At 59.8% G+C, this 922746-nt stretch carries 812 protein-coding genes, 25 tRNA genes, 6 rRNA genes, 1 other RNA gene and 25 pseudogenes (1 of these 869 only partly in view); 427 read left to right on the forward strand and 442 right to left on the reverse strand.

Going from position 1 to position 922746, the window contains the following annotated elements:
- Positions 1–17: 17 nt before the first annotated feature.
- Complete coding sequence (locus I6I72_RS06195) at positions 18–875, forward strand: DMT family transporter (protein ID WP_049145421.1); 858 nt, start codon at positions 18–20, stop codon at positions 873–875.
- 42 nt (positions 876–917) lie between these two features.
- Here I6I72_RS06195 and I6I72_RS06200 read toward each other — a convergent pair whose 3' ends face one another.
- Positions 918–2084: a mannosyltransferase family protein gene (locus I6I72_RS06200; RefSeq protein ID WP_049145422.1), complete on the reverse strand. Its 1167-nt coding sequence runs from the start codon at positions 2082–2084 to the stop codon at positions 918–920.
- 340 nt (positions 2085–2424) lie between these two features.
- Here I6I72_RS06200 and leuA point away from each other — a divergent pair, with 340 nt between their 5' ends.
- The 6 genes from leuA to I6I72_RS06230 all read left to right on the forward strand — a co-directional run bounded on the left by leuA (position 2425) and on the right by I6I72_RS06230 (position 10776).
- Positions 2425–4242 (forward strand): 2-isopropylmalate synthase, encoded by a 1818-nt coding sequence (gene leuA / locus I6I72_RS06205; RefSeq protein WP_049159618.1) that lies wholly within the window; start codon positions 2425–2427, stop codon positions 4240–4242.
- A gap of 79 nt (positions 4243–4321) precedes the next feature.
- Positions 4322–5203: a hypothetical protein gene (locus tag I6I72_RS06210; protein ID WP_005530346.1), complete on the forward strand. Its 882-nt coding sequence runs from the start codon at positions 4322–4324 to the stop codon at positions 5201–5203.
- Between the two features lie 269 nt (positions 5204–5472).
- Complete coding sequence (locus I6I72_RS06215; protein WP_049159613.1) at positions 5473–7047, forward strand: hypothetical protein; 1575 nt, start codon at positions 5473–5475, stop codon at positions 7045–7047.
- Between the two features lie 56 nt (positions 7048–7103).
- Positions 7104–8672: an exonuclease domain-containing protein gene (locus I6I72_RS06220; RefSeq protein WP_201807701.1), complete on the forward strand. Its 1569-nt coding sequence runs from the start codon at positions 7104–7106 to the stop codon at positions 8670–8672.
- A 45-nt stretch (positions 8673–8717) separates the two neighbouring features.
- Positions 8718–10004, forward strand: a complete 1287-nt coding sequence (locus tag I6I72_RS06225) for a Mur ligase family protein (RefSeq protein WP_049145430.1) — start codon at positions 8718–8720, stop codon at positions 10002–10004.
- Positions 9997–10776 carry a type 1 glutamine amidotransferase gene (locus I6I72_RS06230; RefSeq protein WP_005530354.1) on the forward strand — a complete coding sequence of 260 codons (780 nt, stop codon included), beginning with the start codon at positions 9997–9999 and terminating at the stop codon, positions 10774–10776. Before I6I72_RS06225 ends, I6I72_RS06230 begins: the two co-directional genes overlap by 8 nt.
- A 124-nt stretch (positions 10777–10900) precedes the next feature.
- On the opposite strand, the gene recR is transcribed toward I6I72_RS06230, so the two are convergent.
- The 6 genes from recR to ffs form a co-directional block, all read right to left on the reverse strand.
- On the reverse strand, positions 10901–11557 hold the full coding sequence (gene recR / locus I6I72_RS06235) for a recombination mediator RecR (protein ID WP_005530356.1): 657 nt from the start codon (positions 11555–11557) through the stop codon (positions 10901–10903).
- 98 nt (positions 11558–11655) lie between these two features.
- Positions 11656–12006, reverse strand: a complete 351-nt coding sequence (locus tag I6I72_RS06240) for a YbaB/EbfC family nucleoid-associated protein (RefSeq protein WP_049064510.1) — start codon at positions 12004–12006, stop codon at positions 11656–11658.
- Positions 12007–12070: 64 nt separating this feature from the next.
- Positions 12071–14689: a DNA polymerase III subunit gamma and tau gene (locus tag I6I72_RS06245; protein WP_049145435.1), complete on the reverse strand. Its 2619-nt coding sequence runs from the start codon at positions 14687–14689 to the stop codon at positions 12071–12073.
- Between the two features lie 56 nt (positions 14690–14745).
- Complete coding sequence (locus I6I72_RS06250) at positions 14746–15108, reverse strand: suppressor of fused domain protein (protein WP_220182252.1); 363 nt, start codon at positions 15106–15108, stop codon at positions 14746–14748.
- A 183-nt stretch (positions 15109–15291) separates the two neighbouring features.
- Positions 15292–16563 (reverse strand): aminotransferase class I/II-fold pyridoxal phosphate-dependent enzyme, encoded by a 1272-nt coding sequence (locus I6I72_RS06255; protein ID WP_049064517.1) that lies wholly within the window; start codon positions 16561–16563, stop codon positions 15292–15294.
- Between the two features lie 100 nt (positions 16564–16663).
- An RNA gene (gene ffs, locus I6I72_RS06260) (signal recognition particle sRNA small type) lies at positions 16664–16760 on the reverse strand.
- Positions 16761–16944: 184 nt separating this feature from the next.
- On the opposite strand from ffs, the gene I6I72_RS06265 reads away from it, so the two are divergent.
- Both I6I72_RS06265 and I6I72_RS06270 read left to right on the forward strand, forming a co-directional pair.
- Positions 16945–17033: transfer RNA gene (locus I6I72_RS06265), tRNA-Ser, on the forward strand.
- A gap of 325 nt (positions 17034–17358) precedes the next feature.
- Positions 17359–17447, forward strand: a tRNA-Ser gene (locus tag I6I72_RS06270).
- Between the two features lie 76 nt (positions 17448–17523).
- Here the strand turns inward: I6I72_RS06270 and I6I72_RS06275 are convergent.
- From I6I72_RS06275 to I6I72_RS06285, 3 genes are read right to left on the reverse strand one after another with little or no spacing between them, the layout of a single operon-like run.
- Entirely contained in the window at positions 17524–18048 is a 525-nt protein-coding gene (locus I6I72_RS06275) for a methylated-DNA--[protein]-cysteine S-methyltransferase (protein ID WP_049145441.1), read from the reverse strand.
- Positions 18049–18069: 21 nt separating this feature from the next.
- The gene (locus I6I72_RS06280) at positions 18070–20118 is read right to left on the reverse strand and encodes a YhgE/Pip domain-containing protein (protein WP_201807703.1); all 2049 of its coding nucleotides are present in this window, start codon (positions 20116–20118) and stop codon (positions 18070–18072) included.
- Positions 20118–22700 carry a YhgE/Pip domain-containing protein gene (locus I6I72_RS06285; protein ID WP_080972025.1) on the reverse strand — a complete coding sequence of 861 codons (2583 nt, stop codon included), beginning with the start codon at positions 22698–22700 and terminating at the stop codon, positions 20118–20120. Before I6I72_RS06285 ends, I6I72_RS06280 begins: the two co-directional genes overlap by 1 nt.
- Positions 22701–23173: 473 nt before the next feature.
- On the opposite strand from I6I72_RS06285, the gene I6I72_RS06290 reads away from it, so the two are divergent.
- A complete protein-coding gene (locus tag I6I72_RS06290) occupies positions 23174–25165 on the forward strand; it encodes an acyltransferase family protein (protein ID WP_201807711.1) in 1992 nt (663 codons plus the stop codon).
- Between the two features lie 21 nt (positions 25166–25186).
- On the opposite strand, the gene I6I72_RS06295 is transcribed toward I6I72_RS06290, so the two are convergent.
- From I6I72_RS06295 to gluQRS, 3 genes are all read right to left on the reverse strand, one after another.
- Positions 25187–25519 (reverse strand): hypothetical protein, encoded by a 333-nt coding sequence (locus I6I72_RS06295; RefSeq protein WP_005530369.1) that lies wholly within the window; start codon positions 25517–25519, stop codon positions 25187–25189.
- A 44-nt stretch (positions 25520–25563) separates the two neighbouring features.
- Positions 25564–27120, reverse strand: coding sequence for a cation:proton antiporter (locus I6I72_RS06300; RefSeq protein ID WP_049062219.1), 1557 nt, complete (start codon positions 27118–27120; stop codon positions 25564–25566).
- A gap of 62 nt (positions 27121–27182) precedes the next feature.
- Positions 27183–28115 (reverse strand): tRNA glutamyl-Q(34) synthetase GluQRS, encoded by a 933-nt coding sequence (gene gluQRS / locus I6I72_RS06305; RefSeq protein ID WP_034657261.1) that lies wholly within the window; start codon positions 28113–28115, stop codon positions 27183–27185.
- Positions 28116–28167: 52 nt separating this feature from the next.
- Between gluQRS and I6I72_RS06310 the strand changes: the two genes are divergently transcribed.
- Positions 28168–29604, forward strand: a complete 1437-nt coding sequence (locus I6I72_RS06310; protein WP_049062220.1) for a hypothetical protein — start codon at positions 28168–28170, stop codon at positions 29602–29604.
- 54 nt (positions 29605–29658) lie between these two features.
- On the opposite strand, the gene I6I72_RS06315 is transcribed toward I6I72_RS06310, so the two are convergent.
- From I6I72_RS06315 to I6I72_RS13690, 9 genes are all read right to left on the reverse strand, one after another.
- Positions 29659–30186, reverse strand: coding sequence for a hypothetical protein (locus I6I72_RS06315; RefSeq protein ID WP_049062221.1), 528 nt, complete (start codon positions 30184–30186; stop codon positions 29659–29661).
- Positions 30183–31196, reverse strand: a complete 1014-nt coding sequence (locus tag I6I72_RS06320) for a TRAFAC clade GTPase domain-containing protein (protein ID WP_005530376.1) — start codon at positions 31194–31196, stop codon at positions 30183–30185. The genes I6I72_RS06315 and I6I72_RS06320 overlap by 4 nt, the downstream gene beginning before the upstream one ends.
- Positions 31196–32155 (reverse strand): hypothetical protein, encoded by a 960-nt coding sequence (locus I6I72_RS06325; RefSeq protein WP_049145448.1) that lies wholly within the window; start codon positions 32153–32155, stop codon positions 31196–31198. Before I6I72_RS06325 ends, I6I72_RS06320 begins: the two co-directional genes overlap by 1 nt.
- On the reverse strand, positions 32148–33755 hold the full coding sequence (locus I6I72_RS06330) for a GAP1-N2 domain-containing protein (protein WP_053086271.1): 1608 nt from the start codon (positions 33753–33755) through the stop codon (positions 32148–32150). The genes I6I72_RS06325 and I6I72_RS06330 overlap by 8 nt, the downstream gene beginning before the upstream one ends.
- On the reverse strand, positions 33755–35995 hold the full coding sequence (locus I6I72_RS06335) for a hypothetical protein (protein ID WP_049062223.1): 2241 nt from the start codon (positions 35993–35995) through the stop codon (positions 33755–33757). The genes I6I72_RS06330 and I6I72_RS06335 overlap by 1 nt, the downstream gene beginning before the upstream one ends.
- A 12-nt stretch (positions 35996–36007) precedes the next feature.
- Positions 36008–38875 carry a hypothetical protein gene (locus I6I72_RS06340; protein ID WP_049062224.1) on the reverse strand — a complete coding sequence of 956 codons (2868 nt, stop codon included), beginning with the start codon at positions 38873–38875 and terminating at the stop codon, positions 36008–36010.
- Positions 38875–42555, reverse strand: coding sequence for a tubulin-like doman-containing protein (locus I6I72_RS06345; RefSeq protein ID WP_049062225.1), 3681 nt, complete (start codon positions 42553–42555; stop codon positions 38875–38877). Before I6I72_RS06345 ends, I6I72_RS06340 begins: the two co-directional genes overlap by 1 nt.
- Before the next feature lie 72 nt (positions 42556–42627).
- A complete protein-coding gene (locus I6I72_RS06350) occupies positions 42628–45594 on the reverse strand; it encodes a vWA domain-containing protein (RefSeq protein WP_201807713.1) in 2967 nt (988 codons plus the stop codon).
- Positions 45594–46187, reverse strand: a complete 594-nt coding sequence (locus tag I6I72_RS13690; RefSeq protein ID WP_236081462.1) for a hypothetical protein — start codon at positions 46185–46187, stop codon at positions 45594–45596. The genes I6I72_RS06350 and I6I72_RS13690 overlap by 1 nt, the downstream gene beginning before the upstream one ends.
- Positions 46188–46482: 295 nt before the next feature.
- Here I6I72_RS13690 and I6I72_RS06360 point away from each other — a divergent pair, with 295 nt between their 5' ends.
- Positions 46483–47181, forward strand: a complete 699-nt coding sequence (locus tag I6I72_RS06360; RefSeq protein ID WP_005530391.1) for a queuosine precursor transporter — start codon at positions 46483–46485, stop codon at positions 47179–47181.
- A 179-nt stretch (positions 47182–47360) separates the two neighbouring features.
- Here the strand turns inward: I6I72_RS06360 and tgt are convergent, their stop codons facing one another.
- The 6 genes from tgt to I6I72_RS06390 all read right to left on the reverse strand — a co-directional run bounded on the left by tgt (position 47361) and on the right by I6I72_RS06390 (position 52497).
- On the reverse strand, positions 47361–48653 hold the full coding sequence (tgt, locus tag I6I72_RS06365) for a tRNA guanosine(34) transglycosylase Tgt (RefSeq protein WP_046645743.1): 1293 nt from the start codon (positions 48651–48653) through the stop codon (positions 47361–47363).
- A 5-nt stretch (positions 48654–48658) separates the two neighbouring features.
- Positions 48659–51061 carry an MMPL family transporter gene (locus I6I72_RS06370; protein ID WP_049063173.1) on the reverse strand — a complete coding sequence of 801 codons (2403 nt, stop codon included), beginning with the start codon at positions 51059–51061 and terminating at the stop codon, positions 48659–48661.
- A gap of 110 nt (positions 51062–51171) precedes the next feature.
- Positions 51172–51262: transfer RNA gene (locus tag I6I72_RS06375), tRNA-Ser, on the reverse strand.
- 48 nt (positions 51263–51310) lie between these two features.
- Positions 51311–51511 carry a CsbD family protein gene (locus I6I72_RS06380; RefSeq protein WP_005530396.1) on the reverse strand — a complete coding sequence of 67 codons (201 nt, stop codon included), beginning with the start codon at positions 51509–51511 and terminating at the stop codon, positions 51311–51313.
- 43 nt (positions 51512–51554) lie between these two features.
- Positions 51555–51986 (reverse strand): nucleoside deaminase, encoded by a 432-nt coding sequence (locus I6I72_RS06385; protein ID WP_034657328.1) that lies wholly within the window; start codon positions 51984–51986, stop codon positions 51555–51557.
- 31 nt (positions 51987–52017) lie between these two features.
- Entirely contained in the window at positions 52018–52497 is a 480-nt protein-coding gene (locus I6I72_RS06390) for a tRNA adenosine deaminase-associated protein (RefSeq protein ID WP_005530399.1), read from the reverse strand.
- Between the two features lie 39 nt (positions 52498–52536).
- On the opposite strand from I6I72_RS06390, the gene I6I72_RS06395 reads away from it, so the two are divergent.
- Positions 52537–53565 (forward strand): prephenate dehydrogenase, encoded by a 1029-nt coding sequence (locus I6I72_RS06395; protein ID WP_049063174.1) that lies wholly within the window; start codon positions 52537–52539, stop codon positions 53563–53565.
- A 9-nt stretch (positions 53566–53574) separates the two neighbouring features.
- On the opposite strand, the gene I6I72_RS06400 is transcribed toward I6I72_RS06395, so the two are convergent.
- Positions 53575–53763, reverse strand: coding sequence for a hypothetical protein (locus tag I6I72_RS06400; RefSeq protein ID WP_046645745.1), 189 nt, complete (start codon positions 53761–53763; stop codon positions 53575–53577).
- Positions 53764–53931: 168 nt separating this feature from the next.
- Here I6I72_RS06400 and I6I72_RS06405 point away from each other — a divergent pair, with 168 nt between their 5' ends.
- Positions 53932–54846: a hypothetical protein gene (locus I6I72_RS06405; protein WP_049063175.1), complete on the forward strand. Its 915-nt coding sequence runs from the start codon at positions 53932–53934 to the stop codon at positions 54844–54846.
- A gap of 241 nt (positions 54847–55087) precedes the next feature.
- Here I6I72_RS06405 and I6I72_RS06410 read toward each other — a convergent pair.
- The 7 genes from I6I72_RS06410 to I6I72_RS06440 all read right to left on the reverse strand — a co-directional run bounded on the left by I6I72_RS06410 (position 55088) and on the right by I6I72_RS06440 (position 60373).
- Positions 55088–55160, reverse strand: a tRNA-Arg gene (locus tag I6I72_RS06410).
- A gap of 161 nt (positions 55161–55321) precedes the next feature.
- Positions 55322–56896, reverse strand: a complete 1575-nt coding sequence (locus tag I6I72_RS06415; RefSeq protein ID WP_049063176.1) for an SLC13 family permease — start codon at positions 56894–56896, stop codon at positions 55322–55324.
- A 195-nt stretch (positions 56897–57091) separates the two neighbouring features.
- Positions 57092–57421 (reverse strand): DUF202 domain-containing protein, encoded by a 330-nt coding sequence (locus I6I72_RS06420; RefSeq protein WP_049151567.1) that lies wholly within the window; start codon positions 57419–57421, stop codon positions 57092–57094.
- Positions 57422–57790 (reverse strand): YidH family protein, encoded by a 369-nt coding sequence (locus tag I6I72_RS06425; RefSeq protein WP_046645748.1) that lies wholly within the window; start codon positions 57788–57790, stop codon positions 57422–57424.
- A 2-nt stretch (positions 57791–57792) separates the two neighbouring features.
- Positions 57793–58167 carry an MmcQ/YjbR family DNA-binding protein gene (locus I6I72_RS06430; protein WP_046645749.1) on the reverse strand — a complete coding sequence of 125 codons (375 nt, stop codon included), beginning with the start codon at positions 58165–58167 and terminating at the stop codon, positions 57793–57795.
- 186 nt (positions 58168–58353) lie between these two features.
- Positions 58354–59049, reverse strand: coding sequence for a potassium channel family protein (locus I6I72_RS06435; protein ID WP_168712917.1), 696 nt, complete (start codon positions 59047–59049; stop codon positions 58354–58356).
- Positions 59042–60373, reverse strand: coding sequence for a TrkH family potassium uptake protein (locus tag I6I72_RS06440; RefSeq protein ID WP_080970002.1), 1332 nt, complete (start codon positions 60371–60373; stop codon positions 59042–59044). The genes I6I72_RS06435 and I6I72_RS06440 overlap by 8 nt, the downstream gene beginning before the upstream one ends.
- 145 nt (positions 60374–60518) lie before the next feature.
- On the opposite strand from I6I72_RS06440, the gene I6I72_RS06445 reads away from it, so the two are divergent.
- The gene (locus I6I72_RS06445; protein WP_049145465.1) at positions 60519–61925 is read left to right on the forward strand and encodes an NAD-dependent succinate-semialdehyde dehydrogenase; all 1407 of its coding nucleotides are present in this window, start codon (positions 60519–60521) and stop codon (positions 61923–61925) included.
- 436 nt (positions 61926–62361) lie between these two features.
- On the opposite strand, the gene I6I72_RS06450 is transcribed toward I6I72_RS06445, so the two are convergent.
- Together I6I72_RS06450 and I6I72_RS06455 are read right to left on the reverse strand one after the other, a co-directional pair.
- Positions 62362–62453 (reverse strand) — tRNA-Ser (locus tag I6I72_RS06450).
- A gap of 74 nt (positions 62454–62527) precedes the next feature.
- Entirely contained in the window at positions 62528–63673 is a 1146-nt protein-coding gene (locus tag I6I72_RS06455) for a PucR family transcriptional regulator (RefSeq protein ID WP_005530432.1), read from the reverse strand.
- Between the two features lie 100 nt (positions 63674–63773).
- Here I6I72_RS06455 and I6I72_RS06460 point away from each other — a divergent pair, with 100 nt between their 5' ends.
- A complete protein-coding gene (locus I6I72_RS06460) occupies positions 63774–65447 on the forward strand; it encodes an alpha-keto acid decarboxylase family protein (protein WP_110333675.1) in 1674 nt (557 codons plus the stop codon).
- 10 nt (positions 65448–65457) lie between these two features.
- Positions 65458–66504, forward strand: coding sequence for a histidinol-phosphate transaminase (hisC, locus tag I6I72_RS06465; RefSeq protein WP_129720869.1), 1047 nt, complete (start codon positions 65458–65460; stop codon positions 66502–66504).
- A gap of 21 nt (positions 66505–66525) precedes the next feature.
- On the opposite strand, the gene I6I72_RS06470 is transcribed toward hisC, so the two are convergent.
- Positions 66526–66783 (reverse strand): MoaD/ThiS family protein, encoded by a 258-nt coding sequence (locus I6I72_RS06470; RefSeq protein ID WP_201807716.1) that lies wholly within the window; start codon positions 66781–66783, stop codon positions 66526–66528.
- Positions 66784–66867: 84 nt separating this feature from the next.
- On the opposite strand from I6I72_RS06470, the gene I6I72_RS06475 reads away from it, so the two are divergent.
- The 4 genes from I6I72_RS06475 to I6I72_RS06490 are packed head-to-tail and all read left to right on the forward strand — an operon-like array spanning position 66868 to position 69926.
- On the forward strand, positions 66868–68019 hold the full coding sequence (locus I6I72_RS06475; RefSeq protein WP_100086815.1) for a molybdopterin molybdotransferase MoeA: 1152 nt from the start codon (positions 66868–66870) through the stop codon (positions 68017–68019).
- Complete coding sequence (locus I6I72_RS06480) at positions 68019–68489, forward strand: MogA/MoaB family molybdenum cofactor biosynthesis protein (RefSeq protein ID WP_005530441.1); 471 nt, start codon at positions 68019–68021, stop codon at positions 68487–68489. Before I6I72_RS06475 ends, I6I72_RS06480 begins: the two co-directional genes overlap by 1 nt.
- Complete coding sequence (locus I6I72_RS06485) at positions 68479–68925, forward strand: molybdenum cofactor biosynthesis protein MoaE (RefSeq protein ID WP_110333678.1); 447 nt, start codon at positions 68479–68481, stop codon at positions 68923–68925. Before I6I72_RS06480 ends, I6I72_RS06485 begins: the two co-directional genes overlap by 11 nt.
- Positions 68922–69926 carry a ThiF family adenylyltransferase gene (locus I6I72_RS06490; RefSeq protein WP_201807726.1) on the forward strand — a complete coding sequence of 335 codons (1005 nt, stop codon included), beginning with the start codon at positions 68922–68924 and terminating at the stop codon, positions 69924–69926. Before I6I72_RS06485 ends, I6I72_RS06490 begins: the two co-directional genes overlap by 4 nt.
- 191 nt (positions 69927–70117) lie before the next feature.
- Here the strand turns inward: I6I72_RS06490 and I6I72_RS06495 are convergent.
- A tRNA-Ser gene (locus I6I72_RS06495) sits at positions 70118–70202 on the reverse strand.
- Between the two features lie 105 nt (positions 70203–70307).
- Here I6I72_RS06495 and I6I72_RS06500 point away from each other — a divergent pair.
- Complete coding sequence (locus I6I72_RS06500; RefSeq protein WP_049145478.1) at positions 70308–71264, forward strand: NAD(P)H-quinone oxidoreductase; 957 nt, start codon at positions 70308–70310, stop codon at positions 71262–71264.
- Between the two features lie 34 nt (positions 71265–71298).
- Here the strand turns inward: I6I72_RS06500 and I6I72_RS06505 are convergent, their stop codons facing one another.
- Entirely contained in the window at positions 71299–72555 is a 1257-nt protein-coding gene (locus I6I72_RS06505; RefSeq protein ID WP_201807728.1) for an aminotransferase class V-fold PLP-dependent enzyme, read from the reverse strand.
- A 240-nt stretch (positions 72556–72795) separates the two neighbouring features.
- On the opposite strand from I6I72_RS06505, the gene wzm reads away from it, so the two are divergent.
- Together wzm and wzt are read left to right on the forward strand one after the other, a co-directional pair.
- On the forward strand, positions 72796–73647 hold the full coding sequence (gene wzm, locus I6I72_RS06510; protein WP_201807789.1) for a galactan export ABC transporter permease subunit Wzm/RfbD: 852 nt from the start codon (positions 72796–72798) through the stop codon (positions 73645–73647).
- Between the two features lie 28 nt (positions 73648–73675).
- Complete coding sequence (wzt, locus tag I6I72_RS06515) at positions 73676–74482, forward strand: galactan export ABC transporter ATP-binding subunit Wzt/RfbE (RefSeq protein ID WP_049159437.1); 807 nt, start codon at positions 73676–73678, stop codon at positions 74480–74482.
- Here wzt and I6I72_RS06520 read toward each other — a convergent pair.
- Positions 74479–75156 (reverse strand): GNAT family N-acetyltransferase, encoded by a 678-nt coding sequence (locus I6I72_RS06520; protein WP_049145484.1) that lies wholly within the window; start codon positions 75154–75156, stop codon positions 74479–74481. The genes wzt and I6I72_RS06520 overlap by 4 nt on opposite strands.
- Positions 75157–75191: 35 nt before the next feature.
- Here I6I72_RS06520 and glfT1 point away from each other — a divergent pair, with 35 nt between their 5' ends.
- Positions 75192–76106 (forward strand): galactofuranosyltransferase GlfT1, encoded by a 915-nt coding sequence (gene glfT1 / locus I6I72_RS06525; protein ID WP_193391033.1) that lies wholly within the window; start codon positions 75192–75194, stop codon positions 76104–76106.
- A 14-nt stretch (positions 76107–76120) separates the two neighbouring features.
- Here glfT1 and I6I72_RS06530 read toward each other — a convergent pair whose 3' ends face one another.
- The 4 genes from I6I72_RS06530 to I6I72_RS06545 form a co-directional block, all read right to left on the reverse strand.
- The gene (locus I6I72_RS06530; RefSeq protein WP_201807737.1) at positions 76121–76582 is read right to left on the reverse strand and encodes a GtrA family protein; all 462 of its coding nucleotides are present in this window, start codon (positions 76580–76582) and stop codon (positions 76121–76123) included.
- A complete protein-coding gene (locus I6I72_RS06535; RefSeq protein WP_284789176.1) occupies positions 76582–77049 on the reverse strand; it encodes a GtrA family protein in 468 nt (155 codons plus the stop codon). Before I6I72_RS06535 ends, I6I72_RS06530 begins: the two co-directional genes overlap by 1 nt.
- 62 nt (positions 77050–77111) lie before the next feature.
- Complete coding sequence (locus I6I72_RS06540) at positions 77112–78014, reverse strand: plasmid pRiA4b ORF-3 family protein (protein WP_236592685.1); 903 nt, start codon at positions 78012–78014, stop codon at positions 77112–77114.
- A gap of 29 nt (positions 78015–78043) precedes the next feature.
- Positions 78044–78514: a hypothetical protein gene (locus I6I72_RS06545; RefSeq protein ID WP_050765429.1), complete on the reverse strand. Its 471-nt coding sequence runs from the start codon at positions 78512–78514 to the stop codon at positions 78044–78046.
- Between the two features lie 34 nt (positions 78515–78548).
- Here I6I72_RS06545 and I6I72_RS06550 point away from each other — a divergent pair, with 34 nt between their 5' ends.
- The 5 genes from I6I72_RS06550 to I6I72_RS06570 all read left to right on the forward strand — a co-directional run bounded on the left by I6I72_RS06550 (position 78549) and on the right by I6I72_RS06570 (position 86681).
- Entirely contained in the window at positions 78549–78827 is a 279-nt protein-coding gene (locus I6I72_RS06550) for a hypothetical protein (RefSeq protein WP_005530468.1), read from the forward strand.
- Positions 78828–79051: 224 nt separating this feature from the next.
- Positions 79052–80467, forward strand: coding sequence for an FAD-binding oxidoreductase (locus I6I72_RS06555; protein WP_005530470.1), 1416 nt, complete (start codon positions 79052–79054; stop codon positions 80465–80467).
- 52 nt (positions 80468–80519) lie between these two features.
- The gene (locus I6I72_RS06560; protein ID WP_005530472.1) at positions 80520–81278 is read left to right on the forward strand and encodes a decaprenylphospho-beta-D-erythro-pentofuranosid-2-ulose 2-reductase; all 759 of its coding nucleotides are present in this window, start codon (positions 80520–80522) and stop codon (positions 81276–81278) included.
- Positions 81279–81316: 38 nt separating this feature from the next.
- On the forward strand, positions 81317–83287 hold the full coding sequence (locus I6I72_RS06565; protein ID WP_049145498.1) for a galactan 5-O-arabinofuranosyltransferase: 1971 nt from the start codon (positions 81317–81319) through the stop codon (positions 83285–83287).
- 28 nt (positions 83288–83315) lie between these two features.
- On the forward strand, positions 83316–86681 hold the full coding sequence (locus I6I72_RS06570) for an arabinosyltransferase domain-containing protein (protein WP_201807750.1): 3366 nt from the start codon (positions 83316–83318) through the stop codon (positions 86679–86681).
- Between the two features lie 132 nt (positions 86682–86813).
- Here I6I72_RS06570 and I6I72_RS06575 read toward each other — a convergent pair whose 3' ends face one another.
- The 3 genes from I6I72_RS06575 to I6I72_RS06585 form a co-directional block, all read right to left on the reverse strand.
- Positions 86814–88103: a PepSY-associated TM helix domain-containing protein gene (locus I6I72_RS06575; RefSeq protein ID WP_236592686.1), complete on the reverse strand. Its 1290-nt coding sequence runs from the start codon at positions 88101–88103 to the stop codon at positions 86814–86816.
- A gap of 249 nt (positions 88104–88352) precedes the next feature.
- The gene (locus tag I6I72_RS06580) at positions 88353–89231 is read right to left on the reverse strand and encodes an alpha/beta hydrolase (protein ID WP_201807759.1); all 879 of its coding nucleotides are present in this window, start codon (positions 89229–89231) and stop codon (positions 88353–88355) included.
- Positions 89232–89295: 64 nt separating this feature from the next.
- Positions 89296–91236, reverse strand: coding sequence for a M13 family metallopeptidase (locus I6I72_RS06585; protein ID WP_049145503.1), 1941 nt, complete (start codon positions 91234–91236; stop codon positions 89296–89298).
- Between the two features lie 42 nt (positions 91237–91278).
- Between I6I72_RS06585 and I6I72_RS06590 the strand changes: the two genes are divergently transcribed.
- Positions 91279–91854 carry a hypothetical protein gene (locus I6I72_RS06590; protein WP_049062333.1) on the forward strand — a complete coding sequence of 192 codons (576 nt, stop codon included), beginning with the start codon at positions 91279–91281 and terminating at the stop codon, positions 91852–91854.
- Positions 91851–92780: a PrsW family intramembrane metalloprotease gene (locus tag I6I72_RS06595; RefSeq protein ID WP_049145505.1), complete on the forward strand. Its 930-nt coding sequence runs from the start codon at positions 91851–91853 to the stop codon at positions 92778–92780. Before I6I72_RS06590 ends, I6I72_RS06595 begins: the two co-directional genes overlap by 4 nt.
- Here I6I72_RS06595 and I6I72_RS06600 read toward each other — a convergent pair.
- The 8 genes from I6I72_RS06600 to betA form a co-directional block, all read right to left on the reverse strand.
- Positions 92704–93000, reverse strand: coding sequence for an MGMT family protein (locus I6I72_RS06600; RefSeq protein WP_049151551.1), 297 nt, complete (start codon positions 92998–93000; stop codon positions 92704–92706). The genes I6I72_RS06595 and I6I72_RS06600 overlap by 77 nt on opposite strands.
- On the reverse strand, positions 93001–93795 hold the full coding sequence (locus I6I72_RS06605; protein ID WP_049145508.1) for a VOC family protein: 795 nt from the start codon (positions 93793–93795) through the stop codon (positions 93001–93003). It lies immediately after the preceding gene.
- Complete coding sequence (locus I6I72_RS06610) at positions 93795–94082, reverse strand: RNA-binding S4 domain-containing protein (protein ID WP_005530492.1); 288 nt, start codon at positions 94080–94082, stop codon at positions 93795–93797. The genes I6I72_RS06605 and I6I72_RS06610 overlap by 1 nt, the downstream gene beginning before the upstream one ends.
- Positions 94083–94092: 10 nt before the next feature.
- Positions 94093–95040 (reverse strand): alpha/beta hydrolase family esterase, encoded by a 948-nt coding sequence (locus I6I72_RS06615; RefSeq protein ID WP_152908274.1) that lies wholly within the window; start codon positions 95038–95040, stop codon positions 94093–94095.
- On the reverse strand, positions 95040–95369 hold the full coding sequence (locus tag I6I72_RS06620; RefSeq protein WP_005530494.1) for a YbjQ family protein: 330 nt from the start codon (positions 95367–95369) through the stop codon (positions 95040–95042). Before I6I72_RS06620 ends, I6I72_RS06615 begins: the two co-directional genes overlap by 1 nt.
- A 10-nt stretch (positions 95370–95379) precedes the next feature.
- Positions 95380–95733, reverse strand: a complete 354-nt coding sequence (locus I6I72_RS06625; RefSeq protein ID WP_049062330.1) for a DUF2218 domain-containing protein — start codon at positions 95731–95733, stop codon at positions 95380–95382.
- 25 nt (positions 95734–95758) lie between these two features.
- The gene (locus I6I72_RS06630; protein WP_049145514.1) at positions 95759–96388 is read right to left on the reverse strand and encodes a LysE family translocator; all 630 of its coding nucleotides are present in this window, start codon (positions 96386–96388) and stop codon (positions 95759–95761) included.
- A gap of 65 nt (positions 96389–96453) precedes the next feature.
- The gene (gene betA, locus I6I72_RS06635; protein ID WP_005530497.1) at positions 96454–98220 is read right to left on the reverse strand and encodes a choline dehydrogenase; all 1767 of its coding nucleotides are present in this window, start codon (positions 98218–98220) and stop codon (positions 96454–96456) included.
- 381 nt (positions 98221–98601) lie between these two features.
- Here betA and betT point away from each other — a divergent pair, with 381 nt between their 5' ends.
- Positions 98602–100869 carry a choline BCCT transporter BetT gene (betT, locus tag I6I72_RS06640; RefSeq protein ID WP_049062328.1) on the forward strand — a complete coding sequence of 756 codons (2268 nt, stop codon included), beginning with the start codon at positions 98602–98604 and terminating at the stop codon, positions 100867–100869.
- A 58-nt stretch (positions 100870–100927) separates the two neighbouring features.
- A complete protein-coding gene (locus I6I72_RS06645) occupies positions 100928–102505 on the forward strand; it encodes an aldehyde dehydrogenase family protein (RefSeq protein ID WP_034657276.1) in 1578 nt (525 codons plus the stop codon).
- On the opposite strand, the gene I6I72_RS06650 is transcribed toward I6I72_RS06645, so the two are convergent.
- The 3 genes from I6I72_RS06650 to I6I72_RS06660 form a co-directional block, all read right to left on the reverse strand.
- Positions 102506–103213, reverse strand: a complete 708-nt coding sequence (locus tag I6I72_RS06650) for an SDR family oxidoreductase (RefSeq protein ID WP_049145519.1) — start codon at positions 103211–103213, stop codon at positions 102506–102508. It abuts the gene before it with no gap.
- 77 nt (positions 103214–103290) lie between these two features.
- Complete coding sequence (locus I6I72_RS06655; protein ID WP_046645772.1) at positions 103291–103836, reverse strand: NADPH-dependent FMN reductase; 546 nt, start codon at positions 103834–103836, stop codon at positions 103291–103293.
- A gap of 40 nt (positions 103837–103876) precedes the next feature.
- Positions 103877–104560 (reverse strand): alpha-ketoglutarate-dependent dioxygenase AlkB family protein, encoded by a 684-nt coding sequence (locus tag I6I72_RS06660; RefSeq protein ID WP_049145523.1) that lies wholly within the window; start codon positions 104558–104560, stop codon positions 103877–103879.
- A gap of 50 nt (positions 104561–104610) precedes the next feature.
- Here I6I72_RS06660 and I6I72_RS06665 point away from each other — a divergent pair, with 50 nt between their 5' ends.
- Positions 104611–105255: a sugar O-acetyltransferase gene (locus I6I72_RS06665; protein WP_100619191.1), complete on the forward strand. Its 645-nt coding sequence runs from the start codon at positions 104611–104613 to the stop codon at positions 105253–105255.
- Positions 105256–107532, forward strand: a complete 2277-nt coding sequence (hrpB, locus tag I6I72_RS06670) for an ATP-dependent helicase HrpB (RefSeq protein WP_049145528.1) — start codon at positions 105256–105258, stop codon at positions 107530–107532. It begins immediately after the preceding gene.
- 1 nt (position 107533) lies between these two features.
- Here the strand turns inward: hrpB and I6I72_RS06675 are convergent, their stop codons facing one another.
- Complete coding sequence (locus I6I72_RS06675) at positions 107534–108313, reverse strand: TSUP family transporter (protein WP_100619186.1); 780 nt, start codon at positions 108311–108313, stop codon at positions 107534–107536.
- Positions 108314–108335: 22 nt separating this feature from the next.
- Between I6I72_RS06675 and I6I72_RS06680 the strand changes: the two genes are divergently transcribed.
- Complete coding sequence (locus I6I72_RS06680; RefSeq protein ID WP_236592687.1) at positions 108336–109388, forward strand: AbrB family transcriptional regulator; 1053 nt, start codon at positions 108336–108338, stop codon at positions 109386–109388.
- A 62-nt stretch (positions 109389–109450) separates the two neighbouring features.
- Here I6I72_RS06680 and I6I72_RS06685 read toward each other — a convergent pair whose 3' ends face one another.
- Entirely contained in the window at positions 109451–111112 is a 1662-nt protein-coding gene (locus I6I72_RS06685; RefSeq protein WP_049062322.1) for a DUF885 domain-containing protein, read from the reverse strand.
- 69 nt (positions 111113–111181) lie between these two features.
- Complete coding sequence (locus tag I6I72_RS06690; RefSeq protein ID WP_049062321.1) at positions 111182–111751, reverse strand: LOG family protein; 570 nt, start codon at positions 111749–111751, stop codon at positions 111182–111184.
- 30 nt (positions 111752–111781) lie between these two features.
- On the opposite strand from I6I72_RS06690, the gene I6I72_RS06695 reads away from it, so the two are divergent.
- Together I6I72_RS06695 and I6I72_RS06700 are read left to right on the forward strand one after the other, a co-directional pair.
- Positions 111782–112522: an NAD-dependent deacylase gene (locus I6I72_RS06695; protein WP_049145536.1), complete on the forward strand. Its 741-nt coding sequence runs from the start codon at positions 111782–111784 to the stop codon at positions 112520–112522.
- 65 nt (positions 112523–112587) lie between these two features.
- Positions 112588–113679, forward strand: a complete 1092-nt coding sequence (locus I6I72_RS06700) for an ROK family transcriptional regulator (protein WP_049062319.1) — start codon at positions 112588–112590, stop codon at positions 113677–113679.
- A gap of 11 nt (positions 113680–113690) precedes the next feature.
- On the opposite strand, the gene I6I72_RS06705 is transcribed toward I6I72_RS06700, so the two are convergent.
- The 9 genes from I6I72_RS06705 to I6I72_RS06745 all read right to left on the reverse strand — a co-directional run bounded on the left by I6I72_RS06705 (position 113691) and on the right by I6I72_RS06745 (position 120950).
- The gene (locus I6I72_RS06705; RefSeq protein WP_201807761.1) at positions 113691–114284 is read right to left on the reverse strand and encodes an HAD family hydrolase; all 594 of its coding nucleotides are present in this window, start codon (positions 114282–114284) and stop codon (positions 113691–113693) included.
- A gap of 10 nt (positions 114285–114294) precedes the next feature.
- Complete coding sequence (locus I6I72_RS06710; RefSeq protein WP_005530521.1) at positions 114295–114642, reverse strand: hypothetical protein; 348 nt, start codon at positions 114640–114642, stop codon at positions 114295–114297.
- Positions 114643–114713: 71 nt separating this feature from the next.
- On the reverse strand, positions 114714–115202 hold the full coding sequence (locus I6I72_RS06715; protein WP_005530522.1) for a ferritin: 489 nt from the start codon (positions 115200–115202) through the stop codon (positions 114714–114716).
- A 248-nt stretch (positions 115203–115450) separates the two neighbouring features.
- A complete protein-coding gene (locus I6I72_RS06720; RefSeq protein WP_049062317.1) occupies positions 115451–116245 on the reverse strand; it encodes an HtaA domain-containing protein in 795 nt (264 codons plus the stop codon).
- 103 nt (positions 116246–116348) lie between these two features.
- Positions 116349–116996, reverse strand: a complete 648-nt coding sequence (locus I6I72_RS06725; RefSeq protein WP_049062316.1) for a biliverdin-producing heme oxygenase — start codon at positions 116994–116996, stop codon at positions 116349–116351.
- A 102-nt stretch (positions 116997–117098) separates the two neighbouring features.
- The gene (locus tag I6I72_RS06730) at positions 117099–118499 is read right to left on the reverse strand and encodes a SulP family inorganic anion transporter (RefSeq protein ID WP_407644963.1); all 1401 of its coding nucleotides are present in this window, start codon (positions 118497–118499) and stop codon (positions 117099–117101) included.
- Positions 118500–118615: 116 nt separating this feature from the next.
- Positions 118616–119131: a phosphoribosyltransferase gene (locus tag I6I72_RS06735; RefSeq protein ID WP_049062314.1), complete on the reverse strand. Its 516-nt coding sequence runs from the start codon at positions 119129–119131 to the stop codon at positions 118616–118618.
- 56 nt (positions 119132–119187) lie between these two features.
- The gene (amn, locus tag I6I72_RS06740; protein ID WP_049062313.1) at positions 119188–120579 is read right to left on the reverse strand and encodes an AMP nucleosidase; all 1392 of its coding nucleotides are present in this window, start codon (positions 120577–120579) and stop codon (positions 119188–119190) included.
- A 14-nt stretch (positions 120580–120593) separates the two neighbouring features.
- On the reverse strand, positions 120594–120950 hold the full coding sequence (locus I6I72_RS06745) for a MarR family winged helix-turn-helix transcriptional regulator (protein WP_236592688.1): 357 nt from the start codon (positions 120948–120950) through the stop codon (positions 120594–120596).
- A gap of 171 nt (positions 120951–121121) precedes the next feature.
- Here I6I72_RS06745 and I6I72_RS06750 point away from each other — a divergent pair, with 171 nt between their 5' ends.
- Positions 121122–121541 carry an organic hydroperoxide resistance protein gene (locus I6I72_RS06750; RefSeq protein WP_005530540.1) on the forward strand — a complete coding sequence of 140 codons (420 nt, stop codon included), beginning with the start codon at positions 121122–121124 and terminating at the stop codon, positions 121539–121541.
- 295 nt (positions 121542–121836) lie between these two features.
- Positions 121837–123012, forward strand: coding sequence for an esterase/lipase family protein (locus I6I72_RS06755; RefSeq protein ID WP_049062311.1), 1176 nt, complete (start codon positions 121837–121839; stop codon positions 123010–123012).
- A gap of 15 nt (positions 123013–123027) precedes the next feature.
- On the opposite strand, the gene I6I72_RS06760 is transcribed toward I6I72_RS06755, so the two are convergent.
- Genes I6I72_RS06760 through I6I72_RS06780 form a run of 5 tightly spaced genes read right to left on the reverse strand, consistent with a single transcriptional unit; the run spans position 123028 to position 128845 of the window.
- Positions 123028–124050, reverse strand: a complete 1023-nt coding sequence (locus tag I6I72_RS06760; protein ID WP_236592689.1) for an HtaA domain-containing protein — start codon at positions 124048–124050, stop codon at positions 123028–123030.
- 3 nt (positions 124051–124053) lie between these two features.
- The gene (locus tag I6I72_RS06765; protein ID WP_046645788.1) at positions 124054–124860 is read right to left on the reverse strand and encodes a heme ABC transporter ATP-binding protein; all 807 of its coding nucleotides are present in this window, start codon (positions 124858–124860) and stop codon (positions 124054–124056) included.
- Entirely contained in the window at positions 124860–125903 is a 1044-nt protein-coding gene (locus I6I72_RS06770) for a FecCD family ABC transporter permease (RefSeq protein ID WP_172453565.1), read from the reverse strand. The genes I6I72_RS06765 and I6I72_RS06770 overlap by 1 nt, the downstream gene beginning before the upstream one ends.
- Positions 125896–126954 (reverse strand): heme/hemin ABC transporter substrate-binding protein, encoded by a 1059-nt coding sequence (locus tag I6I72_RS06775; RefSeq protein WP_005530549.1) that lies wholly within the window; start codon positions 126952–126954, stop codon positions 125896–125898. The genes I6I72_RS06770 and I6I72_RS06775 overlap by 8 nt, the downstream gene beginning before the upstream one ends.
- 43 nt (positions 126955–126997) lie before the next feature.
- Complete coding sequence (locus tag I6I72_RS06780; RefSeq protein WP_049145540.1) at positions 126998–128845, reverse strand: HtaA domain-containing protein; 1848 nt, start codon at positions 128843–128845, stop codon at positions 126998–127000.
- Between the two features lie 125 nt (positions 128846–128970).
- Between I6I72_RS06780 and I6I72_RS06785 the strand changes: the two genes are divergently transcribed.
- Positions 128971–129492 carry a hypothetical protein gene (locus I6I72_RS06785; protein ID WP_005530555.1) on the forward strand — a complete coding sequence of 174 codons (522 nt, stop codon included), beginning with the start codon at positions 128971–128973 and terminating at the stop codon, positions 129490–129492.
- Positions 129493–129510: 18 nt separating this feature from the next.
- Here I6I72_RS06785 and I6I72_RS06790 read toward each other — a convergent pair whose 3' ends face one another.
- Genes I6I72_RS06790 through bioB form a run of 3 tightly spaced genes read right to left on the reverse strand, consistent with a single transcriptional unit; the run spans position 129511 to position 131673 of the window.
- Positions 129511–130437 (reverse strand): Sir2 family NAD-dependent protein deacetylase, encoded by a 927-nt coding sequence (locus I6I72_RS06790; RefSeq protein WP_049145542.1) that lies wholly within the window; start codon positions 130435–130437, stop codon positions 129511–129513.
- Between the two features lie 10 nt (positions 130438–130447).
- Positions 130448–130693 carry a biotin synthase auxiliary protein BsaP gene (gene bsaP, locus I6I72_RS06795; RefSeq protein ID WP_005530559.1) on the reverse strand — a complete coding sequence of 82 codons (246 nt, stop codon included), beginning with the start codon at positions 130691–130693 and terminating at the stop codon, positions 130448–130450.
- A complete protein-coding gene (gene bioB, locus I6I72_RS06800; protein ID WP_005530561.1) occupies positions 130693–131673 on the reverse strand; it encodes a biotin synthase BioB in 981 nt (326 codons plus the stop codon). Before bioB ends, bsaP begins: the two co-directional genes overlap by 1 nt.
- A gap of 77 nt (positions 131674–131750) precedes the next feature.
- Between bioB and I6I72_RS06805 the strand changes: the two genes are divergently transcribed.
- From I6I72_RS06805 to I6I72_RS06820, 4 genes are all read left to right on the forward strand, one after another.
- Positions 131751–133058, forward strand: coding sequence for a M20/M25/M40 family metallo-hydrolase (locus I6I72_RS06805; RefSeq protein ID WP_049159414.1), 1308 nt, complete (start codon positions 131751–131753; stop codon positions 133056–133058).
- A gap of 107 nt (positions 133059–133165) precedes the next feature.
- Positions 133166–134308 carry an HNH endonuclease signature motif containing protein gene (locus tag I6I72_RS06810; protein WP_049145547.1) on the forward strand — a complete coding sequence of 381 codons (1143 nt, stop codon included), beginning with the start codon at positions 133166–133168 and terminating at the stop codon, positions 134306–134308.
- Positions 134309–134439: 131 nt separating this feature from the next.
- The gene (locus I6I72_RS06815) at positions 134440–134583 is read left to right on the forward strand and encodes a hypothetical protein (protein ID WP_005530566.1); all 144 of its coding nucleotides are present in this window, start codon (positions 134440–134442) and stop codon (positions 134581–134583) included.
- 14 nt (positions 134584–134597) lie between these two features.
- Complete coding sequence (locus I6I72_RS06820) at positions 134598–134780, forward strand: hypothetical protein (protein WP_131771344.1); 183 nt, start codon at positions 134598–134600, stop codon at positions 134778–134780.
- A gap of 63 nt (positions 134781–134843) precedes the next feature.
- On the opposite strand, the gene I6I72_RS06825 is transcribed toward I6I72_RS06820, so the two are convergent.
- The 5 genes from I6I72_RS06825 to I6I72_RS06845 all read right to left on the reverse strand — a co-directional run bounded on the left by I6I72_RS06825 (position 134844) and on the right by I6I72_RS06845 (position 138853).
- Positions 134844–135143 (reverse strand): CHY zinc finger protein, encoded by a 300-nt coding sequence (locus tag I6I72_RS06825; protein WP_049145548.1) that lies wholly within the window; start codon positions 135141–135143, stop codon positions 134844–134846.
- Positions 135143–135691 carry a lipase family alpha/beta hydrolase gene (locus I6I72_RS06830; RefSeq protein ID WP_080974117.1) on the reverse strand — a complete coding sequence of 183 codons (549 nt, stop codon included), beginning with the start codon at positions 135689–135691 and terminating at the stop codon, positions 135143–135145. The genes I6I72_RS06825 and I6I72_RS06830 overlap by 1 nt, the downstream gene beginning before the upstream one ends.
- Before the next feature lie 86 nt (positions 135692–135777).
- Positions 135778–137217, reverse strand: a complete 1440-nt coding sequence (locus tag I6I72_RS06835; protein WP_080986231.1) for a DUF5129 domain-containing protein — start codon at positions 137215–137217, stop codon at positions 135778–135780.
- Positions 137181–137822: a response regulator transcription factor gene (locus I6I72_RS06840; protein ID WP_049145550.1), complete on the reverse strand. Its 642-nt coding sequence runs from the start codon at positions 137820–137822 to the stop codon at positions 137181–137183. Before I6I72_RS06840 ends, I6I72_RS06835 begins: the two co-directional genes overlap by 37 nt.
- On the reverse strand, positions 137819–138853 hold the full coding sequence (locus tag I6I72_RS06845; protein WP_049145552.1) for a sensor histidine kinase: 1035 nt from the start codon (positions 138851–138853) through the stop codon (positions 137819–137821). The genes I6I72_RS06840 and I6I72_RS06845 overlap by 4 nt, the downstream gene beginning before the upstream one ends.
- Positions 138854–138964: 111 nt before the next feature.
- Between I6I72_RS06845 and I6I72_RS06850 the strand changes: the two genes are divergently transcribed.
- Together I6I72_RS06850 and I6I72_RS06855 are read left to right on the forward strand one after the other, a co-directional pair.
- Entirely contained in the window at positions 138965–139561 is a 597-nt protein-coding gene (locus I6I72_RS06850; RefSeq protein ID WP_005530582.1) for an ATP-binding cassette domain-containing protein, read from the forward strand.
- The gene (locus I6I72_RS06855; RefSeq protein ID WP_100619168.1) at positions 139545–140756 is read left to right on the forward strand and encodes an FtsX-like permease family protein; all 1212 of its coding nucleotides are present in this window, start codon (positions 139545–139547) and stop codon (positions 140754–140756) included. Before I6I72_RS06850 ends, I6I72_RS06855 begins: the two co-directional genes overlap by 17 nt.
- Positions 140757–140844: 88 nt before the next feature.
- Here the strand turns inward: I6I72_RS06855 and I6I72_RS06860 are convergent, their stop codons facing one another.
- Both I6I72_RS06860 and I6I72_RS06865 read right to left on the reverse strand, forming a co-directional pair.
- Positions 140845–141162, reverse strand: a complete 318-nt coding sequence (locus I6I72_RS06860; protein WP_049145986.1) for a hypothetical protein — start codon at positions 141160–141162, stop codon at positions 140845–140847.
- 254 nt (positions 141163–141416) lie between these two features.
- Complete coding sequence (locus tag I6I72_RS06865; protein ID WP_005530587.1) at positions 141417–142811, reverse strand: peptide MFS transporter; 1395 nt, start codon at positions 142809–142811, stop codon at positions 141417–141419.
- A gap of 34 nt (positions 142812–142845) precedes the next feature.
- Between I6I72_RS06865 and I6I72_RS06870 the strand changes: the two genes are divergently transcribed.
- Together I6I72_RS06870 and bioD are read left to right on the forward strand one after the other, a co-directional pair.
- Positions 142846–144087 carry an adenosylmethionine--8-amino-7-oxononanoate transaminase gene (locus tag I6I72_RS06870; RefSeq protein WP_049145984.1) on the forward strand — a complete coding sequence of 414 codons (1242 nt, stop codon included), beginning with the start codon at positions 142846–142848 and terminating at the stop codon, positions 144085–144087.
- On the forward strand, positions 144084–144731 hold the full coding sequence (gene bioD, locus I6I72_RS06875; RefSeq protein ID WP_201806488.1) for a dethiobiotin synthase: 648 nt from the start codon (positions 144084–144086) through the stop codon (positions 144729–144731). Before I6I72_RS06870 ends, bioD begins: the two co-directional genes overlap by 4 nt.
- A gap of 231 nt (positions 144732–144962) precedes the next feature.
- Here bioD and I6I72_RS06880 read toward each other — a convergent pair.
- Positions 144963–146155, reverse strand: a protein-coding gene (locus I6I72_RS06880) for an IS3 family transposase (protein WP_370633393.1) whose coding sequence is annotated in 2 segments (ribosomal slippage) — positions 144963–145873 and positions 145873–146155 — 1194 coding nt in all. Because the reading frame shifts where the segments join, the coding sequence is not laid out codon by codon here.
- Between the two features lie 321 nt (positions 146156–146476).
- Between I6I72_RS06880 and I6I72_RS06885 the strand changes: the two genes are divergently transcribed.
- Complete coding sequence (locus I6I72_RS06885; protein WP_046646292.1) at positions 146477–147976, forward strand: integrase core domain-containing protein; 1500 nt, start codon at positions 146477–146479, stop codon at positions 147974–147976.
- A gap of 583 nt (positions 147977–148559) precedes the next feature.
- Positions 148560–149810 (forward strand): IS256 family transposase, encoded by a 1251-nt coding sequence (locus I6I72_RS06890; RefSeq protein ID WP_201806492.1) that lies wholly within the window; start codon positions 148560–148562, stop codon positions 149808–149810.
- Between the two features lie 48 nt (positions 149811–149858).
- On the opposite strand, the gene I6I72_RS06895 is transcribed toward I6I72_RS06890, so the two are convergent.
- Together I6I72_RS06895 and I6I72_RS14000 are read right to left on the reverse strand one after the other, a co-directional pair.
- Positions 149859–150251 (reverse strand): hypothetical protein, encoded by a 393-nt coding sequence (locus tag I6I72_RS06895; protein WP_053093400.1) that lies wholly within the window; start codon positions 150249–150251, stop codon positions 149859–149861.
- Positions 150252–150492: 241 nt separating this feature from the next.
- Positions 150493–150633 (reverse strand): annotated as a pseudogene (locus tag I6I72_RS14000) (IS256 family transposase); the annotation flags it as partial.
- An 81-nt stretch (positions 150634–150714) separates the two neighbouring features.
- Here I6I72_RS14000 and I6I72_RS06905 point away from each other — a divergent pair.
- A pseudogene (locus tag I6I72_RS06905) lies at positions 150715–151428 on the forward strand (IS6 family transposase).
- Between the two features lie 262 nt (positions 151429–151690).
- Here the strand turns inward: I6I72_RS06905 and I6I72_RS06910 are convergent.
- Complete coding sequence (locus tag I6I72_RS06910; RefSeq protein ID WP_049146583.1) at positions 151691–152350, reverse strand: hypothetical protein; 660 nt, start codon at positions 152348–152350, stop codon at positions 151691–151693.
- A gap of 197 nt (positions 152351–152547) precedes the next feature.
- Between I6I72_RS06910 and I6I72_RS06915 the strand changes: the two genes are divergently transcribed.
- The 4 genes and pseudogenes from I6I72_RS06915 to I6I72_RS06930 all read left to right on the forward strand — a co-directional run bounded on the left by I6I72_RS06915 (position 152548) and on the right by I6I72_RS06930 (position 155082).
- Positions 152548–153114 (forward strand): TetR/AcrR family transcriptional regulator, encoded by a 567-nt coding sequence (locus I6I72_RS06915; RefSeq protein ID WP_201057339.1) that lies wholly within the window; start codon positions 152548–152550, stop codon positions 153112–153114.
- A complete protein-coding gene (locus I6I72_RS06920) occupies positions 153111–153494 on the forward strand; it encodes a cupin domain-containing protein (protein ID WP_049146588.1) in 384 nt (127 codons plus the stop codon). The genes I6I72_RS06915 and I6I72_RS06920 overlap by 4 nt, the downstream gene beginning before the upstream one ends.
- On the forward strand, positions 153494–154051 hold the full coding sequence (locus I6I72_RS06925; RefSeq protein ID WP_049146591.1) for a DUF4865 family protein: 558 nt from the start codon (positions 153494–153496) through the stop codon (positions 154049–154051). The genes I6I72_RS06920 and I6I72_RS06925 overlap by 1 nt, the downstream gene beginning before the upstream one ends.
- A gap of 43 nt (positions 154052–154094) precedes the next feature.
- Positions 154095–155082: pseudogene (locus tag I6I72_RS06930) on the forward strand (IS481 family transposase).
- Between the two features lie 68 nt (positions 155083–155150).
- Here I6I72_RS06930 and I6I72_RS06935 read toward each other — a convergent pair.
- Together I6I72_RS06935 and rpsH are read right to left on the reverse strand one after the other, a co-directional pair.
- Positions 155151–155426 (reverse strand): annotated as a pseudogene (locus tag I6I72_RS06935) (50S ribosomal protein L6); the annotation flags it as partial.
- 14 nt (positions 155427–155440) lie between these two features.
- On the reverse strand, positions 155441–155839 hold the full coding sequence (gene rpsH, locus I6I72_RS06940; protein ID WP_034986964.1) for a 30S ribosomal protein S8: 399 nt from the start codon (positions 155837–155839) through the stop codon (positions 155441–155443).
- A gap of 524 nt (positions 155840–156363) precedes the next feature.
- Here rpsH and I6I72_RS06945 point away from each other — a divergent pair.
- From I6I72_RS06945 to I6I72_RS06955, 3 genes are read left to right on the forward strand one after another with little or no spacing between them, the layout of a single operon-like run.
- Positions 156364–157482: a FecCD family ABC transporter permease gene (locus I6I72_RS06945; RefSeq protein ID WP_005325331.1), complete on the forward strand. Its 1119-nt coding sequence runs from the start codon at positions 156364–156366 to the stop codon at positions 157480–157482.
- Complete coding sequence (locus tag I6I72_RS06950) at positions 157482–158576, forward strand: FecCD family ABC transporter permease (protein ID WP_005325330.1); 1095 nt, start codon at positions 157482–157484, stop codon at positions 158574–158576. Before I6I72_RS06945 ends, I6I72_RS06950 begins: the two co-directional genes overlap by 1 nt.
- Positions 158577–158626: 50 nt before the next feature.
- Positions 158627–159409, forward strand: coding sequence for an ABC transporter ATP-binding protein (locus tag I6I72_RS06955; protein ID WP_019176090.1), 783 nt, complete (start codon positions 158627–158629; stop codon positions 159407–159409).
- A gap of 10 nt (positions 159410–159419) precedes the next feature.
- Here I6I72_RS06955 and I6I72_RS06960 read toward each other — a convergent pair whose 3' ends face one another.
- The 3 genes from I6I72_RS06960 to I6I72_RS06970 form a co-directional block, all read right to left on the reverse strand.
- Positions 159420–160058, reverse strand: a complete 639-nt coding sequence (locus tag I6I72_RS06960; RefSeq protein WP_005325329.1) for a DedA family protein — start codon at positions 160056–160058, stop codon at positions 159420–159422.
- Positions 160059–160231: 173 nt separating this feature from the next.
- A complete protein-coding gene (locus I6I72_RS06965) occupies positions 160232–161248 on the reverse strand; it encodes an iron-siderophore ABC transporter substrate-binding protein (protein ID WP_005291893.1) in 1017 nt (338 codons plus the stop codon).
- A gap of 65 nt (positions 161249–161313) precedes the next feature.
- Positions 161314–162258: a methionyl-tRNA formyltransferase gene (locus tag I6I72_RS06970; RefSeq protein WP_005325328.1), complete on the reverse strand. Its 945-nt coding sequence runs from the start codon at positions 162256–162258 to the stop codon at positions 161314–161316.
- A 59-nt stretch (positions 162259–162317) separates the two neighbouring features.
- Here I6I72_RS06970 and I6I72_RS06975 point away from each other — a divergent pair, with 59 nt between their 5' ends.
- Positions 162318–163322, forward strand: a complete 1005-nt coding sequence (locus I6I72_RS06975; RefSeq protein WP_005325324.1) for an alpha/beta hydrolase — start codon at positions 162318–162320, stop codon at positions 163320–163322.
- A gap of 2 nt (positions 163323–163324) precedes the next feature.
- Here I6I72_RS06975 and I6I72_RS06980 read toward each other — a convergent pair whose 3' ends face one another.
- From I6I72_RS06980 to I6I72_RS07000, 5 genes are all read right to left on the reverse strand, one after another.
- The gene (locus tag I6I72_RS06980) at positions 163325–174181 is read right to left on the reverse strand and encodes a non-ribosomal peptide synthetase (protein ID WP_201806494.1); all 10857 of its coding nucleotides are present in this window, start codon (positions 174179–174181) and stop codon (positions 163325–163327) included.
- A gap of 100 nt (positions 174182–174281) precedes the next feature.
- A complete protein-coding gene (locus tag I6I72_RS06985; protein ID WP_011274124.1) occupies positions 174282–175700 on the reverse strand; it encodes a lysine N(6)-hydroxylase/L-ornithine N(5)-oxygenase family protein in 1419 nt (472 codons plus the stop codon).
- Positions 175701–175779: 79 nt separating this feature from the next.
- Positions 175780–177507: an ABC transporter transmembrane domain-containing protein gene (locus I6I72_RS06990; protein WP_011274125.1), complete on the reverse strand. Its 1728-nt coding sequence runs from the start codon at positions 177505–177507 to the stop codon at positions 175780–175782.
- Positions 177500–179317 carry an ABC transporter ATP-binding protein gene (locus I6I72_RS06995; RefSeq protein ID WP_011274126.1) on the reverse strand — a complete coding sequence of 606 codons (1818 nt, stop codon included), beginning with the start codon at positions 179315–179317 and terminating at the stop codon, positions 177500–177502. The genes I6I72_RS06990 and I6I72_RS06995 overlap by 8 nt, the downstream gene beginning before the upstream one ends.
- A complete protein-coding gene (locus I6I72_RS07000) occupies positions 179318–179545 on the reverse strand; it encodes an MbtH family protein (protein WP_011274127.1) in 228 nt (75 codons plus the stop codon). It lies immediately after the preceding gene.
- A 271-nt stretch (positions 179546–179816) separates the two neighbouring features.
- Here I6I72_RS07000 and I6I72_RS07005 point away from each other — a divergent pair, with 271 nt between their 5' ends.
- Positions 179817–181001: an IS256-like element IS3503 family transposase gene (locus I6I72_RS07005; protein WP_011018353.1), complete on the forward strand. Its 1185-nt coding sequence runs from the start codon at positions 179817–179819 to the stop codon at positions 180999–181001.
- 162 nt (positions 181002–181163) lie between these two features.
- A complete protein-coding gene (locus tag I6I72_RS07010; RefSeq protein ID WP_236592593.1) occupies positions 181164–181538 on the forward strand; it encodes a hypothetical protein in 375 nt (124 codons plus the stop codon).
- An 11-nt stretch (positions 181539–181549) separates the two neighbouring features.
- On the opposite strand, the gene I6I72_RS07015 is transcribed toward I6I72_RS07010, so the two are convergent.
- The 4 genes from I6I72_RS07015 to I6I72_RS07030 all read right to left on the reverse strand — a co-directional run bounded on the left by I6I72_RS07015 (position 181550) and on the right by I6I72_RS07030 (position 185773).
- Positions 181550–182775, reverse strand: a protein-coding gene (locus tag I6I72_RS07015) for an IS3 family transposase (RefSeq protein WP_201806497.1) whose coding sequence is annotated in 2 segments (ribosomal slippage) — positions 181550–182496 and positions 182496–182775 — 1227 coding nt in all. Because the reading frame shifts where the segments join, the coding sequence is not laid out codon by codon here.
- A gap of 627 nt (positions 182776–183402) precedes the next feature.
- Positions 183403–184455, reverse strand: coding sequence for an RNA-guided endonuclease InsQ/TnpB family protein (locus I6I72_RS07020; protein ID WP_080719550.1), 1053 nt, complete (start codon positions 184453–184455; stop codon positions 183403–183405).
- A 191-nt stretch (positions 184456–184646) separates the two neighbouring features.
- A complete protein-coding gene (locus I6I72_RS07025; protein WP_049146277.1) occupies positions 184647–184958 on the reverse strand; it encodes a helix-turn-helix domain-containing protein in 312 nt (103 codons plus the stop codon).
- Positions 184959–185688: 730 nt separating this feature from the next.
- Positions 185689–185773 (reverse strand) — tRNA-Leu (locus I6I72_RS07030).
- A gap of 191 nt (positions 185774–185964) precedes the next feature.
- Between I6I72_RS07030 and I6I72_RS07035 the strand changes: the two genes are divergently transcribed.
- From I6I72_RS07035 to I6I72_RS07085, 11 genes are all read left to right on the forward strand, one after another.
- Entirely contained in the window at positions 185965–186798 is an 834-nt protein-coding gene (locus tag I6I72_RS07035; RefSeq protein ID WP_049146274.1) for a DUF3662 and FHA domain-containing protein, read from the forward strand.
- A 27-nt stretch (positions 186799–186825) separates the two neighbouring features.
- Positions 186826–187278: an FHA domain-containing protein FhaB/FipA gene (locus I6I72_RS07040; RefSeq protein ID WP_005530622.1), complete on the forward strand. Its 453-nt coding sequence runs from the start codon at positions 186826–186828 to the stop codon at positions 187276–187278.
- Entirely contained in the window at positions 187275–188636 is a 1362-nt protein-coding gene (locus tag I6I72_RS07045) for a PP2C family protein-serine/threonine phosphatase (RefSeq protein WP_005530623.1), read from the forward strand. Before I6I72_RS07040 ends, I6I72_RS07045 begins: the two co-directional genes overlap by 4 nt.
- Entirely contained in the window at positions 188637–189989 is a 1353-nt protein-coding gene (locus I6I72_RS07050) for an FtsW/RodA/SpoVE family cell cycle protein (protein WP_005530624.1), read from the forward strand.
- Positions 189986–191413, forward strand: a complete 1428-nt coding sequence (locus tag I6I72_RS07055; RefSeq protein ID WP_100086684.1) for a penicillin-binding transpeptidase domain-containing protein — start codon at positions 189986–189988, stop codon at positions 191411–191413. The genes I6I72_RS07050 and I6I72_RS07055 overlap by 4 nt, the downstream gene beginning before the upstream one ends.
- 2 nt (positions 191414–191415) lie before the next feature.
- On the forward strand, positions 191416–192858 hold the full coding sequence (locus tag I6I72_RS07060) for a serine/threonine-protein kinase (RefSeq protein ID WP_049146267.1): 1443 nt from the start codon (positions 191416–191418) through the stop codon (positions 192856–192858).
- A gap of 3 nt (positions 192859–192861) precedes the next feature.
- Entirely contained in the window at positions 192862–194817 is a 1956-nt protein-coding gene (gene pknB, locus I6I72_RS07065) for a Stk1 family PASTA domain-containing Ser/Thr kinase (RefSeq protein WP_049146265.1), read from the forward strand.
- Between the two features lie 70 nt (positions 194818–194887).
- Positions 194888–195160 carry a cell division protein CrgA gene (gene crgA, locus I6I72_RS07070; protein WP_049146262.1) on the forward strand — a complete coding sequence of 91 codons (273 nt, stop codon included), beginning with the start codon at positions 194888–194890 and terminating at the stop codon, positions 195158–195160.
- Between the two features lie 16 nt (positions 195161–195176).
- Complete coding sequence (locus I6I72_RS07075; RefSeq protein WP_049146260.1) at positions 195177–196265, forward strand: sensor histidine kinase; 1089 nt, start codon at positions 195177–195179, stop codon at positions 196263–196265.
- Between the two features lie 62 nt (positions 196266–196327).
- Positions 196328–196576 (forward strand): hypothetical protein, encoded by a 249-nt coding sequence (locus I6I72_RS07080; protein ID WP_049146257.1) that lies wholly within the window; start codon positions 196328–196330, stop codon positions 196574–196576.
- Positions 196577–196582: 6 nt separating this feature from the next.
- A complete protein-coding gene (locus tag I6I72_RS07085; protein ID WP_049146255.1) occupies positions 196583–197233 on the forward strand; it encodes a response regulator in 651 nt (216 codons plus the stop codon).
- A 21-nt stretch (positions 197234–197254) separates the two neighbouring features.
- Here I6I72_RS07085 and I6I72_RS07090 read toward each other — a convergent pair whose 3' ends face one another.
- From I6I72_RS07090 to I6I72_RS07110, 5 genes are all read right to left on the reverse strand, one after another.
- Positions 197255–197833: a hypothetical protein gene (locus tag I6I72_RS07090; RefSeq protein ID WP_046646009.1), complete on the reverse strand. Its 579-nt coding sequence runs from the start codon at positions 197831–197833 to the stop codon at positions 197255–197257.
- A gap of 11 nt (positions 197834–197844) precedes the next feature.
- The gene (locus I6I72_RS07095) at positions 197845–198414 is read right to left on the reverse strand and encodes a hypothetical protein (RefSeq protein WP_049146254.1); all 570 of its coding nucleotides are present in this window, start codon (positions 198412–198414) and stop codon (positions 197845–197847) included.
- 55 nt (positions 198415–198469) lie between these two features.
- Complete coding sequence (locus I6I72_RS07100) at positions 198470–199756, reverse strand: hypothetical protein (RefSeq protein ID WP_049146252.1); 1287 nt, start codon at positions 199754–199756, stop codon at positions 198470–198472.
- A 517-nt stretch (positions 199757–200273) separates the two neighbouring features.
- Positions 200274–200918: a rhomboid family intramembrane serine protease gene (locus I6I72_RS07105; RefSeq protein WP_201806504.1), complete on the reverse strand. Its 645-nt coding sequence runs from the start codon at positions 200916–200918 to the stop codon at positions 200274–200276.
- 67 nt (positions 200919–200985) lie between these two features.
- Positions 200986–201516, reverse strand: a complete 531-nt coding sequence (locus I6I72_RS07110) for a peptidylprolyl isomerase (RefSeq protein ID WP_005530645.1) — start codon at positions 201514–201516, stop codon at positions 200986–200988.
- A gap of 68 nt (positions 201517–201584) precedes the next feature.
- Between I6I72_RS07110 and I6I72_RS07115 the strand changes: the two genes are divergently transcribed.
- A complete protein-coding gene (locus I6I72_RS07115; protein WP_201806507.1) occupies positions 201585–202223 on the forward strand; it encodes an HAD family hydrolase in 639 nt (212 codons plus the stop codon).
- Here the strand turns inward: I6I72_RS07115 and metE are convergent.
- The gene (gene metE, locus I6I72_RS07120) at positions 202220–204484 is read right to left on the reverse strand and encodes a 5-methyltetrahydropteroyltriglutamate--homocysteine S-methyltransferase (protein WP_201806510.1); all 2265 of its coding nucleotides are present in this window, start codon (positions 204482–204484) and stop codon (positions 202220–202222) included. The genes I6I72_RS07115 and metE overlap by 4 nt on opposite strands.
- A complete protein-coding gene (locus tag I6I72_RS07125) occupies positions 204481–205404 on the reverse strand; it encodes a methylenetetrahydrofolate reductase (RefSeq protein WP_049062924.1) in 924 nt (307 codons plus the stop codon). The genes metE and I6I72_RS07125 overlap by 4 nt, the downstream gene beginning before the upstream one ends.
- A gap of 386 nt (positions 205405–205790) precedes the next feature.
- On the opposite strand from I6I72_RS07125, the gene I6I72_RS07130 reads away from it, so the two are divergent.
- From I6I72_RS07130 to I6I72_RS07150, 5 genes are all read left to right on the forward strand, one after another.
- Positions 205791–206603, forward strand: a complete 813-nt coding sequence (locus I6I72_RS07130; protein WP_049146247.1) for a hypothetical protein — start codon at positions 205791–205793, stop codon at positions 206601–206603.
- A gap of 114 nt (positions 206604–206717) precedes the next feature.
- Positions 206718–206921, forward strand: coding sequence for a hypothetical protein (locus I6I72_RS07135; protein WP_046646015.1), 204 nt, complete (start codon positions 206718–206720; stop codon positions 206919–206921).
- Positions 206922–206985: 64 nt separating this feature from the next.
- Positions 206986–208560, forward strand: coding sequence for an ABC transporter transmembrane domain-containing protein (locus tag I6I72_RS07140; protein WP_070419735.1), 1575 nt, complete (start codon positions 206986–206988; stop codon positions 208558–208560).
- A gap of 92 nt (positions 208561–208652) precedes the next feature.
- A complete protein-coding gene (locus tag I6I72_RS07145) occupies positions 208653–210338 on the forward strand; it encodes an ABC transporter ATP-binding protein (RefSeq protein WP_236081530.1) in 1686 nt (561 codons plus the stop codon).
- Between the two features lie 10 nt (positions 210339–210348).
- Entirely contained in the window at positions 210349–210828 is a 480-nt protein-coding gene (locus tag I6I72_RS07150; protein ID WP_049192035.1) for a GNAT family N-acetyltransferase, read from the forward strand.
- 85 nt (positions 210829–210913) lie between these two features.
- Here I6I72_RS07150 and I6I72_RS07155 read toward each other — a convergent pair.
- Positions 210914–210986, reverse strand: a tRNA-Ala gene (locus I6I72_RS07155).
- 171 nt (positions 210987–211157) lie between these two features.
- Between I6I72_RS07155 and I6I72_RS07160 the strand changes: the two genes are divergently transcribed.
- The 3 genes from I6I72_RS07160 (at position 211158) to I6I72_RS07170 (ending at position 212959) form a co-directional block, all read left to right on the forward strand.
- Positions 211158–211430 carry a class III extradiol ring-cleavage dioxygenase family protein gene (locus I6I72_RS07160; RefSeq protein ID WP_005530660.1) on the forward strand — a complete coding sequence of 91 codons (273 nt, stop codon included), beginning with the start codon at positions 211158–211160 and terminating at the stop codon, positions 211428–211430.
- A 132-nt stretch (positions 211431–211562) separates the two neighbouring features.
- Positions 211563–212411 carry a polysaccharide deacetylase family protein gene (locus tag I6I72_RS07165; RefSeq protein WP_070419736.1) on the forward strand — a complete coding sequence of 283 codons (849 nt, stop codon included), beginning with the start codon at positions 211563–211565 and terminating at the stop codon, positions 212409–212411.
- Entirely contained in the window at positions 212411–212959 is a 549-nt protein-coding gene (locus I6I72_RS07170; RefSeq protein WP_005530664.1) for a DNA-3-methyladenine glycosylase, read from the forward strand. Before I6I72_RS07165 ends, I6I72_RS07170 begins: the two co-directional genes overlap by 1 nt.
- Before the next feature lie 6 nt (positions 212960–212965).
- On the opposite strand, the gene I6I72_RS07175 is transcribed toward I6I72_RS07170, so the two are convergent.
- The 7 genes from I6I72_RS07175 to gyrA all read right to left on the reverse strand — a co-directional run bounded on the left by I6I72_RS07175 (position 212966) and on the right by gyrA (position 219062).
- On the reverse strand, positions 212966–213451 hold the full coding sequence (locus tag I6I72_RS07175) for a MarR family winged helix-turn-helix transcriptional regulator (protein WP_070509285.1): 486 nt from the start codon (positions 213449–213451) through the stop codon (positions 212966–212968).
- Between the two features lie 42 nt (positions 213452–213493).
- Positions 213494–214378 carry a succinate--CoA ligase subunit alpha gene (gene sucD, locus I6I72_RS07180; RefSeq protein ID WP_070509283.1) on the reverse strand — a complete coding sequence of 295 codons (885 nt, stop codon included), beginning with the start codon at positions 214376–214378 and terminating at the stop codon, positions 213494–213496.
- A gap of 8 nt (positions 214379–214386) precedes the next feature.
- Positions 214387–215559: an ADP-forming succinate--CoA ligase subunit beta gene (gene sucC / locus I6I72_RS07185; protein WP_049062958.1), complete on the reverse strand. Its 1173-nt coding sequence runs from the start codon at positions 215557–215559 to the stop codon at positions 214387–214389.
- A gap of 302 nt (positions 215560–215861) precedes the next feature.
- Positions 215862–215934, reverse strand: a tRNA-Ala gene (locus I6I72_RS07190).
- Positions 215935–215943: 9 nt separating this feature from the next.
- Positions 215944–216020: transfer RNA gene (locus I6I72_RS07195), tRNA-Ile, on the reverse strand.
- A 123-nt stretch (positions 216021–216143) separates the two neighbouring features.
- On the reverse strand, positions 216144–216488 hold the full coding sequence (locus I6I72_RS07200; RefSeq protein ID WP_034657287.1) for a DUF3566 domain-containing protein: 345 nt from the start codon (positions 216486–216488) through the stop codon (positions 216144–216146).
- Positions 216489–216491: 3 nt separating this feature from the next.
- On the reverse strand, positions 216492–219062 hold the full coding sequence (gene gyrA / locus I6I72_RS07205) for a DNA gyrase subunit A (protein WP_201806513.1): 2571 nt from the start codon (positions 219060–219062) through the stop codon (positions 216492–216494).
- A gap of 78 nt (positions 219063–219140) precedes the next feature.
- Here gyrA and I6I72_RS07210 point away from each other — a divergent pair, with 78 nt between their 5' ends.
- From I6I72_RS07210 to I6I72_RS07225, 4 genes are all read left to right on the forward strand, one after another.
- On the forward strand, positions 219141–219353 hold the full coding sequence (locus I6I72_RS07210) for a hypothetical protein (protein ID WP_005530675.1): 213 nt from the start codon (positions 219141–219143) through the stop codon (positions 219351–219353).
- Positions 219350–219619 carry a hypothetical protein gene (locus I6I72_RS07215; protein ID WP_005530678.1) on the forward strand — a complete coding sequence of 90 codons (270 nt, stop codon included), beginning with the start codon at positions 219350–219352 and terminating at the stop codon, positions 219617–219619. Before I6I72_RS07210 ends, I6I72_RS07215 begins: the two co-directional genes overlap by 4 nt.
- A 69-nt stretch (positions 219620–219688) precedes the next feature.
- Complete coding sequence (locus tag I6I72_RS07220) at positions 219689–220129, forward strand: DUF6918 family protein (RefSeq protein ID WP_005530680.1); 441 nt, start codon at positions 219689–219691, stop codon at positions 220127–220129.
- Between the two features lie 20 nt (positions 220130–220149).
- Complete coding sequence (locus tag I6I72_RS07225; protein WP_005530682.1) at positions 220150–220356, forward strand: nitroreductase family protein; 207 nt, start codon at positions 220150–220152, stop codon at positions 220354–220356.
- 98 nt (positions 220357–220454) lie between these two features.
- Here the strand turns inward: I6I72_RS07225 and gyrB are convergent, their stop codons facing one another.
- The 5 genes from gyrB to dnaA all read right to left on the reverse strand — a co-directional run bounded on the left by gyrB (position 220455) and on the right by dnaA (position 227725).
- Positions 220455–222509: a DNA topoisomerase (ATP-hydrolyzing) subunit B gene (gyrB, locus tag I6I72_RS07230; RefSeq protein ID WP_201806516.1), complete on the reverse strand. Its 2055-nt coding sequence runs from the start codon at positions 222507–222509 to the stop codon at positions 220455–220457.
- Between the two features lie 135 nt (positions 222510–222644).
- Positions 222645–223166, reverse strand: a complete 522-nt coding sequence (locus I6I72_RS07235; protein WP_049064461.1) for a DciA family protein — start codon at positions 223164–223166, stop codon at positions 222645–222647.
- A complete protein-coding gene (gene recF, locus I6I72_RS07240) occupies positions 223159–224337 on the reverse strand; it encodes a DNA replication/repair protein RecF (protein WP_201806520.1) in 1179 nt (392 codons plus the stop codon). The genes I6I72_RS07235 and recF overlap by 8 nt, the downstream gene beginning before the upstream one ends.
- Positions 224337–225518 (reverse strand): DNA polymerase III subunit beta, encoded by a 1182-nt coding sequence (gene dnaN, locus I6I72_RS07245; protein WP_005530690.1) that lies wholly within the window; start codon positions 225516–225518, stop codon positions 224337–224339. The genes recF and dnaN overlap by 1 nt, the downstream gene beginning before the upstream one ends.
- A gap of 593 nt (positions 225519–226111) precedes the next feature.
- On the reverse strand, positions 226112–227725 hold the full coding sequence (gene dnaA / locus I6I72_RS07250) for a chromosomal replication initiator protein DnaA (RefSeq protein ID WP_005530692.1): 1614 nt from the start codon (positions 227723–227725) through the stop codon (positions 226112–226114).
- A 611-nt stretch (positions 227726–228336) separates the two neighbouring features.
- On the opposite strand from dnaA, the gene rpmH reads away from it, so the two are divergent.
- From rpmH to I6I72_RS07290, 8 genes are read left to right on the forward strand one after another with little or no spacing between them, the layout of a single operon-like run.
- Positions 228337–228480 carry a 50S ribosomal protein L34 gene (gene rpmH / locus I6I72_RS07255; RefSeq protein WP_005530694.1) on the forward strand — a complete coding sequence of 48 codons (144 nt, stop codon included), beginning with the start codon at positions 228337–228339 and terminating at the stop codon, positions 228478–228480.
- Between the two features lie 2 nt (positions 228481–228482).
- A complete protein-coding gene (gene rnpA / locus I6I72_RS07260; RefSeq protein WP_034657288.1) occupies positions 228483–228842 on the forward strand; it encodes a ribonuclease P protein component in 360 nt (119 codons plus the stop codon).
- A gap of 47 nt (positions 228843–228889) precedes the next feature.
- On the forward strand, positions 228890–229105 hold the full coding sequence (gene yidD, locus I6I72_RS07265; protein ID WP_005530697.1) for a membrane protein insertion efficiency factor YidD: 216 nt from the start codon (positions 228890–228892) through the stop codon (positions 229103–229105).
- A 9-nt stretch (positions 229106–229114) separates the two neighbouring features.
- On the forward strand, positions 229115–230107 hold the full coding sequence (gene yidC, locus I6I72_RS07270) for a membrane protein insertase YidC (protein ID WP_005530700.1): 993 nt from the start codon (positions 229115–229117) through the stop codon (positions 230105–230107).
- Between the two features lie 25 nt (positions 230108–230132).
- Positions 230133–230741: a 16S rRNA (guanine(527)-N(7))-methyltransferase RsmG gene (gene rsmG / locus I6I72_RS07275; RefSeq protein WP_034657290.1), complete on the forward strand. Its 609-nt coding sequence runs from the start codon at positions 230133–230135 to the stop codon at positions 230739–230741.
- Positions 230742–230751: 10 nt separating this feature from the next.
- Entirely contained in the window at positions 230752–231600 is an 849-nt protein-coding gene (locus I6I72_RS07280; protein ID WP_005530704.1) for a ParA family protein, read from the forward strand.
- Positions 231601–231606: 6 nt separating this feature from the next.
- The gene (locus I6I72_RS07285) at positions 231607–232620 is read left to right on the forward strand and encodes a ParB/RepB/Spo0J family partition protein (RefSeq protein ID WP_046646417.1); all 1014 of its coding nucleotides are present in this window, start codon (positions 231607–231609) and stop codon (positions 232618–232620) included.
- Entirely contained in the window at positions 232620–233195 is a 576-nt protein-coding gene (locus I6I72_RS07290; RefSeq protein WP_005530708.1) for a hypothetical protein, read from the forward strand. Before I6I72_RS07285 ends, I6I72_RS07290 begins: the two co-directional genes overlap by 1 nt.
- 29 nt (positions 233196–233224) lie before the next feature.
- On the opposite strand, the gene I6I72_RS07295 is transcribed toward I6I72_RS07290, so the two are convergent.
- From I6I72_RS07295 to I6I72_RS07335, 9 genes and pseudogenes are all read right to left on the reverse strand, one after another.
- Entirely contained in the window at positions 233225–234406 is a 1182-nt protein-coding gene (locus I6I72_RS07295) for an N-acetylmuramoyl-L-alanine amidase (RefSeq protein ID WP_005530710.1), read from the reverse strand.
- A gap of 61 nt (positions 234407–234467) precedes the next feature.
- The gene (gene trxA / locus I6I72_RS07300) at positions 234468–234797 is read right to left on the reverse strand and encodes a thioredoxin (protein WP_005530712.1); all 330 of its coding nucleotides are present in this window, start codon (positions 234795–234797) and stop codon (positions 234468–234470) included.
- Positions 234798–234803: 6 nt separating this feature from the next.
- On the reverse strand, positions 234804–235730 hold the full coding sequence (trxB, locus tag I6I72_RS07305; RefSeq protein WP_201806522.1) for a thioredoxin-disulfide reductase: 927 nt from the start codon (positions 235728–235730) through the stop codon (positions 234804–234806).
- 142 nt (positions 235731–235872) lie between these two features.
- Positions 235873–236427 carry a sigma-70 family RNA polymerase sigma factor gene (locus I6I72_RS07310; protein WP_005530716.1) on the reverse strand — a complete coding sequence of 185 codons (555 nt, stop codon included), beginning with the start codon at positions 236425–236427 and terminating at the stop codon, positions 235873–235875.
- An 81-nt stretch (positions 236428–236508) separates the two neighbouring features.
- Positions 236509–238989, reverse strand: coding sequence for an aminopeptidase N (gene pepN / locus I6I72_RS07315; RefSeq protein WP_049146300.1), 2481 nt, complete (start codon positions 238987–238989; stop codon positions 236509–236511).
- A 110-nt stretch (positions 238990–239099) separates the two neighbouring features.
- A complete protein-coding gene (locus I6I72_RS07320; protein ID WP_005530720.1) occupies positions 239100–239627 on the reverse strand; it encodes a YceI family protein in 528 nt (175 codons plus the stop codon).
- 215 nt (positions 239628–239842) lie between these two features.
- Complete coding sequence (gene murJ, locus I6I72_RS07325; protein ID WP_049160478.1) at positions 239843–242983, reverse strand: murein biosynthesis integral membrane protein MurJ; 3141 nt, start codon at positions 242981–242983, stop codon at positions 239843–239845.
- A gap of 20 nt (positions 242984–243003) precedes the next feature.
- A complete protein-coding gene (locus I6I72_RS07330) occupies positions 243004–245031 on the reverse strand; it encodes a DUF6049 family protein (protein WP_049064441.1) in 2028 nt (675 codons plus the stop codon).
- Positions 245028–245594 (reverse strand): annotated as a pseudogene (locus tag I6I72_RS07335) (NUDIX hydrolase); the annotation flags it as partial. The pseudogene I6I72_RS07335 and the gene I6I72_RS07330, both read right to left, overlap by 4 nt.
- A 46-nt stretch (positions 245595–245640) precedes the next feature.
- Between I6I72_RS07335 and I6I72_RS07340 the strand changes: the two are divergent.
- From I6I72_RS07340 to I6I72_RS07355, 4 genes are read left to right on the forward strand one after another with little or no spacing between them, the layout of a single operon-like run.
- The gene (locus I6I72_RS07340; RefSeq protein WP_049160481.1) at positions 245641–247044 is read left to right on the forward strand and encodes a CCA tRNA nucleotidyltransferase; all 1404 of its coding nucleotides are present in this window, start codon (positions 245641–245643) and stop codon (positions 247042–247044) included.
- A gap of 3 nt (positions 247045–247047) precedes the next feature.
- Positions 247048–247644 carry a YqgE/AlgH family protein gene (locus I6I72_RS07345; protein WP_005530727.1) on the forward strand — a complete coding sequence of 199 codons (597 nt, stop codon included), beginning with the start codon at positions 247048–247050 and terminating at the stop codon, positions 247642–247644.
- Between the two features lie 17 nt (positions 247645–247661).
- Positions 247662–248366, forward strand: coding sequence for an AzlC family ABC transporter permease (locus tag I6I72_RS07350; RefSeq protein WP_049160485.1), 705 nt, complete (start codon positions 247662–247664; stop codon positions 248364–248366).
- Entirely contained in the window at positions 248366–248698 is a 333-nt protein-coding gene (locus I6I72_RS07355) for a branched-chain amino acid transporter permease (protein ID WP_005530729.1), read from the forward strand. The genes I6I72_RS07350 and I6I72_RS07355 overlap by 1 nt, the downstream gene beginning before the upstream one ends.
- On the opposite strand, the gene I6I72_RS07360 is transcribed toward I6I72_RS07355, so the two are convergent.
- Together I6I72_RS07360 and I6I72_RS07365 are read right to left on the reverse strand one after the other, a co-directional pair.
- Positions 248695–249006, reverse strand: coding sequence for a hypothetical protein (locus tag I6I72_RS07360; protein WP_049146217.1), 312 nt, complete (start codon positions 249004–249006; stop codon positions 248695–248697). The two genes, I6I72_RS07355 and I6I72_RS07360, sit on opposite strands and share 4 nt — an antisense overlap.
- Positions 249003–249962, reverse strand: a complete 960-nt coding sequence (locus I6I72_RS07365; RefSeq protein WP_049160488.1) for a bile acid:sodium symporter family protein — start codon at positions 249960–249962, stop codon at positions 249003–249005. Before I6I72_RS07365 ends, I6I72_RS07360 begins: the two co-directional genes overlap by 4 nt.
- A 28-nt stretch (positions 249963–249990) precedes the next feature.
- On the opposite strand from I6I72_RS07365, the gene I6I72_RS07370 reads away from it, so the two are divergent.
- A complete protein-coding gene (locus I6I72_RS07370; protein ID WP_201806525.1) occupies positions 249991–251055 on the forward strand; it encodes an NADH:flavin oxidoreductase/NADH oxidase in 1065 nt (354 codons plus the stop codon).
- Positions 251056–251174: 119 nt separating this feature from the next.
- Here I6I72_RS07370 and I6I72_RS07375 read toward each other — a convergent pair whose 3' ends face one another.
- The 3 genes from I6I72_RS07375 to I6I72_RS07385 form a co-directional block, all read right to left on the reverse strand.
- A complete protein-coding gene (locus I6I72_RS07375; RefSeq protein WP_049160493.1) occupies positions 251175–251546 on the reverse strand; it encodes a Rieske (2Fe-2S) protein in 372 nt (123 codons plus the stop codon).
- A 38-nt stretch (positions 251547–251584) separates the two neighbouring features.
- On the reverse strand, positions 251585–251797 hold the full coding sequence (locus I6I72_RS07380; protein WP_115340962.1) for a hypothetical protein: 213 nt from the start codon (positions 251795–251797) through the stop codon (positions 251585–251587).
- Positions 251798–252031: 234 nt separating this feature from the next.
- Complete coding sequence (locus tag I6I72_RS07385) at positions 252032–252487, reverse strand: SdpI family protein (protein WP_005530735.1); 456 nt, start codon at positions 252485–252487, stop codon at positions 252032–252034.
- Between the two features lie 167 nt (positions 252488–252654).
- Here I6I72_RS07385 and I6I72_RS07390 point away from each other — a divergent pair, with 167 nt between their 5' ends.
- Positions 252655–253881 (forward strand): dicarboxylate/amino acid:cation symporter, encoded by a 1227-nt coding sequence (locus I6I72_RS07390; RefSeq protein WP_049160498.1) that lies wholly within the window; start codon positions 252655–252657, stop codon positions 253879–253881.
- Between the two features lie 139 nt (positions 253882–254020).
- Here the strand turns inward: I6I72_RS07390 and trpA are convergent, their stop codons facing one another.
- The 6 genes from trpA to I6I72_RS07420 are packed head-to-tail and all read right to left on the reverse strand — an operon-like array spanning position 254021 to position 260667.
- Positions 254021–254845, reverse strand: coding sequence for a tryptophan synthase subunit alpha (trpA, locus tag I6I72_RS07395; protein WP_049160501.1), 825 nt, complete (start codon positions 254843–254845; stop codon positions 254021–254023).
- Positions 254845–256059, reverse strand: a complete 1215-nt coding sequence (gene trpB / locus I6I72_RS07400) for a tryptophan synthase subunit beta (RefSeq protein ID WP_049063676.1) — start codon at positions 256057–256059, stop codon at positions 254845–254847. The genes trpA and trpB overlap by 1 nt, the downstream gene beginning before the upstream one ends.
- A 30-nt stretch (positions 256060–256089) precedes the next feature.
- Positions 256090–257469 (reverse strand): bifunctional indole-3-glycerol-phosphate synthase TrpC/phosphoribosylanthranilate isomerase TrpF, encoded by a 1380-nt coding sequence (trpCF, locus tag I6I72_RS07405; protein ID WP_049146197.1) that lies wholly within the window; start codon positions 257467–257469, stop codon positions 256090–256092.
- Positions 257462–258484, reverse strand: coding sequence for an anthranilate phosphoribosyltransferase (gene trpD, locus I6I72_RS07410; protein WP_005530747.1), 1023 nt, complete (start codon positions 258482–258484; stop codon positions 257462–257464). The genes trpCF and trpD overlap by 8 nt, the downstream gene beginning before the upstream one ends.
- Complete coding sequence (locus I6I72_RS07415) at positions 258485–259135, reverse strand: anthranilate synthase component II (RefSeq protein WP_049063671.1); 651 nt, start codon at positions 259133–259135, stop codon at positions 258485–258487.
- Positions 259132–260667 (reverse strand): anthranilate synthase component 1, encoded by a 1536-nt coding sequence (locus tag I6I72_RS07420; protein ID WP_049063669.1) that lies wholly within the window; start codon positions 260665–260667, stop codon positions 259132–259134. Before I6I72_RS07420 ends, I6I72_RS07415 begins: the two co-directional genes overlap by 4 nt.
- 295 nt (positions 260668–260962) lie before the next feature.
- On the opposite strand from I6I72_RS07420, the gene I6I72_RS07425 reads away from it, so the two are divergent.
- The gene (locus I6I72_RS07425; protein WP_201806528.1) at positions 260963–261619 is read left to right on the forward strand and encodes a hypothetical protein; all 657 of its coding nucleotides are present in this window, start codon (positions 260963–260965) and stop codon (positions 261617–261619) included.
- A 69-nt stretch (positions 261620–261688) separates the two neighbouring features.
- Here I6I72_RS07425 and I6I72_RS07430 read toward each other — a convergent pair whose 3' ends face one another.
- Both I6I72_RS07430 and I6I72_RS07435 read right to left on the reverse strand, forming a co-directional pair.
- Positions 261689–263539: an FAD-dependent monooxygenase gene (locus tag I6I72_RS07430; RefSeq protein WP_100086718.1), complete on the reverse strand. Its 1851-nt coding sequence runs from the start codon at positions 263537–263539 to the stop codon at positions 261689–261691.
- Positions 263540–263835: 296 nt separating this feature from the next.
- Complete coding sequence (locus I6I72_RS07435; RefSeq protein WP_201806531.1) at positions 263836–265197, reverse strand: MFS transporter; 1362 nt, start codon at positions 265195–265197, stop codon at positions 263836–263838.
- Between the two features lie 123 nt (positions 265198–265320).
- Between I6I72_RS07435 and I6I72_RS07440 the strand changes: the two genes are divergently transcribed.
- The 7 genes from I6I72_RS07440 to I6I72_RS07470 all read left to right on the forward strand — a co-directional run bounded on the left by I6I72_RS07440 (position 265321) and on the right by I6I72_RS07470 (position 273306).
- Positions 265321–266790 carry a fumarylacetoacetate hydrolase family protein gene (locus I6I72_RS07440; RefSeq protein ID WP_201806534.1) on the forward strand — a complete coding sequence of 490 codons (1470 nt, stop codon included), beginning with the start codon at positions 265321–265323 and terminating at the stop codon, positions 266788–266790.
- Positions 266787–267527, forward strand: coding sequence for a GntR family transcriptional regulator (locus I6I72_RS07445; RefSeq protein WP_147759901.1), 741 nt, complete (start codon positions 266787–266789; stop codon positions 267525–267527). Before I6I72_RS07440 ends, I6I72_RS07445 begins: the two co-directional genes overlap by 4 nt.
- A gap of 13 nt (positions 267528–267540) precedes the next feature.
- A complete protein-coding gene (hpaE, locus tag I6I72_RS07450; protein WP_201806541.1) occupies positions 267541–269055 on the forward strand; it encodes a 5-carboxymethyl-2-hydroxymuconate semialdehyde dehydrogenase in 1515 nt (504 codons plus the stop codon).
- Positions 269056–269088: 33 nt separating this feature from the next.
- Positions 269089–270165, forward strand: coding sequence for a 3,4-dihydroxyphenylacetate 2,3-dioxygenase (hpaD, locus tag I6I72_RS07455; protein ID WP_049063664.1), 1077 nt, complete (start codon positions 269089–269091; stop codon positions 270163–270165).
- 107 nt (positions 270166–270272) lie between these two features.
- Entirely contained in the window at positions 270273–271058 is a 786-nt protein-coding gene (hpaH, locus tag I6I72_RS07460; protein ID WP_005530770.1) for a 2-oxo-hept-4-ene-1,7-dioate hydratase, read from the forward strand.
- Positions 271043–271822 (forward strand): HpcH/HpaI aldolase family protein, encoded by a 780-nt coding sequence (locus I6I72_RS07465; protein WP_049160522.1) that lies wholly within the window; start codon positions 271043–271045, stop codon positions 271820–271822. Before hpaH ends, I6I72_RS07465 begins: the two co-directional genes overlap by 16 nt.
- Before the next feature lie 8 nt (positions 271823–271830).
- The gene (locus I6I72_RS07470; RefSeq protein ID WP_201806544.1) at positions 271831–273306 is read left to right on the forward strand and encodes an NAD-dependent succinate-semialdehyde dehydrogenase; all 1476 of its coding nucleotides are present in this window, start codon (positions 271831–271833) and stop codon (positions 273304–273306) included.
- A gap of 33 nt (positions 273307–273339) precedes the next feature.
- Here the strand turns inward: I6I72_RS07470 and I6I72_RS07475 are convergent, their stop codons facing one another.
- Both I6I72_RS07475 and I6I72_RS07480 read right to left on the reverse strand, forming a co-directional pair.
- A complete protein-coding gene (locus I6I72_RS07475) occupies positions 273340–273885 on the reverse strand; it encodes a hypothetical protein (RefSeq protein ID WP_110084928.1) in 546 nt (181 codons plus the stop codon).
- 39 nt (positions 273886–273924) lie between these two features.
- Complete coding sequence (locus I6I72_RS07480; RefSeq protein WP_005530777.1) at positions 273925–274857, reverse strand: AraC-like ligand-binding domain-containing protein; 933 nt, start codon at positions 274855–274857, stop codon at positions 273925–273927.
- A gap of 124 nt (positions 274858–274981) precedes the next feature.
- Between I6I72_RS07480 and I6I72_RS07485 the strand changes: the two genes are divergently transcribed.
- The 8 genes and pseudogenes from I6I72_RS07485 to I6I72_RS07515 all read left to right on the forward strand — a co-directional run bounded on the left by I6I72_RS07485 (position 274982) and on the right by I6I72_RS07515 (position 282668).
- Entirely contained in the window at positions 274982–276391 is a 1410-nt protein-coding gene (locus I6I72_RS07485; protein ID WP_100619144.1) for an aldehyde dehydrogenase family protein, read from the forward strand.
- Between the two features lie 30 nt (positions 276392–276421).
- Entirely contained in the window at positions 276422–276685 is a 264-nt protein-coding gene (locus tag I6I72_RS07490) for a hypothetical protein (protein WP_049146184.1), read from the forward strand.
- 3 nt (positions 276686–276688) lie between these two features.
- Positions 276689–277477 (forward strand): zeta toxin family protein, encoded by a 789-nt coding sequence (locus I6I72_RS07495; RefSeq protein ID WP_049146182.1) that lies wholly within the window; start codon positions 276689–276691, stop codon positions 277475–277477.
- Positions 277478–277680: 203 nt separating this feature from the next.
- Positions 277681–278034, forward strand: a pseudogene (locus I6I72_RS13700) (recombinase family protein); the annotation flags it as partial.
- A gap of 169 nt (positions 278035–278203) precedes the next feature.
- Positions 278204–279145, forward strand: coding sequence for a recombinase family protein (locus I6I72_RS13705; protein WP_236592594.1), 942 nt, complete (start codon positions 278204–278206; stop codon positions 279143–279145).
- A gap of 364 nt (positions 279146–279509) precedes the next feature.
- Positions 279510–279935 (forward strand): lactococcin 972 family bacteriocin, encoded by a 426-nt coding sequence (locus I6I72_RS07505; RefSeq protein ID WP_236592595.1) that lies wholly within the window; start codon positions 279510–279512, stop codon positions 279933–279935.
- Positions 279936–280162: 227 nt separating this feature from the next.
- Entirely contained in the window at positions 280163–281947 is a 1785-nt protein-coding gene (locus I6I72_RS07510) for a hypothetical protein (RefSeq protein WP_236592596.1), read from the forward strand.
- Positions 281934–282668, forward strand: a complete 735-nt coding sequence (locus I6I72_RS07515; protein ID WP_049063648.1) for an ATP-binding cassette domain-containing protein — start codon at positions 281934–281936, stop codon at positions 282666–282668. The genes I6I72_RS07510 and I6I72_RS07515 overlap by 14 nt, the downstream gene beginning before the upstream one ends.
- A gap of 567 nt (positions 282669–283235) precedes the next feature.
- On the opposite strand, the gene I6I72_RS07520 is transcribed toward I6I72_RS07515, so the two are convergent.
- Positions 283236–285128, reverse strand: coding sequence for a heavy metal translocating P-type ATPase (locus tag I6I72_RS07520; RefSeq protein ID WP_049146178.1), 1893 nt, complete (start codon positions 285126–285128; stop codon positions 283236–283238).
- Positions 285125–285484, reverse strand: coding sequence for a Cd(II)/Pb(II)-sensing metalloregulatory transcriptional regulator CmtR (gene cmtR / locus I6I72_RS07525; protein ID WP_049146175.1), 360 nt, complete (start codon positions 285482–285484; stop codon positions 285125–285127). The genes I6I72_RS07520 and cmtR overlap by 4 nt, the downstream gene beginning before the upstream one ends.
- Positions 285485–285890: 406 nt before the next feature.
- Here cmtR and I6I72_RS07530 point away from each other — a divergent pair, with 406 nt between their 5' ends.
- Both I6I72_RS07530 and I6I72_RS07535 read left to right on the forward strand, forming a co-directional pair.
- On the forward strand, positions 285891–286082 hold the full coding sequence (locus I6I72_RS07530) for a type II toxin-antitoxin system RelE/ParE family toxin (RefSeq protein ID WP_200896708.1): 192 nt from the start codon (positions 285891–285893) through the stop codon (positions 286080–286082).
- 34 nt (positions 286083–286116) lie between these two features.
- Positions 286117–286377 (forward strand): HigA family addiction module antitoxin, encoded by a 261-nt coding sequence (locus I6I72_RS07535; protein ID WP_049146294.1) that lies wholly within the window; start codon positions 286117–286119, stop codon positions 286375–286377.
- 54 nt (positions 286378–286431) lie between these two features.
- Here the strand turns inward: I6I72_RS07535 and arfB are convergent, their stop codons facing one another.
- From arfB to I6I72_RS07550, 3 genes are read right to left on the reverse strand one after another with little or no spacing between them, the layout of a single operon-like run.
- Positions 286432–286875, reverse strand: a complete 444-nt coding sequence (gene arfB / locus I6I72_RS07540) for an alternative ribosome rescue aminoacyl-tRNA hydrolase ArfB (RefSeq protein ID WP_049146174.1) — start codon at positions 286873–286875, stop codon at positions 286432–286434.
- Between the two features lie 31 nt (positions 286876–286906).
- Entirely contained in the window at positions 286907–287416 is a 510-nt protein-coding gene (locus I6I72_RS07545) for a putative glycolipid-binding domain-containing protein (RefSeq protein WP_236592597.1), read from the reverse strand.
- An 8-nt stretch (positions 287417–287424) separates the two neighbouring features.
- Positions 287425–288213 (reverse strand): Fic family protein, encoded by a 789-nt coding sequence (locus I6I72_RS07550; RefSeq protein WP_152908284.1) that lies wholly within the window; start codon positions 288211–288213, stop codon positions 287425–287427.
- A gap of 354 nt (positions 288214–288567) precedes the next feature.
- On the opposite strand from I6I72_RS07550, the gene I6I72_RS07555 reads away from it, so the two are divergent.
- A complete protein-coding gene (locus I6I72_RS07555) occupies positions 288568–290127 on the forward strand; it encodes an ATP-binding protein (RefSeq protein ID WP_049146172.1) in 1560 nt (519 codons plus the stop codon).
- Here the strand turns inward: I6I72_RS07555 and I6I72_RS07560 are convergent.
- Together I6I72_RS07560 and I6I72_RS07565 are read right to left on the reverse strand one after the other, a co-directional pair.
- Positions 290102–290752, reverse strand: coding sequence for an MOSC domain-containing protein (locus I6I72_RS07560; RefSeq protein ID WP_049063685.1), 651 nt, complete (start codon positions 290750–290752; stop codon positions 290102–290104). The genes I6I72_RS07555 and I6I72_RS07560 overlap by 26 nt on opposite strands.
- Before the next feature lie 29 nt (positions 290753–290781).
- Positions 290782–293310, reverse strand: a complete 2529-nt coding sequence (locus I6I72_RS07565; protein ID WP_236592598.1) for a hypothetical protein — start codon at positions 293308–293310, stop codon at positions 290782–290784.
- A 115-nt stretch (positions 293311–293425) separates the two neighbouring features.
- On the opposite strand from I6I72_RS07565, the gene I6I72_RS07570 reads away from it, so the two are divergent.
- On the forward strand, positions 293426–294142 hold the full coding sequence (locus tag I6I72_RS07570; protein ID WP_201806547.1) for a helix-turn-helix domain-containing protein: 717 nt from the start codon (positions 293426–293428) through the stop codon (positions 294140–294142).
- Positions 294143–294166: 24 nt separating this feature from the next.
- On the forward strand, positions 294167–294715 hold the full coding sequence (locus I6I72_RS07575; RefSeq protein WP_236592599.1) for a Fic family protein: 549 nt from the start codon (positions 294167–294169) through the stop codon (positions 294713–294715).
- Between the two features lie 147 nt (positions 294716–294862).
- On the opposite strand, the gene I6I72_RS07580 is transcribed toward I6I72_RS07575, so the two are convergent.
- Together I6I72_RS07580 and I6I72_RS07585 are read right to left on the reverse strand one after the other, a co-directional pair.
- Positions 294863–295105, reverse strand: a complete 243-nt coding sequence (locus I6I72_RS07580) for a hypothetical protein (RefSeq protein WP_129721127.1) — start codon at positions 295103–295105, stop codon at positions 294863–294865.
- A gap of 49 nt (positions 295106–295154) precedes the next feature.
- Positions 295155–295763: a CueP family metal-binding protein gene (locus tag I6I72_RS07585; RefSeq protein ID WP_005530825.1), complete on the reverse strand. Its 609-nt coding sequence runs from the start codon at positions 295761–295763 to the stop codon at positions 295155–295157.
- A gap of 127 nt (positions 295764–295890) precedes the next feature.
- Between I6I72_RS07585 and I6I72_RS07590 the strand changes: the two genes are divergently transcribed.
- On the forward strand, positions 295891–296523 hold the full coding sequence (locus I6I72_RS07590; protein WP_236592600.1) for a type I restriction-modification system subunit M N-terminal domain-containing protein: 633 nt from the start codon (positions 295891–295893) through the stop codon (positions 296521–296523).
- On the opposite strand, the gene I6I72_RS07595 is transcribed toward I6I72_RS07590, so the two are convergent.
- The 4 genes from I6I72_RS07595 to I6I72_RS07610 form a co-directional block, all read right to left on the reverse strand.
- The gene (locus I6I72_RS07595) at positions 296512–296994 is read right to left on the reverse strand and encodes a GCN5 family acetyltransferase (RefSeq protein ID WP_236592601.1); all 483 of its coding nucleotides are present in this window, start codon (positions 296992–296994) and stop codon (positions 296512–296514) included. The genes I6I72_RS07590 and I6I72_RS07595 overlap by 12 nt on opposite strands.
- A gap of 76 nt (positions 296995–297070) precedes the next feature.
- On the reverse strand, positions 297071–298657 hold the full coding sequence (locus I6I72_RS07600; RefSeq protein ID WP_201806553.1) for a recombinase family protein: 1587 nt from the start codon (positions 298655–298657) through the stop codon (positions 297071–297073).
- Positions 298658–300094: a recombinase family protein gene (locus I6I72_RS07605; RefSeq protein WP_201806556.1), complete on the reverse strand. Its 1437-nt coding sequence runs from the start codon at positions 300092–300094 to the stop codon at positions 298658–298660. It abuts the gene before it with no gap.
- Positions 300095–300113: 19 nt separating this feature from the next.
- On the reverse strand, positions 300114–300323 hold the full coding sequence (locus I6I72_RS07610) for a dihydroorotase (protein ID WP_233187424.1): 210 nt from the start codon (positions 300321–300323) through the stop codon (positions 300114–300116).
- Between the two features lie 50 nt (positions 300324–300373).
- Between I6I72_RS07610 and I6I72_RS07615 the strand changes: the two genes are divergently transcribed.
- Positions 300374–300871 carry a hypothetical protein gene (locus I6I72_RS07615; RefSeq protein ID WP_201806560.1) on the forward strand — a complete coding sequence of 166 codons (498 nt, stop codon included), beginning with the start codon at positions 300374–300376 and terminating at the stop codon, positions 300869–300871.
- Positions 300872–301218: 347 nt separating this feature from the next.
- Here the strand turns inward: I6I72_RS07615 and I6I72_RS07620 are convergent, their stop codons facing one another.
- The 7 genes from I6I72_RS07620 to I6I72_RS07650 form a co-directional block, all read right to left on the reverse strand.
- Positions 301219–302061 carry an N-acetylmuramoyl-L-alanine amidase gene (locus I6I72_RS07620; protein WP_201806563.1) on the reverse strand — a complete coding sequence of 281 codons (843 nt, stop codon included), beginning with the start codon at positions 302059–302061 and terminating at the stop codon, positions 301219–301221.
- The gene (locus tag I6I72_RS07625; RefSeq protein ID WP_201806566.1) at positions 302061–302528 is read right to left on the reverse strand and encodes a phage holin family protein; all 468 of its coding nucleotides are present in this window, start codon (positions 302526–302528) and stop codon (positions 302061–302063) included. Before I6I72_RS07625 ends, I6I72_RS07620 begins: the two co-directional genes overlap by 1 nt.
- Positions 302529–302620: 92 nt before the next feature.
- Positions 302621–302818, reverse strand: coding sequence for a hypothetical protein (locus tag I6I72_RS07630; protein ID WP_155994180.1), 198 nt, complete (start codon positions 302816–302818; stop codon positions 302621–302623).
- On the reverse strand, positions 302811–303272 hold the full coding sequence (locus I6I72_RS07635) for a DUF1617 family protein (protein WP_100086746.1): 462 nt from the start codon (positions 303270–303272) through the stop codon (positions 302811–302813). Before I6I72_RS07635 ends, I6I72_RS07630 begins: the two co-directional genes overlap by 8 nt.
- Positions 303273–303287: 15 nt before the next feature.
- Entirely contained in the window at positions 303288–306203 is a 2916-nt protein-coding gene (locus I6I72_RS07640; protein ID WP_201806568.1) for a phage tail spike protein, read from the reverse strand.
- 81 nt (positions 306204–306284) lie between these two features.
- The gene (locus I6I72_RS07645) at positions 306285–306971 is read right to left on the reverse strand and encodes a hypothetical protein (RefSeq protein WP_201806576.1); all 687 of its coding nucleotides are present in this window, start codon (positions 306969–306971) and stop codon (positions 306285–306287) included.
- The gene (locus I6I72_RS07650) at positions 306971–309658 is read right to left on the reverse strand and encodes a phage tail protein (protein ID WP_201806582.1); all 2688 of its coding nucleotides are present in this window, start codon (positions 309656–309658) and stop codon (positions 306971–306973) included. Before I6I72_RS07650 ends, I6I72_RS07645 begins: the two co-directional genes overlap by 1 nt.
- Before the next feature lie 67 nt (positions 309659–309725).
- On the opposite strand from I6I72_RS07650, the gene I6I72_RS07655 reads away from it, so the two are divergent.
- Positions 309726–310133 carry a hypothetical protein gene (locus I6I72_RS07655; protein ID WP_041630925.1) on the forward strand — a complete coding sequence of 136 codons (408 nt, stop codon included), beginning with the start codon at positions 309726–309728 and terminating at the stop codon, positions 310131–310133.
- 174 nt (positions 310134–310307) lie between these two features.
- Here I6I72_RS07655 and I6I72_RS07660 read toward each other — a convergent pair whose 3' ends face one another.
- The 20 genes and pseudogenes from I6I72_RS07660 to I6I72_RS07755 form a co-directional block, all read right to left on the reverse strand.
- The gene (locus I6I72_RS07660) at positions 310308–310718 is read right to left on the reverse strand and encodes a hypothetical protein (protein ID WP_201806585.1); all 411 of its coding nucleotides are present in this window, start codon (positions 310716–310718) and stop codon (positions 310308–310310) included.
- Positions 310719–310730: 12 nt separating this feature from the next.
- Positions 310731–311327, reverse strand: a complete 597-nt coding sequence (locus tag I6I72_RS07665) for a major tail protein (RefSeq protein WP_013888248.1) — start codon at positions 311325–311327, stop codon at positions 310731–310733.
- Between the two features lie 18 nt (positions 311328–311345).
- Positions 311346–311690, reverse strand: coding sequence for a hypothetical protein (locus I6I72_RS07670; protein WP_201806587.1), 345 nt, complete (start codon positions 311688–311690; stop codon positions 311346–311348).
- A complete protein-coding gene (locus tag I6I72_RS07675; protein WP_201806589.1) occupies positions 311687–312124 on the reverse strand; it encodes an HK97-gp10 family putative phage morphogenesis protein in 438 nt (145 codons plus the stop codon). Before I6I72_RS07675 ends, I6I72_RS07670 begins: the two co-directional genes overlap by 4 nt.
- The gene (locus I6I72_RS07680; protein WP_201806591.1) at positions 312093–312455 is read right to left on the reverse strand and encodes a phage head completion protein; all 363 of its coding nucleotides are present in this window, start codon (positions 312453–312455) and stop codon (positions 312093–312095) included. The genes I6I72_RS07675 and I6I72_RS07680 overlap by 32 nt, the downstream gene beginning before the upstream one ends.
- Before the next feature lie 3 nt (positions 312456–312458).
- Positions 312459–312773, reverse strand: a complete 315-nt coding sequence (locus I6I72_RS07685) for a head-tail connector protein (protein ID WP_201807810.1) — start codon at positions 312771–312773, stop codon at positions 312459–312461.
- 32 nt (positions 312774–312805) lie between these two features.
- Positions 312806–314026 (reverse strand): phage major capsid protein, encoded by a 1221-nt coding sequence (locus tag I6I72_RS07690; RefSeq protein ID WP_201806594.1) that lies wholly within the window; start codon positions 314024–314026, stop codon positions 312806–312808.
- Positions 314027–314046: 20 nt separating this feature from the next.
- Entirely contained in the window at positions 314047–314874 is an 828-nt protein-coding gene (locus I6I72_RS07695; RefSeq protein WP_201806597.1) for a head maturation protease, ClpP-related, read from the reverse strand.
- On the reverse strand, positions 314871–316049 hold the full coding sequence (locus I6I72_RS07700) for a phage portal protein (RefSeq protein ID WP_322090683.1): 1179 nt from the start codon (positions 316047–316049) through the stop codon (positions 314871–314873). Before I6I72_RS07700 ends, I6I72_RS07695 begins: the two co-directional genes overlap by 4 nt.
- A 151-nt stretch (positions 316050–316200) precedes the next feature.
- Positions 316201–317799: a terminase large subunit gene (locus tag I6I72_RS07705; protein WP_201806608.1), complete on the reverse strand. Its 1599-nt coding sequence runs from the start codon at positions 317797–317799 to the stop codon at positions 316201–316203.
- A gap of 107 nt (positions 317800–317906) precedes the next feature.
- Positions 317907–318197 carry a pseudouridine synthase gene (locus I6I72_RS07710; RefSeq protein ID WP_201806609.1) on the reverse strand — a complete coding sequence of 97 codons (291 nt, stop codon included), beginning with the start codon at positions 318195–318197 and terminating at the stop codon, positions 317907–317909.
- A gap of 33 nt (positions 318198–318230) precedes the next feature.
- Positions 318231–318518, reverse strand: coding sequence for an Nmad4 family putative nucleotide modification protein (locus tag I6I72_RS07715; RefSeq protein WP_014320308.1), 288 nt, complete (start codon positions 318516–318518; stop codon positions 318231–318233).
- Between the two features lie 194 nt (positions 318519–318712).
- On the reverse strand, positions 318713–319099 hold the full coding sequence (locus tag I6I72_RS07720; protein ID WP_231782320.1) for a hypothetical protein: 387 nt from the start codon (positions 319097–319099) through the stop codon (positions 318713–318715).
- Between the two features lie 43 nt (positions 319100–319142).
- The gene (locus I6I72_RS07725) at positions 319143–319340 is read right to left on the reverse strand and encodes a DUF4314 domain-containing protein (protein WP_005295562.1); all 198 of its coding nucleotides are present in this window, start codon (positions 319338–319340) and stop codon (positions 319143–319145) included.
- A 2-nt stretch (positions 319341–319342) separates the two neighbouring features.
- Positions 319343–319993 carry a hypothetical protein gene (locus I6I72_RS07730; protein ID WP_005295561.1) on the reverse strand — a complete coding sequence of 217 codons (651 nt, stop codon included), beginning with the start codon at positions 319991–319993 and terminating at the stop codon, positions 319343–319345.
- The gene (locus I6I72_RS07735) at positions 319990–320175 is read right to left on the reverse strand and encodes a hypothetical protein (RefSeq protein ID WP_005295559.1); all 186 of its coding nucleotides are present in this window, start codon (positions 320173–320175) and stop codon (positions 319990–319992) included. Before I6I72_RS07735 ends, I6I72_RS07730 begins: the two co-directional genes overlap by 4 nt.
- A 146-nt stretch (positions 320176–320321) precedes the next feature.
- Positions 320322–321572, reverse strand: coding sequence for a site-specific DNA-methyltransferase (locus I6I72_RS07740; protein ID WP_070454647.1), 1251 nt, complete (start codon positions 321570–321572; stop codon positions 320322–320324).
- Positions 321544–322734, reverse strand: a complete 1191-nt coding sequence (gene metK, locus I6I72_RS07745) for a methionine adenosyltransferase (protein WP_060797815.1) — start codon at positions 322732–322734, stop codon at positions 321544–321546. Before metK ends, I6I72_RS07740 begins: the two co-directional genes overlap by 29 nt.
- 88 nt (positions 322735–322822) lie before the next feature.
- On the reverse strand, positions 322823–323398 hold the full coding sequence (locus tag I6I72_RS07750; RefSeq protein WP_005295551.1) for a P27 family phage terminase small subunit: 576 nt from the start codon (positions 323396–323398) through the stop codon (positions 322823–322825).
- Positions 323399–323425: 27 nt separating this feature from the next.
- A pseudogene (locus I6I72_RS07755) lies at positions 323426–324290 on the reverse strand (IS5 family transposase).
- Between the two features lie 84 nt (positions 324291–324374).
- On the opposite strand from I6I72_RS07755, the gene I6I72_RS07760 reads away from it, so the two are divergent.
- A complete protein-coding gene (locus I6I72_RS07760; protein WP_005295544.1) occupies positions 324375–324941 on the forward strand; it encodes a ClbS/DfsB family four-helix bundle protein in 567 nt (188 codons plus the stop codon).
- A 218-nt stretch (positions 324942–325159) separates the two neighbouring features.
- Here I6I72_RS07760 and I6I72_RS07765 read toward each other — a convergent pair whose 3' ends face one another.
- The 7 genes from I6I72_RS07765 to I6I72_RS07795 all read right to left on the reverse strand — a co-directional run bounded on the left by I6I72_RS07765 (position 325160) and on the right by I6I72_RS07795 (position 331376).
- Positions 325160–325537, reverse strand: coding sequence for an HNH endonuclease (locus I6I72_RS07765; protein ID WP_014320314.1), 378 nt, complete (start codon positions 325535–325537; stop codon positions 325160–325162).
- Between the two features lie 155 nt (positions 325538–325692).
- Positions 325693–326157, reverse strand: coding sequence for a hypothetical protein (locus tag I6I72_RS07770; RefSeq protein ID WP_007000797.1), 465 nt, complete (start codon positions 326155–326157; stop codon positions 325693–325695).
- Positions 326154–327515 carry a DEAD/DEAH box helicase gene (locus I6I72_RS07775; protein ID WP_201806610.1) on the reverse strand — a complete coding sequence of 454 codons (1362 nt, stop codon included), beginning with the start codon at positions 327513–327515 and terminating at the stop codon, positions 326154–326156. The genes I6I72_RS07770 and I6I72_RS07775 overlap by 4 nt, the downstream gene beginning before the upstream one ends.
- Positions 327496–327774 carry a VRR-NUC domain-containing protein gene (locus tag I6I72_RS07780; protein WP_071345774.1) on the reverse strand — a complete coding sequence of 93 codons (279 nt, stop codon included), beginning with the start codon at positions 327772–327774 and terminating at the stop codon, positions 327496–327498. Before I6I72_RS07780 ends, I6I72_RS07775 begins: the two co-directional genes overlap by 20 nt.
- Positions 327775–327907: 133 nt before the next feature.
- On the reverse strand, positions 327908–330172 hold the full coding sequence (locus I6I72_RS07785; protein ID WP_201806614.1) for a phage/plasmid primase, P4 family: 2265 nt from the start codon (positions 330170–330172) through the stop codon (positions 327908–327910).
- A complete protein-coding gene (locus tag I6I72_RS07790) occupies positions 330169–330612 on the reverse strand; it encodes a DUF7768 domain-containing protein (protein WP_071345772.1) in 444 nt (147 codons plus the stop codon). Before I6I72_RS07790 ends, I6I72_RS07785 begins: the two co-directional genes overlap by 4 nt.
- Entirely contained in the window at positions 330609–331376 is a 768-nt protein-coding gene (locus I6I72_RS07795; RefSeq protein ID WP_049189301.1) for a phage antirepressor, read from the reverse strand. Before I6I72_RS07795 ends, I6I72_RS07790 begins: the two co-directional genes overlap by 4 nt.
- Positions 331377–331539: 163 nt before the next feature.
- Here I6I72_RS07795 and I6I72_RS07800 point away from each other — a divergent pair, with 163 nt between their 5' ends.
- Positions 331540–332361, forward strand: a complete 822-nt coding sequence (locus I6I72_RS07800; protein WP_071345771.1) for a TIGR02391 family protein — start codon at positions 331540–331542, stop codon at positions 332359–332361.
- Here I6I72_RS07800 and I6I72_RS07805 read toward each other — a convergent pair.
- The 7 genes from I6I72_RS07805 to I6I72_RS07835 form a co-directional block, all read right to left on the reverse strand.
- The gene (locus I6I72_RS07805; RefSeq protein ID WP_201806617.1) at positions 332346–334307 is read right to left on the reverse strand and encodes a DNA polymerase; all 1962 of its coding nucleotides are present in this window, start codon (positions 334305–334307) and stop codon (positions 332346–332348) included. The two genes, I6I72_RS07800 and I6I72_RS07805, sit on opposite strands and share 16 nt — an antisense overlap.
- A gap of 87 nt (positions 334308–334394) precedes the next feature.
- Positions 334395–334604: a DUF1049 domain-containing protein gene (locus tag I6I72_RS07810; RefSeq protein WP_071345769.1), complete on the reverse strand. Its 210-nt coding sequence runs from the start codon at positions 334602–334604 to the stop codon at positions 334395–334397.
- Positions 334605–334621: 17 nt separating this feature from the next.
- Positions 334622–335179: a DUF2815 family protein gene (locus tag I6I72_RS07815; RefSeq protein WP_201806620.1), complete on the reverse strand. Its 558-nt coding sequence runs from the start codon at positions 335177–335179 to the stop codon at positions 334622–334624.
- Positions 335180–335204: 25 nt separating this feature from the next.
- On the reverse strand, positions 335205–336338 hold the full coding sequence (locus tag I6I72_RS07820; RefSeq protein WP_201806623.1) for a DUF2800 domain-containing protein: 1134 nt from the start codon (positions 336336–336338) through the stop codon (positions 335205–335207).
- The gene (locus I6I72_RS07825; protein ID WP_201806626.1) at positions 336331–336741 is read right to left on the reverse strand and encodes a hypothetical protein; all 411 of its coding nucleotides are present in this window, start codon (positions 336739–336741) and stop codon (positions 336331–336333) included. The genes I6I72_RS07820 and I6I72_RS07825 overlap by 8 nt, the downstream gene beginning before the upstream one ends.
- A complete protein-coding gene (locus tag I6I72_RS07830; protein ID WP_201806629.1) occupies positions 336738–336980 on the reverse strand; it encodes a hypothetical protein in 243 nt (80 codons plus the stop codon). Before I6I72_RS07830 ends, I6I72_RS07825 begins: the two co-directional genes overlap by 4 nt.
- Positions 336981–337042: 62 nt before the next feature.
- Positions 337043–337669 (reverse strand): RNA polymerase sigma factor, encoded by a 627-nt coding sequence (locus I6I72_RS07835; RefSeq protein WP_201806631.1) that lies wholly within the window; start codon positions 337667–337669, stop codon positions 337043–337045.
- Between the two features lie 624 nt (positions 337670–338293).
- On the opposite strand from I6I72_RS07835, the gene I6I72_RS07840 reads away from it, so the two are divergent.
- From I6I72_RS07840 to I6I72_RS07900, 13 genes and pseudogenes are all read left to right on the forward strand, one after another.
- The gene (locus tag I6I72_RS07840; protein WP_201806640.1) at positions 338294–339325 is read left to right on the forward strand and encodes an ABC-three component system protein; all 1032 of its coding nucleotides are present in this window, start codon (positions 338294–338296) and stop codon (positions 339323–339325) included.
- Positions 339325–339744 carry an ABC-three component system middle component 2 gene (locus tag I6I72_RS07845; protein ID WP_053087267.1) on the forward strand — a complete coding sequence of 140 codons (420 nt, stop codon included), beginning with the start codon at positions 339325–339327 and terminating at the stop codon, positions 339742–339744. The genes I6I72_RS07840 and I6I72_RS07845 overlap by 1 nt, the downstream gene beginning before the upstream one ends.
- Entirely contained in the window at positions 339741–341588 is a 1848-nt protein-coding gene (locus tag I6I72_RS07850) for an AAA family ATPase (protein WP_201806650.1), read from the forward strand. The genes I6I72_RS07845 and I6I72_RS07850 overlap by 4 nt, the downstream gene beginning before the upstream one ends.
- Positions 341585–341824: a helix-turn-helix domain-containing protein gene (locus tag I6I72_RS07855; RefSeq protein ID WP_201806653.1), complete on the forward strand. Its 240-nt coding sequence runs from the start codon at positions 341585–341587 to the stop codon at positions 341822–341824. The genes I6I72_RS07850 and I6I72_RS07855 overlap by 4 nt, the downstream gene beginning before the upstream one ends.
- 199 nt (positions 341825–342023) lie before the next feature.
- On the forward strand, positions 342024–343943 hold the full coding sequence (locus I6I72_RS07860) for a DNA methyltransferase (RefSeq protein ID WP_201806656.1): 1920 nt from the start codon (positions 342024–342026) through the stop codon (positions 343941–343943).
- Complete coding sequence (locus I6I72_RS07865; RefSeq protein WP_201806659.1) at positions 343943–346582, forward strand: DEAD/DEAH box helicase family protein; 2640 nt, start codon at positions 343943–343945, stop codon at positions 346580–346582. The genes I6I72_RS07860 and I6I72_RS07865 overlap by 1 nt, the downstream gene beginning before the upstream one ends.
- 329 nt (positions 346583–346911) lie before the next feature.
- Positions 346912–347940, forward strand: a pseudogene (locus tag I6I72_RS07870) (HsdM family class I SAM-dependent methyltransferase); the annotation flags it as partial.
- A 1-nt stretch (position 347941) separates the two neighbouring features.
- Positions 347942–349111 (forward strand): restriction endonuclease subunit S, encoded by a 1170-nt coding sequence (locus tag I6I72_RS07875; protein WP_080970035.1) that lies wholly within the window; start codon positions 347942–347944, stop codon positions 349109–349111.
- Positions 349111–350052 carry a restriction endonuclease gene (locus tag I6I72_RS07880; protein WP_049152044.1) on the forward strand — a complete coding sequence of 314 codons (942 nt, stop codon included), beginning with the start codon at positions 349111–349113 and terminating at the stop codon, positions 350050–350052. Before I6I72_RS07875 ends, I6I72_RS07880 begins: the two co-directional genes overlap by 1 nt.
- Before the next feature lie 53 nt (positions 350053–350105).
- Positions 350106–350633, forward strand: a complete 528-nt coding sequence (locus I6I72_RS07885) for an excisionase family DNA-binding protein (RefSeq protein ID WP_149721385.1) — start codon at positions 350106–350108, stop codon at positions 350631–350633.
- A complete protein-coding gene (locus I6I72_RS07890; protein ID WP_180298575.1) occupies positions 350626–351198 on the forward strand; it encodes a PIN domain-containing protein in 573 nt (190 codons plus the stop codon). Before I6I72_RS07885 ends, I6I72_RS07890 begins: the two co-directional genes overlap by 8 nt.
- 151 nt (positions 351199–351349) lie before the next feature.
- Positions 351350–355066 (forward strand): type I restriction endonuclease subunit R, encoded by a 3717-nt coding sequence (locus I6I72_RS07895; RefSeq protein ID WP_236592602.1) that lies wholly within the window; start codon positions 351350–351352, stop codon positions 355064–355066.
- Positions 355067–355272: 206 nt separating this feature from the next.
- Positions 355273–356151 (forward strand): annotated as a pseudogene (locus tag I6I72_RS07900) (IS1634 family transposase); the annotation flags it as partial.
- Positions 356152–356424: 273 nt separating this feature from the next.
- On the opposite strand, the gene I6I72_RS07905 reads toward I6I72_RS07900, so the two are convergent.
- Positions 356425–357225, reverse strand: a complete 801-nt coding sequence (locus I6I72_RS07905; protein ID WP_201806662.1) for a hypothetical protein — start codon at positions 357223–357225, stop codon at positions 356425–356427.
- Between I6I72_RS07905 and I6I72_RS07910 the strand changes: the two genes are divergently transcribed.
- The 5 genes from I6I72_RS07910 to I6I72_RS07930 all read left to right on the forward strand — a co-directional run bounded on the left by I6I72_RS07910 (position 357224) and on the right by I6I72_RS07930 (position 363368).
- Positions 357224–357604, forward strand: coding sequence for a zinc ribbon domain-containing protein YjdM (locus I6I72_RS07910; RefSeq protein ID WP_034657306.1), 381 nt, complete (start codon positions 357224–357226; stop codon positions 357602–357604). The genes I6I72_RS07905 and I6I72_RS07910 overlap by 2 nt on opposite strands.
- A 57-nt stretch (positions 357605–357661) precedes the next feature.
- Positions 357662–357889, forward strand: coding sequence for a FitA-like ribbon-helix-helix domain-containing protein (locus tag I6I72_RS07915; RefSeq protein ID WP_034657307.1), 228 nt, complete (start codon positions 357662–357664; stop codon positions 357887–357889).
- Entirely contained in the window at positions 357886–358290 is a 405-nt protein-coding gene (locus tag I6I72_RS07920; protein ID WP_005530848.1) for a type II toxin-antitoxin system VapC family toxin, read from the forward strand. The genes I6I72_RS07915 and I6I72_RS07920 overlap by 4 nt, the downstream gene beginning before the upstream one ends.
- 149 nt (positions 358291–358439) lie before the next feature.
- Positions 358440–361295 carry a leucine--tRNA ligase gene (gene leuS, locus I6I72_RS07925; protein ID WP_049146678.1) on the forward strand — a complete coding sequence of 952 codons (2856 nt, stop codon included), beginning with the start codon at positions 358440–358442 and terminating at the stop codon, positions 361293–361295.
- A 225-nt stretch (positions 361296–361520) separates the two neighbouring features.
- The gene (locus I6I72_RS07930) at positions 361521–363368 is read left to right on the forward strand and encodes a DUF2339 domain-containing protein (RefSeq protein ID WP_049146681.1); all 1848 of its coding nucleotides are present in this window, start codon (positions 361521–361523) and stop codon (positions 363366–363368) included.
- Here the strand turns inward: I6I72_RS07930 and I6I72_RS07935 are convergent.
- The 3 genes from I6I72_RS07935 to paaZ all read right to left on the reverse strand — a co-directional run bounded on the left by I6I72_RS07935 (position 363365) and on the right by paaZ (position 367800).
- Positions 363365–363970, reverse strand: coding sequence for a hypothetical protein (locus I6I72_RS07935; RefSeq protein WP_049146683.1), 606 nt, complete (start codon positions 363968–363970; stop codon positions 363365–363367). The two genes, I6I72_RS07930 and I6I72_RS07935, sit on opposite strands and share 4 nt — an antisense overlap.
- Before the next feature lie 11 nt (positions 363971–363981).
- Entirely contained in the window at positions 363982–365658 is a 1677-nt protein-coding gene (locus I6I72_RS07940) for an FAD-binding dehydrogenase (RefSeq protein ID WP_049146744.1), read from the reverse strand.
- Between the two features lie 75 nt (positions 365659–365733).
- Positions 365734–367800 carry a phenylacetic acid degradation bifunctional protein PaaZ gene (gene paaZ, locus I6I72_RS07945; RefSeq protein WP_201806675.1) on the reverse strand — a complete coding sequence of 689 codons (2067 nt, stop codon included), beginning with the start codon at positions 367798–367800 and terminating at the stop codon, positions 365734–365736.
- A 102-nt stretch (positions 367801–367902) separates the two neighbouring features.
- Here paaZ and I6I72_RS07950 point away from each other — a divergent pair, with 102 nt between their 5' ends.
- From I6I72_RS07950 to I6I72_RS07980, 7 genes are all read left to right on the forward strand, one after another.
- Positions 367903–368301, forward strand: a complete 399-nt coding sequence (locus I6I72_RS07950) for a PaaI family thioesterase (protein ID WP_049146687.1) — start codon at positions 367903–367905, stop codon at positions 368299–368301.
- A gap of 285 nt (positions 368302–368586) precedes the next feature.
- A complete protein-coding gene (kdpF, locus tag I6I72_RS07955) occupies positions 368587–368682 on the forward strand; it encodes a K(+)-transporting ATPase subunit F (protein ID WP_039672809.1) in 96 nt (31 codons plus the stop codon).
- Complete coding sequence (gene kdpA / locus I6I72_RS07960) at positions 368682–370394, forward strand: potassium-transporting ATPase subunit KdpA (RefSeq protein WP_370450468.1); 1713 nt, start codon at positions 368682–368684, stop codon at positions 370392–370394. Before kdpF ends, kdpA begins: the two co-directional genes overlap by 1 nt.
- The gene (gene kdpB / locus I6I72_RS07965) at positions 370391–372460 is read left to right on the forward strand and encodes a potassium-transporting ATPase subunit KdpB (protein ID WP_053085010.1); all 2070 of its coding nucleotides are present in this window, start codon (positions 370391–370393) and stop codon (positions 372458–372460) included. Before kdpA ends, kdpB begins: the two co-directional genes overlap by 4 nt.
- Positions 372461–372490: 30 nt before the next feature.
- Positions 372491–373042 carry a potassium-transporting ATPase subunit C gene (locus I6I72_RS07970; RefSeq protein WP_049146693.1) on the forward strand — a complete coding sequence of 184 codons (552 nt, stop codon included), beginning with the start codon at positions 372491–372493 and terminating at the stop codon, positions 373040–373042.
- 23 nt (positions 373043–373065) lie between these two features.
- Complete coding sequence (locus tag I6I72_RS07975) at positions 373066–375663, forward strand: ATP-binding protein (RefSeq protein ID WP_086890532.1); 2598 nt, start codon at positions 373066–373068, stop codon at positions 375661–375663.
- Positions 375660–376397 carry a response regulator gene (locus I6I72_RS07980; RefSeq protein WP_049146696.1) on the forward strand — a complete coding sequence of 246 codons (738 nt, stop codon included), beginning with the start codon at positions 375660–375662 and terminating at the stop codon, positions 376395–376397. The genes I6I72_RS07975 and I6I72_RS07980 overlap by 4 nt, the downstream gene beginning before the upstream one ends.
- Here I6I72_RS07980 and I6I72_RS07985 read toward each other — a convergent pair.
- From I6I72_RS07985 to paaI, 10 genes are all read right to left on the reverse strand, one after another.
- Positions 376385–377236 (reverse strand): 3-hydroxyacyl-CoA dehydrogenase family protein, encoded by an 852-nt coding sequence (locus I6I72_RS07985; protein ID WP_049146698.1) that lies wholly within the window; start codon positions 377234–377236, stop codon positions 376385–376387. The genes I6I72_RS07980 and I6I72_RS07985 overlap by 13 nt on opposite strands.
- Positions 377237–377264: 28 nt before the next feature.
- Positions 377265–378032, reverse strand: a complete 768-nt coding sequence (locus tag I6I72_RS07990) for an enoyl-CoA hydratase/isomerase family protein (RefSeq protein WP_049146700.1) — start codon at positions 378030–378032, stop codon at positions 377265–377267.
- Positions 378033–379229 carry a thiolase family protein gene (locus I6I72_RS07995; protein WP_049146703.1) on the reverse strand — a complete coding sequence of 399 codons (1197 nt, stop codon included), beginning with the start codon at positions 379227–379229 and terminating at the stop codon, positions 378033–378035.
- A gap of 42 nt (positions 379230–379271) precedes the next feature.
- Positions 379272–380048 (reverse strand): enoyl-CoA hydratase/isomerase family protein, encoded by a 777-nt coding sequence (locus tag I6I72_RS08000; RefSeq protein ID WP_201806678.1) that lies wholly within the window; start codon positions 380046–380048, stop codon positions 379272–379274.
- A gap of 11 nt (positions 380049–380059) precedes the next feature.
- Positions 380060–381220: a 1,2-phenylacetyl-CoA epoxidase subunit PaaE gene (gene paaE / locus I6I72_RS08005; protein ID WP_049146706.1), complete on the reverse strand. Its 1161-nt coding sequence runs from the start codon at positions 381218–381220 to the stop codon at positions 380060–380062.
- The gene (gene paaD / locus I6I72_RS08010) at positions 381220–381759 is read right to left on the reverse strand and encodes a 1,2-phenylacetyl-CoA epoxidase subunit PaaD (protein ID WP_049146708.1); all 540 of its coding nucleotides are present in this window, start codon (positions 381757–381759) and stop codon (positions 381220–381222) included. Before paaD ends, paaE begins: the two co-directional genes overlap by 1 nt.
- Positions 381760–381786: 27 nt before the next feature.
- Positions 381787–382623, reverse strand: a complete 837-nt coding sequence (gene paaC / locus I6I72_RS08015) for a 1,2-phenylacetyl-CoA epoxidase subunit PaaC (protein ID WP_049152073.1) — start codon at positions 382621–382623, stop codon at positions 381787–381789.
- Positions 382620–382907, reverse strand: a complete 288-nt coding sequence (gene paaB / locus I6I72_RS08020; protein ID WP_039672784.1) for a 1,2-phenylacetyl-CoA epoxidase subunit PaaB — start codon at positions 382905–382907, stop codon at positions 382620–382622. The genes paaC and paaB overlap by 4 nt, the downstream gene beginning before the upstream one ends.
- A 48-nt stretch (positions 382908–382955) precedes the next feature.
- Complete coding sequence (gene paaA / locus I6I72_RS08025) at positions 382956–383966, reverse strand: 1,2-phenylacetyl-CoA epoxidase subunit PaaA (RefSeq protein WP_236592604.1); 1011 nt, start codon at positions 383964–383966, stop codon at positions 382956–382958.
- Between the two features lie 108 nt (positions 383967–384074).
- Positions 384075–384509: a hydroxyphenylacetyl-CoA thioesterase PaaI gene (paaI, locus tag I6I72_RS08030; RefSeq protein ID WP_046646705.1), complete on the reverse strand. Its 435-nt coding sequence runs from the start codon at positions 384507–384509 to the stop codon at positions 384075–384077.
- Between the two features lie 95 nt (positions 384510–384604).
- On the opposite strand from paaI, the gene I6I72_RS08035 reads away from it, so the two are divergent.
- The 3 genes from I6I72_RS08035 (at position 384605) to I6I72_RS08045 (ending at position 388203) form a co-directional block, all read left to right on the forward strand.
- Positions 384605–385216, forward strand: a complete 612-nt coding sequence (locus I6I72_RS08035) for a TetR/AcrR family transcriptional regulator (RefSeq protein ID WP_046646707.1) — start codon at positions 384605–384607, stop codon at positions 385214–385216.
- A 349-nt stretch (positions 385217–385565) separates the two neighbouring features.
- Complete coding sequence (locus I6I72_RS08040) at positions 385566–386831, forward strand: AMP-binding protein (RefSeq protein WP_168926509.1); 1266 nt, start codon at positions 385566–385568, stop codon at positions 386829–386831.
- 46 nt (positions 386832–386877) lie between these two features.
- Positions 386878–388203 (forward strand): MFS transporter, encoded by a 1326-nt coding sequence (locus I6I72_RS08045; RefSeq protein WP_201806681.1) that lies wholly within the window; start codon positions 386878–386880, stop codon positions 388201–388203.
- Positions 388204–388284: 81 nt separating this feature from the next.
- On the opposite strand, the gene I6I72_RS08050 is transcribed toward I6I72_RS08045, so the two are convergent.
- Together I6I72_RS08050 and I6I72_RS08055 are read right to left on the reverse strand one after the other, a co-directional pair.
- A complete protein-coding gene (locus I6I72_RS08050; protein ID WP_201806686.1) occupies positions 388285–389115 on the reverse strand; it encodes a hypothetical protein in 831 nt (276 codons plus the stop codon).
- A gap of 59 nt (positions 389116–389174) precedes the next feature.
- Complete coding sequence (locus tag I6I72_RS08055; protein ID WP_049146748.1) at positions 389175–390143, reverse strand: acrylyl-CoA reductase family protein; 969 nt, start codon at positions 390141–390143, stop codon at positions 389175–389177.
- A gap of 87 nt (positions 390144–390230) precedes the next feature.
- Between I6I72_RS08055 and I6I72_RS08060 the strand changes: the two genes are divergently transcribed.
- Positions 390231–390818, forward strand: a complete 588-nt coding sequence (locus I6I72_RS08060; protein WP_049146716.1) for a VanZ family protein — start codon at positions 390231–390233, stop codon at positions 390816–390818.
- A gap of 18 nt (positions 390819–390836) precedes the next feature.
- Here the strand turns inward: I6I72_RS08060 and I6I72_RS08065 are convergent, their stop codons facing one another.
- Positions 390837–391850, reverse strand: a complete 1014-nt coding sequence (locus tag I6I72_RS08065; protein WP_070498534.1) for an ABC transporter permease — start codon at positions 391848–391850, stop codon at positions 390837–390839.
- Between the two features lie 110 nt (positions 391851–391960).
- Between I6I72_RS08065 and I6I72_RS08070 the strand changes: the two genes are divergently transcribed.
- Entirely contained in the window at positions 391961–392617 is a 657-nt protein-coding gene (locus tag I6I72_RS08070) for a TetR/AcrR family transcriptional regulator (RefSeq protein WP_201806689.1), read from the forward strand.
- Here the strand turns inward: I6I72_RS08070 and I6I72_RS08075 are convergent.
- The 3 genes from I6I72_RS08075 to I6I72_RS08085 are packed head-to-tail and all read right to left on the reverse strand — an operon-like array spanning position 392614 to position 395377.
- A complete protein-coding gene (locus I6I72_RS08075) occupies positions 392614–393612 on the reverse strand; it encodes an NAD(P)-binding domain-containing protein (RefSeq protein WP_049146722.1) in 999 nt (332 codons plus the stop codon). The genes I6I72_RS08070 and I6I72_RS08075 overlap by 4 nt on opposite strands.
- Positions 393613–394230, reverse strand: coding sequence for a response regulator (locus I6I72_RS08080; RefSeq protein WP_049146724.1), 618 nt, complete (start codon positions 394228–394230; stop codon positions 393613–393615).
- Positions 394223–395377, reverse strand: coding sequence for a sensor histidine kinase (locus tag I6I72_RS08085; RefSeq protein WP_236592697.1), 1155 nt, complete (start codon positions 395375–395377; stop codon positions 394223–394225). The genes I6I72_RS08080 and I6I72_RS08085 overlap by 8 nt, the downstream gene beginning before the upstream one ends.
- Positions 395378–395498: 121 nt before the next feature.
- Here I6I72_RS08085 and I6I72_RS08090 point away from each other — a divergent pair, with 121 nt between their 5' ends.
- The 3 genes from I6I72_RS08090 to I6I72_RS08100 all read left to right on the forward strand — a co-directional run bounded on the left by I6I72_RS08090 (position 395499) and on the right by I6I72_RS08100 (position 397952).
- Positions 395499–396494 carry an ABC transporter permease gene (locus I6I72_RS08090; protein ID WP_201806691.1) on the forward strand — a complete coding sequence of 332 codons (996 nt, stop codon included), beginning with the start codon at positions 395499–395501 and terminating at the stop codon, positions 396492–396494.
- Entirely contained in the window at positions 396494–397108 is a 615-nt protein-coding gene (locus I6I72_RS08095) for an ABC transporter ATP-binding protein (protein WP_049146727.1), read from the forward strand. The genes I6I72_RS08090 and I6I72_RS08095 overlap by 1 nt, the downstream gene beginning before the upstream one ends.
- A gap of 64 nt (positions 397109–397172) precedes the next feature.
- The gene (locus I6I72_RS08100) at positions 397173–397952 is read left to right on the forward strand and encodes a YwaF family protein (RefSeq protein ID WP_236592605.1); all 780 of its coding nucleotides are present in this window, start codon (positions 397173–397175) and stop codon (positions 397950–397952) included.
- Here I6I72_RS08100 and I6I72_RS08105 read toward each other — a convergent pair.
- Both I6I72_RS08105 and I6I72_RS08110 read right to left on the reverse strand, forming a co-directional pair.
- Positions 397949–399571, reverse strand: a complete 1623-nt coding sequence (locus I6I72_RS08105) for a bifunctional ADP-dependent NAD(P)H-hydrate dehydratase/NAD(P)H-hydrate epimerase (RefSeq protein WP_049146754.1) — start codon at positions 399569–399571, stop codon at positions 397949–397951. The two genes, I6I72_RS08100 and I6I72_RS08105, sit on opposite strands and share 4 nt — an antisense overlap.
- Before the next feature lie 22 nt (positions 399572–399593).
- Positions 399594–400412: an Fpg/Nei family DNA glycosylase gene (locus tag I6I72_RS08110; RefSeq protein WP_049146728.1), complete on the reverse strand. Its 819-nt coding sequence runs from the start codon at positions 400410–400412 to the stop codon at positions 399594–399596.
- A 710-nt stretch (positions 400413–401122) separates the two neighbouring features.
- On the opposite strand from I6I72_RS08110, the gene I6I72_RS08115 reads away from it, so the two are divergent.
- Together I6I72_RS08115 and trhO are read left to right on the forward strand one after the other, a co-directional pair.
- Positions 401123–402619, forward strand: coding sequence for a DUF1846 domain-containing protein (locus I6I72_RS08115; RefSeq protein ID WP_049146730.1), 1497 nt, complete (start codon positions 401123–401125; stop codon positions 402617–402619).
- A gap of 58 nt (positions 402620–402677) precedes the next feature.
- Positions 402678–403613 (forward strand): oxygen-dependent tRNA uridine(34) hydroxylase TrhO, encoded by a 936-nt coding sequence (gene trhO / locus I6I72_RS08120; protein WP_049146732.1) that lies wholly within the window; start codon positions 402678–402680, stop codon positions 403611–403613.
- 62 nt (positions 403614–403675) lie between these two features.
- Here trhO and I6I72_RS08125 read toward each other — a convergent pair whose 3' ends face one another.
- From I6I72_RS08125 to I6I72_RS08135, 3 genes are all read right to left on the reverse strand, one after another.
- Positions 403676–404152: a hypothetical protein gene (locus I6I72_RS08125; RefSeq protein WP_005530916.1), complete on the reverse strand. Its 477-nt coding sequence runs from the start codon at positions 404150–404152 to the stop codon at positions 403676–403678.
- A gap of 10 nt (positions 404153–404162) precedes the next feature.
- Entirely contained in the window at positions 404163–405149 is a 987-nt protein-coding gene (locus tag I6I72_RS08130) for a universal stress protein (RefSeq protein ID WP_049146734.1), read from the reverse strand.
- A 140-nt stretch (positions 405150–405289) separates the two neighbouring features.
- Positions 405290–405763 carry a MarR family winged helix-turn-helix transcriptional regulator gene (locus I6I72_RS08135; RefSeq protein ID WP_201806694.1) on the reverse strand — a complete coding sequence of 158 codons (474 nt, stop codon included), beginning with the start codon at positions 405761–405763 and terminating at the stop codon, positions 405290–405292.
- A 195-nt stretch (positions 405764–405958) separates the two neighbouring features.
- Between I6I72_RS08135 and I6I72_RS08140 the strand changes: the two genes are divergently transcribed.
- From I6I72_RS08140 to I6I72_RS08180, 9 genes are all read left to right on the forward strand, one after another.
- A complete protein-coding gene (locus tag I6I72_RS08140; RefSeq protein ID WP_049062545.1) occupies positions 405959–406324 on the forward strand; it encodes a DUF5318 family protein in 366 nt (121 codons plus the stop codon).
- 78 nt (positions 406325–406402) lie between these two features.
- A complete protein-coding gene (locus tag I6I72_RS08145) occupies positions 406403–408613 on the forward strand; it encodes a transglycosylase domain-containing protein (RefSeq protein WP_201806697.1) in 2211 nt (736 codons plus the stop codon).
- A 63-nt stretch (positions 408614–408676) separates the two neighbouring features.
- A complete protein-coding gene (locus I6I72_RS08150; protein ID WP_049146756.1) occupies positions 408677–410077 on the forward strand; it encodes a glycosyltransferase family 87 protein in 1401 nt (466 codons plus the stop codon).
- Positions 410077–410265, forward strand: coding sequence for a hypothetical protein (locus tag I6I72_RS08155; protein WP_049062547.1), 189 nt, complete (start codon positions 410077–410079; stop codon positions 410263–410265). The genes I6I72_RS08150 and I6I72_RS08155 overlap by 1 nt, the downstream gene beginning before the upstream one ends.
- 209 nt (positions 410266–410474) lie before the next feature.
- Positions 410475–410765 (forward strand): 30S ribosomal protein S6, encoded by a 291-nt coding sequence (gene rpsF, locus I6I72_RS08160; protein WP_115340964.1) that lies wholly within the window; start codon positions 410475–410477, stop codon positions 410763–410765.
- Positions 410766–410820: 55 nt separating this feature from the next.
- Complete coding sequence (locus I6I72_RS08165; RefSeq protein ID WP_005530931.1) at positions 410821–411396, forward strand: single-stranded DNA-binding protein; 576 nt, start codon at positions 410821–410823, stop codon at positions 411394–411396.
- Positions 411397–411443: 47 nt separating this feature from the next.
- Entirely contained in the window at positions 411444–411896 is a 453-nt protein-coding gene (rplI, locus tag I6I72_RS08170) for a 50S ribosomal protein L9 (RefSeq protein WP_005530934.1), read from the forward strand.
- 680 nt (positions 411897–412576) lie between these two features.
- Positions 412577–414013 carry a replicative DNA helicase gene (gene dnaB, locus I6I72_RS08175; protein WP_005530937.1) on the forward strand — a complete coding sequence of 479 codons (1437 nt, stop codon included), beginning with the start codon at positions 412577–412579 and terminating at the stop codon, positions 414011–414013.
- A 13-nt stretch (positions 414014–414026) separates the two neighbouring features.
- On the forward strand, positions 414027–414998 hold the full coding sequence (locus I6I72_RS08180) for an alpha/beta hydrolase family protein (protein WP_201806706.1): 972 nt from the start codon (positions 414027–414029) through the stop codon (positions 414996–414998).
- An 81-nt stretch (positions 414999–415079) separates the two neighbouring features.
- Here the strand turns inward: I6I72_RS08180 and I6I72_RS08185 are convergent.
- The 8 genes and pseudogenes from I6I72_RS08185 to I6I72_RS08220 all read right to left on the reverse strand — a co-directional run.
- A pseudogene (locus I6I72_RS08185) lies at positions 415080–415520 on the reverse strand (IS1634 family transposase); the annotation flags it as partial.
- Positions 415521–415608: 88 nt separating this feature from the next.
- Complete coding sequence (locus tag I6I72_RS08190; RefSeq protein WP_201806708.1) at positions 415609–416367, reverse strand: ATP-binding protein; 759 nt, start codon at positions 416365–416367, stop codon at positions 415609–415611.
- A gap of 20 nt (positions 416368–416387) precedes the next feature.
- Positions 416388–417995, reverse strand: coding sequence for an IS21 family transposase (istA, locus tag I6I72_RS08195; protein ID WP_201806710.1), 1608 nt, complete (start codon positions 417993–417995; stop codon positions 416388–416390).
- 155 nt (positions 417996–418150) lie between these two features.
- Positions 418151–419278, reverse strand: a pseudogene (locus I6I72_RS08200) (IS1634 family transposase); the annotation flags it as partial.
- Between the two features lie 195 nt (positions 419279–419473).
- Positions 419474–420025: a VanZ family protein gene (locus tag I6I72_RS08205; protein ID WP_236592607.1), complete on the reverse strand. Its 552-nt coding sequence runs from the start codon at positions 420023–420025 to the stop codon at positions 419474–419476.
- A gap of 12 nt (positions 420026–420037) precedes the next feature.
- Positions 420038–421375, reverse strand: coding sequence for an MFS transporter (locus I6I72_RS08210; protein WP_005532196.1), 1338 nt, complete (start codon positions 421373–421375; stop codon positions 420038–420040).
- A gap of 42 nt (positions 421376–421417) precedes the next feature.
- Positions 421418–423652: a heavy metal translocating P-type ATPase gene (locus I6I72_RS08215; RefSeq protein WP_049146917.1), complete on the reverse strand. Its 2235-nt coding sequence runs from the start codon at positions 423650–423652 to the stop codon at positions 421418–421420.
- A 51-nt stretch (positions 423653–423703) separates the two neighbouring features.
- Positions 423704–423907, reverse strand: coding sequence for a heavy-metal-associated domain-containing protein (locus I6I72_RS08220; protein WP_049064039.1), 204 nt, complete (start codon positions 423905–423907; stop codon positions 423704–423706).
- A 131-nt stretch (positions 423908–424038) separates the two neighbouring features.
- On the opposite strand from I6I72_RS08220, the gene trxA (I6I72_RS08225) reads away from it, so the two are divergent.
- Positions 424039–424413, forward strand: coding sequence for a thioredoxin (gene trxA / locus I6I72_RS08225; RefSeq protein WP_005532202.1), 375 nt, complete (start codon positions 424039–424041; stop codon positions 424411–424413).
- Positions 424414–424520: 107 nt separating this feature from the next.
- The gene (locus I6I72_RS08230; RefSeq protein ID WP_201806717.1) at positions 424521–425264 is read left to right on the forward strand and encodes a PspA/IM30 family protein; all 744 of its coding nucleotides are present in this window, start codon (positions 424521–424523) and stop codon (positions 425262–425264) included.
- Between the two features lie 121 nt (positions 425265–425385).
- Here the strand turns inward: I6I72_RS08230 and I6I72_RS08235 are convergent, their stop codons facing one another.
- On the reverse strand, positions 425386–426645 hold the full coding sequence (locus I6I72_RS08235) for an NYN domain-containing protein (protein ID WP_049146920.1): 1260 nt from the start codon (positions 426643–426645) through the stop codon (positions 425386–425388).
- 214 nt (positions 426646–426859) lie between these two features.
- On the opposite strand from I6I72_RS08235, the gene I6I72_RS08240 reads away from it, so the two are divergent.
- The 8 genes from I6I72_RS08240 (at position 426860) to rrf (I6I72_RS08275) (ending at position 436714) form a co-directional block, all read left to right on the forward strand.
- Complete coding sequence (locus tag I6I72_RS08240; RefSeq protein ID WP_034657647.1) at positions 426860–427234, forward strand: GntR family transcriptional regulator; 375 nt, start codon at positions 426860–426862, stop codon at positions 427232–427234.
- Positions 427231–428100, forward strand: a complete 870-nt coding sequence (locus I6I72_RS08245) for an ATP-binding cassette domain-containing protein (protein WP_049146922.1) — start codon at positions 427231–427233, stop codon at positions 428098–428100. Before I6I72_RS08240 ends, I6I72_RS08245 begins: the two co-directional genes overlap by 4 nt.
- Before the next feature lie 127 nt (positions 428101–428227).
- A complete protein-coding gene (locus I6I72_RS08250; RefSeq protein WP_201806721.1) occupies positions 428228–429031 on the forward strand; it encodes a hypothetical protein in 804 nt (267 codons plus the stop codon).
- Positions 429028–429864, forward strand: a complete 837-nt coding sequence (locus I6I72_RS08255) for an AAA family ATPase (RefSeq protein WP_193391053.1) — start codon at positions 429028–429030, stop codon at positions 429862–429864. Before I6I72_RS08250 ends, I6I72_RS08255 begins: the two co-directional genes overlap by 4 nt.
- Entirely contained in the window at positions 429861–430862 is a 1002-nt protein-coding gene (locus I6I72_RS08260) for a hypothetical protein (RefSeq protein WP_049146925.1), read from the forward strand. The genes I6I72_RS08255 and I6I72_RS08260 overlap by 4 nt, the downstream gene beginning before the upstream one ends.
- 583 nt (positions 430863–431445) lie before the next feature.
- Positions 431446–432963: ribosomal RNA gene (locus I6I72_RS08265) — 16S ribosomal RNA — on the forward strand.
- Between the two features lie 452 nt (positions 432964–433415).
- A 23S ribosomal RNA gene (locus I6I72_RS08270) occupies positions 433416–436480 on the forward strand.
- A gap of 116 nt (positions 436481–436596) precedes the next feature.
- A 5S ribosomal RNA gene (gene rrf / locus I6I72_RS08275) occupies positions 436597–436714 on the forward strand.
- The 16S, 23S and 5S rRNA genes sit together here, the layout of an rRNA operon.
- Positions 436715–437944: 1230 nt before the next feature.
- Here rrf (I6I72_RS08275) and I6I72_RS08280 read toward each other — a convergent pair.
- Positions 437945–438985, reverse strand: coding sequence for a pseudouridine synthase (locus I6I72_RS08280; protein ID WP_193387746.1), 1041 nt, complete (start codon positions 438983–438985; stop codon positions 437945–437947).
- On the opposite strand from I6I72_RS08280, the gene I6I72_RS08285 reads away from it, so the two are divergent.
- From I6I72_RS08285 to I6I72_RS08300, 4 genes are all read left to right on the forward strand, one after another.
- Positions 438933–439076, forward strand: a complete 144-nt coding sequence (locus tag I6I72_RS08285; protein ID WP_005529397.1) for a hypothetical protein — start codon at positions 438933–438935, stop codon at positions 439074–439076. The genes I6I72_RS08280 and I6I72_RS08285 overlap by 53 nt on opposite strands.
- Before the next feature lie 43 nt (positions 439077–439119).
- The gene (locus I6I72_RS08290) at positions 439120–440016 is read left to right on the forward strand and encodes a universal stress protein (RefSeq protein WP_005529399.1); all 897 of its coding nucleotides are present in this window, start codon (positions 439120–439122) and stop codon (positions 440014–440016) included.
- 161 nt (positions 440017–440177) lie between these two features.
- Positions 440178–440441, forward strand: coding sequence for a GlsB/YeaQ/YmgE family stress response membrane protein (locus tag I6I72_RS08295; protein WP_005529400.1), 264 nt, complete (start codon positions 440178–440180; stop codon positions 440439–440441).
- Between the two features lie 77 nt (positions 440442–440518).
- Positions 440519–441127: a TetR/AcrR family transcriptional regulator gene (locus tag I6I72_RS08300; RefSeq protein WP_046645855.1), complete on the forward strand. Its 609-nt coding sequence runs from the start codon at positions 440519–440521 to the stop codon at positions 441125–441127.
- Here the strand turns inward: I6I72_RS08300 and yidC (I6I72_RS08305) are convergent.
- Positions 441084–442052 carry a membrane protein insertase YidC gene (gene yidC / locus I6I72_RS08305; RefSeq protein ID WP_049146760.1) on the reverse strand — a complete coding sequence of 323 codons (969 nt, stop codon included), beginning with the start codon at positions 442050–442052 and terminating at the stop codon, positions 441084–441086. The genes I6I72_RS08300 and yidC (I6I72_RS08305) overlap by 44 nt on opposite strands.
- A gap of 60 nt (positions 442053–442112) precedes the next feature.
- Between yidC (I6I72_RS08305) and I6I72_RS08310 the strand changes: the two genes are divergently transcribed.
- Together I6I72_RS08310 and I6I72_RS08315 are read left to right on the forward strand one after the other, a co-directional pair.
- On the forward strand, positions 442113–442844 hold the full coding sequence (locus I6I72_RS08310; protein WP_049146762.1) for a class E sortase: 732 nt from the start codon (positions 442113–442115) through the stop codon (positions 442842–442844).
- The gene (locus I6I72_RS08315; RefSeq protein WP_046645857.1) at positions 442845–442997 is read left to right on the forward strand and encodes a hypothetical protein; all 153 of its coding nucleotides are present in this window, start codon (positions 442845–442847) and stop codon (positions 442995–442997) included. It begins immediately after the preceding gene.
- 22 nt (positions 442998–443019) lie between these two features.
- On the opposite strand, the gene I6I72_RS08320 is transcribed toward I6I72_RS08315, so the two are convergent.
- Positions 443020–443577, reverse strand: coding sequence for a DUF2020 domain-containing protein (locus tag I6I72_RS08320; RefSeq protein WP_049146823.1), 558 nt, complete (start codon positions 443575–443577; stop codon positions 443020–443022).
- Here I6I72_RS08320 and I6I72_RS08325 point away from each other — a divergent pair.
- The gene (locus tag I6I72_RS08325) at positions 443576–444748 is read left to right on the forward strand and encodes a sensor histidine kinase (protein WP_049064301.1); all 1173 of its coding nucleotides are present in this window, start codon (positions 443576–443578) and stop codon (positions 444746–444748) included. The two genes, I6I72_RS08320 and I6I72_RS08325, sit on opposite strands and share 2 nt — an antisense overlap.
- A gap of 42 nt (positions 444749–444790) precedes the next feature.
- Positions 444791–445429: a LuxR C-terminal-related transcriptional regulator gene (locus tag I6I72_RS08330; protein WP_005529414.1), complete on the forward strand. Its 639-nt coding sequence runs from the start codon at positions 444791–444793 to the stop codon at positions 445427–445429.
- Positions 445430–445448: 19 nt separating this feature from the next.
- On the opposite strand, the gene I6I72_RS08335 is transcribed toward I6I72_RS08330, so the two are convergent.
- Entirely contained in the window at positions 445449–446081 is a 633-nt protein-coding gene (locus tag I6I72_RS08335) for a DUF6474 family protein (RefSeq protein ID WP_049146764.1), read from the reverse strand.
- Between the two features lie 63 nt (positions 446082–446144).
- Between I6I72_RS08335 and I6I72_RS08340 the strand changes: the two genes are divergently transcribed.
- Positions 446145–447611 (forward strand): TM0106 family RecB-like putative nuclease, encoded by a 1467-nt coding sequence (locus tag I6I72_RS08340; RefSeq protein WP_172453485.1) that lies wholly within the window; start codon positions 446145–446147, stop codon positions 447609–447611.
- Between the two features lie 94 nt (positions 447612–447705).
- On the opposite strand, the gene I6I72_RS08345 is transcribed toward I6I72_RS08340, so the two are convergent.
- Together I6I72_RS08345 and I6I72_RS08350 are read right to left on the reverse strand one after the other, a co-directional pair.
- A complete protein-coding gene (locus tag I6I72_RS08345; RefSeq protein ID WP_236081450.1) occupies positions 447706–448986 on the reverse strand; it encodes a copper oxidase in 1281 nt (426 codons plus the stop codon).
- Positions 448987–448997: 11 nt separating this feature from the next.
- Positions 448998–450149, reverse strand: a complete 1152-nt coding sequence (locus tag I6I72_RS08350) for an MFS transporter (protein WP_049146766.1) — start codon at positions 450147–450149, stop codon at positions 448998–449000.
- Between the two features lie 156 nt (positions 450150–450305).
- On the opposite strand from I6I72_RS08350, the gene I6I72_RS08355 reads away from it, so the two are divergent.
- Positions 450306–451211, forward strand: a complete 906-nt coding sequence (locus I6I72_RS08355) for a LysR family transcriptional regulator (protein ID WP_049064294.1) — start codon at positions 450306–450308, stop codon at positions 451209–451211.
- Between the two features lie 98 nt (positions 451212–451309).
- Here I6I72_RS08355 and I6I72_RS08360 read toward each other — a convergent pair whose 3' ends face one another.
- Entirely contained in the window at positions 451310–451912 is a 603-nt protein-coding gene (locus I6I72_RS08360; RefSeq protein ID WP_049064292.1) for a superoxide dismutase, read from the reverse strand.
- 193 nt (positions 451913–452105) lie between these two features.
- Between I6I72_RS08360 and msrA the strand changes: the two genes are divergently transcribed.
- Positions 452106–452756: a peptide-methionine (S)-S-oxide reductase MsrA gene (gene msrA, locus I6I72_RS08365; RefSeq protein WP_034657037.1), complete on the forward strand. Its 651-nt coding sequence runs from the start codon at positions 452106–452108 to the stop codon at positions 452754–452756.
- On the opposite strand, the gene I6I72_RS08370 is transcribed toward msrA, so the two are convergent.
- On the reverse strand, positions 452753–454600 hold the full coding sequence (locus tag I6I72_RS08370) for an alpha/beta-hydrolase family protein (RefSeq protein WP_049064291.1): 1848 nt from the start codon (positions 454598–454600) through the stop codon (positions 452753–452755). The genes msrA and I6I72_RS08370 overlap by 4 nt on opposite strands.
- 130 nt (positions 454601–454730) lie before the next feature.
- Here I6I72_RS08370 and I6I72_RS08375 point away from each other — a divergent pair, with 130 nt between their 5' ends.
- From I6I72_RS08375 to I6I72_RS08385, 3 genes are read left to right on the forward strand one after another with little or no spacing between them, the layout of a single operon-like run.
- Positions 454731–455678 carry an L-lactate dehydrogenase gene (locus tag I6I72_RS08375; RefSeq protein WP_049064316.1) on the forward strand — a complete coding sequence of 316 codons (948 nt, stop codon included), beginning with the start codon at positions 454731–454733 and terminating at the stop codon, positions 455676–455678.
- Positions 455678–456376, forward strand: a complete 699-nt coding sequence (locus tag I6I72_RS08380) for a glycerophosphodiester phosphodiesterase family protein (RefSeq protein ID WP_049064289.1) — start codon at positions 455678–455680, stop codon at positions 456374–456376. Before I6I72_RS08375 ends, I6I72_RS08380 begins: the two co-directional genes overlap by 1 nt.
- 21 nt (positions 456377–456397) lie before the next feature.
- Positions 456398–457318 (forward strand): DUF5926 family protein, encoded by a 921-nt coding sequence (locus tag I6I72_RS08385; RefSeq protein WP_049064287.1) that lies wholly within the window; start codon positions 456398–456400, stop codon positions 457316–457318.
- A gap of 96 nt (positions 457319–457414) precedes the next feature.
- Here I6I72_RS08385 and I6I72_RS08390 read toward each other — a convergent pair whose 3' ends face one another.
- The 3 genes from I6I72_RS08390 to I6I72_RS08400 form a co-directional block, all read right to left on the reverse strand.
- Positions 457415–458779, reverse strand: coding sequence for an LCP family protein (locus tag I6I72_RS08390; RefSeq protein ID WP_080986255.1), 1365 nt, complete (start codon positions 458777–458779; stop codon positions 457415–457417).
- A 123-nt stretch (positions 458780–458902) separates the two neighbouring features.
- Positions 458903–459679, reverse strand: coding sequence for a CPBP family intramembrane glutamic endopeptidase (locus tag I6I72_RS08395; protein WP_188093125.1), 777 nt, complete (start codon positions 459677–459679; stop codon positions 458903–458905).
- The gene (locus tag I6I72_RS08400) at positions 459676–460812 is read right to left on the reverse strand and encodes an amidase (RefSeq protein ID WP_049146769.1); all 1137 of its coding nucleotides are present in this window, start codon (positions 460810–460812) and stop codon (positions 459676–459678) included. Before I6I72_RS08400 ends, I6I72_RS08395 begins: the two co-directional genes overlap by 4 nt.
- A 33-nt stretch (positions 460813–460845) precedes the next feature.
- Here I6I72_RS08400 and pheA point away from each other — a divergent pair, with 33 nt between their 5' ends.
- Positions 460846–461775: a prephenate dehydratase gene (gene pheA / locus I6I72_RS08405; RefSeq protein ID WP_201806724.1), complete on the forward strand. Its 930-nt coding sequence runs from the start codon at positions 460846–460848 to the stop codon at positions 461773–461775.
- Between the two features lie 10 nt (positions 461776–461785).
- Positions 461786–462466 (forward strand): histidine phosphatase family protein, encoded by a 681-nt coding sequence (locus I6I72_RS08410; RefSeq protein WP_049146771.1) that lies wholly within the window; start codon positions 461786–461788, stop codon positions 462464–462466.
- Positions 462467–462488: 22 nt separating this feature from the next.
- Here I6I72_RS08410 and I6I72_RS08415 read toward each other — a convergent pair whose 3' ends face one another.
- From I6I72_RS08415 to I6I72_RS08425, 3 genes are all read right to left on the reverse strand, one after another.
- Positions 462489–462836: a metallopeptidase family protein gene (locus I6I72_RS08415; RefSeq protein WP_049146773.1), complete on the reverse strand. Its 348-nt coding sequence runs from the start codon at positions 462834–462836 to the stop codon at positions 462489–462491.
- Between the two features lie 40 nt (positions 462837–462876).
- Positions 462877–463956 (reverse strand): septum formation family protein, encoded by a 1080-nt coding sequence (locus tag I6I72_RS08420; RefSeq protein WP_049146775.1) that lies wholly within the window; start codon positions 463954–463956, stop codon positions 462877–462879.
- An 87-nt stretch (positions 463957–464043) separates the two neighbouring features.
- Positions 464044–464778, reverse strand: coding sequence for a GntR family transcriptional regulator (locus I6I72_RS08425; protein WP_005529448.1), 735 nt, complete (start codon positions 464776–464778; stop codon positions 464044–464046).
- A 65-nt stretch (positions 464779–464843) separates the two neighbouring features.
- Between I6I72_RS08425 and serS the strand changes: the two genes are divergently transcribed.
- The 6 genes from serS to I6I72_RS08455 all read left to right on the forward strand — a co-directional run bounded on the left by serS (position 464844) and on the right by I6I72_RS08455 (position 473402).
- Positions 464844–466100 (forward strand): serine--tRNA ligase, encoded by a 1257-nt coding sequence (gene serS, locus I6I72_RS08430; protein ID WP_049146777.1) that lies wholly within the window; start codon positions 464844–464846, stop codon positions 466098–466100.
- Positions 466101–466232: 132 nt separating this feature from the next.
- Positions 466233–468053 carry a lysophospholipid acyltransferase family protein gene (locus I6I72_RS08435; protein ID WP_049146778.1) on the forward strand — a complete coding sequence of 607 codons (1821 nt, stop codon included), beginning with the start codon at positions 466233–466235 and terminating at the stop codon, positions 468051–468053.
- 324 nt (positions 468054–468377) lie between these two features.
- Positions 468378–470090 (forward strand): glycerol-3-phosphate dehydrogenase/oxidase, encoded by a 1713-nt coding sequence (locus I6I72_RS08440; protein WP_049146779.1) that lies wholly within the window; start codon positions 468378–468380, stop codon positions 470088–470090.
- Between the two features lie 27 nt (positions 470091–470117).
- Positions 470118–470858 (forward strand): MIP/aquaporin family protein, encoded by a 741-nt coding sequence (locus I6I72_RS08445; RefSeq protein ID WP_005529455.1) that lies wholly within the window; start codon positions 470118–470120, stop codon positions 470856–470858.
- Positions 470859–470903: 45 nt separating this feature from the next.
- The gene (gene glpK / locus I6I72_RS08450; protein WP_049064276.1) at positions 470904–472451 is read left to right on the forward strand and encodes a glycerol kinase GlpK; all 1548 of its coding nucleotides are present in this window, start codon (positions 470904–470906) and stop codon (positions 472449–472451) included.
- A gap of 114 nt (positions 472452–472565) precedes the next feature.
- The gene (locus tag I6I72_RS08455; RefSeq protein WP_049146781.1) at positions 472566–473402 is read left to right on the forward strand and encodes an HAD family hydrolase; all 837 of its coding nucleotides are present in this window, start codon (positions 472566–472568) and stop codon (positions 473400–473402) included.
- Between the two features lie 79 nt (positions 473403–473481).
- On the opposite strand, the gene I6I72_RS08460 is transcribed toward I6I72_RS08455, so the two are convergent.
- The gene (locus I6I72_RS08460; protein WP_049146782.1) at positions 473482–475578 is read right to left on the reverse strand and encodes an N-acetylmuramoyl-L-alanine amidase; all 2097 of its coding nucleotides are present in this window, start codon (positions 475576–475578) and stop codon (positions 473482–473484) included.
- Positions 475579–475873: 295 nt separating this feature from the next.
- Here I6I72_RS08460 and glf point away from each other — a divergent pair, with 295 nt between their 5' ends.
- From glf to I6I72_RS08500, 9 genes are all read left to right on the forward strand, one after another.
- Positions 475874–477070, forward strand: coding sequence for a UDP-galactopyranose mutase (glf, locus tag I6I72_RS08465; protein WP_049146784.1), 1197 nt, complete (start codon positions 475874–475876; stop codon positions 477068–477070).
- A gap of 59 nt (positions 477071–477129) precedes the next feature.
- Positions 477130–477540, forward strand: a complete 411-nt coding sequence (locus I6I72_RS08470) for a hypothetical protein (protein WP_152908287.1) — start codon at positions 477130–477132, stop codon at positions 477538–477540.
- 102 nt (positions 477541–477642) lie between these two features.
- The gene (locus I6I72_RS08475; RefSeq protein WP_049146785.1) at positions 477643–479367 is read left to right on the forward strand and encodes a carbon starvation CstA family protein; all 1725 of its coding nucleotides are present in this window, start codon (positions 477643–477645) and stop codon (positions 479365–479367) included.
- Between the two features lie 6 nt (positions 479368–479373).
- A complete protein-coding gene (locus I6I72_RS08480; protein ID WP_005529463.1) occupies positions 479374–479616 on the forward strand; it encodes a cory-CC-star protein in 243 nt (80 codons plus the stop codon).
- The gene (locus tag I6I72_RS08485; protein ID WP_005529464.1) at positions 479610–480509 is read left to right on the forward strand and encodes an ArsA family ATPase; all 900 of its coding nucleotides are present in this window, start codon (positions 479610–479612) and stop codon (positions 480507–480509) included. The genes I6I72_RS08480 and I6I72_RS08485 overlap by 7 nt, the downstream gene beginning before the upstream one ends.
- A 165-nt stretch (positions 480510–480674) precedes the next feature.
- Positions 480675–480845 (forward strand): hypothetical protein, encoded by a 171-nt coding sequence (locus I6I72_RS13710; protein ID WP_160313770.1) that lies wholly within the window; start codon positions 480675–480677, stop codon positions 480843–480845.
- Between the two features lie 6 nt (positions 480846–480851).
- On the forward strand, positions 480852–481262 hold the full coding sequence (locus I6I72_RS08490; RefSeq protein ID WP_236592608.1) for a hypothetical protein: 411 nt from the start codon (positions 480852–480854) through the stop codon (positions 481260–481262).
- A 168-nt stretch (positions 481263–481430) separates the two neighbouring features.
- A complete protein-coding gene (locus tag I6I72_RS08495; RefSeq protein WP_005529467.1) occupies positions 481431–481634 on the forward strand; it encodes a hypothetical protein in 204 nt (67 codons plus the stop codon).
- A 522-nt stretch (positions 481635–482156) separates the two neighbouring features.
- A complete protein-coding gene (locus I6I72_RS08500; RefSeq protein WP_005529469.1) occupies positions 482157–482369 on the forward strand; it encodes a hypothetical protein in 213 nt (70 codons plus the stop codon).
- Here the strand turns inward: I6I72_RS08500 and I6I72_RS08505 are convergent.
- From I6I72_RS08505 to I6I72_RS08520, 4 genes are read right to left on the reverse strand one after another with little or no spacing between them, the layout of a single operon-like run.
- Positions 482366–485566 carry a type I restriction endonuclease subunit R gene (locus I6I72_RS08505; RefSeq protein ID WP_049146790.1) on the reverse strand — a complete coding sequence of 1067 codons (3201 nt, stop codon included), beginning with the start codon at positions 485564–485566 and terminating at the stop codon, positions 482366–482368. The genes I6I72_RS08500 and I6I72_RS08505 overlap by 4 nt on opposite strands.
- A 35-nt stretch (positions 485567–485601) precedes the next feature.
- Positions 485602–486786 (reverse strand): restriction endonuclease subunit S domain-containing protein, encoded by a 1185-nt coding sequence (locus I6I72_RS08510; protein ID WP_065420839.1) that lies wholly within the window; start codon positions 486784–486786, stop codon positions 485602–485604.
- 1 nt (position 486787) lies between these two features.
- Positions 486788–488419 carry a class I SAM-dependent DNA methyltransferase gene (locus I6I72_RS08515; protein WP_049063245.1) on the reverse strand — a complete coding sequence of 544 codons (1632 nt, stop codon included), beginning with the start codon at positions 488417–488419 and terminating at the stop codon, positions 486788–486790.
- Between the two features lie 53 nt (positions 488420–488472).
- Positions 488473–490467 carry a hypothetical protein gene (locus tag I6I72_RS08520; RefSeq protein WP_049063243.1) on the reverse strand — a complete coding sequence of 665 codons (1995 nt, stop codon included), beginning with the start codon at positions 490465–490467 and terminating at the stop codon, positions 488473–488475.
- 500 nt (positions 490468–490967) lie between these two features.
- Between I6I72_RS08520 and I6I72_RS08525 the strand changes: the two genes are divergently transcribed.
- From I6I72_RS08525 to I6I72_RS08605, 17 genes are all read left to right on the forward strand, one after another.
- Positions 490968–491510 carry a three-helix bundle dimerization domain-containing protein gene (locus I6I72_RS08525; RefSeq protein ID WP_049062251.1) on the forward strand — a complete coding sequence of 181 codons (543 nt, stop codon included), beginning with the start codon at positions 490968–490970 and terminating at the stop codon, positions 491508–491510.
- Positions 491511–491810: 300 nt separating this feature from the next.
- Positions 491811–493790 carry a glycosyltransferase gene (locus I6I72_RS08530; RefSeq protein WP_049146796.1) on the forward strand — a complete coding sequence of 660 codons (1980 nt, stop codon included), beginning with the start codon at positions 491811–491813 and terminating at the stop codon, positions 493788–493790.
- Positions 493780–494307, forward strand: coding sequence for a phosphatase PAP2 family protein (locus I6I72_RS08535; protein ID WP_049062253.1), 528 nt, complete (start codon positions 493780–493782; stop codon positions 494305–494307). The genes I6I72_RS08530 and I6I72_RS08535 overlap by 11 nt, the downstream gene beginning before the upstream one ends.
- Complete coding sequence (locus I6I72_RS08540) at positions 494304–495299, forward strand: decaprenyl-phosphate phosphoribosyltransferase (protein WP_049146797.1); 996 nt, start codon at positions 494304–494306, stop codon at positions 495297–495299. Before I6I72_RS08535 ends, I6I72_RS08540 begins: the two co-directional genes overlap by 4 nt.
- Positions 495300–495356: 57 nt before the next feature.
- A complete protein-coding gene (zomB, locus tag I6I72_RS08545; RefSeq protein WP_049062303.1) occupies positions 495357–497105 on the forward strand; it encodes a flagellar motor control protein ZomB in 1749 nt (582 codons plus the stop codon).
- Between the two features lie 225 nt (positions 497106–497330).
- Positions 497331–498353 carry an alpha/beta hydrolase gene (locus tag I6I72_RS08550; RefSeq protein ID WP_005529483.1) on the forward strand — a complete coding sequence of 341 codons (1023 nt, stop codon included), beginning with the start codon at positions 497331–497333 and terminating at the stop codon, positions 498351–498353.
- Between the two features lie 228 nt (positions 498354–498581).
- Positions 498582–500549: an alpha/beta hydrolase-fold protein gene (locus I6I72_RS08555; protein WP_049146799.1), complete on the forward strand. Its 1968-nt coding sequence runs from the start codon at positions 498582–498584 to the stop codon at positions 500547–500549.
- A 2-nt stretch (positions 500550–500551) separates the two neighbouring features.
- Complete coding sequence (locus tag I6I72_RS08560; protein ID WP_049062255.1) at positions 500552–501061, forward strand: DUF732 domain-containing protein; 510 nt, start codon at positions 500552–500554, stop codon at positions 501059–501061.
- Between the two features lie 15 nt (positions 501062–501076).
- The gene (locus I6I72_RS08565; RefSeq protein WP_049062256.1) at positions 501077–502006 is read left to right on the forward strand and encodes a cutinase family protein; all 930 of its coding nucleotides are present in this window, start codon (positions 501077–501079) and stop codon (positions 502004–502006) included.
- A gap of 87 nt (positions 502007–502093) precedes the next feature.
- Positions 502094–503944: a FadD32-like long-chain-fatty-acid--AMP ligase gene (locus I6I72_RS08570; protein ID WP_070508912.1), complete on the forward strand. Its 1851-nt coding sequence runs from the start codon at positions 502094–502096 to the stop codon at positions 503942–503944.
- 213 nt (positions 503945–504157) lie between these two features.
- Positions 504158–508909 (forward strand): type I polyketide synthase, encoded by a 4752-nt coding sequence (locus I6I72_RS08575; RefSeq protein WP_049146802.1) that lies wholly within the window; start codon positions 504158–504160, stop codon positions 508907–508909.
- Positions 508909–510456 (forward strand): acyl-CoA carboxylase subunit beta, encoded by a 1548-nt coding sequence (locus I6I72_RS08580; protein WP_046645884.1) that lies wholly within the window; start codon positions 508909–508911, stop codon positions 510454–510456. Before I6I72_RS08575 ends, I6I72_RS08580 begins: the two co-directional genes overlap by 1 nt.
- Positions 510457–511078: 622 nt before the next feature.
- A complete protein-coding gene (locus I6I72_RS14005; protein WP_374064426.1) occupies positions 511079–511297 on the forward strand; it encodes a 4Fe-4S binding protein in 219 nt (72 codons plus the stop codon).
- On the forward strand, positions 511281–512843 hold the full coding sequence (locus I6I72_RS08590) for a hypothetical protein (RefSeq protein WP_129720794.1): 1563 nt from the start codon (positions 511281–511283) through the stop codon (positions 512841–512843). Before I6I72_RS14005 ends, I6I72_RS08590 begins: the two co-directional genes overlap by 17 nt.
- Positions 512833–514023 (forward strand): MFS transporter, encoded by a 1191-nt coding sequence (locus I6I72_RS08595; protein ID WP_046645885.1) that lies wholly within the window; start codon positions 512833–512835, stop codon positions 514021–514023. The genes I6I72_RS08590 and I6I72_RS08595 overlap by 11 nt, the downstream gene beginning before the upstream one ends.
- Before the next feature lie 64 nt (positions 514024–514087).
- Positions 514088–516442 carry an ATP-grasp domain-containing protein gene (locus I6I72_RS08600; RefSeq protein ID WP_049146804.1) on the forward strand — a complete coding sequence of 785 codons (2355 nt, stop codon included), beginning with the start codon at positions 514088–514090 and terminating at the stop codon, positions 516440–516442.
- A gap of 61 nt (positions 516443–516503) precedes the next feature.
- Positions 516504–517562 carry an ATP-grasp domain-containing protein gene (locus I6I72_RS08605; RefSeq protein ID WP_005529503.1) on the forward strand — a complete coding sequence of 353 codons (1059 nt, stop codon included), beginning with the start codon at positions 516504–516506 and terminating at the stop codon, positions 517560–517562.
- Here the strand turns inward: I6I72_RS08605 and I6I72_RS08610 are convergent.
- Genes I6I72_RS08610 through trmB form a run of 5 tightly spaced genes read right to left on the reverse strand, consistent with a single transcriptional unit; the run spans position 517559 to position 522591 of the window.
- On the reverse strand, positions 517559–517906 hold the full coding sequence (locus I6I72_RS08610) for a DUF3054 domain-containing protein (protein WP_005529505.1): 348 nt from the start codon (positions 517904–517906) through the stop codon (positions 517559–517561). The genes I6I72_RS08605 and I6I72_RS08610 overlap by 4 nt on opposite strands.
- On the reverse strand, positions 517907–518917 hold the full coding sequence (locus I6I72_RS08615; protein ID WP_046645886.1) for a lysylphosphatidylglycerol synthase transmembrane domain-containing protein: 1011 nt from the start codon (positions 518915–518917) through the stop codon (positions 517907–517909).
- Positions 518914–521211 carry an MMPL family transporter gene (locus tag I6I72_RS08620; RefSeq protein ID WP_201806730.1) on the reverse strand — a complete coding sequence of 766 codons (2298 nt, stop codon included), beginning with the start codon at positions 521209–521211 and terminating at the stop codon, positions 518914–518916. The genes I6I72_RS08615 and I6I72_RS08620 overlap by 4 nt, the downstream gene beginning before the upstream one ends.
- A gap of 7 nt (positions 521212–521218) precedes the next feature.
- Positions 521219–521815, reverse strand: a complete 597-nt coding sequence (locus I6I72_RS08625) for an NYN domain-containing protein (RefSeq protein ID WP_005529510.1) — start codon at positions 521813–521815, stop codon at positions 521219–521221.
- The gene (trmB, locus tag I6I72_RS08630) at positions 521815–522591 is read right to left on the reverse strand and encodes a tRNA (guanosine(46)-N7)-methyltransferase TrmB (RefSeq protein ID WP_005529512.1); all 777 of its coding nucleotides are present in this window, start codon (positions 522589–522591) and stop codon (positions 521815–521817) included. Before trmB ends, I6I72_RS08625 begins: the two co-directional genes overlap by 1 nt.
- A 406-nt stretch (positions 522592–522997) precedes the next feature.
- Between trmB and I6I72_RS08635 the strand changes: the two genes are divergently transcribed.
- Positions 522998–524815 carry a phosphoenolpyruvate carboxykinase (GTP) gene (locus I6I72_RS08635; RefSeq protein WP_049146808.1) on the forward strand — a complete coding sequence of 606 codons (1818 nt, stop codon included), beginning with the start codon at positions 522998–523000 and terminating at the stop codon, positions 524813–524815.
- Between the two features lie 70 nt (positions 524816–524885).
- Here the strand turns inward: I6I72_RS08635 and I6I72_RS08640 are convergent, their stop codons facing one another.
- Positions 524886–525626: a class I SAM-dependent methyltransferase gene (locus tag I6I72_RS08640; protein ID WP_049062263.1), complete on the reverse strand. Its 741-nt coding sequence runs from the start codon at positions 525624–525626 to the stop codon at positions 524886–524888.
- A 24-nt stretch (positions 525627–525650) separates the two neighbouring features.
- Between I6I72_RS08640 and I6I72_RS08645 the strand changes: the two genes are divergently transcribed.
- Complete coding sequence (locus I6I72_RS08645; RefSeq protein WP_049062264.1) at positions 525651–526748, forward strand: glycosyltransferase family 4 protein; 1098 nt, start codon at positions 525651–525653, stop codon at positions 526746–526748.
- Here the strand turns inward: I6I72_RS08645 and I6I72_RS08650 are convergent.
- Together I6I72_RS08650 and I6I72_RS08655 are read right to left on the reverse strand one after the other, a co-directional pair.
- Entirely contained in the window at positions 526675–528144 is a 1470-nt protein-coding gene (locus tag I6I72_RS08650) for a hypothetical protein (RefSeq protein ID WP_100622351.1), read from the reverse strand. The two genes, I6I72_RS08645 and I6I72_RS08650, sit on opposite strands and share 74 nt — an antisense overlap.
- Complete coding sequence (locus tag I6I72_RS08655; RefSeq protein WP_236081448.1) at positions 528131–529225, reverse strand: DUF3068 domain-containing protein; 1095 nt, start codon at positions 529223–529225, stop codon at positions 528131–528133. The genes I6I72_RS08650 and I6I72_RS08655 overlap by 14 nt, the downstream gene beginning before the upstream one ends.
- 106 nt (positions 529226–529331) lie before the next feature.
- On the opposite strand from I6I72_RS08655, the gene I6I72_RS08660 reads away from it, so the two are divergent.
- A complete protein-coding gene (locus I6I72_RS08660) occupies positions 529332–530462 on the forward strand; it encodes an acyltransferase family protein (protein WP_049062267.1) in 1131 nt (376 codons plus the stop codon).
- Here the strand turns inward: I6I72_RS08660 and I6I72_RS08665 are convergent.
- The 3 genes from I6I72_RS08665 to I6I72_RS08675 are packed head-to-tail and all read right to left on the reverse strand — an operon-like array spanning position 530357 to position 534323.
- Positions 530357–533554 carry an alpha-(1->3)-arabinofuranosyltransferase domain-containing protein gene (locus I6I72_RS08665; protein WP_192831340.1) on the reverse strand — a complete coding sequence of 1066 codons (3198 nt, stop codon included), beginning with the start codon at positions 533552–533554 and terminating at the stop codon, positions 530357–530359. The two genes, I6I72_RS08660 and I6I72_RS08665, sit on opposite strands and share 106 nt — an antisense overlap.
- A gap of 1 nt (position 533555) precedes the next feature.
- Positions 533556–533753, reverse strand: a complete 198-nt coding sequence (locus I6I72_RS08670; RefSeq protein ID WP_005529528.1) for a DUF2613 domain-containing protein — start codon at positions 533751–533753, stop codon at positions 533556–533558.
- A gap of 60 nt (positions 533754–533813) precedes the next feature.
- A complete protein-coding gene (locus I6I72_RS08675; protein ID WP_034657125.1) occupies positions 533814–534323 on the reverse strand; it encodes a universal stress protein in 510 nt (169 codons plus the stop codon).
- A gap of 59 nt (positions 534324–534382) precedes the next feature.
- Here I6I72_RS08675 and I6I72_RS08680 point away from each other — a divergent pair, with 59 nt between their 5' ends.
- From I6I72_RS08680 to I6I72_RS08715, 8 genes and pseudogenes are all read left to right on the forward strand, one after another.
- Positions 534383–535543, forward strand: a complete 1161-nt coding sequence (locus tag I6I72_RS08680) for a glycoside hydrolase family 3 N-terminal domain-containing protein (protein WP_049062268.1) — start codon at positions 534383–534385, stop codon at positions 535541–535543.
- Between the two features lie 48 nt (positions 535544–535591).
- Positions 535592–537277, forward strand: coding sequence for a VanW family protein (locus I6I72_RS08685; RefSeq protein WP_172954283.1), 1686 nt, complete (start codon positions 535592–535594; stop codon positions 537275–537277).
- 3 nt (positions 537278–537280) lie between these two features.
- Positions 537281–539062, forward strand: coding sequence for an ABC transporter ATP-binding protein (locus I6I72_RS08690; protein WP_201806733.1), 1782 nt, complete (start codon positions 537281–537283; stop codon positions 539060–539062).
- A gap of 541 nt (positions 539063–539603) precedes the next feature.
- Positions 539604–541064, forward strand: a complete 1461-nt coding sequence (locus tag I6I72_RS08695) for a SpaH/EbpB family LPXTG-anchored major pilin (RefSeq protein ID WP_236592698.1) — start codon at positions 539604–539606, stop codon at positions 541062–541064.
- A gap of 131 nt (positions 541065–541195) precedes the next feature.
- Positions 541196–542107: a class C sortase gene (locus I6I72_RS08700; protein ID WP_049146814.1), complete on the forward strand. Its 912-nt coding sequence runs from the start codon at positions 541196–541198 to the stop codon at positions 542105–542107.
- Between the two features lie 7 nt (positions 542108–542114).
- Entirely contained in the window at positions 542115–542948 is an 834-nt protein-coding gene (locus I6I72_RS08705; RefSeq protein WP_049146816.1) for an LPXTG cell wall anchor domain-containing protein, read from the forward strand.
- Complete coding sequence (locus I6I72_RS08710; RefSeq protein ID WP_049146818.1) at positions 542945–545791, forward strand: SpaA isopeptide-forming pilin-related protein; 2847 nt, start codon at positions 542945–542947, stop codon at positions 545789–545791. Before I6I72_RS08705 ends, I6I72_RS08710 begins: the two co-directional genes overlap by 4 nt.
- 198 nt (positions 545792–545989) lie before the next feature.
- Positions 545990–546256, forward strand: a pseudogene (locus tag I6I72_RS08715) (ATP-binding cassette domain-containing protein); the annotation flags it as partial.
- Positions 546257–546488: 232 nt separating this feature from the next.
- On the opposite strand, the gene I6I72_RS08720 reads toward I6I72_RS08715, so the two are convergent.
- The gene (locus I6I72_RS08720; protein ID WP_053087986.1) at positions 546489–546920 is read right to left on the reverse strand and encodes a MarR family winged helix-turn-helix transcriptional regulator; all 432 of its coding nucleotides are present in this window, start codon (positions 546918–546920) and stop codon (positions 546489–546491) included.
- Between the two features lie 77 nt (positions 546921–546997).
- Here I6I72_RS08720 and I6I72_RS08725 point away from each other — a divergent pair, with 77 nt between their 5' ends.
- Positions 546998–548785 (forward strand): ABC transporter ATP-binding protein, encoded by a 1788-nt coding sequence (locus tag I6I72_RS08725; protein ID WP_070509205.1) that lies wholly within the window; start codon positions 546998–547000, stop codon positions 548783–548785.
- Positions 548786–548825: 40 nt separating this feature from the next.
- On the opposite strand, the gene I6I72_RS08730 is transcribed toward I6I72_RS08725, so the two are convergent.
- A tRNA-Gly gene (locus I6I72_RS08730) sits at positions 548826–548899 on the reverse strand.
- Between the two features lie 108 nt (positions 548900–549007).
- Here I6I72_RS08730 and dcd point away from each other — a divergent pair.
- Both dcd and I6I72_RS08740 read left to right on the forward strand, forming a co-directional pair.
- Positions 549008–549571: a dCTP deaminase gene (dcd, locus tag I6I72_RS08735; RefSeq protein WP_005529683.1), complete on the forward strand. Its 564-nt coding sequence runs from the start codon at positions 549008–549010 to the stop codon at positions 549569–549571.
- Between the two features lie 42 nt (positions 549572–549613).
- Positions 549614–550957 carry a UDP-glucose dehydrogenase family protein gene (locus I6I72_RS08740; RefSeq protein ID WP_080969936.1) on the forward strand — a complete coding sequence of 448 codons (1344 nt, stop codon included), beginning with the start codon at positions 549614–549616 and terminating at the stop codon, positions 550955–550957.
- Here I6I72_RS08740 and I6I72_RS08745 read toward each other — a convergent pair.
- The 17 genes and pseudogenes from I6I72_RS08745 to I6I72_RS08815 form a co-directional block, all read right to left on the reverse strand.
- Positions 550954–552150 (reverse strand): YibE/F family protein, encoded by a 1197-nt coding sequence (locus I6I72_RS08745; RefSeq protein ID WP_049062276.1) that lies wholly within the window; start codon positions 552148–552150, stop codon positions 550954–550956. The two genes, I6I72_RS08740 and I6I72_RS08745, sit on opposite strands and share 4 nt — an antisense overlap.
- 201 nt (positions 552151–552351) lie before the next feature.
- A complete protein-coding gene (locus tag I6I72_RS08750) occupies positions 552352–553581 on the reverse strand; it encodes a pyridoxal phosphate-dependent aminotransferase (RefSeq protein WP_049062277.1) in 1230 nt (409 codons plus the stop codon).
- A gap of 44 nt (positions 553582–553625) precedes the next feature.
- On the reverse strand, positions 553626–554270 hold the full coding sequence (locus I6I72_RS08755; RefSeq protein ID WP_236592609.1) for a DUF1707 SHOCT-like domain-containing protein: 645 nt from the start codon (positions 554268–554270) through the stop codon (positions 553626–553628).
- Between the two features lie 48 nt (positions 554271–554318).
- Positions 554319–555629 (reverse strand): cation:proton antiporter, encoded by a 1311-nt coding sequence (locus I6I72_RS08760; protein WP_049146821.1) that lies wholly within the window; start codon positions 555627–555629, stop codon positions 554319–554321.
- Positions 555630–555860: 231 nt separating this feature from the next.
- A pseudogene (locus I6I72_RS08765) lies at positions 555861–557080 on the reverse strand (IS30-like element IS1513 family transposase).
- A gap of 61 nt (positions 557081–557141) precedes the next feature.
- Positions 557142–557549: pseudogene (locus tag I6I72_RS13920) on the reverse strand (hypothetical protein); the annotation flags it as partial.
- Positions 557550–557690: 141 nt separating this feature from the next.
- Complete coding sequence (locus I6I72_RS08770; protein ID WP_005292604.1) at positions 557691–557933, reverse strand: ribbon-helix-helix domain-containing protein; 243 nt, start codon at positions 557931–557933, stop codon at positions 557691–557693.
- 88 nt (positions 557934–558021) lie between these two features.
- Positions 558022–558384 (reverse strand): DoxX family protein, encoded by a 363-nt coding sequence (locus tag I6I72_RS08775; RefSeq protein WP_005292602.1) that lies wholly within the window; start codon positions 558382–558384, stop codon positions 558022–558024.
- Positions 558381–558956: a TetR/AcrR family transcriptional regulator gene (locus I6I72_RS08780; RefSeq protein WP_005292598.1), complete on the reverse strand. Its 576-nt coding sequence runs from the start codon at positions 558954–558956 to the stop codon at positions 558381–558383. The genes I6I72_RS08775 and I6I72_RS08780 overlap by 4 nt, the downstream gene beginning before the upstream one ends.
- Positions 558957–559018: 62 nt before the next feature.
- Complete coding sequence (locus tag I6I72_RS08785; protein WP_005292595.1) at positions 559019–559408, reverse strand: NUDIX hydrolase; 390 nt, start codon at positions 559406–559408, stop codon at positions 559019–559021.
- A 20-nt stretch (positions 559409–559428) separates the two neighbouring features.
- Positions 559429–560613 (reverse strand): Nramp family divalent metal transporter, encoded by a 1185-nt coding sequence (locus I6I72_RS08790; RefSeq protein WP_011272788.1) that lies wholly within the window; start codon positions 560611–560613, stop codon positions 559429–559431.
- Between the two features lie 75 nt (positions 560614–560688).
- Positions 560689–561908: pseudogene (locus I6I72_RS08795) on the reverse strand (IS30-like element IS1513 family transposase).
- Between the two features lie 61 nt (positions 561909–561969).
- Positions 561970–562377 (reverse strand): annotated as a pseudogene (locus tag I6I72_RS13925) (hypothetical protein); the annotation flags it as partial.
- Positions 562378–562517: 140 nt separating this feature from the next.
- Positions 562518–565112 (reverse strand): (Fe-S)-binding protein, encoded by a 2595-nt coding sequence (locus I6I72_RS08800; RefSeq protein ID WP_201806736.1) that lies wholly within the window; start codon positions 565110–565112, stop codon positions 562518–562520.
- A gap of 280 nt (positions 565113–565392) precedes the next feature.
- Positions 565393–566892, reverse strand: coding sequence for an integrase core domain-containing protein (locus tag I6I72_RS08805; protein WP_046646292.1), 1500 nt, complete (start codon positions 566890–566892; stop codon positions 565393–565395).
- 108 nt (positions 566893–567000) lie between these two features.
- Complete coding sequence (locus tag I6I72_RS08810) at positions 567001–567276, reverse strand: hypothetical protein (protein ID WP_049147173.1); 276 nt, start codon at positions 567274–567276, stop codon at positions 567001–567003.
- A gap of 102 nt (positions 567277–567378) precedes the next feature.
- Positions 567379–567801 (reverse strand): hypothetical protein, encoded by a 423-nt coding sequence (locus tag I6I72_RS08815; RefSeq protein WP_049147171.1) that lies wholly within the window; start codon positions 567799–567801, stop codon positions 567379–567381.
- A 172-nt stretch (positions 567802–567973) separates the two neighbouring features.
- On the opposite strand from I6I72_RS08815, the gene I6I72_RS08820 reads away from it, so the two are divergent.
- Genes I6I72_RS08820 through I6I72_RS08830 form a run of 3 tightly spaced genes read left to right on the forward strand, consistent with a single transcriptional unit; the run spans position 567974 to position 570950 of the window.
- Complete coding sequence (locus tag I6I72_RS08820; protein WP_100619057.1) at positions 567974–568759, forward strand: phosphoadenylyl-sulfate reductase; 786 nt, start codon at positions 567974–567976, stop codon at positions 568757–568759.
- Positions 568756–569664: a sulfate adenylyltransferase subunit CysD gene (gene cysD, locus I6I72_RS08825; protein WP_049147166.1), complete on the forward strand. Its 909-nt coding sequence runs from the start codon at positions 568756–568758 to the stop codon at positions 569662–569664. The genes I6I72_RS08820 and cysD overlap by 4 nt, the downstream gene beginning before the upstream one ends.
- Positions 569664–570950: a sulfate adenylyltransferase subunit 1 gene (locus tag I6I72_RS08830; protein ID WP_049147164.1), complete on the forward strand. Its 1287-nt coding sequence runs from the start codon at positions 569664–569666 to the stop codon at positions 570948–570950. The genes cysD and I6I72_RS08830 overlap by 1 nt, the downstream gene beginning before the upstream one ends.
- Positions 570951–570992: 42 nt before the next feature.
- On the opposite strand, the gene I6I72_RS08835 is transcribed toward I6I72_RS08830, so the two are convergent.
- From I6I72_RS08835 to I6I72_RS08860, 6 genes are all read right to left on the reverse strand, one after another.
- Positions 570993–571616 carry a hypothetical protein gene (locus tag I6I72_RS08835; protein WP_049062287.1) on the reverse strand — a complete coding sequence of 208 codons (624 nt, stop codon included), beginning with the start codon at positions 571614–571616 and terminating at the stop codon, positions 570993–570995.
- Positions 571617–571641: 25 nt separating this feature from the next.
- Positions 571642–571896, reverse strand: coding sequence for a hypothetical protein (locus I6I72_RS08840; RefSeq protein ID WP_049062288.1), 255 nt, complete (start codon positions 571894–571896; stop codon positions 571642–571644).
- Positions 571897–572070: 174 nt separating this feature from the next.
- A complete protein-coding gene (locus I6I72_RS08845) occupies positions 572071–572376 on the reverse strand; it encodes a hypothetical protein (protein WP_129720776.1) in 306 nt (101 codons plus the stop codon).
- On the reverse strand, positions 572357–572506 hold the full coding sequence (locus I6I72_RS08850; protein ID WP_153246193.1) for a hypothetical protein: 150 nt from the start codon (positions 572504–572506) through the stop codon (positions 572357–572359). Before I6I72_RS08850 ends, I6I72_RS08845 begins: the two co-directional genes overlap by 20 nt.
- A gap of 91 nt (positions 572507–572597) precedes the next feature.
- Positions 572598–573167: an LppP/LprE family lipoprotein gene (locus I6I72_RS08855; RefSeq protein WP_236592610.1), complete on the reverse strand. Its 570-nt coding sequence runs from the start codon at positions 573165–573167 to the stop codon at positions 572598–572600.
- Positions 573168–573259: 92 nt separating this feature from the next.
- The gene (locus I6I72_RS08860; RefSeq protein ID WP_049062290.1) at positions 573260–573748 is read right to left on the reverse strand and encodes an LppP/LprE family lipoprotein; all 489 of its coding nucleotides are present in this window, start codon (positions 573746–573748) and stop codon (positions 573260–573262) included.
- Positions 573749–573859: 111 nt separating this feature from the next.
- Between I6I72_RS08860 and I6I72_RS08865 the strand changes: the two genes are divergently transcribed.
- On the forward strand, positions 573860–574438 hold the full coding sequence (locus I6I72_RS08865; RefSeq protein ID WP_049062291.1) for a nucleosidase: 579 nt from the start codon (positions 573860–573862) through the stop codon (positions 574436–574438).
- A 126-nt stretch (positions 574439–574564) separates the two neighbouring features.
- On the opposite strand, the gene I6I72_RS08870 is transcribed toward I6I72_RS08865, so the two are convergent.
- The 3 genes from I6I72_RS08870 to I6I72_RS08880 form a co-directional block, all read right to left on the reverse strand.
- Positions 574565–575857, reverse strand: coding sequence for an AI-2E family transporter (locus I6I72_RS08870; protein WP_193391055.1), 1293 nt, complete (start codon positions 575855–575857; stop codon positions 574565–574567).
- A gap of 34 nt (positions 575858–575891) precedes the next feature.
- The gene (locus I6I72_RS08875) at positions 575892–579338 is read right to left on the reverse strand and encodes a bifunctional proline dehydrogenase/L-glutamate gamma-semialdehyde dehydrogenase (protein WP_049147159.1); all 3447 of its coding nucleotides are present in this window, start codon (positions 579336–579338) and stop codon (positions 575892–575894) included.
- A 402-nt stretch (positions 579339–579740) separates the two neighbouring features.
- The gene (locus tag I6I72_RS08880; RefSeq protein WP_005529719.1) at positions 579741–580853 is read right to left on the reverse strand and encodes an ABC transporter substrate-binding protein; all 1113 of its coding nucleotides are present in this window, start codon (positions 580851–580853) and stop codon (positions 579741–579743) included.
- A gap of 71 nt (positions 580854–580924) precedes the next feature.
- Here I6I72_RS08880 and I6I72_RS08885 point away from each other — a divergent pair, with 71 nt between their 5' ends.
- The 8 genes from I6I72_RS08885 to exaC all read left to right on the forward strand — a co-directional run bounded on the left by I6I72_RS08885 (position 580925) and on the right by exaC (position 590205).
- Entirely contained in the window at positions 580925–581944 is a 1020-nt protein-coding gene (locus tag I6I72_RS08885; protein ID WP_236592611.1) for a FecCD family ABC transporter permease, read from the forward strand.
- A gap of 2 nt (positions 581945–581946) precedes the next feature.
- Positions 581947–582948, forward strand: a complete 1002-nt coding sequence (locus tag I6I72_RS08890) for a FecCD family ABC transporter permease (RefSeq protein WP_012715333.1) — start codon at positions 581947–581949, stop codon at positions 582946–582948.
- Positions 582949–582950: 2 nt separating this feature from the next.
- Entirely contained in the window at positions 582951–583748 is a 798-nt protein-coding gene (locus I6I72_RS08895) for an ABC transporter ATP-binding protein (protein ID WP_034657089.1), read from the forward strand.
- A gap of 228 nt (positions 583749–583976) precedes the next feature.
- Entirely contained in the window at positions 583977–585821 is a 1845-nt protein-coding gene (gene dnaK / locus I6I72_RS08900) for a molecular chaperone DnaK (RefSeq protein ID WP_049147158.1), read from the forward strand.
- Positions 585821–586579, forward strand: coding sequence for a nucleotide exchange factor GrpE (gene grpE / locus I6I72_RS08905; protein ID WP_005529727.1), 759 nt, complete (start codon positions 585821–585823; stop codon positions 586577–586579). Before dnaK ends, grpE begins: the two co-directional genes overlap by 1 nt.
- 197 nt (positions 586580–586776) lie before the next feature.
- Positions 586777–588006: a molecular chaperone DnaJ gene (gene dnaJ, locus I6I72_RS08910; protein ID WP_005529729.1), complete on the forward strand. Its 1230-nt coding sequence runs from the start codon at positions 586777–586779 to the stop codon at positions 588004–588006.
- Positions 588007–588017: 11 nt separating this feature from the next.
- Positions 588018–588443 (forward strand): heat shock protein transcriptional repressor HspR, encoded by a 426-nt coding sequence (locus I6I72_RS08915; RefSeq protein WP_005529730.1) that lies wholly within the window; start codon positions 588018–588020, stop codon positions 588441–588443.
- 241 nt (positions 588444–588684) lie between these two features.
- On the forward strand, positions 588685–590205 hold the full coding sequence (gene exaC / locus I6I72_RS08920; protein WP_005529733.1) for an acetaldehyde dehydrogenase ExaC: 1521 nt from the start codon (positions 588685–588687) through the stop codon (positions 590203–590205).
- A 30-nt stretch (positions 590206–590235) separates the two neighbouring features.
- On the opposite strand, the gene I6I72_RS08925 is transcribed toward exaC, so the two are convergent.
- Both I6I72_RS08925 and I6I72_RS08930 read right to left on the reverse strand, forming a co-directional pair.
- Positions 590236–591396, reverse strand: coding sequence for an alpha/beta hydrolase (locus I6I72_RS08925; RefSeq protein WP_049147154.1), 1161 nt, complete (start codon positions 591394–591396; stop codon positions 590236–590238).
- On the reverse strand, positions 591393–591653 hold the full coding sequence (locus I6I72_RS08930; RefSeq protein ID WP_034657090.1) for a hypothetical protein: 261 nt from the start codon (positions 591651–591653) through the stop codon (positions 591393–591395). The genes I6I72_RS08925 and I6I72_RS08930 overlap by 4 nt, the downstream gene beginning before the upstream one ends.
- A gap of 103 nt (positions 591654–591756) precedes the next feature.
- Between I6I72_RS08930 and I6I72_RS08935 the strand changes: the two genes are divergently transcribed.
- Positions 591757–592566: a carbon-nitrogen hydrolase family protein gene (locus tag I6I72_RS08935; RefSeq protein ID WP_049147152.1), complete on the forward strand. Its 810-nt coding sequence runs from the start codon at positions 591757–591759 to the stop codon at positions 592564–592566.
- A gap of 15 nt (positions 592567–592581) precedes the next feature.
- On the opposite strand, the gene I6I72_RS08940 is transcribed toward I6I72_RS08935, so the two are convergent.
- Together I6I72_RS08940 and I6I72_RS08945 are read right to left on the reverse strand one after the other, a co-directional pair.
- Positions 592582–593829, reverse strand: a complete 1248-nt coding sequence (locus I6I72_RS08940; protein WP_049147150.1) for an FAD-binding oxidoreductase — start codon at positions 593827–593829, stop codon at positions 592582–592584.
- Between the two features lie 11 nt (positions 593830–593840).
- Positions 593841–594890 (reverse strand): LLM class flavin-dependent oxidoreductase, encoded by a 1050-nt coding sequence (locus I6I72_RS08945; protein ID WP_049147148.1) that lies wholly within the window; start codon positions 594888–594890, stop codon positions 593841–593843.
- A gap of 213 nt (positions 594891–595103) precedes the next feature.
- Here I6I72_RS08945 and I6I72_RS08950 point away from each other — a divergent pair, with 213 nt between their 5' ends.
- The 12 genes from I6I72_RS08950 to I6I72_RS09005 all read left to right on the forward strand — a co-directional run bounded on the left by I6I72_RS08950 (position 595104) and on the right by I6I72_RS09005 (position 609066).
- On the forward strand, positions 595104–595922 hold the full coding sequence (locus I6I72_RS08950) for an ATP-binding cassette domain-containing protein (protein WP_049147145.1): 819 nt from the start codon (positions 595104–595106) through the stop codon (positions 595920–595922).
- Positions 595919–596563: an ABC transporter permease gene (locus I6I72_RS08955; protein WP_005529745.1), complete on the forward strand. Its 645-nt coding sequence runs from the start codon at positions 595919–595921 to the stop codon at positions 596561–596563. Before I6I72_RS08950 ends, I6I72_RS08955 begins: the two co-directional genes overlap by 4 nt.
- A gap of 106 nt (positions 596564–596669) precedes the next feature.
- Complete coding sequence (locus tag I6I72_RS08960) at positions 596670–597236, forward strand: ABC transporter permease (protein WP_236592612.1); 567 nt, start codon at positions 596670–596672, stop codon at positions 597234–597236.
- A 169-nt stretch (positions 597237–597405) separates the two neighbouring features.
- Positions 597406–598383: a glycine betaine ABC transporter substrate-binding protein gene (locus I6I72_RS08965; protein ID WP_005529749.1), complete on the forward strand. Its 978-nt coding sequence runs from the start codon at positions 597406–597408 to the stop codon at positions 598381–598383.
- Between the two features lie 539 nt (positions 598384–598922).
- The gene (gene clpB, locus I6I72_RS08970; protein ID WP_046646108.1) at positions 598923–601481 is read left to right on the forward strand and encodes an ATP-dependent chaperone ClpB; all 2559 of its coding nucleotides are present in this window, start codon (positions 598923–598925) and stop codon (positions 601479–601481) included.
- Between the two features lie 178 nt (positions 601482–601659).
- Entirely contained in the window at positions 601660–602508 is an 849-nt protein-coding gene (locus tag I6I72_RS08975) for a sulfurtransferase (RefSeq protein ID WP_201806742.1), read from the forward strand.
- Between the two features lie 54 nt (positions 602509–602562).
- Positions 602563–603750 (forward strand): type III secretion system chaperone family protein, encoded by a 1188-nt coding sequence (locus tag I6I72_RS08980; RefSeq protein ID WP_049151392.1) that lies wholly within the window; start codon positions 602563–602565, stop codon positions 603748–603750.
- Positions 603751–603821: 71 nt separating this feature from the next.
- Positions 603822–604367, forward strand: a complete 546-nt coding sequence (gene pyrE, locus I6I72_RS08985) for an orotate phosphoribosyltransferase (protein ID WP_046646105.1) — start codon at positions 603822–603824, stop codon at positions 604365–604367.
- Positions 604354–605043: a TrmH family RNA methyltransferase gene (locus tag I6I72_RS08990; protein ID WP_201806745.1), complete on the forward strand. Its 690-nt coding sequence runs from the start codon at positions 604354–604356 to the stop codon at positions 605041–605043. Before pyrE ends, I6I72_RS08990 begins: the two co-directional genes overlap by 14 nt.
- A 73-nt stretch (positions 605044–605116) precedes the next feature.
- Positions 605117–606313, forward strand: coding sequence for a glycoside hydrolase family 76 protein (locus I6I72_RS08995; RefSeq protein ID WP_049147138.1), 1197 nt, complete (start codon positions 605117–605119; stop codon positions 606311–606313).
- Positions 606314–606487: 174 nt separating this feature from the next.
- Entirely contained in the window at positions 606488–607522 is a 1035-nt protein-coding gene (gene fbaA, locus I6I72_RS09000; RefSeq protein ID WP_046646103.1) for a class II fructose-bisphosphate aldolase, read from the forward strand.
- 335 nt (positions 607523–607857) lie between these two features.
- On the forward strand, positions 607858–609066 hold the full coding sequence (locus I6I72_RS09005; RefSeq protein WP_201806749.1) for an FUSC family protein: 1209 nt from the start codon (positions 607858–607860) through the stop codon (positions 609064–609066).
- Between the two features lie 20 nt (positions 609067–609086).
- Here the strand turns inward: I6I72_RS09005 and I6I72_RS09010 are convergent, their stop codons facing one another.
- Entirely contained in the window at positions 609087–609986 is a 900-nt protein-coding gene (locus tag I6I72_RS09010; protein WP_201806751.1) for a diacylglycerol kinase family protein, read from the reverse strand.
- 217 nt (positions 609987–610203) lie between these two features.
- Here I6I72_RS09010 and gltS point away from each other — a divergent pair, with 217 nt between their 5' ends.
- The 4 genes from gltS to purT all read left to right on the forward strand — a co-directional run bounded on the left by gltS (position 610204) and on the right by purT (position 616598).
- A complete protein-coding gene (gene gltS / locus I6I72_RS09015; RefSeq protein WP_236592613.1) occupies positions 610204–611424 on the forward strand; it encodes a sodium/glutamate symporter in 1221 nt (406 codons plus the stop codon).
- Positions 611425–611604: 180 nt separating this feature from the next.
- On the forward strand, positions 611605–612897 hold the full coding sequence (locus tag I6I72_RS09020) for an adenylosuccinate synthase (protein ID WP_201806754.1): 1293 nt from the start codon (positions 611605–611607) through the stop codon (positions 612895–612897).
- A 505-nt stretch (positions 612898–613402) separates the two neighbouring features.
- A complete protein-coding gene (locus I6I72_RS09025) occupies positions 613403–614851 on the forward strand; it encodes a hypothetical protein (RefSeq protein ID WP_049147131.1) in 1449 nt (482 codons plus the stop codon).
- A gap of 397 nt (positions 614852–615248) precedes the next feature.
- On the forward strand, positions 615249–616598 hold the full coding sequence (purT, locus tag I6I72_RS09030; RefSeq protein WP_065422327.1) for a formate-dependent phosphoribosylglycinamide formyltransferase: 1350 nt from the start codon (positions 615249–615251) through the stop codon (positions 616596–616598).
- Here the strand turns inward: purT and I6I72_RS09035 are convergent.
- The 3 genes from I6I72_RS09035 to I6I72_RS09045 all read right to left on the reverse strand — a co-directional run bounded on the left by I6I72_RS09035 (position 616595) and on the right by I6I72_RS09045 (position 620102).
- Positions 616595–617065, reverse strand: a complete 471-nt coding sequence (locus tag I6I72_RS09035) for a GNAT family N-acetyltransferase (protein ID WP_005529779.1) — start codon at positions 617063–617065, stop codon at positions 616595–616597. The genes purT and I6I72_RS09035 overlap by 4 nt on opposite strands.
- 47 nt (positions 617066–617112) lie before the next feature.
- Complete coding sequence (locus I6I72_RS09040) at positions 617113–617973, reverse strand: PRD domain-containing protein (protein WP_005529781.1); 861 nt, start codon at positions 617971–617973, stop codon at positions 617113–617115.
- Between the two features lie 116 nt (positions 617974–618089).
- The gene (locus I6I72_RS09045; protein ID WP_049147129.1) at positions 618090–620102 is read right to left on the reverse strand and encodes a glucose PTS transporter subunit IIA; all 2013 of its coding nucleotides are present in this window, start codon (positions 620100–620102) and stop codon (positions 618090–618092) included.
- Positions 620103–620490: 388 nt separating this feature from the next.
- Here I6I72_RS09045 and pta point away from each other — a divergent pair, with 388 nt between their 5' ends.
- The 3 genes from pta to I6I72_RS09060 all read left to right on the forward strand — a co-directional run bounded on the left by pta (position 620491) and on the right by I6I72_RS09060 (position 624049).
- Positions 620491–621849, forward strand: coding sequence for a phosphate acetyltransferase (gene pta / locus I6I72_RS09050; protein WP_201806756.1), 1359 nt, complete (start codon positions 620491–620493; stop codon positions 621847–621849).
- Positions 621850–623070, forward strand: a complete 1221-nt coding sequence (locus I6I72_RS09055) for an acetate kinase (RefSeq protein ID WP_005529787.1) — start codon at positions 621850–621852, stop codon at positions 623068–623070.
- Between the two features lie 121 nt (positions 623071–623191).
- Positions 623192–624049: a hypothetical protein gene (locus I6I72_RS09060; RefSeq protein ID WP_201806758.1), complete on the forward strand. Its 858-nt coding sequence runs from the start codon at positions 623192–623194 to the stop codon at positions 624047–624049.
- A 271-nt stretch (positions 624050–624320) separates the two neighbouring features.
- Here the strand turns inward: I6I72_RS09060 and I6I72_RS09065 are convergent, their stop codons facing one another.
- From I6I72_RS09065 to I6I72_RS09075, 3 genes are read right to left on the reverse strand one after another with little or no spacing between them, the layout of a single operon-like run.
- Positions 624321–626825 carry a serine/threonine protein kinase gene (locus I6I72_RS09065; RefSeq protein WP_049191882.1) on the reverse strand — a complete coding sequence of 835 codons (2505 nt, stop codon included), beginning with the start codon at positions 626823–626825 and terminating at the stop codon, positions 624321–624323.
- Positions 626822–627889, reverse strand: a complete 1068-nt coding sequence (locus I6I72_RS09070; protein ID WP_005529794.1) for a glutamate ABC transporter substrate-binding protein — start codon at positions 627887–627889, stop codon at positions 626822–626824. Before I6I72_RS09070 ends, I6I72_RS09065 begins: the two co-directional genes overlap by 4 nt.
- Positions 627889–629370: a hypothetical protein gene (locus I6I72_RS09075; protein ID WP_236081446.1), complete on the reverse strand. Its 1482-nt coding sequence runs from the start codon at positions 629368–629370 to the stop codon at positions 627889–627891. The genes I6I72_RS09070 and I6I72_RS09075 overlap by 1 nt, the downstream gene beginning before the upstream one ends.
- 83 nt (positions 629371–629453) lie before the next feature.
- Here I6I72_RS09075 and I6I72_RS09080 point away from each other — a divergent pair, with 83 nt between their 5' ends.
- From I6I72_RS09080 to I6I72_RS09095, 4 genes are read left to right on the forward strand one after another with little or no spacing between them, the layout of a single operon-like run.
- Positions 629454–629969: an NUDIX domain-containing protein gene (locus tag I6I72_RS09080; protein ID WP_080969939.1), complete on the forward strand. Its 516-nt coding sequence runs from the start codon at positions 629454–629456 to the stop codon at positions 629967–629969.
- Positions 629970–629999: 30 nt separating this feature from the next.
- Entirely contained in the window at positions 630000–630965 is a 966-nt protein-coding gene (locus I6I72_RS09085; RefSeq protein WP_049147120.1) for an ABC transporter ATP-binding protein, read from the forward strand.
- The gene (locus tag I6I72_RS09090; RefSeq protein ID WP_005529801.1) at positions 630965–631735 is read left to right on the forward strand and encodes an ABC transporter permease; all 771 of its coding nucleotides are present in this window, start codon (positions 630965–630967) and stop codon (positions 631733–631735) included. The genes I6I72_RS09085 and I6I72_RS09090 overlap by 1 nt, the downstream gene beginning before the upstream one ends.
- Entirely contained in the window at positions 631732–632898 is a 1167-nt protein-coding gene (locus tag I6I72_RS09095) for a multidrug effflux MFS transporter (RefSeq protein ID WP_049063822.1), read from the forward strand. The genes I6I72_RS09090 and I6I72_RS09095 overlap by 4 nt, the downstream gene beginning before the upstream one ends.
- Positions 632899–633092: 194 nt before the next feature.
- Here the strand turns inward: I6I72_RS09095 and cls are convergent, their stop codons facing one another.
- Genes cls through I6I72_RS09115 form a run of 4 tightly spaced genes read right to left on the reverse strand, consistent with a single transcriptional unit; the run spans position 633093 to position 637044 of the window.
- On the reverse strand, positions 633093–634562 hold the full coding sequence (gene cls, locus I6I72_RS09100; protein WP_005529805.1) for a cardiolipin synthase: 1470 nt from the start codon (positions 634560–634562) through the stop codon (positions 633093–633095).
- Positions 634563–634577: 15 nt separating this feature from the next.
- A complete protein-coding gene (locus tag I6I72_RS09105) occupies positions 634578–635387 on the reverse strand; it encodes an exodeoxyribonuclease III (RefSeq protein ID WP_005529807.1) in 810 nt (269 codons plus the stop codon).
- 3 nt (positions 635388–635390) lie between these two features.
- A complete protein-coding gene (locus tag I6I72_RS09110; protein WP_049147118.1) occupies positions 635391–636401 on the reverse strand; it encodes an N-acetylglutamate synthase, CG3035 family in 1011 nt (336 codons plus the stop codon).
- A gap of 22 nt (positions 636402–636423) precedes the next feature.
- Complete coding sequence (locus I6I72_RS09115) at positions 636424–637044, reverse strand: peptide deformylase (RefSeq protein WP_005529811.1); 621 nt, start codon at positions 637042–637044, stop codon at positions 636424–636426.
- Here I6I72_RS09115 and I6I72_RS09120 point away from each other — a divergent pair.
- The 3 genes from I6I72_RS09120 to I6I72_RS09130 all read left to right on the forward strand — a co-directional run bounded on the left by I6I72_RS09120 (position 637043) and on the right by I6I72_RS09130 (position 639309).
- A complete protein-coding gene (locus tag I6I72_RS09120; protein ID WP_172453817.1) occupies positions 637043–637324 on the forward strand; it encodes a DUF3263 domain-containing protein in 282 nt (93 codons plus the stop codon). The two genes, I6I72_RS09115 and I6I72_RS09120, sit on opposite strands and share 2 nt — an antisense overlap.
- A 17-nt stretch (positions 637325–637341) precedes the next feature.
- Positions 637342–638091, forward strand: coding sequence for a LytR C-terminal domain-containing protein (locus I6I72_RS09125; RefSeq protein WP_049147116.1), 750 nt, complete (start codon positions 637342–637344; stop codon positions 638089–638091).
- 72 nt (positions 638092–638163) lie between these two features.
- On the forward strand, positions 638164–639309 hold the full coding sequence (locus tag I6I72_RS09130; protein ID WP_049147114.1) for a glutamate--cysteine ligase: 1146 nt from the start codon (positions 638164–638166) through the stop codon (positions 639307–639309).
- A 37-nt stretch (positions 639310–639346) separates the two neighbouring features.
- On the opposite strand, the gene I6I72_RS09135 is transcribed toward I6I72_RS09130, so the two are convergent.
- From I6I72_RS09135 to I6I72_RS09170, 8 genes are all read right to left on the reverse strand, one after another.
- Positions 639347–640627, reverse strand: a complete 1281-nt coding sequence (locus I6I72_RS09135) for a glycosyltransferase 87 family protein (protein WP_236081445.1) — start codon at positions 640625–640627, stop codon at positions 639347–639349.
- A gap of 15 nt (positions 640628–640642) precedes the next feature.
- Entirely contained in the window at positions 640643–641032 is a 390-nt protein-coding gene (locus I6I72_RS09140) for a monovalent cation/H(+) antiporter subunit G (RefSeq protein WP_049147111.1), read from the reverse strand.
- A complete protein-coding gene (locus I6I72_RS09145) occupies positions 641029–641304 on the reverse strand; it encodes a monovalent cation/H+ antiporter complex subunit F (protein ID WP_005529823.1) in 276 nt (91 codons plus the stop codon). The genes I6I72_RS09140 and I6I72_RS09145 overlap by 4 nt, the downstream gene beginning before the upstream one ends.
- Positions 641304–641822, reverse strand: coding sequence for a Na+/H+ antiporter subunit E (locus I6I72_RS09150; RefSeq protein ID WP_049147109.1), 519 nt, complete (start codon positions 641820–641822; stop codon positions 641304–641306). The genes I6I72_RS09145 and I6I72_RS09150 overlap by 1 nt, the downstream gene beginning before the upstream one ends.
- Positions 641819–643594, reverse strand: coding sequence for a Na+/H+ antiporter subunit D (locus I6I72_RS09155; protein WP_049147107.1), 1776 nt, complete (start codon positions 643592–643594; stop codon positions 641819–641821). The genes I6I72_RS09150 and I6I72_RS09155 overlap by 4 nt, the downstream gene beginning before the upstream one ends.
- Positions 643587–644087: a Na(+)/H(+) antiporter subunit C gene (locus I6I72_RS09160; RefSeq protein ID WP_049147105.1), complete on the reverse strand. Its 501-nt coding sequence runs from the start codon at positions 644085–644087 to the stop codon at positions 643587–643589. Before I6I72_RS09160 ends, I6I72_RS09155 begins: the two co-directional genes overlap by 8 nt.
- Positions 644088–644089: 2 nt before the next feature.
- Positions 644090–647095, reverse strand: a complete 3006-nt coding sequence (locus I6I72_RS09165; RefSeq protein WP_049147104.1) for a Na+/H+ antiporter subunit A — start codon at positions 647093–647095, stop codon at positions 644090–644092.
- A 480-nt stretch (positions 647096–647575) separates the two neighbouring features.
- Entirely contained in the window at positions 647576–648958 is a 1383-nt protein-coding gene (locus I6I72_RS09170) for a dipeptidase (protein WP_049147102.1), read from the reverse strand.
- A gap of 122 nt (positions 648959–649080) precedes the next feature.
- On the opposite strand from I6I72_RS09170, the gene I6I72_RS09175 reads away from it, so the two are divergent.
- From I6I72_RS09175 to I6I72_RS09200, 6 genes are all read left to right on the forward strand, one after another.
- Positions 649081–651075, forward strand: coding sequence for an OPT family oligopeptide transporter (locus tag I6I72_RS09175; protein ID WP_049147100.1), 1995 nt, complete (start codon positions 649081–649083; stop codon positions 651073–651075).
- A gap of 331 nt (positions 651076–651406) precedes the next feature.
- Positions 651407–653053, forward strand: coding sequence for a chaperonin GroEL (groL, locus tag I6I72_RS09180; protein WP_049147098.1), 1647 nt, complete (start codon positions 651407–651409; stop codon positions 653051–653053).
- A 782-nt stretch (positions 653054–653835) separates the two neighbouring features.
- Positions 653836–654015, forward strand: a complete 180-nt coding sequence (locus tag I6I72_RS09185) for a hypothetical protein (RefSeq protein ID WP_049147096.1) — start codon at positions 653836–653838, stop codon at positions 654013–654015.
- A gap of 47 nt (positions 654016–654062) precedes the next feature.
- A complete protein-coding gene (locus I6I72_RS09190) occupies positions 654063–654209 on the forward strand; it encodes a hypothetical protein (protein WP_005529838.1) in 147 nt (48 codons plus the stop codon).
- A gap of 154 nt (positions 654210–654363) precedes the next feature.
- Entirely contained in the window at positions 654364–655263 is a 900-nt protein-coding gene (gene ppk2 / locus I6I72_RS09195; protein ID WP_005529839.1) for a polyphosphate kinase 2, read from the forward strand.
- 5 nt (positions 655264–655268) lie between these two features.
- On the forward strand, positions 655269–655976 hold the full coding sequence (locus I6I72_RS09200) for an enoyl-CoA hydratase-related protein (protein WP_049147095.1): 708 nt from the start codon (positions 655269–655271) through the stop codon (positions 655974–655976).
- Between the two features lie 199 nt (positions 655977–656175).
- Here the strand turns inward: I6I72_RS09200 and I6I72_RS09205 are convergent, their stop codons facing one another.
- The 5 genes from I6I72_RS09205 to I6I72_RS09225 all read right to left on the reverse strand — a co-directional run bounded on the left by I6I72_RS09205 (position 656176) and on the right by I6I72_RS09225 (position 662624).
- Positions 656176–660126: a Pls/PosA family non-ribosomal peptide synthetase gene (locus tag I6I72_RS09205; RefSeq protein WP_049147092.1), complete on the reverse strand. Its 3951-nt coding sequence runs from the start codon at positions 660124–660126 to the stop codon at positions 656176–656178.
- On the reverse strand, positions 660127–660579 hold the full coding sequence (locus I6I72_RS09210) for a MarR family winged helix-turn-helix transcriptional regulator (protein ID WP_049147090.1): 453 nt from the start codon (positions 660577–660579) through the stop codon (positions 660127–660129).
- Between the two features lie 65 nt (positions 660580–660644).
- On the reverse strand, positions 660645–660947 hold the full coding sequence (locus I6I72_RS09215) for a rhodanese-like domain-containing protein (RefSeq protein ID WP_049147089.1): 303 nt from the start codon (positions 660945–660947) through the stop codon (positions 660645–660647).
- Between the two features lie 203 nt (positions 660948–661150).
- A complete protein-coding gene (locus I6I72_RS09220; RefSeq protein WP_049147087.1) occupies positions 661151–661972 on the reverse strand; it encodes a hypothetical protein in 822 nt (273 codons plus the stop codon).
- Between the two features lie 178 nt (positions 661973–662150).
- On the reverse strand, positions 662151–662624 hold the full coding sequence (locus I6I72_RS09225) for an inorganic diphosphatase (RefSeq protein ID WP_034657157.1): 474 nt from the start codon (positions 662622–662624) through the stop codon (positions 662151–662153).
- An 83-nt stretch (positions 662625–662707) separates the two neighbouring features.
- On the opposite strand from I6I72_RS09225, the gene dacB reads away from it, so the two are divergent.
- Genes dacB through I6I72_RS09290 form a run of 13 tightly spaced genes read left to right on the forward strand, consistent with a single transcriptional unit; the run spans position 662708 to position 673899 of the window.
- Complete coding sequence (dacB, locus tag I6I72_RS09230) at positions 662708–663982, forward strand: D-alanyl-D-alanine carboxypeptidase/D-alanyl-D-alanine endopeptidase (RefSeq protein WP_049147085.1); 1275 nt, start codon at positions 662708–662710, stop codon at positions 663980–663982.
- Positions 663972–664937 (forward strand): tRNA lysidine(34) synthetase TilS, encoded by a 966-nt coding sequence (gene tilS / locus I6I72_RS09235; RefSeq protein WP_201806766.1) that lies wholly within the window; start codon positions 663972–663974, stop codon positions 664935–664937. Before dacB ends, tilS begins: the two co-directional genes overlap by 11 nt.
- A gap of 12 nt (positions 664938–664949) precedes the next feature.
- Complete coding sequence (hpt, locus tag I6I72_RS09240; RefSeq protein ID WP_005529848.1) at positions 664950–665537, forward strand: hypoxanthine phosphoribosyltransferase; 588 nt, start codon at positions 664950–664952, stop codon at positions 665535–665537.
- A 6-nt stretch (positions 665538–665543) separates the two neighbouring features.
- Positions 665544–667796: an ATP-dependent zinc metalloprotease FtsH gene (ftsH, locus tag I6I72_RS09245; protein ID WP_049147081.1), complete on the forward strand. Its 2253-nt coding sequence runs from the start codon at positions 665544–665546 to the stop codon at positions 667794–667796.
- Positions 667786–668376 carry a GTP cyclohydrolase I FolE gene (gene folE / locus I6I72_RS09250; protein ID WP_046646070.1) on the forward strand — a complete coding sequence of 197 codons (591 nt, stop codon included), beginning with the start codon at positions 667786–667788 and terminating at the stop codon, positions 668374–668376. The genes ftsH and folE overlap by 11 nt, the downstream gene beginning before the upstream one ends.
- A 2-nt stretch (positions 668377–668378) precedes the next feature.
- A complete protein-coding gene (gene folP / locus I6I72_RS09255) occupies positions 668379–669275 on the forward strand; it encodes a dihydropteroate synthase (protein ID WP_049147080.1) in 897 nt (298 codons plus the stop codon).
- Positions 669275–669640, forward strand: coding sequence for a dihydroneopterin aldolase (gene folB / locus I6I72_RS09260; RefSeq protein ID WP_005529852.1), 366 nt, complete (start codon positions 669275–669277; stop codon positions 669638–669640). Before folP ends, folB begins: the two co-directional genes overlap by 1 nt.
- Positions 669640–670107 (forward strand): 2-amino-4-hydroxy-6-hydroxymethyldihydropteridine diphosphokinase, encoded by a 468-nt coding sequence (gene folK / locus I6I72_RS09265; RefSeq protein WP_049147078.1) that lies wholly within the window; start codon positions 669640–669642, stop codon positions 670105–670107. The genes folB and folK overlap by 1 nt, the downstream gene beginning before the upstream one ends.
- On the forward strand, positions 670104–670568 hold the full coding sequence (locus tag I6I72_RS09270) for a DUF3180 domain-containing protein (RefSeq protein WP_049147076.1): 465 nt from the start codon (positions 670104–670106) through the stop codon (positions 670566–670568). Before folK ends, I6I72_RS09270 begins: the two co-directional genes overlap by 4 nt.
- A 37-nt stretch (positions 670569–670605) precedes the next feature.
- Positions 670606–671523: a DUF6779 domain-containing protein gene (locus I6I72_RS09275; protein WP_065422329.1), complete on the forward strand. Its 918-nt coding sequence runs from the start codon at positions 670606–670608 to the stop codon at positions 671521–671523.
- Positions 671524–672204 carry a 6PGD fold domain-containing protein gene (locus I6I72_RS09280; protein WP_080972400.1) on the forward strand — a complete coding sequence of 227 codons (681 nt, stop codon included), beginning with the start codon at positions 671524–671526 and terminating at the stop codon, positions 672202–672204. It abuts the gene before it with no gap.
- Complete coding sequence (locus I6I72_RS09285) at positions 672201–672968, forward strand: pantoate--beta-alanine ligase (RefSeq protein ID WP_005529858.1); 768 nt, start codon at positions 672201–672203, stop codon at positions 672966–672968. Before I6I72_RS09280 ends, I6I72_RS09285 begins: the two co-directional genes overlap by 4 nt.
- 10 nt (positions 672969–672978) lie before the next feature.
- A complete protein-coding gene (locus tag I6I72_RS09290; RefSeq protein WP_049147072.1) occupies positions 672979–673899 on the forward strand; it encodes a 2-dehydropantoate 2-reductase in 921 nt (306 codons plus the stop codon).
- Between the two features lie 141 nt (positions 673900–674040).
- On the opposite strand, the gene I6I72_RS09295 is transcribed toward I6I72_RS09290, so the two are convergent.
- The 3 genes from I6I72_RS09295 to I6I72_RS09305 form a co-directional block, all read right to left on the reverse strand.
- Complete coding sequence (locus I6I72_RS09295) at positions 674041–674808, reverse strand: ATP-binding protein (RefSeq protein WP_049062347.1); 768 nt, start codon at positions 674806–674808, stop codon at positions 674041–674043.
- Positions 674809–674814: 6 nt separating this feature from the next.
- Entirely contained in the window at positions 674815–676437 is a 1623-nt protein-coding gene (istA, locus tag I6I72_RS09300; protein ID WP_201806769.1) for an IS21 family transposase, read from the reverse strand.
- A 497-nt stretch (positions 676438–676934) separates the two neighbouring features.
- Complete coding sequence (locus tag I6I72_RS09305) at positions 676935–679031, reverse strand: PhoX family protein (protein WP_049147070.1); 2097 nt, start codon at positions 679029–679031, stop codon at positions 676935–676937.
- A 197-nt stretch (positions 679032–679228) separates the two neighbouring features.
- Between I6I72_RS09305 and lysS the strand changes: the two genes are divergently transcribed.
- Positions 679229–680806 (forward strand): lysine--tRNA ligase, encoded by a 1578-nt coding sequence (gene lysS, locus I6I72_RS09310; RefSeq protein ID WP_034657100.1) that lies wholly within the window; start codon positions 679229–679231, stop codon positions 680804–680806.
- Positions 680807–680812: 6 nt separating this feature from the next.
- Here the strand turns inward: lysS and I6I72_RS13830 are convergent, their stop codons facing one another.
- Positions 680813–680935, reverse strand: coding sequence for a hypothetical protein (locus I6I72_RS13830; RefSeq protein WP_005529866.1), 123 nt, complete (start codon positions 680933–680935; stop codon positions 680813–680815).
- Between the two features lie 54 nt (positions 680936–680989).
- Here I6I72_RS13830 and I6I72_RS09315 point away from each other — a divergent pair, with 54 nt between their 5' ends.
- On the forward strand, positions 680990–682423 hold the full coding sequence (locus tag I6I72_RS09315) for an MDR family MFS transporter (protein WP_049147068.1): 1434 nt from the start codon (positions 680990–680992) through the stop codon (positions 682421–682423).
- On the opposite strand, the gene I6I72_RS09320 is transcribed toward I6I72_RS09315, so the two are convergent.
- A complete protein-coding gene (locus I6I72_RS09320) occupies positions 682420–683046 on the reverse strand; it encodes a hypothetical protein (RefSeq protein ID WP_049147067.1) in 627 nt (208 codons plus the stop codon). The two genes, I6I72_RS09315 and I6I72_RS09320, sit on opposite strands and share 4 nt — an antisense overlap.
- Before the next feature lie 13 nt (positions 683047–683059).
- A complete protein-coding gene (locus I6I72_RS09325; RefSeq protein ID WP_049147065.1) occupies positions 683060–684436 on the reverse strand; it encodes a hypothetical protein in 1377 nt (458 codons plus the stop codon).
- 248 nt (positions 684437–684684) lie between these two features.
- Between I6I72_RS09325 and I6I72_RS09330 the strand changes: the two genes are divergently transcribed.
- On the forward strand, positions 684685–687399 hold the full coding sequence (locus I6I72_RS09330; protein WP_049063873.1) for an ATP-dependent Clp protease ATP-binding subunit: 2715 nt from the start codon (positions 684685–684687) through the stop codon (positions 687397–687399).
- Positions 687400–687604: 205 nt separating this feature from the next.
- Here the strand turns inward: I6I72_RS09330 and I6I72_RS09335 are convergent, their stop codons facing one another.
- On the reverse strand, positions 687605–688924 hold the full coding sequence (locus I6I72_RS09335; RefSeq protein WP_065420843.1) for a lipase family protein: 1320 nt from the start codon (positions 688922–688924) through the stop codon (positions 687605–687607).
- 52 nt (positions 688925–688976) lie between these two features.
- Here I6I72_RS09335 and I6I72_RS09340 point away from each other — a divergent pair, with 52 nt between their 5' ends.
- Together I6I72_RS09340 and I6I72_RS09345 are read left to right on the forward strand one after the other, a co-directional pair.
- Positions 688977–689147 carry a DUF4236 domain-containing protein gene (locus I6I72_RS09340; protein ID WP_005529875.1) on the forward strand — a complete coding sequence of 57 codons (171 nt, stop codon included), beginning with the start codon at positions 688977–688979 and terminating at the stop codon, positions 689145–689147.
- Positions 689148–689194: 47 nt separating this feature from the next.
- The gene (locus I6I72_RS09345; RefSeq protein WP_049147064.1) at positions 689195–690463 is read left to right on the forward strand and encodes a threonine/serine exporter family protein; all 1269 of its coding nucleotides are present in this window, start codon (positions 689195–689197) and stop codon (positions 690461–690463) included.
- Between the two features lie 6 nt (positions 690464–690469).
- Here the strand turns inward: I6I72_RS09345 and I6I72_RS09350 are convergent, their stop codons facing one another.
- Positions 690470–691333 carry an HhH-GPD family protein gene (locus I6I72_RS09350; RefSeq protein ID WP_193388485.1) on the reverse strand — a complete coding sequence of 288 codons (864 nt, stop codon included), beginning with the start codon at positions 691331–691333 and terminating at the stop codon, positions 690470–690472.
- Between the two features lie 47 nt (positions 691334–691380).
- Here I6I72_RS09350 and I6I72_RS09355 point away from each other — a divergent pair, with 47 nt between their 5' ends.
- Together I6I72_RS09355 and I6I72_RS09360 are read left to right on the forward strand one after the other, a co-directional pair.
- The gene (locus I6I72_RS09355) at positions 691381–692007 is read left to right on the forward strand and encodes a carbonic anhydrase (protein WP_005529881.1); all 627 of its coding nucleotides are present in this window, start codon (positions 691381–691383) and stop codon (positions 692005–692007) included.
- Positions 692008–692111: 104 nt separating this feature from the next.
- Complete coding sequence (locus tag I6I72_RS09360; RefSeq protein WP_049147061.1) at positions 692112–692828, forward strand: hypothetical protein; 717 nt, start codon at positions 692112–692114, stop codon at positions 692826–692828.
- Here I6I72_RS09360 and radA read toward each other — a convergent pair.
- Complete coding sequence (gene radA, locus I6I72_RS09365) at positions 692825–694201, reverse strand: DNA repair protein RadA (protein WP_049147059.1); 1377 nt, start codon at positions 694199–694201, stop codon at positions 692825–692827. The genes I6I72_RS09360 and radA overlap by 4 nt on opposite strands.
- 96 nt (positions 694202–694297) lie before the next feature.
- Positions 694298–694894 (reverse strand): hypothetical protein, encoded by a 597-nt coding sequence (locus I6I72_RS09370; protein WP_049147057.1) that lies wholly within the window; start codon positions 694892–694894, stop codon positions 694298–694300.
- Between the two features lie 218 nt (positions 694895–695112).
- Between I6I72_RS09370 and I6I72_RS09375 the strand changes: the two genes are divergently transcribed.
- The 7 genes and pseudogenes from I6I72_RS09375 (at position 695113) to I6I72_RS09405 (ending at position 700932) form a co-directional block, all read left to right on the forward strand.
- Positions 695113–695700, forward strand: coding sequence for a CarD family transcriptional regulator (locus I6I72_RS09375; protein ID WP_005529888.1), 588 nt, complete (start codon positions 695113–695115; stop codon positions 695698–695700).
- On the forward strand, positions 695669–696385 hold the full coding sequence (gene ispD / locus I6I72_RS09380; RefSeq protein WP_049147054.1) for a 2-C-methyl-D-erythritol 4-phosphate cytidylyltransferase: 717 nt from the start codon (positions 695669–695671) through the stop codon (positions 696383–696385). The genes I6I72_RS09375 and ispD overlap by 32 nt, the downstream gene beginning before the upstream one ends.
- A complete protein-coding gene (gene ispF, locus I6I72_RS09385) occupies positions 696382–696864 on the forward strand; it encodes a 2-C-methyl-D-erythritol 2,4-cyclodiphosphate synthase (RefSeq protein WP_005529892.1) in 483 nt (160 codons plus the stop codon). The genes ispD and ispF overlap by 4 nt, the downstream gene beginning before the upstream one ends.
- A 140-nt stretch (positions 696865–697004) precedes the next feature.
- A pseudogene (locus tag I6I72_RS09390) lies at positions 697005–697316 on the forward strand (TrmH family RNA methyltransferase); the annotation flags it as partial.
- A gap of 380 nt (positions 697317–697696) precedes the next feature.
- Positions 697697–699682 (forward strand): hypothetical protein, encoded by a 1986-nt coding sequence (locus tag I6I72_RS09395; protein ID WP_049063240.1) that lies wholly within the window; start codon positions 697697–697699, stop codon positions 699680–699682.
- Positions 699683–699685: 3 nt separating this feature from the next.
- Positions 699686–700312, forward strand: coding sequence for a heme ABC exporter ATP-binding protein CcmA (ccmA, locus tag I6I72_RS09400; RefSeq protein ID WP_005529899.1), 627 nt, complete (start codon positions 699686–699688; stop codon positions 700310–700312).
- A 143-nt stretch (positions 700313–700455) separates the two neighbouring features.
- Positions 700456–700932: a helix-turn-helix domain-containing protein gene (locus I6I72_RS09405; protein WP_131771425.1), complete on the forward strand. Its 477-nt coding sequence runs from the start codon at positions 700456–700458 to the stop codon at positions 700930–700932.
- A gap of 142 nt (positions 700933–701074) precedes the next feature.
- On the opposite strand, the gene I6I72_RS09410 is transcribed toward I6I72_RS09405, so the two are convergent.
- Genes I6I72_RS09410 through I6I72_RS09425 form a run of 4 tightly spaced genes read right to left on the reverse strand, consistent with a single transcriptional unit; the run spans position 701075 to position 704499 of the window.
- Entirely contained in the window at positions 701075–701878 is an 804-nt protein-coding gene (locus tag I6I72_RS09410) for an alpha/beta hydrolase family esterase (RefSeq protein WP_201806772.1), read from the reverse strand.
- A gap of 11 nt (positions 701879–701889) precedes the next feature.
- Entirely contained in the window at positions 701890–702855 is a 966-nt protein-coding gene (locus I6I72_RS09415; RefSeq protein WP_201806775.1) for a metal ABC transporter permease, read from the reverse strand.
- Positions 702833–703534 (reverse strand): metal ABC transporter ATP-binding protein, encoded by a 702-nt coding sequence (locus I6I72_RS09420; RefSeq protein ID WP_049151430.1) that lies wholly within the window; start codon positions 703532–703534, stop codon positions 702833–702835. Before I6I72_RS09420 ends, I6I72_RS09415 begins: the two co-directional genes overlap by 23 nt.
- The gene (locus tag I6I72_RS09425; protein ID WP_049147049.1) at positions 703534–704499 is read right to left on the reverse strand and encodes a metal ABC transporter solute-binding protein, Zn/Mn family; all 966 of its coding nucleotides are present in this window, start codon (positions 704497–704499) and stop codon (positions 703534–703536) included. Before I6I72_RS09425 ends, I6I72_RS09420 begins: the two co-directional genes overlap by 1 nt.
- A gap of 107 nt (positions 704500–704606) precedes the next feature.
- Here I6I72_RS09425 and I6I72_RS09430 point away from each other — a divergent pair, with 107 nt between their 5' ends.
- Positions 704607–705716: a LacI family DNA-binding transcriptional regulator gene (locus tag I6I72_RS09430; protein WP_049147047.1), complete on the forward strand. Its 1110-nt coding sequence runs from the start codon at positions 704607–704609 to the stop codon at positions 705714–705716.
- Between the two features lie 97 nt (positions 705717–705813).
- Here the strand turns inward: I6I72_RS09430 and otsB are convergent, their stop codons facing one another.
- The 5 genes from otsB to thrE form a co-directional block, all read right to left on the reverse strand.
- A complete protein-coding gene (gene otsB, locus I6I72_RS09435) occupies positions 705814–706596 on the reverse strand; it encodes a trehalose-phosphatase (protein WP_100622379.1) in 783 nt (260 codons plus the stop codon).
- 1 nt (position 706597) lies between these two features.
- Entirely contained in the window at positions 706598–707095 is a 498-nt protein-coding gene (locus I6I72_RS09440; protein WP_235429960.1) for a hypothetical protein, read from the reverse strand.
- On the reverse strand, positions 707092–708522 hold the full coding sequence (locus I6I72_RS09445) for an alpha,alpha-trehalose-phosphate synthase (UDP-forming) (protein WP_049147045.1): 1431 nt from the start codon (positions 708520–708522) through the stop codon (positions 707092–707094). The genes I6I72_RS09440 and I6I72_RS09445 overlap by 4 nt, the downstream gene beginning before the upstream one ends.
- Positions 708523–708527: 5 nt before the next feature.
- Positions 708528–708875 carry a hypothetical protein gene (locus tag I6I72_RS09450; RefSeq protein ID WP_046646049.1) on the reverse strand — a complete coding sequence of 116 codons (348 nt, stop codon included), beginning with the start codon at positions 708873–708875 and terminating at the stop codon, positions 708528–708530.
- 187 nt (positions 708876–709062) lie between these two features.
- Positions 709063–710853, reverse strand: a complete 1791-nt coding sequence (gene thrE / locus I6I72_RS09455) for a threonine/serine exporter ThrE (RefSeq protein WP_049191843.1) — start codon at positions 710851–710853, stop codon at positions 709063–709065.
- 160 nt (positions 710854–711013) lie between these two features.
- Between thrE and I6I72_RS09460 the strand changes: the two genes are divergently transcribed.
- Positions 711014–711086, forward strand: a tRNA-Thr gene (locus I6I72_RS09460).
- Here I6I72_RS09460 and I6I72_RS09465 read toward each other — a convergent pair.
- Positions 711086–711637: a TetR/AcrR family transcriptional regulator gene (locus I6I72_RS09465; protein WP_201806778.1), complete on the reverse strand. Its 552-nt coding sequence runs from the start codon at positions 711635–711637 to the stop codon at positions 711086–711088. The two genes, I6I72_RS09460 and I6I72_RS09465, sit on opposite strands and share 1 nt — an antisense overlap.
- Positions 711624–713111, reverse strand: a complete 1488-nt coding sequence (locus I6I72_RS09470; RefSeq protein WP_049147038.1) for an MFS transporter — start codon at positions 713109–713111, stop codon at positions 711624–711626. The genes I6I72_RS09465 and I6I72_RS09470 overlap by 14 nt, the downstream gene beginning before the upstream one ends.
- 201 nt (positions 713112–713312) lie before the next feature.
- Here I6I72_RS09470 and I6I72_RS09475 point away from each other — a divergent pair, with 201 nt between their 5' ends.
- On the forward strand, positions 713313–715049 hold the full coding sequence (locus I6I72_RS09475) for a pyruvate dehydrogenase (RefSeq protein ID WP_005531311.1): 1737 nt from the start codon (positions 713313–713315) through the stop codon (positions 715047–715049).
- A gap of 58 nt (positions 715050–715107) precedes the next feature.
- Here the strand turns inward: I6I72_RS09475 and I6I72_RS09480 are convergent, their stop codons facing one another.
- Entirely contained in the window at positions 715108–716457 is a 1350-nt protein-coding gene (locus I6I72_RS09480; protein ID WP_201806781.1) for an MFS transporter, read from the reverse strand.
- Positions 716458–716664: 207 nt separating this feature from the next.
- On the opposite strand from I6I72_RS09480, the gene I6I72_RS09485 reads away from it, so the two are divergent.
- A complete protein-coding gene (locus I6I72_RS09485; protein WP_005531315.1) occupies positions 716665–717369 on the forward strand; it encodes a response regulator transcription factor in 705 nt (234 codons plus the stop codon).
- Between the two features lie 157 nt (positions 717370–717526).
- Entirely contained in the window at positions 717527–718885 is a 1359-nt protein-coding gene (locus tag I6I72_RS09490) for a sensor histidine kinase (protein WP_129720810.1), read from the forward strand.
- Here the strand turns inward: I6I72_RS09490 and I6I72_RS09495 are convergent.
- Positions 718882–719304 (reverse strand): HIT family protein, encoded by a 423-nt coding sequence (locus tag I6I72_RS09495; RefSeq protein WP_005531319.1) that lies wholly within the window; start codon positions 719302–719304, stop codon positions 718882–718884. The genes I6I72_RS09490 and I6I72_RS09495 overlap by 4 nt on opposite strands.
- Before the next feature lie 34 nt (positions 719305–719338).
- Here I6I72_RS09495 and purD point away from each other — a divergent pair, with 34 nt between their 5' ends.
- The 5 genes from purD to I6I72_RS09520 all read left to right on the forward strand — a co-directional run bounded on the left by purD (position 719339) and on the right by I6I72_RS09520 (position 725937).
- On the forward strand, positions 719339–720637 hold the full coding sequence (purD, locus tag I6I72_RS09500) for a phosphoribosylamine--glycine ligase (RefSeq protein WP_049062731.1): 1299 nt from the start codon (positions 719339–719341) through the stop codon (positions 720635–720637).
- A gap of 72 nt (positions 720638–720709) precedes the next feature.
- A complete protein-coding gene (gene purB / locus I6I72_RS09505) occupies positions 720710–722149 on the forward strand; it encodes an adenylosuccinate lyase (RefSeq protein WP_005531323.1) in 1440 nt (479 codons plus the stop codon).
- A gap of 21 nt (positions 722150–722170) precedes the next feature.
- A complete protein-coding gene (locus I6I72_RS09510; RefSeq protein WP_049062729.1) occupies positions 722171–723040 on the forward strand; it encodes a phosphoribosylaminoimidazolesuccinocarboxamide synthase in 870 nt (289 codons plus the stop codon).
- A 38-nt stretch (positions 723041–723078) separates the two neighbouring features.
- Positions 723079–725202, forward strand: coding sequence for a S9 family peptidase (locus tag I6I72_RS09515; RefSeq protein ID WP_201806784.1), 2124 nt, complete (start codon positions 723079–723081; stop codon positions 725200–725202).
- 48 nt (positions 725203–725250) lie between these two features.
- On the forward strand, positions 725251–725937 hold the full coding sequence (locus I6I72_RS09520) for a DUF2334 domain-containing protein (RefSeq protein ID WP_049062727.1): 687 nt from the start codon (positions 725251–725253) through the stop codon (positions 725935–725937).
- Between the two features lie 198 nt (positions 725938–726135).
- Here I6I72_RS09520 and I6I72_RS09525 read toward each other — a convergent pair whose 3' ends face one another.
- On the reverse strand, positions 726136–728829 hold the full coding sequence (locus tag I6I72_RS09525; RefSeq protein ID WP_049147029.1) for an ExeM/NucH family extracellular endonuclease: 2694 nt from the start codon (positions 728827–728829) through the stop codon (positions 726136–726138).
- A gap of 362 nt (positions 728830–729191) precedes the next feature.
- Here I6I72_RS09525 and I6I72_RS09530 point away from each other — a divergent pair, with 362 nt between their 5' ends.
- Both I6I72_RS09530 and trhA read left to right on the forward strand, forming a co-directional pair.
- Positions 729192–732893, forward strand: coding sequence for a phosphoribosylformylglycinamidine synthase (locus I6I72_RS09530; protein ID WP_236592614.1), 3702 nt, complete (start codon positions 729192–729194; stop codon positions 732891–732893).
- Between the two features lie 445 nt (positions 732894–733338).
- On the forward strand, positions 733339–734076 hold the full coding sequence (trhA, locus tag I6I72_RS09535; protein WP_049147027.1) for a PAQR family membrane homeostasis protein TrhA: 738 nt from the start codon (positions 733339–733341) through the stop codon (positions 734074–734076).
- A 20-nt stretch (positions 734077–734096) separates the two neighbouring features.
- On the opposite strand, the gene I6I72_RS09540 is transcribed toward trhA, so the two are convergent.
- Positions 734097–736184, reverse strand: a complete 2088-nt coding sequence (locus I6I72_RS09540; RefSeq protein ID WP_201806797.1) for an acyl-CoA dehydrogenase family protein — start codon at positions 736182–736184, stop codon at positions 734097–734099.
- Between the two features lie 53 nt (positions 736185–736237).
- Positions 736238–737536: an acetyl-CoA C-acetyltransferase gene (locus I6I72_RS09545; protein ID WP_005531337.1), complete on the reverse strand. Its 1299-nt coding sequence runs from the start codon at positions 737534–737536 to the stop codon at positions 736238–736240.
- 166 nt (positions 737537–737702) lie between these two features.
- Between I6I72_RS09545 and I6I72_RS09550 the strand changes: the two genes are divergently transcribed.
- Together I6I72_RS09550 and I6I72_RS09555 are read left to right on the forward strand one after the other, a co-directional pair.
- Positions 737703–739031, forward strand: a complete 1329-nt coding sequence (locus tag I6I72_RS09550; protein ID WP_049147024.1) for a 3-oxoacyl-ACP reductase — start codon at positions 737703–737705, stop codon at positions 739029–739031.
- Entirely contained in the window at positions 739032–739961 is a 930-nt protein-coding gene (locus I6I72_RS09555; RefSeq protein WP_201806799.1) for a MaoC/PaaZ C-terminal domain-containing protein, read from the forward strand.
- Between the two features lie 28 nt (positions 739962–739989).
- Here the strand turns inward: I6I72_RS09555 and I6I72_RS09560 are convergent, their stop codons facing one another.
- Positions 739990–741009, reverse strand: coding sequence for an acyl-CoA thioesterase (locus I6I72_RS09560; protein ID WP_005531343.1), 1020 nt, complete (start codon positions 741007–741009; stop codon positions 739990–739992).
- Positions 741010–741043: 34 nt separating this feature from the next.
- Between I6I72_RS09560 and I6I72_RS09565 the strand changes: the two genes are divergently transcribed.
- The 3 genes from I6I72_RS09565 to purM are packed head-to-tail and all read left to right on the forward strand — an operon-like array spanning position 741044 to position 744031.
- Complete coding sequence (locus I6I72_RS09565) at positions 741044–741448, forward strand: sterol carrier family protein (RefSeq protein WP_049151444.1); 405 nt, start codon at positions 741044–741046, stop codon at positions 741446–741448.
- 10 nt (positions 741449–741458) lie between these two features.
- Positions 741459–742958 (forward strand): amidophosphoribosyltransferase, encoded by a 1500-nt coding sequence (purF, locus tag I6I72_RS09570; RefSeq protein ID WP_049062719.1) that lies wholly within the window; start codon positions 741459–741461, stop codon positions 742956–742958.
- Positions 742959–742978: 20 nt separating this feature from the next.
- Positions 742979–744031: a phosphoribosylformylglycinamidine cyclo-ligase gene (gene purM / locus I6I72_RS09575; protein ID WP_100087535.1), complete on the forward strand. Its 1053-nt coding sequence runs from the start codon at positions 742979–742981 to the stop codon at positions 744029–744031.
- A 439-nt stretch (positions 744032–744470) separates the two neighbouring features.
- On the opposite strand, the gene I6I72_RS09580 is transcribed toward purM, so the two are convergent.
- Together I6I72_RS09580 and ygfZ are read right to left on the reverse strand one after the other, a co-directional pair.
- On the reverse strand, positions 744471–744677 hold the full coding sequence (locus I6I72_RS09580; RefSeq protein WP_034657466.1) for a DUF3073 domain-containing protein: 207 nt from the start codon (positions 744675–744677) through the stop codon (positions 744471–744473).
- Positions 744678–744854: 177 nt separating this feature from the next.
- Positions 744855–745913 (reverse strand): CAF17-like 4Fe-4S cluster assembly/insertion protein YgfZ, encoded by a 1059-nt coding sequence (gene ygfZ, locus I6I72_RS09585; RefSeq protein WP_201806801.1) that lies wholly within the window; start codon positions 745911–745913, stop codon positions 744855–744857.
- A gap of 30 nt (positions 745914–745943) precedes the next feature.
- Here ygfZ and I6I72_RS09590 point away from each other — a divergent pair, with 30 nt between their 5' ends.
- Positions 745944–746810, forward strand: coding sequence for an aminodeoxychorismate lyase (locus I6I72_RS09590; RefSeq protein WP_407644960.1), 867 nt, complete (start codon positions 745944–745946; stop codon positions 746808–746810).
- On the opposite strand, the gene I6I72_RS09595 is transcribed toward I6I72_RS09590, so the two are convergent.
- On the reverse strand, positions 746807–747457 hold the full coding sequence (locus I6I72_RS09595) for an FABP family protein (RefSeq protein WP_049147019.1): 651 nt from the start codon (positions 747455–747457) through the stop codon (positions 746807–746809). The genes I6I72_RS09590 and I6I72_RS09595 overlap by 4 nt on opposite strands.
- A gap of 65 nt (positions 747458–747522) precedes the next feature.
- Between I6I72_RS09595 and I6I72_RS09600 the strand changes: the two genes are divergently transcribed.
- Entirely contained in the window at positions 747523–748551 is a 1029-nt protein-coding gene (locus I6I72_RS09600; protein ID WP_223197348.1) for a diacylglycerol/lipid kinase family protein, read from the forward strand.
- Positions 748552–748597: 46 nt separating this feature from the next.
- Here I6I72_RS09600 and I6I72_RS09605 read toward each other — a convergent pair whose 3' ends face one another.
- Entirely contained in the window at positions 748598–749407 is an 810-nt protein-coding gene (locus I6I72_RS09605; protein WP_049147018.1) for an LmeA family phospholipid-binding protein, read from the reverse strand.
- Between the two features lie 33 nt (positions 749408–749440).
- Here I6I72_RS09605 and mshD point away from each other — a divergent pair, with 33 nt between their 5' ends.
- The 5 genes from mshD (at position 749441) to pstB (ending at position 754553) form a co-directional block, all read left to right on the forward strand.
- Positions 749441–750361: a mycothiol synthase gene (mshD, locus tag I6I72_RS09610; protein ID WP_049147175.1), complete on the forward strand. Its 921-nt coding sequence runs from the start codon at positions 749441–749443 to the stop codon at positions 750359–750361.
- A gap of 196 nt (positions 750362–750557) precedes the next feature.
- Positions 750558–751652 carry a phosphate ABC transporter substrate-binding protein PstS gene (gene pstS, locus I6I72_RS09615; RefSeq protein ID WP_005531368.1) on the forward strand — a complete coding sequence of 365 codons (1095 nt, stop codon included), beginning with the start codon at positions 750558–750560 and terminating at the stop codon, positions 751650–751652.
- 113 nt (positions 751653–751765) lie between these two features.
- Positions 751766–752812 (forward strand): phosphate ABC transporter permease subunit PstC, encoded by a 1047-nt coding sequence (gene pstC / locus I6I72_RS09620; protein WP_005531370.1) that lies wholly within the window; start codon positions 751766–751768, stop codon positions 752810–752812.
- 13 nt (positions 752813–752825) lie between these two features.
- Positions 752826–753737, forward strand: coding sequence for a phosphate ABC transporter permease PstA (pstA, locus tag I6I72_RS09625; protein WP_005531373.1), 912 nt, complete (start codon positions 752826–752828; stop codon positions 753735–753737).
- Positions 753738–753779: 42 nt separating this feature from the next.
- Positions 753780–754553, forward strand: a complete 774-nt coding sequence (pstB, locus tag I6I72_RS09630; protein ID WP_005531374.1) for a phosphate ABC transporter ATP-binding protein PstB — start codon at positions 753780–753782, stop codon at positions 754551–754553.
- 224 nt (positions 754554–754777) lie between these two features.
- Here pstB and phoU read toward each other — a convergent pair whose 3' ends face one another.
- Together phoU and dusB are read right to left on the reverse strand one after the other, a co-directional pair.
- Complete coding sequence (phoU, locus tag I6I72_RS09635; protein ID WP_005531377.1) at positions 754778–755506, reverse strand: phosphate signaling complex protein PhoU; 729 nt, start codon at positions 755504–755506, stop codon at positions 754778–754780.
- Positions 755507–755555: 49 nt separating this feature from the next.
- Entirely contained in the window at positions 755556–756701 is a 1146-nt protein-coding gene (gene dusB / locus I6I72_RS09640) for a tRNA dihydrouridine synthase DusB (RefSeq protein ID WP_005531378.1), read from the reverse strand.
- A 179-nt stretch (positions 756702–756880) separates the two neighbouring features.
- On the opposite strand from dusB, the gene I6I72_RS09645 reads away from it, so the two are divergent.
- A complete protein-coding gene (locus tag I6I72_RS09645; RefSeq protein WP_049062715.1) occupies positions 756881–758383 on the forward strand; it encodes an acetyl-CoA hydrolase/transferase family protein in 1503 nt (500 codons plus the stop codon).
- 86 nt (positions 758384–758469) lie between these two features.
- Here I6I72_RS09645 and cydC read toward each other — a convergent pair whose 3' ends face one another.
- From cydC to I6I72_RS09665, 4 genes are read right to left on the reverse strand one after another with little or no spacing between them, the layout of a single operon-like run.
- Positions 758470–760044: a thiol reductant ABC exporter subunit CydC gene (cydC, locus tag I6I72_RS09650; protein ID WP_049151447.1), complete on the reverse strand. Its 1575-nt coding sequence runs from the start codon at positions 760042–760044 to the stop codon at positions 758470–758472.
- Entirely contained in the window at positions 760041–761612 is a 1572-nt protein-coding gene (locus I6I72_RS09655) for an ABC transporter ATP-binding protein/permease (protein WP_049151448.1), read from the reverse strand. Before I6I72_RS09655 ends, cydC begins: the two co-directional genes overlap by 4 nt.
- A 13-nt stretch (positions 761613–761625) precedes the next feature.
- Positions 761626–762636: a cytochrome d ubiquinol oxidase subunit II gene (gene cydB / locus I6I72_RS09660; RefSeq protein ID WP_005531386.1), complete on the reverse strand. Its 1011-nt coding sequence runs from the start codon at positions 762634–762636 to the stop codon at positions 761626–761628.
- A gap of 2 nt (positions 762637–762638) precedes the next feature.
- Positions 762639–764180: a cytochrome ubiquinol oxidase subunit I gene (locus tag I6I72_RS09665; RefSeq protein WP_201806805.1), complete on the reverse strand. Its 1542-nt coding sequence runs from the start codon at positions 764178–764180 to the stop codon at positions 762639–762641.
- Between the two features lie 353 nt (positions 764181–764533).
- Here I6I72_RS09665 and I6I72_RS09670 point away from each other — a divergent pair.
- Positions 764534–764606 (forward strand) — tRNA-Lys (locus I6I72_RS09670).
- Between the two features lie 195 nt (positions 764607–764801).
- Here I6I72_RS09670 and I6I72_RS13725 read toward each other — a convergent pair.
- The 3 genes from I6I72_RS13725 to I6I72_RS09680 are packed head-to-tail and all read right to left on the reverse strand — an operon-like array spanning position 764802 to position 765752.
- Positions 764802–765149, reverse strand: a complete 348-nt coding sequence (locus tag I6I72_RS13725; protein ID WP_236592699.1) for a lipocalin family protein — start codon at positions 765147–765149, stop codon at positions 764802–764804.
- Positions 765150–765158: 9 nt separating this feature from the next.
- Positions 765159–765377, reverse strand: coding sequence for a hypothetical protein (locus tag I6I72_RS13730; protein WP_236592615.1), 219 nt, complete (start codon positions 765375–765377; stop codon positions 765159–765161).
- 42 nt (positions 765378–765419) lie between these two features.
- Positions 765420–765752 (reverse strand): metal-sensitive transcriptional regulator, encoded by a 333-nt coding sequence (locus I6I72_RS09680; RefSeq protein WP_005531390.1) that lies wholly within the window; start codon positions 765750–765752, stop codon positions 765420–765422.
- Positions 765753–765846: 94 nt separating this feature from the next.
- Between I6I72_RS09680 and I6I72_RS09685 the strand changes: the two genes are divergently transcribed.
- From I6I72_RS09685 to I6I72_RS09710, 6 genes are all read left to right on the forward strand, one after another.
- A tRNA-Glu gene (locus I6I72_RS09685) sits at positions 765847–765919 on the forward strand.
- 50 nt (positions 765920–765969) lie between these two features.
- Positions 765970–766046: transfer RNA gene (locus tag I6I72_RS09690), tRNA-Asp, on the forward strand.
- A 39-nt stretch (positions 766047–766085) separates the two neighbouring features.
- The gene (locus I6I72_RS09695) at positions 766086–766358 is read left to right on the forward strand and encodes a hypothetical protein (protein WP_152682584.1); all 273 of its coding nucleotides are present in this window, start codon (positions 766086–766088) and stop codon (positions 766356–766358) included.
- 345 nt (positions 766359–766703) lie between these two features.
- Positions 766704–766777, forward strand: a tRNA-Asp gene (locus I6I72_RS09700).
- A gap of 21 nt (positions 766778–766798) precedes the next feature.
- Positions 766799–766871, forward strand: a tRNA-Phe gene (locus I6I72_RS09705).
- A gap of 55 nt (positions 766872–766926) precedes the next feature.
- On the forward strand, positions 766927–767217 hold the full coding sequence (locus tag I6I72_RS09710) for a GNAT family N-acetyltransferase (RefSeq protein ID WP_005531391.1): 291 nt from the start codon (positions 766927–766929) through the stop codon (positions 767215–767217).
- A 70-nt stretch (positions 767218–767287) separates the two neighbouring features.
- Here I6I72_RS09710 and epsC read toward each other — a convergent pair whose 3' ends face one another.
- Positions 767288–767851: a serine O-acetyltransferase EpsC gene (epsC, locus tag I6I72_RS09715; RefSeq protein WP_100087528.1), complete on the reverse strand. Its 564-nt coding sequence runs from the start codon at positions 767849–767851 to the stop codon at positions 767288–767290.
- Between the two features lie 66 nt (positions 767852–767917).
- Positions 767918–768853 (reverse strand): cysteine synthase A, encoded by a 936-nt coding sequence (gene cysK, locus I6I72_RS09720; RefSeq protein WP_049064319.1) that lies wholly within the window; start codon positions 768851–768853, stop codon positions 767918–767920.
- Between the two features lie 255 nt (positions 768854–769108).
- Between cysK and ramA the strand changes: the two genes are divergently transcribed.
- The 7 genes from ramA (at position 769109) to I6I72_RS09755 (ending at position 780707) form a co-directional block, all read left to right on the forward strand.
- Positions 769109–769948: an acetate metabolism transcriptional regulator RamA gene (ramA, locus tag I6I72_RS09725; RefSeq protein WP_201806808.1), complete on the forward strand. Its 840-nt coding sequence runs from the start codon at positions 769109–769111 to the stop codon at positions 769946–769948.
- Between the two features lie 76 nt (positions 769949–770024).
- Positions 770025–771293, forward strand: coding sequence for a UDP-N-acetylglucosamine 1-carboxyvinyltransferase (gene murA, locus I6I72_RS09730; RefSeq protein WP_049147011.1), 1269 nt, complete (start codon positions 770025–770027; stop codon positions 771291–771293).
- A gap of 607 nt (positions 771294–771900) precedes the next feature.
- Positions 771901–773418, forward strand: a 16S ribosomal RNA gene (locus I6I72_RS09735).
- A 452-nt stretch (positions 773419–773870) separates the two neighbouring features.
- A 23S ribosomal RNA gene (locus I6I72_RS09740) occupies positions 773871–776935 on the forward strand.
- A gap of 116 nt (positions 776936–777051) precedes the next feature.
- A 5S ribosomal RNA gene (rrf, locus tag I6I72_RS09745) occupies positions 777052–777169 on the forward strand.
- 257 nt (positions 777170–777426) lie between these two features.
- Positions 777427–778164 (forward strand): ABC transporter ATP-binding protein, encoded by a 738-nt coding sequence (locus I6I72_RS09750; protein ID WP_046645826.1) that lies wholly within the window; start codon positions 777427–777429, stop codon positions 778162–778164.
- Positions 778164–780707, forward strand: a complete 2544-nt coding sequence (locus I6I72_RS09755) for an ABC transporter permease (RefSeq protein WP_201806810.1) — start codon at positions 778164–778166, stop codon at positions 780705–780707. The genes I6I72_RS09750 and I6I72_RS09755 overlap by 1 nt, the downstream gene beginning before the upstream one ends.
- On the opposite strand, the gene I6I72_RS09760 is transcribed toward I6I72_RS09755, so the two are convergent.
- The 3 genes from I6I72_RS09760 to I6I72_RS09770 are packed head-to-tail and all read right to left on the reverse strand — an operon-like array spanning position 780704 to position 782809.
- Positions 780704–781072 (reverse strand): fluoride efflux transporter FluC, encoded by a 369-nt coding sequence (locus I6I72_RS09760; RefSeq protein ID WP_005532180.1) that lies wholly within the window; start codon positions 781070–781072, stop codon positions 780704–780706. The genes I6I72_RS09755 and I6I72_RS09760 overlap by 4 nt on opposite strands.
- Positions 781069–781377: a fluoride efflux transporter family protein gene (locus I6I72_RS09765; RefSeq protein WP_046645824.1), complete on the reverse strand. Its 309-nt coding sequence runs from the start codon at positions 781375–781377 to the stop codon at positions 781069–781071. The genes I6I72_RS09760 and I6I72_RS09765 overlap by 4 nt, the downstream gene beginning before the upstream one ends.
- A gap of 10 nt (positions 781378–781387) precedes the next feature.
- Positions 781388–782809, reverse strand: coding sequence for an alanine/glycine:cation symporter family protein (locus I6I72_RS09770; protein WP_049062432.1), 1422 nt, complete (start codon positions 782807–782809; stop codon positions 781388–781390).
- Between the two features lie 156 nt (positions 782810–782965).
- Between I6I72_RS09770 and pgm the strand changes: the two genes are divergently transcribed.
- The 3 genes from pgm (at position 782966) to I6I72_RS09785 (ending at position 785959) form a co-directional block, all read left to right on the forward strand.
- Positions 782966–784582: a phosphoglucomutase (alpha-D-glucose-1,6-bisphosphate-dependent) gene (pgm, locus tag I6I72_RS09775; RefSeq protein WP_201806812.1), complete on the forward strand. Its 1617-nt coding sequence runs from the start codon at positions 782966–782968 to the stop codon at positions 784580–784582.
- A gap of 16 nt (positions 784583–784598) precedes the next feature.
- Entirely contained in the window at positions 784599–785063 is a 465-nt protein-coding gene (locus tag I6I72_RS09780; RefSeq protein ID WP_005532189.1) for a MauE/DoxX family redox-associated membrane protein, read from the forward strand.
- Positions 785064–785206: 143 nt separating this feature from the next.
- The gene (locus I6I72_RS09785; RefSeq protein ID WP_049145164.1) at positions 785207–785959 is read left to right on the forward strand and encodes a DsbA family protein; all 753 of its coding nucleotides are present in this window, start codon (positions 785207–785209) and stop codon (positions 785957–785959) included.
- Here I6I72_RS09785 and I6I72_RS09790 read toward each other — a convergent pair.
- Positions 785956–786099 carry a hypothetical protein gene (locus I6I72_RS09790; RefSeq protein WP_160310049.1) on the reverse strand — a complete coding sequence of 48 codons (144 nt, stop codon included), beginning with the start codon at positions 786097–786099 and terminating at the stop codon, positions 785956–785958. The genes I6I72_RS09785 and I6I72_RS09790 overlap by 4 nt on opposite strands.
- A gap of 17 nt (positions 786100–786116) precedes the next feature.
- On the opposite strand from I6I72_RS09790, the gene I6I72_RS09795 reads away from it, so the two are divergent.
- From I6I72_RS09795 to I6I72_RS09805, 3 genes are all read left to right on the forward strand, one after another.
- A tRNA-Ala gene (locus I6I72_RS09795) sits at positions 786117–786189 on the forward strand.
- Positions 786190–786235: 46 nt separating this feature from the next.
- Positions 786236–786311, forward strand: a tRNA-Ala gene (locus I6I72_RS09800).
- A gap of 167 nt (positions 786312–786478) precedes the next feature.
- On the forward strand, positions 786479–787213 hold the full coding sequence (locus tag I6I72_RS09805) for a fructosamine kinase family protein (RefSeq protein ID WP_192831356.1): 735 nt from the start codon (positions 786479–786481) through the stop codon (positions 787211–787213).
- Here I6I72_RS09805 and nadE read toward each other — a convergent pair.
- A complete protein-coding gene (nadE, locus tag I6I72_RS09810; RefSeq protein WP_149721480.1) occupies positions 787210–788055 on the reverse strand; it encodes an ammonia-dependent NAD(+) synthetase in 846 nt (281 codons plus the stop codon). The two genes, I6I72_RS09805 and nadE, sit on opposite strands and share 4 nt — an antisense overlap.
- On the opposite strand from nadE, the gene I6I72_RS09815 reads away from it, so the two are divergent.
- The 5 genes from I6I72_RS09815 (at position 788054) to nrdE (ending at position 793182) form a co-directional block, all read left to right on the forward strand.
- Positions 788054–789433, forward strand: a complete 1380-nt coding sequence (locus I6I72_RS09815) for a sugar porter family MFS transporter (RefSeq protein WP_049145158.1) — start codon at positions 788054–788056, stop codon at positions 789431–789433. The two genes, nadE and I6I72_RS09815, sit on opposite strands and share 2 nt — an antisense overlap.
- Before the next feature lie 125 nt (positions 789434–789558).
- On the forward strand, positions 789559–789681 hold the full coding sequence (gene ykgO, locus I6I72_RS09820; RefSeq protein ID WP_003847162.1) for a type B 50S ribosomal protein L36: 123 nt from the start codon (positions 789559–789561) through the stop codon (positions 789679–789681).
- A 509-nt stretch (positions 789682–790190) separates the two neighbouring features.
- Entirely contained in the window at positions 790191–790430 is a 240-nt protein-coding gene (gene nrdH / locus I6I72_RS09825) for a glutaredoxin-like protein NrdH (protein ID WP_005531104.1), read from the forward strand.
- 26 nt (positions 790431–790456) lie between these two features.
- Positions 790457–790888 (forward strand): class Ib ribonucleoside-diphosphate reductase assembly flavoprotein NrdI, encoded by a 432-nt coding sequence (nrdI, locus tag I6I72_RS09830; RefSeq protein ID WP_005531103.1) that lies wholly within the window; start codon positions 790457–790459, stop codon positions 790886–790888.
- A gap of 131 nt (positions 790889–791019) precedes the next feature.
- On the forward strand, positions 791020–793182 hold the full coding sequence (nrdE, locus tag I6I72_RS09835; protein WP_005531102.1) for a class 1b ribonucleoside-diphosphate reductase subunit alpha: 2163 nt from the start codon (positions 791020–791022) through the stop codon (positions 793180–793182).
- Positions 793183–793287: 105 nt separating this feature from the next.
- Here nrdE and I6I72_RS09840 read toward each other — a convergent pair whose 3' ends face one another.
- Positions 793288–794004 (reverse strand): FadR/GntR family transcriptional regulator, encoded by a 717-nt coding sequence (locus tag I6I72_RS09840; protein WP_034657391.1) that lies wholly within the window; start codon positions 794002–794004, stop codon positions 793288–793290.
- Positions 794005–794382: 378 nt separating this feature from the next.
- Between I6I72_RS09840 and nrdF the strand changes: the two genes are divergently transcribed.
- From nrdF to I6I72_RS09860, 4 genes are all read left to right on the forward strand, one after another.
- Positions 794383–795372: a class 1b ribonucleoside-diphosphate reductase subunit beta gene (nrdF, locus tag I6I72_RS09845; RefSeq protein ID WP_005531098.1), complete on the forward strand. Its 990-nt coding sequence runs from the start codon at positions 794383–794385 to the stop codon at positions 795370–795372.
- A 505-nt stretch (positions 795373–795877) separates the two neighbouring features.
- Positions 795878–797593: an aa3-type cytochrome oxidase subunit I gene (ctaD, locus tag I6I72_RS09850; protein ID WP_005531096.1), complete on the forward strand. Its 1716-nt coding sequence runs from the start codon at positions 795878–795880 to the stop codon at positions 797591–797593.
- A 237-nt stretch (positions 797594–797830) separates the two neighbouring features.
- Positions 797831–799000: a phosphoserine phosphatase SerB gene (gene serB, locus I6I72_RS09855; RefSeq protein ID WP_034657429.1), complete on the forward strand. Its 1170-nt coding sequence runs from the start codon at positions 797831–797833 to the stop codon at positions 798998–799000.
- Complete coding sequence (locus tag I6I72_RS09860; protein WP_080970027.1) at positions 798993–799733, forward strand: aminoacyl-tRNA hydrolase; 741 nt, start codon at positions 798993–798995, stop codon at positions 799731–799733. The genes serB and I6I72_RS09860 overlap by 8 nt, the downstream gene beginning before the upstream one ends.
- On the opposite strand, the gene I6I72_RS09865 is transcribed toward I6I72_RS09860, so the two are convergent.
- From I6I72_RS09865 to I6I72_RS09875, 3 genes are all read right to left on the reverse strand, one after another.
- Positions 799730–801709: an ATP-dependent DNA helicase gene (locus I6I72_RS09865; protein WP_049152113.1), complete on the reverse strand. Its 1980-nt coding sequence runs from the start codon at positions 801707–801709 to the stop codon at positions 799730–799732. The genes I6I72_RS09860 and I6I72_RS09865 overlap by 4 nt on opposite strands.
- Positions 801710–801789: 80 nt before the next feature.
- Complete coding sequence (locus tag I6I72_RS09870) at positions 801790–803061, reverse strand: nicotinate phosphoribosyltransferase (protein ID WP_240923202.1); 1272 nt, start codon at positions 803059–803061, stop codon at positions 801790–801792.
- A 147-nt stretch (positions 803062–803208) separates the two neighbouring features.
- Complete coding sequence (locus I6I72_RS09875) at positions 803209–803790, reverse strand: CAP domain-containing protein (protein ID WP_166683491.1); 582 nt, start codon at positions 803788–803790, stop codon at positions 803209–803211.
- A gap of 107 nt (positions 803791–803897) precedes the next feature.
- Between I6I72_RS09875 and clpS the strand changes: the two genes are divergently transcribed.
- The 8 genes from clpS to rdgB all read left to right on the forward strand — a co-directional run bounded on the left by clpS (position 803898) and on the right by rdgB (position 809539).
- Complete coding sequence (gene clpS, locus I6I72_RS09880; protein WP_083280983.1) at positions 803898–804248, forward strand: ATP-dependent Clp protease adapter ClpS; 351 nt, start codon at positions 803898–803900, stop codon at positions 804246–804248.
- Between the two features lie 17 nt (positions 804249–804265).
- Positions 804266–804802 (forward strand): DUF2017 domain-containing protein, encoded by a 537-nt coding sequence (locus I6I72_RS09885; protein ID WP_005531083.1) that lies wholly within the window; start codon positions 804266–804268, stop codon positions 804800–804802.
- 3 nt (positions 804803–804805) lie between these two features.
- Positions 804806–805792 (forward strand): P1 family peptidase, encoded by a 987-nt coding sequence (locus tag I6I72_RS09890; protein WP_049063344.1) that lies wholly within the window; start codon positions 804806–804808, stop codon positions 805790–805792.
- Positions 805793–805805: 13 nt separating this feature from the next.
- Entirely contained in the window at positions 805806–806498 is a 693-nt protein-coding gene (locus I6I72_RS09895) for a rhomboid family intramembrane serine protease (protein ID WP_049063346.1), read from the forward strand.
- On the forward strand, positions 806498–807274 hold the full coding sequence (gene murI / locus I6I72_RS09900; protein WP_049152116.1) for a glutamate racemase: 777 nt from the start codon (positions 806498–806500) through the stop codon (positions 807272–807274). Before I6I72_RS09895 ends, murI begins: the two co-directional genes overlap by 1 nt.
- A gap of 141 nt (positions 807275–807415) precedes the next feature.
- Positions 807416–808183, forward strand: coding sequence for an MBL fold metallo-hydrolase (locus I6I72_RS09905; protein ID WP_049063347.1), 768 nt, complete (start codon positions 807416–807418; stop codon positions 808181–808183).
- Positions 808184–808205: 22 nt separating this feature from the next.
- A complete protein-coding gene (gene rph / locus I6I72_RS09910; RefSeq protein WP_046645851.1) occupies positions 808206–808934 on the forward strand; it encodes a ribonuclease PH in 729 nt (242 codons plus the stop codon).
- A complete protein-coding gene (gene rdgB / locus I6I72_RS09915) occupies positions 808928–809539 on the forward strand; it encodes an RdgB/HAM1 family non-canonical purine NTP pyrophosphatase (protein ID WP_049152120.1) in 612 nt (203 codons plus the stop codon). Before rph ends, rdgB begins: the two co-directional genes overlap by 7 nt.
- 147 nt (positions 809540–809686) lie before the next feature.
- Here rdgB and I6I72_RS09920 read toward each other — a convergent pair whose 3' ends face one another.
- Positions 809687–810037 (reverse strand): DUF3817 domain-containing protein, encoded by a 351-nt coding sequence (locus I6I72_RS09920; RefSeq protein WP_005531076.1) that lies wholly within the window; start codon positions 810035–810037, stop codon positions 809687–809689.
- Between the two features lie 11 nt (positions 810038–810048).
- Complete coding sequence (locus I6I72_RS09925) at positions 810049–810498, reverse strand: hypothetical protein (RefSeq protein ID WP_046645809.1); 450 nt, start codon at positions 810496–810498, stop codon at positions 810049–810051.
- 194 nt (positions 810499–810692) lie between these two features.
- Between I6I72_RS09925 and I6I72_RS09930 the strand changes: the two genes are divergently transcribed.
- From I6I72_RS09930 to I6I72_RS09960, 7 genes are all read left to right on the forward strand, one after another.
- Positions 810693–810774: transfer RNA gene (locus I6I72_RS09930), tRNA-Leu, on the forward strand.
- 279 nt (positions 810775–811053) lie between these two features.
- Complete coding sequence (locus I6I72_RS09935; protein WP_049152121.1) at positions 811054–811644, forward strand: hypothetical protein; 591 nt, start codon at positions 811054–811056, stop codon at positions 811642–811644.
- 365 nt (positions 811645–812009) lie between these two features.
- On the forward strand, positions 812010–814100 hold the full coding sequence (locus tag I6I72_RS09940) for a pyruvate formate lyase family protein (RefSeq protein WP_049063354.1): 2091 nt from the start codon (positions 812010–812012) through the stop codon (positions 814098–814100).
- A 59-nt stretch (positions 814101–814159) separates the two neighbouring features.
- On the forward strand, positions 814160–814411 hold the full coding sequence (grcA2, locus tag I6I72_RS13835) for an autonomous glycyl radical cofactor GrcA2 (protein WP_005531071.1): 252 nt from the start codon (positions 814160–814162) through the stop codon (positions 814409–814411).
- A 3-nt stretch (positions 814412–814414) separates the two neighbouring features.
- Entirely contained in the window at positions 814415–815284 is an 870-nt protein-coding gene (pflA, locus tag I6I72_RS09950) for a pyruvate formate-lyase-activating protein (RefSeq protein ID WP_005531070.1), read from the forward strand.
- Positions 815285–815353: 69 nt separating this feature from the next.
- Positions 815354–816598, forward strand: coding sequence for an alpha/beta fold hydrolase (locus I6I72_RS09955; protein ID WP_005531068.1), 1245 nt, complete (start codon positions 815354–815356; stop codon positions 816596–816598).
- A 120-nt stretch (positions 816599–816718) separates the two neighbouring features.
- A complete protein-coding gene (locus tag I6I72_RS09960; RefSeq protein WP_201806814.1) occupies positions 816719–817840 on the forward strand; it encodes an SPFH domain-containing protein in 1122 nt (373 codons plus the stop codon).
- 85 nt (positions 817841–817925) lie between these two features.
- Here I6I72_RS09960 and I6I72_RS09965 read toward each other — a convergent pair whose 3' ends face one another.
- From I6I72_RS09965 to I6I72_RS09990, 6 genes are all read right to left on the reverse strand, one after another.
- Positions 817926–819599 (reverse strand): ABC transporter family substrate-binding protein, encoded by a 1674-nt coding sequence (locus tag I6I72_RS09965; RefSeq protein ID WP_049152125.1) that lies wholly within the window; start codon positions 819597–819599, stop codon positions 817926–817928.
- A gap of 77 nt (positions 819600–819676) precedes the next feature.
- Positions 819677–821581, reverse strand: coding sequence for an ABC transporter ATP-binding protein (locus I6I72_RS09970; RefSeq protein WP_201806816.1), 1905 nt, complete (start codon positions 821579–821581; stop codon positions 819677–819679).
- Positions 821578–822684, reverse strand: a complete 1107-nt coding sequence (locus I6I72_RS09975) for an ABC transporter permease (protein ID WP_046645804.1) — start codon at positions 822682–822684, stop codon at positions 821578–821580. The genes I6I72_RS09970 and I6I72_RS09975 overlap by 4 nt, the downstream gene beginning before the upstream one ends.
- On the reverse strand, positions 822685–823644 hold the full coding sequence (locus I6I72_RS09980) for an ABC transporter permease (protein WP_100622483.1): 960 nt from the start codon (positions 823642–823644) through the stop codon (positions 822685–822687).
- A 131-nt stretch (positions 823645–823775) separates the two neighbouring features.
- Positions 823776–825275 (reverse strand): integrase core domain-containing protein, encoded by a 1500-nt coding sequence (locus I6I72_RS09985; RefSeq protein WP_046646292.1) that lies wholly within the window; start codon positions 825273–825275, stop codon positions 823776–823778.
- A gap of 550 nt (positions 825276–825825) precedes the next feature.
- Positions 825826–826638: an HNH endonuclease family protein gene (locus I6I72_RS09990; RefSeq protein WP_201806819.1), complete on the reverse strand. Its 813-nt coding sequence runs from the start codon at positions 826636–826638 to the stop codon at positions 825826–825828.
- Positions 826639–826675: 37 nt separating this feature from the next.
- Between I6I72_RS09990 and I6I72_RS09995 the strand changes: the two genes are divergently transcribed.
- From I6I72_RS09995 to acpS, 6 genes are all read left to right on the forward strand, one after another.
- Positions 826676–826879, forward strand: a complete 204-nt coding sequence (locus I6I72_RS09995) for a hypothetical protein (protein WP_152681352.1) — start codon at positions 826676–826678, stop codon at positions 826877–826879.
- Between the two features lie 147 nt (positions 826880–827026).
- Positions 827027–836155 (forward strand): type I polyketide synthase, encoded by a 9129-nt coding sequence (locus tag I6I72_RS10000; RefSeq protein ID WP_236592616.1) that lies wholly within the window; start codon positions 827027–827029, stop codon positions 836153–836155.
- A gap of 232 nt (positions 836156–836387) precedes the next feature.
- Positions 836388–837389, forward strand: coding sequence for a substrate-binding domain-containing protein (locus I6I72_RS10005; RefSeq protein WP_005531059.1), 1002 nt, complete (start codon positions 836388–836390; stop codon positions 837387–837389).
- The gene (locus tag I6I72_RS10010) at positions 837386–838420 is read left to right on the forward strand and encodes an ABC transporter permease (protein WP_005531058.1); all 1035 of its coding nucleotides are present in this window, start codon (positions 837386–837388) and stop codon (positions 838418–838420) included. Before I6I72_RS10005 ends, I6I72_RS10010 begins: the two co-directional genes overlap by 4 nt.
- Positions 838421–838429: 9 nt before the next feature.
- Entirely contained in the window at positions 838430–839200 is a 771-nt protein-coding gene (locus I6I72_RS10015) for an ATP-binding cassette domain-containing protein (protein WP_049145122.1), read from the forward strand.
- 11 nt (positions 839201–839211) lie between these two features.
- Positions 839212–839688 (forward strand): holo-ACP synthase AcpS, encoded by a 477-nt coding sequence (acpS, locus tag I6I72_RS10020; protein WP_049145120.1) that lies wholly within the window; start codon positions 839212–839214, stop codon positions 839686–839688.
- A 91-nt stretch (positions 839689–839779) separates the two neighbouring features.
- Here acpS and I6I72_RS10025 read toward each other — a convergent pair whose 3' ends face one another.
- From I6I72_RS10025 to bcp, 3 genes are all read right to left on the reverse strand, one after another.
- The gene (locus tag I6I72_RS10025; protein WP_046646292.1) at positions 839780–841279 is read right to left on the reverse strand and encodes an integrase core domain-containing protein; all 1500 of its coding nucleotides are present in this window, start codon (positions 841277–841279) and stop codon (positions 839780–839782) included.
- A gap of 159 nt (positions 841280–841438) precedes the next feature.
- Positions 841439–842071 carry a TetR family transcriptional regulator gene (locus I6I72_RS10030; RefSeq protein WP_005531050.1) on the reverse strand — a complete coding sequence of 211 codons (633 nt, stop codon included), beginning with the start codon at positions 842069–842071 and terminating at the stop codon, positions 841439–841441.
- A gap of 35 nt (positions 842072–842106) precedes the next feature.
- Positions 842107–842577, reverse strand: a complete 471-nt coding sequence (gene bcp / locus I6I72_RS10035; RefSeq protein WP_034657419.1) for a thioredoxin-dependent thiol peroxidase — start codon at positions 842575–842577, stop codon at positions 842107–842109.
- 171 nt (positions 842578–842748) lie between these two features.
- On the opposite strand from bcp, the gene I6I72_RS10040 reads away from it, so the two are divergent.
- On the forward strand, positions 842749–843027 hold the full coding sequence (locus I6I72_RS10040) for a DUF3618 domain-containing protein (protein WP_005531048.1): 279 nt from the start codon (positions 842749–842751) through the stop codon (positions 843025–843027).
- 27 nt (positions 843028–843054) lie between these two features.
- On the opposite strand, the gene I6I72_RS10045 is transcribed toward I6I72_RS10040, so the two are convergent.
- On the reverse strand, positions 843055–843609 hold the full coding sequence (locus I6I72_RS10045; protein WP_034657417.1) for an isochorismatase family protein: 555 nt from the start codon (positions 843607–843609) through the stop codon (positions 843055–843057).
- Positions 843610–843644: 35 nt separating this feature from the next.
- On the opposite strand from I6I72_RS10045, the gene I6I72_RS10050 reads away from it, so the two are divergent.
- Positions 843645–844922: a glutaminase gene (locus tag I6I72_RS10050; RefSeq protein WP_201806821.1), complete on the forward strand. Its 1278-nt coding sequence runs from the start codon at positions 843645–843647 to the stop codon at positions 844920–844922.
- A 238-nt stretch (positions 844923–845160) separates the two neighbouring features.
- Complete coding sequence (locus I6I72_RS10055) at positions 845161–846006, forward strand: tyrosine-type recombinase/integrase (protein WP_083281008.1); 846 nt, start codon at positions 845161–845163, stop codon at positions 846004–846006.
- On the opposite strand, the gene I6I72_RS10060 is transcribed toward I6I72_RS10055, so the two are convergent.
- The 13 genes from I6I72_RS10060 to I6I72_RS10115 form a co-directional block, all read right to left on the reverse strand.
- Positions 846003–847079 carry a hypothetical protein gene (locus I6I72_RS10060; RefSeq protein WP_070420703.1) on the reverse strand — a complete coding sequence of 359 codons (1077 nt, stop codon included), beginning with the start codon at positions 847077–847079 and terminating at the stop codon, positions 846003–846005. The genes I6I72_RS10055 and I6I72_RS10060 overlap by 4 nt on opposite strands.
- Positions 847073–848551: a phage tail tape measure protein gene (locus I6I72_RS10065; protein WP_070420702.1), complete on the reverse strand. Its 1479-nt coding sequence runs from the start codon at positions 848549–848551 to the stop codon at positions 847073–847075. Before I6I72_RS10065 ends, I6I72_RS10060 begins: the two co-directional genes overlap by 7 nt.
- Before the next feature lie 120 nt (positions 848552–848671).
- Complete coding sequence (locus tag I6I72_RS10070; protein ID WP_070420701.1) at positions 848672–848938, reverse strand: hypothetical protein; 267 nt, start codon at positions 848936–848938, stop codon at positions 848672–848674.
- The gene (locus I6I72_RS10075) at positions 848938–849372 is read right to left on the reverse strand and encodes a hypothetical protein (RefSeq protein ID WP_201806824.1); all 435 of its coding nucleotides are present in this window, start codon (positions 849370–849372) and stop codon (positions 848938–848940) included. Before I6I72_RS10075 ends, I6I72_RS10070 begins: the two co-directional genes overlap by 1 nt.
- A gap of 3 nt (positions 849373–849375) precedes the next feature.
- Positions 849376–849783 carry a hypothetical protein gene (locus tag I6I72_RS10080; protein WP_070420700.1) on the reverse strand — a complete coding sequence of 136 codons (408 nt, stop codon included), beginning with the start codon at positions 849781–849783 and terminating at the stop codon, positions 849376–849378.
- A gap of 11 nt (positions 849784–849794) precedes the next feature.
- Positions 849795–850145: a hypothetical protein gene (locus I6I72_RS10085; RefSeq protein ID WP_070420699.1), complete on the reverse strand. Its 351-nt coding sequence runs from the start codon at positions 850143–850145 to the stop codon at positions 849795–849797.
- Positions 850142–850453: a hypothetical protein gene (locus I6I72_RS10090; protein WP_070420698.1), complete on the reverse strand. Its 312-nt coding sequence runs from the start codon at positions 850451–850453 to the stop codon at positions 850142–850144. The genes I6I72_RS10085 and I6I72_RS10090 overlap by 4 nt, the downstream gene beginning before the upstream one ends.
- Before the next feature lie 2 nt (positions 850454–850455).
- Positions 850456–852021, reverse strand: a complete 1566-nt coding sequence (locus I6I72_RS10095) for a phage major capsid protein (protein ID WP_201806826.1) — start codon at positions 852019–852021, stop codon at positions 850456–850458.
- Positions 852022–852288: 267 nt separating this feature from the next.
- Positions 852289–852411, reverse strand: a complete 123-nt coding sequence (locus I6I72_RS13840) for a hypothetical protein (RefSeq protein ID WP_265342594.1) — start codon at positions 852409–852411, stop codon at positions 852289–852291.
- A gap of 89 nt (positions 852412–852500) precedes the next feature.
- The gene (locus I6I72_RS10100; protein WP_201806828.1) at positions 852501–853067 is read right to left on the reverse strand and encodes a peptidoglycan recognition protein family protein; all 567 of its coding nucleotides are present in this window, start codon (positions 853065–853067) and stop codon (positions 852501–852503) included.
- Complete coding sequence (locus I6I72_RS10105) at positions 853060–854166, reverse strand: phage portal protein (protein ID WP_201806831.1); 1107 nt, start codon at positions 854164–854166, stop codon at positions 853060–853062. The genes I6I72_RS10100 and I6I72_RS10105 overlap by 8 nt, the downstream gene beginning before the upstream one ends.
- Positions 854167–854403: 237 nt before the next feature.
- The gene (locus I6I72_RS10110; RefSeq protein ID WP_168161724.1) at positions 854404–855759 is read right to left on the reverse strand and encodes a terminase large subunit domain-containing protein; all 1356 of its coding nucleotides are present in this window, start codon (positions 855757–855759) and stop codon (positions 854404–854406) included.
- Positions 855760–855823: 64 nt separating this feature from the next.
- The gene (locus I6I72_RS10115) at positions 855824–856144 is read right to left on the reverse strand and encodes a hypothetical protein (RefSeq protein WP_070420691.1); all 321 of its coding nucleotides are present in this window, start codon (positions 856142–856144) and stop codon (positions 855824–855826) included.
- 60 nt (positions 856145–856204) lie between these two features.
- Here I6I72_RS10115 and I6I72_RS14010 point away from each other — a divergent pair, with 60 nt between their 5' ends.
- Positions 856205–856435: a hypothetical protein gene (locus I6I72_RS14010; RefSeq protein WP_070420690.1), complete on the forward strand. Its 231-nt coding sequence runs from the start codon at positions 856205–856207 to the stop codon at positions 856433–856435.
- A 13-nt stretch (positions 856436–856448) separates the two neighbouring features.
- Here I6I72_RS14010 and I6I72_RS14015 read toward each other — a convergent pair.
- The 5 genes and pseudogenes from I6I72_RS14015 to I6I72_RS13740 form a co-directional block, all read right to left on the reverse strand.
- Positions 856449–856583 (reverse strand): annotated as a pseudogene (locus I6I72_RS14015) (HNH endonuclease); the annotation flags it as partial.
- The gene (locus I6I72_RS10125) at positions 856580–856945 is read right to left on the reverse strand and encodes a WhiB family transcriptional regulator (RefSeq protein WP_070420689.1); all 366 of its coding nucleotides are present in this window, start codon (positions 856943–856945) and stop codon (positions 856580–856582) included. The pseudogene I6I72_RS14015 and the gene I6I72_RS10125, both read right to left, overlap by 4 nt.
- A gap of 621 nt (positions 856946–857566) precedes the next feature.
- The gene (locus tag I6I72_RS10130; RefSeq protein WP_070420688.1) at positions 857567–858886 is read right to left on the reverse strand and encodes a phage tail fiber repeat family protein; all 1320 of its coding nucleotides are present in this window, start codon (positions 858884–858886) and stop codon (positions 857567–857569) included.
- Positions 858886–859122 carry a hypothetical protein gene (locus tag I6I72_RS10135; protein ID WP_070420687.1) on the reverse strand — a complete coding sequence of 79 codons (237 nt, stop codon included), beginning with the start codon at positions 859120–859122 and terminating at the stop codon, positions 858886–858888. Before I6I72_RS10135 ends, I6I72_RS10130 begins: the two co-directional genes overlap by 1 nt.
- Positions 859123–859221: 99 nt before the next feature.
- Positions 859222–859404: a helix-turn-helix transcriptional regulator gene (locus I6I72_RS13740; protein ID WP_083281004.1), complete on the reverse strand. Its 183-nt coding sequence runs from the start codon at positions 859402–859404 to the stop codon at positions 859222–859224.
- Between the two features lie 159 nt (positions 859405–859563).
- Between I6I72_RS13740 and I6I72_RS10140 the strand changes: the two genes are divergently transcribed.
- Positions 859564–859836, forward strand: coding sequence for a helix-turn-helix domain-containing protein (locus tag I6I72_RS10140; protein ID WP_141740943.1), 273 nt, complete (start codon positions 859564–859566; stop codon positions 859834–859836).
- Here the strand turns inward: I6I72_RS10140 and I6I72_RS10145 are convergent.
- Positions 859798–859870: transfer RNA gene (locus tag I6I72_RS10145), tRNA-Lys, on the reverse strand. The two genes, I6I72_RS10140 and I6I72_RS10145, sit on opposite strands and share 39 nt — an antisense overlap.
- Positions 859871–860132: 262 nt before the next feature.
- Here I6I72_RS10145 and I6I72_RS10150 point away from each other — a divergent pair.
- Both I6I72_RS10150 and I6I72_RS10155 read left to right on the forward strand, forming a co-directional pair.
- Positions 860133–861356, forward strand: coding sequence for a L,D-transpeptidase (locus I6I72_RS10150; protein ID WP_034657386.1), 1224 nt, complete (start codon positions 860133–860135; stop codon positions 861354–861356).
- The gene (locus I6I72_RS10155) at positions 861289–862173 is read left to right on the forward strand and encodes an LLM class flavin-dependent oxidoreductase (RefSeq protein WP_080548649.1); all 885 of its coding nucleotides are present in this window, start codon (positions 861289–861291) and stop codon (positions 862171–862173) included. The genes I6I72_RS10150 and I6I72_RS10155 overlap by 68 nt, the downstream gene beginning before the upstream one ends.
- Positions 862174–862265: 92 nt before the next feature.
- Here the strand turns inward: I6I72_RS10155 and crtI are convergent, their stop codons facing one another.
- The 4 genes from crtI to orn form a co-directional block, all read right to left on the reverse strand.
- On the reverse strand, positions 862266–863858 hold the full coding sequence (gene crtI / locus I6I72_RS10160; RefSeq protein WP_049152132.1) for a phytoene desaturase family protein: 1593 nt from the start codon (positions 863856–863858) through the stop codon (positions 862266–862268).
- Entirely contained in the window at positions 863858–864754 is an 897-nt protein-coding gene (locus tag I6I72_RS10165) for a phytoene/squalene synthase family protein (RefSeq protein ID WP_049152133.1), read from the reverse strand. The genes crtI and I6I72_RS10165 overlap by 1 nt, the downstream gene beginning before the upstream one ends.
- A 130-nt stretch (positions 864755–864884) precedes the next feature.
- Positions 864885–864957: transfer RNA gene (locus I6I72_RS10170), tRNA-His, on the reverse strand.
- Positions 864958–865007: 50 nt separating this feature from the next.
- Positions 865008–865640 carry an oligoribonuclease gene (gene orn, locus I6I72_RS10175; RefSeq protein ID WP_110092255.1) on the reverse strand — a complete coding sequence of 211 codons (633 nt, stop codon included), beginning with the start codon at positions 865638–865640 and terminating at the stop codon, positions 865008–865010.
- Positions 865641–865972: 332 nt separating this feature from the next.
- On the opposite strand from orn, the gene I6I72_RS10180 reads away from it, so the two are divergent.
- The gene (locus tag I6I72_RS10180) at positions 865973–867484 is read left to right on the forward strand and encodes an alanine/glycine:cation symporter family protein (RefSeq protein WP_049063383.1); all 1512 of its coding nucleotides are present in this window, start codon (positions 865973–865975) and stop codon (positions 867482–867484) included.
- A gap of 40 nt (positions 867485–867524) precedes the next feature.
- Here I6I72_RS10180 and cmrA read toward each other — a convergent pair whose 3' ends face one another.
- Entirely contained in the window at positions 867525–868337 is an 813-nt protein-coding gene (cmrA, locus tag I6I72_RS10185; RefSeq protein WP_049145965.1) for a mycolate reductase, read from the reverse strand.
- A gap of 141 nt (positions 868338–868478) precedes the next feature.
- On the opposite strand from cmrA, the gene I6I72_RS10190 reads away from it, so the two are divergent.
- On the forward strand, positions 868479–868664 hold the full coding sequence (locus I6I72_RS10190; RefSeq protein ID WP_034657383.1) for a PspC domain-containing protein: 186 nt from the start codon (positions 868479–868481) through the stop codon (positions 868662–868664).
- 38 nt (positions 868665–868702) lie between these two features.
- Here the strand turns inward: I6I72_RS10190 and I6I72_RS10195 are convergent, their stop codons facing one another.
- The 3 genes from I6I72_RS10195 to I6I72_RS10205 all read right to left on the reverse strand — a co-directional run bounded on the left by I6I72_RS10195 (position 868703) and on the right by I6I72_RS10205 (position 870596).
- Positions 868703–869362, reverse strand: a complete 660-nt coding sequence (locus I6I72_RS10195; RefSeq protein ID WP_049192600.1) for an alkaline phosphatase family protein — start codon at positions 869360–869362, stop codon at positions 868703–868705.
- A 104-nt stretch (positions 869363–869466) separates the two neighbouring features.
- A tRNA-Arg gene (locus tag I6I72_RS10200) sits at positions 869467–869540 on the reverse strand.
- Positions 869541–869648: 108 nt separating this feature from the next.
- Complete coding sequence (locus I6I72_RS10205; RefSeq protein WP_070420682.1) at positions 869649–870596, reverse strand: LysR family transcriptional regulator; 948 nt, start codon at positions 870594–870596, stop codon at positions 869649–869651.
- Positions 870597–870671: 75 nt separating this feature from the next.
- Here I6I72_RS10205 and I6I72_RS10210 point away from each other — a divergent pair, with 75 nt between their 5' ends.
- The 5 genes from I6I72_RS10210 (at position 870672) to I6I72_RS10230 (ending at position 876670) form a co-directional block, all read left to right on the forward strand.
- Complete coding sequence (locus I6I72_RS10210) at positions 870672–872792, forward strand: cytochrome c oxidase assembly protein (RefSeq protein WP_110332939.1); 2121 nt, start codon at positions 870672–870674, stop codon at positions 872790–872792.
- 212 nt (positions 872793–873004) lie between these two features.
- Positions 873005–873643 carry a single-stranded DNA-binding protein gene (locus I6I72_RS10215; RefSeq protein WP_005531030.1) on the forward strand — a complete coding sequence of 213 codons (639 nt, stop codon included), beginning with the start codon at positions 873005–873007 and terminating at the stop codon, positions 873641–873643.
- Between the two features lie 138 nt (positions 873644–873781).
- Positions 873782–875452 carry an energy-dependent translational throttle protein EttA gene (gene ettA, locus I6I72_RS10220; RefSeq protein WP_049152139.1) on the forward strand — a complete coding sequence of 557 codons (1671 nt, stop codon included), beginning with the start codon at positions 873782–873784 and terminating at the stop codon, positions 875450–875452.
- A gap of 87 nt (positions 875453–875539) precedes the next feature.
- Entirely contained in the window at positions 875540–875968 is a 429-nt protein-coding gene (locus I6I72_RS10225; RefSeq protein WP_005531026.1) for an acyl-CoA thioesterase, read from the forward strand.
- A gap of 57 nt (positions 875969–876025) precedes the next feature.
- On the forward strand, positions 876026–876670 hold the full coding sequence (locus I6I72_RS10230) for a hypothetical protein (protein ID WP_005531009.1): 645 nt from the start codon (positions 876026–876028) through the stop codon (positions 876668–876670).
- A gap of 23 nt (positions 876671–876693) precedes the next feature.
- Here the strand turns inward: I6I72_RS10230 and chrA are convergent, their stop codons facing one another.
- The 3 genes from chrA to I6I72_RS10245 form a co-directional block, all read right to left on the reverse strand.
- A complete protein-coding gene (gene chrA / locus I6I72_RS10235) occupies positions 876694–877884 on the reverse strand; it encodes a chromate efflux transporter (protein WP_005531004.1) in 1191 nt (396 codons plus the stop codon).
- Positions 877885–878100: 216 nt separating this feature from the next.
- Positions 878101–878490, reverse strand: coding sequence for a globin (locus I6I72_RS10240; protein ID WP_049063396.1), 390 nt, complete (start codon positions 878488–878490; stop codon positions 878101–878103).
- 5 nt (positions 878491–878495) lie between these two features.
- On the reverse strand, positions 878496–879542 hold the full coding sequence (locus I6I72_RS10245; protein ID WP_201806837.1) for a mechanosensitive ion channel family protein: 1047 nt from the start codon (positions 879540–879542) through the stop codon (positions 878496–878498).
- 181 nt (positions 879543–879723) lie between these two features.
- On the opposite strand from I6I72_RS10245, the gene I6I72_RS10250 reads away from it, so the two are divergent.
- A complete protein-coding gene (locus I6I72_RS10250; RefSeq protein ID WP_201806841.1) occupies positions 879724–880875 on the forward strand; it encodes a cystathionine gamma-synthase in 1152 nt (383 codons plus the stop codon).
- Positions 880876–881017: 142 nt separating this feature from the next.
- Here the strand turns inward: I6I72_RS10250 and I6I72_RS10255 are convergent, their stop codons facing one another.
- A complete protein-coding gene (locus I6I72_RS10255) occupies positions 881018–881185 on the reverse strand; it encodes a relaxase domain-containing protein (RefSeq protein ID WP_201806847.1) in 168 nt (55 codons plus the stop codon).
- Between the two features lie 4 nt (positions 881186–881189).
- The gene (locus I6I72_RS10260; RefSeq protein ID WP_131771746.1) at positions 881190–881393 is read right to left on the reverse strand and encodes a relaxase domain-containing protein; all 204 of its coding nucleotides are present in this window, start codon (positions 881391–881393) and stop codon (positions 881190–881192) included.
- 857 nt (positions 881394–882250) lie between these two features.
- Here I6I72_RS10260 and I6I72_RS10265 point away from each other — a divergent pair.
- The 4 genes from I6I72_RS10265 to I6I72_RS10280 all read left to right on the forward strand — a co-directional run bounded on the left by I6I72_RS10265 (position 882251) and on the right by I6I72_RS10280 (position 883774).
- Positions 882251–882502, forward strand: coding sequence for a hypothetical protein (locus I6I72_RS10265; protein WP_141741072.1), 252 nt, complete (start codon positions 882251–882253; stop codon positions 882500–882502).
- Between the two features lie 104 nt (positions 882503–882606).
- Positions 882607–882912 carry a transposase gene (locus I6I72_RS10270; RefSeq protein WP_080972435.1) on the forward strand — a complete coding sequence of 102 codons (306 nt, stop codon included), beginning with the start codon at positions 882607–882609 and terminating at the stop codon, positions 882910–882912.
- Between the two features lie 123 nt (positions 882913–883035).
- Entirely contained in the window at positions 883036–883578 is a 543-nt protein-coding gene (locus I6I72_RS10275) for a hypothetical protein (RefSeq protein ID WP_131771749.1), read from the forward strand.
- Positions 883579–883600: 22 nt separating this feature from the next.
- Positions 883601–883774: a hypothetical protein gene (locus I6I72_RS10280; RefSeq protein WP_005530995.1), complete on the forward strand. Its 174-nt coding sequence runs from the start codon at positions 883601–883603 to the stop codon at positions 883772–883774.
- A 247-nt stretch (positions 883775–884021) separates the two neighbouring features.
- Here I6I72_RS10280 and I6I72_RS13745 read toward each other — a convergent pair.
- The 4 genes and pseudogenes from I6I72_RS13745 to I6I72_RS10310 all read right to left on the reverse strand — a co-directional run.
- Positions 884022–884307 (reverse strand): annotated as a pseudogene (locus tag I6I72_RS13745) (integrase core domain-containing protein); the annotation flags it as partial.
- 938 nt (positions 884308–885245) lie between these two features.
- On the reverse strand, positions 885246–886193 hold the full coding sequence (rlmB, locus tag I6I72_RS10300) for a 23S rRNA (guanosine(2251)-2'-O)-methyltransferase RlmB (protein WP_046645601.1): 948 nt from the start codon (positions 886191–886193) through the stop codon (positions 885246–885248).
- A 9-nt stretch (positions 886194–886202) separates the two neighbouring features.
- The gene (gene cysS, locus I6I72_RS10305) at positions 886203–887636 is read right to left on the reverse strand and encodes a cysteine--tRNA ligase (protein WP_049063126.1); all 1434 of its coding nucleotides are present in this window, start codon (positions 887634–887636) and stop codon (positions 886203–886205) included.
- 224 nt (positions 887637–887860) lie between these two features.
- A complete protein-coding gene (locus tag I6I72_RS10310) occupies positions 887861–889732 on the reverse strand; it encodes an FAD/NAD(P)-binding protein (protein ID WP_049145026.1) in 1872 nt (623 codons plus the stop codon).
- Between the two features lie 57 nt (positions 889733–889789).
- Here I6I72_RS10310 and I6I72_RS10315 point away from each other — a divergent pair, with 57 nt between their 5' ends.
- From I6I72_RS10315 to I6I72_RS10345, 7 genes are all read left to right on the forward strand, one after another.
- On the forward strand, positions 889790–891550 hold the full coding sequence (locus tag I6I72_RS10315; protein WP_080969986.1) for a TIGR04028 family ABC transporter substrate-binding protein: 1761 nt from the start codon (positions 889790–889792) through the stop codon (positions 891548–891550).
- Entirely contained in the window at positions 891551–892513 is a 963-nt protein-coding gene (locus I6I72_RS10320) for an ABC transporter permease (protein WP_201806849.1), read from the forward strand.
- Positions 892510–893400, forward strand: coding sequence for an ABC transporter permease (locus tag I6I72_RS10325; RefSeq protein ID WP_049151681.1), 891 nt, complete (start codon positions 892510–892512; stop codon positions 893398–893400). The genes I6I72_RS10320 and I6I72_RS10325 overlap by 4 nt, the downstream gene beginning before the upstream one ends.
- A gap of 6 nt (positions 893401–893406) precedes the next feature.
- On the forward strand, positions 893407–895047 hold the full coding sequence (locus I6I72_RS10330) for a dipeptide ABC transporter ATP-binding protein (RefSeq protein ID WP_201806851.1): 1641 nt from the start codon (positions 893407–893409) through the stop codon (positions 895045–895047).
- Positions 895048–895071: 24 nt separating this feature from the next.
- The gene (locus tag I6I72_RS10335) at positions 895072–896298 is read left to right on the forward strand and encodes an alkylhydroperoxidase domain protein (RefSeq protein WP_201806852.1); all 1227 of its coding nucleotides are present in this window, start codon (positions 895072–895074) and stop codon (positions 896296–896298) included.
- Positions 896299–896326: 28 nt separating this feature from the next.
- Positions 896327–897010, forward strand: a complete 684-nt coding sequence (locus tag I6I72_RS10340) for an SDR family oxidoreductase (protein WP_046645606.1) — start codon at positions 896327–896329, stop codon at positions 897008–897010.
- 79 nt (positions 897011–897089) lie between these two features.
- On the forward strand, positions 897090–897866 hold the full coding sequence (locus I6I72_RS10345) for a GntR family transcriptional regulator (protein WP_049151684.1): 777 nt from the start codon (positions 897090–897092) through the stop codon (positions 897864–897866).
- Positions 897867–897882: 16 nt separating this feature from the next.
- Here the strand turns inward: I6I72_RS10345 and pepN (I6I72_RS10350) are convergent, their stop codons facing one another.
- Positions 897883–900414 (reverse strand): aminopeptidase N, encoded by a 2532-nt coding sequence (pepN, locus tag I6I72_RS10350; RefSeq protein ID WP_049151685.1) that lies wholly within the window; start codon positions 900412–900414, stop codon positions 897883–897885.
- A 107-nt stretch (positions 900415–900521) separates the two neighbouring features.
- On the opposite strand from pepN (I6I72_RS10350), the gene I6I72_RS10355 reads away from it, so the two are divergent.
- The gene (locus tag I6I72_RS10355; protein WP_049063324.1) at positions 900522–901145 is read left to right on the forward strand and encodes a mycothiol-dependent nitroreductase Rv2466c family protein; all 624 of its coding nucleotides are present in this window, start codon (positions 900522–900524) and stop codon (positions 901143–901145) included.
- Here I6I72_RS10355 and I6I72_RS10360 read toward each other — a convergent pair.
- Positions 901142–901861, reverse strand: a complete 720-nt coding sequence (locus tag I6I72_RS10360) for a hypothetical protein (RefSeq protein ID WP_049063322.1) — start codon at positions 901859–901861, stop codon at positions 901142–901144. The two genes, I6I72_RS10355 and I6I72_RS10360, sit on opposite strands and share 4 nt — an antisense overlap.
- A 120-nt stretch (positions 901862–901981) precedes the next feature.
- Here I6I72_RS10360 and I6I72_RS10365 point away from each other — a divergent pair, with 120 nt between their 5' ends.
- Positions 901982–902455: a ribose-5-phosphate isomerase gene (locus I6I72_RS10365; protein ID WP_005530955.1), complete on the forward strand. Its 474-nt coding sequence runs from the start codon at positions 901982–901984 to the stop codon at positions 902453–902455.
- An 84-nt stretch (positions 902456–902539) separates the two neighbouring features.
- On the opposite strand, the gene I6I72_RS10370 is transcribed toward I6I72_RS10365, so the two are convergent.
- Positions 902540–903373, reverse strand: coding sequence for an aldo/keto reductase (locus tag I6I72_RS10370; RefSeq protein WP_049063320.1), 834 nt, complete (start codon positions 903371–903373; stop codon positions 902540–902542).
- A 134-nt stretch (positions 903374–903507) separates the two neighbouring features.
- On the reverse strand, positions 903508–904299 hold the full coding sequence (locus I6I72_RS10375; RefSeq protein WP_005530952.1) for a DUF4349 domain-containing protein: 792 nt from the start codon (positions 904297–904299) through the stop codon (positions 903508–903510).
- 226 nt (positions 904300–904525) lie between these two features.
- Here I6I72_RS10375 and I6I72_RS10380 point away from each other — a divergent pair.
- From I6I72_RS10380 to I6I72_RS10395, 4 genes and pseudogenes are all read left to right on the forward strand, one after another.
- A tRNA-Gly gene (locus tag I6I72_RS10380) sits at positions 904526–904600 on the forward strand.
- 495 nt (positions 904601–905095) lie between these two features.
- Positions 905096–905169 (forward strand) — tRNA-Pro (locus I6I72_RS10385).
- Positions 905170–905254: 85 nt separating this feature from the next.
- Complete coding sequence (gene tig / locus I6I72_RS10390) at positions 905255–906613, forward strand: trigger factor (protein WP_049063317.1); 1359 nt, start codon at positions 905255–905257, stop codon at positions 906611–906613.
- 243 nt (positions 906614–906856) lie between these two features.
- Positions 906857–907267, forward strand: a pseudogene (locus I6I72_RS10395) (transposase); the annotation flags it as partial.
- Positions 907268–907296: 29 nt separating this feature from the next.
- Here I6I72_RS10395 and I6I72_RS10400 read toward each other — a convergent pair.
- A pseudogene (locus tag I6I72_RS10400) lies at positions 907297–908524 on the reverse strand (IS3 family transposase).
- Positions 908525–908592: 68 nt separating this feature from the next.
- Between I6I72_RS10400 and I6I72_RS10405 the strand changes: the two are divergent.
- The gene (locus tag I6I72_RS10405; RefSeq protein ID WP_100622416.1) at positions 908593–909267 is read left to right on the forward strand and encodes an ATP-binding protein; all 675 of its coding nucleotides are present in this window, start codon (positions 908593–908595) and stop codon (positions 909265–909267) included.
- Positions 909268–909365: 98 nt separating this feature from the next.
- On the opposite strand, the gene I6I72_RS10410 is transcribed toward I6I72_RS10405, so the two are convergent.
- The 11 genes and pseudogenes from I6I72_RS10410 to I6I72_RS10450 all read right to left on the reverse strand — a co-directional run bounded on the left by I6I72_RS10410 (position 909366) and on the right by I6I72_RS10450 (position 919205).
- Positions 909366–909722, reverse strand: a complete 357-nt coding sequence (locus I6I72_RS10410; protein WP_201806853.1) for an IS3 family transposase — start codon at positions 909720–909722, stop codon at positions 909366–909368.
- A complete protein-coding gene (locus tag I6I72_RS13750; RefSeq protein WP_166706731.1) occupies positions 909722–909859 on the reverse strand; it encodes a transposase in 138 nt (45 codons plus the stop codon). Before I6I72_RS13750 ends, I6I72_RS10410 begins: the two co-directional genes overlap by 1 nt.
- Before the next feature lie 6 nt (positions 909860–909865).
- Positions 909866–909943, reverse strand: a pseudogene (locus tag I6I72_RS13755) (hypothetical protein); the annotation flags it as partial.
- A 154-nt stretch (positions 909944–910097) separates the two neighbouring features.
- Positions 910098–910865, reverse strand: coding sequence for an ATP-binding protein (locus tag I6I72_RS10420; protein WP_049062347.1), 768 nt, complete (start codon positions 910863–910865; stop codon positions 910098–910100).
- Positions 910866–910871: 6 nt separating this feature from the next.
- The gene (gene istA / locus I6I72_RS10425) at positions 910872–912494 is read right to left on the reverse strand and encodes an IS21 family transposase (protein WP_201806769.1); all 1623 of its coding nucleotides are present in this window, start codon (positions 912492–912494) and stop codon (positions 910872–910874) included.
- Positions 912495–912591: 97 nt separating this feature from the next.
- Positions 912592–912723: a hypothetical protein gene (locus I6I72_RS13845; protein ID WP_265342595.1), complete on the reverse strand. Its 132-nt coding sequence runs from the start codon at positions 912721–912723 to the stop codon at positions 912592–912594.
- A 137-nt stretch (positions 912724–912860) separates the two neighbouring features.
- Entirely contained in the window at positions 912861–914633 is a 1773-nt protein-coding gene (locus tag I6I72_RS10430; protein ID WP_046646865.1) for an ABC transporter ATP-binding protein, read from the reverse strand.
- Positions 914626–916374 carry an ABC transporter ATP-binding protein gene (locus tag I6I72_RS10435; protein WP_049152016.1) on the reverse strand — a complete coding sequence of 583 codons (1749 nt, stop codon included), beginning with the start codon at positions 916372–916374 and terminating at the stop codon, positions 914626–914628. Before I6I72_RS10435 ends, I6I72_RS10430 begins: the two co-directional genes overlap by 8 nt.
- A 7-nt stretch (positions 916375–916381) precedes the next feature.
- Positions 916382–917851: an ABC transporter ATP-binding protein gene (locus I6I72_RS10440; protein ID WP_049147404.1), complete on the reverse strand. Its 1470-nt coding sequence runs from the start codon at positions 917849–917851 to the stop codon at positions 916382–916384.
- Positions 917848–918573: an energy-coupling factor transporter transmembrane component T family protein gene (locus tag I6I72_RS10445; protein ID WP_049147405.1), complete on the reverse strand. Its 726-nt coding sequence runs from the start codon at positions 918571–918573 to the stop codon at positions 917848–917850. The genes I6I72_RS10440 and I6I72_RS10445 overlap by 4 nt, the downstream gene beginning before the upstream one ends.
- On the reverse strand, positions 918570–919205 hold the full coding sequence (locus tag I6I72_RS10450) for an MptD family putative ECF transporter S component (RefSeq protein WP_049147407.1): 636 nt from the start codon (positions 919203–919205) through the stop codon (positions 918570–918572). Before I6I72_RS10450 ends, I6I72_RS10445 begins: the two co-directional genes overlap by 4 nt.
- A 141-nt stretch (positions 919206–919346) precedes the next feature.
- Here I6I72_RS10450 and I6I72_RS10455 point away from each other — a divergent pair.
- A pseudogene (locus tag I6I72_RS10455) lies at positions 919347–919568 on the forward strand (IS481 family transposase); the annotation flags it as partial.
- Here I6I72_RS10455 and I6I72_RS10460 read toward each other — a convergent pair.
- Positions 919511–919852: pseudogene (locus tag I6I72_RS10460) on the reverse strand (DDE-type integrase/transposase/recombinase); the annotation flags it as partial. The pseudogenes I6I72_RS10455 and I6I72_RS10460 sit on opposite strands and share 58 nt — an antisense overlap.
- Before the next feature lie 120 nt (positions 919853–919972).
- Between I6I72_RS10460 and I6I72_RS10465 the strand changes: the two are divergent.
- Both I6I72_RS10465 and I6I72_RS10470 read left to right on the forward strand, forming a co-directional pair.
- A complete protein-coding gene (locus I6I72_RS10465) occupies positions 919973–920410 on the forward strand; it encodes an NUDIX domain-containing protein (protein ID WP_005531122.1) in 438 nt (145 codons plus the stop codon).
- Positions 920397–920921 (forward strand): hypothetical protein, encoded by a 525-nt coding sequence (locus I6I72_RS10470; protein WP_049064374.1) that lies wholly within the window; start codon positions 920397–920399, stop codon positions 920919–920921. Before I6I72_RS10465 ends, I6I72_RS10470 begins: the two co-directional genes overlap by 14 nt.
- A 172-nt stretch (positions 920922–921093) precedes the next feature.
- Here the strand turns inward: I6I72_RS10470 and I6I72_RS10475 are convergent, their stop codons facing one another.
- A complete protein-coding gene (locus tag I6I72_RS10475) occupies positions 921094–921378 on the reverse strand; it encodes a transposase (protein ID WP_100086982.1) in 285 nt (94 codons plus the stop codon).
- Between the two features lie 65 nt (positions 921379–921443).
- Between I6I72_RS10475 and I6I72_RS14035 the strand changes: the two are divergent.
- Positions 921444–921869: pseudogene (locus I6I72_RS14035) on the forward strand (transposase); the annotation flags it as partial.
- A 148-nt stretch (positions 921870–922017) separates the two neighbouring features.
- On the opposite strand, the gene I6I72_RS10480 reads toward I6I72_RS14035, so the two are convergent.
- Complete coding sequence (locus I6I72_RS10480) at positions 922018–922593, reverse strand: NADPH-dependent FMN reductase (RefSeq protein ID WP_034657575.1); 576 nt, start codon at positions 922591–922593, stop codon at positions 922018–922020.
- Between the two features lie 30 nt (positions 922594–922623).
- Positions 922624–922746, reverse strand: partial view of a hypothetical protein gene (locus tag I6I72_RS10485; protein ID WP_129721093.1) — the final stretch only. 183 nt of this gene lie beyond the right edge of the window; the window shows 123 of its 306 coding nt (coding positions 184–306); its start codon lies beyond the right edge, outside the window; it ends in the stop codon at positions 922624–922626.

Here is a 922746-nt window from a genome sequence, read left to right on the forward strand (position 1 = left end):
TTGAGTACGGTGGTGGGGTGTTAAGCAATCTCTTGGCGGTCTTGTTCGCCCTCGCCTCGGCCCTCACCGTGGCGTGGGGAACCGTCATCCGCCACCGGATCGCTCTCGAAGCGTCAAGTTCCGTCATGCGCACAGCCATGGGCAACCCCTTATGGTGGGTCGGCACCCTAGCAGCAGTGGTGGCCTATTGCCTGCAAATCATCGCTTTAGGATTCGGAACCCTGCTGGTGGTCCAGCCCATTTTGGTGCTTTCCCTCATGTTCACGCTCCCCCTTTCCGCCTGGTACTCCAAGCGTGCGCTGTCATTTCACGAGACCTTCTGGTGCGCGGCGCTGACAATCGCTGTGGGCGTCTTGGTGGTCTACGGCCGTCCCACTGCCGGCAATCCCCGTCCCTCCCTCAATGAATGGTGGCCGCCGCTTGTGTGTGGTGCCGCTGGTTTGGCCCTTTTAGGTCTGTTCGCCTGGCGCTACCGTGCCCGGCGTGCGCTCGCCCTGGGAACAGCCTGCGGCGCGCTCTATGGCTACGTCGCACTCTTGTCCAAGTCCGTGGTGGACATTTTCACCAACGATGGGCTGTGGCAGCTCGCGCAATCGTGGCAGCTATACGGCCTCGTCTTTCTGGCTGGAACAGGCACGGTATTACAACAGTATTCTTTCCATGCCGGCCCGCTCGCGCAGTCGCTTCCTGCCATGACCATCATGGAGCCCATCATCGCCTTCAGCTTGGGTTATGTAGTGCTCGGCGAGGAATTCCAAGTAGATTCCATCACGGGCTGGTCCGTGATGGCCGCCGCCTTGGCCGTCATGATTCTAGCAACGATCGTCCTCTCTCGGCGGCCAGTGGGACGTGCCCAAGTGCAGGCCGATAATTAGCTCGGCCCGGCCAGCGCGTTATAAATCGCCCCTTCAAAACTGCTAAATCGCCCAGTCAAAAACAGCCAGCATGTGCGCCGAGAACCAGGCGCCACCAAGCACCACTGCGCCCATTACAAAAGCCATCTGACGGGAGCTTGCCCACTTACTCATTTCGATTGTCCACGGAATAAAGAGCACGGCAGCCGGAAGCAGAAGGCGTGGGCGCGAGTGCATGATTCCGTCCGAGAGCAGCACGTTAGCTATGAGCGCTGCCGAAAAGAGCCACACCGGCAGCGGAAGCTTGCGCCAGGCAAGCACCAACAGAATGGGAGCGCCAACGATGACCGAGGTAGATAGCAGAAATCCTGCGTGATCCGCGGTCATCAGCGTGGATTTAACCCATTTAAAGGTGGCCACGCCGAAGTCGAACTGTGAATTCCAGTGTTCTTTCTGAATTCCAAAATATCCACCGGCGGAAGCTAGGTAGTGGTTGGCCATCGTGAGATAACCCAGCAGCGGCAACGCCGAGGCCACCAGCGCCACCCACGCCTTCCATTCCCGTGCACCCCACAACAGCACAATCACGCCGAAGACCAAGATCACGTCCACCGAGGTCAGACGAACGGCAGAAAGCGCAAAGACAAAAAGACCCGCGAGCAGCCATTTCCGGTCAATGAGCGCAACGAGCGCCCACATTGTCAACGCGCCAAACAGCGCCTCCGTGTACGGCATCGCGAAGACGATGGACATCGGCGCTGAGGTCACCGCGATTGCTGCGGCCACGCGTGCCTTGAAGTCCGCACCCATGCGCTGCGCGATTGCCATAACACCTGAGGCCATAACCACGGTAAACACAAAATTCAGGAGGATAGCGGCGATGGGTTCCGAAAATCCCAGGAAACTGACGAGCTTAATGAGTAAAGGAAAACCCGGAAAGAAGGCCATCGTCGTTTCATAAACGTTGCCCTCGGTCGCAATATCGGCGTTGAAGTAGCCGGCGCGTGCAATTTCTGTGTAATATACGGCGTCCCATTTATTGAGCAGGCCCCACAAATTATCATCGTTGGCCTTGGCAAACATAGCGAGCACAGCAATGCGCAGGATGTTTCCTAGGACGCCCACGCCCAGGGCCGCGATCCAATCGCGCTGACGCTCGTGCTTGACGACGTCGCCAAGCGCATTGCTTTCCGCTTCCTCACCGAGACCTGTTTTGCTCGCGTTCTCCACAATGGATAATGCTATAGGTTAAGCGCCCGCCGCCGGCAATATGCCGCATTAGGCTGGACGAATCTTCCAGATTTCGCATTCTCCTCCCCCAAGCCACACCCTCATTTGTCTCACCCCATGGGAACACTTGCCACGGAATGGGAAGCACGTTAGTGTGATCCACATGACTACGCGGCTGATCCTCCTCCTTATTTGCCGCGGCGGGAATTAGGCCTTGATAATCTTGCGGCCAGCGTCCCGTCGCGGTGTTCAGTGATGCGCATTCAGCCGCCATTGCCACAGCTGGCCGTGAGACACAGCTTCCACAAACCTTTCAAAACCTTCAAGGACCTTATAAAACATGTCTCCCAACGATTCCTTCATTTCTGCACCTCGCGAGATCACCACTCCTAACGGCCCATTCGGCGAGAACCAGCCCGCATGGAACAAGCAGCGCGGCTCCTCGATGCCGGTTAACCGCTACCTGAGCTTCGCCGAAGAGGTCGAGGATATCCAGCTGCCGGACCGCACCTGGCCTGACAAGAAGATCATCTCCGCCCCACAGTGGTGCGCTGTGGACCTGCGCGACGGCAACCAGGCGCTGATCGCTCCAATGAGCCCGCAGCGCAAACACCGCATGTTCGACCTGCTGGTCAAGATGGGATACAAGGAAATCGAGGTAGGTTTTCCTTCCGCATCTCAGACGGACTTCAACTTCGTGCGTGAAATCATCGAACAGAACAAGATCCCTGAAGACGTCACCATCCAGGTTCTGGTTCAGGCCCGCGAGCACCTGATTCGCCGCACCTTTGAGGCTTGCGAAGGCGCCAAGAACGTCATCGTTCACTTTTACAACTCCACCTCCAAGCTGCAGCGCCGCGTGGTCTTCCGCAAGGACCGCCCGGCCATCAAGAAGCTGGCTACCGATGCCGCCGCGCTCATCAAGGAGATCGCCAAGGACTACCCAGACACCAACTGGCGCTGGGAGTACTCTCCTGAGTCCTTCACCGGCACTGAGCTGGACTTCGCCGTCGAGGTATGCGACGCCGTCGTAGACATCATGGAGGCCACCCCGGAGCACCCGATGATCATCAACCTGCCTTCCACAGTGGAAATGATCACCCCGAACGTCTACGCCGACTCCATCGAGTGGATGCACCGCAACTTTGCCAAGCGCGACTCCATCATCCTGTCCCTGCACCCGCACAACGACCGTGGCGAGGGCATCGCCGCAGCCGAGCTGGGCTACCTGGCGGGCGCCGACCGCATCGAAGGCTGCCTGTTCGGTAACGGCGAGCGTACCGGCAACGTGGACCTCATCACCTTGGGCCTGAATATGCTGACGCAGGGCGTCGATCCGCAGATCGATTTCACCGACCTGCCCGCCATCCGCGAGACCGTGGAATACTGCAACCAGCTGCGCGTTCCTGAGCGCCACCCCTATGGCGGCGAGCTGGTCTTCACCGCTTTCTCCGGTTCCCACCAGGACGCCATCAACAAGGGTCTGGATGCACTGGCCAACGAGGTTCGCCCTGGCGCCAACAACACCGAGGTCTCCTGGGACGAGCTGCGCGAGACCGTCTGGGAGGTTCCTTACCTGCCCATCGACCCGAAGGACGTCGGCCGCGACTACCAGGCTGTTATTCGCGTGAACTCGCAGTCGGGCAAGGGCGGCGTTGCCTACATCATGAAGACGGATCACGGCATCAACATGCCGCGCGCCATGCAGGCGGAGTTCTCCGCTGTGGTACAGGAGGTTACCGATACCGAAGGCGGCGAGGTCAACTCCAAGAACATGTGGGACATCTTCGCCACCGAGTTCCTGGACCGCGAAGCACCGCTGGCGCACAAGACCTTCCTGATCGATAACTCGCCTAACGACGACTCGGAGGCAAAGGTCACGGCAACCGTCGAGTACAACGGCTCCGAACATGTCATCTCCGGCCACGGCAACGGCCCGATTGCGGCCTACGCCAACGCTCTGGAACACCTCGGCATCGACTTCGAGGTCATCGAGTATTCCCAGCAGTCCCGTACCGCTGGTGACGACGCTGAAGCAGCTTGTTACATTGCTGCCGATGTCAACGGCACCCAAGTGTGGGGCGCGGGCATCGCAGGCTCAACCACTCGAGCCTCGATCTTCGCCATCAACTCTGCGGTCAACCGCGCACTGAACTAGCCGCATCTGCACACCCCTCCCCGACTGCGCGCCTAGGCCAAAGCCCCGCGGATACGGTTTAGGTGGTAGAAGTCGAAACATGACTTCTCCCCTGTATCCCATCCCGCACCTTGGCCTAGGCGCAGTTCAGTCGCTTCCCGTTTGGGATGCCGCTACCGCGCCCTCCGATCCTGAGAAGCAACTCGTTTCCCTCACGCGTCTGACTAACGGCGGGTGGGATGTCATGTCCGGCGAAGAGAAGCTGGGCTCGATCGCTGCCCGCGATGCTGCAGAGTATCCAGAAATTGAGCTGCTTTTCGACGCCGGCCTAACCCCCGCCGTCACTTTTCTCCACGGCACCCAGCCCGCCATCCTTCTACCACGGCCAGGCCTATGTTTGCCCGCCAATAACCCGCCGAGTTCCCCGTGGGCAATACTGGATTATGCCCCCGCTATAAGCGTTCACGACATTCCAGACGACGTGGATATTCCGCACTACGGCCGCATCCACCTTCTTGTCACCCTGCGAACCGCCGAATCCGATCCCCACAGCATCAGCGCATACTTAGGGCCGCAATTCATCGCAACGCTAGACGACGCCCCCGCATACCTTTCTGCGATCATCACAGAAAATGCCGCAGATGGGCTGACCACACTAGCGCATGCTTACCACTACCCCCGCCAAAACGGGCGCGTGCTTAACATTTACGCCTCTAACGCCGTCTCCCAAGAATCGCGGGAGGGAACGGGCCAGGAACGTCTTTTAGCAGAACGTACCGCCACCACTAGCGTTGCCGCCGAGACTTTCGAGACGGCCAGTTTTAAAGCCATCACCGATACAGACCTTTCCCGCATCGATCGACTCCCCAGCACAAAAGGTGATGCATCACCCAAGCCGGGCAGTCCTAAACTCTGGCTCATTCTTATTATTTTGACTGTCGTTGCATTAATTTTGTCAACTGTATATATGGCTGCCCACTAAACATTATTCGTTAGGCGTAATATGCTTCCCCCACTCGCAAAGCGTCAATAGTCCCAGCTAAAGGCCAGCTTATACGTTTGAAAACTATTCATTTTCGAAGTAAGATTTCTACAGATCACTAACGTTTGCGTGCATTTTAGTGAATAGTGAAGCTGTCACCGGCAACTCCACCCCAATGCTTGCCGGTGATTGCAGTATTTGAATACTTAGTTTTATTAAACCCCGACTTTTTGGCTCAGCCGGTACCCCCTATAAGAAGGCGAATATTGATGAAGTCGACCAACTACATGGTCCCTGACCATGGTTTTGGCAATGTCAATAACATTCCCATCCAAGAAGTAAACCCTGACTTCTTGGTGGACCTTATGGAAAAAACGGGCACCGATCAACCAGAAATCAAGGTCAATTTGAGCGGTTCCTCCAAAGAAGGCTTCAGGGTCCGCTATCAGGACACCACGATCGGCCACCTCGAAAAGAGCGACGTCAGCGCTTATACCGAGCTGGACTGGATCATTGATGCTGGCCTGCATCCACACGTCACCGCTCGCATCGCGATGGTCGAAATGGACGGCGAACAGTGGCCTTCCTTTGACGTTCAGCTCCCAGCCCCGGGCCTATGCGTGCCTGCAAATAACCCCCCAGCTGAGCGATGGGCCTTGCTGCCGGGTTCAACCCCTGCAACCATCACTAATTTCCAACCAAAAATGGACGTGCTCCCCGAGGGAGCCGAGCACTTCCTCGTCACGCTCCATGCCCGCCGTTTCCTTGGCCGCCGCGCTGTAGCTGTTCTCGTCGACGGAGTACAAATTGCCTCTCTGGACCGCGAAGATGCCCGTCGCCTTGCAAACACGGTGCTAGAGTATCAGCAAAACGGCCTCCTTGCAGTCGCTCACGCCTACTACTGCATGGAGGAATCCAAGCCGAGCTTGGTTGTTTATGCCGATGCTGAGGATAAAGCTAATCGCGCAGTCGTAGCTGGCACCCTCACCGCAGCGTCAATGGGCCTTTCTGCTGTTACAGCTGCACGTGCAGAGGCAGCAGAGCACGCAAACATCCACTTCTTCGGGTCCACCAACAATCAAGTTGCAGCCCTAATGACTTCCAAAACTGCTTCTACGGCTCTCATGGGCAGCAACATTGGTTTAAAGCTGGTGGCGGCTGCAAGTACCGCGGTCATTGTTGGTGGCGGGGCAAACTTTGCAGCTTCCATGTTCTCTGTAGACAAGCAGGAACACGAGGAAACAGCTGCATTACAGGGAGAATCCTTCGACGATTCCTCCTTCCAAGACGAAGTCACACCGTCCCGCAATACTTTGGGCAATAAGTCCCATTCCAGCTCATCCGTTGCTACAGCTCCTGGCACCGAAAGCCGAGGCGGATTCCGCACTATTGAAGAGGACTCTGACTCCGCTTCCAACAAAAATGGGCACCGAAACGTAGCTACGCGCATCCAGGCGAAGGCGATTGAACCGACGCCTGAGCCTGCAAACGAAGACGTACCGCAGGTCACTGAAACTGCTGTAGTTCTACCTGCACCTCGTACTACTGCGCCCCGCAAGTCAGAGACCACCGGCCCGGCACCTTCGGTTGAGGTTACAACCGCACCCCCAAGCACTGTGTATACCAAGGAGCGCGCAGTCGACCATCCGTCCACCACCGACGCCCCTACTACGAGCCGCGAACCAAGCACTCCGCAGCCACCTACGTCCGAGATCGTCCCGTCGACCACGCAACAAACCACGCCACCGTCGACCAAGCAGCCAGAACCTACGCAGCCCTCAAGCCCGGCCACACCGACTAGGCAGGTTACAACGACGGTAATAACTATCATCATCCGCCCCTGAGTCATACGCTCGCCCGTTGAGCGGTTTCGCGCGGTCTGGGTACTACACTGATAAGAATGAGCATGACCCCCGGCCCTGATTCAGCCCCCGCGCCTTCTCCGGCTGCGCTGGCCACTGGCCACCCGCGCACTCCCGGCCGGGCTTCCGCTCCGAAACCCGGCCCCAAGCCGCAAGCACAACCGCCTAAGCCTGGGCCGCAGACGCAAAACTCCGCGGCCAGCACCCCTGCTTCCACTGAGCAAGAGCCAGCGCACAACCACCGCGAGCCCAGCGCGCAAGAAATCGCGCAAGCCGAGGCCGTGGCCGCGCATCCTTTCGTCGCGCTCACCGTCCAGACCACAGGCATTCACCCCTCCACGGCTCGGCTCGTTGCAATCGACGCCCTAACCTTCAACGCGCAAGGCGAAGTCGGCCAGGAATTCCATGCTGTTGTCAACCCTGACATAGACCCCGGTCCGCGCCACCTTCATGGCCTGACTCCCGAAGAGGTCGCTAGAGGCCAAGCCTTCTCCCGCCTTCTCAAGCCCTTGGACCGGCTTATCGACGGCCGCACGCTCATCGTCCACGACACCCCCTTCACTTGGGGCTTCATCGTGTCCGAGGCCCGCCGCGCCATGATGGCAGCGGCCCGCCAGAATCGCTCGCGCAATCGCAATCGCAACAAGGGACGCCGTCGCCGTCAAAAGGTCGGACACGTTCCCACCCCGGTCACCATCGTGGATACTCTCGCCACCGCGCGCCGACAGGGGGTATGGGAGAACGACATTAGGCTGGCGGCCGTCGCCAAGCGCAGCGGACTCGATGTACCGCCACCCACCGCAACTACGCAGCGCGCGCAGCGCAGCGAGGCGGAGACCTCCCGTGAGGCTACGCACCTGCTGTACCGCCTCTACCGCCTCCAAGCAGGCAAGACGCTGAGTACGTACGCACCTGACGAACTGCGCGCGGACCGCTTTGGGCTGCAGCGCTCACACGTGCGCGTCGACGCCGCGGAAGCTCCGCGGCAGCACCATAACCCGGGCAAGTACCAGCCGGGCAAGGAGCTGCGCCGTGGCATGGAGATCGTGGTCGCCCCGGAAATCTTGGAAGATCCGGACACCATCATTTCTGCGCTTGGCCGTGAGGAGCTCAACTACTCGGAAAAGCTGACCCGTGAGACTTCCTTGGTGGTTTGCAACGTGACCACTGACCTGGTGGGCAAACCGATGCACGCGCACCGCAAGGACATCCCCCTGATGTCTGACACGGCCTTCCTCGCCGCACTCGAACGCATCGAGGAGGCCCAGGAGCCGGAGCCAAAGAAGGAGCAGTCGAGCCGACACGCACACGTTCCGAACAGCAACAATCGCCGTTCGAGCAACGCTAACCGACGCCGCTCCCGCCGCAAGTCTTCCTCCGCAACAGGCAAGCCAGCCAATCCCAATGCACAAGTTGCTGAGAACAAGCAGGATGCTGCGCACAGCACGCAACACAACCCACAGAACAAACCGCAGAACAAGTCCGGCTCTGGAAATGGCAACAAGCGACGTCGCCGCCGCGGCGGACGAGGCGGACGCGGACGCCGCGGAGGGAACAACTCTGCGGGGAATAACTCTGCAAAGAATCAAAACTCCGGACAAAACTAGGCGCGCGAGTCCCGTCCGGTGCGCTGACGCGACTACCCTAAGGGCATGAGTTTTAACCTTTCTGGCACGTTGCAGTCTCTGCGTACCAACGCCGCCACTACCGCCGCCAAGCTGGCCACCACCGCCTCCCGCGCCACCGGCCGCGGAGCAGGCGGAATGATTGGTGGCCTCGTTGCCGGCGCTATTGACCCACAGATCATGGCCCACCTCGGTGGCGACCGCCCCGCAGTCCTGGTTACTGGCACCAACGGCAAGTCCACCACTACCCGCATGCTCGCCGCCGCCGTGCGTGCTGAGCACACCGTGGCCACCAACGACGGTGGCGACAACATGGATGCCGGAATCATCTCTGCATTGCTGGCCGGTAAAAACGCCAGCCGCCTCGTCCTCGAGGTCGACGAGCTGCACGTTCCGCATGTGGCGGACAAGCTCAACCCGCAGGCTTTGGTGCTGCTGAATCTCTCCCGCGACCAGCTGGACCGCGTGGGCGAGATTAACAAGATTGAACGCGCCCTGCGCGGCGCGGTTGAGGCGCACCCGGACATGCTCATCATCGCTAACTGCGACGACGTCCTCATGACCTCCGTGGCATACGACGCCAAGAACGTCATCTGGGTTTCCGCTGGTGCCGGCTGGCTCGGCGAGTCCGTGACCTGCCCACGTACCGGCGGCCACATCATTCGCGACGGTGAGGATTGGCGTGCCGTCAAGCCGCTTGCCGACGGCCGCGAATTCCGCCGCCCCGCTCCCACCTGGTCCGTGGACCAAGCTGGACTCCACACTCCGCAAGGTGAGCGTGCATTGAACCTCGCCCTGCCTGGCCGCGCCAATCGCGGCAACGCCGCCCAGGCCATCGCTGCTGCCGTGGAGGGATTCGGCGTGGACCTCGACAAGGCGCTTTCCGCCACCGAGTCCGTTGCCGACGTCGCCGGCCGCTACTCCACCATCACCCTTGGTAACCAGAAGATTCGCCTGCTTTTGGCTAAGAACCCGGCCGGCTGGCAAGAGGCGCTGTCCATGGTGGACCGCACCGCCGAAGGCCTCGTCATCGCCACCAATGGCCACGTCGCTGACGGCATCGACATGTCCTGGCTGTGGGACGTGAAGTTCGAGGACTTTGCGAAGCTGGCAGTCAAAGCTTCCGGCGAGCGCGGCACCGATCTGGCTGTGCGCTTGGTTTATGCCGATATCTCGCACGAGCTCATCCGCGATCCGCTGGAAGCCATCAAGGCCTGCCCTCCGGGTCGCATCGAGGTTCTGGCTAACTACACCGCTTTCCGCGACTTAAAGAAGGCGCTTGAGCGCGAAGCAAAGGAGACCACCAATGACTAAGCTGCAGATCGGCCTCATCCTGCCGGATGTTTTGGGCACCTACGGCGACGATGGCAATGCTCTAGTCCTGCGTCAGCGCGCCCGCATGCGCGGCCTCGAGGCGGACATCATCCCGATCAAGCTGGGCGAGCCAGTGCCGGATTCCCTCGACGTCTACACCCTTGGTGGCGGCGAGGACGTGGCACAGATTCTCGCTGCTGAGCACCTCATCGCAGACGGTGGCCTCACGCGTGCGGCCAACGCAGGCCGCCCAATCATCGCCATTTGCGCAGGCCTACAGGTTCTCGGTGAGTCCTTCCGCGCCTCCGGCCGCATTATCGACGGCGTGGGGCTTATCGACGCCACCACCGCTTCCATGGCCGAACGCGCCATCGGCGAGGTCTCCTCTGAGCCCACCCGCGCTGGCATCACTGCGGAACTCACCGAGCCTCTCACCGGTTTTGAGAACCACATGGGCGCGACCATCCTGGGCCCGGCTGCGCAGCCGCTGGGCAAGCTCACCCGCGGACAGGGTAATGCCGACACTGCCGCTACCGCGGACCTTGCCGATGCCTCCGAGCAGCGCACAGCCGAAGGCGCCGTTCAGGGCAGCGTCATCGCTACTTACATGCACGGACCAGCACTAGCCCGCAACCCGCAGCTCGCTGACCTGCTGCTGGCCAAGGCCCAGGGCATCGCTTTGGCGGATCTCGAGCCCCTCGACATCCCAGCCGTGTCCCAGCTGCGCACAGAGCGCTTCAACGCTTCGAAGCCGCCGCGCTCGCAGCTCTAGTCACGCAACTGCGGGCGCTCAGCTGACGCTCGCGGCTTGCCTTAGCCGCCCTAAATGCCAAATCGTCGCCATTTTCGCGCAACTTAGCGCCACAATTCGGCAATTAGGGCGGCTGCTAAGACAGCTACACCGTCAAACGACCCGACAGCGCGCGGGACAGCGTCAGTTCATCCACGAACTCAAGGTCGCCACCCAGCGGCATGCCGGATGCGAGGCGGGTGATCTTTAGGTCAGGGAAGTCTCGCAGCAAGCGGACTAGGTATGCCGCGGTGGCCTCGCCCTCGGTATTCGGGTCCGTGGCGAGGATAACCTCTTTGATCTCCGGCGTCGTGTCGTACAACGGCGCGTCCGGAGTGGAATCCGCTAGCTCTCGGTCCGGCAGCACGCCGCCGATGCGCTGCAACAACGCAGAAATATTAAGGTCCTTCGGGCCGACGTTGGCCAGGGGGTCCAAAGCACCGCCCAGCACGTGATAGCGGCCGTTGTACTCGCCAGTTCGCTCGATGACCTGGATGTCTTTAGGCTCCTCAACCACGCATATGGTCGAGGCGTCGCGTTGCGAATTCACGCAGATGCGGCACACCTCTTCGCGGGAGATATTGCAGCAAATGCGGCAGAAGGTCACGCCGTCGCGCACCGCACCGAGGGCGTTTTGCAAGCGATCGACGTCCTCTGGATCCATGTGCAGCACGTGAAAAGCGATACGCTGCGCCGACTTTGGGCCCACGCCAGGCAGGCGTGAAAACTCGTCGATGAGATCCTGCAGAGGTCCTTCGAACACGATTCTCCCTAATAATTAACGACAAAAGGCCGCCGCCCCGAACCGGGACAACGACCTTTTAGTTTAACGTGCGACTACTGATTGCCGCCGAAGACATCCTAGAAAGACAAGCCGTCAAAGCCCTGCTGACCCTGGCCCATGCCCTGGGACAGCGGGCCAATCTTCTCCTGTGCGAGACGACCAGCCGCAGCGTGTGCTTCCTTGAAAGCGCCGATAACGAGGTCCTGGAGGGTGTCAACGTCCTCAGGGTCCACAACGGACTTATCGATCTGGAGGTCAACGAGCTCAGCACCACCAGTCATAACGACCTTAACCAGGCCATTGCCAGCGGTTCCCTCAACCTGCGCGGCGAGGATTTCTTCCTGTGCCTTCTGCAGCTCAGCCTGCACGCGGGCAGCCTGTGCGAGCAGATCGTTCATGTCATTTGCCTGGGACATTGGGTCAGTCATGGAAAGTCCTTTCAAAAGTAAGTTCTCTAAGTTTTTGCTACCCGCCAAGTGTACAGATGCACGCCTACAAGCGCCGTGCTCCGAGTTCCTTGGCAAGCAGCTCCATCGCCACCTCAGTTGAACTGCGATGATCCATCTCACCGGCGTTTTGAGCTTCCTCCATCATCTCGCGCTCTTCGTCATCGCGTGAGTAGGTCTGTTGCGGTGGTTGCGCAGTGCTTGCCGACGCCCCCATCTCCTGGTTCTGCTGCCCCAACCCCGGTTGACTGGGCTGCGGGTCAGCTGGATAGTACTCCTCTGGTGGTGCCTCAAAATCGTCTTCCGGCGCTGGTTCGGGCGGCAGCGGTACACCGTTGCCGAAATGCGGAACTTTGTTGAATTCCTCGTCACGCTTCTGTGCCACCTGGGAGGCCTGCGCGATTCGCGAACGCCAGTCACCACCCTGCTGGGATGACTGTTGTGCCGGCTTCGCCGCTTGCTGACGCGGGGCCTGCAGCTGCGCAGGCGGAGTAGCTTGCGGTGCAGGTTGATGCGCGCTTGCCGCCGCTGTGGCCGCCGCCGCAGCCTCCGATGCCGCAGCCGGTGTCACTGGCCCGGGGCTCTCTTCGCGAGCAGGCTCGTTGTTCTGCGTGCCGATAGGTCGCGGTGCTCCCCACGGATCATCAGATGCAAACGCAGAAGCGTTCGGAGAAGCGTTATCGGCAGCGCTTGCCACCTCAGCTCCTCCAGTCTCCGGAGCCGCAGGCTGTGGCCGTTCCGGCTGCACTGGCTGAGATGCGCTGGCAGACTGCTCCGATTGCTGCTCGGGTTCAGCCTGCGGACTAGGCCTCTCAGACTCCTGTTCTGGCTCAGCAGACTCGCGCTGTTGCTGGTTTGGGTTCCACGTTGGCTGCTGCCGCGGAGTGCTTTCGCTAAAGCCTGCTGCCTTCGGGTTGGTACCAATAATGCAGTTGACCTTGATGTCACGGTGCAGCTCTTCCTTAAGAACTGCCACGATCGCATCGTTGTTGGACGGCGAATTGATTCGCTCCGCAAGGGCACCCGTGGTGTGTCCCAGAATCAATGTGTCATCACGGAAGCCAAGCACGCGCGCCTCAGCGAGCATGATCTCTGCAACCTTGTTGCGACGCCCCACGGCCGCGCGAAGGTTCGACCACTGCGAACGCACTTGCTCCGCGACATCAACTGCATGTTCCTGCGCTGGCTCCTGAACAGACTGCTGTGCCGGTTCCTTGGCTGGCTCCGGAGCAGACTCCTGTGCAGGTTGAGTCTCGGTTCGCTGCTGAGGCGCCTGTTTGGCGCGCTCGACTGACTGTTGCTCGGACTGCTGCGGCTGAGCCTGCGGCGTCTGGGCCTGCTGCTGTTGTTGCTGCGCCTGCTGCTGAGCCTGGCGGTTGCGACGGGCAGCGATAATGGCGGCAGCTGCGGCTGCTGGGTCTTGGGCTTGGGCAGTAGCGGGTGCAGGTTGGTTGGAAGCTGCGGTATTTGCGTGGCTGACAGCAGGCGTTCCAGCGGAGGCACCTTGCGGTGAGCCAACAGGCATGCCCGTGGGCAGCGCAACCGGCTGGCCAGCCGCGACTGCTGCCGGAGCCGAGCCCACGAGTAAGTGAGCGCAGAGAATCTCCAGAAGGAGGCGCGGCGAAGTCGCTCCTCGCAACGAAGAGATACGGCTGTTTACGGTCTCAGCCAGGTAGGCCAGCTGCGGTCCGGTGAAACGCTGTGCTTGGGCAAGGAGGATCTCGCCGCGATCGGTTGGAGCGGAGACCAACCCGGCTTCCAAAGCACCCGGAACGGCCTGCAGGATCATCAAGTCGCGCAGACGATCGAGCAGATCAACGGCAAAACGGCGAGGTTCGTGGCCGGCTTCGATGACATCGTCGACAAGCGTGAACAAACCCGCCTTGTCCTGGTTAGCCAGCGCCTCAATCGTGTTGTCTAGAAGACCGAGATCGGTCACGCCCAGGAGGGGACGGGCGACGTCGTAAGTAAGCCCGTCAGGACCCGCACCCGCGAGCAGCTGGTCCAAAATGGACAGCGTGTCACGCGGGGAACCACCGCCGGCCTGAATGACCATGGGGTACACAGTGTCATCCACGTGCACGCCCTCAGCAGCCACGGTGCGCTCCAGCAAGCCCTTCATCGCGGGCGGGGTCAGCAGGCGGAACGGGTAGTGGTGGGTACGCGAACGGATGGTGCCGATGATCTTCTCCGGCTCCGTGGTGGCGAAGATGAAGATGACGTGCTCTGGTGGCTCTTCAACCACCTTGAGCAGAGCATTCGCACCCGAGGCGGAAATCATGTGGGCCTCGTCGATGATGAAGATGCGATACCGCGACTCCGCCGGCGCGTAGTAGGCGCGGTCGCGCAGCTCACGCATGTCCTCAACACCGTTGTGTGACGCCGCGTCGAGCTCCGTCACATCGAGATTGCCCGGGCCGCCCGGGGCCAGGGACACACAAGAATCGCACACTCCGCACGGCGTGGACGTCGGCCCCTGCTCGCAGTTGAGCGAACGGGCCATGATGCGCGCAGAAGAGGTTTTACCGCAACCGCGCGGACCGGAAAAGAGGTAAGCATGGTTGATTCGCCCTGCGTCGAGGGCAGCGGATAAAGGCGTGGTGACCTGCTCTTGGCCGACCACTTCCGCGAAAGTTGCTGGACGATATTTCCGGTATAGAGCCACGGTTAGTCAGTCTACATTCTGCCGCGGACACTCTCCCCCGCTGCGGGCGGAACAAGCTAACCGGCGCGCTTCCAATCCAGGATGTCCACGCCTTGCTCGGCGACTGCTTCCTGCAGCTTGGCGACGCCTTCTTCCACCGCGTACGCATACTCCGAGTCGGTAAGCATGAGCAGTTGGCACACCAGCGTCAAGCGACCTTCTTCGGGCAGCTGCGGGACCTGCCCGCCCCACAGATAAGGAGCGATGAGCAGGCCATGGTGCACGCTCAGCGAATCTTCGGCGAGGACCTCCGGCAGCATCACGCCTGGCTGCGCGGGCAAAAGGCCCTTGGCCTTGGTGAGTTTGTCCGCGGCCGCGACGACTGCCGCAGCCACCTCCGGCTGGGTGGCGCGCGCTACGGTCAACAGCTCGCAGCGCACGTCGACCCCCTGCTCCGCATGCTTAAGCCCGGTGTCGACGTCGCCGAAGGTGGTGGTGACGGCGAGGGACTGGGCGTCGTCAAGCGCAGCTAAACCGAGCCTGCGCCCCTCGACGTTCTTAAACTCCAGCTGGGCGGGGATGGCCTGGTCAAGCCAATAAGCAGTCTCGTCGGAATTGATGGCCTAAGCCCCCAGCTTCTCCAGAGCGGCGAGCAGGACGCAGGTAGCGACGCCGTCCATCGCAGCCTCAACCTCTTCCTGCGGAGGCAGGGACGGAGCGAGGCGGATATTGCGGTCATTCGGGTCCTCGCCGTACGGGAACGCGGAACCGGCCTTGGTGAGGACGATGCCGGCGTCCTTGGCTAGCTCCCAGACGCGGGTAGCGGTGCCGTCAATGACGTCGAGGGAGATGAAGTAGCCGCCCTTTGGCTCGGTCCACTTGGCAATCTCGTACTCGCCGAGGCGGGACTCAAGGATGCGCAGGACCGCGTTGAACTTCGACGCCAGCAGCGCTGCGTGGCGGCGCATGACCGCGCGAACGCCCTCTGCAGAGCCGAAGAACTGGTGGTGTGCCAGCTGGTTGATCTTGTTCGGGCCGATACCGCGGATCTTGGCGTGGGAGAGGTACCAGTCGAGGTTCTCGCGGGAGGAGGCGAAGAAGGCGACGCCTGCGCCGGCGAAGGTGATTTTGGAGGTCGATGACATGGCCCAGAAGCGGTTCGGGTTGCCGGCCTCTGCGGCAATGTCGAGAATCGGCAGGATCTCTAGGAATTCGTCGGTGAGGGTATGAACGGCGTAAGCGTTATCCCACACGATGCGGAAGTCAGCAGCGGCGGTCTCCATGGAGGCCAGCTCCTTGGCTACCTCTGCGGAGATGGTGACGCCGGTTGGGTTACCAAACATCGGGACGGTCCACAGGCCCTTGACCTGTGGGTCCTTGACCAGTTCCTTGATGGCGTTGACGTCAGGGCCGTCTTCTAGCATCGGCACGGAGATGAGCTCAAAGCCAAAGTGCTCGGTGATTGCGAAGTGGCGGTCGTAGCCCGGAACCGGGCAGATCCACTTGATGTTTTCTTCCTGCGACCACGGGCGCTCGGAGTCGTTGGTGCCGAAGGCGAAGGCCCATGAGATGAGGTCGAACATGATGTTCAGGGAGGAAGAGTCACCGGCCAGCAGCAGGTCTGGGTTGGTGTTGGTCAGCTTGCCCCACAGCTCGCGAAGCTCTTTGATGCCCTCGAGGTTTCCGTAGTTGCGCAGGTCATTGCCCGCTGCGTCGGTGTAGTTGCCGGCGCCCGGCAACTCAAGAAGGTCGTTGGACAGGCTCAGCTGGGTCTTGGCTGGCTTGCCACGGGTCAGATCGAGCTTCAGGCCCTTGGCCTTGAGCTCCTCGTAGTCCTTACGGACCTGTGTTGCGAGGTCATCGAGTTCGGACTTTTCGAGATTGAGCAGCGACATTCCTGTCTACCTTCCGGGTTAGTTGCGGGTAGTTGCGAATATATGGCAACCAATACTAACGCTTGCGCGCAGCTTTTGTAATGCCTATCACCCAGAAAACTTAAAAGGGACCCCGCGCACCCGTCAGAGCCTCCTGACCCTTGCTGCATTCCTGCCCTGGGGGAGTTCAGAGGATGGACGCCACGCGGAATCCTGCCGATAAGCCTAGCGTGCTAGCCACGCTCGCGGCAAACCGTTATTCTTTCCGTCGCTGCGGCCCCGCTCCTCCCACCACTATGGCCACTGTTACGGCTACTCCACTAGTGCCGGACGCAGGCCGGCCCACCCGGCGTGCGGTCTATGAATTTTTCCTTTGGGCCTGCTCGTGTAGAGTCTTCCAACGGAGGATTCGACTAGCGGCCTATGTCACACGCCTGGAACGCGTGCGGGAGTCACATCCCTCAGGGGTTCAAATCCCCTATCCTCCGCCACAGGTCCCAGCTCTTCGGAGTTGGGACCATTTACGTTTTCTTGAGTCCGGCGGCGTGGAAGGGCCAAATGGTGAGGTACAGATGGTGAGTTCGCCACTCAACAGCCCCAGCAGTTAACAGCACCCCCATCCGTAAAGGGTCGACCTCACCATTTGGACGCTGGGCTCGCACGGATTGCACTCAGGCCGCGGGATTCACGCTCAGCCCGAATGGTTTGCACTCGGCCCGCGTGGCTCGCGAGCGGCCCACGCAATTTGAGGGCCATCTTTCCCCTATTGACCTGCGGATTTTGCCACTCCAGACAAGGCTGATAATGTTTTCCAACGGAGGATTCGACTAGCGGCCTATGTCACACGCCTGGAACGCGTGCGGGAGTCACATCCCTCAGGGGTTCAAATCCCCTATCCTCCGCCACAGGTCCCAGCTCTTCGGAGCTGGGACCATGTTTCGTTTTCAGCAGCCAGGAGCTGCAGCGCTGACAAGGCGAAGGTCAGAACTCCAGCGCACCGTTTTCCAAGCGCAGCAGCAACTCCTTTGCGGCCACGCCGCCACGGTAGCCACCGAGGCTGCCATCGCTGCGCAATACGCGGTGGCACGGCACGATGATCGGCACGGGGTTACGCGCGCAGGCGCTGCCCACGGCGCGGACGGCCTTGGGGTTTGCGGCAGCATCGGCAAGCTGGGCATAAGTGGAGGTTGCGCCGTACGGAATGTCCGACAGGAGTCTTTGCACGCGCTGACGGAAGCCCGAGGTGAGCGACTCATCGATGGGCACACTGAAGGTGCGGCGCGCGCCTGCGAAGTACTCGGCGAGCTGCGTTACGGCAAGAGTCAGTCCTGGGCTGGTGCCCTTGGACACCGGGCCGATCTTGCCATTAAGACGTGCCAGCACTTTCGCAGAGTCTTCGCATGCGAAGGCCAGATAGACCACACCCCACTCAGTCGCCGCCACGAGGAGTTCGCCCACAGGCGAGTCGACGTAACGATAGGTAACTGAGCGGGGTGTAGATGCCATGCCGGCGATTCTAATGCGGGGCTACATCAGCTTGGTCTTTGCCAACTCTGCATTGAGGTTAGTGGTGTAGGCGTTGAGCGGTTTGTGCAGCACGATGCCAAGGAAGAGCATTGGGATAATAAAGAGGAGCAAGACCAGCAGCGAGAGCCAGTAATCCGCGTGGTAGACGCCAGCAATAGCGGCGCGGAAGGCGCGAATCGTGTACGTCGCCGGCAACCACGGGCTAATGTTTTGGAACCACTCCGGCAGGAGCTGCAGCGGGTAGGCGCCACCCGCACTAGAGACCTGGATGACGAGCAAGAGCACGCCGAGCGCCTTGCCCGCGTTGGCGAAGGAAACCACGAACGTATAGATGATCATCATGAACACGGTCGAAGAAACCCAGGCTGCAAGCCACAGCAAGAACGGGTGTGCGGGTTCTAGCTGCACGAAGAAGATAAGGCCCAGGGAGAGCAGCGTGGACTGCAGGAAGCCGATCATCGCGAAGATTCCAAAGCGGCCAAAGAAGCGCTGCACCACAGAATATGACTTATCAGTGACATCCGTGCGCAAAGTGACCGCCGTCAGCAGCGCCCCCACCCACAGCGCCAGAGTGGTGTACAGCGGCGCCATACCAGCGCCGAATGCTGCGACTGGGTAGACCGGTTGACGGTCAACCGCAACCGGCGAGGCGATGAAACCGGCTAACGCGTCCGGGTTGGAGCCCACCAGTTTGGCCAGCTTGGAGAAGTCGCCTGTCTTGCGGGCATTGCCCAGCTCGTCTTTGAGCTCACCGAAGCGCTCGCCATCACTGTCGAGCTCCGAGGCCAACGTAGTAAGGGCATCGCGCGCGCCAGTCAGAGTCTCGGTATCGAGGCTGATGCCGGATCCCTGCGTACCAATGTCTTGACCAACTCGCTGTAAGGAGGACTGCAACTGCCCCACCGAGGTGCGCAGTTGGGAGTTGCGGCTTCTCTCAATTGCCTCCTTGGCACGGTCGATGGCAGAGAAGTCCGGTTTCTCGATGCCCGGCGCGTTGGCTGCGGCGACTAGGCGAGAATGCACCGCTTCCTGTGCGGCAATCGCCTCATCCAAGTTGCTGGTCAGCTGGGCGGCCTCCGCAGGCAGCACCGGCTTAACGTCGGTGTTGATACGGTCGCGCAGCCCCTTGTAGGCGTCAATCTGGCCCTGAACCTGCCCCGCCAAGGTGTTGAGCGTTGCTTGCATCGAGGCTCGCGAGGTGGAGGCGGAATCATAAAGGGCATCGATACGCTGGCGGACGACGTCGTAGCTGTCCGCGGTCTGCGAGAGTGCGGCGTCGAGTGATTCGGTCGAAAGGTTCAGCTCGCCGCTCGGCGCATCAAGCGAAGGACGCGGGGCATTCGCAATGCGCTGCGCGCTTTCCACCAGTGGCACCGAAGAGTCCACGAGGCTGGCCATAGAGCGCGCCGTGCGCGCACCGGTGTGCAGCTGCGCCTCAATGCCGTCGGCGCGAGTCTCGATACGTTTGAGGGCCGCTTGCGTATCGCCTTGGTTGAGGTAGTCGTCGAGGGAGGAAATGAGGCCGAGGGAGACGTCGCCAAGCGTGTGCGTAAAGGACTCCGCAATTTGGGAGGAAACACCCTCCGCACCCTGGTTGGTGATCTTCGGCGCCAGCGCGTTCTTCTTCTCGTTGGTGTACAGCGAGATCTCAGTCGGCTTGGCGCCTTCCGCGTAGAAGGTCATCATGTCCGAGCTAAAGTGCTCCGGCAAAACGATGGCGGCGTAGTATTCGCCGGACTTAGTTCCGTCTAGTGCATTCTCCGGATCAGTAATGATCCAGTCCAGCTTGTCGTTGGCGCGCAGCTGCGAGAGCACCTGATCGCCCACGTTCAACGGAACGGGGAAGATATCGCTCTTGTAGCCGGTATCCTCGCTGGCTACAGCGACCTTGAGCTGACCGGTGTTGGAGAAGGGATCCCAGCTGGCCAGCACATTGAACCAAGTAAACAGCAACGGAATGACCACGAGGCCAAAGAGGATGACGGCAGCCATCACGTTCTTGGTTGCGCGACGGAGATCGTCGAGGAAGATTTCACCAATCTTTTTCATTACTCCTCCTCCTCAACAGAAACGGAAGCGGCAGACGTTGCCGAATGCACGCCCTCGCCACGTGCGGCGACAGAATGCTGCAGCTCTTCCTCGTCCAGGTCCACGAGCTCCGCGGACTGAGCCAGGCTCTGCCGCAGGTACTCAAGCGTGACCGCGATGGCCAGAATCACCAGGCACCACAGCGTCCAAATGCCCAGCAGGAACGGCTTCTGCGAAGGAACCAACGCGGCAATGATTCCCAGCACCACCATGCCCACAAAGCCCACCACGGCGGCAATGCGAATCCAGTGCAGATAGTCGTGTTGGCGTTTTTCCAAGTCGGCCGCGAACTCTTCCTTGCCCTGCAACGCCTTGATGACGTCGGCGAAGCGGTAGCCATCACCGACAATCTGCACGTTTTCCGCCGCGATGAGATCCGTCTTGGCCAACTCGCGGTTAAACAGCAGGTTGAAGTGCGCGAAGCTGCGACGGCCGATAAGACCCAGGATGAAGGAGGTCACGAACATGAGCGCGAGCACCGCCATGAACTTCCAGTAGTGCAGCCCATAGAAGCCACCGATGGTCTCACGCATTGCGTCGATGCCGTAGGAGAACGGCAAAAGCGGATAAATCGCACGGAAGAAGGTTGGCATCAGCTCAATCGGGTACAAGCCGGAGGCACCAGGGATCTGCACAATGACGAGCACCACGGCGAGACCGCGGCCCACGTGGCCCAGCGCCGTCGATAGCGCATAGATGATGCTGAGATAGGCCAAAGAGATCAGCATGCCGGTGACCACGAAGCCCACCGGGCTGACGGTCTGCACGCCGATGGCGAGGTCGCCCACGGTTACGATGACGGCCTGCACCAGAACCAGCAAGGCCATCAGCATGAAGCGGCCGAGGTAGGCCTGTCCCACGGTCAGGCGCTTGAAGCCCTCGAGGTCCACCTCCACGCGGATGATGACCATGAGCACGAAGGCGCCAATCCACAGGGAGAGGTTGGTAAACAGCGCGGCCATCGCGGAACCATAGGAGCCCACCGGGTAGACGGGCTCACTCTTGACCTCGACTGGATCGGCAAAGAAGTTGCCGATTTCCTCGGAGTTCAGGCCGGTAATGGTCTGCAGTTCCTTGGTTCGTGAGGTCGCGGTGATGGCTCGCACGTCATCGCGCGCGCCCTCCACGCCTTTCTCAAGGGAAGCCAGGTCGGAGTCAAAGGACCTCACCGCTTCCTGGGTGGCGCCGAGCTGCTTGGCGACGCCGTCGACCAAGCGTTGCGCTTCCTTCATCGTTGCTTTCTGGGTCTCCAGCGTGGCCGAGAATCCACCCACCTTGGAGCTCAAGTTGCTCATTGCGCGGTTAAGCTCGGGAACGGACTTGTCCACAGCATCCGACAACGCCTGCGAGGTCTGCTTTGTGTCCTGCGCGGCCTGGTTGACCGCGTCCGCGGTGGACTTGATGGACTTGGCCGTTTCATTGCTGTCATTGCTGAGCGCCTGCAGGTTGCCCAACAGCTGCTTGTTCGCGGCGTTGCCATCTTCCAGGGTGGAGATGGCGTCGTTCAGTGGGCCCGCTACCGAAGGGGAAATCGCGGGCGAGTTTACAATGCCGCGCAGTTGCTTGATGGACTTGTCGCCAGCAGAGATGGCGTCGTTAGTCTGCTGGGTTGCAGAGTTGAAGCGCGAATTAGCTTGGTCCAGCCGTGCGGTGATGTCGGCGACCGATTCCTGAGCACGGGACGTACCTTCCGCCAGGCCAGTCGCGCCCTCCACAAAGGCTGAGGTTAGCGAGTCAGTGTAGCCGGTGACGTTACCTTGAGCATCGGAGATAATGCCCTGGACGTCCCCCAGCGCAGCCTGCGCATCCGTCATTGCCTGCTCGACGTCGCTTAGCGTCTGCTTGGCGCCCGACATCGAGGACTGGGCGGTGCCGAGCTTATCGCCTACTCGCTGCAGATCGCTGCGTGCCGATTCAATATTGTTAGCGGCCTTATCGAAGGCGCCCTCAGAGCGCTGGCGAGACTGCTGAATCTTGTTCTGGAATTTATTTCCCTCGTCGCGCACGTTGGAGGCCGCAGCCTCGGCTACCTGCTCCTTGAACGCAGAGGTGATTTGCTTATCCAGGCTCGATGCAGCGGTATCGGTGATCTTTGGGGCGATCGCGCTGGCTTTTTCGTTTACACGATACTCCAGGGCCGGCTGGGTGTATTGCCCGTTAAGCGCGCCCAGCAGCTCCGAGCTGAAGTCGGAGGGGATGGTGATGGTGGCGTAGGTATCGCCGCGTTCGAGCGATCTCTCTGCAGCTTCTGCGTCGAGGAACTGCCAGCCCAGCTGGTGGTTCTCGTGGAGCTGTTCTACTACTTGTTTTCCTACGTCGATACGGCCCGTGACGTCAGAAAATCCGCCCTTGTCCTCATTGACAACGGCGACCTTGATGTTTTCGGTTGCTCCGTACGGGTCCCAAAAAGCTGCAATGTTCACCCACGAGTAGAGGGCAGGTGTGATGACCACGCCGATGAGGATGATCCATGCCTTTTTAGTGCGACCGAGACGGGCAATGTCTCGAGTAAAAATCTGCCAAGCGTAACGCACTAAGAACACACTACTCAGCTTTAGACAATCGGGTTAACCAGCGGCTTTATATTTCAAGGCGCGGATGAAATTTACTTCAAAAATTATTTACGCGGGAGTGATTTTGTTCGATTTTCCTAAGTTTCTACCGGCTCCCGCCGCTCGGACTTCCCCGTCAAGCATCATTCCCATTTACCAAGCTCCTAGCCATAAACGGAGTGTAGACTATCACTTCCGGCGTGCAAGCTTGCAGCGGGGCGCAACGAAAATCCCGTAAGCTTGCACCCTCGACTCGTCACTCTCATCAATTTTTGTGAAATGCCGCACATACCGGCGCAATACCCACGATGCCCTAGTGCTCGGCGTACCGAACACGCTGCGCCCCTCCATGCGGCGGGGAGTATTCCGCCCAAAACACCAAAATGTCCAGACAGAGGTTTAAAGTAATGAGGTCTCACAATCCACCCCACCCTTAACTTTGTTCCCTCAGAGGAGAATTCCGGATGCCAAGACCGGTCGATTCACACACGTCATATGTCCCCGCTATTGACGGGCTGCGCACTGTCGCCGTACTCGGTGTTCTGGCTTATCACTTGAATCCTGCTTGGCTGCCCGGCGGTTACTTGGGCGTCGGCATGTTCTTCACGCTTTCTGGCTACCTGATTACCGCCAACCTCATGCGCAGCCACCTGCGCGGCAAGGGCCTGGGCCTGCCAACCTTCTGGTTGCGCCGCTTCCGCCGCCTGGTCCCTGCGGTTGTGCTCATGCTGGCTGTGGTGCTGCTACTGACTATCTTCTTCGATCGCGCGAAACTCAGCGAGACCGGCGGGCACGCACTTAGCGCGCTGTTTTACGTCAACAACTGGCATGTCATCCTGGAAGGACAGTCCTACTTCGACCGCTTCACCGGCCACGCGCCGCTCGACCACATGTGGTCCCTGTCCGTGGAGGAACAGTTCTACCTCTTCTGGCCGCTGGTACTGTTCGTGCTGCTCAAGCTCACGCGCGGCAAGCGCAAACCGCTGGTTGCGGCCACACTCGTCCTCGCCGCGGTCTCTTTCGGCTGGATGGCTTTCCTATTCAACACCGGCACTGACGCCACCCGCGTCTACGAAGGCACCGATACTCGTGCCGGCGGTATCCTCTTCGGCGCCGCACTGGCCATCGCGCTAACCAAGGACAAAGGCTATCGCATCCCGCCGCGCGCCCTGACCATTCCGTGCGCGCTGCTGGGCGCGGTGGGTATCGGCTTCCTCTACTGGTGGCTGACCGACTACTCCCCGCACCTCTACAACTGGGGCCTGCTTGCGCTATCTGTTGCCTCCGTGGCCGTGATCACCGCGGCCTTGGATCAGCGCACACTCTTTTCCAAGTTCTTTGGCCTCGCGCCGCTGCGCTGGATCGGTGAGCGCTCCTACGGCATCTACCTCTGGCACCTGCCCGCTATCGTGTTCATCCCGGAATGGTCGGTGGCGCACCCCATCCTGGTCACCGTCGTAGCCATCGCGCTGGCGGCAATTTCCTGGTCCCTGGTGGAGGACCCGATTCGCCGCAACGGTGTGTTTGCTCCCGTCAAAAACTGGTGGGCTGAGCGCAAGGCTCTGGGCACGCCCCGCCTTGCCCTAGCCGTGCCAGCCACGGTGCTGGCGGCAGTGGTCGCTATGGGCATTCCGGCCGCATGGAACGACACCCTAGGTAAGGAGCAGCCAGCTGGTTCGCAGCAGATGGGCCTGAAGGTCGGCGGTAACGGCCCTGCTAACAAGGCGCCCGCTGCGGCGGCGCCGGAAGAGGCGGCGTCGTCAAGCGCGGATCCTAGCTTCGCAGCCCCGGATCCTTCCCAAGCAGGCAAGACGCGCTGCACCACCGCCATTCACGTAGGTGACTCGACGTCAATCGGCATGTTCTCCGACGACTACATCTCCGATCCTTCGCTCAATGCCCAGGTAACCTACCAAAACGTCGGCGCTCAAGAAGTCGTCGCAGACGTCACCGGCGCCCGCTCCACCGTTGAGGCCCTCGAGGGGAATCAAACCATCCTCGACTCCGTCAACCAGCTGCTGGGCCAGGGCTACGGCGCGGAATCCTGTTGGGTCATCGGCGCTGGCGTGAACGACGCCGCCAACCGTGCCGTGGGCGGTTCCGGCGAGGAAGACTGGCGCGTGGACCAGATCATGCAGGTGCTTGGCGACGCCCCCGTGATGTGGCCGACTGCCAAGACCAACCTGGATTCCGGTGCTTACGCCAACGCCAACATGGCGCCTTTCAACGAGGCCCTGCTGCGCGCACGCGACCGCTACCCCAACCTGGTGGTTTATGACTGGGCCTCTGACGTGCACACTGAGTGGTTCCTGCCGGGCGACGACGTACACTACTCCACCGAAGGCAACGAGAAGCGCGCCGAGTACTTTGCCAAGGCAATCGCGCTGGCATTCCCTACTGACGGCTCCAAGCCGGACAATCAGATCGTGGCCGTGGACTTTCAGCCCACGAACTAAGAAGCTTCTTAAAAGCGCTCGTTAGAAGGCCGGTGGCTCGTAGCCATCGGCCTTTAACCATTCAATATGAGGTGGGGTGTTGTAGCCCCACTCGTTACGAGTCCACAAAAATGCCTCTTCGACTTCGGCCTCAGAGTATTCACCGTCGCGCAGATACTGCTTGAAACCGTTGGGGCCGGGCTCTTTAATCCACAGCCAAATGTAGTCCAACACCGTATGGTCCCCGAGCAGCTCCTGCAGGGACTCCGGCAGGTACTCACGTTCAGTGCGTACGCGGGATTCCAAGTCTTGATCAAAAAAGTCGTACAAGTAGTCCATGCTGTCTTCTAGCTGGGCATACTCAAATGCGTTCATGTGTGTTGCTCCTGTACGAGGCGATGTGGTTCCGGCTGCCCAGCCTAGTGAGTCTTGGTTCCGAGGGTCATACGATCGACTTCTTCGAGCACCTCATCCACGATCATGGGGTTAAAGTTGCGGTCGCGACGCAGGCGCAGCAGCTCCTGCTGCGCACCAGCCAGTGCTACCCGGCGCGCCGCAATGGCGACGTCGCGGGCCTGAATGGCCTTCTGCATACGCGTACTAGCGTCATCGCCGTCTTCGTCTTCACCAAGGCGTTCCTCGAACCACTGCGAGATATTTGCTGCGATCTCAGGATCCAATTCCTGGTACTTCTTCCGCAAGGACTGGATTCCGGCCCTGCGCGCACGGCTGGTGATTTCGGTGCGCATCTTGTCCGACGCCGCCTGCGAGTACGTGGTGAGATCCAACCGCTTCATGAGCCATGGCAGCAGCAGACCTGGAATCACCATGGTCATCACGAGCACGGTCAGCGCGATGACGGAAAGCTCATCGCTGTAGGCGATGGCATCGCTAGGAATGGACAAGACCAAGGCCAGCGTGACCAGCCCGCGCATGCCGGACCAGGTCATGAGGAGGACCTCCTGCAGGCGCAGCGGGGCAAGGCGGGGTTTGCCCCGCTTCTTGTTAATCAGGTAGAAGACCCACATCCACAGCAGGCGTACAACGAAGGCAACCAAGGAGAGCAAGATGCCGACGATGACGGAGTGGCCCAGGTTGGCGCCTGCCTCGTGTACCGCAGTGTTTACCGTCATGCCGATGAGGCCGAAGGCCACGCCGGTAAAGAGCAGCTCGATGGTCTCCCAGAAGGACTGGCCGGAGAGCCTATCCTCGGCCTGGATGGGCGCGCGCGAGTGCAGCTCAACTGCGGCAATCACCACAGCAATGACGCCTGAAGCATGGAGTTCTTCCGCAACAACATAGACAGCGAAGGGAATCACCCAGGTCAGCGCATTGCGGGCCACGACCTCGTGCACTCTGGCAATGAAGATGGAGGCAAGGCGGCCGCTTCCCCAGCCCAGGATTGCTGCGACGACTGCGGAATAGAGGAAGCTCGTGACCGCGTCTGCCCAGGACATGTTCGAGCCATCGGTGACTGCCACGAGCGCGAGGTGGAAAGCGACAATCGACGCCGCGTCATTAAAGAGGCCTTCAGTCTGCAGCGTGGAAATGATACGGCGCGGAATGCCTGCGGGCTCGGCGACTGCCTCCACTGCAACTGGGTCGGGCGGGGCAATGGCGGCGCCGATGAGGATCGCTCCAGCAAGAGAGATGCCCGGCAGGAAAGCATATGCGGTCATGCCTACTGCCATGGTGGTTGCCACCACGAGAAGGACGGACAGGCTAAGAATTGTCATCCACTGTTCCCGGATAACTCCCCAGGAGGTCCTCCTTGCCAGCGCCCACAGCAGCGGCGGCAGGAACACCGGAAGAATCAGGTCAGTGGGAATCGTGAAGTCAGGCAGCCGCGGGATGAACATCGATAACGCGGCAAGGATAGAAAGGAGCGCTGGCCACGGCAGACCGAGTTTGTCACCTACTGCTACAACGATCACGGTCAACAACATCAAACCGATTAGGACCAGTAGCACTTCCACTCAAATCACTCCGAACACGACCGTATAATTTAGTTACTTCTTTAACAATAGTCCGCGCTTTATTAATGAATCGAAGAGTTGATCCAGATATAGGGCTCAGTCCCCACTGAGCTGGGATCGAACTGGTCCAGGAGCTCTGCCGCACTGCGTGTCTCATAGCCTAGGGATTCGGCCATGTGCGCCACGACGTCGCTTGGGCTCTGCTCTTCGAGCAGCTGCCGCAACGTCACCGCCCCATCCCTCTTTGAAAGGCGCTTGCCTTCCTCGTTCAAAACGAGCGGAACGTGGACGAACTCGGGTGCCGGTTGACCCAGCAAGGAGGCCAAGTACGCCTGCCGCGGTGCAGAGCTCAACAAGTCATCACCGCGCACGACTTGATCGACGCCTTGATAAATGTCATCGACCACTACCGCCAGGTTATAAGCCCAGTCCGTATCTGGGTTAGCAACGTCGGCCACCAGCCCGCCGCGGCGCAGGATGAAGTCATCCACGTCTCCGGTGTAATCCCCATGCAATGCGTCATGGATGGTGAACTCGGAGACCTCTGCGGCAAGCCGCAAGGAAGGCACGCGCCCTGCGGCCGCGAGCTCAGCGCGCTTAGCTTCTTTCTCTGCGCGCGTGAGATTGCGGCAGGTTCCAGGGTATTGCCCGGGGATGGCGTGCGGGGCGCGCGAGGCTTCCTGAATGTCCTTGCGGGAGCAGAAGCACTCGTAGTGCGGAAGCTGGCGCAGAGCCTCGGCATAGGCGGCATAGCGATCCTGTTGGCGGATGACTTCGCCATCCCAATCGATGCCAAGAGCCTGTAGATCTTCCAGCTGGCGCTGCGCCGACTCCTCCGATGAGCGTTGGGTGTCAACGTCCTCGACTCGGACCACAAAGCGCCTGCCTGTAGAACGGGCAAACAGCCAAGCCAACAGGGCGGTGCGCAGGTTTCCAAAATGGAGATCCCCAGAGGGGCTCGGGGCGTAGCGCCCCGCGGGGGTGTCGGTTTTCATGGACTCTAGTGTACGAGCGAAATTTGTCTCCTCCTGCACTAAAATCTGTCCCATGCCTACCGACGTGACATTCCCTCTCCTCGATGCCGAGCGCGCAGCAGCACTGTTGGATTCGGCAAAATTGTTCTCTCCCGAAGATGGCTTCCCCGCTTCCGAGTTTGAAGAGATAACAGCAGGTATCGACCGAGTTATTGTGGATGGTCGCTTCACCGGCGCAGTTGAAGACGCACAGCCTGCCGCCGATCTCCTAGAAGCGCATAGCTTGCTTGTCGCCTCCCTACTCGATGATTCCGAGCCGATTGACTCAACCAATGGCCTACTCATCGCTGGCATCGGCATCCTAACGGGTAAGCCTGATCTAGCAAGCCGCGGCTACGCCCTCTTGGCCGATGAGTTCATGAAACTCGAGGAGTTTGAGAACGCCCGCGCCTTCGGGGAAAAGGCCGCATTTGCAGGCAACAGCTCCATTCTCACCGAGCTCAACGAACTCGAGAAACGCAAGGCCACCGAGCAAGCTGAAAGAGAAGCCGAGGAAACAGCCGCCGCTCAGGCGGCAGCAGCGCCTGAAACTAACATCCACCCAGTTGCTACCCCGGGGGAAACGACAGACTCTGATGAGGCTGGGGCGCAGAGCCTCGCACAAATTTTGGCTGGCCTGCGCACACGACTCGACGCTGCCAAATCTGGCGATGCCCAGTCACACGCGTCCGAGTTCGTCGCTATCAACCATGCGGTCCTAAATTCTGCCTTTGCTGGCCCCTTGCAGGTCACAGCCCCCACCACAAGCCTCGATTCCAGCGCAAACACGGAGCTAAAAGAGGCACTGACTATTCTCCTCGAATCCGCAGTTGGCGCGTTGTGGGCTTCCACTTCGGATGAAGCCCGCGAAGTCGTCGCTGAGGAGTCTTACAAGATCCTGCGCCGCAACCACAAGCGGCGGGAATACCTCGAACTCCCCATCGCCATGTTGGCGCGCTTCTACGAAGATGCAGCCCGCAATATCACGGACCCCTCCGGAATAATCCGCGCCCAGTTCTACGCCGATGCCGCCCAAGAACACGCCCGTGACGGCAACGAAGAACGCGAGCTGGAGATGCTACTCAAGCAAGTAGTTCTTGGTCTCATGCAGTCTGACCTTAGTGAAGCGCACGATATCCTCGCCTCCCGCTACGTCAGTGCTCTCAAGCACACGGGGCTTTCCGTAGCCGCTAAGTGGACCGTGCTGTTTTCTGAGACGCTGCGCACTGAGGCAAACAACCTGTACAAATCCACACAGATCCTGATGGACTTCCTCGAGCGGCACCCAGTGGAGCTAGCCCAAACCCCCGCCGACTTCAATGGTCTCGGCGAGGTCGCCGAGCTCTTGGGAGATCGTTATGCCCTCGCCAACGACGCGGATAGTGCACGCCAGCGCTACCACTTTGCCTACAACCTCTTCTCCGCCGCCGGAAATGACGACGCCATGGCATCCCTGGCCAAGAAGGCCTAGCGGCGAGTCATCTCCTCATGCCAAACTGCGCACGTGCTGTTCGCTTACAAGCATCTAGCTCGTGAAGCCAAACCATTCCTTATTGCTTGGCAGCCACAGCAGCACAATGGCCACGATTGCGGCCAAGGAAATAGGCCATACGTGCGGTAACACAATCATGAGCACCACCAGCGCTAGGACCGCAGAAAGCCAAATGCGCGCTTTATGCTGCGCATGCAACACGTAAACGCTCAGAGCGCACAACGCAACCACGACGATGGAAAGCACAACACCCAGCTCAGTAGCCAGTCGCTCGATGCGATTCAGGGATTCCGACACCCGCTCCGAAGCCACGAGCTCGAAGACGTAGTACACAATGTAGGAGGAGATGCCGAGGACGATGAGCGCGGTAATCTGCAGCGTCCACGGCGCGCGCCACGCGCTCATGTCTGCGGCCTTGCGCTTTACCTGCTCCTGCTCGGCTACCTGCCCAAAGCGGTAGTCGCTGAAGGGCGCAGCCGGCGCCCCAAACCCCTGGTTACTCTGCCCTCCTTGTGGCGGATAACCGAACTGTTGATTGCCCCGCGGGCTGCCGAAAGTCACTGCACATCATCCTTAAACACACCGCGGCTGCTGAGCATCCAACGTAGAGGATCAAGAACGCGGAACGGCGCGATGCCGCTACGCGCCAGCTGCCGGCCAGTTGGCGCCTCGCCCAATGCAGAGACCGCAAAGTACTGGCGTCCATTCTGGCTGATGTTGTTGACCATATTGATGAGGTCGTTGGCCTTAAGGAAGCGCAGCAGCGAGTCAACTTCGTAGCTCAAGATGGTGGCATCATCGAAGTAGAAGTTCCAACCGGTGTCACGACGGAACGCGGCACCAGTGTTGCCCATGATTTTGGCCCACTGCGTATTCGGGTTCTGCTCGAGCTTCTGGATCGTGTCGAACTTAGAAATCGTCACCGCCAGCGGTGGTGGGGAGTCCTCGCCCATGAGGGTGATGAGGTTCTCCAGCACGCGGGTTGGTTCCGCACCCAGCTCGCCGAAGTCAGGAACCAAACCGTGCAGGTAGTCACGGATCTCTCGCTCGCGGAGCGGGTCGAAGAGGAAAATCACGAGGTCCGCGTATTTGAAGAAGGACAGCGCCTCACGGTCATCCTCACGCTCCGGCAAGTTCTCCAAGTCCTCACCTGCGACATCGCGGAACACAAGGTAATTCGTGCGCATCGTGCCTTCAGGATCTGGCCACTGGCCAAGATCGAAGATAAGCGGGTCACGCTGATACGCGTCCGTAGCCACCGCGCTCGGAGTTGGGTCCATGCTCTTCATTTCCTGGAAGAGCGGCTGCTCGTACTTTTCCTGGAAGCGCTGCTCCGTGGACTGATCCGCTGCGAATACGGAGTGGTTGTGCTTATGCGCCAGCTGCTTGAGCTGCTTGACCATAACGGCGGTATACAGAGACTTTCCGGAGTTACGAGCACCTGCCATGGCCACGCAATGGGTCACGGATTCGGTCCAGTTGGGCAACAACTCACGGTTGTTATACGGGCTGACGGTAGCGCCTTCTTCCAGTGGACGGAACGTCCACGGACATGCTGCCAAGCTAGCCATTAGTACTCCTCCTTGAGCATCTCGGCGACCTGATCTGACAGGCGTGCCAGGTCCTGGTTGAACTCGCTCCCCTGCTTTTCAACGGCCTCGGCGTCAATAACAACGAAGGCCACCGCGTGGTCCCCTGCAGTTACCTTGGCAAGTTCGACCTCTTGCTTAGCGATCGGGCTGACGACGATAACCACCGAAGGAATATCGCCTTTCAGTATCTGCGCCGTTGGACTATCAGTGACGTAGATAAACAGTGAGGAATTCGCAGAGAGATCCTCGCTGCGCCAACGGCGTTGACCCACGCGGTCAGCACCGGCTTCGATGACGCCACGGATGAAGTTGCGCAATTCGCTCACCACGTGCTGGTCAGTGCGCTCACGACCATCGGTTGCGATGAAGCCACTGAAGGAATCAGCGAGGGCATTGATGTACTTAGCCACCAGATCGAGCGCCTCATTGTTGACGTTGACCTGCATGGACGAGGAACTGTCGATGATTGCCGTGGCGTTCTTCAGCTCGGCGTCGTTCACCGCGGCACGGCGCATCTTGGAACGAACCTCACGCGCGGAGTCGGTAATACCCACGCCTTCAGAAGAGCCGAAGGCATCGAGGCGGAGGCGTCCACCTTCAGCGGTGAGCTCAGCCAGGCGTTCCGAGCTGTCCTCAGCACCATCGATAAGCACACGCGGAAAGCTAACGGTGTCCTCGCCATTGGAAATGCTCAAGCGGATTTCGGTGCGCTGGCCGTAGGTTGCTGCCTCAGACGGCTTCACCTGAATCGTTGCGCGTTCCGTGATGTTGTGGATGATGTAGTACATCTTGTCGATGCGACTAAAATCCGCACCTTCACCAATGATCTCCAGCTCAATCCTCGCGCCACCTGCACCAATCTCGAAGGCTTCGACACGAATGCTGTCATTCATAGAAATGGAGCGGGAATCTCCATCCTTCAAAGTGTATTTAGCCATAGTCTTCTACCTTCCGTTGGCTTTGGACGTTGCGAGCAATCTCTTCAGCAATTTCCTTGATGAAGCGACCCAGATCGCTTTGGGAACCGATACCCATTCTGCACCGGTCTAATTTGATGACCCCGGTAAACCGCTCAACCACGAGAGCACGCGCTTGCGCGATTGTGTCGTCGTCGAGACCTCGCAATATTTCGCGAACGAGGAGCTTATAAGGCGATTCGAACAGCTGGACCCAGGAGGCAATTGCCGCAGCCAAGGCGAGGGTGTAGTAACCCTCTGGGTAACAGGAGCGATCCAGAATCGCGAGGTGAATAGCACGGCCACGGTTGGCATTCAGGTACTCCAGCCACCACGCCGGATCGTAGTTATATAGGTGCTTGATTTCTTCCTGAGTCAGCGGCGGCACCCATGCATTGGCACGCGGAGGTGCGCTTGGCGACGCCCGGTGTTCCACCGGTGGGTGCACCGGCGCCGGGTTCACTGGAACTGTGGACTCTGGGGTCTTAGGGGTCTCTGGCGCCGGATTGACCGGCGTAGGAGCAGCAGAGACGTCAGCAAAAGGATTGTGGTTCGTTGCGTTATAGGAACCGAGTGGCTGCTGCTCTGCAAATCCGGTCGGCTGCGGTGACCGCGGAGCCTCTGACAGGAATGGTGAAGCTTCAGCGGCCGGAGCTTGTGGCTCGCCAAAAGGGCGCGACTGCTCCGCCACCGTGCTTTGTTGCGGCTGCACGGCAGAGTCATCATAGGCGCTGATATCGGGCAGGGACGCGCCCAGAACAAAGACGACCGGGTTACCTGGGATAGCACCGGCTTTAACCATCTCCATCAGGCGTAGCTTTTCCCTTTCCGGGACGACGACCATGGTCGAAGCGCCCAGCGGCAGCTCAGCGATACCCGCTGGCTTTTCAAACGTGGAGTACCCGAAGCCTTGCTCGCCGACCTCGCGGGCGGTTGCGGCAATCCACAATGCCGCCTGATTTTCTGGTGCAACGAGTACCACTAGTGACTTCTTCTTGGAAGAAAGCACCTGCGCCATGGCACTGACCAAACGTGCGTTGTAGCCGGTGTCCGGATTGGGGGTCACGGACTTAAATGGCGCCGGAAGAGTGGCAGGTTTTTGGAATTCGCCAGCCAGAAAGTCGTCGATAAGTGCATCAATAGCCAGCGGGCCCTTGCGCACGATCTTCTCCGGGATTTGTACCTTGTCCACCTCGAAGATGGAGAAAGGAGTGGGCACGTCTGGGGAGAACAGTACCTGGGCTGGCGCCGGCGGAATTCCGCCGTCCGTCACGCAGGTGTACGTGAACACATTTCCACCGCGTCCCGTGGCATCGATTCCCGCCGGAACGGAGACCATGGTGACCCACTTCTCGCCTTCCTCAGTCAGCGTGAATACAGCGGTACGGTGCACCAGCTCTGCACGCTCCTGCGCGGACGGAAAGTCAGGGATGCGAGTTCCAGTGTTCAGCGTGGTCGGGACATAAGTGATGAGCTCCTGGAGCTCTTCTGACGAGATACCGCCAACCTTGGAGCCCACTCCCCAACCACCGGCACGGCCGTTTCCGCGGGAAAAGGACGCGTAGCTAAATGCGCCGCCCATTACTGCTGCCCCTTCTGATAGTCGTCGAAATCAACCGGTTGCTGGTTAAAAGCACTCGCCGGGAAGAACAAGCGGTTAGCCACGTTGCGCTCCACCACGACGGCCTTGTCATTCTCCTTGAATTCAGAATTGAACTCCGACGAGTCGAATCCACTCTGGTTGAAGGAATTAAACACGTCGTTGCTTCCCATCCCAAAGGAGTCGAATCCGCTGTCCATCGAATTGAAACCATCAACCGCGAACAAGCGCAGGTAGCCACCGCGCAGCGTGCGCTCATCGAGCTCCACAACAAAGTCGGGGTTCTGGAACGTGCTTTGTCCCAGTCCCTGGCTTGTGTACGTCGCCGTATTGGTGCCGGAGATTTTCAGCGGGTAACCATCCTCAGCGTAAAGCGGAAGGCGCTCTGGGTTGTAGACAACCTGGCAAGAAAATGGGCGCTTGTCGCCGCTGTCCAAGCTCGAGAGGTAAACACCAACTTGGCGAGTCGGGAAGTCATACAGGATGTCATACGTGACTGTCCGCAGTCCCGCGTATTCCAGAATGCGCTCCTCAGCCTCGGTACGCTCGCCTGCGTACATCGCGTAAGGACGCAGACGCACGCGGTCACTGTGGCGCTCCAGGTTCAAGCGGATGCCGCCCTGCAGCTCGTAGTCTTCCTCACGCACCGTGCTCGTGCCGCTGTTGGTGGTAACTTCCACCATGGTTGCGCCCAGTGGCCAGTTGAAGGAGATGAGCTGGCTGTCCACACGCTCGATGAGGCGGACCTCATTCTCCGCGATGGGCAGGACGCGCTGCAGAACCTTTGACTCGCCCACCCAAGCATCAGCTTCGTTGAAGTTCACCGGGGTGATGTACACCTCGTACCAATCCGGGGGCCACGCCACCGTGGTGTTTTGCGGCGAATCCGGTTGAGCAACGCCGCGCGTCTCAGTCACGGCGTCAGCAAACGCGTTCTCCACGTAGGACTTATCGATGGCCTTGGTACGCAGCTCCGGCAGCGGCGCATGCGGCGTGAGATAGATCTTGACCTCGCCGGTCTTTGGCGAGCGCCAATCGATGTCGATATTGTCATGACCTTCGACCGTGACACGCTCGCACCGAGTAATGGTCATCTTCTCGAGCTCACTGGCCAGCTTCACACGGTGCTGGACCGCGGCTTCATTAACGCTCGTCAACGTGTTGCTGCGGAACTGCGCCTGCCCCAGCAAAGACACGACCATGGTCTGGCCGGCTTCCTGGACGCGGATCGTAGCCTTGCGTCCACTGGCCTCAATGTCCTGCTCAAAGCGTGGGGAAAGCTTGTCACGCTCGTTGTCTTTGCACGCATACACGACGGCGCCCTCATGGCCATCGAGCAAATCCCAAGAGACCTGAATCGCGCCTTTGATGGTGGTGACCTTGACGTTGACCGGCGGGTAGATCACCGCGGTCTCGCCCATGAACACCGGTTGCGCACTGATGATCTCCCCAAGGTCTTTGCCCTTGTACGCCCACACCGAATAGTGGCGCAGGCCCGACTCGCCTGGGTTATGGTCACGGTATGCGAAGCCCTCAGTGATCATGAGAGTCTCGCCCGCCTCTGGCGACTCGATCATCTCTTTGTCATCAGCTACCACTCGATAGAGAACCATTTCTCCTGGCTGGCACTCCAGCGGCTCCCACCAGATACGCACGGGGTGGCGCGCATCGGAGCTCTCCTCCACCGACGGTTCGTAGCCGTACGCTTCTTCCTCCGGTATGTCCGACTGGGGCTGTGCAGCGGGAATCTCAATCTCGTAGTGCATCTCTGGGGCAACCCAGCCCGCAGCCTGGCGGCCTTTATAGGGCACTTTAAATGCAGATGCAGGGAGATTGGTGTAATCATCCTCGTTAACTTGGGTGCGAGAATCCTTTGCCGCTTCCAGTTTTGCCAACTCTGCTGCCCAGTCAAACACTTTTTTGGGCTTCTGTGGCTGAGGTGATTCGTTGTGGGGGCTCATATCTTTAATCTCCGAAGTCTCGGACTGGATAAAGTTTCCGGTAACCTCGGCCTGTGGCTCCGGGTTGAGGTTGCGCGCAAAAAGCTCTGGATGCTCCACGCTCTCACCGCTAAAGACTGCTGCGATTTGCTCAGCGAACTGAGCAAACTCAGGCGACAGTGCGTTACGTACGTCGTCGGCAGTAACGCTGCGCATCGCGTGCAAAGGCATCAGCTGTGAGAGCGGAATATCCGTGATCTTTGCTGGCTGGGATTGCGTCATCTTTCTTCGCTCCTAGAACGTATCGTCCAGATCATCGAGCGATGGTGGCTGCTGCGATTGACCGAAACCAAAAGGATTTGCGGTATTGCTGGTCTCATTTCCAAAGCTGTATCCAGGCTGAACCTGAGAAGCATTATTGAAAGAATCGATGTGATCAGTGTCATCGAGATCGCTCAGCGCATCCTCGAAGAACGCTGATGGCACCGCTTCCTCCAGCCGCTCTTCCTTCGGCACCAGGTACTTGAAATCCGTGATGCGGCCGAACTGGACCACAGTGAGAGAACGGGAGAGCTGGCTGGTCAGCTCCGTATTGCTGTCCACCTCAATAGTGCGCGTGTAGTCAGGGTCAATCTCGGTGTAGCCTGCCGAAGCACCCAGGGTGGTCAGGGCCTCGTTGCTGAAGGCCTGCATTGCCCCCTTCTCTTGGCTCATACCCGCCAGGAACTGCTCTGTGGACTGCGTCTGACGACGATTCTCATCCAAGAAGGTCACCGAAGACAGGTAGTGCTGCAGCCTGCCAGCCATCCGCGGATTCGTAATCACGTTGTGCCAGACCTGCGGCTTCTCATCACGGGAAGCCATGAGTGGGTGATCTAGGTGGCGTGAGATGAGGTCGAGCTGGGTGTTAGAGTTTTCGCCGCGCATGCCCCACATAGCGCTGAGCTGTACCGAGCCTTGGCCTACTTGATTGCGCTCAAAGACAGAGTTCATGTAATCGACGAGCGAACGCAGGGACTTGTGCGCCCAGTCACGTAAATAAACCTGGGAGCGAATCTCCTCAGCCATGCGGTTGGTTTCATCTTCCGAGACCTGCGCTTGGCCGATTCGCGCGTTATCCGGCAAGCCAGACTCTGGGGTACGCAGGTGATCACTCGTGGTGGACTTAAGCCCGAACGGTGCGTAGATGGCACGTCCAAGGATTGCGGACCAGCTGAGGAACTGGCTGTAAGCGTTGAGGATGCGGTCGACGTCTGCAGCTGCTGACACGATGTTGCGCGCGGCAATCTCCTGGTTCTGGCGGTTGAGCTTTTGCCTTTGCACGTAATCGTAGATTTCGCGCTGTGCTTTGGTGAACATCAGCCACGTCAACAAAAGGAAGAGGATGATCGAAAGGATCACGCCAAAGGTGGTCCACCGCCAATCGAGAGTGAGCATGCCATCCCAGATCTTCACGTCTGGGTTGTAATTGGCCAAGCACATGTAGAACAGCACGACCAGAACAAGAGTCAGGATGCCCCACGACGCACGCAGCTTGTTCGTGAGTCGTCGATTTTCATCGTTGAAGTCGCGCACAGCAAAGCCTTTTTCTTCCTCGCGCAGCCTGCGTGCTTCCGTTTCGTAGAAATCAACGCGCTGGCGAGCGACACCAAGACGCTGTGCCAAGCCAGTACCGACCTTCCAGGCGAAGCTGTTTTGGTTCTGATTGCGCCACGCAGCGAATTCCTGTTTCTTGCGGTTAACTTCCGTGTTCTGCGTGACCTGGCTGGTCCAGTCCAGGTCTGCTGCGAACTTCTCAGCCGCAATCGGGTCGAATGGGGCCACCTTAGCCTCGGACTCGTTGTTGTAGCCCACGGTGCGGTGCATCAGCGGATGGAAACCAAGGAAGGAGTTGCTCATGTCTGGCACGGACTGCTGCCCATACTGCACGATCAGGACTTCCTGTTGGCTGCCCTTCTGCGGGGTGAAGGTGGCGTCTTCTTTCCACTGACCATCAACCAAACCAAGGGCGAAGTCGTGGTAGGCCTCCCACATACCAGACAGCTGCGGCACCTGGCCGATGTCGAATTGCACCTTCTGCGCCTCAGCCAGGGTGCGCTGGTTCTTCTGCTGCATCTGCTGAATAGACACAGCATTGCCCTTACCAGAGTGGCCATCCAGAACGACTTCCATGTTGGAATTCTGGCCATAGAGTAGGTTCTGAAGGAAGCCCGCGGTGGCACTGTTGACCGTGCCACGGTGGCTGTTGACCCAATCCTGCGGCTTGCCGATGACCGTGGCCCAGTACAGGCGCAGGTTATCGCGCAGGGCAGCCCATGCGCTGACCTTCTGCGTCTTAGGCGACTCCAACGGGATTTCAGGGGACAGCAGCGAACTCCCGTGCATCGCGAAAAGCGTGTCGGAGTAGTACTGAGTCAGCCTCGCTGGATCAGTGACGCGCTCGGCATGGCTGTTGTTGCGCAGCTGCGGGCGCGGTAAGGGGCGGTTCGGATTGAACACGCGATCCTTGACCGCGTTCTCAACCGCGCTGGCGTCGATGGTGCGGTGAAATGCACGCACCAAACGGAAGTTCTCGCGGTTGCCCGTCTCCATGAGGCGGCCGGTGTCTGGATCAAACACCGCAGCCTGCGGCATTCCGCGCCAGAGGCCGAAGATAGATGCCACAGCAGGCGCAGCAAACTGGGCCAGTTCAAAGCCATCCTCAGTACGCGGAATCGGGCGAATACGCGTCGACGAAGGAGTGCCGCCCTCTTCCGGGGAGAGCACCAGGTTCTCCCACACCTGCAAGGGCTCGATGTGAACGTTGCGCAATGGCAACGCCGAAAGCAGGAGGCGCACTCGCTGGTTGGATGCCTGCACGATGCGGGAATCTACCGCGGCAGCCCACTGCGACAACGCCTCTGGTTGCAGGGGTTGCGCCTCATCCATCGAATCGAGAACCACCAGAAGGATGTCTCCTTCGTGGCGATGCAGGGCGTCGTCAAGCGTGGAAATGCGTGGCGTGCCCTCCGCATCGAAAGAGCGCACTACTGCAGCTGACGTGGGGTGGGTGTAGTCCACCCACATGAAGTTATCCAGCAAGCCCACTGCACGCAGGTCGAAAAGGCGGGAACGAATCTCATCGGCCGTGGCGCCGTGTCCAAAGAACAGTACGTTAGTCATTAGAAGGTGTCATCCAAGTCGGTGAGGTTGAATTCAGGCTCAAAGCGCGGGGTCTGGCTGGAAGAATCCCGGCTCGCGGGAGCCTCAAAAGTATCGGGCGTTTCAGCGACAGTCTTTGCCTGGCCCAGCAAATCGCGGATACGCTGCGCCATGACGACGACGTCCGGTGCAAGGTCGCGGTAGTACGGCGTAGCGGAGGCGATATCGCGGCGGCGAATGTTTGCAAATGGTTTGTCATCCATGCCTTGGCCCGGCAGAGAATTCATTCCACCCGGAATGAAGTGATCGGCGCCGCGGACGAACTTATCGAGCTTCGCAACGAAGGATTCATAACGATCCTGGATGCCGAGGCCGACGGCGTCGCGGCGGCCCGGCACCTTGCCATCGCGCAGGAACTTAGCCAGACGGTGGACCAGTGGGTGCGTCGAAGCACCGGAGTGCGCAAAGTCCTGGCCGTCGTCGTAAAGCCCGCGCAGCAACTGGTACGGGTACATGGAAGAGGCAAAGCCGTATGCGCCATTCTTTTGTACCTTCGCGTAGGCGATGAAGATGGACTCAAGCACAGAAGACATCCAGTCGGACTTCTTGACCATACGGCGCGGGGAAATCAGCATCGGGTTCGGGAAAGGAACCCAAGCATTGACGCCACCTGGGGTGTCATCGAAGATGTGCGCCGCGGCCTTGTCGGTGTCCTGATCGGAGATGTAGATGAGGCCGGTGATGCGGCCGATGATCCATCCTGCCACCATGGCCTGGCGCTCCGTCTCGGTGATCGGCAGAGCGGCAGCTAGCGGGCGTGTGCGGCGCTCCGACCAATAAGAGCCATCGAAGTTTTCTTGCTTGTCGATGTCCTCGGCGATGTAGCCGAACATGGAAGAAAATACGATCGGCGAGTAGTTCGGGTAGGAACCAAAGATTTCGATGTGCTGGACCTGCTCAGACATGTTGAGCGAGTTGCGCAGCGCTACCTGGGATGGCTCATCGATGGAAGACGTGCTCAGGATGCTGCTCAGGCGTGGGACAATGCCAGTCTCTTCGTTCCCCAGCGCTTCGAACGGAATGTCCGAGAAAGAGTAGGTGTACTGGACGTCCTTGCCGTGGATGCGCTGGACCATGTCGCTGGACACGGCAGCCAACGGGCGGGCGTAGCTCAGCGCCATCTGGAAGGCACTGACGAAGCGATCGATGCGCTGGCTATGCTCAACCTCGTTGATATCTGGGGTAAGCGTCAGGTAGCTGCGCAGATCCACTGAGTTGAACTTGTGGAACTCGTAGTCGCGGCGGTTGATCCAATCGCGAGCACGTCCCAGCAGGTCCGCCGGGCGGATACGTGCACGGTACTGGGCACGCTGCAACTCACGAACCTCGCCAGTCTGTGGGTGACGGGACAGGTACTTGGAAACCCAGCCGGCGCGGTTGCTGTACTCATCGTTAGTGCGCTTTTGCGGTGCCAAGGTGTTATTCGGAGCCTTGTTGGCATCCAGGGAATCCCACTCACCGCGAATAACCGCGCGGACCGCAAACGGGTAAGCCTGGTCATAGTGCTGAACGTGGGAAGTGGCGTGCTGGCCCTGAATGGTGCGCAACATCTGGTCCTGGTAATCGGTGATAAACGCGTTGACGTCAGTCAACATGATCTCGTTCTCGGCGCCCTTAAAGCGGGACTCAACGACCTCGTCTACCTCCTCCGGCCATGCGTTGACCTCGTTGGTGCGAACGTCAGCCAGCTTGTTGGTCTCCGGACGCGACTGTGCAGCCTTCTCCAAGACCTCGTGGGCATCCTTCAGCTCGCGCTTGAGGTGGAAGAGATTCTCATCCGCGTAGTCCTGCAGAACATCTTTCAGGTAGTGCGCCATCGCCATGAGGAAGTAGTCGTAGAACTGCTTGTGATAAAGGCCCAACAGGCCATTAACGATGGGGGCTGGGTCCGTCATTTGGCCCTTGCCGGTCAGCGGACTCAGAATCGGCTCGGAGCCTTGCGGCAAAGCCAGAACGTTGGTGCCGATGCTGAGGAAGCGATTAGACAACTCGTTCAGCTGCGGCATCAGACGGTCGCCGCTAGTGAGGGCGTCGCTGAGTCGGTCCAAAACCTCGCGGACGTAAGGAACACCGACTGCAGCAAGTTCGCTTTCAACGGTCTCAAGAACCCTGTCAGAGAAGAAGTTTGCATAGCGGTACGCGGTGTCATACGCGGACTGCTGGAGCAGACCAGAGATGTACTGCTGGTTTTGTGGGTCGTTCAGGTTCTGGATGAGCTCGCCACGCCACTCGTCTACCTTGCGGCCCTCGCCGATAGGAATGAAGTTACGCAGGTTGCGCACTGCGTTTTCCGCGGCGGGCTGGGCCATCATATTGAAATTGGCCATCAGCCAGTTCCAGGTAGTGTTGATATCAATCGGAGCGCCCGTTGCCCAGTTAGGGTCCAGAGTCATCTCCTGGAAGCGAGCAGGTAGACGCTCATCGAGGCGCTTAGCAATTTGTATCTCGCCAGCTTCCGGATTGGCCTTGTCAAGGTGGCCGTTGAGCAAACGGTCGAAAGAACTACGGGCCAGGCGCTGTGCGGAATACTCAGCGAAGCGGTCACGGCCCATGGAAATCTGTGCGTACCCCAGAGAGCCCCAAGGCAAGCGTGCCCACGGCGTACCGCCCTGGGACTGATCACGGTCCCAACCGAAGAAACGGCGGCCGCCGTCACCGGATGGGGTGTTGGTCAGTGCGTAGGAAACCAGGTTGTCAGAGGCACGGGTCGAGGTCATCAAGCCGGCCAGCGCGCGGCCCAGGCCACGGTAGACGGACATCGCGGAGCCATCGCCGAAGCGGGAGCCGGTTGTGCCCATCTTGGAACCGATTGGGAAAATACGGCCGAATGTCGGACCGTCCGGCGGGGTGCCCATGTCGAAGGCCTCGAAGATGGCGCGGTCATGCGCGGTGGAGTTGCCCATCTGGGAAGCCACAACCTCGCCGAACATGGCCAGGGAATTCGGCCACGCACCGGCCATGTCCTCTGCCTTGTTGTCGGAGAAGATCTCCGGGGTGTACATGAAGACCAGCGTGCTGGTGGGATCGAGATTCTTGATGGTGGTCAGAACGCGGCAGACATCCAGGAACATCGAAGCGCCTGCGCCGCCTGCCATGGAGGAAACAACCAGCACAACCGGCGCGGAGGAACCAGTATCGGTGCGCTTCTTCGACTGCTTGTAATTGAGCTCGTTGAGCTCCTGGATAGCTTCCTGGGTAAACATCTCAGACACCGCCGCGTTCAATGCGTTGCGGATGTCCCTCAGGTGGCGCAGGGTCAGGATACGGCCGATGGCGCGGTACTGGCCGGCGCCGTCGGCAAGCTTCGTGTCATTCGATTGCGGCGTACGCGAAGCCCACGTGGCGATCTCGCCCAGCTTGCCGGAGCGGCCCAGCGTTTCAGAGATACCCGCGTCGAACTGGTTGTAACGCTGTCGTGAACCGATGCCGACGTACTGGCCACCGCTCTGGGTAACGTTCGGCAGCTTCTGCGGGCCAGCCTCCTCTTCGAGGGGCACATCGATGTTCACAAACTGCCACGCCTTGGGCAGCTCGGTAATGTCTGGATCGATGGTGCGCAGCTCCGCCTTGAGCTGGTCCATGATAAAAGCCAAGGTCTTGGCGCCGGAGCCACCGCAGCCAACTACGAGGAACTTCTTCATCTGCTCTTAAAACCTTTCGGGATGTCTCTTTAAGTGTTCAACTTGTGCGTTCTGCTTGCGTTCTGGTTCGGACTAGTTGTTTCCGAAGGAAGGCCCCTGCGGCCATCCACCATTATTGCCGCTTGGTCCGTTGCCCGGCTGGCCAAAGCCTCCCTGCGGACCTGGATGGCCAAAGCCTCCCTGCGGACCTGGTTGACCGAAGCCACTTTGGCCACCTGGATGGCCGAAGCCGCCCGGCTGGCCGCCTTGGTTACCCGGTTGGCCAAAGCCTCCCTGCGGACCTGGTTGACCGAAGCCACTTTGGCCACCTGGATGACCAAAGCCGCCCTGCTGGCCTGGCTGACCAAAGCCGCCCTGCTGGCCGAAGCCGCCTGGCTGGCCCGGCTGCTGCTGCGACTGGCCCTGCTGCCCCGGGAACTGCTGCACTGGAGCGTTAGCACCCGGCGCGTTCTGCCGTGCCTGTACACCTTGTGCGCCTTGCTCTCCCTTCGGGCCCTTTGGCGCCTTCGGCTCCTTCGGCGCTGGGAACTGCACCTGCTCGAAGAGCACCGGTGCGGAGCGGTTAATCTCCTCGGAAAGCTCGCCGTACTTTTCGGCATGTGCCATCGTGTCGATGGTCAAGACGATCTCGCCGCGGTCCTTGTCATTCGCGTTGCCCACGAAGAACCAGTTGTTCTGAACTGCCAGCGGCAAGATGGCGCGGCCACCGGACTGCTTGCCCTTGCCGGAGATGGAGCCGTCCTTTTCAATTTCCACGTGTGCCGCGGTAAATGGGCTAAGGCCCATCTTTACCTTTGCCTCGTACAGGCCCAGGTTTGCCCGGCGCGGCGCGGCGTCGACAGGCACTGCGCCCTGGAACTCGTCCTTGGAAACCACAAACGGCTTGCCGGTATCCGTGTGGATGAGGCTCGTGCCGTCCTTCTTGACCGGAATCGTCTTCGCGAACATGCGCGGGGATTCAGGGATGCGGCCCGAGAACCACTTCATGAAGTAAAGAACTGCCAGCGGAATCAGAAGGCCCAAAAGGACCGCCAGCACGAATGCCAGGCCGAAAGCGCTCTTGCTCAAAGGCGTGGTCATCGAACCCTTGAGCTGCAAAGGCAGCTGCGCTTCCTGGTTATCTTCCGCAGACTGCAAGCTCAGCGTTGGCTTGAGCGCCAATGCGCCGTCTTCCATATTTTCGGCAGAAAGGGTCACAGGCAGCGTCGCCTCTTCGCCCTTGGCCAGCTCAAGCGCGTTATCCGCGGAATCGTACTGCGAGGTTACCTTCAGCGCATCCACGCCCTTCGGCAGCGTGACCTCATCAGCGCCGAAGCTCTGCTCCGCCAGCCACACCTTACCCGGACCAGCTACCGGAACATCGATCGTGACTTCCTTTTCCGTCATCGACACCACCTGTGCCGAGCCGACGGAAGGCATGTTGACCGGGGTAATCGTCAGCGGGGTTTCACTCTTGATGGGGTTGAGCTTGGAGCCCGGCTGATTATCGACGCCCTTCGTGGTGATGTCCACGCTGGTCACCAGCTTGCCCGCGGCAACGTTTTCGACCTTATCCAACGGGATATCCACTGCGTTGCCGTCCACGATCGGGGCGTTTTCGAGCAGCGTTACTGTCTCGCCCTCTTCGGGGACGAACTCCGCGCGCAGCGTGCCTTGGCCTTCGAGCTTGCGCGGCTGACCGCCGCCGTCGACAAGCTGTGCCTTAATAACTTGGTCGGAGTTGATGCCGCCGCTTAGCTTCTCACCGTTTTCGCGCTGCAGGTTGAGGTTCAGCCCCGGAATCATCACCATGGATGCCTGGTACTCGCCCTCGGCGCCGCCCTCCAGCTTGTAGCCAAAGGTCCACTTGCCGGCCCAGCCTTCGCCACCCTTCTTCATCGCGACGTCGACCATGCCCGGCAGGCGGTCATTGGTGGTGATCTCCACGTCGGCGCCGGCGACCTTCTTGGTATCTGGCTTCAGCTCTACCGTTTGCCCATCAGGGCCGGTGAGGGTCGGGATGATTTTGCCTTCTTCCACGCTGGTCTTCGGAACCGCGGACAAGCGGACCGGGTCGACCGAGTTATCCAGGAAGAAATCGAATTGCTCGGTGAAAGTACCTTCCTTGTTCAAGCCACCGGAGGTAGGAATGAGATTACGGAAGGCCGCGAACAATGCGGCGGGATCCTCACCGCCGTTGAAGAAAGCACCGTTCGGTTCGCCCTGGCCACAGCCCTCGCCTTCAGCCAGATCGGTGAGAAGATCCGTCTGCTCCTTCGCATCGCGCTCCGGTACGAGGCCGACGTTGAAGAGGCGGATATTGGACTGGCGGAAGGCGGAAACCGTGGAATCCGGGGTGCACAAAATGTTGCGGGCTGCTGCGTTGTCCTTGCCGGTCTCAACGCCTACGTAGGCGCCGTCGGTAAAGAAGACGATGGCCCGGCAATCGCTGCCATCATGATCGCCGAATTCCTTGAGCGCGCCCGAGTAGGCCAGTCCGTAGTCGGTTTCCAGATCGGAGGTGCGCTCCTTGTTACGGAAAGCATCAATCTCCTTGTCCAGGGCACCGGCGTTTCCGGAAACATTGGTCCAGCCGCCGTACTCGCCGGCCTCGGAGTAATAGCCGGAGCCGAATCCGGCAAGCTTGACGTTGATATCCGCGCCGGCGTCCTTGCCCAGGTTGGCCAGCTGATTGACGATGTCCTTGGTGGCATCAACACGGAAGTGGGAGCCATCGGTGGCGGGTTCGCCTTGGTAACCGATGAGGGACTGCGACTGGTCGAGCACGAACAACAGGTCCGCGGATTTCTTATCCGCGATACACGAGCTGAAGTCCGCGAGGTTCTTCTGCGAGGCTTCGGAGAGGCTGCTTTCGGAGGCCTGCGGAGCTTGTTCTGGTGGGGCTTGTTCTTGTGGTGCTTGTTCTGCTGGCGGGGCCGCTTCGGGCGCTGGTGCTTGCTCAGGCGCTGGTGCTTCTTGCGCGGAAGCTCCCAAGGAACCTGCGAAACCGCACAACAATGCGGTGCTGCTGAGAGCGAGGAGACGATTTAGTTTTCGCATTAGGCGCCCATCACCTTTCCTACGTAGAAGGCGATCTCCACCGCAGAGGCAACAACGAGTACGAAGCCGCCGATCATGACTAGGCGGTAGACCAGCGTCTGGCGCGTGTCCTCAATGTAGAAGCTCTCTGCTTGGCGCCTGGTGTTTTGCAGGGTGTACAGGCCAAGGAGCACGAAGGCGACGATGCCTGCAAGCACCCAACCGGTAATTGCCAGTCCAAAGAAGAGGCCTTGGGTCGCAGTGGAAACCAACGGCGCGGCAATCACTACGATTGCAGACAAAATGGCGGCCACACCAGCGGCGATGAGCAAAGGCCACGGGCCCTTGGTCGGCGCGGCCGGAGTGGCTGGGCGCGAACTGCGCGGGGCGCTGGGCTGTCCGCCCGGTGCGCCAAAGCCCTGGCTGCCTTGTGCGGGGCCAGCTGCGCCAAACGACGGCGCGGTGCCTCCTGCTTGATTCGGCGAACCGAAGTTAGGGGAACTCGGGAATCCGAAACCCGAGCCGGCGTTGTTGGGTCCGGTATTGGACCCGCTGCCCGCTCCGGGGTACGGACCGCCAAACTGGGGCGACGAACCAGGCGAACCAAATGTCATAATTAATGACCTTTTCTCAAATAGCGCTCCCCCGACCAAGAGCGCAGCCAGGGAAACCAAAGGGAACAAAATAGGCACAAGTGTAGCAAGCAAAAGAATGCCATATTTGAGGCCTCATTTCGCCCCTTCCTTGGGATTTGCCCTCTGCTACCTCATCGCTAGATTGATAAAGCTAGGTTTAACTGCAAATCTTTCGCTGGATCTACCTTGAGGATCATTCCCCAACCTCCCCCCAACATGTGGGAGCATTTTCTGGTTTCTTAGACCATAAGACGACATGGCAAGATAACTGCCCATGACAGAAAAATCGGCAACCGCAACCACTTCCAGTGGCGAGAGCATCCGATTCATCCCGGTACAGTCCACTCTGTACCCGTGGCTGGTTACGGTGTTCGTCGTTACGTTCCTCATCTCCAACATCAACGCCACAAAGGGCGTCCAGCTCGGTCCGCTCATCACCGACGGCGCCTTCTTCTTATTCCCACTGGCTTATATCGCAGGCGACGTCCTGTCCGAATGCTATGGCTTCAAGTCCACGCGGCGGGCGGTCTACATCGGATTCGTCATGGCGATTCTGGCCGCGGTGTGCTTCTATATCGCGATTTGGCTGCCAGCGGCGGATTTCTATGAGGGCCAAGAGGCCTTCGCCGCTACCTTGGGCCTTGTACCGCAAATCCTCGCCGCTTCCTTGGCAGGCTACTTGGTGGGCCAGCTGCTCAACTCCTTCACGCTGACCCGTATGAAGGCAAAGTCCGGTGAACGCGGGCTCATCGGCCGTTTGGTGGCCTCAACCGTCGTGGGCGAGTTCGGCGATACTGTGTTGTTCTGCATCATCGCCGCACCAGTCATCGGCATTTCTACATTCAGCGGCTTTCTCAATTACGTAGTGGTCGGCTTCGTGTGGAAAACCCTCATCGAGGTGGTCATGTTGCCAATAACCACCGTCGTCATCAAGTGGGTTAAATCCCGCGAAGACTACGTTCCCAGCAGCTAAACCACAAATCCCCAGCCCTAGAAACCCAGGGCTGGAACTGCAGCTTCCTGGTGAAAAGGGCGGCGTCGGCAAGCGCGAGAAAAGCCGAACAGGAGGTCTGCAGTTCCAGCCCTGGGTATTTGCGGAAAAGAGGCGGAGGGCGCATTTGCGGAAAAAAGCGGAGGGCGCAGGGAGGTAGCTTACTTGCCGGCGTAGTAGCGGCCCATGAACTCGTCGCGGTAGGCCTCGTAGTAGCCGCCGTCGATGGAGGCGCGGATGTTGTCCACCAGGCGGATCATGAAGGTCAGATTGTGCATGGTGCACAGCGTGCCGGCCAGGAATTCGTTGGCCTTGAGCAGGTGGTGGATGTACGCACGGGAGTAGTTCTCCGAGACGTAGCCGCCAAACTCCTCGTCGATTCCTGCAAAATCGCGCTTGAAGCGCGCACCCTTCAAGTTCAAGCGGCCATCGAGCGTGTACACGCCACCGCGACGCCCCAGGCGGGTAGGCGCGACGCAATCGAAGGTATCGGCGCCGGCCTCAATCGCGGTGAATAGGTCATCAGGCTCGGAAATGCCCAGCAGGTGGCGCGGTTTATCCTCAGGAAGCTCGTCGCAGACCCAGCCCACGATGGTGCCCAGGTTCTCCTTCTCCAGCGCGCCGCCGATGCCAAAGCCGCCGAAACCGCGCTTGCCGTTTGCCTCGGCAGCCTGGGAAAGCTCCACCAAACCGCGGGTGGCTTGGCGGCGCAAATCCTCATATTGCGCGCCCTGCACCACGCCCCACAGGGATTGGCGTGGCTTTTGCGGGCCACGCTCCTCGGTCAGGCGGTGGTGTTCGTCCAAGCAACGCTGTGCCCAGCGATGGGTGCGCGCGACGGATTCCTCCTGGTAGGTACGGGTATCCACCAAAGTGGTCAGCTCGTCGAAGGCGAACATAATGTCGGCACCCAAACCATGCTGAATCTGCATGGAAACCTCTGGGGTAAAGCGGTGCTTCGAGCCGTCAATGACGGACTTGAAGTCCACGCCGTCTTCGTCGACCTGCGCCATGCGCTCCTTCTTGGCCGCGCGGATGTCCTTCTCGGTGAGGTTCGAGGTGTCCATGGCCAGGACCTTCTTGAAACCCACGCCAAGCGACATCACCTGGAATCCACCGGAATCGGTGTAGGTGGGCCCATGCCAGTTTTCAAAGGCCGCGACGCCGCCAGCCTCATCCACGATGTCGTGGCCCGGCTGCAGATAAAGGTGATAAGCGTTGGACAAGATAGCCTGCGCGCCCGTCTGCCGGATCTGCTCCGGAGTCAGGGTCTTGACCGTGGCCTTAGTGGCCACGGGAATAAAGGCCGGGGTCTGAATATCCCCGTGCGGGGTGTGAATGGTGCCGCTGCGACCATGCTTGCCAGGACCGGCCTGGTCGAGGTGCGTGCGCACGTCGAAGCTCAGGTCAGTCTCTAGCTTGGGTGCAGGAAAAGGCGGCTGTTGCTCGATCATAAGGGCTAGTTTACGTGCTGCGTCGTATCAGCAGATGCGCCGCCATGCTCACGCTCCCACTCTTCTTCCAGAGCTGTGCCTTCGATGTCGAGGGAAGGCATGACCTTGTCCATCCACTTCGGCAGCCACCAGGTGGCGCGACCCAGCAGGAACATCGTGGCGGGGACGAGGGACATGCGCACGAAGAAGGCGTCGAAAAGCACGCCTGCGGCAAGGGCGAAACCGAAGATCTGAATGAACGGCAGCGGCTGGTTAATAAACGCCACGAAGACCGAAATCATGATGATGGCTGCGGCCGTGACCACGCGCGCGCCTTCGGTAAAGCCCGCGATGGTGGCCTCGTCCACGGCGTTGTACTTGGTGCCACTGCCCTGCGGGTGGCGCGAGATATGCTCGCGCATGCGGGTAACCAGGAAGACCTGATAGTCCATGGCCAGGCCGAAGGTCACGCCGATCAAGAAGATAGGCATGAAGGAAATTAGCGGACCAGGCGCCGGGACTAGGCCAAAGAGGCCGTCCTGCCACACCAGAACCGTAAGGCCGAAGGCCGCGCCCACTGAGAGCAGGAAGCCCAAGCCAGCCACCACAGGGACCAAGACCGAGCGGAAGACTAGGAAGAGCAGCAGGATGGCCAGGCCCACCACGATGGCCAGATAAGGCAGCATGGCGGCCTCAAGGCGCTCGGTGATATCTAGCTGCACGGCGGTCAGGCCAGTCATGCCGATTTCTGCGCCAGTGACCTCGCCCAAGCGCTCATTTTCCGCACGCAGTGCCGACGCCGTGCCGACGGTCGTGGGATCCGTCGGGCCGGTGGTCGGTGTAACCATGATCTGTGCCGCGGTCTGATCAGAGTTGAGGCCAACGATCTGTGCGTGCTTCACGCCGCCTACCTGGTTAAGCTGCTGGGTCGCGTACATGAAGGAGGCGAAAGTTGCCTTCTTTTGTTGGTCTTCGCCTTCTTGACCCTGAATCAGCGGCTGGAGAGCCGGCGCGTCTGGGTTGGCTTCCTCACCGTTGACGATGACCAGGAATGGACCATTGACGCCTGCGCCGAAGCCTTCCGCCAGCAGGTCCGCGGACTTGCGCTGGGTGGTATCCGGATTTGAGCTGGTATCTGCCGGCAGCGCGAGCTCCATGTTCAGCACCGGGGCGCTCAGCGCGCCAAGACCCAACACGACCACGGCCATGACCAGGCCCGGGGCCTTCTGTACCGCGCGCACCCAGCGGTTGCCCATGGTGGCGCCCTTACGGTGCTTGCCCTTCTTGTTCGGGTTGCCGGCGATGCCGGGGATTCGACCAGCAAAGGCTTTATCGCCAGCCAGGCCAAGCAGCGCCGGCACCAGGGTCAACGCGACGAGCACCGCCATGAACACGGTGCCCGCGGCGGCCAAGCCCATGGCCGTGAGGAAGCCAATCTTGGCCACGATGAGGGCGAAGAGCGCCACGAAAACCGTGGCACCGGCGAAGACCACGGAGGAACCTGCCGTGCCCACCGCCATGCCGGCGGCTTCGGGCCCATCCATCCGCGAGCGCTCCTGGCGGTAGCGCGACATGATAAACAGCGCATAGTCGATGCCCACGGCCAGGCCAATCATGATGGCCAGGACCGGGGTCAAGTTATTGAGCTCAATCCAGTGCGTGGCAATCATGACGCCGAGCGCGCCGAGACCCACGCCCACGACGGCCGAGATGAGCGGCATGCCTGCCGAGACCAAAGAACCGAAGGTGAAGATGAGGACGAGGAAGGCCACGCCCAAGCCGATGATCTCCGAGGTGGAGTTGACCTTAATCTCATCGCCAAAGCCCGCGCCACCGGCCTCGACCGTTAGCCCCTTCTCGCGGCCCAGCTCCATCGCCGCGGTGACGACGTCCTTGTCTTCTTGCTCAACGGTGTAGGAGCTTTCCGCATCGAAGTCGAAGGTGGTGTAGGCGATAGTCTCATCCTCGTTGACCATCGCGAGGTTTTCCGCATCCTTGCGGGCGGTCTCTTCCGGCAGGCCCATCGAGGTGAATTGATCGATAACCTGCTGCTGCAGAGCCGGCGATACGTCGAGCGGGTTGCCCCAGCGTTGCTGGTCCTTGATGCCGAGCTCGTTGGTGATCTGATCGACCACCTGCTGGATCGCTTCCTTGTTTTGCGGGTCAGAAAGCTTCTGCCCCTCGGGGGCTTGGAAGACCAGGTTCACAGAAGGCGCGCTGGCCAGGTTGCCGCTTTCCGGGAAGAGCTCGGCGGCGCGGTGGGTAGCGTCAATCGCCGGCGTGCCCTTGATGGAGTACTCCGTAGTCATGGGCTTCATCAAGGCAATCGTGGCGCCCACGGCGGCCACAAAGATCACAAGCCATGCGATGATCACTTTCCACCTGTTGAGGAAGGACCAGCGCCCAAGACGGTACAAGAGTTTTGCCACAGGAGTTACCTTCTGTCTCGTTGATTAACTTCGCCCAGTCTAGCGGCCAGCCGCTGGCAGCTAAAACACGAAAAGCCGTGGAGCAATTACTTGCCCCACGGCTTTCGCTATGGCGGTGGCGGCGGGATTTGAACCCGCGGTTGGGGGTTACCCAACATTCGCTTTCGAGGCGAACACCTTCGGCCGCTCGGACACGCCACCGTGGTCTAGGTTACGTGTTGAAGCGCGCGGCACAAAATCCCGCCGGATTTACTTGTCCTTCAGGCCGCCAATAACCTCGTTGGCCTTGTCCTTTACGCCCTCGACAGCGTCAGAGACTTTGTCCTTAGCCTGGGAAATAACCTGGTCTGCCTTGCCCTCGTTAGCAAGATCCTCGTTGTCGGTTGCGTTTCCCGCAGCTTCCTTGGCCTTGCCTACTAGGTCGTCCTTCTTGTTTTCAAAATCACCCATGATGAGCCTCCTTTGTTTTGCGATGACCCCACCCTACACAGATTCAGCGCAGCTCGCCGAAGAAGCCGGTCAGCAGTCCGGCACATTCTTCCTCGCACACCCCGGCGCGCACTTCGGGCACGTGCAGGGAACCGGGGGCACGCAGGACATCGACAAGCGAGCCGCACGCGCCCGTCTTCGGTTCGAAAGCACCAAAGACCACGGAAGCCACGCGGGCACCCTGGATGGCCCCGGCACACATCGCGCACGGTTCGAGGGTGACCACAATTTCGCAGCCTTCTAGGCGCCAGCCATTGCCATGCTTGGCGACGGCCGCGCGAATCGCCTCCACTTCCGCATGCGCGGTGGGATCGCCGCGCTGCTCCCGGCGGTTGACGCCGGTGGAAAGCTCGTTACCGGCGGCGTCGTAAAGCACAGCGCCTACCGGGATGTCTCCCGCGGGTGTCTGGCGTGCCACCTCGAGCGCGCGGCGCATGCGCGCCTCGGCGCGGGCCAAGCCTTGGGATTTAAGCAATGATCTCTTCGAGCTCGTCGCCGAAGCCTAAATCGCCCGCGATGCGCAGGAGCATGTCGGAGGGCCAATCTTCGTCATTGTCGATGATGTAGCCCAACTGATCTTCACTGAGCCCAAGATCAGCAAAAATATCGAAGTCACCGTCGCCATAAGGATCTGGATCCTCGTCGTCGTCATCGATTTCGGGGAAGTCAAGGTCGCGCAGCTCCAGGAAGTCGGCGGCGAAATCATCCTCGTCGGCATATGTGGCGTCAGAGATCAGCATGCGCACATCTCCCGGCACCGGGCGCACAACGACAAAGTAATCATCGTCCACACACAGCAGCGCAAAGGCCGCGCCCTCGGAGCGCAGCGCGCGCACTGCGTTTATGGAGGTGTTGATGTCCTCGAAGTCGTCATCGAACTCCCGAACCACCCATTGCCCCTCATTGCGGGCAACGGTTACTGCGAAGGAGATGTTGTCATCGCTCATACCTCGTGAGATTAGTCGTGTTGTGCCAGAATTGTCACCGTGAGTTCTCAAGACGTTCAACGACCCGTATGCATCATCGGCCTCGGCCTCATTGGTGGTTCCCTGCTGCGCGACCTCGTGGCAAGCAAACACGCAGTGTATGGCTATAATCACTCGACTTCCGGTGCCCGCAGTGCCATCAAAGCGGGCTATGACGTCACCGATGACATGCCTGCGATCCTCGCACGCGCCGAGGCTGACGACGCCCTTATCGTCATCGCTACCCCCATGAATGCGGTGGACTCGGTGCTGAATCAGATCGAAGAGCATGCGCCGAGCTGCGGCATTACCGACGTGGTTTCGGTCAAGACGGAGGTCCGCGAACTCTTCCTGAAGCGTGGTATGGAAAGCCGTTACGTGGGCGGACACCCGATGGCCGGTACCCAGAACTCCGGCTGGGACCACTCCCAAATTGGCCTGTTCAAGCGCTCGGCGTGGGCAATTACTTATGACTACGCGGCGGAGTGCGAAGCCCGTGGCGAGCGCATCCCTAAGAAGTGGATTGAGACCTTCTCCGACGTTGTGCGCATGACACAGATGGTTCACGCAGAGGCCGTTCCGGTGCGCGTGGCCAACCACGATGCGGCCGTGGCCCGCATTTCTCACCTGCCGCACGTGCTGGCTGAGACCCTCGCCGTGGTGGGCGACAATGGCGGTATCCTCGCGCAGTCCTTGGCCGCGGGCTCCTTCAAGGACGGCACGCGTGTGGCGGGCACCACGCCTGAGCTCGTGCGTCAGATGTGTGAGACGAACGCGCCCGCGCTTGTCGACGCCCTCGACGAAGCCCTCCAGCTCCTCCAGGCCGCGCGCGACTCGCTCGCTGCGGAGCAGCCTTCCATCGCAGACTTGGCTGAGACCGGCTTCCGCGCCCGTACTCGTATTGAGGCGCGCTCGGGTGCCCGCAAGGAGTCTGTCTCGCCGGTGAAGATTTCCTCCCGACCGGTACTGCGCCTACACCCGGGCGGCCCGAACTGGGTGGCGCAGCTGCGCCAGTCGGAGTCCTTGGGCGGGCGCATCGAGATTTTCTAGGCTGCGCTTTTAGTCCCGGAAGGTGTCATCGCGCTGCTTCCGGGACTGTGACTCGTCTCGGCTCAGCGCGAGAATCGGCAGGCCTAAGAGGCCGAGCGCAATTCCGACGGGCAAAAGCCATAGCATCCCCGACGCCAGCCAGAGAACCGCACCGAGAATGGCGCCGGCGATGAGACAGGATGCAAGCTTCTGGTTCATGGAATCTAGGGTACGGGGGCGTCGGAAAGCATGTGCGATCGGCCTAACTGACAACGAAGCCTACAGTTTTGGGGGTGTCGCGGCTTTCGTTGGCAAATATGCAGCTTTCCCCGGTAGCCGGTTACCCCACCTCTTGTTAAGCTGAGCGCAGCATCAACGGGGGAAACGATGACTGCACTACTTGTTCGGGGGCTAAGTAGGTCCCAACTTGTCACGCGTCTGCGGCGTGGGGACATCACCAAAATTGCGCGCGGTATCTACGTGTGGGGAGCTCCGACGCCGCTGGAGGTTCTGCAAGCGGTCCAAGAATACAAAGCGACTGTGATCGCCGCCGGCCGCACCGCGGCACAGCTCTATTTAGGCCATGAGCTGACGACTCCGCTGGAGCTGCGCGGACCTGCACGCTTGCCGACGTCGCCTTTCTACTCACTGCGCCGCACTAAGCAAAACGCCTATCGGATGATCGATGGCATCCGGGTGGCCAATCCGCTTCTCGCCATCGAGCGGCTCGACGCCGCCCTGGCGGTGGAGCTGTGCGAGGCCCTCTACTCGACGAAGGAAGGCAGGGAGGCCATCGAGCGGGACCGAGCGGAGTTTCGCCGACTGTCGGCGCACGCGCAGAAGGTACTTACGCAAGCTGCACTGTTTACCGACTCTTCTGCGGAGATACTAGTCATCCGCGCTTTGAAGGCGCGCGGGCTGAAGGTGGAGAGCAACTATCTCATTGGGGCGTATCGGTGGGACATTGTCTTGCCGGACTACAAGATTGCGATTGAGATAAACGATCTGCAATTCCACTCGGCGCTCACGCCGTGGATTAGGGACCACTGGAAGAACAACGAGGCCGTCCTGCGGGGCTGGCGCACGTTGCGCTATACCGGCCATTGCGTGAAATACCATCTGAACTACATCGTGGAGCAGATTTGTACTGCTAATCAGCCCGCCTGGGAGAGGCGCTACTACCGCGGAGTGCGCAGCTGGCACCGCGCGTTGGGTCCGGCGCCGTGGGAGGGAGCTCTGGAGCCGCCGCCCGAGCCGGACTGGGTGAGAGACATCGACTTTTCTCAGCAGGAGCCGCAGTAAGCGGGCTGTCTGTGGCTTTCGCGGCGGCTAGGGCTTTGGCTGCGGCTCGGATCTGCATAACTGACAACAAAGCCCTTCACTTGGCCTCCACGAGCGCTCTCGTTGGCAACTACGCAGATCCTAGGTGACATCCACGGGTGAAAGCCGAGGGCTAAGTAGCCGGTAAGTGACCCTAGAAATATAGGCACACCGTGAAACGAAGAAACCCCTAGCCTGTTTAGCAAGCTAGGGTTAAATTTTGTGCGCCCGGAGGGATTCGAACCCCCAACCTTCTGATCCGTAGTCAGATGCTCTATCCGTTGAGCTACGGGCGCAGTCCGTTGGCGTTGAGCGTTAAGCGCTCTCTGCAACGTTGATTAACTATAGTGCTGTTGCCCAGAAGCAGCAAATCGCCAGGCCACAATACGTTTTTACGCATTGTTAGCCTGGCGTTCGGCACCGGATAGGTGCCTTGCCCGCACGCAGCAGACAGTGTTTACAGCACCAAGCCGAAGACCGGCACGGCCAGCAGGTAGACCGTCAGCGTAATGAGCACACAGCCAATGAGGTTGAGGCCAACGCCACCCTTGATCATGTCGCCAATCTTGACGTAGCCAGAGCCGTACGCAATCGCGTTCGGCGGGGTCGCAACCGGGAGCATGAACGCGCAGGTAGCCGCGAGAGCAACCGGGATGGTCAGCAACAGGATGTTGATTTCCCCGTTGGTAGTCAGGCCAATACCCACGGCCACACCGCCCATAATCGGCAAGAAGGTAGCCGCCGTTGCGGTGTTGGAGGTGATCTCCGTCAGGAAGAGGACGAGCAGGGCGACCGCCGCGATGAGCAGGATGGTCGGCAAGCCGCCCAGGCCCTTGGCCATCTCACCAATCCACAGGGAGAGACCGGAGTTGTTAAACATCGCCGACAAGGACAGGCCACCGCCGAAGAGAAGCAGCACGTCCCATGGCATCTCGTTGGCAGTCTTCCAATCCAGCAAGCGCACGCCGGTCTTAGCGTCGGCAGGGATAGCAAATAGCAGCAGGCCGGCCGCGATGCCGACGATGGCGTCGTCGTAGTTGGAGTCCTCGCCCACTAGGAACGGGACGGCAACCCAAGAGATCGCAGCACCCAAGAAGATGATCCCGGTGAGAATCTGGGGCATGGTCCACGGACCGAGAGCCGCGATTTCCTTGTCGATGAGCTCCTTACCACCAGGAATACGATCCATCTCCGGCTTGAAGATAGTGATCAGCATGAACCAGGCGACAAACAGGAAGATGATAGCCAGCGGCATACCGACAATCATCCACTTGCCGAAGCCCAGCACGATGTCATGAGATTCCTTCATATAGCCAGCCAGCAGGGCGTTCGGCGGGGTACCAATGAGCGTGCCAAGCGAGCCGATGGAAGCCGAGTAAGCAATACCCAGCATCAGGGCCGTTGCGAACTTCTTCTGGTTCTTCATGCCACCAACCGTCTCAGCAGTCAGCGCCAGCACGGAGGTACCAATCGGCAGCATGACCACTGCGGTAGCGGTATTAGAGACCCACATGGACAAAAAGCCCGTGGCCAGCATGAAGCCCAAAATCAGGCGCTTGGGCGAGGTGCCCACAACCTTCACCACGGCCAGCGCCATACGGCGGTGCAGGTTCCAGCGCTGCAGAGCCAGCGCGATGAGGAAGCCGCCCATAAAAAGAAAGATGGTCGCCGATGCATAAGGCGCACCGACCTCTTTAATCGTGCCCACACCAGCCAGCGGGAAAATAACGAGCGGGAGCAGAGCGGTCGCTGCAAGCGGAATCGCCTCGGTCATCCACCACACACCCATCAGGATGGTCACGGCCGCAACCGCGCGAATGGCCCCGTAAGAGTACTCCTCTTCTGGGTCAGCGCCGGAAGACTGCAGAACAGTCTCCACTGCATTGGATGGGAAGAGGAACCACACCAGCGCAGCCAGGGCTACGCCAAGGAAAAGGCCAATCACCATGCGGCGCCATTCGCTCTGCTTTACGCCGCGGTCGTCTTCACCTTCTACATGTGCTGTCGATTCGTGTGTATGCGGTGTTGTCATACAGTTCTCCCTGGTTTATCCTCGGCTTGGGGTGTGCAACGGGGCGTTTCGCAGCGGAAAATAAATACCCACGTTCGCGAAAACCATACAACTTGGACCAACGCAAAACTAGGAAATCGTTTTTATTTACCCCCACTGTTTATGAAAAATCGACTAGCCTACCCCCTCGGGTCCACTAGACAACGTTGCAACAGTTCAGCTTTGCAAGGAAATGGTGCTACCCCCACCGAGTCCTACAATGGCCAAGAGCGCGAGCAAAGACACGGCCAAGGCAAGGCCAGCGAGAGCCGCGGCGCCGGGAAGTGGAGTGCGGGAGGCGAGGGCGGCGTCGTAAAGCGCGGCGCGTCGATGTACCCGCCAACCCAACCATGCGCACACCAGGCCACCGCCCACGTAGGCCGCCAGTTCCGCGTTTGACCAGGGAATTTCACTGCGCAGCACCACCAACGCCACCAACGCGAAAGCCAACAGCGTGCGCTGCCAGGACAGGCGCGTGCGCTCGGGCTGCAATCCGACGTCGTACATCTAAGACATCAACTGACCTGCGAGGATGAGCGCGCCCACCATGATGACGAGCCCCACGAGCACCGGCATGGCAAGGTTCGCGGGCAGGGGCTTTTCTTGACGCATTGCGCTTTCCGACGCCCTCCAGTGCGCCCACGCCACACCCGGCAACACCATGGCGGTGAGCAGCATGAGCACGGAAATGACGGTGGTCAGCGTCCCGTGAATAGGCAATTCGAAAGCCTGCAGCGCCACGCCACCCGCGATGAACGCCAAGGCGGTGCGAATCCAGGCCAGGAAGGTGCGTTCGTTGGCCATGCTGAAGCGCGGATCAGGTTCGCTGCCGCGCGAGTAAACGGAGCGCGGGAAACGCTTATCTGGTGCGGACATCGTTATTTCACAGCCTCCTGCCACCCAGCCGGGCGCTGTGCCTTGGGCATGCCTTTGACCACTGCCATGTAGGACTCCTGCACGAGCTCAGTGATGAGCTGCTCCGTAATGGAAGGGCCAGGAAATACCGTGTACCAGTGCTTTTTGTTCATGTGATAGGCCGGACCGATGTCGGCGTAGCCCTCCTGCAGCGCGGCGACGTCCTCCGGCGGCGCCTTAAGAATGAGCACGCGCTGGCCTTTGTATTCGCTGGCCAACATGAACCACTTGCCACCCACCCGCCATGCGTGCCAGCCCTCGACGAAGCGATAGGATTCGGCGTCGGCAAGCGCGAGTGCGGCGTGATCGGCAGCTGTGTGGAGTGCTTCAGCTTCCATTGACTTCCTTCGTTTAGTCGGCCTTCCGATGGCCCCGACAAGCTTAATCGCTGAACGGTTACTCGCTAGGACGCAACTGACTACGTGGGGCACAGACTTTGACGTTTAATTAGGGGCCCTATTACTGGTACGAATACCTTTTGGATGGCGGGAATACCGCCAGGCGGGCGATTAACCGGCTGGAAGCTACTTAGCCTCGGAGAACTTCTCTAAGGCTGCGGGGCTTCCGGCGATGACGATGAGGTCCGTGGGCGAGAGTTCTAAGCCTTTCTCAATCGGCATCCAGGCACCCTGATCGCGGCGCACGGACACCAGCTGGACGTGGTGCTTCTTCCAGATGGCTTGCGGGTCGAGCGGGGTTCGTACCACGTCGGAGGGGGCCGTGAGCTTAGTGACGCCGTAGCCGTTGGCGATCTCCGCAAAGTCCTCGAACTTGCCGCCCAGCAGGTGGGCGATACGGCGTCCGGTATCGCGCTCAGGGCGGATGACGTGATGCACGCCGAGCTGCTGCAGGATGCGCGCGTGGGCGTCGGAGTCTGCTTTGGCCCAGATGTCCTTGATGCCCAGCTCAACCAGGTTGGAGGCTGTCAGAATGGAATCCTCCAAGTGGGAGCCGATGGCCAAGACCACGCGCTCGACCTCGGCTACACCCAGCTGGCGGAGAACCTCGGCGTCGGTTGTGTCAGCTTGGACAACCTCGGTGAGAATCGGCGAGTAGTCGCGTACGAACTTTTCTGAGGTATCGATTCCCAGGACCTCCACGCCGTGATCCATGAGCTCACAGGCGAGGGAGAAACCAAAGCGTCCCAAGCCGATGACCACCACAGCAGGAATGTCGATGGACTGCTTTTCGCGACGCAAAGCGTCAAAAATGTTAGCCAATGAACGGCCTTTCTACTGGGTAGCGGTAGTGACGAGTGATGGTGCGGGCGGCCAGGGAGGCCACCAGCGTGGTGGGGCCGACGCGTCCCAAGTACATGATGCAACACAGAATAATCTGCGAGGGCGCGGTGAGGTTGGCCGTGATTCCGGTGGAAAGACCCACGGTTGCGAACGCCGAGAGCACCTCGAATGTGATTTGGTCCGTGGAGAACTGCGGGTTGAGCACCACCAAGCTGGCCACGCCGAACATGACGACGCCCACGCCCGCGATGGTCAGCGCTAGCGCTTGGCGGGTCACTGCGTGCGGCAGCCGTCTCTTGCCGATGGTGGTGTCCTCGCGGCCCAGAAACTCTGCCGCCATTCCCGCAGCGAGCACGCAGGCGGTGGTCACCTTCACGCCGCCCGCGGTACCCGCGGAGCCGCCGCCGATGAACATCAAGATATCGGAAAACATGAGCGTAATGGTGTGCGCGTCCGCGTAGTCGATGGCGTTGAAGCCCGCAGTACGCGGTGAGGCGCTCATGAAGAAGCCGTTGAGTAGCTTGGTTCCCAGGCTCATGTCTTTGAGCACGCCGTTCCACTCAGCAACGAGGAAGAACGCCATACCGCCGAGGAGCAACATGGCCGTGGCCACGAATGTCATTCGGGCAGTGATAGACATGTGGTGCACACGCGGGGCGTCACCCCGCACTGACAACCGCACCCGGCCGCGGATGCGGCGTGCGATTTCCGCCAACATCGGGTAGCCCAAGCCACCGGTTATCAGGGCGAAGGCCAAGGGCAAAAGGATCCAGGCATCGGTACTGAACCCGATCATGTTGTCCGAATAGGTACTGAAGCCAGCGTTGTTGAAGGCCGAGATCGCATGGAAGATACCCTCCCACACCGCACGTGGGCCTGACACTCCGTGCTCTAGGTGAAGCCTCATTCCAACGACGATGGCAACCACGGCCTCACACACGAAGGTGGCCAAAAACGTAAAACGCAGCGTGCGACGAATACCTCCGTCAACGGGGCGGCCCTCCGCTGCCGTGGAGCGCCGCGCCTTCAGGCTGATACGCCCCGTCAGCAGCATGCCGGACAAGGAGGCCAGGGACATGATTCCCAAGCCACCAAGTTGAATCAGCGTGATGATGACAACCTGCCCAAAGGAGGTCCAGTATGTGCCGGTGTCTTGAACGATAAGCCCAGTCAGGGACACCGCCGACGTCGCCGTGAACAGCGCATGCAGCGGCGGAGTCCACTGCGGGCCGGCCGTGGAAATCGGCAGCATAAGAAGGAACGTGCCGAGCAAGATAAGCAGTAAAAAGCCCAAAGCTGTCACGCGTGCAGGTCCAAAGATGCGGCTTCGGTTCTGCGAAGAACTACGTTTCACAAATAGGGATAGTAGACCTGTTCGGGCGATTCACCACTTTTATAAATGAATAATTTTTCTTGAAGGCTCGGCACGCCGCGGGTACACAGGGGACATGAGTACTTTTGCACTTGAGAACCCAAACACCGGCGTCTCCGAGGAGACCTTCGACCGCATCAATGACTCTAACCGTGACGCGATCCTGGACCGCTCCACGGAAGCCTTCAAGAGCTGGTCCCGCACCTCAATCGAGGAGCGTGCAGCCATCCTCTTCCGCACTGCGGAACTCTATGAAGAAAACGCAGACAAGCTAGCCGAGCACATCGGCCGTGAGATGGGTAAGCTCACACGCTGGGCAAAGGGCGAGATTCAAATCGTCGCTGACATCTACCGCTGGTACGCCGAGCACGCCCACGAGCTGCTCGCGCCCGAGTACTTGGCGGCCCAGGGCGCGCAAAAGACTGTTGTTCGAAAGGAGCCGCTCGGCCCGCTGCTGGGCGTTATGCCATGGAACTTCCCGTACTACCAGGTTGCCCGCTTCGCGGCGCCGAACCTTTTGCTGGGTAACACCATCGTGCTCAAGCACGCTTCCATCTGCCCGCTGTCTTCCCAGGCCTGCCAGGATCTCCTGGAAGAGGCGGGTCTGCCGAAGGACGCTTTCATCAACATCTACGCTTCCGGCTCCCAGATGGATGCCTTCGTGGCGGACAAGCGCATCAAGGGCGTTTCCCTCACCGGCTCTGAAGCAGCCGGCGCTGCGGTGGCAAAGACCGCGGGTGAGAACTACAAGAAGTCCGTGCTGGAGCTCGGCGGCAACGACCCATTCATCATCATCGATGACAAGAAGCTCGAGTGGACCCTCGATCAGTTCGTACCAATCCGCATGTACAACACCGGCCAGGCCTGCAACGCCCCAAAGCGCCTGATTGTGTTGGAAGATTTCTACGATCGCACCCTCGACTACCTTGTGGAGAAGATCGGCAACCTCAAGGTCGGCCCATACGACGACGAGAATGCCGACATCGGCCCACTGTCCTCCATCGGTGCCCGCGACGAAATCATCGAGCGCCTCGACAAGGCTGTTGCCGATGGCACCGCCACCGTCCGTGTGGGTGGCAAGAAGGTAGACCGCGACGGCGCCTACATGGAGCCAACGCTGCTTAGCGACGTCGATCCTTCCGCCGAGATCGCCTGCAACGAGATCTTCGGCCCAGTCGCAGTCATCTACAAGGCAAAGGACATCGACGAGGCCATCGCAATTGCCAACAACTCTGACTATGGCCTCTCCAGCTCCGTGTGGGGTTCCGACCTCGACAAAGCCTTCGAGGTGGCGCAGCAGCTTAACGACGGCATGACCTTCGTCAACGAGGCTTCCGTCACCGCTGCCGGCCTCCCGTTCGGCGGCATTAACCGCTCCGGCTACGGCCGCGAGCTCGAGCGCTGGGGCGTGGGCGAGTTCGTCAACGAGCACCTCTACCGCATCAGCGGCCAGGACGACGCGGGCCTCTCCCCGGCGATGTAAGTACTCGAGCCCGCTCTTCCGAAGCCGCACCCCGTCCTGCCAGCTCATCACTGGTGGGGCGGGGTTCGCCTTTTACTGCGGCCACAAATGGTGAGGTCACCCCGTAACCACTGCGGTTCGTGTTAAGCGCTGTGATTATTGTTGGGTGACCTCACCATCTACTCCTCACCGTCTAGACCTCACCACCTAGCGGCAACCACGGTGCAGCACAAGGACGCCTCTAAGAAACGGTGGCACAGCCGTATCGCCGCACGCGCTAACCCGCCTGGTTGACTACCTTCCCCTATCCGATTCCCATGCAGAGAGCAACAACGACAAAGAATCAGCGTTATCGAGCTCCAGGCTCAGCGGCGGCAATAACCGCACAGCCCCACAATGGGGACTTAAGCAAAAAGTCTCGAGACAGCGCGTAAACGATGTCTCGAGACTTCTCAAGTGGCGGAGACGAGAGGATTTGAACCTCCGGACCTGCGCAAGCAAGTCAACTCCTTAGCAGGGAGCCCCATTCGGCCGCTCTGGCACGTCTCCAGCGATTCGCGATGAATCTTCGCTTACTTTACCCGAGCCCCTCCACGCGTGCCAAACAGCCCCCTCACTACCGTCTAACTGCTTAAGTTATAACGACGATTAAGCGCCGCATGCAGCTTCAATGCCATATACAAAGCGGCACAGCGCCAGCCATCTTCGAGGGCAGCCGAGCCCAGAATCTCACGGACGCGGTCTAGGCGATAATGCAAAGTAGCACGGTGAATATAGAGCGCGGCGGCTGTGTCATTGACGTTGCGAGAATGCTCGAAATAGCAAAGCAGACTTTCCCAGTAGCTATTGCGCTTGGCGTCTAAAAGCAGCGCGGCATCGGGGCTCAGCGCGCGCACGGTAGCCGGACTCAGATCCCATCCCAACAGCGCGCGCCAGGCGCCAGCCACAGCCCAGTCCATCGCAGGTTGCCCGGTCAGCCGCGCAACGTCGGCCATGAAACGAGCCCGACGCGCAGTGGGCGCACTGCCCCGCGCACCAATCTGCGTTCCCGCCGTAAGGGCCGCGGAAGCAACCTCCTCAATCAACGTTTTCGTGTCTTGCTCGTCGCGCGGGGATTCCACGATGATGAGCGAATCGTGCAAGTCCAGGGCTAGAAACGGACGCCGCCGCAGCGGACGGGCGAGCTCCATCGACAGCTGGACCAAGTCACCGTCTACGTCGATACGATGAATGAGCACTTCCCCATCACGCGGCAAAAGGTCGCGCTCGCGGGCTATGGCCAGCGCACTTTCATCACCCGCAACGATGTCACGGGCTAAATCACCAAGCTGCTGCGCACGAGTGGCCAGATAAGCATCGCGCTCGTCTACCAACTTGGTCAGCGTGCTCAGTTGCGGAGAAACGGTGGCAAGAGCGGCGTCGGAAAGCGCGTGCTCATCAATGATCCACACGTGCCCTACCAGTTCAGGGCCGTGGCGCAACGGAATAACCACGCGCGGGAGCATGTCATATTCCGCATTCGCCGGCAGGCGCACCGGGGCAGAAGATTCCTGAATGCCATAACTGAGCATCCACGGGATCGGCTCCGGCGGCGGGGTGCGCTCCAGAATCGAAGCCACGCGGTGACTATCCACGGCGCCCAACTGCGCGCTTGCCGCAATCACGTTGATAGAGGGAGTGGTTACCTCCACCGAGCATTGCAACTGCCGCGCGATGTCATCGGCTAGCTCTTGAATCCGTGCCAGGTTCGGCACCGTCGGTTTCGACATATGTCAAAGATATTTCTCTATGTTGACTAATGACAACAAAAATGTGACCTACGATAATCGGAAAAGCACGTTTTATCGCTAACAAAAGAAAGGGCTCGCAATGCAGACCACCGTCGGCGAATTTATCCTCGACCGCCTCAAGGCCATCGGCATCTCCGAGATCATCGGAGTTCCCGGCGACTTCAACTTGAGCTTCCTCGAGCAGATCGACGAGGCCGAGGGCATCCGCTTCGTTGGCGCCTGCAACGAGCTCAATGCGGCCTACGCCGCTGATGGTTACGCCCGCCAGCGCGGCGTCGGCTGTCTGCTCACCACCTACGGCGTGGGCGAGCTCTCCGCGCTAAACGGCATCGCCGGCGCCCGCGCTGAGCACGTCCCACTCGTTTCCATCGCCGGCGCTCCGCCGCAGTACGCCACCGAGTTCCGCTGGAACCTGCACCACACGCTTGCCGACGGCGACTTTGCCAACATGCTCGATGCCATCGCACCGTTTACCGAGGTAGCCACCCGCGTTTCCCCGATGAACGTGGTCGAGGAATTCGACCGGGCCCTGCACACCTGCCTGCGTGAGAAGCGCCCAGTGCACATTCAGATCCCTTCCGACATCACCCACTTGACCATCGAGGTCCCGGATACGCCTTTCTCCACCGAGCTGGCTTCCTCCGACAAGGAGCGCCTCGAGGCTGCGGCCGATCGCGTGCTGGAGCGCCTCGCTGCTGCTAAGGACCCGATCATCCTCATCGATCAGGACACTAACCGCCACGGCTTCGCCGACAAGTTCCGCGCCATCATCGACAAGGCCCAGCTGCCCTACTCGCAGCTTTCCTCCGGCAAGGCCATCCTCTCCGAGCGCGACCCGCTGTTCATCGGCACCTACAACGGCGCGGCTTCTGCCCCGGGCGTGCAGGATCGCATCGAGAACTCCGACTTCCTAGTCACCACCAACCCTCGCTTCATCGAGGTCAACTCCGGTTCCTTCACCCACGATCTCGACAACGCGCACGTGTTCAACTTCGGCGATCAGCACCTCAACGCTGACGGCGAGTACTTCGTAGGAATTAACACGCTGGAGCTTCTCGACGTCCTGCTCGAGCGCATCCCTGCCAAGAAGCCGACCGGCGGCGAGAAGTTCGTTCCGGAGGCCTTCGAGGTGGAAGCCGACGCCGCCCTGACGCAGGCTCGCATCTGGCAGCAGATGCTGGGATTCATCCAGGAAGACGACGTTGTTATCGCTGAAGCGGGCACCTCCAACATTGGCCTGGGCCCGCAACGCATGCCTGAAGGCGTGCAGTACATCAACTCCACCATCTGGGGCTCCATCGGCTTTACCCTACCGGCAGTACTCGGCTCCCAGCTGGCCAACCCAGAGCGCCGCCACGTGCTCTTCATCGGTGACGGTTCCTTCCAGCTGACCGCCCAAGAGCTGTCCACCATCCTGCGCCAGGAGCTCAAGCCCATCATCGTTCTGGTCAACAACGATGGCTACACCATCGAGCGCTTCATCCTCGGCATGGAGCAGGAGTACAACGAGATCCAGAACTGGAACTACAACGAACTGCCGAAGGTCTTCAAGGCGGACACCACCATGGAGTCCTACTCCGCCAAGACCGAGGGGGAACTCAAGGACGCTCTGGAAGACATCGCCGCTCACCCAGAACGCGGGGCATTCCTCGAGGTGCACCTCGATCCATTCGATGCGCCGAAGGGCCTGCAGGCTTTCGGCCCGCTAACCGCAGACTTCGATTTCGGCCCCCGCGGCCCGCGCAACGCTTAAGGTAGTACCCATGATTCGCCCAGACCTTTCTTCGCTGCCCGTCTATGTTCCGGGCGCACGCAACGAAATCGCACTAAAGCTCTCCTCCAACGAAGCCACTCAACCGCCACTCCCCGAGGCCCTCAAGGCCATGGAAGCCGCAGCTGCCGACGCCAACCGTTACCCAGACATGGGCGCCATCGAGCTGCGCAGCGCCCTTGCTGAGCACCTCGGCGTGACCTTGGAGCAGGTTGCTGTGGGCACCGGCTCCTCGGCTATCTGCCAGCAGCTGGTGCAGATTACGTGCCTGCCTGGCGATGAGGTGGTCTTCCCATGGCGTTCCTTCGAGGCCTACCCGATCTTTGCGCAGGTAGTGGGCGCTACTCCGGTGGCGGTTCCGCTCAACGCTGAGCACCGCGTGGACCTGCCCGCCATGGCACAGGCAGTCACGGACAAGACCAAGGTCATCTTCGTGTGCAACCCAAACAACCCCACAGGTTCCATCATCACCAAGAAGGAATTCGACGAGTTCCTCGCCGCAGTGCCGGAAGACATCATCGTGGCCCTCGACGAGGCCTACATCGAGTACAACCGCAACGACTCCGTGCCGCTGGCCACCGAATACATCAAGACGCACGCCAACGTCGTCGGCCTGCGCACGTTCTCCAAGGCTTATGGCCTGGCAGGTGTGCGCGTGGGCTACGCCTTCGGCTCCCAGGAGATCATCGAGGCCCTCAACAAGGTAGCCATCCCGTTCTCCGTGAACGCCGTGGCTCAGGCTGGTGCCGTGTACTCCCTGGCAGCGCAGGATTCGCTGCAGGAGCGCACCGACGAGGCAGTGCGCCAGCGCGACCGCCTCACCGAGCGCTTCGCCGAGTTCGGCGTCCCAGCTTCTGAGGCGAACCACATCTGGTTCCCTGCTTCAAACATCGAGCAGCTGGGCACCCCGCAGGAGGTCGCGGCCAAGCTCGCAGAGCAGGGTGTCCTCGTGCGCGCGTTCCCGGAGGGCATCCGCATCTCCATCACCACCGCCGAGGAGACCGAGGTTCTGCTGAAGGCCTGGGAGGCTGCCTTCTAAAACGAAGCAGGCCTTTAAGCTCTAGCCGCCAGCAAACGGCGGCAACACATCGACGCGCGTCGCGCCCTCTAGGGTGGCGGCGCGCTCGGCGTTTTTGCCATCGACCAGGAAGGTACAGCGCTCGAGGACCTCGCCCAGGCTCATTCCAGCTTCGGTGGTCCCGGTATGCGTGGTGGTCAGTTCGTTGAGGAGCTCGCCGAGAGTCGCGGGGGCGTCGACAAGCTCATGGCTCACGCCGGCCGCAGCGCGTGCGGCAGCGAAATAGTGAATTTCAACCATGTCTGCCACTATGCCAGTTTTTGCATTAAAAGTGCCGTTAAAATTGGAGAGGTTAACCAGACACATAAGGAGAGGCACGCCAGCATGCGCAGTTACGAAGAACACCTAGCAGCTATCCGTGGAGCACTACCTGCACCGACGGTGGTGACCCGCTCCCTGCTGGAAGTTGACGGTCTCATCCTCGCCCGCACCATCACCGCAGCTTATGACATGCCGCGCTTCGACAACTCGCAGATGGATGGCTACGCCATTACCTCCACCACCGGCGGCACCTTCACCGTCGGCGCCACCGTGGCAGCCGGTGCTGTGCCAGGTTCCGCCCGCGATGGCATCGCAACACCCATCATGACCGGCGCGAAGGTACCCGAGGGAACCGTCACCATCGTGCCCGTCGAGCAGTGCGAGCCGCCGCAGTTCCCGCGCGAGGGCGAAACCGTGACCATCCCCGCAGCCCCTGAGGGCCAGTTCATTCGCCTTGCAGGTTCCGACATCGCCGCGGGCAAGGTCCTCGTCGAGGAAGGCACCCGCCTGACCCCGGCCGCCATCGGCACGCTGGCCTCCCAGGGCATCACCGAGGTCGAGGTCTACGCGCCTGCCCGCATCGTCGTGTGCACCGGCGGCGCGGAAATCGGCGGCCAGGGCGCGGCCAGCATCCCGGACGCAAACGCCCCGATGATCGCCGCGTTGTGCCGCGAGTACGGCATTGAGGTTGTGGCCTTTGTCCGCACCAACGACGACCCAGGCATCCTGCGCTCCGATCTCGAAGGCGTGGTTCGCGTCTACCAGCCCGATGCCATCGTCACCTCTGGCGGTGTGTCCCACGGCAAGTTCGAGGTGGTGCGCCAGGTCTTCGAGGAGGATGGCTGGTTCGGTCACGTGGCTCAGCAGCCTGGCGGCCCGCAGGGATTGGCCAAGCTTGGCGACGTCCCCGTCATTTGCCTGCCCGGCAACCCCGTGTCCACGTTGGTCAGCTTCCGCGTCTACCTCGGCCCGGCGTTGGGTCGCTCCCGCGCGGCACACACCGCGCAGGTCACCGTTCCTGTCACCGGCTTGGAGGGCCGCGATCAGTTCCGCCGCGGCATCGTGGACTACGAGAATGGCATCGCCACCGCGGAGCTCTTCAGTGGCACCGGGTCGCACCTGTTGTCCCAGGCCATGAGCGCCAACGCCCTCATCCGCATCCCGGCCGGCGCACAGCTGCAGCCGGGCGATGTCGTTGAGGTGATCCCGTTCTAATGGCCCGCCGCGCAGTAGTAATTGTGGCCTCCACCCGCGCAGCCGCGGGCATCTACGAGGACCGTTCCGGCCCCATCGCGGTGGAATTCCTGCGCCGCATGGGTTTCGATACGCCCAACGCACTCATCGTCCCCGATGCGGAGATCGACGAAGCCTTGAACACGGTCTTCGCGGAGGGCCCCTCGGTGATTCTTACTTCCGGCGGCACGGGCATTTCGCCTGACGACGCCACTGTCGAGGCCGTCTCCGCGCACCTAACCAAGGAGCTGCCAGGGATTGCGCACGCGTTTTACGCGGCGTCGGCAAGCGTGCCCACTGCTGCGCTCTCGCGTACAGTCGCTGGCGTCAACGCCCGTACCTTTGCCATGGCTTTGCCTGGCTCAACGGGCGGCGTGAAGGATGGCTGCAAGGTGTTGAAGCCCTTGTTGCCGCACATCATCGACCAGTTGGAAGGAAAGCATGAGCACTGATCCTTCGTATGTCAGCGCCGATACCGGAAAGATTCTCGGGGCTTTCATGACCGCGGAACCGATCGAATACCCAGAGGTGGCCACCGCCGCGATGGGTGCGGTGGTTACTTTCGAGGGAATCGTGCGCAATCACGACGGCGGCCGCGGCGGCGTGGAGCTGCTTACGTATACGGCACATCCTTCGGCCGATGCGGAGATCGCGCGCGTGGCAGATGAGGTCATCGCCGCGCACCCCAAGGCCCGTTTGTGGTGTGCGCATCGCACGGGTGACCTGCACGTTGGCGACGCCGCCTTCGTGGTCATCGCCGCCGCGGCACACCGCCACGACGCATTCGCTGCTGCTTCGGAATGCGCCGACCGCGTGAAAGCGGAGGTTCCCATCTGGAAGGAACAGCGCCACGCGGACGGTTTTAGCAATTGGGTGGGGCTGGAATGAGCATTCGTTACGCGCGCCAGGAAGCACTGTGGGGTGAAGAAGGCCAGGCCAAGCTGGCCCGTTCCACCGTTGCGGTGATTGGTGCCGGCGGGCTTGGCTCGCCTGCCCTGCTCTACCTCGCGGGTGCGGGCGTGGGACGCATCCTGCTTTTCGACGACGACGTGGTCTCCCTTTCCAACCTGCAGCGCCAAGTCATCCACGGTATGGACGACATTGGTGGCCCGAAGACCGTCTCCGCGGCGGAGACCCTCCACGCGCTTAACCCTGATGTGCGGGTCATTCAGCACCCGCGCCTGGAATCGGCGACGGCCCTGAAACAACTAGCTGAGGCCGACATCCTCCTTGACGGCACCGACAACTTTGAGGCCCGCTACCTGTGCTCGTGGGCCTGCCACGAGCTGGGCATCCCGCACGTCTGGGCCTCGATTTTGGGATTCGATGCACAGCTTTCCGTCTTCTGGTCTGGGCACGGTCCGGTCTACGAGGACGTCTTTCCCACGGCACCTGCCCCTGGCTCTGTGCCGTCGTGCTCCCAAGCCGGCGTGCTGGGCCCAGTCGTGGGCACAGTGGGTTCTGCCATGGCCTTGGAGGCGCTCAAGCATCTCACGGGCACGGGTTCCCTGCTCATGGGCAAGATCGGCTACTACGATGCGCTTTCCGGCACGTGGGAGTACATCCCCGTCGTATCCGGCGGCGCGGCGCCTTCGCAGCCTGCCGACGCCCCCGAGGTCCGAGAGATCCCTTCCGGTTACCGCATCATCGATGTGCGCACCGCTAAAGAGCGCGCTGAGCATTCCATTCCCGGCTCCGAGCACTTCCTTTTGGACCGCATCCTGGCGGGTGAGAACCCGCAGCTCGGCCATTACGAGCCTGCCGTCATCTACTGCGCCGGCGGCATCCGTTCCGCCCAGGCAGTCGCGGCCCTGCGCGAGCGCGGCTTTAGAGAGGTCTACTCCCTGCGCGGCGGCATCAATGCCTGGCTCGAGCAGAATACCGCGTAGGCAGCCCACATTAAGGAAACCGAAGACAGTCCACGGCGTATGTACCTCTGTGTGTATTTAGCGTGTCTAAATCACCAGGTTTCTGGCCGCTATTTACATATATCGGTACATGAAACCACGCGTGGCGATGCGAAGCGCGAAAAAGTCTCGAGACACCATCCACAGGAACGATGTCTCGAGACTTCACACGGCGGAGACGGCGGGATTTGAACCCGCGGTGGTTTGACCCACGCTGGTTTTCAAGACCAGTGCATTCGGCCGCTCTGCCACGTCTCCTTGTCTTGCGACTCACTTAGCCTACTAAACCCACCAAGCGAGTTCACATTCCCCCACCCAGTTCTCCACCCAAGCACGGTCTACTTTTCGTTAAGCTCGGTGAACATGAAAGCTATCGTGCAAACCAATCCTGAGGATCCGGGCGCGCTGGAGCTAGGCGTCGTCGAAAAGCCACTGCTCCATCCCGGGGAGGTGCTCGTCAAAGTCCACGCTGCCGGCGTTAACCGAGCAGACCTGCTGCAGGCCCGCGGCCACTACCCGCCGCCACCTGGCGCATCGGAGACGATCGGCCTTGAGGTCGCCGGTGAAATCGTCGATGCCAACGGCACCGAGTGGACCGAAGGCACCCAGATTGGAGCACTTCTCGCGGGCGGCGGTTACGCCGAGTACGTTGCGGTTCCCGTCGGCCAGATCCTTCCGATTCCCAAAGGCTTCTCACTCACCGACACCGCATCCGTCATCGAGGTCGCGTGCACCGTGTGGTCCAACCTTGCCATGGAGGCAGGGCTGCGCGAAGGCCAGACCATCCTCATCCACGGCGGCGCGGGCGGCATCGGCCTGTTCGCAATCCAGGTGGCTAAGGCTCTGGGCGCCACGGTCGCCGTTACTGCGGGCTCACAGGAGAAGCTCGATACCTGCAAGAGCTATGGCGCGGACGTCCTCATCAATTACAAGGAGCAGGACTTCGCCGAGGAGCTCAAGAACCAGTGTGACGTTATTCTCGACATCATCGGCGCGAAGTACCTCAAGCAGAACCTCAAGGCACTAGCCACCGACGGTCACTTGGTCACCATCGGCCTCCAGGGTGGTACAAAAGAGGAGCTCAACATGGGTATCCTTCTGGCCAAGCGCCTCACCCTCCAAGGCACCACTCTGCGTTCGCGCTCACTTGAGGACAAGGCCGCCATCGTCGCGGACACCGTCAAGCACGTCTGGCCCTGGCTCGAGGACGGCACGGTCAAACATCATCTCCACGGCACTTTTGCGCTTGCCGACGCCGCCGCTGCCCACCGCGCGCTCAACTCCGGCGAGGTCACGGGCAAATTGGTCCTCGAGGTGTAGACCGGCCCCACATCCGCAAGACGGTGCCGCAGCACTAAGCCAGCGAAGCCACCACTCGAGTGAGCTGCTCGACGTCATGATGCGTGTTGAACGGGCCCAGTGCCACGGTCACGGCACCGCCAATTTCGTCGGCACCCATTTCAGTCAGCAGCGGAGTGTGGGAAGCCAGCGTGGTTACCAAGCCGTTGTCAATGAGGCGACGGTGCACAGTCTCCGCGGGAACGCCCTGCACGGCGAAGGTCAGGCGCGGCAGCCTATCATCTGAAGCACCCGCTGCCGCCTCGCCCGTCACGCCTAGGATGTGCACGGCAGGCAAGGTGCCTAGGTACGTATATAGATCCGCGGTGAGCTCGCTTAAGTAATCACTCAACGCGTCCATCGACTTATGCACGCGCACGCGGCGGGAGCCGGCTTCGCCACCCGCCAGCGCAGCAAGGTGATCCACCAAGGGCCCAACGCCGCCGGCCAGGCCAGTGGACACGGGAGTCTCAAGTTTTTCAGCAGTGTGTGAAGTCTTGGCCGGACTATACGATTCAATCCTGCGGAACATCGCTTCATCGCGGAATACCAAGGCCGCGATCTGCGGGCCGCCGAGCAGGCCTATATCGATACCAAGGATGTCTGCCCCAAGCTCGTCGAACTCGAGAGGTCGATAGGGGGCGAGCGCGGAGACATCGACAAGCGTCCATGCACGCGAGCGCGAGCGGATCGCTTCGAGGATCTCAGCAGTAGGTGTCACAGTGCCCAACAACTCATGGGCGGCGGAGAAGGAAACGAGACGGGTGGAGCCGTCGACAAGCTCGGCATACTGGAACGCCGGAAGCTCACCTGTGCCGAGGTCCGGCTGTGCCCAACGCACGTCCGCATCAACTTCCGCCAGCGCGGTGTAGAGCGCAGGCGGATCGAGCTTGGATAAAACGACAGAAGAATTGTGCCGCAGCATGGGGCGCAGGCTACGCGCCAGCGTCTGGTACAGCGCCGACAGCGAAGGGCCTAAGACAACGCGGCCAGCCTTCGAGCCCACGAGATCCGCGATCGCCATGCGGGCCGCGCCGTAATTACGCGCGCCCTCAAGCTGCCCCGGCGTGCGGTTCGCGGAGTGCGCACCAGTGGAATCTTCCTGCGGGGCCACCGCCGCCGACATGCGGAAGGAACGAGCAACGCCTGCGGCCACTCGCTCAGAAATCTGGGGCGCAGCGTTTGCGTTGAGGTAGGTCCATCCGTCCGATAGGCCAGTGTAAAGACCTCGCACGCTGGCAACGTCATACCTCGATGGCAAGCCTAATGGCATGTATATAACCTTCCTCCGTGCCTTTCATTGGTTCCCAAACGCAACGATTTTCGGGGCCGCTGTGGGGCGATCGACACCCTACTCTATACGTGTTTCCGTCCGGATTCCTAAAACAGGATAACCGCTGGTCTCAAGCATTTTCCCAGTACAAGCGGCGTGTAGATACCCGTTTAGCCTGGATGCACGCTAGGGTGTTTTGACGTGCAAGACAACAATCAATTGCGCGCCGACATCGCCCGCATGACCTCCACCCCGGAGTCAAGCGAGGTGCCGGCGTCCCAGTCCATGACCCTGCGGACTGCTTTTGCCGACCTTATTCAAGGCGCCAAGCAGCGCGAACTGTGGTTCATGCTGGGTATTCAGGACATCAAGCAACACTACCGCCGCTCCGTTCTCGGCCCCTTCTGGATCACCATCGCCACTGGTGTGATGGCTGCTGCTTTGGGCCTTTTGTACTCAATGCTGTTCCAGATCCCCGTCGCGGAGTTCCTCCCCCACGTCACCGTGGGACTTATTATGTGGAACTTCATCTCGGGTGCCATCAAGGAGGGCTCAACCGTCTTCATTGATAATGAGGGACTGATTAAACAGCTGCCGGCTCCGTTGTCAGTCCACGTCTATCGCCTGGTGTGGCGGCAGACGCTCTTCTTGGGCCACAACCTAATCATTTGGCTGCTGCTCATCATCATCTTCCCCCGCCACTTGGGTTGGGAGTTCTTCCTGTTCATCCCGGCGCTGGCACTGTTGCTGGTCAACGGCGTGTGGGTGGCCATGTTCTTCGGCATCGTGGCAACGCGCTTCCGCGACGTCGCACCGCTGCTTGAGGCACTGACGCAGCTGTTGTTCTACGTCACGCCGATTGTGTGGATGACCAACACCTTGAAGGATCAGGGCGGTGCTGTAGCCAGCCGTGCACGCATTGCGGAGATTAACCCGCTGTATCACTACATGGAGATCGTCCGTGCTCCTATGATCGGTGAACCTGTCGCCGGCTATCACTGGCTCATTGTCATTGCCTGCACGCTTGTGGGCATCTTCGTTGCCGGCTTGGCCATGCGCCAGTGGCGCTTCCGCGTGAGCTACTGGGTGTAGCGCAAGCTGCACGAAAGGATCTTCAACAATGGTTTCTATCGATACTTATAACGCTTGCGTGGACTTTCCCATCTTTGATGCCAAGTCCCGCTCCTTAAAGAAGGCTGTACTTTCCTCAGCTGGCGGTGCGATTGGCAAGAACAGCGACAACACGGTGGTGGTTGAGGCCCTCAAGGACATCAACCTGCACCTGCGGGAAGGTGACCGCGTAGGTCTCGTGGGCCACAATGGCGCAGGCAAGTCCACGCTGCTGCGTCTGCTCTCGGGCATCTACGAGCCCACCCGCGGCTCCGCCGACGTCCGCGGACGCGTGGCCCCTGTCTTCGACTTAGGCGTAGGCATGGACCCGGAGGTCTCCGGCTACGACAACATCATCATCCGCGGCCTGTTCTTGGGCCAGACCATCAAGCAGATGAAAAACAAGATGGATGAGATCGCCGAGTTCTCTGAACTGGGTGACTACCTCGCCATGCCGCTGCGCACCTACTCCACCGGTATGCGCGTACGCTTGGCGCTCGGCGTGGTTACCTCCATCGAGCCGGAAATCCTGCTGCTCGATGAGGGCATCGGCGCTGTCGACGCCGCCTTCATGGCCAAGGCTCGTGTGCGCCTCCAGGAGCTGGTCAAGCGCTCCGGCATCCTGGTCTTTGCTTCGCACTCCAACGACTTCCTGGCGCAGCTGTGCAACACGGCATTGTGGATTGACCACGGCACCATCCGCTCTGCCGGCGAGGTCTCTGAAGTAGTCGGCGAATACGAAGGCCCCGAGGTAGGCGAATACGTCAAGGAACTACGCCAACGCTTCGAAAAGGAAGAAGGCACGGGCAAGGCCTAAGCCGCGCTTGGCGACGCCCCGAGCAGCTTCCTCAATGCGCCGGTTATTCCGTCCACCGTGACGGTGTAGCCGGCATTGTTGTACCTATCCCGCGCAAGGCGTGCGCGCCGGATGGGCAGCTCGATCTTTTCTGGGCCACAGGGCAAGGTGGCGGCTAGGCCGGCGTCGTAAAGCTCATAGCCCAACTTCATCGACACCCTCTCAGAGGCATGATTGCCCTGCACCCACCCAGTACTCAGGGTCTGTGCGCCCAGTTCACCAAAGCAAAATCCCGCTACTGCATGACGCACCAGCGTGCCTAAGCCTTTGCCCTGGTGGCGATGATAAATCCAGGAACCCGTGGACACCTCCTTGTGAACTGCAAACTCACTACCGCGCATGTCAACCACGCCGATGATTTCCTGGTCCATGCACACTACAAAATCGAGAGACCATTCCGCGGGAGACATCCTTGCTCGGTGCTCCCACCGCATGCGCGCTGAGGCATAAGGATCGCCGTCGAAGAGCCAGCCGAACGCGTGCTGCGGGATTTCGGCCCCATAGATCTCCTCCGGAGTGACCCCATTAATTGCAGCAATGTCTGTATCGCGCATGACACGCATCGAAATGCTCTGCTTGCCATCGCTGGCGTGAATGCGCACCGCAAAAGGCGGCCACATCTTTTCTAACTCCATGTCCAAAGCCTATACGCCTCCGCAAGGGTGGCAGAATGGAACGCATGACTGCCACCTTGAGCACTGCCGGTTCCACGGCCGCCGTAATTGTCACCCACCAGCGCGTTGAACTGCTGCGCGCCTCGTTGGAGCAGGTAGCACACCAAACCCACCCTGTGCAGTGGATCATCGTTGTGGATAATGGTGCCGAAGACGCCGTCAAGGACCTCGTTGAGTCCATCGCCGGGGAGCGCGGCGTATATATCCCCTCCCAGACCAACCTGGGCGGTGCAGGCGGCTTCGCCCTCGGCTTCCTCACCGCTCTTTCCCTCGGTGCAGACGCTGTATGGTGCGCCGACGATGACGGGCGCCCAGCAGACAACAACGTCCTCGCCGAGCTCTACCGCGTCGCTGAAACCAACTCCCTCCACGAGGTCTCCCCTGCCGTATGCAACATCAACGAGCCCGCACGCCTGGCATTCCCACTGCGCCAGGGACTCGTGTGGCGCCGCTACATGAGCGAGCTCGAGGGCGACTTCCTGCCCGGCATCGCCTCCCTCTTCAACGGCGCACTCATCTCCGCTGAGGCCATGCAAATCATCGGCGTCCCCGACTACCGTCTCTTCATCCGCGGCGACGAGGTGGAGTACCACCGCCGCCTCTTAAACTCCGGTCTCCAGTTCGGCACCGCGCTGACTACCAGCTACCTGCACCCAGATGGCTCCGACGAGTTCAAGCCGATCCTGGGCGGCAAGATGCATACCCAGTACCCGGCCGGTGAGTTCAAGCGCTACTTCACCTACCGCAACCGCGGCTACCTGCTGTGGCAGCGCGGCATGCGCAAACTTCTCCCCCAGGAGTTTGCACGTTTTGGCTGGTTCTTCCTCGTGCAAAGGCGCGATCCCAAGGGCTTCCTCGAGTGGCTCAACCTGCACAACAAGGGCCGCAAAGAAGACTTCCACCGCCCTTAAGCGCTCTGCTGGGCTTAATTGTCCACCACAAAGGACTTCCGCGTGCTGCGGAAGATGACCCAACGCTGCACAAAGAAATTAATCAGCGTGGCAGTACCCTGCGCGATCACAAAGGCCACGACCAAGGCCCAGGAGGAGGGCCACTCAAGGTCGTGGTCAAAGAAGGGGAACGCCCAGCGGTAGAGAATGATGTTGACCGCATAGGTCAGTGCATAAGTGGCCACCACTGCGGCCAAGCGCCGCTTCGAGGCCTTCGCATCAAAAGTCCAACGGCGATTTAACAAATACGCCGTCAAGGTGCCGAAGATGAAGCCGACGGTGCGAGCGGCGACGTCGCCAAGCAAGTCCAAGCCAATCTGGAAAATCCATGTCAGACCAGCATCAATCACCGCTGCAATCACGCCCGTGATTGCGAACTTGAAGCCTTGGGCTTGCAGGGAATTTGAGTGCGAGAGCCGCTGCGCCGCGTTACTCATCAATCACCCTTAAAAATGAAGATGCGCTGGATGGCAAAGTTGGTCACGGTGGCCACGCCCTGCGCGATGACGAACGCAATGGTGTCCTTAACAGCGCCCTCAAATCCCATGGAGATAAGCGGTGCGTTGAGTACCCAATAGAGGAAGTTCTGCACAGCGAAGGTGGAGGCGTACAGCGCCGCGACAGCGCCGGCGGTGCGGCCGGAGACCTGTGCGCCGAACGTCCAGCGGGCATTCGCGATGTAGGCCGCGATGGTACCAAAGACCCAACCTATGGCCTTAGCCGCGGACCTGTGCAGACCCAGCGAGGTCAGCAACAAAGTCAGGCCATAATCAATAGCCGCGGTGAACACGCCCACGGAGACAAAGCGAAAAAGCTGCGTCTGCAACGAGGAGCGTCGGACCTCAACATCGGCGACGTTAGTGTCAACGTCTCCCCCGACGTTTCCCTCAACGTTGCCGTCAATGTTGCCGTCAATGTTGCCCCGACTATGGGCATTAGGATTTTTATCAATCACGGCTAAATAGCCTACCTGCGCAGCAGTGCACGGTAAATGTCGAGCCGATCCACAGGCGCCAAAGCGTCGGCACCGTAAGCGCCCATGGCAGCCAGTTCCTTCAAAGAAGCAGCACATAATTCGCGGATTTCTTCCCCGCTTAGGCTCGCCCCATCATCCGCTACCCATCCAAGAGCTTCCATGGTTGCCTCGGCCACAGAATTGGTGAGCTCGCGCCCGCCCATGCAGGAAAGACCAAGCGTCATCGACCAGAAAGCATCCTGTCCTTCTGAGGTGACCTCGCGGGGCAAGGAGTCCAAACCGGCGCGGGAAGTATCGGCATTGTCAGTACTTTCGGGGCGCTCTAGATCAAGGGCTTGGAGCAGGGGTACGAAGTCGAAGAGTTTAGTTCTCTCAATGATCGCGCGCACTGGCGGAACCACGATATTGAGGACCTCATCGATGGTTTCCTGCCCTGTTAGCTCAGCATTAATTGCGGTGAGATCAAAAGGCACCAGGAAGGAGCCAGAACCGCCCACGCATAGGGCCTCCGGGGTGCCAGTATCACGTGGGTAGATCGCCGCGACCACCAGGCTAAAGTCCCACAGGCCCCACACGTAGTCAACCTGGTCTCCCTCTTTCCAGAGGAATTCAGAGACCTGATGCTCAGGGTCAATGCGACGGCCACGGGCGTCGCGATGCTCATAAAAGTGCCACGGTGAATCCTCATCGGGAAGCCCGAAGCTGACTTCTAGGACACGGTGGAGCTCCGCGAAAGTAAAAGCGTCTGAGAAACCGATCTGTCGGTGTGCTTCTGCTTCTGCCCGTACGTTAGAGACTTGGCAGATGACGGTGAGAGGCTCACGCTTGAGGGTCACTAGAGAGTCTTCACGCTTGGCGCGTGCTTGACTCAAATCTGTGACCTTGAGGCTCATGGGCCCCACCATACGCAAAACTTGCGAGGCTACGCAGCGAGCTTTTCGATATCGCGAGCTTCGAGCTCACTCACGAGGAATACGAAAGCAGCAGCAATTGCGCCCCATGCAGTCCATGGTTTGGAAAGACCTCGCTTGCGCAGGCGCTTGACCACTGCCTGGGAAACCTTGACGTTAATAAAACCGCCCAGCACAAAAAGAAGGATGACCGCAGCGAAGACAGCCCACTGCTTGAGGTCAGAATCGTTTTGCTCGGCTTGTGGTTCTTCATCCTCGCGCTGGGCATTCGTGATGGCGACGAGGGCTCCGAAGCCGATGAAGGAGAACACGTAGGTGATGCTAAGGGCCGTTTTGTTCTTAATCCAATCCGGGAAAGAGAGCATCAGACCTGCTGCTGCGGACTGCGTGATGCGGCCGGCGAGAGTGTCATCAAGTGCGTAGTTGTCAACGCGGGTGTCAGCTTGGACGTTAGATTCATGCTGCGAATGTGGCTGATTCATGGGCATAACTTTATGCGGAACTATGCTAAAACGCATGTACTCATCGAAGAAAGAGCATCTGACTCCCGCCCAGCGCGCGGCGCAGGATGAACGCCAAGAAGATGACAAGCGCAACGGACACTTCCTCGCCACGGAACACACGAATCTTCCGCTCGATGGATTCATGACTCGCCTGATGGCGGAAGAGCTCCCCATCTTGGACTCCACCTCACGCCGCCGGGTTTATGAAATTCTGCGCGGATACGAGGGACCAGAAATCACCTCACAAGAGCAGTTACCTGAAGAAATCCGCGACATCATGGATCTGTATTAACGAACGCTAGTGGCCAATGGCATTGGCAGCTGTGGGATTTTCATGACGCCGCGCCATTGCAGCCAACTCCACACCGAATAGCGACGTTAAACGGCCAAAACCCACATATTCGGACATGTTTTGTGTCTGAGTATGTTCCAAATATCACTAACGCCACAAACGTCACGTGTCTAGATAGGTGGGTAGGCTGGGTACGACATATCACGTCGAGTAAAGAGTAAGAGATGGAACTACATACCACCGAAAAGTCCCTGCACGGCTGGGGCCGCACCGCACCGACGACTGCCCACGTACTGTCAACCGAGGACGTCGAGGTCATCAAGAAGGCCGTCGCGCAGGTTGCTGAAGACAACTCCGACAAGCCATCGCACCTCCGCCGTGGCGTCATCGCCCGCGGCATGGGCCGTTCCTACGGTGACCCCGCCCAAAACAGTGGCGGTCTGGTCATCGACATGCAGCCGCTCAACAAGATCCACTCCATCGACCCGGAGTCCGCAATCGTTGACGTCGACGGCGGCGTCACCCTTGACCAGTTGATGAAGGCGGCCCTGCCGTATGGCTTGTGGGTTCCGGTCCTGCCGGGCACCCGCCAGGTCACCATCGGCGGCGCAATCGGCCCTGACATCCACGGCAAGAACCACCACTCCGCTGGTTCCTTTGGCAACCACGTAGTTTCCATGGAGCTGCTCGTGGCTGACGGCCGCGTCCTCCACTTGGAACCTAGCGGTTCCAAGGATGATCCAGACGGAGACCTCTTCTGGGCCACCGTGGGCGGCATGGGCCTGACCGGCATCATCCTGCGTGCCAAGATCCGCATGACCAAGACGGAGACTGCCTACTTCATCGCGGACACTGACCGCACTGAGAACCTTGAGGAAACAGTTGCGTTCCACTCCGATGGATCGGAGCACAACTACACCTACTCCTCTGCTTGGTTCGACGTCATCTCCCCTGAGCCAAAGCTGGGCCGTTCCACCATCTCCCGTGGTTCCCTGGCTACCCTGGCACAGCTCGAGGAGCTCGCACCGAAGCTGGCCAAGGATCCGCTGAAGTTCAACGCGCCGCAGCTGATGACCGTTCCGGACATCTTCCCGAACTTCACCATGAACAAGCTCTCCCTGATGGCGATCGGCGAGGCTTACTACCTCATGGGCGCGCCGGCTCGTAACAAGATCAAGAACCTGACGCAGTTCTACCAGCCGCTGGATCTCATCGGCGAGTGGAACCGTGGCTACGGCTCCAACGGCTTCCTGCAGTACCAGTTCGTGGTTCCGACCGAGGCAGTTGAGCCTTTCAAGGAAATCATCCGCGACATGCAGCGCTCCGGCCACTACTCCGCGCTCAACGTGTTCAAGCTCTTCGGCCCGGGCAACAAGGCTCCGCTGTCCTACCCAATGCCGGGTTGGAACGTCTGCGTGGACTTCCCAATCAAGCCGGGGCTCGGTGCTTTCCTCGATGATCTGGACAAGCGCGTCATGGAATTCGGCGGCCGCCTCTACCTGGCCAAGGAGTCTCGCACCTCTGCGGAGAACTTCCACAAGATGTACCCAGGCATGGAGGGCTGGCTTGCCACCCGCAACGAGATTGACCCAACCGGCGTCTTCGCATCCGATATGTCCCGCCGTCTTGAGCTCCACTAAGAGTTTCCCAACCTTCGTTCAAGACCAGCAGAAAAATTAAGGAACAACCCACATGCTTAATGCAGTAGGCCAAGCACAACATATCCTTCTTCTTGGCGGCACTTCCGAGATCGGCCTCGGCATCGTCGAGGAATTCCTCGACCGTGGCCCAGCCAAGGTCACCCTCGCGGCACGCGCTGATTCCCCGCGCATCGACGACGCAAAGGCCACGTTGACCTCCCGCGGCGCTGACGTTGAGGTCATCAACTTTGACGCGACTGACTTCGATTCCCACCCGGACGTCGTCAAGCAGGCATGGGAGCGCGGCGACGTCGACGTCGCCATCATCGCCTTCGGTACCCTTGGTGACCAGGAAGAACTCTGGCAGAACCAGGCCAAGGCCGTGGCTTCCGCACAGACCAACTTCACCGCACCAGTGTCCTTGGGCGTCCTTCTGGGCCAGAAGTTCAAGGAGCAGGGCCACGGCACCATCGTGGCACTGTCCTCCGTGGCCGGTATGCGCGTACGCCGCTCCAACTTTGTCTACGGTGCCTCGAAGGCTGGCGTGGACGGCTTCTTCATCAACCTCGGTGAGGCCCTGCGCGGCTCCGGCGCCAAGGTGCTCGTGGTCCGTCCGGGCCAGGTTCGCACCAAGATGTCCGCTGCAGCCGGCGAGGCTCCGCTGACTGTCGACGTCCCGGATGTAGCTAAGGCCACCGTCAAGGCGATCCTCAACGGCACCCAGTCGATCTACGTCCACCCGCTGTTCGAGTACGTTTCTTTGGCGTTCAAGTTCATCCCGCAGGCCATCTTCCGAAAGCTGCCTTTCTAAATTCCTGCAATTCCCTCGAGTATGGGAAACTAGTGTGCATGACTAGCCCAGCAACAATGCAACCCGTGCGCACCGACATTGCCCGTACTACGGACTACAACGTCGACGAACTTTCTAGAAAGTCGACGCTGCTGGGCACAGCGGCGTCTGCCCTTGGAGGGGCAGTCGTCGCACTTATTGGTTTTTATGCTTTCAAGACCATCTCCTTGCCAGCATTCAGCACCTCCATGGTCACCCGCGCGCTCAGCACAGTGGGTACCGTGCTCACCCTCGGCGTCGTGGGCTTCCTCTGCGTGTGGTGGATTTATGACACCTACCAGGAAAAGGTCTCCCGCCCCACCTGGCGCGTATGGCTAACCCACGCAGCCTGCTATATCTCCCCTGCTCTGCTTGTTCTTTCTGCAATCGGCCTGCCGCTTTCTGCCTCCAAGCTGTGGCTCGACGGCGTCCAAGTAGACCAGGTCTTCCGTACCCAATTCCTCACGCGTTCTACGGACCAAATGGGCTACGCCGACATGAACTACGAGGGGCTTCCCACCTTTTACCCAATGGGCTGGTTCTGGCTGGGTGGCCGCCTGGCCAACCTGCTCAACATGCCTGGTTGGGAGGTCTTCCAACCGTGGGCGCTAGTCTCCCTCGCGGTATGCGGCTGCATCCTAGTTCCGATCTGGCAGCGTCTTGTTGGTTCCTTGCCAGTGGCAACCGCAATCGCTTTGGCCACCACAGCGATCACTCTCACGGTCAACGCTGAAGAGCCTTATTCCGCCGTCATCGCCATGGGCGTTCCAGCCGTCGCTGTTCTTTCTTCCCACGCGTTCAAGGGTTCTTGGTTCTCCACGGTGGGGATCATGCTTTACCTGGGCGTCTCCGCATGTTTCTACACGTTGTTCACTGGTGCGGTCGCACTGACCATTGTTTCCCTCATCGCCGTGGTCACCGCCATTTATGACCGCCAGCTGCGCCCTATCCTGCATCTGGTGGTCATCGGTGTGGGCTCTATGGCCATCGCAGCCATTGCATGGGGCCCATACCTCATAGCCGCGATGACCTCTAAGGCACCTCTGGAATCCACCGCCCAGCATTACCTGCCGGAAGAAGGCACCCAGATCCCGGTGCCATTCCTCTCCTTGAGCATCATTGGCCTGCTGTGCCTGATTGGCTTGGTGTACATGACGATGCGTCTGGAAGACTCCGCCATTCGCGCGCTGGGCATCGCCACCATAGGCGCATACCTCTGGGTCGTCTTGTCCATGGTCGTTACGCTTGTCGGTACTACCCTGCTGGGCTTCCGCCTAGAGAGCATCATCGTCATCCTCTTTGCCACCGCAGGTATTCTTGGCTTGGCCGAAATCCGCCGCATGGGAATCCCCAACATTTACCCGGCGCGCTTCAGCGATAGCACGAACAAGCGCATCACCGCGGCCTTCGCCATCATCGTTGCGCTAGGCGGCGTCTACTACGCCCAGCAGATCCCAGAGAAAAACGAGTCGGCGCTGGATCATGCCTACACCGACACCGACGGTAACGGCGAGCGCGCCGACCGCTTCGCAAGCGACTCTTCGATGAACTACATCAAGATCCGCGAATACATCGACTCTCATGGCTACGTACCGAACCAGACCGTGGTGATGACCGATGAGAAGCTCTTCATGGCCTACAATCCTTACCTCGGTTTTAATGCCTTCACCAGCAACTACGCCAACCCGCTTGGTGAATTCAGCTCGCGTAATGAGCAGATTGAAGCCTGGGGCCGCGACTCTTGGAACCAGACCCCGCAGCAATTCATCAAGTCTCTCGACTCCGCGCGCTGGCGTGGGCCAGATGTTGTCATCTTCCGCGGCAGCATCGAGGAACCAGGCGACGGCTACAAGATCCACCTGGCTGAAGACATCTATCCGAACCAGCCGAATGTGCGTTACCGCGCGGTCTTCTTTAACCCTGACGTATTCAAAAAGGGCTGGGACACCGAGCAGGTTGGCCCGTTTGTGGTGGCGGTGCGTTCTCATTAAATAGGAGGCGTGCCGTAAACTGATCGCCGTGTCAGTTAGCCTCACCAATATCGAAAAATCCCGCTTAGCCTTTGCGGACGCCCCGCGTTCGCTCCGGCTAACCGCTATCATCGCCGGCCTGATTGGCTTTATCTGTTTTGTGGCTACTCCGCTGCTGCCGGTCAATCAGACCCAGTCTTCCTTCGACTGGCCGCAGAACAACTCGCTGCAGTCAATCAACGCGCCACTCATCTCCGTGGCTCCGGAGGATATTAAAGCGGACATCCCGCTCAGCGCCGTCGACAAGCTGCGCGAGGGCCAGGATCTGCTCTACGGAACCGTGCCGCCTGAGTCCACCAAGGCCTCGAACCGCGGCATGTTCGTGCGCGTGGGTGATCAGGGTCTTTCCGTGGTTTCCCTCGACGAGGTCCTACTTGCCCTGAGCCCGAAGGAAGTTGCGGCGCTGCCTGACGACGCCGTCCTCAAGATCGACGCCTCTGGTGACGGCACCACCGTCTCCGTGGGTAAGCACAAAAAGACTACTGAGGACGATGTTCGCCCGCAGGTCACCGGCGTCTATACCGAGCTCGAAGAGAGCGATGCTTCCGCGTTGGTGGCCGATGGCCTCAACATCCACGTGGACATCAACTCGCGCTTTACTTCCTCGCCTTCGCTAATCAAGCAGATCGCCATGTGGCTGGGCATCGCGATGACCATCGTGAGCCTGTTCTGTTTGTGGCGAATTGACCGCCTGGATGGCCGCAAGCTCTCCTTCATGCCGGAAACCTGGAAGCAGATCCGTCCGCTCGACGGCGTCGTCGCCGCCATCCTCGCCTTCTGGCACATCTTTGGCTCAAACACCTCTGACGACGGCTTCATCCTGACCATGGGTCGTGTCTCGGGCCACGCCTCTTACATGGCTAACTACTACCGCTGGTACGGCGTACCTGAGGCCCCTTTCGGCTCCCCTTATTACGACCTCGTGGCCTTCTTGTCGGAGATTTCCAGCACGTCAATGTTCGTGCGTCTGCCTGCGCTCACCTCCGCATTCATCGTCTGGTTCATTCTCTCGCGCGAGATTCTGCCGCGCTTCGGCGACCTAGTTAACGGCCGCCGCGTGGCGCACTGGACCGCGGCGTTTATGTTCCTGGCCTTCTGGCTGCCGTACAACAACGGCACCCGCCCGGAGCCCATCGTGGCACTGGGCATGATGGTTACCTGGGCTTCCTTCGAGCGCTCTATTGCCACCCGCCGCCTACTGCCAGCAGCCGTGGGCACCATCGCCGCAACCTTGACCCTGGGCGCGGGCCCCACGGGCCTGTTCGCCGTCGGTGTCTTCTTGATCTCCTTGCCGAAGCTCTTCGCCTTCATGGCCGAGCGCGCCCCGCACGTGGGCTGGCTCGCCATGATTGCGCCTTTCCTCGCTTCCGGCACGGCCATCATGGTCGCGGCATTCGGCGACCAGACCTTGGCATCCGTCATGGAGTCCACGCGCGTGCGCTCTGAGGTGGGCCCATCGCTGCCGTGGTACTCGGAGTACGTCCGCTACACCACGCTCTTCCAGCAGTCAGTGGACGGCTCGATGACCCGCCGCTTCGCGATGTTCACCATGATCTTCTGCTTAGCGCTCATCATCTACGCCTTCATCAAGAACCGCCGCGTGGTCGGCGCCGAGGTAGGCCCTACCCAGCGCCTGCTGCTCATCGTGGCTTTGAGCACCTTCTTCCTGATGTTCACGCCGACCAAGTGGACGCACCACTTCGGCATCTACGCGGGCGTTGCAGGCGTCATCGCTGCGCTGGGCTCGGTGGTTCTCTCGCAGATCGCGATGCGCTCCCCGCGTGCGCGTACCTTTGCGCTGGCCTCCGTCATCTTCTTGCTCGCCATCTCCATGGCTGGCTGGAATGCATGGTGGTACGTCTCCTCCTTCGGCATCCCGTGGTGGGACCGTACTGTGCAGTACAAGGCCATTGAGGCCAACACTGTGCTGCTGTTTATTGGCTTGGTGGTCCTTGCCGTCGGCGTGGTCCAAGCCATGATCCACAGCTACCGCAAGAGCAAGGCCGAGGAAGAAGGCCGCGTCGAGGAGTTCACCGCCCAAGCCGCAGCGAAGGTATCGCGCTGGGCCGGCATCATGTCTGCACCGCTGGCGCTGGCCTGCGCGCTCATTGTGGCCTTTTCGTGCGCATCCTTCGCCAAGGCTTATGCCTCACAGGGAGATGCTTACTCAGTGGGCAAGGGCAACCTCGCGTCCTTGAAGGGCAACGTGTGCTCTCTTGCCGACGCCACCTTGGTCGAGACCAACACCAACGACGCCTTCCTCACCCCGGTCAAGGGCGAGTTCAAGGATTCGTTGGAGGACCCAGACGAGGATTCCATCGGCTTCGCCCCGAACAACATCCCTGAGTCCATCGAGCCGGAGAACCTGAACTCGGCGTCGGTTGGCGCAATTGCGAACACCGCCACGAACCAGGCGGAAAATGCTGACTCTGCCGACGCCGCGACGGAGGAGCAAAACAGCGAGAAGTCCGCGAACGAGCAGTCCGGCGGCGTCCGTGAGACCAAGGGCGTCAACGGCTCGACCCGCCACCTGCCGTTCAACCTGGACTACAACAAGGTACCGGTGCTGGGCTCGTATGACGAGAGCCAGCGCTCCACGGCGACGGTAACCACCCAGTGGTACAACCTGCCGAAGGCCACGGAGAACACCCCGATCCTCGCGGTGTCCGCGGCGGGCAACATCTACCACCACGACGTCAACGGCATCGAGCAGGACGGCATGGAGCTCAAGCTCGAGTACGCCACTTACAAGGATGGCAAGGTCTCCAACACGGGCGAGGCTGAGCTTTCCGACGTCGGTGCAACCCCGAAGTGGCGCAACTTGCGCATCCCGCTGGCTGACCTGCCGGAAGACGCTAACGTCGTTCGCTTGGTGGCTAAGGACGACTCCACTGATGAGGACGACTGGTTGGCATTCACGCCACCGCGTGTGCCGGAGCTGGCCACCATCAACTCACAGTTCTCTTCTGAGACGCCGGCGTTGCTGGACTGGTCCGTTGCCCTTCAGTTCCCGTGCCAGCGCACGTTCGACCACTATGCGGGCGTGACGGAGATTCCGGAATACCGCATCCTGCCGGATGCTGCGGCGCAGACGTCCTTGACTGACTTCCAGTCCTTCTCGGGCGGTGGCGCGATGGCCACGGCTGAGGCAGTCAACTACTCCTACGAGATTCCGAGCTACCTCAACAATGATTGGGCTCGAGACTGGGGCGCAATCGAAAAGTACGAGCTGCGCACCAACTCTAAGGGCGAGGCACCTGTCGAGGCGCAGATCGACCATGAGGTGATTTCTCGCTCCGGCCTGTGGAAGCAATCCGAGATGAAGATTCGCCCGGAGGGCTCTGAGAAGAAATAAGGCTGGGTGCGAAAGCACCCAGTGCGTAATAGCACCCAGCGCGTAATAGTACCCAGCGGGTATTAGCACCCAGCGAGTACGAGAGAGGGAGGACCAGGTGGTCCTCCCTCTCCTTTCCTTATGGCAATCGTTCTAGACAGGTTGCTTGATGCTTTCCCCTTCTTGGGTTTCGCGTGGCTTGGCCTGTTTCGCCTTCTTAGCGCGCTGCACTGCCCAATCCACGAGGAAGAACAGCACCAGGGATGCGCCAAAGAGCGGAGCGATGATGGAATACAGCACCGCGCCCACGACCAACGCTGGAGAGAGCTTCAGGTGCTGGAGCGCGCGCTTCGGGCGACTAAACCACATCCACAGGCCCATGACGCTGACCGCCAACAGGCCCAGCGCGAGAAGCGCGAGCGCAACCTGGTTGTAGATTCCGAACAAGGTGCCCATGTGCAGCTGAATGAGCCATGGGACCGCCTTGGCCATGAGCGGCCAGTCCTTAAAGTCCACGCGGTCCACCACTTCGCCAGTGTGCGGGTCGACAGCGATGGCATCGTAGCTCAGCTTGTAATCTTGGCGTGCCTCAGTGACGGTCCACGCCGGCTTCTCCGCGGAAGGCGGCGTCATGTCGAGAATTCCGGTCAACCCTGCCGAACGCGCGGCCGCCAACGCATCTGCGGCGCCCATCACGTTCATGTCCCCCGTCATGTCCATATGGTGATGATGCTCGGCATGCGGGTCCGCGGCGGCGGTTGCTGCGGGCTTGGGCTGCATCCAGTCCATCTTCTCGCGCAGGGTAGAGATGTTTTCACCAGCAACCAAGGACCAGGTTAGGCCAGTGATGGTGAGGAACACGAAGCCGGGCAGCAGCCACGCGCCGATCTTGGAGTGCAGGGTGAGCATCTTGCCCGCTTTCCGACGCCGCTTGAACCACAGGTAGATGCCCATGATCGCCAGTGCGCCCAGCCATGAGGCGGCGAGCTCGGAGTAGATGCGGCCGGCGTCGCCAAGCCAGAGGCGGCGGTGCCCCTCGGAGAGCCAGCTGCGCAACGGCAACGCGCGGGAGGAGCCATACTGCACGAGGTCCCCCTTGATTTCGAGCGTGGCGGGGTCCACGAACACTGCGTGGGCGTAGCTGGATGATTTCAGTGCGTCATCCGCGAAGAGCACGCGGGTGGTTTTACCCTCTTCAAAAGCTTGGACCTTGCTGACTTGTAGGTCTGGATGCACCTTCTGGGCTGCTGCGATCTGCTCGTCGAGGCTGTGTGCTTCAGCGCTTCCTGACGCCACGATCTCCTTCTTGTACACCACCGACTCGATGCTGGGGGCCAAGGCGTAGAAGAACCCGCTCAGCGCCGCAACGATGAGGAACGGCGCTATGAGGACACCGGCTGTCTTGTGTAAGCGCGACATTGCGCCATGATTGGAAATACTCATGGGTGAATAGTCGCGACATTATTAGCAATAGTTCCCGATAAAGTTTTTCTTGTGATCCTTTCGAATCGCGGGAACTTTTGCCGGCAGTGGTCAGGCTGACCTCAATTCAGTTTGGTTTCCCTGGTTGGGTCCCCCTCTAATGGTCCCTTTACGAGTAACGAAGCCATGCGGGATGCCCCATTGGGTAGCTTTACCCCCAAGGGGATCCAACCAATGGGACCAAACCGCTAAACGCTAAAACCAGGCAGCTTAGACGGAGCGCAGGAAGTCCGCGGTGTCCATGATTCGCTGGCGGGCCACTGCTGGGGTGGAGATGCGGTGGGTCGAGACGTAGTCGGCGGTCTCAGCGCCAGGGATGGTGACTCGCTCGGCGATTTCGTCTTGCACCGCAGTCTGGACGAGTGTGCGCGGATACTCGGTGGGCAGCTCGTAGCCGGCGCGGATCTCATCGGGGAGATTGGAAAGCGCAGCGAAGTCGGGGAACGTGAGCAGCAGTGCATCGGCGGGCGCGAGTGCAGCCAAGGAGCCGCCCGAGGAGTAGCCCCACACGGTCACGGAAGCCGCACCTTGTTCGCGGGCATAAGCGATGGCCTTGTTGACGGATTCCACCATGTCAGCCACGGTGTGTTCAGGCGCGAGCGGGTAGTCCACGTCGATGATGGTGGTGCCCGACAACTGCGCTGCGGCGGCGACTTCGGGGCGCCACTGCATCTCCAGCGCGTTGCCGTCACCGCGCCACCAGCCGCCGGAGTGGAGGGAGACTGCCCACTTGCCATTCGGCGCAGTGGGCTCGAAGATGGCGCCGACCTCAGTGTCACGCTGAGTGATGCCGTCGGTGAACTTGGTGCCAGGCAGCGAGTGGTCCACTGCGGTGCCCAAGACCATCATGGAAGCCTGCGTGATGCGATCCGGCAGCAGTGCGCAGTAGCGATCCGCATCCGGCGAACCGCCACCAGCCCACGGCGGGCGGAAGTCCGGCAACGGGTAGTGGACCTGCATGTAGGAATAGAGCTGGTCGAGCTGCTCTTCCTCGCTCAGCTGACGGTCTTGGCCACCAATCTCCCAAACTTGGTCCGATTGACCTGCTTGGTCGGCTTGGGTTTCCGGGTTCTCCTGCTTGTCAGTCATGAGACCGAGGTTACCGCTACCATGGCGGCCATGACGAAGGTAGTCATCCAAGAATGGGCACGCATCACCAGATTGTGACGCGGTCTTCCGGGACCAGGTAAAACGGCGAATCCGTGTCTACGTCAAAAGCCTCGTAGAACTCCGCAATGTTCGCTGCAATGAGGTTGCAGCGGAACTCTGCTGGGGAGTGTGGGTCGATGGCCAAATACTGCGTGGCCATCTCTGGGCGGATGGCCGTGCGCCACACGCGCGCCCAGGACAGGAAGAGGCGCTGGAGCCCGGAGTACTCGGCGTCGTAAAGCGCAGGCTCCGCGTCCTCCACCTCGAAGGACGCAACCTGACCGTTGATGTCGAGGCCGTGGTCCGCGCAGTAATTCTTGTAAGCCACCACGGCGATGCCCAGTCCACCCAGGTCACCGATGTTCTCACCCAGGGTGAAGTTGCCGTTGACGCCTGCCACGCCCTCAACGCCTTCCAACACGGACGGGATACGGCCGTCGAACTGACCCACCAGCTTTGCGGTGAGCTGCTCAAATGCGGCGCGGTCCTCGTCGGTCCACCAGGAGTTGAGGTTGCCCTGGCCGTCGTACTGCGAGCCCTGGTCATCGAAGCCGTGGCCAATCTCGTGGCCGATGACTGCGCCGATTGCGCCGAAGTTCTCGGATACGTCGCCGCCCTCAGCGGAAGGGACAAAGAAAGGCGGGCGCAGGATGGCGGCCGGGAAGGTGATGTCGTTGACCACCGGGTTATAGAAAGCGTTGACCGTCTGCGGGGTGGAGAACCACTCGTCGCGGTCCGCTGGCTTGCCAATCTTGCGCAGCTCGAAGTCGTGCGCCCACGCGTTGCCCGCGCGGACGTTGGCCACGAGGTCCTTGCCCTCAGAGCTGAAGCTCAGATCGGAGTAGTCACGCCACTTGTCTGGGTAACCAATCTTGGCCTTGAACTGGGAGAGCTTCTCCAAGGCACGCTCGCGGGTAGCGGGAGTCATCCACTCCAGCTGCGAGATGCGCTCGCGGTAAGCGGCCGTGAGGTAGTCCACCAAGGTGTCCATCTCCGCCTTGGAGGCTGGCGGGAAGTGCTGGTCCACAAAGACCTTGCCAATCTCCTGGCCCACCAGGGACTCCGCCAGGCCCACGGCGCGCTTCCAGCGGTCACGCTGAGTGGTAGCACCTGAAAGGCGAGTGCCGTAGAACTCGAAGTTCTTCTTGCCCACTTCTTCCGGCAGGTAAGGCGCGCGGGACAGCAGGATGTGCCAGGTGCCCCACAGCTGCCAGTCCGCCATGCGGTCTGCGGTGAAGAGCTCCTCGAAGTGCTCAAGGTAGGAAGGCATCATGTTGACCACGCGGCTCTCGGACAGGCCGCTGCCTGCGAGGATGGCGCGCACGAGCGCAGGCAGCTCGCTAAATTCCATTGGGTTGTAGGTCTTCACGGCATCGCGGGTGGACACGACGTCCCAATGGCCCGCGGCCAGCTCGGTCTCTAGCGCCACGATGCGCTTTGCAGCCACCTCCGCGCCTAGACCAAAGAGGCGGGCCGGGTCGAGGAAACCCAACATCTGCGCCACGTGCTGCTCGTAGGCAGCCAGCGTCTCCGCGTGTGCCTCCTCGCGGTAATAAGCCTCGTCCGGCAGGCCCAGGCCAGACTGGATAATGTAGGCCACCGCTTCCTCGGAACCGGAGTCCTTTTCCACCCAGAAGGTCACGGGCGCACCGACACCTTCGCGCTCCAGCTCACCCAGGTGCTGTGCCAGCTCTCGCGGGTCGGCTGCGGTGAGGCGGTCGAGGTCGGCGTCGATAGGCGCCATGCCTGCACCATTTACGCCCTCGGTATCAAGATGCGAGGCGTAGAGTGCGCCTGGGCGCCCCGTGTCATTTTTAACAATCTCGTGGACGAGTTCTTCCGCCTCGTCACGCAGGTTGTGGAAGGTGCCGTCAACGCCGCGGTCGTCGGGGATGACGTGGGAGTTCAGCCAAGGTCCATTGACAAATTGGTAGAGATCTTTCATGCCAGCCACTCTAGGCGAATCAATCCGGTTAAGGTGTGGACTATGCCAACTTATCGGTTCCCACCAGCACGACTCCGCGGATATTTTCTCGCGGTCGTTAGCTTCGTGCTGATAATGCTCGTCATCCCCACGCTTATCGCAGCAACGGTGACCCCGCCCGAGCCGAAGACCGAGGAGGTGGTGCTTGATTCTGCGGCAACAAGTTTCAGCGAGGATGAAAACTGGACCATTGAGGTCCCGGGTCTGCGTTGCACGCCTAATTCGGAGACCATGGCGAACCAGGCCTGGGACTGCGGTGCGACGCTCGTGCAGGTGGTCAGCACTGAGGGCCTCGACGGTGTCGACGAGGAGGTGGCGATGCGTCGCGCCGTCCGCGGCTATGCTTACGGCGAAGTTTCCACAGCAAAGATCCACAGGGAGGGCGACGCACTCGCGCTTTACGACGCCCCCGCCGACGCAATCGTCCTCTCCCGCAACGGGGAGGGCGACTTTACTGACTTTGACTACATCGTGGTGCTCACCGGCGGCGATTTCACCCACGCCGCGGAACTTATCTGGCAGGCCTTTGGACACCGCGAGCTGCCGGTGAAAGCGGAGACGGGAGTAGTGGCATCATGAGCAAACTCTTCCGCAACTCGCTGTGGGTACTACTGTCTCTGGGCATAGTGAGCATCATGGTTAACCTAATCAGCTACCTGCTGATTGCTCCTGCTTTGGTGGTACCCAGCGTGCTCATCGGCGGCGCCTACGTGGCCCTCGTCCTCTTTTTGCTTCGCCTAAGCCCCATGTTCCCGGCGCGCGGATGGGTCTGGGCGGCGCTCCTGTGGGGTGGCGGCACCGCGGTGGGCATGGTTTTGCTCTCCTCTACTCCGCTGATGACGCTGGCGTCATCCTTTGGGTGGCAGGCCGCCACGATGTCGTGGGCGGGTGCCTACCCGGAGGAGATTTCCAAGGCCGCCGGAGTCTTCTTCATTCTTTTGTCATTCCGGCAGCTCAACCGGCCGTGGCACGGCTGGGTCGTGGGCGCCACAGTGGGCTTAGGCTTTGAGACCCTCGAGAACGTGTTGTACAGCGTCGTCGGCGGCACGATGCACCCGCTTTCTGACTGGACCGGAATGTTTCAGATGTGGGGCGTGCGCCTCATCGCGGGTCCGGCGCTGCACATCTTGTTCACCGCGCTGGCGGGTTGGGGAATAGGCTGGGCGCTGTTCAGCGCGAACAAGACAGTGTGGTGGCGCCTGGGCTCCATCTTTGGTTTCCTTTTGCTAGCCTTTGGCCTGCACTTTTGCTGGAACTACCTGCCGGAAAACACCACGCTGATACCGGTTCAATACGTGCTGGTGGGGCTGGTGCTCTACCCACTGAACATCTACCTGGTCTATCGCGGCAACAAGTTCGCGCGGGAGGACACCACTTACAGCGTGATGCATGCTGGCACCACAGCCAGCAAGAGGAAGAACCAAGCTCTCAACCGATCAGCCCTTCCAAGTCTCGGGCATCTAAACCATGGCGGCGCATGTTTACGCGGCCGTCTTTATGAGTAATTCCTTCGGCTTCCCAGCGTGGGATTGAGCGCTCAGGCGCGTGCGAGGTGCCGTCGGCGCGCACCACGCGCCACCACGGCACGGACTCGGCCTTCTTCATGACCCAGCCGACGTAGCGAGCACCCACGCCCACTACCTTGCCCACTTCTCCGTAGGTAGAGACGTTGCCGGCCGGAATGCGCCGAACGACCTCCGCTACTTCATCTACCTCGTCTTTCATCTAAAAGTCGAGGTTGAGAACGTCGTCCGACTCGCGCGGCTCCTCCTCGGGAGCGTCCTCGACTTCGGCCAAGGTGACGGTGGCGCCGGTGGAATCGGCCAACAGGCACAGGCGGCCAAAGGGAGAATCCCACGGCTCGCGGATGACCTCGCCGCCTAGCTCCACGGCCTTGGCAGCAGCGGCCTCTAGGTCGCGCACGCCCAGGTAGGTCTGCCAGAAGCTTGGCACCTGCGGCGGGAACTGGCCTTCGGCGTTCCAGAAGCCGGCGAAAGGAGCGCCGTCTTCTTCCGCGGTGGCGTAGGAGTCGTTGCCGCGCACTTCCCAGTTGAACAGGTTGCCGTAGAAGTCGCGGACCTCAGCGAAGCTCGTAGTGGCGGTCAGCTCGTGCCACACCGGGGTTCCGGGCTCGCCGCCCGCGATGAATTGGTCTGCGCCAGCCGGTTGGATGAGGCCGAACATGCCACCGGCGACGTCGACAAGCAGCGCCATGTGGCCCAGCTGCACCTGCGTTGCCGGCACCAACACGCGGCCGCCAAGCTGCTCGGCACGGGCGCAGTCGCCGTCGATGTCCTTGCTGAGGAAGTAGGTCACCCACGTATCCGGCATGGTGGCCTGCTCAGGCTGCGGAATGAAACCAGCAATCGGCAGGCCCTGGATACGGCCGATGCGGTATTCGGTCGCGGACTCGATCTCCCAGCCCAGCACCTGCTCGTAGAAGTTCACGGACTGGCGTGGCTCGGAGGTGGTCAGGTCGATCCAGTAGGGCATGCCTACTTCAGCTTCGAAAGCGGGCATTACATGTTCCTCCACTTCTCGGGATCGAAGTCGTCGTCTGCGGTGGCTTCGTCAAAGTAGTCATCATCATCGTCATCTGCGGCGGCCACGCGGGCAGAAGTGCCAGCGATGCTCACCTCGTCGCCGGGGTGCAGGGTGGCGCCGCGCTGGGTCACCACTTCCCCATTGACCTGGACCTCGCCTTGCGCGATGAGCTCTTTGGCTTCACCGCCGGTAGCCACGAGGGAGGCCAGCTTGATGAACTGGCCGAGCTTAATGGAATCGCCCTTGATTGAGACTTCTAGCATGCGGCATAGCTTACCGAGAAGGCACCCTGCCGGGATACTCGACCTTGAAAAAGTCCAGGATGGAGTTGGTTGCCCAGTCGTGCGGCACGAGTCCGCTGCGGTCGGTGACGCCGCCGTTCCAGGTGTGCGTGCCGCCCTTAATTTTGTAATTCACGGTGGGCATCGCGCAGGAACCCCACGTAAAGCGGGTGACGTCGTCCTGCTTATCCTCCGCAGGGAAGGGATCGCAGTGGTTGTGTTCGGCTACCTTGGCGATGGAATCCTCGGCGCCCTTGTAGTGGCCGCCGTGCGCCTCGCCGCCGCGGTAGTTGATCACCACGTCCGCGGTGCCGTGTACCGCCAGGTAGGCAGTGGGATCGCCCTGGCAATCCTCGTCCACGCCCTCGTAGTTCGCCGCGGAGACCGTGGCGGCGCCGTCGAGGGAGCGGTTGCAGGCCAAGGCGCGCACGAAACCGCCGCCGTTGGAAAAGCCCGCGGCAAAGACGCGGCCATCGGTGTTGTAGTTCTGGTTTGCCCAGGCGAGCGCGGCGTCGACAAACGCAAGGTCCTCGTTCAAGGACGTCTGCGCATAAGGAGCGGGCGCCCAAGCCTGTGCCTTGCCTGCCGGGAACAGCGTGATGGCGTTGGCTTCGTAGAGCTCAGTGTCCTGGAAGATGGTGGACGGATCGCTGTTGTAGCCGTGGAAGACCATCACCACCGGCGCAGGTTTGGTCGGGTCGTAGTTGTCCGGCACGTGCGCCATGAAGGAGCGCCCCGTAGGCAGCTCGATGGTGCGGTAGTGGCCGGTTTCGGTGGATCCGCTGGCAGGCAGGGGCGCGCTTTCCGACGCCGTGACCATATGCGTCGGCACGCTATGCGGGCCGCTGCCCGGCTCATCCGTGGTGGAGCACCCGGTGGCAAAACATGTAATGGCAGCCCCGGCAAGAATGCACAGGGCTGCCTTTAATGGGTGGCGCACTATGAGATCGGGCGAATCTTGACTGCGGTGCCGGTGGCGGTGACCATAAGCATGTCGTTGGCCTGGCCCATAGGCGAGTAGTCAAAGCTGATGCCCACGACGGCGTCGGCGCCCAGCTCCTGGCCGCGGTTCCACAGCTCGTTAAGCGCTGCCTCGCGGGCCTTGACTGCCTCTTCCTCATAGCCGGCGGAGCGGCCGCCAGTGAAACTGCGGAAGGAGGCACCCAAGTCCTTGAGGAAGTTAATGCCGGTCACCGTCTCACCCGCAATGACGCGAATGTACTCGGTGATTTCGTGACCATCGACGTTGTTGGTGGTGGTGAAAATCATGAGCCCTAGACTACCTGCGTTCCGGGGGAAGATCAGCGACGCTGAAGTGCAAGCCCGGTGTGCCGTCGGCGCGGGTGAACTCGACCTGCAAGTCGTCCTTCTTACCAAAGGCCACGAGGTGGCGGGCCACAACGTGTTCGACGGACTCGATGCTTTCTGGGTCTGCCTCGACGTTGAGGAGGAGGATGTTGGGCTCAACAGAAAGGTCGAGGGTGCCGCGGGTGTTTTCGCGCTCGAAGACGCAGCGGCCGGTTTCGGTTTCTGGGTCCCAGTGGGCGTCAATCTTGGCAGAGAAGTGCGATGCCAGCTGCTTGCCGTAGCGTGCCGGGCGATCGGTTGAAACGCGTGCGGTGGAATTGCTCATGCCGGACACTGTACGCGTTTTAGGTTTACCTAACCAGTGCGAGTATTCCCTCATAAATCATCACGCAGCCCAAGGCACCGAAGATGAGGCCCGAGCCGATATCGAGATGAGCCGAATACTTCGTGAGGAAACGCGCCGCCGCGCGGACGATGAGCGCGAAGGTAGAAAACCACGCCACGGAGACCACAGTCAGGAGGATGGCGATGACCACGGTCCATTCAAGCCCCATGTCAGGGCGAATGAACTGGGCAAAGACGGCACCGAAGAAGACGAGCGCCTTCGGGTTGGAAAGGTTGGTGAGCAGGCCCAGCTTGTAGGCGCGGCCAGCGGTGATGTCCTCGACGTTGCCAGTGCTCACCGCCTGCTTGATGTGCTCCTCATCGAAGCTTCCCGCGCTTTGTGTCGCGCTTTCTGCGGCGTTTTCTGCCGCATTTTCCGCCGAGTCCTGTGAAGTACTGCGGGCAGAGTTAAGGACAGCGCGCCGTTGCGTCAAGCCCGAGCGAATGGAGCCATAGGCCATCCAGAGAAGGAAGCCGCCGCCCACCAGCTGCAGCAAGCCGAGCAGACTAGGGCGAGCGGCGATAAGAGCAGATAGCCCTGCCAGGGAGGCGGTGAGCCAGACGACGATGCCGGTGCAGATGCCCAGCGCACACATGATTCCGGCACGCGTGGACCGCGGGGCAACGCGGCTAAAGTCATCCGGCCCTTCTCTTGGCTCTTCTAGTAGGCACCCTTAATGGCCTGCTTGTGATCGCGCACTGCCTCGCCCTCAGCGTACAGCGGCATATCCTCGCCAGCCTTGTACCACGTTACGTCGTTCAGCGGTGCCAAAGGCTTCTTTCCAGCAATCAGATCGGCGGCCTTCTCGCCCACCATCATTGTCGGCGAGTAGATGTTGCCGTTGGTCACGGACGGGAAGACGCCGGCATCGGCGATGTAGAGGCCCTCAATGCCCCAGACCTGCATGGTTTCTGGGTCCACAACCGCCATTGGGTCATCCTTGGAGCCCATCTTGGTGGTGCACGACGGGTGCAATGCGGTCTCACCGTCGTTGCGTACCCATTCGAGGATCTCCTCGTCGGTCTGCACGTCAGGGCCCGGGCTGAACTCGCGGGCGCCCACCTCAGCCATGGCTTCGGTGTCCAGCAGAGAACGCGCAACGCGCACTGCCTCGACCCACTCGCGGCGATCCTGGTCGGTCTTCAGGTAGTTGAAGAGGATCTCCGGCTTTTCGTGGATGTCTGCGCTCTTGATGCGGACGTGGCCCTTGGTATCGGAAAACATCGGGCCAACGTGCCACTGGAAACCGTGCTTGACGTCGGCCTTCTGGCCGTCGTAGCGCACTGCCATCGGCAGGAAGTGGAACATCAGGTTCGGGTATTCCTCGTTCTCGTTGGAACGAACGAATCCGCCGCCCTCGAAGTGGGAGGTCGCAACCGGGCCCTTCTTGGTGAGAATCCACTGCAGGCCCATGAATGGCCAGCGCCACTTGTCCAGGTAAGGCTGGGAGGAATCGGTGGACTTGGTGGTCTCATACTGGATGTAGACCTCGAGGTGATCCTGCAGGTTCTCGCCGACGCCTGGCAGGTGCTTGACGACGTCGATTCCGTGCTTGCGCAGCAACTCCTCGTCACCGACACCAGAGACCTGCAGCAGCTGCGGGGTGTTGATGGCACCAGCGGAAAGAACGATCTTGTCAGCGAATACGCGGTGGACGCCGCCCTTCCACTCGTATTCCACGCCGATGGCCTTCTGGCCTTCGAAGAGGACCTTGGTGGTAAACGCTCGGGTACGCACCTCGAGGTTCTCGCGGTCCAGGTTCGGGTGCAGGTAAGCGCGCGCTGCAGACCAGCGCTTGCCGTGCTTGATGTTGCGGTCGAAAGGCGCGAAGCCTTCCTGGCGGTAACCGTTGACGTCGTTGGTCAGGTTGTAGCCGGCTTCCTGGACGGACTTAAACAAAGCCTGGAACAGCGGGCTGGTGGCGGGGCCGCGGGAGAGGTACAGCGGGCCGTCATGGCCGCGGCGCGGATCGTTATCCTCGGCTGCGGCGGCGTTCTCCATGCGGTTGAAGTAAGGCAGGCAGTGGGCAAAGTCCCAGTTCTCCATGCCGGGGTTCTTGGCCCACTTCTCATAATCCATCGGGTTGCCGCGCTGGTAGATCATGCCGTTGACGGAAGAGGAGCCGCCGAGCAGCTTGCCGCGCGCGTGGTAGATGCGGCGGTTATTCATCTCTGGCTCCGGCTCGGACTCGTACTGCCAGTCGTAGTTCTTTGCGCCAATGGGGAATGAGAATGCGGAAGGCATGTGGACGAATAGGTCCCACAACGAATCGTTTCGGCCTGCTTCGAGAACCAGCACACGGGTGCCGGGGTCCTCACTTAGGCGAGCGGCGATGACAGAGCCTGCGGAACCGCCGCCTACGACGACAACGTCCGAGACCTCATCGGTGACCTTCTTCGATACCTTCTTGAGATTCTTCTTTCCCATGCAACGCTCCTTTTCCGTGCTTTCTGGCTTTCTTGGTCTTTCAGCGATCTTGCTTGACACTTTGTGACCGAATTCATACGGTCACACTCTCCTACGGAGTAAAGCTTTTTGAATTTTATGCATACGAACGAAATGTTATGCGCCGGGCCAAAATGGCCACCCAAACCACTATACACGTCTTTGTGAATGTTTGCGCAGTATGGGGTATATTTGGGTTGTTCCGCCCTCAAGTCACGGGCGAAACAATGCAATCAAATCGCGCATAGAAAACGAGGGAGTAATTCACATCACACACCCCTCTTCGCCCCAGTGAGACTGAATTTTATTCACGTCTTAATGTCGGAATTTTCATCCATAAACGACTGCAACGAGGAGTAGTAAATGGCAAACTTTGACCCCCACGACCCGGAGGCGTCCCCGACGCCCCGCCGGTCCCCCCAGACAGGTGGGTCGGAGGCCGCCGCGTCACCGTTAAAAACAACAGAAACCAAGAGACCTCGCCGCCCCCTGAAGAAGTCGAACTATCAGGTCCGCGCACTCGTCGGCAGCTTCAAAGCAGAAACCGGCCCGGAAGTCGGCTCTAGTGAAGTTCCGGTGCCAAAGCCCAACTGGCCAGTGTTCATCATTTCCAGTGCGCTCATCATCGCCATGGCTCTCTACGCAGGGCTTGGCCGCGAGTCCGCAGCAAACACCTTGGCCAACGTCACCGCATGGATCGGTACCAACTTGGGCTGGTTCTACGTCCTGACGGCCACCATCGCCGTGGTCTTTGTACTCTATATTGCGTTCTCCAACGTGGGCGATATCCGCTTGGGACCTGACCATTCGCGCCCGAAGTTCAACACCTTCTCGTGGGCATCGATGCTCTTCGCCGCAGGTATCGGCGTGGACCTCATGTTCTTCGCCGTGGCTGAGCCGGTGACCATGTACGTGGCCCCACCCGTCGGCGAAGGCGAGACCATGGAGGCCGCCAAAGAGGCCGTGGTGTGGGCGATGTTCCACTACGGCATTACCGGCTGGGCACTATATGCCCTGATGGGCATGGCCTTTGGCTACTTTGCCTATCGCCTCAACATGCCGCTGGCTATTCGCTCAGCGCTCTACCCGCTCATCGGCAAACGTGTGCACGGCCCGGTTGGTGACGCCGTCGATATCGCCGCGATGCTGGGCACCGTCTTTGGTGTCACGGCGTCGCTTGGCATCGGCGTCGTACAGCTGTCCTATGGTTTCCACCTCATCTTCGGATTCGAGCAAGGTCTGGGCCTGCAGTCAGCACTCATCATTATCGCCGTTGTCATCGCCACGCTGTCTGCTGTTTCCGGCGTGGACAAGGGCATTCGCTTCCTCTCGGAGCTCAACGTCTACCTGGCCATCGCGCTCATGATTTACATCGTGGTCTTCGGCAAGACCGCGTACCTCTTCGACGCGATTACCACCAACGTAGGCGACTACATCTCAAAGTTCCCTTCGTGGACCATGGAGACTTTCGCTTTTGCTGACGACCAAGCCTCCACCGGCGAATGGATGCAGGCATGGACCTTGTTCTTCTGGGCATGGTGGATTGCCTGGGCCACCTTCGTGGGCCTGTTCCTGGCCCGCATCTCCCGCGGCCGCACCCTGCGCCAGTTCATCTTCGGCGTGCTCACTTTCCCGTTCCTGTTCATCCTCATGTGGATGTCTTTCTTCGGCAACACCGCGCTCGACATGGTGCGTTCTGGCGAATACCCCGACTTTGCGGAAGCCGCCGTTAATACCCCTGAGCAGGGCTTCTACGACATGCTTGCGGAGTTCCCAGCATCCGGAGTCGTAATCTTCCTGACCACCTTCATCGGTCTTCTGCTCTACATCACCTCAGCTGACTCCGGTGCGCTGGTGATGTCGAACTTCACCTCGAAGATTACGGATAGCCGCCAGGATGGCCCGCGCTGGATGCGCATCTTCTGGTCCGTCACCGTGGGTGCTCTGACACTGGCCCTGCTGCAGATTGACGGCATTGCCACCGTCCAATCCGCCACCGTGGTCATGGGCCTGCCCTTCGCAGTAGTCATCTACCTCGTGATGTTCTCCCTGTGGAAGTCCTTGCGCCTGGAAAGCGTCCAGCGTGAGGCTCGCCAGACCGCGCTGCATGGCGCAATCTCGGGCCGCACCGAACTGGCACCAGAAAACGGTGACCGCTGGAAGAGCCGTCTAGACCGCGTCAACTCCTACCCCACCAAGCAGGAAATGGATTCCTACCTGCGTGAGACCGCTACCTTCGCCCTCGAGAAGGTTGCCGTGCAGATGCGTGCACGCGGGTACGACGCAGTCCTCCTCACCAGTGAGCTTCCCGACGTCGAGCTGCCGCAGCTGGACTTGCAGGTCACCCTTGAGCACGAACGAAAGTTCCGCTACCAGCTCTTCCCAATCACCGCTGAAAGCCCTGACTTCACCCCAGGCGATGACGACGAGTACTACCGCCTTGAGGTCTACGACCTCACCGGTTCCCTGGGCTACGACGTCTACGGCTACTCGGAGAACCAGCTCATCAACAACGTGCTGGATCTCTATGAACGCCACCTAGCGTTCCTGTACATGCAGCAGACCCAGCCGGGCGACTCTGACGTCTCCGATGGTGCTGAACCCGAGCCCACATGGCAGGAAGACAGCTAAGCTGGCGGACCCCGTTCATTTATAGAACTCAAATTCATCTTTAGAAAGGTTGCTTTTCTTGAGCACTCAGAACACTTTGTTCGACCCAACCACTACCGAGTACCTCAAAGGCGTCCATACGGGCGATGGCCCGAAGTCTCTGTTTATCAATGGCCAGTGGGAGGCAGCCGCCGACGCTGCCACACGCACCATCATCTGCCCAGCCGACGGCAGCACGGTCGGTGTGGTCTCCGAGGCTTCAGATGCAGACACCATCCGCGCCATCGAGGCCGCACGCGCCGCCTTTGAGTCGGGTGTGTGGAGTAATACCCCAGCTATTGAGCGCGGCAAGCTGCTGATGAGGGTCGCCGACTTCATCCGTGAGAACAAGGAGCTTTTTGCTTCCGCTGAGTCCGCCGATACAGGCAAGCGTTACGAGGAGTCCCTCGGCGACATGGACGATATTTCCAACGCCTTCGATTACTTCGGCACCCTGGCCTCGCACGAGGCCGGCCGCGTGGTGGATCCGGGCGACCAGAACCTGCGTTCCCGTATCGATGCGGAACCAGTCGGCGTGTGTGGCCTCATCACTCCGTGGAACTACCCGCTCCTACAGGTCTCTTGGAAGGTTGCCCCGGCTCTTGCGGCAGGCAACTCCTTCGTGCTCAAGCAAGCTGAGCTCACCCCGCACACCGCAATGCTGCTGATGGTTGGCCTGAAGCAGGCGGGGCTTCCCGACGGCGTGGGCAACCTGATCACCGGCGCTGGCGCTAACTGCGGAAACCCACTGTCCCAGCACCCTGAGGTAGACATGGTCTCCTTCACCGGCGGCCTGGCCACCGGCAAGATCATCGCCAAGAACGCTGCGGAGACCGTCAAGCGCACCGCACTGGAGCTCGGCGGCAAGAACCCGAACGTCATCTTCGCCGATGCCGACTTCGACGTCGCCGTGGACAACGCCCTCAACGGCGCATTCTTCCACTCGGGGCAGGTCTGCTCTGCGGGCTCGCGCATCATCGTGGAAGAGTCCCTGCACGACAAGTTCATCGAGGCCCTGGTCAAGCGCACCAACAACATCAAGATTGGTGGCCCGACCGACTCCAAGGCAGAAACCGGCCCGCTGATCTCTGAGGAGCACCGTGAGAAGGTCGCTGCTTACGTGGATAAAGCACGCGAGCAAGGTGCCAAGATTCTGACTGGCGGCCGCGCTGCTACCAGCGAGGACACCACTGGCCAGCACGGCACTGGTGAGACCGACCTGGGCAAGGGCGTCTACTACCTGCCCACGATCATCGATGGCGCCACCAAGGAGATGGACTGCGTCCACGACGAGGCCTTCGGCCCAGTGGTAACGGTGGAGACCTTCACCACTGAGGAAGAAGCCATCGCTACCGCGAACGACACCGAGTACGGCCTGGCAGGCGCCGTATTTACTAGCGATGCCGGCAAGGCTGAGCGCATGGCCCGCGCAATGCGCCACGGCACCATCTGGATCAACGACTTCCACCCCTACCTTCCGCAGGCAGAGTGGGGCGGATACAAGCAGTCCGGCAACGGCCGCGAGCTTGGCCCAACCGGCCTTGCCGAATATCAGGAGCACAAGCACGTGTACCAGAACCTGGCACCGGCGGCGTGGGACCAGTTTGGTCTGCAGTAACTAACTCTGCGTGCGCGGCTTAATGGTCATCGTGTCAATGTTGACGTGCGCTGGCAGCGATGCCACCCAGCGCACGGCCTCCGCGATATCCTCGGCCACGAGGTTAAGCTCGCCGGCGTAGACCGCGGCGGCGCGCTCAGCGTCGCCGCTGAAACGATTGAGCGAGAACTCCTCAGTGGCCACGCGGCCAGGATCAAGCTCGGTGACGCGGACATTGTGGTTCTCAATGCGCAGCACGCGGGAGATAACGCGCACGCCATGCTTGGCGGAGTTATAGCCGGAGCCGCCCTGGTATGGTGTCCAGCCAGCAATGGAGCCCATGTTGATGATGAGCCCGGAGTCGGAGGCCTCCAGCTTGGGCATCAACGCCTGAATCATGCGCACCGTGCCAAGCACGTTAACGTCATACATCCACTGCCAGTCTTCGATCTTTGTCTCTACCAGTGGCTCCAAGCCCTTGGCGCCGCCCGCGTTGTTGACCAACAGGTCCACGCGGTCCAAGTGGGAGACAAACTCCGTGACGGACTCATCATTGGTTACGTCCAGCGGATAAGCTTCAGCCCCGATTTCTGAAGCAAGCTCTTCGAGGCGTTCCACGCGGCGCGCGCCGATGACTACATGCCAGCCATCGGCAGCGAGCGCTCTTGCCGACGCCGCGCCAATTCCCGAAGAAGCACCAGTTACAACAGCAATCTTTTGTTCCGTCATATCCCCCGATGCTAAACCACCCAATTGCGCACGCCCAGCAGGGCTAGCCACAAAAACAGTGGAGGCCTCAAGGAAACTTAAGCCTTAACGGCATCCTCGATCTCGCCCAAGAGGTTGTCAACGAGGCCGTTCTTGAAGTCAGCCGGTGCGAATGCGCCATCGTTCATGTCGGTGATGAGGGAGACCTCAATCTGGGTGCGCAGCTGCTTCATGGAGAAGTTAGCCACTGCCAGGCGCCATGCCTCAACAGCACGGACGCCGCCGGAGAAGCCGTAGCCCACGAACGCGATTGCCTTGCCAACCCACTCGGAGCCGAGGGAGTCGAAAGCGTTCTTGAACGGGCCCGGTACGGAGTGGTTGTACTCCGGGGTGACGAAGATGAAGCCGTCGCATGCGTCGATGGCGTCGGACCAAGCCTGGACGTTAGCGTCGTCGTAGTTCTTGTTCGCGGCCATCGGAACCACGGAGGTGGTCAGGATTGGAACGTTGAAAGCCTTGAGGTCAACTACCTCGTACTCAACGCCGGTATTGCGGCCCTTTGCCAGGTCAGCAACCCAGTTAGCGATTGCTTCGCCTGCGCGATCGTCGCGGGTGGAACCAAGAACGATGCCGATCTTTGCCATGTGGAGAATCCCCTTCTCAAAAGTTGTTGATTAGTCAACATTAAAGTGTAGCACGGGCGTCAATTTGGCGAATGGTGATGTTGATTCGCCCTTCCTTCAACCCGCATCCTTCCGGCAGCGTTGCGTCGTTGACCCGCACAATTCCGTGATAGGCAAGTCGCTTCGGGCCGCCGAATACAATTAAATCCCCGGAGCTGAGCGTCACGTCATCCCACGGCTTATTGCGATTTTCCGTATTGCCCATGCGAAACAGCGCCTCATCCCCGATGGATAAGGAGATGACCGGCGCAAGGGACTCCTCAAAGTCATCGACATGCATGCCCATCCCTGAGCCCGGCGGATAATAGTTCACCAAGGCCATCTCCGGATAGAAGGTCTCCACCCACGGTTCCAGCTCCGGGGAGACCTCGGCCGCCGCGCGCAGCGCTGGGCGCGCTATCTCCTGGAGGGAAACGAGCATCGGCGGCACCCGAGTCCCCTCAATGTTGTCCACGTAGCGGTAGGTTTCGTAATGCCAGAACCTGCCCAGATGCAGCTGGTGCACGCTCATCTTTCCGGATTTTAGTTGTGGCTGATACATCGCCATGGGAGTGCCAGCGTAGCGCCGCGCCACCTCACGGGTTTCCTCGACGAGGGCACGTTGCTTAGCGACGTCCACCCATCCAGGCACGTGCGCTACCCCAGGGGCAATGCGGGTGGCGGGCCGAGAGACATCGAAAAGCATGGGCCCAAGGCTACATGTCGCATGCATTCTCGTGACTAGACTTGAGCCCCATGAACAGCCCCAAGAACTTAGAGCAATACGGCACCTGGGAGAAAATGTCTGGTGGGCAGTGGCACCTGCCAGGCCAGACGGAGGAAGTGCGCACTCAGCACGCGCGGACGTTCCGTTTGATCAAGCAGTTCAACGACTTGGGCAATACCGACCCAGACAAGGCGCAGGAGATCCTGCGCGAGCTGCTGCCCGATGAATCACACGTTCCCGGCTGGTTCGGTCCGGCGCACGTGGAATTCGGTTCTAACCTCATCGTGGGCGAACACGTTTTTATTAACTTCAATGCCACCATCTTGGCGCAGGCCAAGGTCACCCTCGCCGATCGCGTGATGATTGGGCCAAACTGCTCCCTTATCACTGTGGGCCATCCGGTCAACGATCACGAGATGCGTGAGGGCGGCTGGGAGATCGCCAAGCCCATCACCGTGGGCCGCAACACCTGGTTCGGCGCCAACGTCACGGTCATGCCCGGCGTGACCATTGGCGAGGACTGCGTCATCGGCGCAAACACCTTGGTCACCCGTGACATTCCGGATAAGTCGCTCGTACTCGGCTCCCCGGGCCGCGTGGTGCGCAAGCTTGACGGCGAGAACCTGGAGCGCCAGGACCTGGAAGGCCCAGTAGGGGGCTTCGGGCTGCTCTAAATGTTTGATCTCGCACGCATCGGCGCTGGCCTGCCCGTCGCCGAGACCATCGGCACGCTGCCTTCTTCCGGCAACGTCGTGGTCCAGGCGCCGCCGGGCACCGGTAAGACCACGCTTGTGCCGCCGGCGCTCGCGAACCAAGCTGCGGAACAAGGAACGAGCGGGAAGATCCTGGTCACCGCACCTCGCCGCGTGGCCGTGCGCGCTGCCGCGAACCGGCTGCAGCACCTGTCCGGCCAACAAATTGGTTACGCCGTGCGCGGCGATTCCCGCCACGGCCGCGACGTCGAGTTCGTCACCCCAGGCGTGCTGCTGCGCCGACTGCTGCGCGACCCCGAGCTCAGCGGTGTTTCCGCCGTAGCCATCGACGAGGTCCATGAACGTCAGTGCGACACCGACCTCGTCCTTGGCATGTGCCTGGAACTGGCGCAGCTACGCGACGACTTCCGCGTCATCGCGATGTCCGCCACCGTCGACGCCCAGCGCTTCTCCGAACTCATGGACGCCCCGGTTCACGTCACTGAGGCAGTGACGTACCCGCTCGACATCCGCTACTCCCCGGCCACGGGCCGCGCTGCCGGCGAGCGAGATTTCTACGCCCACGTTGCCCGCCAAGCCACGGGCCATTCCGGTTCTGTGCTGGTCTTCGTGCCCGGCGTACGCGAGGTTAACCTCGTGTGCGAGCAACTGCCCGGCGCGTATCCGCTGCACGGACAGCAGACCACGGCTGAGCAGGACGCCGCCCTGTACACCGACGCCGACCGCATCGTGGTGGCCACCTCCATCGCGGAGTCCTCGCTGACGGTCCCGGGCGTGCGCACCGTGGTCGATGCCGGGCTCTCGCGTACCCCGCGCCGCGATGCCCAGCGCGGCATGTCTGGCTTGGTCACGGTTTCTACCTCGAAGTCGAGCGCCGATCAGCGCGCCGGTCGCGCCGGGCGTGAGGCCCCTGGCACCGTGATTCGCTGCTACTCACAGGACGATTACCAGCACTTCTCCCCGCACATCACTCCGGAGATCCTCAGCGCCGATCTCACTCAGGCGGCACTGTTCCTGGAGTGCTGGGGCGCGGGTGAGGACTTTCCGCTCCTTGATCACCCACCAGCCCGCGCGCTTGCCGACGCCCACCGAACGCTGCGCTCGATCGGTGCCACCGGGGACGTCGCCAAGCAGCTCGCTCTTCTGCCCACCGACCCGCGCCTTGGCGCCGCCTTGCTCAAGTACGGCGCCGGCGCTGCGCATACCGTCGCCGCGCTCAGCGATTCCCCGCGTGGGGACATCACGCGCATCACTCCTCCCAAACGCGAGGTCGAGCGCCTAGCGCGCCTCGTGCCCGACAAAGGTTCAGCCGATCCTGGCGCGGTCGTGGCCGCGGCCTTCCCGGAGCGCGTCGCGCGCCGCACCACCACCGCGAAGGAAGCAGAGTACCTCCTGGCCAGCGGTACTCGTGCACGCGCGCTCGAGGACAACGGCGCTGCGTGGCTGGCCGTGGCGGACGTGTCCTTGTCCAATGCCGGCACCGCCATCATCCGCGCTGCCGCTCGAATCGATGAGCAAGCTGCGCTCCATGCCATCGGTACTACCGAGGAGATCACGGCGACGCTCGAAGGCGGCAAGGTGCGCGGGCGCAAGGTCCTGCGCGCCGGGGCAATCGAGCTCAGCTCCACCCCGGTCAAAGTCACGGGCGCTGCGGCCGAGGAAGCTCTTGCTGCCGGCATCCGCGAGCACGGTCTTGCCATGTTCTCCTTCAGCGAGAAAGCGCAGAACCTGCGCGAACGCTTGGCGCACCTGCACGCACACTACGGCGCCCCTTGGCCGGACGTCGACAATGCAGAGCCCGCCGAGTGGCTGGGCCCCGAGCTACACGACGTCGCGGCGGGCAAACCTGCCACCAAGGTCGACATGTATCCAGCACTCCAGCGCCTTCTCCCCTGGCCGGAAGCCACGCGCCTGGATGAGCTGGCACCTGAACGCCTGCCCGTGCCCTCGGGGCGCGACGCGAAAATCGACTGGTCCGGGGATCGCCCCACGGTGAGCATCAAGTTGCAGGAATGCTTTGGGCTGGCGGAGTCCCCGGTCTATTGCGGGCAGCGTGTGCAGTTCCACCTGCTTTCCCCAGCGGGCCGCCCACTAGCCGTAACTGATGACTTGGCGAGCTTCTGGGCAGGGCCTTACCAGGGCGTTCGCGCCGACATGCGAGGGCGCTATCCCAAGCATCCCTGGCCTGAAGACCCGTGGACAGCACCAGCTACCGCACGGACGAAAAACCGCATGTGATTTAGCCCCACTGCTGCACGGAGAGGTAAATGCTCATCACCACGACGAGGGTGAGCAAGGCGTAGCGAATCAGCTTGGTGCCGCCGCCTAAGACGGTGCGCGCACCGAGCTGGGCGCCAAGTACGTTGGCTGCAGCTAGAACTAGGGCGAGACCCCACAGGATGTGCCCGCCCAGGATGAACACGATGAGCGCGCCGACGTTAGTGCAGGTGTTCACCACCTTGGACATGGCGGCAGAGCGCAAGAAGTTCTGCGAAAAAATTGCGGTGAACGCCATGATGAGGAACATGCCGGTGCCGGGGCCAAAGATACCGTCGTAAAAGGCAATGCACGCCACCGCGCCCAGAGCCGCCCACGTACGCCAGCCGCCGCGGATTCCTTCGCTCTCGTTCGTACCGAAGCTGGGGCGGAAAGCCACGAAGACACCAACGCAGACCATCAACACGATGATGAGCGGACGCATCACGTCTTTGTCGATCATCGCTGCAGCGCCCGCGCCTAGGCCCGAACACACCATTGCCGCTAGACCCAGGCGAATGAGTTCGGCCGCCGGCGGGCGCACCTTGCGAACGAGAGTAAAGGCAGCCGACGCCGTTCCGGACACTGCGGCCACCTTGTTGGTAGCCAGTGCGGTGGCCGGTGCGAGCTGCGGCGCTACGGCCATAATGAGCGGAATCAGCACGAGTCCGCCGCCGCCGATGACGGCGTCAATCCACCCCGCGACTGCTGCTCCTGACGTCAAAATTGCCCAGCCACTAATCCCCAAGTCTGCGAGATCCATGTATGTTATTAAACTCGATGCCATGTCTGTTCGTGCACGTTGGGTGATAATCGTTCCGGGCTCCCTCGCAGTGGGAGCCCTTTTCACCTATCTGCACGTCCCCGCCGCCTGGATCTTGGCAGCCCTTCTTGTCTCGGGTGCCATGGCGCTCAGCACGGGCGAAGAGCTCGTCGTGAGCAAGCACTTCTACGCCGTGGCCCGCGGGTTCATCGGCATAATGGCGGCGATGCCCCTCACCCTGGTGGCGGCCTCCACCATCATCGGTTTAGTCCCTGCCGCTATCACGATGTCTCTCATCACGGCCCTAGTCGGAATGGCAGGAGGCATGCTGCTGCACCGCTCGCAGCCCAAGGATATTTCCTGGGAGACCGGCATCTTGTCGATGCTCCCCGGTGGCGCGTCCCTCATGCCCGCGCTGGCCAGTGAGCTCGGTGCTGACTATCGCTACGTCGCACTGACGCAATACCTGCGCCTTCTGGCGGTATCCATCTCCCTGCCTTTCATAGTGTCGCTGCTGACCAGCCCGGCCGGGCAAGGCGTCGACATGAGCGTCCAAGGTGAATCCACCTGGTGGATCGTGCTGCTCACGGTGGCTATTGCCGTTCTGGGCGAGCGATTGGGCAAGCTCGCTCACCTGCCAGCTTCATCGGTGCTTGGCCCGCTCATCATCACCGTCATCGTGGCGCAGTTCCTGCCGGCGGGCCACACGCTGGAACCGCTGTACGCGTTCAAGATCATGGCATTCATGTCCATTGGCTGGGTCTGCGGCGGCGGTTTGTCCGTCCCCGCACTGAAGTCCTTTGCCAAGCAGCTTCCGGCCACGATCCTTTTCATCATTGTGGTCATGGGCGTATGCGCGCTGACCGCGTGGCCGCTGACGGCGTGGCTCGGAATTAGCTACTTCGAGGCCTACCTCGCCACCTCGCCAGGCGCACTCGAAACCGTTCTGGCGCTCTCCGCTGAAGGTGGCGCGGGCCCAGCCGTCGTGGCGGTGCAGATCATCCGCCTCATCATCGTCTTGGTCATCGCGGGATATCTCCCACAGATCTTGCGCCTGCTCAAACGCCTGCGGTAGTAGGGTTTCGAAAGCTAGAGCAGGCACTGTACCTGCTCTGGCGGCATGAGAATTGGGGTCCTTTAATTAAGTACTGCGTGGCGCAGGATAGACATCGGAACCGAGCCCAGTGCGAGGGCCTCGGAGTGGAAGTCACGCACGGACATACCCTGCGCCACGGCTTCCTCGCGGGTCTGCTGCCACAGGCGCTCGCCCAGAGCATAGGAAGGCGCTTGGCCTGGCCAGCCCAGGTAACGGTTGACCTCGAAGTTCAGGTTCGCGTCATCCATCGCGGTGTTCTCACGCATAAACGTCTTCACATGCGCCTTGTCCCACTTGCCCGGATTCGTGCAATCCGGCAGCTTCTTGCCCAAGTGCAATCCGATGTCGACCACCACGCGGGCGGCGCGGAAGCGCTGGGCGTCGAGAAGCCCCATGCGGAAACCAGGATCATCCATGTAACCCAGCTCGGCCATGAGCGCCTCAGCATAGAGCGCCCAGCCCTCGCCGTGTCCGGAGTTCCAGGTCACCGCTCGCCGCCACAGGTTGAGATCCTCCTGCACCAGCGCAGAACCCAACTGCAGGTGGTGGCCCGGCGCGCCCTCATGGTGCACCGTGGTCAGCTCCTGCCAGGTGTGGAAGCGCTCCTGACCGGCCGGAACGGACCACCACATGCGGCCCGGGCGGGAGAAGTCATCCGACGGTGCGGTGTAGAAGATTCCACCAGTACCCGCAGGGTCGATGCGGCACTCGATGTTCTTGATCTGCTCCGGAATGTCGAACTCAGTGCCGTCCAGTTCCTTGATCACCTTGTCCGCGGTGGCCTGCATCCACTCCACCAGCGCGTCGGTGCCCTCAAGAACGTAGCGCTCTTCCTGGTTAAGCTTGCGCATCGCGGTCTTCACGTTACAGTCAGAACCGTACAGCTCGTGGGCGATCTTCTCTTGCTCAGCGCTGATTTCGGCAACGCGTTCAAGGCCCCATTCATAAGCCTCGTCGAGATCGACGGTGTCACCAACGAACAGCTTGGAGAAGCGCTCGTAGCGGTCACGCCCCACGGCATCCTCTGTAGGAGCCTGCGGCTGCAAGTCGTTGGAGAGCCAGTCAGCGAACTGACCAAACGCATGCTTTGCTGCTTCCACCTCAGGGCCTTCAACTCCCAGGTTCTCTAGCATCGAATCGGAGTCGGCAAGGCGTTCACACTGCACAAAGACCTCGTTAATTTGGCGGTGCGGCGGAACCATGCCGTGCGAAGCAGCCTCCTTAAGGGAGTCTTTATATCCGGTCAATGCACCGCCCACCTTGGACAGGCGGGAGCGAATGGCGTCCAGCTGTTCCGGAGTGTCCTGGGGCATGAGCAGCAAGGTGTCACGGATGGTCTGCACTGGTGAAGCGATGTTGTTGAGGCTACGGATGTCCTCACCATGGTGATGCAGGTCAAGGTCCAGGCAGAGGCGGTCACGCAGGACCGCGGCGGTTACGTAGTCAACCTCGTCGAAGTCATCCTCGTCATCAGACTCGTCGGTTGTGTCATCCAACGCATCGACGTCAGCGACCATGTCTCGCGTGCGATCCGCGATGGCAGCGTAGTACTCAGGTGAGAAATCCTGCAGTTCACCCTCATAACCCGGGATTCCCCAGGCGGTTGCCTCAGTAGGGCTAAGCTGTGCGAGGTCATGAACAAAGTTATCGCAGGCGGCGTCCAACAGAGAAGGCTGGCGCTTGTGGGTTGACTCTGAACTCATGAGGGTGAAGTCTATCCTCAATCTGCAGGTTAGGGCCAATTCAAAAGCCAAACGTTGTGGCCTTGTTAGCTACTTGTTATTCCACTTAATTCCTGGATTTACCCAACCTTCGAATCCCTCCAGCACAGCCACGGGAGTGGGAGCTAGAACCAGGGCGTCGACAAAGCGGCGCTGCACGAAGCCTGCCTTAGACATTGCGGCAAACATATCGACGAACGGGCGCCAGAATCCCTCAGTATCCACCAGTCCCACAGGTCCCGTCACGTGGCCGAGCTGTTGCATGGTGAGAACCTCAGCAAGCTCCTCCATCGTTCCCACGCCGCCTGGCAGACAGATGTAGGCATCCGCAAGGTTCTCCATTCGAGTCTTGCGCTCCGCCATGGTTTCCACCACTTCGAGGCTGGTCAGGCCCGGATGCGAGAGCTCCAGATCCACCAGCTCCTCCGGGATCACGCCGGTTACGCTTCCGCCGTGGGCGAGGCAGGCGTCTGCCACGATGCCCATCAGCCCCACGTTGCCGCCGCCATAAACCAGGTTCAGACCGCGGTCTGCCAGCTCCTCCCCCAGCTGCCGGGCTGCCTCACCATAAGCTTCAGAGTTACCTGTGGCCGATCCGCAATACACCGCAACTGACTTCATGGATTTCATCCTATAGCTATCGTGGCTTTCATGAATGACAGTCCCAGCGCCCCACTTCGCCATACTCTGGATCGCGCGCGCGATTTAATAAAGAACGCACACCGCATTGAGATATTCACGGGCGCTGGCATGTCTGCCGATTCAGGTCTGGCCACGTACCGCGATCCCGATTCTGGAATCTGGGAGAACGTAGACCCACAGGACAGGGCAACCATTGATGCATGGGCCAAGGACCCAATCCGTATGTGGCGCTGGTACGCCCACCGCCGCCATCAGGCGGAAAAGGCGCAGCCCAACGCAGGTCATATTGCGTTGGCGCAGTGGGATAAAAAGGTCACTGTCACCACCCAGAACATTGATGACCTGCATGAGAGAGCAGGCACTGACGACGTCGTGCATCTCCACGGTTCCCTCTTTGCCTTCAGGTGCTGCATGTGTGGGCGCCCCTGGCGCGGCGGAGTCGATACGGATACTCCGCCAGAGTGCCCGCTCTGCGGGAACTTGGTGCGGCCGGGCGTTGTGTGGTTCGGCGAGGCCCTTCCCCAGCGGGAATGGGAGGAAGCAGAGAAGAGGATGGCCGCTGCCGATCTGTTGATAATCGTGGGCACTTCGGGCGTAGTATACCCCGCCGCTGGACTGCCCCGGATAGCACACCAGTTAGGAACACCGATCATCGAAGTTTCTCCGCAAAGCACAGATTTAACCAGCTTATCTACGGTTTTTATTAATTCAACGGCCGCGGATGCACTTCCCAAGTTGGTCAACCTTTAGACCATGTTGTCTAGCTGTCAAGTGCCCCATTAGACAAGGCGGTCTAGCCTATCTATACTTTACGCATGCTCAAACCTGGACCAGTGTTCACGCGCCCACGCACCCCGGCGGCGAAGTGCCTCCACCTCGTGCGTCTTAATCCGATCATCACGCGCAGTGAGCTCGTCGAAGCGACTGGTCTATCCCAACCCACGATCACCCGTGCCACCGCGGCTCTTCTCCAAAAGGGCCTCGTCCAGGAACGCAATGACCTGACTCGTTCACGCGGCCGCGGCCGCCCCACCGTTCCCCTTGAGGTCGCCGAGAATAACTGGATTCTCGCCGGCATTGCGGTGGGTACCTCCCAAACCCACATCGGCTTTTATGACACGATGGGCCGCACGATCCGCGAAGACGACGTCCCTACCCCAGTGGCGCAGTTGAGCGAAGAAGACTTCATTGAGCACATCATGGCGGGCGTCAACCGCCTGATGACCGGCCTCGATCGCAAGCTGGTTTCCGTCGGCGTCACCACCTCTGGCACCGTGGACAACGAGGGCCGCATTACTGCGAGCAACTTGGGCTGGGAAAACGTCGACATCGCCGAGCGCCTGCGCTTTCAGTTTGGCGTTCCCGTGGTTGTCTCCTCCGCAATCCCCGCTATCTTGGGCTCCGAAACACAGGCCGCCGAGCTCGGTAACACCGATCCAGTTCTCGTTCTCTTCGCGGATGACTCTATCGGTGCGGCACTTTCTGCCAATGATGAAGTCTCCCAAATCATTCCCCTTCCGGCGACATCCCAGCTCGCCGACCCAGAGGAATCACTCACCACAGCGGCCGTCCTGCGCAAGCTCGGCCGCACCGGCACCTTGACGGAGGCTGTCGCAGCTGCCGCAAACAACCCGGCTGAACGCAAAATCCTGGATGACCGCGCCCGCCAACTGGGCGAAATCGCCGCATTGCTGGTAAACGAATATAAACCAGCCACTGTCGTTGTAGCGGGTAGCGCCTTCCTCGACGACCCTGCAGCCCCGAAGCTCTTTGCTGCCGCGGTGCGCGAAAAGGCCGGTCGCAGTACCCAGCTGCGCGTCATCCCCTCCCTCAAAGAGATCGTTCGCGCCATCACCCGTGCAATTGCGCTGGACCCGCTTCTGCGCGTGCCGCTGGAACTGTTTTAAGCCTCGGCCATTTAAGACTCGTCCACGATTGCGCGCACGTCGTCGGCGTTCGTGAACAAGTGCGCCTGCAATCCTGCTGCGGCCGCTCCATCGACAAAGTCTTGCCGATCATCAAAGAAGTGCACCTTCTCAGCTGTCGCGGCAAGAGCATCGACGGCAACTTTGTATGCCTCTGCATCCGGTTTGGCCACGCCAATATCGCAACTAAATACCACTGCGGCGCAGTCTTCAATCCAATCGTGTTCACTGCGTACGGCATCCGCCAAGGTAGTGGGGATGTTAGAGAGCAAGCCCACCGTGTGCCCCTCGCCAATGAGCCGCTGCACTAAAGCAACCATCTCCGGTTCGGAGTCCATGTAATAGCGATTGTCGAGTTCCACAGCTTCCGCAACGTCAAACTCCCCGAGCTCCACGCTGGCAGAAATACGGTTCCAATACATTGAATCGGACATGATTCCGGCGTCGTATGCCGGGCGAAACTCCCGATAAGTTTCCCAGAACCTCGCGGGGTCCACGGGATTTACCAGCCTCTCGAGCTCGGCTTGTTGCTCCGCGCTGGCAATGCGCATGAGCACGCCGTACATATCGAAAAGAAGCTTAGCCATGCGCCCCAGTCTAGACGCGGCGCGCCTGAGTCAGCACAGCCAGGATTCCCACCGCGGCACCGGCAACGAACATCGGCAGCGGAACTTCAGCATGACTCCACGGCAGCATACCGATAGAGGCAACGGATCCGAGCAGTAAAAGCCCAGCCAAGCTATACAGCGAACGAGTCACCGGACGGCACACGCCAAGCGCACCCGCTAGCATCCCGAACCCTGCTACTGGACCGAGCATCAGCGCAAAGGTGAAAAGAAATGTGCCCAACGCAAGGTACGTCGAGTTCATAGCCATACCACCGACTAGAGCCACCGCCAGTAGTGCTAGTGCAAAACTGATGAGGATCTTGTTCTTGGTAGTCATAAATAAAGTCTCCCACCGAGCGTTTACTCGATGGGAGACTTTATTAAATCTTGACGGCTTCGTTATAGATATTACGAGTTGCGGGATGCCAGGCCAGCGTCGATGCGCAGCAGGCCAGAGCCATCGTTACCAACCAGCTTAATCTGGTCAATAATCTCGCTAACAGTAGCCTCTTCCCCAATCTGCTCATCCAAGAACCAGTTAATGAGGGAGCGGGAATCCAAGTCACCAGCAGCGTCAGCGGCGCGAGCGATCTCACGGATCTGCTCGGATACCTTCTGCTCGTGAGCAAAGGCAGCCTCGAAAGCATCCAACGGAGTTGCTGCCTTGATGGAAGGAACTGGGATGTCAGAAAGCTCTACTCGGTAGCCGCGGTCCAGCAGGTGCTGAGCAATCTTCTGCGCATGCTCGCGCTCTTCCGCAGCCTGTGCGTAGAACCAGTCGCGCATACCCGGGAAGGAGAGGTTGTCCAACTCGTATGCCAGCTGGGTGTAAATCAGAGCAGCGCCGTGCTCGTTGATTACCTGGTTGTTCAGGAGGGTTTGCAGCTTCTCGTCCATGTCAGGAACCTTTCTCTAAGACCCCCGGTAAGTGCAATTTCCTATCAAACCGGGGCGTTTCATTAAGTGCAACACCAACAATACAGATTTATTTCCGTCGCGCTAGGAAGGATTGCTTTAGCAAACATGCCGGTCAAAGCTACTTTTTGGGTTGGATATCCTAACTTTACTCAGGATATCCACCACTGCATTCCCTCCTTAGGGCAACCGCGACACAACCAAGCCACGCTTGACGACGCCGCCCTTGCCTAGAACAGCTTCGGCAGTTTCAGACCCGGAATCGCACCAGAGAAGGCAGCACCGACTGCAGCCAGAATCGCAATAATCGCGGCTATAATGCCGCCGATTGCACCCGCGGAAGAACCCGCGTCTGGCTTCGAATCTGGATTTGAATCTGGCTCAGTAGCCGCCTTGGCATAGGTGACAGTGAGGTCAGTGTTTCCGTCCTCTAGCGGTCCCGGCTTGTAGATGCCCAGCATCACGTCGCTGCCAACCTGGGTGATGGACGTCTGTGCACCTTTGGTGGTGTAGGTCTTCTCTGCTGCCGGAACAATTGCCTCGCTCAACTTAAAAGTGGAGATTTTTGCGTCATCCAGGTTGGTCTCAAGTGCCTCCTTGCTGCTTGGCCCCTTGGTGCCGGTGGCCTTCACGTCCGCCGTGATAGTGGCATCAGTGCCGGAAACCACCACCTTGATGTCGCTGAACGTCATATCGAGACCAAAGCTGCCATTTGGGCCCAGGCCCGGGTGCGCTTGGAAGTGCAGCGAGCCATTAGTGTCGATGGTTCCGTTACCCTTTGCGTCAACCTTGGATGCGGAAGCATTCACTGGAAGCTTGAAAGTTTTGCCAGCGAGGACGGCACCATCAGTGGCCTCAATCTTCCCTTTCGCAAAAGGCTTTTGTACGTAGGAAATGAAGGACTCCTTGATGGGCCAGTTGAGCTCACCGGAAGCGAGGGCAGGAATTTGGGCAGCGGTAGCAGTAGGTACTGCGAGAGCACCGGCCACGAGAGTGGTGGCGGTGAGCACAGAGATTGGCTTCATTTAGTTCTCCGAATCAGAAAGAGTGTAGATGAAAGTATGCAAGCTTAGCCTTGCCATACCAAAGATAGGTTAGGCAAGGCTAAATTTAAAGTCAAGACCTGTTTTAGTGGAGCCGATCTAACTCAGCAAAGATGCCCGAGTTAAACGCAAAAGCCGCCTGGGCCTCAGAAATAAGCGCCGCCCGCTCCGCTTCTACCAATCGCATCTCATCAATACGCTGCCGGTAACCATTACGGTAAGGCGGAATCTTCCCGATCGCGGTGAAGTCGTAGAAGTTAAGCGCATCCGGATCAATCCCATACAGTGCACCCAACCGCGCCGCAATAACCTGGCCGCCGGAAATGTCACCGAGGTAGCGCACGTAGTGATGCGCCACAACCTCAACCGCATGCTCAGGTGCAGCCAACTGCTCAAGGCGAGCCACATAAGCCGCAGTAGCCGGCAAGATGCGAACCTTATCACGCCAATCCCCTCCCAGCTGCCGAGTCAGATCGACTTCGAGAGCATCACGGCGCTCCAAACGCGGATCGGCCACAGCACTCGCGGTTGCCGTTTCTGCCACGGCACGCACGGCTCGCTCCAACGCCTCATACACAAACCACAGCTGACCGGTCAGATCGGCGACAGCTTTGGCATCTAGCTCGCCCGCCATGAGCCGCTGCATAAAGCTCGATCCCTCCGCCCCCTCATGGGCACGCGCAGTCGCCTCGCGCAAAGCCAGCGATAACGGTTGATCCAGTGCAGTGGTCATAAATTCTCCTTAGAAAAGTAACGCTTACCTAACTTACTGAAACCAATTTAAAGTTAGGGTCGCCTAAAAATCAATATTTGAGGAGAAAATCAACCAAAAGAACTACCAGTCTAATTTTCCGCTCAAACGCTCCAAGCGCTGCAAGCTCGCACCATCCAAGCCCCGGAATTCCACCTCGACCCCGCGGTCGGCATACTTTTCCTGCACCGAATCCAGCGTCGCCACCGTGGAGGCATCCCAAATTTCGGCGCCACTTAGGTCAATAACCACGCGCTCTTCCGGCAACGTGTAGTCGAAGGCATAAACCAGATCGTTCGAGGACGCGAAGAAAAGCTGCCCGCGCACGAAGTAGGTGTTTCCTTCCAAGTCCACCGACACGAAATGCGCCACGCGGCGAGCAAAAGCCACCGACGCCGTCAGCACGCCAGCGACCACGCCCACTGCCAGGTTATGGGTGAGCAAGGTGCCCACCACGGTTACCAACATGACCACTGTTTCCGAAAGCGGCATAAGCCGCAGCGTGCGCGGGTTAATCGAGTGCCAATCCACGGTCGTACCAGCGACAATAATCATCACCGCTACCAACGCCGCCATAGGAATGCGGCCGACGGTCTCCCCCAAGACCACGACAAGGATGAGCAGGAAGACGCCGGCGAGGAACGTCGACAAGCGCGTGCGTGCCTGCGCGCCCTTCACATTGATCATGGTCTGGCCAATCATCGCGCACACACCCATTCCACCAATCAGAGCGGACAAGATGTTTCCCACGCCTTGGCCTAAGGACTCGCGCGTCTTATCGGAGTGCGTGTCCGTAATGTCGTCGACAAGCTTCGCCGTCAGCAGCGATTCCATCAGCCCCACCAGAGCCACGCCAATCGCGTAAGGAGCGATGAGCTCGAGCGTCTCCAGATTCAGCGGCACGTTCGGGATAAACAATCCCGGCAGGCTCGTAGGCAGCTCACCTTGGTCGGCCACGTCCGGGACCTCCCACCCGAATGCAATAGCCAACACCGTGACCACCAGGATGGTCACCAAAGGCGCAGGGATCACCGTGGTCAGACGTGGCAGCACCAGCATGATCACCAGACCCACGCCCACCAGCACGTATGCCATCCACGGGACGTCGCGCAGGTGCGGCAGCTGCGCGGTAAACATCATGATGCCCAAAGCGTTGACGAATCCGGTCATCACCGAGCGCGGGATGAAACGCATGAGCTTGGCGACGCCCAGCATCGCCAAGATGATCTGCAAGATGCCGGCCAACATGATGGTGGCCACCACATAGTCAAGGCCGTGACTGTACGACAACGGCGCAATAACCAAGGCCACCGCGCCCGCCGCCGCAGAAACCATCGCGGGGCGTCCGCCGGTAAACGCGATGGAGATTGCCATGATCACCGAGGCAAACAAACCCACGCGCGGATCGAGCCCCGCCAAGATGGAAAAACTGAGAACCTCAGGAATCAGCGCCAGCGCTACCGCGAGGCCGCCGAAGACCTCCATACGAAAGCACGCTGGCGAAGAAAATGCGTATTTAAAACTGCCGAGAACAGAAGTAAGTGCGGGTTGCGTAGATGCAGGTGCTGGTTGTTGAGACACCGCACATACTCTAGCGGCCCCTAGGCCCCTTCCCTAAAGGAACCGTCAGCAGTGATAACAGGCAGAACCGACCACGCAAAATTGATCCATGCATCTGTCTTTTTCCACGAGAAATCCGGCTCAAAGATGGTCGTGGGCTTGGTGTAGATAACGGCTGACTTCACCTCGGCGGCCGTTTCCGCCAGCAGGTTGACCACGAGATCGAGAGTCTTTCCAGAATCAGCCACGTCATCGACCACCAGAACCTTCTTGCCCTGCAAGGAATCGGTATCCAGCTGCGGGTTAAGCAGAACTGGCTCGGGCAGGGTCTCCCCGATGTCGGTATAGAACTCCACGTTGATTGCACCCATTTCTTTGACGCCGATTGCATAGCCGATGGCGCCTGCTGGGATGAGGCCGCCGCGGGCGACACCCACGATGAGCTCAGGGAACCAGCCGGAATCCACAATCTCCTGAGACAGGTGCCGGGATGCTTCACCGAAGACCTCCCACGTCAGGTTTTCGCGATCAGGGTAGTACCACTCGGGCTGGGTCATGGAATCTATTCCTTGGGAGACGACGATTTTCGATCCAGCTTAGTCGCATGCCCCGCTCAACGAAACGGAATCTCCCCAATGGTGCGACGCAGCTTGCGAGTGCGGAGTCGCTCGGGATTCTCTGCGAGGGTCTCCATCGCGCGCACGGCACACATGACGTGCGCCTCCTTTGAGTTTGAATAGAAAGCTTGCGCGCCCGCTGGCAGCTTGGGCACCGCGTGCAACGGAAGATCCGACACGGACAGCAGCGTGCCGTAGGGGATGCGATATCTGTACCCATTCGCCGCGAGCATGCAGGACTCCATGTCGATGGCCACGGCGGTCGAGCCACGCAGCCACTCCCACAGCTCGCGCGGGGTGCGCCATTCCCAGTTGCGGTCCGCAGTAGACAGGACGGTGCCCGTGCGCATGAGTTCGTTGTCGGCGCCGTAGACCTCCTCGACGGCGGCCTCGAGCATGCGCTGGACCTCCGGGATGGCAGGAATGGGAACGTCGACGGGAATGGCGCGATCCAGAATGTGATCATCGCGCTGATAGGCGTTGCCGAGGATGAGGTCGCCGATGCGCATGCGGCCGTCGAGGCCCGCGCAGTGGCCAATCATGATCCACGCCTCCGGACGCAGCACCGCGAGGGAATCCGTGATGGTCTTCGCGTTGGAAGGACCCACGCCGATATTGATCATCGTGATGCCATCGCCGTCCGGCGTCGTGAGATCGTAGCGCGGCATCTGCACTCGGGTTTGGAGGTCTGCGACCTCGACACCCCAGGCGGCATCGGCAGGCACCGTGCGCCCATCCGGTAGAACGAGGGAGTCATAGCGGGAACCCAGCGCGCGCAGGCCAAAGCGCATGAACTCCGTCATGTGCATGCCGTAGTTCGTGAAGAGAATGTACTTCTGGAGCGAGTCGACCTCGATGCCGGTGTAGTGCTCAATGCGCGCACAGGCGATGTCGAAGCGCTGCGGACCGAAGTGGAACAGCGGCTTGTCGCCGCCGTGGAAGACATCCCAGTGGCCATCGATGATGGCGTCGTGGACCTCGTCGAGCGTGGGCCGCGGAACCTCCGCCGGGCGCTGCTGCGGGACCATCTCGACGCCCTTGATGTACTCGGGTGGGATGCGCACGTCCGAGGGGCCGACAAAGATCTCGCACGGGTAATTCTCGGTGAGCCGAGTGAGCTGTTCCTCCAGGTATCCGCGCAGGAGGTGCGGCTTAGACAGCACAGCGACGTACCGGCCGGACTCATCCACGTATCCGAAAGGCTCGGAGCGGTCGATGGGGCGCCATTCCTTGACGTCGACGACGATCTGCGGATAGACGACGTGCGCGTAGTCCGCGCACTCGCCCTTCTCGAGGCACACGCGCGCACGCTCACACGAGGATTCGTAGAGGTCGATGAGACGCTCGACCGCTGCGGCCGCGTCAGGAACAGGCGAAAGCTGGGTCATAGCCCCCGAGTGTATTAGCGATCCGCGTCCTCGGCATCCGCGGCAATTGCCCCCGACAAGCGGTCGAGCTCCGACTTCAGCAGCTGGATATCGAGTCCAGAGGCGGAGAAACGTTCCATCTGGCGCCGCGGAACCTCCTCGGCATGGTCACGCAGCGCCCGCCCCTGGTCTGTCAGCTTCACAACGCGACGGCGCTCGTCCTGCGGATCAATAGCGCGCGTGAGCAAACCTTGCTTCTCCATGCGGCGCAGCAGAGGGGTCAAGGTGCCCGAATCTAGCCCCAGCTCGGCCGAGAGCTCCTTCATCGTCACCGGATCCTCATGGCCCCAGAGCGCTAACATGGTGACGTACTGGGGATAAGTCAGCCTCATTGGCGCAAGTACGTCCTGGTAAGACCGCTGGACGGCATGGCTCGCTCGGTAGAGGGCGAAGCAGAGTTGGTTGTCCAGTTCCAAAGACGCGTGTGACATGTCTCTAGTACAACGCACTAGGGTTGCGCACAATTAAATTGCGTACAAGGAAATCAACGTAAGGACCCCATCATGGAACCGCTCTACACCACCGAAGCACTCGCAACCGGTGCTGGCCGCAACGGCCGCTCCGTCGTTAAGGATTCTGATCTGGACTTCGATCTGGCCGCTCCGAAGGAAATGGGCGGCTCGGGCGACGGCGTTAACCCGGAGCAGCTTTTCGCCGCCGGCTACGCCGCTTGCTTCCACGGTGCCCTGCAGCTCTTAGCCAAGGGCGAAGGCGCCGACCTGGGCGAGTCCTCCGTGGGCGCTCGCGTTTCCATCGGAAAGGATGAGACCTCCTTCGGTCTTGCCGTTGAGCTCGAGGTCACCATCCCCAACCTGCCGCACGACGAGGTACAGAAGCTGGCCGACAAGGCACACGAGGTCTGCCCGTACTCCAAGGCAACCCGCGGCAACATCGACGTCAAGGTTTCCGTCGTCGAGAATTAATCCCCACCCCTCGCGGTAGCTCGTCCCCCGACTACCGCTTCCAGAGATAAACGAAGGCCCGTCAGCTGCGCACTGACGGGCCCTCTCCCCATGACTAATCTTTCGGCACTCACCTGGAGAAGGAAGTGGAGCGCAACCTTCCCGGCAAGCAACCGCCCGTGATTAGGCAAGGCTTAGTTTATAAACCTTTAGTTGGATGGTCAAGGGGGGAACGAGAACTTTCTCCCGCGATCCCGTGAAAAATCATCGCTACCACTAATGATTCCGAAAAAAATGTATCGCGGCACGAAATAGGATGGGAGTTATGGCAACAGAATCGTTCAAAGAACCGCTCAAAGAACTCGAAGCCCTCATCTCCGAGGGACTCGGACGGTTTTGGCGTTCAGACCCGACTCCCCCTTCCGTCAGCTACGACGCCACCGAAGGCCTGCCGGAGACACCGGCGGCGGAACAAGTTTCAGACTCTCCGCGCCATGGCATCACCACCCCTGCGCCCGCTAACGCCTTGCGCGAGGAAGTGGCCGACGAAATCGCCGAGCTATTGCGTGCCGAGCGCCGCAGCTTCTTCGACCTCGACTTTCGCCATCCACGCGGGTCCGCAGGCGACGACCACGAGGCAGAGACCGCAGCACGCCTGGCATCGCTACCGCTCGGCGCACGCCTGAAGCCACGCGGCGTTTTTGAGGACGACTGGGCAGCGCGCCCGGATGAAGACCACCCATGGCCCATCATTCTCATCCATGGGACGACGGATACGAAGGGCGTATGGCAGCTGCTCGGCTCCGAACTGCGCGAGGACGGCTGGGCCGTGTTCGCACCGGACTATGGTGCCCGCGCCACCGGCCCCATCGCCGCCTCCGCCGATCAAGTCGGCGCGTATATCGACGCGGTCCAAGCCGTCACCGGCGCGGAGCAGGTCGTGCTCATTGGACACTCCCAAGGCGGCATCGTCGCCCGCTACTGGATGCATAACCACGATGCGGTGGACCGCGTGCGCCACATCATCTGCCTGTCGGCGCCCAACCACGGCACCACCCAAGGCGGAATCGTCAGCTCGTTGATTTCCAACCGCCGCCAAGAACACGTCATGCGCTCCATCATCGACGCTTACTTCGGCCCAGCTGGCATGGAACAAATCGTGGGCAGCGCGACGCTGAACGAGCTCAACCACAACGGTGACCTGGCCCCCGGTGTGAGCTACACATGCGTGGCCACCAAGCAAGACTCCATCGTCGTGCCGCCGGAAACCTGTTTCTTGGATCCCGGCGACACTCCCGACGGAACGGTGCGCAATGTCTATGTGCAAGACGTCGACAAACGCGCCGTCGTCTTACACATGGATATGCCCATGGACAAGCGCGTGCGCGCCATCGTGCGCACGGTGCTCAAACAGCTCTCCCCCACCCAGGACAATCCTCACGACGCCCAAAGCCACGCCCTTGCCAACGCGGGTCACGCCGACTCGGATTAAACCCGTGCAGGTTCGCTAACGCAGGCGCGCCAGCAGGGAATCAAGGACGCCGGACTGCACGATGGCACCACCGATGACCGCAAACATGCCGCCCAGAGCGGTCAGCGCCAACACGATATTCCACACATTGGAAAAAAAAGAGCCTTCTGTCCCCTTTTCCGGCTTCTTCTCTGGGTCCTTCCCAGGAGTCTTTCCTTGGTCTTCTGTCTGGTCCTTGCCCTTCTCGTCGCGGCCCGGCTCGGTCTGCCCCCCCGGGGTGGTCTCGGTGCCCTCATCGGCAGGACCCTTACACTCGGACGCGGTCTTCAAGGTCACCTTCACATCATCAAGTTCCGGCTTGTACTCCTTGTTGTACAAGCCCATGAAGATCACGTCGATACCCTCGATGTGCTGGATCTTCTTCTCGCGATCGTAGTAGGTACCCGCCTTCGGCTTGTACGTCACGTCGGTCGCATTCAGCGTGAGCGTATCGCCGTCCTTCGACCATGCGGCATTACCCTCAGCGAAGGTATCCTTGCCCGACTTCTTGTTTTCTTCCGTGCGGTCCTGCGGGGTGTATTCCGTCATGCTCTTGCCCGGCACGTAGTAGCCCTCGTAGGACGTGCCCGCCTTTGCCTGCGCTGCCTCCGTGAGGACATAAGGCGAGAGCATCTTGGTGTACAACGCGCCGTGGTGGCCCTCAAACTCCAGCGTCGAATCCTTGGTTCGAATATCGGCTTTCGTGACGGCGCCGTCTTCGCCCAGGCTCACCGAGGACGCAGAAGGATCCACCTCGAAGTGGAACTGGAAGTCTGCTCCGCCTTTGTTGCCCTCGTCCTGCGTCACCGCGCCAGACGTGGTCCACTTACCCTTCGCGATGGGGCCGGTGATGTAGCTGCGGAAAGATTGCTTGATGCCCCAATTCACAGTGCCGGAGACAACGCGGGTCTCCAGGGTCTGGCCAGCGGCACACGTGGGGGCATCAGCAGCAAACGCTGCCGGAACGGTCAGCGCCGAGGCAGTCAGCGCCAGCGCGAGAGAAGAAGAGACAATACGCATGAGTTAAGACTCCTTTAGTAGATAGACAAAAGACTGCTCGGGATCGGCGGTCTGACGCCGCGCCGGATGGACTGAAATGTGGCCGTCCGCCTCCCTCACCTGGATGGGCCAGCGATAGACCTGCGACAAAATCTCGTCGGTGTAGACCTCGCGCACCGGGCCGGCGGCGGCAACTGCCCCGTCTGCTAAGCACACGATGTGATCGCAATAGGCCGCAGCGGCACCCAAATCGTGGAGTACCACGAGCACCGCCACTCCAGCCTGCGCCGCAATCGAGCGCACCAATCCCAAAACTTGTTCTTGGTGGCGGATATCCAGCGCCGCAGTCGGCTCGTCGAGGAGAATCACCGGGGTCTGCTGCGCCAGTACACGGGCCAACGCCACACGCGCACGCTCCCCGCCAGAGAGCGTGGCAATATCGCGGCCGGCCAAGTGCGTCGCATCCACCGCCGCAAGCGCTGCGTCGATGATCGCGTCGTCCTCGGCCTGCCGGGCGGTGCCCTCCCAAGGACGCCGGCCCATGGCCACTACATCTCGCACGAGAAACTGGAAGGACACAGTAACGTCCTGCAGCATCACCGCACGCGCACGGGCCAACGCCCCTGGGGAGGACACCGCCGGATCCTGCCCCACGAGGGAAACGGAACCGGTGTAATCAATATCGCCGGCGATGGCCGCCAGCAGCGTGGACTTGCCCGCACCATTCGGGCCGATGAGGCCGGTGACCTCCCCTGGGCGGGCGACAAGGGAGACATCCGAAAGCAGGTTCCGCTCGCCGATCGAAACGGAAAGATTCGCAACATTAATCATCAGTGCATTCCTTTCTTCATCATCCGGCGCAACAGCACGAAGAAGGTGGGGCCACCCACGAGCGCGGTAAAGATACCGATGGGAAGGTCGGCGAAAGGAATGAGCGTGCGTGCAGCGACGTCGGCAAAGCCAATGAGTACGGCGCCCGCCACCGCAGAGGCTGGCAGCAAGACCCTGTTTTCTGGGCCCATGATCGTGCGCAGCAGGTGCGGCACGATAAGGCCGACGAACCCAATAAGTCCAGCGAAGGCAACTGCGCCGGCGGTAAGAATAGCCGAGGCAGCGATGGCGATAATGCGCAGTCGCTTGACGTCGACGCCAGTGTGTTCCGCGGCGCGCTCGCCCAGCGCGAGCACATCGAGCTGGCGGCCAAGACACAGCGCGATGGCCATCCCGACGAGGGCGATGGGGAGGACCACCCACACGTGTTTCCACTGGGAGCCGTTGAGCGAACCCATTTGCCAAAAGATGATCTGCTCGCGGTTCGAAGTGGGCGCCAGGTACATCATGAAGGAGATGATGGCGTTGCACACCGCGTTGATGGCAATGCCGGTCAGGATCAGATTGACCACCGCCACACGCCCTCGTGAGCGCGCCAACTGATAGATCAGCGCGGTAACCAGCAGCGCCGTAGCAAACGCCGCGAGCGGGACCGTGAAGGTACCCAGGACGGAGATATTAAAGACGATTACCACGGCCGCGCCCACACCGGCACCGGAGGTCACGCCCACGATGGAGGGCTCAGCCAGCGGGTTGGCGAACACGGCCTGCATGAGCGTGCCCGCCACGCCCAGGCACGCGCCGACCAAGAAACCGAGCAGAATGCGCGGCAGGCGGATCTGCCACACGACGTTGGCCGTCAAGCCACCGTCAGGGCCCGCGACCATAATCTGCACCAGGTCACCCAGCGCGACGTAGTACTGCCCCAGCGCGAGCGACAGGACGAAGGCGACACCAAGCAGCGCCGCGAGCAATACGAATACACCACGCCGCAGCCGGGAGCGTCGCGCGAAGACCTCCGTGGGGGCCGCCGGTTTAAGCATTGTCTGGGTCATAGATTGCCTGCGCGAGTTTGAGAAGAGTCTGTCCGGTCAAGGGCCCGAAGGCGAGCGATTGCCCGTCTGGGATGGTCACGATCCGCTGCTTTTGGCCCGCGGTGGTTTGTGCAATGCCAGGGCGCTCGAGGAGGCCTTCGACGCCGCCGGTCGACTCCAGGCCGCCCGTCATCATGATGATGACCTCCGGGTTAATCTTTGCCAAAGATTCGGCGTTGGCAGGTTCGGCGTAAGAGAGGTGGTATTCGGTGCCGAGGTCTACGCCGCCCACACCCTCAATGAGGTCCTTGGCGCCCGTGCCTTCTCCCATGATGAAGAAGATGCCGCCGTTGCCGCGCGCGTAAAGGAACGCCATGCGCATGGGCTTCTCCGGCACGATGTCTGCGATGGCCGCCTTATCTTTTTCGATTTCTTCGACGGAGCGGTTGGCCAGCGTTTCGCCGTCGTCTGGCAGACCCACGACCGCGGCCAGGTTTTTGATGTCCTCGTCCACCGAGTCAATGGTGCGTTTCGGCTCCATGACCACGGTGGTCACTCCTGCGGCGCGAATCTGGTCGATGGCGTCGCGCGGGCCGATCGAATGATCGACGATGAACAGCGTGGGCCGGAGCTCGAGCACGGCCTCCACGTTGATGTTGTGCCCGCCCTGGGTCACGACGGGGCGATCGGCGATAGCGTTTTCCGTCGACGACACCGTGCGACCCACGATATTGTCCGTAAGCCCCAGGCCCTCGAGGGTTTTCGTATACGTACCGTAGAGATCCAATGCCACGATTCGGGACACATCCGTAACGGAGACGTCGTAGCCGTCAGCATCCGTGAGCTCCACCGGCAGAGCGGGAGTAGGCGACTCCGTCACCGCGACGACATCCTCGAAATCTGTCACATTCGACACGCCCGTAAACGAGCGCGGGTCTTTGGCCGACTGCGCGTCTGGGAGGGCTTCGCGCAGCTGCGCGTCTTGGGATTCATAGGCGCCTTGGACGCCGCACCCCGTGAGGGCGAGGACACACGCCAACGCCACCAAAAGTCGTTTCATGCGAAACGAATCCTTTCTCAAGTCTTGGGTAAAAAGGGGTGCGCTACGCCGGGTTGCGCAGGACGACGGAGCCCATGGAACCGCCGGCGATGGCGAGGCCTGCGATAAGCAGCAGGAGCCACGTGGTCGCCTCCGGCGAGGAGCCCGAGGCTGCGGCTTTCTTGATCTGGAAGTTGCTGCTGCCGTCTTCATAACCAGACGTGCTCGTGCCGTCCGCGGCCTGCAGGCCGTTTCCCGCAGAGCTTTCCGATGCCGCCCGCTTTGCCGCCGCAGCACTCTGACCGCCGGCAGTCGTCACCGCACCAGTGTTTGCCGTAGTTCCACTCACTCCGGCGCAGTCCCCGGATCCACCAAGTTGCGCATGCAACGAAAGCGGATCAAGGGTCGTGCCCGGCTCATAGAAATTCGCGAACGCATCATTTCCCGCTGCGGTCAGCGTGACGGTGGCTTCGCCGTCGACGGCAGAGTCACTCACGTCGAGCTGGCTAAACGACATGTCTCCGAGCACCGTGCGTCCAAAGTCCTTGCGCTCGCCCTCCATGTTGGAGGAACGCACGTCAGCGATGAGTTGACCGCTCGTCCCGTTGAACCGGACTTCTAGGTTCGCGATAGTGAGATCGAGGACCCCGTTGTGGCCGGTAAAATGCATGGAGCCGCCGTAGCGGATGGAACCTGACCGCGCCGCTGTATCCACATCTCCGCCGTTGCCCGTGAACTGGAAACGCGAGTTGTCGTACCCTACGCCGTCGAGCGTCCAGGCGCCCTTGGCGATGGAGCCGGTGATATACGACTGGAAGGACTTCTTGAGGCCCCACTCGGCGGTCGCAGCCTGCACGCCCGTGGCTACGCAGGTTTCTGACTGCCCTCCACTAGCCGCGGATCCGGGGTCTTGCGACCGCGCGGTTCTTGTGGTTCCAGTAGTGCCGGAAGTACCCGAAGTACTACCCGAAGCACCCGAAGGGTTCGCGGTGCCCGAAGTGCTCGCGGTGCCCGAAGTGCTGGCGCCCGACGTGCCTGAACCACTCGTGGTACTAGTGGTCGTACCCGTGGCGGCTTCCGTGCGAGAACGGAAGGATTTTAGCTGGTCTAGGAAGGACTCCGTGTTGCCCATGAAGGTGGTCAGGCCATTCATGGTGTCGTTCGTTTCCTTCAAAATCGCCATAGCTTCTGCATTGCGACCGGTAAACGTGCCCGAGATTGTCCCCAAGGACTTCGAACCGCTGCCTGAACCGCCAGAAGACCCGCCGCAGCTGCCGTCCGTGGCCACGGTCCCTGACGAGGGGTCCATCGACTGTCCCGCCTCATAGGCGATAAAGAGTTTGTGCCCTTCGTCGGTGAGCGTGACGTCGCCGGAAAGGTCGAGCGTGCGTGCGGACGCGTCGACGGGTTTCGCTAGATCGATCCCCGCGATGACCACGTTATCTCCGGTAATCCGCGGGCCGCGTGCGGACTTATCCACCATGTCAGATTCATAAGAGACATAATCCACCACGATCGCCGCCCGGTTGCCGGAGGCCTGAATCTTCCAGTCCGTCAGCGTCATATCCAACAAATCGTCGCCGCCGTAGTTGTGGCCAGTGAAGTGGATGACGCCGCCAAAGGGGACGGTGACGGTATCGCCGTGTACGGAGGCCTTGCCCGGAGTGAAGGTAAAAGCACCGTCTGCGCCGGTTTCGGAACCGGTAAAACCGATGCCGTCCGTTTGCCACTTGCCTTTGGCGACTTGGCCTTGGATATAGCTTCGGTAGGACTGCTTAATGCCCCAATTCCAGGAGCAGGTGCCGGCAGCCGAGGCGACAGGAGCGTTGAGCGCGACCGAAGGGAGTGCGATGAGAGCACTGGCAGCAAGAGTGCCCAATATTCGACGGAGAATCACGGATATAGTCCTCATGAAGTAATGATGAGACGAACAAAAAGAATCAGAAGTTAGGCTACACATACCTATGCAGTTTTGCATAGGCTACACTAACCTAAGTTAGGTAAGCAACCCCCAACAAAGGACACTCTTATTCCGTCATGACATCGTCGACTACCAGCTCCTTCAAAAATCTGTATCCCGACGTAGACCCCACGCGTGGGTTACCTCTCAGCGTCTCCGAGCGCCTTGCGCTGTCTCTCGCGCTCGCGATTGCAGCCTATGGAGCCGTAACCGCAGACATGCTCATTGCAGGCGCCGGCATGGCCTTCACCCTCATAGCCTCGGTGCTGCAACAGCACAAGACCGCGCGTCGGATTCGCTCCGAAGCGCGCACTCGCTTCCCCAGCGAAGACTGGGCCGAACACCGCGCCACGCGGCGGTTCAACCTCGGCGTCCTGGTCCCTTTGTGGGTCGGAATCATCATCGCCTTGTGCGCGGCCGGATACTGGTTCGTGCCGCCCGAATATGCAACTCCCGCCGCCATCGTCATCGCGGTTCTCGTTGCCCTGCTCGCCTGGTTCATGCCAGGCATCAGCCCCCTGTGGCGAGGCAAGCAGACCGATCCCCCGGCACCAGAGGAAGACACCGACACCGCAGTCATGTACTTCGAGAAGCTTTAGGCTTGCCGCACCCCAGCCTTACACATCAAGCAGATCCAGTAGCTCATCAAAAGCTGGCGCGACCTGCGCGCGCCACAGCGTCGTCGCCTTCGGGTCGCCGCGTCCGGGGCCGCCGTTAATCACAGAGACTTCCTTGCCCTGTTTGAGCGCGTCGAGCATGAAGCGGTATCCGCTCATCACCGCGAGCGACGACCCAACGACGATCAGCGAACTCGACCGCGCCAGCAAATCCCGCGCTGCGTCCCGCCGCTCCGCCGGAACCGGCTCGCCGAAGTAGACGACGTCCGGCTTGAGCAACTCCGATCCGCAGCGGATACATGGAGCCATCACGAACTCGTCCACCGCCTGCTGCGAGAGCGCGACGTCGCCGTCCGGGTTAACTTCATCCGCGCGCACGACCCAGCGCTCCAGATAGCCCGGATTCGCGGCAGCCAGCCGGGCATCAAAGGCCCTACGGTCTTCTGCATACCCGCAGTTCAGGCAGACAACATGCTCCATATCGCCGTGGAGCGGGATAAGCGTTTCAGTTCCGGCTTCTTTATGCAGGCCGTCCACGTTTTGCGTCACGATGCCGGAGAGCAGCCCGGCGCACTCCAGCTCCACGAGTGCGTAGTGGGTACGGTTCGGCCTCGCCGCATCCATGACTCGCCAGCCCACGAACGAGCGCGCCCAATAGCGGTGACTCGCGGCGGAATCATAGCAAAATTCCTGATACGTCATCGGCGTATGCCTCGATAGCGACCCTTGAGGGCCGCGGTAGTCCGGGACGCCGGAATCCGTCGACACGCCCGCTCCCGTGAGGACCATGACCCCGCCGGCACGCAGTTGCTCAGCGACCCGCTCCGCCGCGTGCGGGGTCGGCTCAGTTGTCTCGCTCACCACCCGCTGGATAGACCGCAGCGCGGAGCGGTGGGCAAGTGCAATGCCCGGATCCTGAAAAGCCATGTCCGCCAGCTTACGCGGGCAGGTGCTCCTCGTAGAGCCAGTCCGAGTCCAGCTCCCCGTGGCGCGAACACTTCGTGCTCCAACCGTCCGGGCGGACCTGCGCCACCATGCGGCGGCCGCAGATCTGGCAGTAGCGCGGCACATCCAATCCCGCCGCTGCCGCCGGGTGCAGGTGCGCCTCATGGAAAGGCTCGCCCGTGTTCGGGTGGAAAATAGGCTCCTCGCCAGCCAGAACGGCCGCCGCTAGCTCGTCCACTAGAGGGCCTTAATTGGCAGGTCGATGCGGCCCAGCATGTCGACGTCCTTCTCGATCTGGCGGCCAAGCGTGGTCAGGTAGTTGCCGGCGATGATGGCGTTGATGCCGCCGAGCAGGCCCTTCTCCGTGCCGTCGTCGCCAAGCGAAAGCTCGCGGCCACCTGCAAAGCGCAGGGTCACAGACGGCATCGCCAAGCGGAACGCCGCCACCGCGCGCAGCGCCTCACCCAGCGGGACCAGCGGATAATCCGCGAACGGGGTGCCAGGACGAGGATCGAGGAAGTTCATTGGGACCTCGCAAGGCTCGATCTGCGCGAGCTGGTACGCGAACTCCGCGCGATCCGCCAGAGACTCGCCCATACCGATGATGCCGCCGGAGCAGACCTCCATGCCCACCGCGCGCACGTTGTCGAGGGTCTCCTTGCGCTCTTCCCAGGTATGCGTAGTCACCACGTTAGGGAAGAAGGAACGGGAGGTCTCCAGGTTGTGGTTGTAGCGCTGGGCGCCCATGTCCTTCAGGCGCTGCGCCTGCTCGCGCGTGAGCGTGCCGAGCGAGCAAGAAATCTCGATGTCTACCTCATCCAGGATGGCGGGGATTGCCTCCGCGACCTGGGAAAGCAAGTTCTCATCCGGCGACTTTACGGCGGCAACGATGCAAAACTCCGTCGCACCAGTCTTGGCGGTCTTCTTGGCGGCCTCCACCAGCTCAGGGATGTTGAGGCGGGCAGCGCGCACTGGGGACTCGAAGAGACCTGACTGCGAGCAGAAGTGGCAGTCCTCAGGGCAGCCGCCGGTCTTGATGGAGATGATGCCCTCCACCGAAACGTCTGGGCCGCACCACTTCAGACGAGTCTGGTGGGCAATGTCTGCGATTTCCTCCAGCTGCTCATCCGGAACCTGCAGCACTTCCAGCAATTCTTCTTGGCTGAGACCAATACCCTGGCCTAGGGCTTTATCACGGGCGATATCGATAATGCTCATGGAGAGCAGCGTACTTGAACAGCGTTCAAATTTTGCTAAAAGCACCCAATTTTATCGCACCGACTACCCTCAAACGCATGACGCTTTACGACGACACCCTCGCTCTCCTGCAAGAACTCATCCGCAATGCGTGCGTTAACGACCTCACGCCGGACTCCGGCAACGAGGTGCGCAACGCCGACACCTTGGAGAAGTTCTTCGAGGGAACTGACGTCGAGATCGCGCGCTACGAGTCCCACCCGGGCCGCGTTTCCATCGTGGTCACCGTACCCGGCGATCCAGAAAAGGAGCCGCTTACCCTCATGGGACACACGGATGTGGTTCCCGTTGACGAGCCGAAATGGACCAAGCCGCCTTTCGACGCCCTCATCGAAGACGGCAAGCTCTACGGCCGCGGTGCGGTGGACATGCTCTTTATTACTGCATCCATGGCGGCGGTCACCCGCAAGATTGCCCAGGAGGGCAACCCAGGCGGCACCCTGGCATTCGTGGGCATGGCCGACGAAGAAGCCCGCGGCGGGCTCGGCGTGAAGTTCATGTCAGAGCAGCACCCGGATGCGTTTTCGTGGAAGAACTGCCTGTCCGAGACCGGCGGCAGCCACCTACCCGGCGCGCTCGGCTTCAACGTTGGCGAGAAGGGCGCTGGCCAGCGCCGCCTGCACGTGCATGGCGACGCCGGCCACGGATCCACGCCCTATGGCAAGGACTTTGCAATTTTGAAGATCGGCGAGGTCGCACGCCGCATCGCCGCTGCTGAACTGCCGGTTGCTTCGAATGAGATCTGGGAGGGGTTCGTCAAGACCTTCAAATTCGATCCAGAAACAGAAGCGGCACTAATTGCAGGTACCGGCGATTACTCGAAGTTCGGCGATCTTGCCGCGTACGCTCATGCGTTTAGCCACACCACTATCGCCGAGACCGTCCTACGTGCTGGCGGCGCAATCAACGTGCTGCCTTCCCACGCCTACCTGGAGATGGATATCCGCCCCTTCCCAGGCCAGACCCAGGATGAGCTCGATAACTTCCTGCGCGAGGCACTAGGAGATCTTGCTGACGAGGTTGAAATCGAGCACCTCATCACCGAGGACGCCACCCAGTCCTCCACCGATACGAAGCTCTGGCACGCGATTGAGGCAACCTCCAAAGAGTTCTTCCCCGATAAAGATGTGGTTCCAGTCCACGCCACGGGTGGTTCCGATCTGCGTTTCGCGCGCCGTATGGGCGGCAACGCCTATGGCTTTGCCATGCATGCCGAAGCCCGCGATATGGCGAGCGCCAACTCCCAGCTACACAGCCACGACGAGCATCTTTATCTCGAGGATTTGGAGCTTACAGTGCGCGCTTATGACTCACTTGTAACGCGGTTCCTTTCTTCCGAAAAGTAGGGCACTACCTGGGAAAAGTCGGCGCCGAAAAGCCGTGTCCGGGGCATGTTTTAAAGTGTGATTCGTAAGTTCGTTCGAAACACTTTAACGGTGAGGAACCTCTTGCTATGAAAGTGCCCTACCACTCTCACACCAACCCTGAAGACGAAATAGCCCAAGCCGCCGCGCAAATCCGGCATGCAGAACTGCGCTTCTGGTGCGAACATCTGCCGGAGTTCGATAACGATATTGAGCTTGCGGTGCAGAGAATGTTTTCTGCCACCGGCGTTAGCCCGGCGCGCATATCCAAAATTTTCATGGCTTTAGATCGCCTCGAATCCATGCCAGAACTACATGCTCTCCAAGAGCGCTATCTCCACCTGGATTTAGATCGGCTTATCGCCATCAACGAGTCCTTAGACAAGCTTGGGGAGCCGCTTGCCGGCGCCCTCGCCCGCATCGACGCAGGCATCACCAAGTACCTCACACCAAAGCGTGCGAACCAAGTCCCGCCCACGCAAGCAAATATCAAGCGCAAACTCAATGAGCTCATTAGCGCCGAAGATGACACGATTGCCCTGCAAGATACGCGCCGCCGTGGTCGATACAGCACCGACCCATTCTCCGTAACGCTGGAAGCAGATCCAGAAACCATCGCGAGCATCGACCAGGCGGTACGCGCTTTCGCCGAGGCCGAGCAGATTCCACTCGCCGAGGCCATGACACGCCTCATCCTCGGCGAGGCCCAGCCAAAGGTTATCCTGCACACCTACCAAGCAACTGACATCCCCGGCGCGCCAACCTTCATCCAAGGCCACGGTTGGTCCCGTACTCCCGTTTCCCCTTCGGAGGTCCACGAGCTCGACCCATACGCCGAGAGCAAGAACTACATCACTCCGGCGAACATTCGAAAATACGTCGAAGGCCGCGACGGCACCTGCCGCTACCCGGGCTGCAACCATCCGGCCTATAAATGCCAGACGGACCATCGCATCAATTTCGCCGACGGTGGCCCAACAACCCCCGCAAATCTTGCTTGCTTGTGCCAACACCACCACAACATCAAAACAGATGGCACAGCGTTCTACATCATGGACCCATACACCGGGGATATCTTCTGGCTCTTCGAAGATGGAACATGGAAAGCCACCGAGCCCACCGGCCCCATCGCGGAGAAGAACTGGACGCAGACTTTCGCACAAGCCATCGCCAGCCGGCGCCGCCGTGCCCACGAGCAGGCCACTGCTTTAAAGGAGGAGATAAAGAGCTAGTCACAACCATGCCTCGCACACTGCTCATTAATTCCACCCTTGCTCGCTGCTACAACCAAGACGCCTGGTGTGGATCTGGTTCAATTTCGTCATCACGCCCGCTGGCGCTGGTGACACAGCAACGGTGAGGGATGCACTCGATTGGCTCGCGTGGCGCAATGGGTGTGGCAGGCATGTTCGCCACCGCTTGGCACTTTGCGCCCTACATCAAGCGCTTTGCCGGCGATGATCGCAAAGCCCAGTGGGCGAGCCGTGGGTTTTCGGCGCAACAATAATGTGCGGTCGCCAAATGCTCTATGCTGCCGTCAGTGATGCATCGCTAAGCATCGGCGAAAAGATCCTCATCGGCATTTCCGACTTTGGCGTGCTCACCTTCGCCCCGATGGGTTTCATCTTCCGCGGCCGGTGGAGCGAGGTTGAACAAGAACCGCTGCGAACAAACCTCGTTGACGGAATCATCGTGTTTCCTTGATTACAGTGAATATTTGGATCTCTACTTAAAACAGAAGTCCCAGGTTTCGCAGCTTTCTTCCTTCTAGGAGGGGAAAAAGTACTCGTCCGCGTGCAGCGCACATCCAGTATTGAATGTGTGCCCGCAGCGGACGCATTTGTATGCGGCAGTATAGGTGGCATAGTCCATCTGCGTGCCACATGCGCCGCACATGACGGCCTGCTCATCGCGGGGCATGGGACCAAAGTCGTGGTCGGTTAGCTCCGCATGACATAGCGAGCAGGCGAACCACTCGCGGCAGGTGGCGCACTTGTTTGCCACGACGTCGACAAGCGAGTGCCAATGCTTACAGCGACCCGCATCATCGATTGCCCCATGAATCATTAGCGGCTAAGGCCCCACATAACCTGGTCGAGCGCGCAGGAATCGTGCGGCAGATCCGGATGCGCGGCTGGGGCCTCACAGACGTCGCCCAAGCTGACGTTTTCAACGTCGGCGCCTGGTACCGCAGTGAGCTTCGAGGTTTCGTTCGGCGTGACGGTGGTATCCGCCGGGCTATAGATCGAGGTGTACTTAACCCCCGGCGCGGTATCGGGCAGCTTGTTCATTTTCTCAATAAAATCCGAGCCCTGCAGCTGCTGAATGCCGGCCGTCGAGCCGAAGAAGGCAGCCAGCTTTGGCATAATCTTGGCAACATTACTCAATGCAGGTCCCATACCGTTCAGCGTAGTGCCGTGATAGTTACCACCCAGTGCAACAACACGGGAGACCTCCTCTGGGGAACCGTAGAGCTGCGTGAAAGTCTTGGTGTGCAGCCCGCCCTGGGAATGGCCCACGAGGTTGACCTTGTCAGAGCCAGTAGCGGACCGAACATACTCGATTTGCTCTGCAATCTCGCGAGCAGAAGCATCAAGATCCCCAATCGCCTTCATGGCCGGGATAGCATTCTGCAACGTGACATCGTCCGCGCCTTAGTCGAATGCCCACACGCACGTGTTTTGCTCCTGCAGCCGCGGAATCAGAAGCTCGAGGCACCACCAGCACCGGAGAACCCCGAGCTAAAGTTGCTGCTCACATTGGGTGAAGAAGCTACGGAAGCGCTATTCCATGAGCTGATCGCCATAAAAGGTACGAATCCGTGATAACCCACTCCCGGATAGAAGGAAGGCTCGTCAATACGCGGGCGCGCCGCCAATTCATCCGCTTCGTTTTCCTTTTGTAACTGCGTTTGGATCTGCCCAAAGAGCGTGGCTGCGCGCTCCACTAGCTCGAGGTAACGATCCATAAATTCAGGCGCGGCCGCATCGATCTCCTCGGAAACGGCAATCAGCCGGGATGCTTCTTCCGCGACTCCGCCCGTTGATTCCGTGCGCGCCTCAATCAGGTCCTTGCGTAGCTCATAGAGTTCCTTGCGGCGCGCGTTAATGTCAGCATGCTCGACGGCATACAGACGGTCGATGTTGTGTTCTGCGGTATCTACGCGGCCACAGATGGATTTCGCTTCCTCGATTCCACTCGCCGCTTGTTCGAATTCCTCGTCCGAGGACTGCTCGTTCAGGCTGGCAAAAGCGCTAACTTTGCTGTCAAGGTTGAGGAACTCGTCGCGCAGTTGCTCCCATTCCTCGCGCATCCGGGCGTCGACAAGCGCTGATTGCAAAGAGTGCGCACGCACGTCGATGGCATTCAAGCGTTGTGCGGTATCCCCATAAGCCCGTGAAACGTATTTCCAATCCTCGCGGGCGGTCGCAATACGCTGCGCTTTCCGACGCCGCGTAGCACCCACCGCAGCCACGATCCCTCCGGCAGCTGCACCCGCACCGAAACCGCTAAAGCCAATACCGAGACCGCGGTTAGCCTTAGCATCGGAATAAAGCTCCTCGCTGACCTTGTCCGCGTCGGCAGCATAGTCAGCGCCAGCGAAAAGACCTGCCGGGATATTTCCTGCCTTCACGCCCGGTTTGATCTCTTCGATTGCGTCTTCCAAATGACCATCATCGAGTTCCAGGGACAGGTCCCTCGCCACATCGTTGCCCGCGAAGATGAAAGCTTGACGTGGATCGAGGCCCACGCCAACGAAGAGCTGGCCATCGGTGAACTGGTCATCTCCAATGAGGTCTGGGTGATTATCGCGTAGATACTCTTCGACGGAATCCTCTACCTCGTCCTTGTTCTTTTTGAAGACAAGGTAGTTCAGCTGCTTGACCGGAGCCGCGAAGTGGATTCGCTCAACGTCACGACGCATGCGTGCTTCGTCATCGGGGTTTAAGACATCTTCGGGATCCATGATCTCGACCTTGACGTCTGCGGACCGCTCGACGGAATAGTCTGCTTGCTCCGGAGATGCCACAAGCGTGGCGACACCGAAAGCAGTGCCGCCGCCAACCAAAAGCGCTGCTGCTGCAGTCGCCGCCAGAATCTTTTTCATTCCAACCTCCATTCCTGCTTGGTGCGCAGCCATGCCAGGACTGCCTTGACACGTCGGTTTTCGTCTTCAGGACTGAACCCGAGCTTCATGAAAACATTCGCCACGTGTTTGCTTACTGCACCGGCAGTGAGCACGAGCTTGCCTTCGATCTCGCGATTGCTGGCGCCTTGTGCCATCAAGGCTAGTACCTCGCGTTCTCGGGGCGTGAGCTTATCGACGCCCATCTTCCGGGAGGAGAGCAAAGTGCTCACGACTTCCGGATCTACCACGGTGCCACCTGCAGAGACCGTATCCAGTGCATGGATGAACTCATCCACATCGGCGATTCTTTCCTTGAGAAGATAGCCGAATCCGCCGTGCTCGATGAGTCCGTCCAGGTAGCTGGCGGCAACGTATTGACTCAACGCCACGACGGGCTGCTCGGGCGTACGTTTGCGAATCTCATTGACTGCTCGCAGGCCGTCGTCCTGCAAAAGCGGCGGCATCCTGACGTCGGTGACAATGATGTCGAATCCTTCTGCCGCAGCACGCAATTGATCAGCATCTTCGACCGTGGTGACCTCATGGTCCAAGGAGCGCAGAAGTTGTTCGATTGCTGCACGCAGCAGGGCGGAGTCTTCAGCAAGCAAGATTTTCATGGCAGTTCCATCCTTAACCGTGCGCCCTGATCTGTTCCTTCTAGTTCCACGCTTCCGCCCAAGGCTATGGCGCGCTCTTCCAGTCCGGCTATGCCGGTTCCCTCGCCCGCGGTTAACCCGTGCCCGTTATCGGTGATGGAAATCTTTATCCCTTCTCGGTAGTCCAGCTTCACAGTTGCTGCGGTGGCCTCACCGTGCTTTACGGCGTTGGTTAGTCCCTCTGCCACGCAGTGATATGCCAACAAGGCGCTGGTTTCATCAAGGGAGCGTTCTTCGCCTTTGCATTCGAGGGTGGTCTCCAGCCCAGAATGGACGAGGAGTTCTTCGAGAGCCGCAATCAGGCCATTATCGAAGAGGACCTGCGGTGCGATGCCACGGACCGTGTCGCGCAAGGCAGAGAGAGCAAGGCTGGCGTTGTGGTCGGCGGCGTCGAGAGCCGCGGTGTCTCCTCTTTTCGCCGCGGCTAGGTTGAGCTTGAGCGCGGTGAGGTACTGCTGCGGGCCGTCGTGTAGCTCCCGTTCGATGCGGCGGCGCTCGCCGGAGAAGGCGTCGATAAGCGTGGCTCGCGCATCGCTCTCCAACGCCAGGCGGGTGGTGCTCACGGAAAGAAAGGTTAAAAACTTCGCGCCAAAGATAAGGACCAGCAAGCACAGGCAGCCAAACGTCCAACTCACCACGATAGCCAGGGCTCGATTTTCAATGACGAGGCTACCGAGGTTGAACCTATCCGTGAAGAAAGGAGCGATGAAGAATACCACCGTCATAACCCCCACGAACAGCCACAACGCCATGCTCAAAATCGAGAGCAAAAGCTGAATCAGAAGGTGATAGAACTGCTGCCAATCAAACCAGCGATGTGGGGTGCGGTAGCGAATCTTCACTCCCAACCACCGTGCGCCGCCGCGGGTGATGGCGGCCATGAGGGACGCAACGAGCGGAATCCAGGGCAGCATGACAACGGAAACCACAGCAGCGGGAATGCACAGCAGCGCTAGCACTAGATTCCACGCTACGGATTTGAGAGTTGACATAGAGTACAACCCTAATCCGAACTTCGGACACACGCAGTGGAGCTAGCTCCCCTAAATTTCTGGGAGTCTCCCCCATCGGAATACCGCGCCTTTCAACGTGAAATCGAAAGCATGACACTCATCGCGAAAAATCTCACGAAGAAATACGGCAAGAATCTGGTGCTAGACCACCTCTCGCTGCGCATTGAACCGGGCGAGTTCGTGGCCATCATGGGCCCTTCCGGAAGCGGCAAGTCAACGCTCCTCGGCCTGCTTTCTGGCCTCGACAAACCTACAACCGGCAAGGTAAATGCACCGGGGCGCAAGCACCGCGCTTTCGTGTTCCAAGACTATAACCTCCTGGAATCGCTTAACGCCCAGCAGAACGCGGAACTTACGGCGAAGTTCTCCGGCCGTAAATGCAGCCCGGCGAAGCTGCACCAGACCTTTGAGAGCTTGGGCATCGGCGGGCTGGAAAAGCGCTTACCGGCACAGCTTTCGGGCGGACAGCAGCAACGCGTCGCGGTGGCGCGAGCATTGCTTGCCGACGCCCCCTTCATCTTCGCCGACGAGCCCACCGGTGCGTTGGACGACGACACGGCGGACGTGGTCATGGATCATCTCGTCCGCGTACCCAGCACGGTGGTAATGGTCACCCACTCGCACGCGGCCGCCGCGAAGGCCGATCGCATCTACAAGCTGGAGGAACACCATGTCCGTATGGCTTAAGGATCTGCACAGCAATTGGCCTTCCTGGCTGGCGGTGGCGCTGACGTGTTTTATCTCCGGAATGGGATTCTCGCTTGCCGTAGCGCTCATTAACGCAACCGGTGATGACACAACTTCTCTGGGCGGAACCATCCTCGGGCTGGCTATCTGCTCCAATATTCTCGTCATTTTCTCGCAGATGAAGCTCATCATCGACGAGCACATCCACATCTACCGCAGCTGGCGCATGGTGGGCATGCCCAATTGGCTCATCTTTGTACTCGTGCTGGGTCAGATTGCGGCGGTCTCTACGTGCGGTGCGATTCCTGGTGCCTTTTGCGCTACATTTCTCACGGACTTCGCCCTCGACGCTTTGCACCGCGACAACCTTCAAGTGGACGGTATCTCCGTGACGATGGGCGGTGTTGTACTAGCTAGTGCGGTGTGCGTACTTGCCGCAGTACTCGGTGGATTCTTGTCATTGCGGCGCATCTACCGTTCAGGTATGCCTCGGTGGACGGCCGCTAGATGCGCACTCGCCTTCGTCTTCGGCGCTGGGATCTTATTTGCCTGCACCTTGATCGAAGATCCGATAGATGCAATGTCCGCGTGTTTGGGCCTTATCCCCTTGTTCGCATTCCTGGTTCCATGGATGTTGCCACTGCTTATGCAATGGACCCGACCTGTCGGCATCGCTGGCGCGAACGTGCGCGTACGCAGCAACTTCACCGCACCACATATCATGCCGTGGATCTTATTCGGCGGCCTCATCATCGCCGTGGGCTCAGGCTTCCGCGCCGTATTGAGCATGGAGGAGGAGGTTACGTTGTCGCCGTGGCAGGTGTTCGTAGTGGTACTCGGGCCGACGATCGCGCCGAGCGTGATGGCGGCGTTTACTACTTCGCTGTTAATGCGCAAGCGGATCGCTCACGACGCAGGGGCGCTAACTTTGGCGGGCGCTGCCAGGAACAGCATTTTCCGGGTACAAATCGGTGAAGCCTTCGCGCTGACAGCAACCACGACGGGATTACTGTCCGCGCTCACGCTCTTCATCGTCTTGCTCATGAACCACGGGATGACAGGAGAATACGCGCTCACCGGCTTCTGGTGGCAGGCATTACTTGTGCAAGCTTGCGTGATGTTTATAGGCCTTTCCGGCTTCAAATGCGCGTTGGCCACAAACTTTAGGGATACAGCTGCACATTTCCGTCCGTGAAGGACTTGTACTGCTCAATGTCTCCGCCAACTGGGACCAATTGATCATCTTCAACCTCTAGGCGCACGCGTGCGGTTTCGGTAATTCCCTATGCGGTAGTACGTCCGCGATTGCCCACGGTGAGCTCGATTTCATCGTCTCCCACCATGGAAGCTTCTTCCACGGAACTGGCGGTGATACCGTGGCCGCCGACCAATTCGCCCTCGGACCAAATGAGGATTCCGTCTGCGATTGATGCACCCGTTCCGGCAGGACCGTTTTCGTCACCTAAGGCGCCACTCAGTACAGCGTAGCTAATCTCCGCGCACGGATCATAGGCGCCGTCAATGACCGTGTAGTGGAACTTGAAATCATCTTCATTCGTATTGAGGACACCCTTTGCGCCGTTGGCGAATCGCTTCTGCAAATCAGAGCCGCCGTCCGCGCACTTTTCCTTTCCATTTTCTTTATTTTCCGCAGTTACCGTCTCGGTGACTACCCGCTGCGGGTCTGCTTGCTGCTGGGTCTATTCTGTGGACTCGGTTTGTTGTTCGGTGGTCGCACGGAAGACCGGCTTCGGAGAATCGCTTTCGGATTCCGATGAACAACCGGTAACGCTCAACGCGACTACAGCTACAGCACTCGAAACAGCAACGAATTTCCTCATGATTTCACGATAGGTCACTGCTTGCTTTTGTAAATGGCGCCGCCAACAATCACCGGCACTAGTCCCACCACAATGAGGTAATAAAGCTCCGTTTCTGAGGAATAGAGGGTGGACAAACTGCCTGCTAGAGAAGTTCCGATAGCCAAGGAAAGAAAGAACAACGCGGAAAAGCGTGTGGCAAAGGCAGCCGGCGCGTGGATCGCAGTGGCAGCCATTCCGATGGGGCCAATGAAAAGCTCGCCCAAGCTCATAAACAGGATGCAGCCTACAAGCGCTAGGAACGGAACCGAACTTGCCCCGGTAAAGGGAACCAACACCAGCATTCCCATGCCCGCCAACGCGAGTCCGCCGCCCATGAGGTGGTTACGGTTGCGGTGTTTGGTTAAAAGGCGGGCGATGGGAAAGGTAAATACCAAGATAAAAAGAGGGTTGAGGGACTGCGTCCAAGCAGCGGGCACTTCAAAGCCAGCGATGGTGCGATCTAGGCGCTGCTCTGAATAAACGGCAAAGACGCCATAGGCCTGGGACTGCAGCGTCCAATACGTAGTTGACGCAATAAATAGCGGAATGAAAGCTCGTACTTTTTGTCTTTCTGCAGCACTTACCCGTGGCGAGGTGAGCACGGTGACAAAGAGCCCAAGGGCGGTTGCGACCGTGGCTATGAGCAGCACATAAGCCAAACGATCGGGATTTCTCAAGCCCCACACCGCAGCGACGATAACCAGTACAGAGGCGATAAGTACCTTGAGCTGTGTCTGCGGCGCAGCAGGGTTTGCAGGCTGGGTAATAAACTCGCGGGATTTAGCGCTGAGACTGCCGAGCATTCGCCTGCGTAACGCCAAATAGTTCACGCATCCTACGACCATTAGCAACGCCGCGGCGCCGAAGCCCACGTGAAAGCCACGGGTCTCAGCCAGCCAGCCGGTCAGCATGGGCCCCAAGAAAGCGCCGATGTTGATGCCTAGGTAGAAGATTTGGAAAGGCGGTCCCGCGGACGTCGGAAATGCCGCGCCTAAAATGGTGATCGCTGCGGTCTTGAGCAACCCGGAGCCCAGCGCCAAGGGGAAAAGCCCGGCGAAGAGGCCCACGAACCCGGGAATTAGGGAAAGCGAGAGATGGCCGCCGATAAGCAGCGCGGCGCCGGCTAGCAAGGTGCGTTCAGCGCCCAGAACGCGATCAGAAACCCACCCGCCGGCGAAGGTGAATAAGTAGAGCATCGCGCCATAAGCACCTACCAATGCGGTGGCCTCACTTTGCTCCAGCCCCAGGCCGGCTGTGTGGTCATAGAGGTAATAGACCAGGATGGCTTGCATGCCGTAGAAGCTGAATCGCTCCCACATTTCCACGCCAGCGATGGCTGGCAGCGTGGGAGCTACACCCAGTCTTGAACGTTGTTCAATTACAGTCATGAAATGAGATTATAGCTGTGGTAGAGATAATTCCATGCCTTTTTTGAACAGTGTTCAAGTCGCTGCGATCGACTCCACCCACATCTGGCACCCCTATGCTGCGCCCGGCGCGCCAGCCTTGCAGGTACTGCGCACCGATGGTGCCTATTTAGAACTCGCAAATGGCCAACGCGTCATCGACGGCATGAGCTCCTGGTGGGCGGCATGCCACGGCCATTCGCACCCGCGGTTGGTGGCGGCGGCGAAGGATCAGATCGATAGGTTCAGCCACGTCATGTTCGGCGGGCTTACTCACGAACCGGCAGCGCGGCTTACCGCAAACCTCCTGGAGTTGACCAACCACCAGTACGCGCAGGTCTTCTACTCCGATTCCGGATCCGTCGCAGTAGAAGTGGCGGTAAAGATGGCGCTGCAGTGCTCGCCGCCCGGCCGCACCAAGCTTTTGACCTGGCGCTCGGGCTATCACGGCGATACCTTCGCCGCGATGAGCGTGTGCGATCCGGAAGGCGGCATGCACTCTATGTGGAAGGGCATCCTTGCCGAGCAGATCTTTGCCCCAGCTCCACCCACGGAAGGCGCCTCGGCTAAGCAGCGGGCGGAATACTTGGATAAGTTCGAGTCCTTTATCACCGAAGAAGTCGCCGCGGTCATCATCGAACCCGGTGTGCAGGGCGCGGGCGGAATGCGCTTCCACGACCTAGAGCTGGTCGCAGGCGTGCGGGAGCTATGCGATAAGCACGGAATCTTGCTCATCGCGGATGAAATCGCCACTGGGTTTGGTCGCGCAGGTGAACTCTTCATGACGCAGGCGGCAGGAATCACGCCCGACATCATGTGCGTGGGCAAGGCGCTAACCGGTGGGTTTATCTCGTTGGCAGCAACCCTGGCCACGCAAAAGGTGGCGGAGACGATGCAGCCACCCGCATTGATGCATGGACCGACGTTCATGGCCAATCCCCTGTCCTGCGCGGTGGCGGCCGAGTCCACCGCCATGATTTCGGAAGGCACCTGGCGCGCGGACGTCGCACGCATTGAGCAAGGTTTACGCGCAGGGCTTAGCGACGCCCCCGGCACCACCCGCGTGCGCGGCGCCATCGGTGTACTGGAAATGGACCATGACGTGGACATGGAAGCGACCACCGCGGCGGCCCTTGAAGAAGGCGTATGGCTGCGCCCATTCGGCAGGCTCATCTACACGATGCCGCCATATATCTGTACCGATGAGGAAGTAGCGCGCATTTGCCGCGCCGTCGTTGCCGCCGGGGAGGTCGCATGATCTATTGCATCACCGGAACCAATACGGATGTGGGAAAGACCATTGCCACAGCGGCCCTGGCCGCGCAGTACCAGGCGGCGGGCAAGCATGTGGTGGTGGCGAAACCGCTGCAAACAGGAGATACGAGCGATTGCGCCACGGTCACACGTCTTACCGGCGTGGAATCCCGGCAATTCAAGCACTATCCGGAGCCTCTAGCGCCGAACCTTTCTGCCCGGCGCGCGGGATTAGCGCAGGCCGAAAAAGAGGAGGTGCTGGCGTGGATTCGCAGCATCGATGCAGACGTCGTACTCGTGGAGGGCGCGGGCGGCCTGCTGGTTCGGCTCGCGGATAGCTTCACGCTTGCCGACGTCGCCCGTGACCTCGGCGCCGAGCTTTTCATAGTCACCAGCTTGATGTTGGGCAGCCTCAACGCCGCCGAGCTCACCGTGGAAGCTGCCCGCGCCCGTGGCATTCACGTCAAAGGGCTGGTTGGCGGCATGCTGCCACAAGAGCCGGACCTCGCCACTCGCCTCAATGTCGCGGAGCTTCCCAAGGTGACCGGCGTGCCACTGCTCGGCTGTATTCCTACCGGCGCAGGCTCGTTAAGCAAGGAGGAATTCTGCGCCCAAGCGGCGCAGTGGGATCTCTTGGGCGGCATTTAGATCGGCCCACGCAACCGGAAAGGGTCTTTTCATCCAACTGCTCGGGACTTTCATGACTCGGACTCCTCATCCCCTGGAACAATCTTGCTGTCTATGGCACTCAAGATGCAGCCAGCCAAAATGTAACCACTCGCCTGCATACGGGTGGCCCAGTTGCCTCCGCCTCCGGCCACAACCAAAAAGATCATGAAACGGGCCTGACCCCCGGAAAGTAGACACGTCGGGGGTTAGCTATGCTGCTTGGGTCAGTGTAGCTGATGTGAGTGCTTCGAAGTCATTGGGGGCTAGAAGGTTGCACCAGGAGTGCCGTCTGCGGGTGTTGTAGCGCATGCACCATCGAAAGACTTCCTGCCGGCAGATAATGGGATTATCAAAGACTTTCCGATCACGTAGCACTTCACGTTTTAAGGTGGCGTTAAATGATTCTGCCAGGGCATTATCGGCACTAGTTCCCACCGCGCCCATGGATTGGCGTACACCAAGTTGGGCGCAGTGGTCCCTAAACGCCTGTGAGGTGTACACACTTCCATGATCAGAATGGAAAATAGCCCCGTCAAGGCTTCCGCGGACTGTGCTGGCATGGGACAAAGCCTCGATGACCAGTGAGACACGCATGTGGTCTGCGAGTGCATAACCTGCAAGTTTTCGTGAATAGGTGTCAATGACCGTGGCCAGGTACATGTTCTTACCGCCCTTACACGGCAGGTAGGTGATGTCGCCTACATAAACACGGTTCGGCTCGTCAGCGGTGAATGTACGGCCTACTAAATCTGGCATGACACGGTGACCAGGCTTGCGCCGGGTGGTGATGCATCGACGCCGTTTGCTAAAGCCTTTTAGCCCCATGGATTTCATGATGCGCGCAACCTTCTTATGGTTGATCGGGCCGAAGTCCGTATCGTCGTTGAGGCTTGCAGCGATGCGTTTAGCACCATAAAGCCCGTTCTCATCATCAAAGATGGCCTTGATTCTTGCACCAATAAGGGCATCGGAACATATCTTTAACCTGCGATTTTCGTGGGTGTTGACCCATTTATAAAACGAGGAGCGATTGAGCTTTAACACATGGCACATCCGCTTGACCGAGTACTCGGTTCGGTGGTCATAGACAAACTGGAAGCGGATCACCAGCGTGTCTCTTCGGCAAAATATTTCGCGGCCTTGCGCAGAATATCGCGTTCTTCGCGCAGCTTCGCGTTCTCTTTTTCTAGCTGGCGGATTCGCTCGGAATCAGTCGTCTCCTTGGCGTTGTCGCGCATGGCCTTCGTGCGGGCACGTTTGCCGGTGCCGTATTGCTGAAGCCAGGAGAAAAGCGAGGAACGATTGACTCCAAGCTCTGCTGAAGCCGCGTGAAGTGAAAGGTCCTCATTGTTTTCATAGAGGGCCACAGCATCACGTTTGAACTGTTCGGAATACCTAGGCATGGTGGTAGATTACCTTTCTTCCCAACCCAACCGGGCTGGATATCAGGTGTCTACCAAACAGGGGTCAGGTCCAACCCACAGCAATGAGACAATAAACAATGAATCGGCCATGCGCACCGAGCCGATACCTCCGCGCAGAAATGACGCTGATGACCCAGCTGAGCACTAGGAGAATTGTGTGATGTCTATGGAGTTTTTGGTCACGGAGTCTAATGGCTTTTTGGACGGGGAGTCCAGATAGTTTTTGGTCACGGAGTCCAAAGACTTCCTTGTCGTGATGTCTCAAGACTTTTTGGACAGTCGGTGGGTTGGAATACCAAGATGGCTATTTCAACCCATCTCCGCAAGAAAATAGCGGACTTCGACCCAGTAAGAGACGGACGAACCGTCACCCAATTCTGCAAGGATATTGGCGTATCTCGCCAAACCTATGCCAACATCAAACGCCGCGTTGAACAACGCGGCCGTGCAGGCATCCTGCCTGACTCCACCGCCCCGCATTCCCCAGCCAGAATCTACGATGATCACCTTCGTCAGAAAGTCATCACAGCTCGATCAGTGCTCAAGGCCCAGGGACGGGACTATGGCCCGTGGTCAATCTATTACTACCTCATTGATGACCTTGGTTTAGAGCACCCACCGGCACGGTCTACGATTGCGCTTTGGCTCCACGAAGCTGGTGTTGCTGAGGCCAATGCCCGTAAACGTCCTCGTAAAAGCTTTAAACGCTGGGCACGCGATAAAGTCGATGAGCTGTGGCAACTCGACGGGTTTGTCTACCGACTCTTTGACACTCCACATACCCAGATCACTATCTACCAGCTGGTTGATGATGCCAGCCGGTTTGATCTGGGCTCACAAGCCTTCGCCGCCAAAGAAAACGGATTCGATGCTCGCACTACCTTGGCCGCAGCAATAGAAACGTATGGTCGCCCGCAGGAACTTTTGACCGATAACGGTGAAGCTTTCGCCACCTATCACCGGGGCCGGTTGTCCGATACCGAGCGCTGGCTCGCCGCCCAAGGTATCTGGTCCATTGCAGGTTTTGGCCCGCAAACCCAAGGCAAAGATGAACGCTCGCATCAAACCATGACCAAGTTTCTCGATGCACGCCAACCTACAACACTTCAGCACGTCAAACAGCTGTTGGACGACTACCGCGAGTTTTACAACACCAGGCGCCGCCATCAAGGCCTGCTAGTCGGCAAAATGCACATCACTCCAGCCCAAGCCCGTGAGCACTTCGCCCACGCTCAATCCCCAACACAACCCATTGACCCGGATGTGCTGTGGGCCAAGATTGTGAAGTCATACCGGGATACACACTCAGAAAGCGCGATACACCACGAGCATCGTATCGAGAATGGGGTTAAAGAGGCGATGGCGCCGGTTGTGGGAGAAGTTGCAGCTTCTCCCACAACCATCGATGACGATAACGAACCAATCCAGCAAGAATCATCTCCTACCATCAGTCCCACCGTAGACGGTCTATCCGCCCAGTCAAGCAACGCCTGGGGTATCCCCGACACACTGTGGATCAACAAAAGCGGAGTGGTGCGCATCCTGGGCTATGGATTCTATGTAGGACTCCGGTTTAAAAACCGGCTCATATACAGCCACGTTACCGATGACACCGCTGAGTTCTTCACTGATCATGATGGTGAAGCACTGTTTTCATTCCCACTGCCCATCAAGCTACTTGAGCGTCCAGCCGGCGGACAGATCAACATCGGGCATGTCGAAGGAATGTGGCACCGCCGGCCACCAGAGATCAAACCAATCCTGTCGCGTCCGCGCCCGTCGAGACGAAAGAAACCATAACCGGTAAGACGAGCTAGAGACTGTCCAAAAACACCAAAGACTCCCTGCCCAAAAAGCAGGGAGACTCCACGTCCAAAAAGTCATTGGACTCCTAGCCCAAAAAGCTACTGGACTCCGTGTCCAAAAAGCCCATGGACATAACAGCACTAGGAGAATTGCATAAACTAGCCCTCCGGCCAACGCACCCGGAACCATGTACAGCATTTGCTTTCCCTTCCAGCAATCATCTGCGGGGCCTTGGAAGCACTTTCTAAAAGGTAAAACTAAAAGTCTCGAGACTTCACAAGCGTGTGCAGGTCACAAATGCAGGTCAACAGACCTTTCTGAAAATTTCTTCCCGGCCACATTAACAAAATCTCCCAAGGACTATTACCCCCTTGCCCCCCTTTAAAAAATCCTAGTTTAACTGCAAAACATCAGGCCTAGATGCCGTTGAGACGAGACACCGTTCCCAGTGGGGGTTGCGTCCGTTAGCGTGGTGTACGAGTTAGTTCCTGTGATGGGCCCCGATGACAAATAGGGCGACCATCATGGGTACCTTTCGAATCAACTACTACCTATCCTCGAAAGGACGACACCCATAATGGCCGCTGGCCCCCATCATATCGACCCGACCGCGTATCTCGAAGAGCTCCTCACCCAAGCATCACCCGATCTGATGCGCCAGATGCTCGGCGATTTCATCAACCAAATTCTATCTGCCCAAGCTGATACTGTCTGCGGCGCTGACTACGGCACCACCAGCGACAACCGCGTCAACCAACGCAACGGCTACCGCCACCGACTACTGGATACGCGGGTCGGCACCGTCGATGTGGCTATCCCGAAGCTACGCCACGGTTCCTTCTTCCCGGACTGGCTGTTAGAACGACGAACCCGTACCGAACGTGCCTTAACCACCGTGATCGCCACGTGCTATTTAAAAGGCGTGTCTACCCGCAGAATGAACGACCTGGTCGCCACTCTCGGCATCACAAACCTATCGAAGTCACAAGTTAGTGAAATGGCCAAAGACTTGGATTCGATGGTGGAGGATTTCCGCACCCGGCAACTAGATTCCGGCCCGTACCACTACCTCTCGTGCGACGCGCTGACGATGAAAGTCCGGGAAGGCGGACGCGTGGTCAAAACGAGTGTGCTGCTAGCAACCAGTGTCAACAATAACGGCTACCGGGAACTGTTAGGCATGCAAGTAGCTACCGCTGAGTCCACCGCTTCATGGACCGGGTTCTTTAGGGACTTAAAAGCCCGCGGTCTAGGTGATGTCTACCTGGTGACAAGTGACGCTCACTTAGGCATTCAAGCAGCGGTGTCTGATGTGCTGCCACATGCCTCCTGGCAGCGGTGCCGCACCCACTTCGCTAAGAACCTCTCGTCCATGGTGCCGAAGACCCAGCGGCCGACATTATCGGCGATGTTCCACACGATCTTCCAACAACCCGATGCTGAGGCGGTGTGGACTCAGGCTCGGGAAGTGGTGGAATTCTGCCAGGCGAAATTTCCACATGTTGCAGACTACCTAGAAGAACATCTTGATGATGTGTTGGCGTTTACCCACACACCGAAGTCAGTGTGGACCAAAGTCTGGTCGAATAACCCCACCGAACGGCTCAATCGCGAGATCCGCCGGCGCACTGATGTTGTCGGGATCTTCCCCCACCGTGATGCTGTGATTCGCCTAGTCGGGGCCGTCCTTGCTGAGCAGCATGATGAATGGATTCAACAGAAACGCTACATGTCGTTGACAAGCCTAGAGCAAACCAAAGCGTTGATCACAGCCAATGTCCTCGACGCCGACACCACCACCCCGGCAGGCAAGGAGATTGCAGCCTAATGACCAACCACGCCCAGGCCCGTGCCGGACCCGATCCCGGCTAACCGATCACCGACGATTCGAAAGAACTCGTACACCACATCCGCGGACTTGACCGCGTTCTAACCGATCGAGGGCATCTCGGCGACTTTCTTCTGATGAATTAGGGTCGTCAATGACTTGCGCAAGTATGCTTTTCGTCTTATCAAAACTGTCATAAAGCCTATCTGAGCTGTATTTATTGCTAGATAGGGCCTGTTGGAAAGAATCGGCCATTGCTTGAGACACTTTCGCCATAGTGTCTGGCGCAGCAGCAAAGAGGGTAGGTAGGACAATTTCGCCTACCTGGCCGTTTTGAATCAACTTGACTAGTTCAAGGACTTTTTCGCTGCTCATATTTCGGAGATCCTCGATGCTAAGGGCACGCTTTAATTCGTCGATAGAATCAATGTGTTCAGCCATAACTCCGCCTTTTATTTGCTGTTGACATCTACCTTAATGGGGCGAGCGGACAAAGCTAAACGTAAAAATCAAAGTATTCCACTTTATGAGAAGACAAAGTGTTCTGATTCGTTTGACAGAGGTAGGCTCTGGAGCCTTGCAGTCAGGGTCAAGTCCTTTTGAGTGGTGTTTCTGTTCTTTCTGAATCTGGGGTTTGTGGGGGTCTAGTTGTGAGGTCGGGCGCGGGCTAGAGTTCGGGTCATTAGGCGGCGTCCTTTCTGTGTTCTTCGCCTGTGTCGATGGTGTTGGCAGCGATGAGCGCTCTGGTTTGCTCGAGGTTGGCTAGTGACATGTAGCGCTTTTGCTGGATCCAGTCGTCATGTTGCTCGGCGAGATCCAACCCGCCGAATAGTCCACCCACCCTGAACGGTGCTGTTGCAAAGTTGGGGCAGTAGGAGAAGAGCGACGTGAAATAATCACAGCCATGGGTATCTTCTCCGGTCGTCATTTCCCCCGTGACATCATTCTGTGGGTAGTGCGGTGATACTGCCGCTACGGGGTGCGCTACCGCGATCTGGAGGAAATAATGACTTCAGCGGGGCGTGCCAGTCGATCACACCACGATCTACCGCTGGGACCAGAAATACGCCCCTGAGCTGGACAAGCAAACACAGTGGTACCGACACGTTACCTGACTGGCAGGCCAGTTCCTGGCGGGCGGATGAGACCTATATCCGAGTCGGCGGCAGGTGGTGCTACCTCTATCGGGCGATCACCGCCGGTGACCAGACCCTGAACTTTTTACCTCTCTCCGAAGCAGAACGTGGCCGCAGCGAAGTGTTTCCTGGCCAAGGCCGTCAGATCCAATGCGTCAGCCGGGTATCCCAGAGTGATCAACACCGATTAAACACCCTCCCTAGCCAGGGCAATCGCCGAGTTGAAGTCAGAGGGAATCTGCCCGCCAACAATGGAACACCGGCAGGTGAAATACCTCAACAACATCCTGGAAGGCGACCATGGTCGGCTGAATCGGATCCTCGGGCCGAAAGGCGCGTTTAAGAACCGGACATCTGCATATCGGACGTTGAAAGGGATGGAGGCGATGCACTCATTGCGGAAAGGGCAAGGCGCGATGTTTGCCTACGGGCAACCGAACCCGGACGCGGTGATCGTCAACCAGGTCTTCAAGAGGGCCTAACAACGCCCACACGCAGCGGCCATCAGGGAATGAGAAACTGAGTCTTCGCTGCTCTCCGCCCAACTTTGCAACAACACCTCTTTGTCCTCTACTTTGCCTGACGTATAGGACATGGCGTGGCAGCTTTCGAACTAAAAGACGATTACGGGTGGAGAGGGGAAAATGTTCCCGAACTGCCGGAAAATATCCATAATTGGAATGGCGGTGAAACTGACCCTGGGCTAACAGATTTCAACCATCCCGAGAGGATGTGGACCCTACGCTAAAGGAGGGAGTTGATCTTCTCCCACAGGGTCTTTTCGAGTTCACCCTCAATAGCGATGAGCTCTTTGTGGAGTTCCTTAAGGGCATCGCCTCTCCAGGTAAGAGTCTTAAAAGGGGCGGCGTCCTTCTTGGGTTCCCTTTTCACGGTAATGCGATCACCGGACTGGATGGCATCCACAGGCGACCCAAGTAACTCATATGCTTCGGTATCCGTTATCTCGCTGTGGAAGCCATGTGCTACTTCATTGCGGAGATCAATTGCAGTTTTCAGCCGATCCAAGAGGGACTCGGGAACATGGGGCTTCAGGCTCTCCTGCAGTTGAGTTCCTGAGCGTGTCCATGCTTTATCAATTGGCGAATCAAATGGGCCAGACTTTGAGACTGCAATGATCTGCCCCGCGACGTGTTCTGTCGCAGCTGCCTGAGAGATCACTAGGCCAATTTGGCGTAAATTCTGGTCGTTCAGCATTTCTGAGCTGCCCCGGTATTTTTCTAAATCTGTTTGGTGGATGATTTTTTCGGATATCGCTTTTAGTATTTGTTTTGCTTGCTTGCGCTTGTTTGGGTCTTGGCCGAACTGGTCAGCGCATAAGTAGAAGAGAGCTTTTAACGCATCTGTATCATCAGGCAAGTTTTGGGAAAATTCGTTTCCGCTCATGAAACGCGCCCTTCTGTCATCAACGATGGAAAAATATGTCAAAACCTTGTCGGATTAGTTAACCTCATTGTCTAGCTGTTCGCGACATGAATGTTCACTCGGTCCCCCTAGCTGTACTGACCGGAGACGTTGATTGAGACGGCTCACAGCAGGGATCAGATTGACAGCCTGTAACTACTGGTATGTACAATCGAGTCATGGACACAAGAAGTCGACTCTTAGATGCCACCCAGGAACTGCTGTGGGAGCGGGGTTACGCCGCGACCAGCCCGAAGGACATCCTGAGCCGGGCCAACGCCGGGCAGGGCAGCATGTACCACCACTTCTCCGGCAAGCAGGACCTTGCGGTAGCGGCGCTGGAGGCCAGCGCGACAGCCATGCGGCAGGATGCTGAAGCGCTGCTCCATGGAGACGGAACGGCCACGGAGCGGCTCGTCGCCTACCTGGGACGTCAGCGCGACTCCCTCATGGGGTGCCGCATGGGGCGCATGACCTACGACGCGGACGTGCTCGCGACGCCTAAGCTGCTCACGCCGGTCTCCGAGACCCTCGCCTGGCTTGTCCAGACGATCAAGTTGGTCATCGACGAGGGGATCGTCAACGGTGAGTTCCCGCGCCACACCGATGCCCACCGGCTCGCCTCCATGGTAGTAGCCACTGTTCAGGGCGGCTATGTCCTGGCGCGTGCGCAGCAGGATCCTGCCGAGTTCGACGCCGCCGTTCAGGGTGCGACCGTGCTCTTGTGTGCGTGGAGTCAACGATGAGCACGGTGCCTGTGCACTTCACAGGCACCGTCAACGCCACGACGTTGGCGACACCCACGCCCCAGTCTCCTCTGGCTGTCTACGCCGTCACGTTCACCGCTGGCGCGCACACCCACTGGCACACCCATCCCAAGGGACAAGGCCTCTACGTCACGGACGGCGTTGCCCTGGTGCACATCGAAGGACAGACGGCCAAGCACCTGACCAAGGGGGAATCCATCTGGATCGACGCCGGCCGGCGGCACTGGCATGGCGCTGCACCTGGGCAGCCGATGACCCACGTCGCCTACCAGCAAGCCGCCGACGACCTGTCGACCATCGATTGGCACAAACCCGTCACCCCCACGACCTACGCCCAGGCAACCAAGGAGAACCACTGATGTACGCCATGCAGTATCAGATCACCCTGCCCACCGACTACAGCATGCAGATCATTCGCGACCGCGTCACCCAGACCGGGCACTTCATGGACGGCTACCCCGGGCTGCAGTTCAAGGCCTACCTCACCCAGGAGAAGACCAAGGGCGCACCGCGCAACGCCTACGCCCCCTTCTATATCTGGCGCGACATCGATGGGATGCGGCAGTTCTGTTGGGGCGAGCCCGGCTACTCGGCCATCGTGCGCGACTTCGGCCGCCACTCGATCCAGGACTGGACCGTCCACCAGCTCGTCGACGGGCCCGCGGACTACTCCGCTGCCCGCAGCTTGACCGTCAAGACCGCGCACCTGCCAACCAACGCTGCACCGTCCCAGTGCATCGACGACATCACCGCTGAGTTCCTCGCTACGACCACAGACTCCACCGTGGCCCGCGTCACCGCCGTCGACGTCACCACCTGGAACGCCATCCTCGTCGAACTCAGCACCCACGAAGCCGACCAGAGTTCAACAGGTGTCACCGCCTACGAGGTGCTCCACGTCTCCACTACTGCCTGACCCACCACACATCAGCCGCCCCACGGGGGGCAACCCGGCCTTCATGTCGCACCCCAATGCCGCTCTCACACCCCGCCACCGGCTGATTGTCGGCCGCCTCGTCGTGGACGAGGGCTGGCCGATCAGCGAGGTCGCCGCCCGGTTCCAGGTCTCCTGGCCGACCGTGAAGCGCTGGGCCGACCGCTACCGCGCTGGCCAGTCCATGCCGGACCGTTCCTCGCGACCGCACCGCTCTCCGAACAAGACCGATGCGAAGACGGCCAAGCGCTGCATCCAGCTGCGGCTCCGACTGAGGGAAGGTCCCGTGCAGTTGGCATGTCGGCTGGGGATCGCGCCGTCGACGGTCCATCGAATCCTGACCGACGCTCACCTGAACCGGCTGTCCCATGTTGACCGCGCCACGGGTGAGCCTGTTCGCCGCTATGAGCATGACCATCCTGGCGCGATGCTGCATGTCGACGTGAAGAAGCTGGGCCAACATCCCCGATGGCGGAGGCTGGCGCTACGTCGGCCGACGACAAGGCGAGAGGAACCGCGCCGCGACCCCGGGCAAGCCCAGGAGCAAGTACCGGGACCCGTTGATGGGTAAGGCCTTTGTCCACGCTGTCATCGACGACCACTCCCGCGTCGCCTACGCCGAGATCCACGATGACGAAACCGCCCTCACTGCCACGGCGGTCCTCATTAGGGCTGTTGAGTGGTTCAACGCCCGCGGCGTCACCGTCGAGCGGGTCCTGTCTGACAACGGTGGCGCCTACCGCTCACACCTGTGGCGAGACACCTGTGCCGAGCTGGGAATCAGGCACAAACAGTCCAGGCCGTATCGCCCGCAGACCAACGGCAAGATCGAGAGATTCCACCGAACCCTGGCTGATGGCTGGGCCTACGCCCGCTGCTACACCTCCGAGGCGGAGCGTCGGGGCGAGCTGGAGGACTGGCTGCACTATTATAACCAGCACCGTCCTCACACGGCCTGCGGGAACCAGCGGCAGTTCTCACGGTTGACCAACGTCTCCGGTCAGTACACCTAACTGGTTTCGGCTCACTTAATGTGACAGGCAGAGGTTCCGTTCCTCGAGTGCGCATATGTTTTATGGAGTACACCGAAGATTTCCATCTTGATGGTGTAGCCAGTAGTAACGCCCACGACCATGTTGTTGATCAGGGAGCGGGACAGGCCGTGCAGGGAACGGTTCTTGCGGCGGTCATCGGGGCGGGAGACGACGAGTTCTTCGCCTTCCTGAGCCACGGTGATTGGTGCCGGAATCTCTTCAGCCAGGGTGCCCTTAGGACCCTTGACTTCAACGTTCTGGCCGTTGATGGTGACGGTGACGCCAGAGGGGACGGTCACCGGTGCCTTGCCAATACGAGACATGGTTAAACCTCCTCTTACCAGACGTAGGCGAGGACTTCTCCGCCCACGCCCTTGTTGTTGGCCTCACGGTCAGTCAGCAGACCCTGGGACGTGGAGATAATAGCCACGCCCAGGCCACCGAGAACCTTTGGCAGATTAGTGGACTTTGCGTAAACGCGCAGACCCGGCTTGGAAACACGACGCACGCCAGCGATGGAACGCTCGCGAGATGGGCCGTACTTCAGGTTAAGCTCCAGGGTCTTGCCGACGGTCTCGTCGTTAACGGAGTAGTCGGCGATGTAGCCTTCCTGCTTCAAGATTTCGGCGATGTTGGCCTTGATCTTGGAGGATGGCATAGACACGGTGTCGTGGAACGCATTGTTTGCGTTGCGCACTCGTGACAACATGTCCGCAATCGGATCAGTCATGGTCATGTGAAGTGACCTGTTGCCTTTTTCGTTACGGTTCCCGTGCTCACCCTTGATGAATCGCGTGTACCGCACGATCGCTGGCTACTCACGCTCCGCCTAACTCAGTAGTTAGGGGTGCTCGCTGCCTTTATCCGTGCGGCCGCTTCGGGCGAGGGGCCTGTAACAAAGTGGATGTACAGTTTTTCTCCCTTGTAGCGGGAGACTCTTTCCGCAGGTCATGTGGCATTCCCGGGATTTTGACGCGTTAGCGTCGAAAAAAAGAACATGGGGGTACCTACCTACGGCAAGACCTGACTAGCCTAGCAACCAGCTAAAACATGTCCAAATCCCTGCTCAGAAGCATAGAGCTGAGGTGTAGGGTCGGCGCCATTCAGGGCCGACCGACCTCACTAGCCGCACCTGCTGGCTCACACACTCACCTGCACAGCTCCACAATCCCTCCTTGTAGTACTTTGATTAGGCTTACCTTGTTCATATAAGCTTGCTCCCGTTAAGATCATGGACTTTCACGCGTCAAGGAGGGATGCATGGCTATCTCTACCCCGCATGCGCAATCCCCTTCTCAATCACACCTGGGGTCTCGCGCGGACGCTACTGCGGACGCTTCTGCCAGCGCTCCATCAGGTAAAATCCCGCGTCGCCTCGTCGGCCTCGGCGTCCTTTTCCTCCTATTGCTCGCCAGCATCGTTGCCAGCATCGTGTTTGGATCACGGCAGATCCCTTTTGGAGAAGTGTCCGCCGTGTTCCGCGATCTCGGCACGGCGTTCGGCCACGCGGAGGGGCTGAATGTGGATCAGCGCGTGATCGTCGAGCTCCGCATTCCCCGCACCCTGTTGGGCCTAGTCGCCGGTGCTGCCCTTGGCGCCTCCGGTGCATTGATCCAAGGGCACACGCGCAACCCTCTCGCGGACACGGGCATTCTCGGCATCAACTACGGTGCGTCCCTGGCCGTGGTTGCCAGCTTCTCCTTGCTGGGTGTGACGTCCGTGTGGGCTACCAGCATGTGGGCGTTCGGTGGGGCCATCGCTGCTACTGCGTTGGTGTTTAGTTTGGCGTCCATAGGAGGAGGACAGGCCAATCCAATGACGCTGGTCCTCGGCGGCGCGGCTTTGTCCGCGGTCCTCAGCGCCATCATCAGCGGTTTTATCCTCACTGACGATGCCAATCTGGATCGCATGCGCTTCTGGACCGTCGGCTCCATCGCGGGCCGGGATCTCACCGTGTTCTACGGCGTGCTGCCGTTTATCCTGGTGGGCCTCCTGCTGGCGTTCATCACGGCACCGCAGCTAAACCTCCTGAATCTGGGCGATGACATCGCCTCCGGACTGGGCATCAACACCCAGCGCGCCCGCCTGATTGGCATGGCTCTGATCGCACTGCTGGCCGGTGCCGCGACAGCTGCCGCCGGCCCCATCACCTTCATCGGCCTGGTGGTCCCGCACCTCGTGCGCGCCATCACGGGCCCTGATTACCGCTGGATCCTCCCTTACTCTGCCCTGACGGGTGCGGTGATGATGCTGTTCGCAGACGTGGTGGGCCGTCTGATCGCTCGTCCGGGCGAGTTGCAAGTAGGCATCATCCTCGCGTTCGTGGGCGCGCCGTTCTTCATCGCCCTTATTTATCGACGCCGGGTGGTGGCCATTTAATGAGTTCCCTCCTTGCCCGCCCTACCTCTTCCACTATCCCTGGGCGCCCGCCATTCCGCGTGGGCTCATTTTCTGTGGTCTGGCGCCCTCGCGCGTTGACGGTGTCTCTATTGCTGCTCGTGGCGATCGTCTTGCTAGCGGCGGTCTCCATCGGCCTGGGTGACTATCCTGTGTCCCCGGCTCGTGTGCTGGAGGTGCTGTTCACCGGCCAGGGCACCCGCATTGAGCGTCTGGTGGTTTTGGATTGGCGCATGCCTCGTGCGCTGACGGCCATTCTGGTGGGCTGTGCGCTGGGATTATCCGGAGCCCTCACTCAGTCCGTGACTCGCAATGCGCTGGCCAGCCCGGATATCTTGGGCTTCACTACGGGCGCGTCCGCGGCCGCGGTCACCGTCATCACTCTGGGTGGTGGCGCTGGTGGTTTCCTCGGCTGGCTCAGCAGCATCGGCATTCCCTTGGCCGCGGTGCTTGGTGCGGCTGTCACCGCAACGGTGATGTGGGCTCTGGCGTGGAGGAGATCGACTGATTCCTTCCGGCTAGTGCTGTTCGGCATCATCATCTCTGCTCTGTTGACCTCGTATATCAACTTCCTGATGATCCGCACGGAGTTGCGCGATGCCGCGGCCGCGCAGTTCTGGCTTACTGGCTCCCTGAGCACTGCGGACTGGTCCAAGATGTGGCCCATCGCCATTGTTGTGTTGGTGTTTACACCGCTGCTGGCCTGGATTGGTCACCAACTTTTAGCCACCTTGCTGGGCTCGGATACTGCACGGGCTTTGGGACAAAACGTCCAGGGTGTGCAGGTGCTTCTGCTCGCCGCTGCCGTGGCTTTGGCAGCAGTGGCGGTCTCGGCCGCTGGCCCCATCGGGTTCGTCGCCTTCGTGGCCCCACAGGTGGCGCTGCGCTTGTGCAACTGCTCTGCACCACCGCTTCTGGCCTCTGCGCTGACCGGCGCTGCGCTACTCCTGCTGGCAGATATCAGCACCCAAACTCTTCTGCCCGTAGAGCTGCCGGTGGGCATTCTCACCTCGGCAATCGGCGGTGCGTTCCTTATTTATTTGCTGGTCCAACGGAATAGGTCAACCACGGCATGAGAAAAGATCCCACCCTGGAAGTTAGCAGTGCCGCGAACAAAGAAGGACACATGACTCAGAAGCACAGCATGAGCGCACGCGGCCTCGCCGTGGGCTACGGCGACCGGACGGTCATCGAAGGCTTGGACGTGGACTTTCCTCGCGGGCAGATCACCACAATCATCGGCCCCAATGGCTGCGGCAAATCCACGTTGTTGCGAGCCATGTCTCGTCTCCTTCCGGCGAATGAGGGCGAAGTGCTGTTAGACGGCGCCGATATCTCATCCATCAGGCGCAAGGACCTCGCACGGACCATCAGCGTGCTGCCACAAACCCCTACCGCCCCGGAGGGACTCAACGTGGCTGATCTCGTCTCGCGCGGTCGGCACCCACACCAATCGTGGATCCGTCAGTGGTCGTCCACGGACGAAGCCGAGGTGCACAAGGCGCTGGAAATGACTGGCTCGATGGGGCTGGCGGAGCGCACCCTGGATTCTCTGTCCGGAGGGCAGCGGCAGCGTGTGTGGATCTCCATGGTTCTTGCGCAGAACACGGACATCCTGTTCCTGGACGAGCCCACCACCTACCTGGATCTGGCCACGTCGGTAGAGATTTTGGAGCTGGTGCAGCGTCTACGCCGAGAGCTGGATCGGACTGTGGTGATGGTGCTGCACGATCTCAACTTGGCTGTACGCTACAGCGATAATCTCGTGGTGATGAAGGATGGACAGGTCCTCGCCACCGGGCGTCCCAGCGAGGTCATTACCCCAGAGCTACTGCTCGAGGCGTTTGCCCTCAACGCGCTAGTCATCGAGGATCCTGTCACCGGGGGTCCGCTGATCGTCCCCAAGTGACGATCAGGGCTTAGTCCTCCATCAGCTCCTGGGCGGGAGTCTTCTTGGACTTCCGCCAGTTGATCATCGCGGAAATCACCACCGGAGTCACAGACACCAGCACGATGACGATGGCGATCATGTCGATGCGATCCGCAATGCCCGGGATATCCCCCAGCAGCACGCCAATGCCGACCATGCTGACAATCCACAGCACTGCACCCGTGACGTTCCATCCCACGAACTTCTTGTACGGCATCTCCGCGGTACCAGCGGCCACGGGAATGTAGGTACGCACGATCGGGATGAAGCGCCCCAGTACCAGAGCCAACGGCCCGTACTTCAGGAAGAAAGCCTCGGCTTGTTCGAGGTGCTCGGTTATGAGGATCTTGGCGTCGGGCTTAAACAACTTGCGGCCAAAGCGGTGGCCGAGCCAGAAACCTACCTGGTCGCCCAAGAACGCCGCGACGATGGCCACGCCCACCAGAATCGGAACGTTCAAGCCCAGCTGATCGCGCAAGATTGCCGCGGTGACCAGCATGGAATCGCCGGGGAGGAACGGGAAGAGCACGCCGGATTCAATAAAGATAATCAGCGCAATGCCGCCGAGCGCCCAGCCGCCAAAGTTCTGGAGCAGGGTGGTGGCGTCCATGAGGTCGCTTAAGTGCACAGGGAATCCCTTCTAGAAAACAACTGGTCTATTCTTACCCCGGTTTCTGACCGGAATACAGGCAGCTCGCCCCTAGCGTGCATCCGTTATCCCCATGAGTGCCCGTCCCCTAGCCAGCAACAGCAAAACCGCCCCAGCACGTTCATGCGGGGCGGTTCGGCAGTTGATTCAGACTACTTCGTGGCGTCTGCCAACGGCTGCTCGATCTTGTCCAGCAGGTAGTTCAGGCTCAGCACGGTCTGCCATCCGAAGGCCTTTTCCAGGTCGCCTTCCAGGTAGACACTGTGTCCGTCCTTCACGGCGGGCAGCTTGCCCACGATCGGATCCTCGGTCACAGAAGCCTTGCTCTGCTTCGGAGAGTAAGACAGTTGATCCCACACCAGCACGTCAGAGTTGATCTGGTCTGCGTTTTCCTTGGAGACCTCACCGTAGAACTTGTCCTTGGTGATGCCCGCGTAGGCCGGGTTGATCTTGAATCCCAGCTCGGTGAAGAAGCGGCTACGCGGATCGCCCTCGGCAAAGACAGCCAGGCTCTCGTCGGAGACAGTGGCCACGCCGAGTTCCTTTTCGGCCCATTCTGGGTGGCGGCCCTTGAGCTCTGCGAACTTCTCCTTGACCTGCTCCACCTGGCGCTTTGCCTCTTCAGGCTTGCCCACGGCCTGCCCGATCTCTTCCGTGGTCACGTCCCATGGTTGCTGTAGTTCTTCGTATTCGCCCTTTTGTACGACGACAGGGGCGATCTCAGACAGCTTCTTGTACGTGTCTTCATCGATGTCCGAGTACACGGCCACGATGAGGTCTGGATTGTCCTTGGCGATGGCTTCCGCGTTGACTTCTGTGTCCTTGTCGATCCGAGGAGTGTCGCCCTCGATCTTGTCATTGGACCAGTTGCCCGCAGCCTGACCATCCGGGGTCATTCCGTCCCAGTACTTCACGGAGACAGGAGTAACTCCCAGCGCCAGCAGTGCGTCCTGATCCGTGTAGCCCAAGGAGACCACGCGCTGCGGGGCTTCCTTGATTTCGGTGGAGCCGTAGCGGTGCTCGATGGTGGTGGGGAATGCGCCCTGCTCGGCGTTGACTGCCTGGGAGTCCCCGGAATTTCCGGACTGGTCATCAGTCGAGCAAGCGGTCAGTGCCGCGCCCAAGGTCAGCACAGCAGCGGTGCTAACGAGAATCTTCTTGAGTGTCATTTTTCTCCGTTGTTACTGGTGACGGATTTCCGCGCGAGGCGTGGCCCGTACACAAAAGGGAAAGGTCAAACCTTTGGTTGGATATATCCAGCCCTATGTCCAAAGAATTCGGTGGCGGTCAGTTCCGAGTTGTCGTCGAGACGAACACGATCCAGAACAATCGCCGGCGCCGGCACGTTGGCACGGGGCGATCCACAGACCACCGCGATTCCTCCCTCGTGAGGGATGGTGACTCGGCCGGGGGTTCCGCCGAAGCGGCCCTGCGAGACGTGCGCGGAAAGCACGCGGACGCGCTGGCCTCGGAATTCAAAGTAAGCATTGGGGTACGGGTCGGACTGCGCCCTGACCAGCAAGGCGATATCTTCCGCAGGTTGGGTGAAATCTATGCGAGATTCCTGCTCGCCGCGCTTGTGGAAGTACGTAGCGCGGGTGGGATCTTGAGGTTGCGCAGTGGCGGTGCCTTGGGCGACGTCACTCAATGCGCGTTCCACGAGGGGCTCGATGAGGTCGATGGTCTTGGCCACGAGATCCGTGGTGGTGTCCTGCGGACCCACGGGGATCGCGCGCTGGGCAACGATGGGTCCGCCGTCCAGCACTTCATCCATCTCGTGCACAGTGACGCCCACGTGAGTTTCCCGGTTCAACAGCGCCCACAGGATGGGCGAAAATCCGGCGTACTCGGGCAGGAGACCATCGTGGACATTCAATGCGCCGTGCTTGGCCAGGCTGAAAACCTCGGGAGGAAGCCAGGTTCGCCAATTGTTGGCCACGATGATGTCTGGTGCAGCATCGCGCAACGCCTCAATGACGTCTTGACCCACGCGCTCAGTGACACACACCTGGAGCTCATGTTCGCTGGCGAGCTCCTCAACGGAGTCTGCCCACATTTGCTCATAAGGGTGATCGCTGGCAGGGTGCGTAACTACCAAAACTACTTCATGACCAGCATTGATGACCGCAGACAACGTCCGGTGTCCCCACGACTGATAGCCGAAAACAGCAACTCGCATGCAGGGGATGTTAGCTTAGGTTTACCTATGTAGTCAATGATGAAAGTGGCGCAATTTTCATGCCAGACTCCCCGGACGTGACCACCCTTCACCGAATCTCGGTGCCCGCGGATGCGGAAGCCCTCGTTTTCCCGGACCCCTACCGCTCGAACGTCGAGCTCACCGAATCGATGTCCACCGTCGATGTGCGCATCCCGGCGCACTCAGCAGTGACCTATAGCTTTCAATCCGGCGAGCTGAAATATCCCGATCCACATAACGCACACGGCGCAGGCCCACAGGCGAGCCTATTGAGCGGCGATTCTGTGGACCAGACACTCTGGCCGCCTCGCTCCCCAGAAGTCATCGCGGACTTGCCCGGCGCACGCCTGTCCATCGACCGGAAGGTATTCGGCAGGCGCTGCACCGCGCGCCTCGATGACCGCGGTGCGGATACCACCGTGGTGTTTTTGGATGGCGATGACTGGATCCATCTGCATGACCTCACGGGCGCACTGGACCGGGCAGTCACGGCAGGGCTTATCCCCCAGATCAACCGCGTCTTCCTGCCGGCAGCCAAAGACCGCAGCGAGGAGTACACCTCCCAAACATTCGCCAGCGCACTGGCCACCGAGCTTCCGCCGATCATCAACAGCAGCCACATAGTCCTGGTGGGGCAAAGCTTCGGCGGTCTCTCCGCCCTGCGCGCAGCTCTTACGGCTTCCACCGAAACCACGCCTGCAATCAAAGGAGCCATCGCCCAGTCCCCTGCCGTCTGGTGGTCCGCTGACCGTTCTGCAGAGCTCGCGGACACGCTCTCGGACGGGCCCGCAGGAGGCGACATTGCCGCACAGCTCACTGGCCCCTCACTCGAAAATCCTGCGGCTCACAGTGGCTCCGGTCTGGCACGCATCGTACTGACGTGCGGTGCAGAAGAGCCGCCCATGCAACGACACGTGGATGCAGTGGCCGATGCCCTGACACGCCGCGGCTTTCCCACCACCAATCACCGCACGCCCGGTGGCCACGACCCTGCGATGTGGCGCCACGGGATCATCCCGGCACTCGCCGAATTGCTGGGCTGAATCTACGAGCGCGCCTCCACAAACTCCGCCACGCGCTCGACTGTCCGCAGACCGTAGAATTCGCGCACGCCAACCTCCACTCCCAGCTCTCCACGCAGCAGTGCGCAGAGCTTGATGACCGCCATGGAGTGCCCACCCATGTCAAAGTAATCAGCATCCACCGGCACGTCCTCGGGCTCAATATCTAGCGATTCGGCAAACAGCTCCGCCGTGATCTCCTCGGTTTCGTTCGCCGGTTCGCGGCCCTTCTCCGTGATCCTTTCTCCCTCACCCAGTGCAGCAAGGTCGGTCTTTCCATTCGACGTCACCGGCAACTCATCCACGATCGACCATCGATCCGGGATCATGTAGCTGGGCAGTTCCTCGCGCAATGCATTACGCACGCCAGTCAGGAAACTCTGCCGCTCCCCCTGGTCCGCATCGCGCAGTTGTGGGGCCACGAGGTGACAGGCCAGGAGTGTGGCGTCGGATATACGAACAGGAACGGTCACGCAGTGGAGGATGCGGGGATCAACGCCGCGGGACACGGCGGCCGAGACGTCGCCGGGATCCACGCGGTGACCACGAATTTTCACCTGATCGTCGCTGCGTCCGAGGTACTCGAACATGCCATCCGCACGCACGCGGACGATGTCTCCCGTGCGATACATCCGCTCACCCGGGGCGCCCCACGGGCAGGCGACCATGGAGCTGGCGGTGCGCGCCGCGAGCCCATGATACTCCTGCGCTAAGCCGCTGCCCGCGAGGTAGAGCTCACCCGGCGCTCCTGTAGGAACGGGGCGCAACCACGGGTCCAAAACGAACGCCGCCGTGCGATCCACCGGCATTCCGATCACGGGCGTGGCGCTCTCATCCGTGCCAGCACCCAGGGCGTTGATGGTGTACTCGGTGGGCCCATAGAGGTTGTATCCGCGCACGTCATCGGCCTTTCGCAAGGTCTCCCACACGCCGTGCGAGACAGCCTCGCCGCCCAAGAGCACCAGCCGCGGGCGATGCGCGCCGGATTCCAGCATCCCCTCCGCGAGCAGCTGCTCGGCAACGGTCGGGGTGACGTTGATGACATCCACCTGATGCGCGCGAATGGCCTCAACCATGGCCGCAGCATCGCGTCGCAAATCCTCGGAGAAGATCCGCACCTCGTGGCCTTCCACCAGCCAAAACAGCTCTTCCCACGACATATCGAAGGCGAAGCTGATGGCATGCGCGATCCGCAACGTCCGCCCATCGGCAGCAGCTGGGGCGAAGATCTTGCGCCGGTGATTGTCCAGCATGTTGTGCAGCCCGCGATGCTTGATCACCACGCCCTTGGGCTTGCCGGTCGATCCGGAGGTGTACATCAGGTAGGCATCGTCCCCGGGCACCGCCGCAGGCGTGTGGGTGGTGGCGTGGGAATCGGCAGTGGTGACGTCGACGCAAGGAAGCGCACCGATCCGCTCCATGCGCTCCCGAGAACTCGAGTCCACCAGCGCGGCTGCGGGCTGGCTGTCCTCCACGAGGACCCGGAGCCGCCCATCGGGGTGCGTCAGATCAAGCGGCGCGTAGCGCACCCCTGCCCACAGGGCTCCCAGCAGAGCCACCACCGAATGCGCGGAGCGCTCCACCGCAATGGCGACAGTATCGCCGCTGGTCACGCCGCAATTCTTGATCTTTTCCGCAATGTCGGAACAGCGAGCAATCAGCTCACCGAACGTCCACTGCTGTGCGTCATCCGCTAGCGCGATGCGATCTGGGAAGCGCTGGGCGGTGTCCTTGAGCTCATCCGCAATGGTGCGGTCAATGCCTTCGGCCTTCTGCCAGGAAGCCATCTGCTCCGTCGTGCTTTGCGGGGAAGAATCCTCCGCTCGGGCTGGCGCCAACTGGGCCAGCTGAGCGAGCGGGACCTCTGGTGTGTCCACAAACGCGGTCAGGACTTCGGTCGCGGCCTTGAGCACGGAATGTGCGAGGGACTCGTCCACCACGTCGTGGCGGAATTCCAGCTTGATGCCCAGCTTCGGCCCCGGAGTGAATACCCAGGTCAGAGGGAAGTGCGTGGAATCTTCCGCGCGCTCCTCCACAACCCCGTGGCGTTCCCGAAGTTCCGCTGCTGCCTGCGGATCGAGGAAGTTCTGCACCACCACCATGGAATCGAACAGCGTGCCTACCCCCAGCTGCCGCTGGATGGCGCCGTGGTCCGCGGAATCGTGGTCCATATCCTCGATGCGCTGGCGATAAACATCCTGGACCAGTTCTTCTATGCTCTGGCCGGGCCGAGCTGTCACTCGCACTGGCACTGTGTTGAGCAGCACTCCCACCACATCAGACATGGCGGGGTCGCTCAAGGCATCGCGGCCACTGACAGACTGACCAAACACCACATCCGAATCCCCTGTGACAGCACCCAAGGCCACGGCCACGGCTGCGTTGACCACGGAGGTCAACGTCACGGCCTGCGCCCGGATCTTTTCCTGCAGTGCGCCGGTCAGCTGCTCGCTGACCTCGGCAAACACCTGGCGAGGCAACTCGCTACCAGCGTGCTCTGAAGAGATATCCGCGGCCTGCGGGGCAACGAGCGTGGGCTGAGACAACGTCTCTAGGCGATGTACCCAATAGTCGCTATCTGCCTGCTCTTTGCGAGTGTCAACGGACTCGAGCAGGGCGTCAGCAATAGAACAACCGCGAGGAACCAACTCTCCCGCACCCTGCGTGCGGGCCTGGCCGGACCTCAACGTCAGCCTCTCGAGGAAGGTTTGCAGCATCACTGCACGCGACCAACCATCGACCAGAACCAGGTGGTAGGTAAGAAGCAGCGTGTCGCCAGGCTGTCCGTCACTTCGGCCGGTGACGATGGTTGCCTTCGCCAGCGGCACGGATGCGAGATCGATGCCCGCGCTGCGATCAGCGTGCATGATCGCCTCGAGATCCCCTTCGGTGGTCTCGACGGGGAGGTCAATGCCCTGTCCACTCCACGGCAAGTTCTGCACGGGTTGGCCGGAAGCATCGGTGTGGAACTCCGCGCCCATGGCTGGATGCACGGTCACTGTGTCCCGGAAGGCTTCCACCACGGCCTCGGCATCCAGTCTCCGGTCAAACGTCAACGCAGTCTGTGCAACGTAGGCACCCGGTGCTGCCACCTGTGACTGGAACCAGATTCCGCGCTGCAGCACGCTCAGCGGAGCGCGGCGTCCTGAGGATTGCTCGCGGCTGACGTGCTCCTGCAACTCGCGAGCAACCTCGCCGATGGCGCTGCGCAAACGCTCGGCGGAAATCACCGCATTCACCACGGACAGCTCCATGCTTACGGCCCGCTCGCTAGACCACACATCGGCCTCCACCAGGTAATCCGTCCACTGGCAGGCGGCATCGCCCGGCGCGTGGAGGACAGCGCCAGTCTCTCCCCGTCCGAGGTAGTTGACCAGGATCTGTGCCCCATGGGCCAGGGTTCGCTGCCCTTGCGGGTGTGTGTATCGCAGTGCCTGATAAGTGCGGCGGTCCGGGGCTGTGCCGTCCTCGTGGAGCGCGCGCATTTCCGCTGCGGCACGTGCTGCATCCGCTGGATCAGCCAACGGGATTTCCACCGGCGCGATGGTGGTAAACCATCCGAGGGTTCGACCATAGGAATGATCAGCCGGACGTCCGTGGCCTTCTACGTCCACGGCCCAGCTCCGCGCGTCCGTGCCCATTGTTCGAGCCACCGCGACGGTCACCAGTCCTGCCACGAGGTCCTGAACGTCCACACCCATCACGTCGGGTGCAACGCTCTGCAGGACCTGCGCGGTCTGTCCGTCAATGTTCACTTCGAGCGTGCTCACATGATCCGTACTCCACTGGTTCGAGTCCTCGACGGGCCGTGGCAGCGTAGCCAGTTCACTCCAGTGCAGGGCATCCTGAGCTGCTGCGGTGTGAGCATCGTGCAGTTCTTGCAGGCAAAGATCCTTGTAGCTCGCCTGCCCGGAGAGAATCCTGCGCCCTGCGAGCGCATCGCGCAGATCGTCTTCCAGAATCATCCAACTGGCGCTATCGATCACCGCGTGATGAGCAACGGCCTTGACGTACCCATCCACACACCCGAGCACCACGCTACGACCAGCAGCAATATCGATGTGATCGATCAATGCATCCACGTCCAAAGCCCGCACAACCATAGGGCCGTCTCCCTCGGCACCAACAAAGTGCGCGAACGCAGAACTGGTGTCCACGCGCGTACGAAGCATCGGATGTGCCTGCGCTACCTGCTGCAGGGCCTGTTCCAAGTCCTCCACAGCGACTGGCCCCAGATCCAAGCGGCGCGCCTGCACAAAGCGGTCGCTCATGCCTCTTTCCATCTGCCTGCGCAGCATCGCCGGGATGGGGAAAGCCCCCGAGATCTCCTGGTGCCCGTCCTTGGGCAGGGCTTCTTCCTGGCTCTGCCTTGTTTCCTGGATTTTCTGCTGGGTGGCCTGCGGCGTGACCCGCTCGGCAATCTTGCGTGGCGTGCGGCCCAAGAAGAAGTCCCGCGGAGTCACGTTGAGATCAGCGCGCGCCAACGCGTGAGTAACGCGGATGGCAAGAATACTGTCTCCACCTAAGCGGAAGAAGTCCGAGTCCGGCTCCACCTCGGCGCGGTCCAAGCGAAGTGCATCAGCAATTGCCTGCGAGATCGCCTCCACCAGATCCGAGGTGCCCGAAGCCTGCTGAGCAGCAGGAATCTCACCCAGAAGGTCCAGGATCGCGCGCTCATCCCGCTTGCCATTGATGGTCTGCGGCACCTGCGTACTCACCGCGAATAGCTGCGGAACCATGTAGGCAGGGAGCGCGTCTCGGGCCGCTGCGGCAGCTCGGGAGGTGATCGCCTTTGCGTCGGCACGAGAATCCGTAATCAACAACGCACCCGGCACCTGGCCTTCGGGCAGATCGACGACCACCACGGTGGCCTCCCGCACACCGCTGACCTTCTCCAGCGCGCTCTCGATCTCCCCCAGCTCCACGCGATAACCGCGCAGCTGCACCTGCCTATCGGCGCGGCCCACGTAATCCAGATGACCGTTGTTCAGCACCTTTGCCATGTCATTGCTGCAGTACATCCGCGCGCCGCCGCCAACGAAAGGATCGGCCACGAAGCGGGAGGCCGTGGTAGAAGCAAGCCCCCAATAACCCGCGGTGACCTGCGGCCCGGCAACGTACATCATGCCGGTCTCTCCAGGCTGCACCGGCTGTAATTGCGCGTCCAGAACATAGGTACGCAACCCGTCCATCGGGCGGCCGATCGGGCTGCGGGCCTCCCCTGCATTCTCGGAGCATTCGTGTGCTGTGACGTGCACTGTCGTCTCCGTGATGCCATACATGTTGATAAACCGAACATTCGGATGAGCACTGCAGTAGGCAGCCTCCGCGCGGGCCTCCAAGGCCTCGCCGCCGAAGATCACCGTGCGCACCGCAGAGTCCTGCCCGAGGTGCGGCTCCAACGCGGCAAAGGCGGTTGGGGTCTGGCTCAGCACCGTGATGGCTTCGGCACGCAACACCTCTGCGGCATCCTCGGGCGAGCGCATCAGCGCATACGGCATCACCACGGCACGCCCGCCGGAGCTCAGCGCTGCCCACATCTCCCACACCGAAAAGTCAAAGGCGAAGCTGTGGCTGATCGACCACACGTCCTCCTGCGAAAACTCCACGTGGCTGCGAGCATTGCCCAGCATCGCGGTCACGTTGGCGTGTGTGACGGCCACGCCCTTCGGCCGCCCTGTGGAGCCGGAGGTGTAGATCACGTAGGCGATGTCATTGGCACGGGCCACGCTTGCCGACCGGCCCGCAGGCGGCTTCGCTTCCCCGCTCATCGTCTGTTCACTGACCACGAGGACGGGACAATCTACCAGCTCAGAGACCATTTTTTCCGCGCTGGGAGACACCAGCACGGCATCGGGCTGGCAATCCTCCAGGATCAATTCCACCCGCGCTTGCGGGGACAACGGATCCACGGGAACGTAGGTGCCGGCGGACATCGTGGTCGCCAGAATGGCCGCAACCTGCCACGCATCGCGCTCCATGAGCAGGGCTACTCTCGGGGTGTGGATGGCAACCTTCCGGTCCAGCACAGCGCGTATACGCTGAGCGGCGTCGTCTAGTTCTTCGTAGGTCCAATGCTCCGCAGCACCGTCTTCTCCGATGCTGGTCAGGGCGGGCCGGTCGCGGGAGTGCTCGAAGCTGCGTCGCCACAAAGAAGGAAGCGTGTCCACACCAGATACCGCACCCAACGCCTCTGCAACCTCACCCACGGTCGCCACCGCACCGGATTCAGACAGCAAAGAATCCACACTCACCGCGAGCATCTGCGCGATCCTTTCGGCACGTACCTCGGTGATTCGCTGCGGATCGTAGATCAGGCGCAGTGGGTGCTCAGCGGAAGGGTTGACCACGACGGACAGGGGAAAGTGCGGCGCGCCATTGTTGCGCACGTCAGCAACCTGTAGTGGCGAGCCGGGGCAGCCCACGTCCTGTGGAGATAGCGGCACCTCCACCACCATCAACGTATCCAGCAGTTCGCTGGCGTTGGTTCCCAGGTCGCGGGCAATATCAGCCAGGCTGACGTGCTGCACATCGCGGACCTGATTGTTGTGATGGACCATGGCGTGCAGCATGCTGGTCACCGGCAGGGTGGGATCAGATTGCCCCGGCGCGACCACCGGGATGGTGTTGAGCTGCATGCCCACGGCATCGGCCACGCCAAGAACGGGAATGTCACGGCCGGAAACGGAAGTGGCAAACACCACGTCAGCCCCAGGTTCGCAGCCCACCAAGGTGCGAAGGACCAGCCCCCACGCCGCGTGCACCACATCCGGCAGGCCCACACCCGCTGCCCGAGCACGCTCAGACAAGCCAACAGTCCGCGGATCGTCTACCAGCAACTCCCGGCGCTCGAGCGAACTCGAAGGATTAGGGCACAGCACCGTGGGGCGTACCTCGCGCATTTCCTCGCGCCAGACGGACATATCGGCTTCCGCGTCTCTGCGCGCCACCCATCGCACGCTGCCGGCCATTCCGGCGTCCGGGTCGTAGCGCGGGATTCGGGCATCGTCATCCCGGTAGATCTCCAGGAGATCCCGCAGCATGATGGGCACGGACCATCCGTCGGCGATCAGGTGATGCACCGTCTGGATCACGGCGATGTCCTGGCCACACACCGCACCATCGACACTGGTCGGGAGCACAACGGTCCATCGCATGAGCGGCTCGGGCGCGGCATCACCGGGCGGCTGCAAGGAGATTCCCCGCGAGAGGTCATCAGCGGCAATCTCTTCCGTACGCTGCACGAGCCACCCGTCTAATCCAGGCCCAGCCAACTCGGCAGGCACCGTCACGTCCCGAAAGTCCACCCGCAAATGCTCGGCAATCCCCGGATCAATCACGGCAACCACATCGCCACCGTCAGTTTCCCAAGGGCGGGTGCTCAGTGCGGGGTGGCGTCGGATCAAATTACGCGCAGCGCGGGCGAATCGCTCCCGGTCAAACGGTTCGCTGCATTCCACCCGCAAGACCTGTTGCTCCACATACGAGCTGGCCGATTCCTCGAATAGCGAGTGGAAGTACATGCCGTGCTGCAGCGGGGTCAGCGGCAGCACGTCCTGCAGCTCCGCGGAGCTCTGCGCAGTGATTCGTGCCAGGTCCGCAGAGTTCACGGGTGCGGGGGCAACGTCGCCCACGGACAACACGCCGTGATCGGCAAGCGCTGCCACCTCGCGCAATGCCACATCCCAGTGCGCGACCAATTCGTCGATCCGTTCGGGGGAGATCCTGCCGCGCGCCCAGGAGATCGTGGTGCGCAGGACGTATCCCTCGCCGGTGTCTTCGGCGATCGCGTTGAACTCCAGCTCGCGGACCAACGGCTGGTCCGGGTCGCGTTGCTCGCCGAGTTGGCCGGTGGAACCCGCGGGAGCGAAATCTTGTGCTCCTGCGGATACGCGCCCCAAGTAGTTGAACAGCACCTGTGCCTGCGGAGGGGTCTTCGCGGACTGATGCAACCAGGTGTGGGCCTGGTAAGGAACGCCGTTGCCGGGGATGGCCGCGAGCTGGTCTTTCACTGCGTTGAGTGCCAGCGCTAGCGGGGCGATGCTGCCCTCGACCTCTGTGGAGGCCTCCTGCACTGCCGCCCGGGTGGGGTCGATCAGCATGGGATATAGGCAGGTGAACCAGCCCACCGTGCGTGAAAGGTCTGCTTCCCTGCCCTGTGGCCCGGGTACGAATCGGGTTTCGCGGCCGTGCCCCTCCATCTCCACCAGGGTCCATGTTTGTTTGTTTCGACGCCAACGCGCCAACGCCACGCTCAATGCCGTAAGCAATACGGAATTCGCCCCCGTGCGGAAAGCGTGGGGCACCGCACCCAGTAATTCGTCCGTGATCTGCACTGATGCCTCATGTACCACGCTGCGCTCCTCACGGACTGTGGGCGCTTTCTCGGGACTATCAGCAAGCGCTGGCACCTGCGGGTCCCGCAGAGGTTCATCTGCACTCGGCAATGGGGGCAGGGAACTATTGGCATCCTCCGCGAATTCGCCAGTATCAACGGCCTGTTGCAGCAGCTGCGTCCATCGGCGCAGGGACGTCCGCTCCGGCGCGAGCTGTTCCCCGCGATACGCCGCGGCGAGGTCCTCGCCGATAATGTTCCATGACACGCCATCGACCACCAGGTGATGCACCACAAGGCGCAATCTTCCGGGCACCAGCCCAGCCGCTACCACCACTCCGACTGCCGGATCCAGCAGTTCAGAAAGCGCAGCGATGTCCGTGGTGGGGTGGATCGCCACCGCTTCTTCGGCAGATTCCTCCGGGAGTTCCAGCCGCAAGGGATTCCGCTGCACACGGGCCCGCAGTGCAGGGTGCGCCTGCAGCACGTCAGCCACCATTCGCCCGGCCAGCTGCGCATCCACATCTTCTGGAACTGAAAACTCCACGGACTGAATGAAGCCGTCCACGTGATCAGTAATGGAATCGAACCAGCGCAGAATCGGCAGCGACTGCACCTCACCGGTTGGTTCATCGTCTGGATCCTGCACGAAGGTTCCGCGCTCTTCGGCGCACCGAGCCAGTTGCTGTGGAGTGCGCGCAGAGAAAATATCTCCCACACTCACCTCCACCCCGCGCCGTCCCAGAGCCGAGACCAGGGTGATGGCCCGCAGGCTATCGCCACCGATATCGAAGAAGTCCGTCTCCGCACCCACCGCGCTAACCCCCAATGCTTCAGCCATTGCCTCCGCGAGCAGAGCAACGGTTTCCCCGTCACGTTCAGCATCGGCCGGGGCATCAGTGAGCGAGCTCCAATCAGGTTCCGGCAGTGCCTTCCGATCCACTTTTCCGTTGGCCGTCCGCGGCAACTCATCCATGACGGTGATAATCGCGGGCACCATGTATTCGGGCAGTACCTCGGCACACCAACTACGGATCGCAGCACCCACGAGGCCCGCAGTCACCGTCACGTAGCCCAGCAGTCGCCCCTCCCGAGCAATCACGCTCGCCGCCTCCACATCTGGGTGTCCCACCAGCGCAGATTCCACGTCCTCCAACTCCAGACGCATGCCACGGATTTTCACCTGATTATCGGCCCGCCCCACGAATTCCAGCGAGCCGTCGTTGTGCCGGCGCACCAGGTCTCCCGTGCGGTACATCCGGGTTCCGTCCGACGCAAACACATCCGCAACAAAGCGGCTGGCCGTGAGTCCTGGGGCATTGATATACCCCTTGGCCAGCAGGAATCCGGCCACATAGAGTTCACCAATTTCTTGGTCTGGAACCACCCGCAGGTGCTCATCGAGCACATAGAGCCGACAGTTGGGATTGGCCACACCGATGCTCGTGTTGAGGCGATCCTCGTCGTCACGGTAGATGACGTGGGAGACACCGATGGTAGCTTCCGCTGGCCCGTACCCGTGGTACAGCGGGATGGCCAGCTGCTGGCGAAAGCGACGGAACAGCGCCTGGGTGAGCATCTCTCCGCCACACCAGACATGCCGCAAGCTGTCTAATAGATTCGTGCCTTCGGCCTGTTTGAGCATGACGTCGAGAACACTCGAAACCAGATACGCAAACGTCACGCCCTCGCGATGGATGAGGCGGGCCAAGCGTTGGGGGTCTTGCTCCACGCCCGGCGCGGCCACCACCACGCGGCCCCCGCAAACCAGCGGCAGGAAGATCTCATTGATGGAGATATCAAAGGCCAGCGGTGCCTTGAACAGGGAGGCATCATCGCGGCCGAAGAACAGGATCTGATCGCGCTGCCAGAGCAAGCGCTCCACGATCGCACCGTGGCGGATCATTGCGCCCTTTGGGCGGCCGGTGCTGCCAGAGGTAAAGATGACGTACGCAACGCTGTCCGTGGACGGCGGGGTGAACAGCTCGCGGGTGGCATCGAGGTCGAATAGCGCGTCTTCGGTGAGCGCGCAGTTGTCCGGCGTGAGTACGAAGCTCAGGCTGGCATCGTGGGTGACGGATTCCCGGCGCGCCTGCGGCCACGAGGGGTCTAGCGGGACAAAACTGCCACCGGCGAGCAACGTGGCGACGATACCCACCACCATCTCCGCGCTGCGCGGCAGGGAGATTCCCACACTCTGACCAGCGTCAATACCGTGTTCCCGCAAATTTCGCGCTACAGCAGTTGCATGGGCGACGAGCTGCGCATAGGTCAGTCTGTGCCGGTCATCCACCACTGCGAGCGCATCCGGGGTCTCCTGCGCATGCTGCAGGAGCAGGCTAATCAGGTCCGGGCGATCGCGATCCTGATCCGTGTCATTCCATATGCGCTGCTGGGCGATCCGATCCTGTTCACTGCGGCCATGACCGATGACGGCGCCGCCATCTCGAGAAGCAAGCGTATCGCCAGAGGAAAACGGAGTGTGAGCAGACGATCGGGTGGGCACAAAGAGCCTTTCGGTTGATGGGGAAACAGGGAATCAGACGCGGATGGCGGACGTCGGGCTAGGTGTCAGCCAACCTCAAGCGGAGCACGGCTCGGGAAAATCAGCCTGCGATCAGGTGCGAAGAATCCCGATGTTGCTCGGAGCGGAGATCTTCATCCGCCGGCGCACGATGCGTGCGTTGCTGACCCGTGATGGCCTCCACCAGTTCCCCGGAGCGGGTCGCGATGTTGGAGAGCAACGTGGAACCGAGTCCATGCGTGGCCTCAGTTGCTCCCTGCACGAAGAGTCCTGGCACGCGCTCGCCATTGAGCACGGCGCCGTAATCCCTAGTGACGGTGAATTCTTCACTGCCGTGACTATCAGCGTGAATCCCCGCAAGACCGCGAGATCGGAAGCCCGTGGCGCACACCACCACGTCAAAGTTTTCTGTCACCACGTCTCCGGTTACTCGGTGGCGAATGTCCACGTCGACGCTGCCGTCGGAACAATTACGCGCACCGAGCACCTCCGTGGTCCGGCGAATATCGAGCCGCTGACGCCCGGTGACGCTTTCCCGATACTGACGGTCGTGGAGCTCATCGAGGAGCTCAGATTCCACGCAGGCGTAATTGGTGTACCGGTGGCGGATCAACAGCTCGTTGCGGATCGCATCGGGCGCATGGAAGAAGTCATCAACGGCCTCCGGGTCGAACACCCGATTGGCGAAGGGGCTGTCATCGGCGGGGATGAAGCCGTAGCTGTTCAAGCTGCCCGTGACGGTATCGATATGCGGGCAATCGTGGAAGTACCGGATGGCCTCGGCTGCGGACTGGCCCGCGCCGATCACCAAAGCTCGGCGGATATCCCACCCACTGTTCAGCAGCTTCTTGGTGCGCGGGAGCAAATCGATGTTGTGGAAGATGCGCGAGGTGTCCAAGGAGCTGTCCTCTGCCCACGCAGGCATCTTGGCTTCCAGCCCGCGGGCAACCACCACGTTGCGGCAGCGAATGGACTCCGACTGCTGAGCTCGCTGCCCTTCGGACTCACCGCTTCCTAACTTCCTGCGGACGTGCACCACAAAACGAGCTCCGTCTGCGGCCAGTTCCGGAAGCGTCTCGATGGACGTCACGGTGGTGTTGTACTGCGTGTCCACGGTGATGTGATCCGCGATCCATCGGAGGTAATCGGCGAATTCCACGCGTTCCGGGGTGAAGGTTTGGCGGTTAATGAAATCAATCAAGCGGTCGCTGTGATGCAAGTAGTTGATGAAGCTGAAGCGGCTCTGCGGATTGCGCACCGTAACCAGGTCTTTAAGGAAGCTGATCTGCATGTTGGATCCTTCGAGGAGCATGCCTGGGTGCCAGTTGAATTCCGGGCGGGCTTCCACAAAGAGTGCATCGAGTTCTGGAGCTTGCTCTTCGATAGCTACCGCGAGCCCGAGGTTTCCGGGGCCGATGCCGATCCCGACGATGTCGCGGACGGAATTTTCGTGGGTACTGCGCTCTGCGGATGTCTGAGCTTGACGATCGATGATGGTCACTATGGCCTCTCTGTAGGATGCGCCAACCAACTTCTTAGGGTAGGCAATGCAAAGGGTAGGCTAACCTATCTTCTATTGCTCAACAACCCCCTAGCGGGAATTGCTCACCCCGCGTCCGCAAACTCCCAGCTAGAGGCTTCACATCAACTACGTCCTCGGCTACCGACTGGAAGGCCCTCCCCACACACAGGACCACCGTGGTACGCCCGCGGCGAATATCTCTCACCGCACGCGCCACTTTCATGCCCGTCATTGAATCCACTGACGAGACCGGATCAACCATCACCAACATCTCCGGCTCAGCCAGTAGCGCTCGTGCCAATCCCAGCCGCTGCCGCTGACCACCGGAAAGATTGCGCGCACCTTCGGTCAGCTCGTGATCCAATACCCCGGCTGAATGAGCCGCCCCCGGCGCCAGTTCATCGAGCCCTAAGGCGTTAAGAATGTCTACTGCATCCTCCGCCCTGCCCTCTCCAGAGCTCCGCAGCACCGCCTGCCCCACTGTGTCCCCAAACAATGCCGGCTTCCGAGGCTCGGCAAGCACAGCGGAACGCACATCGTCTACCGAGATCTCGCAAATATCGCGCCCCCGGATCCACAGTTGTTGAGTTTGTGGCCTAGTCAGGGAGCCAAGCTCCATCGACTCCCCCGCGACCAACGCATCCACCAGAGCATCTGCCCATGCGGCTGAACAGTGCACCACCGTCAGTCGCCCCTCTGCGAACGCCACGGAAGCCTGCTCTGATCCCTCGACCTCGCCGTCTCCTTCGGCCTCACCGTCTCCACCGCGCATGGAAATGGCAGGCGTGCCAATCTGAGCAGATGGCACGCCCTGCCCCTCACGCAGCCGCTGAGCTTCCGCCACGCGCTGCAGCCTCCGAACGGAAGCCCTCGCCAATCCAATGAAGCGCGGCATTCTGCTGCACTGCCGCATCGGCTCCGCGATAAATTGTGACAGCGCCACCACGGTGACCAACTCCCCCAACGTCACATCGCCGGAAATGGTTCGATAGCCCGCGTACAGGCCCACCGCACTCAGCAACAGCACATTGCTGCCCATCGCCACGGCTTCATAACCTCCGCTGACCCACGCGAGCTTCCGAGCATCCGCACACGCCTCTTCAGATTTACGCGCATATCCACGGTAGGCCGGATGCGCGCCAGCCACTCCCGAGATCACCGGCAGCCCCTGCAGAATGTCGGTCATGCGCGCGGTCACTCGCGCGAGCAGAGTTTGTTGCCGCTCCGCGCGGCGTTCAATGATCTGAGACAGCCGGTGCAGGACTATCAACACCACCGCGCTGAGCACCAACACCACCACTCCCAGTGGCAGATCAATCAGCGCCAGAACAATCGTGCAGAAAATGGCTCCCACCAGCGCACTGATCCCCACCGGGACCACTTCGATGATGTCTACCGCCTGCACCACGTCTTCACCCACCACCGTGGGCAATTCCTGGCGAGGCAGACTGTCCGCATCGTCGGAATGCCCACCATGGCTCACCACCTGCGAGGTGATGCCTGCCCGCAATTCACATACGTTCCGAGCCGACGTAGCCTGCAGTATCCGGAACCCTGTCTGCCAGCTCACAGACACCGTCGCCAGCGTAGCGCCTAAGGCTGCGATTCCACCCACCAGGTGCCACACATTCTCGCTAGCGATAAGACTGTGCGCCAACCATCCCAGTAACACCGCAATCATGGCTTCTGCCACGTGGTAGATGCTCAGCAACAAGCCACTCAGAGCCATCGCGCGAGAATTTTTTCTGACCAGCCCGCGCAGCGTCACCACCTTGTTGTCAGACACGCGCCTGCCTCCCCTGCTCATTCCAGGCGGTCCACATATCGGCATATGTTCCGTTTCTTGCTGCCAGCTCCTCGTGCGTACCTGTTTCCACCACGCGCCCGCGCTCCATCACCACCACGCTATCGGCGGAGGTTGCTTGGCTGAGCCGGTGCGCAATCACCATCGCCGTCCGTCCGCGGATCGCCGCGCGGGCAGCGTCCTCCAAGGACATCGAAAAGGCCTCGTGTGATTGCTGTGTTTCCTCGAGGTCACCGTCATCTTCGGCCGTTGATTCGTCAAGAATGACGACGCCAGCCCGAGACAATGCCACCCTGGCCAGCGCCAGACGCTGTGCCGCCACCGCATCTACGTGCAGGCCCCCTTCGCCCAGCATTGTGTCTAAGCCCTGCTTGTCGCCATGGGACAAGGATGTGCACCAATCTTCCGCACCGGTTCGGCGCAGCGCATCCCATATTTCTGCGTCGCTGGCACCTTCGGCTGCCAGCAGGAGATTATCGCGCAAACTCATCGCGAAGACGTAGTTTTCCTGGGAGGCAACGCAAAAGATCGAGCTTCTTTCTTGCGCACTCATTCCCACCACGTCGCACCCCCCAACGGTGATCACACCCGGCTCTGCCATCTCGAGGGTTCCAGAGACAATTTCCGCAACCGTGGACTTGCCAGCTCCCGATCCGCCGACCACGCATACCGTGCACCCCGCAGGGATGTGGAACGCCAAGTCATGCAAGATCTCTGGGCCATCCTCGTACCGATAATTCAGGCCCTTGACCTCTACAGCTGGACTCTGCCGATGCGAGGAGTAGTCATCAATCGGCTGTGGCGTATCCGCACCCGCGGAGCGAATGAGTCCCACGATGCGCCCCAAGGCCGCCCCGCTGCGCTGCAGTTCATCAAAGGTGAACAGAATCGTGCCGATCGGCACGAACTGACGGTGGAACAGAATCAACGCTGCCGAGATCTCGCCCACCGTCACCGCATCTTCGCGGAAGAGCAACCAGCCTACGACAGACAGGGCTGACAACCCCATGAACTCCGCGAAGTTCTCCCGCGCCACCAGCCCGGAAAACACACGAAACGCAGCGATTGATTCGTCCCGCGAAGCCTGCGCGTAGCGCCTGGTGAGACCTTGGCGGCTATCCACCAGCCGATGCGAACGAACCGAACGAATGCCCTCCATAGAACCTTGCAAGGAACCGATGACACCGGCTTCTAATTCGCGTTGGCGTCGATACAAAGGGGCAGAACGAGGAAGATACCATCGCAACCCCAGCGCATAGAACGGAATCCCGCACAGCCCCGCCAACGCGAGGCGCCAATCCAACCCCGCTATTCCAGCGCTGGCCACCACGACCATCACCAGCGCGCTGAGGGTCGATGGAACCGACTTGCGGGCACTGCTCACCAGCGCGGCGACATCCGCACCAACTCGGCCCAGCACCTCTCCCCGGCCCAGGGACTCCACCGTGGTGGAAGGCAGATTCAGCACCGCGGCGACGGCGCGCTCACGCAACTTCGCAACTACCTGGGCAATCGTCACACCCGTCAGCGCCTCCGCAAGGCCAGCGACAACGGCAGTACCAACACACGCCACGGCAGCCCACACAATCACCTTCAGCACGCCAGACTTGCCGTCACCGGCGGCTACCGCATCGATGACGCTGGCCAGCAGATAAATGGGCACCAGAGAGAGCAAGGCACCGGCGAAAGTGAACAGCACCGCACTAATTGCTGGAGTTGCGGTGCGACGGAGCAGGCGGCCAATCTCCGCAGCGGACTCACCAGGCAAAGCAGTGGGAAGTACGGCACTCACTTAAGCGTGAGACTTTCCTGCCGGTTGCAAGGTGGTCCACTCGCGGTCGATGAACTCCATCGCCTCGTCCCGCGATACCCCGCCGTCTACGCCACGGGAAGGGTCTCCCAGAGCCACGGTCCATCCGTCTGGCACGGCGGCGAACGTAGGCCACAACGAGTACTGTCCCTCGTCGTTGATAAGGGCGAAGAAGCTGCCCTGTTCGTCATCAAACGGGTTGCTAGACAACACGCGCTCCTTGTCTCATGATGCGGAAATAACGGGTTTATGGGCTGCGTTGGCCAAAGTGGTGGCACAAGTGCAGCAAGCGTGAATTAACTTAGCATAACCTAATATGCAGCTTTTGAGGGTTAAGTAAAGAAAAGTGTGTCCGCATGCCACCATAACCCCAGACCACACACCACAAATCACCAAAGAATAGCTCCCCGAAAGCTATTACCCACACCATCCCGCACCTCCGGCCACATTTGTGCTAACCGCACACCGGTTGGATTAAAGGATGACCACCAACCGCCCCAGCTGCCCACTATGCGGCAACAACACAAAGAAAAACGGCACCACCAGCAAATCAACCACCCGTTGGCGCTGCACCCACTGCGGACACTCCTTTACCCGCAACACCCAAACCCACAACAAAAATACCGCCACCATGGCTTTGTTCATCCAATGGGCCACCGGCACCCAATCTCTAACCACCTTCGCCGCACACCATGGCGTAACCAGGCAAACCATGCACCACCGATTCCGATGGTGCTGGTGGATCATCCCCACACCCACCATCGACTCATTCCGCATCCATGACCAAATCTTCCTCGACGCGACCTATCTAAAGTCCGGATGCCTCCTGATCGCAGCCAGTAAAACCCACGTCATCAACTGGACCTGGGCCAGACACGAAACCACCGCCGCCTACACCGAACTCCTACGCCCCATTGCCGCACCACTAATCGCAGTCACAGACGGCGGACAAGGTGCCCAATCAGCCATCCACCACTGCTGGCCAACAACACGCATCCAACGCTGCCTCGTCCACGCCCAACGAACAGTCCGCCGCCACACCACCAGCAACCCCCGCACCGATGCCGGCAAAACCCTCTACCGCCTAGCCCTGAAACTCACTCGCATCACCGACCTTGACCAAGCATCCACATGGGTCGCCCACCTGCACGAATTCGACCACACCTACCGGGAATGGATGAACGAGAAAACCACCATCAAAGACCCTGCTACCGGCGCCTACACCAAGGTCTACACCCACCAACGCGTCCGAGCGGCCTATCAATCATTGCTATCTCTGCACCGCAGAGACCTGCTGTTTACCTACCTGCAACCCCCACCAACAACCATCGACCCCGACAACCTTGCAGCAACAACAAACAGCCTCGAAGGTGGCATCAACGCCCCCATAAAAGAACTAGCCCGCAGACACCGCGGACTATCACTACCGCATCAACGCACAGTGATGGATTGGTGGCTGTATCTACATACAGAAGTCCCTGACGATCCGGTCAAGATCGCCAGGGACCAACGATGGGGTCAAGACGCACTTTCCACAGCAACAGACCTGATCACCCACAACACCACAGCCACTACCAATGACATCGGTGCACCAGCAGAATACGACACCGCCATCGACACCAGCTACCAACACAACCTCGGCATCCAAAAAGGCTGGATCAAATAACCGCAACACGCCCGGAAAAGACACACTTTTCTTTACTTAACCCGCATTGGCCTGCCGTTATGCGCCCGAGCCTCCCCCAAAAAATCAGTAACCCCGGTGATATGCATCTAAAACGCAGGGATCGCTCCGGGGCTTTCATAGAAAATCGTAACATTTGTCCCCATGAATTCCAACGAAAATCTGACGATCAATCTTGACAAGTGGTTCTCACCTGCGCGGATGAACACCTATGCCCACCACCCAGATCCTGAATCCCTCTACCTCTGGAACACGCGCGTCACCAAGGCCTTCCTGGAGGACCTCCAACATGTCGAGGTGCTGCTACGAAACTGCGTAGACGCCGCCGTCGCTCCGCGCTACGGACCCAGGTGGTACACCCACCCGGCCATCCCCTTCGAAAAACCGGCCGAGAGAGCCATTAAAAAAGCAGAACGCCGTGCCTGCACACGAAGAGAGCAAGCCCCACCGCCGGGGCGGGTTATCGCTGAACTCAGCTTCGATTTCTGGGCCTACCTGTTTGAAGCGTCCTGGGTTTAGTTCCGCTTCTTTTACGGCCCTGTGTTGATGGGCTGGGTGAGATAGTACTCGGTTTCTACTTCCTGTGGGGTGGCGTAGTCCAATGCTTCGTGAAGTCGCTTAGTGTTCCACCAATGCACCCACCGCAAGGTGGCCAGTTCGACTTCTCCGACCGACGTCCACGGGCCCTGGGCATGAATCAGTTCCGCCTTGTAGAGACCGTTGACTGTTTCGGCTAGAGCATTGTCATAAGAATCGCCGATTGTTCCCACACTCGGGCGGATTCCTGACTCAGCTAGCGCGGTGGAATACTTCAGTGACACGTACTGGCTGCCCCGATCGCTGTGGTGAATTAGTTGGTTTCCATGGATTCGTCCTGCAGTCGTTAACGCATGTTCCAATGCCTCCATGGGCAGCGCATCGGTGCGCATTGTCGAGCGTGTAGCAACACCAACAATTTTTCGGCTGAAGACATCCACGACAAACGCGGTGTAGGCGAATCCTGACAGGGTGCGAACGTAGGTAATGTCGGCAACCCAAAGCCTGCCTGGTGCCTGCGCACGGAAGTTTCGGCGCACTAGGTCCGGGCGATGATCCGGTGTCTTCGGGCTAATCGTTGTCACAGGGGTTCGCCCACGTCTGCGGCCAGAAACACCTGCAAGTTTCATTAGTCGTGCAGTCTTGTCGCGACCAATATGAAAGCCTTCACGGTTCATCGCGTGCCACATTTTGCGGATACCGTAGACCGAGAAATTCTCCGCATGCACACGCTGTATCTCTGGGATGAGCAGGCTATCGCTTAAGGCTCTTGCACTGGGAACACGTGTGGTAGCTTTGCGGTAGCCGCGTGAAGTAATGAATCCACGATCTGCTTGTTTAAGGACTCGACAGATGGCCTCGACCCCAAACTGATCTTTATACGTGTCGATGTAGGAGATCATTTGGTCGTGGGTCGGTCGAGTTCCGCTGCGAAAAAAGCCGAAGCTGTCTTAAGAATCCCGTTTGCTCGTTTCAGTTCGCGGTTTTCGCGGCGCAGACGCTTGAGCTCTTCTTCCATTGTTTCGCCGCCTGAAGCGTCAGAATTATCGCGTACTGAAGCGCTGTCACGGTACCAAGCCCGCAACGTGTGGTGAGATACTCCAAGGAGCTCGCCGACCTCCGTGTAGGCGCGTTGCAGTGAGCAAGATTCCAGGCGGACCATTTCGATGATCTGATGGACCGCCTTGTCCTTGAACTCGACGGAATACTTTCTAGGCATAGTTCAATCCTTCCTTAGCTGAGGTAGGAACTAAACCCAGGACGCTTCAGTTCACCAAAACCTACGCCTCTACTCTCTGGCCGCTGGTTCGTAAAGATTTGGTCGGCACACAGGCACCTGCCACTGGCGGAAGCAAGCCTGATGTCCTTGTTCCCAGCCTTGACGAGTTCAGAAGTGAAGTTGGTGTGGTCTACAACCTGCGTAACCGGTGCGCCCATCATGAGCCGATTATCAAAAAGGACCTGCAGGACGAAAACGATAACCTCGATCGAGCGCAGCAGGCTATAGAGAAGCTGTCTACCTGGATTGATCCCTCTGCGGCGGAGTGGATAGTCGCTAACTCCAGACTTCCCGAAGTGCGGGACGACAGACCGTCGCCCAAGGTATGGGGGTAACTATCGCGGGTGATGAGGCTGTGCTCGTAGGTTAGCGTCGGAAACCTTGCCCGGGTCTGCCAGGACAGACCATGGGCAGAGCACATCACCGCAGCCAAGAACGTGCAGGGGTTGGTATAGGATTCTCGACTCGTTGGCCCCATCTTGTGGGGCTGTAGCGACCGCGAGGGTGGGGTCCCAGCTCGGGTTTAAGAGGGGAAGAAGCCCCGTTGCCGCTACGTTTTGGGTCTGGTTAGTCGTGGCTGGGTTTGGGTGACTTAGTGTCTTTCAGGTGTTTCCTTTCGGCCTCAGCTGCGATGTTCAATGCGGCGTTGTGGTCCCGGTCGAGTGATAGGCCGCATTCTAGACATGTGAATTGACGGTTACTCAGGGAAAGATTCTCGTTTTTCCAACCACACCTCGAGCAGGTTTTGGAGGATGGGTAAAACCGGTCGATGACCTCTAGAGCAGCGCCGGTGCGCTTGGTTTTGTACTCCAGCTGGCGACGAAACTCGCCAGGGATCCCCTCAAGCATTCGGCGGTTGAGGGATGATTTCGCCCTCACGTTTGTTCCCGGTGCGTCTACGGTTCCCCTGGCTGAACGAGTCATGCCTTTAACATTGAGGTCTTCGATGCCGATCAGGGCATAGTTGCGGGCCAGTTCGGCGGTGATCTGATGAACAAACCCATCGCGCTGCAACTTCAGCTCGTGGTCGACGCGTTTGATCGTGGCGATGAGCTTTCGACGGCGGTTGGATCCCTTTTGGCTCCGGGCCAGCTTTTTACGTAGGTTTTTCGATCGTTTGATGTTGCGCTGGAGCAGTGGTGGAAGCTGGATGACTGTGGAGCCATCCGAGAGCGATAGGTAGTTGTGGATGCCGATATCGATGCCCAGGGTGTCTGCTTGTTTTTGCCGTCGGGTTAGCGATGGTTGGCGTTGAGCTGACTTAACCATCACAGCGACGTACCAGTAGCCGCCTTTTTGGGAGATCGTAAAATTGCTGATTTTGGCGTCAGGGTGGTTCTGCAGAGCTTTGACCAACCGTCTGGTGGAGCCATGGACGCGTACGCGCAATATCCGGTCTTTTTTATCCGGCTTGGAGGCATGCGAGAAAAGATTGGCCAGGTATAGATGCTTGTACCCGGTGATCTGGGGCTGCCCTCGGGGTGGAGGGCAGCCTTTTGGCCCCATTCTGCTGTCTGGGTGAATGGTGACTGATTTCCGAGATCGGTGGGTCTTGCGCTGGGGTTTTCCCATAGCCCGGCCTTTTCTTCGACCAGTTTTACTGGCGTAGTAGTTTTTCATGGCCTCGGCTGCGTTTTTGATTCCACTGACGGGGCAGCGACGGTTGACGAGATGGAGAAAGGGGCGGGCGCCCTTGGTATCGGGACTCCAGACAGCATCAAGCCGTTCTTGGTGTTGAGGTGACCATCGTTTCCCGTGGTCTCGTTGCCACAGCAGTTTTGCTGCCTCCCGGTGACGCCGGATTTCGGGAGTTAAAACACCTGTCTCAAATGAAAAACGGTGCGGTTTTTTAGTGCTGGGTTGGTTTCGGCCTCTTTTTTGATCAGCTTGTTCACGCTGCTGGCGTTCACGCCGGCAGCCAGGAGCTGATCTTTTCTTGCCCGGTAGTTTTCGTCGTACTTCTGCCAGGCTTCGGTGAATGCGTTGAACCCCCAGTGTGCTGCCCGTGTCATCTCCTCAAACAGGGCTTCTTGCTGAGGGGTGGGAATGAGCCGAAACACGAAGCCTTCGTGGTCATGATTGGTGTTGGGTGAGGATTTTTTAGCTTGTGGTGAATTGGTCATCCTTGTTGCCCTTTCGTGGTGAGTGGACGAGCAGGATAACTACTGGGGTGGACACCCTCCGATAGCGTCGAACTTAAATTCGAACTGGGTAACGGTGGTTCACAGGGGCGCAGGGTCCTGTTAGGGTGGCGAGCGTCTCCCCGTAGAGGGGGCCGTCGGCTCCGGACGGAAGCAGACGTTAAAACCGCACGTGGATTGCATTACTGAATTTCCGGGCATGGGCCCGGGGAGACGGTTTTGCTTGGAAGCGTGCAGAGTGCAGTTTCGGCTGTATCTCAGCGTCATCCCGCGAGGGATGTCTCGCCTACTTGAACTTTTTGGGGCGTCTTGATCAGCTTTTTCGCTGCTCAGGAAGAGGTTGCCCCCCTAGGCGCATGGGCGATCCCACACCTCTTGCACTTTTTGTTCCACTTGGTTGTTTTCCCTGGCTGCATGGGGGATTTATATCGATGCCGGGGTGGGTCTTTAATCAGGTGTGTCTTTTTGGGGTACGCCCTATTGTTACACGTGCCTGCGACGGAATGCCGCCTACAAAATAGGACCACTTCGGCCATTGTTTTACATGAACAAATATCGAAAGACGTGCCGAGCGACAAAACGGGATTTAGGATGTAAATCCCCACACTTACAATCCTCGACCGGAAAAGTTCAGAAAAACAAAGAAACCGGAGGTCACGAACCCTTTCGAGTTTGTTACCTCCGGTGTCACAGTTTGTTCAACTGCTCTTTGTGCCCGGGGCGGGACTTGAACCCGCACGTCCTATAAGGACACTGGCACCTGAAGCCAGCGCGTCTGCCAATTCCGCCACCCGGGCTGGGTACCTAAATGTCTTGGCGACCAACTAACATTAGCATGCAGCAGCGTATTGATAACAAATCCGCTGGCAAAGCCAAACTTTTCTGAGGAAAAGTTCCGGATAAACCTGGGAACTTTGGCCTGTACGGCTACGTTTAGAAGGGGTAAGCACCCTATAATTAGCGCTGCTATAGAAAAGGAGGACAGCACGTGGCATTACTTGAAAGGCTCGCGAAGCTGGATTCCGCCATGCAGCGAGGCTTAGACAACGGCATGGCCTTTGTCTTCGGAGGCAAGGTCGTCCCTGCTGAGATTGAAGAGCTCCTCAAGCAAGAAGCGCAGGACAATCTCGCACGCGGAGACGATGCTAATCTCTACAGCCCCAACGTTATGACCGTAGGCGTGTCCTCCAAGGATTTGGAGAACCTCTCTCAAAACAGAGATCTTCCTGCGGATTTCGCCGAGCAACTCACCCGCTTTGTCAGGAACCACGGCTGGTCCTTCGCCGGCCCGGTCATCGTGCGCATCGCGGAGGAATCGGGATTGCGTACAGGACAGCTCCGCGTGTCCTCGTTCATCGATCACGAGCCCACTGAGGAAACCGGATTTGACGCAATCTTCCACGAAGACGATGGTCAGGAGGACCATATGACTAACCCCAATAATGCAGATGAGGCCGCAACCACCGCTTTTTTGGCACAGAACCAGCAGCCGGAGCAGCCGCAGCCACATGGCCCAGCTGTCAACCTCATGCTGCAGGACGGTTCCTCCCGCGTGTACCACGTGCAGGAAGGTTCCAACATCATCGGCCGCAGCAACGACGCCGACCTTCGCCTGCCAGACACCGGCGTGTCCCGTCAGCATGCTGAAATTACCTGGAACGGCCAAGACGCCATCCTGGTAGACCTACAGTCCACCAACGGCACCACCGTGAACGAAACCCCAATCGATAACTGGCTCCTGGCAGACGGTGACGTCATCACCATGGGCCATTCCCACATCGAGGTTCGTATCACCGGTACACAGCCAAACAAACACTACTAATACAAGCTCGAGAGAAAGGAGGTCACCATGGATTCGGTCGTTTTGTTAGCTCTGCGCATCGGCCTGCTCGCACTGTTGTGGCTTTTCATCCTGGTGGCCTTGAATGCGATGCGCCGAGACGCCAACAAGGCTGCCGGCGTGTATCAGCCCTCAGCGCAAACTAAGTCTTCCCCGCGGCGCCGCGAAGTTCCTAAGCAGATCAACATCGTGGATGGTCCGCTACGCGGCTCCCACATGCAGTTGGGCACCCTCGAGGAATGCACTATGGGCCGCGCCCAAGACTGTGACTTTGTCACAGGTGATGACTTTTCTTCCGGTCATCACGCCCGGCTTTTCCGCCGCGGCAGCGAATGGTTTATTGAAGACCTTGAATCCCGCAACGGCACCTTCGTCGGTGGCGTTCGCATTGACCAGCCGGAACGAGTTGGCGTTGGCAGCGACATCAAACTTGGCCGCACGACCGTGAGGTTGATGGCATGACATTGAGCCTAAAATTCACCGCGATTACTGACCGCGGCCTAGTACGCCAAAACAATGAGGACAGCGCGCACGCCGGTCCCCATCTTTTGCTTTTGGCTGACGGCATGGGAGGCCACGCCGCAGGCGAGGTCGCATCCAAGCTCATGGTCGAGCACTTGGAACACCTCGAGCAAGACCCCGAGGACAACGACATGCTCGCCCTCCTGGGCGCCGCAGCTGAGGATGCAAACGCGTCCATCGCAGCGCACGTCGAGCAGCACCCAGAGACCGAGGGCATGGGCACCACGCTGACCGCGATGATGTTCAACGGTTCCGAGTTTGGTGTCTGCCACGTCGGTGACTCCCGTGGTTACCGCCTGCGCGCGGGCAAGTTGACGCAGATCACCAAGGACGACACCTATGTGCAGTCCCTGGTGGATGAGGGTCGCCTCGACCCAGCTGACGTCTCTTCACACCCGCAGAAGTCGCTCATCCTCAAGGCCTATACCGGCCGCCCGGTTGACCCCACCTTGTTCATGCTGGACGCCAAGGTCGGCGACCGCCTCCTGTTGTGCTCCGACGGCTTGTCCGATCCCGTCACAGCCTCCACCATTGAGTTGGCGCTGGGCCAGGGCACGCTTGACGACGCCGCGGTAACCCTCCGCGATCTCGCCCTGCGCTCCGGCGGTCCGGACAACGTGACTATCGTCCTGGCGGAAGTGGTTGAGGGCAAGGGCGACAGCTCGCCTGTCACCGTCGGCGCGATCGCCGGCGTTGTCCCAGAACCTACTCACCCCGACTCCGCTGCGAGTCGGGCGGCGGCGCTGACGCGCCCGCGGGAGGCGTCGCCAAGCATTGCTGCGTCCCGGCAGGCCGCAGAAGAAGATGAAGAGTCCGAGGAGCCTCACAGTCCCAAGAAAAAGGTGGGCTGGAAGATCATCGGCGCACTCGTGGCTGTGCTTGTGCTCGTCATCGGCAGCGGATTCTGGACCAAGAACGAGATTTCGAACAACTTCTACGTAGCCATCGGCGAAGAGGAAGTGATAACGATCCACCAAGGCGTGGACTTCTCCATCTTCGGCCGCTCGCTGCAACACCAGTACCAAAATGCGTGCATCGATAAGGCAAATACTTTGCGTCTGGGCTCCGCGCCCTGCGAGGGAGACTTCTCCGCGTTCAAGGTGAGCGACCTTCCAGATTCCGAGCGCGCTGCGGTTGGAAACCTGCCCTCCGGTACCTATGCGGAGGTTCAGACCCAACTGTCGACCTTGTCCTCCAAGGCACTCAAGCCTTGCATCACCGCGCCCAGCGGAAAAACGGACAAGAAGTTGGAAAACAAAGCCGCGAAACCAGGAGTTACTTGCCGGGAGGTGAGTTAAGTGAAGAAGGTTTTTTCCCGTGGCACGGAGCTCGGGCTGCTGATCCTGGCAACCCTCGTCTTTGCCATCACCCTCGTAAGCCTGGAGCTTTCCCAGGGCAACATCCTCACCGTGGATGTCCTTTACCTCATCGGTGGATTCATCGGCGTGTTCACTGTCGCGCACTTAGCGCTGTGTTTCTTGGCGCCGCACTCCGATCAGCTGATGCTGCCTATAGTCTCGCTGCTCAACGGCACGGGCCTCATTATGCTGGCGCGCTTGGACCTCGCCAATGATGGTGGCCTGGCAACCCGCCAGGTGATGTGGACCATCGTCGGTCTCATCCTATTCGTCCTGGTGCTGGTGGTTTTGCGAGATCACCGTTCGCTGACTCGCTATTCCTACATCCTGGGTGCAGCTGGCCTGGTCCTTCTGGCACTGCCGCTGGTATGGCCGCAGCCCCCAGGAGTTGAGGCCCGTATCTGGCTGTGGCTTGGACCTTTCTCCATCCAGCCGGGTGAGTTCTCCAAGATCATGCTGATCTTGTTCTTCGCCATGCTGCTGACCCAGAAGCGTTCGCTGTTCACGGTAGCCGGCTACAAGTTCTTGGGGCTTTCCCTGCCGCGTCTACGCGACCTCGCACCGATTCTGGTGATTTGGGGCATCGCGATCGTCATCATGGGCATCTCCAATGACTTTGGCCCAGCGCTGCTGCTGTTCTCCACGGTCTTGGGCATGCTATTTATGGCCACGGGCCGTGTCAGCTGGCTGCTCATTGGCTTGCTCCTCGTGGGTGTTGGCGGCTTCGGCATTTACCAGATCTCGTCGAAGATTCAGCTGCGCTTTTCCAACTTCCTGGACCCGCTCGGCAACTATGACAACGGCGGATACCAGTTATCCCAGGCATTGTTCGGCATGTCCTCGGGCGGCATCTCTGGCACCGGCTTGGGCCAGGGCCACCCAGAGATCGTGCCGGTCGCGCACTCCGACTTCATCCTCGCCGGAATCGGTGAGGAGTTCGGCCTCATAGGCTTGGCAGCCGTGCTCATCATGTTCGCCATGCTGATCTCCCGCGGCTTCAACACCGCACTGAAGTCCCGCGATTCCTACGGCAAGCTCGTGGCATCCGGCCTGTCCTTGACGCTGGCCGTGCAGGTCTTCGTGGTCACTGGCGGCATTTCTGCAATGCTGCCGATGACCGGCCTGACCACCCCATTCATGTCCGCCGGCGGTTCCTCGCTGATGGCCAACTACATGCTCCTGGCAATCCTGCTGCGGATCTCTAATGCAGCTCGCCGCCCGGCGCGTGAGACCACCAGCAACGCGCCGAGCGACACATCCATGTTCCCCGCTGTACAGGAGGCAACCCGATGAATAAGTCGATCCGCCTCGTCTCTCTCTTCGCCGTCCTTCTGACCGCAGTTCTGTTGATCAACCTCACTGTGGTGCAGGCATTTTCAGACGACAAGTACGCGCATAACCCGAGAAACATGCGTGGCTACTACGCCATGCAGTCCACCCCGCGCGGCCAGATTTTCGCAGGGGACACCGTCTTGGCTAAGTCCACTGCGGACTCCGAGGGCAATTACTCGCGTTCCTACCCCACTGACTCCCCGGCCTTTTCCAACATCACAGGCTACTTATCGACGCAGTTTGGTGCTTCTCAGCTGGAGGCTTCCCAGAATGACATCCTCAACGGCACTGACGATTCGCTGCTTGCCCAGAACTGGCTCGACACCATCTCCGGCAAGGAAAAGGTAGGCGCCAACGTCGAGGTAACCATCGATCCTGCCCTTCAGCAGGCTGCTTATGACCAGCTCACCGGCCCTGGCTACAATGGCGCCGCGGTGGCGATCCAGCCTTCCACCGGCAAGATCCTGGCCATGGCTTCCTCACCGAGCTACAACACAAATGACCTGCTGGGTGACAACGCCGACGACACCTGGACCGCACTGCAGGAGCAGGCGGGAGCGCCGCTTCTCAACCACGCCACGCAGGACACCTTGCCACCGGGCTCGATTTTCAAGATCATCACCACCGCGGCCGGCCTCAACAACGGTTTCAACCCGAGTTCTTCGCTAACCGGCGCGAACTCCATCGTCCTGCCTGACACAGTCACCGAGTTGACCAACTACGGTAATCAGATGTGCGGCGGGTCCCAGACGGTGACCCTGCAGACCGCCTTCGCGTTGTCCTGTAACACTGCCTTCGTGCAGATGTCCGAATCCATCGGCGCCGACGAGCTACGCAAGTACGCAGACGCTTTCGGCGTAGGCGAGAACTACAACTTGGGCGTCGACACGTCCCCAGGTAACTTGGGCGAGCTTGGCGACGGCGCGCAGGTCGCCCAGTCCGCCATCGGCCAGCGTGACGTCACCATGTCTGCTTTGCAGGCGGCAATCATGGCCGGAACCGTGGCCAACAAGGGCAAGCGCATGCAGCCCTACTTGGTCAACCGCATCACGGATGCACAGATGAACGAAATCCGTGCCACCCAGCCGCGCCAAGCCAAGGAAGCGGTAAAGGAAGACGTTGCGAACACGATCAAGGACTTGATGCTCAGCTCGGAGCGTTCGACGTACGGCTATGACGGCAACACTTTTGCCTCGAAGACCGGTACGGCCGAGCACGGCGAGGGCCTCGCGCCACACGTGTGGTACGTGGCTTTTGACCCAGACCGAGACATCGCTGTCGCGGTAGTGGTCAAAGACGGTGGCAACCTTGGGCAGAGCGCTACCGGTGGACAAGTATCCGCCCCAATCGGGCGCGCAATTCTGCGCGCATATGGAGGTCAGTAGTAATGAGCAATGCGGATAATAGAGAGCATCTCCAGCATCTCATCGGCGACGACTACCAGCTGCAGTGGATTATCGGCCACGGCGGCATGTCTACTGTGTGGCTCGCTGACGACGTCCATGGCGACCGCGAGGTTGCCCTCAAGGTTCTGCGGCCAGAGTTCTCGGACAACAATGAGTTCTTGAGCCGTTTCCAGAACGAGGCCAAGTCAGCCGAGTCCATCTCCTCTGAGAACGTCGTGGCCACCTATGACTACCGTGAGCTAGAGGACAACGGCCGCACGTTCTGCTTCATGGCTTTGGAATACGTGCGCGGTGAGTCTTTGGCGGATCTCCTGGCGCGCGAGGGCGCTTTGCCTGAGTCCCTAGCGCTCGACGTCATGCAGCAGGCAGCACACGGACTTTCTGTCATTCACCGAATGGGCCTGGTACACCGCGACATCAAGCCCGGCAATCTCATGATCACCCAAAATGGACAAGTCAAGATCACCGACTTCGGCATCGCGAAAGCCGCAGCCGCTGTTCCGCTGACCCGCACGGGCATGGTGGTGGGCACCGCCCAATACGTCTCCCCGGAGCAGGCACAGGGCCTCGACGTGACGCCGGCTTCCGACGTCTACTCCCTCGGCGTCGTCGGTTATGAAATGCTGGCCGGCAAGCGCCCGTTTAGCGGCGACTCCTCGGTCTCCGTGGCGCTTGCCCACATCAGCCAGGCGCCGGAGGCGCTCTCGACGTCGATTAGCGCACCTGCTCGTGAGCTCATCGGAATTTCGCTCCGTAAAGATCCCACCACCCGTTTTGCCGATGGCAACGAGTTCACCAACGCCATCTCCGCGGTGCGTAACGGCCAGCGTCCGCCGCAGCCCAAGTCTGCTGCGCTCGCGCCGCTCGCTGCTGAGCCTTCCCCGTCCGCATCGACGGAATTGCTGGCCAGCGTGGCCAACCCGAAGACCGCTACTCCTGAGTACGCGCCGGTCAAAGACACCCCACGCCCAGCGGCCAAACACCAGCAAAAAAGCGAGGAGAGCTCCGGCTTTGGCGTCGGCCTGCTCATCGCCGCGGCCATTGCGGCGCTCGTGGCGCTGGGATTTTTCGCCGCCAACTTCTTCAAAGGCACTGGAGAATCTGAAGAAACATCCCGCACCCCTGAGTCCATCGTGGTGACGGAATACCGTGGCCCTGTCACCACTGAAGTCATCACGCCCGAAGAATCCACGGACGATACTCCGGAAGAAGTGACAGTAACAACCACGCACTCGGTGGAGCCGAAAACCTCACAGCAACAGACTCCAACGCCCGTACAGCCAGTTGAGCCTTCCACCGAACAGGAAATTCCCGCCACAGAAGAGCAGGAGACGGAGGTCAATGAACAGCCAACTACTAATTCCGAAGTAAACTCGCAGCCTGAAAACCCCTTTGAGAAACTACTACCCCAGGATGGTGCCTAGAACATGGGCAATGACCGCTACCACCTCCGCCACGTCATCGGATCTGGCGGCATGTCTGAGGTCTACGAGGCTGAAGACACAGTTCTGGGACGCACGGTTGCTGTAAAAATGCTGCGCCCTGAGATGGCGCGCGACGTCAACTTTCGTGAGCGCTTCCGCCGCGAGGCGCAAAACTCCAGCAGACTCAATCACCCGAACATCGTGTCGGTGTTTGACACCGGCGAGAAGGACGTCAACGGCCTGACCATCCCTTATATCGTGATGGAGCTGGTCAACGGACGTACTCTGCGCGATATCGTGCGCGAAGATGGTCCGCTCCCCTCGCAGGAAGCTGCACAGATTCTGGCGCCTGTCGCCGACGCATTGCAGGCCTCCCACGAGGCGGGAATTATCCACCGCGATATCAAGCCGGCAAACATCATGCTGACTGGCACCGGCCAGGTAAAGGTGATGGACTTCGGCATCGCCCGCGCTCTGGATGACTCCACCTCAGCCATGACGCAGACCTCTGCCGTCATCGGCACTGCCCAGTATCTTTCCCCGGAACAGGCCCGTGGCAAACCTGCCGATGCCCGCTCCGACGTTTATGCCTTGGGCTGTGTCATGTACGAGGCGGTCACCGGCCGCACTCCTTTCGAAGGCGAGACACCATTCGCGGTGGCCTACCAACACGTCCAAGAGGACCCAGTTCCACCGACCCAGTACGTGGACGTGCAGCATCTAACCGATACGCAACGTCTCAACATCGATGCCGTCATCTTGACTGCTATGGCCAAGCACCCAGCGGATCGCTACCAGTCTGCGTGGGAGATGGGCGAGGATCTAAGGCGGATGGGCAATGGCCAGCTCACCGAAGCTGCCCGCGGGCACGTCACTGTAGAAGAGCACCCCACGGCCATGGTCGCGCCGGTCGCGGATGCGTCGGTTGGCCAGCACCGCGCGCCGGTAAAATCCACGCGCCCTTCTGAGGATGACGAGGGCGGCAACGGGTTGAAATGGCTCGCTTTGTTCCTAGCGGGTCTTTTGGTTGCCATCATGGGCTATTTTGCCTGGGACTTCTGGCAGTCCTCCCGCGAGGAAAGCCGCATCGAACAACAGCAACGCGAAGACGCTGCGGCGCGCGCCAACATGGTCGTGGTGCCGAAGGTGGAAAAGCGTCCGCGCAATGAGGTTGTGGCAGAACTTGAGAAGATGGGCCTTTTGGTCACTGTCAATGAAGAGGCTAATCCCGACATTGACCGCAACAAGGTCATTCGCATCAATCCGGCTCCGGGCTCTGAACTGCAAAAAGGCTCTTCTGTGACGCTGACCGTTTCCTCGGGCGACGAGATCACTGATGTCCCGGATCTCTCCGGAATGACGTTGGAAGAGGCAGGCAAGGCGCTTTCCGACGCCGGTCTTTCCCTCAACGACAAGATCGAGGAGACCAACGACGACGCGCCGGCTGGTCAGATCGTCTCGCAGAACCCAGCCGGCGGCTCGCGGCTTTCCAAGGGCTCAAAGGTTAAGGTCACCGTGTCTAAGGGCAAGGAAGAAGCTCAGGTTCCAGACGTCACCGGCATGCCACAAGCACGCGCTGTCAGCATGCTGGAGTCCGTTGGCTTCAAGGTCAACGTGAACGTCGTTGACTCGCAGGAGCCGGAAGACCGGGTGGTGTCGGTGAGCAACCAAGGCAGGAAACTGGCGAAGGGTGAGACCGTCACGATTGAGGTCTCCAATGGCATGCTCATTACGGCACCGGACCTGTTGCACAAGACGCCTTCTGAGGCTGAATCCGCGCTGCGCTCTGCCGGCTGGCAGGGTAGCGTGCGCACCGGCCCCGTTGTTCCTACCGGTGCGCTGGTGGATAACGGCCGCGTCGGCTGGGCCTCCGTTAACTCGGGCGACCTCATCCGCAAGAATGCAACCGTGGAGCTCCGCGTTTGGGAGTTCAACGCCTCGGCGCTGCTCCCACGCTAGTAGCAGACGAATTTCGCCTGCTAAAGTAACCGTTAAAAAGAATGCCTAAAGAAAAGTTGAAGGTTTAGCAATGCCAAAGTCAAAGATCACCCAGAGCTCGGGCGTTCCGCAGTCCTCTAGCTCTGCGGCCAACCGCACTCCGGTCAAGATCAATTCCGAGGGCACGCCGAAGTGGTACATCGCCATCATGCTGGGCCTGATGGTCATCGGCCTGCTATGGCTCGTGGTTAACTACCTGGCTGGCGAGTCCATCCCGTTCATGCAGGAGCTCGGCGTCTGGAACTACGGCATCGGTTTCGGCCTAGCCATCATCGGCCTGCTTATGACGATGGGCTGGCGCTAAGCTTCATTACCCTGCCATGAGCTCTACGAGGTTCTATAGCTTCGCCGGCGTCGGCTTCATCATCGCCGTGATGCTGACCGTGGCCATCGATCCACTATTCCTCTCCCCCGGTGCGCTGTTGCTTGCTGCCCTCGGCGTGGCACTTACCCCGCTCGGCATGAACCACCCGCTGTGGGCGGCCGCGGCTTATAGCGCGCTTTTTGCCATTTGTGCTTGGCACACCGAATGGCGATCCTTCCTATTGGTGGCATGGAGCGCAGTCATCGTTGGGCTAATTTCCTACCGTCGCCCGTGGACGCATGCGGTGATACCTGGGCTGGTGTTGGTTTTACTCTCCATCATCGATCCCATCCACGGCGTCCTGCCCTCCCTCGACCTCTTTAGCTTCTTGCTGGTCGCCGCCATCAACGTGGCAGGAATCATCGTTGGTGTCGCGTTAAAGAAGGCACATCAGCGCCAGCAAGCGGCTGAACAGCGTAGCCAGGAATACCGGCACGCGCTGATGACCACCTTGCATGATTCAGTGGCCACCACATTAACCTCGGTGGTCATGCGCTCAGAGACTCTCGGCCTCATGGGCACCAACCCAAAACTAAAAGAAAACTCCGCAGCTATCGCCGACGACGCACGCAAGGCCATGGGTGAAGTCCGCGATCTACTCCGCCTAATGGAAAACGAAGACGAACCCCTGCTCAAGAAAGCACGTTCAACCGTTGCTGAAGAGCTCGAAGAGATGCAGTCCTTCCTCCACAGCCATGGGTTTGATTGCACCGTGGAAGGCAAACTCGGAAAACTAGCGCGAACCATGGCGCTGCCCAATGACCTACATTTGGTTTTTTCAGAACTCTGCGCAAACCTCATCAAATACACCGCTGCAGACTCACAAATTGCCATCGTGTTCAAACGCAACCACCGCGGCATCAATATCCAAATTCGCTCTGTCATCGCCAAAGCACAGTCCGATCAACACATGACCACCGGATTGGGCATTTCCGAAATTCAAGAACGCGTCGGGGCAGCACGCGGAACCTTCAGCAGCGGACCTGAGAACGGGAATTGGGTGAGTACGCTTTATATCCCAATTTCCAGCATGGTGCGCAGATAAACTTAGCCTGTAGTAGGCTAAGGCCCATCCTCTCTATTTCTCGCCCTTATAGGAGTATCCACATGCGTTTTCGTTCCGTTGCAGCCGCAGCCGGTGCGGTCCTGTGTTTGATGAGCACCCCGTTTGCTAGCGCTGCTTCTTCCTTCAGTTCTTCCAGTGCCGCTGAGTCTGCTACTCAAACTGAGACCACCAACGAGACCGCCTACACCGGCGGATTTACCTACTACACTTCCATGGCGGAAGACTTTGCAAACGCTTTGCGTTGCTCCACCAGCCCGCAGCGTTGGTGGTGCGCAAAGTACCGCCAGTAAGCATCGATGTCCATTCGAGTCTTCCTCGTTGATGATGACCCGCTGGTCCGCTCATCACTGCGACTTTATTTCGAAACCACCGATGACATCTCAGTGGTAGCTGAGGCAGCTAATGGCGCAGAATGCCTCTCGATGCTGGACAACGTTGATGCCGACATCATTTTGGCAGATATTCACATGCCCACGATGGACGGCATCACTTTACTGCGCAAAATCAAGGAAAGGCCCTACCCGCCAGTTTTCTTGGCGGTGACATCCTTTGATTCGGATGACACCATGCTCAAGATTCTGCAAGAGGGCGGCGCTGGCTACATCCTGAAAAACCAAAGACCGCAATCTATCATCGATGCTGTCCGGGAGGCAATCCACGGTGGCACCGTTGTAGCGCCAGTAGCGATGCATCGCCTGGTGGGATACATCGGCGATGCTCCTCGTAAAGACCCAGTCGCCGCTGCCATCGAATCGCATTCGCTGAGCAACGGCGAGATCAACGTGCTGAAGCTGCTGCTACAGGGCAATTCGAATTCCGAGATCGCAGCAGCGCTGGAGATCTCCGAATCTTCGGTGAAAAAACACGTCTCCAGCCTCATCGTCACCTTTAACGCAAGCACCCGCCTAAATCTTGTAACCAAGATTTTAGGCGGGGCAGGTAGCTAGGCACTGAGGCTAAAGCACGGCTTAATACACCGGGGCGTCGTCAATGCGTAGCTCCGAATAGCGCGAGTACGGTGCGCTGACAAAGTACGGCGCGCCCTTTTCTACCCACTGCTGATCCTCGGAACAACGCACATCCTGCGAATCCGCGTCGAGCATCATAAAGCCCCACACGAGCTTGCCTTGCTGATTAGCTTCCAAATCGTAGGGGCCAATCTTTTGACCGAGGCTCCAATGGATCTGGTGGACGAAGTTAAAGCCAAACGCGTTCGACATGTACTTTTCAATGTCACCGATTGGCTTCACCGAAACGCTGACCTCCGTGGTCTGCGTACGCTTATCAGTCACGGTGTGGCTAACTGGAACAGTGTAGTCGTTGCGATTAGCCACGCTGGCTGCATCAGTCTGCTTAAACCACATGCGCTCCGCAGTGACGTACGTGCCCTGTGCGCCCGGTGTTGCACAGTGCGTGCCCGGCTTGTAGTCATCGTTCCAGCGCTGCGGCAGGCGGTAGGAAGCCGCGCCGTCGACAGCCTGCGCAGCCGGAGTGGCCGCGCTTACTGCCACCAGCAATGCTGCGGCGATGCGTGCAAACTTGCGCACAGTTGCCTCCCCTAGTTGAACTTCATGTTGTCGCGAGTAGAAACCTCAACGTGGCGCTCTGCTGGCAGAGATGCGGTGAAGGTCTCGCCGGTACCCTGCCAGGTTCCGTCCTGGCCACACACGGTCTTCTCACCTGCAAAGTCGGAGACAACCCAGCCCGCACGCATGACGGCGGTCTTGCCTGGAGCAACGTTGTACGGACCGACGGTCTCTCCTACTTCGTAGGTCTGGGAATCGGTGTAGCCCGCGCTGAACTTGATGTTGACCAGCTTCAGGATGTCGAAGTCAACGCCTGCGGAAACATTCCAGGTCTTGGTCTTGGTCTCCTTGATGGAACGAGTCAGTGGCAGCGGCTCAGCGTTGTAGTTGGAGACGGTCCAGGTGCCTGCGGAACCATCAAAGTAGGTGCGGACAATCTCAACGGTCTGGCCGGTATCGCCTGGGTTGACGCACTTTTCACCGATGGTGGTCGGGTTAGCAGCGCCGTGGTTGACGGCAGGCAGTGCCATTGCTGGTCCAGCGGCGATGGAAGTTGCAGCAATTGCGGATGCTGCCAGGGCGAGAGTGCGGTTAAAGCGCATGATGTACTCCTTTTTAGTGAGAAAGACAGTGAGGTTGGTAGGCAGTGTCGTGGTGTTAATAAGCGGTCTGGGTCGCAACTGGTAGGTCACGCCACTCATCTGGGGTGACGTCAACCTTGCGGGTCGAGCCATCCTTGCCGGTGACGGTGGCTTCTGCCCAGAAACCTGCCGGCGCGGAGGCCTGCTTGAAGTCGTGAACGAGGCTGTACTTACCGTCGCGGCCACAGTGCAGCTCGCTGTAGTTCACGCGCATCATGGTGGTGCCGTACTCGATGCGTGCGCGCTCACCTGGCTTAAGGTCGAGTGGCGCCAATGCGGTACCCACCGGCATGTAGGCACGCTGTGCGGCACCGATGGAGCCGAGCCAGCCCTCCGGCAGGCGGCCTTTATTGCCCAGCCAGTTCATCTGGCCGTTGTACTGCGCGCCCACCAGGTGGTCGGTGATGCCACGATAGGTGTAGTCAGCCTCAGTCCAGTTCATGAAGTCCTGGGAAAAGCCCGGCTTTCGGAAGGTAGGAGCTACGCCCTCAATGGTGTTCGGGTACCACTGCATATCGCCAGCGGTGCACTCTTCGCCTTCGCTCGGCCAATTCTGGCGCTGCAGTTCGGTCGCAGGTTTGACCACATGGTCCTGCTTTTCATCGGCAATCTTCTCCAGGCTTGGGCCGGAGACGGCATTGTAGCCGCCGTCAACAACCTTGCTGTTCGCACCCGGCGCGCGGGAAGGAATCTCAAGCGCTTGGTCATCAACGGTGCCGTCGGCGTGGATTACGGTTGCCCAGGCATAACGCTCGGCCGGAGCGGTACCACGGATGACATTTGCACCCGGGATATTGGTATAGATGCCATCCTTGCAGTCCACGAACATGGAAATGAAGTCTTTTTCCACGGTGCCGTATTCCACGCGGAAGGAATCGCCAGGCGCAAGCTTGATCGGCCCGATGGTTTCCCCCTCGATCCAGCCGTTAGACAGAGTCAGACCGATGTCTGTCTTTGCGGTGGTGTTCCAGTTGGAAGGCCACTTGGCGGCAGAGTTTGCTTCGATCTCGTGATTGGTGCCGGATTCGATGGTGGCGGTGTACGGAACCGTCTGCTTGGTGGTGTTGGTGAACTGGATGGTGCCATCCGAAAGGTAACGGCGGCCAGTTTCACCAAAATGCCAATCCGGATAACCCGCTGCAGTAGCTTCTGCTGGGCTGCACTCTTGGTAGAGATTCTCAATCGGATAGCCCTGTGGCATGGCGGGGATCTCTGCGTGCGCCGCAGCAGGGGCAACGAGGCTTGCCGCAGACAGCGCGGCGGCTGCTACGTAGTAGCTGAGATGGAGGCGGGGAATGCGCATCGCTACGTTTCCTTTTATTCACTATTTTTGCAGTTTGAGGTTCACAGCGGCACGGTCTCTCCCTCCACGCGCTGTGAACTACTCACATGACGCTAGACGGCCACCATCGCATCCATCAATACCTCAGATACTTTCGGATAATTGCCCCTTGAGCTGGATCTTTACAGGTTTTTCCCAGCTAATTGCTATCCGAGAAACACTCGAAATTGTCCTTTCGTACACACCCGCTTTTGCCCCCTTTCCCCGAGTTGCCAACAAGATGGGAGGAAAGTTATCCACAGGCTGGGGATAACTCTGTGAAAATCAAATTCCCCAGGTTTCTTCCACAGCCTGTGGATAACTGTTTTCACCCACTTCCACAAGGGCTAAATCACAAGGATGTAAGTCTTCTTGCCTGCATGATCAGGGAAAACTCCGGCCATGCGTTCGGTAAATTACAAAAATGTAGTTATCCACATTGTGGATAACTATTGTGGAATTCTTTCGCACAAGCGTTTTGGTGAATAACTCGCCGGAGTTATCCCCAAAGCCCAGCTCTCAAGGCCAACAACACGCCGACAACCCCGAACACTGCAGCAACTCCAATCCAGTGCACAGCCTTCCGGCGCGAAAACAGGAACAGAGTCAGCACAATGCCGATTAAAAGCCCACCCAGGTGTCCCCACAAGGAGACGCCACTCATGATGAACGTGTAAACCACATTTGCGAGCACCAAGAAGATGGGCGCGCGCAGATCCATTCCTCGGCTGCGGTAAACACCCACCAGCATCGCCAGCAAGGCATAAAGCGCGCCCGACGCCCCCACAGTCGGCCCGTCGTAGTCCATCCACAGCACAGCCGCGGAGGCGCCCAAGACGGAGACCACATAGCTCGCCGCATAAAGCGCATGCCCAAGTGCCTGCTCGATCTCGCGCCCGATAAAGACGAGAAGGCACATGTTGAGCGTCAGATGCCCGACGTCGATGTGCATGAAGCCGGCCGTGATGGCCGTGGCCGGGGCGGCGGCAAACTCTGGACCCCATAGAGTCCACGCATAAGCCAAAGAAGAGTCATAGTAGGACCCTGAAAGGGAGCGGGACTGGATCGCTGTCACTGCCCAAGCCAGAAAGCACACCGCGACGATTGCTGCGGTGACGGGCGCTTGTTTGATGTAGTTCTTCAACTTTCCCCCAAAACTGGAAGGAGCCCACCACCACTAAAAAGTGGCGGTGGGCTCAACGCAGGAGCTCTTATGCAATCTCGATGGACTCGATGATGACGTCCTCACGCGGACGGTCCATGCGGTCAGTTGCAACCTTGGCAATCTTGGAAACGACATCCTGGGAAGCCGGGTCCGTGACCTCACCGAAGATGGTGTGGTGGTTGTTCAGGTGCGGAGTCGGAGCCACCGTGATGAAGAACTGGGAACCGTTGGTGCCTGGGCCGGCATTAGCCATGGCCAGCAGGAACGGACGGTCGAACTGCAGCTCCGGGTGGAACTCGTCTTGGAACTGGTAGCCAGGGCCGCCACGGCCGGTACCGGTTGGGTCGCCACCCTGGATCATGAAGTTGTCGATGATGCGGTGGAAAATTGCGCCATCGTAGAACGGGCCGGACTGCTCGCCCTTTGCGTTCTGGGTGGAGTAGTCCTTCTCGCCCTTGGCCAGGCCGACGAAGTTCTCCACAGTTACCGGTGCATGGTTACCGAAAAGGTCGATAACGATATCACCGTGATTGGTGTGCATCGTTGCAGTTGCGGTCTTCTGAGTCATGCCGACCATTGTATGGAATTTCTTGCTCGCGCGCCGCAAATGACATAACGCCCTAAGCGATCACTATGCTTATCCCCATGATTCGTGCCGTGCTCTTCGACCTCGACGACACCCTCATGGACCACACCTCCGCCATGCACGCCGGATTGGATGAATGGTGTGCAGAGCTAGGCGTTGCGCAGGGCCAGCACGCGCGTTTCTCCGCCCTCGAGCGCAAATGGTTCAGTGCTTATGAGCGTGGAGAGGTCACGCACCAGGGGCAACGCATTGAACGCTGCCGCGAGTTTCTGGGGCAGACGCTTGACGACGCCGCCTCCCTCGCCGACTACGACGGCTACCTGGCTGCATATCAGCGCAATTGGCAGGCATTTCCGGATGCTCTACCTGCGTTGCGCCGCGCACTGGCGGCTGGGCTAAACGTTGGGATTCTCACCAATGGTGCCCGTGAGATGCAGGAGGGCAAGCTCCGCGCGGGCGGACTTAATCTTCCGGAAGTACAACTGATTGCCACCGTGGATTTGGGCATTCCCAAACCGCAGGCTGCGGCTTACCACGAGGGTTGCCGCGTGCTGAGAAGCGAGCCTGCGCACACGCTCATGGTGGGCGATTCCCTGGCTAACGACGTCGAAGGCGCCCGCGCCGCCGGGCTGCAGGCGGTGTACCTGCAACGCGACGGCTCGGGCGAGATTTCGAGCTTGGACGAGCTCAGCTTCTAGGCGGGAACGAGTGAGCTGAGCACCTCTTCGCGGGCCAAGACCATGTTGCGCAACGAGGCCTCGGTCTCGTCGTAGCCGCGGGTCTTCAGGCCGCAGTCCGGGTTGATCCATAGGCGCTCGACTGGAACGTTGCGCAGGGCCGCGCGGATGAGCTCTGCCATCTCCGCCACGGATGGGATGCGCGGCGAGTGGATGTCATAGATGCCTGGGCCGATCTCGGAGTGGAACTTGTCGTCGATGTCTTCGAGGAGCTCCATGCGGGAGCGCGCCGCCTCGATGGAGGTGACATCGGCGTCAAGGCCAGCGACCGCATCGATGATTTGGCCGAACTCTGAGTAACACAGGTGCGTGTGAATCTGCGTCGTGGGTTTCGCCTCCAAAGCAACGAGTCGGAAGGAACGCACCGCCCAGTCCAAGTAGGCCTTGCGATCCTGCTCTCGCAGTGGCAGCAGTTCGCGCAGGGCGGGCTCGTCGATCTGGATGATGTCGATGCCAGCCTCTTCGAGATCACGCACCTCGTCGGCGAGAGCCACACCCAGCTGATCCGCGGAGACGGACTGGTGAACGTCATCGCGCACGAAGGACCACGCGAGGATGGTTACTGGCCCAGTGAGCATTCCCTTGACGTGCTTCTCGGACAGGGACTGCGCATAGCGTGCCCACTCCACCGTCATCGCCTGCGGGCGGGAGATGTCGCCCACCACGATTGGCGGGCGGGTGCAGCGGGAGCCATAAGACTGGACCCAGCCGTTTTCGGTGACCACGAAGCCGTCGAGCAGCTCGGCGAAGTACTGCACCATGTCGTTGCGCTCTGGCTCGCCGTGCACCAGCACGTCCAGGCCCAGGCGCTCTTGCAGCTCGATGACCTGCTTGACCTCGTCGCGCAGGGCGTCGACGTAGGCGGCGTCGGAAAGCGTGCCCTTGCGGTGAGCCGCACGTGCCGCACGAATCTCCTGCGTTTGTGGGAAGGAACCGATGGTCGTGCTCGGCAGCAGCGGCAGGCCAAGAGCTTTTTGCGCTTCATTGCGCTCGGCGAACAGCGGCTGACGCTGCACCTCGCCCTCCGGCAACTGCGCGGTGCGGTTTTGCACCGCCTCGTTGTGGGTACGGGCCGACTCGGCTCGGGTGCGCACTGCACGGTCTGCCTGGGCATACGCCTCCGGTGCAGCAAGCGGGCCAGAGCTCAGGGCGACGACCTCGCGCACCTTTTCATTGGCGAAGGAGAACCAGTTGGCCACGTCAATGGGAAGCGAAGTCTCTGCTTCCACGGTATGCGGAACGTGCTGCAGCGAGACCGAGGTGGTTACCGATGCGCCCGGAAGGGTCTCCAGCTTGGCTCGCAAGTCACGCAGATTTGCCGCCCAGACGTTGCGGCCGTCAACCAGTCCGGCGCTGAGGTGGGATTTCAGTCCAGCCACGCGCTCCAGGTAGCTCGGATCCAGCGCGAGGGTGCCCACGGAAAGATCCACCTGCACCGCCTCCGGCTGCAGCTCGTTGATGGCGTCCAGACCCTTGCGCACCGAGCCATAAGGCGTGGTCAGGTAAACCTGCGGGCGCTTTTCCGCGGCGAGGATACGGCGGTAAGCGCTCTGGAGTGCCTGGGCAAGGGCGGCGTCGTCAGCCGCGGCAAGATCCGCGACCAGAGCGGGCTCGTTGAGCTGTACCCACTCCACCCCGGCAGCGTGGAGCTGCTCGAGGACAGATATATAGGAATCGACCACGGCATCAAGGTGCTCAAGCGGCTGCGTGCTCGATCCGTCTGCCTGCTTGGACAAAGCCAGCAAGGTCACCGGACCCACGAGCACGGGACGCACGGCGTGGCCGGCATTGCGAGCTTCTTCCACGATCTTGAGAACGCGCTGCGGGCGGGCGTTAAACGTCTGGTCATCGGCAATTTCCGGGACGATGTAGTGGTAATTGGTGTCGAACCACTTAGTCATTTCGAGAGGCGCGGAGTCGGCGTTGCCACGGGCCAGGCGGAACTCGTCATCGAGGGTCTCTCCCTGCACCGCGCCAACGGTCAGCGCGGTCTCGAGGACGTGGTCGTAATAAGCCACGTCTGCTGGGATGGCGTAGTCCTCGTTAAGCCCGAGGTCGCGCAGGCGCGCATAAGTGTCAAGACGCAGCGAGTGCGCTGCCGACTCAAAGGTCTCGGCGTCGATCTTGCCGGACCAGTAGGCCTCTAGTGCGCGCTTGAGCTCGCGGTTCGCGCCGACGCGTGGGTAGCCTTCGATGGTGGCCTTAGGAAATGGTGCGTTCATGGGTGTACTCCAATTCGATTCAAAAGGTCTTGAGTGATGTGAGGGTTGTTGTGGGTATAGATATGGAGGCCGTCTGCCCCTGAGCGCAGTACGCTTCGAGTCAGCTCGGCGGTGAGTTCCATTCCGATTTCATGTTCTTCATCTGGGGTGGATGCTGCCGCGAGTGCGGCCCGCACACGGGGTGGGACCTGCAACCCGGACAGCTTGGCCATTCGCTCGAGCCGGGCCACGCTGGTCATCGGCATGATTCCCGGGATGAGCGGAATACGCACGCCGGCCAGCCGGGCGCGTTGGGCAAAGCGGGCGTAGTCTTCGGCGTCGAAGAAAAGCTGGGTGATGGCAAAGTCCGCGCCGAGTCGCTGTTTGGCAAGCAGAACGTCGAAGTCCTCGTCGAGGTTCGCGGACTCCGCGTGGCCGTTGGGATAGCAAGCCACCCCCACCGCGAGGCTGCCTGCGGCGAAACGTGCGGCTTGGCCCGCCTCGCGGTGGCGGATGAGCCGGACCAGCTCGTCGGCATGCTGCAGATAGTGCGCCGGCATGCCGCCTTCGGGCAGGTCGCCGCGAAGGGCGAGCAGGCCGCGCACGCCGGCGTCGACAAGCGCATCGATCCAGCCGATGAGCTCCTCCCGCGTGCCAGCCGTGCAGGCGAGGTGAGCAAGCGGGCGCATGGACGTGGTGCGTGAGATTTGTTCGATGAATGCCGCGGTGCCTTCCAGCCATCCGGAGCGCTGTGAGCTCGTCACCGCAATGTAGTCCGGGTTGTACCCCTGCAACACCTTTAGGAGCTCGGCGGTAGTGCTCGCATCAGCATCGTTGCGCGGTGGAATCACCTCGAAAGAGAGCGCGGTTCTTTGGCGCGGCTCAACAGATACTTCACTGAATTGGTCTAGTGGTGCTGAAGCGGAGAGACGCGGGGTCATGTTCACCTCCCTTACTGGTCAACGGATTTTGCTTGCGATGAAATGTACCAAGCTGTCCATTTTTCGGGGAAGAGTAACTTATTAAATAGTACTTTTAAAAGTGGCGTGCCTGCAGGCTTTTTAAAAATTGGCACGAATAAAAATAGAAGGTTGCATACCAAGCTGTCTAGTAATCAGCTCTTGTTACGTGCAAAAGTCCGGCTCTACAGACTAGAGCTAAAGAGACGTTCTCGCCCGCTGAGTCATAATCAAGCACAACAAGGGTCACCGCCGCATCATGCAGGGGTGACCCTTTGCTTTTCCTTCATACGTATAGTGGCGGGCCTTAACGCCCGCCACTACGCTGGTGGGAAGCACACGATAAAGCTAATTTAAGGAGCGTTCGCATGAACCCCACCGCAATTTCCGCTTCCGTCGGCCTGGCCACCAACCTGTGGAAGAGGTTTAAGGACTACCGCGACGAGAAAGCTCTCGAGGCTTACACCGCCCTGGAAGCTGCTGCAGCAGAGGTAGAAGAGCGCAGCAAGGACGCCTTCCCTGAGGCTCGCCGCAGCGCCGGCGCCGTCACCCAGGCAGCTCACGATCGCTTGGAGCGTAGCATCGCGGAGCTCAAGGACCGGGGTCAGGAAGTTAGCAAGCAGGCTTCCGAGCGCTTCGATGAAGCGCGCAAGGACGCAAAGAAGGCCCAGAAGAAAGCACAGAAGAACGTCAAGAAGCAGTCCCGCAAACAGGCAAAGGCCGCACGCAAGGCTGCTGACAAGGCCCAGAAGCGCAGCGCTAAGAAGCTCAAGAACATCAACTTCGGCAAGGAGAAGAAGAGCTCCAAGTTCTGGCCGTTCGCGCTGATCCTCGCCCTGATCTCCGCTATCGGTGGCGGCCTCTACTACTTCTTCAAGATCCGCAAGGAAGAGGCTTCCGAGGTTCCGCCGCGCGTCGAGGACTTCACCACCGGTGCCGATGCCGCAACTGAGGGCTCCACCTTGGTCTACACCTCCACCACCGAGGACGACCACAAGGTCTCCGACCTCGCGGAAGAGGGCGTCGTCGAGCGCGACGAAGAGCTCTTGGGCTCCATCGATGAGCAGCTAGCTAAGCACAAGGAAGAAGCCGAGGCTGCTGCCGACGCCGATACCTCCCGCATCACCGATGACCGCGATGACGAGGGCAAGCACCGCCTGCAGACCAACGAGCAGGAGTAAATCCACCCCGTTTAAGGGGGTAAAGCGAACGTTGTCTGGATCTCAATCCTTTGCTCGACGGACTCGAAGCTGATTGAATTTTTGGGTATTTCGAAACAATCCCAAGGAGAATTGATGAGCTTCGAGTCCCTCATTGTCAAGCTCAAGAGCGGTGCGACCTACTACTTCCCTGCTGGTTCCGTCAGCGGCGATCCTTCGCATCGAGTAGACAATCTCCGCTTTGCTATCGAGAACGGCACCACGTTCCACTCCGTGGATGACAGTGGCATCGACCGCGAGTTCTCGGGTTACGACGTGTCGAATTATCACCTCGCTTAAGAGCCCTTAAAGGCCGCCTTTCTAGTGAATTAGAAGGCGACCTTTTCTTATAGGATATGCAGCTATGACTGTCTATCCTCGCATGAAAACCTGGTCCTGGTATCTACCAGATCAGCCTCCCACCGGGGAAACTTCTCTCACCGAAACCACCAATTGGGCAAAGCCTGGTGCTGCCACTCGGCGGCTGCTGTTTGCCCAGCCTGTTGGCGTGGTGGGCCTACTCATAGCGGCCGCCATCAACTCACCGTTGGGTGCGCTGGTCTCCGTGGTCATTGGTCAGGCCACGCAGTACGCATTCAGCGATCCTTCCTGGCGAACACTGGGCGTTCCCGTACTGGTCACGGCATTGCTGCTCTACATCATGTACCTAGCGGAGGCCACAGCGGACGCCTTCACGGATCTTAGCCAAGCTCGCACCACGCATACCTTGCGCTTGGGCCTTTTACACAAGCTTCTCGACGCCTCCACCAAAGGACTCAGCCCCGGCCGCCTCCTCAACACGATGGACGAGGACTCGCACTACATCGGCCAACTCAAGCAGGTGCTTAACTTCCCGCTTTTCATGGCGGGATATCTCATCGGTGCCATCTTCAGCCTGGCTCCGATTTCCTGGGTGGTTTCCCTCGGGCTCATCGTGGGCGCGATCCTGACCGCCATTGCTTCGTGGGCCACCGCAAAGCCCCTGACGGGCGTTGCATCTGCCCGGCGCGCCAAGGAAAACACTGCGCTGGCCCTGGCCACTGACTTTGCCCAAGGCTCGCGCGTCATCAAAGGTCTCGGAGCCAACGAGGTGGCCAAAGAACGCTTCACTCTGGCTGCCCACGACGCCCTTATTTCGATGCTCCGCGAACTGCGCCTGAGCGTCCTGTTGTCGTGGCTGCGCCAAATGGTGCCCACCCTTTTTGCCGTCTTCCTTCTCACGTGGACGGCCTGGCAGACCTTCGAAGGAAACATCGAGCCCGGCGGCATGATGTCTATTACGATGCTCGCTCCTCCCGCGCTCACCGCGTTGGGCTTGTCGCTCGGCCATCTCACAGAGAACTGGGCAAAGGGCCAGGCGTCGGTGGAACGCGTGGGTGAGTTGCTGCAGGACCTGGGCAAAGGGGACGTCGCCAAGCAGGGCACCCCGGTAGACCTTGAACCAGGGCTCAACGTGTGGATACCGGAGACGGCTAAGGGCCGCGCGCTTGTCGACGCCTGGACCACCCACCTTTCCGCCCACGGTGCTCTTTGCCCGCCGCACCGCATCTCAGTTTTGGAGGGCACCCTGGCCGATAACATCGACCCGCTTGGCACCCTCCCCGCACAGCAGGTGCACGCTGCGCTGGAGGCCGCCGCCTGCGGCGACATCGTGACGCGCCTGGGCGGCTTTGGGCACGACGGCACTCTGCCTGACTCCCCCATCGGCGAGGCCGGCCTGAACCTTTCCGGTGGCCAGCGGCAACGCGTGGCTCTTGCCCGTGCGCTCGCGCAGGATCCCGAGGTGCTTGTGCTCGATAATCCCACCACGGGTCTCGACTCCCTGACCTTGGCCACCGTGGCCGAGCGCGTGGCTAAGCTGCGCCGCGGACGCGTGACCGTGGTGATAACCGCCGCCCCGACGTGGGCCGCCAACGCGGACAAGGTGGTGGCGCTGTGAGTCAGTCTCGTGCAGATGCACTTGCGCCGGCTTCAGCGCGCGAATCGTGGCGCTTCCTCAAGACTTTGCCCTCGGCGCCAACGCGCCCGAAGATGCTGCTGGTCTTTGCCGTTTTCACCGTCACCATCGTGATGATGAACTTAGGCTCCCAGGTCTTGGGCCGCGTGGTGGACATCATCCAAGGAATGGAGCTGCCTGTCATCGGCTCGGGCCGCCCAGCGATGCTCGCGGCGCTAGGCATCATTGCCGCAGCGCTTATCGCGGAGGTTACCGGCCGCGCCATCGGAGGCTACATGATCAATGCCAAGGCGCGGCGCCTAGCCGTGGACCTGCGCACCGCGGCGCTGGATTCGGTGCTGCGTGCGCCGGTTCCCCGCGTGATGGAGCTGGGCACGGGCAACGTGATTACGCGTTTGTCCAAGGACATCGACACCGTGGTCACCTCTATCTCCATGATGGGCGAGCGCCTGGCCGTCACCCTGTTCATCCTGCCACTCACCGCGCTGAGCATGGTGCTCATCCACCCGGCTTACCTGCTGATCTTCGCGTTGGCGGTGCTTATCATGTACCCGTTCATCAAAGGCACCATCCGCGACATCCCGGAGATAGCAAATGAGGTCTCCTCCGTCGAGGCGCGCCGCAACAACGTCTTGCTCGACACCATCCGCGCCTTGGACACCCTGCGCCAATTCAAGCTCGGCGGCTGGGCCGAGCAGCGCATGGAGCGCTACTCCTGGGATACGGTGCAGGCCTGGGGCGATAAGGTCCCGCTCATCAACCGCATCATCGGCCAGGGCTCCATCAGCTTCGCGGTGCTGCTACTCGGAACCTTGTCCATGTCAGTGCCGATGGTGGCCTGGGACTGGGTCACGCAGGGCCAGGCGGCGGCTGCGGTGCTGCTGGTCATGCGCCTTGAGGTGCACGTATTCAACATCTTGTTCTTTGCCGGCGAGATCCAGCATGCGGTCACTTCCCTAGGCCGCGCGGTTGCGTTGGCGCTGTTGAGCAGTGATGTTCCGGACCAAGAGCAGGACTCTCTTTCGGCTGCGCCAGCGATACGCATCGACGGCGTCACCTACTCCTACCCCGGCGGCGCGGAGGTTCTGCACGGCATAGACCTCACCTTAGAGGCTGGTACCACGACCGCGCTGGTGGGCACCTCGGGTGCGGGCAAGTCCACTCTGGCGGCGCTGGTGGCGGGCCTGCAGTACCCCACGACCGGCACCATTCACCTCGATGCGGTGGACACCGCCACGGTTCCCAACACGTGGGTGACCGAGCACGTCGCGCTCATCACCCAGGAGGTTCACCTGTTTTCCGGCACGCTTCGCGACGACCTCCTCCTCGCCCTCCCCGGCGCCTCCGACGCCCAATTGTGGGCGGCGTTGCACGAAGTCGGCCTGGACGAGTCCTCGCGCTGGCTGCCTGACGGTCTCGATACGTTCATCGGCGCAGGTAACGAGGAAATCGGAGCGGAGGCCTCACAACAAATTTCGCTAGCGCGCATGATTTTGCGTCAGCCGCCGGTGCTCATCATGGATGAGGCGACGTCGGAAGCCGGCTCCGAGCATGCTGCGGTGCTGGAGTCTGCGGCACGTGCTGTAACCCGCGGGCGCACTGCGTTGGTGGTGGCTCACCGCTTAGACCAGGCCCGCGAGGCGGATCGCATAATCGTGATGGAGCAGGGCGAAATCGTAGAGGACGGCACGCACGCCTCCCTCATGGCGCTCGGCGGCCGCTATGCCAAGGCTTATGCGCAGTGGGAGCACGGCCACTAAGCTGGCCACCATGTCTGATTTCGAACTGCGCCCCTTAAGCGAGGCGGACCGCACCTACTTGGCCCGCCTCAACTTCCTCACGGACACTTTCGGTGAGGAGCACAAGGAGCTCACGCCGCAATTCGACGCCGACTTCGACTACTACCTCGCCGGATGGGAGCCCTCCCGCGGCGGCTTCATCGCGTGGGAGGGCAACGTTCCCGCTGGTGGCGTGTGGCTGAACTGGGGAACTGAGCAGCGCCACGGCTACGGGCACGTGGAAGAGGGAATTCCGGAGCTCGCCCTTGCTGTGGAGCCGCGCTACCGCTCGCAGGGCATGGGCACTTTACTTATTCGCGCCGCCACGGACCTCGCCCGCGACTTAGGCGCTCCCGGCGCCTCGCTCTCGGTGGCCCTGGCCAATGAGCGTGCGCACCGGCTCTACCTATTTATGGGGTTCGAGCCGGTCGGTGAGTCGGAGGGCCATGTGGTGCTGGTGAAGCGCTTCTAGGTCTAAGTAGCAAACGTGTCAGGAACGGTGCATGCACCAAACAACAAAGAAACCCGACACCATCACGGTGCCGGGTTCCGGGCTGTGGAGCATAGGAGAATCGAACTCCTGACCTTCTGCTTGCAAAGCAGATGCTCTACCAATTGAGCTAATGCCCCAGTGCGGTTAATACTACTCCACCGAGCCCGCGCGAAAAAATCCCCACCACAACACACCTAATTTACTTTACTTTTAAAGTAACCCGCCCAGCAGGCGCAATCTTCGATCTCCGTGAACGGGCAATTCCCCTAGCTGACCAGCACCGCCGTTGGCAGCCCAGCGACGGACCCATGCCCGCCCTCTTCGTCAGCCACAGTGCCTACGCCGGACACCACCTCGATGCCTTCGATGAGTGGGCGGCGCATGCCATTCACGCGGGCGACGTCGACAAGCTCATGGCCTACATGGACAAAGCACCGGGCGCGCGCATTGCCCACTCCACCGCCGATCATTACGTGCCGTTGCTGCTGACCATGGGCGCGGCCGACGACCCTCGCACCGCCAAGACCGTGTTTACTCGGCGCGGACTGGGCAACCACATCCGTTCGATCCAGGTGGCATAGGCTTTTACGCGAGTCACATTAGCCACAAAAGATAACAATTTTCACTTCTGTTGCGTGTCACTAGGGTTTTTATAGGAAGTAGCCACCATAATCAAGGATCTGTCCACTCCTCGCTTAGAAAGGTCCTTCACCATGCGCCGCCTCGCTGTTGCCACCGTTGCCTTCCTCACCGCCGCGGCCCTACCCGCGACGGCACAGGCCGCTCTTCCCCCGCTGCCCACGGTTGAACTACCGGCAGTTCAGCTGCCTAACCTCCAGCAAGAAGCCGACCGCTTCCTCAACACCCTTCCGCCGGAGTGGGGTTCCTCGCGGCCAGCACCGGCAGCGCAGCCCGCTCAGCACCCCGCACAACCAGCACAGTCCGCAGCGAAAACCGCCCCCAACTGCGCCAACTGCGTGGCCATCACCTATGACGATGGCCCCAGCCCCCTCACCAACCAGCTCCTCGACACCCTGAAGTCCAAGAATGCCCACGCCAGCTTCATGGTCCTAGCGCCCAACGCCACCGCGCACCCGGAGCTATTGCGTCGCATGCAGGCGGAGGGCCATACCATCGGCAACCACACCAACACGCACCGTGAGCTGAACAAGCTCGCTGCCGGCGACGTCGACGGGGAAATCAAGGCAGGTGCCGGCGCCATCAAGGCGGCAACCGGCCAGAGCCCTCGTTGGCTGCGCCCGCCGTACGGCGCCACCAACGGCACTGTCGACGCCGCGGCCAAAGCCAACGGCCAAGCCGAGGCCATGTGGTCTGTGGACACGCTGGACTGGAAGGACCGCAACTCCGAGCACGTATGCAGCGCTGCCGTCAGCGGCGCGCAGCCAGGCAGCATCATCCTCATGCATGACATCCACGCCACCACGGTTAATGCTGCCAGCTGCGTCATCGACGGTCTGCGCGCCAAGGGCCTCGAGCCGGTCAGCCTCGATACTCTTATCCCCAACCCACAGCCCGGAAAGCAGTACTACTCTCGGAGCTAATGATTGATTTCTCGGCCCCCGCAGATGTCGTTGCACCCCAACTCTTGGGGGCAACTCTCACCTTCAACGGCGTCAGCATCCGCCTCACCGAGGTTGAGGCCTACCTCGGCGAGGATGACGAGGCAGCGCACACCTACAACGGCCAGACCCCGCGCAACGCTACGATGTTCGGCCCACCCGGGCGCCTTTACGTCTACGCCTCCTACGGCATCCACCGCAACGGCAACATCGTGTGCGCCCCGGAGGGCACGGGCCAAGGATGTCTACTACGCGGCGGCGAGGTCATCGAAGGTACCGAGCTCGCTTTCCGACGCCGCGGCACCACCGACTTCCATAACCTCGCCCGTGGGCCGGGGAACCTCGGAAAAGCACTGGGATTCACGCTGGAAGATAACGGCACACCAATTCAACTCACCGAGCGTGAGCAAGAGCCGGAGTGGGTCTGCGGGCCGCGAATTGGCATCAGTAAGAATAAACAAGCACCTTTGCGCTTTTGGATTCCTTTCGACAAGACCGTCTCGGCGCGCAGAGGCCTGCCGCCGAGCTAATGAGGCCTAGTAACGCCCGCCGTAGCGTTCATCGCTCTCGATGGCCGCGAGGATGCGATCGTTGATCTGGTTGAGCTGGCGCACCTGCGTGCGAGTGAGGTTGTCCATCACGGAACGACGCGCCTGGGCGGCGTGCCCAGGCGCGGTGGCGACAACCTTATCCCAGCCGGCGTCGGTAAGCTGCGCCAGCGTGGTGCGGCCATCATTCAGATCTGGACGGCGCGTAACCCAACCTTGCTTCTCCAAACGCGTGACCACCTGGCTAAGCCGAGAGAGCGAGCCGTTCGCCGTGTACGCAAGGTCGCGCATGCGCATCTCACGATTCTCCGACTCGGAAAGACGAGACAGAACGGTGTACTCGAAGAAGCTCAAGTCGGCGTCGTCACGCAGCTGGGCATCCAGAATGCTGGTTAAGCGGATGGTGACTCCCATGAGGGATACAAAGGAAGAGAGTTCCTCCTCATCGAGCCACTTCTTGTCCTTCTCGGTCATGAAATTTATTCTAGCAACGAAGGTTTAGAGGTTAAGCATCTGCTAGGCAGATTTCAGCGCTTCCCGGAGAAGCTGCGCCGCCTGACTCGGAGTCTTGCCGACCTTCACGCCGGCCTCCTCAAGCGCAGCCTTCTTGCCCTCTGCGGTTCCGGATCCTCCAGAGACAATCGCTCCTGCGTGCCCCATGGTTTTGCCCTCCGGCGCGGTAAAACCAGCAATGTAGGCCACCACCGGCTTGGTCACGTGCTCCTTGATATAGCGTGCGGCATATTCTTCGGCGTCGCCGCCGATCTCGCCGATCATGATGATGGCCTCGGTCTCGGGGTCCTTCTCAAAGGCCTCGATGGCCGTGATGTGGGTAGTTCCGATGATTGGGTCACCGCCAATGCCCACGCAGGTGCTAAATCCAATGTCGGAGAGCTCATACATCATCTGATAGGTCAGCGTGCCAGACTTGGACACTAAACCAATCTTGCCCGGGTTCGGAGCAGTCTCCGCTGGGATGATGCCTGCGTTGGACTGGCCAGGGCTATAAAGACCTGGACAGTTGGGGCCAATGATGCGGGTCTTCGACTCGCGCGCAAGCGCGAAGAGCTCCGCGGTGTCCTTGACTGGAACTCCCTCGGTGATGATGACGACCAGCTCGATGCCCGCGCGGATGGCTTCCTCAGCCGCGTCCTTGGTGAACTTGGCGGGGACGAAGATGACGGTGACGTTGGCGTCGGTTGCCTGCATAGCCTCGCGCACGGAGCCGAAGACTGGAATCTGCTGGCCCTCGATGTCGACGCGCTCACCGGCCTTCTTGGGGTTGACGCCGCCCACGATGTTTGATCCGGAGGCGAGCATGCGGCGTGTGTGCTTCATGCCCTCGGCGCCGGTCATACCTTGGACGATGATGCGGGAATCCTTGTTGAGAAAAACAGACATTGTTACTCCTATTCAGCCAGCTCCGCGGCCTTGCGAGCCGCTGCGTCCATGGTGGAAACCTGCTCCAGCTTGGGCAGGTGCGCGTCGTCGAGAATGCTGCGTCCAAGCTCTGCGTTGTTGCCGTCGAGACGTACGACGAGCGGTTTCGGCTCGATTCCATCGGAGGCCAGAATCTTGTAGGCCTGCACGATGCCCTTGGCCACCTCGTCGCAGGCGGTGATTCCGCCGAAGACGTTGACAAATACGGACTTGACCTGGGGATCCCCGAGGATCACTTCGAGGCCGTTAGCCATGACTTCTGCGTTGGCACCACCGCCGATGTCAAGGAAGTTCGCGGGCTTGGGTTGATTAGGCAGATCCTCGCCCGCATATGCCACGACGTCGAGCGTGGACATCACCAGGCCCGCGCCGTTGCCGATGATGCCCACCGAGCCATCCAGCTTTACGTAATTCAGGCCCATCTGCTGCGCCTTGAGCTCCAGCGGATCCGTGGCACCGTGATCGTGCAGGGCGGCATGCTCGCTGTGGCGGAACTCCGCGTTGCCATCGAGCGTCACCTTGCCATCGAGGGCGATGATGTCACCCTGTGCGGTCTTCACCAGCGGGTTAACCTCCACCAGGGTGGCGTCTTCCGCAGTGTAGACCTTGTAGAGCTGCTTAAAGACGGGCACAAGCTTGGCGACGTCCTCCTCCACAAAGCCTGCTTCATAGGCCATGTCGCGGGCGAGAGTGTCTGTCATACCATCGAGGGGAGAGAAGCTGCGGCGAATGAGCGCTTCAGGACGCTCCGCGGCGAGCTTTTCGATCTCCACGCCACCTTCCTTGGAGAGCATCGCTAGGTAGCGGCGCTTGGTACGGTCCAAGAGGATCGAGAAGTAGTATTCCTCGGCGATGTCGGCGCCCTCGGCCACCATGACCTTGCGCACGGTGTGGTCTTTGATCTTGAGGCCGAGGATTTCCTCGGCCTTTTCTGCCGCCTCAGCTGGGCTCTTAGCCAGCTTCACACCGCCAGCCTTGCCGCGGCCGCCAGTCTTGACTTGGGCTTTGACCACAACAATGGGCGTGCCGAGCTTGGCGGCTGCTTCTTCGGCCTGGACGGCCGAGGTAGCGACGATGCCTCGCAGGGTGGGTACGCCATGCTTTTCGAAAAGGTCCCTGGCCTGATACTCGTAGAGGTCCACTGGATCTCCGTTTCTCGCAATTTCTGGATGGACAACTCTTCACAGAATCGCGGAAATCTGGCACCGAATCAACAGGTTAGGAGACATTCGTAAATGGCAACTTAACAAGCTTTACGGTTCGCTGAAATTTTGTCCTAACCTGCTCAATTATTCGATTCTCTAGACGAATAGCAATTAGCTAAGTTCGCCATTGGGGGCACCCGCCCCCCCTGCTCTTCATCCTGTCGATGAGTGCCGGGAACGGTGCACGCCCCCAAACAACAAAGAAACCCGACACCATTACGGTGCCGGGTTCCGGGCTGTGGAGCATAGGAGAATCGAACTCCTGACCTTCTGCTTGCAAAGCAGATGCTCTACCAATTGAGCTAATGCCCCATTGTTCCGTGGTGGGCCTAGCAAGAATCGAACTTGCGACCTCATCGTTATCAGCGATGCGCTCTAACCGACTGAGCTATAGGCCCTTGTGCGGAACGAGTTGTAACTTTACATACTCTTTGCGAGATAACACAAATCGTATGGTCAGAGGGCTAATAAAAGCAGAAAACCGACACTTAAAATCAGGTGCCGGTTAAATGCTTTTCGTCTTAGTCGACGCTCTCTTGGATACCCAGTTTGAAACCACCGAAGACGTCCACGATGGAGTTGTAGATGAACGCCAGTAGCGGAGCCATCAACGTGCCGAACACGGCCACGATGGCACCGATCAACGCCGAGATGGACAAGACCACACCAAAAGTGACCTCGAAAGCGCCACCCACGCCGCCAACCAGGCTATTGAGGGAATCCCAGATTCCCGCCTGGTCCAAGGCGAAGTACAAGATGCATACCGCGAGGATCCATGCGACGAGGCCGACGAGGGACATCGCCAAGCCCACGCGAAACGCCGACATTGGGGAGATTCGCGTAAGGGTTACGTCTCGTCTTGCCATGGATTACTCCTCGTTGCCCTCATCATTAGTGTTCTTCGAATCCGCAATCTTCAGGTGCTCCTGCTGAACATCCTCCACGGACTTCTCGCCCTTGGCCACAGCCTGAGCGTCTTCCTCACCATGGTCCTCAACGTTGCGGTCGATTGCAAGCAATTCGACGTCGTTGGAAAGGTTGACCAGGCGAACGCCCATGGTCGCACGGGAAGAAGGACGGATCTGGTTAACCTCAGTACGGATAACACCGCCAACAGAGGTGATTGCGAAGATCTCGTCTTCCTCGTCCACTGCAATCGCACCGATGAGCTTGCCGCGCTTCGGGGTGTACTTGAAGGTCATCACGCCCAGGCCGCCACGGCCCTGCGGGGTGTATTCCTCAATCGCCGTACGCTTGCCATAGCCGCCGGAGGTGGCCACGAGCAGGTACCCGCCGTCGTGGACCACGGACATCGACAGCAGCTGGTCATCGCCGCGGAAGCGCATACCCTTCACACCGGCTGTTGCACGGCCCATCGGGCGCAGCTGGTCGTCGTCAGCCGTGAAGCGGATGGCCTGGCCCTGCTCAGAGGTCAGCAGGATGTCATCGCCTTCGTCGACGAGGGAAGCACCGATGAGCGCATCGCCCTCGTTGAGGTTGATAGCGATGAGGCCAGCAGAACGAGCGGACTCATAGTCGGTGAGGCGGGACTTCTTGACGCGGCCCTGCTTGGTGGCCAGGACGAGGTAAGGAGCGTCCTCGTAGGACTGAATCTGAATGACCTGTGCGATCTTCTCCTCCGGCTGGAACTCCAGCAGGTTAGCCACGTGCTGGCCACGTGCGGTGCGGCCTGCCTCCGGCAGCTCATAAGCCTTGAGGCGGTAAACACGGCCGAAGTTGGTAAAGAAGAGGATCCAGTCGTGCGTGGAGCAGACAAAGAAGTTCTTGACGATGTCGTCCTGCTTGAGCTCCGCACCGCGCACGCCCTTCCCGCCGCGCTTCTGCGCCTTGTAGGCATCAACCTTGGTGCGCTTTGCGTAGCCAGTAGAGGTGATCGTGACGACCACGTTCTCGCGGGCGATAAGATCCTCGTCAGTGACGTCGCCAGAAGCGGCCACGATCTGGGTACGGCGCTCATCGCCGTACTTTTCGACGATCTCAGCGAGCTCGTCGTGGACGATCTGACGCTGGCGTTCCTCGCGGGCGAGGATATCCTTGAGGTCAGCAATGATCTCTTCGATCTCAGCCAACTCGTCAATGATCTTCTGACGCTCCAGGGCTGCCAGACGGCGCAGCTGCATCGCCAGGATGGCGTCTGCCTGTACATCATCTACCGCGAGAAGGGTTTTTAACCCTTCTCGCGCTTCGTCGACCGTTGGGGAACGGCGGATAAGCGCGATGACCTCGTCGAGCATATCGAGGGCCTTGACCAAACCACGCAGGATGTGGGCGCGCTTTTCGGCCTCATCCAGACGGTACTGGGTACGGCGAACGATGACCTCGATCTGGTGCGCAACGTAGTAGCGCAGCATCTGATCCAGACGCAGGGTGCGCGGCACGCCATCGACGATGGAGAGCATGTTGGCGCCGAAGGAGGTCTGCAGCTGGGAGTGCTTGTAGAGGTTGTTGAGCACGACGCGAGCGACGGCATCGCGCTTCAGGGTGACCACGATGCGCATGCCGACGCGGTCGGAAGACTCGTCCTCGATCTTGGCGATGCCGGCGATCTTGCCGTTAGCCACGGACTCTGCGATGTTGGAGATCATGTTGTCCGGGTTGACCTGGTACGGCAGCTCGGTGATGACAATGGTCTGGCGGTTGCCGGACTCCTCGATGGAGGTCACGCCGCGCATACGGATGGAACCGCGGCCAGTGGTGTAGGCATCCTTGATGCCCTGGTCGCCGACGATGAGACCTGCGGTTGGGAAGTCTGGGCCCTTCACGCGCTCCATGCAGGCTGCAAGTGCTTCCTCATCGGAGGCTTCTGGGTTATCCAGCAGCCAGTAGATAGCCTCAGCCAGCTCGTTCAGGTTATGCGGCGGGATGTTAGTGGCCATACCAACGGCGATGCCGCCGGAGCCGTTCATCAGCAGGTTCGGAACGCGGGACGGCAGGATGTCAGGTTCCTGGGTCTTGCCGTCGTAGTTCGGGGAGAAGTCGACGGTGTTTTCGCGAATGTCACGGACCATTTCCATGGCCAGCGGGGTCATGCGGCACTCGGTGTAACGCATTGCCGCTGGGCCGTCGTTGCCGCGGGAACCGAAGTTACCCTGGCCGTCAACCAGCGGGTAGCGCATGTTCCAGGACTGCGCCAAACGCACCAACGTGTCATAAATTGCGGAGTCACCGTGCGGGTGGAACTGACCCATGGTGTCAGAAACCGGGCGGGCGGACTTTACGTAGCCGCGCTCTGGGCGGTAACCCGAGTCAAACATCGCATAAAGGATGCGGCGGTGCACGGGCTTGAGGCCATCGCGAACCTCCGGAAGCGCACGGCCGACGATGACGGACATGGCGTAGTCGATGTAGCTCGACTCCATCTCCTCGTTGATATCAATCGGTTGAATACGATCAAAAAGATCGCCATTTTGGTCACTCATAACCGCAAATTCTACCCTCTGAGGCCTTCCAGCGCCTCTTACGCCGCTCTGGTGATACCACAGTGATACCGTTTAGGCATGGCCATGACCCTTCGTTTAACACCCGAACAAGACCACGCGCTCACGCTCCTCGCCTCCGCCCAAGGCACCTCCAAGCACGAGGCGGTGGTGCGCGCGGTAGTTGCGGCTGCAGCACGCACGCTTTCCGACGCCGCCGTGCAAGACACTGCACGCCACCTCCTCCCCGGTCGTGCCGAGTTGGAAGCCGAAATCCGAAGGGCCCGCCCATGACGCCTGAGCAGCTCCTTCTCGTCGCCCGCGAGTTCTGCGCCCAGCACAAGGTGACGGTGACGAACTTTGGGGCATTGGTGGCCGCGGCGTCGTTAAGCACGGCGAAAATGGAGGGAATCGCAATCCACGGAAACAGGGTCCAGGCCGCCCGGGCCATGCGCGACCTGCTCGTGGCCTACCCCGCTTTAAACGCGCACAACGACGCCTTTGCCACTGTCTGCGCGCGCGTCTACATGGAAATAGAAGACAGGCTTTCTTTACGCTGACTTATTACTGCCCAGCTTCTCTCAAACGCGCCACCTCCGAAACCTTGCAGCTTCAGTAGGATTAGGCGCATGTCTAGTCTTTCCCAGCTCCTGGAAACCCCCATCCGCACTGCTGTGGTGGCAGAACTCGTCTCTTTGGTGGACAAGGTCGTCGCTGAGCAGTCCGGTATCACCGGCATGGCCATCAAGGGCGCGGTTTCCGCGGCAAAGAAGGTCGACTCCGACATCGTTTCCAAGGGCATCAACCGCATGCTCCCAGATCTGCTCGGTGAGCTGGAGTCTTACTGGCAGGAATTCCAGTCTTCCGCACAGGATGATTTTGGCTCCTACCTCGGCGGCAATGACAAGCGGGTCACGGATTCCTTGATGAACGTGGCAGACCGCAACGCCGATCAGATCAACAACGCGGCCCTGGCTAAGGCCTACAACTCTCTGCGCAACAAGGTCTCCAAGATCGTTGAGCCTCACGTCCCTGAGTTCGGCCGCATCCTACAAAAGCACATGCATTAAAGGGGTGTAGTCTGGCCCGCATGACTTCAAGCAATAACTATTCTGAATTCATCCGCAGCCGCCACTCTGCCCGTGCCTACCTGCCGGAATCCATCCCGGCAGAGGTAATTGAGCAGGTGCTTATCGACGCCCAATCGGCACCGTCTAGCTCCATCTTCAACGTTGAGCCGGGCCATGCTGACCTTTCCGAGAGCGTCACGCTTCCCGGAATCGACGTGGAACTGTAAGACGTATTAACCGCTAAAACAAGCTAAAGGCCTTGTAGATCATGTTTCTACAAGGCCTTTAGCTTTATCGGTCTGCGTGCAGGTCCGAACACCTAAAATTAAACGTCCAAGAAGCGAACGTCCTTCGCGCGGCGAGTAATGAAGGAACGGCGAGCCGAGACATCGTCACCCATGAGGATGGAGAAGAGCTCGTCAGCACGCTGCGCGTCTTCAAGGTCGACACGGCGCAGGATACGGGTGGACGGGTCGAGCGTGGTCTCCCACAGCTCGGACGCATTCATCTCGCCCAGACCCTTGTAACGCTGGATGCCGTCATCCTTGTTGATCTTGCGGTTGTTCTCCAGGCCCTCGGCGAGCAGCTTGTCGCGCTCGGCGTCGGAGAAGGCATAGCCCGGCTGGCCCTTTGCCCACTTGAGCTTGTACAGCGGCGGATTAGCCAAGTAGACGTGGCCATCCTCAACCAGCTGCGGCATGAAGCGGAAGAGCAGTGTCAGCAGCAGGGTTGCGATGTGCTGGCCGTCAACGTCGGCATCGGCCATCAGCACGATCTTGTTGTAGCGCAGCTTCTCAATGTCGAACTCTTCGTGGATACCGGTACCCAGAGCAGTAATGATTGCCTGGACCTCGGCGTTCTTCAGAACCTTGTCCATGCGGGCCTTCTCCACGTTCAGGATCTTGCCGCGCAGCGGCAAAATTGCCTGGAACATCGAATCACGGCCTGCCTTTGCGGAACCACCTGCGGAGTCACCCTCCACGATGTAAAGCTCCGAAATCTTCGGGTCCTTGGAACGGCAGTCAGCGAGCTTACCGGGCAGACCACCCAGGTCCGTTGCAGACTTGCGACGCACCATCTCACGGGCCTTACGCGCTGCAACACGTGCGTGCGCGGAGGAAACAGCCTTGTTGATGATGGCCTTTGCCTCAGCCGGGTTAGCATCGAACCAATCGTTGACGTGCTCGTTTACGGCACGCTGGACAAAGCCCTTGATCTCAGAGTTACCAAGCTTGGTCTTAGTCTGGCCCTCGAACTGTGGGTCACCGACCTTGACCGAGATGACTGCGGAGAGACCCTCACGGCAGTCATCGCCGGAGAGGTTGCCATCCTTTTCCTTGATGAGCTTGTGTTCCTTGGCGTAACGGTTCATCAAGGAGGTCAACGCAGCGCGGAAGCCCTCTTCGTGAGTGCCGCCCTCATGGGTATTAATGGTGTTCGCAAAGGTATGAACAGACTCTTTGTAGCCCTGGTTCCACTGCAACGCCACCTCAACCTCGTGATCCTCTCCCTTGACATCGAAAGCCACGATGGTCGGGTGAATGGAGGTCTTGGTCTTGTTGAGGTGCTTTACGTAGTCGATCAGGCCGTCTGGGTAGTGGTAGACAACCTTCTTCTGCAGCTTCTTTGCCGGCTTTTCCTCGCTCGGACCATCAGCTTCAGCGTCAACGTCAATGTCATCGAAGGACTCAGCTTCGAGAGCGGTCTCACCAGACTCAGCATCGGCGATTGCCTCGAGCTCGAGCTGCTCCTTGGTCACGCGCTCGTCGATGAGCTCGATGGTCAGACCCTTGTTCAGGAAGGCCATCTCTTGGAGACGGCGAGCAATGGTCTGGTAGTCATACTCGGTGGTCTCGAAGATCTCTGGATCAGCCCAGAAACGGATGGTGGTACCCGTTCCGCGCGCGTTTCCGCCCTCGACCAGTTCATCAGGAATAGCGTTAGAGAAGTTCTGGTACCAGTGCTTTCCATCGCGCTTGATCTCTGCTTCGACGCGGGTCGACAGTGCATTCACGACGGAGATACCGACACCGTGCAGACCACCGGAAACGGCATAGGAATCAGAGTCGAACTTACCGCCGGCATGCAGCTGGGTCATAACAACCTGGACGGTTGGAGCACCGGTAGCGTGCATCTCAACAGGAATGCCACGGCCATCATCGATGACCTCGACGCCACCGTCAGCGAGCAGCTTGACGACGACCTTGGTGGCATAGCCAGCCATTGCCTCGTCCACCGAGTTATCTACAACCTCCCAAATGAGGTGGTGTAGACCGCGCACACCGGTAGAACCGATGTACATACCCGGGCGCTTGCGGACGGCCTCGAGGCCTTCCAGGATGGTAATTGAACCGGCATCATATGCGTGTTCTTCAGCCACGGAAACGTGTACTCCTTTTGGCTATAGCAAAATCTAAGACTTTAGCCATTCTACACGGTGTCCCCCTACTGAAGAGCACTCCACACCAGTCAGAGGGCGGAATTTAGCCCGATTTTTCGATCCGAGTTTTATAGCCTATCCGTAAGTATCTTGCGATCCTTGGGGCTTTACCCACTGCCGGCCTTGGTAGTTTCGATGCTGCTTTGGCCCCTGAATCCGCAGCTCAACGATGACATCGGGACCTAAGCGCTCCGCAATTTTCTTAAGGATCTGGCGCTGCAGATATCGCAGTTCGGTGGCCCAAACGGAAGCATCACAGGAAATATAAACCACTTTATCCTTGATGCGCTCGGGCTTTGTGTGGGCGGCGATCCGCTCCCCCACCAAATTGGTCCAGTTGCCCATGACCCATCCATCGGCAAGATCACTCTCCCAGCCACGGCGGGAGATTTCCTTGCTCAATGCGGCCCCGAGACTAGGGACGTCGAGGCTGCGGCGCAGGCGCCGGCCATCGGGTCCAGTGGGCCTTCCCACCTGATATTTCCGTTGCTCCTTGGGAGCCTCGACGTTCATCTTTGGCGCAGGTCTGTTGAGCTTTGGCGCGTTCTTGGAATTCGCGCGCACACGATCAAAGAAGTCCTTGACGGGATCAGTCATCGCCACTCACTTGGTCATCAACTTTTGAAATTTCAGAAATTCTGCCATCCTCGGTGTCTGTCACCGTGACCTCGTAGCGCACGATGGGTTCCAGGTTGCCCGGCAGATCTTCATCAACGGCAGCGGTAATTAACACTTGCTCGGCCTCTGCAGCAAGATGCACGAGCTTTTCCCTGCGCTTGGCGTCCAGCTCAGCGAAGACATCATCAAGGATGAGAATCGGGTCGGTTCCATCTTGGCGCAACAAATTGAACTCGGCCAAGCGCAAAGAAATGGCGTATGACCACGTCTCGCCGTGGCTGGAAAAGCCCTTGGCGGGTTGCGTACCAAGGTTCAACACCAGATCGTCGCGATGCGGCCCCACCAAGGAAACTCCGCGTTCGATCTCACGCTGCCTCTTAGCAGCAAGTTCTGTCAGCATCACGGCTTCCAGAACTTCCCGATCAGAAACATCGATGGTGGACTTGTACTCGATATGAGCCGGCCGCGACTCCGGCGCCAGACCTGCGTAGGCGGAAGGAATGAGTTCCGACAGGGCGTCGACAAGCGCCAAACGTGCCTCGATGACCTGCGCACCGAGACGTGCCAGCTGCGCATCCCACACGTCCAAGGTGGCTAAGGCCGAGGCACCATCGCTGTCCCCGTACCCACGACGCAAGCTTGACGACGCCGACTTCAGCAGCGCATTGCGCTGCTTCAAGACCTTGTCATAATCGGCCTTTACGCCTGCTAAACGCGGGGTGCGCGACGCAATGATGTTGTCCAAATAGGTGCGGCGCTCAGCGGGCTCGCCGCGCACGAGCGCAAGATCCTCCGGGGAGAACAACACGCTCTTAACCACGCCGAGTAACTCACGCGGACTCTTGAGCCGCGTGCGGTTGATCTGCGCTTGGTTGGCTGCATGCGGCTTGATGAGCAGATGGGCAGTCAGCTCTCGGCCCTGGTTTACGGCCGTCGTCGAAATGCGTGCATTTACTGCACTTTGTCGCACCAACGGCGCGTCATGGCTGACGCGGTGCGAGGACAAATGAGCTACGTATCCAATGGCCTCGACGATGTTGGTCTTGCCGTAGCCGTTGCGTCCGACGAACAACGTGATTCCCGGGCCGAGCTCAATGCTGAGCTCAGGCCACGAGCGAAAATCCCGGACGTCGAGTTCGCGGATGAACATTAACCTGGCAAGCGAACCGGCATGAGAAGGTAGGTGAAGTTAGTCTCCGGGGTTGGAAAGACTCCATCTTCATCTGCCAAAGGCATCTCTTCCGGCTCTGGGATCATGATGGCTGGGCGGGAAGGCTCGGTGAATCCGAAGACAACACGGTCGGTATGAACGACGGCCAAGCCGTCCTTCAGGTAACTCGGGTTGAAGGCGATGACGAATTCATCGCGGCCGGTGAAAGCGCATGGCAGGGTCTCATCGGCCTTACCGGAATCTGCACCAGCAGCCAGGGTGACCTGGCCTTCTGAGAACTCCATGCGGATCTGCGCGTTGCGGTCAGTCAGCAGGGACACACGGCGGATGGCTTCCTGCAGCGGCGCAACCTCGATGCTTGCCATAGCGGTGTGCGTCTTTGGCAGCAGCGGGGAGACGTTGGGGAAGTCTGCATCGAGCATGCGAGTGGTGGTTTCACGGTTGTCTGCGTGCAGACCGAACAGGCCTTCAGCGCCGATGTTCTCACCGGTACCCACCGCGATCTCAACCGGGATGTTGAGGTGCGTATCCAGGGAGCGGCCGGTGTCTTGCAAGGTCTTTGCAGGGACCAAGAGCTTGGCCTCGACGTCAGGTGAGGTGGGCTCCCATTCGAAGGTGCGCATGGCCAGGCGGAAACGGTCAGTGGCTGTCATTTCTACGTGAGAGCCGTGGATTTCCATGTGCACACCGGTGAGCATAGGCAGGGTGTCATCCTTGCCTGCTGCAGAGGCAACCTGGCTGATGGCCTCAACGAAGAGCTGTGGGTTCACCGTGCCGGTGACCTCGGGCAAGACTGGCAGCTGCGGGTAATCATCAAGCGGAATGACAGGCAGCTCGAAACGTGAAGAACCACAGGTCAGCAGAACCTTGGAGTCCTGCTGAGTCATCTCCACCTCCTTGTTCGGAAGAGAGGCAACGATGTCCGCGAGGAGTTTTCCTGCAACGGCGATGCGGCCTGGCTCATCGACCATGGCAGCGATGCGGACGCGGGTGGAAACCTCGTAATCAAAGCCCGTGAATTCCAAACCATTGTCATCCGCGGTGATCAGCATTGCGCGAAGCACTGGCTGCGTCACCTTGGAGGGCAGGCTGCGGGCTACCCAAGCAACTGCGTTGGCCAGATCATCCTTGGCAACACGAAATGACACAGATTGGTCCATGGTCTCGACGAGCTCCTTGCTGGGTTGTTGTGGTGAGGCGTTCTAACGCGGTGTTTTTGTAAGTCACAAAAGCTGTTTCCAACTTACCGCATAGCTCCGACACGACAGACTTTTGTAATTCACTCTTTGCTCCGGGCCTTGGGCCCAGCGGAGCGTCGAATTACACACATCCTCTTTTTACTTCATAGATCAGAGAATTTAATTAGTAGTAGTAATAACCGTTGTGAGATCTGTGGATAACCCTGTAAATGACAAGCTCTTTGCACTGATCAGCGTTGTGATCTGAGTTGTGGGATCTGTGTGATCAAATGACAAAAATTGTGAGTAACTGGGCGGGTGTCGGTTTTATCCACAACCTATCCCCAGAATTGTGGAATTTGATCACAGCGCTGATCACAGGCTCCTGATCAGCGGGAATGCGCTGTGGAAAAGAAATTTGTGAGCAAGATCTACGAATTACAATAATGAAATTACACAACTGTGAATAACGCTGTGGATAAAAAATAACCCGCCACCTAGGCAGGTGGCGGGCGGTTTTAAACAGAAGCTGGCGGTGAATACTCAACACCGAATACAGAACACCGATTACAGAACTAAGAGTGGCTGTGATTCTTGATGCGTTGGGTCAGCGCCTGGATCTCGTCATAGGTATTGCGATTTTCTGTCATCTCCTTACGGATCTTGCGGTCTGCATAGATAACAGTGGTGTGGTCCTTGCCTCCGAATTGATCACCGATCTTGGGCAATGACAATTCAGTGAGCTCGCGGCACAGGTACATGGCGAGCTGACGCGCGTGCGCGACGGCGCGCTTCTTTCCAGCACCGCGCAGGGTCTCGACGTCGATATTGAAGTACTCTGCGGTGACCTCCATGATGGCGGTTGCTGTAATTTCGCGACCCGCGGAGTCCGGAGCGAGATCATGCAGAGCAATTTCTGCCATCTCCAAGCTGATCGGCTCGTTGACCAAGGAGGAATAAGCAGAGACGCGAATGAGCGCGCCTTCCAACTCACGAATCGAAGATTCAAAGCGCGAAGCAATCAGTTCGAGCACCGAGCGATCGACTTCCGTGCCATCCGCGGCAGCCTTCTTCATCAAAATCGCAATGCGCGTTTCGAGATCTGGCGGTTGGATGTCCGTGATGAGGCCGCCCTCGAAGCGGGTACGCAGGCGATCCTCCAGGGTGGTCAGCTGCTTTGGCGGACGGTCGGAGGACAAGATGATTTGTTTGTTGGCCTGGTGCAACGCATTAAAGGTATGGAAGAACTCCTCTTGCGTGGACTCCTTGCCTTCCAAGAACTGAATGTCATCAACCATCAAGATGTCGAGGTTGCGGTAGCGGCGCTTGAATGACTCTTGGCGGTCATCTCGCAGGGAGTTGATGTAGTCGTTCGTAAATTCCTCAGAGGATACGTACTTCACGCGCAGGCCCGGATGCAGCAGCTGCGCGTAATTTCCGGCAGCGTGCAAAAGGTGAGTCTTACCCAGGCCAGAACCGCCCCAAATGAACAACGGGTTATAGGCACGCGCAGGGTTCTCAGCCACGGCCACGGCCGCGCCATTGGCGAAGCGGTTTGAAGAACCAATAACGAAATTTTCGAAAGTGTGCTTCGGGTTCAGCGACTCTTCCCTATTGGGATCATGAGCCGGTGCCTCGCGCGGAATGCGGGCATTGGAGTGTTGTTGCTGGTTGTAGTGATTGGCAAGCTCATCCAAGCTGGCCGGAGCGTGACTGGTTTGCCAGGCTGGTGGCTGTGTTTGGTTGGCTTCCTGCTGGATGGGACGCTGAACCTGCTGCTGGTTAGGTTGCGGCACAGAGTGCTGCCCGTAGTGCTGCGTCGAAGCAGATGACTGAAACGGCGCCTGGTTTTGAGGCTGGCTTTGAGTGCTGGCGGTGTCGTTAAGCGCTGCGTCATCCTCCGGGTTCGCCAGAGTTACAGCGAGTGAACATGGGCGACCCAAATGGCGTGCGAGGGCGCGCGAGATGTGCGGACCTAAGTCATTCTCGATGACGGATTTGGCCGTTTCGTTGTGTGCTGCCAGCAACGCATAACCATCCATCATCATGATGGGTCGCGCGAGCTGCAGGTACAGCCGCTGCGTGTGGTTAAAGTTCGGTACATCTGAGTTGGGTTTCTCAGATTGAGCGAGCAGGTCTTCGACTACTGCTCGCCAGCTGGCGTTAAGCACCGCTTGTTGATCAGACAAAGCGCCTACCTTGTGTGGACCCTAGTGTGGGACCCTAGTTTGGACGGAGAAAATAACAGTGAATTTCACGGAAGTATCCACATTGGGATTTGCGGTACGACCTCGATCTCCACAGAGTTATCCACAAGTGTGGATGAATTGTTTATCCACAGCCTATCGGATAGCTGTGGATAACTCGCTATAGGGTACTTTAGGGTCTTTAGCTGCTAAAATGCAAAAAGTCTAAAGTACACATTTAGAGTTATTCACAGCCTGTGGGTGGCTGTGGAATTCGATTCTTTAGTTTTACCGCCGAGTTAGCGGGACTGTCTAACGCTTTTCGGCGCTTGCACGGCGTGAACTTAAAATGCAAGCCGCCGTATGTGCTCTGTCCCCGCAAAGTAGCCGTTTAGCTGCAGATAAAAACATCTTTGTAATTTTGGGTACACCCGGGTGTCGATTTGTTTCAGGGTGCATTCGTCACGTAATCTGTCATGGTCTATCGCAACAAACCGATGTTGCGCGTGAGGGTGAACCCATCCGAGGGTTACTAACCACTCACGCAACCATTCATCAGTGGGGCTCAGGAATTTACTTCCCGGAGCCCTGCGCACAACTTCAAGGAGATAATCGTGGCAAAGGGTAAGCGTACCTTCCAGCCCAACAACCGTCGTCGTGCTCGTAAGCACGGCTTCCGCACCCGCATGAGCACCCGTGCAGGTCGCGCAATCGTCGCAGCTCGCCGTAAGAAGGGCCGCGCAAAGCTGTCGGCATAATCGTGCTTCCAGCCCAGCATAAGCTCACCTCACCCGCGGAATTCCGCAGGACGATTAAGGGCGGGCGCCGGGCGGGTACACGCACTGTTGTTGTGCACTACCGTAACAACAAAAGCCAAGACTTAAGTCACGACATCGCAGCCTCTGGCCCGCGATTCGGACTTGTGGTCTCGAAAGCCGTCGGGAACGCAGTGGTTCGCCACCGCACCTCCCGGCGGCTTCGGCATGTGTGCATGTCGCTTTTCGACGCCCTCCCTCCCACCGCCGACATTGTCATCCGGGCGCTTCCTGCTAGCGCAGCGGCCTCTAGTGAGCAACTCGCAAAAGATATCCGTAAGGCACTGCGCAAATGGGATATCTAAATTCCTCCGGTGAGGAAATACCGCACGCGCATGGGGCGGCAAAACCGATGGTGAAGGCGGTGCGCTTCTACCAAAAGTATCTGTCACCCCTTAAGATGGTTTCCACCTGTCGTTTTGAACCGACATGCAGTGCCTATGCCCTTGAAGCACTCTCCGTTCACGGAGCTTTCAAAGGCACCGGCATGGCCATCGCTAGGGTCTGCAAATGCGGCCCTTGGCATCCGGGAGGATTTGATCCTGTACCCGGCACGAACAACAACTGAGGAAAATCCTTGCTTAATTTCATCTACTGGCCAATCTCGGCCGTCCTCTGGTTCTGGCACTGGCTGTTGAGCTTCGTGATGGATCCCGCCCAGGGCATCACGTGGATTCTATCCATTGTCTTGCTGACGTGGACACTGAAGGCTGTGATGGTCAAGCCAACCATTACCCAGCTGCGCTCGTCCCGCAAGATGCAGGAAATCCAGCCGCAAATCCAGGAGCTGCGTACCAAGTACGCGAATGACCAAACCAAGGCTGCGCAAGAGATGCAGCGCATCTACAAGGAATCTGGCGTTCGCCCGATGGCAGGCTGCCTGCCAGTCTTAGCTCAGATCCCAATGTTCATTGGTCTGTTCCACGTTCTGCGCTCCTTCGACCGTACGGTTCAGGTCGCAGGTGGCATTGGACACCCAGCAGGCGAGCCGATGAGCGTCGACGCCAACGCGAACACTGCGAACTACATCTTCAAGCCGGAATTGGTGCAGCAGTTCCTGGACGCCAAGATCTTTGGCGTTCCGCTGATTGCTAACTTGCGCGTGAACTCGCCGATTCTGGATCAGCAGGGCATCACGATGTCGCAGGCAGCGGTCATCATCGTTCCGTTGATTGTCATCATTGCGGTTTTGACCCACTTCAATGCCCGTATGTCGCTCAACCGCCAGGAGGCACGCCGTGCTTCCGGTAAGACTGCCGCCCCGCAGGGGCAGAACGCGGAGATGATGCAGCAGCAGATGGCCATCATGAACAAGATGATGCTCTGGGTCATGCCAGGCATGCTGGTCTTCTCCGGTGCTATTTGGCCTATTGGTTTGCTGTTCTACATGTTGGCCAATACCGTCTGGACCTTCTTCCAGACTCGCATCGTGTACAAGAAGATGGACGAGGAAGAAGAGCGCGAGCTGGCTGCTAAGGCTGAGCTTAAGCGCACCTCTGCTCCTAAGCCGGGCGTTCGCAAGAAGGACAACCGCACCAAGAAGCAGCGCAAGAACAGCAACAACAACTAAACACAACCTCACACAGGAGTTTTAAGTGTCCGAATTGGACCCGTCTGAAGTATTTGGCTCCCGTCTGCACCTCGCGCAGACTTACCACGATTCACTCGCTACAGACGGGTCCATTCGTGGTTTTATGGGCCCCCGCGAAGTGCCTCGCCTATGGGATCGCCACATCCTGAATTGCGCCGTGATCGGCGAAGTGATGCCGGAAGGCGCCCGCGTCATCGACGTCGGAAGTGGCGCAGGCCTGCCTGGCATCCCACTGGCTATCGCCCGCCCAGATCTCGACATCACTTTGATTGAGCCACTCCTCAAGCGCTCTAATTACCTCCTAGAGGTCAAGGAGATGCTCGGCCTCGACAACGTCACCGTTATCCGTGGCCGCGCCGAGGAAGGCCCTGTGAAGAAGGCTGTGAAGGGTGCTGACATCGTTACCTCCCGCGCAGTCGCTCCGCTGGGCAAGCTCGCCAAGTGGTCTCTGCCGTTGGTGAAGATTGGCGGCGAGATGATTGCACTCAAGGGTTCCTCGGTTCATGAGGAGCTGGAGCGTGACGCCGCTGACATCAAACGCGCGGGCGGCGGAAAAGCCGAGGTCACAACCATTAAGGGCACGACTATCATCCGTGTCCCTCGCGTGAACTAGAGTAGACGGCATGACTAATCCACGTCTTATCACCATCGCGAATCAGAAGGGCGGCGTCGGCAAGACCACGTCGGCTGTCAATCTTGCCGCGGCACTTGCTGAAGCCGGCAAGAAAGTGTTGGTGATCGACCTGGACCCGCAGGGCAATGCCTCCACTGCCGTGGGTGCTGCTCATACCTCGGGCACTGACTCTAGCTATGAGGTACTTCTCGGGGACCGCACCGCGGAACAGGCTATGCAGCCCTCCCCCGGCAGCCCTAATCTTTTCTGCATCCCAGCCACGATTGACTTGGCGGGTGCTGAGATCGAAATGGTCTCCTTGGTGCGTCGTGAGTTCCGTCTTTATGACGCGCTGCACAACGGCTTCCTTGAGGAGCATGGCTTCGAATACGTTTTCATCGACTGCCCGCCTTCCCTCGGCTTGCTCACCATCAACGCAATGACGTGTGCCGAAGAGGTCATCATTCCTATTCAGTGTGAGTACTACGCCCTGGAGGGGGTGGGGCAGCTGTTGGGTAACATCTCCATGATTCGTGAGCACCTCAACGAGGAGCTACACATCTCCGCGGTATTGCTCACCATGTATGACGCCCGCACGAAGTTGGCCGAGCAAGTGGCTAGTGAAGTGCGCGAACAGTTCGGTGCCGTAGTTCTTGGTAATGTAATTCCGCGTTCGGTGCGTGTGTCCGAGGCACCAGGTTATGGCAAGACTGTTATTCAATATGACCCAACCTCCACCGGTGCGCGAGCTTATTCGGCGGCGGCCCGGGAACTGAATTCCCGCGGTGATTATCGCCCACACCCCACCACTGGCGCCATTGGTGTTAGCCCAGAGATTTACGCGGAATTGGAAGGATAATAAAGCATGGCAGAACATAAGCAAGGTGGACTCGGTAAAGGTCTGGCAGCTCTTATTCCTTCCGGCCCTGATGCACCCTCCCGTAAGCCGCGCCTGGGCAACGACGCTGCTGACATCATCCTTGGTGCTGCTACCGGCGGTCCAGCTGGTGATAAGCGCCGCGTGAAGGGTGCTCCGACTATCCAGCAGTCCAACTCCAAAAAGCGTCAGGCCAAGCCTTCCGTCATCGGAGCCACCTACCGTGAGATTGCGGTCGGTGACATCATTCCGAACCCTAAGCAGCCACGTACCGTCTTTGACGAAGAGGGCCTCGCAGAGCTTGTTCACTCCATTAAGGAGTTTGGTCTCCTGCAGCCGGTCGTTGTGCGCCCGGCTGATGAGGGCGGCTTCGAGCTCATCATGGGTGAGCGCCGTTGGCGTGCATCCTCCAAGGCAGGGCTTGCAACCATCCCGGCGATTGTCCGCGACACCAAGGATGACGACCTCCTGCGTGATGCGTTGCTGGAGAACATCCACCGCGTTCAGCTGAACCCGCTGGAAGAGGCGCATGCCTACCAACAGTTGCTGGAAGAGTTCGGTGTCACCCAGAACGAGCTGGCTGATCGCATTGGCCGTTCCCGCCCGCAGGTGACCAACATGATTCGCCTGCTCAAGCTTCCGGTCAACGTCCAAAAGCGCGTTGCGGCCGGCACCTTGTCGGGCGGCCACGCCCGTGCAATTCTTGGTCTTCCGGACACCGAGGCCATGGAGATCGTGGCTAACCGCGTCATCGCAGAGGGCCTCTCCGTGCGCGCTACTGAGGAGGCTGTAACCCTCTACAAGAAGGGCGAGAAGCCACAGCAGGAAAGGAAGCCTGCTGCTGCCCAGCCGCAATACTTCACCGACTCTGCTGAGCGTCTTTCCGATCGCTTTGACACCAAGGTCACCGTGACCATGGGTAAGCGTAAGGGCAAGATGGTCGTGGAGTTCGGAGATCAGGAAGACTTTGAGCGCATCCTCGCGCTCATCGAGGGCAAGTAATGCTGGTCGAGTCCGTCAAGGAAGGGGTGACCATCAACCCCTTGGCGGCTCGATCTGTTTTCTGGGAGCTCAAAACTGCCGTCGTTGATCCGGCCTTTGAGAAGGAGGCTTGGATCTCGGCGATGCTGCTCAGCCACGGCGACTGTGGACTTACCGTTGGCGATGAAGCCACGGTGTTCTTTTGCCCTTCCGAGTACGCACCAGGTGCCGCGAAACTTCCTTCCTCACCGGTATCTGAAGATGCGGCTATTTTGTCCTCGTTGTTTGTGAAATCGCACCGTGCGGCGCGGGGTTTAGAAGCAGTGCTTCTCGACGCCGCGGTGATGAACCTTACCTCGCGCGATTTCAGCGCTGTCGAGGCTTTTGGCTACCGCGACGCCAAGGAAGCGGAGTTCCTCCTACGCGAAAAACCCGCCTTCATCGGGTTGCTTCCAGTGGAAACACTCGAATCAGCGGGTTTCATGGTGGTGCAAGACCACCCAATTACGCCTCGTCTGCGCCTTGATCTCCCACCAGCATTCGATCTGCTTTCGGATGCGGCAGTGGAAGATATGCTGGCTAGGGCCTTGGCCTAAGCCCTTGGCCCACGTTGGCCAAAGGAGGCTTAGGCCTTCTCGGCGCGCAGTAGTTCGTCGAACTTGTAGGTGCCGGTTACTGCGGTGTCCTCATCCAGCAGGTAAAGACGTTTAACGGAAACGACGATTGCCTCCGCGATGTCATCTCGCATGTGTGGGTTGGTCAAGATAGCCACGTCACCTGGGTTGGTGAGGTAGCCCATGACAACCTGCACAACCGGCATCTGAGTAAGACGCAACAGATCCCATGTGCGGCCGTGGTTCCAGCAGTTCTGCAACGGCGTACGTGCGACAATCTCACGCTGGATGAAGCCGGAGAGGGTCTCACCGATCAGTGAGGAGTTGCCCTGCTCTGATCCAAAGTAGAAGGTTGCAACACCGTTAGCTTTGTCATTTTGGTAGCTGTCGCAAGCCAAAGAAATGACAAGATCAGCGCCGAAAGCGTTGGCCAGCTCAGCGCGGTCCTTAGTGGTGGGGTTATCCGTGCGAGGGCGGGAGATGATGGTCTCCATGCCCGCGGCAATCATACGGCCGGCGACGCGCTCGGCAAGATCCCACAAGAGGTCTTCCTCGCTGATTTCACCAAAGCGCCCTTTAACGCGTTGGCCTTTGTCCGCACCGCCGAGCGCAGGATCGATGACCACTCGCTTGCCGGCCAACTTTGGGCCAGCGTTGCGAACTCGCTCGCGCTCCTGAATGTTGTGTGCAGAACCGCCCGTGATGCGGCGCCCCAACAGGCTCAACGCATTGATGGTCGTGGGGCCGCAGACACCATCATTTTGCAGCCCGTAGTTCAATTGGTATTCAGCCAGCGCCGCGTGAGTGTCTGGGCCGAAGTGGCCGTCCACACGCTGTTGATAAAAGCCAAGCTCCTGGAGCTGCTGTTGGAGTTGCGCGACATCGTCACCAACCTGAACGTTGCCCGGCTCGTACGCCAGTACGCGTGCACCAAGGGTATAAGACGCTTGGCGCAGCTCACGAAGGGTGAGATCATCAATGACGCCGCTGGGCACTATGCCGCGGGACTGCTGGAAGGCCTTGATGACCTCGGATAGTTCGGCGTCAAAGATTTTGTCTGACTCGGAGTACTTTTGCTGTTTCCAGTCGGACAGAGTTCCCTGGTAATCCTTCATGAGGCCGAGGCGGGCGAGGGTTGCACGTGCCTCAGCGACTCGGACACTTTGGTCGCCAATGTGAAGGACGCGATTCACACCTACCCCTTTCTCGTGTTAATACTGTGCGTCCTGAGACGCATGTGAATAAGGCTACCAGCTAGAGCTGCTTTTGAATCTGCGCCACGATGTCAGACTTCGAACGAAGTCCAACAAATTCGTCGACCTTCTCACCGTTGCGGAAAATCAGCACGGAAGGGATTGACATGATCTGGAACATGGCGCCAAGAGTGCGCTCTTCATCGACGTTGACCTTGACGACTTTGACGTCGTCACCAAGCTCGCCCGCGACATCATCGAGGATTGGGGAAAGCTTCTTGCAAGGGCCACACCATTCAGCCCAGAAGTCAACGACGACAGGCTTGGAGGCGGAGGACTCGATTACTTCGGTACGGAAGGAGTCGGTGGTTACGTTTTTTACGTTGCTCATGAATGTTTAACGGCTTTCTGCGAGGAAATGTTCAGCATCGATGGCTGCGCGGCAGCCGGAGCCTGCTGCGGTAATAGCCTGCTGGTAGTGGTCATCGACCAAGTCACCGCAGGCAAAGACACCCGGAAGGTTGGTCTTGGTGGAAGGCTGATCAACAACGACGTAGCCGCCTTCGTTGAGCGCGACTTGGCCTTCAAGGAAGGCGGAGCGCGGATCGTGGCCAATGGCAACGAACATGGCGGTTACGTCCAGCGTCGAAACCTCACCCGTGATTGCGTCCTTGATCTCGAGCCCGGCGACCTCGCCTTCGCCCTCGATCACACGCTCCACTGTCTTATTCGTAGCCCACTTGATCTGTGGATTGGCCTTTGCACGCTCCAGCATGATCTTGGAAGCGCGGAAGTTCTCAGAGCGATGGATGATGGTGACGGTCTCGGCGAACTTGGTGAGGAAGGTTGCTTCCTCCATTGCGGAGTCGCCGCCGCCCACAACGGCGATGTTGTGGCCCTTGAAGAAGAAGCCGTCGCAGGTAGCGCAGGCGGAAACGCCACGGCCGGAAAGCTCTGCCTCGCCTGGAATGCCCAGGTAGCGTGGAGCGGCGCCGGTGGCGAGGATGACGGCGCGGGCCTCAAAGACCTCGTCGCCTACGTGCAGCTTCTTGATCTCGCCTTCGAGCTCGACCGAGTCAACAACCTCCATGCGCAGGTCAGCGCCGAAGCGGATTGCCTGGGAGCGCATTTCCTCCATGAGCTCTGGGCCCATGATGCCCTTCTGGAAGCCTGGGTAGTTCTCCACCTCGGTGGTGTTCATGAGCTCGCCGCCGTACTCGAAACCCTCGAATACGATCGGCTTGAGCTCAGCGCGCGCGGCATAAAGCGCAGCGGTGTAACCGGCAGGGCCGGAGCCTACGATGGCGACATCGTGGACGGTCATTTAAATAACTCCCTTGCAATGTACTGCTGGATCAACCCCACAGATCCTACCCGCGCTACGTTAAATAACGGGTATCAGAAACGGGGTTGATGCTTAAACGTGACCTCTCATTCAACGAGAGGTCAGGGAGCGTTATTCCTTTTTAAGTATTTGCTCCCTGCAGCATTGCTTCTCGAAGCGCTCGCCGCGCCCGTGCGCGGCGGGACTTAATGGTGCCGGGAGCGACTCCCTGGAAAGCAGCTACTTCGGCGATGGCGTAGCCCTCGACGTCGGTCCAATACAGGGCCTCGCGGTGGTCTTTGTGGAGAAGCTCCATGGCCTCCCGGACGGCCAGTGTGTCCTCGAGGTTCTCGTTGGGGTTGTGAGCCAAGAGATGATTTCTGTCATCTTCGACAAAGTCCACGTCCAGCGAAGCATTTTCGCGGTTGGCTCTGTGGTTGAGGAAGTCATATCCCGAATTCATCACCAAACGGTGTAGCCATGTAGATAACGCGGATTCCCGGCGGTATTTGTGCAGGTTGCAGCTTGCGCGCAAGAGTGCTTCTTGGAGTACATCCTGCGCATCGGTGTCGTTGTGCGTATAGCGTCGTGCCACCATGGTCAGCCTGGCACGGTGTCTTTCCACGATGAGCGAAAAGGCTTTGTTATCCCCCGCTATGAATGCGTCAACAAGTTCGTGATCACTGCGATCAGCCATGTAGATTCCCCCCGGATCAACAAGTACTTAAACCTGTTTTATCCGAGGGGTTCTACCGGACGCTAGCGAAGAGTGTCTACTCTATTGACCATTTTTCACGCGCAAGGTGCGGCGCAGGTGATCCTGGCACTCGAGCAGCACGCGGCGCAGCGCACGTGGACGCTCCTCGCGCAGGAATTCGTCGGTGGCGGCATCGGCCATCTCGAGCTCCGGGTAAAGGCCGCGGACCAGGCGATTGGCGATCTCGATCGGATGCTCCTGCCAGATCTTGTCGAGTACCTGGAAGAACTCCTCCGCAAATGGCTCGGTGAGGTGCTTCGAACGCGGCGCATTGAATGCGGCGAGCAAGGAATCCACCTCTGCGTTGGAGTAGGCACCCGGCTCGCGGACCATGTCGAAGACCTCGCGCTTGCAGCCCGGGAAGGAGCGGGAAACGCCCAGGTAAGCAGCTGCACCGGTCAAAGTGTTGTCGCGCTCCTTCTCGGCGTCGAGTTCTTCCTGGGAGACCGCTTCGCGTGCCGCGAGCGCACGCAGCACCGCCCAGCGGATGTCGGGATCGGTGGCGTCGTCAAGCACTGCGCGCAAACGGTCGTTGCCCGGCTCCGGGGTACTACCCAGCGCATTGATAGCGGCGCGGGTCAGCAGCAAGTGCGTATCCGTGCCCTTCTCCGCTTGCTGCAGCAGCTCCCAGATCTGGGTGGCATAATCCGGGGACTCCGGAAGGTAGTGGTTGACCGCGAATTGGGCGTTGGACAAAGCAGTGGTGAGCAGGGAGGGAGCCTCCCCTACGGCGTGCTTAAGCACGGTGTCGACGTAGTTTTGGGCCGGCCACTCGCCATCGCGGGTGAGGTTCCACAGGGAAGTCCAGATGACCGCGCGGGAGAGCTCGTCATCAATATCAGAGAGCTTGTCCTGGATGGTCTGCAAGGAGGTCTCGTCGAAGCGCACCTTGGCGTAGGTGTGGTCGCCGTCGTTAAGCAGCAACAGCGCCGGTGCCTGCAGGCCGGAAGCCTCGTCGACAATCGTGCGCGGGCCAGCGACATCGATGTCGAGGACTGCGTACTTGTGCAGGGAGGCGTCGAAAAGCGCAGCGTTCAAGCGGTGCGGACGCGTGCGGTCTTCTGCCTCGGCGAGGATCGCTAGCTCGGTGATCTTGTCACCCTCAACGTGCAGCTCCGGTGTCAGGGTGTCCGGGCCCCAGGTCTTGAGCCATGCGGTGGACCAGGCATCCAGGTCGCGGTCGGTGTGTTGTTTGAGGGCGCTGAGCAGATCGTCGAAGGTCGCGGCCGCAAAAGCATGGTTACGGAAGTAGTCGCGGGTGCCGGCGTAGAAGTTCTCGCGGCCCACGTAATGCACCAGCTGCTTGAGCACCGAAGCGCCCTTGGCGTAGGTGATGCCGTCGAAGTTCTGGCGGGCGGCGTCAACGTCAGGGATGTCTGCCTTGATGGGGTGCGTGGTGGGCAGCTGATCCTGCAGGTACGCCCAGTTCTTGCGCTGACCTGCGAAGTTGGTCCATGCCTCGGTGTATGCGGTGGCCTCGACGGAAGAATCTGCGCCCATGAACTCGGCGAAGGATTCCTTGAGCCATAGGTCATCCCACCACTGCGGGGTGACGAGATCGCCGAACCACATGTGGGACATCTCGTGAAGGATGGTGTTCGTGCGGCCCGCGCGCTGCGCACGGGTAGCACGGGAGCGGAAAAGATAGGTCTCGGTGAAGGTCACGAGGCCTGGGTTCTCCATGGCGCCGAGGTTGTACTCGGGAACGAAGATGGAGTCATACTTGCCCCACGGGTACGGGAACTTGTAGGCCTCGTCGAAGAAATCCATGCCCTGAGCGGTGATTTCCAGGATCTCGTCATCGAGGTAGCCCTCCATCGAGGCGCGCGCGAAGGCGCGGAGCTCGATGTCGCGCCAGGTGCGCGTCTTAACAATGTAGGGACCGGCGGCAAAGGAGGTTAGGTAGGTGGACAGCAGTGGGGTCTCGTTGAACTCCACGGTTACGGCGTTCGCGGCAGTTGCGTTTTCCGCTGCTTGGCGACGCACCTCCGGCTGATTGGAGAGCACCTGCCAACCCTCTGGCGCGGTGATGGTGGTGTAGAAGACCGCCTTGAGATCCGGCTGGTCAAAGCACGGGAAGATGCGTCGGGCGTCGGATGGCTCCAAGTGGGAGTACAGGTAGGTATTGCCGTCCGCGTTGTCCACCATGCGGTGCATGCCTTGGCCGGTGCGGGAGAACGCAGAGACACCTTGGATCTCCACGGTGATCTCTTCTCCCTCCGGTAGCTCGTGGAGGTATATGCGATTGTCGTGGAAGTCGACCTCTACGTCCTCGCCCTGCACAGCGACCTTCGTAACCTGCTCGCCGAGGTAGTCCACGAAGAGCTCGGGCTCCTGGGTGCTAAAGGTGATTCGGGAGGTTACAGGGAAGGTCAGGTTGTCTTGTGCTCCCGAAACATCGAGGTGGAGATGGTAGGAGCTGAGATCGATCGCCTGGGTGCGGGCGATGGCTTCAGCATGCGTGAGGCTGCCAGCCTGGTGAGAAGAGTTCGAGTTAGACATGACGGTCATTTTAGAACCTGGCTGTGGCAGTGGCTAGCACCTGGCTGCATACGAAAAACGCCCCAGGTTTTCCTGGGGCGTTGCGCGTTAGCAGCAGTGTGCTGTGTGAATTACTGCTTGATTGCAGAGACCTCGAGCTCGATCTTGATCTCCTCGGAGACCAGGACGCCGCCGGTCTTCAGCGGTGCGTTGAAGTCGATGCCGTAATCAAGACGGTTGATCTTGGTGGTTGCCTCGAAGCCGAAGCGGGTGTTGCCGAACGGATCCTCAGCGAGGCCCTCGGTCTCAACGTCCAGGGTGACCGGCTTGGTAACGCCCTTGATGGTGAGGTCGCCGGTAACGGTGCCGTTGCCAGCCTCGTCAACGTTGAAGGAGGTAGCGGTGAAGGTCAGCTCCGGGTACTTCTCTACTGCGAAGAAGTCGTCGCCCTTAACGTGGCCGTCGCGGTCATCGTTGCCGGTGTTGATGGAAGCGGACTTGATGGTGACGTCAGCCTTGGAATCAGCGATGTTCTCTGCAACGGTGATGGTGCCCTCGAAGTCCTCGAACTTGCCGCGGGTCTTGGTAACCATTGCGTGGCGAGCAACGAAGCCGATGGTGGTGTGTGCTGGGTCGAGTACGTAGGTACCTGCAATCATGATGTTCTCCTAAAAATTCTGCTTTGTCTGTGACGGCGAGTTCCGGAAACGATTTCTTGAAACCGCGCGGTCGAAACTGTCGTTTGTTGATGTAACAACATATAGCTTACTCGCGCCACTAAATTAGTCAACGCTTGAAGTAATATTGCTATTCCCAAAAGGGAACGCCACCATGCCTGAGCTGGCATGATGGCGCTATAAGGAGATGAAGAAAATTAGGACAAGCCCACGGTTTGTAGTTCGGAGACTGCGACCTTGCCGTCGAACATGATGAGGACTCCGTCGAAGCCCTTCTGCACCTTCTTCAGCTCGATGTCCTGCTTGCTGGCGCTGAGTTTGCCCTTAGCCAGCTCGGTGCCCTCGGGGTCCTCCGGATCAAACTTATCAGTGTTCACGCCATAGACGGTGAACTTAGTGCCCGTGGAACCGTACTGGCTGACCTGCAGCACGTGCAGCTGAGTCGGCTTCTCCAAGGTAACGAGTGCGCCCTCGGCGATGTCTACTCGCGCGGAACCCTTGCCGTCGACGAGTGCCTTCTGTTCCTTGTTATCCGGAACAGTGAACGCTGACTTTTCCTTGAGTAGCACCGGCGGGGTGTTCGGGAAGCTGGTCACGGTCTGCGTCGGCTTGGTTACGGGTGACTCCTCCCCCACCAAAGACATGATCCACGCGGTCAGTGCAGCCATACCCACAACAAAGATGGTGGCAAAGACACCCAAGATGATCGCGCCCGATCCCGAGTAGCCGCGGCCACCGAAGCCTGGAGTGGCTTCAGGAGCTTCGACCTTTTCTTCATGCACTTCCAGAGTCTGCTCAGTCTCGTTTGCATATGCATGCAAGACCTTTGCGCGCTCCTCGAGCGACTGCTCAGAATGTGCAACGTCGCGTAGTTCCTGTGGCGTAGATGCCGTAGATTCGGTCAGCAACGTAATGGTGGAGTTGATTCCATCGACGTCCGTTTCCACACTATTGCGCTCGAGTACGGCAGGGAACGCCAGCTTGGCGACGCCGTCCGTAGCGATACGGATGCGGTTGCGGTTATCGATACCCAGTACAAGATCGTGCTCGTGCGCTGTAGTTGCGGCGTCGACCAGCGGAGCGAGCGCACGTGCTACTGCACGCGGATCGAGGTCGCCTTCTTCCGCAACCGTCTTAAGCGGCGTGCCCTCAATCCAGTCGGCCACCACAAGGCAACCCTGGCGGTAGGACAGAATCTGGATGTTGGATGCCACCGCTTCCAATCCAAGCTCGGCGAGTTTGCGGGTGTTGCGAGAAATGTCGGCAGAACGACGTGCTGCCACTGCTGGGGTTGCCGGAGCCATCGGAGCCTCGCCCGTTGTGTCTACGAAGGTCAGGGAAACGACGCGGCCGGTGGCTTGTTCGCGGGCCTTCCAGAAGCGAGCGCCGGGGACCGAACCGTAGTCGGCAAGGAGGCGGAAGCGTCCGTCGGATACTGGAGCACCTGGTACCAGGCGCGGGCCGCGGACAATGCCGGCCGACATAGGCGGTGGGACTGGCGAGGAGTTGAACGCATCCTGGTTGAAGATCGGTTGGATTTCCTGGATCTCCGGCTCCTCGACCTCGATGGCTTCGGCGTCGTCGATCTTGATAAGACGGTTCATTCCCGGAATGCGCTGCAGCTGGCGGCCCAGGTTGATAACCTCTGGCAAGCCGGAGCGTGAGAGCACCAGGCCAGTTGCAATAACGAAGGTAAGTCCTACCACCATCAAGCGGATGAGCTCGACGAAAGGCGGTAGGGAGTCCGGTAGAACGAGATTGATGACCATGTTGAGGACAAAGGCCACAACGAGGCCAGCTACGGAAGACAACGTGGCCCACAAGGTGGTGCCCAGGACTTCCTTTCCACCGAGGCTGCCCAGCTTGCGCTTGAGGAGGAAGCCGCCGATAACCGCACCGGCAATGAAACCAAAGCCGTTTGCCGTACCCAGAAGAATAACAACGCGCTCTGGGGAATCCGCCACGTGTGGTGCGAGCATGGATAGAACAACCTTGGTGAAGGTAATTCCGGCAATGATGAAGGTCGGTGTCCAGGCTTCTTCACGGGCATAGAACACGCGTAGGTGCAGTAGCACCAACGCATAAGGAATAAGTGTAAATGCCGAGAAGCTGAGGGTTAGGCCCAGCAGCTCAGCGGCATCTGCGTCAAAGGCACCGTACTGGAAGAGGCCGCGGGCAATCGGAATGCCGAATCCGGTCATAAAGATGACGATTGGAATCAGCGCGATGAAGGTCAGCTTGGTGCCTAAGGTGAGATCGCGTACGACTGCCTTGACGTCACCGTCCGCTGCATTGCGGGACAGGCGTGGCATGATTGCGGTGAGCAACGTGACGCCAATAACGCCATATGGAACCTGCAGCAACAGCCATGCCTGCTGGTAAGTAAAGGGAGCACCTTCATCTGCCTGCGATGCAATACGCGAGGTGATGATGTAGCCCAGCTGGGATACGGCAACGTAAGCCACGATCGCCATGGCCATGCCGCCGAACTGCTTGAGGCGATCGTCCAAACCCCACAGCGGTTTGAGGTTGATGCCTGCCTTCTTTAAGTATGGGAACAAGATCAGGCATTGGACAATGACACCTAAAGTGGTACCTAGTGCCAGCAAGAGAACGTGAGGGTCAGAAACCGGAGATGGTGCCTCTGGGTGCAAGGACCCTGGTACCACTTGATATGCCACCAGCACCGCGATGGAGATGATGTTGTTGACCACCGGTGCCCAAGCACCAGGTCCAAAAACATTCTTGGTATTGAGTACCGCTTGGAAAAGCGCAAAGAGGCCGTAGAAGAAGATCTGCGGGAGAAGTAGATATGCGAAGGACGTTGCCTGGGTGGCATTAACCTCGCCGTCATCTGTCAACATAATGGTTGTCAGTTGGGGCGCAAAAATGCATGAGGCCACCGTGACAATACCCAGCAAAGTGAACGCCAAGGTAAAGAGGCGACGTACAAAGTTCTCTCCCCTATCCGCGTCTTCCTTCTCGGCACGCACCAGGACTGGGACGACCAAGGAAGTTAGGACAGCTCCGAGGACAATCTCAGTGATGAGGTTGGGAAGTTGGTTCGCTGTGGTGAACGCGGAAGAAATCGCGGGACCGAGCGACGAACCGATGAGAACGTTGCGCAGGAAGCCTGTGATGCGGGAGATCAGCGTGGCAATCGCCATGGATCCGGTGGCGCGAACAACCGCGCCGTCGGAAGTAGCAGTCTCTACATGTTCGCCTTTCAACGCGGATTTGTCTTCCGCCACTGGCATCGGTGCAACCCTCTTTTCCGGCACAGGTGCCGGCGGCGTGGGCGTCACAATGCGACGACGGGAGCCATTTTCATTAGTCATAAAAGGAACTAACTATCTCTTTAGGAACTTTTCTTTTTTCTTCGCCCCAGCCGGAATAGCAGGGCCAAAATGAGAGTTAGAGCGGCGATGGCGCCGACTCCGTACACGCTTACGATACCGGCACGGGTCTGAACTGCGATATTTACCGGCTCGGAGATGGCCTGTTTGGACGGCGTGGCCAACCACAAGCTGATGTTAGTTCGGTCGACGTTAGGCATGTTTGCGGTCATGGATACCGTAATGGAACCCTTTGCCGGTATGCGCACGCGCGACGGAGTGTTAAGCGTTGCTGTTTCAGATTCGTAGATGAGCGAGGCGTCGACAGGCAGCGGAAGCCCGTTTTCTGCCACGATGAGCAGCGGCGATGACTCCGAGACGCGCGTGTAAACGTTGCCAGGTGGGATCAGCGACACTGAGGAGCGCAACGTGCGCAACACCTCAGATTGCTTGCTCAGGCGGTCGTTGAAGTCACCCGACAGCGCCACAAGGAGGTCGCGGCGTAGTGGGAGCGTGAAGTCGTAGCGCGTCATCGCAATAGCCGGATCGTTGACCATGATGTTGGTCAACTCGTCCGTGTAGCGCGCCTGCTGTTCCACGCGCACGATGTCGGCGTCACTGAAAGCAGACTCGTCCTCATAGGGCGTGCCCAATGGGCGGTCGGTCTCTTCAAGTGGCAGATCCGTCACCGCACGGGGGCGCACCTTTCCGGCGTCCAACAGCTTCGTTGCTGTGTCGAGGACCTGCTCCCCTGTTTCCGGGCTCAGATAGTTCGGCAGCTTTGCCACCACGTCACCCTCGGATGCCGCCACGCTAACCGACGCCGCGCTGGTCAAGGCCTGCGAGGCCGGCGAGTCTTGCGCGAAATCATAGCGCAGGAAGGGGTTCGTGTAACCTGCGCCGGGGTTTAGCAGGGAGCCAAGAGAGGCGTCGAAAGTGGCGGCCTGACCCACCCAACCGGTGTTATTTGCTACGAGCGCCGGCCGCTTAAACTTGTGGTTTACGTACCCTGAACTGGGAAGCAGCAATGTGGACGTGGGTTTGCCCACGATGTCTTCGTAAGTGCGATTGAGCGCCTCGTAGGTGAGGAAGTCATTATTAACATGAGCTACGGCATTAATGTCCGTGTTTGCCCACGGCAGCGGCATGTGGCACTGCAGGTTTTGAAGGCGCTCGATCCAAGCCTTGGCATCGGCTGCTCCAGTACCCGGCTTGCCGCGCTGCGAAGCGTCGTCATTGAACCAGGAGTCACGTAAGCGCTTGGGGCGCTCGGCGATGGAGGGACGCGTGTCATTGACCGTGTAGCCTTCGGCCATGCGGTTTACGGTATCCACTAACGCGGGATCCAGTGCGACGCAGCCTGCGCCTTTGAGATCGTGATCGAGGTAGGAATCCAGCAGCTTATCAAGGCGGCCGCCTTCGCGCAGCTCCTCCGCCAGGTGATCATCGCTCAAGATGAGCGACTCTCCCCCGGTTTCTCCAGGCACGATGTTGATCTCCGAGGTGATCGGGTAAATCACTGTCAGTGCGTTCGGTTCTTCGGGCAGATCCGCGGCATCTTCTGTTTCAGCGCTTGGTGCTTTCTCGGCGTTGAATTCAAAGATCATCCGCTCGTCGGCGAAGCTGTTGGCTTGGCCCTCCTGCATTCCCGTCAGGGTGAACTGGAGCGGGTAGTTTCCCGGCTCCGTCATGGCCAGCGTGGGTTCCTGCCCCAGCGAGAGCGGGACCTTGAAAGTTACTTCCTTGGTCTCACCAGGATCGATTGAGCCTATGCTTTGCGACGCCCCATAATACGGGTAGGCGCCCGCCGCCAGCTCTTCCTGAGCCTGCTCGGTGGTTGACACCGCATCGTTGCGGCGGCTGTTGATCTGGAGATCCTCCACCTTGTTCTCGGTGGGATTGTGAATGCGGAAGGTCGCTTCCATGACCCCGTCTTCGGTGGCTTCAGAAAGCAGATCGAAGTCGAGGGTGCCCGGAAGTCTGGTTTGCGCTTGCGCAGGAACCGGGGCTGCTAATAGGCCTGCGAGTATCAGCGCTGAAAGCCGCTTCACCGCGGAGTCGCCTTTCCTGCGGCGGCTTCCTTTCGTGCCAAGTCCGGCAAGAGGTCATGAGCGATGCGCGCCAGCTTGCGTTCGTCGGCGTATGCGAGGTGCTCGATGAGCTCCGAGACAGGAACCCACGAAACCTCGGTGACTTCTGGATCCTCGTCGTTAAGGATGCCGTCGACAAAGCGCAGCAGGTGATGGTGCACCGTCTTGTGGATACGCACCCCATCAGAGACGAACCAGTAATCGATCATGCCCAGGTCCGCAAAGACCTTGCCGTGAATGCCGGTCTCCTCCCAGACCTCACGCTCGGCGGTGACGTGTTTATCCTCGCCGTTTTCCACGTGGCCTTTGGGCATCGACCACAGCAGGCGGCCGCGCCGGTCGAGGCGGCCGATCAGGGCTACGTAAATGCGCGAAAGATCGACGTTGTCTCCGTCGACTGCCTCAGCGAGCCCAGACACGACAAGTCCACCCGCGGAGGTCTCATCACGCGTTGTCATGCGCGTGATGGAGTTGCGCTGCGGGCGCCTTTCCGGGCGGCGGCCGCGACGCCGCCTGCGGGAGCCTTGTTCGTGCTTAGTCATCCTTGCTAATCGTAGTAGACTAACACCCGTGAATTTTCAGGACACTCAGCTAAACGGCGTTGAAACGACTCTTGCCTCGCTCAGTGGCCTCGCAGAGCAATTACGAGCTCGCGGAAACCGGCTTTACCTCGTCGGCGGTTCCGTGCGTGATGCGTTGTTGTCGCGCTTGGGCCACGATCTAGATTTCACCACCGACGCTCGCCCCGAGGTGGTCCAGGAAATCCTCGATGGATGGGCCGAGACTGTCTGGGACACAGGCATCGACTTCGGTACCGTCTCGGCTGTATATAAGGGACAGCAGATCGAGATCACCACGTTCCGCTCCGACTCCTACGACGGGGATTCCCGCAATCCGGAGGTTGTCTTCGGTGATTCCCTGGAGGGCGACCTCGTGCGTCGTGACTTTAAGGTCAATGCCATGGCCATCGAGCTCAAAGAGGATGGTTACGAATTCCATGACCCCATGGGAGGGTTGACGGATCTCAAGAACAAGATCCTCGATACCCCGGATAAGCCGGAGATCTCCTTCCACGACGATCCGCTACGCATGCTGCGCGCAGCGCGCTTTGCCTCCCAGCTGGAGTTTGACGTGGCCGAGCGCGTCAAGACCGCGATGACTGAAATGGCGGGTGAAATCCGCAGGATCACCGTCGAGCGCGTGCAGGTGGAGCTCGACAAACTCATGTTGGGCAAGACCCCGGAAACCGGCATTGAACTGCTGGTTGATACGGGAATTCTGGATCATATTTTCCCCGAGATTCCTGCCCTGCGCATGGCTCCCGACGAGCACGCGCAGCACAAAGATGTCTACGCGCACTCGCTCACGGTCTTGCGCCAGGCCATCGATCAGGAGGAGGAGCCCGACCTGATCCTGCGCTGGGCGGCGCTGCTTCACGATGTCGGTAAGCCTGACACGCGTGACACCACCGACGGCAAGGTGACCTTCCACCACCACGAAGTCGTTGGTGCGAAGTTGGTGCGCAAGCGCCTGCGGAAGCTGAAGTACCCCAAGGCCACCATCGAGGCCATCGGGCAGCTGGTGTACCTGCATATGCGCTTCCATGGCTTCGGCGAAGGTCAGTGGACCGACTCCGCTGTGCGCCGCTACGTCACCGATGCTGGTGACCTGCTCCCCCGCCTCCACAAGATCGTGCGCGCGGATTGCACCACCCGTAACGCCAAGAAGGCACGGCGCCTGCAGCGCACCTACGACCATCTTGAGGAGCGCATCGCTGAGATCGCCGCCAAGGAGGACCTCGCCCGCGTACGTCCTGACCTCGACGGTAACGAGATCATGGAGATCCTCGGGCTCAACCCAGGGCCCGAGGTGGGTCAAGCGTGGTCCTACCTCAAGGAGCTGCGCTTGGAGGAAGGACCCCTCGAGCGTGACGTTGCTATTGCGAAGCTGCGCGAGTGGTGGGAGTCTAGGTAGAACATGTATGCCGACAGACTTTTCAACGCCCTAGAGCGCAACGAACCAGGACCGGGTCAGCTGCTCGTCGCCGCGCCGGGAACGCTTTCCCCTGAGTTTGCTCGCTCCGTCATCCTTGTCATTGAGCACAATGACATGATGACCTTTGGCGTGGACCTGACCAAGCGCTCGGAGGTGGCCGTCTTTAACGTGCTGCCCGAGTGGCTGCCGGTCGTGGCCAAGCCCCAGGCCTTGTACATCGGTGGGCCGCTGAATCAGCAGTCCGTCGTGGCTCTCGGAATGACCAAACAGGGCGTTCGCATTGAGGAGCACCCGCAGCTCAACAAGCTGGCCCCGCGCCTTGTTCATGTCGATCTGCGCTCAGAACCCGAGGACATCGCTGAACTCGTCACCGGCGCGCGGCTTTTCGCCGGGTACGCCGAGTGGGGCCCTGGCCAACTCGCAGAAGAGATTGAGCGGGGCGATTGGTACGTGGCTCCCGCACTTGCTCAAGACGTCCTGACACCTGGCGCGGCGGATCTGTGGGGCGACGTGATGAAGCGTCAACCGATGCCGCTGCCTTTGTACTCCACTTACCCTGCGAACATCGACGATAACTAGTGTTCTAGTATTTCCTCATGCGCGAGGAGATACTAAAGGGCCTGAAAGATACATGGGCGGTGGCCGTGGGTCTTGTCCCACTCGGCCTCGCCTTCGGAATTTTGATTGTCCAAACCGGCTTCGCATGGTGGTGGGCACCCATTTTTTCGGTGGTGATTTACGCCGGTTCGATGGAGTTTCTCGCAATCAGCATGGTCACTGGTGGAACGAGTGCGATTACCTCGTTGGTCACCGCTTTCATGGTGAACTTCCGCCACATCTTTTATGGCCTCACGTTCCCGCGGGACAATATTAAGAGCCTCTTGGGCCGCGCCTATTCCACATATGCCCTCACGGACGAGTCTTATGCCATCGTTTCCGCCAAGCCGCGTGACGAGCGATTGTCCGGTGTCCACATTCTCACCATCCAGGTCTTTTGTCAGTTATTGTGGGTGCTCAGCGGCATCGTAGGTGCGCTGGCAGGGCAGATTATCCCGCCAAACGTAAAAGGACTCGAGTTCGCTCTCGTGGCGCTCTTCGTAGTTTTGACCATGGATTCTTTTCACAACAATAAGGACTACTCGCTGCCTTTTTCTGCTGCAGTCTGCGGCATTCTCGCCACGGTGCTCTTTCCTGGCCAGGTTCTCATGGTGGCGTTGGTGGCTTATTTCTGCTTGCTCCTCCTGCGCTACTTCTCGCCGCGTCTGGATTCTGCGATGGTGCTGCGAAAGGGTGAGCGCTAATGCCAGCCGGTGTAACCCTCTCCATGGTTGCTGCAGTCCTCATCCCGGTCTGCATCGTTACCGTGTTGCTTAGGCAGCTTCCCTATTCCTTCATCAAGGCGCTCAAGGGCAGTCAGTTTATTGGCCTGCTTGGCATGACGATGCCTGTCGGCGTTATGACAGTGCTCGTGGTCTATACGGTCTTTGGGCAAAAAGAAGCGCCCGGCGGAATCCTCGCCGCTCTGATTGGCGTGGCGATTACTGCCGGGCTGCACTGGTGGAGGAAGGACTCGGCCCTCTCCATCTTTGGCGGCACCGCTGCCTACATGGTGCTGGTTAACTTCGTATTCTAAAGTTCTCCGTAAAGAGCCACTGCTTCGCGCCACAGCGCCGCGAAGTCGTCAGCGGAAATGTGCTCTGCCGTGATGTCGGGGAAGTCGTTGTAGGTGTTGGGATGTGGTACCTGGCGCTGGGGAATGTCTGCGTTTCCCACGGCTTTGGAAGGAGTGGCTGCGCCTGCGACGGCGTCGTTTGGCGCCAGCGCAATCATGCGCAGCATGGTGCAGGTATTAACGTCAACCTCTTCCATCTCCGCGATGTGGATGGCGGAACCTACGCCGGGAACTTCCATGGTGGTGCGGACGTACATCAGAGTGCTCATGACTGCCCAGCATACCGGGCCGCGAGCCAGGAGCAGATCATGAGCTGAACCTGGTGGTAGATCATGAGTGGCAGAATCAGCAGGCCCAGCGAGGTGCTGCCGGAGGCGAAGATGACCGAGGCCATCGGTAGTCCTGTAGCGAGGGACTTCTTAGAACCACAGAATTCGATGGCAATGACGTCTGCGCGGGGGAAGCCAAGCTTGGAGCCCAGGATCCTGGTAAGCCAGAGCATAAAGGCGACCATCAAGATCGATAGGACGACTAAGAACACAATCTCCCAGATGCTGATCGAGCCCCAGATGCCATCGACTACTCCCTTGGAGAACGCGGCGTAGACCACCATTGTGATGGAGCCGCGGTCGACAATCTTCGTGCCTTTGCTTGCTGCGAAGTCCTTGACCCACTTACGGGTCAGCTGGCCGAGGATGAATGGTGCAAGCAACAGGAGGCTGATTTCGACGAAGACTGAGCTGTCGATAGAGATGCCATTTCCGGCGCCCATCAGAGCCATGACCAACAGTGGCGTCATGATGACGCCCACTAGGTTCGATGCCGACGCTGACACGATTGCGCCGGCGATGTTTCCCTTGGCCACTGACGTAAATGCCACGGAGGACTGGACGGTGGACGGCACCAAGGTGAGGTACAAGATGCCGAGGTACATGTCGTGGGAAATGAACAGCGTTAGTGGGCGCAAAGCCAAGCCGAGGATCGGGTACAGGACGAAGGTAAACGCCAAGATAGTCAGGTGTAGGCGCCAGTTCTTCAGACCGTTGAGGGCTTCTTGCGTGGACAGGCGCGCGCCGTAGAGGTAGAACAGCAACGCGATGACCACGTTGGTCAGCGAGTCAAAGACCTCAGCAAAGTGGCCGCGTGCCGGAAAGATGATCGCCACGACCACTGCGGAAATGATGAGGAGAATAAGCGGATCTATCCTCTTTAGGCGCGAAGTCATCCTCAAAGCATATCGGTAGCATAGGCCCATGACTAAACTATTTTCACCGCTTATCCTGCGTGACTTCGAGTTCCCCAACCGTGCGTGGTTACCGCCGATGTGTCAGTACCAGGCGGTAGAGGGTCTTCCGCAGGATTGGCGTTTAGTTCATTACGGCTCCCGTGCGGCCGGCGGTTTTGGCCTCATCATTGTCGAAGCTACCGCTGTATCCCCCGAAGGCAGGATCTCCCCTAATTGCGCCGGAATCTGGAATGATGAACAGCGCGACAAGTGGAAAGAGATTGTCGAGTTTTCCCACAGCCTTAACGCGCCGATCGGCATCCAGCTTGGCCACGCCGGCCGCAAGGCATCGACTCATCCGATGCTGCCTGGCTATGCCCGCGGCTCGGTCCCGCTAGAGGAGGGCGGCTGGGAAACGATAGGCCCTTCCGCGATTAGCTACCCGGGTTACACTGCCCCGCGCGAGATGAGCGCGCAGGAAATCGCTGCAACCGTCGAGCATTTTGCCGCTGCGGCGAAGCGTGCCGTTGAGGCCGGTTTCGACACCATTGAACTGCACGGTGCCCATGGCTACCTGCTACACAACTTCTTGAGTCCGTTGAGCAATCAGCGTATCGACTCCTACGGTGGCAGCTTTGAAAACCGCGTCCGCTTCCCTCTTGAGGTGGTTGATGCGGTTCGTGCTGTTATCCCTCAGGGGATGCCGTTGATCATGCGCGTTTCGGCAACTGATTGGGTTACTGGCCGTCTTGCCTGGGACGTGGAGCAAACCATCGAATTTGCCAGGCTCTTGCGGGAACATGACGTTGACTTCGTCGATGTTTCTACTGGCGGCAACGAGCACGCCGAGATCCCCGTGGGTCACGAGTATCAGGTGGAGTACGCCACGCGCGTTCGAGAGTCGGGGCTTCCAGTATCAACGGTGGGTCTCATTACCGAGGCGCAGCACGCGGAGCAGATTCTTTCAGATGATCGTGCTGATGTCATCGAGATTGGGCGTGCCGCATTGAAGGACGCCTACTGGGCACGCCACGCGGCTGAGGAACTGGGTGAGCCATTGGAGCCCCTCCCCTCCTATAGCCGTGCAAAGTAATTATGATGTTTCACGTGAAACAATGGATTCACGTGAAACACTCTCATGCTTCCGGGGCCAAAAGCTCTAGATGGTCAGCGCCGTAATTCAATAGTGTTAATTTAAAGCGCTGTTGTGGCTTAAGCAGAGACGTTCTTGACGGTGGTGCCGTCCGACTCGACGCCGTACTCGGTCAGTGGCTTGGTGCCCGGGCCGTCGATGACCGAACCGTCAGCAAGGTCATAAGACGTGAAGTGGGAAGTGCAGGTGGCGGTCATGCCATCAATCTTGGTAATCAAGCTTCCCTGGTGAGGGCAGGTTTGGGAGTATGCCTTAAACTCCCCTTCTGTTGGCTGGGCAAAGATCACTTTGTCCACCATGATCGCCGATCCCACTGGGATCTCAGTGGCGGCAATCTCTGCGCTTGGCTCCTTGCCACACGCAGCAAGGTAGGCGCCGGCGAATGTTGTTGCGGTGCCGAGGAGGAACATACGACGAGAGCACGTATTCATGTTTCTAGACTATCTCACTCTCTAAGCTATCTCACTCTTTAGACTTCTAGGTCCCAAGTGGGAACAGAGTCTGCGTTTGCTCCCCCGAGATCGTAAGACCCAACCTCGTTTCCGAGATCATCGTAAATGGCTAATGCAGAATCTTGTTTGTCGGCGCCGCTGGTGCCTACGTTGTTGATGATGGCGCCTACGGCGATCGCGGATACCGCTACTGCCGCGACGGCGAGGCTTTTGATGTTCATTTCTTTCATGTCATCCATTGTGCGCGCGAGTTCTGCGTGCGGCACGCTTCCGCGCCGTTTCCAAGCGGCTTGGTGCAATCTTCCCAGACTTTACCCAGCTTCAGATTTTCAGAATTTGATTAACGGCAGAATATCGTCACCACTGACGTAGTTTTTAACCTGTAGCGGGCCCTGCCGTTTTAGTCACTGTGTCTTTAAAATTGGGTATAAAGATAGCCCCGAAATCGAGGGCTGAAACTGTTTTTAGGCGTGGTCTGACTTTTCAGCGGCCTTGCGGAGTGCGCCGAGATCAACCTCGGGTGCCTCCGAACCACAACCACCGTCGCCGCAATTACAGCTATCGCCGCAACCCTCTTCTTCCTTGTGGGCCTCGTCCCACAGGAATGCCGCGCGGGAGCCCATGTTGGAACCGATGGAAAGGGCAAGCACCGCGATGACGAAAGTCAACGCCGGGATCGTCCACATCCAACCAGAGGCGGAGATTGCTACGATTCCACCGAAAACAAGGGAGACTCCTGCGAGTGCCCAGAACGGGCCGGCGATCGCGTGTGCATTATCCCAAGCCTCTTTGGATTTGCGGATTTCCACCAGGCGAAGTCCTACAACGCTATTGCCCGGAAGTTTTCGTGCGGTGGCCAGCCCACCGACAACGAGGAGGATAGCGGCAAGGATAAAGAAGATGATTGCGATCGCGAGCATGCCCCTTAGTTTAACCCTGAATTAGTCAGAAGAAAATCGAGGGTAGCCTGCCAAAATAATCCATCAGTTATATGTAATTTATTCACGGACTTTGGTAATATTCTGAGCGTGTCGACCAATAGAAATTTGTGGTCACACTCAGCGCACGACAATGAAAAGAAAACGATATGAACCTCAAGAGTATTACTAACTCTTTGCTCTTCAAGATCATCGTTGCGATCATCCTAGGTATCATTGCCAGCTCTTTCTTCCCGGAGTGGGCCGGCCGTCTTTTTGCCACCTTTAACGGATTGTTCAGTAACTTCCTGGGTTTCTTCATCCCAGTTTTGATCTTCGCTCTCGTCGCTCCTGCTATCGCTGGCCTTGGCCGCGGTGCCGGTAAGTGGCTTGGCATCACAGCCGGAATTGCCTATGGCTCTACTATCATTTCCGGTCTGATTGCATACGGTCTCTCGATTGCCCTCTACCCCACCCTTTTGGCGGGTCAGTCCATCAACACTAATGTCTCCGATATTGAGGAAGGCGCACTCGCTCCCTACTTCACCGTCGAGATGCCGGCGCCATTTGAGGTCATGTCGGCGTTGTTGCTTTCCTTCTGCGTTGGCGTAGCCATGACTTCGGTAAAGTCTGACAATCTCTACGCAATAACTAAGGAATTTGAGAACGTTGTAGTCAAGGTGATTTGGGGCTTCGTCATTCCGTGGTTGCCTATCTACATCTTCGGTATGTTCCTGTCGCTGGGTATGAATGGAAACCTGGGCGACGTCTTGGTTGCATTTGCAAAGGTGCTGATCCTTGCCGTCGTTATGACCATCGTTTACCTAGTCTTCCAGTACATCCTTGCTGGCATCATCTCAGGCAAGAATCCGTTTACCGCTTTGAAGAATATGGCTCCTGCGTACTTCACTGCACTGGGTACGTCATCCTCCGCGGCAACCATTCCGGTGACACTTGAGTCCTCATTAAAGAATGGTATTTCTAAGCCAGTTGCGGGCTTTGTCATCCCTCTGTGTGCCACCATCCACCTGTCCGGATCGATGATGAAGCTGACGCTTTATGCCTTCGCCATCGTCACGATGACCGATATGGATGTTTCTTTCGGCAAGGCGATGAGCTTCATTTTCTTGCTGGGCATCATGATGATTGCTGCACCGGGTGTTCCAGGTGGTGCTGTAATGGTGGCAGTTGGCCTACTGCAGGCGAACATGGGCTTCGATGAATCTCTCGTTGCTCTCATGATCGCCGCCTACATTGCAATCGACTCAGTGGGAACCGCTGCTAATGTCACCGGTGATGGTGCTATCGCCATGATTGTGGACCGCTTTGCTCGCGAGAAGATTGACGGGCTTGAGGCTGAGGCTGATGCTGAACCTGCTCGCCAAGAACTGAGCTAGACTCTTTGCTCCCGATGACCCGGTCTTACCGGGTCATTTTTTATGCCCTTTTGGGGTAGTAGAAGAACGATGAAAAAGTGGTCATGCCCCAAGCATGCCGCTGGGATATGACCACTTCTTCCTACCTGGGGAGGGTTTTCTACTTCTTGGTAGCCGCCTTCATTGATGCAACGAAGTCGGTGATTTCCTTCTTCAGCGCTTCGACATCGATGTCGGTGCCGGTTTCACGTGAAACATGCTTCTCGATGATCTTCGTAATTGCGGAGCCGGTGATGGCACCGGAAGCGCCAGCGGCGATTGCGTCAGCGACGTGCTGCGGCGTGGAGATGCCGAATCCCAGAAGGATTGGCGCGCCGCCGAAGCGCTTCACGTTAGCCACCACCTCGTCTAGGCCGCGGGTTTCGGAGGCCTTTTCGGTACCGGTGACGCCGTCACGGGAGATGGCGTAAATGTAGCCCTTGGAATTCTTGGCAACGCCCGCGAGGGTCTTCTCGCTTGCCTGTGCCGGGGCGATGAAGATGGGCTCGATGTTGGCCTTGGCTGCAGCGGCGATGAATGGGGCGCCCTCGCGCACGGGAACGTCGGGAAGCAGAATGCTGTCCGCGCCCGCATCGTGGAACTCCTGGTAGAAGTTCTCGATGCCGAGGGTGAAAGGAACGTTGCCGTAGATGAGCATGCCGATGGGCAGCTCAGGGAACTCGGCGCGGATCGTCTTGATCTGTTCAATCGCGGCGTCGACAGTAGCGCCGTTCTCCAGAGCGCGGATGTGGGAGGCCTGGATCGTGGGGCCGTCAGCTACCGGATCGGAGAAGGGAACGCCCAACTCGAGGGCGTCGGCGCCGCCGGCCACAGCCGCGCGGACGATCTCCAGGGCAACCTCCGGGGAGGGATCTCCGAGCATGATGAAGGGAACGAATGCGCCCTCGCCGGACAGGGATTCAAAAAGGTTGTCGTAGCGGCTCATTAGTTCTCCTCCTGGAGGCGTAGTTCAGGGTGTTCTTCGAGAGTGTGGCGGACGTGGTCGATGTCCTTGTCACCGCGGCCGGAAAGGGAGACGAGGATGGTGATGTCCTCGTCCTTGCGCTTGAGCGCATAGGCCAGGGCGTGAGAAGACTCGAGGGCGGGGATGATTCCCTCTTTCTTGCTCAGCAGCTGGAAGGCCTCGAGAGCCTCGGCGTCGGTGATGCCGACGTACTTGGCACGGCCGGTCTTCGACAGGTGGGCGTGCTGCGGGCCGACGCCCGGGTAATCCAGGCCTGCGGAGATGGAGTAGGACTCCTCGATTTGGCCATCAGAATTGCGCATGAGGTAGGAACGCGCGCCGTGGAGAATGCCGACCGTGCCGTTGTTGATGGTGGCGCCATGCTTACCGGAATCGAGGCCTTCGCCACCGGGCTCCGCGCCGACAAGCTCGACTCCCTCGTCTTCAATGAAATCAGCGAACATGCCGATGGCGTTAGAGCCGCCGCCCACGCAGGCGACGACGAGGTCTGGCAGCTTGCCAGTCCGCTCGATCATCTGCGCCTTGGCCTCTTCGGAGATGACCTTGTGGAACTCGCGCACGATGGTCGGGAACGGGTGGGGGCCCGCTGCGGTACCGAGGAGGTAGTGAGACTCATGGAAGGTAGCGGTCCAGTCACGCAGTGCTTCGTTCACAGCGTCCTTGAGGGTGCCGGAGCCGGAGTCAACGGGTACAACCTTGGCGCCCATCAGCTCCATTCGATAGACATTGGGCTGCTGGCGCTCTACGTCCTTCGCGCCCATGTAAATGACACAATCAAGGTCAAGTAGCGCACACGCGAGGGCGGTGGCGGTGCCGTGCTGGCCCGCGCCGGTTTCCGCAATAATGCGGGTCTTGCCCATGCGCTTGGCCAGCAAAGCCTGACCGATAACTTGGTTGGTCTTGTGTGCGCCGCCGTGGACGAGGTCTTCGCGCTTGAGGAAGATGCGTGCCTTACCTCCCAGCTTGGTTGCCTCGGTCAGTGGGGTGGGACGTCCGAGGTAATCCTTCAGGTAGCCCGCGAGCTCCTTGCGGAATTCAGGATCGTTTTGCGCGTCCACGAATGCCTTTTCGAGCTGATCAAGCGCTGGAATTAGGGATTCCGGAACGAACTGTCCGCCGAATTCACCGAAGTAGGCCGGGAGCAGGGTTTCCCTGGTTTCTTGTGTATCAGTCATGGTGTTTCCTCTTAGGTTGGGAGGTGGATATTAGTACTGGTTGTGGTAGTTCCGGATGGTGCTGAACGCCCTGGCGATGAGGCCAGAATCCTTACCGCGTGGTGTCTCGAGACCAGAATTCAGATCTAATCCGATCGTACCTACGGCGAGGGCCTGCTCGAGGTTGGTGAGATTCAAACCTCCCGCCAACAGGGCGGGAATCCCAGCGGGGACTGTTGACCAGTCGAAGGTCTCCCCCGTACCGCCGGAACCGGTGTCGAGGACCAAGAGATCCGCGACGTCGGCAAGCGCTGCAACCAACTCTGGGGCGTGAGGTGCCGTCATATCGATGGCACGCCAGACGTGGTTGGAATGCTTGCTGGCCTCTTCGATGAGAGCACGCTCGGTCTCAACGCTCCCCTGGTATGGCGCGTGGAGCTGGATGGCGTGGATGCCGTCGAGAGCGAGTTCTTCAAAGTTGGAGGTGCGGCGGGAGACGGCAACGTAGAGCAGGTCCGGCTCATGGGCGATGATATTTTGCGCAGTTTCACGTGAAACATTACGCGGAGAGGCTTCCTCGAAAATGAGCCCGCCGTACACGGCGCCGGCGGCACGTGCTGCTTGAGCAGCGGTCCACGACGTTAGTCCGCAGACTTTATTGTCGCCGTAGACCAAGCGGCGGGCGGCGAGATCGATGTCGGGCTGACTTGTTAGTTGGGAGCCCACAAGGAAGGCGTTGGCGTGGCCGCCGATGCGACGCACCGTCTGGTTGTCGCGGATGCCAGATTCGGAGACCACGATCTTGCCCTCCGGAATGTACTCGGCGAGCTGCCCTGAGCGCGTCAGGTCGATGCTGAGATCGTGCAGATTGCGGTTGTTAATACCGATGATATCTACGCCAAAGGCAACCGCGCGGTCGACCTCTTCCTTGGTGATCGCCTCGGTGAGGACATCCAGGCCAAGCGAATCGGCCAGGGCCTTGAGTTCGGCGTAGGTCTCATCATCGACGATCGACATCATCAACAGGATGGCATCGGCACCGTAGTAGCGCGCCGCGTAGACCTGAATCGGATCGATGATGAAGTCCTTGCACAGAACCGGTAGGTGCGTCGACATTGCGACGGTCTGCAAGTGGTCATAGTCGCCGCCGAACCTGTCCGGCTCGCAGAGCACCGAGATGGCAGAGGCATAACGCGAATAGATGCGCGCAATGTTGCCCGGCTCGTAGTGCTCGCGGATAAGACCGAGCGAAGGCGAGGAGGACTTACACTCCATGATGAAGCGGTTGGTGCCCTTGAGGGCGTCGTAAAGCGAACGCTCCGATTTGGGCAGCGCCTGAAGGTCGACGTGTGCGATGCGCTCACGAATGTCAGGGATGTGTGTGCGGCGCTTGGCGACGATCCCTTCCAGCACCGTTGGCAGACTAGCCATAGTTGGCCTCCTCGTGGGTACGCAGCCATTGCGCCACCTGGCCGGAGTCGATGACTTCCTTGGCGTGCGTCACGCCTGCGGCGATGGACTCGGCCTTGCCGCAGAGGTAGAACATGGCGCCCGCGGTGGCCACGATGGCGTCGTAATGCGCAGGACTGCCCTCCCCTGCGAAGACCTTGCGGATGAGCGCGGCGTTCTCGGCGCCATTGCCGCCCTCGAGCTCCGCGAGCTCGTGACGTGCGATACCGAGCTCCTCCGGGGTGATGTCATATTCCTTAATCTCACCGTCGTTGAGTTCCCACACGTGAGTGGTTCCGTGGACAGCAATCTCGTCGGTGCCCGCGCCATGGACCACGAGCGCGCGGGTGCGGCCGAGCTCCTTGAATACCTCAGCGATGAGTTGGCCCTGCGTCGGATTCGCGATGCCCATGATCTGGAATTCCGGGCGGCCCGGAGAAAGCAGTGGGCCGAGGGTGTTAAAGATGGTGGGGATGCCTAGCGCCTTGCGCACTGGTTGCACGTGGGCCACCGCAGGGTTGTAGGCGGGTGCGAATAAGAAGGTGAAGTTCGAGGCCTCGAATTGCTTCACGGCGCGCTGTGGATTGAGGTCGAGCGGAATGTTCATGGCTTCGAGTACGTCCGCGGAACCCGATTTGGAGGAGACTGAACGGTTGCCGTGCTTGATCATCTTCACGCCGTCGGACGCAGCGACTAGCGACGCCGCCGTGGTGATGTTGATGGTATTCGCGCCGTCGCCGCCCGTTCCGGCGGTGTCCATGAGGCCCTCCCCCGTCACCGGGAAGGGGCGGCCAGCGGTGAGAAAGGCATGGGCTGCGCCGGCGACGTCGGCGAAGGTCTCGCCACGGGTGCGGATATGGGTGAGAAGCGCTGCGACGTGGATGTCGTCATATTCGCCGATGGTTAACGGGGTGAAGACCTCGATGGCCTGCTCCACCGTGGGTTCGGTGATATCCAGGTAACCCTGGAGGGCCTTGAGTGCATTCTTATTTTCCATTTACTTGGTCTCTCCTTTAATTGATTTCAGCGATAAATTCTCGATGCAACGTTCCAACATGATTGGACCCTTCGGGCTCAACACGGACTCCGGGTGGAACTGCACGCCGAATGCCATTCCATCGTTAGTCTCGGCCGCCATCACTACGTCACCGATCTGCGTCTCCGTGGTCGCCAAGGCCCGCATTCCGGCGGGAATCTGCGTGCAACCCAAGGAGTGGTAGCGGGCCACTGGAACCTGCGTGCCCACATAGTTCGGGTTGTCTGGCTCGGAGTCCACGGTAAGGCCGGTGAAGATCGGGTGCTGGGCGCCTTCTTCGGTTAGCGTCATCGCCACCGACTTGCCGTGTACCGGGCCGCAAGGCTCGACGGTTCCGCCGTGGTGATCCAGCAGCGCCTGAAAGCCGAGGCAGATGCCGAAAAGCGGGATCTTGCCGAGAGCGTGGTCGATGAGCTCCATCATGCAACCGGCATCGCGCGGGTGGCCGGGGCCTGGGGACAGGCAGATGATGTCCGGCATTGCGGCCAGAATCTCCTCGACGGAGACGGTGTTGCGGAAGATGGTGGTCTTGTAGCCAGCGAGTGCGTCCACGAGGTTGTAGACAAAGGAGTCGTGGTTATCAATGAGCACTACGTGCGGAGAATGGGTCATCGGACAACCTCCAATTGGGCGTTGTGCGCCAGAGCGATGGCGTGCAGGACTGCGTAGGCCTTGTGCAAGGTTTCATCTGCTTCAGCTTGGGGGACGGAATCACGGACTACGCCGGCACCTGCCTGGACCACGGCTTGGCCGTTCTTCACGTAGGCGGAGCGGATGACGATGCAGTTATCCATAGAGCCGTCGCCCTTGAGGTAACCCACTGCCCCGCCGTAGGAACCGCGCCGGGTTCCCTCGGTCTCGCGTACGAGTTCCATTGCCCGTAGCTTCGGTGCGCCGGTGAGTGTTCCCATGTTCATGCAGGCGCGGTATGCGTCGAGGGCGTCGTAGTCTTCGTGAAGAGTGGCGGTTACACGCGAAACCAAGTGCATGACGCGCGAGTAACGGTCCACCTGGAGTAGCTCCGCGACCTTGCGGGTCTGCGGTACGGCCACGCGGGCAAGGTCGTTGCGGGCGAGGTCCACAAGCATGGTGTGCTCGGCGACTTCCTTGTTGTTGGTACGCATCTCGAGTTCGTTGCGGATGTCGAGCTCATGGTTGATGCTGCCGTCTGGGTTGAGCCCGCGCGGGCGCGTACCGGCGATGGGATAAAGCTGTACCTCGCGGGTGGAGGCATTAAACTTCAGGTTCGACTCCGGGGAGGCACCGAAGAGTTCGTAGTCCGCACCGCGCACGTAGAACATGTACGGCGAGGGGTTGGTCTCGCGGAGCTGACGGTAGGCGGCGAATGCATCGGGGCAATCGAGCGAAAATGCGCGCGCGGGCACCACCTGGTAGATGTCCCCCGCAGTCACGTTATTTTGTAACTGTGACACAATGGCGCGGAACTCGGAGTCGGGCATCGAAGCTTTCGCGATGAGTCGATAGCGGCTTGGAGTGGGCTCCAGTTCTTGTGCCTCGATGGATGCGAGCTCTGCCAAGCTTGACGACGCCGCTTCCTCGCTCAGATCGACCGCATGCAACGCGGCGGTCTCCGTGGCGTGGTCGATGGTCAGTAGCGTCTGCGCGACGACGAACTCATAATCCGGATAATCGTTCGGCCCCTCCCCTACGGCGGGCAGTTTCTCGAAGCTCTCGAGATAGTCATAAGCAAAGCCGCCGCCGACGAATGGAAGTGCTCCATCCGGAGTGGAGTAACCAGCGTCTAATTGAAGGGCTCGGAGAACAGCGGCCGTCGATACATCGCGGAGGCGCTCGCGCTCGTCGCTCTTGGAGGAAAGACTAAATACAAAATCTTCGCCATCAAAGTGCTCGCCGAGCTGATCTTTGAGTCGCGCCATCATTGTCTCGCCGACTTCAGTTAGTGGCGTGGCTGTGACGCGCTGGCCCCGGCAGGTGACTTTCAGCGCGGCCTGGAGAACGGCGATGCAGTTGAGGTTCTTCTTGGACTCGATGTCGGCGGCCTCAAGGAGGAGGCTATCCTTCGACTGCGCGAGCCGGTGGAAAAGCAGCGACGCATCCTGCTCATAAGGTATCGCTTGGGAGGCGGTGTGGAAGACCGTTCCGGCGGTAGGGGTTGGTGGCATTAGTGGTGCCCTTTCGCGGCTAAATGTTGTCTATGGCTTCTTGAGTTTTGAAGCTTTAGATTCGCGCCGCGTGCGCCGTGGTGGCTATAAAACCACGAAAGGCCCGCATAGCGCGAGCCTAAATCTTCTGGTTTCGAGTGAACTGGCCCGCAGTTACGCGCGCCACCACCAGTTCTGGGATGTGTTGGTCAGAAGTTGCATGAAACACACCATAGCATGAGTGTGTGCTATGTGTGTGGTTTCGCGCACATTTTATGCACAGGCAAAATGAGTGCTCCTATGTATGATTGTGACCATGGACACGCTTGAAACCAAACTCGCACCACTTCAGGAACAGTACTCGGAACAACTAACCAAGCGCCGTGAGGAAGCGGCGGAGACCTTCAGGCGTTTCATGGAAGTTCACGGCGACGATGAGAAGCTGAAGCAGCACAAGACATGGCAAGCGCCATATGTCGACGCTTTCGCCCGTGAGGTCGCTCCGAAGCTCAGCGTCGATGAGGTTGAACTCGTGCTCGGCCAATCGCTGGTGGAATACCACGGCAGCGATTGGCTCGTGGTTGGCGAGAACGATGGCGAGCCAGTCTTCGGCATCTTCGATCCGGCCCGCCATAGCGCTGTCCTTCCCCGCACCTACGCCCGCGAAGTCGTGGAAGGTAATTCTCTCAAGTTCTTCGGCCTCCACTGGGTCCAGGTCTGGGACTTTGAGCCGGATGCTCCGGAATATTCTCCGGGCAAGTCCATAGCGGTGATGGAACAAATCATATTGAGTGCCGCTTTCTATCGCGCGCTGGAGCATCAAGAAGAATCTTCCCAAGAGGTTCTAACTCACGTTCTTGAGGAACTCGATGCTTCCGATCTTCGCGATAGGGTTGCGGAGCTAAACCGCCAGCCGCTCGAGGAACGCTTGGAAGAGCTCTTGGCTACGCACTCATATTGTCTTCAAACTTAAGCCCCGCGCTGTGTTTCACGTGAAACACTACGCGGGGCCTTGTTTGTGGCTGTTATTTAGAGCCGTTGCTTACTTGGTTGGCAACAGTGCCTTGTCGAAGTACGCCTCGACACCGGCGGCGTCGTCAAGCGGCAGAACTGCGCCCACGTACTGGTCCGGGCGGACGATGACGACCGCACCCTCGCGGGAGATACCGCGGGCCTCGAAGATGTCCTCCTCTGGGGAAAGCGCGTTGAAGACGTTCTCCCAGTTTGGGATGTTGAATTTGCCGTTCAAGGGGCGGAACAGACGCGGAGCGTCGAGAATCTCGTAGTCGTGGTGGTTGGTCTGCTGGTAGATGGCCTTGATATCAAAGTAGGTGTTCTCATCAGCGCCTTCCGGGTTGAACTTAGCGATAATCTCTTGCATCTGCTCGGCCCAGGCGGTGAGCTTGGATTCCGCGCCGGCCTTCGGGGCGTCGGCAAAAGCGTAGATGCGGTAGCGTCCGTCGGCGAAGTGCTGGTGGCCGAGGTGAAGCTTGAAGGCATCGCAGCGGCGGAGCACCTCGAAGGACTTGAAACGCTTGCCCACGGGGAAGCCAGTAGCCAGATCCTGGTGCTGGGTGTCACCGACGATGATGTTCTCTTCGTACTGCGTCATCATGCCGGCAGCGAACTCTTCGGCAGCAACGTAGTACTTCTCTACTGCCTCCGGATCATCGAGCTCTTCGGTTGGGGTGGCCATAAGCGTGGACCACTCGCGGTCGAAGTTGATGAGGTTCTGGGCGGCCGGCTGGCGCTCACCGTGGTAGGTGCACAGCAGCTCCTTTGGCGCGCGGCCGTCGAGGACGTGGCCGAGCTTCCAGCCAATGTTAAAGCCGTCCTGCATGGAGACGTTCATGCCCTGGCCAGCCTTGGCGGAGTGGGTGTGGCAAGCGTCGCCGGTGAGGAAGACGCGTGGGGTGTCATTGTTGTCGTCGAAATCGTCGACCAAGCGGTGTCCCACCTCGTAAACGGAGTGCCACGCCACCATCTTCACGTCGATGAAGTACGGCGAGTAGATTTCGTTGGCCTTCTCAATGATCTTCTCGATTGGGGTCTCGCGAACCTTGCCGTTGTCGCCCTCTGGAACAACGCCGAGGTCGACGTAGACGCGGCAGAGGTAGCCGCCCTCACGCGGGATGTGAAGAATGGAGCCAGCCTTGGAGTGGATTGCACACTTGGTGCGCCAGTCAGGGAAGTCGGTGTCGACGACCACGTCCATAACGCCCCATGCGTGATTGGCCTGGTCACCCTTCAGGGAGCGGCTGATGGACTTGCGGACGCGGGACTTTGCGCCGTCACAGCCGATGACGTATTTGGCGTGGACAGTACGTGGGTTGCCGTTCTCATCCTCCAAGTGGGCGGCGACGGGGTACTCCCCCTCCCCGACCTCAAGCTCGATGAACTTCCAGCCGTAGTCCGGCTTGATGCGCGCCGGGGCACGGTGTGCGAAGCGGGCGAAGTAGTCGAGGACGCGTGCCTGGTTCACGATGAGGTGCGGAAACTCGGAGATGCCAAACTCATCATCGATTGGGCGAGCACCGCGCTTGATGTGCTCGTGGTTTTCGGGATCCGGATTCCAGAAGGACATCTCGGTGATTTCGTAAGCCTCTTCGGTGATTTCCTTAGCAAAGCCGAATGCCTGGAAGGTCTCCACGGAGCGGGACTGGATGCCGTCTGCCTGGCCCAAGATGAGGCGGTGTGGACGACGTTCGATAATGCGGGTGTTGACGTTGGGGAACATCGCCAACTGTGCAGCTGCGATCATGCCTGCCGGGCCGGAGCCGACGATGAGGACGTCCATGGTGTCTGGGAGCTCAGATGGACGATCTACGCCGTATCCTGCTGGTTCAAGGACGCGTGGGTCTTGGGAAACATAACCGTTGTGGTGGAACTGCACTGTGGTCTCCTTACTAACCGAGATGAGGAGGGGGTGGGAGGAACCCCCGCGGTGTGTGAGGTTTTGGTGGGACTGATGGTGACCCACTTCAATGAGTCATATATGTGTGATCCAAGTCCTATGTGCCGAATCATATATGATGGCACGAAATTGCACAATCACTCTTAAGAGTTTTCTGGGTTTGTGCGTGTGCGCTTTGAGGGGTGCAAAAATCCCGCCAGTTTCTCCCACTTTGCCGGGTAGGAGAAACTGGCGACTAAGTCTGTGAGTGGCTGCTAGGTGGCTACCGGTTGCGGCTACTTGGTGAAGATGAAGAGGCCACGGGCTTGCTCTGCTTCGTGCTCTGGGCCGAGTGGAATACCCTTGCGTTCACGCAGGATAAACATGCATACCAGGCCAACGATGGAGGCGGTGACGAGGTATCCGGACACTGCGAAGGTCGTGCCGGTGGCTTCCACCAGGGAGGCGGCAATCATCGGGGCGAAGGCGCCACCCAGAACCGAGCCGATAGCGTAGGTGATGGAAACGCCGGTTGCGCGGATGGAAGCTGGGAAGAGCTCGGCGTACATAGCGGACTGTGCACCGTAGGTAAGGCCAAGGCCCAAGGATAGGGAAATGAGGGCGACGTACAGCATCTTCAGATCGCCGGTGTTGACCAGCGGGAAGAGGGCGGCGGCACCAATTGCCTGCAGGGCGAAGCCGATGAGGTAGGTGTTGCGCCGGCCAATCAAGTCGGAGATATAGCCGGCAAACAGGGTGAAGATTGCCCAAGTGAATGCGGAAAGTGTAACGGCGTTGAGGACGTCACCGCGTGCCAGTGCCACTGGGCCTTCAGGGTCAGAGGCGTACTTCTGGATGTAGCCACCGGTGGTCATGTAACCCACGGTTCCGTTGCCAGCGAAGATAAGCGCTGCGGTAAGAACCAGCGGGAAGAATTTCTTGAACAGCACTGTGAATGGGTGTGCAGACTCTTCTTCCTGGCGCTCCGCGATCTCCTCGAAGACTGGGGACTCCTCGACGCCCATGCGAATGAGGTAGCCAACGATGACCAGAACGAAGGAGAGCAGGAACGGTACGCGCCAACCCCACTGCATGAAGGCGTCGCCAGGCGCAATGCTATTCATGATGGACAGCACGCCGGAGGAAAGCAGCAGACCTGCGGGGACGCCGACCTGTGGGCCGGCGCCGTAGAGGCCGCGCTTGTTAACTGGGGCGTGCTCTACAGCCATCAGCACGGCGGAACCCCACTCGCCACCAGCGGAAATACCCTGGATGATGCGCAGGAAGATAAGCAGGATTGGGGCCCAAACACCCGCTGAGTCGTAGGTGGGCAGCACGCCGATGAGTGTGGTGGCGCCACCCATTGCAAAGAGGGTAGCCATGAGGACAACGCGGCGGCCGAGGCGGTCAGCGAAGTGTCCAGCCAGAAATGCGCCGACCGGGCGGAACAGGAATGACAAGCCAACGGTCAGGAAGGAGATGATGGTGGCGAGACCACCCTCCAGCGGGCCGAACATGAGCTTGTTAAATACGAGGCCGGCAACTGCGGCGTAGAGGAAGTAGTCGTACCACTCGATGGCGGTACCGATGGTGGTCGCAGCGACAACACGGCGACGTTCGCTCGTCGTGATTGTCGGGGCGGCGGTTGCGTGCGACATGTTTTTCCTTTCAATATGTGGCTTGCCATATACGTTCCAAGCTTTGTGAATTAAACCACTTGCGGCGATTGTAGGGATAATATACGATTTGGGCAAGCATTTGAGAGAAAAGAAGGATTTTTCATGGCTGTACCCCAATTTCTGCCTGAGAAACCGGGCAAGATGATTGCTGTGCATGTGGCTTTCGAGTCTCGTGCCGCACAACGAGGCCGCTGGCCTAAGACCCCGAGCTACTTCCTCAAGGCGACGAGCACGCTTGCCGAGTCCGGCGGCGTCGTCGAGCGCCCCGCGGGCACTGAGCTGCTTGCTTTCGAGGGCGAGATTGCGCTCATCATCGGAAAAGCGGCCCGCAACGTCTCTCTCGCGGAGGCTTGGGATTACGTTGCGTATGTGACTGCCTCCAATGACCTGGGCATCTACGACTATCGCGCGCAGGACAAGGGCTCCAACACTCGCTCCAAGTCCCGCGATGGTTACACCCCGATTGGGCCGAAGCTTATCGACGCCCAGACGATCGACCCCAAGGGCCTGCGTCTGCGCACTTGGGTCAATGGCGAAGTTGTGCAGGAAGGCACCTCCTCTGATGCGGACCTCATTTTCCCTCTCGCCCAGTTTGTGGCAGATCTTTCCCAGCACATGACTCTGGAGCCTGGAGATATCATTTTGACTGGTACGCCGGCCGGCTCCACCGTCATCGAGCCAGGCGACGTTGTCGAGGTCGAGGTTGACGTGCCGGGCGGTGTCACCTCTGGACGTTTGAAGAGCACCGTCGTGGAAATCCCAGCTAACTTCGACCCGACGCTAGGTAACCTACCGAAGGTCGATGCCAAGCAGCGCGAGGACGCATACGGTGACCGCGAGTCTGCAGGCCTGCCACCACTTCCCTCCTCTGAGCTCTCCGCAGAGCTGAAGGAGAAACTCGAGGAAGCGCCGACCGCCGGTCTTTCCGCACAGCTGCGAGGCCGTGGCATCAATCAGTGCGTCATCGAAGGCGTTTACCCACAGACCAAGGGAACCAAGATGGTTGGCGTGGCTCGCACCCTGCGCTTCGTAGCTGGGCGCGAGGACCTCTTTAAGTCCCACGGCGGTGGCCTAAACGAGCAGAAGAAGGTCTTCGACACCGTCAAGGAGGGTGAAGTCATCGTCATCGAAGCTCGCCAGGAGCCGGGTTCCGGCACCTTGGGGGACATCCTCGCGCTTCGTGCTAAGACCCGCGGCGCAGCCGGTGTGGTGACCGACGGCGGCGTTCGAGACTATGAAGCGGTTCGCGAAATCGGGCTCCCTGTCTTCACTCAGGGTGCGCATCCTTGCGTACTCGGCCGTAAGCACGTTCCGTGGGATAGCGACATCGCTGTCTCTTGCGGAAACGCCACCGTGGTTCCGGGCGACATCATCGTTGGTGATGACGACGGTGTCATCGTCATTCCGCGTGACCTGGCCGAAGAGGTAGCAGACGCTGCTTTGGCCAAGGAGCATGAGGACGAGTGGGTTGCTGAGCAGGTAAAGGCAGGCGCCAGCCTCGACGGAATGTTCCCGCCAACGGGGGCCAATAAAGAGGCTTATCTTGAGTTCAAGAATGGTGGTGGTCAGTGACTTCAGCAAAGGATCAGACCCAGAAATCTGAACAATCCGCGTCTGAGAGTAAGTCTCAGCAAGCCTATAACTGGATAAGCCGCCAGATTCGCACTCGTGAGTATGAGCCGGGGCATCGGTTGGTGCTCTCAACAATTGCAGAAGAACTCAACGTCAGCGTCGTTCCAGTGCGCGAAGCCATCCGGCAACTCGAAGCCGAGGGCCTAGTCACCTACGAACGCAATGTTGGCGCCAGGGTTACCACGCACAACCGCGAGGCCTATTACGAGTCGATGGATATCGTGGCCACTCTGGAGGCACGGGCCACCGCCCAATCGGCAGCGTTTCTCACCGCTGAGGATTTTGCTAAGGCGCGAGCAATCAATCAGAAGATGCGTGAACTCGATGTGCATCACGACCCAGACGAGTTCACGAAGCTCAACAAAGAATTTCATAGTGTGCTTTTCGCCAAGTGCCCCAACGAAAGGCTCGTGAACTTGGTTTATGAGCAATGGGACCAACTTGAATACCACCGAGTCTCCACCTTCCGCTACGTACCGGAGCGGGCCCTGGAATCGGTGGCAGAACACGAAAAGCTGCTCGCTCTCATCGAGATCGGCGCGGAAGAAGCTTATGTGGAAAAGGTTGCGCGCGAACATCGCTTGCAGACTTCCCGCCGATACCGCGAGAAAAATAGCCAGGCAGAAAGCCCGGCAGACAGCAATGCAAAAGCAGAAATTACAGACACCGCAGTTTAAGGAGAATGCCGCAATGAGCATCAATAATGACGCCGCCAAGCCAGCCGACCTTCCAGAGAAGATCCTCCACTACATCGATGGTGAGTTCGTTGCCTCTATTGATGGCGACGAGTTCGACGTACTCGATCCGGTAACCAACCAGAACTACATTAAGGCTGCTTCCGGTAAGCCAGCTGACATCGACAAAGCGGTTGCTGCCGCCAAGGCTGCCTTTGAGCGCGGCGAGTGGTCCAAGACCCTGCCACGTGAGCGCGCACGCGTGCTCAACAAGATTGCTGACATTGTTGAGACCCGCGCTGACAAGCTCGCTGCATGGGAGTCCTTCGACTCCGGTCTGCCGATTACCCAGGCTAACGGCCAGGCAAAGCGCGCGGCGGAGAACTTCCGCTTCTTCGCTGACCTCATCGTTGCGCAGGCTGACGACGCCTACAAGGTTCCAGGCCGCCAGATCAACTACGTCAACCGCAAGCCAATCGGCGTCGCAGGTCTTATCACCCCGTGGAACACTCCGTTCATGCTCGAGTCTTGGAAGCTCGCTCCGGCAATTGCAACTGGCAACTCCGTTGTTCTGAAGCCGGCTGAGTTCACCCCGCTGTCTGCGCAGCTGTGGGCTGGAATCTTCGAGGAAGCTGGCCTCCCGAAGGGCGTCTTCAACCTAGTCAACGGCTTCGGTGAAGAGGGCTACGCGGGCGACCCACTGGTCAAGCACCCAGACGTCCCGCTCATCTCCTTTACCGGTGAGTCCCGCACCGGCCAGATCATCTTCGGCAACGCTGCACCGCACCTCAAGGGCCTGTCCATGGAGCTCGGCGGCAAGTCCCCAGCCATCGTCTTCTCCGACGCTGACCTGGACACCGCTATCGACGCCTGCATCTTCGGCGTCTTCTCTCTGAACGGCGAGCGTTGCACCGCCGGCTCCCGCATCCTGGTTCAGCGCGACATTTACGATGAGTTCGTTGAGCGCTACACCGCCGTCGCCAAGCGTGTGAAGGTGGGCCTGCCTTCTGACCCGAAGACCGAGGTTGGCGCCCTGGTTCACCCAGAGCACTACGAGAAGGTCACCTCCTACATCGAGATCGGCAAGCAGGAAGCCAAGCTGGCAGCCGGCGGCGAACGCCCAGAGGGCTTCCCAGAGGGCAACTTCGTGCAGCCGACCGTCTTCGTGGACGTCGATCCTTCCGCCCGCATCTTCCAGGAAGAAATCTTCGGCCCGGTCGTTGCCATCACCCCGTTCGACACCGACGAGGAAGCGCTCGAGCTGGCCAACAACACCAAGTACGGCCTGGCTGCTTACGTGTGGACCTCCGACCTTAAGCGTGCGCACAACTTCGCACAGAACGTCGAGGCTGGCATGGTTTGGCTGAACTCCAACAACGTGCGCGACCTACGTACCCCATTTGGAGGAGTTAAGGCCTCCGGCCTGGGCCATGAGGGTGGCTACCGTTCCATCGACTTCTACACCGACCAGCAGGCAGTCCACATCAACCTCGACAAAGTCCACAACCCGGTCTTCGGCAAGCAGGACTAATCCATCTCTCTCATTTCTTTAAAGGAGCACATCATGACCACCGTTCAGGCACCAGACATTCTGCGCTGCGCTTACATGGAGATCGTCGTCACCGACCTCGAGGCCTCCCGCAAGTTCTACGTGGATACCTTAGGCCTCGTCGTGACCGAGGAAGATGACAACGCAATCTACCTGCGCACCTACGAGGAGTTCATCCACCACAACCTCGTCTTGCGCAAGGGGCCGGTCGCTGCAGTAGCTGCTTTCTCCTACCGTGTCCGCACCCCAGAGGATCTTGACCGCGCCGAGGAGTTTTACAAGGCCCGCGGCTGCGAGGTTCGTCGCAACAAGGACGGCTTTGTCAAGGGTATCGGCGACTCTGTGCGTGTGCAGGATCCGCTGGGCTTCCCATACGAGTTCTTCTACGAGGTAGAGCACCGTGAGCGTCTGGCGTGGAGCTATGACGCTCATATCCCGGGCGCGTTGGTTCGCTTGGATCATTTCAATCAGATCACCCCGGATGTTCCGAAGGCCGTGGATTACATGGAGGATCTTGGCTTCCGCGTCACTGAGGATATCCGTGATGAAGAGGGCACCGTTTATGCCGCATGGATGCGCCGTAAGCCGACCGTCCACGACACCGCAATGACCGGTGGTGACGGCCCGCGCATGCACCACATCGCGTTCGCGACCCACGAGAAGCACAACATCATCGCCATCTGCGACAAGCTTGGCGCTCTCCGTGAGTCTGACGCTATCGAGCGCGGCCCAGGCCGTCACGGTGTTTCCAATGCCTACTACCTCTACTTGCGCGACCCGGATGGTCACCGCGTGGAGATCTACACCCAGGACTACTACACCGGCGACCCAGACAACCCGGTTGTCACCTGGGACGTCCACGACAATCAGCGTCGCGACTGGTGGGGTACCCCGGTTGTTCCTTCTTGGTACCGCGACGGCTCCACCGTCCTCGATCTCGATGGCAATCCGGTTCCGCTGGTCGAGCGCACCGATGAGTCCGAGATGGCGCAGACCATCGGCGCGGATGGCTTCTCCTACACCCGCAAGGAAGATTCCGAGGAGATGCCGGAGTGGAAGCAGGGCGAGTTCAAGCTCGGCAACCAGCTCTAAAGCTCTCATGGATGCTGGACTGTGATTTCAAGGTTGATTAAAACCCAGAAATGCGGTCCAGCTTTTCTGCATGTTTCACGTGAAACAACGAACTAAGGAATTCGACAATGTTAGATAGCAAGCAACATATAGCCATCGCGGATGAGCTGGCGCAGGCCGAGCGCGACCGCACGATGATTCCTCTGCTGAGCACTCGTTTCCCGGACATGGGTGTGGAGGATTCTTATGCCATCCAGGGTGAATGGGTAAAGCGCGGCATCGCCGGTGGGCGGCGCCTCGTTGGCCGCAAGATTGGCCTGACTTCCAAGGTAATGCAGGAGGCGACCGGCATTACTGAACCGGACTACGGGGCAATTTTCGCGGACCAAGTTTATGAGAACGGTTCCGTTATCGAGCATGCGCAGTTCTCGAACGTGCGCATCGAGGTGGAGCTCGCCTTCGTTCTCAAGGAGGACCTGGCGGGGCCTAACTGCAGCATCTTTGACGTGCTTCGCGCGACCGATTACGTGGTGCCAGCCTTGGAGATCCTCTCCTCCCGCATCGAGATGAAGGGTCGCACCATCGTGGACACCATCTCTGACAACGCGGCGCTCGGTGCGATGGTTTATGGCGGCAACCCAGTCCGTCCCGAAGACGTTGACCTCCGTTGGGTCTCCGCACTCCTCTATCGCAATGAATCCATCGAAGACACCGGCGTCGCCGCGGCGGTGCTCAACCATCCGGCGATGGGCGTCGCCTGGCTGGCGAACAAGCTGCATGCCCACGGCGACACTTTGAAGAAGGGTGACATCATCCTCGCCGGCTCCTTCACCAAGCCGATGTGGGTGGAGCCGGGCGATACCGTCCACGCCGATTATGGAAAGTTGGGAGCGATCACATGCCGATTCCAGTAGAACTTCCGCCAACCTTCACGCGCGCGCTTGACGACGCCCCCTTGATCGGCGCCTGGATCTGCTCCGGCTCCCAGGTGGCGGCGGAAATTGTTGCTTCCGCCGGTTTCGATTGGCTGCTCATTGATGGCGAGCACTCCCCTTATAGCTTGGAGACCATCGCAGAATTGCTTCGGGCCACGGATGCGTATGGGCCAACCCGCATGGTGCGTGTTCCGGTTAATGACACCGCACTTATCAAGCAATACCTAGATGTTGGTGCCCAGAATCTGATGGTGCCGATGGTCGATACTGTCGCCGAGGCCGAGAAGGCTGTAGCGGCAATGTATTACCCACCGCACGGTGTGCGCGGCGTCGGCAGTGCTTTGGCTCGTTCTTCCCGCTGGAATGGTGTGGAGGGGTATTTGCAGAAGGCCGCTGAGACCGTCAGCCTGACCGTGCAGATTGAGTCCTTCACCGCTGTGGAGAACGCGGCGGAGATCGCGGCCGTCGATGGTGTTGACCAAGTATTTGTTGGCCCTTCGGATCTGGCGGCCTCAATGGGGCTGCTGGGTCAGCAGACCCACCCAGACGTGCTGGACGCAGTGCAGCGTACTTTCGATGCGGTCCGTGCCGCAGACAAGCCGGTGGGCGTCAACGCTTTCAATCTGGAGCAGGCGCAGCGTTATCTCGACGCAGGTGCGTCGTTTGCGCTGGTAGGAGCTGATGTCCAGCTGCTGTCCGGTGCGGCGCGTACGCTGGCGGATAAATTCTCGAAGAAAGGTTAGCAACTTTTATGACTATCAATGTTGAGCAACTGTTGGCCAAGGTTCCGACCAGCCTGCTGATTAACGGGCAGTGGCGCGATGCTGCGTCAGGTGAGACCTTCGACGTGGAGAATCCCGCCACGGGTGAGGTACTAGCCACATTGGCTTCGGCTAACTCGGAGGATGCCGTGGCCGCGCTGGATGCCGCCTGTGCCGTCCAGGACGAGTGGGCGCGCACAACCCCGCGCGAGCGTTCTAACATTCTGCGTCGTGCCTTCGAGCTTGTTACCGAGCGCAAAGATGAATTCGCTGCGTTGATGACCTTGGAAATGGGCAAGCCTCTGGCTGAGGCCTACGGTGAGGTCACTTACGGTGCGGAGTATCTGCGCTGGTTCTCTGAGGAAGCCGTGCGTGACTATGGCCGCAGCTTGCCCGCACCGGAGGGCACCCTTCAGATGGTGACCCGCCGTAAGCCGGTGGGCCCGTGCCTGCTTATCACCCCGTGGAACTTCCCACTCGCCATGGCTACCCGCAAGGTTGCGCCGGCGGTTGCTGCGGGCTGCACCATGGTGCTCAAGCCAGCGAAGCTGACTCCGCTGACCGCTCAGTACTTCGCCCAGACCATGATTGACGCGGGTCTTCTGGAGGGCGTTCTGAACGTCGTGGCGGGCAAGTCCGCTTCCGCCATTTCTGAGCCGGTCATGGCTGACTCGCGCCTCCGCAAGGTGTCTTTCACTGGCTCTACTCCGGTGGGTAAGACCTTGTTGAAGGCTGCTGCGGACAACGTTCTGCGCACCTCCATGGAGCTCGGCGGCAACGCGCCGTTCATCGTCTTCGAGGACGCAGACTTGGATCAAGCTGTAGAGGGTGCGATGGGCGCGAAGATGCGCAACATTGGTGAGGCCTGCACCGCAGCTAATCGCTTTATCGTGCACGAGTCCGTGGCCGACGAGTTCGCACAGAAGTTTGCAGCCAAGATCTCTGAGCTCAAGGTGGGCAACGGTATGGATGAGGGCGTTACCTGTGGGCCGCTCATTGAGAAGAAGGCTCAGGACAACGTCGCCGCGCTCGTCGAAGACGCTGTGGCCAAGGGTGCCAAAGTCCTCGTCGGCGGCAGCCGTGGTGAGGGTGCTGGCTACTTCTACGAGCCGACCGTCCTGACCAATGTTTCACGTGAATCACGCGTGGCGCAGGAGGAGATCTTCGGACCGGTTGCGCCGATCCTTACCTTCAGCGATGAAGCAGAGGCCATCGAGCTGGCCAACGACACCGAGTATGGCCTTGCCTCCTATGTGTTCACGGAAAACTCCGACCGTATGTGGCGCGTGGGCGATGGCCTAGAGTTTGGTCTCATGGGCTTTAACGCCGGTGTCATCTCTAACGTCGCTGCCCCATTCGGTGGCGTCAAGCAGTCCGGCATGGGCCGCGAGGGCGGCGCCGAGGGCATCGAGGAGTACACCTCGCTGCAGTACATCGGTGTGCGCAATCCTTATGCAGGCGCGTAACTGGGCGTTTGATCCAGGGGCTTGCGCCGCAGCCTAATTGAAGACCACCGTCTCGTAGGAACAGCCAGTGCCGCCACCGGTGGACATGATGGTTGCAAGAACTTCAACCTCTCCATCGCCGTCAATGTCGCCCTGGAAGGCGCGGAAGTTATCCACGGTGGTCTCGGGTAGTGGCGCGAGGCCCTCGTTAAAGCCCACCAGCTTAGCGCTGGGGCCGCCTGGGCCGATTGAGCTGTCCACAAACTTTCCTTCGCTCAGCAAGCCCGCCTTGGTGAAACCAAGTTTTGGAACGGCGCCGCCATTCCAAATCTTTGCGCGAACATCAGCCGGCACCTCCGGCGATACGAGCGCTACTGAAGAAGTAGTTTCCTCTGGACTCGAAGATTCCTCGCGTGTTGTCGTTTCCGGCGAGGGGCTGGCCGCATCAGCTTGAGTAGCGGTTTGGACGCTGGACTGCTGTGCCGTGGAGGAAGGTGCCTTGAACACAGGCTTCGTGCTCGAAGAAGAATCATCGCCGCAGCCATCAAGCAGGGTTGCGCAGGTGAGAACGCTGATGAGGGAACGAGAAGAGAAAGACATAAGGAAAGCACAAATGGCCACAGCCGGCGTGGAATGCACTCAGGCTCGCGGTTTTGGAGCTAGTGCTTGGCTGCGAAAGGAACTCGGAGAAAGTCCGAATTCAGCTTTGAATACCCGTGATAAGTGCGAAGGATCGTGCAGGCCGTAGCGCGCGGCGATGGTGCCAATGGATTCCTTGGCATTTAAAGGGTTTGTTAGCTCCTCCCGTACTTTCTCTAGTCGGCGGCTGCGGATATAGGAGCCTACTGAAAGGCCTTGGGCGGCGAAGCGGGAATGGAGATGGCGCACAGATACGAAAAGCGCCGTTGCGATGGCGCTTGGGGAAAGATCTGCATCACCTAAATGCTGCTCGATATATGAGGTGGCCTGGTTGAATAACAAATTCTTCGAGTCAGAGGCGGTGTCGATTTCAGAAGAGAACACTGTGACCAACATGTTTAACGCGGAACGAACGAGCGCGGAGGCATGCGGCCCCTCCAGCACGTCGAGATTGTTGGCCAGCTGCTCGAAAAGCGGCACTGCCACCTTGCCCAAGCCATGATCACGTGAAACTGGGCTCGCAGTTAGCTGCTGAATCTGAGCCGGTGTGAGGCTAAGTAGGCTCTGTGGAAAGTGAACGATAAGAGTGTGCTGCTCGACGGGATATTCAAGAACATAAGGCCGTTGAGTGACATACAGTGCTAAGTCACCGGGATGAAGCTCGCAGGTTCGGCCATCTTGCGCCATGGTGGAGCGGCCGGAAAGCTGGAGGCTGAGCTTGCAAAAGGGGGCGTCGCCAAGCGCTGCGCTTTCCCTTTTTACCGAATGGGGCGCGGTGTGCATGTCAAAGAGAGAGACCTCCCCCACTCTGGTGCTGGTGAGCTGGGCCCAAAAGGTGCTCGCCTCGGGTGCGTGAACCTCAAGCTTGCCGAAGGTTTCCGAAGACGCCGCGCGCCAGGCCGCGAGGTCATAGTGCGAGGAAGAGTTGGGCATATAAATACTATACAGTGACCTCAAGCACACTTTTGAACAAGCTTTGTGCGCTGAGAGTCAACTGTAATTATGTGTTGTGGGTAACAATGGGCGAAACATTGCACACCTCGACTAAGGAGAATAAATGTCGCAGTTCGCCACCTATGAAGATCTTCTCGCAGCCATCACCGTTGATGAGGGCCGCGAAATTATCAACCCGGCCACCGAAGAGGTTGTGGGTGTCGCACCTGAAGGCAGTGTTGAGGAGCTCAATGCGGCGGTTGAGCGTGCGGTTCAGGCGCAGAAGTCCTTTGCAAAGCTCAGCGACTCTGAGCGCTGTGACCTCTTGCTCAAGGCTGCGGACGCCATTGAGGCTGCCGCGGAGCCGCTGGTGGAGCTGCTCTCCCGCGAGCAGGGCAAGCCGCTGAACGGCCCGAATGCTCGCTTCGAGGTTGGTGCGTGCTCCGCGTGGCTGCGCGCGACGGCGTCCTTCGAGTCTCCTGATTACACCGCTGTCGATGAGGACATCACCGCGACCGTGCATTACCGTCCGCTCGGCGTCGTCGGTGCGATTGGCCCGTGGAACTGGCCGATGATGATCACCATTTGGCAGATTGCCCCGGCCCTACGCATGGGTAATGCCGTGGTGGTTAAGCCTTCCGAGTACACCCCGCTGTCCGTCCTGGCGCTCATCAAGGTCTTTAATTCCGTGCTTCCGGAAGGCGTCCTGCAGGTTGTCACCGGCGACGGCGCGGTAGGCGCAGCGCTGACCACTCACGCCGACATCGACAAGATCATGTTCACCGGCTCCACTGCGACCGGCAAGAAGATCGTCGAGTCCTCTGCGGCGAACCTGCAGCGCCTCACCCTCGAGCTCGGCGGTAACGATGCGGGCATCGTGCTTGACGACGCCGACCCAGCCGCCATCGCCGGCGACCTTTTCTGGGGCGCGTTCATCAACACTGGACAAACCTGCGCGGCAATGAAGCGCCTGTACGTGCCGGAATCGCTGTACGACGCCGTCTGCGAAGCCCTAGTCGAGGTAGCCAAGGCCTCGCCGATGGGTGTGGGCTTGGAAGAAGAAAACGTGCTCGGCCCGCTGCAGAACAAGCAGCAGTTCGACATCGTGGACAAGCTCGTCAACGCCGCCAAGGACTCCGGCGCCCGCGTGCTGCTGGGCGGTGACCCGGACTATGACGCGCCGGGCTACTTCTACCCCACCACCCTGGTGGCGGACATCGACCCGGATAACGCGCTGGTCGTCGAGGAGCAGTTCGGCCCGGCACTGCCGATTGTGAAGTACACAGACCTGGATTGGGCCATCGAGCAGGCCAACAAGCTTGACGTGGGCTTGGGCTCTTCCGTGTGGTCCTCCAACCGTGAGCGTGCACTGGACGTTGCTGCGCAGCTGGAGGCTGGCACCACGTGGATCAACAGCCACGGTGCGGTGGATCCGCGCGTGCCTTTCGGCGGTATTAAGTCCTCCGGCTATGGCGTGGAGTTCGGTACCGAGGGCCTCAAGGGCTTGGCTTACCCGCAGATCATCAACGGCTAAAACCGGCCTGGCGCTGCTATTCTTAGCGCCATGAGCACCGCCAAAGTCCCGGAGATCGAGTACGCAGCCTTCGACGCAATGAAGGAGGTTGCGTCCTCGCTGAAAGCTGCCTACCTCACTCGGGCCGCTGAAGCAGGCAACGATGTTGAATCACAATGGTGGATTCGTCAGAATTGGCTGGTAGAGGACATAGTCAGTGGTGTTGATTCAACCGCTATTGAAGCCATCCGCGCCGCTGCGGCTCTCTTTGCGCAGCGGCTTGAAGCCCTCTCCTCCGAGCACAAAGCGGCATAGCCTATGCTTTCCGCCGCTGACTTCCCCGTTGATCCGCAGGTCATGGAGCAGCGGCTAAAGACTCTGCAAACTAGCTATTTTGGTCGGTCGAATGCTCATGGTCCGGCTGTTCCAGAGCTCATTTATGTGGCGGGGCAGCCAGCGTCAGGCAAATCAACGGCTATTGAATCTGTAAAGAATGGTCACGCGGTCCTTGATTCCGATGAGGTTCGGAAGCTGCACCCCGCCCTCGACGAGATCATGGAGCGCGACCCCCTGCGCATGGACGTGCTCACCAACGGTCCGGTCCCCTATTGGATGTCCTCGCTGATCGAGGATGGCCGGCAGCACGGCCACTCCCTCATCATTGAGAACACGCTGTCCAACCCGGAATTCATCGCGGGTGAGATAGCCAAGTTTCGCTCCGCGGGTTTCCGCGTGAGGGTCGTGGGCTTGGCGGTGGCGCAGGAGGTCTCCAGGCTCGGTGTCGTCCAGCGCTACCTGGAGGCGCAGCGCGTGAGCCGCTACCCGCGCTGGACCAATGAGGTTTCCCATACGTCGGGCTTTAAGGCCATCGTCCCAGGGCTTCAAGCGATTGCCCCGCTTGTCGACGACCTCGAGATCCGCACCCGCGACGGCCGCACCTTGAGCGGTATCGAGGATATTGAAGCCGAGCGCGCAACCTGGTTCGACTCCCCCGCCATTCGTGCTGATTGGCTGGCCCGCTTCGACAGCTGCGACTTGAGTGGCCTTGAAGCGGAGAAGCTCACGCAAAACCTCGTGGCTGATGCAGAGCGTATCCGCAAACTTTAAGGCTGTGCCCGTGGAACTGCGCGCCCGGTAGGCGGTGGGAGCTTCGTGTCAAAGCGGCTGCTGGCGAGCTAGCGGTCTGCGAGGTCGAGCAGGCTGAGGATGTCGTCTGCGTGGAGTTTCGTTTCAATGTAACCTAAATGCGCTATGAATAGCGTATGACTACACGTGCTGCTATTTACCTCCGTATCTCGTTAGATGCTGCCATGGACGGCCTCGCCATCGACCGGCAGCGTCAGGACTGCGAAGCCCTCGCCGAGCAACGCGGCTGGGACGTCGTGCATACCTACGTCGATCAATCGATCTCCGCGTCGAAGAAGGACGTGGACCGTCCCGACTACGACGCGATGGTGGCGTCCTTTGAGCGCGGCGAGATCGACGCGATCATTTGCTGGGACCTCGACCGCCTCACACGACAGCCCGCGCAGCTCGAAGAGTGGATCGACAGGGCGGAAGAGCAGGGGCTGAAACTCGTCACCGCGAACGGTGATGCTGACCTTGCCACCGACGGCGGCAGAATGTACGCGCGTATCAAAGCAGCCGTGGCGCGCGGCGAGATCGAACGCAAAAGCATGCGCCAATCCCGTGCGCAACAGCAGCGCGCCGAGCAGGGCCGCTGGTACTCCGGCGGTGTGCGCCCGATCGGCTACACCTCCACCGGCGAGATCATCCCATCCGAAGCCGCCGCCGTGCTCGGTATGTTCCGCGCTGTCGAGAGGGGGCAACTCCATGCGCGATATCGCACGCGCCTTATCTGGGGTCGATCAACCGGGCTTGCCGGACATTCCGACCACGCCGCGCCATATGCACACCGTGGTCACAGAGCGCAACGCACGCCGTCGCGCTGCTGGCCAGGAAGAAAAGTCGGTTCCCGACGCGCAGCCCTGGGCCTACACGTCGTTGCACTCGATCCTGCGCAACCCCGTGTATGCCGGCTACTCCACGTATAAGAAGGCCAAGCGCAAAGGCGTGAAGAACAAATACCGCCGTGTCACGCATATCGTCCGCGACCCCGATGCCGGCGAGCCGGTGAAAGGGCAGTGGGAGCCGATCGTCACACCCGATCTGTGGTGGCGTGTGCAAAACGTGCTCGATGATCCCGACCGGCTGACAAACAAGGAGCGCCGGAACACTCGCCGCCATCTTGGCTCGGGCCTGTATGTCTGCGACGAGTGCGGCAACCCCGTGCACACGCATGCCGACCGCTACCGCTGCGCGGCCTGTGGCTTAGTGCGCACTCACAGCGTCGATGATTTTGTGCTCGCCGTGATCCGCGCCCGCCTTGGCCGTGACGACCTAGCAGACCTGTTGCCAACTGCGGATGACGACGAGGTCGACGCCATCGACGACGAACTCGCTGAGCTTCGCGCAAAGCTCGCCCGCGTCCAGGCTGACTACGACGAGGAGCTTATCGAGGCCCGTGACCTCAAGCGCGCGCGAAACCGTTATGAGCCGCAGATCGAGAAACTCGAAACGCGCCGTGCCCGCCTTGCTGGCGCATCGGCGCTGCTCGACACAACCGGCTACGCCTCGCCCGTGGACGCCTTCGACAACGCAGAGCTTGCCGTGCAGCGTCGAGTCATCAACACCCTGTGCCAGGTGCGCCTGCGCCGTGGCGTGCGCGGCACCAAGACCTTCAACCCTGAATCGGTGCAGATCGTGTGGAACTAGGTTGCAGTGTGTGGCACATCAACAATCGCGCGCATGTGCTGCGCCTTAGGGGCGGCCTAAGCAAGCGCACGACACCGTGCGCTTGCGGCGTGCGAAACTAGGCAGGAGTTTCGCGCAGCTGACGTTGGCGAGGATGACGTCAGAAGAGAGCAAGGACGAAAGGGCGTGTTGCGGGCAACCCCACTCCGTACGGGGTGAATCCAAGACATAGCGGACCAAGGACAACCAACGCCCTCCCGAGCCTAAGGCCTGTGAAAAGTACCAATATAATTAGAAAACTGGTTCTATTCCCATTTGTATTCACTTAGGATAGTCTCCCTTTTGAGGCAATCCCGCCTCATTTCCTCTCTCAAAGGAGACTGTTATGACCCCCAAAAAGCGCACTCGGCAGTTTGCAGCGCTGCTGATTGCCTCTGCTCTGAGCGTTTCCGTATCTAACTCAGCCGTTGCTTCCGCAGAAGAATTCCAAGACCACGGCGCCAAGGGAGGCTTTGCTTCCGGTGTGATGGCCGAGCTACTCGGCGAGGCAGCACCAGCCATCACAACCTACTGGGCATCTGTCGGCCGGAAAGTTCGCTACCCTGCAGGTGGCGGTACCTGGGAGTACGGATTCTGGGACGCTAAGGCGCGTTCTTATTTCACCGTGAATCGGTGCCATACTTCGACTGTGACCGTCAACGACAGAACGCAACGAAGCATCAACACCCGCGGCGGCCAGAAGTCGATCGCCGAGCTTTGGGCAACGAATTTGCCGGGCACTAAGGACAGCTACTACTACGGCTTCTGCTAGAACTCATGCGCATTCGACCCCTAGTACTTGGGCTTTTGAGCCTACTTCTTGCTGCAGTCATCGCGACTACTGGGTGGCTGCTGACAGCCCTGGTTGACTCCACCAAGCCCTTGTCCTTAGGGGTCGAATCAACCTTTAGTCTTGACTACGTCGAGCCTAAGACTTCACTCGCGGAGGAACTTGAGTCAGACTACGCACCGACGGTAATCCGTAACTCACTGGTTTCATTGGCCGAGCAGAACGGCTACTTCATCTACCGGCTGACTGGCACCGATGACGCAAGCGGGACTTCCCACGAGGTTTTCATCCCGCTGGAGCAAAATTATCCAGCACCGGAACGCATTCCCCGGCTCAACCGGCCGGATGCCTTGAGCCAAGCGGCCAGTGAGCTTGGGTCGCTGGATTACCACGGTGACTACGTCTTGGTTCCCAAAGCAACGGGTGGCAATGCGAACCACTTCTACGAATCGGCCAGGAATGACGGGCTCAGGCTAAGCGAAAAGACGCAGTTCCTTCACCTCATCCAATCGGTCGTATTCCGCCTGCCCGCGTTGGTGGCGATCCTGTTTCTATTTGTCGTTTCCCTTTTTGCCCTGGTATTTGTTCTTCGGGTTTCCGGTCTTAGATTGGCAGCGCTGCGCACAATAAATGGCGGGCACCGCAGTCAAAAAGGCAATTGGCGGCAATGGACCTTTGTCATCCTCCCGCACCTAGTTCTCATTGGCCTTGCGAGTACATTCCTCGCCCGCCAAGGGAGCTATTCTTTTGCCCTCCTGTTCCTCAGGTTCTACGCCGCCGGGATAGGCTTGGCCCTGGCTACCACCGGTTTGGCCGTAGCCGTCACCGCCCCATTGTTGCGCCGCGCAGTAGCGCTGCTGGGGCAGCGTGCCCCCGCAGAGAAGGCGGCGGGAAAAGCGCTGAAAGTAATTTCGGTCTTTACCTGCGTGACCTTTGTAGCAGCGGGTCTTAGCTCAGCGGCTGCGCTCCGCTCCTACCAGCAGGAATCCGAGGCCCAACAGACCTGGAAATCTCTCGCGGAGTTTGGAGCCTTGCATTTTTCAGCCAACTTCGACGGCCCTGCTGGCCGCGTGGAAGAAGGCGAGCTCTTGCCGCCCAGTGTGCAGCAGAACTTCCGCGACTTCGCGCTCAGCTGGGAACGGGAGCACGGGGCTGTCCTCAGCCATACTTTGCCGAAAGAAGCTACCGGTGTGCCGGACTCCTGCCCCGTGGCACTTGCCAACCGCCAATGGCACGATCTGCAGGATTATCAGTTCCGTCCCGGAGACGACAACCACTCGGTCGACTATTCCGCAGCCCAAGAGCATTTCGCAGCTTCCGTGGATCTGTGGGCTCAGGAATCCGGCGACCTGCTCCTTAAATCTGCGCAAATTGGTCCGGTCAGTGCCGATCATGCGGTCGGATTCATTAGTGGAACAATGTCGGGGGAACTGGTTCCCGGCGATTGTTTTTACGTGCTTGAAACGGACGATCTATCCGGCTTCGACGCAGACTTCCTAAGCTCCACAGCTTCGAGTAAAAATTTGCTCTTCGCGGATTTCTCGGAACTGGGTCCAGAACTTACCGCTGCCGGCCTCGAAGGCTACGTCTACCCGGTACGCGCCGCCGATCGCGGTCTGGCCGAACTAGTAGCCAGCACGGCGCTGTTCTGGCTGAGTATCCTGAGCGCCCTCGGAGCTTTGCTCGCCACGCTTGCGGCCTTGATAGTCCAGGCGCGCATCCAGCTCCGAGTTCACCGTCGCCTCCTGGTACTCCTCCACAGCGCTGGGCAATCACCGGACAAAACGATGTGGCGACTATTCAAAAGCCAACTGGTCAGCCTGACAGTTGTCGTCATATTGTCCGTCCTGGCTCCGCTACTGCTTCCCAACCCGTTCCTCTACACCTTCGCCGCGCTAAGCTGCCTTGTCTTAATCGTCTACCTCGGTTTTGTCCGTCTCAGTATTTCTCAGCACATGTCCGCCTCCCCTAGGAGTCACAATGTCATTGGCTAGCCCCGATCAGTCCCCCACTCTGCCGCCGGAGATTTCCACCTCTCATCTCTGTCTCGCCGCGGAGTCGACTTTTTCTGTGGGGCGCAGCACGCGGATGGTGAAGAAGTCCCTCGTGGAAAATGCAACGTTTTCCCTACCCGGGCCAGGCTTTGTCGCCATCTGTGGAGCCAGCGGTTCCGGAAAGACTTTGCTGCTCAACACCTTGGCCGGGCTCCTGCCGCCGGCGGACGGCCTCCTCCGGATAGACGGTGAGAATGCCTCCGCGTGGAGGATGAAGCGGAGGCGGAGATTCTGGCGAGAACGCGCAGCGATAATCCACCAAGACCACGGAATCATTCCCGAACTAAGCTGCGAAGATAACCTCACCCTCGGGCTATCCAGGAAGCAATACTCCAAAGAAGAATTGCTGCACTCCCTCGGCGAAGTCGGTCTTGATGTCCCCTTCGACGGGCCGGCAGCTATTCTCAGCGGAGGCGAGCAGCAGCGGCTGGCGATCGCCCGAGCCCTGCTCCGCGGCGCGGCTTATGTGTTCGCTGACGAGCCGACCGCCTCCCTCGACCCCACTAACCGCGACCAAGTTATCGCGCTCCTGCGGCGAGCTGCGGACGGGGGCGCACTCGTTCTGGCCGCCACGCACGATGCCGCAGTTATTGCTGCCGCTGACAGCACCTTGCGCATCAATGATCGCCAGGTCACAGTCTCCGGCTCTGCGCGGGATTAAATCGCGATGCCCGCGGCCTTGGCCACCTTCCGGTACCCGGCCGCATGGTCCGCGACGCTGGCGTGGGCGTTGAGTCCGCTGGGGTTGTCGAGCACGGGCCTGACCCCCGGAAAGTAGACACGTCGGGGGTTAGCTATGCTGCTTGGGTCAGCGTAGCTGATGTGAGTGCTTCGAAGTCATTGGGGGCTAGAAAGTTGCACCAGGAGTGCTGTCTGCGGGTGTTGTAGCGCATGCACCACCGGAAGACTTCTTGGCGACTGATATCGAAGTGGTCGAGTTCAAGTTCAACGTGTAACGCGAGGCGTTAATGACGTTTCGCGTTATTGGGGGTAGGTTGAAGAGCGCTGTCTCTAACTCCGGTTTTCGTTCGGCCTCGGTCCATTCCGCTACCTCGTGTGAAGAATCTGCAAGCGGTATCAGGCCGTTGAACTATTAGGTTCACCCACAGTTCCCGTGCCTGCACGCATCGAGAAGGACCAGGCGGTGAACTCGAATGACTCGCCTGGTCCAACGTGTGTGTGCGCTCGGCGCGTGGTTCAACCCTTATAAGACTTGCCGGTCACAGCCTCAGCGTTTCGCTCGTGCAGCCCGCAGGCCGTTCAAGATCACGATGACTTCGGCGACTTCGTGTACCAACACGACGGCGGCCAGGCCCAGTACACCGCTGATCGCCAGTGGCATCAACACGATGATGATGGCCAGAGACAGCACGATGTTTTGGTTGATGATCCTGCTGCCTCGGCGGGCGTGCTGCAGCGCCTGCGGGATCAGCCGGAGGTCGTGGCCGGTGAAGGCGACGTCAGCGGACTCGATCGCGGCGTCAGAGCCGGTTGCTCCCATCGCAATGCCCACCGTTGCGCCCGCCAGTGCCGGCGCGTCGTTGATGCCGTCGCCGATCATCGCCGTCGGCGTCTTGGAGGAGAGTTCGGCGACGATGCTTGCCTTGTCCTCCGGTCGCAGCTCGGCGCGCACGTCGTCGATTCCAGCGATTTCAGCCAGCGCCCGGGCGGTGCGAGTGTTATCGCCGGTGAGCATGCTCACTTCCACGTCGTTGTCGTGCAGGGATTGCACGGCATCGGGCACCTCGGGCCGCAACTCGTCGCGCACCCCGATCGCCCCGGCGAGAGCGTCATCGACGGTGACTAGGACGCAGGTCTGGCCTTCGGACTCCATACGCTCAACGTCCGCCTTCAGTGGCCCGGCGTCGATCCATCGGGGGCTGCCGACCAGCACCCGTCGGCCTTCGACGGTGCCGCCGATGCCATGACCGGCTTCCTCGCTGATATCCAAGGCGGTGGGCGCTTCGGGCTCCGCTGCCACGATCGCCGCGGCGAGGGGGTGCGTCGATTGCTGCTCAACCGCCGCCGCGAAGGAAAGCACCTGCGCCCGATCGAATCCGTCTGCCGGGACCACTCCGGTAACCTCGGGCTGGTTGCGGGTAAGGGTTCCGGTTTTGTCTACCGCTAGGTGACGGATGCCGCCGAGTCGCTCGAACGCCGCGCCGGACTTGATGACTACTCCGAACTGGCTGGCCGCGCCGATCGCGGCCACGACCGTCAGCGGCACGGAGATTGCCAGCGCGCACGGCGACGCTGCGACCAGGACCACCAGGGCACGGGTGATCCACGTCTCGGGGTCGCTCAGCAGCGAGCCAATCACACCGACCAGCACCGCAAGGATCATCACCCCGGGCACGAGGGGTCGGGCAATCCGGTCGGCGATCCGGGCGCGGTCACCCTTCTCCGCCTGCGCCTTCTCGACGAGGTCGACGAGTGTGGTCAGCGAGTTGTCCGTTCCAGCTGCGGTCGTCTCGACCTCCAGCACACCGGCGGAGTTGATCGCTCCCGCGGGTACCTCGTCGCCGGGCGCAACCTCCTCCGGAATGGATTCTCCGGTGATCGCTGAGGTGTCAAGGCTGGAGCGTCCGGACCGAATGATGCCGTCCGTGGCGATCCGCTCCCCGGGGCGTACGAGCATCAGCTCGCCAACCTCAAGGTCCTTCGCAGCGACCTCGGCCGTCGTACCGTCGCGCAGCACGGTCGCGGTTTGCGGTACCAGCTTCAACAGTGCCCGCAGTCCGCCTTGGGCCCGGTCCATCGCCTTGTCTTCAAGCGCCTCGGCGATCGAGTACAGGAACGCCAGCGCCGCGGCCTCTCCGACGAAACCAAGGATCACCGCGCCGACAGCGCTGATCGTCATAAGCAAGCCAATGCCGAGCTTGCGCTTCGTGACAAGGTTCCGGATAGCGCCGGGCGCGAACGTATACGCCCCTAGCAGCAGGCCGACCCAGAACAGTACTGTCGCGGGTGTCTCTAGCCCAGACCAGTCCAGCGCCAGGCCTATGACGAGGGCTATGCCGGAGAAGATCGGCAGTAGCAACTCGGGGTCCTTCCACCATGGCCGATCGAGATCTTCGATTTCCGTGGCGGGTTCGTGTTCGCATCCACATGCTGAACTCATGCGTCCGTTCCTTTCTCGCCGCAGCCGGGCACCGAGCACTCAGTGTCGATGCAGGGGGCATTCTCGTCGACGGCCAGCGTCGCGTTGACCAGCGCTTCGAGCGCCGCCGCGAGGTGCGGATCGGCAATTTCGTAGCGGGTCTTACGGCCCTCCGGCTCAGCGACGACGATGCCGCAATCGCGTAGGCAGGACAGGTGGTTCGAGACGTTCGAGCGCGTCAGATCCAAGCTTTGCGAAATCTCGGCCGGGTAGCCCGGACCGTCGAGTAGGGTCATCAGGATTCGGGAACGCGTCGGATCAGCCATGGCCCGGCCGAGCCGGTTCATGACGTCGAGGCGTGAAGTAATAGTCAGCATGTACTGAACAATACAACGTGTGCTGAACTATTCAAAATGCACTGAACTGACGATTACGCGAAGGTCCTGCGACCTGCAGGAATTAGTCGATGGGATAGCAGATGACTGATCCTTTGTGGTTCGGCTGCCACCCAACGCGGGAGCGACGTGGGCGGCGAGGTTCTCCAGAATCTTCACGTTGACGTCCACGCCATCCCGCAAAACCTTTACGTGTTTCCATGCGCCCATATGTTCTCTGTGTGCTGACGTAATTACAGTTTTCTGATTGTTGCAGGCTAACGAGAAAGTAACTTTGCAACTACATACCGTGGAGTTCAAATTTAACGTATAGCGTTATTGACGCTTCGCGTTATGGGGGATAGGGTCAAGCCGGATCCAGTCGTTCGCTGACAAGGACACTGAGCGTATGTGGAAGCTGCGCCAGCTTGGGTACGCGCAGACTCTTGATGAGTTACGGATTCCCCCGGGAAACCGGCTTGAGGCGCTCAAAGGCGATCGCAGGGGTCAACATAGTATTCGCATCAACGACCAGTGGCGGATCTGTTTTCGGTGGTCCGCCGCGGGGACAGAGGAGGTTGAGATCGTTGACTACCACTGACAAGCTCCCTCCGGTTCACCCCGGTGAGATCCTCATGGAGGACTTTCTCAAAGGAATGGGGCTCACCCAGCACAAGCTCGCCGTCTCCATCGGCGTTCTGCCCCGCCGGATCAACGAAATTGTTCACGGTAAGCGCGCTGTAACCGCTGACACGGCCCTTCGTCCAGCGAAGTTTTTCGAGATGAGCCCCCAGTTCTGGCTCGGGTTACAGGCTCAATATGACTTGGACGTGGCGGAAGACAAGATCCTCTCGGAAATCAAGCGGATTCAACCGGTCCAAGCTGTCTCAGCGTAGCGGTTACCCGACCCAGGTCCGTCTGCGTGAGGATATGCACGCGGATGGTTCGAACTAGGGAATTTGGGGCCGCCGTCGCGTGGACTTGAGTTCCGAGCGCCGCTTTTTCGCTTCGAGACGGCGTCGCACCGAGCTCTGCGTCGGCTTGGTCCTGCGCCGCGGAGGAGGAGGCGGAGCGAGCGCCTCGCGCAAGAGGGTGGCCATGCGACCTCGTGCCTCGGCGCGGTTGCGTACCTGCAATCGCTGGGTCGATGCGGTAACGGTAAAGACGGTGCCGTCTAGGCGGTGCTCGAGGTTGTGAAGGACGCGGCGACGCTGGGCGTCGGAAAGCGATGAGCACGTAGCGATATCGACGGAAAGCTGCACTTTGCTGTCCGTAGTATTGACGCCTTGGCCGCCTGGTCCCGACGACTTCGCGAACCGCTCCGTCAGGTCGGCGGCGACGATGACCAGACCCCCGGGGATCCCTGGGCCAGGCGCGATGGTCAGGTCGTTCATACCGCCCAGCTTAGTTAGAGTTGTTTCCGGATCAGACCCGCCGTGCGAGATCAGGGTAGTGTACGACCACTCCGTCACCGTCGACCTCCAACTCGACGTCGACTCCCCGTGTTCCGCTTTTGTATCGGACAGTTTCAGCATCGACGGAGCTGTAGCACTGGTCTGATGCGATCACCTGGAGGGACGGCATATCAATCCAAGCCATGATCAGCTGCGTTTTCGGAACCTGAGTCTCAAGCAGCGTCAAGCGACGAATAGGCATTGTGTTGGTGAGAGGGCACAGGCCGAGATCGCAATCGAGTGCGGCTTTCAGGTCGGCTGACTGGACGATACCGGGGGAGGGCAGATCTTCAGGCTGGGCGCCCTCTTCATTGGTTTCCGCCGACCACACGCCTTGTTCGGACCTAAACAGCTCGAGGCTTCGCCCCCATCCGTCGCCTTCAACGTTCACCGACACACGTTCGGTCACCCAGTTCTCCGCGGCGTGCAGCTCCCACGTGGCCTCGTATCCATCGCCGTATTGCACTCCGGAAGCGGTCAAACCGGCTCCTAAAAAATGAACTGCGGCCTCGTTCCGGATGAGGGGAGTCTCGACATGCTCCCACTTATACGTGCGCTCCATGGTGAGGATTTTACAACGCTCGATGGTGCGAAAAGGCAGGTAGCTTTCGATTTGGACCGCGTACCGAGGAGGAGGCTTACCGGCAGAATGGTGTACTTCGTAAGCCCGCGGCGCAGAAGAATTCCATGAATGAGAGCAGGGCCAACGTGCCCGTTGCCGTCTGCAAAGGGATGAATCGTTTCAAACTGAGCATGAGCAATTGTGGCCTGGATGAGAGCACCGTGCGAAGCGCCATCGAGGTAAAGACATAAGTCGTCCACGAGGTCATGGACTAGGCCTGGGGGCGCTGGGATGAACTCGGCCCCAATGGGTGTGTGGTTACTTCCACCAATCCAGTTTTGAATAGTGCGAAGTCCAGTGGAAATAGAGCCCTTCTCCCCCATCCACTCTCTTCGAAGCTTTTCGAGAAGCTCGACAGAGATTGTCGGTTCGGTGGCAAAGCTTTTCTCAATGGAACACAGAACGGTGAGGTTACGCGCAACCTCTTCCGCGCTTTCCTTAAAGCCGCGGACTTCCTCCTTTTGGGCGAGTTCCGCGAGGACAACCTTGTCGACGTTGGGCGCAATACCTTCAATGCGTGAGGAAGAAATCGCCTCAGAACGCATGAGTAAGCGGGCCACAGACTCCAACTGGCCAGAAGCAGCATGACGGTTGAGTTCCAAGATCTCTCGCTCGATACGTGCTGCCCGGCTGGTGAGCTCTGGGGAAAACTCCATGCCTTACTTACAAGATGGTCAGGGACATAGACCTAAAAAGGGCCTCCGGCCTTATCGCGCCGGGGAGTGCCGGAGCCTGATTCGGGGATCCAGCTCTCGGTAACGTAGTGAGGCTTGTAGAGGCTATCCATTCGTCAGACAGCAAATGAGTGGTTGGATAACTCTTATCCAACCACTCATTGCGGTTTATGCGCTAGATAAAGCTTAAACATACGGGGTTTCAGGGCCATAATTTGGCCTCAATAAGAATGTCAATGACACCTCAATGGGAAGATCAATGAGAACTCTTGTCATTGAAGAGGAATGAAGTTAGCATTGAGCCGTCATTGTTAACATTGAGGGCGGGTATTCATCGTGAACAATTGGTCCGAGAATCAGCTGAGAGAGCTATTGGCTGAGCTTGAGTTGCGCGGCGGTGATTCAACAACAGTCGAGGTCAAAACCGCTCAAGGGGGCATTCCGGACTCTCTACCGCAGACATTGTGCGCGTTCGCAAACATGCCGAGTGGCGGCCTTATCATTCTCGGTGTCAATGAGAAGGAAGGATTCATTGTCACTGGCATTGAGAATCCTTCGGAGATGGAGGCTGCTCTGGCCTCGCAGGCGCGTCATGCCATCACCCCTCCAGTCACAGTGCATACCGACAGTGTGGCAATAGATGGCACGCATGTCGTGATTGCGGAGGTTACGGGTCTTCCGATTATTGATAAGCCTGCTATCTACAGGGGAGAAGCGTATCTTCGAATGGCTGATGGGGACTACCGTATGAGTGCCTCGGAGCTGCGCATGATGGACGTGGCAAAGCTGCATGCCGAAGAGGCAGTGTCCTATGACACGACGATTGTGGAAGGCACGAGCCTTGCAGACCTAGATAGCGACGTGGTGCAAGATTTCTTGGTTCAGGCGCGGAAAAAGAATCGGCGACTATCGGGACTTACTCAAGATGAGGACGTCTTACGGGCGCTAGCGGTGACGACCGCGACTGGAGAGCTGACGCTTGCTGGCCTGTATGCGCTGGGTTTCTATCCCCAAGGGCATTTTCCCTCCTTAGCAGTAACGGTGGCGCAAAGGCTACCAAATGGTTCGAAGCACGGGCGAGTGCTGGGGTTGGAGACCTTTGAGGGGCCCGTTCCGGTGCTGTTGAACTCGGTAATGGGATGGGTAAGGCAACGTTTAGCCGCCGTACGGCGATATCGAGAGGACGGATCAATGGTGGAAGTTCCTGAACTTCCCCTTCCGGCCATTCGAGAGGCCGTGGCTAATGCATTGGTGCACCGTGATCTTGGGCCAAATACGTTGGGTGCGGGTAAATCGATTGATGTCCGCCTATTACCGGACAAGATGGTTATCTCCAGTCCAGGAGGCCTACGGGATCTGACGGTTGAACAGCTCAAGTCGAGAGATCTGGCGCGCCAGGAGATTAACCAGCGGCTCTATAGACTGTGCCGATATCTCAAAGCAGACGATGGCTCTTTTGTTATTGAGGGCGAAGGCGGCGGCGTGCAGCTCATGCTGGATGCCGCGCGAGAGCAAGGACTACCGGAGCCTGACCTGATAGATTCTGGCGTGCAATTTACGGTGAAGATGTGGCGGCCGGACTCTCGTGGAGAGGCCCGTATCTGGGAGCCACTACGCAAGGAGGAATCAGGCACCGGCCCGGAACGACGAGTGGATGCACCAGTGACCTTGGAACGCCTGGGTGTTAACGCCCCGCGCGTAGCGGAGGCGCTGCGTACGGCGGCACAACCGCTGTCTATCGGCGAAATAGAAACAGCCACAAACCTTACTCGAGCGCAGGTCCGATATGCGCTGAAGTCACTGGTGAAGGCACGATTCGTGCGTATGGATGGCACGCGCGGTTCACAAGCGACAACCTATGAATGGCTAGCTAACCGCGGGGCTGCAGGCGCTTAACCAGCTGGTCGTGGTGGACTGGGGCAAGGCAGCCGGCGTCGACGACGCGCCGGGCTAGCTCCTTGTCCCCCATCTTGGCGGCAAAGGCCATGCCCATGGTGATGTCATGGTCGGGGCGGCCGATGAGCGTAATCTCATCGCCAGAAGTGATGCGGCCAGGCTCGATGATGCGCAGGTAGGAACCGCAATCGCCACGCTCAGTGAAGGACTTGAGCCAGCCGGGCTCGTCCATCCAACCGGAGAAGGTGGCGCAGGGTGTGCGCGGGATAGACACTTCGAGCACGCACTCCCCCACCTGAATCTGCTGGTTGATCAGCATATTCGGCCAGGAGATCCCCTCGGTGGTGAGGTTCTCCCCGAAGTAGCCACCACGCAGCACGCGGTTGAGCGTGCCCTCCCAGTAGTCGAGCTCCTCGCGGGCATAAGCATAGACGGCCTTCTCGGCACCGCCGTGGTGGGCGTGGTCACCGATGGAATCCCCCACCACGCCGGAGCCGTCACCGTAGTTGGGCCCAGGTATCTCCAGGTCCAGGAAGGGGCGTGGCTGCTTATCGATGCCCGTGTACTCGTGTCGCCCATGCGGCTCGGGGCGGCGGACAGCGACGTTCGTGGAGATAACCTTCATGCTCACCTATTGTGGCACACCTCACGCGCTCACATGTCGCGATCGCGGAAGAGAGCTTCGGCCGTAACGAGGTCGTAGAAGAAGAGGCGGGGGGCAAGCGGGAGGACGTCGGCAAGCATGGGCATGTCTTCCTTGAGCAGCGGGCTTTCCATGATGATGTCGTTCGCCGCAGCGCGGGAGGCCAGGGCGAAGGCATAGGAAATATAGGGCATCCACGCAGCGGCATTGAGCTCGTCGGCGGTGTTTCCGCTGGCAAAGGCGCCCAACGCGATGAGGGTGTGGCTAACGGACATGTCAACGCCCGCGTTTTGCACCAGCGAGGCCAGTGCCGTGGCGTCCTTGCGCAGGTGCTCGATGGTGCCCAGCGCATCGAGGGCGCCGTTGTTGGCAAAGCACTCACGCAGCGCGGCGACGCGGCCGGCCTCCCCCATCAGATCGTCGACGGGCGGTGTGGGGCTGTGAATGGTCGCGGCATTGAGCAGCATCGGGCGGGTCAGACCATCTGCGCCGGACTCGCGCACGGCGGTGAGCTCGGGGTTCTCGCTGGCTGAAGGATCGAGGAGGAGATCCAGGTAGCTATCGACGCCGGACTCGGCGGCGGCCTCCAGCGGGGAGTGGAACAAGCGCGTGCGCGCAAGCGAGCGGGCTTGTTGGTTCACGCTGACGCCGGTGCGCGCTAGAGCGTGGACCGCGGCCTCCGGTTGGGCGCGCAGGCGGTCGATGGTGCTGTCGAACATCGCTTGCAGTTTGGGGTTGGGGCTGCGCTGGGAGAGCACGTGGAGCGCGCGGAAGGTGTCCCAGAGCTGCTCCGGGGTCCAGTCCTTCGATGCGAGTGCCGCCGGTGAGCCTTCTGGCGTGATCACAATGGAGGCGCTGGAGGGGCGTGCAGGGGCGGCGAGGTTGGAGGAGGCGCGGAGCTCGCGGACGTCGACAAGCAGCGAGCCCTGCTCAGCAAGGTCGGCGGGCAGCTCAAACCCCTCTTCGGTGGGCGTGAGTTGGGTGGGCGCTACGGTGGGCTCGGCCAATGGCCAGGCCCAGCCCACTAAATCTGCCTGCGGTTCTGCGTTCTGTTCAATGATGATTTCATCGCCATTAAGCAGGCCGCGGCTGACGAATGGGGACTTTCGGACGGTGGCCAGCGCTGCATAGATCAGGCTGGTGGATGCGGAAGCTTCGTACTCGACGATGCGCCGCTCCAAGCTGCGGGCCTGGTGAGCCTCGCGCTCCCCCGCCGGGAGGGAGTCCAGGTAATTTTCGTAGGACAGTGTGGACCACATGAGGAAGAGCTCTGCCGTTGGCTGTTTGCGCACGGCGTTGGCCAGCGCGGCGTTGGGGACGGCGAGGCTGGTGACCGCCTGCGTGGTCCTCGAGGTGCGCGCCAGCTCCTTGATCTTCTGCCGACCGTCGATGGTGACGAACTTCGCCAGCGGCAACGGGCGCGGCGAGTGGACGGTAAACATATCGTCCTGATCGAGCTGACCAGCGAAAATTACTGGCTTATCGGAGTGCTCGGTGGGCTCTAGGCCGATGCGCTTGACGCGGCTGAACAAAGCCTCGGGCCAGACATCGAATTCCAGCTCATAGCCGGCCTCACTGGCCACGACCTCGCGGCGCGAGACCTCGGTGTCCTCGAAGGTGCGCAGGCCTTTTTCCAGTGCGATGGGCTTCTTTGGCGGGGAGGCCAACGTGTAGCTGAAGGCTGAGTGCGCACCGAGGGCATCGATGATGCGGAAATCCATGCCGCGCGGGCCGTCGTTGGTCGCACGCATGTGGAGGCCCTCGGCGAGGGAGATGAAGCGGACGTCGACAAGCTGCTCGTCGTGCCACAGCGACACCTTGTGGCGGCCCACCCACGGGTCTTCGTAGAGGTCACCCGGGAAAGGCTCGGCGATGCCTGCGTCGAAGGTCTGCTCCGAAATCTCCTCCTGCTCGCCGCCGAGAGGCGCGTAAGTGAGATCGATGCGCCACTCCCCTTCCGCAATGAGGTGCACGCGCGGCGACTTGGTGAACACCGGCTCGTTGTCGAGGCCCCGGGCGTTGGGCAGGATGGCGACGTCAAAGTCCCACTCAAAATCGCCGTGCTTGGCGACGTCCACCGGCTCCCTCTGCGGCACCCTGACCTGATCCGGCAGCGGGCCCACTTCCCAGCCGGCCCAGATGCCGAGCGGCTGAGCGGCCTCCAGCGTGCCCTGCGGCGCGATGAGGGTGGTGCGGTCATAGACGATGAACGGCGCCTCATCGGTGATGCCGGTGAAGGTGACGGTCTCGATGAGGTCCTCATCGCCATCGCGCAGGGTTACCTCGATGCGGGTAAAAGGCCCAGGGATGCCGACTTCCAGCGGTTCTTCGGTGGCTAATTCGCGCACCGAATGGGGGCGATCGATGAAGTGAGACTTGACCACCCACCGAGGATCAGACAGATCTGCCTCAGGATAGGTAGCCGGCAGCTCCAGCATGAGAATGTTGCTCCCCCGGCGCAGTGAAATCCGGGGACCCTGTTCGGTGAGGTCAGTGGTGACCAACGGCGTTGTGGGAAGTGAATAAATCTCCGCGCTCATTTGCTTCATCATAGGACACGGCGGGGTGGTGTTGCCATGTCGCTGGTAGGCGGCCTGACTGTCCTATCCATAGGACAGGTGTCCTATTGATAGGACAGCTAGCTATAGTAGGGCCATGGACCCAGTACAACTCCTCAAGAAGAGCCCGCTGAGCCTGAGCGAAGTGTCGCGGCGTTCGGGGGTCTCACGAAATACGCTCAACCTGTGGATGCGTGGGACAGCTCAACCGAGTTTGACCGGGTTGGCCAAGGTAATGCGCGTGCTCGGATACGAGGTTTCCGTACAGGTACACCGCATGAGTGATGCCGCGGCCGCGACAGCCGCCAGAGTGCTTCTTGGGGATCTCGCAAGTGAGGAGCCAGACGTTAAAGCCTGGATTGACCGCTTTGTGCAGTGGGGTGACACCCCGGCCTGCGGCGGTAGCTGCCAGGCTCTCATAGAACGGGCCGCGTGGGCGTCTAACCCCTACGGCCGCAAGGACGCTCTCCATTTTTTACCAGCGAATCCCATAACGCTTGCCTCAGCGGTTGATGCGAGCGGGCAACCATGGGCGATGTCGGGTGCCTTTGCAGCTCAACAAGTCTCGGGGCATATCGCTGGTGAAGGAGAACCTCGATCAACATTGATTTGGTGCACAAATCCAGCAGACATCGTGCCTTCATTACCCACGCGGATTCGTGCCAGTGCTGAGCCAGTATCCGGAGGAATCACCCTCGTGCCTGTCGCTGGTGAAGAGCTCACCGGCGCAACTAATGAAGCAGGAATACACTACGTATCACTGCATCAGCTGGCCATTGATGTGTGCGCAGAAAACTACATCGGAGGGGCATAGGTGATGAGAAGAGCGACGAGCCGAGTGAGCTGGGAGCACCACGAGCGACCTCACATTGTGGAGTTGGGAACCGAGCGCGCGTTATTCCGACTCACCAAGCAACTTCCTGACTTGGTGTGGAACGCTGCCGCGCTGGAAGGAAACACGTTTACCCTCCCAGAAGTCCGCACGTTGCTCGATGCCGGACTTTTCCGTGGTGAAGGCGACGCAGAGGGAGACGGCGGTGGAGTGCGGCTCATGGATGGCGGGTTCATCCCTTTCGACCCTGCTGATGAATTGGGTGAAGCCCATGCCGATTTGCTGGTGTCCCTCCAAGGGCTTGAAAACCCAGTCGAGCAAGCGTTGGCCTATTTCTGCTCTGCCACGCGTAGCCAGTTTTACTTCGATGGAAACAAGCGAACCGCACGGCTTGTGGCGTCCGGTCTCTTACTGAGTCATGGATACAGCGCATTGAATATCCCCCACGCGAGGCAGCTGGAGTTCAACCTTGCACTTGATGAACTTTTCCGGGCCGACGATGCCACAGCTTTGATGGACTTTCTGTATGACTGCCTAGAGGAGTCCTCCCAGTAGAGGGAGAAGACGCGAAGTGCGTGAACGGCAAAGGCCCTCCGCTTTAAAAGCGAAGGGCTTGCTTGGGGCTGAATGCTCAGCGCATCCTCTAGTGTGAAGCGCTGAGTGCTTAGCGGAACATCCTCTGCAGAGCGGCGAAGTCAACCTTCACGATGCCCATGGACTGCAGGTAGGTAGCGATAGCGCCGAGGATGGCGGCAGCGATGCCAGCGCCCAGGAAGCCGGCGCCGACGGGGTGGCGTGGCTAAACGGAACAGAGCTGACGGCACCAGCGGACTTGCCGTGGGAAATAGCCTGCTCGGAGATGTTCTTCAGGGAGTGGCCGTATGGGGACTTGCCCAGAACACTGTTGACGTCGGCAAGCACTGCATGGACACCATAAAACGACAAACGGTGAACCCCAGGAGGTGGGATTCACCGTGGTGAATGAATGAGCGGATTAGGTCATCTGCAGGGTGGTGATGCAGGTTGCGCCCTCCTCGGTGGTGTCTAGGGGAACCTCACCGGTCTTGCCGTCCTTCTCGACGGTGATGGTGCCCTTTTTGTCGGCGGGCAGCCAGTAGCCAATGAAGCCGTTGTCAAAGGTCGTCGTGTCTTCGTTGACCAGCTCGTTTCCTTCGTCATCCGTGATGGTGACGTGGATGTCTTCCTTGCTGAGCTCACCAGTGCAGGTGGTCAGGGAGTGGTTGAAGCAGTCATGGGTCTGGGTCATGTACGGCGCGATGGAGACGTAGAACTTGTCCTCCGGCAAGGGCAGGGATGCTTGGCCCTGCTCGGCAGTGAGGACTAGCTCGTTCGGCAGCACGGAGGCGTGCAGATCGCTAGGGCGCTCCTCCTTGGGCATGTGGTCCAGCTTGTCGATGATCTCCGGGCCATCCAACCCTTCGAGATCGAACTCGGCGAGGATCTCCTCGGCAGGCACCTGTTGGATGTCGGTGCTGGAAGCGGCGCTCTTCGAGGCTTCGCTCGGGCCGGGGCTCTCCGTGGAGCAGGCGGACAAGGTGATGGCTGCGGCGCACACAGCCGCAAGAGAAATGAGGCGTTTCATAAGTCTTCCGAATAGGTCCGATTATGTTGACTCAAGCCTATACCCCACTGGGGTATCCATCAACGGAATGAGAGAAGGAACATCTTTTTGCGCTACGCGGGCTGAGCCTTCCCGTATAGCTGTCTCAATGGCTGCAACAGCTACCCTGAAGTACATGATTACCGGCGCCCTCAAAAACAACGTCGACCGCATTTGGGACACCTTCTGGTCCGGCGGCATTTCCAACCCTGTTTCCGTCATTGAGCAGTTCACCTACCTGCTCTTTATCAAGGACCTCGACGAGCGCCAGGTCCAGATTGATAAGCGCCGGGCGCTGGGGGATCCCACCGCGACGGAAGACATCTTTGATGCCAGCCAACAGGATCTGCGGTGGCGCAACCTCATCGAAGACCGTGACATTGCCCGCCGCAAAGCCACCATCATCACTAAGGTCTTCCCCTTCATCAAGGAGATGGGCGGGACGGGCTTCCAGGAACACATGGCCAACGCCTCATTCGAGATCGAATCTGAAGCGACGCTCTCACGCGTCATGGAGCTCATTGACCAGCTGCACTTCTCGAACAAGGACATGAAGGGCGACTTGTATGAGTACATGCTGGACAAGCTGTCAACCTCGGGTACGAACGGCCAGTTCCGCACGCCCAGCCACATCATCGAGCTCATCGTCGCGCTCATGGAGCCCACACCACAGCAGCGCATCATCGAAACTTTCATGTCACAACGGATACAAACGCGCGCCAACTACGATTTAGCCGCTTGACTGGTTCACTTCCAGCGAGCGAGGGTCATGGCCGATCTTCCGGGAAACGAAGAGCTTGCGGTAATGGGGATCCCCGTCTTTACGCGGGTAATAGTGCCAGCCAATTCCTGCCCAAAACTCGTCAGCGCCTTCGGAGAAAGCGATCAAGGGGTAACCTGCGTAGTGGCTGATCAGATGCCTTGCAAGCTCAGCCCCATAGTGCTGTCGGCGAAGGTCATGGCGGATCTCAAAGAACCAGATCTCTTTGGTTGGCACCGTCGAGTCAACTCCGATATAGCTATCGGAGAGCGGCCAATCTGTCACCTCAGCGCGCCCGACTTCCACACTATCGGCAAGAAACTGGATGTACTCTTTGCCACCCAGGGTGTCGTCGCCGACTCGTCCAGCCCTGTCGTGCCACCAGCGGTCATCGAATCCCTCGACCACCTGGAACGGCGTCACGTAGTTCTCAACTTGCTGAAGAATTTTCAATTGTAAGCAATCCACCACTCCAAGACTACGCGAGCGCCCACCAGGTTCTGGCAGGCGCTTAGATGTGGATACTGGGTTACTGCTTGATGGCGACTACTTGGGTGCTGCCGTCGCGAAATTGAAAGGTGACGTTGCCGTCGACGTCGACGGTGCCTTTATCGAGCAAAGCTACGCAGAGGTATGGGCTGAAGACCAAGCGTTCAAGATCAAGGTTGGCGGTCTCCTGCATGTAATAGTGGTAGGCGGCCAGTCGGTTGTTTTTGTTCTGGATCTCGGCGACCACGGCAGCGTGATCAGCTAACAGCGCCTGGTGCTGTTCGTGGCTAGCGTTGAACGCCTTCTCGTAGGTTTGCTGGTCTTGAGCGACTCGTGCGTTGTGGGCGATCATCGATTGGAGCTTTTTGGCCACCTCGTTGATCTGAGCGAGAAGCCCGGCGGCCTCAACCTCCAGGTCACTCGTGTCGAGGGCGTCGAGAACGGCTTGGTTGACACCTGTGTCGGTCGATGAGCCGAATCGAAGGCGAATGGCCTTAAGGATCATGTCCTTGAGTCGTTGATCGCTGATGTGCCCGGTGGCGCATTTTTCCTGGCCTGCGTATTTGTGGCCGCACCGCCAGATGACCTTTTCGTACTTACTGCCCGCGTGCCAGGTTTTCGAGCCGAAGAAGTGCCCGCACTGGCTGCACTCCAAGGTCGATGAGAAGGGCCGGGTGCGATGCTGGGTTCGCTGATCTCTAGCCCCTTTAGCTATTTCGGCTTGGACGAAGTCCCACACTGCCGGGCTGATGATCGCCTCATGGCTGGCGGTGACGTAGTACTGGGGTACTTCGCCTTGGTTGATGACTTGACGTTTCGTCAGGTAGTCAGCGACGTACGACTTCTGCAGGAGAGCGTCACCCTTGTATTTCTCGTTGGTGAGAATCGCTCGTATGGATCGGTAATACCAGGTCTTGTTGCCTGCGGCGGTGAAGGTCTCTGGTTCGTCGGTGAGGGTGCGGGCGATCGTTCCGATGGACATGCCACCTAAGTACATGTTGTAGATCCGGCGCACGAGTTTGGCTTGCTCGGGGTTGATGACGAGGCTGCCGTCTTCGCCTTTGTCGTATCCGAGGAAGCGGGAGTATGGGACGGTGACCTTGCCGTCGGCGAAGCGTTTGCGGTGTCCCCAGGTGACGTTTTCGGAGATGGAGCGGGCTTCTTCTTGCGCCAGCGAGCTCATGATGGTGATGAGGAGCTCGCCTTTGGCGTCGAAGGTCCAGATGCCTTCTTTCTCGAAGAAGACCTCCACGCCTTTGTCTTTGAGGGCTCGAACGGTGGTGAGCGAGTCGACGGTGTTGCGGGCGAACCGGGACACACTCTTGGTGATGATCAGGTCGATCTTGCCGTCGAGCGCGTCGGTGACCATCTGCTGGAATCCAGCGCGGTGTTTGGTTGAGGTGCCTGTGATGCCTTCATCGGTATAGACCTTCACGAACTGCCAGCCCGCGTGATCGCTAATGTAGCGGGTGTAGTAGTCGACCTGGGCTTCGTAGGACGTCACCTGATCGTCGTGGTCGGTGGACACGCGGGCATACCCGGCGACCCTGCGCAGGGTTGTCTGTCCAAGTGGAGCACCAGTGTGGAGAGCTCGGGTGGCGGGGATTGCTGTGACGGTGCGGGCCATTTAGCGTTCGCCTCGCTCGGCGCGCAGGCGCTCAGCCTCTGCCTTGGCCACGGCCCGGTACTTCGCCAATGCTTCTGGTGGTGTTGGTGCTTGCCGTGGGTTGTTCAACCCGAGCCTTTTGGCTTCTGCCCAGCGGGCACGCAAGAGTTCACCCCAGGCGGCTTTTCTTGCTGGGGTCCACGAGCTCTTCTTCAGGTTTGGTCGCCACGTGTGCGAGCTGCTGGTGCCATCGGTGTAATGAAACGTGTAATGGTCTTTTCCCTGCACTTCGATGTGGTCGATACGCTCGTTGAACACCTCTTGGTCGAAGGTATCGATACCCAGGACTCGCGCGATGAAGCCTTTGAGTGCCGTGTCAGAGATCTCGCAGGTGCCGCATCCGGTTTTGCGGCCTTTCTTGCGTTCGGTGCAGATCCAGTGCTCGGTGGAGATCGAGTTCTGGGTTTTCGGATTGCGTACGTTGCGCACAAACGAGCAGTTGCAGGACACGCATTTGATCTTCGACGTCAACGCCACAGTTTCTATGGACCAATTCGCCCGGGCACCGAGCTCGCGACGTCGAGCGATCTCGGTTTGTACAGCGGTGAAGGTGTCGCGGTCGATGATCGCGGGGATCGCGTTTTCCACCAGGTATTGCGGCAACTGGCCGGTGTTGCGCACTGCTCGTCCAGGCCTGCCCTCCGGAGTGGACCATCGCCCTAACAAGAGGTCGCCGGTGTAGTGCGGGTTCTTCAGGATGTGACGGACCCATTCGCCGGGCATCTTGTTATCAGCCAGGTGCGGAACCCTACCGTCAGCGATGAGCTGCGCGGCCATCTTTTCGCACGAGGTCTTCTTCATGTACTGGGCGAAGATCCAACGCACCACGGCTGCTTCTTCTTCGATGATCTGCACGTCGGTGCCGTCAGCGGAGTCGGTGTAACCGTACAAGTGGAAGCCGTTCGCTTTGCCTTCTTCGAAGCCTTTCCAAATGCGCCACTTCACGTTTTGGCTGATTTGCTCTGATTCTGCCTGCGCGAAAGACGCCAGCAGGGTGAGCATGAGTTCTCCGTCAGCGCTGGTTGAGGAGATGTTCTCTTTTTCGAATCGCACCTCCACCCCGAGGTCTTTCAGCTCGCGAACGGTTTCGAGCAGGTCGACGGTGTTGCGAGCGAATCGCGAGATCGACTTGGTGAGGATCAGGTCGATCGCTCCTTTCCGGGCAAGGGCCAGCAGTTCTTGGAACTGGGGGCGATTTATGGTGGTTCCAGAGATTCCAGAATCGGCGAACACTCCGGCGAACGTCCAGCCAGGAGTGTCGTGAATGAGTTGCTGGTAGTAGGAAACTTGGGTGGACAAACTCAGCGGTGTGCGTTCGGTTTCCATGCTGATGCGGGCATACGCTGCCACTTTCACAAGCGGAGAAGTGCTGATCGGTGGCGGGGTGATTTGCTCCATTCTCTTCAAGGTATTTCTCCTAGTCAGACAGGGTTTCAGGTTGTATCCATACATCACTCAAACCCTCGAGATAGTCAACGAAACTGGCTCTTTGTAGGGCGGCTAGCGGCGCATCTGGGGTGTCGAGGCGCTGGCACACGGTGATGGCTTCGCGTGGGGTGAGGATGCCGCGTTCGAGAAGCTTCTTGACCTGCGTGAGCTGGTGATGAGCCGTCAGCTCGGCTGCCATGTTCATCGTTTACCGCCACGGGTATTGAAGCGGTGCTGGACGTAGCACGGGTGGCAGCAGTACTTGCGTTTCACCTGGCCAGTGCGAGCAACAGTGACCTGTCGGTGGCAGTTCGCGCAGACCAGTTCTTCGGTGACCACCCTGCGATGGGCGGCCCACCAGGCTCGTCGACAGGCAGTGGAACAGAACTTCGATCCTTGCCGGAGCTCGATTGGCTTGCAGCAGTGCAAACACCACACTCCAACTGGATCCGTGACCTGCTCAACGGCAGGATCGACGGTGATGCCGTGTCGCAGACAATAGGTCTTGACACTGTTGGCGTTCAGATCCAGGTGCGCGGCAATACGAGAGTAGGCAACCCCCGCAGCGCGCATCATCTGGATGTGATGGCGATCAGTCTGGTTCAGAGCCATGAGCAGGCCCTCCTGGCAACGAGGCGAAAGGTGGTCGCCCATACGCCGGTCACGCCAGACGAAACCGGACAACAGAAACAAAGCTCCCTGCCGCGTTCGCACCCGTGGCTGGGATCTGCGCCTCTATTCAGATAAGGCAGCAATTCTTTGCTCAATTCACAATGCGGGCCGATCGACGTGTGAACCGCGACAGAGCAAGGGCGGGTGAAGATGACTGGCGACGACTTTGAACTCCCGGTGTTTCTCGACGACCAGTCGTACCGAACCTGTTCAGAATGCGGCTCAGATTGTGTCCCTGACCCGTTTGCTGCAGGCGAAGGTCAAGGCATCAGGATCGCGTTCATCTGCCCGAGCTGTGGAGTGCAGTCCGTCATCGACCCGTTCGACGACCTGCGGTAAACACCAGCTCCGCAAACGCAGAAAAGGCCCCGCCACCACCTCGATGAAGGTGATGACGGGGCCAAGGGTTGATTTCGCGTGGGTTAGCTGATGCCGAGCTTCTCGTTGACGCGTTTCTGCACAGCGGCGTAGTTGCCGCCGAGGCGGCGCTTGCGTTCCTCGCCGTTGCCATAGTCTCCTCGGATCACCGCATCAGCCAGGGCATCGATGTTGACGGAGGGCTTGGTGGGGTTTCCTCCGGTGAGCTTCTCGTTGACGCGTTTCTGCACCGCAGCGTAGTTGGCTCCCAGTCGGCGCTTGCGCTCGTCCCCGTTGCCGTACTCGCCTCGGATCACCGCATCAGCCAGAGCGTCGATGTTGGCGGAGGGCTTGGGTGCGGGCGGTGTTGGCTTTGCCGGTGCTGTGGGGGCGGGCTTGGTGCCGCTCATGCGGTCGTACCAGTACTGGGCGCGTGCCATGTAGGCCGCATGCTGGCTTCCTGCCAGCGAGGCCGGGCATTCGGTGGAAGAGAAATGCTTGTGGCCGAACACGTTCTTTCCCCAGACGGGTCGTCCGAGCTTGTAGTAGTGGCAGATGGCCGCGACGAGGTGGGCACCGTTGTCAAGGCAGGCCTCGGAGATACGCCAGGGCTTGGAGGAGATGTCGGCGTGTTCGATACCGATGGAGGTGGTGTTGGCTTCCCAGTTGCCTGCATGCCAGGCGGTGTCGCGATCCCAGACGAGCTGGCCGATCCGCCCGTTGGAGTCGACCTGGTAGTGGGCGGATGCTTGGCGGGTCTGCCACACGTCCCAGATGGACTTGATGGTGAGGTTGCCTGCGTTGTGGTGGATGATGACCTTGTTGATTTTCCGCCCGTTGCGGCCTTTGGTGTAGTGCTTGTTCATCAGCCGGTTTTCGTCGGCTTCGAGGGTGGCCCAGTTCTTCATCAGGGGTTCTCCTTTTCTGCTGGGGTGGTTTGGTTGGGGTGGTGTTCGAGGTCGGGTTTGCCTGTCACGTCACGGGTGATCAGGTCCAGGGCGCGGCGAATGTGATCAGGCACGGGCAGCCCGAGGCGGGTGGCGTTTTCGATAAGGGAGATGCCTTCGTTGGACAGGTAGAACACGACGGTGGCGGTGCGTAGCGCTCCGGATGTTCCGATGACGTGCACGTCGAGCAGGTGGGCAAGTCCGATCAGGGTGAAGATGAGGATCTTGCGGGAGATGCCTCGAAACCCGATGGCTGAGGAGACGCGGCGTTCGGCGATCGCGGCGAGCACGCCGGTGATGTAGTCGAATACGACGAAGGCGATGAGCGCGTACACCAGGCCGTCGAGGCCTCCGAGGAACGCGCCGATGACGGCCCCGACCCCGGCCAGGCCGGTTTGGATCGTGGCCCAGATAGCTTTGAGCGACATAGAAAGTGGGTTCCTTCCCGTTTGTGGGCACACGACAAAGGCCCGCACCCAGGTGGTCGGGGTACGGGCTTTCCGTGTAAGCCAGATGTGGTTTACAGGTTGGGGCTAGTGAGGACGTCCAAAACTGTGTCGGTTAGGTCGAGGCTGCCGGTCGACGGACCGACTTCCTCGACGTGTTCGGGGCTGTTTTCGGCTGGTGGGACAGGCACCGGGTCGGGCTGGGCTGGTTCGATCGGGTGAATCACCACTTCCTCACCATCAACTGCTTCGGCTGAGGTTTTCTCACTCATCGGTGTCACCGACCTCCGCCGTCCTCACTGCGTCATGTTGGGCTGCTTCTACAGCGTCGAACAGAACGTTGTATGCCTCCGCCTGCTCACCGGCTAAGGGCTCGTCGTAGTCGGCTAGCAGCTGTGCGATATCGGTGAGGTGGGTGGCGTAAGTGGGGCCATCCACCTCAGCCACTGAGTCCAACAGCTGCTCGCGCAGTGTCAGGAATTCGGCGAGGTCGGTGCCACCGGCGAGTTGAAAGGTGCCGTCTTCGCTGATGACGGGCTTGCCCTCCTCGTCGAGGATGGCGTGGGTGGTGACGAGGTCATATTCGTCCTGGCCGAACCGCAACTGCGCGTTCTTGACCAACTCGAGCAGTTTGGAGCGCGCCCGCGATTGAGCAGGCTTGAGAGACATCGTTTCGAGAAGATCGTGGATGGGTCCGAGGTGACGGTTAGCGATCAGTACACGCATGCGTAAAGGTTCTTTCTAGACGAGGCTGGTGGACATGGCCGACAAGCCGGTGTTGTTGTAGTTGGTCCAGGTGATGTTCGACCCGGAGCCGGAGATGGAGACGATCCAGCCGTAGTTCAGGCGGCGGATGATTTCGTTGACCCTTGTCATCAGGTCTTTGAGCCGGTCGAAGGCCCGCGACATGTTGTAGAACGTGCCGTTCGTGGTGATAAGCAGGTCGTAGGTGTGGAAGCCGATCCGTGCCAGCCCGCTGGAACCCGACAAAGTGGCGTAGGTGCCTTTCCCGCTGAAGGCTACGTCTTGAAACATGACGTAGCGGGTGTCAGAGGTGTAGACCTTGTTCCCGTTGATCCGCAGGTCAGCGCCCAGGTGGATCCCTGCCCGCCCATAGAACTTGCCCTTCGGATCCAACGTCAGACACGTGAAATAGTCGCCGGTGGAGGTCGTCTGATACGTCCAAGCGACGTAGTCCCCCCGGTAGGCCAACTGGTTGACGATGCCTTGGATATCGGTGGCATCCTTTTTCGCCCGGCGGGCCATTTCACCGATGTAACGCGTCCCGTACCAAAACCGCAGACCGGACGACGTGATCGTCCCCTCCAACGAGGATCCGGAGTACCACGAGATTTGTGTTGGCGTAATCCGGATCGAACTCGTCCAGCCCGCCAGTCCTACTTGGATCGCGTTAGTCGCGAGCTTGTCCGCCGTGATCGACTTGGCGCGAATCCGGGCAGCGTTCAAGGTCCCGGTGGTGATTTTCCCGGCATCCAACGCCGCGATCTTTGCGGAGGTGATTGCGGCCTCAGCAATCATCGCGGTTTTGATGAAGCCGTTAGCGATGGTGAGTTTGTCACTGGTGATCGATCCGGCCGCGATCCTCCCCGCAGACAGGGTGCCGGTGGTGATCTTCGAGGCCGACAACGAACCGATCTTTGCGTCCGTGATCGCCGCGTTAGCTATCATCGCCGTCTTGATGAACCCATCAGCGATCGTGAGCTTGTCACTGGTGATCGAGCCTGCCGCAATCCTGGCAGCCGCGAGCGTGCCGGTGGTGATCTTGGCAGCCGACAGGTTGGCGATCTTCGCATCGGTAATCGCCGCGTTGGCGATCATCGCGGTAGTGATCGTGGCGTTATCGATACTGGTTCGGCCGGTGATGTGTATGCGCTCACCGGCGATCAAGATGGTTTCGGGTGAGATGTTGATCTGGGAGATGATCTCGCCCGAGCGCACACGCAGGTTCAGGTCGCTGGCCATCATTGAAAGTGACGAGGCGAGGCTGTTATCCGCGTTCGTCAGCTCAGTGAACCGGGCCTCATTACTGGTTTGAACCTGCCTTGCCGTCTCGTAGGCCGTATCGGCACGGTGTCGCGCTTGGGAGACTGAGCTCTCAAGCCCAGCTACCTTCGCACCGGCCTCACCGGCTACCGCCTCAGCCTGTCGTGCTGTGGCTTCGGCCTGGCTGGCTGCCTCGCGTGCCTGACCGATCTCGGCTTCGGCTTCGGTGAGGCGAGCAGCGACAGCGGCAGCGGCGGCTTGGGCATCGTCAGCAGCGGTTTTCGCAGCCTCGACCTCAGCGCGGGCCTCGGCAAGCTCAGCGCTGACCTGAGCATGGTTGAGATCGGTGGCAAGGGCAACCCAGCCGGGCTCGCCGGTGTCGGTGACCTGGTAGATCCAGATCTCGATGCTCTCGCCATTGTCCCTAAACCACGTGTCCCCGAGGCGGGCGGCAGCGGGCTGTTTCGGCCCGTAATGGTTGGTGGATTTCCCGTCCGCTGATGCCAGCGCCACGCCAGCAAGATCAGCAGCCATCTGGGCGGCCGTCTGCGCGGTGGTGATCTGGCGGGTGATCGAGGTGAACTTCCCTGCAACCGACCCCAACTCCACCGAAATATATGTCTGTCGGAGCGGGTCGTATTCGTAGCCGACGACCCGCGCGGACAAGGACACGCCCAGGTCGGCGTGCTGTACCGTCACCGTGTCTCCCAGCAGGACGGTCTCCAGCTCGGCGAAGTCGGCGTACTCGGTCGTCGAAGCAAGGTCGACGAACGAGACGGTGTAGCTCGCAGCAGGCGTATCGACGTGGTTGGTGGCGTACTCGGCCTTGGCGGCTTGACGCAGCAGGGCGTGTGCCTGCGGCAGAGGTACTTCGTCCTCGCGGGGGTTATCTGCGTCGGCGATCGCTTTGATGTCCGGGTAGCGCATCACCTTGATATGCGGGATCGCGTAGGCATTCAGGTGTGGCGAGTCGACGTAGAGCTCGGGCAGGGTGATCCCATCAAACCCGACCGGCACGATCCGGGTGACCACGCTCGTCAGATCGATGGTCGAGGTGTAGCCGGTGAGGTTCTTGCGATCCCGGATCACGACCCCACGATCCGCGCCGCGTGTGGCGGTGTGGTGGATGTGCCGGTTATCGCGCGTGAGCTCTCCGGCCCACCGGGAGGCGAACGTGTTATCCGACCCCTGGTCCATGATCGCGACGGCAAGGTTCATCCGCACCACGCGCGCAGAGGCCCTGGTGGCCGTATCGGAGCTGGTCGCGGTGAACCGGTGCGGCGTGGTCGCAGACCTAAGGAGCTGGTCGAGGGCTGCCTTGGGGGTTTTGTTGACCACGAAGGTGTCGGCGATGAAGTTGCCTGCCAGGTCGTAGAACAGATGGAAGGCGGTGACCTCCAACAGCCCGTCCAGGCTGGTTGTGACCTCGTGGATACGAAACCCTTGCCGGATGGTGGTGCCGGGAACAGGGGCTGCGATGATCGCCTCGACTACCAGCTTTGAGGCCAGCGGCCCATCGGCTGGATAGGTGACGGTCAGCTGGTAGGCTCCGCCGAGTTCCTCAACGACCCGGGCGTCGATCAGTTCAGGGTCGAGGACACCCTCGCCGGTGGCGGTGAACGTGGTGGCAGTCGGGGCATGCACGGTGAGCATCGGTGGTGTTCCTTTCGCAGACGTGCACCCGCAGCCAAAGAAACGGCTACGGGCGCACTGGGAGCAAAGAGATGGGCCGGGTTAGGGGTTTCGCCAGTTCCCGGTGATCTCGACTTTGGAGATGCCACTACCCAAAGTGACCCGGTTGACCCCTGGAGTAAGGATCGGGAACGTGCCGGTGACCGCGTCGGTTTGCACCCGGCCTGCCACGTGTGCGACAAGCCGGGCCGAGTCCAGGGTGATCTGCCCTGCCGGTGACTGAACGCGATAGGCGGCCCCGTTGATCGTCAGCGTCAACGCCCCGGTGCCCTTGATCGTGATGATCGGTGCCGCATCCACCAGTCCCGGGTTGGTGATCTGCCCGGAGGCGGTGAGCGTGTGGGTGGTCAGCCCAGAGTCGAGGTAGCTAAACGGCTCGCACACCAGGTGCGCCTCGAAGAATCCCCACGAGGACATGTCCGTGCGCAGTGGGCTAATGGAGGCGTGTTTGATCTTGTGGAACGCCTCGGGCTGGTGGGACAGGTGAATGGTCGCCGCCCGGGTCAGCGCCAGTGCGGCTTTGTGGTAGGCGGCCAGGCTGCCTGTGATCGCGAGCGGCAACGTGATCGACGTGTCGTGCCAGCCGCCGAGGCGGGTCAGCGTCCCGGACCTGCCTGCCACCTCAATATCGTCTGTGACCCGCTCGGCGACAGGTAGGTCGACCGGGGCGGTGAGCCTCAGGCCCAGCGACGTTGAGGGCACTGTCTTGTCGAGTGTGAAACCGTGCATCAAACGCCTCCTCCTGTGGCGAGCACCGTGTGGTGGGAGTTGATACGTGCCAGCTGGCGGTTGATGCCGGGGGCGAGTTTGCCGACCAGCGTGCCGTCGTTGAGCACGACCTTGATGTCCATGGCCCCCAGCAGTGCCCGGGCGGTCTGGTCGACGATGCCCGCAACCTCTCCTGCGCGCCCTGCCTCCTGGCCGACAGCGCTGTGGCTGGTGGTTGCAAGCGGTGGTTGCAGGTGGGTTGGGGTCAGATCGACCGGCTCCAGGCTGGTGGTGATCGGCACGTCGATACCGCTGGTGAGCTCGCTCATGGCCTCCAGGGTGTCGGCGGCGACGTCCTCGGCGGCTGCGACTGCGCGGTTTCCGGTGTCTTCGATACCTCCGGCCAGGCCTCGGGTGAGCATGTCACCGACCCACGCCATTTCCTTTGATGGGGAGTTGATGCCGAAGAAGCCGGTGATGCCGTCCCAGATGTCAGAACACCAGCTTGTAACCCTGTCCCAGAGCCAGCCTGCCAGCGACTGGATGCCGTTCCACAAGCCCCGCACGAGGTCCGCGCCAGCAGAGGCCATCTGGCCGACCCCTTGACCGACCGCGCCCACGATCCCGGTGATGATCTGCGGGATCGCCGCCACGATGGTCGAGATGATCTGCGGCAGGTTCGTAATCAACGCGGTCAACAGCTCGACACCCGCCATGACCAGTTGCGGGATCGCCCCACCGATCGCCGAGACGATCGCTGCGATAATCTGCGGCAGCGCGGCCACGATCGTGCTGATGATCTGCGGCAGCGCCCCAATCAAGGCGGTGAGTAGTTTGACGCCAGCCTCGATGAGCTGCGGCAGGGCCGACAGCAGCATGGTGATGATGCCGGTGATGATTTGTGGCAGCACCGTCACGATCGCGGTGATGATCTCCGGGAGCGCGTCGACCAAGGAGGTCAACAACGCGATACCGGTTTCGATGATCTGCGGGATCGCCCCGATGAGGAACTCCACGATCGAGGTGATGATCTGCGGCAGCGCCTCAATGAGCACCGGGATCGCCTCCAGCAGGCCCTGGGCGAGCCCCAAAATGAGCTGCAACGCGGCATCCAGGATCATTGGCAGCGCATCGACCAGCCCTTGGACCAGGGCGACAATCATCTCCACGGCCGCCGGGATGAGCTCCGGGAGTGCCTCACCGATACCGGTGACCAAGGTGGCGATGATCTGCAGGGCTGCTTCCAACAGTGACGGCAGCGCCTCGATGATCGCCTCGACTAGTGCGACGATGAGCATCACCGCTGTCTCGGCCACCGACGGCAACACCTCGATGATGCCTTCCAGCAGGGCGGTCAGGATCGACATGCCGGTCTCGACGACCATCGGCAGCTGCTCGGCGATGAACGCGAGTGCTTCTTGCAGGATCTCGCCGAGCTTGTCGATCAATGCCGGGGCTCCGCCCTGCTCGAAGGCTGCCGTGAGCTCATCGATCCACCCGTTGACCATCGGCATGACCGTGCCAGCCAGCGCGTCGGTCAAACCTTGGGCGAGCAGGCCCTTGAGGTTGTCGATGCCGTCGCGCATGGTAGAGAGCTGTCCGGTGAAGGTTTTCGACTGGGCTTCCATCGCCCCGTGGAAACGGCCGCCTTCCTCGGTTGCCGAAGCGAACGCGTCAGCGACCATGTCCGCGCTGATCGCGCCCTTGGCCATCTCCTCTTTCAGCTCGCCGATGGACTTGCCCGTCTTGCGGGAGATCTCCTCCAGCGGGTTGAACCCGGCGTTGATCATCTGGTTGAGGTCCTGGCCAGTCAGCTTGCCTGTCGAGGACATCTGGGCGAACGCCAACGTCAGTGACTCCATCTTCTGCGCGTCACCTTGGGAGATATCACCGAGCTGGCCTAGTCTGCGGGTAGCTTCGTCGGCGCTGATACCGAACGCCATCAGGGTTTGGGTGTTCTTCGCCAAATCCTCCATGCCGAACGGGGTCTTCGCGGCCTGGGTTTTCAGGTCGTTGACCAGCTGTTGGGCTTTTGCCTGATCGCCGAGCATCGTGGTGAAGCTGGTGGTGTACTGCTCCATGCGGGCGTTGTACTCCACCCCGTCCTTCAACGCATCGGCCATACCCCGGCCGATACTCGTGATCGCCTTGCCGATGCCCTTGACACCAGCGACGATCGCCTCGGCGGCCAGGTTCGCTTTGAGCACGTCCCCGAAGATCCGGGTCTTATCCCCGGTGTCGTCCATCTCGTCGCCGAGATCATCGACCGCGTCCTCCAAATGCCCGGCATCCTTGGCAGCGTCTTTCGCATCATCGCCTGCACCGTCGGCCTCGTCACCGAACTCGCCGAGCGCATCATTGTTGGCCTTGAGCTCTTTTTCCAGCTCGTTGAGCTCGGCACCGGCGTTGTTGAGCTGGATCTGCCAGTTTTTCGTGCGCGAATCGTTCTCCCCGAACGACGCGGCCGAGTTCTCCAGCGCGGCCTTGAGTGTTTCGATCTTGGCCTTTTGGGTCTCGATCTCTTTGGTCAGCACCTGGTTGCGGGAGGCCAGTGCCTGGGTGGACTTGTCGTTCTTGTCGAACTGGGAGGCCACCAGTTTCATCTCCGAGCCCAGCACCCGCATCTCACGGTTGATGTCGGTGATGGCCCGCTTGAACTCGCGTTCACCTTCCAGACCGATCTTGAGACCAAACGAGCTATCAGCCACGGTGAAGGTCACCTCCTCGAAGTAGAATTAGGCCGTGGGAGTCGTCCGCGCTGCGAGGGAACACAACGTGAGTGACACCGATATTGAAGTGCGCCGGTTCGCGAAACTGCTCGCAAAGCTGGATGCGCATCTGCCGATTTCAGATGCGATGGAACAAGCCGATCCACAAAAGAATGGGCGCTGGTGGTCCTCGCAGCGTGAACACATGTCGAGATGGTTCGCATCGCAAGCGACCACCGGCAGCGGAGCATTCACGCGGCAAGAACCGAATGTGTCAGCGAAAACGACCTATAACCGGCTTCAACACCCCGAAGGGCTGGTCTGGATCGCTGAGGCGCTCGGAGCAGATACCGACCTGGTCCAGCGTGTGGCCGACGAAGCGTTGACTATTCCCAGACGCTCCCGCAGCGCATTTGTCCGCTCACACCTACCGTGGGAACTGATCGCTCAGCTGGCTAAATCCCGGCTGGGATGATGTCGTCGATGAACCACACCCGTGCTGGTTTCGCTCGTCCTGTCTCGATCCGCCAGCAGTCCACCAGGTCAAGGAGCTCACCAAAGACCATCAGGCCCACCTCGTCTTGTCTCAGGCCGAGGTGGGCTAAACCGATGTAGGTCAGGCGGGTGAACACTGCCCGGTCGGATTCGACTATCCGTCCGCTGCCGGGCTCACTTTTGGGGCTGGCTCGGTGAGGATGTCGCGGCGGGTGCCTCGCTGCAGTGCCTCAGCGATCGCACCCCGGTAGTCGGCGATATCGGCAGGAACCGTCAGCAGCTCCACCTCGTCCTCCGTCAACTGAGGGCGCGGGTTGTCGCGGTGGGTGAGGTTGTGGATCTGCACTGACTGGTTGGCCAGCAGCGTGATCAGCCAGATCACCTCGGTCAGTGTCTGGCCGAGGTCCTCGGAGGTCTCCAACGCGGCTCCGAGCTTGTCCAGCCCGCCGTAGCGCTCGGCGATCAGCCGGGTGGCCTTGGTGGTGAGCACCAGCTCGTACCCGCTCCCACCAATCGTCACTCTCGCACTGCGCGAGGCAGTGTCACGCGATGTTGTGTCAGTCATGGGGGTGCTCCTTTACTTGCCGGGGCTGGTGGCGGCGGGCTCGTAGACGGACTGGTACCAGCCGGTGATGATCTCGGCCTTGACCTTGGGGTCGCCTTCGGTGGCTTCGGCTTTCCACGGGTGGCGGCCCTTCGCGTCTGGCTTGTTGCGGCGCAGGATCGTGCCCTCGATGCTCGGGGTGGAGAACGTGATCGAGTCGGCCTTGGTGGCAAGGGTGGTGTTTGGCAGGGCGAACTTGACGCGGTAGAGCCAAAAGTACTGGAAGGTGCCGTTGGAGCGGGCGGCACGGAACCCGATCGCTACCGGTGTGCCGCCGTCTTCCGAGGACGAGATGAGCACCCCGTTGGCATCCAGGGTGGCACCGGTCAGTGCCGCTGCGGCTTCTGCTCCCAGGTCGTCCACGCCGAGGGTGAGCGTGCCGGATTTGAACTCCTTGACGATCTCGCTGGGCCCATCGTCGGCATACAAGATCGCCTCGGCGACCTCGACGGACAGTTCCGCTGAGATCGCTTTGGCCAGTGGCTTCGGGCTGGCGTAGGTTTCCTCGCCGGTGGTGGGGTTTTCGGTAATCGTGGCGTAGTAGAGCTTGTCAAGACCAATCGTGGCCATGGGTGATTCGTCCTTTCGTTAAAACGGGTGGTGGCAGCTGATATCGAAGCTGTAGTGGTGGTAGCCCGTATCGTCCTCGAAGCCGATGTAGCGCCTGGCGGTCACCACAAGCCCCGCTTCGACGAGTGCGTGGGTGATCCGGTCGCGCCAGGGCAGGTAGTTGCCAGTTGTGAACAGGCCGAGGCGGACTTCTTCGACTTCGACGCTCGGGGTGTTGTCGGCGAACACCTCCAGCGTGTCGCCGATCGGGGTGGCAACCAGATAGGTCACTGGTGCGGGCGAGGCGCTAAACAAGCTCACCGCGATCGGCAGATCAAGCCGGTCAGCGACCGTGGTGAGGGTTTCCAAAAGCGGGGTGTTCATGGTTGGATCCCGTCGAGCCTGGCTTTAAGCACCGTTTTCATCGCCTCCACCGCGCCCCGCCGGGTCTGCGAGCGTGTCGGTGCCAGAAACGGGCGTGCGGGCTGGTTGCTCCTGCCGTGCTCTAACACGTTGGCAATCAGCGCATTCGACCTGCCGTCGCGGCGGTTCTCGGCGAAACCGACCTTGACGTTGTGATCGCCTCGTGAGTTGACCTTCACGCTCGTAACCCCCAGTGCCCCGAGGAGCTGGCCGGTTGAGCGGGACGGCATCGTGGTCGCCCGCCCGATCGCGGATGCGAGGTTGGCTCTCATACGTGGTTCGACCACGTTCGCGCCAGCTGTCAGCACTTCGTCGGCTGTAGAGTCCAGCAGGCGTGAGGTGGCCTCGAGTGCGTCAATGTACTTATTGGGCAGTCGGATCTGGACGCGCGCCATGATGGGCTCCTTCCGGGTGCAGACGGTGGGCAAGGATCTCGATGTAGCCGCCGATGGCCTCGACGGTGTCGATGACAAAGCGGCCATCGGCAGCGGCGATGTGCATGACCTCCGAGACGGTGAGCCCGGGGATGGTGCGGATGCGGAACAAGACGGTGGCCTGCGTGTAAGCCGCACGGTTAACCCACGCTGAGCTGGCGTGCCTCATCTGGCGGTAGGCGCGCACCGAGGCGACCACCTGCTCGGCGCTAGCGGTAAAACCCGCAGCGTCCCTTCGGGCCACGGGGGTGATGAGGTCGATGGTTTCTCGCATACTGCCAATGCCTGCCATGGGTTAGACCTTCCATTCGCGCTCAAGGCGCAGCAGCGTGTTCACCGCGCCCCACATGGCCTTGGCGGCATCGGGTTTGTCGGACCAGAACCCGGCCGTAGACCCGTCACGCGACTCGTAGAAGTGACTGGCGAGCATCACGATCGCCTGCCGGGTCGAACCGGGCATCTCGTGGGCCTCGTAGTAGTCCTCAGGCAAGTGCTGGAAGCTGCAAGCATAGGAGGTGGCAGCTGCCACCAGGTTGGCGATGAGCTCGTCGTCCTCGTCGTGGGCGAGGATGAGGTTGGCTTTGACCTGGTCGATGAGCTGGTGGTTCATGGCTGCCACCTCCTATTCGTTGCGTGGGGGTTTTAGGCTCCGGCCTTCTGGGTGAGGATCTTGACGGCCTCGGGCAGGACGAGCTTGCCGTCCAGGCGCTGGGAGGCGAGGAAACCGACCTGGCCGGAGGTGGCGAACAGTTCGTTCAGGCGCTTGAACGAGCGTCCCTGCCGGTCAGCGATCCAGTAGTAGGACAGGTCACCGAACGCCACGGTCTTCGCGCCCGCCTTGATCTCGGGTGCGAACGTGGAGGTGTGCACCGGTTTGCCCAGGATCATGTCCGGGGCACCAGCGGTGAGTGCTGGCTGCCACAGGTACTGGCCCTGGTTGTCCTTGAGCTTGCGCACGGTTTTCACGGTGGCGTCGTTCATCAGCCACACCGCCCGGGCCCGATAGGGGGCGCGCAGGCTGTAGTGCAGGTCGATGAGCTCATCGGCGGTGATGTCGGCGGCCTTCGCGGTGGTCACATCCGAGATACCGCCACCGGTGGCGTCGAAGATGCCGGTCGGCTTGCCCTTGCCGTCACCGACCAGGAACGCTTCCTCTTCGGCGGCACCGATGCGGCGGGCGAACTCGGCGGCGAGGTAGGCCTCGACGTCGAAGACCGAATCGCCGAGCAGTTCCTCGCTGATCTTGAGGAACGTGCCGAGCTTGAACGCCGAGAGCGTGATCTGGGAGAAGGTCTCGTCGGATTCGGTGTAGGGCTTGCCCTCATCGAGCCACCCAGCACTGCCGTGGGTGGACACGACCGGGATCTTACGATCCCCGCTGGTGGTCTGGATGACGTTGGCAAGGCCGCGCATGATGTTCTGGTCGGCCAGGGACTGCACGAGGGTGTGCTCGAATTCGTCGGGCACCAGGTAGCCGCCCTCGGAATCAACCCCCTCCGACAGGGCGTTGCGCACCTCCATCGGCGAGGCGTTCAGGCGCATCGCATCCCAAAACGCCCGCTTATAGGATGCGGTGGCGCGGCCGGTCTTGGATTCGGTCTCCTCGCCGGTCTGGCCGGGCATCGAGGTCAGCGGCGCATTCGTGGCTCGGGCCAGATCAGCGTCTAGGCGCTGGGCACGTTCGGCGCGGGCGATCTCGTTGGTGAGCTTGTCGATATCGGCTTCCATGCGGGCGTAGGTCTGGTCGTCCTCGGCGGACAGGCAGCCGGTGGTGGTGTCGCGGCGCTCGTCGAGGAAGGCCTTGGCCTTCTCCCAGGTGTCGGCGCGGCGGGTACGCAGGTCAGAAATCGTCATCGTGGACATTGGATGGTTCTCCTTGCTGGTTAGTGGGGGTGGTTGATCAGGGCGGCGTACAGGTCCACCACCCGACGGCCCGCAGGACGTACGGGCGCTGGGTCTGGCGGTTGGGTGTCAGGTGGCGTGTCGGTCAGGTGTGCGACGAGACGCTGTTCGGCGGGCTTGCGGGCAAAACACACCCCGCTGGCGGCATCGCCCAGCGGGGCGGGGTTTCGTGACGTCGGCGGCCACGGTTTCTGCTTGTCCGGCTCCTCGCCGTCCTCGTCGTCTGGGTCGGGTGGGGTGCGGCTGCCGGTGAGGTAGTCGTCGGCAAAGCCCATGCTGATGGCGGCACGCGCGTCCATCCAGGTCTCTTGATCCATGAGGCGTGCGAGCTTGGCGCGGCTCATCCCGGTTTTCAGCTCGTAGGCGTTGATGATGGATTCTTTGACCGCTGCGAGCATGTCGATGGCCCGGCCCAGCTCGTCGGCGTCACCGACGGCGAGGGTGGCCGGGTTGTGGATCATGAGCATCGAGACCGGGCTCATCGCCACGACCTCACCTGCCATGGCGATCACGCTGGCGGCGCTGGCCGCGATCCCGTCAATATGGACGCGGACGTGGCCTGGGTAGTCGATGAGCATGTTGTAGATCTGGGCTGCCGCGACGACGTCTCCGCCGGGGCTGTTGATCCACACCGTCACATCACCGGAACCTGCAGCCAGCTCGGAGGCGAACAGGGCCGGGGTGATGTCGTCGTCAAACCATGACTCCTCAGCGATCACCCCGTTGATACGCAAAACCCGGCTGGTATCGCTACCCGCCGGGTCAGATGTGTCGGGAGCGGGTGGCTCCCAGTTCCAGAACCGTCTCACCGGCTCCTCCTTTCAACTCGTTGTTCCACCGGCTGCTCATCCGCAGGCGGTGTTTCCTGCTGTGCCTGCCCGGTGGTGGCGTAGGCCCCGGCCATGGATAGCGGCAGCATGTTGCCGTTGACCAGGTACAAGTCGCCGCCATCAGCGGCAGCGATGCGGTCGAGGTTTTCGAGGGCGCGGATGTCGTTGGCGCTCATCCACCCGTTCTGCCTGGCCACGGCGTAGCCGTTCATGCGCGAGACGTAGTCGCCGCGCAGCAGGCCCTCGAGGTTGAACTTCACGAATACGCTCGGCTTCTCACGCGGGCTAAGCAGCGTCTTGGTCAGGGCTTGTTCCCAGCGGATGACCCACGGGTCGAGGGTGTATTTCACGAACTCCAAGGACTGCTGCTCAATATTGGAGAAGCTCGATTTTTCGAGGTCGCCCACCATGTGCGGTGGGATGCGGAAGATCCGGGCGATCTCGTTGATCTGGAACTTGCGTGTCTCCAAGAACTGCGCCTGCTCCGGGGAGACGGAGATGGGCGTGTACTTCATGCCCTCTTCGAGCACCGCGACCTTGTTGGCGTTGCGGGCCCCACCAAAGGTTTGCTGCCAGGACTCGCGCACCCGAGACGGGTCTTTGATCGTGCCCGGATGCTCCAACACCCCGCCAGGGGCGGCCCCGTTGGCGAAGAACGACGCCCCGTAGTCCTCGGTGGCCATGGCCATGCCGATCGCGTTTTTCGCCATCGCAATCGGCGAGTAACCCACCAGCCCGTCAAACCCGAGCCCTGGGATGTGCAGCACGTCAGCAGGCGACAGCCGGATGCGAGACCACTCACCGGCGGGTTCGTCGCTGGTGGTCTGGTACTCGTAGTAGAGCCTGCCCGCATCGTCGCGCCCCACACTCATCCGGTTGGGCATCAGCGGATACAGGCCAATGACCTCGTCGAGGCCGTTGCGGATGACCTGTGCGTAGGCGTTGCCCCACAGCAGCAGATGCGTCATGAGGGTCTCGCGGAAGACGAAGCTGGTCATCTCCGGGTTGGGCTCATCGTGCAGCAGCCGGTAGAGCGTGTGGTCGGTGGCTTTGACCTTCGACCCGTCTTTCTCGGTGCGGTAGACGTGCAGGGGCAGGCCCGCGATCGCCTCCGCCAGGATCCGCACGCACGAATAAACGGCGGTCATCTGCATCGCTGAGCGTTCTGTGACTGTGCGCCCGGAGCTGGTGGGACCGAATAGGAAACTGTAGCTCGAAGACAGCTGGTGGTTCGACACCTGCCGGGTATTGGTGCCGCGTAGCCAGTCGAAAAGTCCCACAGGGGCCTCCTTTGCGTTGTCGAAACTAGAGGACGAGCAGCCCGCGCGAGTCGTACACCGACGTGCCAGTATCGCTACTGCCGCCTCGAATCGCGCGGTCAAGCGCCATGATGGTGGCGACGACCCCGTCGATCTTCTCGGTGGACTTCTGCTTGTCGGGTTTGATGTTTCCCGCCGGGTCTTGGCGCACATGAATGTTGTCGACCATCCAGGCCAGCACCGGGTGCCCTCCGTGAGCCAAGCGTCCTTCAAGTGCGAGCTTCATCAGCTCCTTGCTCGGTGGGCTCATGTCTTTGAAGCCCTGCCCGAACGGCACGACGGTGAAACCGGCATCGTCGAGGTTTTGGCTCATCTGGACTGCGCCCCACCGGTCGAAGGCGATCTCGCGGATATCGAACCTCTCGCCGAGCTGCTCGATGAGGTGCTCGATGTGGGCGTAGTGGACCACGTTGCCCTCCGTGGTCTCCAGAAAGCCTTGGGCGTGCCACAGGTCGTAGGGCACGTGATCACGCGCCACCCTCAGCGAAAGGTTGTCCTCCGGTATCCAGAACCACGGGGCGATCCGGTACTGCTCGTCATCCCCGTAGGGCGGGAAGACGAGCACGAACGCGGTGATATCCGTCGTGGAGGCCAAGTCCAGCCCGCCGTAGCAGGGCCTGCCCTCCAGCTCGTCTAGGTCTACCGGGTCCGCGCAGGCGTCCCAGATGTGCATGGGCATCCACCGCACGGACTGTTTCACCCACTGGTTAAGCCGCAGCTGGCGAAACGAGTTCTCCTCGGCGGGGTTTTGGCGCGCCGAGTTGCACGCGGCGCGTACCTTATCCACCGGCACCGTGACCCCAAGCGAGGGGTTGGCCTTGTGCCAGACCTTTTCATCCGTCCAGTCATCATCCAGGTCTGCGCCGTAGATCACCGGGTAGAAGGTGGGGTCGTGTTTCTTGCCCGCCAGAATGTCGCGTGCTTTTTGGTGCTGCTCGTAGCAGATGCTGTGGGTGTCGGTGCCTGCGGTGGTGATGAGGAAGTACAGCGGCTGGGTGCGCGCATCACCCGAGCCCTTGGTCATCACGTCGAACAGGGCCCGGTTGGGTTGGGTGTGCAGCTCGTCGAATACGACACCGGAGATGTTGAACCCGTGCTTGGAGTACGCCTCAGCCGAGAGCACCTGGTAGAAGCTGTTGGTCGGCTTGTAGATGATCCGCTTCTGACTGCTGAGGATTTTCACCCGCTTCGATAGGGCTGGTGATTGGCGGATCATGTCGGCGGCGACCTCGAAGACGATGCTGGCTTGCTGCCGGTCGGCCGCGCACCCGTAGACCTCGGCGGCTTGCTCCCCGTCCCCGCAGGTCAGCAGCAGCGCGATCGCGGCGGCCAGCTCGGACTTGCCCTGCTTCTTGGGGATTTCCACATAGGCGGTGGTGAACTGGCGGTAGCCGTCGGGCTTGATGGTGCCGAACAGGTCGCGCACGATCTGTTCTTGCCAACCCAGCAGTGTGAAGGGTTTTCCTGCCCAGCGGCCTTTGGTGTGGCGCAGCGCCTGAATGAACGCCACGGCGAAGTCGGCTTTGCGTTGGTTGTAGGTGGAGCCGTCTGCCATGAACCGGGTTGGTTGATACGTGCTCGTCATCGTGGCGGCAGCTCCTTCCTCGGGGCATAAGAAAAGCCCCAACCGTGTGGGGCGAAACAGTTCGTGCAGGGCCCGGCCCGTCTGCGTGGTCAGGGCGGCGCGAGGGGTTAGCAGTAGGTGGCGCGGAAGTCGGCGACCACCTGGTCGGTGTCGAAGCCGCCGTATCGCCAATCGGACAGGCCGCGCTGCCCGGCCAGGGCGATGATCTGGTCGGCTTTGGTGTAGTGCCAGCCGATGCGGCTGAGCGTGTGGACCGGGATCTTCTCGGCCCCGACCTCCTCGGCGAGCTCGTCGAGGACGCTGAAGGGGATCTCGGCGGCGGCCTGGATCTCACCGTGCGGGGCGGCGTCGGCGGGGATCTCCAGGTGGTTGGTGACCAGCTCTCTGGTGGCGTCCATCGGGTGTCCTCCTTGGCCTTGGTGGGGTGTGGGTTAGATCTGGGTCAGGGCCCAGGCGATGGCGTGCCCGGCGTCTGCGAAAAGGTGGTCGGCCTCGGCGATGAGCTCCAGGGCGCATTCGCTGCGGCCGCGTGCGTTCGGGCCGAAGCCGTCGATCGGAGCTTCGGTGAGGCGGTAGACCTGGGCGCTGTTGCCGTAGCCGTCTTTCTTGGTCCAGGTCGCGAAGGTGGCCAGCGTGTAGTCGCCGTGTGCGAGGATCGCCCCGTAGGAGTCGACGCGCATCTGCAGGGCTTCGGTGGTGAGCTTCTCGGTGGTGTTCATGGCTGTTGTCCTTTCCTGAGGGGCTGTTCTTTTGTCATGTACATACAGCCATAGGTGCGGGCGCTTATCCAGTCGTATTTGCCCAGATCAGGCACTATTTTTTGGGATCTACAGCACTTAAGAAAACCGTGGAGAAACAAGGCTTGTGACGAGAGGAAACCCCGCTCGTGGCAGGGTTTGCGGGTGCCAAAAGGTCAGGCGTTGCGGGTGATGCTGTAGTTCACCAGGTCGCGGGCGTTCAGGGGTGCCAGTTCGCTGACCATGGCAATGGCGCGTCGGTAGCCGTCGGTGACCTTCTCGATCTCTTCCGGGTCGAGGGAGCCGTATGAGGTGGTTTGGATCGTCCACTGGCCGGTCTGCCAATCCCGGTACAAGGGCGGGGTGTACGGCAGGCGGGCTGCGGGGCGGATCTCGATCGCGAGGTCGTCTGTGGTGTCGATGGTGACGATGGTGTAGCCGAGCCGGTTCGCGTCCTTGACCAGGTGCTGGGTGGTGTCCTCTTCGATGCTCATCTGTGGCTGGGGGTTCATGGCTGTGTCCTTCCCTGAGGTGGTGTGCTTTCGGTATGTACATACAGCCATACGTTGTGCCGCATATCCAGTCACTATTTGCCCTGATGAGCCGCTATTTTTCGGGCTTTTCAGTGGGTAGGGTTTCCCAGGAGTCCTCGCCCGGGATGAGCCCCAGGTTCGATCCGGTGTCCCAGTCGACGTGGACGGTGCCGAGGTCGTCGACGAACGCCACGGTGCCAAGCACACCGGGGCGCAGCGTCGTGTACGGGTCGCTGGTGGCGATCAGGCGCACCCGCTGGCCAGGAGTCATGGTCAATCCTCCTTCCTGCTCGTCGGGGTGCGCCAGGCGGCGTCCCCTTCCAGGCCTGCCAGCAGGATGCGGCGTGCCTGCTTGTATTCGGGGCCGATGAAGCCCAGGGAAAGCAGGAAGCAGCGCATCGTGTACTTGTCATTGCCCGGTGCTGGCGGCGTGGAGCGGATCCGGGTTGCCTCCTGGGCGCGCTGGCAGAGCCTGGCCACAAGCGGGATCACCGCCTCGCGTGCCGTCTCCGGCGTAATCGACTCACACCACGGGAACGAGACGGTCTCGTCATCGTTGAACTCGATGGGTGTGGCCGGGATGCCCAGGGCCTTGGCGATCAGTGGCCCTTTGGCTGCCAGGAGCGCTTCGAGGTTGGCGCGAGTGCGCTCACTCCACCCGGTGGTGGGCATCGTGACCGTCAACGCCACCTCGCCCGGGTCGGCGGTTTCAAAGCCCGCCTTGTGGGCGGCCTCGAGCACGGCCTGCGCCTCGATGCCATCTGGCAGGTAGAGGGTCCAGTCCCGATCCAGCGTGGCGTCTGCGATCTGGTAGGCAAACGAGGGCGTGCCCAGATAGGTGGCCTCGGTGCCAAGGTGATCGGCGAGAAGCTGGGCGAGCTTTTTCCTGCCCGTTTTGTGCGGGGTGAAGGCGAGGATGCTCATGCCACGACCTCCTGCTCGAACCAGGCGGCCACCATGGTGAGGAAACGCTTCGGGTCGTGCTCGATCACGCGCACCACCAGCTGGTAGCCGCGTGCTGTGGCAACCCGCAGGGTTTCCTCGGGGTCGTAGACGTTGACTCCGGCTGCGATGAGCTCGCTGATTTCGATGTGTAATTCACTCATGACCAGTCCTTTTCGCTCGGTTCCCCCAGGTCTAGGGGTGCTTGGTCATGTACATACAGCCATACGTTTTTCCGCTTATCCAGTCGTTTTTGCCCTCATCAACGGCTCAGTTTCACGCCCCTGTTTTCCCTGCATATTGCGGGGTTTTATTCGCGGTCGCGGTCGACCTGTTTGACCAGATCCAGGTAGGCGTACTGGGTGCCGTCGCGCTGGCAGGTGATCCCGGCCGCATCCCCGGTCGCCTCGGCGTAGCGGCGCAGGATCACCGAGGCGTACTTCTCGTCCAACTCCATGAGGTAGGCGATGCGGTCGGTCTGCTCGGCGGCCATCAGGGTCGAACCGCTGCCAGCGAAGGTGTCGAGGATGATCGCGTTGGCCTGGGTGGAGTTGCGGATCGGATAGGCCAGCAGGTCCAGCGGCTTGCTCGTCGGGTGGTCGGAGTTCTTTCGCGGCTTGGCGAAGTTCCAGATCGTGGTCTGTTTCCGGTCAGCGAACCACTTGTGCTTGGCTCCCTGCTTCCACCCGTAGAGGACCGGTTCGTGCTGCCACTGGTACGGCGAGCGTCCCAGCACGAGGGAGTCTTTGACCCAGATGCAGCAGCCGGAGAGCTTGAACCCGGCATCGATGAACGCTTTGCGGAAGTTCAGCCCTTCGGTGTCGGCGTGGAACACATAAGCAGACCCACCCTTGTCGAGAACGCCCGCCATGTTGGTGAACGCGGTGAGCAGGAACTCGTAGAAGGAGTCGGCCTTCATCGCGTCGTTTTTGATCGTGAGCCCGTCGGAGGACTCGAAGGCGACGTTGTAGGGCGGGTCGGTAAGCACCAGGTTCGCGCTCTTGCCGTCCATGAGCATCGCGACATCGTCTGCGTCGGTGGCATCCCCGCAGACCAGCCGGTGCCTGCCGATGGTCCAGATGTCCCCGCGCTGGACGAAGGAGGCGGCCTCGAGAGCGGCGGTGAGATCAAACCCGTCGTCGTCTACCTCGTCCTCGTCAAGGCTGCCGATGAGCTGGGCGATTTCGTCATCGTCGAAGCCGGTGAGCTCAGCATCAAAGTCGGCCGCGTCAAGGTCCGCGATGAGCAGGGCCAGCTTGGACTCGTCCCAGTCGCCGCTGATCTTGTTCAGTGCGACGTTCAGGGCCTTCTCGCGGGTCTCGTCCAATTCGACAACCACGCAGTCGATGCTCGTGTGGCCAAGATCCGCCAGTACTTTCAGGCGCTGGTGGCCACCGACGACGTGGCCGGTGGTGTGGTTGTAGATCACCGGCTCGACATAACCGAACTCAGTCAGCGACCGCTTGAGTTTCTCGTAGTCCGCATCCCCGGGCTTCAGGTCCTTACGCGGGTTGTAGTCGGCGGGCTTGAGCTCACTGATGGGTAGCTGCTTGATGAGCACGGCGGATCACCTCTTCTCTGAGCTTGTCGGTAAACGGCAGCGTCCATTCCCACTCGCTCAGACCATGGCCCATGTGCCCATAGGTGGCAAGCTTCGCGTAGATCGGAGAACGCAGGTGCAGGTGTTCGATCATCGCGGCCGGTCGCAGCGGGAAGACCGCCTGGGCGGCGTCGGTGAGCAGCCAATCCGGGTGCTGACCGGTGCCGAAGGTGTCGATGCGGAACGCGACCGGGTCAGCCTTACCGATCGCATAGGAGATAGCGACGTGGCATTCTTCGGCCAGGCGCGCATCCACCACGGTTTTCGCGATGAGCCGCGCCATGTACGCGCCCGTTCGGTCGACCTTGGAGGGGTCCTTACCCGAGAACGCGCCACCGCCGTGCGGGCCGAGCCCACCGTAGGTGTCGACCATGAGCTTGCGTCCGGTCAGCCCGGTGTCAGCGGTGGGCCCACCGGTGACAAACCGACCGGACGGGTTGACCAACACGCGCTCAGCCGTGGCACCGGGCAGGTGCGCCTCGATGGCCGGGGCGACGACCAGCGTGCGCACCTCCCGTTCAAGCGCCTCGGGGTCTTTGTCTGCATTGTGCTGGATTGAGACGATCACGGTGTCGATGCCGACCGGAGTGCCCAGCTCGTCGTAGACCACACTGACTTGGGATTTGCCGTCGGGGCCGATCCCACGGATCGTGCCGTCGGTGCGGGCTGTATCGAGGCGGCGGCAGATCTCGTGGGCGAGCACGAGCGGCAGCGGCAGGCGCTGGGGCGTCTCGCTCGTGGCGTACCCGTAGACGGTGCCCTGGTCACCCGCCCCCAGGCTCGCATACGCCGACTCATCACCTGCACGCGCCTCGATGGAGGTTGTAACACCTGCGCCGATGTCGGCGGATTGGCGGCGCACCCACACGTAGATGACAAACCGGTTCGGGTTGTACCCGGCCCGGCGCAGCGCCTCCCGCGCGCAGGCGCGCAGCTGCGGCCGGATGGTGGTGGTGATCTCGCCGGTGACGATGATGCGCCTGCCACTCGCCATGACCTCAACGGCCACGCGTGCCGCCGGGTCGCGGGTAAGGATGTCATCGAGGATGTGATCTGCGATCAGGTCGCACAGCTTGTCGGGGTGGCCGATACACACAGATTCAGCACTTCGCACTACAGACACGCGAGGGCTCCTTTCACAAATGCGAACAACAAGAAAGCCCGCCCGGGTGCCGGGCAGGCCAGAAACGAAACAAGCGGGATGAGGGGCCTTAGGAGGAGGCTTTGAGCAGCTGCTCCATGACCTCATCGCCTGGCGTGGTGCCGGAGTAGTCGGTGGTGCAGGTGGCACGCACGATGTCGAAGATCTCGTACCAGTACACGTTGGCCTGCTTGCCGAACGACTGCGACATGGCCACGAACGGGCTGGCGATCGCAGCGCCCGTGGTGGGGTGTTTGCCGAGCAGACCGAACTTGGAGATTGCCTGCTCGCACTGGATGTATCGGGCGAACGCCTGCGCGTACTGCTCAATTAAGCGTTTGGAGACGAACTCGGTGCAGCCGCGTTCATCCAGCCAGTTCCAGGTCTCCCGGTAGACCAGGTCCGCACCGAGCGGTTGGCCGTCGCGCTGCTCGGCCGACAGGTATTCGCTAGGTTCAGGCATCGTCTCGCCTGCGAGCAGCGCACCATCGCCGATGTCGGTGCCGTCCAGGTCGAACACATCGAGCTCGGCCGGTGTGGTGAGCCTGGTGGCAGGTCGACCTGAGGCGAGCTTGTCGTTCAGCGCCTCGGGTTTCGCCCCGGCACGGACTCTGCGTCCGCCTCGGTTGGTGCCGTCTTTGGCCACGACGTAAACCTCCTCTAGGGCGTGTTGCTAAATCCATTGGAGGGTGGCGGAGAGGTAGATTCCGGCCGCGTAGGAGCGGGCGGTCTTGTCGAACCGGGAAGCGAGCCCTCGCCACTGCTTCACTGCGTTGAAGCATCGTTCGATGACGTTGCGCCCTTTGTAGCGTTCCCGCTGCTCGTTGCCGAAGTCGATCGGTCGGCCCGGCCTCTTTTGACGCTTCTCGATCTGGTCAGCGCGCTCGGGGATCGTGGCCTTGATACCGCGCTCGCGCAGCCAGGCACGGTTCTTCTTCGACGGGTACCCCTTGTCCGCGAGCACCCGGTCCGGCCTCGTGCGCGCCTGGCCTCGCCCGGGGACGCGGATCTCGTCGAGCACGCAGGTGAACACGCTCGTGTCCGCGACCTGTCCACCGGTCAGCACGAACGCCAGCGGGCGAGCTCACCCATCGCAGACCAGGTGGATCTTCGTCGTCAAACCACCTCGTGACCGGCCGATCGCGTGGTCACACGGCTCCGGCCCGGATCTCTTGTAGTTCGATGGAGCCCCCTGTGCCCCGGGGCAGGGTCGCACCGTGCTGATGCACACGCGCGATCGATGAATCCACCGACACGACCCAGTCGACCTCGCCCGCGAGCGAGGCCCGCCGCTGGACATGGGTGAGCAGGTCCTCCCAGACACCCTCGGTCGCCCATCGGCGGAAGTTCTTGTAGATCGTGTTCCAGTTCCCGAAACGCTCGGGCAGGTCCCTCCATGCTGACCCCGTCCGGAACCGCCACGCGGTCGCCTCAACCACCGTGCGCCGGCCCACCGGCGGGCGGCCCCTCGTGTTCACCGCAGGGAACACGTCCCCGATCAGCTCCCAGACCTCGTCGGTGATGACACCTCTCGACATGACTCCAGCATCACCCACGCACCCCGGAACACCATTTAGCAACACGCCCTAGTGCTTCCTCGCCGTCCTGTGTTCTAATTGGGTATGGCCCGAGCGAAAACGAAAACGGAACTGCTGACAGCAACCACCTCCCAATGGGACGTGCTGCAATCATTGATTGACTCCATGCGGCCAGAGATAGAAAGCGTCGGCTTGTTTTTCGGCGCTGACTTCGACCGTCCTGAACCCCACTGGGGCAGGGACAAGAATCTGCGCGATGTCCTTGCCCATCTCTATGCGTGGCAAAAAATGCTGTTCGACTTCGTTGACGCCAATCAAAACGGGACTGCCCGGCCATTCCTGCCCGCACCTCACACGTGGCGGACCACGCCATCCCTAAACATGGAAATCTGGGAGCACTACCAAGACACGTCACTGGGCGACATACAGGACATGCTGGGCTCGAGCCATTCCCAGATCATCGAGCTCATCGAAAGCTTCACCGATGAGGAGCTGTTCACTAAAAAGTACTTCCCGTGGACAGGAACCACCTCGTTGGGCTCCTACCTGGTCTCAGCAGCACCCAGCCACTACGACTGGGCCATCAAGAAACTGCGCACCCACCAGAAAGCCAACAAGGCAAGCCCGAAAGCCCCAAACCAGACACCGTAAAACGCACCAGCTCAAGACGGCGGGTCAATACCCGGTTTGATTCGTGGATTTTGTGCGCGGTTGGCCCCGCCCGCTGAGGAGCGCGCCAGTTGTGGAGATCCGCTCGCCCCCACCCCCTCGGCGAACGCGCCACGTCGCCTCGTGCCGGGCCAGCGGCCTCGAGGTCGGCACAGGTGAGGGTCATCAGGTAGGCCGCGAGAGGCGGGCACACAGCGCTTTTAGTAGCTGTAGACCCGAGGGGCTTGCCGCCACCGGTCGCCATCGAGCGCGGACTGGCGCGAGTGGCACGGCTTGCACAGACTGCGCAGGTTCGACTCGTCGTGGGTGCCGCCGTGGTCGAGCGGGATCACGTGGTGGACCTCAGCCACGGGCGTGTACCGTCCACGGGCCAGGCAGTCCTCGCACAACGGGTGGGCTTCGACGTAGGCCGCGCGGATCTTTCGCCACCGGTGGTCGTAGCGTCGGTTGATCTTCGGGTCGCGCTGGTAGGTCCGGTAGCGGGTGTCCTCGGCGCGGGCGTGCTCGGGGCAGAACCGCGTCTCGGTCAGCTCGGGGCAGCCGGGCTGGGAGCACGGGCGCTTGGGTTTGAAAGGCATCCGTCTCACCACCCTTGTCGTTCATGGCAACGACCCCCAGACGAACCGTGATGATTCGTCTGGGGGTCGGGACCTACTTTTCAACCACTTACAGCATGCGACAGGCACACCCTGAAAGTCATCCCCTCTTTGCGACACTCATGCGCGCCAATGCTTCAGTCTCTGCCGAACAAGAGACGCGCGAAGCGGGCAAGGGCGCGCTGCTTCTTGGCGAAGGCAGTCTTGCGTTCGACGTAGAAGTGTTCGGCGACTTTGACGGCGGCGTCCTCGGCGGAGAGGTCGTCGAGGAAGAAGACCTCGAGGACCAGCCGGTCATCGTCGCTGAGGCTTTCCCAGGCCGGGTTGAACCAATCCATGTAGGCCTGCGCCTTTTGGTTGCGGGCTTTGAGCGCGTCGAGGTTGTCGAGGATCGAGCAGACTCGCGCTTCACCGGCGTGCGGGTTGTTGCCCCGTGGCAGGCCGTCGAATCGGGGTGAGCCGATTGAGGTCAGTGAGGCTTTGAGCTCGTCGGCGTACCCGTCGCCTTGCTGGAGAATGACAGCTTGGGTTGCGTAGTCCTGGAGGACGCCGATAGCGGCTTTGCGGTAGTCGAAGTAGTCCCAGATGGGGTGGTCGTTCATGAGTGTGCCTGCTTTCCCAGAGTGTCGGCGACCGCATTGATCAACGCAGCCTGTGTCATGTCTTTGTTGTCCAGCGCGGCCAGAACCGCCTCATCGAGGGTGTGGCCTGCGGCCAGGTGGGTGATCGTCACCGGCTGGTCTTGTCCCTGGCGGTAGAGCCTCGCGTTGGTCTGTTGGTAGAGCTCCAAGGACCAGGTCAGGGAGAACCAGACCAGGAGGTTGCCGCCTTGCTGGAGGTTGAGCCCGTGCCCGGCTGAGGCCGGGTGGATGAGCGCCAGCGGAATCTCGCGGGCGTTCCACGCTTCGATATCGGTACTGGTTGTCAGCTCGCGGGCCCCAGGGAACCGTTCGGTGATGCGCTCACGGTCGTGTTTGAACCAGTACGCCACGAGCAGCGGCTGGCCGTTGGCCGCCTCCACGAGGTCTTCGAGCGCGTCGAGCTTGCGGTCATGCACCACCACGGTGTCACCGCCGTCGGTGTAGATCGCGCCCGAGGCCAGCTGCAGGAGCTTGCCTGACAGGGCTGCGGCGTTCGCGGCATCGATGACCTGCCCGTCGAGGTCGAGCACCATCTCATCTCGCAACCGCTCGTAGGCTTTGCGCTCCTTCGGTTCGAGGTCGACGAGCGTCGTGGTGACCGTCAGCTCAGGCAGGCGCAGGTAGTCGGTGGTGCGCATCGACAAGGTGATGTCGCTGATCGCCTCGTAGATCTCGTCCTCGGCACCGGGTGCGGGCTTGTAGGTGAAGATCTGCTGGCCGTTTCGCCGATCGGGTACGAACCAGCGGTTGCGGTAGTGGGTGATGAACCTGCCGAGGCGCTGGCCCTCATCCAGCAGACGGAACTGCGCCCACAAGTCCATCAGCCCATTAGCTGCGGGCGTGCCGGTCAGTCCCACGATCCGGGTGAGACGTGGCCGCACGGAGGCGAGTGCTTTGAACCGTTGCGCCCGGTGGTTCTTAAACGAGCTCAGCTCGTCGATGACGACCATGTCGAACGGCCAGGCTTTGCCGAGGTGGCGCACCAGCCAGGGCACGTTCTCGCGGTTGATGACCGTCACCATCGCCTCGGCGGCAAGCGCATCCACCCGCTGGGTTTTCGACCCGACGGCGACGGCAATGGTGAGCCCTGCCAGGTGGTCCCACTTGGTGGCCTCGGCGGGCCAGGTGTCGCGGGCGACCCGCAGGGGCGCGACGATGAGGACGCGGCGGGCCTGGAAGGAGTCCAGCAGCAGATTCCAGATGGCCGTCAAGGTGATCACCGTCTTGCCCAGACCCATCCCGAGCAGGATCGCGGCCTGCGGGTGATCTTCAACGAAGGCGGTGGCCAGTCGTTGGTAGTCATGCGGCTCGTAGCGCATCAGCCACCTCCTGGACTGCGTCGATGCTGTCAACGACGACCACGTCCATGCCGTGATCCTTCAGCTGCTGGATGCGACGGCGTTGGATGGGACGTGGGAGGCGTCCGGGTGCTTTGAGCTCGACGAAGATGACGCGTCCGCGATGAATGCAGATGCGGTCTGGAACCCCAGCGGTGCCGGGGCTGGTGAATTTCCAGCACAGGCCACCAATCGCCTCAACGGCTTGCTTCAAGTGTTGTTCGATTGCGTGCTCGTTCATGGTTCATGTCCTCTCGTGAGAGGCCCATGACGACCTATGACGATGCGATATGGACTTTTCCTAAGGGCTATTTTTCTGCCCTATAGCAAACTCACATATGGGTCGTCATAGGTCGTCATAAGGCCCGTCTGGCTTAGTTGTCGAACTCGTTCTTCAAGGCCAAACCGTGGACGAACATGCCGTGCATCGTCCTTTTACGTGTGAAGCCGTGGTGTTCGACGGTGGCGTTGAAATCGACCATGGGACGCGCCCACCCGGAGGTCGACATCGCCCACGCCCGATAGGCCTGATACAAATCCCCGGCCCGTTCCGACAGCCCAGGGTCAAGATCGCAGTTGGCATCAAGGAACTGAGCGAACCAGTTGTTCTCGTCCCGATACGCCGCTGATGCCTCCACCACGCGGGCCGGAGCCTTCAGGTGGTAGTCCTCGGCGTGGATGAGGCGCGCGCCCTCCATAATCCAGGCCAGGATCGCCCCGCCTGCCTGCGTGTAAAGGTAGTCGGCATAGTTCTTGATGTCGGATGCGCCTTCGATCTTCGCCTCGAAGGGGATGACGATGAGCCTGCGCCAGATGCCCGCATCCATCGCACCCACCCTGGGCAGATGGTTCGTGTAGAGAATCAAGGTGTGCGAGGGGGTGAAAGCAAACGGTGCCTTGTACTTCTTCTCCGCGTAAATCTGATCGGTGGAGGCCAGCTGCTTGACCACCGAGGTGGACATGCGCACGCCCTCTTCGGATTCGGCAGAGATGATGAGGCGTTTGCCTTTGGCCTCAGCCAGCTCAGGCTTGACGTTGCGCATCCCACCGATCGTGAGCACATCAGCACTCATGTTGCCTGCATACGTGCCCAAGACTCTGGCGATGGTGTTCCAGAACGTCGATTTGCCGTTGCGACCATCCCCGTAAGCGATGACGAGGGCTTCGACGAACACCTGCCCGATCGCAGCAAGGCCGACGATGCGCTGCACGTAGGCGATGAGCTCGGCATCGCCTTGGAAGAACACCTCGAGGGCTTCCTGCCACAGGTGCGCGCCGTCGGTGCCCGGGTCGAGGCTGGTCTGCTTGGTCACCAGATCCGCCGGATCATGGTCGCGGCGCGATGCGGCTCCGTGGCGCAGATCGTAAGTACCTGATGGGGTGTTGAGCAGATACGGGTCTGCATCGAGCTGCTCAGGGGTGGTCAGCAGCATGGGGCGGGCTTCTTTCAGGCAGTTGGTGATCCCGCGTGATTCGCGGCGTTTGAGTGCGTAGGCCGCATAGGTTTTCGCGTCCTCGAAGGCGGCGAACGCCTCCTGTTGGGCGGCGTTGAACAGGGCCTGGGCTTTCGCCTTCGACATCGACGCCAGCAACATGGCAGCCCCCGTGGCGGCGAGCTGGTCTTTGGCGTCTTCGAGCAGCTCGTGGGCCTCGGCCAGTTGGCGTTCGGTGAGCTCCTGGGCAACGGCCTGGGCTGCGGGAGCGGATTCGTACCAGACACCGTCGTAATAGACGAGCCAGTCGGTGGCCTCCGAGTAGCGCAGCGAGTCCGGATAGGCCTTGGCAAGTGCGTGGGCTTGGCCGACGTCGCTGTAATCGGCGGGTCGTACCGAATCCAGGCTCGCCTCAAAATCCTCTGGTGGCACATACCCGGGCTGGTTCTCGACCGTCTTGGCGAACCGGGTGGCCGACCTCCAGATCGACTCCACCTCCGCCTCGGGCAGCGGCGGGTTGCAGCGAGCGGCCTTGCGGTCAAACAAGGCGCGCGCCTCATCGGTCGTGCCGAGGCGAATCAACAGCCTGCCAGCAAACCTCGACAACGTCGCATTACGCGAGCCTTCCTCAATGGTCTGGGTTGCGTCATCCCACTGGGCGAACACGTCCTCATCCACCGCGTCGGCAAGCCACGCGTCGATGGTGCGCTCACCCTCGACCACGGTGACACTCGGATCATCGTGGCCATAGATGAACCGGCCAGCATCGATCGCGTTAGGGTCGAAAAACTCAAACCTGGAAGCAAGCTGTTTCTTCAGCCCCGCATAGGCCTCAGCGTCAGCCACGGGGTTAATTGGGAAGTAGATGTGGAAGCGGGGTCTGGCCGACTGGGCTCCTTTCGCCCGCTGGTGGTTGCGGGAGGTGGCGGTCATGAACGCTACGTCTGGCAGCTGCTCGGCGAGGGTTTCTGGGGTGACCCATGTGGCCTCATCGTCGCTGTGGGCGTTGTCGACGTCCAATACCAGGCAGTTGGAGGTCACGAAACTGGCTGCCGAGCGTCTGCTGCCTAGGTATTCGGCAACCACATGATCCAGCCTGGCGACCGCCTCCAGGTCGGCTGCCGTGGTCACGGTGTGCGGGTTCGGGTAGTGGGCGTTGTTCTGCTGGCCCGCGACGGTGGCGGTGAACATCGTCATCGCCTTCATAGAGTGACCTCCTCAAAGTCAGCGTCGAAATAGGTGATCGGCAGTTCGAGGTGGTGAGCCCATTCGATCTCGGCGCGCATCCCTGCCGAGACACGGGCCGTGTAGACCCAGATCGCCTCACACTTGCTCAGAAGAATCCGGTTGAAAAACATCGCCAACTCACGCTCACTCGCGTCGGTGTCGTCCATGAATTGCGGAAACAACAGGTGTGGTGCGAGCGGAATCTTGCGACGTGCCACCGCGTGAGCACACAACGCGCGAGCCAGCTCCACGTTGTTCTCGACGTCACCGGCGTACGGGGAGCAGATGTAGACCAAAGGCCGGTATCCGTACTCGGCGCGCTGGAGACTCTTCAGCGCCTTGTACGCGGTGGGATCTGGGTAGCCCTCCGTGTTGTGGGGCGAGAAACCCAGGTCGATGTTGACAGCAGTCGTCGTCATGCCGCACCGCCGTCCTGCTCGATGACCGGCAGCAGGCCGAACCGGTTCTTCAACAGGTCATAGACGAACAAGCGACCCTTCTGGGTCCAGTACATGTGCGTGCGGGTCTTACCCTCGTCGTACTCGTGGGTCTTGGACTGCGTGTAGCCCTGCTCGGCAAAGGGGGCGTAGAGGAACCAGCGGCCGGACTGCCTGAACTGCACCCCGGCGTCGTGCAGCAGCAAGTTCAGCTTCTTCGCCGACAAGCCATAGTCCTTGGCGATCTCGGTGATGGTCAGTAGCGAGTCCGACTGGAGCACGACATCGTAGTAGGAGACCTTCGGGGCGGCCTCAAGCAGGGCCTGCTCGGCTGCCAGCCGCTTGGCCCGCTCGGAGCGAAGCTGGACGATGGCGTGCTCGAGGAACTCGTCGTTGTCCAACAGTTCGTCGATAGCGTAGACGCCATGGCGGCGGATGGTGGGAAGGACCTCGTCGACAACCCAGGCTTCGAAGTCCTGGGCTGCGGGGAGCTTGGAGGAGAAGATGAGCCGGTACAGGTCACCTTCGGTGATGAACCGGGCTTCTTGAGTGCGACCGAGCGCATCCGTGATGGGGTGGTGAAACGCCACCCCACGTCCATGCTGCTTGATGGCGTTAACTGGATCCTTGTACCCCAAGGCGGTGGCCACATCGCGGCCACAGAAATACACCTTGTCCTCATGCTCGACAGTTCGGATCATTCCAAAGGCATCGTTGGTGAATACCTGAAGATCTCTCGTAGCCATGTCTGGCTCCTTCTAAGAGCCAGGATTGACGTGAATTCCAGCAAGCCACGGGTGCGGCCGCGTCGGGCTCTCACGCATACGCCCCTGAGCGCGCAAGAATCCGGACACCCGGGTCTTGCTGAAATACTCAGGCCACTCGCTCACATGAGAAGCTGGAGCGGTGATGCAGTCCGATTCTTTCTCCCAACGCTCGACTATCCGCAGTATTGCGAATGTCCTGGCAAGTACCGATTTGCCGGGCCTAAGCGGAAGCCAAATCGACGAGCTTCTCCTCGACATTGGTGCGCCACCGCGTGTTGCCGGGAGTAAGCGAGAAGGACTGTTTGGCGCGCTTACGGAAGGAATGTCCGCAGCGCAAGCAGGTCAACTCACTCGTGAGTTCATAACGACTGCGATGAGCCCGGCACGGCATACCACCGATCGTCAGCGTTGGAATGATTTGCGCCGCTTGCTCAACAAGGTGCTGGCGACCGAAGGATGGCATATCGACGATGCTGGCGAGTTGACCCAACTCGCTGAGGCGGCACGCACATTCGATGATATCGAGCGTCTTACCAGCTCTCTCGTGGAGGAACTTCAGCGGCGCGGTACCCACGAACGCCTAATGGAGTATTGCAGCCAAGAACTGATCGCGGAGTCTCTGTTCCACGCGATATCCGAGGCAGCCAAGTCGATCCCTGACCGCATCCGTATCCTTACTAGCTTGACCGACGATGGTCAGGAGTTGTTCGACGCAGCTTTGGGAACAAACAATTCTGCCCCTAAGCTCGTGATTAATAACTTTTCCACGGAGTCGGAAAAATCAGAGCACAAGGGTTTTAAGAACCTGCTTATAGGGATCCACGGGCACTATCGCAATCCCCGCGCTCACAAAACCCGACTAGGTAGTGAGGAAGGTAAACATGACTTCCTCGATGCCTTCAGCTTGTTCTCCTATGTCCATCGTCGCCTCGATTCCGCCCAGCAATATCAGTCCTTCATGTAGAAATCACACACGTACCCGTCTGCCGCTAGCGGCAACCCCGCTGCCCAGTCAGGCGTAATGGCCATCAGTTTGCAGATCTCGTCCACGGTGGCCGTGGCGGTCTCCACCACGATCTCGTCGTGGACGTGCATGACGATCCTGTGCCCAGCGCGATCGACCTGGTGCATGCCGAAAGTGAGCAGGTCTCGGGCGACGGCTTGGACGATGTTCTCGGTGAGTTTCCCACCGTAGGTTTCCAACTGGCCCCACTTTCGACCCGTCGTGATGCCCTCGTGCGTGATGGCAGTGCCACCGAACCTGTTCTCACCCAGCTTGGGTTTGACGTAGGCCAGGCGGCGTCCGGAGGGCAGGCGAATGAACATGATCCCGGATTCCACGGTGAAGGTCAGCGCACCAACACTTGTCGGCAGGCGGGTAGAGATGGCCTCGATGGCGGCGGCGTTGATGTCGGCCCACAGCTGCACGACGTTCGGGTTGGCTGCCCGCCACGCGTCGACCAGCGGCTGGAGCTCGGACTCGGCGAGCCCCATCCGCAGCGCCCCCATGGCTTTCAGGGCACCGACGCCGCCTTGATAGCCACAGGCGAGCACTGCGATCTTGCCCTTCTGACGCAGCTCGGCGTTGGCTCCGTGCTTGTCGACGGGGACACCGAACATGCGGCTCGCGGTCTCGCAGTACAAATCCTTCCCGTCACGGAAGGCCTCAAGCGTGGTGGCCTCGCCTGCAAGCCACGCGATGACCCGCGCCTCGATCGCGGAGAAGTCGGCCACCACGAACCTGTGACCGTCGGCGGGGATGAACGCCGTGCGGATCAGCTGGCTAAGCGTGTCGGGCACGGAGTCGTAGAGCAGCTCGACCGCATCATAGTTTCCGGTCCTCACGAGGCTTCTGGCCTCACTGAGGTCTGGTAGGTAGTTGCGGGGCAGGTTTTGGACTTGGACGAGGCGGCCAGCGAAACGCCCGGTGCGCCTTGCCCCGTAGAACTGGAGGAACCCCCGTCCGCGCCCATCACGACCTGCCACGTGCTGCATGGCCTCGTACTTCTTCACCGACGACTTCGCAAGCTCACCGCGCAGCAGGAGGACCTCACGCACCTGGCCGGTAGCGGTGTCGAGCGCGGCGGCGACTTCGTCTTTCGTCAGTGACTGCAGGGGCGTGCCGTGATCGGCAAGCCACTCCTTGAGCTGGATCGGCGAGTTCGGGTTCTCCAGTCCAGTGAGTTCCTGGGCGCGGGTCAGTGTGGCGGCGCGGTGCTGCCGGTCGCACGCCACAGCGTTGTCCACGAGCACCCGGTCGAGCCGGATGCCGGTGTCGTTGACGTTCTGGTCCAGGGCGTAGGTGTCCCACTCGGCTTCGGGCATCGGGAAACCGGCGAGCCGGTCGTGGATGGCCAACTCCACCTCGACGTCGCGCCGGTTGTAGGAGATGAACTGCTCCCACCCGTCCGGGTCGGATGCGGGTGGATTGCGCATCCCGCCTTGGTTGAACACGCTGGGCTTGGCCGGGGTACAGAACTGACGGATGAGTTTCTTACCTGCACCGTCTTTTCGTACCGGAAGGTCAAGGGCGGTGGCGACCTGCTCCAGGCTCATCGGCAGGCCGAGGTACGCGCTCCAGACCATGGTGCAGTGCCACTGGGAAGGATCGAGAAACCTGCGGCCCGCCATGAGCTCTGGATGTTGTCTGGCGAGCCAGCTTGAAAGGCAGATGCGCTCGAAGGCCGCGTTGAATGCCCACTTCACTACGTGCGGGTTGACGAGTGCGGCCAGCACCTTATCGGGCAGTTGGTCTCCGTTGGCGAGATCGGCGACCTTGACCGGGCCGCCGTCGATCGAGTAGCCGAACAGCAGGAGCTCGAAGTCGTCGTGGTCGGCGTAGGGGTACACCCCGGATTTCGCCAGGTTCACCGGCGAGAAGGTCTCGATGTCAATGAAGAGTTCACGCATGCGCGACAGCTCCTAGAAAACAATGGGTGCTGGGAGGACACCGCAACCCTGAAGCGGGCGTGGTGTCCTCCCAGCACGGGTGAGGGGTTAGCGGTCGTGGTCAGCGTGATACTTTTCGAGCTCAGCCTCGGTGTCAGCCATGAGCTTGTCGATGCGCTTGCGATCGCGGTGGATCGTCCACCGTTCGGCAATCACAGAGGCGACCTTTATGACGATGAGACCGAGGACAGCGCCAACGATCAGTTCCACGACTGTGGTGGTGTTTGCTGACAGCGCTGCTGAATAACACTCGTTCATGATGCTTCTCCGCTCTTCTAGTTCAGGAAGTCGTCCGAGGCTGCTGCGAAGCCACCGAAGTCGGCCTCGGCGCTGATCCGGTTGCCGCCGAGCGGTTCGCCATCACGCAGCTTCTGGATGTTGCCCAGCCCGCAGGCGATACCCCGGTTGCCGTTCGTGTTGAACGCGTAAAACGAAATGCTCACCCGTGCGTAGCAGCCCGAGTAGACCTCGTTGGCGTCAAGGATCGGCTGCAGAGAAGCATCCACGACCTGGGGTGGGGTGGTCGAGTTGGCGTTGACGAACATGGAGTTCGCATATGCTTCGTCGTCGCGCTCGATGTCGCCGTCACGCAGCGGGAGCTTCAAGGCGGCCTTGTTCGGTCGTTTGCCACCGAACTTGGCCGTCCCGGCATCGATCGCCGCGTCGATGGCGCGTTCGATCTTGGCCAGGGTCTCGGTGTCGGACTTCGGGATGATCAGCGACACGGAGTACTTGGGCTTGCCGCCCTGGATGGACTTCGCCTCGAAAATGTTGGCGTAGGACAGGCGAACCTCGCCGGTGACCACACGGGTCGGATTCGTGGTTGCAGACATCTTGTCTTACCTTCTTTCTTGTTCGTTACTTGATTGCAGTGAATTCATCTGTTGCTGACTGGATTTCCAGTGCGGGTCTCTTGTCGGATTCGGGCACGAGCGTGGGCTTACCGGCGGGTTTGACCACGAGGCCCCCGAGGAGATCGGAAAACCGCTTCTTGCCCAGTTGCCTCTCCAGCGCGGTGATCGTCTTGAGCTTGCGATCCCACACATCGACACCGGCTGCCTCAGCCGTCTGAGCGACAGCGGACTCGTCGGAGTATTTGCGGATCGAGCGGCCTTCGACGAGCTTGAACCCGAGCCAGTTCTTGCCCTGGTTCACCGCCAGCGACAGCGCGTACGCTTCCACATCGGCAGCCCAGGCCTTCAGATCCGGAAGCTGGGCCAGCACCTGTGCGATCTCGGCATCGGTGAGCTCGGCAGGGGGTGCGAACTCATGTTTGGCAAGCGCAAGGTTCGCCTCAGCACGCGTCCGGCAGGTAGGTGAGAGTTTGCAGAACCGGCACCACTCACCGGGAGCGAACTCGCCATCACCGCTGGCAGCCAGCGCGGCACGAGGCTTCACCACCTGTTCCGCCCACGCCTCCAGCTCAAACACCGGGATCGTCCACGTCGAGACGTTCGAGCGCCTGGGCTGGAAGATCGTCACCGCCACCTCGGTGATGTCGTAAAGCGACCCGAACGCATTCAACGCTCCGAGCGCATACAACATGAGCTGCGGGTTGTGCTCGGCCTCGACCATGACACCCTGGCCGTACTTCAAATCGATGATCTGAAGCGTGGGCTCAGCGATGATCACGCAGTCGCCAGTGCCGAACCCACCCGGCACCACGTGGGAGAAGTCCAGGCGCTGCTCGATGAGCACTTGCGGATCAGCACACGCCTGCCGCACATCACGCACCCGCTCCTGGACGAAGGCCACGTAGTCATCCGTCAGGGCATCCATCTGCTCGTCATGCCAGCTCGAGACAGGCTTCGTGGTCGGCGCGTCATGCAGGGCGCGGCGCAGCTTCCACTCCGCAAGCGCATGCGCGGCGGTTCCCTGCTCGGCAGCCTGCGAGGAGGACTCCGGCAGCCCGGCCTCCAGCGTTGCCGACGGCGGGCAGGCCAACCAGCGGTGCGCTCCCGAGGCGCTGAGCAGTGCGTGCTGGTCAGGCATCAGCAATCGCTTCCGCTTGCTCCAGCAGCCGCCCGAACTTGGACGGGTCAACCTCGGAGAGCTTGTTTGCGCCAGCTGCCTGGATGAGCTCACGCACCTGCGCGGTATGGCCCGCCTGTGACAGGCGCGCCAACACCGTGCGGACCTGCTCCAACGACACCGGCACAACCTCCGGAGCCGGTGCCGGGGCTGGCGGCTGGTGGGCCGCTTCGTACTCTTCGACTGCAGCTTCCAGCGCAGGCTGGGCAAGCTGGGCTGCGGCGATCGGGCGAGCCCCCGACATACACGGGTGATCCTCGAACGATTCCCACGCGGCATCTTCGATCGCAGAGGCCAGCATCGTGACCCCCTCCGCGATCCGTTTCAGCGCCGGGACGTAGCGGTTCGCTTCGGTGACGTTCACGCGGCATCACCACCGCTCCGGGTAACGCCGACGGCACGGGCCAGCGCCAGGAGGTCGTCGTCTGGGCGGATGATTTCTACTGAGCGGACCTGGTTGCCCGGCACGAGAACGGTAAGCTGCTGTGGGTTGCCGAGCAGCTTGCGGGCGATCCTGCTTCGGATACTGACCTTGCGGGTAGAGACCGCAGCGTCAGGTTCGGGCTGGTCAGTCAACGTGACCTTGAGACGATGCTTGGACATCGTTTCCTCCTTCTGAATCAGATGAGCGTCGGTTTGTGCTGGCCTTCATGCGGGCCGGGCACTCATACGCCCCCGACGGGAGCCAGATCCGGACATTCCTGCTCGATGAATTCCTGAAGCTTCTTCAAGGCCCGCTTGACCGAGCGCCCGATGCTGTTCGCTCGCTTGGCCACCTCGGCTTCGCCTGCACCGGGCAGCTCCTCACGCGCGATCTGCACGAAGGAAAGACCCTCAAACACGTGCAGGCGGATATGTTCGGCCTGCTTGACGCTGACCTGAGACAGCAGCCAATCGACAACCAGCTCACTGTCGACCTGGTCTTCATGAACCAAGACGTTCAAGTACTGGGGTCCGTCGTGGACCTCGACTTCCCAGTCGCTATAGGAGAGGTCGCCACGGTTTCGAGCGTTCTCAGCGGCACGAAAACTGCGGTAGGCAGTGTGCAGATATGCGACTTTCCACTCCGGCACGTACGTCGGGTCGTAGAGCAAGGAGAGAACCTCATCGGCACTCAGGCCAAGTTCTTCGTCGCCAACGGGTGGGTCGACGAGCTCGATCCACGCATAGTTCTGGATGCCGTCCTTCGAGATGGACGAAGGCACGTAGATCTGGGTGTAGACCTTGCCGCTGACCTTCTTGGTCCGGACGGAGTAAGGGGCATGGTGTGATTTGTGAGGACGGTGGGACACCGTGGTCTCCGTTTCTCCACCAACTGGGTGGATTGCGGAGACAGAGCTGCGTCGGTTTGTTGTTTCAGGAGTTCATCGGGCACAAAGAAGGCGGGCACCTACCTGGCAGCCAGCGGGGAGCTGACAGTCCAGGTAGGTACCCGCCGGGCCCGACGAGTTGTCTCCTGAAATGAATGGTTGAAAAGTGAGGTCCTCAGTTAGCTACGCTGCGGACCAGATGCGACTACTTCCGCCGCTTCGGGCGTGCCTGCGCAAGCGCAGATGCTGCGACCGACTTGGTCCGAGCGCTGCTGCGCCCGTCGCGAAGTGCGGCCGATGCCTGGCTGGCGACGGCTCGCGACGTCTGCTTGGTGTTGCGTGTCTTACTCATCGCTGTCCTCCTTCCTCTGGTCCGCCTTGGACGCGGCAGTTACTGCGCCCAGATGAGCAAGAGGTGCTCACGAACGTGAACTTTCTGACCACGATCGCGAGTAGAAGCGGTAGGATGAGTTTGTTGCTCCGTCCGTCCGGATCTAGCCCTCGCTCACTGGTTTCCACGCTAGAGAGAAGGGCCTTTTTCGCCCGAGGCGAGATGAGGCGAGATGAGGCAAGGTGGTGACAAGATCCGCAGGCAGGAGGTGTGCGATGGCAGAGAAGCCCAAGGATACGTACGCTCTGGGGCCTTATCTTCAGCTGCTTTATCGTCACCTGCCGGGCATGGCAAAGACCAAGCAGGGGTTCGTTAAGGACTTTTTCGACATCATCTTGGACACCTACGAGCTGGAAGAGTTCGAATCCAAAAGTGAGTCTCAACGCCCAATCGGCACGACCGCGATTCAGGTGGGGGTCTGGAAAGGTGTCAACGAGACTGATCTAAATAAGATCTTCAATGGCAAGCGGCGTCTGCCCGCCTGGAAAGCGCGTAGCTTTGCCGCCCATCTAGATCAGTCGGCTTTCGAAGGCCTTTTGAGACAGCTCAGTATTGACGCACTGGAAGACTTCCAGCGTGCCCTCGCAGAGTTTGGTATCACAGTTGCGGCTTTAGAGGAGTTGCCTGCGGCATTGACCCGGTGGCTGCAAGCCATCTTGGATGCCAACAGCAAGGGTAAAGACATTCTGGCCGACAACATCCCCGTGGCTCCGATCATTGAGATTTTCGAGGGCATCGAGCTGTCGAAAGGGCGAATCGAGGGGCAGAAACTCAAGCTCGGCCGGAGCCAGGTTCGTTGGCCGGATACCCCGAAGCCGCCAGAAGCACCTGACGCAGACATTGAAGGCCGTTATATCCGTCAGCTTTGCCTTGCCTTCGGCAGCTTCGATCAAGCCGACTATGCCCAAGACACTGACCTTCCCGAGTGCCATGCACGTGAATACCAAGAGCAGCGCGGTTACTTCTGGGATGCGCAAGGGCTCAGTCGTAACCTTCGCGACGTTCTGGAAGACCAGGACGTCTTTGACCAACTTAAGGACGATCTTTACGACGGGGTGATTGACACATGCCGCGATGATCATCCAAATGGGCTGAAGCGCATGCGAGCCACACTCACCGCTTCTACTCGAACACAGTTGACAGCGTCAGCGATCACCCAATTTCCGACGTTGATACAAAACAGACATCGCAAGGGCATGTGCCACGTCTTAACCAACGAGGGCCGCATGATGTGGGTGGATGAGTAATGTGCGCAGGCTTGTTTAACAGCTCCTCAGAGACATCGGCGCGTTTACTCATGGCGTTGCCCATCATCGACCGACCAGCGAGCCTCGATGAGATCACGGCGATCGATCTGGTTGCTACGTACATGCAGTTCTTTGGGTACGGAGACCGGAACATCCACGGCGACAACGAGTTCGCACTCGCTGAGTACGACGCACGCCGCGCAAGGGTCGAAGCAGGGCTCAAACGTCTCGTCCGGTCGGGGTACGCACTATCGAACAAACAGGCAACATCGTTCACTGCCGCCGAGTCGGCGACCGATCAGCAAACTCTGCTCGATGGGAGTTTTGCTGACGAGTACAGGACCGCAGTCAAGACGCTCGTCGAACAACAACTCATCGGTGTGCTTGTCCAGCGCACGACACAAGGGGCAGCGCAATGACTCCCAAGTTCTGGATCAAACAAGTCGCAGGCACCCGAGACGACGGTACAGCCTCAACGGTCGATTTCCAGCCAGGGCTGAACACCGTCATCGGGCCTTCCAACACTGGCAAAACAAGGATCTTCAAAACCATCGGTTGGGTGTTCGGCGATAATGAGAGCCTGCCGTTTACCCGGAAGACCGGGTACACACGTGCGCACGTCACGATCGTGACACCAGAGGGTGAAGTCACATTCCACCGGGACTCTGAACGTGGCAAGCCGATCGAGGTTGAGTCCACTGACCCTCGAATCGAGAGTGCGACCTACCACCTGAGCCGGAAATCTAAGCGTCCGATAAACAACGTCATGATGACACTGCTCGGAATCGACCCGTCACGCCAAGTCATCAAGAACGAGGCATTCCAGAAGCAGCCACTGACATGGGATTCACTAGACCACATCATCTTGGTGAACGAACGCCAGATTGACCGTGAAGAACCGTCGATGCTGATGCCTCGGAACCTCTCTGTGTTCTCCAAAACGGCGGCCCTGAGCACATTGCTGGTACTTATCCAAGATGCGAATCTAGACGAATTCGAGGATCACGAGACCTCCGCCCAACGCAGTGCCCGTAGGCGCGCAGTCGAACGCTTCATCTACAGCAAACTCGATCAGCTTGAAACACGCATTCAACAAGCCCAACAGATACTTGAGCAGGCTGCACAGCAGGGGCATACGCTCGATGCCTTTGCGGCCAAACTGCGTTCCGACCTCAACGAGATCATGTCAGCGCGCGAACGGGTATTGGCCAAGGATGCCCTGGTCACGCAGCAACTCAACGAAGTAGATCAGCAACTACCTGAACTGGAAGTTCTCGCCGCCCAGCGAGGCAAGTTGGTCACTCAGTACCAGGCTGATCTGGATCGACTCGAGTTCCAGCTGAAGGCAGCTGCGCTACATGTCGCGGAATCCGACGAACACACCTGCGCATTCTGTGGAAATCACTACAACGCCGATATCGATGACCATGTTGACACCACGGCCCTCAGTCAAGCCCATGAGCGTATCGCGCAGCTGGCCCAAGGTGCGCATAGAAACCAAGAACAGCTTCACCAGGTGCTTGGCGAGCTCCGAAACCGACGAGCTAACCTGCAGCAACAGCGTGCATCTCTTCATGATCAGCTCACGCAGCAAATTGAGCCAGCTCGGTTTCAGCTCGAGCAAACACTCTCTAACTTGAAAGCGGCCCAGGAGGCTCAAGTGCTTCACGAGCAGCTGTTGGAGCAGCGCAATCGCTTGGAAGCGGACCTGGATGAGATGGAAACTCCCGCAGAGGCGACTGAGAAGTTCAAACCACTCGACCTGTTCGAACCGAACTTCTTCTACAGCATGCGCAAGATCATGACCGACATTCTGCGGACTGCGCACTTTGTGGGAGCAGACAGGGTCTCCTTCGACAAAGAAACCGTGGACATCGAGGTTGCCGGTTACCCGAAAAAAGATGAGCAAGGCAAGGGATATTCAGCCTATTTCAACACGGTACTCATGCTGGCCTTCCACAAGTATCTACGGGAACGGCGCTCACCGCACTACCCAGGAGTCCTGGTCATCGACTCTCCACTTAAAGGTTTTGACCAAGGACGTGCAGAAGCGGCAGAATCCATGCGCGAGGGACTCTTCACCTATCTGACGCAAGAGGCTGCACACCAGCAAATCATCATCCTGGAGAATACCGACAAAGTTCCCGGGGTTGACCGCTCCCTTATGGGAAATCTCATTGAGTTCACCAAAAACACCGAAAACGGCCGTTACGGCTACCTGAAAGACGTCATAGACGTTGCAGAAGAGGAAGATTCCGAATGACGACACCAGCGGTCAGTTACAAACCTCTCTGGAAAACCCTGATCGACAAAGACATGACAAAACAAGACCTCCGCAAAGCAACCGGCCTCTCAAGCGCCACTATCGCCAAGATGGGACGCGACGAGACAGTGACAACACAAGTGCTCGCACGAATATGCGGAGCGCTGGACTGCCAAATGGCAGACATCGTCGAGGTTTTGCCCGATGACAAAGAGAAAGGAGAAGAAGACACATGAGCCAACATGTTGCATACCGCCGAGAAAGCCTGCTGGCAAATTGCGTGGCCATCTCAGAATCGAATAATAGTCGCTTCGATCGCCGGTCCAGATACAACGAGGCATTCACTGCGATGTCTCGCGCAAACCAATCTTTTCCCTCAACACGAAACAACCAGCGGCGAACCACGTCCAAAACCATCAAGAAAGAGGTGGAACAATGAAGTTCCTACAAGAACTCGAAGCTGTGCTCAAGAGCGATGAGCGCTTCGTTTCACAGGACGGCCAACTACTCAAACCACGAGTTCGCGACGCCGTTTCGCTGCTAGATGCCAAGCTAATCCACAGCCTAGTGGCATCCCCTCTTCTTAAAGAGCATTTCTTCGAAAACGTCGATGGCATCACCATTTTCGACCAAGAGAAATTCATGTGGGTGGTCAGCTCTAAGGAGTTCCTACCTGACAGCTACACGGCCTACCGAAACAAAATCGGCCTCTCAGCCAATGACCACGTCCTCATCTCAGCCTCGAGCGAGGTTACTCTGGTGTGGCCCTACAAGGACTGCGTGCTTGAAGGCGGCCAAGACAAAGAGGACGAGCACCGTGACGAGATCTTTTACAACGAGACACTCGCGCCTGACGAAGTGACCAGACTCCTCGCACCGAAAGCTTTCTGTAATGCGACTCGATACACAGCAGAAGGCAAGGAGCGCCTAACAGAGTTCGATGAGAACGAAAACCTCCTTATCAAAGGCAACAACCTGCTCGCCCTGAGCTCGCTACTAGAACGGTATGAAGGCCAGGTCAAATGTATCTACATCGACCCTCCTTATAACACGGGCGGTGACAGCTTCAACTACAACGACAGCTTCAATCACTCATCCTGGTTGACGTTTATGCGCAACCGTCTTGGATTTGCGAGAAAGCTGTTGTGTCAAGATGGTGTTATCTATGTGCATTGCGATGACAATGAGCAGGCATATCTTAAAGTTCTTATGGATCAAGTTTTTGGTCGGGAAAACTTCATTGCTTCTGCACCGCGTAAGACCGGAGCTGGCGCAGCGGCTAACCGAGCCAATTATGTGCTCCGCAGGCCTTACGACTTCATTCTCATCTACGGGAAAGAAAAACTGCAGGTGCAGTTCACGAAGATCAACAAGGGCACTAAGTCATACCCTCACAAGGATGAGTATGGCTCGTACTCGCTAGGATCACTGCAAGCGACAGGGTCCGACGCCTATCGTGAAAATAGGCCCAACCTTTACTATCCGATTTATGCAGATGCAGCCGGGGTGCTGTCCCTAGAGCGTCGGGGCGACTCTGTTCAAACTATATTGCCTGACCAGGTTAATGGACGTGATGGGCGATGGATGTGGAAGAGGGAAAAATTCCTCGAGGACAAAGATCGTTACCTTATCTTCGATGGAGGGAAGATTCGACGAAAGATCTACCTCGACCCCTCCAAGGATCAGACCGTCCTTCAGAACGATAAGGCGTTTTTTGATGAATCAATCTACCGTAACGCCGTAGGAACTACGGACTTAAATGATCTGCTCGGTAGAGGTGTATTCAGTAATCCAAAACCTGAGGCGTTGATCGCAAAATTGTTGGATTTGGCTACAAAGCCGGGGGACTTGGTGCTTGACTTCTTCCTTGGTTCCGGCACTACTGCCGCAGTGGCGCACAAAATGGGACGTCGTTACATCGGAGTTGAGCAGATGGATTACATCTCGTCAGTGACGATCCCGCGGTTGCAGAAAGTCATTGAGGGAGAGCAAGGTGGCGTATCGCAAGCCCAGGAATGGAAGGGCGGTGGCTCGTTTGTCTACTTCGAGCTTGCCGAGCAGGGCGAGCAGCTGATGAGCGAACTGCAAGACGCGACAACCACCGATGAGGTTCAGGCGGTACTCGATCAAGCAACTGAGCGGGGCCTGTTGCGACCATCTGTTCTGCCCGACGAGATAGCAGCTTCCGCGTCCAACTTTGCGGAGCTGTCTTTCGACGACCAGAAAATGACCGTGGCTGAGCTGGTTGACAAGAACCGGCTGTACGTCAACGCTTCGGAAGTCGAGGACGCCGACCTCGGCTTGGAGAAGGCTGATGTCGAGTTCACGAAGTCCTTCTACCAGAAGGGCGAATAATGAGCGTCCCCAATACCCAAGACATGTTCCTGTTCCAGCAACTCGATCTCTTTTATGACTTCGGGGCGCGACACGAGCTACCTACACACATCGAGCAGAATCTCGCCCCTCACATCGAGTTGCGTGAATACCAGGAGCATGCGTTCTCAAATACGCTCGAGTATTTGAGCAATGACAAGCTGTCGAAGAACCGCCAGACCCATCTCCTCTATCACATGGCGACGGGTTCAGGTAAGACCGTGATGATGGCTGGCCTTATCCTGCATTACTACTCGCTCGGCTACCGTAATTTCCTGTTCTTCGTGAACCAAACGAACATCATCGAGAAGACCAAAGCCAACTTCTTGGACTCGGCTTCAGCGAAGTATCTCTTCGCGGAGTCAATCGAGATCGACGGCATGCGGGTTCCCATCAACGAGGTCGGCAACTTTGCTGCGGCCGACCCGAACGCAATCAACCTCTGCTTCTCGACGACCCAAAAGCTGCATCTGGATTTCCTCGACCCGAAGGAAGATGCGCTCACAACCGATGACTTCGAGGATGCACCCGTGGTGATGATTTCGGATGAGTCGCACCACGTGAATACGCGCACCAAGAGGGCAACGAAGGCTGAAGACGAGGAGGACCGCTCGTGGGAGTACACGGTCAGCTCAGCCTTCCTGGGCAACCGGGACAATGTGTTGTTGGAGTTCACTGCGACTGTCGATCTGCGTGACCGTAACATCCTGCAGAAGTACAAAGACAAGATCGTCTTCGACTACCCCCTGGCACGGTTCCGCGAGTCCGGGTTCACCAAGGACTTCCAGAACTTCCAGTCTGTCCTCGACCCATGGGGTAGAACTCTTCAAGCTCTTGTCTTGTCGGAGTATCGTCGCGCGCTGCTTGCCGACGGCGGCGTCTTCTCGAAGCCCGTGGTGCTATTGAAATCGCAAAGGATCGATGACTCTAAAGCGTTCTACAACGAGTTCTTCCAGCGACTCCAACGACTCACCGAGAACGAGATCCTCGAGATGGCCACCGACGGTCTGATGAAAGAGGTGATCAGCTACTTCCAAGCGAAGGACCCGAGCTTGCGCTCCCTGCGATCGAGTATCCAGCAGGGGTTCGGCGAAGAGAACGCCATCATCATGAACGGCTCCACAGACAACTCAACGGAGAAGCAACTGGCAGTGAACTCGCTCGAAGATCACTCCAACCCGTATCGAATCATCTTCACAGTCGACATGCTCAACGAAGGCTGGGACGTTCTCAACCTCTACGACATCGTGCGTCTCTACGAAACACGGCAGGGAGGCAAAGCAGGAAAACCCGGCGCGTACACGATCAAGGAAGCGCAACTGATCGGACGCGGAGCCCGCTACTTCCCGTTTATGCTCGAGAATGAGTCCGTCGAACGCGATCAAGAAGACAAGTTTGTCCGGAAGTACGATCAGGATCTTGATAGCCCGAACCGGCTCCTTGAAACCCTGCTCTACCACTCCAAGCAAGACTCGAAGTACATCACCGAGCTTCGCCTGGCGTTACGTGAAACAGGCTTGCTTCCCGACGAAGTCACCGAAGTTACCTACGAACTCAAACCGGCGTTCAAGCAGACAGACTTCTACCACGAAGCGATGGTGTTCAGTAACCACCGCGAGGAAGTCTCCCGCGAGGAGGTCACCCAGTTGGATAACCGGGTGAAGTCCGCGTTCTATCAGCTCGACGTCCGACACGCACCTTCCCGGCTCGTAAGCCTCTTCGAAACCGACAGCGGGCAAAGGGAGGCATCCAAGAGTACGAAAACTCATACGATCCGCCGAAAGATCAGCGAGATACCGTTGAACGTGACTTTGGGGTCGTTGGCGAGTTACGACGCACTGCGTTTCGAGGTGCTTAAGCATTATTTCCCTCATCTGAACTCGGCCCGCGAGTTCATCACGTCTAGCGACTACCTAGGCAACACTGAGATCACCTTCCAAAGCGATACTGAAGACCTCAATGCGACCGATCTGCGGGCGGGCCTGGACAAGGTGTTCCTAGCTGTCGCCAGCTACCTGGCAGGTATCAAGGTCACCTACCGAGGCACGCACCAGTTCGAAGCCAAACGATTGAACGAGGTGCTACGCAACAAGCGCCTACAGATCGCGAATCCGGTCGAAGGTGGGATCGGCACCAGCCAGATTAGCGATCCTGACACCAGTCGTCGCGTCAATCTCGAGAGCGCTGAATGGTATGTCTACAACGACAACTATGGCACTAGCGAAGAGAAGCTCTTCGTTAAGTACTTCTCGAGCGTTGTCGACGACCTCAAGCAGCGCTACGACGAGGTCTATCTGGTGCGTAACGAAAGGCTCGCGCCGCTGGCCATCTACTCGTTCGAGACCGGCGAGCGATTCGAGCCCGACTTCCTCCTCTTCTTGCGCAAGAAGGGGCAGCCCTACAAACAGCAACAGGTCTACGTGGAGCCGAAGGGCACGCACCTGCTCGAAACTGACAGGTGGAAGGAGGACTTCTTACTCGCCATCGAGCAGAACGCGATCCCGCACACCGTCTATGTCGACAACACCGATTACCGCATTATCGGGCTGCCGTTCTACAACCAGGATAACCGTATGACCGAATTCCGGGACGCACTCAAGGCCGCGACGGGTATCTGTTAGATGGGACTGTTGTAAACAGGGCACTCTGATCGTTAGCACTTCTTCGCGCTGTTCCTTTCTTCCGAGCTCATCCGAGAAGGGAACAGCGCGACGTCTACGCTGGTTGTTTCTGTTGTGGCGATCAGCCCCTCAGCAATTGCTGCGCGCGAATGCCTGACTGGTTCACTCCGGTTCAGAGGCGAACCTGAACCTTGCGAGGGAGCCCTCTCGCCAGTATGGCAACCCAGTTCTCGATCTGCTTATCCGGCGTAAAAATGCTGGTCATAGCCGGTAATTACGCTATCTGATGGAACCGCTCCGCACTGGGGTCTTGTATCCATCGTGACTGGTTGTGCGACCCAGCCTGCGGCACCGCAGGCTTCCTGGTGGCCGCCAATGATTGGATTGCCCTTCATCACCGCGAGGACCTATTTAACAAGGAAACGCGCACCACGTTTACCGATGAGGGCCTGACGGGCTTCGACTTTGACAAGACCATGGTGCGCATCGCGGCGATGAACATGTTCATGCATGGTTTTGAAGATCCCAACATCTCCCACCACGACTCCCTGCAGAAGCTACCCACGACGTTTGAGGACTTCGACCTCGTCCTGGCTAACCCGCCTTTTGCTGGTAGCCTGGATAAGGACGCCATCGATCCCAAACTCAAGTCGGTGACGACGGCCAAGAAGACGGAGATCCTCTTTGTCCACCGCTTCCTGCAACTACTCAAGCCGGGTGGTCGCGCCGCGGTGATTGTCCCTGAAGGCGTCCTCTTCGGCTCCACCAAGGCGCACAAAGCCCTTCGCAAAACCTTGGTTGAGGATCAGCGTCTAGATGCTGTCATCAAGCTTCCCTCCGGCGTGTTCAAGCCCTACTCGGGGGTGTCCACCGCTGTCCTGTGCTTTACCCGCACGGATTCCGGCGGTACCGATGAGGTGTGGTTCTATGACGTCACCGCGGATGGTTACTCCCTGGATGACAAGCGCACTCCGCTTCTCGAGCGCCCCTTGCTCGGCCCCTCCCCTACCTCCCACATCCAGGACCTTAGCGATCCCGCGCTTGCCGAAGACCCCACTCCCGTCACTCTCACCGACGAGCAGCTGAAGCTCAACAACCTTCCGGACGTGGTTGCCCGCTGGCACTCCCGCACCACCGACGAGCGTGAGCGCGCCCGCACGGACTACTCCTTCACCGTGCCCAAAGAGGTAATCGCCCAAGCCGACTACGACCTCTCCATGAACCGCTACAAGGAGATCGTCCTCGAAGCACAAGAAACCCGCGACCCTATGGACATCATTGCCGAGATCGAAGAACTCGACCGCGACATCACCCAAGGCCTTGCCAACCTCAAGGTCATGCTCAGCGAGGGGAAATAACATGGCAAGCACTGCAAGGCATGACTGGCCGATGGTGCGGTTGGGGGATGTCGTGGAAATCTTGAATGGGTTCGCCTTTTCCTCCAAAGACTTTGGTGCCGAAGGAGAAATGCCAATCATCCGGATTCGGGACGTGGTTTCAGGTTCAACAAGCACCTACTATTCGGGAGTATGGGACAAGAAATACCTCATCCAACCAGGGGAGATTCTGGTTGGCATGGATGGCGACTTTAATTATGCGAGATGGAAATCTGCGCCAGCGCTTCTTAACCAACGGGTTTGTAGAGTATCGGCAGATGAACAGCGCATTACAGATAGTTACTTGTTTCATGCGCTGCAATTTCCATTGCGCGATATTTGGGAAAAGACGGCCTTCGTAACGGTGAAACACCTTTCTGCCAAGAAACTTGCAGAGGCGCTAATCCCTCTCCCTCCCCTCAACGAGCAGCGCCGCATCGCGGCGATTTTGGACGAGGCCGGCCGGCTAGTCTCAATGCAGATTAAGAAAGTTGAAGGCCTTGAAGCTCTAAAGCGAGTTGTCGTTGAAGAGTTTCTAAAGGAAAGGGGGGATCAAGAAGTTGAGCTCGGTAGCATCTCCGAGATTCAATCTGGAATTACAAAGGGTAGAAAGGTTTCGAAAGAGAGTGCAACCTCGATAGTGCCGTACCTTTCGGTTTCCAATGTTAAGGATGGATTCCTTCAGCTACATCCGATTAAGGAAATCAACGCGACAAATGACGAGATATCGCGATACCAGTTGCAATCGGGCGACATTGTTCTGACAGAAGGTGGGGATCCCGACAAGCTCGGTAGAGGAACGGTGTGGAATAACGAGATCCCGATTTGCATCCATCAAAACCACATTTTTCGAGTCCGCATTCTGAAAGACTCGACTGTAATGACGCCTGAAGTGCTGGCTGCGATACTTGGTAGTTCGAGGCCTAAGAAACATTTCTTGAGGTCAGCGAAACAAACAACTGGTATTGCTTCGATAAATAAGTCACAACTTTCTCGAACACCGATCCCAAGTCTGACGCGAGATGAAGTAAGAGCCTTATCGCTTCAAATTGAGTTATTGAAGTCAGAACAAGAAAGAGTCGAAATTCAGCGGTCCTCTCTTGAGGAGCTCCGACAGTCCTTATCCACCCGCGCATTCCAAGGAGAACTCTAATGGCTATCGAAAGATGGGAAGCCTACATGATCTCGGTGCTGGAAGCCCTTAATGCGAATGGAGCTGAGCTTCGACGTCGGGAGCTCATCGAGATAACTGCGTCTTATGCGGGCATTACTGACGAAGAGCGGCTTGAGACCATAGTTTCCGGGCAGTCGCGCTTTGAAAACCGTGTTGGATGGGCGTTGACGTTCCTTAAGAAGGCGAATGCCATTACCTCGCCTGCGCGGGCACGCTTTCAAATTACAGACTTTGGTCGTGATCTGTTGGCACGTTATCCGGAAGGGATGACGGAGAAACAGCTGTTGGGAGAGATTGCGGGCACGGAAGCGGCACTAACGTGGCGGGGCCGGAATCGGGGAAGTAAGGCTGGGGACGAGGTGGGTGTCGATAAGCCAAGCGCCCTTCCAGAATCCGAGAGCGAGCTGGATCCGGTAGAGCAGGTGGAAACCGGTGTGTCTCGCAACAATGAGTTTGTGGCTGGTGAGCTGCTCACTAGGCTGCATGAGAACGAGCCGGCGTTCTTTGAACAAGCAGTGCTGGACCTGCTCATGGCCATGGGATACGGAGGAACCCAGGGAAAAGCCACGCGTACGCAGCTATCCAATGACGGTGGCATCGACGGGATTATTGACCAGGATGCACTGGGGCTGTCCCGTATTTACGTGCAGGCCAAGCGGTATGGACTGGACAAGAGCATTGGCCGTCCGGATATTCAGGCGTTCGTGGGGGCACTGCAGGGCGCGCAGGCAGACCGTGGGGTGTTCCTGACCACGGCGAAATTCTCCGATAGAGCTCAGGAGTACGCGGATGCGGTGGCGTCACGCGTCGTCTTAATCGACGGGGACAGGCTGGCGGAACTGATGATCCGCTACGGCGTGGGCGTGCAGGTCAAGCGGACTGTAGCGCTGGTTGAGGTGGATGAGGATTACTTCGAGTAGGTAGGAGCCGCGTTTGCTCTTTCGAATATTTCGAATTGCTCTATGATGGTCTCATGACTGACGTACGGAATCAACCCCACACAACTCTCCCGCCGCAAGACCTAGAAGCAATGCTCGATGTGAGCAGGTTCCTGGACCAGCTGGAGGGACCTGCTGCGCTTGTGGGGCCCGACGGACAGACGGTGAATCTGCCCGAAGAAGCATTTAGCGTGCTGGCAGACGTTGTCCGGGCGATGAGACAAGGAAAGGCCATTACTCTTGCGCCTGTAGACCAGTTGCTCACAACACAAGAAGCAGCCGACTTCCTGGGTATTAGTAGGCCGACACTGGTGAAGAAGCTCGAGGACGGGTCGATAGCGTTCGAACGTCCATCAGGGGGCAGGCATAGGCGAGTTCGACTCGTTGACTTACTGCAGTACCGGGATGAGCAGCGGACTGAACGTCGTAAAGCGCTGCGAGAGCTAGCGTCTGAGGCCCAAGCTGCCGGGGCCTATGACGTAAATTCTGCAGACGCAGCTGACCTTGCGAAGATCCTCAAGGATGCCCGCAAGAAAGTGGCAAAGAAGGAGCGGCGTGGCTAAATTCTCAGCGCTTTTGGATGCGTGCACGCTGGTGCCGGTATCCCTTGCAGATACCTTCCTGTCGTTAGCGGAAGCTGGGCTTTATCGCCCACTATGGAGCGACCGCATTCTGGAGGAAACGCAGCTTGCGGTGAAAAGGATTCATCCGGAGCTTTCGCCGGAGTCCGTCGAGCGGCGAATAGCAGTGATGCGAGGCTTCTTTGATGACGCCAATATCACCGACTGGGAAGTACTCGAAAGCGTAGTTTCCCTGCCAGATCCTGATGACGCGCATGTCCTCGCGGCTGCCATTCAGGGTCGGGCGGATGTCATTGTCACGTTCAACATCAAAGACTTTCCGCGGGATGAGCTCCAGCGATTTGGCATTGATGTGCAGACACCGGATGAATTCTTGCTCAACCAATTGGACCTCGATCCAGATGAGGTCCTAGATTGCCTCGTACGACAAGCTCATGCCTTGCGTAATCCACCCGTACAACTAAAGGAACTTCTAGGCAGTCTCGAGCGATTGAATCTCCCAGGGTTCACGTCTGAGGCTCGAAGGCATTTGTGGCGAGTGCGATAAGTGAAGCCCGATGATGGCTTTCCCGGTGTGGTGAAAGTGTTATTTTGGCATTGATGAGGCGGGATTAACCTTTAAGCTAGACGTGATGTCGGCCCGTGTTGTCAGCACCCTGTGATGTTAAAGATTTACCTAATAAAGTCGGAACACCAAAATGAATGCTCCTACTCCACCCCATGATTCCCGCGGTGCCGCTTCAGGCGGACCTACCCGCAGCAGCAATTTCGGTTTTGTGCGTTACGTCTGGCCCACGGCGTATGAGGAGTGTCTGAAGGTAGAGCGGTTCGTGGATGCGGATCCGGTGATTTCCTGCTTCTATGCGCGCAAGGTGCTGGAGCGGGTGGTGAACCACATCTGGGCATTCCGGAGCTTGGGCGATACTCGGTATCTCAGCTTGGCGGAGATGACCAGGGACCGTGGTTTCCTTCAGTGCGTGAAGAACGAGACCATGCTGCGCAAGATGACCATCTTGCGTAAGAGTGGAAATGACGCCGCGCACGCCGATGACATGGAAGGCAAGCAAGCGCCGGCCACCCCGCAGAAGGCGCGGGCAGTGGTAGCGCATTTGTATGACCTTATGACGTGGGCGGTGCGTTATCACTCGGCCAACCCTCAGGCCGCGCCGGGTCCGCAGGCGGCTTTTGATACTAACCTGCTGGGCCAGAGCGCAGCTGATGCCTCTGGCATCCACGTTGCTGGGCGCTCCCAAGCGCAGACCGCTGCCTACCTCAAGAAGCTGGCGCAGCAGGATGAGGAGCTCAAGAAAAACCGGCTGCTGCTTGATGAGGCGCAGGAAGCCGCACGAGAAGCGGAGGAGAAGCGACTTCGCGAGGCGGCCCAGTTTGAGCTTAAGCGGCGGAGCGCAGAGCTTCGGGCGAAGGCGGATCTGGCTGATGCGCAGGAAGAAGCCGAAGCAGAGCGCGAAGCAGCGCGGCAGGTGGAAGAGAAGCTTGCTGCCAAGATTGAGGCCCTCGAGGAACAGTTGGCTGAGCAACAAGCAGCCGCTGCAGAGCGCGCCGGGGTGGCAGCACCGTCGGCTGCGCCTTTGGCAATCAGCGAGGCCGAGACGCGCCGACAGCTCATTGACCCGATGCTCGAAGTAGCAGGGTTTAGTGATGATTCAGTCACTCGAGAGCTCGAGCTGCGCGGCATGCCCAATCCCTCCGGCCTTGGTTACGCAGATTATGTTTTGTGGGATGATGACCGCACACCGCTGGCCGTCATCGAAGCGAAGAAGTCCATGGAGTCCATGAGCGTGGGCTCCCAACAGGTGAAGCTGTACGCGGACTGCATCGAGCGCGAATACGGAACGCGGCCGGTCATGTTGTGCACCAACGGCTATCACATTGATCTGATCGATGATGCCGCTAACCTTCCTGGATCCGGTGTGGGCTATCCCGCCCGTGAGGTCGAGGGCTTCCCCACCGCGCAGCAATTGCGTCGCATGATTGGGCGGCGCACCACGCGCGCTCTGTTGAGCGAGACGCCGGTTGATACGGAGATTGCGGGTGGTGGCGCCCGCACGTACCAGCTTGAGGCCATCCGTGCGGTGACGGAGACGTTGGAGGCGCGGAGGCGTCGCCAAGCATTGCTGGTCATGGCAACAGGAACTGGTAAGACGCGTGTGGCCGTTGCCACTGCCAAGCTGTTGCGCCAGGCCGGTTGGGTGGGCAAGGTGCTGTTCCTGGCGGACCGCACTGCCTTGGTCAATCAGGCACACAAAGCCTTTGTGAGCATGTACGCGGAGTCCACGCCCGTGAATCTCATCAAAAACCCTGAGCAGGTGGGTGACGTGTATGTGACCACCTACAACACCATGATGAACCTGATTGGGGATGACGGCGACACGCCGGCGAAGTTCGGGCCGTTCGACTTCGACCTCATCATCGTGGACGAGGCTCACCGCTCCGTATACAACCGCTTCAAGCGCATCTTGGAGTACTTCGATGCCTACGTGGTGGGGCTGACGGCGACGCCAAAGAGCGAGATTGACCATGACACGTATGCACTCTTTGAGATGGAGGATAAGACCCCGTCCTTCGAGTACAGCCTCGATGAAGCCGTGGCAGACGGAAATCTTGTTCCCTTCAAGACGGCTCGGCAGGACTCGCTCTTCCTGCGGCGGGGCATGTCCTATGACGAGCTTTCCCCGGAGGAACAGCTGGCGTGGGACACGTCCGATTGGGGTACTGACGAGGACGGCGGGCGCTTGGATCCGCCCGGTCAGGTTTCTTCGGCGGAGATTAACCGCTACCTGTTCAACAAGGACACCATACGCAAGGTCCTGAAAACCGTGGTGGAGAACGGGATTCGCGTGGGCGGAGATCAATTGGGAAAGACCATCATCTTCGCCCGAACCCAACGTCACGCGGAACTCATCAAGCAGGTCTTTGACGCGACGTTCCCGGAGTATTCGCGCACGGGTGCCTCCGTGATCACCACTCACACGAAGTATGCGCAGTCAGCGCTGGACGAATTCGCAGACCCAGACGGGGACGTCAACATCGCGATTTCCGTGGACATGCTCGACACCGGCGTCGACGTGCCCGAGGTGGTCAACCTTGTCTTCTTCAAACCCGTCTACTCCCCCACCAAGTTCTGGCAGATGGTGGGCCGAGGGACGCGACTGCGCCCGGATCTCTTCGGCCCGGGGATGGACAAGACGCACTTCCTCATCTTCGACTTCTGCGGCAACGTGGACGAGTTCTTTAAGGGTGAAGCCCGTGAATCGGCTACTGGCCGCCCACGGTCGCTGTCGGAAAAGCTCTTTGATGCCCGCGTGGGGTTGCTTGCTCAGTTGGATAAGCACGCTAAGGCCCCAGAGATGCGCGCCGAGCTTGCTGATTCCCTTCACGGCTCGGCGGCGTCTATACCGCTAGGCCACATCATGGTCCGCCCCAGCGACAAGGAAACCTTGTTGCGATACCGCGAACGCTCTGCGTGGGATGAGCTAAGTGAAGAGAAGGCTGAGCAGCTGAGCCGCCATCTCGGGCACCTGCCGCTGAACACAATGAAGGAGGCCGAGACAGCAAAGCGCTTTGACCTGGTGATCCTGAAGCTCCAAGTGGGCTTGCTCGACCACGGCCCCGAGTTTGCGGCACTGCGCCAACGAGTGGAGAGGATGGCCAATGACCTCATGGCCGTAAGCTCCACCATCCCCATGGTGGCCGAGCGGCGGTCCTTCCTCGAGCGCGCGCTGGATCCGGAGTGGTGGACCAACGTTACGGTGGAGGACCTCGAGACCATCCGCATCGGCATGCGTTCGCTCATTCAGTTCGTCCCCAAGGGAAAGCGCAATGCCGTGACCCTCGACATCCAGGATGAGATGGGTGAGCTCACGATCGATGATGAGATGCCGTCTCAGTTGCCCGGCACCGGTTCCTACCCCTCCCAGCTGGAACAACAGCTGCGTGAAGTGCTGCAGGAACACGCCAACGACTTGGCGATGATCAAGTTGCGCAGTGCACGCACGCTAAACGCAGAGGATGTTGCTGCGTTGGAGGCGGTGGTGGCACAGGCCGGCAGGGGAAGCGCGGGCTCCACAGAAAGCATTGATAAGCTGCGGGAACGCATGGGCGGAGATAGCATTCCTGCCTTCATCCGCCGCTTGGTGGGACTTGATGAGGCGGCAGTCCGGGAACAGTTTGCAGACCTTCTCAGTAATACGTCTTTCAATGCTGCCCAAATACGCTTTATCAAGATGCTGGTAGATGTGCTGGTTCACAACGGTGGCGTGGCCTACGAGGAGATCTTCCAGCCGCCTTTTGATGAAGAGGGCTCTGTCGTCGACATCTTTCACAACAAGACAGACGTTATCGTGGATTTACGCAAGCGCCTTGAACGGATTGAAGCGACGGCACAGGCTACCTAGGTACTACTGTGCTTCGGAACCGAATGCGGTCTAGCTGGGTCTAAATGGGGAGATGTCCGTTCGGTGACTACACTGTCTAACCTGACTTGGCTCATTTTGGTGTGTTGTAGTTCATATTGACGTTTCTGCCTGTGGGGTTGGGTATCAGAGTGCGGGTTTTGTCTGACTAAGCGGGTAGCGGTGGGGGTGCCGGTAGGCTGTTGAATATGTCACCGAGTATCCGCCGGGTCCCGACGGCGTCGGGTGCGACCGCTGTTCAAATCATCTGGCGGTACCGCAACCGCAAACCTGAAATCGAACACGTCGGCTCCGCCCATACCGACCACGATCTCGCAGCGCTGATGGTCAAGGCTCAGCGGCTTGTCGATGGCGAGCAAATTTCACTTGACCTCAAAGTGTTGCCTTCTGCGGTTGCTGTGTCTGGAACAGGCACGGTTGATAATCCCGTCACGGTATCCGGTGAACGCGCAGGTCTTCTCCTGGACGCGATTCGCGGGGCCTTCCAACTCCTTGGCCTGGATACGGCAAGCGGCAAGGACGAGGTGTTTTTCAACCTGGTCCAAGCCCGTATTATCTCGCCGGGTTCCAAGTTTGATTCCATTGAAACTCTGGCAGAAGTCGGCGTGGCCTCGGCTTCATACGCGACTATAAAGCGCTACCTTCCGCGGTATGCCGACAAAGACTTCCGCGACCAGATAACCCACGCGCTAGCCACACACGCGGCCATTGGTCCTGGTGTGATGGTTCTCTACGATGTGACAACCTTGTATTTTGAAACTGACGTGCCCGAGGAGCTACGCAAACCCGGGTTTAGTAAAGAACGCCGACTCGAACCCCAGATCACTGTCGGGATGCTCACCGACTCCACCGGCTTGCCCTTGGCGATCGGCGCGTTTGAAGGCAATCGTGCTGAAACGCACACCATGTTGCCAATGATCCTGCGTTTTAAAGACGCCTACCACCTTGACGACATCACGATTGTTGCTGATGCTGGCATGTTTTCAGCCGCCAACAAGACCGCGATTATCGATGCCGGGTTGGACTACATTCTGGGCACGAAAGAACGCGAAATCCCAGAACCAATTAAACCTTTAGTGAATGTGCTGGAATAGGAGCCATACTGGTGACGATAGTTTTTGGCCTGGACACGCCTAGTTGATATTCGGAAGATTGTTCAAACGTTGAGGTGAGTGCCGACACTAGAATTGGCTGTCCGTCCTGTCTTCTGACTGCGTCCTTTCAGCGGTGAAAACGGCGAAAGCCCTCGTCATCCCCTAGAAAGTGACGGTGTTTCCGTCTGTGGGGAGACGAGGGCTGGTGCTTGCCCGCGGCCGAGTGGCGGGGCGTCGGCTAGCACATTAGGCGAACTGTTTGATGAGGTCTTGCAGAGCCTTGAAGTCGAACTTGACCAGACCGAGGGCCTGAGCCGCAGCGGTGATGATGCCGAAGATGAGGGCCATCACGCCGGCGCCAGCCAGACCGGCGCCTGCAGAAGAGGAGCCGTTGGAGGAACCATCGTTAGATGGCTTGTTGTCGGTGTCGTCTTCAGCGGTGTTGAACCACCACTCGTCCAGGGCCAGCTTGGCCACGGTGGTGTTGTCGATGTACTCGCCGCAGACTGGGTCGGTGCCAGAAACCTTAGCCTGGATATCTTCGGAGCCAGCGCCCTTGAAGAAGAACGGTACTACCTGGTTGGTGTGGTTGGTGGAGTACCACTCGTGGGTCGGAGCGGTGCCCTTGGTGCCGGTCTGTGGCTTCCAAGCGTCAGTCTCATCCGCGCCGGAGAGGTAGCCGGTCTCGTGGTCAGCGGTCACGATGAGCAGGGTTTCCTCCCAGGAGGAGTTCTGGTCAACCCAGGCGATGGCGGCGTCGACAGCCGCGTTGAAGTCCTCGAATGCCTGGACAGACTCGCCCTCGAGCTCCTTGGCGGTGTCGGCACCGAACGCGCCTTCAACTAGGTACTTGGACTGGCCGGTCTCGTAGAGACTGTTGGAGGCGATGTGGCCGTAGCTCATGCCGTCACCGATCATGTAGATGATGTTCTTCGGGCCAGAAGTAGCAGCGTGTGTCGGGACGACAAGGTCGGTGGTCAGGGCGGTAGTGGCTACTGCGGCCACGCTAACGCGCAGAGCGCGAGCACAGATTAGAATCCCTCTCATGACTGAAAATGCAGCTGCCACGTTGCCGCCATGCCCTGAATGTTCCTCCGAATACACCTACGAGATGCCGCCGCTCATCGTCTGCCCGGAGTGCGCGCACGAGTTCGAAGCCACCGCCGCTGGTGCGGACACCGACTCCGCTGAGCCCCAGGTAATCGTTGATTCTGTGGGCAACACGCTTGCCGACGGCGACACAGTCACCGTCACCAAGACCCTCAAGGTCAAGAGCGCGCAGCAGCCGCTGAAGTCCGGCACTAAGGTCCGCGGCATCCGTCTGAACTTTGATGCTGGAACGGGTCAGGAAGACCACAACATCGACTGCAAGATTGATGGCTTCGGTGCCATGACGTTGAAGCCGGCGGTGGTCAAGAAGGTCTAGAGGGGTTTGCCCGAAAGTGATATCGTTACTGATATCAACGGGAAGGTGGGCAGTGCGATGGCCTCATTGGTAGTAAGAAACCTTGACGACGCGATAAAAGAAGCGCTCGTGGCTCGTGCGCAGGAGAATGGCCGCTCAATGGAAGCGGAGGTGCGCGCAATTCTTATTGACGTTGTGCAACCGAAGAACATTGGGATTGCTCTTTATGAAGCAAGCAGAGATGCCGCGGTTGAATTGGAAACTCCACCACGTGATGACGAAGCGCGGGCGGTGCTTTTTAAATGATCGTACTGGACACAAATGTCGTATCTGAGGTGCTTAAACCGCGTCCGGATGACAAAGTGTTGAGTTGGATGAAAAGCATCGAGGTCCGCACATCTGTCACTGCCATGACTGTTTCGGAGCTTTATGCTGGCGTGGCTATCTTGCCAGAGGGAAAGAAGAAGGCCACGTTGCGCAAGGTCTTAGATCGCGTCCTGAGTATGTACCCAATTCTTTCCTTTGATTTTCTGGCTGCGCAGGAATACGCCGAAGTCGTTTCTAGGCGGAGACAGTCCGGGCAGCCAATTTCTACTGTCGATGCGCAGATAGCAGCGGTATGCCGAGCCAATAATGCTGTATGCGCCACCCGTAATGTCAAGGATTTTGAGAATACTGGAGTTCGACTCATTAACCCATGGGATTAGTCAAGGTGGCGCAGGCGATGTCAAAGCCAGATGATGAGGAAGCCCGCACCGCTATGTGTTTCGCCCGCACCGCGGAGCGGCCGAATAAATTGAAGTTTTATCCGCCCTGACGTGCTCCGGAGCTTGTTAGGGCGCTAGACTGTGGAGCCATGACTAACCCGAGTGATTCCACCGCGCACCGCTATACCCCGGAGCTTGCGGCCCAGATCGAGTCGACCTGGCAGCAGTACTGGAAAGACAATGGCACGTTTAACGCACCGAACCCCGTCGGCGACCTAGCCACGGAGGGCGCGGGCGCCCTTCCGAAGGAAAAGCTCAACATCCAGGACATGTTCCCGTACCCATCTGGTGCGGGCCTGCACGTGGGCCACCCGCTGGGCTATATCGCTACCGATACCTATGCTCGCTACAACCGCATGCTGGGCAAGAACGTCCTGCACACCCTGGGTTATGACGCCTTTGGCTTGCCGGCCGAGCAGTACGCCATCCAGACCGGAACCCACCCGCGCACCACCACGATGGCCAACATCGAGAACATGCGCCGCCAGCTGGGCCTGCTGGGCTTGGGTCACGATCCGCGCCGCTCCGTGGCGTCGACGGACCCAGAGTTTTATAAGTGGACTCAGTGGATCTTCCTGCAGATTTACAACTCCTGGTTCGACGAGGAGCAGCAGAAGGCGCGCCCAATCGCTGAGCTGGTAAAGGAGCTCGAGGTAGGCAAGCGCAAGACCAAGGATGGCCGTTACTACTCCGATCTGACTGCAGCCGAACAGGCCGCAGCCCTGGACGAGTTCCGCCTGGTCTACCTGTCCAACTCCACCGTCAACTGGTGCCCTGGCCTGGGTACCGTGCTGGCAAACGAGGAGGTCACGGCAGAGGGTAAGTCCGAACGCGGCAACTTCCCGGTCTTCCGCAAGAACCTGTCCCAGTGGATGATGCGCATTACCGCTTACTCTGATCGCCTGCTGGACGATCTGGAGCTTCTGGATTGGCCGGAGAAGGTCAAGTCCATGCAGCGCAATTGGATTGGTCGCTCCCGCGGCGCCGAGGTGGACTTCACCGCTGAGGGCCACAAGATCACCGTCTTCACCACTCGCCCTGACACCCTGTTCGGCGCTGAGTACGTGGTGCTGGCTCCAGAGCACGAGCTTGTCGACGCCCTGCTCTCCCCCGTCCCGTATGACGACGACGTCGACAGCCGCTGGACCTTTGGTCACGATGATCCGAAGGAGGCCGTGGAGGCCTACCGTGAGTCCATCGCCGCAAAGTCTGACCTGGAGCGCCAGGAGAACAAGGAAAAGACCGGCGTCTTCTTGGGCACCTATGCTGTTAACCCGGTCAACGGCAAGCAGGTTCCGATCTTTATTGCTGACTATGTTCTGACCGGCTACGGTACCGGCGCCATCATGGCGGTGCCGGCGCACGATACGCGTGACTACGAGTTCGCCACCGAATTTGGCCTGCCAATTACGGAGGTTGTCTCTGGTGGTGACATCAGCAAGGAGGCGTTTACTGAGTCCGGCAAGGCCGTTAACTCCGCTAATGATTCCATCGACCTGAACGGCAAGTCCAAGGAAGAGGCAATCGCGGCCATCATCCCGTGGCTGGAGGAGCAGGGCATCGGCTGCGAAAAGATCCAGTACAAGCTGCGCGACTGGCTGTTTGCGCGCCAGCGTTACTGGGGCGAGCCCTTCCCCATCGTCTATGACGCTGAAGGCCAGGCTCACCCGCTGCCAGAGTCCATGCTGCCGGTCGAACTGCCGGAGGTAGAAGACTACAAGCCGGTCTCCTTCGACCCAGACGATTCCGATTCCTCCCCGCAGCCGCCGCTGGCCAAGGCCCGCGAATGGGTTGAGGTGGAACTCGACCTCGGCCAGGGCACCCAGACGTATTATCGAGATACCAACGTCATGCCGCAGTGGGCAGGTTCTTCCTGGTACCAGCTGCGCTACATCGACCCGCAGAATTCGGAAGAATTCTGCAGCTTGGAGAACGAGCGTTACTGGACCGGCCCTCGTCCTGAGGAGCACGGCGCTGGCGATCCAGGCGGCGTGGACCTCTACGTCGGCGGCGTCGAGCACGCGGTGTTGCACCTGCTCTACGCCCGTTTCTGGCACAAGGTCCTCTTCGACCTCGGCCACGTTTCCTCCAAGGAGCCGTACCGCCGCCTGTTCAACCAGGGCTACATCCAGGCCTATGCCTACACCGATTCCCGTGGCGTTTACGTCCCGGCTGCCGAGGTGGAGGAAAAGGACGGCAAGTTCTACTACAACGGTGAAGAGGTCAACCAGGAGTACGGCAAGATGGGCAAGTCCCTGAAGAATGCCGTGGCTCCGGATGACATCTGCCGCGACTACGGTGCCGATACCCTGCGCGTTTATGAGATGTCCATGGGTCCGCTGGATACCTCCCGCCCGTGGGCAACCAAGGACGTCGTCGGTTCCCAGCGCTTCCTGCAGCGTCTGTGGCGTCTGGCTGTAGACGAGACGACCGGAGAGCTTGCTACTAGCGACGCCGAGCTCACCGAGGATGATCTCAAGGCCCTGCACCGCGCCATCGCCGGTGTGCGTGATGATTACGAGAACCTGCGTCTGAACACCGTGGTGGCTAAGCTCATCGAGTACGTCAACTACCTGACGCGCACCTACGGCAACTCCGCCGAAGGCGCTCCGCGTGCTGCGGTCGAGCCGATTGCGCAGTTGGTCTCCCCGATTGCTCCACACATCGCGGAGGAGCTGTGGAAGCGCTTCGGCCACACCGAGACCATCACCTACTCCTCCTTCCCCACCTTCGAGGAGAAGTACCTGGTAGATGACGAGATTGAGATTCCAGTCCAGGTCAATGGCAAGGTCAAGGCGCGCGTCAACGTGCCTGCCGACGCCGACGAAGAGGCCGTGGTTTCCGCCGCACTTGCCGACGCCCGCATCGTCGAGCTGACCGAGGGCAAGAACGTAGTCAAGAAGATCTACGTCCCTGGCCGCATGGTCAACCTGGTGGTTAAGTAAGCGCTAAATCATCACAAACCGAGGGCCTGCGCCACGTCTAGGAGCAGGCCCTCTCCCCTATCTGTGCTGCTTGCCGAGGCCACGAGCTGCACGCTCGCGCCATTGGCTGATGGTCCACTGCTGTGCAGCAAGCGCTGGTGGGTCCTGCGGAGTAGATGGTTTCGAAGCCATAACGAAATACTACGTGCGGTGGTGGACACGTGCGTTTCACGGTAAGCCTAATACATGAATGAAAATAGGGAGCTTTTCCTCGACGCAATGCGTCGGCTTGAGATTGCAGAGCGCGCGCTTGGCGATGCCCGCGCCCGCCTCCTCGAATATGGTCGGCAAATGGAAGGGGCTGCGCAGCCGAGCCAGCCTCCGGCCCCTGAGTTAGCGCCGCAGCACGAAGCGCCTGCACCGCAGGCTCAGCCTGGCGCTCCGGCTTATCCGCACCCAGCGCCGCAGGACCCAGCGTCGCAGTCCCCGGCGTCGCAGCACCCGGCTCAGCCGCAGCACCCAGCTCAGCCGCCGAAGCCGCGCGACCGCGAGAAGACGCTCATTGGTGCGGTGGCCGTGGGTGGCGCGCTTATCACGCTGGCGGGCGTGGCCTTCCTTGTGGGACTTGCCATTCAGGCGGGCCTCCTGGGGCCGGTGGGCCGCGTCGTTCTGGCTTACATCGTGGCGGGTGCGCTGCTCGGGGCCGGATGGTGGTTCCGTGACAAGGCGGCACCGGCCGGTGTGACCGCCTTGGTGGCCACTTCCCTATTTGCGGCGCTGGCCACGACGTTCCTGGTGGTCACGTGGCTGGGCTGGTGGCCGGCCTGGCTGGGAGCGGTGCTCATGGCGCTCATCTATGGCGGATTTGTGAGTTATGCCCATCGTTTCCGTCAGGGCTCATTCACGCAAGAGTGGATGGCCACAGGCGCAGGTATCGCCGCACTCTCCTACCCCAGCGCAGTGGCACCCGCGCACGTCGGCGGTGCCATGCTCGTTGTCCTGATCCCGCTGGTTACCGCCGTCTACAGCGTCTTGTGCCGCAGTGAACGCATGGCCGAGGTGCTGCGCGCTATCGCCGGCGTCGGGCTTGCCGTGGTCATGGTGGAAGTCGCCGCCCGTAGCACCCCCTTCAGTCTGCCCTCGTTGTGGATCGCCATCGCGTGCAGCCTGCTCGCCATCGCGGCTGTGGCCATAGTGGTCTATTTCCCCACCGTCAAGGCGGAATTTGGCTTCGCGTTCTTGGGGCTGCTCGCCCCGGGCTTCCTGCTGGTCACTGCCCTCCTTCGCGCGGACACCATCCTCGCCGAGTGGATGGCCGTTGCTGCCCTGGCTGTCATCGTGGGTATCGCCTGGCTTGGCAACTCCGTCATCAAGGATTGCGCACTTGGTGCTATCCCCGTGGTCTATGCCCTGGTCATGCTGGACACCATGGCGGGCTGGACCGGCACAGCCCCCACAGGGACCATGGCTGTAGTCCTGACGTTTGTCCTAAGCGGGCTCTTCTTCGCAGCATTCGTGCTGCTCCTCCATGCGATGAGCAATGCTTTCGTCCTGGCCGCCTGGTTCCTGGGATCGCTCATAGTGCTCTCCCCGCTTCTCGGCGGTGTGCTCTTTGATCCGCCTACCCTCGCTGGCATGGAGCCACTTGCCGAGGGCATCGTCCTCACCGTGGCCCTCCTCGCGGGCTACCTGTTGCGCCAGCGTGTCCCCCACTACGAGCACCGCGGAGTTGCAGCCGCACTGCTGCTCTTTGTACTCCTGCTCAGTCTTCTTGCCGCGGTAGGCACAATCGCCTCGGCAGCCGCCATCGTGGCGGGAGACGCGGGCCTCAAGACTGCCTACCTGGCTTCGCACGCCCTGGTTTCAGTGGCGTGGATGGTCCTTGCTGCCCGCCTGCTTCTTGCCGCGGAGCAGCGCTTTACCGCCGTCGGCGTGCTGCTTGCCATTGTGGCGGTGGCCAAGCTGACCTTCTTCGATCTCGCGGCCACAAGCGGAATCTTCCGCGCGCTCGCCTTCCTGCTCAGCGGCATTATCTTGCTGACCATCGCGGTGCGTCGCCGCGGCGTCGACAAGCCGCGCCGCGAACAGGTCTAGGCCTCGTCCCAGAAAGGAGTAGCGCAGACGGCCACGGCGTCGATTGCCGCGTGCGCGGGCGGATTCTCCTCGAAGACCACCGCAAACCCGGCCACGTGGCCCACCCAGAATTCATTTTCGGTGAGCTCATGCACGTGCTTCGCGACGTCCTTTACCTCACCCGTCACCCGCACCCGCGGCGTGAGCATGCTGGGCTTGTAATTGCTGTAGAAGCGTTCCGTGTCGGGGGCCTCGAAGTCCGCGGTAACGTGGTGACCTGCGGATTCAACGTGCGTGGCCAGGAGCGCGGGGTACAGCGTGCCCTGCAAAGCCTCGCCACCGGCAGGGTTGCCGGCAGGGAGGGAAAAGGGGGCGTCGACAAGCGCGGCGAAGCGCTTACCTGCAGTTTCTACCACCCCGATGAAAGGCGTGGCCCTGTAGATGGTGCCCTGCTGGGCCGAGCCGCGGAAGGTGACCACGTAGGTCTGCTCATCCTCGTAAGCCATGCCCGTGATGCAGATGCCTGAAGGATCGCGGTGATAGAGGACCTCGTCAAACGCGGGGTCCTCATGGGAGCGCGCGACCTCGTGGAGCTCGTCGACGGTTTCCAAAAAGATGTCCATGATGGGCCATCTTAGCTGCGCGCGAGAGCCTCGCCTACGCGCTTGCCAGAATGGATGCAGCCGCCCAGGAACGTGCCCTCGAGCGCGTTCTTGCCATGCATGCCACCGCCGCCGAAGCCGGACGCCTCGCCGCAGGCATACAGGCCGGTCAGGACGGATCCGTCGGGATTGAGGCAGGCGCCGTCGAGGTTGGTTTCGATGCCGCCCAGCGTCTTGCGGGTGAGCACCTTGAGGCGCACCGCGATGAGTGGGCCCTTGTCGAGCAAGCGATGCGGGGCCGCGCAGCGAATCAACTTGTCGCCCAAGAAACCGCGAGCGATGCGGATGTAGTTGACCTGAGCGTCCTTGGAGAACGGGTTGTCGAGCTGCGCGTCGCGATCCTCAATGATCTTGCGTAGTTGGTCCACATAAATCTTGGGTGAACCCTCTGGACTGATGGAATTCATGCCTTTGACCAGGTCTTCTAGGTTATCTTCAACAACCCAGTCGATGCCGTTGTCCATGAAAGCTTTGACGGCCACATGGGTGCCTGAGCCGAGCTTGCCGGCCAGCTTCTTGAACTCCTTGTCTGTGAGATCGGGGTTCTGCTCGGAGCCGGAGAAGATGAACTCTTTGTCCACGATTTCCTGGTTGAGCACGAACCAGGAGTAGCCATGCCCGGTGTTGGTGATGTGCGACAGTGCGGCGAGGTTATCCGAACCTGGGAAGAGGTTGGTGGGCAGGCGATTGCCTTCCGCGTCGAGCCACAGGCTGGATGGGCCTGGGATGATGCGGATGCCGTGCTCTGGCCAGATGGAATCCCAGTTGCTCATGCCCTCGGGGTAGGCCCACATGCGGTCCTGGTTGACGAGGTTGGCGCCGGCCTTGCTGGCGATGTCGATTCCGCGGCCGTCGACATGCGCGGGAACGCCCCTGACCAGCTCCTCTGGGCATTTACCCCAGCGCTCAGTGGGCCACATGGTGCGCACTTTCTCAAGGTTTCCGCCGATGCCGCCGGTGGCAATCACCACGGCCTGGCCACGGAGCTCAAATTGCTTGACGACTTCCCTTCCGCTCGCCTCACCACGCACCTGGTCGGTGGGCGCCAGGACCGAACCCTTCACGCCGACGACGCGCCGTGCGCTCCCGTGCCCCTCGGTGATGAGCTCGTCGACGCGGTGGCGGAAGTGGAATTCCACTTTGCCTTCCTTCTCGGCCTTCTCAAGAGGTTCGCGGAAGACACGGACTACCTCAGGGCCGGTGCCCCAGGTGAGATGGAAGCGGGGGACTGAATTGCCGTGCCCGGAGGCGTCGCCCGAACCGCGCTCTGCCCAGCCAATGGTGGGCAGCACGTTAAGTCCCAGTTTCTTGAGGTAAGAGCGCTTTTCATTTGCGGCGAAGCGAACGTACTCACGGCCCCACTTACGCGGCCAGTAGTCGTGGGAGTCTTCGGTGGTGACTTCGTCGTAGTCGGCGGAGTTGGCCCAGTCGCGCCAGGCCAGCTCCTCGGAGTCTTTCACGCGCATGAGCTTTTGCTCAGGGGAGCCGACGTAAAACAGGCCGCCAAGTGACCAAAAGGCTTGTCCGCCCAGGTTATTGCGGTTTTCCTGCTCGAGGAAGATGACGTGCTTGCCGCCTTTGAAGGCCTCGTAACCTGCGACCATTCCTGCCAGCCCAGTGCCGACGATAATGACTGAGTTCTCTTTCATGCACAAAAGCATACGGCAGAAATGTGACCTGTGACGCAGTTTCCTTAATCGCGGCGGCAATAACGCCTATTCGTATTACTGCTGCGCGTAGATGGTGTCGACCTTCTCCACCAGGGTCAGGACGTCGTAGGACGCAACCAGCTCGTCGTGCTGGTTGTAGAGGGCGGCATCCCAGCAGACCTCGCCATAATCGTCGGTCACGCGCGGGGTGATGCGCTTGGCGGTGAGCTCGATGCGGATGGAATCGTCGTAGGTAACCGGGGTGATAAAGCGCAGGTTCTCCAAGCCGTAGTTCGCCAGAACGGGACCTGGCGCCGGCTCTACGAAGAGGCCTGCGGCCCAGGAGACCAGGAGGTAACCGTGTGCGACGCGGCGTGGGAAGAAGGGGTTCGCGGTGGCGGCCTCTTCGTCGGTGTGGGCGTAGAAGGTATCACCGGTTGACTGTGCAAACGCGGTGATGTCCTCGAGGGAGACCTTGCGCAGGTCCGACGCGAATTGGTCGCCGATCTTGAGGGTGGCTAGGTCCTTGCGGAACGGGTGGACACCCGCGCTGGAGACGACGTCGGCGCGGGTCACGCGCTGCACGCGCGCACCGCGGTGCCACTGGCCGGTGATGGCGGTGAGGTGATCAGGCGTGCCCTGGATGGCGGTGCGCTGCATGTAGTGCAGGATGCCGCGCACACCACCCAGTTCTTCGCCGCCGCCGGCGCGGCCCGGGCCACCGTGGACGAGGTGCGGGAGGGGAGAGCCGTGGCCGGTAGACGTCTTCGCATCATCGCGGTCGAGGAAGTGCAGGCGGCCGTGGTGGGCAGCAATGCCGAGTGCGTACTCGCGTGCCAGCTGCGGGTCATGCGTAATAACGGAGGCAACCAGCGAACCAGAGCCCAGGGCGGCGAGCTCAACGGCCTCGGCGGGGGAGTCGTAGCCCAGGAAGGAGACGACGGGGCCGAAGGCTTCGGTGTCGTGGACCGCTGGGGTGCGGTTATTGGCAAAGCGCAGGATAGTGGGGTTGAAGAACGCGCCCTCGGCCTCCTCGCCGCCGTAGACTACCTCGCCGCCGCCGGCCTTGAGCTTCTCGACGGCCTTCGCGACGTCCTGCTTCTGATCTGCGGAGACCAGCGGGCCCATGGTGGCGGAGGCGTCGCGCGGATCGCCCACGACGACCTTGTCGCGCAGGCGTGCGCTGAGGGCTTCAATGGTGGCGTCGACAAGCGCATGCGGGACGATGGCGCGGCGGATGGCAGTACACTTCTGACCCGCCTTCGAGGTCATCTCGCCGAAGACTGCCTTGACGAAGGCCTCGAACTCCGGGGAGTCCGCGGTGACATCGGTACCCAGAATGGCAGCGTTGAGGGAGTCAGCCTCCGCGCTGAACTGGATACCGCCCTCGATGACGTTGCGGTGTGCGCGCAGAGTATTCGCAGTATCGGCAGAGCCAGTAAAGGCCACGTGGTCGCGGTAGTCCAGGTGATCCAACAGGTCACGGGCGGAGCCGGAGATGAGGTGCAGGCTGCCTTCCGGCAGGATCCCGGAATCAATCATGAGGCGCACGCAGGCTGCGGAGATGTAGCCGGTCGGCGTGGCGGGCTTAACAATCGAGGGCACGCCCGCGATGAAGGCTGGGGCGAACTTCTCCAGCATGCCCCAGACGGGGAAGTTGAAGGCGTTGATCTGCACCGCAACGCCAGGGATGGAGGTGTAGATGTGGCGGCCAATGAAGGAGCCGTCCTTGGAGAAGACCTCTGCCTCGCCGTCCGGCATGACGGTGGAGTTAGGCATCTCGCGGCGGCCCTTCGAGGAGAAGGTGAACATGGTGGAAATACCGCCGTCGATATCGACGAAATTATCGCTCTTGTTGGCGCCGGCCTGGTTGGCCAGTTCGTAGAGTTCCTCGCGGTGATCTTGGAGGTAGATCGCGAGTTCTTTGAGCTTGAGGGCGCGCTCGTGGAAGGTGAGCTTTTGTAGTCCCTCGCGCCCGATGCTACGGGCGTAGTCGATGGCGCCGGCGATGTCGAGGCCTTCGGCGCTTACTAGGGCGACAACGTCCCCAGTTGAGGCATCGTGCACGTCAGCAACGCGCGAGGGATTGTCCGGGGTGAGCCACTGGCCGGAGAGGTAGCTGGGGACGAGGGCTTCAGTCATAGCGAAAAGATTGGCCTTTCCATTAGTTTCCGAACGGTTGGTCAGTAAATACAGGCTAGTATAGTCTGCGTCACATTTCTAGGGTTAAGTAAGGAGTGCAGCATGGCCGCAGAGGTTTGGAAGATTCAGTTGGGTGAGCTGGACAAGAAGATGGGTGTCGAAATCCTGGAAGAGTCGGCTAAACGGGTGGTAGCAACCATGCCGGTGGAGGGCAATACCCAATCCTTCGGTCTGCTCCACGGCGGTGCCATGGCCTGCATCGCCGAGGCCGTCGGCAGCTGGGCGGCGGTGATTCATGCTTCGACGCTGGGCAAGGTCGCCGTGGGCGTGGACATCAATGCGACACACCACGCTTCCGGGCGCTCGGGTCTGGTTACGGCGACGGCCACCGCCATCAAACTGGGCAAGACGCTGTGCTCCCACGAGATCGTCATTACAGATGAGGAGGGGAGGAGGCTGTGCACGGCACGCATCACGAACGCGCTCGTTGACCCTAAGTAGGCGGGGGTAAAGGCGGGTGTAAATAAAGCGTAAAAATCGGGGTAGAGAGGCGTAAAGAAGCCGCAAATAACCGGTAGGTCCCAGGGGGAACGGGCCTAACGTCAGTGCTCGGCAGGTGCACTATGCACCGGCGCTTGGTGCTTTGGGGCACCGGGCACACCTAGTATCGCTTTCACCCAAGGGGGTCTCTCCCACATGTTGGACATTCTGGTCATTGTGATCGTGGTCCTTGCGTTCAGCGGTCCTTCCTCCATCAACGAGTTTATGGACGGAGACGCGTAGAACATGAACACCATCACAGCAGTCATCGGGCTCATCATTGTTGTCGCGCTCGTGGCTTATCTCATCATTTCCCTTATTGACCCGGAGCGTTTCGCATGATCGCTAGCATTGCGGCGGTGGCGCCGCAGTATCTTGCCCTCCTTGCACTTCTAGCGGCGGCCTACGTGCCGCTGGGCAATTGGATGGCCCGCACATATACCTCTGAAAAAGACTGGGCTGTCGAGCGCCTTGTGTACAGAATTTTGCGTATTGACCCTAACCGGGGCCATAACGCCAAGAACTACACTCGTGCGCTGCTGGGCTTCAGCTTGGCCTCCGTCCTCGTCCTTTACGCAGTGCAGCGGCTCCAAGCAGTGTTGCCAAGCTTTGGCAACGCCCGCGAAGACGCAGTGGAGCCGTGGATGGCCTTCAACACCGCGGCTTCTTTCACCTCCAACACCAACTGGCAGTCCTACTCGGGTGAAGATACCCTGACCAACGCCTCCCAGATGTTGGGCCTGACCGTGCAAAACTTCGCCTCAGCCGCAGTGGGCATGTGTGTTGCTGTTGCCTTGATCCGCGGCATCGGCCACTTGGGTTATGACCGCGATACGTTGGCAACCGAGAATGGTCAGCACCTCATCGGCAACTTCTGGGTGGACCTCACCCGCGGCCTCGTCCGCATCCTGCTTCCCCTGTCGCTATTCATCTCCACCGTGCTCGTCCTCGGCGGAACCATGCAAACCTTTGGCTCGAACCTGGTTACGGAGTCCGGTGTAGATATTTCCCGTGCTCCCGTGGCCAGCCAGGAAGCCATTAAGCTCCTGGGTACCAACGGCGGTGGCATCTTCGGTGCCAACTCTGCGCACCCGTTTGAGAACCCGACCGGCTTTACCAACCTGGTGGAGATCTTCTCTCTGCTTGTCATCTCTTTCTGCATGATTCGCACGTATGGTGTGATGCTTAAGTCGCAGAAGCACGCGTGGACGCTGCTCAGCGTGGCTGGTGGTTTGTGGACCGTCATGGTTGTTCTGGTGACTTGGGCACAGCACACCCTTGTCGGCGGTGCGTCTCAGTTGGCAGGCGCCAACATGGAAGGTATCGAACAGCGACTAGGCATTGATGCCTCAGCACTGTTCGCCGTGTCTACCACGGGTACCTCGACTGGTGCGGTGGATTCTATGCACGATAGCTATTCCCCACTGGGCGGTGGTCTGCTCATCCTCAACATGCTGCTGGGTGAAATCGCGCCGGGCGGCGTGGGTACTGGCCTCTATGGCTTGTTGGTTGTGGCTATCCTCGCTGTGTTCATCGGTGGCCTCCTAGTGGGCCGCACACCGGAGTTTATGGGCAACAAGATTGGCCGCAAGGAAATTTCAGCGGTCAGCCTGTACATCCTCACCATGCCGGTTCTGGTTCTTGTGGGTGTCGGCGCTTCCGTGGCGCAGCGCAAGCTCGTGGAAGCTTCAGCGACCAACTTCGGTGCGCCGGGAACGGCTGATAATGCCCACAGCCTGTCGGAAGTTCTTTACGCCTTTACCTCGGCGGCGAATAACAACGGTTCTGCCTTTGCTGGACTGACGGTGACTGAGCCCTGGTGGCAGATCACGTTGGGCTTGGCCATGCTGTTGGGTCGCTTCCTGCCGATCGTCTTCGCCCTATACCTGGCCGGAAGCCTGGCAGGGCAGAAGCGCCAGGCCACCACCGCAGGCAGCTTGCCCACGTCCGGCGTCACCTTCTCCCTGTTGACCATCGGCGTCATCCTGCTGGTCGCAGCACTCACCTTCTTCCCCGTCCTCACCCTGGGTCCCATTTCGGAGGCACTATCATGACAACCCACACCATCACCGCTGAGCCGGATAAGACTCCTCATAGCAACGCACCGGAGAAGAACAGCGGCCTCGCGGCTGCGGCGCTGAAAACGCTGCCGAGCAAAATGTCCCCGCTCGCCCAAGCACGCAACCCCGTGATGTTCGTCGTGTGGGTCGGCGCCGCACTGACCACTGTGTGGTCCATCCTCAACCCCAGCTTTTACGGATGGGTTGTGACGGTATGGCTGTGGTTCACCATTGCCTTTGCCGCCTTCGCCGAGGCTTATGCTGAAGGCCGTGGCAAGGCCCAGGCAGACAGTCTGCGCTCTGTGCGCGATGATGCCACCGCCAATCTCATTACTGACTCTGGCATTGAAGTGGTCCCCGCGTCCGGGCTGACCAAGGGTGCCATCGTGCGTGTGGAAGCAGGGGAGACCATCCCGGGTGACGGTGACGTCATCGAAGGTGCTGCCACCGTAGATGAATCGGCTATTACTGGTGAGTCGGCCCCTGTGGTCCGCGAGGCCGGCGGTGACCGCTGTGCCGTGACCGGCGGCACCGTGGTGCTCTCTGATTCCATCAAGGTCAAAATCACATCCGAACCGGGCTCCACCTTCGTTGACACCATGATCGCCTTGGTGGAGGGCGCGGAACGCCGCAAGACTCCGAACGAGATTGCGCTGAGCATCCTGCTCTCCACGCTGACCATCCTCTTCCTCGTCGCCGTCGCTGCGCTTGCCCCGATGGGTCTATTCACCGGCGCGGAGCTTTCGCCACTATCCCTTATCGCTCTGTTGGTCTGCCTAATCCCTACCACCATTGCCGCCCTACTTTCGGCAGTCGGTATCGCCGGAATGAACCGCCTCGTTCGCCACAACGTTCTGGCCACCTCCGGCCGTGCGGTGGAGGCAGCTGGTGACGTCGCCACGCTCCTCATGGACAAGACAGGCACCATCACTTACGGAAACCGCCAGGCCACCGGCCTGATTGTGGCTTCGGGCGTTGACGAGCGCGAGGCTGCAGCGATTGCTCGCATTTCCTCCCTAGCGGATGAAACCCCAGAAGGTCGCTCCATCGTGGCCTGGCTGACTGAAAACTACTCCCTGTCCAGCGAAGGAGATACAGAAGCGCGGAGTGCGGAGGTCGTTCCATTCAGCGCGTCGACGAGGATGTCCGGTCTCGACCTGGCTCACCGCAAGCTGCGCAAAGGCGCTGGCGATGCCGTACGCAAGTGGGTGACTGAAGCAGGTGGCACCTGGCCGCAAGAGATCGAGGATTCCGTAACCCAGATTGCACAAGACGGTGGCACCCCGCTGCCTGTCGCTGTGGAAGAATCCGATGGCAGCCGCACGGTTATTGCGGTGGTGCAACTGAGTGACGTCGTCAAGCCCGGCATGGCCGAGCGCTTCGCTGAACTGCGTCAGATGGGTATCAAGACCATCATGGTGACCGGTGACAACCCGCTGACCGCAGCAGCCATTGCCAAGGAAGCCGGCGTCGATGATTACATCGCCGAAGCTACTCCAGAGGACAAGCTCGCCCGCATCCGTGAGGAGCAAGCACAAGGCCGAATGGTGGCCATGACGGGTGACGGTACTAACGACGCCCCGGCGCTGGCCCAGGCGGACGTGGGCGTGGCCATGAACACTGGTACCTCCGCGGCGAAGGAAGCTGCCAACATGGTGGACTTGGATTCTGACCCGACAAAGCTCATCGATGTCGTCCGAATTGGCAAGCAGCTGCTTATCACCCGCGGCGCGTTGACTACCTTCTCCTTGGCCAATGACCTGGCGAAGTACTTTGCCATCCTGCCGGCGCTTTTCTCTACGCAGTTGCCGCACTTGGAGCGCCTCAACGTTATGCACCTACATTCCCCTGAGTCCGCCATTGTGTCCGCAGTTGTCTTCAACGCGCTCATCATCGTCGCGCTCATCCCATTGGCGCTCAAGGGTGTGTCCTACAAGCCGGCCTCCGCGTCCTCACTGTTGCGTCGAAACCTCGGCATCTGGGGTCTCGGCGGTGTTATTACCCCCTTCATCGGCATCTGGGTTATCGACCATGTCGTCTCCCTCCTTCCAGGCCTATAAAGAAAACCTGCAAAGAAAAAGGAAGCAATAATGCGTGTTTATCTGCGTAATCTCATCGCCGGATTCGTCGCCGTGTTCTTATGCGTCGTCGCGCTGGGCATGATCTATCCGGCCGCGGTGTGGGGAATATCTCGCATCACCCCGAAATCTGCCGAGGGAAACCTTATCTACCAGGGTGAATGCCTGGTCGGTTCCACTCAGATTCAGGATGGCTTGGAAAATGGCCCCTACTTCTTCGCCCGCGCGGAAGGTATGAGTAACTACGGCACATCAAGCACGGAGCTAGAGAAGGCCATCCGGGAACGCCGAGAGGAGATTGCTCAGCGCGAAGGCGTATCAGTGGAGCACGTGCCTGCCGATGCCGTTACCGGCTCCGGTTCCGGCGTGGATTCCGGCATCAGCCCTGAGTACGCGGAGCTGCAGGCTCCGCGTGTGGCCCGGGAACAGAGTATGCGTATCGAAGACGTGAAGAAGCTGATTGCAGACAATACTGAGCATGCCAGCCTGGGTTTCTTGGGTGAGGACACGGTAAATGTGACCACACTCAACATTGCATTGCCCACGCCTACCCCCTGCTCATAAAGATCAGCTCATAAGATGAAGCAATGTTGACCGAACCGACGACACCCCCGACGCGGGTCAAACGCGGCACCCTGAAGATTCTGTTGGGCGCCGCTCCCGGCGCGGGCAAAACCTGCGCCATGCTCAGCGAAGCGCACACGCTGGTCGACCAAGGCCGCGACGTTGTCGTTGGGGTCGTGGAAGACCACGGGCGCGCGTACACCAAGGCCCTGTGCGAGGGGCTGGAGATTGTACCGAGGCGCGCTGTCGAGGGCATTTCCGCGGGTGAAATGGACACCACGGCGGTTATCCAGCGGCACCCGGAGATCGTTCTCGTCGATGAGTTTGCTCACTCTAACCCGCGCGGCGAGGTTCACGAGAAGCGGTGGGAAGACATTGAGCAGATTCTGGACGCCGGAATTGACGTCATGTCGACTCTCAATATCCAGCATCTGGAGAGCCTCAACGACGTTATCAAGCAGATCACGGGTATCGCGCCGCAGGAAACAGTGCCGGACGAGGTAGTACGTGCTGCCGATGAGATCGAGCTTGTTGACGTTTCCCCTCAGCTGTTGCGCACCCGTCTGAGCGACGGCCACGTGTACCGTGAGGCACGCATTGAGCCTGCACTCAACAACTACTTCCGCGTGGGAAATCTCACCGCGCTGCGCGAGTTGGCACTGCTGTGGCTAGCGGATCAGGTTGATGAGGCACTCATCACTTATCGCTCGGATCAGAAAATCACCGAAACGTGGGAAGCGCGTGAGCGGGTGGTTGTGGCCATCCAAAACGTTGCCCATGCTGAGACTCTTATCCGCCGCGGGCGGCGCATTGCGACAAAATCCTCGGCGGAATTGCACGTGGTCCACGTTGTTTTCGGTGATTCCTTCACCTCTCGTTCCTCCTCGGTGGGGGGATCAGCGCAACAGCTCGCCCGGCTGCAGTCCTTAGCCCAGGATGTGGGCGCACGACTGCACCAGGTTACCGGGGACAGCGTCCCAGAAGCCCTGCTTAATTTTGCCCGGAGTGTCAACGCCACCCAGCTCGTAGTGGGGGTCTCGCCGCGGCGTCGTTTCGGCGTGCACTGGCACGGTACGGTAGCGGAAACGGTGCTGCGTGAATCCGGCTCGATTGACTGCCACATAGTCAACCTTCCCCCGGAAAAACCACTTCCGCTCACACGGATGCTGCATCCTTTCCGCCCCTTCCCGCAGCGTGCCATCGCGTGGCTTAGCTCAGCGTTAGCTTTCGTGGGGCTCACTGCGCTGTTGGTGCAGGCGGACGGTCAGGATTTGGGAACAGGTACTTGTTCCGCGTTCTACTTTGCGCTCATCCTGCTTGTCAGTTTGCTGGGAGGCCTGTGGCCGGCCGTAGTGGTGGCGGTGGCTTCCGGCCTAGCGGTCAACTGGTTCTTCACCGTGCCGATCCATACCTTCGATATTGCTGATCCCGCTAACGCCGTGATCGCCGTAGTCATGGTGGCTATTGCGCTGGCCGTCGGCATGCTCGTGCGCCGCGCCAAGATTGAGCGTGCGAACGCGGCTATTGCTGCGCGCGATGCCGAGCTACTCACGGTGTTTTCCCGCGCCGCCTTGAATCGCCGCGCGGATTCTTCCCCGAAAGATGCCGTGATGCGCAAGGTGGGGGAGGCTTTTAATTGTCGTAGAGCAGAGCTGCTGGATGAAAACGGTGACGTTCTTGCCACCTGGCGCGCAGCTACCCCCGAACGCACCTCGAAACACCTTCATATTCCCGAAAAAATTCGCCATGAACAGGAAGTGGACACCGTTGTTGCGAGCGCAGATGGCACGGTTCAGCTGCGTCTCGAGGGCCCGGCATTGTCTGCTCGTGACCGAGGTCTGGTCACCGTGGTAGCGGGCTATCTCGCAGGCATTGTTCGCCGCGAAAAGCTCTCTGCTGAGGCCGCGCGCGCAGATGCGATAGCCGCTGCTGACGAGTTGCGCCGAGCGCTGCTGTCTAGTGTGAGCCACGACCTGCGTACCCCGCTGGCGACGGCCAAGTTGGCGGTGTCCTCGTTGCGCAACGCTGACATTGAATTCACTCCCGAAGACCAGGACATGCTTTTGGCAGAAACTGCGGCGAGCATCGAGGAACTTACCGGATTGGTAACCAACCTGCTGGATTACTCCCGGCTCACAGCTGGCGCCATAACCGCCCGCCGAGACATCGTCGAGGTGGCCGAAGTGGCTAATCGCGCCATCGCTTCCTGTGCCTTTGGGCATTCCCGAGAGCAAATTGGGCGCATTCACCTTGACCCTAGCGTGCGTGGAGTTACGTGCTGCGCGGATACGGCGCTCATGGAGCGCGTCTTGGCCAATCTCTTCGATAACTCCTTGCGCTATGCGCCAACCGGCGACGTTACTTTGAGTGCCCAGACCACCACCGAACAGGTAGAACTGATGGTCGTCGATGAAGGCCCGGGCATCCCACCGGAGAAGCAGAAGGAACTGTTCCAAGCGTTTCAGCGTTTGGGTGATACCAGCAACGACAACGGAGTAGGCCTTGGTCTTTCTGTTGTCCAAGGCTTTGTAGAGGCCATGGGCGGTAGCATCGAGGTGGCTGCCACCCCGGGCGCAACCTTTATATTGCGGTTTCCCGTCGCGGGAGGAGAACAAAAATGACGACGAAGAAAACCAGCATCGCCATTGTGGACGATGACCCCCGCCTACTTAATACGTTGAGTATTAACTTCAAGGCTCGTGGCTACGAGGTTCACCAGGCGCGTACAGGCGCAGAGGGACTACAGGTGGTGTCGCAGCAGCAGCCAGACGTTGTGATTTTGGACATGGGGCTGCCGGATATGGATGGCACCGTCGTGTTGGAAGGAATCCGCGGGTGGTCTGCGGTACCGGTCATCATCCTGACGGCGCGCTCCGATCCGCTGTTTAGCGCCGCAGCTCTCGACCGCGGCGCGGACGACTACGTGACCAAGCCCTTCTCTATGGAGGAGCTTCTAGCCCGCGTGAGAGTGGCGTTGCGGCATGGTAGCCCACAGAGTCCGGTGAGGCGCACTGAGATCGCTGTGGTTCGCGCCGGGGATATCGTGATTGATGTTCCGCACCATTCCATCACCAAAGGTGGCGAGCCGCTGCATCTGACACCCACTGAGTGGGGCGTGCTCACTACGCTACTTCGCGCCCACGGTGGCTTGGTGCGCAAGGAGGACCTGCTCTCTGAGATCTGGGGTCCCGGCTTTGAGGGGCAGGGGCACTACCTTCGCATTTACACCTCCCAGTTGAGGCGCAAGATGGAGGATGACCCCGCCCACCCACGTTTTCTACTCACAGAGCCCGGCTTGGGTTATCGCTTTGTGGTGCCAGAGCCAGGCAGAGAAGAGTACGGTTACTCGGAATAGTCGTAGAAGCCTTTGCCGGACTTGCGGCCCAGCTCCCCGCGGGCGACCATGTCGCGCATGAGCTGCGGCGGGCTAAAGCGCTCACCCAGCTGGGATTCGAGGTATTCGGCGATGCCTAGGCGTACGTCCAGCCCGACGATATCGGTCAGCTCCAGCGGGCCGATGGGGAATTTGTAGCCCAGCACCATGGCATTGTCGATATCGCGCGGTGAGGCTACGCCTTCCTCCACCATGCGGATGGCCTCCAGCGCAATGGCCACGCCGAGGCGGGAGGAGGCGAAGCCGGGGGCGTCCTTGACCACCACTGCGGTCTTGCCCAGGCCCTCGACCCAGCCCTTGGCGGCGTCCACGAGCGTGTCCGGGGTGGACTCGGCAACAACCACTTCCACCAGCTTGGAGGCCGGAACCGGGTTGAAGAAGTGTAGGCCGATGACATCGTTGGGGATGCTTTCCGCCAGCTGCGATACCGACAGCGAGGAGGTATTGGTGGCGACGACGGCTTGCGGGGCTGCTTCGGCGATATCCCGGAAGGCGGCTACCTTGAGATCCATCGATTCTGGAACTGCCTCAACCACGAGGTCGAAACCAGCAAAGGCGGAGGCGGCGGTGGAAAAGCTGAGACGCTCATCCCAGGATTCGAAGGTGCCCTCCGCCCCGCGGTCGAGGGAGCCGCGGATGGCCTTGTGCACGCGCTCGCGGGCGGCCGCCACGGCATCCTCGTTGATATCCACCACGGTCACGGACGCGCCGGAGGCCAGGAAGGCGTGAGCAATGCCGGCGCCCATTCGGCCGCCGCCGAGCACACCAACCTTGGCAGGAACCTGCAGTACTGGGGACATGATTTAACTCTCCTTGTGAGTGGAAGGTTTATTTCTTGCGGTCCAGGAAGGCCTGCATCCGCTCAAACTTGGCGGGGGACTCAAAGAGCACGGCCTGGGCGATGTTGTCCACCGCCGGGTGCGCCGCATCAGGCATGGAAATGAGCTGCTTGGTCAAGCGCACGGCCAACGGGTCTTGCTGGGCGATGCGCCCGGCTAGGTCTAGGGCGCCGTCGACAAGCGCATCCGGCTCGTGCAGTTCGCTGACCAGGTGGCTGGCTAGGGCTTCTTCGCCGTTGAGGATGCGCCCGGCCAGCAGGATCTCCTTCGCCAGCGGGGTGCCCACGCACTCCTTGAGGCGCCACGTGGCACCCGCGGCGGCAGCGATACCCAGGCCGGCTTCGGGCTGGCCAAACTTGGCAAAAGGAGTGGCAACCCGGAAGTCGGCGGCCAGCGCCAGCTCCAATCCGCCGCCGAGAGCGTAGCCATCCACCGCCGCGATGACGGGGGCGGGAAGGGAAGCGATGCGGTGGAAGATGCCGGAGTTGATGCCACGGAGGGCATCCTCGCGGCGGCGCTCACGAAGCTGCGCGATGTCCGCCCCGGAGGCGAAGATCCCGCGGGGGCCCTTCGGGGTATCCACCGTGCAGCCGGTGATGATGAGGATGCGGGGATCGGACTCGAGCTGCGCGCAGAGTTCGTGGAACTCCGCCACCATCTGCTCATCGATGGCGTTGCGCACCTCGGGGCGGTTGAGCTTGGCGACGACGATGTCGTCCCTCTCACCGCGCGTTGAAATCTCAATGGCAGTCGTCATTTACACCCTCTCAATCGCAATCGCGGTACCCTGGCCCACGCCCACGCACATGGTGGCGATGCCGCGGCTCAGCCCGTCCGTTTCTAAGCGGTTGAGCAGGGTCAAGGTGATGCGGGAACCGGAGGAACCCAGCGGGTGGCCCAGCGCGATGGCGCCGCCCCAGGCGTTGACCTTGTCCTCATCCAAGCCCAGCTCGCGGATGCAGGCGATGGACTGTGAGGCAAAAGCTTCGTTGAGCTCGATGGCATCCACGCTGTCCAGCTCCCAGCCGGCGCGCTCGAGCACGTCGCGGGTCGCCGGGATGGGACCGGTGCCCATGATCTCCGGGCGCACACCGCGCGCGGAGTTGGCGACAACGCGGGCACGTGCGGTCAGGTTGTGCTTCTTGAGGGCCTCGTCGGAGGCGACAATGACGCAGGAGGCGCCGTCGTTCAGCGAGGAGGCGTTACCCGCTGTGGTGACGTCACCCAGGGAGGTCACCGGGCGCAGCTTGGCTAGGACCTCCATCGTGGTGCCGGGGCGGGGTCCCTCATCGGTGTCAACTACCGTCACGTTGCCCTTGCGGTCGGTGACCTCCACCGGCACGATTTCCCGGGCGAACTTGCCGGCCTCGATAGCGGCGAGTGCGCGTTCTTGGGAACGCACCGCAAAGGCATCGGCGTCCTCACGGCTAATGCCAAAGACGTTGGCTACTTCCTCGGCGGTTTCCGGCATGGAGTAGGTCATCTTCTCCTGCTCCGCGAACTTCGGGTTGGCAAAGCGCCAACCAATGGAGGTATCAAAGACCTGTCCTGGCTTGGCAAAAGGCTTGTTTGGCTTTTCCATGACCCAGGGGGCGCGGGACATGGATTCGACGCCGCCCGCCACGACGATATCTGCCTGGCCGGACTCCACGAGGGCGGTGGCCAAGGCAATCGAGGACATGCCCGAAGCACACAGGCGGTTGACCGTAATGCCCGGTACGGTGTCCGGGAACCCGGCGAGCAACCAGGACATGCGGGCAACGTTGCGGTTTTCCTCGCCGGCGCCGTTAGCGTTACCGATGATGACTTCATCCACCGCGGAAGGGTCGAGTCCGGCCTCCTCCACCGTCTTCTTGATAGCGGTGGCCATGAGGTCATCGGGGCGAACCGAGGACAGTGCGCCGCCGTAGCGGCCCACGGGGGTGCGGAAGCCGGATACCAGGTATGCAGTCATGTGATTCCTTAGCTGTTGTGTGTTCTAGGAGGTCTGGAGGTTTTAGCGGCCGTGGAAGACCGGCGGACGCTTCTCATTGAAAGCTGCAAAGCCCTCGTAATAATCCTCGGTATCGCAGAGTTTGCCTTGGGCAATGTTCTCAGCATCGACGCTGGCCCACAGCCCGGTGCCGTTATCGCGGATGTCCTGGACCAGGGTGCGGCTGGTGAGGAAAGCTTGGGTGGCGCCGTGGGCTGCGCGCTGGGCGATGCCCCGGGTGAACTCCAGCAGTTCCTCTGCCGGTACTGCGCGGGAGAAGAGCCCCGCGCGCACTGCCTCCGCGCCGGAGATGAGCTCGCCGGTAATGATGAGGTCCATCGCGCGGTGTGTGCCGAGGCGTTCGACGAAGAGGGAGTGCCCTCCCGAATCGAGAGTGGCGCCCAGGTTGGCAAACGGGGAGCCGAACTTGGCGTCTTCGGCGACGTAGACGACGTCACAGGCCAAGGCGAGGCCAAGACCCACGCCGAGGCAGGGACCGTGCACGGCGGCGAAGGTGGGGGCAGGAAAGTTGTCGATCTTCTTGAGCACGGGAGTGACAACGTCCGCGAGGTAGGCGGTGGCGTCGTCTTCGCACGGATTGAGCCCCTTGATGTTGCGGCCGGCGCAGAAACCCTTGCCCTCACCGCGCAGGATGAGCGCGCGGGGCTTAAGCTGCGCGGCCTCATCGAGGGAGCGGGAGAGCTCGGCGAGGTCTTCCTCCGCGAGAGAATTGATGGCCTTGGGGTTGTTGAGTACGAGCTCAACGATTCCGGCTTCGGCGTCGTGGTGTAAATCGATCATGGGTGTTTCTCCTAGGCGTCAAAGTCGAGGACGATGTTCGGCGTGGTGGGGCGCGACTGGCAGGTCAGGATGTAGCCGGCCTTGACCTCATCGGCCTCCAGCGCGTAGTTCTCCGCCATGTCGACGTCGCCCTCGACCAGCTTGGCGCGGCAGGTGCCGCACACGCCGCCGGCGCAGGCGAAGGGGACGTCGGAACGCACGCGCAGGGCCGCGTTGAGCAGGGATTCATTGGCAGAAACCGGAGACTCAACCGAGCCGGAAAGGCCATCGAGCTGGAAGTTGATGGTGACGTTATCGCCTTCCGGATCGACCTCGACGTGGCGGCCAGCCTGGTTCTGATCCCCAGAAGGTTTGCCGGTGGTGAACAGCTCGTAGCGCACATCCTTTTCGCCCACGTTGCGGCTGGCCAGCTCATCACGAACCAGCTGCACCAGCTCGAAGGGGCCGCAGAGGAACCATTCGTCGACGTTGTCCGTGCGCACGACGTTATCCAGCAGGGTCTGGAGTTTTTCAGCGTCGATGCGCCCAGAGAACAGCGGATTGACGCGCTGCTCGCGAGAGAGGACATGGTGCACGGCAAAGCGCGTGGGGAACTTGTCCTTGAGGTCACCAATCTCCTCGGCGAACATGACGTCACCGCCGCCTTTGTTGGCGAAGATGAGCTCGAATGTGGTGTCGGGGGAGCTGTGGAGAACGGTCTGGGCGATAGCCATGATCGGCGTGATGCCGGATCCCGCGGCGATGGCCACGAGGTGCGGATTCTCTAACTTCTCCAGCTCCTCGCGGACAGCCTCAGGATTGTTCAGACCGGTCAGGTGGGTCTTCGAGGTGAATGCGCCCTGCGGGTTCATCACGTCCATGGTGTCGCCGGGCTGCAGCGTGTCGTTGGCCCACGTGGAGAACACACCACCGCGGTCGCGCTTGATGGCGACGCGCAGCACGCCATCGCGAGGCACGTCGCAGATGGAATAGGAGCGGCGGACTTCTTGGCCGTCGATAGTTGCCCGCAGCGCAACGTACTGGCCGGGGATGTAGTCATAGTCGTCCTGGAGCTCCGGAGGAATGGCGAAGGAAACCTCCACGGAGTCCTCGGTCAGGGCGCGCACCTCGGACACGGTCAGGGTGTTGAACGTGGCCTTCTTCTTTGCGGGGGCAGACGGGGTCGTGGTCATTAGTGCACCTTGAAGTAGTCGAAGGGCTCCAAACAGTCCTGGCAGTTATAGAGAGCCTTGCAGGACGTGGAACCGAATTGGGCAAGCTTACGTGTGCGGCGGGAGCCACAGTGGGGGCATTCGATGGCCGGTGGCGGTTCGAGTGTGAGCGGGATAGGACCTTCCGGCGTGGCGCGGGTTGTACCGCTGGGAGGCGCAATGCCGTAATCCTTGAGGTTTTGCCGGCCGGTCTCCGTCATCCAGTCGGTGGTCCACGCCGGGTGGAGCACGAGGTCGACACGCACCTTGGCAAAGCCGGCGTCGGTCAGCGCTGTGGTGATGTCCGTCGTGATGTGCTCCATGGCGGGGCAGCCGGAATAGGTTGGGGTAATCGTGACCACCGCGGTATCGTCTTCCAGGCGAGCGTCCCGGAGGATCCCAAGGTCAGCGATGGAAATGACGGGGATTTCCGGATCGGGTACCTCGGCAGCGACGTCCCACACGTGGGCGTCGTCAGGCTGCGTGGGGCGCAGCGGGTGGGACTTATCTGTGATGGACACGCTGAAACCTTGGTCCTTTCCTTGTCTTTACCAGGTCGCGCCGGGGTGTTGGCGCGCCAAGGACTGCATCTCCGCGAGGATGAAACCGCGGTGCTCGGAAAAGCGCCCGGTGCGCTGCCCGGAGCGAGCCTGCTTGACGTCCGGGATGGCCAGACCTGCCTTGTCGAGGACATAGGCGATGCGCTCATCGAACTGCGCGCGCAGGCTCGAAGGCAGAACAGCGATGCCTTCTGCTGCCAGCTTCTCGTGCAGCGGGAGATCCTCGAAGAGCTCGTCAAGGTAAGGCCACATGTACATCAAGCCCTCCGTGATACGGCGGTGGGATTCCTCGGTACCGAGGCCCAGGCGCAGAATCCACTGGTTGGCGTGGTCGACGTGGTACTCAACCTCCTTGATGGCCTTGGCCGCGATAGCTGCCAGGGTTTCATCCGTGGACTCCAACAGGGCGGTGTAGAGCCCGTGCTGGTAATAGGAAAAGAGCAGCTGGCGGGCGATGGTGTAGCCGAAGTCGCCGTTTTCCTGCTCGACCAGGCGGGCGGAGCGGAACTCCTCCTCATTGCGGAAGTAAGCCAAGTCATCCTCGGTCTTGCCCCAGGCGGTACCGGCATAGGTCAGCAGGAAGCGGGCATGCCCAATGAGATCGAGGGCGATGTTGCCCAGGGCAATGTCCTCCTCCATCTCTGGTGCGCGCGAAATCCACCAGCCCAGGCGCTGGGCCAAGATGAGGGCGTCATCGCCCAACATGAGGGCATAGCGTGCGGTGTCCTCGGGGGCGACTGCGCCGGAGGCGGCGATATCTTCTGCGGTGATGCCGTTGCCCTGCGATTGCTTGGTCGCAGAATCGGCGGCTGCAAATCCAGTCACAGGTGCGGCACTCCTTCTGACTTGTCGTAGTAGGTGGCGTGGCGGTAGCTCTTGCCCTGCGGGGATTCGAAGAATCCGCCCTTGGAGTCAGGGTCGGAGGAGGCAATAGCCTCGCTGGGCACAACCCAGACGGAGGTGCCTTCGTTGCGGCGGGTGTAGAGGTCACGAGCATTGCGCAGGGCCATTGTGGCATCCGGTGCGTGGAGCGAGCCGGCATGGACGTGAGAGAGGCCGCGGGAGGAACGTACAAAGACCTCCCACATGGGCCAGTTAGAGCTGGACATGGAACCTTCCTTATGGTCTCGAAGCAGGTTGGGCAGTGTGCTTAGGCGTTAAGCGATGAGCGAGGTATCAGCCGAGTGGTGCTTCTCGGCGTAGGCTGCGGCAGCCTCACGGACCCAGGCGCCGTCGGCATGCGCTTGGCGACGTCGCTGCATCCTCTGCACGTTGCAGGGACCCTCGCCCTTGATGACGGCCTTGAATTCGGACCAGTCGAGCTCGCCGAAGTCATAGTGGCCGCGCTCCTCGTTCCACTTGAGATCCGGGTCCTCGAAGTGCAGGCCCAGGGCCTCAGCCTGCGGAACGATCATGTCGACGAAGCGCTGGCGCAGCTCATCGTTGGAGAAACGCTTGATCTTCCACTCCATGGACTGCTTGGAGTTGGGGGAGTCATCATCCGGCGGGCCGAACATCTGTAGTGCCGGGCCGTAGAAACGGTTGATGGCCTCCTGGGCCATCTGCTTCTGCTCGGGGGTTCCGTGGGACAGCTCGTAGAGGATCTCCCAGCCTTGGCGCTGGTGGAAGGACTCTTCCTTACAGATGCGCACCATGGCTCGGCCGTACGGAGCGTAGGAGGCGCGGCAGAGCGGAACCTGGTTGCAGATGGCAGCGCCATCCACCAACCAGCCGATGGCTCCGATGTCGGCCCACGTGCGCGCCGGGTAGTTGAAGATGGAGGAGTACTTGGCGGTGCCGTCGAGCAACTGCTGGACGAGCTCGTCACGCGGGGTGCCCAGAGTCTCGGCGGCGGAGTAGAGGTACAGGCCGTGGCCTGCCTCGTCCTGCACCTTGGCCATGAGGATGGCCTTGCGCTTGAGCGAAGGCGCGCGGGTGATCCAGTTGGCTTCTGGCTGCATACCGATGATCTCGGAGTGCGCGTGCTGGGATACCTGACGGGTGAGCGTCTTGCGGTAGGCAGCCGGCATCCAGTCGGTGGGCTCGATGCGGGAGTCTTCCGCGATGAGAGCGTTGAAACGTGCCTCTTCCTCGGCTGTTGAGGCAGTGGGGACTGCGCTCAACGAGGCGTCGGATAAGGATCCAGATGTGGAATCAGTAGTCGTCATGGGGGCAAACCCTTCTATCCAAGGTGGGAATCAGGTGGTTACTTACTGAATGGTTGGTCAGTATATGGGAGATCTGTGACTTACGTCAACATTTCTTGTGATGTGGGTCTACTTTTTGGCGGGAATGACGCGGAAGGTGCCACGGAACTCGGCGATGGGTTTGCCTTCTACGCTGAGCTCGACGTCGACGATTCCGTTGCGGCCCCAGGACTGCCGGGTGATTGCGACGCCCTTGACGACGTCGCCTTTAAAAGCGGGCGCGATGTAGTGAATGGAGTTGTGTGCGGCGACCGCTACTTCGCCGGGGGAGTTACATGCGCCGGCGAAAAGCGAGTCGGCAAAGGTGTAGAGAAACCCGCCCTGGGCGGTGCCGTGGCCGTTGCACATTTCCGGACGTACGATGAACTGGCCTTCGCAATGGCCTAGTTCTAACTTGGTGATCTCCGCCCCGATGTGGGCGGTGGCGTTGTCTCCTTCAAACATGGCGCGGACGTGGGAAAACTCTGGCGATTCCGCCACTCCTGGGCGCAAGATTTGGTGCATTGTCGCTCCTCCTGGTCGAGTGAGGAGCAGTGATATCTAAAGCAATGGGGTGTGGTGATTGCAGAGTCTAACCATTTTTTCCGGCTTCTGCTTGAATGGTTTGCGTGACTGATGTGAATGCTGGCGCCCAGCGTGGACGCCCGGGGTATTCCCGTGATGATGTGATTAACGCGGCGGTGCGCGCGTTTAACTCGCGCGGTTATGACGCGACATCAATGGGGCACGTGGCCAAAGAGCTGGGGATTACGAAGTCGGCGCTCTACCATCACATTTCTTCGAAGGAAGAGATTCTCGAGCTGACTGTCGCGCATGCGCTCAGCAACCTGGAAGCTGTGGTGGCGGAGGTTGCTGAGTCCGACCTGGGGCCGGGGGAGCGGGTGTGGAGCCTGATTCGCGGTTCGATTGAGGTGTTGTGCACCGACCCTAAGTCGGTTGCCTTGTTGCTGCGACTGCGTGGCAATTCGGATGTGGAGGAACGCGCACTGGAGCGGCGTCGTAAGCTCACTCGCTCCGTGGTGCCGCTGGTGCGGGATGCACAGGAAGCAGGGGAAATACGCGCGGATCTCGACGCCGCGGTGCTCACGCGCATGGTCTTCGGCATGGTTAACTCGGTGGCCGAGTGGTACGACCCAAAGGGTAAACTCGGCGCGGAGGAAGTCGCGAATTCGGTGGCAGAGCTGCTGTTTGGTGGCTTGCGGGCCAAGTGATTGCCAGCGGCGTTGTTGAGGTGCATGGGGGTAACTTCCGCGTGGGAGCTTTTGCTGTCAAAAATTAAGTGATTGAGCTGGGGGTTTGTCCCCTGACTGTGGGCTAGATCAAAAAACTTTCACAATTGTGTTGTGGCTCACGTGATTGCCTTGTATTGTACGTCACATGATTTACCTGACCGATCGGTAAGTCAATATCCGCCGGTTACCACCGGCTCACGTAATCCAGGCTAAAAATCCCGAGCAGTGCTTTCGAGGGAATGCGGGTGTGGACCTTAATTCTCCCGAGTCGAAAGGCAACAACGTGACCGCAACGTTTGACATCTTTTCTGATCACCACGGCCCGCAGATGGGCATCGAGTATGCTTCCCGCGACGAAATCATCGCCTTGCAAACCCAGCGAGCCAAGAATGAGTTGCGCCATGCGTACTACAACGTGCCTCATTACCGCCGTGCGTTTGATGAAATGGGCGTCCACCCAGATGATTTCAAGGAGCTGGCAGACTTTGCCAAGTTCCCATTCACGGACAAGGAAACGCTGCGCTCCGAGTACCCGTTCGGAATGTTTGCCGTAAACCAGAGCCAAATCTCCCGCATCCACGCGTCATCCGGCACCACCGGCCGACCGACCGTGGTGGGCTATACCCAAAACGATGTGAAGATTTGGGCTGAGCTTGTGGCTCGTTCCCTGCGTGCCGGTGGCATCCGCCCTAGCGACAAGGTGCAGATCACCTTCGGCTACGGCCTATTCACCGGCGGACTTGGTGCCCACTACGGCGTCGAGCAGCTGGGCGCAACCGCAATCCCGACCTCTGGCGGTCAAACCGAGCGTCAGATTCAGATCATGCAGGACTTCGAGCCAGACGCGATTCTGGGTACTCCGTCCTACGTGCTCAACCTGCTGGACCGCATGCGTAAAGAAGGCATCGACCCGCGCGAAACCTCTCTCCGAGCTGGCGTCTTCGGCGCCGAGCCCTGGACTGAGGGCATGCGTCGCGAGCTCGAGGAAGGCTTCGGCATCACGGCCACCGATATTTATGGCCTCTCTGAGGTCATGGGTCCTGGTGTTGCGCAAGAATGCGTGGAGACCAAGGACGGTCTGACCGTCTGGGAGGATCACTTCTACCCAGAGATCATCGACCCAGAAACCCTGCAGCCGGTGCCTGATGGAGAATACGGCGAGCTCGTGATTTCTTCCTTGACCAAGGAGGCATTCCCGATCATCCGTTACCGTACACATGACATCACTCGCCTCCTGCCAGGTACGGCTCGCTCCATGCGCCGTATCGACCGCATCTCGGCTCGTAACGACGACATGATCATTCTGCGTGGCGTGAACTGCTTCCCATCCCAGTTCGAGGAAATCATTACTGAGGATAAGAACCTGCGTCCGCGCTACCAGTGCGTCCTGTCCAAGAAGGGCCGCATGGACCACCTCATGCTCCTTGTCGAGCACGCTCCCGACCTCTCGAAGTCCGATATCGAGGCATCCGGTGATTGGCTGAAGAAGCAAATCAAGAACCGCATCGGTATCACTGTCGGCGTTGACGTTGTAGACCACGTTGACTGTGGCGAAGGCAAGGCCAAGCGCATTATCGACCATCGCGATATGTAAATCCCCCCGTCCAACTGCTTCTGCACCCATAGAGAGAAGAAACCCTATGTCTGCACCTGTTATTGACCGTAACCAACCGGAAACTGGAATCACCTCCGAGCACAAGCGCGTGCTCGCGGGCTCCATGGTCGGAACCACCATCGAGTGGTTTGACTTCTTTATTTATGCCCAAGCTGCGGGCCTCATCTTCGCCACGCAGTACTTTGACCCAGTTTCCAATGAGAATGCGTCACTAGCGCAGATCATCTCCTGGGCTTCCTTGGGTATTTCGTTCCTGTTCCGCCCGCTGGGTGCGATCATTGCAGGTCACTTGGGTGACCGCTTGGGCCGCAAGCCAGTCCTCGTCGTCACCCTGGTGGGCATGGGCTTGGCCACGATGCTCATGGGTCTCCTGCCGAACTACTCGGCGATTGGCATCGCGGCACCGATTCTGTTGGTCGTGCTCCGCATCCTGCAGGGACTGTCCGCCGGTGGTGAGTGGGGCGGCGCGGCAATGCTCGCCGTGGAGCATGCTCCGCGTGGCCGTCGTGGCCTCTTCGGCGCCTTCCCGCAGGTGGGCGTTCCGCTCGGCATGTTCCTGGCCACCATCTTCATGCTGGTTCTCTCCGCAGGCCTGTCGCAGGAGCAGTTCCTCGCATGGGGCTGGCGTATCCCCTTCCTGTCCTCCGTTGTCCTGATTCTTCTGGGCTACTTCATCCGCCGCGCGGTGGAAGAGTCTCCAGCATTCGCTGAGCTGCAGGATCTTCAGAAGAAGGAATCTGCCCCCTTGGCGGTCCTGTTCAAGAGCCATACTGGCACCGTCATTAAGTGCGCGCTCATCTTCGCCGCTAACAACGCTGTGGGCTACTTTGTCATCGCCTACTTCACCTCTTATGGCACCAAGGTAGTGGGTTACGAGCGCACCGACGCCCTGTTAGTCGCGCTCGTTGCATCCATCGGCTGGTTCGCTGGCACCCTCTACTTCGGCCACCTGTCGGACAAGGTGGGCCGCAAGCGCACCTTCATCGTGGGCTACATTGCGTTGGCTGCGTGGTCCATTCCGTCCTGGATGGCTGTTGACTCCGGCAATCTTGCCTTCTTCGGTGGTGCGGTTCTCATCCTGGCGACCATGCTGGGTGCCACCTATGGTCCCCAGTCCGCGCTCTACGCGGAGATGTTCCCAGTGAAGGTACGCCTCTCGGGTGTTTCAATCGGCTACGCGTTTGGCTCCATCATCGGTGGTGCTTTCGCCCCGATGATCGCGGAGATGCTCTTCACTGAATACAAGACCTCCATGGCTATCGCTACCTATGCGATTGTCATCTCCGCCATCTCTCTCATCGGCGTTCTCATGGTGCCAAAGGGCATTCAGGGCCGCGACCTGCACGTCTAAAGCGCACAAGCGAAAGGCCCGAGCTCTCCTCAATCTAGGAGAGGCTCGGGCTTTTGTCGTGCGGCGGATGTCACAGGTTAGCTAGAGCCCCAGCTGGGCGTTAGCCACTGAATCTTCGGCACCGCGGATTGCCTGGCGGGCTGGGTCGTGGAACTGCACCGGCACGAAGTTAAGGATTTGCTGCTCCAGCGGGGAAGGCTGGCGGCCCGAATTGCGGATGCCGTCAGCGGTGATGCGAACGGCACCCAAGATGTCGCTGGTGAGCTGGGAGGCTGCGCCATAAGTATTCGCCGCGATGGTAAAGCCATTGCCAAAGGAGGCGGTGGCATGGACGTTGCGGTTATCGTCCCAGCCGAACTTCGTGCCCACAACACCCGGCACGCGTGAGGTGCCAAAGTCTTGCTTATAGCCGTCAGCGGCAACGGGGGAAGCGGTGCGCATACCATTGATAATTGGCGTGGCTAGTGGGTCGCCCACAATCGCGGAGGTAAAGCGCGCAAGGTCCTCAGTAGAGGTAGTGGTGTTGCCCCAGAATCCTGGGTAGTGGGTCTCATGCAGGCCAAACTGGCCGATGACCTCAGGGATTGCCTGCGGGTAGCGGCGGTCCAAGTCTGTGGCCGTGCCGTCCTCGCTGAAACGAATCATGTTCTCCACGCGGGCTTTATCCGCCGGAGCGCCGTGCTGCAGCACCCAATAGGCCAAGTAGAGCTTGACCAAGGAAAGCGCCGGGCGAGATTCGTGGGAATTAGCAGTAGAGACCACTGTGCCATTGCTGTAGCGCAGCGTGACCTGAGTACGCCCGGGCACAGCGTTAGGGTCGATGGTGATGCCAGCCTGGGCAACGGGCGTGACGAGGCCGGCGGCGAGGGTGCCAACCAGCGCGGCAGCAGAGATAGAGAGACGGGAACGCATAGGAAAATAGTAACAGCGCTGGGAAAATTAATTGTTCCCAGCGCTGCTAAATAGTTTGTCTAGATTTCTACGATCGTGCGGCCATGGTGGGTGCCGGCGAGCAGCTCCTTGGCGGCGTCTGCGATATCGTCGAGCGCGATGGTGTTGGAAATAGAATGCAGCATCTCAAGATCAAGGTGTTCGTCCAGCAGCTTCCAGGCGTCCTCGCGGACCTTGAGCGGTGCGTCGACGGAGTTGCCGCCTGCCAGGACGATGCCGCGCAGGATGAATGGCAGTACCGAAGCCGGGAGGTCAGGACCAGCGGCCATGCCGGTTGCTGCCACGACGCCGCCCCACTTGACCTGCGCCAAGACGTTGGCCAAGACGGTGGAGCCAGCGGTGTCTACCGCGCCGTCGTAAAGCGCCTTCTGCAGCGGACGGCCGGTCTCCGAGAGCTCGGAGCGATCAATGATGTGGTCTGCGCCCAGGGCCTGCAAGTACTCGCTTTCGCTATCAACGCGGCCGGTAACGGCGGTGACCTCGAAGCCCAGGGACTTGAGCAATTGGACGGCGATGGAGCCCACGCCGCCCGTGGCGCCAGTGACCAGCACATGGCCCTCGCGCGTGCCGTGGGTGAGCAGCTGGTTGACGCAGATGGCGGCGGTGTAGCCCGCGGTGCCGATTGCTGCGGCGTCGGCAGCGGTGAAGCGCTCCGGAACCACGAGGGTGGCGTTGGCATTCACGCGCTGCTTAGTGGTGTAGCCGCCGTGGCGGAATTCTCCCAAGCCGTCGCCGAAAGCGGCCACCAGGGCGCCCTCAGGTAGACGTTCATCGTTTGACTCCGCAACGGTGCCCACGACGTCGATGCCCGGCACCAGCGGGTTGATGCGCATGACGCCCTTGTTACCGTCGAGTGCCATTGCATCCTTGTAGTTCAACGAAGAATGGGAAACGTTAACCAGTACGTCGCCCTCGGCCAGAATCGGCTCATCCTCGAAAGCGTGAGAGATGGAACCGTCTTCGTTTCGCGTGACTTTGAGTGTGCTCATGCCCACGATGGTACGCCCATTATGAATCAGTGTTTTGCCAGCGAAGTACACGGCAAAAGTACAGCTTTTGTTGTTAGATTCTCGGACATGCTCGTTACCGAACAAACCACTCATTCGCGCAGCCGTATTCCGGCGGCCCCGCGCCGCCACCAAACGCTGCGCCGTGACTCACTTCTAGTCACGGCGCTCGTGCTGCTCGTTGTTGGTGTGGCGACGTTGGGTAAATCCTTCATTGAGATCCCCGGCGTGGTCAATGCCTCCGCGCATGCGGTGCGAAGCTTAGATCTGCAAATGTTCAACGGTTTTGATCATCCGACCATCTGGTACGGGCCTTGGACCAACACCATCGGCAATTTCTTGTTGTTTATGCCACTCGGCGCAAGCCTTATCGTGATGGGCCAGAATCTGCGCCGCGTGCGCTTTGGCCTCGGCGGAACCATCCTGGCCGGCTTGGCGCTGAGCTTGAGCATCGAAACCCTCCAGTACCTCTTCGCCCTCGGCTTCAGCGACGTTGATGACCTTGTGTTCAACACCTTGGGCACCGCCGTGGGCGCATTCTTTTTGGCCCGGATAAGCAAAGAGCTGCAGTCCAAAGTCCTACACCGTATGGGATTCATTGCAGCGACCGCGCTAACCGTTTTGGGCTGCGCGCTAGTCACGGGGTTTGTTGCTTAATCTTCTGCTCTGAGTTTTCTACGCGGCCTTCTTTGCGGAGCGCGACTCTCGCACAATTCCACTGCCGAGAAGGACTAGTCCGAAGGCTACCCATGCGAGCAGAGTCCATACCTGGGTGGCGATACTTGCTGCAGGGAAGTAGTTAACCAGGCGCAGCAGCGTAGCTGTGGCGCCGTTAGGCAGGAACTGGCCGAAGTATCCCCAGCTGCCGGACACGAATTCCTTGGGGGCCATGGTACCGGCCAGTGGGTTGCCCACCAGCATGATGGTCAGTGCGCCGAGACCAAAGCCGGGGGCGCCAAGCAGCGCCCTTAGGCCTAGGATGAAGCTGGAGACTGCGGCGATGCCTAGTGTGAATACGCCGGTCGATGCCCAGAAACTATCTGGCAGTAATCCGAATACTCCGCCGATTACTGCGGTGGTGAGCAGTCCGGCAATGGGGGCAAAGATTGCTAGGGCGAGGAGACGCTGCGAGTTTCGCTTCAGGAGGAAGGAAGGAATCGCTGCACCGAGCATGCCGCCGATGGCAACGGGGATAATAGCCATATTCATGGCGAGGCCCTGCGGGTCTTCGCTGCTGGTGGGCACAACGTCGGTGGTCTTGACGGTGACGTTAGGGAGTGCGTCAGCCGGGATGCCCTTCGCGGCAGCCATCGCCTGAGCTTGCTGGTTTGCCATTGCCTCTACTGGTTGCGCGAGGTTCTTCACGATGTTGCCTTGTGCGGCGCCGGCAGCGCTTGCGGTGAGGACCTCTGGTTCTTGGCCCAGCACGATGGCGCCGTAAGCCTCGTGTTCTTCGATGAGGGATACCGCGGCTGCGCGGTCTTCTACAGGTGTTATCTCGAAGAGTCTGGGTTGCTTCTGCTCAAAGGCTTCAGAAACCTTGCTCACTTGTTCTTGGGTTCCAACTACTGCGAGTGGGAGGTCTTTGGGGGTCATCGTGGCCATGGGCCACAAGAAGGCAAGTACGAAGAGGCACACTGCGAGAGGTGCCAAGAATCCAACGGCGATTGCCTTGGTCCAGTCTTTCATGTCGTTCCTTTGCTTGATTTTCAACGCTTGTTGAATAAGATATTTCAACAGTTGTTGAAAGTCAACACGTGATGAATTCTTCGAGGGTTCGAGGAAGTAAGGTTGAAGCCATGGCAGCTAAAGGCAAGGTCGAAGAATCCGGTGACGGTGCTCAGCCAGGGGCTGAGCATAAAAAGGCAGAGCGCAAGAAAGCTGGACGTCGTCCAGGCGCCCTAGAAGCGCGCGAGAAAATTCTGGAAGCCGCCTGCATGAGGTTTAGCGAGGTGGGCTTCGAAGCCACCACCATCCGCGCGGTCGCCAAAGAAGCCGACGTCGATCCCGCTCTCGTCATGCATTACTTCAAGAACAAGGACGGCTTGTTCGATGCGGTAATCGCGGACCTAAAAATGCTTCCGGCTCAGTTGGGGGCGTCTACTGACCATCGAGGATTCATCGCGAACTATCTGCGCCTGTGGGAAAGCGAGGACATGGGTCCGCGTTTGCGTGCTGTGGTTCGCGGCGGCATTGGCTCTTCACATGCATCAGCTATCCTCCGTGAATCGATCATGGACAGCTTCGTAACGGCCCTTTTAGAAACAGAGTTCGCCCAAAGTACGATTAGTGAAGGTAATCTCCTGGGCAAGATCGCGTATTTGGGTCCTATTCTCATTGGAACGGCGATTGCTCGCTACGTCGTGGAGGTTCCGCTGATGACGGAGAAGAGCATCGACGACATAGTGGAGGACATGTATCCCGCTATCGAGACGCTCCTATCTAACCAAGGCTAAGGCTTGAGGTTTTTCACGAACTCCGCGACATCGGTAGCCGCCTGCTTGGCAAAGGGGCTAACACCCGTGATGGTGGCTGAGCCCGGGCCAGTCCACGTGCCGTATCCCACGAGGAAGAGCCCCGGCACGGTGGGCTGGCGGTCTACCAGGAGGCGAGAAATGGGGCGAAGTGCGGGCCGGAAGCCGGTGGCCCAAATCAGGTGATCCGCGTCGATGTCGTCGAGGGAATCCGGCATCGGGGTGGCGCGCAGGAGCCCTTCATCACGCGCCTTGAGCACCGGCGGGACCATGACGATATCGCCCAGGTTCGTATCCGCGCCGGGGTCAGGCTCGCCGCGATTGATGGCGTTGAGACGCTCGCGGTTGCGCCGGAAGAGCACGCGTCCGTCGACGTCGTCAGGCATCCAGCGCGGCTCGCCCCTCGTTAGCCAGGTCGTGGAAATGTCTTCAAGCAGCAGATCTGCCGCGATCTGTGCGCCGGAATTGGCCGCGCCCACCACTGCCACGCGGGAGCCGCTGAACTCCGCGACGCCGGGATAAATGGCCGAATGCCATTGTGTCCCCGCAAACTTACCGGGGTAGTACGGGATGAAGGGCGCACGCCAGGTACCCGTGGCCGCCACCACGGTGCGGGCCATCAAACGTTCCGTGTCCGAGTAGACGTGGAAGAACTCGCCATCGTGCTCCACGGACTCAACCATGAAGGGGCGTCGTACCGGCAGCTCATAGCGCTCCTCGTAGCGAGTTAGATAATCCACTACATGGCTCGCCGGTGGGAAACCCTCATAAAAAGGCATGGGCCAGCCCGGTAGGTTGGAGGCGCTCGTGGTGCTAAACAAAGTCAGCGAGGGCCAGGTGTGCAGCCACGCACCACCGGGGCGCGATTCCGCATCCAAGATGGCGAAGTTCAAGCCCTTTCTGCGCAGGTAATAGCCCGTGGCCAGCCCTGCTTGGCCGCCGCCTAAAACGAGGCAATCATAAACCTGCGCGGACACTTAAATGAGCTTCCTTTCCCGGGCCACGGTGACAGCCGCTGTGCGGGTATCCACGCCCAGCTTCTGATAGATGTGAATCAAGTGCGTCTTCACTGTAGCTTCCGAGATAAACAGGCGCTGGGCAAGCTCCTTATTCGATTTGCCCGTGGCCAGGGCTTCTAGGATCTCCAGCTCGCGGCCGGAAAGCGCCACCTCGGGGCGGGTGATGCGCTCGGCCAAAAGTGCTGCCACCTCGGGTGCCAGGGTGCGTTTGCCGGCGGCCGTGGCCAGGACGGCGTCGTGAAGCGCCTGCTCCGGCGCATCCTTTAGGAGATAGCCCAGGGCGCCTGCCTCCACGGCGGAAACGATGTCGGATTGGGTGTCATAGGTGGTGAGGATGAGCACCGGCGGGCCGCCAGCCTGGGCGAGCTGGGAAGTGGCCGCAATGCCATCGGTGCCGGGCATCTGGATATCGCAAATGACCACGTCAACATGTGGAGCATCGGGAGCTGCAAGCTTGGCGACGTCCGCCCCATCCGCGCCTTCTAGCACCACATCGATGTCGGGGAAAGCGTTCAAAATGGCCCGCAGGCCGGCGCGCACCACGGGATGATCATCGATGAGCATGACGTTAAGCATCCTGGTCCTCTACTTTTTGCGGTATACGGATAGCAAGGGCGGTTCCCTCGCCCGGGGAAGATTCCACCGTGAGCGTACCGCCGTGGCTTTCCACGCGCTGGCGCAGGCCCCGTAGCCCGAAGCCATCCTGCGAAGGTGAAGCAGGGTCCATGCCTTCTCCGTCGTCGACGATGTCGAGCGTGGTCTCGCCTTTAAAACAGCCTAAAGTGACCACCGCGCGCCGGGCGCCAGAATGCTTGAGCATGTTGTTGAGCCCTTCCTGTGCGGCGCGCAGCAGGTCCTGGCGGTGGGCCTCGGGAACGGTGCTTTCGCCGGAAACAACCAGCTCGATGTCGGTGTCCTTCCCCAGCGCAGCGGCCTGGGCGGCAGCTGAATCCACCACCTGCTGGAGGGCCTCCTCCAGCGATGGGGCAGGGGCGGCTAGCTCGCTGACGAAGCGGCGGGCCTCGCTTAAGTTCTCGCTGGCCACCTTTTCAATCAGCGCCAGTGTCTCTGGGGAAGGATCTTTTTGAGCCGCGCGCGAGAGCAGAACGATGGAGGAAAGGCCCTGGGCCACGGTGTCGTGGATTTCCCGGGAGAGCCGTTCGCGCTCTTCCAGGCGGCCTGCTTGGTGCTCGCTCGCGGCAAGTTCGGCCTGGGTGGCGCGCAGCTGCCGGGCTACCGCCGCATGGTGCGCTGCTTCCGCTTGGACCATGCGCCCGGCATGGAAGGCGCCGATGGCAAAGGTCGTGCCGATGAAGGGGCCGATGGCCGCCGCGATGGTCCATTCCGCCGGATGCTGCCAGGCGGGCAGGAAGGCCGCCAGTGCCCATAACAATCCGCTGCAGGCGATGCCCGGCCAGCGGGGAAGCGAGCTTAGAAAAGCAAAGACCAGCGGGAATTCTAGCCACATGAAGTCCTGGGCATGCACCATGAGCCCGCACCACAGCACGCACAGCCCTACCAGCCACAGGGCGCGGGGGAGTACGCGCCGCAGTGCGTAGACCACGGCCAATGCGACTGCCAGACCAAGGGCGCGGGCGTCGAGTCGCTCATCGAGCCCGGCGCGCAGCAGACCGAATAACAACAAAAACGCGAACATCACGTGTAGCCCGGCGCGCCAGGGTCTAAGGCGCTTATGGAAGGTCAGCGGGGAGCGCTGTTTCACGTCATTCACAGCCTTTTACCCTAACCCTCAGGCGGGACATGGGGAATCAACCAGTTGGTTGACTCGAAGTTCAACTAGCGGCCCGATTACTAATCCGCGCGCGGTAGCGATGCTTGAAACTATGTTTCTTGCACTTAGAGAATTGCGCGCAGCCCGCGGGCGCTTTGCGCTGATTGGGACCGTGGTCGCGCTCATTACCTTGCTTTTGGTCATGCTCTCTGGGCTCACGGAGGGCCTGAGCAAACAAAACACCTCGGCTTTGGAGGCCTTGGGGCATGAATATAAGCAGGCGAGCTTTAGCACGCAGAAGCCAACTTTTACGGAGTCAGAGATTTACGCGGACGACGTGGTGCCTGGCAGCGCGCCTTTGGGCACCGCGCAGACCAAGGTGGAGGGCTTCGGCGGCGTGGCCGTGCTGGGCCTGCCGGCGGGCGAGCCTATTCCGGGTACCAAGCAGCAGGTGCCGGCCACGGGAGTGGTGGCATCGCAAGCGATCACGCAGGGAAATTCCGTGGTGATTGGGGATGAGGCCTATGCCGTTCGCGGCACCGTGCCGGATCTGTACTATTCCCACTCACCGGTGCTGTGGGTTTCCACGCAGACCTGGACGCAGTTGAGCCACGCGCCTTCCGACGTCGTGGGTACCGCCCTGCTGCACGCGAACAGCGTTACCACCGGGCTTCCCACGTCCGTCAGCATGCGCGAGGCCTTAAGCGGCCTGCCCGCCTACAACTCGGAGCGCGGCTCACTTTTGACCATGCAGGGCTTCCTGTATGCAATTTCGGCGCTCGTGATGGTGGCTTTCTTGAGCATCTGGACCATGCAGCGCACCCGCGATCTTTCGATTCTGCGTGCGCTGGGGGCGCGGACGCGCTACCTGCTTGGCGACGCCCTGGCACAATCCGCACTCATCCTCGCCCTCGGAGTTGGTGTGGGTGCCGCAGTGGGCTGGGGCCTGGGCGCGCTCGCGCAATCGACGGTGCCTTTTGTGCTCTCGGCGCGCACGATTGCTGCCCCGGCCGCTGGCATGTGGGTACTCGGCATGCTGGGCGCGGTCCTGGCCACTCGCCGAATCAGCAAAATCAACCCTTTGGATGCGTTGGGAGGACAAGGCTAATGCTAGAAATTGAAAACGTGACGGTCACCTTTCCCGATGGCCGCGATCGCGTGGTGGCGTTGGACGATGTCAGCCTGGAAATCAAGCCGGGCCAGCTCATGGCCGTCGTCGGCGAATCCGGCTCCGGCAAGTCCACCTTGCTCTCTGTGGCTGCTGGGCTAATCGAGCCTGATAGTGGTCGCGTGCGGGTAAGCGGTGAGCGCGGCATCATCTTCCAACAATCCAACTTGGTTAGCTCGCTCAATGCCCTGGATCAGCTGCTCATTGTGGACCATATGGCAGGCCGAAAACCTCGCCGTGAAAAGGCGCGGGAGTTGCTTGAGTATGTAGGCCTGCCTGGGATGGAGGCTCGCCGCATCACCCAGCTTTCTGGCGGTCAGCGCCAGCGCATCAATATCGCGCGTGCCTTGATGGCTGATCCCGAGGTGCTGCTCGCGGATGAGCCGACGGCGGCGCTGGATTCTGCGCTCTCGCGCGACGTCGCCAAGCTGCTGCGTGACATCACCGATGAACAACAGACCGCAACGATGTTTGTAACCCATGACCGCAGCCTGCTGGATTTTGCGGACACTGTGGTCACCGTCAAGGACGGAAAGTTGGCGTCCGGTAACTAAAGTCCTGCAAGTGGGCGCAAACGGAGTATTCTGTTTTCCCGTTATGCCGAAAAATAATCCGCGAGTGCGCGTCACGCCCACCACCTATCCCCGCATGGCGCAATGGACCGGAGTGCATTACACGATGCTTTCTGTGACCATTGCCGCATGCGGTGTATTCATCGTGGCTGCACGGCGCATCCGGGGCACTACCAAGGAGACCTTCTACCGGCAGATGACTGGCTGGGTGATGCTGGTGCTCGGTACGGCATGGACCATCGTCTCCCTGGACCCTTCGCAATTCGACATCCGTGAATCTCTGCCGCTGCACCTGTGCGATGTTCTGCGCCCAGTGTTGGCGCTCGGTCTGATTACGGGCAATGAGCATGCGCTGACGCTGACCTATTACTGGGGCATCATCTTGAACCCGCAGGCGATTATCACCCCAGATGTTATTTATTACTTCGATCCGCGCTGGCTGCGCTTTGCCACCTACTGGTTCTTCCACATCACCGCACTGGCCATTCCGTTGGCGTTGACCTTCGGCTTGGGCTACCGCCCGACGTGGAAGGGCTACCGCTTTGCGGTGGGAGTAACCCCGGTGTGGATGGCCAGCGTCATGGCGGTCAACGCCCGCACAGATGGCAACTATGGATTCTTAAACCACGCGCCGGGCAGCCCCTCCATCATCAACCTGCTGGGGCCGTGGCCGTGGTACATCCTCGCCGAGATCGGCGCCGTGGCAGGTGCCTGGGCTGCGATGACGTGGCCGTGGGAGACCCGTAGGCTGCGCCGCGGCACGGTGGCTGCCGGTGCCAAGGGGCTGCTGCGTCGCTCCGTGCGCGCCGTAGCAAATAGGCTTTAGCGAGCCATACGCAAAAGCTTGGCGACGGCCCGCGGGATCGCCGCGGCAATCTGCGAAGCCGAGCAGATGGCATAGCCCTCCGGCGTTTGCGCCGCGATGGCTGCCGCATGGGCATGGATGGCCCCGGCATGCAGGACCTCGGTGATTAGCGCTTCCTGCAGATCAAAGTCAGCCTTCTCCTGCAGCTGCTCATCGAGATGCATCTGTGCGAGGACTGCGCCGAGGATGCCCGCGAGCACGTCGCCTGAACCAGGGGTAGCGGCATAGGAATGGCCTGCATTGTAGGCATAAATGGGTTGGCCGGGTGTGGTAACCAGGGTATTTCTTCCCTTGAGCAGCACGATGCAGCCCAGTGCCGTGGCGAGCTCCTGCAGTGGCGCTGCTTTGCCTGATGACAGGTCGAGGCCCTTGTTGAAGGTCGCCTCGTAAAGCTCGGTGAACTCGCCCAGGTGAGGGGTGAGAACCGTGACGGGCAGGCTTCCCAGGCGGGCGCGCAACTCGGGGTGACGGGCAAGGAGTCGCAGCGCATCGGCATCGATGACGGCCGAGATGAACCCATCGAGTACCTCCGCGAGCTCCGCTTGGGCCGCAGCGTCAGTACCGCGTCCTGGGCCCACGACGATGGCCTGGGCGTGACCCGCTGAGTCAAGATCTGGGTGAACCACGAGTTCCGGCAGGAGCGAGGTGATGGAGCGGTCTCCGATAAAGCGCACCATGGCCGGGTTGGTGCGCACTGCCGCGGTGGCTGCCAAGATGCCAGCTCCGGGATAGGTGTCGCTTCCGGCGGCAATAGTGACCACTCCGCCGGAATACTTATCGGAGGAAATCCCTGGGGTGGGGTCAACGATTGGTCCGGTACAACCAACCGGGCGCGGGTGCGTGGCGATGCCGTGGGCTGTCTCGATGTTGCCGGGGCGCCACGCATATGCGGATTCCAGGGTGGGCTCGTTGGCGATGTGCCCGGCCGGTTGCGCGAGCGATTCGAGCATCGCGCTAAACGACGTCGCGCCGGGCAGCGTTAAATCCGCCAGCACCACCTGGCCGCACTCGGCCGCAAGCACATGACCCATGCGTGCCCAACCGAAAGTTACGGTGACGTCAGCATGCACTGCGCCTTTGCGGGCGGCTACGCCGGTGTCTGCATTAATGCCAGTGGGCATATCGACTGCTAGCACCGGAATGCCTGCTGCCTGCTCGTAGACCTCCAGCGCCTGGCCGCTGAGCCCGCGTCCGGAACCGAGGCCCGCCACGGCGTCGATAAGCAAGCTCGTGTCATCGGGCAGGGAAGCGGTGGAATTAGGAGTGGACCCACTATTTAGAACCTCGCCGCCGGCTTCCTCGAAAGCCGCAAGGGCGGCTGTGTGGCAGGTCTCAGGTACGAGGGCTGTGACGGCGTGTCCCTGCTGGGCGAGGAGAGCGCTGGCGAAAAGGCCGTCGCCGCCGTTGCCCCCGCTGCCTGCCAGAATCATCACGCGGCCTGGGTGCGCGGCGAGCATTACTGCGGCGGCATCGGCCACCGCGTGGGCGGCCAATTGCATGAGCTGGTCTGGATAGCTCTGCTGAGCAAGTAGGCGCTCCTCGGCAGCGCGGACGGCGTCGACGGAAAAGGAATATCGCATGCCGTCCAAAATACCCCCCTGTTTAGGCTGGAGCGTTCTGGCAGGTAGGGCACCAGAACAGGTTCCTGCCTTCGAGCTTCTTTTCTGCGATGGGCTCGCCGCAGATATAACAAGGCATGCCGGCGCGGCGGTAGACATAAACCTCGCCGCCATGGTCATCCTTGCGTGGCGCGCGGCCCATGGCTTCAGGCGTGTGCTCCGGGCGGACCGTGTCGATGCGGGCGGTGGGCACGCCGGCGCGCATGAGTTCTACCAGGTCCTCCCAGATGACATCGAATTCGTGGCGGTCCAGTTCATTGCCGGCAATAAAGGGGGAGATGTTCTGACGGAATAAAACCTCGGCGCGGTAGATGTTGCCGACTCCGGCAAAGAGATGCTGATCCATCAGTAAGGAGCCGATGCTGCGGCTCGACCTGTGCACCCGCGGCCAAAGGTCGGCCGGTGATGCATCCTCGCGGATGGGGTCCTGCCCAATCTTGGCGAGGGCGACGTCGTATTCAGCATCCGTGATGAGCCGGCACCACTGCGGCCCGCGCAGATTGGCAGCTAGGTCATCGCTTTCGATGCGCAGGCGAATCTGGCCCCAGACATCGTCCAAAGGCTCAAAGCGCAAGCTGCCGATCAACCCGAGGTGAATATAGATGATGTGCTCTGGCGCATCGGCGGAAAAGTGCATAAAGAGGTGCTTGCCGCGCGCTTCGGCGAAATCGAGCTGCGTCCCATCGAGCATGGCTGCTTCCGCCGCAAAGCGGCCCTGCGGACTCGTGACGCGCAGCGGCCCCTCCCGGAAATCAAGGTTCAGACGCTGTGTAAGGTGATGAATAATGTGGCCTTCGGGCATGCGGACAAGTTTATTGCATGTGTCGCGGGGACAACGTGAGGATAAATTGGACATCTTTCCCGTTTGGAATGTGGGATTGAAGTGCGAAGACGAGACTTAAACGTTCATTTTCTGCTTTAAAGGTCTAGGTTAAATAGACGAAAGTTAACATAATAAACATTTATCTATTTTGTCGCTTAGCTTATAACGCAACCATATCTGATAAAGATCGGCCCAAATATATAGTGACTCGTTTCATATTTATTTTTCTTCCGGGTTAATTGGACTAGAAAGTGCCAGCACATGGCGCTAAATCTTTATTAAGTTAGGATTAGTTAACGAATTTCTTTATCGGATTTTGTCCGATTGGCTTTGTAAACGTTGACTTTGAAACCGCCGTTGATATGCTTCGCATGGATGTATCTACTGGTGGGTGATAGATCCAACCGCTGCGCATGTAGGGGTGCGTGGCGACTATAGCCAGGTGGGTGGGACTGCCTGGCTGTAGAGGGTGGGGGCTTGTTCCGCACCCTTAGAGAGACAGGTAACGCCTGGGCCCATCCTTTCCAGGGCCCAGGCGTTACTCGTATGTTTAGGCGGCGTCGTCAGTGCGGTTTCTTGTGGTGTGGTGCCGTGGCAGGGCGTATGAGTAAACCCAGTCCTTTCGAGTAAAATCCAATCCAAAAGATCCAGCCCGGTTGCGGGGATTGTCTATGGCGGAAGGCCTTTAAATGACGCGTTTGCTTGGTTTTGACCGTGAGAAGTACATCGAGATGCAGTCGGAGCACATTCACGCACGGCGCGGGGAAATCGGCGGTAAGCTCTACTTGGAGATGGGCGGCAAGCTTTTCGATGACATGCACGCCTCCCGCGTGCTGCCGGGCTTTACTCCCGATAACAAGATTGCGATGCTTGAGCGCATCAAGGACGATGTCGAGATTCTCGTCTGCATCAACGCCAAGGACATTGAGCGCCAGAAGACGCGCGCTGACCTCGGGATCCTCTACGAAGATGACGTCTTGCGCTTGGTAGACGTCTTTCGCGGCCGTGGCTTCCTAGTAAACAACATCGTCATGACCCAGCTGGAGGATGGCAACAGCCAAGCGGAGGCCTTCATTGACCGCCTGGAGCGCCTTGGGCTTAACGTTGCACGTCACCGCGTTATCCCGGGTTATCCTTCCAACACAGACCTCATCGTTTCTGAGGAAGGCCTTGGCCGGAACGAGTACGCGGAAACCACGCGTGACCTGGTTGTCGTCACTGCGCCGGGGCCAGGCTCAGGCAAGCTGGCGACCGCCCTATCGCAGGTCTACCACGAGCATCAGCGCGGTGTGCAGGCTGGATACGCCAAGTTTGAGACCTTTCCTATCTGGAACCTGCCGCTCGATCACCCAGTGAACCTGGCATATGAGGCAGCCACGGTCGATCTCAATGACGCAAACGTCATCGACCACTTCCACTTAAGTGCCTACGGCGAGTCCACGGTGAACTACAACCGCGATGTCGAGGCCTTCCCGCTGCTCAAGACCCTCCTGGAGAAGCTGACCGGCAACACCCCGTACCAGTCCCCGACGGACATGGGCGTCAACATGGCCGGCTTCTGCATCACCGATGACGAAGTCTGCCGTGAGGCCTCCAAGCAGGAGATTATTCGTCGCTACTTCAAGGCTTTGGTGGAAGAGGCGCGCCTCGGCCTAGATTCCACGCAGTCCGAGCGCGCGGCCGTCGTCATGGCGAAGGCCGGCATCAAGTCTGATGACCGTCCAGTAGTAGCGCCGGCGCGCAAGCGTGCCGCCGAAACTGACGAGCCCGCCTCTGCGTTGCAGCTTGCCGACGGCACCATCATCACCGGCCGCACTTCTGCGCTTCTGGGCTGCTCCGCTGCGATGCTTCTCAATGCGCTTAAGCATCTCGCCGGCATTGACGATGAGATCCACCTGCTGAGTCCAGAGGCCATCGAACCGATCCAGAAGCTCAAGACCGAGTATCTGGGTTCGCGTAACCCGCGGTTGCATACGGACGAGGTTCTCATCGCGTTGTCTGCATCGGCGGCCAAGGATGAAAACGCCCGTAAGGCCATGGCTCAGCTGAAGAAGCTAGCTGGTTGCGATGTTCACACCACCACGATTTTGGGCTCGGTGGATGAGGGAATCTTCCGCAATCTTGGGGTGCTCGTCACATCCGATCCAGTGTTCGCCCGCAAGCAGGCGCTTTACCAAAAGCGCTAAGTACGGAGTTTTCGGAAGAATTTAGGAAAAGAAACAGCTCAAGCATAGAATTAGTGGCGTGAGCCTTAGCAAAATTCTTCTGTACTACTGCTTTACCCCAATTTCTGATCCCACGGCCGTCATGTTGTGGCAGCGCAATCTGTGCGAGAAGCTCGGACTGAAGGGTCGCATTCTCATCTCCGAACACGGTATCAATGGCACCGTGGGCGGCGACATGAATGCCTGCAAGCGCTACGTTCGTGAGACCCGCGAATACCCAGGATTTAAGAAGATGGAATTCAAATGGTCCGATGGCGGCGCTGATGACTTCCCGCGCCTGTCGGTCAAGGTCCGTGACGAAATCGTGGCCTTTGGCGCGCCTGGTGAGCTCAAGGTGGACGAGAACGGCGTCGTCGGTGGCGGCGTTCACCTCAAGCCAGAAGAGGTTAACAAGCTGGTAGAAGAGCGCGGTGACGAAGTCGTGTTCTTTGACGGCCGCAACGCCATGGAAGCGGAGATTGGCAAGTTTAAGAATGCCGTGGTGCCTGACGTCAAGACCACCCATGACTTCATCAAGGAAATCGAGTCCGGCAAGTATGACTGGATGAAGGACAAGCCTGTTGTCTCCTATTGCACCGGGGGTATCCGCTGCGAGATCCTCTCATCCCTGATGAAGAATCGCGGTTTCAAAGAGGTCTACCAAATTGACGGTGGCATCGTGCGCTACGGCGAGAAGTTTGGCAATGACGGCCTGTGGGAAGGCTCGATGTATGTCTTCGACAAACGCATGCACCATGAGTTTGGGCAAGGGCTGCAAGATCCTGGCTTTATTCAGCTGGGGCACTGTGTGCACTGTGGAAAAGCAACGAACACGTTCCACAATTGCATTAATGAGGACACGTGCCGTCAGCAGGTTCTAATTTGCGACGATTGCGTACAGCACGTTGAAACCCAGCACTGTGGGCGTCCAGAATGCGCGGAGGTCGCAGCTACAGCTGCAGCAACCAATGCTTAGCTCGATGAGAAAACGGTGCTCCTAGAGAAAGCTTTGGCTGAGGGAGCGCCGAAGGCGCTGGGTTATCCGAGAGGGACGAGCAGGATCTGGATATCGGTGATGCACCACAACATGAAGTTGCAGGCCATCACCCAAAAAATGGCCATCCACGAACGCCAACGTAAGTAGCGCTTGAGTTTGTGAATCATGATGAGCGCCGTGCCAATCATGCCGATGAACGGGATGATTATGGTAGTGAAGGCAAAGAAGCGGCGCTGGCCGTTGGTGCATAGCCAGGTGGCGAGGGAAGCGTCGCAAAGCGCCCCGCCCTGGGAACGCGTGATAAGGGCTAGGACCAGTGCGTAAAGCCCGGAGGCGGCGAGGATGCCCAGCATGAAGTAAATTGCCTGAATCGTCGAACGGCGATTGGCTTTTGCAACGGCAAGAGGATCAGGTGCATCAGCGAGTTCATCAAACGTTGCTGGCTCGGGGCGCCGCAGGTTGGCATAATCCGCATCAGTTGTCAGATCGTTTTCAGGATGCTCGTCAGTTGCACTCATACGCAGGAGTCTAGTCCTTAATCGGTGCCGAGTCGGAAGGCCGAACCATCACTGGTACCCGAATGTGCGGGAGAAGCTCCGTAGCGGCTGAGCCGATAAACACGCGCTCGATGGGCCCCATTGGGGAGGAACCCATGCACATGATGTCGCCCTTCTTCCATTTCAAGGAATCAACTGCTCCTGCCCACCCATGCCCGGTTCCAATATCGGTGGAAATTTCCAGGCCGGGGTAGTGGTGGTCAACAATGTCTTGCGCTCTGTCGAGCATTGCCAATGTATGTTCGTGCCAGCCCTTAGTGAGCTTGGAAGCGATGTCGACGGAGTCATGCAGAGGGGCATCAATAAGTCCCTCCGCATTGAAAGCCACGATGCGGAGGGGCAACTTCCATGTGTTTGCCAATCGGGCTGCATGAAGCAGCGCTGGGTCTTCAGAGTCGCCACGCTCGGTGAAGGCGAAGTTGATGCGTGTAACGCCATGCTTGGAAAGCTTGATGTCGCGCGGGGTGAGGCCGAGAGGAATGGGGGAAAAGTGCAAGAGCGCGTCTGCAGTAGAGCCAGCAAAGAACTTGCCCTTGGGAGCTGACTGATTTGCTCCCAACAAAATTGCGTCCGCGCAGAATTCAGTGGCCATCTCCGTGAGGAGTTGTGGCCGTGAAGGTCCAGCGAGGAGGACGGAAGGACGCTCATCTAGCTGTGAGTTATCGACTCCTGCTGCCTTGAGAGCGGCAAGCACGCTTTGCTCGCACTCAGCCTGTTCCTTTTTAAACCACTTCTTGTACTTGCCGCCGTGCTTGGTGAAAACTGTTGTGGCGCGTGGCACAGAAATAGTAGAGATCACTCTGATGCAAACCTTGGTGGACCTAGCCAACCAAGCTGCGTACTCGATCGCCTCCGTGCCCGTGGAGGACGGGCTCCACGAGACTAGAAGTCGAACAGGGTCGTTGGGGTCCTCTTTAGCGAGGGAAGCCCGCGACTCACAAGGGATATTCTTAGCCATGCACCAATCAGTCCGGTGATCTATCTTGGGACGTTGTTGGTGCCATTATTAGTCGCTTGAGCGTACAAAATGAAATCTGCGGCGGGGGATCGATCGCGGTGAAGAAGATTGGTCTATTTACGCCCTGGGGTTGCCAGAGTTTAGTCCATGGTGGGGCGGTAAACGTCTGCGAGCTTAGAAATTAAGGTGCTCATCTGGTGCGCTTTGTCTAAATCCGAGGGTTCTAGCCACTGGAGGATCTCAGCCAGGGCTGCGGCGCGTTGTCGAGAGACAATGTTGAGTTCTGACTCGCCTAGCTGGGTCAAAGCCACCAGGACGCCACGGCGATCCTTTTCATCGCGGCGTCGTTCCACGAAACCATTACGCTCTAATTGGTATAGGGCATTAGATGCCGTGGGCATTCGAATAAGTTCTGCCTGTGCAATGGTGCTTACTCGGGAAGGTCCCCGTAGGCGTAACTGATTCATGATCGACACCTGTGAGGTGGTGAGGGACGTACCTTCGGTTGCGCGCTGGAAGATAAGCATTAGCTTGTTCAACGCGGGTTGAATGTTGCGCGCGACGTTAAGAGCGTCCTCATAGTTGGAGGGGGAGGCGGCGGCTTGTTCACTCATAAAAAGTAATAATAGCGACCGTTTGCAGCCGACGGTAGTTAGGTGGCTAAAAAATTAGGTTTTGGGTTTGAAAATTTATTGAGGGGAGCGTAAGGGAACAATCTCTTTCATTAAAGTGTTTGAGAAGTCGGTGGAAGAAGGCCATCTCCGCAAAATTGTTAGGAAGAGAAGCGAGAGAAAAGGAGGGCAGATGCTTTGAGCCTTTCTTTTAAGCACATTATTTCTCATGAATGGGAGCGGGCCCAGCATCTCAAGGAGTATCGAGCGGGCCGAGTAGATAGGAGCGAGCTTTGCGACGCCGACTTCCTTCTGCGTGCTGCGGCTGAACACCACGGCGTCGATATGGCGAAACGGTGCCCGATGTGTGAAGCGCCGATGTGCTTGACCACATGGGTATATGGCGAAGAGTTGGGGCGTCGCGCTGGAAGCGCACGAAATGCGGAAGAAATCGCAGAATTTGCAGCCGACGGTCTCGAATTTACGGTTCACTGGGTCGAAGTTTGTACGGCATGCCGTTGGAACCACCTATTGCGTGCGGCAACAGCCTATGATGAAGGTTAGTTTTTGGCTCGGCCGTTGAGGCCGGTAAGCTGCATTTATTTAAGAAAATCCGCTCATGATTGATGAGGACACGAAGCAGTGACCGAAAAGGAATCTGCCCCTAAAAAAGCGGGGCGTCACGTTTATAAATCCACGAAGCAGCGCAAACGACGTCGCTGGCCGTGGATTGTGCTGATAATTGCCTTGGTATTGGTAGCTGTACCGGCAGGCCTTTTTGCCTATGCATACTCCCAATACAACGTTCCTGAGCCAAAGGAGCTTCAAGCAAATCAGGTTTCCACGATTGTGGCTGGGGACGGTACCACCCAATTGGCTAAGTTGGTTCCGCCAGAAGGCAACCGCACCCAGGTCAAACTCGATGAAGTCCCCGACTACGTCGAAGATTCTGTGCTTTCTGCTGAGGACCGTGAGTTTTGGACCAACTCCGGATTTTCCTTCACCGGTTTGGGACGCGCAGTCTTGGGCAAGCTGACTGGTGATTCAACCGCAGGCGGTGGTTCAACAATCACTCAGCAGTATGTCAAGAACACGCTGGTTGGTGACGAGTATTCCTATGTGCGTAAGATCCGCGAGCTTATCTATTCCATCAAGATGACTAACGAATGGTCCAAGGAAGACATTCTGCAGGCATACCTCAACACGGTCTACTTTGGTCGTAACGCCTACGGAATCCAGGCAGCTTCCAACGCATACTTCAATAAAGATGCCAAGGATCTGACGGTTGAGGAAGGCGCAATGCTCGCCGGCCTTATTCAGTCTCCTTCTGTCCTTGACCCGCGCGTGGACGAGGAAAGCTCGAAGGCTCGCTGGAACTATGTTCTTGACGGTTTGGTTGAGATGGGCGATCTGGACGCTACTCAGCGTGCGCAGATGCAGTTCCCGCAGACGCGTGATCCTGCCGAGTATTCCGCTTATACAGAGGCGCCAGGCGCCTACGGACATATTAAAAACCAGGTTATTGCCGAGCTGGAACGCGTTGGCATCACCGAGGATCAGGTCGCTACGGGCGGTCTGAAAATCACCACGACCATTGACATGAACGTGCAGAATGCTTCCACCGAGGCTGTTGATGGGCAGCTGCAGTCTTTGCAGGAGGATGCCCGCGCTGCGGCTGTGACCATTGATCCTGCTTCTGGTGCTGTGCGCGGCTACTTCGGCGGCCACGAGTCGACCGGTTGGGATTATGCCAACGCCGGCCTGCAGACGGGTTCGACGTTTAAGATCTTTGCCCTTGCGGCGGCCCTTCAGCAAGGCATCGGCCTGGACACGTATTACTCCTCAGCGCCGTACCAGCTCCCTGGTTCTCAGGTAGTCACAAACGACGGTGGCGGCTGCGGTAACTGTTCCATTGCGGAGGCATTGAAGAACTCGTTCAATACCTCGTTTCTGCGTCTGCAGGCGGATCTAGAAAACGGCACTCAGGATACTGCCGACATGGCGCATGCGTTGGGCATTGCTAAGTCTCTGCCTGGCATTGAAAAGACATTGACTGAAAATGGTGGGGCTCCATTCGAGGGCGTTGTTCTGGGACAGTACCAGTCTCGCCCACTCGACATGGCAAGCGCTATGGCGACGCTGACAAACGGCGGCGTTTGGCATCAGCCTCACTTCGTGCAAAAGGTCGAAACTACCGGTGGCGAAGTTCTGTATGAATTCAACGATAACGGTGGTGAGCGTCGAGTTTCAGCCAACGTGGCTAACAATGTTCTAAAGGCAATGCTTCCTATTGCGGGTTGGTCTAACGGAGCTCTGGCCGGCGGCCGCGCATCTGCGTCCAAGACGGGTACTACTCAGTTGGGTAACACCGGAACCAACAAGGACGCGTGGATGGTTGGTTCGACCCCGCAGCTGGCTACGGCAGTTTGGGTAGGTACCGCTGACAACACCTCCGCCATCTTCAATTCTTATGGCGGAATCATGTATGGCTCTGATGCGCCTACCCGAATCTGGAAGCAGATCTTGGATACTTCCTTGGTTAACTCGGAGTACCAATCCTTCCCAACGGCATACCCGATCCGTTATGGAAGCGGGAACTGGGGCAGCGGGTACACGGGCTCTTATGGTTCCTCAACGGAATACGGCAACGGTTACGGCAACAACGATGATGCTCCAGAGGAGACTGCAAACCCAGAATCCCCTGCTCCTGGCGACCAACCTGCGCCTTCCCCACACCAGCCTGCAACATCTCCGGAAGCGCCTGCTCAGCCGGGAGCACCAGCCCCAGACGTTCCTTCGCTGGAGGACATCATTAATGGTCAAGGTGACTTGGCTGAACTTTTAAGACCGTAGGAGAGGAACGTGACTGATGAGGCCCTCAAGACCGTGAAGACGGTTGGAAAGTCCCACTCGGCTGTGCGTGGCGCCTCTGCCGAAGGCCGCATTCCGCTTAATCGTGAACCTTTTGCACACGACATCATCGAGTTTTTCGGTGGCCCGCGTGGCCGTTTTGCCCGCACCTTACCTGGTCAATGGATGTCGCCATTGCGCGCGATTATTGGTGTGTCCTGGATTTTCCTCGCGCTGGGCTTTCTGAGTAAGGCCAACTGCGCAGGAAGCCGCACAGGGGACGACGGAGTCATTTCCTTGAACTGGGATGGCAACCGTCAATACACGTCTTTCTGCTACAACGACATCGTCCCGCTCTATGGCGGCCGCGGCTTGGACCAAGGCGGATTTCCCTATGCGTATTCGTGGCAAGAAGGTGACCTGACTAGGTACATGGAATACCCGGTTCTGGCGGGTATGTTCCAAGGATTGATGGGTTGGACTTCACGAGTCACGTATCCAATTGGTGAGTTCTTCGGCGTAGCGGATGCCGGTTGGTATTTCGGAGTCACCGCGCTCGTGCTTTCCTGCATTTGGATCGGTACGGTCTACATGGTTTTCCAGCTCACTGGAAACCGTGCATGGGATACGATGCTCATGGCCGCGAGCCCCCTCGTTGTCATTCATGCCTTTACAAACTGGGATATCCCGTCCATTGCGTTTATGGTCGGTGCGCTCTTTGCGGTGACCCGCGGTAAGAATTGGCTTGCAGGTATTTTGATTGGCCTCGGAACTGCTTTCAAATTGTGGCCGTTGTTTATCTTGGGCGCGTTTTTTGTCCTCGCGGCGCGTAACAAGAAGTGGGCGCCATTCGGTGCGATGTTCGGTGGAACCGTGATCTCTTGGCTAGTCGTTAACGTTCCAGTGGCGTTGAAGTACTCGGATGCGTGGCGTGAGTTTTTCCGACTCAACGAAGAGCGCGGCGCTGAATGGACCACAATTTATGCGTTGATCAACCGCTATGCCGAAAATGGCCTCACCCCAGAATTCCTCAATAGCTTTACGCTGCCAGCATTCTTGCTGGGATGCGCAGCTATCGGCATCTTTGGTTTGCGCGCTCGCCGCGAGCCGCGTGTGGCTGAGCTCATTTACCTGATCGTGATGGCCTTCTTGCTCATCAATAAGGTTTGGTCGCCGCAGTATTCCATTTGGTTGGTTGTTCCAGCTTTGCTTGCTCTCCCGCGTTGGCGCCTGTTGCTGAGCTGGATGCTTGTCGACGCCATGGTATGGCCAGTCCTCATGTGGCACATGTTGGGCACGGAAAATAAAGGCATCGATCATGAACTGCTCGACCTCTTTGTGATTGGCCGTGACACCTTCATCGTTATTATCGGAATTCTTATCATCCGCCAAATGCTGGGCAAGTCTGTGGACAAGGTGCGTGCAGCACATGGTGGCCGTGATCCTCTTGCTGGAGACTTTGTCTAATGATTATCACCGTCGTAGGAATAATTTCTATTTTTCTCGGATTCTGCTGCGTGATGGGTGCGTACTACCTATATCAACGCAGCGAGGATCGGCGCTGGCCCATCCTTTTGGGCCTGCTGGCCTTGTTGTTTCTCACCGTAATTCCAGCAGGAAGTGCCATCTTCTTCGCCACCACGATGCGTAGTTAGTGTCAAAACGGTTCCGCGCTTGGCTCTTGATGATTAAGCACAGCGCAAGCACTGATTCTCCCCCAACGGCTTTCCCCGTTGGGGATTTCTTTTTGGCCGGTCAATGCGCTATTGTGATGGGGTTGCTTGACGCAACGTACCCTCCTGCCATGTCCGTAAAGGTGATATGGCCGAAAACAATTACTAGACCATAGGAGGTGATGAGGTCCGTGCGTCACTACGAAGTCATGATTATTCTGGATCCTAACCAGGATGAGCGCACCGTATCCCCGTCCCTAGACAAGTTCCTCGAAGTTGTCCGTAAGGATGGCGGCAAGGTTGAAAACGTCGATGTTTGGGGCAAGCGTCGTCTTGCTTACGCAATCGACAAGAAGGAAGAGGGCATCTACGCCGTCGTTAACCTGGAGTGCGAGTCCGCTTCGGTTCTCGAACTCGACCGCCGTCTGAACCTGAACGACACCATCCTGCGTACCAAGGTTCTGCGCACCGACAGCAAATAGCGGATACTGGTTTCAGAGTTTCGAGAACCCACGTAACCGATAAGGAGAATAGACCATGGCACAGGGAGACACCACAATCACGGTAGTTGGCAACGTTGTTGCTGACCCCGAGCTGCGCTTCACCCCAGCGGGTGCGGCTGTAGCAAACTTCCGCGTCGCTTCCACCCCTCGTCGTTTCAATTCGCAGACGAACCAGTGGGAGGATGGCGAGGCCATGTTCCTGACCTGCAACGTGTGGCGTCAAGCCGCAGAAAACGTTGCGGAAACCCTGACCAAGGGCATGCGAGTAATCGTCAATGGCCGTTTGCGCCAGCGTTCTTATCAGAACCGCGATGGCGAAAACCGCACTGTCTTTGAGATTGAGGTTGACGAAGTCGGCCCGTCCCTGCGCTACGCTTCCGCACAGGTCACCCGCAAGTCCGCTAATGGCGGTAACGGCGGTGGCAATTACGGCGGCGGCCAGCAGCAGAATCAGGGCGGCAACAACTTTGGCGGCGGCAACCAGGGCGGCTTTGGTGGGAACCAGAGCGCTCCGCAGCAGTCGCAGCAGTCAGCTCCTTCAAACGATCCGTGGAACTCCGCACCCCAAGCTGGAAGCTTCGGCGGTGCAGACGCTGAGCCACCGTTCTAAAACTGTCCCACGCAATTATTAACTAACTCAATTGAAAGGCAGGGATCATGAAGCTGATCCTCACCGCTGCCGTTGAGAACCTCGGCGCCCCAGGCGAAATTGTAGAGGTTAAGAACGGTTACGGACGTAACTACCTGCTTCCGCGCGGCCTGGCTATTGTTGCCACCCGTGGTGCTGAGAAGCAGATCGAGGGCATCAAGCGCGCCCAGGAAGCTCGCGCAATCCGCGACCTGGATCACGCACGTGAGGTCCGCAACCAACTCGAGCAGCTTTCTGGCGTACAGGTTGCAATGAAGACTTCTGAAAACGGCAAGCTATTCGGCTCCGTTTCTGCAGACGACATCGTTTCCGCAGTTGAGGCCGCTGGCGGCCCGAAGCTGGACAAGCGCATCGTCGTTCTGCCTAAGGGCCTGGTCAAGAAGACCGGCAACTACCAGGTCGAGCTCAAGCTGCATGCTGACGTTCTCGGCAAGGTGAACTTCTCGGTCGTCGCTGCCTAATAGGCGCACGACGGTTCCCGCTTAAGAGTGGGAACACAATGACAACAGCAACGCTTAGGGCTTCGAGGCCTGCCATGTGAGGTGGCAGCCCCCGAGGCCCTTCGCGCGTTTTCAGCGACGCTGCTTCTGCCGCACCGCTGAATCGTTTGATGAAGTTTTGTGTGCTCCCAGACAGTGCGCCGACACTGAGTGTCCGATCATCATGCCGACTGTGGGTGACTGTGGATAACTGTGGATAACTTTGAATAATTGTGGATAACTAACGTTGGAATCCCTTCCGATTTGCGTTTTGTTAACCCGCAGGTCGCCTCAATAACACGCAGGTAAGCGGGATTCTTCACGGAAATTGTGCACATTTTCACACTTCCGGAAATAGCTGTTGACCTGCGGAAACGATAAGTGCAGGTCACAGTGCTGCGATAGTTATCCACAGCCATATCCACGTGTTTGGGGGTCGAAAGTCGGTCTCACCTGGGAATTGCACAGAACCCTGTGGATAACTGTGGGATTTATACCCAGGGGGTGCGTGTCAGGGGGCTGCATTAGACTAAAAATCCAGAAGCCGAGCCCCCCATTTTTGCGGTAACTTCTCGCAGATGTGTCACGCTGGGGCGCGGTGATAGTGTCCGAATTTGTGCTTCACGCCAGCCGGCGAAGCAGAACATGGGGTGGATTGCTTTATGACAAACGCAAGCTTCGATGACGCAGACTACGTACCGCCAGGGGCGCCTGACGTACCTGCCCAGGAGGAGCGTCCCTATCGCCGGAACCGGCAGGATGTTTCCAAGCGCTACGGAGAATTCCGTCAGCCGCCCTCGGACAGAGAAGCCGAGCAGGGCGTCCTCGGCGCAATGCTGCTGAGCCCGAACACCGTAATGGAGGTCATCGAGGAACTTGAGCCTGATGACTTCTACTACCCGGCACACGCGCTTATCTACCAGGCCATGGTTGATCTCTATGCCGCCGGCACTGACATCGACGCCGTCATCGTAGCCTCACGCCTCGACCGCTATAACAATTTGGAGCGCGTGGGCGGAGCGCCGTACCTGCACACGCTCCTAGCCACGGTGCCTACCGCTGCAAACGCGCGTTACTATGCGGAGATCGTCGCCGAGAAAGCGGTGCTTCGCAAGCTGGTCGACGCTGGCACGCGTGTTGTTCAGTTGGGTTTCGAAGGTGCAGAGGACGCCGAGATTGAGTCCGTGCTCGACCGTGCCCAGCAAGAGGTCTTTGCCGTGGCGCAAAAGAAGACAACCGAGGACTATCAGGTGCTCGGAAAGCTGATTGACCCCACCATTGATGAGCTCGCCATGCTCCAGCAGAACGGCATCGAGGCCGGTGTTCCCACGGGTTTTATCGATCTAGACAAGCTCACCAACGGCCTACGCGCCGGCCAGATGATCATTGTGGCAGCGCGTCCTGGTGTGGGTAAGTCCACCTTAGCCATGGACTTCATGCGCTCCGCGTCCCTGCAGCACGGCAAGACCTCCGTCATCTTCTCCTTGGAGATGTCAGCCTCAGAGATCGTCATGCGTCTGCTTTCTGCAGAAGCAGAAGTAAAGCTGACGGACATGCGCGGTGGCCGCGTCTCTACAGAGGACTGGGCCAAGATCGACCAGACCCTGAACCGCATCCAGGATGCACCACTGTTCATTGATGACTCACCCAACCTCACCATGATGGAGATTCGCTCGAAGGCTCGCCGCTTGAAGCAGCAGCATGGCCTCGACCTCATCGTCCTCGACTACATGCAGCTGATGTCTTCCGGTAAGAAGGTCGAGTCGCGTCAGCAAGAGGTCTCGGAGTTCTCTCGTCAACTCAAACTCTTGGCTAAGGAGCTTGAGGTTCCACTGATTGCTATTTCGCAGCTTAACCGTGGCCCTGAGTCGCGTACCGATAAGAAGCCGCAGCTGGCTGACCTCCGTGAGTCTGGCTCGCTGGAGCAGGACGCTGACATGGTTATGCTGCTCTACCGCCCTGACTCCCAGGACCGCGACGATCCGCGTGCGGGTGAGGCTGACATCATTTTGGCTAAGCACCGTGGTGGCCCTATCGATACGGTGCAGGTTGCCCACCAGCTGCACTACTCCAAGTTCGTCAACATGGCCCACGGCTAAGAGGGAGCGGTTAATGTCAAAGGGAGTTCTTCGCAGTTGCACTCCTGCTATAGCCGCGGCGCTGACTCTGCTCGCGGGTTTCTGTGTGTCCTGTGCTGATAACTCAGCTGGTTCCGGCGAATCCGGTATGGAGCACTCGGCGTCGCAGGCGCCGGCTACCCAGAAAACTAAGAAGCCGGAAGTTTCCGCCAAGAAGCTCGTCTACGCACATGAGCATGAGCGTCAACACGGATTCTTGGTCACACCCAAGAAGCCGCAGCCAGGTAAAAAGCTGCCCTTAGTTGTGTTCCTCCATGGTGGAGGATGGCAAGAGAAATCCACTGCCCAGTCAGCGGCGCCGCCTGTCAATGACCTCGTGGAGCATGGTGCCGCGGTGTGGAACGTGGAGTATCGCGGCGTATCCATCGACGGTGAAGATGCACCGGGCGGCTGGCCCATGACCTACCAGGACGTCGCTGCGGCAATTGACTTCATCCCGCAGCTTGCAAACCACAGCGATGTTCCCCTCGACCTCAACAACGTTGTGGTTGCGGGCTACTCTGCGGGCGGCAATCTTGCTACGTGGACCTGTTCGCGTCCGGAGCTGGCTCCCGACGCCCCCGGTGCCCATCCGGCCTTCCACGTGGACAAGTGCGTGGGTATCGCTGGCGTTTATGACATGGAGCTCGCCTACCAGCAGCACGACAAATTTGTCCGCACCCTTCTAGGCGGTACACCGCAGGAAGTCCCCGCGCACTACTTCGATGCCTCCCCGGCATACAACGTCAACAAAAAGGCACGCGTCCTAGTGCTGCACGGAGAAAACGATGAGATGGTCAACGTCGATGAAGTCACCCGCTTCGCCGACTATGCCAAACAGCGTGGCCTCAACATCGATGCCATCATCTTCGACGACGCTAAGCACCTTTCATGGGCCAATCCCGCTGGCCTCCAGTGGCAGCAGGCACGGCGAACCATCCTTGAGCAGGTTGGAATCAAGTCTTAGGCACCGGGGCGTCGTCAAGCATCACTGCATCTGGCTTCGAGAGGTCCTTGACCTTATCGGGATCACCTGACTTGGCTCAATTTAGTCAGACGGTTGGGGCAGCTTTTCGGTGAGTTCGCGGATGTCAGCGGGCAGGTCGGTTTGTGCATGGATGGTATGGCCTGCGATTTCGACGGTAAACGTCCGGTATTTCTTCAGGGTTCGCACTAATCGCTTCAACGACAGGCCCGAGGCTTGTTCCAACACGTGGCCTGTGGCCATCGCGGCCATCACAATGGTTAGGTGTGCGTGGATGGCGTCTTCTTTACGGTGATAAATCGGTCGGGCTTTCAGGTCTGATTTCGCCATTCGGAACGATTTCTCGATCGTGAACAGGCGCCGGTAGGCACCGATGACTTCCTGGGGTTTTAAGTCTGTGCGTGAGGTCTCGTATCCTTTAATCCCGGCCAGGGTTAGGTGCTTGTTGGCTAGGGTGTGGTTGACCTGCTTATTCGGGGCCTTGAGTGTCAGATGCGGGTTTTGGGTACCGGTGTTCCGGAGACCCGGTACTGCCGGGTTCCGGGTAGTTGGTACCGGGGCCGGGCCGACGGAGTCGGCCCGGCTGTTTGCTTTATTCGTCCGGTTCTATTGGGGCGGTGGCCTTGCGCATGTCGAAGTCTCCGATACGGATTCGGTGGCCGTTGTTGAGGCGGCTTACGAGTGAATCGGCTCCGACTCTGTCTGGCAGTGTTTCAACCCAGTAGGCGGCAGCTGATTGGGAGGAGATCAGTGTCGGGAGCCGACCGTCGCGGTCGAATATGATCTTGGTTAGGTCTTCTTGCCCGCGCTGGTTGATGCTGATGGTCATAAAGTCGTCGATGATAAGGACATCGACGTTGATCAGTTTCCGCATCTTATCGAGGTAGTTTTGGTCAGTCGGTGAGAAGACCGCCAGCATGTCTACAAGTTGATCCAGCTGGTAGTACGCCACGGAGTATCCAGCCTTGCACGCGGCGATGCCGATGGCGCAGGCAATGTAGGTCTTGCCTGTTCCCGTCGGGGCGAGGATGTGAATGTTGGTCGGGTTTTCCCGCCAGTTAGTTGCTGCGATTCGTTTCAGCTGGCGCATGTTGATACCGCGTTGTTCTGCCTGGGTGATTTCAGCCAGGCTTGCATCCGGGTATCGGAATTTAGCCTGGGTTATGGCCTTGGCAATGTTGCGTTGTTGGCGTTGTGTGTAGGCTTCTTCGACTGCGGCGAGGAAGATGTCTTCTGGTAGCGCATCCGCATAGGCCTCGTCGTTGACAACCTCGTAGAAGATGTCAGCGAAGGTTGATACGCGAAGCTTGCGCATTTTCGCCCGCACAATTTCGTCGTCGATGCTGCTCATGGTTTCACTCCTTATTGCTTCTAGTTTTCGTAGTGGTCAGCAGGCCGGATAAAGACGGCATCGGCCACCTCACCGGTAAGCGGGGTACTTGGGCGTGGGTGGTGCTTGGCCACAGGCTGTGGTTTTGCCCCTGGTGGCCCGGGATGTTGTTGGGCGTGGGCAATGTCAGTCTGCATGCGTTTGATCACTGCCATCGTGGGGGCCAGCTTCTTGTCTAAGACCTGCTGGCATGCCGGTTCGAGGGTGGCTTTGTTGTGCTTTTTGCCCAGGTTGGCCAGCACGTTGCGTGCCTGGATGAGTCCGCGGGGGATGGCGGCACTATTGCGGTCGAGGATCATCGCTATGACTGCGTGCGTTGCTGCCCCGAACGACGAGGCCCAGGCCAAGAGCTCATCACGGGTAAGCGCCTTGTGGCCTTCATCGTCGCCACGCGGTGCATGCTGAGGGTTGGTGGAATACCGGTATTTGAATCCGTGAAGGCGCGTGTGTTCAGCAACAAGCTGCTCCCCGTTGAAGATGCTTACTAGTTGCGGGGTGAGCCTGACTGTTACCGATTCTCCCACCAGCTGAAATGGCACTGAATAGTACTGGTAGTCACAGGTGATGTGCCAATTGCGGTCGACTTTAAGCCGCTTATAAGACACTTCCGTAAACGGCGTCGGCGGCAGATCCCGCATCATTGGTGCCTCTTCTTTATCAAAGCGCATGCGCCGTGTTGAGCCATCAGGCCGCGTCATTGCGCTGTTGATATCGGCAAGACGGCAAGCGATCGCCTCATTAAGCTCATCGAGATTGTAGAAGACCTCGTTGCTGAAGTACCCGAGTATTTTGGTGTAGGCGATTTTCACAGCACGTTCTACTGCCGCTTTGTCGCGTGGCCTGCCGGGCCGAGTCGGCACGATCGTGACCCCGTAATAGTCGGCAAACGCTGCGTAGCGGTCAGTGACCATCCGGTAGCCTGAATGCTTCCTCGGCCGGTAGGTCGCCGTAGAAGCATTATCTGGCACGATGACTGCTGGTACTTTGCCAAGATAGTTCAACGCTTTGACGTGGCACTCAATCCACGCCGGCATCTTCTCGTTCGCAGCGGCCGTGACGTACATCAGCCCTGAGTATGGGCTGACCGCGACAAACAATGACGCCTTGAATGCGGTATCACCACTGGCCTGATCCGTCACTGGCACTTTGTCACCGGCCCAGTCAACGTAAAGCTCTTGGCCTGGCTCATGGGTGATAACTTCAACGAGATCATTGGCACGCAGAAACTCATTGAGCCCACTGCAGAACTGGGAGTACTGGTACTTTGTCTTGTCCGTCGGACACGGCTGCGATAAGTAGTCCATCCACAGCTTATGCCTGGTCACATGCTTTGTACTTTTCAGCTTGCGTGCAAGAGCGTGAAAATCAGGCTGGTCGTAGGACATCGTCCGTTTACTCCGGCCGTCGCTGAATCGATCATCGAACCATCCCGGTGGAAGTTGACGGAAACGCTCTGGAGTTAGTGCCTCATCGTTGATGACTTTCTTTGCGCGGGATACTTCTCGTCGTGAACATCCCAATGCGTGTGTGATCTGCGCGTAGCTAGCACCATCGAGGCACATCGCGATGATCTGTTTGAAGTTGGCCACAAGGACCAGCTCCTTCCAAGTAGATGTTGACGCAACACCAGCGGATCGTGGTGCCGCCAACATCAACTATGAAAGAAAACCCCCTTGCAGTACCGGGTACGTGGAACCCCGGTACCAACTACGCGGACTCGCGGTACCAACTACCCCAAATCGACAGCCTTGAGGTTGACGTATCGATTCCGCTTGACGGGTATCTTTCCGTCAACAGCACGCTGGGCTTTATCTAGTTGTTCGCCGATGCCGCGCCTTGTGCGCCGAGCCCTATCGTAGGAATACTGGTAATAGGTCACTGCCTGCGGTTTGCCGCTGGTGCGGCGTTTGTCGCTGTGGTGACGGTGGGTCCAGATGTGTCCGTCTTCGTAGTCGGTGTAGCTGCGCCCTTCCGCTGCATCTAGCCAGGCTTTAATTGGTTCTGGGATTTCGCGTTCTTTCGTGCCCAGAATGTAGTCCAACCCGGCATCGATAATCGCGGTCTTGTTGGCGGCTGAAAACATGCCAGCATCAGCAACAATCGTGATGTCGTCAAGGTGGTAGGCGTCTTTAAGACGCAGGATCATTGGCAACATGGTGTGCATTTCAGCACGATTGCCTTCAAACGCGCCGATCGCCAAGGGCAAGCCGGTGGAGTCGGTGAGCATCCCGACAGTGATCTGGGGTTCGAGTCGGCGTTCTTTACTAAACCCGGGTTTGCGTAGCTCGTCGGGCACGTCAGTTTCAAAATACAAGGTTGTCACATCGTAGAGAACCATCACACCAGGACCAATGGCCGCGTGTGTGGCTAGCGCGTGGGTTATCTGGTCGCGGAAGTCTTTGTCGGCATACCGCGGAAGGTAGCGCTTTATAGTCGCGTATGAAGCCGAGGCCACGCCGACTTCTGCCAGAGTTTCAATGGAATCAAACTTGGAACCCGGCGAGATAATACGGGCTTGGACCAGGTTGAAAAACACCCCATCCTTGCCGCTTGCCGTATCCAGGCCAAGGAGTTGGAAGGCCCCGCGAATCGCGTCCAGGAGAAGACCTGCGCGTTCACCGGATACCGTGACGGGATTATCAACCGTGCCTGTTCCAGACACAGCAACCGCAGAAGGCAACACTTTGAGGTCAAGTGAAATTTGCTCGCCATCGACAAACCGCTGAGCCTTGACCATCAGCGCTGCGAGATCGTGGTCGGTATGGGCGGAGCCGACGTGTTCGATTTCAGGTTTGCGGTTGCGGTACCGCCAGATGATTTGAACAGCGGTCGCACCCGACGCCGTCGGGACCCGGCGGATACTCGGTGACATATTCAACAGCCTACCGGCACCCCCACCGCTACCCGCTTAGTCAGACAAAACCCGCACTCTGATACCCAACCCCACAGGCAGAAACGTCAATATGAACTACAACACACCAAAATGAGCCAAGTCAGGTTTCATGGGCCAATCCCGCTGGCCTCCAGTGGCAGCAGGCACGGCGAAACATCCTTGAGCAGGTTGGAATCAAGTCTTAGGCACCGGGGCGTCGTCAAGCATCACTGCATCTGGCTTCGAGAGGTCCTTGACCTTATCGGGATCACCGAGGCGCGGGCCGAGGGCAACCAGCACCACGAAAATCACGGTCACAGCGATCGCCAGCCAGTGCCACACTGCATCGAATCTGCGGCCAAGGCGCTGTGCTAGACAAGCACCAAACCACGCGCCAAGCGTGTTAAAGAACAAGTCATCAATGTCAGTGCGCCCCAACGCGAAGACATACTGGATGGTTTCCACCAACACCGAGAAAGCCAAACCCCAGAGCGTGGCCGCACGCTTGGACCGCAGCTGCACAAAAAGCAGAACGCCCAGCGGGACAAAGAATGCGAAGTTGCCGCCGTATTCAAACAGCGGCTTGAACCAGCTGCCGGAGAACAAGTCATCCAGCGGAATCCAGCGAATATCGCGGGCCCGCTGTTTTTCCGGCTTCCAAAGGTAGCCAATCTGGAAGAAGGCCTTGAGAGTGGTCAACGAAACAATGACGGCGCAATAGCCGCCAAGGGTTAGCGTCGAACGCATTCTGTGGGGCATCTACTTAAGTACCTTTCCGCGTTGCTCCGGTAGTACAAAGGCGGCGGCTGCCGCAATTGCGAACGCAGCGGCAAAGAGGATGAACAGCCAGTGTGCGCCCGCACCAGCCAGGATAACCGGAACGATAAGCGGCGCGATGATGGAGGCCAAGCGGCCAAAGCCCGCAGCGGCACCCGTGCCAGCTCCGCGCAGGTGGGTGGGGTAGAGCTCTGGGCCGATTGCGTAGAGTGCGCCCCACGCACCGAGGTTAAAGAAGGAAAGCAGGCAACCAGCAATCAAAATGAGCGCGGTGGAGTCCGCAAAGCCGTATAGGCCGGCGGCGCACGCGGAGCCCACGAGGAAAGCGGCCAGCGTAGGGCGGCGGCCCCAAGTCTCAATCAGCCAGGCCGCTGCCGCGTAGCCCGGAAGCTGCGCCAGCGTGATGATGAGCGTGAAGCTGAAGGACTTCACCAGGGTAAATCCATCGGCAACGAGCAGCGACGGAATCCAGATGAAGGCGCCGTAGTAGCTTAAGTTCACACAGAACCAGATGGTCCACAACGCCGCGGTACGCCCGCGCAGAGAGCGCGACCAAATGCTGCCGGAGGTGACATCTTCCTCGGCATAAGTGGGTGCCGCAGCGTTTTCTGGCAGTTCCTTGCCCTCGGCTGCGGCCTCAGCTTCGAAGGAGGCCACGATGTCCTCTGCCTCCGCGTGCTTGCCCTTGGATTCCAAGAATCGCACGGACTCCGGCAGCTTCATGCGCACGAAGAGGGCATAGAAGGCCGGGACCATGCCAAGTGCCAGCGCCCAACGCCAGCCGCTTGCCGATACCCCGACTACAAAGGTGCCGATGACCGCTGCCAGGATCCAGCCCACGGCCCAGAATGCCTCCAGCAGCACAACCATGCGGCCGCGTACCTTGACCGGTGAGAATTCCGAAATCAGCGTCGATGCAACGGGTAGCTCCGCGCCCAAGCCCAGGCCCACGATGAAACGCAGCACCAAGAGCATAGCTAGTCCCGTCGAGAGCGCTGAGGCTCCCGTGGCCAGACCATAGACCAGAAGGGTCAGCGCGAAGACGTGGCGACGGCCGAGCTTATCGGCAAGCAAGCCGCCGAAAGTGGCGCCAAGCGCCATGCCGACGAATCCGATTGAGGCCAGCCAAGAGGATTGAGTCGGTGTGATTCCCCAATGCACCGCGAGTGCGGCCATGATGAAAGAGATGAGGCCGACGTCCATAGCGTCGAGCGCCCAACCGATTCCGGAGCCCACTAGCAGGCGTTTGTGCTTGCCGGTGACAGGAAGACGGTCTAGGCGCTCGTTTCGAGATAGCGTGTTACTTTTGAGATCGGGCATGCTTTGGGATTGTAAGTCCAATTTCCCCTGTGCACTGCGTTTTTATGCGGTGGGCTGGAAAGTCCTTAGTCGCAGTGAATTACTTACAACAAAAACCGAACTAAAGGCCATCGCAATACCCGCAAACAGGGGGTTAAGTAGCCCGATTGCCGCGACTGGAATGAGTATGACATTGTAGGCGAATGCCCAGAATAGGTTGCCCTTGATGATGCGCAGAGTACGGCGCGAGAGTCGGATGGCGTCGGCAGCAGAGCGTAGATCATCGTTCATCAGCGTTATGTCGGAAGCCTCGATGGCCACGTCGGTACCTGCGCCCATGGCCAGGCCCAAATCTGCTTGGGCGAGTGCGGCGGCGTCATTCACGCCGTCACCCACCATGGCAACGTTGCAGCCCGAGCTTTGGAGCTGCTTGACGACGTCCACCTTTTCCTCCGGAAGCACGCCCGCAGTGACGTTTTCTGGGTCGATGCCCACGGCCTGCGCCACGGCCTGCGCGGCGCTTTCGTTGTCGCCGGTCAGCAGGTGTGGGACAAGCCCCAGCTCCTTCAGCTGGGCCACGGCCGCAGCGGAGGATTCCTTGACGGTGTCGCGGACATCGATGATGCCGATGAGGGCGTCGGCAGCGTAGACGGCAACCGGGGTTCCGCCCTCTGCTTCGGCAGCGCGGAATGCCTCGCTAAGGCTGCCCAGCTCGCCCTCGACGCGTCCGACACGGATGCGCTGCCCCTCGACCGTGCCCTCGACGCCACGGCCTGCCACGGAGACAAAGTCGGAGGCGGGCGTTACGTCGCTAGCAGCATGCACGATGGCCTTGGCGATGGGGTGCTCGGATCCCGCTTCTACCGCCGCGGCGAGCTTGAGAACCTGAGTGGCGTCCTGGTCACTGGTTTGTGCGGCGTGCACGCCAGCAACCGACATCTTGCCTTCGGTGATGGTGCCGGTCTTGTCCAGGACGATGGTGTCCACCTGCTTGGTGGATTCCAGGATCTCCGGGCCCTTGATGAGCAAGCCCAGCTGAGCGCCGCGGCCGGTGCCCACCAGGATCGCAGTAGGCGTGGCCAAACCCATTGCACACGGGCAAGCAATGATCAGCACGGCGACAGCAGCGACGAAGGCCGGGGCGGTGGCGGCGGCGCCACCGATGATGAGGTGTGCGATGAGCGTGAGTACGGAGATCGCGATGACGATGGGGACGAAGACCTGCGCGATCTTGTCCACGAGGCGCTGCACGGGGGCCTTTGACGCCTGTGCCTCGGTGACTAGCTTGGCCATCTGAGCCAAGGTGGTGTCCGCACCCACCTTGGTGGCGCGTACCTCTAGGCGGCCGGAGGAATTGATGGTGGCGCCGGTGACATGGTCGCCTTCCTTGACCTCAACCGGCACGGATTCTCCGGTGAGCATCGATTCATCCACAGCCGAGGCTCCGGCATTGACGACGCCGTCCGTGGCAATCTTTTCACCTGGGCGGACGACAAACACGTCGCCTACCTTGAGGTCCTTGATGGGCACGCGCTTCTCTGCGCCGTCGACAAGCAGCGTAGCGTCCTTGGCTCCCATCCCCAGAAGCGTGCGCAGTGCCTCTGAAGACTGGCCCTTTGCCTTGACCTCAAACCAGCGGCCGAGCAGCAAGAACGTGATGACCATGCCTACCGACTCCAGGTAGATGTGGTCCATCTCAGCATTGTTGGATACGAGCTCCATGTGCATCTTCATGCCCGGATGGCCGGCGTGGCCGAAGAACATGGCGTAGAGCGACCAGAAGTAGGCCGCGGTGGTGCCCATGGTGATGAGCGTGTCCATGGTAAACGAGCCGTGCTTGAGGTTCGCCCAGGTGGCCTCGTGGAAGGGGGCGCCGCCGAAGATGTAGACGATGGTGGCCAAAATAGCTGCAGCCCACTGCCAGTTGGTGAACTGGAGGGCCGGCAGCATGGAGACCACCATGATCGGCGTGGAAATCGCGGCAGAGATAATCGTGCGGCGCAGCAGGTCCTTGGCCTCCTGCGCGCGGGCCTCGTCCACCGGATTGGCAGTCTCTTCGGAATCCGCCTCTTGCTCTTCCGTCATTGCGAAGGCGTCGTAGCCTGCGCCCCGCACAACCTCGATGAGGGAGTCGGGGGTGGAAGTGGAAGGGTCGTATTCAATTGAGGCGGACTCCGTGGCAAAGTTCACGGTGGCCTCAACTCCATCGACCTTGTTGAGCTTGCGTTCGACGCGGGACGAGCACGAGGTGCACGTCATGCCGGAAACGCCGAGATCGAGGTGGACGAGGTTAGTCATGGGAAGTGATCGCTTCTTTATGCGAGTTGGGGATTTGGATGGTTGTGGCGCTTATGCCTTGAGGTTGTAACCAGCCTCTTTAACGGCGGCGGCAACCTGCTCGTCGCTGAAGCCTTCGCCCTCAACGGTGACTGCGCCGGTGGTGTGGTCAGCGGTGACCTCGTGGACGCCGGTGATCTCGCCGACCTCTTCCTTGACGGACATCTCGCAGTGGCCGCAGGTCATGCCCTCGACGGTGTAGTGCTTGACTGCCATGATTCGTTTCCTTTCTTTGAGTACACCCTGAGCCTATACCCCCCTGGGGTATCACGCAATGAATTGCCAAGGAATAACTCAGGCTCATGTACCGTTGATAGGAAAGACCCCGAAAAAGAGGAGAGATTTATATGGCAACGATCGACGTAACCGAAGAGACTTTTGAGCAGACCGTTAGCGGTGAGGGCATTACCCTCGTAGACGCTTGGGCCGATTGGTGCGGACCTTGTAAGCGTTTTGCCCCTGTTTATGAAAAGGCCTCTGAGCAGCACACGGATGCAACGTTTGCCAAGCTCGACACCGAAGCTAACCAAGGCCTGGCTGCTGCACTGCAGATCCAGTCCATTCCAACCCTGATGATTTTCCGCGACGGAATCATGGTCTTCCGTGAGGCTGGTGCACTACCGCCGGCAGCACTTGAGGATCTTATTACCCAGGTTAAGGGGCTCGACATGGATGATGTTCGCCGCCAGGTTGAGGAGCAGAACGCTCAGACCAACGGCTAAAGATTTTTTCTTTCGCCCCCGGCGCTTTCCAGTGAGTCCCGCTAAACTCGCTAGAAAGCGTCTTTTTCATGGGACCACGTTACTTAAGCGATCAAGGAGTTAGTTCAATGGCGAATCCATTCAGCAAGGGCTGGAAGTACGTAATGTCCTCTTTCGACCAGAAGATCGACGAGAACGCGGATCCTAAGGTCCAAATTCAGCAGGCCGTGGAGGGCGCCAAGGAACAGCACCGCCAAATTTCAGAGCATGCTGCGGAGATTATTGGACGCAAGAACCAGCTCGAGCTGCAGATTAACCGTCTCCTGAAGTCCCAGGAGGATTACCAAAACCAAACTCGCCGTGCCCTTGAGCTAGCGGATAAAGCGGAGGACCCGCAGGCCGCTTCTGAGTACAACCAGGCCGCTGAGGTCGTGGCTTCCCAACTTGTTGCTGTGGAGCAGGAGCTTGCTGATCTCAAGACCCAGCACGCGGCTGCCTCGCAGGCGGCTGAGCAGGCAAAGGCTCAACAGCGGCAGTCCGAGGCTCGCCTCAAGGAGCAGTTGGCGCAGGTGGATGAGCTGCTAGCACAGGCCGATCAGGCCGCGATGCAAGAGCAGAACGCCAAGGTTATGGACTCGATGAACGAGCTTAAGCCGGATGGCTCCACACCGACCCTCGATTCGGTGCGCGCCAAGATTGAAAAGCGCTACACCGACGCTCTCGGTGCGCAAGAGCTACATCAGCTCTCGGACGGCGACCGCATCCAGGAAATCACTGCCGCTGGCAACGACTTGAAGGCCGCGTCCCGCCTGGACGAGATCCGTGCGGAGATGGCAAAGCAGAAGGAGCTCGACTCCGGCGAGCAGAAGTAAGCTGCAGTAAAGCTAAGCTGCGCTAGTCAAAAGAAATAAGGAGGCAAGCCCCCCATGAGGGCCGACCTCCTTTTTGTTTGCCGCTTTGAGACTCACTACGTTCTTGTGGACTCTTGCGGCTCTAGCTTTCGTTGCGGCGAACGGTGATGAGGACACCGCGGATGCCGGAGTGGAAGCCGTCGCGCAGGTTGACGCGCTGGGATTCGGTCAGCGTGTACTCGTGCAGAGTCTCACAGGCGAATTGCAGCAGCGGACGGTCGATCTCAGGCGGAAGTCCACCGCCGGAGAGCAGGTGGGCCTGGTCGCGCTGTTCCGCGCTAGCCGCGTTCTCGAACCACCAGGACGCATACTGCTGGCCGACGTCGAAAGGTGACTGGAATCCTGCAGAAGTCCAGACCTCCTCGGGAAGCGGCACGTACTTTGAGCGCAGCTTGCGACGAGGCGCCATCATCGACGGCTTTGGCGCGGCCGGCTTTGGGGAGCCAGACTCGGCTGCAGCGTCGGATGCACCTGACGAAGGCTTCTCAGGGGTCGACGTGCCGTTAGAGCCCTGCGTGTCACCTGCGGAAACGGGGGCGGGAGTCTTGGCGATCTCGGCTGAGCCGTTTTCAGTGGAATCGGCCCCGCCATCCTTGGATGCCTGCGGAGCGGTGCCTGCTGCAAGGTCGGCGGGAGATGGGGAGGAAGAGCCCGGTGATGCGGCTGGCTTCGGCTTTGGTGCGGAGGCGAATGCTGCCTCCGCTTCGGAGGGCTCGGCGCACTCGTCGTGCTGGGGCAGTTCTGGCAGCTCATCGTGGCCGTTGTGCGGTTCCCGAATGGTCGGCGGCAGTGGGCCTTCCAGAACCTGCAGCTCCATTGCGTCGGCGAAATCTTCGCGCGGATCGAGAATGGTCGTGGTGTCGCAAGCGTGGCGCAGTGCGGAGGACATGGAGTCCCAGCCAAAGCCGTAGAGGTGCACGCGCACGCCCGCGTTTACGGCTTCTTGTACGCCCGGGATCATGTCGGCGTCACCGGAAACCAAAACAAAGTCGGTGACCTGCTGCTTCATTGCAGCGAGAATCATGTCGGCAACGAGGCGGGTATCGACTGCCTTTTGGGTGCGGCGCTCGCCCCATTCGATGAGCTGGCCGGTGCGAAGCTGCACGCCATCACAGGTGCGCAGTGCGCGCTGGTAGCGGTGTGGGCCGGTGTCAGGGATTCCGTCGTACCAGTACTGGCGGTGGATGCGGTTTCCGAGCTGGTTTTCCACCATGGAACCGAGATTATTTACGACCTCTGGGAGGTCTATTTCTAGTTGCGCGCGAGCTCCGGTTTCCCATGAGTTATAAAAGCTCGCAAGCAGGTAAGACGTGTCAACGAAGACAAGTGTTCGTTCAAGCATGGCTCCTAAGTTCCGTTTCTAATAGTTCTAACTAAATTTGCTTTGGTTTCCAGTGTGCCCCATTAGTCACTAAACGTCGATGTCTTCGAGGAAACTGGCAGGTCAGGAGGCCTAGAAAAGTTTTGCTCTTGCGCGAATCTAAAATCTGAGGTACTTGTTCGGTTAGTTAGTTGAGTAACTGACCCATCGAGTAAGCGAGGAGGTGCAGGCGTACATGGATAACTCAACGCAGCCGTTGTTCAGACAGATCGCCGCGCTAATTGAGGACTCCATCGTGGAAGGTGGCCTGGAAGAAGGGGCGCAGGCGCCTTCGACGAATGAGCTAGCTGCCTTCCACAACATCAACCCCGCCACGGCGCGAAAGGGGATTGCTTTGTTGACTGAACTCGGAATTCTAGAAAAACGCCGCGGCATCGGCATGTTCGTGGCGGCCGGCGCTACCAAAAGAATCCGCCAGCGGCGCCGCAATGACTTCGCCGCCGAATACGTCGCCCCGCTCGTCGATGAGGCCGTCCGCCTTGGGTATACGCGCGAGCAATTACAAGAACTTGTCCACCGTGTCGCAGAAAGCAGAGGACTCTACTCATGACCGCACACACCGCGAACACCGCAAACGCTGCAATTACCGCAAACACCGTTGCAACCGCGCAGGGGGTTTCCAAGTCTTTCTCCCGCAAGACTGTCCTGGACGGCGTCAATATTCAGCTAGCGGAAGGCCGCATCTACGGGCTCGTTGGCCGCAACGGCACAGGCAAGTCCACTCTGCTTTCGCTGCTGGCCGGACAGGCGCGTTACAAGGGAAAAATTGAGGTATTCGGGCAAGCGCCTTTCGATAACGCCGAGGTGATGGACCAGGTGGTTTTCGCTGGCGTGGACACCGCCTACCCGCGTTCCTGGAAGTTTGGCGCGATTGTGAAGGTTGCAGCCCAGCGCTACCCCCACTGGCAGCAGGAGGTGGCGGAGCATCTCATCGAGGTCTTCAGCCTCGATCTGAGCACGCGCCATGGCTCGGCTTCCCGCGGCCAGCGTTCCATGCTGGCCATTGTCATTGCTCTTGCGGCGCGTGCGCCGCTAACTCTGCTGGATGAGCCTTACCTGGGTCTCGATGCCTATAACCATGAGGCCTTCTATCGTGAGCTCCTCGCTGAGCTGGAGGCCCATCCGCGCACGGTGGTGTTGGCGACCCACGATCTGCACGCAACTTCGCAAGTGGTCGACAGCTACCTAGTGCTGCGCGACGGCGTTGTTCGCACTTTTGATGCCGCCCTGCTTGACGACGCCCTCGTTGAAGTCGCCGTTACCGGGTCCCTACCCGCAGAGCTGGAAGAGGCGGCGCTCGCTAAGGAGACCGTAGGTGGCAATACCCGCGTCATCGTGGAGCGCGGCGTCGCCCAAGGCAAGCCGGTCAACTTGGAAGACGCAGTGAAGCTCGCGATGGGAGGGCTCGATGTTTAAACCCATGTTTAGCCTGTTTTGGCACCACATCACCGACTATTGGTGGCGCTGTCTCGCCGCGGTGGTACTGATTGTAGTTTTTTCCTCGGCGCGGTTCTGGACAGACTTCCCCCTAGTTTCGCAGGTTATGTACTCGTGCTTGGGTCTCAATTTGGCCGTTGCACTCTTGGTCCCTTTTCCGGCATTCAAGGCCTTTGGCTACCGGCGCGCGGATTTCCTTCGTTTGAATATTCCCCTCGCGGTGCTCGTGGTCGGAGTCATTGCCGTGTTCAATATTGGTGTTATCCCACTGCCGCAAGCGCTGGGAATCACCGGGCTAGTCGCACTTTTCGTCGTTTGGTATTTATACAAGCAAATCCGTGATAAAGATCGTGAGCGCAAGCGCACCGCCGTTAAAGATTCGAAGGGCTCGCGGTGGAAAGTCATACTATCCACTGCCGTCATCGTTGGCGGCCTGCTCTTCGCTTGGCAGAAGTTGCTCCCCGGCGTATTCCCTTCAGTGCGGGATCCATTTATTTGGGCAATTCCCGTCCTCTTTGGCGCCCTTGGTAGCAGCTGGATCTTTGGCGACTCCCTTTACATGTGGCAGGCATTCGGGCGCACGCGCCGCTCCTGGCGCCGCCACAACCTAGGCACGGGCTTGCTCGGTTTGGTGTGCGTGCTTGCACTAAGTGGGCTGCTTGCGCCCGCGGATCTCTTCGTGAATGTAGGACTTTATGTCCTGTTCTTTGTGTTGTGCAATGCGAGTTTGTGGTTGGGCCTCGTTGGAGTGATAGGAGGAATGAGCCTTCTCGGGTTTATTCGGGGCGTGGAAATGTCGCAGCCTACCGGCGCGATCGTATGCGTAGTCTGCATCGTCCTTGTTTTGCCCGTTCATTACTTTTACCCGCTGTACGCAAATACCCAACGTATCCCGGAGTGGTCGAAATGATTAAAGCCGAAAACCTAGCTATGCAAAATGCTCCGGCGCTGTCTTTCGCGCTCGAAGATAACCTGACCCACGGCCTGGTGGGTCCCAATGGAGTGGGCAAGACGACGCTGCTGCGCATGATCGCAGGCCAGCTCAAGTCGGAGGGGTTGAAAGTCTTTGGGGAGCGTCCCTTTGACAACCAGAAGATCATGGATCGCATCATCCTGATGGGCATTGATAACCCGCTTTTCGATGGCTGGAACGTAGACAAGCTCTTCCGCATTGGTAAGGCGCGGTGGAAGACTTGGAACCAGGAGCGGGCTGAAGAACTTGCCGCGCAATTTACGATCCCGAAGAAGAACTACTCCGGCTTGTCCCGCGGTCAGAAGTCCGCGATGGGCTTTATCTTCGCCGTAGCTTCCGGCTGCGAGTTGATGCTGCTGGATGAGCCCTACCTGGGCCTCGATGTCGATAAGCGTCAGCGCTTTCTTGAGGTCCTCCGGGAGGAACAGGGCAAACGCACGATTGTGGTGTCCACCCATCATCTCGATGAGATTGAGGGCTACCTCGACACGGTGCTTTTGCTTGGCGAAGCCCCCTTGTCTGGCCCCATTGAAAGCCTCGTCGACTGCATCGTGGCGGTGACGGGCCCTGCGGAACAAGTAGATAGGGCACTGGGGCGCCTTCAGTTGCCGGTATTGGCCCGCCATTCCTCGGTCCACGCAGAGCGTGTGCTTATCGACGCCCGCCCCAACTTCGCCGAGTGCGTCTTCGATCAGGCGGCAGAATTCGGGCTACGCGCGCAGGAAGTCACCCTGGAAGAGGCGGTGTTGGCGCTAGGAGGTGCCCAGTGAAGCTTTTCTTTAACACGCTGAATTGGGGAAACTTGCTGCTGTCGATTTTCTTGCTTTGTGGAGTCTTCCTGGCGGGACGCGCCGGTAATGCGGTTATTGCGAGTTTCGTGCTCGTCGCTCTGTGGGCCGGTATTTTTGCTGCCGCCCCACACGAAAACAAAGCGCAGCCATTAGGGCTTAACACGGCCACTAAAACTCGATACGGTCGCATCGCAGCGCTTTTGCCAGCTGTGATTGCTGGCATTTTGACCATCTATCTGCGTTGGTGGATTGCGATCGCTATTACGGTGCTAATCCTCGCGTGGAAGCTGATCCGTTGGAAAGCCGAAGCCAAAACTATGACGGTCGAAGACCTTCTAACGGATACGCCAGGCAACGATAGCTTTGGGCGCTTCCCAGTAAGCCTTGAAGGTCAGTTGGTCTACCGCCCGTTGGTTCGCGGTTGGCTTATCGGCTGGGTGGTTCTGTGTATCGCAGCGGTGGCGAACGCCTTCATCAGCAACATATGGCCTGAGAACGGACCGAATATAGGAAACATGCTGATGACAATGGCCATCTTGGCCATGACGACGACCTGTGTGCAACACCTTGATTCTTTGGCCAACTTCGTCACGCTTGGCGGCAGTCAAAGTACTTGGGCGCGACACGTCATTATCGCAAGCTTGGTCAGTCCGGCGGCGAGCCTCCTTGGCGTTGGGCTTAGCTGGCTGATTGTGGGTGAGCCTATTTGGTTCATTGCAGCATTCGGCTTCCTGGTGCCCGCACTCGTTGTCTCAGTTGAATTGTGTTCGTGGAAGACCGTCTACATGCCGGTGCTGATTGCCGCTGCAACGGTAGCCATCTTCGAGTTGCGAATGGAGGAGATGCTCGACGGGTTGCCGATGATGCTCGCGGCGGCCGTTACGTACGTGCTGTGGGCGGTGCTGCTGCCCGTTAACGTGCGACGAGTGAATCCATACGCTTCAGGACTGAAAAAGTGGTTAGGCATAAGAGGCTAAAAAGATGCAATCACCAGCGGATTTGTGAAGTTTCAAAGTGGTGTGTAACTTTATGTGAGTCAGCGCGACCGACAGCGCCCCACAGTCACATTGTGACTGGCTGAAGTGGCGGGAGGAAAACAGGCCCTGACAAAAATAAATTTTTTGCTCATGATGAGCTGTTGCCATTTAGGTGGTGGCTGTTTGTTGTGTGGTGATGATGTCTGAGAACTCAATAGTGTGCCAATGTACTTTTTACTACTTTGTGGTGATCGTGATTGTGCTGACCAGGCTAGGTGTTTGGTTGGTGTGGTGTGTGCCGGATCGGGCCTTTTGGGGCGCGATTGTAAATAATTAAGTTTATTTGTTTGGTATGCATTGAGATTGCGTGAATCATTTTTTGTGGTTTGACTGCCCCCTTTATTTTGCCCCGTCGGGTTGGGGGTGGTTGTGATTTTTCTTTGTATAGTAATTTTTGGATTTGCCAGCCTTATTAAGAGTCAATGTTGTTGATTATTCAGTGGTGTTGGTTTTTGGTTGGTTTGTCTTTTTGTTAGGTTTGGGCTTTTCACGGCCTGATTTTTTGGCTTTTGTGCTGAAATTTTTTGTGGAGAGTTTGATCCTGGCTCAGGACGAACGCTGGCGGCGTGCTTAACACATGCAAGTCGAACGGAAAGGCCTGCAGCTTGCTGCGGGTACTCGAGTGGCGAACGGGTGAGTAACACGTGGGTGATCTGCCTTGCACTTCGGGATAAGCTTGGGAAACTGGGTCTAATACCGGATAGGACAGCTGTTTAGTGTCAGTTGTGGAAAGTTTTTTCGGTGCAAGATGAGCTCGCGGCCTATCAGCTTGTTGGTGGGGTAATGGCCTACCAAGGCGTCGACGGGTAGCCGGCCTGAGAGGGTGTACGGCCACATTGGGACTGAGATACGGCCCAGACTCCTACGGGAGGCAGCAGTGGGGAATATTGCACAATGGGCGGAAGCCTGATGCAGCGACGCCGCGTGGGGGATGAAGGCCTTCGGGTTGTAAACTCCTTTCGACAGGGACGAAGCGTAAGTGACGGTACCTGTATAAGAAGCACCGGCTAACTACGTGCCAGCAGCCGCGGTAATACGTAGGGTGCGAGCGTTGTCCGGAATTACTGGGCGTAAAGAGCTCGTAGGTGGTTTGTCGCGTCGTCTGTGAAATTCCGGGGCTTAACTCCGGGCGTGCAGGCGATACGGGCTGACTTGAGTGCTGTAGGGGAGACTGGAATTCCTGGTGTAGCGGTGAAATGCGCAGATATCAGGAGGAACACCGATGGCGAAGGCAGGTCTCTGGGCAGTAACTGACGCTGAGGAGCGAAAGCATGGGTAGCGAACAGGATTAGATACCCTGGTAGTCCATGCCGTAAACGGTGGGCGCTAGGTGTAGGGGGCTTCCACGTCTTCTGTGCCGTAGCTAACGCATTAAGCGCCCCGCCTGGGGAGTACGGCCGCAAGGCTAAAACTCAAAGGAATTGACGGGGGCCCGCACAAGCGGCGGAGCATGTGGATTAATTCGATGCAACGCGAAGAACCTTACCTGGGCTTGACATATACAAGACAGGCGTAGAGATACGTCCTCCCTTGTGGTTTGTATACAGGTGGTGCATGGTTGTCGTCAGCTCGTGTCGTGAGATGTTGGGTTAAGTCCCGCAACGAGCGCAACCCTTGTCTTATGTTGCCAGCATTTGGTTGGGGACTCATGAGAGACTGCCGGGGTCAACTCGGAGGAAGGTGGGGATGACGTCAAATCATCATGCCCCTTATGTCCAGGGCTTCACACATGCTACAATGGTCGGTACAACGCGCAGCGACACTGTGAGGTGGAGCGAATCGCTGAAAGCCGGCCTTAGTTCGGATTGGGGTCTGCAACTCGACCCCATGAAGTCGGAGTCGCTAGTAATCGCAGATCAGCAACGCTGCGGTGAATACGTTCCCGGGCCTTGTACACACCGCCCGTCACGTCATGAAAGTTGGTAACACCCGAAGCCAGTGGCTCAAACTCGTTAGGGAGCTGTCGAAGGTGGGATCGGCGATTGGGACGAAGTCGTAACAAGGTAGCCGTACCGGAAGGTGCGGCTGGATCACCTCCTTTCTAAGGAGCATTATTTTTGTGCCCACAGTTGTGGGTGTGTTGGTTGAGTACACGCGTGTTGTACTGCCAGCAATTTTGTTTAATCGGGTGGAGACATACCTTAAACAGTCTGGTTATTTTCAAAGTGGTAGGCCAGCCGCATGGCACTGTGTGTGTTGTGTGGTGGTGTGTATGTTGGTGCATTGTTGGGTGTCTGGGGCATTATTGTCCTGGTGTTGCCCAGTCATTGATACGGTCATGGATTCTTTGATGTGTGGTTGTTGTTGGTGGTTGGGGTGTTGTGTGAGAACTGTATAGTGGACGCGAGCATCCCCAAGCAATGATGCTTTGTGTGTTGTTGTTTGGGATGTGTAATTTCTTATATTCTTTGTGTTTTGTGTAGTTCACGCCGGCACGATGGGCAGCAGCGTTGGGGTTTGTGCCCTATGTTGTTTGTTTGTTGTGTTGGTTGTGTGTTCGTTATTTAGGGCGCATGGTGGATGCCTTGGCATGCTGAGCCGATGAAGGACGTGAAAGGCTGCGTTAAGCCTCGGGGAGTTGTCAATTGAGCGTTGATCCGAGGATGTCCGAATGGGGAAACCTGGCACCTGTTATGGGGTGTTACCCTTCAGTGAATTCATAGCTGTTGTGGGGGTTACGCGGGGAAGTGAAACATCTCAGTACCCGTAGGAGAAGAAAATAATAATGATTCTGCTAGTAGTGGCGAACGAACGTGGATGAGGCTAAACCGTGTGCATGTGATACCTGGTAGGGGTTGTGTGTGCGGTGTTGTGGGCCCTGATGAGGATGGCTACTGACGTCCTGCCCGCGCATTGTTGTTAGGTGAAGTGGTGTGGAAACGCCTGCCGTAGAAGGTGATAGTCCTGTAGCTGAAGATGATGGTGTGTGGGTTGTTGGGTTGCCCGAGTAGCAGCGGGCTCGTGGAATCTGCTGTGAATCTGCCGGGACCACCCGGTAAGCCTAAATACTCAGTGTGACCGATAGTGGATAGTACCGTGAGGGAATGGTGAAAAGTACCCCGGGAGGGGAGTGAAATAGTTCCTGAAACCATGTGCTTACAATCCGTCAGAGCACTTTTTGTGTGTGATGGCGTGCCTTTTGAAGAATGAGCCTGCGAGTCAGCGGCATGTCGCGAGGTTAACCCGTGTGGGGTAGCCGTAGGGAAACCGAATCCTAATGGGGTGTTTAGTGGCATGTCCTGGACCCGAAGCGGGGTGATCTACCCATGGCCAGTGTGAAGCAGCAGTAAGATGCTGTGGAGGCGCGAACCCACGTAGGTTGAAAACTGCGGGGATGAGCTGTGGGTAGGGGTGAAAGGCCAATCAAACTCCGTGATAGCTGGTTCTCCCCGAAATGCATTTAGGTGCAGCGTCGCATTAGCTTGGTGGAGGTAGAGCTACTGGTTGGTTGAGCGGGACTACAATCTTAGCAATGTCAGCCAAACTCCGAATGCCATTAATGTGTTGTGCGGCAGTGAGACTGTGGGGGATAAGCTTCATAGTCGAGAGGGAAACAGCCCAGATCGCCGGTTAAGGCCCCTAAGGGTGTGCTAAGTGGAAAAGGATGTGGGATCGCGAAGACAGCCAGGAGGTTGGCTTAGAAGCAGCCATCCTTGAAAGAGTGCGTAATAGCTCACTGGTCGAGTGGTTCTGCGCCGACAATGTAGTGGGGCTCAAGCACACCGCCGAAGCCGCGGCAATAATATTTTGTTATTGGGTAGGGGAGCGTCGTGCACGTGTTGAAGCGTTACCGTGAGGAGGCGTGGAGTGTGTGCGAGTGAGAATGCAGGCATGAGTAACGAATTGGAAGGTGAGAATCCTTCCCGCCGGATGACTAAGGGTTCCTGGGTCAAGTTCGTCTTCCCAGGGTGAGTCGGGACCTAAGGCGAGGCCGACAGGCGTAGTCGATGGATAACCAGTTGATATTCTGGTACCCGAGTATATGCGCCCCTGATAAAGCACTGATACTAACCACCGTGCGTTACTGTGGTTGACCCTTTGGGGTTAACATGGTGGCAAGCCGTGGGGCCTGATGTGTGGTTCAAGCGATGGGGTGACACAGTGGGGTAGCCATGCCGCTTAGTGGATTGTTGGTGTAAGCGTGTAGGTGATGGTGTAGGTAAATCCGCACTTGTTAGCTCAGACGTGATGCGTAGCCTTAATTGGTGAAGTTGGTGATCCCGTACTGTCGAGAAAAGCCTCTAGCGATGTATATACTCGGCCCGTACCCCAAACCGACACAGGTAGTCAGGTTGAAAATACTAAGGCGTTCGGGTGAACTGTGGTTAAGGAACTCGGCAAAATGCCCCCGTAACTTCGGGAGAAGGGGGACCCTATGGCGTGAACACTCTTTGCGGTGGGAAGCGTTGTGGGGTCGCAGAGAATAGAGGGAAGCGACTGTTTATCAAAAACACAGGTCCATGCGAAGACGTTAAGTTGATGTATATGGACTGACGCCTGCCCGGTGCTGGAAGGTTAAGAGGACCGGTTAATCAAGCTTTGCTTGGTGAAGCTGAGAATTTAAGCCCCAGTAAACGGCGGTGGTAACTATAACCATCCTAAGGTAGCGAAATTCCTTGTCGGGTAAGTTCCGACCTGCACGAATGGCGTAACGACTTCCCTGCTGTCTCAACCACAGGCCCGGTGAAATTGCACTACGAGTAAAGATGCTCGTTACGCGCGGCAGGACGAAAAGACCCCGGGACCTTCACTATAGCTTGGTATTGGTGTTCGGTTCGGTTTGTGTAGGATAGGTGGGAGACTATGAGACGTGTGCGCCAGCACGCGTGGAGTCGTTGTTGAAATACCACTCTGATCGGATTGGATACCTTAACCTTGGCCCATGATCTGGGTTGGGGACAGTGCCTGGTGGGTAGTTTAACTGGGGCGGTTGCCTCCCAAAATGTAACGGAGGCGCCCAAAGGTTCCCTCAGCCTGGTTGGCAATCAGGTGGTGAGTGTAAGTGCACAAGGGAGCTTGACTGTGAGAGTGACAGCTCGAACAGGGACGAAAGTCGGGACTAGTGATCCGGCACCTACTTGTGGATGTGGTGTCGCTCAACGGATAAAAGGTACCCCGGGGATAACAGGCTGATCTTCCCCAAGAGTCCATATCGACGGGATGGTTTGGCACCTCGATGTCGGCTCGTCGCATCCTGGGGCTGGAGTAGGTCCCAAGGGTTGGGCTGTTCGCCCATTAAAGCGGCACGCGAGCTGGGTTCAGAACGTCGTGAGACAGTTCGGTCTCTATCCGCCGCGCGCGTTGAAACTTGAAGAAGGCTGTCCCTAGTACGAGAGGACCGGGACGGACGTACCTCTAGTGTGCCAGTTGTTCCGCCAGGAGCATCGCTGGTTGGCTACGTACGGAAGGGATAACCGCTGAAAGCATCTAAGCGGGAAGCCTGTTTTAAGATGAGGTTTCATTTGAGGTCCCCTAAAGACTATGGGGTTGATAGGCCAGACATGGAAGCACCGCAAGGTGTGGAGTCTACTGGTACTAATAGACCAAAACAAACACACACGACACTACCGTGCACAAACAAAAAGAAACACACACACGTGTTCGCGTCCACTATGCAGTATCTGACACAACACCGGAACACCAGAACACAAAAGTTCTGCTGCCCCGAAAGTTTGTCGGTGGTCAATAGCGACAGGGAAACGCCCGGACCCATTCCGAACCCGGAAGCTAAGCCTGCCCGCGCTGATGGTACTGCAACCGGGAGGTTGTGGGAGAGTAAGTTACCGCCGACATAAAACAACAAACAACAACTACATACACAAGAAGGAGCACAACCCACCACAAGGGAAATGCTCCTTCTTTTCGTCTTTCTGGAGGGCCCGTTCCTGACTACAACGTCAGGGACCAGCCCTCTTTTGATCGTTTTGCCATAGTTGGCCACGGCCTTAGCGATGAGCAGTGCATCAGTTCTTGGACGTCTTCTGGTTCGATCCAGGTGCCGGCACTCGGAACGATATGCACCGAAAGATTTGAAATTTCTCTCCTACGACTCGCTTAGAAGGGGGGTTGAAGAAGGTGTTAATGACGGTTGAAAAGTAGCCCAGTAGCAGCGGTCGAATAGTAGCCCATTCAACCAGAATTGGAAAGGTGGTTTCCATGGATAATTGGGCGCAGATTCGAGTACTGCGCGCGGAGGAAGGCGATTGGTTGTGCGGGTCGGCTAACCGTTCCCTTGTCTTATTCTCTGATATCGGTCGGCCTAGCTGGTTGTCTTTTTCTCTATTTGGGCTCCAGGGGTGGATCGGGCCGGGTTTCTATAACTCCGTATTCAGTCTCTTCTGTTTCAAATCACATCATTCCTTTGACCCGGCGTGGTTTCGTTTCAAGTCTGGTGTCGTTAGGGAATGCTGGAGTGTTTGTATTGAGGTCGCCCGTAGCCTTGGGCGGGGCATTTTGTCGATCCGATAGGTTTTAATGCCTGGGAGCGGGAACTCGACTAGTGGTTTCCGCTTTCTGTTGTAGCGTCGTGGTCGAGTCTTTGGGAGCTGCGTGAGGTTAGGCCTCAGATCGGCGGGGCTTGTTTTGTTGATATTCCTATAGCGCGTTGGTGCATGGGGCGCCTTCGTGTTGGTGTGCTCGGAATTGGGGCAGGATTTGATCCTGGGTGTTGATCGCGGGTGGAGGTGCATGCCACCTTATTGGCTGGGGCTCTAACCTATGGACACAGTGACGTTAAAGTTTAGTCCGGTAGGCGAGCTAGGCGAGCTTATTTGCGTCGTGCTCTATCCCGCTGCGTGCGATTAGGGCCAAGCGTTTGTCGCCTAGAAGTCGTTGTTTGCGACTTTAGGTGAGGCCAACGTCTCCGGTGATGGTCTGATTTTCTCGTTATTTTGGGAAATTAATCTTGGGCAACTGGGTGTTTATTGCTTGTTTCTGTGTTTGGGCGTATCAATAGCCGTGTTCGGTTTGCATCATTTCCGCTGCTTATTTTGTCGCTGGGATCGACGTACGAATTACAACATTTATGGGTGGAGGAAATGATGGGCTACTAAAGGTAAATTCGAAACGAATTCCCTTGGTTTTCCAGTCAGAGGATCGATGAACTCGATGCGTGTCGCGGTGAGATGCATTGGTACGCGCATGTCTTCGGCGTCGGCGGGGAAGGTAACCGGGTAGACGGGGTCGCCAAGGATCGGCACACCGGCCTCCCACATATGTAGGCGAAGCTGGTGCGTCTTTCCGGTCTTCGGCTTGAGCGTGTACTTAGCCAAAGGCGGCTGCGGACCGTGAATAGCTTCGTAGGGTTCGTTATCCACGGGGTTAACGCCGGCAACCTCAGTGAAAGCATTTGGTTCGCCCGCTACCAGCCTGCCCTGGATCTCACCCGGGGTTTTCTCAATGCGTGACTCCCACATGGCGCCGACGGGGACGTCGGAAAGCGGGGCGATAGCCTCGTAAGTCTTGTGGACTCGTCGTTCCGCAAACAGTGTTTGGTAGGCGCCACGAATTTCTTTGGTCTTTGTAAACACGAGGATGCCTGACGTGAGCCGGTCTAGCCGATGCGCGGGCGACAGGTCATCGATGCCCGTGATGCGCCGCATCTGAACCGTCGCGGACTGCACGATGTGCTTGGCACGCGGCATCGTGGCCATGAAAGGTGGCTTGTCCACCACCAGCAAATGCTTGTCTTCAAACAGGATCGGAATGTCGTAAGGTACCGGCTCCTCCGGTGCAGGGATCCTATAGAAGAAGACGTCCTGGTCCTTGGTGAGCAGGGTCTCTGGTTTCAGCACTGTTTGATCGCGCAAGACCACTTCGCCTGCGTCGAAGCGTGCTTGGAGCGCCGCCGCGTTGTCGTCTGGGTGCCGGTGGCGTTGAGTCTGAATGAGGTGCTCGAGAAAAGCCCAGGCTGAAATAGAGCCTTCCGGTACACGCGCACGGGTGGGGTTCAACCCATCTTTAATCGGCAACGGGCTGAAGCCTTTGCGCATATGTACTAGTCTGTTCTCCATGGATTTTGACTCTCTTCTTGCACCGGTAATTGAATTCTTCTCCACCGGCATTGGCGCTGTAATTGCCAAGGTCGCGGAGTTTATTTACAGCGTACTTTTCCCAGCTAACGCAGGCGCTGCAACAACTGCGGAGATTGGTTAATACGTACTACACTTGATGGTATAACCACCTGAAAGGAAAGAACATGGCCAAGGAAGACATTGTTGTTGTTGCCGTAGATGGTTCGGAAGCCTCCAAGAACGCTGTTCGTTGGGCAGCTAACACTGCCCTCAAGCGTGGTATTCCTCTCCGCATTGCCTCCAGCTACACGATGCCACAGTTCCTCTATGCAGAAGGCATGGTTCCCCCAAAGGAGCTCTTTGAGGATCTGCAGGCTGAAACCCTCGAGAAGATTGAAGAGGGTCGCGCGATTGCGCACGAGGTTGCTCCAGAGCTGAAGATCGGACACACCGTCGCAGAGGGTTCCCCGATTGATATGCTCCTGGAGATGTCCCAGGACGTCACCATGATTGTCATGGGTTCCCGCGGCATGGGTGGCCTCTCCGGCATGGTGATGGGTTCTGTTTCCGCTTCCGTGGTTTCCCACGCTGCCTGCCCGGTTGTTGTTGTCCGTGAGAACAACAACGTCACCGAGCTGAACAAGTACGGTCCGGTTGTTGTCGGTGTCGACGGTTCTGAGGTTTCCCAGAAGGCCACCGCGTACGCTTTCAAGGAAGCTGACGCTCGTGGCGCAGAGCTGATTGCGGTTCACACCTGGATGGACATGCAGGTTCAGGCTTCCCTCGCCGGACTGTCCGCAGCCCAGGCTGAGTGGGCAGAAGTCGAGAAGGAACAGGCGGAGCTGCTGACCGAGCGCATCGCTTCCTTCCAGGAGGAGTACCCGAACGTTCAGGTAAAGAAGCTCATCGCCCGCGACCGTCCGGTGCGTGCGCTTACCGACGCCTCCGATGGCGCCCAGCTGCTCGTCGTTGGTTCTCATGGACGTGGTGGCTTCAAGGGCATGCTGCTCGGATCTACCTCCCGTGCACTGCTGCAGTCGGCGCCTTGCCCAATGATGGTTGTGCGCCCAGACTCTGCTTAATAGCTGGCAACCAGCCGAATTGGCTGGCAATCTACTAACGATTGAGACACGATTTTAGGAGCGACCTGCGGAAAGACAGATCGCTCCTTTCTTTTTCCCAAAAATGCTGGAACCATGGTACTTGTAGCTGAAACAACTGATACTAAAAGGAGAAGATTGCTATGGGTATGGGTCTAGGATTCTTTGGTTCGATTATCGTCGGTATTATTGCTGGCTGGTTGGCTGAGAAGATCATGAAACGCGATCACGGCCTGCTGACTAACCTTATTGTCGGTGTACTTGGCGGTCTCTTGGGCGCAGGCATTATGTCCTTCTTCGGTTCGAGCTCCCCGAATGGCTGGATCATGATGATCGTCGTCGCCACCTTGGGTGCTTGTTTGCTTCTGTGGATTGTTGGTCTCGTTACCAAGAAGTCGGCGAAGTAGATCCGAATCTAATTCGCAAACATACCGGTTTGTCTATATTGTGTAGATGAACCGGTTTCGTCGTTTTAGGAGAGGATATGCCAGAAAAGAAGTCGCGCAGGAATCGTCCGAGCCCGCGCAGCCGACTCCTCGAGTCCGCGACCAATCTCTTTACCACTGAGGGCATTCGTGTCATCGGCATCGACCGCATTCTCCGCGAAGCTGACGTGGCCAAAGCATCCCTTTACTCCCTCTTCGGCTCAAAAGACGCACTCGTCATTGCGTACGTAGAGTCCCTCGATGAGAAGTACCGAGCTGACTGGGAAGCGCGCACTGAGGGGCTTACGGATCCGCACCAGAAGGTGCTTGCGTTCTTTGATAAGGCAATCGAAGAACAGCCCGATATGGAATTCCGCGGCTCGCACTTTCTCAACGCAGCGGGCGAATACCCGCGCCCCGAAACTGATGCTGAGCGGGGAATCGTTGCAGCCTGTATGGAGCACCGCAATTGGATGCACTCCACTATGACGGCACTGCTGACTGCGAAGAATGGCTATCCCTCGGCAACACAGGCTAGCCAGCTACTTATTTTCCTAGATGGCGGCATGGCCGGTGCTAGGCTGACCCGCGAACTATCGCCTCTTAAGACGGCGCGGGAACTCGCTATTCAGCTTCTTTCTGAGCCGCCTGCTGACTATTCAATCTAATTTGCTTGCGCGCCTCACCCAGGATCTGGGCGTGGTGCTTGCGCTTTGCACGTAGGTCTTCCTTGCTGAGCCCTTCGGGATTCTTATTCTTTTTGGTGTCCTTGTTGCGCCAGGCGCGGAAGCTATCACGCCGCAGCTGTATCACGGCGTCGGTAAGCGGGTAACGGCGGTACATGATGTATTCGTAGACCAAAGTTTGGACCAGTGTGTAGAGATAGGTCCAAGCCCAATAGAAGATGATGGCGACAGGGATTGGTCCGCTCATTGCTGCGCTCCACAGTATCCATGGCATCAAAATGATCATCGAGAACATGAACCAGAACATGCGTCGTGGCACTTTCTCATCGAACTGCAAGGTGAGGAAGCTGCGGTATTGGGTGATGATCATGTTAAGAATGGTGAAGCCGATGGCCAGCACCAGGATGGGAACTACAAGATCACGGTGTTCACGGGCAAAGTCCGTAATCGGCACACCGTTGAGTAGCGCAGCGCGAAATGACGTGACATCGCCAGGTGTGAGCAGGCCGACGTGGTCCACTTGTCCGATGCGCGAGGCACGCAGCACAACTTGGTAGAGGCCGAGGAAGAAGGGCACAATGATGAAAACAGGTAGACAGCCCACGAGCGGGTTGTACTTATAGCGCTCGTGTAGTTCTTTTTGATCCTGTAAGGCTGCGACTGCCTCCTCTACCGTGGTTGCGGCGTCAAGCCTAGCTTTAATTGCATTGGCTTCGGGGCGCATCAAAGCACTGATGCGACCTGAGCGAACGGACAGCCAGTTCAGTGGTGCGATGAAGCTGCGAACAGTAAGAACGAGGAATACGATCGCCACGAGCCAGGCCATGGATTCATCAAGAAAAGAGGCAAAGAGCAGGTGCCATAGTTTCAAGATGCCGGAAACGGGGTACATGAAAACTTCGAGCATGATTGTCCTTTGCGATCCATGGATAGGGCACTCTTACTGTACAGCGGTTAAGGTAATTCCATGACTAAGACCGGAGTGAGCACCGTCATCGGTGAGTTGATGCTGACCGCTGGCGTGATCTTGCTGCTTTTTTCCTTCTATGAGGCGTATTGGACCAATCTAGAGTCCGGGAAGTTGCAGGACAAAGCCAATGAGAAGCTCGATACCCAGTGGCACAACCCTCGCGGTAAACTAAAACCCGAGCTTGGCGAGGCTTTTGCGCGTATGTATATTCCTACCTTCGGGTCCGATTTCCACTTTGCCATCTTGGAAGGCACGGAAGATGAAGACCTCTTACGCGGACCTGGACATTATGCCGACACCCAGATGCCAGGCGAGTTAGGAAATTTTGGTGTGGCGGGTCACCGCGTGGGTAAAGGTGCGCCTTTCAACGATTTGGGCAATCTTGAGACCTGCGACGCCATTGTGATTGAGACCCAAACAGAATGGATTACCTATCGCGTCATGCCAATCGATGGCGTGCAGGCCGATTGTTTTACCCCGGAACAGCAGGCTAAGCCCGAATACCAGGGCATCAATGGCCGCCACATAACGCTGCCCGATGATGGTGCCGTAATTAACCCCATCCCAGGGATGGATACGCCAGTGGAGCAGGCATCAGAGGCCTTGCTCACCCTAACCACTTGCCACCCGCAGTTTTCGAATGCAGAACGCATGATCGTCCACGCGATGGAAGTCGGGCACGAGCCGAAGGTAAAGGGACAGATCCCGGCCGTACTGGAGGAGAGTTAAATGTACCGCGCACTTTGGAATCTTTTGCCAGGCCCCACAGTGGTCAAGGTGATACTCGCGATTGCGATTGCGGTTGGAGTGTTCTTCCTTCTTATGGAAGTTGTTTTCCCGTGGGTCTCGACGATGATGCCGTACAACGACGTCGCAGTCTAACGTCGCTTCAACTCCTGAGGGCTTAGAGTGCCAAGTTCTTAATCGTTTCCTTGGTAATAAGCTCCGCCTTCAAGGTCTGCGCCTGGTTGGACCAGACGAGCACGGCCTTGTTGTCCTTTTGCACCGCGAAGACCGAGTAGGAATCCTCGAAGACACCACGTCCGCCGGACCAGCCATCGAATTCCGCAGGCTCTGTGGAGTCAACGGGCGCTGCCCAGTCAACCACCGCACGAGCTTCTTCTACCGAGGGCATTTCGCGAACGATGACTGTGGCCTGTGGGTCCTCTGGGTAGGACCAGAAGATGCAAGCGGGCGTCTTAAAGCGCTGATCGACGGCCACACGGGTCATTCTCTGGCCGTTGGTATCGGCAACCCACTGGGAGTCCAGGTAAGGGCAATCCTGGTCGGCGCTGGCCTCTGCGGTGGTGTCGATGGGCAAACCGTCGTTGGGTAGTGCCGCGGCGGTGGGGGAGGCGTCGTCAGGCGCTGCCGAAAGTTCGGGGGAAGATAAGCCTTGGGAATCGCAGGCAGATAGGGCGAGCGTGACGACCATGAGGGAGGACAGTAGGCTTTTTCGCATGATGTCCACAATAGATCAGCGCTCGCCAGATACGGAGGCCTTGCGCAACGGCATCCATATTCTTACTGCAACGTTGCTTGTCGTTGCGATTTTTACCACCGTGCGTTTGCCGCTGTGGCAGGCAGTCATCAACCTGTTGTTGTTGACCGCTTTTGCAGTGGTTTACTTCGCGGGTTCCGTCTACGTGGAGCAGTGGCCGCGTGGGGCGCGGTACCTGTGGCTCGTCATTCTGACGGTGGTGTGGCTGGCGGACATGTTCGTAGCTCCGGCAGCTATCTACTTGGTCTTCGCCCTTTTCTTCCTCTACCTTTACGTGCTCGACTTGTATGCGGGTGTGGTCTGCGTAGTTATCGCGACGATCATTTCCGTTACGGTGCAGATTCCTGGGGGTCTGACCTTCGGTGGCGTTATGGGCCCAGCGGTCTCTGCACTGGTGACCGTGGCGATCTATTATGCGTTTCGTGCCTTGTCCCTGATGAACCGTGAGCTGATTGAGACCCGCTCTCAGCTGGCAGAGTCAGAAAGGGAGAGCGGAATGATTGCTGAACGCCAGCGCATTGCGCACGAAATCCACGATACTCTCGCCCAAGGCCTGTCCTCCATCCAAATGCTGCTGCACGCAGCGGATCGAGATCTCGACACAGAAGACGTGCCGCGCGCCAAAGAGCGTATCGAACTTGCACGCCGCACCGCAGCAGATAACCTGCATGAAGCGCGCGCCATGATTGCAGCACTCCAGCCGCCAGCGCTTGCTGAGGCCTCCCTGGAAGGGGCGCTCACGCGCATGGCGGAGAACTTCGCTGCCACGAGCGGGCTTGACGTTGAAGTCGACTCTGAGGGCGACGTGCTCAAATTGCCGATGAAGGTCGAGGCTGCCCTCTTGCGCATCGCGCAGGGAGCGGTGGGCAACGTGGTCAAACATTCGGAGGCAACACGTGCGCGCATTACCGTAACTTACGCGCCGGGTGAAGTGCGCGTGGACGTAGTCGATAACGGGCACGGTTTTGACGTAACGGCAGTACAGAACAAACCGGCGGGGTTGGGGCACATTGGGCTCTCGGCGATGCGCCGACGCGCGGAGGAGCTCGGCGGCGAAGTGATCATTGAGTCCACCCCGGGGTCAGGTACCGCGGTGTCAGTTAGTATGCCCTTAGATAACCCTGTAAATTAAACTTTTGGATGATTTTCTCAACCACTTTAGGAGGCAGAGCACGTGATTAGGGTCTTGCTGGCAGATGACCACGAGATCGTTCGCCTCGGGCTGCGATCTGTGCTCGAAGGCGCAGAGGACATTGAGGTTGTCGGCGAGGTAGCAACGGCGGAGGCTGCGGTTTCCGCGGCGCAGGCCGGCGGTATCGACGTGATCTTGATGGATCTTCGTTTTGGCGCAGGAATCGAGGGCACGCGCGTGATGGGTGGCGCTGAGGCAACCGCGGCCATTCGCTCCTCGATGAGCACTCCACCAAAGGTCCTGGTGGTAACAAACTATGACACGGATGCAGATATCCTCGGCGCCATCGAAGCAGGCGCTGTGGGATACCTGCTGAAGGATGCGCCGCCGCACGAGCTGCTGGCTGCCGTGCACTCGGCCGCGGATGGTGACTCTGCGCTTTCGCCGATTGTGGCGGACCGTCTCATGACGCGTGTGCGCACCCCTCGTACCTCGTTGACTCCACGCGAGCTAGAGGTACTCAAGCTCGTGGCCGCGGGCGCGTCAAATCGCGAGATTGGACAGGACCTTATGCTTTCGGAAGCCACGGTGAAGTCGCACCTGGTACATATTTACGACAAGCTGGGGGTGCGCTCCCGTACTTCTGCTGTAGCAGCAGCCCGCGAACAAGGCGTTCTTTAGAAGGGGCTTTTGTCGGAACTTAGTCCTGTAAACGCTTCTGGACTTCAGCAGTGATGTTATCGATCTCGCCCTCGATGGTCTTGTGAACACGGCGGCGCTGCTGATCGGTCATGAACTCAGCGTTATCGATGGAGGCTTCCACCTCGGTCAGGCGCTCCTTGATGTCGCGCTTAAAGCCAGCCGGAAGGTTGGATTCCTTAAGGGAGTTACGGATACCTGTGGTGCGTGCCTTCAGGGAAGCTCCATGGCCGGAGAAGGAAGCGAGCTGGTCAGTAGTCAGGCCTGCCTTTTTGGCACGGTTGGCCTCCAGCTGGCCTTGAGCGGCTACGACGCCGCGGTAAATGAGCGGCAGGAGCAGCGGCGCAGCGGTTCGCAATGCGCCTGCGTAGCGCTTGACATTGTTCTTGTTTAGACGGCCATTCTTGAGCTTATCCAGCTCCAGCTGTGCCATCTTCTTTTCATGCTTGCGGCGCTTCTTTAACCCCTTTTCCTCGGACTTGATGAGTGCCTTCTCTTGCTTTGCCAGCAGCTTCTGCTGGCGCTTCTGTGCCTTGGAGGCTTCCTTAACTTCCGCCTTTACGCGGGTTTTAGCTGCTTTGAGCTCCGCGCGTGCTTCGCGGCGGGCCTTCTTAATCTTCTTAATAATGCTCATTTTCATCCTTTGCTTTTTGTCTGGGTTCAACTTTACCTTGCTGTTCTATTAAGCTCACCCGTTGTGAAGGATGTGCTTGGTGCTGCGGACCTCGTGGGGTGTCGTTATAGGCTCGTGCAGCGGCGTGCCCACCCGGAGATTCCGCGCACGCATGCTTCGCTGGCTAGGGCCGAGCGGCATGCTGCGGCTGTCGACGCAGCCTTGGCGAATTTGCCGGTTAAGGCACCCGGGCGTTTCCGACGCATCGATATTGAAGGGGATGAGTGGGAACGCTCCATGGCCACGCTGGAGGCGCTGGCTTATGGCTACACGCACATCACTAATGCCGTCTTTGCCACCGATGAATGGAAGGTGGAGGTAGATCTTCTCCTGCAAGAGGGCGAAAAGTACACACCAGTTATCGTGTCGAATCACCGCGTCGCTCGGCGCAATGAGAGGGCACGCACTCTGGCGGTGCCGACTCATCGCATCGGTTTGAGCGAGCCGCTTGAGATGCCGTACAAGATTCGCCACCATGCCGTGGATGGTTACCGGCTGGCATTTGCGGCGCTGGCGCTGGAGGAGTTGGGCTTGAACTCTGGCCGGGGCGGCGCGATAGGGCAGGATCGCTCCCAAGCCTTTTTTACTGACACGTCCCGTTACAACGTTGAGGGTGCGCTAGCGCAGCCTCTGCCGACGGGGCCGCGTCGGGTAAAAGAATGTGCGACGTGCCGTTTCTGGCAGCTTTGCGAGCCTGAGTTGGTAGAGCGCGATGATATCTCGTTGTTCTTGCCGGGCGATCGTGCGAACCCATACCGGGAGCGCGGCATTGAGACAGTGCAGGCGCTTATCGATGCCCACCTTGGCGAACCCTCTCAGTTGGCCCAGGCCTGGCGGGAAGGGCAGCCGCTGCTGCGGCGCGCGGCGGCGTCGCCAAGCGTGGGCATCGAAGTGCCCCGTGCCGACGTGGAAGTAGACGTGGACATGGAGGCCTATCTCGACCAAGGCGCCTATCTCTGGGGTGCTTGGTACCAGGGCGAGTATCGCGCATTCGTGACGTGGGAGCCGCTCGGTGGCAGAGCTGAGGCGGCAAACTTTGAGGAATTCTGGTCCTGGCTCATGGGCCTGCGCGCGGAAGCACACGCTGCGGGTAAGACCTTTGCTGCGTATTGCTACTCGGCGCACGGGGAGAACCACTGGATGCGGATGTCAGCGAAGCGCTTTGGCAGACCTGCCCTGGCGGAGGTGGAGGAATTCATCTCTTCGGGCGAGTGGGTCGATATGTTTGTGCATGTCAAGCGTAATTTCGCGGGCCCTTATGGCCTGGGGCTGAAGACGGTGGCGCCGCTGGCCGGATTTGAGTGGCCGGAGGACTTCGACGGCGAGGAATCCGTCAACGCAAGGCGCGAAGCTTTGGCCGGTGATCTTAAAGTTCGCCAGCAGATCCTTGACTACAACGCAGGCGATGTACAAGCCACCCGCGCAATCCGCGAGTTCATGAGCGCCGGCGCGCCAGGCGTGCCCAATCTTGGAGCCATTTCCGTCCCCTAGGCCTTAGACCTTTTACCTTGACGGTGAGCCCTGTCTGGCCCACCGACGACAGTGAATACGACTCTGACTACGAGCCCGAGACTGGTACGGGCTTTTAGAGGAGCAGAAGCGGGGCCAAGATGACGAGGCCAAGTGCGACCTGCTCCCAGGGGACAGTGGTCTCTGGGGCTGGACCCTCGGCCTTTTTCTGTAGAACGGCTTTTTGCGCCTTCACGGCCCGGACGATGAAGATGGGGTAGACCGCGAGCGAGCCGAGACACAGCAGCGCTGCCAGAATCATGGCCCACGAGCTGGAGGTACCCATCCAGATGGCCACGCCGCCATTGATGAAAGTCGCGCGCAGCAAGCCCGCGCGGTTAAGCTCACGCAGGCCAGCGCGGGTAGCAGCGGGTCCGCCGCCCATCGTGGTGGGCAGCAGGTAGCTCATCACACCGAACAACAACTGCGCGGCGAAGCCAATCACCAAAGCTAGCGTTGGGATAGCCGGCTCAGAACTAAAGAAGTGCTGCACCGTATAATAGGTCAGCGCGCCCACCAACCAAAAGGCGGCAGCCAGTATGGAGACAGACGGGTAGTTGATGCGCCCGCGCGGATCTTTGGCCACAGTGAGGACATTGCCTACCCAGCCCTCGAGGCTAAGTATCCAGCCCAGGCAATAGACGATGAGTCCGGCTTCAGGGTGGTTCACAATCGTGCCCAACAGGGTGACCACAACGCCCACCGCCAGCAGCGTGAAGCTCGAGCGCATCCGCTTGTTGACGCCCTTGGTGCGCCAGATGGAGGGGAACAAGATGGTCAGCGAACCTGCGGCTGCCAGCCCAACGAAACCGCCAACGTTGGCGGTGACGTGCGCGATGAGTAGGCGTGGATGTGCCGGATAAACCGAAAGTAACGCGCCCAGAGTAGCGCCCACCGCCAAGAAGAATGCCGAGGCTACATAGGCCGCAATCACCGGACGGAAGCGCTTGTCCTTTGCCTCACGCCATTGCCCAAAGAGGGAAACTCCATGCCAGGCCACCATTGCGGCAACAATCGTGGCGCCCACCTGCGTCAGAATCCAGTGCTGCTCCCAAGCCTTGTGGAGGAGCTGGCCGATGAGGACCAAGACAATGCCCGCATTGAGCATATAGATGCGGTAGAGCTGGCGCGGCCGGGCGGAATCAGGAAGGCGTGCTTGGACGAACTTCTCAGTCAGGTGTTGCGACCACACCACGATGGAATTGGTCAGGATGCCCAGCGTAAACAGGTGAATGAGCACCCATCGGGCGTTAGGGGTGAAAGTATGGAGCGCACCCACGATGATGAAGACCATCATCCATATAGTCACGGGACGAGAAGCCCGTCGATGCCACGTGCGTGCTGACCACTTATCCATAAAACACGAGTTTATTCGTTTTTTCTCAAGGTCAAAGTCAGCACAGTAAGTGCCACCGCGAGCCCCGTATAGACTACGACGAAGCCGGCCCAGGGGAGGGCGTCGAAAAGCAGCCCTGCCACCGCGCCCACCACGGAAGAGCCGAAGTAATAACAAAACACGTACATGCTTGAAGCCTCAGCGCGGTCGTGCGTGGCAAGGTGGCCCACCCAACCTGAAGCCGTGGAGTGCGCTGCGAAGAATCCCACCGTCAGTGCCACGATTCCTACCAACACCACCGGCAGCGGGCCAGCGCATAGCGCGATGCCCACCGTGAAAAGTAGCGACGAGGCGAACAACGTCTTGCCATGACCAATCTGCTGCACCAACTTGCCCGCGCGTGCTGAGGACCACGTGCCGGTGAGGTAGAAGAGGAACACCGAACCCGCCAACGCCGGGGCGAGACCGAAATGCTCAATGAGCCTAAATCCCAAGAAGTTATACATGGACACGAAGGTGCCCATCGCCAAAAATGCGACTAGGAACAGGGGCGCGAGCTGGCGATTATGCCAATGGGCGAAGATGGCGCGCAGTTCATTGCCCAAGCGGATGGACTTCGGCGTGAAGTTGCGCTGCGCAGGAAGCAGGATGATGCAGATCGCCGCGAAGAGCAGGGAGACGCAGGCAGAACCGAGTAGCGCCCAGCGCCAAGAACTAAATTCCAAAATTCCCGTGGGGATAAGACGCCCGCTAAGGCCCCCAATGGAGGTGCCGGCAATATAGAGACCCATCGCGCGGGCAAGATCCTTGGCGTCGAGTTCTTCCGAGAGCCAGGCCATTGCCGTGGCAGGTGCGCCAGCCATCACTGCACCTTGGAGGCCGCGCAACGCGATGAGCGTGGCGGCATTCGGGGCTAGTGGCACCACGAGCCCGAGCACCGTCGCTGCGATGGCGGAGATGATAAGCAGACGCCCGCGGCCGAAGCGCTCCGACAGGATCGAGGCGGGGACCACGCATACAGCCAGCGAACCGGTCGCTGCAGAAATCGTCAGCGCGGCTTGCGTGGAGCTTAGACCCATCTGGTCGACCAAGGTCGGCAGCATGGCCTGTGTGGTGTACAAACAGGAGAAGATTGCGAGGCCCACGAAGAGCATCGCGAGTGTGGCGCGCCGGGTTCTGGTCATGCATCTAGGATGCTCGCTTCCAAAGCATGTGTAAAATGTGTGAAACCATATATTTCCATGCATAACATGCATGGTCAGATGCGCATGGCGTGATACGCATGGCATAGCGAGCATGATTTTGCTCGGCAGGAAGAAACTACAGGAAGAATCCAAGCGATGAATCTCGAGGATGTGCGCGGAGTAGTCGCCGTGGCCGAGCAAGGCTTGGTGGGTGCTGCAGCTGATGACCTGGGGATCTCCCAATCGGCGTTGACTCGGCGTGTGCAGCGAATTGAGCAGCAGCTCGGGGCGAGCTTGTTCTCCCGCACAGGGCGGCGGCTGGTCCTCAACTCCCGCGGGGTGGCTTTTGTTCAATATGCGCGGACTATGCTCAGCGCGCAGACCGCCGCGCGCGATGCGGTGGCACGCCTTATGGATCCTGAGCGGGGAACCGTGCGCCTTGACTTCATGCATTCGTTGGGCACTTGGATGGTCCCTGACCTGGTCAAGGCCTATCGCGCCCAGCACCCGCACGTCGATATACGGCTACACCAAGGAGCCGCGCGTGAGCTCGTCGAGCGCGTGCTTGCCGGCGAGTCGGACCTCGCCCTTGTGGGCCCGCGTCCGGCAGGGGTGGCGCAGTCAGGCGAATCGGCACCCTCATCGAGCGTGACGGAAATCGGCTGGCACCAGATTGAGCTGCAGCGTCTCGGTCTCGCCGTGCCTGAGGGGCATTGGGCAGCGGGGCGGCAAAGCGTGGACATCGCTGATTTCCGCGATGAGCCATTCATCGGCATGTTGCCTGGCTATGGCACGCGCATGCTTCTCGATGCCCTCGCTACCAAAGCGGGATTCTCCCCGCGGCTGGTGTTCGAATCGATGGAGCTGACCACTGTGGCCGGGCTTGTCGACGCCGGACTCGGCACCGCACTGCTTCCCCTCGACGACCCTTATCTCCAAGCCCGCAACCTCATCCCGTTGGAGCCACCTGCCTTCCGCGAACTCGGCCTCGTGTGGCGCCCCGGCGATGACGCCCCGCCCGTGGAGCAGTTCCGCGACTTCATCGTGGCGCGCTCAGTCTGACGGCTTAAGGGACATTTGGCCCTTAAGCCGTCTGACTGGGGCAAGAAAAAGACCGCCCGGAGGCGGTCTTAACCAATGCAAGCTAACGCGTATGCGGCTTACTTGGAAGCTGCAGTGAAGCGCTCTGCAACGTCATCCCAGTTGAAGACGTTCCAGACAGCCTTGACGTAGTCAGCCTTAACGTTCTTGTACTGCAGGTAGAAAGCGTGCTCCCACATATCGAGCATGAGCAGCGGGGTGAAGTTGATGGAGGTGTTGCCCTGCTGATCGGTCAGCTGCTCAACGAGGAGGCGGCCAGCGATGTGGTCGTAGCCCAGGACAGCCCAGCCGGAGCCCTGCAGGCCAAGAGCCGCAGCGTTGAAGGCCTTCTGGAAAGCCTCGAAGGAACCGAAGTCACGGTTGATAGCCTCAGCCAGCTCGCCGGTTGGCTCGCCGCCACCGTTAGGGCCAAGGTTCTTCCAGAAGATGGAGTGGTTGGTGTGGCCACCCAGGTTGAAAGCAAGGTTCTTGTACAGAGCGCGGAGGCGGTCTGCATTGCCCTCGCCCTTAATCTCAGCGTCGATAGCCTCGAGAGCTGCGTTTGCGCCAGCAACATAGTTTGCGTGGTGCTTGGTGTGGTGCAGCTCCATGATCTCTGCGGAGATGTGTGGCTCGAGAGCGTCGTATGCGTAGTCGAGTTCTGGGAGTTCGTAGACAGCCATTGTTAATTCCTTTCTTTGGGTACGGTGCCCAATGATAGGAGCGCTGAAAGAATTCCGCCACAATTTATCCGGAACGAATTACGCTCGGGGCGCGTTAAAACCTATATGGGCCGTCATGGGGCGGTGTGCGAACGCCTGCCCCGTGGGCGAAGTTGCCGCCCAAATACCCCAAGACAACGAGCAAGGAGATGTCATGTCGTGGTTGTTTAAGCCGGAACCAAAGATTGTGAACAGGGAAGATGCCCTTCCCGGCCGTGCGGAGCCGATCCTGGATCCACGCCCGCACGCGGTGCTCGGCACTCCGATCACTGGCCCGTGGAAAGAGGGACAGAAGTCCCTCCTGATCGCTATCGGCTGTTTCTGGGGCGCGGAGAAAATGTTCTGGGAAACCCCCGGTGTGGAGTCCACGTCCGTTGGCTATGCCGGTGGCACCACCCCGAACCCTACGTACTACGAGGTCTGCCGCGGCCTGACTAACCACGCTGAGACCGTGCAGATTACCTATGATCCCGCGCAGGTTAGCCTACATGACTTGGTGGTCAAGGCCTTGGAAGCCCACGATCCCACACAAGGTTTTCGGCAGGGCAATGACGTGGGCACGCAGTACCGTTCCGCGTTCTACCCAGAGACTGAGGAAGAGCGTGCGGAGATCCAGGAGATCGTGGATTCCTACGCAGGCAAGCTTGCCGACGCCGGCTTCGGTGACACCACCACTGAGGTCAAGCTCCTCTCAGAGACGGACTCCGGTGCCTACTACCTCGCCGAGGACGAGCACCAGCAATACCTGCACAAGAACCCCAACGGCTACTGCCCGCACCACTCTACTGGCGTCAAGTGCGGCTAGAACCGCTTCCTTACTTGGGTGCGGAAATCTGAGGGCTTGTTGAGCTGATCGCGTTCCACGAACACGCGCATCCTCTCCGCCAGCTCTGGCGTGAGCTGGGTGCGTGCTTGTGAACCGAGGACGGAATCCCAGTACCAGAATGTTTCCTCAAAGTAGTTGTGGCCGTGGCCGCCCGGCACATTGAGGGAGTTGAGCTGATCGAGGGCTACCTGCCAAAAAGTGATGAAAGGTGCCCACGGCAGGCGTTTGAATGTATCGGCATACAGCGTGTTCGGTGCCGGTTCATGAATCCAGTCTGGGCGCATGAAGATAAGGTGGCGATCCCACCACACGATGGCATCGGATGCGTGCTGGCCAAAGACCACGCGGGGACGGTGCCAGCGCTCGTATTCGCTGCCGAAGGCATCGTGTTCCATGTGCGCTGGGGTGGAGGCAAAACGCACGTGCTTGCCGGCGTCGATAAGTGGCAGGCGTTCCAAGGAACCGCGATCACGCCCGCGGGCCAGCCGCCGCGTAAACGTAGTCATGCGAGGAGGGCCGGTGAATACCGCGCCGTCGCAAGACTGCAGAAGATCGTCTAGGTCACGGTAATTTTCCACGATGCCGTAGCAGCCCAGGGATTCGCCGGCGAAATACAGCTTCGGGCGATCGTCTTCGGGCAGCGTCGAAAGCCGTGACTGCACAGCGTTGATGAGCTCCCGCGCGGCGTCGACTGGCGCCTGGCGGTCAACGACGTAACAAAACACCGAAGGTAGATAGGAGTACTGCAGGGTGACCGTGGCGCAGTTGCCATGGGTTAAGAACTCGTATGCTGAAACCGAATAGTTGTTGATCCAGCCGGAGCCAGCGGGCAACTGGATGACGATGGTCTCCCGGCGAAAAGCGCCGGTGCGTTCTAACTCAGCCAATGCCTGCTGAGCGGCGCTGATGGGGCCGCGCCCTTGGACTAAGCCGACGAAGATGCGGATGGGCTCGTGAGCGCGGTTGCAGATCATCACCTCTTTAATGTCGTGCGCACGCGGGCCGCGGTCCAGGAAGGCGCGGCCTTGGGAGCCGACTGCAGTCCACGGCTCAAGGGACCATGGGCTGCCACTTCGCTCCGGCTCCCACGGCATGACCGAGCCGGGATAAACCAGCTTGTTGAGCTGCAGTGCTTTGAGGGAGGCGTCGTGGATGAAGCGGCGCCAGAGCATGCGATTGCTGAGGAAAGCAGCGGCGTAGCTGACCGCGGCACCGGCCAGCGGCCAAGCCACCCACCGGGGGAGCCATCGCTGGACCCCGCGGGAGAGCTGAGTGACAGTGATCTGTGCGGCTTCCCCGACGATGAGCAGCGTGCCGTAACCAACTGTTCCGAGGGCAATGCCGAGAAAGGCGGATTCAGGGCCGCGCTCGTTGTACTTATTGACCAGCTTTGCCTGTGCGCTCTGGTTGCGAAGCGAACGCACGCCTACGGCCAGGGTGATGGCGCCCAGGGCAAGGTGCGTACGGCTGCGCAGGGTAGGGCCAACGCGATCCTGGGGGCGTTTGCCAATGGCGTGTAGTCCACGCTTGGTGATGAACGCGGCCGTGGTCGCGGCCAGGTGGCCTACGCCTTGGCCGATGGCGACGTTGGCGGCCGTGACCCACCACGGGCGCGGAAGGAGCGAGGGCGAGACCGCCGCCCAGGTGGCAATCTCGGCGGCAAAGATGCCGGGCGCCATGTTCTGTGGCAAACGTCTCCTGCCGGTCATGCGTACACCAGGTGTAAGATCGCTGAGCACTTCCAGCCCAAAAACCGCAGATGACAAGGTGCGAATCGCTGCGGCGCGGACGAATTTGCGGGCGAGTTGGCGCATGGGCACCATTCAACCAGCTCGGAAAGCACCCTGCAGAGTATGTCCGATCGGACAATTTGTGTGTGAGATCAGACTGCCGACTATGTGAGATCGGGCGCACAACGGGCACAAATCGGAAATAGAGGGCACAATGGGGGCCATGGGAAATCATGTTGGAAACAAAGTTGTACTCATCGGCGCAGGCGACGTTGGAATTGCCTACGCATTCGCATTGGTAAACCAAGGCACCGTCGATCATCTTGCAATCATCGATATCGACGAGAAGAAGCTCGCCGGTAACGTAATGGACCTCAACCACGGTGTTGTCTGGGCGCCATCCCGCACCCGTGTCACCAAGGGCACCTACGAAGACTGCGCTGACGCCTCCATGGTCGTCATCTGTGCTGGCGCTGCACAGAAGCCGGGCGAGACCCGCTTGCAGCTCGTGGACAAGAACGTCAACATCATGAACTCCATCGTTGGTGACGTCATGAAGAACGGCTTCGACGGCATCTTCCTCGTGGCCTCCAACCCAGTGGACCTGCTCACCTACGCAGTGTGGAAGGCCTCCGGTCTGCCGCACGAGCGCGTCATCGGCTCCGGCACCATCCTGGACTCCGCTCGTTACCGCTACATGCTCTCTGAGATGGATGACATCGCCCCGACTTCCGTACACGCTTACATCATCGGCGAGCACGGCGACTCCGAGCTCCCGGTTGTCTCTTCGGCCAACATCGGCGGTGTGTCCTTGTCCCACCGCTCCGAGAAGGACCCGGGCTACAACGAGCGCATCGAGAAGATCTTCGAAGAGACTCGCGACGCTGCCTACACCATCATCGACGCCAAGGGTTCCACCTCTTATGGCATCGGCATGGGCCTGGCACGCATCACCCGTGCAGTCATCCAGAACCAGGCAGTTGTGCTTCCGGTTTCTGCGTACCTGCAGGGCGAGTATGGCGTTGAGGATGCCTACATCGGCACCCCAGCGGTGATCGACCGCTCCGGTATCAACAAGGTCGTTGAGCTGGCGCTCGATGAACACGAAAAGGAGCGCTTCCGCGCTTCCTATGAAACGCTCAACAAGATCAAGACTGAGATTTTCGGATAGTGAAAATCGTCGCGCACAGGGGATACTCCGGTAAATATCCGGAGCTATCCCCTCTCGCATTTGCTAAGGCGCTCGAGCTGCCGATTCACGGCCTCGAGTGCGATATCCGCCTGTCTCGGGACGGCAAGGTGGTGGTCAACCATGACCCCACCTTGGATCGCACCGCAGGTAGGCCCGGCCGCATCGCACAGATGGACTGGGACGAGCTGCGCCACGTCGACATCGGCGATGGGCAGAACATGCTGCTGCTCGATGAACTGCTAGAGATGCTGGGCGATAATCCGCACCATCTCTACATCGAAACCAAGCATCCTTCCGGCCAGGGCGATGTCCTTGAAGAACAGCTGGTGCTGCGCTTGCGTTACGCCGGGCTTCTCGACGACCCCCGCATCCACATGATTTCCTTCTCCCATAAGGCAATCCGCCGGATGCAGTCCCTTGCCCCTCAGGTGGACCGTTTCTACTTGCGGCGTGACTGGGAACGCCACTTCCCAGATGTCCTTCTGTCTCGTCCGACGGGGCTGGGAATGTCACTGTTGCGTGCAAAAATGCGTCCCGCTGACATTGGGGCGTTCGACCTGCCCACTTATCTGTGGACCGTGGATAGGTCCGACGATATGAAGTGGGCGTGGTCGAACGGCATCGATATCCTCGCCACGAATCAACCAGAAGTAGCCCTACACGCCATAGAACTGTAGGCAGCAGGTAAATTGGTGGGCATGGCCAAGAAGAAAAAGAACAACGAACAGCTGCCTGAGGGCATGTCCCGCCGTCAGGCAAAGCTCGCTGCTCGCGCCGCTGAGCGCGCTGCCCTTGAAAAGGATCCCCGCCCCTTCGGCGGTTTCGCCGCTGAGGCGTCCCTCGTTGCAATGCAGGAATTCGTTCCTTCCGCAACGGCAAAGCTTTCCCTGAAGGGCTTCGACAAGGACGTTTACGTCTCGACCGTGCTCCCAGGTGCATCCGCGGCCCTCATCCGTGATGAGGAGTTTGGTGGCGAGGCATTCGTGGGCCTGCAGGTCCAGTCCCATACCCACAACCCTGGGCGCGACCTCGCTTATGCGCTTAACTGGGTAAAGAACAACAAGCCTGGCTCCACTCTGGAGTCCACCGCTGCGGACGGCACCGAGCCGGCCTTGAGCGAGTTGCTTGAGGAATCCGCTGAGCTGGATATCAACGTCTACCAGGACTTCGCTTGGTGGATGCCTGAGGGCGCGCAGATCACCCCGCAGGTGGCGCAGTCCATGCAGATGGCCAACGATTCCGTCATTGAGTCCCACCAGGTGGGCAATGACATTGAGGGCATCGCATTCTGGGCTAACGCTGGCGGCGGCAAGGCACACATCCGTTGGGTCCGCCCTAACGATGATGAGAACGCTTTCCTCAACGCCCTGGCCCGCGTCGCTGCACGCGGCGAGTTGAACCTGGGCGAGGGTACCAAGTTCGCTGGTGTCTTCCGTACCCACGGCCTCATCGCGCCGGTCTTCGACCTCAAGCCTGAGGTGGCCCACGACTCTTACGAAGTTGAACTTGCCCGCGTGGACAAGGCGCTGGCCGAGGAGCTCAAGAATGACGCTAACCTCACCGCTGACGAGCGCAAGCAGCTGGAGAACATCAAGTCCCGCCAGGTGACCCTGCGCTAGAGGCAGCTCTAGATACTTAGCCTGAGCCTTAGTGCTACACGGCAAAGGGGAGAGAAACCAAGATGGCTTCTCTCCCCTTTTATTTTGTTGCGCAGCTTACTTCATCGAGTCCCACAGCTGCTGCGCTGCCTCGTCATCCCACAACACCACGTTGCCCACGGTGGTGTCTTGGAATCCGCCAATTGGCACGGTCTCAGTTTCCACGCCGCTGGCCATGGCTAGGGCCACGCGAGCGAGGTGCCACACGTGATCCTTTTCACCCACGACGAAGGAGGTTGCGGTGTGGTTGACCAGGGATATTGTGCGGAACGGGTTAATGAGCGTGCCCGGTGAGGTGATCTTGTCGAGCAGCGCCGCGAAGAATTCGCGCTGACGCTGCACGCGGTCAAGGTCGCCCATTGCTGTGGCACGAGTACGCACGTAACCCAGCGCATCACGTCCGCGTAGCTCCTGGCATCCAGCCTGCAGGTTGATGCCCGCTAGTGGGTCGTCGATGGGCTCCTTGACGCAGATGTCCACGCCGCCGACGGAGTCGACCACGTTGGCAAGTCCGCCCATACCGATTTCCGCATAGTGGTTGATGCGCAGGCCAGTGGATTGCTCCACGGTTTCGACGAGTAGCTGCGGTCCGCCGTAGGTAAAGGCGGCATTGATCTTGTCCATGCCAAAGCCAGGGACCTCAACGTAGCTATCGCGCGGGATCGAGATGAGCTTCGCCTTGCCGGAGGAAGGGATGTGCAGCAGCATGATGGTGTCAGTACGGCCCACGCCCACGTCACCACCGGTTCCGAGCTCTGCTTGTTCTTCTTCGGTGAGGCCTTGACGGGAATCGGAGCCCACCAGGAGCCAGTTTGTTCCGGCGGTTTTGGACACCTGCTCGGCCGGCATGGCCTCGATGCGGGTCAGGCGCGAGTCCGTCCACAGGGTAAACACGAGCGTGCAAACGAGTAGGATAGCCACGGCCCAGCCAAAGCAGCCCAGAGATTGCTTGATGGGGTTGGCCTTTTTGCGGCGTCGGTGTGGGCGTTGCTTCGGCGCCGATTCGGGCGCACGATAGCTGCGTGGCACCTCGGGAGTGGGGCGGCGTGGGGCGGGAGCGGCCGGGGTGCTCCGATATCCGGTGTTCTGAGCAGGGCGCTGGTTGCGCTCCATGTAGGCGCCGACGTCGAAGCGAGTTTCCTCTGCGCGCTGTGCTGGGAGCGAGTTAGCCCGCGGCGTAGCACGCGACGCGGAAGGGGAAGAAGCGACGGCAGAGGCGCTGGAGGAACCTGCACGAGGTGGGCGCTGCTGCGCTTGGCGACGCCGCACCGGGCGGCCGTAGCGGTCCCTGATGGGTTTGCCGTCGGCGCCGAGGACATAGTCGGCGGGCGAGCTGGAATTCGAATCTGCTCCAGGGGCGGGGACAGGGCTATCGCCTGCGCGGCGCGCCTCGCGATGCGGGTCTCGTCCAGATTCAGTCATGCGCTCAACCTTACAACGAATTCACATCCGCCCCACAAGGCACACACCGCCCTCCTCCTCATAAACCAGGAGACGGGTGGCGCCGCGGAATGGTTCACAGACCTCGGGGTAGTGATGTGGGTCTTAGAAGAGGAAAGCGTATCCCACGAACGCCACCGCGTCGATGAGGAAATGCGCAATGACAAGCGGCCAAACTTTTCCGGTCTTATGGAAGAAGTAGCCGTAGACCAAGCCCATCACAATGTTGCCGAATCCAGCGGATACGCCCTGGTAGAGGTGATAAGAACCGCGCAGGATCGAGGAAGCTGCGAGAGTTGCTGGCAGGCCCCATCCCGATTGACGCAGGCGCGTCATGAACCAGTAGACCACCACGACCTCTTCCGCAAAGGCATTGGCCGCAGACTTCACAAGCAGCACGGGCATCTCCACCCAGGCATTGTCGAAGGAGGTGGGCACTACCTCCTTGGTCCAGCCAAAATGCAGCGCGGTGTAGTACAACGCCAAACCCGGGAGTCCAATTAGCGCTGCTAGACCAGCGCCTTGCAGCCAATCCCTGCCCCAGGCACGAACCCGAGTGGTCGGCTGAGCACCGCTTCCGCCGAGCATATTGCGCGGCGGCATGTGCACGTGCAACAAGTACAAAGCCAACGCACCCCAGGCAAAGAGCACTGCAGCAGAGCACAACTGGAGCCCGATATCGATGAGCGGCAGAGTGGATTGGCTCGCGTTAATCGTCACCGACTGCTCGTTGAGCGGAGCCGGATTGAGCAGAGCATCGGTCAAGCGTAGTGCAGAACGAACACCGGAAATGCCAAAGGTGATGACGAGGACTATCAGGATTTCGCTCCGGAGCGCTTTTAGCGTCTTAAGCGTCTTTGCTGTGTTCATATCCTTAGTCATCGGTGGAGAGCCTTCGCTAGGCCGAGAAGCTCGGCGTCGTCAAGCGTGATGCTTCCCAACTGGACGCCGACCGGTGGGTGATCGTGTACCGGCCAAGGAATCGATACCGCCGGAAGCTTGGCCACATTAAACAACGAGCCCCACGGTGACCAGCGTGTCTGCTCGTCGAAGTTCTCCTGATGATCCAGCGACAAGAAGGTGCCGCGCCGGGGAGGGTCGTAGGCCAGCATCGGGCTTAAAATCGCGTCTACCTGCCAGTACTGTGCCAGAAGCTCAGGCAGTGCTGCCGCATGTAGGCGCGCGGCCGTGTGCTTTTCCTTACTGATCAATTTGCCCCGTTGCCTGACCCAATCGGTGTAGCCGGCAGCATCAGGAAGGGTGGCCAAGCGCCACATGAACAGGCGCTGGAAGGTCACGAAGGTCTCAGCTGCTTGCGGATATGGAGAGATAGCCACCGTCTCAAAGCCTTGCGCTTCAAGCGCGGTCGTTGCCTCTTTAACTGCGTGGAGCATGTGTGGAGCAATTTCCACGCCAGCAAAGAGCGGCTGCGTCAGCACGCCAATGCGGGCCCGCGGCGTGCGGGGAGTGAGGCCGTGGAGAAAAGCGGCGTCGGCAAGCGTGCGCGTGATGAAGCCCTGCACCGTGAGATCCTCGCCCGCGGGCTTGAATCCCACCACACCGCACGCGGCTGCAGGAACGCGGATGGATCCGCCGCCGTCGGAAGCGTGCGCGGCCCGGAGCAGACCGCGCGCTACCTGCACTGCTGCGCCACCAGAAGAACCACCTGGCGTGTGTCCCGGATACAACGGATTGTCTGGATGCGGCAGGCCTACCGGCTCCGTGTCCACGCGCAAACCCAACTCGGGGGCTGCCGACTTGCCGATGAAAAGCGCACCCTGCGCCTCCAAGTCCGCGATGAACGGGTCCGTGACGTCGGGAAAATACGTGCGCGCCTTATGCCCCAGCGTGGTGGGCATTCCCACGACGTCGTTCAAATCCTTGGCCGAGAGAATCCAACCGCTCAGCCTTCCCTGCGTCTGCGAGCGGCGGTCCAAGTCGAGGTGGGTGAAACCATGCTCTTCTGCGGAAAGAGAAGACACAGACTCGCGCAGCTTTTCCAGGGTGAACTCCATGGCAGCACAGTCTAGTGGGCTAAGGTTTCACCTATGAGCACCACCACAAAAGCCAGCACGAAGATTGCCTTCTTGGGTCCTGCGGGGACCTTCACCGAAGCCGCTTTGCAGCAGCTGAGCGTGCACTTTGAACAGGTGGAACCCTTGCCGGTGAGCTCGCCTTCGGAAGCCCTGGCCGCGGTGCGCGCAGGTGTTGCTGACTTCGCTTGTGTGGCGATTGAGAACTCCGTCGATGGCGCTGTGACTGCGACTTTCGACGCCCTCGTGGAAGGCGAGCGCGTGCAGGTCTACCGCGAGGTGGACCTCCCAGTGGCGTTTAGCATCATGGTGCGTCCAGGAATGCAGCTCGGCGACGTCGCGACATTCGCCACCCACCCCGTGGCTTATCAGCAGGTGTGTGGTTGGCTGAAGGAGAACTTGCCAGGCGTGAAGTTCGTGCCGGCTAGCTCCAACGGTGCCGCTGCCCAGGCGGTGGCGCAGGGGGAGATTGACGCAGCGGCCGCGCCCGCGCGTGCGGCTGAGCTCTTTGGCTTGGACACGCTTGCCGACGGCGTCGCAGACGTTGCAGACGCTACCACCCGGTTTGTGCTGGTTGGGCCTGCTGGCAAGCCGACTGCGCGCACGGGGCACGACAAGACCTCGGTGATTTTTACGCTGCCTAATGAACCTGGTTCGTTGGTCGGTGCGTTGGAGGAATTCGCTCACCGTGGCGTGGATCTTTCCCGCATCGAGTCGCGCCCCACCCGCAAGACCTTCGGTACCTACCGCTTCCATGTGGACCTCATTGGGCACATTGAGGACCAGCCGGTAGCAGAGGCGCTGCGCGCGGTGTGGCTACGCGCAGAGGAACTCATGTTTGTGGGCTCGTGGCCGTCTGTTGCGGAAATTGGTGAACAGCCGCGTGATCTCAATCGCTTGGCGGCCGCGGATGAATGGGTAGCGCAGGCGCGTCAGGGCAAATAATGTAGTTGCCATGTCCGGAAGAATCTTTCTTGTGCGCCATGGCCAGACGTTCTCCAACGTAGAGCGTCTCATCGATACCCGCCCTCCAGGAGCCGAGCTTACTGAGCGCGGCCGTGACCAAGCCACTGAGGTAGGCCGCGAGCTCGCGGAGCTGACCGCAGGCCGCAACGTGCGCTTCTACTGCTCCGTGGCACTCCGTGCGCAGCAGACTGCGATGCTGGCAGCTGCCTCATTTGCGGAGGCTACCGACCAGTTCCGCGTCCCGGTTGAGGTCAAGGCTGGGCTGCACGAGATCTTTGCAGGCGACTTTGAGATGGACGGCAGCGAAGAAGCGCACCGTTCTTACATGGTGGCGTTGCGCGGCTGGATTGACGGCGACGCCGCCGCCTGTATGGAGGGTGGCGAGACCTATTCCGACGTCCTGGCCCGCTACCAGCCGGTGGTTGAGGAGATCGCGGCGGAACTCGGTGACGATGACGACGCCGTGATTGTCAGCCATGGCGCGGCCATCCGCGTGGTAAGCCGCCATGCCACCGGCATCGACGCCGACTTCGCGTACACCGGATACATGCCCAACGGCAGATTTACCCTCATGGAGCCAGGCGGCAGGCCCTTTGGCCAGTGGACGCTCAAGCGCTGGGCCGACACCGATATTGATGAAGCCAGCGGTGTCGCACCGACCATGTACTAAACAGGCGATGGGAGGAGGCTGACTAACCCCAGCCCAAGTGGTGGAGCTCGTGCTCTTCAAGGCCGAAGTAATGTCCCAACTCGTGGAAGACGGTTACTTCGACTTCATGCGCGAGCTCTTCTTCGCTGTTGCACCAGTGCTGCAGGGCGCCGCGATAGATAAAGATGGTATCGGGCAGAAAACCCGTGTGGTCGAAAGTGCGTTCAGGGAGTGCGACCCCTACGTATAAGCCCAACAGGTGGGGGTTGTCCTCGTTGTAATCCTCCACGAGGATGGCCAGGTTTCGCATGCGGTGCACGAATTCATCTGGGATCTTGTCCAGGGCATCCGTGACCATCTCTTCGAAGCGTTCTTCACTGACCAGGTACATAAGCTTTCCGATGTAGACCGAGGCAGACCGAGGCGTGAACCTACTGACCTGGTGCTACCGCAGGGGTTGGTGCTGCCGCGCCAGGGGCCGCAGATGGTGCAGCGGACGGCGCTGCCGAAGCGTTGTTGCGGATCGGGTTGCGCTCAGGCTGCTGTGCAGGTGGGGCACCATCGATGGTCAGCGCAGCGCGGCCACCCGTGGCCGAGCCCGTGATAATGGAGAAGGAACCATTATTAGGGTGCATCAGCGAGCAGTTCACTGAGCGGGAGCCACCGTTCCAGGAGGCCTCGCTGACAGAGCCCCAGAATGGCTGCAGCGTGGATTGGTAGAGGTTTTCTTCCCCGCCCAAGTACTTCTCAGCGGCAGCGGTGCAGGTCTCGTTGAGGTAGGTGTCGAGCTCCTCGCCGGCTGGGTAACCGTCAGGGAAGCGCTCGCCCAAGTTAACAACGGATACGGTCTCAAGCTGGTGCGGTTGAGCGCAGTCAACGGTGCGCATGATCTGCTTGTCATCGATGCTGCGGCACTCGCCGGCCTTGGCCACGACAGCTTGGTCCACTGCCTCCACGTTGCCGGTGCTCAGCTGCGGTACACCAGTTTCATCAGTGGTTTGTAGGCCGCACAGTAGGGTGCGGTCGCCCTTGTCCCAGGCGTTAGACGGCGGCAAGACCGAGGCGATGTCATACTTGCCTGCCGGATCCCATTTGCCGTGTAAGTAACCCAAAGTGCTGGACGCGCAGAGCTCATCGCGTAGCGCGTTCTGGCGGGTGACGTCGGGGCGTTTGGCGTCAGGACCAAACTCGCTGGTGGGGTAGGTGCTGAGATCCTCGCGAGCGGCGACCTCAAAGCGGTGCGGTTCAGCGCAGGAGATGGACTGGAAGTTAGAGATCTCGCCCTTGGCGTCGATGTCCCATGTCAGGCAGGTTCCAGACTCGGCAGAGGTAAAGGAGGCAACTTCCATTTCGGAGGTCGGCCCGGTCTCATCCGTTGAGGTTTCGCCCGCGGTGGTGCCGGTGGAGGGGCTCCAAAATCCATATGCGCCCAAGAAAGCGGCCGCGGCGAGGGCGGCCACTAGGAAAAGGCGGACGGCAAAGGATGAGCGCCAAGGGGAAGTTTTACTCATAAGGCCTCCTATAGTACCCGCTAGTGCTGCATAGCTCGGAAATCCTGGGAGGCCGCTTGCCCATGCGGCCTGCGTGGAAGAAGGTCGCTAGTTCTCGAGGGCGCGGCTCACGCGGGTGGTGAGATGGTAGCGGTCGGTGCGATAAACGGAGGAACACCACTCGACGGGACGGTCGCCTGAGCGGGACTTGCGGATGATGTGCAGCAAGGGGGTTCCAGGTTCGACGTCGAGAAGCTCGGCGATCTCCGGGTCAGCCGCAATAGCAGTTACTGTCTGGTCTGCCTCGGTAATCGGCAGATCGAAATTAGAGTCCAAAATGGCGTAGACAGAGTTGTAAATATCATTTTCTAGAAGGTTGGGGACAAAAGAAGAGTTGTACCAACCGTCGTCGATGGAATAGGGTTCCCCGTCGCCCAGTCGCAGGCGTCGAAGGTGAGTGTGGGTCAAAGTGGAATCGGTGCCGAAGAACTCGGATACCTCATCTGGGGCTGATGCCCGCCCGCCTAACAAGATTTTGCTCGAAGCGTGGACGTGCTGTGCGCCCATTTCGTCGGAAAAAGAGGCCAAGTGAAGGCGTGAAACGAGGGGATTAGGGGCCACGAAAGTGCCTTTTCCGCGTACTCGCCGTAGGCGACCAGCGGCCACAAGATCACCGATGGCGCGGCGAACCGTGATGCGGGAAACGCCATACGTCTCCTCCAAAATGCGTTCACCAGGGAGAATGTCCCCTGGCTTGAGCGTTGTGTTGCACAGCTCAGTGAGGATGTCACGAAGCTGGGCATGCTTGGGGACTGGTCCGTCGGTGATGATTTGTGCGGTCATATTCACATAATAATTCGCTGGTTATTACCACTGCAAGGCTCATGTAGTGCGGTAAGCTTTTCAACGTGATTGATCTTAAGTTCCTCCGCGAAAACCCAGACGTTGTCCGTGCCTCCCAGGTCACCCGTGGGGAGGACCCAGCTCTTGTCGATCAGCTCCTGGCTGCCGACGAAGCTCGCCGTTCCGCTATCTTGGCGGCAGACGAGCTGCGTTCCGAGCAGAAGGCTTTTGGCAAGAAAATTGGACAAGCTTCCCCAGAAGAGCGTCCTGCTCTTCTGGAGGGCTCCAATGAGCTGAAGGAAAAGGTCAAGAAGGCCGAGGCTGAGCTAGCTGAGGCTGAGGCAAAGGTCAACGATCTCCAGTTCCAGATCTCGAACGTGGTCGAGGGAGCACCAGCGGGCGGCGAGGATGACTTCATCGTCCTTGAAGAGGTTGGCGCTATCCCAGAATTCGACTTTGAGCCGAAGGATCACCTCGAGCTCGGCGAGTCCCTTGGACTTATAGACGTCAAGCGTGGTGCCAAGGTTGGTGGCGCTCGCTTCTACTACCTCACCGGTGACGGTGCCTTCCTGCAGCTGGGCATGCTCATGCTGGCCGCGCAGAAGGCGCGTGAAGCAGGTTTCCAGCTGATGATCCCGCCAGTTCTGGTTCGCCCAGACATCATGGCTGGCACCGGTTTCTTGGGCCAGCATTCCGATGAGATCTACTACCTGCCTGCTGATGATTTGTACCTGGTTGGTACCTCCGAGGTCGCCCTCGCTGGCTACCACAAGGATGAGATCCTGGACCTCAGCGATGGCCCTCTGAAGTACACCGGTTGGTCCTCCTGCTTCCGCCGTGAGGCTGGTTCCCACGGTAAGGACACCCGCGGCATTCTTCGCGTCCACCAGTTCGACAAGCTGGAGATGTTCGTCTTCTGTAAGCCAGAAGAAGCAGAGCAGATGCACCAGATGCTGCTGAAGATGGAAAAGGACATGCTCGCTGCGATGGAGCTGCCATACCGCACCATCGATATCGCTGGTGGTGACCTCGGCTCGTCTGCAGCCCGCAAGTTCGACAACGAGGCATGGGTTCCTACCCAGGGCTGCTACCGCGAGCTCACCTCGACCTCGAACTGCACCACTTTCCAGGCGCGCCGCCTGCAGACTCGCTACCGCGATGAGAATGGCAAGACCCAGTACGCTGCAACACTCAACGGCACCTTGGCCACCACCCGTTGGCTTGTAGCCATCCTTGAGAACCACCAGCAGGCTGACGGCTCCGTTGTTGTTCCTGAGGCACTGCGCCCATTCGTGGGCAAGGATGTTCTGCGTCCGAAATAAGGAACTGTAAAAAGTATTGATTATGTACGCCTCTCCCCCGGGTTCTTGCAGCCCGGGGGTCCGTGTATCCCAGACCCTTTAGCGCTTTGATTTCACTGCTCTATCCAATCCGCCACTCGTCAGGGGACCATGATGAACGCAATTAAAGACTTCTTTTACCAACGAATTGTCACCCTGGCCCGAGGTGTCACCATCGCGCAGGGGTTGCAGATCCGTACGTGGGGCGAAGAGAACATTCCTGACAAAGGCGGCGCAGTGTTGGTGGTCAACCACACTGGCTACATGGACTTCGTATTCGGTGGCTTCATTCCGCATCAAAAGAAGCGTCTGGTACGTTTCCTTGCCAAGGCCGGCGTATTCAAAACCCCAGTTGTGGGCCCATTGCTGAACATGATGGGTCACGTTCCAGTCGATCGCATCGACGGGGGCGAATCCATCCGCCGCGGGATCGAGCTGGCGAAGGCGGGCGAGCTTGTCGGAGTTTTCGCCGAAGGTACGATTTCCCGCAGTTTTGAGATTCGCAGCATGCGCAGCGGCGCGGCCCGCATCGCCTATGAAGCGGGCGTCCCCGTCATTCCCATGGTGGTCTTTGGCTCGCAGCGCATCTGGACAAAAGGGCAGAAGAAGAACCTAGGCCGCAGCAATACCCCGCTATTGATCCGGGCGCTGGAGCCATTTACCCCGACTGGCGACGTCGAGGCAGACACCGCCGAAATCCGTCGCCGCATGCAGGCTGGTGTCGAGGGCCTGTGGAAGGACTACGAGGCCGAGTTTGGCCCCATGCCCAAGGGCGCTTTCTGGGTTCCTGCCCGAATGGGTGGAGGAGCGCCCACCCTGGAGGAGGCCGAGCGCGAGGACAAGGCCGTGGAGTCGGAGCGCTACCGTGTGCGCCGCCTCCGTGACGATCTGATGGGGCTCAAGACCCGCATCACCGAGGCAACCTCCGAGCTGCTCAGGGAACGTCTTGCTATCACCGCCAAGCCTTCGAAGGACGAACCCGAAGAGCTTAAGCATACGGCCCCAGAGACACTTGACTGGGTCAAGGAGAACTTAAACTCGGTCCTCGAGGAGGCTACCCGCGGGCTTGAGGAAGGGCGCGACAAAGTCTCGGAGATCATGGCTCAACTCAAGCTCGATGTTGCAGAAGCCCAGGCTAATCTTGCGACAAGCAGCAGGGAAGTCTTCGCCGGTTCTGTCGTGGAGCAGGGCTTGCTCGGCGCCGCAACGCAGTCGCGCCTTATTGTCTCCCGGCTGCCGCATCGCATGAAGGCTAACTTCACGCAGATCCCGCGCATCGTTGTGGCCGATGAGTCTGCGATGAACTATGACGGCGACTCCATCACCACGCGTCTGCACGATGCATTCGCTGGAATCTATCCCGAGTCGGAGATCCTCATCTTGGTGTCGCCGCAGGCGGCGCAGCATCCTGACTCGACCTTTGACCCGATTCAACAAGAACTATGGAGGATTGAGCATCAGGGAGGCGTCGTCAAGCACGGCTCCGAAGTGATCGCCGTGCATGCGCTTGACGACGCCACCGTCACCGCCATCGAATCCATCCCCGAGATGGTCGTCGAGTGGTCGCGTGAGGGCGATGACATTGTCTCTGGTCATATCAAGCGCGAGCTGAAGGAAGTGGCGGAGCAGCTCGGAGAGGTGCCAGGTATCGGCCTCATTGATACTCCTGCTGGTCTCGTCGTGGTAGCAGCTGAGGTTAATCGCTGGAATGCAACGCAACGTATCTTGGACACCGTTGCCGCTGAGCCTAAGGACATTACTGTCTTTGCGGGAGAGGATGGCGACGAGGTCTATCTCGACCATGCGCAGGTAGTGGCCCTGGAGACCGCACCGATTGAGCTGGTGAAGGAGGCGTCCTCGGTGACGTATTCGGCGGATCGTGCCGGCATTCCTGAGGTGCTCGAAGCAATGGCGAAGCTTAATACGCGCCGTTAGTACCACCCGCATCAACCAAGGGGCTCTGGATATGACCAGACGCCCCTTCTTCTATGTCCACTACTCCCCCTTAATTGGGGTGAAAGAGCTTTGTTTCCTTTATAAAAACTCGTGGAAATTGCTGGTTGGCCACGCGAAAGTTACGGGTGAGTAGCTTCACATTCGCGACCACGCCGTGACCTTTAACATGAATCCCAGGAGAAAAGATCTTCAAGGCCCGAGGCGGGGAATGGACCACTTTGGGCGACGATGACGCTCCATTGGCCACCGTAGCGTCCTTTAAGCAAGGTGGTGTCAGGGGCAAGAGAGGAGATGGGGTCAGCAATGGCCACGCTAAGCAATCAAAGTTTCAATCCGGAGTATTACGAGAAGGCTTGGGAGAACTACTCCACTGAGGAATACGACGTTGTCATCATCGGCGGCGGTTCCGTGGGTGCGGGTGCTGCCGTTGACGCCGCAACCCGTGGCCTGAAGACGGCAGTAGTGGAGACCCGCGACTTCGCAGCAGGTACCTCCTCGCGTTCCTCAAAGATGTTCCACGGCGGCCTGCGCTACCTGGCCATGTTCGACTTCCGCCTCGTAGCCGAGTCACTCCACGAGCGCGAGCTAAACATGTCGACCCTCGCGCCGCACCTGGTTAAGCCACTGAGATTTATCTTCCCGCTCACCCACCCAGTCTGGGAGCGCGTCATGATGTTCGGTGGCTTTACTTTGTATGACCTCATGGGCGGTGCAAAGAGCGTTCCTATGCAGAAGCACCTGACCCGCAAGGGCGTGCTCAAGGTTGCACCGGGCCTGAAGGACGACGCTGTCGTGGGCGGAGTGCGCTACTACGACACGCTTGTCGACGACGCCCGCCACACCATGACCGTCCTGCGCACCGCCGCCGAGTTCGGCGCCAACGTGCGTACCGGCACCGAGGTCATCGGCTTCGAAAAGGATCGTGGCGGCCGCATTATCGGTGCGCACGTTCGCGACCTCGCAACCGGCCGCGAGGCCACCATCAAGGGCCGCGTCTTCATCAACGCCACTGGCGTCTGGAATGACAAGATTCAGGAGATGGCCGGCGTGGAGGGCAAGTTCACTGTTCACGCCTCCAAGGGCGTGCACATCGTTGTGCCGAAGGATGCCCTCGACGCTGACGCAGCCCTGTGCTTCGTCACCGAGAAGTCCGTGCTCTTCGTCATCCCATGGGGCGAATACTGGATCATCGGTACCACCGACACCGACTGGGAGAAGGGTCTGTCCTTGCCGGATCCAGCACCGACCAAGGCTGACATCGACTACATCCTCGACCAGGTCAACCAGCGCGTTACCCGTACTATCACCCGCTCCGATATCGTCGGCGTCTACTCGGGCCTGCGCCCGCTTTTGACCGGTAAGTCCGACACCACCACCAAGCTGTCCCGCAACCATGCCGTGGCCAAGGTTGCTCCGGGCCTCGTCTCCGTTGCAGGCGGCAAGTACACCACCTACCGCGTCATCGGTAAGGATGCCGTGGATTTGGCGACCAAGGAACTCGACTTCGAGGTTCCAGAGTCCGTCACCGAGCGCACCCCAATCCTGGGTGCCGAGGGCTACCATGCGCTGGCTAACCAGGTACCGTTCTTGGCTAAGCGCTACGGAGTGCACCAGGACGTCATCGAGCACCTGCTCGGCCGCTACGGTTCCCTGCTGGGCGAAGTCCTGGCTCCTGCAGAGGACGACCCTGAGCTGCTCAAACCGCTGCCGAATGCGGAGCACTACCTGTGGGCCGAGGTGCGCTACGCCGTCACCCATGAGGGCGCACTGCACCTCGAAGACGTTCTCTCCCGCCGACTGCGCATCGCCATTGAGTACGCCGATCGCGGCGTCGATTCCGCCGATGCGGTGGCCGACTTCATCGCGCCTTTGCTGGGCTGGGATGAGGCTACCAAGCAAGCAGAAATCGCTGCATTCAAGGAGCACACTGAGGCTGAGCTCCAGGCTGAGGCAGCACTTACCGATCAAGAAGCAAACGACATCCTCGTGCGCGCGGCAGGTAAGCCGCAGGTATAAGGACCATTCAAGAGAAAGACTAAAAGCATGACCGCAATGGATGCTTTCCTCTGGGAGTTCATCGGAACTGCCCTGCTCCTCCTGCTGGGTAACGGCGTGTGCGCCTTGGTCAACCTGCGCACCTCCGGTGCTAAAGGATCTGACTGGATTGTCATTGCCCTGGGCTGGGGCATGGCAGTTTTCGTGGGCGCCAGCGTGGCGGACCCATCCGGCGGCCACCTCAATCCGGCCGTGACCTTGATGGTTGCCATCAATGGCGGCCTTGAGTGGAACCTCGTTCCTGCCTACATCGCAGGCCAGCTTTTGGGCGCAATGCTCGGCGCCTTGCTGGCCTGGGCGGCCTTCAAGCAGCTTTTCGACGCCAATAACCTCGACGAAGCTGGCAATGAAACCGGTGCGAACGCCTCCACTGGTGGCATCTTCTTCACTGGCCCTGCTCACCCGAATAATTTCTGGAATGCGGTCACTGAGTTCATCGGTACCTGCGTACTGTTGATGTTCATTGCTTTTGGTCCTTCCGGCGGTGAGATTGGTGCACTGAAGTATTTCGCAGTCGCATTCGTCGTCGTTTCGGTCGGCCTTTCCCTGGGTACCCCAACCGGCTACGCCATCAACCCGGTCCGTGACCTGGGCCCGCGCTTGATGTACGCATTCGTCCTTCCCATCAAGGACAAGGGAAGCGCCAACTGGGGCTATGCCTGGGTACCAATCGTCGCCCCGATGCTCGCTGCAGTAGCCATCGGTTTCCTTTCCATGGCTTTGGCTTAAATACGCATCTCACCGCATCTTTAGAAATACGCAAGGAGTAAACCCATGAGCGAAAACAAGTTCGTAGCAGCAATCGACCAGGGCACTACGTCCACCCGCTGCATCATTTTCAACCACGACGGCGAGCAGGTCGCTGTCGGCCAGTTCGAGCACGAGCAGATCTTCCCGGAAAAGGGCTGGGTTGAACACGACCCGAAGGAAATCTGGGACAACACCCGCCGTGCTGTCGGCGAGGCTTTGGCCAACGGCGACGTCGCCGTCGAGTCAATCGTTGCGCTCGGCATCACCAACCAGCGCGAGACCACCGTTGTGTGGGATAAAAACACTGGTGAACCGGTCTACAACGCCATTGTCTGGCAGGACACCCGCACCACCCAGATCTGCAAGGAGCTGGCGGGGGAAGAGGGCCCGGACAAGTGGCGTCGCCGCACCGGCCTGGTCATCAACTCCTACCCGGCAGGCCCAAAGGTCAAATGGATCCTCGATAACGTCGAGGGTGCGCGCGAGCGCGCCGAGGCTGGTGACTTGCTCTTCGGCACCATCGATACCTGGCTGCTGTGGAACCTCACCGGCGGTGCTGAGGGCGATGGCGATGAGCCAGCTCTGCACGCAACCGACGTCACTAATGCGTCCCGTACCCTCTTGATGGACATCGAGACTCTCAAGTGGGACGAGGAACTGTGCAAGGAGATGGGAATTCCTACCTCCATGCTGCCGGAGATTCGCCCGTCTCTGAGCGACTTCCGCACCGTGCGTTCCCGCGGTTCGCTGGCGGGCGTTCCGATTCACGCCATCCTCGGTGACCAGCAGGCAGCTATGTTCGGCCAGGGCTGCTTCCGCCCAGGTTCTGCAAAGAACACCTACGGCACCGGCCTGTTCCTCCTGCTCAATACCGGTACCACTCCGAAGTTTTCCGAGAATGGCCTGCTGACCACGGTTTGCTTCCAGCGTGAAGGTGAGAGGCCGGTCTACGCACTCGAAGGTTCCGTCTCCATGGGTGGCTCCCTGGTTCAGTGGCTGCGTGACAACCTGCAGATGATTCCTAACGCTGCGTCCATTGAGAACATGGCTCGTTCCGTGAAAGACAACGGCGGCGTCTACTTTGTTCCTGCCTTTTCTGGTCTGTTCGCACCGTACTGGCGTCCGGATGCACGCGGTGTCATCGTTGGCCTGACCCGCTTTGCAAATCGCAACCACATTGCACGTGCGGTCCTGGAGGCGACTGCCTACCAGACCCGTGACGTGGCAGATGCCATGGTCGCTGACTCCGGCGTGGAGATTACCGAGCTGCGCGTGGATGGCGGCATGACCCACAACGAGCTGCTGATGCAGTTCCAGGCCGACATCCTCGGCGTGGAGGTCCACCGTCCGAAGAACGTGGAGACAACTGCAACAGGTGCGGCCTTCGCGGCTGGCCTGCAGGCCGGTTACTTCGAGGACCTGAAGATCCTGGACACCGGCGCCGGCGAGTTCAAGGTCTGGAAGCCGCAGATGGAAGAGGAAGAGCGCGCTGGCCTCTACAGCGAGTGGAAGCGCGCCATCAAGCGCTCCCTCGACTGGGAGGACTCTGACGAGGATGACACGATCCAGTAGTCGCAGCTAAGTACTGAAACTGCTGACTGTAGTTAGAACAAAAACCTTCCGTGGCTCCACATCTTAAGATGTGGAGCCACGTCCTAAGCTGTGGGGCCACGTAGACTATGAGGCATGGTCCATCCCCAGTCGGCACCGCGCCTTATCGCCAGTGACATTGATGGAACTCTGTTGGACAGGAATCACCGTGTCACGCGGCGCAACCGTGAAGCAATCGCCCGCGCAGTTAGTGCGGGTGCCTACTTTGCGCTTTCGACTGGGCGGCCTTTCCGCTGGATTGCGCCCGTTCTTGAACAGCTCACCGTGCGCCCTGTATGCGTGACGTCGAATGGCGCCGTGATTTATGATTCCGCCGCCGATACGATCCTCAGCGCACATGAATTACAGCCCGCCGCCATCAGTGAGGTTATCGCCGTGGCCCAAGAAGCCTTGGCGCCTTATGGGGGAGTGGGGTTTGGTGCCGAGCGCACCGGTTCCTCGTTGGCGGACCCAGTCGAAGAGCTCTTTGTGGTGGAGCCCCACTATTCAGAGAATGCGCTCTTTGACGGATTCGGCCTCGTAAGCATCGACGAGCTTGCCTCCCAGCCCGCGGTAAAACTGTTGGTCCGCAACACTCACTACACCGCCCCTGAGCTGTATTCACTCATCGCACCACGGGTTGACCCGACGGTTGCGCATGTCACCTACTCGATGAACGAAGGCATCCTCGAAGTTGCAGCGCCGAATGTAACCAAGCGCAAAGGGGTGGAGTGGCTCGCCGAGCGTTTTGGTGTGGACCGTGAGGACATCATCGCGTTCGGGGATATGCCCAACGACATTGAGATGCTCTCCTGGGTGGGTCACGGCGTGGCGATGGATAATGCGCATCCCTACGTCAAAGAGGCCGCAGATGCAGTGACCGTGGCCAACCACCAATCCGGCGTCGCCAAAGTCTTGGAGCAGTGGTTCTAGACCGATATCAAAAGGAGCCGTCTCCTCCTCAACTCCGGTGAGGTAGGAGGACGGCTCTTTCTATGCTGTCTGCGGCGCCTTAGTTGGTGAAGACGTTAATCTTCTCAGTCGCAGGGTCGTACTGAATGTAGCCGCCCTGGAAGTTGACGCGGATCTCGCGACCGTTGCCGGTGGAAATCTCATCAGTCGTCGGCAGTCCGAGCTTGGTGGAGTTGTCGTTCTCAGCCCAAGTCTTAGCGACCTTGCCCACCAGCGCGTGGGTGCCGGTTTCCTTGGAGGAGAGCACCACGCCGTTTTCGAAGAGCTGCGAGACAACGCCAGCGTTGACATCTGGGCCGCCTACTGCCAAACCGAGAACCGGTCCGAAGGCATTCAAGATGGCGGTCCAAGACTTCTGGAGACCTGGGTTGCCGGAGAGCTGGACGACCTTGTTGACCACAGTCGGAACCTCAGCGGCGGTGAGACCGCCGACGACTTTCTGACCGCCATCAATGCTTGTGCCTGAACGCCTGAGCAGGACGGCAACCAATGCAGCGGCAATGCCTGCGACGGCCTGGATGACGGCGACCGGAATCTGTGTGCCGCCAAGGGAAGACTGGACGCCGGCTGCCGGCGGCGGGGTGTTGCCGCCAGTATTGCCGCCAGCGTTGCCGGTGCCAGGGGTGACCCAGGAGCCGTTACCGGAAGAGCCGCTCTTTACAGCCTGGTACTTCTTGTAAGTCGCATTACGGATCTCATTCCAGTGCTGAACGGTGTAGTTGCCTGGACAAGTGTGATAGTGCAGGTCGCGGTGTCCGTGGAAGACTGGAACGTGAGCTATCTGTCCCGCGGCAAACTTGGAGCCGCTGAAACCGCCGGAGCGTAGGTCCGCGTAACCGCGAGGGTCGATGTTGGAGATAGCGGCCTTCCAGCCAGCGATCTCAGCCACGGAGTTGAGAATTGCCTGGGTTGGTTCAGCCTGATCGTAGTTACCAATCATGGAGATACCCCAGGTGTTCGAGTTGAAACCACCGACATGTGCGCCCTGGACAGCCTTGTCGAGTCCGCCGTAGCGGCCCTCATAGATGGTGCCGAACTTGTCCACGAGGACGTTGTATCCGATGTCGCACCAGCCGAGGTTCACGGCGTGGTACTGGTAGATGCCGCGCATCTGTGCAGCCGCGTCAGCCTTGGTGTAGTTGTTGTTGCCCGCGGTGTGGTGCAGGGTCATGGCCTTGACGCCGTTGTCGTAGGTCGGGCCCATGCAACGCTTGGACTCGTCAGCACCCCAGCCCGCGCGGGAGACAACCTTCGGCATGCCGTCGGTAACGGCGGTCTGCTCGATAGCCTCGCCAGCTTGTGCGTTGCCGTCGATGAAGACAGCTTCCATGCCCTCGACGCTGGTGTTAGCAGCGTCGGCCGGCTGCTCTGCCGGTTGGTCTGCCGGTTGCTCGGGGCTTTCGGCACCGAGCTCCTCGACGTCAGCTACAGGAGCGATGGCACCAACGTTGTATGGCAGCGGAGCCGGACGAGGGTTGGCGGCCTGCTCTGCGGCTTGTTCGGCTGCCTGGTCGAGAACGGAAGTCTCGGAAGGTGCGGCCTCAGAAGGTGCCGCTTCGGAAGGTGCAGCAGATTCGGTTGGAAGGGACTCCGCGGCACCCGGCTCCACCTCGGTCTCCTTGAAGCTCTCATCCAGGTTGGAACCAGAGACGAGATCCACATTGCTGATGGAAACCTGCACGTCGTTGGTGGTTCCGGTGTAGATCAGCTCGGTGCCGTTGACGGCGTTGGGGTCGTCGTTGTTGTAGCTCAACGAATCCATGTCGTACCACTGCGTCCACGAGCCGTCGGCCTGCTTCGCACGCACGAATGCTGCCACGTCGCGGGGGCCCTTCCAGGTCACGGCGAACATAGAGAAAGGCTCGTCGCGGTGGAACTGCTTCACGGCGCGGGGGCCGTCGCCCTCGCCCTGTGCGGAGATGGCGGCGTCTTCGACAATGACGGTCTCGCCATCGCCAAAGCTGGTCGAGGCCGAGGAAACGTCAATTGGGCCGGAGCCGTTTTCCTGCGTGCGCAGGACCTGATTGCTGCCGAAGGCAGCGGCCGCGACCATGGAGATCGAGGTGACTGCGGCGATGAGCGGCGTGGACCACTTCGACTTGGTGGGAACAATGCGGCGTCGTAGTCGTAATTGCACGTTTTCTCCCTAGGGTTTTGCGTAGCGTGTGTGGACTGCACGTGATGGATGCTCACGCACCGGGAGCGCTTAGCGCACTACGCGGGGAAAGCTGGAAATGGCAGTTAACCAGTGCAGGAGGTTTCGACAGCTAAAACCGCATACAAAAGTTAACAGTTGGGCAAGATGTTACTTCTGTTATTGCTGTGAGTTTTGTTGCGACACGCGTTGAGAGTGTATTCTTGGGAAGACTTCTAATGCGTGTTATCTGGGTGTCCTCCGCGGTAGTAGGCGGGATCTGCAATAAGGTGGTGGCATGACTTCTTATGACCTCATCGTTGTTGGATCTGGATTCTTCGGCTTGACCGTGGCCGAGCGCGCTGCCTCGCAGCTGGGCAAGAAGGTGCTCATCGTCGAGCGCCGTAACCACCTAGGCGGAAACGCCTACTCCGAGGCCGAGCCAGAGACCGGCATCGAGGTGCACAAGTACGGTGCGCACCTGTTCCACACTTCTAACGAGCGCGTGTGGAACTACGTCAATCAGTTCACTGATTTCACCGACTACCAGCACCGCGTGTTCGCCATGCACGATGGCACCGCTTACCAGTTCCCGATGGGGCTGGGCCTTATCAATCAGTTCTTTGGCAAGTACTACTCGCCGGATGAGGCACGTCAGCTCATCAAGGATCAGGCAGGCGAGTTCGATGTCGATGAGGCACAGAACCTGGAAGAAAAGGCCATCGCACTGATCGGCCGTCCGCTGTACGAGGCTTTCATCCGCGACTACACCGCTAAGCAGTGGCAGACTGACCCGAAGGAGCTGCCGGCCGGCAACATCACCCGCTTGCCGGTTCGCTACACCTTCAACAACCGCTATTTCAATGACACCTACGAGGGCCTGCCAGTAGACGGTTACGCGGCATGGCTGGAGAACATGGCAGACCACGAGCTTATCGACGTCCAGCTGGACACCGATTGGTTCGAGGTTCGCGAACAAGTTCGCGAAGAGAACCCGGATGCACCGGTTGTTTACACCGGCCCGCTGGATCGTTACTTCGATTTCGCGGAAGGCGAGCTGGGCTGGCGCACCCTGGACTTTGATCTTGAGGTCTTGCCGACCGGTGACTTCCAAGGCACCCCGGTGATGAACTACAACGATGCTGACGTTGACTACACCCGCATCCACGAGTTCCGCCACTTCCACCCGGAGCGGCAGGACAAGTACCCGAAGGATAAGACCGTCATCATGAAGGAGTACTCGCGCTTCGCTGAGTCGGGCGACGAGCCTTACTACCCAATCAACACTCCAGAGGATCGCACCAAGCTCGAGGCTTATCGACGCCGCGCTGCGGCCGAGGCGAAGGAGAACCAGGTTCTCTTTGGCGGCCGCCTGGGCACCTACCAGTACCTCGACATGCACATGGCGATCGCCTCTGCGCTGAGCATGTTTGACAACAAGCTGGCTCCGTTCTGGAACGAGGGCAAGGTGCTCGAACAGGAGCGCGGCCACTAAGTCTCCTCTGCTGAGGTCGCGAAGCTTCAACCTTAAACGCTGCTCATATCACTCAACACGTGCACGTGTTGAGTGATGCGCCGTTTCGAGCGCAGTTAGTCGTTCTGAACTGCGGGGATAAACACACGCACGGCGGGGCACTTCATCGTGGAACCGGCTATATCGAAATCCTCGATCAACTCCAGCGGCATTTACTGCCGCCGCCAGAACCGCGTGACTCTCTGACGGCTTTTGAACTTGTCTTCCCGCGATGCGACGAGGGCGGAGAGGGCTGTTGCGAGCGGGGGAAGTCTCGGGGCGCTGTGATCGACTATGTGCAGGAACATGTGACGGGATCGAGTCGTGAGATCGCGGCGGCGGGCATGTCGGTGGGCGGTATTCATCGTGTGCTCAACGAGATGATGGAAGCTGGCGAACTTGTATGCACCGAGCCTTTGCGCAGTCCGAAACAACGGTATCGGTTCGCGTGATGGGTAGAAAATACCCCCATCACTCACGCGCGATGGCACCCCATCTCGTGATGTGTCATAATCCTCCCAATTAATGTGAACCGCAGCACACGGAGGATTGGTATGAACTCTCTCATCCTTATGGCCATCGGTCTTTCGATGATGGCCGTTGGCTACTTCTTGTACTCAAAATTTTTAGGTTCAAGAATCTATAGACTCTCCGATAGCTATAAGACGCCTGCCCACACCATGGAGGACGGCGTCGACTACGTGCCGACGAATAAGTACGTGCTTTGGGGCCACCACTTCACTTCGGTCGCGGGTGCGGCGCCCATCATCGGCCCTGCCGTCGCCGTTATTTGGGGCTGGTTACCGGCCTTCCTGTGGGTGACCATCGGCACCGTCTTCATGGCGGGTATGCATGACCTCGGCGCGCTGTGGGCTTCCCAGCGCCACCGCGGCCAGTCCATCGGTACGCTCTCCGGGCGCTACATCGGTGCGCGTGGCCGCAACCTCTTCCTGGTCGTCATCTTCCTCCTCCTGCTCATGGTGAACACCGCCTTCGGCGTGGTCATCTCCAATTTGCTGGTTTCGACGCCGACCTCCGTCATCCCGACGTGGGGCGCCATCATCGTCGCGCTCCTCGTGGGCCAAGCCATCTACCGTCTCAAGTGGTCGCTGCCGCTCGTTTCTGTTGTGGGCGTCGTTGCGCTCTACACGCTCATGATCATCGGTGATCGTTTCCCCATCGTGCTGCCGGAGACCGTTCTCGGCATCCCGGCGAACGGCGTGTGGATCATCGTTCTGTTCGTCTACGCGTTTATCGCCTCGCTGCTGCCGGTGTGGATGCTGCTTCAGCCGCGCGACTACATCAACGGCCTACAGTTGTTCATCGGCCTGGGCATTCTCTACGCTTCCTTCCTCTTCACCGCGCCCGACGTCGTCGCACCGGCGTTGCGCGACAACCTGCCGGCGGAAACGCCCGGTATCTTCCCGCTGCTCTTCGTTACCATCGCCTGCGGCGCAATTTCCGGCTTCCACGGCATGGTTGCCTCCGGCACGTCGTCGAAGCAGCTCGATAAGGAGACCGACGCTCGCTTTGTTGGTTACTTCGGTGCCGTCGGCGAGGGCCTTCTTGCACTGGGCACCATTATCGCCACGACCTCCGGTTTCAAGACGCTCGCCGACTGGGAGCAGATCTACTCCGAGTGGAACGCCGGCGGTGTGTCCGCCTTCGTTGAGGGCGGCGGCAACCTCATTAACGAGGGCCTGGGTATTTCCACCTCGTTGTCCGCAACCATTCTTGCGACCATGGCCGTCCTCTTTGCGGCGACGACAATGGACTCCGGCGTGCGCCTCCAGCGCTTCGTCGTCCAGGAGATCGGCGAGATCATGGGCTTCAAGATTGGCGCCCTCGGCGCAACGTCCATCGCGGTGGGCATCGCTTTCGCCCTCACCTTCTCGCAGGGCGCGGACGGTTCCGGCGGCATGACGATCTGGCCGCTTTTCGGTACTACAAACCAGCTTATGGCGGGTCTTTCGCTCGCCGTCATCATGGTCATTCTCACGCACCTGCGCCGCCCCACGTGGCCGGTTGCCATCCCGCTCATCTTCGTTACCGCGATGTCTCTGTGGGCTGCAGTCAAGCAGCTAGGCACGCTGTGGGCTGCCCAGAACTGGCTGCTCTTCGCTATGGACGTCGTCATCGTTGTTGCTGCGGTGTGGGTCATCGTCGAGGTTATCGGCGCCGTCTCTGCGGCACGCAAGGCCCCGCCCGTCGAGTGGGGTGACGAGGATACGGACGCGCCGAACCCGGTGCGTCAGTCTGCCGACGTCCCTGTGGCCTAAGTCTCTATGAGCCTCACCAGTCTGCTCAAAGAGTTCTACGCCGCGCCGTACCGGCGCGAGTTCGCCCGGGCGCGCCGGGACGAGGACGACTTCTTTCGTCTCATCGTCCTCTCCGAGGCGCTGGGCATCCCGAATCCGGCGAGCTTTTACACGATTGAGTTGCTCCCGGTTATCTACGAAGACCTACATGAATGGCATACACGCATGGGCATCGATCGCTCGCCGATTGAGGGGTTGAGCTGTTGCTAACGTTCTTTGGTGGCAAGGGTGGTGTGGGGAAAACCACGTTGTCGAATGCCTACGCGCTGGGCCGCTCGAAGCAGGAACGCGTCCTCGTTGTCTCCACCGATCCTGCCCATAATCTGGGCCACCTGTGGCATCAGGAGATCGGTCCGCAACCTGTGACGGTGCGCGAGAACCTCGACCTCGTGGAGCTGGACCCGGAGAAGGCGACCCACGCTCACCTCGCGCAGGCGGGGGAGACCATGCGCGCCCACATGCCGGAGCGCCTCCATAAGGAAGTTGATAAGCATCTGGAGCTTGCCGCAGCCTCCCCGGGCACGCATGAAGCTGCGCTCCTCGAGCAGATGGCCGTCCTTATCGAGGGCCACGAGGGTGCCTACGATCACATTATCTTTGATACCGCTCCGTCCGGGCATACCGCGCGTCTCATGGCGTTGCCCGAGCTCATGAGCGCGTGGACGGATGGTCTCCTCAAGCGCCGCGATAAAGCGGATAAGTTCGCGGACGTCGTCGGCTCGCTCGGTGGCGAGACCAAGTCACAGCGCCGTGACGCGGAGTTGCGTTCCATCCTTTATCGCCGCCGCACGCGCTTCGAGCATCTCCGTAACGCGCTGCGGTCCTCGACCTTCAATATCGTGCTCACGGCCGAGCGCCTGCCGGTCATGGAGACCATTGAGCTTTACACGGAGCTCGCCGAGCATCGCATACCGGTGGGAGAGTTGTTCATTAACCGCCGATCTCCGGCGGCGCTGCCTGGCCGGCGCGCGGTGGAGGAAGCAGCGCTTGCGACGCTATGCGCGGCGCTGCCTGGCGTGCCTGTCACTGAGCTTCCGCTGCTTGATTATGAAGTTGGTTCGCCCGAGGCGCTTGAGGAGGTAGCGACCTACCTGCAGCGATAGCTCAAACTTTCATCACGCGAATTGCTGGGTTGGTTCCCACTATTTGACCGCGCCCACTACTCTTGCTCTGGTTAACTCTAGGTTAACGAATAGAGAACGCAGAGTTGTGCTCTCGCAATAGACACGAAGGTGAGTGGGTGAATAATCAGGCTGAATATCCAGAATGTGCTCGATACCCTGCGCAAGGACCTTCACGAGTCCCACGGCCATAGCTTCTCTGCAGGGGAGATTGACTCGAAGCCGGATGAGGTTATCGCTGGCCACCTCAAGGGCGAGACGCTCGACGAGTTCGTCCTGGTCATGGTCGAGCGCGAGCACTCCGAATACTTTGGTTAGCACTGCGTGCACGTCCGCTTCGCGTCTGGCGAGGATCCGTCACTGGCTGCCGCTGCTGTCGCGCTCACCAAGAAGCGTGCGCGCGATGCACTGTACGTCGATGCTGCTGCCACGCACTCGGAGAACCTCTCGGATTCCCACTTGGCGCATGTCCTCGGAGAGCGTGGCTTGGGCGAGGACCCGGCCCGCTACCTCGATGAGGTGTGCACCGTCGCCATGCCGGATTACATCGTCTACCTTGGCTGCGACCTTGAGCGCGACGAGGCTGGCAAGGACATCAAGATCTGGGACATCGAGCCCACCACCACCGTCGAGGAAACCCGCGAACTCGCAGACGGCCTAGACTCTCGCGTGCTCTACGTGCTGGGCAAGCTCGGCATCGAGCCGATTTCCGAGGAAGCTCCCGTTAACGTCTAGGGAATGCAGTGCAGTATCTCGCTGTCCGATGGGCAGCGGGATTTTCGATCTTATGTTCGATTTTTGGCGACGGAGTCCGCCTGGAATCCGCTGTCATGTCGGTACCCCCGTGCAAAATCTAGGGCACAATATTTGTTAGAGAGCCTATCCGCGGGAAGGAGAGAAGCAATGTCAGCACCTATCATCCGTCGCTTGACGAAAAGCGAGGCTGCGGCCGAGCTCAAGGAACTCGAATCCGAGATCGTGGGAGATCCGGAAGAGTTTGAAGAGCGTGCCTATAACTATGATCTGTCGCCGACTGAGATGGGTTTGTGGGAGCGCATCTCTGAGCTTCGTTGGTTGATTAAGGCTGCCGGTGGAAGCGGCCGATAAGCTCGAACCAGTTGTGCGGGCTTTTCACAAGGAAATTGAACAGTCCCTCTCGTTCTTTTCGTCGACGAGCCCCAGTTTTGTCTTTACTGACCTTGACCGGAACATATCTGTGCGTCTTGACGAGGAAGAAAACGGTAGGCCGGGTATCGTCCCGCTCACGTCTTCGGCTACGTCGTCCTCGGGATAAAACCAGAATTTAAATGTACCTGGGATGACAGCCTTTCGTTTCCTGCTATCGATCAATCAAGTTTTGCGATCTATCCTTACGCAAACACGCAGAGGCCTCCACTTTTCCGGTTGAATACGATCGTGATCGGGGCCGTAAGAACCCGAGCGCACATTTTCATGTCCACGCTCATCGCGATGAGTTCACCCATTTGATGGGGTTTAGCGAGAAGCTCAACACGAAAAAGAACAAGAAAGTCCGCGAATTCCTTAAGAAGGCGCCCGCGATTTCTTCTTTTCATTTCACGAATGGGGGGGCACCGCTTTCGGCCCATTCTGGAAGACGTACTTGAGAGCTTGCGTCTCGAGTTCAACCTCGATGTGGACAACGCATTGTGGCAGGAACACCTCAAAACCGTGCGGCTCAAATGGCATTCGATCCAAACTGCCGCCGTTGTACGCGATAACCCAGCTGCTGCAGTGAAGGCTCTGCAGGAAGAATATGGATTGAAGGTCCCCGCTGAATGGGATTGCCCGCCAGCGAGGATCGACAAGATTAACCGAAGCTAGTCTTCATCGCGAGAAAGCTCTGAATACCTCGGCGCGAATTTCTCCATCTGTTCAATGACAAGCTTGATGGCCTCCGGCGCCTTGTCCGGTGGATACTTGTAGTCGCGTAGCAATCTGCGGACCGAGCGGCGTAGTTTCGCACGTACGTCATCGCGTACTGTCCAGTCGGTCTTCGCATCGCGACGCAGCATGGAAACGAGCTGGCGTGCAATTTCAGCAAGAACTTCGTCGTCCATGAGCTCGGTTGCGGATTCGTTTGTCGACACCGCGTCGAAGAAGGTGAGCTCGTCATTGCCTAGTGGCGGGGTGAATTGTTCACCGCGTTTGCTTTCCTTGACAATCTCCTTGGACAGGCGGATGAGTTCGGCGATGATTTCAGCGGCCGTGAGCTGCTGATTGGTGTACCGATTCATCAGCTCGGTGATCCGCTCGGAGAACTGCTTGGAGCGCAGCTCGTTGTTTCCTGTGGCGGTGCGGGCTTCCTGCTGGAGCTGGCGGCGCAACGCATCGATCAGCAACGAGACCTCAGAGGGGGATTGTTTGTCCTTGAACAGGTCGACGGTGAGATCCTGCAAGTTCGGAATCTCAATCCCGGCCTGGCGGTAGATGTCGATGACACCGGTGGCCTCAGCCGAATCAACGACCAACTTGCCTAGGGCGTTGCGGATGGAGTCGCTAATCGGCTCGCCATTGGCCACGCGGTCGCCCGCATCGAGCTTGATGAGCCAGTTCTTGACCTCGGAATAGAACTGCACGCTCGGACGGAATTCATCGGCGGCCGGGCTGTTGGACGCAAGCGCCCATGCACGTGCGAGCCTTCCTGCCTGACGCTTGAACTCGTCCGCGACGGGACGCGCATTTGGCTTCTCGGGGTCGTAGTTGCCTTCGGTTCTTGGATTGCGAAGGAAACCAGTGACATCGAGCAGGGCACGACGAAGGTTGGCGTCATCGATGAAAGCGGTGTTCTTCCATTCGATTCCCACAATGTCGTCGAGACGAGCCAGGAATCCCTTCGCCAGAGTTAGTGCTTCCTCAACGTCCTGGCCTGTGACCTTGGTTCCGTCGTCGGAAGGGTTAAGGGTGAACTCCGCAAGAGCTTTCTCCAGGTTCTCCACCAGCGGAGCATAGGCGACAAGGAGGCCATCCTGCTTGTTTCGGAACGTGCGGTTCACACGGGCGAGGGTCTGCATGAGCAGTGCACTCTTGAGTGAACGGTCAATGTAGAGCGTGTGCAGGGGCGGTGCGTCGAAGCCGGTGAGCATCATTGATTGGACGATGGCGATTTCCAGCTCGTCGTCGACGTCCTTGATGCGGTTCTTCACTGCCTTGAGCGCGCTCGGGCGGCGCATGTGGACCTTGAGCTCATCCGGGTCGGACGGCGCGGCAGAGTAGATCACCTTGATCTTGCCCTTGTCATCGGCATCCGAATGCCACTCAGGGCGCAGCGCCACGATCTTGGAGTAGAGGCGCGCCGCAATGGAACGCGTGGCGGTGACAATCATCGCTTTGCCCGGTGCACCGATGAATTCCCGCATGTTTTCGCGCCGGTCTTCCCAGTGGCGAACAAAGTCCTCAGCGAGCGCATCCAAGCGGTCGTCGGAACCGTAAATGATTTCCAACGCGGCGACGGAGCGCTGAATCCGGTCGCGCTCCACCTCGTCGAGACCCGTGAGCACTTCCTCGGCAGAGTCATCAATATCGTCATCCGTGATTCCAGCAATGCGCTTGAGTGGGATGAGGCGCGGCTCGAAGTAGACGGGCACCACGGCACCATCTTCGACGGCGCGGTTCATGTCGTAGACATCCACGTCGTCACCGAAGACCTTGCGCGTATCGCGGTCCCACTCCTTGAGCGGGGTACCGGTAAACGCCAGCATGGTGGCATTCGGCAACGCATTGCGCAGGTGCTGTGCGTAACCATCAGCGGCGGTATCGCCAAAGCCATAGTGGGAACGGTGTGCCTCGTCGACGATGACCACGATGTTGCTCCGGTCAGAGAGCAACGGGTGCTCGGTCTCACGCAACTCACCCTGGCCGTTCAAGCCAAACTTCTGGAGGGTAGAGAAGTAGATGCCACCGGAGGTTTTCTGCGACAGCAGCTCACGCAACTCAGCACGCGACTCGATATTGCGCGGTGCCTCCGGCAGGATGGTGGACCGGTTGAAGGTCTCGAAGAGCTGCTCATCTAGCTCGGTACGGTCATTGAGCACAATGACGGTCGGGCTGAGCATCTCGGACCGGCGCATAATCTTGGCGGTGTAGAGTTCCATCTCCATGGACTTGCCGGCACCCGTCGTGTGCCAGATGACGCCAGCGCGCTTGTCGCCGCGCGCCGCCGTGATCGTGGAACCCACAGCCTTGGTCACCGCGAAGTACTGGTGCGGCTTCGCGATGCGCATGACTAGCCCCTCGGCCGTGTCATCGAACGCCGTGAAGTCGCTGTAGAGCTGCCCAAAACGCTCCACATTAAACAGACCATCAAGCAACAGGTCCAGTTGCGTGACCGGCTCGCCGGCCACAACCATGTTGTCGGATGGGACAGGACGGCCGTCCTCATTCACGTTCCACGGTGCGAAGTGGTTCCACGGAGTAAACGGCGTGCCGTACTTGGCGCTGAGGTCATCCGAAGGAATCACAATATTGGCAAAGCGGAAGGCCATGCCGAATTCCTTGACGTACGTCTGCAGCTGATTGTGGGCGCCTTCGATTGAGGTATTCGCGCCCGTCTTCTTCAGCTCGATGAATGCCAGCGGCATGCCGTTGACGTAGCAGACCACATCGAAGCGACGTTCCCCATCAAGGTTTGCAACGGTGACCTGGTTGAGCGACAAATAGTCGTTCATGTGCGGCTGTGAGGACAGGAAGACGATGGTCGGGTTCTGGATATTGCCCTCGTGGTCGATGTACTCGATACCGCGATAGCCTTCCACCAGAATCTGGTGAATGCGTCGGTTCTCCGCAATCGCGGACTGCGACTTCGGCGTGATGACCTCACCAATCGCCTGGTCGAGGTACTCCTCCGGTACGCCCGGGTTGAGGTTGCGCACGGCATTGCGCAGACGCCCGCGCAGCACGATGTCATTCCACGTGTCGCGCTCGCCGGAGCCCGGCGCAAAGTCCGGGCCATGCCCAGACACCCACTCCAGTTCCGCCAGGTGGTCCTGAACGATGAGTTCGAGGGATTCTTCGCTCAACATGAGCTTCTCCTTAGGAGTTGTAGGGGTAGGGTTGCTTAGCTTTCCGACGCCGCCGTGTCCGCAACGTCCGCAGCCTCCTCCGCTTCACCGACCGTGATGCGGCCGCTCATGAGGAGGGGAAGGAGTTCGTCGCGGGTTCGGGCGAGGACGTGGTTTTCATGTATAAGGGCATTGCACTTTGGAATGAGTACATCCATTAGTTTGCCAAGCTCAATCGACTTCGGGTCATCGGGATCAGGGATAGCGCAGCTTGCGATATCAGCCCATTTTGCTCGGGGCATTCGAGTACCGTTTGAATTCTGCGTCGCAATAGCGACGGTTTCCTCGGCACTCATTGCTGCCAGTAATAAGCCTCGATAAGAGTCTTCGCGAGGACGGACAACGAGAACGTCGGTGGAACAATAGCCGCCGATTGGAGCAACACCTACCTTATGGAAGTAGGGGCGCAACTTGCCGAAGAGTACATCGCCTACCAGGAATGATGACTTCGCAGAGGTAGCTTCGGGTACCTGCGTATGGCGTGAGATCCAAATTTGTTTTGAGTCGAAGTGCTCGAGATTGATAAGAGCCTTTGATTCATCCATTTCTTCTGGTTTGACATTCTTCTTAACCAGTTCGCCGATGCTCTCAATTGCGTGATTGCTAGATTTCGGAATTGCTGTGTATAGATTTTTGACGAGCTCGTTAGCCGTTGCGAGTACGCGAACATTCGCTGTGATTTTGTCGTCGAGAGCCCGGAGCGGAGCAGATATGGATTGCTGTTGTCGTACCGAAAAATCGGGCAGTTCCAGTTGCTCCAGCATTCCTTTCGTGAGAGCAGCTCGTGAAGCTCCAGATGATGCGAGCATCAATAAGTGCTGTTTTACCTCGGGGGAATACAACCAGTACATAAGCCAGTAAGGGTCGAGCTGGTCTGGATTTGCTCGGATGATAGCGACGTGTTGATTGACGCGGGCTTGCTGTCGACGGTTCCAGATTGCGACTCTTGCCGTTGAGTCACCGGTGATATTTAAGAGCACATCATTGAGGTGGACACTGACACCTTCCATCGCTTGAGCTTGTTCTTCAGAGATAAAGGCTAGGCCTGATTCGTGGAATGACAGATCTATTATGTTCTGGGAGCGAATAATCGGAATTCCGGAGTCGATGTAGGCGCTCTTGCCGCCACGAGGTGTCGAGCCTGAGCCAATTTTGGTAGTCAGTTCTTTCAGGTTGGGCATGTTACTTCAACCTCCCCAGCTGTTCGCGCACAACCTTGTCTAGGCGGGCGGCGTCGTCAAGCGCGGCGGTGAGCTCGTTGGTGAGTCGGGTGATTTTCTCGTTGATGGGCTCGTCGTCTTCTTCGACCTCGGCGAAGCCGACGTAGCGGCCGGGGGTCATGGCGAAGTCGGCGTTGCGGATGTCGTCGAGGGAGGCGGACTTGCAGAAGCCGGCGATGTCCTCGTAGGCCTCGTCCTTCGGTGCGGAGGTGCGGCCGCGCCACAGGCGGAAGGTGTCGGCGATCTTCTGGATGTCGTCGTCGCTGAAGGTGCGTTCCGTGCGGTCAATCATGTGGCCGAGCTCGCGGGCATCGATGAAAAGCACCTGGTTGGTGCGGTCGATGGTGCCCTTGGAACCGGCCTTCTTGTCTTTGGCGAAGAACCAGACGCAGACCGGAATCTGCGTGCCGCGGAAGAGCTGTGCAGGAAGTGCGATGACGCAAGAGACGATGTCGTCTTCGACCATAGCCTTGCGGATATCGCCTTCACCGGAGGAGTTCGACGTCATCGTGCCGTTGGCCATGACGACGCCGGCCTCACCCTGAGAGGTGAGCTTGGAAATGATGTGCTGCATCCACGCGAAGTTTGCATTGCGCTTGGGCGGGACGCCGTACTTCCAACGGGAGTCCTCCTCGTTTCGCGACCAATCCTTGATGTTGAACGGTGGGTTGGCCATGACGTAGTCCATCTGCTTGTCCGGATGGATGTCACGGGCGAAGGTGTCGGCCCAGCGCTCACCCAAGCCAGCAGAGCTAATGGCGTGGATGGCCAGGTTCATCTTGGCCATGCGCCAGGTGCGCTCATTGAGCTCCTGACCGTAGATGGCCAGAGCAGTGCGGTCTTTCTCCGTGGTTTCGAGGAACTTCTCTGCCTGCACGAACATGCCGCCTGAACCACAGCACGGGTCGTAGACGCGACCCTGGGTCGGCTCCAGGATTTCTACGAGGGTACGTACGACAGGGCGGGGAGTGTAAAACTCGCCGCCACGCTTGCCCTCAGCACGGGCGAACTTCTCCAGGAAGTACTCGTAGACCTCACCCAGCAAATCGCGTGCGCGTTCTGGCCCCTCCGCGGTGAAACGCGTGGTGCTGAACAAGTCGATGAGTTCGCCCAAACGACGCTGGTCAACGCTTTCCGAGGCGAAGTTCGTGGGCAGGGTACCTAACAGTGACTCATTGTCCAGCATGAGCTGTTTCATCGCGTTATCGATGAGCTTGCCGATGGACTGGTACTCCTGGCCGGCGTCGGCCGACTTGCCCTTCGAGTTGTCACGCAGGAAGGTCCAACGAGCGATGGGGTCGACCCAGAAAACGTTCTTCTCACGGTAAGCGTCGATATCCTCCAGGTCTTCCTGGATGTACTCTTCGCTATCGCCGCGCTCCTCGCCTTCGGCACGCAGCTCCGCGCGACGGGCATCGAAAGCATCAGTGACGTATTTGAGGAACACCAGTCCTAGGACGATGTCCTTGTACTGGGAGGCGTCCATGGAGCCGCGCAGCTTGTCTGCTGCCTTCCATAAGGTGTCCTTGAGCTCTTTGAGGGTGGTGGCGGAGGCAGGCTCTACGTTCTGCTCATCCTTGACTGAGTTAGTCATTTTTTCTCCTTACATATAACGGTGTTTGTGTGTTTGAATGTTGAACTCTGTTATTAGCCTGGTGGGGATTGTGCACGAGATTCAGCGATGGTGACAGCACCGGTACCTATCGACATGACGAGGCCGTGCTCAAGTTCATCGAGGCTATGTAACTGTTCTAAGAGCTGCTGGCGTCGTGCGCGGAGCTGGTGCTCGACTGAGCAGAGGTGCTGCGCATTCTTGCGAGGCAATACGGGGAAGTACACCGATCCCAACTCGGAGGAGACAGCTTCGTTGATAGCCTTCTCTACGAGGTAGGGAATGCAGACCTGTTCCAAGGGCGTGTGGCTGCGTCCACGGAAAGTGCGGCATCGTAGTGCTTGAGCCGGTGCAGTGACTAGCTTGCCGCCTTCCTCATCGATGAGCGCGCGTGGTCTGGGGCTCTTGATGAAGACCACGTCCCCTGGTTCTGTGAGGGTGCCGCGCGGTGCAATGTCCTCCAACCGGAGACGATCGATGCAACGTGCGCCCTGTGGAATGCTCCCCAGAATTTCGGGTTCACCGATGAGTTCCAGTTTTGCTACTGCTTCGGGGGCGAGATCACGTTCGGCAATGCGGGAGCCGCTGAGTTTCTGCAGCACCCCAGTGCGAGCGTTGGTCGCGGCCTTCCACGGTAGGTACTCAAGGCGCGTTGCCCCCGATTCAGCGCGCATACCAATCTTTGGCTGCGCGTCCTCCAACCCTGCTGAACTGATGTCTAACCCTGCCTGATGCGCGGTGTGCATGAGATCGGCGGCGGAAGACGTCGACGTAGAAGAAAAGACCGAGTCATCGAGAGAATGAGTACGACTGCGCCAGGCATCAGCGGCGCGAAGAATACGACCGCGGACAAAGGTGTGCTTGCGTGCTTCATCCGGTGTGGTGAGCATGGTTGCCCAGTCAGAGACGAGACCGGGTGTCTTAAGGTCCGGCACGTCAGCGATAACGGCAGCAGCATCGGCAGGGTTGCCTATGGCCTCGCGATTAGGGCGCTTGAGAATCCATAGTGCGCCCTGCTGCTGTCCGCGGTCCGGAAAAATGCCTCGGGGCAGCCGTGCACTGTAACGCAGTGGTGCAATCGCGCCGGTTTCAGTCGGTGCGAGGAAACGCCGTCGGACGACCTCCGCTAAAGAGTCCTCGATAAGCATGTCTGCGGTGGAAATACAGAACATTGCGCCGCGTTCGTCCAAGTTGTCGAGCAAGTCCTGGAGGTGCTCGAAGTATTCGGTCGCATTTTTGAGAGGGGAAGGAGCGCCGAGGACGATGAGAGAATTTGTCGGGATCTCCTCGCTAGCGTCGATGAATTCCACGTTTCGGCACGCTAGTTCGGCCCAATAGAGAGAGTCTGGTGCGCAGTCCTTGCGATATCCGATGTTGAGCGCCAGCGTTTCTTCGAGTTCCCGGGCGAGTCCAGTGACGAAACCTAGGCTGTATTCATCAGTAGGGATGATAGGTGGAGTTGGGTTTTCTAGCGTGAGGGCTTCCGATACTGCTTGCATAGCGCGGGAAGTAAAACGGGAAGAGAGTGTTACCTGGCGCTGAGCACTGAGGTCATCTGCAAGACGGGCGAGCGCGGTCGCGGGCCCGAAAGCTGCCTCGGCTACCTGCTCTGCTGCTTGTGCGATGTCAGCTTCAGAGGCATCAGAAGGAATGTTGTCTGCTGCGCGCTGGTACGCCGCGGTAAGAGAGTCGATTACTGCAGCAGAGGGCGAAAAATCCTGAGGGGAGGAAGCCGTGTTGCAGTTCAAAAGGCCCAACGCCGCGCGTGCCGGATTGCGGAGCAGCATTCGGTAGAGCGAAGAATAAAAGAGGGCATCTTCAACGGCTGTGTCGCGGCGGCCGAGCTTAGTTGCTCGCAGCCAATCTTGAATTTCGGTGATGGCGTAGTAGGGGTGGCCATCATGTTCTCCGCAAGGGGAGGGGAAGGGCGCGATGGATTCTGAGTTAAAGCGCTGAATCCACTCGTTGACCGCGGGGCGCGTAACGCCGGTCAGCCGGGCGACATCGGCGAGTGTCAGTGTTGCGGTCACTTGAGGCCTCCTTTCATAGGGTAGTGATGGGGAACAAGGGCGAGCGGTCATCGCTGATCGCTCTGTCCAATACGTTAAATGAACTCGATTAAAGTACCCAGCTTTTAGTCTGTTAATTATCCTGAAGGGGGCTTAAGGCCGATTAATTAATAATGAAAGAGTGTTGCCCAAGAGTGGTTTGGTTTTCGCGGGGATCGGGCTTCAAAGTCGACATGTGCATGGCTATCGTCTCCGCGCTGAGCATGTTCGACAACAAGCTGGCTCCGTTCTGGAACGAGGGCAAGGCGCTTGAGCAGGAGCGCGGCCACTAAAACAGCTTGCCTGCTTCAATCCCCGCCGACGAGGAGCTTTGAATCTTCTTCGGCGGGCTTTTTGTGTCTGTACGCCGGCGCTTTGCCGGTTTACGCGTGTCGCGAGTCGGTGTTGAAACCGGTGGCAAATCTCCGTAAGGTTAACATTAGGTTAACAAACAGAGAACAGAAAGTAATTGGGTGAGTGCCATGACGCATCTCAATGATCACCGCCTCGCGACCCTGCGCCAGGACCTCCACGACCTGTACGGCAACACTCACGCTGCCGCGGAAATCGACGCCGAGGTAGACGCGGCAATCGCGCGCCATACTGCCGGTGCAACGGTCGAAGAATTCATCCCTGTTCTGGTTGAACGCGAGGTAAAGGAATACTTCGGCGGGCACCGCATCCATGTCCGTTTCTCTGCTGGCACCAACCACGCCCTTGCGGAGAAGGTTGTTGAATTGACCAAGGAACAGGCCGGCGACGCCTTGCTTGCCGACGCCGCTCATTTCCACACCGAGGTTGATCCCAACAACCGCATGGTCAGCATGCCTGACTTCATCGTGTACCTAGGCCGCGAGATCCCACGCGACGAAGCAGGCAAGGACATCAAGATTTGGGATATCGCTGCGGCCAATACGCCAGAGGAAGAGCGCGAACTTATCGATGACCTCGGCGCCCGCGTGCTTTACATGTTGGGCAAGCTGGGCATCGAGCCAGTAGGCGATAAGGCCCCTGTCGAGGCCTAATCTCCCAACTAGAAGCGATAGGTCGAGTGCCTCCGATTCTTCGCGCAGAGTTGATTCATCCGAGGGCGAAAGCAGATGACCTTCATCGAAAGATAGAAGGCTCTGCTTTTTAATAGATGGAGAATGCGAGCGCATTTATGGCCTTTTCGGTGCGGATTAATCGTCGTGCTCACGGCCAGATTGTGTTAAATGCGCGTCACTGCAGCCATGAATCCGTGTGGGAGCGAGGTTATCGGCCACAAACCACTAGGCTGTTTGACTGAATATTGTCATAAAACCGTTTGGAGAATCGAAGTAATCGTGACTGCCAACAATTCCTCCGCCAGCGCCGCTGGCAGCGAAACCCGCGTTTTCGAACCTGTTCAGCGAATCTTGCTGCCCAAGCGCGGCGAGCCTTTTGACGTCCGGATGCTCTATCTCATCGAGTCTGAGCAAAACCGCGAGCGCCTGAGCTGGACCAACCGCACCGCGGTGACGATTCCAGCGGGTGAAGAGGCTTCTTTCGAGACCTACTTCAACGCTTTCCCTGCCTCCTACTGGCGCCGCTGGTCCCAGCTGAAGTCCATCGTGCTCTCCCTCGAACTCGAAGGCCAAGCCAACGTCTCCATTTATCGCTCCAAGCAGGATGGTCAGCGCATCTCCGTGGCCAACCACCTGGTCGGCAGCGGTCACCACGACTTCGAACTGCCGCTGAAGAACTTCGAAGACGGCGGCTGGCTGTGGTTCGACATCACCGCAGAGAAGGAAACCGTCCTTTCTAATGCGGCATGGTGCGCTCCACATGAACCAGGCCCGCAGATTATGCCGGACGGTACGGAGATCCCGGCGTCGGAAAAGCGCGTTGCCGTGGGCATTCCTACCTTCAACCGCCCAACCGACGCCGTCGCAGCGCTGCAGGCTCTCGCCGAGGACCCAGTGGTCGACGGCATCATTGACTACGTTCTCATGCCGGACCAGGGCAACCAGCACCCAGCAGACGAGCCAGGCTACGAGCAGGCCGTCGAGCACTTCGGCCCGCGCTTCCGCGAGTTCCGTCAGGGCAACCTGGGCGGCTCCGGCGGCTACTCCCGCATCATGTACGAGGCGTTGGAGAACACCGATTCCCCGTTCATCCTCTACATGGATGATGACATCGCCATCGAACCGGACTCCATCCTGCGCGCAGTGCAGGCCGCGCGATACGCCGCCAAGCCGATCATCGTTGGCGGCCAGATGCTGAACCTGCAGGAGCGCTCCCAGCTGCGCACCACTGGCGAGCAGGTCAACAAACACGTCTTCATGTGGGGCGGGGCCCCGCACGCGGTCTACGACCACGACTTCGCCAAGTACCCATTGCGCGCTATTGGTGACGCCCAGTCGCACCTCGACCCACGCAAGTACGACTCCCGTGCTCTCCATCGCCGCGTCGATGTCGAATACAACGGCTGGTGGATGTGCCTCTTCCCGCGCGTCGTAGCTGAGACCAACGGCCAGCCGCTACCACTGTTTATCAAGTGGGATGACACCGAGTACTCCCTGCGCGCAGCCGCTAACGGCTTCCCAACTGTCACCTGGCCGGGGGCCGCAATCTGGCACATGGCGTGGGCGGACAAGGACGACGCCATCGACTGGCAGGCGTACTTCCACCTGCGCAACCGCCTCATCGTCGCTGCGATGTACCACGACGGCGACGTCAAGGGCATTACGAAGTCCATCTTCAAGTCCACCCTCAAGCACACGATGTGCATGGAGTACTCCACCATGGCTATCCAGCTGGAAGCTATGAAGGACTTCCTCGCCGGCCCGGATCACCTCTTCGACATCCTGGAATCCTCCCTGCCGCGCATCGCGGAAATCCGCAAGAACTACTCCGATGCCGTCATCATCGAATCCGCCGACCAACTGCCGGCTCCGACCGGCGCGCCGGGCGTGCCGACCCGCAACATCGGCGGCCGCCTCGGCAAGGTCAAGAAGCTGCCATGGCTGCTCAAATCCGCGAAGCACCTTGTCACCAAGGAAGACCGCGCGCACCACGAGGCGCCGCAGCTCAACCTCACCCCCGACGAGGCGCGCTGGTTCACTCTGTCCCGCGTGGACTCCGCAACAGTTTCCACCGCCGGCGGTACCGGCGTGGCCTTCCGCAAACGCGACCGCGATCTGGCCACCGACCTCGTCAAGCAGACCCGCGGCCTGCTCAAGGAGATCGAGGAGAACTTCGATGATCTGAAGTCGCAGTATCGCGCCGCGATGCCGGAGCTGACTTCCCGCGAATCCTGGAGGAAGGTATTCGATGCCCAGTAAGCTTTCTGTAGCTGAATCACACGTTCTGGAAAGCATCCAGAACGCAGCTTTCGACGTCCCTGGAGTTGTACCTGCCGCCCGCGGCTTGAGCCACCTTGGCGAGCACGCCCTCGGCTGGATGGGTGCTTCCGCAGTGATGTACGCGGTCAACCATGATGACAAGGCGCGGCGTCGCCAGTGGGCATACGTAGGCGCGGGTGCATTTACAGCCCACGCGGCGAGCGTTGTAATCAAGCGCATCGTGCGCCGCAAGCGCCCTGACTACCCCTACGTTCGCGTCGGCGTGGGCACCCCGTCCAAGCTGTCGTTTCCGTCCTCGCACTCGACGTCGACAACCGCGTTCCTCGTGGGCGTCGCACACCTAACCGGCAATCCGTTGCCGCTCCTTGGTGTGCCTGTGATGATGGCTTCGCGTATGGTGCTCGGAGTGCATTACCCAACGGATACCGCGGTTGGAGCTGCGATCGGTGCAGTCACCGCAGAGGCATTAACCCGCTATGAAAGGAAGACCGCGTGAGCGAGACACACCACGAAGACGGTTCGCAGCGGGTATTCCACTCTGAACCGCATACCTCAGGCATCGACACCGGCCGCAAGCGTAAGCCGCCGAAGAACCTCGTCGACGGAATGATCAAGGCGCTGCGCCCAAAGCAGTGGGTTAAAAACGTCCTCGTCCTCGCCGCTCCAGCAGCAGCGGGTGCGGACGCACTGTTCCATTCGCGCGTGCTTCTCGACGTCCTCCTTGCCTTCATCGTCTTCTGCATGGGCGCGTCCTCGATTTACCTCATCAATGACGCTCGCGACGTCGAGGCTGACCGGGCTCACCCGACCAAGCGCTTCCGTCCCATCGCGGCCGGCGTGCTGCCGGTGGGCCTGGCGTATGCGATGGCAGCGCTGCTCATTGTCGGTTCCATCGGCTTGTCCTTCTTGGCCACCGCTGGCCCACAGCTGGCAATCGTGATGGCTGTGTACATCGCTTTGCAGCTGGGCTACTGCTTTGGCTGGAAGCACATGCCGGTCATCGACATCGCGCTGGTTTCCTCCGGCTTCATGTTGCGCACCATGGCTGGTGGCGTGGCAGCGGGCATCGTGCTTTCCCAATGGTTCCTGTTGGTTGCGGCATTCGGTTCGCTGTTCATGGCTTCCGGTAAGCGTTACTCGGAGATTCTTTTGGCCGAGCACACTGGTGCGAAGATCCGCAAGTCCCTTGAGGGCTACACGCCGACCTACCTACGCTTCGTCTGGACCCTTGCGGCTACCGCTTTGGTCATGTCCTACTCGCTATGGGGCTTCCAGCTTTCCAACGCCGCTGATGGCCCAGCTGGCGTCTGGTACCAGGTTTCGATGGTTCCATTTACGATTGCCGTGCTGCGCTATGCTGCCGACGTCGACCGCGGCAATGGCGGCGCACCTGATGAGATCGCGCTCGAGGATCGTGCCTTGCAAGTACTCGCCCTTTTGTGGCTGGCTTGTATCGCAATGGCGGTTTATATTATCCCAGTGTTTTAACGCCGTGAGCGCCGCGAATACGGTCAAATCTAAAGGGGGATGTTAAACTTTTTCCCCATGAATAACACTGATAACAGGAATCTGCTTCGGTATAGCGCCGTTGCGTCAGCTCTTGTTATTGGTGTTTTTGCGTTTTGGGGTGGCTTCGCCCGCCGGTGGATTTCCGATGACGGCCTCATAGTCCTGCGCACGGTCCGCAACCTGGAAGCTGGGAATGGCCCAGTCTTTAACGCCGGTGAGCGAGTAGAAACCAATACCTCGACGCTGTGGCAATACCTCATCCTTCTCGTGCGATGGGTAACAGGTGCGGATCTGTCAGGTATCGCCATCTACTTGGGCTTGTTCTTCTCTGTCGCCGCGATGTTCATCGGCGCTTGGGCTACGAGCAGGGCCCACCGCACTGCCGTTCTAGCTCCAGCGGGCAGCCTCGTTTATCTAGCGCTACCGCCCGCGCGTGACTTCTTTACGTCCGGTCTCGAATGGGGATTGTCCATCTTCTATCTGGCGGTGCTGTGGTGGATGTTGGTCAAGTGGTCCCGCGGCGTCGACAATGCAAAAGAGTGCGCTAGTGACTCTATGCCGTACTGGCTAGCGCTGTGGGCGGGCATTTCCTGGCTTGTTCGACCTGACCTTGCCCTTTATGGCGGCCTGGTGGGACTTTTGCTGCTCGCTACCCACCGTGGGTGGAAAGCCTGGCTAGGAATCTTGGCCTCCGCGCTGCCCTTGCCGGGCGCATATCAGATTTTCCGCATGGGCTACTACGGCCTTTTGACTCCCCACACTGCGGTGGCTAAGTCGGCGTCGGGAGCTGCATGGAGCCATGGTTTCCGCTACCTTGGTGACTTCGCCCTCCCTTATGCCCTCTATATTCCACTCCTCGTGTTGGGCGGCTGGGCCCTGTGGACCTATCGCTCTAGCCTGCGTCCAACGCGGCTTCGCTCCCAAGCCAGCATTACTTACTTGTTGGTGGGCGCAGCGGTTTTGCACTTTGTCTACATCTTTCGCGTCGGCGGGGACTTCATGCATGGTCGGATGCTCTTGCTACCGCTTTTTGCGATGTTGCTGCCAGTGTTTGTCCTCCCGTTGCGCTCCGCAGCGTCTATCAGTGCGGCACTCTTTTGCGCAGTTTGGTCCGTGGTGATTATCCTGCGCGGGCACCCCACGGATTGGAATACCTACCAAGGGAAAATCAATATTGTCGATGAGCGCGACTTCTGGACCTATTCCGTCAAGCGGGAACCAGGCGATCCGCCTCGCTCTGAGAGGGACTTCCTTCCTATGCGGCAAATGGAGGCCTACCAAGAGGGCATCGATGATCTTGAAAAAGGTGATGCTCTCGCTGTTCTATATGCGCTTCCACGCGAGGAGAACAAGTATGCGTGGAAAGGCGTTGCTCGCGAACCCGGCCGGGACGAGCCGCCTACTTTGTACTTCATCAACATGGGCATGACTTCGATGAATGCCCCGTTGGACGTGCGCGTGCTCGATAACATTGGCTTGGCGACGCCCCTCGCCGCCCGCCAGCCACGCATAGAAAACGGACGGATTGGCCATGACAAGGACCTGCCTTCGTACTGGCAGGCTGCTTTGACGGGCGTGGATATCGATTCGCTGCCACAGTGGTACGACAAGAAGGAAACTGCTAAGGCTCGTCAGGCGTTGCAAACGTCAGATTTCCAAAAGCTCTTTGCGACCTATAAAGACCCGCTTGATGCACACCGTTTCTTTGAAAACATCAAGTTTGCATTGACGGATGGGCGGACTCTGACTTTTTCGGCGGATCCTGACGATTACCTTGTGAAATAGCGGAGAGTTTTCCCAAACTTCGGCGTGTCGCCACCTATAGATGGATCGGCCACCGTAGTGCGCGGGGGGTACAAGGTGGGAGAAATCGGGCTGCGTGGGTTAAGCTGCTAAAGATTCCTCGTTATATTTCCGTGACGTTAACGTTTAGACATGTGGCGACGATAAGTGTGAATAGCACTAAAAATTTTTCTTGATCTCGAAGTTGAGAAGTACAAAAGGAGAGACATGACTGCACTGAGTTCGGGTCTCAAAGCGCGTGTACTCACAGTGGTAATGACCGTTGCGGTCGCGCTTGGCCTCGTCGTAGCTACAGGCACCCAAGAAGCCGAGGCAGCAAACCGTGACTGGCTGCGTCCCGATGCCACCGGTTCTTGCGAATGGGACGGCGTGGGTTGGTGGGTTCAGCGTTGTGACGTTTGGTCGCCAGCAATGGGCCGCAACATCCCAGTCCAGATCCAGCCTGCGAAAAACGGCGGCAACGCTGGCCTGTACCTGCTTGACGGCTTGCGTGCTACCGACAGTACCAATGCTTGGGTTAACGATGTGAATGCTGCCCGTACCTACGAGCCTCACAACATCACCCTGGTTATGCCGGTTGGTGGCGCAGGTTCTTTCTACGCTGACTGGAACGGCCCGGCTACCTATGACTTGGTTGCGCCGACCAACTACCAGTGGGAAACCTTCCTGACCTCTGAGCTGCCGGGTTACTTGGAGCGTAACTTCGGCGTTGCCCGCAATAACAACTCGATCGCTGGCCTGTCCATGGGCGCCACCGCTGCCATCACCTTGGCTGGTAAGCACCCGGATCAGTTCCGCCAGGTACTGTCCTTCTCCGGCTACCTGACCACCACCTTGCCAGGTGCGCAGACCTTCATGCGCCTCGCGCTTCTCGACGCCGGCGGATTCAACATCAACGCAATGTACGGTTCGCTGTTTAACCCGCGTCGCTTCGAAAACGATCCTTTCTACCAGACCGATCGTCTGCGCAATACTGACGTGTACATCTCTGCTGCAACGGGCATTCCGGGTGCCGGTGACGCTGGTTATCTCCCGCAGCACCAGCTTTCTGGCGCGGTCCTGGAGATGTTCTCACGTGCAACCACCCGCATGTGGGAGGCTAAGGCTCGTGCAACTGGTCTGCGCGTGACCACCAACTACCCGATGCAGGGTCTGCACAACTGGGCACAGTTTGGCTACCAGCTGGAGCAGTCCAAGCCGCAGGTTCTCAACGTGATGAACGCTTGGTAAACGCCAAGGAGAGTATCTAGCGAAGCTCTAAACAAGCCGGCCGTAGGAATTCCTACGGCCGGTTTTGTGGTTTTGGGCGTGTTCCTCTTCCAAAAGTCTCAAGTTCAACTTAAACTTGAGCGCACAATAGACAGCACTTCGTGGCCTAGTAGCGTCGTCCGGAGGAGGGGAACCTTCGGAAACCGTATTACTAGGGCGCTCCCTCGACATACCTACAAGGACTCATCCATGCGTAAAAATGCGTCTGCCCCTAACCTGCGCTCTCCAGGTTCCCCGACCAAGGCTCGCAAGGGTCTGGCCATCGCAGCTCTGCCAACCGCTGTAGCAGTTGGCCTCGCTCTCCTGCCGAACGCAACCGCTCAGTCTTCTCTCGGAGCCTTGACCCAGAACTTGGGAAGCTCCGGTCTTTCCGACTCCTTCGCACCGAGCAACCCGCCGCAGCGTACTCCGCTCAACACCGAGTACCCGACCATCGAGGGTCTGCCGGAGGGCGTTGCTGTCTCCCGTGTGGAGTACCTCTCCAATCGCCACCTCAAGGTCTACATCAAATCCGCAGCTATGCCGGATAAGGAGCAGATTGTTCAGATTCAGCTCGCCCGCGACTGGTACTCCAACCCGGAGAAGAAGTTCCCGGAGGTCTGGGCACTCGACGGCCTGCGTGCGCGCGACGATGAGTCCGGCTGGACCATCGAGACCAACATCCTGAGCCAGTACGCTGACCGCAATGTTAACGTCATCATGCCTGTTGGCGGCGAGTCCTCCTTCTACTCCGACTGGCAGCAGCCGGACAATGGCCGTAACTACAAGTGGGAATCCTTCCTGACCAAGGAACTCGTGCCAATCCTGGATAAGGCATACCGCTCCAACCAGAAGCGCGCCATCACGGGTATCTCCATGGGCGGTACGGCAGCCGTCAACTTGGCGGAGCGCAACCCGCACCTGTTCCAGTTCGTCGGTTCCTTCTCCGGCTACCTGGACACCACCACCCGGGGCATGCCAGAAGCAATTGCTGCAGCACAGATGGATGCAGGCGGATTTAGCTCCACCAACATGTGGGGCCCGCACTACTCGCAGGACTGGATCGACCACGACCCGAAGCTGGGTATCGAAGCCCTCAAGGACATGAAGGTCTACGTTTCCTCCGGCTCCGGCAAGGACGATTACGGCAACCTCTCCTCCGTGGCCAAGGGCCCGGCTAACGCTGCAGGCGTCGGTCTCGAGGTCATTTCCCGTATGTCCACCCAGACCTTCGTGGATTACGCCAAGCGTGCAGGGGTGCCGGTCGTGACACGCTTCCGCCCATCCGGCGTCCACAGCTGGGAATACTGGCAGTTCGAGATGAACGAGGCTTGGCCAACCATCGCTGACGCCCTCGGCATCCCGAAGGAAGACCGCGGTGCAGACTGCACCCCGATCGGCGACATCGCAAAGGTGACCGAGTCCGGAATTATCGGCGAATGCCTTAACAACGAATACGACGTCGCAGGCGGCAAAGCTGAGGACTTCCAGGCTGGCACTGCCTACTGGCACCCAGAAACCGGCGCTCACGCCATCTTTGGCCGCATCGGCGCCCGCTACTCCGAGATCGGCGGCCCGACCTCTTGGCTGGGCTTCCCAACCACCGGCGAAGAGAAGACCCCAGACGGCAAGGGACGCTTCGTTCACTTCCAGCACGGCTCCATCTACTGGACCGCCGAGACCGGTGCCTGGGCAATTCCTGCCGACATGGTGAAGGCATGGGGCGAAAACGGCTACGAAAACGGCGACCTCAAGTACCCGACCGCTGCAGTGGTCAAGGTCGGCGAAGGCTACGCTCAGGAATTCCAGAATGGTGTCCTGACCCGTAACCCAGACGAGTCCAACTCCGTGGTCCATGGTGCAATCGGCGCCAAGTACAAGGAGCTGGGCGGCCCTGCCTCCAAGCTAGGCTTCCCGAAGGGTGGCGAAAAGCCAGTCAAGGGCGGCTTCTTCCAGGAATTCGAGCACGGCAACATCTACTGGTCCGCAAACAGCGGGGCGCACTACATCCTCTACGGAGACATCATGGACGAGTGGGGTAAGCGCGGCTTCGAACAGGGCGAGTTCGGCTGGCCAACCACCGATTACACCGAAATCGCAGCGGGCGGCCTTTCCCAGGACTTCCAGCACGGTGTAATCCGGCAAATCATGGGCACCGTTCAAGCGGAGAAGAAGTAACCATGCGCATCAAGGTTCCCGCGGCGTGTGCAGCCGTGATGGCTGCTGCGCTTACGCTGGGCGCTTGCGGTTCCGCCACGGTCGAAAGCACGGACGATTCAACGGACACCAAGGTAGCCCCGCTCGAGCGTTCCGCAGCCCCAACTTCCGACGCCGCGTCGAGCTCGGCGGCTTCGGAGAAGGCGTCGTCAAGCGCATCTGCGTCCCGCGAGCCGGCTTCCGACGCCCCGGAAGATAGCGGTGCGCGTGAAATCTCTGCCATCCCAACCCCGGAACAAAGCCAGGGTCCTGAGCGGGAATTCATAGCCGCTGTCCAGAAAGCGGGAGTAAACACGGATGGTGCCGAAGACCAGATCATCGGCGCCGGCCAAGCGGCATGCCGCGAAGGCGATGTCGTGACCATTCCCGCAGTGGCAGGTCAGCTCATCGAGCAGGGCCGTGCCACACTGTCGCACGAAGAGCTCACCGCTGTCCTGACGGACCAGGCGCGCGGCACCCTGTGCGCTAACTAAGATAGAGAAGTTTTTATGCGTAAAACACTTACGGTTGTTGCCGTACTCGTCGTACTTGCTGTCATCGGCGCTGGCGCGGTTCATTTCTTCAACGCCAATCAGGCACAGGAGAAGAACAACCTCGGTGAGCCGGCACCAGAGTCCGGGGGAGTCGAGGCCCCCGCGCAACCCGACTGGTGCCCGCGCGTAGAAGTTATCTCTGCTCCTGGCACGTGGGAATCCAAGGCCGATGATGATCCCATCAACCCGACCGCAAATCCCAATTCCTTCATGCTGTCCATCAGTAACCCGCTGAAAGAGGCTTATGTGCCGGAGGACGTAAAGGTCTGGACGCTGCCGTACACGGCGCAGTTCAAGAACATCAACGCCCAGCATGAGATGAGCTACGACGAATCCCGCGATGAGGGAACCTCCCGCATGGAGGGCGAGCTCATCACGATGCATGAAACATGCCCGGCTACCAAGTTCATCATTGCAGGCTTCTCGCAGGGAGCGGTGATTGCTGGCGACGTCGCTGACCGTATCGGTGGCGATAACGGTCCGATTCCGGCGGATGCTGTCTCCGGCGTTGCTCTGGTGGCTGATGGTCGCCGGCAGGACGGCGTGGGTCAGAACCCTGGCATGCACGTGGCGGGCGTGGGCGCGGAAATTGCTTTGGAGCCGCTCAACATGCTGATTCAGGGCATCGTTCCGGGTGCTACCATGCGTGGTCCGCGTGCAAATGGCTTCGGTTCTTTGGCGGACCGCACGTTCCAGATTTGTGCGCCGGACGACTCTATTTGCGATGCGCCACTCGACGGCCTGAACGGGCTTGAGCGCGCCCGCGGCCTCATTGAGGCAAACGGCGTGCACGCGATGTATGCCACGAACCCGAACGTGATTCCGGGCACCACGGCGAACCAATGGGTTACCGATTGGGCGCGGGAAATTATCGATAACACCTAGAAAAATCTGCGTGATGTAACGTATGAGACCTTGGCTCTGATATTTTTAATGTCAAAAGTAAACAATCTAAACCCAAAAGGAGATTAGATGGACCTCAATGCGTTGATTGGCCAGTTCTTTGACGAGAAGGGGCAAATAGCTCTTCCGCCGCACCTGACCTTGGCAGGACTCAGTGAGCATGTCTATGGAATGGAAAAGCAGGCTGGGGTTCCGGATCGTCCGGTTCTACGCCAGTGGGTTTACTCCGAAGATCCAAACGGCGTTCCACGCGACTTCACGCGTTCCCAGGTCAACACTCGCATCAAGGTCGTGGCTGCGCGCTTGCAACAAGTCGGCGCAATGGGGGACCGCGTGGCAATTCTTGCCGGCAATTCCCCGGAGTACATCTTCGGCTTCATGGGGGCGATGTATGCGGGTATGACTCCGCTGCCTTTGTATGACCCGAACGAGCCAGGTCATACTGATCATCTGCGAGCCGTATTCGGTGATTCGAATCCATCCATCGTGTTGACGAACAACGTCTCTGCTGCGGCCGTGCGCAAGTACTTTGCCGACCGTCCGTCTGCGGAGCGCCCGCGCGTTATCTCTATTGATTCGCTGCCGGACTCTTTGGCGGCGTCGTGGGTGAATCCGTTGGAGACGGAGGCTGGCCAGGCCGCTGCTGCGAACCTGCAGGGCGCACCTATCGATCAGCCGGCGTTCCTGCAATACACTTCTGGTTCCACGCGAACTCCGGCGGGCGTGTTGCTGACGAATCGCTCCATCATGACCAATGTTCTGCAGATTTTTGCCGCAGTGCAGCTCAAGCACCCATCGCGAATTGTTTCTTGGCTGCCGATGCACCACGACATGGGCATTATCCTTGCTTCCTTTGTCACTATCATGGGCCTCAACTTCGAGATTATGACTCCGCGTGACTTCGTGCAGCAGCCGAAGCGCTGGGTACGCCAGATCAGCCGACAGCCGATGGATGAGAACTTCGCCGCCACTTACTCGGTGGTGCCGAACTTCGCGCTCGAGCTCGCGGCTCGCTACGGTGCGCCGGAGGCGGGCGAGGAACTTGATTTCTCCAATGTCGATGGAATCATCATCGGTTCCGAGCCAGTTACCGAAACCGCGGTGGAGAGCTTCTTGGATGTATTCAGCACTCTCAATCTTAAGCGCGAGGTGTTGCGTCCGTCCTATGGCTTGGCAGAGGCGTCGCTCATGGTGTCTACCCCGCAGGTGGGCGAGCGCCCGTTGATTTCTCACTTCGATCGCGAGCAATTGGCTGCTGGCAAGGCGGTCATTTCAGAAAAGTCTGCGGACACTGTAGCTTTTGCGTCGAATGGTCAGACGGTTCCGGTCCAGTTCCTGACCATCGTGGACCCGGAGACACGGGCAGAGCTTGGCGACGCCCAGATCGGCGAGATCTGGCTGCATGGCGAAAACATGGCTGCGGGCTACTTGGGTCGCGAGGATGAGACCGCCTCCACTTTCCACAACACTTTGGGTGAGCGCCTCGCCGAGGGCTCCCGCGTGGAAGGGGCCCCGGATGACAACAATTGGATGGCCACGGGAGACCTCGCTACCATCGTGGATGGCCAGCTCTACATCACCGGCCGTCTCAAGGATCTCATTGTGGTGGCAGGTCGCAACCACTATCCACAGGATATCGAGGGCACCGTCCAAGAGGCGTCCGAGCACGTGCGCCCTGACTCTGTGGCTGCCTTCTCCGTGGAGGGCGACAACACCGAGCAGCTGGTGCTGCTCATCGAGCGCGCTGACAACGCCGACCCGTCTGGTGACGAAGCTGCAACTGAAGTTGTCCGTACCGCCGTCTCGAAGCACCATGGTCTGACTCCGGATATCATCCGTTGGTTCGGTGCGAACGAAATCAACCGCACCTCCTCGGGCAAGATTGCTCGCCGAGTGGCGAAAAAGCACTTCGAAGTCTAACTTCTTGAAGTCTAACTTTTTCAAGTCCCCCTTGTTCCCGCGTGCGCAAGCTCGGTGGGAGAAGGGGGACTTTGTGTCTCTTGGGTAGCTCCCTAGCGCAGGTGAGTTGTTAACGTGACGGAAGTTAACAAAATGAGACAATAGACCGATATATATGGCATGCGCCAATTTGTGCTGCGCAAAAACTTTCCCAATTAAAGAAAGCTAAATTAGATGACTGTTGAAGAACTAAGGGGCTGGCTGCGCAACTGGGTCGCGCGAACGACCGGCTTGTCCACAGACGAGATCACGGATACCAAGCCTTTAGAAAACTTCGGACTGTCCTCCCGCGATGCAGTTGTGCTTTCCGGCGAACTGGAAAACCTGCTGGGTATGAAGCTCGAGCCTACTGTCGCTTACGAGTATCCCACCATCGCATTGCTGGCGGATCGTTTAGTCAACGGTGGCGGAGCGGCTCCGCTTAGCGACGCCTCCAGCTCCGCCGCTCCCCGCAGCACCGGCATCATCGGTGGCGACATCGCAGTCATCGGTGAGGCTGGACGCTTTCCGGGTGCCGAGAATATTAAAGAGTTTTGGAACATGCTGGTGGAGGGCCGTTCGGGAACCGGCCCGCTGCCGATGGGCCGCTGGTCAGAGTACGCCTCGGAGCCGGTGGTGGCGGACAAGATCGCTAACCAAAACACCGACGGCGGCTACATCGAAGACATCGCGGGCTTTGATGCTGAGTTTTTCGGTTTGTCTCCGCTAGAGGCTGCTAACATGGACCCGCAGCAGCGCATCCTCCTCGAGCTGGCATGGGAAGCACTCGAGGACGCAGGCCTGCCTGCCAACCAGCTGCGCGGCACCTCCACTGGCGTCTACATGGGCTCCACCAACAACGACTACGGCATGCTCATCGTCGCTGACCCAGCAGAGGCGCACCCTTATGCCATGACCGGCACCTCTTCCGCGGTGGTGGCCAACCGTATTTCTTATGCCCTGGACCTGCGCGGCCCGTCCATCAACGTCGATACCGCGTGCTCCTCCTCGCTGGTGGCCGTGAGCCAGGCCGTCAACGACCTGCGCACCGGCGCTTCCGACGTCGCTCTCGCCGGCGGCGTCAACATCTTGGCTGCACCGCACGCCTCGACTGGCTTTAGCGAGCTGGGGGTTATCTCGCCGACCAGTGCTATCCACGCTTTCTCGGACGACGCTGACGGCATCGTGCGTTCTGATGCAGCGGGCGTCCTCGTGCTCAAGCGCCTTGCCGACGCCGAGAGCGACGGCGACAACATCCTCGCCGTCATCAAGGGCACCGCGGTCAACTCTGACGGCCACTCCAACGGCCTGACCGCCCCGAACCCAGACGCGCAGGTCGACGTCCTCGAGCGCGCCTACGCCGATGCAGGGGTTGACCCGCAGCTCGTCGATTACGTCGAGGCCCACGGCACCGGCACCATCCTCGGCGACCCAATCGAGGCCACCGCCCTTGGCCGCGTGCTGGGTTCTGGCCGCACCATGGCTGCCCCGATGCTGCTGGGCTCCGCAAAGTCCAACATCGGCCACTCCGAGTCCGCAGCGGGCGTCGTGGGCATGATCAAGGTCATCGAGGCTATGCGCCACGGCGTCATCCCGCCGAGCATTAACTTCTCCGCGCCGAACCGCTACATCGACTTCGACAACGAGCACCTTGAGGTCGTCGAGGACCCACGCGAGTGGCCTGAATACTCCGGCCAGAAGGTCGCGGGCATCTCCGGCTTCGGATTCGGTGGCACCAATGCGCACGTGGTCATGACCGATTACCGCGGCCTGCCAGCAGAGACCGCCCCACAGGTAAGCGTAGGCGATGATGCTCCAGTCTCCCTACCGATTTCCGGCCTGCTGCCTTCCCGCCGCGCCGCCGCGGCTGGCCAGCTCGCCGACTTCATCGAGCAGGAACACCCTGACCTCCTCTCCCTTGCGCGTACACTTGCGCGTCGCAACCACGGACGCTCCCGTGCGGTGGTGACGGGGACGAACGAGGAGGACGTCGTCAAGCGCTTGCGCCAAGTAGCCGAGGGCAAGGTCTCCATGGGCATCGCCTCCGCGGACTCGCCGTCCGTGCCGGGCCCTGTGTTCATGTACTCCGGCTTTGGCTCGCAGCACCGCAAGATGATCAAGGACGTGCTGGAGATTTCTCCTGCGTTCAAGGATCGCCTGAAGGAACTCGATCGCATCGTGCAGTTCGAGTCTGGCTGGTCCATCCTGGACATCGTTGCTGACGACGCTCAGACCTACGACACTGAGACCGCCCAGGTCGCGATTACCGCCATCCAGATTGCGCTGACGGACCTACTGGCTTCCTTCGGCGTGCGCCCGGCGGGAGTTATCGGCATGTCGATGGGCGAAATCGGTGCAGCTTACGCTTCGGGTGGTCTGTCGGCTGAAGACGCCATGCTCATCGCCGCACACCGTTCCCGCCTGATGGGCGAGGGCGAATCCTCCCTGACCGAGGAGCAGCAGGGCGCTATGGCCGTAGTGGAGCTGACCGCCGAGGAGATCGAGGCACTCGACGGCAACATCGAGCCCGCCGTCTATACGGGCCCCGGCATGACCACAGTGGGCGGCCCGCGCCCTGAGGTCCTTGCGCTGGTGGAAAAGCTCGACGCAGAGGGCAAGTTCGCCCGTGCACTCAACGTGAAGGGCGCAGGACATACCTCGGCGGTGGAGCCGATTCTGGGTGAGCTCTATGCAGATATCGCTGGCATCGAGCCGCGCCCGCTGCACACGACGCTCTACAGCTCCGTTGATCGCGGCGAGATCTACCGCCCAGGTGCGGTGGTCCATAACGAGGACTACTGGATCCGCATGACTCGCCAGCCGGTGCTGCTGCAGGACGCCACGGAAGCGGCGTTTGCCTCCGGTCACACGCAGATTGTGGAGATCTCCCCGAACCCGATTGCGCTAATGGGCCTGATGTCCACGGCTTTTGCGGTGGGCAAGTCCGATGCGCAGTTGCTGTTTAGCTTGAAGCGCAAGGTCGACCCCACGGAGTCTTTGCTGGATCTGCTGGCCAAGCTGTACGTGGCAGGTGCGCCGGTTGATTACAGTGCGGTCTTTGGCTCGGGCGCGCTTGTCGACGCCCCTCACACCCAGTTCAAGCGCCAGCGCTTCTGGACCAACGCTCGCCCGTCTTCGGGTATTTCTGGCCTGCCGGGCGCACGCGTGAATCTGCCGGAGGGCAAGGTGGCGTTCTCCACGAATGCTGACCAAGCGCCGTCTGCTCTGGCCATCTTGGAGGCCGCTGCTGAGGCAGTGAGCCCGGGTGCGCAGATTGTGGCTTCGGAGGAGCACGGGGACCTGCCGCCGCAGGGCGAGGTGTCCACGGTGGTTACGAAATCGCTGGGTGGACTGTCCATTGCGGTGTACTTCGTGAATGGTCCGTCGACGCAGCTTATCGCGGAGGGGTTTGCATCGGCGCTGCGCTTGGGCGATTCCGGTATCCCGGGCGTGGCAGAGATTCCGGTGCCGGCTGAGGCTCCGGCTGCGTTCACTGAGGCCAACGACATCGAGGCCGTGCGCTGGGACCCAGCGACGGAGACCGTGGAGCAGCGCCTCTCGCTCATCGTCTCGGAGTCCATGGGCTACGACGTCTCTGACCTGCCGCGCGAGCTGCCGCTCATCGACTTGGGGTTGGATTCCCTGATGGGTATGCGCATCAAGAACCGCGTGGAGAATGACTTCCAGATTCCGCCGATGCAGGTGCAGGCGCTTCGCGACGCCTCCCTCGCCGACGTCATCACCATGGTCGAGGAGGCCGTCGCTGGCGGCGCTACCGAGCTGCCGGAGCCTTCTGTCGACGCAGCGGCTGACGTGCCAGCTGCCGCAGAGTCTGCGGAGTCTGCAGGCGACGAGGCTGAAGGCGTGGGCGTAGCCCCGCGTGATGCCTCGGAGCGCATGGTCTTCGGCACCTGGGCCACCTTCACCGGCAAGGCCGCAGCGGGCGTGACGTCGCCGCTGCCGGAGATCGACGAGGCGACGGCCAAAGGCATTGCTGAGCGTCTCACCGAGCGCGCCGGGATTGAGGTCAGCGCCCAGCAGGTCCTCGAGTCCGATACTCTCGAACCACTTGCCGACCTCGTCCGCGAGGGCCTCGAAACCGAGGTCGAGGGCAACATCCGCGTGCTGCGCGAAGCCGACGGCCCCGCCGTGTTCATGTTCCACCCAGCCGGCGGCACCACCGTGGTCTATCAGCCGCTGACCCGCCGCCTGCCGGAAGACGTGGCGGTATACGGCGTCGAGAGACTCGAGGGCTCCCTGGAGGAGCGTGCGGAGGCTTATATCGAGGACGTCGTCAAGCATTCGCGTGGCCGTAAGATCGTGCTCGGCGGCTGGTCCTTCGGTGGCGCCCTGGCGTACGAGGTGGCTTATCAGCTCGCCCAGCGCAAGGCCCGCGGCGAGGAGAGCGTGGACGTGGCGTTCATTGCGCTTCTGGATACCACCCAGCCTTCCAACCCAGCACCAGACACCCTCGAAGAGACCAAAGCCCGCTGGGGTCGCTACGCAGCGTTTGCGAAGAAGACCTACGGCCTGGACTTCGAGCCGCCTTACGAGATGCTCGAGACCATGGGCGAGGATGCCCTGATGACGATACTCGCCGAGTTCCTCTCCACCACCGACGCCTCCGAGCACGGCCTGGCAGCGGGCGTGCTGGAGCACCAGCGTGCTTCCTTCGTGGACAATCAGATTCTGGGCAAGCTCGACATGCGCCGCTGGGCCGACGTCGACGTCCCGGTCTTGTTGTTCCGCTCCGAGCGCATGCACGATGGCGCCATCGAGCTCGAGCCGCGTTATGCGGAGATTGATCCCGATGGCGGCTGGGGAGTTATCGTTAAAGATCTGGAAATTGTGCAACTGCAGGGTGATCATCTTGCGGTCCCTGATGAGCCGGCCATCGGTATCGTGGGCAAGCACATGAACGATTGGATCGAGGAGAAGATTCGGTAGTGACTACCACTGCTCATAAACTGGACGACCTGCGCCAGCGCCTTGAGCGCGCGCAGGACCCAGGCAGCGAGCGCTCCCGCAAGCGCCGCGACGACGCTGGCCGCTCAACCCCGCGCCAGCGCATCAACGCGCTGCTGGACGAGGGTTCCTTCGTGGAGACTGGCTTGCTGGCCAAGACCCCGGGTGACCCAGACGCGATTTACTCTGATGGCGTTGTGACCGGTTACGGCCGCGTCAATGGCCGCCCCGTGTGCATTTACGCGCATGACAAGACGGTCTATGGCGGTTCGGTGGGCGTTATCTTCGGCAAGAAGGTCACCGAGATCATGGACATGGCCATCAAGATTGGCTGCCCGGTTATCGGTATCCAGGATTCCGGCGGCGCCCGTATTCAAGACGCCGTGACCTCCCTGGCGATGTATTCAGAGATTGCCCGCCGCCAGCTGCCGCTTAGTGGTCGCAGCCCGCAGATTTCCATCATGATGGGTAAGTCTGCAGGTGGCGCGGTGTATGCGCCGGTTACAACTGACTTCGTCATCGCTGTCGACGGCGAGGCAGAGATGTACGTGACTGGCCCGAACGTCATCAAAGAGGTGACGGGCGAGGAAATCACGTCCCACGACCTTGGTTCGGCGCGCCAGCAGGAGCTCAACGGCAACGTGTCTGTCGTGGTGCCCTCGGAGGATGAGGCCTTTGACCTGGTCCGTGACTTGCTGGATCACCTGCCGCTGACCTGCTTCGACGAGTCCCCGGTCTTTGACGCGCCTACTGATGAAGAGGTAGCCCAGGACACCGAGCTGGATTCCTTCATGCCGGATGATACGAACGCCGGCTACGACATGATGGACCTGCTCACGCAGCTTGGCGACGACGACGAGCTCATCGAGATCCAAGAGAACTACGCCCCCAACATGATTACGGCCTTCGGCCGTATCGACGGCAAGGCCGTGGGCTTTGTGGCGAATAATCCGATGCACTTGGCGGGCTGTATTGACGCCGATGCTGCGGATAAGGGCGCCCGCTTTATTCGTATTTGCGATGCTTACAACATCCCGCTGGTGTTCGTGGTCGATACGCCGGGCTACCTGCCGGGCGTGGAGCAGGAAAAGGCTGGTCTGATTCACCGCGGCGCGAAGTTCGCGTTTGCTGTGGTGGAGGCGACTGTGCCGAAGGTGTCGCTGATTGTGCGCAAGGCTTATGGCGGTGCGTACGCGGTGATGGGGTCGAAGAACCTGACCGGTGACATCAACCTGGCGTGGCCCACGGCGCAGATTGCCGTGATGGGTTCAGCGGCGGCTGTGGTGATGATTGCGGGCAAGCAGCTCGACGCCGCGGAGACGCCCGAGCAGCGTGCGATGACCAAGAAGATGTTCATGGACTTCTACGATGAGACCATGACCGCGCCGTACGTGGCTGCCGAGCGTGGCTACTTGGATGCGATGGTGGAGCCGAATCAGTCGCGCTTGGCGCTGCGTCAGGCGCTGCGTCAGCTAGCTGGTAAGACGCAGCATGACCTGCCGAAGAAGCACACCATCTCCCCGATGTAAGTCCCTAGGTTCAACAGCTATGGGCTGTTGGCGCGCGGGGTGTTAAAGCGGCGTCGTTGAGCAAGTGTGTAACGCCGAGCGGTGGGCTGCACGATATCTTTAAGTGAAAACATCCTCGGAAATAAGGAGTAGGAAAAATGCTGTCCAGCATTCTTGACCTTAGCGGCGACGTTATCAACCTCGTTATCATGCTGCTCAACCGCGTCGGCGTGACCATCTCTGGTTCGTCCCTGAGCTCGAAGTAGCGTTCGCGCGCACCCCTCTGCACGGCCTCTTCTGGCCGTGTAGAGGGGTGCTTCGTTTTACGCTCGGTTGGTGGTTTCTGGTGTACACGACGGCACTAGACTTATGCTAGGCGAACTCGGGGCGGATCGGAGTTTGCCGGGCGTTATTCTGTCCGTCGAAGAAGCTCAATCCATGGTTTCGTTCAAGATAAATAAAACAAATCGCGTGTAATGATGGACACTAGCTACGACGAGATGTAAGGTACATCACTATCAAAGATGTTGTTAGAGAGATGGGGAGAATGCCTCATGGCGTTAGACTTGACAGCTCGTATTCAGCAGCGAAAACCTGATCCGCGCTGGAAACGCCCTCCGCGTTTTATTGCGGGGGCGAATGTATAAATTGTCAAGAATGTGTTAGACGTTGCCCAGTTGCTTTTGCGGCAATCGTGGTTCTTGATCATGGACCTGTGATAATCCCCGAACTCTGCTCAGGTTGTCCGCAGTGTGTGAAAGCTTGCCCGATGGATTGCATATATGAAGATTTGGAGGGTCAGCGCAACGGTACCCCTGAAGAGCTTTGGAAAAAGGTAGAGCAACGTGAAAACGAATTTTAGCCGGCTTCCAGGCCGAAAAGGCGTGCAAGCCGGCGCATCAGAGCCGAACTGTTTGGACGTTGAGTCGAAGTTTCATTCACTCTGGTCTGCAATGGAACGTCAAGTAGGGGAAGGAATCGAGGTTTCTCGCTGGATAGACAAATTGCTTTCGTTTGATGGACGTTTGACCGGAAGTGAGGCGTTGATCAGTCTTTCCCCGCGTGAGAAAGTCTTACGACGATTGCTTCGCGATTCTGATTGGAACCCTTGTGGTGAAAAAGACGATCAGGTCGCGCTACGAATCTCCCTTCTAGTGCATGGAAAGATCAAGCTAGAGGTTTTCCCAACTGAGGAGAAGGTAGATTGCCTCCGTGAGGATGAAATCGGTTATCGAACTGTATTTTGCCCTGACCTGTCCCAAGCGGTTGAACGTGAATTAGAGAGCTGTCAGAGCAGTTCGATTTCCATTAGTCGTCGCGTATCGCTTGTGATCAAGGAATATCATCAACGAGGAGAGCTCGCCCGAAGGGTTCGAAGTGTGAATCAAGCGCTCCGGGAAATTCCTCCGGTTTGTTGCTATTGGAATGGCGAAGCTGTTCAGAATTTCAGGGAGCCTAGGTCTCTGCCGAGCCAGCAAGACTGCTCAGCTCATGTTTTAGACTTTACTGAAGAGGAGGTCCTAGGCCCGGTTACTGCACGAGTCCTGTATTTTTTCTGGGCCTGTGAGCTCTTGAAAGCTGGCGGTCCGAATTCGCTCGAAACTCTCAACGGTCAAGATCTTGGGAGTGTAACGAAGCGTCGGCTTCCGCAAGGTTTAGAAAATGAGAAGTGTCGACGGATCGAGGGCGTTACCCGTCGCAAGATTGTATCGGAAGTGGACATTACTAACTCTGCCGAGGGAGACACGAACCCCTCGAAGCTCTGCGAGGACCGAGAGTACACGCTCGCAGGTTTTGTCGAGCTGGCCTCTGAAACTATTGAACAGATAAAGTTTCAGACGCGAAGCGACGTTGTTATGACCAGGGGATTTCGGGAGATCGGGGCGCTAAGGAAGGCTCTTGATGAGGGGACGATTGAAGAGCTTTCCCGCTTTGACATGTACTCACATTACTGTTGGGTACTAGTCGGGGATCGGCATACTGAGGACGAGCTACACGCAATTTCGTCTCGAATGCGATACAACTCGTGGCATCTTCAGCCTTGGGGAAACACTTCGCCGGCGGAAATGTGTCCAATGAGGTATCACCCAGCTACTCTGCCAAATATTTCGTCTAACCTGGAATTTCACCATACTGGACACATTCGATACTCCGTAAGGCATGCGATTCGAGCCCCCTATTCTCTGAGCCATGGAGGAGAACAGCTTCTTGGTTTCGGTGATATTAGAGCAATGCGACAATCCGGAGAGCGCTATACCGATGAGGACCTCATGAATTGTGTCACGGCTTCGCGCCGAATGGGGGAATACCTCAGTGCACTGTTGGAACAATCATCTGTGACTGAGTTTTCGGCTGAAAGTTGTCGTTTTCCTGAATCCTTGGGCGATCGGATAGCAAATGGTTGTTGACGCACGTGTGACGCGGCTGGCTCGATATAGTTTTGTGTTTGACTATTTTCTGTCGCATCTCGGCTACTTCGCTGTGATGCCGATTCTGGCGCTCTGGCTTCCCGATAAGGTTTCTCCGTTCATCGCTGGTTGTGCGATGGCTGCCTTTGGCATTTCGGTAAGAGCATCAACCTTGGTGATGGGGAGACTCCTACGGTTGCTCCCCTTCGCTGCGGCCATGCAGATTGGTCTAGTTGCCGCGTCAGTTTCTTTCTTTGTTATCGGATTGCAGCCTAATGTGGCGATACTCGTCGTTGCCTTGCTCTTGGCTGGAGCAGGAATAAACATGAATGGATCGAGTATTCGGCACTACCTTGTTGAATCTGAAGCATCTGAGACGACTAAGTTAGAGATTTTTGGATCGATCAATATTGCGGTGAACGTCTCGGCAGCGGTCGGGCCAGTCATCGGCAATGTCTTGTTCTCATCGGCGTCGAATGTGATCTTTTTTTATACCGCTGCGTGCTACTTGGCCGCTGCAGTTGTACCGGCGTTGACGTTGTCATACAAGCTAAGACCTCGGAAAGCTGACGTCCGGGGTTCCTTTGCTCGTAGGGTAATTCAGCCCCTAGGCAAGGCACCTGTGCGTTGGGTTGTTCTCGGCGTGGTGGTTGGGTACATGCTTTATAGTCAGCTCTTTTCTTCCATAGCGGTAGCAGTCAGTGCGCATTACACGTCGCCGGTCATCCGAGGAGCGGTATTTGCGGTAAATGCCCTTTCGGTGGTACTGCTTCAGCCTCTGGGTACACGATTGATTAAGAAAGCACGAGATAGCGGACTATCGAATCAGACGTTGGTGCTGGTTTCTCCTTTAGTTTTTGTAATTGCCCTGGTCGCGGTGAAAATTAATCCATTTCTTGGGATCATCATTTTTTCTTTCGCGGAGACTCTTTTTATTCCGCTAGTGGATGCAGCGCTTCTTTCGTTACCAATGACGGGTTCTTTAGAAGCGGTTCAGGCGCGACAGTTAGTGGTTGCCACTGGGGAAGGAATCGGTCTTGGGCTTGGTGTCATCGTTGCTCCTCAATGGATCGCGTTGTCTGCTGCCGTGCTTATTGTCTGCTGCTTTGTTGTGCGCTTAATGAGTGGAGAACATGACGCTAAACAATGCGACAAGGGTCCATCCTCGGCTAAGCATTGAGAGCGCGGCTATTGACACTGAAACTGACAAACCAACAAACAGATCAATGAAAAAGGCGATGAATATGAAATTGAACGAACGCTTTGCAGATGGTTCCGGCAGTTCTCCTCGAACGCTGACGCTAGTGATGTTTGGCTATAATCACGAGGCACTTTGCGCTCTTGCCGAGGCAGACACAGAATTCTGCGTCATCGTGGTGGAGGAGCGTTCACTGTATGAAAAGAAGGGACTCGAAAAGCGATCTGCTGATCCTCGAATTCGATCTGTTCTTTCGCGGTGGGAGTGGTGCGAGTATCAGAACAACTCTGATGCAGCTGTTGAATGCATCCGTGAGCTTTTAAAGGATACGCATATCGATGGCATCGTGCCGGGCTTGGAGTATGCCGTAGGTGCTGCCAATGCTGCAGCTCGCGCCGTCGGCCTGCCGCATGCAGGGGAAGATGCTCCCTTACGAGATAAAATTGCGTTCCGCCGCTGTGTGGGCGGAGTTCAATGGACTGAGGTTAAGAGCGAAAGCGACATCTTTGAGCCTCCCTGTGTGATTAAGCCAGCGAACCGTCAAGCCTCACTTGGTGTCTCAATCATTCGTTCATCAGAAGAAATTTCGTCGGCGTGGACTCATACGTCGACCGCACGCGAACCTCGCCAGGAAGCGGGCCGACCATGGGATACTCGCTACATTTGCGAGAGCTTGATAGAGGGAGATGAGACGTCGGCCGAATGCCTCGTAGTCGATGGTGATGTGGTGTTTCTGAACATTACGAGCAAAGAGACTAGCGGTGCCGTGGAATTAGGACACGAAGTAGGACAGCACAATCCTGGGGTGGAGGAGGCCATGCGGGACTTGGTGTCGAAATTGGGGGTGCAGACCGCTCTACTGCATGCCGAATTCAAGGGCACCACACCCATCGAATGCGCAGGCCGCCCACCAGGCGACCGAATCATGCTTCTCATTGGTCGGGCGTGGGGAGTAAATCTCTATGAGCAGTGGGCACGTGCTATGTGCCAATATACGGTTTCAGTGCCACAACAACCTAGTTCTTCAGCAGCTATTCGCTTCATTCATGCGCCGCGGGGTTTGGTACGGAGCATTGAAGATCCAACGGGACATGGCGTTATCACAGTTGAACCGAATACCTGGGTCTCCGAACTAGCATGTTCGTGGGACAGAGTAGGTTTCGTGGAAGCTGATACGCATGCGGACGCAGTTCGCCGCGCATCGCAGGTTCGTTTCAAGATGGCCAACGATGTAGTTCTCTATCTCAACCACCGGAGGACTGCAGCGGAATGGACACCAGCGTTCGAAGCATCTGATGGTGCGGTGCTTCTCACTGACAAGGAAGTTCGACCTGCCGGCATCGTAGAGACAGTGCAGCTCGATACCAATGACCAAGATGCTGTCACTGCAACAGTGGATGAATTGTCATCCCGCTACGACATCCGTGGAGTTGTCACTTTCAGCGACCGTGATGTAGAGACGGTGTCCTTGCTTGCCGATAAACTCGGCCTTCCTGCACCATCGCAGGCCGCTGCTCTGAAGGCACGGAACAAATTTGAGATGCGAAAGGCCGTGCAAAGTATCGCACCGCATATGGTTCCTTCCTTTTCGTTTATTGAGCCGGGGGATAATGCACAATCGGTAATGGAGGGTGCAGGAATCACGGTCCCGTGTGTGGTTAAGCCAGTGGATGCTTCTGGATCTCGAGGGTTTTCCCTGTGCCATACGGCGGACGAAGTCTCGGCTGCGGTGTCCCGATGGGGCGGACCGATGGTAGTGGAGGAGTTACTGACCGGAAGTGAACACAGCGCTGAGGGATATGTGTACGAGGGGGACGTTCATCTCATAGGCGTGACAGATAAAACGACTACAGCTAAGTTTCGATTGGAAATTGGGCAGGTTTTTCCATCGGCCGTAGAGGGCATTCAGGATGCGGTGAAGCCGCTTCTACAAGCGACAATCAAAGCCCTCGGAATCAATAATTGTGCGTTCCATATGGAATTCTTCTTTGATGCTAGAACATCAACAGTTAAGTTGGTCGAGATTGCTGCTCGACCAGGTGGAGACTACATTGCCTCCCACTTGGTACCGCAGGTAACCGGTGTATCCTTCGCTCGTGATTTGGTACGCATTGCAACGGGGCAAAGACCTTCATTTGCAGTGCCCCGTGATGGCTATGTGGCGGCAACATTCAAGCTACATACTGATAAAGAGGGAGTACTTAAATCTATGGGTCAGCTTCCTACTGCTCCTATCGTCGTAGAATCCCAACAACACGTGCATGTCGGCGATGTGATTACGCAACCCCCTGCCGACACATTGAGTTCAATCCTTGCGGAAGTTGTAGTAGTCGCGGCGTCTCGGAGAGAGATTGAAGCTTTTGAATCGAGACTTCGGGAAGTGGAGGTCGTCGTTGAATAAGCAACGAATAGGCTTGGTCGGCGCATTCCCTCGGATGCCGCACGGTCATCATCAGCTAGGCATGCTTCGAGATGCCGCTGCTCGCCAAGGCGTAGAGCTCATCGAATTAGACGGGAAGAACCTCGACGAGGCGCTCGCTCGGAAGGAATCAACTGGATACAGTGACTGTGAAGGCTACGTATGCTTCCGCGAAGACTACACATATCAGACCGCTCTTCTCGACGATTCTGGTAACGCTCCAGAGGACGTAGCTAGATTGAAGCGGAAGGATGAGGCTCGTCAATGCTTGCGCGATGCTGGTTTCGAACAACCGGCGACGGCAGAGGAACCGCGAGATATACCAGGTCCTTGGGTCGTGAAGCCCCGCAGCGGATCAGGTAGTGCTGGAGTGAGTGTTCACACTGATCTCGAGAGTGCGAGGGAGGCGCTCCGAACACTGTCGGACGGCTTCGTCGAAACATTCGTCCAAGGCACTGAGTTTTCAGCGGAGGGATACTTCTACGCCTCCGAACCTGTCGTAGTCGGTATCACTGATAAGAGGCTTGAGGGCGTGGTGGAAATCGGCCACCGTTACCCTAGCGTCCTTCTCTCCGATCATGAAGAAGAGATAGCCGCATCTGTCATTTCTGCCCTAAACACATGGGGACTGAACGCGGGGCTCTTTCATGTCGAGGGCTGGTGGGTGGACGGCCAGGGGGTGGTTCTAGGTGAAGGGCATGTGCGCCCAGGCGGCGACTTCATTCACCTACTTGTCAGTTCTGTACATGGTGCAAACATTTTTGATCCTCTCATTGCAGATGCTTTGCGCCAGCACGGTAGAAAAAACGCTCTTAACGATGGATTTGTCTTTCCTCAACGGCGCGATGGTCACAGTAGCGCTGTTCGCTATATCCAAGTCCCTCCCGGAACTATCACAGCCGTTAGTGGGGTCGAAGAAGCGCTATCGGAGCCAGGAATTCTTGCTGGCTATTGCACAGCGGAACCTGGTGTAAGGGTGGAGACTGCGAGTTCTTCAACAGAGCGACTTGGTTGCCTCGTAGCGCATGCCTGCGGTGGAGAAGATCCGGAAGATATTCTGGATCGCGCAATGGGTAAGTTGCGGATTACCGTGAGCAATTAGGCACGCGAGCGGGACGCAAAGGCCGCGATGGCGCGCCAGCCAAAGAAGAATAGCGCGGACATCACGGTGGCCACGATGAGGAAGGACCAGTGCGGCAGACGCCCGTTGACCAGCATCCACAAAGCCATGCCGCCGATGACGGCGCTCAGCCACACCACGGCGCCCTCCTTCCACAGGCCGCTTAGCTTCGTGGCCATGATGATGACCCAGCCCACGAGCGCGCCCACGGTCCACGGCCAGAAGGCATCAACCCAGGAGCTAAAGCTCAGGCCACCATGCGCCAGGCGGGCGAGGATGGCGAAGAAGGCGAGAGCGAGGATGTCGATAAGCGGGGCAACGCGCATTTAGGATTCCTTCCGGTTCAACGCCGCGTAAGAAAAGCCATCGCGGGCGTAGTGAGCGAAGTAGATGACCCATCCAATGATAGTGATGAGCGCAAAAGAAATAAGCCGGTAGATGATGGCCGCGGAGGTGGCGTGCACCACGGTCAGGCCTGTCGCCACCAGAGGGGTGATGAGCGCGGCCTCCACCGTGCCCAGACCACCCGGGGTGACCTGCGCGGAGCCAGCCAGCTTCGCGGCGAGGAAGGCCAGTGCAACGCCGGCCAGGGTGGTGTCATCAGCACCCGCGCGCAGCCACGGAATCTCCCCGGTTACCGCCCACACGGAAGCCCATAGCGCGGCCATATCGGCCAGGCGGTGCACCAGAGACGCACCAGCAACCACAGCAAAGGGGCCGCGTGAAAGGTGGACCTCGCCGAGGTTGCGGACCTCCTGAATCGCGCGGTCCCGTTTCGGGCCGGGCCGTAGCTTGCGCAGCCAGCGCTCAAGGGTCACCGGGTGCGAGGTCAGCCAGAAGATGCCGCCGAGTGCCGCGAGCATGAGGACAACCGTGGTGATAAGCGATCCCAAGGCCATATCGGCATTGAGGAAAAACACCCCGCCGAGCCCAATGAGCGCGAGGAACATCGAGCTAACAATCGAGGACAAGAACAGGAAGTAGCTGCACAGCGCCACCGACGCGTCCCAGCGGCGCTGCACCTGAAAAGTGAGCACTGCGGAAAAGGCGGGGCCGGCGGGCAGGGTAGTGGACCACGCGTTGGAGGCCAGAGTAATGGCGTAGGTTTCACACAATGGGACCTTGACGCCGCCGGCGCCGATGAGTCGCTTCATCACTTCCGCCATGCCCGCGATGGACAGCAGCGCGAAGAACACCACCAGCACCACGGGGAAAGGTTTGGCGTGGCGCAGACGGCGCAATCCCTCGGAGATGAAGTCCAGCTGGTCGCGGAAGAACCACGCCAGCGCGGCCAGAATCAGCAGGGAGATTATCCAGGTCAGCCAGTTCTTCTTCATCGACCATCCGTGGAATTGAGGCGCTTGACCAGCTCGGAGAAGGGGATGAGCTCCTCGTCAGTATCGGCACTGCGGTCCCCGCGTACGGCGGCTTCGTTCGCCGTGCTTGCCGACGCCCCCTCCTCCGCGAGTACCTGGCTGGCCGCGGGTGCTGGGGCCGGGGCTGCAGCCACAGCAGGATGCTGCGCAGCGACGGGCTCGGGGGAGTCGCCGCCCAGGCGGTGGGTCAGGCGGGTGAGGAAGCGCGGGGCCCACCAGTTGTCCTCACGCAGCAAGTGCATGACGGCGGGAACGAGCAGCATGCGGACAATGGTGGCGTCGAAAGCCAAGGCGAAAATCATGCCGAACGCGATGTACTTCATCATCACGATGTCGGAGAAGCCGAAGGCACCCGCCACCACAATCATGATGAGCGCCGCCGCAGTGATGATGCCGCCGGTGTGTGCGGTACCGCTGGCGATGGCATGATCCGTGGACTGCCCCGCGCGCCGGGCCTCGACCATGCGCGAGACCAGGAAGACCTCGTAGTCCGTCGAGAGGCCGAAGACGATGGCGATAATCAGCACCAGAATTGGGCTCATCAGCGGACCTGCGGTGAAGTTGAGGGCGCCGGAACCGAAGCCGTCGACAAACATGAGCGTGAGGATGCCCAACGTGGCGCCGAGGGAAAGTAGCGTCATCAAGATGGCCTTAAGCGGCAAGATAAACGAGCCGAATACCAGCGACATCAGCAGGAACGTCGCTACCACCACGTACAGCGCCATCCAGGGCAGCTTGTGGAAGAGCGCGTCCAAGGACTCCACCTCCATCGCCGGCGTGCCACCGACGTAGAGCTCAACGCCCTCCGGCGCCTCAATCTGCTCGAGCTCGTGCACGATGCGGGCGTAGTCGTCGCGGTCCTCGATACCTGCGGCCAGGACGGTGGTGCCGTCCTTAGTCGGCGTGGTCGGGCCCATGGGTTTGGTGAGGCCGTCGAGCTGCCGCACTTGCATGATGACGTCGACAAGCTGCGCGTTCGTCGCATTCGTCACCACGAGCTTGACTGGCTCCGTGCGGAAGGAGGGGAACTCCTCGTTGAACTTGTCCTGCGCCATGCGGGTCTCGTGCGTGGGCGGCAGGTAGGTCTCGTTGATGCCGCCGAACTTCACGCCGAGGACCGGCAGTGTGAGCGCGATGAGCAGGGCGCAGATGCCTACGGTCATCAGCTTCGCGTGGCGCATGGCCCAGTGCGGCAGCTTGTACCAGAAGGTGTCCTCGATGCGGCGCGCGCGGCGAGAGGTCTTGCGCACGGAAAACTTGTCGATGTTCTTGCCCAGCAGGCCAAACAGTGAAGGCAGCACGGTCACCGAAAGCAGCGCCGCGAGGCCGACCGCAGAGATGGAGCCGTAGGCCACGGACTTTAGGAACGCCTGCGGGAAGAGGAACAACCCAGACAGAGCCACGGCGACCATACCCGCGGAGAAGACCACGGTCTGGCCCGCGGTGGCGGTGGTGGTAGCCACGGCGTCGCGGACATCGCGGCCTTTGTCGAGCTCCTCACGGAAACGGGAGACCATGAACAGGCCGTAGTCGATGGCCAATCCCAAGCCGAGGAGCGTGACGACGGCCTGCGCAAAGACGTTGACCTGCTGGAAGCCGGCGAGGACGGACAGGATGCCCAGGGAACCGAGGATGGACAGGCCGCCGACGACAAGCGGCATAAACGCCGCCACGACAGAGCCGAAGACAAAGAGCAGCAGCAAGCCCACGAGGGGCAGGGCGGCCTTTTCGGCGCGGGAGATGTCGTTGGCCATGCCTTCGTCGAGGGCGTCCGCCACGGCGGTGGCGCCGCCTACTTCGAGGGGGACGTCGGTGGCAGTGAGGTCGTCCTCGATGGCGCGGAAGTCTTTGAGGGTCTGCTCGCCGTCGCCCTTGAGGCTGATGGCGGCAAACGCCGTGGTGTGGTCGCGGTTGACCAGGTTGGGGTTCTTGGTATCGAAGTAGCTGGTGATGCTCTCGATTTCCTGCGGGTGGTTGGCCTTGAGCTCGGCGAGGTGCGCCTTGGCGGCGTCGAAGTTCTTGTCGGGATCAGCAAAGAGCAAGACGACGTCGCCCGAATTGTCACGGCCGAACGTTTCTTGCTCGATTTTCGCCGCGCTTGTCGACGCCGCACCCGGGTCCTCCCAGCCCTCCTGGCTCATGCGCTCGCCTAGGCGGGTGCCGAAGCCGAAGAAGAGCAGCAGGATAAGTCCCACGATGACGAGTGGGACGACCTTGCGGTGGGCGTAGGAAAAACGGCCCCAAGCATAGAACATGGTTCTCCTAACGCTGTTTGAGCAGGGCGGTGAGTGGGCGGAATGGCTGCAGCCAGGCGCCGCCTTCGGGCAGATTGTCCAGGTTGATGCGCGGCAGCGGCTCGCGGAAGACGCCCTCGATGTCCTCGAGGTCGACGAACTCGATGTCTTCGTGGGTCACGGCCCAGGAGGCGTGCTCGTGGAAGCCGAGGACGCACACCGGCTTGCCTTCGGCGGCGAGTTCCTCGAGGAGGGACTGGAAGTTTTGGCCGTCGGCGGAGGCGACGATCACGCTGTCGAGGTTGTCGCGGTTTTCCTGGATGTAGGCGATCATGTCGGGATCGACGTCGTCGTCCTCGTGCAGCTTGGGCTTGGCAAAGACCGCGAAGCCTACGTTGCGGATGGCCTCGACCCAGGGGCGGATGACATCAGCGCCACCAGGGGTGACGTTGGTGAAGACCGCGGCCTCGGGGCGGGCGTCGTTTTGCAGGGCGATTTCTACGAGCCAGCGGCCGATGGCGTCGAAACGCGGGCGATGCGCCGCAGTGGGGCGGCCGCCCAGAATGGCGCCGAGCCCCATGTCCATGTTGGGGGCGTCCCAAACAAGCAGATAAGAGCCGGCCATTATTTCTTCTCCCACAGGTACTCGGTGATGACGTGGTCTTTTTCGAGTCCTTTGCCCTCGAACTTGGTGATGAGCTGGCGGTCGGTCAGCTGCGGGCATTCGGGCCAGGGCCAGCCCTTGAACTCGAGGCTGGGCTCGACGTCGACAAGCTCTGTGATCCACTCGGCGTAACCGGCGTGATCGGTGGCTACGTGCAGGACGCCGCCCTTCTTCAGGCGGGAGGCGAAGAGGTTGAGCGTGCCGGACTGGATGATGCGCCGCTTGTGGTGGCGGGCCTTGGGCCAGGGATCCGGGAAGAAGACGCGGATGCCATCGAGGGACTCTGGTGCGAACATGCGGACCATGACCTCGATGCCGTCGCCGCGGATCATGCGGATGTTGTCGATGTCGTTGCGCACAACGGAGCCCAGTAGCTTGGCCAGGCCAGGTTTGTAGAGCTCAACGGCGATGATGTTGGTGTCCTGCTCCTTCGGCGCCATCGCGGCGGTGGAGGTGCCGGTGCCGGAGCCAATCTCAACAATGGTTTTGGCGCCGCTGCGGCCGAACCATTCGTCGAGGTCGATGCGCTCGTCGGCGAGCATCTTGCCCAGGCGCGGCCAGTGCTCTTCGAAGAGGGCGTTCTGGTTGTCGGTGAGGGTGCCGCGGCGGAAGGTGACGTTGCCGAGGCGTGGGTAATCAAGATCGTTGCCGAATTCAGCGTTGAAGTCGGTCTGCAGCGGGCGGCCGTGTGGCATCTCGCCAGCTGGGGAGTTTTGAGGATTATCTGCAGTATTCATTGCCCATTATTGTTCCCTGTGTCTGGGTAACTAACAAAGTGCCGCGCCGCTAGGCCAGGGGGCATTCGTACGCATATTACGCACCGGATATAACCGGGTTGAGCTGCGAGGGGGTAAGTTCTTCCGTACAAAATAACGCGGTACTCGCGACATTTCAGCCCCATATTGGGGTGGGCAAAAGTCACATATGCTTAATGTCACACCGGCGTACGCTTGGTTAAGTTGTGGTGAACGGTGTGGATATAACCACATTGGCTTTGAATGCCAAAGTTTAGCGGTAATTCACACCGACGTGGGGTTAATCTTGAGGTGAATGACCCATGGGGGACGTGTGCTCTGACTGTGTGCAGCGCATGGCCCTTGGCGATATACAACCTCACGAACCGGACCACTAGGAGATTCTTAGATGACCGCCACCATTAAAGGCCTCGTTGGCGAGCTGCCAACGAGCAACGAAAAACTCATTTCTTGGATTAGCGAAAGTGTCGAACTATTCCAGCCGGAGCGAGTGGTCTTCGTCGACGGCTCCCAGGAAGAGGCAGAACGTCTCACAGCGGAGCTTGTGGAAAAGGGCACCCTCATCAAGCTGAACGAGGAAAAGCGTCCGAACTCTTACCTCGCTCGCTCTAACCCGTCTGACGTCGCACGTGTTGAGTCCCGCACCTTCATCTGCACGGAGACCGAGGAAGGCGCTGGCCCCACCAACAACTGGGCACCGCCGGCAGCCATGAAAGCAGAGATGACCGAGGCATTCCGCGGCTCCATGAAGGGCCGCACCATGTACGTGGTTCCTTTTTGCATGGGGCCTATCAACGATCCTGACCCGAAGCTGGGTGTCCAGCTCACTGACTCCGCGTACGTGGTCCTGTCCATGCGCATCATGACCCGTATGGGCGCACAGGCGCTGGAGAAGATTGGTGCTGAGGGCGATTTCGTCCACGCACTGCACTCCGTGGGTGCTCCACTGGAGCCGGGCCAGGAGGATGTGACTTGGCCGTGCAACGACACCAAGTACATCACCCAGTTCCCAGAGACCAAGGAAATCTGGTCCTACGGCTCTGGCTACGGCGGAAACGCCATCCTAGCCAAGAAGTGCTACGCGCTGCGCATCGCTTCTGTTATGGGTAAAGAAGAGGGCTGGATGGCTGAGCACATGCTCATCCTGAAGCTGACCAACCCGGAGGGCAAGAACTACCACGTTGCGGCGGCTTTCCCGTCTGCTTGTGGCAAGACCAACCTCGCCATGATCACCCCGACCATCCCGGGCTGGTCTGCGGAAGTTGTGGGTGACGACATCGCGTGGCTGCACCTGCGCGAGGACGGCCTTTACGCCGTGAACCCGGAGAACGGCTTCTTCGGCGTGGCGCCAGGCACCAACTACGATTCCAACCCGATCGCCATGAAGACCATGGAGCCGGGCAACACCATCTTCACCAACGTCGCGCTGACCGACGACGGCGATGTCTGGTGGGAGGAGATGGGCGACGCTCCTGCGCACCTCATCGACTGGCACGGCAACGACTGGACCCCTGAATCCACCACAAAGGCTGCTCACCCGAACTCCCGCTACTGTGTCCCGATTTCTCAGTGCCCAACTGCCGCACCGGAGTTCGACGACTGGAAGGGTGTCAAGATCGACGCCATCTTGTTCGGCGGCCGCCGCGCGGACACCGTTCCGCTGGTCACCCAGGCATTCAGCTGGAACCACGGCACCATGATCGGCTCCCTTCTGGCTTCTGGCCAGACTGCAGCTGCCGAGGGCAAGGTTGGCGCACTGCGCCACGATCCAATGGCGATGCTGCCGTTCATCGGCTACAACGCTGGTGACTACCTGCAGCACTGGATCGACATGGGCGTCAAGGGCGGTGACCGCATGCCGTCCATCTTCCTGGTTAACTGGTTCCGCCGCGGCGAAGACGGCCGCTTCCTGTGGCCGGGCTTCGGCGAGAACTCCCGCGTCCTGAAGTGGATCGTGGACCGCATCGAAGGCAAGGTCGACGCCGTCGAGACTGTCGTGGGCAACACCGCTCGCGCTGAGGACATCGACATCGAGGGCCTGGACTTCGACATCGAGGATGTCCGCGAGGCGCTGGCCGTCAACGCCGCTGACTGGGCTGGCGATATGGAAGACAACGCCGAGTGGCTCAACTTCCTGGGCGGCCGCGTTCCGTCCGAGGTCTGGGATGAGTTCCGCGCACTGAAGTCGCGCGTCGAGAACGCCTAAGCCAAAACTTAGGGCCTTCCCGCCCACCATCATGGTGAAGCGGGGAGGCTCTTTTGCATGCGAGAGAACTCTAGGCGCGCAGCACGATGACGAGGTTCGAAGTTAAGAATTCGCGCAGCACAGGCACGCGCGTTACCCACCACGCCCAGCTGGGGTGGTAGCGCGGAAAGGTGAGCAAAGCGTCATGCGCGGTGGCCCAGTCGAGGCCCTGGCGCGCGGAGACGTCGAAAAGCGAGGTGCCAAAGACGTTCTTTGGCGGGTGCCCGTGGCGGCTGGTGTAGCGATCGCGGGCGAAGGCGCCGCCCACGTAGTGCTCCCACAGGCCCGTCTCGTGGCCGCCGAAAGGCCCCAGCCACACCGTATAGCTCAAGATCACCAGCCCACCGGGCCGGGTCACGCGCAGCATCTCTTCTCCCATATCCCATGGATGCGGGATATGCTCGGCCACGTTGGAGGAGTAGGTGACGTCGAAGGTGGAGTCGGCAAAGGGCAGCTGCGTGCCGTCGCCGCGCACCGCGTTGGCCAGCTGGATTCCCGCGGCCGACATCTCGCCCGCATCGGGCTCAATGCCAAAGTAGCGCGCCCCGCGCCCAGCGAAGGCCTCCGCGAAGTAGCCTGGCCCGCCGCCCACATCGAGCACGCGCGCCCCGGAAAGGGAGAGGCCGAGGTCGGTGCAGAGGGCGTCGACAAGCAGGGCGGTGTCGGAGGCCAGGCCGCCGTAGAAGATGTCAGGCCGGGTCTGTTCGAAGCGGAAGGAGCGCAGCAGCCGCCACGAACGCGCAAGCGTGGCCATGGCGCGGGTTTGTTTCATAACCCACTAGGCTAGTAGCTCGACATGAAAATTCTTTTACTGTGCTGGCGCGATTCCACCCACCCACAGGGCGGTGGCTCGGAGCGCTACCTCGAGCGAGTGGGTGAGTACCTGGCGGCGCAGGGCCACGAGGTGGTCTTTCGCACCGCCCGGCACATGAACGCCGCCAAGCGGGAGCGCCGGGCGGGCGTGCTCTACTCCCGCGGGGGAGCGAAGTTCAGCGTGTATCCGCGCGCGTGGCTGGCTATCCTCGCTGGCCGGTTGGGGTTGGGGGAACTGAAGGGCGTGGACGTCATCGTCGATACCCAAAACGGCATTCCCTTCTTCGCGCGCTTGGTCTCGCCAGCGCCGACGGTTCTGCTCACGCACCATTGCCACCGTGAGCAGTGGCCGGTTGCAGGCCCCCTGCTGGCGCGCTTGGGCTGGTTCCTTGAGTCGAAGGTGGCGCCGCGGGTCTACCGTAATAGCCCCTACGTGACGGTCTCGCGGGCCTCGAAGCACGACCTCGAGGACCTAGGCATCAGGGGCGCGCGCATCATCGAAAACGGTGTGGATCCGCTGCCCGCGCACGTGCCGACGCTGGAGCGTGAGACCGCGATTCACCTGGTCACGCTCTCGCGGCTGGTGCCGCACAAGCAGATTGAGCATGCCATGGACACCGTGGCGCGCATGCCGGGCGCGGTCCTCGACGTCATCGGTTCCGGCTGGTGGGAGGCGCAATTGCGCGAGTATGCCGCGTGCATCGGGGTGGCCGAGCGGGTGCGCTTCCGCGGCCAGGTCACGGAGGATTACAAGCACGCTTTGCTCGCGCTTGCCGACGTCCATCTCATGCCCTCGCGCAAAGAAGGCTGGGGTTTGGCAGTGATGGAGGCCGCGCAGCACGGCGTTCCCACGGTGGGTTACACGTTTGGCTTGCGCGATAGCGTGGTCGCCGGGGAGACCGGCGTGCTCGTCGATACCGAGGACGAGTTCGCCCACGCCGTGCAGAAGCTGGTGGAAGACCCAGATGAGCGGCGTCGTTTGGGCGAGAATGCCCGGCAGCTGGCGGCTAGGTACTCGTGGGAGAAGACTGGCCAGGCTTTCGAGAAGCTGCTTGGCGAGCTAGTGGAAAAGCAGCGCTAGCAAGCAGGAGCCAGAGCGTGGTCAGAGCCCACGGCACCGCGGGGGCAGGCGCGGCGGTCTCGGCGACGATGCGGCTATCGACCACCACGGCTCCCACCCCGAGTTCCTCCAGGGCGTCCATATCGCGGCGCTGCCAGGCATCGTGGGCGGCGACGTAAGCCGGCTGGGCTTGGTCCACTACCACGCCATCGACGATGAGCTCGCCCGACTCGAGCTTGTTTAACGCCTTGGAATACGGGTCCACGGCCACGCCGCCACCGGGCAGGCTCACCAGCGAGGGGCGGTCGGGGAAGAAGGCGACGCGGCCGTCGAGGGCGTCGACAAGCTGCTGGTCCACCACGGGTTGTTCGGAGCGCGGGGCGAGCACGGCGAGGTCGCGCGGGGCGCCGGGGGCTTGCAGGAGGCAGGCGAGGAGCCCTACCGCGGCAGGCAGATTCGGCAGCGCCCCCAACCCCGCGACGTAGAGGGGGATGGCGAGAAGGGTGAGCTTGGAGGCGTCGCGAAGCAGGCCCGCGCCAGGAACGTGCGCGATAAACCACCCCAGCGCGCCGGGGAAGAGCCACGTCCCGCAGGCCAGGCCGAGGCCGAGGGCGGCGAGGAGGTAAAGGGGGCGCCGACAAGCATGCTCTAGGTGCCGGGACCCCATGAACGCCAAGGCCGCGACGGCTAGGCCCGCGAGCGCGAAGCGGGAGGCAGGCACGGCGTCGGCGCTCCAGATTCCGCCCAAGCCCAGCAGTGCGCCCCCGGTGCCCACGAAGCCTTCCGCGCGGGGAGCAAAAGCGGCGACCTGCGCGGCTGCGGAACCAGGTGCGGAGTTGTTGGACAGCGCTGGCACCAGCCACGGCAACCAGAGCAACACGCCCCCTGCGGCAATCCGGAAGCGGCCGGTGACCAGCGCAATCACCACCCCGAAGACCCCGCCCGTGGGAGTCAGCGAGGAGGCCCAGAGCGCGAGCCAGGAGACGGCGCGGCGTCGGTTAAGGCAGGCCCACGCCAGCACTGGCGCGAGCCACGCGGCTACCGCCAGCGACCACTGCCCCTGCAGAAGGCGCTCAAGAACGAAAGGATTGGCCACCGCACACGCCATCGCGGCAGCAGCCGCCAGCGGAGTGTGCGCCCACTTTGCCGCCCCCCACGCACTGGCCAAGGCGCTGGCCAGCACCAGAACACGCGCGAACCAATCGCCGCCCAGCAACGCCAAGACCCCATCTTGCGGTGCGTTGCGGGCAGGCAAGGTACCCAGCCCAAAGTTCGTGGCCGTCAGGCCCGGGTGGTGGAGCAACGCCATGTCACGCCACAGCAGCTCGCCCGGCACCAGGAAAGGCCAGCACACTGCGCCGACGAGCAGGAGACCCCACGCGACAAGGACGCGGCGGCTCCAGCTATGCGCGGTCACGGTGGCGGCGCATGTACAACGAGGCAGCATAGGCAAGCAAAACCACGCCGATAACCTTGCCGACCCACCCCACGATGCTCAGGATCTTCGCGCTTTCAATCGTGGTACGTACCGAATCGAGGCGCTCCTGCTTGGTGGCCTCGGACCACGACATGTCGGCCTGGAAGAGCGCGCGGTCTGCGGTGTCATTTTCTTCCACCATCTGGCGGGCTTGGTCGGCGTCGGTGGCGAGGAAGATCTTGATGTCCTCGTGCACGTCCAGGATGGTGCCGGTGGTGGGTTCAACCCATACGTCGCGCTTGACGGTGTAGAAGGGCTCGAGGATGACATGCTCGGTGGGGCTCAGCCCGAAGCGCTCGAGGGACTCCGGCTTAAACATCGCCTTCGCAGGGCCCGAGCGGCGCAGCTGCTCTAGGTTGTCCTGCTGCGCAAAGCTCAGCGAGTCCACCACTGAAACCGGGTCGATTTCCTGGTGGAAGGAGTACGTGGGGATGGTCTCCCGCTTCTCCGTGCCCGTGAAGTCGATGGGCGCGGCCGTCTGCGTCATCGGGTCGAAGTACGGGTAGCTGCGCTGTTCTGCCTTGGCAGGGAAGAAGTAGCTGATGCCGTCGCGCTCGAAGTCCATGGAAGAAGCACCCGTGCCCAGCGTCGTGATGTTGAACTGCTGGGAGCTATTTAATCCTGGGATGGGATAGGCAGATTCGCGGTTGAGCAGGGAACTCTCGTTGAACTCCGCGATGGTCTTACCGTCGGCCTCGACCTTGAGCGAAGAATTTGCGGAGGCCACGGCGTCGTCGTTAGTAGCGGAGGTGGTGGTGACGCGCTCGAGCGTGGTCACCCGGTCCTCGATATAACAATAAAGCGGAGCCTGCTCCGATTCGCAGGCCGGGTCGCCGTGGGGATCGGCAGGCTTCTCGTGGTGCAGCGCGCGCAGGATGTTCAGCGCGGGCCCGGTGGCGGGCTCGGTGGTGACCGTGAAATTAAGGTTGAGCGGCAGCGGACGGGCCTGATTCTTATACAGCGGCGGGAGGACGGATCCAAGTAGAAGGAAGACAGTCGCGGCGACGATCACCCTCGTCATCCGCGAGCTCCAATTAATCAGCCGCTTCATTACAGTAAAGTTCCAATCAGTTCGCTTGTGGCGTCATGGCCCTATGAATCTTAGCCGGAGGAAGGAGAAAACCGTTTTGGCTTCCTCAAAGACTGTACCCTGCCACCTTCCCGAGCTGGATGGATTGCGCGGATGCGCGGCCTTGGGGATCGTGGTCACCCACGTTTCCTTCCAAACCGGCACTGGATGGGGGATTGTGGAGCGCTTCGATTACTTCGTGGCGGTCTTTTTCGCGTTGAGCGCTTTTTTGCTGTGGCGCCGCCGCCATCTGCACACTACCCAGGATTATGCCTGGTCACGCGTGGCGCGTCTGGCGCCCGCCTACCTGGTGTGCGTGGTGCTGGTGCTCGCTTTGCTTCCCGACGCCCACTCCGTCACCCTCACCCAAGTGCTCAGCAACCTCACGAGCACGCAGATCTACGTGGTCGATGGCCTCGCGCCGGGTCTGACCCAGCTGTGGTCGCTGTGCGTGGAGTTCGCGTTCTACCTCGTGCTGCCGGCCCTGGCCTGGCTCATGAGGGGGTGGAACCGGCAGCAGCGGATGGCGGCCTTTCTGGCTGCAGCAGTGCTGAGTTGGGGCTGGGGTTTTGTGCCCTTCGTGGCGGACTTCGACAAAGGTGACGTCAATTCGCAGATTTGGCCGCCGGCGTATGCGTCCTGGTTCGTGGTGGGGTTGCTCGCTGCAGAGGCGGAGGGCCTGCGCCTTCCGCGCTGGGTGGAGCGGGCCCTGCGCATTCGGTGGGCGTGGTGGCTGCTGGCGGCAGGTTGCCTGTGGCTGGCCAGCCGCGAGTGGTTTGGCCCGCGGGGGCTGGAGCATCCGGAGCCGGGCGAGTTCGCGCGGCGCATCATTGTCGGTGCAGTGTTCGGTGCGTGCGTTTTGGTGCCGGTGGCGCTGGCCCCGCGCGCGGAGAAAAGCGTGTTGGCGAGCGAGGTTTTCCAAGCGCTGGGCCGCTGGTCCTATTCGCTGTTTCTGTGGCACGTTGCGGTGCTCGCGGTGGTCTTCCCGCTGCTGGGGGTGCCGATGTTTAGCGGCTCGGTGGCCCATTTTGGCGTGGTCCTCGTGGCCACGGTGGTGCTGAGTCTGCTGGTGTCGGCGGTGAGCTATGTGGTGGTGGAGGAGCCGGGGCGTCGGTTGTTGCTCGGCCACAGCACGCAGGCCAAGGCCGCGGCGCACAGGCAGGTCACCAAGACGGAGTCGCCGGCGTAGGCGCCGCTTGCCCAGGGGGCGCGGGCAAGCATGGCGCCCGCGGCCAGTGTGAGGGAGGCCGCCAAAGGAGCCGCGCTTAACGACGTCCACCTCAGCACCGCCCATGCCGCCACCCCTGCCAGTACGGCGGGCAGCCCCAGCAGGGTGAGGGTGCCCAGCCCGCATAGCGCCGCCACGGTGTGCGTGGATGCGTTGTCGGCGGGCAGCCAGGGCTCGCGTGGACGGCGGCGAAGTGCGAGCAGGCAACCGGCTACCGTGAGCAGTGCCAGCGCTCCGCCGAGACCCAGGGCCACCTGGTAGGCACGCTCGGCGACGAAGCTTTGGCGGAAGCTTCCGCTCGCGCCCGCCGGAATGACGTAGGCCTGGCCGCCGGCGTTGATCTCCCGGGGCTGCAGGTCCATGCTGCCGGTGGGGGAATCGAGGTGACCGCGCAGGCCCTCGTTGAAGGCGTCGCCGGTGATGAGGAGGCGCTCGGTGGAGGCGGCGGTGATGTCCCGGCCGGTGGCCGGGGTGGTGCTGGGCGGATTCCAGCCCTTTTCGCGCAGGCTTATCCACGTGCCCGTGGTGCGGACGCGGTGCTTGCCGGGGCGCAGGGTGAGGGTGTCGCCGGGGTTATAGCGCGCGCCGTCGATAAGCACGGTCTTTGTGGAATCGAGCGTGACCTGCATGGAACGCGGTGCGGTGAAGTCGCGGATGAGGATGCGGGAGTCCTGGAGCAGCTGCTGGAAGAAGAACTGCCGCACGTCCGGTGAGGTGTCTGGGACGGTGACCACGCGCTCTATGGGCGAGCCCATGACCTGTGCGTTGGCGATTCCCACCCGCTCTTTGAGTTCGATGCGGATAGAGTGCGTCGCACCGCCGGGCACGCGCACCTGGCGGGAGCGATAAGGCTTGAGCTTGACCTTGACCTTGGCGCTGCCCGAGCGCACGGTGACCTCGGTGTGGCCAGTGGCCAGGAGATCGATGACGGGGGCGTCCCAGGCGGGCGTTTGGGGGTCCTTGTTGAGCTCGAGCCAGCCGGTGTCGCCAGGCGTTGGCCACCAGGCGGTGGAGTTCTCCCCGTCTACTGCGGAGGTGATGGAGCGCGCCGTATTGGCGCCGCCGAAGGAGTCGGCGTCGGCGGCAGACGAGGAGGCGCGGACCGTGCCGCCGTGGGACTCCACGGTGGTCAGCGGGCCTGCGGAGGGGTAGTCGCGCAGGCGGTTGTTCACGGTCGAGGGATCCTCAGCGCCCAGCGGGGCGGAGATGGGTCCGTCGAGGGTGCCGTAGTTGCGGTCGCTCAGGGTAGGGGTATCGGTGACGATGTCGGCGTTGCCCTCCACCAGCTCATACGCAGGCCGGTTGGCCGAATGCGCATCGAGGAAAGCCAAGGACTCGCCGCCGCCTGCGACGCGTACGGGCTCAGTGGTGCTGAGCGCTCCCGCGGAGTCTTGGTGCGGCAGGATGATGACCTCAACCTCGTCATTGGGGCCGAAAGCGTGGACCTGGCCGCCGTAAGAGGAGGCGTTGCGCCAAGCGGCTAGCTGCGAGTCGTCGCGGCCACTGGCCCCCTCGGTGGAGGCGAGGTCGTGGCGCAACAGGATCGCCCCGATACCTTGGCGTTGGAGTGCAGCGGTGCCGGTGCGGGGATCGTTGTGAAGCGCGGCGACGACGCCATCGAGACCGCGGATGGCCTCGGGCGGAACCAGAGGGATGGCGTCGCGGACGGCCCAGGGGACGTCGAGAAGCGCCTGCGCCGGCTCATCGCGGGTCCAGCCCCAGTCTTGGCGCGCGAAGGAGGACTCGGGGAAGAGCAGCGTGCGGGTATCGCGGGCGGTGGCGTTGAGAAAGTCCGCGGCCTCGTGCCAGTAGTCGGGGACCGCGGAATAGGCGCCCTTGGGCAGGAGGCGGCCGGTCCACGCGGGCGAGAAGGAGGCACAGGCGAGCGCCGCCACCAGCACGGCAACCGCCTGCTTCCGGGAGGGACGCAGCCACGCGCGGCCCGAGTCAGGCAGCGGAAGGGGGGCGGTGGCCGCGGCGAATCCGAGCAGGAGCGGGATGCGAACTAGGGGGTCGAACTTGTGGAGGTTGCGCAGCGCCGCGAGCGGGCCGTCGAGAGCATGCAGGTACCACGCGGCGTGGGTGCCCAAGATGGCGATGCCCACGCACAGCATCACCGGCCATACGCGGGGCAGGCGGCTAAGCCCGTACAGGCCCACGGCCGCCACCGCGATGGTAACCAGAACGAAGAAAGGCTCGACGGCTAGGGCATATCCGGCGCTGCGCTCCGTGTCGACGAAGGGCGCCCAGCTGGTGGTGCCGCGCAGAATCTCCGGCAGGTTGAGCCAGCGGGTGGTGACAAAAGAGGACTCGATGAACTCGGTAAACGGAGGGGCGTAGCGGCCGAGTACTAGCAGCGGCACGATCCACCAGACCGATACCGCGGCGCAGCCGGCGAGCCAGGCCAGCCCGGGGCGCCAAGCGCGGCGATAGAGCAGGACCACGGCGGCGGGCACGCAGGCCGCGAGCGTAGCCGTGGCATTGACCGCACCCATCAGCGCCACGGGAATGATAGCGGCCGCGGCGTCGCGCCAGTTCAGCTCGCGGCGCAGGAAAGGTAGCACGACCCAAGGCGCGAGCATGACCGGCCAAGTCTCCGAGGAGATGGCCCCCAGCGTGGTTAGCGCGCGCGGGGAGAGCGAGTAGAGCAGCGCGGCCAAGAAAGGCCACCAGCCGGGCGCTTGCCGAAGCGACGGCAGAGCGGCGAAAAGGAGCCGATGGAAGCCCCAAAAACCCACTCCGAGGACGAGCCACCACCACAGGCGCTGGGCTATCCAGTCGGGGAGGAAGTCAGTGAGGAGAAAAAACTGGCCCTGTGGAAACAAGTAACCGTAGGCCTGGTTCTGCAGCTGGCCCAAGGTGAAGACCTCGGTGTAAGCGTGCAGGGCGCCGCGCAGAAACCCCAGTGGGTTCGCGGCGAGGTCATGTTTGGTGTCGGCGACGGTCAGCCCAAAAGGCTGGCTAAAGACAATAAGCGCTAGCACTAGCAGGCCGACAAGGCGCCAGCGCAGCTGCGGGCGGCGGGCTATGCCGCGGGAGAAAAAGCCACGCACATTAGTTGCGGGAGCCGTACTCCGGGCCACCCATGACGGCGTCGGAAGTAGACACAGCGTTGCCTGCCGGGACCACGTCAGCGTTGGAGAACTGCGCGATGCCAATCACCGTAATGACGCCGAGGGCGATGCCCACGACGGTGCTGCCCACGGCTGGGCCGAGGGTGCGCTTGTTGAGGGAGTCCGTCTCGAGTGCCATGGTCCTAGATACTAGCAGCTACACGGCGCAATTCCTGTACGAATCGCGCCGGGGATGCGACTAGCTGTGGGCCTCGGGTTCCTCGTCGTCCTCGTCGTCGTCAAGCTCGGGCGGAACGATGAACACCGGAAGGCCCGCATTACGCACGATGTGCTCGGCAGTGGAGTTGGTCCACCAGCCGCGGAAGCCGCTGAGCGCGCGGGTGCCGGTGACGATGACGTCGACGTCGAGTTCTTGCGCGGCGTCGACAATGGCGGAAGCAATCGTGGTCACCGACTCCACCAGGTGAGCGCGGCCGCTCAGCCCCAGGCTCTCGGCGACCTCGATGCCCTGCTTGCAGATGCGCAGCGCCTCCTCGTAAGCGGGATCGTCCTCGACGTTATCCGGCGCTACGGTGGACTGGTGCAAACCCGTGCGGCTCACGGCACGCGCGGCCTGGCGGGCAACCGGCTCCCACGCCGTGAGGATTTCCACGCGGCGCGGGCGCAGCAGGCGGGCCGCATGCTCCATGGCGCGGGCAGCGCGAGTGGAGCCGTCATAAGCAATCAACATGGTCTCTGCGTTACTCATAGGGGCCATAGTAACCCCCTTCACGGCCGCTGCGTGGCCAATCGTGCACACTGGAGGGCATGCATCTTTCCCATTGCTTCCGTCCCGCGGCTGAATCTGCAGCCGCTTTTTCGCGTCCGCAGGTACGAGTGCGCGCAGCTGCTGTACTCGCCGCGGTGGGGCTCGGAAGTACCTTGGTGGCTTGCGCGGATGAGGAGGTCGCGCCGCCGGAAAACACGGCGTCGTCAAGCGCCAGTGCTACCCCACAGACCAGCGCCGCGCCCGCCGCAACGGACCGCCGGCAGCTGGCGGCCTCCCTGCTCATGCCGCCGGCCGTCAACTACGACGACGCACGCGAGAAGCTCGAAGCCGGCGCGGGCGGCATCTTCATCCCCAGCTGGGCGGACCCGAATCTGCTCACCGAAGAGGGCCGCAACATCGTGGCCCTGCGAGAGGAGCTGGGCCGCGACTTCAAGGTCTCCATTGATTTTGAAGGCGGCCGCGTGCAGCGCTTCTCCGAAGTCCTCGGGGAATTCCCGGCCCCGCAGCAGATGGCCGCAGACGGCAGCCCGGAGGATGTGGAGAGGATCGGCGCGGAGATCGGCCGCGTGCTCAAGGCACACGGCATCAACGTGGATTTCGCCCCGGTCCTCGACGTCGACGGCGGCGGGCTCGAAGTGGTGGGGGACCGCTCCTTCTCCACCGATCCGGCGCAAGCCGGTGAGTATGGCGCAGCCTTTGCCCGCGGCCTTGAGTCGGCCGGCGTCGAAGCCGTGTTCAAACACTTCCCAGGCCACGGGCGCGCCTCGGGGGATACCCACCTGGCTGAGGCCGTGACCCCGCCACTGGAGGAGCTCTACACCCACGAGTTCGTGCCCTTCGAGAAAGCCGTCCCCGCGGCCCCTGGGGCCGGCCTGATGATGAGCCACCTCGCTGTGCCGGGCCTGGGCGATGGCCAAACGGCGGCTTCTATCAATCCGGCCGCTTATAAGCTCGCGCGCGAGCATCTGCATTTCGAAGGCCCCATTTACACCGATGACCTGGGCGGAATGGCGTCTATCGCGGATACGATGGACGTGCCGCAGGCGGTGGTCGCTGCGATTGGGGCGGGTGCTGACATGCCCTTGTGGTCCACTGACGGGGGCTTCGACGCGGCTATCGACGCCGTCGTGGCAGCCCTCGATGACGGCACCTTGACCGAGGAGCAACTGCAAACTTCTGCCCGGCGTCTGGCCGAGTAAACGGGACCTTACTAGGAATGTTGCAGCTCGAACGATAGTCTTTAAGGCGTGAAAAAGGCAGTAGGACAGCAAACTGGCAAAGGCTGGCGCATCACCCTCGGCGTGATCGTCGGCCTTCTCCTGATCGCGGGCATCGCCTACACGTGGGACGTTATTGCTAATCAGGGCAAGGTTCCGCGTGCGACGTCCGTGGGCGGTGTGGACATCTCCAGCATGGAGCGCACCGCTGCGGTAGAGAAATTGGAGCGCGAGCTTGGCGACGTCGAGACCAAGCCCGTCAACGTCACCTCCGGGGAGAAGTCTTCCCAGTTAGTCCCTGCCGAGTCAGGCCTGACCCTGAACTACCAGAAGGCCGTGGACGGCATTCCGGATGCTTCCTATAACCCGGTGACTCGTCTTTTTAGCTTCGTAAAGGCCACACAGGAAATCCCGGTCGCCGTTGATATTGACGACACTGCACTGGATGGTGCGCTGGAGCGCGTGAAGAACGAGCTCTCCTTCGCACCGAAGGATGGCATGCTGGAGCTCAACAACGGCCAGCTTAAGGTGACCAAGCCAGTGCTGGGCCAGACGGTGGAGCCGGATGATTTGAAAAATGGCATCACCGAAAACTGGCTCGACCCGGCGGGCGTTGAGGTAGAGCCTGTCGAGGTGGAGCCCGCTATCAACGACGACGCGATTGAGGCGATGCGCACTGGCGACGTCGCCAAGGCCCTCGACAACCCGCTCACCATCAACGGCGAGAACAACGTCGCGGGCACGCTGCGCAAGGACGAAATCGCGCAGTTCGTCTCCATTGAGGCGAAGGATGGCAAGCTGGAGCTGAAGGTGGATACGCCGAAGGCGCAGCAGCTTTTCGAGGAGCGCATGGATGGCGCGCAGGTGCCAGGCCAGAATGCCAAGATTTCCTTCAGCGGCGACAAGATGAATGTGACTCCATCGGTCGATGGCTCGATTATCGACTGGGAGAAGACCTTGAAGGACTTCGATAAGCGCGTCAAGGGCGACGAGCGCACCTGGGATGCGGACTACAAGCCGGATCCGGCGGAGTACACCACCGAGATGGCGGAAAAGGCCACCTTCAACGACACCGTGTCGGAGTTTTCCACCGGCGGTTTCTCTGGCGCATCGGGCGAGAATATCCGCCGCGTGGCGGCGCAGGTCGACGGCGCTGTGGTCAACCCAGGCGAGACCTTCTCCCTCAACGGCTACACCGGCCCGCGCGGCACGGCGCAGGGCTACGTGGAGTCCGGCATCATCATCAATGGACACTCCGGCACTGCGGTCGGCGGCGGCATCTCGCAGTTCGCCACCACGCTCTACAATGCCGCTTACTTCGCCGGCTTCGAGGACGTGGCCCACACGCCGCACTCTTACTACATCTCCCGCTACCCGGCCGGCCGCGAGGCTACCGTGTACGAGGGTTCCATCGACTTGCAGTTCAAGAACACCACGAACACCCCGGTCCGCATTGAGACCGACTTCGGTGGCGGCAAGATCACCGTTCGCTTCAAGGGCGTGAAGACCTACAATGTGGAGTCTGTCAACAACGGTCGCTGGGCCACCACCCAGCCAACCCGTATGTCGGTGGGTGAGAATTGCTCGCCGTCGTCAGGCGCGCCGGGCTTTACCACCTCGGATACCCGCATCATCAAGGACCTCTCCGGCCGCGAGGTATCCCGCGAGACCACGACTACGGTCTACGACCCGCAGCCAATCGTTTCCTGCGGTTAGGCAATGGCTCGGCCGATGCACACCGCGGTGAAGGACCCGGCGGACGTCGATCAGCTGGCTCAGCACCCGGTTGCCTTTCGCCGCGTGGCCAGCCTGTTCGCCGCGCACCGCGGCACCCTGTTGCTGGTGGTTGCGCTCATCATGGCGACGTCTGGGCTGACCGTGGTGCAGCCTTTCCTCGTGCGCCGCACGGTGGATGAGGCCATCCCGCAGCATGACACCACGCTGTTGCTGTGGCTCGTCGGCGGCATGCTGGCCATCACCGTGGTGTCGCAAGCCATCGGCGTTATCCAGTCTTTATTATCCGCGCGGGTGGGGCACACCATCATGCACGCGCTGCGCACCCAGGTCTTTGCCAACCTGCAGCGCCAATCGTTGCAGTTCTTCACCAACAACCGCGGTGGGGAAATCCAGTCCCGCCTGACCAATGACATCGCGGCCATGCGCGGTATGGTGACCACCACGGCGACCTCCGTGGCCAGCAACCTCACCATGACGGTGGCCACTCTGGTGGCGATGGTGGCGCTCTCGCCAACCCTCTCGCTTTTGTCCCTGCTGGTGCTGCCGCCCGCCGTGTGGCTCACGCGCCGCGCTGCCGTTCTGCGCTGCAGCCTCATGGAGAAAAACAGCCGCGCGCAGGCGACGTTGCAACAGACCATTTCGGAGAACCTGTCAGTATCCGGCATGCGTCTGGCGGCCACGCTGGGCGCGCAGGAGAGGGTCTATGACGCGTTTGCGAAAACCTCCCGCTCCCTGATCCGACTGGAGCTGGAATCGCAGCTGGCCGGGGGCTGGCGCATGGCGCTGACCCAGATCATTTTCGGGGTTATGCCGGCGCTGATTTACCTGGTTGCTGGCCTGCGCCCGGGGATTACGATTGGCACGCTCATCGCCTTTTCCACTCTGCAGACCCAGATTTTCCGCCCGATTACTGGGCTGCTTAACGTGGGCGCGCAGTGGGTGGCGTCCATGGCGCTGTTTAGCCGTATCTTCGAGTATCTAGACCTGAAGCCCGAGCTCAAAGAAGCCACCGAGCCCGCCCAGCTTGCCGACGCCTCCCTCGCCCTCCAGCACGTCTCCTACCGCTACCCCGGCACAGACATCGACGCGCTTTCCGACGTCTTTCTCACCATCCCCGCCCACACCACCACCGCGCTAGTGGGGCATACCGGTTCCGGCAAGTCCACGGTAGCCACACTTTTGGCGCGCCTTGCCGATCCGACCGAAGGTGCCGTGCTCTTAGGCGGAGTTGACCTGCGCGATATTCCGCCGGAGCAGCGGGCGGAGGCCATTGGCGTGGTTTCCCAGGAGACCTACCTGATCCACGGCACGGTGCGGGAGAACCTCCTCTTCGCGCAGCCGGGTGCGAGCGAAGAACAGATGTGGGCGGCGCTTAACGCCGCGCGCGTGGACAAGGTCATCGACGCGCTTCCCGACGGGCTGGATACAATCGTGGGCTCGCGCGGCTACCGCTTTTCTGGCGGTGAGCAGCAGCGCCTCTCGCTGGCTCGCACCCTGCTGCGCCGCCCGCGGGTGCTCATTCTGGATGAGGCCACCTCGGCCCTCGACAACGAAACCGAGCGCGCCATCCAGGAAGCAGTCCTTGGCGCGGATGCTACCCGCCTGGTTATTGCGCACCGCCTGTCCACCATCCGCGACGCCGACCAGATCGTCGTCCTTGACGCTGGCCACGTGGTCGAGTGCGGCACCCACACCGAGCTACTTGCTCGCGGCGGCGCCTACGCGGCGCTTCTTCGCGCTGCGTCTACTACCGGTGACTCTTGAGTAATTGTCCGGAAGCTAGCTTGGCGCCCGCGAAACCTCTAATAGGCTCTCCTGTTTTGGTACTTCGATGCCTGTATGGTGCTCAAACGTGCTGATTCCTCACGATTCTGGCGACTGTAGATCAGCGGTTTTGAATTTACTGTGGGGTGGTCTTGGTGGTCAGGGCTTCGCTGTTCATGAGTCCTTGGGATATGTGGCGAGACGCCATCCGCCACTGCGTTGATTCTCAGGTTGGGTGAAGCCTACCGATGTCCTAGTAAGGGCGGGCGTATCGCAGATAGCTCGGTGTTACCCCTGCTCTGGAGGCTGTTCATGATGCGGACTTACCTAAATTGTGTAAGGAGGTTGGGAACGTTATATTTATTCTCAGGAGAATCTAATCTGTTTCCCTAAGATCTATGTTTAACACCTGCATGTGAGGGGCCCTCTGCCTATCGGGTGTTAGCTTCAAGAAAGGCTTTTCGCTCATGAAGAATTCTGCACTCGTTCGTTCCACTGGTGCTGCGGCCATCCTCGGGCTGGCACTGTCGGTGGGGGGGGCATTGGTGTAGCTCAAGCTCCGTTTGCTGTCGCACAAGAGTCCACCCAAAAGCCCACCATTGATCCCGATGCTGATGTCACCTTGACCATCGATAAGCGCCTCAATCCGACCTCCATTGGTGATCACGGCACTGGTGAGGCCGACCCGAAGGCCACCGGTAATCCCCTGAAGGGTGCTACCTTCACCGGTACTTTGCTTAACGTCGACAAAGTCAAACCAGAAGATCTTGGCAAGCTTACGGCTTCGAACTACAAGGATCTGGGTGCCACTGAGACCCAGACGACTGTCACCGGCACCACGGGCAACGATGGCAAGGTAGTCCTGGACAAGAGCGCTGGCCTGGTGCAAGGCATTTGGCTGTTTAAAGAGACTATCGCCGATAAGGTCACCGACACTGTTACCCAAAAGACCTACCAGGCCTCGGAGATCGCCCCCTCCACCCCGTTCATCGTATCCCTGCCTTACACCAACGCGGCAGGTGACGGCTGGAACTACAACGTCACCGTCCAGCCCAAGAACACCACTTCCGGCATCACCAAGGAAGTTAAGGACGCCGATAAGAATGTTGGCGATGACATTCAGTACCTGGTGAAGGGCAGCATCCCGGTGATCCCGAAGGATGAGAAGCTCAAATCTTTCCGTATCACCGACAAGCTGGACACCGAGAACCTCGAGAACATCCGCGCCGAGGTTAAGTTGTCCGATGATAGCGCCATCGTTAAGGACGTTGACTACACCCTCAACATCGATCAGGCTGCTGGCACCGTCGAGGTTAAATTCACTGAGGCAGGCCTGGATAAGCTAGCGAAGGCCGCAGCGGGAAGCACCGTCAATCTGACCATCGACGCCAAGGTGAAAGTACTCACCGGCACCGATGGTATTGCCGAGAACGAGGCTAAGCAGTTTGTTCACTACCCGGGCCAGGACAACGAGACCGAGACCACGTCGAATAAGGTCAAGTCCTACTGGGGTCTGGTCAATGTGATCAAGACTGAAGAGGGCAAAGAGACCAAGCTGAAGGGGGCCGAATTCGAGCTCTACCGCTGCAAAGGTACTGAAACCAAGAAGGAACAGCTCGAGGAACAGAACAAGATCACGATCGGCAAAAAGTCCACCTGGACCACCGACGATAATGGTTCCGTCATCATCGACGGCATCCACGTCACCAACGTCGAGGACGACTCTAAGAAGATTGACAAGTCCTACTGCTTGCTGGAGACCAAGGCTCCACGGGGCTACGTCGCTACCGCCGAGGTCCACTCCTTCAAGCTTGAATCCGACGAAAAGAAGCTGGGCACCACCACCCCTGTTCAGTACAACGCAGAGATTAAGAACAAGCGTTCCGAGATGCCGAAGCTGCCGCTTACCGGTGGTATGGGTATCGGAATCTTGGCTGCGCTCGGCGCCTTGATTGCTGGCTTGGCAGCTTGGACCGCCCGCCGCGCCAACACTGAGGCTTAGGACCTCAGCCTGACTGAGCACATAGATCTCAGTCTGTTCACCCGCGCCCTCTTCAGGAGGGGGCGCGGGGCCCACACTATTTTTCAATAACCACCGGATAGGGCGCGCTGCGTCCAGCAAGGTAGGAATTTATGGTTCTGCGAGATACCACATCCGCAGCGGGGCCAAAAGGCGCATCGAAGTCGCTTCTGAGGAAGCTGCTTCCTACGGTTGTCCTGGCGCTGTGCGCCATCGTTGCGCTGCTCTACCCAGTGGTAGTTACACAACTGAATAATTGGGAACAAATGCGTGTCGCTGACTCCTATACCAAGGAATTGGATGCGGCCGATCAGGAGGAAATCACCCAGAAACTTGTCTCAGCGCAGGCGTACAACGAGTTTCGCACGATGGGGCCTATTTTGGACCCTTGGTTAGCTAGAATTTCCGAAGATAACGCTGACTACCAGGCCTATCTTGCTGAGCTAGACACCCACGAGGTGATGGCGCGCCTCGTTGTGCCCAGCGCGGACATCGACTTGCCTGTTTACCACGGGACGAGCGAAGAGGTTCTGCAAAAGGGAGTCGGGCATCTCTATGGCTCCGACCTACCAGTCGGAGGAGACAGCACTCATGCGGTGCTCACAGCCCACACTGGCCTGACCAACGCCACGCTCTTTGACCACCTTTCCGACGTGGGGAAGGGAGACCCGATATATATCGGAGTCTCTGGGCAGAAGATGAAGTACGAGGTTACGGACATTCGGGTTGTGCTCCCGCACGAGACGAGCAGCTTGCGTTCTACGCCCGGCAAGGATCAGATCACGTTGATCACTTGTACTCCTTACGGGATTAACTCGCATCGCCTTCTGGTGACGGCTGAACGAGTTCCCTTCGATGAAGAGGCCGCCGCAGCCTTTGCCCCCAGCAAGCTTCACTGGTTTTGGTGGATGTGGGCGTTGATGGCCGCGGCATTGCTCATCGCCGTCCTGCTGGTCCTGTGGATTGCGAAGACCACGCGTAAATACAAAGCGGCCCACCACCCGTCATCCTCGGTTAAGGAATAGATTGCACATGTTCAGCACACAAAAATTCTCCCGCGCAGCGGCCGCCCTGTGTCTCGGAGGAATCCTAGCGGTTTCTACGCCGGTGGTGGCAGAGGCCAAGGTTATTTCGGGTTATGCGGGTGCCTCCGTCCACGTAGATCCGACGACGATCGGGGACGAACCCAGCAGTCTGACTATCACGCTGCCGAAGGGCAACCCCTTCGATGAGCTTCGCCCGGGGGAGCTTCCTCCGGGTTCTCTGAGCGGTTATACCTTCACCCTTAAGCGGGTCGCAGGCATCGATATCCGGACCCGCGACGGCTACGACAGTGCTCTCCGCCTGACCGTGGACAAGGCACGGGACCGTGGTTTCACCGACCCGACGCTCTCCCGTGTCAGCGACGAACAGGGTAAGGTTCGCTTCGACGGCCTCCCCGCCGGGGTCTACTTGATAGAGGTTAAGCCGCCTGCGCGCGCGGGCGAAAAACACGAAAATATTCGCCCGATGCTCATCATCCTCCCTGCGACTAATGAGGATGGCAGCTGGCTTCACGAGCTCAGCGTGAAAGCCAAGACTGAGGACGGTGGCGGCGACGTCCCGCCACCCACCGATATTCCCGATCCGCGGCCAACTCCCACTCCGACGCCAACCCGGGATCGACCAATCACCTCAACCTCGAGCACACCCGGCACCACCACGAGTCCGGTGCCCAACCCTTCCACCGACAAGCCAGGGCACCCGTCATCTGGCCGGTTGGCGCAGACCGGTGCCTCGGTCCTAGGAATCGTTGCGGTGGGGGCACTGCTATTGCTCCTCGGAGGATACGTAATGCGCAGGAATAACAAAGGTGAACAACGATGAAGAGAATGGAAACGATGAAGAAGTTGCGCAGCGTGGCCCGTAAGAGCGCAGCGGCAGCCTTTACGCTTATGCTAGTTCTTGGCGCCGTCCCGTTGGTCGTAGAGAACAGCGGTTCTGTGCTGTCAACTCCAACAGCCGAGGCTCAAACTACGGTTCAAGCCCCGGTGACGATCAGCAGCGTGAAGACCGAATACAGCAACGTTTTCTCGGTTCATTTGGTGGCAACCGAGACGATGTTGATGAAGCGGCTGACTATAAATACCACGGAGAAGTTCGCTAAAAACACTGACGCCGGAGATCGAAAGCTGACGATCAACGGGAAGTCTTATCCAGTATCGTCGATTTCGTCAACGTTAAACACTTTGACCGTTAGCTTGCCTGACGGAGTCGAAGTAGAGCCTGGTACTCCCATCGTGGTCCAATGGAGGGCAGGTCAGGCCAAAGCCCCGAAGCTGTCGAGCATGACGGCCACCATGGAGGGAACTGAGCTAGCTTCCCCGGAGCCGCCAGCGGAAGGCAACCCAACGGAGGCGACGAACTATCGCCCGCTCGGAAATGACAGGCGTTACGATGCCTGTCAGGCCAACAATGGTCTTCTTTTCTCGAAAACTTGGTGGGATAATACGCAAAACACCCGAAAGTTTGGGGGCAAGGACGTCGGTATTGTCGAGGTAAAAGTAGAGGGAGTCGCTGATCTCACCAACGCGATTAACACCGCTGATCCTCGCCTGCAGTTGCGGTTCGGCTCCGCTCAGGCCGGGTGGACTGAGTTAAAGAAGGACGTTGACTACACGCTTACAGTGAGCGGGAATAGTGTCTATTTCAAGCTCAACAAAGACCACCAGCGCGCTGATTCGAGTGTCGTATCTTACGACGTGGAGGCACGCATCCCCTTGAACACCACTTCGAACGGATGCCAGATGACCTTGTGGCACCAAGGGCCTGAGTGGTTCGACCGCGATGCGAAACAAATTGATGTCGATGCGCCAGAGACACCGCGCGAAGAACTGGGCTGGCTGCCCGCTTCTTCCGAGAACCCGCCCCTGCCTCAACGCTGCGGTGGCAAGATCGCGCTTGTATTCGATACCTCCGACTCGATTGCTAGGGAACAAGGCCGTGGTATCTTTGCTAGCCGAGACGCTGGTCTAGGGGTCATCAACGCGCTGCAGGGGACCGGCAGCCAGATGGCGATTTATAACTTCGCCTCGGCACCCAAATCTATCCCCGGCATGTCGACGGACAAACTGAGCCTGAACAACGAAGGCGACGTTCAGAAGCTTCGCGACGCCGTCAATGCCATCGCCGAGCCTTTCGACCGTGACGGCCGTGGCGGCACTAACTACGAGGCTGGACTCAGCCAGGTTCCTTCCGGCGAGTTTGACGTTGTTTATTTCATCTCCGATGGTCTGCCCACTACAAGTAAGCGGGATTATCCCCTCGGTTTCGATATCGGTACTCTGATCAACCAGAGTGACTTGTCGGCTGCGGTGAACGAAGCTAATCGACTGAAGGAATCGGGCACCAGGATTGAGACTGTCATGGTTGGTTTCGAACCGGTCAACGAGCATATCCTCAAGGACGATTACTTCGGACTCGGGACCGTCAAGAAGAAGAAGACACCGAATACGCCGGAAGCGCCGACAGGAATCGATAAGGAGTGGCCGAAGCTGGACGGTTACGGTTACCCGAGCTACTACGGTGAGGCGGACTTTGTCCGTGATATCGTCACGGACGGCGAGGTACTGATGTGGGATACCCCGGATGAAAGCACCGCGACACAATATGTCATCACGAACCAACCCGAGATTTGGCGCGCGGCCGTGCGTAACACTAAGTCTATCGGTGAGGACATTTCCAGCAAGGACGCTGTCACTACCGTTCGTGACTTTGATCAGCTGGTGAATAAACTTAGCGATCTTGTGCTCAAGGATTGCTTTGGCTCAATCAACGTGACCAAGCTAATATACGGCGATGGTGATACCCCGACCCCGGGTAAGAACTGGACGTTCGATACCTCCGTGGACAACGGGGAGAAGGACATCATCGACGGCGACGATGGCAGCGGGCGCGAATCCAGTGTCACGGACGTGACCGGTGAGGACGGAAGTTACGGTCGTTCGTTCGACCAGTCGGACGGCAAGGGCCAGAAGGTTACCGTGGTTGAGCACCAGCAGGACGGCTATAAGCTGCGTCCAGTGGGCGAGAAGAATGCCGTATGCACAAAGAACGAGTTCGACGCTGCGAATGGAACGTGGATTTCCTCTGATGCCGAAGTCCGAAACAATAATGACGATCCCAGTAAGCCTGGCTTTGGTGTGGACGTTCCTTTCCGCGCTATCGTGAACTGTACAATCGCAAACGAGACTGTAGCGGTGAGATTTGATCTTTCCGTAGAAAAGGTTGGGTTCGACAACAAGGAACAAGCGCTCGAAGGTGCGGAATTCAGTCTCAATAAGGTGAATGCGGACGGAACAGAGGAGCTAGTAAAGGTCCTCAAAGGCACCGATCTACGCGTCGAGGATCTTCAGGTGGGAGCGAAATACAAGCTCGTGGAGACGAAGTCTCCTCAGGGCTATCAATTGCTGACACGTCCGGTGGTCTTCTATGTCAAGCCCGGCGCTGATGGTAAGCCCAAGATCGAACTTGAAGGAGGCGCAGCGCAGTACCCAGAAGTCTCCATTCGCATCGATGAGAAGGAAGACAACCACTCCATCATGCAGGTGGCTGATATTCGAAAGGGTGACCTTCCGGTTACTGGTGGCCAAGGACTCGGGTGGTTAGTGCTGTTTGGCAGTTTCTTAGCTGTAGCAGCCGCGTTTACTGCTCGAAGAGTGCGCATCTAGCCTGTAGAGGTTTATTTGCGAAGTTTGGTTAGGGTGGTGGCCCGCCCAAAAGGCGAGGCCACCACTTTGCTGTGAAGACCTCAAGTATGCGAGGACACTTCCGGCTTTCGTTGCGATGGTGAATCATCAGCGTCGGGGATCTATCAGCGAGCTAATGACGTAGCGGAAGGTGATTCTCTCGTAGCGATGTTCATCCCCGCATACGTGGACAAGGTCATCACCGCGCTGCCGGAAGGCCTGGATACCGTGGTGGGCTCGCGCAGCTACCGCTTTTCTGGCGGTGACCAGCAGCGCCTCTCGCTGGCTCGCACCCTGCTGCGCCGCCCGCGGGTGCTCATCCTGGATGAGGCCACTTCGGCCCTTGACAACGAAACCGCGCGCGCCATCCAGGACGCAGTGCTCGGCTCGGATGCTACCCGCCTGGTCATTGCGCACCGACTATCCACCATTCGTGACGCCGACGAAGGGAATTAGCCACCATTCGGCGGGCGTCGATGTGAGGCCATTTTGGTCTATGTCTGTGACGGTATGGCCAAGCTTTCGAAGAACTTCGACGCCGAATTCCCTAATCACAAGTTCGACTACATCCTCTGAACACACACGGAGGGATGCGGGCGAAATCTTGGAGGATTTCCCGTATGACTAATGTGCGCTGAGGCCCCGGGAAGCCCCCAGCGTTTGCTCTTGGCGGAAATCACTATTGCTGTCGTGGCGTTTCTTGCGCCGCGAACACTTCGCGCAGCAGTCGCGTGAGGGTGCTGCGCTCGGCGTCGGAAAGCGGTGCGAAAATCTCCTGAGCGATCTCCGCGCGGGCGGCCCTGGTGGCGGCGATGTACTCGTGGCCGGCGTGGCTGAGGCTGACCAGCTTGGCGCGGCGGTCGGCGGGGTCGGGCTCCACGTGCACTAGGTCCTCGGCCTGGAGGGCGTCAATGACCTCCGTTGCGGCGCGTGGGGTAACTTGCAGAATCTCCGCCAGCTTGCCGGGGCGCAGGCTCTCGCGTGCGATGATGCGCAGCGCGCGGTTTTGATGCGGGGCCAGGGGGAGCTGGCGGCCGCGGCGGCGGATCAAGTGGCTCAGGCGGGTGATGAGCTCGCCCAAATCCTCGTCTTTTGATGTCTGCGTAGTCACACCGGGAATACTATCACTCTTCCTGTGGTTTACTACATTGTGAAGTAACTACATTAATTCGGAAGGGGGGCGTCACTATGCATCCACCGATGTTTACCGCCACCAAGAATCCCGACGACGTCGATCAACTCAGCGCACACCCCGTGCGCTTTTCTCGCGTCATCCAACTGTTCCGGCCCCACCGGGCCACGCTGGCGCTCGTTATCGCACTCATCATCGTTACCTCTGGGCTGACTGTTGTACAGCCATTCCTTGTCCGCGAAACCGTGGATGTGGCCATCCCGCAGCAAAACGTTCCCCTGCTCGTCTGGCTCGTGCTCTCCATGATTGGCTTGACCATCCTCTCGCAGTTTATCGGAGTAACCCAATCGTGGTTGTCCTCCAAGGTTGGTCAAAACATCATGCATGAGCTGCGCGTTAAGGTCTTTGGGAATCTCCAGCGTCAATTCCTTCAGTTCTTTACCCGCAACCGCGGCGGCGAAGTGCAATCGCGTCTTACTAACGACATCGCCGGCATGCGAGGCGTGGTGACCACGACGGCGACCTCCGTGGCCACCAACCTCACCATGACTATCGCCACTATCATCGCGATGGTGGCGCTCTCGCCCACGCTGTCCTTACTCTCCCTCGTGGTGCTCCCGCCAGCCGTGTGGCTGACCCGCCAAACCGCGCTCATGCGCCGCCGCATCATGGAGAAGAACCAGCAGGCACAGGCGGAGATGCAACAGACCATCACCGAGAATTTGTCCGTATCTGGTATGCGCCTGGCCAAAACGTTGGGCGCGCAGGAGCGCGTTTACTCGAGCTTCTCCGAGGTTTCCTCTTCGCTCATTCGTCTGGAGCTGGAGTCGCAGCTGGCCGGTCGCTGGCGCATGGCCACGATGCAGATTATCTTCGGCATCATCCCAGCGCTGGTTTATCTTGTGGCGGGCCTGCCTTTTACCGGTGAACACATCACCATCGGCACGCTGATTGCTTTCTCCACGCTGCAAACGCAGGTTTTCCGCCCGATTACCGGCCTGCTCAACGTGGGTGCGCAGTGGGTGGCCTCGATGGCGCTGTTTAGCCGCATCTTCGAGTATCTGGACCTGGAGCCGGAGCTGGAGGAGCCCACCAAGCCGCGCATGCCCGCTGATACCTCGATCTCGCTTGAGCATGTGTACTACCGCTACCCGGATGCGCACGCAGATGCGCTTGCCGACGTCTCCCTCCACATCCCCGCCGGCACCACCCTCGCTTTGGTGGGGCATACGGGCTCGGGCAAGTCCACGGTGGCCTCTCTGGTAGCCCGCCTCGCGGACCCGACGAGCGGAACGGTGCGCATTGGCGACGTCGACCTGCGCGAGCTATCCGCTACCGAGCGCGCGAATCTCATCGGCGTGGTCTCACAGGAGACCTACCTGTTGCATGCGACCATCCGGGAGAACCTGCACTTCGCCAAGCCCGAGGCCACCGACGAGGAACTGTGGCACGTGTTGGAGCTGGCGAATGTGGCCGAGGTGGTGCGCGCGCTTCCCGATGCCCTCGATACCGTCGTCGGTTCCCGTGGTTACCGCTTCTCCGGTGGTGAGCAGCAGCGGCTTACCTTGGCGCGCACTTTGCTGCGTAACCCGCGCATCCTGATCTTGGACGAGGCCACTTCGGCGTTGGATAACGAGACTGAGCGCGCTATCCAAGATGCGGTGCTCTCATCGAACACCACCCGCCTGGTGATTGCCCACCGCCTGTCCACCGTTCGTGATGCCGACCAGATTGTGGTCCTCGACGAAGGCCGCGTGGCCGAGAGTGGAACGCATACGCAACTGCTGGCTCGCGAGGGCGCCTATGCCGCGCTCGTGCATGCGGCAGAGCAGGAGGAAAACTAAGAAACCCGCCGGTTAAGGTATGAAACCTACGGCGGGAAAATGGAGCCGACGACGGGAATCGAACCCGCGCCGTAAGCTTGGGAAGCTCAAGTTCTACCATTAAACTACGTCGGCGCAATGCAATAGATGCATTGCCGAAAAGCATAGCACTGCGCATAGCTTCTAGAGCAAATGCCTTGGCAGATGTATCGGTAGAAGTGCAAGACGCGTAAACTCTAGGGCGTGCTTCTTTCAGATCGTGATATTCGTGCAGCCATTGACTCCGAGAGCCTAGCCATCGAGCCTTATGACGCTGAGATGGTTCAGCCCTCGTCTATCGACGTGCGCCTAGACAAGTTCTTCCGTGTCTTTAACAACTCGCGCTACACGCACATCGACCCAAAGGAAGAAATGCCGGACCTCACCAGCCTGGTCGAGGTCGAAGAAGGCGATGCTTTCGTGCTGCACCCGGGCGAATTCGTGTTGGGTGCGACCTTTGAGAAGTTCACCCTTCCGGCAGACCTGGCAGGCCGTTTGGAAGGCAAGTCCTCGCTCGGCCGCTTGGGCTTGCTGACGCACTCGACTGCGGGCTTTATTGACCCAGGCTTTTCCGGCCACATCACGCTGGAGCTGTCCAACACCGCGAACCTGCCGATTACGCTGTGGCCGGGCATGAAGGTGGGCCAGCTGGCTATCTTCAAGATGTCCTCGCCTGCTGAGAACCCCTATGGCACCGGTGCGCTGGGCTCGAAGTACCAGGGCCAGCGCGGCCCGACCCCGTCGAAGTCTTACCTGAATTTCCGATAGTCTTCACGCACCGTTTACGTAACAGGCCTACCATTTCCGTTTATGCGTATGACGGTTATTGGCACCGGTTACCTCGGTGCAACGCATGCCGCCTGCATGGCTGAGCTCGGTCATGAGGTATTGGGCGTGGACGTGGATGAATCTAAGATCGAATCCCTCAAGAACGGCGAGGTTCCCTTTTATGAACCGGGCCTGCCGGAGGTACTAGAGCGCAATATTGCGGCCGGGCGCCTCGATTTCACCACCGATTACGCGCAGGCAGCGCAATTTGCGAACGTCCACTTCCTCGGCGTTGGAACGCCACAGCGGCATGGCTCTTATGCCGCAGATATGACGTATGTAAAGGCCGTCATTCGAGACCTCGTGCCGCTTCTGGAAGGCGAGCACGTCATCCTTGGTAAGTCCACCGTTCCGGTGGGAACTGCGGCGGAGCTGCAGGAGATGGCGAATGAGTTGGCCCAGGAGGGCAGCCACGTGGAAATTGCGTGGAACCCAGAATTCCTGCGCGAGGGCTACGCGGTCAAGGACACCATCACCCCGGACCGCATCGTCCTCGGCGTCGGCGAGGCAGGGCTCGCCGACGGTAGAAGCCATGCCGAAGAGGTAGCTCGCGAGGTCTATGCCAAGCCGTTGGCGCAGGATACGCCGTTTATTGTGACTGACCTACAGACCGCCGAGCTGGTGAAGGTCTCTGCCAATGCCTTCCTGGCCACTAAGATTTCCTTCATCAACGCGGTCTCTGAGATTTGTGAGATCGCAGGCGCTGACGTGGTCAAGCTTGCCGACGCCATCGGATACGACGATCGCATCGGCCGCAAGTTCCTAGGCGCGGGCCTGGGCTTCGGCGGCGGTTGCCTGCCGAAGGACATTCGCGCGTTTATGGCTCGCGCAGGCGAGCTCGGCGCGGACCAGGCCCTGACCTTCCTTCGCGAGGTCGATGCCATCAATATGCGCCGCCGTGATCGCATGGTCGATATGGCTAAGAATGCATTCCAGGGCTCGCTCCTAGGCCACCGCGTGACGGTGCTGGGCTGTGCTTTCAAACCCAACTCTGACGACGTCCGCGACTCGCCGGCGCTGTCCGTGGCGGGTTCCTTGTCGCTTGCGGGCGCTGCCGTCACCGTCTACGACCCAGAGGGCATGGACAACGCCCGCAAGGTCTTTCCGACACTGAACTACGCGGCTAACTGCGAGGAAGCACTACGTGAGAGCGAGCTGGTTATCCTCGCAACCGAATGGCAGGAATTCCGCGATCTCGACCCTGCGGCCGTGGCCGGGCTGGTGTCGAGCAAACACATCATTGATGGCCGTAACGTCCTCGACGTCGCCGCCTGGCGTGCGGCCGGCTGGACCATCGAGGCCCTCGGCCGCGCCCTCGAAGGCTAGGCCGGTTCTGCCTCGTGGGTGACCGCCACTGGGCGACGCCGCGGGATGGTCAATGCAGCGATGAACGTGGTCATGGGCACCGCGAGAGTCAAGGCCATGGCACCGAGCGCCGAGCGCAGTAACTCCGTGGACACCAAGTCGCTGGAGAGGATCTGCGTGGCCGGGCGCTCGGCTGCAGTAATCAGCATGAGAAGCGGCAGCGAAGCGCCGGTGTAGGTCAGCACGATGGTGTACACCATCGATGCGATGTGGTCGCGGCCCACCTTCATAGCGGACAAGAAGAGATGGCCCGGCCGCGCCGTGGGGTCCAAGTTGTGTAGCTCCATCACCGTGGAAGCCTGGGCCACCGCGATGTCGTTGAGGCTGCCCAGCGCACCGATGATGAAGCCACACAGCAGCACACCGACGATGGACACGCCTGGCATGTAGAGCAGCAGCTTGAGGTTATCCTCGGAGCTAAGACCCTGTAGCTGCGTCGAATCAATCGAAGCGTGCGCCAGGAAAGAGGCGAGCAATAGCGCCAGCAGCGCGCCGCCCAGGGCGCTCGCTGCCTTCCAATTCAGGCCATGCACGAGCGGGACCACCACGAAGATGATGGCCGCCGAGGTCACCATGGCCACGAGCAGCGGGCTGTGGCCCTCAATCAGCGACGGGATGAGGTAGTAAAAGATTGCGGCCAAGCTCAGGCCTAAGCCGATGAGGGAGCGCACTCCGTGCCAGGCCGCGAACACGATGATGACAATCGCGGCGACGATGGCCCACAGGACCAAGTTCCCGGTGCGCTGGTAGTCCGCAAAAGAATAATTAACGGAGGCGTCCCCGTCGTTGTCCGCGGTGGACTCAGAAAGCACAATTTCGTCGCCCACCTTCAGTTGTGGGTCGCCGGCCACGCCGAAGTGCACGAGCTGCGTCTGCTTGCCTGCGTTGCGGCCCGAAGTGATGTCGATGAGCGCACGGGTGCAGTCGCCGCCCGGATCCGCCGGAATCAGCGGTGGCTTGTCGAATGCCTTGCCCGTCTGGTCTGACTGGCACAGCGCGTGGTCCACCGTGGTCACGGTTCCGTGGACCTCCGGGTGATTGAGTGCGTAAGTTTGCGAGAACTCCGCGCTGGTGTGCTCGCTGGTGGGCGTCGTCGGACGCAGCAAAACCAACCCCACCAGCGTCACGAGGAGCGCTAATCCAAGAAACCCCATGAGTCCGATGCGCCACGGATTGTGCAGCGATGGCAGCGTGACGGGGCGACGTTGGAAAAGCGAAGAGCGGCTTCCATGCGAAGCCGCTCTTTGATTGGAATGTTTACCCATGCTGCCTATTTTGAATGATAACCATTACAAATAGCAACTGGGCAAGTATCTCTGTGCTGGACATTTGCGCAGCACAGTCGGACCTACAAGCTACTGACGGTAGCTAGCCAGGAAGTTACCCAGGCGCTCAATAGCGTTCTCTAGCTGGGATGCCCACGGCAGGGTAACCACGCGGAAGTGGTCCGGGTTTGGCCAGTTAAAACCAGTGCCCTGCACCATCAGAATCTTCTCCGCGCGCAGGATATCCAGCATCAGCTTGGAGTCGTCATGAATCTCATGGACATTCGGGTCCAGACGCGGGAAGCAGTACAAAGCACCCATCGGCTTGGTGACGGAAACGCCCGGGATCTCGTTGAGCTTCTCGTAGGCCACGTTGCGCTGCTTGAGCAGACGTCCGCCCTCACCAGTCAGACCATAGATGGACTGGCGTCCACCGAGCGCCACCTGGATGGCGTGCTGGGCTGGGACGTTTGGGCACAGACGCGTACCCGCCAGCAGATCCAGGCCCTCGATGAAGCCGCGTGCATGGCTCTTCGGACCGGTGAGAACCATCCAACCAGCGCGGTAACCAGCCACGCGATAAGCCTTGGAAAGACCGTTGAAGGTAATCGTCAGCAGATCCGGAGCGAGGGAAGCGATCGAGATGTGCTTCGCGCCGTCGTAAAGAATGCGGTCGTAAATCTCATCGGCGAGGATGAGCAGGTTGTACTCGCGTGCGACGTTGACGATATTCTGCAGCACCTCGCGGGAGTAGACGGCGCCCGTGGGGTTATTCGGGTTGATGACCACGATGGCCTTGGTCTTCTCAGTGGCCTTGGCGCGGATGTCCTCGATGGATGGGTTCCAGTCATCCTCCTCGTCGCAGAGGTAGTGCACCGGGGTGCCGCCAGCCAGGGAGGTTGCGGCAGTCCACAAAGGGTAATCGGGAGCTGGGATCAGTACCTCGTCGCCGTCGTCAAGCAATGCCTGAGTGACCATGGTGATGAGCTCGGAGACGCCGTTGCCCAGGTAGACGTCGTTGACGTCGAAGTGCGGGAAGTCCTCCAGCTCGTAGCGAGTGACGATAGCGCGACGCGCCGGAATGATGCCCTTCGACGTGGAGTATCCCTGGGAAGTCGGCAGCGCTGCGATCATGTCGCGCATGATTACGTCCGGGGCATCGAAGCCGAACACGGCAGGGTTGCCGGTGTTCAGCTTGAGGATGCTGTGGCCGTCAAGCTCCATGCGCTCCGCCTCCGCAGAGACCTCACCACGGATGTCATACGCGACACCCTTGAGCTTGGTGGATTGGTCGAAAATGCGTGAGTTCGGTGTAGTCATGGAAAGTATTCTGCCACTTACAGGCGATTAAGGTCTCAACTAGACTACTTTTTGTTCCACTGATCGAGCTTGCGCTTGGCAAGGTTCATGGCCTCGCTGGTCAGCTCGCCTGCTTGGCGACGCCGCTCCGCCCACTGCGCCTGCTCCAAAGCTTTCTGTTGTGCGCGTTCCTGGGCTGTCTGCGTGAGGATCTCGCGACGCTGCTGCCGCTCGATTTTGCGCGGGGAAGGCTGGTGCCAAGACTCGGGGCCGACCTTGGCCACGTAGAGCATAATCCACAGGATCGGAACCAGGAAGAGCGCGCCGACGCCTCCGAGTATGGCCACAGCGCCTGCGGCATCGCTTGCCACGAAGCAGGCGATTGAGGCGAAAGTGAGGGCAATGGTGCCCGTCATGGCGGTGGCCAGACGCGGCTTTTTGCCGGCTTTGTATGCACGCTCGACCTCGCCGCGGGAGTAGATCTTTATCTCCGTGGCAGAAACCGCCGGGATGTCCGTGAACAAGGGGACCAGCTCGCGGCGGGTGGTGGCGCGCATGACGTCGTCGGAGCGCTCCTCGAATTCCTCCATGGTCAGGCGACCCTCGCCCACGGCGCGGGCGAGGTCGTTGATGGCGTCGGTCTTCTCTGCGTCGGATAGGCGCATCGAATTCGCGGGATCAAAAGGGGAGGCTCCGAAGCTATGCGTCATGGTTTTACTATAGGAAAACCAGCGGACACATGCGTGTGCTACTAGCGATCATTTCTTCTCGGCGCCTTTTTGTTCAGCGCCCTCTCGGCCCTCTTGCTTGGACTCGGCGGCCTTCGCCTTGGACTGCGCGTTTTCTTCCTTGCCCTTAACGAGGCTGGACAGGAGCGGGAAGATGGCGACGGTTAGCGCGCCACCGGCGACGAAGATGGAGGAGGTCTCTTCGTCCACGATGCCGGAGCCGACTGCGATGGTCATGACAGCGACGATGATCGGTAGACCCGTTGCTGCGTAGAGGGCCACCTGGAGACGCTCGCGGGTGGTCTCGATGTCGGACCCTGTGTGGTGGATGTTCTCGCGCAGGAACACGGGCAGGCCACGGGTGACGAGAATGAGGGCGGGGATGCCAAGCACCTTGAACGGGTTGTTGACGATGACCTGCCAGTCGATGGACATGCCGGAGACCACGAAGAAGACCGGAATCAGCATGGAATAGCAGACAACGTCGAGGCGGTTCTCGAGCCCCTTGTGGAACTCGTCAGGGATGATGCGGTTGAGGATGATGCCTGCTGCGAATGCGCCGAGGACGATGTCGAGCTCGAAGACCGAGGTGACGGCCATCAGGATGGCCAGGATGAGGATGATAAGGCGCAGGATGGTCTGGTTCGTGGAGCCAGCGCCGGAAAGGAATGCGGTCTTGAGCCACGGCACTGCGACGATGAGCGCGCGCGGCATGACAGCGACGCCGACGGCGATGACGATGAACGCCAGCAGGATGAGCATGGTGCCTAGCGTGGAGCGGGTTCCCAGCAGGAGAGCCATGGCGGTGATGGGAGCGACCTCGCCGATGGCGCCGTGAATCATGACCGAGTCGCCGACTTTGGTGCCGATGAGTTTGTCCTGCTTGAGCATCGGCGTAATCGTGCCGAGCGCGGTGGAGGTTAGTGCGATGGCCATGACGATGGCGCCAGGGATGTCATTGAGCAGGAAATAAGCACCCACGAGACATGACACCATGCAGATGAGCCAGGTGGAAAAGCCGGTAGCGGCTTGTTTAGATTTCAGCGTCGCAAGATCGATTTCGAAACCCGCGAGGAGGAATAAAGCGCCGACGCCCAGCTCTTTGAGCATGCCGATGCCGGGGTCCTCGTGGGCGAGGTCGAGCATCGAGGGGCCGATGATCATGCCGAAGATGATGAGTAGGGCCACGGCGGGCATTTTGTTCTTGAGCATGTAGGAGACCAACGGGGCCAGGAGGGCGGCGGCCATGATCCATGCAAAGGAGACGAGGGAAGGAGTGTAATCGGCTTCCCCCGAAGCGAGCACCACGGTGTTGGCGGCGCTTAACGCGGAGAAAATCATGAGAACAGCGTACGCGGCGAGTATCCTGACTGCCTATTCATCCAGCAAGTTTGGCTTACTCGTCGCTTAGTTGTGGCCCACTTGTGGCTGACTTGTGATTCAAAAGGTCTTGCCTAGGCTCCGTTGTTTCGCGTTTCTCCGTCTCCTCGCAAAAGCCCAGACCTAGAACCCCAGACCTCCAGGTCGCGGATAGTTTCATGGCTAAACTTTTTAATCGCGACCTCGGCGGAATCAAGCGGTGGATGCGCCACGCTTGAATAGTTCGTTAAGTATTTTACGTGGGGTTGCGCCGCCGAGGATTTGTCGGGGTGTTTCGTTGAGCTCATTTTGCACCCACGCGACATGTTCGGGTGTGACGGTGGCAAAGTCGGTGCCCTTTTTGTAGAACCTGCGCCTGATCTCGCCGTTGGTGTTCTCGTTGGTTGGTCTCTGCCACGGTGAGTGCGGTTCACAGAAAAACACCTGGCAGCCGTCTTTAATCTGGACTTGTGCTGTGACAGCCATTTCTGCGCCTTGGTCCCATGTGATGGTCTTTAGCTGCTCGGTGTTGAGGTCTTTGACCATGTCCTGCAGGGTTGCGACCACGGTGTGTGAACTGTGCTCATCGGGAAGGTGTCCAAGCAGGGTGTAACGGCTGGTGCGCTCTACTAGGGTAATCAGCGCGCTTTTGCCACCTTTACCAATAACAAGGTCGCCCTCCCAGTGCCCGGGAATAGCCCTGTCATCAGCTTCCGGGCTGCGGTGGGTGATCTCAGCACCTTTGATCCAAGGGCGACCGGTTAACACGCCAGCGTTTCGGGCACGACGCTTGCGTGTTGAGCCGCCGCGGATAAGTACGTCTTTAGTCTTCATGACTTCTTCAAGCTCGGCTCGCAGGCTGCCTTTGCCTTGAATGTATAAGGCACTGTAGATCGCTTCGTGGGAAATACGCATGCTTTCATCATCGCTGAAAGCATGCTCAAGCCATGCACTAATGCGCCCAGGTGACCACCTGCGGGCAAGGCAATCGACTACTACACCCCGAAGCGTTGGGCTTTCATCGAGCTTGCGTAGTTTTGGCCGCACCATCCGACCAGCAGTAGAAACAGCAGCGTTGTGGGCGTTATACCGCAGCTGCTCTGTGCCGTCCTCATCGACGATCTTCCAACCATTACGGGTGATTTCACGAGCGACGACACTGTGGTGCCTATTTATTTTCTGCGCGATGGCTCGTGCCGAATCACCGACACGACATCCCGCTTCAATAGCAACACGGTCTTCAACAGTAAGCCTGCGACCACGCCCTACTAAGGCGTGTTTGTCGAATACGCCGCTAGGAAATCCATCAACGGCTTGAGTTTTCATCGGTGCTGGCATAACAGAATCTTTACCCAGCTTCTTGCCTGTATCTGGCAAAGACACCACCGCCTCATCAGGCGTTCGACGATGTCGCTGCCGGCGTAACTTCGCATACCGCTGCTTCCTTATCCACCCATACACGGTAGAAGGATGCACACCGATAGCATCAGCCACTGTCTGACAGCTCTCACCAGCAAGCACTCGCTCCAAGGCCTGGGCACGTTTATCAGGTGACAAGTGGGCGCGTCTAGGCCGCACTTCGATTACACCAGCTTTCTTTAACCTGCTGTGAAGCAAGCCAGTCGATATTCCAACAGTCTGTGCTGCTTGACTGATCGACATACCTGCACGCACCAACCCAACAGCCTCACGGACAAACGGATCACGCAAACGACTCGCACGCCTGCCTGGAGGTTCGACACCTCTTACCCTCAACCAACCGTAAACCGATTCGGGGCCTACACCCACATCACGCGCGACCAGGCTAACTGCCTCGCCTGCCACCACGCGCTCAACAGCAGCATCCTTAACATCCTTCGGAGTCCAACGCGTCACAACTACCTCCCGGTCGAAGTGGCGCATTCACCCCTTGACAGCACGCCCGTTGCCACAACATCCAGGAGTCCAATTGTTTCATGCCGATTTAGAGCACTACTTAGCCATTGTTGAGCGGGTTTATGTTGCGGTGCAGCGGAGTGGAAGGCATAAACGAGAATGTTGACATCAGGAATGATCATCGAGTACCGCCCACACAGCTTCTTTGTTGCTGAGATCAACTAGAGCCGGTCCGCCGCAATCGAAGGAGGGCAGGTTAACGGGGGTGTCTTCGGTACTGATGCGGGCTTCCTTCTTGAGGGCAGCGCGGACCGCCTCTTCGACGTATGAGCTCAAAGTGACATTGTTGGCTTTGGCTTGGACCTTCGTTTCTTCAAGGAGTTTCGGCGGGAGGTTTATCGTCGTGCGCATACCTTTAGGGTAGAAAGCATCAAGTCATCATTCAAGAGGTGCAATGATGTATCTGCCTTCAGGAAGCCGTGAAAGGTTGACTGGTGTCTTAATTCAGTGCGAGCGTCAGGATCAGTACTCCGATGGAGAATGCGAGCATGCCTAAGCAGTTGATCCAGAATGCGCTACCGAGGAAGTGGGCGCGGACATGGGCTGCTGCGGCCGCGCAGAAATAGGCGATGACTCCAATCATGGCTGTGATTCCTACGCCGGGGAACCAGAGGCCGGCAATGAGTCCTACGGCGGCGAGGCACTTGATGACAATGAGCGCCCACCACCAGTCCTTGGGGAGTTTGACGCCGCTGAGGCAGGCTTCGATGAAGGGGACTGGTTTGAGGGAGAGGGCGGCGTCGCCAAGCAGAATGGCTGCTAGTAGAAGGGAGGGCCAGGCTGGGGAAGATTCTAGGATCATTGGGTTACTCCGAATGCGGTGTTGAGGCGTTCGATCGATGAGGCGGCTTGGGATGTGAGGTGCTCGGTGTCGTAGATTCCGGCGGCCCAGCCGATGAGTAAGCCGAGGTAGACGTTGTACAGCAGGTCGGCGTACTCGGCCGCATCGGCGCTGCTGAGCCTGGTGCCGAGTCGCAGGGTGATTTCATCGGTCAGGAGCGTTTTGAGTGCGGTGAGCGCTTCGCCTTGATTGCCTTGTTGGATGAGTGCTGCGCCAAAGGCGCGGGAGAGCTCTTCGTGGCCGGTAAACATCTGGAGGAAAGGTCTCAGGACATCGAGAAGGCTATCGGATTGTCCCCGGATGTCATCGTGGAGTTCTGAAATGTGTTGGCCAATGGTGCGGATGAGCAGCGTTTGTTTGTCGCCGACTCCCATGACGGTTCCCACGCTAACGCCAGCTTCGGATGCGATAGTCCGGATGCTGGTGGTGGCGTAGCCCTGAGTGAGGAAGAGTTCGTAGGCGGTGGCTAGGACCTTGCTGACGGTGCCAGCTTTGGCGGCCGAGCGCGATGAGTGAACGTGTTCAGTGAACATGTTCAAAAGGGTAGCTCTTGATGGTTTCGAGGTCAATGACGCCGAAGTGTTGACAGTTGGCGCTAGGCCAGCGTGGGGAAGACGCGGTCGCGCAGCAGGTGTGCAAGCTCGCGGTCGGGGGCTGCTGGGTTGACCCAGGCGGTGTCGCCGATTTCGGCGGCGGCATGGGGTTCGTCGGCGGTGACGGTGCGGGTGTAGGTGAAGATGGTGCCGACGACGACCTCGCCCGGTTCGTTGGCGGCGGGAGCGTCGAAGGTGCCGAGTTTGTTGAGGCTCTCGGCGTCGAGGGTGAGGCCTACTTCTTCGGCAACTTCGCGCAGGGCGGCGTCGACAAGCGCCTCGCCCGCCTCGGGCTTGCCGCCGGGCAGTTGGTACTTGGTGGAGGACTTCTTGCGCACGGTAAGCACGTGGCCTTGTGGGTTGCGGATGACGACGGCTGCTACTTCAATCATGGCTGCTGATTGTAGGCGGCCTAGAGCAGCGGCAGGAGCACGAGGGCGAGATTGAGTGCGATGACCAGCGCGGCAAGCGTCCAGCCCACGGCCATAGACCAGGGTTTCGCGGCGAACTCACCCATGACGTCCCGGGAGCCGGCATAGCGGAAAAGCGGGATGATGGCGAAGGGGATGCCCAGGGAAAGAAGTGCCTGGCTGACCACCAGTGCCATAGTGGGGTCGACCCCGCAGCCGATGATGACCAGCGCCGGGATGAGCGTGACCAGGCGGCGGACTAGTAGGGGGACCTTGATGTGAAGCAGGCCGTCCATGATTTCGGAGCCGGCGTAGGCGCCCACTGACGTCGAGGCGAGGCCGCTGGCCAGCAGGCCGATGGCGAAGAGAACGCCGGCCAGCGGGCCGAGGTGGCTGGCAATCGCCGTGTGGGCCCCGGAGATGGTCTCTGTGCCGTCCACGCCGTAGAGGGCCGAGCCCGCCAGGACCAGCAGGCCCACGTTGACGAGCCCGGCGATGGACAGCGCCACGGCGATGTCCGCGCGGGTGCCGGCCAGCACGTGGGGGATTTCCAGGTCGGGGTAGCGCTGCTTGGTCAGGGAGGAGTGTAGGTAAATGGCGTGCGGCATGACGGTGGCGCCCAACATGGAGGCGGCCAGCAGGATGCTGTCCTTGCCCTCTAGGCGGGGGATGAGGCCGCCGGCCACGTCGGCGGGGTCGGGCGGGGCGATGGCGAGGCCGGCAAGGAAGCCGATGCAGATGACCAGGAGCAGGCCGATGACAAGCCCCTCGAACCACTGGTTCTTCTTCTGGAAGATGAGGAGAATGATGGAGACCGCGCCGATGATGAGCGCGCCCGCGAACAGGGGGAGGTTGAAGAGGAGTTGCAGGGCAATGGCGCCGCCGATGACTTCGGCGAGGTCGGTGGCCGCGGCGATGAGCTCGGCCTGGGCCCACATGCCTAGGCGCGCGCGGCGGGAGAGACGCTCGCCCATGATTTCCGGCAGGGAGCGGTGGGTGACTAGGCCCAGTTTGGCGGAGTGGTACTGGATGAACATGGCCATGAGGTTGGCCACGACGAGTACCCACACCAGGAGGTAGCCGTAGTGGGAGCCGGCGCTGATGTTGGCGGCTACGTTGCCGGGGTCGACGTAAGCCACTGCAGCAACGAAGGCGGGGCCGGTGAGGCTGATTAAGGTCTTACGCATAGGCATCTCCATACCAAAAGTTCAACTACTTGAAGTCTAGTTTTCATCGCCATATGTTCAAGCCAGGGGGCGGAATTAAGCGGTGGATGCGCCACGCTTGAATAGTTCGTTAAGTATTTTACGTGGGGTTGCGCCGCCGAGGATTTGTCGGGGTGTTTCGTTGAGCTCATTTTGCACCCACGCGACATGTTCGGGTGTGACGGTGGCAAAGTCGGTGCCCTTTTTGTAGAACCTGCGCCTGATCTCGCCGTTGGTGTTCTCGTTGGTTGGTCTCTGCCACGGTGAGTGCGGTTCACAGAAAAACACCTGGCAGCCGTCTTTAATCTGGACTTGTGCTGTGACAGCCATTTCTGCGCCTTGGTCCCATGTGATGGTCTTTAGCTGCTCGGTGTTGAGGTCTTTGACCATGTCCTGCAGGGTTGCGACCACGGTGTGTGAACTGTGCTCATCGGGAAGGTGTCCAAGCAGGGTGTAACGGCTGGTGCGCTCTACTAGGGTAATCAGCGCGCTTTTGCCACCTTTACCAATAACAAGGTCGCCCTCCCAGTGCCCGGGAATAGCCCTGTCATCAGCTTCCGGGCTGCGGTGGGTGATCTCAGCACCTTTGATCCAAGGGCGACCGGTTAACACGCCAGCGTTTCGGGCACGACGCTTGCGTGTTGAGCCGCCGCGGATAAGTACGTCTTTAGTCTTCATGACTTCTTCAAGCTCGGCTCGCAGGCTGCCTTTGCCTTGAATGTATAAGGCACTGTAGATCGCTTCGTGGGAAATACGCATGCTTTCATCATCGCTGAAAGCATGCTCAAGCCATGCACTAATGCGCCCAGGTGACCACCTGCGGGCAAGGCAATCGACTACTACACCCCGAAGCGTTGGGCTTTCATCGAGCTTGCGTAGTTTTGGCCGCACCATCCGACCAGCAGTAGAAACAGCAGCGTTGTGGGCGTTATACCGCAGCTGCTCTGTGCCGTCCTCATCGACGATCTTCCAACCATTACGGGTGATTTCACGAGCGACGACACTGTGGTGCCTATTTATTTTCTGCGCGATGGCTCGTGCCGAATCACCGACACGACATCCCGCTTCAATAGCAACACGGTCTTCAACAGTAAGCCTGCGACCACGCCCTACTAAGGCGTGTTTGTCGAATACGCCGCTAGGAAATCCATCAACGGCTTGAGTTTTCATCGGTGCTGGCATAACAGAATCTTTACCCAGCTTCTTGCCTGTATCTGGCAAAGACACCACCGCCTCATCAGGCGTTCGACGATGTCGCTGCCGGCGTAACTTCGCATACCGCTGCTTCCTTATCCACCCATACACGGTAGAAGGATGCACACCGATAGCATCAGCCACTGTCTGACAGCTCTCACCAGCAAGCACTCGCTCCAAGGCCTGGGCACGTTTATCAGGTGACAAGTGGGCGCGTCTAGGCCGCACTTCGATTACACCAGCTTTCTTTAACCTGCTGTGAAGCAAGCCAGTCGATATTCCAACAGTCTGTGCTGCTTGACTGATCGACATACCTGCACGCACCAACCCAACAGCCTCACGGACAAACGGATCACGCAAACGACTCGCACGCCTGCCTGGAGGTTCGACACCTCTTACCCTCAACCAACCGTAAACCGATTCGGGGCCTACACCCACATCACGCGCGACCAGGCTAACTGCCTCGCCTGCCACCACGCGCTCAACAGCAGCATCCTTAACATCCTTCGGAGTCCAACGCGTCACAACTACCTCCCGGTCGAAGTGGCGCATTCACCCCTTGACAGCACGCTCAAGGTCTGGTTTTCCAGGGGTGCACTTTTAAAAACGCCCTCAGAGTCCACACACTTCCGGCACCCCAAAATACAAAATCTGGAGCAATTCAAAGAAGTCGTTGCTCCAGATTCACGAAATTAGTCAGCGGCCGGCGGTGCAGGCGGTGCAGGCGGAGTTGGTGGCTGCGGCGTATCCGCACTCAACTGTGGTGCTGCTGGCGGAGTTGGTGCCTTTGGCAGTGAAGTTGTGCCAGGAGCAGCCGGTGCACTTGGCGGCGCCGGTGTTGGAGCCTTCGGTGCTGCAGGTGCAGGTGGCGGTGTGGCGCCCGACGCGGCTGGCGGTGCGGGCGGAGTTGGTGCTGGCGCTGCTGGTGCTGGCGCTGCTGGCGCGGCGGGAGCTGCAGGTGCAGGAGGAGCTGTTGGCGCGGATGGCGCTTGGGGAGTGCTTGGTGCTGCTGGCGCGGCGGGAGCTGCAGGAGCCGGGGGTGCGGCCGGAGCGGGAGCGGCCGGAGCAGCAGCCTTGGTGGTAGGTGCGCTGGCGGTTGTTTCGGTCGGCGCAGCGGGGTCGGCGGTCGTTGCAGCTGAAGACGCAGGAGACGCGGGAGACGCAGGAGACACAGGAGAAGCCGGGGAGGCCGGGGCAGCTGGCTTTTCGGGCGCACGCAGGCGGGTAGGCGTGCCCAAGAAGGCCTTCGGTCGCGGCTGCGGCAAGGTGCCGTCGGCGTCGGCAATAGACGAGCGCAACATGAGGGCGACGTCGGAGACGTTGGGGGAGGGGGCGTCGGAAAGTGCTTTAACGCCGCCGGTGAACATGACGTTGCAGAACGGGCAACCCGTGGCGATCTCCTCCGCGCCGGTGGCGATGGCCTGCTCCGCGCGGAACTCGTTGATGCGGGTGCCGAGCTTTTCCTCCATGAACATGCGCGCGCCGCCCGCACCACAGCAGAAGGCCTCGTCGCGGTTGCGGTCCATCTCTCGGAGGGAAACGCCAGTGGCTTCCAGCAACTCACGCGGCGGGTCGAAGACCTTGTTGTGGCGGCCTAGGAAGCAAGGGTCGTGATACGTAATAGGCTTGCGGTTCTCCGGCGTACGCGGGATCGGCTTGAGCAGGCCCTCACGCACTAGGCGGTTGAGCAGCTGGGTGTGGTGGAAGACGTCGAAGTGCCCATCGAAGTCTGGGTACTCGTTACGCAGCGTGTTGAAGCAGTGCGGGCAGGTGGTGATGATCTTGCGCTGGCCTTCCGGAACGCCTTCGAAAGCGTTGTTCAGGGTCTCAACGTTTTGCTGCGCCATCATCTGGAACAGGAACTCGTTGCCGGCGCGGCGCGCGGGATCGCCGGTGCAGGTCTCACCAGTAGAAAGCACGCCGAACTTCACGCCCGCCGTGTGCAGCAGGTCCACCACGGCGCGGGTGGTCTTGCGGCCCTGTTCGTCGTAGGCACCGGCGCAGCCGACCCAGAACAGGTATTCCATGTCGGAAAAGTCCGTGGCGTCCTCGCCGATGACAGGCACCTCGATACCGTCGGCACGTGCCTCATCGATCCAGGCGCGGCGCTCAGAGTTATTGCGGCCCCACGGGTTGCCCTTGGTCTCAATGTTCTTGAACAGTCCGGTCAACTCAGAGGGGAAGTCGGATTCCGCCAAGACCTTGAAGCGGCGCAGGTCAGCGATGTGGTCGATGTGCTCGATATCGGTCGGGCACTGGTCCACGCAGGCGCCGCAGTTGGTGCAGGACCAGAGGACGGCGTCGTCAATGGCGTTTGCCAGAGCCAACACGTTGACGCCCTCGTGCGGGTTGTAGTTCTCGACCGCGGCATCGCGCATGTCCATCACGAACTTCTTCGGGCTCAGCGGCTTCTCGGTGTTCCACGCCGGGCAAAGGTCCTGGCAGCGGCCGCACTCGGTGCACGAGGTGGTATCAAGCAGCATCTTCCAGCTGCCGGGGGCGATGTCTTCTTCGAGGTCCGGGGTCGGAAGGGAGCCGAGTGCCTTGTTGCCGCTGACGTTGCGCTGGAAGAAGATGTTGAAAAACGCCATGAAGCGGTGCCACATGACGCCCCAAGTGAGGTGGCGCGAAATCAGGAAGATGAAAATCAGGCCGGTAAGCAGCTTGAACAGCGCGAAGAAGGACACTAGCGCCGGCGAGGCGGGAAGCAGCTTGGCCAGGTGGATGGAAAGGAAATCCGCCCACGGGGAGCCGTGGCCAAACGCCGCGATTTTCGACGCCTTGACCAGCAGCATTCCAAGCCCCTCCAGGAAGACTACGGCCTCGACGATGCGGGCGGGGCCTGCCTGAGAGTTGTAGAAACGGGAGCCGCGCTCGGTGTGTCCATACTTGAGGCGAACACCGATGAGGAAGCTAATGCCCACAACGGTGGCGATGCCGAGGACCTCTTCGATGAAGTGATAGACCGACCAATGCGATAGCAGCGGCCAGCCTCGCGAAGGCGCGAAGGTCTGGATATAGGCTTCAAACCAGACGAGGATGCCGAAGAGGAACCCCACCATGACTGCCCAGTGCGCCGCGTTGACGAAGGGGCGGCCCTTGAAGTGCGTGTGGCCGAATACTTCCACCACGACCCGCCACAGGCGCTTGCCGAGGTGGTCGAAACGCTGCAGCAGGGTTGGTCCGCCCGAGCGAATGAAAGCGAACATGCCCCATGCCCGGTACGCAAAGTAGCCCCACACGGGGATCGAAACGAGGATGGCTAGCCAACCGAAGACGGCTGTCATTTCACGGACTCCTTATAAAGTTGCGCGCAGATATAAACAGCCTAAACGGTGGGCGCGCAAAGATGGGAGTCGGTATTCATCGCGGTTTCGAACCGAGCGCGGCTGAGTTCTTAGCGCGGCGCTGCCATGACTAGGATTGTTATGTCCATGGGCTTTTTGGACACGGAGTCCAGTAGCTTTTTGGGCTAGGAGTCCAATGACTTTTTGGACGTGGAGTCTCCCTGCTTTTTGGGCAGGGAGTCTTTGGTGTTTTTGGACAGTCTCTAGCTCGTCTTACCGGTTATGGTTTCTTTCGTCTCGACGGGCGCGGACGCGACAGGATTGGTTTGATCTCTGGTGGCCGGCGGTGCCACATTCCTTCGACATGCCCGATGTTGATCTGTCCGCCGGCTGGACGCTCAAGTAGCTTGATGGGCAGTGGGAATGAAAACAGTGCTTCACCATCATGATCAGTGAAGAACTCAGCGGTGTCATCGGTAACGTGGCTGTATATGAGCCGGTTTTTAAACCGGAGTCCTACATAGAATCCATAGCCCAGGATGCGCACCACTCCGCTTTTGTTGATCCACAGTGTGTCGGGGATACCCCAGGCGTTGCTTGACTGGGCGGATAGACCGTCTACGGTGGGACTGATGGTAGGAGATGATTCTTGCTGGATTGGTTCGTTATCGTCATCGATGGTTGTGGGAGAAGCTGCAACTTCTCCCACAACCGGCGCCATCGCCTCTTTAACCCCATTCTCGATACGATGCTCGTGGTGTATCGCGCTTTCTGAGTGTGTATCCCGGTATGACTTCACAATCTTGGCCCACAGCACATCCGGGTCAATGGGTTGTGTTGGGGATTGAGCGTGGGCGAAGTGCTCACGGGCTTGGGCTGGAGTGATGTGCATTTTGCCGACTAGCAGGCCTTGATGGCGGCGCCTGGTGTTGTAAAACTCGCGGTAGTCGTCCAACAGCTGTTTGACGTGCTGAAGTGTTGTAGGTTGGCGTGCATCGAGAAACTTGGTCATGGTTTGATGCGAGCGTTCATCTTTGCCTTGGGTTTGCGGGCCAAAACCTGCAATGGACCAGATACCTTGGGCGGCGAGCCAGCGCTCGGTATCGGACAACCGGCCCCGGTGATAGGTGGCGAAAGCTTCACCGTTATCGGTCAAAAGTTCCTGCGGGCGACCATACGTTTCTATTGCTGCGGCCAAGGTAGTGCGAGCATCGAATCCGTTTTCTTTGGCGGCGAAGGCTTGTGAGCCCAGATCAAACCGGCTGGCATCATCAACCAGCTGGTAGATAGTGATCTGGGTATGTGGAGTGTCAAAGAGTCGGTAGACAAACCCGTCGAGTTGCCACAGCTCATCGACTTTATCGCGTGCCCAGCGTTTAAAGCTTTTACGAGGACGTTTACGGGCATTGGCCTCAGCAACACCAGCTTCGTGGAGCCAAAGCGCAATCGTAGACCGTGCCGGTGGGTGCTCTAAACCAAGGTCATCAATGAGGTAGTAATAGATTGACCACGGGCCATAGTCCCGTCCCTGGGCCTTGAGCACTGATCGAGCTGTGATGACTTTCTGACGAAGGTGATCATCGTAGATTCTGGCTGGGGAATGCGGGGCGGTGGAGTCAGGCAGGATGCCTGCACGGCCGCGTTGTTCAACGCGGCGTTTGATGTTGGCATAGGTTTGGCGAGATACGCCAATATCCTTGCAGAATTGGGTGACGGTTCGTCCGTCTCTTACTGGGTCGAAGTCCGCTATTTTCTTGCGGAGATGGGTTGAAATAGCCATCTTGGTATTCCAACCCACCGACTGTCCAAAAAGTCTTGAGACATCACGACAAGGAAGTCTTTGGACTCCGTGACCAAAAACTATCTGGACTCCCCGTCCAAAAAGCCATTAGACTCCGTGACCAAAAACTCCATAGACATCACATGCCATGACTAGGATTTGGTCGGCGTCCATGATGGAGGACACACGCTGGGCGACGGCCACCATCGTGGCGTCGGCAAGCAGCGGGCTCTCGTGCAGGGCCTGACGTACGTTCGCGGCGGTGACCACGCCGAGGAGAACCGCCACGGAGACCCAGACCAACCAGGACAGTCCGGCATCCTCGCGTACCGTCATGACGATGCCGCCGGTGTGCCAGATGTAGTCGATGTCCACCTTGGCCACGCCGTTGTCGATAATGTCAGCGTTGAGCGAGAGACCAGAATGCGAATGTGAAGAACGTGACTAGCCGCGTGCAGGTGGTATCGGCTGAATCACGTTTGGACGCTAAAAGCAGACTGGCGCAAGTTGCGCGCGGCGGGTGACGGTGGCCCAGTCTTCGGGTTGCTCGGTGGGCTGGCATAGCCCTTCCCAAGAGGTAAAGGCCACGCCGCGGGCGGCAAGCTCGAGAGGTAGAAGGCGGCGGTCACCGTGTGCGGCCAACTGGCTGAGCTCGCGGGCGGTGATGTCCGCCTCGCGACCTTCGCCCACGCGCACGTTGCCGAAAAGGCGCAGGCGCGGGGTGGTGCCGGCGGGGCAGGGACTGGCGGCGGCCTCGTGGCGGACACCGGCTAAGCCGGCAAAGCGACGGAGCAAGCCAAAGGGGGCGGGCTTGGCGCAGACGAGGTCCACACACATGCCGGCGCCGATGAGCCTTTCAGCTGTGGATAGCGCCGCCGGGCCATCGCCGACGATTGCGACACGCTGCATGGAAACCTCCTTGGTTTATTGTTTATAGACTGTTTTGTCTAATAATCTAGTCCGAGCTGTTCAGTTCTGGCAATTTTTATTCTTGCATTGCCCCAAGCTCATCGGCCTATTCGCGTGCTCAGCGCGCAGTTTCTGCTGCACGAATGCGCTGCCTTGCCTAAAGTGAGTCGGCATGACTCAATCGTTAAACCTGCTGGACGGCGACAAGCCCTACCGCGACCCCAGCATTAGCCCGGAAGGCACGCGCGATACCGCGCCGCTCAACCAAGATATTGCCGCGAAAAACGAGCGCCTTGTCGATGAATGGGCGGACAAGCTCTATGCAGAATCCGCCGAAAACATCATGGCGTGGGCCGCAAAGCACGCGCCGGGCCGGCTGGCAGTGACGATGTCGATGGAAAACACGGTGCTGGCGGAGATCGCGCACCGCGCACAGCTGGACGCAGACCTGCTCTTCATCGACACTGGCTGGCACTTCCCGGAGACGCTGGCTGTCGCCAACGAGGTTGAGGAGCGTTATGCGGACCTCCCCCTAGTCCGCGTGAAACCGCTGCTGAGCCCGGAGGAACAGGACGAAATCTATGGTCCGAGGCTCTACGCACGTGATACCGGTGCATATAACCGTATGCGCAAAGTGGAACCGCTGAACATGGCGATGGACCCATACGTTGGTTGGGTGACCGGTCTGCGCCGCGCGGATTCTGAACATCGCGCCACGGCCCCAGCGCTGAGCTTGGATCAGCACGGAAGGTTAAAGATTTCGCCGATGATTACCTGGGATTTGGCAGATACGGATCGCTATATCGCGGACAATGATCTGATTATCCATCCCTTGACGCTGAAAGGCTATCGCTCTATCGGCTGTGCGCCTTTGACCTTCCCGGTGGGTAAGGGCGAGGACGCTCGTTCCGGCAGGATTTTTGGAGACGGCAAGACAGAATGCGGGTTGCACGAATGACACAGAAAAACACACTTTCGCCTCACTTAAAGGACTTAGAAAATGAGTCCATCCACATCCTGCGCGAGGTAGCGGGCCAGTTCGATAAGGTCGGCCTGCTTTTCTCCGGCGGCAAGGATTCCGTGGTGGTCTTCGAATTGGCGCGCCGTGCCTTCGCACCGGCAGTGGTGCCTTTCGAGCTTGTGCACGTTGATACCGGGCATAACTTCCCGGAGGTCATCGAATTCCGTGACCGCTTGGTTGCTGAGACCGGTGCGCGCCTGCACGTGGCTAAGGTGCAGGATTGGATTGACCGCGGCGAGCTGCAGGAACGCCCTGATGGTACGCGCAATCCGCTGCAGTCGGTGCCGCTGGTTGAAACCATCGCGCAGCGCCAGTACGACGCCGTGCTGGGCGGCGCCCGCCGCGACGAGGAGCGGGCACGCGCGAAGGAACGCATCTTCTCCATCCGCGATTCCTTTGGCGGCTGGGATCCGCGCCGCCAGCGCCCAGAGCTGTGGGATCTCTACAACGGCGGCAAGATGGCCGGTGAGAACGTGCGCGTTTTCCCAATCTCCAACTGGACCGAGTCCGATATCTGGGAGTACATCGGCGCCCGCAACCTGCAGCTTCCTTCCATTTATTACTCCCACCAGCGCGAGGTGTTCAACCGCAACGGAATGTGGCTGTGCCCAGGCGAGTGGGATGGCCCGCGCGAGGGCGAGGAGCTTAAAAAGAAGACCGTGCGCTATCGCACCGTGGGCGATATGTCCTGCACTGGCGCCGTGGAATCCACGGCCTCGACCCCGGAGGAAATCCTGGCGGAGATTTCCGTTTCCACTCTGTCCGAGCGCGGTGCCACCCGCGCGGATGACAAACTTTCTGAATCCGCCATGGAAGACCGCAAGAAGGAAGGCTACTTCTGATGACTAATTCTTCACTCGTCGAACGCCTCACCACCCGCGAGACACTGCGCCTGTGCACTGCGGGTTCTGTGGACGACGGTAAGTCCACCTTCGTTGGCCGCCTTCTTTATGACACCAAGTCTGTGCTGGCGGACCAGGTAGAATCCATGGAACGCTCCTCGGCGGACCGCGGTTTCGACGGCATGGATTTGAGCTTGCTTGTCGACGGCCTGCGTGCCGAGCGCGAGCAGGGCATCACGATCGATGTGGCCTACCGCTACTTTGCGACGGACAAGCGCACCTTCATCTTGGCGGATACCCCGGGCCATGTGCAGTACACGCGCAACACGGTCACCGGCATGTCCACCTCCCAGGCAGTGGTGCTGCTTATCGACGCCCGCCACGGCGTCGTCGAGCAGACGCGTCGCCACCTGAACGTGGCTGCGCTGCTGGGCGTGCGCCACGTGATTCTTGCAGTCAACAAGATTGACCTGGTGGATTATGATGAGGCGACGTTCCGCGCGATTGAGGCGGAGTTCAACCGGATCGCCGCGCGCTTAGACATCACCGATACCACCGTCGTGCCGATTTCCGCGCTCAAAGGCGATAACGTGGTCGAGCGCTCCGCCACCATGGAGTGGTACACCGGCCCGACCGTCCTCGAGGTTCTCGAGACCGTCCCCGTGGCCACCGGCCGCGCCGATGACTTGGACTTCCGTTTCCCTATCCAGTACGTCATCCGCGAGCACGCCTCTGACTACCGCGGATATGCCGGCCGCGTGAAGGCCGGGCACGTGGCGGTGGGGGATGAGGTAACGCTCCTGGGCGGGCGCACCTCGACCGTCACCGCGATTGATACCGCCGATGGTCCGCTTGACTCAGGTGAGGCCGCGCGCGCCGGCGACTCCGTGGTTCTGCGGCTGGCCGATGACATCGACTTGGCTCGCGGCGACCTCATCGCCGGGACGCAACGCCCGGAGGAGGTGCGCGAATTCGCCGCCACCGCGGTGGTCCTCACGGACAAGGAGCTGCGCGCGGGACAGATGGTGAAGCTGCGTTATGGTGCCGCGCTGGTCAAGGCCCGCGTGGCGTCGGTGGAGCGCATCCTCGACCTCGATGGCGTGGCCGATGTTGAGGCACCGGAATCAGCAGCCCTCAATGACATTGCGTTCATTACCGTCCAGACCCAAGCGGAGCTTCCCGTGGAGGACTACGCCGCTCGCGGCGCGGTGGGCAATTTCCTGCTCATCGATCAGTCCAGCGGCAACACGCTGGCAGCAGGCTTTGTAGGCCAGCGCCTGCGCTAATACCCCTTAACCCGCGGCTTTATGGCCGCGGGTTGTGGCGTTTTAGGCGGTTTTTTCGGCCTGCTTGCGCCCCATGGTCTTGCGCAAGGACCAGATGAATTCCGCAATCATCAGATAAACCGGGGTACCGCCGGCGACCATGAAGAAGAAGGCGCCGGCGGAGCTGGCCTCCTCGACGTAGGTATCAGCGCCGTAGAGGAGCTCGTATCCGCTAGCGTTGCCGAACTCCGCGAGGGCACCGAGGCCGCGAATGGTGGAAATGATCCACATGAAGGCCAGCAGACCCCACACGATGCACCACTGAATCGACTGGGCACGCTGACGGGAGGGCTCCACGGGGAAGGAGAAATCAACGTTGAAGCTGGAGGAGCCGGAAGCCTGGGCGCTCGAAGGCTGCGGCATGAGCTGCACGCCCGAGCCGGAGTTGGCGATCTCACGGATGCGGGCGACATCCACCTCGGGGCCGAAGGGATCCGCGAGTGCTCGGTCATACTGCTCGCGGCGGTCCTGGCGGGAGAAGATGCTGTGGGCGGTGGAGAGTTCGTCGTAAAACGCGGCGTTGGACGGGTCCGTCGCGGAAAGGCGGCGCTCAATCTCCGAGGCCAAAGTCGCGGAATCAGCGGAAGGGTCAAGGTTGAGGGAGTTATAGAGGTTGTAGTGTGCCACGAGGCGAAAAAGTCCTTTCGAGGGGTTAGCAGGGGTCGCTGAAATCTGCATCGTTATTGAGTGAACGGGCGTTGCCACTGTACCGCGCTTTGAGTTTACAAACCTCATCCACGCTGTGGCCGGCGTCGTAATACGCCGCATAGACCTGCTTTCCTTCGTGTTCCGAACGCAGCGAGCTGCACGCCGTTCCGGGCATGATGTTGACCCCGGCGTAGTGGGACTTCACGCGGTCGATCTCGGATTGCGGTGACGCGCCATAAGGGACGAGGAGGGAGTCCACGATGAGGATGTAGCGACCATCGCAAATTTCCTGAGCTTCTACCTTCTCAGTGCTGTCTGCGCAGAGAGGGATGTCGTCGGTGATTTGGGTCGGGGCGTTGTCGGCCTTGAGGTGGTCAGCATCCCAGCACTAAATTGATGAGGTGTCATCGACATCGTCGTTCTTATAGGAAGTCTACTCCGTGCCGCCCCAAGTGAAGAGATAAAAGGAGGGGCTGTTCTCCGTGGCGAGGTAGAGCCAATCGTCGTTGCACAACAGCGTCATCGGGCGAGAAATACCGTCCCTGGTCTTCTCAGCTGCTGTACCGCACCTGTCCTGAGGTGTGTTCTTAGACGTCACAGGTTTCGTAGTGCTCGTCTCAACGCTTGTAGTGCGGGTTTCACTGCTTGTTGAGCCGGACTCAGCACTTGTGGTGGTGTTTGGGGCCACCTGCGTAAAGCGGGCCTCGTGCTCCGTGGTTTCAGAGGATGAGCGTGACATCAGAAACTACGTGACACCCGCAATGACCGCAAAGGAGCACGATAAGGGCGATGATAAGGATGCTTCCCGGGCGCGCAGGACGTTCCGGGTCCTCGTTGTTTGGCGGGGTCCAAGGGTTGCTATTAGTCACGCAGGGAACTCCTTTAAGACGGGGCGACGGACACGGCTTCCCCAGGAAGCCGTGTCACACTTTAGCCGTCTTGTCCCTGTGAGACAGGGTTTTATACGGGCGGGACATCGCCGCTCATGATCACCTTTTGCTGGCCTTCATCCCAGCGGAAGCTTGCGTGCGTCTCGCCGGTGCGCCCGGCGGTGGTTTCGCCCTCGCGGGCCCAGTGGTAGGTCACGGCGATCTCGGCGTCATTCACGCGTTCGATGGTGGGGAAGAAACCATAAGGCTCGGCGGTCGCGGTGCCGAGATATTCGCCCTTGTGGAAGAGCATGATGTGGTGCGGTGAGGAGGCCGTGGCACCCTCGATCGCGATGATTAGCCAGCTCAAATCCGCGCAGGGGTCGAACTCTGAGGAGGAAGGCCGCCCCCAACCGAAGCCATTCCACGGTGCGATGGTGCCGATGCCTGATTGATAGGCCTCTTCAGCGTCAATATCCTCGCAGGATTCTGCTTCTTCGGTCTTCGGGGCAGGTGCCTGGTTGCTCGTTGGCTCCGGGCTGGCGGCCTCTTCCCTGGGACTTTCGGCAGCAACGCTCATCGGGCTGTTGCGGACCGCGCTAAACATGGGGTGTCCGCCTCGCCCTGCTCGTCCTGGGAACAGGCGGCGAGGGGGAGGCACATGAGTGCAGCGCCCACGAAGGCAGAAGCAGACCGGAGCATGGGTGTTCCTTCCATAGAATGTGCGCCTCACCTTGAGACGCACGGTTCATCTTAGCCAGGCGGAACGTCGCCGCTCATGATGACTTTGTTCTGGGCTTCATCCCAGCGGAAGTTGGCCTTTGACGTACCCGTCGGTGCGGCATTGGCGTCGCCATCTTGTAGCCAGTGGTAGGTCACGGAAATCTCGTTGTGATTGACCTGCTCGACGTCGGGGAAGAAACCATAAGGCTCAGCGGTGGCGGTGCCGAGGTACTCCCCATAGTGGAAGAGCATGATGTGGTGCGGCGAGGAGGCCGTGGCTCCCTCGATGGAGATGGTCTGCCAGCTTAAGGCTGCGCAAGGATCGAAGTGGGAGGAATCAACTAGCGTCCATTCGTGGCCATGCCATTGAGGAACGTGGGCAACGTTGTCATCAAAGGCTGCCTGGGCATTACCGGCCTCGCAGACTACGGGGTTGGCCTGGGCTTCTTCAGGGGTGGCGCAGGCGATGAGCGGCATGCACAGGAGTGCAGCTCCGGCGAAAACTCGTGGTGTGAACATCGTGTTCTCCTTTCTGAGGTCTCGGTGTGGTTCCAGACCCTACAAGTGACCGCTCCGCTCAGAACAGAGTTGTGGAGAGCATTCCTCGGGACAGCGGGTAGTCTCGCAGGCATGGAAAATCTGTCTGGTCGTACACTGTTCGTCGCCGCCGTGGATGCTGAAGCCGCGCACGTTCCCGCAGGAGCGCCGCTGCTCATCACGGGTATTGGTACGGTACCCGCCGCCATCGAGCTGACCGCGGTACTGGCCTCGGCAGAGCAGCTGCCGGAGCGAGTCGTCAACATCGGTACTGCGGGCGCGCTTCGCGACGATCTCTCAGGCGTTTTCGAGGTCTCCCACGTGCGCAAGCACGACTTCCACCTAGAAGTGCTCAGCGATGTTTCCCGCTATCTCCTTCCCGAGGTCATCGAGCTCGAGACCTCCGGAAAGCTGCCGACCGCCACGCTGGCGACGGGTGATTCCTTCATCTCGGATACCCCGACCCGCACGCGCCTTGCCCAGGATTCCGCGCTGTGCGACATGGAGGGCTACGCCATCGCGGCGGTGTGTCGAAAGTTCGGTGTACCGTGCACGCTGCTCAAGCAGGTTTCGGACACCGCAAACGAAGAATCCTACGGCTCGTGGGCTTCGGTGCTCGACCGCGCGGCGGAGGAGCTGGCCGTGGCCTTCGGCACGGTGTCCGCGGATTAGGCCCCACATACGGAAAGTGCCCTAGTTGCCAAAACCAGTGCTCCCGCCTCGGGTGGCGGGGCAGAAGTTTGGCAACTAGGGCAGTTGCATGGCCGAGAGAACTCGAACCATGCGCCGGTTGTGTGGCTAGCGGGCGCTGCTGGCCTCTAGGTTCTCGTAGAGCTCCATGACGTCCTCGTGGCCTTCGGCCGTGGAAATCTTAATGTTTTTAGCTTCGATTTCACCGGCGCGCAGGCTGGCCATCTCCTGGTGGTAGCGGAAGACCACGGCAACGGTGGCTGCGACCGGGACGGCCAGGAAGGCGCCGATGATGCCCGCCAGCGCGGAGCCGACAGTAACGGAGAGCAGCACCATGGCGGCGTGCAGGCCCATGGCCTTGGACTGCAGCATCGGCTGGAGGACGTTGCCTTCCACCTGCTGCACGATGATGATGAGCGCCAAGGCGAGCAAGGCCTTAGTCAGCCCATCGGAGACCAGCGCGATGATGACGGCCAAAGCACCCGCGGTCACTGCACCGATGACCGGGATGAAGCTGGCGAAGAAGGTCACCACGCCGATGACCAGCGCCAGCGGAACCTGTAGGGCCCAGAGGCCGAGGCCGATGAGGATGGCGTCGACAGCCGCGACGGCTGCTTGTGCCTGAATGAAGCCGGACAGCGTATTCCACACGCGAGTCAGCAGCTCGGTGGCGTGCCAACCTGCGGAGTAGCCGGTATAGGTGCGCAGCCACGGCAGGAACTTATCGCCATCCTTGAGAATGAAGAAGGCCACGAAGAGCATGATGACGAGCGCCATGACTATGGAACTGGCCATCGATACACCGGAAATCACGCCGGTGGCGATCTGGGAGGCTTGGCCCTTAATGAAGGCGATGGCGTCATCGAGGACTTCCTGGACCTTTGCCGCATCAATCTCGAAGGGCAGGTCCTTGGCCATATCGACGAGCTTGTTCAAGCCGCCTTCAGCCTGATTGACCAAGGACGCGCCCTGAGAGGAGACGACCGGGGCCATCGCCGCGAAGACGCCGCCGATGATGGCCAAAAAGCCCAGCAGCGTGGTGATGGAGGCCAGCGCGCGGGGGAATTTGTGTGCGCGCAACCAGTTGGTCACGGGGAAGAGCACCGTGCACACCAAAATGGCCAAGATGACCGGCAGCAGGCCTACCCAGATGAATTTCAGCAGGTAGCCGGCCAGGCCAACGCCCGCCACCACGATGATGAAGACCAGGCACACCTTGGCCAAGGAAATGGCATCGCGTCCGAGGACGCGGGACTTGTCATCGGTCTTCGACACCGGGAGGGTGGCTTCTTCGCTAATGGGCTTCGCAGCAGCGGACTGCTCTGCGGCGGCGGACGCCGCCGCATCAGAGGCCGTGGAGGACGTGCCCGAGCGGGCACCGTCATCATTGTTGTTTGTCATGCGCTCTATCTTCTCATATGAGCGCAGAAACGAACTATGCGCGGATGCTGCTTACCTGGCGGATGATGCCGAAGCGGTGCATCGTCACCGAAACTGCCTGTTCAAGGAGGAAGGGCAGCAGCTCGCGGCGGCCATCAGCCAGCACCGGTTGATTCAAGACCACGGAGTTGGATTCCACCGCCGCCTCAAAGACGCCCGCCTCGACAGAACCCACAGCGCGCACGCGGCCAGATTCCAGCCCTGCGACCTCGCGGGCGAAGGCATCCGCCGACACGCTGTCGACCTTAAAGCCCAGCCCACGCAGCTCCGCGGCCTTTTCCGGGGTGGCGCTGAAGCGCACTGGGGAGCCGGTACGGGTGGCGGCAAGGGCGAGGCGGGAGACGTCGCGAAGCGCGGCGTCCGAGGCAATGCGCACCTGTAGCGGGGTGAGCACCGGACGGTAGCGGAAGACGTTGGCCTCGCAGACCAGGCCTGCGCGGTCGTGCTTGCGGCCGAACTCCTGCTGCCAAGCCAGTTCGTCGAGTTCTGCCGCGCGCCACAGCCACGCGGTATCCTCCTCCGAGAAGCCCAGCTCGCCGAAGGCACGCAGCTGGGCCGCCACCGGCTGGGAGATATCCACGTCGAAGGGGCGCAGCGGCCCCTCGGACCACGTGCCGAACTGGGCCACGTAGTTCGGGCCACCGGCCTTGGCGCCCGGGCCCATGACGGACTGCTTCCAGCCGCCGAAGGACTGCCGCTGCACAATCGCGCCGGTAATGCCGCGGTTGACGTAGGCGTTGCCCACCTCGACGCGCTCGAGCCAGTAGTCAATCTCCTCATTATCCAGCGTGTGGATGCCGCCGGTCAGGCCATAACCGGTGGAGTTCTGCCACTCGATGGCCTCCTCCAGGGTCTCCGCATGCATGATGCCGAGCACTGGGCCGAAGCACTCGTTGACGTGGAACCAGGAACCGGGGCGCACGTTATCGCGGATACCCGGCGACCACAGGGTGCCTTCCTCGTTGAGCTTCTTTGGCTTCACCAGCCACTTTTCACCCGGCTCCAGCTGGGTCAGGCCGCGCAGCAGCTTCTCGCCCGGGGCTTCGGCGAGGCCGTTCATCGTCGTGGTGATCTCATAGCCGGGGCCGGGGATGAGGGTCTTGACGGCGTCGAGAAGCTGGCCGCGCAGACGCTCGGAGGTGCCAGCCGCACCGACGAAGATAACCAGGGAGGACGCCGAGCACTTCTGTCCAGAGTGGCCGAAGGCGGAGAGGTAGAGGTCCTGGATGGCCAGGTCCGGGTCCGCGGACGGGGTGATGATGAGCGCGTTCTTGCCGGAGGTCTCCGCCATGATGTTGAGCTCCGGCTTCCAGGAACGGAAGAGCTTGCCGGTGTCGGAAGCCCCCGTGAGGATGACGGCGTCGACATCGGCGTGGGAGACCAGCGCGCGGCCGGCGTCACCCTCGTCGGTGAAGACGAGCTGGACCAGATCCGGGTCGAGGCCCTGTGCCTCCAAGCCGGCGCGGAAAGCCTCCACGACCAGCTTCGCGCAGTGCACGACCTGCGGCGCGGGCTTGATGATGACGGCGGAACCCGCAGCGAGAGCCGCCGCAATGCCGCCGGTGGGGATGGCCACCGGGAAGTTCCACGGCGGGGTCACTACGGTCACGCGGTAGGGCGTGAACTCGGCGGAGTAGCGCTCCAGCAGGCGCGCGGACTGCGCGTAGTAGGTGCAGAAGTCGATGGCCTCGGAGATTTCCGGGTCTGTCTGCGTGACGGTCTTGTTGGCCTCGTAGGCGGCGACGGAAATGAACTCGCCGCGGCGGTTGGCCAGCTCATCGGCCACGGCCTCGAGCGCGCGGGCGCGGTCCTCGGCAGCGCGGGCACCCCACTCGGCGCCGAGCTCGGCGGCGCGGGCCACGTGCTTGTCGACGACCCCAGTCTCTGTCACTTCCTCCACCCCGTGCTCACCCGGGTCGGTGGCCAGGGCCTTAAGCGCCCACTCGCGGTTAGCTTCCAGAGCTGGATCGGTGTCCGGCTCGTTGGCGAAGCGCCCGGTGCGCGGTGCTTGGCGGCCGGCTGCCTGCTCGGCCTCCTCCAAGCGGTTCTGGGTGCGGCGCGGGCCGGCGAAGGTATCCCAGCGCTGCTCGACGGCCTCGCGGAAGACCTCCTCTTGGTCCTTCAGCGCCTGCTCCTCCGGGGCGAAGAGAGCGTAGAGGAAGTTTTGCGGTGCAGAGTTCTCCTCCAAGCGGCGCACCAGGTAGGAGACAGCGACGTCGAAGTCCTCCATGTGCACCACCGGGGTGTAGAGGATCTGGCGGCCCTCGAAGGCCTCGCGGACCGCGGTCTGCTGGGCTGGGGACATGCCCTGGAGCATCTCGGAATCCATCATGCGCATGACACCGCGTTTGGTGCCCAGCTTGTAGGCAAACGCCGCGGTGTAGAGGTTGTGGGTGGCCACGGCGATGCGTACGCAATCGGCGAATTCGGGGCGCAGGATGTAGTCGAGCAGGCGGTAGTAGTTGGCGTCCACCTCATCCTTGGTGGAATAGGGAGCCGCTGGCCAGCCGTGGATTTCACCCTGGACGTGCTCCATGGAAAGGTTCGCGCCTTTGACGATGCGAATCTTGATGTGGGAGCCGCCCTCGGCCACGCGCTGCTTGGCGAATTCGGCCAGGTGTGCCAAGGCGTCGAAGGTATCCGGCAGGTAGGCCTGCAGGACGATGCCTGCCTCGAGGTTGATGAACTCCGGCTCGCTGAGCAGCTCGGTGAACAGGCGCACCGTGAGGTGGAGGTCGTGGTATTCCTCCATGTCCAGGTTGATGAAGACCTTGTCGGGGCGGCGCGCGGCAGCCTCGTACAGCGGGCGCAGGCGCTCCTTGAGGCGGACCAGGGAGCCCTCGATATCCCACGGGTTGAGCTGGGCCACCATGGAGGAGGCCTTGACGGAGACGTAGGTTACGCGCGGGTTCTTGATGAGCTTGAGGGTGCGCTCGGCGCGGGAGCGCGCTTCGTCGTCGCCTAGTACGGCCTCACCGAGGAGGTTGAGGTTGAGCTGCTCGCCGGACTCGGCGGCCTTGTCCAAGGTCTTGTTCAGGGCATCGCTCTCGGCGGCGAGGACCAGGTGGCCCACCATCTGGCGCATGCGCATGCGCGCCAGCGGCATGACCAGGTTAGGCAGGATGGGGCCGAAGAAACCGCCCAGGCCTACGAGGGAACCGTTGATGAGGCCGAGGAAGGAAGCGTCATAGGTGGTGGTAACGGACTTCAGTGCGTGGGCGGCTACCTTGTCATCTTCGGGGCGCATGACGCGGTCGACGAAGTCCATGGTGAAGGCTACTCCGTCCGGGTTGCGCAATAAGTCGGCGAGTTGTTCGGTGGCTGGGTCCTGCTCGTCGGCGGTGGAGGCGAGCCAGGAGTGGGCCTGGGCCGCGGCGGCGTCGATCAGCGCGGCGTCAATGTCGGTGGATTCGGGCACGGGGGTGTGAGCATCGTTAGTCATGGATTACAACCTTTATGGGTCTTAAGGCGCACTGATGCGGCCTTGCGGAAAGCAGAAATTGCAGACTTTCTAGTCCAGCACGAGCGCACACTCTGCGCCGTGCCGTTCAGTCTGTGTGAAAAAGAGGTGCTTATTTAACGCTGGCGTACACAACCGGTGGCCGGTCGGAAGAACGACGCTGCCTAATGAAGTGAGCATTCATGTGCGACCACCCTTCTTGTATGTGGGGAGCAGCCAGGCAGCGGCCTGGCCTGATTAGCGAGAAATCGGTGACCTTGATATGGCCCGCCGCACAAAAATCGTAGACGTGTAACCCATCTCGCTTACATGAAAGCTAGCCCCTTAAGTTGGGGTGAGTCAATCCCACAGGTGTTGTTTTGAGGGGAGGTCGCTACCCCCGTGTTAGTGGCTGAGATACTCCGCGAGATCAGCAGCGATCTTCTGTGCGCCCAGAGGTCCTAAGCCGAGAGCCCACGTGTCATCACTGACCTCGATGGCATGGCCATCTTTGACCGCTGGAAGCTGCTGGAAAGCTTCAGTGGCAATGGCAGTGTCTTGGCCGGTGGCGGAAGGATCGCCGTAGCTGCAGTAGAAGATGTAGTCAGCGTCCGCTTGGTCAATGTTCTCCGGTGAGATTTCCGTAGCGAGCTCTTCGATGTCCTGGTTGGCGGGGCGGGCGAGGCCGGCGTCATCAAGCACCGTTCCAATGAGCGAAAGGCGCCCGTAAAGGCGTACCTTGCCTGGCATGAAGCGCAGAATGGTGACGGTGGTGTCTTCGCTAGCCGGCCCGTCCTTAATGGCCTTCTTTACTTCTTCGATTTTCTTGTCATAGTCGGCCATGACTTGTTCCGTGCGTTCTTCCTCGCCGAGGGCTTCCCCGATGAGTCGGAAGTTTTCTTTCCACGTGTATCCGGGTCGAATCGAGAAAACAGTGGGGGCAATGGAATTGAGTTGGTCGTAGTATTTATCCAGGCGCAGCTGCGAGCCGATGATGAGGTCGGGCTGTAGGGAAGCGATTTTTTCCATATTGACTTCGTGGACCGTGCCTACCGTTTCGATGTCACTTGCTTTGTCGGCCATGTAATCGGGGACGGGGTTCTGACCCTTCGATGTGGTCATGCCGACGGGTTTCATGCCCAGGGCTAGGACGGAGTCGAGTTCACCGCTTTCGAGAACGACTATCCGTTGGGGCTTTTCTTTGAGCTCGGTTGTGCCGCGGGCATGCGTGACTGTGCGGGGGAACTGGCCGGGGGCTGCATCGCTGCCGAAGGATCGGGTCTTCTCTCTGGCTCCGGCAAAGCCTTCGCCACCGGTTGCCACGGAGTCATTTCCTGCGGCGGAGTTGGATTTTCCTGTTTTCTTCTCTGCCGTTGAGGAGGATGGGGTGGAAGTGTCGGCGTTTGAATCGGTGTTTTCGAGGCTGGCGCAGCCAGTGAGTGCCAGTGCTGCGGTAAGACCAACAGCGGTGAGTCGGAGAAGTGGGGTGCGCGGTACGATTTTCTTTCGAATATACATAAAAGGTACCCTAACCTAAATTGGGTCGAGCTAAGGAAACGTGAGCATATGAAGGTATTTGGGTGGTGTTGGTGATTGAGCAGGGGGTGTACGCCGGCAAAGGAAGTGCCCAGCGTCTTGGTTGGCTAGTGGTTGCTGGCATTGCCATTCTCGGTATCGGTGTTGCGCTGTCGCTCGCGTTGGGGGCGCGTAGCATTCCTTTCAGTGACGTGTTGGCTGCCCTTCGAGGGCAGCCTGGTATCGCTTCCTCGATCGTGTGGGAGAGGCGGCTTCCCCGTACTCTCGTTGCCGTGTGTGCGGGCTGTGCTTTGGCTCTCGCTGGCGCAGTCCTGCAGATTATGACTCGCAACCCGTTGGCAGATACCGGAGTCTTCGGCATCAACGTTGGCGCTAGCTTGGCCGCGGCCATTGCTCTGGGCTGGTGGGGGTGGCAATCACCTTTTGCTTTTTCGCTCGCAGCCATCATCGGTGCGGCAGTGACCATGTTGGTGGTCACCGCTGTAGGGCGTGGCAGAGCGGGCGATGTTGATCCGCTGAGACTGATTCTTGCAGGTGTAGCCATCGGGGCGGTATGTGAGGGCCTTTCTTCAGCTCTCATCCTGGTAGATCCTCACTCTTTCGCACGTATCCGCGCTTGGGTGACGGGCTCTGTTGACGTGGCCTCGTGGACACCGGTGGCGATTACGTCCGGCGGGTTAGCAGTTGGTGTGGTGCTGCTGATTGTCTTTGCGCGTCACTTGCCGCCCCTTGCTTTGGGGGATGAAGCCGCGGCGAGTCTTGGGATCAACCTCAAGATGACGCGCTTGGGACTTATCGCAGCGGTAACGGTGTTGGCTGCTACCGCTACCGCAGCAGCGGGAGTGATTGTGTTTGTTGGATTAGTCATCCCGCATGTTGTCAGGCTGTGCGGGGTATATGAAGAGCGGGCACAGCTTGTCGCCGCTGCCGTGGTGGGGCCTTTGCTTTTGTTGGGCGCCGATATTGTAGGCCGCTTCCTCACCGCGGCTGAGTTGCCGGCTGGCGTCGCGGTATCGCTCATTGGTGCCCCAGTATTGATTGCGTTGTCCCATCGCGCTGGAAGGAGGTTGTGATTGTGAGCGTGAGAAGTGTTTTGTCCTTTGCAGGTATTGTGATCGTCGCGCTAGCTATTGCTGCCTATTCGCTCTTCTCGCCTGGTGCCGGGCAGGATAGCGCAGCGTTGTGGTCCGTGGCTACGAATCCCAATAGCACTGACTTTGCGGCCACCGTCGTGTGGCAATGGCGTGCTCCGCGGGTGGTTGCCGCGATTGTCGTAGGAATGTGTTTGGGCATAGCGGGCGCCATCTTTCAGATCCTCACCCACAATCCTCTGGGCTCGCCCGACATCATCGGGTTTAATACCGGTGCCTATACCGGTGTCATCGCGGTATCCTTGGCGGGCTTTAGTTCCGCATTTAATATTGCGCTAGGCGCGTTGGTGGGTGGGACTGTTACTGCGTTACTCATCATGGGGCTTTCATTTGCCGGAAGGCTCACGGGAGCAAGGCTGATTGTGGTGGGGATTGGAGTGACGTTCTTTCTTTCAGCAATAAACAAGTGGCTGATTCTAAGCGGCGAGTTGGAGCAATCCTTAGGTGCGGCGACTTGGGCGGCTGGAACATTGAATGCTGTGTCCTGGGGCTACGTTATCCCCTTGGGGGTGCTGGGAGGCGTGGCGTGCGTCGCTGGGTTGCTGCTGCGTGGCTGGTGCGACGCGCTTGCCCTGGGGGATAGCACGGCGAGTTCGTTGGGGTTGAACGTGAATCGTGCACGTGTGGTGATGGTTCTGGTTGGCACAGTTCTTGTCGCTGTATCGACGGCGATAGCGGGCCCAATCTCATTTATCGCCCTCGCGGCCCCTCATATGGCTCGCCTACTCTCGCGTCCAGGCAGGACACCGGTGTTGGCTTCAGGAGTGCTCGGCGCTCTTTTCTTGCTCGCTGCTGACTTAGCGGGGCAGCGCCTATTTTTCCCTATTACTTTGCCCGCCGGCCTTGTAACTGTCTGTGCTGGTGGCATCTACCTTGCGGGTCTGCTGTTGTGGCAATCCCGATTTGCGCGCGTGAAAGGCCGGTAAAAATGAACGAACAAAAAGTGTATGACGGTGCGCCGGGCGTGAGGGCTGAAAGGCTGAGCATGTCCTATGGCAGAACTGCCCCGTTAATTCTCGACTCGGTGGATGTGTCTTTCCCCGCGGGCAAATTCTCAGCCATCATCGGCCCGAATGGTTGTGGAAAGTCCACCCTGGTGAAGGTGCTTGCGCGGTTAGAAACACCGAGCGCAGGTGCGGTGCATATTGGCCAAGAAGACGCAGCTTTACTCTCGCGGCGAAAATATGCCCAGCGCGTTGCTGTGATGTCGCAGCAATCCGTAGCCCCTGAGGGGATTAATGTCCGAGAATTGGTTGCGCGAGGGCGCTTCGCTCACCAAGGATTTATGGGGTGGAGGAGCCAGGAAGACGAGCGTGCTGTTAGTCGTGCGCTAGCGGAGGTAGGCCTTGAGGAATTGGAAGAGGCCGAGGTGGCGGCGTTGTCAGGTGGTCAGCGTCAACGTGCTTGGCTGGCCATGGCTCTCGCACAGGAAACGCCTGTACTTTTCTTGGATGAGCCAACGAGTGCCTTGGATATTGGGTATCAGCATTCCTTCATGAAGTTGATGAAAGAGCTGGCGGGTAGCAAGACCCTGGTTGCGGTAATTCATGACTTGGCGCATGTGTTGCGTTATGCCGATTACGTCGTGGCGATGAAAGATGGAACGGTGTGGGATGCGGGCGCGCCGCGCGATGTCATTAACCCTGCCCTGATCGAGGATCTTTACGGCTTGGCAGTCCGCGTTGTGAATGCGGACGGAGAGCCAGCAATCGTCCCAGTGGGGTGAGCCGCCAATTGAGCAGCTTCATTTCCCCAGCGTGCTGGCAATAAATAAAAAGTTGAGTCGATCGGGAACAACTTTGAGTTTGTCCGCGTTGTGTAGATTGAGTGACCGGCGCTCAGGTTTGGATGACTTTGAGTGTTGCTTCTGTTAGAGTCGCTGACTGGACGCGGCAGAAGTTGAGTCGCGCACTATCAACTTAAAACAAACCCCAACACGCAAGGAGAAAAGATTATGGGACGCGCAGTAGGCATTGACCTCGGTACCACCAACTCGGTTGTATCCGTGCTGGAAGGTGGCGAAGCCACCGTTATTGCTAACTCCGAGGGTTCTCGCACCACCCCGTCCGTCGTGGCTTTCGCTAAGAACGGTGAAATCCTCGTCGGCCAGTCCGCTAAGAACCAGGCGGTTACCAACGTTGACCGCACCATCCGTTCCGTCAAGCGCCACATCGGCACCGACTGGACCATCGACATCGATGACAAGAAGTACACCCCGCAGGAGATTTCCGCTCGCACACTGATGAAGCTCAAGCGCGACGCTGAGGCATACCTCGGTGAGGACGTCACCGATGCTGTTATTACCGTCCCGGCATACTTCGAGGACTCCCAGCGTCAGGCCACCAAGGAAGCTGGCCAAATTGCGGGCCTGAACGTTCTGCGTATCGTCAACGAGCCAACCGCAGCTGCACTTGCTTACGGCCTGGAAAAGGGCGAGCAGGAGCAGACCATCCTAGTCTTCGACCTAGGCGGCGGCACCTTCGACGTTTCCCTGCTGGAAATCGGCGACGGCGTCGTTGAGGTTATGGCAACCGCTGGTGACAACCAGCTCGGCGGCGATGACTGGGATCAGCGCATCGTTGACTGGCTCGTTGAGAAGTTCAAGTCCGCTAACGGCATCGACCTGACCAAGGACAAGATGGCCCTGCAGCGTCTGCGTGAGGCTGCTGAGAAGGCAAAGATTGAGCTGTCTTCCTCCCAGTCCGCAAACATCAACCTGCCGTACATCACCGTTGATTCCGAGAAGAACCCGCTCTTCCTGGATGAGACCCTGTCCCGCACCGAGTTCCAGAAGATCACCCAGGATCTGCTGGACCGCACTAAGGCTCCGTTCAACCAGGTCATCAAGGACGCTGGCCTGTCCCTTTCCGAGGTTGACCACGTCGTTCTCGTTGGTGGTTCCACCCGTATGCCGGCTGTTTCCGAGCTGGTCAAGGAAATGACCGGCCGCGAGCCGAACAAGGGCGTTAACCCGGACGAGGTCGTTGCAGTCGGCGCTGCCCTCCAGGCTGGCGTTCTGCGCGGCGAGGTCAAGGACGTGCTGCTTCTCGACGTCACCCCGCTTTCCCTCGGCATCGAGACCAAGGGCGGCGTGATGACCAAGCTCATCGAGCGCAACACCACCATTCCGACCAAGAAGTCCGAGACCTTCACTACCGCGGAAGATAACCAGCCTTCCGTTCAGATCCAGGTCTTCCAGGGCGAGCGCGAGATGGCTTCCGCTAACAAGCTGCTCGGCTCCTTCGAGCTCGGCGGCATCGCTCCGGCACCGCGCGGCGTCCCACAGATCGAGGTCACCTTCGACATCGACGCCAACGGCATCGTCTCCGTTTCCGCTAAGGACAAGGGCACCGGCAAGGAAAACACCATCAAGATTCAGGATGGTTCCGGCCTGTCCCAGGAGGAGATCGACCGCATGGTCAAGGACGCTGAGGCACACGCCGAAGAGGATAAGAAGCGCCGCGAGGAGCAGGAGCTGCGCAACCAGGCAGAGTCCACCTCCTACCAGACTCGCAAGTTCCTGGATGAGAACTCCGACAAGGTTTCCGAGGACGTTAAGACCCAGGTCACCGAGGCTGCCGACGCCGTCGATGAGGCGCTGAAGGGCGACGACATCGAGGCAATCAAGTCCGCAGTGGAGAAGCTGGGCACCGTCTCCCAGGAGATGGGCAAGCAGATCTACGAGGCACAGGCTGCTGAGGCCGGTGCTGAGGGCGCCGCAGCTGGCGCCGAGTCCGACCCAAACGTTGTTGACGCAGAGGTAGTCGACGAAGACGAGACCAAGGATGGCGACAAGTAATGACTCAGGACAGCGGAATGCCGCAAAACCCAGGCGACCCGGACAACACCGATCCGGAAGCAACCTCGGCGGACCGCGCTGAGGCAGCTGCCGCAGAAGCTCAGGAGGCCCAGGCTGCGCAAGATGCGCAGGCTGACTCCGCCGAAGAGGCAGTACTCGATCCCACCTTGGACGCTGACCTTGAGGCAGCGCTTGCCGACGTCACTGAAGACGACGCCGCCGCAGAGGCTGAGGCTGATGCCACCGCCGATGCTGCGGAGGAATCCGGCAACGGCCTCGAGGCGCAGCTCGCCGAGCGAACTGAAGATTTGCAGCGTCTGAACGCGGAGTACACCAACTACCGTCGCCGCACCGAGCGCGAGCGTCAAGCTGTCATCGAGACTTCCAAGGCCAAGGTCCTGGCAGAATTCCTGCCTATCCTTGATGACCTAGAACTCGCACGTCAGCACGGTGACCTCGAAGCAGGTCCTTTGAAGGCAATCGCGGACAAGCTGATCGGCGTGCTGGATAAGAACAACCTCGTGGCCTTCGGCGCAGAGGGCGATGCCTTCGACCCAGAGATCCACGAAGCCGTTCAGGATCTGTCTAACGGTGGCGAGCAGGCAGTGGGAACTGTCCTTCGTCGGGGCTACAAGGTCGGCGAGAAGCTGGTGCGCACCGCGATGGTGATCATCGCAGATGCACCTAGCGCGACCGACGCTTCCGCGGACGGTACGGGCGGTAGCGATACCGCGAACTCGGAATCTGATTCCGAATAGGGTGAGGTGGCGTCAGGGTCTTATACCTTGGCGTCATTTCAGTCAGTAGCCCAGAAGCTGGCAGCCCCGGAGCGCGGGGCCGCACTGACTCTTGGCCGCTTTTAGAACACTTAAATAGAATTAGAACAACTTTTTTAGAAGCTCTAGCCCCCTAAAATCCACCGCAGTGGTGGTTTCAAGAAAGGAGGGGATGCCCAGTGAGCGCTAAACCCGAATGGGCAGACAAAGATTACTATGCGGATCTGGGGGTCTCCTCTTCCGCGTCAGCAGAAGAGATCAAGCGCAGCTACCGCAAGCTAGCGCGTGAGAATCACCCGGACACTAACCCCGATAACCCGGCGGCAGCAGAGAAATTTAAGCGTGTTGCCGAAGCCTATGACGTGCTTTCCGACGCCACGACGCGCAAGGAATACGACCAGTTTAAGGCCATGGTCCGCAGCGGCGGTGGGTTTGGACGGATGGGAGGCGCCGGCTTTCCCGGCGGGTTTCGATCTTCGCACATGGGCCAAGGAGCGGCGGAAGAATTCGACCTCTCCGACATCTTCGGAGGACGATCGACTGGAGGAGCGTCTCAAGGCGGCGGTTTTGGGGATATCTTCGGTGGCGTTTTCAACCGCGGCGGTAGTGCTGGCCACACAGCTCGGCCGTCGCGGGGGGCCGACGTCGAAACGGAAATAACCCTCGAGTTCCGCGAGGCCGCAAAGGGCACCACGATTCCTCTGCAACTCACGGGTGAAGCTCCGTGCACCACCTGTCACGGTTCCGGTTCTAAGTCCGGTAAGACCTCGCAGTGCAAGAACTGCAAGGGCACCGGATTTTCCTCCGAAAACCGCGGGGCCTTCGCCTTCTCCGCGCCATGTACCGAGTGCGACGGTACGGGCCAGAAGATCGAGGACCCCTGCACTGACTGCAACGGCTCTGGCACGGTCCATCGAACCCGTTCGATTACCGTCCGCATCCCTGCTGGCGTCATTGATGGCCAGAAGGTCCGGTTGGCGGGCCAGGGTGAGGCTGGCCCCAACGGCACACCGGCCGGCGACCTCTTCGTCGCCGTCAAGGTAAAGCCGGACAAGGTCTTCACACGGGAGGGCGACGACCTGCACGTCACCGTGCCGGTATCCTTCGCCGAACTGGCGTTGGGCGACACCATTACTGTGCCGACCCTCGATTCCCCGGTCCGTGTCAAGGTTCCCGCGGGCACCTCAGACAGACGGACGTTGCGCGTGCGCAACCGCGGCGTCGCCAAGCGTGGCGGCAAGTCCGGTGACCTTCTAGTTACGGTCCAAGTGACCGTGCCAACGAATCTCGATGGCGCAGCAACCAGCGCTTTGCGCACTTACGCGCAGGCTGAACGGGACTCGGGCTTCGATCCGCGCGCTGGCTGGGAGGGCAACGTCTCCCACGGTAGTGCCGCGGGCAGCGCTTAAAGGAGGCAACGATGAGCAAGGAAAACCAGGCAGGCACCAAGGCGGTCTACGTGATTTCCGTTGCCGCCGAGCTCTCCGGTATGCATGCACAAACCCTGCGCACCTATGACCGCATCGGGCTCGTTTCGCCCGCTCGTACCCAGGGCGGCGGACGCCGTTACTCTGACCGGGACATCGAGTTGCTGCGCAAGATTCAGGTCCTCTCGCATGACGAAGGCGTGAACTTGGCAGGTATCAAGTCGATTATCGAGCTCACCGAGGAGCGCGACCAGCTAGAGGCCGAGCGCGATTCTTTGCTCGCCGAGGTGCAACAACTGCGCGAGCAGGCAGGCATGCGCCAACCGCGCGGCGAACTCGTGCACGTTCCGCGGTCCACCTCAGTTGTGATGTGGACGCCGCGGCGAAACCGTCGCCGAAGCGAAGCAGGAAACGATTAGAACTACCCCCGCTATCTGGATTGGATATCAATCCGGGTACCGGGGTTTTTCTGTATTCAGTAGAACCAGGATGGCAGCTCATTAACCCCGTTGTGAAGATTTGAGGCAAGAAAACAACAACATTTTGCAAAGCTTGTTATGATGGCAGCCAGAAATTGTGGGATGTCACACATCCTCCAACAGGAGTGACGTCACGCAGTTACACACAGCAACCCAACCTGTTGAAAAGAAAGGCTTCACCATGACCCACTACGCAAATCCCGGTACCGAAGGCGCTATCGTCAACTTCCGCGAGCGTTATGACAACTACATTGGCGGCGAATGGGTACCTCCGGTCGACGGCGAGTACATGGACAACATCACGCCGGTCACTGGTGAGGTCTTTTGCCAGGTAGCCCGCGGTAAGGAAGCCGACATCAACCTGGCTATCGACGCTGCGGAGAAGGCCTTCGAAACCTTCGGCAAGACCACTCCGGCTGAGCGCGCGCTGCTCCTGCACCGTATTGCGGATCGCATCGAGGAAAACCTCGAGAAGATCGCCGTGGCCGAGACCTGGGAGAACGGCAAGGCGGTGCGCGAGACCCTCGCGGCGGACATCCCACTCGCCGTCGATCACTTCCGCTACTTCGCTGGCGCCATTCGTGCGCAGGAAGGCCGCCTTTCGCAGATCGACCAAGACACCGTGGCTTATCACTTCCACGAGCCGCTTGGCGTCGTGGGGCAGATCATTCCGTGGAACTTCCCGCTGCTCATGGCCGCTTGGAAGATCGCGCCTGCCCTGGCCGCCGGCAATACCATCGTCATGAAGCCAGCCGAGCAGACCCCGGCGTCCATTCTTCTGCTCATTGATATCATCGGTGACCTTCTCCCCAAGGGCGTGCTCAACATTGTCAACGGCATTGGTGAGGAGGCCGGAACGGCCCTGTCCGGCTCCGATCGCATCGCCAAGATTGCGTTCACCGGCTCCACCCCAGTGGGCAAGATCATCAACAAGGCCGCAGCTGACAAGGTCATCCCCGTCACCCTCGAGCTGGGCGGCAAGTCCCCGTCCATCTTCTTCGCGGACATCATGGACAAGGATGACGCCTACCTCGAGAAGTGCGTCGAAGGCTTCGTGATGTTTGCGCTCAACCAGGGCGAGGTGTGTACCTGCCCGTCGCGTGCGCTCATCCACGAAGACATCGCGGACAAGTTCCTCGAGCTGGCTGTCGAGCGCGTCAAGAAGATCAAGATCGGGCACCCGCTCGACACCGAGACCATGATGGGCGCGCAGGCCTCCCAGGAACAGATGGAAAAGATTTCCGAGTACCTGGAAATCGGCCCGAAGGAGGGCGCGGAGACCCTCGTCGGCGGCAACGTGAACAAGGTCGAAGGCCTCGAGAACGGTTACTACATCGAGCCGACCGTGTTCAAGGGCACCAACGACATGCGCATCTTCCGTGAGGAAATCTTCGGCCCGGTGCTCTCTGTGGCTACGTTCAAGACCTTCGAGGAAGCCATCCAGATTGCAAATGACACAAACTTCGGCCTCGGCGCCGGTGTCTGGTCGCGCCACCAGAACACCTGCTACCGCGCGGGCCGCGAGATTCAGGCGGGCCGCGTGTGGGTCAACCACTACCACGTCTACCCAGCGCACAGCGCATTCGGCGGCTACAAGGAGTCCGGCATCGGCCGTGAGAACCACCTCATGATGCTGGCCCACTACCAGGAGACCAAGAACATGCTGGTGTCCTACTCTGAGGAGCACGCTGGTCTCTTCTAAGTCTCTCGTTTCGAGCAGCTGCTGCTTGGGTTAGCGCCGAGCAATCCTTCCTAGGCCCCGCAGGAATGCGGGGTCTTCGAAGTATGAGCTGTGGTCACCGGGCAGACGGTTAGCCCCTGGCAGGGGTGTGGCCCCGAAGGCCGCGGAGCTCGGGTCCGGGCCGTGGATTCCACCGCCTGGGCCTGTGGTGGTGCCGATGGGATCGTGCGCGTTTGTCGACGCCCATGTGCGCGCTCTTAGCTCGCTAGCTGTTGCGGCATCGGTGCCGGGGCTGCCGACGAAGACCACGTCATCCGCAACGTTGTCGGCGCGCACTGCCTTTCCCGCCACCACAGAACCGTAGGAATAGCCCACGATTATTCGCTGCGCGCTAGGAAAGCGCTGGCCCACGGCGCGCTGGAAGCGCTGTAAATCCTGCGCGCCGCGTGTAGCTGGTGCCTCGTGCAGTGCCCCGCTTAGGTTGCGTGGCGCGGAGTATCCCATCCACGCCACGGCTGGACCGCCGGTCGCGTGCGCGATTGCCCGCGCGCGTTCGATGCCCCGCTGCCAGCCGCCGGGGTCCGAGGAACCAACGCCGCCGATAAACGTGGTGACGCTAGCGGCCGCGGTTCCCACCTTTGTCGGATCGACAAGCACCGCGACTCGGCCGGGACCTGCTTCGAGAATCTTTACGTCGGGATTGTTGGCGGCAAGGGCGGCTGCCTCCGGTGGGGCGGTGCTCAGTTGCATTTGGTGCAGGCTGTCTAAAGGCATCTCGGAGAAGTCTTCGAAGTAGTTGCCGCCCGGGGCGAGCTCCGGGGTGCATAGTGCATCGATTTGGGCGGCGCAGGCCCAGTCGAGGGCGTCAGCAAGAGCGTCAAGTGCATTCAACATTGTGCCCAGCTGAGTGGACCACGGCTGGACCTCATCCATTCGGGTAAGCATGCCGATTGCCTGGGCGCGGAGTTCTTCGACGCGAGTAAGTAGGGGTTGGTAGCTCTCCAACACCAGTGCCGCGGCGCGCATGGCCTCGGCGGGAATCATGAGCTGGCCGGTGGTGGCCGAAAGCTGGCTCCGGGCGGCCTCCGCAAAGTCTCCGAAAATTGGCAGGCGTACCCAATTATCGAGCGAACCCTTAATAAATAAGTCGAGCTCAGCGCCTGAGTTGTGGAGGTGTCGTGCGCTCAGTGTGAGGCTTGCTGCACGATTCATTGCAGGCCCCCGTCCAGTGTCTGCGCCAGGTCTATGTCTAAATGCTGGGCATGGCCCAGGAATTGATCGAGGTTGTTAAGGGCGGCGTCGTGAAGCGCGGCGTTCTTGCTCAGCGTTGAATCCCACTTAGCCTGAATGCGGGCCAGCGCCGTTGCGGTGCGCGGGTACTCAGGCGGTGGGGGAGCCGTTGGGAGGTGCCGGCGGCCAAGAAGGGAACTGACGGTGGAACGGGCGGAATCTGCGATAAAGAAGTTCATAAACCCAGCCTTGCGGAAGATGTCAAGGATTTTCCATACCCAAATTCTCTGCGAGGGCAGATCTGTGGATAACTCATCGCGACTTGCGCTATTTTGGGTAGTCATGTTGGTAGCTGCAGTGCAAATTCAGACCGGCGGAGACATCGAGGAGAACCTCGAGTTGGCCGTGGAGAAAATCCGTGAGGCCGCGGAAGGCGGCGCGCAGCTCATCGTGCTGCCGGAGGCTACCTCCCAAGCTTTCGGAGCAGGTCGCCTCGACAAGCAGGCACAGGGGCTCGAAGGCAACTTCGTGACCACCATTCGTGCGGTGGCGCAGCAGCTCGGTGTCACCGTGGTGCTGGGCATGTTTAGCCCAGCGGACACCGTTGAGCGTGATGGCAAGACCATCAACCGCGTCACCAACACGGCCTTGATCGCTGGCCCCGATATCTTGGGCGGTTACGAGAAGATTCACACCTACGACGCCTTCAATTACAAGGAATCCGACACGGTGCGCCCGGGTGAGGCGCTTGTGGCTTTCGACGTCGCCGGCATCACCGTAGGCGTGGCAATCTGCTACGACATCCGCTTCCCAGAGCAGTTCAAAGAGCTGGCTCGCCAAGGCGCCCAGGTCATCGTGGTGCCTACGAGCTGGGCTGATGGCCCGGGCAAGCTCGACCAGTGGCGCCTGCTCAGTGCGGCGCGCGCGTTGGATTCCACCTCGTACATCGTCGCGGCGGGTCAAGCCCGCCCGGGTGGCAAGGAAAAGGCCGGTGAGGATTCTGGCCCCACCGGCATTGGTCACTCCGTTGTCGTGGCACCTGACGGCACCCGCGTAGTTGAAGCCGGCTACGAACCGGAGATCATCTATGCCGAAATTGATGCCGATCTCGTGGAGGAGACGCGCAAGGCAATCCCTGTGCTCGAGGCTTAAGGCTCGCCCACCACGCTATTGCTTTGTCCACTCGGACTTTTTCCATGCGGCCCATGCGTCCCAGTCCTCCCAGCCGTCGAGATCGGCTGCGGAAGCTGCCCACTCATGTCCGCGCTGCCAGGACGTTTCTTCGATGTGCTCAGCTGGGACCCCGTGGTTGAGCAGCGCTTCGCGGGAAACCTCCACGCGGTCGGCTGGGCCAACCAGGATGAAGCGCTTGCGCTTAGCTGCCGTGCCCTCGTGCAGGAGGACAGCCTCCATAGGGTCTTCGGTGGACTCCACGCTAAAGCCCTCCGCCTGAGGCTGCGCGCCCAGCAACCACGGGTCTTGGGCGCTACGCGCGATGCAGTGCAGCGACAGTCGCGGTGCAAGGGCTTGGACGTTGGCTTGGAAATGCGTGTCGTAGTGCTCGCCCGGGGAGGGCATCACGCTGTAGATGCTGAGTCCTGCGGGAAGGTCATTGGAGTTCAAGCAATCCAGCAGCGCTGCGCGTGCGGCCGCCCAGCCGGTTCCGAAGCTAATCAAGGCGGTACCTGCTTGGCCTGCTTGCGAAGCAGCTTTGGTACGCAGCTCAAGCGGCTCGCCGGCAGGCGCGCCCAAAGTCCACCAGTCCCCAGGTTTGGCCTTGGCCAGCATGGAGGAGGCGTCGCCAGCTAGCGCCACGTGGAAGGTCAGCTGCCCGGTCGCATCGGCGGGGTGGGCTGGAGTGAGCATGCGCCATGTGCCGGGCAGCAGCTGCGAGGTGACGGGAAAGTGCTGGCCGGTTTGGTAGTTAATGGGAGCGCCGGATTCCACCCGGATGATGGCGGTCTTGCGGTTGGGGTGCTCGACCGCCACGACCTGGGCGCTGTGTGCGGGGGCGATGCCGGCGACGTCGTCAGCATGCGCTGCCTCCGCCATGGCTTGGCACACCATGTGGAGGGCGCGAGTGGCCACCTGCTGTTGGTGGCTGGTGAGCGCTAGGGCTTCGAAGCCTTTAATGAGGGAAGCTTCGAACTTGGGATAGATTTCCGGTGGGAAGCCGTGGCGGCGGTGCTCGCGGCCGAGTTGCTTGATGCGCTCGAGGGTTTCCGCAGGCACTGTGCCGTCGTCTTCAGCGGCGTCGAGTACCCAGGCCACGGCCGGGCCGAGCGCTGGGTGCGTATCGCGCATGGACAGGGCGAAAATCTGGCGTGACTCCGCCACGGTGGCGAAGAAGTGCTCGTGCACCGCGTCGCGGTAATCGTCGGCGTGTCTGCGTACGTGTTCGCCCAATTCCTTCATGTCAGTCAATCCTACTTGGGGCGTTGGTCGTTCGGGATCCAACCGAGTTCCGGCGCTACGTGCTTGGCAAAGCTTTCCAGGATGCGCACGTTTACGTCCAAGCCCATGGTGGTGGGCACCGTGATGAGGAGCGTATCGGCGGCCATGATTGCCGGATCAGCCTTGAGCTGTTCAATCAGCTTGTCCGGCTCGGCGGCGTAGGTGCGGCCGAAGGTGGAGGCGCCAACCTCCGGCAGGAAGCCCACCTGGTCGTGCCCGGTGGCCTGCATACCGAAGCGCTGCATATCTGCGCCATCGACGATGGGGAAGATGGAACGCGAGACAGAAACGCGCGGGGTCCAGTCGTGGCCAGCTTCCTTCCATGCGGCGCGGAAGCGGTTGATCTGGTCCACCTGAATCTCGCCGAGAGTCTCAGCGGAGGTTTCCGAAACGAGGGTGGAGGACATAAGGTTTACGCCATCCTTGGCGGCCTGCTCCGCGGTGTGGTGCGTGCCAGAACCCCAGAAGATGTTCTTGCGCAGCTCAGGGGAGTGTGGGAAGACCGGTAGCTGGGAACCCGGCTGATACATGTTGGGGTACTGGTTCTCCAGTGGGGCGGCGGTGGCCATGCCATAGCCGTCGATGGCGGCCATGAACTTTTCGAAGTTGGCGCGGGCCAAGTCCGCGCCGTTGGGGGCCTCGGAACTGTAGCCGAAGGACTCCCAGCCGCGGTCGGCTACCTCGGGAGCGCCGCGGGAGACACCCAAGGCCACGCGGCCGCGTGCGATTTGGTTCAGGGAGGCTGCTTCCTCTGCCAGGTACAGCGGGTTTTCGTAGCGCATATCGATAACGCCGGTGCCGACCTCGATGTGCTTGGTGGAACCCGCCACTGCGCCCAGGAGCGGCATCGGCGCGGAGGCTTGCGGCACGAAGTGGTGGACGCGGAAGGAGGCGTTGTTGACGCCGATTTCGTCCGCGGCTTGTGCAAGGTCGAGGTGGATCTTGGCCATGTCCTCGGCCGAGGGGCCGCGCTGTCCGCCGAAGGCGTAATGACCAAAGCTTAGAAAGCCGAATGCTTTCATATCTAACTCCCTAATTTTATTGACGTAACAACAAAAAGGTTAACACTTTTAGCTTGAAGCGTCGAGTGTGCGGAGAGCTTACACGGCAGCCCGCGCCGCGAGCCCGGCCTGACCGGCGCCGATGACGGCGAGGTGAAAGTGGGGCTGTGGGATGCCGGCGTTCGAATTTACTCTCGCCACTGTAATACCTAGGAGGGGTAAGCTTGTTGGGCAATGATTGAATTCGACAACGTCTCGGTCCAGTATCCGAGAACCCCGACCCCCGCGGTGGAGAGCTTTTCCTATGCCCTGCAGCCGCGCAAGACCACCATTCTGGTAGGCCCTTCAGGCTGTGGGAAGACCACCCTTTTAAGGTTGGTTAACCGGATGGTGGAGCCATCCCAAGGTCGAGTGCTTATCGATGGCATTCCTGTGGTCGAACGCGATGCTGTGCATCTGCGCAGGTCAATTGGTTATGTAATGCAGAACTCCGGGCTTCTGCCGCACTTTACGGCGCTAGACAACGTGGCCGCGGTGGCCAGACTGAGTGGGGCCACTAAAAAGCAAGCGCGGGAACAGGCGGCCCAGTGGCTGGAGCGAGTCCACGTCGCCTCCGAATTCTTCGACCGCTACCCAGGTGAGCTCTCCGGCGGCCAGGCGCAACGCGTGGGCGTGGCCCGTGGCCTCGTGGCCGACCCCGACATCGTGCTCATGGACGAGCCTTTTGGCGCTGTTGATCCAGTGGTGCGCCGCGAGTTGCAGCGTGAGGTCCTGCAGCTGCAGGAGGACATAGGCAAGACCATCCTCATGGTCACCCATGACGTTGATGAGGCATTTTTGCTTGGCGACGACGTGGTGCTCCTCGGAGAGCGCGCCCACATCCGTCAGCACGGCAAAGCGGAGCAATTCATTACGAGCCCCGCCAGCACCGAGGTTGAGCACTTCGTGGGGTTGGAAGCTAAGCGCCTCCATGTTGAGACCTGCGACGGGCGCAAGGTGTTGGTGGGCGAAGACGGAACGGTGGCCGGAATATTGGCGGATGGTCCCGCATGAAGTGGGACTGGTTAAGCAGCAACTTTTCGCGCTTGGTGGAGCTGGGCATCGCGCACGCTAACTTGGCGTGGCCGCCTATCCTGCTTGCTTTGCTGGTGGCGCTGCCAATTGGCTGGGTGGCGCACCGCTACCGGCGAATTCGCGAGATTGTCGTGGGCCTGAGCAGCGCGCTCTACATCATTCCTTCGTTGGCGCTGTTCATCTTGCTGCCTTTGGTTATTGGAACTTCGGTGTTGTCGTCACTCAACGTGATCATCGCGATGACACTGTACGGGCTGGCCTTGCAAGTGCGCTCCACGGCGGATTCCTTCGACACCGTCCCAGCGGCGGTGGCTTCTGCGGCGACCGCGATGGGATACTCGCCGCTGCAGCGAGTGTTCCAGGTGGAGCTACCCCTTGCAGGACCTGGCATTATCGCCGGCCTGCGCGTGGTCTCTGCCTCGACGATTTCGCTCATCTCAGTGGGTGCACTGGTGGGCGTGCACTCTTTGGGCACGCTTTTTACCGAAGGGTTCCAGCGCAACTTTCCCACGCAGATCATCGCGGGTTTTGTAGGTACCGTGTTGCTCGCTGTGCTCTTTGACCTGCTGCTTGTCCTTATCGGGCGTGTGCTGCTGCCCTGGGCTAGGAAAGCGTCATGAACTTTCTTCTAGAGCCTTTTCATTCATCGCTGATGGCGCGAATTGGAGCGGTGCAAATGGGTTGGGGCAGCGCCTGTTGGCACACTTGGGCTATACCCTAGCGGCAGTGACAATCGCAGCCGTCGTCGCTTTGCCCTTGGGTGTCCTGATGGGGCACACGCGTCGCGGCGTGAACGGCGTCGTTGCTGTGTCGGGCGCATTGCGCGCGTTGCCTTCTTTGGGTCTGCTGACCTGGCTGACCCTGGAGTTTAGTTTCGGGGTGCGCATTCCCGTAATTCCGGCGATTGTAACGCTCGTCATTTTGGCTATCCCGCCGATGCTGGCGGGTACAGTTACCGGCGTGATGGCCATTCCGCGCGGGGTGGTGGACTCGGCCCGAGCTGCGGGATTTAGCGAATCGGACATTGTGCGGCAGGTGGAGCTGCCGCTTGCCGCGCCTTCCATCGTGGGCGGCATACGCTCTGCGGCGGTCCAGGTGCTGGCCACCGCGACCATCGTGGCTTATATCGGGTTGTCTGGGCTGGGCCGCTACCTCATTGATGGCTTGGCGCTGCGTGACTACCCGCAGATGCTTGTCGGCGCACTCATGGTGGCTCTTTTGGCATTAGCTGTCGACGGTGTCTTGGCGCTGTGCCAGCGATTGCTACGCCCGAATACGGGCATGCGGAACTAAGTCTGTGGCCGGAGGTAGCTACAAGAGTTGGACGCTGAGGAGGCATATAAAGAAGGCATGACGGAATGAATCTGGGTACCGTGGAGTTAGCGCAGTTAAAAACTCAACAGTTTTTGTCGCTACGTCTAGATACAACGCTCCTTACTCCCTAGCCCGGAAGGTATGTCTCATGCGCTCATTTTCACTTCTTCACTCTGGCCTGCAGCGCGGTACCTTGCATCGCGGCGTGGCCGCGGTTTGTGCAGCTGTCACCAGCGCGGCCCTTCTGGCGTCGTGTAGCTCCGCGGATCCTACGGCGGAGCCGGGGGCGTCGGAAAGCGCCGGCGATAGCAAGACCATCGTCATCGGTACCGCAAACTTCCCAGAGTCCGAGATCTTGGGCCAACTGTGGGCCGCGACCTTGGAGGACGCAGGCTTCGATGTCGAAGTGAAGTCCGGGATTGGTTCCCGCGAGATTTATATGAAGGCCCTAGAAGAGGGAACTGTGGACATTGTGCCGGAATACACCGGCAACTTGGCGCAGTTCTACAAGGCGAAACTTCCTAGCGGGGCTGATGAGCAGAAGGTTTATGAGGCACTCGAAGGCGTGCTGCCCGAAGCGCTTGCCGCTGGCGCATTCGCCCCCGCGGAATCGAAAGACGCCTATCATGTGACGCCTGAGGTAGCGAAGAAATACAAGCTAGCTTCCCTCGCTGACCTGAAGAACTTGGACGAGATTAAGCTGGCGGGAAACCCGGAGCTTGCGGAGCGTCCGTACGGCCCACGCGGACTCAGTCAAACCTATGGCGCGGACGAGGACAAGTTCACCATGCACGCAATTTCCGATGGTGGCGGCCCGCTGACTATTGCGGCGCTTTTGGAGGGTGAGGCCAACGTAGCAGATATTTACACCACCTCGCCCATCCTGGATCGTGATGGCAAAGAGGTAAAACTTGTGCGCCTGGAAGATCCCCAGAACCTGGTAGCCCCGCAGAACGTTGTACCTGTCTACCGCAGTGCGGATGTTCCGCAAAAGGCGGTGGAGGCACTCGATAAGTTTGATGGAAACTTAAAGACTGAAGACCTTGTAGCGATGAACTTAAGAAATTCCGGTAATGAGAAGGCGGAGCCGGCTGCTATCGCCCGCGATTTTATTGACGCGTCTTAAAAATTTTCCCTTATTTGGAGCCGATTTTTTCAATTCCTTCCTGACTTCCTGATTACCTGCACCGGCGCAAACTGGAATGCCTACGCGGACTTGACCTCCGGGAGCGCGCTGAACATATTTATGATTCGTTTCCTGAGGATACTTTCCTAATCTCGCGTACATCGGCAATGCCTGTGGCGTATATCGACATGGCTGTTTCGCGGCCAGTGCTTCTGCCGATACTTGTGTTTAACGTGGGAAAGGGCGGGCAGCGTCCTCGTAGTACGGCGACCTAGCTCTACTCTTGCGGTTTTCTCCCAATTTTCGGGGAAGGCCGCATTTCTTATGCATTGTGGTTGCACAGGGCGGCTCTGCACCCGGCATTCAAAACTTGAGTCTGGTACGCTCAGGCGGGAAAATGGAAAAATTCGAAGTTGAGTGGAACAAACTCAACTTTATGTGCGTTGAGATAAGTAGCAGCGAAGGAAAAGTCCTTCGAGCTGTGGAAACATAACAAATCTAACTTCACAAACTCCGACTTAACTTCCAAGGAGGAAGCCATGAGTGCTTTCAACCCCACCACCAAAACCCAAGAGGCCCTGCAGCAAGCGCTGCAGACTGCCTCGTCCAATGGCAACCCGGACATCCGCCCGGCCCACCTGCTCGCTGCAATCCTTAGCCAAGAAGAGGGCATTGCGGCCCCGGTCCTGAAGGCCACTGGCGTGGATCCGGAGACCGTGCTCAAGGAAGCGCGCGGCCTTGTTGATTCCTACCCCAAGGCTGAGGGTTCCGGGATGGCGAATCCCAACTTTAACCGCGACGGGCTCAACGTCCTGACCCGCGCGCAGGAGCTCGCCGGCGAGCTCGGTGATGAGTACGTCTCCACCGAGGTGCTGCTGGCAGCTATCGCAGGGTCCAAGACGGATGCTGCTGAGCTGCTTACCTCACGCGGCGCTACTTTCGACGCCCTCAAGGGCGCTTTCCCCTCCGTGCGCGGTGCGGCCAAGGTGACCTCTGAAAATCCCGAAGAACAGTTCCAGGCACTTGAGAAGTACGCCACCGACCTGACCGCTCGTGCGCGTGAAGGCAAGATCGACCCGGTCATCGGCCGTGACCAGGAAATCCGCCGCGTGGTTCAGGTCTTGAGCCGCCGCACCAAGAACAACCCGGTCCTCATCGGTGAGCCCGGTGTTGGTAAGACCGCCATCGTTGAAGGCCTGGCCCGTCGCATTGTGGCTGGTGACGTACCTGAGTCCCTCAAGGGCAAGACCTTGCTGAGCCTGGATTTGGGCTCGATGGTCGCCGGTGCGAAGTACCGCGGTGAATTCGAGGAGCGCCTCAAGGCTGTCCTCGATGAGATTAAGGCTTCCGACGGCCAGATCATCACCTTCATCGACGAGCTGCACACTATCGTCGGCGCAGGCGCCACGGGTGAAGGCTCGATGGACGCCGGCAACATGATTAAGCCGATGCTGGCTCGTGGTGAGCTGCGCCTCGTGGGCGCAACCACCCTCGACGAGTACCGCAAGTACATCGAGAAGGATGCTGCGCTTGAGCGCCGCTTCCAGCAGGTTTATGCCGCTGAGCCTTCCGTCGAGGACACCGTTGGTATCTTGCGTGGTCTGAAGGAGCGCTACGAGGTGCACCACGGTGTGCGCATCATGGACTCCGCGTTGGTTGCTGCGGCCGAGCTGTCGAACCGCTACATCACCAACCGCTTCCTGCCAGATAAGGCAATCGATCTCGTGGACGAGGCTGGGTCCCGCCTGCGCATGGAAATTGACTCCTCCCCGCAGGAGATCGACGAACTCGAGCGCGTGGTCCGCCGTATGGAAATCGAGGAGCTGGCGCTCAAGAAGGAGACCGATGCTGCCTCCCAGGATCGACTTTCCAAGCTGCAGCAGGAGCTGGCTGACGAGCGCGAGAAGCTCGGTGAGCTCAAGGCTCGCTGGGTCAACGAGAAGAAGGCTATCGATGAGGTCCAGCAAGCGAAGGAAGAGCTCGAGGACCTGAAGCGCCAAGCTGAGATCGCAGAGCGCGACGGTGACTACGAGCTGACTTCCGAGCTGCGTTACGGCCGCATTCCGGAGCTGGAGAAGCAGGTTGCCGACGCTGAGATTCGCGCCAACGCACAGGCCAACACCATGCTGACCGAGGAAGTCACCCCGGACACCATCGCTGAGGTCGTCTCGGCATGGACCGGCATCCCGGCTGGCAAGATGCTGCAGGGCGAGACCCAGAAGCTGCTCAACATGGAGGCCGAGCTGGGCCGCCGCGTGGTGGGTCAGAAAGAAGCGGTCAAGGCCGTCTCCGATGCCGTGCGCCGCGCTCGCGCGGGCGTTGCTGACCCGAACCGCCCGACCGGTTCCTTCCTCTTCTTGGGCCCGACGGGCGTTGGTAAGACAGAGCTGGCCAAGGCTCTGGCTGACTTCCTCTTCGACGATGAATCCGCCATGGTCCGCATCGATATGTCTGAGTACGGCGAGAAGCACTCCGTTGCGCGTCTTGTCGGTGCCCCTCCGGGATACGTTGGCTACGATGCCGGCGGCCAGCTCACGGAGGCCGTGCGTCGCCGCCCGTACACGCTCGTGCTTTTCGACGAAGTGGAAAAGGCGCACCAAGACGTCTTCGACGTTCTGCTGCAGGTCCTCGATGAGGGCCGCCTGACCGACGGCCAGGGCCGCACCGTGGACTTCCGCAATACGGTCATCATCCTGACCTCGAACCTCGGTGCTGGTGGCACCAAGGAGGAGGTCATGGAGGCCGTCAAGCGCAACTTCAAGCCGGAGTTCATTAACCGTCTCGATGATGTCGTGATGTTCGAGTCCCTGTCCTCCGAGCTGCTGGCCGGCATCGTCGACATCCAGCTCGATGCTCTGGCATCGAGGTTGCAAGGCCGTCGCCTCAACCTGCAGGTTTCCGACGCCGCCAAGCTGTGGCTCGCGGAGCGCGGCTATGACCCGGCTTATGGTGCCCGCCCGCTGCGCCGCCTAGTACAGCAGGCCATCGGCGACCAGCTGGCTCGCCAGTTGCTGGCTGGCGACGTCCTCGACGGCGACACCGTCCACGTCGATGTCGCTGAAGGCGGCGAGAGCCTCGAGCTCAAGGCACTCGGCTAAACGAAGTCGCGCGCACAACGCGGCTAAGTAGTAGCTAAACCAGGCACTGGAAGCCGCTGCAGCGGGGAAGACTCCTTATAAGGAGCCTTCCCCGTGACGAGGAAATCTAGCGTGGTTGAGAGTTCCCGCATGGGCGGCCCCTCGGCAGGAAACTCCGCGTGCCCTTAGAATCAGGGACATGAGCAATTTGGTTTCTCCGAGCGAACTCCAGCAATCCATCTATCGCGGCGACCGCGTCGCAGTTCTTGCATCCCTATGGGCTCCCGGTGAAGGGGAGGCCTACAACCAGTTCACGTCCCTCCACATTCCTACGGCGCAGTTTGCCGACGCCGCACACTCCTTCGTTGGCCTTCCAGGTTCCAAGGTGGGTCGTAACCCGCTTGTTAACCCGGAGCGTCTTCAGGAAAGCTGCGAGGAATGGGGCCTGCGCCCTGATTGGCAGATCGTGGTCTACGACGAGGGCCGTGGTCTCTTCTCTGCCCGCGCATGGTGGACCCTGCGCTGGGCAGGCTTTAAGAACGTTCGCATGCTCGACGGTGGCCTAGCCAACTGGCGTCGCCAAGGCTTTAATACATTGACTGGCCCGGGCAACCTAGGCCTAGCCACCGAAATTGAGATCGTCCCAGGCTCGATGCCTACCGCGACTATCGAGGATGTCAAGGCACACGACGGCCTTCTCATCGACTCCCGCACAGCTAACCGCTTCGCTGGCCGCCGCGAGCACCTTGACCTCAAGGCCGGCCACATCCCAGGCGCTGTGAACCTGCCTGAGCGATTGTTCCACAACCTGGATCAGACCATCAAGAGCGACGATGAAATCCTCGACATCCTCGATGCTGCCGGAATCACGCAGGACAACGTTCAGGACGCAATCATCTACTCGGGCTCCGGCAACCACTCCGCACTGACAATCGGCATCCTGGAGAACCTCGGTTTCACTGGCCTGCGCCACTTCGTCGGCGGTTGGTCCCAGTGGTCAGCTAATCCGGACAACCCAATCGAGCGCGGCGACCGCACCCACGTCTAAAAGCCAGCGCGCCAGCTCACGCACCCCAAGACTTCCTACTAAAGTCTTGGGGTGATGCCTTATCTAATCATTCTCCTCGCTCTTGCCTGCGGCGTCGCGGGCGTTGCCATCCTGCTTATAGAAAAGCGTCAACGTTCCGCTCAGCTTGGCGGCGTACCTACCCCTAATATCCCTGCCATCGAGACTGCCGAACCGGAAGCGCCGGAAAACCACCAGACCGCAACTCCAGCCCCGGTGGCGGCTCCGCATCCAGAACCTGAACCAGCCCCTGCCGCCAATATAGAGCCAGAACTGGCCGCCGAGCCGGTTGCCGAATCGGCACCAGAACCCACGCCAGAGTCGGGCGGTGGCCGCTCCCATGCCACACGAGCTCGCAGCTTCGTGCCGGGCTCCATGCGCCGCGGCCGCAGGGCGTGGGGCGAAGAGCATGGTTTTGAGTACACCAAGCAGGACGATTACCTTGCCGATGAATGGATGCGCGGAGCCGCCGCTTTGGGCGCGGCGCCGAAGGACATCGTCGCAGGCTTCGTGCACGGCCACGAGATGCTGATGATGGACCTGGGCGGCATCAATGTCATGGCCATGCGCACTGGCGCTACCTCCGACATCGTGGTGGATTTCCGCCGCGTTGGGATTGAGGAGGAGTCAGCCTCGGAAGACCTATTCATGGTCGATGTAATCGAAGGCTTTGAAGTCTTCGCCACCGACGTGGGCGTCGGCAAGCGGCTCATCGATGAGCGCCTCGAAGTGGCGCTCCACCTCCTGCCCGCCGAAGTCACCGCTGTGTGGATGGAGTCCGAGTGGGTACTCGCGCAGACCACCAAACACGCACGTGCCGCGGAGTGGGACGCCATGCTCGCCCCCATGGCCAAGCTTGCCGACGTCGCGCGTGTCCTCCCGCCGCGTTCTTCCGCGGCGCAAGTCCTCCGCGTCGAGGAGCTCGACCCTAGCCGTGAGATCCCCGCCCCTCCGCAGGCAGAGCCGACCGGCCCCACCCTGGTCCCAGACCACGAGGAGATCCAGCGCCCGCACATCCAGCGGCCTGAGGAGCCTGTGGAGCTGCCCAGCCGCACGCGCAGCGAAGTCCGCGGCGTAGTTGACCACAGCGCACTTGGCGCTGATGAAGTCGACGCCATTGCTGATGGTCGCGAGCGCCCGCTGCCCGATAAAGCGCAGGCCCGTATGCGCCGCAACCTCAACCGCCGCTCGACCATCTTCGGTGACGAAGACTCGAACGAGTAGTCTTTAAATCGTCTAAACCTTAAAACCCCGCAAACAATCTAAAGCACTCAGCATTAACGCGAAGGAGCGCCATGAGCTTGGATTCACAAAAGAAGGCCCGTCTGGCAGAGCTAGTCAAGGAGCTTGCCGTTGTTCACGGCAAGGTCACCTTGTCCTCCGGTAAGGAGGCCGACTACTACGTCGACCTGCGCCGCGCGACCCTGCAGCATGAGGCTTCCCGCCTCATCGGCTCGCTGCTGCGTGAACTCACCGCCGACTGGGATTACGTCGCCGTCGGTGGCCTGACCCTAGGCGCAGACCCAGTTGCTACCTCCGTGATGCACGCTGATGGTCGCGACATCGATGCCTTCGTCGTGCGCAAGGAAGCCAAGAAGCACGGCATGCAGCGCCGTATCGAGGGCTTCGACGTTGCAGGCCAGAAGGTGCTCGTTGTCGAAGACACCACCACCACGGGCAACTCCCCGCTGACCGCGGTGGCAGCACTGCGCGAGGCTGGCGCGGAGGTCGTCGGCGTGGCTACCGTCGTGGACCGCGCTACAGGTGCTGACAAGGTCATCGCTGAAGAGGGCTTGGAGTACCGCTACCTGCTGAGCTTGGAAGATCTTGACCTCGCCTAAGGAAGAACCCCGCGAGCACTTGCAGGAGGAGACTTCTGCTAAGGGCCCTACCGAATGGAACGAAGGCCGGCACGGAGTCGGCCCATGGGAAGGCTTGCTGCCGGAAGGTCCGCAGTACGATCCCGAGCTGCTTCGCGACGGCGATCACCGCAACGTGGTGGACGCCTACCGCTACTGGAGCAGGGAAGCTATTACCGCGGACATCGATAAGCGCAGGCATGCGCTCCACATCGCTATCGAGAACTTTGAGAATGACTCGAACATCGGCACCGTGGTCCGTACCGCCAACGCCTTTGCCGTGGATACCGTCCACATCGTGGGGCGTCGCCGGTGGAATCGCCGCGGCGCCATGGTGACTGACCGCTACCAACACCTGATGCACCATGCCACCGTCGCTGAGCTTCTGGAATGGGCGAGTGATAAGGGGCTTAGCGTTGTAGCGATCGACAACACTCCCGGCTGCGTTCCCCTTGAGACTGCGGAGCTTCCCGAGCGCTGCTTGTTACTGTTTGGCCAGGAAGGCCCTGGTGTCACCCAGGAGGCCCAGGACGCTGCGATGATGACGTGTTCCATCGCCCAATTTGGTTCGACGCGCTCGATTAATGCGGGCGTTGCAGCAGGCATTGCGATGCATGCCTGGATCCGTCAGCATGCTGACCTCGAGCAAGCTTGGTAAAAGCGTGGTAAATCACTATCCGGAATGGATAGGATGAAGTAACAAAAACATAATCGGGAGTGATTAACCAACTGTGGAAGAGACATGGGCTCACCGCGCTGACCTCGCGGAAACTGCCATCAATGATCGCCATGCGCAAGCCGTATGGTCAATCCCGCGTACCAATCTCGCGGTTGTGAGCTGGCCGCCGACGAGCAAGGAAAAGCTCTTCGTGCACTGGCACTATTGGTGGCAAGCTCACTATCTCGATTGCCTAGTCGATGCCGCGCTTCGTAACAACACCAAGGTACGTCGAGCCCGCATCGCGGACACCATGCGCGGTATCCGCCTGCGTAACCTTTCTCAGCTGACCAAAAATCGCTACTACGATGACAAGGCTTGGCTCGCACTCGCCATGGGGAGGGCGGAAAACCTCAAGAAGGTCAAGGTACACAAGCGCCTTGGCAGCTTGCAGCGCAATATTCGCGAAGGCGTTGACCCAACCATCGGTGTGCTGCCGTGGCGCGAAGGGGAGACCTTCCTCAACGTGCCGTCGAATGGCCCGGGCGCAATCATGTTGGCTCGCATGGGCCGTATCAACGAAGCCCGCCACATCGTGAACTGGATTTATGATCACCTCGTTGATGATGACGGATTCATCATGGACGGCATCCGCATGCGCATGGATGGCCCAGAGATTGTGAAGGCAATCCACCCGTACTGCCAGGGCGTCGTGCTGGGCGCGTGCTTGGAGATCGCGCTTGCTCTGCGGGAAAAGGCTGGTCTGTCCTCCCTCGAGCGCATCGATACCGTGCAAGAGGCCGAGCTGGCTGCGGACATGATGCACTACATCACCAGCATTCGTGGCTTGGTCCAAGCGGTGGCGACGGGCATGGCGACTCCTTCCGGAGTCATCAACTGGAAGACGGGCGATGGTGATGGTGGCCTGTTCAAGGGCATCCTCGTGCGCTACCTTGCCGACGTCGCGGTGCGCTTGCCCGGCGATTCCCCGGCCAACCGGGCAACCAAGAAGCTGGCGGCGCGCATGGTGGTGGCTTCTGCGGAGTCGGTGTGGGAGCATCGCTTGGAAGTTGATGGTCTGCCGATCTTCGGATCCGACTGGACTGCCGATGCCCGCCTGCCGCACAACTATGGATTCGGGCCTAATACCCTCGGCGAAAAGGTCGGAATCATCCGCGTCGCTGAGCGCGATTTGTCGGTCCAATTGTCCGGTTGGATGCTCTTGGAGGCCTGCGCGAGGGTCACAAAGTACCAATCTGAAGAAGGATAAAAACGCATTACAAGCGTACTATTTTGTGGTTTTGCCTGCTCATTGCATGAGGCTTGGAACGCGCTAGCCTGCGTTAACTAACCTCACAAAATTTGTCGCGGCGAAAACGGACAAAAACAGGCATACTTGGGAACTGGAACGTGATTCTCCGAAACACACAAAGGATGGAACTTCATGCCAATCGCAACTCCTGAGGTCTATAACCAGATGCTTGACACCGCCAAGAAGGGCGGCTTCGCATTCCCGGCTATCAACTGCACCTCCTCCGAGACCATCAACGCCGCACTCCGTGGCTTTGCCGAGGCAGAGTCCGACGGCATCATCCAGTTCTCCACCGGCGGCGCTGAGTTCGGCTCCGGTCTGTCCGTGAAGAACAAGGTTGCAGGCGCTCAAGCTCTGGCTGCTTTCGCTTACGAGGCAGCAAAGCACTATGGCATCAACGTTGCACTTCACACGGACCACTGCCAGAAGGAAGTTCTGGACGAGTACGTCCGCCCGCTCATCGCCATCTCCCAGGAACGTGTTGACCGCGGCGAGCTGCCTCTCTTCCAGTCCCACATGTGGGACGGCTCCGCTATTCCAATCGACGAGAACCTCGTCATCGCACAGGAGCTGCTGGAGAAGGCACACAACGCAAACATCATCCTTGAGGTTGAGATCGGCGTCGTCGGCGGCGAAGAGGATGGCGTTCAGGCTAAGGCTGGCGCAAACCTCTACACCTCCACCGAGGACTTTGAGAAGACCGTCGACGCACTGGGCACCGGTGAGAAGGGTCGCTACCTGCTGGCTGCTACCTTCGGCAACGTTCATGGCGTCTACAAGCCAGGCAACGTGAAGCTGCGCCCAGAGGTTCTTGATGAGGGCCAGAAGGCTGCAATCAAGAAGCTTGGCCTGGATGAGAACGCCCAGCCGTTCGACTTCGTCTTCCACGGTGGCTCTGGCTCTGAGAAGGAGAAGATTGAGCAGGCTCTGTCCTACGGCGTTGTGAAGATGAACGTTGACACTGACACCCAGTACGCGTTCACCAACCCAGTTGCTCGCCACATGTTCGAGAACTACGACGGAGTCTTCAAGATCGACGGCGAGGTCGGCAACAAGAAGGTTTATGACCCACGCTCCTACATGAAGAAGGCTGAGCAGTCCATGGCTGACCGTGTTGTCGAGGCCTGCACCGACCTGCACTCCGTGGGCAAGACCGTTTCCAAGTAAGGCTGACCGCCAAACCCACACCACACAGAGCCGTTCCTCCACACCCCGCAGCCGCAGGGAGGGAGGAGCGGCTTTGCTGCGTTTAGCGTCAAAGAATGCCCCGGCAAAGTTCCTGGCAAAGTCCCTGGCCAAAATCCTCGCCCGAATCAAGACCGGTATCAAAACCCAAATGGTGAGGTCACCGTGCAGCAAAAGGGACTAGTGTAAGCCAATGGGGTAAATGGGAACCGCAAATGGTGAGATCAGCTCACCATCTAGAGCGAACCCAGCCACGACCCAGGCCGACCCCAACCAGAGCCAAGCAATCCACACGGGCGAACTAAGATAGGGAAACTATGGCGGATGACAAAAACACCAGCACAACTCAGCGGGTGAAACTAAGCACTCGCGAACAGCTGCGCAGCGTCGACCGCTCGGTGAAGTCTCGGTTCGCACGCGTGAAGTCGCGCTTCATGTTTATCCTGCAGTCAACGCTGGGAGCGGGCTTGGCATTCTTCGTCGCCCACGTGGTCTTTGGCCACTCGCAGCCGTTCTTCGCACCGATGTCGGTCATCATCATCCTTGGTCTTTCCGGCAGTGACCGTCTCAAACGTGCAGTGGACCTGTCTATCGGCGGCATTGTTGGCGTCATCGTGGGCACTCTGCTCGTCGACGGCGTGGGTACCGGCCCCGTCCACATGACCATCATCATCGGTTGCTCGCTGCTGATTGCCTCCTTTGTCACGAGTTCGCAGCTGGTCAGTAACCAGATCGCCATCGGCGCCATCCTGATTGCCACCATCATGCCGCCCGCAGAAATGGGTGGTCTCTCCCGCGCGATCGACGCCATCATCGGTGCGGTCATCGGTATCAGCATGGTTGCACTCATTCCTACATCCCCATTGCGTGCGGTACGCAAGGAAATCTCCAAGGTGTTGAGAGTGGCCTCATCAGTGCTTTTCGACGTCGCAGAAGGCTTGCGCGCCAACGACCCCCGGACGATTTTGGAAGCTCGTGATGCGGTACGTGGCACCCAGGGGGACATCAACAGCATGCTGAATGCCGCCAAAGGCGGGGCCGAAACCGTTAAGGTCTCGCCGTTTCTATGGAGCCGGCAGCGTAACGTGAAGTCGCTTGAACGCATTCTTACCCCAGTGGACAACGCGGTGCGCGGTGTGCGCGTGCTGTCCCGCCGTGCGTTGGTCCTTGCCGAGGACGGGGACCACGTGACCGACGAACAGATCGAGCTAATCGACGAGCTTTCCGACGTCACGATGGAACTCTCCGAGCTTTATGCCCAGGAATCCTCCAATGAGAGTCGTGCCAACGAGGCTGTGGTTATTCCAGAGATAGTGCGGAAGCTGCGCATTCTTGGCGCGCGATCGACCATGGAAGTGATCGGCGAGGATGGGGTGCTTTCTGCCTATTCACTGCTGGCGCAAACGCGCTCTATCATCGTGGATCTGCTCATGGTGTGCGGCATGTCGCGTGAATCTGCGGTGGCGCAACTGGCGCCGACCTCCGACCATCCGGCGTATCCACCAGAAGTGTGGGACGGCGAATAGAGACGAGAAAGGGTCCGCCGTTACGGACGAACCACCTGCAGATCGCGCAGGTGACGGTAGAACGTCACGCGGTTGACTGGGCGCTTGGCGCTGACACCATCGACCACGACGCGCAGCTCAGGGCCACCTGCCTGAACTGCACGGCCGGTGCATACGGTATCTTCATCAAGCTGTCCTGGTGCGGCCGGTGAGGAGAACTTCGAACGCAGCCAGGCGCCGAAACCGGATGGCTTAGCCGTGTCCGCAGCAAGGCCGAACGACGCCGACGCGGCGACGGGGGAGACGGCTTTTGCCGCGAGGATTCCCGGTGCATCGACCATGGGGACCAAGCGCGCACCGTACGTTCCGATCCCAGTGGTATTGGTGGCTTCGTGGCGAACCACCACGTGGTCATCGACGATGATCTCCCCCGTGATCTCCCCGTTGCTCCACTCTGAGATGGAAGCGGAACCAGCGATGGCTAGGCCGGCGTCGTTACGGATGAGTGGTACCGGGCGCACTGGCGCGCTCAGCGCGACGCTCAGTGCAGACTCGAAATCGGTGGGCAGGCCCCAGTTGCGGGCAACCGTCGACTCCTGCACGGGCACGAAACCCAGCTCGGCCCACAGGTAGTCGCTACGCATCATGCGAGTAAGCACGGCGGATAAAGCGGCGTCGGTCCCCACCACGACGACGCGTAGCGGATCCTTAAGGTGCGGTGCTTGCGGCGCGAGCTCGGGGGTGCCGAGGTGGCGCACATCTGGCTGGGCCGCGATCTCGTCGAGCGTAGGCGTGGGATCGTGGGGGAGTGCTATAGCAGCGGCGTCGTCAAGCGCGCGTAGCTCTTTACGGGTGGGAACCGCGCTGACGTCGAGAAGTGTGGCTTCAGCGGGCAGTTCTAAGGAGACGTCGCTGCCGCATCGAATAACAATGAGAGCCACCGTTTGAGACCTTGCCTTTCCAGGGATGTTGCCCGGCAGTGCGCGAGCCGTAACCCTTTCACCCTACAGCGCGTAGTACCCCCATGAGTAACGGCCGATTGGGGTGTACGGGGTCACATATGGCTATATTCTTATTCCGCATAACTTTCTACTTGGTGTCCTGGCACATGCTTGGGCACAGAAGCTATTTTCCAAACAATTTCGCGGAGGCTCCATCGTGGCTATTGAATTCACCATGATCCAGTCCATCGGCATCGCTGTTGTGTTGCTTATGCTGGGTCTCTGGCTCAAGCAGCGCATCTACTTCTTTGAACGTTTTGCCATCCCCGCCCCTGTTATCGGCGGGTTCCTTTTTGCCATCATCAACCTGGTCCTACACCAGACCGGCATTTTGGACATCACCTTTGATACCACGCTGCAAAGCTTCTTCATGGTCATCTTCTTCACCACGGTGGGCTACGGCGCATCGCTGAAGGTGCTGCGCGCTGCTGGGCCAAAGGTCATGCTCTTCCTGGTTGTGGCCCTGGTTCTGACGATTCTGCAGAACGTCGTGGCAGTGGGACTGGCGCCCCTCGTTGGCGTTGACGCGCAGCTCGCGCTCATGACGGGCTCCGTTTCGATGACCGGTGGCCACGGAGTTTCCGGCGGTATTGCTCCTCTCGTGGAAGAAGGCGGCGTGACCGGTGCTGAGACCGTGGCCTACACTGCAGCGACGTTCGGCCTGGTTATTGGCTCGCTCATGGGCGGACCGTTGGCGAACCGCTTGATCCTGAAGAACAAGTTGATGGACAAGGAATCCGCTGAGGTTGACATTGACGAGTCCATCCTGCAGCACGTATCTCGCAAACTGCGTGGCGACGCCGTGCTGCACGCCTTTGTGATGATCCTCGTGGCGATGCTGCTGGGCAGCTTCCTGACCGACGCAATGAACTACCTCGTGGGTCTGCTCACCGACAAGGCTGCGTTCCCGCTCTACTTCGGCTCCATGATCGTGGCCATCATCCTGCGTTATATCAATGACAGCCGTGAACAGAAGATGTACAAGGAATTGGTTCCGACCCAAGAGGTGGAGATCATCGGTGTCATTGGCCTGAACTTCTTCTTGGCTATGGCTCTCATGAACATCAAGCTGTGGGAGCTGGCTGAGCTGGCTATCCCGATGCTTATTCTGCTGCTCGCACAGACCATCCTCATGTGGCTCTTCGCCAACTTCGTCACCTTCCGCGTCATGGGCCGCGATTACGATGCCGCCGTACTCACCGCTGGTCACTGTGGTTTCGGCATGGGTGCAACCCCGAACGGTATGGCCAACATGGACTCGGTGGTCACCAAATTCAAGGAATCCAAACTGGCGTTCTTCATTCTGCCGATTATCGGCGGCATGTTTATTGACTTTGCCAACATCGTGAACATCCTGGTGTTCCTCAACTTGGCATAAGCCAATCCATTAGGCCATCTCCCCGTCAATTTAGCCCAGCGTATTCAAGCTGGCAGGAGGCGTACTCGCCGAAGAATTGTCGGGATTTGGCATAAGCATGTCACATTAGCCACCGCTACCCATGGTCTAGGGGTAAAGTAGTTGCGTATTTGGCTTCAATCATTAGGAAGTGACTCCCAAATGGCAGCAATCGTCATCGTTGGCGCTCAGTGGGGCGACGAAGGTAAAGGTAAGGCCACCGACATCCTCGGCGGCAAGGTTGACTACGTAGTCAAGCCGAATGGCGGCAACAACGCTGGCCATACTGTTGTAGTTGGCGGCGAGAAGTATGAGCTCAAGCTCCTTCCCGCCGGCATTCTCTCTGAGAACGCAATTCCGGTGCTGGGCAATGGCGTGGTTATCAATCTCGAGGCCCTCTTTGATGAGATCGACGGCCTTGAGGCACGCGGCGCGAATGCCTCGCGCCTGCGTATCTCCGCGAACGCTCATCTTGTGGCGCCGTACCACCAGACTTTGGACCGCGTGCAGGAGCGTTTCTTGGGCAAGCGCGCCATTGGCACCACGGGCCGCGGCATCGGTCCGGCTTACTCTGACAAGGTCGCCCGTATTGGCATCCGCGTGCAGGACATCTTCGATGAGTCCATCCTGCGCCAGAAGGTTGAGTCTGCGCTGGATATTAAGAACCAGATGCTGGTGAAGATGTACAACCGCAAGGCAATTGACCCAGAGCAAATCGTGGAGTACTTCCTGAGCTACCGCGAGCGCCTGACACCGATGGTTATTGATGCTGAACTGGAACTCAACAAGGCTCTTGAGGCTGGTAAGCACGTCCTCATGGAGGGCGGCCAGGCAACGATGCTGGACGTTGACCACGGAACTTACCCGTTCGTGACCTCCTCCAACCCATCTGCCGGCGGTGCTTCGGTGGGCTCGGGTATTGGCCCGACCCGCATTAAGACCTCGCTGGGCATCATCAAGGCCTACACCACCCGCGTGGGTGCCGGTCCGTTCCCGACCGAGCTCTTCGACAAGTGGGGCGAATACCTACAGACCACCGGTGGTGAGATTGGCGTAAATACCGGCCGTAAGCGTCGCTGTGGTTGGTACGATTCCGTGGTGGCTCGTTATGCCACCCGCGTTAATGGGTTCACGGACTACTTCCTGACCAAGCTGGACGTGCTCACCGGTATTGGTGAGATTCCGATCTGCGTGGCTTACGACGTCGATGGCAAGCGCTACGACGAGATGCCGCTGACCCAGTCTGAGTTCCACCACGCCACGCCAATCTTTGAGACCATGCCGGCCTGGGATGAGGACATCACCGGCTGCAAGACCTTCGAGGAACTCCCACAGAAGGCTCAGGACTACGTCCTACGCCTTGAGGAACTCTCTGGTTGCCGCATGTCCTACATCGGCGTTGGACCGGGCCGCGACCAGACCATCGTGCGCCACGACGTTATGACGGACCACTAATCCGAATATCCAATTCGCGATATTTAACTTAAATTAAGGCAGGGTTCCCTAACGGGGTCCTGCCTTTTTTGCGTAGTTACCACCGTTTACGAGATACATTCCTATGTCGAAAGTTCCATAAACTATTCCTTAAATGGAAAATCCGAGATTAACCAAGTAGCCGAGTATTTACATTTTCACCGTGGCAGCAATCACAATGTTGTTTCCTAACACTAAATTAGAAGGATGTTCCTGGTAGGGGCGTGTATAGGAGTGCTTAATGGCCAAATTTAAGGGAGGATTGGGGGTTTATGGCATCAGCATCACTGGCGCACTTAAGTTGGTTTAATTTAAGCTGTCTCACGAGTTCAGAGTGAGGCCTCGCCCAATACTCTTACCTTGCTTGGCGGACCACGCTGGGCTGGCTCCCAGCCGTTTTCCTTAAATGGCTGGCTTCTTCTATGGACCATGCCATCCCTGAAACCCATAGTTAATTTCTCAGGGACTATTAGAAAGGACTTCTTGTATGATCAAGAAGGGCATTCGGCCGACTGTTAAAGCGCGTCGTCGCGGCACCTCTATTGCCGCTGCTGTACTCTCAGTCGCACTTGTCTCCCCATTCATTCACGCAGTTTCTGCGCCGGTTGCTTACGCGCAGACCACAACTGGCACTACTGCACCGGATACCACCGCTGGCCCAAACGACCGCGATACCGACGGCGACGGTCTGACCGACGACCAGGAAGTCAACGTTACCAAGACTGACCCGACCAACCCGGACACCGATGGCGATGGCCTGACCGACGGCCAGGAAGTCAACGTTCACAAGACTGACCCAACCGAGCCTGACACCGATGGCGACAACATCAAAGATGGTGACGAGGTCAACGGCAACAACGGCAACAAGGATTGGGACGGCGACGGCAATCCGGATCCGACGAGTCCGAACCATGCTGACTCCGATGGTGACGACAACGACGACGATAAGGAGATTCTGCAGGGCACCAATCCTAACGATCCGGACTCCAAGCCTTCCGGCAAGGACTCCGATGGTGACGGCCTGACCGATGAGGATGAAACCAGTGGCGAAAGGAACACTGGATTCGGCAAAAAGCCGACCGAACCGAACAACCCGGACACCGATGACGACGGCGTCAAAGACGGCCATGAAATCCTCGACGGCACCGATCCGAACAACTCGGACACCGATTACGATGGCTTGATTGACGGTGACGAGAAGGCTAAGGGCACCGATCCGAAGAAGGCTGATACCGATGGGGACGGCATCAAAGATGGTGACGAGGTCAGCGGCAACAACGGCAACAAGGATTGGGACGGTGACGGCAATCCGGATCCGACGAATCCTACCAAGCGTGACTCCGACAATGATGGCGTTGACGACAAGACTGAGATCGAGAAAGGCACCAACCCGAACGATCCGAACTCCAAGCCTTCCGACGAGGGTGAGACCACCAAGGCTCCTGATTGGAACGACGGCAAGACCTCCCCGGGCAAGAAGGTAGAGCTTCCTAACAACGGTGGCGCTGTTCAGGACGGCACCACCGTTGAGGTTAAAGGTCCGGGCAAGGCTGAAATCGACGAGAGGGGCCAACTCGTTGTTACCCCGAGTGATGACGCTAAGCCGGGCGATACGATCACCGTTACTGTCAAGGCCAAGGACGGCAAGGTCGTCGACACCGTTACCGTGACCGTCGTGAAGGAGAAGGGGGATTCTTCCTACGGCGGTTCTTCCAACGGTGACCTGGGTCGTTTTATCCTAGCTGGCCTGGCTGTAGGCCTGCCGCTGCTGTTCCTGATTCCGGGTGGCTTGGCTTCCCAGATCAAGGTTCCGGGTCTGTCCCCGTTCATCGAGCAGATTTCCAGCCAGCTTGGCAAGGCCAACATCGAACTGCTGAAGCAATTGGGCATCTACAACCCGGCTATTGCTAAGCAGCTTGCTGGCATCAACGCTTAGTTCGGTAAGTACGGCGAGTCAGCTGGCAAGGTTGCTGGCGGTGTCGCTCTGGTTGCCGCTGGTGCACTGGCTATCGGCCTGCTGGCAGATGCTTGCTCCCCGCAGAACTCCTTTTCCTCTAACGGTTCTTCCAACGGTGGATCCAGCAAGTAATCTCTCGCTGGGAAATGTCCCTACGAGCAGCTGAAGCTCCTGCTTAAGGCAGCCGGTTAATCCCGGTTGCCACTAGCTTCATCACCAAGCGAAACGCCTGTCTTCTACATCTTTCCAAGTAGAAGGCGGGCGTTTGGAGATCTCGCGGCCTTCGTTCTTGCCTGCGGCCTGCCGTGGCGTTAAATATCTTGCATCCTGGCTTTTCAGTAATAAGACTGTGAAGAACATGTGCAATAATTCAAGGATGGATATTTCAGGCGACATCGCAGGTTATATAGGTACCCCCCTTACCGGTAACGCCACCAAAGTGCTGTTGCTTGGCGCAGGCGAGCTAGGCAAGCAACTAGTTATTGCCTTCCAGAACTTGGGCCTTGAGGTACACGCCGTCGACCGCTACGCCGGCGCCCCTGCACAACAGCTCGCGCACTTTAGCTACATCGCGGACATCACCGATGAAGCCAAGGTGCTCGAAATCGCCCAGCGCATCCGGCCAGACTATATCGTCCCCGAAGTTGAGATTGTGGCCGTCGAGGCGCTGTCGCGGCTTGAGTCCGAAACCCCCGCCGTCGTCGTCCCTAGCGCCCGGGCGTGCGAACTGACCCAGTCCCGCCAGACCATCCGTGAGACGGCCGAAAACATCGGACTGCCTGTAACCGCATACCGCTTTGCCAGCTCCGCGGAGGAGCTTGCCGAAGCCGTCCATGAGCTCGGCATGCCGTGCATCGTAAAACCGGATGTGGCAACCTCCGGCAAGGGCCACATGCTGGTCAAGGACGAGGAAGATCTCAAGGACGCATGGAACCTCGTGCGCCGTGTATCTTCCGATGAAAAGCGCGTCATCGCTGAGCGCTTCGTGGACTTTGACTACGAGGTCACCCTTCTTGCAGTGCGCTCCATCGATCCTGTCTCCGGCAAGCTGTGCACGTGGTTTAGCGAGCCCATCGGCCACCGCCACGAGCGCGGCGACCTCATCGAATCCTGGCAGCCGCTGGCCATGAGCGAGATCGCACTTGAGAACGCACGCTCCGTTGCCGCGCGCATCTCCAACGAGCTAGGCGGACGCGGCGTCTACGGCGTCGAGCTCTTCGTCGCCGACGAGGACGTGTACTTCTCTTCCGTCTCCCCGCGCCCTTCCGATACCGCCATGCTCACGGGTTACACGCAACGCTTCTCTGAGTTCGAGCTGCACGCCCGCGCCATCCTGGGCTACCCAATCGACGTCACCCTAACCTCACCCGGCGCCAGCGTGGTGCTGCATGCCGACGCCGCGACAGACGACGTCGCCTATAGCGGCGTTGCAGAGGCCATGACCTTCGAAGAGACCGACGTCCGTCTCTTTGGCAAGCCCGGTGCCTACGTTGGTCGCCGCATGGGCATGGTGGCTACCACCGCAGAAGACGTCGAGACTGCGCGCGATCGTGCCGCGCTTGCCGCCGCCAAGATCAGCATCAGCCAGACCCCGAACGCGCCGGTTGTCGCCAACGCACAGGCCGTGGACCCAGTAGCTAACGATGCCTTCGACATCGATTTCATCGAGGTCGCTGAGCCCGTCGTCGAGGTCGACCCAGCTCTCAACCGTTCCGCAGACGATTAGCCCTCGCGGCGCAGGATCATCGGCTGGTGGGGGATACCCTCGTCGTCGAAAAGCTCGCCGCACACCTCAAAGCCGTAGGCACTGTAGTAATCCACCAGCGGTGCCTGTGCCTCCAAGTAGACCGGCTGGCCGCTCATGGCCACTGCGGCATACTGCAACGCTGCTTCCATGACCTGCTTGCCCAGGCCCGTGCCGCGAGCCTGTTTATCCAGAGCAAAGCGGCCAAATTGGGCCACCTCCTCGCCATCTAGCGTGGAGGGGAAGACGCGCGCGGTGCCAACAATACCGCGGGTGTCGTCGTCGAAAGCCAAGATATGCACTGTGGAATCGAGCGCATCGGTGTCATCGATTTCGGCATACGGGCACTGCTGCTCATGCACGAAGACGTCCACGCGCAGTTTGTAGAGCGCGTGGACGTCAAGCGGATTCATGTGGGTAATGGGCGCAGCAGTGAGCGTGTAAGTCATGCCCGCGATCTTAGCGGTGGTAGTTCGACTTGGTATCTGCTCGGTGCTTACTTGGTCGCTTGGCTTAGGCGCGCAATGTGCAGGGTTAGATACGTGATTTCATCCGCGGTGAGACTCTCATTCATGCGCAGCTCGATGACTCCGGCGACTGTACGGGCGCACTGTGCGGCATCCGGGTATTGGTCGTTGATGACGTTGGATACAGGAGACCCCGGCGAATCCAGCTGCGAGTGCTCAGCCATGCGTACGAACAAGTAACGCAAGTGCGTGATAAAGCGGGCAACAGAAAGATCTTCGCTTTCAAGTTCCACGCCGTTGTGGCTGCCGATGATGTCCAGCAGCTGCTGGATAAGTCCTGTCATGCGGTAGGTGCCGGATAGGTCGCCCACCGTGAAACCGGCATTGACCAGGTGCAAGGTCAGCGCCACTGCCTCAGACTCAGGCAGTGGGGAATGCAGCCCTTTATTGATCTCCTGGAGCAGAGTGCTGGCCAGCGCGAAATCCTCAGCGTAGAGATGGCGGACCTCAGCCTCGAGCGGATACTCGATGCTTATTCCGCGGTTGACCGCCGAATGCACGTGGTCTGCTAGAGCCACCACCAGGGTGAGTTTGCTGCGCAGCGTATCCGGCACGTGAGCGCGGTCCATGGCTTCCAGCACTAGCTGGATGAACTCACCCGGGACGGCGGCGAGCATGGCAGCAGAGTGATCGGGGTCCCGGCCTGAGGCCGGTACGAATACCTTGACCACTTTGGCTGGATCGACGGCGTCGCCAGCCTTTGCCTGAAAGCCGATTCCGCGGCCGGTCACGATGACGTCTTCTGTGTCCTCGCCTGCGGGAGTGCCAGCGTTGCTGCCGGTACGGCGCGCCAAGACGACGTTGTTGTTAAAGACGCGCAGGATCTGCATTGCTGAATCAATTCCTTCTTCAGGCGGTGGGCACGGATAAGGCCCGATAGTAGTTAAGACTATCGGGCCTATAGGGCACGCGCGCCGAGGCGCGGAGCCCTAATTCAGGGTTGTTACTAGCGGGTAGCGGTGATGATGATATCGCCAGCCGTAGCCTTCTTAATTCCGGCCGGAGTTATCTCGGCCAGTGCCTTGGTGTTGGTCACGGCCACCACGATGGTGGTGTCGTAGCCTGCGGCGCGTACGGCACCGAAATCGACGGTGGCCAGGAGCTCGCCGGCCTTGACGGTATCGCCCTTCTTGACGGCTGGGGCGAATCCCTCGCCCTTCATCTTCACGGTGTTGATGCCGATGTGGACGAGGACCTCGACGCCGGACTCGGTCTTGATGCCATAAGCGTGGCCGGTCTTCATCGCGCTGACGATTACGCCGGATACCGGGGCGTAGACTTCGTCGGAAGCGGGGATGACACCCACGCCGTCGCCCAGCGTTCCTGCGGAGAACACGGGGTCATTGATTTCGGCCATCGGAACAACTTCGCCCTCAGCGGGGGAAGTGATGACGGTCTCGGTTTCAGCGGGGGCCTCGGTAGCGGTGTCGGGGGCGGCGGCCTCGGCCGGGGCGTCGTCAAGCGCAGCAGCGCCTGCACCAGCGGCAGCGGCCTTCTGGGCGGCGCGCTCCTCTGGGGTGCGGTAGTCAGAGATGAAGACCGCGATGAAAGAAACCACGAATGCCACGGCGATAGCAATGACGTACTTGAGCATCGGGTTGAAGACGGAGATGGTCAGCAGCGAGGTAAAGACGAAGGCGTCGGTGGTGATGCCGTTGGAGCCCAGCGTCAGCAGTGCAACGGTGAGGCCGCCAGCGAAGCAGCCCACCAGCATGCGCGGGTAAATCCTCTTGTAGCGCAAGTGAATACCGTACAGGGAAGGCTCGGAGACGCCACCCAGCAGACCGGCGGCGAGAGCGGAACCAGAGGTCTGGCGCATCACGGTGTCCTTGTCGCGGATGGACAAAGCAAGCACAGCGGCGGTTGCGCCGAAGCAGGCGAAGTTCCATGCACCCATTGGGCCCTGGATGAAGTCGTAGCCCAAGGTCTGGATGTTAACCAGCATCAGGGCGTTCAGTGGCCAGTGCAGACCCAGCGGAACCAGGAATGGGTAGAGCATCGGGATAGCGAGAGCGAAGACGAATGGCACGTTGTCGTTCATCCAGGACAGGCCAGCGCCAATGCCGTTACCAGCCCACACACCGAACGGACCGATGAGGAAGGCCGTCAGCGGGATAACGATGAGCATGGTGAAGAAAGGTACGAAGACCATGTGGATGGAGGTAGGAATGATCTTCTGGAAGAAGCGGTAGACCAACGCTGCTACATAAGCCATCATCAAAGGCACGAAGACGTTGCCGCCGTAATCAGGCAGCTGCATGGTCATGCCAAAGATTGGGATGGTGCACTGTTCGGTGCCCAGGGTGTCATTGACAACGCATTGAACGGCCGGGTTCTCAGTGAGGTTGAGGAACTCCGGGGTGAGCAGCGCTGCCATGATGGCGGCCGGGACCCAAGGGTCGATGCGCAGCTTCTTGCCAGCGTTGTAAGCCACCATCAAAGGTAGGAAGTAGAAGACGGAACGCCACATGGCGTCGACGAAGAACCACGAGGCCGGCTTGTCAGGCGCGCGGAAGTCGACGATTCCGAATGCGTCGAGGATCGACGCGAACGCGATGATGAGCGAGGCGCCCAGCAGGACGCCCAGAATTGGACGGAAGGAATCGGACAGGTACTCAAAGAACTCGTCCATGAAAGGGACCTTGCCCTTGGCCTTGGCGCGAGCGGCAGCCTTGATGTCCGCATCGCTTGGGCCGCCGTCCTTCATGGCGGGCAAGGCGTTGATCTCGTCGTAGACGGTGGCAACGTCGCCACCGATAACGACCTGGTAGTTCGAGCCGCCCTGGGGGACTGCGCCCAGCACCTTAGGGATGGCCTCGAGGGCCTCCTTGTTGACCTTCGAGGAGTCATTGAGCTGGAAGCGCAAGCGAGTGGCACAGTGAGTAAACGATGCAATGTTGTCTGCGCCGCCAATGCCATCGAGGATGGCCTCAGCTGCGGAGCGCGTTTGCGTCGACATGTGAGTTCCTTTCGAAATCCTGGGGCGGACTTTGTAGTTCCTGAGGCGGCGAATGTGCCCTAAAACCACAAAAGACCCAGGGCGCTGGGGCGATGCCGCGTATGCTTACGCGACGCTCATAGCGTCCTAGGTCTTGCCCGAAGTAACAATCCTTAATTCGGAGCTTACTCCGGGTGGCTCACTGTTCCAAAAGTATGTGTCTGAACGCACAATTTTTGGGTGGCGGTGGGTGGGATTGACTCATGCAGTGTGTTTTACGTTTCACAATCGCTATTAGAAACGGCTTTATTCGGACATCTCCAGTAAAGTGAAGGCGTCACTGTGTGCCGCGTTTAGTGACTTGCGGCACACTACTCGTCTACTCTTTGAAAGAGAAAGGCTACTGAGAATGTCTGCACAGAACTCCGCACTCGTGAGTGTCATCGGCCGTGGCTTTGACGGTCTTGATGTCCCCTCGCTGGCACAAGATCTAGGCGCAACCTTCGCGCAGCTCAACGATCTGGGCACCACCCTGGATCAGATTCTGGTCACTGTTCCAGAAGGCGACGTCGTGTTGCAGGGCACGGGTGTAATGGACTTTGACGCCAAGGCCGCAGCGGCGCTCGGTATCCCGTTCGTTCTGATTTCCAACGCTCCAGCACGTACTTCCGACCTTGCCCTTGCCCATGCACGCTCCGTGGGAGCTGAGGTTTTGGGCGCGTTTACCGACGTCGCTTCTGTCCCAGGTGCGCTCTCATCAGTCGGGGAGATTGCCCCGGTTATGAGCGCCGAACTTTTCCAGAAGCAGCTGCTTGACCAGGCTCGCGCAGTCGGTGCACACATCGTGCTCCCAGAGGGCGACGATGACCGCATCATTGAAGCGGCCGGCGCACTCATCGAGGGCAAGGTCGCTAAGCTGACCATCCTCGGTGATGAGGCGGACGTCGCCAAGCGGGCGGAGCGCCTCGGCGTGGATCTCGCCGGCGTGGACGTCATTGACCACCTGAACTCCCCGCTGGCGGAGGAATTCGCCGCTGACTTCGCGGAGCTGCGTAAGAAGAAGGGCGTCACCCTGGAGCAGGCGCGCGAGACTATGCAGGACGTTTCCTACTTCGCCACGATGATGGTGCACAAGGGCCTGGCAGATGGCATGGTTTCCGGCGCTGCGCATACCACGGCGCACACCATCAAGCCTTCCTTCCAGATCATCAAGACCGTGCCGGGCGCTTCCGTGGTTTCCTCCATCTTCCTGATGGTCATGCGCGGACGCCTGTGGGCATTCGGTGACTGTGCGGTCAACCCGAACCCAACTGCAGAGCAGCTGGGTGAAATCGCCGTGGTTTCCGCAAAGACCGCAGCGCAGTTCGGCATCGACCCACGCGTGGCCATGTTGTCTTACTCCACCGGTACTTCGGGCTCCGGCCCGGACGTTGACCGCGCGGTGGCTGCTGTTGAGGCCGCTCGTGCGCTGGATTCCTCCGTCAAGGTGGATGGTCCGCTGCAGTTCGATGCCGCGTGCGACCCAGGCGTGGCTGCCAAGAAGGCGCCGGAGTCTCAAGTTGCTGGTCAGGCAAACGTCTTCATCTTCCCGGATCTCGAGGCGGGCAACATCGGTTACAAGACCGCCCAGCGTACCGGCGGCGCGCTGGCTGTCGGCCCGATTCTGCAGGGCCTGAACAAGCCGGTCAACGACCTTTCCCGCGGCGCTACCGTTCCGGACATCATCAACACTGTCGCCATCACGGCAATCCAGGCTGGAGTTAAGTAAATGGCATACGTACTCGTTCTCAACTCAGGTTCCTCATCGGTTAAGTTCCAGCTGGTTGACCCAGAGGGCACGGCTACCGACGCCCCGCTGGTCTCCGGCTTGGTCGAGCAGGTCGGCGAGCCGATGGGTGCCGTCACCGTCAAGACTGGTGGCGAGGAATACAAGGAAGAGCTGGAGATTCCTACCCACTCCTTCGGCCTGGAGCGGGCATTCGACATTATGCACCAGCACAACGTGGGCCCAATGGACGTGGAGGTCGTTGCCGTGGGACACCGCGTTGTCCACGGCGGACGCCTCTTCTCCGACCCGCAGCTGATCACGGATCAGATTGAGTCCATGATTGAGGACCTCATCCCGCTGGCCCCGCTGCACAACCCAGCCAACCTGGACGGCATTCGCGTGGCTCGCAAGATGCTGCCGAACATCCCGCACGTGGCGGTCTTCGATACGGCCTTCTTCAACCATATGCCGCCGGCTGCTGCGCTTTACGCCATCAACAACGAGGTGGCTTCCAAGTACGACATCCGTCGCTACGGCTTCCACGGCACCTCCCACGAGTTTGTGTCGCAGCAGGTCCCGCGCTTGCTGGATAAGGACCCGAAGCGCGTCAACCAGATCACCCTCCACCTAGGCAATGGTGCGTCTGCGGCGGCTATTCGCCACGGCCGTCCAATTGATACCTCGATGGGTCTGACCCCGTTGGCTGGTTTGGCGATGGGCACCCGTTCCGGCGATATCGACCCGGGCATCATCTTCCATCTGTCCCGCCAGGCGGGCATGTCTATCGATGAGATTGACAACCTGCTCAACAAGCAGTCTGGTGTGAAGGGCATTTCCGGCGTCAACGACTTCCGTGTGCTGCGTGAGCGCATCGAAGCCGAGGACCAGGACGCATGGCTGGCATACAACATCTATATCCACCAGCTGCGCCGCTTCATCGGCTCGTACATGATTGCGCTGGGCCGCGTGGACGCCATCACCTTCACTGCAGGCGTGGGCGAAAATGACACTGAGGTACGTCAGGATTCGCTGTTCAACCTGGGTATGTACGGCATTCACTTCGACAAGCAGGCTAACCTAGTCCGCTCGAAGGAGCCGCGCATGATTTCTGAGGCGGACTCTCCGGTCAAGGTCTTCGTGGTTCCGACCAACGAGGAGCTGGCTATCGCACAGAAGTCCGCTGAAATCGCCGATATGGCGCGTGAGGCGGGGCTGTACTAAGCCCAAAAACTCCCGCTTTACCAGTCTGTGGATAGCTCATCGCGATGAGTTATCCACAGATTTGGCCTGTTGCACCAATTCCCTCTTGCGCTCGTACTGATCCGGCTAGTGGACTATCTCTATGGAACAATTCGGGGGAGTAGTAGAAGGGCAGTCGCTGCCTTGGCATGAAAAGCAGCTGGCGCGGTGTTTGCGGGCGGGCCATAGTGCTAGGCGGGCGGTGCTCGTGGGAGTTTCGGCGGCGCGGGTGCATGGGCTGTGGGTCCTCCCGCCGCGGTGCGGCGAGGAGCCGGTGACGCTCGCTCTGCGCTCTGGCGTTATGCCACCGCGGAGAGACTGGGGCCACGGCCGAAGTTACAAGAAGATGCGTCTGCCAGATTCTATGGTCGAGAAGGTGCAGGGCGTTCGCGTCACGTCTGCTTTGCGCGCCGCGTTGGACCTCGCGCGCTTCGAAGGCTGGATTCGCGGCTTCGTGGCACTCGAATCATGGTTTCGGATGCATCCTGAACTCGATGTCGAGGCTGCCAAGGCTATGGCTATGGATTGCCTCGCAACTATGGGGCGGGTCAAAGATATCGCTGAAGCGCGTCGAGCTATATCGCTTCTTTCTGGTCAATGCGAGTCTCCCTATGAGGCATTATGCATCGCGTTATTGGTACACGCAAAGATGGGTCATTCCATCCAACAGCAAGTCTGGGTGATTCCCAGTGTTCGCGTTGATGTTCTGATTGATGGTTGGCTGGTATTGGAAATTGATGGAGCCGAGAAGTATGACGGCGCAACCTATGACTCGGATACCCGGCGGGTAATCGTGGAAGAGCGTCGCCGCGAGGTGAGATTGCAGAATGCCGGTTACACGGTATTCCGCGTGACTTCGACTGAGCTGTTTCATCAGCCGCAGAAGTTCCTCGCAGAGCTGCGGGCAACTTGGGTGTCTGGCCGTGAGCGGGGACTGCAGCAAGTGGTGCGCCAGGCGTAGGCGCTTCCTCTCACCATTTGCAGGTAGCTGGTCTAGATGGTGAGGTCGAGCTGTAACTACTGTGACTGGCGTTGTCTGCTGGGGCTGGAGATTGCTCACCTCACCATGTGGTCCTCACCATTTGGGCTGAGGCACGACGCGAGTAGCCAAATGGTGAGGACGCGATGTGGCTAGTGGGGCCAGTGTTCATTTTTGGGGCTGGAGGTGGCTGTTGAGGTGGCGTTTGGAGCGGTTGACCTCACCATTTGGAAAGGCAGCCATGGCGCGCGGCCTAGAACATCGTCACCGGGCGCACCTGGTTCGCCAGGTCCACCAGCGCATAGCGGTGCCGCGCGAAGGGGGCTTGCCGGGCCAGGGCACGCAGAGTATCGGCCAAGCCGTAGCGCAGGCCGCGCTGGGTGAAGGCGAACTCGAAGAGGTCGTTGGGGGAGGCCGCTGCATCGAGGTTGGAATCGCGCAGGAAGTTGAGGCCGGCCGAGATAACTGCAGCTTTGACCTGCAAGAAGCGGGGTTCGTTCTGCGGGATCTCCTCCAGGCGGTGGGCCGCGCGGCGGATGCGGGACTCCGTGAGATCATGGAGCACCAGCTGCAGAATTGTGGTCAGTCGCGCCATGCGATGGTGGCGCGATGCGTTGGGTACGCGGTCCAAAGTGGCCACGGCCAGTTCAATCTGCTGCTCAGCGCGCAGCTGGCGCGCCAGCCCAAACGCGGAGGACACCGTAGTCGGATTGGTGGCCCACACGATGCCGTACAAGCGCATCGAGTTGAAACGCAGTTGTGCCGGGTCATCCGTCACGTGGTCCCAGATTCCAGGTTGGTCAGCGAAAGCTTCCGCGGGGAGGTCAGCCAGCGACGTCGTGAGGTTGGCACACGCGCGAGCCACGGCGGCGTCGATAAGCGATGCTTCCTCATAACCGAGCTCCTGCAGAATCAGCTCGTTGATGGCGGCGATGGCCAGCTTCGGCGCGGGCTCGCCAGGCAGCAGGTTGAGCACGTTGGAGAAGTGCACCTGGGCGGCGCGGAAGTCGTCGAGGAGCAGCACCGCGACGCCCGAATACCACTGGAAGCGCCAGTCCTCACCGAGCTTGTCCGCAATGGAGGCCAGCCACTCGCGGGCCTGGCCGGTATAACCCAGGTCGATCATCGAACGCACCACGCCGAGCGGAATCTCCGCGGACTCTTCGTATTCTGGGGCCTGCATTGCCTGGCGCAGCGTCTCCAACGCTTCCTGCGGCTCGGTGTAGGAAGCACCTTGGAGGAGTGCGGCGCCGACGTCGGAGCGGTCAACCAGCGGGGTAGGCAAGGCGGAGACCACCTCGGGCGCGGTGATGCGCACCGTGCGCTCAATGCCGTCGATGAGCTGGTCAGTGCGGAAAACCAAGTGTTTGGTGCCAAAAGTCGTACGTTGCGGCGAAAACAGCGAGTGCTGAGTGGGATGCTGGATTCCGTCGCGCAGGGCGATGACCTCGCGGAGCACACCGTAAAGCTGGTCGCGCAGCTGCGCAACGCTCTGGAAGCGCTTGGCCGGGTCAGGGTCGGTGGCGCGCTGCAGCAGGCGATAGAAGGAAAGATAGCGGCGCAGCAAAGGCTCATCGGTAGGGGAGGGAAGCCCCGGCAAGTAGACGCCGTCTTCCTGCGGAAGCGTAATGGTCAGGCAGGCCAGCGTGCGGCCGATGGTGTAAATATCCGAGGCCACCGACGGGCCAGACTTGACGATCTCGGGGGCTTGGAAACCCTTAGTTCCGTAGATATGCCCGAAAGCTCCAATACCCGAGACCGCGCCCAGGTCAATGAGCTTGACTTGGTCCTCGGTGACGATGATGTTGGAAGGCTTCAAGTCGTTGTAGACCACGCCGCGGGCGTGCAGGTAGTCCAACGCCGGCAGCAGTTCCAGGATGTAGGCGATGGCCGTGTCTACTGGGAAGAGCTGGTCCTTCTGGTCGTTGCGGCGTTGCTGGAGAGAAGGGCCGCCGACGTACTCCATGACGATGAAGCCCCCGTCGACGCGCTCGTCATCGACGAAGTTGAAAATCTTCACGATTCCCGGGTGCGTGATGTCCGCTAGGAACTCGCGCTCGACTTCGGCGGTGGCGGTTTCGTCGGCCGACTTCTCCGACTGCATGCCTTTTAGGACGACGATGCGCCCAGAGACGAAGTGGTCGTTGGCCAGGTAAATCCAGCCCAGACCGCCGTGTGCGATAACGCCCAAAATCTCGTATTGCCCGGCTACGATATCGCCCGGGGAAAGCTGCGGTGGAGCGACGTTTTCTTTGGTTGGGTCGATGAGCGCGGCAGTGGGGTTGCCCGGCACGATGAAGGGCAGGGTGGCCATTCCGTCGGCCACCTCGCGGTCGGTGCGCTTGGCGGCGCGGCGCTGGCGGAACGTATCCAAGGCTTGGCGCCGCGAGCGTTGCGAAGCATCTTCATGTTGCTCCTGCTTGCGACGATCGCGTAGTTGTCCCAGCTCCGCGATGAGAGCCGCAATGTTGTCGGGGTCGGTGTAGGTTCCTGCAACATCGGCGCCCTCGTCAGATTCGTCGTCCTCGTCAGCGAAAGGATCGAAGGCAACTGCCGAGGTTCCTACCTCGTCTTCGTCCGCAAAGGGGTCGTATGGCACCGCTTGCGTGGCAGGCTCTGCGTCATCGGCATTTAAAGCCGTGCCGGGGTTTGCCGCGTCAGTGTCAACCGCCGCACCTGTCGCGGGATCTTCTAGCGCCTCCGGCTCGAGGTGATCGAGCTCGTCCTCGCTGAAGCTATGGCCATGCGTAGGACTCATCGCTGCGCCTCCTTTGTAGCGTCGGCGTCTTTGGAGCTTTCTTCCTCCGGCAAGTAATTCGGTGCGGGCAGCGTTGGCTTTTCTAGATAGTCACCCAGCCACGTGGCAAAGAGTCTATCCCAGGTGCCGTCCTGGCGGATGCGCTCCAGCGTGGAGTTAACTTGACGCAGCAACGGCTTGGAATCGTAGAAGCTATCGGGCTTGCGCACTGCCACGCCGTAATCCTCGCTAGTGAGTGGCGCCCCCACGATGGAGGTATAGGAGTCCTGCGCCAGCATTCCAGACAATAGGGCGTCATCAGCCACCACGCCGTCGATCTGGTTGAGTTGTAGGGCCATCAAGCAATCGCCCCACGAGCGGGTCTGCAGGATGTTCGACGTGCTTGCCTCGCGACGCACCGTGTCCACGATGGTGGAGCCTTGCACTGCGCACAGCGTCTTGCCTGCGGTGTCGTCGATGGAGCGAATGCCCGAACTGCTGAGCACCAAAAGCTTGGTCTTGGTGGTCATATACGGCGCGGAGAAGGCCACCTCGCGCTGGCGCTCGGCGCTAATGGACATCGTGCGAATTACAATATCCACGCTGCGCTCGTTCAGCGCTGAGGTGCGCTCCGAGGACTCCACGAAACGGAAATCCACCTTATTTGGATCGTCAAAGATGTCGCGGGCGATTTCCCGCGCGATGTCCACCTCAAAGCCGCGGACCTCGCCGGAAGCTGTGTCGCGGTAGCTCATCAGATTGTTGGAGCGGTCTACGCCCACGATGATGCGTCCGCGCTTGTAAATATCAGGAATGCGCTCACGCGGAGTCTTGTCATCCGGCCGGTAGGTGCCAGTCACCGGCACCTTCGTGCGTGGGTGCGGCTCTATGCTGCCAGCGCTTTCCCAGATCGAGTTGTTGGGCAAAGGCGGCCCTGCCTCTGAGTTCAAGGAGGCCTGTGGGATCGCCTTCTCATCCTGTTGTGGGGCCAAGCGTTGGGGCACGCTACACGACGTCGCCCCCACCAACGCCACCGTGCACGCCGCGGTAGTAGCCAGTAGTAGTCGCCGAAACTTCGAAGTCATTAGAGGTACTCCTGGAGTCGAGGGCGGATACCCAGCCACACTGCGATGATGGCGCCGCTGGTCAGCAAGAACACCATAGTGGAAACCATGGTCATAGCGTTGAGCCCCTGCTCCAAATAGGACCGCATGGACACGCGGGCCTCACTGATCAGACCCGCCAAAGAATTATCCACGTCGTCGAAAGCGCTAGCGGCCGTTGGCGATCCATTGGGCGTGCTCACAGTGGCTTCGTAGATCGCCTTGTCATAGTCGCCGTCGGCAAGCGCATTCATGAACTCCTTGTGCGAGTCCTCCCACTCCTGCGCGGCCTGCTTGGCGGCGGGCAAAAGCGCAGGATCGTTGATGGGGATATCGTCGTCGGCAAGCGCGGCTTCGTAGTCCTCGAGGGCGTTAGAAATGGAATACAACGTCGAACTAAAACGCACCGACATGTCAGACTCCGAGGAACGCAGGACCAGCGCCAGCGTCTCAGAAGTGCGAGTCTGCTGCGCTTCAATTCGGGAAGCAGTGAGCGAATCCCACGGGCGCGAGACTGTCTCAAAGCCGTGGTAGCCAGAACTCCACGTGGCAAAGTTGGCGGCCGAAGCCCACGTGAGCGCCAAAAAGAGCAGCACGCTGGCGGTGAGGAAGCCGCGGTTGAAGCGGCGGCGCGTTAGCCGCCACAACCACCATTGCGCGATGAGGAGGAAGAAGAGTGCTGCCACCAGGCCAGAAAGCGGCACCCATTGAGGGCTGGTCAGGCGCTGCTGCTGTTCCTTGACCTTGGCGGAGGTAAGCGAAAACAGTTCGGAGGCCGCCGGCAGGATTTTGTCGCGCATCAGGGAGGATGCATTGGACATATAGGAGTTTGCCACCGCGTTGCCAGCCCTGTGGTTGGTGCGGGCCTTCTCCACGAGCGCGGTATATACGGGCAGCTCGCGCTGGATGTAGGTCACCAGCTCGCGGATGCGGGCGTCATCGCTATTGGTACCGAGGACGGACTGCGTGGCGGCCACGGAGGCCGCGTCGATGGCTTCGTTATAGCGCTCGCGGTTAGCCTCTGACTCCACGCCAGCTTGCACGAAGCCCGTGGTGGCCACGGTGTCAGCCAGCGAGAGGTTGGTATAGAGATGGTGCGCCGCATTCGACATTGGCTCTGTGGAGTTGAGCAGATCGTCCAAGGCCGCGTGGCGATTGGCGGAAGTGTTCGACATCGACAAGCCTGCGGCGGCCAACGCCACGGTGAGGATCAGCGTCACGGTAAAGAGCTTGCCTGGCGTGGTGGCGGCGAAGTGATACAGGCGGCGTACCAAGCGCGCCGGGCCGACAAAAGAGCTCATGGCCAGTTGGGTGGCGTTGCTGAAAGCAGGAGCGGCTGGCTCGGTTACTTCATCCAGCCAGTGGTCAGCAGGATGATCGTGATGATTCCTCGCCGCATCATCCGGATGCGTGGCGGCACGCTCGCCCGGACGTGCGGCGCCCTCCAACCCTGTGCCAGTCATTCCCTTAGAATAGCGCAGAATAAAGGCTCTTTGGTGATGCACGCCACCACATTTGGAGGCGGTGCAGGGCGCTGCCCCGTAGGATGGGCGGCATGACGGCGAGAGAAGAAACACACACCAGCGGGGATGGCTGGGCCGCAGGCCCAGGAGGCAGCAAGCTGTGGGGTAAGTTCGGCGCGGCTGGGCTGTTTCTTCTAGCCGGCGATAAGCTCCTTCTGCAGCACCGCGCCGAGTGGACCAACCACGGCGGAACTTGGGGAATCCCAGGCGGAGCGCGCGATTTACACGAGACCCCCGAGGAAGCCGCCTTGCGTGAGACCTGCGAGGAATGCGCCATCGCGCCTGCCGACGTCGAAGTGCTTTGCTCCTCCGTGACCTCTGGGCCCTTCCCTCCCGCGGGTGGGCTGCCGGGCAACTGGACCTACACCACGGTCATTGCGCGGACCCGCAGCGGCCAGCCGCTTGCCGTGGAAGCAAACGAGGAATCCAATGAGCTGCGCTGGGTGCCGCTAGGAGAGGTGGAAAAATTACCTCTGTTGGGGGCATTTCGGCAGGCTTTTCCGGCTCTGCTAAAACAAATCGAGGGGCTACGCAGGTAACTGCCAGAAAACTATGGCACCCTTGACAGCATGATTGAAGTTGAGGGACTGACAAAACAATATAAGTCTGTCCGTGCAGTAGATGACCTCACCTTTAAGGTGGAGCCAGGCATTGTGACCGGCTTTCTAGGTCCGAACGGTGCGGGTAAGTCGACGACCATGCGCATGATTCTAGGCCTGGATAGCCCCACGGCGGGCCAGGCCCGTATTAACGGTAAGACCTACCGCGAGCTGAAGAACCCGCTGCGGGAGGTCGGTGCGCTGCTCGACGCCAAGGCAGTGCACCCCAACCGCACCGCCGCCAACCACCTGAAGTGGATGGCACAGTCCAATGGAATCCCTACCAAGCGCGTGGAGGAGGTCATGGGGCTGGTCGGGCTTTCCGACGTCGCCGGTAAAAAGGCCGGCGGCTTCTCTCTCGGTATGGGCCAGCGCCTCGGCTTGGCAGGTGCCCTGTTGGGTGACCCGGGAATCCTCATCCTCGACGAGCCGGTTAACGGCCTCGACCCAGAAGGCATTCGCTGGGTGCGCTCCTTGGTGCGCGCACTCGCAGCTGAGGGCCGTACCGTGCTGATTTCCTCCCATCTTCTTTCCGAGATGTCTCTGACGGCTGACCACCTCGTGGTCATTGGCCGCGGCCGCTTGGTGGCAAACCAGTCCACGTATGACTTCGTGAAGGAGCACTCACAGTCTTCCGTCATCGTGCGTTCCGACCACCTCGAGGAATTCGGCGGCGCTCTGCGCGAGGCAAACGTTTCCTTCCGCACCAGCACCGACGAAGAAGGCCGCAATACGTTCATCATCGAGGACCAAAGCACTGACTTCATCGGCCAGTTGGCGTACTCCACGGGCGTCCCGCTTAATGAGCTCAGCCTGAAACGCGCTTCCCTGGAGGATGCATTTATGCAGATGACCGGCGAAGACGTGCAGTACCATGCCAGCACCCCAGGTGCTCCGGCAACCAACCAAAACATCGCACAGGAGGAGCAGAACTAATGTTTGTTAACACCCTGCGCGCCGAGTGGACCAAGCTTTGCACTACGAAGTCCTTCTACTGGACCACCGGCCTCATTTTCATCCTGTCGATCGGTTGGGCGCTGCTTAACTCCCTCAATGCGCCCGAAGTAGATCCGGCCTTCCCCGTCAGCCCGCTCACGGCGCAGGGAATGAACTCCATCCTCTTGGCGCTGGTTATCCCGATCATCATGATTCAAGCCATCATGGTGGTTACTACTGAGTATCGCTTCGGCCTGCAATCCACCGTGTACATGTCAAACCCTAACCGCAGCATCGTGGCTTTAGTGAAGGTGCTCTTGTACGGCGTTATTGCGGCCGTAATCATGTTCTTGGCTCTGGTGCTGATCTACTTCCTCTCGGAGATGCTAGCGCCGGACTCTGTGAAGGAACTTTACGAGCCTTTCAAAGAGGATGCTGGTAAGCGTTCCCTGTGGATGTTCCCGCTGCTCAGCTTCTTGGTTACCATCTTTGTCCAAGGCCTAGGCTGGCTGCTGCGTCAGACTGCCGGCACTGTTGCTTTATCCCTCATCCTGTACCTGGGTATTGAGAACGTTGTTCGCGTCTTGCCCAAGATCGGCGACGACATCATCCACTTCATGCCTTTCTCGGCCTTCAACAGCTGGGCATCCGACTCAGTTGCTGAAAATGCGCCGTGGGATTCCTCCACGGGCAGCGCGATCGTCTTCATTGCGTGGGCTGCGATCCTGTGGATACTGGGTGTCTTCGTGCTTGAAAAACGCGACGCATGATCCCACTGCCTCTCCTGGCTACCTTGGCGCTGTTGTCTGCAACAGCGCCTTTTGCTACTGATATGTACTTGCCGGTCATGCCGGCAATTGTTTCTGACCTGGAAACTACGCGCGCAGCGGTGCAGTTAACCCTCACTGGCTTCTTCATCGGAATGGGCGTGGGGCAGCTGGTGATCGGCCCGCTTTCCGACGCCGTCGGCCGCAAGCGCCTCCTCATCCTCGGCGCGGGCGTGGCTTTGGCGGCGTCGGCAGTGGCGGCACTCGCCCCGAGCATCGCCGTCTTGATTGCCGCGCGTGCCTTCCAAGGCTTGGGCGGCGGTGCCTGCGTGGTGCTCTCGCGTGCCGTGGTGCCGGACCTGCTGACTGGCGCGGCGGCTGCGAAGGCCTATTCGCTGCTCATGGCGCTGCAGGGTATCGCGCCTGCGTTGGCACCGGTCATGGGCGGTTTCCTGGCCGAACCGATTGGCTGGCGCGGCATCTTCTGGGTGCTTACAGGCCTGCATGCATTGCAGTTCGTACTGGCGATTCTGGTCGTCCCGGAGACCGCAGGCGGCCGCCCGCATGACCATTTGGTGCGCACGGTCATCGGCAATTACCTGACCGTGATGCGCAATGGGCGTTTCTGGGGATTCTTGGTCACGGTGGCCTTTGGATTCTGTGCGATGTTTTCGTACATATCGGCCTCCTCGTTCGTCCTGCAGCAGCAGTGGGGCTTTAATGCCACGAGCTACTCGCTCATCTTCGCGATGAACTCCCTGGGCATGTTTGCCCTGACCATCGTGAATGCGAAGGCACTTAATAAACGTGCTCCGAAGACGATGCTCAGCATCGGCGTCGGGGCAGCTTTGTTCGGCAACTGCTTGCTTTTCCTAGCTATTTTCCTCGGCGCGCCGGTGTGGCTTATGGTGTTGATTCTCTTCTGCTGCATCGCGCCGACGGGCTTCATCATGGGTAACGCTACGGCGCTGGCTACGGGGCTCATGCGCGAAAAGGCCGGTTCGGTTTCCGCGATTATCGGCTTTGTGCAGTCGATTTTGGCGGGCATGGTTAGCCCGTTGATGGGTCTGGGCAATAATCCGGCCCTCACGATGGGCATCGGCATGGTGGTCTGCTCGGCCATTGCTGTGTGCGGTGCTTTCGCGGCCCTGCGCAAGCACGCTTAGCGGCTCGCCTGCTGCCACTTTTGCAAGCACCCAGCCCCGGATACCCAGACCTGCAGGTGGCGATCGTGGTGCCGCCGAGTTGACGGATCCGCGACCTCAGGGTCTGGGTAGCTAGGGCTGGGTATTTGCGGGAACGAGAGGGAGCGGGAGGGAGGGAGCGAGAGGGGGAGGAGGAAGCGAGCCTCGCCGCGCGGCTACTGCAGCGCCGAAGTCAAGCGCATCACGTTATCAACATAGCGGCGGATAAAGCCGCGCTCGTTCCATTCCTCCAAAGTCAGCTCGTGGCTCACAGCGCGATAGTTCGACGCCAACTGGTTGAAATCCTCGAGCAAGTTGCCCTTGGCCACGAGCATGGTGGACTCGTAATTCAGGCCGAAGGAGCGCATGTCCATGTTTGAGGAGCCGAACATGCATAGCGGGTCGCGGCCGGGCTGGTCAGGGTCCGCAATGATGAACTTCGAGTGCAGCACGAAAGGCTCTGGGAACTGGAAGATGCGCACGCCCGCCTCCAAAAGTGTCTGGTAATAGGAGGACTGCGCGTGGTTGACCATAAACTGGTCCGCTTTCGCCGAGACATAAAGCTCCACGTCAACGTCGCGATAGCACGCGGTGGTGACCGCCTCGAGCAAGGACTCGTCCGGTACGAAGTAAGGCGAGACCATCACCAAACGGTCTTTAGCGTGGTGCACCAAAGAGTTGAACATTCGCAGGTTCGGCTCCGTGGTGTAACCAGGACCAGACGGGATGAGCTGGAGGAAGTTGGAGTCGTCGGTGAGTGCGTCGTCGTAAGGCAACGGCTCCAGCGAGAGCGCCTCTTCCGATTCCAGGTACCAGTCCACCGCAAAGACCGCGGACAATGAAGTCACCACCGGCCCCGTGAGTTCCACCATGTAGTCCACCCAATAGCGATTCTTGGATTTATAGCTGCGCTTGATCATGTTCATCGATCCGATGAAGCCAGTGTGGCCATCAACCACCACGAGCTTGCGGTGATTGCGCAGGTCGGGGCGGCGGAAGCGGAACTTGTGCAGCTGCAGCGGCAGCATCAAGTGCCACTCGACGCCGATTTCCGTCAGCTTCTTGCCAAAGCCCCAGTAGCCCTTGTACTTGAAGCTGCCAATCTGGTCTAGGAGCAGCTTGACCTCCACGCCGCGGGCGCGGGCGCGCTTGAGCGCCTGGTAGAACACGTCGGTGACCTCGTCCCAAGACTGGATGTAAATCTCGATGTAGACGTACTTTTCCGCCTTATCCACCGCCCTAGAAATAGCCGCGATGGCTTCTGCATAATCGCTGTAAATGCCCTTGTTGTGTCCAATGAGCGCCGGGAAACCCGTCAGGTTGCGGTTGAGAGTAATCAGAGACTCGACCTCTGGGGAGAGCCGGCCGCGCGGATGGTTAGGAGTATTCGCGGTGACGTCTTCCAGCAGGTCATTGGCTTCTTGCTGGATGCGGTGCCGGCGCCTGTTGATATAAGGCGAGCCCATGAGCAGGAACAGCGGAAGGCCTACGAGCGGCAGCAACAAAATAGCCAGCAGCCACGCCGTGGAGCTGGAAGGGCGGCGGCCTTCAGGGACGAAACCGATGGCGACGATCTTGATGCCGTAATCGAGGATCAAGAAAAACAGCTGCCAGAATGACAGATCGATGTTCAGCGCCAAGTTCATGCCTGAGGAGTGCTCCTAACGCACGGAGTCGAAGTCGGGGAGGTCGTAGTCGGCCAAGAGCAAGCAGTGGTCCGAGGTCTTATCCCCGGCTCGCTCAACCATGTCTACCTGTGCGGACTGCACCGTGGCCGCCAAGGACCGCGACGCCAGTTGGAAGTCGATGCGCATGCCCTCGTTCTTTTGGAAGCGCAGCGACTTGTAGTCGAAGTAGGTCCAGCGCTGCTCCTCAGTAAAGCGTCGTGTCACTTCCTCCAGGCCGGCCTCCTCGAGCATCTGGAATGCCGCGCGCTCCGGCTCGGTGACGTGAGTCTTACCGCGGAAGGCCTCGATGTCCCACACGTCTTCGTCGCGTGGGGCGATGTTGAAGTCGCCCGTAAGCAGCAGCTTCGACTGTGCGCGGGACTCCGCGTAGCGAGCCAGCGCGTAGAGGAATTGCAGCTTGTAGGCGTAGTGGCGGTCGGTGATTTCGCGGCCATTGGGCACATACAGTGACCAGATTTCCACCCCGCGAATGCGCGCACCCACCGCACGCGCCTCGAGATTCTGTGGCTTTTCTGGGTCTTTGGCAAAGCCCGGCTGGCCGGGAAAGGAGGTAAAGACCTCCTCCGGCTCCGACTTGGACACAATGGCCACGCCGTTCCACTGGTTCAGGCCATGGTGAGTTACGTGATAGCCCGCGGCCTCGAAGTCCATGACGGGGAACTTATCGTCGGCAACCTTGGTCTCCTGCAGGCACAACACGTCGATGTCGTGTTTCGCCAGCAGGTCCACCGCGCGCTGGACGCGGGTGCGGACCGAGTTGATGTTCCAAGTGGCTATGCGCATGGACTACAGGTTACCGCCTTTGCGCATGGCGTACCTATGTCGATGCTGTTCAATGAATCCGAGCTTGCCGTACATGGCCACGCCCGCGCTATTCGACGCCACCACCTGCAGGTATGCCTTTTCCGCGCCGTTGTCTTTGCCCCAGCCCAACATGTGGGAACCGAGGACGGTGCCGAGGCCGCGGCGTCGCCAAGCAGCAGCGACTTCGACGGCAGAGAATCCTAACCACACCGTACCGTCGCCAGACTCGGTGAGGGTGCCGCGGGTGATCGCGATGGTCTCGCCGCTCGGGGCGAGTAGGCGGCCAAATCCCATGGTGCCGTCGATGCGGCTGCGCAGATACTCCAGCGCCTCAGGCGGCAGTGCCTGGCCGCGGAAGTGGTAGAGGTCGAGCCACTCTTGGTCTGGCTGTGTGTCCACGCGGAAAGTGATGCCCTCTGGAAGTGGGGCGCCAGCTACCTCTCCCTCGAGTAGTCGCACCATGACGATGACCTCGGGCTCTAGCTCCCAGTTTTCTGGGGACGCTGCGATGACGCGCTCGGCAGGCTTGCCGATTCGCGCGGGAATAGCCAGGCGAGTGGGGAGATCGTGGCGGGCGTAGAACTCATCGATCTCGTCCATCGGAACCGGGGTGAAGCCCGCCGAGGGACCCAGTGGAACCGCGGAATTGGAGCGGCCAGTCACGCCGTCACCCGCGCGCATGAGCCACTGCCCATCCTTGGTCCACGTGTGTTCCTTTCCGGGGAACGCTGCGGCGGTGGCCACCTCGACGGCCCGGATGTCGGAGTTGCGGACCATGCGCGGGGACAGGCGTTTGATGATCTTCAGTTCCTCCGCCGGGATCTCCACCGCTTCCAGCGAGGAGGGATAGCCGCCCACTTCTTGGGGGCGGATGACCAGTGGATCGAGGGAGAGGACGTGGCCGATGACGTCGGTGTGCATGCCGTCGATTTCGCGCCGGGCGACGACGCGCTCGCCGACCTCGACGGCGTCAGAACGGAAGATGTAGCTCATGTCGATTAAGAGTGCGGCCTATTTACGCGCCGTGGCCGAAGGGATCTTCGTCCTCGCCCGGCATCCAGGTCCAGCCGGCCTCGGTCCACCCGTTGCGCTTGATGATCTTCTTGGCCTGGCGCTTGAAACGGCCGGTGAGCACGTCGGTGTAGACGAAACCGTCGAGGTGGCCGGTCTCGTGCTGGAGCATACGGGCGAAGAAGCCGTAGCCCTCGATGGAGATGTCATTTCCGTGTTCATCCTTGCCGGTGACGCGTGCCCAGTCGGCGCGGCCGGTGGGGAAACCCTCGCCCGGCACGGAGAGGCAGCCCTCGTCCTCGGAGCCGTCGTCGGCAGGCATGCCCTCAGGAATCTCGGAGGTTTCCAAAACCGGGTTGATAACGCAGCCCTTGCGCATGCCGGCCTTGTCGGCCGGCAGCTCGGTACCTTCGGGGCCGTCGGTGTCAGGGCAGTGGTAGACGAAGAGGCGCTTGTTGATGCCTACCTGGTTGGCAGCGAGGCCGACGCCGTGGGCGACGTCCATGGTCTCGTACATGTCCGCGATGAGCTCCTGGAGCTCCGGGGAATCGATGGGCTCAGTGACCGGTTCAGTGGGATTGTGGAGAACCGGGTCGCCGTGGATAACGATGGGGCGAATAGTCATGCCCTACAGTTTAGGCATGCACTCCTTGTCAGACCTAGACGCCGCCATCTTGGAGTTCGAATCCCACGCGCCGCGCGGTATCGGACCCAAGGAGGAAGCCATCCGCACCCAGCTGGATATCTCACCGGTGCGCTATCACCAGCGCTTGAACGTGCTTCTCGACGCCCCCGCTGCCGCCGAGGCCTATCCGGTGCTGGTGGCGCGCTTGCGGCGGGTGCGTGACCAGCGCGAAGAGGTGCGGCGCGCCGCAAGGGGGAATGCCCCAGATTTCGACAGCTAGACGCTAGAGTTACTGTTGTGACTAATGTGAATTCAGATAACTCGGCAGAATCCACCCCTACTGATGCCCCAACCGATGCATCTTCTGGTGCATCGACCGGCGCTGCTGCCGGCGGAGCAAGCGGCCTGCCACTACGCGGCCTTGCGATGGTGCTCATCGCCGTTGCAGTCATGCTCGGCATGTGGGGTCTGTACAAGTTGACCTCCGAGGACTCTAGCGATACCGCGTCTCAAACTGGTGCCTCTGAGGCCGCCACGCTTCCAGCTCCAGCAGAAGGCGAGCCGGGCGCACAGGGCGGAAAACCTGGATCCGCGGCTCAGCAGGCTCCGGGCGAGTCTGCGCAGGCTTCCGACCCAGCCGCCGCAGGTGCGGCGGGCGAGGGGGAAAACGCAGCAGATCGAGATGGCTACGATGGAGCCCAGGGCGAGGCTGCCAAGCGCGCGCCCAAAGATATTCCGGTCAACGTCTTTAACAACTCGGGCCGCGCGGGCTATGCAGATGAGGAATCCACCAAGCTCAAGGACCGCGGCTTCAAGGTGGGCGAGGTGGGCAACCTGCCTGGCGACGTCCTCACCGTCCCGCAGACCATGGTCTTCTACCCAGCCGGTGACAAAGACGCAGAGGCACTGGCTCGCCAGACTGCAGCCGAGTTTTATGGCGCTACTGCCGTCCCAGAAGGCGCTGTTGCAGAATACCCAGCTGAGCTAGGTGAAAACTACACCAAGGGCAACGCGGTTGTAGCTGTCCTGGCAATTCCGCAGGCCTAGTGCAGCAGGAATAAGTGCAGCAATATAAAATTAAATGCCCAGTATGGTGACTGTGAAAGTTAGACTGAACGGGTGAATACTCCGGAAGAGTCCTTCGCCCGTTCTGCTGAACCCACACTGGGCGTCGAGTGGGAAGTCGCTCTCGTCGACCCCACCACGTGGGATCTCGTGCCCCGTGGCGCCGAACTGATTGAACTCGTCCACGCCGCTGCGCCTGAGATTCACTTGGAGAAGGAATTCCTCCAAAACACCGTTGAGCTCGTCACCGGCATCTGCCACACGGTTCCAGAAGCCGTGGCTGACCTTGCTTACAAGCTTTCCCACGTCCGAGCCGCCGCCGATGAGATGGGCGTTAAGTTGTGGGCTTCGGGTGGACACCCCTTCACTGATTTTCGTGAAAACCCCGTCTCCACTAAGGAGAGCTATTCCGAAATCATCAACCGCACCCAGTACTGGGGCAAGCAGATGCTGTTGTGGGGCACCCATGTCCACGTTGGCATTCGCCATGAGGATCGCGTCTGGCCCATCATCAACGCATTGATGACCAAGTACCCGCACCTGCTGGCAATTTCGGCGTGCTCCCCGGCTTGGGAGGGCCTTGACACCGGATACGCCTCCAACCGCACGATGCTCTATCAGCAGCTGCCCACCGCTGGCATGCCGTACCAGTTCCAAAGCTGGGAAGAATGGCAGTCCTACATGCGGGACCAGGCCATCTCGGGAGTGATTAACCACACCGGGTCGATGCATTTCGACATCCGCCCGGCTTCCAAGTGGGGCACCGTCGAGGTGCGCATTTCTGACGCCTCCTCCAACCTGCGCGAGCTCTCCGCCGTGGTGGCACTGACTCACTGCTTGGTTGTTCACTACGACCGCATGATTGATTGCGGCGAGGAGTTGCCGATTCTGCAGCCGTGGCACGTGGCGGAGAATAAATGGCGCGGCGCGCGCTATGGCATGGATGCCTTGGTGATTACGTCGCGCGAGACGGATGAGCGCTGGATTAAGGATGAACTGGCAGACCTCGTGGAGGAACTAACTCCGCTGGCCCGCGAGTTGGGCTGCGCTGAGGAGCTGGCCCTTATCCACGAAATTATCGATGATGGCGCAGGCTATGAGCGGCAGCGTGCCTTGTACGAAGAGACCGGCAGCTGGCAAAAGGTAGTCGAGGCGACCTGCCAGGAGATGCTGGACCGCCAGCCGTTGGAGCGCAATTAGCGCCCTTCAACGCGGGGGCGGCGCTTCGGCGCGCAAGCTACTTGACGCGAACGGTAGGGATCCTGGTCGTAGGCGCAGCATCCAGTTCGGTGGTGCGCTTTTGTGGCATGAAACCCCAAATTGCGTACACCGCGATGTAGAGGAAGCAAGCTAGTGGCCACACCAGGGAGGCCAATGGCTGGAAGGTTTCCAATGCGTCGAGGGTGCGCGAGGAGCCCCCTAGCCAGACCGGTGCGGCCACGAAAGGCAGTTCCACGATAAGCAGAGCCAGGAAGGACGCTACCGCGGCTAGTTGTGCGCCCCAGACTGTGCGCAGGCGCGTTCCGATGGCCTCGTTGACCGCCAGCATTACCCAAATGCCGAAGGGCACAACCCACACGAAGTGGTGGTACCAGGAGAAGGGCGAAACCAAGCAAGCGCTCAAGCCGGTTAGAGCAAAGGCTGCGGTGCTGTTCTTTCGAATCCACGCCGTACGCAGTGCCAACATGGTCACCATGACAATAATGGCCACGCCCAGCAGCCACAGCGCGGTATCGTCTTCGCCAGTGAGACGGGCGAGGACAGAACGCAGGGACTTAGCGCCTGGGGCATCGACTTCCCCGATACGGTTGGAGTTGAAAACCTTGTCCGTCCAGAAATCCTTTGCGTCGGGGACGAAGGCAACACCGATGCCGATAGTGACTGCGAAAGCGGCAATGGAGCCAATGGCCGCCCACCAGCGCTTCTGGAAGAGCAACGCGAGGCCCATGTAAGCCGGGGTGAGCTTCATGCCAGCGGCAATACCAATGCCGATTCCGGGCAGGCGGAGCTTGGTGGGGAGGAGTAAATCCAGAGACACCAAGAACATCAGCAGGATATTGATCTGTCCGTAGTAGAAGGTGCCGTTGATTGGTTCGGCAGCAAGACTGCTAACCAGCAACGCAATTCCCACCAGCCAGGTCAGCGGCCCGAGCCGATAGCCACGCTCGCGAATGACAAGCATGATGACAATGAAGAGGGCGATTCCCGTGACCCATTGCCAAATCACCATGAGATCGTGGTCACTGAAATCAGCCATCCATTCGAAAAACCAGCCAGCAAACGGCGGGTAGGTGAAGGGAAACTCATGGATATAGGGGGCGTCGTAAAGCTGGCCTCCCGCTTTCAAATCCTTGCCCGCCATTTGGTAAATCTTCAAGTCGAACGGGATCTTGCCAAAGAAAGCGCGGTCGCGGCCGGGATACATGCTGAAGCGGTAAATCACCAAAGCCGTAAATGCCAGTAAAAGAGTCAACAGTGTGGGCATACCGTAGAGTTTCTTGCCCTGTTTTCTCTTCATTCTGTGCATTAGCTTCTATGAATCCTTTTTCCGACGCATTGAACGAGTCGCTGGCTTGTCGTTGCGAGACATATTTTCAGCGGTACCGTACAGGCCTTCACGTCGTGCAATTCGTGAGGTGCGCTGTGCAGTCACCGGACTGGTGATCATTGCAAAGAGTACCAGTAACAATAAAATCCCTAAATCGCCACGCTCAGTCACGCGGAAGGAATCGGAGCCTGTGACGCGGAAAAACGCACCGAGAATAGTGAGAATCAAGCCGGTGGTTTGGGGCTTCGAAATGGCGTGCACGCGTGACATTGTGTCCGGGAAACGCGCCACGCCGATCGCTGCGGCGAGGACGAGCAAGGAGCCGATGAGAATTAAAACAATCGAGATGACGTCAGCAAAAAGGTGATAGCTCATTGCGGGTCCCTCTTTCTAAACCTGGTGACCGAAACAGTGGAGATGAAGCCCAGCAGAGCCACCACTAGCATCGCTGAGACCACCGTTGTGTTGAGCGTCCAGCAAATATAAGTGGCCAGCGCGCACTGGAACATGGCCACGAGGCCATCCATACCCACCAGGCGATCCAGTGAGTTGGGGCCCACGATGATGCGCCAGACAGTGATCAAGAACGCCACTACCAAAAGCCCTGCCGCAATGGTGAGCAAAATGCCATAAAGCTGCGGATCCATCAGGGGTGGCTCCTTTCAAAAATCTCAATCATGGATGCTTCGAGCTGTGCCACGTTGGCAACCTCCTTTTCGATCTCGGCTTCCGACGCCGCGTCCAGAATGTGGATAGTCAGCATGCGGTTCGCGATATCGATGTCGGTGACGGTTCCACCCGGCTGCAGGTTGTACAGGCTCACCGCGAGGGAGAGGATGAACTCGCTGTCGAGGCGCATCGGCAATTCCAGAATCGCCGTCTTGGGCGGTTCCTGGGGGCGCACCGCCAACCAGCCCACCTTCAGGGAAGCGTGGAAAAGGTCCCACGTCCAATGCAGCATGAAAAGGACGAGCTTGCCCCACGAGACTTTCACCCCGGAAATCGGCATCTTTGGAAGTGGTAGCGCTAAGACCACGAAGAGGCCTACCAACAAGCCACCCACGAGGTTGGCCACGGTGACCTCGCCCATGAGCAGGCACCACATGGCGGTGATCCAAGCTATGAACCACGGGCGGAAGCGGTGGCGAATGCCAGAAAATTTCATCGCTGCCCCTCCTTCTTCTCTGGTGCGCTGGTGAGCGCGGCGGGAGCCACGGAATCGACGCCGGGCTGCGGCTGCTCAATGGGGGAGCGGCGCTGCTCGAAGGAGTCAGCGTCGTTTTTGTATCGATCCTTCTGGATCAGGGTTCGGGAAGGATTATCAGCGTTGTCGCCCAGCACCGCATAGCGGTAGATTGTGTCATCCTGCGCAGACTCGGCCGCGCGGCTGGTCACACCGGAAATAGGGCCGGCTAGGAAAGTAATTGATACTGACGCCAGCACCAACAGGGAGGTGGAAGCCAGCATGCCGAAAGGCACCTTGCCCACGTCCTGGCGCTCTTCGAGCTCGATGACATCCGTGACGTCGGAAAGCGGCGAAGGGTGCGCCAATGCCATGTTGCCTTCTGGGGCATCGGCGCGGTCGCGCAAGAATCCCTTAGCCCACACCAGAACCATGACGTAGAGCGTGAGCAGCGAGGTCAGGACCGCGCCGCCAATCAGGACCCAGGCCTGCCATGAGCCCTCGTTCGCGCCGGCCTGCAGCAAGATGACCTTGCCGAGGAAGCCGGAAAATGGCGGGATGCCGCCCAGGTTCATGGCCGGGATGAAGTACAAAATTGCGATGAGCGGGGCGCTGTAAATCAGCGAGCCCAAGCGGCGCAGGGAGGAGGTACCCGCCTGACGCTCGATGAGGCCCACCACCAGGAAGAGCGCGGTCTGGACCAGAATGTGGTGCACCGCGTAGAAGATGGCGCCGGACAGACCCTGTGCGGTGCCGAGGGACACCCCAAAGATCATGTAGCCGATGTGGCTCACCAGCGTAAATGACAAAAGTCGTTTGATGTCAGACTGCGCCATCGCACCTAAGATACCCACGAGCATCGTGGCCAGCGCTACCCACATGAGCAACTGATCAAGGCCGCCGCCGGTAAAGATGGAGGTGCGTGCACGAATGATGGCGTAGACGCCGACCTTGGTGAGCAAGCCCGCAAAGACTGCCGTGACCAGGGAAGGCGCGGTGGGATAGGAGTCCGGCAGCCAGGCATCCAGCGGGAAGATGGCGGCCTTGATGCCGAAGGCGATGAGCAGCACCGAGAAGATCGCCGTACGGGTGCCCTCCGGGATGGTCTCCATGCGCATGCCGATTTGCGCCATGTTCATGGTGCCCACTGCCGCGTAGACATATGCGAGGGCGAGCACGAAGATGAGAGAGGAGGCCATCGAGACCATAACGTAGCCCACGCCGGCGCGCACGCGGGCGGGCGAGGCGCCCAGCGTGAGCAGCACATAGGAGGCCACGAGGAAGATCTCGAATCCCACATACAGGTTGAACAGATCACCGGCCAAGAAGGAGACGTTCACGCCCATGGTCAGCAGCATGTACGTCGGCAGGAAGACGGCGACGGGCTCGTCCTTGGAACCGTCGCGAATACCCTGCGAGATGGCGTACCACATCACTGAGAACAAGACCACGGACGAGGTAAAGAGCATCACCGTGGAGAGACGATCGGCCACCAGCGTGATGCCTACGGGTGCGTCCCAGCCGCCGACTTGCAGGGTCTGAATGCCCGCGGTGTCGGCGATCAAGATCAGCAGCGCGTTGACCGCTGCCAGCAAAAGCAAAGAGAAGAATGCGATCTGGCGCTGGACGCCGGGGAAGCGGGCGCACAGCATCGACAAGGCCGCGGCGAGCGCCGGGATGACCACGGGCATGGGGATGAGGAAGCCCGTATAAGGAAGCAGGAAGCTAACCAGCGGAAGCAGGGTCTCAGTCATCGTTTGCCTCCTTTACGGGTTCCTCGAAGAAGGCTGGGCCAAAGGCGTCGCCTTCCTTAGTGGCGCGGCCGGTGGCTGGGTCGTTGGATGCGTCATGATCAGGGGCCGCGGCGGCGTTGCCCGGGCGGGCGGCCAGAGCCGCGATTGCGGTATCTTCCGCGTCGTCCTCAATGACGTCGGCGGTGCGGTAGCGGTACTGGCGGTAGGCCAGGGTCAGGATAAATCCTGTCAGCGCCATGGAGATCACGATGGCTGTCAGGATCATGCCCTGGGCCAGTGGGTCCGCGATGTTCTCACTGTATTGGGCGGTCTCGCGGCCGTCGATAGGCGGCGATCCCGCCTGCCCGCCAGCCTGCAGAAGCAGCAGGTTGGCGCCATTGCCCAGCAGCAGGATGCCAAGCAGCATCTTGGTCATGGCGCGGTCAAGCATGAGATACACGCCAGAGCCGCACAGCACGCCTGCGGCGAGGAGAAGGAACAGATTGGCTTCCATTCTTAGCTCTCCTTTCCGGTGGTGTGGGCTTGCGTTGTGCTTGGAGTATCGGGTTGCGCTGCGCTTGACGACGCCCGCGTGGCGCCCGCCGCGTTCTTCTCACGGGAGGAGGCTCGTTCTTTCTGGCGGCGCGCGAGCGAGCGGGCACGGTCACGGGCACGCTGTTTACGCATCTCCTCTTCCTCGTCAAGCTTGCCGCCGAGCGAGTTGAGGATGTACAAGGTCAGGCCCACCACGATGAGGTAGACGCCCGCGTCGAAGACCAACGCGGAGGGCAGCGAGACATCGCCTATGAGCGGCACCGCCACCTTGGTGTAGCCGGTGGTCAAAGGCGGGTGGTTGAAAGCCAGCGGCACAACCACCGAGCCCACCGAGATGAGCAATCCGGTGCCCATGGTGCGCCCGCCGTCGATGGGTAGCGCCTCCTCGAGCTCAGCGCGGCCACCTGCCAGGTAACGCAGGATAAGAGCCAGCGCCGCGACCAAGCCGCCGGCGAAGCCGCCGCCGGGTGCATTGTGGCCGGAGAAGTAGAAGTACAGCGAGAGCGCGATCATCGAGGGGAAGAGCAGGCGCGTGGCGACATCCACCATGAGGGAGCGGTTGAGGGCCTGTTCTGATTCCACGCCTGCCGCCAGCCAGCGGCGCCCAGTGACCTGCAGGGTGGGGCGGCGCGAGTCGCGGGTGAAGGACTGGGTGCGATAAATCAGCGATGCGATACCCGTGGCGGCGATAACCAACACGGTGATTTCGCCGAAGGTATCCCAGGCGCGCAGGTCCACCAACAGTACGTTCACGGCGTTAGCGCCGTGGCCGATTTCTTTGGCCAGTTCCGGCATGAACTCGGAAATGGGGTTGGAGCGGCGGGCATTGATAGCAAACATTCCCACGAGCGTCACGGTAAGGCCCACGCCAACTGCGAGCCAGGCGCGCAGGCGACCCATCTTGGGGTCCTGCTTCCACTCGGTATTAGCCGGCATGCGGCGCAGAACCAGCATGAACAAGACCATAATGATGGTCTCCACGAGCAACTGGGTCAGGGCTAGGTCAGGTGCGCCATGCAGCGCAAAGAGGAAGGACAGTGCGTAGCCGGTGACGCCAACGATGATGACGCCAGACAGCCTATTGTCCGTCACGGTGGCAGCGACAGCACAGACGATGATGATGAGCGCAGCAACGATCTGCCACGGGTTTTCCGCCACGATCATGCGTACGTTGGTGAGGTCGCCGCGGATGAGCATGATGACCGGCAGCACCATGAGGGTGGCGAAGATGATCGACATGTTCATCTGCAGGGAGCCGCGCTGCGTGGAAGCGGTGGTGTGCAGCGAGAGCTGACGCAGGCTGTTGATGACGGTGTCGTAGGCCTGGTCTGCTGAGCCCAAAGCCGGGTACTGGAACTGCCACTTGGCCAGTTCTGCGCGCTGCCAGTGGAGGATGATACCGGCCACGACGATGACTACGGAGATGCCCAGCGGTACTGTCCAGCCGTGCCACAGAGCGAGGTAGGTGTGCTCGTCAGCGCCGAAGATGTTGTTGAGGTGCTGGTTGATGCCGAGGGAAAGCGGCTGTGGATTGACGCCGCAGAAGATGGTCAGGGCCGTGAGGCCCGCAGGCGGAATCCACAACAGCGGGGAAAGCGCATGCATGTCGGCCACGGCGTCGGAAGTGCCGCGGCTTTGGCCCGCAGCGTCCTTCTTCGTGGCGAAGGCGCCCCACAGGAAGCGCAGCGCGTAGGCCATGGTCAGCATGGAGCCCACGACGACGCCCACCAAGAGCATGTTGCGTGGCATGCCAACGAGCAGCTCCTCGTGGAGGATGGTTTCAAGCGTGGCTTCCTTGGCCACAAAGCCCAGCAGGGGAGGGATGCCCGCCATGGACAGTGCCGGAATAATGGCAAGCAGGTACAGGCCGGGCTTTGCCTTGCCGAGGCCAGAGAGCTTGTCGATGTCGCGCGTTCCCGACGCATGGTCGATGGCACCAACGATCATAAACAGCGCAGCCTTGAACAGGGAATGCGCAAAGGTCAGCGCGAGGCCTGCCTGCAATGCCTCGCGTGAGCCAATGGCCACGATGGCGGTGATGAAGCCCAACTGCGAGACGGTGCCATAAGCCAAGATGAGCTTGAGGTCGCGCTGCTTGAGGGCCATCCAACCGCCCAACAGCATCGTTAAGGTGCCAAGCGGCAGCACGACGAGATGCCAGGTGGCCACCTCGTGGAACTCCGGTGCCAAGCGCGCAACCAGGTAGATACCGGCCTTCACCATCGCAGCGGAGTGCAGGTAGGCAGAGACCGGCGTCGGCGCGGCCATGGCGCCGGGCAGCCAGAAGTGCGCGGGGGCGATGGCGGATTTACTCAGTGCGCCGGCCAAGATGAACACGATGGCAATCGTGATGTACGGGGTCTGGGCGAGGCGGTCGAAAGTCTCGATCTCACTAAACGTCCACGTGCCCGTTTGGCGGCCGAGCAGGATGATGCCCATGAGCATGGCGAGGCCGCCCAGGGTGGTGACCATGAGCGCCTGCTGCGCGGCGCGACGCGAGGAGGCGCGTTCGCCGTAGTAGCTCACCAGGAGGTAGGACAGCAGGGAGGTCACTTCCCAGAACACGTACATCATCAGGAAGCTATCGGAGATGACCAGTCCATACATCGCGGTGGCAAAGCAGACCATCTGGGAGCCAAACATGGCCAGACGCCGGGGAGTCTGGTCGAAGTAACCCCAGCAATAGAGCAGAACTAAAGCGCCGACGCCCAAAATGATGAGGCTAAAGAGGGCAGAGAGCGCGTCCATGCGCAGATCGACGTTGAGGTTCGCGTCCGGCATCCACTCCATGGTGTAGCGCAGCGTGGCACCGTCACGGAAGGCGCCGGTGGTGAGTTGTTTGAGGACCCAGAAAAAGCCCGCGCCGGGGACAATAGCGAGTGCGCCAAAAGCAGGACGGCCAACAAAAAATATGAGGAAGGGCGCGATGATGGTGGCCAGCACCAAGGCACTCAAGACAGCTATCACAGCTAGGCTCAGGTCTCCTTCTCGTTCGGAGCCGCACGAACACAGTGGCGCACGTGTGACATGTATTCAAATTCAAGCATGCGCCGATGAACTCATCGCGGGCCGAAGCAGAGGCATCTGGCCGGTTAATGAACCACTTTGAAAGGAACCTAGGAAGGTGCCACTGGCAGCGTCAACGCCCCCTTTTCTCACCGCATTGACGCCGAGGGTGCAAGGGTGGATGTATGGAAGTCATGCTCCAAGCATTCACCGCAAGCGTTGAAAATTGGAGAAAACAGGTTTGGGGACGCATCACGAATGGCGCAGCCAATACTGGCGACTATACCTGCCGACTTTCTGAAAGTCACAGATTTTTAAGGAGGCAGTTATATATGGGGCCAGTTTGGCAGCACACAGGGGCACGCCGTCGTGGCGTACCCCTGAATAAAAGTACCTTTGGCTCTCTTAACTTGATCTGTTAACTGATCTGGCAGGTTGGTTTTAGGCGAAGCGCTGGAGGAAGTAAGCCTCGGCAGTAGCAATCTTTTCGATCTCCGTTGGATCCACAGACTCGTTGGCGGAGTGGATGGTGGCCTTCGGATCCTCAACGCCGAAGAGTGCGATCTCGGCATTCGGGTGCTTCTCCTGCAGCTCCACGGTCAGCGGGATGGAACCGCCCATGCCCTGGGAGATGGTTTCTGTGCCGTAGGCTTCGGCGAGGCACTCGCCGAGCAGCGTTGCGGCTGGCTTTTCCGGATCAGTTTCAAAGCCGCGGTTAGCCTCGAGGATCTCGACCTTGATGTGCGCGCCCCACGGCACGTGCTTCTTCAGGTGCTCGGCCACGGCCTCCGCGGTAGAGCGGGGGTCCATGGTGGCTGGGGTGCGCAGGTTGAGGTTTGCAGCAGCGGTGGCCGGAACTGCGTTGACGGCCTCGGCAACCGGGGTGGAGGTGAAGCCGGTAACGGTAATTGCCGGGCGAGCCCAGATCATGTCGGCGATCTCGGTGGCGCCTGCCGGATCCTGGGAACCCATGATCTCGGTGCCGTCGAGCATCTGTGCATCGGAACGGAAGTCCTCCGGAGCGTAGGCACTGGTCTGGCCTTCCGCCAGCGGCCAGGAGCCTGCGCAGTCGACGCCATCGATAACCGTGCGACCATGCTCGTCGCTGAGAGAATCGAGTGCGCGCATGAGTGCCTTGACGGCGTCGGGAGCTGCGCCGCCAAACTGACCGGAGTGCACGCCCGCCTCGAGGGTGTCAACCTGCACGTAGATCTGCGCGCCGCCGCGCAGGGAGGTGGTCAGGGTAGGCAGGCCGGCCTTGGCATTACCGGCGTCGGCGATGAGGATGGCGTCGGCAGCAAACAGCTCCGGGCGCTCCTCGATGAGGGCGGACAGGCCCTCGCCGCCGCGCTCCTCGGAGCCTTCGATGAGGAAGGTGAGGTTGAGGTCGGTGCCACCGTTGGCGTCGATCGCGCGCAGGGCAGCCAAGTGCATTGCGACGTTGCCCTTGCAGTCCGCTGCGCCGCGGCCGTACCAACGCACCTCGCCGGAGGCGGATGGGCGCTCGGTCAGGGTCAGCGGATCGGACTCCCACGGTTCACGCGGGCCGACGGGGACAACATCGTAGTGGGAGTAGAGCAGCACGGTCTTGGCGCCCTCTTTGCCCGCGCGCTTGCCGACGAGCGCGGTGGAGCCGTCAGCAGTAGGAATGGCCTCGATGTCGACGCCTGCTTCGGTCAATGCGGAGCGGACCCATGCGGCGGCCTTGGCGCACTCTTCTTCCAGACCTGGCTCATTGTGAACGGAGTTGAAGGAGACGAGCTCCTTGAGCTGAGCGAAGATGCGCTCGCGGTCGGCGGTGATGAATTCAGAAATAGTAGTCATGCTCACTAACATACCTGCCGCGCAGGAATGCCCGAACGTTTGAGTTTCTGCCCGTGTGGACTAGGGTTTATGAGTACTTAATTACAGAATCTAAATAGATTTCTCACTAGAAGGAATTCGGCATGGCACACAACGCCGCCCCCGCCTCGTCCTCGCCCGCTTCTGCTGGTCCAGCACTGCGCGAGCTCACACTGCGTGGCATTCTCATCGGTGGACTGATCACACTGGTATTCACCGCTGCCAACGTCTACCTCGGCCTCAAAGTCGGCCTGACTTTTGCTACCTCGATTCCGGCAGCCGTCATCTCCATGGCCGTGCTGCGCAGGTTCGCTGGTCACAACATCAAAGAGAACAACATCGTGCAGACCATTGCGTCTGCCGCTGGCACCCTCTCTGCCATCATCTTCGTCCTGCCGGGTTTGGTCATGGTGGGTTATTGGAAGGGCTTTAGCTTCTGGGAGACTGCTGCGGTCTGCGCCATCGGTGGCGTACTCGGCGTGATGTACTCCATCCCGCTGCGCCGTGCCTTGGTGACGGGCTCCGACCTGCCTTACCCGGAGGGCGTCGCCGCCGCGGAGGTGCTCAAGGTCGGCGCCGACAACGGCGCTTCCGCAGCCGCCCATGAAGAAAACGCCAAGGGCCTGCGCGTCATCCTCGTTGGCGGCATCATCTCCGCAGCGATGGCTCTGCTTGCCGCGATGAAAGCCGTGGCCTCGTCAGTGTCTACCTACTTCAAGCTGGGCTCCGGTGCCACCACCCTGGGCACCTCGCTGTCCATGGCGCTCATCGGTGTGGGTCACCTGGTTGGCCTGTCCGTGGGTATCGCAATGCTCGTGGGCGTTGTCATCTCCTTCTTCATCCTGTTGCCGATGCACACCGCCGGCGACATCGCCGGACTCGACGCCACCGCGCTTGCCGATACCGTCGACTCCGTATTCTCTGGTGAGATTCGCTTCATCGGCGTGGGCGCCATGGCTATCGCCGCCATCTGGACGCTCCTCAAGATCACCGGCCCAATCGTCAAGGGCATCTCCGAGTCCCTGGCCTCTTCCCGCCAGCGCAAAGCCGGCCAAAACGTGGACGTGGCTGAGCGCGACATCCCATTCCCTTATGTCCTAGGCACCATCGTCATTTTGATGGTCCCGATTGCGCTGCTGCTGTGGGACTTCATCTCGGGCACTGATATCCACGAGCACATGGGCGTGCTCATTACGGTCTCCGTCCTGTTCACCCTGTTGGTGGGCCTCATCGTGGCCTCTGTGTGTGGCTACATGGCGGGCCTTATCGGTGCGTCGAACTCGCCGATTTCCTCCGTGGGCATCATCGCTGTGCTCGCGGCCTCGCTGCTTATCGCCGCTGTTACCCGCGGTACCTCTGCGGATCCGCTTTCGCTCGTGGCCTACACCTTGTTCACCGCGGCGATTGTCTTTGGCATCGCCACGATTTCCAACGACAACTTGCAGGATCTTAAGACCGGCCAGCTCGTCGGCGCGACCCCGTGGAAGCAGCAGGTGGCACTCATCATCGGTGTGCTGTTTGGCTCTGTGGTCATCCCGCCGATTCTGCAGGTCATGCTCACCGGCTTTGGCTTCCAGGGCATGGAAGGCGCTGGCGAGGATGCCCTCGCTGCGCCGCAGGCTGCGCTTATGTCGTCAGTGGCTTCTGGCATCTTTGATAGCTCGCTGGATTGGAACCTTATCTTTACCGGTGCGGCTATCGGCGCTGTGCTCATCGTCATCGACGAGGTCTTGCGCAAGACCACCAGCAAGTACTCGCTGTCTCCGCTGGCTGTTGGCATGGGCATGTACCTGCCGGCCTCGCTGACCATCATCATCCCGATCGGCGCCATCTTGGGCTACTTCTATGACAAGTGGGCCGCCAAGCAATCCAACCCTGACTTCTCTAAGCGCATGGGCACCCTGCTGGCAACCGGCCTCATTGTTGGTGAGTCCCTGTTCGGCGTGGTCAATGCCGCCATCATCGCCGCCTCCGGCGGGGAGTCCCCGCTGGAGATTTTCGAAGGTGGCACCGTCTCCAACGTCCTGGGCATCATCTTGTTCGTGGTGGGCATCGGCTTTGCTTACCGCTGGACCAAGTCAAAGGTCACCAAGAGCTAGCGCTTTCCGGCGCTGCCTACGCCCTCGCCGTTCTTTTTCACACCCGCGCCGACCTTTTCGCACCCGCGCCGTTTCACACCCGCGCCTTTTTACACCCGCGCCGTTTACCGGCGCGGGTGTTCGCTTATAGCGTGCCGGGCAGCTCGTGTCCTACCTTGCACTCGTAGTAGGGGAGTGCCAGAATGGTCGCTAGCACTCCCATAGGGCAAGTGCCAGAAACCCCATCTATGTGGTTGAGGCTGGTCCACACTCACCAGCCGTGCCGTCGCGGGCGTCCGTATAGATACAGACGTGAGTGTCGTCCTAAACAAAACTAAGGAGCACAAACACAATGGCAAAGATTATTGCCTTCGATGAAGAGGCACGTCGCGGCCTTGAGCGTGGTCTGAACACGCTGGCCGACGCAGTTAAGGTCACCCTCGGCCCTAAGGGCCGCAACGTCGTCCTGGAGAAGTCCTGGGGCGCCCCGACCATTACTAACGATGGTGTCTCCATCGCTCGCGAGATCGAGCTGGAAGATCCTTACGAGAAGATCGGCGCTGAGCTGGTTAAGGAAGTCGCCAAGAAGACTGACGACGTTGCCGGTGACGGCACTACCACCGCTACCGTTCTCGCACAGGCACTGGTTCGTGAGGGCCTGCGCAACGTAGCCGCTGGTTCTAACCCCATGGGCATCAAGCGCGGTATCGAGTCCGCAACCAAGGCTGTTGTTGACTCTCTGCTCTCCTCCGCGAAGGAGATTGAGACCCAGGAAGAAATCGCAACCACCGCGGGCATCTCCGCGGCTGACCCGGCAATCGGTGCCAAGATTGCTGAGGCTATGTACACCGTGGGCAACGGATCCGTGAACAAGGATTCCGTTATCACCGTTGAAGAGTCCAACACCTTTGGCGTGGACCTCGAGGTTACTGAGGGTATGCGCTTCGACAAGGGCTACATCTCCGGTTACTTCGCAACCGACATGGAGCGCCAGGAGGCAGTCCTCGAGGATCCGTACATCCTGCTCGTTTCCTCCAAGATCTCCAACATCAAGGACCTCGTTCCGCTGCTGGAGAAGGTCATGCAGACCGGCAAGCCGCTGCTGATCATCGCCGAGGACGTTGAGGGCGAAGCACTGTCCACCCTCGTCGTGAACAAGATCCGTGGCACCTTCAAGTCCGTTGCTGTTAAGGCTCCGGGCTTCGGTGACCGCCGCAAAGCTACCCTGCAGGATATGGCTATTCTGACCGGCGGCCAGGTCATCTCCGAAGAGGTTGGTCTTTCCCTCGAGACCGCTGAGATTGAGTACCTCGGCCAGGCGCGCAAGGTTGTTGTCACCAAGGATGACACCACCATCGTCCAGGGTGCTGGCAACCAGGAGCAGATCGACGGCCGCATCAAGCAGATCCGCGCTGAGATTGAGAACTCCGATTCTGATTACGACCGTGAGAAGCTGCAGGAGCGCCTGGCCAAGCTGGCTGGCGGCGTTGCTGTCCTGAAGGTCGGCGCTGCAACTGAGGTTGAGCTCAAGGAGCGCAAGCACCGCATTGAGGACGCAGTCCGCAACGCAAAGGCTGCCGTTGAAGAGGGCATCGTTGCCGGCGGTGGCGTTGCGCTGCTGCAGGCTGCTTCCGCTCTGGATGCGCTCAATGATCTGACCGGTGACGAAGCAACTGGCGTCAAGATTGTTCGTGAGGCACTGTCTGCACCGCTGAAGCAGATTGCTCACAACGCTGGCCTGGAGCCAGGCGTTGTTGCTGACAAGGTTGCTTCCCTGCCTGCTGGCCAGGGTCTGAATGCTGCAACCGGCGAGTACGTTGACCTGATGTCTGCTGGCATCAATGACCCGGTCAAGGTCACCCGCTCCGCACTGCAGAACGCTGCTTCCATCGCAGCGCTGTTCCTGACCACTGAGGCTGTTGTCGCTGACAAGCCGCAGCCGGCTGGCGCTGGTGCTGGCATGCCAGATACTGATGCTATGGGCGGTATGGGCTTCTAATAGTCAGTAGACGCACCGCTTAGTAATAAGGCGCGCTGATGCCCCGTGAGGGGCGTTGGCGCGCTTTTGTCATGCTGTAGGCGCCATGGGAAGGACGGCGGGCAAAAGGGGTCAGGTGGGCGCCTGGAGCTACTTTCCGATGTTTCATCGCGCGTGTCGCTACCAACCTTTCGGCAAAAGTGTGCAGGGTCGCGGCAGACGCCGCTAGATCGAGACGTGTACGGCTGGGCGACGGTCGCCGTGGAGGCGCCCCTTGCGGGGTCGTGCGCACTGCCTTCTCGGCAGGGATGAGGTAATCTCCGCGCTGTTGCTGATATGGCGCAAGTGAATCGAATGAGACTTGCGAAATCAATTTCTATCCCATGCGCCCATCGGCCAAGGCGACGTGGTGGCTTCTGGCGGGGTCGATTCGCCCCCGGTATAGGGTAAAAAGTGAGGGGCGGAAAAAGTTTTCTAAAGCATTTGCGAGCGGTTTTGCTATGTCGAAAACTAGCCAGGATCCGTTACGGGTGCGCATATATTCTTAAGTTGAGTCGGTGATCGGATCATTATTTTCGCTGGTAAATAAGTTTCGCCATCAATGTGTTTAATGTCATAGCCTCAAATCTGTAACGCGGCTTATTGCAAACTGGCGAAAATCTCACTCGCGTTTCAACTTGCCTTGTCGCCAGATTGTGACAAAATGGTTTCCCGTGACGCCCACAGAGGGTGTCTGCAAAACCGCAAACCCCTCCGGGCGTATCAAACTTTGATTCCCGGAATTCACATATAGGAGCTTCATAATGGATCTCTCCCTCGTTCAGACCCACCTCGACAACTTCGTTGACACCTGGAAGGGCTGGAACAGCGTGTTCACTGGCCTGAACGGTTTCCTGAACCTGTTCCTGGGCGGCGACGCTGCTCCGATCAAGGAGCTCTCCTCCACCTGGGAAGCCTTCAAGGGCCTCCACTCTTCCAAGTAAGACTTGGTTTCAATCTTCATTCGATTTTTTAAATTTAAGGAGACACTATGTCTGACTTCTCTTCCCAGTTCGCAGCCTCCTCTGAGGGCATCCTCCAGCCGCTGAAGTTCATCTTCGACCTGGCCTACAAGATCGTTGGCCCGCTGGTTGAAGCTGCTGACGGCGCTTCCAAGCTGATCGGCATGTTCGTCTAAGAACATCCCTTTCGCGTAAGCGATTTCTAAGAGCCTCACCTTTTGGTGGGGCTCTTTTGCTATGTCTGGGTGGGGGAGGACTTAGGGGTAAACCGGTGGAGTTGCAGTGTAATTCAACGCGCCGAATGGTTGGGTGACCGGTAAACTTTCAAGTATGGCTGACATTAAAGACGACGAACTTCCTGAGATTGACCTTGCTAAGACCGACGGCTACGTCGTCGATGATTCTGACGAGGACGACCCGGCCCTCATCATGCCGGATGGCTCGCCAATTGAGACCTGGCGGGAGAACTACCCGTACGAAGAGCGCTTGTCGCGCGATGAGTATGAGAGCACCAAGCGTGCGCTCCAAATCGAGCTGCTGAAGTGGCAGAACTGGACCAAAGAAACCGGCCAGCGCCACATTATCCTTTTTGAAGGTCGAGATGCAGCCGGCAAGGGTGGCACCATCAAGCGCTTTAATGAGCACCTCAACCCACGTGGTGCGCGCACCGTCGCATTGGAGAAGCCGTCCCCACGTGAGTCGACCTCTTGGTACTTCCAGCGCTATATTCAGCACTTCCCAGCCGGCGGCGAAATCGTTTTCTTCGACCGCTCCTGGTACAACCGTTCTGGCGTCGAACGCGTCATGGGTTTTTGCACCGAGTCCCAGCACGCAGAGTTCCTGCGCGAAGTCCCGATGCTTGAGAACATGATTCTTGGCTCTGGTATTTCCCTGACCAAGCTGTGGTTCTCCGTTACTCGTAAGGAGCAGCGCACCCGCTTTGCGATCCGTCAGATTGACCCAGTTCGTCAGTGGAAGCTTTCCCCGATGGATCTGGCTTCCCTCGACAAGTGGGATGATTACACCCGCGCCAAGGAAGAGCAGTTCCGCTACACGGATACCGAAGAGTCCCCGTGGATCACCATCAAGTCCAACGACAAGAAGCGCGCTCGCATCAACGCTATGCGCTACGTGCTCTCTAAGTTTGAGTACACCAACAAGGACCACGAGGTAGTTGGCGAGCCTGACCCGCAAATCGTTATGCGTGGTCGCGATCAAATTGGTGATTAAATTCGATGTCTAGCCTCGTCGCCGCCGCCGAACTCGAGAGTGGCTTGTGGAGCGTACGCCTCACGCGTGCAGAAAAACGCAACGCGTTAAGCGTGGCGCTCTGCAAGGACTTGGCAATGGCATTAGACGCTGCGGTTGAAGCAGGCGCGTCGACAGTTCTACTTGAAGCAGACGGCCCCGTGTTCAGCGCGGGCGCTGATCTGACTTCCCAAAATTTTCAAGGCGAGTTGTACCCGACCCTTGAGGCACTCTTCGCAAAGATTGCCCGATTACCGGTCCCTGTCATCGCTTGGATCGAAGGCCCCGCTATCGGTGCCGGAATGATGCTCGCCATGGCTTGCGATATCCGCTTTGTAGCCCCGGCGGCATCCGCCGCCCAAGCCATCAGCTTTAGCTTGCCAGTAGCCAAAATGGGCATCGGCGTTGATCCTGCTACTGTGCGCAATCTTCAGCTGCTTGTCGGCGGCTCATGGGCCCGCCGGATGCTGATTGCCGGGGAGATTCTTAGCCTAGAAGACGCACTGTCTACTGGATTCGCGATCAGCGCAGGTAGTCGCGAGGAAGTTATGGCAGCGGCAGCGCAAATCGGCAAAGGCTCCCCACATACCTTGCTTAATCTCAAGATGGAGTTTGCCACGTCGTCGTCAAGCCCCTTCTCTGAAGAAGAGCGTAACGCTGCCCGTGTAGAAGCGTGGCGGGCGCGTCAGCAGTAAACCGTCCGATGCCCCTAGCTGCTAGAGCGTGGGGATTTCCTGCCGGAATTCCGAGACTATGTAGCAGTTAGGGGCGGTCGTAGTTTTAAGGGGCGTGCAAGAGAAAGCCGCCCTGATTGCCAAATCGTGGCGCAAATGTGAAAGAAATCGGCGCCAATTTGGCAATCAGGGCGGCTACGGGGTGAAGCAGCAGCGGGGGCTAAGCCCAGGGCTCAATCGGGTTACCCTGCCACACCGAGTTGGCAGGCACGCGGTCACCGCGCATAACCAGCGAGCCTGGGCCCACGGTGGCGGCCTTGCCCACCAGCGACGCCGGCAGTGCCACGGAGTGGGACGCTAGCGTGGAGCCGGCCTCAATGGTGACCGTGTCGAGGCTCATCACGCGGTCCTGGAAGAGGTGCGTCTGCACCACGGTGCCTGGACCCACGGAGGCGCCGGCGCCCACAACACACAGGTCGGTTTCCGGGAACCAGTAGGAATCAATCCACGCGCCGCCGCCAATCTTGACGCCAAGAGCGCGCAGACCGAGGTTAATCTCACCGGTGCCCAGCGTGTGCTGGAAGAACCACGGCGCAGCGACTGCCTCCACGAAGGCGTCTTGGAGCTCGTTGAGCCACACGAAGGCGGACCACAGCGGGTGGTCACCCGAGCGGTGTTGGCCCACGCAGATCCACTTCACGGCCACGGTGATCGCCATGCCGACGCCCCCGACAGCCGTCAAGATGAGACCGGAAAGCAGCCAGGCAACAGCGATGCCAAAGGAATCGACAAGGGCGTAAAGGCTGGCCAGAACACCGGCCAAGAGCATCGCAGAGGTCATTGGCGCGAGCAAGCGCATCGTCTCCACGACGCCGCGCGCTGCCTTGACCCCGAAGCCCGGGTTGTAGGTCAAAGACTCGCCCTGCACGCCGTCCACGTGTGCTTCGACGCGACGCATGCGCTCCGGCGGGGAGCCCCACCAGTTGGAACCGGACTTGGACTTCTTTGGCGTCGACGAGAGCACTGCAACCAGTGAGTTCTTCGACAGCTTGCGGCCTGGGCCCGTGATTCCGGAGTTGCCCACGAAGGAGCGCTTGCCCACCTTGGTCTCGCCAGTGAGCATCCAGCCGCCGCCGAGTTCGTAGCCGCCGATCATGGTGTCGTCGGCGAGGAACGCACCGTCCTTGATGTCCGTGAGCTTGGGGATCATCACCGCGGTGGAAATCTCCACGTCCTTGCCGATCTTGGCCCCGAGCGTGCGGAACCACAGGGGAGTCAGCTGCGAGGCGTAGAGCGGGAACAAGGTGGTGCGGGCATCGTCCATGAGGCGCTCGATGGACCACAGGCGCCAGCCTGCGGCCGAACGCACCGGAACGACGCCCGGCTTGAGCCCGATGGACAGAATCCGCACGCCCAGCCAGGTCTGCGCCATGTAGAAGGCGAAGGCCACCAGCGCGCCGAATGGGGCGAAGAAGAGGGAGCCGATGAAGTCGTTGCCTTCGGTTACGTGGAGACCCCACGCGACCAACGCCGCGCCGAGACCCAGCGCCACGATGGGCTGGATTGCGAGCAGAATCGAGGTCAGGCCGTAGAAGGCCACCCACCATGGGCGGCGCTTCGGCAGCTCGGAAGGGAATCGGTGCTTGGAGCGGCCCACCTTCTTGGCCGGCGAGCCGGACCAGCGCTGGCCGTCCTTGATTTTCTTCTTGCCGGTAACCGTGGAACCGGCCTCCACGTGGGAGTACTTGCCCACGTTGGTGCCCGGCAGCAGCGTCGAGCGCGCACCGACGCGCGCGCCTTCGGCAACGTTGATGGCGCCGACGTGGAGGATATCGCCGTCGAGCCAGTAGCCGGAGAGGTCCACCTCCGGCTCGATGGCGGCGTGGTCGCCGAGGGCCAGCAGGCCCGTGACCGGCGGCAGGGAGTGCAAGTCGACGCCGCGGCCAATCTTCACGCCCAAGGTGCGGGCATAGTTGTTGACCCAGGTGGCGCCGGCAATAGACCGTGATCCGGAGGCATCGGCCCAGCGCTCAGCGGCCCAGATGCGCAGGTGCGTCGAGCCGCCGCGCGGGTAGTCACCGGGCTCAATTCCACTGGTGAGAAGGCGTGCTCCGTAGCCGCCGATAGGGATGCGGCCAATTGGAGTGGCGAAGACGATGACCATGACAGCCACCAGCCACCACGGGGTGGTCAGCGCCCAGTCCGCGCCGACGGCGTGGGCGAGGTTGGAGCCCAGCAGCAGCCAGGCCAGCCAGGAGGTGGCAGCCAGGGTCATCACCGGGACCTGGATGAGGGTCTGCAGCGCGCGGGTGCGGCCGCTGACCTTGCGCACGGAGCGCGGGGCGACGGTGGCGGGGCGCTCCTCAGCGCCCCCGATGTGCTCGGCGAGGGAGCCGAGGCGTGGGTGGTCGTAGAGATCCCGCACGGCCACGGTGGGGTAGCGCTCGCGGATGCGGCCCACGAGCGTCGCGGCGGCCAGGGAGGTGCCGCCCAAGGAGAAGAAGTCCGCGTTCTCGTCGGAGACGGAAACACCGAGGGTTTCGACCCACAGCTGCGCCAGCCACTCCTCGGTCTGGGTAAGACCTGCAGCTTCCACACCAACGCCTGGCAGCGGCCACGGCAGGGCCTTCTTGTCCACCTTGCCGGAGGTGCGGATGGGCAGCTCCTCCATCACACAGATGCGAGGGACCAAGGCTGCAGGCATGGTCTCAGCGAGACGATCGTGCGCGGCTTGCTGGTCGAAGCCCTTTGCTTCGTCCTCGAGGGACACATAGCCCACCAGCACGGATTCGCCGCCTGGCGTCTTTTGTACGGCTACGGCCGAGTTATAGACGTTGGGCAACGCGGCGACGTTGGCCTCGACCTCACCGAGCTCGATGCGGCGGCCGCCAATCTTGACTTGGTCGTCCACGCGGCCCACGAAGTAAAGGCCGTCCTCTTCCAAGCGCACGTGGTCGCCCGTGCGGTAGGCACGCTGCCATGCCATGGACTGCAGCGGCGCGTACTTTTCCGTGTCCTTGGCTGGGTCCAGGTAGCGGGCGAGTCCCACGCCACCGATGACGAGTTCGCCGACATCGCCGAGGCCCACGGGGAAGCCTTGCTTGTCGACGACCGCCAAGTCCCAGCCGTTCAAAGGCAAACCGATGGACACGGGGCGGCCTGGCAGCATGCGCTGCGCGCAGGCCACGACGGTGGCCTCAGTTGGGCCGTAGGTATTCCACATCTCACGGTCATCGGTTGCCAGACGGTCCACCAGTTCCTGGGAGCAGGCTTCGCCGCCGACGATGAGCAGGCGAATGTTGTCGAGCGCCTCGGCTGGCCACAGGCCCGCCAAGGTAGGGACGGTGGACACGACGGTGATGTCGCGGCGGATGAGCCAGGGGCCTAAGTCCATGCCGGAGCGGACCAGAGAACGTGGCGCGGGCACCAGACAGGCGCCGTGGCCCCAGGCTAGCCACATCTCTTCGCAGGAGGCGTCAAAGGCTACGGAGAGGCCTGCGAGGACGCGGTCGTCGGGGCCGAGCGGGCCGTGCGGATGATCCACGAGGAAAAGAGCTGCCTCAGCGTCAACAAATGCGGCCGCGGAGCGGTGGCTGACGGCAACGCCCTTGGGCTTGCCGGTGGAGCCGGAGGTAAAGATGATCCAGGCGGTATCGTCCGGGGTCGGCGCGCCCGCCTCGTCGCCTCTTGCTGCGGGGCGCTGCGGACGCAGGGAGCGGAAGCCTTCGTCGCTGAACACGCCGTCGATGTCGGCCTCGCCGAAGACCATCTCGGCGCGCTCGTCGGGGTCGTCGGCATCGACAGGCACGTAGGCCGCGCCCGCAGCCAAGGTGGCCAGAATCGCCAGGTAAAGTTCTCGCTTGCCGGAGGTCATCCGGATGCCGATGCGGTCGCCGCGGCGTACGCCGTTGGCGCGCAGCTCGCTGGCCCACGCCTCGACATCGGTGATCAGCTCGGAATAGGTGAGCACCTCGCCGTCGTCAAGCGCGGCGGCGTCGGGATGCAGCTCAGCAGTAGTGCAAATGATGTCCCAGAGCGTGCGCTCGCGTGGGGCATGCTCGCCCAGCAGGTACTGCTCGGGGACGTGAATGATTCCGGCGCCAGGCTGGTGCGCGTCTAAGGGGTCCTCGGGCAGCGCGTGGCGCCCGGTACTCTTTTCATCTTCCGCCATTTAAGCATCATCCTCGTTAGGGCCGATGATGGCGGTGGCGAGCTTACGCAGGTGCTTGAGCTGCTTGGAGGTGGACTCGTCGAGGGCGGCGTCCTCGGCGGCCGCGACGAGATCGGCAAGCTCCTTGTGCGCCTTGACGCCCTTCTTGGTCGACGCCACGATTTGGCGGCGGCGATCCTTGGGGTCGCGCTCGCGCTTGGCCCAGCTGCGCTCCTCGAGGGAGTCGATGAGGCGAACCATGTCGGAGGCGTCGATGGCTAGGGTCTCCGAAAGGGCCGACTGGGAGGCGACGTCGCCGTCGACGAGGCAGGTCAATACCCAGTACTCGCGGATGGTGGTCTGGCGGGTGCTGAGTGCTTGCTCGACGCCGTCGCGGGTGCGGCGGCGGAGGCGCTCGAGCTGGAAGGAAGGAGATTCGAGGAGAGCGTTGGGGATTGAAATAGTCGTAGCCATATAGATAAGGCTAGACGCCCCAACGTAAGAATCCTAAATTATGGGTAAGTCCCCATTGTTTATTTTCATTTGTCGTCGTAGACGGTGGGCATGCCCTGCGCAATCCAGGCGTCGGTGCCGCCGAGCACGTTGATGACGTCCCAGCCGCGAGCCTGCTCGAGGTACTGGCCCACTTGGACGCTGCGGCCGCCGGCGTGGCAGATCAAATAGATGTCGCGGTCCAGATCGATTTCGTCGAGGCGACCCACGATTTCACTCATCGGAATATGAGTAGCGCCCTTGGCGTGCTCTACCTCCCACTCGTGGGTTTCGCGGACGTCGATGAGCTGCGCGCCTTCTGGTACCTGGTTTGGTTCAACGTTTTCCATAGGCCCCAGCCTACCGGTGCGGTGAGATGGGGGACTCCCATGCACAATTTGCCAAATAGTGCCCTTGAAACTGCAGTTTTCGAGGGCTTAGTTGGCAAAATGTGCCTTAAAGGGAGAGCTAGCGGTTTGCGGAGAGGAGTGCGCGCCACGGTGGGGCTACCTCACCGTGGCGGCGACTATTGTGCTGCTTGCGTTGGCCGCCGCTAGTAAAACCCTCCTCGCTCGTGGCTCCAGAGAAAGTGCCAGTCCCACGGCGGGCGGAGATAGCTCTTCTTGCCGTGGGCAATGGCGAGTACTTGCTGCACTACTTTGTCGCAGTGGTGCTTTATGGTCGTGGCCGTGTAGTGGAGAGGAATCCAGCCGCGATGTGCGGCGTCGTTAAGCTTTTGGCGATCTAGTTCGAAACGCTGTCTAGTCTCGCCGCTGTGATAGGCATAGCCGTCCACCTCGATGGCGATGCGATGCTTCTCCAAGAGGATGTCCCAGCGGTAGGGGCCAATCATTGCGTTGTTGCGGACCTCAAAGTGCGGCTCGAGGGCGCGGGTGAGCTGGCGCTCGGGCACCGAATCCGCGCCGAGGATGGCCCGCTCCAGCACGCGCCGGGTGTGGGCTGGAAACCTTGGGAAATCCATCTCCCACAGCTTGAGCCGCTCCCGTGCGTGCTTGCCGGGTAGCAGATGCTCGAGGAAATCCACCGCGTGGTCTTCCGGCATTATTTCGAGGGCCTGGAGCGGATTGCACACGTTGACTTCGTCGTAGGGGAATACGCCCTTGGGCTGTGCGCGGCGGCTTTTGAAGTAGGTGCTCTCGGGTAGCCGGTTTGCGCGGATTAGCTGCAGCGGAAACTTAAGGCGCTGGTTTAGGTGCTTGGCCGCGGCGGAGTAGCCGTCGAGCGCGCTATCGGGCCAGCGCCGGGTGAGGATCTCCGCGAGTTGGTGCGGGCTTGGCTCCGCGGAGAGGTAGAGCCCGTGGCAGATTTTGAGCCCGCCGCGGCGTGAGGCATTTCTGCCCGTGTAAATTTCCATCGCTTCCCCCTCGATGGTGCTTCTAGGCCTTCGCGTTGTTCCCCCGAAAACGCGAAAGGTACATTTTGCCAAATAGTGGGCGAAACCCTGCGGGTTTCAAGCCCTTACTTGGCAAAATGTACCTCAGAAGTGCGAAGCTGTCGCGCCAGAGGGCGCCAGAGGCGCTCAGCCCAAAGCCTTACTTGTGGCGAGCGATAGCCTCTTCGAGGATCTTCTCCGCCTCAGCCTTGTCGCCCCAGCCAGAGCCGGTAACTTCCTTGTTCGGCTCCAGGTCCTTGTAGTGGACGAAGAAGTGCTCGATCTCGTCCTTGATGGAATCCTCAACATCGTTGATGTCCTGGTAGCGCTCCCAGCGCGGATCATCGATGACGCAAAGCAGCTTGTCGTCGCCGCCAGCCTCGTCGGTCATCTTGAAGACGCCGAGGACGCGAGCCTCAACAACAACGCCCGGGAAAACTGGCTCCGGCAGGATGACCAGCGCATCGAGCGGGTCGCCGTCCTCACCGAGGGTGTGGTCGATGAAACCGTAGTCAGCCGGGTAGGCCATCGGGGTGAACAGGTAACGGTCAAGGAAGACCTTGCCGGTCTCGTGGTCAACCTCGTACTTGTTGCGGGAGCCCTTTGGGATCTCGATGGTAACTTGCACGCTCACTGCGAATTCCTCCATTGGGAAGTTGTCTGTCAATTGCTCCCAATAGTCTACCGTGCCGTGCAATCGCGCTAGGGTGAAAGGCGATGAAAGCGAAGCACATGTGGTGGACAGGCACGGCCGTGGTGACGGCCGCTGCCATTGCAGGCACGGCTGTCCTAGGCGTAAACATCCAGCGCACCTACAACGGACTGGACCACGGCACGCCCTACTCGCAGGAGGCGCCGGTGACTCCTTTGCAGGTCGCGGAACCAGGCGAGGTGGATTTGATGGCGTTGAAGGGCAGGCTCAATGAGTTGGGCAAGGACCCGGCCTTGGCCACCTTTGGCGGGCAGGTCATCGACACCACCACTGGCGAGGTCGTGTGGGACCGCGATGCCGCGCGCCCCTTGACACCCGCTTCCTCCACGAAGGTCCTCACGCTGGCCGCCGCGACGTTGGCGCTCGACGAGGACGAGCGGATAATCACCCAGGTCATGCAGGGGGAGAAGGAAGGCACCGTGGTGCTGCGCGCGGCTGGCGACGTCTGGATGACCTCCGAACAGCTCGACGATTTGGCCTCGCAGGTGGGTAAGGCTGACGAGGTCATTCTCGACACCAGCGCCTGGGCGGGCGCCCCGCAGGCACCGGGCTGGGACCCGGAGAATGTCGATGAGGGATTCGTCGCACCGATGGAGCCCATCATGCTCTACGGCGGTCGCCTGGGCAAGACCACTGGCGACGTCCCGCGCAGCCACACCCCTGCCCAGGACCTAGCGAAGGCCCTGGCCAAGCGCCTGGGGACCGACAAAGTCAGCCAGGGCACTGCGCCGCAGGCCGGCGTGGTGCTGGGCGAGGTGCAGTCCGCGCCGCTGTCTGAGCGCGCGCAGGACGCCGCGAAGGATTCGGACAACGTCATGGCTGAGGCCATCGGACGCGAGCTGGCGATTGCGCGCGGCAAGGAGCCGAGCTTCGCCGGTGCTGTCGAGGCCACCCTCGAGGTGCTGAAGGTTAACAAGATTGACGTCACGGGAGTGACGATCAAGGACAACTCTGGCCTCTCCACCGAAAACCGCATTTCGGCCGCGGTGCTCACGCAAATCATGAACATGGCCACAGAGACCGACGAGCTGCGCCCATTGCTGGGCTACCTGCCGCTGGCTGGTGGCGACGGAACGCTGTACACCCGCTATGGCGATTCCGGAGCACGCGGCTTCGTGCGCGCCAAGACCGGCACGCTGACTGGCGTCTCCGCCTTGGCCGGCACTGCGCAGGGCAACTCCGGCCGCGTGTACGCCTTTGCTTTCCTGGTCAACGACGGAGACATCCTTGCCGCCCGCAAGGCGCAAGACGCCCTGGCTAGCGCGCTCCATGACTTCTAAGTTCACGGGCACGCCATTTTGGCCGCGGGTCTCGCCAAACTTTCTGGCCTGCCGCCGCGCGGTCGCTGACTTCGCCGTGTGCCGGGAAATCGCTGTGGGGCTTTCGGGAGGCGCCGACTCGCTGGCGCTGACTGCCGCGCTGGTAGCCGAGGGCTTCGACGTCGAGGCGTTGTGCATCGACCATGGCCTGCAGGACGGATCGGCCGAGCAGGCGGCGAAGGCCGCGGCGCAGGCTGAGGCCTTGGGGGCGCGTGCGCGGGTGCTGAAGGTGGACGTCGCGAAGCAAGGCTCCATGGAGGCCGCCGCGCGAGTGGCGCGCTACCGCGCGTTCGCGGCTGCTACCGACGCCCCCGTTGCCGTGGCACACACCGCCGACGACCAAGCAGAAACCCTGTTGCTGGGCGCGCTGCGCGGCAAGGTCGCCGGCATGCTGCCCACGGCCGAGATTGAGGGCGTGCAGGTGGTACGCCCGCTGCTCACCGTGCGCCGCGCGCAGACCCTCGGCGCCTGCGAGGAACTGGGGCTTGAGCCCTGGCACGACCCGCAGAATTCCGACACCAACTTCCGCCGGGTGGCTCTGCGCCACGACATCATTCCGCGGCTCACGGATCTGGTCGGTGGGGACGTGGTGCCAGCACTCGCGCAGGCGGCTGCCGACGCCGCCCGCGACGACGAGTTCCTCAGCGTCAGCATGGATATCGCTACGCCCGAAATGGATGCAGTCGAGCTCGCTGCCCTTGCTGAGCCGGTGCGCCGTCGCACCATCGCCGCGTGGCTGAACGCGCAGGGCGTGGAGGTGACGCGGGAGGCTGTGCGCGGAGTCGACAAGCTGTGCGTCGACTGGCACGGGCAAGGGGGAGTAGCTGTGAGTTACCCGCAAACAATCAAAACTATGGGGCAAAGGTTGGAAGTGTCACGCGTTGGTGGCAAACTGGCACTATTGTCCGGTCACTAAAGGAGCGCACGCGTGCACGACAAGAAAGATTTCAACGTCCCAGCAAACCCCTACGGCGAAGACGTCGAAGCAATCCTCATCGGCGAGGATGAACTGCAAGCCAGGATTCAAGAGATGGCGGACAGCGTTTCCGCTAAATATAAGGACGCAGAGGATGAGCTGATTCTCGTTTGCGTGCTCAAGGGAGCCGTCTTCTTCATGACGGACTTTGCGCGCAAGCTGTCGATTCCGTCCCAGCTGGAATTCATGGCTGTGTCCTCCTACGGCAATGCCACATCCTCCTCCGGCGTGGTCCGCATTCTCAAGGACTTGGACCGCGACATCGAGGATTGCGACGTTCTTATCGTTGAGGACATCATCGACTCCGGCCTGACCTTGTCGTGGCTCATCCGCAACCTGAAGGGCCGCAACCCGCGTTCCCTCGAGGTTGTCACCTTGCTGCGTAAGCCTGAAGTTATCCGCGCAGAGATCGATCTGCTCGACGTTGGATTCGATATCCCTAACGAGTTCGTCATCGGTTACGGCCTCGATTATGCGGAGCGTTACCGCGACCTGCCCTACGTCGGCACTTTGCACCCTGACGTGTACACCAACAAATAGGTACTGATGAAAAACAAGAATGTCCTCCGCTACGGCGGAATCGCAGCGCTCGTTTTGGTTGCGCTGTATGCATTTACCTTCTTCACTAATGACTCCCGCAGCTACATGCGGGTGGATACTTCTGTGGCGATGAAGCAGCTCAGCGATAAGAACGTCGCTGAGGCGCAAATCGACGACCGCGAACAACAGGTACGCCTCAAGCTCAAGAAACCGGTCACGGTGGAGGAACGCGAGGGCGTTGAAGAGGTCATCGCCAAGTATCCGGCACGTGCCTCCGAGCAGATTTTCAACTCGGTAAAGGACTCCGGGGCGGAGAAGTACCAGACCAAGGTCACCCAGGAATCCTTCTTGGGCTCCATGGTCAGCTTCTTGCTGCCGATGATCATCTTGTTCGCGTTCCTCTTCTGGTTTATGTCCCGCATGCAGCAAAACGGCGGCGGCATGTTCGGCATCGGAGGTAACAAGGCCAAGCAACTGACCAAGGACATGCCCACCAACACGTTTGCGGACGTCGCTGGCGCGGACGAGGCAGTTGACGAGCTGCAGGAAATCAAGGACTTCTTGGATGACCCAGAGCGCTACCATGCACTCGGTGCGAAGATTCCGCGCGGCGTGCTGCTTTATGGCCCTCCGGGAACCGGTAAGACGCTGCTGGCGCGCGCCGTCGCGGGTGAGGCGGGCGTTCCTTTCTTCTCCATCTCGGGTTCCGACTTCGTGGAGATGTTCGTTGGCGTGGGCGCCTCCCGCGTGCGCGATCTGTTCAAGCAGGCGAAGGAAAACAGCCCCTGCATCATCTTCGTCGATGAGATCGACGCCGTGGGTCGCCAGCGCGGCTCCGGCACCGGCGGTGGGCACGATGAGCGCGAGCAGACCCTGAACCAGCTGCTCGTGGAAATGGACGGCTTCGGTGACCGTGAGGGTGTCATCCTCATTGCCGCGACCAACCGTCCGGATATTCTGGACCCGGCGTTGCTGCGCCCGGGCCGCTTCGACCGCCAGATTCCGGTCACTAACCCAGACCTGGCTGGCCGCGAGGAGATTCTGCGTGTCCACGCTAAGGACAAGCCTTTGGCCAAGGAAGTCGATGTGGCGCAGCTGGCCAAGCGCACTGCTGGTATGTCCGGCGCTGACTTGGCTAACGTTCTTAACGAGGCAGCACTGTTGACCGCGCGTATCGGCGGCAACGTTATTACTTATGACGCCCTCGAAGAGGCTACCGACCGCGTGGTGGGCGGCCCGCGCCGCCAGGGCAAGATCATCTCCGAGCACGAGAAGAAGGTCACGGCCTACCACGAGGGCGGCCACACCTTGGCCGCTTGGGCGCTCAAGGATATTGAGCGCGTTTACAAGGTCACCATCTTGGCCCGTGGCCGCACCGGTGGCCACGCGATGACCTCGCAGGAAGACGACAAGGGCATGTACACCCGCGACGAGCTCTTCTCCCGCTTGGTCTTCGCCATGGGCGGACGTGCCGCTGAGGAACTCGTATTCGGTGCGCCGACCACGGGTGCTTCTTCCGATATTGAGAACGCCACCAAGATTGCACGCTCCATGCTCACCGAGTACGGCTTCTCGCCGGACCTGGGCACCGTAAAGTACGGCAAGGAGCAGGGCGACCCATTCGGCTACGGCATGGGTGGCGGCTCCATTGAGTACTCCGACGATGTGGCCGCACGCATCGACGAGCAGATGCGCTACCTGCTCGACCGTGCGCATCAGCAGGCCTATGACATCCTGGCGGAAAACCGTGACTACCTGGATAAGCTCGCGGAAATGCTGCTGGACAAGGAGACCCTGCGTCGTCCGGACCTGGAGGGCATCTTCGAAGGCATCGAGCCGCGCGCGGCTTTCGACGTCTTCCCGAACGAAGATGATCGCTTCCCGCGCCAGGCTGGCCGCGAGCCGGTTAAGACCCCGGCCGAGTTGGCCAAAGAACGCGGGGAGGAGCTTCCGAAGCGCATGACGCTGGTGGAGGCTTCCCGCGCGGCCCGCGAGCGCCGCCTTGCCGGTGAAAGCCAGGCCGAGGGCGAGATTGGCTTCAGCTTTGGCCAGCACGCCGGTGACAAGGTTGAGGGTAAAAACACCTTCTTCGAGCCGGAAGAGGCCGCGCCGAGCGATCGCCCCACCACCGAGATCCCACGTGTCGGTGGCCGCCACTCCAAGCCGCAGGAACCAAGCGATCAGTGGTCCAGCTACGGCGAGGAACAGCGCGCGAATAACCCCTACAACGGCACTAAGAAGGACGACAATGAGCGATAACATCCCAGCTAAGGGAGAATTCGACCAAGCCCGCGCCGAAGCGGCCGTGCGGGAACTGCTCATTGCGGTGGGCGAGGACCCTGACCGCGAAGGCCTCCAAGAGACCCCGGCCCGCGTCGCCCGCGCCTATAAGGAAGTCTTCGCCGGGCTGCACGCCGACCCCACCGAGGTCCTCCACAAGACCTTCGCGGAAGAGCACCAGGAGCTGGTCCTCGTGCGTGATATCCCGATTTACTCCACCTGCGAGCACCACCTCGTGCCTTTCTACGGCGTGGCACACATCGGCTACATCCCCGGCCCCGACGGTCAGGTCACCGGCCTGTCCAAGTTGGCTCGCCTGGCGGACTTGTACGCCAAGCGCCCGCAGGTCCAGGAGCGCCTGACCTCCCAAATCGCTAATGCGCTTGTCGACGTCCTCCATGCCCAATCCGTGATCGTGGTCATCGAATGCGAGCACCTGTGCATGGCGATGCGCGGCATCCGCAAGCCAGGCGCCACCACCACAACCTCGGCTGTGCGCGGCGGTTTCAAGAGCAACGCCGCATCCCGCGCCGAGGTTATGAGCCTCATTAGGAGCTAGCAATGGCAGTTAGTGACTTGACCGTCCCCGGCCGCACCTTGGTCATGGGAATCGTGAACGTCACCGAAGATTCTTTTTCCGACGGTGGGCGCTGGATCGACGTCGATGCCGCGCTCGCGCATGCTCGCGAGCTGGTCGCCGCGGGCGCTGACATGATCGACGTCGGCGGCGAATCCACCAGGCCGGGAGCGGTACGTGTGGAGGCGGACGTCGAGAAGCAGCGCGTGGTTCCGGTGATCCGTGCGCTCCACGAAGAGGGAATCAAGACCTCCGTCGACACCATGCGCGCTTCCGTGGCCAGTGCCGCGGCCGAGGCCGGCGTAGACCTCATCAATGATGTCTCTGGCGGCCTCGCGGATAAAGAGATGTACGCCGCGATGGCCGATTCCGGGCTGCCCGTGTGCCTGATGCATTGGCGCACCGTGCAGTTCGGTTCCGCGGCTGGTAGCGCCGACCACGGCGGTGACGTGGTGCGCGACGTGCACGAACGCCTAGCGCAGCTTTCCGACGCCGCCCTTAAAGCAGGAGTTTCCGCAGACAACATCGTCCTCGACCCGGGCCTGGGCTTTGCCAAGACCCCGCAGGACAACTGGGCGCTGCTCAAAGCGCTCCCGAGCTTCCTTGAGGGCGAGTTCCCCATCCTGGTGGGGGCGTCGCGCAAGCGCTTCCTTGCTGCCATCCGCGAGGACCGCGGCGTGGAGTCCTCGCCGCTCCTGGCGGACCCGGCCACTGCTGCGGTGACCGCAATCTCTGCGCAGATGGGCGCGTGGGGCGTGCGCGTGCACGAGGTCGGCGTCTCCCGTGACGCCGTGGACGTGGCCGCCGCCTGGAACGCCGGTCTGGAGTATTCTGGCGGGCTAAACGCCACGGGCAGTTACACCAATGGAAAGGGCAACTGATGGCAGACCGCATTGAACTCACCGGCCTCGAATGCTTTGGTTACCATGGGGTCTTCCCGGAGGAAAAGCGTGAGGGCCAGCCCTTCATCGTGGACGTGACCTGTTGGACGGAATTCCCCACCACCGATGACTTGGCGGGCACGGTTAATTACGCAGAGCTTGCCGACGTCGCGGCCACCATCGTGGAGGGCCCGTCCCGGGACCTCATCGAGACCGTGGCCAACGAGGTCGCGGACACCATCATGCAGCGATTCGACCTGCTGCACGCGGTCGAGGTGACCATCCATAAACCGAAGGCGCCGATTCCGCGCACCTTCGCTGACGTGGCTGTTGTGGCACGGCGTTCCCGAAAGAAGATGGGCTGATGCGCGCGGTATTGTCGATTGGCTCCAACATGGATGACCGCCGCGCGCTGTTGCAGAGGGTCTTTGACGAGTTCGCGGAAGAGACCGTCGCGGCCTCGCCCGTGTACTCCACACCGCCGTGGGGAGTGGAGGACCAAGACGAGTTTCTCAATGCAGTGCTCATCGTGGAGGTGGATTCCACACCGATGGAGTTGCTGCGCCGCGGGCAGGGCCTGGAACAGGCTGCGGAGCGCGTGCGCGTGCGGCACTGGGGACCGCGCACGCTCGACGTTGATATCGTGCAGGTAGACGGCATTACTTCCGAAGACCCGGAACTGACCCTCCCGCACCCTTTTGCCCACGAGCGCGCTTTCGTTCTGGTGCCGTGGTTGGCCGCGGACCCTAAGGCCCGCTTGGGCGATACTGCCGTGGCTGATCTCATCGCAGTGCTCGACCCGCACGAGGTGGAGCAGGTGAAACCGCTATGAAGCGGACGTCGATTGGCTGGCTCGTGGGCACTGGTCTGTTTGTTGCCGCAGCGGCAGCTATCCTGACCACCCGCTTTTACGGTTCCATGTTGGCCATTCCGGCCACGGTGTCTATTTCGTTGTGGGCCATGGCGTTAGTGTGTGCGTTCCTGACGTGGAAAGTGCGAAGCGCCAAGGAAGACGAGCATGGGATTGGACTGGACAAATCGCAGCTCAACCCGCTGACCATCGCGCAGTTTCTGCTGGTGGGTAAGGCCTCGGCGTGGACGGGTGCCATCGTCGGCGGTGTTTATGCGGGCATGCTGGTTTATGTGCTCCCGCGCGCGGGCGAACTTGTGGCCGCGTCGAGTGACTTGGCTGGGGTTCTCACCTCGGCGCTGGGCGGCGTGGCGTTGTCCGTGGCAGGAGTGGTTTTGGAACGCCATTGTGAGGTCCCGCCCGACGCGCTGGGGAATACTTAGTAAGTCTTTTTCAGCTACGGAATGTAGATTAGTGGGCATGACTGCTCCGAACCCTAATGCTATAAATTCCGCGCCGAAGAAGGCAGATGCTGGTTCTATCGGACTCATTGTCCTAGTGATTCTGGCCGTTATCGCTAGCATGGTCATGCTGATTTCGGGTTCTGCGAGCGCATTGAAGCTGGCGCTCATCGCGGCGTTGTGGGCTGCGGTCTTGGGCTTCTTCTTGGTGGTTCGTTACCGCCGCGAGGCAGCCGAGTCTGCGGCGTTGCTGGAGGCGGAGCGCTCACGTCAGCCTGCGCCGGTGCAGCAGGACTCCGACATCATGGAGGAGATCCGCCGCGAGCTGGCCTCCATTCGCGCCCAGATCGAGGAGCTGTCGGGCCGCGAGTTCACGTATGAGCCGGCCGCGCTGCACGCAGAGGCCCGCCGCATCATGGAGCTGGAGGAAAAGACCCGCGAGCCGGAGGTCAACTTCACCCAGGCTTCCAAGGGAGCACCTACTGCCGACGCCGTCGCTGGTCGCCTTGGCTCGCAGCCATCCGCGCCGCGCACGCCGCAGCACAATCCGCTGGACGACATCATTGCGCAGCGAGTCCAGCAGCGAAATGAACAAAAGGCGCCTGCCCAACAGCCGTTGCCGCCTCAGACCGCACCGAAGCAGCACTTCCCGGCGGGCCAGTCCGCGCAGGTCTCGCCACAGTCCACATTCGATACTGCTTCCTTCCAAACCGTCCGCTGGGACGGCCAGCAGTCCACGCACGCTAAGCAGGAAGCGCCTGCGCAGCAGCGCAGTTGGCAGCAAGCGACGTCGGAAAGCCAGCAGCCTAAGCCGGCGAGCCATAAGCACCGCGCCCCAGAGCAGACCGAGTCCCGTGGACGCCGCCGCAGCGACGAGCCGCGCGAGGGCGCTGTCTCCGTGGCGGAGCTCATGGCGGCGATGAAAAAGAAGAAGTAGATGCGCGCCCCGCGGATGCGCGTAGCGGTCTTCGGCGCGTCTAATGCCGGCCGTTTACTCGCCGGCGAAATGCGAACGGCGGGCCACACCGTCGAGGTGCTCAGCGACCTTAGCGAACTGAGCAACTACCAGGCCCTCATCGTCGCTGTCGGGGACGCGCGCCTTGCACAGGCAGTGGACCTTCTCGAGAACTACGTGCACAAAGGTCTCATCGTCTTCCACACTTGCCTCTCCCGCGGCGTGCAGGTGCTTGACCCGCTAGAGACCAAGGGCTGCGTCGTGGCCGCAGTCGCCCCATACTCGGCGGAGCGCTGGGCAGTGACCACCGTCGACGAGCTAGGGGAGACCGTCGCCGAGCTGGTTTTGGGGGAGGCGCAGTTCACGGCGGCGTCGTTTAGCGATATCGAAAGGCCTGCCCTCGCCGCCCGCGTGTACTATGCCCAAATGCTGACTCTTCTCGCGGTTGACGCCAACGCGGACGTCTTTGGCGACGGTGCCGATGTCACGGCCGCCCACGGCGACGCACTGACGGCACTCGAAAGCTCCGAGGTCATCGCGGCGTTCCGCAGCCTCGAGGAGCCCGGCATGCGCCGCGCCTACCTCGAAGCCGCCCGCCGCGTTGGCGAGGTCTATCACCGCGAAGAACTAGAAATGTGGGCACTACAGGAGGAAACCCGATGAATGTCGTTGAGGACATCGACCGCATCCGCATGGTGGGCAGCGCCTACCGCAAGACCGGCCGCCGCGTCGTTCTCGTGCCGCTGGGCAAGGGCGTGCACGCGGGCCACCTCGCCCTCATTCAGGCCGCCCGTCGCATCCGCGGCGCCGTTGTGGTCGTCGCGCTCAGCGACCTTACCGATGTGGATGTGCTGGGGGAAGTGGACGTCGTCTGGCATGCCCCCGCTACGCCCGAGCGCACACGCGTCGTCCCGCAGTTTCACGGCATGGAGGACGTGAGCGCAGAACTGACCCGCATCGTGGGGCTCATCGGTGCACTTGCGCCAAGCGACGTCGTCATGGGCGAGAAGGACTACGAGCTCCTCGTGGCCACGCAGCAGGCGTGTACGGACCTGCACCTTGGCGTGCGCGTGCAGGGCGTGCCGGCCGTGCGCATGGCGGACGGCGTGGTGATGAGCCTGCGCAATGCCGACGTGGCGCCGGAAGCCCGCGAGCAGGCGAGCGCCCTGTCCGCCGCACTGACCGCCGGTGCTTATGCCGCGGAGGCGGGCGCCGAGAAGGTGCTGGAGGTCGCCAGCGAGGTGCTGAGCGCCGCGGGCGTGGAGCCGGAGTACCTGGAGCTGCGTGGACGCGACCTCGGCGAGCCGCCCGCGGAGGGGGACGCGCGCCTTTTCGTCGCCGCCACCCTGGGTGGAGTGCGCTTGATTGACAGCGTGGGCCTGCCGCTGGGTATCGGTTTCCGCAATTTGGACAATCAAGACAGCTAGTCTGGAATCCATGAAGATTGGATTCCTTGGCGCGGGCGCCATCGGTGGATATTTTGGCGGCATCCTCGCGCAGGCGGGGCACGAGGTGGGCTTTGTGGCCCGGGGCGAGACGCTGCAGACGCTGCGCACCACGGGCCTGACGCTTATCGACGCCGATGACAAAGAAACCATCCTCCCCGGCCTGCTGGCGGCGGAGACGTTCGCGGAACTCAAGGATCTGCTTGGCGGGCTCGACGTGGCGATTATCGCCTCGAAGGCGCTACCGGGTAACGCGACTTTCGGCCCGGACCCGGAGTCATTGGCGGGGATTCCCGTGGTGACGACCCACAACTCCGTGGAGATTCCCTACCTTGCCGCGGATCTGTTCGGGGAGGAGAATGTTCTGGCCGGCGTCGCCCGCGTGTACGCCACCCGCTTGGGTGCGGCGAAGGTCAAGCGCAATCCCGGTCCGCTGTCGCTGGCGTTTGGGCCGATGGTGCCGGGTACGCTGCCGCAGGGCCAAGCGCTTGCCAGCGCCCTCAACGACGCCGGCGCCCGCGGCAAGTTCCACCCCACGCCGTTGGTGGATGTGTGGGCCAAGGCAATGTTTGTGACCACCACAGGAACGCTGGGCGCGCTGGTGGATAAGCCGATCGGCTATCTCTGCAAAGAGATTCCCGAGCAGCTGGAGGCGTTTATGCGCGAGGTGGAGACCGTGGGCCGCGCCATGGGCGTGGAGCTGCCAGAGAAGGTGGTCGAAGAAACCATGGGCTTTGCCCGCCAGCAATACCCGGAGGCCACCTCTTCCATGCAGCGCGACATCAAGGATCGCCTGCCTAACGAACTTGACGCGCAGGTGGGCGCCATTCGCCGCATGGGCCAGCGCGCTGGAGTTGTGACCCCGCTCTTCGACTTTGCTCAGGACGTGTTGGAGGCCCAGCTCCGCAACTAGCGCGCCCGCTGCTGAGCGCGGGTAGTTGGTACCGCGGTTACGGCTCCGTGGTACTGCCTGTTTCCGGTTAGTTGGTACCACCGCCGGGGGTTGACCGGCGAGAGCCCAGAAGCGAAGTCGGGTTTCGCCGGTCAGTGAAGGTTAGCTGTCTACGGTTGTCTGAGCGTGCGCGAGGTGTTGGCGCATGTCGTAGTCGCCGAGTTCGATGCGCTGTCCGGCGTTGAGTCTGCTGACCAGTGAGTCTGCTCCGACGGGGTCAGGGAGTTTCTTTATCCAGTAGGCCGCAGTTGTTTGGGAGACGATGATGGTCGGCAGTCTTCCGTCGCGGTCGAATATGATCTTGGTTAGGTCTTCTTGTCCGCGCTGGTTGATTCCTATCGTTAGGAAATCATCAAGGATGAGTACATCAATGTTTTGTAGCCTGCGCATTTTAGCTACGTAGCGTTCATCTGCCGGCGGGAAGGCCGCTAATTCATCGACGAGCTGATCCAGTCGGTAGTAGGCGACGCTGTATTCGGCCTGGCAGGCAGCAATACCGATAGCGCAGGCGATGTAGGTTTTACCTGCACCGGTCGGTGCCAGGACGTGCACATTGGAAGGTTCGTCGCGCCAGGGTGTTGCGGCCAGTCGTTTGAGCTGGCGTAGATTCAACCTTCGTTCATCGGGGTTGATCAGCTCGGCGAGTGTTGCTCCCGGATAGCGGAATTTGGCTTGGGCTATGGCTTTGACGATGTTGGTTTGCCGACGCTTGGCTGCGGTTTCTTCCACTGCCTTTAAGAAGATCTCCTCTGGTAGAGCGGTGTTGGCGTCATCGGCAGCGGCCAGGTCGAAGAAGATATCGGCGAAGGTCGACAGACGCAGTTTACGCAGTGTAGCGCGCATGTCGTCGTCAAGATTGATGGTGGTCATGGTGGTCTAGGCCTCCTTCTTCGAGGTCGCGGTTGGGGTGTCGTAGTAGCTGGCGGGGCGCAGGAACACTGCATCAGGGATGGCGGTGATATCTACAGTGCGCGACTGGCCTTGATCGACCTGGACTGCTGGCGTTTGGTTAAGGGTGTGACCGTTGCGGGCGATGTCGGCTTGAATCCGTGCAATGACCTGCATGTTGGGTGCCAGGTTATGGTCGATGACTTGCTGGCAGGCAGGCTCTAGCGTGGTCTTGTTGTGCTTGTTTCCCAGCTTGACGAGTACGTTGCGGGCGGTATGCAGTCCGCGGGGTATGGCTTTGGCGTTGCGGTCCAAGATTGATAAGACAACCTTGGTGGTTGCCGGCCCAAACGACGAGGCCCGAGCAAGCAGCTCGTTGCGGGTAAGAGGTTTGATCCCAGCGATATCCTTGTCCGGGGTATGTGCCGGATCGGTGCAATAGCGGTACTTGAACCCGTGCATGCGCGAGTGTTCTGCAACCAGCTCGTCACCGTCGAAGATGCTGACCAGGCTGTTGGTCAGCCGTGCCCGCAGAGTCTTGCCGATGTACTGAAACGGCACCGAGTAGTACTGGTAATCGCAGCAGATATGCCAGTTACGGTCGACTTTGACAGCCCGCCAGGACACTTCCGTAAACGGAGTATCCGGCAAGTCACGCATCATGGGTGCTTCATCCGCATCAAATAGCTCCCTGCGAGTGAGCCCATCAGGCCTAGGCATGTTCATGTTGATGTCGTCGACGCGCTGGGCGATAGTCTCGTTGAGCTCATCGAGGCTGTAGAAGGTCATCCCGTCGAAGTAGCCGAGGATGCGCGTGTAGACGAGTTGGACGGCACGTTCCACAGCAGCTTTATCCCGAGGTTTTCCAGGCCGGGCTGGCACGAGGAGGATGTCGTAGTAGTCGGCGAAGTCGGCGTAGCGTTCTTGGATGCGCCGGCCGGGCTTGTTCTTCACCGGACGGTAGGTCGCGGTCGGTGCGTTATCGGGCACGATGATGCCAGGACGTTTGCCGAGGTAGTCCAAGGCTTTCACATGGCAGGAAATCCAGTTGTCCATCTTCTCGTTAGCTGTTGCTGTCACAAACAGCAGTGAAGAATACGGGCAGATGGCCACGAATAAGCTGGCTTTCATGCCGACGTCGCCGGTGGCTTTATCGATGATGGAAACCTTGTCGCCGGCCCAGTCGACGTAGAGTTCCTGGCCTGGCTCGTGTTCGATAATCGAGGTCATTCCAGAGGTGCGGATGTGGGTGCGCAGTCGTTCGCAGAACTGGGAGTACTGATACTTCGACTCACCTTCACCAGCAGGTGCAGCAACGTAGTCCATCCACAGCTTGTGGCGAGTGAGATGCGTGTTGTTGGCAAGGCGCTTGGCGAGCTTTTCAAAGTCTGGCTGGTCGTAGCGCTTGCGACGGGCCCCACGGTGGTCGCTGAAGTGCTCGTCGAAGAATGATGGATCCAGCTGAGCAAACGACTCCTTAGTGATGCCGTGGTCAGCGATGAGTGTCTTGACTTTGGCGATATCGCGTCTAGAACAGCCAAGCGCTGCTGCGATAGCGGAGTAGGTTGCCCCATCTAGACACAGTGCCATGATGTCTTTGAAGTTGGCCATGAAAGGCCCTCCTTAAGGTCATGAAAGGTGATGACGCGCCGGCACAGGTTGTGCCCACGCCACCTATACAATGACCGAAAATGATTGACGGTACCACCTACCCGGAAACCCGGTACCAACTACGCGGATTACCGGTACCAACTACGACGAACCGGCACCCGCCCTCAGTAAGCAAATACCCAGGCCTGGAATTGCACCCCTGGAAACCCAGAACTCCTGTTCGCGGTGCGCTGTTACTATTCGCGGTCGGACCGCGACCTTGAGGTCTTGGTAACCAGGCCTGGGTAAATGGAAAGTGGTGGAGTAGCGGCGAGGTAGTGCGCGCCACAAATGCAAATGGTGAGGTCACCCCATAACCACTGAGACCTGTGTTGGCCAGTGTGATTATTGTTGGGTGACCTCACCATTGCGTCCTCACCATTTAGGTTCGCGGTGTCCAAATGGTGAGGACGCTGCGCAAGTGGTGAGGACGCGGTGCGAAGCCGGGCTAGCGGCTCCTAGTTAACGCCGATTTTGCCGTCCTTCTTCCACACCACAACCACTGCCGGGCGTGGGGTGGACTTGCCACCGTCAGGCCAGTGCGAGGTGGCGGCCTCGAAGGTGGCGTCGTCAGCTTCGCCTGGGTGCTGGACGTTGACCATCACTCGATCGTCGTCCACGATGGGGCCGCAGGTCTCCGCGCCAGCCGGCACGGTGAGGAAGCACTTGAGCTCGCCGCGGGTCTCACCCTCGGTGGTCACGGCGTAGAGGCCGTCGTTGGAGTCCAGCGCGTTGCCATCGGTGGAAATCCACAGGTTGCCGTGGTTGTCGAAGGCCAGGTTATCCGGGCAGGAGATCGGGGAAACCTTGGACTTGTCGAAGCCGCCAAAGTAGGTGTTAGCCACCTTCGGATCGCCGCAGACCAGGAAGAGGTTCCAGGTGAATTCCTCGCCCGCGTGGTCGTCCTCGATTTCCATGACCATGCCGTTCTTGTTCTCCTTCACGGGAGCCCATTCCTTGACATCTTCCTTGTTCTTCTTGGCGTTCTCGCCGGTGGCCCCCCGGTAGGAGTTGTTAGTCAGGGCAACGTAGACCTTGTGGCTATCCGGGTGGACCTGGACATCCTCGGGGCGGTCCATCTTGGTGGCACCCACCTTGTCGGCAGCCTCGCGGGTAAATACGGCGACCTCTTCGGCGCTGAAGCCGTCAACGTGGGAGGTAAACTTGTTGTTCTCGGTGTCGGAAGTCAGCAGCTTGACCCACTTGCCCTTACCGTCGAACTTGCCGTCCTCCGGCAGGACGCCGGAGCCGTCGATTTCCTCGGCAGGCGAGTTGCCCTCGAGGACCGCCACGTACAGGGTGCCGTGGTCCAGTATGGAAAGGTTGTGCTCGAGGTTGCCCTCCTCAAACTTCTTGGTGGAGATGAACTTGTAGATGTACTCGAAGCGGGAGTCGTCGCCGGAGTAGCACACGACGGTGCCGTCCTCAGCGATGTGAATGTTGCCGGCCTCGTGCTTGAAGCGGCCGAGGGCGGTGTGCTTGATCGGCGTGGATTTCGGGTCCAGCGGGTTGATCTCAACGACCCAGCCGAAGCGGTTCGGCTCGTTCGGCTCCTTGGAGCAGTCGAAGCGGTCGTCGAAGCGCTCCCACTTGCGGTCGGTCTCTTTGTCTTTGATGCCGAAGCGCTCGAGGGACTTCTTGGCTTTCTCATCTTTGATGTCGCCAGCAGCGAAGTACTGGTCAAAGTTCTCCTCGCCGGAGAGCATGGTGTTCCACGGGGTCACGCCGCCGGAGCAGTTGTTCAGGGTGCCCAGGACGGTCTCGCCCTTGGGATCGGCCTTGGTCTTGACCAGGCTGCTGCCCTTCGCCGGGCCGACGAGCTTAAACGGGGTCGTGGCGGTGATACGGCGGTTGAGGGGTCCGAACTCGCGCTTGAGCTCACCGGTGCCCTCGACCTTGGAGACCTCCAGAATGGTGTGGCCGTGGCCAGCCCAGCCGATCTTGACCTGCTCCTCGGTAGGGTTGTCCGCGTCGTAGTTCGGGAACATCATTGGCTCGGTGGTGTACTCGTGGGAGCACATGTAGACCATGCGGGAGTCGTCGGAAGGGTGCTCGATGAGGCCCGCGAAGTCGTTGTTGAAGCCGAACTGCTTCTCGGCATCGGCTGCGGTCTGCTTGTTGACGTCGAACTTTGGAGCACCCTCGATGACTGGGTCGCCCCACGCGATGAGCACGGACTGCTCGTAGCCGGCAGGGATGACGACCTCGTCCTTGGTGTTGGGCTGGACGGCGTCGAAAAGCATGCCCTGTGCGGAGGTCAACTCCACCTTGGTGTCGGAAGTCTTGCCGCCGCCCGCAGCGGTGGAGGAGCTAGCAGCAGAATCGGTGGAGGAAGGCGAGCACGCTGCAAGCGCCGCGGAGCCGCCGACGGCGACCACGGTCAGGCCGCCGGCGCGCAGGGCGGTGCGGCGGGAGATTTGGTCACCGAAGTATTCGTTATCAGAGGTGTTTTCGCATTCACCCAAGCAGGCGTTGCCGCACTTATAGGTGCAGGTAAGGCTTGAACGGGAGGAAGTAAAACGGGAAGGAAGTAGATTTTTACCGAGTAGTGCCATGCTGAGTGCTCCTAGGTCATGGGGGGATTTTGCCAAGGAGTTATGTAAGCCCATGATTATGACAAGACTATGTAATCAGAATGTCATTTGAATGAACTATTCGTTAAAGGGTGGGGCGCCGCGCGCTTGACGACGCCCCACCGAAAGCCATCTCCTCAACATAGGACCTCACCTTGCTATGGGCTATTCTTGTCAGCGTGAGTGAGCAGAAGAATTCCCCCGAAGTAAACGACGTACCCGAGCAGCTGCGCATCCGCCGCGAAAAGCGCGAGCGCCTGCTGGACTCCGGCGTTGAGGCCTATCCAGTAACCGTCGACCGGACGATCTCCATGCGCGACCTGCGCCACGAGTTCCAGGTCGTTGCTGAAGGCGAGGAGCCTGGAACCGAGGAAGGCGTTACCTACCTCACCGCGGGCGAGGAGACTGATACCGAGCACGCCATCGCCGGCCGCCTCATCTTCATGCGCAACACCGGCAAGCTGTGTTTTGCCACCCTGCAGGACGGCGACGGCACCCAGGTGCAGGCAATGCTCTCCCTGGCTGAGATCGGCGAGGAGCAGCTCGCTGCCTGGAAGTCCGACGTGGACCTGGGTGACTTTATCTCCGTGCGTGGCCGCGTCATCGCTTCTCGCCGCGGCGAGCTGTCCATCATGGCTACCAAGTGGACCATGGCCGCAAAGTCGCTGCGCCCGTTGCCGGTTGCCTTCGCGGACATGAATGAAGAGACCCGCGTGCGCCAGCGCTACAACGACCTCATCGTGCGCGAAGAGGCCCGCAAGAACGCGATGACCCGCGTGAAGGTCATGCGCGCCCTGCGCAACTACCTGGAGGACCAGGGTTTCGTGGAGATCGAGACCCCGATGCTGCAGACCCTGCACGGTGGCGCGGCTGCTCGCCCGTTCGTCACGCACTCCAACGCGCTCGACATCGACCTCTACCTGCGTATCGCGCCGGAGTTGTACTTGAAGCGCGCCGTCGTCGGCGGCATTGACCGCGTCTTCGAGATTAACCGTAACTTCCGCAACGAGGGTGTCGACCGCTCGCACTCCCCAGAGTTCGCCATGCTCGAGACCTACGCCGCATGGGGCGACTACAACGACTGCGCCCGCACCACCCGCGAGTCCATCCAGGCGGTTGCTCAGGCGGTCTTCGGTTCCCACAAGGTCACCTTGGCCGACGGTACCGAGTACGACTTCGGCGGCGAAGAGTGGCCGGAGATCGAAATGTACCCGTCCCTCAACGAGGCCCTGCAGCGCAAGTTCCCAGGCCAGCCTGAGGTCACCATCGACACCGACGTTGAGACCCTCAAGGGCATCGCCGACGTCATCGGCCTCGACGTCCCAAAGAACGGCGGCTGGGGCCACGGCAAGCTCGTCGAGGAGATCTGGGAGGTGCTCTGCGAGGATCAGCTTGAAGGCCCAATCTTCGTCAAGAACTTCCCGGTCGAGACCTCCCCGCTGACCCGCCAGCACCGCTCCATCCCGGGCGTTACCGAGAAGTGGGACCTCTACGTCCGCGGCTTCGAGCTGGCTACCGGCTACTCCGAGCTGGTTGACCCGGTCATCCAGCGCGAGCGCTTCGAGGATCAGGCTCGTCTGGCCGCCGGCGGCGACGATGAAGCCATGGTCCTCGACGAGGACTTCCTGGCCGCCATGGAGCAGGGCATGCCTCCGACAGCCGGTACCGGCATGGGCATGGACCGCCTGCTCATGGCCCTGACCGGCCTGGGTATTCGCGAGACGGTCCTCTTCCCAATCGTGAAACCGGAAAAGTAGACGGTCTTAGCAGGTTGGAATCTCGGCTGCGGATTCCGAGTTACCCCGATAAAAGACGGCATAGTCGGTGTGCTTGCCGGCGGGGTAAAAGCCGGTGAGGTCACCGGAGTTGGAAGTGTCTTTGCTCACAAACCCGATCTTGAACTTACGAAGTGGTGGGCGTGTCACCTAACGTGACACTTCGTGTCTCAAGAATCTAATAATGCAGCTAGTTCGAATCGTGTGTCCCGCGACGTAGTTATCAACCTCTCGATTTTGGTCCTAGGGGCCATGATCATGATTCTCAATGAGACTTCCTTGTCTGTCGCCTTGCCCGCGATCATGGCGGACTTCAGTATTCCTGCCACCTCTGCGCAGTGGTTGACTACCGGTTTCATGCTCACCATGGGCGTGACTATCCCGACGACGGGTTTCTTGCTTGAGCGTTTCACAACTCGCCAGATTTTCCTCGCCTCTACCGGGATGTTTCTTGCCGGTACAGTCATTGCAGCGCTGGCGCCAGTCTTCATCGTCTTGCTTGCTGGCCGCGTGGTGCAGGCTGCCGGAACAGCATTGATGATTCCGACGCTGATGACAGTAGCGATGACGCTAGTGCCACCACAGCGACGTGGCTCAGTAATGGGAATTATCTCTATTGTCATCTCGGTTGCGCCAGCCCTAGGCCCGACGGTTGGTGGCGCAATCCTCAATGCCTTGAGCTGGCACTTCATCTTCTGGGCAATGGTTCCCTTGGTGGCTCTTATTCTGTTTGCCGGTGTGATCAAGCTGGTTAACGTGGGCGAGAACCGCAACACCCCGTTGGATCCATTCTCTGTGGTGCTTTCGGTCCTAGCTTTCGGAGGTTTGGTGTATGGCCTTTCCTCCATCGAGAAGATGCTCGAAGGAAAGGGCATGGTGGAGATCATCGTTTCGGTGGTCGGCGTCGTAGCGCTCATCATCTTCACCCGCCGTCAGATGAGCCTGGCAAAGGATAATCGTGCGCTGTTGGATCTGCGCCCGTTCCGCGTGCGCAACTACACCATCGCGGTGGCCATCATGCTCATCTCATTCGGTCTGATGCTGGGCTCGGTGACGGTGCTGCCTATTTACCTCCAGACCTCCGTGGGTGTTTCCGCCCTAGTGACGGGTCTCGTGGTGATGCCCGGCGGTTTGTTGCAGGGCATCATCTCTCCGTTCGTGGGCCGTATTTTTGACGCGCGTGGTCCGCGGCCGCTGATGATTCCGGGCGCCATCCTGCTGGTTGCGGGCCTGTTCTTGATGACGACTCTCGACGCCGAATCCCAGGTGTGGATGGTTGTTGCCATGCACGTCACCTTTGCCTTGGGCATGGGTTTGATGATGACGCCGCTGATGACCACGGCTTTGTCTTCGCTGCCGCATGAGCTTTACTCGCATGGCTCGGCGATCATGAACACCCTGCAGCAGCTCGCGGGCGCGACGGGAACGGCATTCTTGGTTGTATTCCTGACTCGTGGCACCGTGGCCGGCATGCAGTCGGGAATGGACGAGGCCGCCGCGATCGCGCAGGGTGCCCACTGGGCTTTCCTGTTCGCCGGCGCGGCGTCGATTGTGGTGCTCGTGCTGGCGCCGCTGCTGCGTCCGGTCCCGCAGGACTAACAGGGGGAGAGGAACTCTGCGCGGGTGGAGAGGATACGCGGGTTGCCACCCAGGCGGGAAGCAGCGTAGCACAGCGCATCGGTGTCGAAGCCATAGTCGATGACCACCGGGTAGACCTTGCCCTCTGCTACCTCGCCGCGTAACGACGGGCAGATTCCCGGGTTGTAGTACTCCGCGCCGGGGTTGTTAGCAACAGATCGTTGGATTTGCGGAAGGGCCTCTGCGGGGCTGTTGGCCACGACGGAATCGACGATCAGCACGCCGCGGCCGTCGCAAGCAACGGCGGAAGGATTAAATCCAGCGGGCAAGTCCGAGCTGGAATCTTTAGTTGCAGGCGCCGTGTATTCCTGCGTGACCGTCTGCTCCACGGTCTTGGTCATGGTTGCAGTTTCTTCAGATTTCTCGCTCTCAGTGCGTTGGCTGCTTTCTGAATTCTCATCCTCTTGCGAGGTGCTCCCAGTTGCAGGGGCTTCGGCAAGTGGGGCTAGCTGGGACTGCGCATTTTCTTTGGCACCGCCCAGCATTCGCATGGCCAGAACACTGCCGCCAACCAGTGCAATTAGTGCTAGGACTGCGACGGCAATCGCGATGTAGATGCTCTTGTTTTCCTGCGAATTATCCATGGCCGCTGCTCCTTTAGGCGCACAATTGCATCTTTAGGCGCGCGTTTTCCGCCTCTGTGCCCCAGATAATGAAGGCGGACTGGGTGCCAGGTACTGCCATGTAATAGGTCGGCTCCTCGGCGTTCGGGGCTTCGAAGCTCTGGATGGTGCACTGGCCATTGGAAAGCTCGGTTGGATCAGGAGGCAGGATGGCGTCGCGGGCTTCCACGGATTCGTAGGAGGCGACGGCATAGCTTAAGTCGTCGCCCTCACAGGTGATCTTCGCCAGCTGGCCTTCCTCCGGCTCGCGGTGGTGGCACTTGGTATCGCCGTAGCCGGAGGTGCCGCTGCGCGAGCCCAGCAGTCCAGGGTAGGCCTCTGCGAGGTTGCTTTCATCATCGTTCCAGCCCGGGTACTGGTTGAAGAAGAAGATGCCGGCGGCGGCGAGAACGACCACTGCCAGTGCGGCGCATAGCGCGATGAGGCCGGTCTTCTTGCCAGAGCCGGACTTCTTTTCTGCAACCGGTGCAGCAAATCCCGCGCCGTTTGGTTGGCTCTGCATCTGCCCCTGCGGCTGGCCTTGCTGGAACCCCTGCTGGTACTGGCCTCGCTGCATCATCGGCTGCTGCTGCGGCATGTACTGCGGTGGCATCTGCTGCTGCGGGGCCTGCTGCGCTGGCTGAGGCTGCGTCTGCGGGTGGGTTTGCTCGCGGGGTGCCGCAGCTTGCGGGCTGGCGAACTGGGAAGCAAAACCTGCGGCTGCGGCACCAGCTGCTCCCGCTGCAGCGGTGCCGGTGGAAGTAGAGGCGTTACGCAGGGCGTCGATAACCGTGCCAGCTGAGTTGAACTGGGAATTTGGCTTGAACTCCGGATGTGCAGACTTAATGAGCTCCGCAAAGCGCTGCGTGACCTGCTCAGCGGTGACGTTGCCCACGCCCGGGCCTGCCGCACACAGCACCGCATTGCTGCGCGAACCCGTAACCATGATGCGGCGTGGATGCAGCGCATGCATGGCAAAGCCCGTCTGGTTGTTCTGCAACAGGTAATCCACTGCCTCGGACAAAGGAGTAAAAACTGAAAGCGCCTCGGTCTTGGTGAGGTGCTGCGCGCCTAGGCCAGAGCCGGTGAAGGTAGAAAGTGGCTCGCCGGAAAGTGCGGCGCGCACCAGAAAGTCCTGGCCCTTTTCTGTGGTTCCGGTGCCGACGAGCGGGGCGATGGAGCGATGGTGGACGTCGGCAAGCACGGAGGCTTGCTTAACCGCACCGCGGTGGTTGGCCTCAAAAAGCTCGACCGTCATTGGCTTATTAGAGGAGTCCACGACACCGAAAAGCGTGGAGACCGAGGATTCGTCCATTACGGAAAGCTGACGGAGTTGATGCTGAGTAGAGAAGAACTCAGGGAGCTTTTTCACAGGGATTCATCCTTTTGAATAATGGTTTTGGGCCTTTTCGCATTTAAGAGTAACGGCAACCGAGTCAAACTCCAGTAGCGAGGTGTAAAGAAACCTTCTGAAAGGCCTGTTCGCTACCGGCGTACAGTGCCCTGAGCTGGGAAAAGGTGCCTTCTGGAGAGTTGGTTCTAAAAACCGTGAATTGCATGTCCAGTCGGCGCGTTAGAGTGGGTGACACATTATTAGCGAAAGCATAGAGGTATAAGGCAATGTTCGAGAGGTTTACCGACCGTGCCCGCCGCGTCATCGTCCTGGCGCAGGAGGAAGCACGCATGCTCAACCACAACTACATCGGCACCGAGCACATTTTGCTCGGCCTCATCCACGAGGGTGAAGGCGTTGCCGCCAAGGCACTGGAGTCCATGGGCATCTCGCTTGAGGACGTCCGCCGCGAAGTAGAGGAAATTATCGGTCACGGCTCCCAGCCACACACCGGGCACATTCCGTTTACACCGCGCGCGAAGAAGGTGCTGGAGCTTTCCCTACGTGAGGGCCTGCAGATGGGCCACAAGTACATCGGTACTGAGTTCCTGCTGCTGGGCCTCATCCGCGAGGGCGAGGGCGTGGCAGCGCAGGTACTTATCAAGCTTGGCGCTGACCTGCCGCGCGTTCGTCAGCAGGTTATCCAGCTGTTGTCTGGTTACGAGGGCGGCAATGGTGAAAACGACGGCCAGTCCCAGGGCGGGCCAGTCGGTGCTGGTGCCGGCGCGGGCGCAGGCCTGGGTGGCCGCACCGCACCGTCCGGCGCGGGCGAGCGCTCCAATTCCTTGGTTCTTGACCAGTTTGGTCGCAACCTGACCCAGGCCGCCAAGGATGGCAAGCTCGACCCAGTTGTGGGCCGCGATTCCGAGATTGAGCGCATCATGCAGGTGCTCTCCCGCCGTACCAAGAACAACCCGGTTCTCATTGGTGAGCCTGGTGTTGGTAAGACCGCAGTCGTGGAGGGCCTGGCTCTCGACATCGTTAACGGTAAAGTCCCTGAGACCCTCAAGGACAAGCAGCTGTACTCGCTTGACCTTGGTTCTTTGGTTGCGGGTTCCCGCTACCGTGGTGATTTCGAGGAACGCCTGAAGAAGGTCCTCAAGGAGATTAACCAGCGCGGTGACATCATCCTGTTTATCGATGAGATTCACACCCTGGTCGGCGCAGGTGCAGCAGAGGGCGCAATCGACGCCGCTTCGCTGCTGAAGCCGAAGCTGGCCCGCGGTGAGCTCCAGACCATCGGTGCTACCACCTTGGACGAGTACCGCAAGCACATTGAGAAGGATGCCGCGCTGGAGCGTCGTTTCCAGCCGGTCAAGGTCGACGAGCCTTCCCTGGATGACACCATCCTCATCCTCAAGGGCCTGCGCGATAAGTACGAGGCACACCACCGCGTTTCTTACACTGACGAGGCTCTGAAGGCTGCGGCCTCCCTGTCTGACCGCTACATCAATGACCGCTTCCTGCCGGATAAGGCCGTTGACCTCCTCGACGAGGCTGGTGCCCGCATGCGCATTAAGCGCATGACTGCTCCGGAAGGCCTGCGTGAGGTCGATGACCGCATCGCTGAGGTCCGCCGCGAGAAGGAAGCGGCTATCGACGCCCAGGACTTCGAGAAGGCAGCCGGCTTGCGCGACAAGGAGCGCAAACTCGGTGAAGAGCGCGCTGAGAAGGAAAAGCAGTGGCGCACCGGCGACCTCGAGGAAATCGCTGAGGTCGGCGAGGAACAAATCGCTGAGGTCCTGGCACACTGGACCGGCATCCCTGTGCTCAAGCTGACGGAGAAGGAATCTTCCCGCTTGCTGCACATGGAAGATGAGCTGCACAAGCGCATCATTGGTCAGGACGAGGCAGTCAAGGCAGTGTCCCGCGCTATCCGCCGTACCCGCGCAGGTCTCAAGGACCCGCGTCGTCCTTCCGGCTCCTTCATCTTCGCCGGTCCGTCCGGTGTTGGTAAGACGGAACTTTCGAAGTCCCTGGCTAACTTCCTGTTCGGCTCTGATGATGACCTCATCCAGATCGACATGGGCGAGTTCCACGACCGCTTCACCGCATCCCGTCTCTTCGGTGCCCCTCCGGGATACGTTGGCTACGAAGAGGGTGGCCAGCTGACGGAGAAGGTTCGCCGCAAGCCATTCTCCGTGGTTCTCTTCGACGAGATTGAGAAGGCCCACAAGGAGATTTACAACACCTTGCTGCAGGTTCTCGAGGACGGCCGCCTTACCGACGGCCAGGGTCGCATCGTGGACTTTAAGAACACGGTCCTGATTTTCACCTCAAACCTGGGTACGCAAGATATCTCTAAGGCTGTGGGCTTGGGCTTTAGCGGTTCCTCCGAAACGGATAGCGATGCTCAGTACGAGCGCATGAAGAATAAGGTCAACGACGAGCTGAAGAAGCATTTCCGCCCAGAGTTCCTCAACCGTATCGACGAGATTGTGGTCTTCCACCAGCTCACTCAGGAGCAGATCGTTGAGATGGTCGAGCTGCTCATTGGCCGTGTGGAAAAGCAGCTGGCAGAGCGCGACATGGGCATCGAGCTGACCCAGAAAGCTAAGGATCTACTGGCAAAGCGCGGATTCGATCCAGTCTTGGGTGCTCGTCCGCTGCGCCGTACCATTCAGCGCGAGATTGAGGATCAGCTCTCCGAGAAGATCCTCTTCGGTGAAATCGGTGCTGGTGAAATCATCACCGTTGACGTGGAGAACTGGGACGGCGAGTCCAAGGACAACTCTTCTGCGACCTTTACCTTCAGCCCGCGCCCGCGTCCGTTGCCGGAGGGCACGTTCGAGGAGGAACTCGAGGATGCCGAGGTACGCGAGGCTGACGAGGAGCTCATGGCAGAGCAGAACGACGGTCCTGATTCCATCACCAGCGATGTCTTGCCAGACCCAACCGACGATGATAACCCGCCAGCTGCCGGTGCTGGCCAGCCTATCTAGGCTGAACTAGACGTGGTGCCGCCCCTTGCAGGCGGCACCTTTGTCGTTTTCCCGGGGCAGCCAACTGCGCAGCCGCCCTAATTGCCAAATTGTGCCGAAAAATCAGACATTTCCGCCCACAATTTGGCAGTTGGGCTCATCTGGCGCCGACCAAGCCACCACTTCCCAAGGGGCAAGGGAAAGAACGCGATACAAAAAGCAGAACCTAGAGGCAGTTGGTGGGAGCAGGGAAGTCGTTGAAACGCGCCATCAAGTAGTCCAAGCCGCGCGGTACGGAAGTCATCATCGGGCCAGCGTGGCCCAGGCCCGTACCGGTGATGAAGGTGACGGCCGGGGCCGCCTCAAACTGGACGGCGCCGCCCATGCGGCAGTACTGGCCAGCCATGGTGCGTGCCTGCTCGTAAGGGATGAGGTCATCGGTAGGGGAGTTGGCCACCAGAATCGGGCCAGTCACCGGGTGCTTGCCCAGCTTTTGCTCCTCCAGCACGCGTGCGGCGGCCGGCTCGCGGGAAACGAGGTGGGCGAAGGACTCACCAGTCTTGGTTAGCTGGGAGGTGCGCGTAAAGCCCCAAGTGGCCATGGAATCACCGATGCAGGCGTCCGCGGCCGAACGCAGGAAGTGGATGCCGCGCTCGTTGAACTGCGGAATGATCGCGTTATAAAACTCCGGGCTGCGCTCCGCGAAGCCGTTGATGGCGTATCCCAAGACGTGGACGATACTCGAACCGTCCACCGCGTTCATCACCGCGAGCAGGTCAGCCGGCGGGGCACCAGCGTAGGTTCCCTTGATGTTGAGCTCGGGCGCATAGAGCGCCGCATACTCCGCCGCGGCCGCAGCAGCGCCGCCGCCCTGTGAGTAGCCTGCAAAGCCCACCGGGGAGGTCAAAGGCGCGCCGGAGAGCGCAAGGCCGGCGCGGGCGGCGTCGAGAACCGCGTGCGCTTGCTCAATGTTGTTGACATAAGAGTGGTGCCCAGGCGTGCCCAGCCCGATGTAGTCCGTGACCACCACGCGGATCCCGTGCTCAGCGGCCTGCTGGAAGAAAGGGTACTCATAGTTCATGTTCAACGTGGGCTGGCCGGCTGGGCCTAAAGCCAGGTTGCCCACCTGGCTGCCGGAGCGCGACGGCGCGCACTGGTCACCCTGGCCGCGCGTGCCCGGCGCGAACACGATGGTGGGGCGCTCGCCCTTGCCAGTCCACGGGCGCTGCGGCTCAAACACGGTTCCCGTCACCGGGGTGGCCACGCCATCGGAGCGGGTCGAGCCGTATGTGAAGGTGGTGGCGCGCGCACCCGTGGCAGACGACATCTGCGCTACGGGATGGCTCGCAGGGCGAGAGTCCATGACGGTGCCCGCGCCGGGCGCATTCACGCCAGGATTCGCCGGCGCTGAGACCGCACCGGTGTCTGCGGCGACGCCAGTGACGTCGGAGGTGTCCTGCGCTGGTTCGACGCCGAGTGCAGCAGGAACGGGGACGCTAAGGGCGGCGGTGAGTACCGCGGCCGCGATGAGACGAGGGAACTTCACGCACTAAACTCTAGCTGCCAGCGCAACTGGGGGTGCGCTAAAATTTGTCACCATGGGCATTCAATACCGTTCACGCAAGAAAACCGGCAAGAATAGCTGGATTAATATCTCCGGCTCCGGGGCATCCATGTCCACCAAAGTTGGGCCCGTGACCTTCAATTCCCGCGGCGGCATGTGGATCAACCTGCCCGGTGGCCTGAACTTCCGGGGTCGTTGGCGCTAAAGACCAGCGCTTTAGACATGCGAGAGCCAACTCCTGACTATGTCCGGATGGGTATCGAAGCCGACGTAATTCTGCGCTTGGGCATGTTGCTCATGGGCGCAGGTACGTCCGGCTACCGCGTGCTGCGCGGCATGAAGCGCGCGGCCCGTGCCCTGGGCTTCGACCGGCTCGACGCCAACGTGGGCGTTACGCAGATTACCTGCACCTTCCACAAGGGGCGCGCATTTCGCACGGTCGTGGCGCAGCAGCATTCACCGGCTGTCGACGCCTCCCGCATCGAGGCCCTCGAAGATCTCACCCACCATCGGCTGTATGCCGGCATTACCGCAGAGGAACTCGATGCTTTCCTCGACGACATCGAATCGCACGTCATCAAGCGCTGGAACGGCTGGGTCCTGGCTAGCGCTGCGGGCGTGGCCTGCGCTTCCTTCGCGGTACTTAACTACTTCCAGTCTTATGTGGTGCTGCTGGTTGCCTTGGCCGCGTTCTGCGGGCAGTTCACCCGCTGGGCCTTGCATCACAGGCATGTGCACCAGCTGGGTTGCATCGTTGCCGGCGGTGCGGTCTCGAGCATGGTCTACTTCCTCACCACGGAGGCCCTCGTGCTTATCGGCTGGGCGGATCCCGCCGAATTCTCTTCGGGCTACGTGGCGGCGGTGCTATTCCTCATACCAGGTTTCCCGTTGTTCTCCGCCATCATCGATTTGGCCCGTTTCGACTTCGACGCCGGCATGGCGCGCCTGAGTTACTCGCTCACCGTCATCATCGCGGCCACGTTCACAGTGGCCATGGTCAGCTGGTTCACCGAACTGACCCCAATCCCGCCTGCCCCAGCTCCTGACGCCACCTGGTACGCCGCCGCGGTAGTCGCCAGCTTCTCAGGCATCGCCGGCTTTGCGTTCCTGTTTAACTCCTCGCGCCGCATGGTGCTGGCCGCGGCCCTCGTGGGCACGGTGGCGAACATGGCGCGCCTTGGCATTTTATCGCTGGGCACCACGAGCTACTTCGCGGCATTCGTGGGCGGCGTCATCATCGGCCTGCTGGGCGCGCAGGTGGCTCGCAAGATGCATCTGCCGCGCATTACCACCACGGTCCCCGCCGCAGTCATCATGATTCCCGGCACCGCGATGTTCCGCGCGGTATTCCACCTTAACGCGGGCAACATGGACCAGTCGCTTTCGAACCTCGCCACCGCGACGATGGTCGTCATGTCCATCGGTTGCGGCCTCGTCTTTGCCCGCCTGCTCTCCGACCGGGATTGGGCGCTTGGCAGACTCATCGACTTCAGCCGCCCGCCGCACGACTCTAGGTACTAGAGCGTATTAAGCCGGCAAGTGGAACAGGCCCTGGGAATCTTGCTCCGCGAGGCCGTCGTTAAGCAGCGATGCCAAAGCCCTGGAACGCTGCGCTGCATCGGGCCACACCACGTCGATGGAACTTTGCGGCACCGGCCCCGATGCCCCGCGCAGCACGTCGAGGATGAGCCCGCGCACTTGGCGGTCGGTTCCCTTGAACTTCTGTATGCGTTTCTTTGCGCGCGTGAGCTCCTCCTCGCTGGGCTGCGGGCAGCCCGCGAGTTGCCACGCGCAGCCCGTGCGCAGCGGGCACTCCTCGCACTTCGGCGACTTCGCCGTGCACACGAGAGCTCCGAGCTCCATCAACGCGGCGGAAAAGCGTGGGCCATTTACCGCGGGTAGGAGTTCCTCCACCTGCGCCAACTCCTTCTTGGACGGTTGCGGCTGGAGGAACTGCCCATCCACGGCGCGGGCGTAGACGCGGCGCACGTTGGTGTCCACCACCGGCACGTTGCGCCCGTAATGGAAGCACGCCACGGCCCGCGCGGTGTACTCGCCGATGCCGGGCAGGGCCAGCAGCTTGGCGACGTCGCTTGGAACCGGGGCCTCACCAATCTCCTGCGCGCACTCCCACAAGCGCAGCGCGCGGCGGGGATAGCCGAGCTTGCCCCAAGCGCGCAGGACCTCAGCTCGGGAGGCCGCGGCGAAGTCCGCCGGGGTGGGCCAGCGCTCCATCCATTCCTCCCATACCGGAGCCACACGCGCGACGGGCGTTTGCTGGCTCATGACCTCGCTGAGCAGAACGCCCCACGCGGAGGTCCCGGGGCGTCGCCAAGGCAGCGGGCGTTCGGCGGAGTCGAACCATGTGAGGAGGGCGGCGGTATCAATCATCGGGAATCAGTGTAGGACAGCGGTGGTAGGGGACTACAGTTAGTGACATGCCACTTTCTAAAGTTCCACAAGATCCACAAAAGGTTTGGGAAGCTCTGCAAGCGGGCAACCAGCGCCTAGTAACCGGCAACGTCATCTCCGTCAACGATGACGCCCACATTCGCGCCGGGCTCACCAAGGGCCAGGATCCGCGCGTCATCGTGCTTTCGTGCTCCGACTCGCGCGCCCCTATTGAGCACGTATTCAACATTGGCTTTGGCGACGCCTTCGTCATCCGCACCGCCGGTCACATCCTCGATAACGCGGTACTGGCTTCGTTGGATTACGCCCTGGAGAATCTGAACGCCAACTTGCTCGTGGTCATGGGCCACCAGTCCTGCGGCGCGGTTGCTGCGGCTTCCGCGTTCCTCAACGGCGACATGAATCTGCCGACCGGCCTGCAGCGCCCGATCATTGAGAAGGTAGCTGCGTCTGCGCTGCAGTCGCGCCGTGAGGGCCGCGACTCCACTCCGGACTTCGAGCGGGAGAACACTGCACAGACGGTTTCACAGATCATCGCGGATGTGCCTGCGGCCCGCCGGCTTCTCGACGCCGGAACCCTCGGCGTCGTGGGCTTGCGCTATCTGCTGGAGGATTCCAGTGTGGAGACCGTAGTACTGCACGGTGTGCAGTAGCTTAGTGCTGCACTCGCTCTCTCCCCAGTTGAGTCCCGCCATTTAGTCAGACACGCGGCGAGGGTTAGTGCAGGTTAGGGGCGTGGCCCCTTAAAATCAAGAACGTGACTGAGAACCGACGCAACCCGCTGCCCCAAGAGATCTACATGCGCCGCCGAGTGGCCGCGCTGATTGGACTCCTGGTTGTCGTGGGCCTGCTCTTGTGGGCTGCGACCTCGATGTTTGGCGGCTCGGATGAATCGGTTCCGGCGGCTTCGACAAGTGCACGTGGCTCCGCAGCGGCGCCGGAGACGAAGGCCACCTCGAAGGCGGAAAAGACCAGCGAGGCGACTAGCTCCAAGGAGTCGAGCACGCAGCCGGCCTCAGACAGCGCCACGGCATCGGCCACCAACCCGAGTGAGGAGCCGAAGAAGAACACGTGCGCTCTTGCAGACCTGCAACTGACGGGCTCTGTCAGCAAGCCCACCTATGGCCCGGGCGAGCAGCCGACTTTCTACATGGAGGTCAACAACCCCACGGCCGTCGACTGTGTCATTGATTTGGAAGCCGACACCATGCGCTTCGAGGTCTATGACTTGAAGACCAACCAGAAGATGTGGACCGACACCGACTGCTACCCGCCGGTCGAGGAGAAGACGCAGACCTTCAAGCCGGGCGAGCCGCGCAAGTTCGAAGCCGTGTGGTCGCGCAAGATGTCCCAGCCGGGCCAGTGCGTGGACCGTCAGGAATCGCCGATGGGTGGATACTTCATGCACGTGGTCATCGGCGATAACGCAGCACCGGCTCAGACGTTCAACCTCGTGGATGCGAACGGCGCTTAGCCCAGCAGCGCTATGACCTCGCTGAGCGTAGCGGCCTGACGCACCCGAATCCCGGTGGCATCTACTTTGCCAGCCGGGACGATTGCTTTTTTATAGCCCAAGCGCGCGGCTTCGGCGAGGCGACGGTCCAGGTTTGGCACTCGGCGCAGCTCGCCGGCCAGGCCCACCTCGCCGATGACCACGGTCTTAGCCGGCAGCGGCTTTTCGTGTAGCGAAGACCACGTTGCTAGCGCCACCGCGAGGTCCGTGGCTGTTTCCTGGATGCGCACGCCGCCCACCGTGGCAACGTAAGCGTCCTTGTCATTGGTGCGCTGGCCCGCGCGTGCCTGCAGCACTGCTAGCACCATCGGCACACGGTTGGAGTCCAAGCCCGTGACCACGCGGCGCGGGTTCTTGGCCACAGGATCCACGGTCAGCGCCTGGACCTCCGCCAGGATGGGACGAACGCCATCCATGGCCACGGTCACCGCTGAGCCATCGGGCGTGCTGCCGCGGTGCGAGAGGAAGAGCCCGGAAGGATCAGCGACCTCGCGGATGCCGCCGGAGGTCTGCTCGAAGCAGCCCACCTCATCGGTAGCGCCGAAGCGGTTCTTGATGCCGCGCAGCATGCGCAGGCTGGATTGGCGGTCGCCTTCGAAGTTGAGCACGACGTCGACAAGGTGCTCCAGCACACGCGGGCCCGCCACGTTGCCGTCTTTGGTCACGTGGCCCACCAAGAGAACCGGAATGCCGGTGGACTTGGCTAAGGTGGTCAAAGCCGCGGTCACGGCACGGGACTGTGCCACGCCGCCGGCCACACCCTCGACGCCCGCGGCGTGCATGGTCTGCACCGAGTCCACGATGATGAGGCTGGGCTTGAGCTGCTCAACGTGCCCGAAGACTACGTCCAGGTTCGACTCTGCGGCGAGATACAGCGTGTCATGCAGGGCGTCGGTGCGCTCGGCACGCGCACGCACCTGGCCCGCGGATTCCTCCGCTGTGACGTAGAGAGCCTTGCGGTCTAGCTGCGCCCAACGCGAGGCCACCTCCAACAAGAGCGTGGACTTACCCACGCCTGGCTCGCCCGCCATGAGCACCACCGAACCCGGCACAATGCCCTTTCCCAGCACGCGGTCCAACTCCCCGATGCCGGTGGTAATGGTCTTGGTAGCGCTTGCCCCAATCTTGGTGATGGGCTGCGCCGGGCTGCTGGGAGTAAGTCCCTTGACCATCTGCCCTGTCACGGCAGCCGAAGCCGCCGAGCCTGCCGACGCCGCGGGCGCCGACTCCTGGAGCGTGCCCCACGAGCCGCAATCTGGGCAGCGGCCAAGCCACTTGGGGGAGACGTAGTCACACTCAGAACAGGTGTGGACGGGACGGGACTTCTTTGCCATGCCAGTAACTCTAGGACACCCACCGGACACGGGTACCTATCCGCCCCAAACGCAAAGCCCCGCACTCGAAAGTGCGGGGCTTCGAAAGCTTAAACCTTAGTGGTGGTGGCCAGCTTCAGGCTTCTCGGTGGTGTAGCCCTCGGTGGACTTGGAGTCGCGATTGTACTCACCGGACTTCAGCGGGGAAGCGGAAACAGCAGCGTTTACCTCGATGGTGCCGTTGTTGAAGGTGAAGGTAACCGGGCGGAAACCTGCGTAGCCGTAGTCCTCGTTCTGCAGGGTGGTCTCAACGTACTGGACGTTCTTGTTCTTCTCGTCCTTCTTGAGCTCCTTGAGGTTAGCCGCGGAGTCAGCGATGATGGACTGGTCGCGAGCCATTGGCTTAACGGAGCCGAGGTCAACGTCCTGGCCATCGACGGAAACGGACTCGAGGGTGATATCAGAAACCTCGTAGCCCTGGTTAACAGCTACGAACTTCAGGGAGGTCTCGCCGGAGTCCGGTTCGACCTGAATGGTGACGTCGCGAACTGCGACTGCGCCGTCCTCGGTGGCAGCGGAGGAACCGTCGACAGCCGCAACCTTGTCGGAAGTCTGGGTAACGTGGCCTGCAGAGCAGGAAGCCAGCGCCAGCGCAGACAGGGCGGTTACGGAAATGATGGCACCGCGACGGGCGGCGGTCTTCAATGGCTGCACTTTGAGGGTCCTCCATAGATTGCGATCACAAAGCTTATCAACGCTTTAGCCTAGTACCTTTCCGTGCCGAGTACACAGTTTCGTGAAAACCAATTGGGTAGTAAGCGGGGTAATACGGGGGTAGACGTGGGCGTCGGCAAGCAGCTGTGCGGCGCGTGCTAAACTTGTTGCCCTGTATGTGTGCCGTTAGCGGCGCGAACATTTAATAAGGAGTGGCAATGGAATTTAAGGTCGGAGAGGTCGTCGTCTACCCGCACCACGGTGCTGCCAGGATTGCTGATATTGAGCATCGCGAGATGGGTGGCGAGACCCTGGAGTACTTGGTGCTCCAGATCAATCAGTCTGACCTTGTGGTTCGCGTGCCTTCCAAGAACGTGGAGCTCGTCGGCGTTCGCGACGTCGTGGGTAAGGAAGGCCTCGAGAAGGTATTCTCCGTCCTGCGTGAAATCGACGTTGAAGAGGCCGGCAACTGGTCCCGCCGCTACAAGGCTAACCAGGAGCGCCTGGCTTCCGGCGACATCAACAAGGTTGCCGAGGTCGTCCGCGACCTGTGGCGCCGCGACCAGGACCGCGGGCTGTCCGCAGGTGAGAAGCGCATGCTGGCCAAGGCCCGTCAGATCCTCGTGGGCGAGCTCGCGTTGGCCTCTCCGGTCGACGAGAAGAAGGCCGACACCATGCTGGAGGAAATCGACGCCACCATCGAGCGCCACCGCGCCGCGGGCATCGTGGAAGACAAGTCCATCACCACCGACATCGACAACGACATCGATCTCGATGACCTCTCCTTCGACGACGAAGACGAATAAGCCCGTTGTCGCGCTCATCGCGGCAGCAGGAATGGGCACTCGCCTCGGCGCGGAAGTGCCCAAGGCATACGTTGAACTCCAGGGACGCACGCTCCTGGAACGCTCCGTAGCAGCCATGGCGCACAGTGGCGTGGTCAAACGCGCGGTGGTCACCGTCTCTCCGGTGATGGAAGACACCGCGCGAGCATTGCTTGCCGACGCCCCCTTGCCCATCACCTTCGTCCACGGCGGCGGCGAGCGCGCCGACTCCGTGTGGGCCGGCCTGCAAGCCATTGACGAAGAGGACGCCGTGGTGCTCATTCACGACGCCGCCCGCGCCCTGACCCCGCCAGCCATGATCGCGCGCGTGGCCCAGACCGTCCTTGACGGTGCTCCCGCCGTCATCCCGGTTCTGCCGGTTTCCGACACCATCAAGATCGTCGACGCCGAGCGCGTTGTCTCCACTCCGGAGCGTTCCTCACTGCGCGCCGTGCAGACCCCGCAAGGCTTCGACTTGGCCACGCTGCGCGGCGCCAATGAAAAGTACTTCTCCGGGCAGCAGGAGTTCATCGCCACCGATGACGCCAGCCTCATGGAATGGTTCGGCGTGCCCGTGGCCACCGTGCCGGGCGACCAGTTAGCGCTGAAAATCACCACGCCCATGGACCTCACCCTGGCTACCGCGATTCTCAAGGAGAACTCATGACCCAGCCGATCATCCCGCGCGTTGGCATCGCCACGGACGCCCACCAGATTGAGGAAGGCAAGCCCTGCTGGATCGCGGGCTTGCTCTTCGAGGGCGTGGACGGCTGCGAGGGCCACTCCGACGGCGATGTGGTGAGCCACGCGCTTGTCGACGCCCTCCTTTCCGCCTCCAACCTCGGCGACCTTGGCTCGTTTGTGGGCGTGGGGCGCAAAGAATACGACAATGTCTCCGGCGAGCGCCTGCTGCGCGAGTGCCGTGAGCTGCTCGAATCCCATGGCTTTGTCATCGGCAACGCCGCCGCTCAACTGGTGGGGCAGTCGCCGAAGATGGGCCCGCGCCGCGAAGAGGCCGAGCGCGTGCTCAGTGAGATTTTAGGCGCTCCCGTTTCCGTGTCCGCTACCACCACCGACCACATGGGTTTTACCGGCCGCTCCGAAGGTCGCGCCGCGGTGGCCACAGCGGTGGTCTGGAAACAGTAACTCGCGGGTCGCCCCAGCGCGTTCCTGCGCCGCAGCCTCTCCTTTTGGCAAATACCCAGCCCTAGAAATGCAGCTTCCTGGTGAAAAGCGCGGCGTCGGAAAGCGTGGCCGAAAGCGAACAGGAGGTCTTGGTTTCCAGGGCTGGGTATTTGCCGGGAAAGGCGCGCGTGACCAACGTGACCCGTACGGTGCAGGAATTTCAAAATGCCGGCTACCAGGTCGTAGGCCTGGACGCCGGCGGCGAGCACACGCTCGACACCTACACCGGTGGCAAGGACCCTGTGGTCATCGTCATCGGTTCTGAGGGAAAGGGCATCTCCCGCTTGGTGCGCGAGAATTGCGACGTCATCGTGTCCATTCCGATGACCGCCTGGGTTGAGTCCTTGAACGCATCCGTCGCCGCCGGTGCCGTGCTTTCGGAGTTCGCTCGTCGGCGTCGCGCGGCGAAGTAACAGGTAATTTGGAGGGCGTCGCGTTGTGCGGCGCCTTTTTGCTGTTTTACCCGGCCTGGTTTTAGCTTTTGGGCAAATACCCAGGCCTGGAAAACCAGACCTCCTGCTCGCATTTTCACACGCTTGCCGACGCCGCGCAATCCACCAGAGAGCTGCGGATCGAGGCCTGGGTATTTGCGCGGAGTTGATGAATCTGCGAAAGGTAACTTTTGACACTTGAACCCAGTTTATGGGCAGCGTATATCTTTTAGCAGCGCGCGCTATAAGTTCGGATTCTTCTCAAGAAAGGAATGCTTATGAAAGTGGGCATGTCTAAGCAGGCAACAGCTCCCAAGAAGTCCTCTGGAAATAAGTCCTACTACCGACACTGCTAAGGCTCGATGAAAACTTCAGTCAGACTACTAACCGTAGGGATTTTGCTCTCTACGGTTAGTAGCGCATTCATTGCCTTTGTCGGAGCCAGCCTCTTATCGACTCTGGATTACCGGCTTGGCAACGAGTTTGTCCAGATCGAAGACTTCGAACCTGACAGTCACGCAGAAACACTGTTTCCTGAGCTTTCTGAATTTGCGGGAGACTCAGGATTTGACGTATCGGTTTATTACGCCTCGCTAGCTGATTCGGATGGTGAGCTGCGAATCTACTCCTCGGCTCTGCCTTCAGGTGCAGCTAACTTTGAGTCTCAAAAGTTTCAGAGAGGCGAAAAGTTTGTTTGGTATCCATTGTCGGAAATTCCGACTAAGGAACCGCGCCAAGTTTTTAACATTAAAGGATCAGAAAATGACGCTCGAGACCTAACGACATGGTTGGAGGAGCGCGGGTATTCCGTGATAGGGCTCCAGAACTTGACTTGGAGTTTCGTCATGACTTCGTCGCTGCCTTTGTTGGTCGCGGCTGCTTTTCTACTCGCGCTCGTGTTGGGTGGCGGGCACTGCCTAGTGCGGGCTCGCGAAATCGGCATTCACAGACTTTTGGGGCTAAAGCTATCGCAGACGCTAAGGCTTGATGTAACGCGGCTTGCCAAGCAAACATGGCTACCATTTTTTCTTGCGATCATTTTTATTGCGGCGGCATTGTATCTTTACAACGACTGGGCAGAAGCGACGTTGTTTTGGGCCTTTTTCGGCGTTTCTGTGTTGCTCCAATGGGTAGGTTTGGCGCTGGGCTATGTGCTCGGGCAGTTATTGGTTCGAAATATTTCGATCCCGCAGGCCATCAAAGGCAAGGTTCGGGCGCGTCCAATTACCTACGCACTGTATGCTGTCCGGCTATTGGCACTCTTGACGAGCCTGACGGCACTTTCACAGATGGTTGATACCGGTGCTGAGGTGTCCGCGCGAGAGGAATTGCAACCGTATTGGATCGGACATGCCAATGAGCAAGAGTTTGCCCTGAGCTCGAATATCACTCCGGATGAAAAAGAACAGGCTGCAGCTGCAGCGCCCTTGCGTCAGGCGGACCGCGAAGGAAAGCTACTCTTAGCGGATCCTTTTTGGCTTACCTGGCCGACTCAACTGGAAGCCCCGGTTATTCTCAGCAACCATCGGTTCGCCGTTCAAGCTGGTGTTGCCCCTTCTGAAGAAGACATAACCGTTTGTGCTCCTGTTGCCCTCAGTGAAGAATCCAAACAGACGATTATTGACTCTGTTGCATTTGAAGCCGAACTCGCGAAAAAGAAGGTTCCAAATTTTAACTGGAAAGAAGATTGTTCGCTTGGGCAAGTCTTTTCCTATGACGTTGAGCTGCGGCCAGTAATTAATGACCCCATTGTGGTTTCGTTACCAGTGGGGCTTGAAGCTATCGGTGACCGGAATTTACTCGCGAAAGCCTCGCAGAAAGTCCTCCTTGCCATCGAGCCAACTGTCGTTGGTGAGCTGAAAGATGGGACGGTGGGCAAGGTGCTCGCCACGGCACAACCGCATGCTGATTCCTGGCGATCGTCCCTTGAGGAAGCCAAAGAGCAATTCAGCCTTTGGTCGTTAAATACGGTCGTAGCGATATTACTGGTTTCCTTGTTAATCGTCGCGGGGCTTTTCAGTTTCCAGGTGGCGTTCCGGCGAGAGCTCTATGTTTCCTTCATTTGTGGGCGCAGCCCGTGGAAGATGTGCAGGAAGATTCTGCTGGCCGAGCTATTCTTTTTCGTTACCACCATCGGCTGGGTTTTGTATCGTTTGCGCGAGCATAAGGAACAACTGGAATCGCACTATCCATCAACGTGGTCGATGGGGTTTGAAAACAGGTGGTCCACGGCAACCGTTCTTGCTGTCGTCGCATTTTCGATCGTGTGGATGTGTATTTCAATCGGTTTGACCTGGTGGATTAGTGCGCGAAATCAAATGCGCTGGACAGACAGCGAAGGAAATTAGGATATGGAAATTCAGGTTGAAGACCTTCACTACAGTGTGAAGGGAAAAATGATTCTTTCCGGCTTTACGCGGTCTTTTGCGGCTGGCCGGGTGACTGCATTAACCGGTGTCTCCGGAAGTGGGAAAACCACCCTGTTGAACCTCTTGGGCGGTCTGATCTCGCCGGACAAAGGCTCAATCATGTGGGATGGAAACAACATTGCATCGCTATCGGCAGGTCGACTGCGCAAGTATCGACGCGAATGCGTTGGGTATCTCTTTCAAGACTACGGCTTGGTTCCTGACCTCACCGTTGTCGACAACGTGAAGCTCGCAGCCAGTAACGTTTCGCGCCGTGCTTTCGACGAGGCGCTAGACAGCGCTTTGGCGCAGGTTGGTTTACGCGGCTATGAAAAGCGTGTGGTCAGCGGCTTGTCTGGCGGCGAACAACAACGAGTAGCCTTGGCGAGGATCCTCGTTTCCAAGCCCAAAATCGTATTGGCGGACGAGCCAACCGGGGCGCTTGACGAGGACAATGCTCAGCTGGTTGTTGAACACCTCCGTGCTTTCGCTGACCAAGGCGCCGTTGTCGTCGTCGCGACGCATTCCAAGCATGTAGCCGACCAAGCAGACTGCGAGGTAACGCTTTAGTGTGGCGATTGAAATACTCGGATATGCCGTGTCTGCTCGCAGGCATCCGAGACGATGAGCAACCGATACTCGATGAGCTAAGACGCTACTTCCTCTGGACCCAGGTTGAATGTGCGTCCACTCAGAGGGAGCTGCTGAATGCATTGTCTCGCTCACAGGAGCAATTGCTGGTGTTGTGCGAGCGCAAAGACTCGGCGACCTGGGTATGGGATATACAAGAGTTAAAGAGCAGCGATTTTATTTACTTGGTGGATTATTCACAGCATTCGCGTGAGAAGCTTCAAAAGGCAATCAATTTGGGCGCGTCTGCATATTGTGTGGTTACCCGGGAAGCTCGATCCGGCCATGGGGGCCTTAAAATAAGTTGTTGCTTTGAAATAAACGGCGTAGCTGTTGGGACAATGCCTGAACCAGATATGCAGCGAAACCTCGAGCGACTATCCGCGATTCAGCTTCGAGTTTTAAACGGAATTATATGTGGGCACTCAAATTATGGCATCGCGGAGGAAACCCATCTTTCTGTGCCGATGATCAAGAAAATAGTTTCCCAGCTGCTCGACATATTTGCTGCAGAGAACAGAGTCCAGTTAGCCCTCAAAACCTTACCCGCTATGGGTTGAGCTGCCAAACCTGTTGCAAATTCCCAGGGCAGGAAAACCAGACCTCCTGCTCGCATTTTCACGCGCTTGCCGACGCCGCGCAATCCACCAGAGAGCTGCATTTCCAGGGCTGGGTAGGTGGTGGGGGAGGCGAGCCGCGGGGCTATAAGCCGAAGAAATCCTCCACCACCTGGGCCGCGATGAAGCTATCGGTATTCGGCCCCAAGCGCGCGTCGAGCTCGTTGCCCGAGGGGATGACGTGGCCCACGCCTTCCATGGTCCACAGCTCCACTGGGTTTTTGCCTGGCCACGTGCGCAGCTCGATGTCGTCGAAGGGCCGAGACACAACAACCTCGCCCGCGCCGTTGAGCTCAGCGAAGCGTTGCGCAGTCCACGGCGCCGAGGTCACCTTTCCGCGCGTGCTGCCCATAATGCCTGCCTCACCACCCTCGTAGGGAGCGAGCGGGTCCGCAGTGCCGTGCATCATGAGCACCGGAGTCGGCTGGTAGGCCGAGTCGGGATTGGTGGGGGCGTGATTGGCACCTTCACCCAGCGTGGAGGCGAAGATGCAGGCGCCGTCGAGGAGGCCGGGGGCGTCGAAAAGCAGGCGAATGACCATCTGCCCACCGTTGGAATAGCCGCACGCGAAGGTGCGCTGGGTTCCGTACTCGTGGTGGATTGTATCCACCACGTGGCGCAGGAACGCGACGTCGTCGATGCCCAGCTCGCGGGTCTTGACCGGCAGGATGGCGCGGGAGTCGTTGAAGTGGCGGCCCACGCCGTCCGGATAGACCACCACCGTGCCCGTGCGCTCGGCTAGCTCGTCGAAGGTGCCGGCCGTGAAGCGCCGCAAAACGCTGCCATTCTGCAGCGAACCGTGGAGGAAAAGCAGCAGGTTAGGGCCAGGATTCTCCGGCGCGACGACGGTGTACTTGCGCTTTTGGCCCTGAAATTCCACGGTGGTCATGGGCCACTAGTTTAGTCCTGGTGCACGCAGTGCTCGTCGTGGGTGCTGGTGTGGTGCTTTTCTGAATCGCTGCGGCCCTCGAAGTGGGCCTTGGTGACGCGGGCGGCGGCGATGTCGTCGCGAACCGCGCGGCGATTGCGCAACCAGCCGATGAGGCGGCAAAGCAAATAGATGATGAAGGAAATCGTAGTCACGAAGACCGAGACCGGCAGGCCCGGAGCCAGCGACAAAATGAGACCACCCACGGCTGCGACCTCCGCGAAGATGGTAGACCACAAGACCGCACGCACGGGGGAGGAAGTAATCTGCACCGCCGCGGCGCCTGGCGTGATGAGCAGGGCCATGACGAGCAGCGAGCCGACAATCTGCACCGACTGCGCGGCGGTCAGGCCCACCAGGATGGCAAAGCCAACGGAAATAACGCGGACCGGAACGCCGGCCGCCTGGGCCATGACGGGGTCGGCGGAGGCGAAGAGCATCGGGCGCCAGAACAGCGCCACGATGGCCACGATGATGACCGTGGTCAGCGCGAGCAGCCATACCGAGGCCGCGGAAACGCCCACGATCTGGCCGGTCAGCAGCGTCATCGCCGTATTGGAGTTGCCCGGGTAGAGGTGCAAGAACAGCACGGACAGGCCGAGACCGAAGCTCATCACCACGCCAATGGCGCTATCTTGCTGGCCTTTGAGACCCAGCACCGCGAGGATGATCGCCGCCACGATGGCGCCGGCAATTGCGCCGAAGCCCAGGTTGAAACCAAAGAGCAGCGCCGCGGAGGCGCCCATCAGCGCCAGTTCTGAGGTGGCGTGGACCGAGAAGGACATCTGCCGCAGCACGATGAGCGAAGTCATAACGCCGGACAAGATACCCAGCAGCGCGCAGGCCCACAGGGAGGATTGCACGAAGTCGACACTGAGCAGGTACTGGGTGTCTTCCCAAAACTTAGACAGCGAGCTAGACAACGATGAGCCTCCCATCGACTTCAATGACGTTGACCTTGGAACCGTAGAGCTCCGAGAGGACATCGGAGCGCATGACCTCGTCCACTGCGCCATACATGTGGCCGTGTGGGGCGATGTAGAGCACCTTGTCCACCACGCCCAGCACCGGGTTGATGCCGTGCGTCACGAACAGAATCGAGGTGCCGCGCTCCGTGCGCCAGCGGTCGAGTTTTTCCACCGTGGCCTGCTGCCGGGCCGGGTCCAGGGAAAGCAGTGGCTCGTCGGCGAGGATGAGCTGTGGGTCGTTGGACAGGGCCTGCGCCTGGCGGACCAATTGCTGCTGGCCGCCGGAAAGCTGGCCCACGCGGCGCTCAGCGATGCCGGTGGCACCCACCTCGGCGAGCAGCTCGTCGACGCGGGTGCGGGGAGGGCGTCGTTTAGCAAAGGAGCCATGGGCCAAGGAAAGCGACACGAGATCGCGGGCGCGCATCGGCAAATCCTGCGGGAACATGCGCTGCTGCGGGATAAAGCCCACGCTCGAGTTGACCTCCACGCGGCCGCTGGTGAGTTGACGCGTGCCCAAGATGGTGCCGAGCAGCGTGGACTTGCCCACGCCATTGGGGCCCAAAACGGCGATAAACTCGCCGCTTTCGACGGCGAGGTTAAGGCCTGACCACAGCGGCTCTACCGCTGCATCATGAAACTGTACGAGCACTAGGCTTTGACCGCCTCGAGTGCGGAGACAGCCTGATCGTAGTAGTCGAGGAAGTTGGTGCCCTCCGGCGGGGTCTCGCCGATTTCCACGATCGGCACGTTGCGGTCCTCAGCGGCCTTGCGGATGCGCGAGGAGATGTCCGTCTCAGTCTGCGGGTTGTAAATCAGCAGGTCCACTTTGCCGTCCTTGACGGTCTGCAGAAAGCGCGCCAGGTCAGCCGCGGTTGGCTCGCCCTCGGACACAGTGGCCTTGCGGAAGCCCTCCGGCGTCACGTCAAGGGCAGGGGTGTACTTCATGATGTAGTCCGCAATCGGCTCGGTCTGCGCATAGTTGAGCTTCGGCAGCTTCTCGACACGCGCCTTAATGCCCTCGACGCGCTCCAGCAGTGGGTCTGCAGATGCCTTGGCCTCTGGGTTGGCCTCATTGACCAGGTCGGCGACCTCGGTGGCCACCTTCTCGATGGCGGCAGCGTCGTACCAGACGTGCTCGTTGCCCTCGATGTTGGTGATCTTGGACGGGTCAGACTTGGCGACGTCCTTGGCCTCCATCGCGGTGACGACGTCCGGCTCTTCGTCGAGCTTGCCGTGGTCGGTTAGAGGGAGAGCGTGGATGATCTCATCTTGGTTCTTCACAGCCTGGTAGAGCCAGGAATCGTATCCGCCGCCACCGACGATGAGGACGTCGGCCTCGTTGGCCTTAGCGATGTCTGCCGCGGTGGGCTCAAAGTGGTGCGGGTCGACGCCGTTGCCCTTGACGATGGGCTCAACCTCGACGTCGACATCTGCCTGCGCGGTGTCGATGACGGCTTCTGCTACGTCTGCCCAGATGGAGGTGGAGGCGACAACCTTGATGGTGTCGGAGTCGCCGGCGCCCTCGGAGTCGGCGCTAGAGCATGCAGTGAGGACGAGGCTGCCCGCGCACAGGGTGGCAACTGAGGCGGTGAAACGCTTTAGAGAAAAACTCATACTGTCTAGTTTGCGGTTGTTGAAAATTATTGTCAAATGATAATGTGTTGAAAATCCGTGGCTCGGGAGCCGTAAAGAATGTGGGAGAACAAGGTAGGGTAACCAGCATGGTAAAACGCAGCCACAATCGGAAAACTCTGGCCTCGCTGGCTGCTGAATTGGGTGTATCTCGAACCACCGTATCCAACGCCTATAACCGCCCTGACCAGCTAGCGCCCGCCACTCGGGAGCGAATCCTCACTGCTGCGGCTGCGCACGGCTATACCGGACCCGACCCCACCGCGCGCAGCCTGCGTACCCGCCGCGCGGATTCCACCGGCGTGCTGTTGACCGAACACCTTTCCTATGCCTTCGAGGACGCCGCCTCGGTGGACTTCTTGGCGGGAATGGCGGAGGCGTCGACAGGCGCTGCGACCACCCTCACGCTCATCCCCGCCGGGCCGGATGCGCCATCCGACGACGCCGCCGCCCTGCTCGCCCGCGCTGCCGTCGACGGCTTCGTTATCTACTCCGTTTCTGCGGGCTCCGTGGCCGCCGCGGCGCAGCGTGGCCTGCCCGTGGTGGTGTGCGACCAGCCCAAGGATTCCGGCCTGCCCTTCGTGGGCATCGACGATCGGGCTGCGATTAAGCCTGCGGCACGCGCGCTTGTCGACGCCGGGCACCGCAACATCGGCATCCTTTGTATCCGCCTGCGCCACGAGCGCCTCGACGGCTTTGTAACGCGCGAGCAGGTCGAAGCCGCAGACATGCACGTGCAGCGCGACCGCGTACTCGGCGCCCTCGACGTGTTTGATGACGCCGCGCTTTCCGAGGTCCCCATCGTCACCCGCCACATCAACGACGCCAGCACTGCGCGCGCTGCCGCGGAAGAGCTGCTTGCCGCGCGCCCTGAGCTCACCGCGGTGCTGTGCACGACCGACTCGATGGCGCTCGGCGTGCTCGGCGTCTTGCGCGATGCTGGTCTCGCGGCACCGAAAGACCTCTCCGTGACGGGGTTTGACGGCATCACCACCGCACTGTTGGTGGGCCTGACCACCGTCGTGCAACCGAACAAGGCTAAGGGCGCGGCGGCAGGCCATATGTTGGCCGAGCATATCGACGCCGCGCTTTCCGAGACTGCCCCAGTGCACGACCATAAGCTACTGCCCACCCGTTTCAACGAGGGGACCACGGTGGGCTCGCCGCGCGAGCAGCATTTTTTGGATTGGCAGCTCTAGTCGGCACATTTTGCCAAATATTGCGCCAAAATTTGCCGAAATCAGCGCCTTGTTTGGCAAAATGTACCGCGCTTGCCCCGTTTAACGCGCATCACGCTTAAGCGCCGAAGTGAACCGCGCGGGCCGCAGCGAGCTCCTCCAAAAAATCAGACACAGCCGCAATATCCGGAACGCGGTGTGCGGCCAGCGTCTCGCCCTCGCCAACCTTCACGCCCAGGTCTGGCGGCTGATCCAAAACCGCGAATCCGTCTTCATCGGTGACGTCATCACCCAGGAAGACGGTGGCGGTGGCGCCGACGCGCTCGCGCAGCTCGGAAATCCATGAACCCTTCGTGGCCTGGGTAGCGGAGAACTCGATGACAGACTTGCCGGCAGTCATGGGGAAACCGGCTGGGTCGAGTGCGCGGCCAGCAGCGTAGGCCTCTGCCGCCAGATCCGGGTCGCTGAGCTCCAGCCGGCGCAGGTGGAGCACGCGCTGGAAAGGCTTAATCTCAATTTCTGCGCCAGGAAAGCGCTCCATCAGCTCACGGATTTCTGCTTCCTTGCGGTCGAGGTGCTCCTGCATCTGCGGGGTCAACGCCGTGTCTTGCCACGAGGACTCCGCGCCGTGGGAGCCGCCCAGCAGCACCGGCTCGCGCAGCGGGAAGACGCGCTTTAAGCCCTCCAGGTGGCGGCCAGAAAGTGCTGCGACCGTGGTGTTGGGCAAGCCTGCGAGGCGCTCTAGCGCTGCCAGCGAGCGCGGTTCTGGCTCGACCTCATAAATCGCTTTGGCGAAGCCGGCGAGGGTGCCGTCGAAGTCAGAGACCACGGCCAGGTGCTCGGTGGCAGCCACCTCAGCGAGGCCGGGAAAATTCGTGTGCGAATCAGTCATGGTCTCCATCCTAAAGCGAGACCATGCGGATAGCAGGCGAGTCCACCTCCGCGGTGTCCAGCGTTAGAACCAGCTGGTTGTTGGGGTTGAGGCGCACCTCGAACTTGTGCTCCTCAGCGAGCAAGTTGCGCAGCAGGTTATCTGCCCACAGGGCCGAACCCGTGCAGTCATTGGGGCGGGTATCGATGCGTACCTTATCGATGGTCATCAAGTCCGCATCGCGAATATTCGCCGCGTCCTCGCCCTCGGTATAGGACACCTTGGCCTGGAAAGGCGAGCAGCCAGTGGACCCCACAATGGAAGACTCGCCGAAGCTCATCTGCGGAACCGAGACCGCATTCTGCGGGATGGCCGAAGGCTCATCAGGCTTGGTGTAGATAGCCACGACCTGCCAATCCTTGCCCACGATGCGCTCGTCGCCGCGCGGGGTAGGGCCCTCGTCCTCTGAGCCGCACGCGCTGAGACCGACTGTGGCCACGAGCATTACTGCTGTGAGAAGTCGCTTCACTTATTCACCGCCGCCTCATCTAGAGCACCCAAGAACGCGCGGGACCACACGTTCACGTCATGCGAGATTACCTGCTCGTGAAGGTCGAGCATGCGTTGACGCATGGTGTCGGGGGCGTCGTCAAGCGCTTTAAGCGCGGAAAGCAGCGCGCGCTTGATGGACTCGATGTCGAAAGGATTGCACAAGTTGGCCTGCGTGAGCTCGTCTGCCGCGCCCGCGAACTCGGAGAGAACTAGCGCGCCGCGGCCGTCGGGATGCGCGGCCACGTACTCCTTGGCCACCAGGTTCATGCCGTCTTTGAAGGGGGTGACCAGCATGACGTCGGCAAGCCGGTAGTACTTGCGCAGCGCGTCCTTGGGCACGGCGCGGTGGACGTAGTGAACCACCGGGCGTCCAATCTGTCCAAAGCGGCCATTGATGCGGCCCACGGCCTCCTCCACCTGGGAACGCGTGGCGCGGTAATGGTCGATACGCTCGCGCGACGGCGTGGCAACCTGCACCAGCGCCACCTCCCGTGGGTCAAGTGCCTCGGTTTCCAGCAACTCCTCGAAGGCCTTGAGGCGCTGCAGGATGCCCTTGGTGTAGTCCAGCCTGTCGACGCCCAGAATCACCCGGTGGTGCCCGCCGAACTCTGCGCGCAGGCGGGCTACTTCCTGCTCGTCTGCGGGCGTGAAGTTCGCGAGGGAAGAGGTTTCGATGGAGATGGGGAAGGCGCCTACACCTACGGTGCGACCATCGACGTTGATCCCCGCGCTAATCTCGCGCGTGCTTACCTTGCCCGTGACCTCGAGATCGAGTCGTTTGGCCAGCTCGAGGAAGTTGCGGGCATTGGACTCGAGGTGGAAACCGATGACGTCGGCACCCATGAGGCCACGCACGACTTCCTCGCGCCACGGCAGCTGCAGGAACAGATCCGCAGAGGGGAAAGGGATGTGCAGGAAGAACCCGATGGTGAGGTCGGGGCGCAGCTGGCGCAGGATGCCTGGCAGGAGCTGCAGCTGGTAGTCCTGCACCCACACAGTGGCGTTGGGGGCAGCGACCTTGGCTACTTCCTCAGCGAATCGGAGGTTGACCTCGCGGTAGGCGTACCACCACTCGCGCTTATAGACAGGAGTGACGATGAGGTCGTGGTATAGCGGCCACAGGGTGGCGTTGGAAAATCCCTCGTAGAAGCCCTCGAAGTCGGCTTCGGTGAGTTTGACGGGGTGTAATAAGATGCCGCGCTCGGTGGTGAAAGGCTCGGGGGCGTCATTGATGACGCCTGGCCAGCCCACCCAGCAGCCCTGCTGGGCCTCCAGCACGGGGGATAGGGCCGTGACCAGTCCGCCGGGCGAGGCCTTCCAAGTGCGGGTGCCGTCAGGCTGGACCTCAAGGTCCACAGGGAGGCGGTTGGCCACCACCACGAAGGAATTGTCGTGGCCAGACATCTGCCCTAGGCCTTCTTCGTGGTCTTTTTAGCTGCCTTCTTGGCAGTCTTCTTGGTGGCCTTCTTAGTTGTCTTCTTCGTAGACTTCTTGGCAGCCTTCTTGGTGGTCTTCTTCGTAGACTTCTTGGCAGCCTTCTTGGTGGTCTTCTTTGGTGCGGCCTCGGCCTGCTCAGCGAGGACCTTCTTGTGGACCAAGCCCTCTGGCTCGACACCGAGCATGGACATCAAGGTCACGCCGTCGAGGAAGTCCTCGGCGTAAGTGGCAACGATGCGGCGCGCAGCGCGGGCGGTCTCTTCCTCGACTGCATTGGTTTGGTCCGCAGCGGGCTGAGTGTCAGTGACCTTTGGTGGCACGAAGTCCTCCTGAACGAGTTGTGAAAGCTTTCAGACAGGACATTCTACGCCATATGGCCGTGCGGTGCGGATTCGGGTCCAGCGGGCAGGGCTCGGTGGCGGGGGTGCCGCCCTAATTGCCAAATTGTTGCTGTTTTGCGCGCGGTTTTGGCCACGATTCGGCATCTAGGCAGGCTGCACTCCAACGCTATGGCTGCGGGTCCTGCGGCGTGGTGCCCGGCACCGTGTACTTCGGCCTAGTTGCCGAAGTATCGCCGTTTTCCGTCCTGTTTTGCTCGCGATCCGGCATTTGGGGCGGCTCAGAGTCGGATGCGGCGCCCTGCGGCTGTGCCTCCCACTGCGTGGTCGCCGGCCACATCTCGGTGATGGTCTCCCACTCTTCCTTCCAGTCCTCGCCAATGGCCTGGTCTTGGAGCATACGCACCTGCTGCGCCGGCATCGGCGGCTTAGGCCCATGCTTCGGCGGCAGCACCGGCCTGTTGACCTTCGGCGCGAACGGCGAAAGCGGCACGCGCGGAATGCGCGGCCTGCGGGCCGCCAAGCGGGTGGTCTGGTGGAAGGAGAAGTGGCCAATGCGCTTGAACGCCGAGTACGGGCGGAAGTACTGCGGGCGGCGCAGGCGGCGGGCAACGCGCTCGCCCAGCACAACGCCAGCAGCCAGCGCACCAGCGATGGCAATAGCGCGGGCAAGGTTGGTAAAGCCCACAATCATTTGCTCATTCAGCGAGGCGTACATGCCGCGGTACAAGGTCAGACCCGGCAGCATCGGGGTATAGCCCACGATCATCGTGATAAGCGGCGGCATCATCCACCGGCGGGAGAGCAAGCCACCGGCCAGGCCCACAGTCACTGCGGAAATGCCGCTGGCCACCACAGCGCCCACGCCAAATGGAATGACCACAAAGTAGTAGAAGAGCATACCGGCGCCGGCCGTCAGACCAGAGATGGTGACCTCAATCCACGAGGCGCCACAAGCCAGTGCAAAGGCCGCCGAACCGATGCTGCCGCACAGAATGAGCAGCGGAACCTGGTGGTAGACCGGCGGTGCGAGTGTCGCCAGCGGCGGCAGCGTAAAGCCCATCCAGTCCGAGAACTGAATACCAACGCCAACGCCCGCGATGATAGCGCCCGTGGCTAGCATTGCCTCAAAGAAGCGAGCCGCCGAGGTCACCGGTGCGCGCGTGATGCCGTCAACCAAGCATTGCACCAGCGTAAGGCCAGCAACGAGGACGATGATTCCCGAACCAATAATCTGCGAAGGCGAGAACGTAATGCCCATGCCCGCAGCCAAGTTGTAGAGGATTGCCGCAGGCACGACGGCCAAGAATCCGCCAATAATGTTCTGGTAGAACGGCGGCACTCGGAACTTTGCGGCCCACGTGTTCACACCCATGATGAGCAAAGAGACGAAGAACGCCACGACGCCAACCAAGGCGTCGCCACCCAGCATGACCGCGAAGGAACCGCCCATAACGCCCCAGCCCGCCAGAACCGTGGAGGTGCGATAAGGCGCCTTCATGTTGTTGATCTCATCGAGGACGCGCTCAGCCATCGCCGGCGGGGTGGCGCCCGAACGGATGGAGTAGATCAGGCGGTCCACAGCAGAGAGCTTGGAAAAGTCCACGGTAATCGCCGGTGCCACGCGGAAGACGTGGAGGTTGCGGCGGTTGGCGCCGGTGCCAATTGCGGTGTGGATCGTGATCGTATTCATCATGATGTCCACGTGGCAGTAGTGCAGACCATAAGACGACGCCACGAGATGAATCTGCGCCTTCGCGTCTGAGTTCGCGGTGCCAGCGCTGATGAGGATTTCACCCACGCGGGCCGCGATCTCCATGACGCCCGTGACTTGGGCGGCATCGGTCAGGTCAACCGGCGCCAGCGGCGATGGTGGCGGCGCGGCCTTAGCCGCGTCGATCGTGGCAACGTAGCCGGAAGAGGCGCTAAAACGCTCTCTCCATGCGGAAAAGAAAGACACCCAACTAACCCTTAAACACGAACCCTAGAAATGACCAAAACTTGCGCGGAGACTATTCCTGCACTCTAACTGTTGTGACTCGCGTGCGCACAGGCCACCCCAGCATTTTTCTAGGGCGCGGTGCTCAGGTACGATTCTTCGCAGCGGTATTAACCGCGGTGCTGGAGTGGCGCAATCGGTAGCGCAACGCACTTGTAATGCGTAGGTTGCGAGTTCAAGTCTCGTCTCCAGCTCAAGACTGCTTTACGTGGAGCTCCCCGGTGTCCAAGAACGCCAGGAGGAGCTCCACTATTTTTTTGCGTGAAGCCGCCGGAATCTTGCGCTCGGTCAGGTGGTCATGCACCCACAAGCCGTTGCCCAGCAGCGTTACGATGAGCGGGCTGAGGTTATTTCCGGCTGGGTCGGGCATCCAGCGCTTGTCGACGTCACGCCATTGCTCCATGAAGTCCGCGTGTTGCTGTGAGTGAATGCTCATCAGCAGCTCGATGAGCGGATCGTTCTTACCCAAGGACAAGATGAGTGCCCGGTAGCGCTCCTTCTCACTGAGCTCCTCCGCCTTCTTGCCACCAGCCAGCGCCTCCAGCTCGTCCTCCCAGCGCTGCGCGCAGAAGCGGTGGCAGTCCACCAGCAGCGCGTGCCGGGAGGGGAAGTGGTAGATGAGCCCCGACTTGGAGATGCCGGTGGCGGTGGCGAGGGCGTCGTAAGTCACGGCGTGCACGCCCTCCGCCTCGATGATGGCGAGGGCGGCCTCGAGGGCCTCGGTCTTCTTGCTAATGCGCGGCATTATTGCCTCCAGACTTGGGGTTGTGCTTGAAGCACCAGCCGGTTACTGCGGCTAGAACGAGCATAAAGGCCATGAGCCCGCCCAAGGTGGTGAGGTAGGCCTCGTTGTAGGCGCTGGCGGCGGTGTCGTGGGTCGCGGCGTCGTAAAGCGCCTGCATGCCTGAGATGCCTTCGGGGAGGTTGCGGGCGTAGAGCAACGGGAGGATGGAGCCCGTGATTGCGATGGACAGCAACGTGCCGAACTCGTAGGAGACCTCCTCCACGCCCGCGGCCATGCCGGAGCGGTGCGCCGGTGCCGCGCCGATGATGGCCGTGGAGGACACGGACATCGTCAAGCCCGCGCCAATACCCATCGTGAGCATGCCCGCGACGAAGAGCCAGAAGATGCCGTGGTGGCCGGCCCACATTGCGATGCCGATGCCCGCCGCCATGAACAGGAAACCGCCCGCGATGATGGGCAGAAAACCCCAGCGGTGCAGGTTAGCGCCGCCCAGCGTGGACATCGGGAGTGCGGCGATGGCCACCGCGGAGATGGTCAGGCCGGCGTGGAGGGGCGAGAAGCCGTCGACAAGCTGCAGCTTCTGGGTAGTGAGCATCTCCAAGCCGGACATGCCAAACATGGCGCCGCCCGCGGTGATGACGCCGCCGCTAAAGACGGGGGAGCGGAAGATGTCGAAGGTCAGCAGTGGGTCCGTGAGCTGGTTCTGGCGGCGGGCAAAGAGGAATGCGCCGACGAGGAAGACCAGCAGCGCGCCACCGGCGAGACTGAACTGGGAGCCCGCGAAGGACTTGATGGAAAGCACCAGCGAGGACAGCGTCACCAGGGCGAAGAGCGAGGAGATGAAGTCCCAATGCTTCTCGGGATTCGGCTGATTGGGAGGTGCGAGAAAGTAGGTCAGGATCAGTGCGATGAGGACGATGGGCACGTTGATGAGGAAGACCGAACCCCACCAAAAGTGCTCCAACAGGAATCCTCCCACGGTGGGGCCGGCGGCGGCGCCGACTACGGCGACCGAGCCCCAGATGCCGATGGCGGTGTTGCGCTCGATTTCGTCGTCGAAGGTCAGGCGAATGAGCGCGAGGGTCGCGGGCATCATGACGGCAGCGCCGAGTCCGAGCAGCGCGCGGGCGCCGACGAGGAACCATGCGCTGGGGGCGAGGGCTGCAGCTAGGGAGGCTCCGCCAAACAGGAAGAGGCCGATGACGAACATGCGGCGGTGGCCGATGCGGTCACCCAAGGTGCCGGTTCCTAAAAGAAGGCCGGCAAGCACTAGCGCGTAAGCGTTGATGATCCACAGCTGTTGAGTCGAGGTGGTGTGGAGCTGCTCAGCGAGTGCGGGGAGCGCGGTGTACAGGATGGAGTTATCCAGGCCGATCATGAGCAGACCGAGCGAGACCACAGCGAAGAACGTCCAGCGCTGGGCCTTTGTCGATTGGGTGGCGGCGTGATTGTGCTCGGAATCTAGTGTGAACATGCGTGAAACTGTACCGAACGGTCATTGCAGTTTCAAACCCGTGGAAGGGCGTGTGCTCCGTGTCACTCGAGTGGGGTGAGCGTGAGTCTTAAGCAATTTGTTGGCATGGCAGTGACTGTACGGGGACACTGGGGTGTGGAGATTTTCTAAAGACTTTCTAGTTACAAAATCCTCAAGACTATTTCTGAAAGAAGCAGTGATATGGCGAAAAATTACGCAGAACAGCTCGTAGAAACTCTCGAGGCGCAGGGTGTCGAGCGCATTTATGGCCTCGTGGGTGACTCCCTGAACCCTATTGTTGACGCAGTCCGCCGCTCCTCGATCGACTGGGTTCACGTCCGCAACGAGGAGGCCGCAGCCTTCGCCGCTGAGGCGGATTCCCTGACCACCGGCAAGCTTGCTGTATGCGCGGCATCGTGCGGTCCTGGTAACACCCACTTGGTGCAGGGGCTTTACGACGCCCACCGCAACGGCGCCAAGGTCCTAGCCATCGCCTCCCACATCCCATCCCGCCAGATCGGCTCCAAGTTCTTCCAGGAGACCCACCCGGAGATGCTCTTCAACGAGTGCTCCGCTTACTGCGAGATGGTCAATTCTGCTGATCAGGGCGGCGTTATCCTGCACCACGCAATCCAGTCCACCATGGCTGGCAAGGGTGTATCCGTGCTGGTCATCCCGGGCGACGTTTCCACGCAGGAGGCTGGGGACGACACCTTCACCACCTCCACCATCTCCGCCGGCCGCCCGGTTGTGTTCCCAGACCCAGCCGAGGCTGCAGCCCTGACTCAGGCCATCAATGAGGCTAAGACCGTGGCGCTCTTCGTCGGTGCAGGCGTCAAGGATGCGCGTGAGCAGGTGCTGGCTCTGGCTGAGAAGATCAAGGCGCCAATCGGCCACGCCCTGGGCGGCAAGATGTACATCCAGTACGACAACCCGTTCGACGTCGGCATGTCCGGTCTGCTGGGCTACGGCGCGGCTCACGACGCCACCCACGAGGCCGATCTGCTCATCCTGCTGGGCACCGACTTCCCGTACAACGATTTCCTGCCGAAGGAGAACGTGGCGCAGGTCGACATCGACGGCTCCCACATCGGCCGCCGCACCAAGATCAAGTACCCGGTCACCGGTGACGTTGCTGCCACCATCGAGAACATCCTTCCGCACATTGATGAGAAGAAGGATCGCCGCTTCCTGGACAAGATGCTCAAGGAGCACTACAACAAGCTCAACCACGTGGTGGAGGCCTACACCAAGAAGGCTGAGAAGATGAAGCCTATCCACCCAGAGTTCGTGGCCAACATCATCGATGAAGAAGCGGCTGACGACGCCGTCTTCACCGTCGACACCGGCATGTGCAACGTCTGGGGCGCGCGCTACATCACGCCGAACGGCAAGCGCGAGCAGATCGGCTCCTTCCGCCACGGCACCATGGCCAACGCCCTTCCGATGGCCATTGGAGCACAGGCCGCTAACGAAGGCCGCCAGGTCATTTCCTTCTCTGGCGATGGCGGACTGTCCATGCTCATGGGTGAGCTGCTCACCGTGAAGCTGCACAACCTGCCGGTGAAGACCTTCGTCTTCAATAACTCCTCCCTGGGCATGGTCAAGCTGGAGATGCTGGTGCAGGGCCTGCCGGAGCACGAGACCGACCACGCACACGTGGACTACGCGGCGATTGCTGAGGCTGCGGGCATCAAGCACATCCGCATCGAGGACCCAAAGAAGGCGCGCAAGCAGATTCGCGAGGCTATGGACTTCGATGGCCCAGTTCTGGTGGACATGGTCACCGACCCGAACGCACTGTCCATCCCGCCGACACTGACCTTCGAGCAGCTGCTGGGCTTCTCCAAGGCAGCTACCCGCACTGTCTTCGGCGGTGGCGTTGGTCAGATGCTGCAGCTGGCGCAGTCCAACCTGCGTAACATCCCGCGTCCGTAGCGAGCTAAAGCTCGCTACGGACGGCCAAGCGGCTCGCTACGGACGGCCAAGCGGCTCGCTAGCTTTTGTGCGGATCGCGCACCGGAATGAGGATGAGCGCGCCGACGAGCAGGACCAGGCCGATGGCCAGCACGCCGCCGCGGTCGCCTTGGCCGAGCCACGACACAAACAGGCCGAAGAGCAGGGGAGTCAGCCAGCTCACCGCGCGGCCGGTCGTGGCATAAAGTCCGAACATCTCGCCCTCGCGGCCCGCAGGGGCAACGCGGGCGAGGAAGCCACGGGCCGAAGCCTGCGCCGGGCCCACGCATAGGCACAGGACGAGCCCGCAAATCCAGAAGGCCGTGGCGCCCGAAGCAAAATACATCACAATGGCCATCGCCGTGAGCGTGATGAGACAGGTGACGATGATGGCCTTGGGGCCCACATGGTCGTCGATAAGCCCGCCTATCACCGCACCCAGTGCAGCGGCGACGTTGGCGGCAACGCCGAAGATGAGGAGGTCGCCAGGCAAAAGCCCATAGACGGATACGCCGAGCACGGCACCAAAACTAAACACCGCGGACAATCCGTCGCGGAATATGGCGGAGGCGAAAAGAAAGTAGACCGCATTGCGGTCCACCTGCCACAGATCCCGCAGCGTGCGGAAGAGCTCCTTGTAGGAATCCACCACGCCGCCGGCCGCACCGCCCGAAGGCGTAATTTCCGGAACACGAAACAGCACTGGCAGGGCGCTCACACCAAACCAGATGGCCGCCAGCAGCGCCACCATGCGCATGTTGAAGCCGCCCTCCGTGGAAAGCTCCAGCGCGCCGCCATCCCCGGACACGAACCCGAAGTAGCAGATGAGCAGCAGCACGATGCCGCCAAAATAGCCCGCGGACCAGCCCAGACCGGAGACCCTGCCCACCTTGTCCTCCTCAGCCACCTGATTGAGCTGCGCGAAGTAGTTGACCTCAGCGAACTGGATGGTCACTGAGCCCACCGCGAGGCCCAGCAGACCCAGCCAGAAGTACACGGGCGCATCGTTGCGGATGAATGCGAGTGCCGCCATGGCAAGGAACGTCATAAGCGACCAAAAGCCCAGCGCGCGGCGGCGCCTGCCCAGCCGGTCGGAGCGCTGCCCCATGACCGGGGTGACCGCAAAGATAACAAGGCCCGCCACCGTCATGGACCATGACAGCCACTGTGCGGGAGTGAACTGGGAATCGATCTGCTTGCCCACCGAGTCGGTCAAGTAGACGGAGAAGATGAAGGTCACCAGCACCGCGTTGAACGCAGCCGAACCCCAGTCCCACATTGCCCAAGCTGCCACGGTCGCCTTGTCTGTGCGCATGTTTGTGCGCTTGCGCGTGGGCGTATCAAAACCCGTACTAGGAGAGGCGAGCGAGTTGGCCGGGGAGTCAGTCATAAGTCGAAATACTAAGGCCTAGAAAAGGATTCTGCTTGACTTAGGGAAAATAGCTAGCCTGGAGGTTCACAGGTTGCGTCCAGAATCTCTTCAGTGCCCTTGGATGACGAGGTGCCATTATCTAAAAGAAGCTCAAGAGAGAAACATTTAATCCGCAATCTCCCAACATCTGCCAAACGCAGCCACTTAAGGAAGTTACAAGAAACAATGGACGATAGTAAAGAAGTAAAAGTCCTCGTCGTTGACGATGAGCCAAATATCGTGGAGTTACTCACCGTATCCCTGAAGTTCCAGGGATTCGAAGTATTTAGTGCTAACTCTGGCACCGAAGCGCTGCGCGTGGCCCGCGAAGTCAACCCCGACGCCTACATCATGGACGTCATGATGCCCGGCATGGATGGCTTCGAGCTCCTAGGCAAGCTGCGCCAGGAAGGCCTCGACGGCCCGGTCCTTTACCTGACCGCCAAGGACAGCGTGGATCAGCGCATCCACGGCCTGACCATCGGCGCCGATGACTATGTGACCAAGCCATTTAGCCTAGAAGAGGTCATCACCCGCCTGCGCGTCATCCTGCGCCGCGGCGCCAACGTGGACGACGTTAACAATGACGCCACCATCTCCTATGCGGATCTGACCCTCAACGATGACACCCACGAGGTCACCAAGGGCGGCGAGATCGTCGAGCTTTCGCCCACAGAGTTCAACCTTTTGCGCTACCTGATGCAGAACAAGGAAGTCGTGCTTTCCAAGTCCAAGATTCTGGACAACGTGTGGCACTACGACTTCGGTGGTGACGGCAACGTCGTCGAATCTTATATTTCCTACCTGCGCCGCAAGATCGATACCGGGGATACCCAGCTCATCCACACCGTCCGCGGTGTCGGCTATGTGCTGCGTATGCCGCGCTCCTAAGCGTCCTCAAAGTCCGAGAAACTAAAACCTAATGAGCACTTCTGATTCCGCGGCACCAAAGGTACCGCTTGATTCGCCTGAACCGGTGGTAACTACGGGCGCTGCGGTTCCCGTCGGCGAGCCTGCTAAGCGACGCCGCGTGCAGCGACCCAAGGCGATGCCTTTGCGCACTTGGTTGCTCGTGCTCATGGTCTTGGTCTCTGGTCTGGGTCTTGCCGGTTCCTCGTTGGCTGTTTCCTCGATCATGACTGACGTCATGTACGCGAACGTGGACGAGCAGCTCAAAGAGGCCACCAATGGCTGGGTTCGCAACCTGAGCAACGATTCCTACGCGGGCGACTACTCCCGGCGTCCACCGACGGAATACGTTGTTTTGTCCTATCTGCCGGACGGAACCATTCTCTACACCGGCCCCAATGCCAGCATGCCGGACGCCAAGAAGCTCTATATCGATGACGAGCCGGCAACCATCAAATCAGTGGGAGATTCTGAAACCAAGTGGCGTGCCGTGGCCATCAAGCAAAACGGCACGGTCACCATCGTGGCCAAAGACCTGACCCGTGAGACGATCATGCTGCGCGGTCTCGCGATCGTGCAGATCATCATTACAGCGGTGGTCATGGGCATCATCGCTGTAGTCGGTATGTGGTTCATCCGCCGCGCGCTGCGCCCATTGCGAGTGGTGGAGAAAACTGCCTCGCAGATTGCGGCGGGAGACCTCGACAAGCGTGTCCCGGATTGGCCGCTACACACCGAGGTGGGCCAGCTTTCGGCCGCCCTCAACATCATGCTGGGGCAGCTGCAGCGTTCCGTGGTGCAGGCGCAGGAGAAAGAGGAACAGATGCGCCGCTTTGTGGGCGATGCCTCCCACGAGTTGCGCACCCCGCTTACCAGTTTGCGTGGCTACACCGAGTTGTATCGCTCCGGCGCCACGCAGGACGTGGACATGGTCTTTTCCAAGATTGATGATGAGTCCAAGCGCATGTCCCTGCTGGTTGAGGATCTCCTCGCGTTGACCCGCGCGGAGGGTTCGCGCCTAGACATGGGCACCGTGGATATGCTTGAGCTAGTGCTCTCAGCTGGTTCTTCGGCCCGCGCGGCCTTCCCTGGTCGCCAGATCGATGTGGTCAATGAGGCCGCCGATATCCCGCTGGTTAAGGGTGATCCTGACCGTCTGCACCAGGTGCTGCTCAACCTGGTCTCCAACGCGCTTCGCCACGGTGGCGAGGAGGCGAAGGTCAAGCTCACCATCCGCGAGGAAGCGGGGGAGAAAGGCACTGATGTGCTTATCGACGTCGCGGATGATGGCAAGGGCATGGCCCCCGAGGATGCCAGCCACATCTTTGAACGCTTCTACCGCGCGGATACCTCGCGTACCCGCGATACAGGCGGCTCCGGTTTAGGCCTGGCCATTGTGAAGTCCCTTGTGGAACAACACGGAGGCAGGATCTCTGTGGAGTCTGCGCTGGGCGAAGGCTCAACGTTTACGTTGCGCCTGCCCGCGCTGGCTGCCTAGCGGCGGCCTTCCTCGTCAGTGCCGAGGTGCTGACGGATGCGGGCTGCTGCCTCATCCATGGCGGCCGGGTCGGTGGCGTCGGCGGCATAAGCCTTGGCGAAGTCATACTCCTCCATCTTCTCGGTGGGGAAGAGGTGGATGTGGGTGTGTGGCACATCGAAGCCCGCGATGATGTAGCCGGTGCGTGGGGTGTCAAAGGCGGTCTTGATAGCAGCGCCAATTTCCAGTGCCACCGCATTGAGGTGCGCCCACGTAGCTGGGTCAAGGTCAGTCCACTTATCTACTTCCTCGACTGGTACCACGAGGGTGTGGCCGTAGCGCAGCGGTTCGATGGACAAAAAAGCCACGCAGGTTTCATCGCGGTAGACAAAGCGACCTGGCAGTTCGCCATTAATAATCTTGGTAAATACAGAAGACATGGTGACTAGGCTACCGCCAGTTAAGATAGGCGGCATGCGCATTCTCGTAATTGGCTCGGGCGGCCGCGAACACGCCCTGCTTAAAGGTCTCAAGGCAGATCCACTGACCACCGAACTTCACGTTGCCCCTGGCTCGCCTAATTTCGCGGACTTGGCCACCGTGCACCCTGCGTACTCCAAGGTTGATGACCCAGCTCAGATGCTTCAGCTGGCGCAGAAGATTGACGCTGAGCTCGTCGTCGTCGGCCCCGAGGTGCCGCTTGTGGCCGGCGTTGCCGACGAGCTGCGTGCCAACGGCATAGCCGTGTTTGGCCCCAACAAGTCCGCAGCTCAGATCGAGGGGTCCAAGGCTTTTGCCAAGGACATCATGAATGCAGCTGGCGTGAAGACGGCGCGTGCGGAGCAGCTCGTGCCGGGCACTTCCGATGCCGAGATCGAGGCAGCACTCGACCGCTTCGGCCCGCCCTTCGTGGTCAAGGATGACGGACTTGCCGGTGGCAAGGGTGTTGTGGTCACCGATGATCGCGCTGCTGCCAAGGAGCACGTGAACGAGGTTCACGCGGCAGGAAACCCGGTCCTGCTCGAATCTTTCCTCGACGGCCCTGAGGTCTCCCTGTTCTGTCTCGTTGACGGCGAGACTGTAGTCCCGCTGCTGCCGGCACAGGACCACAAGCGTGCCTACGACAATGACGAGGGTCCCAATACCGGCGGCATGGGGGCGTACACCCCGTTGCCGTGGCTGCCTGCCGACGGCGTGCAGCGCATCGTGGATGAAGTGTGCAAGCCGGTTGCCGCAGAAATGGTCAAGCGCGGCAACCCGTACTCGGGCTTGCTTTACGCCGGTCTGGCGTGGGGCAAGGAAGGCATTGCCGTCGTTGAGTTCAATTGCCGCTTCGGCGACCCAGAAACCCAGGCTGTTTTGTCCATGTTGGAGTCCCCGTTGGCGGAGGCGCTGAACGCCACCGCTACTGGCACGCTCGCGGAGCTGGACGAGCTGAAGTGGAAGGACGGCTACGCCGTTACCGTCGTCCTGGCAGCAGAGGGCTACCCGGCCTCCCCACGCAAGGGCGACGTCATCACTGGCCCAGGTCTGGATGACCCGAACAAGGTTCTCCACGCGGGCACCTCGCAAGCCGAAGGCTCGCCAGGTGTTGAAGAGGAAGTCGATGTCATCTCCAACGGCGGCCGCGTGCTCAATGTCTTGGGCCAGGGCGCCACGCTCGCCGAGGCACGAGCTGCCGCCTACGAGGTGCTAGAAGGCCTCAAACTGGAAGGCAGCTTCTACCGTCGCGACATCGGAAAGCGTGCCGAAGACGGCGAGATTTCTATCTAGCTTTTTCTAACGCACCCCCGTATAGCCCAGCTTGCTTCCAAAAGGTTCAGGCTGGGCTTTATACGTGGAATAATGTTTCCCGTGGCTGATAAGAAGAACATTTCCAACGTCCTGTCCTCTCGTTATGCTTCCGCTGAGTTGTCCAACATTTGGAGCCCGGAGCACAAGATCATCTTGGAGCGCCAGCTGTGGATCGCTGTCATGCGCGCGCAGAAGGATCTGGGAGTAGACATCCCCGCCGAAGCTATCTCGGCATACGAGTCCGTGATTGACCAGGTTGACCTCGAGTCCATTGCCGCTCGCGAGCGCGTCACGCGCCACGACGTCAAGGCCCGTATCGAGGAGTTCAACGCGCTAGCTGGCTACGAGCACATCCACAAGGGCATGACCAGCCGCGACCTCACGGAGAACGTCGAGCAGCTGCAGATTCACTCCTCCCTGCGCCTCATCCGTGATAAAGCCATTGCTGTGCTTGCGCGCATCGGCAAGCACGCCGCCGATTACCAGACACTGGTGATGGCAGGTCGTTCGCACAACGTTGCCGCCCAGGCCACCACCTTGGGCAAGCGCTTTGCTTCCGCAGCTGATGAAATGCTGCTGGGCATCGAGCGCGTGGAGTCCCTGCTCGCGCGATACCCGCTGCGCGGCATCAAGGGCCCGATGGGCACCTCCCAGGACATGCTCGACCTCATGGGCGGTTCCGAGGACAAGCTTGCTTCCCTGGAGACCGCAATTGCGGATCACCTGGGCTTCCACCGCATCTTCAACTCCGTGGGCCAGGTCTACCCACGCTCCCTCGACTTTGACGCAGTTTCGGCTCTGGTGGAGCTCGGCGCTGGTCCGTCCTCGCTGGCTACCACCATCCGCCTCATGGCCGGCAACGAGACCGTGACCGAGGGCTTCAAGGAAGGACAGGTTGGTTCTTCTGCAATGCCGCACAAGATGAATGCTCGTTCTTGTGAGCGTGTGTGCGGTTTCCAGGTCATCCTGCGCGGCTACCTGACCATGGTGGCCGATCTGTCTGGCCAGCAGTGGAACGAGGGCGACGTGTTCTGCTCCGTGGTTCGCCGCGTGGCACTTCCGGATGCATTCTTCGCTCTCGACGGCCAGTTTGAGACTTTCCTGACCGTCCTGGACGAGTTCGGTGCTTTCCCTGCCATGATTAACCGCGAGCTGGAGCGCTACCTGCCGTTCCTGGCCACCACCCGCATCCTCATGGCCGCCGTGCGCGCTGGTGTGGGCCGCGAGACCGCACACGAGGTCATCAAGGAAAATGCCGTGGCAGTTGCACTCAATATGCGTGAAAACGGTGGCGAGCAGGACCTCGTCGAGCGCCTTGCAGCCGATGAACGTCTGCCGATGAACGCAGCGGATCTTGAGGCCGCATTGGCTGACAAGCACGCTTTCATTGGAGCTGCTGAGTCCCAGGTTAATCAGGTTCTCACCCGCATCAACAACCTGGTCAGCGAGCACCCGAAGGCCGCCGCTTATACCCCAGGCGAGATTCTCTAAAAGCGAATTAGGATAAGACTCATGCGCCCAGAACTTTCTTCTTATAAGCACCTTGCTTCTGGCAAGGTCCGTGACATCTACGACGTCGACGAGAACACCCTGCTGATGGTCGTCTCCGACCGCATCTCGGCCTACGACCACTCCCTGGACCCGGCTATCCCGGACAAGGGTCGTGTGCTGACCGCGACCTCGAAGTTCTTCTTCGACGTCATTGACTTCCCGAATCACCTCGCTGGCCCGCTCGATGACGAGCGCATCCCGGAGGAGGTGCTGGGCCGCGCCATGGTGATCAAGAAGCTGGATATGCTGCCTTTCGAGTGCGTCGCGCGCGGCTACCTCACCGGCTCGGGACTTAAGGAATATAAGGAAAGCGGCACTGTCTGCGGCATCGAGCTGCCGGAGGGCCTCACCGAGGCCTCCCGCCTGCCGGAGCCGATCTTTACTCCGGCCACTAAGGCGGAGCAGGGCGAGCATGATGAGAACGTGTCTTTTGACGCGGTCGTCGCCAAGCTGGGCAAAGAACGTGCGGAAGAGCTGCGCGCTGCCACCCTGCGCATCTACTCCGAGGCCGCCCGCATCGCGGGGGAAAAGGGCATCATCCTGGCTGATACCAAGTTCGAGTTCGGTCTCGATGAAAATGGCACCCTGATTCTTGCCGATGAGGTCCTAACCCCGGATTCCTCCCGCTACTGGCCAGCCGATACTTATGAGGAGGGCAAGGTTCAGCCTTCCTTTGACAAGCAGTACGTCCGCAACTGGCTGACCTCGCCGGAATCCGGCTGGGACCAGGCCTCTGATACCAAGCCGCCGCGCCTGCCTGACGACGTCGTCGAGGCCACCCGTGCTCGCTACGTTGAGGCTTATGAGCGTCTTTCGGGAAACTCCTTCTAAGGTTACTTCTAGCCGCAGATTGCGTAAAGTGGGGCGGCATGACTGAATTGACCCCGCCGATTGCCGCAAAACACCCCATCACCCGCGAGTTCCATGGCCGCAGCTTCGTGGATGATTACGAATGGATGCGGGATAAAGAATCTGCAGAAACGCTCGATTATCTGCGCGCGGAGAATGCTTATACTGAGCAGGAGACTGCGCACCTTAAAGAGCTGACTGAGAACATCTTCCAGGAAGTAAAGTCGCGCGTGAAGGAAACGGATATGTCCGTGCCTTCGCGCAGGGGCCAGTACTGGTATTACGGCCGCTCTGTCGAGAGCAAGAACTATGGCATTAGCTGCCGCGTTCCGGTGGCCGAAGGTGCTGACCCGTGGACCGCTCCCGTTATTCCAGAAGAAGGCGCGCCTGAGGGCGAGGAAATCCTCCTAGATGCCAACGAGCTAGCAGAAGGCACCGAATTCTTCGCGATGGGTGCCTCCACCGTCTCTGACTCCGGCAACCTGCTGGCTTATTCCGTAGATACCGCTGGCGACGAGCGTTTTGCTCTGGTCATCAAGGACTTGCGTACCGGCGAGCTGCTCTCCGACCGCCTCGACGGCATCTTCTACGGTGCGACCTGGGTGGGTGATGACTACATCTTTTACACCACGGTCGATGATGCGTGGCGCCCAGATACCGTCTGGCGCCACAAGGTGGGAACCGAGCAGTCCGAAGACGTGCAGGTCATGCATGAAGCTGACGAGCGTTTCAACATCGGCGTCGGCAGTATGCGCAGCGAGAAGTACCTGTTCATCGTCATTTGCTCGAAGCTGACCTCAGAGACCTGGGTGCTGGATCGCACGGACCCGGAAGGCGAATTCCAGGTTCTGTGGCAGCGCGAAGCAGGTGTTGACTACGACGTCGACTATGCCGAGATCGATGGCCAGGCCTATTGGTTTGTCACCCACAATGCCTCAGGCCCGAACTTCACCCTGGCCACCACGCCGCTGGCCGTAGGGGAGGACCTCGCACCGCTCCGCGATCTCGATGTGCTGATTCCGCATCGCGAGGATGCGCGCCTGGAAGGCGTGGATACCTATCGCGACCAGGTCGTCGTAGGCTACCGCCGCGGCGGCATCGGGCGTGCCGCAATCATGGATGTACGCCATGGTTGGTCCGAATTTAAGGAATTAAACTTCAACGAAGAGCTCTACACCGTGAGCGTTGGCGGCAACCCAGAATGGGATGCGCCGGTACTGCGCGTGAGCTACACCTCCTTCATCCAGCCTTCGCAGCTTTTCGATTACCGCGTTGAGACTGGCGAGTACACCTTGCTCAAGGAACAAGAAGTCCCGGGCGGTTACAACAAGGATGACTACGTTGCCTACCGAATGTGGACGCAGGCTTCCGACGGCACGCAGATTCCGGTCTCCATCGTGCACCGCGCTGATCTTGACCGCACTAAAGCTAACCCGACGCTTCTCTACGGATACGGCTCTTATGAGACCAGCATGGACCCGTACTTCTCCGTCTTCCGTCTGTCCTTGATGGATCGCGGCATGATCTTCGCGATGGCGCACGTCCGCGGCGGCGGTGAGATGGGGCGAACCTGGTACGACGACGGCAAGCTTCTACAGAAAAAGAACACCTTCACCGACTTCATCGCGGTGGCCGATGACCTCATCGCGCGCGGCGTAACCACCGCAGATCAGATGGTGGCTGAAGGCGGCTCCGCCGGCGGCCTGCTGATGGGCGCGGTGGCAAACATGGCCCCGGACCGCTTCACGGCCATCCAGGCTTCTGTACCATTCGTGGATCCGCTGACTTCCGTCCTGAAGCCGGAGCTACCGCTGACGGTTATCGAGTGGGAAGAGTGGGGCGACCCGTACCACGACCCAGAGGTCTATGACTACATGAAGTCCTATGCGCCTTACGAGAACGTCACTGCGCAGAATTACCCGGACATTTTGGCGATTACCTCGCTCAACGACACGCGCGTGCTCTACGTGGAACCAGCGAAATGGATTGCCAAGCTGCGTGATACCGCAAAGGGCGGGCAGTTCCTCCTCAAGACGGAGATGGTTGCTGGCCACGGTGGCGTTTCAGGGCGTTATAACAAGTGGCGCCAGAATGCCTTCGAGTACGCGTGGGCCATTAACAAGGCCACGGGGTTGAAAGCCTAGAAGCTCTTCGCCGCGCGGACTCGCGGTGGCTGTGCGATAATTGCACTTATGCATGGCCACCTTCTAGTTTCGATTTCCAGCATCTTTTCTGACACGCGGAAACAAGCTAGTAACCTCATCAAAGAGCTCGACCGGGAAGAAATCCCGGTCTCTTTGCTGGTTGCACCACATATCGACGGCAATTGGCACCTGGCCAAGGATGACAAGACCTTAGGCTTTCTCAAAGAGCAGGAATCCGCGGGTAGGTTGCTCATCCTGAATGGCTTCGACCAAGCGGTGCAAGGCCGCCGCGCCGAGTTCGCTAACCTTGACTCGCACGAGGCCAATCTCCGTCTGAAGGGCGCCACGCGGCAGATGGCCAAGCTGGGCTTCGAGCCGAGCATCTTCGCACCTCCACGCTGGCGTATGTCGCCTGGCACCTTGGAGGTCCTGCCGAACTTTGCTTTCGATGTCGCGGCCTCCACGCGTGGCATCCACGAGTTGCGCTCGGGCAAGTTCCACCAGACCCGCAACCTCTCCTTCGGCGAGGGCTTCGGCGCGGCGAAGTGGTGGCGCCGCAACATTATTCGCGCAGCTGAGCGCTCCGCGCTGCGTGGCAACACCGTGCGTCTTTCCATCTCTGGCCGCAACCTGAATGACAGGAAAGTGGTATCGGACTTCATCAAGGCGATTGACCGCGCCGCGAGCGCCGGCGCGCAGCCCGCGGACTATGGAGTCTTTTTGGCGAAGCGTTAAAAGCCTCCCGCGGAATTGCACGTCAAGCGTGCACCGAACGCACGCCGAACGCGCAAAAGCGTGCACCGAACGCGCTAAAGCGCACAATTTGCCAATTAGACTGCCGAATCCGCGCTAATTCAGGGCACTATTTGGCAAATTGTGCGTAAGGGGGAAACGCTCCGGGGAAGACGCCCCGGAGGAAACGCTCCCGGGAGCCTAGAGCTTGAGGAAATCCCGGACCTGCGGTGGCAGGGCGTCGATGAGCTGGGGTGTCAGGAACTTCAGCGAACCGCCGAGCAACATTGCGATGCCGGGGACGGCAACCGCAAGGATCAATGCGATGATGCTGCCGGTGCTCGAACCAGAGCTAGAGCCGTTACTGGAGCTGGAGCCTTTGTTGGTGCCGGGCTTGCTGTCTGGGTCGGTGTCTGGTTCTTCGTCTGGGGTAGCGGCCGCCTCGCCCAGGCTGAATCCGACCTTGACCGGGTCGTGGTCGGAGGCGCGGAACGGGGAATCGTCGTAGAAGTCCACGATGTTGTAATTGCGGCGAGAGTACTCAAAGGCCACCGGCTCGTCGGCATTGATGTTCCACACCTGGGCGTCGGTTACCTTGCCGGATACAACCTCGTTTGCCAGGACGTGGTCGAGGGAACCCAACAGGCCAGAGAACTGGTAGGAGGCATCCGCGTGGTAGTCCTCAGCGGGAACGGTGTAGCCGCTGTCGCGGAAGACATCAATGGCATCGCCGTGGGTATAGGTGTTGAGGTCACCCATCACGAAGGTGGCCTTGTCCTGCCAATCTGGCTGCTTAGCCAGGTGCTCAAGAACGGCTTCGGCCTGTGCCTTGCGCACGTTGGGGTTGTTGCCCTGGCCGTCGCCGGTGTCGGCGTCACCCTTAACAACGGAACCCTTGGACTTGAAATGATTGGCCACGGCCACGAAGGTCTCGTCATCCGCGGCGTCGACTGGCGCGAACTCCTGCGCTAGCGGCTCACGGGCGGTTCCAGTGAAGCGGTCGTCGACGAAGATGCGGGATTCACCAACCGGCTTGACGCGATCCCTTTTATAGATGAACGCGGTGCGGATGACGTCCACGGTGTCCGGCAGCTTCTCCGGGGAGGTCACGTAGGCCCACTTCTCGGAACCAGCGGCCGCGTTGAGCTCGTCTGTCAGGTGCGCCAAGGCTTGGTCGCGCTTGGACTTGTCGCCGGTGACGCCGTAGCCGTCTTCGATTTCAGAAAGGGCGATGACGTCGGCATCAAGACCGTTTACGGCCGCGACAATCTTGCGCTGCTGGTTCTCGAAGGCCTCCGCGGTATAAGCACCGCGGGTCGTGCCGCGCTTGACGGTGACCGGGTTGCCGTTCATGTCATCGTAGGAGCTGCCGCCGTACTCCTCGCCAAGGGAGGTGAAGTAGTTCAATACGTTGAAGGCACCAATGGTGTATTCGCCTTCGACGTCGAGTGCGTGCAGTTCCTTTTCGCGGGAGTCTTCCCAGGTAATCGGCAAATCGCTGCCTGCCGTATTGCCCGTTACCGGTGCGGTGGGCTGGTAGCGCCACTGTTCATGGGAGTAACCCACGATGACCGGGTGCTGGAAAGTTACCTGGTCAGTGGTGCGCAGGGACTTGATGGTCTGTGCGTTGTCCTGCGCGATATATGGCAGCGGGGTGGATTGGTCAGACTCGAGGTAGTTTTTCGTGCGGCCATCGTCCAGAGTGACCAGCTTGGCGGCGTTGGAAGCGGCGAGTTTCTGTAGGTCGGAGTCTGGGTCTGTCGACGGGTCATAAAGGTCCGACGGCTGGCGGAGTGCCTCAGTGCCCGGCGCCAGGCCTACCTCGCCATACTGGTTGAGCGCGTAGTTGTTGGTCACGGTGTGGGTGCCAGGCAGCACCAGCATGTGCTCGTAGGCCTCACGGGCGACGTCGCCTTCCGGCAGGGCCTCCAGTTCGAGCGCGGTGACCTCCGGCAGGGGAGCATCGAGCTTCTCGACGGCATCTGCGGTTAGCTGGGTGGCGTCAAAGAACTCCGAGACCTTGCCAGAAACCTGCACGGAATCCCCGAGCTGCGGATAAGCAGAGGCTTCCTTGTTACCCATGTAAATAAACAGCGCCGGGGAAGCAGCAGGAGCCTCGTTTCCGGTGCCGCCGGTCTGGATAGTGAAGCCGTTGATGCCGCCCTCGGACCACACGCCAGTGACGACGCCCTTGGTCGTGACGTTCTGGTCTTTAACCGGAGACTGAGCGCCGGTTCCCTGGATTTCTTCGATGCTTAGCTCGCGGCCGGGGTCTGCAGGCTGCGTTGGTTCCTCTGGCTCAGCGGGCGTGGTTGGTTCGTTTCCGGAAGGCGTAGGAGTTGGCGTGCCGACATGGAAATCGGCAGCGTTGTCGTCGGTATCGGTGCCCGCCTCATCGCGAGAGACTGACTCTGCATTGGAGGTGCTTGGGGCAGGGGTGCCTTCTGCCAGCTGGGCGGAACCGTAACCGGCGAGGTCAACCTCGTTGCCGGAGGCGTCGTAAAGCTTGACCGATCCCTTCGAACCGGACAGGTTCAGGGAGGACTCCGCGTCTGGGGTAGGCAGTGGCGTGGAGCCGCCGTTGCCCTGGCCAGCCTGAATCAGGTAGTGCTTGCCAGCCGGAATCGCGCCGCTGAGAGCAGCCTTGCCGCCCGAGTTGCCACCGGCGGAAAAGTACTCGACGGACCAACCATCCAGCGAGACCGCGGCTTCGGTGGGGTTGAAGAGCTCGATGAAGTCGTGGGTAAAGGTCGCACCAGAGTTTCCGCCGCCGCCGTAAACCTCAGAAAGGACCACGGCATCACCTGCGGGGGCTGCATGGGCGGGGACGGTGAGAGTGGAGAAAGTGGAGATGAGCGCGGTCAAAGAAAGCGCGTGGAGAGAACGAGAGCGCATGAGAAACCTTGCAATAGGAGATATATGACCATTTGTTTCTAAGGCACCGCGTCGGGCTTGCCAAGCGTTCATCCCCCAGATGTCTTGGGGGTTTACCTGCATGCCCAAAAAGTTTGTCTTGCGGTTCATCGGGTGTTTACGTGGGCTTCGCGGGGCAGGGGCGTGCGAACTGCGCACAATTTGCCAAGCAAGCCCGGAAAATCAGCAAATTTGGGCGCACTATTTGGCAAATTGTGCCCACGCGAGGCCTCGGTGCCAGTAATCCTCCAAACCGAACCACCCCCAACCCGCCGCCCTATAGAATTGGTTTTCGTTCCCCGCGGGAAATACTGTCGGCACTAAGTCGACTACCGAGTTAAAACTTGAGCTTAAAGAAAACTGGAGGCACGATGGTTCAGCGCGTGTACGTGGAAAATCGCGAGGGTGGGCATGCCGCGGCATTGTCGAAAGAGTACGGCGTCAAAGTGCGCCTGCTCAACCGCTATGACGTAGAGGGCACCACGGATGAGGAGTTCGCCACCGCGGTTCAGCTGGTTCTCTCTGAACCGCAGGTAGACACAACCTATTCCACGTTGGACGAGGCCGGCGTCGACGGCGAGGTCCTCGCGGTCGAGCCGCTACCTGGTCAATTCGATCAGCGCGCGGACTCCGCTGCACAGTGCATTCAGTTCCTCTTTGAAAAGGAGCGCCCGCGCGTTCGCACCGCTGTGGTCTACGCAGTCGAGGGCACCATTCCGGAGGCCATGCGCGCAGGCCTCATCAACCCGGTGGAGGCCCGCGAGGCTTCCCTGGAACTGCCTGAGACGCTGGCACTGCAGGTGGCCACGCCCGCTGACGTGGAGACCCTCGAGGGCTTTACTGCGCTTTCCGACGCCGCCCTCCCCGAATCCGTCGCATCCCACGGCCTGGCCATGGACGCTGACGACGCCACCTTGATTCGTAACTACTTTGCTTCCGAAGACCGCGAACCCACCATCACCGAGCTCAAGGTAATCGACACCTACTGGTCCGATCACTGCCGCCACACCACTTTTGAGACGATTCTCGACTCCATCACCTTCAACGAGCCAGCCGTCGAGGCTGCTTACCAGGACTACCTCGCAGCCCGCGAGTCCATCGGCCGCACCAAGCCGGTGACCCTGATGGACATGGGCACCATCGCGGGCAAGGTCCTGCGTGCCACGGGCAAGCTCGACGCCATGGACGTCTCCGAAGAGATCAATGCCTGCACCGTGCACGTCACCATCACCGTGGATGGCAAGGAAGAGCCATGGCTGCTGCTCTTTAAGAACGAGACCCACAACCACCCAACCGAGATCGAGCCTTTCGGTGGCGCCGCTACCTGTATCGGTGGCGCTATCCGTGACCCGCTGTCCGGCCGCGGCTACGTCTACGGCGCCATGCGCATCTCCGGCTCCGGCAACCCACTGGAGACCACCACGCGCCCGGGCAAGCTGCCGCAGAAGACCATCGCGCGCGTAGCCGCTGCCGGTAACTCCTCCTACGGCAACCAGATCGGCCTGGCCACCGGCCTCGTCGACGAGCTCTATCACCCGGGCTATGTGGCCAAGCACCTCGAGATGGGTGCAGTTGTCGCGGGCGCACCAGCCGCTAACGTGCGCCGCGAGGTGCCGGCCGCAGGTGACCTCGTGGTCTTGGTCGGAGGTGCAACCGGCCGCGACGGCATCGGCGGAGCCACCGGTTCCTCCAAGTCCCACACCGTGGAGTCCCTGGCTACCGCGGGGGCAGAGGTGCAGAAGGGTAATGCGCCGGAGGAGCGAAAGCTGCAGCGTCTGTTCCGCAACCCGGAATTCTCCAAGCTCATCAAGCGCTGCAACGACTTCGGCGCCGGCGGCGTCGCCGTGGCTGTGGGCGAGCTGGCTGATTCCCTCGAGATCAACCTGGACGCCGTTCCAAAGAAGTACGAGGGACTCGACGGCACCGAGCTGGCGCTGTCTGAGTCCCAGGAGCGCATGGCTACCGTGATTGAGGCAGGCGACATCGACAAGCTCATCGCCCTCGCCAACGAGGAGAACCTCAACGCCGTGGTCGTTGCGGAGGTCACTGACTCTGGCCGCATGCGCATGCACTGGCGCGGCACCACCATCGTGGATCTCTCACGCGAGTTCCTCAACACCAACGGCGCGGACAAGCACGCCACCGCTGACGTCGCCCCTGCTGGTGATTGGCGCGGCGCGTCCCGTGAGTGGGCGCGCCAGGAGGACTTCAACGCGTCCTTCCTCGGCATGGCCTCTGACCTCAACGTTGCCTCCAAGCAAGGCCTCTCCGAGCGCTTCGACTCCACCGTCGGCGCGGGTACCGTGCTCATGCCTTTCGGCGGCACGCGTCAGGCCACCCCGATTCAGGCAATGGCCAACACCCTCCCGGCGCTGGGCGAGACCACCAACTGCTCCGTGATGTCCTGGGGCTACAACCCATACGTCACCGAGGCCAGCCCGTACCACGGCGCCTACCTCGCCGTTGTGGAGTCCGTGTCCAAGCTGATTGCCACCGGCGCCTCCTTCGATGAGACCTACCTGTCCTTCCAGGAGTACTTCGAGCGCATGGACTCTGCCTCCGCGTGGGGTAAGCCAACTGCTGCGCTGCTGGGCACCATCAAGGCCCAGCTTGGCCTCGGCGTCGCCGCGATTGGCGGCAAGGACTCCATGTCCGGAACCTTCGAAGAGCTGCACGTTCCGCCAACGGTTATTTCGGTTGCCGTCAGCCACGACGACGCGGGCAACATGGTCCCTAACCACTTCAAGGCCGCAGGCCACCAGGTGACGCTGCTTTCGCCTGCGCTTGCCGACGCCTCCGATACCGCCCTCGCCGGCCTGCCTACCCCAGAGTCGCTGGTGGAGAACTTCCGTACCGTGACTGAGCTGCTGCGCTCAGGCAAGGTCGTCTCCGCGTACACCCCCGGCTTTGGCGGCCCTGCCGAGTCAGTCCTGAAGATGGGCCTGGGTGAGGGCATCGGCTTCGCCTTCGCTGACGACGCCCCTCTCTACGATTACGCCTACGGCGCCTTCGTCCTCGAGTGGGCAGAAGGCCAGGAGCCCGTTGCCGGCTCTGCCCTGGGTACCACCACCGCTGGCGGCTTCAGCTACCGCGGCGCGGAGGTCAGCTTTGCTGACGCTGAGGCTGCCTACTTGGGCACCCTGGAAGAGATTTACCCGACCACGGTGGAGCAGGCTGGCTCTGTTGACCTCGGCGCTGCTGCTAAGGGGGAGACGGTCGCACGGACCATCACCCCGACCTTCGGTGGGGCAAAGGCCACGGCGCTCATCCCGGTCTTCCCGGGCACCAACTGCGAGTACGACTCTGCGGCAGCGCTGCGTCGCGCGGGTATCGAGTCTGAGATTCTCGTGGTGCGCAACCGCACCCCTGAAGACATTGCTGAGTCCGTGGACCGCATGGCGGCTGCACTGGACCGCTCGCAGATGCTCTTCCTGCCGGGCGGCTTCTCTGGCGGCGACGAGCCGGATGGCTCCGCGAAGTTCATCACCTCCTTCCTGCGCAACCCGTCCCTGTCCGCAGGCGTGCAGGGCCTCCTTGACGAGCGCGGCGGCCTCATCCTGGGCATCTGCAACGGCTTCCAGGCGCTCATCAAGCTCGGCCTGGTTCCGTTCGGAGCCATCTCCGAGCCAGGCACTGAGACCCCGACCCTGACCTTCAACAGCATCGGCCGCCACCAGTCGCGCATCTCCCGCGTCCGCGTGGTCAACAACGATTCGCCATGGCTGTCCAAGGTCAATGAAGGCGACGTCTTCTCCGTCCCGATTTCGCATGGCGAGGGCCGCATCACCGCTGGTGAATCTGAGTGGGAGCGCCTCAAGGCTGCCGCAGTGACTCAGTACGTGGACGCTGCAGGCAACCCGCTGATGGATATCTCTGTGAACCCGAACGGTGGCCTCTTCGCCCTTGAAGGAATCATGTCCGAGGACGGCCGCGTCCTGGGCAAGATGGGCCACTCTGAGCGCATCTCGCCGTCGACGTACAAGAACGTGCCGGGCGAGTACGATATGAAGCTCTTCGAGTCTGCGGCAGAGTACTTCCGCAAGTAGTCCCGAGCCCGGCTGGTTGGGTCCCCCTGGTTAGGTCCCATTCATTGGCTCCCTTTGCTAGCAAAGGGAGCCTTTTTCATCCCAAAACACAAAACTTCACTCGCAATAGGACCCAACCAATGGGACCCAAAGACGGGGACCCAACCGGGGCGGGAACCCCAGAGCGAGCGATGGTCCGTGCTCAGCTGATCTTCATCTGTTGCTCGAACCAGCCGAAGGAGTGCGCGCCCTGGTCAGTGGAGACAGCTCCTGGGTCATCCGGTTTATGCGCTCTTGGCCGCCCTGTACACCTGGCAAGAGATAGAAGCTCGGGCGTGGCTGGTCACCACCGGGGAGCAGAACATTGTTGGAGATCCCCTTGAACCCCTGAGGCTAGGCCCGTATAGTTACGGAAACGTAAGTTTAGTGTTGAGGCTAAATAGATTCCCAAAGTAAGGCGTTCTTGATGGCGATCCAACATGGGGTCACGACCCCCGATGAAAAATGCGAAAACGGCGCTTTAGAAAAACTCATTGAGCGCCGCTATTTCGTGGCAGACCGCGGCGAACGCCCACTAACGCGTGGGTGGGGTCACCTCTTCGCGGCTATTGTTTCCGTGATTGCCTCCACTGTCTTAATTACGTTTGCGTGGATGAGCATCTCGTGGGACCAGGCGCTTGCAGTGACCGTCTATGGCGTTGGGGTGGTGGGGCTCTTCGGCGTTTCGGCCCTCTATCACCGTTGGCCATGGCCCACCGCGCGGGCGGTGCGATGGTGGCGGCGCGCTGACCATGCCACCATCGCGGTGTTTATTGCTGCCACCTATACGCCGCTCTGTGCGATTGTGCTTGAGCCGGTCCAGGCTGCTTGGATGCTGGGCATAGCGTGGGTTGGTGCAATTATGGGCGTCATCCTGAATCTGGTGTGGATTGACCACCCACGCTGGCTCGATGTGGTGGTGTACCTGACCTTGGGATGGTTGGTGTTGCCTTTGATTCCAATGTTGTGGACTGAGGCGGGGCCCGCTGTGGTGTGGCTGCTGTTCGCAGGCGGCGTCATCTATTCCGTGGGCGCGTTGGCCTATGGCTTTAAATGGCCAGGCCGCAACGCCCGGTGGTACGGCTACCACGAGCACTTTCACACGGCGACTATCGCCGCCGCCGTTGTACACATGGTCGCTGTCTGGATGGTCGTTGCGGCCTAACTAGTGGTGCGGCGCTTTAGTTAGTGGCGAAGCGGGTCTACGCCTGTCTCGGTGAGCATCGGAATGTTGGATACCTCGGAAGGCAGGCCGAAAGCGTCTACCAAGACCACCGACCAGGGCGCCAGGGAATCGACGAGGTCGTTGATGGCGGCGCGAGCAGCTTTCATACGGCCTGCGGGAAGCAGGTTGTGTTCCTGATACCAGCCGGCGTGCTCGACCAGCGTGGACAGAACGAACAGGTGACGTAGCTGCTCGAATACCTGGCGAGCCAGCGAACCCTCTTCCAGGCGCTCCTCTGCTTCGATCATGGCCTGGACCAGCAGGGTATCCACGCGGGCCCAACCAGCCGCGATGAGGTGGTCCTGGCACTTGTCCACGATGGCGGCCGCCTGCACCTTATCCGCCTTGCGGGCTGGCTGGATGCGGCGCACGAGGGAGAAGAGCACGGACTGGGCGCGATCGTCGATGAGCTTGGCCTGGTACACGGCGTCGAAAAGCGATGCCTCATTCGGGTTCACCAAGTCCACCAGCCCCTGCAAGCGAGTGGTGAAGCCGGTGCGGCGGCGGACCACTTCGGTGGCGGTCGTCGCGGCGTAACGCACGGTGTCCCATGGGGACATGTCATTCATCGCGCGGCCATATGCCGTGAGTAGGTTCTTGCCCACCATCTGGATGAGGACGGTGTTGTCGCCCTCGAAGGTGGCGAAGACATCCGAGTCGGCACGGTATGTGGTCAGGCGGTTCTCCGACATGTAGCCGGCGCCGCCGCAGGCCTCACGGCATTCTTGAATGGTGCGGATGGCGTGCTGGGTCTGCGCTGCCTTGATGGCGCCGGCGAGGGACTCCATCTCGCGGGAGGCGAACTTCTGCTCCTCATCCGGGGTGGTCACGGACCACGTGCCGGACTCCTGCTGGTCGTTCATTTCCTGGTAGCGCTCCAGGATCTGATTGTGTAGCAGGTGCAGCGCATAGGTACGTGCGAGCGGGATGAGCAGGCGGCGGCGGTGCTGGCGGTGATCGATGAGACGCTTTTCGGAACCGGTTGCGCCTTCGAACTGGCGACGTCGGTTGGCGTAGCGCAGCGCAATATCCAACGAGGCTTCAGTCGCGGCACCGGCGGCGCCCGCCACGCCCATGCGGCCGCGGATGAGCGTGCCCAGCATGGTGAAAAAGCGGGCGTTGGGGTTCTCAATAGGGGAGGTGTACTTGCCTTTCTCGTCGACATCGGCGAAGCGGTTGAGCAGGTTCACACGGGGGACCCGGACATTGTCGAAGCGCAATGTGCCGTTGTCTACGCCGACCAGGCCGCCCTTGTGGCCGTGGTCGCCCACGGTGACACCCGGCAGGGAGTTACCCTCTTCGTCGCGAATCGGCACGATGATGGCGTGCACGCCGTGGCTGCGGCCATCGCTGCCCGGGGTGTAGAGCTGTGTAAAGACCACTGCAGCGCGGCCGTCCTTTGCGGCGTTGCCGATGTAGTTCTTTACCGCGGTGTCCTTTGGAGTGTTGATGATGAACTCATCAGTCTCCGGATCATAGGTAGCGGTAGTCTCCAGGGACTGGACGTCAGAACCGTGACCGCGCTCGGTCATGGCGAAGCAACCAGGTAGTTCAAGGCAGCTTGCCTTTTCTACCCATTCGAGGTGGCGTTCGGTGCCTAGCTGGTCGAGCGCACCTCCCCACAGGCCCCACTGCACGCCGGACTTGATGGCCAGGGAACCGTCGGCCCATGCCAGGCCTTCCAGAGTGAAGGTGGAAAGAATCGGCTTGCCCGGACCGCCATTGTCGCGGCGCAGTCCCTTTTGGAAGCCGCCGAAGTCGCGGACCTTTGTAAGGTTGTTAAAGGTGTGCTCGCGCTGCTCGGCAACCGAGAGCTCAGGACGCGGGAAGAGGCTTGGATCGTCGATGAATTCGCGCAACTCGTGGCGGAAAGAGGCGTGTGGGCCATCGAGAAGCGCTCCCAGCTCGGTGGCCACGGAAGGCTTCGGAGTGGTGGGCAGGCGGCCTGGGCTGCGCGGCTCGGCTTGGGCTGGTGCAGAACGGCCGTCGCCGCGGCCAGGGTTTTGTTCCTTGTTGGAGTCTCTGCTCAGAGTCTTGGTGAGTGCCATGATGGGTTTCCTTAATTGATTGGGGAGTTTGGGCAGGTGGTCTCGTTGGTGTTCTAGTGCTCGACGATGGCAGCCACGCCCTGGCCGCCGGCTGCGCAGATGGAAATCAGAGCGCGGCCGCCGCCGTTTTCTTCCAGAATCTTGGCGGTGGTGGCCAGGATGCGGGTGCCGGTTGCGGCGAACGGGTGGCCCGCTGCCAGGGAGGAGCCCTTTACGTTGAGCTTGGTGCGGTCGATGGGGCCGAGCGCGCCGGGCAGTCCGAGGCGCTCGCGGCAGTAGGTCTCGTCTTCCCAGGCGGTCAGCGTGGCTAGTACCTGGGAGGCAAATGCCTCGTGGACCTCATAGAAGTCGAAGTCCTGCAGGCTGAGGCCGTTGCGCTCAAGCAGGCGAGGAACCGCGTAGGTCGGTGCCATAAGCAGGCCGTCGCCGCCGTGGATGAAGTCCACTGCAGCGGTCTCGGAGTCCACCAGGTAAGCAAGCGGTTCGAGGTTATGCTGTGCGGCCCAGTCCTCGTTGCCAAGCAGCGCCACCGAGGCGCCATCGGTAAGCGGCGTGGAGTTGCCTGCAGTCATCGTGGCCTGGGTGCCGTGCTGCTGGGCGTCGCGCTTGCCGAAGACTGGCTTGAGTTGTCCGAGCTTTTCCAAGGTGGAGTCCGCGCGCAGGTTGGTGTCGCGGTTGACGCCCAAGTAGCCGGTGGTCAGGTCAGTAAAAAAGCCCTCTTCCCAGGCCTGGTGTAGCTTCTGGTGGGACTCCAACGCCAGCTGGTCTTGGTCGGCGCGGGTGACCTTCAACTCGCGGGCGGTGATGGCTGCATGGTCACCCATGGAAAGGCCGGTGCGTGGCTCGCCGTTCTGGGGCTGCTCGGGCGCCAGCTGTCCCGGGCGAATGGAGCCAATGAGCTGTGCACGCTGGGCCACGGTCTTGGTGCGGGAGAGGTTAATGAGGGTCCGGCGCAGAGAGTCGTTGACGGCGAGCGGTGCGTCCGAGGTGGTGTCGGTGCCACCCGCGATGCCGGAGCTGATGCGGCCCCGGGCGATGGCGTCACCGACGTGGATGGCCGCTGCCAGCGAGGTGCAGCATGCCTGCTGGAGGTCGATGGCTGGGGTAGTGGAGTCGAGCGCAGAACCCAGGACCACCTCACGGGTGAGGTTGAAATCGCGAGAGTGCTTGAGAACTGCGCCGGCGGCGACGAGTCCTAGGCGCTCGTCGTGCAGTCCATAGCGGGCGACGAGGCCGTCGAGCGCGCTCGTCAGCATGTCTTGGTTGGAGGCATGCGCGTATTCCTTGTTGGAACGAGCGAACGGGATGCGGTTGCCGCCTAGGATTGCTACGCGGTGCGAAGTGGTGGTCATTGCGACTCCTTGGTGGGAAATCCTTGCTAGGAACGTGCTAGGAAAAGTTTTCACTCAAATGCTCTACATCACAGGCTGAATGATATTGTTAGTTCTATCACTTAATTAACTAAACTTGCAAGCTACTTCATAAAGGCTTGCAACCTTGTTAAGGGAAGGAATTGAAATGCCAAAAATTAACTTCGCCGAGAAACTGATCAACTCCCCTGTCGCGGCCAAGGCAGGCGTGCCGCAGGGGTATCCATTGCGCCGCTTCACCCCCGGCGAGCCAGCTCTCGACGGCCCGGTTGTCATCGGCGCAGCAGGGGAGGGACGCATCGCCGCATTCCTTAACTCGCAGCTCGCGGTGGACTATCAGCTGTTGTCCGTGACTGCGGAGTCCAAGCGCGCAGCGCTCGTCTTCGACGCCACCGGGATCTGCAAGCTCGAACAGTTGCGCGAGCTCTACGACTTCTTCCACCCGCAGCTGCGCAACCTCACCGCCAACGCGCGCCTGCTGGTCATCGGCACCACCCCGGAGGCCGCCGATACCGTCGACGCCCGCATTGCGGCCCGTGCCCTCGAAGGCTTCACGCGCTCCCTCGCAAAAGAAATGCGGAAGGGCGGCACCGTAAATCTGGTGTGGGTCGACCCGGCAGCCACCGCTGAGGTGGAGTCCACCGTGCGCTTCTTCCTCTCCGGCAAGTCAGCGTTTGTGGACGGCCAGGTGGTTCGCGTTAAGGCTGGTTCTGGCGGCAAGGACCATGATTGGTCCGCCCCATTGGCTGGCCGTTTAGCCGTGGTCACGGGCGCTGCGCGCGGCATCGGAGCCACCATCGCGGAGGTCTTCGCTCGCGATGGCGCAGACATTATTTGCATCGATATTCCGGGCGCCAGCGAGCACCTCAGCGCCACTGCCAACAAGGTGAAGGGCACGGCGCTGCCGCTCGACGTCACGGATGCCGGTGCCGCCGCGGCCATCGCCAAGCATGCGCAGGATCGCTACGGCCGCGCCATCGACGTTATCGTCCACAACGCCGGCATCACTCGCGACAAGCTGCTGGCCAACATGAACGAAGGCCAGTGGGATGCAGTGTTGGCCGTCAACCTCCTGGCACCGGTGCGCATCACCGAGGAGCTCATCGAAAATGGTGACCTCGCCTCGGGCGCAGCCGTTGTGGGCGTGTCCTCCATGGCGGGTATTTCAGGCAACCGCGGCCAGACCAACTACGCCACCACCAAGGCGGGCGTCATCGGGCTTGTCGACGCCCTCCAACCGCTCCTCGCCGAGTCCGGTTCCACTATCAACGCGGTGGCCCCTGGCTTCATCGAGACCGCGATGACCGCCGCCATGCCTACCGGCCCACGCGAGATTGGCCGCCGCATCAACTCGCTGCAACAGGGCGGCCAGCCGGTCGACGTTGCTGAGACCGTGGCTTACTTCGCGGCCGCCTCCTCCGCGGCCGTTTCCGGCAATACCGTCCGCGTCTGCGGCCAGAACATGATGGGAGCCTAAATGACTGCGCTCAACGTAGTGAACCTGCCCGCCGTTCCGGAGCTCAGCGAGCTCTACCGCAAGCAGGTGACCAAAGCGGTTCCCGCCATGGTGCCAGGCCTGAAACCCAAACGCACAATCAATGACCCGGCAACCGCCTTCCGTGTCGATGACGTCTGCATCGATCCCGTTCACCTCGCCCGCTACTGCCAGGCAGTGGGATTCCGCCTTGGCAACGAAGCGCCAGTGACCTACCCCTACGCCCTGGCCTTCCCTTTAGCGGTGAAGGTAATGGACTCACCGGGTTTCCCATTCCCGGCGATGGGTATCGTGCACCTGTCCAACAAGATTGAACAGTTCCGCCCCCTCCATGTCGAGGACACGTTCACCATCGATGTCCACGCGGAAAACCTCCGCCCGCACCGCAAGGGTTTGGTCCTGGACATGATTACGTCCATCTACGTCGAGGGCGTGTTGGTCTGGCAGCAGACCTCCGCCTTCCTAGGCCCTGGCGCCAAGTTCTCTTCCTCCACCCCAGAAGTAGTTGCATCCCGCCCAGAAGCCACGCGCTTCCTGCCGCAGCCGCAGGCCCCAGCTGCCGGAACCAACCCCGTTTCGACCCTGCGCTTTAGCCCCGAGTCCACCAAGGTCTATGCGGAAGCGTCCGGCGATAAGAACCCGATTCACACCTCACGGGCGGGCGCCAAGCTCTTTGGCTTCCCCAGCACCATTGCCCACGGCATGTACACGCATGCCTCGATGCTCACCGCGCTGGAGGGGCGGCTCCCCGAAGCCGTCCGCGTCCAAGCCGACTTCTACAAGCCGGTCATTCTTCCCGCGGCCACTGCGCTCTTTGCCAGCGCGCACGACCGTGCGTGGACGCTCGAACTACGCAAGGCCAAGGACGTCGACAAGCTGCACGTGGCGGCCGCCGTTGAGTCGCTCAGCTAATCAGCACCTAGCTGGGCTCACCACTTGGTTAGTCTAGGTGCTGGTGCTGCGGTGCCACCACGAGAGGCTTCGGGGAGTACTGTCCGCGCAGGTTACGCAGAATGCCGGCGTGCTCCCACAGCGCCTTGTCTTCGGCCGTCTTCGGCGTGAACTGGCGTGCTGCAATCGGCTGCCAGTCCGCGTCCATCGCCATGTAGGATACCGTGGCGTGGATGGCGGTCTCCAAGTTCTGGCGTCCGCCGCGTGGGTTGCCCGAGCGCACGTGAATGGACATCTGCATTGAGCGGGCGTCGGTTCGCATCATGCGGGCGTCGACCTCGATGAGGTCACCGATGGAAATCGGGCGGTAGAAGCGAATGCCGCCGGCGTAGACTGCCACGGTGTGCTCGCCGGACCACTCCATGGTGCAGGCAGCGCCCGCCTCATCGATCCACTCCATTGCCGTGCCGCCGTGGACCTTGCCGCCCCAGTTGACGTCGGTCGGCTTGGCCAGGAAGCGGTTGATCATGCGCGGGGCGTCGGAAGGCCCGTCATAAGTCTGCTTCTCCATCTCTTCCTCGATGGCCTTGCGCAGCTCAATGCGGGATTCCGCGGCTTCCCACACGCGGCGGTGATCGTCGGAGGAAGGTTCAAAGGAAGGAACTGGGGTGGACTTGCCGGTTTCCGGGTCCTTGGCTACGAAGATGACCAGGCAGTCGCACGCGCGGGTGAAGATGCCGTCGCGCGGATCGGCAGATAGCACCTCGTTCACGATGTGCATCGAAGAACGGCCCGTCATTGCGATGCGCGAGCGCACCTCTACCAGGTGGCCCGAAGGGATCGGGCGAGTGAAGTGAATGTGCCCCACATAGGCGGTCACGCAGTACATTCCGGACCACTGCACCGCGCATGCGTACGCGGCCTTATCGATCCACTCTAGGACGCGGCCGCCGCCAATGCCCTGCGCACCAGCGATGGTCATGTCCGTGGGCGCCGCCATGAATCGAAGCGTGATCGATGGCGACTTCCCGGTTTCAGTATTCTCTTGTTCCGGAAGGGTAAGTGACATGCATAGAAAGTTATCAGGGAGGCCGAATTAGCGCATGAAAAATAAGGTAGACCCAGCGGCCACGCGCGCTGCCGTGGTGGCGGTCCAAGACTGGATAAAACACCCCGATGAGGTGGAAAAACCAGGTAGGGCATTGCTTGCCGACGCCGTCCGTCGCACCGCCCGCACCCTCGAAGCCGACGCGCCGGGGCACTCGGTGGAACTGCGGGTGCCCCCATTCGTGGCAGTCCAGTGCATCGAGGGTCCCCGTCATACCCGCGGCACACCACCCAATGTGGTGGAGACCGACGCTTTGACATGGTTGCAGCTGGCTACAGGCTTGCTCAGCTGGGAGGATGCCGTTAGCGCAGCTCAGGTGGATGCCTCTGGCTCGCGCTCAGGGGAAATCGCTGCATGGCTGCCCATCATTCCGTTAGTTTCTCCTGCCCACAACGACTAGGATTGCAGCCGTGGTAGCTGAACTAACTCCCCATATCGCCAATCTCGATGATCACAGCGAGACCGAACCGCGCGAGGAATGCGGCGTCTTTGGCGTCTGGGCCCCGGGCGAAGAAGTCTCGAAGTTGACCTACTTCGGTCTGTTTGCACTGCAGCACCGCGGCCAGGAGGCTGCCGGTATCGCTGTGGGTGATGATGACAGCATCGTCGTATTCAAAGACATGGGCCTCGTGGCCAACATCTTTGATGAATCCATCCTCGCGTCCCTGCAGGGCAACGTCGCCGTGGGACACACGCGCTACTCCACTGCGGGCGGTAAGGAATGGTCCAACGTGCAGCCCATGTTCGGCACCTCGCCGAGCGGCGTCGATATCGCGCTGGGCCACAACGGCAACCTAGTCAACTACCTTGAGCTGCGCGCTGAGGCAATCGAGCGAGGGCTCATTAAGCCGCATGAAGAGTCGGTTTCTGACTCCATGTGCTTGTCCATGCTGCTTGCCGACGGCGTGAGTGAGGACGTTAGCGTCTTTGAATCGGCGCGCGCCCTGCTCCCTCGTGTTAAAGGTGCATTCTGCCTGACCTTTACTGATGGCCACACTCTCTACGCTGCGCGCGACCCGCACGGCGTGCGCCCGCTGGTGCTGGGCCGTTTGCCAAAGGGCTGGGTCGTGGCTTCGGAGACTTGTGCGCTCGACATCGTCGGCGCGCAGTTCATCCGCGAGATTGAACCGGGCGAGCTCATCTCCATCAACGAGGCGGGTATCCGATCGGAGAAGTTCGCGGAGCCAACTCACCACGGTTGCGTCTTCGAGTACGTCTACCTGGCACGTCCTGATACCGACATCAAGGGCCGTTCGGTGAACGCGACGCGTGTGGAAATTGGGCGTCGTCTAGCGCGGCAATACCCGGCCCCAGATGCGGACCTAGTCATTCCTGTGCCTGAGTCTGGTAACCCGGCGGCCGTGGGCTATGCCCGCGAGTCCGGCATCACCTTCGCGCACGGCCTGGTGAAGAATGCGTACGTTGGTCGCACCTTCATTCAGCCCACACAGACCCTGCGCCAGCTGGGCATCCGCCTGAAACTGAACCCGTTGCGCGAGGTCATCGAGGGCAAGAGTCTCGTGGTGGTGGATGACTCCATCGTCCGAGGCAACACCCAGCGTGCGCTCATCCGCATGCTGCGTGAGGCAGGCGCTGCCGAGGTGCACGTGCGCATCGCCTCGCCACCGGTGAAGTGGCCGTGCTTCTACGGCATTGACTTCGCCTCCCCGGGCGAGCTCATCGCTAATGCCAACCCGTCTGATGACCCGGAAGTAGTCTGCAAGACTATCTGCGACGCCATCGGTGCGGACTCCCTCGGCTTCGTCTCCATTGCGGAGATGGTCGCCGCGACCGAACAGCCGCAACACGAGCTGTGCACCGCTTGCTTTGACGGTGTCTACCCACTCGGCCTCCCGGCCGGCAACCCGAACGCTGAGGCCGTGCGCTCCTTGCTCGGCTCTGAATCTTAAAAGACTTGAAGGACTCAACAATGAGCGAGAACACTTACGCCGCAGCAGGCGTCAGCATCGAAGAAGGCGACCGTGCCGTTACCCTGTTTGCCCCGCACGCAAAGCGTGCCTCCCGCCCGGAGGTCATGGGCGGTCTCGGCGGTTTCGCCGGCCTGTTCAAGCTGGGCGATTACAAGGAGCCGGTCCTGGCCGCGGGTTCCGACGGCGTGGGCACCAAGCTGGCTGTGGCGCAGGCCATGGACAAGCACGACACCATCGGCATCGACCTCGTGGCAATGTGTGTGGATGACCTCGTGGTCTGTGGCGCTGAGCCGCTGTTCCTGCAGGACTACATCGCTGTGGGCAAGGTCGTGCCGGAGAAGGTCGCGGAGATCGTGAAGGGTATCGCTGAGGGCTGCGTCCAGGCTGGCGCTGCGCTCCTCGGTGGCGAGACCGCTGAGCACCCGGGCGTAATGGATCCGGAGGAGTACGACGTTTCCGCAACTGCAGTCGGCGTTGTTGAGGCGGACTCCATCCTGGGCCCGGACAAGGTCCGCGACGGAGACGTCCTCATCGCCATGGCTTCCTCTGGTCTGCACTCTAACGGCTACTCCTTGGCTCGTTACGTCCTGCTGGAGCAGGCTGGCCTGCCTCTTGACGGTCACATCGAAGAGCTTGGCCGTACCCTGGGCGAGGAGCTGCTTGAGCCGACCCGCATTTACGCCAAGGACTGCCTGGCGCTGACCGCTGAGTGCAACGTTTCCACCTTCTGCCACGTCACTGGCGGTGGTCTGGCTGGCAACTTGGAGCGCGTTATCCCTGAGGGCCTGACCGCTGAGGTCAACCGCTCTACGTGGACCCCAGGCCAGATTTTCAAGACCATCTCCTCCGTGGGCAAGGTTTCCCTCGAAGAGATGGAGAGGACCTTCAACATGGGCGTTGGCATGATTGCGGTTGTCTCCCCGGAGGACCGCGAGCGCGCTATGGCCATGATGGCTGCCCGCCACGTGGATGCCTGGGAGTTGGGCACCATTCGCGCTGCTGGCGAGGGTGAAGCTCGCGTCATCATGAATGGTGAGCACCCGAACTTCTAAGCTTGCCCAACCACTTCTACTTTCGGCCTTCCAGTCTCTGCCACATCGCGGTAGAGGAGGGGAGGCCGTTTGTGGTTTGCCATTTGGGGCGTCTGTCCCGCGGCCGCCAAATGCAGTCGGAGCCTAGTGTGGCTCCAAATGGTGAGGTCGCACTGTAACCACTGTGACTGCAGTGAGCTCCTGGGGCGGGTGACGCCTCACCTCACCATTTGTTCCTCACCATTTGGAAATGCCGGCCGAGGGAAGGCCGAGGGAAGGTCGAGGGAAGAGCAGGGGCGGCTCAGGCAGACCAGGGAAGAGGCCGTGAAGAGCAGGACAGTGCGGGTAAGAGCAGGGCAACGCGGGAAAGAGCCGGACAGCGGCCAAAAGCAAAAGGCCGCAACCGCGCGAAGCGGCTGCGGCCTACAGCTGGAGTTCCAGCGGCGAAAAGGAAAGCGCCTTAGCGCTTGCCCTCGTCGTCTTGGTCGTCTTCGTCCCACTCGTCGACGTAGTCGGCATAAGGATCTTCGTCCTCATAATCGTGGGAGTTATTCGGGTTTTGGGAGGCGAGCTCCCGCTGGAGCGAATCCAGATCCATTTCGGGCGAATTGTACTTCAGCTGGCGTGCAACTTTGGTCTGCTTTGCCTTTGCGCGTCCGCGTCCCATGTGCATGACCCCCTTGAGGTGAGTAGGGCGTTCCAGGGATTCTTGGACGCCCCATCGGCTTAAATCTAAAAGTGAATCTTCCTGTTAGACACAATAGCCTGTGTGACGAAAAAATTCCGAACCACCCCCTAGTTATTGCAAAAGTAGTGGTATAACTCGCCTCTTTCGGCCATTGAGTTAGCGGCCACGCAGCTTTTCCACGGCCGCGCGCCCAGCCTTGGACCCTTCGTCGGTAGGCAAGGAGTCCTCTTCCACAGACGCGGCAACGTCGCCGATCGTTAGCGTTCCGCCCGTGAGCGCGGAACGCTTGATCAATGCCAGGGCAATCGGGCCATAGTCGCAGTCATCGACAATGGTGCCCAGTCGCCCCACACGGCGCCCGCCCAGTGTTACCTCGTCACCAATCGCAGGCCGGTTCGGAGCCGAGCCATCGAGGTAAAGCATCACCAGCAAGCGCGGGGAACGGCCGAGGTTCTCCACGCGGGCCACGGTTTCCTGCCCGCGGTAGCAACCCTTGTCCAAGTGCACAAAGGCCGGTCCCTGCGAGCGGCGAATCCAGTGCGGTACCTCATGCGCGATTGCTTTGTCGTCCAAGTCCGCGGCGAGCTCAGGTTCCAACGCGCGCACGCGCTCCGCGGTAAATGCCATCAACCCCACGAGGGTTCCGCCGGCTGCCTCCAGCTCTGCCACGGCCTCAGCGAGGCGCGAGCGCGGAATCAGGTGGTCGGTGCGATGGGGCCCGCGCCAGACGACCTCCCGGGAATGTACCGCATCAGCCGGTGCGGGAAGCTCTCCGCCCAGCACAGTCACCACGGCTAGATCCGCCTCTTCCACGGTTACCTGGGACCAGAAGATCATCTTGGTCAAAAAGCTCAGCAGCGAATCGAACTGCGCTGCAGGCACGTCGAGATAGAAGGCATCCTCGACACGGGAGAGGTCTATCTGGTGGAGTACGTGGCCCTGTATATCGAGGTCGAGTGCGCCGGCGTGGAAGCCAGATGAGACGTCGTCTAGCTTCTGCGAAAGCAGATTGTTTAGGAACGTTGCGGCTTCAGGTCCCGCAACTTTGATGACGCGGCGCTGGGATCGGTCCACAATTGCGGAACCGGTCTCTACTGATCGCTGCTCCACGAGCGGATCGCCATAGTGCCAGGCGATACCGACGGCATCGATAAGCGTGGCGTCTTGGATTTCTGATGCGCCGGGGCGCTGAAGAAGTGGCGAAGAATAACTCACGGGTTCCGATGGTAGGGCATAATGAAAAATATGGAGTTCACGCCTCGAAAAGAGCCGGTCATCTACGTTGTTGAGCCTTATGGCGGCTCGGTGCGCAAGCATTTGCCGTCGTTGCCGCTCGTCTATTGGGATGACGCCGCAGTTACCCGGGGAGACGGAATCTTTGAGTCTCTGCTTATCCGCGATGGCAAGGCCGCGAACCTCGCGCGCCATGGCCAACGTTTTATTAACTCGGCGCTGGCTCTCGAGCTGCCCGAGCCGCAGTTGGAGAAGTGGGAAGAGGCCACCAACCTGGCTATCGCCGACTATTTCGGGCCTGATGGCCAAGGCGAGGCCAAGTGCACCTGGACCTATACCCGCGGGCGCGCCTCGACCGGACACCCCACCGCGTGGGTAGTGGTGCAGCCCATCGACGCCAAGATTATTGAGCAGCGTGCCAAGGGAGTGAAGGTCATGACCACACCGCGGTTGTGGCAGGTGGCTGAGGAGCTTCCCGCCAAGACCCTGAACTACGCGGCCACAATGGCCACGCTGCGCCTGGCGCGAGGCAAGGGCTTTGAGGACGTGATCTTCACCGACCCGGAGACGGGCTTGGTGCTGGAGGGCGCGACGTCGACAGTCGTGGCGGTACGCGGTGACAAGCTGCGTACCCCGGCGGGCAAGGGAATCCTGCCGGGCACTACCCAGGCCGCGCTTTTCGAGTACGCCACGGAAAAGGGCTATCGCTGCAAGGCCAAGGAGATCACCCCTGGATACCTGGAGCGCTCTGACTCGGCGTGGTTGGTCTCCTCGGTACGTACCGCTGTGCGCGTGACTAACCTTGATGGGACAAGGCTAAAGGCCCCAGATAACGCTGCGGAAATCCGGGACCTCTTGGATGCTGCTCTGGCGCGTTAGCCTGCCACGCGGGTGAGCTCAGCGGACATGTAAGGGCGCATCTCGCCGTCGACCATGCGCTCGTCTACCCAGCCGAGGTTGTTGTTCGGCATCAAGCCGTACATGCGCTTGCCCGGGCCAAAGTTCTTCGAGCCCGTCTCCGTGACCATGGTGGAGGCGGATTCCAGCTGCCATGCACGCTCGTTGAAAGGCTCGCCGTAGAAGATTTCCACGATGCCGTTGGAGGAGGTGTAGGTCATTTCGATCTCGTCCTTGAGCGAGATGCGCCAGAAGCCGCTTTCACGGATATCCGCGCCGCTTGGCTTGCCTTCGGAATCGATGCGCCAGGTGCGGGAACTAAAGGTGAGGTAATTTTCGCCGTCGTGGCTCACGATGAGCTGCTGGCCAAAGCTGTACTGCTCGCCGGTGGTGTCATGTGCTTGGCCTTCGCCCTGCCACACGCCCACGAGGGGAAGGAGAGCCAGCAGGCCGTCGTGCAGGGAAGGGCCCTGGCGCAGGTTAGCGGTCTCTTGCGCGAGTGGGTTCTCCACGATGTCTACTGCAGGGATATTGCGGGAAGCTGCGTCTTTCCACGCCTCCGCGGCGTGGTTTACGGCGTCGTTGCCGTTGATCTTCTGGGTGCTATTTTCGTTGCTATTTTCGCTCATGACGCACCAGCCTAGTCGTCTATGTACGTCAACAACCACTAGGCTGGTTCGCTGTGCGAGTACTAATGATTTCAAATCCAAACTCGACTTCTCAGAGCGATGCCTTGTTCCGGCAGGTCATTCCGCTGCTTCGCGACGTCGAAGGCGCTCACATGCGCATGCAGTTCACCCATTACGCGGGGCATGCGGAGGAGATCGTGCGCGGAATGACACGCACTGATTTCGACGCCATCGTGGTCTTTGGCGGCGACGGGACCGTTAACGAGGTGGTCAACGGCCTGTTGGGGCCGGCTGACCGAAAGGACCGTCCGCGACCTGAAGAGCTTCCTGTCCTCGGCGTAGTCCCCACCGGTTCCGCGAACGTCTTTGTGCGTGCACTGGGAATTCCCAATACCCCGGTGGAGGCGGCCCACGTCTTGGCTCGCCTCATGGAGCGCGACACCCGCCGCAAGATTCACCTGGGTACGTGGAACGACCGTTGGTTCGCGGTCAACGCTGGTTTTGGTTTGGACGCCGACGTTCTTGCCCGAGTCGATCGCGCACGAGAGATGGGCTTTTCGGCCACGCCGCTGCGCTACCTCGCGGTTTCCGCGCAGGCTTACCTGCGGGCGCGCGTCATCCCACCGGAGATTTCCGTGCACGCCGTCAGCCGGGCAGGCGAGCAATTCACCGCGCACAAGGTTCCGCTGATGTTTACCTCGAATACCAACCCGTGGACGTTCCTGGGCCCGCTTCCCGTGGTGACCAACCCGCGCAACTCCTTCGACGCGGGCCTGGGGCTATTTGGAGTGTCTGACTTGGGCGGCATCCATGGCCTAGTGGGCATGCTGCACCTGATGGGCGTGGACCGTCGGCGCATGCTGTCCAAGATCACCCAGGCGCGTGCGCTGCAGTTCGATGATGCACAATCGGTTGATTTGGAGACGCCAACTCCGAAGCGCTTCCAAGCCGACGGCGAGTCCGTGGGCAAGTTCACCGAGGTGCACCTCGAATCGGTGGCAGATGCCATTGAGGTCTTCGCGCCCCTGCAGCCGCGCCCGCCCCACGAGCGGAGCGTGCGAGAGATTCTGCGCGACTTGATTCGCATCAAGTAGGCGCTGCCAGGCAACCGAGTCGCTAGTCCGCGAGCCACCCCCAGGGCTAGCTGCCCTCGTTAACCTTCTCCGCAGTGTCCTCCGCCTTTTGCTCGGCGTCCTTAACGGCCTTCTCCGCTGAGCCCTCTATTTCGAGAGGGGACAGCTGCGTGGACTTGAGCTTGATGTTGCGGCGTTGGACCTCGAAGGTGATCGAGCCGCCGTGGAGCTTGACGGACGTCGCCTGTGCAGGAAGTGGCAGCTCGCGGGTATCGAACTGGAGGGTAAAGGCCTTGATAAGGCGCGGGTCTTCGGTGTCGTAGACGTTCATGTGGAACTGCTCGCCGACCAAGCGTAGCGCCACCTTAGCGGTGGACTTCTTCGTATCGCCCGGCAGCGTGCCCGTCAGCTCAGCCTCTGCCGCGGTGCCTCCGATGGGGGAGATGTTGTCGGGGTTGGCAATCGAGAGATCCGTAATCCCCAACAAACGTCCGAGCGCTACGCCGTCGAGGCTGATACCGCGCGTGTACGTGGATACGGGTGCGCCCTCAAATTTGCCGCTGAAAACCTGCTGCGGCGTGATGGAGATGTCACGCATTGTGGTTGAGGCGTTGACCATGCCGAGCTTGGGTACCTCGACGTCGAGCGACTGCACCTCGAGATAAGGAATCTCCTTGGTTAGCGCAGCCAATGTATAAGGGATGCCGCCAATATAGACGTCGGGAGTGTTCTCCAGGCGCGAGACCGCCTTCGATTCCTGAGCCACTGTGTGCTCAGCGTGCATGGCTACTGCGGAGTCGCTAAGCCAAGCGATGCCGCCCACCAAGGCGACGACACCAAGGCGGACAATATGGCGGTTGATTTGGAGAACAGTCACCCCTCTATTCTTACCGCACGTACCCTGGTGGGCATGAATATCGAATCCCTGAATCTCACCCAAGACGCCGATCTCGCAGACAAGGTACGCGCTGGTGCCGAGCAAGCGCGCCAGGCAGATGGCATCGCGCCCTTGTCCGAGCAGTTCCTGCTTGGCCTGAGCGATGCGCGCTTGGAACACCAGCATTACCTCGCCAAGGAAGGCGAGCAGGTAGTCGGTATCGCCGCTGTGGCCGGGCAGGATGTGGAGCTTTTTGTTCACCCCTCTCATCGCGGGCACGGCCTGGGCCAGGACCTCATTGAACACGTTCGCGCCGCCCAGCCGCATGCCCAGTTCTGGGCGCACGGAAACCTGCCGGCAGCACGCGCGTTGGCGGCCCGCAACGATCTGCACCTGGTGCGACAGCTGCTGGTGATGGAGGTAAACGGGCAGAACCTGGCCAAGCACGCCGCGCTTGACGACGCCCCCTTTACCCACCTTAACTACACCGATTCCGTTCAGCGGTGGGGCAAGGACTGGGCGGAACAGGAATGGGTGCGCGCCAACAACGAGGCATTCTCGTGGCACCCCGAGCAAGGTGGCTGGGATCTTGAGCGCTTGCACCGTGGAATGGAGGCGGATTGGTTCGATCCGGCGGACGTCCAATTCATGTGGGATGAGGAGAAAACCTCACCTCAGGGTGCTCCAACGATGGTCGGATTCCACTGGACCAAATGGCACACAGAAGAAACTCCTGAGTTTGGTGAGGTCTACGTGATCGGTCTTTCGGAGGCTTATCGCGGTCAAAAGCTAGGCGGTCCATTGCTCCACGACGGCCTTCACCGCATGGTGGAAAAGGGAGCTGAGCGGGTAATTCTCTATGTTGAGGCGGATAACGAGCCGGCCGTGAGGGCGTATGAACGTTTGGGCTTCGAAGTTATTGAAGACCATTCCGTCTATTCGGATCGTGATTAGCCTCACGCGGATTGGGGACATGTTCACTTTTTGTTCACCTGAAACTACTACTGCGGTTAACCCGCTCCGGTTAGCTTTACATCCCGTGAGTTAACCGCGGTGTTGGTAATCATCTTTCAGCTCTTTCGCGAAATGCCAATGCGAAGTGCGGTTTCCTCGGACTAACAATCTCTGTTCTTCGTTGAAAGGTTTCCCCGTGACCCGCAACTTCAAGCGCACTGCTGCAATCTTCGGCATCATCGCCGCAACTTCCACCGGCCTCGTCGCCTGCTCTGAGTCCGGCTCCGGCTCTGAGGGCGGCTCTGAGGTCTCCGGTGACCTCACCGGCGAGGGTGCTTCTTCCCAGAAGAGCGCAATGTCCGTCTTTGAGAAGGCATTCCTGGCTGACTACCCAGACGCTAACTTCTCTTACACCTCTTCCGGTTCCGGCGCGGGTGTTGAGGCCTTCACCAACGGCACCGTTGACTTTGCTGGTTCCGACTCCGCTCTGAAGGAAGACAAGGGTGAGGTTGAGGCTGCCAAGGAGCGTTGCGAGGGCAACGACGCATGGCACCTGCCAACCACCATCGGCCCAGTTGCTATCGCTTATAACCTGGGTGACACCGAGGTCAACCTGAAGACCGAGACCCTGGCAAAGATCTTCAAGGGCGAGATCACCAAGTGGAACGACAAAGAGATTAAGGCTGCCAACGAGGGAACCGAGCTTCCTGACACCGACATCACCGTCATCTTCCGTTCTGACGAGTCTGGTACCTCTGACAACTTCCAGAAGTTCCTGAAGACCGCTACCGGTAACTGGGACGACGAGGGCAAGCAGTTCCCAGACGCTGTCGGTGAGGGCGCAAACGGCTCCTCCGGTGTTGCTGACCAGGTTGCTTCCATCGAGGGTGCAATCACCTACGTTGAGGCTGGCTACGCACACCAGAAGGAAGGCGACGGCGTTAAGATTGCCAAGATCGACTTCGGCAACGGCCCTGTAGAGCTCTCCAACGAGTCCGTCGGCGTTGCACTCGACAACCTGGCATTCAAGGAGACCGGCTCCGAGCACAACATGGTTGTTGACTCCGAGGCTCTCTTCGGTTCCGACACCGCTGGTGCTTACCCACTCATCCTCACCACCTACAACATCGTTTGCTCCGCTGGTTACGATGAGGAGACCTCCGCTCTGGTGAAGGCCTTCATGAACACCGTTCTGGAGAACCAGAACGCTGACCTCGAGGCTGCTGGCTTCATCCCAGTCGCCGGCGACCACCTTGACCGCCTGAAGGCTGCGGTCGAAGCAATCCAGTAATCCTCTGGGCCCATACACTGCTTGCCCCCAAATCCGTTCCACTGAGCGCCTTTGGGGGCTGCGGTATGTCTTATAATTTCCAAACTTTCCGTTGAAAAGGATTTCGTAGTCTCATGGCAGACAACAATCTCACCACGGCGCCGGTCGATGAGCAGGACGTAATCACAACGTCCCAGCCTGCACTCGGCACTGACGGTCCTGAGGTAGCTTCCGTTGCTACCGGCGCGGGCGTAAAGCGCCCCGGCGACCGCGTCTTTGAGTTCCTCTCCACTGCTTCCGCAACGCTCATCACGGTGATGATTGCGGCTATCGCTGCCTTCCTGATTTGGCGCGCAGTTCCTGCGCTCAACGTCAATGAGGGCGGATTCCTGGGATTCTTTACCTACGGTCAGCGTTGGGAAACCAACGACACCGACGCAATGAAGTTCGGTATCCCGACCATGTTCGGATCGACGATCCTCATCTCCGTCGTGGCTTTGTTGATTGCCATGCCGATTGCACTCGGTATCGCCATCTTCCTTTCCAACTACGCTCCGGCACGCGCGGTTAAGCCACTGGGCTTCCTCGTTGACATGCTCGCAGCAGTTCCTTCGATTGTTTACGGTCTGTGGGGCTGGCAGGTGCTCGGCCCAGCTTTGTCCGGTTTCTACACCTGGCTGCACTCTTGGGCTGGTGGCTTCTTCCTCTTCACGACGTACGACAACTCGCCGTCCTTCACTACCGGCCGCAACATCTTTACCGGTGGCATCGTGCTGGCAGTGATGATTCTGCCGATTATCGCTGCTACCGCACGTGAGGTCTTTGTCCAGACGCCTCCGGGCCAGATCGAGTCCGCTTTGGCACTCGGCGCGACCCGGTGGGAAGTTATCCGCATGACCGTTCTGCCATTCGGTATGTCCGGCTACATCGCAGGCTCCATGCTGGGTCTGGGCCGTGCACTGGGTGAGACCATGGCTCTGTACATGGTTGTCTCCCCGCTGATTGACTTCCGCTTCTCGCTCTTCGACGGAGGTACTACCTTCGCAACGGCGATTGCTCTAGCAGCTTCCGAGTTCGGTAACGAGATGCGTGCAGGTGCATACATCGCGGCCGGTCTCATGCTGTTCTTCCTGACCTTCGTGGTCAACGCCATTGCCCGTTCCATCGTGAAGAACAAGTAGGAGGAAGAAAACAATGTCTACTCCAGTAAAGACTCTGCCTCAGAATTCCGGTTCTGTCTTCCTCGATATCTCTGCAGGCCGCAAGACTGCCAACAACGTCGCCACCATCATCGTGTGGGCCACGATGATTCTGGCTATGATTCCGCTCGTCTGGGTTCTGTGGGAGCTCTTCTCCCGCGGTGCTGGTGCCATCCTCACCCCCGAGTGGTGGACCCTTTCCCAGCGCGGAATCCTCGACACCGAAGCTGGTGGTGGTGCACTACACGCCATTATCGGTACTTTCGTGCAGACGATTCTCGCGACGCTTATCTCCGTGCCAATCGGAATCTTCACCGCTATCTATCTGGTGGAGTACTCCCGCGGTGGCCTGCTTAGCCGCCTGACCACCTTCATGGTGGACATCCTCTCTGGTGTTCCCTCCATCGTTGCTGCACTGTTCGTCTTCGCAATGTGGATTACTCTCTTCGGCTTCGAGCGCTCCGGTATGGCTGTGGCACTTTCTTTGGTTCTGCTGATGATTCCAATCGTCGTCCGCAACACCGAGGAAATGCTCCGTGTGGTCCCAATGGACCTGCGTGAGGCCTCTTACGCCCTGGGCGTTCCAAAGTGGAAGACCATTGCGCGAATCGTTCTGCCGACCGCCCTCTCCGGCATCGTCACCGGCATCATGCTGGCTGTGGCCCGTGTTATGGGTGAATCCGCTCCGGTTCTGGTCTTGGTGGGTTCCACCTCTTCCATCAACTGGGATGCAATGGACGGCGCTATGTCCTCCTTGCCGCTGATGATGCTCGACATGTACAAGTCCGGTGCACAGCCGGCTGTTCTGGACAAACTGTGGGGCGCTGCGCTCACCCTGGTCCTCATCATCGCAATCCTCAACATTGGAGCTCGCATCATTTCTGCGAAGTTCTCCGTCAAGAAGTAAAACGCCGTCCCACTTAAAACCTCTCAACAGGAGTATCTTTCAATGTCAAAGCTTGAGCTCAATGACGTGAACATCTACTACGGTGACTTCCACGCCGTACAGAACGTCAACATGCAGATCCCAGCACAGGCAGTCACCGCATTCATTGGCCCTTCTGGCTGTGGCAAGTCCACCGTTCTGCGTACCCTCAACCGCATGCACGAGGTCATCCCAGGTGCATCCGTGAAGGGTGAAATTCTTCTCGACGGCCAGAACATCTACGGCCCGAAGGTTGACCCAGTTTCCGTTCGCAACACCATCGGCATGGTGTTCCAGAAGGCGAACCCATTCCCAACCATGTCCATCGAGGACAACGTCGTGGCTGGCCTGCGTCTGTCTGGCGAGAAGAACAAAAAGAAGCTGAAGGAAGTCGCTGAGAAATCCCTGCGTGGCGCAAACCTCTGGGACGAGGTTAAGGACCGTCTGGACAAGCCGGGCGGCGGCCTCTCCGGTGGTCAGCAGCAGCGTCTGTGCATCGCTCGTGCGATTGCAGTCGAGCCAGAGGTTCTCCTCATGGATGAGCCTTGCTCCGCACTTGACCCAATTTCCACCCTGGCGGTGGAGGACCTCATCCACGAGCTGAAGGAAAACTTCACCATCGTTATCGTTACCCACAACATGCAGCAGGCAGCTCGTGTCTCTGACAAGACCGGTTTCTTCTCCCTCGAGGCGACCGGTAAGCCGGGCCACCTCGTAGAGTTCGATGACACCACCACCATCTTCAAGAATCCATCCAAGAAGGACACCGAGGACTACATCTCCGGTCGCTTCGGCTAAAGACACCAGTCTCACTTCTTGCTCGTTCCTGTGAATGAGTGGGGCCCTCGCACTCCTGCGGCTATATTGCTGCGGAATGCGAGGGCCCCTTTTATTCCCCGGATTGCGTGATACCGAATCCTGAAGTGTATTTAGACTTGCGTAGATAATTTATGTGCAAAACGCAGAAACCCGACTTATCCTCTCCATTTGCGGCTTGAAAAGGTCTAGTCGGGTTATTGCTTTTAGCGGCGGAACTGACGCTCCAATTCGGCCATGCGGGATTCGAATTCCTTATCCCGCTCCTCCTCGCTTAGCTTGGCCATGTATTCCTCTGGCGCCAAGCCTGTGGACAGGTAAATGATGCGGCCTGCCACAGCGACGCAGTGGTCCGCGAAGCGCTCGTAGTAGCGCGTCATTTGTGCGGTTTCAACTGCTTCGCGCACGCTTGCTTTCCACTCTCGTTGCGTTAAGTAGGAGAGGAGATAGTGGTTTATGTCGTCGACAGCGTCATCCTCAGAAGCCATCTTCAATGCGGTGTCGGGATCCGGCGTAACGAGGATTTCGCGGAGCATTTTACTCATGTCAGCGACGAGTCGGTAGAGCTCCTCGAAGTAGCCGATGCAGTCAGCAGGGAGGACGGACTCGGGGTGGCGGCGCCGCGCGGCGGAGGCGACGTGCTGCGCCAGGCGGCCCATGCGGTAGAGATCCTCGACGATGTAGATGGAGGAAACTACCTGGCGAAGATCCTTGGCCATGGGGTTTTCGAGGGCGAGGAGTAGCACTGCGCGTTCCTCGCAGCGAGTGCGAACCTCGTCGAGGTCATCGCGCAGCGACAGGGACTCCTCGGCCGACTGGAGTTCGGATTCTAGAAGGGCTTCGGAGGCTTTGGTCATGATGGTGTGGACGATGTCTCGCATGATGATGAGGTCATGCGAGAAGTCGTCGAGGTGTTCGCGATAAGCGGTACGCATGTCGAAAATAATAGACCAATTTTTGGTCTAGCGCTCGTTAAGGTTTTATTTATCCACCGGAGTGCATGATTTCCGCGCCCTCCGGCACGGTAGCGTCCTCTGGGTCGTCCAGCCAACCTTCCGGAAGGACCACCTTGGCGGGTGAGCCTTGACGCCCACGGGCGCCATCCGCGTCGTCGGCAAGCGCCTGCGAATTAGCCCACGGTGCCAATAGTTCCCGCAGGTTATCCACGGATTCGACGCGCGCCAGGCCCGAGCGAACCTCGCCGCCGACTGGGAATCCACGCAGGTACCAACCCACGTGCTTGCGGATATCGCGGCTTGCCTGGCGCTCGCCGTCGTGCTGTGCAAGTAACTCTGCGTGGCGAATCATAGTCTTCGTTACTTCGCCCAGTGTCGGCTCTGCCGGGATGGGCTCGCCGCGCAGCTCGGCGGATAGTTCTGCAAAGAGCCACGGGCGGCCCAAGCAGCCGCGACCGACGACGACGCCGTCGCAGCCTGTCTGCTCCATCATCGCGCGCGCATCGGTGGCCTTGAAGATGTCGCCGTTGCCAAGCACGGGAATGCCCGAGTCGGCGAGATGTTCCTTCAGGCGTGCGATCTCGTTCCAATCGGCATGACCCGAGTAGCGCTGCGCGGCAGTGCGTCCGTGGAGTGCAACCGCGGCTGCACCTTCCTCGACGGCGATACGGCCGGCGTCGAGGTGCGTATGGTGCTCGTCATCGATGCCCACGCGCATCTTTACGGTAACCGGGATGTCGGTTCCTTCAGTTGCCTTTACCGCTGCTGCGATAATGTTGCCGAAGAGGCGGCGTTTGTAGGGCAGGGCGGAGCCGCCACCACGACGGGTCACCTTAGGTACGGGGCAGCCGAAGTTCATGTCGATGTGGTCTGCCAAGTTCTCGTCCACAATCATCTTGGCTGCTTTGTATGTGTACTCCGGATCGACGGTATACAGCTGCAATGAACGGGGGTTTTCTTCCGGCCCAAAGGTGGTCATGTGCATGGTCTTTTCATTGCGCTCCACGAGGGCGCGCGCCGTCACCATTTCGCACACATACAGGCCTGAGACGGTGCCTGTTTTCTCTATTTCTTGTTCGCGGCAGAGCGTGCGGAAAGCCACGTTGGTCACGCCCGCCATAGGGGCTAGGACAACGGGGGAGTTGAGCTCGATTTTTCCGATTGCAAGATTCACGCAGCCAATTGTGCTCTTTTAGCAGGTTGGGTGGCAAGTTGTGGAAGACGGTGTGACGGGGGTGTGTAAGTTTGCGAAGATTTCGGTAAAACCTCAACAAGTTCGCTAATGTGGTGCATGTAACTCGCAGGGGTGGACCGTTACCTAGGTCTTTTCCCGTATAAAAAGGAGGATTTACCTTGTCCGATAGGATCGCATACGCGCCATTTAAGGACCTCGTTGTTTCGGCTGACGAGGCTGCAAAGTTTGTCAACAACGGTGACCGCGTCGGAATCTCCGGCTTCACCGGAGCTGGCTATCCAAAGGCGCTGCCGACCGCCATCGCTGAAAAGGCTAAGGCTGCACACGCAGCTGGCGAAGAATTCAAGATCGATCTCTTCTCCGGTGCTTCCACCGCTCCGGACTGTGACGGTGTTCTGGCGGAGGCAGACGCTCTGCGCTTCCGCTCCCCGTACAACTCCGATCCGATTCTGCGTAACAAGGCAAACGCCGGTGAGATTCTTTACCAGGACATCCACCTGTCCCACTCTGGCCAGCAGGTTGAAGAGGGCTTCTACGGTGACTTCCAGGTCGCAATCATCGAGGTTGTCCGCATCTTGGAAGACGGCAACATCATCCCGTCTTCTGCAGTGGGCAATAACCTGGAATACATCGAGGCTGCAGACAAGATTATTCTCGAGGTAAACACCTGGCAGTCCGAGAACCTCGAGGGCATGCACGACATTTACAAGATCGAGAAGCTGCCTAACCGCCAGCCAATCCCGATCACCAAGGTTGATGACCGCATTGGTACCCCGTACATTGAGCTGCCGACCGAAAAGGTCGTCGCAGTCGTTGAGACCAACGCTCCGGACCGCAACGCGCCATTTAAGGCTCCGGATGAGGTTTCCGAGAAGATCGCCGCTAACTTCATCGAGTTCCTCGAGGGCGAGGTTGCAGCTGGACGCCTGGAGTATGACAAGTTCATCATGCAGTCCGGCGTGGGTAATGTCCCTAACGCTGTGATGGCAGGCCTGCTGGAGTCCAAGTTTGAAAACATTCAGGCATACACTGAGGTCATCCAGGACGGCATGCTTGACCTTATCGACGCCGGCAAGATGACTGTCGCTTCCGCTACCTCCTTTGCACTTTCCCCGGAATACGCAGAGAAGATGAACGCTGAGGCAGAGCGCTACCGCAAGCACATCATCCTGCGTCCGCAGCAGGTCTCCAACCACCCGGAGGTTATCCGCCGCGTGGGTCTTATCTCCTCCAACGGCATGATTGAGGCCGATATTTACGGCAACATCAACTCCACCAACGTTGGCGGCTCCCGCATCATGAACGGCACCGGCGGCTCCGGTGACTTCACCCGCAACGGTTACATCACCACGTTCGTTTCCCCGTCTGTGGCAAAGGACGGCGCAATCTCCGCGATTGTTCCTTTCGTTTCCCACACTGACCACACCGAGCACGACACCATGGTCATCATCACCGAGTACGGTGTCGCTGACTTGCGTGGTCTCGCACCGCGTGAGCGCGTGGAGAAGGTAATCGCCGTGGCACACCCGGATTACCGTCCGATGCTGGAGGAGTACTTTGAGCGCGCGAAGGCGAACAAGTTCGTCCACACCCCGCACGATCTGAAGACCGCATTCGATTTCCAGATCAACTTCGCTGAGAAGGGCGACATGCGCGGCTAATGTGCCCTCGTTGCTCATGCTGATGCCCGTCCCGGAACCTTCGGGGCGGGCGTTTGCGCGTCAGTAGGCAATCGCGTGCCGCGGGGCTAGTGAGCACAGGGGCGAGGAAGTACCGTCACGCTGGGAGTGGCAAGCGCCGCCGAGGCGCCTGGCACGGGAGAGTGGGTGACGAGAATGACGGTGCGCTCTGCACGTGCGCCGGGCAGCGGCCCGCAGGCGAGTATGCGCAGCAGGGATGTGGCATCGGCATCAGCAATGTGCTCGGTGGGCTCGTCGAGAAGCAGGACTTGTGCATCGCTGCACAGCGCGCGGGCGAGCAACAGACGGCGACGTTGGCCAGCGGAGAGCGAGCCGGGGCCATCCGCGAGCACAAGATCTAAGTCGAGTTCGAAGTCGAGGGCGGCAAGCACGCGGCGCATGAGCTTCTCGCTGGCCGCGGGAGCGGCGACGCGCAGGTTCTCGCGCACCGACGTAGCGAAGATCCATGCGTCCTCCGCGCAATAATGACACGAGTTCGGCACGGTAACGGTGCCCGCCCGCGGGGTACGCAGTCCGGCAATGGTCTCGAGGAGCTGCGTCTTGCCCACCCCAGAGGGGCCACGCACGATGACGCGGGAATTTTCAGGGGCATGAAAGTCCCAGGTGGCCTGACCAAATTCGGTGCGCAACCCCGATACTGTGACTGCTGCGGTGCGCTCGCGCGGGATCCTTGTGTGGCGCGGGGTTGTCAGTAGCGTGGATACGCAGCGGAGAGAGGGCGCGGCCTCTACACCGGCGAGAGTTGCTGCCGCGAGTTGGCCGTGGGCCTCGAAGGCCGCGAGCGGCATGAGTACGAGCGCGCCCAACCACATTGGGTTGCCAGCATAGAAATGCACAGCGCAGACCAGCACGCCCCATGCCGCGAGCCCCGTAGCGAGGGTGAAGAGGCTGGTGGCGCGGGCCAAGGGGGCATCGGCAGCAACGCGTGCGGAGCTATCGCTTTCCGATGCCGCCGCGGCGTGGTCCAGCAGCTCTTCCGCGCGCCCCAAGGCCGTGAATTCGACGCGGTGTTCAAGTACGAGATCGAGGCGCTCGATGAAGCGGGCGCGCTCGCGGGCAGCACGGTTGCGGGTGGCAGCGCGAGCGACGAGCCCCGGCACGGCAATGCCGGTGACGAGGAAGGCCGCAAGCATGATCGCCGCTGCATGCAGACTCAGCAGCGCCGTGGTGATGACCGCGAGCACGCTCATGGCGGCGGCGGTACCGGAGGGGAGGAGCCCCCGCACGAGGAAATCGGTGATGGCGTCAGCGTCGCGGACAAGCCGAACGTGGGCGCGTCCGCGGCTGAAGGACGGGGACTCACGTTCGACGAGCGCGGTGAAGATGGCGCTGCGCAGACGCGTGAGGGCGCGAAGCGCCATGTGGTGCGCGTAGAGACGGTCGACGTAGCGGAAGAGAGCACGGGAGATGCCGAGCGCGCGCACGCTCGTCACGGCGACAGAGAGCACCAGCACGGGCGGCATCTGCCAAGCTCGGGTGATGAGCCAGCCAGAGGTGAGCGTGAGCGCTAGCGCCGCAGTGAGCGTTACCGTGCTGAGCGCGATGGCGGCGATGAGTTCGCGTCTGCGCACGCCAGCTGCGCGCAGGATGAAGCGGAGATCGGAGACGAAAGAAGAAGTCATAGCTCAATCACCTCGTCGGCTTTCGCGATAAGGCGCGGATCATGGCTGGCCACGAGCACAACAGCGCCCGCGTGTGCCCGCGCCTGGAGGGCCGCGATGACGTTGGTGACGAGCTCGGGGGAGAGGTGGGCGGTGGGCTCGTCGAGGAGATAGCACGGTGCGTCCACCGCGAGGGTGCGTACGATGCCCACGCGTTCGCGCTGGCCCGCGGAAATACCTGTGCCGCCGGTGGCCACGTCATGAGCGTGCCCCACCCCGAGCGGGACAGCATCCTGCGCGGCGGCGAGCGCGGAATCGGTGGCATCGGTGAGCGCCAGGTTCTCAGCGACCGTGCCAGTAACCAGCGCCGGGCTGGCGGCAAGATATGCGGAGCCTGGAGGCAGGCGGACGGTCCCGGTAACGGCGGCGTCTGGAAGTGCGCCCAGAAGAGCAAGCAAAACGGTGGATTTTCCAGAGCCGTTGGCGCCGCTGAGCACCGTGAGCGCGCCAGGCCGTGCTTTAAAAGTCAGATCCTGAGGCCGCATGCCATCACGGCCAGAGATACTCACGTGAGAGACCGAGACTTCCGAACCAGCCAGCGTGCGATATCCACCCGTGACCTCTGGCTTTGCGGCGGCGCTGTCGATGACCCCGAGGAGCATCTGGGCGGCTTCTAAGCCATCGGCCGCGGCATGGAAGCTGGAACCCACCGCGCGCACCGGGTTGAAGACCTCAGGCACGATGATGAGCACGACCAGCGCGGGGAGTAGCTCGATGGAGCCAGTGACGAGGCGCAGGCCGATATTGACGGCAACGAGTGCCACGGAGAGCGTAGCCAGAAACTCGAGCGCAAAGGATGATAGGAAGGCCAGACGCAGCACGCCCATCGTGGCCTTGGAATGGCGCTCGCCCAGACTTCCCACGGATCGCGTTGGCTGCTTGGTCGCGTGCAGCGCCCGCAGCGTGGGCGCACCTCGCACGAGATCCGCGAGCTGGCCGCCGAGCCCGGCGGTGACGGCTAGGCGTCGCTGCGTGTGTTGCGCGGTGAGCGCGCCGATGAGCACCATAAACGCCGGGATGAGGGGCAGCGTCACTAGAGCGAAGACAGCAGAGACCCAATCGAAATAGGCTATGGTAACAAGCGCCGCAGGGGTCGCGATGCAGACCGCCACGAGAGCGGGCAGAAACTGCGACAGATACGGCCGGAAGTCCTCCATGCCGCGGGTGAGCACGTGGCGCCACTGTCCGGACTCTTCTTGCACGACGCGTGGGTCGCGAGTAGCCAGGGCGCGCAGGGTACGCATGCGCAGCGCGTCGACGGTCTTGCCCACCGCGTGGGCCTGCGCGCGGGAACTCGCCCAGGAAGCGGCCGCATGGAGCAGTACCACCGCGAGTACTGCCAACAGCAGCGGCCACAGTTCACGAAGGTGAGCGTCGGACGTGATGGTTCGCGCGGCCACTGTGCCGATAAGCACGCCGCGCGCGATGACGAGCACAGTATCGAGCGCCTGAAAGCTGCCGGTACGCAGAATGAGGCCGCGCACTGGCGGCACGAGGCGCATAAGCCGCGGATCGAGGGGAGCAGCCATGGCTGGGCTCGCCTTAAGCGTCGACGCCGATGCGCGCGCGGAACTGCCAGTAGGTCCAGCCTTGGCCGATGAGGACGGCTGGCGCGAGCACCACCGCAGCCCACGTCATGATCTTCAGGGTGTACGGGCTCGCGGACGCAGTGTAAATATCCAGGCCTGCCACGTCCGTGACGGAAGGCAGGACGTTGGGGAAGAGCGCTCCGAAGAGCGCCAATCCCACCGCGATGATCGCCGCGGCGGTGCCGAAGAACGCCGTACGATCGCGACCGCTCCACAGGCCCGCGAAGGCGGCGACGAGCGCGAGCGCGACGGCCGCAAGGGCAATCCAGGTCCAGGATTTGCCGAAGTTTAGCTGCATCCACACGAGGTAGATCGCACCGACCGCAAGTGTGGCGATGGCCAGCCAGCCCCGCGCGATGGCGTGGACTTGCGTGCGAACCGGTGCGTGGGTCTTGAGCCCCAAGAAGAGAGCGCCATGGAAGGCGAAGAGCAGCAGAAAGGCCGCGCCGCCCAGCAGGCCGCGCGGGTTAAGCAGCCCCAGGAAACCATCTATCACCGAGTCGACATGACCGGGGGACGAGAAAGCAACGCCCGCCACGATGTTGGTCATGGCTACGCCCCACAGTAGAGCGGGGAGATAGGAGCCGAGCGCGATGCCGATATCGCAACGTTTGCGCCAAGCGAGGGTGTCGACCTTAACGCGCCACTCAAGGCTGACGCCGCGGATAATGAGTGCAGTAACGATGAGTAACAGCGGCAAATAAAAGCCCGAGAAGAGCGTCGCGTACCACTCCGGGAAGGCCGCGAAGATGGAGGCACCAGCGACGATGAGCCAGACCTCGTTGCCGTCCCAGACAGGACCGATGGCGCGCACCGCGGCGGTACGGCGCGCATCGCTGTCCGCGGCGGATTCCCCGCGCAAGAAAGGCAAGAGCATGCCCACGCCGAAGTCGAATCCTTCAAGCACGAAGTAGCCCGTGAAGAAGAAGGCGATGATGATAAACCACACGGTGTTGAGATCCATGACTACTTCCCCTTCTTGTTCGTGGCACCGGCTGCAGCCGAGCCCGCAGCAGAATCGCTAAAGCTCAGAGGCTGTAGCTCAGTATCTTCACCCGGCCCATAAAGAGCCGCAGCCAGGTCTTTTTCATCCCCGTCGCGCAGGCCCGGCTGATTGAGCCCCATCACTGCGTAGCGGCGCATGAGCCAGAACCAGATGACGGCCAAGATGCCGTAGAGCAACGTGAAGACAATGAGACTCGTCCACACCACCCACTCCGGGTGATCGGAGGCGCCAAAGTCCACGATGAGGTGAATCTTTTCTGCTGAACCGGCGGCTTCCGGATTGGGAGCGACGATCCATGGCTGGCGGCCCATCTCGGTGAAGATCCAGCCCGAGAAGTTCGACAGCCACGGTGCGGGCAGCGCCAGCAGTGCCGCGCTGGACATCCACTTCGCCTGCGGCACGCGGTGGCTCCGCGTGGTCCACAGTGCGACGAGAGCCAAGATGACCGGCACCGCGAGGAAGCCGATCATGAGGCGGAAGGACCAGTACGTCACGAAGAGATTGGGAGTGTAATTGCCTGGCCCGTAGAGCGCTTCATACGTTTGCTGCAACTCGTTGACGCCGCGCAGCTCGACGCCGCTGAAGGTTCCCTTCGCCAGGAAAGACAGAACGTAGGGCACGTCGAGCATATGCACGGCGGTCTCACAGTTGTTCATCGAGGAAAACGACAAGATGGAAAATGCTGGGTCCATTTCGGTCTCGCACAGTGCTTCGGCGGAGGCCATCTTCATCGGCTGTTGGACGAACATGAGCTTGCCAAGGAAGTCACCCGTGAGCGCAACGGCTGCCGTACCGACCAGGATGACCCAGGAACCGAAGCGGGTGAGGCTGCGCCAGATTCCTGCTGCGTGCCCATGGGCATCGCCTGCGCGGGCCTCGCGCAGCATCCACCATCCGGCAACGCCGGCAACAAGCGTGCCGCCCAGGATCCAACCGCCGGCGACCGCATGTGGGAAGGCCTGTAGCGCGGTGGGGTTGGTAAGCAGTGCCCAGAAATCCGTGAGTGTTGCACGGCCCTTGACTTCGTCAAAAGCAGCGCCCACGGGGTGCTGCATGAAAGAGTTGGCGACGATGATGAAGTATGCGGAGACACTCACCGCGATAGCGACCGTCCAGATGGCGGCGAGGTGAGCCCATTTGGGCACGCGGTCCCAACCGAAGATCCACACGCCCAGGAAGACGGATTCGAAGAAGAAGGCCGCGAGTCCCTCGAATGCGAGCGGGGCGCCGAAAACATCGCCCACGAAGCGGGAGTATTCGGACCAGTTCATGCCGAATTGGAATTCCTGCACAATGCCGGTGACTACGCCCATGGCGAAGTTGATGAGGAAGAGATTTCCGAAGAACTTCGTGGCCCGGAACCATTCAGGGTTGCCGGTGCGGTGCCACACAGTCTGCATGATGGCCACCATCGGCCCTAGCCCCAGGGTCAGCGGCACAAAAATGTAGTGGTAGACAGTCGTAATGCCGAACTGCCACCTCGAGATATCAACGAGATCCAAAACGCACCCGTCCTTTAATTCCGAATGCGCGCCCCGCATTTTGTGCGGACGTGCGCATTAGTATCAACCCGTGGTGAAAATCCGCGGTTATTTAATATAGTCGCTCCGGAAGTGCGGATAGTTCCGGGCCATGAGCAAAAGCACGTTATCGGCGACGTGTTTGCGTCACGCTGGTGTGTAACCCGGAGAAAATACCCACGTTCCGATTGGCTTCTTCTAGAACGAGACGGCCTTGAGATTGAAGCCGTTTGTGCCATTTTTTACGGCAATACTTCCGGCTGTATGTAGCGGGGCCGAAAACATGGGGGCGAATTTCAATCCAACGCGTGCTGCCGGTACACTAACTATCCATTGGGCCTTTAGCTCAGTTGGTAGAGCTACGGACTTTTAATCCGCAGGTCCCGGGTTCGAGCCCCGGAGGGCCCACAAAACGGCGTTTCCCCTAGAAGACTTACTTTCTAGGGGAAACGCCGTTTTCTAGCTCTGGCGAAGTTATCGAGCTAGCGAGAGGGTTTCTGACGCTTTGGTTCTAATGCGCACTAAATCGTGCAAAGAGGGCGAACGTCGTCTTGCCCGCCGTCGACCGGCGTGGTCAGGAAGGCACAGTCCCACCAACCGCGGTTAGTCACGATGAACTTTACGGTGGCCCATTGCTCTGGCGTTAGGTAGGGGGGTGCGGGAGAGAACGAAACCCGAAAGACGATCTGGGTCTCCGATAATGGTGAGGGAGTAGTCCTCGGCGAGGTACGTGACTCGGTAGTTGACCGGTCCGTTTTCGTTCTGGAAGGGAATTCCGGAGAAGTTTACGCGCAACGAAGCGTCACTACGCACACTTGCCGTGCCGTGGATTCCGGATCGCCCGCCCAGGTAGGTTCGGCAGGAATTGTCCACGGAAATCGTGCGGGCGTCGATGACCGAATAATTCGCAACAGAGTTGGATCCGCACTGTAGCTGCGCTGGTTGCGGCAGGGCAGCTACTTAGTACCAGGTTCCTTGAAACTTGTTTAGATTAACCTGACCGCCGAATTCCGGCAGAGGATTAGCGCTGCCGGGAAGGTTCTCTGCGATGAACTGAGAGGAACCGCCGCCCAACCTGCCGCCGTCAAAAATATCTTGGGCCGAAGCTGGAGGGGCGTTGGCAAACGAGCTAAGCATGGCCAAAACGAGAACAGAAATTTTAAACGCATCGTTGCCCATCGAGGGCTCTCCTAGAGATGGAAAGAGTGGGTGTAGAACTGTCTAGTTCTTTACCAACTTGCGGATAGCCGTCATGGCCTCTTCTAGCTTCTCCTTGGCCAGTTCACCGTCTTCGGCGGCGGCACCGGCTACGCAGTGCTCAATATGGTCTTCGAGTAAGGCCAAAGAGGCATTTTCCAGCGCGGAGGTCACCGCGGAAATCTGCGTGATGATGTCGATGCAGTATTTGTCTTCTTCGATCATGCGGTGGATGCCGCGCGTTTGACCCTCGATGCGCTTTAAACGCGCCAAATACTTCGCTTTGTTTTTGCTATCTGCGTTATATCCGTGCACGTGAGGCTCATGGCAGGCGCAGGTATGTTGCTGGTCAGACATGGTTTTCTGCGTTCATCTAGGGGTTCCTTTCAGGGCGATTTTGTATCGTTCGACATCTCCAGTATATTTTTAAAACGTTGCTTCAAGGCAACGGGCCCCCATCGTCTAGCGGCCTAGGACACCGCCCTTTCACGGCGGCGGCACGGGTTCGAATCCCGTTGGGGGTACGAAGCTCTTTCGCTTCATACCGGTCTTTTTTAAGGCCACAATTCAATATGGCCCTGTGGCGCAGTTGGTTAGCGCGCCGCCCTGTCACGGCGGAGGTCGCGGGTTCAAGTCCCGTCAGGGTCGCCATATTGCAAGCCGGTTCCAGGATTGGGGCCGGCTTTTGTCATGTCCAAGTCCCATTCCGGTGGCGCAATTGTGTTCTGTGTCATGCGCTCTTTGCTTAGATCTTTAGTCGGTATCTGCGTGCAGTGTGTGCCCGAGATAATCGGTGAACAAGATAGGTATGGCAGTGGAGCACGACTAGGCCTGCTAGACGCGGTGGCTGCGCTGGTGCTTGCCCTCACTGGGGTTGCTACCTGGCCGACGCGTGCGGAGGGTGCTGGCGCGACGTCGGAAAGCGCGGCGTTAATTTTGGATGCATCGAGCTCGATGACATAGCCAGGGTCAAAGTCGACCTTCGAGCCAATGGGTTTCGATAGGTCGCAAGTCGCGACCAACGCCGCACGGTCAAACGAGACTCAACGCGAGACCTATGGCGAGGATCGTCCTAACTGACAATTTGAGCATCTCTGTTCGACGATCTGGAGCCTTCGTTGGCAACTGTGCAGGTTTCTTTTTCTTGGCCGAGCGCTGGTCGCGTTAGCCCCGCCGTGGAAGCAAAGCAGCGCCAAATAGCCCTAAAGAATTGTCCTGAAATTGCTGTTAAGGTGCGGATTTGTCTAGCTTTAAGAATGTTGTGTAGAGTAATTATTCGTGCCAGAGAGCACAGCAACAATAGAATATGGCCCTGTGGCGCAGTTGGTTAGCGCGCCGCCCTGTCACGGCGGAGGTCGCGGGTTCAAGTCCCGTCAGGGTCGCCGAAGTCCTCAGTGGCTTCTGGCCAGATAGCTCAGTCGGTAGAGCACACGCCTGAAAAGTGTGGGGTCGCCAGTTCGATCCTGGCTCTGGCCACAAATCAACCCCCTTCTTCAGAAGGGGGTTCTTTTGGTTTTGCAGAAATGGTTTAATGGGCCACATGACTACTTCTGTTGCACACCAAACTGACACCTCCCGCTTCGTAATTACCGTCGATGGGGAAGAGGCCGGCTTCGCGGAGTACGCCGACACCGCAGAAACCCGCGATTTCCACCACACCGTGGTCCACAAGGGCTTCCAAGGCCAGGGCCTGTCCAAACCACTCATCAAGGCCGCCCTGGAGGATGAATCAACCGCCGGCAAGCGTGTCATCGCCAGCTGCTCTGCCGTCGCGGGCTTCATCGAGAAGAACCCGGAATACCAGCACTTGCTCGAGAACTAAAACCTAAAAGTGGACCCCACGTTCGTCTGGGGCCCACTTTGCCGCGCTTGGCGACGTCGCAAAGCAACAGCTAGATGTAGTAGTCTGGGTCGACCAGTTTGATGCACTCGTCCTTCTTGCGCGGCCTATTTGTGGCCGGAATGCCGATGGCAATGTGCTGTGCCGGCACGTCCTTGGTGACGACCGCGTTTGCGCCGATAGCGGAGCCCTCACCGATGGTGATAGGGCCCAGCACTTTGGCACCAGCACCGATAGTGACGTTGTCCTCAACGGTGGGGTGGCGCTTGGTCTGAGTAAGAACCTGACCACCCAGGGTGACGCCGTGATAAATCATGACGCCGTCTCCGATTTCGGCGGTCTCACCAATCACGATGCCCATGCCGTGGTCAATGAAGAAACGGCGGCCAATGGTGGCTCCAGGGTGAATCTCAATGCCGGTGAAGAAGCGGTTAATCTGCGCCAGAATTCGTGCAGGGCCACGCCATCCGCGCTTCCACATCCAGTGACAGATCCGGTGAACCCAAATCGCGTGCAAGCCTGAGTAGACAATGGCATTTTCTGCATCACCACGGGCAGCTGGATCATGATCACGGGCGTTCGCCAAATCCTCGCGGATCATCTTCAGGATGTTCATGTGGTTCATACTACTGTCATAGAAAAAGCACCCACCAAGAAGACGGGTGCTTTAAATTCAGAAAGCTTATGCTTCGCGGATGTCCTCGAAGAGGACGGTGGAGACGTAGCGCTCACCGAAGTCCGGCAGGACGACCACGATGGTCTTGCCCTTGAACTCTGGGCGTGCAGCCAGCTTCAAAGCAGCGGAGACGTTCGCGCCAGCGGAGATGCCAACGAGCAGACCCTCGTCGGTTGCCAGCTTGCGGGAGGTTGCGATTGCCTCCTCGTTGGTGGCGGTCAGGACCTCGTCGAGAAGCTCGCGGTCGAGAACCTCAGGGACGAAGTTTGCGCCGATGCCCTGGATCTTGTGCGGACCTGCGTGACCCTCGGAAAGAACAGGGGAGTCAGAAGGCTCGACTGCAGCCAGGTGCAGGTCCGGGTTCTGGGACTTCAGGTAACGGCCCACGCCGGTAACGGTGCCGCCGGTGCCCACGCCTGCGACGAAGGCATCAACCTTGCCCTCTGCGTCCTTCCAGATCTCCGGACCGGTGGTTGCCTCGTGGATCTTCGGGTTTGCCTCGTTGGCGAACTGGGAAGCGAGGATGGCGTTGTCGGTGTTGGCGATAATCTCGTTTGCCTTGTCGACTGCGCCCTTCATGCCGGCAGCACCTGGGGTGAGGACAATCTCTGCACCGTAAGCGCGCAGCAGAACCTTGCGCTCGTTGGACATGGTCTCCGGCATAGTGAGGATGACCTTGTAACCCAAGGTGGCGCCAGCGAAGGCAAGTGCAATACCGGTGTTGCCGGAGGTTGCCTCAACGATGGTGCCGCCTGGCTTCAGCTCGCCGGATTCAACGGCGGCGTCGATAATGGCCTTGCCAATACGGTCCTTAACGGAGTTAGCAGGGTTAAAGGACTCAACCTTAACGAGAATCTCGGCGTCGAGGCCCTCGGTGAGGCGGTTGAGGCGTACCAGCGGAGTGTTACCGATGGTTTCCAGAATGTTGTTGTAAACAGCCATTTTGTGGACTCCTTAGGAAATTTGTTCTTGCGTACCCCAGTCACTGTACACCACGCCACTAGACCAAGTGGTATATAAATTCTGTACCGATCATTCGGGCACCGTTTGTTGGATTCCGATCAATGTTTAATGGTAAGGCGATTTATTATTACCCCCGTTCGCCGGTTATACTGCGGTGAAGGTGTTCTTTTACCCCCGAATTGTGTGGTGGGTATGGGTGCACCTACTGGTTACCCCCAACTAGGAGAGATTCTCATGGAGTCGCATCGCCTCAAAGATGATGACGAAGCCGTACGCGCCGCCCTGTCTTCCCTGAAGACCGCAACCGGCATTCCCGTCACGATGTATGGAACCCTACTTCCTGATAACCGCCTGCAAATCACTCAGTGGGTTGGGCTTCGCACTCCCGCTTTGCAAAACCTCATTATCGATGCCGGTGTAGGCGTCGGTGGTCGCGTTGTTAGCACGCGGCGCGCGGTTGGTGTCTCGGACTACTCTCGCGCGACGACCATCTCGCACGAAAATGACCGTCACATCCAGGACGAGGGCCTGCACTCCATTGTTGCTGTTCCCGTTACTGTACAACGCGAAATCCGTGGAGTGCTTTACGTGGGTGTCCACTCGCCGGTGCGCCTGGGTGACAAAGTCATCGAAGAGGTGACCATGACTGCCCGCTGCCTGGAGCAAGATTTGGCAGTTAACTCCGCTATGCGTCGCGCCGACGGCGGCAAGAGTGGCGCAGCGCGCGGCCATGTCATGAACGGTGCGGAGTGGGAGCAGGTTCGCTCCACGCACTCCAAACTGCGCATGTTGGCTAATCGGGTTGAGGATGAAGACCTGCGCAAGGAGCTTGAAGCTCTGTGCGACCAGATGGTTTCCCCGGTGCGGGTCAAGCAGTCTACCAAGCTTTCTGCTCGCGAACTCGACGTCTTGTCCTGTGTCGCGCTCGGTCATACCAATGTGGAGGCCGCAGAAGAAATGGGCATTGGTGCCGAGACCGTTAAGTCTTACTTACGCTCTGTGATGCGTAAATTGGGCGCACACACTCGCTACGAAGCGGTCAATGCTGCCCGTCGAATTGGCGCTTTGCCCTGATAGATTCAACTTTTTAGACCGGATGCCCCTGAAGCTCGCAGAAGTTTTTCAGGGGCATCCGGTAGTTTAGGGAGATGTGAAAGACCAATTTATTGTCTCCGGCGGTGCTCGACTCGAAGGCACGGTTGTGGTTGATGGCGCCAAGAACAGCGTTCTCAAGCTCATGGCCGCAGCCCTTCTCGCAGAGGGCACTACGACGCTGACCAACTGTCCGCAAATCCTCGATGTGCCCCTGATGTGCAAAGTTCTTGAAGGTCTCGGCTGTGAAGTGGAAATTGACGGCTCCGTCGTTTCCATCACGGTCCCAAAGAAACCACAGTCTAATGCTGATTTTGATGCAGTCCGGCAGTTTCGCGCTTCAGTTTGCGTGCTCGGCCCACTGACTGCTCGGTGTGGTCATGCCAAGGTAGCGCTGCCTGGCGGAGACGCTATTGGTTCGCGACCTCTCGACATGCACCAATCGGGTCTGGAAAAGATGGGTGCCCGCACACGCATTGAACATGGTGCTGTGGTTGCGGAAGCTGATGGACTTCATGGTGCAAGCATCAAGCTCGACTTCCCTTCGGTGGGTGCTACGGAAAATATCCTTACCGCCGCAGTTTTGGCAGATGGAGAGACCGTTCTTCACAACGCAGCGCGCGAACCCGAGATCGTCGACCTGTGCACGATGCTCAAGGAGATGGGTGCAAATATCGAGGGGGAGGGAAGCTCTACCATCACGATTCGGGGTGTGGAGAAGCTGCATCCAACCGAGCATAAGGTCATCGGAGATCGCATCGTTGCGGGCACGTGGGCCTATGCGGCGGTTATGACGCAGGGCGACATTACGGTCGGTGGAATCGCTCCGCGCCACCTTCATCTGCCACTGGAGAAGCTGAAGTCCGCCGGCGCGGAAATCGAGGCTTATGACAACGGTTTCCGTGTCTGCATGCGCAAGCGTCCAGTAGCGGTGGACTATCAGACTCTGCCTTTCCCGGGATTCCCCACTGACTTGCAGCCGATGGCCATCGGTCTTTCTGCGATTGCGGACGGCACCACCATCATCACCGAGAACGTCTTCGAGTCCCGCTTCCGCTTCGTGGACGAGATGCTGCGCCTTGGCGCCGATGCACAGGTGGACGGTCACCACGTGGTCATCCGTGGCCAGGAAAGGCTGTCGTCCACGCATGTGTGGAGTTCCGATATTCGCGCGGGCGCCGGCTTGGTTCTCTCCGCACTGTGCGCGGATGAAGTGACTACGGTGCATGACGTCTTTCATATCGACCGCGGCTATCCCAATTTTGTGGAGAACCTGAAGCGTCTAGGAGCTACCATCGAGCGCACCCAAGAGCCGGAGCTTTATTAAACGCTTGACGACGGCTCTTTCACTCCCCAGCATGCACGCCAAAAGGCGTTGTGTGCTGGGGATTTGTGTTGGTTGGGTGTGGTGTGTAACTTTATGTGAGTCAGCGCGACCGACAGCGCCCCACAGTCACATTGTGACTGGCTGAAGTGGCGGGAGGAAAACAGGCCCTGACGAAAATAATTTTTTGCTCATGATGAGCTGTTGCCATTTAGGTGGTGGTGGTTTGTTGTGTGGTGATGATGTCTGAGAACTCAATAGTGTGCCAATGTACTTTTTACTACTTTGTGGTGATCGTGATTGTGCTGACCGGGCTAGGTGTTTGGTTGGTGTGGTGTGTGCCGGATCGGGCCTTTTGGGGCGCGATTGTAAATAATTAAGTTTGTTTATTTGGTATGCATTGAGATTGCGTGAATCATTTTTTGTGGTTTGACTGCCCCCTTTATTTTGCCCCGTCGGGTTGGGGGTGGTTGTGATTTTTCTTTGTATAGTAATTTTTGGATTTGCCAGCCAAATTAGGCATTCATTGTGATGGGTGTTTGGTTGGTTTGTCTTTTTGTTAGGTTTGGGCTTTTCACGGCCTGATTTTTTGGCTTTTGTGCTGAAATTTTTTGTGGAGAGTTTGATCCTGGCTCAGGACGAACGCTGGCGGCGTGCTTAACACATGCAAGTCGAACGGAAAGGCCTGCAGCTTGCTGCGGGTACTCGAGTGGCGAACGGGTGAGTAACACGTGGGTGATCTGCCTTGCACTTCGGGATAAGCTTGGGAAACTGGGTCTAATACCGGATAGGACAGCTGTTTAGTGTCAGTTGTGGAAAGTTTTTTCGGTGCAAGATGAGCTCGCGGCCTATCAGCTTGTTGGTGGGGTAATGGCCTACCAAGGCGTCGACGGGTAGCCGGCCTGAGAGGGTGTACGGCCACATTGGGACTGAGATACGGCCCAGACTCCTACGGGAGGCAGCAGTGGGGAATATTGCACAATGGGCGGAAGCCTGATGCAGCGACGCCGCGTGGGGGATGAAGGCCTTCGGGTTGTAAACTCCTTTCGACAGGGACGAAGCGTAAGTGACGGTACCTGTATAAGAAGCACCGGCTAACTACGTGCCAGCAGCCGCGGTAATACGTAGGGTGCGAGCGTTGTCCGGAATTACTGGGCGTAAAGAGCTCGTAGGTGGTTTGTCGCGTCGTCTGTGAAATTCCGGGGCTTAACTCCGGGCGTGCAGGCGATACGGGCTGACTTGAGTGCTGTAGGGGAGACTGGAATTCCTGGTGTAGCGGTGAAATGCGCAGATATCAGGAGGAACACCGATGGCGAAGGCAGGTCTCTGGGCAGTAACTGACGCTGAGGAGCGAAAGCATGGGTAGCGAACAGGATTAGATACCCTGGTAGTCCATGCCGTAAACGGTGGGCGCTAGGTGTAGGGGGCTTCCACGTCTTCTGTGCCGTAGCTAACGCATTAAGCGCCCCGCCTGGGGAGTACGGCCGCAAGGCTAAAACTCAAAGGAATTGACGGGGGCCCGCACAAGCGGCGGAGCATGTGGATTAATTCGATGCAACGCGAAGAACCTTACCTGGGCTTGACATATACAAGACAGGCGTAGAGATACGTCCTCCCTTGTGGTTTGTATACAGGTGGTGCATGGTTGTCGTCAGCTCGTGTCGTGAGATGTTGGGTTAAGTCCCGCAACGAGCGCAACCCTTGTCTTATGTTGCCAGCATTTGGTTGGGGACTCATGAGAGACTGCCGGGGTCAACTCGGAGGAAGGTGGGGATGACGTCAAATCATCATGCCCCTTATGTCCAGGGCTTCACACATGCTACAATGGTCGGTACAACGCGCAGCGACACTGTGAGGTGGAGCGAATCGCTGAAAGCCGGCCTTAGTTCGGATTGGGGTCTGCAACTCGACCCCATGAAGTCGGAGTCGCTAGTAATCGCAGATCAGCAACGCTGCGGTGAATACGTTCCCGGGCCTTGTACACACCGCCCGTCACGTCATGAAAGTTGGTAACACCCGAAGCCAGTGGCTCAAACTCGTTAGGGAGCTGTCGAAGGTGGGATCGGCGATTGGGACGAAGTCGTAACAAGGTAGCCGTACCGGAAGGTGCGGCTGGATCACCTCCTTTCTAAGGAGCATTATTTTTGTGCCCACAGTTGTGGGTGTGTTGGTTGAGTACACGCGTGTTGTACTGCCAGCAATTTTGTTTAATCGGGTGGAGACATACCTTAAACAGTCTGGTTATTTTCAAAGTGGTAGGCCAGCCGCATGGCACTGTGTGTGTTGTGTGGTGGTGTGTATGTTGGTGCATTGTTGGGTGTCTGGGGCATTATTGTCCTGGTGTTGCCCAGTCATTGATACGGTCATGGATTCTTTGATGTGTGGTTGTTGTTGGTGGTTGGGGTGTTGTGTGAGAACTGTATAGTGGACGCGAGCATCCCCAAGCAATGATGCTTTGTGTGTTGTTGTTTGGGATGTGTAATTTCTTATATTCTTTGTGTTTTGTGTAGTTCACGCCGGCACGATGGGCAGCAGCGTTGGGGTTTGTGCCCTATGTTGTTTGTTTGTTGTGTTGGTTGTGTGTTCGTTATTTAGGGCGCATGGTGGATGCCTTGGCATGCTGAGCCGATGAAGGACGTGAAAGGCTGCGTTAAGCCTCGGGGAGTTGTCAATTGAGCGTTGATCCGAGGATGTCCGAATGGGGAAACCTGGCACCTGTTATGGGGTGTTACCCTTCAGTGAATTCATAGCTGTTGTGGGGGTTACGCGGGGAAGTGAAACATCTCAGTACCCGTAGGAGAAGAAAATAATAATGATTCTGCTAGTAGTGGCGAACGAACGTGGATGAGGCTAAACCGTGTGCATGTGATACCTGGTAGGGGTTGTGTGTGCGGTGTTGTGGGCCCTGATGAGGATGGCTACTGACGTCCTGCCCGCGCATTGTTGTTAGGTGAAGTGGTGTGGAAACGCCTGCCGTAGAAGGTGATAGTCCTGTAGCTGAAGATGATGGTGTGTGGGTTGTTGGGTTGCCCGAGTAGCAGCGGGCTCGTGGAATCTGCTGTGAATCTGCCGGGACCACCCGGTAAGCCTAAATACTCAGTGTGACCGATAGTGGATAGTACCGTGAGGGAATGGTGAAAAGTACCCCGGGAGGGGAGTGAAATAGTTCCTGAAACCATGTGCTTACAATCCGTCAGAGCACTTTTTGTGTGTGATGGCGTGCCTTTTGAAGAATGAGCCTGCGAGTCAGCGGCATGTCGCGAGGTTAACCCGTGTGGGGTAGCCGTAGGGAAACCGAATCCTAATGGGGTGTTTAGTGGCATGTCCTGGACCCGAAGCGGGGTGATCTACCCATGGCCAGTGTGAAGCAGCAGTAAGATGCTGTGGAGGCGCGAACCCACGTAGGTTGAAAACTGCGGGGATGAGCTGTGGGTAGGGGTGAAAGGCCAATCAAACTCCGTGATAGCTGGTTCTCCCCGAAATGCATTTAGGTGCAGCGTCGCATTAGCTTGGTGGAGGTAGAGCTACTGGTTGGTTGAGCGGGACTACAATCTTAGCAATGTCAGCCAAACTCCGAATGCCATTAATGTGTTGTGCGGCAGTGAGACTGTGGGGGATAAGCTTCATAGTCGAGAGGGAAACAGCCCAGATCGCCGGTTAAGGCCCCTAAGGGTGTGCTAAGTGGAAAAGGATGTGGGATCGCGAAGACAGCCAGGAGGTTGGCTTAGAAGCAGCCATCCTTGAAAGAGTGCGTAATAGCTCACTGGTCGAGTGGTTCTGCGCCGACAATGTAGTGGGGCTCAAGCACACCGCCGAAGCCGCGGCAATAATATTTTGTTATTGGGTAGGGGAGCGTCGTGCACGTGTTGAAGCGTTACCGTGAGGAGGCGTGGAGTGTGTGCGAGTGAGAATGCAGGCATGAGTAACGAATTGGAAGGTGAGAATCCTTCCCGCCGGATGACTAAGGGTTCCTGGGTCAAGTTCGTCTTCCCAGGGTGAGTCGGGACCTAAGGCGAGGCCGACAGGCGTAGTCGATGGATAACCAGTTGATATTCTGGTACCCGAGTATATGCGCCCCTGATAAAGCACTGATACTAACCACCGTGCGTTACTGTGGTTGACCCTTTGGGGTTAACATGGTGGCAAGCCGTGGGGCCTGATGTGTGGTTCAAGCGATGGGGTGACACAGTGGGGTAGCCATGCCGCTTAGTGGATTGTTGGTGTAAGCGTGTAGGTGATGGTGTAGGTAAATCCGCACTTGTTAGCTCAGACGTGATGCGTAGCCTTAATTGGTGAAGTTGGTGATCCCGTACTGTCGAGAAAAGCCTCTAGCGATGTATATACTCGGCCCGTACCCCAAACCGACACAGGTAGTCAGGTTGAAAATACTAAGGCGTTCGGGTGAACTGTGGTTAAGGAACTCGGCAAAATGCCCCCGTAACTTCGGGAGAAGGGGGACCCTATGGCGTGAACACTCTTTGCGGTGGGAAGCGTTGTGGGGTCGCAGAGAATAGAGGGAAGCGACTGTTTATCAAAAACACAGGTCCATGCGAAGACGTTAAGTTGATGTATATGGACTGACGCCTGCCCGGTGCTGGAAGGTTAAGAGGACCGGTTAATCAAGCTTTGCTTGGTGAAGCTGAGAATTTAAGCCCCAGTAAACGGCGGTGGTAACTATAACCATCCTAAGGTAGCGAAATTCCTTGTCGGGTAAGTTCCGACCTGCACGAATGGCGTAACGACTTCCCTGCTGTCTCAACCACAGGCCCGGTGAAATTGCACTACGAGTAAAGATGCTCGTTACGCGCGGCAGGACGAAAAGACCCCGGGACCTTCACTATAGCTTGGTATTGGTGTTCGGTTCGGTTTGTGTAGGATAGGTGGGAGACTATGAGACGTGTGCGCCAGCACGCGTGGAGTCGTTGTTGAAATACCACTCTGATCGGATTGGATACCTTAACCTTGGCCCATGATCTGGGTTGGGGACAGTGCCTGGTGGGTAGTTTAACTGGGGCGGTTGCCTCCCAAAATGTAACGGAGGCGCCCAAAGGTTCCCTCAGCCTGGTTGGCAATCAGGTGGTGAGTGTAAGTGCACAAGGGAGCTTGACTGTGAGAGTGACAGCTCGAACAGGGACGAAAGTCGGGACTAGTGATCCGGCACCTACTTGTGGATGTGGTGTCGCTCAACGGATAAAAGGTACCCCGGGGATAACAGGCTGATCTTCCCCAAGAGTCCATATCGACGGGATGGTTTGGCACCTCGATGTCGGCTCGTCGCATCCTGGGGCTGGAGTAGGTCCCAAGGGTTGGGCTGTTCGCCCATTAAAGCGGCACGCGAGCTGGGTTCAGAACGTCGTGAGACAGTTCGGTCTCTATCCGCCGCGCGCGTTGAAACTTGAAGAAGGCTGTCCCTAGTACGAGAGGACCGGGACGGACGTACCTCTAGTGTGCCAGTTGTTCCGCCAGGGGCATCGCTGGTTGGCTACGTACGGAAGGGATAACCGCTGAAAGCATCTAAGCGGGAAGCCTGTTTTAAGATGAGGTTTCATTTGAGGTCCCCTAAAGACTATGGGGTTGATAGGCCAGACATGGAAGCACCGCAAGGTGTGGAGTCTACTGGTACTAATAGACCAAAACAAACACACACGACACTACCGTGCACAAACAAGAAAACACACACACGTGTTCGCGTCCACTATGCAGTATCTGACACAACACCGGAGTACACCAGAACACAAAAGTTCTGCTGCCCCGAAAGTTTGTCGGTGGTCAATAGCGACAGGGAAACGCCCGGACCCATTCCGAACCCGGAAGCTAAGCCTGCCCGCGCTGATGGTACTGCAACCGGGAGGTTGTGGGAGAGTAAGTTACCGCCGACATAAAACAACAAAAACAACTCAATACACAAGAAGGAGCACAACCCACCACAAGGGAAGTGCTCCTTCTTTTCGTCTTTCTGGAGGGCCCGTTCCTGACTACAACGTCAGGGACCAGCCCTTTTTCGATCGTTTTGTCGTAGTTGACCATAAAGGTTGTCCGGAATGTGACCCGCAGGTGCGCGGTGTTACCTATGGGGCGCTAGTGTAGGGGAGATAGTTTTGTTTCATTTCATCCCTCACCGTTAGGAGACCCCTTTATGAGTCCAACAAGCAGCGCAGCGGCCCGCGCCGTCGAGCTATTCAAGCAATACGGTCAAGGCGATACCGCAGTTACTGCACTGGACCATGTCAACGTGGAATTCGAGCGCAACAAGTTCACCGCAATCATGGGCCCGTCTGGCTCCGGCAAGTCGACGCTGATGCACACAATGGCTGGCCTGGACTCCGCAACGAGCGGCTCGGCTTTCATCGGCGATACGGACATGTCGCAGCTCAAGGATAAAGAGATCACCGCGCTGCGCCGAGACCGTCTAGGCTTTATCTTCCAGTCCTTCAATCTGGTGCCTACCCTCACCGCTGCAGAAAACATCACTCTGCCGATGAACATTGCGGGCAAGGACGTCGACCAGGCGTGGTTTGAAGAAGTGACCACGCGTCTAGGGCTCGCACAACGACTTACCCACAGGCCGGCTGAACTCTCCGGCGGTCAGCAGCAGCGCGTCGCCTGTGCGCGTGCGCTCGTGGCACGTCCAGAGATCATCTTTGGCGATGAACCCACCGGTAACCTAGACTCCAATTCCTCGGCGGAAGTGCTCGATATTCTTCGTACCGCCGTTGACCAGGATGATCAGACTGTGGTCATCGTGACGCACGACGCTAAGGCGGCGTCATACGCAGATCGCGTAATTTTCCTCGCCGACGGCAAGCTCGTTAATGAGCTAGAGAACCCAACCATGGAATCCATCCACAAGGTCATGGCGGAGATTGAGAGCTAATGGCAAAAAACAACACTATGCGCAAGGTCTCCTTGCGCAATATCATCGCGCATAAGCTGCGACTTACGCTGACGCTCCTTGCGGTGGTGCTGGGCACCGCGTTCATCGCTGGTTCCTTCATGTTCACCAACTCGCTTTCGAACACGTTTGATGCCGCGGTCTCCAACAGCTTCACCGGCGTGGACGCTGCGGTGAGCAAGAAGGACTCGGGCCCAGAGCTGGACGAGAAGCTGCGAAGTGAGCTCGCCAAGGACACCAAGGTGGGCAACGTTAACATCGAAGGCGCCCAGACGGTCGTTGTGGCGAATGACAAGGCAGAAGCCTTCCAGACCTCCGGGGGTACTGCCCACGTGCGCCCCTATTACCCGGCCGACCAGACCGTGGGCGAGCACGGCGAGATCGTCGAGGGCGAGGCGCCGCAGGGCCCCGGCGAGGTTCTCATCAATGACTCCGCAGCAGAAAAGTTTGGTGTCACGGTGGGGCAGAGGCTCATCGTGGTCCATCCGGACAAGCGTGACGAGGTGAAGGTGGTTGGCATCGAGAAGCCAGCTGTCGACGCAGGTCAGGCGCTGACACTGCAGATGGACAACAAGGCCTTCGCGCAGCGCTATGGAAATCCCCGGCAGCTGAAGGTCTCTGCGGCGGAAGGTGTAACTCCCGAGCAACTCGTGAACCACCTGAACAAGACATACGACGTCGAGGCAGAGTCCGGCGAGAAGCTAGCCGAGGAGATCTCTGACGCCATTTCTTCCGCGCTGAAGTTCGTGAACTATTTTCTTATCGCCTTCGGCCTCATTGCGCTGTTGGTCGGCACCTTCATCATCGCTAATACCTTCTCGATGATCGTCGCGCAGCGCACCAAGGAATTCGCTCTCTTGCGCGCCCTTGGCGCCTCCCGCCGCCAGATCACCCGCTCCGTGGTGGTCGAGTCCTTTATCGTGGGCCTCATCGGTTCCGCGGTGGGCGTCGTCGCAGGCATGGGCTTGGTGGCCATCATCAAGGCAGTGCTGAAGTCCCAGGGCATGCCGATGGATGGCAACCTTGGCTTGAGCCTGAGCGCCATTATCGTCCCCATTTTGTTGGGCGCAGCGGTCACGGTGGTATCGGCGTGGGCGCCGGCTCGCCGTGCCGGTACGGTGGAACCCGTCGAGGCAATGCGTACCACCGAATCGGCCGCTGGTTCCTCGCTGAAGGTCCGCACCATCATCGGCGGTTTGCTCATGGTGCTGGGCGCCATTTTCGTTGTGGTGGGTGTGCTTATCGACGCCGGTACCGGCATCCGAGCCAGCCTCGTCGGCCTCGGAGCCCTCAATTTGATTCTGGGATTTGCCCTCGCAGGCCCGGCGTTGTCGCTGCCCATCGTTCCTACTTTGGGAAGAGTCATCGGTGCACCTTTCGGGGCCGTCGGCAAGCTTGCGTCTACTAACTCCAAGCGCAACCCACGGCGTACCGCTGCTACCGCCTTTGCTTTGACCTTGGGCGTGGCACTGGTGACGGCGATCGGCATGCTTGGCGCCACGATGAAGTCTTCCGTTGCAGATACTCTGGAAAAGGACATCAGTGCCGATTACCTGCTCTCCGGCCCATCCCAGGGCAATTTCCCGACTCCGGCCGAGACTAGCGAGCGCGCTGCAGAAGCCGAGGGCGTGGGTCAGGTGGTTACGGTGGGTACCGCTCCGGTAGAGATCGATGGCCAGGCCTCGATGCAATATGGCCCGCAATATTCCATGACTGAGACGGTCAGCGGCAATCCGAGCGATGTCTTCAAACTCACGATGACGCAGGGAGATACGGACATCGCCGACGGCGGATTCGTGGCTGATAAGACCACTGCGGAGAAGCAGGGCTGGAAAGTCGGTGAGTCCTATAAATTGACTGGCCCGATTCCTGGCAAGTCCGCCAAGGTGGAGCTCAAGGGCATCTACGAGGACTTCCAGATGCTGCCCAAACTTGCGGTATCCCAGAAGAGCGCCGAGGAGCTCGTGCCTGCCGACGCCATCACGGTCGCCATGGTGGGTGTCAACGGCGAGGAAGGCGTGGATCTCGAGCAGCTGCGCGGCAACCTCGAGGAGGCAGTTAAGGATCTAGTCGTGGTCCAGGTTGCATCTGGTGAAGAATACGCCGGCGAAGCTGCTGGCATGATCAACCAGATGCTGTCCATCCTTTACGCGTTGCTTGCCCTCGCGGTGATCATCGCGGTGCTGGGCATCGTCAACACGCTCACGCTGGGCGTTATCGAGCGCCGCCAGGAGATTGGCATGCTGCGTGCGGTGGGCACCCAGCGTCGCCAGATCCGCACCATGATCACGCTTGAGTCTGTGCAGATCGCCGTCTTCGGTGCGGTCATGGGCATGTTGATGGGCCTCGGACTCGGTTGGTCCTTCATCAAGGTCTTGGCAGATGAAGGCCTTAATAACGCCGTTGTACCGTGGGGCATGCTGGCAATTCTGCTCGTGGGTTCCGCGGTGGTTGGTGTGCTCGCCGCACTGTGGCCAGCGCAGGGCGCATCGAAGACGCCGCCACTCGATGCCATTGCGGACTAGAAGTTGTTGTAGATAAGCGGGGCCCACATGGCCCCGCGCCAAGCCAGGACCACGCCGAGGGCGAGGGTCCAGAAGAGGTACTGGGTGAATTTCCAGTACCTCTTCTTTTTGATCATTTCGCCTAGCTCCTTGGCCAAGGTCGACCAGGTGGAAAGGCCACCTGCGAAACCTACGATGGCGAGGGGATAGATGGTGTTGGCTAAGGGGGCGTCGACAAGCATGGCGAAGCCATAAGCCAAGCCGATTGCCAGCGCTCCGCACATGTTGGAAGCGAAGGTACAGACCGGCGCGGGGAGCACCTTGGTGAAGCCGTAGCGCCCCATGCCGCCTAAGAAAGCGCCAAACAGGATATAGAAAAGTGTCATCGTGGGGCCACCTTGTCACCGATGAGGTAAGCGCCCACGCATCCAAGCACCGTGGCCACCACGTAGCCCGCAGCGATGGCGGGGGAGGCGCCCGAGGTGAGGTAGGCGAACGTGGCGAAGCTGGTAAAACCTCCCAGCACACCCGTGCCCCAGAAAGGCTTGGGCTTGAAATAGCCCATTAGTGCGCTGCCGAAGATGTTAATAATAAGCAGCGGCAACATCCCGCCGCCTAAGAGTGCGGACAAAAAATAGCGGGCCACGGCGCCAAGTGCGGCGCCGGACCCGACTACTAGTGCTTGAGGCATGCCCTACATGTTACTTCCAGTCCATCTGCTGGGAGCGCACGAACTCCTCAACGTCCTCGATTGGCTTGTTGAGCTTGGGATCGAACTCCAGGTAGGCCTTGGTCTCGCGGGCGATGAGACCGGAGAGGATAAGCAGGCCGATGAGGTTCGGGATGGCCATGAGGCCGTTGGCCAGGTCGGAGAAGGACCATACGACGTCAAGCTCGGTCACCGCGCCGATGAAGACGACGACGGTGAAGAACATGCGGTATGGGATGGTGGCCACTCGGCCGAAGAGGGAGGACAGTGCACGCTCGCCGTAGTAAGACCAGCCGACGATGGTGGAGAAGGCGAAGAAGATGATGGACAGGGAGACAATAGTGCCGCCCCAATGGCCGGGCAGGCCGGCCTCGAAAGCCTTGGCGGTCATGATGCCGGCTTCGTCGCGTCCCATGTCCCACACGCCGGTCACCACGATGACAAGGCCGGTGATAGTCACGACGATGAGCGTATCGATGAATGTCTGAGTCATGGAGACGAGTGCCTGACGGGCTGGGTGCGGGGTCTTGGCGGCAGCTGCTGCGATTGCGGCGGAACCCATACCAGACTCGTTGGAGAAGATACCGCGGGCGACACCGTATTGGATGACCATGATGATGGAGGAACCGACGAAGCCGCCGGCCGCGGAGGTGCCGGTGAAGGCATCAGTGAAGATGAGGCCCAGTGCTTCTGGAATCTGGCCGGCGTTGACGATAAGGACTACGAGGCCGCCGACCACGTAGATGATGATCATCAGCGGAACGAAGGCGGAGGTGATACGGCCAATGGCCTGGATGCCGCCCAGAAGAACTGCGCCGACGAGTACGAACATGAGCGCGCCGGAGGCTACTGGGGTGACTCCGAAGGCGGATTCCATGTTGGTGGCCACGGAGTTGGCCTGCGTCAGGTTGCCGATACCGAAGGATGCAAATACTGCGAAGATGGCGAAGGCGGTAGCGAGAGTTGTGCCGAGTGGGCCTTTGATGCCGCGTTTCAGGTAGTACTGCGGTCCGCCGGCCTGCTCACCCTTGGAGTCGGTAGTGCGGAAGCGGACACCGAGGTAAGCCTCGGCGTACTTCGAGGCCATGCCCATGAGGCCCGTGACCCAGATCCAGACGAGGGAACCTGGGCCGCCGATGGACAGCGCGGTGGCGACGCCGACGATGTTGCCCACACCGACGGTGGCGGCGAGTGCAGTGGTAAGCGCCTGGTAGTTGGAGATATCGCCTTCGGCGGACTTGTCGTCGGGGTGGTCGACGAAGGCGTGGCGCAGGGCACGACCGAGCGTGCGGAACTGAATGCCGCCGAGGCGGATGGTCAGCCATAGTCCAGTACCGAGCAGGAGCGGAATAAGGACGAAGGGTCCCCAGACCACACCGCCCACCGTATCGAGAGTATTTTGCACTGAATCCATGCTGAGAAACTACTACATAATAGAAATTCAGTTAAGGGAGTTAGTGATTTGAGTTCGCATTTTCCCCCTTGTGGGGGTTGAAAGTGCTGCGAAATCATGTGGGAAAGGGCAAGCTTGGCAGGAGAATTAATCGCAGACGTCTAAGGAGACTCCCCCATGGCCCACGAGCGCGCCGGTCAGTTGGCTCAGACGAGTGACCTCATTGATATTGCTGAGCTGGTCACCGCGTACTACACCCGTACTCCGGATGTGGAGAATCCGGATCAGCAGGTAGCTTTCGGCACCTCGGGCCACCGCGGTTCCGCGTTGGATACGGCCTTCAATGAGAACCACATTCTGGCGATTACCCAGGCGATCGTGGACTACCGCGCGGAGCAGGGGACTACCGGTGCTATCTTTATCGGTCGCGATACCCACGCGCTTTCGGAGCCGGCAATGGTCTCGGCCTTGAAGGTTCTCTTGGCTAATGGCCTCGAGGTCCGCGTCGATGACCGCGGCTGCTACACCCCGACCCCGGCTGTCTCCCACGCGATTCTCACCCACCCGGGTACCGACGGCATCGTGATTACGCCGTCCCACAACCCACCGCGCGATGGTGGCTTCAAGTACAACCCGCCAACTGGTGGACCGGCCGATACCTCTGCCACGGACTGGATTGCGGAGCGCGCCAACAACTACCTGCGTGCTGACCTTGAGGGCGTCAAGCGCGTGCCTGTCGACGGCGTGCTCGACGAGCGCTGCGTCAAGCACAACTACGTGGATAACTACGTGGCTGATCTGCGCAACGTGGTGGACATGGATGCCATCAAGAAGTCTGGCCTGCGCATCGGCGCGGACCCGATGGGCGGCGCTTCTGTCGATTATTGGGCAGCAATCGCCGCGCACTACGAACTCAACATGACCGTGGTTAATCCGGGGGTAGACGGAACTTTCCGCTTCATGACCCTGGATACAGACGGCAAGATTCGCATGGACTGCTCTTCGCCGAACGCCATGGCTTCTCTCATCGGCAACCGTGACAAGTACGATCTCGCCACCGGCAACGATGCCGACGCTGACCGCCACGGCATCGTCACCCCGGATGCTGGTCTCATGAACCCGAATCACTACCTCGCTGTGGCTATCGAGTACCTGTTTAGCCACCGCCCCAACTGGGGCAATGCCGGCGTGGGTAAGACCTTGGTTTCCTCTTCCATGATCGATCGCGTGGTGGCCAAGCTGGGCCGCGAGCTCGTCGAGGTGCCGGTAGGTTTCAAGTGGTTTGTGCCGGGTCTCGTGGAGGGAACCATCGGCTTCGGTGGCGAGGAATCTGCGGGTGCTTCCTTCCTGCGCTTTGACGGAACCGTGTGGTCGACTGACAAGGATGGCATCATCTTGGACCTGCTTGCGGCCGAAATCACAGCGGTGACTGGAAAGACCCCTTCGCAACGCTACGCGGAGCTGGCCGAAGAGTTTGGTGCGCCTGCCTATGCGCGTACCGACGCCCCCGCCAACCGTGAGCAGAAGGCGGTTCTGAAGAAGCTGTCGCCGGAGCAGGTTACCGCCACTGAGCTGGCCGGAGAGGAAATCACTGCCAAGCTGACGGAGGCGCCAGGCAACGGTGCGGCCATCGGTGGTCTCAAGGTGACAACGCAAAATGCATGGTTTGCCGCGCGCCCATCTGGTACGGAAGACAAGTACAAGATCTATGCCGAATCCTTCCTCGGTGAGGAACATCTCAGGAAAGTCCAAGAGGAAGCACAGGCTCTCGTTTCCCAAGTCCTAGAAGTTTAGGGTTAAACTAAATCGCGTGACCAAGAAAATTGACAAGAAGCTGATTCTGGACGTCGTCAGTGCGTTTGCTCGCTTCTATATGGCTTATATCTGGATTAAGGCCGGCGTGGCCAAGCTTGGCGAACCGCTGTCCGTAATGCAATCCATCAAGGCCTATGAAATCTTTACCCTGGAATGGTCGGGGTACCTGGCCAACATCATCGGACCGCTTGAGATTATCGGCGGAGTGCTTTTGCTCCTCGGCTTGTTCCTGAAGACTTCCGCCAAGGTGGGGACCATCGTTTTGGCGCTGTTCATGATTGGAATTGGTCAGGCTTGGTTGCGTGGTCTTGGGATTGACTGCGGCTGCTTTGAAGCAAACCCGGAGCAGGATGCGCAGGTTATGAACTATATGATGACCTTGTTGCGCGATACCTTCTACATCTTCCTCATGGTGTGGACGATGGTGCGTCCGTTCAAGAAGTTTGCACTCCACCCATAGTCCCACTGATTTCCAAGACAATTCATTGCCAATGTCACGTTTTTTCTGATGGAAATGCCCAGTGTGTTGGGTATATTCTCTGTTGAGATCGTGAAACAAAACCCGCGCGAGCGGGCAACCCATAAAGGCTAGGTTTATTCACTATGGCTTCTAAAGCTACAAAAGTTTCGGACCCTAACGCGAAGGGAAGCAGTGGCTTCCTCTGGGCAGTTGGTGTCCTCCTCGTCATCGTCGCCGTGGTCATAGGCTTCATTGTGTGGAAGGGTCAGGGTGCAAAGACCGAGGCCCTCGGCGATATGCCGACTGAAGAAACTTCCATGAACATGGAGTATGACGACAACGCGGTTGTCCTCAAGGCTGCTGACGCTAAGAAGGACGCCGTTGAGGTTGAGCTCTACGAGGACTACTCGTGCCCTCACTGCGGTGATCTTGCTATTGCGAGCGACGGCGACATGAAGACTGCCATCGAAGAGGGCAAGCTCATTGTGCATGTCCGTACCCTGAACTTCCTCGACGGTAGGGATATCGAAGGTAACACCGGTCACTCCACTAAGGCTGCCGCCGCGATGGAGCAGATTGCCAAGGCCGGTGACGTTAAGACCTACTGGAACCTCCGCAAGTACCTGATGGAAAACCAGCAGGAAGTTGCTAACCAGTGGTCCTTTGAAGACTTTGCTGATGCTGCTAAGCAGCTCGGTGCTGATGACTCCTTGGTTGACTCCATCAAGAACGTTGACATCAAGAATGGCAACAAGCTGGCCAAGTTCAACTACGACAAGCTGGAGAAGGACACCGGCTCGGTTTCCTCCCCGCGCATCATCAAGGATGGCAAGGACTTCCCAGAAGAAGGCTCCGGCAAGTCAATCATGGAGTGGGTCTCCCTGATCACTGCCTAATGTGCAGGACAATCGGCATCTAGCTGGATGCTGTTCTGCTTTTCAAATTTGCGCGCTTGAACACCAGAAATATTGTTCAAGCGCGCGATTTGGTTGGGTGAAACATTAAACGATATATTTAAACGAGTTGCAACCGTCACGGTTGTACCTCCTAAGAGGGGCTATGGCGCAGTTGGTAGCGCACCACACTGGCAGTGTGGGGGTCACGGGTTCGAATCCCGTTAGCTCCACCGCATCGCAACTACGCGAAGCAACCACAATTTAAATACCTACTCTGGGGCTATGGCGCAGCTGGTAGCGCACCACACTGGCAGTGTGGGGGTCACGGGTTCGAATCCCGTTAGCTCCACCACCTAGAGGGCAGACCGTGATGTCTGCCCTCTCTTTTTGTTTTCCCCATGGCCGAGGCGCTGCTTTGGCATTGGATCTGCGTATCTGCCAACGAAGGTGTCAGTTTCTCGTTGGTGGGGCGCTTCGTTGTCAGTTATGCAGGTTTTGGGCCTAGGTAGTCTGGGCGCCATGGATGTTTACACCAAGAAAGTGCGCACCGCCGACCAAGCTGGCGCCGAGGCCGCTGGTCTGCGGTGGCTGGCCGAAGCCCGCCCCGACGTGGTGGTAGAGGTGACGGGGGTTAGTGCGACGTCGATAAGCACGCGGCGTGTTGTGCAAGCGACGCCAACCGCGAAAGCTGCCCGTGCGTTCGGCAGGGCGCTGCGCGAGGTCCATGAAGCAGGCGCCCCGGCATTTGGTGCGCCGCCAGCGGGATGGGAAGGCAAGAACTACATCGGACGAATCGAGCAGGACTGCACGCCCACCAGCGAGTGGGGTGAGTTCTACGTGGAGCAGCGCGTTTTACCCTTTGTGGAGCGCACGGATCTGCCAGGCGACGTCGCAGACGTAGTGCGCCGGGCTGCCGACGCCGTCCGTAGCACGCAGTGGGACGTGTCCCCAGCCCGCATCCATGGCGACTTGTGGGCGGGAAACGTGCTGTTCACGGCAGATAGTGCAGTGATGATCGATCCGGCAGCGCACGGCGGTCACCCGTATACCGACCTAGCCATGCTGGAGCTTTTTGGAACGCCCTTCTACGACGACATCCTCCGCGGCTACGGTGCCGGGGACGATGTGGCGACGTGGATTCCGATGCATCAGCTGCATCCGCTGGCGGTGCACGCGCTCACCCACGGACCGGTGTATTACCGGCCATTGGGTGCGGCAGCGCAGGCTACTTTGGAAGCGCTGGGGGAGAGCTAGCGCGCCAGCGTGTGCGGGCCCCGCGGCATGATGCGCTTGTGTGCGCCGCGGTACCAGAGTTCCTCGATGCGCTGGCGTGCGGCCGCGGGAACATCTTTGCCCTCGAGGTAGTCGTCGATGTGGGGGTAGGAGACGCCGAGTGCTTCTTCGTCGGCTAACTGTGGGCGGTCTTCTTCGAGGTCAGCCGTGGGGATCTTTTTCCAGGTGGACTCAGGAGCACCCAAGTGCTGGAGCAGCAGTGCGCCCTGGCGTTTGTTGAGCCCCTCGAGTGGGAGCAGGTCGGCGGCACCGTCGCCCCACTTGGTGAAGAACGCCGTGATGTTCTCTGCAGCATGGTCGCTGCCGAGAACGAGTGCGCCGACCTCGCCGGCGATGGCATACTGCGCGGTCATGCGCACGCGAGCCTTGACGTTGCCGCGGTTAAAGTCGCCGAGGTTGAACTCGCCGTTGTCAGAGTTGCCGAGTGCAGTGGCGACGGCGTCGTCAAGCTCCTTGGTCGCAGGGGCAATGTTGACCGTAAGGCGGTGATCCGGCTGGATGAAGTCCAACGCAATTTGGGCGTCGTCCTCGTCGGCCTGCACACCGTGCGGCAGGCGCACAGCCCAGAACTGGGTTCCCTCCACGCGCGCCACAGCAAGCTGTGCCAAGCGGCCGGCCAAAGTGGAGTCTTGGCCGCCAGAAATCCCCAGCACGAAGCCCTTCGCGCCAGTCTTGCGAAGGTAGTCTGCGAGAAATTCGACGCGTGACTCCACCTCTTGTTCTGGATCGATCAAGGGCTTTGTACCCAGGTGTTTTATGATGTTTTGCTGCAGTTGCGCTCCGGTCTGTGACATGACGCCCATGGTAGCGGCCTGTAAGGATAAACGAGTGAAAAATCATTCTTTCGTCAAAGCCGTCACCACCGTTGCCGCGCTCGGTGGCTTGCTCTTCGGCTACGACACCGGCGTCATGTCCGGTGCTCTTCTGTTTATTGGCCCCGAGTTCGACATGAATTCCCACGAAGAAGGCTGGGTTACCTCCATGCTGCTCGTGGGCGCGGCTTTCGGTGCGCTCGTTGCTGGCCGCGTGGCAGATGCGTTGGGCCGCCGCAAGATGCTGATTCTCGGCGGCTGCGTCTTTGTCCTTGGCTCCATCTGGTGTGCCCTGGCCGACTCCGTATTTATGCTGGCCCTGGCGCGCGCGTTTCTAGGCGTGGCGGTCGGTGCGGTATCTATTGTCTCGCCGATGTACATTTCGGAAATCTCACCGGCGCGTGTACGCGGGCGTTTGGTCTCGCTTAATACCTTGATGATCGTGGTGGGCCAGCTGCTGGCTTACCTGGTCAATTCCGCACTGGCTGGAACCGGCTCCTGGCGCTGGATGCTAGGTCTTGCCGCAGTCCCTGGTCTGCTGCTGGCAGTGGGCATGCTCTTCCTGCCCGATACGCCGGTGTGGCTGCTGAAGAAACGCAGAGTCGATGAAGCCTGGAAGCTGGCTGCGCGCGTGGGCATCCGCGGCACGGAACTCGGCACGGGTGGGTCCGCGGATAGCGGAGCCGCTGGGGGAGCGGTTAAGCGTAGCGAGTGGCAGCGCCTGAAAGGGGAGCGTTGGCTCCAGGTCACCGTCCTGCTCGCAATGCTCATGGGGCTCACGCAGCAAATCACGGGTGTAAACGCGATTGTCTACTTTGCCCCGACCATGATGAATCAGGTGGGTATTTCCACCTCGAACGCGGTCTACACCTCGATCCTCATCGGCACCGTTTCCGTCATTGCCTGCTGGTTCGGGCTCAAGGCTGTGGACCGCATCGGGCGCAAGCGCCTGCTCATGATCGGCCTCATCGGCAATGTGGTTTCCTTGTTGGTGCTCTCTATCGCCTATCGCTTCGCCGAAGGCTCTACCACGATGGCTTTGGTTTCGCTGGCGTTCATGGCGCTATTCATTGCTTTCCAACAAGCTGCGGTCTCGCCAACGACCTGGCTGCTCATCTCGGAACTCGTACCCGTCGAGGTGCGCGGCATTGGCATGGGCATCGCGGGCCTGTCCCTGTGGGTGACTAACTGGGCGGTGGCGCAGTTCTTCCTGCCAATGGTGGACTGGTTGACTGGCCCGGTTGCTTTCATGGTCTTCGGTTTTCTTGGCATCTTGGCTATTGCCTACACCAAGCTACTCATCCCGGAAACGATGGGGCGCAGCCTCGAGGATGTGGGCGATGAGATGCAAGAGCGATACGCTAATTAATCAGTGTTTTGGTTATGGCGCGCGCGTGGGGTAATATTTTCCCTCGTGTCATGGCCGAGCATCATCTCGGTCACGCTTTAATTATTCAACCGCATGATGTTTGCGCATAACGAAAGGAGCGCCCGATGAAGGTTCGCAAGTCGCTTCGGTCGCTGAAGAAGAAGCCGGGCGCCCAGGTTATTCGCCGCCACGGTAAGGTCTTCGTGATCAACAAGAAGGATCCGCGCTTCAAGGCTCGCCAGGGCTAAGAGTAAAAGGATTTACCTTCCAGACGCCTCCCCGGGACTTCGGTCTCGATGGGAGGCGTCTTTTTGCTTTGGGCTACGTTTGGGCGGCGTTTGGGCGGCTTTTGAGCGGCGTTTGAGCACTGTGCTTGGCGACGCCTTCCTGGGGCGCCGGCGGCAAGCGGTGCAGGTGGTGCGTGAGTGGCTGGAGTGAATTATGGGTTAAAATTTAGGGGCTAATTGTGTTCTTGGTCATAGTTTTAGGTTACGGCCAGGTAAACCTGCAGGAAATCTCATCGGTGTAGTTACAGGGCTGATCGACCCTCGGGTCAACATGTGGGGTGTGGCCGGGTTGCATCCTGGGAATATCAGGCATGTAACTACTATATGTAGTGCCGTTTGCGGCTTTTGGGCACAAAGTATAGTGTCGTTGATGTTGCTCCGGAGGGCTTAGGGGAGCGCGATAAGCGCACCTGCTCGGCCAGAATCCCAGCACACTGCATACCTGAAAATCGCGTCAAAGGACTTCCCAAATGAGCATCACCCTCTACACCAAGCCAGCCTGCGTCCAGTGCAACGCAACCAAGAAGGCTCTCGACCGTGCAGGTCTCGAGTACACCTCCGTGGACGTTACCCTCGACGAGGAGGCTCGTGACTACGTGATGGCTCTCGGATACGTCCAGGCTCCAGTGGTTGAGGCTAACGGTGAGCACTGGTCCGGTTTCCGTCCAGAGCGCATCAAGGCCCTGGCTACCGTCGCTGCTTCTGCCTAAGCACCAGCTGCGCTAGGAGTTAAGCAATGCTGGTCGTGTATTTTTCCTCAGCGACGGAAAATACCCGCCGCTTTGTAGACAAACTGGGTCTGCCAAGCGCTCGCATTCCTTTGTATAAGAATGACGAGCCGCTTATCGTGAACGAGCCCTACGTCCTCGTTTGCCCCACGTACGGTGGAGGCGCTTCCATTAGCCACGAGAATTCGCGCCCGGTACCTAAGCAAGTAATTCGATTCCTAAATAATGAGCACAACCGCGGTTTGATTCGAGCCGTCATTTCTGGCGGCAACAGTAACTTTGGCGCAGACTTCGGTAAGGCGGGGGATGTCATCTCCGCAAAGTGCAAGGTCCCTTACGTCTATCGCTTCGAGCTGATGGGCTCAGATGAAGACGTAAAGATCTGCAGGGAAGGCCTCATCTCCCAGGCGGCAGCCCTCGGGCTGGACGCCGCGGCCTAAACCTTGAACAATAGGTAACTGTGAATCGAGCCAAGACGGCTCGGGCCAGTTACCTTACATATTTTCTCCACCATTTTCTCCAGCAGCGCTGCGGCGCTGTTTCACACCTCAAGAGAAAGGCTCCATCAGCCGTGACCACGCAATTGGGCAAGACCGTAGCCGAACCAGTAAAGCCAGAAGAACAGCTGGATTACCACGCGCTGAATGCATTGCTCAATCTCTATGACGAGAATGGAAAGATTCAGTTCGACAAGGATCGCGAGGCTGCGAACCAGTTCTTCCTGCAACACGTCAACCAGAACACGGTCTACTTCCACGACTTGGAAGAGAAGATGCGTTACCTGGTGGAAAACAAGTACTACGAGCCGGAGCTGCTCGAGCAGTATGACTTTGACTTCATCAAGTCCCTGTTTAAGCGCGCCTACTCCTACAAGTTCCGTTTCAAGTCCTTCCTTGGCGCGTACAAGTACTACACCTCCTACACGCTGAAGACCTTCGACGGCCGCCGTTACCTGGAGCGCTTCGAGGATCGTGTCTCCATGACTGCTTTGTTCTTGGCAGACGGTGACACCACCGTGGCTGAGCACTTGGTTGATGAAATCATGACTGGCCGTTTCCAGCCGGCCACCCCAACCTTCCTCAACGCCGGCAAGGCCCAGCGCGGCGAGCTGGTTTCCTGCTTCCTGCTGCGCATCGAGGACAACATGGAGTCCATCGGCCGTTCCATCAACTCCGCTCTGCAGCTGTCCAAGCGCGGTGGCGGCGTTGCCCTGCTGCTGTCGAATATCCGCGAGTCCGGTGCGCCGATTAAGCACATCGAGAACCAGTCCTCCGGCGTCATCCCGGTCATGAAGCTTCTGGAGGATTCCTTCTCCTACGCTAACCAGCTGGGTGCTCGCCAGGGGGCAGGTGCGGTCTACTTGAACGCCCACCACCCAGACATCATGAACTTCCTCGATACCAAGCGCGAGAACGCTGACGAGAAGATTCGCATCAAGACCCTGTCTCTCGGCGTCGTTATCCCAGATATCACCTTCGAGCTGGCCAAGAAGAACGACGATATGTACCTGTTCTCGCCATATGACGTCGAGCGCGTTTACGGCAAGGCCTTCGCTGACATCTCCATCACGGAGCATTACGAAGAGATGGTCGAGGATCCACGCATTCGCAAGAAGAAGATCAACGCCCGTCACTTCTTCCAGACCGTTGCTGAGCTGCAGTTCGAGTCCGGCTACCCGTACATCATGTTCGAGGACACCGTGAACAAGGCCAACCCGGTCAAGACCGGCTGGATTAACATGTCCAACCTGTGCTCGGAGATCCTCCAGGTTAACTCTCCGTCCGTGTTCGCCGATGACCTGAGCTACGAAACCATGGGTTCCGATATCTCCTGCAACCTAGGCTCGCTCAACATCGCGATGACCATGGACTCGCCGGACTTTGGCTTGACCGTTGAGACTGCTATCCGTGGCTTGACCGCCGTGGCAGATAAGACCGCCATCAACTCCGTGCCTTCCGTGCGTAAGGGTAACGATGACTCCCACGCCATCGGCCTTGGCCAGATGAATCTGCATGGATACTTGGGCCGCGAGCACATCGAGTACGGCTCTGAGGAAGGCTTGGACTTCACCAACGCCTACTTCGCGGCAATCATGTACGCAGCGCTGCGTGCTTCCAACAAGATCGCTCGCGAACGCGGGGAGTACTTCTCCGAGTTCCCACAGTCTGAGTACGCATCTGGCGAGTTCTTCGACCGCTACGATCCAGAAGAGTTCAAGCCACGTACCGCACGTGTGCAGGAGCTTTTCGACGCCTCCTCCATCCACACCCCAACCGCTGAGGACTGGGCGGCGCTGAAGGCGGACGTCGCCAAGCATGGCCTCTACAACCGTAACCTGCAGGCAGTGCCGCCAACGGGCTCGATTTCCTACATCAACAACTCGACCTCCTCGATCCACCCGATCGCTTCGAAGATTGAGATTCGTAAGGAAGGCAAGATCGGCCGCGTCTACTACCCGGCGCCGCACATGGATAACGACAATCTCGAATACTTCAAGGACTCCTACGAGATTGGCTACGAGAAGATCATCGACACCTACGCTGAAGCCACCAAGTACGTGGACCAAGGCCTGTCCCTGACCTTGTTCTTCAAGGACACCGCCACCACGCGTGACATCAACAAGGCGCAGATCTACGCATGGCGAAAGGGGATTAAGACCCTGTATTACATCCGCCTGCGCCAGATGGCACTGGAAGGTACCGAGATCGAGGGCTGCGTCTCCTGCATGCTCTAGAAATCGGCAGCGTCTAATCAGCAAACGAATCACGCCCCCAACCACCGTGAGTGGCTGGGGGCGTGATTTGGTCTTGTTGAGACTTTTGCGGCGAAACTATGGACTTTACGCGTTCTCGTCGACGCTAGCGCGTGCTTCGTCGAGGATGGAACGAGCAATTCGCTCGGCATCGTCAGGGCGGGAATTCTGGATCGCGTGCGCCAAGTCCTGGTGCAGATCGGAGGTACCGGCGATTGGGTTTCGCTTTTCAGAGCCGAAGACGGACTTGCCCTTGAGCATCGACAGAAGGGAAGGCGTCAAAGCGGCGAACATCTCGTTTCCTGAAGCATATAGAACCATGCTGTGGAAACGCAGGTCCGTCGCAAGCTCTTCGCCAACTCGGCGGGAAGGGTTGATCTCAAGTTCGTGGAGGCGATCTGCCAGTTCCACGATCTCTTGCTTCTCGGCCTCTGAGGCACGGGTAGCTGCCATACGAGCGGCAATAGGCTCGATGGCAAGGCGCAGTTGATTGAGGGAATCTAGCTGCTCTTGTCGGCCTTTTTCGCAGGCTAGACGCCAATTAATGATGGATTGATCGAAGACGGCCCATTCACTTAACGGCAACACAGTGATTCCAACTCGGCGAGATGAAGACACCATGCGCAGTTGCTCGAGTGCACGCATAGCCTCTCGGGCGACGGTACGGGAAATGTCGAAACGCGCGCAGATATCTTGCAGGGTAAACCGTTGTCCGGTTTCGATAGTTCCGCTAACAATTTCGGCCCCTATTTGATCGAGCACGGCGGTGAGCAGAGGAACTGGAGACTCGCTGGAATTAGCCACGGTAGGGGGCCTCCTTGTGCAGAATTTGAAAACTAAAAGCGCTTACCGGCAATTGAATGCGAAATCCATATCAAGAAAAGAATGGCCTTGAATTGGCACCCCTTCCATGAAACGTAAATACATCCTAAGGGATGCCAATGTTAACTACCCGTAAGAGCTGTAAAACTATTGAATTGCGTTCAATTTACCGCTTATTCTGGGGGTTAGGAAGCCTTCTTCTGTGGAATGGGTCGAAATGGCTGCCGAGGCGCGGTGCAGATCTGCTCAATTGCTGCTTTATGGAGCGTTGATACGGCTACCAGTGGCAATGCGTTTAGACCGTCGATTGAGTACGATTGAGCAAGTTAGAGTCCATTTAAATAAAGAGGTGGAAGCCCCTTGTCTCACGAGTATGACGAGTACATCGCAAGCCATGCGGAGCCAGTGAAAGCCATCAACTGGAACACTGTTCCGGATGACAAAGATTCTGAGGTGTGGGACCGCCTCACCGGTAATTTCTGGTTGCCTGAAAAGGTCCCAGTGTCCAATGATCTGCAGAGCTGGAAGACGCTTACCGAGCATGAGCAGCAGACCACTATGCGCGTTTTTGCTGGGCTGACCCTCCTGGACACTATCCAGGGAACCGTCGGTGCGGTTTCCTTGCTGCCTGACGCCAAGACCCCGCATGAAGAGGCGGTCTATACAAATATCGCCTTCATGGAGTCTGTGCATGCGAAGTCTTACTCCAACATCTTCATGACACTGGCCTCCACGCCAATGATCAATGATGCTTTCCGTTGGTCTGAAGAGAATGAGAATCTTCAGCGCAAGGCAAAGATCGTAATGTCTTACTACAAGGGTGCAGACCCGCTGAAGAAGAAGGTCGCCTCCACGCTGCTGGAGTCCTTCCTTTTCTACTCCGGGTTCTACCTGCCGATGTATTTCTCTTCCCGTGCGAAGCTGACCAATACCGCGGACATCATCCGCCTTATCATCCGTGACGAGGCAGTGCACGGTTACTACATTGGCTACAAGTTCCAGAATGGTTACAACGAGCTGCCGGCTGAGAAGCAGGAGGAAATTAAGGGATACACCTTTGATCTTCTCTACGAGCTCTACGACAACGAGATTGATTACACCGAGGATCTCTACGACGAGCTCGGCTGGACCGAGGATGTAAAGCGCTTCCTGCGATACAACGCCAATAAGGCGCTGAACAACCTCGGCTTTGAGGGGCTGTTCCCGGCTGACGAGACCCGCGTTTCCCCGGCCATCCTGTCTTCCCTGTCGCCGAATGCGGATGAGAACCACGACTTCTTCTCTGGCTCCGGTTCCTCCTATGTCATTGGCAAGGCTGAGGACACCACTGACGATGACTGGGATTTCTAAGAACTAGGAACCTCAAAGGGAAGTGGACGGCTTTATGAGCCGTCCACTTCTTTGGTTTTCGGGTGAATAAAATACTGAATAAAAGGTGGAATAGTTCACTGAAGTATTCTCTTTTATGCGGAAATCCCATTGGGCGCACCTATAACAGGTGAATTAGGCGAGCGGGAGGGACTCGCGGCGCCGCCCGCGAATCAACCTTAAGGATGATTACCTTAGGGGGTGTGTTTTCTCCTTCTGGCTCAAAGGTCCGAATAAAACTTGTGGCGAGGATCACGTGCTTTGAGGTGAGTTTTTGAGCTTATTGCAGAAACGCAGCCCGCGTGCTGGGGGTTCTTTAGTTGGGGTGCCTAAAAACGGGGTTAACTAGCTTTGATGGGCATTGGGGAAAGCTGGAAATTTCACAGGTGAGTCCCCTAATATAAGTCGAGTAAACCTAGGTGTTGTGCCGACAGGTCCATTTAACCGGAGCTGGCGTGCATAACACTTGTTCTTCAGGAGGAATTAAATGACCGCTGTGGCGCCAAGGCTCGACGATTACGTCGCGCCAACTCGTCCAGAGCCGACTGGCAATGCCAAGACCGGCTCTAAGGCTTGGGTAATGCTCACCACCACCGACCACAAGCAGCTGGGCATCATGTACTTGATCATGTCCTTCAGCTTCTTCTTCCTCGGTGGCTTCATGGCCCTGCTGATTCGTGCTGAGCTCTTCAGCCCGGGTCTGCAGTTCCTGTCCAACGAGCAGTTCAACCAGCTGTTTACCATGCACGGCACCGTGATGCTGCTGCTGTTTGCTACCCCGGTTGTCTGGGGCTTCGCTAACTACATCCTGCCGCTCCAGATTGGTGCACCTGACGTGGCCTTCCCGCGTTTGAACGCATTCGGCTTCTGGATCACCCTGACCGGCGGTATCGTCATGCTGCTCGGTTTCGCTACCCCAGGTGGTGCTGCTGACTTCGGTTGGACCATGTACGTCCCGCTCGCTGACTCTGTCCACACCCCGGGTATCGGTGCTGACATGTGGATCGTCGGCGTCGGTGCAACCGGTGTCGGTACCATTGCTTCCGCAGTCAACATGATCACCACCATCCTCACCCTGCGTGCGCCAGGTATGACCATGTTCCGTCTGCCGGTATTCACCTGGTGTATCTTCACCGCTTCCGTCATCGCCCTGATGATCTTCCCGCTGCTGACCGCAGGTGCACTTGGTGTGCTCTACGACCGTAAGCTTGGCGGCCACATTTACGACTCCGGCAACGGCGGCGCGATCCTGTGGCAACACCTCTTCTGGTTCTTTGGCCACCCTGAGGTTTACGTCCTGGCACTGCCATTCTTCGGCGTTATTTCTGAGGTCATTCCGGTCTTCTCCCGTAAGCCAGTCTTTGGCTACATCGGCTTGGTCTTCGCGGTTCTGGCTATCGGCTCCCTGTCCATGGCTGTGTGGGCACACCACATGTTCGTTACCGGCGCTGTCCTGCTGCCGTTCTTCTCCTTTATGACCTTCCTCATCGCCGTTCCTACCGGCGTTAAGTTCTTCAACTGGGTTGGCACCATGTGGAAGGGCCACATCACCTGGGATACCCCGATGATTTGGGCAATGGGTTTCCTGTCCACCTTCCTCTTCGGCGGCATGACCGGCGTTATGCTCGCTTCCCCGGCACTTGACTTCCACTTGGCAGAGTCCTACTTCCTGATTGCTCACTTCCACTACACCCTGTTCGGTACGGTTGTGTTCTCCGCTTTCGCAGGCCTCTACTTCTGGTTCCCGAAGATGACCGGCCGTATGCTCGACGAGCGTCTTGGCAAGATTCACTTCTGGCTGACCTTCATCGGCTTCCACGGCACCTTCCTGGTCCAGCACTGGGTGGGCAACATGGGTATGCCACGTCGATACGCTGACTACCTTGAGTCCGACGGCTTCACCGTTTACAACCAGATCTCCACGATCTTCTCCTTCGTTCTCGGTGCTTCCGTTATCCCGCTGGTTTGGAACGTCTTCAAGTCTTGGCGCTACGGCGAGATCGTCACCGTCGACGACCCATGGGGCTACGGTAACTCCCTCGAGTGGGCTACCTCCTGCCCGCCGCCACGCCACAACTTCGTTTCCCTGCCGCGCATCCGTTCTGAGCGTCCGGCATTCGAGCTGCACTACCCACACATGGTTAAGCGCATGCGCGAGGAAGCACACTACGGCCACACTACAAAGGATTCCGGTGCTCACTAAAGCTATAGGCTGAGACACCTAACTCCTGGCAAGCCGCCTCCCCAAAAGCACCACGCGGTGCACTGGGGAGGCGGTTTTGTGATCTCTCCCGAACAAGTGGGCTTAGTTGAGTAACAGAACAGGCCGAATAGCCCCAATTCTTTCCAAAAATATGTCTTGACGTGCGATACTGTGCACGTGGAAAACCAAACTGAAAACAATGTCACGCACGCACAGGCTCCTGAACCGGCCACCAACCTGGATACCTTTGCCGTCATTACGACCTCGGGGCCAGATAAGCCGGGCGTGTCTGCGGCATTCTTTCGAGTGCTGTCGTCGCACAATATCGAACTGGTCGACGTCGAACAAGCGATCTTCTCTGGCCGCATTTCGCTCGCAGCTTACGTGCGCCTCGATAGCGCGCGTCTAGAGCAACTAGAGCAGGGACTGCGCAATACCCTGAGCATCTACAACCAAGTCATCAGTCTCGATATCAAAGCGGATGAAACGACTTCCCGCGCGCGTTCGACCCACTCGGTTGTCATCCTGGGGGAAAGCGTCACAGCGCGCACGATGTCGGCAGTCGCACAGGAGCTAGCAAACTTCGACGCCAACATTGATCGCATCCGCGGCTTGTCTACCTATCCGCTGATGGGCTTCGAGCTCTTTATCAGTCTGCAGGGCTCTGGGGACCCCGTGCGTTCCGCGCTGGCGCAGCTATCGAAGGAACTCGGCGTCGACATCGCAATTGAGCGTGCCGGCCTTCAGCGCCGCGCTAAGCGTCTCGTTTGCTTTGACTGCGACTCCACCCTTATCACCGGCGAGGTCATCGAGATGCTTGCCGCACACGCGGGTAAGGAAGCAGAGGTCGCTGCCGTAACCGAGCGTGCCATGCGCGGCGAGCTCGACTTTGAAGAATCTCTTCGTGAACGTGTTGCCACTTTGGCTGGGTTGGACGCTAGCGTCATCGACGAGGTGGCCGCGCAAATTCAGCTTACGCCGGGTGCTCGCACCACAGTGCGCACTCTCAACCGCATGGGATACCGCACGGCGGTCGTCTCTGGCGGCTTCATCCAAGTGCTTGAAGACTTGGCAGCGGACCTGCAGTTGGATTACGTCCGTGCCAACACGCTCGAGATCGTCGACGGCAAGCTCACCGGCCGCGTCATAGGCAAGGTCGTTGACCGCAAGGCCAAAGAGGAGTTCTTGCGCGAGTTCGCTGCAGACTCAGGTTTGCGCATGAGTCAGACCGTTGCGGTGGGCGATGGCGCTAACGATATCGACATGATTAGTGCCGCTGGCTTGGGAATTGCCTTCAACGCAAAGCCAGCGCTGCGCGAGGTCGCGGATGCGTCAGTCAGCCATCCATACATGGATGAAATCCTGCAGATTCTCGGAATCCCAGCTGAGGAGGTCGTCAGTGAGTGACCCCGAGTTACTGCGGGTAGCCCACGAGCGGCTGGTGCGAGCTTGCGATGATCGGAGCTGGCGAGAAGACCCTGAGGATCCCGATCGCCCTGAGACCATCCAGGCCATGCAGCTGGCGCTGAACCTGCCGAAGGAGGATACGCCTGCACGCTCGGTGGTCCTAGAGTCCGCCGCGCGTGCCGTCGTGGCGCTGTGCTTAGACGACCGCGCCGGCCAGGACTCAGCCTTTGCCGCAGCACTGGCGCAGTGGTACGGCCATCGTATCCGCAAGGTAGCGCGTCGCGCGCGTAACAAGGCATGGACGGACGTTCAAACGGTCCCCGGTGTCACCGTAGATAATATCGCCCGCGCCTTCGTACCATCGGCGGTCTCCGAGGTAGATCCGCTCGTGCGCAAGCTCCAGATCGGGCACACCGATCTGGAAAAGGATGAGCCAGGAGCCCCGCTTGGCGACGCTCCGGTAATCTACGTCGATTCGAGCCTTGAGATGAGCGCAGGAAAAGCCGCGGCCCAGGTGGGCCACGGCTCCATGTTGTTGGCTGCGAAGATGAGCTTCGAGGAAGTTAAGCGATGGGCAGCACGCGACTTCGTGCTGTCTGTGCGCGAGATCGACTCTGAGGGCTTCCTCCGTGCGTGCGCAGCGCCTGGGGCAGTCGTGGTGCGTGACGCCGGATTCACCGAAGTTGCACCCGACTCAGCTACGGTCTGCGCGTTGCGCGCGCCGCTGAGCTAGCGGTCCGTAACGAGGCGCTGCAATGCCCCCTGGACCACCGTGGAGTCGGTGGTCTGCCAGAACTGCGGCATCGATGCCTTGAGGAACCCACCGTAGCGTTTGGTTTCGAGGCGGTTATCGAGGACTGCGACGACGCCACGATCAGTAACTGAACGCAGCAATCGCCCAGCCCCCTGTGCCATGAGGAGTGCCGCATGGGTTGCGGAGACCTCCATGAAGCCGTTGCGTCCAGCGGCCTGGGCGGCTTCGGTGCGCGCCTGCATGAGGGGATTGTCCGGGCGGGGAAACGGGATTCGGTCGATGAGGACCAAAGAGCAGGCGGGGCCGGGCACGTCGACGCCCTGCCACAAGGTGAGGGTGCCAAAGAGGCAAGAATTCTCGTTCTTAGAGAAACGCTCCACCAGCGCGCCGATTGAGTCCTCGCCTTGGACGAAGACGTCGAAAGGCAGCTTTGGTTTGAGCTCTAGCGCAGCCTGCTCGGCAGCACGACGCGAGGAGAACAACCCTAGCGTGCGCCCGCCGGCGGCCATGATGAGCTCGCGCATCTCCTCGATGGTCTCCGGTGCAAGGCCATCGCGGCCGGGCTGTGGCAGATGCTTGGCCACGTAGAGAATGCCCTTCTTAGCAGGATCGAAAGGATAACCCACGTCGAGTGAGTCCCAGGTTCCCTTCGGCATACCCCACTGCGCGGCCATAGCATCGAAGCGCCCGCCGAGCGCCAAGGTCGCGGAGGTAAGCACCACGGTCTGTTCGCCGAAGAGCTTCTCGTGCAACATGCCGGCGATGGAAAGCGGTGCCACGGCAAGGGTGTCGGTGAAGCTGCGTTCGTCGCGCTCGAGCCAAACCACGTCTTCGTGGGCCGAGGGGTCCCCGGTGGCAAAGACGTCAAGGATGCGGGCTACAGCCTCGGCCATGGTGGCGAGGTGGTTGGCCAAGTTCTGGCGCTCAGCAAACTTCTCCGGATCATTGGCCTGCTCGCCTTCGGGAGTCCGGGCAATTGCCTCGCGGCATTCGCGCAGGGTGTCGCCTAAGGCAGTGAGCTGAGACTTGGCGTTGTCCGGCATGTCTGTCCAGCGGCCAGGCCCGAATTCGCTGAGGAGGATGGTGAATTCATCGGCGAGTTCCGCCAAGCGCTGGTCTTTGCCGTTCGCGCCCAGGCTCTTGGCACGGTTGGCAGCCATCTTGATGGCGCGGGAGGTGATCTCTGCGGTGGACACCGAGGTGATTCGGCCATCGAGCTCGTGGGCCTCGTCCACGATTACTACCTCGTGCTCGGGAAGCACGTTGACGTCAGAGACGGCGTCGATTGCCAGTAGCGCGTGGTTGGTCACCACGACGTTGACGTCCGCGGCCTTGCGGCGAGCCAGTTCGGCGAAGCACTCCTCTCCGTGAGGGCAACGCGTGGCACCGAGACACTCCGCGGAAGTTACCGATACCTGGCGCCACGCCAAGTCCGGAACACCTTGGTCCAGATCGTCGCGGTCGCCAGTCTCGGTCTCATCAGCCCAGTCGTAGAGCCGCTTGATGTGGCGGCCTAGACGTGAGACTTCGTGCTCTTCGAGCAGTTCGCCTTGTTCCTCAGCGAGCTCGTCGGCGCGTGCCACTTTGTTGAGGCACAGGTAGTTGGAGCGTCCCTTCATGATTGCGAAGGTGGGCTTGGACTCCATGACGGGCTCGAGAGCGTCGACAAGCCGCGGCAAATCGCGCTCGACCAGCTGACGCTGCAGTGCCAGTGTCGCTGTCGAGACGATGACGGTGTGCCCGGTGTTTTGGGCGTGACGAATAGCGGGCACCAAGTAAGCAAGGGACTTACCAGTACCGGTGCCGGCCTGGACGGCTAAGTGACGCTCGGATTCCAGGGCCTTGGTGACGGCGTTAGCCATTTTCAGCTGCCCCTCGCGACGCGCGCCGCCGAGGGATTCAACGGCGGCGTCGAGAAGCGTCTCAGTGCTTTGGTTTAAAGGCTCGTCACTCACTCGGTCGAGTCTAGCGCAGCCGCAGAATCTTTCAGGAAGCCTGCAAGCCCCAGGCTCTTCCAGGTAACTTTCGTGACCAACTAACGCGAGGTGGGCTTAAAACCCACCATGCGGGTTGGCACTGCCGGCTCGTCACGGGTCAGCGCGAGGCCTTCCCAAGGCAAGGTGGTGATTGCCTTGGCCCGGTACTCGCGGGATTCCTGCAGGGTGGGCAGGTCCTTGACGATCTCGCCGTCGCGCATCAGCGGAACGGTGATCTCGCGCGCGCTAAGAGTGCCCGTCTCTGGGTCTGGGGCGCCGAATGGAAGCACGAGCTCCTCCACGGCAACACCCGTGGAGCGGTAGGTACGGATTGCGCGCTTGGCGCCGCCTTGGGACTTCTTGGAGGAGGAACGCTTCGCCACCGGGTGGCCCTCAACCTCAACGACCTTGTAGACCATGCCCGCGGTAGGGGCACCGGAGCCGGTGACCACGGAGGTGCCGACACCGTACACGTCAACTGGGTCGCCTCGTAGTCCGGCGATGGCGAACTCGTCGAGGTCGGAGGAGACCACGATCTTGGTGTTGTGGTTGCCTAGCTCGTCGAGCTGCTTGCGCACACGGCGAGTCACAGGGCCGAGGTCGCCGGAGTCGATGCGCACGCCGCCGAGCTCAGGGCCGGCCACCTTTACTGCGGTCTCGACGCCCTTGGTGATGTCGTAGGTATCGACCAAAAGCGTGGTCTCTACGCCGAGGGTCTCAATCTGGGTGCGGAAAGCTGCTTCCTCATTAGGGGTGCCGTCTTCGTTGACGTGTGCGAGGGTCCACGCGTGTGCGGCAGTGCCGGAGACTGGGATGTCGTAGCGGTAGCCAGCCTCGAGGTTCGACGTGGCCTGGAAGCCCGCGAGGTAAGCGGCGCGAGCTGCGGTTACTGCAGCGTACTCTTGGGTGCGGCGCGAGCCCATCTCAATGATCGGGCGGCCATCGGCAGCGACCACCATGCGGGATGCGGCGGAGGCCACGGCGGAGTCGGAGTTCATGATGGAGAGGATGACCGTCTCCAGGATGAGGCACTCGCCAAAAGTACCGCGCACCGTCAAAAGCGGGGAGTTAGGGAAATAGATCTCGCCCTCACGGTAGCCATCAATCTGCCCAGAGAAACGGTAATTGCGCAGGTATCCCTTAGTCTGCTCATCCAAGAAATCCATCTGGGCTAGTTGTTTTGCGGTGAATTGGAAGTCACGCACTGCGCGTAGCACGCGCTCGGTTCCAGCCACCACACCATAACGGCGCTCGTTGGGGAGGCGGCGTGCGAAGACCTCGCAGGCCACTTGACGATGCGCAGAACCGTCCTTGAGCGCCGCTTGGAGCATGGTTAGCTCGTATTTATCAGTCAGCAGCGCGGTAGAGCGATCGGTAGTGGAAGGATGGCTAGGGATAGTTTCGGAGATGTTAGTCACATCGCAAATGGTACCTAGCGGGTGATTGCCTTGCAGCTATTGCTCCCAAAAGAGGTAGATCTATTTCTCCAGCTGAATGACCACGTACACCTGGCCGTTGGCGTAGGCGGTACCCACGGCAGCGAAAGTAGCGTGCGGATCGCGCAGAACCGCGACGTGTTCAGGTGACTGGCGCCACGCCTCGATGAAGGCGTAACCACTGGCTTTGCTCAGAGGTAGATGGTGCTGGACCATCGAGACATTTTCACTGGTGAAGCTCTCTGTCCCGGTTGCTGCGTTGTACTCTGCCTTCTTGCGTGCCGCAGATTGGCGGTCAATCCATGGGGAAAGTGGTGCGCTCCCTGCATCTATGCGCCATTGATTGAGGGCCTCGTTGATATCGATCGCAATTGCATCGAGTTGTAGCTGAATCTCTGGAGAAGGCACCTCGTAATGGTTTTCGGGCGAGTCTTGAGAAGAACCACTCGGATCTCCACCGCCAGGGGCGCTCGATGTGCCTAACCCGATGCCCGCCATGATGATTGTGCCGAGAAGCGCCACGACGGTGATCCCGCCTTGTGCAAGGTGCACGATCTCTTCATGGCTAGGCATGCGGCCTTCCCGGATAGCCGTGAATGCGGGTGGAATTGAGGAGAGGTTCATCGTTGGGTATTCCTGAAGCTCGGGGAAACATGAAATACAGTGAGAATCCCCGTCAGTCTATCGTGAATTTTCAATGTCGGGGGCGAAAATTGGTTAGGGTAGAGGGCATGAATCCGCACTTTGCCCAATTAGTTGCCCTGCCAGGCGGTGGAGTCCGCCTCGGGTCACCGATGGCTACTCCTGAACTGGATGAGGCCATTGAGGTCGATGTTGCATCCAGCGAAAACCTGCCTTGGATGTGCATCGTTTGGGATGATCCAGTCAACCTGATGAGCTATGTTTCCTACGTCTTTCAGACGGTTCTGGGCTATGACAAAAAACGCGCCAATGAGCTGATGATGCAAGTCCACACCGAGGGTAAAGCCGCGGTGTCCACGGGCGAGCGTGACAAAGTAGAAGCCGACGTCAAAAAGCTCCAGATCGCTGGCCTTTGGGCCACGATGCAGCAGGCGGGCTAAGGGAGTAACTACAGCTAATGCAGGCTTGGAAAAAGAAGAAGTCGCTCATGCGTGCGGCCAAGTTCACCACCGTCTTGGAGCCCATGGAGCGCGAGGTTTTAGGTGATCTCACGGCCACCGTCTCGGAAGCAATCATCGCCCGTGCACAGTCCGCCCCCAAGGACGAACTGGCACAAATGCTGGACATGCCCACCGGCCACACAGAGGCTCCAGAGGATCCTTCCCTGGCGCGCCTGTTCCCAGACTTTGAAAAACCTGGGGACGAAGAATACGACGGCGATAATTCGCTGCTGCGTTCCTTGCACGAGAATGACATCGCCCGTGCGAAGCTACAGAACCTGCAGGTCATCAACGCCGCACTCGGCCCAACCGGTGGGGTAGAGGTCACGATCTCCGAAGAGGAAGCGCATGCGTTCCTGATTGGTCTCAATGATCTGCGCCTTTTCGTTGCCGCCGGTGACGTCCCCGAGGAGTCGATGCAGGATGACCGCGACACATTGGTGGAATGGCTGGCTTATTGCCAGGATTCCCTTCTCCAAGTGTTGATGGGATAGACAGTGTCTGACGTACCATCGCCTGCCACAACGTCCGGCCTCTTTGGTCCCACCGGAGTGTCGATTGGCCACGTCAGCCACAACAACACGGGCGTGACGGTTCTGTACTGTGGCTCGCAAGGCGCGGTCGCTAGCATCGATGTGCGTGGCGGCGGACCAGGCACCCGCGAGACGGATCTGCTGGAACCACACAATACCGTCGAGCGCGTCCATGCCATCACGTTGGCGGGCGGCTCGGCCTTTGGCTTGGCTGCTGCTGACGGCGTTATGCGCGAGCTGGAATCCCAGGGAATTGGTTTCCCGGTCCTTGGCGAGGGCAAGCCAGGTCCGCGCGTTCCCATCGTGCCCGGCGCGGTCATCTTTGATTTGCTACTGGGTGACGAGCGCCCCACCGCTGAAGATGGCGCGGAGGCGGTAAAGCGCGCCGTCGCCAAGCATGATGCGTCAACCGGAACCGTGGGCGCGGGAGTGGGCGCAACCGCCGGAAAGATGCGCGGCGGCTTTGGCTTGGCCGAGTTGCCAGTGGAAACCCTGCAGGGGACCTTCGCTGTGGGTGCCGTGGTGGTGGCCAATCCGGTCGGTAGTGTCGTGGACCCGCGCACAGGCCGTCTGTTCGGCGCCCCAGATGAGCAGGCGGTGAACCTGGAGCGTTTCGCGGCGCTGCGTCACCCGGCGGAGTCCAAGCTCAACACCACCATCGGAGCTGTGCTTTGCGACGCCCCACTGACCAAGGCCCAAGCCAAGCGCTTGGCGCTGACAGGGCACGATGGAATCGCACGCGCGATTCACCCGGCGCACTCGCCGCTGGACGGGGATACGCTCTTTGCACTGTCGACGGCGTCAGATACCGCAACGCGGGGCGTCGACACCCCAACCATGGCGGCGCTGTGCCAGGCTGCGGCCGAAGCCGTGGAACAAGCAATCGTTGCGGCAATCGTGAAAGCTAAGCCTGGCCTGGGATTAGAGACCTATTCTTCGTTGCTGGACTAGAGTTGTTGCCATTATGACTTCAGGTGGCACCTCTGGATATTCCTTCCCTAATTCAGCCTTCGGGGCAAACCAGCCCCACGGCGCTTCTTCGCCCGTGCGCACAAATCGCGGCGACTCGAAGAACTACACGCGCGGTGGCCGCATCCGCACCGGCATCAGCCTCGCCGTGGGCTTCCTCGTAGTGGAATGGCTCGTTCAGATAATCAACTTCCTCATCTTCGGCGGGGCGCTGTCGAACTACGGCATTCGCCCCCTCGACTTCAACGGCATCTGGGGCATTTTTACCGCCCCGCTCTTGCACGCGAACTTCGAGCACCTCATCGGTAACTCTGTGCCGGGTGCAATCTTCTGCTTCCTCATCGGCTTGTCCGGGCGCAAGGCTTGGTGGGAAGTCACCATTATCACCGTACTGGTCGCCGGCATCGGCACATGGTTGCTGGGTGGACCGGGTACCTCCCACATCGGCGCATCCTCGCTGGTCTATGGCTGGCTGGCCTACCTTATTGTCCGCGGCCTGTTTAACCGTTCCTTCTCGCAGACGGCACTGGGCGTGGTTCTCGGCTTTGCCTACTCCGGCCTGGTGTGGGGCGTGCTGCCGGTCTATGAAGGCGTGTCCTGGCAGGGCCACCTTTTCGGTGCAATTGGTGGCGTGATTGCCGGCATGATTATCACCTCAGATGACCCAGTAAAGGTGGCAAAGCGCTAATGCCAGACGCAACCTCGCCTATTGGGATTTTCGACTCGGGCGTGGGCGGACTTACCGTGGCGCGCACGATTATTGAGCAGCTGCCCAACGAGTCGGTGATCTACATCGGCGACACCGAGCATTCCCCGTATGGCCCGCGTCCCATCGCGGAGGTGCGCGAGCTCTCCACGAAGATTGCTGACGAGCTGGTGGAGCGCGGCTGCAAGATGATCGTCATCGCCTGCAACACAGCTACTGCGGCCTTCTTACACGATGCCCGCGAGCGCTACGACATCCCGGTGGTGGAGGTCATCCGCCCAGCAGTGCGCCGTGCGATTGCCACGACCCGTAACGGAAAGATCGGCGTCATCGGTACCGAAGGCACCGTGAACTCCGGGGCTTATCAGGACCTCTTTGCCGTTAACCCGCACGTGGAGGCCCACGCCGTCGCCTGCCCTGACTTCGTCGGTTTCGTTGAGCGCGGCATTACCGCTGGGCGTCAGATCCTAGGTGTCGCCGAGGGGTACCTTGCGCCCCTGCAGTCCGCAGGCGTGGATACATTGGTGCTGGGATGTACCCACTACCCGTTGCTGACCGGCGTTATTCAGTTGGCGATGGGGGACAACGTCACTTTGGTCTCCTCTGCGGAGGAAACGGCCAAGGACGTCATGCGAACTTTGACGGAGACCGACATGCTGGCGCCGGAGGGACAAGAAGCGGTGCGCAAGTTTGAGTCCACCGGAGACCCAGAGACTTTCTCCCGCCTGGCCACGCGTTTTCTAGGCCCGCAGATCTAAAATGCACGGCTCACGTGCGTGAGCCCGGTGTTGCAGGCAGGCGCCTGTCCTAGAAATGTGACCTGTGGCTGCTTAGACTGCTTTAGGTCTTTTTCACCCCAAATCCAGCAATCGAGAAGGTTTCGTGGAACTATTGAACCCATGAAGCTGACGATTCTTGGCTGTTCCGGCTCAGTTCCCGTCCCGGGAAACGCTGCCTCTGGATACGTTGTGTCCTTCCCGGACGCGCCATCCATCGTGATGGACATGGGCCCGGGCACGCTTGCTCGCCTCCAAGAAGTGCAGGATCCTTGCGATGCGCACATCACTTTTAGCCATCTCCATGCTGATCACTGCCTGGACTTTCCGTCCCTGATGGTCTGGCGCCGCTTCCATCCCACCGCGCCTGCGGCTTCACGCAACTTCTGCATTGGGCCGGAGCATGCGCCTCGCCATCTGGGGCGCTTGTCCGCTGATGAGGTCGATGGCGTCGACGACATGTCGGATACCTTCGCTTTTTCCCCGTGGATCGACCGCGAGCGCCAGCTGCTCGATGACGTCTACATGACGCCCTTTAGGGTCATCCACCCAGTTGAGGCGTATGCGTTGCGCATGGAACATGCCAAGACGGGCAAGACCATTGCTTACTCTGGGGATACGGCGTTTACGCCTGCGCTTGTCGACGCCGCACGGGGCGCCGATGTCTTTCTTTGCGAGGCCGCCTGGGGCGAGACCTCTGAGGGCAAGGCCCCGAACATGCACATGTCGGGTGCGGAAGCGGGACGCGTGGCACGTGAGGCCGGCGTCGCAAAGCTGGTGCTCGTTCACCTGCAGCCCTGGGGCGACACCGCGGCAACGTTGCGTGCTGCGCAAGCGGAATTCAAGGGGGAGATCATCCTGGGCGCGCCGGGCATGGAGTTTGAGCTCTAGCTAAGCCGGTAGGGTAGTGGGCATGACTGATTTTTCTCGTGCCGATGGTCGCGCGCTCGACCAGATGCGTAGCGTTCGCATTACCCGTAATTTCACCACCAACCCGGCGGGCTCCGTGCTCGTTGAGTTCGGCAACACCCGCGTGATGTGCACTGCCTCCGTGGAGTTCGGTGTGCCGCGCTTTAAGAAGGATTCCGGTGAAGGCTGGCTGACCGCTGAGTACTCCATGCTGCCGGCTGCCACCCACGACCGCATGCCGCGTGAGTCCATGAAGGGCAAGGTCAAGGGGCGCACCCACGAGATTTCCCGCTTGGTGGGTCGATCCCTGCGTGCCGCCGTGGACCTTTCTGAGCTGGGTGAGAACACCATTCAGCTCGACTGCGATGTGCTCCAGGCTGATGGTGGTACCCGCACCGCGTCCATCACCGGTGCTTATGTGGCCTTGGCGGATGCGATTGAGTACTTGAAGTCCGAGGGAGTCGTCCCTGGTGAGCCTCTCTTGGACCCGATTGCTGCGGTTTCCGTGGGCATCATCGACGGTCAGATTTGCCTGGACTTGCCATATGAGGAGGACTCCCGCGCGGAAGTTGACCTCAACGTGGTCATGCAGGAAGGCGGTGACTTCGTAGAGATTCAGGGCACCGGCGAGCACGGCCTGTTCGGCCGCGACGAGCTGAACTCCATGCTCGATGTGGCGCAGAAGGGCTGCGAGGAGCTGATCGCTGCACAGAAGGCAGCGCTGGGATGGTAAAGCTCCTTGTCGCCTCGAATAACAAGAAGAAGCTCGGAGAGCTCGAACGCATCCTCGCAGACGCGGGAATCGAAGGCGTCGAGCTGCTGTCGCTTTCCGCTGTGCCAGCGTATGACGAACCGGTGGAGGACGGGCGCACGTTTGCTGATAATGCACTGATTAAGGCCCGTGCTGGCGTTGCCAATACTGGTATCGCCACGATTGCGGATGACTCGGGTATCGCCGTCGAAGAACTCAACGGTATGCCGGGCGTGCTCTCGGCACGCTGGTCCGGCCAGCACGGCAACGACCAGGCGAACAATGACCTGTTGCTCGCGCAGATGTCCGACGTTCCTGACGAGCGTAGGGCAGCTGCATTCGTTTCGGTTTGCGCGCTCGTGACGCCAGCCGGCAAGGAGTACGTTGCCGAGGGGCGCTGGCCAGGGACCCTCCTGCGCGCGCCGCAGGGCGAAAACGGCTTTGGCTATGACCCGCTCTTCCAGCCGGAAGGCGAGCAGCGTTCCTCCGCCGAGATGAGCCCCGAGGAAAAGAACGCGGTTTCTCACCGCGGCCGTGCGCTGGCGCAGCTCACCGACATCATCGCTCAGCTCGCAGCCATCAACTAGTAAGCAGGCTGCAAGCACTAATTTCGCAAAACAAAAAGCAGGGAGACACCGGCGCTAGCCGGAGCCTCCCTGCTTATTTTAAGTTTTGTGTGCTTTAACGCTCAGTCATGCTTGAGCACGGAAACGGTGCTCATAGCCGCGCTGGTATTAGCGGTTGAGCTGGAACTGTTCTGTGACTTCGAGGCGGCGCTTGTGCTCCATCCAGAAGGAGAGGAAAGGAACAACACCAGCGAGGGCGGTAGTGATGAGCTTGCCCGCCGGCCACAGTGCACGTGGTCCGAGGACCAAGATGGAGACCAAGTAGACCATGTACGCGAGGCCGTGGGCCTGCGCGATGTAGGTGGCCCAGTGCGGAATCTCGACGCCGACGATGTACTGCAGGATCATGCGGGCTACGAGGATGAGCAGGAAAATACCGGTGACCGTTGCCGCGATGGAGAAGAACTTCAGCGGGCCGCGGATGCGGGCCTGGCGGTCTGGGTGAACTTGGTTAGTCATGGATTCTCTTTCTAAAACTGATCATCGTAGGCGGCGCCGCGCTTGCGGCGCTGTTGGTTCATTGCATTGAAAGTCTCCACGTCCATCTGCGGACGCTGCGGAAGGAAGTCCTCATCTATCTTCGTGACCTCACCGCGTTTTTCTTTCTCGGCTGCCGCTTCATGTTTATAGTCGGTAATGCCCATGGCGGAGGCTTCATTTTCAGCCTCAATACGCTCGTTCTCGTAGCTCAGTGCTGTCTTGTAGGCGTAGACCACAAAGACTGCGAAGAGCGGCCATTGGAGGGCATAGCCCAAGTTCTGGAATGTGCCCGACCCGGAGCGAAAGCGGGTCCACTGCCAGTAGGCGAGGAACAAAAAGAGCACTACGAAAAAAGCGATGAGGACGATATGCCACCATCGCACCTTCAACTTCTGCTTTTTCGGCATGCTGTCATTGCTCACCCGTAATAGCCTACCCATTGTTTTGGGAAAAGTGGATTTATGCTTTAGCCTGCACGATTGTGGGGCAGCGCACGGTTGTAGGAAGGAACGGGTGCGTCCCCGCGCGTGCCTGGGTTTAGTGATACTGAAATCAGGGTGTAAACTACTGTCGCAGTTGCATTGCGGTACTCCTCCCCGCACTTGAGTGGAGTGGTGGTTCCAATGTAATGAATGCGCCCGTGGCGGAATTGGCAGACGCGCTAGATTTAGGTTCTAGTGTCTTATGACGTGAGAGTTCAAGTCTCTCCGGGCGCACAGCAGGCCTCCGCATTGCTGCGGGGGCCTTTGTTTGTGCCCGGTTTGTGCCCGGATTAGGGCAGAATCTGGCGCTTTTTTATGTCCGTTTAGTAACGAATAGACCACAACTATGTCCGATGGGGAATCGGAAGAGATGGGGCGTCGATGACCTCAATGGACAACAAACTTTGCTGACCTCCCCGTGCGCATCTCGGCGCGTATCCCAAGTACGTGCTGCGATTGCCCGCCACGGGAAAGACGGCCGCCAATTCATTGACAATGAGGAAGTAAACCGCCATGAAAAAGTTCAAGACAGCCCTGATTGCCATTCTTTCGGCCGCCGTAGTAGCGCTTGGCGGGGTTGCAATTTTGCAGAACAAGGGCATCATTGGCACCCAGGGGGATGCGTTGAACACACGGGTTATCAAGTCTGTGGAACGGGAAGAACAGGTTGTGCTGCTTAGCCTGGGCATCGAGGGCTTGGCCGAAAATTCATCGAATAAAGAGATACTCGGCGTCGGTATTCCGTGGACTGGCCGCACCCAGTTCGTGCAATACTCTTACAAGGCCAAACTTGGAATCGAAGGCAAGGACGTAAAGGTCGAGCAAACCGGCGAGCACTCTTACAAAGTGACCATCCCGAGGTTCATTTTCATTGGCCACTCCGATGAGCAATTTAAGACCGCCGTCAACGATAACGGTGCTCTTAGCTGGATTACCCCCGAGCTTGATGCCGCCGATACAGTTGCGAAAATTCTTGACGAAGGTGAGAAAAAACAGAACATTTCGGATAACCGGGGTGTCTTGCAGGACCAGGCAAAAGACTTCTACACGGGAATCATTAGGTCAGTAGATAATAATGCTGAGCTGGAGTTTAGCTTCAAGTAGGGGTGGGAAATTATGGGGTCGCTACGGCGGCCCCTTGCTCGTTTGGTGATAAAAAATCTATCAATTTAACGTGTGGAAACTCACGTTCGGGGGCAAAATACCCCCGATATAAACGGTATATACGTCTTTTTTGAAAGGGATGACCTGCAAGAGGGCTGATTTGTTACGGATGTGCCCTGTTGCACATTTTCTCAAGTAGGAGGGGTGCAGTCACGGCTTCTAAACTTGGAGACAAGAGGCGCTCGTCGCTCAGACGGTGAAGCCCGAGTTTGAAATACAACTCCGCGACACAGTGACAGGAACTAGCGGCATGGCGCCCCGACTCACTTGAATGAAACGTGTCAAACAAGAAGGGAGTCACAACAGTGACCACCGCAACGCAACCGCTGCAGTTTGAAGCCTGGAAGGGATTCGAGCCTGGCCCATGGGCTGAAGGCATCAACGTCAGGGACTTCATCCAGCGCAACTACACTCCGTACGATGGAGACGCTTCCTTCCTCGCGGGCCCAACCGAAAAGACTCAGCGCACGTGGGACACCCTCGAAAAGAACTACCTGTCAGTAGAGCGCCAAAAGCGCATTTTCGATGTGGATACCCACACCCCAACTGACATCGATGCTTTCCCAGCCGGCTACATCTCAGAGGACGATGACGTCATCGTCGGGCTGCAGACCGACACCCCGTTGAAGCGTGCCATGATGCCGAACGGTGGTTGGCGCATGGTCGAGCAGGCCATCCGCGAAGCGGGCAAGGAGCCAGAGGCTGAGATCAAGAAGATCTTCACTCGCTACCGCAAGACCCACAATGATGCCGTCTTCGACATCTACACTCCGCGCATCCGCGCTGCCCGATCATCACACATCATCACCGGTCTGCCTGACGCATACGGCCGCGGCCGCATCATCGGTGACTACCGTCGTGTCGCCCTCTACGGCGTTGACTACCTCATCGCCGAGAAGGAAGCCAAGAAGCACGAGGTCGGCGACCTGGGCTTCAGCGAGCACTGGGCACGCTACCGTGAAGAGCACGCAGAGCAGATCAAGGCCCTGAAGAAACTCAAGATCATGGCAGAGTCCTACGGCTTTGACATTTCCGGCCCTGCAAAGACCGCTCATGAGGCAGTCCAGTGGACCTACTTTGGTTACCTGGCTTCCATCAAATCCCAGGACGGCGCCGCAATGTCCATCGGCCGTCTGTCCGCATTCTTCGACTGCTACTTCGAGCGCGACCTCGCGGCCGGCATCATCACTGAAGAGGACGCACAGGAAATCATCGACCAGCTCGTCCTGAAGCTGCGCATCGTTCGCTTCCTGCGCACCGAGGACTACGACCAGATCTTCTCCGGTGACCCATACTGGGCAACCTGGTCCGACGCTGGCTTCGGCAACGACGGCCGCCACATGGTCACCAAGACCTCCTTCCGTCTGCTGCAGACCCTGGTCAACCTTGGCCCATCACCAGAGCCGAACATCACTATCTTCTGGGACCCAGCACTGCCAGAGGGCTACAAGAAGTTCTGTGCGCACATCTCGATCACCACTTCTTCCATCCAGTACGAGTCTGACAAGCAGATTCGTGAGCAGTGGGGCGATGACGCAGCGATTGCTTGCTGTGTTTCCCCGATGGAAGTTGGCAAGCAGATGCAGTTCTTCGGCGCTCGCGTTAACGCTGCAAAGGCCCTGCTTTACGCCATCAACGGCGGTCGTGACGAGGTCACCGGCAAGCAGGTCGTCGAAGGCTACGACGCAATCCAGGGCGACGGCCCACTGGACTTCGACGAAGTCTGGAAGAAGTACGAAGAGATGCTGGACTGGGTCGTTGGTACCTACGTCGAGGCACTGAACATCATCCACTTCTGCCACGATAAGTACGCTTACGAGGCAATCGAGATGGCTCTGCACGACTCCAACATCGTCCGCTCCATGGGCTGCGGCATCGCAGGTCTGTCCATCGTTGCTGACTCCCTGTCCGCCATCAAGTACGCAAAGGTTTACCCAGTGCGTGACGAGACCGGCCTGATTGTGGACTACAAGACCGAGGGCGACTTCCCGTTCTACGGCAACGACGATGACCGCGCCGATGACATCGCCGCCACCATCGTCCACACCGTGATGGCAAAGATTAAGGCCATCCCGATGTACCGCAACGCAATTCCAACCCAGTCCGTTCTGACCATTACCTCCAACGTGGTCTACGGCAAGGCAACCGGTGCCTTCCCATCCGGCCACAAGGCTGGTACCCCGTTCGCACCAGGTGCTAACCCAGAAAACGGCGCCGACAGCCACGGCATGGTCGCTTCCATGCTGTCCGTGGGCAAGCTGGACTACAAGGATGCGCTGGATGGCATCTCGCTGACCAACACCATCACCCCGTCTGGTCTCGGCCGCACTCCGGAGGAGCGCATCGACAACCTGGTGGGCGTGTTGGATGCAGGCTTCATCATGGAGTCCGAGTAAGCCACCCGCAGTCAATCAAGTTTCCCAAACCAACCTCAACCAATTTCAAGGAGAAAACCATGGCAACCCCAACCTTCGACGAGCGTCTTGCAGCCATGAAGGCAAACCGTGACGAGCACCAGATGAACTCAGGTCTCTACCACGCAAACATCAACGTTCTGGATAAGGCAACCCTCGAGGACGCTGTCGAGCACCCAGAGAAGTACCCGAACCTGACCGTTCGTGTTTCCGGCTACGCAGTGAACTTCGTCAAGCTCACCAAGGAGCAGCAGCTCGACGTCATCTCCCGTACCTTCCACCAGGGTTCATAAACAATGGCTGATGGCATTACTGGAGTGGTGCACCTCGACCCCCAAGCGGGCGAGAAGGTGCGCGGAGCGGCCGCCGGCCTAGGTACCGATAACTCCCTCGACGAGATCAAGCGCCCAGAGCTCATGGAGGCACGCCGTACTGGCGACATCGCCCTCGTACATTCCTGGGAGCTAGTAACCTCCGTCGATGGTCCCGGTACTCGCATGACGATGTTCATGTCCGGATGCCCGCTGCGCTGTCAGTACTGCCACAACCCTGACACCATGGAGATGAAGGTGGGCACCCTCGAGCGCATCGAGGACGTCGTCAAGCGCATCAAGCGCTACAAGCCCATCTTCAAAGCCTCCGGTGGCGGACTGACCATCTCAGGTGGCGAGCCGCTGTTCCAGATTGCGTTCACGCGACGTGTGCTCAAGGAAGTCCACGATGCTGGTATTCACACCACCATCGATACCTCCGGTTTCTTGGGCTCCCGTCTGCGGGACGAAGACCTGGAAAACATCGACCTCGTCCTCCTCGACGTTAAATCTGGTGACGAGGAAACCTACAAGTTGGTCACCCGCCGCGAGTTGCAGCCGACTATCGACTTCGGTGACCGGCTGTCGGCGATGGGTAAGCCGGTGTGGATCCGCTTTGTTGTGGTTCCAGGACTTACGGATTCCCCTGAAAACGTGCGAAACGTCGCCGAGATCGTGGGGCGTTGGAGCAACAACGTCGAGCGTATCGAGGTGCTTCCGTTCCACAATATGGGTGCTGATAAGTGGCATGAACTGGGCTATCCGTACACCCTCGAGGACACGAAGCCGCCAAAGCCGGAGGACATCGAAGCAATTCGTGACGTCTTCCGCGCGAAGGGATTCACCGTTTACTAAACGAGTCTTCTCTGAATAAGAAAAGTTTTTAGCGCTGCGCCACTATGGTGCGGCGCTAAACTTTTATCCATGACTCGTCGTTTCGGATACCCAGTAAGAGAACACACACTTTCCGTCCCGTGGGACTACAACGACCCGCAACAGGGCACGTTTGAGCTCTATGCTCGTGAAATCGGTGACCCGGATAAGCCCGCCATTCTCTATAACCAGGGCGGGCCAGGCTTCCCAGCCCCGCGTCCACTGGGGGCGTCAGGTGTCATCGGCAAGGGCCTGGAGCGCTACCGCTGGATCCTCATGGACCAGCGTGGCACCGGCCGCAGCCATCGCATTGATGAGCTTTCCGACGCCGCCGACTTAAGCGTCGAGCGCCTTAAACTGCTGCGCCAGGACAACATCGTGCGCGATGCGGAGCGGCTGCGTGAGTACCTTGGCATCGACAAGTGGTCTTTGTTCGGCCAGTCCTTTGGCGGATTTTGCATCACGAGCTACGTCTCCTTGTTCCCCGAGTCTGTGGACAAGGCCTTCCTGACCGGCGGCCTCCCGACCTTGGACAAGGGCGCAGACGATCTTTATCGTTCCACGTTCACCAAGCTCAAGATGCGCCAACAGCGCTTCTTCGACTACGTACCTTTCGCGCAGCAGCGCATCGCGGAAATCATCGATCACCTGGACAACTCGCAGGAGGTTTTGCCTACTGGGGAGCGCTTGAGCTCGCTTCGCTTCCGCACCATCGGCATCGAGCTGGGCCGTGGCTCCGGATTCGATTCCCTGGGCTACCTGCTTGAGGAGCCTTTCCGCACCGTGGGTGGGGAGAAGCGCTTGCGCTCCGATTTCCTCCACGAGGTCGGTGCTCGCGTGAGCTTCCAGGGTGGGCCATTGTATGCGGCCATCCACGAATCCATCTATGGCAGTGTGGGCGGCCAGCACGTCACGGGCTGGGCGGCGCACCGCGTGCGCGAGGAGTTCCCGGAGTTTGCTGAGTCAGGCACGTGGCTGACAGGCGAGCACATCTTCCCGTGGCAGTTCGATGAGGATCCGGCGCTGCTTGCCTTCAAGGATTCGGCAGAAGCGTTGGCGCAGCTTGAGTGGGACGCCGCGCCTTACGACGCCGCGGCATTGGGCAACGCCGAAGTGCAGGCCGCCGCAGCTGTCTATCTGGATGACATCTTCGTGCCCTTCGAAGAGTCGATGCAGACCGCTAGTGCCTACCGTGACCTGCGCCCAATGGTGACCAACAAGTTCCAACACAACGGAATCGGCCACGACGGCGAGGGCATTCTGGGCGAGCTCTTCCGCTTGGTTGATGACCACTAGAACCTCCGTTCGATAGCAGTTTCATCAAGATTTTTCTTTCCCACTCGCGCACTTATTCAAGGTGTGGAAAGGTGAGGAGGAATCAAGAATTGAACGAAAAATGGACGAGAGGAAGAACCAATGATCGGAATGATTTTTATTGGCGTTGTTCTGCTGGCGATTGTTTTGACCATTTTCGATGGTTACTACATCGTGCGCACCCGTGAGGCTGCCATTGTGGAACGCCTGGGTAAGTTCGTGACCGTGGCGCACGCTGGCCTGCACTTCAAGCTGCCGTGGGTTGATCGCGTGCGCGACAAGATCAGCTTGCAGGTGCGCCAGCTCGATGTCATGGTGGAGACCAAGACCAAGGACAACGTCTTCGTGCAGATTCCGGTCGCCGTCCAATACGAGGTTGTGCAAGGTCGTGAGCGAGAAGCTTATTACATGCTCTCCAACCACGAACAGCAGATCGTGGCTTATGTCCAGGACAACGTTCGCTCTTCCGTGGCGAACATGGACCTGGATGATTCCTTCTCTTCGAAGGACACCATCGCGCAGAACGTTGCGATGTCGCTGCGCGACAACATGGCTGCATATGGCTGGCACTTCGTGAACACCCTGGTTACCGATATTCGTCCGGATACCCGCGTGCGCGAGTCGATGAACTCGATTAACGCTGCGCAGCGTGAGCGCGAGGCGGCTATCGCACAGGCTGAGGCGGAGAAGATTCGCGTGGTTAAGGAAGCCGAAGGCGCCGCTGAGGCTAAGAAGCTGCAGGGTCGCGGCGTGGCTGAGCAGCGTAAGGAAATTGTTGAGGGTATCGCGCAGCAGTACGAGATGCTGCGTGCTGCAGGCGTTCAGGAAAACCCAGAGACCCTGATGTTGGTTTCCCAGTACCTGGACGCGATGGTCGACGTCGCCGACCGTTCTCACACCAACGTCCTCTACATGCCTTCGAACCCAGGTGGCATGCAGGATCTCTTCGGCGGCATGCGCGACGTACTGCTGTCGACTCAGGCTATTAACAACGAAGCCTCTGGCGGACTCGACCGCGAGCAGCGCGAGTGCTTGGAGCAGCTGCGTGCGCAGAAGACGCAGCGCGCGCAGCAGGCGGCGCGCGAGGTGCAGCAGCAAGCCCAACAGAGCGCTCAAGCTATTGAGCAGCCGCCGTACTCCGGCGGTGCACCACAGAGCAAGGCACCGCAGACGGCACGCCAGTATTTCGATGAGCTGCGTGACCAGCTCAAGGGTGATAATTAGGGCGATAGCTAAAAACAAAAAGCTGGCTGCACTCGTTGACAATGAGTCATTGAGTGGAGCCAGCTCTTTGTTTGCGGCTGAAGCTTTACTCGGTGTAGCCGATGTTTTCGACCTCGAGTACAGCGAAGGAAGCAGCACCGAAGTTGGCTAGCTTCGGGCTGGTAGCGACCATGGCCGGGCCGTTGAAGATAGGCATGATGCCATAGGTGGACAGGGCCTCACGTTCCAGCTCGTTGCCCTTCTTGATCTGCTCGTCAGGATCTGCGATCTTGGCCAGCTCCTCGATCTTCTTATCCATCTCCGGGGTACCGGTGCCGGACTTGTTCAGCTCGGAGTCGGAGCGGTAGATCTGACCAAAGTACGCGATGCCGAATGGATCACCGGAGGAAAACCCCATTGGGAAGATATCGAAATCCTTCTTGGTGGCGATCTCCGAGAAGTCGGAGGAAGGACGCTCTTCGACCTTCAGATCGATTCCGATGTCCTTGAGCATCTTCTGCGTTGCAGTGGCCAGTGCTTTGGAAATGACGCTGTCACCCAGCAGGGTATAGCGCATCGAAAGCTTCTTGCCGCTCTTCTCGCGGATTCCGTCGGCTCCTTCCTTCCAGCCGGCTTCGTCCAGCAGCGACTTGGCCTTTTCGGCATCGAACTTCACGACGGCACCAACGTTGTCCTCGTAGCCCTTCTGGGTCTGATAGAGGTTGAGGGAGCCCGGCAGTTCTTCCTTGTAACCGTCGAGACCGTTGAAGCGGATGGCGGCCAGCTGGGAGCGGTCGATGCCGGTCAGCACTGCCTCGCGGACCTTGATGTCCTTCAGGATCTCGTTGCCAGAGTTGAGAACGAACAGGGAGTTAGAAGGCGACATTGCGGTGCGGATCTCAATGTCATTCATGCCCTTAACCGCAGCTAGGCGATCCTTATTGCCCACGCCGGTGGCATCGATTTCGCCTGCCTTGAAGGCATTGATGGAAGCTTGGTCTTCCATCTGGCGGTAGGTGACCTTGTCGAGGAATGGCTTGTCGCCCCACCACTTTTCGTTTGGCACGAAGGAAACCGTGCCACCGACGAAGTCGACATTGTCGACCTTGTACGGGCCAGCACCCCACTCTGGGCGCAGCTTGCCCAGGTATGCCTTGTTGAACTTCTCGGCGGAGTCGACCTGCGGAGGAAGCAAGAAGTTGAACAGGCCCTGCCACCATGGGTATGCATGCTTGTAGGTGACCACAGCTTGCTTGTCGGTCTCGCCCTTGGTCACAGACTCGATGAGATTGTAACCTTCGATGCTGGAGACATTGAGGGACTTATCCTCGCCGTTGTTGTACTTCCAGGTGTGTTCGAAGGACTTCCAGTCAATCGGCGTGCCATCGTTGTACTGGGCCTTGTCGTGGATGGTGTAGGTGATGACGGTCTTGCCGTTCTTCTCCTCTTCTTTGATGTCGGTGATGTAGTCGTTGTTGGGGTGGAACTCACCGGAGCCGTCGAAAAGCCCGATTTGCGGGTTGTAGTACTTCCACACGTCGCTGGTATACCGGGTGCCGTCAGCGTGGAATGGGTTTTCCTGCTGGGAAATCTCATCCAGTGCCAGGCGAAGTTCGCCGCCTTCCTTCAGCTCGGAGCGGTCCTTTGGATTGTAGGAACCGTCGAGCTTGACGTCGATGGCTTCGCCCGAGGATTCTGAATCGCTGCTAGAGCAGCCGGAGATGACGAGAGCGGAGGCAGCGATGACCGCCAACGTAGCATTACGGAGTTTTAGGTTCATGGTTCGAATCTTCCTTGTGGGAGGGGGAGGAATTACAAAGAGATGAAATATTGAGTTTTAGGTCGAGCGCGGGGGTTCTAAGAGGCATGTTCCTCGTAGATCACCCGCTTGCGGTTGCGTTCCACGGCAGGATCCGGGATAGGGATAGCGGACAGCAGCGCCTTGGTGTACGCGTGCTGCGGGTTATCGAAGACCTCGTCGGTGGCGCCGTATTCCACGAAGTCGCCCTTGTACATGACGGCGACTTTGTCGGAAAGATTGCGCACCACGGATAGGTCGTGAGCCACGAAGACCAAGGAGATACCCAGGCGGTTTTTCAGGTCATGCAGCAGATTGATGATGCCGGCCTGGATGGATACGTCCAGAGCAGATACTGGCTCGTCGAGGACGATGATTGACGGGTTTGTAGCCAGTGCGCGGGCCAGGCCGATGCGCTGACGCTGACCGCCGGAGAAGTGCCCTGGGAAGCGGTCTACCTGGTGAGATTCCAAGCCGACGAGCTTCATGAGCTCGCTCACGCGCTTGCCGACGTCGCCTTCATCGCCCAGAGATTCCAGTGGTTCAGCGATGATCTCGCGGATTGTCATGCGCGGGTTCAGCGAGCTCATTGGGTCCTGGAAGACGATCTGGATGTCCTTGCGCAAGCTGCGGCGAGCTGAGCTGCTAAGACCGGAAGTGTCGGTGCCGTTAACAACGATGGAGGAACCCTTAGGTGGGTTGAGCTCCATGATTTCGAGCAAGGTGGTGGTCTTGCCGGAACCGGATTCGCCCACGATGGCGAAGCACTCGCCTTGGTGCACCGTGAAGCTGATGTTGTTGACCGCATGCACGGTGCCCACGCGACGCTTGAGGATGGCGCCCTTGATGAGCGGGAACTCCTTGACCAGGTTTTCCACTTCTAGGGTCACCGGGCGCTCGTCATACGGAGTATCGCCTAGGGCATCGGGGGAAATCTGCGGCAGCGGATACATTCGCTCGCCACCGATGCTGCCCTGGTTGATCTCGGCGGAGCGCAGGCAAGCGGCGGCGTGCCGCGGGGCGTCGTCAAGCGCACGCAATTCAGGCTCCTGCTTCCAACAGCCTTCCTGTGCCACGGGGCAGCGGGCAGCAAACGAGCATTCTGGCACAATCTCGATAAGGCGCGGCGGGGTGCCGTTGATGGGCACCAGCGGCTCGTCGCTTGACTTATCCACGCGTGGGGTAGAGCCGAGCAGTCCCACCGTGTAGGGCATCTTGGGGTTGCTAAAGATGGTGTCTACGTCGCCATATTCGACGGCGCGCCCGGCATACATGACGAGGACGTCATCTGCCGTGCCCGCGACGACTCCCATGTCGTGGGTAATCATGATGACCGCAGCGCCGGTTTCGCGCTGAGCGACCTTGAGGACCTCAAGAATCTGCGCCTGGATGGTGACGTCGAGAGCGGTGGTTGGCTCGTCGGCGATGATGACCTTGGGGTTGTTGGCCATCGCGATAGCGATGACCACGCGCTGGCGCATACCGCCGGAGAATTCATGCGGGAAGGACTTGATGCGCTTTTCAGGCTCGGGGATACCCACCAAATCCAGAAGGCGGATGGCCTCTTGCTCGGCTTCCTTATCCGACAGTGAGCGGTGAATCTGGATGGCTTCCTTGAGCTGGTCACCGATGGAAAAGACCGGAGTCAGCGAGGAGAGCGGATCCTGGAAAATCATGGCGATGTCTTGACCACGGATTTCGGACATCTTTTTGTCGGACATTCCGATGAGCTCAGTGCCCTGGAATTTAACGGAGCCCTCAACCTTGGCGTAGCCAGGCAAAAGCCCCATAATGGCCATCGACGTCACGGACTTTCCGGAGCCGGATTCACCCACAATCGCGAGGGTGCGCCCTGGCAGAAGATCGAAGTTGACGCCACGGACAGCATGGACCGAACCAGCTTCAGAAGGAAAGGTGACGGCGAGGTCGCGGACTTGCAGCAATGGGGTAGTAGGCGTTGTCATGCTCGGCCTCCGGAGTTCGAGTTGGGGTCAATGGCATCGCGCAGGCCATCCGCGATGAATGCCATGGACACAGTGAGTAGGGTCAGCACGCCCGCTGGGAAGTAGAACTGCCAAGGCGAGGATTCGACGGCGTTGGCGCCGACGGAAAGCAGCGTGCCCAAAGAGACGTCGGGAAGCTTCACGCCCAAACCCAAGAAGGACAGTGCTGTTTCTGACATGACGGTGCTCACGACGCCCAGTGCGAACTGGATGATGAGCAGCGATCCGATGTTGGGCACGATGTGGCGAACGATGGTGCGAAAGCGCGATACGCCCATGTAGTCGGCCGCTCGCACGTAGTCGTTTTCGCGCACGGACAGCGCCATCGCCCAAATAACACGGGCGGGGTACATCCAGCCAAAGGCGATGAGGACCACGATGAGCAGCTTCCAATCGCCGCCGGAATCCGCCACCACGAGGGCGATGAGCAGGAAGGTCGGGATGGCGAGCAAGAAGTGGATAATAGCCAGAATCGCCTTTTCGATGCGTCCGCCGTACATGGCTGCGGCAGCGCCGATGAGCGCCGAAAGGACGGTCGTGGCAATGGAGACGACCAACGCGATGATGAGCGAGCGCCCCAAGCCATGAACGGTTTGGGCGAAAAGGTCGTTGCCAGAATCGGTGGTGCCAAACCAGTGCTCCGGCGAAGGTCCTGTGGCGAGGTTTAAGAAGTCAGGCTCGTCGTAAGGCCACTTGGCAACAAAGCCGCCGAAGAGAGCCAACAAGGTTAGAAGCAGGAAGATGAGTGCGCCGATTAAAGCGAACTTGTTGCGGAAGAAGCGCCGCGTGTACAGCTTCAGCTTCGACGTGCCGCGGAAGACCTCTTCCTTTTCGTCTCCGTCGTTGCCTGTGAATTGGCGGCGTTGGGCATCATCGACATCAACACCGGAAGCCAGTGCAGATTGGGCGCTTGGCTCCGAGGCCATGCTGAAGTCGGCGGTGGCGGCGTGTGGGCGAACACCGAGGTTATCCGCCGCGGAGTCGATAGCGAGGTCGTTTCGCCGGTGGCGTTCCGAGTGACGTGCCGAAGCGCGAGGAGTCGTGGACTTTTTCTCTGGAGACATTTAGCTCACCCTCACTCGTGGGTCGAGTGCAACAACGACGAGGTCGGCCAGAATTGCTGAGAATGCAATCATCACTGCGCCGAAGGCGGCGACCGCGGTGGTGCCGTTGACGTCGTTGCGGCTGATGGTTTCGATGAAGTACTGGCCCATGCCTTTCCAAGCGAAGATCTGCTCGGTCATGATCGCGCCAGTGAAGATTCCGGGCACGGAGAAAGCAACTGACGTTGCCACCGGGATGATGGAGGTTCTTAGCGCGTGCTTGCGGATGGCTTGGGCACGGGTTAGCCCTTTCGCGCGGGCAGTGCGAACGTAGTCGGCATTGAGGTTGTCCAGCAGGAGAGTGCGCTGCATCATGTGGTAGCCGGCGTAGCTGATGACGACCAGGGAGATGGTGGGAAGGACAAGGTGCTGGGCGTAGTCAATCAGCTTGGGGATAAAACCAGTGATGTCCGGATTAGCAGATCCGGTGACGTAGACGACGCGGTGGCCAGTCACGCGGTTTAACCAAAGGCCACCTGCAACCACCAGGATGGAAGCAACTACGACGTGGGTGTTCATCGTGATAATCGAAACACCCTGCCATACGCGGTCAGCAGCCTTGTACTGGCGCGCAGCGGTGTAGACACCCAAACCAACACCGATGACAACAGAAAGCACGGTTGCTAGGAGGAGAAGCTGGGCAGACACGAGCGCACGGTGGCCGATCTGGGCGCTGACTGGGTCTCCCAAAGGGGAGCTGCCCCAGTCCCAGTGGAACAAAATCCCACTAAACCAGTTCCACCAGCGCTCAAGGAGGGGCGTTTCTGGGTCGAGACCCAATGGCTGGAGGATATTGGAGATTTCTTCCGGGCGAAGAGGCGGGTTGCGGCCTATGTAATTCGAACGCGGATCAAGGAAGGTTGCCGCGAGAAAGTAGGCGATGTTGGTCGCGAGGAAGATAACTAGCAATGTTATGTCCATGGGCTTTTTGGACACGGAGTCCAGTAGCTTTTTGGGCTAGGAGTCCAATGACTTTTTGGACGTGGAGTCTCCCTGCTTTTTGGGCAGGGAGTCTTTGGTGTTTTTGGACAGTCTCTAGCTCGTCTTACCGGTTATGGTTTCTTTCGTCTCGACGGGCGCGGACGCGACAGGATTGGTTTGATCTCTGGTGGCCGGCGGTGCCACATTCCTTCGACATGCCCGATGTTGATCTGTCCGCCGGCTGGACGCTCAAGTAGCTTGATGGGCAGTGGGAATGAAAACAGTGCTTCACCATCATGATCAGTGAAGAACTCAGCGGTGTCATCGGTAACGTGGCTGTATATGAGCCGGTTTTTAAACCGGAGTCCTACATAGAATCCATAGCCCAGGATGCGCACCACTCCGCTTTTGTTGATCCACAGTGTGTCGGGGATACCCCAGGCGTTGCTTGACTGGGCGGATAGACCGTCTACGGTGGGACTGATGGTAGGAGATGATTCTTGCTGGATTGGTTCGTTATCGTCATCGATGGTTGTGGGAGAAGCTGCAACTTCTCCCACAACCGGCGCCATCGCCTCTTTAACCCCATTCTCGATACGATGCTCGTGGTGTATCGCGCTTTCTGAGTGTGTATCCCGGTATGACTTCACAATCTTGGCCCACAGCACATCCGGGTCAATGGGTTGTGTTGGGGATTGAGCGTGGGCGAAGTGCTCACGGGCTTGGGCTGGAGTGATGTGCATTTTGCCGACTAGCAGGCCTTGATGGCGGCGCCTGGTGTTGTAAAACTCGCGGTAGTCGTCCAACAGCTGTTTGACGTGCTGAAGTGTTGTAGGTTGGCGTGCATCGAGAAACTTGGTCATGGTTTGATGCGAGCGTTCATCTTTGCCTTGGGTTTGCGGGCCAAAACCTGCAATGGACCAGATACCTTGGGCGGCGAGCCAGCGCTCGGTATCGGACAACCGGCCCCGGTGATAGGTGGCGAAAGCTTCACCGTTATCGGTCAAAAGTTCCTGCGGGCGACCATACGTTTCTATTGCTGCGGCCAAGGTAGTGCGAGCATCGAATCCGTTTTCTTTGGCGGCGAAGGCTTGTGAGCCCAGATCAAACCGGCTGGCATCATCAACCAGCTGGTAGATAGTGATCTGGGTATGTGGAGTGTCAAAGAGTCGGTAGACAAACCCGTCGAGTTGCCACAGCTCATCGACTTTATCGCGTGCCCAGCGTTTAAAGCTTTTACGAGGACGTTTACGGGCATTGGCCTCAGCAACACCAGCTTCGTGGAGCCAAAGCGCAATCGTAGACCGTGCCGGTGGGTGCTCTAAACCAAGGTCATCAATGAGGTAGTAATAGATTGACCACGGGCCATAGTCCCGTCCCTGGGCCTTGAGCACTGATCGAGCTGTGATGACTTTCTGACGAAGGTGATCATCGTAGATTCTGGCTGGGGAATGCGGGGCGGTGGAGTCAGGCAGGATGCCTGCACGGCCGCGTTGTTCAACGCGGCGTTTGATGTTGGCATAGGTTTGGCGAGATACGCCAATATCCTTGCAGAATTGGGTGACGGTTCGTCCGTCTCTTACTGGGTCGAAGTCCGCTATTTTCTTGCGGAGATGGGTTGAAATAGCCATCTTGGTATTCCAACCCACCGACTGTCCAAAAAGTCTTGAGACATCACGACAAGGAAGTCTTTGGACTCCGTGACCAAAAACTATCTGGACTCCCCGTCCAAAAAGCCATTAGACTCCGTGACCAAAAACTCCATAGACATCACAGAAGATAACTAGCAACCAGCTAGCGGTCTTCAGCTAGCGGTCTTCTTCAGGATGTATTTGAACATCGGGTGGGTTCCGTTCGCAGAGACGACAGTTGAGAGTTGCGTCTTTGAGTCCCTCGGCACATACGTGAGAGAAATGTGACTTGGCTATCAATTTCGCTGAAGTTGATACTAGAAAATTGGCACGGGGTTGGGGTGCTATTTTTCTAATTTTTAAACTTTGGGGGTGAAACTTATTAGCCCCGGATTGTATTTATTTCGGGTCTTTATATAAGCCGTTACTTTGCTTGGGTGCCCACGTTTTCCGTGACATACAGGCATATTGTCTAAAAGATATGCTCTATTTTAGGGTCAAACTATGCGCAAAATATGCAGATTCTTGGCAGGTAAAAAGTGGGGGTAGCTCAAGGGCAGGTTGCTAGCTGGGTAGCCAGCGCGTCATATTCGGCCTGTGTTACCCACAGCCCGTAGGTAGCTTTAACTTCAATGATTTTCTGCGCGTAGGTGCAGCGGTATTCCTTGCTTGGTGGAAGCCAGGTTGCTGCGTCGCCAGCGGACTTTTGCTGATTAAGTGGGCCGTCGACCGCGAGGAGGTTGCGCGGGTCGTTGGCAAAGTCGCGGCGCTTTTCCGGTGACCATTCTTGGGCGCCTTTTTGCCAGGCGTCGGCAAGCGGCACGATGTGATCAATCTGTACCAACTCGGAGGTGCCTTGCCCGCGCTGGAAGCTGATATCAGTGCCGGAATAGGGATCATGCAGTGTACCTGTCAGGACCACGCAGTCATGAGTGTTTTCTTTGAGCGTGATATCCACGAGGTCACGGCGCAGAATGTCGTTTCGCGTATCGCAGCCGTTGTGGCCAAATTCCACGGTGACATCGTCAGACCATGCCTGCCCGAACTGCTTACGTTCGTAGCCAGTCTTTGGCGCGCGGCCCTTAACCGGCAGGGCGGTGAGCTGTTCTAATGCTGGATTTGGGGCAGGTGCCGCAGGGGGTTCGGGTGCTGCCGGAGCTGCGTCTGAAGCTGTTGCTGGAGCTGGTGCCGTGGGGCTGTTGGGCGCATTGTCCGGACTGCCGTTTGCAGTGGTTGTGGGTGCAGTCGCTGAGGAGGGTGAAGTCGGGGCGTCGAGGGTTGCGCCAAAGATGACGAGGGCTGCAATGATGAGGTTGAGGAAGCCGACTATGTAGTACGGGCGAAAAGGGGAGCGGGCTGCCATGATGGGGATGATTTTAGCGGCTAGACTGGCGCCGGTAATGAGTATCGATAAGTTCTTTGATGAATACACGCAACAGCGCGGGATTGTCCGTAGTGCGCCTGTGGTTCCGGCGAGTGCATGCGAGATTTATGCAGAAGTAGAGCCCGAAGGCCCTGTCGGGGATGGCGTGCGCCGGGGTCAATCGCGCGTGGACCTAGAGCGTGCTAAAGAGCTAGTTTCCCGGCTCTTGGGTGATTTCTAGCCGTATCCTCGCCACCGTGATTTACGGGCAGCATCCACACACGCCGTCAAAAGATGATGGTTTCCTCATGATTTTGTGGCATGCTGTATCTCTGACTTTCTGATACGAAACAATTCTGGCCGCACTCGCATAGGAGCAGCAACCACAGTGAGCATCACCCCGCGTACCGAAACTACGACCATTACCCAGCCGCTTTCCACAGGCAAACGCTTGGTCAACCGCCTAGACGCCGAACCCTTCGCGCTGTCATTTTCAGGACAGGGCTATGCCTGGCTTCCCAATCTGCAGGCATCTATCGCCGCAGGCGCAGGCACCCGCCTTGCCGGGCACCTGAAGCAGGCGGAAGAGATCCTCGAGCCACTCGCAGACGATCTCGCCGCCGCCTTCCCGCACGGCTTCGCCCCGCTCGAGTGGGCAGCAGCAGCGAACTCGCCGCGCATTAACCTGGCGGATTCTGCTATCTCTACCCCGGGCATCGTCACCGCCCAGGTTGGTGTGCTTGAAGCGCTTGCTGCCCAGGGGCTCGACGTCTCGCAGGCGGTCGCGGCCATTGGACATTCCCAGGGCACCTTGAGCACGTTTGTTGCCACCGGCCGCGCCGCAGCCGGCGAGGTCATCGCCTTGGCGCAGCTCATCGGTGCCGCTATCACGCGTACAGCCCGCACTCACGGTTTGGTCCGCAACGCTGAGGGTTCTCCTATGGTGGCAGTCTCCGGTGCCACTCAAGAGCAGATTGAAAAGGCCGGCGGTCGCATCGGCCTGCGCAATGGCCGCGACAAGTTCATCATCGTCGGTACCCCGGCGGAGGTAACCGCAGTTCAAGGCCGCCTCGAAGCGGCGGCCTCCAAGGACGCCAAGCTCGTCGAATCCAAGCAGCGCGGCGGCGCCCCGTTCGCACCTCGCTTTAGCCAGCTCGACATCCAGGCTGCCTACCACCACCCGGCAATGGAAGAGGCCGTTGCGCAGGTCATCGAGTGGGGCAAAACCGCAGGTCTTGACCCCGTGCTCGTGGAGGAGGGCGCCCGCGCCGTCCTCACCGACATCGTCGATTGGCCAGCCCGCGTCACCGAGGCCATCGAGGCAGGCGCCCGCTGGATCTTCGAGTGCGGCCCTGATGGCGGCGTCGAGCCGCTGACCCGAGACATCGTCGCAGGACGAGGAATCGGCACCTTGGTGGTGTGCGGTTCGCACGGGCAGTCGCAGCTTTTCGACGCCGGCCAGGCACCCGCCCTGCCCATGTCCTGGGAGTGCTTCCGCCCGACCCTGCGCGCAGGTCGCCTTTCCACCAAGTTCACCGAGGCAACCGGCTACTCGCCAGTCATGCTGCCCGGCATGACCCCTTCCACCGTCGACTCAGAAATCGTGGCTGCAGCAGCCAACGCCGGTCACTGGGCAGAGCTCGCAGGCGGTGGCCAGACCACCAACGCCTTGCTGGCACGCAACTTGGAGAAGCTAGAGGAACTCCTCGAGCCAGGCGTGAACGCACAGTTCAACGCCATGTATCTCTCCGCATCGCAGTGGCGCCGCCAGATCGCTGGCGAGCGCGCCCTCCCCAAGGCACGCGCAAACGGTGCGCCCATCAACGGCGTGGTTGTCTCTGCTGGTATCCCACCGCTCGAAGAGGCAGTGGAACTCGTAGAGTCCCTGCACGCGGACAACTTCCCGTGGGTCGCATTCAAGCCAGGCACCATCAAGCAGATCGACCAAGTACTGCGCATCGCTGAGCAGGCCCCAGGACTTATCATCATGCAGATCGAAGGCGGTCACGCCGGTGGCCACCACTCGTGGGAGGACCTCGACGAGCTGCTCGCTGCCACCTATGGCCGCATCCGCGAGCACGACAACGTGGTGCTGGCCGTCGGCGGCGGTATCGGCACCCCAGCCCGCGGTGTTCAGTACCTGCTGGGCACCTGGGCACACAAGCAGGGGCTGCCGGATGCGCCTGTCGACGCCATCATGGTGGGCACCGCCGCCATGGCGACCAAGGAATCCACCGCTTCCGAATCCGTGAAGCGCGCACTCGTGGCCGCGCAGCCGACCGTCCAGAACGGCGGCTGGGCCGGCGTGGGCGCTGCAGCCCAGGACTTCGGCGGCTCCGTGACCTCCGGACTGTCCCAGCTGGGCGCGGACATCCACGAGATCGACAACTCCTTCGCACGCGCCGGGCGCCTGCTCGACGAGGTCGCGGGCGACGCTGAGGCCGTGGCCGCACGTCGTGACGAGATCATCGAGGCCATCGGCAAGACCTGCAAGCCTTACTTCGGTGACCTTGACTCTATAACCTACGCGCAGTGGCTCGAGCGCTACCTTGAACTTTCCTACATGGGGCAGTGGGTCGACGAATCCTGGTTCCAGCGCTTCGTCGCAATGGTGGAGCGCACCGAAGCCCGCCTCAACCCGGCGGACCACGGCGAGATCGAACTTCAGGTCACCGCAGAGCGCGAGAACCCGGAGCAGGCAGTCATGCAGCTGCGCGAGCTCTTGGGCAGCGCCGCCGTCGACCAGCTCGTCCACCCAGGCGACGCCGCGTGGTTCCTGCAGCTGCTCAACCAGAAGGGCAAGCCCGCCAACTTCGTCCCCGTCATCGACGCGGAGGTCCGCCGTCTGTGGCGCCAGGACTCCCTGTGGCAGGCCCACGACGAGCGCTACGATGCCGACCAAGTCTGCATCATCCCAGGCACCACCGCAGTCGGCGGCATTGAGCGCGTTGACGAGCCGGTGGCTGAGCTGCTTGCCCGCTTCGAGCAGGCCGCAACAGATGAGCTGACCCAGGCCGGTGTACAAGACAAACCAGAGCACTCGGACTTCGACAAAATCCTCAAGGCACCAATGGTCAATTGGGCAGGCCGCGAGCAGCTTAACCCGCTTCGCCTCGTGCTTGGCACCGGCCAGTTCCTGGCTGAGTCGATCGAGAGCAAAGACAACGGCTCCCGCTTTGAGAAGCTTGCCGAAGACGAGTACTGGCTGAGCGTCCCGCTCAAGGGCGCGATTGCAGGCGCGCAGCTGCGCCTGCGCATCACCCCACCGCAGATTCCGGGCGCCTCGCCGCTTATCACCGAGGCCGATGCCGCTGAGTCCATGCGCGAGCTGGCTCGCGTCGCTGCCGGCGGCACCCTGCCGGAGGTAACCGGTGGCACCGCCATCTGGTCCGGCGAGCTCAGCGCCGCGGATTCCGCAGACTATGAAAACGTCACCGCGGGCTATGCGCCTGCCGACGCCCTTTCCGCAGACGTTGCCGAGGGCGCACACGTGGCCCCAGACGTCCTCGTGGGCAAGGCCTGGCCAGCCGTGTTCGCGGTCATCGCCGATGCAGTTACCGAAGACGGAACCAACGTCGTTGAAGGCCTGCTCAACCTGGTCCACTTGGAACACAACCTCGAACTCAAGTCCGCGCTGCCGCGCGAGGCGAAGCTGCGTATCACCGCCACCGCGGGCGAGGTCCGCGACACCCCAGTCGGCCGTGTCGTCGACGTCGCAGTAGATATTGACACGGCCACTGATGGTGCTTCCGCAGCTGGTGCAGACACCGCAGGCACCCCGGTTGCACGCCTCTTCGAGCGCTTCGCCATCCAGGGCCGTCGCGGCGAGCAGGAACTCGGCGCAGCGGACTCCGTCGCAGGTGCAGCGTCCACCACCAAGGAAAAGCCGCGCAGCTTCCGCCACGAAATGACCGTGACCGCCCCGCAATCGATGCACCCATTCGCCGTGGTCACGGGCGACCGCAACCCCATCCACGTTGCCGATCTCGCCGCCCAGCTGGCTGGATTGAAGGACGGCGTCATCGTCCATGGCATGTGGACCTCCGCGCTGGCGCAGCTGGCCGCCGCTTTCGACGGCGCTGCAGTCCGTGAGTGGAGCGCCACCATGCAGGCGCCTGTCCTGCCCGGCGCGCAGGTCACCTTCGTGGTCGAGCGCGTGGGCCTGGACACCCGCCCAGGCTTCGGCGAGGTCCGAGCCGTCACCGCTTCCGTCGACGGCGTTCCGGTCCTTGAGGCTCGCGCAACTGTCGCTGACAGGCTGACCTTCTACGGCTTCCCCGGCCAGGGCATCCAGTCGCAGGGGATGGGCATGGACGCCTTCGCGGCGTCGTCAAACGCCCGCTCCGTATGGGAACGCGCGGACAAGCACACCCGCTCCAAGTTGGGATTCTCCATCCTGGAGATCGTGCGCAACAATCCGCAGTCCGTCACCGTGCGCGGCGAGGAGTTCACGCACCCGGACGGCGCTCTTTTCCTGACCCAGTTCACGCAGGTAGCCATGGCCACCCTGGGCTGCGCGCAGATCGCCGAGATGCAGGAGGCCGGCGTCCTTGACTCCGGCGCCTACTTTGCGGGCCACTCCGTGGGCGAGTACAACGCCCTCGCCGCCTACGCGCAGGTGCTCTCCCTCGAAGCAGTCGTAGAGATCGTCTACGCCCGTGGCCTGACCATGCACCGCCTGGTCGAGCGCGACGCCGAGGGCAACTCCAACTATGGACTGGCGGCGCTGCGTCCGAACAAGATCGGCGTCTCCGCCAAGGACGTGTTCCCGTACGTTGCTGAGATTTCCGCGCAGACCGGCGAGTTCCTGGAGATCGTCAACTACAACATTGCAGGCGTCCAGTACGCCGTCGCCGGTACTCGCGCGGGGCTTAACGCCCTGCGTGCCGACGCCGAGCGCCGCGCGCCGGGGGCGCGTGCCTTCATCCAGATCCCGGGCATCGACGTGCCGTTCCACTCCTCTCATCTGCTGGACGGCGTGCCTGCCTTCCGCGAGCACCTCGATTCCCTCATTCCGGCGGACATCGACCTGGATATCCTCGTGGGCCACTACGTGCCGAACCTGGTTGCGCGTCCATTTGAGCTCACTGAAGAGTTCGTGCAGGCCATTGACTCCGTGGTGGACTCTGATCCCGTCAAGGCCATCCTGTCTGACTTCGCGGGCGCCCTTGAGAACCCGGTTCAGTTGGGCCGCACCCTGCTCATTGAGCTTTTGGCCTGGCAGTTCGCTTCACCTGTCCGATGGATCGAAACCCAGGATCTCCTGCTTAGCGAGCCGGGCGCCATCGGCGGCGCCGGCACCCCGGGCCTGGGCGTGGAGCGCTTTGTCGAGGTGGGCGTGGGTTCCTCGCCAACGCTGGCGAACATGCTGGGCCAGACCCTGCGCCTGCCGCAGTATGCAGGCCACGGCATCGAGGTGCTCAACATCGAGCGCGACCGCGGCGTTGTCTTCGCTGAGGATGCCATCGCTCGCCCGGAGCCGGAGCAGACTGCGGCGGCGGATGCAGCGGCTGAATCTGGTGCCGAGGATGGTGCCGAATCTGGCGCTACCGCAGCAAGCCTGGTCCCTGAGACCCCGGCAGCAGCGGAGACCGCGACCCTCGTGGCTCCGGTTCCGGCACCTGCTGCGGGTGGGGAGACCCCAGCGGATAAGCCGCTGAGCGCGCAGTTCGCCACCGAAATGCTCGTGGCGGTGTGGACCAAGGTCCGCCTGGATCAGATGGGTCCTGCCGATACCATCGAACTGCTCGTCGAGGGCGTGTCCTCCCGCCGCAACCAGCTCCTGCTGGATCTGGGTGTGGAGTTCGGATTGGGCGCTATCGATGGCGCGGCCGATGCTGCGCTGTCGGAACTCAAGGAGACTGTCGCAGGCATGGCCAAGGGCTATAAGACCTTTGGCCCGGTCCTGGGTGGGCAGGTCGCTGATGCGCTGCGCCGCCTTACTGGACCTGCCGGAAAGAAGCCTGGCTACGTGGCTGAGCGTGTCACCGGCGCCTGGGGCTTGGGCGAAGGCTGGGCAGATCGCGTCATCGCTGAGCTTGTCCTCGGCACTCGCGAGGGCGCGTCCCTGCGTGGCGGCGACCTGGCCACGCTCGGCACGGGCGCTGCGAATGTCAAGGAGCTGGATGCGCTAATCGACGCCGCCGTGACCGTCGCCGGACAGCGCGAGGGGATTAGCATTGCGATGCCTTCCGTGGGTGGTGCTGCGGGCGGTGGGGTAGTGGACTCCGCTGCTTTGGATGCCTACACCGCGGAAATGACCGATACCCTTGCGGAGACCGCCCGCACCTTGCTGTCCAAGCTGGGAGTTGCGGCGCCTGCCACCGAGTTTTCGGAAGTAGATGAGAACGCCGCACTGGCGGAGCTAGTCTCCCGTGAGCTGGGCTCCGATTGGGCTAAGCAGGTCGCGCCGTCCTTCGATGCGGATAAGGCAGTGCTAATCGACGACCGCTGGGCTTCTGCCCGCGAGGATCTTGCGCGTGTTGCCGCGGGCGAGCTCAACGCTGCGGACGTCGATGTTCTGGGCGCTGGCGAAGCCGTGGCGCGGCTGGCGGAGCACTTTGGTCTGCCGGATCACGCGCAGGATGCGCGTGAGGATGCCGCTGTCTTGACCATGAGCAACGACGTTGCCGTGGTTACTGGTGGCTCCCCGAACTCGATTGCGGCCGCTGTCATCGGCGAGCTGCTCAACGAGGGCGCCACCGTGGTGGCAACCACCTCGCGCCTAAACCATGACCGCGTGGAGTTCTACAAGGAGCTCTACCGCACGCACGCCGCTGGTTCCGCCGCGTTGTGGGTGGTCCCTGCGAACTTGAGCTCCTTCAAAGATCTCGATGCCTTGGTGGAGTGGATTGCTAACGAGCAGACAGCCACAGTGGGCGGCAAGTCCAAGCTGGTCAAGCCGGCGCTGGTGCCGACCTTGCTCTTCCCGTTCGCTGCTCCGCGCGTGCAGGGCACGCTGGCCGACGCCGGCGCCCAGGCCGAGTCGCAGATGCGTCTGCTGCTGTGGTCGGTGGAGAAGCTCATCGCGGGCCTGTCTCAGCTGGGCGCGGATACCCACGTGGGCCAGCGCCTGCACGTGGTGCTGCCAGGTAGCCCGAACCGTGGCCGCTTCGGTGGCGACGGCGCCTATGGTGAGGCCAAGGCGGCACTCGACGCCCTGGTTACCCGCTGGAAGGCGGAGCCTGTCTGGGGCGAGCGTACCTCGCTGGTCCACGCCCACATTGGTTGGGTACGTGGCACTGGCCTGATGGGCGGAAACGACCCAATGGTCGAGCTTGTCGAGGCCAAGGGCGTGGAAACCTACTCCACCGAGGAAATGGCTATCAAGCTGGTCGACGGCGGCGCCAACGCCGACGTGCGTGAGCAGGCGGCCCAGGACCCGGTCACCCTTGACTTCACCGGCGGTCTGGGCGAGGCCGACCTCAAGCTGCCTGAACTGGCTCGCGAGGCCGCACGGCGGGCGGAGCAAACAAGCGCATCCAATGGCGGCGTCATCCAGGCCCCGAAGACGGTGCAAGCACTGCCGAACCCGCTGTCCCCGTTGCAGTGGACTACGCCAGACTTCAGTGGCGTGACGCAGTCGCTCGATGACATGGTCGTCATCGTCGGCGCAGGTGAGCTCGGCCCGCTGGGTTCCTCGCGTACCCGCTTCGAGGTCGAGCTTACCGGCGAGCTTTCCGCTGCCGGCGTGCTTGAGCTGGCCTGGACCACGGGCCTCATCGAGTGGGATGCCCAGTCGGCCCAGTGGACCGTGCTGGATACCGGCGAAGCCATTGCCGAGGAAGACGTCTACGAACAATTCCATGACCAAGTGATGGCCAACATCGGCGTGCGCCGCTACCACGATGACTTCGGCCCGCACATGCCGATGGTGGACAACCTCGCGCCTGAATTGACCACCATCTACCTGGAGAAGCCGCTGACCTTCACCGTGGACGATGAAGCAACCGCCAAGTCCTTCGTAGAAGAAGTTGAGGGCGCTACGGCGCACTTCGATGGTGAGGAATGGCAGGTTACCCGCCCGGCCGGCTCGCCAGTGCGTGTGCCGCGCCGCGTGGCAATGTCGCGCTTCGTCGGCGGCCAGGTGCCGACCGGATTCGACCCGGCGGTCTATGGCATCCCGGCCGACATGATCGACAACCTCGACCGTGTGGCGCTGTGGAACATCGTGTGCACCGTGGAGGCATTCCTTTCGGCGGGCTTCAGCCCGGCAGAGCTGCTCGCGAGCGTTCATCCCGCACGCGTGTCCTCGACGCAGGGCACCGGCATGGGCGGCATGGCCTCCCTGCGCTCGCTCTACGTGGATAAGCTGCTGGCGCAGTCGCGCCCGAACGACATTCTGCAGGAAGCCCTGCCGAATGTGGTGGCAGCGCACGTGATGCAGTCCTACGTGGGCGGCTACGGCCAGATGGTCCACCCGGTTGCAGCCTGCGCTACCGCTGCGGTCTCCGTGGAGGAAGCGATGGATAAGCTGCGCCTGCACAAGGCAGACTTCGTGGTCGCTGGTGGTGTCGATGACCTATCTATTGAGAGCATCACCGGCTTCGGCGACATGGCTGCGACCGCGGAGACCGCAGAGATGGAAGCAAAGGGCATCGACCACAAGTACTTCTCCCGCGCCAACGACAGGCGCCGCGGAGGCTTCATCGAGTCTGAAGGTGGCGGCACCCTGCTGCTGGCCCGTGGCGCATTCGCCGCGGAGCAGGGACTGCCGGTTCTGGGCGTGGTGGCCTTCGCGGAGTCCTTCGCGGACGGCGCTCACACCTCCATCCCCGCGCCGGGCCTGGGCGCGCTGTCTGCGGCCCGTGGCGGCGTGGATTCCCGCTTGGCGCAGGCCCTGCGTGCGCATGGCGTCACGCCGGATGAGGTGTCCATCATCTCCAAGCACGACACCTCGACCAATGCGAATGACCCGAACGAGTCGGATCTGCACGAGCGCATTGCTGCCGCGATGGGACGCCACAACGGCAACCCGATGTACGTGATTTCGCAGAAGACCCTGACTGGCCACGCCAAGGGTGGTGCCGCCGCGTTCCAGATGGTTGGCCTGACGCAGGTCCTGCGTGAGGGCATCCTGCCGCCGAATCGTTCCCTGGATTGCGTGGACCCAGTGCTGGCTAAGCATGAGCACCTGGTTTGGCTACGCCATCAGCTGGACCTGCGCGGTCGTGACGAGTACGCACCGAAGGCAGGCCTGGTTACCTCGCTGGGCTTCGGTCACGTGTCTGCGCTAGTGGCAATCGTGCACCCAGGCGCATTCCTGGCTGCACTGGCGGCGGCGCAGGATGCGGAGGCCGTTGCTCAGTGGCAGCAGCAGGCGCACGAGCGTGAGCGCGCCGGGCTGCGCCGCATCGAGTCTGCGATGCGCGGCGGGGCAGTTCTCTACGAGCGTCCGGTGGATCGCAACCTGGGCGGTACTGGTGACGCTGTGAAGGAACGTGAGGCCGCAGTGCTGCTTGACGACGCCGCTCGTCTGCGCGACGGAATCCTTGAAACCGGGCAGATGCAGAACTAATCAAGAAGGAAAAACGCCTTTAGGACATTCACGCCAGTCACCGAATCGGCGGAGAGGGCTTCCCAGAAATGGGGAGCCCTCCCTTTTGTGTATTTGTGGCTTTGTGTTGGGGGTTTGGGAAGCTGTAACGGGGGTAAAAACGGCGTCGAAAGTGCCAGCTTGCGCCACCTGAAACGATAAAGATGCAGGTCAGCGGTTTGAGTCCCTGTTGCAGGTGGGGCACTATGCAAGCATGAACTTCAACGTTAAAGCTTGCAAGATTGTGGGAACCGGGGTGGCTTTGGCCGCCGCGCTAGCAGTGACGGGATGCTCCTCCACCGGTGGTGCGCCGCGCGAAAACAGTGAGAACGAACTCGCCGGGGGAGTGGACACCGAGCGCATCGTCGTATCGATGATCTCCCACGGTGCCCCTGGCGATACCTACTGGGATCTCGTGCGCAAGGGCGCCGAGGACGCAGCCAAGAAGGACAACATCGAGTTGCGCTACTCTTCCGATCCGCAGGCCCCTAACCAGGCCAACCTCGTGCAGTCCGCCATTGACTCCGGCGTCGACGGCATCGCCGTCACCATGCCAAACGCCAGCGCCATCGGTCCTGTAGCCAAGAAGGCCGCCGACGCAGGAATCCCCACCGTCGGCCTTAACGCCGGCATGGATTCCTACCAGAAGTACGGCATGACCGCGTTCTTCGGCCAAGAGGAGAAGGTCGCCGGCACCAAGGCAGGCGAGCGCCTCAAGAAGGACGGCGCCAAGCACACCCTGTGCGTCATCCACGAACAAGGCAACAAGTCCCAGGAGGATCGCTGCGCGGGTCTGCAGGACGGACAGGGCGGCAAGGTTGAGCTGCTCTATGTCAACGGTCAGGACCTCACTGCAGCACAGTCCACCCTGAACGCGAAGCTCGAGCAGGATAAATCCATTGACTGGGTCATGGCTCTCCAAGCGCCCGTCGCCATGCGCGCCGTCGACGCCATCGCTGACTCCGGCGCCAAGGCAAAGGTAGCCACCTTCGATACCAACGCTGAGCTTGTCGACGCCATCGCTTCCGGCGACGTCGCCTGGGCCGTGGACCAGCAGCCTTACATGCAGGGCTACATGGCTGTCGACGCCTTGTGGCTCGCACACCGCAACGGCTCCACCGTGGGCGGCGGCCGTCCCGTCTACACCGGCCCTTCCTTCGTCGACTCCACCAACGTCGACGTAATCTCAGAGTCCGCTAAGGCAGGCTTGCGATGACCGAGACGTCGCCAAGCATCGATGCGCGGCTAGCATCGCGGAGCCTAAGCGCCCGCATCATGCGCCGCCCCGAGCTAGCCAGTGTCCTTGGTGCCATCGTCATCTTTGCCCTGTTCATGATTGTCGCTCCATCGTTTCGTTCGATGGAGGCCTTCTCCACGGTGCTCTACGCCAGCTCCACCCTGGGCATCGTAGCCTTGGCCGTGGGCCTGCTTATGATTGGCAACGAGTTCGACTTATCCTCCGGCGTCGCCGTGACTACCTCTGCGCTCGTGGCCACCATGCTCAACTACAACCTGCACCTCAACTCCTGGGTTGGAGCAGCCCTCGCCCTCGTGACGGCCCTGACCATTGGTGCCATCAACGGCCTGCTTGTCGTGCGTACGAAGATCGACTCTTTCCTCATCACCCTTGCCGCATTCCTCATGCTGCAGGGGCTGAACCTGGCCGTGACCAAGCTCGTTACCGGCCAGGTGGCCACACCTCCCATCTCTGACATGCAGGGCTTTGCTGCCGCACGCGCCATCTTCGCTGGCACTATTCACCTCGGCTCGCTGAGCATCCGTGCCACCGTGTTGTGGTGGATCTTGTTCGTCGCTGTGGCCTCCTTCGTCCTCTACAAGACCCGCTTCGGTAACTGGATCTTCGCCGTCGGTGGTGACGAGGACGCCGCCCGTGCCGTCGGTGTTCCTGTGCGCCGCGTCAAGGTTATCCTGTTCATGGTCGTCGGTTTCGCCGCCTGGTTTGTGGGCATGCACACGCTTTTTGCCTTCGACTCCATCCAGGCGGGCCAGGGCATTGGCAACGAGTTCCTCTATATTATCGCGGCGGTTATCGGTGGCTGTTCGATGACGGGCGGCCGCGGCACTGCCGTAGGCACGGCCATCGGTGCAGTCATATTCGGCATGACCAACCAGGGCATCGTTTACGCGGGGTGGAACCCCGACTGGTTCAAGTTCTTCCTCGGCGCCATGCTGCTGTTTGCGGTTCTTACCAACACGTCTGTGGCCAACTTCAACAAGCGGAAATAGGAGGCAGTGATGACTGAGAATGCACACAGCATCGAGCTGCACGATATTCAGCAATCCTTCGGTAATTTCCATGCCCTGCGTGGTGTCAACATGACGCTGCGCCCAGGCACTGTCACCTGCGTCCTTGGCGACAACGGTGCAGGCAAGTCCACGCTCATCAAAATCCTGTCGGGTCTCAACACACCCACCTCGGGCGAGCTGCTTGTCGACGCCGCCCCTACCACCTTTTCCAGCCCCCGCGACGCCCTCGATGCGGGCATCGCTACCGTGTACCAGGATCTCGCGCTGGTGCCGCAGCTTTCCGTGTGGCGCAACTTCTTCTTAGGCCAGGAACTCGCAGGTCCTTTCGGCCTGTTGAAGGAAAAGGAGATGCGCACCATTGCCCGCGAGCAGCTGCAAGAAATGGGCGTAGACCTAGCCGACATCGACGTGGAGCTGGAAGCGCTCTCCGGCGGCCAGCGCCAGGTGGTGGCCATCGCGCGCGCCATCTACTTCGGTGCGCGCTACATCGTGCTGGATGAGCCCACGGCGGCGCTTGGCGTCAAGCAGTCCGGCATGGTGCTGCGCTTTATCGACGCCGCTCGTGTTCGCGGCATGGGAGTGGTGCTGATTACCCACAACCCGCAGCACGCGTTCTTGGTGGGGGACCGCTTCGTGGTACTTAACATGGGCGAAGTGGTTCTCAATGCTTCGAAGGCGGAAGTAAGCGTCGAAGATCTGACCCAGTGGATGGCTGGTGGCGGAGAACTCGAAATGCTCAAGACTGAGCTCGCGAGTTAGAGTGAGAGGCTATGAACGCCGCTACCTTCGCCGTGGGCACTGACCTTGTTTGTATCTCGGAGTTTGCCCAGCAGCTCAGCGTGCCGGGCACTCGTTTCGAGGCGGTATTCAGTGCCACGGAGCTGCGCGTGGCTACGCGCAAAGGCGACTCCGCGCGCCGCGCCGAGCACCTCGCCGGGCGGTGGGCGGCGAAGGAAGCTTTTATTAAGGCATGGTCGCAGGCGCTTTATGGCCGCCCGCCGGTGGTGGCAGAAAACGACGTCAAATGGCAAGAAATCGAGGTTCAGCCGGACGCCTGGGGGAGAGTCGCACTGGTCCTGCACGGCCACATCAAAGAGAGCGTGGCTGCAAGTCTCGGGGATATGCGAACGAGCCTGAGCATCAGCCACGACGGAGACTACGCCACCGCTACCGTCCTGCTCACGGTTCCTAACCTTGTTATGTCCATGGGCTTTTTGGACACGGAGTCCAGTAGCTTTTTGGGCTAGGAGTCCAATGACTTTTTGGACGTGGAGTCTCCCTGCTTTTTGGGCAGGGAGTCTTTGGTGTTTTTGGACAGTCTCTAGCTCGTCTTACCGGTTATGGTTTCTTTCGTCTCGACGGGCGCGGACGCGACAGGATTGGTTTGATCTCTGGTGGCCGGCGGTGCCACATTCCTTCGACATGCCCGATGTTGATCTGTCCGCCGGCTGGACGCTCAAGTAGCTTGATGGGCAGTGGGAATGAAAACAGTGCTTCACCATCATGATCAGTGAAGAACTCAGCGGTGTCATCGGTAACGTGGCTGTATATGAGCCGGTTTTTAAACCGGAGTCCTACATAGAATCCATAGCCCAGGATGCGCACCACTCCGCTTTTGTTGATCCACAGTGTGTCGGGGATACCCCAGGCGTTGCTTGACTGGGCGGATAGACCGTCTACGGTGGGACTGATGGTAGGAGATGATTCTTGCTGGATTGGTTCGTTATCGTCATCGATGGTTGTGGGAGAAGCTGCAACTTCTCCCACAACCGGCGCCATCGCCTCTTTAACCCCATTCTCGATACGATGCTCGTGGTGTATCGCGCTTTCTGAGTGTGTATCCCGGTATGACTTCACAATCTTGGCCCACAGCACATCCGGGTCAATGGGTTGTGTTGGGGATTGAGCGTGGGCGAAGTGCTCACGGGCTTGGGCTGGAGTGATGTGCATTTTGCCGACTAGCAGGCCTTGATGGCGGCGCCTGGTGTTGTAAAACTCGCGGTAGTCGTCCAACAGCTGTTTGACGTGCTGAAGTGTTGTAGGTTGGCGTGCATCGAGAAACTTGGTCATGGTTTGATGCGAGCGTTCATCTTTGCCTTGGGTTTGCGGGCCAAAACCTGCAATGGACCAGATACCTTGGGCGGCGAGCCAGCGCTCGGTATCGGACAACCGGCCCCGGTGATAGGTGGCGAAAGCTTCACCGTTATCGGTCAAAAGTTCCTGCGGGCGACCATACGTTTCTATTGCTGCGGCCAAGGTAGTGCGAGCATCGAATCCGTTTTCTTTGGCGGCGAAGGCTTGTGAGCCCAGATCAAACCGGCTGGCATCATCAACCAGCTGGTAGATAGTGATCTGGGTATGTGGAGTGTCAAAGAGTCGGTAGACAAACCCGTCGAGTTGCCACAGCTCATCGACTTTATCGCGTGCCCAGCGTTTAAAGCTTTTACGAGGACGTTTACGGGCATTGGCCTCAGCAACACCAGCTTCGTGGAGCCAAAGCGCAATCGTAGACCGTGCCGGTGGGTGCTCTAAACCAAGGTCATCAATGAGGTAGTAATAGATTGACCACGGGCCATAGTCCCGTCCCTGGGCCTTGAGCACTGATCGAGCTGTGATGACTTTCTGACGAAGGTGATCATCGTAGATTCTGGCTGGGGAATGCGGGGCGGTGGAGTCAGGCAGGATGCCTGCACGGCCGCGTTGTTCAACGCGGCGTTTGATGTTGGCATAGGTTTGGCGAGATACGCCAATATCCTTGCAGAATTGGGTGACGGTTCGTCCGTCTCTTACTGGGTCGAAGTCCGCTATTTTCTTGCGGAGATGGGTTGAAATAGCCATCTTGGTATTCCAACCCACCGACTGTCCAAAAAGTCTTGAGACATCACGACAAGGAAGTCTTTGGACTCCGTGACCAAAAACTATCTGGACTCCCCGTCCAAAAAGCCATTAGACTCCGTGACCAAAAACTCCATAGACATCACACACGGTTCCTAACCTTTAGCTAGTGGCTACGGAGAACAAGTACGCAATAAGCATACGCTTGATTTCGCCCACGACGTCGTCAAAGTTCTCTGGCTCGCCAGATGCTGCGTAGTTGAGCATCGAGACCACCGTGTGTACGAGGAATCCGGCCAGCTCCACGCGCTCGTCATAGGTCATACGCTGGGCCAGCGGCTCCAGGATTTCCGCCACGGGCTTGAGCAGCTGCAGCTCCGTATCTGCGGCCGTGGCGCGTGTGGCCGGAGTGGACTGCACCGCATGCCACACCGCACGGCGGGAGGGGTCTTCGCGCCACATGCGGGCGAGGTGGTCGATGAACTCATCAAGGAAGTCCGGCCACTGCAGGGCCGGGACGTGCTCAGAAAAGCGCTGAATCTCCTCCAGATTCTCGCCGGTATCCTGGCGGTCCAACTCGCAGATCAGCACGTACTTGTTGGCAAAGAATTGGTACAGCGTGCCGATAGGCACTTCCGCGCGGCGCGAGACTTCGTCGAAGGTGAAGGACTCGAAGCCAACGTCGACAAGCACGCTTCGCGCAGCCTTGAGGATCCTGTTGTATCTCTCGCGGCTGCGTGCCTGGGCCGGGCGCCGGCGTGGAACCAGCAGCTCGGTATCGTGCTTGATGCTCATCTGAATTGTTTAGGTGATTGTGTATGTACCGAAGCTTAAGACAGCCCCTTCATCACACGGGCGACGTGACCTGTAGCCTTCACGTTGTACATGGCCTGGCCGATGGTGCCATCTGGCTCAACGAGGAAAGTTGAGCGAATAACGCCCTGTACCACTTTGCCGTAGTTCTTCTTCTCACCGAACGCGCCGTATGCCGCGAGCGTTTCCTTCTCAGGGTCAGACAGAAGTGGGAAGTTCAGCTCGTGATCGGCGCGGAACTTAGCCAGGGCCTCTGGCTTATCAGGGGAGATACCTACGACCGCGATGTCGAGACCATTGAGCTGCTCAAGGGAATCACGGAAGTCACACGCCTCTTTGGTGCAGCCTGGCGTGTTGGCGCGCGGGTAGAAATACACGAGCACGCGCTTTCCAGCGAAGTCGCTGAGGCTTACAGAATTGCCCTGATCGTCGCTCAAAGTGAAAGAGGGGGCAACGTCTCCGATTTCCAAACGCTTTGCTTCAGTCATGCCTTTAACCATACCGTGCCCTCGTGATGGTCTGGGCCATCCTGGGCGCAGGTGCCGGTATCCCCGCGTGCACGTATTGCATCGATGCCTGTAGACTGGTCCCTTGACTGACTCGGTGGAAGCTGAGCCAAAAGGCCTATAAAGCGAAATTACAAATTCAGGAGTTACAACGTGGCACGCGATATTAATGACATTCAGCGCGACATCGAGCGCACCCGCCGCCAGCTGGCTAGCACCCTCGACGAGCTCGCTGACCGCAGCAAGCCAAAGAACTTGGTCGATGACGCAAAGGGCGCCGCAACCGAGAAGCTGCAGGACCGCAACGTTCAGATGGCACTCGCCGGCGTTGGCGCAGCTGTAGTCGGCCTCGTAGCGCTAGCAGTCTTCCGCTCCAACCGTCGCAAGAACGACATCAAGGAGCTGCAGCGCCTGCTCGCTGAGCGCCGCTAATTCGACGCGGCATTTTTGCCCCCCGCCTTAGACGACCTTTGCCCCTGCCTCGCGCAGTTCGGCAAAGGTCTTTTTTGCGCGCTCTTCACTGACTGGAGAGCAGTAGCTCTCCAAGACGTTGACGGTGAAGCCTTCCCGTAACGCGTCGATTGCGGTGGCGCGCACACAGTGATCGGTGGCGATGCCCACGATGTCGAGCTCGCTTACCTCACGCTCGCGCAGCCACTCCGCCAGGGTTGCACCATCGTCGACGCACTCGGCCTCAAACCCGGAATAAGCTGCGGTGTAGGCACCTTTGTGGAAGAAGGTGTCGATGGGGGCGTCGGCAAGCGCGGCGTGCATGGCCGCGCCCTCCGTGTCGGCGACGCAGTGCACCGGCCACGTGTCCACGAAGTCCGGGTCTTCAGAGAAGTGCCCCTTGGGGTCGATGTGCCAGTCCTGCGTAGCAACAATGAAGTCATAATCCTGGGTGCGCACCAGCTTGGCGACGTCGCGCGCTACCTCGTTTCCACGATCCGTCGCGAGGGAGCCGCCAGGACAAAAGTCGTTTTGCACGTCCACAATGACAAGAGTTCTGTTCATGCGGGCAATCATAGTCATCCGTAAGCTGGGCGGAGATGAAAACACCAATCCCATTTTATTTGCAGGAAATCCTCGACAGTGTCCGTGATAAGGACGGTGGAAAGGTAGCTGACTACATCCCAGAGCTCGCGGCTGCGGAACCGGAGTACCTGGGCGCCGCGCTGTGCACCACCACGGGCCACGTGTATTCGGCGGGTGACGCGGACGTCGAGTTCACCATGCAGTCTTTGTCCAAGCCTTTTGTCTACGCCTTGGCGCTGCAGGAACTGGGGTTGGACGCAGTGCGTGAAATCGTCGGAATGGAGCCTTCCGGCGAAGCGTTCAACGAGCTCTCCCTCAACCGCGATGACCACCGTCCGGTCAACCCAATGATCAATGCTGGTGCAATTGCGGTTACCCAGCTCATCAATGGCGTTGACTCCGGGGTTGAGGAACGCGTGGAGCGCATCCTTACCTATATGTCGCGCCTGGCGGGACGCGAGCTGGAGATCGATGAGAGCGTGTTCGGCTCGGAGCTAGACCACGCGGATCGCAACCTCTCTTTGGCGCACATGCTGCGCAACTACGACATTATTAAGGACGAAGCGCACGACGCCGTGCTTACTTATACCAAACAGTGCTCTATTCGAGTGACGGTGAAGGACCTGGCGGTGATGTCGGCGACCTTGGCTAATGGTGGCCGCCAGCCAGTAACGAATGACAAGATTCTGGACGCCGATGTCTGCCGGCTAACTCTGGCGCTGATGAGCTCGGCCGGAATGTATGACGGTGCCGGCCGCTGGATGGCCGAGGTAGGTATTCCGGCGAAGTCCGGTGTGGCCGGCGGCTTGCTCGGAACGCTGCCGGGGCAGCTGGGTGTTGCTACCTTCTCGCCGCGTCTGAACGAGGAAGGCAATTCTGTCCGTGGCGTGGAAGCTTTCAAGCTCTTATCTAAGGACATGGGCTTGCACCTGATGTCAACAGAGGAGCGCTACGGTGTCCAGCCGATTCGCCACATTATTGACGACGGCGACGCTACGGTCATCTATCTCCAGGGTGTTCTCAACTTCAACGCGGCTGAGACGGTCCTGCACGAGTTGGAGCGCTATGACTTGAGCGCGGACAAGGTGGTCTTGGAGTTGTCCAACGTGACCGCGACGAACAAGATGGGTCGTAGGATGCTCAAGGAGGGGCTGCGCCGAATTCGCGAGTCGGGCTTCGACATCGAGCTGGTCGACCCTGAACAAGAGTTGGAGGATCTGAAGATGTCCGACGGCACCGAGGTACCTGTGGGCGACCCGGAGGACTACCAAATCGCGGGCGAGCAGATTTAAAACCTGCGTAGTTGCCAACGGGGCGTCGGAAAGCTACGCCGGCGCCCCCTTCGTTGTCAGTTATGCAGATCCTGGGGTGGGGGCTCCCTCGCAAAACCAAAAGTCCCGCAACCTCATTTTTGGGAATGAAGCCGCGAGACTTTCTATTGTGCGCCATCAGGGACTTGAACCCCGAACCCACTGATTCGGGGCCAACCCCCCTTCACTACCTAGAATTAGGTCAGGCTAAGCTGCCCGCATGACCGTCTCACATCAATCTCTAAGCAAACGGGGGTATTCCTCGCGTGATTTGCTCGACTCGTTCCGCACTGAGCTGCAGGCGGCGGGTCGAGCCCCGGGCACTATTTCACTGCGCGTTAGTCATGTTCGGCGAATGATTGAAACAGTCGGCAAGCCCGTCGACGAGGTCGAGCGCGGCGACCTGGTCGAGTGGCTCGCGGCAGGGCAGTGGGCGGGCGACGCCCGCGCGAGCGCTCGCGCATCGCTACGCGTGTTCTTCAAATGGTGCGAGCTTAACGGCTACGCCGCCAACGTCGCCGCCGAGCTGCCAACAGTCAGGCGGCCGCGCAGCGTTCCGAAGCCTATCCCCGATGCCCTTATCGTCGAATCGATGCAACGTTCCTACATCGACCCCCGGGCGCGCCTTGCAATCGAGATAATGGCGACGTGCGGGCTGCGACGCGACGAATGCTGCAGAGTCCACTCGCGCGACGTTGAGCCCGTGGGGCGCGGGTGGCAACTGCGAGTCGTTGGCAAGGGTGGGCACGTGCGCGTCGTGCCTTGCCCGCCGCTACTCGCGCAGCGCATTCGAGCGGCGAATGGTTATCTTTTCGTCGGCGATGTCGACGGCCACATTTCGGCGGGGTGGCTCGGCAAGCTAGTTAGTCGAGTGCTGCCGGTTGGCTTTACCCCTCACAAACTTCGCCACCGCTTCGGCACCGTAGTCAACGATGAAACGCGAGACATTCGCGCGGTTCAGGAATTACTCGGGCACGCGAGTCTAGCGACAACACAGGTCTACGTCGCGACGAATGCCGAGCGGCAGCGCATCGCAGCGCGCACCGCGTGGAACATCGCTAGTTAGGCGTAAACACATGTCATTTCGTGAGTCGATCGCCCATGCTTGACAGTGATAGTCCCGCCGATAGGTACATAGCGCCCGCCGTGCTCGCGTTCCCAGCGCTGATAAAAATTAGTTCCGGTGATAGTGTCGCGGTCGATAACGAATCGGCGCGACGTTTCCCACGGCTGCATCCATTCGTCGCTAACGTTTTCGGCGGCGATTGTGAATTTTCGCGGGGCTGTTTGCTGCGCGGCAAGTACGGCCTTCGCGCCGTTTACTTCCCAATCTTTGTACGCTTTGACGCCCCATTCATTTGTGATTTGTAGTGTGCCAGCCGAAGCCGCGTCGCCGGGCACTGGGAATTTTTTAATCATGGTTTCCTCGCCGAACGTGCCGCCCGTGTAGAACTCCACCCACAACGGGTTTTGCTCGAAATACAGTTCCCACCCTTCGACGGCGACCTGGTCGGCAGTAAACCTCGCGTCAACCCACGCGCCGTTCCGGTTGTAGTAAGACGGCCAGACTTGAGATAAGTCTGGTAGCCATATTGCGCGAGCAAGCGGGCGCGATTCGACAAGGGCGTTGTAGGCCTGCAGCACTGTAACGGCGATGCTTTGTTCCGGTTGAATGAACTTAGTTGCCGGGTCGACGGCGTCGATAATTTCCACATCGGGCAATCCGGTTTGAATGTCGATACTTGCTTGCAGTAGCTTGGCGGTCGCTGCGCGAGTGTTAAACGTCTTGCTTAGTTCGTAATTCCATGTTGTGGATTCGACCGAATGCAGGTCAAGTCGCACCTGGTCGCCGCCCACGGGTGCGACTTCGATGGTGTCGATACTGCCGCGAAACAGTAGCGTCGAGCCCTTCAAGACTCGCACGCGCGCGCCGAGTATGTGGCCACTGCCGTTAGTCATTTCGACGGCGGCAGCGTAGTCGACGATAAGGGTCGCCGACAGGCTGCGCTTTTTTGGATCCTCGAACAGTGAGTCGCGGCCCCACGTCAGTTTAAGTCCGTCGACGATGTCGCTCGGGGTGAACGGGTATTTCGTGCCGTTGATGTCGAGCCGGATAGATTGCGCAAACTTGTCTACCATGCTTGGCGCCTTTCGTAACGGTTGAGCACCTCGCGAATTTTCACGGCGGCATCGTCGGCGTCGAGTACCCCGTTAATCGTGACGTTGTAGACCGGCGCGGTCGGCGTGTTTGCGCTCGGCAGTTGCTTCGCGAGATTATCGACCCGGGCGGCGGTGATGTCCGGCGTTAGTGCGGCGGTGATGTCCGGCGATTGCGGCAGGAATTTAAACAGTGAACCGGCCGCGAGTTGCATCGTCATTTCGGGCCCGTCGCCGGAAAATGACAGTGCATCGCCGACAGCGCGGGCAACGTCCATCGCCCAATCCCACGCATCGCGCAGCCACCCGATCAGGTCGGCGACGGCGTCGATAACGGATTTAATCCAATCCCACACATTCGACACCCAATCGGCGACGGCCCCGAAGGCATCGGCAGCGATTTCGCCTGCGCGGTGCACGATGTCGCGAAATGTTTCCGAATGCTGGTAAGCGGTTACGATGCCCGCGGCGGCAAGTCCTAGCACGGTGATAAATGCGCCGATAGGATTCGCACTAATGACAGTGTTCAGCGCGCCGAATGCGATTTTTCCCGCTTCGACGGCCTTAATGCCCACGGAGATACCCTGCAGCGCGCCGGTGAACGTGATAATCGCGGCACCGGCAATTTTGAATAGCTCGGGGTGCTTGCCAATTTCACCCGCGAGAGCGCCGAGTAACCTCGCGCCTTCGGTCACAATTGGCAGTAGTTGCTCGCCAAGGGCGGCCTTCGCGTTTTGCCACTCGGCGTTTGCGCGTTGTTGTTGTCCTGCGACCGTTTCGGACTCGCGCGAGAACGTGCCGAGCGCGTTCGATGACTGGTCAAAAAGTAGTTTTAGGGTCGCTTGTGTCTCGGCCTGCTTCGCCGCTTCGCCCTCAAGGCCAGACAGTCCCTGGGCGGCAAGCTCGGCGTCGATTGCAGCTTGATTAATCGATACCGCGTAACGCTCGATAGGGTCGCGCTCGCCGCGCAGCAGCGATGATAGGGCATCGACGGCTTCGGAGGTGGTGCCGCCGTACATTGCCGCGAGGTCAGCGCCGAGCGAGATTAGCTGGTCGGTTTGCCCGGCGACCTCATCCATCGGGATACCCATATTCTGCAGCTGCGAGCCCATAATCGAAGCCATATTCGCATATTCGCTCGTGGCAAGGCCCACGCCCTGGGCGGCCTGCTCGGCAGTCGCCATGACCTTGTCGGCTTGCTCGCCGAATACGGAATTAACTGCGCCCACGGACTGTTCCATAGCCGAAGCCGCATCGACGGTTTGCTTCGCGAAGGCTACATAAGCGCCACCGGCGACGGTCGCGGTCGCGGCGGCCTTATCGACGACGCCGCCGATTTTTGACAGCTTCGACTCGAAGCCGCCGACTTGCTTTTCAGCTTCGGAGAATCCGGCAGCGGCCTTAGCCGCGTCGGCGATGATGCGCACCGACAACACTGGAGATTTACCGGCCATTGTCCCACCCTTCCATAATGTCGATCATGGTCGTGAAAATGTCATCGTCGAGGTCGAGCAAGGCGGCCGGGTGCAAGCCGAGTCGCATCGCGATAGCAATCGACGAGCGAGTGCGCGACCCTACTGGGTAGGGTTTTCGACATCGTCGATAACCTCCATGTCATCGACAAGGTCGGCGAAGTCCTCCCACGTCTCGGGAATATTGTCGAGCTTCGCACGACGCGCGGCCTTATACACCTGCAGCGAGAGGTAGCTCGCCGGTGTCTCGGTCATTCGCGGCCACCCGCGCTTCGCGCCTTCGCGCTCGGCGGCGACGCGGTCGGCGTGGTACACGTTCACGGCCTGCGCTTCGCGCTCGGCGTCGATGTACTTGATTAGAAATTTCATTAGGTTACCCCATTCGTTGAGTTAGCGATTTTGTCGAGAATGTCGTCGAATTTTTTTTTATATTCTTTAACCCACGTCGGCTCGGTTTCGCTCGCTGCGCGAGTGAGAAACAACGTCGGTTTGATGTTGCGGCGGTGCCAGCCCCAATGAATCGGATTCGCATACGGAACTTTTTTCTTGCCACCACGGGCAATAGCCGCAGTTTGAGTGCCAGCGGCGCGAAGCGAGTCGCGCAGCAAGCCCGGTGTCGCCGATGTCATCGATGTGGGCGCGACGGGTACTAGCGTGCGCGCGCGAGAGATGACTGTATTCGCGACGGATTTATGCGCGTCCTTGATGTCATCCTTAAGGTCGAGCCCGGCCTGCTTCAAGGCTCGGCGAAGCTCGCGCGCACCGTCGACTCGCACGCCCGTCGACGGATACAGGTCGCCCATGTCTTACACCTTCGGCGCGAACTTCGGCAGGCCGGTGCACTGCCACGACACATCAGAGGTCGCGCGGGACTTCACATCGCCGCCGATACTTACCGGATCCATAGTGATGACGCCGGTAACCTTCGCGCCCTCGGCAGTGTTCGGCGTGTAGGTAAAAGCCACTTCCTTGCCCGCGTTTTGCCACGAATAGTCCACGATGCCGGACTTTGACAAGTCCTGCAGGAACGTCACGTCGAGGGTGGCGGAGTACTTCGAATCGCCCGCGCGGGACTCGCCGGACAGGACATGAAGTGGATCCTCGCGGTCGACGCTCGGAGTTACAGCGCACTTGGTGACCTGGGCGGCGAGGTCGAGTGCTGGCGTGCTTAGGGTGAGCGTGCCGGGGCCGACTACGTAAGACTTAATAGCCATGTTTTCATCCTTTACAGATAAAGCGTGTATGTGAAACGGATTGCAGGCAACTTGCCACCGCTCGGCGGCGTCGCTTGCTGGGCAGTGTCGATGTCGCGAATCGCGACGACAGAGTTAGCGACGGCGTCGAGTACATCGTCGAGCAACATCGATAAGTTATCGATGTCGGCGTCGCCGCCGAGGTCGCGGACAATGGCGAGGATTTCGCCGGTCACGCGCCCCGAACCGTCGAGGGTTAAATCGTCAATATTCGTCACCGTGACGAAACAGCCCGGGGCGGTGATGTTGCGAGCGTCAGTCGTGGCGGCGATTCCTGCGTCGGCGAGTAGCCCCGTCACGTGGTCGAGTGCTGCGCGAATCATGCGACTACCGGCTTTCGCCACGTTCCAATTTCGAGCAGCTGCGCGACCTCGGGGTCTTTTCGGGCAATGTAGACCGGCCCCATTTCGGTTACGGTGTCGACACCGCTCGGCGACTGCCGACGCCGGTCGATGCGAGCGATAAGCATCATCGTTCCGAGCCGCCACCGTTCAGGCCATTCGGCTATCGGCGCGCCCTTCCAGCCCTCGACAAGCTCGACCGTCGCATCGATGACTTCGCGCAGTGTTTCATCAGGGCGCGATGTTCCAAGGTGCGCGGCCATATCCTGCAGGGTAATTTCCGCCGCCATGATTACGCCCCGGCGTCGGCCTTCGCGCCGAACGGCACGGTAGTCAGGCCGCGAGGATCCTCAAGCAACGCGGCCCAATAGCCAAACAGCGCGTTGTCGCTGCCGCCGTGGGCGATGTCGAGAGCGTCGACGCGAATCGGGCTGCCGGGCAGCTCGCCGAATGCGAGCGAGTCGCGGTGATAGGCCACGACGTGACCGGCTGGCACTGCATCGTCGGCGATGAACTTCGCCGGGTCGATGTTGAACAGTGCAAGGTACTGCGGCTGGTCCATGAGGGTGATGTCGAACAGTTTGAACATGTCGTCAGTATTGACAAGGAACGTCGTAGCATCCTTGCGCAGCTTCTTCTTAATAATCTGGTTAGCCTTCGCGGCAGCGTGCAAGAGGGTGGGCTGCGACCCGGCTTCGGCGACCTTGTCACCTTCGGTCACGATAAATTCCACTGCGTGCACGTCGGTCTTTTCCTTGTAGGAATTAGCCATTTCGCGCAGGTAAGACTCGATGAACTCGGAGTCGGCGAAGTCGATGAACTTTCGGTCAATCTTGTGGCCGCCTGCGATGCGCTGCGCGTCGACCTCGACGGGCTCGGTCGTGATTTCGTTGGTCGGAATTTCTTGCAGGTTACCGGCGTAGTCGTCAACCTTCGGCGTTTCCTTCCAGCGCCAGCCGCGCAGCTTCATGCGGGTCAGTGAACGCTGCTTCATAGTAGGAACGATCAGTCGCTCGAACGGGGCGGCGGCGAAGAGCTCGCCGAGCCATTCCTCGTTCTGTACTGCAGGCTGCGCGGCCTGAGTGACCTCGGCGAGGGCGGCCGTAACGGTCACGCCGTTTACGGTGTCAGTGCCGTTAATCTTGCTCGCGATGATTTCGGAGACAGTGGTCAGCTTCATGGTTTCCTTTCGGGGGGTGGCTGCCGTGAGACTGGTCGCAGCTAGGCGGGTGGTGAGTGTGTTTCGGCGGGCGGCGGCAGTGGTCTTTTTCTTCTTCTCGTCCTCGTCCTCCTTGTCCTGGTCGTCATCCTCGACGGGGGCTTCGGGGTCGCTCGGGGGGGTTTCCTGCTCGTCCTCGTCGCGCTTTGCGAAGCTCGCGCCGGTCACTCGCGCATCGTCGAATGCCGGAACCGGAACAATGGCGACGGCGGTCAACTGGGCGGCGGTGAGCTTGCCGCCCGCGTGCTGCGCGTCGACAAGCTCGACAGACAGTGCATCGCGAATGCCCTCGACGATGTCGGTAATAGCGGCATCACCGTCAGGGGTCGCACCGATGCGGAACGACATAAAAAGTCCATCGTCTCGGACTTCGGCGGCGACGGCGCGACCGACCGGGGTGCCGCCCTGGTCGGAGTGGTCGCGATACAGCTTCACCCGGCCGATGTCATCGGGCAGGGTGACTGCATTCGCGTCGACGGTCAGGCGGCCCGCGCTAGTGCGGCCCGGCTTGCCGAACGGCAGCACTAGGCCGGTGAGCGTGCGCGAATCCGTTCCGGGGGCGGTCATGGTGTCGGCGGCGGCGGTCAAAAAATCGGGATTAATGAAGCGTGTCACCGGGGCGGCAGCCTTAAGATTCACTTTCTTTGTCCTTCGGGGTTGTGTCGAAGCGGGGTAGTGGTTTATCGGGCAGTATCCAACTTGCATAAGTTTCCAGCCACTTCGTCGCTTCGCGGGTGTTGAGAATTCGAGTTATCGCGGCAGAAACGGTGAGCACCGTCGCCACCCACGGGATTGAGGCCCACCCGAACTCGGCGGCGATGTGGGGCAGTAGGGGCAAGAAACTTATAGTCGCGGCGATAAACGTGCGTAGGGTCGCGCGCCAATGATTTCGCACGGGGCATTCCTTTAGTTGTGGTGGTCATAGTCAGGCAACCTCGCGGCGAGCCATACGCCGAACGCGAGCAACGCGAGCCCGCCCCCGGCAAGACCTGAAGAGAATCCGATAATCGAAGCAATAACAATCGTCATTTATTCGGAACCAATCTGTTGAGAGTCTGGGCGGCCCAGCAGTAGAGAATTACGGCAATTAATCCAGCGACAAACATCGTGAGTCCCTCCTAATTCGGCGTGCATCTATTCGGGTCGAGCGCTTCGGCAAGGATCGCCTTCGCGCGGTCGATGACTACGTCGAAGGGGAACCCCGGCCCGGGGTCGGTATGGTCGGATTCGTGCCACGCGCCGGATATGTCGGCGTGTCCACACACGCCCCACGCGCCGCGAGCGAGGTCGGCGGCATCGCGGCGAATAAGGGGAATGCCGTATGCCTTCGAGTAGGCGGCGAGCACCTGGGCGAGGGTTTCGAGCTGCGCGGGGCGGGCGAGCCATTCGTCGCGAGTCATCGCGGCGCGGCCAGCGAGCGAGAAATGGAACGCGGCCCGGTTGCCGGTGTACATAGCCGCCCACGGGATATATTCGTCATCATTTTCGCGAGCGCTCGCGCCGTCGCGGTCTATGACAAGATGATATGAGCCAGCGGCGGCGGGCGATTGCTGGCGCCGTGCCATTGCGACGGCGTCGAGGTCTTGCCCCTCGAATGTGTGCACCGCGAGTAAGCGGCGTGTGCCTGCGATGCCGTCATCGTTAGCGGTGAGCAAGGTGTGAGTCGTTTTGTATGCGTTAGGCATGTCGCGCTCCTTCGGTTACGGGGGTAAGTTTCGCGCCCCCCTTATTCGGGCTGCCGGCCCCGGGGCCGACATTTTGATTCGGGGCTAGGTTGGGGGTGGCTGCCGTGGGAATATCGTCGAGGATTCGCTCAGTGTCGAAGCGAATTTTTGCCCCGGCTGGATTCATGTCGGCAAGGTTGAGTCGCGCAGTGATTGCCGCGAGGGTCGGCGATAGACCAAACGCGATAAGCTCGGTCATTCGCGATGTCGAATTTTCATAGGACAACGACGTACCGCCCACGGTCGCGTCGATGAACGGGGCGGGCAAGTTTGCTAGTCGAGCAATGTCGACGGTCGCCGCATTGCGGCCAGCGATAAGTAGGTTTTCAGGTGCGAGTGAATGCTCGACTACCTCGACGCCGGGCGACGAATAGGACACGCCGTGGCGGCGGCCTTGGCGGGCCTGCACGTACCGGGCGATAAGCGCGTCGATTTCGTCATCGTTGAGAATCGCGTCGTTCGTTTGTCGCAGTTCGGTCAACGCTGCAGGGGCGTCGGCGACGCGAGCGCTCGCGCGGTTGAGCCGGTGAGCGTCGCGCAGTGCGTCGGCCCCGTGTTCCAAAATTCCCGCGTGAATGCCGGAAAATGTGCATACCTCGGCGGGGTCGGCGACCTCGCCGTCGACGATGACATCACCCTCGGCGCTGTAGTTCCACAGAGCAAGCGGAATGTGGATCGCGACCGTGGGCACGCCCTGGGCGTCGCGTTCGATAGCCCACGCGCTGCGACCGTAGAAAAACAAATCGTCGGCAGTCCAGAGCATTCGATAGAACTCGGTTTGTGGCTTGCCGGTCGAGGGCACGGTGCCAGCAATCCACGCCGGGGCGGTGCCCTCGACTGCAGTCAGCGGCACGCGGGCAATCGTAGTCACGACAAGATTACGCGCGCGAAGTAGCGCGGGAATTTGCATTGCGTAGTCGCGATTAATCGCCGAATCTTCAAGGTCGGGAAAATCGGCGATAGCAAGGTGCGCCGAGTTAGCCCACGGCGAGCCATACTGCGCGGCGGCGAATTGCTGCGGCAGCGACGTTAGGCGGCGAAGGCGGTCAATCAATCCCATGAGACCATCCCACCGCCGAGTGCCGACTCGCGCCGATTCGTCGAGCTAGCGCGAGCGGCGTCGCATCATCTCTAGTGCATGACTTGCAGCGGGGGCGTCGTTGTGAACACCCTTCAAGTGCACAGCTAGCAACTTCCACGCCGTCGCCGGTGTCGGCGCGACGGTGCGCCACTCGCAATAGTCGCACCCGATAACGTGACTGTAGAAACTTGAGTCGATGCGCGGCATCGCGCCCCCTTAACGGATAAACGGTTTAACGGACTTTTTCTGGGTTAACAGGCCATGCAGTGCCAGCGTCGCCGCTTCGAGGGCGGCTATCGAACCGGACGATTTTTGTCGTGACCATGTCCACGAATCGCCGAGCTTTCGGCGGTCGACAATCTGGAACGCGAGGTCGAGCGCCGGGTCGCTGCGAAACTTGATGCGCGGGTCGGCCATGCCCTCGCCGTCGACGTGCATAAGACGGTCGAACACTTCGGCGCTCGCCGTCGTGAGCTCGCGAGCCGTGGGTGATGTAGCTTTGAGCTTCTCGCGCTTCGCGTCGGCGAGTAGCGTCGACGAAGGCCCGATTTCGTCGATGACGATGAGCGAATCCGATAATTCTTGATAGTGCTTAAGCCGTTTCACGCCCCACGACGTGCCGGGTCGCACGTCGAGAATCTCGACGAATGGCACGCCGTCGACCATAGCGGCGGCGGCGATTGCCGTTTCTGTTCGGTCGATGTCGATAGCCGCGCCGAGTACGGCGTCAACATCGGCGGGCATCTCGGCGTCGGTCGCGGCCTGCGCGAGTACCCGCGCAGGAAACAGAGTTTCGCGCGCGCCGGTGCGAAGATTCCCGTAACCTCGCGCGAAGCCGGACGGGCCGAGCTGCGCGAGCGCCGACTCAAGTGCATCGCGGTCTATCGTTTGCCCGAACGCGGGGTGGCACTCGGCGACGATGTCGAGGTCAGTCGGATCCGCATCGAAGGGGATACCGTAGTCGAGCAAGAAAATCCCCGGGTCGCGTGAGTAGCCCTGGTCTACAAGGTTGTGGAACCACGTCGAGGTCGCCGAGCCCATTGTCGAGATGACAATCGTCTGCCGGTGCGCGCGGGTGGCCTGCGAAGGCGTAATGGCTTGCATGAGGTTAGCCGCTTCGACCTCGTCAAAACTCCATCCCTCGTCAATGATGTTGAGATCAGACTGTTCGCCATGCAGAGAATCCTCGTTCGGCGGGTGCGGTCGCACCTGCGAGCGAAGCGACGGAATTTTTAACGCTTCGCTGCCGTTAGTCTTGAGTACTTTCACGAATGGCGAGTGAAACGGCGACGCCTGCACATCGTCGACCAATTCGAGCCATTTCTGTCGCGCTTTTTGCCCGGTGTCGCACGTGTACCACACCTTAGCCCCTGGCAGCGCGAGCGCCTTGTGGAACTGCACCGCACTGCAGATGGTGGTCTTGCCAGATTGCCGGGGCACGGTGATAACGATAAACGGCCATTTCGGACGCCCATTCGGCAGGCGCGCCCCGATGATGTGCGCGGCAAGGCGCTGCCACGGCATCGGCGTGCGGCCTAAATACTTCGATACTTGTTCAATCTTCGAGCCCACGCCCTCGACTGGATCCGGCCATTCGGTGATAAAGCGCGGGCGGGGCGAGAGGTCGGCCCAAAAGTCAGAGATTCGACTCGCGGAGTTCGGCGAGTGCGCGGTTAAGCTCGTCATTCGCGTCGGCCTTCCTATCGGCAGGGGTGAGTCGGAGTGATTCGAGTACTTCGCGATACGGGCCGGACACCTGGGCGACGGCATACGGCTTACCTTCGGCTTCGGCGGCGTCGAGCGCCCACGCATTCGCCCGCGCGATGGAAATGAGCGCGTCGTCAATGTCATCGACAAGTTGAGCGTCGCGCGCAGCGGCGAGAGTATCGTCGAGGGCTTGCTCGTGTCGGCCCGGCTCGCGGGGTGCGCTTGTGATGTTGAACAGTGCATTGGTCATGTGGTTACACCTCGATTTTTAAGGGGGGTAGGGGTAGGGGACGGCCCCACGGGGTTAAATGTGGGAGGGAAAAAAGTGGCTGGCGCGGGACTTCCTGCGACCTCGACTTTTAAAAAACGCGACGCGACCGCGCCACCCGGGGCGATGATTCGACGATTCATTTTCTTTTTTCCCATCTTGATGAACGATTTTTTATTTCGTTTGTATTTACTGGATAAAGCAAACGCCATCGATGCAATGGCATGTCTTGACGCTTGGAGTTACAGCTCGCGTGAGCTGGTCGAAGGTTAGACAGTTCATCTGTTCCACCTAACGCACGCGGAATGATGTGGTCAGCTGTTGTCGCGCCCTCACGCCCGCACAGGTGGCACCGGGTGCCCCACGTGGCGAGGGTGGCCCGGGTGAGCCCTTGGGCGCGCCTGCCACCCCACGTACTCACAGCGCCCCCCGATAGCGCTCGACCGCCTGCGCCATATCCCCACCCGCTGCGATAGCCTGCAGCGCCGCAGTCTGAAACTTAGTTTGCCGGAACGTAGTTAGCGGGATACCCGCGCGAATAGTACCCGTGCAATTCGTCGCGAGAGCTTCTGCTGCGCACGCCTGCGCTACCGGGCAGCCCTTGCACAAAGTGAGCGCAGCGGCGATATTCGTACTCACATCGCGGCGACGATGACCGGGCGGCCAAGCCGCATCCCACAGAGTTACCGGCAGGCCACTATTCGCACACTTGGAATCCTCATGCCATGCGGGGCGGTGCCAGTCATCGAAGCGGCTGCCGGGTAGGGCAGTGGTGGGACTCATAGGGTTAACCTTCCAATCATGCGGTTGAGTAGTGGCTAAGGGTGGGTAGCCATAAAGCCCCCAAGGGGGCGGGGTCTTGATGACCTCCCACGGTCGACCTCCCACTTTGTGCCGCTTTTCGTCGTCATCCCACGCCGATTAGCCGCTCGGCATCACGGTCGCGAGCGGATTCGGAATGCGACCGTCGAAAAGTGATCAATTAATCGGGGTCGGCCCCGGGGCCGGTTGCACCTGGGGCACCTGCAATCGCAGGCATTAAAGCTCGATAACCGGACAAGGTTTGTTTTGGTGTTGCTGGTAACTCCTGCAGATAAAGCCAGCGGTAAAAGTCTGCTTAGTTCGTTATCACCGGAGTGATAAGGGCCGCGCCCGGCAAGATGAACGCGGAATCGCCGGGCGGGGCACTTAACGCCCCGGTGTGGGGCGAGTGCCTAGGGGGCTAGGTCACTTTCAGGAATGAGCGCGGGCGGTGGCGGCCCGGGCGCTCGACAGTCGCGGCAGATACGGTCAACGGGCACAAACTCGCCCGCGAAGATTCGCCCGCATCGCGCGCAGTGCAACCCCTGCGAGTTGCGGCGCGAAGGGCGAAAATTTCCCGATTCGTCGAAGTAGCCCATAGCGCTATGCCTTCGGAATTAAGACAGTGATCACCAAACTGCCGGAAAAATCTGTCGTTTCGAAATAAATGTTTGCGGTGTTGAGCGTATGGAACGTGCACGCTTGACCGGCGGCGGTGAGCTCGCCGAACTCGATTCGCCCGCTTGAGCCGTTCGCGCGATATGCTGCGACGGCGACGCTGCCGGTGCCAGCGCTAGTAATGGTCGTGAGCGCATTTGCTGGAATGTTGTACTGGTGTTGCGAACTGGAATTAAAAGAGTGCTTGATAAATCTAGTATTCGAATTTAGATTGAGTCGACCTGCAGTGACTCCTAACGTTGAGGCGGTAACAATGGTTTCGCAGCGCATTACTCCATCGACCTGGGCGTCGACGTACTTTTTATTTGCAATGTGTCTGTCGCCGGTAGGGTCGGCGATTGATGCACTTCCGTTAGAGTCGCGCAAGATTAAGGCGTTAGGCTGTACGACGCTTGTCAAGTTAGGCAAGTTCGTGATGTCATTCATGCGGTGAGTGTGTGACTTCTCGGCCTTGCCTGCGAGCGCAGTGTCGACAGTGGCCTGCGAAGCCTTGCCGTCGAGGGCAGTCTGCAGGCCGGTCACGTCGCCGATAGCGTGAGTGTGTGACTTCTCGGCCTTGCCCGCGACGGTGCGGACAAGGGCGGCGACCGGATCATCATCTTTCGCGAGCTCGATTGCGATTTCTTTGAGTGTGTCGAGTGCTTCGGTCGCGCCGTCGACTAGGGCATCGGTCGCGATGCGGATTAGTTGGTTAGTGCGGTCATCGAAGTCGGCGGCTTCGAGCTTCGCGTCGAGTACGTCGCGCAGTCCGCGCACATCGTCGAGGGCGTGGCCGTGGCCCTGGGCGGCTTTGTCGTCGAGTGCGTCCTGCAGGCCGATAATTCCGTCGAGGGCGTGGCCGTGCAGTAAGTCGGCCTTATCGGCGAGGGCGTCGGCGAAGGCATCAAGGGTGACAGCGTTATCGGCGTCGGCCTTCGCGTCGAGCGCGTCGCGGATACCGGGCACATCGTCGAGCGTGCCGATGTCCATGAGAATGAGCTCGCGCAGGGTGATAGGGTCACCGCCGTCGGGTACCGTCGCGTTAATGACTACTTGACGCCCGAAATTGTTGTGGAATTTGATGTCGAGCGGGCCGGGGTCGACCTCGACGGTTGCCTTGCCGTCGACAAGCTCGACTAGTCGAGAGTAGGGGCGAATCACCGCGCCGGATTCGGCGGCGCGAGTCGCCGGGGCTTCGAGAGTGATTGAGTCGCCGGTAATTGGCTGGGCGGTCACGTCGTAGATGTCGATAAGTAGGGTGCGCATTAATCCTCCAGTGCGGCGGCGAGTTCAGAGAGCTTGACAGCGGCGGCGAGTAATTCGTCGCGGGTGGGCATCGTCATATGGTGCATATCGGGGGCGTTAGGGTCGAGCATGACCGCGTCGATTTGCTCGTCGTTGCCGATAGCAATGAGCAAGGGTGGAACCTCGCCGGGGTGGCGGTTGACAAGTACCTCATAGACTCGCGCAGCGGCGGTGCCAAGGTGTGGTCTAACGTTCACAGGCGTCGCCTTCCATGTTGGCGGCGTGTGCCTGGTCGCCGTTCCACATGAGGTACATAGTGGCGATACCGATGCCGACGATTGACAGTGAAATTCCCATTATTTGTCTCCCTCGGCGTGTGCTAGTGACTCAATCGCATCGCGGTCGAAAAGGTAGCCGCGTCGGTTCGGCAATTCCATAGCGGGCGACAGCATTCCAGCCTTCACCCGCGACCACACAGTTCGGCGGTCGATTCCTAAACGGGCGGCAACTTGCCCGGTAGTAAGTAGCGCATCGGTCATATGCCCGAATATAGAACAAGGGATAGACCGGTGTCTAGCCGCAATCGGGAATATTACCGAAATGGCAGGTCAGCGAACTTTGCACCTTGACGGACAATTAGACACATGACTATTGTTGGTCATATGACTAATGCAATAGGTAGTACTGGAATCGTGCCAATGTGGGACGTTACGGATCGCATTCGGAAGGCGCGCGAGGTTGCGGGACTCAAACAGTCTGAACTCGCGGCCGAACTAGGAATGTCCCGAACGGTTATCGCCGCCGTCGAGCAAGGGGTGCGCGCGCCACGGCGCGGCGAGTTGATTGCTATTTCCTTCGCGACGGGCGTCTCGCTTGAGTGGCTCGAAAACAGCGAAACCCCCGCGCCGGAAGGCCCGGGCGGGGGTAGTGAGTGCGCCATCAGGGACTTGAACCCCGAACCCACTGATTAAGAGTCAGTTGCTCTGCCAATTGAGCTAATGGCGCATGTGTTGTCCGGCTGGCTTGTTTGCCTGCCGTGCAACGAGAAGTAACTTTAACACTCTTGTTGGAAAACTGTAAAATCGGCAGGTCACTTATGGTTTTCGTGGCCGTTTTGGCGTTTTGCTTTGCTTGCGCATGGGAGGGGGTGCCGAGCAGATAACAATTGGTTAACACGTGAAGCGCCGTGTGGTGTTTTAAAGAAGCTCGTTATAGGCTGATTGAGAAATTCTTAACCGACTCCTCTGTGCTTTATAAAAGGGCTCCCGTGATTAATCCCCTACCTCTTGCCCGTCGTGTTATCGCAGTCACCGCCGTTGCTTTGACTGCGACTGTTGCCGCAGCTTGCACCATTGATTCCACAGCTCAAGATAAGAGCTCCGAGCAGTCCGCAGCTGCCGCCGCTGGAAATGATGCTGCTGCAGAAAGCTCTGCCGCCGCTAAGAAGAAGGGACTTGAAGTCTCCGTTAAGGACGGTGCGACCGACGTCGATCCTTCCGAAACCATTACGGTAAAGACCGAAGGCAAAATGAAGACGGTTACTATGACGAACGAGCTTGGCGTCGAAGTCGCAGAAAAGCTGTCCGCCGACTCTAAGACCTGGTCCACCGATGAGGTCCTTGGATACAATCACACCTACACAATCCAGGCAGAAGACGTTGACGGAAACAAGAAGACCGTAACTTTCGCTACCCCACAGGCAGCGGGTGTTTCTGAGGTCGCTTTGTCGCCGATCCCCGGCGCCGAAGTAGGCGTTGGACAGGTTATTGGTGTTCGCTTTGGCAACTATGTCACTGACCGCAAGGCCGCCGAGGAAGCTATCACCGTCAAGACCACCCCTGAGGTTGAGGGCGCTTTCTACTGGATCAATAACCAGGAAGTTCGCTGGCGTCCGAAGGAGTACTGGGAGCCTGGTACCAAGGTAGAGGTTAACGTTGATCTCTACGGCAAGAATCTCGGTGGCGGTATTTACGGTGGCGAGGACTCTTCCACGAACTTCACTATTGGGGACCGCGTAATTTCCTTAGTCGATAACGCCACTAAGACCATGCAGGTCTTCAAGAACGGTCAGTTGCTGCGTTCTATCCCAGTTTCCTTGGGCACTGACGGTATGTGGGATACGCCGAACGGCCGCTACATCATTGGTGATGAGTACGAGTCCCTCGTCATGGATTCCACTACATATGGTCTAGCACTGGATGCAGGTGGTTACCGCACGAACGTTAACTACGCGACCCAGATGTCTTACTCCGGAATTTACGTCCACTCGGCTCCATGGTCCATTGGTGCCCAGGGCGTCTACAACCAGTCCCACGGTTGCATCAACGTCTCTCCAGAGGCTGCGCAGTGGTTCCAGTCGGTGGTTAAGCGTGGCGACATCGTGCGCGTGTTCAACACCGGCGGCGAGCAACTCAGTGCGTTTGATGGCCTCGGCGACTGGAACATGGACTGGGAGACGTGGTCCAAGGGCAATACAAACGCAAACGCTTAGAATAAGTTTCACTTCGAAACGGGGCGCATGGCTACAGTGGTGGACATGCGCTTTTCTGTTTTGGACCGCGCGGATTCAGGTTGGCACGGCGGGCATTATGGTGCCGAATCACCCGCCATTGATCATCGCGGAGCAGGCCGCGATGTTGGAGTCGCTGTATCCAGGGCGCATCATTATCGGCTTGGGCTCTTCGGTGGGGTTTACTAAACCAGTACGCGAGGCGTTGCGGCAGACCGTGGAGGCCAAGCAACGCTTCGATTCCGACCTCGCCCAAGTACGCAATTTCTTGCTTGGCGACGCCCCCATCACCCTCCGGCCCCATGCTGGGCCGCCGCTTTTTGTCTTGGCCGGTTTCCGCTCTGCGCTTTCTGCGGCCAAGCTGGGCTTGGGCGTCATCCTTGGCGGCCCAGCCGAGACGCAGGTTGAGGCTGCACGGGTTTATCGGGAGAACTTCCAAGGCACCTCGCCGGTGGTCATTTCCTCACTCAACATTGCGGTGGCCGAAGACGAGGCCTATGCCCGGCGCCTTCTCCTTCCCGAGGCCTATGCCCAGGTGCTTTCCCGAAGCACCGGCGTGTTTGGTGCACTCGACCCAGATCCCGACTTGAAAGGATTAACCGGCCAACAACGCGAACGCCTCGAGCAGACGCTTGCCAATACGGTCTACGGTACTCCCGCTGCGGTGGAAGCCAAGCTTGCCGACATCGCAGAGAAACTCGGCGTCGAGGAGTTCTTAGTCACCGGCGATATGCCCGACCGCGAGGGCAGAGCGCATTCAGAGGAGCTGCTCGCCGGGCTGGACTTGTTCATTCGCTAGCGCTCGTGTGCATTCGAACCATCTAGTGCGGCTGAGCGGGTTTCGTAGGGGCAGAAAGATGGTTCGAATGCACGCACCGCCGAAAAAGAGGCCTAATGAAGATGCGCGAGCGGCGCAGCCGTGGTGTCGCCGTGCATTCGCTTGAGAATGTTCTCTGCGGAGATAAGACACATAGGTACGCCAACGCCAGGAACGGTCGTGGCGCCGGCATAGTAGAGGCCTTTGACCTTGGAGGAGACATTTTTGCCGCGGAAAAAGGCCGACTGCGCCAGAGTGTGCGCTGGGCCAATCGAGCCGCCGCGCCAGGCGTGGTAGCGCTCCGCAAAGTCGGCCGGCCCGAGGGTGTGGCGCACGACGATGCGAGAGGCGAAGTCGTCGATGCCAGCCCAGCGGCCGATTTGTGCGATGGCGGCATCGGCAATGGCTTCCACGCGAGCAGACGGGTGAGCGCCGTAGGCATCGCCGTGGCCCAACGCGGTGTCCGCGGGGACCGGAACCAGCACGAATAGGTTCTCGTGGCCGACCGGCGCCACCGCCGGATCGGTGGCGGAGGTCTTAGAAATATAGATGGAATGCGAAGCATCCAACACACGCGTGGGCTCTGGGCCGTGGTAGACCGCACGGAAATCAGGCTCCCAGTCCTTACTGAACAGCAGCGTGTGGTGCGCCAACTGCGGCAGCTCACCCTTTACGCCCAGCAGTACCAAGACCGTGCCCAAACCAGCATCGCGCCCCGCAAAGTACTTCGCTGAGTAGGAACGCAGATGCGCAGGCAGCAGCGAGGTTTCGGTGTGGTGTAGATCGGCGGCGGAGACGACGGCGTCGGCAAGCAGCTCTTGGGAGCCTGCGGAAGTCATGATCCGGACACCTGTTGCGCGGGCCGAATCGTCGGTGAGGATTCCCGTGACCTCCGTTCCCAGCAAGAAGGTAACGCCAGCATTGCGGGCCTGCCGCGCTATAGCCTCGACCACCGCACTGAAGCCGCCGAGCGGATAGCGCACGCCTTCAACCAGATCAGTGTGGCTCATTAGCGAGTATATTGCCGGTGCTGCGGAAGGCTCGCTAGAAAGAAAGACCGCCGGGTAACTGAGCACCTGGCGTAGGCGGTAATCCCGGAAAGACGCCGCCACGTGCTTATCTAAGGTGCGGGTGAGTAGCTGAGCCAAAGTTCCTAAACGGGAGCGAACAGTTGGCGCGAGGAGCTCGCGGGCATCACTAAATGTGGTGTACAGGAAGCGCTCAAGGGCCACGTTGTAGACGTCCGTGGCCTGGTCCAGATAGTCCCTTACGCGCTGGCCCGCGCCGGGCTCGATGGACTCGAAGAGCGTGGCCACCTTATCCACGCCGGTCTCGACGTCGATGAACTGGCCCGAGTCGTCATAGACGCGGTAGGCGGGCGTGAGGTCAACCAGCGAAAGCTCCTCCGCAGTCGAGGTACCGCACAGCTCAAAGAAGTGATCGAAGGCCTTCGGCATCAGGTACCACGACGGGCCGGTATCCCAGCGGAAGCCCTCTGCAGACAGCGAGCCTGCGCGCCCACCGACCTCTTCGAGTTTGTCCACCACCGTAACCTGCTTGCCGTCGCGAGCGAGCAAAGCCGCAGTTGCAAGCCCTGCAATGCCAGCACCAATCACGATGACGGACTCTGGCTGTTTAGCCACAGCGCCACGCCTAAAGGTTTTCATCAGCGCGTCCTCCTTAGGGACTTCACGGTTGCCCGCAGCAGCAGGGCCAGCTTGCGCGGGATGCTGACGCTGACGCGCTTAGTGGGCAAGGCGCGAGCGGGCAGTGCAGCAATATCGTCGGTCAAAGCTTCGAAGAGATCCGTGGCGGCGATGACTCCCACCCGTGCCGTGAGCGGCAGCTGATCCATCACCGCGCGGGCGGCGGCTAAGTCGGCGCGGATGTCGGTGATGAGTTCATCCTTTGACTCCGCGGACAAGCCTGCCGAGCCGGCCTGGGGAAAGTAGGAGCGGCCAAGCTGGCCGGTGTCCGCGCCCAAATCCCGCAGGAAGTTGACCTTTTGGAAGGCCGCGCCCAAGCGGCGGGCGCCGGCCTCGAGCTCCCGGCGTTGCGCGCTGGAAACCGGCTGGCCCACCAGAAACGCGTCCAGGCACAGCAAGCCGATGACCTCAGCTGAGCCATAGACATACTGATTCAGCTCGGCCGTCGTAGAGTAAACACTCTGGTGTAGGTCGCGCCGCATCGACGCGAAGAAGGCCTGGATGTGCTCGTCTTTGAATCCACAACGGCGTGCGCTCAATCCATAGGAATGCAGAATCGGGTCGGTATGAAAGCGGCGATGCGGTGCCTGCAAGACTGCTTGCTCGTATGCGTCGAGGGTCTCTTGGACCTCCTGCGGGCTTAGTCCAGCTGCGGCGGCGGCACCGTCGACAATCTCATCCGAAATACGGACCACGGCATAAAGATTGCGGATGTCCGTGCGGGTTTGTGGGCTCAGCATTTGAGAGGCCAGCGAAAAACTAGTGGAGTAGGCCGCGATGATTTGCTCAGCAGCCCGCCCAGCGCCGTTGTCATAACGGGGCAGTGGGTTGGGGGTATGAGTAAAGAGCCTGAACAATGTACGCCACCTTTTGAAGGAGAAAGACCTGCCACCGCGCGGGCATTACGCAAGTCGCTCACGGCTATCGTAGCCCGTCATATCAAGAAAGACCCTAGTCTGCGAAAGTGCAGGCTAGGGTCTCATTCGGGGTGGCTGACGGGGCTCGAACCCGCGACACCCAGGATCACAACCTGGTGCTCTACCAGCTGAACTACAGCCACCATCGCTGCCTTAAAAGCAGCACGGATAAGATTAACTCACGCCGCGAGATTTACAAAAACGCCTGGTAATCGGCGGTAGTTGACTCCTTGAGTTTCGCTGCTTCCTCGGAAGAGGGGCCTTCGTCGGTGCGGAACACACTGCGGCGGTAGTAGTCCAACTCTCGGATGGACTCGATGATGTCCTGGAGCGCGCGGTGCGCCATGCCCTTGTCAGGCTGGTTGTAGTAGGCGCGTGGGAACCAGCGGCGACTGAGCTCCTTGATGGTGGAAACGTCAATCATGCGGTAGTGCAGCGCTTCATCCAAGCGTGGCATGTAGGCGCGAATGAAGGTGCGGTCGGTGGCGATGGAGTTGCCTGCCAGGGGAGCGGGATGCTCAGGGTCGCAGTGCTCAGCGATGAGCGCCAGGACGGCATCTTCGGCTTCCTGCAGAGTGGTGGTGGATTCGCGGATTTCCTTATCCAGGCCGGAGTTGGCGTGCATGTTGGTGACAAAGGCATCCATCTCAGCGAGCTCCGCTTCCGTGGCATGGACCACTAGGTCGATTCCCTCACCAATGACGTTGAGGTTGCCATCAGTGATGATGGCGGCCACCTCCACGATGACGTGGCGCTTCGGGTCGAGCCCGGTCATCTCCAAGTCAATCCAGACGAGTCGGTCATTCTTCGGGGCGATGTCAGTCATGGGTTTAACCTTAGTCCTCCTAGAGCCGTGCTTGTCGACGCCTCCCTTCCCACCGTCTGACTCAATCCACCGGCATGGAAGGTGTGGCGGGGGTAGGCAAAGGGTGTGTTTTGGCGCAGATAGTTCAGTTTTTCTAAATGATTTCTGTTAGCGGTATTGACGGTTCTTGAGCTGCGCATTAAATTTCGGTCAACCAACAGGTGATGCGAAGAGTTAGATTCTTTTAAAACATTTTCGTGATCGCCCTCACAAATTTCGATTGAAGTAGTGCATGATTCTTTATGTCACTCTTTATGTTAGAGATCACAATTTTGGAAAGTAGGTTCCCTCATATGGCCGGGTTCTTGGATGCTCTCAACTCCCTCATTTGGTCCCCAGCACTCGTGTTCCTGTGCTTGGGCGCCGGTGTCTATTTCACGATCGTGACCAAGGGGCTGCAGATTCGCTGTATTCCCGACATGATTGCGCAGCTGAAGAACGGCGAGAAGTCAGACTCCGGGGTTTCTTCTTTCCAGTCCCTAATGATTTCCCTCGCCGGTCGCGTCGGCGTCGGCAACATTGCCGGTGTTGCCACGGCGATCGCCTTCGGTGGCCCAGGTGCTGTCTTCTGGATGTGGGCGGTGGCGCTGTTGGGGTCGGCTACCTCGTTCGTGGAATGTACTCTCGCCCAGGTCTACAAGGAAAAGGACCAGGACACTGGCGAGTACCGCGGTGGCCCGGCGTACTACATCGAAAAGGCTTACCGCCACACCTCTGTGGGCCCGTTCATGCTGGTCTACGGCGTTATCTTCGCTGTCTCCATGATTCTGGCTACCAGCTACTTCCTCCCAGGCATCCAGGCCAACGGTGTGGCCGCTGCAGTGGAGAACGCCTGGGGCGTCAACGTCACCTGGTCCGCAGTCATCTTGGCTGGCGTCTTGGCCTTCATCATCATCGGTGGTGTCAAGCGTATCGCTAACTTCACCTCGCTCATCGTTCCATTCATGGCAGCCGCTTATATCATCATCGCGCTGACCATCCTGTTCATGAACTTCGGCGACATTCCACACGTATTTGGCCTCATCTTCAAGTCTGCATTTGACATGGAAGCAGGATTCGCGGGCATGCTGGGCTCTGCAATCATGTGGGGCGTAAAGCGCGGTATCTACTCCAACGAGGCAGGCCAGGGCACCGGCCCGCAGTCGGCAGCTGCTGCCGAGGTATCCCACCCAGCAAAGCAGGGCCTCGTTCAATCATTCGCCGTCTACGTCGATACCCTCTTCGTCTGCTCGGCCACCGCCTTCATCATCATCTCCACTGACATGTACAAGGTCTTCGAAGGCGAGTCCGAGGACGGCGCCGTTCGCTACGCCGGCTCCCTGCCTGACGGCATTGCGGTCGGCCCAGGCTTCGTTCAATCCGGTATGGACTCTGTATTCAGCGGTGTCGGCGCTTCTTTCGTGGCAATTGCTATCGCGTTCTTCGCCTTCACCACCGTCCTGGCTTACTACTACATGGCAGAGACCAACCTCACCTACTTCAACCGCTGGATCAAGAATGCTGGCGCACGCCGCGCGCTGGTGTGGGTCCTGCGCGTCCTCATCATCATCTCCGTCATCATTGGTGCTACCACCACCCCGGGCTCAGCGTGGGCACTAGGCGACATCGGAGTGGGTGCCACCGCATGGCTCAACATCATCGCCATCCTCTTCCTCCAGGTCCCGGCACTCAAGTGCCTCAAGGACTACAGCGCGCAGAAGAAGGCTGGCAAGGATCCGGACTTCGACCCTGAAGCTCTGGGCATCAAGAACGCCGACTTCTGGGTAGAGCGCAAGAACGCTCGCTCTTCCTCTGTAGCCGAGTAAGGCACACCAAAAGCAGGCTCGCCGAAAGGGTGGGAGTGCCTTAGGCCATCTTTGAGTAGAAGCTGCCGATGAGCGGTGCGGCAATCGGGGTAGGGACGATTTGGCCCAGAGCGTTCATCGCCTTGGACAGCGGGCCCGGCACCACGCGGCGCTGGTTGCGCGCCATGGCCGCGAGGGTTTCCGCGGAGCAGGACTCGTAGGTGGTCCACAGGAAGTCCGGCACCACCTTATCCACGATGGACTGCTCTTCTTCCGGAATGACCGCATCGCGGACTGGGCCTGGAGCCAGCAGGGTGCAGCTCACGCCCGTGCCCTTCAGCTCATAGTGCAGCGCCTCAGTGAAGGCATTTACTCCGGCCTTGGTGAACACGTAAGTAGCGTTGTTCGGAATCGAGACATTGCCCGCTGCAGAACCCACATTGCATATAGCGCCCGAGCGGCGCGGCAGCATCTGGTCCAAAGCGGCGCGGGTCAGGCGGTGCACGGCCTTGCCATTGAGATCGAACTGCTTGGTCTCATAGTCCCAATCCTGATCCATGAACTTGCCAAAGCTGGCGATGCCAGCAGAGTTCACGATGATGGAAATCTCCTTGTCTGCCATGAACTCGATGACGCGGTCGACGTCGGCTTCCTTTGCTAAGTCGGCGGCCAGAGCAATGGCATCCACCTCATGCTGGGCCTTAAGTTCCGCAGCGATGCGGTCGAGGACTTCCTGGCGGCGCGCCACCAGGATGACGTTGTAGCCGCGTGAAGCAAGGTCGCGCGCCATCGCCTCGCCGATGCCCTGGCTGGCACCAGTGAGCAAAGCATAAGAAGTGCGGGTGGGGGCGGGCAGCCCTGCGTGCTTAGTCATGAGGTGAAAATTCCTTTCGCCGTGTTAACAACTCCGTCTAGCGTAGACGAAAAGCCAGAAATCAGGGTGTTTATCAGGGCTCTCCCTGATGCAACATGGCGTGACATTAGGTTGAATTGAAAGTGAAAGGAGATGACAGAAATGAACAACAACCGTTTGACCCGTTCGACCACTGACACCTACATCGGAGGCGTGTGTGGCGGAATTGCCCAGGCCTACAACCTCGACCCAACCTTGGTTCGCGCGCTCTTCGTTATCGCAACGCTCCTCGGATTCTCCGGGATTTTGCTCTACATCCTGTTATGGGTGATCATGCCGGTTGCGTAATAAGCGCAAACTCGCTCGCTAATCTGCCGCAGCGGGCCTTATTGCAGCGGCCCAAAGCGCATGAACCGATGCCAGGTCTCCCACTCATCGCGGAGCCTGGCTGCATGGCGTGCGGGGCTTGCCACGGCGTCGATAAGCACGGCGTCCTGCATGCGCACACCGTTGTCGAAGAACAACGCCGCATGCCCCGACGCGCCATAACGCACCACCGGGACTAGGTTGAGGCCGTCGAAGGAAAGCTGCGCGTTCGGGCGTACATCAAGGCCCGCAATTGCCGCGAGCGTGGGCGCCAAATCCATGGGGGAGACCAGCTCCTTGCAGGAAGTGGCGGCGGTGTCCGTCACGCCCGGCCAAGCCAAGGACATGGGGGAAGGCCCGCCGCTTAAGGAACACACGGCGACCACGCCATGCTTGGCGACGTCGCGCAGCCGCGCCGGGTCCGCAGGTTCTTCCAGCAGGCGGAATACCGGGGCGTCCTCGGTACCTGGTGGGGAGTCGATGTCCTCGCTTATGCTGTAGCCTGCTTCGCGGAAGATATCCGTGATCCGGGTCTTAGCTTCGCGCTGCGGATACTGGCCCGTCAAGACGCTGTTGCGGGACTGCGCATAGCTGGGGGAAGGAGCCCACGCGTTGTCGAAGCGCATGCCGATGAGGGCGGCTGCAGGGGCCGTGACGAAGGTAGCCAGGGTGATATCCATGGATTCCATCCTAAGCTTGCGCCCCGAGCCGTGTGGAGAGGAAAGATACAAAGAAAAGGCCACCTTCTGCCGTGAATCCCGGCAAAAGGTGGCCTTGACCTGCGTGCCCCCAGCAGGACTCGAACCCGCGACACATGGGGTAGAAACCCACTGCTCTAATCCGCTGAGCTATGGAGGCATATCCCACATATTAGACCAGAGTGCTGGGCAGGCTGGAAGTGGGGGCGGCGCCTCTCGTCAGCCGCCTTTCACCGGCGAAAGCGGCGAGGGCTAGTAGGCCTAATGTTTAGAGCAGGTTGGCATTGTCGAGGAGGGATTCTTCGCTTTCGCCGCCGACGTCGAGGATCAGGTCCACCAGTTGCTTTGCCGCAGGGGAGAGATCGCGGTCGCGGCGGAAAATCAGCAAGGCTTGCATCGGAGGGATACCCTCCGCAATGCGGCGATAGTGAATACCGCGATGGTTTAGCGCTTGCGCTGAACTCGGCAACAGGCATATGCCGATTCCGCCAGATACCAGCGGGAGGCCGGTTTGCAGCGTGGAAATTTCCTGGATTCGGCTAGGAACTGCGCCAGGGGTCTTTAGGAAAACCTGGTCGAGCAGTTCAGGCATGCCAATGAACTCAGGGTGGCGGGGCGGCAAGATCCACGTTTCTTTGGAAAGGTCTGCCAAAGAAACCGGATCCGGCAGGTGGCTGAGGCGTTCTGGAACTGCCACGCGGAATTCCATCTCGGTGGCTTCGTGGACAATGAGCTCGTCGCGATAACGCTGCGCAAAAGCCTGCGGATCAGTTGAGGGCATGAGGCCTAGGTCGATGGAGCCTTCCAACACGCGGTTTAGGGTGATGGTGGGCTCTGGGTCATCGAGGAAAATATTGACGTCAGGGGCGCTCTCAAACATTCGGTGCAGGACCTCCGGCATGAACAACCAGTTGAACTCAGGCGCCGAGGAAATAGAAACACTGCCTGCAGCGCCTTCGGCGATTTCGGATATGCGCTGGGTAGCGTCGCTAAGCAGCGTTTCAACTTTGGAGGCGATGCTGTAGAGATAAACTCCTGCTTCCGTAGTCTTCACGCCAGCGCGACCGCGGGTGAGAAGTTGGACGTTGAGTTCTTTTTCGAGCTTTCGGATGGAGAGGCTAAGAGATGGCTGAGTCATGTTTAATGCTTCAGCCGCATGAGTAAACGAACCGTGATCAACAACGGCTCGGAAATAGAGAAGCTGGCGCGAATCCATAGCTCGTGATTATGCCAAAATTTAGAGAATTATTCGTTTTAGGTAAGGCAATGGTTTCGGCGGTACACTGCGCCTATGAAAAAACAGGACGGTACTGCCAGTTCACAGCTGCATGCAGCAGGGGCTGGGAAAGAAAGCCCGCAAGGCGCCGCCGTTAAGCCCGCTAGCGCTGCTGCCGCCAGCGGCGGTGCGAAAAATGCAAAATGGTTGTACGCCAGTGCAATATTCTTTGCGGGATTCGTGGGTGGCTTCATCTCCTTGTTCTTCCTCGCGGATTCGCTTGCTGCGCTCGGTATCCCTGACCCAGGCCGCCTGACCACCTTCGGACTGCCGTTCTTCCGCGCCGTCGCCTGGCTGCTTATGGCGTTATCTGTGGGATCGTTCATGGTCTCTGCCTTCCTTATCTCGCCGCAGATCCCCGACAAAGACAATGAGCGTCTCATTGAATCTCGCCTCACCGTGGATGGGCATATTGCGGCCCGAACGGGTGCCTTTGCGGCATTCGGCGTTGCCATCGTGGCTCTTCTTGAAGTTCCTTTGGTGATGTCGGACCTCACTGGTACTCCTTTTGCCCAGGTGCTCAACCCGCAATTGATGAGCATGGCGCTGGAAAGCATTGCTACCTCCCAGGCTTGGCTCGTCACCGCAGCTATTTCAGTAGTCGTTGGTGTCTTAGGCCTAGCCTCCAGAAAATGGTCAATGCAGCCCATCGCTTTCATGGTTTCGCTCCTGCAAATGGTGCCACTCGGCATGGAGGGACACTCGGCTGCTGGCGGCGACCATGACTATGGAACGAACTCCTTGCTCTTCCACCTGTTCTTCTTGGTGCTGTGGGTGGGTGGCCTGCTGGGGCTCATCGCCCATAGCCGGCGTTTGGGCCCGGGAATGGCTACGGCGGTTCGTCGCTATTCGGTGGTCGCGTTTGTATCTATCGTGGCCATGGCGGCATCCGGCATCATCAATGCGCTTATCCGCGTGGAGTTCAGCGATCTCTTTAGCACCCGTTACGGCCTGCTCATTGTCACCAAGACGGTACTGACCATCCTGCTTGCTGTCTTTGGACTGGCGCATCGTCAAATCACCATTCCGCAGCTGGAACGTCGCCCTGAGCTGTTTAGGCGAGTGGCCTTCGTGGAGGTCCTCGTCATGGCTGCCACGGTAGGCGTAGCGATTTCTATGGGGCGCACCCCGCCGCCACCGCCCCGGGATCCGAATCTGAACAACATGCAGGTGCTGTTGGGCTATGAGCTTCTCGACGCCCCGACCGTCACCAACATTTGGACCATGTACCGCTATGACCTCATGTTCGGCACCCTCGGTCTCGGACTCGCGGCGCTTTACGGTTACGCGCTGCTGCGCTTGCGTCGCCGTGGTCTGAGCTGGTCTCCAGTGCGCACCGCGTGGTTCATGCTGGGCGCGCTTGGTCTGACCTTCATCATGAGCTCGGGCATCGGTCTCTACATTCCGGCGTTGTACTCGATGCACATGCTGGGGCACATGTTCTTGTCTATGGCCATCCCGCTGTTCTTGGTGCTTGGTGCACCGCTGACGTTGGTAATGGAAGCTTTTGAGCCAGGTGCTCCCGGCAAGCCGACCATCCATGATGCGGCTGTGGCCGTGACCAAGTCCAAGGTGCTGAAGTTCCTGACGCATCCGGCAGTCAACCTCATCCAGTTCCTCATATTCCTCTATGTGCTCTACCTGTATCCCGATCTCTATCAGGTGGCGGTGTCCGAGCACGCCGGTCACCTCATTATGAACTGGGCATTCCTCATCTCCGGTTACATCTATTACTGGGAGGTCATCGGTCCAGACCCATTGCCGTTCCGTGCGCCGACCAACCTGCGCCTGCTAGTGCTGTTCTTCTCCATGCCGCTACACCTCTTCGCTGGCGTCTACCTCATGCAGCTGCAAAGCGTGCTGGGCGAGGAGTTCTACCTGTCGTTGAACCTGCCGTGGAACCCCGGCTTATTGCAAGATCAGCGCGTGGGTGGCGGCATCGCATGGGGCTTTGGTCAGTTCCCATTGGTCATCGTCTTTGGCAAACTCTTCCTAGACTGGCTGCGCGACGACCGCGCCACAGCGCGTCGCCACGATGCCAAGGCGGAGGTTGATGGCGATGCGGACTTGGAGGACTACAACGAGATGCTGCGGCGCATGAGCGAGGGCGACGCTTCCGGCTTCCGGCAGCAGTAATTTCACTGAGAAACAGCGCAATCTGTGAGTAACTCTCACCAACTGGTGGGAGTTATTTGCGTTTTGTTGACGCTGCCAACTAGTTATCCACAGCTTGCAAAACTTCCTCTTGTAGCCCTTGTCCATTCGCAGTGATGATGCAGGCAGGAAGGGGCGCAGCCCTTTCCGTCATCTGAGACCCTAAGACTCTAAAAGAAAAGGAATTTAAGGACATGTCCCAGCTACCTATCACCATCACTGGTCATCTCACCCACGAGCCGGAGCTCGTCAAAGTTAATACCGACATGTACAAGACACGCCTGCGTATGGCGTCTTCGCGCCGTGTTCCCGCGGATAGCACGGTAAACGGCGAGCGGGAGTGGCGCGATACTGATCTGATTTACATCGATGTTGAGATGTGGGGTCAGTTTGCCATCAACGTGAAGAAGTCCCTGCACCGTGGGATGCCGGTTATTGTCGTTGGTTCGGTGTGTTCGGACTCGTGGACCAGCCCGAACGGTCAAAACAAGTTCCGCACCTTCGTGAAGGCCTTCTACGTGGGTCTAGACCTCAACCGCTACATCATTTCTTCCCGCAAGCTGGAACACGTATACACCACGGATGGCCTGGAGCCACCGGCATCGGGCGATGAGATGCCGGAGATCGATCTGGATAGGACGGCGCAGTCAAACGCTGCTCCAACAGACGCCACCACCGAGTCCGAAGCCGAACGCGATGACGAGCACGACACTGCCGCTGACCGCCGGCAGGCAGCTCGCGGGCTCGGTGGCCAGAACGCTCTACATGTGGATGCTGAGAATGAAACAAGCGAGGAAGGCGGAGCCCAAGAGCTAGAAGAGGTATCCGTATAAAAAGCGGTGGATTGCTCCTCGGGTGAGGGGAGGAAAATACCTGCGAAGGATAACCCTAACCCGGGGCGCTTTGTCCTCCCATGTGATGTACTCTTTGTTGTGTTATAAACCATTCCCAAGTTAAGCAAAGGGTGAAACATGGGCGAATTCATCTACACGATGAAAAATGTGCGTAAGGCAGTCGGCGAGAAGCTCATTCTCGACAATGTAACGATGGCCTTCTACCCAGGTGCCAAGATTGGTGTCGTTGGCCCGAATGGTGCAGGTAAGTCCTCCATTCTGAAGATCATGGCCGGCATCGACCAGCCATCCAACGGTGAAGCATTCATCGATCCGGGCAAAACCGTGGGCATCCTTCTACAGGAGCCACCACTCAATGACGAGAAGACCGTTCGCGGCAACGTCGAAGAGGGCTTGGGCGAGATCTTTGAGAAGAAGCAGCGCTTCGAGGCCATCGCAGAAGAGATGGCCACCAACTACACCGATGAGCTCATGGAAGAAATGGGCAAGCTCCAGGAGGAGCTCGACGCTGCCGATGCTTGGGAGGTCGATTCCAAGATCGAGCAGGCCATGGAAGCGCTGCGCTGCCCGCCTTCCGACGCCCTGGTGAACAACCTCTCCGGTGGTGAGCGCCGTCGCGTCGCCTTGGCCAAGCTCCTTCTCTCCGAGCCGGACCTGCTGCTGCTCGACGAGCCGACCAACCACCTGGACGCCGAGTCCGTGGAATGGCTGGAGAAGCACCTCGCTGACTACAAGGGCGCCGTTCTGGCGGTTACCCACGACCGCTACTTCCTCGACCATGTTGCGGGCTGGATCTGTGAGGTTGACCGCGGCAAGCTCTACCCATACGAGGGCAACTACTCCACCTACCTGGAGAAGAAGGCCGAGCGTCTGGAAGTTGCTGGCGCCAAGGATAAGAAGCTGCAGAAGCGCCTGAAGGAAGAGCTCGCTTGGGTTCGCTCCGGCGCCAAGGCTCGTCAGGCCAAGAACAAGGCTCGTCTCCAGCGCTACGAGGAGATGGCTGCGGAGGCTGAGCAGTACAAGAAGCTCGACTTCGAAGAGATCCAGATTCCAACCCCGCCGCGCTTGGGCAACAAGGTCGTGGAGGTCAAGAACCTGGTCAAGGGCTTCGACGGCCGAACTCTTATCAAGGACCTGTCCTTCACCCTGCCGCGCAACGGCATCGTCGGCGTTATCGGCCCGAACGGTGTGGGTAAGTCCACCCTGTTCAAGACCATCGTTGGTCTGGAGCAGCCGGACTCCGGCTCCGTTGAGGTTGGCGAGACTGTTAAGCTTTCCTACGTTGACCAGGGCCGTGAGAACATCGACCCTGAGGCAACCGTCTGGGAGGTTGTTTCTGACGGACTGGATTACATCCACGTCGGCCAGAACGAAATGCCATCGCGTGCTTACCTGTCCGCGTTCGGCTTCAAGGGCCCGGACCAGCAGAAGCCTTCCAAGGTTCTCTCCGGTGGTGAGCGTAACCGCCTGAACCTGGCCCTGACCCTGAAAGAGGGCGGAAACCTGATCCTCCTCGACGAGCCGACCAACGACCTGGACGTCGAGACCCTGGGCTCCCTTGAGAACGCCCTTGAGAAGTTCCCGGGCTGCGCCGTGGTCATTTCCCACGACCGCTGGTTCCTGGACCGCACCTGTACCCACATCCTTGCCTGGGAAGGCAACGTGGAAGAGGGCAAGTGGTTCTGGTTCGAAGGCAACTTCGGCGACTACGAGAAGAACAAGATCGAGCGCCTCGGCGAGGACGCCGCTCGCCCGAGCCGCGTGACCCACCGCAAGCTGACCCGCTAGCGTTTAACGCAAAGGGCGTCCGGAAAACGGACGCCCTTTTAGCTTTTCCCTAAACCCCAACCCCAATTGGAAAGAGATTTTTAAAGAATGTCTTCTGAGAACGTGCACGCGCACACCGTTGGTGTCCGTTGGTCTGACTTCGACATGTACGGCCACATGATGAACGCCAACTACATCGAGCTGGCGCAGGAGGCCCGTTTGGCTTTTGCCATGGACCACTTCTACAAAAACGGCCTGGACATGATTGCGTTCGTGCGTCACCTCGACGCCGACTACGTTCGTCCGCTCAAGTGGGATGGCAAGAACAGCACGGTCACGGTTGAGACCACCGTGGTGCGCCTGGGTAACACCTCGTTCACCACCCGCCAGGAGATCAAGGACAGCACCGGCAACGTCGCATGCGTTATCACTTGCACCCAGGTTGTCATCGACAAGGCAACGCAGATGCCGCGTGCTATCTCTGAGGAGGAGAAGAAGATCATTCTTGAGAATGCTTTGGTTAAGCTGGACGCATAGCGTGAGCTGAATTCGAGCTCGCCGCGCATCAGTACGTCGAAGGAGGGCCTGCAAGCCATGGTCAACGAATCACTCGAATTAAGAGGTGGTGGACCTGGATTGCGGGCCCTCATCGCGCGTGCAGTGGGGCTGGACGTGGCGGCGTTAGTGCGCTTGCGCCAGCTCGACGAGAACACCGTCGACGTGTTTGTCACTACGCCATTTGAGGTGGTGGCCTCCCGCCGCGTGGAGGGCACGGTCTCCCGCGACGGGGCAGTGGTCTCTGCGAATGCTCTGCATGAGGCTTTGCTGCTTGGCGACGCCGAACCCGGCACCCTTGAGCTCGGCCCCGCTCGGGACCCTTCGTGGCCGGGCGCCCTGCCGCCAGCAACCGGATTCGTCTTGCTCGATACCCTGCCCGTTGAGGTAGTGCGGGAGCTTTCCGATAAGGGCCAGCAGCTCGCCCGCCAGTTCTCTGGACCCCTCGGCCCACCGGCGAGCCTGCTGAATCAGACCGTGGTTACCGTCACTGGTCCGGAGAACCAAGAGGTGGGAATCCCCATGCGCATGATTTTCGCCTGCACCAACCTGGGGCTTATTCCCGGCTTCGCTGCGCCGATGGATATTCCACGTCATCTACGCGTATCCGGCCTTGGCCGGTGGGTCCGCGTCGACGCCCCCTTTGGCAGTGTGTATCGCTCGACGCGGCTCTCCCTGTTCTAACCGATACCTCGTCGGCCACGGCGCTAGAGTAGCGCCCACCCCAGCAGCGCCGCACCCACGGCTACAGACCACGGCGGCGCCTTGAAGAATTGCAAAGCAACGTAGGTCGCAACCGCAATTCCGGCGCTAGCCCAGCCAGTGACGCCGTGGGTGATAATCGGGTCCCACAGCGCTGCGATCAGCAGGCCGATGACCGCGGCATTTACCGCCGCGAAGGCGGTGCGCAGCCACCTTAAGTGTTGCCACCGCGACCAAAAGTGCAGTGCGGCAAGTGTTAGCAAAGCGCCAGGCAAGAAAATCATGACCGTGCCCAACACGGCGCCGCCCACGCCGCCGTCGACCGCGCCAAGATAAGACGCGAACGTGAACAACGGACCCGGCACGCCTTGCGCCACTGAGTACCCGGCCAGGAACTCCTGTTGAGTGAGCCAGCCTGCGCCCACGAATTTATCCTCGAGCAGCGGCAGCACTACGTGTCCGCCGCCAAAGACCAGAGCGCCTGATTGGTAGAACGCGTTGAGACGGGTGATGAGCCAAGCATCGCTTAAACGTGCAGCTATGGCCAGCCCGCCGAGCAGGAGGAAGAACGCGCCCAAGCAGCCCCACGCCAGCCGGACCGACACCGCACGGAGCCCGTGCTCAGCGCCCGCTTGCTCACCGACGCCCAACTGCCCGCGCAAGATGGTAGCCCCGAGGAAACCCGCAATGAGGATGACCGCGAGCTGCCACGAGGAGCCCGCGAAGATCAGCACGAGGGAGCTCACCACCGCCAGCGCCCAGGCCACAGGTGTTTTGAGCAGCTTCTTACACATGCCGATGATGGCGTGCAGGACCACGCCGGCTGCCGCTGCCAACAGGCCAGCCAACCAGCCTGCGCCTACAGGCGAGGCAGTGGTTTCGCCGCCGACCACTAGGCCAAACACTGCCAATATGAGTGCGGAGGGGATGGTGAAGAGGAACCATGACAAGGCCATTCCCGGCAGGCCGGCGCGGTGATAGCCCACCGCCATGCCCACCTTGGAGCTGGCCGGGCCGGGCAGAAACTGGGACATGGCGACGAGATCTGCGTAGGTGGCGTCGGTGAGCCAACGGCGGCGCTCGACAAACTCGGTACGGAAGTACCCCAAGTGCGCGGCCGGTCCACCAAAAGCTGTCCAGCCAAGCGGACCAAAGGATCGGTTGACCTCTGAAAAGCCGCCTTGTGAAGTCGTAATTCTAAGGATGCTAATGGCGTGGGGGCGCCTTCGCGAGCTGGGGATGTAAATCGCATTCGCATCAATAAACTTTTTCTTTTCTAAGGAGAAAGCAATGTGTATCGCCGTCCCTAAAGAGGTCATGAATAACGAAAATCGCGTGGCTCTGACTCCGCTTGCGGTGTAGACCTTGGTTAAGGATGGCCACGAGGTGTTAGTCGAAACTAGCGCTGCTGATTAGCCCTGGCGGTTGATTAGCATCTGCGCTACGCGCTCCATGTGGTCCCAGATCATGTGTCGGTAGGCCGGCGGAATGGTCTCCTCATCGATCTGGGCCAGCGAGTTGGCCATGAGTTCGAGCCAACGGTCATGCGCCTCAAGATTGATGGGGTATTCCGCATGGCGCATGCGCAAGCGCGGGTGCCCGCGGTTATCGCTAAACAGCTGCGGGCCTCCCCAATATTGCACGAGGAACCACTTCAGGCGTTCCTCGGCGCCCTCCCAATCTTGGTCGGGATACATTGGGCCGATGACGTCGTCGGTGCGGACCTGGGCATAGAAACCGCCGACCAATTTGTCGAAGGTCTCCATGCCGCCAACTGCTTCATACACGCTTGTGGGCTGCATAGTGTTTAAGACTCGTTTCCGGGATCTGCGGGATTAAGAGAGCTCTCGATGAATGGGTATTCGGCCTCATCCATGTCATAGAAGCTCACTCCCTGAGGATATGGGGTGTCGATGTTGTGCGCGTGCATTGCGTTGAGAATCTTCGCCTGCAGCTTGCGCTGAACGCCCCATTGCTTGCCCGGCAGCGTCTTCACGGTCACGCGGAAGGACATGTGATCGACCTCGAGGCTGGAAATGCCGTTGACGTCGGGCTGATCAAGGAGGTCGTCGCGGACGGCGTCGTCAAGCGCAGCGTCCTGGACAGCCTTGGAGATGACCTCAAATGCCTTGTCGGGATCGTTAGAAAGCGCGACTGGAACCTGCACACGGGCCACCGAGTAGTGGTCTGAGTGGTTGGCTACCTGCAGGATCTCGCCATTGCGGACGTACCACAGGGCGCCGTCTATGTCGCGAACCGTGGTGATGCGCAGGGAGATGGACTCCACGTCGCCGAAGACGCCATTGCCCAAGTCGATGGTGTCGCCGATGCCGTACTGGTCCTCCAGCAGCATGAAAATGCCGGAGAGGAAGTCTTTGACCAGCGACTGCGCACCGAAACCAAGAGCGACACCAACCACACCGGCGGAGGCCACGAGAGGTGCGACGTTGACGCCGACCTCGGATAAGATAGCGAGGACTGCCCACACCCAGACGAAGATGCCTGCGGCGGAACGGCCCACGCTCGCGAGGGTCTGCAGGCGCGAAACGCGGCGTGCCTCGTGTGTTTTCGCCAGTGCGGTGTCCTGCTTAGCGACCTTGCGGCGTGGACGAACCTGTGATTTCAGGCGCCCGTTCTTGATGCTGTTATCGGCGAGCTTGGTGATGAGCCGGCGCAGAAGCCAGTGGGCGACCAAAGCGATGAGCAGGATGATCGCGATGCGAATTGGTTTGTCGACGAGCCACGATTGTGTGGTTTCGTTCTTCCAAAACCCAGTGACGGTTTCGACTGCTTGCTCGGCATTAGGGCTAGCTGCGAGGAGCGCGGTGCTTACGGTGGTGGTAGGAAAACTCATGGTGCTTTCTACTCGGGGAAAAATTCAAAGTGTACGCCGGAACCAGTCATGATTCCGTGTGACGCACAACCACACCATGGTACGGAAATTCTCAAAGTTTAAGGGAACGCCCATTGATGAGATGAATAAAAACATTGCAATCACTGTTTGAAATGGACAGCTTGGTCTAGAGTTTCTAGACATGACTGAGAACCGCGCCCAAGGCTTTTCCTCCAGATCGATTCATGCTGGCTACCACCCAGACCCCTACATGGGCAGTATTAACGTGCCGATTTACGCGTCGACTACGTTCCAGCAGGACGGTTTGGCGCAGTTGCGCGGTGGTTTTGAGTATGGACGCGTGGCCAACCCCACCGTGCGTTCGCTTGAGTTAACGCTCGCGTCCCTGGAAAACGCTGAGTACGCGCGATGTTTTTCCTCCGGCATGGCGGCGGTGGACACGCTGATCCGCATCATCGTGCGCCCGGGCGACCATGTCATCTTGGGCAATGACGCATACGGTGGAATGTACCGCTTGCTGCACCACGACTATGGCCAGTGGGGTATCGAGCTATCCATCGTGGATACCACCGATGCCTCTGCCGTGGCTGCGGCGGTGCGTGAGAACACCAAGCTCATCTGGCTGGAGACCCCAACCAACCCGGCTACCAACATCACGGACATCGCTGAGGTGGTCAAGCACAAGGGCAACGCTCAGATCGTTGTGGACAACACCTTCGCTACTCCTTACCTGCAGAACCCGCTGGATCTCGGCGCAGACCACATCCTGCACTCCACCACGAAGTACTTGGGCGGACACTCTGACGTGCTGGGCGGTGCCGTGGTGACCAATTCGGCGGAGATGGACGAGCGCCTGCTCTACTTCCAGGGCAATGTCGGCGCAGTGTCCTCGCCATTCGACGCCTACCTCACCGTCCGTGGCATCAAGACCTTGTCCGTGCGCATGGACCGCCACTGCTCGAATGCGCAGGCCGTGGCCGAGTTCCTGGAATCCTGTCCTGAGGTCAAGCAGGTCCTGTATCCGGGTCTGCCTTCGCACCCAGGCCACGAGCTGGCGAAGAAGCAGATGCGCGGCTTCGGCGGCATGATGTCCGTGCGCTTCCACGATGCGGAGCATGCAAAACAGGTATGCCTGAACACCAAGCTGGTGACCTTGGCAGAGTCCTTGGGCGGCGTGGAATCCCTCATCGAGCACCCGCAGAACATGACCCACATTTCGGCGGAGGGCTCCGAACTGGTCCCGCCGGAGGATCTGGTGCGCATTTCCATTGGTATCGAGGACGTTGCGGACCTCATCGCGGACTTCGAGCAGGCGTTGGACGCGCTGCACTAGATAGTGTTGGGGCGCCACAACCGCTAAAGGTGAGTGCTTGGTGCCTCATTGCCAAAAGCCCAGCCCTAAGCACCCGGCCCTGGATTACCAGACCCTGAGGTTGCGTTTTATCGCGTCGGGGACTGCGGATGTTTTGAATTCTTCACGCAGCTTGGTGGTTGTGTGTTTCAACGATAAGACGCTTTCCAGTCGGCTCTTTTACTTGCTTTCGCGTGTAGCCGGCATGCTCCGACAAGTAATCCAGCGCCTGGGATGCTGCCGCCTGGTGGGCTTCATCGACGATGCCACGCACGGCAGAATCTGCGCCCATACCCTCACAACAAGGAGACAGATTTCGGCGCACAAAAAGTCAGATCGAAGCCTGGAACACTGTCCTTTCTCGGAGCATTTCCAAGCCCCGCACCGCTCGGAGCGACAGCCTTATTGAACCAATTCTCAACCGTTTTCCCGACACAAGCGCACCGTTGTCGGCGCCCAAAAATGCCGAAACCTCGGCCACGTTTTCTCCTCGAAGCCACACCGAAGCCGGTTGCTTTCCGTCCTCGGAATAGTACGAATCCGTCCCCCGATTCTCATCAACCGTGGACTGATAATAGGCCACGGAATGCGCACCCATCTTCGCGATAGTCAGCACGCCGCCACCTCCTCAACGAACCCCACGGTGACCACCTGGACACCTACTAGGCAACTTGTTGCAAATGTACCAAAGAAAAATCAGTCATCGGCCTGATAGTCCAAAACCTGGCGGGCAATCAGGCTGCGCTGGCGCGGAAATAGGTGCTTGCGTCAGGCAGACAAACGCGCGAGCGATTGGCGGATTAAGCAGGTAAGCACGCGACAACGGCGAGCGTTGGGACGCGGATGAAGCAAAGATAAGGTCCACGGATAAGCGTGTTTATCCGTGGACCTTGATGGCGTTCATCGCAGCGCGTGTTGGTAGCGAGCGAGAAGCTCCTCGGACATAAAGAGCCTCCACCCTAAGAAGGGATCTTTAATCGCGATATTTTACGGTTAAAAGCCATGTCCCTTTTGGTGTTGGAACGCATACACCTATTGCCTTGAAATGGGACTCGTAGTAGGCGAGCTTACTCATGCACTCTACTTCCGAATGCAGCACCCTTGAGGTAGATTTCCAGATTTTATCCCAGAGTCCATAAGGCTGATATGTAACCTCACTACGATCGTTCGGTTCAATCAGAATTGGCGATTCAGGATTAGACTGAGAACCGATCTCAGACCAATCATCCATAGTTTCATCTGGTGACACAGTTGCAGCATTAGCTACAATAGGAGAACTTGTAACCAATGAAAATGCAAGAGCGTAGGCAACAAACTTACGAGCACGTAACATCAAGACCTCACTTAAGGGTAGAGAATGAATCCAGATTCCTTTTCATTATGGTCGTTGCTCGACCAAATATCTTCAGAAATAGACAGTGATGTTTTTCCTACTACCTCAAATTTTCTAGAACGCCTCAAATTCTTAGCTGAGAATTTCTCTGATGAATCAGGAAACATTGAGGTAAATCGCATTGCTTTATCTATAGTCACTACCGTCGGTTCTCTCGAACAACGCATTCAAACACTGGAGAAAACTCTTGCAGACCCTGGGATATCAGGCAGCTAAAGGCAAATTAATCTAGGCCGTGTCTCTTAATTAGTTGAGAGTAAGTGTGAAAGAGTTTTCGGTATGAGCAGTCTCGAGAATTTCCGAGAGGTACCCGAGACCACATGGGAAATCATCGTTCCACACCTGCCCTCTACCACCGGAAAGTCGGCAGGCCATTTTCCGATAATCGCACCATCATGGAAGCCATTGTCTACAGGTTCCGCATCGGATGCCCATGGCGGGATCTTGCAGAACGTTTCGGACCTCGGCAAACATTGTGGAAACGCCACAATCTCTACTCGCGCACGGGAGTCTATGACGCCATTCACCAACCCGTAGTAGCGCTTAAAGACACCGAAGGCACTATTGACTGGAGTTTAAGCGAAGCAGTCGAGGAGGTCTCCCCAAAATTGTTGGTCCTGGCTTGATCTTGATTCAGTGGCCGCGTGAGGTGCGATAGATCACCTCACACAATTCGTCAAACTATTGCCCACAATTTGGACAGTATGTAACCTCGGGAGCAGTTCGGCCCTATAGAGATCGGGAACACTATGAAAACTCAGTCAAAAGCATTGGCTTCACTAGCTTCCATAGCTATCCTTTTTGCTAGTCAAGGACTAGCCTCCGCTGCAGAAAAGGACGATCCTACAACCCCTCAAGAGTTCCAAGAACAGACCGTTGCGGAAGGAACAGTCACCCCAGAGGTTCTGGATCAAGCTTTTGAAGAACTGATCAACTCGGATGTTCCCCGAACTGTAAATGATGACTCCACCGTAACCTTCGACCTCGAGCACATGGATCTAACGTTAAGGGATCCACATGCCATCACCCCCTATGTGAGCGGAGGGAAAGAAAACGGGGGATTCTGGGTAGAGTTCACCCCTCTTGAGCAGGATATGATCATCAGCGGATCGGGGTTTGCCCTAGGGGCCGCCATCTGCGCCATTCCCGGTGTCGGGTGGGCTGCCTGCACCGTCGTTGGAGCCATCATCACTGGGGCAACAGTAGTCCTCAGTCACCACAAACGCTGCAATAATCGCTTAAAAGCCCATTACACGTGGGCCGGAAGAGTCCGAGGCATCGAGTGTACTTAACGATCAAGTGTAAAGAGGACTAATGAACAGACATAAAATATCTCCCAATGCGATTGTCGTTGCACTATTTGGGCTGGCAATTTCAGGTTATGTCGCCATCACAAACAAGTCGATCCTCGGATTTTTCATCCTCATACTGCTCACTATAGTTGCAGCGGTACTGGTCAATCGCGTCAAAAACAATCATCAGGAATAACCAGTGAGTAAAGTCGTCAGCCGGCGGTTGCATCCGTTAGCGTGGTGTACGAGTTAGTTCTTGTGATGGGCCCCGAGGACAAATAGGGCGACCATCATGGGTACCTTTCGAATCAACTTCTACCTATCCTCGAAAAGGACGCCGGGCGTGACCCCTGAAAAGTAGACAAGGTGAGTGGCAGTAATGCTGCCTTGGTCAGTGTAATAGATTGGGCTTCAAAGACATCGGGCGATACCTGTCCGCATCATGAGTGTCGGCGCTGTGTGTTGTATCTGATGCACCACCGAAATACCTCCCGCCGGCATTGCAGCGGATTGTCGAAGACTTTCCTATTGCGCAGGACCTCTCTTTTCATCGTGGAATTAAATGACTCTGCTAACGCATTATCTGCACTGGTACCGATAGCACCCATGGACTGGATTACGCCAAGTTCCTGGCATCGTGTGCTAAACGCTGCTGATGTGTACACCTTGTGAGCCGTGGTCCGAGTGATAAATTGGGCCCGCCTTTGTCCTTGCGGGACAGTCCAGCGCTGCGCATCAGCCGGGCTGTGTGCTCGCGTCCAATGTTAATGCCCCGGCGGCGCAGCACGTGCCGCATCTTCTGTACGCCGTAGACGTCGTAATTTTTGGAAATGAACGTCGTGACTATGCTCCACGAGGGCAGCGTCGCGAAGACTGCGGGCGCTTAAGCCCCGGGCCTTGGATTGGCGGTATCCACGCGAGCTAAGAAAGATGCCTTCGCGATGCGTGTTTAACGTCTGGCAGATGATCTCGACGCAGCTTGGCGGCCTCTGCCACAAGGTCCTCAGGCAACCGTTCGGTAACGCGTCCCTCACGTCGAGCGGGCTTGCGTCCATTGCCCCGCTGTGTGCCATGATCTTGCAGGCTGCCTGCGTCGAAATACTCTCCGCCAGAATGCGGTCTTCCACGAGGCGGACCACACGGTCTTTTGCCTCCTGATCAAACTTCTTCGGCATGTTCGAGAATTTTCCCATTTACTCAAACGGAACAAACCGAGGGCATTTTACGGTAAGACCGAAGGAGAAAACCCAATATCAAAGGCCGCCCAACGTCGCGAAAGAAAACCAAGAACTGCGTAGGGCCTACCTCAGCTTTTAAGCGAGGCGTAATAGGCGGCGTATCGGCTGCATCGACACCATGGATCATGGAACTGAGTGTTTCTAGCGACGGAGAATTATCACCGAGAACCCGAAGGATCTCTGCCCAAGTCATACCCTCGTCATAAAGTTTCTTCACCGTAGGGCGAAGAGCTCTTAGTCGAGCCGGAGAAAGCTGCTTTCTAGTCATAGACATAACTCAAGGTTCTCTCCGTGCACTGGCCTACAAACCAGCACACGACTCGCGCTACACGAGGTCTCATAAAAAGTCCGCAGTCCCTCGTCAAGCGCGTGCGAACGCGACCTCAAGGTCTGCTTTTGCGTGGCTGGGTGTTTGCTAAGGGGCCGTGATTACTTCGCCGCGCGACGCTGACGAGCGAACTCAGAGAGCACGGCACCCGCAGCAACGGAGGCATTCAAGGACTCAACCCAGGTGGTCATCGGAATGGACATGATGACGTCGCAGTTCTCGCGCACCAAACGGGAGATGCCCTTGCCCTCCGAGCCGATGACGATGACCACAGGGTCCTTGCCGCCGGTGTAGGTATCGAGGGTGTGCTCGCCGCCAGCATCAAGACCCACGACCTGGTAACCCGCCTGCTGGAACTCCTGCACCGTACGGGTCACGTTGGTCACGCGCGCCACTGGCAGGCGAGCCGCGGTACCCGCGGAGGTACGCCATGCCACCGCAGTCACCGAAGCCGAACGACGCTCCGGAATGATGACGCCGTGGCCGCCGAACGCAGCCACCGAACGGATGACGGCGCCCAAGTTGCGCGGGTCGGTGATGTTGTCGAGGATGACGAACATGCCCGGCTCGCCAGCGTCCTTCGCGCGGTCCATGAGCTCGTGGAAGTCCGCGTACTTGTACGGCGGAATCTGCAGGCCGATGCCCTGGTGCATACCATTGCCGGTCATGCGATCCATCTCGTGACGCTGAATCTCAAGGATAGGAATGTTGCGGGAATTCGCAATGGCCACGGCCTCCGACAGGCGCGCGTCGTTGCGGGTGCCCTGCACGATGTACAGCGAGGTAGCAGGCACCTTTGCGTGCAGACACTCCACGACCGGGTTACGGCCGACGACCATCTCCGCCGTCTCCTTCTGGTGGCGGCCCGAGTTGCGGCGCTCGCGCTCCAGCTTGGCCTTGTGCTTCGCGTGGTAGACGCGGTCCTCTGCCTTAGGCGTTGGCCCCTTGCCCTCAAGGCCCTTCTTTACCTGGCCGCCACTGCCCTTAGTGGCGCCTTTCTTGTTGGTCTTGCGGATGCCCGCGCCGCCGCGGCCGTGTGTACGTGCCATGAATTCTCCTTAGGCTAGCGACCAGGTGGGGCCGTCAGCAGTGTCAGTGATGGTGATGCCAGCGGCGGCGAGGCGGTCGCGGACGGCGTCCGCAGTTGCCCAATCCTTCTCCGCGCGGGCTTGGGTGCGGCGTTCCAGTTCCGCTTGGACGAGGACGTCCAGCGCTGCATCCGCATTGCTTGTCAACGTCCCATCTTTCCACTGTTCATCCAACGGATCAAAGCCCAGCACCGCGGCCATGGCGCGCACGGACTCAGCCGCCTTGCGGGCCTCGTCTGCAGACCCTTCTGCCAGCGCCTTGTTTCCGGCACGGACCGTGGTGTGGATTTCGGCCAGTGCCTTCGGCACGGCGATGTCGTCGTTCATCGCGTCCTCGAAGCCCTGGGTCCAGTCTCCTACAACGAGGTCGTCGAACTTGTTCACGAAGTCCTCGATGCGGCGGTACCCGGCAGCGGCCTCGGTCAATGCCGCCTCGGAGTATTCCAGCACGGAGCGGTAGTGCGCGGAGCCGAGGTAGTAGCGCAGCTCGACCGGGCGGACGATCTCCAGCATGTTGTCGATGGCCAGCACGTTGCCCAGGGACTTGGACATCTTCTCGCCGGCCATGGTCACCCAGTGGTTGTGCATCCAGTAGTTGGCAAACTTATCGCCCGCCGCGTGCGACTGCGCTACCTCGTTCTCGTGGTGCGGGAACTGCAGGTCAAGGCCACCGCAGTGGATGTCGAATTCGCTGCCCAAGTAGTAGGTGGACATAGCCGAGCACTCCAAGTGCCAGCCTGGGCGGCCTTTGCCCCACGGGGTGGGCCAAGAAGGCTCGCCGGGCTTGGCGCCCTTCCACAGGGCGAAGTCCTGCGGACCGCGCTTTCCGCGCGCAAGCGCCTCTTGTCCCTCGCCTTGGTCCATATCCTCGACGCGGTTGCCGGATAGGGAGCCGTAGTCAGAGCCCTCTGCAGCGTTCCAGGCGGTCACATCAAAATAGACCGAACCAGCGCCGTCTACCCCCGCGGTATCGTCAGGTACCGCGTAGGCGAAGCCGGCGTCGATAAGCCGCTGCATGTAGTCCACCATCTGGGTAACGAATCCCGTGGCGCGCGGCTCTACCGATGGCGGCAGGACGCCTAGGGTGTTGTAGGCCTTGGTGAACTCGCGCTCGTAGGTGGAAACCCACTCCCACCAGGGGCGACCGTTGTCTGCGGCCTTGTTGAGAATCTTGTCATCGATGTCGGTGACGTTGCGGACGAAAGCCACGTCTAGGCCCTGCGCCATGAGCCAGCGGCGCAGGATGTCGAAAGCTACGCCGGAGCGCAGGTGGCCGATGTGCGGCTGGGCCTGCGGGGTGGCACCACACAAGTAAATCGAGGCATGCCCTTCTTTTACGGGCACGAAATCGCGCTGGGTGCGGGTGGCGGTGTCAAAAATGCGTAGGTTACTCACCCGAACCATTCTAGGCTATGGGCTCTTGGCTGTTTGCGGTTGCTTTAAGACACAGAGTTGCGCCTTCCACGCGCGCCTTTCCCGGCAGATACCCAGCCCTGGAAACCAAGACCTCCTGTTCGCTTTCGCCCACGCTTTCCGACGCCGCGCTTTTCACCAGGGAGCTGCGTTTCCAGGGCTGGGTGTTTGTGGAGGGAGGAGCGGCCGAGCGTCGGACGCGGTGGGGGCTGGGCCTAGTGCTCGGCGCGGAGCACGGTGGCGAGGAGCGAGCCAGCGGTGCGGTCGGTCTCCTGCAACATGAGCGGGTCGGTTCCCGGCATCGGGGAAATCGTGGTGTCAGGCCACTGCGAGTAGGTGGGGATGCCGATGACGTGCAGGCGCGGATCGGTGCTGCCGTCGGGGCGAACAACCTTGCGCTCCCAGGTGGTCTCCGGGGAGCCCGTGGCGTTGCCGTGGTCCACGAATGGACGCACGCGCTCCTGCAGGGAAACCGCGAGGAGGTCTGACGGGCGGCGCACGTCGGGGGAGTGCATCCACGCATCGATGAGCCAAGGGCTGGTGGCCGTGCGCTCGCCGGAAGTCAGCGTGAACTCAGCATCGGTCCAGCTCAAGGCGGGGCGGCCGCCGAGGAAGGTGGCCAAGCCGGCGTCGACGAGGGCGAGCAGCTGGCGGGTGCGGAACAGCGGCGGGCCGGAGCCGACCATCTGGCCAAAGGCCATGAATTCCTTGTAGTTAGTGGTGCGCGATTCCCAGGTCATGCGGCCCTCGGAGCCAGCAATCGAGGAAGGCTTGCGGGCCGCGGAAATGGCCCACAGCGCGGCCTTCAAAGGGGAGTCGGCAGCAGCGACTGCTTCCACGATGTCGCGGGCAAGTCCCTCAGCGATGTAATCGGTGAGCTCTTCGATGGTGGTGCCGGCGAAGTCAGCGAGCGGATTGACCCAGTGCGCCAAGTCGAGTGGCTCGGAAGAAACGCCCTCGAGCGCCGCGTTGAGCTCGCGGGAAAGTCCCACGACGTCCTGTGCGGAAAGCTTCGCTGCGTCGATACGGGAGACAATCTCCGTGAGCGGAACCTGCAGCGCATCTGGGCTAACGCGTGCTTGGGTCTCGTAGTACTCGGCGTAGGCATCGCGCACGATGTGTGGCAACAAGTCGCGGCCGAAGTCCACCTCGCGGCCCTGGACCAGTGCCAGCTGCTTGCGGAAGCGCACCAGCTCCGCGCGCGGCGGCAGTGCGTGGTACTCGGATTTTGGGATGTAGGGGTAGCCGCGGCCGGAGGAGACCACGAAGTGGGGTTCGTTGCCGGATGGCTCGTAGCGCAGGCCCGAGCGGGTGGAGTTATCGGTGTGGAAGACGCCGCCGCGGTCGATGGTCAGGAGCGCCATGATGTCGAAGAAACCCATGCCTAGGCCGCGCACCAGTACATCCTGGCCCGCCGGCACCTCGGAAAGGGGCTGTTCAACTGGGTTGTTGGGGCGTACCCAATGCAGCTGGGAGGAGACCTCGGCCAGGTGCTGCTCAGAGTCAGTTGGGCCGGGAACCTGCCAGCCGTAGGCCAAGACAGTGGCGTCGCTTGCAACGTGGGAGCCGTCGGCAAGATCGATGACGTCGTGGCCCTCAGCCTCGTTTACAGCTACTGCGCGCGAGGAGTGGTTGACCACGGTCACGGTCTTAGGCAGCTGTGCCAACGCCACCTCGAAAGCCCAGCGCAGGTAGGCGCCGTAAAGCGCACGCGATGGGTTGGACTCGGGGCGGGTGGTCTCGATTTCGGCGCGGAAGGACTCGTCGATGGTGACGGGGTGGGCGTCGAAAAGTGCCTGCTTAGTAGGGGAGATGCCATCTCGTTCACCACGCAGGAGCTGGATCCACTCGTACTGTATGGGGCCTTCCAACACGGGGGCCGTCATGGTGGACTCGGGCTCGGTGAAGAGGGTGACCGCGCCTGCGAGGGTGTTCATGCACAACGTCTGGGTTTGTTCGGTATCCCAGATGCGGCCGGCGCCGAGCTGCGCGTCGTCGATGAGGTGCAGCGTGAGGCGTGGGATCTCCGCAAGCGTGTGCAGGTGAGCGGCGAGGCGCTCTACGACTGATATGCCGCGTGGGCCCATGCCCACGATGGTGATGGATGGCGTGGATTCATGCGAAGCCAATTCTATTCATCCTTAATGGCGGGTCTGCAGGCTCGCCGTTTGAGAAAAATTATTAGACCGTTTTGTCTATGGAATTTATACCAACAAGTCTACGTTGTGTTAGTTTACAAGCCTATTTACACTCTCATAAACGAAAGCTACCTCGTGAAAAAATTCCGCACTATCGCCAGCGTATTGGGTGCAGCGGCCCTGCTCGCAGGATGCGCAGCGCCCAGCGGCGAACAGGCAGGGGAGGACAGCAACGTCCTGACCTACCTTGAGCCGCAATTCTTCCGCACACTGTATCCACCCGCGGCCGGCTTTTACCCTAATGGCGGCGTGGTTAACCAGCTGACCGACCGCCTGCTTTACCAAGACCCTGAGACTTTGGAGCTCTCCCCGTGGATCGCCACCGAGATGCCCGAGGTGAACAAGGACGCCACCGAGTACACGTTCAACATCCGCACGGACGTGACTTACTCCGACGGCACCCCGCTGACCGCGGAGAATGTGGTGCGCAACTTCGATCTTTATGGCCTCGGCGATAAGTCGCGCACACTGACCTCCTCGGAGCAGATTGCCAACTATGACCACGGTGAGGTCGTGGACGAGGACACCGTGAAGTTCTACTTCTCGGAGCCTTCCCCGGGATTCCTGCAGGCCACCTCCTCTTATAACGCGGGCCTTTTGGCGGATAGCTCTCTAGAGCTCGACGACGAGGGCTTCGGACCGGGCAACGCGAAGAAGGTTATTGGCTCCGGCCCGTTCGTGGTCGATTCCGAGAAGATCGGTACCGACCTCGTTCTCAAGACCCGCGAGGATTACGACTGGGCTCCACCGGCAGTGGAGCACCAGGGCCGCGCCGACATCGATGGCGTGCACTACATCTTGGCTGCAGAGGAGTCCGTGCGCACCGGCGCGATCGTCTCTGGCCAGGCCGATATTGCTCGCCAGATCTCCGCGCCGCAGGAAGGCCTCCTCGAGAACAAAGGCGTGCAGATCATCTCTCACGGCACCAACTCCATTAACAACCAGTTGGGCTTCCGCTTCAACCACCCGTTCCTGCAGGACAAGCGAGTACGTGAAGCCATCATTCACGGCATCGACCGCGAGGAAATCCTCCGCGTGCTCTTCTCTGAGTCCTACCCGCTGGCTCAGTCCTCCGTGGCCCAAACCGGGCTGGGCTTTAAGGACCAGTCGGCGGCGTACACCTTCGACCCTGAGGAATCGAAGCGCCTGCTGGATGAGGCCGGCTGGAAACCAGGCCCGGATGGAATCCGCGTCAAGGACGGCAAGCGCCTAGTCCTGCGTTCGAATACCGCGCTGCCACAGCCGCGTTCCAAGGAAGTCATGACCATGGTCCAGGATCAGCTAGGCGCGCTGGGCATTGCGATTGAGATCAACCCGGGCGACCAGGCAACTCAGAACGCAGATGCGAAGTCCATCGACAAGGTGCAGCTCTATCACATCATGGTGGGCCGCGCGGATTATGACGTTATTGCCTCTATGTACTCGGTGAACAACCGCGACGCCCTGCTCAACCAGGACAAAGAGGGCAATCCTCTCGACGCGAAGCTGGAAGAGCTGCTGGGCAAGGTGACCTCCAGCCCCAAGTCTGAAGACCGTAAGAAGGCCGTCGAAGAGGTGCAGGATTACCTGACCGAACAGGCTTACGTCATCCCGTTCTTCGAGGAGCCGCAGGTCTACGCAGTGGCACCGGAAGTGCACGGCTTTAGCCCCGAGTCCGTGGCCCGCCCGTGGTTCTACGAGGTCAGCCTTGAGCAGGAGGATAAATAAATGACTACCAAGCAATTTGCCGCCCGCATTGGGCAGGCCATCCTGGTGCTGCTGGTGACCTACACCGTGGCCTTCTTCCTGCTGTCCGCATTGCCTTCCGACGCGGTCATGTCCCGCTACGGCGACCCCGCCCTGGGCCTGTCCGAGGCGGAGATTGCCGCCATCCGTGAGGAGATGGGCGTCGATAAGGCGCTGCTCGTGCAGTTCTTTACCGGCCTCATCGGATTCTTCACCGGCCACTTCGGAAACTCCACGCAGACGGGTGCGGCGGTGTCGACGCTCATTGCCGACGCCCTCCCACACACGTTGATTCTGGCCGTCTGCTCGATTGGCCTGGCCATCATAGTGGCGCTCCTCGTGACCTTCCTGGCAACCCTGCCGGGACTCGGCGCGATTGCCACCTTCTTCCGTGGGCTGCCTTCCTTCATGGTTTCCCTGCCGGGCTTCTGGATCGGTATCCTGCTCATCCAGCTCTTCTCCTTCCAGCTGGGCTGGGTGCGCATCATTGAGCCTTCCAGCATTGAGGGCCTGATTCTGCCCACGCTGACCCTGTCGGTACCGATGGCGGCACCGCTCATTCAGGTCCTCATTCGCTCCATCGACGAGACGCAAGCGATGCCTTTCGTGCAGGCGGTGCGCGCTCGCGGCGCCTCGGAGTCGTGGATCTTCTGGCGCAACATCTTGCGCAACTCCCTCCTTCCGGCACTGACTATGGCGGGCCTGCTCTTCGGTGAGCTCGTCGGCGGTGCCGTGGTCACGGAGACCGTCTTTGGCCGCAACGGCCTGGGCTACATGACGGCGCAGGCGGTCTCCAACCGCGATACGCCGGTTCTGCTGGCCATCGTCCTCATCGCCGCGACTGCCTACGTCATCGTCAACCTCGTGGTGGATCTGCTGTACCCAGTCCTGGACGTGCGTCTGCGCCGTCCTGCCCAGGATTCCGTGAAAGGAGCCCGCGCATGAGCGCGCCAACATCTAACGCCGTGAACACCGCACATCCGGTCGACGGCATCACCACACTGCGCCGTAACCGCCGCCCCGTCGGCCGCGCCCAGCGCAACCCGTGGACCAGTCCAGCCTCCATCGGGGCTTTCGTCATCCTGGTGGTGGCTTTCCTCGCCGCCCTTTTCCCGGGCCTGTTTACTAACTCTGACCCGTACGCCGGCACCGACGTCGCGCTGCTGCACTCGAGCTCCGAGCACTGGTTCGGCACGGACGCCGTAGGCCGCGACCTCTACGCTCGCGTGGTCTACGGCGCCCGCCAATCCCTGCTGGGCGCGCTGATTGCCGTTGCCGTGGGTCTCGTGGTCGGCACCTTGCTCGGCCTGCTGGCCGGCTCGCTGCGCGGCTGGGTCGATTCGGTCATCATGCGCGTGGTTGACGTGCTGCTGTCCATCCCCGGCATCCTGCTGTCCCTGTCCATCATCATCGTGCTGGGCTTTGGCTCCCTGCAGGCCGCCGTGGCTGTCGGTGCGACGTCGATTGCCACCTTCGCCCGCCTGGCCCGCTCCCAGGTCATCACCGTGGCTGGCTCCGACTACATCGAGGCCGCCTACGGTGCTGGCGCCACCCCGGCGCAGGTCATGGCCCGTCACATCCTGCCCAACTCCCTGACCCCGGTCATCGCCCTGGCCACCCTGCAGTTCGGTTCCGCCATCTTGCAGCTGTCCATCTTGGGCTTCCTGGGCTACGGCGCCCCAGCGCCGACTCCGGAGTGGGGTCTCATCATCGCGGAGGGCCGCGACTTCATGGCTACCGCATGGTGGCTCATCATCTTGCCGGGCTTGGCAATCGTGGCCGTGGTGGTCTCTGCCAACCGTCTTTCCCAGAACTTCCGAGCGGAGGCATAAAAACTCATGACTGATAACCACACTCCTTTGCTCAAGGTTCGCGACCTCAATGTTTCCTACACCACCGCGGCTGGCGAGGTGCCGGCCGTCCAGGGCGTCAGCCTCGAGGTCTACCCGGGCGAAATCACCGCCATCGTGGGCGAGTCCGGTTCCGGCAAGTCCACCTCGGCGATGGCCGCAATCGGCCTGCTTGCCTCCAACGCGCAGGTCGACGCCGGAACTATCGAGTTCCAGGGCCGCGACATAACAGACCTCGACAACAAGCGCTGGCGCGAGCTGCGGGGCCGTTCCATTGGCCTCATCCCGCAGGACCCGAACAACTCGCTCAACCCGTTGAAGACAATCGGTGCTTCGGTGGAGGAGGGCCTGGCTATCCATGGCGTTGGCACTGCGGCTGAGCGCAAGCAGCGTGCCATCGAGCTGCTCGACCGCGTGGGCATCGACGACCCTGAGCGCCGCTACGGCCAGTACCCGCACGAGCTTTCCGGTGGCATGAAGCAGCGCGTGCTCATCGCGGCTGCAGTGGCGCTCGAGCCCGAGCTCATCATCGCCGACGAGCCAACCTCCGCGCTTGACGTCACGGTGCAGAAGGTCATCCTGGACCTGCTCGATGAGATGCGTCGGGAAACCGGCGTGGGCATCCTGTTCATCACCCACGACCTGGCGGTGGCAGGCGATCGCGCCGACCGCATCGTGGTGATGGAAAAGGGTCAGGTCCGCGAGTCGGGCCAGGCGGCCAGGGTTCTCACTGATCCGCAGCACGCTTATTCACGCCGCCTGCTTGCCGACGCCCCGTCCCTGTCCGTAGCCGACGTCGCCAACGCTAAGCGTCGTCCCGCGCGCAGCACCGAGACCGTGCTGCGGGTGCGTGACCTCACCCAGCGCTACGGCGACTTCCTCGCGCTCGATGGCGTGAGCTTCGATGTCGCCAGGGGAACCACCCATGCGCTGGTGGGCGAGTCCGGTTCCGGCAAGACCACCACTGGCCGTTCCATCGCCTTGTTCAACGCGCCGACCTTTGGCTCCATCGAGCTGGCCGGTGCAAATGGTGGCTCCACCGAGCTGACGAAGCTGAAGGGCAAGGCTCTGCGCGAGGCCCGTAAGAACGTGCAGCTGGTGTACCAGAACCCGTATTCCTCCCTCGACCCGCGCCAGTCCATCGGCGACGCCATCGCTGAGCCACTGCGCAACCTCGCGGGCGCGTCCAAAGCCAAAGCGAAGATCCGCGCCCAGGAATTCCTGGAGCTGGTTGCCTTGGACCCGCAGCACTACGACCGCCGTCCGCGGGAGCTTTCCGGTGGACAGCGCCAGCGCGTGGCCATTGCCCGCGCGATGATCGTGGAGCCGGAGTTGGTGGTTCTCGACGAGGCAGTCTCCGCGCTCGACGTGACCGTGCAGGCACAGATCCTGCGCCTGCTGACAGACCTCCAAGACGAGCTGCAGCTGACCTACGTATTCATCTCCCACGACCTCGCCGTGGTCAACCAGATCTCGGACACGGTCTCCGTCCTCTCCCACGGCCAGCAGGTAGAGTTGGGCCGCACCGCGGACGTCTTTGCGAACCCACAATCCGAGTTCACCCGCCCCCTCATCGACGCCATCCCAGGACAGCGTTACCGCGCCGGTGACCTCAATCTGGGCCTGTAAGGGCCCGAAAGTTAAGGAGTTTTCATGGCATACATCATCAACCAACTAGCCGAGGTCAGCCCGGAGATTGCCGAGCTGCGCTCCCGCCGGCCTGACGCTTTGGCTAACGCGCAGCTCTCCTTCGAGGCACTTCTCGAGCCGGCTGAGGAAGGAACCTTCCCGTTTACTGAGCGCTATGCCGTGGCCGCCTTCGTGGCTGGCATCTACCAGTCCACGAACGCCCGGGACTTCTACGCCGACCTGCTGGCTGACGACGCCCCGGCAGAGCTCAATGCCGCGGTACAAGAGGCCATTGCGCACGGTATTTCCGTCGGCCCATACGCAGATGCCGAGGGCATTTCTGGCGATGCCGCCGGATTCATCACCTTCGAGTCCGTTGCCGGGCTAGGAGAACGCCTCGTTGCAGCCTTCGACTTCGCGCATCTGCTGGTGTTCCATCCCAAGGACGCAGCGCCCGAGGCCATCGGCCACCTGCAGGCGGCGGGCTGGTCGGACGATGACATCGTCACCCTCGCGCAGCTCATTTCCTTCCTGTCCTTCCAACTGCGCGTCATCCACGGCCTCGTGGTCTTGGGCGGCTCTACGGCTTGTACTCCGGAAACGGAGAGCAAGGAGGGCGTCGCCAAGCTAGGCTGGCAGAACCACGAACGTACCCTGACCCCGGACGTCCATGCTCCAGAAGGTTTTGTGAACCACTCCCTGGGCTGGAAGCCATGGCTGGCACCGCTGCCCAAGGATGAATTCACCCCAGAGCACACCGACGCGCTGATCCGCCCGGAGCGTATCGACTCCGAGTATTTCCGCCTGCTGGCCCGCGACCCTGCGGCGCTGAAGGCACGCACACTCACGGACCTGGATATCTTCTACAACACCGACGGAGGTATGGGCCGCGCCGAGCGTGAGCTGGCCGCAACTGTGGTCTCCCGCTTTAATGGCTGCGAGTTCTGCGCTTCGGTGCACCAGCAGCGCTCGAAAGACGAGGGCGGCGATGCCGATGCCGTGGATCGTCTGCTCTTTGAGGGACTCGACGCAGATCTGGGTTCTGAGCAGTGGGGCGTTATACGCGACGCCTCCCGCGAGCTGACGCGTACTCCGTTCGCCTTCAACTCCGGTTGCGTGGCCAAGCTGCGTGGCGTCGGATTCGATGATTTGGCCATCATCGACCTCATCAACTCCGCCTCTTTCTTCAACTGGGCCAACCGCCTGATGCTCACCATCGGCGCACCCGACGTGCCTAAGCGCTACCGTTAACAGCACATACGACGAGAAGGAGTAAACCATGACCACCTCGAAGATTGCGGTTGTAACAGGTGCCACCGGCGGCATGGGCCGCGAAATCATCCTTGACCTCGCGCGCGACCACCACGTGTATGCGTTGGGTCGCCGCGCAGACGAGCTCGCAGGCATGGACAACGTGACCCCAGTTGCCATCGACCTTGTGGAAGCCTTGGACAAGGATGAAGAGGAAAACATCGGCCTGCCGGAGCTCGACCGCGTGGACGTCCTAGTGCATGCGGCGGCACGGGCGGACAAGTACTCCGTGGAATCGGCGCGGCCGAAAAACTGGCGCGAGCAGATGGACCTCAACGTCCACGCGCCTTCTGAGGTCACCCGCCGCTTGCTGCCGCAGCTGCGCCAGGCGGAGGGCATCGTGGTGTTTATCAACTCCGGAGCTGGCATTCATAGCTACGGTGACAACGTGATTTATTCGGCCACCAAGCACGCTTTGTACGCGCTTGCCGACGGCCTACGTATTGCCGATCCTGCCATCCGCGTCAGCACTGTCTCGCCGGGACCGACTGACACCCCAATGCTAAAGGGACTACAGGATTACGACCCTGCCCATGTCATTGCACCTATTGAAGTAGCAAAGGCAATTCGCGCTGCAGTGGATGCGGGACCTTCAACGCAGCTTACTGAGATTCGTGTTCGCCCACGTATTGAGCTGGCGTTAAGAAAATAAATGAAGTTACCATACTAGTTGTGGAAGTCACAGCTCCTCGACATGCGATTTTCTGAGAGGTCGGTAAGATCTGGGAACTGTGACTGAAACCACCCGCCGCAGGCCGGCTTATTTGACCATCGCGGATTCCCTGCGCAGCAGGATCGAATCCAAAGTTCTCAAACCCGGCGAGCGATTCCCCACCGAACGCGAACTTGTTCAAGAGTTCGGCGTCGCCCGCATGACCGTCCGTCATGCGCTCGACATCTTGCAGATTGAGGGATTGATTGATCGCAAGCGCGGCCGCACCGGTGGTACCTTCGTACGCGCTATTCCACCGACTCTGAGCCTCACCAGCGAGCACGGCATCCTACAGCAGCTCACTGAGCGCGGATTTAAGACGCGCGTGGAAGTTATCTCCCTCGATAAGCTCGAGGTTCTTTCTCACGTGGCTGGAACCCTAGGTGTGGAAGATACCGCGTTAGTGTGGGAGCTCAAGGGTGTCCACTACGTCGACGAGACCCCAATCAGCGTCACCAAGGTCACTATCCCAGTCGAGCTCGTACCGGATCTGGATGAGCATGAACTCAACCAGCCACTGCTGCCACTGCTCGAGACCTATGGACTCAAGTCTGTGTACAAGCGCGAAAACATCATTGCCGCCACTGCCCGCGCGGAGGAGCAAAAACTCTTGGGCGTGGGCCGCTCTCACCCGATGCTGCGCTTTAGCCGCATCATCAAGGCAGCTGATGACACCGTCATCGCCTTCCAAGAAGAAACGCTGCGCCCCGACGTCGCCAACGTCGAGGTTGTCTTGGGCGAGGATCCTTCCCACCAAAAGAATCCTCGCACCTCGACTAGCGCCAGCTTGTCCTGACTAGCGCCAGCTGGCGCTAGTCAGCGTCTACTGCGCGGTTACGCAGCGCACGCGCCATGCGGTCGCGCTGCTCGGTCACGGAGCGGCGCAGGCCGCCCGCCAGATCGCGCTTGAGGAACTCGTCGGCCTCATCCAGGGTCTCCTGCGAGATTGCCCACGACGGGAACAGGCCGGTCACGGAGGTCAGGCCAATCTCGGAGGACTGGGAAGACCAGACCTTCTCCGCCACGTCGAAGAACTCTGACGTCGGCAGCAGCTCATCGGAGCCGGGGTAGGTGAGTCCCTCAAGCTTCGAGGTCAGCTCGCGGTTGGTGAGCTCACCGGCCACGATCTCATCCCACACCGCACGCTTGTTCTCAGCAGTGTTGACAGCCGCGCGCGCACGCACCGCAGCCTGGTAGCCGGTGGCGGAGTTATCGCGAGCCAGCTGAGCGTCTACAGCAGAGGAGACGTCGTCAAGCGCGCCGTCGGCAGCCAGCGCCGCGATGGCGTACCAACGCAGGCCCTCGTCGTCCGAAGACTCCAGAACGTCCTGCAGAAAAGCGCGGGTGCCATCGGTCAGGCGAATCTTTGCCAGCGCCTGGGCGAAGATAATGGAGCGCTCCGGATCGGAATCCTTGGTGCCTTCGAGGAGGGCGTCAGCAAGCACGGTGCTCTCCTTGGCCCACGCTGGATCCGCGTAGTTGGACTGTGCGGAAGAGGCCTGCTGCAGGATGCGCTCGAGCACAGCCAGCTCGGTCTCCGCAGCCGCGCCACGTGCCACCAGCGCCACGAAATCGCGCGCCTTCATCGCACCGCCGCGGGTCATCTCCCAAGCAGCGGACCAGCACAGAGTGCGCGCTAATGGGTCCTCGAACTTGTCGATGTTGCCGATGAGGAACTCCAGAGAACCCTCATCCAGGTCCAGCAGCGCATATGTGAGATCATCGTCGTTCGGCAGGATGAAGTCGATGTCCGCGCGCTTCTTGCCCACGAGTTCGGCAATCTCGGTGCTTGCGCCGTCGATGTCCATCTCGATGCGATCGGTGCGCACGACCTTGTCGCCCTGCAGGGAGTACAGGCCCACGCACACGCGGTGGGTGCGCAGGGTATCGCCGCTCTGTACCAGCTCAGCGGCGGTGATAATGCCTGCAGAGTCGGTCTCGGTGTGCACGCTTAAGCTGTTGATGCCCGTGGTCTTGAGCCACTGCTGCGCCCAGAAGGACAGGTCGCGGCCGCTGGAGGTTTCGAGTGAGGAGAGGAGGTCGTCGAAAGTAGCGTTGGAGTACGCATGCGCTTTGAAATGGCGGCGCACGCCGGCGAAGAAGTTCTCGCGGCCCACGTATGCCTGCAGCTGCTTGAGCACGGACGCGCCCTTGGCGTAGGTGATGCCGTCGAAGTTCTGCTCCACGGTCTCAATGTCAGAAGCATCGGTGGAAATCGGGTGCGTGGTGGGCAGCTGATCCTGCTGGTAGGCCCACGACTTCTCCACGTTGGCGAAGGTGACCCACGCAGTGTCGTACTGGGTTTCCTCAGCCTGGGAGATGGCGGCGGACCAGGTGGCGAAAGATTCGTTGAGCCACAGATCATCCCACCACTCCATGGTGACCAAGTCGCCGAACCACATGTGAGCCAGCTCGTGGAGGATGGTGTCCGCGCGGCGCTCGTACTTGTAGTGGGTGGCCTTGGAGCTGAAGACATATTCGTCGCGGATGGTCACGCAGCCTGCGTTCTCCATGGCGCCGGCGTTGAACTCTGGCACGAAGATTTGGTCGTACTTGCCAAACGGGTACGCAAAGCCGAAGTTGCGGTGGTAGAAGTCGAAGCCCTGCTTGGTCTCGGTGAGGATGCGCTCGGCATCGAGGTGCTCCGCCAGGGAAGCGCGGCAGTAGACGCCCAGCGGCACTTCGAGCTTCTGCGCTGGGTTGCCCTCTGGGTGTTCGCTCAGTTCGCCGGTCCAGGTGTCGGTGACCTCGTAGTAGGAGCCAGCGCACAGGGCGACCAGGTAGGTGGACAGCGGGTAATCGATCTCAGTGGACCAAGTCTGGGCGCCGTTTGCGCCCGCCGTGGTCTGGGTGGGGCCGTTCGTGATGACGGTCCAGTCAGCTGGGGCATCGAAAGCCAGCGAGTAGGTGGCCTTCATGTTGGGCTGGTCGAAGCAGGCGAACACGCGCTTGGCGTCGGCGGTCTCGAACTGGGTGTAGAGGTAAACCTTCTCATCTGCTGGGTCTACGAAGCGGTGCAGACCCTCGCCGGTGTGGGAGTAAGGAATCTTGGCTACGACCTTGAGCTCGTAGTCAGCCACCTGTAGGCCCGAAAGGGGAACGCCGAACTTGGCCTCATAGGCGTTGGTGGGCAGGGGAGCACCGTTGAGGCGGAGCTCGAGGAGTTCCTCACCGCGCAAGTCGATGAAGGTGGATCCCGCTTGCTTGACGTGGAAAGACACCACGGTGGTGGAGATAAAGTGCGTCTCCGAATCCGTGAGGTCTAGGTGAACGTCGTAGTGCTTCACGTCAATCATCTGCGAGCGGGCGTTTGCCTCCTCGCGGGTGAGGTTGATCGAGGTCATTGGGTGTGCTCCTCTGCTTGGTGAATAAGTTTCTGCATCAACCTTAGTCGTGCGCCTAGGGTGGGAAATCGTCAATTACCAATGAATTTTTGTTTGAAGGAGTCAGCATGGCTGAAACCGTGAAGTTTTGGTTCGATTGCACGTGCCCGTTTGCGTGGGCGACCTCCCGCTGGATTAAGGAAGTAGAAAAGGTCCGCGACATCGAGGTCACCTTCGAACCCATGTCGCTGTCCGTGCTGAACGACGGCCGCGATCTTGATCCCGGCTACATGGAAATGATGAAGGCTAACTGGGGCCCTGCCCGCGTTGCCGCAAAGGTGGCGATTGAGGCCCCAGAGAAGGTCGATGCTTATTACACCGCGATGGGCACCCTCATCCACGGCAAGGGCCAGGGTGGCAAGAAGGGTTACGGCGCCTACGACGAGCTCATTGCGCAGGCGCTTTCCGACGCTGGCTTGCCCACCGAGTTCGCTTCCGTTGCGAACACCGAGGAAGTGGACGAGCAGCTGCGTGCTTTCCACAACGCCGGTATTTCTGAGGTCGGCGACGAAGTGGGAACCCCAGTGGTCAAGCTTGGCGATACCGCTTTCTTCGGCCCAGTTATCACCCGCATCCCAGAGGGCGAGGAAGCCGGCGAGATCTTCGACGCTGCTGTCCGCCTGGCGCAGTACCCTTACTTCTTCGAGATTAAGCGCACCCGCACCGAGTCCCCGCAGGTAATTGAAGATTAATTCCTGGCCTTGGACTCTTGGGCCGGCTTGAGGCTGGCCCACGCAGTGAAGGACAACACTGCTGAGAAGACCGTGACGAATGGGATGAAAAAGCTCAGCAGGGCAAAGCCCCCGGCACCCACCATGAGGTTCCGGGGCTTCGTGCTGTCTGTGCTCATTGCCGTGACCAGTGCCAGAGCGGCCATGACAAAGGGGGCGATGCGTGAGACGACGATCATGGCAGCGCGCGCAGTCTCCGGCGAGACGTTGAGCGAATCGAGGCGCTCCTGGAACAAGAAGGTCCACAGGACCTCGACCAAGACCAAGACGGTAAAGGCCAAGCCGATGACGAAGTAACGCTTGCCGGTGCGGGAAGGCTCGTTGAGGTGCAGATACGTGATGGAGAGGAACAACAGCACCAGCAACGTGGCTATGGGCGCCACCATGCCTGCGATGTTGATGATGGGCAGCGTCATCTGCGCGGAGTATTCCTCCCACGCTGAGTGCGCCCAGGTAGCCCACGACGCCGCGCCAATCAGTGCGGTAATTCCCACCCGGAGGTCACGGTGCGCGGGGAAGCAGTAGAACGCTCCGAGCACGATGTGGGTGAGGGTAATCAGGATAGTGCCCACGAACGGCCCCACAAAGGGCGGAAGAATGATCGGAAAAATCGCTAGCAAGAACACGCTGGCGATGAAGATGCTAATTACTAGTTGGGTGGCGAAGCGTTCATTCATGGGGGCGCTGCCACCTTTCATCTGAGGTATCCCCGGAGGCATCTCTTAACGGGGGGTTGATTATTGCTAGAACGTCGATCATAGCAACAGGGTTGCTCGCGAGACTGTAGTATCTGGGGCATGCGCGTTTATCTAGGAGCAGACCATGCAGGTTTCGAGACGAAGAATGTCATCGCCGAACACCTGAAGAAGCAGGGCCACGACGTTATCGATTGTGGCGCACACGTTTATGACGCTGAGGATGACTACCCAGCATTTTGCATCGAGGCAGCACTGCGTACTGTCAACGACCCAGGCTCCCTCGGCATTGTCCTTGGTGGCTCTGGCAACGGTGAGCAGATTGCAGCGAACAAGGTAAAGGGCGCTCGTTGCGCTTTGGCGTGGTCCCCAGAGACCGCCCGCCTGGCTCGCGAGCACAACAATGCACAGCTCATCGGCATTGGCGGCCGTATGCACTCTGAGGAAGAGGCGCTCGCTATTGTCGACGCCTTCCTTGACCAAGAGTGGTCCGCTGCTGAGCGCCACCAGCGCCGCATCGATATCCTTGCAGAGTACGAGCGCACTGAGATTCCACCGGAGATTCCGGAGGTTTAAGAGCCCTTTAACTTCGCCGCACTTAAGAGAAAAGCGTTCCCTAAACCATTGTGGTTGGGGAACGCTTTTTGCGTTTAGCGCGTCCTACTTGACGTGGAACTCGTTCGGGTGCGGACCGCCGCGGCCTTCCTCGCCCAAGTCGAGGTCGGTGATTGCCGCCATCTCGTCCTCGGTCAGTTCGAAGCCGAAGACATCGAAGTTCTGCGCAATGCGCTCCGGGTTGGCGGACTTGGGGAACACAATGACGCCGTTTTGCAGGTGCCAACGGATGATGACCTGGGCAGGGGAGACGCCGTATTTCTCAGCAGGCTCGGTAACTGCGTCGACCTCGAAGAGGTCCGTCTGGCCCTGGCCCAATGGGCCCCAAGCCTCGATCTTTACGCCGTGGGCGCGGAAGGCGTCCAGCTCGCGCCAACGCTGCAGGTAAGGGTGCAATTCTACTTGGTTTACCACAGGGGTGACGGAGGTGTGGGTTTCTAGCTGCTCGAGGTGCTCCAGCTCGAAGTTGGAGACACCAATGGACTTGGCCTTGCCGGCCTTCTGCAGCTCAATCATCTGCTTCCATGCCTCGACGTAGTTGCCGTCTTCCGGGCATGGCCAGTGGATGAGGTAGAGGTCCACGTAGTCGAGGCCTAGCTTCTTCAAAGACTCGTCGAGTGCAGCCGCGGCGTTGGTCTGGCTGTCATTCCACAACTTGGTGGTGATGAAAAGCTCCTCGCGCGGGATGCCAGAGCTGGCGATTGCGCGGCCTACGCCTTCCTCGTTGCCGTAGACGGCAGCGGTGTCGATGTGGCGGTAGCCCACGCGCAGTGCCTCAGCGACGAGTTCCTCGGTCTTGTCTGGGTCGACTTTGAATACGCCGTAGCCCAGCTGCGGGATCTTCTTGCCGTCGTGCAGTTCAATCATTGGTACAGTCATGCGGCCCAGACTACGTGCATTTGCCACGGCTTGGCAGACACCGCCGAATAAACACGGTTTATCCACGGGAAAATCCCCTGACCATGTGGTCAGAGGCTCCTCATGAATCCAGTAACAAGGCGTTAAAGCGGCATCTAGAAGTCGAAATCGAAGTCGAAGAGTCCGCCGCCGTCGCCACCATCGTCGCCACCGAAGAGGCCGTCGAAGAGTCCGCCGCCGTCACCGTCGCCGCCCATGTCGCCGCCGGCATCTCCCATGTCGCCGCCCATGTCACCGCCGAAGTCGCCGCTTTCAGCTGCAGCAGCGGAGTAACCGATGCCCGACATTCCAGCGAACATAGCGTTGAACATCATGGAGTAACCCACCATCCAGACACCGGTGCTAAGGGCATCGGCCCACCAAGGGCGGGAGTACCAACCGGCCGGAACCGGGCGACCCGCGACCATGCCACCTGGGTAGTAGTTAGGAGTCTCGTTGGATGCATAAGGCGAGGCAGTAAGGGTCTCGCCATTTGCTTCAACGGTGCGGCGCTCGGTGACCTTACCGGCCTGGCGCTGACCCTCTAGTGGCGGCAGCTCGGGGCCGGGGTTCATGCCCATGATTTCGCGTGCAGCGTTGACGTAGTGCATGCCCTCGAGCGCAGACTCGCGGGCCAGGTTTGCCTGTTTAACAGTGGTGGCTTGCGAAATTGCTGAGTTCGCAGCGGTAAAACGCTCGGATGCGTCGGCCATGGCCTGCATCGATGCAGTGTCGGTTCCGGAAATCTGCATCACCTGGCCGCCAAGGCGCTCGGTCCAGCGGCGGGCATCGGCGAGAGCATCATCAAACTTCTGTGCTTCGAGCTCAGCCTGCTTCTTCTTATTGCCGCGGGAGGCCAAGTATGCAGCGCCGCCGCCGAGGACGATGATTACGAGGAGTAATGACACTTAAACTCACTTCCGATTTCTAAAGACTAAATTTCGCACTTACCGACACAACGCTACCGCCTCGCAATTAGTTCCCCGCCAGATCTGCCAAAATCCGCGCTTAATCTGTGGAGTTGGGTGCACCGAAGCCAGCCGCGGGGCGCCGATTAGTGGCCCCAGTTTCCTATTCTCGGCCGCGGTGCGCTAAAGTAGTCCGCACGTCAAACATCGCAGGATGTAGGACTGTGGGAATGTCGTATAGTGGCTAATACCTCAGCCTTCCAAGCTGAAGACGCGGGTTCGATTCCCGTCATTCCCTCCAAGTTTCACCGCTCGGCCTTTCTCGAGGCTCGGGCGGTTTCTGCGTTCTGGGGGAGGGGCTGGCGCCTGGCTGCTGGGGCGGCTGGATGCCCAGACCCTAAAGGTCCCTCTCCAAAGGTACTTTTACGAGTACCTGCCGTTGCATGGCAGGGCTTTATGGTCCCTTTACCCCACAAAGGGACCAAACGAATGGGACCAAACCAAAGGGACCACTTTGCGCCGCGTCGAGTATTGCCGCTACGGCGACATTGTCTGCAATCAATCGCCGGGAATTGCACACCTCATTTACGCCTCTCCAGGCTCGCAAGAAACGGCTTAAGGCAAGCAAGTTGCGGACGTATTCGCGGCACAAATTAAGGCCCAATAAACTGGGAAAACTCGCTTAAGTGGGGGTCGGTGTTAGGTCAATTAGCGATATGCCGGTACACTAACCCGAGTAAGCAACGCAGCCACGGCGAAAAGCATGAAATGTTTGGAGACCGTGGAGGCCTACATACGGGGCGTGGCGCAGTTTGGTAGCGCACCTGCTTTGGGAGCAGGGGGTCGCAGGTTCAAATCCTGTCGCCCCGACGTATGGGGGTCTGGAAATACCCTTAAGAGTATTTTCAGACCCCTTATTTACATTCTGAACCAATTAATGCCAGGAGAGTTTCTCGTGAAGACCACCGTAGACAAGCTGAGCGATACCCGCGTCAAGCTCACCGTCAACGTTCCGTTCGCTGAGCTGGACAAGGAAATCGACCAGGCCTACGCGGCGATCGCGCAGCAGGTATCTATCCCGGGTTTCCGCAAGGGCAAGGCTCCGCGCCAGCTTATCGACGCCCGCTTCGGCCGCGGCCCGATTCTCGAGCAGGTTGTCAACGACATGCTGCCAACCCGCTATGAGCAGGCAGTTCAGGAGAACGAGCTCAACGTTATTGGTCAGCCAGATGTTGACATCTCCAAGATCGAGGACAACGACTTCGTCGAGTTCACCGCTGAGGTTGATGTTCGCCCAGAGATCGCGGTTCCGGACTTCTCCAAGCTCTCCGTTACCGTTCCAGCTATCGAGGCTAAGGACGAGGACGTCGACAAGGCTCTTGAGGACCTGGCTTCCCGCTTCGGTGAGCTCAAGGACACCAAGCGCAAGATGAAGACCGGCGACTTCGCCATTATCGACATCGTCGCTGAAATCGACGGCACCAAGCTGGACGAGGCTTCCTACGAGAGCATGTCCTACCAGATTGGTGACGACGACCTCATCAAGGGCCTCGACACCGCACTGCGCGGCATGAAGACCGACGAGGACACCGAGTTCACCTCCACCATCCAGTCCGGCGAGCACGCTGGCGAGGAAGCAACCATCAAGGTTCACGTTCAGCAGACCAAGGAGCGCAAGCTTCCGGATCTGGATGACGAGTTCGCACAGATGGCTTCCGAGTTCGACACCATGGACGAGCTGCGCGAGTCCACCAAGACCCGCGTTGAGGAGTCCAAGAAGGCTGAGCAGGCTGCCAACATCCGCGACGAGGTTTTGAAGGCTGCCCTCGAGGGCACCGAGTTCGAGCTTCCGACCGCTGTGGTTGACGAGCAGGTTCACGCACAGCTCCACCAGATCCTGGGCCAGCTGGCACACGACGAGAAGGCTCTCGCCCAGCTGCTCGAGGCACAGGGCACCACCCGCGAGGACTTCGATAAGGAAGCTCGCGAGTCCGCTGAAGAGTCCGTCCGCACCCAGCTCTTCCTGGATGCTGTTGCAGACGAGGAGCAGCCTGAGGTCTCCCAGCAGGAGCTGACCGACCATATCCTGTTCACCGCTCAGTCCTACGGCATGGACCCGAACCAGTTCATCCAGCAGCTGCAGTCCAACGGCCAGATTGCTAACCTCTTCTCCGACGTCCGCCGTGGCAAGGCTCTTGCAGCCGCTATCTGCCGCGTTGACGTGAAGGACGAAGACGGCAACAAGGTTGACGTTGAGCAGTACTTCGGTGAGATCGAAGAAGAGGGCGCTGAAGATGCTACCGAGGAGAAGTAGTTTTCTTTCGTAGCGAGCGGTTTCTAGCGCACTAGCAAACCCCGGATTCATTCATGAATCCGGGGTTTGCCTGATCGTGAACGCCCTCTAGAGATGTGCTGTGATGTCTAGTGACTTCTTGGACTCGGAGTCCATTGACTTTTTGGACTTGGAGTCCAGTTAGTTTTTTGACGCGGAGTCCAGGAAGTTTATGGACAGGATGTCTAATGACTTTTTGGACTCTGGTTTCTTGACAATGTGGGGATGGCAATTCCGATTACTCTCCGCAAGAAGATAGCGGATTTCGATCCCATCCGTGAGGGCATCACGGTCCAGCAGTTCTGCAAGAACATCGGCGTATCGAAGCAGACGTATTACAACATCAAAGCATGTATCGCCGAGCGCGGGCGGGCTGGCATCGTGCCGGATAGCACGGCACCGCTGAACCCGCGACGGGTCTACGATGACAAGATTCGACAACAGGTCCTGCAAGCTCGCGGTACGTTACAAGCCCGCGGCCAAGACTGCGGCCCATGGTCAATCTTCTACTTCTTCCTCGATGAACTCGGCTACGAACAACCACCGTCACGAGCTTTAATTGCACAATGGTTGCACGAGGCTGGCGTCGCTGACATCAATGCACGTAAACGACCGCGTAAGTCCTACAGGCACTTTGAAGCGTCCTGGGTTTAGTTCCGCTTCTTTTACGGCCCTGCGTTGATGGGCTGGGTGAGATAGTACTCGGTTTCTACTTCCTGTGGGGTAGCGTAGTCCAAAGCTTCATGAAGCCGCTTGGTGTTCCACCAATACACCCACCGCAAGGTGGCCAATTCGACTTCTCCGACCGACGTCCACGGGCCCCGGGCATGAATCAGTTCAGCCTTGTAGAGACCATTGACTGTTTCGGCTAGAGCATTGTCATAAGAATCGCCGACTGTTCCCACACTCGGACGGATTCCGGATTCCGCTAGCGCAGTGGAATACTTCAGTGACACGTACTGGCTGCCCCGATCACTATGGTGAATTAACTGGTTTCCATGAATTCGCCCTGCAGTCGTTAACGCATGCTCCAAAGCTTCCATGGGCAGCGCATCGGTACGCATCGTCGAGCGTGTAGCAACACCAACAATTTTTCGGCTGAAGACATCCACGACAAACGCGGTATAGGCGAATCCTGACAGGGTACGAACGTAGGTAATGTCGGCAACCCACAACCTGCCTGGCGCTTGGGCACGAAAGTCTCGTTGTACAAGATCCGGGCGATGATCCGGTGTCTTCGGGCTAATCGTTGTCACAGGGGTTCGCCCACGTCGGCGGCCGGAAACACCTGCTAGCTTCATTAGTCGTGCAGTCTTGTCGCGGCCGATATGAAAGCCTTCACGGTTCATCGCGTGCCACATTTTGCGGATGCCGTAGACCGAGAAATTCTCCGCGTGAACACGCTGTATCTCTGGGATGAGCAGGCTATCGCTTAAGGCCCTTGCACTGGGAACGCGTGTGGTCGCCTTGCGGTAGCCACGTGAAGTAATGAATCCACGATCTGCTTGTTTAAGGACTCTGCAGATGGGCCCGGGCCCCAAACTGATCTTTATACGTGTCGATGTAGGAGATCATTTGGTCGTGGGTCGGTCTGGTTCCGCTGCGAAAAAAGCCGAAGCTGTCTTAAGAATCCCGTTTGCTCGTTTTAGTTCGCGGTTTTCGCGGCGCAGACGCCCCAAGCTCTTCTTCCATTGTCTCGCCGCCTGAAGCGTCAGAGTCATCACGTACTGAAGCGCTGTCACGGTACCAAGCCCGCAACGTGTGGTGAGATACTCCAAGGAGCTCACCGACCTCCGTGTAGGCGCGTTGCAGTGAGCAAGATTCCAGGCGGACCATTTCGATGATCTGATGGACCGCCTTGTCCTTGAACTCGACGGAATACTTTCTAGGCATAGTTCAATCCTTCCTTAGCTGAGGTAGGAACTAAACCCAGGACGCTTCAGACCGCGTTCGGTAAAACAGTGATCGACATTGCTAATGACCCAGCATTCGACACGTGGACGTTTTCACAAAAGGTGCTCTACGCACTAGATAAGGAAGTCGCGGCCAGGCGTGAACGACGCATCAACAAACTTTTGAAAGCATCCCGATCGCCAAACCTTGATGCTTGTCTTGAAAACGTGGTGTGCACACCTGCACGCAACATCAACCCGGAGCAAATCAGCCGACTCGCTCATGGTCAATGGTGCCATTTGGGACAAAACATTGTCATCCTGGGCAAATCCTCGGTCGGCAAGACCTACCTGGCCCAAGCATTAATCAACGCGGCGTGCCGCAACGATTACTCCGCGAGTTTCTACCGCACGGACATGCTTGCAACACAACTTGCAGTCTTACAGCCCGATGACCCCACCTGGTTGAAGTTCATTGAGCAACTCCACAACGTGGACGTACTTGTCCTGGATGACTTTTTAACCACGCCGATTGATGCTGCCACGGCGCATCAGATATTTAATATCCTCGCCGCGCGCGAACATACCGGCTCGACGATTGTGACCTCCCAGTTCACCCCGAAAGACTGGTATGCGTCGATTCCTGACGCGGTCATTGCAGAGTCGATTCTCAACCGGCTTGTCGTTGGTGCTGAGATCATCACACTGGAAGGACCGAATATGCGCTTAGAAGCCAACGAGTAACCCTCCAACGTCTCCGTGGCACCTGGGTGATCCCTGCGCTACCGGGTACTCACTCAGGTGCTACCGGATACTCACCACGCCGCTACCATTTCAGTCTTCTAAACAGGAAGAGTTGACTTACGCTTGGATTGAATGGTTGTCACCGGGACAAAGGCACGCGGTGAAATCCCTTCAATGCCCATCATGCGCATCCGCTTCGCCACAGTCTTACGGTTAAGTGAAATGTAGTAGCGCTCGGCGAGCTCTGCGGTGATCCGCGGAGCACCATAAACCTCATCAGAGTCTTTCCAAATCTGATGAATCTTACGGTCAACATCATCGTAAAATGCTGCCCGATCATCCTTTCCGGATAGTCGTTTCTGCTGCGCATGGGCCCATTTGTAGTATCCAGACCGAGACACTTTTAATAGCCAAGCCATGCGCTTGATGCTGTAGTTCGCCTTCTCCTGCCGCATCAATTCGAACTTTTCTGCTCGCGTTGCTTCGCGGCGAAGAAGGCTGTCGCTTTTGACAAAAACTCGTTATCCATCTTGGCTTCTGCCAACTCACGGCGCAGACGAGCATTCTCAGCACGAAGATCAGACTCACTCATCCCATCTGAGGATCCTCGGCGTTCACGCTCGAGTTTGACCCACCGGCCTAAAAGCCCGGCGGAAACACCGATTTCCTTAGCCACATGGGCAATCGGGCGCTCTGACTGCTGAGCGCGGGTAGTTGGTACCGCGGTTACGGCTCCGTGGTACTGCCTGTTTCCGGTTAGTTGGTACCACCGCCGGGGGTTGACCGGCGAGAGCCCAGAAGCGAAGTCGGGTTTCGCCGGTCAGTGAAGGTTAGCTGTCTACGGTTGTCTGAGCGTGCGCGAGGTGTTGGCGCATGTCGTAGTCGCCGAGTTCGATGCGCTGTCCGGCGTTGAGTCTGCTGACCAGTGAGTCTGCTCCGACGGGGTCAGGGAGTTTCTTTATCCAGTAGGCCGCAGTTGTTTGGGAGACGATGATGGTCGGCAGTCTTCCGTCGCGGTCGAATATGATCTTGGTTAGGTCTTCTTGTCCGCGCTGGTTGATTCCTATCGTTAGGAAATCATCAAGGATGAGTACATCAATGTTTTGTAGCCTGCGCATTTTAGCTACGTAGCGTTCATCTGCCGGCGGGAAGGCCGCTAATTCATCGACGAGCTGATCCAGTCGGTAGTAGGCGACGCTGTATTCGGCCTGGCAGGCAGCAATACCGATAGCGCAGGCGATGTAGGTTTTACCTGCACCGGTCGGTGCCAGGACGTGCACATTGGAAGGTTCGTCGCGCCAGGGTGTTGCGGCCAGTCGTTTGAGCTGGCGTAGATTCAACCTTCGTTCATCGGGGTTGATCAGCTCGGCGAGTGTTGCTCCCGGATAGCGGAATTTGGCTTGGGCTATGGCTTTGACGATGTTGGTTTGCCGACGCTTGGCTGCGGTTTCTTCCACTGCCTTTAAGAAGATCTCCTCTGGTAGAGCGGTGTTGGCGTCATCGGCAGCGGCCAGGTCGAAGAAGATATCGGCGAAGGTCGACAGACGCAGTTTACGCAGTGTAGCGCGCATGTCGTCGTCAAGATTGATGGTGGTCATGGTGGTCTAGGCCTCCTTCTTCGAGGTCGCGGTTGGGGTGTCGTAGTAGCTGGCGGGGCGCAGGAACACTGCATCAGGGATGGCGGTGATATCTACAGTGCGCGACTGGCCTTGATCGACCTGGACTGCTGGCGTTTGGTTAAGGGTGTGACCGTTGCGGGCGATGTCGGCTTGAATCCGTGCAATGACCTGCATGTTGGGTGCCAGGTTATGGTCGATGACTTGCTGGCAGGCAGGCTCTAGCGTGGTCTTGTTGTGCTTGTTTCCCAGCTTGACGAGTACGTTGCGGGCGGTATGCAGTCCGCGGGGTATGGCTTTGGCGTTGCGGTCCAAGATTGATAAGACAACCTTGGTGGTTGCCGGCCCAAACGACGAGGCCCGAGCAAGCAGCTCGTTGCGGGTAAGAGGTTTGATCCCAGCGATATCCTTGTCCGGGGTATGTGCCGGATCGGTGCAATAGCGGTACTTGAACCCGTGCATGCGCGAGTGTTCTGCAACCAGCTCGTCACCGTCGAAGATGCTGACCAGGCTGTTGGTCAGCCGTGCCCGCAGAGTCTTGCCGATGTACTGAAACGGCACCGAGTAGTACTGGTAATCGCAGCAGATATGCCAGTTACGGTCGACTTTGACAGCCCGCCAGGACACTTCCGTAAACGGAGTATCCGGCAAGTCACGCATCATGGGTGCTTCATCCGCATCAAATAGCTCCCTGCGAGTGAGCCCATCAGGCCTAGGCATGTTCATGTTGATGTCGTCGACGCGCTGGGCGATAGTCTCGTTGAGCTCATCGAGGCTGTAGAAGGTCATCCCGTCGAAGTAGCCGAGGATGCGCGTGTAGACGAGTTGGACGGCACGTTCCACAGCAGCTTTATCCCGAGGTTTTCCAGGCCGGGCTGGCACGAGGAGGATGTCGTAGTAGTCGGCGAAGTCGGCGTAGCGTTCTTGGATGCGCCGGCCGGGCTTGTTCTTCACCGGACGGTAGGTCGCGGTCGGTGCGTTATCGGGCACGATGATGCCAGGACGTTTGCCGAGGTAGTCCAAGGCTTTCACATGGCAGGAAATCCAGTTGTCCATCTTCTCGTTAGCTGTTGCTGTCACAAACAGCAGTGAAGAATACGGGCAGATGGCCACGAATAAGCTGGCTTTCATGCCGACGTCGCCGGTGGCTTTATCGATGATGGAAACCTTGTCGCCGGCCCAGTCGACGTAGAGTTCCTGGCCTGGCTCGTGTTCGATAATCGAGGTCATTCCAGAGGTGCGGATGTGGGTGCGCAGTCGTTCGCAGAACTGGGAGTACTGATACTTCGACTCACCTTCACCAGCAGGTGCAGCAACGTAGTCCATCCACAGCTTGTGGCGAGTGAGATGCGTGTTGTTGGCAAGGCGCTTGGCGAGCTTTTCAAAGTCTGGCTGGTCGTAGCGCTTGCGACGGGCCCCACGGTGGTCGCTGAAGTGCTCGTCGAAGAATGATGGATCCAGCTGAGCAAACGACTCCTTAGTGATGCCGTGGTCAGCGATGAGTGTCTTGACTTTGGCGATATCGCGTCTAGAACAGCCAAGCGCTGCTGCGATAGCGGAGTAGGTTGCCCCATCTAGACACAGTGCCATGATGTCTTTGAAGTTGGCCATGAAAGGCCCTCCTTAAGGTCATGAAAGGTGATGACGCGCCGGCACAGGTTGTGCCCACGCCACCTATACAATGACCGAAAATGATTGACGGTACCACCTACCCGGAAACCCGGTACCAACTACGCGGATTACCGGTACCAACTACGACGAACCGGCACTCTGACTCGATTACCAGGTTTGCGGCTTCACGCCGGTACTCCGGCGTGTACTTCTTGCGCTGTTGACTCACAATGAACATCCTCTCCTACGGACACATGATCCGTACAAATAGGGTGTCCACTAAACGAGGGTAACCTCAACTTAGGGTGCTCCGTGCTGCGGGGGAGAAGGGTGCCCCCGCAAACAACGCCGATCTCGGTGCCCGCGTTAATCGCGTCCCGAACTGATTTTCCACCCGCGTGCTGCTGTGCGTTGCTGCCAGAAGTGACGGTAGATACCGGGGACATCGGAAAGCTCAGAATGCGTGCCCAGCTGGCTGACTTGCCCGTGTTCATCCAAGACTACGATTTGATCAGCAGATTTGATTGTATCCAGCTTATGGGCGATGACAATAAAAGTAGATTGCTCCCGTAGCTCGTCCATCGCAGCAAGAATGTTTGCCTCATTTTCTGCATCGAGTGCGGAGGTAGCCTCATCAAAGAGTACAATCGGCGCTTGCTTGAGAAGCGCGCGAGCTACAGATACGCGCTGGCGTTCACCACCGGATAGAAGCCGACCGCCTTCACCAACAGGAGTATGCCATCCTAGGCGGTTGGCAATAGAAGTCACGCCTGAAAGATCAGCTGCGCGGAAGACTTCCTCATCGGAGGCGTCGGGACGACCAACGCGGATATTAGCGATTAACGAGTCGTCGAAGAGGTAGACGTCCTGAAAGACCATGGACAGTCTGGACATTAACTGTTCGGTTCCAAGCTCGCGGATATCTACGCCGTCAACCATCACCGCCCCGGAATCTACATCCCAGAATCGCGAAATAAGGCGCGCAATTGTGGTCTTTCCGGAGCCAGAAGGACCGACAATGGCGGTAACGGTGCCTGATCGAGCATGGAAAGCGACATCTACCAATACTGGTTTATCGCCGTATCCAAACGTGACATTACGCAGCTCTACATTTCCCGAACCATCGCCTGGGCGCGGAGTAGTGGGTTCTGGCAGGGAAGGAGCATCCGTGATGAGCTCAGTTTCTGCGAGCGCGATACGACCGGCGTCTAAACCGACGAAAGAAGAACCCAGCTGCTCAAGCGTGCGGGTAAACCTCAAGCTGATTCCGATGATCGCAATTGTTTCTAGTGGCGATAGGGCGCCTTCAACGGCAAGATCCGCGGAGACCATAATGAGAGCCACGATGAAGATCTGCACTACTATGCCGTTGAGTAGCAAAGCTAACGTGGATACCCATAGCTCGCGTATTCGTGCTTTATGGTCGATTTCTAGTGTTTGCTCTAGTGGCGCAAAAACTTGTGATTGTCCTGCCGCGCGCAGGGCTGGTTGACGGTTAGCAAATTCTACGATGCGCTGGGAGAGCTCTTTACTCGGCCCCAGTGTGCGGTTCGATGCTTTCTCACGAATCCATGCAGCCAACTGCATCACCACGAGCGCTAATGGTGCGATGATAAGAAGGACCAAGCCCAGCTTCGGGTTCCAGAAACACGCTCCTACTAACAAGGTGACAAGTGCCGCGCTATCGCGGTATATCGTTCCTTGAACATGCGCAATGGTCTCGGCCGCCACCATAAAGCGATCTGAAACGAGGCGAGATAGGCCGCCGGTATTAGCCGGTACGAACCAGCCGAGCGGTAGCGTTGCTAATTTATCGCCCACAGTCGTGTGCGCGGTTCGGATGAAATCCAAGGCCGTGTGGTAAGAGGCCATGGTTGCGAAAAATCGTAGCGCAAAAGCTACGAGCGCAATTGCCAAAAGCGTCCACATCCATGGTGCGATTGTCGTATCCCCATCGAGTGCCTTTGTAAGTGGCACGAGCGTGAGAACGGCGAGGCCGTCAAGCACGCCAACGATAAGCGATAGACAAGCATACCTTTTATTTAGCTTGTGGCCTACAGGACCTTGCAACTTTTTGACACTGCGAGTGAGTAGCGGATCACGAAGACGCGAACTAGCAGGCGTAGTGGCATTAGACATGAGAATTATCCTTCATAGGCTTGAGGCAGATTATTTGGTCTGCTCCTTGGATGGACTCCGGCTTGTGGGCGATGACTAAGACGGTCTTGCCTCTGACGAGTGTGGCTAGAGCTGCTTGAATTTCTGCTTCGCAGTCAGGATCAGTTGCCGCAGTAGCTTCATCCAGGATCAAGATTGGGGCATTGGTAATAATTGCCCGGGCTATAGAAATGCGTTGCTGTTGTCCACCGGATAAAGAGATGTCCTCGCCAACAACGGTGTCGAGCCCAGCCGGTAAAGCGCGAATATCAGCAGCTATGTGCGCAGCCTCTGCGGCTTGCCAGATCTCTTCATCGCGGGCTTCTGGGCGTGCAAGGCGAATGTTTTCCCGAATACTCATACGCAGTAAGTGAGGATCTTGTAAGACGAAAGCCACAGTGCGGTACAAACTGTCGAAAGTGAGATCACGGATATCCACGTTGTTGATAGTGATTGTGCCCGAATCTGGATCCTGGAAACGCGCCAGCATCGTTGCTGCTGTGGATTTGCCAGACCCGGAGGGGCCAATCAATGCCGTGACAGTGCCTGCGTTTAGTTGCGCAGAAAAGTCTTGGAGGACTGGTGTGTCTGGGGCGTAGCTAAAGCTGACCTTATGGAACTCCACCTCCATGTCTTGACTACTGGCATCGAGGCTCTTTTGGCCTTCTTTCACGTGGGAAATTGTCATGACTTCATCAAGGCGCAACGCCGCATTGCCAGCGAGCTGGTAAGACCACATCATTTCGCCGACGGTTTGAATCGTGCCCGGTATCACCAGCGCAATTAACGTTGTTGCGATGACTTCAGCGACCGTGACATAGTCACCAGCTATCAGCAGGGAACCGGCTCCTACATTGATAAGGATGAGGACAGGAACCGCCACCACAGACTCTGAGATTGCGGAAACACGCAGAAGCGGACGTACCCACTCGTAATAGAATTCCGCGAATTTTTGGGCAGCTTCGCGATATCGAGCGTGGGCTTTGCCAACGGTGCCGAAAGCCTTGACGACGGAAATACCTTCGGAGAACTCCACCGCAGTCGCAGAGACCTCACCCAGATAATTATCCATTTCCGCAGTTTTTGTGCCCATATCTTTCATTGAATACGCTTGGATTGCTAGGAAAATGGGCACAGTGGCAATAGAAAGTAGACCAAGGCGCCAATCCAAGATAAAGGCATAAACCAGAAGCGCGAGGGGCGTAAAGATCGCGGCGACCTTCTCTACAGGAGCGTGGGCTGTCAGGGTGTGCAGAGTTAGCGTATCGTCCTCGACGGCTTTGCGGACTTTGCCGGAATTAGTCTGGCTAAACCACGAGAGTGGTGCTTTCGCAATAGCGGTAATAATTCGGCGCCGGTTAATCCCCACCAGCTTTGCATCAGCGAAGTGGGTGATCGCAAGGGCAAGGAAATAGAAGAATAGCTGGCCCAAAAATGCAGCAAGCAGCCATTTCACAATGGACGCGACGTCATCAGTATTGCCGTCGATTAGAGCATTTCCCAGTGCCACCAACGCGACGTAGGGTGCTACGGCGAGTACCGAGGATATAAGCGCGAGAAACTGTGCGAAGTAGATGGTTGTTTGCACTGGGGCCAGTAGCTTTTTTAGAGCGACCTGGCCGGCTTTTTGTTTTGCGCGAGCCTCTTCTTCCGGTGACGCACCGTGTGATTCTGGTGCGTGGGTTCCGCTTGATTCTGTGGAACTTTGTTTTACTTCAGACATTACTTTCTCAATTCTTGTTGATGTCAGTCATATCGATGATTCTGGTGACTGATTCTTGGATGAATTCGTGGTCATGGGTGATGACGATGACCACTGCTCCGCTTGCTGCAAGAGATCGAAGGAGCGCAGAGATGGATTGCAGTTGGCGCCAGCCCACGCCAGAGGTAGGTTCATCGAAGATGTAGACCTCTGCTTGCTTGGCTTGGGCTGAAGCTATGGCTAAGCGTTGCCGTTGCCCACCGGACAGAGACTGCGGATGCCGTTGGGCCATTCCTGCCAGATCGAGGCGATGGAGAATCTCATTGACATCGATATGGTCCCGCTTCTTCTTTGCCAGTCCGAGCGTTACTTCTTCTTCGGTGGTGGCTGCGAATAACTGGCGGCCAACATCTTGCATCACCATGTACGCGGTACGTCTGCGGGCAGCCGCTCCTACTCGTTTGCTGTTCAAACGAAGACTACCGCCGCGTTTGGGAGAAGCAAGACCACAAATGATCCTGGCGAGGGTGGTTTTTCCAGCGCCGTTGGGCCCGATTAAGGCGGTGACTTCGCCGCTGGGGAAAAATACGTGGTCAATGTTTAGCACCTCATGCGTGCCATAAGAAAAACAGATGTTGCTTAACTCGAGTCCGCTCCGCTGGGGATCGGCGTTTTCGAGCGTGGGTGGTACCGGCACGCTCGCGGGCAGGGGAACGTGGTGTAAGCTGCGTAGCCCCAATTGTTTGCGTTCGGGTTCGTCTAAGGCATAAAATTCCTGAGCGTGGAAACTCCGCGTTATTTTTCCCTGAGTCAAGTAAATAACTTGGTCAGCGATATCTTTTAAGAAAAAGAGGCGGTGATCAGCGATAATGATCGTTGTGCCTAATTCCTTCAAGCGGTGTAGCGCGCGTGCAAGAATATCGATGCTTTCCATGGAGAGATTGGACGTGGGTTCATCGAGAAGCACGAGACTGCCCGGGGACACAAGCGCGCATGCGCATGCCACGTTTTGTAACTGTCCACCGGATAATTCTTTAAATCGCCGGCCCCGAAGATCGTTAATGCCTAGTAGCTCGACCGCTGATTGAATCCTCGACTCAATTTCTGTGGGATCCACACCAAGGTTTTCTAGCCCGAAGGCCAATTCTGCATTGACGCTTTCAGTGAAAAATTGTGTCCTTGGATTCTGGAATACTGAGGCGCTGAACTCGATGGCTCGGGACAGCGGTTCTTCCGCAGGGTTAAAAGCCTGGTCATCCTTTATAATAGTGATGGCGCCTAGTAGCTCTCCTGGATTGAAATGGGGGATGAGTCCGTTGATCAACTTGAGTACCGTGGACTTTCCCGATCCGGAATCACCGGTAATCAGTAGACACTGTCCTGGAGAGACAGAAAAAGACACATCAGATACACCTTGAATGCCTGGCCGAGCGCCCAATGGATATGTAAAAGAAGCGTTGTGGGCGTTTACACTGGTTGCGATACTGCGTTCGTTCATAAGTGGACCTCCGTGGGAAGCCAGACAGAGGCAACAATGAGGCCCAACCCAGCTAGTGCAGTTGCATCGACAAGCTTGAAGGAAAGATCGGCGGTGGTGGTTGGTCGTGTGGGGCCTCCCAATCCGCGGACAAGAGCAGAGGCAGCGAGCTCATCACCAGCGCGGACGACGGCGCCTAATAGGGGGATGATCAGCATCGCGGACGATTGTGTGGGCTGTGTGATCCAGCTTTTTACTCCAGGCTGGAGACCCCGAAGGACCATGGCATCGCGGATCGCTTTGGCTTCTGCCACGATTATCGGCAAAACGCGCAGGAAAACCGCCGGTGGAATGGTGGCCCAGCCTGGTAAACGCAGGTCCCGCAGTGCTGAGGTCAACGTGGATGGTGTGAGAGTGAGCAAGCCGAATGCGCCGATGGACATGCTGATGACAAAACGGCTTAGCCACGAAAAAATTGCCGCTGAAAAAGCGAAAAATGTAGAGCCAGGAAGCTGTAATAGGCCCCAATACCCTAGATAGGATAATGCAAAAGCGAACAGGCAAATAAGACCATAGTGTGGCTTTACTGTAGCTAGTGAGATGGAGCTGAAGGCGATAGAAATCAGCAGTGTCGGTAGGTGGCCGTGGCTGAGAGCTACCGCATTGATTACTAGAACAGAAAGCAGCACGGTCCGTGGATCGATCGAAGATCGACGAAGCACGCCCTGTTTTTGCAGGCTCACAGGAGACCAGCGCTTTCAAAGTGTTTGCGGCTGACGCGAACTCCGACCTTTCCTCCGATAAAGCCGACGATGAGCGCACAAATGGCCAGTACTCCAATGGTCCATGGCTGGAAGATATCCGACATAGCATCGGCGTATTCTTGACCCATTTGGTCTGCGATATCGACGTAGTATGAGTCCGTATCCAGAATTAGCGGGATAAAAGGCAAAGAAATCCAGACACAGAAGATGCCGTAGGCAATAGGGAAGGACTTGGCAATACTGAGGTGGCTTTTTGTAATAATCAAATCTGTGATAAACCCAAGAATTATGCTTCCCAGCAAGGTCCAGAAGTAGTGTCCGGTGAGCATGAATGCTAATCCGTTAATACCGCCGACGAGGGTGAAAGCACCCATTTTGGACGTGCGGACGGCATAAAGTGCTAGCACGATTCCGTTTGCGATTGCCGCGATAAACCATCCAATAAACATGAATTGTGGTCCTGCGAATCCAATCATTCCGCTTATAAAGGTGATTACAAAGTAAAGTGCAGCAAAGATGCCAGCGTTGATGAGATCTCTGGTGTGTAAACGTGCCGTCGACCCACTGGATGAGCTTGTACTCCGTGCGGGCGTAGAGGACTGTTGGGTCATAGTAAACCTCGATTCATGAAAATTAGGCAAGGTAAGGCTTGCCTAATACATATAATGCTGTTTATAAACTATTTCTAGTTTTGATCTGAAGCTTCACCCTTAATGGGGGGCGAATGCAGATATGCGGACATCAAACCAGAGCACGACTACCGACTACGCACCGACAAAGTAGGCACGAACGGCAAGACAACCCTGCGATGGGGCGACAAACTACGCCGCCTCTACATCGGACGCCGATGGGGCGGAGAACCCATCACCATGGTCTGCGTCGACAATCACGTCGACATCAAAATAACCGCCACCGGGGCACAAATCGCCGCCTCGATGACCAGTGAGACACGCATGTGGTCTGCGAGTGCATAACCTGCAAGTTTTCGTGAATAGGTGTCAATGACCGTGGCCAGGTACATGTTCTTGCCGCCCTTACACGGCAGGTAGGTGATGTCGCCTACATAGACCTGGTTCGGCTTATCAGCGGTGAATTTGCGGCCTACTAAATCTGGCATGACGCGGTGGCCAGGCTTGCGCCGGGTGGTGATACATCGACGTTGTTTGGTAAAGCCTTTTAGCCCCATGGATTTCATGATGCGCGCAACCTTCTTATGGTTGATCGGAGGAAAGTCCTTATCGTCGTTGAGGCTTGCTGAAGCGCAAGCTTCTTCTGCAGGATACTCATTCGCGCTTTCGGCAATATTGGTAACGGGAATTTGCTCGGCTACAGCTTTTTTGTCCCCCAAAGTATTCGATAACGTGATCTAAGGAGAAAAATGATCGACTCTCAAACTGGATGGTTTTTTGTTCACGCTAGTGTGAAGGTTATTCCAGTCCTCGGCGGTAAGGTGCTATTGGGGCTTAATCCTAGGGGGGATTGGGAGCTACTCGGAGGCTGGCCGGACAGGGGAGACTTATCGCTTCGCGAGACAGCTCAGCGCGAGTTGAAAGAAGAGGCAAATTTGGAGACTCTCCCCGATACCCTAGTAGATGCGTTTCTTCTAAGAGATCCGAAAGTGGAAAATCCGGTTGCGATTATCGCATATGGGGTCACCGTGTCATTGAATGAAGGGATTGATATTAGTGAAAGCATCGAACATGAAAAGCTAGGTTTATTTGGAAAGGATGAGATTTCGGGTTTGCAAAATCTCTTGCCGGAATATAAGACCGTGATTTTGAAATATCTGGAGATGAGTGGAAATGACAAAAGCTAGTCAATATAAACAGAGGCTCGACAGAGATCCTTCCGAAGGTCTTAAGCGAAAGCTATCGGCTGATGAGGTGATGAAGTTGACGAACGAACTTGGAGACTGGCGTTCGTTTACTGCAGTCCCAGAGAAAATTAGAGAGTATTCTGAGGAACCAAGTTTTCGTGCTGCGTTGTCTGCCTTTTCAGATATGGATAGTGGAAATAAGCGTCAAACTTTACAGGGGATTTGCCAGGTTACCATTAAACCTGATGGCAGAGTTTTAGGTGCACTACCGAAGCTACTAACTTATATGCGAGATAACGGGTTTGTCCCTTTCTACTATGTCGAAGAAAGCATGACTTTTTCAGAGGCGAGAGAGATCTGGAAGTTTCAATGGAACATAGCCACGATCGATCGAGCTGCTATCTTTGAGGAACTTCTTGGCTTAGGGAAACAGCTGACTATCTTCTTCTATGACATGTCGCGCTTGCCTGGAGATATTCCTGCCACGGTTCGGTTGACCAGATGGCCTTGATTCTTGCACCAATAAGAGCATCCGAACACGTCTTTAACCTGCGTTCTTGGCGGGTGTTGAGCCATTTGTAGAACGAGGAGCGATTGAGCTTTAACACATGGCACATCCGCTTGACCGAGTACTCGGTTCGGTGGTCATAGACAAACTGGAAGCGGATCACCAGCGTGTCTCTTTAAGCAAAATATTTCGCGGCCTTGCGCAGGATATCGCGTTCTTCGCGCAGCTTCGAGACTTCTTTTTCGAGCTGGCGGATTCGCTCGGAATCAGTCGTCTCCTTGGCGTTGTCGCGCATGGCCTTCGTGCGGGCACGTTTGCCGGTGCCGTACTGCTGAAGCCAGGAGAAAAGCGAGGAACGATTGACTCCAAGCTCTGCTGAAGCCGCGTGAAGTGAAAGGTCCTCATTGTTTTCATAGAGGGCCACAGCATCACGTTTGAACTGTTCGGAGTACCTAGGCATGGTGGTAGATTACCTTTCTTCCCAACCCAACCGGGCTGGATATCAGGTGTCTACCAAACAGGGGTCAGGTCCCAGCTTCAGACAAGGCACCAGGTAACGACACAAAGGCGATCCAGCAAGATACACCCCATGCCGATTCCTCAACCGTACTGCCAAGCTCTACCGGTGTAAATGCACTCTGGCCTATCCCGGACAAGCTGTGGATCAACAAAAGCGGGGTGGTCCGCGTCATGGGACACGGCCTCTACGTCGGGCTGCGCTTTAAAAATCGAGCCATCTACAGCAGCGTAACCGATGACTATGCGGAATTTTTTACTGATCACGACGGTGAGAAACTATTTTCATTTCCGCTACCGATCCAACTGAATCAGCGTCCACCCGGCGGTCAAATCAACATAAACCACGTTGTCGGCATGTGGCACCGACAACCCCCAGAGCTAAAGCCCAACCTCTCTGGGCCACGGCCAAGCCGCCGGAAGAAGCCAAGCTAGCACCAGTACAAAAACTCCGTGGACTCCCCGTCCAAAAAGCGGGGAGACTCCGCGTCCACAAGGTCCCTAGACTCCGAGTCCACAAAGTAGCTGGACTCCAAGTCCAAAAACCTCATGGACATAACACCTCTAGAGATGTGCGTGGGTCCTAGCTGGTTAAGGCATTGTCCACCAGAGCCAGGAAGCGCATGACGTAGTCCTTCACAAATTCTGCGGTGTGGTCATTAAGGCGGCCCGAGTCTTCGAAAAGGGTGGGTGATTGGCCGAGGAATACCTCGGGCTGCCCAGGAAAAGGCATATCAAAGTAAGACAGGGCCAATCGGAGGTTCTTTTGTGAGCTGTACCCACCCATGCGCCCTACGGAGTGGCTGATGATTCCTGCGGGAAGGTTCTTCCAAGCCACATCTGAGTTGGGTTTAGAACCGATGTCCACCGCGTTTTTGAGGCATGCGGGGATTGTGCGGTTGTTTTCGGGCGTAATGAAAAGGACTCCGCTAGAGTTCTTGATGGTGTCGCGGAAGGTGGTGTACGCGGACGGAGTTGGCTTGTCCGTGACCGCGGGATCATCGTAGTCGAAGTCATAAAGGGGCAAGTTGCGGATTTCGAGGATGTTTGCCTCGTAGTCTTTCGGGATCATTGTGAGTACTTCGTGCGCAATCTTGCGCGCAATTGATCCGCGACGCAGGCTACCTACGATAACGGTGATGCGTGGGGTGGAAGTCATACTGAACCTTCTTTCTTCATTGGGGCTGGATTAAGGGAGAAAAGGCTTGCAACCGAAAGCTGGCGGCGGGCCGGCACTGTGGGCGGCAGCGAGAAATCCCTCTACTTTGTCATCTTCTTCATTACGGAAATACAGTTCAATTAGGCCCAAGAG

The sequence above is a fragment of the Corynebacterium striatum genome, from assembly GCF_016728105.1.
Classification (GTDB): domain Bacteria; phylum Actinomycetota; class Actinomycetes; order Mycobacteriales; family Mycobacteriaceae; genus Corynebacterium; species Corynebacterium striatum.

Coding starts and splice junctions, on each gene's coding strand:
- leuA (WP_049159618.1), top strand. CDS start 2,425: ATGTCTCCCAACGATTCCTTCATTTCTGCACCTCGCGAGATCACCACT.
- I6I72_RS06210 (WP_005530346.1), top strand. CDS start 4,322: ATGACTTCTCCCCTGTATCCCATCCCGCACCTTGGCCTAGGCGCAGTT.
- I6I72_RS06215 (WP_049159613.1), top strand. CDS start 5,473: ATGAAGTCGACCAACTACATGGTCCCTGACCATGGTTTTGGCAATGTC.
- I6I72_RS06220 (WP_201807701.1), top strand. CDS start 7,104: ATGAGCATGACCCCCGGCCCTGATTCAGCCCCCGCGCCTTCTCCGGCT.
- I6I72_RS06225 (WP_049145430.1), top strand. CDS start 8,718: ATGAGTTTTAACCTTTCTGGCACGTTGCAGTCTCTGCGTACCAACGCC.
- I6I72_RS06230 (WP_005530354.1), top strand. CDS start 9,997: ATGACTAAGCTGCAGATCGGCCTCATCCTGCCGGATGTTTTGGGCACC.
- I6I72_RS06240 (WP_049064510.1), bottom strand. CDS start 12,006: ATGACTGACCCAATGTCCCAGGCAAATGACATGAACGATCTGCTCGCA.
- I6I72_RS06255 (WP_049064517.1), bottom strand. CDS start 16,563: ATGTCGCTGCTCAATCTCGAAAAGTCCGAACTCGATGACCTCGCAACA.
- I6I72_RS06275 (WP_049145441.1), bottom strand. CDS start 18,048: ATGGCATCTACACCCCGCTCAGTTACCTATCGTTACGTCGACTCGCCT.
- I6I72_RS06280 (WP_201807703.1), bottom strand. CDS start 20,118: ATGAAAAAGATTGGTGAAATCTTCCTCGACGATCTCCGTCGCGCAACC.
- I6I72_RS06290 (WP_201807711.1), top strand. CDS start 23,174: ATGCCAAGACCGGTCGATTCACACACGTCATATGTCCCCGCTATTGAC.
- I6I72_RS06295 (WP_005530369.1), bottom strand. CDS start 25,519: ATGAACGCATTTGAGTATGCCCAGCTAGAAGACAGCATGGACTACTTG.
- gluQRS (WP_034657261.1), bottom strand. CDS start 28,115: ATGAAAACCGACACCCCCGCGGGGCGCTACGCCCCGAGCCCCTCTGGG.
- I6I72_RS06310 (WP_049062220.1), top strand. CDS start 28,168: ATGCCTACCGACGTGACATTCCCTCTCCTCGATGCCGAGCGCGCAGCA.
- I6I72_RS06320 (WP_005530376.1), bottom strand. CDS start 31,196: ATGGCTAGCTTGGCAGCATGTCCGTGGACGTTCCGTCCACTGGAAGAA.
- I6I72_RS06325 (WP_049145448.1), bottom strand. CDS start 32,155: ATGGCTAAATACACTTTGAAGGATGGAGATTCCCGCTCCATTTCTATG.
- I6I72_RS06330 (WP_053086271.1), bottom strand. CDS start 33,755: ATGGGCGGCGCATTTAGCTACGCGTCCTTTTCCCGCGGAAACGGCCGT.
- I6I72_RS06335 (WP_049062223.1), bottom strand. CDS start 35,995: ATGACGCAATCCCAGCCAGCAAAGATCACGGATATTCCGCTCTCACAG.
- I6I72_RS06340 (WP_049062224.1), bottom strand. CDS start 38,875: ATGACTAACGTACTGTTCTTTGGACACGGCGCCACGGCCGATGAGATT.
- I6I72_RS06345 (WP_049062225.1), bottom strand. CDS start 42,555: ATGAAGAAGTTCCTCGTAGTTGGCTGCGGTGGCTCCGGCGCCAAGACC.
- I6I72_RS06350 (WP_201807713.1), bottom strand. CDS start 45,594: ATGCGAAAACTAAATCGTCTCCTCGCTCTCAGCAGCACCGCATTGTTG.
- I6I72_RS13690 (WP_236081462.1), bottom strand. CDS start 46,187: ATGACATTTGGTTCGCCTGGTTCGTCGCCCCAGTTTGGCGGTCCGTAC.
- I6I72_RS06360 (WP_005530391.1), top strand. CDS start 46,483: ATGACAGAAAAATCGGCAACCGCAACCACTTCCAGTGGCGAGAGCATC.
- tgt (WP_046645743.1), bottom strand. CDS start 48,653: ATGATCGAGCAACAGCCGCCTTTTCCTGCACCCAAGCTAGAGACTGAC.
- I6I72_RS06380 (WP_005530396.1), bottom strand. CDS start 51,511: ATGGGTGATTTTGAAAACAAGAAGGACGACCTAGTAGGCAAGGCCAAG.
- I6I72_RS06385 (WP_034657328.1), bottom strand. CDS start 51,986: ATGCGCCGCGCGCTCGAGGTGGCACGCCAGACACCCGCGGGAGACATC.
- I6I72_RS06390 (WP_005530399.1), bottom strand. CDS start 52,497: ATGAGCGATGACAACATCTCCTTCGCAGTAACCGTTGCCCGCAATGAG.
- I6I72_RS06400 (WP_046645745.1), bottom strand. CDS start 53,763: ATGAACCAGAAGCTTGCATCCTGTCTCATCGCCGGCGCCATTCTCGGT.
- I6I72_RS06405 (WP_049063175.1), top strand. CDS start 53,932: ATGACTGCACTACTTGTTCGGGGGCTAAGTAGGTCCCAACTTGTCACG.
- I6I72_RS06415 (WP_049063176.1), bottom strand. CDS start 56,896: ATGACAACACCGCATACACACGAATCGACAGCACATGTAGAAGGTGAA.
- I6I72_RS06420 (WP_049151567.1), bottom strand. CDS start 57,421: ATGTACGACGTCGGATTGCAGCCCGAGCGCACGCGCCTGTCCTGGCAG.
- I6I72_RS06425 (WP_046645748.1), bottom strand. CDS start 57,790: ATGTCCGCACCAGATAAGCGTTTCCCGCGCTCCGTTTACTCGCGCGGC.
- I6I72_RS06430 (WP_046645749.1), bottom strand. CDS start 58,167: ATGGAAGCTGAAGCACTCCACACAGCTGCCGATCACGCCGCACTCGCG.
- I6I72_RS06445 (WP_049145465.1), top strand. CDS start 60,519: ATGAGTACTTTTGCACTTGAGAACCCAAACACCGGCGTCTCCGAGGAG.
- I6I72_RS06455 (WP_005530432.1), bottom strand. CDS start 63,673: ATGTCGAAACCGACGGTGCCGAACCTGGCACGGATTCAAGAGCTAGCC.
- I6I72_RS06460 (WP_110333675.1), top strand. CDS start 63,774: ATGCAGACCACCGTCGGCGAATTTATCCTCGACCGCCTCAAGGCCATC.
- hisC (WP_129720869.1), top strand. CDS start 65,458: ATGATTCGCCCAGACCTTTCTTCGCTGCCCGTCTATGTTCCGGGCGCA.
- I6I72_RS06470 (WP_201807716.1), bottom strand. CDS start 66,783: ATGGTTGAAATTCACTATTTCGCTGCCGCACGCGCTGCGGCCGGCGTG.
- I6I72_RS06475 (WP_100086815.1), top strand. CDS start 66,868: ATGCGCAGTTACGAAGAACACCTAGCAGCTATCCGTGGAGCACTACCT.
- I6I72_RS06480 (WP_005530441.1), top strand. CDS start 68,019: ATGGCCCGCCGCGCAGTAGTAATTGTGGCCTCCACCCGCGCAGCCGCG.
- I6I72_RS06485 (WP_110333678.1), top strand. CDS start 68,479: ATGAGCACTGATCCTTCGTATGTCAGCGCCGATACCGGAAAGATTCTC.
- I6I72_RS06490 (WP_201807726.1), top strand. CDS start 68,922: ATGAGCATTCGTTACGCGCGCCAGGAAGCACTGTGGGGTGAAGAAGGC.
- I6I72_RS06500 (WP_049145478.1), top strand. CDS start 70,308: ATGAAAGCTATCGTGCAAACCAATCCTGAGGATCCGGGCGCGCTGGAG.
- I6I72_RS06505 (WP_201807728.1), bottom strand. CDS start 72,555: ATGCCATTAGGCTTGCCATCGAGGTATGACGTTGCCAGCGTGCGAGGT.
- wzm (WP_201807789.1), top strand. CDS start 72,796: ATGACCTCCACCCCGGAGTCAAGCGAGGTGCCGGCGTCCCAGTCCATG.
- wzt (WP_049159437.1), top strand. CDS start 73,676: ATGGTTTCTATCGATACTTATAACGCTTGCGTGGACTTTCCCATCTTT.
- I6I72_RS06520 (WP_049145484.1), bottom strand. CDS start 75,156: ATGGAGTTAGAAAAGATGTGGCCGCCTTTTGCGGTGCGCATTCACGCC.
- glfT1 (WP_193391033.1), top strand. CDS start 75,192: ATGGAACGCATGACTGCCACCTTGAGCACTGCCGGTTCCACGGCCGCC.
- I6I72_RS06530 (WP_201807737.1), bottom strand. CDS start 76,582: ATGAGTAACGCGGCGCAGCGGCTCTCGCACTCAAATTCCCTGCAAGCC.
- I6I72_RS06540 (WP_236592685.1), bottom strand. CDS start 78,014: ATGAGCCTCAAGGTCACAGATTTGAGTCAAGCACGCGCCAAGCGTGAA.
- I6I72_RS06545 (WP_050765429.1), bottom strand. CDS start 78,514: ATGAATCAGCCACATTCGCAGCATGAATCTAACGTCCAAGCTGACACC.
- I6I72_RS06550 (WP_005530468.1), top strand. CDS start 78,549: ATGTACTCATCGAAGAAAGAGCATCTGACTCCCGCCCAGCGCGCGGCG.
- I6I72_RS06555 (WP_005530470.1), top strand. CDS start 79,052: ATGGAACTACATACCACCGAAAAGTCCCTGCACGGCTGGGGCCGCACC.
- I6I72_RS06560 (WP_005530472.1), top strand. CDS start 80,520: ATGCTTAATGCAGTAGGCCAAGCACAACATATCCTTCTTCTTGGCGGC.
- I6I72_RS06565 (WP_049145498.1), top strand. CDS start 81,317: ATGACTAGCCCAGCAACAATGCAACCCGTGCGCACCGACATTGCCCGT.
- I6I72_RS06575 (WP_236592686.1), bottom strand. CDS start 88,103: ATGAGTATTTCCAATCATGGCGCAATGTCGCGCTTACACAAGACAGCC.
- I6I72_RS06580 (WP_201807759.1), bottom strand. CDS start 89,231: ATGACTGACAAGCAGGAGAACCCGGAAACCCAAGCCGACCAAGCAGGT.
- I6I72_RS06585 (WP_049145503.1), bottom strand. CDS start 91,236: ATGAAAGATCTCTACCAATTTGTCAATGGACCTTGGCTGAACTCCCAC.
- I6I72_RS06590 (WP_049062333.1), top strand. CDS start 91,279: ATGCCAACTTATCGGTTCCCACCAGCACGACTCCGCGGATATTTTCTC.
- I6I72_RS06595 (WP_049145505.1), top strand. CDS start 91,851: ATGAGCAAACTCTTCCGCAACTCGCTGTGGGTACTACTGTCTCTGGGC.
- I6I72_RS06600 (WP_049151551.1), bottom strand. CDS start 93,000: ATGAAAGACGAGGTAGATGAAGTAGCGGAGGTCGTTCGGCGCATTCCG.
- I6I72_RS06605 (WP_049145508.1), bottom strand. CDS start 93,795: ATGCCCGCTTTCGAAGCTGAAGTAGGCATGCCCTACTGGATCGACCTG.
- I6I72_RS06610 (WP_005530492.1), bottom strand. CDS start 94,082: ATGCTAGAAGTCTCAATCAAGGGCGATTCCATTAAGCTCGGCCAGTTC.
- I6I72_RS06620 (WP_005530494.1), bottom strand. CDS start 95,369: ATGATTTTCACCACCACCAACAACGTCGATGGTCACGAAATCACCGAG.
- I6I72_RS06625 (WP_049062330.1), bottom strand. CDS start 95,733: ATGAGCAATTCCACCGCACGCGTTTCAACCGATCGCCCGGCACGCTAC.
- I6I72_RS06630 (WP_049145514.1), bottom strand. CDS start 96,388: ATGTGTGCGCTGGGCATCTGCACCGGCATCGTCGTCTGGCTCACCGCC.
- betA (WP_005530497.1), bottom strand. CDS start 98,220: ATGGGAAAGAAGAATCTCAAGAAGGTATCGAAGAAGGTCACCGATGAG.
- betT (WP_049062328.1), top strand. CDS start 98,602: ATGGCAAACTTTGACCCCCACGACCCGGAGGCGTCCCCGACGCCCCGC.
- I6I72_RS06650 (WP_049145519.1), bottom strand. CDS start 103,213: ATGACGGAACAAAAGATTGCTGTTGTAACTGGTGCTTCTTCGGGAATT.
- I6I72_RS06655 (WP_046645772.1), bottom strand. CDS start 103,836: ATGGCAAAGATCGGCATCGTTCTTGGTTCCACCCGCGACGATCGCGCA.
- I6I72_RS06660 (WP_049145523.1), bottom strand. CDS start 104,560: ATGCTTTTCGATGTCTCTCGGCCCGCCACCCGCATTGCCCCTGGGGTA.
- I6I72_RS06665 (WP_100619191.1), top strand. CDS start 104,611: ATGAACAGCCCCAAGAACTTAGAGCAATACGGCACCTGGGAGAAAATG.
- hrpB (WP_049145528.1), top strand. CDS start 105,256: ATGTTTGATCTCGCACGCATCGGCGCTGGCCTGCCCGTCGCCGAGACC.
- I6I72_RS06675 (WP_100619186.1), bottom strand. CDS start 108,313: ATGGATCTCGCAGACTTGGGGATTAGTGGCTGGGCAATTTTGACGTCA.
- I6I72_RS06680 (WP_236592687.1), top strand. CDS start 108,336: ATGTCTGTTCGTGCACGTTGGGTGATAATCGTTCCGGGCTCCCTCGCA.
- I6I72_RS06685 (WP_049062322.1), bottom strand. CDS start 111,112: ATGAGTTCAGAGTCAACCCACAAGCGCCAGCCTTCTCTGTTGGACGCC.
- I6I72_RS06690 (WP_049062321.1), bottom strand. CDS start 111,751: ATGAAGTCAGTTGCGGTGTATTGCGGATCGGCCACAGGTAACTCTGAA.
- I6I72_RS06695 (WP_049145536.1), top strand. CDS start 111,782: ATGAATGACAGTCCCAGCGCCCCACTTCGCCATACTCTGGATCGCGCG.
- I6I72_RS06700 (WP_049062319.1), top strand. CDS start 112,588: ATGCTCAAACCTGGACCAGTGTTCACGCGCCCACGCACCCCGGCGGCG.
- I6I72_RS06705 (WP_201807761.1), bottom strand. CDS start 114,284: ATGGCTAAGCTTCTTTTCGATATGTACGGCGTGCTCATGCGCATTGCC.
- I6I72_RS06710 (WP_005530521.1), bottom strand. CDS start 114,642: ATGACTACCAAGAACAAGATCCTCATCAGTTTTGCACTAGCACTACTG.
- I6I72_RS06715 (WP_005530522.1), bottom strand. CDS start 115,202: ATGGACGAGAAGCTGCAAACCCTCCTGAACAACCAGGTAATCAACGAG.
- I6I72_RS06720 (WP_049062317.1), bottom strand. CDS start 116,245: ATGAAGCCAATCTCTGTGCTCACCGCCACCACTCTCGTGGCCGGTGCT.
- I6I72_RS06725 (WP_049062316.1), bottom strand. CDS start 116,996: ATGACCACTGCACTGGATCAACCGTTATCGCTGGCTTTGCGCGAGGCG.
- I6I72_RS06730 (WP_407644963.1), bottom strand. CDS start 118,499: ATGGAGGTCTTCGGCGGCCTCGCGGTAGCGCTGGCGCTGATTCCTGAG.
- I6I72_RS06735 (WP_049062314.1), bottom strand. CDS start 119,131: ATGACCCAGCCCGAGTGGTACTACCCTGATCGCGAAAACCTGACGTGG.
- amn (WP_049062313.1), bottom strand. CDS start 120,579: ATGACCCAGCTTTCGCCTGTTCCTGACGCGGCCGCAGCGGTCGAGCGT.
- I6I72_RS06745 (WP_236592688.1), bottom strand. CDS start 120,950: ATGAGGCTGACTTATCCCCAGTACGTCACCATGTTAGCGCTCTGGGGC.
- I6I72_RS06750 (WP_005530540.1), top strand. CDS start 121,122: ATGGAACCGCTCTACACCACCGAAGCACTCGCAACCGGTGCTGGCCGC.
- I6I72_RS06755 (WP_049062311.1), top strand. CDS start 121,837: ATGGGAGTTATGGCAACAGAATCGTTCAAAGAACCGCTCAAAGAACTC.
- I6I72_RS06760 (WP_236592689.1), bottom strand. CDS start 124,050: ATGCGTATTGTCTCTTCTTCTCTCGCGCTGGCGCTGACTGCCTCGGCG.
- I6I72_RS06765 (WP_046645788.1), bottom strand. CDS start 124,860: ATGATTAATGTTGCGAATCTTTCCGTTTCGATCGGCGAGCGGAACCTG.
- I6I72_RS06770 (WP_172453565.1), bottom strand. CDS start 125,903: ATGCTTAAACCGGCGGCCCCCACGGAGGTCTTCGCGCGACGCTCCCGG.
- I6I72_RS06775 (WP_005530549.1), bottom strand. CDS start 126,954: ATGAAACGACTTTTGGTGGCGTTGGCGTGTGTCCTCGCCCTCACGGGG.
- I6I72_RS06780 (WP_049145540.1), bottom strand. CDS start 128,845: ATGAGGACTATATCCGTGATTCTCCGTCGAATATTGGGCACTCTTGCT.
- I6I72_RS06785 (WP_005530555.1), top strand. CDS start 128,971: ATGACATCGTCGACTACCAGCTCCTTCAAAAATCTGTATCCCGACGTA.
- I6I72_RS06790 (WP_049145542.1), bottom strand. CDS start 130,437: ATGGCTTTTCAGGATCCGGGCATTGCACTTGCCCACCGCTCCGCGCTG.
- bioB (WP_005530561.1), bottom strand. CDS start 131,673: ATGAGCATTATCGATATCGCCCGTGATAAAGCCCTAGGCCAGGGTATT.
- I6I72_RS06805 (WP_049159414.1), top strand. CDS start 131,751: ATGACGCTTTACGACGACACCCTCGCTCTCCTGCAAGAACTCATCCGC.
- I6I72_RS06810 (WP_049145547.1), top strand. CDS start 133,166: ATGAAAGTGCCCTACCACTCTCACACCAACCCTGAAGACGAAATAGCC.
- I6I72_RS06815 (WP_005530566.1), top strand. CDS start 134,440: ATGCACTCGATTGGCTCGCGTGGCGCAATGGGTGTGGCAGGCATGTTC.
- I6I72_RS06820 (WP_131771344.1), top strand. CDS start 134,598: ATGCTCTATGCTGCCGTCAGTGATGCATCGCTAAGCATCGGCGAAAAG.
- I6I72_RS06825 (WP_049145548.1), bottom strand. CDS start 135,143: ATGATTCATGGGGCAATCGATGATGCGGGTCGCTGTAAGCATTGGCAC.
- I6I72_RS06830 (WP_080974117.1), bottom strand. CDS start 135,691: ATGAAGGCGATTGGGGATCTTGATGCTTCTGCTCGCGAGATTGCAGAG.
- I6I72_RS06835 (WP_080986231.1), bottom strand. CDS start 137,217: ATGGCTGCGCACCAAGCAGGAATGGAGGTTGGAATGAAAAAGATTCTG.
- I6I72_RS06840 (WP_049145550.1), bottom strand. CDS start 137,822: ATGAAAATCTTGCTTGCTGAAGACTCCGCCCTGCTGCGTGCAGCAATC.
- I6I72_RS06845 (WP_049145552.1), bottom strand. CDS start 138,853: ATGTCAACTCTCAAATCCGTAGCGTGGAATCTAGTGCTAGCGCTGCTG.
- I6I72_RS06850 (WP_005530582.1), top strand. CDS start 138,965: ATGACACTCATCGCGAAAAATCTCACGAAGAAATACGGCAAGAATCTG.
- I6I72_RS06855 (WP_100619168.1), top strand. CDS start 139,545: ATGTCCGTATGGCTTAAGGATCTGCACAGCAATTGGCCTTCCTGGCTG.
- I6I72_RS06865 (WP_005530587.1), bottom strand. CDS start 142,811: ATGACTGTAATTGAACAACGTTCAAGACTGGGTGTAGCTCCCACGCTG.
- I6I72_RS06870 (WP_049145984.1), top strand. CDS start 142,846: ATGCCTTTTTTGAACAGTGTTCAAGTCGCTGCGATCGACTCCACCCAC.
- bioD (WP_201806488.1), top strand. CDS start 144,084: ATGATCTATTGCATCACCGGAACCAATACGGATGTGGGAAAGACCATT.
- I6I72_RS06885 (WP_046646292.1), top strand. CDS start 146,477: ATGGCTATTTCAACCCATCTCCGCAAGAAAATAGCGGACTTCGACCCA.
- I6I72_RS06890 (WP_201806492.1), top strand. CDS start 148,560: ATGGCCGCTGGCCCCCATCATATCGACCCGACCGCGTATCTCGAAGAG.
- I6I72_RS06895 (WP_053093400.1), bottom strand. CDS start 150,251: ATGGCTGAACACATTGATTCTATCGACGAATTAAAGCGTGCCCTTAGC.
- I6I72_RS06910 (WP_049146583.1), bottom strand. CDS start 152,350: ATGAGCGGAAACGAATTTTCCCAAAACTTGCCTGATGATACAGATGCG.
- I6I72_RS06915 (WP_201057339.1), top strand. CDS start 152,548: ATGGACACAAGAAGTCGACTCTTAGATGCCACCCAGGAACTGCTGTGG.
- I6I72_RS06920 (WP_049146588.1), top strand. CDS start 153,111: ATGAGCACGGTGCCTGTGCACTTCACAGGCACCGTCAACGCCACGACG.
- I6I72_RS06925 (WP_049146591.1), top strand. CDS start 153,494: ATGTACGCCATGCAGTATCAGATCACCCTGCCCACCGACTACAGCATG.
- rpsH (WP_034986964.1), bottom strand. CDS start 155,839: ATGACCATGACTGATCCGATTGCGGACATGTTGTCACGAGTGCGCAAC.
- I6I72_RS06945 (WP_005325331.1), top strand. CDS start 156,364: ATGGCTATCTCTACCCCGCATGCGCAATCCCCTTCTCAATCACACCTG.
- I6I72_RS06950 (WP_005325330.1), top strand. CDS start 157,482: ATGAGTTCCCTCCTTGCCCGCCCTACCTCTTCCACTATCCCTGGGCGC.
- I6I72_RS06955 (WP_019176090.1), top strand. CDS start 158,627: ATGACTCAGAAGCACAGCATGAGCGCACGCGGCCTCGCCGTGGGCTAC.
- I6I72_RS06965 (WP_005291893.1), bottom strand. CDS start 161,248: ATGACACTCAAGAAGATTCTCGTTAGCACCGCTGCTGTGCTGACCTTG.
- I6I72_RS06970 (WP_005325328.1), bottom strand. CDS start 162,258: ATGCGAGTTGCTGTTTTCGGCTATCAGTCGTGGGGACACCGGACGTTG.
- I6I72_RS06975 (WP_005325324.1), top strand. CDS start 162,318: ATGCCAGACTCCCCGGACGTGACCACCCTTCACCGAATCTCGGTGCCC.
- I6I72_RS07005 (WP_011018353.1), top strand. CDS start 179,817: ATGACCACCAACCGCCCCAGCTGCCCACTATGCGGCAACAACACAAAG.
- I6I72_RS07010 (WP_236592593.1), top strand. CDS start 181,164: ATGAATTCCAACGAAAATCTGACGATCAATCTTGACAAGTGGTTCTCA.
- I6I72_RS07020 (WP_080719550.1), bottom strand. CDS start 184,455: ATGAAAAACTACTACGCCAGTAAAACTGGTCGAAGAAAAGGCCGGGCT.
- I6I72_RS07025 (WP_049146277.1), bottom strand. CDS start 184,958: ATGACCAATTCACCACAAGCTAAAAAATCCTCACCCAACACCAATCAT.
- I6I72_RS07040 (WP_005530622.1), top strand. CDS start 186,826: ATGGATTCGGTCGTTTTGTTAGCTCTGCGCATCGGCCTGCTCGCACTG.
- I6I72_RS07045 (WP_005530623.1), top strand. CDS start 187,275: ATGACATTGAGCCTAAAATTCACCGCGATTACTGACCGCGGCCTAGTA.
- I6I72_RS07055 (WP_100086684.1), top strand. CDS start 189,986: ATGAATAAGTCGATCCGCCTCGTCTCTCTCTTCGCCGTCCTTCTGACC.
- I6I72_RS07060 (WP_049146267.1), top strand. CDS start 191,416: ATGAGCAATGCGGATAATAGAGAGCATCTCCAGCATCTCATCGGCGAC.
- pknB (WP_049146265.1), top strand. CDS start 192,862: ATGGGCAATGACCGCTACCACCTCCGCCACGTCATCGGATCTGGCGGC.
- crgA (WP_049146262.1), top strand. CDS start 194,888: ATGCCAAAGTCAAAGATCACCCAGAGCTCGGGCGTTCCGCAGTCCTCT.
- I6I72_RS07075 (WP_049146260.1), top strand. CDS start 195,177: ATGAGCTCTACGAGGTTCTATAGCTTCGCCGGCGTCGGCTTCATCATC.
- I6I72_RS07080 (WP_049146257.1), top strand. CDS start 196,328: ATGCGTTTTCGTTCCGTTGCAGCCGCAGCCGGTGCGGTCCTGTGTTTG.
- I6I72_RS07085 (WP_049146255.1), top strand. CDS start 196,583: ATGTCCATTCGAGTCTTCCTCGTTGATGATGACCCGCTGGTCCGCTCA.
- I6I72_RS07095 (WP_049146254.1), bottom strand. CDS start 198,414: ATGCGCTTTAACCGCACTCTCGCCCTGGCAGCATCCGCAATTGCTGCA.
- I6I72_RS07100 (WP_049146252.1), bottom strand. CDS start 199,756: ATGCGCATTCCCCGCCTCCATCTCAGCTACTACGTAGCAGCCGCCGCG.
- I6I72_RS07110 (WP_005530645.1), bottom strand. CDS start 201,516: ATGGTCGGCATGACTCAGAAGACCGCAACTGCAACGATGCACACCAAT.
- I6I72_RS07115 (WP_201806507.1), top strand. CDS start 201,585: ATGATTCGTGCCGTGCTCTTCGACCTCGACGACACCCTCATGGACCAC.
- metE (WP_201806510.1), bottom strand. CDS start 204,484: ATGAACGCACCATTTCCTAAGGCCACCATCGAAGGCTACCCACGCGTC.
- I6I72_RS07125 (WP_049062924.1), bottom strand. CDS start 205,404: ATGACCCCGCGTCTCTCCGCTTCAGCACCACTAGACCAATTCAGTGAA.
- I6I72_RS07130 (WP_049146247.1), top strand. CDS start 205,791: ATGAACCCCACCGCAATTTCCGCTTCCGTCGGCCTGGCCACCAACCTG.
- I6I72_RS07135 (WP_046646015.1), top strand. CDS start 206,718: ATGAGCTTCGAGTCCCTCATTGTCAAGCTCAAGAGCGGTGCGACCTAC.
- I6I72_RS07140 (WP_070419735.1), top strand. CDS start 206,986: ATGACTGTCTATCCTCGCATGAAAACCTGGTCCTGGTATCTACCAGAT.
- I6I72_RS07145 (WP_236081530.1), top strand. CDS start 208,653: ATGCTGCTGGTCTTTGCCGTTTTCACCGTCACCATCGTGATGATGAAC.
- I6I72_RS07150 (WP_049192035.1), top strand. CDS start 210,349: ATGTCTGATTTCGAACTGCGCCCCTTAAGCGAGGCGGACCGCACCTAC.
- I6I72_RS07160 (WP_005530660.1), top strand. CDS start 211,158: ATGCCCGCCCTCTTCGTCAGCCACAGTGCCTACGCCGGACACCACCTC.
- I6I72_RS07165 (WP_070419736.1), top strand. CDS start 211,563: ATGCGCCGCCTCGCTGTTGCCACCGTTGCCTTCCTCACCGCCGCGGCC.
- I6I72_RS07170 (WP_005530664.1), top strand. CDS start 212,411: ATGATTGATTTCTCGGCCCCCGCAGATGTCGTTGCACCCCAACTCTTG.
- I6I72_RS07175 (WP_070509285.1), bottom strand. CDS start 213,451: ATGACCGAGAAGGACAAGAAGTGGCTCGATGAGGAGGAACTCTCTTCC.
- sucD (WP_070509283.1), bottom strand. CDS start 214,378: ATGTCTGTTTTTCTCAACAAGGATTCCCGCATCATCGTCCAAGGTATG.
- I6I72_RS07200 (WP_034657287.1), bottom strand. CDS start 216,488: ATGGCAAGACGAGACGTAACCCTTACGCGAATCTCCCCAATGTCGGCG.
- gyrA (WP_201806513.1), bottom strand. CDS start 219,062: ATGAGTGACCAAAATGGCGATCTTTTTGATCGTATTCAACCGATTGAT.
- I6I72_RS07210 (WP_005530675.1), top strand. CDS start 219,141: ATGGCCATGACCCTTCGTTTAACACCCGAACAAGACCACGCGCTCACG.
- I6I72_RS07215 (WP_005530678.1), top strand. CDS start 219,350: ATGACGCCTGAGCAGCTCCTTCTCGTCGCCCGCGAGTTCTGCGCCCAG.
- I6I72_RS07220 (WP_005530680.1), top strand. CDS start 219,689: ATGTCTAGTCTTTCCCAGCTCCTGGAAACCCCCATCCGCACTGCTGTG.
- I6I72_RS07225 (WP_005530682.1), top strand. CDS start 220,150: ATGACTTCAAGCAATAACTATTCTGAATTCATCCGCAGCCGCCACTCT.
- I6I72_RS07235 (WP_049064461.1), bottom strand. CDS start 223,166: ATGACTGATCCCGTCAAGGACTTCTTTGATCGTGTGCGCGCGAATTCC.
- recF (WP_201806520.1), bottom strand. CDS start 224,337: ATGTTCATCCGCGAACTCGACGTCCGGGATTTTCGCTCGTGGCCTGAG.
- dnaN (WP_005530690.1), bottom strand. CDS start 225,518: ATGGACCAATCTGTGTCATTTCGTGTTGCCAAGGATGATCTGGCCAAC.
- yidD (WP_005530697.1), top strand. CDS start 228,890: ATGGTGAAGGCGGTGCGCTTCTACCAAAAGTATCTGTCACCCCTTAAG.
- I6I72_RS07280 (WP_005530704.1), top strand. CDS start 230,752: ATGACTAATCCACGTCTTATCACCATCGCGAATCAGAAGGGCGGCGTC.
- I6I72_RS07285 (WP_046646417.1), top strand. CDS start 231,607: ATGGCAGAACATAAGCAAGGTGGACTCGGTAAAGGTCTGGCAGCTCTT.
- I6I72_RS07290 (WP_005530708.1), top strand. CDS start 232,620: ATGCTGGTCGAGTCCGTCAAGGAAGGGGTGACCATCAACCCCTTGGCG.
- trxA (WP_005530712.1), bottom strand. CDS start 234,797: ATGAGCAACGTAAAAAACGTAACCACCGACTCCTTCCGTACCGAAGTA.
- trxB (WP_201806522.1), bottom strand. CDS start 235,730: ATGACCGTCCACGATGTCGCCATCGTAGGCTCCGGCCCTGCCGGTTAC.
- I6I72_RS07310 (WP_005530716.1), bottom strand. CDS start 236,427: ATGGCTGATCGCAGTGATCACGAACTTGTTGACGCATTCATAGCGGGG.
- pepN (WP_049146300.1), bottom strand. CDS start 238,989: ATGTCTAACTCGAACTCTTCTCACCAGGCTGGCAGCCTCACGCATGCT.
- I6I72_RS07320 (WP_005530720.1), bottom strand. CDS start 239,627: ATGATTGCAGGTACCTACGTACTCGACCCAGCACACACCACCATCGGC.
- murJ (WP_049160478.1), bottom strand. CDS start 242,983: ATGACTAATGAAAATGGCTCCCGTCGTCGCATTGTGACGCCCACGCCG.
- I6I72_RS07345 (WP_005530727.1), top strand. CDS start 247,048: ATGTATGCCGACAGACTTTTCAACGCCCTAGAGCGCAACGAACCAGGA.
- I6I72_RS07350 (WP_049160485.1), top strand. CDS start 247,662: ATGCGCGAGGAGATACTAAAGGGCCTGAAAGATACATGGGCGGTGGCC.
- I6I72_RS07355 (WP_005530729.1), top strand. CDS start 248,366: ATGCCAGCCGGTGTAACCCTCTCCATGGTTGCTGCAGTCCTCATCCCG.
- I6I72_RS07360 (WP_049146217.1), bottom strand. CDS start 249,006: ATGAGCACTCTGATGTACGTCCGCACCACCATGGAAGTTCCCGGCGTA.
- I6I72_RS07365 (WP_049160488.1), bottom strand. CDS start 249,962: ATGACTTCGCGCCTAAAGAGGATAGATCCGCTTATTCTCCTCATCATT.
- I6I72_RS07370 (WP_201806525.1), top strand. CDS start 249,991: ATGACTAAACTATTTTCACCGCTTATCCTGCGTGACTTCGAGTTCCCC.
- I6I72_RS07375 (WP_049160493.1), bottom strand. CDS start 251,546: ATGAATACGTGCTCTCGTCGTATGTTCCTCCTCGGCACCGCAACAACA.
- I6I72_RS07380 (WP_115340962.1), bottom strand. CDS start 251,797: ATGAAAGAAATGAACATCAAAAGCCTCGCCGTCGCGGCAGTAGCGGTA.
- I6I72_RS07385 (WP_005530735.1), bottom strand. CDS start 252,487: ATGCTCGCGATCGCAATCATCTTCTTTATCCTTGCCGCTATCCTCCTC.
- I6I72_RS07390 (WP_049160498.1), top strand. CDS start 252,655: ATGAACCTCAAGAGTATTACTAACTCTTTGCTCTTCAAGATCATCGTT.
- trpA (WP_049160501.1), bottom strand. CDS start 254,845: ATGAGCCGCTACGACAACCTTTTTGAATCCCTGTCCGGCGAGGGCGCA.
- trpB (WP_049063676.1), bottom strand. CDS start 256,059: ATGACTGATACACAAGAAACCAGGGAAACCCTGCTCCCGGCCTACTTC.
- trpCF (WP_049146197.1), bottom strand. CDS start 257,469: ATGGCTAGTCTGCCAACGGTGCTGGAAGGGATCGTCGCCAAGCGCCGC.
- trpD (WP_005530747.1), bottom strand. CDS start 258,484: ATGGAAAATAAGAATGCACTCAAGGCCCTCCAGGGTTACCTGGATATC.
- I6I72_RS07415 (WP_049063671.1), bottom strand. CDS start 259,135: ATGACCCATTCTCCGCACGTAGTGCTCATTGATAACCACGACTCCTTT.
- I6I72_RS07420 (WP_049063669.1), bottom strand. CDS start 260,667: ATGCCACCAACCCCTACCGCCGGAACGGTCTTCCACACCGCCTCCCAA.
- I6I72_RS07425 (WP_201806528.1), top strand. CDS start 260,963: ATGGACACGCTTGAAACCAAACTCGCACCACTTCAGGAACAGTACTCG.
- I6I72_RS07435 (WP_201806531.1), bottom strand. CDS start 265,197: ATGTCGCACGCAACCGCCGCCCCGACAATCACGACGAGCGAACGTCGC.
- I6I72_RS07440 (WP_201806534.1), top strand. CDS start 265,321: ATGGCTGTACCCCAATTTCTGCCTGAGAAACCGGGCAAGATGATTGCT.
- hpaE (WP_201806541.1), top strand. CDS start 267,541: ATGAGCATCAATAATGACGCCGCCAAGCCAGCCGACCTTCCAGAGAAG.
- hpaD (WP_049063664.1), top strand. CDS start 269,089: ATGACCACCGTTCAGGCACCAGACATTCTGCGCTGCGCTTACATGGAG.
- hpaH (WP_005530770.1), top strand. CDS start 270,273: ATGTTAGATAGCAAGCAACATATAGCCATCGCGGATGAGCTGGCGCAG.
- I6I72_RS07465 (WP_049160522.1), top strand. CDS start 271,043: ATGCCGATTCCAGTAGAACTTCCGCCAACCTTCACGCGCGCGCTTGAC.
- I6I72_RS07470 (WP_201806544.1), top strand. CDS start 271,831: ATGACTATCAATGTTGAGCAACTGTTGGCCAAGGTTCCGACCAGCCTG.
- I6I72_RS07475 (WP_110084928.1), bottom strand. CDS start 273,885: ATGTCTTTCTCTTCTCGTTCCCTCATCAGCGTTCTCACCTGCGCAACC.
- I6I72_RS07480 (WP_005530777.1), bottom strand. CDS start 274,857: ATGCCCAACTCTTCCTCGCACTATGACCTCGCGGCCTGGCGCGCGGCG.
- I6I72_RS07485 (WP_100619144.1), top strand. CDS start 274,982: ATGTCGCAGTTCGCCACCTATGAAGATCTTCTCGCAGCCATCACCGTT.
- I6I72_RS07490 (WP_049146184.1), top strand. CDS start 276,422: ATGAGCACCGCCAAAGTCCCGGAGATCGAGTACGCAGCCTTCGACGCA.
- I6I72_RS07495 (WP_049146182.1), top strand. CDS start 276,689: ATGCTTTCCGCCGCTGACTTCCCCGTTGATCCGCAGGTCATGGAGCAG.
- I6I72_RS13705 (WP_236592594.1), top strand. CDS start 278,204: ATGCGCGATATCGCACGCGCCTTATCTGGGGTCGATCAACCGGGCTTG.
- I6I72_RS07505 (WP_236592595.1), top strand. CDS start 279,510: ATGACCCCCAAAAAGCGCACTCGGCAGTTTGCAGCGCTGCTGATTGCC.
- I6I72_RS07515 (WP_049063648.1), top strand. CDS start 281,934: ATGTCATTGGCTAGCCCCGATCAGTCCCCCACTCTGCCGCCGGAGATT.
- I6I72_RS07520 (WP_049146178.1), bottom strand. CDS start 285,128: ATGAGTTCAGCATGTGGATGCGAACACGAACCCGCCACGGAAATCGAA.
- cmtR (WP_049146175.1), bottom strand. CDS start 285,484: ATGCTGACTATTACTTCACGCCTCGACGTCATGAACCGGCTCGGCCGG.
- I6I72_RS07530 (WP_200896708.1), top strand. CDS start 285,891: ATGTGGAAGCTGCGCCAGCTTGGGTACGCGCAGACTCTTGATGAGTTA.
- I6I72_RS07535 (WP_049146294.1), top strand. CDS start 286,117: ATGGAGGACTTTCTCAAAGGAATGGGGCTCACCCAGCACAAGCTCGCC.
- arfB (WP_049146174.1), bottom strand. CDS start 286,875: ATGAACGACCTGACCATCGCGCCTGGCCCAGGGATCCCCGGGGGTCTG.
- I6I72_RS07550 (WP_152908284.1), bottom strand. CDS start 288,213: ATGGAGTTTTCCCCAGAGCTCACCAGCCGGGCAGCACGTATCGAGCGA.
- I6I72_RS07560 (WP_049063685.1), bottom strand. CDS start 290,752: ATGAAGGTTATCTCCACGAACGTCGCTGTCCGCCGCCCCGAGCCGCAT.
- I6I72_RS07565 (WP_236592598.1), bottom strand. CDS start 293,310: ATGAGCGCGGAGATTTATTCACTTCCCACAACGCCGTTGGTCACCACT.
- I6I72_RS07570 (WP_201806547.1), top strand. CDS start 293,426: ATGGACCCAGTACAACTCCTCAAGAAGAGCCCGCTGAGCCTGAGCGAA.
- I6I72_RS07585 (WP_005530825.1), bottom strand. CDS start 295,763: ATGAAACGCCTCATTTCTCTTGCGGCTGTGTGCGCCGCAGCCATCACC.
- I6I72_RS07590 (WP_236592600.1), top strand. CDS start 295,891: ATGGCTGCAACAGCTACCCTGAAGTACATGATTACCGGCGCCCTCAAA.
- I6I72_RS07600 (WP_201806553.1), bottom strand. CDS start 298,657: ATGGCCCGCACCGTCACAGCAATCCCCGCCACCCGAGCTCTCCACACT.
- I6I72_RS07605 (WP_201806556.1), bottom strand. CDS start 300,094: ATGGAGCAAATCACCCCGCCACCGATCAGCACTTCTCCGCTTGTGAAA.
- I6I72_RS07610 (WP_233187424.1), bottom strand. CDS start 300,323: ATGGCAGCCGAGCTGACGGCTCATCACCAGCTCACGCAGGTCAAGAAG.
- I6I72_RS07620 (WP_201806563.1), bottom strand. CDS start 302,061: ATGAAGAACTGGGCCACCCTCGAAGCCGACGAAAACCGGCTGATGAAC.
- I6I72_RS07625 (WP_201806566.1), bottom strand. CDS start 302,528: ATGTCGCTCAAAGCTATCTGGGCCACGATCCAAACCGGCCTGGCCGGG.
- I6I72_RS07630 (WP_155994180.1), bottom strand. CDS start 302,818: ATGAGTGAGAAAACCTCAGCCGAAGCAGTTGATGGTGAGGAAGTGGTG.
- I6I72_RS07635 (WP_100086746.1), bottom strand. CDS start 303,272: ATGCGTGTACTGATCGCTAACCGTCACCTCGGACCCATCCACGATCTT.
- I6I72_RS07640 (WP_201806568.1), bottom strand. CDS start 306,203: ATGCTCACCGTGCATGCCCCGACTGCCACCACGTTCACCGCCACCGGC.
- I6I72_RS07645 (WP_201806576.1), bottom strand. CDS start 306,971: ATGCACGGTTTCACACTCGACAAGACAGTGCCCTCAACGTCGCTGGGC.
- I6I72_RS07660 (WP_201806585.1), bottom strand. CDS start 310,718: ATGACTGACACAACATCGCGTGACACTGCCTCGCGCAGTGCGAGAGTG.
- I6I72_RS07665 (WP_013888248.1), bottom strand. CDS start 311,327: ATGGCCACGATTGGTCTTGACAAGCTCTACTACGCCACGATTACCGAA.
- I6I72_RS07670 (WP_201806587.1), bottom strand. CDS start 311,690: ATGAACACCCCGCTTTTGGAAACCCTCACCACGGTCGCTGACCGGCTT.
- I6I72_RS07675 (WP_201806589.1), bottom strand. CDS start 312,124: ATGGCGCGCGTCCAGATCCGACTGCCCAATAAGTACATTGACGCACTC.
- I6I72_RS07680 (WP_201806591.1), bottom strand. CDS start 312,455: ATGGCAGGCATTGGCAGTATGCGAGAAACCATCGACCTCATCACCCCC.
- I6I72_RS07685 (WP_201807810.1), bottom strand. CDS start 312,773: ATGAACCACCAGCTCATCGACCAGGTCAAAGCCAACCTCATCCTCGCC.
- I6I72_RS07690 (WP_201806594.1), bottom strand. CDS start 314,026: ATGTCCACGATGACGATTTCTGACCTGCGTACCCGCCGCGCCGACACC.
- I6I72_RS07700 (WP_322090683.1), bottom strand. CDS start 316,049: ATGCAGATGACCGCCGTTTATTCGTGCGTGCGGATCCTGGCGGAGGCG.
- I6I72_RS07705 (WP_201806608.1), bottom strand. CDS start 317,799: ATGACGAGCACGTATCAACCAACCCGGTTCATGGCAGACGGCTCCACC.
- I6I72_RS07710 (WP_201806609.1), bottom strand. CDS start 318,197: ATGGACGCCACCAGAGAGCTGGTCACCAACCACCTGGAGATCCCCGCC.
- I6I72_RS07715 (WP_014320308.1), bottom strand. CDS start 318,518: ATGAACACCACCGAGAAGCTCACCACCGAAGCCCTGCAGATGCGCGTC.
- I6I72_RS07720 (WP_231782320.1), bottom strand. CDS start 319,099: ATGGCTGTATGTACATACCGAAAGCACACCACCTCAGGGAAGGACACA.
- I6I72_RS07725 (WP_005295562.1), bottom strand. CDS start 319,340: ATGACTCCTGGCCAGCGGGTGCGCCTGATCGCCACCAGCGACCCGTAC.
- I6I72_RS07730 (WP_005295561.1), bottom strand. CDS start 319,993: ATGAGCATCCTCGCCTTCACCCCGCACAAAACGGGCAGGAAAAAGCTC.
- I6I72_RS07735 (WP_005295559.1), bottom strand. CDS start 320,175: ATGAGTGAATTACACATCGAAATCAGCGAGCTCATCGCAGCCGGAGTC.
- I6I72_RS07760 (WP_005295544.1), top strand. CDS start 324,375: ATGGCCCGAGCGAAAACGAAAACGGAACTGCTGACAGCAACCACCTCC.
- I6I72_RS07765 (WP_014320314.1), bottom strand. CDS start 325,537: ATGCCTTTCAAACCCAAGCGCCCGTGCTCCCAGCCCGGCTGCCCCGAG.
- I6I72_RS07770 (WP_007000797.1), bottom strand. CDS start 326,157: ATGAACGACCACCCCATCTGGGACTACTTCGACTACCGCAAAGCCGCT.
- I6I72_RS07775 (WP_201806610.1), bottom strand. CDS start 327,515: ATGCGCTACGAGCCGCATGACTACCAACGACTGGCCACCGCCTTCGTT.
- I6I72_RS07780 (WP_071345774.1), bottom strand. CDS start 327,774: ATGAACGAGCACGCAATCGAACAACACTTGAAGCAAGCCGTTGAGGCG.
- I6I72_RS07785 (WP_201806614.1), bottom strand. CDS start 330,172: ATGAAGGCGATGACGATGTTCACCGCCACCGTCGCGGGCCAGCAGAAC.
- I6I72_RS07790 (WP_071345772.1), bottom strand. CDS start 330,612: ATGACGACGACTGCTGTCAACATCGACCTGGGTTTCTCGCCCCACAAC.
- I6I72_RS07795 (WP_049189301.1), bottom strand. CDS start 331,376: ATGGCTACGAGAGATCTTCAGGTATTCACCAACGATGCCTTTGGAATG.
- I6I72_RS07800 (WP_071345771.1), top strand. CDS start 331,540: ATGCAGTCCGATTCTTTCTCCCAACGCTCGACTATCCGCAGTATTGCG.
- I6I72_RS07805 (WP_201806617.1), bottom strand. CDS start 334,307: ATGCGTGAACTCTTCATTGACATCGAGACCTTCTCGCCGGTGAACCTG.
- I6I72_RS07810 (WP_071345769.1), bottom strand. CDS start 334,604: ATGAACGAGTGTTATTCAGCAGCGCTGTCAGCAAACACCACCACAGTC.
- I6I72_RS07815 (WP_201806620.1), bottom strand. CDS start 335,179: ATGTCTGCAACCACGAATCCGACCCGTGTGGTCACCGGCGAGGTTCGC.
- I6I72_RS07820 (WP_201806623.1), bottom strand. CDS start 336,338: ATGCCTGACCAGCACGCACTGCTCAGCGCCTCGGGAGCGCACCGCTGG.
- I6I72_RS07830 (WP_201806629.1), bottom strand. CDS start 336,980: ATGTCCAAGCATCGTCTCAAGGTCACGTTGACTGACCAGCCCGAACCT.
- I6I72_RS07840 (WP_201806640.1), top strand. CDS start 338,294: ATGGCAGAGAAGCCCAAGGATACGTACGCTCTGGGGCCTTATCTTCAG.
- I6I72_RS07845 (WP_053087267.1), top strand. CDS start 339,325: ATGTGCGCAGGCTTGTTTAACAGCTCCTCAGAGACATCGGCGCGTTTA.
- I6I72_RS07850 (WP_201806650.1), top strand. CDS start 339,741: ATGACTCCCAAGTTCTGGATCAAACAAGTCGCAGGCACCCGAGACGAC.
- I6I72_RS07855 (WP_201806653.1), top strand. CDS start 341,585: ATGACGACACCAGCGGTCAGTTACAAACCTCTCTGGAAAACCCTGATC.
- I6I72_RS07860 (WP_201806656.1), top strand. CDS start 342,024: ATGAAGTTCCTACAAGAACTCGAAGCTGTGCTCAAGAGCGATGAGCGC.
- I6I72_RS07865 (WP_201806659.1), top strand. CDS start 343,943: ATGAGCGTCCCCAATACCCAAGACATGTTCCTGTTCCAGCAACTCGAT.
- I6I72_RS07875 (WP_080970035.1), top strand. CDS start 347,942: ATGGCAAGCACTGCAAGGCATGACTGGCCGATGGTGCGGTTGGGGGAT.
- I6I72_RS07880 (WP_049152044.1), top strand. CDS start 349,111: ATGGCTATCGAAAGATGGGAAGCCTACATGATCTCGGTGCTGGAAGCC.
- I6I72_RS07885 (WP_149721385.1), top strand. CDS start 350,106: ATGACTGACGTACGGAATCAACCCCACACAACTCTCCCGCCGCAAGAC.
- I6I72_RS07895 (WP_236592602.1), top strand. CDS start 351,350: ATGAATGCTCCTACTCCACCCCATGATTCCCGCGGTGCCGCTTCAGGC.
- I6I72_RS07910 (WP_034657306.1), top strand. CDS start 357,224: ATGACTGAAAATGCAGCTGCCACGTTGCCGCCATGCCCTGAATGTTCC.
- I6I72_RS07905 (WP_201806662.1), bottom strand. CDS start 357,225: ATGAGAGGGATTCTAATCTGTGCTCGCGCTCTGCGCGTTAGCGTGGCC.
- I6I72_RS07915 (WP_034657307.1), top strand. CDS start 357,662: ATGGCCTCATTGGTAGTAAGAAACCTTGACGACGCGATAAAAGAAGCG.
- I6I72_RS07920 (WP_005530848.1), top strand. CDS start 357,886: ATGATCGTACTGGACACAAATGTCGTATCTGAGGTGCTTAAACCGCGT.
- leuS (WP_049146678.1), top strand. CDS start 358,440: ATGACTAACCCGAGTGATTCCACCGCGCACCGCTATACCCCGGAGCTT.
- I6I72_RS07930 (WP_049146681.1), top strand. CDS start 361,521: ATGAATGAAAATAGGGAGCTTTTCCTCGACGCAATGCGTCGGCTTGAG.
- I6I72_RS07935 (WP_049146683.1), bottom strand. CDS start 363,970: ATGGACATCTTTTTGGAAACCGTCGACGAGCTCCACGAGGTCGCGCGC.
- I6I72_RS07940 (WP_049146744.1), bottom strand. CDS start 365,658: ATGAAAGAGAACTCAGTCATTATCGTCGGCACTGGGCTGGCAGGAATG.
- paaZ (WP_201806675.1), bottom strand. CDS start 367,800: ATGACTGAAGCCCTCGTCCCCAGCTACCTCTCCGGCCAGTGGCTCACC.
- I6I72_RS07950 (WP_049146687.1), top strand. CDS start 367,903: ATGGCCGCAGAGGTTTGGAAGATTCAGTTGGGTGAGCTGGACAAGAAG.
- kdpF (WP_039672809.1), top strand. CDS start 368,587: ATGAACACCATCACAGCAGTCATCGGGCTCATCATTGTTGTCGCGCTC.
- kdpB (WP_053085010.1), top strand. CDS start 370,391: ATGACAACCCACACCATCACCGCTGAGCCGGATAAGACTCCTCATAGC.
- I6I72_RS07970 (WP_049146693.1), top strand. CDS start 372,491: ATGCGTGTTTATCTGCGTAATCTCATCGCCGGATTCGTCGCCGTGTTC.
- I6I72_RS07975 (WP_086890532.1), top strand. CDS start 373,066: ATGTTGACCGAACCGACGACACCCCCGACGCGGGTCAAACGCGGCACC.
- I6I72_RS07980 (WP_049146696.1), top strand. CDS start 375,660: ATGACGACGAAGAAAACCAGCATCGCCATTGTGGACGATGACCCCCGC.
- I6I72_RS07985 (WP_049146698.1), bottom strand. CDS start 377,236: ATGTCCCCAGTACTGCAGGTTCCTGCCAAGGTTGGTGTGCTCGGCGGC.
- I6I72_RS07990 (WP_049146700.1), bottom strand. CDS start 378,032: ATGACGACTGCCATTGAGATTTCAACGCGCGGTGAGAGGGACGACATC.
- I6I72_RS07995 (WP_049146703.1), bottom strand. CDS start 379,229: ATGACTGCATACCTGGTATCCGGCTTCCGCACCCCCGTGGGCCGCTAC.
- I6I72_RS08000 (WP_201806678.1), bottom strand. CDS start 380,048: ATGATCGATTTACACCACGACGCCGAAGCCGGAATCGTTGAGCTCGTA.
- paaE (WP_049146706.1), bottom strand. CDS start 381,220: ATGACCACGACCCCGTCTGCCCCCGCAAAGAAGAAGGCCACGTTCAAC.
- paaB (WP_039672784.1), bottom strand. CDS start 382,907: ATGTCCAGCTCTAACTGGCCCATGTGGGAGGTCTTTGTACGTTCCTCC.
- paaA (WP_236592604.1), bottom strand. CDS start 383,966: ATGACGACTACTGATTCCACATCTGGATCCTTATCCGACGCCTCGTTG.
- paaI (WP_046646705.1), bottom strand. CDS start 384,509: ATGCACCAAATCTTGCGCCCAGGAGTGGCGGAATCGCCAGAGTTTTCC.
- I6I72_RS08035 (WP_046646707.1), top strand. CDS start 384,605: ATGGTTTGCGTGACTGATGTGAATGCTGGCGCCCAGCGTGGACGCCCG.
- I6I72_RS08040 (WP_168926509.1), top strand. CDS start 385,566: ATGGGCATCGAGTATGCTTCCCGCGACGAAATCATCGCCTTGCAAACC.
- I6I72_RS08045 (WP_201806681.1), top strand. CDS start 386,878: ATGTCTGCACCTGTTATTGACCGTAACCAACCGGAAACTGGAATCACC.
- I6I72_RS08050 (WP_201806686.1), bottom strand. CDS start 389,115: ATGCGTTCCCGTCTCTCTATCTCTGCTGCCGCGCTGGTTGGCACCCTC.
- I6I72_RS08055 (WP_049146748.1), bottom strand. CDS start 390,143: ATGAGCACACTCAAAGTCACGCGAAACGAAGACGGTTCCATCTCTCAC.
- I6I72_RS08060 (WP_049146716.1), top strand. CDS start 390,231: ATGCTCGTTACCGAACAAACCACTCATTCGCGCAGCCGTATTCCGGCG.
- I6I72_RS08065 (WP_070498534.1), bottom strand. CDS start 391,850: ATGAAAGACTGGACCAAGGCAATCGCCGTTGGATTCTTGGCACCTCTC.
- I6I72_RS08070 (WP_201806689.1), top strand. CDS start 391,961: ATGGCAGCTAAAGGCAAGGTCGAAGAATCCGGTGACGGTGCTCAGCCA.
- I6I72_RS08080 (WP_049146724.1), bottom strand. CDS start 394,230: ATGCTTAACGTCATGCTCATCGATGATCATCCCGTGGTGCGCGCCGGC.
- I6I72_RS08090 (WP_201806691.1), top strand. CDS start 395,499: ATGTTTCTTGCACTTAGAGAATTGCGCGCAGCCCGCGGGCGCTTTGCG.
- I6I72_RS08095 (WP_049146727.1), top strand. CDS start 396,494: ATGCTAGAAATTGAAAACGTGACGGTCACCTTTCCCGATGGCCGCGAT.
- I6I72_RS08105 (WP_049146754.1), bottom strand. CDS start 399,571: ATGCGATATTCCTTTTCCGTCGACGCCGTCCGCGCTGCCGAGGAGCGC.
- I6I72_RS08110 (WP_049146728.1), bottom strand. CDS start 400,412: ATGCCCGAAGGCCACATTATTCATCACCTTACACAGCGTCTGAACCTT.
- I6I72_RS08115 (WP_049146730.1), top strand. CDS start 401,123: ATGACGCGTTTGCTTGGTTTTGACCGTGAGAAGTACATCGAGATGCAG.
- I6I72_RS08125 (WP_005530916.1), bottom strand. CDS start 404,152: ATGAGTGCAACTGACGAGCATCCTGAAAACGATCTGACAACTGATGCG.
- I6I72_RS08130 (WP_049146734.1), bottom strand. CDS start 405,149: ATGGCTAAGAATATCCCTTGTGAGTCGCGGGCTTCCCTCGCTAAAGAG.
- I6I72_RS08135 (WP_201806694.1), bottom strand. CDS start 405,763: ATGAGTGAACAAGCCGCCGCCTCCCCCTCCAACTATGAGGACGCTCTT.
- I6I72_RS08155 (WP_049062547.1), top strand. CDS start 410,077: ATGATTATCACCGTCGTAGGAATAATTTCTATTTTTCTCGGATTCTGC.
- I6I72_RS08165 (WP_005530931.1), top strand. CDS start 410,821: ATGGCACAGGGAGACACCACAATCACGGTAGTTGGCAACGTTGTTGCT.
- rplI (WP_005530934.1), top strand. CDS start 411,444: ATGAAGCTGATCCTCACCGCTGCCGTTGAGAACCTCGGCGCCCCAGGC.
- dnaB (WP_005530937.1), top strand. CDS start 412,577: ATGACAAACGCAAGCTTCGATGACGCAGACTACGTACCGCCAGGGGCG.
- I6I72_RS08180 (WP_201806706.1), top strand. CDS start 414,027: ATGTCAAAGGGAGTTCTTCGCAGTTGCACTCCTGCTATAGCCGCGGCG.
- I6I72_RS08190 (WP_201806708.1), bottom strand. CDS start 416,367: ATGAGCAGCATCGACGACGAAATTGTGCGGGCGAAAATGCGCAAGCTT.
- I6I72_RS08205 (WP_236592607.1), bottom strand. CDS start 420,025: ATGCGTTCGACGCTAACCCTTGGCGGCTATTGCGCCGTCATTGTTTCG.
- I6I72_RS08210 (WP_005532196.1), bottom strand. CDS start 421,375: ATGCCCGATCTCAAAAGTAACACGCTATCTCGAAACGAGCGCCTAGAC.
- I6I72_RS08215 (WP_049146917.1), bottom strand. CDS start 423,652: ATGACTAACCTCGTCCACCTCGATCTCGGCGTTTCCGGCATGACGTGC.
- I6I72_RS08220 (WP_049064039.1), bottom strand. CDS start 423,907: ATGGCAGTCAAGCACTACACCGTCGAGGGCATGACCTGCGGCCACTGC.
- trxA (WP_005532202.1), top strand. CDS start 424,039: ATGGCAACGATCGACGTAACCGAAGAGACTTTTGAGCAGACCGTTAGC.
- I6I72_RS08230 (WP_201806717.1), top strand. CDS start 424,521: ATGGCGAATCCATTCAGCAAGGGCTGGAAGTACGTAATGTCCTCTTTC.
- I6I72_RS08235 (WP_049146920.1), bottom strand. CDS start 426,645: ATGCTTGAACGAACACTTGTCTTCGTTGACACGTCTTACCTGCTTGCG.
- I6I72_RS08240 (WP_034657647.1), top strand. CDS start 426,860: ATGGATAACTCAACGCAGCCGTTGTTCAGACAGATCGCCGCGCTAATT.
- I6I72_RS08245 (WP_049146922.1), top strand. CDS start 427,231: ATGACCGCACACACCGCGAACACCGCAAACGCTGCAATTACCGCAAAC.
- I6I72_RS08250 (WP_201806721.1), top strand. CDS start 428,228: ATGTACTCGTGCTTGGGTCTCAATTTGGCCGTTGCACTCTTGGTCCCT.
- I6I72_RS08255 (WP_193391053.1), top strand. CDS start 429,028: ATGATTAAAGCCGAAAACCTAGCTATGCAAAATGCTCCGGCGCTGTCT.
- I6I72_RS08285 (WP_005529397.1), top strand. CDS start 438,933: ATGGATTTTGACTCTCTTCTTGCACCGGTAATTGAATTCTTCTCCACC.
- I6I72_RS08280 (WP_193387746.1), bottom strand. CDS start 438,985: ATGCCGGTGGAGAAGAATTCAATTACCGGTGCAAGAAGAGAGTCAAAA.
- I6I72_RS08290 (WP_005529399.1), top strand. CDS start 439,120: ATGGCCAAGGAAGACATTGTTGTTGTTGCCGTAGATGGTTCGGAAGCC.
- I6I72_RS08295 (WP_005529400.1), top strand. CDS start 440,178: ATGGGTATGGGTCTAGGATTCTTTGGTTCGATTATCGTCGGTATTATT.
- I6I72_RS08300 (WP_046645855.1), top strand. CDS start 440,519: ATGCCAGAAAAGAAGTCGCGCAGGAATCGTCCGAGCCCGCGCAGCCGA.
- yidC (WP_049146760.1), bottom strand. CDS start 442,052: ATGCTCGAAGTTTTCATGTACCCCGTTTCCGGCATCTTGAAACTATGG.
- I6I72_RS08310 (WP_049146762.1), top strand. CDS start 442,113: ATGACTAAGACCGGAGTGAGCACCGTCATCGGTGAGTTGATGCTGACC.
- I6I72_RS08315 (WP_046645857.1), top strand. CDS start 442,845: ATGTACCGCGCACTTTGGAATCTTTTGCCAGGCCCCACAGTGGTCAAG.
- I6I72_RS08325 (WP_049064301.1), top strand. CDS start 443,576: ATGATGTCCACAATAGATCAGCGCTCGCCAGATACGGAGGCCTTGCGC.
- I6I72_RS08320 (WP_049146823.1), bottom strand. CDS start 443,577: ATGCGAAAAAGCCTACTGTCCTCCCTCATGGTCGTCACGCTCGCCCTA.
- I6I72_RS08335 (WP_049146764.1), bottom strand. CDS start 446,081: ATGAGCATTATTAAGAAGATTAAGAAGGCCCGCCGCGAAGCACGCGCG.
- I6I72_RS08345 (WP_236081450.1), bottom strand. CDS start 448,986: ATGGATAAGTGGTCAGCACGCACGTGGCATCGACGGGCTTCTCGTCCC.
- I6I72_RS08350 (WP_049146766.1), bottom strand. CDS start 450,149: ATGACCAGAACCCGGCGCGCCACACTCGCGATGCTCTTCGTGGGCCTC.
- I6I72_RS08355 (WP_049064294.1), top strand. CDS start 450,306: ATGAATCTCGAGGATGTGCGCGGAGTAGTCGCCGTGGCCGAGCAAGGC.
- I6I72_RS08360 (WP_049064292.1), bottom strand. CDS start 451,912: ATGGCTGTCTACGAACTCCCAGAACTCGACTACGCATACGACGCTCTC.
- msrA (WP_034657037.1), top strand. CDS start 452,106: ATGTCGTGGTTGTTTAAGCCGGAACCAAAGATTGTGAACAGGGAAGAT.
- I6I72_RS08370 (WP_049064291.1), bottom strand. CDS start 454,600: ATGGTGCCCATGCGCCAACTCGCCCGCAAATTCGTCCGCGCCGCAGCG.
- I6I72_RS08375 (WP_049064316.1), top strand. CDS start 454,731: ATGGGAAATCATGTTGGAAACAAAGTTGTACTCATCGGCGCAGGCGAC.
- I6I72_RS08385 (WP_049064287.1), top strand. CDS start 456,398: ATGGCCAAGAAGAAAAAGAACAACGAACAGCTGCCTGAGGGCATGTCC.
- I6I72_RS08390 (WP_080986255.1), bottom strand. CDS start 458,779: ATGACTGAATCTGGACGAGACCCGCATCGCGAGGCGCGCCGCGCAGGC.
- I6I72_RS08395 (WP_188093125.1), bottom strand. CDS start 459,679: ATGACTAAGGATATGAACACAGCAAAGACGCTTAAGACGCTAAAAGCG.
- I6I72_RS08400 (WP_049146769.1), bottom strand. CDS start 460,812: ATGGAGTTCACCCTGGAAAAGCTGCGCGAGTCTGTGTCTTCTCTTTCC.
- pheA (WP_201806724.1), top strand. CDS start 460,846: ATGAGCACCACCACAAAAGCCAGCACGAAGATTGCCTTCTTGGGTCCT.
- I6I72_RS08410 (WP_049146771.1), top strand. CDS start 461,786: ATGTCCGGAAGAATCTTTCTTGTGCGCCATGGCCAGACGTTCTCCAAC.
- I6I72_RS08415 (WP_049146773.1), bottom strand. CDS start 462,836: ATGTACCTGGTCAGTGAAGAACGCTTCGAAGAGATGGTCACGGATGCC.
- I6I72_RS08420 (WP_049146775.1), bottom strand. CDS start 463,956: ATGAGTAAAACTTCCCCTTGGCGCTCATCCTTTGCCGTCCGCCTTTTC.
- I6I72_RS08425 (WP_005529448.1), bottom strand. CDS start 464,778: ATGACCGCACAAATCATCACCGACGGACCAGTCCCCAAGCATGCCCAG.
- I6I72_RS08435 (WP_049146778.1), top strand. CDS start 466,233: ATGAACGCAATTAAAGACTTCTTTTACCAACGAATTGTCACCCTGGCC.
- I6I72_RS08440 (WP_049146779.1), top strand. CDS start 468,378: ATGGCCACGCTAAGCAATCAAAGTTTCAATCCGGAGTATTACGAGAAG.
- I6I72_RS08445 (WP_005529455.1), top strand. CDS start 470,118: ATGACCGCAATGGATGCTTTCCTCTGGGAGTTCATCGGAACTGCCCTG.
- glpK (WP_049064276.1), top strand. CDS start 470,904: ATGAGCGAAAACAAGTTCGTAGCAGCAATCGACCAGGGCACTACGTCC.
- I6I72_RS08455 (WP_049146781.1), top strand. CDS start 472,566: ATGGTCCATCCCCAGTCGGCACCGCGCCTTATCGCCAGTGACATTGAT.
- glf (WP_049146784.1), top strand. CDS start 475,874: ATGACTTCTTATGACCTCATCGTTGTTGGATCTGGATTCTTCGGCTTG.
- I6I72_RS08475 (WP_049146785.1), top strand. CDS start 477,643: ATGAACTCTCTCATCCTTATGGCCATCGGTCTTTCGATGATGGCCGTT.
- I6I72_RS08480 (WP_005529463.1), top strand. CDS start 479,374: ATGAGCCTCACCAGTCTGCTCAAAGAGTTCTACGCCGCGCCGTACCGG.
- I6I72_RS08495 (WP_005529467.1), top strand. CDS start 481,431: ATGTCAGCACCTATCATCCGTCGCTTGACGAAAAGCGAGGCTGCGGCC.
- I6I72_RS08505 (WP_049146790.1), bottom strand. CDS start 485,566: ATGTTGAGCGAAGAATCCCTCGAACTCATCGTTCAGGACCACCTGGCG.
- I6I72_RS08510 (WP_065420839.1), bottom strand. CDS start 486,786: ATGCCCAACCTGAAAGAACTGACTACCAAAATTGGCTCAGGCTCGACA.
- I6I72_RS08515 (WP_049063245.1), bottom strand. CDS start 488,419: ATGACTAACTCAGTCAAGGATGAGCAGAACGTAGAGCCTGCCTCCGCC.
- I6I72_RS08525 (WP_049062251.1), top strand. CDS start 490,968: ATGACGCATCTCAATGATCACCGCCTCGCGACCCTGCGCCAGGACCTC.
- I6I72_RS08535 (WP_049062253.1), top strand. CDS start 493,780: ATGCCCAGTAAGCTTTCTGTAGCTGAATCACACGTTCTGGAAAGCATC.
- zomB (WP_049062303.1), top strand. CDS start 495,357: ATGAATAACACTGATAACAGGAATCTGCTTCGGTATAGCGCCGTTGCG.
- I6I72_RS08550 (WP_005529483.1), top strand. CDS start 497,331: ATGACTGCACTGAGTTCGGGTCTCAAAGCGCGTGTACTCACAGTGGTA.
- I6I72_RS08555 (WP_049146799.1), top strand. CDS start 498,582: ATGCGTAAAAATGCGTCTGCCCCTAACCTGCGCTCTCCAGGTTCCCCG.
- I6I72_RS08560 (WP_049062255.1), top strand. CDS start 500,552: ATGCGCATCAAGGTTCCCGCGGCGTGTGCAGCCGTGATGGCTGCTGCG.
- I6I72_RS08565 (WP_049062256.1), top strand. CDS start 501,077: ATGCGTAAAACACTTACGGTTGTTGCCGTACTCGTCGTACTTGCTGTC.
- I6I72_RS08570 (WP_070508912.1), top strand. CDS start 502,094: ATGGACCTCAATGCGTTGATTGGCCAGTTCTTTGACGAGAAGGGGCAA.
- I6I72_RS08575 (WP_049146802.1), top strand. CDS start 504,158: ATGACTGTTGAAGAACTAAGGGGCTGGCTGCGCAACTGGGTCGCGCGA.
- I6I72_RS08595 (WP_046645885.1), top strand. CDS start 512,833: ATGGTTGTTGACGCACGTGTGACGCGGCTGGCTCGATATAGTTTTGTG.
- I6I72_RS08600 (WP_049146804.1), top strand. CDS start 514,088: ATGAAATTGAACGAACGCTTTGCAGATGGTTCCGGCAGTTCTCCTCGA.
- I6I72_RS08605 (WP_005529503.1), top strand. CDS start 516,504: ATGCTTCGAGATGCCGCTGCTCGCCAAGGCGTAGAGCTCATCGAATTA.
- I6I72_RS08610 (WP_005529505.1), bottom strand. CDS start 517,906: ATGCGCGTTGCCCCGCTTATCGACATCCTCGCTCTCGCCTTCTTCGCC.
- I6I72_RS08615 (WP_046645886.1), bottom strand. CDS start 518,917: ATGAAGAAGAACTGGCTGACCTGGATAATCTCCCTGCTGATTCTGGCC.
- I6I72_RS08620 (WP_201806730.1), bottom strand. CDS start 521,211: ATGTTCTATGCTTGGGGCCGTTTTTCCTACGCCCACCGCAAGGTCGTC.
- I6I72_RS08625 (WP_005529510.1), bottom strand. CDS start 521,815: ATGGCCGGCTCTTATCTGCTTGTTTGGGACGCCCCCAACATGGACATG.
- trmB (WP_005529512.1), bottom strand. CDS start 522,591: ATGAATACTGCAGATAATCCTCAAAACTCCCCAGCTGGCGAGATGCCA.
- I6I72_RS08635 (WP_049146808.1), top strand. CDS start 522,998: ATGACCGCCACCATTAAAGGCCTCGTTGGCGAGCTGCCAACGAGCAAC.
- I6I72_RS08640 (WP_049062263.1), bottom strand. CDS start 525,626: ATGAAACAAACCCGCGCCATGGCCACGCTTGCGCGTTCGTGGCGGCTG.
- I6I72_RS08645 (WP_049062264.1), top strand. CDS start 525,651: ATGAAAATTCTTTTACTGTGCTGGCGCGATTCCACCCACCCACAGGGC.
- I6I72_RS08655 (WP_236081448.1), bottom strand. CDS start 529,225: ATGACGAGGGTGATCGTCGCCGCGACTGTCTTCCTTCTACTTGGATCC.
- I6I72_RS08670 (WP_005529528.1), bottom strand. CDS start 533,753: ATGGCACTCGAGACGGACTCCCTCAACAAGCGCACCCTCGGCCCAGCC.
- I6I72_RS08675 (WP_034657125.1), bottom strand. CDS start 534,323: ATGAGTAACGCAGAGACCATGTTGATTGCTTATGACGGCTCCACTCGC.
- I6I72_RS08680 (WP_049062268.1), top strand. CDS start 534,383: ATGCATCTTTCCCATTGCTTCCGTCCCGCGGCTGAATCTGCAGCCGCT.
- I6I72_RS08690 (WP_201806733.1), top strand. CDS start 537,281: ATGGCTCGGCCGATGCACACCGCGGTGAAGGACCCGGCGGACGTCGAT.
- I6I72_RS08700 (WP_049146814.1), top strand. CDS start 541,196: ATGGTTCTGCGAGATACCACATCCGCAGCGGGGCCAAAAGGCGCATCG.
- I6I72_RS08705 (WP_049146816.1), top strand. CDS start 542,115: ATGTTCAGCACACAAAAATTCTCCCGCGCAGCGGCCGCCCTGTGTCTC.
- I6I72_RS08710 (WP_049146818.1), top strand. CDS start 542,945: ATGAAGAGAATGGAAACGATGAAGAAGTTGCGCAGCGTGGCCCGTAAG.
- I6I72_RS08725 (WP_070509205.1), top strand. CDS start 546,998: ATGCATCCACCGATGTTTACCGCCACCAAGAATCCCGACGACGTCGAT.
- I6I72_RS08740 (WP_080969936.1), top strand. CDS start 549,614: ATGCGTATGACGGTTATTGGCACCGGTTACCTCGGTGCAACGCATGCC.
- I6I72_RS08745 (WP_049062276.1), bottom strand. CDS start 552,150: ATGGGGTTTCTTGGATTAGCGCTCCTCGTGACGCTGGTGGGGTTGGTT.
- I6I72_RS08750 (WP_049062277.1), bottom strand. CDS start 553,581: ATGACTACACCGAACTCACGCATTTTCGACCAATCCACCAAGCTCAAG.
- I6I72_RS08755 (WP_236592609.1), bottom strand. CDS start 554,270: ATGACGCATAGCTTCGGAGCCTCCCCTTTTGATCCCGCGAATTCGATG.
- I6I72_RS08760 (WP_049146821.1), bottom strand. CDS start 555,629: ATGATTTTCTCCGCGTTAAGCGCCGCCAACACCGTGGTGCTCGCTTCG.
- I6I72_RS08770 (WP_005292604.1), bottom strand. CDS start 557,933: ATGCGCACGACGATAAACCTCCCGCCGAAACTCCTTGAAGAAACGAAG.
- I6I72_RS08775 (WP_005292602.1), bottom strand. CDS start 558,384: ATGATCCTAGAATCTTCCCCAGCCTGGCCCTCCCTTCTACTAGCAGCC.
- I6I72_RS08780 (WP_005292598.1), bottom strand. CDS start 558,956: ATGTTCACTGAACACGTTCACTCATCGCGCTCGGCCGCCAAAGCTGGC.
- I6I72_RS08785 (WP_005292595.1), bottom strand. CDS start 559,408: ATGATTGAAGTAGCAGCCGTCGTCATCCGCAACCCACAAGGCCACGTG.
- I6I72_RS08790 (WP_011272788.1), bottom strand. CDS start 560,613: ATGCGTAAGACCTTAATCAGCCTCACCGGCCCCGCCTTCGTTGCTGCA.
- I6I72_RS08800 (WP_201806736.1), bottom strand. CDS start 565,112: ATGACAGCCGTCTTCGGTTGGCTAGCCATCCTCGTTTCGATCCCCGTG.
- I6I72_RS08805 (WP_046646292.1), bottom strand. CDS start 566,892: ATGGCTATTTCAACCCATCTCCGCAAGAAAATAGCGGACTTCGACCCA.
- I6I72_RS08815 (WP_049147171.1), bottom strand. CDS start 567,801: ATGCAGCGTGTCGCAATCGTCGGCGATGGCCCGGCGGCGCTATCCACA.
- I6I72_RS08820 (WP_100619057.1), top strand. CDS start 567,974: ATGACTCAATCGTTAAACCTGCTGGACGGCGACAAGCCCTACCGCGAC.
- cysD (WP_049147166.1), top strand. CDS start 568,756: ATGACACAGAAAAACACACTTTCGCCTCACTTAAAGGACTTAGAAAAT.
- I6I72_RS08830 (WP_049147164.1), top strand. CDS start 569,664: ATGACTAATTCTTCACTCGTCGAACGCCTCACCACCCGCGAGACACTG.
- I6I72_RS08845 (WP_129720776.1), bottom strand. CDS start 572,376: ATGTCACGCTCATCCTCTGAAACCACGGAGCACGAGGCCCGCTTTACG.
- I6I72_RS08860 (WP_049062290.1), bottom strand. CDS start 573,748: ATGTTCACACCACGAGTTTTCGCCGGAGCTGCACTCCTGTGCATGCCG.
- I6I72_RS08865 (WP_049062291.1), top strand. CDS start 573,860: ATGGAAAATCTGTCTGGTCGTACACTGTTCGTCGCCGCCGTGGATGCT.
- I6I72_RS08870 (WP_193391055.1), bottom strand. CDS start 575,857: ATGACAAACAACAATGATGACGGTGCCCGCTCGGGCACGTCCTCCACG.
- I6I72_RS08875 (WP_049147159.1), bottom strand. CDS start 579,338: ATGACTAACGATGCTCACACCCCCGTGCCCGAATCCACCGACATTGAC.
- I6I72_RS08880 (WP_005529719.1), bottom strand. CDS start 580,853: ATGTATATTCGAAAGAAAATCGTACCGCGCACCCCACTTCTCCGACTC.
- I6I72_RS08895 (WP_034657089.1), top strand. CDS start 582,951: ATGAACGAACAAAAAGTGTATGACGGTGCGCCGGGCGTGAGGGCTGAA.
- dnaK (WP_049147158.1), top strand. CDS start 583,977: ATGGGACGCGCAGTAGGCATTGACCTCGGTACCACCAACTCGGTTGTA.
- grpE (WP_005529727.1), top strand. CDS start 585,821: ATGACTCAGGACAGCGGAATGCCGCAAAACCCAGGCGACCCGGACAAC.
- I6I72_RS08915 (WP_005529730.1), top strand. CDS start 588,018: ATGAGCAAGGAAAACCAGGCAGGCACCAAGGCGGTCTACGTGATTTCC.
- exaC (WP_005529733.1), top strand. CDS start 588,685: ATGACCCACTACGCAAATCCCGGTACCGAAGGCGCTATCGTCAACTTC.
- I6I72_RS08925 (WP_049147154.1), bottom strand. CDS start 591,396: ATGAATCGTGCAGCAAGCCTCACACTGAGCGCACGACACCTCCACAAC.
- I6I72_RS08930 (WP_034657090.1), bottom strand. CDS start 591,653: ATGAACTTCTTTATCGCAGATTCCGCCCGTTCCACCGTCAGTTCCCTT.
- I6I72_RS08935 (WP_049147152.1), top strand. CDS start 591,757: ATGTTGGTAGCTGCAGTGCAAATTCAGACCGGCGGAGACATCGAGGAG.
- I6I72_RS08940 (WP_049147150.1), bottom strand. CDS start 593,829: ATGAAGGAATTGGGCGAACACGTACGCAGACACGCCGACGATTACCGC.
- I6I72_RS08945 (WP_049147148.1), bottom strand. CDS start 594,890: ATGAAAGCATTCGGCTTTCTAAGCTTTGGTCATTACGCCTTCGGCGGA.
- I6I72_RS08950 (WP_049147145.1), top strand. CDS start 595,104: ATGATTGAATTCGACAACGTCTCGGTCCAGTATCCGAGAACCCCGACC.
- I6I72_RS08955 (WP_005529745.1), top strand. CDS start 595,919: ATGAAGTGGGACTGGTTAAGCAGCAACTTTTCGCGCTTGGTGGAGCTG.
- I6I72_RS08965 (WP_005529749.1), top strand. CDS start 597,406: ATGCGCTCATTTTCACTTCTTCACTCTGGCCTGCAGCGCGGTACCTTG.
- clpB (WP_046646108.1), top strand. CDS start 598,923: ATGAGTGCTTTCAACCCCACCACCAAAACCCAAGAGGCCCTGCAGCAA.
- I6I72_RS08975 (WP_201806742.1), top strand. CDS start 601,660: ATGAGCAATTTGGTTTCTCCGAGCGAACTCCAGCAATCCATCTATCGC.
- I6I72_RS08980 (WP_049151392.1), top strand. CDS start 602,563: ATGCCTTATCTAATCATTCTCCTCGCTCTTGCCTGCGGCGTCGCGGGC.
- pyrE (WP_046646105.1), top strand. CDS start 603,822: ATGAGCTTGGATTCACAAAAGAAGGCCCGTCTGGCAGAGCTAGTCAAG.
- fbaA (WP_046646103.1), top strand. CDS start 606,488: ATGCCAATCGCAACTCCTGAGGTCTATAACCAGATGCTTGACACCGCC.
- I6I72_RS09005 (WP_201806749.1), top strand. CDS start 607,858: ATGGCGGATGACAAAAACACCAGCACAACTCAGCGGGTGAAACTAAGC.
- I6I72_RS09020 (WP_201806754.1), top strand. CDS start 611,605: ATGGCAGCAATCGTCATCGTTGGCGCTCAGTGGGGCGACGAAGGTAAA.
- I6I72_RS09025 (WP_049147131.1), top strand. CDS start 613,403: ATGATCAAGAAGGGCATTCGGCCGACTGTTAAAGCGCGTCGTCGCGGC.
- purT (WP_065422327.1), top strand. CDS start 615,249: ATGGATATTTCAGGCGACATCGCAGGTTATATAGGTACCCCCCTTACC.
- I6I72_RS09035 (WP_005529779.1), bottom strand. CDS start 617,065: ATGACTTACACGCTCACTGCTGCGCCCATTACCCACATGAATCCGCTT.
- I6I72_RS09040 (WP_005529781.1), bottom strand. CDS start 617,973: ATGCAGATCCTGCGCGTCTTTAACAACAACGTCGTCTTGGCGCGCCGT.
- I6I72_RS09045 (WP_049147129.1), bottom strand. CDS start 620,102: ATGTCGACGCAAACGCGCTCCGCAGCTGAGGCCATCCTCGATGGCATT.
- pta (WP_201806756.1), top strand. CDS start 620,491: ATGTCTGCACAGAACTCCGCACTCGTGAGTGTCATCGGCCGTGGCTTT.
- I6I72_RS09055 (WP_005529787.1), top strand. CDS start 621,850: ATGGCATACGTACTCGTTCTCAACTCAGGTTCCTCATCGGTTAAGTTC.
- I6I72_RS09060 (WP_201806758.1), top strand. CDS start 623,192: ATGGAACAATTCGGGGGAGTAGTAGAAGGGCAGTCGCTGCCTTGGCAT.
- I6I72_RS09065 (WP_049191882.1), bottom strand. CDS start 626,825: ATGAGTCCTACGCATGGCCATAGCTTCAGCGAGGACGAGCTCGATCAC.
- I6I72_RS09070 (WP_005529794.1), bottom strand. CDS start 627,889: ATGACTTCGAAGTTTCGGCGACTACTACTGGCTACTACCGCGGCGTGC.
- I6I72_RS09075 (WP_236081446.1), bottom strand. CDS start 629,370: ATGACTGGCACAGGGTTGGAGGGCGCCGCACGTCCGGGCGAGCGTGCC.
- I6I72_RS09080 (WP_080969939.1), top strand. CDS start 629,454: ATGGGCGGCATGACGGCGAGAGAAGAAACACACACCAGCGGGGATGGC.
- I6I72_RS09085 (WP_049147120.1), top strand. CDS start 630,000: ATGATTGAAGTTGAGGGACTGACAAAACAATATAAGTCTGTCCGTGCA.
- I6I72_RS09090 (WP_005529801.1), top strand. CDS start 630,965: ATGTTTGTTAACACCCTGCGCGCCGAGTGGACCAAGCTTTGCACTACG.
- I6I72_RS09095 (WP_049063822.1), top strand. CDS start 631,732: ATGATCCCACTGCCTCTCCTGGCTACCTTGGCGCTGTTGTCTGCAACA.
- cls (WP_005529805.1), bottom strand. CDS start 634,562: ATGAACTTGGCGCTGAACATCGATCTGTCATTCTGGCAGCTGTTTTTC.
- I6I72_RS09105 (WP_005529807.1), bottom strand. CDS start 635,387: ATGCGCATAGCCACTTGGAACATCAACTCGGTCCGCACCCGCGTCCAG.
- I6I72_RS09110 (WP_049147118.1), bottom strand. CDS start 636,401: ATGAGCTACATCTTCCGTTCTGACGCCGTCGAGGTCGGCGAGCGCGTC.
- I6I72_RS09120 (WP_172453817.1), top strand. CDS start 637,043: ATGCCCTACAGTTTAGGCATGCACTCCTTGTCAGACCTAGACGCCGCC.
- I6I72_RS09115 (WP_005529811.1), bottom strand. CDS start 637,044: ATGACTATTCGCCCCATCGTTATCCACGGCGACCCGGTTCTCCACAAT.
- I6I72_RS09135 (WP_236081445.1), bottom strand. CDS start 640,627: ATGAAGAGAAAACAGGGCAAGAAACTCTACGGTATGCCCACACTGTTG.
- I6I72_RS09140 (WP_049147111.1), bottom strand. CDS start 641,032: ATGAGCTATCACCTTTTTGCTGACGTCATCTCGATTGTTTTAATTCTC.
- I6I72_RS09145 (WP_005529823.1), bottom strand. CDS start 641,304: ATGGATCCGCAGCTTTATGGCATTTTGCTCACCATTGCGGCAGGGCTT.
- I6I72_RS09150 (WP_049147109.1), bottom strand. CDS start 641,822: ATGAAATTTTCTGGCATTCGCCACCGCTTCCGCCCGTGGTTCATAGCT.
- I6I72_RS09155 (WP_049147107.1), bottom strand. CDS start 643,594: ATGACTGAGACCCTGCTTCCGCTGGTTAGCTTCCTGCTTCCTTATACG.
- I6I72_RS09160 (WP_049147105.1), bottom strand. CDS start 644,087: ATGGAAGCCAATCTGTTCCTTCTCCTCGCCGCAGGCGTGCTGTGCGGC.
- I6I72_RS09170 (WP_049147102.1), bottom strand. CDS start 648,958: ATGACTACTATTTCTGAATTCATCACCGCCGACCGCGAGCGCATCTTC.
- I6I72_RS09175 (WP_049147100.1), top strand. CDS start 649,081: ATGGCACACAACGCCGCCCCCGCCTCGTCCTCGCCCGCTTCTGCTGGT.
- groL (WP_049147098.1), top strand. CDS start 651,407: ATGGCAAAGATTATTGCCTTCGATGAAGAGGCACGTCGCGGCCTTGAG.
- I6I72_RS09185 (WP_049147096.1), top strand. CDS start 653,836: ATGGATCTCTCCCTCGTTCAGACCCACCTCGACAACTTCGTTGACACC.
- I6I72_RS09190 (WP_005529838.1), top strand. CDS start 654,063: ATGTCTGACTTCTCTTCCCAGTTCGCAGCCTCCTCTGAGGGCATCCTC.
- ppk2 (WP_005529839.1), top strand. CDS start 654,364: ATGGCTGACATTAAAGACGACGAACTTCCTGAGATTGACCTTGCTAAG.
- I6I72_RS09200 (WP_049147095.1), top strand. CDS start 655,269: ATGTCTAGCCTCGTCGCCGCCGCCGAACTCGAGAGTGGCTTGTGGAGC.
- I6I72_RS09205 (WP_049147092.1), bottom strand. CDS start 660,126: ATGGCGGAAGATGAAAAGAGTACCGGGCGCCACGCGCTGCCCGAGGAC.
- I6I72_RS09210 (WP_049147090.1), bottom strand. CDS start 660,579: ATGGCTACGACTATTTCAATCCCCAACGCTCTCCTCGAATCTCCTTCC.
- I6I72_RS09215 (WP_049147089.1), bottom strand. CDS start 660,947: ATGGAAAACGTTGAACCAAACCAGGTACCAGAAGGCGCGCAGCTCATC.
- I6I72_RS09220 (WP_049147087.1), bottom strand. CDS start 661,972: ATGGAAATTTACACGGGCAGAAATGCCTCACGCCGCGGCGGGCTCAAA.
- dacB (WP_049147085.1), top strand. CDS start 662,708: ATGAAAGCGAAGCACATGTGGTGGACAGGCACGGCCGTGGTGACGGCC.
- tilS (WP_201806766.1), top strand. CDS start 663,972: ATGACTTCTAAGTTCACGGGCACGCCATTTTGGCCGCGGGTCTCGCCA.
- ftsH (WP_049147081.1), top strand. CDS start 665,544: ATGAAAAACAAGAATGTCCTCCGCTACGGCGGAATCGCAGCGCTCGTT.
- folE (WP_046646070.1), top strand. CDS start 667,786: ATGAGCGATAACATCCCAGCTAAGGGAGAATTCGACCAAGCCCGCGCC.
- folP (WP_049147080.1), top strand. CDS start 668,379: ATGGCAGTTAGTGACTTGACCGTCCCCGGCCGCACCTTGGTCATGGGA.
- folB (WP_005529852.1), top strand. CDS start 669,275: ATGGCAGACCGCATTGAACTCACCGGCCTCGAATGCTTTGGTTACCAT.
- folK (WP_049147078.1), top strand. CDS start 669,640: ATGCGCGCGGTATTGTCGATTGGCTCCAACATGGATGACCGCCGCGCG.
- I6I72_RS09270 (WP_049147076.1), top strand. CDS start 670,104: ATGAAGCGGACGTCGATTGGCTGGCTCGTGGGCACTGGTCTGTTTGTT.
- I6I72_RS09275 (WP_065422329.1), top strand. CDS start 670,606: ATGACTGCTCCGAACCCTAATGCTATAAATTCCGCGCCGAAGAAGGCA.
- I6I72_RS09280 (WP_080972400.1), top strand. CDS start 671,524: ATGCGCGCCCCGCGGATGCGCGTAGCGGTCTTCGGCGCGTCTAATGCC.
- I6I72_RS09285 (WP_005529858.1), top strand. CDS start 672,201: ATGAATGTCGTTGAGGACATCGACCGCATCCGCATGGTGGGCAGCGCC.
- I6I72_RS09290 (WP_049147072.1), top strand. CDS start 672,979: ATGAAGATTGGATTCCTTGGCGCGGGCGCCATCGGTGGATATTTTGGC.
- I6I72_RS09295 (WP_049062347.1), bottom strand. CDS start 674,808: ATGACCACCATCAATCTTGACGACGACATGCGCGCTACACTGCGTAAA.
- istA (WP_201806769.1), bottom strand. CDS start 676,437: ATGGCCAACTTCAAAGACATCATGGCACTGTGTCTAGATGGGGCAACC.
- I6I72_RS09305 (WP_049147070.1), bottom strand. CDS start 679,031: ATGGCACTACTCGGTAAAAATCTACTTCCTTCCCGTTTTACTTCCTCC.
- I6I72_RS09320 (WP_049147067.1), bottom strand. CDS start 683,046: ATGGATAATTCGCAGGAAAACAAGAGCATCTACATCGCGATTGCCGTC.
- I6I72_RS09330 (WP_049063873.1), top strand. CDS start 684,685: ATGTTCGAGAGGTTTACCGACCGTGCCCGCCGCGTCATCGTCCTGGCG.
- I6I72_RS09340 (WP_005529875.1), top strand. CDS start 688,977: ATGGGCATTCAATACCGTTCACGCAAGAAAACCGGCAAGAATAGCTGG.
- I6I72_RS09345 (WP_049147064.1), top strand. CDS start 689,195: ATGGGTATCGAAGCCGACGTAATTCTGCGCTTGGGCATGTTGCTCATG.
- I6I72_RS09350 (WP_193388485.1), bottom strand. CDS start 691,333: ATGATTGATACCGCCGCCCTCCTCACATGGTTCGACTCCGCCGAACGC.
- I6I72_RS09355 (WP_005529881.1), top strand. CDS start 691,381: ATGCCACTTTCTAAAGTTCCACAAGATCCACAAAAGGTTTGGGAAGCT.
- radA (WP_049147059.1), bottom strand. CDS start 694,201: ATGGCAAAGAAGTCCCGTCCCGTCCACACCTGTTCTGAGTGTGACTAC.
- I6I72_RS09375 (WP_005529888.1), top strand. CDS start 695,113: ATGGAATTTAAGGTCGGAGAGGTCGTCGTCTACCCGCACCACGGTGCT.
- ispD (WP_049147054.1), top strand. CDS start 695,669: ATGACCTCTCCTTCGACGACGAAGACGAATAAGCCCGTTGTCGCGCTC.
- ispF (WP_005529892.1), top strand. CDS start 696,382: ATGACCCAGCCGATCATCCCGCGCGTTGGCATCGCCACGGACGCCCAC.
- I6I72_RS09395 (WP_049063240.1), top strand. CDS start 697,697: ATGAAAACTTCAGTCAGACTACTAACCGTAGGGATTTTGCTCTCTACG.
- ccmA (WP_005529899.1), top strand. CDS start 699,686: ATGGAAATTCAGGTTGAAGACCTTCACTACAGTGTGAAGGGAAAAATG.
- I6I72_RS09410 (WP_201806772.1), bottom strand. CDS start 701,878: ATGACCACCGTGGAATTTCAGGGCCAAAAGCGCAAGTACACCGTCGTC.
- I6I72_RS09415 (WP_201806775.1), bottom strand. CDS start 702,855: ATGGGAGGCTCATCGTTGTCTAGCTCGCTGTCTAAGTTTTGGGAAGAC.
- I6I72_RS09425 (WP_049147049.1), bottom strand. CDS start 704,499: ATGAGTTTTTCTCTAAAGCGTTTCACCGCCTCAGTTGCCACCCTGTGC.
- I6I72_RS09430 (WP_049147047.1), top strand. CDS start 704,607: ATGGTAAAACGCAGCCACAATCGGAAAACTCTGGCCTCGCTGGCTGCT.
- otsB (WP_100622379.1), bottom strand. CDS start 706,596: ATGGAGACCATGACTGATTCGCACACGAATTTTCCCGGCCTCGCTGAG.
- I6I72_RS09445 (WP_049147045.1), bottom strand. CDS start 708,522: ATGTCTGGCCACGACAATTCCTTCGTGGTGGTGGCCAACCGCCTCCCT.
- I6I72_RS09465 (WP_201806778.1), bottom strand. CDS start 711,637: ATGCCGCGCATTAGCAAGAAGACCGAGGCCCTCGAGGCCGCCCTCGCC.
- I6I72_RS09470 (WP_049147038.1), bottom strand. CDS start 713,111: ATGTTCACACTAGATTCCGAGCACAATCACGCCGCCACCCAATCGACA.
- I6I72_RS09475 (WP_005531311.1), top strand. CDS start 713,313: ATGGCGAAAAATTACGCAGAACAGCTCGTAGAAACTCTCGAGGCGCAG.
- I6I72_RS09480 (WP_201806781.1), bottom strand. CDS start 716,457: ATGACTGACTCCCCGGCCAACTCGCTCGCCTCTCCTAGTACGGGTTTT.
- I6I72_RS09485 (WP_005531315.1), top strand. CDS start 716,665: ATGGACGATAGTAAAGAAGTAAAAGTCCTCGTCGTTGACGATGAGCCA.
- I6I72_RS09490 (WP_129720810.1), top strand. CDS start 717,527: ATGCCTTTGCGCACTTGGTTGCTCGTGCTCATGGTCTTGGTCTCTGGT.
- I6I72_RS09495 (WP_005531319.1), bottom strand. CDS start 719,304: ATGTCTTCTGTATTTACCAAGATTATTAATGGCGAACTGCCAGGTCGC.
- purD (WP_049062731.1), top strand. CDS start 719,339: ATGCGCATTCTCGTAATTGGCTCGGGCGGCCGCGAACACGCCCTGCTT.
- purB (WP_005531323.1), top strand. CDS start 720,710: ATGTTTCCCGTGGCTGATAAGAAGAACATTTCCAACGTCCTGTCCTCT.
- I6I72_RS09510 (WP_049062729.1), top strand. CDS start 722,171: ATGCGCCCAGAACTTTCTTCTTATAAGCACCTTGCTTCTGGCAAGGTC.
- I6I72_RS09515 (WP_201806784.1), top strand. CDS start 723,079: ATGACTGAATTGACCCCGCCGATTGCCGCAAAACACCCCATCACCCGC.
- I6I72_RS09520 (WP_049062727.1), top strand. CDS start 725,251: ATGCATGGCCACCTTCTAGTTTCGATTTCCAGCATCTTTTCTGACACG.
- I6I72_RS09525 (WP_049147029.1), bottom strand. CDS start 728,829: ATGCGCTCTCGTTCTCTCCACGCGCTTTCTTTGACCGCGCTCATCTCC.
- trhA (WP_049147027.1), top strand. CDS start 733,339: ATGGCGATCCAACATGGGGTCACGACCCCCGATGAAAAATGCGAAAAC.
- I6I72_RS09540 (WP_201806797.1), bottom strand. CDS start 736,184: ATGGCACTCACCAAGACTCTGAGCAGAGACTCCAACAAGGAACAAAAC.
- I6I72_RS09545 (WP_005531337.1), bottom strand. CDS start 737,536: ATGACCACCACTTCGCACCGCGTAGCAATCCTAGGCGGCAACCGCATC.
- I6I72_RS09550 (WP_049147024.1), top strand. CDS start 737,703: ATGCCAAAAATTAACTTCGCCGAGAAACTGATCAACTCCCCTGTCGCG.
- I6I72_RS09555 (WP_201806799.1), top strand. CDS start 739,032: ATGACTGCGCTCAACGTAGTGAACCTGCCCGCCGTTCCGGAGCTCAGC.
- I6I72_RS09560 (WP_005531343.1), bottom strand. CDS start 741,009: ATGTCACTTACCCTTCCGGAACAAGAGAATACTGAAACCGGGAAGTCG.
- I6I72_RS09565 (WP_049151444.1), top strand. CDS start 741,044: ATGAAAAATAAGGTAGACCCAGCGGCCACGCGCGCTGCCGTGGTGGCG.
- purM (WP_100087535.1), top strand. CDS start 742,979: ATGAGCGAGAACACTTACGCCGCAGCAGGCGTCAGCATCGAAGAAGGC.
- I6I72_RS09580 (WP_034657466.1), bottom strand. CDS start 744,677: ATGGGACGCGGACGCGCAAAGGCAAAGCAGACCAAAGTTGCACGCCAG.
- I6I72_RS09590 (WP_407644960.1), top strand. CDS start 745,944: ATGGAGTTCACGCCTCGAAAAGAGCCGGTCATCTACGTTGTTGAGCCT.
- I6I72_RS09595 (WP_049147019.1), bottom strand. CDS start 747,457: ATGAGCGAAAATAGCAACGAAAATAGCACCCAGAAGATCAACGGCAAC.
- I6I72_RS09600 (WP_223197348.1), top strand. CDS start 747,523: ATGATTTCAAATCCAAACTCGACTTCTCAGAGCGATGCCTTGTTCCGG.
- mshD (WP_049147175.1), top strand. CDS start 749,441: ATGAATATCGAATCCCTGAATCTCACCCAAGACGCCGATCTCGCAGAC.
- pstC (WP_005531370.1), top strand. CDS start 751,766: ATGGCAGACAACAATCTCACCACGGCGCCGGTCGATGAGCAGGACGTA.
- pstA (WP_005531373.1), top strand. CDS start 752,826: ATGTCTACTCCAGTAAAGACTCTGCCTCAGAATTCCGGTTCTGTCTTC.
- pstB (WP_005531374.1), top strand. CDS start 753,780: ATGTCAAAGCTTGAGCTCAATGACGTGAACATCTACTACGGTGACTTC.
- phoU (WP_005531377.1), bottom strand. CDS start 755,506: ATGCGTACCGCTTATCGCGAACACCTCGACGACTTCTCGCATGACCTC.
- cydC (WP_049151447.1), bottom strand. CDS start 760,044: ATGACTTCTTCTTTCGTCTCCGATCTCCGCTTCATCCTGCGCGCAGCT.
- I6I72_RS09655 (WP_049151448.1), bottom strand. CDS start 761,612: ATGGCTGCTCCCCTCGATCCGCGGCTTATGCGCCTCGTGCCGCCAGTG.
- cydB (WP_005531386.1), bottom strand. CDS start 762,636: ATGGATCTCAACACCGTGTGGTTTATCATCATCGCCTTCTTCTTCACG.
- I6I72_RS13730 (WP_236592615.1), bottom strand. CDS start 765,377: ATGGGCAACGATGCGTTTAAAATTTCTGTTCTCGTTTTGGCCATGCTT.
- I6I72_RS09680 (WP_005531390.1), bottom strand. CDS start 765,752: ATGTCTGACCAGCAACATACCTGCGCCTGCCATGAGCCTCACGTGCAC.
- I6I72_RS09695 (WP_152682584.1), top strand. CDS start 766,086: ATGTCCAAGTCCCATTCCGGTGGCGCAATTGTGTTCTGTGTCATGCGC.
- I6I72_RS09710 (WP_005531391.1), top strand. CDS start 766,927: ATGGGCCACATGACTACTTCTGTTGCACACCAAACTGACACCTCCCGC.
- epsC (WP_100087528.1), bottom strand. CDS start 767,851: ATGAACATCCTGAAGATGATCCGCGAGGATTTGGCGAACGCCCGTGAT.
- cysK (WP_049064319.1), bottom strand. CDS start 768,853: ATGGCTGTTTACAACAACATTCTGGAAACCATCGGTAACACTCCGCTG.
- ramA (WP_201806808.1), top strand. CDS start 769,109: ATGGAGTCGCATCGCCTCAAAGATGATGACGAAGCCGTACGCGCCGCC.
- I6I72_RS09750 (WP_046645826.1), top strand. CDS start 777,427: ATGAGTCCAACAAGCAGCGCAGCGGCCCGCGCCGTCGAGCTATTCAAG.
- I6I72_RS09755 (WP_201806810.1), top strand. CDS start 778,164: ATGGCAAAAAACAACACTATGCGCAAGGTCTCCTTGCGCAATATCATC.
- I6I72_RS09760 (WP_005532180.1), bottom strand. CDS start 781,072: ATGACACTTTTCTATATCCTGTTTGGCGCTTTCTTAGGCGGCATGGGG.
- I6I72_RS09765 (WP_046645824.1), bottom strand. CDS start 781,377: ATGCCTCAAGCACTAGTAGTCGGGTCCGGCGCCGCACTTGGCGCCGTG.
- I6I72_RS09770 (WP_049062432.1), bottom strand. CDS start 782,809: ATGGATTCAGTGCAAAATACTCTCGATACGGTGGGCGGTGTGGTCTGG.
- pgm (WP_201806812.1), top strand. CDS start 782,966: ATGGCCCACGAGCGCGCCGGTCAGTTGGCTCAGACGAGTGACCTCATT.
- I6I72_RS09785 (WP_049145164.1), top strand. CDS start 785,207: ATGGCTTCTAAAGCTACAAAAGTTTCGGACCCTAACGCGAAGGGAAGC.
- I6I72_RS09805 (WP_192831356.1), top strand. CDS start 786,479: ATGGATGTTTACACCAAGAAAGTGCGCACCGCCGACCAAGCTGGCGCC.
- I6I72_RS09815 (WP_049145158.1), top strand. CDS start 788,054: ATGGTAGCGGCCTGTAAGGATAAACGAGTGAAAAATCATTCTTTCGTC.
- nadE (WP_149721480.1), bottom strand. CDS start 788,055: ATGGGCGTCATGTCACAGACCGGAGCGCAACTGCAGCAAAACATCATA.
- ykgO (WP_003847162.1), top strand. CDS start 789,559: ATGAAGGTTCGCAAGTCGCTTCGGTCGCTGAAGAAGAAGCCGGGCGCC.
- nrdH (WP_005531104.1), top strand. CDS start 790,191: ATGAGCATCACCCTCTACACCAAGCCAGCCTGCGTCCAGTGCAACGCA.
- nrdI (WP_005531103.1), top strand. CDS start 790,457: ATGCTGGTCGTGTATTTTTCCTCAGCGACGGAAAATACCCGCCGCTTT.
- ctaD (WP_005531096.1), top strand. CDS start 795,878: ATGACCGCTGTGGCGCCAAGGCTCGACGATTACGTCGCGCCAACTCGT.
- I6I72_RS09870 (WP_240923202.1), bottom strand. CDS start 803,061: ATGCTCCAAGCGGCGCTCAAGGACGGTTCTGCGCATCGTCAAGTGGCC.
- I6I72_RS09875 (WP_166683491.1), bottom strand. CDS start 803,790: ATGAACCTCTCCTCAATTCCACCCGCATTCACGGCTATCCGGGAAGGC.
- clpS (WP_083280983.1), top strand. CDS start 803,898: ATGAATCCGCACTTTGCCCAATTAGTTGCCCTGCCAGGCGGTGGAGTC.
- I6I72_RS09885 (WP_005531083.1), top strand. CDS start 804,266: ATGCAGGCTTGGAAAAAGAAGAAGTCGCTCATGCGTGCGGCCAAGTTC.
- I6I72_RS09895 (WP_049063346.1), top strand. CDS start 805,806: ATGACTTCAGGTGGCACCTCTGGATATTCCTTCCCTAATTCAGCCTTC.
- murI (WP_049152116.1), top strand. CDS start 806,498: ATGCCAGACGCAACCTCGCCTATTGGGATTTTCGACTCGGGCGTGGGC.
- I6I72_RS09905 (WP_049063347.1), top strand. CDS start 807,416: ATGAAGCTGACGATTCTTGGCTGTTCCGGCTCAGTTCCCGTCCCGGGA.
- rph (WP_046645851.1), top strand. CDS start 808,206: ATGACTGATTTTTCTCGTGCCGATGGTCGCGCGCTCGACCAGATGCGT.
- rdgB (WP_049152120.1), top strand. CDS start 808,928: ATGGTAAAGCTCCTTGTCGCCTCGAATAACAAGAAGAAGCTCGGAGAG.
- I6I72_RS09920 (WP_005531076.1), bottom strand. CDS start 810,037: ATGACTAACCAAGTTCACCCAGACCGCCAGGCCCGCATCCGCGGCCCG.
- I6I72_RS09925 (WP_046645809.1), bottom strand. CDS start 810,498: ATGGGTAGGCTATTACGGGTGAGCAATGACAGCATGCCGAAAAAGCAG.
- I6I72_RS09935 (WP_049152121.1), top strand. CDS start 811,054: ATGAAAAAGTTCAAGACAGCCCTGATTGCCATTCTTTCGGCCGCCGTA.
- grcA2 (WP_005531071.1), top strand. CDS start 814,160: ATGGCAACCCCAACCTTCGACGAGCGTCTTGCAGCCATGAAGGCAAAC.
- pflA (WP_005531070.1), top strand. CDS start 814,415: ATGGCTGATGGCATTACTGGAGTGGTGCACCTCGACCCCCAAGCGGGC.
- I6I72_RS09955 (WP_005531068.1), top strand. CDS start 815,354: ATGACTCGTCGTTTCGGATACCCAGTAAGAGAACACACACTTTCCGTC.
- I6I72_RS09960 (WP_201806814.1), top strand. CDS start 816,719: ATGATCGGAATGATTTTTATTGGCGTTGTTCTGCTGGCGATTGTTTTG.
- I6I72_RS09965 (WP_049152125.1), bottom strand. CDS start 819,599: ATGAACCTAAAACTCCGTAATGCTACGTTGGCGGTCATCGCTGCCTCC.
- I6I72_RS09970 (WP_201806816.1), bottom strand. CDS start 821,581: ATGACAACGCCTACTACCCCATTGCTGCAAGTCCGCGACCTCGCCGTC.
- I6I72_RS09975 (WP_046645804.1), bottom strand. CDS start 822,684: ATGTCTCCAGAGAAAAAGTCCACGACTCCTCGCGCTTCGGCACGTCAC.
- I6I72_RS09980 (WP_100622483.1), bottom strand. CDS start 823,644: ATGGACATAACATTGCTAGTTATCTTCCTCGCGACCAACATCGCCTAC.
- I6I72_RS09985 (WP_046646292.1), bottom strand. CDS start 825,275: ATGGCTATTTCAACCCATCTCCGCAAGAAAATAGCGGACTTCGACCCA.
- I6I72_RS09990 (WP_201806819.1), bottom strand. CDS start 826,638: ATGGCAGCCCGCTCCCCTTTTCGCCCGTACTACATAGTCGGCTTCCTC.
- I6I72_RS09995 (WP_152681352.1), top strand. CDS start 826,676: ATGAGTATCGATAAGTTCTTTGATGAATACACGCAACAGCGCGGGATT.
- I6I72_RS10005 (WP_005531059.1), top strand. CDS start 836,388: ATGAACTTCAACGTTAAAGCTTGCAAGATTGTGGGAACCGGGGTGGCT.
- I6I72_RS10010 (WP_005531058.1), top strand. CDS start 837,386: ATGACCGAGACGTCGCCAAGCATCGATGCGCGGCTAGCATCGCGGAGC.
- I6I72_RS10015 (WP_049145122.1), top strand. CDS start 838,430: ATGACTGAGAATGCACACAGCATCGAGCTGCACGATATTCAGCAATCC.
- acpS (WP_049145120.1), top strand. CDS start 839,212: ATGAACGCCGCTACCTTCGCCGTGGGCACTGACCTTGTTTGTATCTCG.
- I6I72_RS10025 (WP_046646292.1), bottom strand. CDS start 841,279: ATGGCTATTTCAACCCATCTCCGCAAGAAAATAGCGGACTTCGACCCA.
- I6I72_RS10030 (WP_005531050.1), bottom strand. CDS start 842,071: ATGAGCATCAAGCACGATACCGAGCTGCTGGTTCCACGCCGGCGCCCG.
- bcp (WP_034657419.1), bottom strand. CDS start 842,577: ATGACTGAAGCAAAGCGTTTGGAAATCGGAGACGTTGCCCCCTCTTTC.
- I6I72_RS10045 (WP_034657417.1), bottom strand. CDS start 843,609: ATGAACAGAACTCTTGTCATTGTGGACGTGCAAAACGACTTTTGTCCT.
- I6I72_RS10050 (WP_201806821.1), top strand. CDS start 843,645: ATGAAAACACCAATCCCATTTTATTTGCAGGAAATCCTCGACAGTGTC.
- I6I72_RS10055 (WP_083281008.1), top strand. CDS start 845,161: ATGACCGTCTCACATCAATCTCTAAGCAAACGGGGGTATTCCTCGCGT.
- I6I72_RS10060 (WP_070420703.1), bottom strand. CDS start 847,079: ATGGTAGACAAGTTTGCGCAATCTATCCGGCTCGACATCAACGGCACG.
- I6I72_RS10065 (WP_070420702.1), bottom strand. CDS start 848,551: ATGGCCGGTAAATCTCCAGTGTTGTCGGTGCGCATCATCGCCGACGCG.
- I6I72_RS10070 (WP_070420701.1), bottom strand. CDS start 848,938: ATGAAATTTCTAATCAAGTACATCGACGCCGAGCGCGAAGCGCAGGCC.
- I6I72_RS10075 (WP_201806824.1), bottom strand. CDS start 849,372: ATGGGCGACCTGTATCCGTCGACGGGCGTGCGAGTCGACGGTGCGCGC.
- I6I72_RS10080 (WP_070420700.1), bottom strand. CDS start 849,783: ATGGCTATTAAGTCTTACGTAGTCGGCCCCGGCACGCTCACCCTAAGC.
- I6I72_RS10085 (WP_070420699.1), bottom strand. CDS start 850,145: ATGATTCGCGCAGCACTCGACCACGTGACGGGGCTACTCGCCGACGCA.
- I6I72_RS10090 (WP_070420698.1), bottom strand. CDS start 850,453: ATGGCGGCGGAAATTACCCTGCAGGATATGGCCGCGCACCTTGGAACA.
- I6I72_RS13840 (WP_265342594.1), bottom strand. CDS start 852,411: ATGACGATTGTTATTGCTTCGATTATCGGATTCTCTTCAGGTCTTGCC.
- I6I72_RS10100 (WP_201806828.1), bottom strand. CDS start 853,067: ATGCCTAACGCATACAAAACGACTCACACCTTGCTCACCGCTAACGAT.
- I6I72_RS10105 (WP_201806831.1), bottom strand. CDS start 854,166: ATGGGATTGATTGACCGCCTTCGCCGCCTAACGTCGCTGCCGCAGCAA.
- I6I72_RS10115 (WP_070420691.1), bottom strand. CDS start 856,144: ATGACCAATGCACTGTTCAACATCACAAGCGCACCCCGCGAGCCGGGC.
- I6I72_RS10125 (WP_070420689.1), bottom strand. CDS start 856,945: ATGAGTCCCACCACTGCCCTACCCGGCAGCCGCTTCGATGACTGGCAC.
- I6I72_RS10130 (WP_070420688.1), bottom strand. CDS start 858,886: ATGCGCACCCTACTTATCGACATCTACGACGTGACCGCCCAGCCAATT.
- I6I72_RS13740 (WP_083281004.1), bottom strand. CDS start 859,404: ATGACCGATGCGCTACTTACTACCGGGCAAGTTGCCGCCCGTTTAGGA.
- I6I72_RS10140 (WP_141740943.1), top strand. CDS start 859,564: ATGTGGGACGTTACGGATCGCATTCGGAAGGCGCGCGAGGTTGCGGGA.
- I6I72_RS10155 (WP_080548649.1), top strand. CDS start 861,289: ATGGCCTCGGCGACTGGAACATGGACTGGGAGACGTGGTCCAAGGGCA.
- crtI (WP_049152132.1), bottom strand. CDS start 863,858: ATGAAAACCTTTAGGCGTGGCGCTGTGGCTAAACAGCCAGAGTCCGTC.
- orn (WP_110092255.1), bottom strand. CDS start 865,640: ATGACTGACATCGCCCCGAAGAATGACCGACTCGTCTGGATTGACTTG.
- I6I72_RS10180 (WP_049063383.1), top strand. CDS start 865,973: ATGGCCGGGTTCTTGGATGCTCTCAACTCCCTCATTTGGTCCCCAGCA.
- cmrA (WP_049145965.1), bottom strand. CDS start 868,337: ATGACTAAGCACGCAGGGCTGCCCGCCCCCACCCGCACTTCTTATGCT.
- I6I72_RS10190 (WP_034657383.1), top strand. CDS start 868,479: ATGAACAACAACCGTTTGACCCGTTCGACCACTGACACCTACATCGGA.
- I6I72_RS10195 (WP_049192600.1), bottom strand. CDS start 869,362: ATGGATATCACCCTGGCTACCTTCGTCACGGCCCCTGCAGCCGCCCTC.
- I6I72_RS10205 (WP_070420682.1), bottom strand. CDS start 870,596: ATGGATTCGCGCCAGCTTCTCTATTTCCGAGCCGTTGTTGATCACGGT.
- I6I72_RS10210 (WP_110332939.1), top strand. CDS start 870,672: ATGAAAAAACAGGACGGTACTGCCAGTTCACAGCTGCATGCAGCAGGG.
- I6I72_RS10215 (WP_005531030.1), top strand. CDS start 873,005: ATGTCCCAGCTACCTATCACCATCACTGGTCATCTCACCCACGAGCCG.
- ettA (WP_049152139.1), top strand. CDS start 873,782: ATGGGCGAATTCATCTACACGATGAAAAATGTGCGTAAGGCAGTCGGC.
- I6I72_RS10225 (WP_005531026.1), top strand. CDS start 875,540: ATGTCTTCTGAGAACGTGCACGCGCACACCGTTGGTGTCCGTTGGTCT.
- I6I72_RS10230 (WP_005531009.1), top strand. CDS start 876,026: ATGGTCAACGAATCACTCGAATTAAGAGGTGGTGGACCTGGATTGCGG.
- I6I72_RS10240 (WP_049063396.1), bottom strand. CDS start 878,490: ATGCAGCCCACAAGCGTGTATGAAGCAGTTGGCGGCATGGAGACCTTC.
- I6I72_RS10245 (WP_201806837.1), bottom strand. CDS start 879,542: ATGAGTTTTCCTACCACCACCGTAAGCACCGCGCTCCTCGCAGCTAGC.
- I6I72_RS10250 (WP_201806841.1), top strand. CDS start 879,724: ATGACTGAGAACCGCGCCCAAGGCTTTTCCTCCAGATCGATTCATGCT.
- I6I72_RS10255 (WP_201806847.1), bottom strand. CDS start 881,185: ATGGGCGCAGATTCTGCCGTGCGTGGCATCGTCGATGAAGCCCACCAG.
- I6I72_RS10265 (WP_141741072.1), top strand. CDS start 882,251: ATGAATCCAGATTCCTTTTCATTATGGTCGTTGCTCGACCAAATATCT.
- I6I72_RS10270 (WP_080972435.1), top strand. CDS start 882,607: ATGGGAAATCATCGTTCCACACCTGCCCTCTACCACCGGAAAGTCGGC.
- I6I72_RS10275 (WP_131771749.1), top strand. CDS start 883,036: ATGAAAACTCAGTCAAAAGCATTGGCTTCACTAGCTTCCATAGCTATC.
- I6I72_RS10280 (WP_005530995.1), top strand. CDS start 883,601: ATGAACAGACATAAAATATCTCCCAATGCGATTGTCGTTGCACTATTT.
- rlmB (WP_046645601.1), bottom strand. CDS start 886,193: ATGGCACGTACACACGGCCGCGGCGGCGCGGGCATCCGCAAGACCAAC.
- cysS (WP_049063126.1), bottom strand. CDS start 887,636: ATGGTTCGGGTGAGTAACCTACGCATTTTTGACACCGCCACCCGCACC.
- I6I72_RS10310 (WP_049145026.1), bottom strand. CDS start 889,732: ATGGGCCCACGCGGCATATCAGTCGTAGAGCGCCTCGCCGCTCACCTG.
- I6I72_RS10315 (WP_080969986.1), top strand. CDS start 889,790: ATGGCGGGTCTGCAGGCTCGCCGTTTGAGAAAAATTATTAGACCGTTT.
- I6I72_RS10320 (WP_201806849.1), top strand. CDS start 891,551: ATGACTACCAAGCAATTTGCCGCCCGCATTGGGCAGGCCATCCTGGTG.
- I6I72_RS10325 (WP_049151681.1), top strand. CDS start 892,510: ATGAGCGCGCCAACATCTAACGCCGTGAACACCGCACATCCGGTCGAC.
- I6I72_RS10330 (WP_201806851.1), top strand. CDS start 893,407: ATGACTGATAACCACACTCCTTTGCTCAAGGTTCGCGACCTCAATGTT.
- I6I72_RS10335 (WP_201806852.1), top strand. CDS start 895,072: ATGGCATACATCATCAACCAACTAGCCGAGGTCAGCCCGGAGATTGCC.
- I6I72_RS10340 (WP_046645606.1), top strand. CDS start 896,327: ATGACCACCTCGAAGATTGCGGTTGTAACAGGTGCCACCGGCGGCATG.
- pepN (WP_049151685.1), bottom strand. CDS start 900,414: ATGACCTCGATCAACCTCACCCGCGAGGAGGCAAACGCCCGCTCGCAG.
- I6I72_RS10355 (WP_049063324.1), top strand. CDS start 900,522: ATGGCTGAAACCGTGAAGTTTTGGTTCGATTGCACGTGCCCGTTTGCG.
- I6I72_RS10360 (WP_049063322.1), bottom strand. CDS start 901,861: ATGAATGAACGCTTCGCCACCCAACTAGTAATTAGCATCTTCATCGCC.
- I6I72_RS10365 (WP_005530955.1), top strand. CDS start 901,982: ATGCGCGTTTATCTAGGAGCAGACCATGCAGGTTTCGAGACGAAGAAT.
- I6I72_RS10370 (WP_049063320.1), bottom strand. CDS start 903,373: ATGACTGTACCAATGATTGAACTGCACGACGGCAAGAAGATCCCGCAG.
- I6I72_RS10410 (WP_201806853.1), bottom strand. CDS start 909,722: ATGCGGCAGGAGAAGGCGAACTACAGCATCAAGCGCATGGCTTGGCTA.
- I6I72_RS13750 (WP_166706731.1), bottom strand. CDS start 909,859: ATGAGTGAGTCTGATCTTCGTGCTGAGAATGCTCGTCTGCGCCGTGAG.
- I6I72_RS10420 (WP_049062347.1), bottom strand. CDS start 910,865: ATGACCACCATCAATCTTGACGACGACATGCGCGCTACACTGCGTAAA.
- istA (WP_201806769.1), bottom strand. CDS start 912,494: ATGGCCAACTTCAAAGACATCATGGCACTGTGTCTAGATGGGGCAACC.
- I6I72_RS10430 (WP_046646865.1), bottom strand. CDS start 914,633: ATGTCTAATGCCACTACGCCTGCTAGTTCGCGTCTTCGTGATCCGCTA.
- I6I72_RS10435 (WP_049152016.1), bottom strand. CDS start 916,374: ATGTCTGAAGTAAAACAAAGTTCCACAGAATCAAGCGGAACCCACGCA.
- I6I72_RS10440 (WP_049147404.1), bottom strand. CDS start 917,851: ATGAACGAACGCAGTATCGCAACCAGTGTAAACGCCCACAACGCTTCT.
- I6I72_RS10450 (WP_049147407.1), bottom strand. CDS start 919,205: ATGACCCAACAGTCCTCTACGCCCGCACGGAGTACAAGCTCATCCAGT.
- I6I72_RS10465 (WP_005531122.1), top strand. CDS start 919,973: ATGATCGACTCTCAAACTGGATGGTTTTTTGTTCACGCTAGTGTGAAG.
- I6I72_RS10470 (WP_049064374.1), top strand. CDS start 920,397: ATGACAAAAGCTAGTCAATATAAACAGAGGCTCGACAGAGATCCTTCC.
- I6I72_RS10475 (WP_100086982.1), bottom strand. CDS start 921,378: ATGCCTAGGTACTCCGAACAGTTCAAACGTGATGCTGTGGCCCTCTAT.
- I6I72_RS10480 (WP_034657575.1), bottom strand. CDS start 922,593: ATGACTTCCACCCCACGCATCACCGTTATCGTAGGTAGCCTGCGTCGC.